This window comes from Paraburkholderia ginsengisoli NBRC 100965 (genome assembly GCF_000739735.1).
Lineage (GTDB): Bacteria > Pseudomonadota > Gammaproteobacteria > Burkholderiales > Burkholderiaceae > Paraburkholderia > Paraburkholderia ginsengisoli.
The window spans coordinates 173,015-1,095,760 of record NZ_BBJF01000004.1 but is presented as its reverse complement, the minus strand read 5'-3'; the positions used below and the strand labels follow the sequence as shown (position 1 = coordinate 1,095,760).

The window sequence follows — 922,746 nt, the reverse complement described above, 5'->3', positions numbered from 1 at the left end:
GTTCTGGGGGACGCTCGCGCAAAGCCGTGACGCTGCGGCTGCGGGTCGCGCGCAGGACGCGGAGCGCTTCGCGCGCGCCGCGCTCGCAATGGAACCCGGCAACGCGGACGCGAAGCTGATGCTCGCCGACGCGCTGCTCGCGCAACACGACTGGAGCGCGGCCGAACCGCTGCTGCGCGATTTGCTGGCGACGCGCGAGCCGAGCGTCGGCGCGTTGCGCAGTACCGGGACGCTGTACGAGAACACCGGCCGCGCCGCGCAAGTGGAGCCTTTGCTCGACGCATTGCAAAGCCGCTTCAGCGCCACCGACGATCGTCAGAGTCTCGCGCAACTGCGCGCCGATCTTCTCACCCGTCAGGCCGACAAGCTGCTGGCCGACGGTCAGCGCGGTCCCGCCGCGCAACGCTACGAAGCGGCATTGCGCGCCACGCCCGACGCGCCGTGGACGCGCTTTGCGCTCGCGCGTCTGTATCGCGATCTGGGCTTGCCGCAACTCGGCCGTGTCGTGCTGGACGACGGCCTCGCGCTCGCCGCGTCGCCGGAAATGCGCTATGCGAGCGCGCTGTACCGCAACTCGCTCGACGACATCGACGGCGCGCAAGCGGTGCTCGCGCCGATCGCCGACGCGGATCGCACCGACGGCATGCGCGCGCTCGACCGCAATCTGCAGGCGCAGCAGTGGCTCGTCAAAGCGCGCGCGGCATTCGCGCTCGACGATCGCACGGGCGCCACCCACGCGCTCGACGAAGCCCGCGCGCTGGCCGCTGACGATCCGAATCTGCTCGCGGCGGTCGGTGCGCTGTGGATCGAGCAGGGCGACGCGCAGCGCGGCCTCGCGCTGCTGAAGGACTGGATGGATACGCACCCGCAACTCACCGATGCCGACGTGCGCTTGCGTTACGGCGATCTGCTCGGCAGCGCCAGCGCGACCATCGGCAACGCCGAACTCGACGCGTGGCTGACTCGCTTGCGCAACGATCCGCAGGTCACGCTCAGCGCCGCGCAAAGCGCGCGTCTCGAAGATCAGGCGCTGCGTCTGGTGCTGCGCCAAACCGACGAAGCGCTCGATCGTCAGGATGACGAACGAGCGCGGAAGCTGCTCGCTACCGTGAGCCCGGCCGGCCGGCGCGACAAACGCTACGCGCTCGAAGTCGCGGATCTCGAACGCCTGCAGGGACACTACGGGGCTGCGCGCGCCGCGCTTGAGCCGTTGCTGGCCGCGACCCCCGGCGACCCGGACTCGCAACTCGCGCTGGCCCGCGTGCTGGAGCAAAGCGGCGAGCGCCGCAGCGCGCTCGACCTGGTGCGTAGCGTGCTCGACGGTGCCGCGCCCGACGACGTCGACACGCGGCTCTCGGCGGCGCGCCGGTTGGCCGCGCTGCGCCATCCGCAGGAAGCGCAGCAGGTCACCCAGGCGTTGCGCGTCGCGTATCCGGCGCGGCCCGACGTGACGGTGCAAAGCGGCCGCGTCGCGCAGGACCTCGGACAGTACGAGGAGGCGGCGTCGCTATACCGTCTGTCGCTCGCGCAGGAGCGCGCGGCGGGCGTGAGCGCCGGTGCTCGCGACACCCCCGCGAAAGCGGCGCTGACCGATCTCGAACAGCGCCGCAATCCGGAGATCGAGACCGGCTGGCTGCCCGCGTATAAATCGGGCGATGCCGGTATCTCGCAACTGCGCGCATGGCAGGTGCCCGTGTACATGCAGATCCCGTATCGCTACGACGGCCATTTCTTCGCGCATATCGACACCGTGCATCTCGACGCCGGCACGCTCGACCCGAGCGAAGGCAATGCGTTCACGCGCGACACGTTCGGCACCATCGGCGCCGCCGACAATCTCGCGGCGGCGCTCGGCATTCCGGCGCAGACCCGCGCCGCGCTGCTCGCGACCTCGCCGTATCTGCATCAAGCGGCGACCGGTGTAGCGCTCGGCGCGGGCTATGTGTCCGACGCGTGGCGCTTCGATCTCGGCACGACGCCGCTCGGCTTCGCCGTGCACTACCTGGTCGGCGGCGCGCGCTATCAGTTCGACGCGGGACCCGCGAGCTTCTCGGTCAGCGGCTCGCGCCGTCCGGAGACCGGCAGCCAGCTTTCGTATGCGGGCATGCACGACCCGGTGACCGGTGTCGTGTGGGGCGGCGTGCGCCGCGACGGGATCGATCTGCATACATCGCTCGATGTCGGCAAGACGAGCCTGTTCGCCGATCTCGGCGCGGGCGTGCTGACCGGCCGCAATGTCGCGAGCAATCAGGAGGTCACGTTGCGCACCGGCTTCACGGTGCCGGTTTATCAGCGCGTCGATACGCTCGTGAGCACCGGGCTCGTCGGCAACGTGTGGCACTACACGAACAACCAGCGCTTCTATTCGTTCGGGCAGGGTGGCTACTACAGTCCGCAACGCTATCTGTCGCTCGGCGTGCCGATCGAATGGGCCGGCCGCCACGACGCGCTGAACTGGGATCTGACCGCGACGCTCGGCGTGTCCAACTCGTACGAGAAGAATTCGCCGTACTATCCGAACGGTTTGCCCGCCGGGCTAGCCGCCGCGCCGGGGCTCGACACGCTGGTGAACACGGCCAGCTCGACTCGCGGCGTCGCGTTTTCGTACGGGCTCGCGGGCACGGTGCAATACCGTTTCAATCCGTATCTGCTGGCGGGCGCGCAATTGAGCATCGATCGTTCGCACGACTACGCACCGAGTTCCGCGCTGGTCTATCTGCGCTACACGTTCGACGCGCGCAAGCAGGACAACAGTCTGTCGCCGAAACCCGTGCGTCTTTACTCCAGCTATTGAACGGCGATGCAACCAGATCAGGGAATCCACGCGTGAGCACCGACTCGACTCCACTCAAGCCCGCGAAGGCCGGCGTCTTCGCGCGGCGCTGGCTGCAAGCGTTCGGCCGGCCGGGCTCGCGGGCGCGCGCGCGGCGGCTCGGCCGGCTCGCGGTCGACGCGTTGCCCGATGAATGGACCGCGCTCGAAACCGGCAAGCTCTACGCGATTTACGCGACGCCGCGCACGCCGGGCGCCGATGCGCTGATCTGGGAAAGCGCGCGTGGCGCGCAAACGCGCGATGTCACGGTGGTGCTGGCGCGTGAGCGCGTCGACGTGGCGCAGCGTCTGCGCGAACTCGGCTTCGACGCGAACGCGCCGGCCGCGGGCTGGCCGCGCAATCTGAGCGTGCTGGCGATGCCGCCGGCCGTGAGCGATGTAGTCGATGCCACGCACGCCACTCATGCCGCCGATGCTCCCCGCGTCGCCGTACCGCGCGCCGCCGTGCTCGGCAAAGTGTTCGGCGGTCTGCGTGCGCTCAAGCGCTTCGGTTTCCGCTCGCGTTCACTGTATTTCGTCGAAGGCGCCGAGCGCTGGTTCAGCTGGGACGACGCCGCCGCGCTCGCCCGCGAGGGTCGCATGCTGGCGGACTGGTGCGAGGCGCGCAACATCACGCTGGTGCTGCTGCTCGGTTCGCCGACGGGCGCGGCCGAAGTCGAGGACGCCGAGTGGCTCGATGTGAGGACATCGGCGGAAAACGCGGCTGTGCAGTCCAGCCGCAACGAATTTCGTGCCGCGTGCGCGGGCGTCGCGCGAATGGAACGCACGCACGGCGAGTTGTTGTGGCATGCCGACTTCTGGCGCTCGGACCGCACGCTCGTGACCGGCGAAGTCCGCGCGCTGCGCTTTACCGAAAGCGGCCGGCTGAGCGTTGCGCTCGATGCGCCAGGCGGCGCGGCGGCGCGCGGTGACGGCTTGCTCGCGCGCGACGAACAGCGGGTCGTGGTCAGCCGCGCGGTGGTGCGTGGCCATGAAGCGTGGGTGCCGTCGCATTGGGAAGTGCTGGCCGATCAGCCGGCGGTGCTGGCCGCCTGCGCCGATGCGCAGGCGGCGACCGTGGTGCTCGACTACGCGGGCGGCGCGCAGCTCGACGCGCTGTGCGCGGCGGTCCACGCGCTGCGCCGCCAGGCGGGACGCGCGCTGAAGATCGTGGTCGTCGAGCGGGGGGAAGTGCTGCGCCATCAATACGAGCTGCTGGTGCTGACGCTCGGCGCGAATCTCGTGCTGGGCCGCGACCTGCCGTTCTCGCGGATGCAATCGCTGCTGCAATCGTTGCAGGGGCAGCTTCACACGCGGCCGGTCGCCGCTGATTATCGAAGCGCACTCAGCGCGGCGTTGAGCGACGCTGTGCTCGGCTATCTGCCGGCCGCCGCGTTCTGCGAGCGCGTGCGCATCGTGCTCGAACGCAGCGCGGTGCTGCAACTGCCGCATGTGCTCGTCAAGTTGACGCTGCTGCCGCAATGCGCGCATGTCGATGCGCTGCGCCACTGCGTGCCGCGTCGCGCGGGCGATGTCTTCACGGCCGATGCTTCGCATCTCTATGTATTTCTGTTCGCGTGCCGGCTGGCCGATGCGGATGCCGCATTGGCGCGCATCTTCGACGTGCCGGTCGAACAGATGGCGGACGCGCTCGTGCATCTGGCGGAGCAGAGCATCGGCGATGAACTGGACGCGTTGGCGGCGGCGAACCGGCGCGCGCGGATCGCGGATTACAGCGATCTGTTCGTGGCTCCGGCCCCGGACGTGGGTGTGGCGGGCAGAGCGTTAGAGACGGCGGCGGCGTTGCAGGCGGCGCAGCAGCTTGCCACGGTGGAAGCGGCGTTGAAGTGGGCGCGCGGTGAGGTTGCGGCGGGTGATGAGACGCGGGCTGATGGCGACGGGGCCAAGGCAGCGAACCCCGCGAACCCCGCGAACCCCGAAACCGCGAAACCCGTCGACGCGCCGAAACGCAATAACGCGCCCACGCCAATCGCAACGCCCCCACGCCGCCACGCCGAACCCTACGCTATGCCGCTGCGAAACAAGGAGCACGACTGATGGAATTCCTACTGACCTGTTTCGCCGCCGGTGTGATCGTCGCGGTTCCGGTGTGGATCGTGTGGCAGCGCGGCGGCTCGCGCCGCAGGTTCGCCGCGATGCGCGGTTTCGATCCGAACGACGCCGTGCGCTGCGAGATCGAACCGGTCGCGCTGCGCGCCTGGCTGTTGCCCGACGCGCACCGTATCGACGAGGCCGCGCAATGAAAACGGTCGCTGTCGTTTCCACCGCCGGCGGTACGGGCCGCACGACGCTGAGCGCCGCGCTCGCGGTATTGCTCGCGCGGCGCGGCCGCCAGGTGGTCGCGCTCGACTTCGATCCGCAGAACCTGCTCGGCGCGCACCTCGGTATCGACGGACTCGCGCCGGCCGGTCTCGCGCAAGCGCTGCTCGACGAGACCTGCGCATGGCACGCGCACACGTGGCGCAATGCCGAGGGCGTGCTGTTCGTGCCGTACGGCGCGGTGTCGCTCGCGCAAGGCGCGCGCTGCGATGCGCGGCTCGCCGCCGAGCCTCGGTGGCTCGCGACTGCGCTCGCGCAACTCGATCTGCCGCGCGATGGCGTCGTGTTGATCGACACCGCCCGTTATCCGTCGCAGCAGGCCGATCAGGCCGTGCGTTGCGCGGACCTCGTGCTCTGCGTGACGCCGCCCGAACCGGCCGCGTGCGCGACGCTGGTCGCGCGGCTCGACGAATGGCGGCGCACCGGCGCGAATCTGAGGATCATCGTGAACCGGCTGAATCCGGCGCGCGACATGCAGCGCGACGTGCTTGCGATGCTCGCGGCGGCGCTCGGCGATGGTTTGCCGCTCGCGCAGCGCGTGCACCTCGACGTGGCGTTGCCCGAATCGTTCGCGCGCGGCACGTGGCTGTTCGACGACGCGCCGCATTCGCAGGCGTCGCACGATCTGCATGGTTTAGCGAACTGGCTCGATGCGTGGGTTGCCGGTAACTCGGCGACGGCCGCGCGCATCGACGGTGACCTGGCATGAGCGCGCCGACGAACGGATTGGGTGGCGACCGGCAGCCGGGGCCGGGCAATGCGCGGCGGGAGGCGCGCGGCGATGAGCACGCGCAAGAGCGCAGCGAAGCGTTTAGCGCGGTGCCCGGCCAAGCGTCCAACAACGCGCCCGCCACCACGCAGACCCGGCGCCAACGCATCATCGATTGGCTCGCCCGCAGCCTCGGCGTCCCCGCGCGCCGCACGCCGCTCGACTGGTTCGTGCGCCTGTTCTTCCAGCCGCCGCTGCCGGGCAAGGCCGACTACGCACGTCGCTGGATCAGAACCGCCGTGCTGCATCTCGCGCTGCAATGGGGCGTGCTGGAACCGCATCGTTTGCGCGCGTGGTTGTGGCGTGCATTCGTGCGCGCGCCGCGCGTGCCCGAGCACAGCGGCGCCGCGCAAGTGCGCGCCGTGCTCGACTGGATCGACCGCTGGCTGGTGCCGCTGTTATTGCGCTGGCGAGCGCTGTGCCGCCGCGTCGACGCGATGCTGCCGCGTCTGCCGTGGCAACGCTGGGGCGCGCGACTCGAAAGCGGCACGCAGCGCATCGGCCACATTCGCTGGCTGTTGCCGCTCATCGTGCTGGCGGGCGCGGGCCTGTGGACGATGATTGGCACGTCGCCGTTGTCGTCGGACGGTCAGTTCGAATTCTTCGCGGTGCTGGTGGCCGTCGCGCTCGTGTTGCGCCGCTTTCCCGGCCGCATGCCGGTGCTGATCCTCACGACGCTCGCGCTGCTCGCGATGGTGCGTTATGTCTGGTGGCGCATTACGCAGACGCTGTCCTTTCAGACGCCCGGCGAGGCGATACTCGGTTATCTGCTGTTCGGCGCGGAAGCCTATACGTGGGTGATTCTGCTGCTCGGCTTCGTGCAGACCGCGTGGCCGCTGAACCGCGCGGTCGCCGAGTTGCCCGCCGATACCGCGAGCTGGCCGAGCGTCGATATTTATATTCCAACCTATAACGAGCCGCTGTCGGTAGTGCGGCCGACCGTGTTCGCCGCGCAAGGCATCGACTGGCCCGCCGACAAGCTGCGCGTCTATCTGCTCGACGACGGCCATCGCGAAGAATTCAGGCGCTTCGCGCAGGACAGCGGCATCGGCTATCTGACCCGCGACGACAACCTGCATGCGAAGGCCGGCAACATCAACCGCGCGCTCGCGAAGACACACGGCGAGTACATCGCGATCTTCGATTGCGATCACGTGCCGACACGCTCTTTTCTGCAGACGACGATGGGCACCTTCCTGCGCGACGTCCGTTGCGCGATGGTGCAGACCCCGCATCACTTTTTCTCGCCCGATCCGTTCGAACGCAACCTCGGCACGTTCCGTCGCGTGCCGAACGAAGGCAACCTGTTCTACGGGCTCGTGCAGTCCGGCAACGACCTGTGGAACGCGTCGTTCTTCTGCGGCTCGTGCGCGGTCATCAAGCGCACGGCGCTGGAAGAAGTGGGTGGTGTCGCGGTAGAGACGGTCACCGAAGACGCGCACACCGCGCTCAAGTTGCACCGGCGCGGCTATACCACCGCGTATCTGCCGACCGTGCAAGCCGCCGGTCTCGCCACCGAAAGTCTCGCGAGCCACATCAAGCAACGCACGCGCTGGGCGCGCGGCATGGCGCAGATTTTCCGCATCGACAATCCGTTTCTCGGCCGGGGTCTCAGCTTCTTTCAACGGCTGTGCTATGGCAATGCGATGCTGCATTTCTTCTACGGCGTGCCTCGGCTCATCTTCCTGACCATGCCGATGGCGTATCTGTTCTTCCAGATGTATTTCATCAACGCGTCGGCGACCACCATCGCCGGCTTCGTGCTGCCGTACATCGTGCTCGCCAACATCGCGAACTCGCGGATGCAAGGCAAGTTCCGCCACTCGTTCTGGGCCGAAGTGTACGAGTCGGTGCTCGCGTGGTACATCGCGTTGCCGACCACCATCGCGTTCTTCAGCCCGAAGCACGGCAAATTCAACGTGACCGACAAGGGCGGTCGCATCGACGAAGGTTACTTCGACTGGGCCGTGTCGAAACCGTATCTGGTGCTGCTCGGGCTCAACGTGTGTGCGCTCGCGGCCGGCGCGTACCGGCTTATGTTCGGCCAGGGCGACGAGACCGCGACGATCCTGATGAACGTGTTCTGGACGCTCTACAACCTCGTGATGCTCGGCGCGGCGGCGAGCGTCGCGCGCGAGGCGAAGCAGGTGCGCGTGACCCATCGCATCGCTATGCGCGCGGCGGCCACGCTGCTGCTCGCGGACGGCACCACGGTGGCGTGCACCACCAGCGATTATTCGACCGGCGGTCTCGGCCTCGAGGTCGATCCCGCGCTGCGACTCGCGCCCGGCGACAGCCTCGGCGTGTGCCTGAGCCGCGGCGACCGGCAGTTCCATTTCCCGGTACACGTGAGCCGTTTTGTCGGCAAGAACCTGGGCGTGCGCTTCGATGGCCTGACGCTCGACCAGGAACGGCAGATGGTGCAATGCACGTTTGGCCGCGCCGACGCATGGCTCGACTGGGATGCGCAAACCATCGAGGACACGCCGCTGCGCGGCCTGAAAGACGTGCTGACGATGGGCATCGAAGGCTATTCGAGGTTGCTGACCGGCGTGCTGCGTGCATGCCAGTCGCTGCTCGCGCTGGACCGCACACGCTATTAATGCCGACGGCGCGCGCGCCCGGCCAATGAGAGAACTCTGTTCATGACTTTGTGGAACCTGTACTTCATCGCCAAGCTGTACCTGTTCGCGGGCGGGCATCTGCAGCCGCTGTGGCTCGTCAATGTCGGCTTCGCATTGGCGCTGGCCGCGAGCGCGACGCTGCGACATCGTGGGCTGCGGGTGTTGCGCAACCTGCTCGGACTCGTGGTCGGCGTGCCGCTGATGTACCACGAAGCGAACGTGCCGCCGTTCTCGCGTCTGACCGAAGAGTTCGGCAACCTCACGACCTTCAGCTTCGGCTACTGGCTCGAACTCGCGCAGCGTTTCCTGCCGCCGATGCTGCTGCTCGGCGCGCTCGGCTTTCTGGTCGCGTATCTGATCGTGAACCGCTGGTTGCGCGTCGCGACGTTCGTGCTGATCGCGCTGGTCGCGATTCCGTTGTGGCACGAGGGCAGCACGGTGCTCGCACAGTTGCGCAGCGCGCCGACGACGGCCGCAGCGGCGACGGCCGGTGCGGGCAACGCGCTTGCCGCGCAACCGCTCGACCATAACGCCGCGCTCGCCGCCTTCCGCACTCAGGAGTCGCAACGGCAGGTGAGTTTCGGTCATCTCGGCGCCGATCCGAACACGCAGTTCGACGTGATCGTGCTGCATATCTGTTCGCTGTCGTGGGATGACCTCGATGCGGTGAAGGCGCGCAATCATCCGATGCTCAGCCACTTCGACTATCTGTTCACGAACTTCAGCACGGCCGCGAGCTATAGCGGACCGGCGGCGATTCGCGTGCTGCGCGCAAGCTGCGGGCAGGAAGCGCACGCGGACCTCTACAAGGACGCGCCGCAGCAGTGCCATCTGCTGGCCGATCTCGCGCAGGCGGGCTACACGCCGCAGACGATGCTGAATCACGACGGCCACTTCGACAACTTCCTGCAACTGGTGCATGACAACGCGGGCGTGCCGAACGTGCCGATGATTCCGAACACCAGCGTGCCGGTCGCGATGCACGCGTTCGACGGCTCGCCGATTCACGACGACTACGCGACGCTCGCCAACTGGTACGCGCAACGCGCGAACACGCCGGGGCCGATCGCGCTGTACTACAACACGATCAGTCTGCACGACGGCAACCGCTTGCCGAACAGCAGTCTGTCGAGCCTCGATTCGTACCCGCAGCGTGTGAACAAACTGATGAGCGACTTCGACCGCTTCGCGGATCTGATCGCGGCGTCGGGTCGTCGCGCGGTGATCGTGTTCGTGCCGGAACACGGCGCGGCCTTGCGAGGCGACGCGAACCAGGTGGCCGGTTTGCGCGAGATTCCGACGCCGCGCGTCGTGCATGGACCGGCGGGCGTTCGCCTCGTCGGCTTCCAGGGCAATCATGGACCGACCACGGTGGTCGACAACCCGTCGAGCTTTCTCGCGATTGCGCAGCTGTTGTCGAACCTGGTGTCGAACAGTCCGTTCAAGCCGGGCGTGACCTTGTCGCAATACGCGGCGAATCTGCCGCAAACGCAGATGGTCGGCGAAAACGAAGGGACGGTGACGATGAAGACCGCGTCCGGTTATGTGGTGAAGACGCCGGACGGCGTGTGGGTGGACGGCAAATGACGGACGCGACTGTGAAGGACAACACCAGGACGGCCGGGCAGGCGGCCGCAAAGGGCGCAGTAAGCGCCGCCTCTGGCGCGGGCGGCTGGCCGGTCGACGACATCAGCGGTCTTGCGCGCCGTTTGCCCGAGATCGATCCGGCCAGCTATTTCGACGGTCAGGCGATGGGGGCGTTTCAGCAGTCGTTGATCAAGTGGCCGGTGCTCGCGCGGCTCATGAAGCTCGTGCCGGGCGATGACGTCGCTTCGCCTTCGGCGCACGATCCGGCGCGAGCGTTCGAAGCGGAGTGACGCGTCTTAAGCGACGCAAGCGCGGAACCCACACGCGTTCATCGCGCAAGCGTTCTTCGCAACGCGCAGCACTCATCGCAACTGCGTGACCGCAAGCAGCAACACCATGCTGCCGATCGCGCCGTCCAGCACGCGCCACGCGGTCGCCCGCCGAAACAGCGGCGCCAGCGCGCGTGCACCGTAACCCAAGCCGACAAACCAGATTCCGCTGACCGCCATCGCCCCGAGTGCGAACGCGAGCCGCGCGCCTTGCGGCTCACGCGCGCCGGCCGTGCCGATCAGCAGGAACGTGTCGAGATACACGTGCGGGTTGAGCCACGTGAACGCGAGCGTCATCAGAATGATTGGCATCGCGCATTGCGTGGGCGCCGCGCCGTTCGCATTCGCGTCGAGCACCGCATGCCCCGGCCGCACCGCGCGGCGCAGCGCGTTGATGCCGAACCACGCGAGATAGGCGAGCCCGACATACAGCATCGTATGGACGAACACCGGGTAGCGTTCCACCAGCACCGACGCGCCGCCGACGCCCGCGCCGATCAGTATGAAGTCCGACAGCGCGCACAGCGCGACGATCTTGCCGACATGCGAGCGCATGATGCCCTGGCGCAGCACGAAGGCGTTTTGTGCGCCGATGGTCACGATCAGCGACGCGCACAACGCGGCGCCGTGGGAGAAAGACAGCCAGTTCATAATCGATCCAGTAGACGGGAGAAGCGAACGGGGCTAGTCTGCGGTTTTGCGACTCATAAGAGAAGCTAATTTACTTAATGCAGATTAAGGAACGCTAATGCTCGACTATGCGTTGCTCGACGCACTGGCCGCCGTGGTGCGCCAGGGTTCGTTCGACCGCGCGGCCAGCGAACTGAATGTCACGCCGTCGGCGGTGTCGCAGCGGGTCAAGCTGCTGGAGGAGCGGGTCGGTAGCGTGCTGGTGAAACGCGGCCAGCCGTGTGTTGCGACGCCGTCGGGCGCGCTGCTGTGCCGCCATACCGAACGCGTGCAGTTGCTCGAAGCGGAGCTGAACGGCCGCCTGCCGGCGCTGTCCGGCGCGCTGGTCGAAGCCTGGCCCGCATTGAGAGTGGCGGTCAACGACGACAGCGTCGGTACCTGGTTCATCGACGCGGTCGCACCATTCTGCGTCGAGCGCGAGATGCTGCTCGATCTGGTGATCGACGATCAGGACCACACCGCCGAGCGGATTCGCGACGGCAGCGTGCAGGGGGCGGTCACGACCCAGGCGGAACCGGTGCAGGGTTGCCGCTCCACGCGGCTCGGCCGGATGCGTTATATGGCGGTCTGTTCGCCGGCGTTTCTCGAGCGCTATTTCGCCGACGGCGTCACGCGCGAAAGTTTGCGCCGCACGCCGTGCGTCGATTTCAATCCGAAGGATCAGCTGCAAAAGCGCTTCATGCGCCGCATTACGCGCGCGGAACTCGATCCGCCGTTGCATTGGATTCCGCACGTCGCCGGTTTTTTACGGGCCTGCGTGACGGGGCTGGGCTGGGGCATGTGTCCGGAGCGGATGATCGCCGCGCATCTGGCGAGCGGCGAGCTGGTGGAGATGGCGCCGGGTAAGCACATCGACGTCGATCTGTACTGGCAGAGCTGGCGTCTGTCGATCGGCTGGCTCGACGACTTCGGCGCGGAACTGCGCAAGCGCGCGGCGGAGTTTCTCGATTGATCGTTTGATTGATTGACGGGTCGCAGCCCGAGCCCATCAAAGCAGCAACTCGATCGAATGAAACAGCCGCCGCTGCTCCGGGTCCTGCGAGCGCGTGCCTTCGTCGATCGCTTCCCGCAGGCAATCGAGAAAACACGCGGCCGCCGGACTGGTCGGCGCGCCGCGCCGCGACGTGATACTGACGATGGTTTCATCGACCGTCTCGCGCAGCGGCAGCGCCCATAGATTCTCCTTCGCGAGCGTCACTTCGACGAGCGGCCACGGAAAAATGCTGAGCATGTCCGTGTGCGCGAGCAGGCCCAGTACGATCGCCAGCGAGTGCGCGAGATGAATCGTATGCGGCACGCGCATGCCGCGCTGCCGGAACAGGTTGTCCGAGATCGACTCGCGGCTCGCCGGGTCCCAGTTCAGCACCCATTCCGCGTCTTCCAGTTCGAGCAGCGTGCGGCAACCGGCCAACGGATGATCGCGTCGCGCGACCACCGCCGAGTGCGTCGAAAACAGCGGCACGTTGTGAAACTCCGATTGCGGCGACGCGGGCGGCGGCCGGCCGATCGAAAAATCGAGGCTGCCGTCGCGCAGACGCGGCTGCACCACCGCGAGCAGCCCTTCGAAAAATTCCAGCTGCACTTCTGGCATGCGTTGCCGGAACCGCTGTACGGCGGGCGGCAGAAAGGTCAGCGCGACCCACGGCGTGACGCCGATCGACAGCTTGCCGGCGGCCGCGCCGCGCAACGCTTCGATCTCCGCTTGCGCGCGCTGCAATTGCCCGAGCACCAGCCGTGCATGCACGACCAGCGCGCGGCCGAACTCGGTGAACGCGACGCCGCTCGCGCTGCGCACCACCAGCGGCGCTTGCAGATCGGCTTCCAGTTCGCGCATCGCTTTGGTCACCGCGGCCGGCGACAATCCCAGCGAGCGCGCGGCGGCCCGGATACTTCCGGTATCCGCGATCGCGGCCAAGGTGCTGAGTTGATGCAGTTTCATCGGATGAGGACGGAGTGGGGGTGGCAACCACGGGTTGCTGCCGCGACGATTCTACGCCTGCCGCCGGAAAATCGGCGTCGTTATGCTCGGTTCACGCTTTGATCGATGGAGACGACACGTGAACACCATGGCCATTCCGGCGGGCATCGCCGAACTCGAAGACGAAATGATCGCACTGCGCCGCCGTATTCATGCGCAGCCGGAGCTGGCGTACGAGGAATTCGCCACCGGCGACCTGGTCGCCGAACGCTTGCAGGAGTGGGGCTACACGGTCCATCGCGGGCTGGGTCAGACCGGCGTGGTCGGTCAGCTGAAGGTCGGCAACGGTACGCGCAAGCTGGGGCTGCGCGCCGACATGGACGCGCTGCCGATTCACGAAACCACCGGCTTGCCGTACGCGAGCACGGTGCCCGGCAAGATGCACGCATGCGGTCACGACGGCCACACGGCGATGCTGCTCGCCGCCGCCAAACATCTCGCGCAGGACAAGGGCTTCGACGGCACGCTGAATCTGATTTTCCAGCCCGCCGAAGAGGGTCTCGCCGGCGCGAAAAAAATGCTCGAAGACGGCCTGTTCGAGCAGTTCCCGTGCGACGCGGTGTTCGCGATGCACAACATGCCGGGCTTTCCCACCGGCAAGTTCGGCTTCCTGCCGGGCTCGTTCATGGCGTCGTCGGATACGGTGATCATCAAGGTGACCGGACGCGGCGGTCACGGCGCGGTGCCGCACAAGGCCGTCGATCCGGTCGTGGTGTGCGCGCAGCTCGTGCTCGCGTTGCAGTCGATCGTGTCGCGCAACATTGCGCCGCTCGACATGGCGATCATCACTGTCGGCGCGATTCACGCGGGCGAAGCACCGAACGTGATTCCCGAAACCGCCGAGATGCGCCTGTCGGTGCGCGCACTGAAACCCGAGGTGCGCGACTACCTGCAGGAGCGCATCACGGCGGTAGCCATCGCGCAGGCCGCCGTGTTCGGCGCGCGCGCCGAGGTGGACTATCAGCGCCGCTATCCGGTGCTCGTCAACGATGCGGCGATGACCGGCCTCGCGCGCCAGGTCGCGCTCGACTGGCTCGGCGAGGACGGTCTGATCGCCGACATGCAGCCGCTCACCGGCAGCGAGGACTTCGCGTTCCTGCTGGAGCGTTGCGCGGGCAGCTATCTGATCATCGGCAACGGCGACGGCGAGGGCGGCTGCATGGTCCACAACCCCGGCTACGACTTCAACGACGACTGCCTCGCCACCGGCGCGGCGTACTGGGTGAGACTCGCGCAGACGTTCCTCGTCTGAAGCCGCGCAGCGGGCCATCGCCGGCCCGCGCGAGTATGCAGGACATCACGGAGACACAGATGGACTATGCCGCCACCTCGCCATCCGCCGACGCCGACGCGTTCGGCACGCAGAACGTCGCGGCCACGCAGCCGGCCGCAGCATCGGCCGAGCGCATGCACCACGCGAAAGCGATCGCCGCGATCACGCTCGGCAACGGCCTCGAATTTTTCGACTTCACGATTTACAGCTTCTTCGCGACGATCATCGGCAAGCTGTATTTCCCGGTGGAAGGCCAGCTCGCGCAATTGATGCTGGCGGTCGGCACGTTCGGGGTCGGCTTCATCATGCGGCCGGTAGGCGGCGTGGTGCTCGGCGGGTATGCCGATCGCGCGGGCCGCAAGGCGGCGATGAGTCTGACGCTGTGGCTGATGACGCTCGGCTCGGCGCTGATCGCGTTCGCACCGACTTATGCCGCGATCGGTCTGGCCGCGCCGCTGCTGGTGATCCTCGCGCGGCTGATTCAGGGCTTCGCGCTGGGCGGCGAGATCGGCGCATCGACGTCGCTGCTGCTCGAATACGGCAGCGATAAAACGCGCGGATTCTATGGCAGCTGGCAGTTCGTGAGCCAGGGCCTGAACACGGTGTGCGGATCGCTGCTGGGCGTCGCGTTGGCGGCGTGGCTGTCGACCGAGGCGCTCGAAAGCTGGGGCTGGCGCGTGCCGTTCGTGATCGGCATGGCGATGGGGCCGATCGGCATATATATCCGGCGTCATCTGGATGAGACGCTGCCGGGCATCGAGGATGGCGGTGCGGCGCAAACGCCGGCGGCCGTTGCCAGGGTGCCTGCTTCACGGCCTGCTTCACAGGCTGTTTTGCAGCCCGCCTCGCAGCCCGTCCGCAAACTGTTTCGCGATCACTCGCGCGTCATCACGATGGGCGTGCTGACGACGATCGGCGGCACCGCCGCGAACTATATCGTGCTGTTCTATCTGTCCACTTACGCGATCCGCATCCTGCATCTGCCGATGTCGTCCGCGTTGTGGGCGGCGTGGACCGCTGCGGTGGTGACGGTGATCTGCTCGCCGTTCGCCGGCTCGTTGTCCGATCGCGTCGGCCGCAAGCGCGTGTTGTGGGTGTCGCGCGTGTTGCTGATCGTCGCGGTGTATCCGGCTTTCATGATCATCAACGCCGCGCCGACCGTGCCGGTGTTGTTGTCGGTGGTGGCGGGGCTCGCGGTGCTGGTGGCGTTCACCGCCGTGCCCAACATCGTGATGCTGCCGGAGATGTTCCCGCGCGCGATTCGTGCGACCGGCATGTCGATCGTCTATTGCCTCGGGGTGTCGATTTTCGGCGGGTTCGCGCAATTCTTCGCGACGTGGCTGATCCAGCTGACCGGCAACAATCTTGCGCCGGCCTGGTACCTGATCGGCTGCGGGGTGGTGTCGTTGCTGCCGCTGCCGTTCATGCGCGAAACGGCGGGCAGGGCGATCGACTGATTGCCCCGATTGCTTGCCCGATTGCTTGCCCGATTGCTTGCCCGATTGCTTGTCCGATTGCTTGTCCGATTGAGTGCCGATGAACGGCCATAAAAAAGAGGCGCGATAATTTTTATCGCGCCTCTTTTTTCATTTTGACGACGAGCGGCGACAGACCGCCGATACGCTTCGATGCACTGCGGTCAACGCGCGCTCATGCATTCACGCTTGTCCGGCAACGCCCACACTCAACTCGCCGCCGACTTCCCGCCATCGTCCACCGGCGCGCCATCTCCGGCCGCGGCCGCATCGCGCGTCTCGGGCATCGCAGCCCACACCAGCAGGACGGCCAGCGCACCCGCCGCCGCCAGGCCGAAGAAGCTGACCGCATTGCCGAAGTGATCCGCGACGAAACCGGCGGCCGTCGTGCTCAACGTCGCGCCGATCCCGGCGGCCAATCCGAACAGGCCGATACACAAGTTGTAGCGGCCCTTGTCGCCGGCGACGTCGGCGGCGATCAGCGGCAGCATCACGCCGAACACCGCGGCGCTGAGACCGTCGAGCATCTGCACCGGCACCAGCAGATACGGGCTGCTGATTCCGGCGAACAGCAACGCGCGGATCGGCAGCGCGGAGAAGCCGAGCAACAGGATCGGCCTGCGCCCCCAGCGTTCGGCGGAGCGTCCGACCCACGGCGACATCATCGCCACGATCGCTTGCGGCACGATGATGCACGCGGCGATCACGAGCTGCACGTTGTCGCCCATGCCGGCCGTCACTTCGCCGGCGGCGAGATTCAGCATCGCCGCGTTCGACAGATGGAACAGCACGATGCACGCCGCGAACAGCAGCATGCGCCGGTCGCGCAGCAACTCGCGCAGACTCTCGCGCCGTTCGATCTGCTGCGGCGTCGGCGCGGCCTTCGGCAGTTCGACGGTATCGGTGCGCTGGATCATCGACAGCGCGATCAGCGCCGGCACCGCGAGCCCGGCGGTCAGCCAGAACACCGCGCGCGGCGAATAGTACTCGCCGAACACGCCCATCAAACCGGCCGCCACGGCGCTGCCGATCGACGCCCAACGCGCATTGCGTCCGAGCCGGTCGCCGAGATTCGCGCGGCCTACCAGCGCGAACGAGATCGCGGCGAGCGCCGGCGTCAGCATGCAACTCGCGAAGCCGTGGAAGACCTCGGCGGCGATCACCGGCAACACGGTCGGACTGGCCGCGAGCAACACCGCGCTCAGGATGATCGCGATGATCGCCCACGCCGCCGCGCCTTTCTTGTTGCGCAGCGCGTCGACCGCGGCGCCGCCCGGCACCTGGCTCACCATCGCGCTGATGGTGCCGACCGACAGCGCCATGCCGATCTCGCCCTGGGTCCACTTGTGCGACGCGAGGTACGACGCGATGAACGGCCCGAAGCCTGTCTGCACATTCGCGACGAAAAAATTCAGCCAATCGAGCGCGCGCAGACTGCGCGCCGTGACCATGGTGCGGCCGGTCATCGGACCGCCCGTGCATTGGACACCGCGACTGCAGTCGACGCGGCCGCCGTCGGCGCGGCGGCCGATACCGCCGCCGACGCGGCCGCCGATGCGGCGGCGGCAGGTGCGGCTGGCGGCGCCGGCGACACCGCGCGAATCGGTTTGTCGTTCGCGTAGGGCGGCGTCGCGTTGATCTGCGCGTCGCTCAGATCGATCTGCGGATGCAGTTCCTTGTCGCGCGTGACGAAGCGCAACGCGGACCAGTTCGCGGCGATCGTGCGCCGCTCGGTGCTGACCATACCGTTGACGTCGAGCACGACGGCCTGCGGCTGCGCGTTGGCATCGATCAATACGTCGATCACGCGGCCGACCTTCGCGCCGTTCGAACGCTCGATGGTCGCGTCGATCAGCGGCAATTGCACGACATTCGATTTGGCCGCGCCGCTCGGCGCGGCTGCGGCGTTCAGCGTAATCGGCGCGGTCTTCGCGGTCGGCGTGAAGCGGAACGCGCCCCACGGGAAGTTCACCTTGCGATCGCCGACGCCGAGGAAGCCCTGCAGATTGACGACCATCTCGCGCGGTTTGCCGAGCGCGTCGGCAGTCATGTCGACCGCGCGGCCGACCACTTTGCCGTCGGGTTTCTGCACTTCGCTGTCGAGCAGCGCGTGCGCTTCGTTGCGCTCGATCGTGCGCAACACGATCAGCGGCGCGGGCGGCGGCGGGGGCGGCGGCGCGGGCGTGGCGACGGGCGGCGCGGGTTCGACCTTGTGCGGCTTGACCACGGGCTTCTTCGGTTTCTTCTGCTGCTCGGGTTCGTTCGCCTCGCTCTCGACCGGCTCGGGCGCGGAGGCCGCCACCGGCGCACTCGCGGGTTCAACGGGCATGATCGTCGCCTCGACGATCGGCGCCTGCTGCGGACCCCATAACAGGCTGCCGCAGCCGGACAGCGCGAAGAGCGCGAACACAGCGAGAATCAGCACGCGCCAGGCAGGACGCGAAAAGCCGCCAGTCATCAGAACAAACTCCATGGGCCGGTGCGGACGGGCGCAATGGGCCGCCGCGGTTATCACAGGTACGGGCCAGAGTGTAACCCGTGAGGTCGCGCGGGCCTGCTTTTGCAGGCATCGGGCAGCGTTGCCGGAAGCACGCTTCATGCCGCGCGCCTGTGGGTTCGTTTCGCGTTCCGGTTTTTTTCCCGCCCGTTTCGACGGTTCATCGAGAGCGCTTTGAGAGCACTGCCAGGCCGCGAAACTGTCGGCGCGCTTTCACCCCGCCGCGACAAACCGTAGGTGTAAACGCGCGGCGCGTGGGCGAGCGCGCCGTCTCCTGAAGGATATAAGCGTCGCGACATGTCCGGCATGCCATCCATGCGATTGGAGACATATTTGTGGTGTCCTACATTTCGAGGCAACAAAGCGGGACAAACGACCGAGCCAGGCGAGCGAGGCGACCCGCGCGAAGTATCTCGCACTAAAAATCAACTCAACGAGACGAACCCTGACGACGGCCGTATCGACGGCCGTTTCAGCATGCTGATAAAGGAGGCACTCATCATGATGGAACCCCACGCCCAGGCGATCACCGAAGTCGCGACCGAATCGTTCGACGGAAAGGGCCTGCTCGACCGCTACTTCGACATCTCGGCGCGCGGCAGCTCGCAGCGTCAGGAGATCGTCGCGGGCATCACGACTTTTCTCGCGATGGTCTATTCCGTGTTCGTCGTGCCGGGCATGTTCGGCAAAGCGGGCTTCGACACCAGCGCGGTGTTCGTCGCGGTGTGTCTGACGACCGCGTTCGGCTCGCTGCTGATGGGCGTGTGGGCGCGCCTGCCGATCGCGATCGGCTGCGCGATTTCGCTGACCGCGTTCACCGCGTTCGGCCTCGTGCTCGGCAAGGGCTTGCAGCCGAACGTCGCGCTCGGCGCGGTGTTCCTGATGGGCGTGGTGTTCACCGCGATCTCGGTGACGGGGGTGCGCTCGTGGATCCTGCGCAATCTGCCGACCGGGATCGCGCACGGCACGGGCATCGGCATCGGCCTGTTTCTGCTGCTGATCGCCGCCAACGACGTCGGTCTCGTCGTGAAGAATCCGGGCGCGGGTTTGCCGGTGTCGCTCGGGCATATCACCGCGTTGCCGGCGCTGATGTCGGTGGCGGGGCTGGCGGCGATTTTCGGTCTCGTGCGACGTCGCGTGCCGGGCTCGATCCTGATCGTGATCGTCGCGATCTCGGCGATCGCGCTCGCGATCGATCCGGCCGTGTCGTTCCACGGCCTATTCGCGGTGCCGTCGCTGAGCGCGCCGGGCCATGCGTCGCTGATCGGCGCGATGGACATCAAGGGCGCGCTGTCGATGGCCGTGCTGCCCAGCGTGCTCGCGCTCGTGATGACCGCCGTGTTCGACGCGACCGGCACGATCCGCGCGGTCGCGGGACAGGCGGGCCAGCTCGATGAGAACGGTCGCATCATCAACGGTGGCCGTGCGTTGACCGCCGATTCGCTCAGTTCGATTTTCTCGGGACTGCTCGGCGGCGCGCCGGCGGCAGCGTATATCGAATCGACGGTCGGCGTCGCGGCCGGTGCGAAGACCGGCATGGCGGCGGCGGTGGTCGGGCTGCTGTTCCTCGGCGTGATGTTCTTCTCGCCGCTCGCGAGTCTCGTGCCTTCGTATGCGACGGCGCCGGCCTTGATGTATGTCGGGCTGCTGATGCTGTCGAACGTTAGCAAGCTGCATATGGACGATATGGTCGACGCGATGTCGGGGCTGATGTGCGCGGTGTTCATCGTGCTGACCGCGAATATCGTGACCGGCATCATGCTCGGTTTCGCGACGCTCGTGATCGGCCGCGTGGTGAGCGGCGAGTATCGCAAGCTGAATGTGGGCACGGTGGTGATCGCGGTCGTGCTGGTGGGATTTTATCTGGGCGGCTGGGCGATCTGATGGTTTGGATGTCCGTGCGTGGCGCGGGCATGGAGTGAATGTAGTCGGTTGTTCTCCACCTTCGACGCGGTGTGCCGCAATGCCTGATCTGCGGCGCGCCGCGTTTCCTTTTTCAGGCGCGCGATTCACACGCGAGAAAACCTGTCCTTGACATTCCACTGCCCGTTTCTATACTTAACCTCATGGTTAAGTATAACGAAGCGCTGCTCGATCGCACCTTCGCCGCGTTGTCGGACCCGACGCGGCGCGCATTGCTCGCGCGGCTGTCGGAGCGCGAGCTGTCGGTCAGCGAACTCGCCGAGCCGTTTGCGATGTCGTTGCCCGCCGTGATGAAGCATCTCGACGTGCTGTCCGGCGCCGGTCTGATCACGCGCAGCAAAACGGGCCGCACCGTTGCGTGCCGTCTATGTGCCGGACCCATGGAGGAAGCGCTGGAATGGCTCGGCCGTTATCAGCACTTCTGGTCGGAGTCGCTCGATCGTCTTGCCGCGTTGGTCGAAGAGGCGCCCGCGCCACGTGCGCCCAGGGCTGCCGCGCGCGGAAGGGGTCGGCGAAAAAAATAGTTCGACATGCCAGGGATTGGTTCGGATGTGTATGACTCAACTGCATATGGCAGACAAGGAGACGCAGATGGAACCGCAACACCGCATCGGCACGAGAGAAGAATGGCTGGCCGCGAGTCGCGCACTGCTCGCGCAAGAGAAAGCACACATGCGCGCCGGTGACGAACTCGCCCGCAAACGCCGCGCGCTGCCATGGGTCAAGGTCGACAAGACTTACTGGTTCGACACGCCGCAGGGCCGCGAGACGCTCGCCGATCTGTTCGACGGCCGCAGCCAACTGATCGTTTATCACTTCATGCTGGGCCCGGATTGGGAAGAGGGCTGTGTCGGCTGCTCGTTCCTGTCGGATCACATGACGGGCATCCTCACGCATCTGGAGCATCACGACGTGTCGTACGTGACGGTATCGCACGCGCCGCTCGCGAAGATCGAGGCCTTCAGGCAGCGCATGGGGTGGACCTTTCCGTGGGTGTCGTCGAGCGGAAGCGATTTCAATTTCGACTACCACGTGTCGTTCACGCCCGAGCAACTGGCCAGCAAAAAGGCGTTCTACAACTTCACCGAGCAGGACGTCGGCATCGACGAGCAGCACGGCCATAGCGTGTTCTACAAGGACGGCAACGGCGACGTATTCCACACCTATTCGTGCTACGGACGCGGCGACGAACGCTTCATCAACACGTACGCGCATCTGGACGTCACACCGAAGGGGCGCAACGAAACGAACAGTCTGACCGACTGGGTCAGGCATCACGATCGTTACGAAGAAGAGAAGCGCGGCGGATGCGCCGCATGCGGTTCGTGAGCGGAGGAGTGCGGCTCGCTTCGGCGCATCAGAGCGCCATATCGAACGCCGGCTTGAGAAAAAATTCTATCGCCATCACGGCGAGACCCATCGCGGCCGCGCTCAGCGTCAACACGCCGTATTCGTCGTAACGTGCGTCATACAGGCACGCTACGACGAACAGAATCGCCAGCAGGTTGGTCAGCCAGTCGAAGTTCAGCGCAAGGGTCATCGATAAAATCCGGGCTCATGTGCGACCCTGAGAGTCGAGTCGCACGGTCAGGTGAGCGCGATTCTAGCGAGCCGAGCTTACGGATTCGCAACGGTTGCCCTTACACGGTTTACACGACTTACGACGTCTTGCCGGCGGCCAGCATGTCGTGCTCGATCCAGTCGATCACGGACGTGCGCTTCGGTTGCCAGCCGAGTAAGCTGCGCGCGCGTTCGCCACGCACGCGGCTGTTCGATCCGAGTCCGTACGACGCCATTTCATAGCCCCATTCCTTTTGCGCTTCCGCGAGCGGCCAGTCTTGCGGCTCGCCGAGTTTCATCGCGCGCGCGATCGCGGCGCTCATGTCGCGGAACGACGCTTCGCCGCTTTCGACGAAGTAGAACGTGCCGGCCGGCGTCTTCTCCAACGCGAGGCGATAGAGTTCGGCGACGTCGTCGATATGCACGTTCGACCAGACGTTGCCGCCGCTGCCGACATGGCGCACCACGCCGCTCTTTTGCGCCTGACGCACGAGTCGCGGCAACTGCACGCTCGCGCTGCCGGCCACCGCGCCGTGACCGTAGATCAGCGTGTTGCACAGCACGGCGGCGCGGATGTTCTGCTGCGCCGCGTTGAGCACGAGCTGGTCGATCGCGACGCGCGGCGCCTTATCGGCGGTCGGCTCGGGCAGCGCGTCTTCGTGATAGATGCGTGCTCCATTTGCCCCAATCCCGGCTTCGCCGCCCGACGCATCGCCGACGATGCTCGAACCGCTCGTGTGCAGGAACGGCTTGCCGGAACCGGCGAGCCCTTCGATCAGCGCCTTCACCGCGCCTTCATGGTCGCTGCTTGCCGCGTTGATGACCGCGTCGGCGGCTTGCGCTTCGGCGATCAGCAACGCGCGGTCGTCGAGCGTGCCGATCACCGGCTCGATGCCGAGCCGTTGCAGTTCGGCGCTATGTTCGGGTTTGCGGATCAGGCCGCGTACGTGGTGGCCGGCGCGCACCAGATGCGCGGCGATCGAACCGCCGATAAAACCGCTTGCGCCCGTGATGAAAATCTTCAAGACGTTCTCCTTGGTGGAAACACGATGACAGGCAAGCAGTATCCGCCGTCTTGATTCTCGCAAAAAGCGTGTTAGTCTCAAATCAATCTTGATTTGAAATCAACAATGAAAACATCCACCGACGAGTTGCTGGTGTTCGTCACCGTGATCGACAGCGGCTCGATCACGGCGGCGGCCGAGAAGCTGGCGCAAACCGTCTCCGGCGTGAGCCGCGCGCTCACCCGCCTCGAAAAGAAACTCGACACCGCGCTCGTGCGTCGTACGACTCGCCGCTTGCAGCTGACCGAAGAGGGCGAGGCCTTCCTGCTGCGGGCGCGAGCCATTCTCGCCGCGATGGAAGAGGCCGAGGAATCTGTCGCACGCGGACGCGAGCGGCCATCGGGGCGCTTGCGCGTCGATGCGGCGTCGCCGTTCATGCTCCACTGCGTCGCGCCGCATATGACGGCGTTTTCGGCGCTGTATCCGGAGATTCGCCTGGAGCTGACCAGCAACGAGCGGATCGTCGATCTGCTCGAACAGAAGGTCGATATCGCGATCCGTATCGGCGCGTTGCAAGATTCCACGTTGCACGCGCGCGCGTTAGGCAGCAGCAAGCTGCGCGTGCTCGCGAGCCCGGCGTATCTGGCCGAATACGGCGAGCCGAAAACGGTGGACGCGTTGCGCGCGCATCGGCTGATCGGCTTCACCGCGCCCGAGCATCTGAACCGCTGGCCGCTGCGCGAAGGGCGCAAGAGTAAGGACGCCTCGTTGAAGATCGAGCCGGCGATCACCGCGTCGAGCGGCGAGACACTGCGGCAACTGGCGCTGTCGGGCTGGGGCATCGCCTGTCTCGCCGACTTCATGACGGCGGCCGACGTGCGCGACGAACGCCTCGTGCCGATTCTCGGCAACGTGCTCGCCGACGAGCGGCAGCCGGTGAGCGCGGTGTATTACCAGAGCGCGTCGCTCGCGGGGCGCGTGCAGTGCTTTCTGGATTTCATCGCGGCGCGCGTGAAGCTGTAGCGGCACGGTGGCCGTGCATTGACGTAGTTGGACGCTGTTGCACTCGCATGCGATGAGCCCGCTGCTCGCCAGAGCATGCGGGCTTTTTTTGCGCTCCGGGCAGGCTCTTCTATAACTCTCTTATCGGCCAACCGGCGACGGTCATGGAGAGCGCTGCACAGAATATTTTTGTCCGCATGGTGTCGCGTATTCTGAACGTGTATATACAAGTTAACCGTCCATGGACGGCGAGCCGCACAGCTCGAATGTCCCGGGCGAGCTAGACACCCGGGCCCAGCCGTCCAGTGGAAGCCAAGTAGGCGGCCTCCCGCTAATGGAAATCCCCAGGCCAAATTCTCGAAAAAGAAGTTGTATATACAAGACGCGGCCGCTAGACTTCTTCGAAATTGTATAGACAGGACAACGACACCATGATTCTGACACCCGGCTACCTGACCCTCCCGCAACTGCGCCAGATCGCGCGCGAACACGTCGCACTGCAACTCGATCCCGCCAGCCACGCCGCCATCGACGCGTGCGCGCAAGCCGTCGCCGACATCGCCGCGAAGGGCGAGCCGGCCTATGGCATCAACACGGGCTTCGGCCGGCTCGCCAGCACGCACATTCCGCGCGACCAGCTCGAACTGCTGCAACGCAATCTGGTGCTGTCGCACGCGGTCGGCGTGGGTGAGCCGATGTCGCGTCCGGTCGTGCGTCTGTTGATCGCGCTGAAGCTATCGAGCCTCGGCCGCGGCCACTCGGGTATCCGCCGCGAAGTGATGGAAGCGCTGATTACGCTGTACAACGCCGACGTGCTGCCGGTGATTCCGGTCAAGGGTTCGGTCGGCGCATCGGGCGACCTTGCGCCGCTCGCGCATATGTCGGCCACGCTGCTCGGCGTCGGCGAAGTGTTCGCGAAGGGCGAGCGTATGCCGGCCAACGAAGGCCTCGCGCTCGTCGGCCTGAAGCCGCTCACGCTGCAGGCGAAGGAAGGTCTCGCGCTGCTCAACGGCACGCAGGCATCGACCGCGCTCGCGCTCTACAACATGTTCGCGATCGAAGACCTGTATCGCACCGCGCTGGTGTCGGGCGCGTTGTCGGTGGACGCGGCGATGGGCTCGGTGAAGCCGTTCGACGCACGCATTCACGAACTGCGCGGCCATCAAGGTCAGATCGACGCGGCGGCGGCTTACCGCTCGCTGCTGGAAGGCTCGGGCATCAACGTGTCGCACGCCGATTGCGACAAGGTGCAGGACCCGTACAGCCTGCGCTGTCAGCCGCAAGTGATGGGCGCGTGTCTGGACCAGATGCGCCATGCCGCGAACGTGCTGCTGCTCGAAGCCAATGCGGTCTCCGACAATCCGCTGATTTTCCCGGACACCGGTGAAGTGCTGTCGGGCGGCAACTTCCACGCCGAGCCGGTCGCGTTCGCCGCCGACAATCTCGCGCTGGCCGCCGCCGAAATCGGCGCACTGGCCGAGCGCCGCATCGCGCTGTTGATCGACGCGACCCTGTCGGGCCTGCCGCCGTTCCTCGTGCGCGACGGCGGCGTGAACTCCGGCTTCATGATCGCTCACGTGACGGCCGCCGCGCTCGCGTCGGAAAACAAGACGCTCGCGCATCCGGCCTCGGTCGATTCGCTGCCCACGTCCGCGAACCAGGAAGACCATGTGTCGATGGCGACGTTCGCCGCGCGCAAGCTCGGCGACATCGCGGAGAACACGGCGAACATCCTGTCGATCGAACTGCTCGCCGCCGCGCAAGGCGTCGATCTGCGCGCGCCGCACAAGACCAGCCCGAGCTTGCAGAAAGTGATGGACGTGGTGCGTAAGGACGTCGCGCATTACGAGCTCGATCATTACTTCGCGCCGGACATCGCGGCGGTCACGAAGCTGGTGCAGGACGGCACGATCGGCAAACTGAGCCCGTTCTCGTTCGTCTCCGAACAGTAAGTTGAACAATAAGTGTCGAGCACGCGGATCAAGCCAATGAACGCTCCGGCTTATCAGGGCATCAAGGACTTCATCCTCGCGCGCATTCATGCGGGCGAGTGGGGTGAAGGCGACCAGGTGCCCTCCGAAAACGAGCTCGCGCGCGAATTCAACGTGGCGCGCATGACGGTCAATCGCGCGTTGCGCGAACTGACCTCGGAGCAGGTGCTCACGCGCGTGCAGGGCTCGGGCACCTTCGTCGCGCGTCCGAAGTACGAATCGACGTTGGTGGCGATCCGCAGTATCTCGGACGAAATCGTCGCGCGCGGTCATCGCTATCAGGCGAAGGTGCTGCACATCGGTGCGAGCATCGCTGACGAAGCGCTTGCCGAAGAGATGCAGGTGAGCGCGGGGAGTCCGGTGTTTCATTCGCGTGTGCTGCATTTCGAAAACGACGAGCCGGTGCAACTCGAAGAGCGCTGGGTCAATCCGGCGGTCGCGCCCGAGTACGCGTTGCAGGACTTCACGAACACCACGCCGAACCAGTACCTCGTGCGCGTCGCGCCGTTGCAGCGGGTCGAGTACCGGATCGAAGCGCTCGCAGCCGACGCCGACACGCGCGAGCTGCTGACGATGGACGAACTGGAGCCTTGCCTCGTGCTGCATCGGCGCACGTGGTCGCAAAGCCAGGTCGCGTCGATTGCGAATCTGTGGCATCCGGGCAGCCGCTACCGCTTCACCGGCCACTTCTGATCGCGCCGTTGCCGGATCTTTTTATTGAATCTCTTCCGAACATCTTCAAGCATTCCGAGGGCCATCATGAACAACCCGAAACACATCGACCCGCGACTCGACCCGACCCGCACGATCCGCGCCCCGCGCGGCGCGGAAAAGACCTGCAAGACGTGGATCGCGGAAGCCGCGTACCGGATGATCCAGAATAATCTGGACCCCGAAGTAGCCGAGCATCCGCACGCGCTCGTCGTGTACGGCGGCATTGGCCGCGCGGCGCGCAACTGGGATTGCTTCGATCAGATTCTGCAGTCGCTGAAGGACCTGGGTGAAGACGAGACGCTGCTGATTCAATCGGGCAAGCCGGTCGGCGTGTTCCGCACGCATGCGGACGCACCGCGCGTGCTGCTCGCCAACTCGAACCTGGTGCCGCATTGGGCGACATGGGAGCATTTCCACGAACTCGATCGCAAGGGCCTGATGATGTACGGGCAGATGACCGCGGGCAGCTGGATCTACATCGGCAGCCAGGGCATCGTGCAGGGCACCTACGAGACATTCTTCTCGGTGGCGAACCAGCATTTCAACGGCGACCCGAAGGGTCGCTGGATTCTGACGGGCGGCCTCGGCGGAATGGGCGGCGCCCAACCGCTCGCTGCGACGATGGCGGGCTTCTCGATGATCGCGGTCGAATGCGACGAGACGCGCATCGACTTCCGTCTGAAGACGCGCTACGTCGATAAGAAGGCGAAGACGCTGGACGAAGCGCTTGCGATGCTCGAGGAAGCGAAGCAAGCGGGCAAGCCGGTGTCGATCGGTCTGCTCGGCAATGCCGCCGACGTGTTCGCCGAGTGCGTGGCGCGCGGCATCACGCCGGACTGCGTAACCGACCAGACGAGCGCGCACGATCCGATTCACGGCTACCTGCCACAAGGCTGGAGCGTCGAAGACTGGCGCGAGCGTATGAAAACCGCGCCGGACAGCATCGTGACGCCGGCCAAGCAGTCGATGGCTAAACAGGTGCAGGCGATGTTGACGCTGCAGGAGCGCGGCGCGGCTACGCTCGACTACGGCAACAACATCCGTCAGATGGCGCTGGAAATGGGCGTCGAAAACGCATTCGATTTCCCGGGCTTCGTGCCCGCGTATATCCGGCCGCTGTTTTGCGAAGGCAAGGGGCCATTCCGCTGGGTCGCGCTGTCGGGCGACCCCGAGGATATCTACAAGACCGATGCGAAGGTCAAGGAGTTGATCCCCGACGATCCGCATCTGCACAACTGGCTCGATATGGCGCGCGAACGCATCGCGTTCCAGGGTCTGCCGGCACGGATCTGCTGGGTCGGCGTGAAGGATCGCTATCGTCTGGGCCAGGCGTTCAACGAGATGGTGAAAAACGGCGAGCTGAAGGCGCCGATCGTGATCGGTCGCGATCACCTCGACACCGGTTCGGTGGCGAGCCCGAATCGCGAAACCGAATCGATGAAGGACGGCTCGGACGCCGTCAGCGACTGGCCGCTGCTCAACGCGCTGTTGAACACGGCGGGCGGTGCGTCGTGGGTATCGCTGCATCACGGCGGCGGGGTCGGCATGGGCTTCAGCCAGCACTCGGGTGTCGTGATTGTCGCGGACGGCACGGATGCGGCGCGCGAACGCCTCGGCCGCGTGCTGTTCAACGACCCGGCCACCGGCGTGATGCGTCACGCGGATGCGGGCTATGAACTCGCGCAGCAGACCGCGCGCGAGGCGGGCCTCAATCTGCCGATGCTGGGCCGCTAATCGTGATGGATGTGAGCAGCATGGCGACGCTCACGCTGATTCGCGGCGCCGACCTCGTGGCGGCGCCATGGAAAAACGGCGGCGGCGTCACGCGTGAGGTGGCGGCGTTTCCTGCGAACTCGGGGCTTAACGACTTTGCGTGGCGCGTGAGCATCGCCGACGTTGCGCAGGCCGGGCCGTTCTCGCGTTTCGAGGGCATCGACCGCACGCTGGTGTTGTTGTCCGGCGCGGGGATGGTGCTCGACGAAGCGGACGCCGATGAAGCGGACGGCCCGCGCATCGTGAAGTCGCACGCGCTGATGCAGGCGCTCGACATCGCACGTTTCGATGGTGCCGCGCGGATCGATGCGCGTCTCGTCGACGGCGCGACGCGCGACTTCAACCTGATGGTGCGGCGTGACGCGGCGCACGCTGAACTCGACGTGTGGCGCGAAGCATCGAAGCACGGCGAGCAGCACGACACGCGGCGCACCTTTTCCGCCGACGTCGTGCTGCTGTTCTGCGCGAGCGCTTCGGTCACGCTCACGCTAGCGGGCGCGAAAGCACTGCAACTCGAAACCGGCGACACGCTGCGCATCGACTCGCCGAACGCGCTGCATTGCGCACTTGAGGGGGCGGGTGCGGTGCTCGCAATCAGCATCCGCTACACGCGACGATGACGACGCTTCGCATGCGCGCCTCCACGCAGCACCGGAGCGCGCGCACGCGAATCATCACCGACACGCAACAAGCAGAACAGGCAGAAACGGGCACGCGATGAAGCAAACCGTCTGGCATCACCTGAAACTTTGCCCGCAGGGCGACCCTCGACACACGTTCGCCGATGCCGCGATCGCCGTCGAGGACGGCCGCATCGCGTGGCTCGGTGCGGCCTCCGACTTACCCGCTCACTATGCCGCGTGGCCGCGCGAAGAACTGCACGGCGCATGGGTGACGCCGGGCCTCGTCGATTGTCATACGCATCTCGTGTACGGCGGCCAGCGCGCGGACGAATTCGCGCAGCGCCTCGCGGGCGTCAGCTATGAGGAAATCGCGCGGCAGGGCGGCGGCATCGTCTCGACGGTGCGTGCCACGCGCGCCGCGGACGAAGCCACGCTGTTCCGGCAAGCGGCGGCGCGACTCGAACCGCTGCTCGCCGAAGGCGTGACGGCCGTCGAAATCAAATCCGGCTACGGCCTCGATCTCGCCAGCGAGCGCAAGATGCTGCGCGTCGCGCGGCAGTTGGGCGAACGCTATCCGGTGACGGTCTACACGACGTTCCTCGGTGCGCACGCGTTGCCGCCAGAATTCGCGGGTCGCGCGGACGCGTATATCGACGAAGTCTGCAACACGATGCTGCCCGCGCTCGCCGACGAAGGCCTCGTCGATGCGGTCGACGTGTTCTGCGAGCGCATCGGCTTTTCACTGGAACAAAGCGAGCGCGTGTTCAATGCGGCCGAGCGCTACAGGCTGCCGGTAAAGATGCATGCCGAGCAGTTGTCGAACGGCGGCGGCACGGCGCTCGCGGCACGCCATCGCGCGCTGTCCGCCGACCACCTCGAGTTCCTCGACGAAGCCGGCGTCGCCGCGATGAAGGAGGCGGGCACAGTGGCCGTGCTGTTGCCGGGCGCGTATTACTTCATCCGCGAGACGCAGTTGCCGCCGCTCGACTTGCTGCGGCGTTACGAGGTGCCGATTGCGATTTCGACCGACAGCAACCCCGGCACGTCGCCCGCGACGTCGTTGTTGTTGATGATGAACATGGCGACCACGCTGTTCCGCATGACCGTGCCCGAGGTGCTGCAAGGCGTGACCGCGCATGCGGCGCGCGCGCTCGGCAAAGCGGACACGCACGGCGCGCTGCAAGCCGGACGCGCGGCCGATTTCGCGGTGTGGTCGGTCGATTCGCTGGCCGAGCTGGCTTACTGGATCGGGCGACCGTTGTGCGCGCGCGTCGTGCGCGCGGGCGAGACCGTTTATACGCGGCGGGACCGAAGCTAACCCCCACGCCTGGGACCCGAGCCAAGACCTGAGAGACGACTTAAGCGATGACGCAATCGAATCAAGCGCTGTTTGCCGACCACGCGTACCTGCCCGACGGTTGGCGCCGCAACGTGCTGCTGGAGTGGGACGCGCACGGCACGTTGACGGCGGTCACGCCGGATGCTCCGGCCTTGCCCGCGGGCGTGCGCAAAGCGGCCGGTCCGATATTGCCTGGCATGCCGAACCTTCATTCGCACGCGTTCCAGCGCGCGATGGCCGGCCTCACCGAATATCGCGCGGCATCCGGCACGGGCGCCACCGACAACTTCTGGAGCTGGCGCGACCTGATGTACCGCTTCGCCGCGCGCATCACGCCGGAAGGGCTCGCGAGTGTCGCGCAGTGGCTGTACATCGAAATGCTGAAGGCGGGCTATACGTCGGTGTGCGAGTTCCACTACGTGCATCACGCACCCGACGGCGGCCGTTACGCGAATCAGGCGGAGCTTGCGCAACGCGTGGTGGATGCGGCGTCGGCGAGCGGCATCGGCATGACGATGCTGCCGGTGCTGTATCAGTACAGCGGCTTCGGCTCGCGCGCGCCGCGCGACGATCAGCGGCGCTTCATCAATACGCCGGAGAGCCTGCTCGATCTGCTCGGCACACTACGGACGGCGCGTCCCGAGAGCGCTGCGCTGCGTTACGGCGTGGCGCCGCATTCGTTGCGCGCGGTGTCGGCGGATTCGTTGCGCGCGCTGCTCCGCGGGATCGACGCCGATGCGCCGGTGCATATCCATATCGCCGAACAGACCGCCGAGGTCGACGCGTGCATCGAAACCGAAGGCGCGCGTCCGGTGCAATGGCTGCTGGATCGTTTCGATGTCGACAGCCGCTGGTGTCTCGTGCACGCGACCCACGTCGACGCGAACGAAACGCTGGCGCTCGCGAGGAGCGGCGCGGTGGCCGGTTTGTGCCTGATTACCGAAGCCAATCTCGGCGACGGCATTTTTCCCGCGCAAGAATATCTCGACGCGCAAGGGCGCATCGGCGTCGGCTCGGACAGCCATATCGGCGTCGACTGGCGCGCCGAATTGCGGCTGCTCGAATATGGCCAGCGTTTGACGCGCCGGCAACGCAACGTGCTGGCGTCGGCGCAGGCCACGCATGTCGCGGACCGTCTGTTCGACGCCGCGCTCGACGGCGGCGCGCACGCGACCGGTCGCGCGGTCGGCGCGTTGCAGGCCGGCCGCCGCGCGGACTGGCTCGTGCTCGACGCCGATCATCCGAGCATCGCCGAGCATGCGAGTGACGCGTGGCTCTCGGGTGTCGTATTCTGCGAGCACGGCGAGACGCCGATTCGCGACGTCTACGCGGGCGGCGACAAGGTCGTCGAGAACCGCAGGCATCGCGATGAAGAGGGCGCTTACGCGCGCTATCGTGTGGCGCTCGCGGAACTGCTCAAGTGAAATGGTGCAGATGAGCGACGCATGGGTAGCGTGCTTCAATGGCTCGCCGCCCATGCGCTGCTGATGCGCCGAACTGAACCTTCGATTCCGGACTGACATGACCGCACCCAACACTCCGCCGGTTTTCTCGCTGCATCAGGGAAGCCTGCCGCTGCTGATCTCGATCCCGCATCTGGGCACGCAGATTCCCGCCGACATCGCTGCGACGATGACCCCGGCCGTGCAACGCACCGACGATTGCGACTGGCACCTCGACCGTCTCTATGCGTTCGCCAAACGCATGGGCGCATCGATTCTCGCGCCCACCTACGCGCGCTACGTGATCGATCTGAACCGTCCACCCGATGGCGCGAACCTCTATCCGGGGCAGGACACCACCGGTCTCCTGCCGGTCGACACGTTCGACAAGGAGCCGTTGTATCTCGACGGCCATTTGCCTGACGACGCCGAAGTCGCGCGCCGTCGCGACGCCTACTGGAAGCCGTATCACGATGCATTGAGCGGCGAGCTTGCGGCGCTCAAAGCGAAACACGGCAAGGTGCTGCTGTGGGAAGCGCATTCGATCCGCTCGCAGGTGCCGCGTTTTTTCCAGGGACGTCTGCCGGATTTCAACTTCGGCACGTCGAATGGCGCGAGCGCGGCGGCGGGCATGGGCGAGGCGTTGGCCGCTGTCGTCGAACGGCACGGTGGCTATACGGCGGTCGCCAACGGCCGCTTCAAGGGCGGCTACATCACGCGGCAATATGGACAGCCCGAGCAACGCGTGCATGCCGTACAGCTCGAACTATCGCAGATCACGTATATGGAAGAACAACTGCCGTATGCGTATGACGAAACGCGCGCGGCGAAGGTCGAGCCGTTGCTCGAAGCGTTGATGACGACGGCGTTGGCGCGCGTCGAAGCGGTTTGAAAGGCGGCGTCAAGTTCATCAGGTTCCATCAGGCTCGCGTGAAGACGGCACCGCCACTGCCGCTCACGCAATCTGTTCACCACGCGAGTGACGCCACTGCGCTCCAGCGCCTTGCCGCGTCCGCGTCGGCCGATACCGCCAAGGTGTAACAGCATGTGTCTGTGATTGCGCGCCGGTGCTTTCACGCGGAAGGTAGAGCGCGTCGAACGTCGTTCCGCGCTGTGCCGCGTCGAAGTCATCGGCAAAAAAAAAGCCCCGCTCGTGCGGGGCTTTGCGATGCGTGCCGTGCCCAGGCGGGCACAGCATCGCCACCTTAGTGGCAGCGCTTTTCCCAGTGATGGTGAACGCGCACCTTGTGGCATTCGCGATGATGCTCATACGCTTGCGCGGGAGCGATTGCGCTCAAGGTGACGACAGCGGCGGCCATGGCGAGAACGATTTTTTTCATTACAAAACCCTTAAGTCAATGTTGTGGAGCTACCGATCCAGCACGAGACGTGCCGCATCGGCACGCAAGCATGCCACATTGCGGGCGTCGAGCGTAGGAACACTGTGCGAATGTGTGTGTCAATGCAACACGCGGCACGTCGCGAGCGCCTGCAGTCGGGCGGCGGCGCGCGTGAGCGTGTATTTTCGTTACAACGGCGGCCATGTGTGCCAGGCAGCACACAATCAGCACAGCCAGGCTCACGCCGGGATTGCGTGTCACGCAGTGAAGCGGCTACCCTTTCAAAACGATGACGTGCGCGAGCGTGTCGTCACTACATCGGGCAACAAGATGGAAGACCCAGCGATGGAAGATTCCGACGAATTGCTGCTCCCGGTCTGGCGAGCAAACCTGGTGCTGCTGACCCGCGAGGTCGGCGCGGCGACCCGTCTCGCGCGCATGATGACCTTCTCCGCGAGCTACCTGAAACTGATGCTGTCCGGTCAGCGCGAATTCAGCGAGGAATTCGTGCGCGGGATCGAGGCGGTCACCGGTTTGCCGAACGGCTGGATGAACGTGCCGCACACGGGGCAAGAGATACCACCGAACGCGCGCGAGGCGATCGACAACGAACAGCCGCTCGCGCGTTTTCGCGGCACCGCGCATCCGGTGCGCAAGAAGACCGTGCTGCGGCCGCCCGAGCCGATCTTCGGACAGCCGGGGCCGGCGAAGCGCGTCGAGGAAGAAACGCTCGACGTGGAAGCGCACCGGCGTCAGGCGCATTTCCGCAAGGTCCGCGAGCTGGCGATTCAGGACGTGCGACGGTTCGAGCGGCATCTGAGTCATGCACCGGTCGAGTTGTCGTCGATGCGCGCGAAGGTGGAGGAGGTGATCGCCGCCGCCGATCTCGACGACCCGATCCAGGCCGACCTCGCGGGCCGGCTCGAACAGATCGAGAAGCATCGCCACCTGCTGCTCAGGCATGTGGAGCGGCTGCAGGCTTTGTTGGGGCATCTCGGCGAAACGGATTGAGGGGCGCGGCATGCATCGGGGGGCGCAAGCGATCGCTGTTCGATCACGCGGGTCCGACCGCCGACGAGACGCCGCGTGGCGCGCGCGGGGCAGGGCGCGCCGCCTATGACGGCGCGCATTGCGTCGCTCGCACTGACCGCTGCTTCGACGCTGGCCGCGTGCGCCGTCTTCACCTGTGCGGCCTGCGCTTTCGCGACGCTCGCCCACGCGGACGACGCCACGCCCGCCGATCCCGACCGCGCGCCATCCACGATGGAAAGCGACGTGCACCTGTTCACGATCCAGAAAGACGGCTCGATCGAGGAACACGACGACACCATCCTGCGTGCCAACACGACGAGCGGCGTCGACGACATCGCGCAACGCTATGTGTGGTTCAACAAGGACATCGAACAGGTGGAGCTGCTGGCCGCCGAAACCTTCGACCGCAACGGCATCGCGCATCCGGTCGGCCCCGAGGCGATCCGCGACGTGCAGGAGCCGCGCTCGGCCGGCGCGCCGAGTTTCGAGGACGGGGTGTTGCGCACGGTGATCTTCCCCGCCGTCGAGCCCGGGGCGCGCGTGCATCTGGCGTTTCGCAAGACCCGCACGAAGCCGCTGCAGGCGGGCACCTTCGCGTACCTGGTCGAGCCGACGCGCGATCCGGTTGAGTTGCAGCGGCTGATCTTCGATCTACCCGAAGACGTGCCGCTTTACGCCGACGCGCGCGGCTACACGGCGGTGCCGCCGGTCACGGTCAATGGCCGCACGCGCTACGAGTTCGACTACCGGCATGGGCCGTATGCGCCGCTCGAAGCGGGCGCGGTCGGCTACGCGAACTGGGGCGACCGGCTGATGGTGTCGACTGTGCCGGACTTCGCGAGCTTCGCCGCGCGCTATCGCGGACCCGCCGCCGACGCGACGATCGACGACCCCGCCATCGCGCGGCTCGCACAAAGCCTGACGGCCAACCTCGCCGATCCGCGCGCGAAAGCTCAGGCGCTGTACGACTGGATGCGCCTGAACATCCGCTACGTCGCGTTGTTTCTCGGCGAGACAGCGGCGATTCCGCACAAGGCGACCGACATCCTGCGCAACCGCTACGGCGACTGCAAGGACCACGTCGCGTTGTACGGCGCATTGCTGGCCGCGGTGGGCATCCGCAGCGAGGCGGTGCTGCTCAATCTCGGGCCGTACTACAGCTTGCCCGACGTGCCAGGCTACGGCGCGAGCGCGATCAATCACGCGATTATCTGGATTCCTGAATTGTCGTTGTTCGCCGACACGACCGCGGGCGGCACGGCCTTCGGCTATCTGCCGCCTGGCGTGATGGACCGGCCCGTGCTGCTGGTCGGCGAAGGCGTGCTGTCGCGCACGCCGGCCACGCAGCCGCGCGAGCGCTCGGCGCGCCTGCAGATCGACGTCGATGAAAGCGGCAGCGCGAATTACGCTTACCGAGTCGAAGATGCGGGCTTCACCGCCGAGGTCGAGCGCAACACGTTCCGGCGCGCGACCCGGCAGCGCACGCAGCAGATCGCGGCGAACCGTCTGTTGCTCACCGGGCTGCATGGCACCGCGCAGCTGCGTACCGACGACGTCGCCGCGACCGTCGGACCCTTTGCCACGTCGATGCAGGGCAGCGTCGCGCATTTCGTGTGGCAGGACGGCACGACGGCGGTGCCCGCGCTGACGAGCCTGTCCGGCGGAATGGGCTCGCAGGTGCAGACGTGGCTCGCCGAGCCGGCGCGCACGCAGCCGTGGGCCTGCATCGGCGCGGAGTTCGACGAGACGCTGGAGATGACGCTGCCGCGCTTTGTCCGCGTGACGGATTTACCCGCCGATACGGCGGTGCAGGACCGCTTTCTGACATTCTCTTCGCGCTACAGCTTCGATCCCGCGACGCGGATGCTGCAGGTCAGCCGCCATCTGCGCGCCGCGTTCGGCCATCAGATGTGTTCGGCCGACGAGTTCGCCGGGATGAAGGACGACCTCGTGCGGATCGAGCGCGATCTCGACGCCGAGCTGGTGGTGAAAGCGGCGAAGGTGAAATAGCGGCCCTGGCGCGACACAATGCCAGGGCCACACGCGCGTCATCGAACACGGCCGGCGCAATTCAAGCGCTTCAGGTCCCGCTCTTCGTGACGATCGGCACCCACGCGCCGTTCTTCACCTGATACAGCGTCGAGGCACCGCTCTTCAACGCGCCTGTGTTGTCGAACGAAATCTTGCCAGTCACGCCTTCGAAATCGATCGCCTTCAGTACCGGCCGATACGCCGACGGCGAACTCGACTTCGCCTGCTGCATCGCCTTGATCGCGGCCCACGCGCCGTCATAGCCGAACGGCGCATACGACAGGATGTCTTCACCGAAGCGCTTCTTGAACTTCGCGGAGAAGTCCTTGCCGCCGGGCAATTGCGCGAGCGGGCGGCCGTATTCCCACGCCATCACGCCGTCGGCCGAATCGCCGGCGAGCTTGATGAAGTCCGGGTCCATCACGCCGCCGCCGCCCACGAGTTGCGCGTTCAGGCCCAGTTGCTTCATGCGCCGCGCGAAGCCGGCCGCCTGATTATCCAGGCCGCCAAAAAACACGAGGTCCGCGTTGGTCCCCTTGATCTTGGTGATTTGCGTGCTGAAGTCCACCGCGTGATTGTCGGTGTACTCGCGCGCGACGATCGTGCCGCCGTGCGCCTTCACCGCCTTCTCGAACTCATCGGCTTCGCCCTGGCCGAACGCGGTCCGGTCGTCGATGATCGCGATGCGTTTGGCCTTGGTCACATCCACCGCGTACGCGCCCGCGTTGCCGGCGTTCTGCCCGTCGGTGGAAATCACCATGAAGGTGTTGGCAAAGCCGCGGCCGGTGATGATCGGATTGGTGGCGGCCGGGTCGATCACCGGAATGCCAGCCTGTTCATAGACCTGCGACGCGGGAATCGTGGTGCCCGAATTGAAGTGGCCCACGACCGCCGACACGCCCGAGTCGACCAGCTTCTGCGCGGCCTGCACGCCGATGCGCGGGTCGGCCTGATCGTCCTGCGAGATCAGCTGGAATTGCGCGACCTTGTCGCCGATCTTGATCTTCTGCGCGTTGGCTTCTTCGATCGCGAGCCGGACACCGTTTTCCAGGTCCTTGCCGTAGCCGGCATTGGCGCCTGTCAGCGGCGCGGCAAAGCCGATCTTCACCGGCAGGTCGTCGGCGAAACCGCTCAGCGGCGCGACCGCGAAGAGGGCGCCCGCGACCAGGGCAAGCGGTTTCAGCGTGTTGCGAAGACTCATGGTCTCTCCTTCCATCGACAGTTTCAGGGTGTGAAAGCGGCAAGACGGTAACGCTGGATCGACACGCGGGCCGAGGCTTCGCCTCGCGCGTATCGAGAGACTACGAATGATCGGACGCCATAAACAAGGCTGGAATACGCGCAGTGCGTTCAGCGGCGTTTATGCGCGCAGTCAATCTGGCGCGAATATAGAAAGCCAATTTGCCGTCGTCTTGGCAGTTCGAGGCGCTTTGGATGAGCATTTCGGCACAGGCCGCGCAGTGTGCGGGCGGGCAGCCGTGAGGGACGGCGTGTGAGGTGCCGATTGCGGCATATGCTTAAGAAGCCGGCGCGAGCGCGCCGGCGGCGTTGCTTAGGTGTTGCCCGGGTGTTGTTTTGCGGATGCTTCGCGCGGCAAAGCGCTCAACGCTCGCCTTGCTGGCGCAACAGCTCTTCACGCAGACGCAGCAGTGGCGCCTTGGTGTCGTCGTCGGCCCAGGTGTCGAGATCGTCGATCGCGCGCTGGCAGCCGTCGAGTACCAGGTCGATGTCGACCGGCACGCCGTTGTTCAGGGCGAATTCGATGGTCTCGGCGAACTGCTGGCATTCGTCCTCGCCGTACGAGATGTCGAGATTGTCCGCGATCACTTCGGCGATGTTGCTGCGCGCCTTGTCGTCGGGCGTCACCATGTCGACGATGCCGCGCGCGACGGCCGGCGAGTAGTACAGCGCGATGTCGAGCCACTGCGCCGGATCGAAATCGGCCTGGTCGAACTGGTTCTCGAAGTACTCGATTGCTTCCTGTTCGTGCGCTTCGTCGGCGTCGACGCTGATGCACAACTGCTCAAAAAATTCTTCCCGCTCGCTGCGGATATAACCGTCCATCGATGCCTCGTCTGCTGAATGCCGGATGCGTGAGAAATGCCATGCGGACGGGCGCTGCCTCGTCCACGCGGCACGCATTATAGGACGGCCGGCTGACAGACGCGGTTTGCGGCGCGGCGGGCGGGCGACTCAGGCGGTCTCCGCGACCCATGCGTCGAACCACTCGCGCGGCTGCGCGATGTCGTTCTGCGCGGCCACCAGTTCGAGCTCGTAGCGCCCGGCCTGCCAGGTCGCCTTGACCACCGCGTTTACGGCGGCGAGCGTGTGCTCGAAGGCCGCGCGAATCGAATCGCCGAGCAGCGTGCGCGCGACGAACACCGCGCTCGTCAGATCGCCGACCCCGACCGGCTGCCGCGCGAACGGATAGAGCGGGCGTTGACCCATCCACGCCTCGCGCTCGGTGACGACCAGCATGTTGAAGCGGTCGGCGGGACTGTTGCGGTCGAGCAGATGCTTGACCAGCACCAGCTTCGGCCCGCGCGCGATGACTTCGCGGCACGCCGTCACCGCTTCTTCGAGCGTCTCGATCTCGCGGCCCACCAGCCGTTGCAACTCGGTATGGTTCGGCGCCATTGCATCGGCCGCTTCCGGCATCGTGCGCACCAGAAATTCCTGGATGCCCGGCTCGACCTTGCAGCCGCTCGCGGCGCCCATCACTGGATCGCAGAAATACCACGCGCGCGGATTGGCGGCCTTCACGGCCTTGACGATCTCCAGCACCGACTGCGCCTGTTCGGGCGTGCCCAGATAGCCGGAGAGCACCGCGTCGCAGCGCGGCAGCATGCCGATCGCGCCGATGCCTTCGACGAGATCCTCCATCTGCGATGCATCGATCGCGCTGCCGGTCCAATGGCCGTATTGCGTGTGGTTCGAGAACTGCACGGTGTTGAGCGGCCACACGTTGACGCCGAGCCGGCGCATCGGAAACACGGCCGCGCTGTTGCCGGCGTGCCCGAAAACGACATGTGACTGGATGCTCAGAACGTTTTTCGTCATGGTATGGCCCGCGCAAGCGATGTGGCGCGTTTTAGAGGTCACAGGAAAGAGTGCGCCGCGCTGGGGATCCGGGATGGACCGATCGCCTTGCTCGGCAGGACTGCTTCAGATGGTGCAAGAAAAATGCGCAGTTTGCATTGTCAGGAAACAATACATGAGTTTGGCGCGCGCGAGTCGATCCGTCCCCGTGTTGTTGCGTCGAACCATCAAAACAGAGAGAGGAGGGGGATCGACGGCCGGGGTTGGGGCGATGGAGCGATGCGGCAATGCGGCGACGAGGTACGTCGGGCCGGGGCAAAACTTGCCCTTAAACCAGCTCCCGGTACAACGTCAGATATCGCTCCGCCGACGCCCCCCAGCCAAAGTCCTGGCGCATCGCGCGCCGCTGGGTCGCCTTCCACTCGGTGCGCCGGCCATACAGCGCGAACGCGCGGCGAATCGCGGCGGCGAGCCCCTTCGGTTCGAACCGTTCGAACACGAAGCCGGTGGCGAGGTCGTCGGCGAGGTTTTCGAGCGACGCGTCCGTGACCGTGTCGGCGAGGCCGCCCACGCAGTGCACGAGCGGCAGCGAGCCATACGCGAGCGCATACAGCTGCGTCAGCCCGCACGGCTCGAAACGCGACGGCACCGCGATCACGTCGCTACCCGCGACGATCGTATGCGCGAGCGTTTCGTCGAAGCCGAGCTCCACCGCGACCGACTCCGGATGCGTCTGCGCGACGCGTTTCAGGCCGTTCTCCAGCGCCGGGTCGCCGGTGCCGAACACGACCAGCTGCCCGCCGCGTTTGACGATCTCGGGCACCGCGCCCAGCAGCAGATCGAGGCCCTTCTGTTCGGTCAGACGGCTCACCACGCCGAACAGCAGCGCGTCGTTTTTCTGCGCCAGGCCGAAGCGCTTTTGCAGCGCCTCCTTGCAGGCGATTTTGCCGGCGAGGCGCGTGGCGCTGTAATGCGTGTCGAGCAGCGTGTCGCTGGCGGGATTCCACACCGCGTAATCGACGCCGTTGAGGATGCCGCTCAGATCGTGCGAGCGATGGCGCAGCAACGCGTCGAGCCCGCCGCCCTGGGCGAGCGTCTGGATTTCGCGGGCATAGGTCGGGCTGACGGTCGTGATGCGGTCGCTGTAGTAGAGCCCGGCCTTCAGGAACGACAACTGCCCGTAGAACTCGATGCCGTACATGCTGAAGAAATCGTCCGGCAGCGCGAGCTGGCCGAACTGATGCGCGGGGAACACGCCCTGATACGCGAGGTTGTGCACCGTGAACACGCTGCGCGCGAACGAGCGGCCGTGCTGGCGCTCGGCCGCCTTCAGGTAGGCGGGCGCGAGACCCGCGTGCCAGTCGTGCGCGTGGACGATCTGCGGCGACCACGCCGGGTCGAGTTGCTGCGCCAGTTGCGCGGCGACCCAGCCGAGCAGCGCGAAACGTTGCGCGTTGTCGCCGTAGGGTACGTGCTCGTCGTTCAGATATGGGTTGCCGGGGCGGTCGTAGAGCGTATCGGCGCGGATCACGTAGACGATCAGACCGTTGGACGGCAACGTGCCCCGTTCGAGCGTCACCTTCGGTGTGTCGAAACGGCGCCCCAGTTGCGCGACCGGATGCAGGTCGGCGAGACCCGCGAGCACGGCCGGAAAGCCGGGCAGCAGCACGCGCACGTCGGCGCCGCGCTCGATCAGCGCAGGCGGCAGCGCGCCCGCGACGTCGGCGAGACCGCCCGTTTTGAGGAGGGGATACAGCTCGCTTGCGACGTGCAGCGCGCGAATCGTCATAGGCCGGGTCTCGTTCCTGAGTGAGGGTTGGGGTTCCGCCAGGTCATGCCGACGCCGGGTCGCGCCGCGTTCGCCGCACGCAGCGCGCCGTGTGCCGCATCATTTGAGCGTCAGCTTCTGCCGCAGTGCTTCGGGCGTGACCAGCACGACGCCGTCGTCGGTGCGATAGAAGCGCTCGGCGTCCGCCACCGGATCTTCGCCGATCACCGTGCCCTCAGGTATCGCACAGCCGCGGTCGATCACCACCTTCTGCAAACGGCAACTCGCGCCGACCGTGACCTGCGGCAACAAGACTGCCTCATTAATATTACAGAAAGAACTCACCTTCACGTTCGACGACAGCACGGAGCGCGATATCTGCGAGCCCGAGATCACGCAGCCGCCGCACACGATCAGGTTATTGCCCGAGCCTTGCAACCCCTTCATGTCGCGCACGAACTTCGCGGGCGGCAGCTGTTCCTGATACGTCCAGATCGGCCAGTTGCGATCGTACAGATCGAGCGTCGGGATGGTCGACGCGAGGTCGAGATTGGCGGCCCAGTACGCGTCGATGGTGCCGACGTCGCGCCAGTACGGCTCCACGTTCGGGTCCGACGACACGCACGACATGCTGAACGGATGCGCGATCGCCGTGCCTTGCGTGACCACGCGCGGCAGGATGTCCTTGCCGAAGTCGTGATCGGTATCGATGCTGGAGATGTTCTCTTCGAGCAGCGCATACAGGTAGTCGGCACTGAACACGTAGATGCCCATGCTGGCGAGCGCCGTATCCGGGCGGCCCGGAATCGAAGGCGGATCGGCGGGCTTTTCCACGAAGCCGGTCACGCGGCGGTTTTCATCCACCGCCATCACGCCAAACGCGACGGCCTCCATGCGCGGCACTTCGATGCAGCCAACCGTGCAATCCGCGCCGCTTTCCGCGTGGTCGGCGATCATGCGCGTGTAGTCCATCTTGTAGATATGATCGCCCGCCAGCACCACCACGTATTTCGGCCGGATCGAGCGGATGATGTCGAGGTTCTGGAACACCGCGTCCGCGGTGCCGCGATACCAGTGCGCGCCTTCCACGCGCTGTTGCGCCGGCCAAAGGTCGATGAACTCGCCGAACTCGCCGCGCAGGAAACTCCAGCCGCGTTGCAGGTGGCGCAACAGCGAATGCGCCTTGTACTGCGTAACCACGGCGATGCGGCGGATGCCGGAGTTCAGACAGTTGGAGAGCGCGAAGTCGATGATGCGGTATTTGCCGCCGAAGTGCACCGCCGGTTTCACGCGCTTGTTGGTGAGCGGCCCAAGCCGCGTGCCGCGCCCGCCCGCGAGGACGATCGCGAGAGTGCTGCGCTGGATGTCGTTCAGCCGTGCCGGGGTGTCCATGTCTGTCTCCTTGGTCGACGGGAGCGGGGCGCTCTAACGCCGTGCTCCGGTCTCATGCAAGTTGGTTGCTCAGTTATATGCCCGGATGTTTGGGTCACTTGTTCCGCGTTGATGTTTCGGGCTGCCAGGCGCTCCGTCGACGCGAGGCCCGTCAGCTAGTTCTAGCACCGATTGGCCGTGAGCGAGAGGGTGAATCGCGCGCCGGTCGCACGGAGGCCCATCATGCGCACAATCGACTCTTGTATGACGCGCATCCGTGCGGCACGACACATAGAGCGTGAGGTGAGCCGTCGCAATATGCGTGCCAAACCGTCCGGCGCGGCCGCGCGTGCTGGAGAGCGTGCGCGAATGGCGGCAGACTCCGGCGGCGCGTCGTAGAATCGTGCGCTTCTGGCCGCAGGACATGGCGCCGGCTATCCGGCGCAGCGTCCCCGCCTGTTCCTCGCTGCGTCTTTTTTGCAAAAAAATCCCGATGAGTTTTCGCCGTCATTCTCTGCTTGCCCTGCTGAGCGTCTGTGCATGGGCTGCCGCATCCGCCGTTTCGTCTGCTTCAGCCGCCACGCCCGCTAGCACCGCCGCTGCCGCATTGAGCGAGGCCAGCCCGGTCGCCGCCAGCGCGGCCGCCGTAGCGATTGCCGACATCGGCGCTCCGGCTTACGGGCCCGAACTGCAGGGCTTCAACTATCCCGCGCCGGTCGGGCGTTTCGACTTCACGTCGCAAGGCGTGCCGCTGCAGATGGCCTACATGGACATCAAGCCCGCGCAGCCTAACGGCCGCACGGCGGTGCTGCTGCACGGCAAGAACTTCTGCGCGGCGACGTGGGACGCCACCATTCATCGGCTGAGCGATGCGGGTTATCGCGTGATCGCGCCGGACCAGATCGGCTTCTGCAAATCGAGCAAGCCCGAGCACTATCAGTACAGTTTTCAGCAGCTCGCGCGCAACACGCATGCGCTGCTGCAATCGCTCGGCGTGAGCGACGCGACGATCATCGGCCATTCGACCGGCGGCATGCTGGCGATTCGCTACGCGCTGATGTATCCGCGCGAAACGCAGCAACTGGTGCTGGTGAACCCGATCGGTCTGGAGGACTGGAAGGCGAAGGGCGTGCCGTCGCTATCGGTGGATCAGTGGTATGAGCGCGAACTGAAGACGAGCGCCGACGGCATCCGCCGCTACGAGCAGGCGACCTATTACGCGGGTCAGTGGCGCGCGGATTACGAGCCGTGGGTGCAGATGCTCGCGGGCATGTATCGCGGGCCGGGCAAGCAGATCGTCGCGTGGAATTCCGCGCTGCTTTACGACATGATCTACACGCAACCGGTGGTCTACGAGCTGGCGCAACTGAGCATGCCGACGCTGTTGCTGATCGGGCAGAAGGACACCACCGCGATCGGCAAGGACGCGGCGCCTCCTGAGGTACGCGCGCAGATCGGCCATTATCCGGAACTGGGCAGGGCGGCCGCGAAGGCGATCCCGCATGCGACGCTGGTCGAGTTCGCGGAGCTGGGGCATGCGCCGCAGATGCAGGATCCGCAGGCGTTTCACAAAGCGCTGCTGGACGGGTTGGCGGCGGTGCCGGCCAATCGCTGACCCCGATGTTGAATGAGCAACGGGTGATCCGCAGAGTGCGAGGCTAACCCGGGCAAACAGAAAGGGCAGCCATCGGCTGTCCTTTTTTTCATGCGGCGGCGTGCTTACTTGCCGGCCGCCATCTCGTCGCGCACCTGCGCGGCGATCTCGAACGACCGCAGCCGCGCCGCGTGATCGTAGATCTGCGCGGTGAGCATCAATTCGTCCGCGCCGGTCTGATCGATGATCGACTGGAGGCCCGCGCGCACCGCGTCGCGATCGCCGAGCGCCGTGCACGCGAGCGAGTGCGCGACCCCGTTCAGCTCCATCTCCGACGCTTCGAGCAGCTCGACCGGCGGCTGCAACTGCCCCGGCGTGCCGCGCCGCAAGTTGATGAACTGCTGCTGCAACGACGTGAAGAGCCGCTGCGCTTCTTCGGTGGTATCGGCGGCGAACAGATTCACGCCGACCATCGCATGCGGTTTGTCGAGCGTCGCCGACGGCCGGAATTGCGAGCGATAAACCTGCAACGCGCTCAGCATGTAATCCGGCGCGAAGTGCGACGCGAACGCGAACGGCAAACCAAGCGCGGCGGCGAGTTGCGCGCTGAACAGCGACGAGCCCAGCAGCCACAGCGGCACATGCAGCCCCGCGCCCGGCACCGCGCGAATGCGCTGGCCCGGCACCGGATCGGCGAAATAACGCTGCAACTCGACGACGTCGTCGGGGAACGAATCGGCGCTGTTCTGCAGATCGCGGCGCAACGCGCGCGCGGTGCTCTGATCGGTGCCCGGCGCGCGGCCCAGGCCGAGATCGATCCGGTCCGGGTAGAGCGACGCGAGCGTGCCGAACTGTTCGGCGATGACGAGCGGCGCATGGTTCGGCAGCATCACGCCGCCGGAGCCGACGCGGATCGTCTTCGTGCCGCCCGCCACGTAGCCGATCACCACCGACGTCGCCGCGCTGGCAATGCCTGTCATGTTGTGATGTTCCGCGAGCCAGAAGCGGCGGTAGTTCCATTTTTCCGCGTGCTGCGCGAGATCGAGCGTGTTTCTGAACGCGTCCGCGGGCGTGGCGCCCGCGTTGACTGGCGAGAGGTCGAGGACCGAGAAGGGGATCATTGTCTGTTCGTTTGCGGTTTCCGGCGCTTTCGCGCGATGGGGCATTGTGGCAAAGCTTCAGGTTTTCTGCTGACGGCGCGTGGATGCCCACGTTCGTCGAAGGGGGTTATCGGCGGTTTGACTGTTCAGGGACAAGAGCGAAGGGCGGGCGTCGAAGCGCAATGGCGCAAATGTTCCGTAGGCGTTACATGCAAAGTCGATATAGATATGGCCGATCAATATTTAACAAGCGCATGGTGCGCTGCTACCTTAAACCCCTCGAAGCGTCATGCAGCCAGCGAACCCGCCACGCCCGCGCGGAGCGGCCATCATTCAGGGAGACACCGACGTGTCCATCGAATTCATCGGTATGATCCAGACCCGCAAGGTGTCTGAAACCCACGCGCCGCAAGGTCCGTCCATCGACGTCGGCTACGTGGAGCAGTTCGCGCGCGCTCACGAGGACGCGGGCTTCGACCGCATCCTCGTGCCGCATCATTCGACCAGCCCCGACGCGTTGCTGACCGTCGCTCACGCGGCGAGCGTGACGAGCCGTGTGCACTTCATGCTCGCGCATCGGCCGGGCTTCGTCGCGCCGACGCTTGCCGCGCGTCAACTGGCCACGCTCGATCATTACTCGGGCGGACGTCTCGCGGCGCACATCATCTCCGGTGGCGACGACGCCGAACAGCGCCGCGATGGCGATTACCTGTCGCATGACGAACGCTACGCGCGCACCGACGAATATCTGCACATCCTGCGTCGCATCTGGACCGAGACGAAGCCGTTCGATCACGTGGGCAAGTACTATCGCTTCGAACAGGGCTTCTCCGAAGTGAAGCCGGTACAGCAGCCGTATATTCCGGTGTACTTCGGCGGCGCGTCGGCGCCCGCGCTCGAAATCGCCGGCCGTCACGCGGATGTCTACGCGCTGTGGGGTGAATCGAAAGCGCAGGTGCGCGAGCAGGTCACGCGCGTGCGCGAGCAGGCCGCCAAGCATGGCCGCAGCGTGCGCTTCTCGGTGTCGTTCCGGCCGATTCTCGCGGCCACCGAAGCGGCCGCGTGGGAGCGCGCGGAGCACATCCTCGCCGAGACGCGGCGGTTGCGCGCGGCGCAGGGGCTCGGCGTCGGCGGTCCCGCGCAAAGCGAAGGCGCGCGGCGTCTGCTCGCGGCTTCGGGCGATTCGGATCGCGCCGACGAACGTCTGTGGACCGGCATCGCGCGCGAAATCGGCGGCCGCTCGAATTCGACCGCGCTGGTCGGCACCGCGGAACAGGTCGCCGATACGCTCGCCGAATATCATGCGCTCGGCGTGTCGACGTTCCTCATACGCGGCTTCGATCCACTGGAAGACGCGATCGAGTATGGCCGCGAGCTGATTCCCGCGTCTCGCGAACGCATTGCGCGCGTCGAGCGCGTGGCGGCCTGAGCGGAGGCGCGCGTGACGGATCTTTCCAACGTTAGCTTCGACGCCGCATCCGACGCGACGCGCGCCATCGGGACGCCGCCGCTCGAACGCCACGCGCCGCTGCGCAAATTCTGGTTCGACGACGTGCCGCCGCGCGAGAGCATCGCGGCCGAACGGCGTCATCGACAGGAGAGGCTGGCCGTCGCGTTTCGGCTCTTTGCGCGCTAGGGTTTCGATCAAGGCCTCGCCGGTCATATCACCGCGCGCGATCCGGAATGGCCCGATCACTTCTGGGTCAATCCGTTCGGCAAGCATTTCAGCCGTATTCGCGTGTCCGATCTGCTGCTGGTGAATGCCAGTGGCGAGATCGTGGTGGGGGATGGGCCGTTGAACCAGGCGGCCTTCGCGATTCACGCGGCGATTCACGAAGCACGCCCCGACGTGGTCGCGGCGGCGCATACGCATTCGCTATACGGCAAGGCCTGGTCGACGCTCGGCCGCACGCTCGATCCGCTCACCCAGGATTCGTGCGCGTTCTATCAGGACCACGCATTGTTCGACGATTTTCGCGGCGTCGTGCTCGACACCGATGAAGGCGCGCGCATCGCGGCGGCGCTCGACGAGCGCAAGGCGGTGATCCTGAAGAATCACGGCATCCTCACGGCGGGTCCGAGCGTCGAAGCGGCGGCCTGGTGGTATATCGCGCTCGACAACGCCTGTCACGCGCAACTGCTGGCCGAAGCCGCGGGCACGCCGCAGGCGATCCCGCACGACGTCGCCACGCTCACGCACGAGCAGGTGGGCCGTCCGGGCGGGGCGCTGCTCGCCTTCGAGAGCCTGCTGCAAGGGCTCGTGGAAGCGGAGCCCGACGTTCTCACCTGAGCGGTTCCTCATGAATGTTTGCGGCGGCCATGCGGCGCGCGGTTGCGATTCGCGATTCGCGGTAGTGAGCGCGAGCGCGATATGTCTGCTGCGGGCTGCCGGACGTCGGACACTTCACGCGGCACGCTGTGCCGCTCCGAACAGCGCAGCCCTTTGAACCGGCATCTTCAAACTGACGCTCGCGCGATTCGCGTGAGCGCCTGATTCGAACTATCCTTTTCCGAACCCCCCATGACTCAAGTATTGAGGCCGGACCGGCTGCGCGCGTTCGTCGGCCGGATCGCGTCGCTGGTCGACGCAGCGGCCCATGACGAAGCGAATCACGAAGCGCATCTGCTCGAAGCCGGCGCCGCCGCATTGCGCGAACTGATCGCTCACGACGACTGGCTGCCCGACGCGTTCGCGCAGCCCGATCCCGGGCGGTATCAGCAATTCCTGTTGCACGCGGATTCGCGGCAGCGTTTTTCGGTCGTCAGTTTCGTTTGGGGACCGGGGCAGGCAACGCCTGTCCACGATCACACCGTATGGGGTTTGATCGGCGTGCTACGGGGCGCGGAAATTGCTCAGGCTTATCGTATCGATCCGGACGGCGCGCTGGCCGAACACGGTGCGCCTCAGCGCCTCGGACAGGGCGCGGTGGACGCGGTGTCGCCGCGCGTCGGCGATATTCATCGCGTGAGCAATGCTTTTAGTGACCGTACGTCGATCAGCATTCACGTGTACGGTGGAAACATTGGCGCGGTGACGCGCTCGGTTTATACCGTCGGCTCGGGCCGCAAGACTTTCATCTCGGGATACTCGAACGACGTGTTGCCGAATATCTGGAATGTTTCGAAGGAGTCTCTTACCCCATGAGTGTCATCAACGAATTCCGTACCCGATCTTTCGACGACGTGCGCAGCGCGCTCATCGACGGTGACGAAATCGCGCTCGTCGACGTGCGCGAGGAAGATCCGCACGCGCGCAGCCATCCGCTGTTCGCCGCCAACCTGCCGCTGTCGCGGCTCGAACTGGACGCACCGGTGCGCTTGCCGCGCGTCGCGGTGCCGATCGTCGTGTTCGATGCCGGCGAAGGCCTCGCCGAACGCGCCGCGCAACGGTTCACCGAACTCGGCTATACGAACGTCACCTTGCTCGAAGGCGGTCTGCAAGGCTGGCGGGAGGCGGGCGGCGAGTTGTTCCAGGACGTCAACGTGCCGAGCAAGGCATTCGGCGAACTGGTGGAAAGCGTGCGCCATACGCCGTCGCTGCCCGCACCGCAGGTGCAGGCACTGCTCGATCGCGAAGCCGACGTGGTGGTGCTCGACGCGCGCCGCTTCGACGAATACCAGACCATGAACATTCCCGGCAGCATCAGCGTGCCGGGCGCCGAGCTGGTGCTGCGCGCGCGGCAACTGGCGCCGAACCCGGCCACGCGGATCATCGTCAATTGCGCGGGGCGCACGCGCAGCATCATCGGCGCGCAGTCGCTGATTAACGCGGGCGTGCCGAATCCGGTCGCCGCGCTGCGCAACGGCACGATCGGCTGGACGCTGGCAGGGCAGGCGCTCGCGCACGGCAGTTCGCGCCGCTTCGAACCGATCGCCGACGACACGCTGCGCCTCGCCGCCGCCGATGGCGCGCGCGCGGTCGCGGATCGCGCGAAGGTGGGCCGCACGTCACGCGACGAAGCGCGCCGCTGGGCCGGCGAAGCGGTGCGCACCGTGTATCGCTTCGACGTGCGCACGCCGGAGGAATACGAAGCGGGCCACGTGCCCGGTTTTCGCAGCGCGCCGGGCGGACAGCTGGTGCAGGAAACCGACATGTTCGCGCCGGTGCGCGGCGCGCGCGTGATCCTCGCGGACAATGACGGCGTGCGCGCGAATATGAGCGCGTCGTGGCTCGCGCAGATGAACGTCGAGGTGTACGTGGTCGACGGTCTGACGGCGGCGGACTTCGCGGAGAAGGGCGCGGCGCCGGCGGCGCGTCATGCGGCCAAGCCGCCGCCGGTCGACGAGATCGCGCCCGCCGAACTGCTCACGCTGCTGCAGGCGCCGGGCACGCTCGTGCTCGACTTCACGACCAGCGCGAACTATGTGAAGCGGCACATCCCGGGCGCGTGGTTTGCGATTCGCGGCCAGCTCGACGCGGCGGTACGCAGGCTGCCGGATGCGCAGCGCTATGTCGTGACGTGCGGCACCAGCCAGCTTGCGCGCTTTGCCGCGCCCGAACTGGCGGCGCTGACCGGCCGCCCTGTGCAGGTGCTCAGCGGCGGCACGGCGGCGTGGATCGAAGCGGGCTTGCCGCTCGAAAGCGGCGAGACGCGTATGGCGTCGCCGCGCATCGACCGTTACCGGCGTCCGTATGAGGGCACCGACAACGCGCACGAAGCGATGAACGCGTATCTGGAGTGGGAGTACGGGCTCGTCGCGCAGTTGGGGCGCGACGGTACGCATAAGTTTCGGGTGATCTGACGTTTAGTGCGCCCCGCGCGTGTTGGCAACAGAACGTGCAACAGGACGGCGCGCGGCTCACGCCGCGCGCCGTCTGCGCGTTTCCTTGAATTGCCGTTCGATCGCCGCGCCGAAGCGCTCGACCGGTTGTTGCAGCTTGCCGAGTACGCGCGGTTGCACGAGCCAGATATCGATCAGTGGCTTGAAGTCGCTGAACGAAACGATGTCGAGTGCGTCGGCGTGCGCGCTGATCTGCAGCAGCGGCAATGGCACCAGCCCGAGCCCGTTGCCGCTCGCCACCAGTTGCAGTTGCAACTCGGTGCCGAGCGTTTCCAGGTTGAGCTTCAGTGCGAGGCCGAGGCTCGCCAGCGTGCGTTGCAATCCGTCGCGAAAGCCGCAGCCGTCGGGATTCAATACCCAGCCGATCGACTGACATCCAACAAGCGTATGCACGCGCTTTTTCAGCAGGCCCTTCTGCGCGACCACCGCGAGTTTGATGCGGCCGAGCGAGCGCGCGGACAATGAATCGTCGAAGCTCTTGTTGCCGGGCAGCAGGATCGCGGCGGCGTCGAGTTCACCCTGTTCGAGCCGCTGCAGCAACTGGCTGCCCCAGCCGGTCGAGACGCGCGCCTGCAGATCGGGATAGGCCGCTTTCAGATCGCCGAGCGCGTCGCTGAGCGCGAGGTCGGCGATGGTCTGCGCGACGCCCACGCGCACGTTGCCGACCGGTGGCGTGTCGGTGGCGACGAGCCCGCGCAGCACGTCGAGTTCGCGCTGGATCACGCGACACTGTTCGTAGACAATGCGGCCGGTAGCCGTCGCCTTCAGCGGCCGTGTATTGCGGTCGAGCAGTTCGGCGCCGAGCGCCTCCTCGAAATTCTGCAGACGGCGCGTGATCGCCGGTTGGGTGAGGCCGAGCGCGAGTGCCGCCTGTTGTAGCGACTGACAGCGAATGACGGTGACGTACGCGTCGATTTCGTCGATCTTCATGATGGCGGTGACGGGTAAGAGCGCAAAATAATGCGTTCGATGATACCCGCAGCGCCGCGCGCCCACTCGTCGGCGCCGAACAAAATTCGCATATTTGCTTAGAAGAATAATGCGTTTGTCTTATACAGGGTCGTCCCTTATCGTCGATGGCAAATCACTTCGTGCCATCCGGCCAGCACCGCCATGACGACCTTGCATTGTTCGTTCGATATCCTCTCTGTTTCCCGGCGTGCGTGGGCGAGACCGCTCGGCGCGGTTGCGCTCGCGATGGCGGCGCTGCTGAGCGCCGCGCCTTCGCATGCGGCCGATCTGCCGGTGCTGAAAGTCGGCGACCAGTCTCTGCAAACGCGCGGCATTCTCGAAGCGTCCGGCCAGTTGAAGGACCTGCCGTACAAGATCGAATGGTTCAACTTCCCGGCCGCGCAACCGCTTGGCGAAGCGTTGAACGCGGGCGCGGTCGATGTCGGCGGGCTCGGCGACGCGCCGCTCGTGTTCGCGCTCGCGGCCGGCGCGCGGGTGAGGGCGGTGGCCGCGACACGCTCGAATCCGCTGGATCTCGCGATCGTCGTCGGCGCGCAATCGACGCTGAACGACGCGGCGAGCCTGAAAGGAAAGCGCATTGCGACGACGCGCGGCTCGATCGGCCACTACCTCGCGCTCGCCGCGTTGAAGAAGGCCAACGTGCCCGTGAGCGACGTCACGTTCGTGTTCCTCGCGCCCGCCGATGCAAAGGCGGCGCTCGCATCGGGCAGCGTCGACGCGTGGTCGGTGTGGGACCCGTACACGGCGCTAGGCGAAGCGCGCGATCACGACCGCATCATCGCGAACGGAGTCGGCCTGTCGGAAGGGCTCAGCTACCAGGTCGCGACCGAAACGGCGATCACCGGCAAACGCGCGCAACTCGCCGACTTCTTGCGGCGCGTGGCGATCGGTCAGCGCTGGGCGTTGTCGCATCCGGACGAAGTGGCGGCGATGCAGTCGCGCGTGACGGGCCTCCCGGTCGACGTGCTGAAGACGGTTTATCAACGCGGCCAGGTGCATCCGGTAACGATCGACGATAGCGTCGTGAGCGCACAGCAGCGCACCGCCGATACCTACGAAGCCGCCAACGTGATCCGCGCGCATCTGGACGTGCGCACGAGTTTCGATCGCAGCTTCCCGCTGCCTTGATGCGTCCGACCGGAGTATTCGCATGAATGCCTCTATCGCTATGCTCGCGTCGCATGCCGCCAGCGTCGACAGCGCCCTGACACGACGTCATCCGCCGCTCGACAGCGATGCGTTCGACGCGCTGCTCGCGCAGCTCACTCGCGAGTTCGCCGCGAGCGCCGCGCACTACGATCGCAGTGCCGAATTTCCGCATGCGAACCTCGCGCGCCTGCACGAGTTCGATCTGTTGTCGCTGACGGTGCCCACGTCGCTCGACGGCGCGGGCGTGAGTCTGCCGCAGGCGTTGCAGGTCGTGCGCGCGGTGGCGCGCGGCGAGCCGTCCACCGCGCTGGTGCTGGTGATGCAGTATCTGTTTCATCATCGTTTGCAGGGCAATCCGCATTGGCCGGTCGAACTGCGTGAGCGCGTCGCGCGTGAAGCGGTGTGCGACGGTGCGTTGATCAACTCGCTGCGCGTCGAGCCCGAACTCGGCACGCCCGCGCGCGGCGGCTTGCCGTCGACGATCGCGAAGCGCAGTGGCGACGGCTGGATCATCCACGGTAGCAAGCTGTATTCGACCGGCAGTCCGGGGCTCAGCTGGCTCGCGGTGTGGGCGCGCAGCGACGAGACGCCGCCGCGCGTCGGCGTGTGGCTCGTGCATCGCGACACGCCCGGCGTGCGCGTGGGCAGCGAGTGGAATCATCTCGGCATGCGCGCGACTGGCAGTCACGAACTCGTGTTCGACAACGTGTTCGTGCCGGCCTCGCACGCGGTGGACGTGCATCCGCCGGGCGAGCCGGGCGCGGGCCTCGACGCGCTGGGCTTCGCGTGGATGAGCGTGCTGCTGTCGGCGGTCTACGACGGCGTTGCGCGGGCCGCGCGCGACTGGTTCGCACAATGGGCCGTCGATCGCACGCCCGGCAATCTCGGCGCGCCGCTCGCGAGCCTGCCGGCCTTCCAGCAGACGCTCGGCCGCATCGACGCGCTGCTGTTCAGCAATCGCGTGCTGCTCGACGCGAGTGCGCGCGCCGAACACGTGACGCTCGACGAAGCGCCGCTCGTCAAATACACGGTGACGAACCAGGCGATCGAAGCGGTGCAGCTCGCGATCGAAGCGAGCGGCAATCCCGGCCTCACGCGCGACAATCCGCTCGAACGCCACTACCGCGACGTGCTGTGCGCGCGCATTCATACGCCGCAAAACGACTCGGTGCTGCAAGGGGTCGGGCGCGCCGGTTTTGCGTCTCCGCATGGCCGCTGATGCATTGCGGCATGCCGCAAATCCTCTGCCGATTCGGTGTAAACGCGCTCTCGTCTAAAGCGCCGAATGCGATTAAATTATCTGCACTTGGAAGGCTTATCGAGGGACCAGGGCGGCCAAACAAGCAGCGGTTTGCCATTCCGACGATGGCGCAAGGCGAGCAGAAGGTTGCTCGCCGCGTAGACCGGAACCGGACCGCTGCGCGTCGTCCGCGGTGCTTCGTGTCTGGCGGCCAGTTGGGCCGCTTTCACTTTCCGGTTGACCGTATCGACCGACCCGGCGACGCTTTGCACAGCGTCGCCTTTTTGCTTCTGGCGACGCTTTTTCGTCGCTTTCTTCTCTTGCCGCCGCGTGATGGAGTGCGCATCGGCTTGCAGCCCCCGGCGCGCCGAGCGCCGCATGAAGCGCAGGATCTGCGCTGCACCCGTGTCACGCTTTTAGTGTGCTATTGCGATGTGCCGCGCAGACTTGCGCGCATTCCGGGTTTTCAATCGGCTTGCGACCATGGCGGCAAGGTGCCGTCGTGCCGCCGTCGCTCGCGGTTCGCACCGGGCGCGGTTATCCTGTAGCACGCCTTGCCGGCTGCCGGGACGAAGGTTTCTTTCGGATCTTCCGAAGGAACCTCGCCCGGCGAAATGCCTCGAACGAAGTGCTTCAGGGATCCGCCCCGAAGAAAGCCCGCTTGCGGACACACTACACACGCGGAGCGCGTCGCATCGGCAACGCGTCCGGACAGGAAATTCGCCGTGAGCCTGAAACTGCTTAGCGTCGCGATGTTGGCCATGTGCGTCGCACTCACCGGCTGCGACGATCGACAGAGCGACTACGCCGTGCAAAAACTCAAAGACTTCTTCAACGCCGTCAAGCCGGATGCGTTGCTGCTCAAGGACATGACGCCGGGCGTCACCACCGAAGCGCAGATCCGCGATCAGATGGGCAAGCCGGAAACCGAGCGCACCTTCACCGACGGTTCGAAGCGCTTCGAATATCCGCGCGGCCCGCAAGGACTGAACACCTACATGGTCGACATCGACCGCGACGGCAAATTGCAAGCCATCACGCAGGTGCTGACGGCCGCGAACTTCGCGAAGATCCGCATGGGCATGAGCGAGGACGAAGTGCGCCGGCTGCTCGGCAAGCCCGGCGAAATCGCGGTGTATCCGCTGAAGCCGGAGACCGTGTGGAGCTGGAAGTGGCGCGAACGGGGCGTCACCGAGGAAGGCATTTTCAACGTGCACTTCGACCAGAATCTGAAGGTGTACACGACATCGCGCTCGGACGTAATAAGAGGGCGCTAGAAAACAAGAAGCGGGGTTAAAAATGATACGTCGACGTCGATACAGCCGGATCGGGCTGGTGTTGGGGGGCGGCGCCGCGCGCGGCTGGGCGCATATCGGCGCGATCCGTGCGCTGCACGACGCGGGCATCAAGCCCGACGTGGTGTGCGGCACGTCGATCGGCGCGCTGGTGGGCGCGGTGTACGCGAATGGCGACCTCGACTGGCTGGAAGAATGGGTCTCGCGCCTCACATGGCAGACGGTGGTGCGCCTGCTCGATCTGCGCATTTCGGGCGGGCTGCTCGGCGGGCGCAAGGTGATCCAGCTGTTCGCCGACAAGTTCAACGGCCGTTCCATCGCGCAGTTGAACATGCCGTTCGCGGCGGTCGCGACCGAGCTCGATACGGGCCGCGAAATCTGGTTGCAGGACGGCAGCACGGTCGACTCGGTGCGTGCGTCGATTGCGATTCCCGGCATCTTCACGCCGGTGTGGCACAACGGCGTGTGGCTGGTGGACGGCGGTCTGTGCAATCCGGTGCCGGTATCGGTCGCGCGCGGCATGCGTGCGGACTGCGTCATTGCGATCGATCTGAATAACGACATTCTGAATGGCCGCGACTTCGGCGGCGCAGTGGTGGAAACGCCCGCGCTCGATCCAACCGCGCCTCCGCCAGTCTCGCTGCGCCGCAATGGCAAGCCGTGGCCGCGCTGGCTCGCGCCGGCCGACTCCGCAGTCACCGACGACGTGCGCGTGGCGCCCGCACGGAGCGCGCGCGTGCCGTCGATGCTGAGTTCGATCGCGCAAAGCATCGACATCATGCAGGTGCGGATTACGCGCAGCCGTCTTGCGGGTGAACCGGCCGATATCCTGATTCAGCCGCGCCTGGGCGGGATGGGCATTTTCGATTTCCACCGCGCGGCGCCGGCGATCGAGGAAGGGCGCGCGGCGGTCGAGTACATGCTGCCGGCGATTCGGGCGCGGTTGGGGATTGAATAGGGGGAGGTCCAGGTACAACAGGTGTTGAGGTGTTGAGGCCCGGCCTGCGACTGCAAAAAAACTGTGGCCCGTACCTGCGCCCCGAGCGGTCTTCATGACTCGTCCATGAGTTATTTTCGCTTTATCGCGGCGCGCTCTCTGTAGCCGGACCCAGGCGCGGTCTATCGAAAAAGCGACCCGAAACTTGCTAAATCGCGGCGGTGCCGGTTGCCCCTGCCGCACATTACAAAAACATATCTCCCGCAAAACCAAGCGCTACCGGCGCCTCGCCGCGCCAAAGCCTGCTTTGTTGCGTCGCAACAAACCCAAAGCCCTCTGTTTGAGAAATTGATTTTCGCTTGCGAGACTCCGCGCCATGCCGGACGAGTCGGGCTGGCTTCGAGCCGACGCCGTCCGCGCCAACTTCAATAAACCTGGATGGAGACACGCGTGTTCCTTTACGGCTTTGGTCCGGTGTTGCTGGCCGGCACGATCCAGACGATCGAGCTGTCCGTCCTGTCGCTGGCGGCCGCCGTGCTGCTCGGCCTCGCGGGCGCGGCGGCGAAACTCTCGTTCAACCGCCCACTGCGCGCCATCGCGACCGGCTATACGACGCTGATCCGCTCGGTGCCCGATCTCGTGCTGATGCTGCTTCTGTTCTACAGCATCCAGATCGCGGTGAACGACCTCACCGACGCGCTGAACATCGCGCAGTTCGACATCGATCCGTTCGTGGCCGGCGTGCTGACGCTCGGCTTCATCTACGGCGCGTACTTCACCGAAACTTTCCGCGGCGCATTTCTGGCGGTGCCGCGCGGCCAGCTCGAAGCGGGCAGCGCCTACGGGATGAGCGGCGTGCGCGTGTTCACGCGCATCCTGTTCCCGCAGATGATGCGTTTCGCGCTGCCGGGCATCGGCAACAACTGGCAGGTGCTGGTCAAAGCGACGGCGCTGGTGTCGATCATCGGTCTCGCCGACGTCGTCAAGGCCGCGCAGGACGCGGGCAAAAGCACCTTCAACATGTTCTTTTTCATCCTGATCGCCGCGCTGATCTATCTGGCGATCACCACGGTATCGAATCTCGTGCTGATCTGGCTGGGCCGGCGCTATTCGATCGGCGTGCGGCACGCGGAGCTCTGAGCGACCATGATCGACATCCTCAATCAATTCTGGCGCGCGTTCCTGTTCTGGGACGGCCAGCGCATCTCGGGTCTCGCGGTCACGTTGTGGCTGCTGGTGGCGTCGATCGGCATCGGCTTCGTCGTGTCGATTCCGCTCGCGGTCGCTCGTGTGTCGAAAAAGCGTTGGCTGTCGACGCCGGTGCGCATCTACACCTACGTGTTTCGCGGCACGCCGCTGTACGTGCAACTGCTGCTGATCTATACCGGCATCTACAGCCTCGCGTTCGTGCGCTCGCACAGCCTGCTCGACGCTTTCTTTCGCAGCGGTTTTCACTGCGCGATTCTCGCGTTCGCGCTGAACACCTGCGCGTACACCACGGAGATTTTCGCCGGCGCGATCCGTTCGACCTCGCATGGCGAAGTGGAAGCCGCGCGTGCATACGGGATGAGCTGGTTCACGATGTACCGCCGCATTGTGATACCGTCCGCGCTGCGCCGGGCGCTGCCGTTGTACAGTAACGAAGTGATCCTGATGTTGCACGCTACCACGGTCGCGTTCACGGCCACCGTGCCGGACATCCTGAAGGTGGCGCGCGACGCGAACTCGGCCACGTACCAGTCGTTCAACGCATTCGGCCTCGCAGCGCTGCTGTATCTCGCGGTGTCGTTCGCGTTGGTGGCTTTGTTCCGCCGCGCCGAGCGTCACTGGCTGGCTTACCTGGCGGTGCGCACGCACTGAGCGCGCGCTGTTGGCCCCGGACGGCGCCCGTGTGTCGGCGCCGTCACAGATCGATCCGTATTTTCACAGGGAGAGCATCTTGCTCCACACCACCCAGACCGAAGCTTGCAAGCTCGCTGTGCAGGACATCCATAAGCGCTACGGCGACAACGAAGTGCTCAAGGGCGTGTCGCTCAACGCGAACAAGGGCGACGTGATCAGCATCATCGGCGCGAGCGGATCGGGCAAGAGCACCTTCCTGCGCTGCATCAATTTTCTCGAACGGCCCAACGCCGGGCAGATCGTCGTCGACGGCGAAGCGGTGAAGACGAAGACCGACCGCGCCGGCAATCTCGAAGTCGCCGATCACAAGCAGTTGCAGCGCATCCGCACGAAGCTCGCGATGGTGTTCCAGCACTTCAACCTGTGGGCGCACATGAACGTGATCGAGAACATTGTCGAAGCGCCGATTCACGTGCTCGGCATGTCGCGTCGCGAAGCCGAGGAGCGTGCGCGCGAATATCTGGAGAAGGTCGGTCTCGCGCCGCGTCTGGAAAAACAGTACCCGTCGCATCTGTCGGGCGGTCAGCAGCAGCGCGTGGCGATTGCGCGCGCGTTGGCGATGAACCCCGACGTGATGCTGTTCGACGAGCCGACTTCGGCGCTCGATCCCGAACTGGTCGGCGAAGTGCTGAAGGTCATGCAGAAGCTCGCCGAGGAAGGCCGCACGATGATCGTCGTCACGCACGAAATGGGTTTCGCGCGCAACGTGTCGAACCACGTGATGTTCCTGCATCAAGGCCGTACCGAGGAAGAGGGCCTGCCCGCCGAGGTGCTCAGCGCGCCGCGCAGCGAACGGCTCAAGCAGTTCCTGTCCGGCAGTCTGAAGTAACGCGCGGCTCGCGCTTTACTGTTTACCGATGGCCCGTCCGTCCAGCCCGGCTCGCACCACGCAGGTCGCGATCGTCGCGTTGCCGCCCGTGTCGATGTCGGGCGTCGGGCCGATCGTCGACGCGCTCAATCTCGCCAATGAAATCGACGGCCGCGCGCTGTACCGCGTGCAGGTGTGTTCGTGGGACGGCCGCGCGGTGCCGCTCGCGGGCGGCGCGCAGTGGCCCGCCGACGCCGCATTTGGCGATGCCATTGCGTGCGACTGGCTGATCATCGTTAGCGAGCGGTTTCAGCAATTCGCCGACTATCGGCTGTTTCTCGCGAGCCTGTCACGCGTCGGGCAGCGCACGCCGCTCGTCACCGGTATCCATCATGGCGTGTGGTGGCTTGCGATGGCCGGGCAGTTGTCGGGGTATCGCGTAAGCGTCAACTGGGAAACCTATCAGCAGTTCTCCGAGCAGTTCGAACGCTCGATCGTCACCCAGCAGATCTTCGAAATCGACCGCGATCGCGCGACCTGCGCGGGCGGTCAGGCTACTGTCGACTTCATGCTCGCGATGATCGGCCGCGAGCACGGCCCCGAACTCGCGGACCGGATCGCCGACGCGCTCGGCGTCGGCGTGCTGCGTGCGGGTGAGGAGCGCCAGCGCATTCCTTTCGTGACCGCGCCGGGCGAGCGCCATCCGCGTCTGAACGATGCGCTGCTGCTGATGGAAGCGAATATCGAAGACCCGCTCACCACCGACGAGATCGCCTCGCTTGTCGGCGTATCGCGGCGGCAGTTGGAGCGGTTGTTCCGCCAGTATCTCGGCTCGATGCCGTCCAAATACTATCTGGGCTTGCGGCTGTCGAAAGCGCGCACGCAATTGCAGCGCACCAGCAAGTCGGTGGTGCAGATCAGCCTCGCGTGCGGGTTTTCGTCGGCGGCGCACTTTTCGAATGCGTATCGCGAACGCTTTGGTGTCACACCACGCGAGGATCGTCGCAACTGGATCGACAAGCAGACCGGCGCGAGCGGGGCCACGGCGAGCGAACCGCGCCCGGCCGCGCTGATCGAGCGGCCGGATCTGGCGGATTGACACGCGCCGAAGCGGTGCGGCCAGCGCGTGCCTGAAAGCGCGCCCCGGCGGCCCCGCTTCGCGCGGAACCTCATAGAAAACGTCGCGTATGCGCAAGACGTATCGCGTGCGGTTTCCTACACTACCCGTATTACCTCTCACCTGTAACGAGGATTTGCCATGAACGACCTGACTGTGACACGCAAGACCTTCGACGAAGTCATGGTGCCGGTGTTTTCGCCCGCCGCCTTCGTGCCGGATCGCGGTCTCGGCTCGCGCGTCTGGGATACGCAAGGCCGCGACTATATCGACTTCGCCGGCGGCATTGCCGTCACCGCGCTCGGCCATGGGCATCCCGAGTTGCTGAAGGTGCTGCACGAGCAGGGCGGCAAGCTGTGGCACATCGGCAATGGCTACACCAACGAGCCGGTGCTGCGTCTCGCGAAGCGTCTCGAAGATCTGACCTTCGCCGACCGTGCGTTCTTCGCGAACTCCGGCGCGGAAGCGAACGAAGCGGCGCTGAAGCTGGCGCGCCGCGTCGCGTTCGACCGTCATGGCGCGGAGAAGGCCGAGATCATCTCGTTCACGCAGTCGTTCCACGGCCGCACGTTCTTCACGGTGAGCGTCGGCGGACAGCCGAAGTATTCGGAAGGCTTTGGCCCGGTGCCTGCCGGCATCACCCACTTGCCGTACAACGACATCGAAGCCGCGAAGAAAGCGATCGGCGCGCAGACCTGCGCGGTGATCGTCGAGCCGATCCAGGGCGAGGGCGGCGTGATCCCGGCCGATCCGGCGTTCCTGAAAGCGCTGCGCGAAGCGTGCGATCAGCACGGCGCGCTACTGATTTTCGACGAAGTGCAAACGGGCGTGGGCCGCAGCGGCTACTTCTACGCGTATCAGGACACGGGCGTCACGCCCGACATCCTCACCACCGCGAAGGCACTCGGCAACGGCTTCCCGATCGGCGCGATGCTGACCACCAACGAGCTGGCTGCCTACTTCAAGGTCGGTGTGCACGGCACCACTTACGGCGGCAATCCGCTCGGCTCGGCGATTGCCGGGAAAGTGGTCGAGCTGGTCAGCGACCCGAAACTGCTCGAAGGCGTGCGCGCGCGCGGCGAAGCGCTGAAGGGCCACCTCGCGAAACTGCACGAGCGCTTTGGCCTGTTCACCGAAGTGCGCGGCAAGGGCCTGCTGATCGGCGCCGAACTGACCGATGCGTTCAAGGGCCGCGCGAAGGACTTCGTCACCGCGGCGGGCCAGCACGGCGTGATCATGCTGATGGCGGGACCGGATGTGCTGCGTTTCGTGCCGTCGCTGATCATCCCGCTCGATGACATGAGCGAAGGCTTCGAGCGTCTGACGAAGGCCTTCGGCGAAATCGTCGACGCGAACGCGCAAGCGGTGTCGCGCTGATTCGCGGCACTGATTCAACGCACCGAACCATGCGTCACATTCAACAGGATCGATGATGCTCTTCGTACGTCCAGGCCGCCTCGCCGATCTCGATGCGCTCGAACATATGGCGCGCACCGCGCAACCGGTGCTGCATTCGTTGCCGCACGACCGGCGCGCGCTCGAAGCGCGTGTCGCGTTGTCGGAAGACTCGTTTCGCGCGGATGTCGATTTTCCGGGCGAGGAGTTCTATCTGTTCGTGCTCGAAGACAGCGAGAGCGGCAAGCTGATGGGCACCGCGAGCATCGTCGCCGCGGCCGGTTATTCGGACCCGTTCTACGCGTTTCGCAACGACGCGCTGATCCATGCATCGCGCGAACTGCACGTGAATCGCAAGATTCACGCGCTGACCATGTCGCACGAACTGACCGGCAAGAGCCGGCTCGCGGGCTACTACATCGACCCGTCGCTGCGCGGCGAGCCCGCTGCGCATCTGATGTCGCGCGCGCGGATGATGTACATCGCGGCCAATCGCCGGCGCTTCACGCCCGAGGTGTTCTCGCTGCTGCTTGGTGTGACCGACGAGAACGGCGTGTCGCCGTTCTGGGAAGCGGTGGGGCGCAAATTCTTCGGCCGCAATTTCGCCGACATCGAAATCGAATCGGGCGGCCGCAGCCGCACCTTCATCGCCGAAGTGATGCCGACTTACCCGATCTACGTGCCGCTGTTGCCGGAAGCGGCGCAGCGCGTGCTCGGCGAGCCGGATTCCAAGGCTTTGCTCGCGTATGAGATTCATCTGGAAGAGGGGTTCGAGACGGACCGCTTCATCGACATTTTCGACGCGGGGCCGGTGGTGACCGCGCAGGTGGATCGCAGCGTGTGCGTCACGCGCAACGAGACGCGCGTGGTGCGCGAGTCCGGTGAGAACGTGGCGAACGGCTCGACGTATCTGATCGCGCATAACGGCGCCGACGGCGAGTTCCGCTGTGTGCTCGGCAATCTGGCCGAGGGCAAGGACGCCGGCGCATCGTTGCCGCACGCGGCGCGCGCCGCGCTCGGCGTGGAAGAGGGCGATGCGGTGCGTTGCGTGCCATTGCATCCGCCGCATCGGGATGAACATTCGGGAGACGCGCAATGATCGTCGTTCGCGTGGTGCAACGAGGCGATGTGGACGCGTTGATGCGGCTCGCGCAGGAAACCGGCCCCGGCCTTACCACGTTCAAGCCGGACCGTGACGCGCTGGCCGCGCGTGTCGAACGGGCGCGCCGTACGATGGAGGACAAGGCTGCGCCGCACGAGGCTGGTTACTTCTTCGTGATGGAAGACACCGACACCGGCGACGTGGCCGGCGTGTGCGGTATCGAAACGGCGGTCGGTCTGCAGCAGCCGTTCTACAACTATCGCGTGAGCACGGTCGTGCATGCGAGCCAGGACCTTGGCATCTGGACGCGCATGCGCGCGCTGAACATCTCGCACGACCTGACCGGTTACGCCGAAGTGTGTTCGCTGTTCCTGAGCCCGCGTTGTCGCACGAGCGGAGTGGGCAGCCTGCTGTCGCGCTCGCGCTTCATGTTTCTCGCGCAGTTTCGTGAGCGTTTTCCGCAGCGGCTGTGCGCGGAATTGCGCGGCCATTTCGACGCGGAAGGCACTTCGCCGTTCTGGCGCGCGGTCGGCTCGCATTTCTATCAGATCGACTTCAACGCGGCGGACTATCTGAGTTCGCATGGCCGCAAGGCGTTTCTCGCCGAGTTGATGCCGCGCTATCCGGTGTATGTCGAACTGTTGGCGGAGGAGGCGCAGCAATGCGTCGGCCTCACGCATAACGACACGATTCCGGCGCGCCGCATGCTCGAGGCGGAAGGGCTGCGTTACGAGAATCACGTCGATATTTTCGACGCGGGTCCGGTGCTCGAATGCCACATCGCCGACTTGCGCACGGTGCGCGAGAGCGTGCTGGTGCCGGTCGAGATCGCCGATGCGCCCGAGGGCGCGTCGCAGGACGGGCCGAAGTCGATGGTGTCGAATACGTCGCTGGGCGATTTTCGCGTCGGCGTGGTGGCGAGCGTGCCGCAAAACGGTGCGTTCCGTTTGAGCGCGGCCGAGGCCGCCGCGCTCGATGTCAAAGCCGGCGATCTGGTGCGGGTGCTGCCGCAGAAACACAAACAAGGATGATCATGAGCGAGCTTTTCATCGACGGCGAATGGGCCGCCGGCACAGGACCCGCATTCGCATCGCGCAACCCGGGTACGGGCGCGACGGTGTGGGATGGCAATAGCGCGTCGGCGGACGACGTCGATCGCGCGGTGCGCAGCGCGCGCCGTGCCTTTGCGACGTGGTCCGCTTTGAGCCTCGACGAGCGTTGCGGCGTGGTGCGCCGCTTCGCTACGCTCGTAACCGAACGCAAGGAAGCGCTGGCCGAAGCGATCGGCCGCGAGACCGGCAAGCCGCTGTGGGAAGCGCGCACCGAAGCGGCGTCGATGGCCGCGAAGGTCGAGATCTCGATTCAGTCGTACAACGAACGCACCGGCGAAAAGCGCTCGGCAATGGCCGACGGCACCGCGGTGTTGCGGCATCGTCCGCATGGCGTGGTGGCCGTGTTCGGCCCGTATAACTTCCCGGGTCACCTGCCGAACGGGCACATCGTGCCGGCGCTGATCGCGGGCAACGCGGTAGTGTTCAAGCCGTCCGAACTCGCGCCTGGCGTCGCCGCGTTGACCGTGCAGATCTGGCGCGACGCGGGCTTGCCCGCCGGCGTGCTGAATCTCGTGCAGGGCGAGAAGGACACCGGCATTGCGCTCGCGAATCACCGGCAGATCGACGGCTTGTTTTTCACCGGTAGTTCGGACACCGGAACATTGCTGCACAAGCAGTTCGGCGGCCGCCCGGAGATCGTGCTCGCGCTGGAGATGGGCGGCAACAACCCACTTGTGATCGGCCCGGTGGCCGATATCGACGCCGCCGTGCATCACACGATTCAATCGGCGTTTCTGTCAGCCGGGCAGCGCTGCACGTGCGCTCGCCGCATTTTCGTGCCGAACGATGCGTTCGGCGATCGCTTCGTCGAACGTCTGACCGACGTCACGTCGCGTATCAGCGTCGGCGAATATAACGCCGACCCGCAGCCGTTCATGGGCGCGGTGGTCTCGGCGCGCGCGGCGTCGCGGCTGGTCGCCGCGCAGGAGCGTTTGCTCGCCGACGGCGCGCAGCCTCTGCTGAAGATGGAGCAGCGCGATGCGCAACTCGGCTTCGTCACGCCGGCGATTCTCGATGTGACGAACGTGAAGAATCTGCCCGACGAGGAGCACTTCGGTCCGCTCGCGCAGATCATCCGTTACGGCAGCTTCGACGAAGCGCTCGACAAAGCCAACGACACCGAGTTCGGCCTCTCCGCGGGCCTGCTCGCAGATAACGAAGCGCTGTGGACGCATTTCCAGCGCACCATTCGCGCGGGCATCGTCAACTGGAACCGGCCGACCAATGGCGCGTCGTCGGGCGCGCCGTTCGGCGGTCCGGGCCGCTCGGGCAATCACCGGCCGAGCGCGTTCTATGCGGCCGACTACTGCGCGTACCCGATGGCTTCCGTCGAAAGCGCGCAACTGCAAATGCCCGCGAGCGTCTCGCCGGGTCTTCAATTCTAAGGATCGACGATGCAAGCCACTGAAGCCAATTTCGACGGCCTGGTTGGCCCGACCCACAACTACGCGGGGCTGTCGTTCGGCAATGTCGCGTCGCAGAACAACGAGAAGTCGGTCGCGAATCCGAAGGCGGCCGCGCGCCAGGGTCTGCGCAAGATGAAGCAGCTCGCCGACCTCGGTTTTCATCAGGGCGTGCTACCGCCGCAGGAGCGTCCGTCGATGCGCCTGCTGCGCGAACTCGGCTTCTCCGGCGATGAAGCGACCGTGATCGCGCGCGTCGCGAAGGACGCGCCGGAGTTGCTCGCCGCCGCGAGTTCGGCCTCGGCGATGTGGACCGCGAATGCGGCGACCGTGAGCCCGTCCGCCGACACGCACGACGGCCGCGTGCATTTCACGCCGGCCAATCTGTGCAGCAAGCTGCATCGCGCGATCGAGCATCAATCGACGGGCCGCACGTTGCGCGCGATCTTCGAAGACACCGACCGCTTCGTCGTGCACGAAGCGCTGCCGGGCACGCCGGCGCTCGGCGACGAAGGCGCGGCGAATCACACGCGTTTTTGCGCGGACTACGCGGCGCGCGGCGTCGAGTTCTTCGTGTACGGCCGCAGCGAGTACCGTCGCGGGCCGGAGCCGAAGCGCTTTCCCGCGCGTCAGACTTTCGAGGCGAGCCGCGCGGTCGCGCATCGTCATGGTCTCGCGGACTCGGCCACGGTGTTCGCGCAGCAGAACCCCGATGTGATCGACGCGGGCGTGTTCCATAACGATGTGATCGCAGTCGGCAATCGCAACACGCTGTTCTGCCATCAACTCGCGTTCGTCGAACAGAAAGCGGTGTACGACGAACTGCGCACGAAACTCGCGGCCCTGAAGGCGGGCTTCGACGTGATCGAAGTGCCGGATGCGCAGGTGAGCGTGGCCGACGCCGTCACGTCGTATCTGTTCAACAGCCAGTTGCTGACGCGTCCGGATGGCAAGCAGGTGCTGGTGGTGCCGCAGGAATGCCGCGAAAATCCGCGCGTCGCTGCCTACCTCGACGAGCTGGCGTCGCACGCGGGGCCGATCGACGACGTGCTCGTGTTCGATCTGCGCGAGAGCATGAAAAACGGCGGCGGTCCCGCTTGCCTGCGGCTGCGCGTGGTGCTGGGCGAAGCGGAACGCGCGGCGGTGGCGCCCGGTGTGTGGATCGACGACAAGCTGTTCGGCCGTCTGGATACGTGGATCGAAAAGCACTATCGCGACCGCCTCGCGCCTGCCGATCTGACCGATCCGCTCCTGCTGCGCGAGTCGCGCACCGCGCTCGATGAACTGACGCAGATTCTCGGCCTGGGTTCGCTGTATGACTTCCAACGCTGAGCACGCGATGCCGACGATGCTCGACGATTTCCTCGCCTATACATTGGCGGGCACGCGCCCCGCGGCGAACGAAACGCAGGGCGTGTGCGCGAATGGCGTGCGCTGGTCGTGGCTCGACGACGGCGTGCTCGTGATGGAACCCGCCGAGTTACACGCGGGCACACGCAGCGTGCTGGTGTCGGCCGGCGTGCACGGCGACGAAACCGCGCCGATCGAACTGCTGTCGTTTCTCGTGCGCGATATCGCGCACGGCAACGCCGCGCTGACGTGCCGTCTCATGATGATCCTCGGCAACGTCGACGCGATGCGCGACGCGGTCCGTTATCGCGATGACGATCTGAACCGCCTGTTCAGCGGCCGGCATCTGCAGGTGCCGCAGAGCCACGAAGCGCCGCGCGCCGCGGCGTTGGAGCAGGCCGCGCGGCAGTTCTTCGCGGCGGCATCGGACGAACCCGGCATGCGCTGGCATATCGACATGCACACGGCGATCCGTGCGTCCGCGTTCGAGCAGTTCGCATTGCTGCCGCATACCGGCAAGCCGTTTTCGCGCGCGATGTTCGAATGGCTCGGCGAGGCGCGCATCAGTGCCGTGCTGTTGCACACGACCAAGGGCAACACGTATTCGCACTTCACCGCGCAGGCATGCGGAGCCGATGCGTGCACGCTGGAACTCGGCAAGGTGCGCCCGTTCGGCGCAAACGATCTGACGCGTTTCGCGGGCGCCGATCTCGCATTGCGTCATCTGTTGGCCGGCACGCACGGCGAACTGGGTGCCGCGCTGCCGCGCGTATTCACCGTGATCGATCAGCTCACCAAGCAAAGCGAAGCGTTCGAATTGCTGTTCGCCGCGGACGTCGCCAACTTCACGCCGTTCGCGAAGGGCACCTTGCTCGCGCGCGACGGCGACTATCGCTACACCGTGCGTCACGACGAAGAGCGCATCGTGTTTCCGAACGCGACGGTCAAGCCCGGCTTACGCGCCGGCCTGCTGGTGATCGAGACCACCGGGCAAACCCTGGCTCAACTTGTCTAGACATGCGGGGTGGTCTGCCCCGAAACCTGTACAATCCCGCCGTCGCGGCTTGCGCGTTGCATCGCGCCGGCCGCACGAGTCTGATCGCATTCCGGCGCAGCAAGCCTCGCCGCCTGATCCGGCTCCGTTTTATTCAATACCGTAGAGGAACACCCGTAATGAAGATGAATTGGCGAAACATGGCCGCGCTCGCGCTGTTCGCGACGGCGACGGTCACGGCGGGCACCGCGTCGGCCGCGGAGATCAAGGAAGTGCGCTTCGGCGTCGAGGCGTCGTATGCGCCTTTCGAATCGAAGTCGCCGTCGGGCGAGCTGCAAGGTTTCGATATCGATGTCGGCAACGCCGTGTGCGCGAAGCTGAAGGCCAAATGCGTGTGGGTCGAGAATTCGTTCGACGGCCTGATCCCGGCGTTGCAGGCGCGTAAGTTCAACGCGATCAACTCGGACATGACGATCACGGATCAGCGCCGTCAGGCGGTGGACTTCACTGATCCGATCTACACGATCCCGAACCAGATGATCGCGAAGAAGGGCAGCGGGCTGCTGCCGACTGCGGCGTCGCTGAAGGGCAAGCACGTCGGCGTGTTGCAGGGCACGATTCAGGAAACCTACGCGAAGTCGCGCTGGGCGTCGAACGGTGTCGACGTCGTGCCGTATCAGACTCAGGACCAGATCTACGCCGACCTCGCGTCGGGTCGTCTGGACGCGTCGTTCCAGGACGCTGAAGCGGCGTCGAAGGGCTTTCTGAAGAAGCCGCAAGGCGCGGGCTTCGAGTTCGCGGGCCCGGCGGTCAGCGACGAGAAGCTGCTCGGCGCGGGCGTCGGTTACGGCATCCGTAAGAGCGATACGGCGTTGAAAGATGCGCTGAACCAGGCGCTGAAGGAACTGAAGGCGGACGGCACGATTGATCGCCTCGCCGCGAAATACTTCGACGTGAAGGTCGTGTTGAAGTAAGACGTTGTACGTCGTGCGTGGTACGACGATGTGATGATGCAAACGGCCGCTGTTGCGGCCGTTTGCATTTGAGTTCGCGGTAAGCAGAAAGCAGGCACTCCTCACCGCATATTCGCTTCCGGCTGATCGAGATAATCGAACACCACCTCGCCGAGCCCCAGCGTCAGGTCCGCCACCAGATGGCGCGCCTCGACGATCTCCAGCACTGGCAACTCCGCGACCGGCGCGAGCGCGTGCGGCGCCAGTTCGAGCGCGGCCGGCCCGGTCCACGCGCCTTTCAGCTCGATGTCCTGCAGGTAGTAACGCACCAGTTCGCAGATGCGCGGCGTGCCGTCCACGTGCGGAATCACCTTCAGCAGAAAGTTCGGCGCTTCGAGGCGCTTCTTCTGCTGCGCGAGATCGAGCTGCCTATGCTTGTAGCCCATCGTGCCGGTCGCGATGCGCACCGGGCCGTAGTCGAGCGTGCCGACCAGCGTATCGGTGTGGACCGCCAGCACCGGGTTCGCGAGCTTCTTCGGAAAGCCCCACAATTCACGGCCGCCGGCGATCGGCGGATGATCGTCCAGATACATCGCCAGCGTGTAGCCGCCCGCGACGCCGTCGAGCGATACCGGAATCACCTGGCCGCTTTCCGTGTAGTCGCCGAAGCCGGTCGAGTCCGGCATGCGGATGAACTCGTAGTGCACCAGCGGCTCGCCGATCTGCAACGGCTCGGGCACTACCGCGCGCAGTTTGTCCGGGTCGGTGCGATAGGTGATGATCAGGAACTCGCGGTCGATGAATCGATACGGGCCCATCGGAAATGCCGGGCTCGTGATCGGCATCGCGAACGCATTTGACAGCACGCTTTTGACGTCCATGGTTGTCCTTGGTGGTTGAACGGAGTTGGAACGCTTTTGCATCGCACCCGAGTATCGTCGATTCGCTGAGCGGCATCCGCTCGGACCGTTCGGCAATTATTTCGAGATATTGCGTCGCCGACATGTCCGGGGCTGACCGGCTGCGCTAAAATCGGCCGACACACCGTCGCCGGCACGGGCTTTGCCCAGCAACGACGAACGCGCGACACAGCGCGGCTACAACCAGAATACAAGCGGGGGACGCCGACGGCGCCGCGCGGGGGACCGGAATGACCACCATCGCAATCGAGACTGTGAGCCAGACCGGCGCGATCGACGACGCGCCATTGCTTGCCAGCTTTGCCCGGCAGCCGATTCTGAACCGCGACGGGATGCTGTGCGGCTACGAGATCAAGGTGCGCGCGCCCGCGTTGCCGCCGACCGACGCTGAAGCGAACGAACCTGCCACGCCCTCGGACACCGCAGTCGACCCCGATACGCTACCCGGCAAACCGCCGACTCCCGCGCAACGCGTGGCGCGCGCGATCGTTCGCGGTCTGATCCAGAGCGACGTGCGCGGCGCGCTCACCGGGCATCCGGCCTACGTCGACGTGAGCCGCGACCTGCTGCTCGACGACGCGATCCTGCGCCTGCCCGCCGAGCGCTTCCTGCTCGAACTGTCGCCCGCGCTGGACGTCGACGACGCGCTGATCGCGCGGCTCGTGCAACTGCATGGGCGGCGCTATCGCTTCGTGCTCGACGAGGTCACGCAGCCTAACGAGAGCTTCGCCAAACTCTTGCCTTACGTCGACGTCGTCAAGATCGATATCGCGCGCGCGCCGCGTGCGCTGCTGCCCAAACTCGCGAGCGTGCTGAAGTCCGCGGGCAAGCTGCTGCTCGCCGCCGGCATCGATGCGCAGGCCGACTTCGAAGCGACGCATGGGCTCGGCTTCGACCGCTTTCAGGGCTACTTCTTCGCGCGAGCGCAAAGTTCGGCGACCCGGCGCGTCAGCGCGCCGCGCCATGCGCTGCTGAATCTGCTGCAATTGCTGGCGGGCGACCCGACCGTCGCGCAACTCGAAGCCGAGCTGAAGCTGAACCCGGTGCTCGTGATGCATCTGATGAAGCTGGCGAATTCGAGCGGGCTCGCGGTCGGTCACAAGGTGACGACGTTGCGTGACGCGATCAACGCGACCGGCACCGACCGCATCGCGCGCTGGACACAGTTGCTGCTGTATGCCGACGGCCGCAAGGTCGCGCTCGAAGACGATCCGCTGCTGCAACTCGCGGCGACCCGCGCGCGCTTCATGGAACTGGCGATCGAGCGTTTGCCTGAAGCCGGCCGCGACGAAGCCGACGCGGCGTTTCTGACCGGCGTGTTCTCGTTCGTCGATGCGGTGTTCGGCGGCGCGCTCGAAAACACGCTGAACGTGCTGACGCTGTCGCGGCCGATTCAGGCGGCGATCCTCCGGCGCGAAGGCGTGCTGGGCGCCTTGCTGAGCACCATCGAAGCGCTGGAGCGCGGCGAATGGGAGCGCATCGTCGCGTTGTGCGAACGCTTGCAGCCGTTGACGGTGGAAGACGTCGCGCAGATGGGCCTGGCGGCGGCCGCGTGGGCCGGCGTCGCGGACCGCAGCGCGGAAGGTTTGGAAAGGATCGAGGACTGAGGGCGGCGCGGCTTGCGAAGCAGGCGCGCGTCCCCGGTCGAAGCCGGGGACGCTGCATATCGCTCAAGGACGCAACGCGCCGCGTGCAACGCGCCGTATGCAACCTGCCGCGCGCGCGTCACGTCTCGCGCGAGCCACAGCGCCGGCAAATTGAATCGGTGTCGAAGCGACAGGATTGAAGCAGGGCAAATCCAGAACCGGTGAGAGTGAAGCGCCGCGATCAACGATCGCGCCAGGTCTTCACATCGTCTCCATTTCCCGCATCTGCCCCAAGCCAAAAAAACGGCCTAACTCCTTGGCCAGTTCGTTCAATACGCTCATCTCCTTCTGCGAGATGCGGCGTGGCTCCTGCGTATGAGACCAGTCGCCATAGAGCAGCGCCACCGTCTGATCGCTTTCGTCGACGACCGGCAGCAGCACGAAGGCGCGGGCGTCGTCGAACGAGCGGCGGAACCACTCCGGTAACCGCGCAACCATCTTCGGGTCGCGCGCGTTCTCGATGAAGATGCCGACCGAGTTCGCGATCGCGAGATGAAACACGTCGGGCTCGAACGCGCTGTTGAAGGTCAGCTTCGGCAGCGCCGCGTCGATCTTCGGACCGAGGCCGAGGCGCGCCTTGAAGGTCCCGTTGCTGTGTTTGACGAACACCACCGTGCGCGCGAAACCGAGCCCGGCCAGCACGGTCTCCGAGGCCATCGCGAGGGCCGGCGCGAGCGGACTGCCTTCGGGTAACTCGCGCAAATCCTTGACGCCCGCCGCGATGCGCGCCTCGGGGTTGAGCGCCTCGCGCGCAATCGCGTCCGCGTTCGCACGCAACTCGACGATCTCGGCCATCACGCCGTCGCCGCCTTCTTCGCGGGCAAGCGCGACGCTCATCTGGAGCAGCACGTCGGAGTCGGTGTTCAGCGCGCCGCTGTATTCCTGCGCGAGTTCGGCGATGCGCGCCTCGCGCTCCCAGTCCGGCACGTTCTGCTGGGTCAGTACGTCGGCGACCGCGGTCGAGTAGTTGGTGATCGCGCGCAGCCATTGCACCTGGCGCGGCTGCTCGACATCCTGTGGATCGAACTCGCCCATACCCGAGCGGATCATGTCGGGCAGACGCCAGCGCACCGCGGCTTCGGCGCCGATCTCGTCGAAGGTCACGCCGAGCACCAGCACGCACGCATCGGCTTCGAGCGTGCCGTCGTCGATATGACGGCGGATCTGGTCCCACTCGGCGTCCAGATAGAACACCACCAGCAGCTTGCCGATCTGCCGCATCAGCGTGCAGACCACCGCTTCTTCGCCGGCGCGCAGATCGCCGCGCTCGGTGAGCTTGCGCGCGACGCAGCCCGACAGCAGCGTGCGGTTCAGTTCGAGCTTCGCGTCGATGCGGCGCGGCGCGCTGTGATGAAAGTGATCGACGATCTTCAGGCCCACGACCAGATGGCCAACCGCGTCCATGCCGAGCACCATCAGCGCGCGCGACACGGTCGTGATGTTGCCGCCGAACGCCATGTACATCGCCGAGTTGGCGAGCCGCAGCACCTTCTGCGTCAACGCGAAGTCGGACAGCACCACTTGCACGAGGCCGGTGAAGTCGAGGTCGTCATTGTTCATCGCCGCCATGGTGGTGCGCAGCGACTGCGACAGCATCGGGAAATCGCCGCGCTCGCTCATTCGCGTCCAGAGCCGGTCGAGCACTGCCGCCTTTACCATGTGAGTCCCGCAAAAACCATACATGTTCCAATGAGTGCCACGCCGGCTTCGGGCCGGCTTGTTCCACCGCGTAAGCGCCGCACCTGCATGCTAGGCGGAGTGCAGGTGAAGCGTGCGCGTTTCGAAACGCTGCGCGAGTTCGTCGGAAGGCAAAGCCTTGCAGACGAGCCAGCCCTGAATGTGATCGCAGCCCATCTCGGTGAGCAGCGTACGTTGCGCTTCCGTTTCGACGCCTTCGGCAACCAGTTCGAGATCGAGCGTCTGGGCGAGCCCGACGACCGCGCTAACGATTGCCTGATCGTTTCGCGAGGTTAGCAGATTCTCGACAAAACTCCGGTCGATCTTGAGCTTGGCAAGCGGAAACCGTTGCAGATACGCGAGGCTCGAATAGCCGGTGCCGAAATCGTCGACGGCGAAGCGGATGCCCATTGCGGTCAGTTCCTCGAGCAGACCCTTCGCGTGAGCCGGGTCGTGCATCAGCAGGCTTTCGGTGATCTCGAACACGACGCGGCGCGGATCGATGCCGGTCAGCTCGATCGCCTCGCGCACGGAGTCCTTGAAGCGCGGGTCGCGAAACTGCGTCGGCGACACGTTCACCGCCACGTATTGCAGCGAGATGCCTCGCGCGTCCCACTGGATCAACTGCATGCACGCAACCTTGAGCACCCAGTTGCCGAGAAAGTTGATGAGCCCGATCGACTCCGCGAGCGGAATGAACATCGACGGCGGCACGAGTCCATGTACCGGATGCGACCAGCGGATCAGCGCCTCGACGCCGACCACGCCGTGCGTGCGGCTGCTCGTGATCGGCTGGAAGTGCAGCGAGAACTCGCCGTTGCGCACGCCGTCGTACAGATCCGCTTCGAGCTTCAGCCGTTCGGCGTCGGCGGGGTTGTCGTCGGGCACGTAGAACGCGAGCGTGTTGCCGCCGGCCGCCTTCGCTTGCAGCAGCGCATGGTCGGCCCAGCGCAGCAGGTGGGTGTCGTGCGCGGCGGTGTCGTTGGCGTGACGCACGTCCGGATACAGCGCAATGCCAATGCTCGCCGACAGATGCACCTGCTGGCCCTTGAACACGTACGGTTGCTGGATCGCGGTCAACAGGCGGCGGGCCAGCGCTTCGGCGGCGGCCGCCGCGTCGGTGCGGCTCGCGGCGGGCTTGACCAGGATCGCGAACTCGTCGCTCGCGACGCGCGCCACGGTCTCGCTCGGGCTCGTCATGTTCAACAGACGCCGCGACGTGTCGCGCAGCATCTCGTCGCCGGCGTCGTAGCCGAGCGCGCGGTTCACACGCTGATAGCCGTCGATGTCGAGCAGCAGCAACGCGACCGGCGTGCCGTGCGCGTCGGCCTGCTGTTGCGCGTCGAGCAGCGCGGGCAGCAGCGCCGACTGGTTGGGCAGGCTGGTCAGGCGGTCCAGATGCAGCGCCTGGGTCAGACGCTCCTCGGTCGCGCGCCAGGCGGACACGTCGAAGCCGGCGATCGCATAGCCGTCGACGCCGTCGTGACTGCCGCGCACCACGCGCAGCTCGACGGTGATCGGATAGGTCAGCGACTTGATCAGGCTCAGCGTCGCTTTCTCGACGTTGCCGGAGGTTGCGGCGCGCGCGAGCAGCGCGTCGAGGCGCGACACGTCGGCTGGCGCGACGAGGTCGTGCAGCGTGATGGTTTCCAGATATTCGCGGTGGTAGCCGATGAAGCGCAGGCTCGCGTCGGACACATACTGAAAGCGCAGCGCATCGTCGACGTGCGCGAGCAGGTCGACGGCGCCGACCACCTGTTCCAGTTGCGCCGCGCGGCTCGCGCCGCTCTTCGGTGCGCCGTCCGTGCGACGGCCGAACGCACGAAGCCGGTCGATGACCGTGCGCAAGGAGCCCCGGCGGGGCGCGGTGATCCTGTTCGCTTCCATGTTTGTCGCTGGCAACCTGTGTTCGTCTGGCAGGCGGGGGGCGGCTCGCTTTGCGCCGGTTCGGGCGGTCGAGAGGTATCAGGCCGCCCCATCAGAACGAGATAACGACCCGCGCCGGAAAATCTTTAGCGGCTGCTGCAAAAAACACCGGGTAAGGATGGGCGTGCGCGCGCCGGGCGGCGCCGTTGTGACGATTCGGTTAAAGTGGCGCCGCCTGCCGTCCGTTAATACGGCAAACCGTGTTGTGCAGTACCGGCCGTGACGTCGCTGCTGCGTAGCTTTCCGAACACTTGCACCGATGATCCATGTCCGAACGTCATACTGCCGGGACGCCTGTCCGGCGCATCGAGGTGCGTGACTTTTCCGCCGGCGCCGCAGCGCCCGGCTTGACCGCCCGGTTTGAGCAGGTCGCGCAGTTCGCCCAGTTCGTCTACCTGGGCCGTCAGCCGATCCTCGATCGCGCCGGCGCGCTCCACGCTTACGAGTTGCTGTATCGAACCGGCGCGCACAACTACGCCGAAGTCAGCGACGATGCGCAGGCGACCGCGCAGGTGGTCGCGCACACGCTCGGCGGGATCGGCGTGCCGGCCGTGCTGGGGCAGCATCGCGGCTTCGTCAACATCGACCGCGCGCTGCTGTTCAACGACATCGTTCACCTGATGCAGCCCGAGCGCTTCGTGCTGGAGATTCTCGAAACCGTGTCGTTCGACGCGCAACTGACGCGCCGGCTCGGCGAGTTGCGCCGCGCCGGCTTCCAGGTCGCGCTCGACGATGTCAGCGAATTAACGGACGAACTGATCGGCGTGCTGCCGTACACCGACATCGTCAAGATCGATTTTCTGCAGACCGGGCGCGCCGCGCTCGCCGAGCTGGCTGCCACCGTGCGCGGCCACGGCAAGACGCTGCTCGCCGAGAAGGTCGAGACACGCGAGGACTTCGCGCTCGCGCGCGAACTCGGCTTCGATCTGTTCCAGGGCTACTTCTTCGCGCGGCCGCAGGTGCTGTCCGCGTCGCGCAGCCGCTCGCTGCGCCCGGGGCTGTTGCGGCTGCTCGCGCTGCTGTCGTGCGATGCCTGCATCTTCGAACTCGAAGCCGAACTCAAACTGAATCCAAGCGTGGTAGTGCAACTGCTGCGGCTCGTCAATTCGAGCGCGTTCGGGCTGGGCCGCAACATCGCGTCGCTGCGCGAGGCGATCATCGCGACCGGCACGCGGCAGATCGCGCGCTGGGCCCAACTGCTGCTGTACGCGGACAGCGGTGATCTGCCGTGGCGCGCGGATCCGCTGGTGCAACTGGCCGGCACGCGCTCGCGCTTCATGGAACTGGCCGCGAGCTGGCTGCGCCCGGCCGATGACGAATTTGCCGACGCCGCGTTCATGACCGGCATTTTTTCTCTGGTCCACGTGGTGCTGGGCAGCACGCCGGGCGCCGTGCTGGAGAAGCTCGGCCTCGCGCCGCATATTCGCGAAGCGATCGTCTCGGGTCGCGGCGAGCTTGGCACCTTGCTGCGGATTGCCGAGGTCGCCGGCGAGGGCGGCGATGCCGCGTCGATCGCGATGGCGCCCGCTGCGCCGGCCGGCTTCGCGGCGCTCACGCCCGACGTGCTGTCGGAGTTGAATCTGTCGGCGGCGGCGTGGTTCGGCGCGCATGTCGGGGACGCGACCGTCTGAGGTTGTCGTTCGACTTGACCTGATGACGCGGGCGGGTGCGTGCGCCGCGGTCTAGCATGGCTGCGGCGGCGTGATGTGCTGCGCGCTGTGCGGTGTGTGGGCCGCTGCTGACGCACTCCATGCGTACGTGTTCCAATAGAGTGCGAAGCGGGCCGGGTTGCGCTCAGCGCCGCCGGCTGCGGCTCATAGTCATTGGCACGACGCGTGCCATCACGCCTGGAGGAGCAGATGAAGAAAACATTCCTATCGATGTCGCTCGCCGCCGCCATATCGGCCGGCTTCGCGATGTATTCGCTGACGGCCGCCGCGACCCTCAAGCCGGGCGATCCGGCGCCGCCGTTCACCACCGAAGCGTCGCTCGGCGGCAAGACTTATACGTATTCGCTCGCCGACGAGTTGAAGAAAGGGCCCGTGGTGCTGTACTTCTACCCGGCGGCCTTCACCAAGGGCTGCACGATCGAAGCGCACGAGTTCGCCGATGCCGTCGACGAGTACAAGAAATATGGCGCGACCGTGATCGGCGTATCGCACGACAACATCGACACGTTGACGAAGTTCTCGGTGAGCGAGTGTCGCAGCAAATTCCCGGTTGCGGCGGATGCCGACTCGAAGGTGATCGGTGCTTATGACGCCGGCATGCCGATGCATAGCTCGATGGCCAATCGCGTGTCGTACGTGATCGCGCCGGACGGCAAGATCATTTACGAGTACACGAGCCTGTCGCCGGAGAAGCACGTCGAGAACACGTTGAAGGCGGTCAAGGAGTGGGCGCAGACGCATAAGCAGTGAGTGCTGCTTCGTCGCGCGCGACGCATCGTTCGTGCTGGTGCTTTGCGCTGAGAGAGCGGCATCGCTCGTGCTAGGCTAGGTTTTTTTTTGCCGGGTGAGTGTGCGATGCCGATTCTGGTTGCGTTGATTGCGCTGATCGCGCTGGTGTATGGAGCTGTGCGGGCGTTTTATGCGTTGCAGGCGGCGTTCGGGCTGGCGGTTGCGGTTGGCGTGGCCGTGCTGGTCGTCGCGCTGCTGATCGCCGCTGTTGCGTATTGGTGGCGACGGCGCAAGGAAGTCTCGTCGAATGTTCGCGATGGCGACTGGACGCACGAACTCAAAGGGAACTGGGGATCGGTGCGGCTCGCGGCGGGTAAGCGGCTGTGCGAGATTCACGTGGGCGACGAGCGCGGCGCGTATATCTTCGCCGATCTGCTGGGGGCTGAAGTTCGGGGACGCGACGTTCGAGCCCAGGTGGCGTTGAAGGTGAAAGACCCGAAGCATGGCGAGTGGCTCGTGCCGATGTCCGGTGAGCGGCAGGCGAAGCAGTGGCAGCGGATTTTTTCGCGAGCGGTGGAGCAGAAGCTTTGAGCCTGCTGTCCAGCGCGCCGTGGGTCCTATGCATCAAGGCATGACCCACAGCGCAGCAGCCCGACTACGACGACGACGGCGCCACCCCCGTCCTCCGCGCCTTCCTCTTCTCCCACCGCACCCTCAGCCGATCCATGTACAGATAGACCACCGGCGTGGTGTAGAGCGTGAGCATCTGACTGACGATCAATCCGCCGACGATCGCGATCCCCAGCGGCGCGCGCAACTCCGCGCCTTCACCGTGCCCGAATGCGAGCGGCAGTGCGCCGAGCAGTGCCGCGCAGGTCGTCATCATGATCGGCCGGAAGCGCAGCAGACACGCCTGGAAAATTGCGTCGCGCGACGACATGCCTTGCCGCGACGCCTCGATCGCGAAGTCCACCATCATGATCGCGTTCTTCTTCACGATGCCGATCAGCAGGATCACGCCGATCAGCGCGATGATGCTGAACTCCGTCTTGAACAGCAACAGCGCGAGCAACGCGCCCACGCCAGCCGAAGGCAGCGTCGACAGAATGGTCAGCGGATGGATGTAGCTCTCGTACAGCATTCCGAGCACGATATACACCGCCGCGAGCGCGGCCAGAATCAGGATCGGCTGGTCGGACATCGACTGCTGGAACGCCTGCGCGGTACCCTGGAAGCTCCCGTGGATCGTGCCCGGCATGCCGATCTCGGCCATCGTGTCGTAGATCACCTGGGTGGCCGTGGATAGCGACACGCCCGGCGGCAGATTGAACGAAATCGTCGAAGCCACGAACTGGCTCTGGTGATTCACCGACAGCGGCGTGGTCCCCGGCCCGAAGCTCGCGATCGCCGATAACGGCACCATGTTTTCCTTCGACGTCGACACCGCCGCGCCCGACGACGCGCTCGACTTGCCGCTCGCCGCAATCGAGTTGATCGCCTGGTTGCGCGCGGAATCGGCGGCGATGCTCGCGGTGCTCGACGCGGTCGTGGCCGCCGTGCCGCCGCTCGCCGCGCTGGTGGTCGCGGTGGTCGTGGCGGCTGCCGCCGCCGTCACCGTGCCCGCCGGCGCATTGGTGGTCTGCGCGCCGCTCGCGCTGCCGCCCGACGTGCTCACGTAGATCTGCCTGAGCATCTCCGGGCTTTGCCAGTAGCGCGGCGCGACTTCCATCACGACGTGATACTGGTTCAGCGGGTTGTAGATTGTCGACACCTGGCGCTGGCCGAACGCGTCGTACAACGTGTTGTCGATCTGTGCGGGTTTGATGCCGAGGCGCGAAGCGGTGGCGCGGTCGATCGTCACCATCGCTTCGAGGCCGCCTTGCTGCTGGTCGGAGTTGACGTCCGCGAGTTCCTTGCGCGCCTGCAACGCCTCGGTGAGCTTCGGCCCCCACAGGTACAGGTCGGGCGTGGAGTCGGCCAGCAGCGTGAACTGGTACTGCGCGTTCGACTGCCGCCCGCCCACGCGGATGTCCTGCACCGGTTGCAGGAAGGTGCGCGCGCCGGCGACGTCGCCGAGCGGGGCGCGCAATTGCTGGATCACCTGATCGGCGGACAGGCTGCGCTCGGACTTCGATTTCAGCGACACGAACATGAAGCCCGCGTTGGTCTGCCGGCCGCCCGTGAAGCCGACCACGCTTTCCACGGCCGGGTTCTTGCCGACGATGTCCATCATCTGCGAGAACTTGCCCTTCATGGCCTGGAACGACGTGCTCTGATCGGCCTGAATGCCGCCGATCATGCGCCCGGTGTCCTGCTGCGGGAAGAAGCCCTTCGGCACGATGATGTAGAGCCACACGTTCAGGCCGATGGTCAGCAGCAGAATCGTCACGATCAGACGCGGATGCAGCAGCGCCCAGCCGAGCGTGCGCTCGTAGCCGCGCTGCATCGACGTGAAGCCGCGTTCGAGCCAGCGCCCGAAGCGGCCTTCTTCCTTCTGCTCGTGCTTCTCGCGCAGCAGGCGCGAGCACATCATCGGTGTCAGCGTGAGCGAGACGATCAGCGACATCGCGATCGCGAGCGACAGCGTCAACGCGAACTCGCGGAACAGCCGGCCGACGATGCCGCCCATCAGCAGGATCGGCAGGAACACGGCGACCAGCGAGATGCTGATCGACAGCACCGTGAAGCCGACTTCGCGCGCGCCGAGAAACGCGGCCTTCATGCGCGGCACGCCGTTCTCGATATGCCGTGAGATGTTCTCCAGCACGACGATCGCGTCGTCGACGACGAAGCCGGTCGCGATGGTCAGCGCCATCAGCGACAGGTTGTCGATCGAAAAGTCCAGCATGTACATCGCGCCGAACGTGCCGATGATCGAGATCGGCACGGCCACGCTCGGGATCAGCGTGGCGCGCCAGTTGCGCAGGAACAGGAACACCACCATCACGACCAGCGCGACCGCGATCACCAGCGTGCGTTCGGTGTCGCGCAGCGAGGCACGGATCGTGGTGGAGCGGTCGGCGGTCGGCGAGATGTCGACGTCGGCGGGCAGCGACGCGTGCAGTTGCGGCAGCATCGCCTTCACGCGGTCGATCGTTTCGATGATGTTCGCGCCCGGCTGCCGGTACAGGATCACCAGCACCGCGCGCTTGCCGTTGAAGAGGCCGAGGTTGCGCAGATCTTCGACCGAGTCGACCACCTCGCCCATGTCCGAGAGCTTCACCGCCGCGCCGTTGCGATACGCGATGACGAGGTCCTTGTACTGCGCCGCTTTGGTCGCCTGGTCGTTGGTGTAGATCTGCACGTGGTTCGCGCCGAACTCGATCGAGCCTTTCGGGCTGTTCGCGTTGGCGGCGGCGAGCGCCGCGCGCACGTCCTCGAGACCGATGCCGTAATGCGAGAGCGCATTCGGCTCCAGCTCCACGCGCACCGCTGGATTGGCCGAGCCGCTCACGTCCACTTCGCCGACGCCGTCCACCTGCGACAGCGACTGCTGCAGCACAGTGGCCGCCGAGTCGTACAACTGGCCGGCGGTCAGCGTGTTCGACGTGAGCGCCAGAATCATGATCGGCGCGTCGGCGGGGTTGACCTTGTGGTACGTCGGATTGCTGCGCAGGCTGGTCGGCAGATCCGCGCGCGCGGCGTTGATGGCGGCCTGCACGTCGCGCGCGGCGCCGTCGATGTCGCGGTTCAGACCGAACTGCATCGTGATCCGCGTCGAACCCACGGAACTCTGCGACGTCATTTCGGTGACGTCGGCGATCGACCCAAGATGCCGCTCCAGCGGACTCGCGACGCTGGTGGCCACGGTTTCCGGGCTCGCGCCCGGCAACGTGGCCTGAATCGAAATGGTCGGGAAGTCGACCTGCGGCAGCGGCGCGACCGGCAGCCGGGTGAACGCGAACACGCCGGCCAGCGCGATGCCGATCGCCAGCAGCGTGGTGGCGACCGGGCGGGAGATAAACGGACGCGACAGGTTCATCGCTCAGTTCCCTGCATCGGTGGCGGCGGGCGGCGTCGGCTTGCCCCGGTTGAAGCGCTCACGCGCGCGGCGGCCGAGCGAATCGAACGCGAGGTAGATCACCGGCGTGGTGAACAGCGTCAGCAACTGGCTGACGATCAACCCGCCCGCGATCGCGATGCCGAGCGGCCGGCGCAGTTCCGAACCGGCGCCGGTGCCGAGCATCAGCGGCAGCGCGCCGAGCAGCGCGGCGAGCGTGGTCATCAGGATCGGCCGGAAACGCAGCAGACACGCCTGGTAGATCGCTTCGCGCGGCGGCTTGCCTTCCTCGCGCTCCGCGTACAGCGCGAAGTCGATCATCATGATCGCGTTCTTCTTCACGATACCGATCAGCAGCACGATGCCGATGATGCCGATGATGTCCAGATCGTGCCCGGTGATCAGGAGCGCGAGCAGCGCGCCGACACCGGCCGACGGCAATGTGGAGAGAATCGTGATTGGATGGATGAAGCTCTCGTACAGCACGCCGAGCACGATGTACATCGTGACGATTGCCGCGAGAATCAGGAACAGTTCGTTCGACAGCGACGCCTGGAACGCGAGCGCCGCGCCCTGGTAGCGCGTCTGGAACGACGCCGGCAGGCCGACGTCCTGCTCGGCCTGGGTGATCGCCTTCACCGCCGCACCGAGCGACGCGCCCGGTGCGAGGTTGAACGACACCGTGGTGGCCGGGAACTGGCTCAGATGCGTGACGAGCAGCGGCGCGGGCTTCTCGATGAACTTCGCGATGGACGAGAGCGGCACCTGACCGCCCGACGGCGTGGAGGAGGGCAGGTAGATCGAGTTCAGCGACTCGACGTAGTGCTGCATCTCCGGCTGCGCTTCGAGAATCACGCGGTACTGGTTCGACTGCGTGAAGATGGTCGAGATGATGCGCTGGCCGAACGCGTCGTACAGCGCGCTGTCGATCGTGGCCGGCGTAATGCCGAAGCGCGACGCGGTGGCGCGATCGATTTCGATGAACACCGAGCGGCCGTTGTCCTGCAGGTCGGTCGCCACGTCCGCGAGTTCGGGCGCCTGCTTCAGCCGGTCGATGAGCTTCGGCACCCAGGTCGTGAATTCGCTGATGTTCGGGTCCGTCAGCATGAACTGGTACTGCGTCGGACTCACGGTCGAGTCGATCGTCAGGTCCTGCACCGGCTGCATGAACAGCGTGGCGCCGGCGATGTGCGCGACATCCTTCTGCAACTGGCGGATCACTTCGCTCGCGGTGCTGCTGCGGTCGTCGCGCGGTTTCAGGTTGATCAGCATGCGGCCGCTGTTCAGCGTGATGTTGCTGCCGTCCACGCCGATGAACGACGTGAGGCTTTCCACATCCGGATTCTTCAGGATCTGCGCGGCGAGTTCCTGCTGACGCTCGGCCATCGACGCGAACGACACCGACTGCGGCGCCTGCGTGATCGCCTGGATCACGCCGGTGTCCTGCACCGGGAAGAAGCCCTTCGGAATGTACACGTACAGCAGGGCCGTCAGCACCAGCGTGAGCAGTGCGACGACCAGCGTGGAGCGTTGCCGGTTCAGCACCCAGGTGAGCGCTACCGCGTAACGCGCGATCACCCAGTCGATGAAGCGGTGCGCCTTCGCTTCGAAGCGGTGGCTTTCATGCGGCGGCGTGTGGCGCAGCAGCTTTGCGCACATCATCGGCACCAGCGTGAGCGACACGACCGCCGAGATCACGATGGTCACGGCGAGCGTGATCGCGAATTCGTGGAACAGCCGGCCGACCACGTCGCCCATGAAGAGCAGCGGAATCAGCACCGCGATCAGCGACACGGTCAGCGAAATGATCGTGAAGCCGATCTGCTTCGAGCCCTTCAGCGCGGCTTCGAGCGGCGCTTCGCCTTCCTCGACGTAGCGCGCGATGTTCTCGATCATCACGATCGCGTCGTCGACCACGAAGCCGGTCGCGATGGTCAGCGCCATCAGCGAGAGGTTATCGAGCGAGAAGCCGCACAGGTACATTACGGCGAGCGTGCCGATCAGCGACAGCGGCACCGACAGACTCGGGATAATGGTCGCGTAAATGTTGGCGAGGAACAGGTACATCACCAGCACCACCAGCACGACCGACATTGCCAGTTCGAACTGCACGTCGCGTACCGAAGCGCGGATCGTGGTGGTGCGGTCGGTGACGACCTGCACGTCGAGCGCGGCGGGCAGCGCCTGCTGCAATTGCGGCAACAGCTTCTTGATGCTGTCCACCACCTGAATCACGTTCGCGCCCGGCTGGCGCTGCACGTTCAGAATGATCGCGGGCGTGTTGTCGACCCATGCGCCAAGGCGCGTGTTCTCCGCGCCCTGCACGATGTTGGCGACGTCGGTGAGCATCACCGGGCGGCCGTTCTTGTACGCGATCACCGCGCTCTTGTACTGGTCGGCGTCGGTCAGCTGGTCGTTCGAGTTGATCGTGTAGTTGCGCGTCGGGCCGTCGAAGTTGCCCTTCGGCGTGTTGACGTTCAGGTTCGAGATCGTGGTGCGCAGATCGTCGAGATTCAGCCCGTACGCGGCGAGCGCGCGCGGGTTCGCCTGAATCCGCACTGCCGGGCGCTGGCCGCCCGACAGGCTCACCAGACCCACGCCCGCGACCTGCGAGATTTTCTGCGCGAGACGCGTGTCGGCCATGTCCTGCACCTGGGTCATCGGCAGCGTCTTCGAGGTGATCGCGAGCGTGAGGATCGGCGCGTCGGCCGGGTTGACCTTCGCGTAGATCGGCGGCGCGGGCAGGTCGGACGGCAGCAGGTTGCCCGCCGCGTTGATCGCGGCCTGGACTTCCTGCTCGGCGATGTCGAGCGGCAGATCGAGGCTGAACTGCAGTGTGATGATCGACGAGCCGGCCGAGCTTTGCGACGACATCTGGTTCAACGACGGCATCTGCCCGAACTGCCGTTCGAGCGGCGCGGTCACGGACGACGTCATCACTTCCGGGCTCGCGCCCGGATAGAAGGTCTGCACCTGGATCGTCGGATAGTCGACCTCGGGCAGCGCCGAGAGCGGCAAAAAGCGCAGCGCGACGAGGCCGACCAGCATGATCGCCGCCATCAGCAGCGCGGTGCCGACGGGACGCAGAATAAAAGCGCGGGATGGATTCATGCGGTAAGTGCCGTGCCTTTATTGCGAAGCTTGCGATGCGTGTCGGCCGTGACGCGCGTGGGCGCCCGACGCGCCCGAGGCGCCGGATGCGGCGGCCGCGCCGCTCGCGGCATGCGCGCCCGAGGCGCCGCGCGGGCGGTCGGCCGGAATCGTGATCTTCGCGCCTTCGCGCAGCCGGTCCGAACCGTCGGTCACGACGCGCTCGCCGACCTGCAGACCCGATTTGATGCTGGTGCGTTCGCCGTCGACCGGACCGATCTTGACCGGACGCACCGTCACCGTGTTGTCCGCCTTCACGACGTACACGAACTGGCCCATCGAGCCGTTCAGCACGGCGGTGGTCGGCACGATCACCGCGTCCTTGATCGTGTCGACCAGCAGGCGCGTATTGACGAACTGATTCGGGAAGAGGCGCGTGTTGTTGTTCTGGAAGATCGCGCGCAGCCGGACCGTGCCGGTGGTCGTGTCGATCTGGTTGTCCATCGTCTTCAGCGAGCCGGCTTCGAGCGGCACCGTGTTGCTGCGGTCATACGCGGTGGCCGACAACTGTTCGCCGTTCTGCGTGTGCTGGATGATCTGCTGCAGATTGTCTTCGGAGGTGGTGAAGATCACGCTGATCGGCTGCAGCTGCGTAATCACGACGATCCCGGTCGAAAGGCTCGACGTCACGTAATTGCCCGGGTCGACCTGGCGCAGACCGACACGCCCCGACACCGGCGCGGTGATGCGCGTATAGACGAGGTCGAGCTTGAAGCTGTCGATGTTCGCCTTGTCGGACTTCACCGTGCCTTCGTACTGCCGCACGAGCGACGCCTGCGTGTCGACCTGCTGGCTTGCGATCGAGTCCTGCGCGAGCAGCGTCTGGTAGCGCTTCAGGTCGAGGCGGGCGGTTTGCAGCAGCGCTTCGTCGCGTACGAGGACGCCTTGCGCGTTCTCAAGCGAAATCTGATACGGGCGCGGGTCGATCTGGGCCAGTACGTCGCCCTTCTTGACCATCTGGCCTTCCTTGAAATACACGTCTTGCAGCACGCCGCTCAACTGCGGCAACACTGTGACGGTGGCGAGCGGCGTGACCGTGCCGAGCGCGGTCAGGACCACCGGCATTTCCCCCTGGACTGCGGTCGCCACGTGGACCGGCTGCGCCAGGTTAGCCATCGCGGCGCGTCCACCGCGACCGCCCGGACTGCGGGCGCCCGATGCGCCACTCGCTGCGCTGGCGCCGCTCGCGCCACCGCCGGGCCCGCCCCACGGATGCCAGCGCCACAGCACGACCCCTAGAATCACCAGCGCCGCGACAATCAGTGCGATGTTGCGGCCGCGATGCCGTTTCACCTGGCCGGGAACGCCAGTCGGGGCGCCGCCGGAGGACGGTGGTGAGGCCGAAGCGGCAGGGCGTTGGGATTCCGGATGCTTTTGTTGTTCGTCCATCGGTTCGGTCAGGTGGCTGGCTTTGGATGTGAGCCGCTCGCGTGCTTGACGCCACTACAGGAGTTCGGCGGATCGGCGCGCGGGGCGGCAGGACAGGCGGCTTCGACAGCGGGTGCGTCGCGCTGGTTCTGCGCGATGCTACCCGAGGCGCGGGACAGAGATGTTAACGCAATGCGGCATCATCACAGGTTTGCCGAGTCGTTCTCGATGCCGGAACGGCTCGCCGGGCAAGCGCCCCGCGACGGGAATGCATGATCCTACGTTGCGCGGTCTGTAACAGTCCACCCGACTATTTTTCTTTTGATTACGAAGGTTACAGGACGGCGGCCCGCTCGCCGGGCGCGCGGGCCGCCTGGTTCTCGCGTTGGTCGCCTCAGGTGTCGAGGCGGCGCCCCGGGGTGCCGCCGATCTCGAGAACGATCTTGCCGATACATTCGAGCAGCGCGGGCGCGGCGCGCGAGATGAGCCAGTCGCGCGGGCATTGATCCGCCGAGCCGCCGCAATTGACCGCATAGCGCTCGCCCGACGGACCGACGAAGCCCAGCGCGATCGCGTTCAGGCCGTTGTACCACTCGCCGGTGGCGATCGCGAAACCGCGCTCGATGGCGTCTTGCAGCCCGCTTGCGAGCCGGCTGCCGATGTGGCCCCACTCGTCGCCCTCGGCCACCTGCAGGCTGGCCAGCAGCGTGTCGCGTTCCGGCTGCGCGAGCGCCGCGAGGTACGCGCGACCCACCGCCGTGTGGCTCAGATTCATGCGCGAGCCGATTTCGAGACGCGACACCAGCACGGCCGAGCGCGGCCGGATCGCGTCGATCACGACCATGTCGAGACGGTCGCGTACGGCCAGATGCACGGACAGCGCGGTGCGTTCGGCGAGTTCGATGAGGAACGGCCGGGCGCGCGCCCGGATGTCGAAGTTGCGCAGAAAGCCGTTGCTCAATTCCAGCACCGACGAGGTCAGCACGAAGCGCTCGCTGTCGGGCAGACGGAACAGGAAGCCGGTTCCGACCAGCGTGGCGGTGATACGCGAAACGGTCGGTTTGGGAATGCCGGTCATCTCGGTCAGCTCGCGATTGCTGAGCGGCGCGTCGGCGGCGGCGATCGAGCGGAGCACGGTCAGCCCGCGGGCGAGCGCGGTGACCTCATCGCCCGGGCTGTCCTTGTCTTTGGCCGGGTCGGCTGCGGTTCGCGAGGGCATGGGTCGGATCATGGTTTTATGGAACTATATTTCAATTTCTGTGTTCGCAACCTGCTAACAACCGAGCCGCAGGAGACCGGAAAATGCCCTGCAATGGGGCGTCTCTTTGAATTTTAATAAGAACATTCATTGTATCGGAATATTTTTCCTACTGAATAACGGCTCTTTATATTTTGCTTGACTTAGTCAGCATAACCATAAAAAATGGAACCTCATTTCGAAAGACGATTTCAGACTCTGCCTCTCACTATTCTGAATTCGCCACGGTTCGCGCAGTTGGTCGACGCAATAGCTGGTCTATTCTCACCGCCCACCGTCATAGCCCTTGTGGCTTCCGCTTTTCGCGGCCCAACTTTCGAATACCGTCTCTCAGGTTCTAGCACGGCCCTCGGAATGGCTAGAACTTTTTAAGGCGTCACGGCAACGTGACGCCTTTTTTTTCGTCGGTATTTTTCGGGTATCCGCGTTCAACGCGACAGCAGCGAAACCGTCGCGATCCCGAGAATCGTCATTGCCAGCGACGCGCCGACGTGAATGACGATCTCGCCCGCGGCCCAGCCGAGGCGCCCGTCCTGCAGACGCTGCACGACTTCGGCCGAGAAAGTGGAAAAGGTGGAGAGTCCGCCCATCAGGCCGGTGATGACGAAAAGCCGCCATTCCGGCGCGATCTGCGGCGCGCGGGCGAACCCCGCGATCGCGATGCCGATGATGTAGCCGGCAATCACGTTGGCGGCGAGCGTGCCGAGCGGCAGGCCGCTAAACATGCCGTTCATACGGAAGCCGAGAAACCACCGAAACAGCGAGCCGAGCGCGCCGCCAATGGCGACCGCGAGGAAGGACCAATACATGGAAGAGGCCTGGCAAAAACCGGGTGTCTACGAAACCGGGCTGAGTGTGGGCGAGGCGATGCCGCGTCCGCAGTCATCCGGGCGAAGCAGGCATCATCAGCCCGAGGGGCGGTTAATGGAGAATGCCATCTCCAGCGCCGAAGTCTAACATTCGCGTCGCTTCTGGGGACAGGTTCGGCCCGCGATGACAGCGCGTGCGACCGTCACTCCGACGTCGCCGAAATCCGGTGGATCGACAGATCCGCGCCGTTATATTCCTCTTCCTGGTCGAGCCGCAGACCCACCGTCAAACGGATCGCGCCATACACGATGGTGCCGCCGAGCGACGCCACCACGATGCCGCCCAGCGTGCCGATCAGTTGCGCGCCGAGCGACACGCCGCCCATTCCGCCAAGCGCGTGCAGGCCGAAGATGCCCGCCGCGATGCCGCCCCACGCGCCGCACAGCCCGTGCAGCGGCCAGACGCCGAGCACGTCGTCGATGCGCCAGCGGTTCTGCACGCAGGTGAACATGTAGACGAACAGCGCGCCCGCGAGGCCCCCGGTGACCAGCGCGCCGAGCGGATGCATCACGTCGGAGCCGGCGCAGACCGCCACGAGGCCGGCGAGCGGTCCGTTATAGGTGAAGCCGGGGTCGTTGCGGCCCGTGAACCACGCGGTCAGCGTGCCGCCGACCATCGCCATCAGCGAATTGACCGCGACCAGTCCACTGATCTTGTCGACCGTCTGCGCGCTCATCACGTTGAAGCCGAACCAGCCGACCGTCAGCACCCACGCGCCGAGCGCGAGGAACGGAATATTCGACGGCGGATGCGCGGCGATACCGCCGTCCCGATGGTAGCGCCCGTGCCGCGCGCCCAGCAGCAGCACCGCCGGCAGCGCGACCCAGCCGCCGAACGCGTGCACCACCACCGAGCCGGCGAAGTCGTGAAACGGCGCGCCGAACGCCTGCGTGAGCCAGCCCTGGATGCCGAACCGGCCGTTCCACGCGATCCCTTCGAAGAACGGATAGATGAAGCCGACCAGCACGAAGGTGGCGAACAGTTGCGGATTGAATTTCGAGCGCTCCGCGATGCCGCCCGACACGATCGCCGGAATCGCGGCGGCGAAGGTCAGCAGGAAGAAGAAGCGCACTAGCGCATAGCCGTTGTGCGCGGCCAGCGACTCGGCGCCGTCGAAAAATTGCACGCCGTACGCGATCGTGTAGCCGATGAAGAAATACGCGATCGTCGAGACCGAGAAATCCACCAGAATCTTGACCAGCGCATTGACCTGATTCTTTTTGCGCACCGTACCGAGTTCGAGAAACGCAAACCCCGCGTGCATGGCCAGCACCATCGCCGCGCCGAGCAGAAGAAACAGGGTATCGGTGCCGGATTTAAAGCTTTCCATCGATGTGTCCCGCGTATGCCAAAAAAGCGGGCAATGAACGCAAGAAGTGGGCCAAACTTGTGCCGGCAAGCGTCGATGCGGTGCAATACAGCACCGGCGTGGGTTTGTTAGCAGGGGCGTCGGAGTCGGCGCAGTGCGTCGGCTGCACCGCGACCGGCAGCGCAAGCACAAATAAAGTGCATACCAATTCGCGCGCGATCGGAATGATCCAGATGAGGGCGAAATATTCGATTTTAATTACAGTTTCATTCGATATCCTGACGTGTTGACCTCTGTTGCGGTTCGAGCACGTTGGGCAATGTGCGCGGGCCAGTGGGGACGGACCATCTTTGTCTTTCGCGCAAACGCCGACATAATGTGCCGATCCCGTGGATGATCTGCGGCCCACGACCTCCAATGCGCGCATGAGACTGACCACTAAAGGCCTGTTGCTGATCGCGATTCCGGCCGTCTTCGAACTGGCGCTGCTGTCCGGCTTGGTCAAGGCGCAGTCCGACGCGGCGCTGGCGGAGCGCTGGGCCATCCATAGCGAAGACGTGTTGCGTCAGAGCGCCGCGATTCTCGACCCGGTTTTGGGCGAGTCCGTCGCGCTGCGCGGCGCGATGCTCGCCAACGACACGCGTTTCGCCACGCCGGTTGCGGTATGGATGGATGTCGACCGCGGCATCGATCGGCTGGCCGAGCTGGTCGCCGACAATCCGGCGCAGGTCGAGCGCGTGGTTCAGGTGCGCCAGGCGGCGCAGGCGTATCGCCAATGGTCGGACCGGATTCAGGACCTGCTGCGCTCCGGCCGGCGCGAGGAGGTTCTCGACCGGCTGCGCGATCCGGCCAGGGCCGACGTGCTCGATCGCTTCCGTCAGCAGCTCGTCGCGTTTCAGGCGGAAGAGCGCCGCCTCGACGCGTTGCGCTCGAACGCCGCCAGTGTCGCGCGCGAGCGGCAGCAGAGCTTGATTGTCGCGGCGGCGTTCGGCTCGCTGCTGTTCGTGGCGCTGGCGATCTGGTGGTTCACGCGCGGTGTGCGAGCGCGGCTCGCGCTGCTGTCCGACAACGCCGGGCGTCTCGCGGGCAACGAACCGCTGGCGCCGTCCGGCGGCGGCCGCGATGAAATCGCCCGACTCGACCTGACCTTGCATGAGACGAGCCGGCGCCTGCTCGAGGCCGAGCGCATTCAGGCGCGCTTCCAGGAGGATCTCACGCGCCGCACCGGCGAACTTGCGCGGATCAACGAGAGCTTGCGGCAGCAGACCCAGGAAAACGAAATGTTCATCTACAGCGTGTCGCACGATCTGCGCGCGCCGCTGGTGAATCTGCAAGGCTTCTCGAAAGAGCTGATCCGCGCCGGCGACGAACTGCGCGCGGCGGTGCGCGAGTCGTCGCTTGCCGTCGCGCCCCGGCAGCGGATCGAACGGGTCGTCGACGAGGATATCGGCGAGGCGCTGCATTATCTGCAGACGGCCGTGTTGCGCGCGTCGCACATCATCGACGCGCTGTTGCGGTTGTCGCGTGTCGGTCGTGTCGAGTACCGCCGGCAGAAGGTGGACGTGCAGGACATCGTGCAGCGCGTGGTCGATGCGATGCAAGGCTCGATCCGGGCGCGGCGCGCTCGCGTGAGCGTCGGCGAGTTGCCGGCGGTGTGGGGCGACCCGACCGCGCTCGAACAGGTGTTCGCGAATCTCGTGGGCAACGCGGTGAATTATCTGGACCCGGCGCGCGAAGGCAGGATCGAAATCGGGACGACGCCCGCGCCGCCCGGCGTGCACTCACTGCGCATCTTCTATGTGCGCGACAACGGCCTGGGCATTCCGGCGGTCGCTTTGCCGCGACTCTTCAACGCATTCCAGCGACTGCATGGCAACTCGACGGCCGGCGAGGGCATCGGCCTCGCGCTGGTGCGCCGGATGGTGGAACGGCACGGCGGCCGCGTGTGGGCGGAATCGCAGGAGGGGCAGGGCACGACGTTTTATCTGTCGCTGCCCGAAGCCGGTGTGCGGTCCGACGAAGCGGCCGTCCGCACGCTCGTTGCGTCGGGAGCGGTGGGTTTGCAGACCCTGCGCGATGAGCGCGATCGGCGCACGGAACGGGGCGAACGGAAAGAGCGCGAGGACCGCGACGCCGCACGAGCGGGTGGCAACCCGGCTACGCGTCCCGCCGATGCCGCGCCCAGCATCGGCACACCGTAACCGGCCCGCGCTAATCCAGGCTAATCGGCACGCCGCTCAATGCGCGGCGAACAGGCGGCGCGGTTTGAGCAACTGGCTGCCGCGAATCGACCAGTAACAGCCGCAAACAACCAGAACGACGACGCCCGTGAATATTTCCAGCGGCGAAGGACGCACGCCGGCAAAACCGTCGATGGTGAAGAGGCCGCGCGCGCCGATCAACAAGGCTGCCCAGATCGAACACGCGGCTTGCGCCAGCAGACGCGTGCCGGCTATGCGTCGCGCGCGGTTGTCGCGCGACCAGTGAGCCGGCGAGCGCGCGCAGAAAAAAGCAATGGCCATCAACGTGATGGCGAGGATGACGATCCAGTCGATCAGTTCCATCGAAAAAGCACTCCCAAGTCAGCCGCGACTATAGGAATGTTTGACGCTGCGAGCTATCGGACGAATCTCAATTGCGAAATGTTTTGCCTCGACCCGGCGAACGCCCGGTGCCGCGTTGGCAGGGCGCTCGCCGTCTGGCCTGGCGGCGACTTAAAGTTCGATGCGCGTGCCGAGCAGCACGAGGAACTGACGCAGCCATTCAGGATGCGCGGGCCATGCCGGAGCGGTGACGAAATTGGCGTCGGTGATCGCGGCGTCAACCGGAATGTCGGCGTATTCGCCGCCGGCCAGTTTCACTTCGGGCGCGCAGGCCGGGTATGCGGAAATGCGCTTGCCGCGGATCACGTCGGCGGCTGCCAGCAGTTGCGCGCCGTGACAGACGGCGGCGATCGGCTTGCCCGCCTCGGCGAATTGCCGCACGACGTCGATCACCTTCGGATTGAGTCGCAGATACTCCGGCGCGCGGCCGCCGGCGATCGCCAGCGCGTCGTACTGGCGCGGATCGGCGTCGTCGAACGACGCGTTCAGCGTGAACTGGTGCCCGGGCTTTTCGGTGTAGGTCTGGTCGCCTTCGAAATCGTGGATCGCGGTCTTGATGCGATCGCCGGCTTTCTTGTTCGGACAGACCGCGTCGACGACATGGCCGACCGCCTGCAGTGCCTGAAACGGCACCATCGTTTCATAGTCCTCGGCGAAGTCGCCGGTCAGGAACAGAATCTTCTTTGCCGCCATCGTATGCCTCCAGTTGATCAACGGAACACGGCGAACCTATTTCGCCTGTCATAGATGCTCAGGCAGTCTACCCCAACGCGTTTGACAGAACCGCGACGGCGCGCGCAATCGCCCGCTTTGCATGGCGTGCCGCCTGGCGCGAGCGCGTTTCCTCGCGACCGCCGCGAGTGAGAGCGACGCAACGGCGTATCATGAGCGCGTTTTCGCAAGCGGAAGCCGCTCGACGCGGCTCACACTCAAATATGACTTCATCTCTCTATTCATCGTTGCTGCGCCGCGTGGCGGTCGTGACCGTTGTCTTCGGCGCGCTGGCCGCGTGTCAGAAGAACGATGCGTCGGCGGGGCAGGTTGCGGGCAAGCTCAACGACGCCGCCCAGCTCGCCGGCCAGAAGCTCGATCAGGCCGCGAGCTACGTCGGCCAACAGGTCGATGCGACCAAGTCTGCCGCCCAGCAGAACCTCGAATCCGCATCCGCGCCGTCGATCAGGATCGACCCGAGCAACCTCGCTTCCAGCGCGCAGGCCAATCTGCAAAGCGCGGCGAGCGCGACCCACGCCCAGCTCGGCAAGGCCGCGTCGCTCACCGGCCAGGGCCTCGAATCGGCGGGGCGAAAATTGCAGGAATGGTCGGCGCAGAATTCGGCGTCGTCGACGAGCGCGGCGGCTTCATCGTCGTCGTATTCCGTCGACGCGCAAAAGCAGATGGACAAGTGACATGCGCTCCGGTCCGTTCAGCCATTTGACGGCTGCGTTAAATGTAATTACTATGGTTACACATTGTGGTCGCCGGACGGGTTCGCTGTGAATACGAGTAGCCGGTTTGCTTTTGCGGTTCACGTACTTGCGCTGTTGTCGTTGCAGCAGGGCGTGCCGCTTTCGTCGGAGATGATCGCGGGCAGCGTGAATACGAATCCCGCGTTGATCCGGCGGTTGCTGACCATGCTGGCCGAGGCCGGCCTCACCAGGTCGCAACTCGGCGCGGGCGGCGGCGCGCTGCTGGCTCGCACGCCGGACCAGATCACGCTGCTCGACGTGTATCGCGCGGTGGACGATGCGCAGTTGTTCGCGCTGCATCGTGAGGAGCCGAATCCGGCGTGCATGGTCGGGCGCAATATTCAAAGCGTGCTGCGCGGCGTCATCGACGAGGCGCAGCAGGCAATGGAGGCGTCGCTCGGCGCGCGTACGCTGGCCGACGCCACAGCGGACGTGGTGCGCGCGGAGAAGCAACGTGAGCGTAAGCGGCGTGCGCACGGATGACGGCAATGGAGCAGTATCGAAGGGGGCGTGGGCGGCGACGGCAGCACACGCGCCCGAGAAAAACAGACGGGGGCTCACGCCCCTCTTTTTTACGCGATATATGTAATCGGTATAGTTACATATAAGCAAATCACAGGAGCAGGAAAATGAGCAAGCAACTGAAGATCGCGTTGTTCGGTGCGACCGGCATGATCGGCTCGCGGATCGCGGCGGAAGCGGCCGGCCGTGGGCATCACGTGACGGCGCTCGCACGCAATCCGGCGCGCGTGCCGACGGATGTCGCGAATCTGAGCGCGGCGCAGGCCGATCTGCTCGACGCCGCGAGCGTCGGCGTCGCGGTGCGCGGCCACGACGTCGTGGCGAGCGCGTACGCGCCGCCGCAAGACGATCTCGCGACGCTGACGAAGGCGACCCACGCGCTCGTCGAAGGCGTGCGCGCGGCAGGTCTGAAACGCCTCGTCGTGGTGGGCGGTGCCGGTTCGCTGGAGGTTGCGCCGGGCAAGCAGCTGGTCGACACGGACGGTTTTCCCGACGCGTACAAGCCGATCGCGCTCGCGCATCGCGACGTACTCGAGTACTACCGTAGCGTGACGGACCTCGACTGGACGTTCTTCGCACCGGCCGCGCTGATCGCGCCGGGCGAGCGCACCGGCAAGTTCCGCACGGGCGCGAACGCGTTGCTCGCCGACGCCGAGGGCAACAGCCGCATTTCCGCCGAAGACTATGCGATCGCGTTCGTCGATGAACTGGAGCAGGGGCGGTTCGTGCGCCAGATCGCGACGGTCGCTTATTGAGGTCGACTGAGGCCGGCGAAGGCACGCCGCGTGGGCGTGCATAGTTTGTTGCAGTGACCGCAGGGAAGGCGAGTGTTTGACGCGCTCGTCTACGGCAGCTACTCATCGACGCGGCAACGCCCGGCCGACACGCGGCAAAGCTAGCGCCGCCCAGCGTCGACATTCAGACACGCCGGCGCGGGGAGCATCGACCTTCGCCCCTGCTGCGCTTTCGAACCCCACGCAAGCGCCCTAACATTCGGTTACGCATGTTAGGGCGCGCCGGGCAAAACTGCGGCTACACTGGCGTCTCCCGTTTTCCTACGGATTGCCATGCAGTCATGCCCGTTGCGGCGTGAGGCCGAGGCTACGCCGTCCCCCGGCGGGCAGCCGGCGACTCGCGCCGTCCTTCATTTTTTCTCCGACCCGACCGCCTCCGGCGCGCACGCCGGTGTGGGCCTGACTGCGCGCTCCGCTTTGTCGCGGAGGCCGCGCACGCGCATCGCCGCATGGTTCGGCACATGGGCCGCCGCGATGTGCGTCGCGCTGATCCTCTGCGCCGTCGGGCTGCCGACCTCTGCCCAAGCCGCCGGCGCGCCCACCAGCACGCCCGTCATCCCGGCCTTGCAGAGCCTGATCAATAGCGCAACGGCGACGCCCGCACCCGCCGCATCGGGCGCTTCGGCCCCGGACGCGGCGTCCGCGCCGTCACCGGCGAGCCAGGCGGAACTGGCGCGCTCGCTCGACAGCGTGATCGCCACGCTCGACAACGATCGCCAGCGCACCGCGCTCGTCACCCAGTTGAAAAAGCTGCGCGACGTCTCGCAGAACGTCGCGCCGCCCGCGCCCGCGCAACCGAGCCCCGGCCTGCTGGGCGCGATCGCGTCGGGCATCGCGTCGTTCGAAGCCGACGTGCATCAGGGCCGCACGCCGGTGCGCTATTGGGGCGGCCGCTTCAATGCGGCCGGCAACGAGCTGTACACGATCATCTCGGGGCAGGGGCGCGAGAGCTTCGGCCGCGTGCTGTTCTCGATGCTCGCGATGCTCGCCGGCTGGGGTGCCTGCGCCGGTGCGCTGATCTATCTGCAACACCGGTTGTACCGTCGGTTCGGCGTCGTGATGGAGCTGCATCCGAATCCGACCACGCGCGAGCTGCTGATTTTCGCGCTGCGCCGTGTCGGTCCGTGGATCATCGCGTTCGTCGCGGCGCTGCTGTTCGTGCGCGCGATGCCCGATGCGCTCGGCCGCACGCTCGGCATGGTGGTGGCCTATGCGATCGTCGCGGGCGCGGTGTTTTCGGCGATCTGTCTGATCATGTTCTCGCTGTTCGGCTCGGGGCATCGGCGCATCGCGGTGCGTCTGCTGATCGATCACGCGCGGCGTTTGCTGTTCGCGGTCGGCGTGTGCGGCGCGCTCGGCGACGCGGCCGTCAATTACGACGTCGCGCATCAGCTCGGCTCGAACCTCGCGGCGTTGATCTCGACGGCTGCCAACATGACGGCCGCGGTGCTGACCGGCTATTTCGCGCTCGCGTTTCGCCGGCCGGTCGCGCATCTGATTCGCAACCGGCCGTACGAGCAGCGCAATCATCACAAGGCCGCGACCGATGCATTCGACGTGCTTGCCGCGCTCTGGCACGTGCCCGTGCTGGTGCTGGCGACGGCGTCGGTGGTGGCGACACTCGGCGGCTCGGGTTCCAGCGAAAACGTGCTGCAGATTTCGGTGGTGACCGCGCTGTTGCTGGTGCTGGCGTTTTTCCTGTCGGCGATCGTGCTGCGCATGACGCGGCCGCGCAGCGCGCGGGCCCGGCGCCGCTCGCCGTATCTGACCCGGCTGCTGCGCTTTTTCGGCACGCTGTCGACGCTCTTCATCTGGCTGTTCTTCTTCGAACTCGCGGCGCGTTTGTGGGGCGTGTCGCTTGCGGCGGTGGTCGAGAAGAACGTCGCCGCGCGCGGCATCGCGCATGCGGTGACGGCGATCGTCGCGACCGTGTTCATCGCGTGGCTGCTGTGGATTCTCGTCGACACCGCCATCACCGAGGCGCTCAATCCGGGCGGACCGCGCAACAAGTCACGCAGTCCGAGCATGCGCGCGCGCACGATGCTGCCGCTCGTGCGCAACGTGCTGCTCGTCTCCATCATGACGATCGCGGGCATCGTCACGGCGGCCAATCTCGGCATCAACGTCACGCCGCTGCTGGCGGGCGCGGGCGTGATCGGTCTCGCGATCGGCTTCGGCGCGCAGTCGCTCGTGACCGACCTGATCACGGGCCTGTTCATCATCATCGAAGATACGATTTCGGTGGGCGACTGGATCGACGTGGACGGCGGCCATGCGGGCACCGTCGAGCATCTGTCGATCCGCACCGTGCGTCTGCGCGACGGCCAGGGCGCGATTCACGCGATTCCGTTCTCGCAGATCAAGATCGTGAAGAACCTGTCGCGCGACTTCGCCTATGCGGTGTTCGAAGTGCGAATGGCGTTCTCCACCGACGTCGATCACATCACGCAACTGATTCGCGAAGTCGGCGCCGATCTGATGGCCGACTTCCGTTACCGGCGCGAAATGCTCGGACCGATCGAGGTGTGGGGCCTCGACCGTTTCGATCCGAACTGGATGGTCGTGAAAGGGCAGATCAAGACGCGGCCGCTGCAGCAATGGAGCGTGGCGCGCGCGTTCAATCTGCAGCTCAAACGCAAGATGGACGAAGCGGGGATCGAGATTCCGGTCCCGCAGATGCGGGTCTATACGTCGTCGAAGGATAGCGAGGGGCAGCCTTTGCGGGACGACGAGATGACCGGAGTCATCGTGCCCGCCGACGCGCATGTGCATGCACATCAGCCGGTCGAGACGGGAGCGGCGGGAGCGGCGTCGCGGGGGGCGCATGCGTCGGCCGCCGCGCATGCGCCGCTCGCGGTGGCGCGCGATGTGTCGCACGAGCCGCGTCCGGCACCGCCGTTGACCGGCACCGCGCCGACCCCGCCGCAGATTCCGACTGCCGGCGAAGCGGGCGTGAAGGGGTAATGAAGGAGCCGGCGGCGCGGCGGATCACGCCATACCAAGCCACACCGCGATGAGGTCTCTCAGGCCATGATCGTCGAGTCGGCCACGCGCACGAGGTCGTTCACATGCGTGGCGAGCTGCGCGCCTTGGACGCCGTAGATATGCAACGAGACGGCGGGCGCGTCACTGCAATTGCCTAGCCGATGAATCCCGCCGCGGCCGCCGCGCACGAACGACACCGCGCGCGGCTTGCGCGCCTGCACGCGCGCGGCGCTGGCGCAATGCCGCGCGCCGTCCCATTCGAAGATCGTTTCGCTCAACGTGCCTTCCAGCACCGCGTAACCGCACCACGTATGATGCGCGTGGACCGGGCTCGCCTGGCGCGGCTGCCACACCAGCGCGGCGATGGCATAGCGGCCGTGCGGATCGGCGGCCAGCAGATGACGCCGGTACGTGTCCGTCGAACCCTCGCGCTGCGCCGGCGTCAGCAACGCCGGGTCCGAGGCCGCCTCGGCGAGCGCGAGGCGCATGCCGCGCGCGAAGAAGGTCGAGTCCGATGGCTCGGGAAATCTCACGCAGGCTTCGAAGATCGCGTCCAGGGTCTCGCACAGACGCGCGAGCGGCGCGCGGAGTATATCGAGCGAAGACGTTTCCGTTGGCGCTTGGGACGGTGTGCGTGCCGTTTGCGGCAGAGATGGCAGAGGCGGCAGCATGTCGCAAGAACGGTCGGACGAGGTGGCGCGGAGGTTGTGGCTCATGGTGATGGCGCAGCGGCGGCGCTGCTTGTTGAGGCTTGGGGACAGCGATATTTATACCGGTTTGACCGGAGAAAGAGTTTCCATATAATTCCCCTCGGAGGGCTCAAAAGTAGAATAATTTCCTATGAGGGTGCGAACGTGGGAATGGATATCATCGACCGAAAGCTGCTGGAGTTGTTGCAGGAAGACGCGACCATGCCCATCGCCGAACTGGCGCAGCGCGTGAATCTGTCGCAAACGCCTTGCTGGAAGCGGCTGCAGCGGCTCAAGGAAGCGGGCGTGATCCGCGCGCAGGTGGCGCTGTGCGATGCGCGCAAGCTGGGGGTGGGGACGACGGTGTTCGTCGCGGTGCGTACCAACCAGCACACCGAGGCTTGGGCGCAAACCTTCACGCGCGCGGTGGAGGAGATTCCTGAGGTGGTCGAGGTGTACCGGATGAGCGGTGAGACCGACTACCTGCTGCGCGTGGTGGTGTCCGATATCGACGACTACGACCGTATCTACAAACTGCTGATCGCCGCCGTGCCGCTCTACGACGTGAGTTCGAGCTTCGCGATGGAGCAGATCAAGTATTCGACGGCGCTGCCGGTGCGGTCGTCGGCGGTGACGTAGAGACGATGCATGCGGTCCGCGTGTCAGCAGGTGCGGTGCTTGCTGCGTCGAAGGGGCGGTCCGCATTGCTGTGATGCGCGAACCGACTGGCCGAACGTGCGGCTTGACCGCGTTGGCACCACATGGCCAGCCGCAGCCGATCGAGGCCAACGCCGCTCTCTGGCGCTCCCACTGCAAGCCATGTGCAAGCTGACCAAGCGTAGAATGCCGCCTTCCCGAACATCATTCGCAACTGCTTCGCGAACCGAGCCCGCCTCATGAACAAACCGCCGCGCAAAAAGAACCCGACCTTTGGCGTTGCCGTCTTTATCGTGATTGCGATACTGCTGGTGATCGGCACGATCACCTACAACGCGATTCGGGAAAAGCGCGAATTCGACAGCCAGAACGCGACGCCGCCGTCGATTTCATCGGAAGCGGCCGCAGCGGCGACCGCCATCAAGCCCGCAAGCGGCACCGCGCAGTAAGCGGCGCGCGTCATCGGCAAGCGCGCCGCGCCGCACATCGTATCCGGCGCTTTCCGCTTCATTCCTTCGGCAGCCGGATCACACTCGCATCCTTGCGGATCAGCGCGGCCGCCGTCAGCATCTGCTTGCACTGATGAGCGAGCATCTTCATGTCATGCACCGCATCGGCCGAATAGTCCGGCGACTTCTCCGCCTCGACCACCATTGCATCGAGATCGCGATTGAGCAGCTTGATCTGCTCGGCCTGTTCCGCAGGTACCGGTGTGCCGGCTTCCGCTTCGGTGAGATTGTCGCGCACGATGCTCAGCGCGCGCTGCAACGGTTGTAGCGAAACATCCTCGACCTGCTGCCGTTGCTGTGCGGACGTGCGCAGCAGCGGCGCGGCCGCCGTGATCTGCGACGCGAGCACGTGGCTGCGCACCAGCAGGCCGTTCAGCTCCGGCACGAACATCTGCGCGGACTTCGGTTCGAGCATCATGCGCTGAAACGCCTGCCCGAGATTGGCGAACGCCACGTGGACGTTCTTGCGCGCGAGCCGGTAGTTGTAGTCGCGCTCGAGTGCCGTCGCCGCCGCCGTGGCGGCAGCGGACGCGCCGGCCGCCGGTCGTGCGGTCGCGTTGCTGACCGTGGTGGTGCCGGCGTTGTTGGGTGTGCTATTGGCTGAGTGAGTGCCTGCGTTGGTGCCCGGGTTGGCGCCCGCGTCCGCACCCATCTGGGCGGCGCTGCCCGCCGCCGCGCCGACGTCGCCACCCGCCGTCGCCAGCGCGGGCCCGGCGAACTCCATTGCCGGATCGGCCATCGCCGCGGCCGCAGCGCGCGCGCCGGCTTCGGTCACGGTGGCCACGACCGCGGCGGCCGGTTTGCCGCTCCACCACCAGCTCGCTTCGAGGTAGTGGCGCGTCGCCTTGATCATGTTGTTGACGAGCTTGCCCATCAACCGGTATTCCCAGTACGGGAACAGATGGCTCGCGGCAATCGCGATCGCGCAGCCCACCACGGTGTCGATCGCGCGTTCGCCGATGATGCGCATGCTGCCCGGCGCGAGCAGATGGAACAGCAGCAGCACGTACGACGACGTGAACACCACGCTCGCCGTGTAGTTGAACAGCAGCAGGCTGTAGCTCATCACCATCGACGCGAACATCGCCACCATCACGATGTGCGGCTCCTTGACGAAGATGATCAACGCGATGCTCGCCGCGCAGCCGATCAGCGTGCCGACGATCCGCTGCCCGTTGCGCTGTTTGGTGAGCGAGTAGCCGGGCTTCAGAATGATGACGGTGGTCATCACGATCCAGTACGCGTTGGTCAGCGGCAGCAGACGGCCGAGCCAGAAACCCACGGCCACTGCGATCGTCACGCGCAGCGCGTGGCGGAAGCTCGGCGAGGCCATCGTCAGGTTCGAGAAAATCTGCCCGAACGGCACGCGGCGGCTCGACACGAAGCGGCTCAATGCCTGGTCGATGCGCAACTCGGTTTCGGTCGCGCTCGGCTCGCTCGACAGGCTCTTGCGCATCTTGTCGATCAGACGCGTGGCGCTCCAGATGCGCCGGAAGCTCGACGACACCGCCGAATACGCTTCGGGGTTCTGGGCCGGCAGTTCCTGCTTGCGCATCAGTTCGATTTCGAACTCGATCGCGCGCAGTTCGGCCTTGACGTTCACACGCGAACGCGGCGCCTGATTCTGCAAAACCGCGAGGCCGATTTCCTCGAGATCCTCGGCGGCCTTGCGAATCAGATCGCGGTAGAACACCAGCAGATCGGAGCCGCCGAACGTGCTGCGCACCAGCGAATAGTCGGTGTGCGTGCCGACGAACAGCTCGTGCAGGTCGACGGTATTGATGAACAGATTGAACAGCATCGCGCGGCGCGGTTCGAGCTTGCCGCGTTTGAGCTTGGGCAGATTGCGCAGCACGATATCGCGCGCGGCGTCCTGACGTTCCACCGCGGCGATCTGCTTGTCGACGAGGTTCCGGTAGCACTCGTCCAGATCGTTGTCGAGATCGTAGAACGCGGCGCGCGCGAGCAGATAGTCGGCGCACGCGAACACGCTTTCCGCGAGCGCCTGCTGCTCGATCCGATGCAGCATCCAGCGGCTCACGAAGGTCGACCAGTACGTATACCAGAGACCGCCCAGCAGAATCCACGACGCGTTGATGAGCGCCTGGATCGGCGTGAAGTGCTCCTCCAGCGTCATGATCATCATGAACAGCGTGGCGAAGCTGATCTGCGGCCAGCGATTGCCGTACACGACGATCAGCGATAGCAGGAACGTGAGCGGCACGACCGTGCACCACAGCGCGACCGGGTTGACGGTGGCGAGACCGGTGGCGAGCGCGGATAGAAAGCCGATCACCGTGCAGGCCAGCATCTCGTTGTGCTTGTACTTGAGCGGGCCCGGCATGTCGACGACGCATGCGCCGAGCGCCCCGGTGGCAATCGTGAAGCCCAGCTCGCGATTGTGAAACACGATCAGGCACAGTAGCGCCGGTAACGACACGCCGACCGCGATACGCAGGCCGCCATAAAAATACTGGCTGTAGAGGAATTTTTTTATTTCAACCGAATAGCGCATCGACTACCTGGATTCCATTCACAGAGCAAACCACGGTTGAAGGGGCGGACCGCAACTGCCGTCGAGTCTAACTTATTTTGCAGGGGATTCGACCTCGTCCGTTTGGCCAGGTTCTGCCCTGGGAGCGCGTTTGTTATGCTGTCGCTTCAATGCCCGACGCGGCCCGCGCGTCGCGCAATTGCCCCACGTCTCGTCCGGAATCCATGCTCCAGCTTTTCTACTCCAACCGCTATGAAACGCTTGTCGGCGCACTGCTCGACGACCTCGCGCACGCGCCGTCCGATCCGTGGACCGCGCAGCCGGTGATCGTTCCGAGTGCGGCGGTGAGGCGGCGGCTCGAGCTCGATATCGCGAATCGTCAGGGCATCTGCGCGAACGTTAACTTTGGTTATCTCGCGCAATGGCTGTGGGCGCAGATCGGCGGCGTGATCGAAGTGCCGAGGCATTCGCCGTTCGCACCTGACCGGCTCGTGTGGCGCTGCTACCGGCTGCTCGGTGAAACCGGTGACGCGCTGCCGTGGAATGCGTCGCCGCGTCTGCGCACCTATCTCGACGCGGCGGACGCGTCGATGCGCTACGAACTCGCGCGGCGCGTCGCGACCGTGCTCGACCACTATCTGACCTATCGCCCCGAGTGGCTATTGCAATGGCAAAAGGGCGGCTCGATCTTCGCGAGCAGCGCGGCGGATGACAACGGTCCGCGTCTGACCGGCGCGAGCGACGCGGCGCGTGAGGACGAACGCTGGCAGGCCGCGTTGTGGCGCGCGGTGCTCGGCGAGCTGGCGCAAGTCGCGGGCAATGCGCAGACGTCTGCTGCCGCGTTGCCGCCCGCGTATCGCTTCCTGGAGGAAATCGGCACGCTCGATCTCGAAGCGATCTCGAACGCGCAATGGCCCGAAGCGGTCAGTGTGTTCGCGCTGCCGACCATGCCGCCGCTGCACGTCGCGTTGTTGCGCGCGCTGTCGCGCTGGGTCGATGTGCGTCTGTACGTGATGAACCCATGCCGCGAGTTCTGGTTCGACGTGGTGAGCGAAGGGCGCGTGCAGGCCCTCGACGCCGCGGGCCAGCTCGACTACCAGGAAGTGGGCCATCCGCTGCTTGCCGAATGGGGCCGTCAAACGCAGGCGCAGTTGCACATGCTGCATGAGTTGACCGAGAGCGCCGCGTCTGGCGAGACCGGCGACTTCACCGAGAACGCGGAGCCGAGCTGGCTCGCCGCCGTGCAGAACGGCATTCTCGATCTGCGCCTCGAAGCCGACGCCGACGAGTGGCCGATCGAACGCGGTATCGAAGTTCATGTCTGCCACAGCCTGTCGCGGCAGCTCGAAGTGCTGCACGACCGGCTGCTCGGCTGGTTTGACGAGTTCGACGACTTGCAGCCGTCCGACGTGCTGGTCGCCGTGTCCGATCTCGCTGCGGCCGGCCCGTTGATCGACGCGGTATTCGGCACCACGCCCCTGGGCGACACGCGCCGCATTCCGTATCGGATCACCGGCTTGCCGCCGTCGCAGGCCAATCCGGTCGCGCGTCTGTTGCTGGAGTGGCTGGCGTTGCCCGAGCGTAGCGTGGGCGCGCCGGAGCTGATCGAATGGCTGCGGGTCGATGCGATCGCCGTGCGTTACGGGATCGATGCGAACTCGCTCGAAGCCGCGCAGGAATGGCTCGCCGCAGCCGGTGCGCGGCGCGGCCTCGCGCCGCTTGAACCGACCGGCGAACACGTGCCGATTGCCCGCCATACGTTCTCGGATGCATTGACGCGGCTGTACCTCGGCTATGCGATGCCCGACGGTGGTGAACCGGTCGATGCGTGGCTGCCGGTTGAAGGCGCGGACGGCTCGGACGCCGAATTGCTCGGCCGCCTGTCGCGTTTTGTCGACGACATCGATAGTTTCGCGGCCCGCTGCGCAGTTGAACGCACGCCCGCCGACTGGTCGCAGCTGCTTCTCGAAACGCTCGGTCAGTGCTTCGACGGCGGCGTCGAATTTGCGGACTCGCTCGCCGCCGTGCGCGACGCGATCGACAAGATGAGCGACGCGATGCAAGCCGGCGCGCAAGATGTGATGCTGCCCGCCGCGGTGGTACGCGGCGCGCTTACCGAAGCGCTCGACGACCCCGCTCGCGGCGGCGTGCCTTGGGGCAGCGTGACATTCTCGTCGCTCACCAGCTTGCGCGGCTTGCCGTTCCGCATCGTCTGTCTGCTCGGCATGGACGACGGCGTGCTGCCGAGCCTCGCACGCGCCGACGAGTTCGACCTGATGGCCGCATTCGGCAAAGCCGGCGACCGCCAGCGCCGCGATGACGAGCGCAATCTGTTTCTCGATCTGCTGCTCGCCGCGCGCGAGCGGCTCTTCATCGCGTACACGGGCCGCAGCATTCGCGATAACGCGCCGCTGCCGCCAGCGGCTCTCGTCGACGAACTGCTCGATTATCTCGGGCAGGCATCGGCGGGCGCGGACGCGAGTCCGGCCGAGGTGGAGCGCGCACGGCATGCGTTCGTCGTCGATCATCCGTTGCAGGCGTTCGCATCCGACTACTTCTCATCGCAGCCCGAGCTGTTCACCTACAACAGCGATCGCGCCGAACTGGCGACGCTGCTGGCCGCGCCCAACCATCCCGCCGCCGCGCCGTTCTTTGACAAGCCGCTGCCGCCGGAGGACGCGGCGCCAGTCGCGTTCGACGAATTCGTGCGCTTCTGGCGTCATCCGGCGCGCTCGCTGTTGCGCGACCGCTTGGGCATCGTGCTGTCGGATGCGCAGGGCGAACTGGTCGACACCGAACCGTTCGATCTCGACTACGCGGGACGCGATGCGCTCGCCGATCGTTTGCTGCCCGTGCTGCTCGACACCGATACCGAAGAAGACGACGAGGCCATGTTCGAGCGCGTCCGCCGCGTCGCCGCGGCGAGTCCCGAGCTGCCCGGCGGCGCGACCGGTGCGGTGTGGCGCGCGCTCGAACTCGGCGCGTTGCACAAGCTCGCCACGAGCGTGCGCAGCGAGCTGGCGGCGGGCGTCGAGCGTCTGCCGTTCGTACTCGACATCGCGCCGCGCTGGCCCGCTAGCGCCGACCTCGCCGGCGCGCTGTTCGGCCCGCACGACGCGGCGCTGCGCGAGGCCGCCCAAACGCCGTTGCAACTGCACGGCACATTGAACCTGCTGACCGGAACGGGACAAGTGATTTTTCGCTACGCCAAGGCTACCGCGCGCGACTATCTGTCCGCGTGGCTCGCGCATCTGGTCTATTGCGCGGCGCGTCCGGACGGCCCGCGCCGCACCGTGTGGCATGGCAGCGGCGAGAGTTTCGAGCTCACGCCGGTGGCCGCGCCGCTCGACGAACTCGCGCAGCTTGCCGCGTTGTTCAGGGCAGGGCGCATGCTGCCGCTGCGCTTTTTCCCGAAGAGCGCATGGACGCGCGTCAGTGAAAGCGAGTCGGCGTCGCAGGGCGTCTGGATCAACGACCGCGTGCGCGGCGAGTCCGACGACCCCGCGTTGCGCATCGCGCTGCGCGGCACACCGCTCACGCTCGACGAACCGTTCGGCAGCCTCGCGTCGATCGTCTTCAAGCCGCTGATCCAGCATCTGCGGAGCGCATCATGAGCGGCGCCGTGCAGAGTTACGCGCTGGTCGCCGAAGAACTGGACGTCTTCGCCTGTTCGCTTGATGGCGTCAATCAGATCGAAGCGTCGGCGGGCACCGGCAAGACCTGGAACATTTGCGCGTTGTACGTGCGCTTGCTGCTCGAGAAGAACCTGAACGCGGATCAGATCCTCGTCGTCACGTTCACGAAGGCGGCGACCGCCGAATTGCACGAGCGCATTCGCGGCCGTCTCGCGGAGCTGCATCGCGCGATCGAGATGGATGACGACGGTGGCGATCCGTTCATCCAGCGGCTCTTTGAAACGACGCTCGCGCCGGAGCGCGGCATCGAGCGCGAGGCCGCGTTGAAGGTGGTGCGCCGCGCGCTGCGCACGTTCGACCAGGCAGCGATTCACACGATTCACGCGTTCTGTCAGCGCGCGTTGCAGGAAGCGCCGTTCGCCGCCGCGATGCCGTTCGCGTTCGAGATGGAAGCCGACGACGCCGCATTGCGCTTCGAAATGGCCGCTGATTTCTGGCGCGAGCAGGTCGAGCCGGTGGCCCACGCGCATCCTGCCTTCGCCGCGTGGCTGGTGGCCAAGCGCGCCGGACCGGCATCGCTGGACGAGCAACTCGCGCGGCGTCTGAAGAAGCCGCTCGCGCAGTTGCGCTGGGGCGCCATCGACGCAAGCGGCGGCCACGCCGATCCGCAAGCGGGTTTCGATGCCGCGTGCGCGCTCTGGCATGCGGAGCGCGACGCGATCGTCGCGCTGCTTACGCAGGCGCAGGAGCGTTTGAGCAAGACCACGCACAAGCCCGATCACGTGAGCGCCGCGATCGCCGCATGGAGCGACTACTTCGCGCAGGGCGACTGCCATGCGCCACCGCCGCGCGCCGCGTTGAAGCTGACCGTGTCCGCGTTGAAGAAGGCCACCAAGGTCAAGTTCGAAGCACCCGAGCATCCGTTCTTCGAACACGCGGAAGCGTTGGCGGCCACCGTGGTCGCGGCCGAAACCGCGCAGCGCGCGCGCTGGCTCGAACTCGTGCAGACGTGGCTCGACTACGCGCCCGCCGAACTCGCGGCGCGCAAGCGCACGCGCCGGGTGGTGTCCTTCGACGATCTGCTGTCGAACCTGTATCGCGCGCTGGCCGCTCACCCCTGGCTTGCCGATGCGTTGCGCGCGCGTTATCCGGCTGCGCTGATCGACGAGTTTCAGGACACCGATCCGCTGCAGTTTGCGATCTTCAGCCGCATCTTCGCGCCGGCCGGTCCGTTGTTCCTGGTCGGCGATCCGAAGCAGGCCATCTACAGTTTTCGCGCGGCAGATCTGCACACGTATCTCGCCGCGCGCGCGGCGGCCTCGGCGTGCTACACGCTCGCCGTCAACCAGCGCTCGACCGCGCCGATCGTCGAGGCGTGCAACCGGTTGTTCGAAGCGAACCCGCAGGCGTTCGTGCTCGAAGGCCTCGACTATCAGCCGGTGCGCGCGGGCGAGCGACGCCGGCCGCCGTTCGCCGACCCCGGCGCGGACGCGGGCGACTTCCGTATCTGGACCTTGCCGCAAGGTGACGCAGCGTTGACCAAGCGCGACGCGCAACGCGAAGCGAGCGAAGCGTGCGCCGCCGAAATCGTGCGCTTGCTGCGTGGCGCGCGTGAAGGCACGGTGACGATCGGCGACGCGCCGCTCGCGCCCGGCAACATTGCGGTACTGGTGCAAACGCACAAGCAGGGCAGTCTGATCAAACGCGTGCTGGCGGCGTGGGGCGTCGGCAGCGTGGAGCTCGCGCAGGCGTCGGTGTTCGCGACGCTCGACGCCGAGCAGATCGAGCGCGTGCTAGCCGCCGTCGACACACCCGGCGATCTGCGCCGCTTGCGCGCCGCGCTCGCCACCGACTGGCTGGGCCTCGACGCCGCCGCGCTGTGGCGTCTCGAGCAGGTTGCCGACGCGCCGTCGGTTGCCGACGATCCCGCGCACGCGGCCGACGCGATGGGCTGGGTCGAACGCTTCTCGCGTTTTCGCACGCTGTGGCACGAGCGTGGCTTCGCGGTGATGTGGCGCACGCTGATGCGCGAACTGCGCGTCGCGCAACGGCTGGTCGCCGGGCAGGATGGCGAGCGTCGTTTGACGAACGTGAACCATCTGGCCGAACTCGTGCAGGCGCGCGCCGCTACGCAGCCGGGCATCGCGCCGACCTTGCGCTGGCTCGCCGCGCAACGCGCGCAGGGCGGCGGCGAAGACGCGCAGTTGCGGCTCGAATCGGACCGCAACCTCGTGCAGATCGTCACCGTCCACAAATCGAAGGGACTCGAATATGCGGTGGTGTTCTGTCCGTTTCTGAACGACGGCGGATTGCGCGAGCCGCCGTCGTCCGGCTTGCCCGATGCGCGCGAGTATCACGACGAAGCGGGCGAAGCGGTGCTTCACTACGGTTGCGACGACGAGGAAGCCGAGCGCGCGTCGCGTTACGCGATGCGCGAGCAGGCGGCGGAGCGGGCCCGGCTCGTGTACGTGGCGCTGACGCGCGCGGTGTATCGCTGCTATCTGGTCGCGGGGACGTACCTCTCATCGCGCTCGACCAAAGAGTCGCGCCGCAGCGTGCTGAACTGGCTGGTGGGTGGCAGCGGGCACAGCTTCGACGACTGGCTCGCCGAGCCGCCCGACGAAGCCACGTTGAGCGCATGTTGGCAGGCGCTGGCCGGTGGCCCGATCACGTTGCAGGCGTTGCCGTCGGTGACGCGCCGCACGCCATTGGAGAGTCTTCACGACGAGGGCGCGCATCGGCAGGCGCGGACCAATCGCAGGCCGCTGCGCGATCAGTGGCGCATGGCGAGTTTCAGCGGGCTGATCGCGGCCGGCGGTAAAGCGGAGGAGATGCACGCGCCGGCGGAAGACGTGCGGCCCGATCACGACGAGATCGCCGATGCGCTGATCCCCGCCCCGCTGAGCGCGCCTATGTCGCAAGCGCCGTCGTATGCCGAGGACGACATTCTCGCGTTCCCGCGCGGCGCCGCGGCGGGCGACTGTTTGCATCGCATGTTCGAACTCGCGGACTTCACCGATCCGCACACGTGGACGGATGCGATTCGCGGCGCGTTGCGCGAGCGGCCCGCGCCCGCTGTGGCCGAACTCGCGGTGCGTCTGCCGGCGATGATGCACAACCTGCTCGCCGATGTCGTTGCCACCGAACTCGCGCCCGGCATGAGGCTGGCGGAGCTCGATCCGCGCCGGCGTCTGAACGAACTGGAGTTTCTGTTTGCCGCGCCGTCGCTCGATTTTCCCGCGCTGCGCGAGTTGCTGATCGAACACGGCTATCCCGATGTCGCGCTGGAGCCGGGCGTGTTGCGCGGCTTCGTCAAAGGATTTATCGACATGATCGTCGAGCACGACGGCCGCTTCTGGATCGTCGACTGGAAGTCGAACCATCTGGGCGATACGGCTGCCGATTACGCCGCCGCGCCGCTCGAAGCGGCGATGGCGAGCCACGCGTATCACTTGCAGGCGCTGCTTTATACAGTCGCACTGCATCGCTATCTGAAAACGCGGGTGCGCGACTACTCGTACGACACGCACATCGGCGGGTATCTGTATCTGTTCGTGCGCGGCGTGCGTCCGCAATGGCGCGACGGCGATGCGCCCGCCGGCGTGCATAGGCGGCGGCCCGCGTTCGAACTCGTGGCACTGCTCGACGCGGCGATGATCGGAGGCGTCGCATGAGCACGTTCGAACAGCGTCCGTCGACGCCGCTGGAGCTCGAAGAACTCGGCGTGAACTTGCCCGCGCCGGCCGATTTCAGTATTGCGCTTGCCGAAGGTTTTGCGCGCCGCATCGGTATGCTTGCGCGACGCGGCGGCGCGTCGGCCGACGCGGTGAAGTGGGCGGCGCGGGGCGCGTTCGCCGCGAGCCGCGCGACGGCTGAAGGCCACGTATGCGTGCCGCTTGCGGTGCTGGCGCGACGCTTCGAGGCATCGCGCGCCGAAGTGCGCGCGGCGCTGTTCGCGAGCGGCATGGCGAGCGAGGGTTCGCAGAGCGCGGCGGCGTTGCGGCCGCTGGTGATCGACGGGCAAGGGCGGTTGTATCTCGCGCGGTATTACGACTACGAGCGGCGGCTTGCGCGCTCGCTGGTGGCGCATGCGAGCGGGGGTGATGCGCGGTTGGCGGATGCGCGGGTCGATAAGCGCGATGCGTCGGCGGCGGCTTTGGAAGGCGGTGCCCACGCCAACGCCGCAACACTGCACGCGCGTCTGCTGCGTTACTTCGGTCCGCCGAAGGACGACGAAGTCGACTGGCAGCGCGTCGCGGCGGTCATGGCGTTGTCGGGGCGGCTGACGATCGTCAGCGGCGGACCGGGCACCGGCAAGACCACCACGGTGGTCGGCGTGCTCGCGTGCCTGCTCGACGCGCGCGCCGATCTGCGCATTGCGCTAGCCGCGCCCACCGGCAAGGCGGCGCAGCGGATGCAGGAAGCGTTGCTTGCGCGCGCCGGCGATCTGCCGCCCGAACTCGCTGCGCGTTTGCCGCAGACTTCCTACACGTTGCATCGTCTGCTCGGCTCCGGGCCGGGGGGACGCTTCCGCCATCATCGCGACAATCCGCTGCCGTACGATGTCGTCGTGATCGACGAGGCGTCGATGATCGACGTCGCGATGGCCGCGCATCTGCTCGACGCAATTGCCCCGCAGACGCGTCTCGTGATGCTCGGCGACAAGGACCAGCTCGCGGCCGTCGAAGCCGGCGCGGTATTCGCCGAACTCAGTGCGCGGCCGGCCTTCACGTCGGGCGGCGTGCAGCGGATCGCGGCGGCGCTCGGCATCGAAGAGGCGCGGCTCGCGCAGGCATTGCCGGCTGTGTCGCGCGAGGTCGACGAAAGGCCCGGCGACTTCTTCGCATCGTTCGATGCGTCGGACGATTTCGATGCGCCGCCCGACGATCTGTTTGCGCACGCCGCGCAACCGGATGCGTTCGACCGGCCACCCGAAGACGATCTGTTCGAGTTCGATAGCGCGGGACCGGTCGAGAATATGCGCTCGTCGCGGCGGTTTTCTGCGGCCGCGTTTCCATCCGGCGCACAAAGTCCACTGGCCGATTGCGTCGTCTGGCTCGAGCGCAACTATCGGTTCGGCCTCGAATCGCCGATCGGTCGCCTATCGCTCGCGATCCGCAGCGGCTCCGCGAACGCGGCGCTCGACGTGCTGCAGATCGACCCCGCTGAGGCATGCCCGGCGGCGCTGCACGAAGACACGCACGCGACGTTGGCCGAGCGCACGGTCGCGCGGCTCGCCGCAGGCTTCGCGCCTTACGCCGAAGCGCTTGCCTCAGCGCTCGCCGCCGACACCCCGGACCCGTTGCCGTTGTTCGATGCGTTGAACCGCTTCCGCATTTTGTGCGCGACCCGTTCGGGTCCGCGTGGCGTCGATCAGGTGAACGCGGCGATGGCCGCGCAGGTGCGCCGCGCGGCGGGCGTGACGCTCGCGGTGGGTGCGCAGTGGTTCGCGGGGCGTCCGGTGATGGTCACGCGCAACGATTACGCGCTGGGTCTGTTCAACGGCGACATCGGCATTGCGTTGCCGGGCGCGGGCGGCGCGCTGCGTGTGTATTTCCGAACCGGCGACGGCGGTCTGCGGGCGGTATCGCCGGCGGCGCTTCCGCCGCACGACACGGCTTTCGCGTTGACGGTCCACAAGTCGCAAGGCTCGGAGTTCGAGCACGCGGTGCTGACGCTGCCGTCGGTGTTCAGCCGGGTGTTGTCGCGCGAACTCGTGTACACGGCGATCACTCGCGCGCGCGAGCGGGTAGAGGTGGTCGGCTCGCGCGCGGTGCTGGCGCAGGCCATTGCGACGCCGACGCAGCGGGATTCGGGATTGGCGGCGCGGATTGCGGAGGTATGGGGCGGCGCTTGAGTCGTGACGTGCGGCAATCTGAAGCCCGCTTAGGTTCCGCTCACGACGCTCCGCAAACGCCCAGGCTCGCTTGAACTACCACCGGCTCAGCTAACGATCCCGTCCGTTCGTGTCCGGGCATCGACGCGATGCCGCATCGTTTTCCGATACCACAATGTCCACAGCGCGAGACCGCCGTAGATGCCGTAGCCGATGAACGGCGAGACGATCAGGAAGCGCTCGATCGGCCACGTCAGCGCCATCCACGCACGCAGCGCGGTCTCGAAGGTGAGGCCCGCGCCCCACACGAGCGTCATCAGCCGCATCGACGACGCGAGGCCCGGCCGCTCACGCCACAGCGCTTCGAAATGCGCGGCGCCGCCTTCCATCTCGCGGGCGACGGTGGCGCGCGCCAGGTAAAAGATCAGCGGGCGGCGCATCGGCAGCGACAGCAGGAACACCACGCCGATCGCGCCGGACACCAGCGATTCGCGCAACAGCAGCACACGCGGACTGCCGCCGAACGCCATCGCCGCGACCGACAGTACGATGCCGGCCACCACCATCACGCTGAGCGCATCGACGCGGCGAAAGCGCGCCAGCTCGATCAGGCTCCAGACGATCGGCGGCACCGCGGACGCGATCAGCGCGCCGGTCTCGCCGACATGCGGCAGCGCGAACCGGTAGGCGAGCCACGGCAGCAGAAAATTGACGGCCAGCTCGACCACGAAACCAGGACGAATCTTCATGCGGATTTACGCAGTGAGCAAAACGCGCAGTATCGAGGAACAGATCGTCGCAGTGCAAACAGTTTTTCCCGGCGGCTCCCGCCCGGCGGGTCGATAGCGGCTGGCCTGTCGATCACCGCGCACGCAGTGCCACACCCCATCGCAAGCCGCTGTGTACACTTACGTCTCCGAGCCGAAGCCACTCTCATGACACACCGTTATCCGATCCCGCCGAACGAAATCGAATTGACCGCAGTGCGTGCGCAAGGAGCGGGCGGCCAGAACGTCAACAAGGTGTCGAGCGCCATCCATCTGCGATTCGACGTGCAGGCTTCGTCGCTGCCGGAAGTGTTGAAGATGCGCCTGCTCGCGCTGTCGGATCATCGGCTCACCCGCGCCGGCGTCGTGATCATCAAGGCGCAGGAGCATCGCACCCAGGAGATGAACCGTGCGGCGGCGCTTGCGCGGCTCGATGAACTGATCGAAAGTGTCAGCGTGACGCGCAAGCCGCGCGTCGCGACCCGGCCGACGCGTGCGTCGAACCGGCGCCGCCTCGACAGCAAGGCCAAACGTGGCGAGATCAAAGCCGGCCGCGGCCGCGTCGGCGACTAGCGCGATCAGCCTTTAACGACCAACGCTTAGCGCTTGCCGCCGCGCCCGGTCGGATGCGCATCCGCGTTCGATGAGTTCGGCACGAAGTCGACGCACAGCACATGCGTGCCGTCACGTTCGAAAGCGATCGCCGCGGTGTAGCAATCCTGACCGTCCGCGAGCGAATAGTGCGGCCCCATCATCGCGACGCGTCCCGGCGCGGCGAGCGCATGCCTGAAATAGGCGCGCCGCGACCAGTTGCTGCGCGTCTCCGAGTAGAGCGGCGCGAGCCGCAGCGGAGGCGGCGGCACCGACGCGGCCGTCACCGATGGCTGGGTCTGCTCGCCCTGTCCGTCGGTGATGAAAACCCGGCGCGCTTCGCGCAGATGCCACACTTTTTGCGCCGCCTGACGCAGATCGCCGGTCGCCTTGTAGGTGTCGGCGGCCGCGAGCACCGCCTCCGCGAACCCCTCGAAGCCGAGCCGTTGATGACCGGCGTGCGCGCGTTCGTAATCGGCGAACTTGCTCCAGATCGACTCGACCAGCGCCGGCACTTTCGCGCAGGCCGCCTGCACAGACCTGTTCGGCTGGCCGAGCCAGAAACCCTGCACGAAATCGATGTCGGCCTGCATCAGGATCATCAGTTCCTCGTCGGTCTCGACTCCCTCGGCCAGCACCAGCGTGCCGGACTGATGAAGCATCGCGATCAGGTGGCTGATCATCGAATCGTCGCCCTCGCGCTTGCCGGCTCGCGCCACCAGCGAGCGGTCGAGTTTGACGATGTCGGGACGGAACCGCCACACGCGGTCGAAGTTCGAAAAGCCGGTGCCGAAGTCGTCGATGGCAATCAGGAAGTCGCGCGGTTGCGACGCCGCGAGCATGCTGGCGACGGCGGATTCGTCGTCGGCGGGCTGCTCGAGCACCTCGATCACGATGCGCTCCTGCGGCAGACCGAAATGCGCGGACAACTCGTCGATAAAGGTGCGCTGCGGCCAGCCGGTTTCGAACACCTGCGGGCGCGTGTTCAGAAACAGCCAGCCGTTGGTGATGCCTTGCTCCATGAAATTCGCCACGTGCAGACAACGCGCGATACGGTCGAGCTCGCGCGCATCGGCGGCCGAGCGGGTGCCCGAGAAGAGCACCTCGGGCGATACCGGCAGGCCGACCGGGTCGAAGGCGCGCAGCAGTCCCTCGTAACCGACCACGCATTGATGCGTGATGGAGACGACCGGCTGGAACACGCTATGCAAAGTCAGCGCGCGCCACGTCGCGGTCCAGCCGGACTCGCCGCGCACCAGGTGCGGGAGCAGGCCGCTGAGGGTCACTTCGGTGACAGATGGCATAGAGGCGGGCAGGAGGGTGGACATGAAGTCATCGCGGCAAGCGGGTAACGGAGCGCGCGAACCCATGCGGCGCGCGACGGGTGCATGGCTCCGGCGTGAGCAGGGCTAAACCGGTCAAGCCCAGGAACGCGTAGAGCGATGCCAGCCATGCTGGACTCCGGCGGAATTAGTCAAAACGAGTCTAGCAGTTTGCAATTCGCATGAATGTGCGGGTAATCACAGACGCCGGGAACTCGGGAGGTATTGCGCGACCGGCCGTCCAGAGCGATCCGGCACGGCGTCGCAGGCCTGACTCTCCGGTCTTCGCGCGCGCTTGCCTCGTGCGAAACCGATTCTCAATCGCAATAATGGCCTGTATTGAGCGAGCGTAGCAGGGCGCCCAGCGGCCGCCCGCCAAACTCCAGGCCAGGACGGTGCTCATACGTTTCTGTGCGCTTTTGCGCTTGTTTTCGCACGTGGCTGATGCTGGTTATCGAGCCGAGCCGAGCCGTCGACGGTTCACTTCGGGGGAAGGCCTGCCGCAGTCGCCAGCAGGTTTGGCGCACGGCGGGTATGCTCCTGCTTTTCGTGAAAAGGGAGTGCAGGCATGTCGGAAATCGCGGTGGTCGCAATCTCGGTGGCGAAGCCGGGCTATGAAGATCAATTGCGTGAGGCGCTCGAAGGCATCGTCGGGCCGACACGCAAGGAGCACGGCGCGCTTCAGTACGATCTGCATCGCGATGTGCAGGAGCCGCGCCGGTTCGTGTTCGTCGAGCGTTGGGAAAGTCAGGCGGCGCTCGCGGCGCATGCGAAATCCGCGCACATCGAGGCCTATAAGAAGGTCGTCGCGGACTGGGTCGAACACGCGGAAATTCGCGTCGTGTCGAAGATCGCGTAAGTCACTGCGCGAGTGTTTGGCTGAGGAGTGTTCCTCAGCGTTGTCTGAGCGCTTAGGCGAACTGTCACACATAACGGCGAGCCAGCCGTGCGGCCGGAGCCGGCCCACGCGGCGCTCGCCGTTTGTCTTTAATGCGTGGCTTGCGGGACGTCGAGGATCAGGATGATGGTCCAGTCGGCATCGCCGTCATGGTGATACTGCCGTTCCGCGACGATGAACGGTTGCTGCTTGCCGTCCGGGCCGAGGAACAGCACGTCGCCTTCCATCGGCAGGCACTCGACGGGCGGCAGCGCGAGGAACGCTTCCTGACCGCCGCGCGGCATCAGTTTTTCAATTTTGCGAGATGCTGCTTCGGTCCATTCGATATCTAGCTGGATGTTGCTCATGCTGTCCTCCGCACCAGGGTGCGCACGGGTTAGGGGTTCCGGCGGGCGCCGGTCGGTGCGCGACTTTAGCATACCGAAAGCCGGGCGCCGGCGGCATGGCGCGGCTCACGGGGAGAGTGCGGCGAGGGGCGGATTTGGCCGCCAACGCGTCGCCCCGACCGCGGCGCAAAGTCGCCAGCTTTTTACGCGTCCCATTGCGCGTCCATCAGACAACGAAAAAAGCCGAAACCGGCGGTGCCGGCTTCGGCTTTTCACCTTCGCGGCGAGGCCGTAGGTGTGCCGTGTGACTTTGCTTACGAACTGGAAGCGTCCGCTGGCTTCTTGCGGTGATGCGGCGACATTTTGTGGTGCTTTTCAGACGTGGCCGGCGCGCTTTGCATCGCCTGCTGGCGGTTTTGCAAATCTTGCGCACGCTGTTCGACGTCGGCGACCTTGGCCGGATCAGTGCTCATCGTGATGCCGTTGTCCTGCGCGTACGCCGCGCCCGTGACGGCACCGAGGGAAACCAGGACTGCCAGGGACATTCTTTTCATCGTTACCTCCGCAGATGGTTGTGGATCCGAGTATTGCCCGTCCAGACGGAAAGACAATGCATTCTAGTCAGCAATCTTCGCTCCAGCAGGCGGCTTGTTGCCGCGATAACCATTTGTTACATCTCGACGTGAGTGGGGGATCGTCACGAGCCGAGCGGTGACTTAACAAGCATAGGTCAAGGCGAGATGCACATGCACCACTGAAAGAATTCGCATCTCTAACTAAAGTGCCGTCCTGGCATCTACTTTGTCAAAACCAGCCAATTGCGCGATAGACATGAAACTGCGCGATCCCGACGATCTCGTGCAGCGCGATTTCCGCATTCACGAGATTGCCATAGCGCGGCAATACACCAAGACGTGTGTGCCGCGCGCTCGAGATCAGCGGCTGCGGCGCAACCCCGAAGCGATGGAAGTCGAGCAGCGCGCGCCGCATCTGATACGCGGAAGTCACGAGTATCAGCGCGTCGTAACGGGAGTGGCCGAGTATCGCCGCGACGTTGCGCGCGTTTTCATATGTCGTGAGGCTGGTGTTTTCCAGCACGATGTCCGCGCGCGGGACCCGCTCGCGCAGCAGGTAGGGCAGATAGGTGTCGGCTTCGGTTGCGTCATGGCGCTGCGGATTGCCGCCGCTGACGATCACCTGGCAAGTGATCGCCGTCTGTTTGCACGCGGCGTAGCTCGCCGCGCTGACCTTGATGCGGGTCATCACGTCGCGCGGCGGCACGAGCACGTTGTCGTCGTCGTAAACGGTGCCGCCGCCCAGCAGGATGATCGCGGTGCGCGGCGCGAAAGTGGTGGTCGCGGCGCTCTGTGGGCGCGCCTGCACGAGCGCGAGCAGGGGTGCCGTCAGCCAGCCGGCGGCGAGCAGCCAGAACAGCGCGATCATGCACACGACGAGCGGGCGCCTGGCGCGCTTCCATAGCACGATTGCTGCAAAAAAAAGCGCTAATAAAGTGAATAGAATCAATTTAAATGGGGTAACGTATGTCTTTCGGGACAAATCTACGGGCTTGCTATCGCGCCGCAGCGGTTGCATCGCCGGTTCGTAGACAGAACGCTAACATGCCGTTCAGACGGGGGTTCCGAAACGAGACTAGGCAGCACCTGGCGGATCGCCGTTGCTCGAGATACAGCCGGCTTCCAGCCAAGGGCGGGTGCTACGCGCGTCACTGGTGGCGCGGTGACGTGTTGGGCATAGATGTGTCATAGCTGCACTTTAAGAAAGAAGTGAGATGACCACGTATTCCAACGAAGCGGTACTTGAAGCGCTGCGGCGAGCGCAATATCGCCAGGTTCCATGGGCCAGACGGCCGGGCGTTTTCCAATATCTTCGTGCGCTGGGTCTGATGGACACCGTTCGGCAGCGCACCGTCGCGCCGGCACCGGGCTTTCATGCACCTGTCGACATCGCCGTGCTCACCGAGCGGGGCCGAGCCGAGTTTGCGCGGCTCGCGCACGATGAGCGTCTGTTGAGCTGGACTGCACAGCGCACCAACGACTACGTCGTCGCCTCAGCCGACGTGCGGACTACCGCCGCTCTGGAAGCGCGGCCCTAGTCTGCCACGCCTGGCGTCGAGCCTGTTTTCCGGTCGCATCGAGCGGCTGGCGGTGGCCTTTTGCTTCCTCGTCGGCCACTGCGGCAGGCGCGTCGTCATCGGCGGCCATCGTCCACGCGAAAAAAAGCCCGTATCACAAGGATACGGGCGTACCGGATTTACTACTGCCACGCTGTGCTAATGGCGTTAAATCAGACTGGCACAGCGTCCGGTGGTTCCCCTCTCGTTCAATTGACCAACAGACGGCGCATGTCGAACCGCGCGACGTGCGCTCCATCGCACAAGTCCGCTTCGCTCCAGCGATCCCTAACGATGCCGCGTCGGTTCTTCACGCGGCGTATCAAGACGCGCACGCACGTTACTGGCGATGTCGCCACGCAGATCGCCGCGCGGCGCGGGCGGTGTGAAGTCGCGGCTGCGCGTCTGACTTTGCTGCCAGGCTTCGAGGGTAGCCGTGCGATCCGGCCGCCAGTTCCAAGCCTGTGGACGCTCCTGGGAGAGCGCCGGTGCGGCCATTGATGAAATCACAATGCCGCACAGAAGCAGTGACATTGGTTTCATGCTGAGCTCCCGTCAAGCCGATCGACTCAAGGCCTGTTTGCATACGTATAAGGTATGCCGGAGCGCGAAAGCACGCTGTAAGTAATAGTAAATGGATGTTTCACCCGCAGTCGTCGGACCGCTTCGGACATCGAAGCAGCGCGGCGATTCGCAGCGTGAAGGGACGACTGGATGGGCGCGCCAGACGGCGGTGCCCATGACGGCGCACGGGCCGTTCGATACACGCGCGGTGGCCGGATATATGCCGGGCGCCCACAGGCGCCCGGAGGTGAAACACTTGTCGCGTCAGGCCATCTTGACCGGCGCGCGCCACGATTCCGGATTGGTCCAGAACGCGCCGCGCAGGCGGTCGCGGCTCGGCGGCGCAGGCGGCTTCGCAGCGGTCGCTCCGATACGGCCACGCAGCGAAATTTCACGGCCGCTCGTGCCGAGTCGCTTAACTATTTCGGCGAGCGTACCATCGGCTTGCCATTCGTCGAAGCGACGGCGGCAAGTCGGCGGCGACGGGTAGCGGCCAGGCAGTTTGGACCAGCCTTCGCCCGTCGACAGTACCCAAAGCACGGCGTTGACTACCGCGCGCGCTTCCACGCGCGGCCGACCACGTCGCTCGCTCCGTGCCGGTTCAGCACAGAACAAAGCCTCGACCAGCGCCCACTCGTTGTCTCTCAAATCGTCGAACAGCATCATGTTTCACCTCAGCGAAGCTAACTCCGGTGCGCTGCCCCGCGCCGCGCACTCTCCATGCACTCGATAGGCGAGTGCCAAGGGGGTCGGGCTTGCCACGGTCTGCTATGCAGTCAGAAGTCATGGCGCCGACCCTGTGTGCATGGAAATGCAGGAAGTGTGCCAAGTTGATTCAGACGGCCTCAAAGCCCCGTGACGGCGGGCCAGCGCGGGCGCTAGCTAGGGGCGTATGAGAATCCAAAAAACCTATCTCGCAAATCGGGACAATCACCAATCTTGTGCAATCAGGCCCGGCCAGCGTGCGTCCGCGCCGTATTGCTGCATTGCAGCGAGAGGACCCATCTGACGGTGCGACATGCGTTTGGCCTTACAATGCGCATCAAATGAAGTTATTGATGAGGTTGGTAAATGAATGTGACGCTGCGTCAGCTAAGGGTTTTCATCGAGGTCGCCCGCCTGCAGAGTTTCAGCCGGGCCGGCGATGAAATCGGCCTGACGCAATCGGCGGTGAGCCGGTGCGTGCGCGAACTCGAGGGCGAGATCGGCCTCAAGCTGATCGATCGCACGACGCGCGAGGTGCAGCTCACCGATGTCGGCGGCAACCTGGTGTCGAGCGTGTCGCGTTTGCTGTCCGATCTCGACGACGCGCTGCGCGAGATCCGCGAAATCGGCGAACAGCGGCGGGGACGCGTGGTCGTAGCCGCCAGCCCGACCGTGGCCTGCCGGCTGATGCCGCGCGTGGTGGCGTCGTGCGGGCGGCAATTTCCGTACATCACGCTGGGCTTGCGCGACGACGTGCAGAGCGACGTGGTGCGCAAGGTGAAGTCGGGGGAGGTCGATTTTGGCGTGATCATCGGCCCGTTTGCCGCGGACGATCTGCTCAGCGAGGCGCTGATGACGGATTCGTTCTGCGTGGTATCGCGCGACGACCACCCGCTGGCCGCTCAGGAGCACGTCGCCTGGACCGACCTCGAAGGTCAGCAACTCGTGATGCTTGATTACGCGTCCGGCAGCCGACCGATCATCGACGCCGCGATGCAGGAGCACGGCGTGAGCGCCACGGTGGTGCAGGAGTTGGGGCATTCCGCGACCGTTTTCGGGCTGGTGGAGGCGGGCGTCGGAGTGAGCGTGCTGCCATGGCTGGCGTTGCCGCTGCCGGCGGGTGCGTCGCTGGTGGCGCGCCCGCTCGTGCCGCGCGCGGAGCGCCGCGTCGAACTGGTGCGGCGGCGCGACCGTTCGTTGTCGCCGGCGGCGGAGGCGGTGTGGGGGTTGATCCGGCAGTTGCCGGCCCGGGCGGAGGATTTGAGTTAAGGGGGAGAGGGAAGCGGTCGCTGCGGTCGCTGGCTGCCGTCTTGCGGGTCGACAAAGAGCGGCGGCGGGGCTTTGGGTGGCGGCTTGAGCAGTAAGTGTTGCGCGAGCGTTTGCGGCTACCGGTTGCGGGCTTCGGAGTATCGCTCATCGCTTGCCAACCGCAAACCGCAAACCGCAAACCGCAACCGCCGTGCACCACCATGCACTGTCCGCCAACCGCCAACCGGCAACCGCCAACCTCCGGCAACTCCAACCACCACTTCGCCGCTCGCTCCCGTCTCCACTCCCACGCCGCGTTAAACTACAGCCTTCCCAAAGCATCAGCTTTTACCTCTCCCCCGTCTGGAACCCTCGATGAGCGATTTGGACCTGTCTGTGCCCTCCATCCCGAATGCGCGCGATGCCGTGCGTGCGCTGCGTCCTTCGCAAATCCGTGAAGTTGCCAACGCCGGTTTCGGCGTCGCCGACGTGCTGCCGTTCTGGTTCGGCGAGTCGGACCGCGTGACACCCGCTTTCATCCGCGACGCCGCCAGCACCGCGCTGGCCGCCGGCGCGACGTTCTACACGCACAACCTGGGCATCGCGCCGCTGCGCGCTGCGCTGGCCACTTACGTCAGCGACCTGCACGGCGCGACTTCGCCGGACCACGTCGCGGTCACGAGCGCAGGCGTCAACGCGTTGATGCTGGCCGCTCAGCTGGTGGTGGGGGCGGGTGACCGGGTCGTTGCCGTGACGCCGCTTTGGCCGAATCTGGTCGAGATTCCGAAGATTCTGGGCGCGCATGTCGAAACGGTGGCGCTGGGCTATGGCGAGCGCGGCTGGCAACTGGACGTCGCGCAATTGCTGACGGCGCTGACGCCCGACACGAAAATGCTGATGATCAACTCGCCGAACAATCCGACCGGCTGGGTGATGAGCCGCGACGACCAGCGCACCGTGCTCGCGCATTGCCGGCGCCACGGCATCTGGATCGTTGCCGACGAGGTCTACGAGCGCCTCTATTACCCGGACGCCGACGCGGCTTCCGTCACGCGCGGCGCGCCGGCGCGGACCGCGCCGTCGTTCCTCGATCTGGCCGGGCGCGATGAACGCGTGATCTGCGTGAACTCGTTCTCGAAGGCGTGGCTGATGACCGGCTGGCGGCTCGGCTGGATCGTCGCGCCCATCTCGTTGATGGACGATCTGGGCAAGCTGGTCGAGTACAACACGTCATGCGCGCCGTCGTTGGTCCAGCAGGCGGGCATCGCGGCCGTGCAGCAGGGCGAGCGCTTCACGCGCGAACTGGTGCTCGATCTAAAGGCATCGCGCGACCATCTGGTGCGCGCGCTGTCCGCGCTGCCGGGTGTCGACGTCAAGGCGCCGTTGGGTGCGATGTACCTGTTTTTCTCGATGCCCGGCGCCGGGCACAGCCTCGATCTGTGCAAGGCGATGGTGCGCGAAGTGGGCTTGGGCATCGCGCCCGGCAGCGCGTTCGGTCCACAGGGCGAGGGTTTCGTGCGGTGGTGCTACGCGTGCGACACGGCGCGGCTGGATGCCGGCGTCGAACGTCTGAAGCGGTTCCTGGCAAGGCACCCAAGCGTTTAGTGCGCACCAGCGGAATGCGGCTCGCCATCCGGCCGAAAAGACCTAATGAAAGAAGCGGAGTTTCTGACTGGTTATCTCCGCTTTCCCCTTCGAGCGCGCCGGCTGAAGGCCGCCCGGAAAATGCGCGGGGGATTTCGTCTTTACGCACTGATTGTTTTTGCGTAATATGGCGCTCAGTCACGCGATTCCTTCCAGGAATATCGCTGCTCCGTCCGGCTGGGTTTGGCTCGATAGTCTGTTTCGCCTCCCCCCGGTGCGTGCTCCCATCAATATGACCGATCAGAATCGGGCGAGCGCGTCTTCAGTTCCACATCGTCTGTTTGATCCGGTTCTTTGACCACAGGGTCTGACCTAGCTGCATGAATACCCAAGAGGCGAAGATCGTCCTCGAGACTGCCTTGATCTGCGCGCAGGAGCCGTTAAAGCTCGGCGAATTGCGCAAGCTCTTTGCCGACGGCGTGTCGGCAGACACCGTTCGGACTTTGCTCGAAGACCTCAGGCAGGACTGGTCTGGGCGCGGTGTGGAGTTGGTCGGGCTGGCGTCGGGCTGGCGGTTTCAAAGCAAGCCCGCGATGCGGTCGTACCTGGATCGTTTGCATCCTGAGAAGCCGCCGAAATACTCGCGCGCGGTGCTCGAAACGCTCGCGATCATTGCGTACCGGCAGCCGGTTACGCGTGGCGATATCGAAGAGATTCGCGGTGTCACAGTGAATACGCAGGTCGTCAAGCAGCTCGAAGATCGCGGCTGGATCGAAGTGATCGGCCACCGTGACGTCCCCGGGCGTCCGGCGCTGTACGCAACCACGCGGCAGTTCCTCGACGACCTCGGGCTGACCGCGCTCGACGAATTGCCGCCGCTCGCGGATCCGTCCGCGCAACTGAATGCGGATCTGCTCGGTCAGCATGCGATCGAGTTCGCCGACATCGCCGAAGCCGCGCAGGGCATATCGGCAGACGTGGAAGGCATAGAAGGCGACACCGCCGGGCAGCCGAAGTTGGCACAGTCGGCCGAAGCGTCAGGAGCAGAATTCGCCGAAACTCACGAAGCTGAATCGCGCGAAACCATGGCGCACGACGCTGAAACGCCAGCCAGCGCTGCTACGGACGTCGCGCCGGCACCGGCGCCGCATCCGGGCACGCTGGACACGCCCGACGCGCCGGCCGCACAAGAACTTGCCGAAACGGCAAACGCAGCATCGCAGACCGGCGTCCCCGGCTCCGCACAGCATCACGATCCGGTCTCCCAGGCCGATCCGGCAATACCCGCGCACGACTCGGGCGCACTCCGAAACACGGAGCGCGCCGCCGAGCCGAACCCGACCACGGCGGCGCACGGCGATCCTGAAGATCGTCGCGATGCCGCGCAGGACGCAGGCATTCTGACCGACGACGAACCCGAGTCGCGCAGCGCCTGACGTAACCGAACTTTTTTGCCGCGCCCGCAACGGGCGTGCGCGACCTGACATTTTGAGGTTGTTTTGACACATACCCACGACACCGATTCGTCCGAATCCGAGCGCGCCGTGCCGTCGGCACGGGCCGACGAAGTGCGCACCACGCAAGCGTCGGCAGGCGAGGGCGAGCGCCCGGCTCAGACCACGGAAGCAGACGGTGAAGACCGTCCGCGCCGCGGCCTGCGTCGCGGACCGCGCAGCCTGATCGCGCGACGCCGCGCCGGGGCCAAGACGAAGGGCGCCGAAGGCGCGCCCGCGCAAGGGGCACCGGTCGTCACCGAGACGCCGCCGGACGGCGAGGTGGTCGCGCAGGTGCGCATGCCGCGCAAGGATGCGGGCGCCAAGGGCCAGGGCTCGCGACGCAACGCCAATGCGGCCGGCGCGAAGCGCGAAGGTGGTCAGCGTGATGGCGCGCCGCAGGAAGGCCGTCGCGAGCGTCAGCCGCGCGAAGGCGGTCAGCGCCAGAATCGCCGTGCTGGTGAAGCGCCGGCGGCGGCCGCCCCGGAAGCCGGTCAGGACGATCTGTTCTCGTATGTGACGTCGCCCGCGTTCGACGCGGACAACAGCGCCACCGGCGGCGTGCGTGCCCCGATGCTGCGCCGTGGCAAGCCGGCTGCGCCCAAGCGCGTACTGGCGGCGGACGACGACGCGCCGAAGCTGCACAAGGTGCTGGCGGAAGCGGGCATGGGTTCGCGCCGCGACATGGAAGAGCTGATCGTCGCCGGCCGGGTGTCGGTGAACGGCGAGCCGGCACACATCGGCCAACGCATCATGCCGACCGACCAGGTCCGTATCAACGGCAAGCCGGTCAAGCGCAAGCTGGCCAACAAGCCGCCGCGCGTGCTGCTGTATCACAAACCGACCGGCGAGATCGTCAGCCACGCGGATCCGGAAGGCCGTCCGTCGGTGTTCGACAAGCTGCCGCCGATGAAAACCGCCAAGTGGCTCGCGGTCGGCCGGCTCGACTTCAACACCGAAGGTCTGCTGATGCTGACCACGTCGGGCGATCTGGCGAACCGTTTCATGCACCCGCGCTATAGCGTCGAGCGTGAATATGCGGTGCGCGTGGTCGGCGAACTGGCTGAAGGCATGCGGCAGAAGCTGCTGCACGGCGTCGAACTGGATGACGGCCCGGCCAATTTCCTGCGCATCCGCGACGGCGGCGGCGAAGGTACCAATCACTGGTATCACGTTGCGCTCGCCGAAGGGCGTAACCGCGAAGTGCGTCGTATGTTCGAAGCGGCCGGCCTGATGGTCAGCCGCCTGATCCGTACGCGTCACGGCCCGATCTCGCTGCCGAAGGGCCTCAAGCGCGGCCGTTGGGAAGAACTCGAGGACAACCAGGTGCGCGCGCTGATGGCGTCGGTTGGCCTGAAGGCGCCGACAGAAGAACGCGGCGGCCGCAGCTCGGCGCCGGAGCGCAAGCAGCCGGATCCGATGCAAACGTCGATGGGCTTCATCAACCGTGAGCCGGTGTTGATGTCGCATAGCCGTTTCGAACAGCAACCGCGCGGTCAAGGCCGTCGTGGTGCGACGGGCGGCGGCTTCGGAAGCGGTGGTGCGGGCGCCGGTTTTGGCGGTGGCCACGGCAATCGGGGCGCAGGCCGTGGTGCTAGCGGCTTCGGCAGCGCATTGGGCGGCGGTGGAGCGGCCGGCCCGTGTGGCGGGCGTGAAGTTGACGGCAATCGCGCGCCGTCGGGCAATGGCAACCGTTCGGGTGGCGGCAAGCGCGCCGGCGGCGCCGGTGCCGGGGCTAATCCGGGTAGCGGCAACCGCGGCCCGGGCGCCAATCGCGGCGGTAACGCGAACCGCGCAGGTGGCGGCAACGTCAACGCGGGTGGCGCCAATCGCGGCGGCGGCGCACCGCGTGGCCGGTCGCGCGGCCGTTAAGCAGCGGTAGTCCCGCAAGTCGGCCGGCTGCGCGCCGTTCCTTGACGATGTTCGCGGCGGCCTTCTTCGGAGTCGATCGATGCGCGCCGCCGGTTTCAAGCAACGCATAAAACCGGCGTGCGGGCGAAAGTAGGGGCAGGGTTGACTTGCCCTGCTTGCGCGGCCCGTTCAGCGGCGGCGCAGAGCGCCTTGCACAAGGCCCGCGAGCCCCGAACGGCAGCGAAAGATTCCCATGAAATCAAGCGGAAATGCGCTTTGCGCGGCGTTCTGCGGTTTGCGTTTGTCCTGAAAAATGGCTACAATCGCGAAGTCGCTGGGCGTGCGGCTTTTCATGTGCGGCTCAGGTGCGACCACCGGTAATAAGATGATGGGCGTTTAGCCCATTTTTTTTTGCCGCTCAGTTCTCGTGGTTCGGCATCTCGGGTTCGCACGAACGTGCGCCGGCCAGGCGCGCGGCCCGCATTGATTGTTTGCAAAACAAGCGGCAGGCTCGCTGCGCGAACATCTAAGAGGGCACTGTGCAACTGACGGAACTGATTGAAACCACGGTCGTGGGACTCGGCTACGAGCTCGTCGACTTCGAGCGCACCGGGCGCGGCATGATGTGTATTTATATCGACCAGCCGGCCGGCATCGCGATCGAAGACTGCGAGAAAGTCACGCGTCAGCTCCAGCACGTTCTGACGGTCGAAAATATCGAATACGAGCGGCTTGAAGTGTCGTCGCCGGGTCTCGACCGCCCGCTGAAAAAACTGGCGGATTTCGAACGCTTCGCAGGCAGCGAAGTGGTAATCACATTGAAAAAGCCATTGGACGGACGGAAATCGTACCGGGGCATTCTGCATGCTCCGCAAGGCGAGACGATCGGTCTGGAATTTGAAGGGAAGGAAGGCGCCGCGATGCTCGATTTCACGCTCGCGGACATGGACAAAGCACGCCTCGTTCCGAAAGTTGACTTTAGGAGCCGCAAACAATGAGTCGCGAAGTGTTGATGCTGGTGGATGCGCTGGCACGCGAGAAGAATGTCGACAAAGACGTGGTATTTGCCGCGCTCGAAGCGGCTCTCGCTTCGGCCTCCAAGAAACTCTTCGAAGAAGATGCGGACATCCGCGTCCATATCGACCGTGAAAGCGGCGAGCACGAAACGTTTCGCCGCTGGAAAGTGGTGCCGGACGAAGCCGGTCTGCAGGAGCCGGATCAGGAAATCCTGCTGTTCGAGGCACGCGAACAGCAGCCCGAAATCCAGCTCGACGAGTACATCGAAGAACCGGTGCCGTCGATCGAGTTCGGCCGGATCGGCGCGCAGGCCGCCAAGCAGGTGATCCTGCAGAAGGTGCGCGACGCCGAGCGCGAGCAGATCCTGAACGACTTCCTCGAGCGCGGCGAGCACATCATGACCGGCTCGGTGAAGCGTCTCGACAAGGGCAACTTTATCGTCGAAACCGGCCGTGTCGAAGCGCTGCTGCGCCGCGACCAGCTGATTCCGAAGGAAAACCTGCGCGTGGGCGACCGCGTGCGCGCCTACATCGCGAAGGTCGATCGTACCGCGCGCGGTCCGCAGATCGAGCTGTCGCGTACGGCGCCCGAATTCCTGATGAAGCTGTTCGAAATGGAAGTGCCGGAAATCGAACAGGGCCTGCTGGAAATCAAGGCGGCCGCCCGCGATCCCGGCGTGCGCGCGAAGATCGGCGTGGTCGCGTACGACAAGCGCATCGATCCGATCGGCACCTGCGTCGGCATTCGCGGCTCGCGCGTGCAGGCCGTGCGCAACGAGCTCGGTGGCGAAAACGTCGACATCGTGCTATGGTCGGAAGATCCCGCACAGTTCGTGATCGGCGCGCTCGCGCCGGCAGCAGTCCAGTCGATCGTCGTCGATGAAGAAAAGCATTCGATGGACGTCGTCGTAGACGAAAACGAACTGGCGGTCGCGATCGGCCGTAGCGGCCAGAACGTGCGTCTTGCCAGCGAACTCACCGGCTGGCAGATCAACATCATGACGCCGGACGAATCTGCGCAAAAGCAGAATCAGGAACGCGGTGTATTGCGTGACCTGTTCATGGCGCGTCTCGATGTCGACGAAGAAGTTGCCGACATCCTGATCGACGAAGGCTTTACGAGCCTCGAAGAGATCGCGTATGTGCCGCTCAACGAAATGCTGGAAATCGAAGCATTCGACGAAGACACCGTTCACGAACTGCGTAATCGCTCGCGCGACGCGCTGTTGACGTTGGCGATCGCGAATGAAGAAAAGGTCGAAAATGTATCGCTCGACCTGAAGAGCCTGGACGGCATGGACGCCGACCTGCTCGCGAAGCTGGCCGAACATCAGGTTCAGACGCGCGACGAACTCGCCGAGCTGGCCGTGGATGAACTGGTCGAGATGACCGGAATGGAAGAGGATGCCGCTAAGGCGTTGATCATGAAAGCACGTGAACACTGGTTCCAGTGAGAAATGACCATGGCGCACTAAACTGAACGCGGCCGTTAGGCCGCATGACACGATGCTAACCGCAAGGAATCGGTCCTTGCATTAAGAGGAATGAATGGCGAGTAACAACGTAGCCCAATTTGCCGCGGAACTGAAAATGCCTGCAGGCGTGCTGCTCGAGCAGCTGCAGGCGGCGGGCGTCACAAAAGCGAGCGAAGACGACAACCTGTCCGAGGCGGACAAGGCGCGTCTGCTCGATCACTTGCGCAAGTCTCACGGCTCGACTGATGCGGACAAGCGCAAGATCACGCTGACGAAACGGCATACGTCGGAAATCAAGCAATCCGATGCGACGGGCAAAGCTCGCACCATTCAGGTCGAGGTGCGGAAGAAGCGCACTTTCGTCCGCCGCGACGAAACCTCCGCCGAAGGCGGAGATGCATCGAATCATGTGGCCGAAGGCGTCGAGGTCGACGATCTCGAACTTCAGCGTCGTGAAGAGGAAGCTCGTCACGAAGCCGAACTGCTCGAAAAGCAGGCTCAGGAGCTGAAGGCGCGTCAGGAACAGCTCGAACGCGAAGAAGCCGAGCGTCAGGCGCGCGAGCAGGCTGCTGAAGCCGAGCGCCGTCGCGCGGAAGAAGAAGCCGCGAAGAAGCGCGCAGCGGCTGCGGCCGAGGCGGCAGCCCGCGATAAAGCCCAGCAGGCGGCGCCCGTTGCGCAGCCGGTGGCCGCCAAGGCCGAGCCGGTGGCGGCGAAGGCAGCCGAGCCGGTAGTCGCCAAGGAAAGCGAGCAGGACGACGAACGCGCTGCGGCGGAACGTGCCGCGCAACGCGAAGCCGCGAAGAAGGCGGAAGACGCAGCGCGTCAGGCTGCCGAGAAAGCGCGCGCCGAGCAGGAACAAATCGCGAAGCGCCGTGCTGCGGCGGAAGCCGAAGCTCGCGCCATCCGCGAAATGATGAACACGCCGCGCAAGGCGCAGGTCAAGGCGCCGGAACCGGCACCGAAGCCCGCCGAGCCGGCCAAGGCCGCGGAAGCCAAGGGCACGCTGCACAAGCCGGCGCGTCCGGCAGGTGAAGCACCGGCGCGTCCGGCTGCCAAGAAGCCGGCTGCTGCGGCTCCGGCAGCTACGACCGCACCGTCCGCTGGCGACAAGAAGAAGCCGGGCGGCGGCAAGGGCGGCTGGCAGGACGACGCAGCGAAGCGCCGCGGTATCAAGACGCGTGGCGATTCGAGCGGCGGTGTCGATCGCGGCTGGCGCGGTGGCCCGAAGGGTCGCGGCAAGCATCAGGATCAGAACACCACGTTCCAGGCGCCGACTGAACCGATCGTGCGTGAAGTGCACGTGCCGGAAACCATCACGGTCGCCGATCTGGCGCACAAGATGGCGGTGAAGGCGTCGGAAGTCATCAAGTCGATGATGAAGCTCGGCCAGATGGTCACGATCAACCAGATGCTGGACCAGGAAACGGCGATGATCATCGTCGAGGAACTGGGCCACCACGCGGTTGCGGCCAAGCTGGACGATCCGGAAGCGATGCTGGTCGAAGGCGAAGTGTCGGATGCGGAAGCACTGCCGCGTCCGCCGGTCGTCACGGTCATGGGTCACGTCGACCACGGCAAGACGTCGCTGCTCGACTACATCCGCCGCGCGAAGGTTGCAGCGGGCGAAGCGGGCGGCATTACGCAGCACATCGGCGCTTACCACGTCGAAACGCCGCGTGGCGTGATCACGTTCCTCGACACGCCGGGTCACGAAGCCTTTACGGCTATGCGTGCCCGCGGTGCGAAGGCAACCGACATCGTGATTCTGGTGGTCGCAGCCGACGACGGCGTGATGCCGCAGACGAAGGAAGCGATCGCCCACGCGAAGGCAGGCGGCGTGCCGCTCGTCGTCGCGATCAACAAGATCGACAAGCCGGACGCAAATCCGGAGCGCGTGAAGCAGGAGCTCGTCGCGGAAGGCGTCGTGCCGGAAGAATACGGTGGCGATTCGCCGTTCGTGTCGGTCTCGGCGAAAACCGGCGCGGGCATCGACGATCTGCTCGAAAACGTGCTGCTGCAAGCCGAAGTGCTGGAACTGAAGGCGCCGGTCGAAGCGCCGGCCAAGGGTCTCGTCATCGAAGCGAAGCTCGACAAGGGGAAGGGTCCGGTTGCAACGATTCTGGTCCAGTCGGGTACGCTGAACCGCGGCGACGTGGTGCTTGCAGGTAGCGCTTACGGTCGCGTGCGAGCCATGCTCGACGAAACCGGCAAGCCGACCAAGTCGGCCGGTCCGTCGATCCCGGTCGAAATTCAGGGTCTGTCGGAAGTCCCGCAAGCAGGCGAAGAAGTCATCGTCATGCCGGACGACCGCAAGGCGCGTGAAGTCGCGCTGTTCCGTCAAGGCAAGTTCCGCGACGTCAAGCTGGCCAAGCAACAGGCCGCGAAGCTCGAGAACATGCTGGAACAGATGGGCGAAGGCGAAGTGCAATACATGCCGCTTATCGTCAAGGCCGACGTGCAGGGTTCGCAGGAAGCCTTGGTGCAGTCGCTGCTCAAGCTGTCGACCGACGAAGTGCGCGTGCAGATCGTGCACGGCGCCGTGGGCGGCATCAGCGAGTCCGACGTCAACCTGGCAACGGCTTCGAAGGCGGTCATCATCGGCTTCAACACCCGTGCGGATGCGCAGGCTCGCAAGCTGGCGGAGTCCAACGGCGTCGATATTCGCTACTACAACATCATCTATGACGCAGTGGATGACGTGAAGGCCGCGATGTCGGGCATGCTGGCACCGGAGAAGCGCGAAGTCGTGACGGGTACGGTCGAAGTGCGTCAGGTCTTCAAGGTACCGAAGATCGGCGCGGTGGCCGGCTGTATGGTCACGGACGGTTTCGTCAAGCGCTCGTCGTCGGTGCGCGTGCTGCGCAACAACGTCGTCATCTTCACGGGCGAGCTCGATTCGCTCAAGCGCTTCAAGGACGATGTGAAGGAAGTCCGTCAGGGCTTCGAGTGCGGTATGTCGATCAAGAACTTCAACGATATCGTCGAAGGCGATCAGTTCGAAGTCTTCGAGGTCACCGAAGTCGCGCGTTCGCTGTAATTCACGCGGCACGGCTCTACGGGCGGAGCGGGCTTCAACGCCCGCTCCGCCCGTTGTTTTTGGGCCCACGGTTTCGCGCCCGCGAGCAGGTCCGCAGTCATGTTTTGTCTGGGCAAGCGAGCCGTCGCATGCCGCCCCAAAAAATCCATGATCGCGCGAACAACTTTTTTGCATCCGTCACCACGGATCACACAACACCATGCCTAAAAAACGTTCTTCTCCCAATCGCAACGTGCAGATTGCCGATCAGATCCAGCGCGATCTGTCCGAGTTGCTGCGCGAGGTCAAGGATCCGCGCATCGGCATCGTCACGATTCAGAGCGTCGAACTGACGCCGGATTACGCGCACGCGAAAGTCTATTTCACGACGCTGACCGGCGACCCGCAACAGACGCTCGAAGCGCTCACGCACGCGGCCGGCCATCTGCACAATCAACTGTTCAAGCGGCTGCATATCCACACCGTGCCGACGCTGCATTTCCATTACGACAAGACGATCGAGCGCGCCGTCGAGATGTCGCGTCTGATCGACGAGGCAAATGCCAATCGCGCGAAAGAAGACTGAGCGCACGTTGAGCCACGGCGCTCGTTGCCATGCCTGAGCGTCGAAGCGCTCAGCGCCGTATCCGTATTCACTGAAGTCTGCCTTTTTGATATGACCACACCCCAACGCCCCCGCGTGCCGCGTCGCATGCTCGACGGCGTCCTCCTGCTCGACAAGCCGCTCGGCCTGTCGAGCAACGATGCGCTGATTCGCGCGAAGCGTCTCTATCTGGCGAAAAAGGCCGGCCACACCGGCACGCTCGACCCGCTCGCGACCGGTTTGCTGCCGCTGTGTTTCGGCGAGGCCACCAAGTTTTCGCAGGATCTGCTCGAAGCCGACAAGACCTACGAGGCCACCATGCGCCTCGGCATTCGCACGACCACCGGCGACGCCGAGGGCGAAGCAATCGACACGCGTGACGTGACGTGCGATGAAGCGGCGGTGCGGGCGGCTTTGCCGACTTTCCTCGGCGAGATCGTCCAGGTTCCGCCGATGTATTCCGCGCTCAAGCGCGACGGCAAGCCGTTGTATGAATACGCACGAGCCGGTCAGACGGTCGAGCGGGAAGGGCGTCAGGTGACGATTCACGCATTGGAGTTGCTCGCGTGCGCGCTGCCGGACGTGACGTTTCGCGTGACGTGCAGCAAGGGCACGTACGTGCGCACGCTGGCAGAGGATATCGGCGAGGCGCTGGGTTGCGGCGCGCATCTGGTTGCGCTGCGGCGCACGGGTGTCGGCGCATTGACGCTGGCGAATTCGGTGACGCTCGACGCGCTGTCCGACGCGAGCGGGAGCGAGCGCGACTCGTGGCTGCAACCGGTGGACGCGTTGCTGTCGACGTTCCCGCTCGTGCGTCTGAACGAAGACGAGACGCGCCGCTTTCTGCACGGCCAGCGCCTGAAGCTTTCCGAGCTGACCATTACCGGCGAGGCCTTGAACGCGCCACGCGTGCGCGTGTATGCCGGGCAAGGCCGCCTGTTGGGCGTCGCCAAGCAGGGCGAGGGGGTGCTGGCGCCTGAACGGCTGGTGGTGACCACCGAAAGCTAGCGTGCTCGACGGGCACTCCGTCGCTGTGAGCTAACTAACGGCACGCAGACGCCGCTGCTCCAAAGAAAAAGGCGGGACCGCTATCGAGCGGTCCCGCCTTTTTTCATCTCGCCTGCTTCGTCGAACGGAAGCTCAGCCTCAGTGCGCCGCGGCCGCCGCCGCGCCCGCATCGCCACCGGCGCGTTCCGGTCGCGTAATCCAGATCAGCGCGATCAGCGCGACGAAAATCCCGGCGGAAACGAAGAACAGATCGTTCACGCCCAATTGCGCGGCCTGCTGGGTGGCCATCGAGTTGAACAGTCCGTACGCCTGCGGTTGACTGAAGCCCGCCGCGCCCATCTGCCGGATCGACTGGTCGAACACCGGGTTGTACGCATTCGCCTGCTCCGTCAGTTGCGCGTGATGCATGATCGTGCGGTGATCCCACGCGGTCTGGAAGATCGACGTGCCGATACCGCCGCACATGATCCGCACGAAATTCGACAAGCCCGACGCCGCCGGAATCCGGTTACCCGGCAAGCCCGACAGCGTGATCGACACGAGCGGAATGAAGAAGCCGGCCATGCCGATCCCCTGAATCAACGTGGGCAGCAGCAGCGAGTAAGTATCGACGCCGGTCGTATAACGTGAGCGCATCCAGAAGCACAACGCGAACACGAGGAACGACAGCGTCGCGATATAGCGCGGATCGGTGCGCGGCAAAATCTTGCCCGTGATCGGCGACAGCAGCACCGCGAACAGGCCGACCGGCGCCATCACCAGCCCGGCTTCGGTTGCGGTGTAGCCGATATCGGTCTGCAGCCACAACGGCAGCAACACGAGATTGCCGAAGTAGAGCCCATAGCCGATCGACAGCGCGATCGTGCCTCCCGTGAAATTGCGCCGCCCGAACAGAGAGAGATCCACCACCGGATGCTCGGCCGTCAATTCCCACACGATGAAGAACGCGAGCGCGATCACCGCGACGAGCGCCAGCACGACGATGGTCGTGGACGAGAACCAGTCGAGGTCCTTACCCTTGTCGAGCATCACCTGCAGCGAGCCGACCCAGACGATCAGCAGGCCGAGGCCGACGCCGTCGATCGGCGCTTTTCTGATTGTCGAATCGCGGTTGCGGAAGATCATCCACGTCGCCACCGCGGCGACGATGCCGACCGGAATGTTGACGTAGAAGATCCACGGCCATGAGATGTTGTCGGAAATCCAGCCGCCGAGAATCGGACCGGCCACCGGCGCGATCAGCGTGGTCATCGCCCACATCGATAAGGCCATCGGCGCCTTCGCGCGCGGATAACTGGCGAGCAGCAGCGTTTGCGACAGCGGGATCATCGGGCCGGCCACCGCGCCTTGCAGCACGCGCGAAGCCAACAGGAACGGCAGCGTCGGCGCGAGGCCGCACAGCCACGACGAGATCACGAATAGCACGATCGACGCCATGAACAGGCGCACCTGGCCGATGCGGTCGGTGAGCCAGCCGGTCAGCGGCACGGAGATCGCGTTCGCGACCGCGAACGAGGTGATCACCCACGTGCCCTGGTCGGCCGACACGCCGAGGTCGCCGGAAATCGACGGGATCGAGACGTTCGCGATCGACGTGTCGAGCACGTTCATGAAGACGGCGAGCGACACCGCGATGGTGCCGATCACCAGTTGCGCGCCCTCGAGCGGCGGATGAGGGACTTGCGCCTGAGCCTGAGCCATTAAAGAAGCCTTCTTTGAATCGTCACGCGGCGAGAATCAGCTCTTCGCGGCGGGCGCGGCCTTGGCCGGGCCGGCTTGCGTCGACTTCTGCGCACCGCCGTTCGGGCCGGCGTTTTCCGCGATGATGCGGGCGATTTCCGCGTCGGCTTCGTCGCCGTATTTATCGAAGACGTTGGTTTGGTAGGCCGTGTTCGGCGCCTGGCCGAGCTGGGCGCCGGAGTCATCCTTGATGTTCACGTCGGCTTGCATCGACAGGCCGATGCGCAGCGGATGCTTGTCGAGCTCCTGCGGGTCGAGTGCGATCCGCACCGGCAGACGCTGCACCACCTTGATCCAGTTGCCGGTCGCGTTTTGCGCGGGCAGCAGCGAGAACGCCGAACCCGTGCCCGCCGAGAAGCCGACCACCTTGCCGTGATACGGCACCGACGAACCGTACACGTCGGCCGTCAATTCCACCGGCTGGCCGATATGCATATGCTTGAGTTGCACTTCCTTGAAATTCGCATCGACCCACACGTCGTGCAGCGGCACGATCGCCATCAACGGAGTGCCCGGCGAGACGCGCTGGCCGACCTGCACCGAGCGCTTGGCGACGTAGCCGGTCACGGGCGCGGGCAGCACGTTACGCGCGTGGTTCAGGTACGCGTCGCGCACCTTCGCGGCGGCGGCCTTCACGTTCGGGTGGTCGGCGATCGTCGTGTTGGCGGTCAGCGCGCGGTTCGACGCCAGTTGTTGCTGGGCGGCGTCGACGGCGGCCTGCGCGCTCTTCACCGCGTCGCGGGCGTGCGAGATTTCTTCCTGTGACACCGCGCCGGTTTGCGCGACCGTCAGGCGGCGCTTCAGGTCGTCCTGAGCGCGCGAAAGATCGGCCTGGCGCAACGCGACTTGCGCCTGGTATTGATTGTCGTCGGCGAATAGGCCGCGCACCTGGCGCACCGTCTGCGCGAGATTCGCTTCGGCCTGCTCCAGCGCGACGCGCGCGTCGGCCGGATCGAGCACGACGAGCGGATCGCCCGCCTTGACCACCTGGGTGTCGTCCGCGTTTACCGCGATCACAGTGCCCGTGACCTGCGGCGTGATCTGCACGACGTTGCCGCTCACGTAGGCGTCGTCAGTGTCTTCATGGAAGCGCGCGACGAGGAAGTAGTACAGGCCATAAGCGACCGCGGCGATCAGGATCACGATGACGAGCAGCGTCATCATGCGCTTGCGTTTGCCGTTGTTCGCCGATTGTGCCGGGGGGGCGGGCTGCTGGGGGGTGCTCATTTGATGTGCTCCGGGTTTTCTTTAGCGTCGTCGTTTATTCGGGTGCGCGCGCTCGCGCGGGTTTTCGGCTGGCTGCGGCTGCGTTGCGTTCGATCATTGCGCGGCGGCGGTCGCGGTGGCGGCCGGTGCCGGAGCATCGGTCGGTACGACGAGGCCGGTTTGCGTCGCGTCGAAACCGCCGCCGAGCGCCTTGATGAGGCCGATCTGCATATCGCGGCGGCGCATCTTCAGACCCGCCACGGTCTGTTCGGCGGCGAGCAGGTTCTGGTCGGCGGTCAGCACCTGCAACTGCGGCGAGAGGCCGGCCTTGTAGCGAATGACCGCCAGCTGATACGCCTTGGTCGACGCGTCGAGCGCGCGCTGTGCGTCGCCTTCCTGCTGATCGATCGAACGGATCGACGACACCTGCGTCGCAACCTGCTGGAGCGCATTGATGAGCGTCTGGTTGTAGCTCGCCACGTTGAGCTCGAAGTCGGCATAACGGCCCTTCAATTGCGAGCGCAGCGCGCCGGCGTCGAAGATCGGCAGATGGATCGCGGGGCCGAACTGGATCTGACGGCTCGACGCGGTCAGGAAGCGGCCCCAGCCGAACGCGTCGAAACCGAAGCCGGCCGCGAGGTTGACGTCCGGGAAGAACTCGGCTTTCGCTTCCTTCACGTCGTGCATCGCGGCTTCGACTTGCCAGCGCGCGGCGACGATATCCGCGCGGCGCGCGACGAGGTCGGCCGGGATGTTGTTCGGCAGCGCCACCGTGTTGCCGGCCGACAGCGTCGGCTGGGCGATTTGCAGCCCACGGTCCGGGCCCTTGCCGAGCAGCGCGCCCAACTGGTAGCGCACGACGGTGATCTGGCCGTCGAGGTCGGTCAGGTTCGACTGGCTGGTCGCGATGTTGCCCGTCGCGGTCTGCCGCTCGACGTTGGTGTCGAGGCCGGCCACCACGCGGCCGTCGGTAATGCGGCCGATGTCCTTGCGGTTGGCGATTTCGCGCGCGGCGATTTCGCGGAACGCGTACAGCTGCGCGAGCTGGTTGTACGTGCTCGCGACGGAGGCGGCGAGCGTCACGCGCGCCTGCTGCATGTCGGCCTGAGCGGCCCTTTCCTGCGACACGGCCTGGCCGAGGCGCTGACGGTTCTTGCCCCACAGGTCGAGATCCCACGACGCGCTCGCGAGCACGTTGTTCTCGCTATACCAGGTGCCGCCATACGGAGGCGGGTAGAGCGAGTTGGCGGAGAAGATCTCGCGCGTCCACGAATAGCTGGCGTTGACCTTGGGGAAAAGCGCCGAGCGCGAGGTCTCGATATACGACGATGCCTTGGCCAGACGCGCCTGCGCCTGCGCGATAGACGGACTGCCGTCGAGCGCTTCCGCGATCAGCTTGGGCAACTGCGGGTCGCCGAACTGGTTGGCCCAGTCGAGCGACGGCCATTGACCACCTTCGCCGGGCAGGCTCTGCGCGGACTCGTACTGCGTCGGCGACGAGATCTGCTTGTCGCTCTTCACACCGAAGTAGTTCGCGCACCCCGTGAGGGCGAGCGCCGTCACCGCGACGGTGACGGCGGCCCGGCTAGAAAGCGCGGGCGCGGACAGGGAAAGGGATTTCATCGCTCGACTCTTTGAGTGGAATGTAATGATGGACGCTGCAAGCAATTTCTTACGATTTACTGTCAAGATTGCTTGCTGCATCACGGGTCAGTCCCGTCTGTTCACCGGAATTGACGAGCACACGGCGTAGCATGCTCTTGAGAAAGCCCACTTCTTCGGCGGTGAAGCCGCCCAGCAGGCTGTCCAGCACGCCGGTGAAAATCGCCGGCATTCTGGCTGCGATCGCATGACCTTCCGGCGTCAGCGCGAGGCGCACGACCCGGCGGTCTTCGTTGCTGCGCACGCGGGTGAGCAGGCCGCGCTTCTCCAGCCGGTCGATGAGCCGCGTGACGGCGCTCGCGTCGATACCGTATTCACGGGCCAGTTCGGCGGCCAGCAGGCATTTCCCGCTGGCGACCATGAACAGGATGCTGCCCTGCTGGCTGGTGATGCCCAACTCGGCCATGCTCCGCTGCGTAACCAGGTTCGACATCGTCGATTTCACCCGCGACAGCAGATAGCCGACGCTTTCGCCTAGCTGATATTCGCTGAGGTCCGGCGTGGGGGTGGGGGACGGCTCCGTCATGATTCTCGTGCGAATGCAATGGTTGACTAGGCAGGATTATAGAATGTGGTTGATTGACGCGGCAAGCGTTATTGCAGCTTAGGCAAGGATCTTTCCGCGCCCAAGCCCTAATAGACCGCGCTTTTACGTAGGTTTGTACCGACGGAGTCGCGCAGCATTCCTACTTGCCGTTGCCTGGAAGACGGCCGCGCTATCAGGGAATACCAGAAAGCTTCACTGTGGCGTGCTACAATATTGGGTTCCCAAAAGTGCGCTTTGGGCTTGTCGTGGTTGGTACCAGTAACGTAACCGGCATAAGCAAGCGGTAAGCAAGCGGCGCACTCCAACTGTCTCCAGGTTTCCTATGACCCGCGCCCTACGCAACATCGCAATCATTGCTCACGTCGACCACGGCAAGACCACGCTCGTCGACCAGCTCCTCCGTCAGACCGCCACGTTCCGCGACAACCAGCAAATCGCCGAGCGCGTGATGGACTCGAACGACATCGAAAAGGAACGCGGCATCACGATCCTTTCGAAGAACTGCGCGGTCGAGTACGAAGGCACGCACATCAACATCGTCGACACCCCGGGCCACGCCGACTTCGGTGGTGAAGTGGAGCGCGTGCTGTCGATGGTCGACTCGGTGCTGCTGCTGGTCGACGCCGTCGAAGGCCCGATGCCGCAAACGCGCTTCGTGACCAAGAAGGCACTGGCGCTCGGCCTGAAGCCGATCGTCGTGATCAACAAGGTGGATCGTCCGGGCGCGCGGATCGACTGGGTGATCAACCAGACCTTCGACCTGTTCGACAAGCTCGGCGCAACCGACGAACAGCTCGACTTCCCGATCGTCTACGCGTCGGGCCTGAACGGTTACGCCGGGCTGACCCCGGACGTGCGCGAAGGCGATATGCGTCCGCTGTTCGAAGCCGTGCTGCAACACGTGCCGGTGCGCCCGGCCGATCCGGATGCGCCGCTGCAACTGCAGATCACGTCGCTGGATTACTCGTCGTACGTCGGTCGTATCGGCGTGGGCCGCATCACGCGTGGCCGCATCAAGCCGGGCATGGCCGTCGCCGTGCGTTCGGGTCCGGACGGCGCGATCCTGAATCGCAAGATCAACCAGGTGCTGTCGTTCAAGGGCCTCGAGCGCGTGCAGGTCGACTCGGCTGAAGCCGGCGACATCGTGCTGATCAACGGTATCGAGGAAATCGGTATCGGCGTGACCATCTGCGCACCGGAACAGCCGGACGCGCTGCCGATGATCACCGTCGACGAACCCACGCTGACGATGAACTTCCTCGTCAATTCGTCGCCGCTGGCCGGCCGCGAAGGCAAGTTCGTCACGAGCCGTCAGATTCGCGACCGCCTGATGAAGGAACTGAACCACAACGTCGCGCTGCGCGTGAAAGAAACCGGCGACGAAACCACTTTCGAAGTGGCGGGCCGCGGCGAGCTGCACCTGACCATTCTGGTGGAAAACATGCGCCGCGAAGGCTACGAGCTGGCCGTGTCGCGTCCGCGCGTGGTGATGCAGGAAATCGACGGCGTGAAGCACGAGCCGTACGAAAACCTGACCGTCGACATGGAAGACGGCCACCAGGGTGGCGTGATGGAAGAGCTGGGCCGCCGCAAGGGCGAAATGCTCGACATGGCGTCGGACGGCCGTGGCCGTACGCGTCTCGAGTACCGTATTTCGGCGCGTGGCCTGATCGGCTTCCAGTCGGAATTCCTGACGCTCACGCGCGGCACGGGCTTGATGAGCCACACGTTCGACTCGTATCAGCCCGTCAAGGAAGGCGCGGTGGGCGAGCGTCGCAACGGCGTGCTGATCTCGCAGGACGACGGCGCGGCAGTCGCGTACGCACTGTGGAAGCTGCAGGATCGCGGCCGTATGTTCGTGTCGCCGGGCGAGCCGCTGTACGAAGGCATGATCATCGGCATTCATAGCCGTGACAACGACCTGGTCGTGAACCCGATCAAGGGCAAGCAGCTGACCAACGTGCGTTCGTCGGGCACCGACGAAGCGGTGCGCCTCGTCCCGCCGATCCAGATGTCGCTGGAATACGCAGTCGAGTTCATCGACGACGACGAGCTGGTCGAAGTCACGCCGCAATCGATCCGTCTGCGCAAGCGCTACCTGAAAGAACACGAGCGCCGTAGCGCAAGCCGTAAGGGCGCGGTGGACTAAGCAGGCCTTGGCTGAACTGGTTCGCGACCATTCGCTCCCGGTATGTTGTAGACAGAAGCCACCTTCGGGTGGCTTTTGTCATTTCCGGCTCACGAGACAGCGTTGAACCGCGGTTGTCGAGTCACGCCGTTTATTCGTCCCCGTTTTCGCATGAGACTGTTGCGCGTTGCGGAATGAGCGCTGCGGCGAGTCGCGAAAGCCCGTCGTGACAGGCTCGAGCGGCAATCCGTCTGCTATCTGCGATATCCGTTCTGTGATATGCTCCCCGGGTGCAAAGTTTTAGGTCCTTCCAAGCAAGACTTGATTCGCGCAATCCGCTAAACGGTCAGGCCGTGTCGCGGAAGGTTCTGTAACCCGCTATTTCTCGAGAAACTCGAAGAAAGGTGAGCGTAAAAATGATGAAGCAATTCCAGTCGAACTCTTATCTGTTCGGCGGCAATGCTCCGTACGTAGAAGAAATGTACGAAGCGTATCTCGATAATCCGGCGTCAGTGCCCGAGAACTGGCGCAGCTATTTCGACGCGTTGCAGAACGTTCCTGCATCGGACGGCACCAATGCCAACGACGTGGCCCACGGCCCGATCGTCGAATCGTTTGCTCAACGGGCCAAGGCTAATGCCTTCATCCCGCGCACGGCTGCCGGCGGCGAAGACCTCGCAACCGCGCGCAAGCAGGTTTATGTGCAGTCCCTCATCGGCGCATATCGCTTCCTCGGCTCGCAATGGGCCAATCTCGATCCTCTGAAGCGCCGCGAACGTCCCGCTATTCCCGAACTTGAACCCGCGTTCTACGACTTCACCGAAGCCGACATGGACCAGGAGTTCAGCGCAACGAATCTGTATTTCGGGTTCGAGCGCGCGTCGCTGCGCGAGATCGTCAAGGCACTGCGTGACACGTACTGCGGCACGATCGGCGCCGAGTACATGTACATCAGCGATCCGGAACAGAAGCGCTGGTGGAAGGAGAAGCTCGAGTCGATCCGTTCGACGCCGAACTTCACCAAAGAGAAGAAGAAGCACATCCTGAATCGCCTGACGGCCGCTGAAGGCCTCGAGCGCTTCCTGCATACCAAGTACGTCGGCCAGAAACGCTTCTCGCTCGAAGGCGGCGAGAGCTTCATCGCGTCGATGGACGAAGTCGTGCGTCACGGCGGCGCCAATGGCGTTCAGGAAATCGTCATCGGCATGGCCCACCGTGGCCGTCTGAACGTGCTCGTCAATACGCTCGGCAAGATGCCGGCTGACCTGTTCGCCGAATTCGAAGGCAAGCACGTCGACGACCTGCCGGCCGGCGACGTGAAGTACCACAAGGGTTTCTCGTCGGACGTCTCGACCGAAGGCGGCCCGGTTCACCTGTCGCTCGCGTTCAACCCGTCGCACCTCGAAATCGTCAACCCGGTGGTCGAAGGTTCGGCGAAGGCCCGTATGGATCGTCGCGGCGACGACAGCGGCCTGCAAGTGCTGCCGGTGCAGATCCACGGCGACGCGGCCTTCGCGGGCCAGGGCGTCGTGATGGAAACGCTGAACCTCGCGCAAACGCGCGGTTACGGCACGCACGGCACGCTGCACATCGTCATCAACAACCAGATCGGTTTTACGACGTCGGACCCGCGCGATTCGCGCTCCACGTTGTACTGCTCGGACGTCGTCAAGATGATCGAAGCGCCGGTGCTGCACGTGAACGGTGACGATCCCGAAGCGGTCGTTCTGGCGACGCAACTGGCTATCGACTTCCGGATGCAGTTCCACAAGGACGTCGTCGTCGACATCGTCTGCTTCCGCAAGCTGGGTCACAACGAGCAGGACACGCCGGCTGTCACGCAGCCGCTGATGTACAAGACGATTGCGAAGCACCCGGGCACGCGCGCGCTGTACGCTGAAAAGCTGGTGCAACAAGGCGTGATCACCGCGGAAGAAGGCGACGAATTCGTCAAGGCCTACCGCAAGGCAATGGACGAAGGCCATCACACGGTCGACCCGGTGCTCTCGAACTACAAGAGCAAGTACGCGGTGGACTGGGTGCCGTTCCTGAACCGCAAGTGGACCGACGCAGCCGACACGGCCGTGCCGCTCGCCGAACTGAAGCGCCTCGCTGAGCGCGTCACCGCGGTCCCGGAAAACTTCAAAGTTCACCCGCTGGTTGAGCGCGTCCTCAACGACCGTCGCGCGATGGGCCGCGGCGAAGCGAAGCTCGACTGGGGCATGGGCGAACACCTGGCATTCGCGTCGCTGGTCGCATCGGGCTATGCAGTGCGCCTGACCGGTCAGGACTCGGGCCGCGGCACGTTCACGCACCGTCACGCGGTGCTGCACGATCAGAACCGCGAACGCTGGAACGACGGCACGTACGTGCCGCTGCAGAACATCGCCGAAGGTCAGGCGAAGTTCACGGTGATCGACTCGGTGCTGTCGGAAGAAGCGGTGCTGGGCTTCGAATACGGTTACTCGACCGCTGAACCGAATACGTTCGTTGCATGGGAAGCGCAATTCGGCGACTTCGTGAACGGCGCGCAAGTCGTGATCGACCAGTTCATCTCGTCGGGCGAAGTGAAGTGGGGCCGCGTGTCGGGTCTCACGATGCTGCTGCCGCACGGCTACGAAGGTCAAGGTCCGGAGCACTCGTCGGCGCGTATCGAGCGTTTCCTGCAACTGTGCGCAGACCACAACATGCAGGTCGTTCAGCCGACTACGCCGGCGCAGATTTTCCACCTGTTGCGCCGTCAGATGATCCGCCTGTTCCGCAAGCCGCTGATCGTCGCGACGCCGAAGTCGCTGCTGCGTCACAAGGAAGCCGTGTCGGATCTGTCGGAACTGGCGAAGGGTTCGTTCCAGCCGGTGCTCGGCGAAACCGACGAAGCCATCGACGCGAAGAAGGTCAAGCGCGTAATCGTGTGCTCGGGCCGCGTGTACTATGACCTGCTCGCACATCGCCGCGAATCGAAGTCGAACGACGTCGCGATCGTCCGTATCGAACAGCTCTATCCGTTCGCGCATAAGCAGTTCGAAGCGGAAATCAAGAAGTACGACAACGCGACCGAAGTGGTGTGGGTGCAGGACGAGCCGCAGAATCAGGGCCCGTGGTTCTACATCGAGCACCACCTGAAGGAAGGCATGAAGGAAGGACAGAAGCTGGCATACAGCGGCCGTCCGGCTTCGGCCTCGCCGGCAGTCGGCTACTACGCGAAGCACTACGAGCAGCAGAAGGCGCTGGTCGAAGGCGCTTTCGGCCGCCTCAAGAGCGCGTCGATCGCTAAATAAGAGAACAGACGAACCGGGAAGGCGCGAGGCGCTTTCCCGCGCCGCGTTCAGCAACCTGATGATGGTGCGAGCGCGGCAGTCATGGTTCGCAGGCGGTCGTCGTTCACCGCGCCGTCACCCGATACGTATTCAGGATATTCATAATGGCTATTGTTGAAGTCAAGGTTCCCCAGCTTTCCGAGTCGGTCTCGGAAGCCACGATGCTGCAGTGGAAGAAGAAGCCGGGCGAGGCTGTCGCTCAGGACGAAATTCTCATCGAAATCGAGACCGACAAGGTCGTGCTCGAAGTGCCGGCACCCTCGGCCGGCGTGCTCGCGCAAGTCATCTCGAACGACGGCGACATCGTCGTCGCCGACCAGGTGATCGCGAAGATCGACACGGAAGGCAAGGCTGGCGCCGCTGCTGTCGAAGCTGAAGTGAAGCCGGCTCCGGTCGCCGCTGCGGCCGCTGCACCGGCACCGGCTGCTCAAGCCGCAGCCGCCACCGGTTCGAACACCGCTGCTTCGCCGGCTGCCGGCAAGCTGATGGCCGAAGCCGGTCTGTCGTCGGGCGACGTCGCCGGTACGGGCCGCGACGGCCGCATCACCAAGGGCGACGTGCTGAGCGCGGGTCAAGCTGCTCCTGCCGCCAAGGCCGCACCTGCACCGGCTGCCGCACCGAAGGCTGCGAACCCGTCGCTGCCGGACGTCAAGGCGCCGGCATCGGCCGACCAGTGGCTGAAGGACCGCCCGGAACAACGCGTGCCGATGTCGCGTCTGCGTGCACGTATCGCCGAGCGTCTGCTCGAGTCGCAGCAAACCAACGCCATCCTCACGACGTTCAACGAAGTGAACATGGCGCCGGTGATGGACCTGCGCAACAAGTACAAAGACAAGTTCGAGAAGGAACATGGCGTGAAGCTGGGCTTCATGTCGTTCTTCGTGAAGGCGGCGGTTCACGCGCTGAAGAAGTTCCCGCTGGTGAACGCGTCTATCGACGGTAACGACATCGTCTATCACGGCTACTTCGACATCGGTATCGCTGTCGGTTCGCCGCGTGGTCTGGTGGTGCCGATCCTGCGTAACGCGGATCAGCTGAGCCTCGCAGAAATCGAGAAGAAGATTGCCGAATTCGGCCAGAAGGCCAAGGACGGCAAGCTGTCGATCGAAGAAATGACCGGCGGTACGTTCTCGATCTCGAACGGTGGTGTGTTCGGTTCGATGCTGTCGACGCCGATCATCAACCCGCCGCAATCCGCGATTCTGGGCGTGCACGCGACGAAGGAACGCGCTGTGGTCGAAAACGGCCAGATCGTGATCCGTCCGATGAACTATCTGGCGCTGTCGTACGACCACCGTATCATCGACGGCCGCGAAGCGGTGCTGTCGCTGGTCGCGATGAAGGACGCGCTGGAAGATCCGGCTCGCCTGCTGCTCGACCTGTAATTGCCGTCAGGCTGGTGCCGGCTCGTCAGCGCTTGTCATTGCACAAACCGGCACCATCTGAGCAGTACGTCTTTCGCATTCCGCAGTACAGGAATCGCGCGCGCCACGAAACGTGGCCGCGCGCCGTTCCGTCATCAAAAGGATTGTCATGTCCAAAGAATTTGACGTCGTCGTGATCGGCGCAGGCCCTGGCGGTTATATCGCCGCCATCCGTGCAGCGCAGCTCGGCAAGACCGTCGCATGTATCGAGAAGTGGAAGAACCCGGCCGGCGCGTTGAAGCTCGGCGGCACGTGCCTGAACGTGGGTTGCATTCCGTCGAAGGCGCTGCTCGCGTCGTCGGAAGAATTTGAAAACGCGTCGCATCACCTCGCGGACCACGGCATCTCGGTGGAAAACGTCAAGGTCGATATCGCGAAGATGATGGCCCGCAAAGACGGCATCGTCGAAAAGATGACCAAGGGGATCGAATTCCTGTTCCGCAAGAACAAGATCACGTGGCTCAAGGGCCACGGCAAGTTCACTGGCAAGACGGACGCCGGCGTGCAGATCGAAGTGAGCGGTGAAGGCGAAACCGAAGTCGTCACGGCGAAGAACGTGATTATCGCCACGGGTTCGAAGGCGCGTCATTTGCCGAACATTCCGGTCGACAACAAGATCGTCGCCGACAACGAAGGCGCACTCGCTTTCGACACCGCACCGAAGAAGCTCGCCGTGATTGGCGCTGGCGTGATCGGTCTGGAACTGGGTTCGGTGTGGCGCCGTCTCGGCGCGGAAGTGACCGTGCTCGAAGCCCTGCCGGAATTCCTCGGCGCGGCTGACCAGGCGCTGTCGAAAGAAGCGGCCAAGCAGTTCAAGAAGCAGGGTCTCGACATCCAGGTCGGCGTGAAGGTCGGCGAAGTGACGACGACCGACAAGAGCGTGTCGATTGCCTACACGGACAAGGACGGCAACGCGAAGACGCTCGAAGCGGACCGCCTGATCGTGTCGATCGGCCGCGTGCCGAACACCGACAACCTCGGTCTCGAGGCGATCGGCCTGAAGGCCAACGAGCGCGGTTTCATCGACGTCGACGACCACTGCGCGACGGCCGTGCCGAACGTGTACGCGATCGGCGACGTGGTGCGTGGCCCGATGCTCGCGCACAAAGCTGAAGACGAAGGCGTGCTGGTCGCGGAAATTATCGACGGTCAGAAGCCGCACATCGACTACAACTGCATTCCGTGGGTGATCTACACCGAACCGGAAATCGCGTGGGTCGGCAAAACGGAACAGGAACTGAAGGCGGAAGGCCGCGAAGTCAAGACGGGCCAGTTCCCGTTCATGGCGAACGGCCGCGCACTCGGCATCAACAAGGCGGAAGGTTTCGTCAAGATGATCGCCGACGCGAAGACCGACGAACTGCTCGGCGTGCACATCATCTCGGCAAACGCTTCGGACCTGATCGCGGAAGCCGTGGTGGCGATGGAATTCAAGGCTGCGTCGGAAGACCTCGGCCGCATTTGCCATCCGCACCCGTCGCTGTCGGAAGTCATGCGCGAAGCGGCGCTGGCCGTCGACAAGCGCGCGCTGAACATGTAATCACGCGCACGCCTGACTGAACGTACTCTGGCATCACCACAAAGGCGGGCGGGTTCAATCCCTCCCGCCTTTCTTTTTGCAGCAACACCATGAACGTCACCGAATACTACGAAAAAGAACTGCAGACGCGCGGTTATCAATCGGACCCGGCGCAACGCGCGGCGGTCGACCGGCTGCAGCGGTGCTATGAAGAGTGGGTCGAATACAAATCGCGCCGCTCGAATGCGTTCAAGAAACTGATCAACCGTCCCGACCTGCCGCGCGGCGTGTACATGTGGGGCGGCGTAGGGCGCGGCAAGAGCTTCCTGATGGACAGCTTCTACATGATCGTGCCGGTGCAGCGTAAAACGCGGCTGCACTTTCACGAATTCATGCGCGAGGTGCATCGCGAGCTTGAAGAACTGAAGGGCACGGCCGATCCGCTCGACGAACTCGCGCGCCGGATCGCGAAGCGCTATCGCCTGATCTGTTTCGACGAGTTCCACGTGTCGGACATTGCCGACGCGATGATCCTGTACCGTCTGCTCGACAAGCTGTTCGAGAACGGCGTGCAGTTCGTGATGACGTCCAACTACGATCCGGACACGCTGTACCCGGATGGACTGCATCGCGATCGCATGCTGCCGGCCATCGAGCTCATCAAGGACAAGCTCGACGTGATCAATGTCGACGCGGGCATCGACTACCGGCAACGCACGCTGGCGCAGGTGGAGGTATATCACTCGCCGCTCGGTGCGACGGCCGACAAGGCATTACGCGACGCATTCGCGCGTCTCGCCGCCGTCCCCGATGAAAGTCCGATCCTGCACATCGAGAAGCGCGAGTTGAAGGCGCTGCGCCGCGCGGACGGCGTCGTGTGGTTCGACTTCGCGACGCTGTGCGGCGGTCCGCGCTCGCAGAACGATTACCTGGAACTCGCGAGCCGCTTTCACGCGGTGGTCCTGTCCGGCGTGCCGCAGATGTCGGCGCGCATGGCGTCGGAAGCGCGCCGCTTCACGTGGCTGATCGACGTGTTCTACGACCACAAGGTCAAGCTGCTGATGTCCGCGGCGGTGCCGCCCGAGCAGTTGTATGTCGATGGCCCGATGGCCAACGAATTCACGCGCACGGTATCGCGGATCGTCGAGATGCAATCGAAGGAGTATCTCGATACGCCGCGACGGATCGTTGATACGTCGCTGACCTGAACGGATGCCGGCCGATCGCCGCCGCTCGAAACGGCGCGGTCAAGTCAAATCGCTGGCTATCTATTTGCGATACATCAAATGCGCTTGCTGAATCGGCTCGGTTAAACGCCGTATTTTCAAGATTCAGATTGATCCGATGTTGCGCGCGCGGGCGATTAGCTATCTTTTGCCGTGGTTCTGACAAAGGAGAAGCCATGAATCCGCATCGCGATATCACTGACGAAGAATGGCAACGCGTCGCGCCGTTGCTGCCCGAGCTGCGTCCGCGCTCCGAACTGCGTGGGCGTCCGCTTGCCAATACGCGCTCGGTGCTCAACGGTGTGCTGTGGGTCATGTACAGCGGCGCGACCTGGTCGGCCATGCCGCGCAAATACCCGTCGTATCAGACGTGTCATCGCCGCTTCAAGGCATGGTACGAATCCGGTGTGCTCAAGCGCGTGACCGAGCAACTGCTCGGCACGGCGAGCGAAGAACTCTGTAGCCTGATGGAAGCGCGCATGCGTACGCACATGGGCGCGGAACAGAAGAGTGTGGTCGCGGAAGGTGTTCCAGCTGCCGTCCCGGTCACGCCACCGGCCGTGTACAACCCGGCGCTCGGCAAACCGCTGCCGTCGTCGCCGTTCGCGTACACGACGCCTTTCAAGCATGCTGCGTGACGGCTGCGATCTACCGGCTGCACACAATATAAACGGCCGCGCGATGGCGATCGCCGGCCGTTTCTTTTGCGCTTCTTTGGTGTTCCTTTCGGACTATTGCTGACGAACCCACGTCTGCGAGCGACCCAGCAGCGCCACGCCAATATAGCCGCGCACCACCAGTTTGCTGCCACCATCTTCCAGGTGCATCTTGCACTTGTAGAGCTTGCCGTTTTCCGGATCGAGGATCTGTCCGTGATCCCAGCCGTCGCCGTCCTTCTTCATGTCGCTGATGATGGTCATACCGAGAATCGGCTGATCCTTACGCGCGTCGGTGCAGGCCGTGCAGCGGCGGTCCGGTTGATCGTTCGCATTGAGTCCCTTGATCACCTTGCCGCTCAACTGACCGCTGCCATCGTCGGCGATCTGCACGAGCGCTTTGGGCTGACCGGTGTGATCGTCGATGGTTTTCCACGTGCCGACCGGCGAATCGGTCTGCGCCATCGCAGTCGCGGCACTGGCGAGCAGTACGCCGGCGAGAGCGGCATGTCGGGCTGTGCGAAGCGCGACGGCGCGAGCGCGTTGAGTGAATTGCGTCATTGTTTCCTCCTTGATGAAAGACGGCGCGATCATGGTCGCGCGGCGTTATGAGCATCTCGGGCGGTCGTCGGGCGACGCTCACCGTGATGCCTGGTGATGCGGGTCTTGTCTCTCAGGTCTGACTTCGACTCGGACGGTCGGCCATCAGCGGCCCGCACGCTTGTCGGCTTGCAGGCCGTCTGCCGCATCGTCAGCGCAGAATACGTGAAAGCGCGCGCGCCGTTTGATAGGGGAGCCTCTAATCAGCGCGCGCTACCTGCAAGCAGGATCAATCAATTCAACTGGTAAGAGAAGGTGGCGTTGATGCGCGGGCTGCGCGACGCGCTTTCGACCGGCGCGTCTCCGACCGCTTTCGCCACCGACAGATCGAGGCTGTAGTACTTCGCATCCGAGATCCGGAAGCCGAACGCAATCGACGAGAGTCTGGACGGCGACGGCGTACCCGCGTGCAGATAGACGCGCGCCATGTCGAATGAGATATACGGCGTGAACGTGCGCAGATAGGTGAAGCCGAGCGCGATCGGGCGGTTGACTTCGAACATCGCGCCCCAGCCCGAGTCGCCCGACGCTTCGCCCGGCTGATAGCCCTGAGCGAAGCGTTGCGCGCCGAACGAGATCTGCTCCGAAGTCGGCAGCGACACGGCGCTGTACTGACCGATGAGCGAGACCGCCGTGCCGATTTTCATCGGCCATTCGTTGGTCTGCGAGAAACTCGCGCCGCTCTTCACGAAATTGATCGATGCCGGATTGACGGGCGTCGAGCCGGGCACGTTCGAGTCGCCCGATTTCGACGCGCCGAGAATGTCGAAGGCCTTCGACACGCTGACATTGGCGCGGCGCACCTGGCCGGTTTGCACGCCGGTGTAGTCGGCCTGCAGTTGCATCACGCGCACTTGCGAACGAAAGCCGAGCTGCGCGCCGTTCTGCTGATTGTGATAACGATCCTCGTCGTGCGATGCGTAGACCGACGCGGTGCCGATCACGCTCTGCGTGTTGCTCAACAGGATGGGGTACGCCAGCGAGCCGCCGACCTTGTCGTTGATGACCGTGCGTTCGATGTAATTGGGCAGGCCCGGATTGTCGACAGGATTGCCGCGATAGTGCGACGCGTCGATCTTGCCGATCAGTCCATTGCTGTCGATCGGCACGGCCGCATGCGCGGCCAGATACGTGACGTTGTCGCGGCCCTTCGGCAGCAACGCCGACACGCTCAGCTGTTCGCCGAGCGAGGTCAGGCCGTTCTCGGTGGCACTCAGAAGACCTTGCACGCCGGGCTGATTGAAGTTGACCCCGACGCTGACGTCGAACGGTTTGCGCTCCACGTTCAGTTCGAGCGAGGTGGCGCCGTCGGTGTTCTGCGGCGGCGGCACGTTGGCCGCCACCTTGATGCCGGGCAGCAGGCCGAGCACGTTGATGTAACGCTCGAAGGTCGCGCGCCGCAACGGCCGGTCGGCGACGATGTGATCGGCGATCGAGCGGATCCGGTCTTCGACCGGACCTACCTTGCCCGTCACCTTGACCGTCGACACATAGCCTTCGACTACCGTCACGCGCACGATGCCGTCGTCGAACGTCTGCGCCGGAATGAACGCGAACGACAGCGCGAAGCCGCGGTCCTGATAGAGCCGGGTGACGCCGTTGGCGATTTCGATCAGCTCGCCGATCGTCGTGTCCTTGCCGACGAGCGGCGTGAAGCGTTGCGCGACTTCATCGAACGGAATCGACTTCACGCCTTCGACCTGCACGCGCGTCGGCGTCAGATGGCGGGCGAGCAATGCCTGAAGTTGGGGCGCTTGCGGCGCGACCTGCACGGTCACGTTCGGACCACGGTCGGGCGCCTTGACCTGGGGCAGTGAATCCAGCGGATTGCCGCCGACTGCCGTACCGCCGGGGCGGGACTGTGCCTGTGCTTCCACCTGCAACGCGCTTGCCGCGAGAGTCGCGAGCACGATGGTCCATTTACTGCCGTACCCGAGTTTCATCGGATTCTTCCTCGTATGCCGTTCTTGTGTCGCGGGCATGCCGCCTGGCCGGGCTGGTCGCGATCGCTTATGTGAGGCTGGACGTTACTGCCATGCTTGCATCTATAACGTCACGTGCCCGCGCGAGCTTGAGCATGCGGGGCTTGAGGCGCTAGCACGTGATGAATCGGACTGCTTATCTACGACGCATGTTGAACCGGTTCGTGCATCGAGCGGGTTGGTGGAGAATCGAGCAAGCATGCGGACTGCTTCCGGTTCACCTGCAACGACGTCCGATCGCGCACGCGGTAGGGCGAGTAAAGAACCATTGAGTCGGCATGTGCGCTTCTCGATGTTTTTTCGTCGATGGCGTGAGGCGGTTTCGGCGCGCCGTTGCGATCGATATCCCGGTGGCGCGGACCGCCTCACGCGGAGAACCAGGTGGACCCGGGAAGCGGCTGGCGGGCCGCGTTCCGGGTCGTCGGGCAATACGTATCTCGCGACGCATCGCGCAGGCCGCGAGTGGACCGCTTACTTCTTCAGTCCGCCGAGCAGGCCGGTGACGAGCGACGTGACTGGTGCGAGCGGATTGTTCGCGGTGCCCTTGCCGCTGGTCGCCGATAGCGACACGCCGGCGCCGGAGCGGGTCGATGCCGAGGCGGTCGCTGCGGACGTCGTCGTGGTCGCCGCGACGCTGACGCCGCCGAGCGCGCCGGTCGCCGTCGTCAGCAGGCCGGTGACCGGTGCGAGCGGGCTGCCGGTGCCGCCGGTTGCGCCGGTGAGCGTGCCGCTCGCGGTCGAGAGCAGGCCGGTGACCGGTGCAAGCGGACTGCTGCCGCTGCCGGTTGCGCTGCCGAGCGTGCCCGTCACCGTCGAAAGCAAACCGGTGACCGGCGCGAGCGGGCTGCTGGTGCCGCCGGTCGCGCTGGTGAGCGTGCCGGTCACAGTGGAGAGCAGGCCGGTGACCGGTGCGAGCGGGCTGCTGCCGCTGCCGCTTGCGCCGCTGAGACCGCCCGTCACGCCGGAGAGCAGACCGGTGACAGGCGCAAGCGGGCCGCTGCTGGCGCCGCCGGTCAGGCTGCCGAGCGCGCCGGTCAGCGGAGCCAGCGGGTTGCCGCCGGTTCCGCCGGTGAGCAGGCCACCCACGGATGCGACCGTGGTACCGGTGTCGCTAACCGTCTTGCCGAGCGCAGCGGTGACCGCATTGCCGCCGCCGGTCGATGCGAGCAGCGTGCCGGCCTTGCCGAGCCCGCCGCCGACGGTCGACAGCAGCGTGTTCACCGGTGCGCCGAGACCCGTGGCGTTGCCGACGGTTTGCGTGGTGGAGGCGAGCACCGACGTGATCGGCGTGATCGCGGTGCTGAGGGTTTGCGTGACTTGCTGGACCGGGCCGGTCGAGAGAGCGGTGGTGAGGGTGCCGCCGCCGTTGGTGACCGCATTGCCGAGCGTCGAGACGACGCCGCCCAGCGGCGACGTGATCGCCGACAACGGTGCGAGCGGGCCGCTGCCAAGACTCGTCACGAGGCTGCCCGTCTCCGACACCGCACCGCCGACATGACCGACCACGCCACCCACGCTCGCCACGGTCGTGCCGACCGCATTGCCGCCGGTGCCGAGCTGGCCGAGTCCTTGCGACACGCCGGTACCGAGGGTCGACACCGCCGAGCCGACTTCCTTCACGATGCCGCCCGTGGCGGTGGTGGTTTGCGAGCTGACGACAGGCAGATTCTGCGAGCTGATTGCCGAGCCGATGGTCGACACCGTCGAGCCGAGATCGCTGACAACACCGCCGGCGTGGTCCGTTACCGTGCCGAGCGCATTCGAGACCGTCGTGGTGGTACCCGTGCCTGTTCCGGTGCCCGTGCCCGACGTGCCGCCGCTCGTGCTGCCGGTGGTGGTGCCCGCGCCCGAGCCGCCCGACGCCGTCGAACCGCTACCGCTACCGCTGCCTGACGTGGAAAGCGTGCCGCCGGCAGAGCCGCTGCCGCCGCTACCAGTGCCGGCGCTGAGACTTCCGGAGCCTCCGCAAGCGCCGAGCGCGAGCATCGCGGCGATGCTCGCCGCAATCAGGGTTGCCCGTACCGTCGTGCTGGTTGTTTGAATGTTCATGTCGCCTCGCATCGCATGTGTTGTTGGGTGTTGCTGCGTGCCTATCTCTGCACAAGCCATGCCATTTCGACTGAACATTCCGCGCGTTTTTCTGTCGATGAGGCGTCAGGCCTTGCGGGATGCGGCTTTGCGAGGAGCCGATGAACTCGCCGACGCGCCGGAGGGCGGCGAAAAAAGCGGTTCGCGAGACTTTTGCGCGGGCCGCGTAACGTAACGAGCCGGGCGCGCCGTTACGGGCGACGGCGTAACGCGAGCACAACGAATGAACTCGCGCGCTTCAAACGTTCTGTTAAAACAGGTTTAGTGCGGCCAATCTAACTCATGGTTATACCTATTTGCTGCAATTCCCGATCTGTCGTTAACAAAAACCTAAGTCTTGAAAAGCGCATGCGGCGGTGGCGTTAAGAGCAGAGGGCAATTGCTTAAATATGTTTGATCGGCTATAAAACCCGAAAGCATCACGGTTGACGAGGGAGGTGCGTTATCGAACAGACAGCTCTAACACATCCGTTTCATCGAAGGCGGCTGCGAAGTGGGGCGACTGCAACGCAACAGGCAGGACCGGGAATGAGAGACCAACGGTCCGCGCGTTGACAGAGTTCGACGGCACATGCAGCAGGTGCACAACGAATAAATGAAGTTCCGAGGGTAAAAATGAAAAAATTCACACAACGCTTCCTGAGAGATAACAAGGGCGTGACGGCCATCGAATATGGGCTGATCGCGGGCCTCGTCGTACTCGTCATCGCTGCGGCGGTGGGAACATTGGGTACGAACATATCGGGCGTGTTCAACGCTGTGGCTAACAAGATCGGCAACGGCACGACATCCACCGGTGCGGGTCCAAGTTCGGGTTCAGGCTCGGGCGGCTAGCCCTCTTCGACTTCCTCGTCGTGAAAGACAAGCCTTAATCGTCGCGCGAAGCAGTCGGCGTAATTATGCCGTTCGCTTCGCCGGCGTTTTAATGCCGAGTCTTATTGATTGATGAATGCGAATTGCATTGCGATTCGTATGGCATTGCTTCGCCTGTTGAGTGCGAAATGAATATCGCCATTGGTATTGCTCTATTTGTCGTCTGGGCTGTGGCAGTTGCAATTAGCGACTGCCGTGCCCGGCGTATTTCCAATTCAATTGTCGTTGCGGGTTTAGCGGCGGCATTCGGCTGTGCGATATTTCAAGGCGGTCCTTTCGGGGTTTCTCTTGCTCAGGCCGGACTCGGCGCAATGGTCGGTCTGCTTGCGTTGCTGCCGTTTTTCGCGCTCGGGCTAATGGGCGCCGCGGACGTCAAGGTATTCGCGGTACTCGGGGCGTGGTGCGGCATGCACGCGCTGCCGGGTTTGTGGATGGCCGCGAGCCTGGCCGCCGGCGTGCACGCGCTCTGGCTGCTGATCACGACGCGCACGCGCCTCGCGGGCTTCGGCCGTCACGCGGGCGCGACTTTCGAAATTGGCGGCAAGGCGTCCACGCCGTACGCCGCCTGTCTCACGGTCGCCGCCATGCTCTGGCTCGTGCTGCAAACAGCGGGCGAAGGACTGCGATGAAGCCGCTCGACACAGCGCGCCCACGCCGGCAACGCCACAGCGTTCACCTACGCCGCACGCAAGCGCAGCGCGGCGCCACGGCGATCGAATTCGCGCTCGTGTTCCCGCTGTTCTTCATGATCCTCTACGCGATCATCACGTTCAGTCTGATCCTGGTCGCGCAGCAGAACCTGACGCTCGCCGCGTCGGAGGGCGCGCGCGCCGCGTTGAACTGGCAGACCAGCACGTCGGTGGACGATGCGCTGACCAATCGCGGCAATGCGGCCTGTGTCGCCGCGAAGCAGATGACCGCGACGCTCGTGAAATCGGCGGATTGCACGGCGACGCCGTCGCAATGCGGGACCGGCATGCGCTGCGTGACCGTTCAACTGAGTTACGACTACCAGACCAACCCGCTCGTGCCGACTTTGCCGCTGCTCGGCTTCGCCGTGCCGGCCAGATTGTCGAGCAGCGCGACAGTACAACTCAACCCGGAGAACATTCAGTGATGTACGCGCCGGCCTCCCGCCTCCTTGCCGTCGAACGCGTCCTTGCGCGCGCTCGCCACACGGCATCGTTCAACCGACGCAGCCAATAGCCGCGCATAGCCATGCCGAATCTGACCAGAATTCTTGCCGGCGTACTGATCGCGGTGGCGCTCGTGCTGGGCATCTTCGCGTGGACGCTCGCGCGCCGCCCGGCGCCCGTGCCCGTCGCGCCCGCGGTGCATGCGAGCTTCCCGGTAGTGGTCGCGACCCGCGCGTTGCCGGCGGGCAAGGCGATCACCGTCGAAGACCTGCGCGTGCAGTCGCTGCCGATCAATCCGATCGGCGCGTTCACCGAGCCGTCGCAACTCGCCGGCCGCGTGCCGAGCGCGGAAATCGGCGTGGACTCGCCGGTGCTCGAAGCGCAGCTGGCCTCCGGTCTCGCCGAGCGCATCGCGCCGGGCGAGCGTGCGTTGGCCGTGCGCGTCGACGAAGGCAACGCGGTCGGCAATCGCCTGCGGCCGGGCAATTTCGTCGACGTGTTTTTTACGCTCAAGCGCGATGGCAGCGGCGGCAGCGACGCCGAAATCAGCCGTACCCAGGCGCGCCTGCTGATGTCGAAAGTGCGCGTGCTCGCGTTCGGCAATGCGAGCACGACCAGCGACAACGGCGGCGATCCGAACGGCATGGTGCGCACCGCGGTGCTGGCGGTGCCGGTGGCCGACGTGGACCGTCTGACGCTCGCCGAGAGTTCGGGCCGACTGATCTTCGCGTTGCGCAATCCGAAGGATGACGAAGTCATCGATCAAACCGTGCTGCCGGTCTATCCGGGCGTGTTGAAGACCGCGGCGCATGCGGGCGGAGCCGAGCCGCGGGACTCGACGCGCGCGGCGGCCGGCGTGGCGCTCGACGCGTTGTCGGGCAGCGGCAACGGCGCGGCCGCGAAGCCGCCGCTGCCGCGCTTACCGGCAACGCCGACGAGCGTGCTCGCCAACGCGGGCAGCAGCCATAGCGGTATCGAAGTGATACGGGGTGGGCGCGCCGAAACGGTCGCCCGATAAGCGGTTTCAGGGAGCGGGCGGCCAGTCGCGTCCATAACTACATGACAGAACGGATTTTTGTTTTCAGAAAAGCGATGTGGCTCGGGGTGGCTTTGCTGGGCGTATCGGCGGTGACGGACGCAGCCGGTCCGGCGCAGCGCGCCACGGCCGCGCAGACACGGGCCGCGCGAACCGCCCAGACTGCTCAGGCCGCGCAGCCGATCTCCGTGTCGACCATCGATCTGACGGTCGGCGCGCAGCAGCAGGTCGCCACCGGCCCCATATTGCAGCGGGTCGCGATCGGCGATCCGGCGGTGGCCGACGTGCTGATCATCAAAGGCGACAGGCGCGGCGGCGTACTGCTGGTCGGCAAGGCGGCGGGCACCACGAGCCTGATGGTGTGGGCGCGCGATCGCGATACGCCGCTCAGCTACACGGTCAACGTCAGCACGCCGGCCGCCGCGTCGCTGCTCGGCGCCGATACGCCAAGCGTCAAGGTGCTCGGCAGCACGGCGCTGGTGTCGGGCTCGTCGGCGACGATGGAAGCGCATCAGCGCGCGGTGGTCGCGGCCGAAGGCGCGCTCGGCAAGGACGGCGCGGTATTCGACACTTCGACGGTGGCGAGCCGCGCGGTCGTGCAGGTCGACGTGCGAGTGGTCGAATTCAGCCGCTCGGTGCTCAAGGAGGTGGGCTTCAACTTCTTCAAGCAGAACAACGGCTTCACGTTCGGCTCGTTCGCGCCGTCGGCGTTGACCTCGGTGTCGGCGACGGCGGGCCAGGCGCCGCAATTGACCAGCACGACGCCGATCTCGGCGGCGTTCAACCTGATCTTCAATTCGGCGACGCGCGGGCTGTTCGCGAATCTGAGCCTGCTGGAGAGCAACAACCTCGCGCGCGTGCTGGCCGAGCCGACGCTCGTGGCGTTGTCGGGGCAGAGCGCCAGTTTCCTTGCCGGCGGTGAGGTGCCGATTCCGGTGCCGCAGGCGCTCGGCACGACGTCGATCGAATACAAGTCGTACGGCGTCGGGCTTACCCTCACGCCGACCGTGCTGAGCCCGCAGCGCATCGCGTTGAAGGTGGCGCCGGAGGCGAGCCAGCTCGACTTCACCAACGCGGTGACGATCAGCGGCGTGTCGGTGCCGGCGTTCATCACGCGCCGCGCCGACACCACGGTCGAGCTCGGCGACGGCGAGAGTTTCGTGATCGGCGGGCTGATCGATCGCGAGACGGCGTCGAACGTCGCGAAGGTGCCGCTGCTCGGCGACCTGCCGGTGATCGGCACGTTCTTCAAGCAGTTGAACTACCAGCAGAACGAGAAGGAGCTGGTGATCATCGTGACGCCGCATCTGGTCTCGCCGCTCGCGAAGGGTGCGACCTTGCCGTCGACGCCGGGCGAGCAGTCCGAGCAGCGCAATGGGCCGGTCTGGCGTTCGCTGCTGGGCGGCGTGGCGTCGCGCGACGCCGTGCCGGGATTTTCGAAGTGACGCCGCGAGGCGCCCGCGTGGCGCGCCGGCTGGATACGGGTTCAGGTCGGCAAGCGTGCGAACCGCGCACGCGAGCCGGCAGGCAGTACGACGCGGGGGCTTCGCAGCCGATGCCGCAAGAGGATGTCCAACATGAACGCGAGAACGCATTCATTGACTGAACGAGCGGTCACCGACCATTTCGTGCTCGCGTCGCTCGCCGACGAGCATGTGCACTGGCTCGCCCAGACGCTGGTGGGCGCGGGCGCGGTCGAGGCGGCCACGCTCGACCCGGCGATGGTGATGCAGCGCATCGCGACGCTCAACCCGTCGCTGGTATTCGTCGACTTCTCCGGCGGCCGCGCGGCGGCGGCGAGCGCGGCCGCGAGCGCGGTGCGCGCCGCGTATCCGTCGCTGCAGATCGTCGCGCTCGGTTCGCTCGCCGAGCCCGAAAGCGCGCTGGCCGCGTTGCGCGCCGGCGTGCGCGACTTCATCGATCTGTCGGCGCCCGCCGAGGACGCGCTGCGCATCACGCGCCAGGTGCTCGACAATCTGGTGGAGCCGGTCAGCCGTCATGGCCAGGTCACCGCGTTGCTTGGCGCGCGGGTCGGCATGGGCGTCAGCACGCTCGCCGCGAATCTCGCCGTGATGCTGTAACGGCGCGACGTCGCGCAAGGGCGCCAGGCCGCGCTGCTCGATCTCGGGCTGCCCGCGTCGGACGGCTCGCTGCTGCTGAACACGCGCAGCGAATTCAATTTCGTCGAGGCCGTGCGCAATCTGCGCCGCTTCGATCAGACCTTCGTGCATACCGCGCTGTCGCATCACGCGAGCGGGCTCGCGCTCACCACGCTGCCGCCGAATCTCGCCGATATGCGCGAGGTGTCGTACTCGTCGTCGATCGGTTTGCTGAACCGGCTGCGCGCGTTCTTCGACCAGCAGATCGTCGACCTCGGCGGCTTCACCAACAGCGAGTTCATCGCGCACGTCGTACAGGCCGCCGACGAAACCTGGCTGCTGTGCGATCAGGGCGTGGCGTCGATCGTCTCGGCTGTCGGCGTGCTCGACGCGTTGCGCGAAGAGGGCGTGGACACCGCGAACGTGCGGCTGATCGTCAACAAGTTCGACGCCGACCTCGGTCTCGCCGCGGCGCAGATCGCGCAGCGCCTCGAGATTCCGTTACTCGCCACCTTGCCGGATCGCCGCGTCGCGCTCGGCCAGGCGGTCAACCAGGGCCACCTGCTGGCCGACGCCGCCGCGCGCGACCCGTACGTGCGCGCGCTGGAGCCGCTGATCGAACGGCTCGGCGGCGCGCACCGCGAGAGCACGCACACACGCGGCGGCAAGTCGCCGTTCGGCGCGCTCAAACGCCTCATTCCCACTACTCAGAAGCGGTCATAGACGATGGCAAAAGAAATCGAATTTGCCGACGACGCGCCTTCGTTCGCGCATAGCCAGCAGTTCCAGGACATCAAGAACGCGGCGCACGAACATCTGCTCACGCGCATCGAGGAACTCGGCTCCGAGTTCGGCCGCTGGTCGCGTAATGCGATCAACCAGTTCGTCGATCTGGAGATGGACAGCTTCGTCAGGCTGCGCCGCATTCCGATCAACGAGAGCGAAGTGCGGCTGATTGCCGAGGCGCTCACCAAGGAACTCGCGGGTTTCGGTCCGATCGAGGACCTGCTCGCCGATCCGGCCGTCGAAGATATTCTGATCAACGGCTACAACGACGTGTACGTGTCGCGTCACGGCATTCTCACGCGCATCCAGGTGCGCTTCGCCGACAACGCGCACCTGCTGCGCATCGTGCGCCGCATTCTCGCGCCGATCGGCCGGCGTCTGGACGAATCGAATCCGATGGTCGACGCGCGTCTGCCGAACGGCGGCCGCGTGAACGTCGTGATCGAGCCGCTGTCGATCGACGGGCCGATCGTGTCGATCCGCAAGTTCCGCAAGGACCCGATGCGGCCCGACGATCTGCTCGCGAACGGCACCTACAGCCCCGAAATCGGCGCGCTGCTCGAAGCCGCGGTGGCGGCGCGCTGCAACGTGCTGGTGTCGGGCGGCACGAGCTCGGGCAAGACGTCGCTCCTCAACGCGCTGGCGTTTCACATCCCCGAAGCCGAGCGCGTGGTGACGATCGAGGACACCGCCGAACTGTCGCTGAACCACCCGCACGTGGTGCGGCTCGAAAGCCGTCCGGGCGGTTTCGACGGCGCAGGCGTGGTGACGATTCGCGACCTGCTGCGCAACACGCTGCGGATGCGCCCGGACCGCATCATCGTCGGCGAAGTGCGCGGCGGCGAAGTGCTCGAAATGCTGCAGGCGATGAACACCGGCCACGACGGGTCGATGGGCACCGTGCACGCAAGTTCGCCGCGCGAGTGTCTGTACCGGCTCGAAATGCTGGCGGGCTTCGCGGGCTTCCAGGGCACCGAGTCGAGCCTGCGCCGGCAGATCGCCAACGCGGTCGACTTCATCGTGCAGATCGGGCGGCTCTCCAACGGACGCCGCCGCATCCTGTCGATCACCGAGGTGACGGGGCTCTCGGACAACATCATCGCGACGCAGGAGCTGTATCGCTACGAGCCGATCCTGAACGCGGACGGCGACGAACTCGACAACTGGGTGTCGCTCGGTATTCATCCGCACTCGCCGAAACTGTCGCGCTTCCGTCAGGCGCTCGGCGGCGTCGAGCCGGGCAATGCGTTCGGCAACGCGGGCTTCGGCGGTGGCTTCGGCGGCACGGGCGGCGGCGCCGGTGGCGGCTTCGGCGGGGGCTTCAATGTCTAGCGCGGTACTGGTCTTCGCGGGGCTCGCGCTGCTGTGCGCGGCGCTCGCATTGTTGCTGTGGCAGCGCGGCACGCAACGCAAAGGCCAGGCGAGTGTCGAGCGTTATATCGACAGCCGCATGGCGTCGGCGATGCCTGCGGGCGCGGCGGGCGGCATCGGCGGTGGCGCGGCGGGCGGGACAGGGGGCGTGGGTGCCGTGAGCGAAATGAGCGGAACGGGCGCAACGAGTGGCGCCGCCGCAAACGCGGCACGCGCGGCCGCCTCGGCACGCGCATCGGCCGCCGTGATCGCGCCGCAAGCGCCCGCCGCCGACGCGGGCTGGCTCGCGCGCTGGCAATACCTGCGAGCGCGCGTGCGCTTCATGCTGCAACACGCGATGGCTCGCGCGGGCATCAGCCACGCGAAGGCGCCCATCGCGATCGCCGGTTTGCTGGTGCTGACGCTGTGCGGCTGGGCCGCGCTCGCGGGCGGCCTGCTTGCCGCATGCGCCGCGTTGATCGCGTGCGCGATGTTCTTCTATTTTCTGCTCGCGATGCGCGTGAACAAGCGCCGCCAGCTGATCGTGCGGCAACTGCCGCTCTTTCTCGATGGCATCGTGCGGCTTATCACGCTCGGCAACAGCGTGCCCGCCGCATTCCAGGCCGCGTTGCAATCGACCGAGGTGCCGTTGCGCGAGTGCCTCGACTACGTGTCGCGCATGTTGCGCACCGGCGTCGAAATCGACCGCGCGCTGTCGCAGGTCGCGCTGATCTACGGCGTGCGCGAACTCGAACTGGTCGGCGCGGTGCTGCGGCTGTCGGTCAAGTACGGCGGTCGCGCGGACGTGATGCTCGACCGCATGGCGTCGTTCATGCGCGACCTCGAACAGGCCGAGCGCGAACTCGTGGCGATGTCGGCGGAAACGCGGCTGTCGTCGTGGGTGCTGGCGATGCTGCCGATCGGCATCGGCGGCTTCCTGATCCTGTCGAATCCGAAGTATTTCGCCTCGATGTGGTTCGACCCGACCGGGCGCCAGCTCGTCTATCTGGCGTTCGCGCTGCAACTGCTCGGCGCGTATTTGCTGTACCGGCTCGCGAGCCTGAGGGAATGACGATGCAAGCTCGACAACTGGTCGCACTCGCGCTCGCGCTGGCCGCTCTCGGGCTGCTGCTGATCGCCGCCCTCGTGCTGATGCGCGTGGCCGCCGTGCGGCGCAGCGAACGCACGCTCAGGCACGCGCTCGACGAACGCGCGGCGCAAAGCGCGGCGCTCGCCGCGGCCGCCGCGCGCAACGGCGAGAGCGCCCTGGGCGCGAAGCCGGCCGCGCGGGCCGTGCAACCGAAGGGCTTCAAGGGGCTCCTCGAACGTTTCGCGCACGCCGGGGTTCGCTGGCTCGACACGCCATTCGGCCGGCAGGTCGTCGCCGACGAAGATCGCCGCCTGCTCGAACAATGCGGCTTCGTCGATACGCGCACGCGCGGGCTGTTCCTGATCGCGCGGCTCGGCGGCGTCGTCGGGCTGCCGTTGCTGGCCGCGATGCTGGGCGGCGGCTACGTCGACGGAACGCGCTATGTGGCGCTGGTGGCCGCCGCGGCGATGGCCGGCTTCATGTTGCCGAAGTGGATGCTGGGTCGCCGCGCGCGCAAGCGCCGCAACGGGGTGGTCAACGAATTGCCGCTGCTGGTCGATCTGCTGCGGCTGCTGCAAGGCGTGGGTTTGTCGCTCGATCAGGCGATGCAGGTCGTGGTCAACGATTTTCGCGGCATGTTGCCGGTGCTGTCGGGCGAGCTGGAAATCGCCCAGCGTCAGTTCGCCACCGGCCGCACGCGCGAGCAGTCGCTGAACCGCCTCGCGACGAGTTACGACAACGAGGATCTGCGCGCGGTCGTGCGTCTTCTGGTGCAGGTCGACCGGCACGGCGGCGCAGTGCAGGAACCGCTCAAGCAGTTCGGCGACCGCTTGCGCGAAATGCGCCGCGCGATGCTGCGCGAACGCATCGGCCGTCTTGCCGTGAAGATGACAGGCGTGATGATCGTCACGCTGCTGCCCGCGCTGATGATCGTCACCGCCGGGCCCGGCGTGATGGCGGTTCAGCATTCGTTGAGCGCGGCAAGGAAATAGGAATTGGCCATGACGCATCGTTCATCTTTCGACACCTGGCGACATCGCGCGCGCTGCCCGGCGGCCGTGGCGGCGCTCGCGCTGCTCGGCGCGTGCGCATCCAAAGACCTCGCGGGCTACGGCGTCGGCCCGCAGGCCGAACGCGCGCTGATGGTGAGCCAGCAGGCCGGCAAGGAAGCCGCGCCGGACACGCCCGGCATGTACCTCGGACTGATCGACCGGATGCAGTCGCAGGGGCTGTACTTCGCGTCGCTCGCGCATATCGACGCGTACGACAGGCAGTACGGCGCGAGTCCCGACACGATCCTGCTGCGCGCCGACGCGCTGCGCATGACCGATCAGCCGACGGCCGCCGCGACCGCTTACGGACAGTTGCTGAAGACGCCGCTCGCGGCGCGCGGACATCGCGGACTCGGCCTGCTCGCGGGGGCAGCCGGCGATTTCGCGCACGCCGCCGACGAATTGCAGCAGGCCGTGCTGCTCGCGCCAACGGATGCCGTGACGCTGTCGGATCTCGGCTACGCGTACCTGCGTGCCGGCGACGTCAACGGCGCGCGCGTGCCGTTGATGAAGGCGGCCGAGCTCGATCAGAACAACCCGAAGATCGTCGCCAACGTGGTGCTCTATCTGCTCGCGAACGGCGATCAGACCCAGGCGCTCGTGGTGATGAACCAGCAGAAGCTCGCGCCGGATGTGCGCGCGGCGATTCGCAACGATGCGGCCAAAGTAGCGGCGGCGGGGCGCGCACAGGGACAGGGACAAGGACAGGTGCAAGGGCACTTGCAGGGACAAGGCCCGGGACAAGGACAAGGACAAGGGCAGACGCAACAGCAGGCTGGCGCGACGGCGGATGCGCGCACGGTGGCGAGCGCGGGCATCGAACCCGCGCCGCGCCTGCTGCAGCGTTTCGCGCAATGAACGCGCGGTGACTCGACAGGCATTCAGGGAGCAGCAAATGAACATCAGAACAACGACGCGCGCGTGGCGCGGATCGATGCTGTGCGCCGGCGTGATGGCGGGCGTGGCGTTGGGCGCGCCGGTTTCGGCAATCGCGCAGACCGGCGACCCCGCGCAACCGGTCGAGGCGACCGCGCCCGCGGTGCGGGCGAGCGAAGTCGGGCACTCGACCCGCGTGTGGCTCGATCTGCAAAGCAGCAACACGCAGGCCGCACCCGCGCTGCCGACGCTCGGCGCCGAAGCCGGGCTGGCCTATCGGCGCTACCTGGAATCGTTCAAGAGCAAGATTCCCGATCTGTACGGTTCGACGTTGAAGGGCAACGGCGGTGGCGGCCCGATGGGCAGCTCCGATGCGGGCGGTTCGAACTGACATGCGCAAACCGCCACCGGTCCCCGTTGTGATCGCGCGTGCCTCGCGGCGGCTATCGGCGCGGCGCGCCGGCGGCGCGCGTCGTCAGCAGGGTGCGCTTGTCGTGCTGGCGGCGATCTGGCTGGGGCTTGCGATCGCCGCGCTCGGCGCACTCGACGTGGGCAACGTGTATTTCGTGCGCCGCCAGTTGCAACGCACCGCCGACCTCGCGGCGATGGCGGCCGTGCAGATGGTCAGCACGCCGGGCGCCTGCGCGAGCGCGACCAGCGCCGCGCAACAGAATGCGACGGCCAACGGCTTCAGCGCGAGCGCCGACAACACCAGCTTTCTCAACGCGACCTGCGGACGCTGGGACACGAGCACCAGCACTTACTTCAGCACGAGCGGCAATCCGCTGAACGCGGTTCAGGTGCAGGTGGGGCAGCGGGTGCCGTTCCTGTTTATCGGGCCGGCGCGCGACATCACGGCGACGGCCACCGCGCTTGCGTCGAATATCGACGCGTTTTCGCTTGGCACCGGCATTGCAGGCATCGACACGCAGCAATCGGCGCTGCTGAATGCGATCCTGGGCGGGCTGCTGAAAACCAACGTGTCGCTGAGCGTGGGGGATGTGCAGAGTCTCGCGAGCGCGCGGATCAAGCTCGACGATCTGCGGGTCGCACTGGGCGCGGCGACGATGAAGGAGTTGCTCGGCACCACGGTGACTTTCGATAAGTTGATGACTGCATCGGTCGATGCGTTGAAGGCCGGCGGCGACTCGGTCAACGCCAATATCCTGAACGCACTGGCGGTCGTCGTGCCCGGCAGCCAAAGCATCACCGTGGGCGACGGCGGTACGGCTGCGCCGGGGCTGCTGGCGCTTGGGCTGGCCAATCCGGAATCCGCGGCGAGTGCGACCGTCGACGCGTTCGATGTGCTGATGGCTGCCGCGCAGATCGCGCAGAGCGTGCCGCCCAACGCGGACGGTACGCCGAGCAAGACTCCACCGGCGATCAATGTCACGGCCGGGCTGAAAGGCGTGGCCGGCATCACCCTGCAGGTCGTCAATCCACCGGTGCTGGCGGTGGGCGAGGGCGGCACGCTCAGCGACGGAACCACCCCGCGGACGATCGCGCGCACGGCGGTGCTCAATCTGAACATCAGTCTTCAGGCGATTTCTTTACCCAGGATCACGGTAGGCGCTCCACCGTTGCTTTCGGTTTCGCTTTCTGCGCTCAGTACGCCGCTCGTCGTGCAGGTCGCCGCCGCACCGGGCACCGCGTCGTTGACCTCGGTCGATTGCGAGAGCAGCAAGGCGGCCACGCAAGCCACCATCAGCGTGACACCGGGGATTGCATCGGTCTGCGTGGCCGGCGATACGGGATGCAGTGCATCGGTTGGCGTGGCGAAGGTCTGGGCTCAGGTGCTCGGCGTCAAGAAGGTCGTCGCCGGTGTCACACTGGGCCCGCTTGGACCCCTGAAACTGTCGCCGGGCACGACGACGCCCGTCGTCTTCAACGGTGCGTCGGGCAGCTTCGACTCGAGCCAGAGCGCCAATTCCAACCCGGTTGGCAGCGACGCATCGGTCTTGACCGCGACGCTGTTTAACTCGTTGTCGGGCGCGGTGCACGTGCCGGTTCTCGGCATCATCGATCTGGGCGATCTCATCAGGCCGATCATCGACGCAGTGACAACGGAGCTGACAAAGCTGCTCAGCCCGGTCTTCGATCTGCTGGACGCCATTGTCGTCCCCGTGCTTTCCCTCCTCGGTGTCCAGATCGGCACCACCACGCTCCACAACATGTCGCTGAAGTGCGGCGTCCCGCAACTGGTCAAATAGCCAAGCCAAGATGAGAACCACCGCCAAAATCGAGGAACTCGATATCTACGTCTGGGAGGGCAAGGCCGACATCGTCGACCGGGTCGCGCGCTGCATGGCGAGCTTCGACGTCGAAGTGATCCGCGCCGACGATATCGCGATCTCGCCCGAACGCACCGCGCTCCGGCCGTCGCTCGCGATCATCAGCGTGTCGGTGATCGACAGCGGCGCGCTGATCCTGCGCGACTGGCAGGCCGCGCACGGCATCCCGGTGGTGTGGGTCGGCGCCGCGCCGCGCGAGCATGATCCGGCGACGTACCCGTCGGAGTATTCGCACATCCTGCCGCTCGACTTCACCTGCGCCGAGCTGCGCGGCATGGTGATGACGCTGGTGCTGCAGATGCGCGCGCACAGCGCGAAGACGCACGAGTCCGACGCGATGATCGCCAACTCGGAATGCATGCAGACGCTGCTGCATGAAGTCGACACCTTCGCCGACTGCGAAACGAGCGTGCTCGTGCATGGCGAAACCGGCGTCGGCAAGGAGCGCATCGCGCAACTGCTGCACGAGAAACACAGCCGCTACGGGCAAGGCCCGTTCGTCGCGGTGAACTGCGGCGCGATTCCGGATGGCCTGTTCGAGTCGCTGTTCTTCGGCCACTCGAAGGGCTCGTTCACGGGCGCGGTGGTCGCGCACAAGGGCTACTTCGAACAGGCCGACGGCGGCACGCTGTTCCTCGATGAAATCGGCGACCTGCCGCTCTATCAGCAGGTCAAGCTGTTGCGTGTGCTGGAAGACAGCGCGGTCACGCGGATCGGCTCGGCCACGCCCGTGAAGCTCGACTTCCGGCTGGTCGCGGCGACCAACAGGCATTTGCCGCAACTGGTGAAGGACGGCACGTTCCGCGCCGATCTCTACTACCGGCTCGCGGTGATCGAGTTGAAGATTCCGTCGCTCGAAGAGCGCGGCGCGGTCGACAAGATCGCAATCTTCAAGGCTTTCATCGCGCAGATCGTCGGCGCCGAGCGGCTGTCCGCGTTGCCGGATCTGCCGTACTGGCTCGCCGACGCGGTCGCCGACACGTATTTCCCCGGCAACGTGCGCGAGTTGCGCAACCTGGCCGAGCGGATCGGCGTAACGGTGCGCCAGATCGGCGCGTGGGATGCGGCGCGCCTGCAGCGTCTGCTGGCGCTGGCGCGCACCACGCAGCCGGTGCCGGCGGAGAGCGCCGCCGAAGTGCTGGTGGACCGCAGCAAATGGGACATGGCCGAGCGCAACCGCGTGCTCGCCGCGCTCGATGCCAACGGCTGGCGTCGCCAGGATACGGCGCTTTATCTCGGTATCAGCCGCAAAGTTTTATGGGAGAAAATGCGCAAATACCAAATTTTTGATGAAGAGCCCGAAACGCGCGAAAGTGAGTAATAATTCGCCGTTTGTATTAAAACAAGAACTGTTCAAGCAGGAATTACATGGACCGAAAGTCGAAGGTACGGCAGATTGCGCTGGCCGCATTCATCGCATGGGGAGCCGCGCAGGGCGCGCACGCTCAGGCTCTGCAAGACAATAACGCGAGTGCCGGTGTCATGTCGCAGCCGGGCACGACCACCGCGTTGCCGGTTACCGCGCAAAGCGGACAGGCGGAGACGACGGCGCTGACCCCGGACGAAAACCGGCAATCCGCCGCAGGCAATGTGGCGGAATTGCAGCAGATGATCCGCGGGTCGGATCTGAGCGAATTGCGCACCACGTACAACGGCAGCTACGGCGCGAGCATGCTGTTTTACGGCAAGGAGATGACGTACTACATCGCGCTGTTCCAGCAGAAAAACTTCTGGCGCGTAATCAAGACGCAGGACGCTTCGCGCGCCGACATGATCTACAAGGATTTCGTGCGCCAGACGGTGCAGCTGTCGGATGTCGAGATTCGCCGCACGCAACTCGAGGCGCAGAAGGCCTTCACGCAGCGGATGATCGCGTTGTCGCAGGATCGCGCGAGCCGCTTGCAGGCCGACCTCGATGTCGCGCGTCAGCAGCAGAGTATCGTCGCGACGCAGCAGCAGCAGAAGCAGGCTGAAGCGACGGCGTTGACCCAGCAGAAGCTGGCCGCGCAGGAACAGTTGCGCGTCGCGCAGCGCCAGGTGCGCGAGCTGCAGCGTCAACTCGAAAGCGGCTTGCCTTCGCATTGAGTGCGAAGGCGTGACGATCGTCGGATCGGGAGGGCGGCGTGGGAGCGCCGCCCGATTCATCGGCGGGTCGTTGTTTCGATGTGGCTTTAAGCGTGGCTTTGGGCGGCAGGCGGCGGTGAAGGGCCTCGCTTGCCAGTGGCTCGCACGTTGCTCCGTAATGCACGTCGACTTCGTTGTTGCCGCGCTTCCTGGGTGAAAGTTTCGCTCAGCGCAATCAGCGGTTCGTGATCGTTTATCCCCTGCCGAAGCACCCGATTTCTTCACGCTGATCGCAAGCTCGGTTCGCTCGCCACTGCCTGGCGCGCATCGCCTCCAACACGACCGTTCCACCCGCTTCTAATGCCGCCTCTTCTCCTTCGAAGAGATTTCCGCCGCATGATGCGGATCCGTCACATCGATGGCAATCGGATCGCTTGCGGGGAAGCTTTCCTCGAGCGCTTCATCGAGACGGCTTTCGGCGGACTCCACCGAGCGCGGCGCTTCCACCGGCTGGGATACATGATGCTTCTTGCTGGTCATGACGTGCTCCATGAGAAGAGTCGACTATTCAGCATAGCCCATAGCGTCCTGTCGGGCATTGGCCGATTGGCCTAAGTCTATGCGCTGAAGCGTTGCGTCGGGACAGGACGTGCGTGGCGAATAGCGGCTGGCGCTCCACGCGAAAAAACATCATTTGAAACCGTTCTGCGTCGATTCGTTTTCCGTGTGTCGCCCGACAGCGACGCGGCATAACAACAGCATCAGCCGGCCGCGTGGCCGGCATGGCGAACCGCTTCGCATCGCACGAACAACCGGCCATACCCGCTTGGGAGGAGAGCGGGCCCCGCCACCCATAAGGCAGCAAATCACATGAACGGGAAACAACCTGCGCGTGCGCAACGCCTGAGCGCCTCACATGTCGTCGAGGCGGAACTGGAACATCTGGATTAGGCAACGAAGCAACCGGCTCAGCGCATGCTGGACGCGGTGTACTGGCGTCGTCGCGTGCTGGCGGTCAAGTGTGGATTCGTGCTGACGGAGCAGCAGGGGAAACAACTGGAGAGGATTTTGCAGCGGCTCGGCCAGCCGACCACATAGCCGAGCGCTGCTGCGATGCTTTATTCGTTGCCGCTGTTGCCGCCGCCATTGCCGGGGTTGCCACTGCCGCCGTGATTGCCACCGCCGTGGTTGCCGCCATCGCCGCCCGTGCCGAACAGACGCCGGCGGCGCGTCACGACCACCGGGCCGTCGGAGGTGCCGCTGCTGCGATCGGACGAACCACGCTCCGACGACGGCGCACCATACGACTCGCGCGGTTCACGCGGTTCGCGCGGCTCCCGATGATCGCGCGGTTCACGCGAGCCATGCGGGCCGCGCGTGGTGTGCTCGCCATGCGAAGGACGTCCCGCGCGCGGCGCCGGCCGCGTGCCGGTGTCGAGCTGGATCGTCGAGATCGCGCGCTTGTAGATGCCTTGCAGGCCGACCGGCGTGCGCAGCATCACCAGGTACTGATCGAACGACTCGATGCACCCCGTCAGGCGAATGCCGTTGACAAGGTAAATCTCAACGCGCTTTCGTTCTTTGCGCGCAGCGTTCATGAAGTCGTTTTGCGGGTGCGAGTCTGCGGAAGCCATGGACAATTCGAGTTAGAAAGACGGTGGTTCGCCGCAATTCTACCCTGTGTGGGGGCAGAACGCGTCGATGGGCGAACTGCGTTCACTATAACGGCTTGCGCGCACATAAGCATCCGATAACTATTGGCTGTAACGTTGAGTTACGAATCTGCTGATCAATGGCGGGTTCTTCCGAACGCCTGCGCACATAGGCCAGGCATTGCCGGCGCGAATGGCGGAAAAAGCGGGGTGCGGCGCGCCCGCGCGGAATAAATCGCGGCCCGCCTGCGTTCATTCATACATGGCGACGTCGCATTCCGCGCGTGGCCGACCGGTTCCGGCCCACCTCTGACGCCGGACGCTCCTCAGGAGACTCACTATGAAAGCATCCCGTATTCTGTCCGCGGTTTTCGTGTTGCTCGCCCTCGCATTCGGCTCGCTCGCGACGAGCGCCTGCACGTCCGCGACCGACAGCAGCGCATCGGGCAGTAGCGGCAACAGCAGCGGTGGCGGCTACTGAGCATCGCTCGCCGGGTGAATTTCGAAGCGGAAGTGATCGCGTGGCTCCCGCAGTTGCGCCGCTATGCGCGCGCGCTGACGGGTGACCGCGCCTGGGCCGACGATCTCGTGCAGGATACGGCGGAGCGTGCGCTCGCGCGCTGGTCGGCGTTCCGGCCCAACAGCAACCTGCGCGCGTGGCTGCTGACGATCCTGCGGCATCTTTATATCGATCAGTTGCGCGGCCGCCGCGAGATCGCCGTCGACGAGGAAAGCGCGCCGTGGCGCAATCTCGAAGCGCCGCAAGGCGAGGTCGACGGTCTCGTGCTGCGCGATTTGCAGCGCGCGCTGTATTGCCTGCCGGTCGAGCAGCGCGAAGTGCTGCTGCTGGTGTGCGTCGAGGAACTGTCGTATCAGGAAGCGTCGCGCGCGCTGGGCGTGCCGATCGGCACGGTGATGTCGCGGCTGTCGCGCGCGCGAGCATATGCGCGTGCTGGTGACCGAAGGTCCGGTGGAAGGTTCGGCCAGGGGGCCGGCGCGCAAGGCCGTGCCGTTGAAAGTAGTGAGAACCCGCAATGAATAACGACGACTACGATTCCGGCTTGCCCGAAGGGCTCGATCTGCGAGCGCTGTCGGCGTTTGTCGACGGCGAATTGCCGGACGCGCGGCGCGCCGAGATCGAGGCGCAATTGCAACGGCATCCGCAGGCCGCCGCGCGGGTGGCCGCGTGGCGCGCGCAGAAAGCCGCGTTGCGAGCGCTGTGCGGGGCGCCGCCGCGCACAGCGCGGAGTTGGTCCGATGCGGGCGATGAACGGGATGAACGCGACGGGCGGGATCAACGTGAGGAGCGCGACGAACGCGATGAACGCGCCTTCGCCGACGAGCCCGCGTTCATCGTCGTGCGCCGCGCGCCGCCGTGGTGGCAGCGCGTGGGTCTTGCCGCCTGCTGGCTTGTCGCCGGTGCGGGACTGGCGCTGGCATTGGGACCGCTCGCGCCGCGTCTGACAGGCGGCGCGTGGGGTGGCCTGGGCGGCCAGCCGCCGAGCTTCGCGCAGCGCGCCGACATCGCGTATGCGGTGTACACGCCGGAGCGGCGTCATCCGGTGGAAGTCGCCGCGAGCGAGGAGGAGCATCTGATCAGCTGGCTGTCCAAACGGCTGAATCGGCCGCTTTCGGTGCCGTCGTTGCAGGAGTACGGTTACTCGCTGGTGGGCGGGCGTCTGTTGCCCGGCGAAGCGGGGCCGGCCGCGCAGTTCATGTACGAGAACGGCAGCGGCGCGCGCCTCACGCTGTACGTGACCGGCACCGCGCGCGACGAGACCGCGTTCCGCCTGTTCCGCGACGGCAATCGGCGCACCTTTTACTGGATCAACGACGGCATGGGCTACGCGTTGTCCGGACAGATCGCGGAAGGCAAGCTGCGCTCGATTGCGATCGATGTGTGCAGTGCGCTTGGTGGCAAGCCGGAGGCGTGGCAGTAGTCGCGGGCCGACGAACGTAGAAGCGACGCATGCAGGGCCGACGCACGCAGAACCAACTCACGCAGAGCCGCCACGCCCACAACCAGCGCGCACACAACCGACCCGCCCGCGCAAAATAAACAAGCGCATCAATCATCGCGCTCCCATCCGCCGAAGGACACGCCGTGCCGCCGACCTCGCCGCCGACCCTGCCGCCCAAAGTTTCCGCCGCCCAGTTCGACCGCGCGCTCGCCGGCTGGCGCGCGATCGTCGGCGACGCGCGGGTGGTGACGTCCGCGGCTGGGCTCGCCGCCTATCTCGACCCGTTCGCGCCCGGCGAGCGCGCCGCGTTTTCGGCCAGTGCAGTCGTGCTGCCCGCGTCGGTCGACGAGATTCGCGCGGTGCTGCGCATCGCCAATCAATATCGCATTCCGTTGTGGACCGTGTCGACCGGCCGCAACTTCGCGTACGGCGGCGCGGCGCCGCGTCTCGCGGGATCGGTCGTGCTCGATCTGCAACGGATGAACCGCATCATCGAGGTCAACGAGACGCTCGCGTACGCGCTCGTCGAACCGGGCGTCAGCTACTTCGATCTCTATGCGCACCTGCGCGACAAGGGCTACAGGCTGTGGGTCGATCCGCCCGCGGCCGGTTGGGGCAGCGTGGTCGGCAATACGCTCGAACGCGGCTTCGGCTACACCGACTACGGCGATCACGCGGCGACGCAGTGCGGCATGGAAGTGATACTCGCCAGCGGCGACGTGCTGCGCACCGGGATGGGCGGCATCGACGTCGGCACCGCGTGGCAGCTCTATCAGCCAGGTTACGGACCTTCGTTCGACGCGATGTTCATGCAGTCGAACTACGGCATCGTCACGAAACTCGGAGTCTGGCTGATGCCCGCGCCGCCCGCGTATCTGCTCGGCGAAATCCAGTTTCGTCATGAGGCCGATCTCGAAACGATCGTGGATATCCTGCGGCCGTTGCGGCTCGACGGAACGATCGGCAACCACGCGGTGATCGAAGGCGGCTTGCGTCGCGCGGCGAGTTTGTCGGCGCGCAAAGAATGGTACGAAGGCAAGGGCGCGATGCCCGAGAGCGCGGTTGCCGCGATGCTCGACAAGCTGAACGTCGGCCGCTGGAATCTGCATTTCGCGCTGTACGGCACGCCCGAGCTGATCGACGCGCGCTACGCCATCGTGCAGCGCGCGTTCACGCGCGTGCCGCAGGCGAAGCTATTCGCCGCACGCTATGCGGGCGACGCGCAGCCGGCCGGCGGCGGCGATCGCAATCTCGCCGGCATCCCCGCGATGACCGCGTTCCGGATGCTCGACTGGCGCGGCGGCGCGGGCGCGCACGTGGACTTCGCGCCGGTGTGTCCGGCGACCGGGCGCGACGCGTTGCGTCAGTACACGATGGTGAAGGCGCGTGCGGCGGAATACGGCTTTGATTACTACGGCGGCTTCACGGCGGGCGAGCGGCATCTGCATCACATCTTCGCGGCGATCTTCGACCGTGACGACGCGAGCCAGGTCGAGCAGGCCGGCGCGTTGCTGCGGTCGCTGATGAGCGATGCGCGCGCGGCGGGCTATGGCCAGTACCGTACGCATCTCGCGTACATGGATTTTGCCGCGGCCCAGTACAGCTTCAACGATGGCGCGTTGCTGCGGCTGTCGGAAACGATCAAGGACGCGCTCGACCCGCACGGCATTCTCGCACCGGGCAAGCAGGGAATCTGGCCGGCCGCGTGGCGCGACCGGCGCGGCTACACCTGACGAGCGGTGCATGCTTTCGGGCGATGCCACTGCATCGCTGCACGCTGAATAGCAAGTGGACCCACGTATGGACCGACGCACTTTCATGATGACCGGCGCATGGCTGTCGAGCGTGGCAGGCGGCGCGTGGCCGTGGCTCGCGAGCGCGGCCGCGCGTGGCGGCACGCTGGCGATCGTCGATGCGTCGCTGGCGAGCGGCGCGTCGTTCGCGCAATACGCGGCGCGGATGAAGCTGCCCGTTTTCGAAACCGGCGACGACATCGGCGCGCTCTGGTATACGACGCTCGCGCCGCTTCTCACGCGAACGCCCGGTCGAAGGGTGGCGTCGCTGATCGGTCTCACGCGCGCTTCCGACTATTTCGTGCTCAGCGAACTCGCGATCCGCCCGGGGCATCTGATCGAACATTGCCACGAGCAGCGCAGCGGGCCGGCGATGCAGCAGGCGCATGTTGCGTTTGCCTTCACGCCGTGCGTCGCGCGCCGGCTTTGAAGCCGCGGCTAGAACTTATAAGCCTTGTTCTTCGGATCGAACGTTGCATCGTCGAAAGTCTTCGGCGCGATGGTTTCGAAGACGATCCGCTCGAACAGCTTGCCGTCGTTGTCATAAGACTCGACGCTGCGAAAGTACGGATGCCGCAGATCGAGGCCGAGCGTTTCCTTCTTCGCGTAGAACTGCGGCTGACCGGTCGGCGTTTCGAACGTGAAGGCCACCACGCGCACGCCGTCGATCGTTTTGACTTCCACCTGGGTCGAGCGCGGCAGGCCGGCCTCGATGTACTTCCTGCCTTCGGCAAGGTACTGATTCGCGATGTACTCGGTGCCGAGATCGCGCAGGTGATGGTTCGATTGCGAGCGCGCGAGCGTGCCGTTCAGCGAGGTCCACAACGGCATCACGTTCATGATCCCGCCGAGGTGACCATACATTTCGTCGGCCCGTTTCGACTCGTCGTAGATGATTTCCTGGCCCGCGCGCGCACCGTCCGGCAGCCACTTCGCGTAGATCCGCAGCGGGTCGCGCGCGAGCCGCACCAGCATGTGATCGGGCTTGTCGGGCCACTGGCCGCGAATACGTTCCGAGCGCGACATCGTGAACTCGTACGACGGGTAGCCGTTCGGCCCTTCCTTGATGTAGCGCGGCAACGCGAGCGGATCGAGCGACTGGAATAGCGCGACCAGTTGAGCGTCGTCGAGCTTCTCCAGCGTGCCGCTTTGTTGCGCGGCGCGCAGCCATTTGACCTGCTGATCGAGCGTCAGCTTGCCGACCTGCGACGACGGCGTGGTGGGCGCCTTGACGGCGCTCGCGGTATCGAGCGGGGGCGGGGTGTCGTCGTTCTGCGCGAATGCGGCCGGCGCCGGGACGAGTAGCGCGGCGAGCAACGCGACGGTAAGCAACGCGCCGGCCAGCGGTCGCCGCGACGGCCTCGCGCGCGATGACGCTGCAGCCGGCGACGCGGCAGGCGCCGCCGCCCGGACGACGCGCATGAACGCCGACAGGCGGGAGAGGCGTGCGGACTGGCGGTGCTTCATAAGCTCTCCGTAATGAAGCGCGAGGGCGTCGCAAGCGTGACGCAAGGACGACGCAAGGGCAACCCGCGGCGACCCGGCGGCAATCCAGGCGCAGCCCGAAGCGCATTGCCTGTCAGGCAGACTTTTGCTTCGCGAGTTCCTCAGCGCGCAGCGCGCGGCGCAGAATCTTTCCGACGTTGGTTTGCGGCAGTTCCTCGCGGAACTCGACCAGCTTCGGCACCTTGTAGCCGGTCAGATTCTTGCGGCAATGCGCGATGACCTGTTCGGCGGTCAGCGTGGGACTGCGTCTCACGATAAATACCTTCACCCGCTCGCCCTGCGCCGCATCGGGCACGCCGATTGCCGCCACTTCGCGCACGTCCGGCAGTGCGGCGATCACGTCTTCGACTTCGTTCGGATAGACGTTGAAGCCCGACACCAGGATCATGTCCTTCTTGCGATCGATCAGGCGGATGAAACCGCGCGAGTCCATCACGCCGATGTCGCCGGTCGCGAGCCAGCCGTCGTCGTCGAGCACCTTGGCGGTTTCCTCCGGGCGGTTCCAGTAGCCTTTCATCACCTGCGGTCCCTTCACGCATAGCTCGCCCGCTTCGCCGATGTTCGCCCAGCTGCCGTCGTCCTTGCGGAAGCGCACGTGCGTGGACGGCGCGGGCAAACCGATCGAGCCTTCGAAGTCGCGCATGTTGAAGAGGTCGACCGGGTTCATCGACACGATCGGCGAGCATTCGGTGAGCCCGTAGCCCTCGATGATCGGTTTACCGGTGACGGCCTTGAAGCGGTCGGCCACCGCTTTTTGCGTGGCCATGCCGCCCGCCATCGCGAGCTTGAGATTCGAGAAGTCGCGCTTGCAAAACTCCTCGTTGTCGAGGAACGCGTTGTAGAGGGTGTTGACGGCGGTCATGCCGGTGAATTTTTCGTGACGGATGATCATCATCACGCGCTTCATGTCGCGCGGATTGGCGATCAGGATGTTGCGCCCGCCGAGTCCCATGAAGATCAGCGCGTTCACGGTCAGCGAATAGATGTGATAGAGCGGCAGCGGCGTGAGCACCGTTTCGATGTCGCCGTTCAACTGTCCCTCGGACCAGGCCTTCGCCTGCAGCAGATTCGCGATGATGTTCCGGTGCGTGAGCATCGCGCCTTTCGCGACGCCGGTGGTGCCGCCGGTGTACTGCAGGAATGCGATGTCGTCGTGCGTGGCGCGCACGGGCGTGAGCGGGCGCGAGTAGCCGACCGACAGCGCGTCGAGCAGCGGCACCGCCTGCGGCAGTTTGTACGCGGGCACCATCTTCTTCACGTGGCGCAACATGAAGTTGAGCACACGTCCCTTCAGGTTCAGGCCGTCGGCGAGCAGATCGCCGAGACCCGTCACGATCACGTTCTTCACTTTGGTGCCCGGCAACGCGTCCTCGACGGTCTTCGCGAAGTTCTCGAACACGATGATGGTTTGCGCGCCGCTGTCCTTCAACTGATGCGCGAGTTCGCGCACCGTGTAGAGCGGGTTCACGTTGACCACCACCGCGCCGGCCTTCAGCACGCCGAACAGCGCGACCGGGTACTGGAACGTATTCGGCAGCATGATCGCGACGCGTTCGCCGGGCTTCACGCCGACGCTTTGCAGATACGCGGCGAACGCGGTGGCCTTGCGGCCCAGTTCGCCGTACGTCAGATTCGCGCCGACGCTCACATACGCGACCCGCTCGCGAAACTGCGCGATGCATTCGTCGAAGAACTGCACGAGCGACGCGTATTGCGTGACGTCGATGTCGTGCGGCACGCCGGCCGGGTACGACGCGTACCAGATGCCGTCGGTGTTCGGCGCGTGCGCTGCTGCGGGTCCGGCGGCGGGCGGGAGCGGGGCTTGAGTAGGCTGGGTCATCGGTCGTCTCCTGAAGCCGGGGCTTCATCTGTTTATGTGCTGGTTTGGCGGCCAGTCGTCGAAGCAGGTACAGCGCGTCTGGCGCGCACGGCGGCGCGGCTCAGCGCTCCAGAATCGCGACCACCCCCTGGCCGCCCGCCGCGCAGATCGAGATCAGTCCGCGCGCGGTGCCCGCGGGTTTGTCGAGTTGCGCGAGCATTTTCGCGAGGCTCGCAATGATGCGCCCGCCCGTCGCCGCGAACGGATGACCGGTGGCGAGCGAACTGCCGTTCACGTTCAGTTTCGTCCGATCGATCGTGCCGAGCGGGCCAGGCAAGCCGAGTTGCGCGCGGCAATACTCGTCATCCTGCCACGCCGCGAGCGTGCATAACACCTGCGCGGCAAAAGCTTCGTGGATTTCGTAAAAATCGAAGTCCTGCAACGTGAGGCCGGCGCGCGTCAACATGCGCGGCACCGCATAGGCGGGCGCCATCAGCAGGCCTTCCTTTTTGTCGAAGAAGTCGACGGCCGCCGTCTCCGACCAGCTCAAATAGGCGAGCACCGGCAGACCGCGCCTCGCCGCCCAGTCCTCGCTTGCGAGCAGCACGGCGGAGGCGCCGTCGGTGAGCGGCGTCGAATTGCCGGCGGTCAGCGTGCCGGCGTCGCGGTCGAACACCGGCTTCAGGCTCGCGAGTTTTTCGAGCGTCAGATCGGCGCGCAGATTATTGTCACGCGCGAGGCCGCGGTACGGCGTCATCAGATCGTTGACGAAACCGCGCGCGTACGCTTCGCTGAGCTTGCGATGACTCTCGCAGGCGAGCACGTCCTGCGCCTCGCGCGAGATGTTCCAGCGCTTGGCCATCAACTCGCAATGCTCGCCCATCGACAGGCCCGTGCGCGGCTCGCCGTTGCGCGGCAGAAGCGGCTTGAAGAACATGCCGGGCCGCAGCCGCGTTAGCGCGCCGACGCGCTGTCCGGTGCTCTTGCCGCGGTTCGCTTCGAGCAGGATCTTGCGCATCTTCTCGTTGACGCCGATCGGCGCGTCCGACGTGGTATCGACGCCGCCCGCAATGCCCACCTCGATCTGCCCGAGCGCGATCTTGTTGGCGACCAGAATCGCCGCTTCGAGTCCGGTGCCGCAAGCCTGCTGCACGTCGTAAGCGGGCGTTTCCTTCGCGAGCGAGGTGGACAGCACGGCTTCGCGCGTCAGATTGAAGTCGCGCGAATGCTTGATGACGGCGCCCGCCGCGACTTCGCCGAGACGTTCGCCGTGCAGGCTGTAGCGGTCGATCAGCCCTTGCAGCGTGAACGTCAGCATGTCCTGATTCGACGCGGTCGCGTAGGCGGTGTTCGAGCGGGCAAACGGTATCCGGTTGCCCCCGACGATGGCGACGCGGCGCACGGCGGGTAGCGGGTTGGACATGCTCGGCTCCTTGGGATCGGTTTCTGGTTATCGGGTGATGCAAAGGGGGTGTCTCATGCGGCGTGGCGCGCGCTCGGCGCTCGCGGCATCCTGATACAACAACGAACGCCGATGGCGTTAATTCCACCGCACGTGCACGCAAGAACACGCGTGCGCGTCACTGCAGCCGCCACTGCATGCGGCCGCGGAGATGCGGCTTCTCTCCGGCGATATCGCGCACCTCGATATCGCGTTCGATCAGCGACGGCGACGCGCTCCACAACGTCGCTTCACCGGGCAGCAGCAGCGGCAGTTTGAACTCGGCGCTCAGCGTTGCTTCGGCGAGCGGCTTCGGCGGTTGCAGCGCGGAGGCGGCGCGCGCCAGCGTCCACATGCCGTGCGCGATCGCGCGCGGAAAACCGAACGCCTTCGCCGATAGCGCGGTGAGGTGGATCGGGTTGTAGTCGCCCGACACACTCGCGTAGTCACGGCCCAGCTGCGGCGCAAGTTGCCAGCGCGCGATGCGTTGCAGCGCGTGCGGCCCGAGTTCGAGTGGATCGAGCGGGTTGCCGCTCGCCGGCACCGCGCGCTTCAGATAGACGCTGTCGCCATCCCACACCGCCTCGCCGCGCCGGTACATGCGCGTGTGCAGCACGAACGCCTGGCCTTTGTCGTGACGCAGCAGCGCGCCGAATTCCACCTCGACGCGCAGCACGTCCTTGTAGGTGAGCGGCCGGCGCAGTCGAACGTGGTTCGCCAGATGCACGAGTCCGAGTGCCGGCCACGGAAACGCAGGGTCGGTCAGCATCAGCAGATGCAAGGGAAACGCGAGCAGATGCGGGTAGGTGAGCGGCACGCCGTGCTCGGGGATGAAGCCGCACACGCGCGCGTAGCGCCAGACCGGCCCCGGGTCGAGCGCGACGGCGGGGCGCACGAGGCGCAGCGGCGGCAGTTGCGGCGCTTGCGTTGAACGTCCACGCTTGACGATGCCCGTCAACGCGCGCGCATAAAGTTTGGCCGGCGCGGGCAAGGTTTCGACGACGACGGTTTTGGGCCGCGCCGCACCAGAATGCGCGGCGCCCGATGCATAGCCTTCTCCGAACGGATCACCCGGCTCACGCATGGTCACGCTCCAATCAGGCTTTGTCCACACACGCGCACGACCTGGCCAGTGACGCCGGCCGCGCCCGGATGGGCGAGCCACGCGATGGTCTGCGCGACGTCGACCGGCTGGCCGCCCTGGCTCATCGAGTTCATGCGGCGGCCGGCTTCGCGGAGGGTCAACGGAATCTTCGCGGTCATCTGGGTTTCGATGAAGCCGGGCGCGACCGCGTTGATCGTGATGCCGCGCGCGCGCAACTGCGGCGCCATGCTCTGCACGCGGCCGATCACGCCGGCCTTCGAGGCCGCGTAATTGGTCTGGCCGAGGTTGCCCGCAATGCCGCTGATCGACGACACGCCGACGATCCGTCCGCCGTCGCGCAGAATGCCGGCGGCGAGCAGCGCATCGTCGATGCGTTCCTGCGCACTCAGGTTGATGTCGATGACGCTTTGCCACGCGGCCTCGGCCACCTTCGCGATGGTTTTGTCCTTCGTGATGCCGGCGTTGTGCACGACGATGTCGACGCCCTGTTCGTCGAGCGCGGCGGCAATCTGCGCGGGGGCTTCCGGCGCGGCGATGTCGAACGCGAGCGCGGTGCCGTTCAGCTGGCGCATGGTGGCGTCGAGCGCGTCACGCGCGGACGGGATGTCGATGCCGATGACGTGCGCGCCTTCGGCCGCCAGCACGCTCGCAATCGACGCGCCGATGCCGCGCGCGGCGCCGGTCACGACCGCGCGCCGGCCCGCGAGCGGCTGCGACCAGTCGAAGGCGGAGGAGGTGGGGGCGGTGGCGCCGCCGGTATCGATACGCACCACCTGGCCCGATACATACGCCGAACGCGGCGACAGAAAAAAGCGCAGCGTCGCTTCGACGCTGCCTTCCGCGCCCTGCGCGACATAGACGAGATTCGCGGTGATGCCGCGCCGCGCTTCCTTGCCGAGCGAGCGCGTGAAGCCTTCGAGCGCGCGCTGCGCGGTCCATTGGCGCGGGCTCGCGCAAGCCTCGGGCGGCCGTCCCAGCACGACGATGCGGCCGCATCTGCCGAGCGAGCGCAGCGTGTCGTGGAAGAACCCATGCAGCGGCGCCAACTGACTGCTGTCTTCGATACCGCTCGCGTCGAACAGCAGCGCGGCCAGCTTGCCTTGCGAGCCGGACTCCGCGGGTTCGAACCGTCCGGTCATCAGGCCATGCCGGTTCGCGAGCGGCACCCACAGGCCGGCGCTTTCGTGCGCGACGCTCGTTACGCCGATGCTCGCGATCAGGTTCGCGAGCGCATCGAGCAGGCGCGGCTCGCGGCCCGCGCCGATCGCCACCAGACCCTCGAACTCGGGGCGGTCCGCGCGATAGCGGCGCAGCACCTCGGGCTTCGGCAGGCCGAGCGAGCGCGCGAGCCGCGCGCCGAACGGCGAGTTGACGAACTTCAGATAAGAGTCGTTCATATTATTGTGGCTCCGCTGGACGCGCCCGCAGGAAGTCGCTGAGGCATCGGACGTGTGTCAGTGTGCACTGAGTTGGGCGCATCGGGTGCGCGTTCCCAGGATGTTTTTTTCACGTACTCGGGCTCGCATTCGGGCCCGTGTTCAGGCCGCGAGTTCCAGCGCCTTGTCGAGCGACTCCTTGCGTTTTTGCAGACTGGCGAGCATGTCGAAATCGGCCGGGAAGTCGTCGACCTTCACGACCAGCGCGCCATAGCGGGCGTAATCGTCGAGCACGCGGCGCTCGTCGGCATCGATCAGGCCTTGCCGCTGCGCGGCGTCGGTCCACGCGGCGAGGTGCGCGAGGCTTTGCGGCATCGGCGCGAGCAGGCTTTGCTTCACCGCTTCGCGCAGCTTCTGGTCGATCTGCGTGAAGCGCGGGTTCAGTTCGAACACCAGTTCGCCGTAGCCAAGCGCGTCGACGTCCGGATGCGGCACGTACGAGTCGGACACCAGACGCTCGCGCGCAGCGCCTGGCGTTTGCATCAGCTCGGCGATCTCGCTGCCGAGACGATCCGACGGTTCGCGATGCGGCAGACCAAACGGGAACGCGAGCACGCGCACGAGGACGGCGGCGAAACGGTTCGGGTAATTCGCGAGCACGCCGTCGAGCGCCTGCTGCGCCTTGTACAGCGAATCCTCGACGCCCCAGCGCACGAGCGGCAGATCTTCCTCCTGACGGCCTTCGTCTTCGAAACGCTTGAGCGTGGCCGAGATCAGGTACAACTGCGAGAGCACGTCGCCGAGTCGTCCGGAGATGCGTTCACGGCGTTTCAGGTCGCCGCCGAGCACGAACATCGACACGTCGGCGAGTAGCGCGAAAGCGGTCGAGATGCGCGTGGCCGCGCGGTAATACGCATGCAGCGGCGCATACGCGCTGCGCGGCTTCGCGATGAAGGCACCGCCTGTCACGCCGTACACGAAACTGCGCACGACGTTGGAAAGCGTGAAGCTCACATGCCCGAAGAACGCCGAGTCGAAATCGCGCAGCGCCTTCGCGTGATCCGTTTCGCGCGTCGCGGCCATTTCCTTCAGCACATACGGATGACAGCGGATCGCGCCCTGGCCGAAGATGATCAGGCAGCGCGTGAGGATGTTCGCGCCTTCCACGGTGATCGCGATCGGCACCTGCTGATAGGCGCGCGCGAGAAAGTTCGACGGACCCATGCAGATGCCCTTGCCGGCGGCGACGTCCATGCCGTCGTTGATGACCATGCGGGCGCGCTCGGTGATGTGATACTTCGCGATCGCGGAAATCACCGACGGTTTTTCGCCGAGATCCACCGCATGCGCGGACAGGCGGCGCGCGGCGTCCATCACGTAGAGGTTGCCGCCCATGCGGCCGAGTGCTTCCTGCACGCCCTCGAACTTGCCGACGGCAGTGCGGAACTGACGGCGCACCGCGGCATACGCGCCGGTGCCGCGCACGGCGATCTTCGCCATCCCGACATTCGACGACGGCAGCGAAATCGCGCGGCCCGCCGCGAGACACTCCATCAGCATGCGCCAGCCGTTGCCGACCTGCGCGCGGCCGCCGATCACCCAGTCGAGCGGAATGAACACGTCCTTGCCCGAGTTCGGGCCGTTCTGGAATACCGCGTTCAACGGCCAGTGACGGCGGCCGATGTTCACGCCCGGGTGATCGGTCGGAATCAGCGCGCAGGTGATACCGGGCTCTTCGTTCGAGCCGAGCAGGCGGTCGGGATCGAGCGCACGGAACGCGAGGCCGAGCACCGTCGCGATCGGCCCGAGCGTGATGTAGCGCTTGTCCCACGTGACGCGAAAGCCCAGCGTCTCGCGGCCTTCGAACATGCCTTTGCAGACGATGCCGACGTCGGGAATCGCGGCGGCGTCGGAACCCGCGTAAGGGCTCGTCAACGCGAAGCAGGGGATTTCATCGCCACGCGCTAGACGCGGCAGGTAGTGGTTCTTTTGCTCCTCGGTGCCGTAGTGCATCAGCAGTTCGGCGGGACCGAGCGAGTTCGGCACCATCACCGACACGGCGGCGGCCGAGCAGCGCGTCGCGAGCTTCATGATGACCTGCGAATGCGCGTACGCGGAGAACTGCTTGCCGCCGTACTGCTTCGGAATGATCATGCCGAGAAAGCCGCGCTCCTTGATGAACTGCCAGGTGGTCGGCGACAGGTCCTGCCAGACCATGGTGGTTTCCCAGTCGTTTGCGAGATCGCACAACTGCTCGCAGTCGACGTCGAGGAAGGTCTGCTCTTCGGCTGTCAGCGTGGCCGGGCCGTAGCCTAGCAGCGTGTCCCAATGCGGGCGTCCCGAGAACAGCTCGGCGTCCCACCAGACCGTGCCGGCTTCGATCGCGTCGCGCTCGGTCGGCGACATCTCCGGCAGGATCTTGCGGAAGATGCCGAGCACCGGCTTCGTCAGCCACGCGCGACGCAGCGGCTTCACCGTGAGCACGAGCGCAGGGAGGACGAGCACGATCGCGAACAGCGTCGTGAGAACGGGGCCCGCCGCGCCGCTCACATGCGCCGCCGCCACCCACACGATCATGACGGCCAGCCACCATGGCGCGCGCGCCTGAATGTAGAGCAGCGCGAGCGCGGCGATGACGAGCAATAGGATGAACCACGGCATGACGTTTCCTCCTGTATCGATGATGCGTGCGGACTCGTTCACGGGGCGCGGACGGTTCGCGTTCTGTTGATCTTCGTGCTTCTTTTACGTGTGGCGGTGTGCTTGCTTCGCCGCGTGCTTGGGGTGCTGCGGGCGTTTCGTGCGCTTTGAACCGTTCTTCGTGCCTCGCTTGCGAACCGCGCTCGTGACGCTGTTTGTGCCGTACTGTCGGTTCGACAGCGAGATGTTGCTTAGGTGCGGGGGCCTCGACGTGCTGTGCGGATCTGCGGAATTCATCGTGTCCGTTTACTGATTTGCTGGTTTGCTGATGTGCGTTGCGGGTGCCGACGGTCGTTGCGTAGCTACTGCGTGTTACGGCGAGGCTATCTGGGCTGGCGGATATCGGTTGCCGCATTGAAGCTTCGGTCTGCCTGGCAAATCGCGCGCCGCTTGCGGCCAGGTCCCGCGCAGACGGCCCTTGACGGCGCCGTCCGCGGCGGGTCGCGCATCGCCTCTATGCCGTGCCGTGCAGCGCGGCTTGAAAAGAAGCCGCTTCGATGTTGCCGCTACGGCGTTCTCCGTCGGACGATCCTTCCGCCGACGCTCCCGTGCCGCTTTGCGCTGGCGACGCAGCCGGGGTGGCGGCCGCGCTTGCGCCTTGCAACCCGCATGCGCCCGCGCTACCGGTAGCACCTTGTGTACCGCCTTCCGCGCCACCGTCGGTCGCATCGCCGAGCACCGCCGCAAACGTCGCCAGTTGCGAGCCGTCCGGCAGCGGCGCTTTGAGCGCAGCCACCATCAGCGATGCAAGGCGTGCGATCAGTTGCAGGTCGTTCATCGACTTGCCCTGCGAAAACTCGGAGATCAGGCTGTCGGTATCGGTGCCGGCCAGCACGCCCGACAGCGCGCCAATCGCGAAGTGCAGACGCCAGCCGAGTTCCTCGCGCGGCAGATGCGGCAACGCGAGCTGGAACGCATCGAAAAAGCGCACGGCCACTGAAGCGTAATGCCCATTCAGAAAGTCGCGAATGAACGACGACGGGTCGGTATAAGCGCGCCCGAGCAAACGCAGAAACGCCTTGCCCCCGACGCGCGGATCGCGTGAAAGACGCAGCGCCGGAATGAACATCGCGCCGAGCACGTGCTCGCAGGTCAGACGCGCGCCGAGCATCGCGTCGAAGCGGTCGAGCAGCTTGAGCCGTTCCTCGTTGAGCTGATCGAGGCGGCGCGAGAGCATCGAATGAATCAGCGATTCCTTGCTGCCGAAGTGATAGTTGACCGCCGCGAGATTGACTTCGGCGCGCGAAGTGATCTGGCGCAGCGACATTGCCTCGTAGCCGCATTCGATGAACAGTGCTTCCGCGGCGTCGAGGATGCGGGACTTCGTATCGCCGGCATGCCGGCCTGTCGTGCGAACTGCCATGTTGCGTCTCCCAGTTGCCGGGCGTCCGGCCCGCAAACAAGCGATTCAATTAAGAACTTGAAACATCCGTTTTTTTCAGCATAAGGACGGATGGTCGGTACGATCAAGGGTCGGTGTCGATTAATTCCTCTAGAAGACCTGACGCGGGTCGATCTTTCCTTCATGCGCGACGCGTCGTTTCGCGCGGAAAATAAAAAAGGCCGTTCCGATGTGAATCGGAACGGCCTCGTATTGCTTGCTACCTGAGTTTGGCCTTACGTGTGCTGCGTGACGCGTGTTTCGCGCCGTAGCGGTTCGAACCGCCTTTGCGGCTATTGTGCCTGACAACGCGCCGGCAAAATAGCCGTTTGGTTCGAACGCTTAAAGCTGTCCTGCGACGGCACTCCCCGGCGAGTGCGCCGCGATCTCCTTGGCCGACTGCGTCATGTCGATACCGCGCCGCTCGCGGCTGAACGGAATCAACGCGGCAATCACCACGGCGACGATGCCGATTACGACCGCCATCACGAGCGCGTAGTTGTTGCCCATCTGTTCAGCGAACTTGGCCTGCAACGGACCGTTCACCGACGCGATCAGATTGCCGAGCTGGTACACGAGACCCGGAAAGGTCGCGCGGATTTCATCGGGCGAGATCTCGTTCAGGTGTACCGGGATCACACCCCATGCGCCTTGCACGGAGATCTGCATCAGGAATGCGCCAAGCGCGAGCAGCACCGGCGTGCTCGAAAAGGCCCACAGCGGCAGCACCGGCAATGCGATCAACGCGGCGATGAAGATCGCACGCTTGCGGCCGATCTTTTCCGACGCCCAGCCAAAGAAGAGGCCGCCGCAGATCGCGCCCACGTTCAGCACGATCGTGATCCACGACACCGTGTGCGCTTCGAACTGATGCTGCACGCGCAGGAAGGTCGGATACAGATCTTGCGAGCCGTGCGAGAAGAAGTTGAACGCGGTCATCAGCACGATCGCATAGATGGACAGCCCGACGTTCTGCTTCAGCGTGGCGAGCAGGCCGGGGCGCGCTTTCTTTTCGAGCGTCTTGAAGGCCGGCGATTCCGGCACGTGCGCCCGCACGTACAACACGAGCAGTGCGGGCAGTACGCCGACGAAGAACATGCCGCGCCAGCCGATGTATTGATAGAACACACCGAACACGATCGACGCGAGCAGGTAGCCACTCGGATAACCCGCCTGCAGCAGACCCGAGACGATGCCGCGCGATTTCGGCGGCACGGTCTCCATCGTCAATGCGCCGCCGACGCCCCACTCGCCGCCCATCGCGATGCCGAACAGCGCGCGCAGCACCAGCAGCGTCATCAGGTTCGGCGACAGGCCGGACAGCAGTTCCAGCAGCGAGAAGCACGCGATGTTGAGCATCAGCGTTGGACGGCGGCCGTACTTGTCGGCCAGCCACCCGAAGATCAACGCGCCAACCGGGCGCATCATCAAGGTCAGCATAATTGCGACAGCCACCGACGGAATGGTAGTGTTGAATTCCGCCGCGATATCTTTCAATACGAACACCATTAGAAAGAAATCGAATGCGTCGAGCGTCCAGCCGAGATAGGCGGCGATCGTGACGTTTCTCTGTTCCCGAGTCCAGCTCATTGATTGTTCCCCTCTGTCTCCAATAACCCGTGTTTGACGACGGGCGGCTCCCGTAGCCCCGTACGCCCTATAAAACAAGGGCTTGCGGCGAGTGTACGCCGACCGTTAAACGCTTGCATGGTTGAAGCGGCTTTTATCCGTATTAATACCTGGGGCGCATTCCATACTGAATCAATAACGCATGCTGAATGTCGGATAAATGTAATTATTGTATTGATTATGTGAGCTGTGAATTTTGTTATCTGTAATATTGTTTGAATTGCAAACGCGTGAATTGCGGCCATTCGGTCGATTCGTTTTCGCGCGTGGGTAGAGGTCGCGCTCGCGGGATTCAGGTTGGCGCGCGGCGAAGCGGGCGGGTATAACTGCGGCTCGCGCTGCATTCGCGGCGCGCATACAAGGGGGACCGACAAATGACAATTCCGCATCTTTGCCTGCTCATCGTGGCACTGTTGCCGTTTCCGTGGACGCTACTCGCTAAAGTCAGTAAGCGCTACGACAACCGCACGCCGCGAACGTACCTCGCCGGGCTGGACGGCTGGCGCGCGCGTGCGCATGCGGCGCATCAGAACGCGTGGGAGGCGTTGGCGATGTTTACCGCGGGAATCGTCGTGGCCGGGCAGGTGGGCGGTTCGAGTGTGTGGATCAACTGGCTGGCGATTACGTTCGTCGTCACGCGGGTGCTGCATGGCCTGCTGTATGTGGCGAATCTGGCGTCGCTGCGCTCGTTGGTGTGGTTCGTCGGCGCCGCGTGTGTAGTGTCGATGTTCTTTGTGTCGGTGGGCTGACTGAGTGTGTGAACTTGCCGCGTGTCTCTGGTACGCCGCAGGCGGCACATATATGTGCATACCGCATCAATGAATCAGAAAAATCAATTTGATTCATGCTGCGTGGCGGAATACCATGGGCGCCATCCCGCCCATTTGTGCCTTTGCCGACGCGTTATGCCAGTCAAATCAATCACTTCGAAGCTCGTGCGCCGTGTGCACAGTCCGTTCGCGGCGGTCGCCGCGGTCACGCTGCTCACGGGTATCGGCGCGGGTGTTGGAGGCATGCTGCTCGCGTTGCTGCTGCACGGCATCCAGCATCTTGCTTACGGCTACAGCGTCGCGCACGTGATCAGCGCAGAGAGTTTTTTGCAAGGCGTGACGGCCGCGTCGCCCGAGCGTCGTGTGTTGGTTCTGACGGTTTGCGGCCTCGTGGCAGGGCTTGGCTGGTGGGCGTTATATCGGTTCGGCCGGCCGCTCGTGAGTATCCGTCAGGCCGTCAAATCCAACGATCCGCAGATGCCACTGGCGAGCACGACGATCCACGCGCTGCTGCAGATCGTCACGGTCGCGCTCGGTTCGCCGCTCGGCCGCGAAGTCGCGCCGCGCGAGATCGGTTCGGCATTGGCCGGGTGGCTGTCGCGCCGCGCGGGTTTGTCGGTCGCGCATCGCAGGATCATGGTGGCTTGTGGCGCCGGCGCGGGACTGGCCGCGGTCTACAACGTGCCGCTCGGCGGCGCGGTGTTCGTGCTCGAGGTCCTGCTCGGCACCTTCGGCTTGCCCGCGCTGGTGCCGGCCATCGTGACCTCGTCGATCGCGGCGCTGGTCGCGCAACTGGGACTGGGCAACGAGCACCAATACGTCGTGCCGTCGATGACGTTCGGCGCCTCTCTGCTCGTGTGGTCCATCGTGTGCGGTCCGGTTTTCGGTGCGGCGGCCTGGTGCTTCACGGAGTTGATGAAGCGCTCGCGTGCGGCCGCGCCGAAAGACTGGCGTTTGCCGGTGTTGTCGCTGCTGAACTTCATGATCATCGGCATGTTGGCGATGCATTTCCCGCAGTTGCTCGGCAATGGCAAAGGCCCTGCGGGACTCGCATTCGATGGCGGCCTGACGATCAGTCTCGCCGCGATGCTGCTGGTGCTGAAGGTTGTGATCACCGCGAGCAGTTTGCGCGCGGGCGCCGAGGGCGGCTTGCTCACGCCCGGCCTCGCGAATGGCGCGTTGCTGGCGATCGTGCTCGGCGGTCTGTGGAGTCTGGTCTGGCCGGGGGCGTCGCTAGGCGCGTTCGCCGTGGTGGGCGCGACTGCGTTTCTTGCGGCATCGATGCAGATGCCGGTTACCGCCGTGGTGCTCGTCTTTGAATTCACGCGCGTGAGCCAGGGCTTTCTGATTCCCGTTCTGTTCGCGGTCGGCGGCGCGTTGCTCGCTTATCAGATGTGCGCGAAGTGGGCGCCTGCGTGGCAGGTGAGTATGGGCTTTAGCTGGAGTGGGGCGGATAAAGCGCGATAAGGTGGTGGAGTGCTTTCGACAGCGATAGGGTGTCGCGCGAAGTCGTCGCAGAAGAGGCGGCGGGAACGCTTCAATTGATGAAATGAGAGGCAACGAAGCAAGAGCGTCGCTCGCCGTCGAGCCACTGGCGAAGCGCAAACGGAAACGGCGCGCTAGAAACAAAAAACCCCGCGAAGCACGAAGGCTCAACGGGGTGTTTCGTTTCACTTGAAGGTGGGTGGTGCCCAGGAGAGGACTCGAACCTCCACGGTGTTGCCACCGCTAGGACCTGAACCTAGTGCGTCTACCAATTCCGCCACCTGGGCACGTCTTCAAGCTAGACCGCTATTTTAGCGAGCCGATCAAGTTTGTCAATCCCTGCTTCAAACAAACTTTATCGACCGCCCGGTTAAGTTGTGCAAAGAAGCAATGCTTCATGGCTCAACTACCGTCCTGCCAACTACGCAAACCGATCGCCTCAACGAGTGAATCGAACCGCGTAGCTTCACACAAAAATTAGAGCCGCCCGTAGGCGGCTCTAATTTTGAATCTGGTGCCCAAGAGAGGACTCGAACCTCCACAGTGTTGCCACCGCTAGGACCTGAACCTAGTGCGTCTACCAATTTCGCCACCTGGGCAGGTGATGAACTGCAAAGACCGCCATTATAGCGACAGATTAGGGCCTGTCAAGCGTTTCTCAAAACTTGCCCGAACATCGCGGCGACGAGCCTGCATGCGCTTCACAGCGACTATTGACGGGCCGCTAGGCGCGCAAGACGGGTGTTAGAATGCCTCGCAGTAGTTCGTTGGCACGGTGCACACACGCCAGTCGACTCAGCCTTGAACGAGCCGGACCCGAGCAGTCTTTTCTGTGCATATGCAGGTGCAATTCAAGCGCAACGCAAACGCTTCTTCAGCCGAGCCACATCGCCGACCGACGTCCATGCAACGAGAAAAAATCATCGACAAGCCCTTGAGCAAATTTCCGTATCCGATTCCAAGCCGCGAAGAAATTCTGGGCGTCCTGCGCACGAGTGAAACGCCGCTTGCCGCGAACGACATCGCCGAAGCCCTGTCGATCAAGCGCCAGGAGCGCGAAGGATTTTTCAAGCGCCTCGGCGCGATGGAGCGCGACGGCCAGATCCGGCTCGACCAGCGCAACCTCTATCAGTTGACCCATCCGTCGAACTTCGTCGCGGGCCGCGTGCAGGGCCACCGCGACGGCTTCGGTTTTCTGATTCGCGACGACGGCCAGGACGATCTGTTCCTGCCCACCGGCGAGATGCAGAAGGTCATGCACAACGATCGCGTGCTCGCGCGCATCGTCGGTTATGACCGGCGCGGCCGTCCGGAAGGGCACATCGTCGAAGTCACGGATCGCGCCAACAAGCGCGTGATCGGCCGCCTGCTCAACGAGAACGGCGCGCTGATCGTCGCGCCCGAAGACAAACGCATCGGCCACGACATCCTGATCACGCAGAACACCAAGAAGGCCAAGGTCGGCCAGGTGGTGGTGGTCGAGTTGACCGATTTCCCGAGCCGTCATTCGCAGCCGCTCGGCCGCGTGGTGGAAGTGCTCGGCGATATCGACGACCCCGGCATGGAAATCGAAATCGCGGTGCGCAAATACGGCGTGCCGCACGAGTTCAGTCAGGACGCGCTCGACGAAGCCGCGAAGCTGCCCGACGAAGTCCGTCCGGTCGACGCGCGTCACCGGATCGATCTGCGCGACGTGCCGCTCGTCACGATCGACGGCGAAGATGCCCGCGACTTCGACGACGCAGTGTATTGCGAACCGGTTCAGGTCGGCCGCGGCGAGGGCTTCCGCCTGATCGTCGCAATCGCGGATGTGTCGCACTACGTGCTGCCGAAGAGCGGGCTCGACGCCGACGCGATCGAACGCAGCACGTCGGTGTACTTCCCGCGCCGCGTGATTCCGATGCTGCCGGAGAAGCTGTCGAACGGCTTGTGCTCGCTGAATCCGCACGTCGACCGTTGCGTGCTCGTGTGCGACATGATCGTCACCACGCGCGGCGAAGTGAAGGCGTATCAGTTCTATCCTGGTGTGATGCATTCGGCCGCGCGTCTGACCTACACGGAAGTCGCCGCGGTACTGAAGAACACGAAGGGTCCGGAAGCCGCCCGCCGTGCCGCGTTGCTGCCACAACTGCAGAATCTGTACGGCGTGTACAAGTCGCTGTTCGCGGCGCGTCAGAAACGCGGCGCGATCGACTTCGATACGACCGAGACGTACATCGTCTGCAATGCGCAGGGCAAGATCGAACAGATCGTGCCGCGCGCCCGCAATGACGCGCACAAGTTGATCGAGGAATGCATGCTGGCCGCGAACGTCTGCGCCGCCGACTTCCTCAAGCGCAACAAGCATCCGGGTCTGTTCCGCGTGCACGCCGGACCGACTGCGGAAAAGCTCGAAAATCTGCGCACGTTCCTGCGCGGCATGGGCTTGACGCTTGCCGGCGGCGACACCCCGCACGCGAGCGATTACGCCGCGCTGATGGCGCAGATCCGCGAGCGGCCCGACGCGCAGATGCTGCAAACCATGCTGCTGCGTTCGATGCAGCAGGCGGTCTACAGTCCGGACAACATCGGCCACTTCGGTCTCGCGTACGAGGCGTATGCGCACTTCACGAGCCCGATCCGCCGTTACCCCGATCTGCTCACGCACCGCGCGATCTACGCGATCCTGCAGGGCCGCAAGTATCAGCCGGAGCCGCCGCAAGGTATCGAGCTGAATACGGCGCTGTCGCCGCGGGCCCGCGCGATGCAGCAGTCCGACGAAGAAAAACGCGGCCGGGCGCGCGCGAACAACGTGGCGATCTGGGAAGAGCTCGGGCTGCATTGCTCGGCCAACGAGCGCCGCGCCGACGAAGCGTCGCGCGACGTCGAAGCCTGGCTGAAGTGCTATTTCATGCGCGACAAGCTCGGCGAGGAGTACGGCGGCATGGTGAACGGCGTGACGTCGTTCGGCATTTTCGTGCAGCTCGATTCGCTGTTCATCGAAGGTCTCGTGCACGTCACCGAACTCGGTTCCGACTACTTCCAGTACGACGAAATCAAGAACGAGTTGCGCGGCGAGCGCACCGGGATTCGTTATCGCCTGTCGGATCGGGTGCGCGTGCAGGTGAGCCGCGTCGATCTCGACGCGCGCAAGATCGATTTCCGGCTCGTGCGCGACACGCCGATCAAGCCGCCCGCAGCGCGTGGGGCATCGGCCGACAAGGGTTCCGGTGAAAACGGCAGCGCGCGCGTGCGTGCGTTGCCGCCGGTCGAAGGCGGCGCGGCCGCGCAGGGCGCGCGGCGCAAGAAGGCCGCGCCTGCGCAGACCGCGGCGGTCAAGGAAGCGCGCGCCGCGCGTGGCGCGGCGAAGAAGCACGGCGCCGCGGCCAAGGCAACGCCGAAACCGCAGGCACGCAAGAAACGCTGAAGCGGTTTGACCGCCAGAACCGCGCGCATCGGGTACGTATCCACGTGCCGGTTGCGCGCGGTCTGCGTTTTATCGCGGCCATGCAAGCAACGAAGTCAGGTGCGGCAGATACGTGCACGCGACCGGTAAGTAAAGCATTCATACGCAGTACACAGACTCGTATTCATCACAGCAGCGCACGTTGTAATCGCGCTCAATCAAAGGTTGTTCAGTCATGGCACGTCTCAAGGTTTTATACGGTTTCCACGCAGTGACCGCGCGTATCCGGCACGATGCGTCGACGGTCGAAGATGTTTATTACGACGCGACGCGCAAAGACCGTCGTATGACCGAGTTTCTGCACACGGCGAAGGAAGCCGGCGTGCGCCTGATCGCCGCCGACGAAACGCGGCTGTGGGGTCTCGCTCACACCGAGCGTCACCAGGGCGTGGTGGCGCGTGCGGGCGACATGCCGCTCGCGCAGAACCTCGCCGAGCTGCTCGATGGCATCAACGGCTCGCCGCTGATCCTCGTGCTGGACGGCGTGACCGATCCGCACAATCTCGGCGCCTGCCTGCGCGTGGCCGATGCGGCCGGCGCGCACGCGGTGATCGCGCCGCGCGATCGCGCGGTCGGCTTGAACGCGACCGCCGCGAAGGTGGCGAGCGGCGCGGCCGATACCGTGCCGTACATCACGGTGACGAATCTGGCGCGTGCGCTGCGCGAGTTGAAAGACGCGGGCGTGTGGGTCGTCGGCACGGCCGGCGAAGCCACCAAGAGCCTTTACGACACCGAACTCGACGGTCCGGTGGCGCTCGTGATGGGCGCTGAAGGCGAGGGCATGCGCCGCCTCACGCGCGATACCTGCGACGTGGTCATGCAGATTCCGATGGCCGGCACGGTCGAAAGCCTGAACGTGTCGGTGGCGAGCGGCGTGTGTCTGTTCGAAGCGGTGCGTCAGCGGGCGGTGAAGAAGTAATCGCCCGACGTAAGCGCCCGGCGCTCGCGCGCCACTCCGCTAAACTAGCCGCTTTTAATGCTTTAAAAACTGCCTGTCAGCCTCTCCCATGACTCAAGACGAACTGAAACAACTGGTCGGCCAGGCCGCCGCCGACTACGTCAACGCCAACGTGCCCGAAGGCTCGGTGATCGGCGTCGGCACCGGCTCCACCGCGAACTGCTTCATCGACGCGCTGGCCGCCAACAAGGCGCGCTATCGCGGCGCGGTGTCGAGCTCGCTCGCCACCACCGCGCGTCTGCAATCGCACGGCTTCAAGGTGCTCGACCTGAACGAAATCGATTCGCTGCCGGTGTACGTCGACGGCGCCGACGAGATCGACCGCAGCGGCGCGATGATCAAAGGCGGCGGCGGCGCGCTGACGCGCGAGAAAATCGTCGCGTCGGTGTCGGAAGTGTTCGTCTGTATCGCGGATGCCAGCAAGCTGGTCGACACGCTCGGCAACTTCCCGCTGCCGATCGAAGTGGTGCCGATGGCGCGCACCGCGATCGGCCGCCGCGTCACGGCGCTGGGCGGCGTGCCGGTGGTGCGTGTGACGAAAGAGGGCGTGCCTTTCATCACCGACAACGGCAACGAAATCATCGACGTCAAAGGGCTGCGCATCAGCGACCCGCGCACGCTGGAAACGCACATCAACGCGTGGCCGGGCGTGGTGACCGTGGGCCTGTTCGCGGGCCGCGGCGCGAATCTGTGCCTGCTCGGCATGGATACCGGCGTCGAGACGATTGAGTGCAGCCACGGCTGATCGACGCGTCGTGACGAGGCGCGCGAACTTGCGCTGAGCGGGTCGCGCGCGCCTCGTCCGGATCGTTTGCACTTAGTGCGGCTTGCCTGACGGTTGCGTGCGATGCTGCGAATACCGATCCACCGAAACGCCAACGACGGTTCTTCCAGCGTTTCGCCTCAACCCATCGACCTCGCTTCGCGAGATGCTATGTTTGCGCCTGATCGGCGCGCAACGCGCTGATCCACAGCCAACGCGAACGAGGCTGCGCCGTGATCATGTTTTTACCGGCCAGCCGTCGCGTTGACGCGGCCGTCTCCCCGACGGCTGCTCGCCGCGGGAAAGCCCTCGCTTCTCCCTCGCACACACACCTACAGCCAATTATTCGCGGACTGTCACGCGTCGAATGTGGGCACCCGCACGCACAGCACGGAATGTGACACATACACTCTTCGTTAGGCCAAAGCGGTGATTTTCGACAGCTAGGAGAGGTCATGAAAGTGGCGATCGTGCACGACTGGCTCGTCGCATCCGGCGGTGCGGAGAAAGTGCTCGCGCAGATCATCGAGTGCTTTCCCGACGCCGACCTGTTCAGCCTCGTCGATTTTCTCGAAGACCGCCAGCCGCTTCGCGGCAAGTCCGTCACGACGTCGTTCATCCAGCACCTGCCGTTCGCGCGGCGCCGCTATCGCGCGTATCTGCCGTTGATGCTGCGCGCGATCGAACAGTTCGATCTGTCGGGTTACGACCTGATTCTCACGAGTTCACGCGTGCTGGCGAGAGGCGTGCGGGTCGGTCCGGAGCAGACGCATGTGAGTTATGTGCATGCTCCGGTGAGCCACGCGTGGGATCTGCAACACCGCTATCTGCGCGAGGCGAATTTGACGCAAGGGCCGAAGTCGTGGGCCGCGCGCGTGTGGCTCCATTATTTGCGCAGCTGGGACGCGCGTTCCGCCGACAGCGTCGACAGCCTGATTGCGAACTCGCATAGCACCGCGCGACGCATGATGAAGACGTACCGGCGCGAGGCCGCCGTGATTCCGCCGCCGGTCGACGTGCATGAATTCGAGCTGCGCACGCAGAAAGACGACTTCTATCTGAGCGTGGCGCGCAGCGTGTCGGGCAAGCGGCTCGATCTGATCGTCGCGACTTTCAATGCGATGCCGCAGCGCAAGCTGGTCGTGATCGGCGACGCGTCGCAGATGGCGCCGCTGCGCGCCAGCGCGGGACCGAACGTGACGATTCTCGACTCGCAGCCGCGCGAGGTGTTGAAGGATTATCTGCAGCGCGCGCGAGCCTTCGTGTCGGCCGCCGACGAAGCGTTCGGCATCGTCCCGCTCGAGGCGCAAGCCTGCGGCACGCCGGTGATTGCGTTCGCCAGGGGCGAGGCGCTCGACAGGGTAGTGCCGCTCGGCGAGGCGCATCCGAGCGGCGTTTATTTCGGATCCCAAACGGTCGCGTCGATGCGCGACGCGGTCGAGCGCTTCGAACGGCTGCGCGAACGCATCACGCCGGCGGCTTGCCGTGCGAATGCCGAACGGTTTTCGGCAGCGGTCTTCCGGCGCGCGTTCATGGCCGAGGTCACCCGCACGCTTGCCGCCGCCGGTGTGCGGCAGCGCGTGGGGACGGTGGAAAGCACAGAGCAGGATCTTGCCGCCGAAGACGTCGGATGGCAGGACAAATCCGCAACCAGGAGCAGCTAGGGCTGTGATGTGCAGGCAGCACGCGCACGTGAAATGACTTTCGTCGTACCGCAGTAGGCTGTAAGCAGCCGTTCGGAGAATGGCGTTCGGCTGGCTATCGCTGTCGATCCGCTTCGTTTGGCCTCGTGGGTAGCACGCGTGTTCGATGCGCGGATACCTGCGGGGAGGGACAACGCGGGTCATGTCAAAGAAGGCGTTGCTGGACTAATAAACAGACATACGGGGGCGCGCAGCGCGGTATTGACGCGGCACTCACTGATGCAGGCTTGCCTCACGTATGGCTATAACGACCTGAAGCAGACATCCCCGGCGTGGACCACGTGCCGCCGCAATACACCGTTTTCGATGTAGGCGGCAACCGGTCCAGGATCGTCGCGGCGATCACTATGACAGGTTGTCGTTATTCGTTCGTCAAGCAGGTTTTGACGCATGCGGAGTACGACCTTTGGACGAGGAAGAATTTAAACTCATGAATGCCGATCGCCTTCCGGGACCTTTTCCCGACCTTGCCCAAACCTGGGCGGCACTGCAAAACCAGCTGCCCATCACACCCATTCGCACCGACGAGGATTACCAGCAGATGGTGCGGCTGGCCAACTCGCTGGCTGATCATCTGAAGGGCAACAAGGAAGATCCACTTGTCGACCTGTTCACTATCGTTAAGGATCTGGTCGAAAGATGGGAAGCGCACCACATGACGCTTCCAAAGGCGGAGCCGCGCGAGGTATTGCGGCGTCTGCTGGAGACGCACGGACTCAGGCAGAAGGACCTGATAGGCATCGCGTCGCCCACCGTGGTGAGCGATATTCTCGCGGGGCGCCGCGCGATCAGCAAGAAGGTGGCCAAGGCACTGGCCGCGCGTTTCAATACCGACGTCAGCGCGTTTCTGTGAAGCTCGCGCAGCGCGGGCCGCGTGCCGCGCGCTGTGCGGGACAGTAAGCTGCGCTCGCTTACCGCGACCCGTCTCATGTGCGCCGACGCCGGCGCCGCCGGCTGGCAGTTCAGCCGTTGGCGTCGGCGCCGCTGCATGGGCGGCCGCTTCTGATTGAGCTAGTGGAGTGCGCCGCTTGTCCGTGGCCCGCTACGGAAACACCACGGCTACGCGCTCGTCGATTCGAGCCGCTATACGCCGACCTTGGGAGCTTCGCGCGTGAAGCCGCTGCTTTGTCCGCTCAGCGCACCGCGGCCCGCCACGCTCCACGCAGCGCGCGCAAACCCACGCGCCACTTGCGAAGCGCGAGCGCCATGCCGCCGCGCTCGAATGCCAGCGACAACGCACGCAGGAAGCCGGGGTCCGCACGATCGCCGATCAGCGTCGAGTAAGCGACGAAGGCCCATCGGCCGTGCGGCGTCAGATATTCGCACATGATGAGCCGGAGATTGAATGACGCGTTATAGAAGGCGGCGTCGTTGAATGCGCAGTGCGCGTCTTCATCGCCGCGTTGGACAGGGAAGTGTTCGACCAGCAGCGACGGATCGTAGACCAGGGTCCAGCCGCGCCGTTGCACGTCCAGACTGAAGGCCATTTCGCAGTGAGCTTGCGCGCCGTTGCCGCGCAGGCGCGAGTCGAAACGCAGCGCGCCGATGGCCTCGCGGCGAAACGCCATGTTGACGCCTTTGAGTACGTGGACCCGGCGCGCTTCGCCATGACCGAGGTGATGATTGCCGATGGCGCGCCCATACCAGCGCACGAGGCCCACGCGCGGCGTGTGGCCTTGCGGGATGCCGTTGCGTTCATGGACGATGTCGCGTCCGCCGAGACCGCCGAGCGTCGGATCGCCGTTGAACGCGCGAGCGATCCGCGCGATCCAGTCGCTATGCGGCGCGGCATCGTCTTCGGTGAAGCAGAGCACGTCGCCGCTCGCGCTTTCGATGCCGAGGTTATACGCCGCCACCATTCCCGGCTTGCGCAGCAGGACGACGAAGCGGCGCGGATCGGGCCGGTTGGCTTCGCGCGTGCGCAGCCAGTCGAGCGTGGCGTAGTCGTCGTGGCGCGCGATCACGATCACTTCGTCGGCGCGTCGTTCCTGCGCGTCGAGTGCCGCGAGACAACGAGCCAGGTCGGCCGTGCGCCGATGCGTCGGCACGATCACCGACACTCTCACGAACGGTTCCCTGACTGGCATGCTCAGAATGCGTTGCGGCCAACGAAGCCCTTGAAGATCGTGATGAACACGATTTTCATGTCGAACCAGAACGACCAGTTGTGGATGTAGAAGAGATCGAACTTGACGCGTGCCTCCATCTTTTCCACCTTGGTGGTGGCGCCGCGATAGCCGTTCACCTGGGCCCAGCCGGTAATGCCGGGCTTGATCCGGTAGCGATGCATGTAGCCGTACACCTGATCCTTGTAGAGATCGTCGTGTTCGATCGCATGCGGACGCGGACCCACTACCGACATCTGTCCGAGCAACACGTTGAGAAACTGCGGCAGCTCGTCGAGACTGGTGCGGCGCATGAAGGCGCCGAGTTTCGTGACGCGCGCGTCGTTGCGCGAGGCCTGGGTGAGCTGGCCGTGCGCTTCGTGGTGAACGGTCATCGAACGGAACTTGTAGATGCCGAACGGCTGGCCGTCGATCCCCTTACGTGTCTGACGAAAGAACACCGGCCCCGGCGACGTGAGCTTGATGCCGATCCCGAGCACGATGAACACCGGTGCGAGCACGAGCAGCGCGAGCGCCGCGAACAGCCGGTCGAACATCAGCTTCGGCCACATCTGCGGCGGCGAGAAGGGCGTCGCGCTCAGATTGAGCGTCGGCAAACCGACGACATCGACTAGCGCGTGATTGAATAGCGAGAGGCTGCGTACATCGGGAATGAAGCGCAGATTCACGAAGTCGTGCCGGAAGAGGTGCGTGAAGCGATAGATCGTATGTTCTTCGGAAAGCGGCAACGCGAGCCACACTTCGCTCACGCGCTCGTTGCGCACCTTGCTGACGAACGCATCCAGGTCGGTCAGCACTGGCAGCCGGTTCAGACGCACGCCGTAGTTGCCGGCGCCTTCGATGCTGGTGTCGAACACGCACACCGGTTTGAAACCGGCTTGCGGCGCATGTTCGAGATGCGCGAGCAGCGTACGCGAGAAGCCCGGTGCCCCGACGATCGCGACCGTGCGGAAATTCATCCCGCGGCGCCGCACGCTACGCAGCACTCCGTGCATCGCGCAGCGGGTGGCGATGATCATCGCGCCGGAGATCAGCGTCGAATAGCCGAACCACAAGCGCGACACCGCGTCCATACGGTGCAGCGTGAATACCAGCACGAGGCCGGTGGCGACCACCACCAGCCACGCCGCGGAGATTCTCCCCAGCACCGGCGCCAGTGCCTTGCCGCGCCACGTTTCATACACCCCGAAAACCGGAAACAACAGCAGCACGAGCACGCAGTTGAAAGCGATCAGAAGACGCTCGGTGTCCGACAACTCGATCGGCGTCGAGAAGCGCAGCCAATGCCCGAGCAGACTTCCGGCAATCACGAATAGCGCGTCGAGTATCCGCGTAGTATTCCTGAACATATTTGAGTTTATCCAGTAGTCGAGCGGCACCGTGTCTTATTCGACGGTTTCGGCTTGACGCAGGCGCGGCAGCAGACGGTCGAATTCGCGCTTGACGAGGCCGTAGCATTCGCATGCGCGGGCTTCGAGGCCTTTGCGGTCGAGCACCTTGATGTGGCCGCGGCTGTGATGAATCAGGCCTTCGTCGTGCAGCTTGCCGGCCGCTTCCGTGATGCCTTCGCGGCGCACGCCGAGCATGTCCGCGATCAGTTGCTGGGTCACGGTGAGATCGTTCGACGCGACGCGATCCACTTCGATCAGTAGCCAGCGGCACAGTTGCTTGTTCAGCGCATGATGACGGTTGCAGGCGGCGGTTTGCGCGACTTGCGTGAGCAGCGCGTGCATGTACAACAGCATCAGGCGGCGCAGGAAATCCGAGCGCGCGAATTGCTGCTTGAGCGCCTGTGCGCTCATCCGGTACGCGAAGCCGGCGCACTGCACCTGCACGCGGTTCGGCATGGTTTCACCGCCGGTGAGCACCGGCACGCCGGTCATGCCTTCGCGGCCGACCGCGGCGATTTCGACCGAGCTGCCGTCTTCCATCGTCGAGAGCATCGAGATGATCGCAGTGGTCGGGAAGTAGACGTGATGAATGCGTTGACCGGAGTCGCACAGCAACTGCTCGGTACGCAGATGAACCAGTTCGAGGTGAGGAGCTAGCGCTTGCCATTCGTGCGACGGCAGTGCTCCAAGCAAATGGTTACCGTGCAGATCGGATTGAAGTGTCAACATGATCGGTCCTCGCGTGAAAGGCGCGTTGTGCGCGGCTTTCTGTTTTTTGATCCGATGTCCGCATCCGTAATGAACGACGCGCTGCCTGGCGAGCAGCAAAGGGATGAACAGACTCGGCCCCGTATTGGCCTGGTGCGCCTCCGCCGTTTTTGTGGACCCTGCTTGCGGTGACGCTGCGTTGCGCTTAGCTATTAGCGAGGACCGTGCCAACGCAAGGGAAAACGAGTGCTGGTGCGGCGCAGCGAACCAAACCTTAGCGACGCGCGAAGCCAAATGTGAATTTTTGTTTCAAATCTGTACAACGACCCGTCTGGAGGTCCGCCTTTCGCGGGCTTGCTTCAAACGACCGAAGCCTTTGATGGCATTGCCTTCGAGGCGATTGATGGGAGTCATGGGGCAGGCGTATCAGAGTTGAGGGAGCCCTTGCACGCGCGTTGTGATGCGCTGTCCGCGATGTGCCGGAATTGATTCAGATGTGTTCAACGCTCTGCGTACGGTGCCGCACGGAGTACCTCGATGACCGTCCGGAAGTCGCGTGAAAACCAACAGTGAGTCAACAAACCAGACACATGGTCTCGTGCAGCATGAGGTTTTACGCGCCTCGCGAAGCCGCACCTAGATCAGGACGACACCCAGCGATAGAACGTGGCGGATATCGCATTGATCGCGCGGACTTCGCCTGCAGGTGTCGCGCATGTTGCATCAGCGTTAACCGCGGGGCTGGATGTGTGCGCAACGATTCGTTCCTGCGACGCGAATGACGTCAGAGGAATCAGCGGCACGATGAAGGGACGTTGCGGCGCGAGGTGGAACCAGTCGCGCGCTGCACGGTAGTGCGGGTCAATGATATGAACGAAGCGCGCAAAGCGCTGCGCTTCGATGACGAGTTGCCAGCCGTCTTCGCAGCGTTGCACGGCGACTGTCAGACCGAGGTCGTGCGACTCGCTCACGCGTCGCTCAGGCAAATGAAAGGCCTCGCAAACGATTTCGCCGCTCGCTGCGTCGCGCAGTGTCGCCAACGTCACGTCGTGCGCGCGCGGGCCGAAGCGATACGCGTGCGTGAAGTCGAAGAACTGGCCGAGGCAGGCAGCCGCGCCGATACGTTGCGTGCTACGCGGCGGCAACTCGACAGCGCAGCTCGCGGACGCGACCTTGACGCTGCCATCGCGCAGACACACCAGTTCGAGTCGTCCGCTAAACGTTTGCGCGCGTTCGTTGATCAGATGAATATCGAGGCCGTTGAGCCCTTCGTCGGTGAGCGTGACCTGTAGGGGTTGCAGCGTGTGCGCGAGGCCGTGCAGCGCGCTCTTGGGCCGTCCTGTGGCGTCGATCACACCCCAGCCCGCGCCCGCGCGCAAATCTTGGAGTTGCCAGACCAATGCGCCGCCGCACGTCGAGTCCGCGCGTCGCCATTCGGCGAACACGTCGCTCATCACTTCGGCCACTACCGCGCGCGACAGATCCAGATAGCGCCCGGCGTCCTCATAGCGCAGCCGCGCCGGCTCGACGCCGTACAGCGTGCGCAGATAGTGGTCGCGCACGTCGTCGAAGTCCCAGCCCGCACCGGGGTCGCGCGGCACGGCGGCCTTCCAGCGCGGATCGTGCGAATGAATGGTGCCGAGCGCGTCGTGCAAGGTTGCGTCGTCGGGCACGTTGGCGAAGGCGAGGCATTCCGCGGCGAAGCGCACCCGCGCGCGGCGCGCGTCGTCGAGTGGACGCTGATACGCGCCTACGCCGTAGTAGTGCGTGATGCCTTCGTCAGTCGAAAACGGCCACGCACCGCCCGTCGGTGAGTTGGCGATATAGGGGACGTCCGGACGTTCGCGTAAAACGATTGCGGGCAACAGTTCTGTGAACACAGGCTGCGCGCGCAGCGACGGCGGCAGGCCGAACATCGCTGCCTGCTGGTCCACTTCGCTGCCGCCGCACAGCACGGCGAGCGCCGCGAAGCGTCGCGTGCGCGTCAGAAACTGCGTGGCTTCTTTTTCGATCGACGCGCGGAATGCCGCATCGTTGGGATAGTCGAAGTTCGCCAGCGCGAAGTCTTGCCATATGAGCACGCCGTATTCATCGGCGAGCGCATAAAACGCGTCGGACTCGTACAGCATCGTGCCGCCCACGCGCAGCATGTTCATGCCCGTCGCGCGGGCCAGCTCGAACGTGTGACGCAATTGCGCGTCGGTGCCGGCGAGCGTGACGAGGTCCGCGCTGGTCCAGCATGCGCCGCGGCAAAACACCGGCACGCCATTGACGTGCAGTGCGAAGCCCGCGCCGTCGGCGCCGCGTTGCACGTCGAGGCTGCGAAAGCCGATCGAACCCAAAGCGTGAGAGCTCGCGCAGCCGTCATCGAGTTGCAACGTCAGAGGATATAAAGTCGGCTCGCCGTGCGTGTGCGGCCACCAGCGTTGCGCATGCGGCACGCGTACGCAGCCTGTCAGCGTATGGGCATCGCGCCATTGCAAAGACGCAACCGCGGTCCCGCATTTGAGCGTCGCGGCGCAGGTAGCGGCATCGTGCGCAAGCGCAAAACGTAGCGTGAGTGAAACAACGCCGTCATCGCGTTCGATGCGGCTCGTCAGATCAATCGTATCGAAGGCGTGCGGCGTGTCGCCGAGCAGTTCGATCGGACGCCATGGACCGACCGCGTGTATCGACGGACACCACCCCGGCATATGACCGAGCAGCGTGGTGCGTACGTTGCGCAGCGTCGGCGGCGACACGAGCCGCGGCCGCCAGCGCGCACGCGGGCGTTTCGCTGCCAGCGCCGGTGCCAAGGAGCGAAAGCACAGCGCAAGTGTGGCGCTGCCATTTAGTTCGATGTCCAGATCATGTGCGATGAACATCGAGTCGCAGTCGAGACGTTTGATGCCGTCGAGCCAGACTTCGGCGATCGTCGCGAGGCCGTGCAGCCGCAAGCGGCGTTTGCCGATACCGGTGAGCGTGACGCGATACCAGTGGTCGTCGTAAGCGAGCGAGGGCGGGTGACCGATGTCGAGCAGACCCGCAGCCTGGCGCGCGCTGGCCACGGTGCCGGGCACGGGCGCGTCGAGCCAGCCGTGCGTGGGCCAATCGGCGGGCGATGCGCATGCGCCCGCCGCCGTGCTCACGCACTGCCAGCCGGTATCGAGTTGTTGCGGCCAGAGTGATGGAGCCGCTGTCGGCTCCGGCGGCGCAACACTCTTGCCGTCGGCGGCGCTTCGAGCGATCCGCGCGGTTTCATCGACAGCGGCAACGTGCGCGGCAACGGCCGCGTCAGCCTTCGTCGTCGCACCGCCGCCCCCTTCATCACTCAACGGATCGAGCGTTGGTGCATCCACAGCGAATCCTCAAAAAGTCTTTGCAGTACGCGACGTACGCGACGCGCGTCACCGCACCAGCGCGGCGAGCGGCGGCAGCGTCGCTTCATAAGCGCTTTCCAGCACGTCGAAGCAGTCGTCGCACGCATCGCGGCGTCCGCGCGCGATGGCGCGCACGAGCCTGAACTGCATCACCATCGACTCCCCCGCGATACGCTGCGCCGCCGCCGGAATCGACGCCGGCATCTCGAAGCCTTGCGCGGACAGCCATAGCAGATACTTCGACAGAAACTCGAAGTTCGCGCCGAGCTGCCGCATCAGGTTGAACGAGTACGGATGGAAGAATGCCTCGCCGCGTTCGAGCAGCATGTCGAGATGCGCGGGAAACGCGGCCCGCCATTGCGAAACAGGATTGACGAGCGGCCTGCGTTGCAGATGCGCGCACAGCAATTCCGCCGACGCTTCCGCGAGCGCGCTGCCTTCGAGCGCGGGTCGCGCCTGCTTGGCGAATTCCACATACGGAAACAGCAGATCCGGTTGCTGCGCGAATTGCGGCAGCTTGCGGAACACGCCGTCGTAGTCTTCGCCGTCGAGCAGGTGATAGCCGGTGTTGTGGAAATACCCAAGGCGGCGCGCGGCGGGATCGATGAAGTCGATGCCGATCGTGGTCTTCGGATGCTCGCGGCGATACGACGTGGCGCGCGTATTCGGCAGGTAATAGCCGTCCACTTCGACCAGCACCGTATGACCGCGCGTGGTCTGCGCAAGCACGCGGGCTTCGAGCGAATCGTAGATCGCCAGTTCCTGCACCTGAGTGCCGTACAGCCGTTCGATGTCTTCGAGTGGAAATTTGAAGAACGTGAACTGGTCGCCTTCGAAATCCTGCGTGACGGTAAAGGCGAATGCCGCGCGCGGGTCGAGCCCGAAGCCGTGCAACAGTTCGATCCACAGATCGACGTAGCAGTTGGTCTCCTGCCACACGCGTTCGCCCTGGTGGAGCGCATGCGAGACGTGTTCGCGCGGGCGCGTGACGGATGCCGGCGCGGCGGCGCTGTCGCGAGCGGACAGCTCGACGCGCCGGGACATCGGCAAAGCGCTGGACGTGTCCATCGGCACCTGTGTCAGCGAGGGGTTCATGCGCCGGCTCCAGTGGGTTGCGCATTCGCCAGCATGACCTGCATGCCTTGCGCAACGCGCGCTTCGGTGTCGCCCCACAGCAGCGCGCGTACGTCGCCGGGCCATTTGTTCACGTCGAGACCGTGATGACGGAACAGCGCGAGCGTGATGCGTTCCATGCCGAAGCCGACGCAAGCGGTATGCGCGACCGCGCCGTCTTCACAGGCAATCTTCCAGATCGCGCCGAAGTGGTCCATGTGATAGTTGAACGACAGGCAGGCAGTCTTGCCGCGCGGGTCGGCAATCGGAATCAGCAGTTCGAACTTCAACGCCTGGGCGCGCTGACTGTCGGCGACGATCTTGCCGCCGCGGCCGAAGAACGGATCGTTGGCGAGATCCACTTCGAGCGGCAACTGCAGCAGCGTCACCAGCAGCGAGCCGCGTTCGATCCACATCTGCCGGAACGCCATCACCTGGTCGGCGCTGCCGAGGCGCACATATTCGCGCTGCCGGAACATCTGCATGCGGCCGGGATCGAGCGACGGTTCATGGCGGAAGCAGTACGACAGCACGTCGATCGTGCGGCCTTCGACGGGCAGCGGGCCGCGCCGTGCCATCACCGGATAGATCGGATAGCAGGCGGCGGGTGTCAGCACCACGCGCGTGGGCTTCTGCTGCGCCATCCATGCGTCGCTGCGTTCGTCGTCGCTGTCGCTGGCGGCCGTCGCTTCGTCGAGCGCGCGCAAAAGCTGGCGATGACCGAGGTCGTCGCCGCAGAACGAATGAATCGTTCCAGCGAGATTCGGGAAGCTCTTCAGGTACTCGCTGTCTTCGAAATCGGTGCGGCGCATCGCCGGCGGAAAGCGCAGCACTTCCGGTTGCTGGTCCGCGCCCAGATGCGTGATCGCGACGTTCAGGCGCTCCAGCACGTCCTCGAAGATCTGGCTGCGGCCGTACAGGCCGTTTTCGCCGGTATCGATCAGCAGGCCGGCGGCCAGCAGTTCGTCGCGAAAGTCCGGCGCGGCGCTCGCATCGGCCACGCCATGAGCGGCAGCGGCTGCGGCCGCGGCGGTATCGGTCATCGTGTTCATTCAGGCTTTCCCCGGGGCGGCAGGACGCTGCGCGAGCAACAGGCTTGCGGTGTTCTGCGCGATGCGGTCGTTGTTGATCATCAGCGGCGCGGAGTGCAGGTCGCGCAGATGGCGCCCGACGCTGTACGGCGTGCCGTTCTTGTAGCCCGCCATGCCGCAGATCATCAGCACTTGCTGGACGACTTGCAGCGCGGTGGTCGAGATGCTGGTCTTCAGCGTGTTCATGTCGGACGCGAAGCCGAGCAACGCGGCAAGCGGCGCATCGGCCTGCGGGCCGTCATGCCGTGCCTGGTGCGCGGCGCGCGCCGCTTCGAGCGCGACCGACAGGCGCGCCTGCATCATCTGCAACAGGCCGACCGCGTCGGCCAGGCGCACGCCCGAGGGCGGAATCGAGCCGGGCGTCGCGCGCGCCTGAGCGCGGAAGAACGCTTTCGCGCGATTCACCGCGTCGCTTGCGATGCCGGTCCAGACCGACGCCCACAACGTGTGCGAGACCGGCAGCATGGTCTGGTCGGCGATCTCGGCGAACGGTGTCGCGAGAATCTGTTCGGCGAGTCCTGTTGCGACGAGCCGGAAGCCTTCGCTGCAGGTGCCGCGCATGCCGAGCGCGTCCCAGCCGCCGCGTTTTTCCAGTTGCGTGTTCTCGCGCAACGCGACGATCAGCACCTGGTCGGCGGCAGGCGACTCCGCGGTGCGGCGCGCGGTGACGAGGATGCCGTCCGCGTGCGCGCCGTACGAAATCGTCGGCGCGAGCTTTTCGATGCGAAAACTCGGGCCATCGAGCTCGACCGAGCAGGCACTCGTGCGCATGTTGCCGCCGATGGTCTCCTCGGAAGTCGCCGAGGCGAGCAGCCATTGATGCTCGACCAGTTGCGCGAGCAGCCGCGCATGCCACGCCGATTCGCCGCGATGCGCTTCGATGCACGCGACCTGGATCTGATGCATCGCATAGATCATCGCGGTCGACGCGCAGCCCTGCGCGAGCGTCTCGCAGATCGCGCCGATGTCCGCGAGCGACAGCCCCGCGCCGCCGCAAGCGGCCGGCACCATCGCCGAGAGCAAACGTTCACGCTTTAGCGCGTCGAATGCTTCGCTGGGAAAGCGGGCCTCGCGGTCAACCGCGTCGGCGAACTGCGCGGCTACCGCAGTGCAGCGATGCGCGGCCGCGCGCCAGCCGGGCTCGGCCTCGACCGTCGTCAGCACGACGGCCGCCTCAGCGCCGTCGGGCGCTGGCGTTGCGGCAGGGGCCGCATCCGGCAAGGGCGCGTTCATGCTGCGGCCTTGCCCTGCTGCAATTCGGTAATTGCAGCAGCCATCGAATCGATGCTGGAGAAAAGTCGACGCGTCAGCAGGCGGTCCGGAATTTCAATGTCGAATTCATCTTCGATGGCGAGCATCAGATGCACGGTCGCCAGCGACGACAGACCGGCCGCGTAGAGATCGGCGTCGTCGGCGAGGCTGTCGACCGGCACGTCCAGACGGGCGGATTCGGAAATGATGCGTCGCAATGCTGTCTTCATGGTGCGGTGCCTCCTGGTGGTCCAACGGTCCTGGAAGGAGTGAGCGAAAAACGCTTTTACGTGTGCGGCTTTCCGCGTGTTTCGGCCGGGCGGTCATCGCCGCCGCGCCTGGCGCGTGGGTCGCGGCATCGTATTGCCGCACGCGACATCGCGCTCCGGAACGTATTAAAGGATTGCGAACCCCGAGCGTCAGTGCGATGGCGCACGGAAGCACGCGTTTCGCGGACGTACCGTGTAGCCATGACAACGAGCCGGGATGTTGAACCAGGCCGTCGAGGGCAGCGAGCGCCGCCGCCCCCGTTGAACTTACTGAACCGCTGGGGAACGTAATGAACTGGAAGACGCTGGAATTCGATCAGCTTTGTGCTCGCGAGTTGTATCTGATTTTGCGGGCGCGCAGCGCGGTGTTCGTGGTCGAACAATCGCATGTCTGTCTCGACGCGGACGGCCGCGATGAAAACGCGCTACACGTGTTCGCGGTGGAGGACATGGGCCGGCCGATGCCGATTCTCGCTTACGCACGTGTGCAACCCGGCGATGCGGAAGATCCGGAAATCACTATCGACAAGGTGCTGACGAGCCCGTTGCGGCGCGGCGACGGCACTGCGGAGCTGCTGATCGAACGCGTGCTGGAGGCGATCGCCGAGCGTTGGCCGGGACACGCTGCGCGAGTGAGCGCGCCGCTCGGTTTGCGCGGCTTCTACGAGCAGTTCGGTTTTCGCAAGACGGAAGGGCCTTACCTCGAACATGGCGTGCCGTTCATCGGCCTCACGCGCCAGGTGCGCAGCACCCAGCCGCGCTTCGGCGCGCGGCGCCGCACGCGTGACGGCGAGTCGATCGTCAACACGTTCGAGCTGCTATGACGGCACCGATCATGTCGCCAATCGCGTGAGCACTGCTAACCAGGCAGATTGGACGTCGTCGGGAACCGTTCAAGAACCGCATCGTAGAACCAGGCAATTCGCTCGAGGTGGAAGCGGGCGTCGCCGGAACACGCACGCGGTTTTCCGTGCAACCGGCGATTCTCGCGGGCGGGTCGGGCACGTGGCTTCGGCCGCTATCGCGCCAGCGCCTCGAACATTGCAGCCGGCCGGTGCGCATCGTCGTCAAGCCGGGCGGACGGCTGTGTTTGCAGATGCGTCAGCATCGTGCGGAACACTGGTTCGTCGTGCGCGGCACAGCGCTCGTTACGCGCGGCGAGAAGCGCTTCCTGCTCACGCAGAATCGGTCGACCTTCGTTCCGCTCGGCGTCACGCATCGGCTCGAGAACTCCGGTAAGACGCCGCTCGAAATGATCGAGGTGCAATCGGGCGGCCATCTCGGCGAGGACGACATCGTGCGCTTCGACGACCGGTATGGCCGCGCTCAGGTGAGCGCGGACCCGCGACCCGGCAAGGGCACTTCGCACTGAAGCGCGATGCAATGCACGCGCATGCATCGGCGGCCGTCATGCGCACGCCGCGCCCGTGCGTGCCGCCGTGTGTCTCTGCGTGTCTCTGTGCGCCCCGAGCCCATATACGTTTCTCATGACTCGCACCGCTCCCCGCGACCACGCCCGGCGACATCCGCCAACTCCGGTCACGCTCGCTCATCCCGCCAGTCCCTATCCGCCAGCCGCTCGCCGTGCGGTCCTGCAAATCAGACAATTGCGTCCACTACGTGCGTATTCGCACTATGCAAATTCCGCAACGCAGGCACGCTTGACACGCAAGTTTATGGCCCGTCGAAACGTGTGGCGTTACATGGAAGAAACAATTCTTCAGAGGGATAACCCTGTCAGGAAGTGTCCCAACTGGCGTATCTGTTTTGAAGCTAGCAACGTATCGTCAAGAAGTTGCGGATCGCATAAAAAACGACACGATAGGGCCGATCAATTCAACGGGCTACGCGGGGAAAACACCGCTTCGGGGAGAGTGTCATGGAGCAGGCAAATAAAGATCGATCGTTGGTGAGCAAAGTGATGGACGGGCTCGTCACCGGCATCGTCGAAGAGAAGTACGGCGCTATCCTGCCACCGCAGGACGTGCTGTCGAAGGAGTTCGACGTCAGCCGGACCGTCATGCGCGAGGCGCTGTCGATGCTGCTCGCGCGCGACATGCTGGACGTGCGGCCGAAAATCGGCACGCGCATCCGGCCGATGAGCGATTGGCGCATGATCGACGAGGACGTCGTGAACTGGCGGTTTCGCGCGAAGCCCGATCCGCTGTTTCTGCGCGACGTGATCGAGTTTCGCATCCTGATCGAACCGCGGGCGTCGGCGCAGGCCGCTGCGCGTGGCGGCGCCGCGGACATCGCGGCGATTCGCGAAGCGTTCGACGCGTTTCGCGCGATTCGCCCAGGCGAGCCCGGCTATCAGGAAGCCGACGAACTGTTCCATACCCGCATCGTGGTGGCGAGCGGCAATCAGTTCTTCAAGCAGATGGCGGCGATCGTGCGCGGCGCGCTATCGACCGTGAACCCGATCCTGACTGACAAGGACGGCCTGTGGGAGGGCGCGGTGAGTTCGCATCAGCGCGTGCTCGAAGCAATCGAGCGGCGCGATCCGAAGGAGGCCGAAATAGCGTCGCTGGCATTGATCGACTATACGGCTGGAGAAGTCGGCGACAGATTTTCAGACGAGCCGCCCACGCGCGCCTGAGCCACGCGTGACTGAGCATCTGCGCGGCCGTGGCCCGCGCATCGATCTTTCCTGCGGGACAGCGGATCACGAAGGGCGCAAGCCCATGTCCGCGCGTCCGTGTTCGGCATGCGCGACAATAGCGCCTGTTCTGAACCGCATGGACTCGAAGAAACGATGACGATCGCAACACAGGAAGCCCCCTCGGACCGCGTGATTCGCTGGGGGATTGTCGGAACGGGCCGGATTGCCCGCCGCTTTGCGCAGGCGCTGGCTCATGTGCCGCAGGCACGACTCGGCGCGTTGTGGTCGCGTCGCGCGGAACCGGCGCAGGCCTTCGCCGACGAATTCGGCGGCGAGGTGTGCGAGAGTTTCGACTCGCTGCTCGCGAGCGGGATCGACGCGCTGTATATCGCCACCGTGCAGGACAGCCACGCCGACTACGCGATCGCCGCGCTGCAAGGGGGCCTGCACGTGCTGTGCGAAAAACCCGCCACCATCAACCGGCCGCAACTCGAACGCGTGCTCGATGCCGCGCGCGCCGCGCAACGGCTCTTCATGGAAGCGATGAAGCCGCCGTTCTATCCCCTCTACACAAAATTGCGCGAGCATCTCGCGGCCGACCCGATCGGCGACGTGGGCCTCGTGCGCGCGGGCTGTTCGGTGCCGGGCGTGCCGGACGATCATCCGTCGCTGTCGTTCGAGCATGCGGGTGGTGCGCTGCTCGATATCGGGATCTACGAAATGTTCCTCGCGGTCGACTGGCTCGGCGCGCCGCACGAAGTGCAGACGCTCGGGCGGCTCGGCTCGACGGGCGTCGATACGTTCGCGAGTCTGAACAGCCGGCACGAGCGCGGCATCGCGCAGCTTTTCTGCGGGCTGGATCTGCACGGCAAGGGCGATGCGCTGCTGATGGCCAAAGGCGGTCACGTGACGATCCACGAGCCGTGGTGGAATCCGTCGCGCGCGACGATCCGTTACGCCGACGGCCGCGTGGTCGAACTCGACGAGCCGTTCACGGGCGGCGGCCTGAACTACGAGACCGCGCACTTCTGCGAGCTGATCCGCGCGGGGCAACTGGAGAGTCCGGTGATGCCTCACGCGAAATCATTGCAGATGATCGCGATGGCGGATGCGGCGCGCGCGGCGCTCGGGCTTAGGTTCGCGGGGGAGTGAGCGGAGCAGGGCGTGCGAAGACGCGCGTGGCCGGGCCCCAGTGGTACGATTCGCGCGGGCCGTCTATACGCAACGCCCGGCGCGCCCGCGCTTTCGAATCCCTTGCAAAGGAGCTGCTTGCCATGCGCATGCTCAACAAGCTGTGGCGCGACAACAAGAGCCTCGTCGCGTTTCTCTTCCTGATGGTGCTGTTTCGCAGCGCGGTGGCCGACTGGAACGTCGTGCCGACCGGCTCGATGCTGCCGACGATCCGCGAAGGCGACAGGATCGTGGTCGACAAGATGGCCTACGATCTGCGCGTGCCGCTCACGCACATCGCGATCGCGCATCTGCACGATCCGCAGCGCGGCGATATCGTCACGATCGATTCGTCGGCCGCGCACGAGCTGATCGTGAAGCGCCTGATCGGCTTGCCTGGCGACAGCGTCGCGATGCGCGACAACGTGCTGTACGTGAACGGCGTGCGTGCGGATTATCGGCCGCTGAAACTCGCCCCGTTGCCGGGCGACGCGGTGTCTCATGGCGACTATCTGACCGAGCGTTTCGACGGCGTCGCGCATACGGTGCGGCTCGCGCCCGACGCGCCGAGTCCGCGCGATTCGTTCGGGCCGGTCGTGGTGCCGCCTGGCAAGTATCTGATGCTCGGCGACAATCGCGACAACAGCGCCGACTCGCGTTACTTCGGCTTCTTTGCGCGTGAGGAACTGATGGGCCGCGCGCGGCGCGTCGCGTTCTCGCTCGATCCGGACCACTACTGCGAGCCGCGCTTCGAGCGCTTCGGCGCGCCGCTGGACGCGGCCACGCCGCTCGCCGGCCGTTAGGCCGCGCGAGCTACCGCCAGACGCTGAGTGGGGCTCGGCAGCGCTCAGTGGCGCTCAATGACGCGACGGTAGCGCGAGGCGTCGTTCGTACCAGCGCTGCGCCCATTCGAGCACCTGACACAGCACCCAGTACACCGCGGCCGCGGCCAGATAGAGCGGCAGCGGCTGATAGGTCGACGCGATCATTTCCTGCGCGCTGCGCAGCAGTTCGGTCACGGTGATCACCGACACCAGCGAGGTGTCCTTGATCAGGCTGATCAGACTGTTCGACAGGCTCGGCACCGCAATGCGCAACGCTTGCGGCGCGATCACGTAGCGCAGCGTCTGGCGGCGCGAGAGCCCAAGGCTATAGGAGGCGAGCCATTGCCCGCTGGCAATGCCGAGAATCGCGCCGCGCATGCTTTCGGACAGATACGCGGCCACGTTTGCCGACAACGCGATGACGCCGGCCGGCGTCGGATCGAGCGAGATGCCGAAGCTCGGCAAGCCGTAATAGATCACGAAGATCTGCACGAGCAGCGGCGTGCCGCGCATCACGCTCACGTAGATGCGCGCGATCCAGTTCAGCAGCCGGTTGTGGCTGATGCCCATCAACGCGAGCATGGCGCCGGCGATCAGGCCGAAGATCATCGACAGAACCGCGAACTTGACCGTCAGGACTGCGCCCTGTGCGAGCACAGGTAGCGATTGGACGAGCAGGGAGGTGGTGGACATGAGCGGTGGTCTGGTTGGCGCACAAAGCGCACATCATAAACTTTGGCGGGCGTTAAAGCGCGGGTGCCGTGGCGTAAGTTGCTGGCGGGGTAGCGCGCATCCTTGCGCGAAGACAGGTGGGCAGTCAATCGGGCGCGATCCGGAGGTGCGTTGACGACGCCGTACGCGTGAGGGCGGAAGCCTTCGCGCGCCACCGCAACGCGAAGATGCCGCGGCGTTTCGGTCATGATGCGGCCATGACCGGGCCATGATGCGGCGAGCCAGCAATGCAGCGAGCCACGCCGGCACAAACGCAAAGGGCGGCATCGTCGCCGATGCCGCCCTTCGTTTCACCCGTGGCGCCTTACTTGATCGGCTTGCTGACGTCGATGCCGAACCACTTGTCCGAGATCTTCGCGAACGTGCCGTCCGCTTCGAGCTGGGTCATCGCGTCTTCGATCGCCTTCGCGAACTTCGGGTTGCCCTTACGGAACGGGATGCCCGACGGGTTACCCGCGCCGACGTTCGCGCCGGTACGCAGCGGCAGTTGCGAGTTCTTCAGCAGATACGCGAGCATCAGACGGTCGTTGAGCGCCGCGTCGAGACGCCCGGCGGCCAGATCGCGCAGATATTCGGGCGCGCCCGGATACGTCTTCACGTCGATGCCCGGCACCGACTTCGCCATGTCCATGTAGTTCGTGCCCAGACCGACGCCGAGCTTCTTGCCCTTCAGGTCTTCGAGCGTTTTGAACTCGCGCGTGTCGTCCTTGCGCTGGATCAGTTGCGCGGCCGAGTACGTGTAAGCCGGGGAGAAGTCGAGCGCCTGCTTGCGCGCGTCGGTAATGCCAACCTGGTTGACGATCACGTCGAACTTGCCCGCCTGCAGGCCGGCGATGATGCCGCTCCATTCGGTCGTGACGAATTCCGGCTTCACGCCGAGCTTCGCGGCGACCGCCTTGGCGATGTCGACGTCGTAGCCGACCAGTTCGCCCGACGGCGCTTTCGAGTTGAACGGCGGGAAGGTGCCTTCCAGACCGATGCGCAGCGTGCCGCGCTGCTTGACCTGGTCGAGCAGGTCTTCCGCGTGCGCGGCGACGGCGGTGAACGACGCGCCGATCAGACCGGCGACCAGAAGCTTTTTCAGCAGGCCAAATTTCATCGTGTTCCTTGTTGTTCGTCTGGCGTTTTAACGGACGAGAGCATAACAAAACGGGCTATTGAAACCAAAATACCGTTTGTGTATGTCTATATTACCGGGGCATGGACCGCCGCAAGCGCGCGACGCTCCGTGACGGGTCGTGAGATCGTGGCTTAGCGCAGCGCCTGCGCGCATTCCGCCACCAGCGCCGGTCCACGATAGATGAAGCCGGTATAGAGCTGCACCAGCGACGCGCCGGCCGCCAGTTTCGCGCGCGCATCCTCGCCCGAGAAAATCCCGCCGACGCCGATGATCGGCACCGTCTCGCCGACTTCGGCGCGCAGCTTGCGGATCACTTCGTTCGACGCGTCGAACACCGGCTTGCCCGACAGGCCGCCGGCTTCATCGCCGTACTGCATGCCGGTCACCGCCGTGCGCGACAGCGTGGTGTTGGTCGCGATCACGCCTTCGAACTTGTGGCGCAGCAGCGTGTCGGCGATCGACTTGACCTGCTCGTCGTCGAGGTCCGGCGCGATCTTCAGTGCGAGCGGCACCAGCTTGCCGTGCATGTCGGCGAGGCGCTGCTGTTTGTCCTTGAGCGCCGCGAGCAGCGCGTCGAGTTCGCCCGCGCCTTGCAACTGGCGCAGGTTCTTCGTGTTCGGCGACGAGATATTGACCGTCACGTAGCTCGCGAACGGGTACACGCGTTCGAGGCAGTAAAGGTAGTCGTCGGCGGCGCGCTCGATCGGCGTGTCGGCGTTCTTGCCGATGTTCAGCCCGAGAATGCCGCGATAGCGCGCAGCCTGCACGTTCTGCACGAACTGGTCGACGCCCGCGTTGTTGAAGCCCATCCGGTTGATCACCGCGTGCGCCTGCGGCAGACGGAACATGCGCGGGCGCGGGTTGCCCGGCTGCGCGCGCGGCGTCACGGTGCCGACCTCGATGAAGCCGAAGCCGAGCGCGGCCAGTCCGTCGATGCACGCGCCGTCCTTGTCGAGGCCCGCGGCCAGCCCGACCGGATTGCGGAACGTCAGCCCCATCACCGTGCGCGACGCGTCCGGCACATGCGGCGCGAGTGCGCCGGCAAGGCCGGTGCGTCCGGCGGCGCCGAGCATGCGCAAGGTCAGGTGGTGAGCGTCTTCCGCGTCCATGCGAAAGAGTTGGGCGCGTACAAGCGGGTAGAGGGAACTGAACACGGGACGAAGCCGGGCGGCCGAAAAATGGGAACCCGCCATTTTACCGGTTTTGCGTTTTGATGAGACCGATTGGCGGATTCGGAGCCGTTGTTGCGGGACTACGTGCGCAGCATTGGCATACGCGCCCGCATCCGCATCCGCATCGCGGCGAACCGCACGACGCGCCGCCGTCCGCGCGACCGGCTACGGCCTGAGCGGGCCGCGTCTGCCGTGAATCGCCAGATCGACCGGTGGCAGATCGATGCTCGCGGGATCGAGCACGCGCCACGCGCCGTCGATCAAGCCTTCGAGCGGCCGGAAATTCGCCTTGTACGCCATCTTCGGACTTTCGCGAATCCAGTAGCCGAGGTACACGTACGGCAGCTTCAGGCTGCGCGCCTGTTCGATCTGCCAGTAGATGTTGTAGGTGCCGAAGCTGGTCTGCGCGAGCCCCGGCTCGAAGAACGTGTACACCGACGAGAGCCCGTCGCCGAGAATGTCGATCATGCTGATCATGCGCAGGATGCCGGGTGAGTCCGGCCGATCCGGCAGCGGCTCGCGGAATTCGACGAGGCGTGAATTGATCCGGCTTTGCAGCAGGAATTGCTCGTACTGGTCGCGGCTGTCGCGGTCCATGCCGCCGCCCGCATGCCGCGCCGACTGGTAGCGCATGTAGAGCGCGTAGTGTTCCTCGTCGTAATGGAGCGGCGCGACGGTGGCGATCATCTCGCCGTGCTTCTTCCACACGCGCCGCTGCGTGCGGTTCGGCTCGAACTGATCGACCGGCACGCGCACCGGCACGCAGGCGCGGCAACCGTCGCAATACGGCCGGTACGTGAACACGCCCGAACGCCGGAAGCCGGCCTTGACGAGGTCGGTATAGACGTCGGAGTTGATCAGGTGACTGGGCGTTGCGACCTGCGAGCGCGCGATGCGGCCATCCAGGTAACTGCAGGGATACGGCGCCGTTGCATAAAATTGCAGCGCTGAAAGCGGAGAAAGAGGCAGCTCGTTGGGATGAGTCACGTTGGCAGCTCGCGAAGCGTCTCTGGTAATGCGAACCCGCCGCCTTGCGGTGTGCGACCCGCGGCTCGGTAGGCGACGGATCCGGATTCGGCCTGATTCTTCCTACGCCGCTCGCGCGACGAGCTCGAGCAACGCGGTCTTGTCGAAGCGCCAGGGAATCGGCGCTGCGTCGACAGACGCGCGAACATGCGCGACGAACGCCTTGCGCGCTATCTCGCGACCGCCCAGCGACGCCAGATGCGACGTGTTCTGCTGGCAGTCTATCATTTCTATTTCGTGACGGCGCAAGTGGGCGACGAGCGCCGCCAGCGCCATTTTCGACGCGTCGGTGACGTCGGCGAACATCGATTCGCCGAAGAACATCCTGCCGAACGACACGCCATACAGACCGCCGACGCGCTTGCCCTCGAACCATGTTTCGATGCTGTGCGCGTCGCCCACCCGATGCAGCGACGAATACGCTTCGACGACGTCCGCGGTGATCCACGTGCCGCGCTGTCCGCGTCGCGGCGCTTGTGCGCAGGCGCGCATCACGGCGGCGAAATCGTGATCGACGCGGATCTCCCAGGCGTCCTCGCGCAGCACGCGCTTGAGGGTCTTGCGCAACGAGGGCGACAGTTTGAATTCGGCGGGCCGCAGGACCATGCGCGGGTCGGGGCTCCACCACAGCACCGGCTGGCCGTCCGAGTACCACGGAAAGATGCCGCGCCGATAGGCGTCGATCAGCCGTGACGGCAGCAGGTCGCCGCTCGCCGCGAGCAGACCGGGAGCGCCGCTGGCCGCGCCGAGCGCACGCTCGACGGGCGGGAACGGATCGTCAGGTCCGAGCCAGGGAACCATGCGCGCCGCTCAGCCTTCGCGCAGCGAGCGGAAGATGTCGCCCGTGTGCAGGCCGAAGCTGCCGGTGGCGCGGTCGGCGAAAAAGAAGCGCAGCGTCTGGCCGACGGTGGGGAAGGCGATCTCGTCCCACGGAATCTCGTGTTCCTCGAACAGCTTCACTTCGAGACTTTCCTCGCCGGCGGCGATGTCGAGATCGAGCAGCCGCGCCATGTAGAACAGATGCACCTGATGCACGTGCGGCACGTTCAGCAGCGAGAACAGGCTCTGCACCTCGACGCGCGCGCCGGCTTCTTCCAGCGTTTCGCGCGACGCCGCTTCAGCGGTCGTCTCGCCCATTTCCATAAAGCCCGCGGGCAGCGTCCAGTAGCCGTAGCGCGGTTCGATCGCGCGGCGGCACAGCAGCACCTTGTCGTCCCAGACCGGGACGGTGCCGACCACGTTGCGCGGATTCTGATAATGCACCGTGCCGCAACTGCCGCAGACGAAGCGCTCGCGGTTGTCGCCCGGCGGAATGCTCAGGCTGACGCCGTGGCCGCAGACAGAACAGAATTTCATAGGAAGGGGACGAGAAGGAGTGATGGGAGTTTATCACCGGGGCGGGGGTTTGCTGAGGTGGGCGAGCGGAGCCGGTGAGCGGCGCGGAAATGGCCGGGGTGCAATGAACAAATCTGTTCGGAATCCGAATTGAATTGCGCGTGACGAAGTGGTCGTGCAGGGGTGAAGCTATTGGATGGGGATTGATTGATGCGGCGGCGCGCGGCGATGTGGTTGCCGAAGTCCAAAAGAGGCCGGCAAGAATGCGGCACGTCGAAGACCCGGGTGGGGATGCGCAACACGACGTGCAGCACAAAACAAAAAAGGCCTGCCGATCTGGCAAGCCTTCAATGTTTTTTTCGACGTCTCCAACCAGTTGATGCTCTTGGTTGCGGGGGTAGGATTTGAACCTACGACCTTCGGGTTATGAGGGCGAACTTTCAGTCTCACCCCGTCTCAGTCAGTGCCAAACCGTTGTTTTTCAAGGCTTTCCGGTGCTTGTGTGTCTCTCTCAATGCCACCCAGTTGCACCCGGTGCCAAACGGCAAATGTCCTAGATTTGTCCTACCGGCCCGGCGCGACGCAGAGAGAGACGACACGATGGGAACGAAACACCAGCGCTTCAGGATTGATCGGGATTTCATGCGCGCACTGCGCGGCACGGGCGACTATCAGGCGTACCAGTGCGACGAACTACGGGGCTTCGGGGTGAAGGTGACGCCCGCAGGTTCAGCAAGCTACACGTACCGCTGGACGAAGCCGGACGGCACCCAGGGCCGCAAAACGATCGGCTATTACCCCGCCATGAATCCCGGCGATGCGCGCAACGCGGCCAAGCGCGAAAGCGAGATTATCGACCATAAGGGCGACACCCTCACGGTTGCGGCGGTGCGCAAGGTAAAGCGCACCGAACTCACCAGAACGGTGCGCGGCGTGCCGACCCTGCGCCGCTACCTCGAAGACACCTATCGCGCCGAATCGCGCACGGTGTGCAAGACGGCCGACCACGGCGACGCCAACGCGCAAATCATCCTGCAATCGTTCCCCGATTTCCTCGACCTGCCGCTCGATCAACTCACCGCCGCCCCCCTCAAGGAATGGTGCTCGGCGCAGATTTCGGCGGGCCTCGCGCGCTCGACAACTAACAAAAAGCTGACCGCGCTTCGTGGCTTGCTGACGTTCGCGGTAGACGCGGAAATCCTCGCGGCGCACCCCATGCGGACAGTCAAGATGCTGCAAGAACCGTCCGGCAAGGTGCGCTACCTGACGCGCGATGAAGCCGACCGGCTTTACAAGGCGATGGTTGCCCGCGAGAACGACATACGCGCCGCGCGCGAGCGCACGAACGAACACCGCCGCCGCCGCCGCTTGCCGGTGCTCCCCGATCTGGCGCAAGCCGAATTTGTGGACCCGCTGCGCCCGGCCGTGCTTGCCTCCATCATGACCGGGCTACGCAAGGGCGAACTTTTTAACCTGCGCTGGACGGATATCGACCTGGTACACCGTATCGTTACCGTGCGTGACGAACACGCGAAATCGGGCAAGCACGGCATATTCCGATCAATGCCGCGCTCTATGACGTGTTCGTTACGTGGAAGCCCCTAGCGCACCCGGATAGCGTCTATGTGTTCGCGGGCGAATCCGGCGAGCCTATCCAGTGCATGAAGAAATCATTTGCGACCGTGCTCAAGGCGGCGCGCATCGAGTCGTACCGCTGGCACGACATGCGCCATACGTTCGCATCGTGGCTTGTACAAAGCGGTGTTGACCTGAACATAGTGCGCGAACTGCTCGGCCATGCTTCGCTGGCTATGACCATGCGTTACGCGCACTTGGCGCCCAACAACAAATTGCGTGCAGTGTCGGCGTTGCAACTCTCAGGCCCGAACATCGCGCAGGTTGCTAGCATCCCGCGCCTTGCGGCATAACCTCGTTACAGGAACAAAAAAACGAACATTCGAAGCGTTTCCCTGACCAGCGCGCAGATTGACGCGAACGGCACGGCCGACGTGTTCGCAACAGTAACGGATAGAGGCGACAGGACTTCCAATTACGCCATCCGGTTCACATCCGCAGCGAGGGGATAGCAGCTTACTACGACAATGCGGCGTCACATCGGCAAATGCCGGAAGGTAGCGGCAATTCATGATCCGACCTCGTGATCGACGCATACGGCCTGATTTTGTGTCATATGGGGCGGCAGTCGGTTAATGCTGCCATAGCGGAACGGCAGCTAACCCGCAGCATCAGGACATCTAGGAAACAGGCACGCGCGGGCTTGGAGAACGCCAACGCCTGACAAAGTGCCGTGTCAAAGCCCGCGCAAGCGGGCTTCTCATCATGACGTGATCGAAACCTGTCCGATGCGTCGCGCATTTCCCTGAACGTTATAGGTTTCGCTCACAGAGTTTCCATCTGCGGTCGAGCAAAACCTACATCGCGCAAAGGATCACGCCGCAATCGCGAAGCCATTTTATGCGCATTGAGTTCGGAATTTTCTTTTTCAAGAAAAGAATTTTGTTCGTCATTTCCAAGTATTTTCCCGTTGAATCCATCGAAATTAATCATAGACTTTTAATGATAAACAAGCAAAAAGCGCAACCTGGATAATCATAGATTCGATGAATATTATTAAGTCATTGGCTGATCTTCTATATGAGGCTGATACGAAACTTTCCCCGCGACAAAAGGATGATCGGTTCGTTCTGGAGATGGCAATTATTGTTACGTTATTTTCGCCTCTCTTTTCATATTTTTCGTCCTCTCCCTATCAGGGAGATTTGCCACCCGTTGCGCCGATCATAAGGGAAGTTGGGACATTCATTACAAAAGAATGCTCAAAACAAACGGATAGTGCAGATTTCTGCGGATTTCGATCGAGCGACGGAAAGATATTTCCAGTCGAATACATAAAAGAATACTCCAGCATCAAGGAATTCATAGCGTTGCACGGAAACGCCGTGCCTTTGCGAGTAGATGGATTTTATCTGCTAAACGGAAAAGGGGGGTGCTGGCTAATAAAAGTATCAACATTAACAGGCGAGGAGTTGTTATCGGAGATTGATTCATACTCAAAATTGAAAAGTATGCGCGGCATTACTTTTTTGCTACCTGGCTTATACCTGGTTGCTGTTGTGCTGTGGAGCATTTCTATACGCAGCGCATTACGTTTTAGCATGAGGAACTTCTAAAAACATGGCATCAGTTACAACGTCACAAGCTGTATCTTCATTCGTTAACTTCCTGATCGGGGGAACAGTCAACTCAGCCGACGCCGCAAACAACGTTTCCAGCGCACTGGATCAAAACCAGAAAGACCCTCTGGTCAAATACAGTGCGGCGGTAAGCGCCGGTGCTAGCGTGGCTGGGATTGCGAGTTCGAGCACTCAAATGCTGCTGCAGTTCAAGGAGGATTCTCCGGCGGCTGGCGCGTTAATGGGCAAGTTGGCGTCGAACGCTGCGAAGGTTGGTCTGGCAGCATCAATTGCCTCTGTCGCGAATACCGCGTATAAGAAAGGCATCGGCGAAGTGCAGATAAGCCAGCTAGCATCAGTAGTCGGGGCTGCGTTAAGCGTTCGCGCATTTGCTGCTTCTCCGCGGGCGGCTATCGGCTTGGGCGTGCTTAGCGCGGTCCTTACAGTTGCGAGCTGGGAAACCCCGAGTTCAACGAAGCTGAGCGACGTTTTCGAATTCCTTAAAAGCCCCATCCATTCTTATTACGATCAGCTTTCCCCGTCTGAACAGTCATCGTTCACTGATGCCTTTTCAACGACGCTCGAACAGTGCTTTTCTGGCTGCCTTCCGGTGCCCCAGGTCGACAACGCTGGCTGGGTCTATGACTGGGAAATGATGATGCCGACGGCCGCGAGCCCGTCCCCCAAAGGCGGGGTGCGCGTTACGTTTGCTAACGGCGTCGAATATATTTACGGCGCTCCGGTTGACGACACACCGCTACAATTGACAAGCGCGGTTGAAACGCAAGACGTGTGGAATTTGGCGCAATCGTCCACTCGCAAATCAGGCCTCAATGTGTACGCGAACGGCAGCTTCAGTAACGTCTTTAAAGACGACCAGATTGGCGACGCTACTGAAGTATGGATTTCGGGCACGGGACACAATTACACAGTTGCGGCCGACTCTAAAGCGACCGGAGCTGCACCAACCCATTTCATATACATCGACGGGTCCGGCAAGACTGTTACTGTCGAGTGTGACAATAACTTTATCTTTGTCGCGAGCGGGAACAGTTTGATCGTCCGCGGTCAAACCAGTCGCGTTTACGCGCAAAAATCCACTACTGTGATTTTTGAAACCAGCGATCCTGAGGTTTTGGCCGGAAGCACCCTGGTCAACGAAGAGTCGGGAGAGATATGGACCGTCGGCGATGATGGCATTGCATACTCAAGCGCGGCAGACTCCTCAATATTCGTAATCAATCCGGGACGGAATTTTTTTTCGATTGACAATACCGGAAAAAGCTCTATCGCCACTCAGAGCGAGGATGGGCGCATGTACCATAATCGCTATGACGCAAGCGGGCTAATGGAAGAGCAACTAGTTATCCTACCTACTGGCGGCTATACCCAACTTCTTTTCAATTATCCCAATGGTTACATAAGGCAGACTCAGATGCTTACATCGAACGACACGGGCACGGGTGGAAGTCTCTGGAAATTCAACAAGCAAGGCCAGACCATTGAATACATAAGCTATCTCTCTTCCGGAACAGCCTTTGATTTTGTCATTGATCCGGGCACGGGAAATAGTACCCTAGTAGGGACTTCATCATTCCCGCCTTTTCCAAGGGTCAGCTTCGACGCGACCAATGGGAGTGTAACGTGGTACCCGCGGTGATCTATTCGTAGCCTGTGAGCGTTGCGACGTATAGACGGCCCGCGTAACTTTGCGGGCCGTCAACTACGGGCTTAGGCTATCTATGCGCTTTTCTCTCCCCCGACTGCATGCGGCGCTCCCACTCGCGCGCGCGCGAGCGTGATAAGCCCCTTGCGGCCCACCCGCATTTCCTGCGGCGTCTGCCCCCTGCGTCGCATCCGGTAAAACGTGGAACGGCTCATGGCGTAGCGACGGCAAAATTCATCAACGGTTAGCGGCGGCTCGTTATTCGGCGCGCGCTTGCTCGGCGACGTTGCGGGCATCGGAAACACATCTCGGCGATTCGCTGCGGCGTTCATCGCGTGCCTCCGATCAGTAGTCTGAACCTATAGCCACACGCGCCGCGCTATCGTTATCGAGGCAGTCCGCGCAGCGCGTGGCCTCGATAACGACAACACCGCTGCCGCTGCTCAGGCCGACCATGCACGGGGTTTGCCCGCACTCGCTGCAACATTGGCCCCAATCGGGCCGCCACTCGATCACGTCTTCCGTACCATCCTCGCCGCGCTCGGGCGGCACGCGCCCGCGCAGCGTTTCGCGCTGTTTCGCATTCTTCGATGACATGGCGTTATCTCCAGCGACGCGGCCGGGCTCAGCCGTCGCAACCAGCGGCGACTATGCGGACCTGAAAGACACGCCCGCAATCCCACCCGCGCCGGTTAACGCGGACTGGAATGCGACATCCGGCCTCGCACAGATTCTCAATAAGCCGTCGTCGTTTGCTGCTTCGCTACCGACCCTGACGATTGAGCTGGGCAACAGCAACCAGGCCAATAGCGGGTGTGGGATCGATCATGGAAACTGGTACGGGCTGGATTTCAACATCGGGGTGTCCGCGTCGAATGGTTTCAAATACAGCGTAGCGTCTGACGGATCGTTACTGCTCGGCGCAACGGGGCTCTATCTTGTGTGCGGCAGCGCCAAAATGATTCCGCTTGCATCGGACACATACCAGATGCCAGCGCAGATCACCGCCGCCACAGGCCAGCAGTACACCTTCCCAGGCGTCTACCAGTACGCCGTGCAGAACTATCCCGCGCCACCGCTTTCGACTCTCGCAACAGGCGGCAGCCTCGGAACACTTGCGTTATTTGGTGCGATTGGGGACTGGCAGGCCGGGATGTCAACGTGGCTAGGCTTTTCAAAAGTACCTGGCACACAGAACCAGAATCCGCTGCACCTTCAGGGCTATCTGTCCTACATCAAGATTGGTTGATCTTCACTGCGTTTGTAAAGGGCGCGCCATTGCGCGGTCTTTTTGCTATCCGGCCGCCTTGTGCGGCCCTTTTTATTGTCTGGAGGCTACATGGACCAGATCACATTCCAGCGAGCCGGGAGCCTTTCCGATGCACTTGCCGCGATGGTTCGCGCCCGTGTCGGCCGCAATGTCCGAATTCGCGATCAATACGGCCGCACGTCAAACGGCATTCATCGCGCAGATACGCCACGAGAGCGCGGGCTTTACCCAACTCACCGAATCATTTCAATTACCGGCCCGAAGCGCTCGCGATCTTCTCACGCGTACCCGTTTCGATGCGTGCACGCTTGGCCGCCATCCTGACGAAAAGACCGTACCGCCTGCACGGCAACAACAGATAGCGCACCTTGCCTATGCGAACCGCTACGGCAACGGCGACGCCGCGAGCGGCGACGGATGGCGATACAGGGGGCGCGGGCTTAAGCAGATAACGTTCTTCGACAACTACCGCGATTGCGGGCGCGCTCGGCGTCGATCTTGTTGCGCAACCTGATCTGCTCGCAGTCGATGACGTACTCGCGGCGCGTTCGGCCGGATGGTTCTGGGCTTCGCACGGGTGCAACGTAGCAGCCGACAGAAACGACTTTGCGCAGACTACGCGCATTATCAATGGCCCCGCGATGGATCAACATGCGAAACGTGAAACGTATTACGCGGCGGCAAAGAGTGCGTTTGGCCTCGCGTAAGTCGCACAGGGCATAGGCCGCGTGAAATGTGGGAAGCGCTTGCCGGCCTCTGGAATGGTGACGACATACATGCGGCTATCGCGGTCGGTAACGTGTGCGGCGCATTCGTCTATCTGCTTGAAACGACCGAATCGCGACGCGGCCGCAAATATGTCTATGCAGTGATTGCCGCAATACTCGGCTATGGTATCGCTCCCTGGGCAATGGAGCGCCTGCCGTGGATGCCTCGCATGATGGGCGGCGCGCTCTCCAGCGCCCTGGTGGTCGGCGCGTTGATTGCCGCATTCAAACAGGCCGAAAAATTCTTCCCGTCGATCGCGAGCCGCATTAGCGAGGAAGCGCGCAAACGCATTACGGGCTCGTACACCGGGCAATGACGATGAACAATGACGCATTCTGGAGTATTGCGAATGCGCTTGCGTGCGCGGCAATCGCGTATCTCGTTGGCTGTCCGCGCGCGCAACCGGGGCGGCGTCTTTCGTTACGCGTGACGGTTGCGCGCACGCTTGTTGCCTCGATGGCGGCGGCCGTTTGTGTATCCATCATCATGCACCGCTATGCAACGCCGTTCGAAGTCGTATTGAACATCGCGATTGCGTTCGCGGCGTATGCGCAACACGGCGATATCATCGCCGACACGCGCAGGACGCCCGATACGTGACGTGCGGTTTTTGTCACGCAATGCGGGTAACGCAGAGCATGCGCCTGGTCGGCCATCTCGCGCGATCGAACGTAACGTGGCACGGCGCTATGTCGTAGTCGCGCAACGGTTCGCGCGCGCGGATGTCGGCGATTGCCCGCACGCACGCGCGCCGGTTCTTGCGTGCATCCGTGCGCCAGCATTCTGCGCCTGTTTTGAGCGCGTAGAGTTGCGCCGCCAGCGAATCCGCACGGAATGGACTGGCGCGCATCATCGGAACCACTCTGGGCCTGCGTGGCGTTGGTCCTGGGGATGCCTCGCGCGATGCGATCACAGCCAACGCTCAGGACTCGATATATTCCTCTGCCTCGTCGCCGTCCGGCCGTTTCCGGCCTGTGGTGGGGTGATGCTGCCAGCCTTGCGGCTCGCTCTTTGCGGACCGCCCCACGTGACGAGCGCTTCGCGTGCGTGCGCCGCAGTGGCATAGCACCATAGTTCGCCGCCGCCGTCCGGTGTGATATCCGCGAGAATTGCCGCGGCGTGCCCCAACTGTCTTATGCAGGCCCTGCGCCCGCTCGGGAACACGCGGTAATCCGTATAGCCCATCGCCTCGCACAGCGCACGCATGCGCACGTAGTCGTGCGTTTCTGGCGTGAGCCCTTCGATATGCTGCGCGAGCGCATCAATTGTCTGAGACAAAACTTCTTCGGGCGTCAGACCCTCCCGGCGCGCGTATTCGGTTACGCGCTAGTACATCCTCGCATCGATAAGCAAGTCGGCCCGTACCTGGATCATTCCCTTCGCCTCTCAAGAAGATTGTCTATAAACATGCTCGTCGCAATAGACATCAGCGAACTACGCGAGATACCCAGACGGTGCGCGTAGGCATCGATGCGCGCGAGCAATTCCACCTCCACCGATATCGTTGTCTTTGTCGTAGGCGCGTTTATGCGATTCCTTCGCGCGCCTTCCCCCTGATCTGGTTTTCCTGTCTGGCTCCTCTTGCGTCCCTGGGCTGCTGACATTGCATGTGCTCCGCTTGCGGTGATTGATACTGCGGGCACTATAGCAACGGTTTAAGCCTGGATTCTATAAGCAGTGCAATGTACTCCATAAGACCTCTTTTAGGTTTTCTTATGCCATACCATAAGATTCAAAAAAAAGCACTTTCGCGCGTCGCTTCTGCTTCCGTAAGGCTACGCCATGCGCGCCTCGCGACCTGCCTTTTTTCTGCGATGAAAGTTGATATCGTCCGTGACTTCGCGCACACGAACCGGCGCGGCCGGTACTTCAAGACTCGCAGGGCGCAATAGCTGCTCGGGTTTGCAGTGCAGAATGGGGCATAGCTTTGCAAGCGTGGCCGACTCTTCGAGATGCCGGATATTTTTCGCACTTGACCCGTACTGCTCGGCGAGTTGCGCGAGCGACAGGCGGCGATGCAAGCGCCATGCGGTCAGCGGTGACTTGCCGGCGATCATGTGGGCAAGTACCACGTCGGGGTAATCCGTATCATCGGGCGCGCGTGGCTCTGTCTTCGCGTGTGGCGGGGTGTTCGGGTCGCCGCCTTCGATCACGGTAAGCCAGGGCTGGGTGTTGCTTCCGGCCTTCGGCGTAAGCTGGGCAACGGGGCAATCAAGGTACGTCGCGAAGCGATCGAGTGTCGTCCTTGACGGCCGCGCCTTCCCGTATTCGTGCTGCTCGATGTTCGATCGCGTCGTGCCGAAAAGCTCGGCCATTTCGTCTATCGACCAGCCCCGATACCGTCGCCAGGCGCGCAGGAAATAGACACCCTCGTTGATCTGTTCCAGCACTTCGGCGGGTGGTTCTTCCTCGAACTCACGGGCGAAAAATTTCTGTGACGATGAAATATCGCCTTTGAGCTTCGCAACGTGCGGTGCATCGTCCGTACTGGGGGAAATGTCGGCGCGGAATTGTGTTGCGTTGGCCGGTTCGCCGTTCGCTTCGCTGGCCGGGGTGGAATCGGCGGGCATGCGGGCTATCAGATCGGCCCATTTGCGGCCGTGTTTGCCTTCCTGTACGTAGGGCGATGGTGGCGCATGGCTGGCCGTTGCAGAGCGTTCCTGTGCCGCTTCCGGTTCACCTTGGACTTATCCGTCAAGCGAGGCGCGATACATGCCGGGGCGTGCGCGTGATTCTATGCGCGCCGTCTCTGCGCGGCGCACTTCTATCCAGAACGTGGTTAGCGCGGAAAACATCGACAGGGGCACGATGGCCCGCAACCGGTTTCCGTTGCTGTCCGTCTCATACCGGACCTGTTCCATATCAAGACCGTAGGACATCGGCGAAGCCTCCATCAGTAGAATAGAGGGGGCGCGGAAAATTGTTAAATTTCCCGGCCTGTTCGCCAGCCTAGTTCAATCATCCGATTGAAACAACTACCGTATAAGGTTTCCGAACGCATCGAGACCCGCGCGCTGCGCCGGTCGCAAATCTTGCGCGCGTTTTTATGGGGTATTGCGATTCGGTGGAGTAGTGGCGGAATGCCTGGGACGGGTGCCGTCGATTGACGGACAACAAAAAACCCGCTCGAAGCGGGTTTTAGTTTTTCGGCAATTTCGCTTAAAATGCGCGGCGATTGTCCTGCCGATATTTCAGGGCAATTGTGAGCGACACAGAAAACTGCCGTAAAGCCTTGATGCTCTTGGTTGCGGGGGTAGGATTTGAACCTACGACCTTCGGGTTATGAGCCCGACGAGCTGCCAGACTGCTCCACCCCGCGTCCGTCGAAGAAAAGATTATAGGACAAAGCTTACGCCAATGCAACAGCTATTTAAGAGTGGCCTTCACTCGCGACGCGGCCCGGCCTGGCACGCCATGCGGTACATCATGCGCCGCCCTCGATGATCCAAAGTCGTAGCACGCATCGACCACGTCGCTTGCCGGCAAACCCGCGTCGAACGCTGCGCTAGAATCAGGTTCTCTTCTTCGCGGCTCGCCAGGCATTCACAACGGACAACGGCGAGCGCCTCAACTCTTACCTTGCTCTGAACCCCATGGATATCGCTCACGACCTGCAAGTGATTGCCGCTCAGGAACACGCTCTCGTGTTCCCTCAATTCGATGCCGACCGCGCGTGGCAAATCGGCGCCTATCTGCACGAGGTCGCGAAGGCGCGCGGCATCCCCGCCGCGATCGACGTGCGCACCTTCGGTCAGCCGCTGTTCTTCAGCCTGCTCGGCGGCGCGACGCCGGACAACGTCGACTGGGCGCGCCGCAAAGGCAACACGGTCGCGCATTTCCGTCGCAGTTCGTACGCGATCGGCCTGAAGATGCAACAGGCGGGCAGCACGCTCGCCGAGAAGCACGGCTTGGCGAACACGGAATACGCATCGCATGGCGGCGCGTTTCCGCTGACGGTCGCAGGCGCGGGCGTGATCGGCTCGATCACGGTTTCCGGGCTGCCGCAGCGCGCCGATCATGAGCTGGTGGTCGAAGCGCTGTGCGCGCATCTCGGCCACGATTACAGCAAGCTCGCGCTCGCGAAGGCCTGACGCGATGCGGATGCCTCCGTATGCGTTGCTCGGCATCGCGATCGTCGCCGAAGTGATTGCGACCTCGGCGATGCGTTCGTCGGAAGGTTTCTCGCGGATGTTGCCGTCGGCGGTCGTCGTGTTGGGCTATGGCGTGGCATTCTATTGCCTGTCGCTGACGCTCAGGAGCATTCCGGTCGGCATCGTCTACGCGGTGTGGTCCGGCGCGGGCATCGTGCTGATCACGCTGGTCGCGCTCGTGCTGTATCGGCAGGTGCCCGACGTGCCGGCGATCATCGGGCTCGGGCTGATCATTGCCGGCGTCGCGGTGTTGAACATCTTTTCGAAGATGCAGGCGCATTGACCCGGCGATTCGACGCCGCGCCGAGGGTCGTCGGCACTTCTTTCGCCCACGCCATCGTCATGCGGACGTGCCACGCGACGCCAACGCCCGGCGTTCAGATGCGCCGGACGTTGCGCCTGGCGTTCACTTGCAGCGCACGATCATCGAGCGGTTTTTCACGTTGGCCGACACGACGTTCGTGACGCTGCCGCCGGCCGTGCCGCCTTCGTCGTTATCTTTCGACACGATGTCGTAGCCGGTCGCGCCGCATGCATTGCCGGCCTGCACGTAGCAGGAGGCCCAGCTGGATGCGGCGTCGGCGCCGCTGCAATTCACGGCGAAGCCGGTCTGGCCGTTCGGCAGATTGATCAGCGACGTCGTGTTCGACGATGCGCAGCCGGCGAGTCCCGCACCCAACAGCACGGCGGCGGGCAGGGCGGCCGACAGCGCTGCCCGGCGAACCGGCGCGAACGCGCTGCTGGATCGGAAGCGGCCGAAGCGGCCGACGCGGCGCGATTGCGTCATGAAATGCATCGTGAGATTTTCCTTTCAGAGATTCGAATAGAGGATTGGGCCCGGTGTCGACACCGAGGTGCGCGCCGAAGGCTAGGGCGTCTCGATCGTGATGCCCGCCGCGCCGACCTGCCGCCGGCTTTCCGTGCCGGTTTCGGTGGCCGCGTCTTCCCAGATGCTGATGGCTTTCGGAATGTCGATGCCGTGACTTTCGGCATACGCAAACCATCGGTTCGCCGCATCCGGCTCGGGCAGTTCGTGGTTCTGCAGAAAATATTTTCCCATATTGCGCTCGTCGGATTAGAAATGGCGTGTTGCGGCAGCACGGATCGTGCCGATGTCGAGGTTCGACTCGCGCGGGCCGCACAAGTGCGATCCGACGCCAGCCGTCGCGCGCCGGGCGAACTTATCGGCGCGTACGGCGCCTTACTTACTCGCTGTTTGCCACGAGCGCATATGTTGCGACGCGTTCCGCGCGGACCTGCGGCGACATGCAGGCCGGCGCCGCGGCGCGCAGCGTTCGACTATCAATCGCAACGAGGAGAAATACTATGGCTGAACGGGTCAGCGGACCTTATCGCGGCTACTACATCAGCGCCGCCGCGCGCTTCGTGCCGGCGGCCGATGCGCCGCACGCGGGCGGCACCTATGTCGGTTCGGTGAGTCTCGCCGAACACGGTCCGGACGATCCGCACCGGATGGAAACGCTGCTCGAACTCGGCGGCGAGCAGCGCTTCGGCAGCGAGGAAGAGGCGCTGGTGTTCGTCGAGCAGGCGGCGCGCGATTATGTCGATCGTCTGCTGGGAGGGCGCTGATGCCCGGGCGCCATGCCGACGAACACGACGCCACCGGCGCGCCTGAAGGCCCGGAAGAATGCGCCGCCGCCCGCTGGACCGCGCTCCGGCCGCGCGAGTACCATAGCGGGGTTGGCGGCGGCCGGCCGGTTGTGGCCGGCGCCACTTGCCTGCCGGACCCTTCTGATGAGGCGACCATGGAAATTCGGTTTCCCGCGGACGCGCCTGCTTACCGCGGCTCCAATCTGACCGTTGTCTTTCCCGCGCTGGTCGATGGCGAGCCGGTGCCGTGCGCGATTTCGGTCGAAGCGCTCGAAGACCACTTCGGTGCCTACACCGAGGACCGCGAAGGCTGGCTGCGCGCGTTCGACGCCGGGCGTCCGCGCATCGAGGCCGTCGCGCGTGAGCACTTGCAGATCAGCAACGGCACGCCCGTGCTGCTCAAGAGTGGGCACTTTCCGCCCGGCAACGCGGTGGAGTAAGCGTGGTGGTTGGAGCCTGCCCCAAGGATAGAGGCTCGCCGCCGCTCGCTAGCTCGATAGGCTTCGTGGTGCGCGCCGGTTGCGCCAAGGGTCTGAGTGCCCTGCGTCGCATCGGCGGCGAAACTCGCCGTGGGCTTCGCGAATCGACCAGCCCAATTGCGCCGCGCAAGCGCGCGGCTCCCGTCTCCGTCATTCAGACCGTTTTCGCGGCGCTTCGCTGCATGACTCCGCTGGCCGAAGCCGCGTCGCGCGCGGCTTCGAAGCACCGCCGGATCCCTTCCTCATACGACGTTCTGGCGATCGGGCCGAGCAGCTTCGTCAGCGCGGAATCATCGAGCACTAACGGCTCGGTCATCAGATAGTTCATCTCCACCAGCTCACGCATCAGCGGATTGAACAGGCCCAGCACGCGCAGCATCGTCTTGCCCGCCACCAGCAGCTTCGGCGCGCGCCCCGCCAGCGCATAAGCCTGCCGCGCCACTTCGCGCTGCGTGAGCGTGCCCGTGCCGGCCAGATGCCACCAGCGTCCATAGGCCGCCGGCGTGCGCGTGAGCGTCTCCACCACGGGCCCGACGTCCGGCAGATAGATGAATTCATGCGGCACATCCACCGGCCCGACGATCTGCGCGCGCTTGCCGGTCGCCGCGCCTTCGAACACGCCGTTCAGCAGGCTGCGTTCGATACACGGGCCGTAGAAGTCGGGCAGGCGCAGCACCAGCGTCGAGAGGCCGCCGCGGCCGTGCGCCGCCAGCACGAGATTTTCCTGCGCGAGCCGCATCCGCCCCTTGAACGTGTGCGGCTCGCGCGGATGATCCTCGCGGACCGGATTGCCGCGCGCGCGACCATACGGATACACGGTGCCGATCAGAATGAAGCGTTCGACGTGCGCCGCCACCACGCCGGCAAGCGTTTTCTCCACCAGCGGCGGATGGGCGGCGAACTGGTCGTAGGGCACGCCGACCAGATAGATCACCGTTTGCAAACCGGCGGCTGCTGAGCGGATCGACGCTGGATCGTCGGGATTCCACGTGACGATTTCCGCGAGGGGGTCGTGGCCGAACGCGGCGTCGAGCGGCTCGCGCGAGCGGCCGACCACCCGGTACGGCCGGCCCGCCGCGCTGAGCGCCGCCGCAATGCTGCGGCCGGCCGCGCCCGCGGCGCCGAATAGACCCACTTTTCCTGGCTGTTCCATCACGACTCCTCGAAGCAGCGCCGCAGCGCGCCCGGTGATCTGGTTGATAGGCAAAAATTTACTGAACACTGTTCACTTAACGGTGTTCAGTTTAATTTGACTTTTCAGTTTGTCAACCTGAAAATGCTCGTCATGGGAATCGCCGAACGAAAGAACCGCCAGAAACAGGCGCTGCGCGAACGCATCCTCGATGCCGCGCGGCGCATCGTGATGCGCGAGGGCTTCGCCGCGCTGTCGATGCGCAAGATCGCCGACGCCATCGAATATTCACCCGCCACGTTGTACCTCCATTTCGCGAGCCGCGACGAGATCGCCCATGCGCTGTGCGCGGAGGGCTATGCGCAATTGCTGGAGACCTTCGTGCCGCTCACGGGCGTCGCCGATCCGGCCGAGCGGCTCAAGGGGCTGGGCCGCGCTTATGTGGCATTTGGCGTCGCGCATCCTCAGACGTACCGGCTGATCTTCATGGAGGACCCGAGTTATACGGGCGCGGCGCTCGGTGGCGCGGGTGCTGCAGCGGCGGCGGGGAAGGGCAAGGCGCTCGCGAACGATGAAGCCGTGCTCACAGCGTCGGACCCGGTAGCGGCAGGCGCCACGGCATCGGTAACGGTGGCGACGTCGACGGCCGAAGCGGGCGAGGCCGCGGACAACCCCGAACTGACCGTCACCGACGATCCGGGCGCAACCGCCTTGCACCTCATGAACACCGCGATCGAAGAACTCAAGGCGGCGGGGCGCCTGCCTGCTTCGACGGACCCGGCCGTGTGGGCCGAGGCGTTCTGGGCGACCTTGCATGGGGTCGTCGCGCTGCATCTCACGTGTCCGGTGTTTCCGACCGCGCCGCTCGATACGGTGGTGGGCGTCGCACTCGACGCATGGCTCGGCACGCCGCAACCCGCTGAACAAGTCGACCAGGAAACCGCACAGCCGCGCCGCGTCGCGGGCACGGCCGGAGACCGCAAGAAGACGCACGCAGAGGCGCCCGCCGACTCGCAGTCCGCCGCGCCTGCCGAGCCGACCCAAGCCGCTGAGCTCGCCAGCGGCTCGTCGCCATCGCCAGCGCCGTCGAGCGACAAGTCAGCGAAAGCGTCATCGAAAGCATCGGCGAAAAAGCCCCGCACGCCGGCTTCGAAACGCAAAGCCGCGACCCCGTGATAACGTTCAGTTCCACTTTACTCAACGCCGCTGCGCCTCGCTCTCCATGTCCATTTCCGCCTCGCCCGCCGTCAGCGACGAAGTCGCGACCCACGTAGCCAATCGCATCGGCTTCATCGAACTGGAAAGGCCGAAGGCGCTCAACGCGCTGTCGACCGGCATGATTCGCGCGATGCACGCGGCGCTCGATCAGTGGCGCGAAAATCCCGACGTGCTCGCGGTCGTCGTGCGCAGCCAGCATCCGCGCGCGTTCTGCGCGGGCGGCGATATCCGCTTTCTGTACGAGTCGGCGCAACGCGGCGAGCATGACGTGCGCGACGTGTTCTTCACCGAGGAATATCGCCTCAATCACGCGATCTTCACGTATCCGAAGCCGTATATCGCGTTGATGAACGGCGTCGTGATGGGCGGTGGCATGGGCATCTCGCAGGGCGCGCATCGCACCGGCGGCCTGCGCGTCGTCACCGGCTCGACGAAGATGGCGATGCCCGAAACCCGCATCGGCCTCTTTCCCGATGTCGGCGCGAGCTGGTTTCTGGCGCGCACGCCCGGCGCGATCGGCCGCTATCTGGCGGTGACCGGCGAGACGATCGGCGCGGCCGATGCGCTCTACGCGGGTCTCGCCGACACGTATCTCGACGACTCGGCCTTGCCCGCGCTCGTCGATACGTTGCGCAGCGAATTGTTCGAGCGGGGCGCGGACGTGGTCGCCTGTATCCAGCGCGAGGCGCTTGCTCATCAGGTCGTGCCGCAGCCCGACGCTTCTTCACTGGCGCGCGCGCGGGCGTTGATCGACCGGCATTTCGCGTGGTCCGACGTCGCGGGGATTCTCGCGTCGCTCGAACAGGAGCGCAGCCGCGCGGGCGACGCGGCGGAGTGGGCCGAGCAGACGATCGGGGTGTTGCGCGAGCGCTCGCCGTTGTCGATGGCGGTGTCGCTGGAAGTAGTGACTCGCGCGGAGGGTTCGATGGCCGACGTATTGCGTTGCGATCTCGATCTGACGCGTTCGAGCTTTTTCGCGGGTGATACGCTCGAAGGGATTCGCGCGCGCATCATCGACAAGGACAATGCGCCGCGCTGGCGCTTCGCCCGCATCGAAGATGTGAGTGCCGCCGACGTGGAGAAGATGTTCGAGAGCCCGTGGCCGGCGAACGAACATCCGTTGCGCGATTTGCGCGGTTGAATAGAAGTAGAGAGGGCGAAGCGCGGGAGTCCATGTTGGCAAGGCCGTCGGCGTAAGCCGGCGACTGTCCTGCCTCAAAGCCTCAAAGCGAGCCGTGGTGCAGCGCATCGGTCGCGCCACCGCCACCGCCCTGCGGACTCGCTCCCCAGGCGCTCACTCCTCGTCTTCACTCGCCATAAAAGCGCGCATGAACACCAGCGCGCCCCAGCCCCACAGCGCGTTCGCCGCGAAACCGACCGCCAGGCGCGGCAGCATGTTGCCGCTCGGCCAGATGCCGCGCAGCGGATCGACGACGAACACGCTCGCCGCCGTCAGCACGACGCCGCCGAACACGAAGGCCGGCACCCACGGCGCGTGTCGATGCGGCGCGACGCGCAGCAGCCACGCCATCAGCACAGCCCAGAACGCACTCCAGATTGCATTCGCGATGAACTCTGGCAAGCCGAGCGGTAAAAACGGCGCGGTCGAAAAACCACTTGCTTCGATCATGCCGGCTGCGTGCATCAGCGCGAGCGTCGATTCGTGAAAGAACAGGGATGCCAGAAAACCGGCGACGAACGGCAGGATGAGTTTTTGCATGCATTGCACCGCCAGGGTACGGGCGGCGTGCTGCGCGTGGCCCGTACCGGATTATTGGAAAATGTGCGCCATTATATATAGGGGTCCCGCGTTTTCCGCGTGCATAAAGCGCAACACCCGTATGCTTTAGCGTCGGGCTAATCACGAAAGTGGAAAACCTAAGCTAAAAAAAATCGTTCAAAAGGCGCGCCCCGATCCATAGACTGCTTCTTCATGCAGACGGCGTTTGGCGCCGTCGCCCGTTTAATCGAGCGCGTCATGCGCACGTTTGGTCGAGGGAAGCCGTCGCGATGTCCTGCCTGATGCCGATCTTTACCCACCGCATGGCGCAAGCGCGCCGGTGCCGACGCTGTCGCCCATAGCGCGCGGCCGCACCGCCCATTTCTCAAGCCCCTTTTTCGTTGCATCGCCCGGCCGTGTGCCGGTTGGATGCGCGCGGCCGGCGTGTGCGCGGACACCTCCCGCAACGTCCCCGTTCAACCAGTTTCGAACTAGCAGGAGCAGCAAAATGAATGTGTTCTGGTTCATTCCGACTCACGGCGACAGCCGCTATCTCGGTACGTCCCAAGGCGCACGCGCGGCCGACTACGACTACTTCCAGCAGATCGCCGTCGCCGCCGACACGCTCGGCTACGAAGGCGTGCTGCTGCCGACGGGCCGTTCGTGCGAAGACGCCTGGGTGGTCGCGTCGAGCCTGATCGCCGCGACCAAACGTTTGAAGTTCCTGGTGGCGATCCGTCCGGGCATCTCGTCGCCGGGTCTGGCCGCGCGGATGGCGGCGACGTTCGACCGTCTGTCGAACGGGCGTCTGTTGATCAATGTCGTGACCGGCGGCGACGCGGCCGAACTGGAAGGCGACGGCGTGTTCGTCGATCACGACACGCGCTATGAAATCACCGACGAATTCCTGCACATCTGGCGAAAGCTGCTGACCGCTTCGCACACCAACGACGCGATCGAGTTCAACGGCAAGCATCTCACGTCGAAGGGCGGCAAGGCGTTGTATCCGCCGGTGCAGAACCCGCATCCGCCGCTGTGGTTCGGCGGTTCGTCGCCGGCCGCGCACGACATGGCGGGCGAGCATATCGACACCTATCTGACGTGGGGCGAGCCGCCCGAGGCGGTCGCGAAGAAGATCGCTGACATTCGCGCACGCGCTGCCGCGCATGGTCGTGAGATCAAGTTCGGCATTCGCCTGCACGTGATCGTGCGCGAGACCGAAGAAGAAGCATGGGCCGCCGCCGACAAGCTGATCAGCCATCTCGACGACGACACCATCGCACGCGCTCAGGCGTCGTTCTCGAAGATGGATTCCGAAGGACAGCGCCGCATGGCCGCGTTGCACGGCGGCAAGCGCGGCGGGCGAGCCGAGCTCGAGGTCTATCCGAATCTGTGGGCGGGCGTGGGCCTCGTGCGCGGCGGCGCGGGCACGGCGCTGGTCGGCAATCCCGAGCAGGTGGCCGCGCGCATGAAGGAGTACGCCGACCTCGGCATCGACACCTTCATTCTGTCCGGCTATCCGCATCTTGAAGAGTCGTATCGCTTCGCCGAGCTGGTGTTCCCGCTGCTGCCGAACCGCCGCAACAAGGTTTCGAATGGACCGCTGTCGGGGCCGTTCGGCGAGATCGTCGGCAACAACTATCTGCCGAAGGCGGCGAGCGCGAGCTGAGCGCGTGATGCGCGCGGTACGCACGGCACGCACGACCTTCGACTAGCAATGAGGAAACCATCATGACTCAAGCCAACGTGAGCGCGGAGCGCGGCAACGCCAACGCTGGCGCGGACACCAATGCCGACGCGGCCTCAAGCGCACTACGCCGCATCGGCGCGCATCTGGCGCCCTGGCTCGCGCCGCTGGCGATCCTGCTGGCGTGGGAATTCGCCGCGCGCAGCGGCGTGCTGTCGACGCGCGTGCTGCCCGAACCGCTCGCGGTCGTTAAGGCGGCGTGGTCGCTGATCCAGTCCGGCGAAATGTGGGCGGACGTGAAGGTCAGCACGTGGCGCGCGGTGTCGGGATTCGCGATCGGCGGCGGCATCGGCCTCGTGCTCGGACTCGCGACGGGTCTGTTCAAGCCCGCCGAAGTCGCGCTCGATTCGACGGTGCAGATGATCCGCAACATCCCGGCGCTGGCGATGATCCCGCTCGTGATCCTGTGGTTCGGCATCGAGGAACAGGCGAAGGTGTTTCTGGTCGCGCTCGGCGTGTTCTTCCCGATCTACGTGAACACGTTTCACGGCATCCGTTCGGTCGACGCGAACCTGATCGAAATGGCGCGCAGTTATGGCGTGAAGGGGTTCGCGCTGTACCGCCATGTGGTTCTGCCGGGCGCGTTGCCGTCGATTCTCGTCGGCGTGCGTTTCGCGTTCGGGCTGATGTGGGTCACGCTGATCGTCGCCGAGACCATTTCCGCGCAATCGGGCATCGGCTACATGACGATGAACGCGCGTGAATTCCTGCAAACGGATGTGGTGGTGGTCGGCATTCTGCTGTACGCGGCGCTCGGCAAACTCGCCGACGTGCTCGCGAAGAGCCTGGAGCGCGTGTCGCTGCGCTGGCATCCGGCCTATCAACGAGGAGCGAAAGGATGAACGCAACGACATTGTCGGCGTCGTTCGGCGGTATTGCGGGCAGCGATCTCGAAGCGGAACTCGCGCAGCCGAGGATCGCCGGTCATGACGCGGATGAAGCCGCGGACGTCGACCGGGCCGATCCCACACGCGGCGACGCGCTACCGCCGGCCGGCGCACTCACGCGAAATGGCGCGGCGGCTGCATCCCGTTCATCGTCCGACTACTCGGTGCAATTGCGCGGGGTCGGCAAACGCTACGGCGAGCGCAAGGTGTTGTCCGAATTCGATCTGTCGATCGAGCGCGGCAGTTTCGTCGCGATCGTCGGTCGTAGCGGTTGCGGTAAGTCGACCTTGCTGCGGCTCGTCGCGGGGCTGGAGAAGACCAGTGCGGGCGTGCTGGACAAGCGCGCCGAGGATGGCGGCCCGCTCGACACCCGCATCATGTTTCAGGACGCGCGACTGTTGCCGTGGAAAAGCGTGCTGCAGAACGTGATGCTCGGCTTGGGCCGCAGCGCGCGCGACGATGCGCGCGCGGTGCTCGCCGAAGTGGGCCTGCTCGAACGGGCCAACGACTGGCCGGCGCAGCTTTCCGGCGGTCAGCGTCAGCGGGTGGCGTTGGCGCGGGCCCTCGTGCATCGTCCGCAATTGCTGCTGCTCGATGAGCCGCTCGGCGCGCTCGACGCGCTGACGCGCATCGAGATGCATGCGTTGATCGAACGACTGTGGCTCGAGCACCAGTTCACCGCGCTGCTCGTCACGCACGACGTGCATGAAGCCGTGGCGCTCGGCGACCGGATTCTGCTGATCGAAGAAGGGCGCATTGCGCTCGATCAGCCGGTCGCGCTGGAGCGGCCACGCGCGCGGGCGTCGGCGGGATTCGCCGCGCTCGAAGAACACGTGTTGCAACGCGTGCTGAAGAACGCGCCGAACGACGACGCGTTGTCCGATCGTCCGTACGACGAGCATGACGCAAACCGTCTCAGGCGGCCGACAGAAGTCCGCTGGGCGGTCTGAGTTTCCTTGACTGACTGTTGTCATTAACCGCATCTTTGGAGTCACTCGATATGAGCATTTCCGCAATCAACGTACGCAATCAGTTCAAAGGCAAGGTCAAGGAAATCATCCGCGGCTCGGTGGTATCCGAGGTCGACGTGGAGACGCCGTTCGGTATCGTCACGTCGGTGATCACCACGCGCTCGGTCGACGAACTCGAACTGAAGGTCGGTTCGGAAGTGGTCGCGCTGGTGAAGTCGACGGAGGTGTCGATCGCGCGCCTGTAAAGCCGCGTTATCAAGCCGCGCTATTTCGCGTTCGCGCCGCTCGCGGGCGGCTCGTGCGTCATCCGGTCGTTGGTCGGTTGGCGCGGACGCTTGATCGGCATGTTGTCCGGATTGCTCGCACCGCCGGAGCCGGAAGCGGCTTCCGGCGGTTTTATCATTGGCGCGTTGTTATCCGGTGACGCGGGTTTTGGGGTTTGCGCGAGCGCCACGGTGGCGGTCGTCGCGGCCGCGGTGAACGCGATGACTGTCGTCAGCGTTGTCCATCTGCTTCGCTTCATGTCGTCCTCCTTTTGCGATGTGGGCTGGCTGCTGGGTTTGTCGCTGGTGCGGTTCGGGTGGTGGGACCACGGGCGAATGAAATAGGTCATGCGCTGGGGGAAGCCCCCTTTCTTTGGCGGGCAGACGCCACAGCTGTGAAACGCCCGCGTCGCAATGCCGGTCGGGCGTCAAGGAACCGGGCCGCTTCGATTACCGCGACGCGCGCGCCGTGCTTCGTGACAAACCTCAACGCAGCAAGCCCTATACCCTCTGGTCAACGGCCGCCACTTGATGCGCAGCCGTCGATGCTTACCTGCATACGTCCCCGAAACTTGCTACGATGAATTGAACATCCCGACGGAGACGGCCATGTCGAAGTCATTGAGTCCCGAAGCGATCGAAGCGTTACGGCGTCTGAACGACGTCGGCGTCGATCAACCGGCGCCGCCACTGGCGCAGTCCGTGACGGCGGAATTGCTGGCGAGCGGGCTGGCCGCCGACGCCGGTCGCGGCGAGATCCAGATTACCTGTAGCGGCCGACAGTATCTTTCCGGCGATTGCGACTGAGCGACGTTGGATTAGGCTGGTCTGGAAGGTGCCGTGCCGTTGCGTGCCCCGAGTCGAACCGAGCCACTCGCTGCGCTCGCTGGACCAGTCTGGCCGTCTTTTCACCCGCGATATCACTCACGGAGGCGAACATGGAGCCGAAGGGCGTCGACATGGGGGACTACGAGGAGCGTTATCAGGACTACGACATCGAGGTCGCCGTCGAGCAGGTGCTGACGGGCGTCAAGGCGCATTTTCGGGTGCTGCGCGACGGGGCCGTGGTGGTCGATTGGCGGCTGGTGCGTATCGACACGCTGTGGTCGACCGAACATGCGGCGGCAGAGGCCGCCTTTCGCGCGGCGCGCGCGCTGATCGATGCGGGGTTGGAGGGCTAGATGTGAGGAGGGCGAAAGCACGCGCTTTGCGCGTCGCGCCGGTAAACGCAATCAGGCGCCGGCATTAACACTACATGCGCGGCGCCTGATTATTCCGCGACCGTTGCGGGCCGCGGCTTCGACTGCTTAGTGGCCGAAGAAAACCGATTGCGGGCCCGAAACCGGCTCACGCGTACCCGATTGCGACGACACGTTCTTCACGCCGCCGTACGCATTCGATTCAGCGTTCGCGCGTTCAGCAGCGACGGTTTGCGCGTTCTGGCCTTGTTGCGATGCCGGTGCGCCGACCGACGGACGATACGACGGTGCCGGGCCGTAGCCGCTAGCAAACGCGGGGGCGGCGAGCGAGGCAGAAGCGGCAACCAGCAGGGCGGCGATGAGTTTGGTCTTCATGGTGTGACTCCGGTAACTTTCGACTTCGTTTCAGGAAGGCGTCGCAGGGGCCGGTGAGGGTGTGGCTGCAACGTCGATGGAAGGCAGTGTATACCCCTACTATCGAAAATTTGTGCCGATAATCTGAAATTACTATTCCTGATTTCGGAATAATTCCGCAGAGGTAAGCGGCACAAGCGATAGCGACGGTCCGTCCCCAATGGCAAAGCGTTTTTGTAGGTAAAGGGCCTGCTGGGAACCGAGTTATCCAGGTGGGCGAGGGTATGCGGAGTCGGCGCATGGCTTGTCTGCGACGGCACCTGCATTGGCTCCGATATCAAGCGCAATCAGGCTCAAGCGGGCGCTTTCCCACCTTGCGGTAAAATCCACGTTTCGATTCACGCCGTTTGGCCGCCCCATGTCTGCACCTCAAACTCCCAGCCCGCGCCGCGTTTCCGTCGCGCCGATGATGGACTGGACCGATCGCCACTGTCGCTCGCTGCATCGCGTGATCTCGCGCCATACGTGGCTTTACACGGAAATGGTGACGACCGGCGCGCTGCTGCACGGCGATGTGCCGCGCCATCTCGCCTTCACCCCGCACGAGGCGCCGGTCGCGTTGCAACTCGGCGGCAGCGAACCCGACGACCTCGCCCGTTCGGCGAAACTCGGCGAGCAATGGGGCTACGACGAAATCAATCTGAACTGCGGTTGTCCGTCGGAGCGCGTGCAGCGCGGTGCGTTCGGCGCGTGCCTGATGAACGAGCCGCAACTGGTCGCCGACTGCGTGAAAGCGATGCGTGATGTCGTCTCAGTGCCGGTGACGGTCAAGCACCGCATTGGCGTCGATGCGGTCGAGGAATACGGCTTCGTGCGCGATTTCGTCGGGACGATTGCGGACGCCGGCTGCAACGTGTTCATCGTGCATGCGCGCAACGCGATCCTCAAAGGTTTAAGCCCGAAAGAGAATCGTGAGATTCCACCGCTCAAGTACGAGTACGCGTACCAGTTGAAGCGGGACTTCCCGGATCTGGAGATCATCATCAACGGCGGCATCAAGACGCTTGATGAAGTCGACGCGCATCTTCAGCACGTCGATGGTGTGATGCTCGGGCGCGAGGCTTATCACAACCCCTATGTGCTCGCCGATGTCGACGCACGCTTCTATGGCTCGTCGCAAGCGCCGCTGACGCGCGAGCAGGTCGAAGCAAAGCTGATCGAATATTGCGCGGCCGAGATGGCGCGCGGTACCTATCTCGGTGCGATCACGCGCCATGCGCTTGGCCTTTATCGCGGCGAGGCCGGCGCGCGTGGATGGCGTCGCGTTCTGTCCGATAGCAAGCGCCTCGCGGCGCGCGATCTGGGCATCTTCGACGAGGCCAGGCAGCATCTGCGCGAGCCGAACGAAATTTTTGAATAAAGGGCTAGGCAAACGGGATTCTTGTTCGTATAATCTCGTTTCTTCATCGACGAGCCAGATTTTTTAGGCAAGTCAAGCAGATGTCAGTGGTGGCTGTAGCTCAGTTGGTAGAGTCCAGGATTGTGATTCCTGTTGTCGTGGGTTCGAGCCCCATCAGCCACCCCAAAGAATTCAGGCAGTAAATAGTTTTGCAAACGGCGTTGTGAGAAATCACAACGCCGTTTTTGTTTTGGCGTTCGGAATGTGGCGTTCGGGGTTAACGGTTTTAATCGCAGGAAATCCGATCGGCCACAGCCCAGCTTCAATGGCCATGGCCTCCATGCCCACCACCACCACCGCCGCCGCGACTCCACGTACCGCCGCCGTGCGATCCATTTCCCCCGCCGTGCCAGCCTCCGCCGTGCCCATGCCAGTGGCCGTCGCCGTGATAGCAGCACGAGCCGCCGCCCCAGCCGCCCCAAATCCCCACCGTGCCGTAAGCCGGCACATACGGCGGTCCATACGCGTATCCATAACCGGGGTAGTAGGGCTGCGCGTACGCATAGTCGTATCCCGGCGCAACCACGCATCCGGCGAGACCTGCCGCCAGTGCCAACAGCGCTATCGATGCAACGAGCCTGCTCACGATTTTCTCCTTCGTACAAGCATGAGAAAAATCGCACGCGATGGAGTTCAGCGGTATTTGTGTCCGCGCATTACGACGCGTCGCGCGCGAGCGCAGGTTCCAGTGCACGCATCGCGATCGAATCCCATGACGGTCCGGCATAGGGATAATTTTCCTGCGCCTTACCGATCTGCCGTGCGGTAACAGTTGGTTAATTATTCGCAAAGGAACTGTAGGGGCGCCTGCTATTTTCCGCTCAGACAATTGCCTTTGGTTCCGCGCCCCTGTCCGCGCCAAAGCTGGACGAAGAAGAACGACCCGCCCATCCGAGGAATTTCTCGCAGCGACGTCCGTGCACGTTCCGTCGTCGATGAAGCGCGCTACGACGCCGACCACTGCTTCGGCACGGCGCGCCCAGGCGACGCGTCGATCGCGCGCGGCGAACTCGAGGCCGCGCTGCGATGTTTCGAAGCCGCGTGCGGCTCGATCCGTCCGATGCCGTCAACTACGAACGCCTCGCCGCACGCTTGCCGCGTTGCAGCGCTTTCCCGAAGCCGTCGAACGCGGGTTCCCATCACGGGCTCGGCTGGTCGCTCGAATAACGACATGGGCAACCGCCTGCAGGCGTTCGGCCGCTTCGACGAAGCGCATGACGCGTATCGCCGCGCGATCGACGGCGCACTGCCCGCCGACGTGCCGTCCGGCTACGATCTCGGCGAACTCGGCCGCTACTATCGTGCGTACGATGCGTTGATGGCGCACTGGCGAAGCGCGCCGCGTGCAAGGGTGATGCTGAAGGTCGGCGACGAGGAACTACTCGACGATTTCGAGGGCAACGTGCGACGCATGCTTGCGCATTGCGAGCTCGACTGGGACGAACGCTGTCTCGCGTTTCACCAGACGACGCGTCAGCTAAGCACGGCAAGTGCGGCGGCCGCTTTACCGGATCTCGGTGCGTCGCCGGCAGCCGCGCAGGGCGTTGCTCAAACCGCTGTCCGACGGTCTCGGTCCGGCGTTGAGCGCGGCCGATGCCGGCTCGTGACGCTGCGTCTTATCGACCACGAAGCGGCGCCCCATTTCATTGAAGCGCTGCGTGCTAATGCAGCGCGACCGTCGAATGATGCAACGCGGGGTACACGCCGATGATGAACGCCGCGTAGATCGCGGCCATCGTTACACCGGCGGCCGTGCCCCAGACGTCGCGCGACGCGGCGCCCTGGCGAAAGTGCATAGGCAGTCCGACGACCAGGTAGCCGATCAGAAAAAAGCCGATGACCGCGCGCATGGGCGAAAGGTCGTGACCGATAAACTCAAGCAGGGCGGACAGACTGAACTCGGGCATGGACAGGCGGATAAACAGGATGACGTGCGGAGATTCGCGCGGGCGATCGGATCATTCCCGATCATGCCCCGACCTATGCCGATTAAAATCCACGCGAGTGCAACGTGCAAGAAAAAGACTGTATAAATTTGTACAGGCCTACATTGCTTGCACATTGCCTGCGCAATGACTTTCATCCGGCTTCGCGGCACTTAACGAGGCTTTCATCGCGAGGACATGAGGAGCACTAACGCTTGCGCAACGGCTCGAGCAGCGGCTTCAAACCGTTGTGATCGATCTCCTGCATCAACGCGAGCAGCCGGCCGATTTCGCCCGGCGGAAAGCCCTGGCTAGCGAACCAGTTTAGATAGTGACCCGGCAGGTCCGCAATCACGCGGCCTTTATATTTCCCGTAGGGCATCACGCGGGTGACCAGCAGTTCGAGGTGTTCGGGATTCATCACGGAAGGGGTAGCGCCCAGGCTCGTGGAGTGCGGAATAGCGGGCGACGCCCGCCGCGTTGACATTCTAGCCTTGCTGCAGGCATCGCGCCGGCGTGGTAACGTCAGCGCTTTCGTTCACCTATTCAACAGGACAAGATAGATGGAATACCGCAGACTCGGCGACTCCGACGTGCAGGTTAGCCTGATCGGTCTCGGCACCATGACGTGGGGCGAGCAGAACACCGAGCAGGAAGCGCACGCGCAGATCGACTACGCGCTCGACCACGGCGTGAACCTGATCGATACCGCCGAAATGTACCCGGTGCCGCCGCGCGCCGAAACGCAAGGTTCGACGGAACGCTACATCGGCACGTGGCTCGCTCAGCATCGCAGCGCCCGCGAGAAAATCGTGCTCGCCACCAAGATCGCCGGACCCGCTCGTCAGCCGCACAATCCGCGTCACATTCGCGGCGAAGGCAACCAGTTCGACCGCAAGAATCTGACCGAAGCACTCAACGACAGCCTCAAGCGTCTGCAAACGGACTACGTCGATCTGTATCAACTGCACTGGCCGGATCGCAGCACGATGACGTTTGGCCGTCCCGCGTATCCGTGGGTTGACGACGCGTACACGGTGCCGATCGAAGAGACGCTGTCGGTGCTCGCCGAGTTCGTCAAGGCAGGCAAGGTGCGCCACATCGGCGTGTCGAATGAAACGCCGTGGGGTGTCGCGCAGTTCGTGCGCGCGGCCGAGAAGCTCGGCTTGCCGCGCATCGTCAGCATCCAGAATCCGTATAGCCTGCTGAACCGCACGTATGAAGTGGGTCTGTCCGAATACGCGCATCGCGACAACATCGGCTTGCTCGCGTATTCGCCGCTCGCGTTCGGCTGGCTGTCGGGCAAGTACGAAGGCGGCGCGCGTCCGGCCGGCGCGCGTATCTCGCTGTTCGAACGCTTCGCGCGCTATAGCAAGCCGCAAGCGGTTCAGGCCACCACGCGTTATGTGGAACTGGCGAAGCGTCATGGCCTGTCGCCCGCACAGTTCGCGCTGGCGTTCGTCAATAGCCGGCCGTTCGTGACCAGCAATCTGATCGGCGCGACGTCACTCGAGCAGTTGAAGGAGAACATCGCGAGCGCCGAGGTGAAGCTGTCGCCGGAAGTGCTGGCCGAGGTCGATGCGCTGCACGAGTTGCAGCCGAATCCGGCGCCTTGATGCGCCAGGTTCATGCGCGGGTTCAAGAGTCGTGGGTCGAGTTCGTGTCGAACCAGGCTTGAACTCACGTTGCAGCTTGCCCCGGCGTGAGCGCCGGGGCGGTTGAAATTTGCTTTGATTTGCCTTGCCAGCTTCACTGGCTCTATCAGTCTTGCGGAGCGCGCAGACGTCATTCGCGGATAGTCCTGCTTTGCCAGGACTGCTACCTGAAGCGCGTGCCGATTCTTCGCCGCATGGAACTCCCGCGATAGCAGACAGCCCGGAAACCCTTGCGTCGATCAGTCAGATCCTCACGAGCGGCTCAGATCCGTCGCGCCAGATATCGTCACGCTCAGGGCATCGCGCCACAGTCTGCGTCACGCCGCGACCGGCCGAAAGGCAAATGTCCCAGCCGGAAACCGTTTCGCGACCTAAACTGAGGTGGACGGAGACGACCGGGATGAAGCTCACTGCGAGCGCGCTGCGCGGCCGGCGATGCTGCCATGCAAGCCGGAACGACGTCCCCTCGCGGGGCAGCAGTGGTAGGATTCAGCCCGAAAAATGGAGCGCGCCACGCAGGCAACGCGGCGTGTCGCGCACAACCGAGCGATAGGACTCAGGACATCGAATGGCGCAACAAAAAACAAACCCAAAACTCGAGCAGGCGCTGACGCGCGGGGATCTGGCAATCCGTCAGGCGAATTCGGCACGGGCCACAGCGTTGCTGCGTGCGCTGGGCAAGATGATCGTCGATGCGTCGGCGACCATCGGCGTCGAAGCGTTCACGCTGATTCCCGACGGCGACAAGATTTACGATCCGGCCGATGGCTTGTGGCCGCAGGAATTGCAGGTCTCGCTCGACGGCCCCGTGGAGGACGCCGACCCGGATGAAGTCCGCACGGTGCGATTGATCGCCGATGATCCGGGCACGGTGTTTCGCGTCGAATGGCAGCGCGCCGACGGCAAGATCGGGCGTCAGGATGGCGGCCCGTTCGCGACGGTGGCGTTCATCTCCGACGTCGACATTCCGTGGACGGACGACGAGGACTGAAGCGAGTCGTTCCTGGCCGCGCATGCGCGGGCTTATGCCGACGCGGCAGGACCCGTTGCAGCGCGCTCATCGGGTGCCGCGGTCGTGCGGCGCTTAGCCTGCATCCGCATCCGCTACTTCATCTTCCGCAGCGACCCAGGCTTATTTCATCATCCTGCGTCGAAACAGAATCGCCGACACGACAAACCCGCCCACCGCATAAGCGGCCAGCACGAGCAGATGCAGCAGCGCATGGTCGAGCGGCCGCCCGAGCATCGCTGGGCGAATCAGATCGACCGCATGCGCGAGCGGCAACACCTCGGTGACGGCGCGCGCGGCCGCGGGCAGTTGCGATGCGGGAAAGAACACGCCGGACAGCAACAGCATCGGCGTCAACACCAGCGTCTGGTAAAACATGAAGAAGTCGTACGACGGCGCGAGCGCCGTCACCACCATCGCGATGCTCGCGAACGCGAGCCCGGTCAGGATGATGACTGGCAACGCCAGCAGCATCGACGGAAAATTCGCGTAGCCCAACGCGCCAGCCACCAGCATGATCGCCGCGCCCGACAGCATCGACTTGCTGCCTGCCCAGATCACCTCGCCGAGCACGATGTCGCCAAGCGTGAGCGGCGTGTGCATGATCGCCTCCCACGTGCGCTGCACGTGCATGCGCGAGAAGCCCGAATACATCGACTCGAAACTCGCCGACATCATCACGCTCGACGCCACCGTGCCCGCCGCCAGAAACGCGATGTACGACACGGCGTCGACGTGCCCGACCATCAGCCCGAGCCCGAAGCCGAGACCGAACAGATAGATCATCGGATCGGCGAGATTGCCGAACATCGATGCCAGCGCGAGCTTCTTCCACACGAGATAGTTGCGCCGCCATACCGCGATCCAGTTCACGGCGTTGGCCGGGAACGCGGCGAAGGGCTCCTGCTTCGATGGCGTGTTATCGCCCGGGGTGTCGTAAGTGCGTGCGTCCATTGCGTGTCTCGTGCTGTGTCGTTATAGCGCTGACTGGCTGACTGTTGACTGGCGCTGGCGAGTCGAAGGGCTCTCGTGAATGCGCGTCTTCAATCCTGCATCTCGCGGCCAGTGAGCCTCAGAAACACGTCCTCCAGATTCGCCGGACGATGCAGATAGCGCAGATCGGCGCGCTGCTTGAGCCGCGCGTGCACGGGCTGCGCGTCGTTCACGTAGCAGAACAGCGTCTCGCCGCTGATCTCGGTCCGTTCAACGAGCGGCGCGAGTTCGTCGCGCAACGCAATGGGATCGGGGCCGAAGATCTCGATGACATCGCAGCCGATCTCGGAGGCGATCAGTTCGCTCGGTGCGCCCTCGGCGATCTTGCGTCCTTCTTCGATCACGCACAGCCGGTGACAGAGCCGCTCGGCTTCTTCCATGAAGTGGGTCGTCAGCAGGATGGTCTTGCCGCGCGCGAGCAACGAACGCAGCCGCTCCCAGATCAGATGCCGTGCCTGCGGATCGAGGCCGGTGGTCGGTTCGTCCATGATCAGAACGTCCGGATCGTTGACGAGCGCGCGCGCCAGCGTGAGGCGCCGCTTCATGCCGCCGGACAGCTCGCTCACGCGCGCATCCGCCTTGCTCTCCAGTCGCGCGAATTCGAGCAGCGACGGCACCACCGCGCGGCATTGCGCGGCGCTCAGGCCGAAGTAGCGGCCGAACACCAGCAGGTTCTCGCGCACGGTGAAATCGGGATCGAGGTTGTCGAACTGCGGCACCACGCCGACGCGCGCCCGCGCGACGCGCGCACGGCCGGGGATCGGTTCGCCGCACAGACGGATCGTGCCCGCGTCCGGCGCTGCGATGCCGAGCAGCATGCGCAACGTGGTCGTCTTGCCCGCGCCGTTCGGGCCGAGCAGGCCGAAACATTCGCCGGCGTCGACATGAAACGACAGACCATCGACGACAGTCTTTTCGCCATAGCTTTTCTTGACCTGGTGAAATTCAATCGCGGCTTCAGGCATGGCTCGAACAAGGCTCCGGGAGAGACGACGCTATAGGCGGGAAGGCCGCCTATTCTAGGACATCGGCAGGCTGACGTTCCGGCTGATGGTCAAGCCGGGCGGGCAGGCAACGCGCTATGCGGAGGCCGCGTTTTGCGCTGCCGCATGCCTGCCGCTGCCGCTCGCCGCGACGACGCAACGTCGCGCCAGCCCCGCGCGCACCGGTTTAGGGCGCCCGCGTCGCGCACTTAGCGTTTTCCATCCCTTGCAAGCTGAATTGCGGCGCACCATGATTCATTCAGACCGCGCGTCCCGCGCGAGGGGAGATGACCATGGCGAGCTACCAAAAAATTCTGCTGTGCTACGACGGCTCGCGCGAAGGCCGCAAAGCGCTGCGTTGCGGCGCCGATCTCGCGTTGGACCTGAAGGCCGAAACGCATCTGCTGTCCGTGGTCGACATGCGCTCCAGCATCGCGCAAAGCGCGGGCCTGCTGACCGACGTGGCCTGCGGCAGCTTCGAAAAGACGGCCCGCGACATCCTGCAGGAAGGGGTGGAGTGGCTCACCGAGCGGGGCGTCAACGCACAGGGGCATTTCGCGTTCGGTCATCCGATCGACGAGATCGCCAACCTCGCCAACGATCTGCATGTCGACCTCGTGGTGGTCGGGCATCGTTGCCGCACCGGTTTGTCGCGCTGGTGGATGGGCGCCGGCAATACGCCGTTGCTCGATCGCGTCTCGTGCAGCATTCTGGTGGCGTGTTCTTCCGCGCAAGAGCAGCAGCAAGCCGCGGCTTGATGCGGCTTGCCGGGCACGAACGAGCACGGATGCAACGAGTGGCTGGCCGTCACGGCCAGCCGGTATTACTCGTTCAGATTGAGCGCGGCGAGCTTCCACGTGAACAGGCCTTCGCGCCGGAAGATCGCCGAGTAATGTGCATCGCCTTCGCCGCGCCGGTAGGTGACTGCGAACTCGTTGAGGCCGCGATAGCCCGACGTGATTTGCCGCTCCGGCGGCGGCGCGTTATGAGGGGCGTCGCCAGCAGGCGGAGACGCAGGTGCGTCCGCCGTTGCGGCAGGCGGCGCTGTCGGTTGCTCGCCTGGATCGCCGCGCGGCGGCATGCCGTTCAGCAAGGCCGCGACGCCGTCCGGCGTTGCATAGGCATCCACTAGCGGACCAATTATCGTCGCGCCGATCATGGCGCCAATGGTCGCCATTTTACTGTTGCTGTCCGCGTCGAGCCGGTGGTTCAGCATGCCAATAATCTGTTCCTTCAGGCTATCGCGCAACGCAGGAAAATCCACGTACTGATTGACGGTTTGCGTGTCGCGCGCATCCGCCGCGCGTTTGAGGTTGTTCAACGCGATATAGGGTGACGCATAAGCAAAGCCGAGTACTGCGATCACGATCACCACAATCAACGTGATGATCAGCGGCCGGGTGGCGGCGCCCTTGGTGCGTGTCGGACCTGTCATCGAATGGAACTCCCGATCAGATTGAATTTAACGTGGACCACGGCCCCGCAAAAACAATCCCATTCTATGCAAATATCTGAACAGCAGGTCTGAAAAGCGAGCCGGACAAACGGCGATGCATGAAGGCCATGCGCGCGGCATCGCGCAGCCGCTTTGCATTCAGCACACGCTCATCACGACTCGAACACCGCGCCATGCACGTTGGCTTCGTCGGCAATGCAACGATCGATCATGCGGCAGACCGCGTCGACCGTGCCGACCATGATGAGGCGCGACGGTCCGTGATAGACCCGCACCGGCGCGCGCCGGGCCGGCTCGGCCGTATTCAACCCCGAGTTCAACGACACGCGGGCAAATGCAGGTAGCGACGACGGCAGGCTCGCCGCTTCAGCAGGTGCGTCGAACAGCGAAGCGCTGCTTTGAGCGGGCGCCTCGATCAACGAGCAAGGCACCAGATTGCGTAAATGGCGCAGACGACCGAACTGGCGAAAAGGCAGCAGGCGGGCAAGGCGTTCCATGAGTCTCTCCAGGCGATGCAACGTTGATGCAGCGTGGGGTGGGGCGAACAGGCGCGGTGGCTCAGAACTCGCCGGGACGGATCAGTCCCACGGCAATGCCTTCCAATGCGAATTCCGCACTGCCGGTTTCCACGAAGATGTTCTCGTAATCGGGGTTCTCCGCGATCAGCTCGAGACCGTTCGGCCGGCGCTTCAGGCGCTTAACCGTGACGTCGTCGCCGAGGCGGGCGATGATGATCTGGCCGTCTTTCGCTTCACTCTTCTTTTGCACGGCGAGCAGGTCGCCGTCGAAGATGCCCGCGTCGCGCATGGACAGCCCGCGCACCTTCAGCAGGTAGTCGGGCTTGCTCGAGAACAGCGCCGGGTCGCACGCGTAGTGCTGCGAGATATGTTCCTGCGCGAGGATCGGGCTACCGGCGGCAACCCGGCCGATCAGCGGCAGCGACAGTTGCATGATGCTGGGATGCGGCAGCGTGAACTGATGCGGCGAATCTTCCGGTCCCGCCAGCAGGCGAATGCCGCGTGACGCGCCGGCCGCGAGTTCGATCACACCCTTGCGAGCGAGCGCGCGCAGGTGTTCTTCTGCCGAGTTGGCCGAGCTGAAGCCCAGCTCTGCGGCAATTTCCGCGCGGGTGGGCGGAAAACCGGTGCGTTCGATCGCCCGGCGGATCAGATCGAAAACCTGCTGCTGTCGTGCGGTGAGTTTTGTCATGGTCACTGTATGTATGAACAGGTGACTGTATTTTTATACAGTATTCGGCGCAATTCAAGCTTTACTTTAAGTTCGCGACCCTGGGTGCCGTTCCAACGCCGCTCACGAACGCCGAAACATCCGTTTTCATGCCGCAACGCCTTATCCAGCTGTCATTACCACTTTTGCGTATTAAAGAATGAATAAACATTATTTTTAATGATGAAAGCCCTTCGATAGACTGCCTTCCAGTTGGCGCTCATGTGCACGTGACCGCGACGCAGAACAACACCACACGCTGTTTTCAGCGGACTACACGCGGAGAAAGTTGAGATGAATCATCGACACACGGGGCTGGCACACAAAACGAAGCAACTCATCGCGGCGCTCGCGTTCGGCGCGGCCGGCGCGCTCGGCGCGATGAGCACGGCGCACGCTGCCGACACGACGCTGCTGAACGTCTCCTACGACCCGACGCGCGAGCTCTATCAGGACGTCAACCAGGCGTTCGGCAAGGAATGGAAGGCGAAGACCGGCGAGACGATCACCTTCAAGCAGTCGCATGGCGGTTCAGGCGCACAGGCGCGCTCGGTGCTCGACGGTTTGCAGGCCGACGTGGTCACGCTGGCGCTCGCCTACGACATCGACGCGCTCGCCAACAAGGGCCTGCTCGACAAGGGCTGGCAGAAGCGTCTGCCGGACAACGCGTCGCCGTACACGTCGACGATCGTGTTTCTGGTACGCAAGGGCAACCCGAAGCACATCAAGGACTGGGACGATCTGATCAAGCCGGGTGTGTCGATCGTCACGCCGAATCCGAAGACCTCGGGCGGCGCACGCTGGAACTACCTTGCCGCGTGGGCGTATGCGGCGCATCAGCCGGGCGGCAACGATCAGAAGGCGAAGGAATTCGTCGGCAAGCTGTACAAGAACGCCGGCGTGCTGGATTCGGGCGCACGCGGCGCGACCACCAGCTTCGTGCAGCGCGGGATCGGCGACGTGCTGATTGCGTGGGAAAACGAAGCGTTCCTGTCGCTGAAGGAATTCGGTCCGGACAAGTTTGAAATCGTCGTGCCGTCGGTGAGCATTCTGGCCGAGCCGCCGGTGGCAGTGGTGGACAAGGTCGTCGAGAAGCGCGGCACGCGCAAGCTGGCCGACGCGTATCTGAACTTCCTGTATAGCGAGGAAGGCCAGGAGATCGCGGCGCGCAATTTCTACCGTCCGCGTTCGAACAAGGTGCCGGCCGAGCTGACCGCGAAGTTTCCGAAGCTGAAGCTGTACACGGTGGACGATTCGTTCGGCGGCTGGACCAACGCGCAGAAGACGCACTTTGCCGACGGCGGCGTGTTCGATTCGATCTACCAGCCGCAGTAACACGTTGCCGATGCCCAAATGGGCGTCGACACACCGGCGCGGCAACGCGCCACTTCCGAGCGCGCCCAATGGGCGCGCTTTTGGCTAACCGGAATCCGGGTCCGGCAGCCGAAGACCGGTGATCAATCCGCCAGCATCAACCTGAAGAGTATCCAGCATGACGACGTTGACCTTCCGAAAGCCGAGCGCCTTGCCCGGCTTTGGCCTGACACTCGGCATCACGGTGGCTTATCTGAGCCTCGTGGTGCTGATTCCGCTTGCGGCGACCTTTCTCAAGACTGCGACGCTCGACTGGGATCAGTTCGTGCGCGCGGTCACGTCGCCACGGGTGCTCGCGTCGTATCGGCTGACGTTCTTCTCGGCGCTCGGCGGCGCGCTGATCAATGCGGTGTTCGGCTTTCTGGTCGCGTGGGTGCTGGTGCGCTACACGTTCCCGTTCAAGCGGATCGTCGATGCGGTGGTCGATCTGCCGTTCGCACTGCCCACGTCGGTCGCCGGCATTTCACTCGCGGCGGTGTACTCGGGCAACGGCTGGATCGGACAGTTTCTCGAACCGCTCGGCATCAAGATCGCGTTCACGCCGGCGGGCGTGCTGGTCGCGCTGACCTTCATCGGTTTGCCGTTCGTCGTGCGCACGGTGCAGCCGGTGCTCGAAGAGTTCGAGCGCGAGCAGGAAGAGGCCGCCGCGTGCCTCGGCGCGACGCGCTGGCTGACGTTTCGCCGCGTCGTGCTGCCGGCCGTGTTCCCGGCGCTGCTGACGGGCTTCGCGCTGGCGTTCGCGCGCGCGCTCGGCGAATACGGCTCGGTGATCTTCATCGCCGGCAACGTGCCGATGAAGTCGGAGATCACGTCGCTGCTGATCATCACCAAGCTCGAACAATACGACTACGCCGGCGCGACCGCGCTCGCCGTGGTGATGCTGGTGGTGTCGTTCCTGATGCTGTTGTTCATCAACACCTTGCAGTGGTACTTGCAGCGTCGCACGAGTCGCGGCAGCGCGGGCCCGGCGCCCGGTGCGTCAACGAGTGTCGCGGTGATCGGCGGAGGTGTGCAATGAGCGGCCGTTCCACGCATGACGTGAATCGAACGGAGCAGGGCGGCGCGGCTGTGGCTGTCGCTCCGCGCGCGCCGCTGAACGTCGCGCGCCGGCCCGACCCGGTGACCGAACGGCCGCTGGTGCGCTGGCTGCTGACCGGTATCGCGCTGCTGTTTCTTTCGCTGTTTCTGGTCGTGCCGCTGGTGGCCGTGTTCTATCAGGCGTTGAACAAGGGCCTCGCGTTCTATTTCGAAGCGCTCGCCGATCCGGATGCGCTCGCGGCGATCAAGCTGACCGTGATCACCGCCGCGATCGCGGTGCCGCTGAATCTCGTGTTCGGCCTGGTGGCGTCGTGGTGTATCGCCAAGTTCGAATTCCGTGGCAAGGCGCTGCTGACCACGCTGATCGATTTGCCGTTCTCGGTGTCGCCGGTGATCTCGGGTTTGATCTACGTGCTGATGTTCGGCGCGCAGGGCTGGTTCGGCCCGTGGCTGCAGGCGCATGACGTGCAGATCATCTTCGCGGTGCCGGGCATCGTGATGGCGACGATCTTCGTGACGTTCCCGTTCGTCGCGCGCGAACTGATTCCACTGATGCAGGCGCAGGGCAACGACGAAGAAGAAGCCGCGCACGTGCTGGGCGCGTCGGGCTGGCAGATCTTCCGTCGCGTCACGTTGCCGAACATCAAATGGGGTCTGCTGTACGGCGTGATCCTGTGCAATGCGCGGGCGATGGGCGAGTTCGGCGCGGTGTCGGTCGTGTCGGGCCATATTCGCGGCCAGACCGACACGATGCCGCTGCACGTCGAGATCCTCTACAACGAATACAACTTCTCGGCGGCGTTCGCCGTGGCGTCGGTGCTGGCCTTGCTTGCACTCGTGACGCTCGGCCTGAAGCTGCTCGCCGAGCGTCATATGTCGGCGGAACTGTCGGCCGCGCGCGATGTGCCCGCGTACGCCGGACCACCGACGCAGCCGGTTGCCTCGGCATCGGGATCACAAGCGGCTTCACGTTCTTTCTCGCAGTCCGTCAATGCGACGCATGCATCGCAGCAACACCCGCTCAAGCAAGGAGAGCTGTAATGGGTATCACCGTTCGTAACCTGCAAAAGCGCTTCGGCGATTTCGTCGCGCTCGACAACGTCTCGCTCGATTTTCCGCCGGGCGAACTGGTTGCGCTGCTCGGGCCGTCGGGTTGTGGCAAGACCACCTTGTTGCGCGTGATCGCCGGGCTCGAATACGCGGACGGCGGCCAGGTCGTGCTGCAAGGTCAGGACGTCGCGACGGTCGGCGCGCGTGAGCGTGAAGTGGGCTTCGTGTTCCAGCATTACGCGCTGTTCCGGCACATGACGGTGTTCGAGAACGTCGCGTTCGGTTTGCGCGTGAAGCCGCGCAAGGAGCGGCCGTCGGAAGCGGTGATCCGCGAGAAGGTGCATGAACTGCTGAAGCTCGTGCAGCTCGACTGGCTCGCGCAACGTTATCCGTCGGAGCTGTCCGGCGGTCAGCGGCAACGGATCGCGTTGGCGCGCGCATTGGCGGTCGAACCGAAAGTGCTGCTGCTCGACGAACCGTTCGGCGCGCTCGATGCGAAGGTGCGCAAGGAATTGCGTAGCTGGCTGCGGCGTCTGCATGACGATCTGCATATCTCGACGATCTTCGTCACGCACGATCAGGAAGAAGCGCTCGAAGTGGCCGACCGCATCGTCGTGCTCAATCGCGGTCACGTGGAGCAGGTGGGCAGTCCGCAGGACGTGTACGACCATCCGCAGACCTCGTTCGTCTACGAGTTTCTCGGCGCGGCCAACCGGCTGCACGGCAAGGTCGACGCGAGCGGCTTCGTGGTCGACGGTGCGGCGCTGCCCGTTGCGATCACGGCGGATTTCCGCGGTCCGGCGTTCGCGTATGTGCGGCCGCACGATCTGCAGTTGTATCCGCGGGCGGCGGGGCATCGCGAAGGGATCGTCGTCGACGTGCGGCGCGTGGTGACGCTGGGGGGCTCCGTGCGCGTCGAACTCGCGGGACGTGAAGGCAATCTGCTGGAAGCCGAACTCGACCGCGAATCGTGGCGCGATCTGCAACTGGCGGTCGGCGATGGCGTGACCGCGGTGCCGCGTGCGTTGCGCGTTTTCCCCGCGCAATAAACGGCTCGCTGCCGCGCGGGACCGCCCGCGTGCCAGTTGCCCCCGAATACTCGGATAGTCGAACTCAAATAACTCAACTCTGGCTGAACCGGAGACATACAGATGAATTTCCAGCAATTGCGCTTCGTGCGCGAGGCCGTGCGTCAGAACATGAATCTGACCGAAGTGGCGAACGTGCTGTACACGTCGCAGTCGGGCGTATCGAAACAGATCAAGGATCTGGAGGACGAACTCGGCGTCGATATTTTCATCCGGCGCGGCAAGCGGCTGACGGGCCTGACCGAGCCGGGCAAGGCAGTGCATCAGCTGATCGAGCGGATGCTGCTCGATGCGGAGAACCTGCGCCGCGTGGCACGCCAGTTCGCCGATCAGGACAGCGGCCACCTCGTGGTCGCGACTACCCACACGCAGGCGCGTTACGCGCTGCCGAAGGTGATTCGCCAGTTCACCGAAGTATTTCCGAAGGTGCATCTGGCGCTGCGTCAGGGCAGCCCGCAGCAGATCGCGCAGATGATCATCAACGGTGAAGCGGATATCGGCATTTCGACCGAAGCGCTCGACCGCTTCCCCGATATCGTCACGTTCCCGTGCTATTCGTGGCATCACGTGGTGGTCGTGCCGAAGGACCACCCGCTGGTCGGCAGGCCGAATCTGACGCTCGACGAGATCGCCGAATTCCCGATCGTCACGTACGACCAGGACTTCACGGGCCGCTCGCACATCGACCAGGCGTTCGCGAAAGCGGGCGCATTGCCTGACGTCGTGCTGACCGCGATCGACGCCGACGTGATCAAGACCTACGTCGAGCTCGGCATGGGCATCGGCGTGGTCGCGGCGATGGCCTACGATCCGAAGCGCGACACCGAACTGGTCGCGCTCGACACGCAGCATCTGTTCGAGGCGAGCACGACACGCGTCGGCCTGCGCAAGGGCGCGTTCCTGCGCGCGTACGCGTACCGGCTGATCGAGATGTTCGCGCCGCAGTTGAACGAGGCGGACATCGCCGCGCAGCTGCGCGAAGCGGTCTGATGGAAGCGCCGGGCTGGCGAGGCCCGGCGTGCGTTTGACGCGTGTTTTACATGTGACCTGACGCGCGCCTTGCGCCCGTTGCAAGGCGCGGACTTCGACCGAGCCCGAAACGAACGGGCATTCCTTTTACGGACCCGTGGCGGCGCGCGGCGCATCGCTTACAATCGCCGCCATGAATACTCTGACTTCCTCCTCCACGCTGGCTTCCGGCGCGAGCGGCACGCTGCCGCTGCCGCGCATCGCCGTGCTGGCGACCGGCGGCACGATCGCCGGGGCGGCCGCCGACGCCACCAATACCTCCGGCTACCAGGCGGGTGTCGTCGGTGTCGAGCAATTGCTGGCGGTGGTGCCGGCCTTGTCCTCGGTGGCGCGCATCGCGCCCGAGCAGATTGCGAGCGTCGATAGCAAGGACATGGCGATGCCGCTGTGGACCACGCTCGCGCAACGCATCAACGCGCTGCTCGCCACTGACGACATCGATGGCGTAGTGGTCACGCATGGCACCGACACGCTCGAAGAAACCGCCTACCTGCTGCACCTGACGATCAAGTCCGACAAGCCGGTCGTGCTGACCGCGGCGATGCGCCCGGCGTCGGCGTTGTCCGCCGACGGTCCGCTGAATCTGCTGAACGCGGTGACGGTCGCCGCGCATACGGGCTCGCGCGGGCAGGGCGTGCTGGTGGCGTTCAACAACCGCATTCACTGCGCGCGCGACGTGGTCAAGACGAGCACGTATGCGGTCGATGCGTTCCAGTCGCCGGAGATCGGCGCACTCGGCTGGGTGCAGGACGGCCGCGTCGAATTCCAGCGCGGCGTGGTGCGCGCGCATACGCTCGCCACCGAGTTCGTGATCGGGACAAACTGGCCGCATGTCGACATCGTGACCAGCTACGCGGGCGTCTCGCGAATCGCCGTCGATGCACTGGTGGCGGCCGGCGTGCGCGGTATCGTGGTCGCGGGCACGGGCAATGGCTCGATCCACCAGTCGATGCTGCAGGCGCTTGCCGATGCCGCGTCGCAGGGCGTGGCGGTGGTGCGCTCGTCGCGCGTGGGCTCGGGACACGTGATGCACAACGGCGCGGCCGCCGACGATGCGCTCGGCTTCATCAGCGCGGGCTCGCTGAATCCGTACAAGGCGCGGGTGTTGCTGATGCTGGAGCTGGCCGCGGGCGGCACGGGGCCGGTGGCGTTGCAGAAGGTGTTCGATACGTATTGACGATGTTGCGTTAGCTCTGCCGGCCGGCAGGGACGTGCAAGTCTTGCGCGTATGAACGTCCAATGAAAAACGCGGCGCTCGGGTCGATGACCCGGGCGCCGCGTTGTCGTTTCCGTGTGTGCTTTTACAGTGGCACGGAACGCCTCATCACACCGGCGGAATCACCAGCACCTGACCCGGATAGATCTTGTCCGGGCTCTTCAGCATCGGCGTGTTCGCCTGGAAGATCACATCGTTCTTCGCGCCGCTGCCATAGTACTTTTCCGCGATCTTCCACAGATTGTCGCCGGACACGACCGTGTGAAACTGCGTCGGCGCGGCGGCGGGCGTGGTGACGGTCAGTTGATCGTCGACCTTGTCGACGTTCTGCACATTGCCGGCGGCGACGAGGATCTTGTCCTTGGTCGGCTGATCCGCCGCTTCACCGGCGACGGTGACCGTGTGGCTCGTGCCGTCGTACGTCACCTGCAGATTGGTGGCGTCGAGGCCCTGGCTGCGGATGTACGTGGCAATCGCGTCGCCCGCGGTCTTGTTCAACGCGGCGAGATCGGGCGCGGCCGATGCGGCTTGCGCGGGGGTCGAGGCGGCGCCGAACAGCTTTTCGCCGGCCTCCTTGATAAAACTGAGAATACCCATCGATCACTCTCCTGACGTGGTGGCGCAAAGAACGATTTGCGCACGGGGTTGTGCAGTGGTTGAGAAATCAGGCGGACGCTACAGACGACGCGCGCTACGACAGGCATGAAGCGATGCCCGGAAGCAGATACCCAGGAGCAGGACGCGGCGCGCGGCGTCCGCAACGCAAACAGCCAGACTCAACGAGTTTAGGAGAAAAGCGCGGGACGATGTGTCAAAAAAGGTGCGGGTGAGGGCGGGGAGTTGCAAGCAAATGCAAACGGACGTGCAAGCGGGCGGCATGCGTGATTGCATGCCGCTGCTAAAGCGTGGCGGAAAAAGCATGACGATGAATCCGACAGCCGGACACCCGACGACGACGTCTGACCGACCAAGGCTTCCCCGGCATCGCCGGGCGCCGCTGCGGACCCCACTTGCCGCTCTCAGCCCAGAGCGGCACGATTTGCCCGTTGCGCCGCGCATGCTGCACGACCAACGGGCGCCCCACCTGCGCGTGCCGCGATGTCGACGACGCGGCGATCACTGCACGCTGTATGACGATCTGATGTTGTTTTGATGTGCCGCGTATGACGCTTGCGGCACGCCTCCCCAATTTGCGTGGCGCTGCTTCGATACGCCTGTTTGATGCGATTTTTCGCTCGACTGTTTCGTTGCGCTGCCGCGCGTGTTCACATCACTCGCGCGGCAGCGGGGCATGTAGTGCGTCGTTGCAAAGAACCCGCGCAACATCCCGCTTTGCAATCACCCCCTCAAGCCGCCTTCGCTTCGCTATCCGGCGCCTGCGCGACTTCGTAGTTGGCCATGATTTCCAGTGCGCGCACCATCGCGGAGTGATCCCACGCCTTGCCGCCGTTCGCCGCGCATACGCTGAACAGTTGCTGCGCGCTCGCGGTGTGCGGCAGCGCGATGCCGAGCTTGCGCGCGCCGTCGAGCGCGAGGTTCAGGTCCTTCTGATGCAGCTCGATCCGGAAGCCCGGATTGAACGCGCGTTTGGTCATGCGCTCGCCGTGTACTTCGAGAATTCGCGACGACGCGAAGCCGCCCATCAACGCCTTGCGCACGCGCTCCGGATCGGCGCCCGAACGCGACGCGAAAAGCAGCGCTTCCGCGACCGCCTCGATGTTCAGCGCGACGATGATCTGGTTCGCGACCTTGCAGGTCTGCCCCGCGCCGTTGTCGCCGATCAGCGAGATGTTCCTGCCCATCAGGTCGAACAGCGGCTTCGCCTGCGAGAAGGCTTTTTCCGGGCCGCCGACCATGATCGTCAGCGATGCTTCACGCGCGCCGACTTCGCCGCCCGAGACCGGCGCGTCGAGATAGTCGACGCCCAGCGCATTGATTTTCTTCGCGAAGGCCTGCGTGTCGAGCGGCGAGATCGAGCTCATGTCGATCACGAGCTTGCCCTTCGTGAGGCCGGCGGCGACGCCGTCGTCGGCGAACAGCACGTTGGCGACGTCAGGCGTGTCCGGCACCATGATGATGACGATGTCGGCGGCCTGCGCGACGGCGGTCGAATTCGCAACGACGCTGGTCGTTTTGGCGAGATCTTCCGGCACCGGGTAGGCGCCGTTCACGAACAGCGAGTGTCCGCCCTTGATGAGGTTGCGCGCCATGTGCGCGCCCATGATGCCGAGGCCGATGAAACCGATCTTTGCCATGTGTGTGAATCTCCAGAGTTGGTGTGGCCCAGGCGGATTGCTTTCGACGCGTGAGGCGCGCGCTATGCGCCTGCCTTGCGCGCCGCGTTTTAAGCCCGCCTGAAGCCCGATTGAAGTTCTTGACGTGCCCGAAGCGTCCAACGCGCTTCCGACATGCCGTTCATACCGCCGCGTGCGCTGCGCCGCGCACTTGCCCGGCCACGCTCTGCACCCAGCCGAGACCGGCGGTGGTAGTCGCGCGCGGCTTGTACTCGCAGCCGACATAGCCGTCGTAGCCGAGCGCGTCGATCAGCGCGAACAGATACGGATAGTTGATTTCGCCGGTGCCCGGTTCGTTGCGGCCAGGGTTGTCGGCGAGCTGGATGTGTGCGATTTGCGGCAGATTCTTTTTGATGGTCGCCGCGAGTTCGCCTTCCATCCGTTGCATGTGATAGATGTCGTATTGCAGGAACAGATTGTCCGACCCGACCGCGCGAATCACGTCGAGGCCTTCGCTCGAACGGTTCAGCGCGAAGCCGGGAATGTCGTACGCGTTGCATGGCTCGACCAGCAGTTTGATGCCGGCCTTTTTCAATTCGCCCGCGGCGAAGCGCAGGTTGTCGATGATCGTCGCGCGCGCGTTGTCCGCATCGACGCTCGCCGTCGGAATGCCGACGAGGCAGTTCAGTTGCGGCACCTTCAGCGCGCTCGCGTATTCGATCGCGCGGCCGACGCCTTCCTGAAACTCGCCCACCCGATCCGGCAGACACGCGATGCCGCGTTCGCCCGCTTCCCAGTTGCCTGCGGGGAGGTTGTGCAGCACGAGCTTCAGGCGGTTCTGCTGCAGACGTTCTTGCAGTTCGGCGATCTGATACGGATACGGAAACAGGAATTCGACGGCATTGAAGCCCGCATCCGATGCCGCCGCGAAGCGGTCGAGGAACGGGACTTCGTTGAACAGCATCGTGAGATTCGCTGCGAATTTCGGCATGGTGCGTGGGTCTCTCTGGTCGGTCAGTGGAATGGCTTGACGATCTGTGCGGCGAAGGTTGGCGGGGCGCGCTCGATGGCGCCGCAGCCCGCCGCGCATAAGGTGCATCACGTGCATCACGCGCTCAACATGCATCACGCGAGCGATGCGCAACTCGCGACGCTCAGTCGAGCATGCTGATCGCGGTCGGCGCATCGTCGCGCGTCGCGGCCAGTTCCTCGAACTCGTTGATCGCGTCGATCTCGGTGCCCATCGAGATGTTGGTCACACGCTCGAGAATCACTTCGACGATCACCGGCACGTTGAACTCGGCGAGCATCGACTGCGCGCGTTGCAGCGCGGGCTTCAACTCTTCCGGCTTGAACACGCGGATCGCCTTGCAACCCAGTCCTTCGGCGACCGCGACGTGATCGACGCCATAACCGTTGGTCGCCGGCGAGTTGATGTTCTCGAAGCCGAGCTGCACGCAGAAGTCCATGTCGAATGCGCGCTGCGCCTGGCGAATCAGGCCAAGGTACGAGTTGTTCACCACCACATGCACGTACGGCAGCTTGAATTGCGCACCGGCCGCGAGTTCTTCGATCATGAACTGGAAGTCGTAGTCGCCCGAGAGCGCAACGATCGGCCGTTGCGGATCGGCTGCGCGCACGCCGAGCGCCGCCGGAATCGTCCAGCCGAGCGGGCCGGCCTGGCCGCAGTTGATCCAGTTGCGCGCCTTGTACACATGCAGGAATTGCGCGCCGGCAATCTGCGACAAACCGATCGTGCTCACGTAGCAAGTGTCGCGGCCGAACACCTGGTTCATCTCTTCGTACACGCGTTGCGGCTTCATCGGCACGTTGTCGAAGTGCGTCTTGCGCTGCATGGTGCGCTTGCGTTGCTGGCAATCGGCGACCCATGCGCCGCGGTCTTTCAGCTTGCCCGCGGCCTTCCATTCGCGCGCCACTTCGACGAACAGTTCGAGTGCGGCTTTCGCATCCGACACGATGCCGAGATCCGGGCCGAACACGCGGCCGATCTGCGTCGGTTCGATATCCACGTGCACGAATTTGCGACCCTTCGTGTAGACGTCGATGCTGCCCGTGTGACGGTTCGCCCAGCGGTTGCCGATGCCGAGCACGAAGTCCGCTGCGAGCATCGTCGCGTTGCCGTAGCGGTGCGAGGTTTGCAGACCGACCATGCCGGCCATCAGCGGATGGTCGTCAGGAATCGCGCCCCATGACATCAGCGTCGGGATCACCGGCACGCCGATCGTTTCGGCGAACGTCACGAGCAGATCTTCAGCAGCCGCGTTCAGCACGCCGCCGCCGGAGACGATCAGCGGTTTTTCCGCGTCGTTGAGCATCGTCAGCGCGGCTTCGATCTGCTTGCGCGTGGCCTTCGGCTTGTAGACCGGCAGCGGCTCGTACGTGTCGATGTCGAATTCGATCTCCGCGAGTTGCACGTCGATCGGCAGATCGACCAGCACCGGGCCGGGACGACCCGAGCGCATCAGATGAAACGCCTGCTGGAACACGCGCGGCACCAGCGCCGGTTCGCGCACGGTGACGGCCCACTTGGTGACGGGCTTCGCGATCGATTCGATATCGACGGCCTGGAAGTCTTCCTTGTACAGACGCGCGCGCGGCGCCTGACCCGTGATCGCGAGAATCGGGATCGAGTCGGCCTGGGCGGAGTACAAACCGGTGATCATGTCGGTGCCGGCGGGGCCCGACGTGCCGATGCACACGCCGATATTGCCCGGCTGCGCCCGCGTGTAGCCTTCGGCCATGTGCGACGCGCCTTCGACGTGACGCGCCAGCACGTGGCTGATGTTGCCGGCCTTGCGCATCGCCGAGTAGAACGGGTTGATCGCGGCGCCCGGCACGCCGAACGCGGTGTCGATGCCTTCTTTTTCGAGCACCAGCACGGCTGCGTCGACGGCTCTCATCTTGGCCATGAATGTCTCCTGAATGTCTGGGAATGGGGCGAACTCATGCGTGTTGAGGCCACTTTAGGCCTGACCTAAAGGTTTGATAAGATCAGTGCGGGTCGCTTATTCCGAAACAAAAAGTATCGAGTGAGGCGAGGCCTAGCGTGCTGCCCGGAGGAGACAGAGATGGATCGTTTCAAACAGATCGAAACCTTCGTGCGCGTCGCCGACGCGGGCAGTCTCGCGGCGGCGGCGCTGGAAGAGGGCGTGTCGCCGGTGATCCTCGGGCGCCGCATCGACGCGCTGGAAAAGCGCCTCGGTGTGAAGCTGATGTACCGCTCGACGCGGCGGCTCGTGGTCAGCGAGGAGGGCGCCGCGTTTCTGGAGCGCTGCCGCGGCCTGCTCACCGAATGGGATCAGGCGGAAAACGAACTGAGCGCGGGGCGGCGCGCGGTGAACGGTCATCTGATCGTGTCGGCGCCGGCCGCGTTCGGCCGCAAGCATGTCGCGCCGCTCGCGCCGGCGTTTCTCGCCGACAAACCCGAATTGCAGGTGTCGTTCAATCTGACCGACCGGGTCGTCGACCTGGTGCGCGAGGGCTATGACCTGTCGATCCGCATCGGCGGCGCGGTCGATCCGAACTTCGTCGCGGTAAAGCTGGCGTCGAACCGACGCGTGGTCTGCGGCACGCCGGACTACTTCCGCCGCCACGGCAAGCCGAAAACGCTCGAAGACCTGCCGCGCCACAACTGTCTGGCGTTCAATCTGCAAGGCGGCCAGAATCGCGGCTGGTATTTCCGCCGCAACGGCAAGCTGGCGACGGTGCGTGTGGGCGGCACGCTCGACTGCAACGACGGGGAACTGCTGCATCGTTGGGTGTCCGAAGGACTCGGAATCGGCTGGCGCTCCACGTGGGAAATCCAGCAGCAACTGGCGCGCGGCGAACTCGAAACCGTGCTCGACGACTACGCGCTACCCGACTACGACATTCTCGCGGTCTATCCGCAGCAGCGCTATGTGCCGGCACGCGTGCGGTATTTCATCGATTATTTGAAAGAGGTGTACGCGAGCGAGGATTACTGGAATCGGCCGGCTTATTAGTGGGCCTCGCGGCGGGGACGACGGTTTCTGGCAGATGCCGGCGACTTCTGCGGTGACGGGCCGCCACGGGCGGAGGTACTGGCAGGCGTTGGTCAGGGGTTCGCAGGCCTTGGGTCGCCGTGGCTTGGAGGGCTCGCGCCGATCTTTTGGCGGATTCGCGACGGCGTCGGGAATAAACTCGGCGTGTGGCCGGTTATGCGATGAGAGGAACGTGAAGACGCGCCGTAGCGCATAGCCGTAATGCCGTGGAGGGCCGAGGTGGTCCAGACCGAAACAGACGCCGCCGCCCGCGAGCGCGGCGAAACCGATGCAGCGAAGAGCCGCCGTTTCCAGCAGCTCGCGCTGCCGCATCTCGATGCCGCGTACAACCTCGCGCGCTGGCTGTGCGGCAACCCGAGCGACGCGGAAGATGTGGTGCAGGAAGCCTTCATGCGCGCGTTCCGCTTTTTCGACACGTTCCGGGGCGATTCCGCGCGGCCGTGGCTGCTGGCGATCGTGCGGCGCACCTGGTACACCGAGTGGCGGCGCCGCGCGTCGCCACACGAAATGCTCGAATTCGACGACACCATGGACGACGCCGCCTTCGACGGCTGGAGCACGGGCGGCACCGATCCGCAGGCGCTGCTGATCCGCGACGAGGATACGAAGCGGGTCCACGAGGCGCTCGCGTTGCTGCCGGTCGAATATCGCGAGGTGCTGATTCTGCGCGAACTCGAGGAAATGGGTTACCGGGAGATCGCCGCGGTGGCCGACGTGCCGATCGGCACGGTCATGTCGAGGCTCGCGCGAGGGCGGCGCAAGCTGGCCGCGCTGCTGGTGGAATCGCAAGGCGTGTCGACCGGCGGTGGGACGGCCGGCGGCGCATCGAAGGGGACACCGGGGACGCGGGGTGGGGCGTCGTCGTCGGGGCATTTGCGATCCGCAGCGCACGCCCCGCAGCCGCCGCCCGCGCCGCACTCGCGCGGTGGCTGCGCCGATCCGCGTGAGATCGCTCGCGGGGCAGCCGCCGGCGCTTCCGAGCCCGGCGGCAACGACGCGCGCGCCGCGCTGCCCACCGCCGGCAGGCCGCCTCGCGCCACTGTCACGCCGTTGCGGGTTTCCGCAAACGGCCAGCCTCTTAATATCCCCGGCGCAAGTGCCGCCGGACCCGCCAGGGAGACGCCGGATGGACTGTAACGAAGCACGGCCGCTCCTCGATGCGAACGCCGATCACGAATTGCCCGCGCCGGACGCACGGCGTGTCCAGCAGCATATCGAGAGCTGCGAGGCTTGCCGCCGCGAAAGCGAACAGCTGCGCGCGCTGAGCGGCGCGCTGCGCGCGGCGCCTTATCATCGCGCGCCGCAGTCGCTGCGGGCGCGCATCGTAGCGGGCTTGCCAGAAGCCGACGAGGCGGTTGCGACGGCTTCGGACGCTTCTGCGTCACCGTCCGCCCTTGCCGGGGCGTCGGATGCGGCGGCGCGGGGACCGGCGCGTCAGCCGCGCCGGTCCGGCTGGCACGGCCGGCTCGGCGGCTGGCTAAAGGGCTGGCTGCGGGGGACGCAACCGGGGGCGTCGCAGGGCTCGTTACCGGGCCAGCAGGGTGGCTGGGCCGGCTCGGCAGGCGGCGTCGGACAGCCGCTTGGCGCGCAGCGCCTGCTCGCACCGGGCCGGCTGGCCGCGTTCGCTCTCGCACTGGGCGCGCTGGCGGTGGTCTTCACGCTGAATCTGCGCCGCCCGGCCGATTTCACGCCGTTCGCCGATGAACTGGTCGAAAGTCACGTGCGGGCGCAGGTGTCGGGACGCGACATCGACGTGATTTCAACTGACCGGCACACGGTCAAGCCATGGTTCAACGGCCGGCTCGACTATTCGCCGCCGGTCGAGGATCTGGCGGCCAGCGGCTTCGCGCTGGAGGGTGGCCGGCTCGACTATATCGCGCATCAGCGGGTGGCCGTGCTGGTGTACCGCTATCGCAAGCACGTGATCGACGTGTACGTGTTCCCGCAGGCAGCTGGGGGCGGTGCGGGTCGTGGCGCAGACGGCGCGGCGCCGGTTGCGTTGGGGCACGAAGGCTATTCGATCGCGCACTGGGACGCGGAAGGCATGACGTGGTGGGCGATCACCGACGCCGCGCCGGATGCGTTGACGGGCCTGAAAGCGGCGCTGCTGGCGCGTTTGCAGAGCGGGAGTGAGCGCACGGAAGGCGGTTGAGGGGACGCCTGAAGGCGTTGCATCAGGGCGGTGCGGTAGAGGCAGAAAGAGGAAGCCCGCGCACGGGTGATGGACGCTAGCTGGTTTGGCGGATGCCCGGAAGACGGGTGGAAAGGCAGGCCTCGCGTAGTGTGAAGTAGCAGCACGCGAACACCCGACGCCACTCCGATCGCCCCGGTTCGCTCTCTTGCCAACCCCTAAACCCTTGAAAACACACCCGAATCGCGCGCTGCACCAACGGTATATCTTGCACCCCGGCCCCATTCGGGTTACACTCTTTGGCTTCTCACTTGCCGCACCGGTTCCGACGCCCGGGTGGCTTTAATCCACAAGGAGTGAATATGCGTCATTACGAAATCGTATTTATCGTGCACCCGGATCAGAGCGAGCAAGTGCCCGCCATGATCGAGCGTTACAAGTCCACGATCACGTCGCACGGTGGCCAGATCCACCGTATCGAAGACTGGGGCCGTCGCCAACTGGCCTACATGATCGAGAAACTCGCTAAGGCTCACTACGTCTGCATGAACATCGAATGCGACCAAACCACGCTCGACGAGCTGGAACACGCATTCAAGTTCAACGACGCTGTTCTGCGTCACCTGATCGTCAAGCTGAAGAAGGCCGAAACCGGCCCGTCGCCGATGATGAAGGAAGTGCAGCGCGAAGAAGCCAAGAAGTCGGCTGCTACGCAACCGTCCGAAGCGCAGGCTTAAGACACACTATTTAAGCTACCAGACCAAGCGTCGCTCTCGTCAAAGGCTTCATGAACCGGCTGCAACTTACGGCCAGCGTCGTCGAACGCGAACCGGTGCGGTACACCCCCGCCGGCGTTCCGATTGCAGGCTGCACGTTGCACCACCGCACGGAAGTCGTCGAAGCGGGCATTGCCCGGCAAGTCGAACTGACCATGCAGGCGGTCGCCGCGGGCGAAGCGAGCGGTAAGCTGGAAAGCTGTCCGATGGGCGTGGAAACGCTCTTCACCGGCTTCCTGGCGAAAAAGCACCGCAACGCGAGAACTCTGGTATTTCACATCACAGCATTGCAGGACATTGGAAAGGACTGAACATGCCCCGCCCGACTGGTAAGAAATTCGACAAGCGTCGTCAGCAACAAAATCCGCTCTTCAAGCGCAAGAAGTTCTGCCGTTTCACGGCCGCTGGCGTCGATCACATCGACTACAAGGACCTCGAAACGCTGAAGGACTTCATCGGCGAAAACGGCAAGATCACGCCGGCGCGTCTCACGGGTACGAAGTCGCACTATCAACGCCAGCTGGATACGGCAATCAAGCGCGCACGTTTCCTCGCGCTGGTGCCGTACACCGACCAGCACAAGGCCTAACCCGACGACGCGATAAGGAGCATCCGAATGCAAATCATTCTTCTGGAAAAAGTCGTCAATCTGGGTAACCTGGGCGATATCGTGAAGGTCAAGGACGGTTACGCACGTAACTTCCTGATCCCGAACAAGCAAGCTCGCCGTGCAACGAAGGAAGCCCTGGCTGAATTCGAAGTGCGCCGTGCAGAACTCGAAAAGATCGCCGCTGAAAAGCTGGCTGCCGCTCAAGCTCAAGGCGAGAAGCTGGCAGGCTCGACGGTTCAGATCGGTCAGAAGGCTGGCGTCGACGGCCGTCTGTTCGGCTCGGTGACGAACGCCGACATCGCCGACGCACTGGTCAAGCAAGGCTTCGCAGTGGAAAAGGCGCAAGTGCGTCTGCCGGAAGGCCCGCTGAAGCTGGTCGGCGAACACGCTGTCCAGATCTCGCTGCACACCGACGTTGTGGTCGATGTGACGGTCGCTGTGATCGGCGAACACGTCTAAGCATCAGCTAGTATCTGCCAGGAAGTTGCTGGCGAAGGGCAGGGGCCGGGTAACCGGCCCCTGCTTTTTTTGTGCCCGTTTTTTTCGTTTTTGCGCTCGCCGCCGTCGCCCGATTACCCGATAATCCCTCTCCATGAACGCACCGTCCAAAGATCCCCAACTCGAGTCGCTGAAAGTCCCGCCGCATTCGATCGAGGCCGAGCAATCGGTGCTGGGCGGCTTGCTGCTCGACAACGCGGCATGGGACCGCATCGCCGACTTCCTGTCGCAGAGCGACTTCTACCGCTACGACCACCGCATCATTTTTGAGCACATCGGCAAGCTGATCGCGGCCACGCGCCCGGCCGACGTGATTACCGTGTACGAAGCGCTCGGCACCTCTGGCAAGGCGGAAGAGGTCGGCGGTCTCGCGTACCTGAACGCGCTCGCGCAGAACACGCCGAGCGCGGCCAATATCCGCCGCTACGCGGAAATCGTGCGCGATCGCGCGGTGCTGCGCCGGCTCGTGTCGGTGGCCGACGAAATTTCGGCCGACGCGTTCAACCCGCAGGGCAAGGAAGTCCGGCAGTTGCTGGACGAAGCCGAATCGAAGGTGTTTTCGATCGCCGAAGACGGCGCGCGCGGCACGCAAGGCTTCCTGGAAATCGGACCGTTGCTGACCGAAGTGGTCGAGCGGATCGACACGCTGTATCACACCGCGAATCCGAGCGACGTGACTGGCACGCCGACCGGTTTCGTCGACCTGGACCGCATGACGTCCGGCATGCACGGCGGCGAGCTGATCATCGTCGCAGGCCGCCCGTCGATGGGTAAGACGGCGTTTTCCATGAACATCGGCGAGTATGTCGCAGTGGAGTATGGTCTGCCGGTCGCCGTGTTCTCGATGGAAATGCCGGGGTCGCAGCTGACGATGCGTATGCTCGGCTCGGTCGGCCGGCTCGATCAGCACCGTATGCGTACCGGGCGGCTGACCGACGAGGATTGGCCGAAGCTCACGCACGCGGTGCAAAAAATGAGCGAGGCGCAGATCTTCATCGACGAAACGGGCGGTCTGAACCCAATGGAATTGCGCTCGCGTGCGCGTCGGCTGTCGCGCCAGTGCGGGAAGCTCGGCCTGATCATCATCGACTACCTGCAGTTGATGAGCGGCTCGTCGTCCGGCGAAAACCGCGCGACCGAAATCTCGGAAATTTCGCGTTCGCTCAAGAGTCTCGCGAAAGAACTCGACGTGCCGGTGATCGCGTTGTCGCAGTTGAACCGCGGTCTCGAACAGCGCCCGAACAAGCGGCCGATCATGTCGGATCTGCGTGAATCCGGCGCTATCGAGCAGGATGCCGACGTGATTCTGTTCATTTACCGCGACGAAGTGTACAACCCGGACAGCCCGGACAAGGGCACGGCCGAAATCATCATCGGCAAACAGCGGAATGGTCCGATCGGTCCTGTTCGGCTCACGTTCCACGGCCAATTTACGAAGTTCGACAATTTTGCCGGCGCGCAGAATTTCTACGGCGAGTAAAGAGGCAAAACGGCCACCCGCCGGCGCCTGTTGTAACGGCGCTTCCAGAAGTGCTACAGCGGCCCTGCAACGGTACAATGTGGCCGTTTTATGTCAGCCATTACGTGACCAATTTTCGGGATCCCAATGTTCGGTCGATTCATGCCCACCGAGGGCAAGTTCTTTGAAATTTTCAATGCACACGCAACGTGCATCGTCTCGGCGAGCCGCGAACTCGAGCTGCTGATCGACAATCTGCATGACGCGGAAACCCACAAACAGAACGTGCAAAAAGCCGAGAAGGCCGCTGACAAGCTCACGCACGAAACGATCGACCTGCTGCACAAGACTTTCATCACGCCGCTCGACCGCGATGAGATCCACAAGCTGATCACCACGATGGACGACATCCTCGACCTGATGGAGGACGTCGCCACTGCTATCTCGCTGTACGACGTGCAGGCGGTGACCTCGGAAGCCAGCCAGCTCGCGCACATCTGCACGGCGACGTCCGAGCGCGTGCAGTTCGCCGTCAGCCTGCTGTCGGACATGAAGCAGGCCAGCCAGATCTTGAAGGCGTGCGAGGAAATCGACCGGCTGGAATCGGAAGCCGACCGCGTGCTGCGTTCGGCCATGTCGAAGCTGTTCCGCGAAGAGGACAACGTCAAGACCCTGATCAAGCTCAAAGCGATTTACGAATTGCTCGAAACGATCACGGACAAGTGTGAGGATGTAGCGAACATCATCGAAGGCATCGTGCTGGAAAACGCATAATGCAATCGATACAACTCGCCATCTGGGTCGTTGCCGGCCTGGTCGCCGTCGCGCTGATTTTCGACTTCATGAACGGTTTTCACGACGCGGCGAATTCCATCGCCACGGTCGTTTCCACCGGCGTGCTGAAGCCGCAGCAGGCGGTGGCCTTTGCGGCGGCGTTCAACGTCATCGCGTATTTCGTGTTTCACCTGAAAGTGGCCGCGACCGTCGGCCGGGGCACGATCGACCCCAACATCGTCGACCATTACGTGATTTTCGGCGCGCTGGTCGGCGCGATCGGCTGGAACATCATCACGTGGCATTACGGCATTCCTTCCAGTTCGTCGCATGCGCTGATCGGCGGGCTCGTGGGCGCGGCGCTCGCCAAGGCGGGCTGGGGCTCGCTCAATATGGACGGCCTGCTGAAGACGGTGGCCTTCATTTTCATCTCGCCGTTGCTGGGCTTCGTGCTCGGCTCGTTCTTCATGCTGGCGGTGTCGTGGATGTATTTCCGCACGCCGCCGAGCAAGGTCGACCGGCGCTTCCGGCGGCTGCAACTGGTGTCGGCGGGCCTGTATAGCCTTGGTCACGGCGGCAACGATGCGCAGAAAACCATCGGCATTATCTGGATGCTGCTGATCGCAACCGATTTTGCGTCGGCGTCCGCGGCCGCGCCGCCGCTGTGGGTGATCGGCGGCTGCTATCTGTCGATGGGCCTCGGCACGCTGTTCGGCGGCTGGCGAATCGTCCGCACGATGGGCCAGAAGATCACCAAGCTCAAGCCGGTCGGCGGTTTCTGTGCGGAGACGGGCGGGGCGATCACGCTGTTCACTGCTTCCTGGCTCGGCATTCCGGTGTCGACCACCCATACGATTACCGGCGCGATCGTTGGCGTCGGCGCGACTCAGAAGTTGAGCGCGGTGCGTTGGGGTGTGGCCGGCAACATCGTGTGGGCGTGGATTCTGACGATTCCGGCTTCGGCGGTGCTGTCCGCGGCGGGTTGGTGGTTCGGCCACCACTTCCTGTAACTGTGCGCGCGCGAGCGCGGTGCGAAAAGCGCCGCGCTAACGTTCAGCGCGGCGCCCATCTGCCAGCCTGCCAACCTCGCAGACTCTCCGGTCTCCAGCGAAATTAACGCGCAGTGTTAAAATCGCGCGCCGCTCAGATCAGCGGCGCGCTCCCTCCATCCATCGGGACGATTGCGCCTGTCACATAACTCGCGCGGCGGCTCGCCAGAAACAGCGCGACGTCGGCAATTTCCTCCGGTCTTGCAAAGCGTCCGAGCGGCACACGGGCTTGCCCGCGCGCCAGCGCTTCCGCGTTTTCGATGCCTTGTTGCGCCGCTTCCAGTTTGACCGCTTCCTCAACTCGCTCGGTCAGCGTCGCTCCCGGATTGATCGCGTTGATGCGGATGCCGTAGCGCGCGTAGTAGTGGGCGAGGCCGACGGTGGCGAGCATCAGCGCCGCATTTGCGGCGCCGCCGGCGATATGGATATCGCTCGCGATCTTGCCGCCCATGCCGATAATGTTGACGATCGTGCCCGGCGCCGCACCGCCGCCGGCCTTCGCGCGCTCGGCCATGCGGCGCAGGACTTCCTGCTGCGGATAGATGTAGGGGAAATACTTGGCTTCCATCGTCGCCCTGAACGCGTCGGCGTCGAGCGTCTCCGGGTCATAGCGGCGCGCGGCGCCCGCACTGTTGACCAGCACGTCGATCGGACCCACGGCGGTGCTGACTTCCTCGACGATGTCGGCGGCGCTGTGCGGTTCGTGCAGATCGGCGCGGGTCCGGTGCACGTGCAAGCCTTCCTGCTTCAACTGCTCGTAGGCACGCGCGAGGTTGGCGGGGTCGCGCGACACGATCGCGACCTTCGCGCCTTCCTGTGCGAACGCGCGGGCGCAAGCGAACCCGATGCCCTTGCTGCCGCCTGTGACCAACACCACCTTGTCTTTCAGCCCGAGATCCATCGTCACCACTCGCTGTCGGAAGAATATCGAAGACGATAGCAGATCGGCGGCGTTGCTGGGATGAGCAGGCCTTGCGAGCGGCGTGGTGGCGCGCTTTGACCGTCCTGCCAGACAGACGTGCTGATACCACGCGATTCCCTGCGTTCGCATCTGCCCCATTCGCTGCGGACGTAAAGTTAGAAGTTGCCGTTGGCGAAGCGGGCGATCGGATCGTCATTGGTCTGCGTGGGGGCGGGCGCGCCACGCGTGGATGTCGAAGCACGCATGATCTGCACGCTGCCACTCGCATCCGCTTGCTGCGCCTGGCGGGCCTGACGGCTCGCCACGGAAGCGGGCGGCGGCGGCTCGAACGCATCGGCGGCGGCGTCGATGGCGTCGGGTGCGCGAGCAGCGGAGTTTTGCGGGACCGCCTGCGAGGCGATCGCCGCTTGCGCTGGCGATCCGGCGGGCGAGTCGTAGGCGTTTGCCTGGGCGGCTGGAATCGCGGTCGGCGTCACGGCGCCCGCCGCGCGGGCCTGGAGCTGCGCCGCGCTCATGCCCGGTGGCGGGGGCTCGAACGGATCGGCTTGCGCTGCAGGCGGGCTTGCAGTTGTGACGGTCGCGATGACCGGCTGGGTCGTCGCGGTCAACGGGGCGCGCGGCGCCGCTGCTGCGCGCGTCGTTTGCTGCGGCTGCCCCGGCGATTGCAGTTGCGATGCCGCCGCCGCATAGCCCGACGAGGGCTGCGCAGCCGTCTTCGCAACCGACACTCCGACGCCCGCATTCGGCATCGTTGCCGTCGCCATGTCCGCATATGCCGGCGCAACCTGCGCGGCAGACGCGCCGCGTTCGGGCTGCGGCGCCGCCGCCTGGTAACTCGGCGTATCGAACGGCGCAGGCGTCGCGGCCGGCCCAGCCACCCGGCGAATGCCGTCGAAGCGCTTGGCCCAGTAAGGGTTGGTCAGATAATCGAGCCGTACCGTGCCGCCCGTCGACGGCGCATTGACGAAGCGCAGCTTGCCCACGTAGATGCCGACATGCGAATGCGCGCGCCCCGTCGTGTTGAAAAAGATCAGGTCACCCGGCGCGATTTCGTCGGGCTCGATCGATTCGCCACGCCCGCTCATATCCGCGGTCGTGCGCGGCAGATTCACGGACGCCGCGCGCAGCACCACATAGCGCACCAGCCCGCTGCAATCGAAGCCGCTATCCGGCGTATTGCCGCCCCAGCGGTACGGAACGCCGACCAGACTCATCGCCTGAATCGAGATTTCTTCGCGGCCGATGCTGTGATCGACGAAATGAGGAAAGCCCGGCGGCGGCGCATGATAGGCGCCGTTAGCCACGACGACCGAGCCGGACCCGCGCGACGTCTTCTGCGGCGCGCCGGCACAGGCGGCGAGCAGCAGGACTGTCAGCAGAGAGAATGCGAGTCGGCGCATCGGAGACGAGGCGAGCGTTAAACGCTCGTTTACTGGCGAACGATCCTTGGATGGTAGCCCGTGGAACATGGCGCGGGCAAGAATTGTTGATAAATTACTTGAAGTTCATGCGCTAAGTGTTGCCAGCCTGTCGCGCGCCGGGCATGCCAAGCCCGGGGAGCCAATAAAAAAGCCACGTCCGGATTGCTCCGGACGCGGCTTCGGACGAATCTAACTAGCTGAAACTTAAAGAATTTCTGATGCGTAATCGGCAAGGCGAGAGCGCTCGCCGCGTGCCAGCGTCACGTGCCCGCTGTGCGCCCAACCCTTGAAGCGGTCGACCACGTACGTCAAACCGGAACTGCCTTCCGTGAGGTAAGGCGTATCGATCTGCGCGATATTGCCCAGACAGATGATCTTCGTGCCCGGACCCGCGCGCGTGACCAGTGTCTTCATCTGCTTCGGCGTCAGGTTCTGCGCCTCGTCGATGATCAGATACTTGTCCACGAACGTACGGCCGCGCATGAAGTTCATGCTCTTGACCTTCAGCCGCGAGCGGATCAGTTCCTGAGTCGCGGCGCGGCCCCATTCGCCGGCGGCGTCGTCGGTTTTCTGCAGTACTTCGAGGTTGTCGTCGAATGCGCCCATCCACGGCTGCATCTTTTCCTCTTCCGTACCCGGCAGAAAGCCGATGTCTTCACCGACCGGCACCGTCGCGCGCGTCACGATGATCTCGTTGTAGCGCTTGTCGTCGAGCACCTGCGCGAGGCCGGCCGCGAGCGCGACCAGCGTCTTGCCGGTGCCGGCCTGGCCGAGCAGCGTGACGAAGTCGATTTCCGGATTCATCAGCAGGTTCAGCGCGAAGTTCTGCTCGCGGTTGCGCGCCGTGATGCCCCACACGTTGTTCTTGTGGTGGCCGTAGTCACGCAGCGTTTGCAGCAGCGCCGTCTTGCCGTTCAGCTCGCGCACCAGCGCATGGAACGCGGGCTCGCCGTTTTGCGGCTCCAGGTAGACGAACTCATTGACCAGCATCGACGCGCACAGCGGACCGGTCACGCGGTAGTACGTGGTGCCGGTCTTGGTGTCCTGCCAGCTCTCCATGCCTTTCGCGTGCTTGGTCCAGAAATCCTGCGGCAGCGCGCGAATGCCCGAGTACAGCAGATCGCTGTCTTCGAGCACCTGGTCGTTGAAGTAATCTTCGGCGGGCAGGCCGAGCGCATGTGCCTTGATGCGCATGTTGATGTCTTTCGACACCAGCACGACCTGGCGATCCGCGCGGTCGCGCTGCAACGCGCGCACGACGCCGAGGATCTGGTTGTCCGCCTTGCCTTCCGGCAGACCTTCGACCGGTTCGATCGCGGTGAGCTTGGTCTGGAAGTACAGCCGTCCAGACGCCTCGCGGCTGCCCAGACGAGCGAGCGAAATGCCGTCGGACATGTTGCCGGCGTTCGCCACCAGCGCGTCCAGCGTGCGGCTCACCTGACGCGCGTTGCGCGCGACTTCCGACATGCCCTTCTTGTGATTGTCGAGTTCTTCCAACGTCATCATCGGCAGATAGACGTCGTGTTCCTCGAAACGGAACAGGCAGCTCGGGTCGTGCATCAGTACGTTCGTGTCGAGCACGAAGAGCTTCTGGACTTCGAGCGGCTCGGCGGCCGCGCCGCGTTTCTTGCTGGTGCCGCGCGTGCTGGGCGCCGCGGCGGGCGTGTCGGGCGTAGGTTGCTTCGCGCTCGGCGCACGTGCGACTACCGGCTGCGGCTGAGCCACGGGCGTGGCCGGTTCGGTTTGCGGACGAGCGGGCACCGGCTGCAATAACGCAGCGGTCTGTTTCGATTTGCGGCTGCGCGTGGGCGCGGCTTGCGCGGCGGCTTCGGACGCCGCAGCCGGGGCCGACGATGCCGGCACGGGTCGCAACGTGGTCGCAGCGTTGGCGGCGGGCGCCATCGGCGCGGCGACATTCGCGCGGCCGTAATCGGCCGACTCTGCGGATTCCCCGGCGCCGGCCTGTTTCTTCGCGGCGGAGCGCGCCGGAGTGGCGGCTTTGGCCTTGTATTCGTCAGGCGGCAGGAGATTGCCGAGCTTGCTGGGGGGAGTAGGCAAAGGCATGGTTTCCCTCGAATTTATCGGGTCACATATCGTGCGCCGCCTGTCGCATTCTGCCGGTGCCAGTGGATGCGCACGCAGTTTGCGCCCGGAGGCGCGCATTCGGTCTAGAGATGCCGGTTCGCCTGGTCTTCGATCGGCTCCTTGGGACTAGCGCGCAACCGAGTGAACGAACGGCCGCGCGCAATTAAAAAAGCCGCCGCCCCGGCGTACGGGGCAAGCGGCTCGCCTACGGTGCTCGCGTTGCGCCTCACGACTCCGACGGTCCGGGTAAGGGGGCCGTCAAGCCGGGTGCAGCGGAGGAAAATTTGGGGTGGACAGGCACTCATTGCAACCCAATATAACGCGCCTCAAAGCGCTTGTACAGCCGCCAGAATATCGTCGACGTGGCCGGGCACTTTCACGCCGCGCCATTCCTGGCGCAGCACGCCCTCGGCGTCGATGAGGAACGTCGAGCGCTCGATTCCCCGTACTTCTTTGCCATACATTTTCTTCATTTTGATGACATTGAAGAGGGCGCACAGCTTTTCTTCCGGGTCCGAGATCAGCGGGAACGGCAGTTCGAGCTTGGCCTTGAAGTTGTCGTGCGAGCGCAGGCTGTCGCGCGACACGCCGAGGATTTCCGCGCCGGCCTGCGTGAACTTCGGATACAGATCGCGGAACTGCAGACCTTCGGTCGTGCAGCCCGGCGTGTTGTCCTTCGGATAGAAATACAGCACCACCTTCTTGCCCCGCAGCTTGGACAGCGTGATCTCGCCACCGGTAGCGGGGGCGGTGAAGTCGGGGATGGGTTGGTCGACTGCGATGGACACGAGGTTCTCCGGTTTGTTATGGCCGGCGCCGCATGGCTGCTGCAGCGCCGGCCTGGCATCGAGGCTTATGGGGAGGTCGGGCCTGCGCGCGCGGTCGTGATTTCTTCGCGCGCGGCGGCCGGCATGGTCAGGCTGGCCGCCGATCGGCCGTCAGGGTTGGACGATCAGATCGCCCGAGCGCCCTGGAATTTCGCCCCACGTAACAGGGTACGATGGCAGCGTGCCGCGGTCTAGCGTGGCGTAGTAATCGCCCATCGTCGCGAAGGTGTGGCCTTGTGCGCGCCAGCCCTCCAGCAGCTGTTCGAAAATCGGCGCGAGCTTTTGCCCTTCGAGTTCCGCGTGCAGCGTGAAGACCTGGTCGTGCGGATTGCCGGCGGTGTGCTTCAGCATCCATTGCGCGACGTTGTGTTCGTCGACGCCGTCCACACCGAGCACTTCGTCGAGCGTGGGCAGCGTGGTGGGCATCTGCACATGGTTGAGCGTTCTGCCGCCGACCACCGGCAGATACGGCGAGTGGCCGCGCCCGTCGGACGCGTACTGCATGCCCCACGCGTCGATCTGCTCGAACGCGTGGCCGTTCATCTGCCAACCCGCCGCGCCGTGCGTGACAGGCGGGCCGCCGAACACTTCGACGAAACGGTCGTGGCTTTTCTGCATCTGCGCGGTCGTCCACGTGCGGTCTTTCGAGCGCACGTTGTCCTGCCAGTACACGTGATCCCACGTATGAATGCCGCATTCGAAGCCGGCTTCATGGATCGCGCGCATCTCCGCGGCCGCCTTCGTGCCGATGTCCGGACCCGGCAGCAGCACGCCGTACATCAACTGCTTGACGCCGTAGTGCTCGACCACCGAGGTGCGCGACACCTTCTTCAGAAAACCCGGCCGCAGTACGCGGCGCATCGCCCAACCGGTGTGGTCGGGGCCGAGGCTGAAGAGGAAAGTGGCGCGCGCCTTGAAGCGGTCGAAAATGCGCGCGAGATTCGGCACGCCTTCGCGGGTGCCGCGCAGCGTGTCGACGTCGATCTTCAGGACGATACGGGCCAAGGCGATCGGCCTTTACTGTTGTTCGACCAGGGCGCGGGCTTCACCGACGTGACCGCGATACGCTTCGAAAATCTTGCGCAGCGCTTCGTCGAAAGTCGACTTCGGCGCCCAGCCGAGTTCCTGCATCGTGTTGTCGATCTTCGGCACGCGGTTCTGCACGTCCTGGTAGCCAGCGCCGTAGTAAGCGCCCGACGACGTTTCGACCAGTTGTACCTGCCTCGCGGTGTCCGCGTATTCGGGGAATTCGGCGGCGAGCGTCAGCATCTTGTGCGCAAGCTCACGCACCGAGAAGTTGTTGGTCGGGTTGCCGATGTTGTAGATCTTGCCCGTCGCGACGCCGTCCTTGTTCTCGATGATCTTCATCAACGCGCCGATGCCGTCGTCGATATCCGTGAATGCGCGTTTCTGCGCGCCGCCGTCGACCAGGCTGATGTTCTCGCCGCGCACGATGTGGCCGAGGAACTGCGTGACCACGCGCGAGCTGCCTTCCTTCGGCGTGTAGATCGAGTCGAGGCCCGGGCCGATCCAGTTGAACGGACGGAACAGCGTGAAGTTCAGGCCTTCCATGCCGTAGCCCCAGATCACGCGGTCCATCAACTGCTTCGAGCACGCGTAGATCCAGCGCGGCTTGTTGATCGGGCCGTACGACAGTTGCGATTCTTCCGGATCGAACTGCTCGTCCGTGCACATGCCGTAGACCTCGGAGGTCGACGGAAACACGAGGTGCTTGCCGTACTTGACGGCCGAACGCACGATCGGCAGGTTCGCTTCGAAGTCCAGTTCGAACACGCGCAGCGGCTGCTTCACGTAGGTGGCGGGCGTGGCGATCGCGACCAGCGGCAGGATCACGTCGCACTTCTTGACGTGATACTCGACCCACTCCTTGTTGATCGTGATGTCGCCTTCGAAGAAGTGCATCCGCTCATGATTGATGAGGTCGCCCAGACGTTCCGTCTGCATGTCCATCCCGAAAACTTCCCAATCGGTCGTTTCGAGAATGCGTTTGGACAGGTGATGGCCGATGAAGCCGTTCACACCCAGAATCAGGACTTTTTTCATGAATGTCGGGGAGTTTGAATGAGCTGGGCGAATTCGGCCGGGGTGACGACAGTCTCGCTGCCGTCGTGCTGGTGCCGCAATTCGTGGATGGCGATCGTGCGGCCGTCGCCGCAGATTGCGAAAACGGCATTATCGCTTACGTGCAGGCCCGGCGGCAAATCGGGGCGCAGCGCGCCAGGCGCGGCCAGACGTGCGCGCGCGACGATGAAACGCCGGCCGTCGAGGTCGGTGAACGCGCCGGGATAGGGCGGCGCGACCGCGCGGATCAGGTTGTAGACCTGCTGCGCCGGCTGCGTCCAGTCGATGCGGCCGTCTTCCGGCTTGCGGCCGCCGTAGTAGCTGCCGTGCGCGAGGTCGTTCGGCAGATGCGGCGCTTCGCCCGCCAGCAAAGCCGGCAGCACGCGCCACAGGGTTTGCTCGGCGGCGACCGTGACCTTGTCGAACACTTGCGCGGCGGTGTCGTCGGGCAGGATCGGCACCGGCGTTTGCGCGAGGATCGCGCCCGCGTCGGGCTTCGCCGCCATTTCATGCAGCGTCGCGCCGGTTTCGGTTTCGCCGTGGATCACCGCCCAGTTGGTCGGCACACGGCCGCGGTATTTGGGCAGCAGCGAGCCGTGCATGTTGTAAGCGCCCCGTGAGGCGAGCGCGAGCAGGTCGACCGGCAGCATGTGGCGGTAGTAGAACGAGAAGATGAAATCCGGGCGCGCGGCGCTGACCGCGGCGCGCAGCTCCGGGCTCTTCGGATCGGTCGGCGTGACGACAGGAATGCCGTGTTCGGCTGCGACTGAGGCCACGCTGCCGAACCAGATGTTTTCGCTCGGGTTGTCTTCATGGGTGACGACGAGCGCCACGTCGACGCCGCGTGCGAGCAGCACCTGCAGGCAGCGCACGCCGACGTTGTGATACGCGAATACGACGGCGCGCGGCTTCATGGCGTCGGCCCCTGATCGGCGAGCGGCGCGGCTTGCACCGCCTGCACCACGGCCTGGCGCGGCGCTTCGGTGACGGCCGTGCCGTCGCGTTGTTCGAGAATGGTCTGCACCAGATAGCGCGGCCGCGCGCGCACCTGCTGATAGATCCGGCCGATGTATTCGCCGAGCAGCCCGAGCGCGAAGATGATCACGCCGAGCAGGAAGAACGTGATGGCGAACAGTGTGAACACACCTTGCACTTCCGCGCCGATGATGAAGCGGCGAATCAGCAGCAGCACGAACAGCGCCGCGGACCCGAGCGACAGGATCACGCCGATGAACGACAGCCATTGCAGCGGCACCACCGAGAAGCCGGTCACGAGGTCGAAGTTCAGGCGGATCAACGAATACAGCGAGTACTTCGATTCGCCGGCAAAACGCTCTTCGTGCGCGACTTCGATTTCGACCGGATTCTGCGCGAACGTGTACGCGAGCGCCGGAATGAACGTGTTGATCTCGCCGCAGCGATTGATCGTGTCGATGATGTGCCGGCTGTACGCGCGCAGCATGCAGCCCTGGTCGGTCATCTTGATGCGGGTGATGCGCTCGCGCAGTCGGTTCATCGCTCGCGACGCCTTGCGGCGCCACAGGCTGTCCTGACGTTGCAGACGGATCGTGCCGACGTAGTCGTAACCGTCGCGCATCTTCGAGACCAGCTTGCCGATTTCTTCCGGCGGATTCTGCAGGTCCGCGTCGAGCGTGATGACGATGTCGCCGCGCGACTGCTCGAAACCCGCGAGGATCGCCATGTGCTGGCCGTAGTTGCCGTTCAGCAGGATCACGCGGGTCGTGTCGGGCCGCGCGCGAAACTGCTCGGCGAGCAGGGCGGCGGATTTGTCGCGGCTGCCGTCGTTGATGAAGATCACTTCATAACCGGTGCCGAGCGCGTCGAGCGCCGGGTAAAGGCGCGCGAACAGCGCGGCCAGCCCGGCTTCCTCGTTGTACACCGGGATGATGATCGACACTTCCGGTGCGGCGGCGCGATATTCCGAATAACTCATTTCCGCTTATTTTCCGTGTTGTTCGCAAATTTCATTGACCGCGCGGCAGACGCGTTCCACGTCGCCTTCGTTCATCAGCGTGAACAGCGGCAGCGTGACGTTGGTCGTGCCGAAGCGCTCCGCGTGCGGGAACATGCCTTCCTTGAAGCCGCGCGCGCGGTACAGCGAGAACAGGTGGATCGCCGGGTAGTGCACGCCCGAGCCGATGCCGCGCTCCTTCAACTGGCCCATGAAACCGGCGCGGTCGATCGAGAGTTTTTCGAGCGGCAGCGTGATCTGGAACATGTGCCAGTTGCTGTTCTCGAAGTCAGCAAACGGCAAGCCGACACCGAGCCTGGCCGCGGCGCCGCCTTCGAAGCCCGCGAAGTACGCGCGCACGAGCTTCCTGCGCTGCGCGAGAAAGCGCGGCAGATGCGGCAACTGGCCGAGGCCGACACGCGCGGCGACGTCCGTCAGGTTGTACTTGCCGCCGAGCACGTCGCAGTCCATGCCGTCGAAGCCCGTGCGGGTGATGCCTTGCAGCCGGTACTTCTGGGCCAGCACGGCTTCTTCCTCGTTGTTCAGCACCAGCGCGCCGCCCTCGATCGAGGTCAGGTTCTTGTTCGCGTGGAAGCTGAACGAGACCATGTCGCCGAGCTTGCCGATCCGCTCGCCGTTCCACGTCGAGCCGAACGCCTGCGCCGCATCTTCGATCACGCGCAGCTTGTGCTCGCGGGCGATCGCGTAGAGGCGATCCATATCGACCGGTAGACCGGACAGATAGACCGGGATCAGCGCCTTGGTGCGCGGCGTGATGGCCTTTTCGAGCAGGTCCAGGTCGACGTTGCGCGTGAGCGGATCGATGTCGACGAACACGGGCGTCGCGCCCGTCTCGAGGATCACGTTGCTGGTCGAGACCCACGACGCAGGCGTCGTGATGACCTCGTCGCCCGCGCCCACGCCGGCGATGCGCAGCCCGATTTCGAGCGTCGCGGTGCCGGAGTTGAACGTGCGCACCGGACGGCCGCCGCAGAACTCGGACAGCGCCGCTTCGAACTTCTGGTTCTGCGGACCGGTGGTGATCCAGCCGGAGCGCAGCACGTCGGCGACACCCTGAATCGTTTCTTCATCGATTTCAGGTTTGACAAACGGCAAGAACGGGACTGTTGACTGGCTCATGAATGCTTCGCTCGATTGATAGGGGGCGCAACCCGAAGGGCGCGAAGTAAACCACAAAGTACGCGCAAACCCAAGGCCGCGGCGAAAAAGGCGCAACCGCACAGGATACTGCGATCAACCTTAGATCATGCTTAGCCGGTCCGAGGGCTTCGCTTACGGTATCTCGTTCCGGCCGGGGCGCCACTCTTCGGCGGGCGCCAAACGGTAATAAAAGGTGTCCGCGAGCGACCACCAGACGCCGCCCAAGGCTTGCGTCTAGCTGCGAGCGAGGATCAACACGCCGATCAGGATGACGCCGATCCCGATCATCTTCTGCATCGACAGCACCTCGCCGAACAGATACCACGCGGCGAACGCGTTGACGACGTAGCCCAGCGACAGCATCGGATAGGCGATCGACACGTCCACCCGCGACAGTCCCACCACCCACACGACCACGCTGATCACGTAGCATGCGAGCCCGCCGATGATCGGCAACTGGGTCGCGAGCCTGAAACCGATGGGCAGGATGTTCGCACGGGTGAATTCGAAGTGTCCAACGGCATTCGTGCCGGCTTTGAGCAGCAACTGCGCGCCGGCGTTCAACGTCACGCCGGCGAGGATGCAAATGAGGGAAATCGGGTTCATCGAACGGTTCAGTGCTGAGATGGGGTCATTGTTGTGCTTTTTCCACGGGCGGCTGGGCGTCGGTGGCCGCGAGCGGCTTCATCACCACCACCCGGCGTGAGTCGCGCGCGACTACCTGCATCGGCACGCCTTCCTTCAGCAGGCGGTCGTAGGTCGGCGGCGGAATCAGCGCGAGCGCGTAGCGGTCGGACTTCCAGCGTTCGATCCACGCGTCGACGGACGGCAGCCACTTCTGCGGCTCGACCGACACGCCGAACGCCAGTTCGTCGGGATGCTCGACCATGATCATCGTGTGGTCGATGTAGAACGGCAGCGTGTGATCGAGCACGCCGACCGAATAGAACGGCGTATCGGCCGGCAGCTTCGCGAGCTGCGCCTTGATCGCGGGCGCGAGCGGCGCGCCGGAACTGAGGCGGCCGAACACGTCGTGACCCGTGCCGGCGATCGTGCCGAGCAGCAGCCACGCCGCGCCGAAGCAGGCGATCGCGCCGAGGCTGCCGCTGCGGCTGCGGCGGTTCAGCCACAGCGCGCCGAGCGTCATCGCGAACGCGACGCCGAGCGCGCCCAGCACCCAACTGCGGTACTCGACATACAGCTCGGTCGGATTGCGCGCGCTGCCCAGCCGCGCCATGAACAGCGCGGCGAACGCGGCGACCACCAGAAACAGCGCATAGCCGGCCAGATGGCGGCGCAACTGGTCGCGCGTGACGAGCGGCAGGTACATGCCGATCAGCAGCGCGATGGGCGGGGCGATCGGCAGCGTGTAGGACAGCAGCTTCGAATGCGACGCGCTGAAGAACAGGAAGATGAACCCGGTCCACACGAGCATCAGCGTGACCGGCGCGAAGCCGTTCGGCTGGCGCGGCTGGCGCCATGCATGGCGCACGCTTTGCAGCGTCACCGAAAGCCAGGGCAGAAAGCCGACCAGCAGCACCGGCACGAAATAGTAGAACGGGCCGGGCCGGTTCTGCTCGGGCGTCAGATAGCGCTTGAACTGCTGGACGATGAAGAAAAAGTTCAGGAATTCGGGATTGCGTTGCTGCACCAGCACGAACCACGGCGTGACGATCGCGAAGAACACGATCAGGCCGCCGATCAGATGCAGGCGCTTCCACAGCGCCCAGTCGCGCGCGACCAGCGTGTACAGCACCAGCACCGCGCCCGGCAGGATCACGCCGACCAGTCCCTTGGACAGCACCGCCAGCGCCATCGCACCCCAGCACACCCACATCCAGCCGCGCACGCACGCGGTCGGCAGGTTGGGGCGCTGCGCGAGCAGCAGCGCGCACAGCGTCAGCGCCATCCAGAACGACAGGCCCATGTCGAGCGTGTTGAAGTGGCCCATCAGATTCCAGTACGGCGAGCACGCGAGCACGATCGCAGCGAACACGCCGGTCGCCGTGTTGAACACGCGCGCGCCGGTGAAGCCGACCAGCAGCACGCCGGCGAAGCCCGTCAGCGCGGTGTAGAGCCGCGCCTGCCATTCGCCGATGCCGAACCACGCGAACGTGAGCGCGTTCGCCCAGGTCTGCAGCGGCGGCTTCTCGAAATACTTGTAGGCGTTGTAGCGGGGGGTGATCCAGTCGCCAGTCACGAACATCTCGCGGGCCATTTCAGCGTAGCGGCCTTCGTCGCTGGGCAAAAGGTGGCGCCAGCCGAGCGGCACGAACCAGATCACGGCAAGAGCCAGCACCAGCAGCAGGATCGTGGTGCGATTGAGCGGTAGCCTCGACGGCGTATCGTTCATGAATTTCAACCTGTTGGGCGACACCGCGGGGGCGGCGAAGCGGTGTTGTCTGGAAATGGCGACCGGTTGCCGGCGGACGCGCCATTCGCGGGGTGCTGCGTGGCGATGCGCGGCGCCGCGCCGGGCGCGGCGTCCGGTGGCCAGTCGCGGCGACACTCGCCGGGGTGTCTGCCGATGCGCTCACGGCGGCACTGCGCGACGCGCGCGACCCGGTCCGGCTTGCTGGCGCCACGCCGATGGCGCGCAGTGTACGTGATCGGCCGTGACGCGGCGAGGGTGCGGGAATGGGCGCTCCAACCGGACGCCGGTTCGGGACCGGCGCGGCGGCGTGCCGCCATCGCACCGTCGCGCGCCCGGGCGCGCCAGGCCCGGCCGTGGCGAACGGCTCGGCCGCCGCGCTTGCGCATCACCGCGCGCCGGGCCTACGCCTCGATCAGCAACGCAGCCGCGACCTTGCGGCCCTCGGCCATCAGAATGTTGTAGGTGCGGCAGGCGGCCTTGAAGTCCATCGTCTCGACGCCGATGCGCTTCGCAGTGAGCGCGGCGGTCAGTCGCGGATGCGGGAAGCGCAGCCGCTCGCCGCTGCCGAACACGACCACTTCGGGCGCGGCGTCGATCAGCATCGCAAAGTGCTCGGCGCTCAGCTGGTCGAAAGACGAGACCGGCCAGGGGATGACCGGCGCCTCCGGCAGCACGAGAAGGCTGCCCGAATGGCGGACCGCGTTGATTTCGACATAGTCGGCGCCGTAGCCGGTGACGGTGTTGAGGGCGCCGCTGGAATCCTGATGTAATTTCAAATTGGTTTTCCGAAGTCGTCGTGAGACATCATGCGTGTGGGCGGCCTGGTTGGATGCAGCGCAAGCAGGCCGGTTCGACGCGAGTGGACACAAGGGGCCAAAAAGAAGAAGGGGCCGAAAAGGCTTGCCGTTGCAGTTGGTGCATTGCGGAAGTCGGCCAAAATCCGCTAAATTATAACTTTTTAGCCGCCTAGCGGCGCCCTTCGCTCATGTGTCGCCACAAGCCGCCCTGAGTTCGCTGGCGCCATTCACCGGCTACCTGCCTTGGTTTTGCCCGCTTTCGCCGGGTTTTCGCCCGTTTTGCCATGTTTTTGCCCGTTTTGCTGCTGTGCCGGCGCAATCCGCCGCCCGGCGCGCTAACGGTGGCGGGTAAAGTGCCGGAAGACGCCGCGAGCGACGCAGTGGCGCAAGCGCGCCGAACAGCGCGTCGGCGGCACACGCAGCGGCAGCTCGATCTGCGCCTGCGGCCGTCGCCGGCGCTGCGCGTTCCGAAATTCCCCGTATCGGCGATACTCGCCCGACCTGACGTCGTCAGCCCGTGGCAGTCCCGCCCCAGCCATCAACCAGGATGAAGTGCCCGTCGTGAAACCGATCCTCAAATCCAACAAGTTGTTGAATGTCTGCTACGACATTCGCGGGCCCGTCCTCGAACATGCGAAGCGGCTCGAAGAAGAGGGCCATCGCATCATCAAGCTGAACATCGGCAACCTCGCGCCGTTCGGCTTCGAAGCGCCGGACGAAATCATTCAGGACATGATCCTGAACCTGCCGGGTTCGTCCGGCTACTCGGACTCCAAGGGCGTGTTCGCCGCGCGCAAGGCGATCATGCATTACACGCAGCAAAAGGGCGTGCACGGCGTCGAGCTGGACGACATCTACATCGGCAACGGCGCGTCGGAGCTGATCGTGATGGCGCTGCAGGGGCTGCTAAACGACGGCGACGAAGTGCTGCTGCCCGCGCCCGACTATCCGCTGTGGACCGCCGGCGTGAGCCTCTCGGGCGGCACGCCGGTGCATTACATCTGCGACGAATCGAACCGCTGGATGCCCGATCTCGACGACATCCGCGCGAAGATCACGCCGAACACGCGCGCGCTCGTCGTCATCAACCCGAACAACCCGACCGGCGCGCTGTACTCGGACGAACTGCTGCTCGGGCTGATCGACATTGCCCGCCAGCACGGCCTCGTGATCTTCGCCGACGAGGTCTACGACAAGATCGTGTACGACGGCAAGACCCATACGTCGATGGCGGCGCTCTCGGAGGACGTGCTCACCGTCACGTTCAACAGCCTGTCGAAGAGCTACCGCTCGTGCGGCTACCGCGCCGGCTGGATGTTCATCTCGGGCCTGACCGGCGAGAACCGCCGCAACGGTAAGGACTATTTCGAAGGGCTCGGCATCCTCGCGTCGATGCGCCTGTGCCCGAACGTGCCCGGTCAGTACGCGATCCAGACCGCGCTCGGCGGCTATCAGAGCATCAACGACCTGATCGTGCCGAGCGGGCGCCTGTACAAACAGCGCGAACTCGCGTATGACATGCTGACGGCGATTCCCGGCGTGAGCTGCGTGAAACCCGAAGCGGCGCTGTACATGTTCCCGCGCCTCGATCCGAAGGTGTATCCGATCAAGGACGACCAGCAGTTCATCCTCGACCTGCTGCTCGAAGAGCGCGTGCTGCTGGTGCAGGGCACGGGCTTCAACTGGAAGACGCCGGATCATTTCCGCGTCGTGTTCCTGCCGAACGTGGACGACCTCGCGGATTCGATCAACCGGATCGCGCGCTTCCTCGACGGCTACCGCAAGCGTCATACAAGCTGAGCGGGCTGGCGCACAATGTGGCGCACGGCACGCCGCCGCACAGCGTGTCGTGCAGAGCGCCACGCCGACATCCGTTTCCCTTCGTGAGAAAACGCCGGGCCGCCCCCAGTTTTCCGCCCTGAAGGAAGTCCCTTGGGGGATCACCCCTCGGGGGCTGGCGCGAAGCGTCAAGGTTGGGGCCACTTTTTTTAATCACCTACTCGAAAACACACGCTGCATGGAACCGATCAAAGTTGGACTGCTGGGCTTCGGCACGGTAGGCAGCGGCACCTTCACGGTACTGCGCCGCAATCAGGAAGAAATCAAACGTCGCGCGGGCCGCGGCATCGAGATTGCGCGCATCGCCGTGCGCAATCCCGCCAAGGCGACAGCCGCGCTCGGCAGCGAAGCCGGCACGGTCGCGCTGACCGATGACTTCAACGCGGTGGTCGACGACCCGTCGATCGATATCGTGGCCGAAATGATCGGCGGCACCGGCGTGGCGCGCGAACTCGTACTGCGCGCGATTCGCAACCGCAAGCACGTGGTCACCGCCAACAAGGCGCTGCTCGCGGTGCACGGCACGGAGATCTTCGAAGCGGCGCGCGCCAACGGCGTGATGGTGTCGTTCGAGGCGGCGGTAGCGGGCGGCATTCCGATCATCAAGGCGCTGCGCGAAGGACTGACGGCCAATCGCATCCAGTACATCGCGGGCATCATCAACGGCACCACGAACTACATTCTCTCGGAGATGCGCGACCGCGGGCTCGACTTCGCGACCGCGCTGAAGGCCGCGCAGGAACTGGGCTACGCCGAAGCCGATCCGACCTTCGACATCGAAGGCGTCGACGCCGCGCACAAGGCGACCATCATGAGCGCGATCGCGTTCGGCGTGCCGGTGCAGTTCGACAAGGCGTTCGTCGAAGGCATCAGCAAGCTCGACGCAATCGACATCAAGTACGCCGAGGAACTCGGCTATCGCATCAAGCTGCTCGGCATCGCGCGGCGCGCGGAGAAGGGCATCGAACTGCGTGTACATCCCACGCTGATTCCGGAAAAGCGCCTGCTCGCAAACGTGGAAGGCGCGATGAACGCGGTCGTCGTGCACGGCGACGCGGTCGGCACCACGCTGTACTACGGCAAGGGTGCGGGCGCGGAGCCGACGGCCTCCGCCGTCGTGGCCGATCTGGTCGACGTGACGCGCCTGCATACGGCCGATCCGGAACATCGCGTGCCGCATCTCGCGTTCCAGCCGGACAGCCTGTCGAACACGCCGATCCTGCCGATCGACGAAGTGACGAGCGGCTACTACCTGCGTCTGCGGGTCGCGGACGTAACCGGCGTGCTGGCCGACATCACGCGCATTCTGGCCGACACCGGCATCTCGATCGACGCGCTGCTGCAGAAGGAATCGGAGCAGGTCGACGCGAACGGCAAGGGCGAAACCGACATCATCCTGATCACGCACGAAACGGTCGAAAAGCACGTCAACGCCGCGATCAAAACGATCGAAGCGCTGAAGACCGTTGTCTCGCAAGTCACGAAGCTGCGCATGGAAGCGCTGAACTAGGCCCACTATGAACTACCTCTCCACGCGCGGCGCCGGAGCCGGCGAGCGCCACACCTTTTCGGACATCCTGCTGGGCGGTCTCGCGAAAGACGGCGGCCTGTATTTGCCCGCGGTCTATCCGCGCGTCACCGCCGACGAACTGACGCGCTGGCGCACGCTGCCGTACGCGGATCTCGCCTTTGAGATCCTGTCGAAATTCAGCGACGACATTCCCGCCGAAGATCTGCGCGCGCTCACGCGCAAGACCTACACGGCCGCGACCTACTGCAACGTGCGCGACGACGAAAGCGCCGCGCAGATCACGCCGCTGAAAACGCTTGGCGTCGAGAGCGGTGCGCCACTGTCGCTGCTGGAACTGTCGAACGGTCCGACGCTCGCGTTCAAGGACATGGCGATGCAGTTGATCGGCAACCTGTTCGAGTACGCACTGGCCAAAAACGGCGAGACGCTGAACATTCTCGGCGCGACTTCGGGCGACACCGGCAGCGCCGCCGAATACGCGATGCGCGGCAAGAAAGGCATCCGCGTGTTCATGCTGTCGCCGCACAAGAAGATGAGCGCGTTCCAGACCGCGCAGATGTACAGCCTGCAGGACCCGAACATTTTCAACATCGCCGTCGAAGGCGTGTTCGACGACGCGCAGGACATCGTGAAGGCCGTGTCGAACGATCACACGTTCAAGGCGAAGCACAAGATCGGCACGGTCAACTCGATCAACTGGGCGCGCGTCGTCGCGCAGGTCGTGTACTACTTCAAGGGCTATTTCGCGGCCACGAAGTCGAACGACCAGCGCGTGTCGTTCACGGTGCCGTCGGGCAACTTCGGCAACGTCTGCGCGGGTCACATCGCGCGCATGATGGGTCTGCCGATCGAGAAGCTGGTGGTCGCCACCAATGAAAACGACGTGCTCGACGAGTTCTTCCGCACCGGCATCTACCGCGTGCGCAAGGCGGCCGAGACGTATCACACGAGCAGCCCGAGCATGGACATTTCGAAGGCGTCGAACTTCGAGCGTTTCGTGTTCGATCTGCTCGGCCGCGATCCGGCGCGCGTGTTGCAACTGTTCCGCGATGTCGAGGAGAAGGGCGGTTTCGACCTCGCGGCGAGCGGCGATTTCGCACGCGTGAAGGAGTTCGGTTTCGTGTCGGGCCGCAGCAGCCATGACAGCCGCGTAGAGACGATTCGCGACGTCTTCGAGCGTTACGACACGATGATCGACACGCACACGGCCGACGGCCTGAAGGTCGCGCGCGAGCATCTGCAAGCGGGCATTCCGATGATCGTGCTGGAGACCGCGCAACCGATCAAGTTCGGCGAGACGATCCGCGAAGCGCTGTTGCGCGAACCGGAGCGGCCGGCGGCGTTCTCGGGGCTGGAGTCGCTGCCGCAGCGCTTCGAAGTGCTGCCGGCGGATGCGCAGCGCGTGAAGGATTTCATCGTCGCGAATACGGGCGAGTAAGTGTTGGTTTGCTGTGTGAGCCGGTGGCTCACGCAGCATCGCCCGAACGAACCGCTACACCTCGAGCGTATGTCGATGTTCCGCGCTCTTACGCCGGCTTGCGTCGACAGCCCGCTGCAAAAGTGAAGCAAAAGCGCGCTTGCCACGAAGTCCGGCGTGCGCGCAAAAAAAGCAAAATCTCACCTCGCGCGCGGCCACCCAGGCCGACGCCATCGACCGCTACAATGCTCTTTTAATCCGCGGCTTCGAAACCAGTGATGTCCACACCAACGCCCCGCGCTCCGATGCTCGCCACTGCCGATGCGTTGGCGACCCTGCTTGGCGCCGCGCGCCCGATCGCCGGCACCGAATCGATCCCCACACTGGACGCGCTGAACCGGGTCCTGTCCGCCGATGTCACGTCGCCGCTCGACGTCCCGCCGATGAACACCAGCGCGATGGACGGCTACGCGATCCGCACCGCCGACCTCGCACGCGACGGCGCGAGCCGCTTGCCGGTCTCGCAACGCATTCCGGCCGGCCATGCGCCCGCGCCGTTGCAGCCCGGCACCGCGGCGCGCATCTTCACCGGCGCGACGGTGCCGCCCGGCGCTGACGCAATCGTGATGCAGGAGCAAACCGAAGCCGCCGGCGACGCCGTCACGATCCTCCACAATGCGCAACCCGGCGAATGGATCACCGCGCAGGGTGCGGACATCCGTAGTGGCTCGATCATCCTGCCGGCCGGCACGCGGCTCTCGCCGCAGGCACTGGGGCTGGCGGCATCGGTCGGCTGCGCGGTGCTCCAGGTGCGCCGCCGCGTGAAGGTCGCCGTGTTCTTCACCGGCGACGAACTGACGATGCCGGGCGAGCCGCTCAAACCCGGCGCGATCTACAACTCGAATCGATTCACGCTGCGCGGTCTGCTGGAGAAGCTCGGCTGCGAAGTGACCGACTACGGCATCGTCGCCGATCAGCTTGCGGCGACCCGCGCGACGCTGCGCGAAGCCGCCGTGGCGCATGATCTGATCCTGACGTGCGGTGGCGTATCGGTGGGCGAGGAAGATCACGTGAAGCCGGCCGTCGAAGCCGAAGGGCGTCTGTCGATGTGGCAGATCGCGATGAAGCCGGGCAAGCCGCTCGCGTTCGGCGCGGTGCGGCGCGCGGCGGCGCGGGAGCAGGGCGACGCCGAGGCTAAAGCTGAAAGTGAAACCTCGGCAACGGCCGAAACATTCTTCATCGGCTTGCCGGGCAACCCGGTCTCCAGCTTCGCGACCTTCCTGCTGTTCGTGCGTCCGTTCGTGCTGCGTTTGGCCGGCATGCAGACGGTCGCGCCGCGCACGCTGTCGCTGCGCGCGGACTTCACGCAGCCCAAGGCCGACCGCCGCAACGAGTTCCTGCGCGCGCGCATCAACGAGGCAGGCGGCCTCGATCTGTTTCCGAATCAGAGCTCGGCCGTGCTGACGTCGACCGTGTGGGGCGACGGCCTGATCGACAATCCGCCGAACCACGCGATCAGCGCCGGCGAGACCGTGCGCTTCATCCCCTTTTCCGAATTGCTGAGCTGAGGCCGGCGCTGCATGCCAGACCGGCGACATCCCGATGAAAATTGAACTCCGCTATTTTGCGAGCGTGCGTGAAGCGCTCAACCGGTCCGACGAAACCGTCGACCTGCCCGACGGCATTGCGACCGTCGGCGATGTGCGCGCGTGGCTGCGCGTGCGCGGCGGCATCTGGGCCGACACGCTCGCCGAAGGCCGTGCGCTGCGCATGGCCTGCAACCACGTGATGACCGACGCCGGCACCCGTATCACCGACGGCTGTGAAGTCGCGTTCTTCCCGCCCGTCACCGGCGGCTAGGCCCCGCCGTCGCTCACCTGCCCAACTGCCCAGGAGCCGCCGATGCCCGTTCGTGTCCAGACCGAAGACTTCGACCTCACCACCGAGCTGGCCGCGTTGCGCGCGCGCAATCCGAAGATCGGCGCGGTCGCGTGTTTCGTCGGCACCGTGCGCGATCTGAACGAGGGCAGCACCGTCGAAACGATGGAGCTCGAGCATTACCCCGGCATGACGGAGAAGTCGCTGGACGCGATCGTCGTGAGCGCGCGCGAGCGGTGGCCGGGCATCGAGGTGCTGATCGTGCACCGCGTCGGCAAGCTCTATCCGCTCGACCAGATCGTGCTAGTGGCGACGACGGCCGCGCACCGCGGCGACGCGTTCGCGTCGTGCGAGTTCGTGATGGATTATCTGAAGACCCAGGCGCCGTTCTGGAAGAAGGAGAAGACGGAGGCCGGCGAGCGCTGGGTCGACGCCCGCGTCACCGACGACGCCGCGCTGGCACGTTGGCACGTCGAGCCCGGGAAACAGGCGCAAGACTAGCGGCCGGCGCGCGTCAGGTGGCCGCCTGAACTGCGTACAGCGTGGCGCGCTTTAGGCGCAGCAGGTCGCCCGGAGCCTTTGTCGCCGTGCCCGGAACCTCGGGCGCGTGCCTCCTCAAGCCGCACTCAATCGTCCCCCGTCCGCCCAATGATCCGCGCCGGAAACGGCTCGCCAGCCGGACGTGCGGGAGGGGCCGGATGAGCGGCGTCGTCGTCATCACGCGGACGCCGTTTCGGCGCGACGCGTTCCAGCAGCGCCTGCTGCTCGGCCGGAATCTTGTAATCCCAGCCGAAGCGGGTCAACTGCAGGCTCTGTGCGATGCGCAGCGCCGGTTCCATGAAGCGGACCGCGGCGGCCGGTTGATAGCGCGACTCCACCGTATCCAGAAACAGATACAGCCAGCGGCTGAAGTGCTGCGGCTCGATGCCGTCGAGCGGCTGATGCGCTTGCTGCACGTTGCCGCGATACTGCTTCGCGCCCAGCACGAGGCTGCCCCAGAACGTGCACATTTTCGGTAGATGATCGTCCCAGCGGCCCGCCAGTGTGGCGTCGAAGACGGGCCCGAGTAGCGGATCGGCGCGCACGCGGTCATAAAAGCCGTAGACGAGATCGCGGATATTCGCCTCGGTGGGCTCGGCGGCGCGCTCGACCACGGGCGCGGCGGGGAAAGATGGATTCATACGGATTCCAGAAAAAGGCGGCTGCGAAGGGCGGCTCGTGACGCGGCGCCACTGGCGGCAGGCAACGGCGTCGAGGAGAGTCGAGCGGGTGTGCAAAAGGAAGTGGGTGGCGATTACCCCGCTTTTCGCACGAATGGTCGGTGCCGGAAAAGCTACCATTACAACCGTAGACGAACGCCGCCTGTCGACGCAGATCATCGAACCTGCGTGTTGCCCGCATCTTAGGGTGAAGCGGCGGCCACCGGCAACCCTTGCATCGACGCGGTTATCTCCCAGGATCGCGGCCTGCGCCTATCGTGATACCCGCACCTATGAGACTGACCGATTATACGGATTACTCACTACGCGTCCTGCTGTACCTGGCGGTGCGCGGCGACGCGCTGTCGACGATCCAGGACATCTCGCAGGCGTACGGCATCTCGAAGAATCATTTGATGAAAGTAGTGCAGCAACTTGCCGAGCGGGGCTGGGTCGAGACCGTGCGCGGTCGCAACGGCGGCCTGCGATGTGCGGCGCACACCCACGCGCTGACCGTGGGCGAGGTGGTCCGCGCAACCGAAAGCGACTTCGCGCTGGTGGCCTGTCTGCCCGACCAGCAGGGCCAGCGCCGGCCGTGCGTGATCTCGCCGCAGTGCCGTCTGCGCGCGGCGCTGCAGGCGGCGGGCAATGCCTTTCTCGCCGAACTCGACCGCCACACGATCGGCGAAGTCACGCAGCCGAAGGGCGCGCTGGCCGCGTTGCTAGGTATGGACGGCGCGATTCCGATCGTGCCGGTCGCAGCGGCGGCCGCGCCGTCGGCCTGAATCGGGCCCGGATAGTTGTTTCGCTCAAATGTTAAATAGTTACGGTTGAGCGCAAAAAGTGCCTTGAAACCTGAATAAAACGCCTCATTTTGGTGGTAATCGAAATTGGAGGTCTCTTGATGAGAATCGACAAACTCACCACTAAATTCCAGGAAGCGCTCGCGGATGCGCAGAGTCTGGCCGTCGGCCATGACAATCAATACATCGAGCCGGTTCACGTGCTGTCGGCGCTCGTCGCCCAGCAGGACGGATCGGCGCGCTCGCTGCTGTCGCGTGCCGGCGTGCACGTGCAGCCGCTGCAAACGGCGCTCAACGACGCGATGACGCGGCTGCCGCAGGTGCAAGGCACCGACGGCAACGTGCAGATCGGCCGCGAGCTGACCGGCTTGTTGAATCAGGCGGACAAGGAAGCGCAGAAGCTCAACGACACGTTCATCGCGAGCGAGATGTTCCTGCTCGCGATCGCGGACGACAAGGGCGAAGCCGGCCGCCTCGCGCGTCAGCACGGCTTGTCGCGCAAGTCGCTCGAAAGCGCGATCGCGGCCGTGCGTGGCGGTTCGCAAGTGCATAGCCAGGACGCCGAAAGCCAGCGCGAAGCGTTGAAGAAGTACACCGTCGACCTGACCGAGCGCGCGCGGGCCGGCAAGCTCGACCCGGTGATTGGCCGCGACGACGAAATCCGCCGTTCGATCCAGATCCTGCAACGCCGTACCAAGAACAATCCGGTGCTGATCGGCGAGCCGGGCGTGGGCAAGACCGCGATCGTCGAAGGGCTCGCGCAGCGCATCGTCAACGGCGAAGTGCCGGAGACGCTCAAGGGCAAGCGCGTCCTCTCGCTCGACATGGCCGCGCTGCTGGCGGGCGCGAAATATCGCGGCGAGTTCGAAGAGCGGCTGAAGGCCGTGCTGAGCGACATCGCGAAGGACGAAGGCCAGACCATCGTCTTCATCGACGAAATCCACACGATGGTTGGTGCGGGCAAGGCCGAAGGCGCGATGGACGCGGGCAACATGCTCAAGCCGGCGCTCTCGCGCGGCGAACTGCATTGCGTCGGCGCGACCACGCTGGACGAATACCGCAAGTACATCGAGAAGGACGCCGCGCTGGAGCGCCGCTTCCAGAAGGTGCTGGTCGATGAGCCGTCGGTGGAGGCGACCATCGCGATCCTGCGCGGTCTGCAGGAGAAGTACGAGCTGCATCACGGCGTCGACATCACCGACCCGGCGATCGTCGCGGCCGCCGAGTTGTCGCATCGCTACATCACGGATCGTTTCCTGCCGGACAAGGCGATCGATCTGATCGACGAAGCCGCGTCGAAGATCAAGATGGAAATCGACTCGAAGCCGGAAGAGATGGACCGGCTCGACCGGCGTCTGATCCAGTTGAAGATCGAACGCGAAGCCGTGAAGAAGGAAAAGGACGAAGCGTCGCAAAAGCGTCTGCAACTGATCGAAGAAGAAATCGAGCGTTTGAATCGCGAATATTCGGACCTCGACGAAATCTGGACTGCGGAAAAAGCCGCGGTGCAGGGCAGTGCGCAGCTGAAGGAAGAGATCGAGAAAACGCGTGCGGAAATCACACGCCTGCAACGTGAAGGCAAGCTGGAGAAGGTCGCTGAGTTGCAGTACGGCAAGCTGCCGGGTCTCGAAGCGCAGTTGAAGGAAGTGACCCGGGCTGAGGCGGAAGAGCAGAACAGTCCGCAGCGTCGGCGCCTGTTACGCACGCAGGTCGGCGCGGAGGAAATCGCGGAGGTCGTGTCGCGTTCCACCGGCATACCGGTCTCGCGGATGATGCAGGGCGAGCGCGAGAAGCTGTTGCAGATCGAAGAAAAGCTACATGACCGCGTGGTCGGCCAGGACGAGGCGATCAGTGCGGTGGCCGATGCGATCCGCCGCTCGCGCGCGGGTCTGTCGGATCCGAACCGTCCGTATGGTTCGTTCCTGTTCCTCGGACCGACCGGCGTGGGCAAGACCGAACTGTGCAAGGCGCTGGCGTCGTTCCTGTTCGATTCGGAAGATCATCTGATCCGTATCGACATGAGCGAATTCATGGAGAAGCACAGCGTCGCGCGTTTGATCGGTGCGCCGCCGGGCTATGTCGGTTACGAGGAAGGCGGCTATCTGACCGAAGCCGTGCGCCGCAAGCCGTATAGCGTGATCCTGCTCGACGAAATCGAGAAGGCGCATCCGGACGTGTTCAACGTGCTGCTGCAAGTGCTCGACGACGGCCGCATGACCGATGGCCAGGGCCGTACCGTGGACTTCAAGAACACGGTGATCGTGATGACGTCGAACCTCGGTTCGCAGGTGATCCAGGCGATGGTCGGCGAGCCGCAGGAAGCGGTCAAGGACGCGGTGTGGGAAGAGGTGAAGCTGCACTTCCGGCCCGAGTTCCTGAACCGGATCGACGACGTCGTGGTGTTCCATGCGCTCGACCGCTCGAACATCCAGTCGATCGCGCGGATCCAGCTCCAGCGTCTGCATGAGCGGCTGGCCAAGCTCGACATGCAGCTGGTGGTGTCGGACGAAGCGCTCGAACATGTCGGCAAGGTCGGCTACGATCCGCTGTTCGGCGCGCGGCCGCTCAAGCGCGCAATCCAGCAGGAGATCGAAAACCCGGTCGCCAAGCTGATTCTGGCCGGCAAGTTCGGTCCGAAGGATGTGATTCCGGTGGAAGTGGAAGACGGCAAGCTGGTGTTCGACCGCGTCGTGCATTAAGCGGCGAAACGCGGTAGGGCGGTGAGCGAACCGCCTGCCCGCGGACGTTAAAAAAGCGGCAACGAAGGTGACTTCGTTGCCGCTTTTCTTTTGCCCTGTCGACGAGCGACGGGCGCCCGCTCAGGCGAGGCAGCGCGCGTCGCTACGCGTTCTTGTTGCCGAACAACGCCGACAGGCCGCCCAGCGCGCCGAGCACGGTGGTCGCATTGAGCTTGCCTTCGGCCGGCACTTCGCCTTCGGGCGTCGCCGCGTTGACGACGTGCGGCAGAATTTGCGAGAGCAGGCCCGTGACCTGGTCCGGTTGCACGCCGGCTTTCGCCGCGAGGTTCGCGACGGTGTCCGAGCCGAGCACGCTATGCAGCGCGTCCGGTGCGATCGGCTGGTTCTCGCCGTTGCTGACCCACGACGTCACGACGTCGCCGAGGCCCTTTTCCTTGAAGCGTTCGATCAGCCCATTCAGGCCGCCCGGCTGGTTATTGACGAATTCGAGTGCGGCTGCGATCAGTGCTTGCTGGCCACCACCGCCTTCGGGGGATTTGCCGAGCAGGGAACCGATAGTGTCGAGTAGGCTCATGACGGTCTCTCTTGAATGCTGACTCGTGCGTGACGAGTCAGCGGGTGAAAACGCCGCGCGGTTGCGCGGCGCGGTGGATAGGCGGGCGGACGGCAGCGGGGCGGCTTCGGCGCGCGCATGTCACGTGCATGTCACGTGCATCATGCGCCTACCCAAAAGCCTCGCGATGCCGTTGTCCGCTTCGTTGCGCGTTGATCTGCGCGTTTGCTTTGCGCGTTGTTTGTGCGTTCTTACGCGCCGGAGGCCGCCGCGGCCGAAGCGGCCTTGCTCTTCTTCGCCTTCTTCTTCGAGGCCTTGGTGCCGGATGCATCGGCCGGCGCGGTGGCCGCGGGTGCTGCCGCCGGCGCGGAAGCGGCCGCTGCTTCGGAGGCCGCAGCCTTGCTCTTCTTCTTCGACTTCGATGCCTTCGTGCCCGATGCTTCTGCGGGCGCCGCCGGCGCCGGAGCGGCGGTCGTAGCCGGGGCCGGTGTGGTTGCTGCGGGCGCGGCTGCCGGTGCAGCCTTGCTGCTCGCGCTACTGCTCGACTTCGCGGCCGGCTTGGCGCCGGTCGGCGGCGCGCCGGAGCCGTTGATCGTCAGGCCGGCTGCTTCAAGGTTCGCGACCGACTTGGTGCCGATGCCTTTGACGCGGGTGGCGAGATCGTCGGCGTCCTTGAACGGGCCGTTTTTGGTGCGCTCGTCGATGATCGCTTTCGCATGGACCGGACCGATACCCTTAACCGATTCGAGCGCGGCCTGATCGGCGGAATTGACTTCGACAGCCGCCGCCAATCCGGCCGACAGCGACAAAGCCAGAGCAACGCAAAGCATTAAAAGCTTCTTCAGCATGGCAAGCACTCCATTGAGGGCAAAAAAGTAAGCCGGGAACGGACGACGCAGCCAGTTGGCAGGCGCTGCGCTTAAGCATAGAACAAATCGCGCGCCCTATTTGCGAACGCCGACGAGTTATACCGATCGATTCGTGACAAGTAAATCAGCTCGGACAATATTTAAACCTTTTGCTGAGCTATTTAGGCTGGTGTGGGTTTATCCATCAAATATCGCTCGCCATAAGACATCGCAACGCAGACAAATGACAGCGGCGAGCGCTTGACTTAGAGTGCACTCGAAGTCTTAACCTGAGTCCGTCATGTCGAAAATCTCAACCGCACTCACCATCGGCCAGGTCGCCGAAACGATCGGCGTCTCGACGCACACGCTGCGCTATTACGAGCAGGCCGGGCTGATCCGCGCGGTCGGCCGCACGCAGGCGGGGCATCGGCTGTATGCGCCGGCCGACCTCGACTGGCTGCGCTTCGTGATGCGTCTGAAGGCGACCGGGATGCCGATCGCCGGGATGCAGGCGTTCGCCGCATTGCGCGCACAGGGTCAGCCGACGACAGGCGCGCGCCGTGACTTGCTGGTGGCGCACCGGGACGCAGTTTTGGCGCGGATCGCCGAGTTGCAGAGCAACCTCGGCGCAATCGTCGACAAGATCGCGTACTACGAGGCGGCCGGCCAGAACGGTGACGCGGATGAACCGACACGACAGGGCGGCGCAAGCTCGTCGCTTTCACATTCACCTTCGGACAAGGACTCACCATGGACTACGCACACAACGACCGCTACACCCGAGGCTGGGACAAGCTGAAAGAGATCGACGGTTCGGCCGGCGAACAGGTGATCGCCGCGCTCGCGTCGATCGCGCCGGATTTCGGGCGGCTGCTGATCGAGTTCGGCTTCGGCGATATATACAGCCGGCCGCAACTCGATCTGCGGGCGCGTGAAATTGCGACGATTGCTTCGCTCGCGACGCTCGGCTGCGCGCAGCCGCAACTGAAGGTGCATATCGAGGCGGCGTTGAACGTCGGCTGCACGCGCGAGGAGATCGTCGAGGTGTTCATGCAGATGGCGGTCTATGCGGGGTTCCCGGCGGCACTGAATGCGCTGTTCGCGGCGCGCGAGGTTTTCGAGCGGCATGACCGGGAAGGTGAAGCGACGCGGCGGGCGACGGGAGCCGAGGTCGCAGAGGAGGCGGGCGTGGAGTGACCGGCGGCAGTAGCGGTCGGGTGGCGCAAGCGGCGCCTTGGAGCGCCGCTTTTTAGCTGACTCGAATGCAACTAACTGTCCGTTTCGGATAGCGACTTTGACGCTGCGCGGGTCGGTGAGCCACAAAATCCTGGTTCGCCAGGAAGTTATCGACCCACCGAATCCACGACCCCGGTCGCCTGCACCCGCAAATACCGCTTGCTCACCACCCGCCAGTACGCGAGCAAACCAAACCCGGCAATCGCCAGGCTTGTGGTATTCGCAACCCAGAAGCCGCGCGCGCCGGTCAGCCATTCCGGGATGGCCCCGCTCACATTGAAGCCGAGCAGATACCCGCCGCCGAGCCCCACGCCCCACAACGCGATCGCATAGATGACGGTCGGCACGACCGCCACCTTGTACGCGCGCAGCACGAACGCGGTAGTGATCTGCAACGCATCGAACAGGTGGTAGCAGACGACGATCAACACCAGCGGCATCGCCGCCGCGACGACCTGCGCATCCGGCGTATAGCCTTCGATGATGATCGGCCGCAGCGCCAGCACGATCGCGCCGTAACAGCAGGCGATCGCGACGGCCATCATGATGCCGTGACGCGACAGCGTGCGCGCCGCTTCCGGACGATGCGCGCCGAGCGCCTGCGCGACCAGCGTCGACGAAGCGATGCCGATCGACAGCGGCGTCATGTACAGCACGGCGCCGATATTGCCGGCGATCTGATGACCCGCGAGCGTCGTCGTGCCGAAGCGCGAGATGAAGAGCGCCATGAACGTGTACGACGTGACTTCGATCAGATACGACAATCCCATCGGAATGCCGAGCCGCAACTGTGCCGCCTGACGCCGCCAGACTGGCCAGCAGAAGTGCGCGAAGATCGCGAACGGCCTGAACACGTCGACGCGCGTCAGCAGCAACATGCCGACCACCGCCAGCCCCCAGTTGATCAGCGTGCTGGCGAGCGCGCAGCCCGGTCCGCCGAGCGGCGGCACGCCAAGCCCGCCGAAGATGAACCACGTGTTGAGCGGAAACTTGAGCAGCAGCGCGCCAATCTGCAGGATCATCACGAGCCTCGGCTGGCCGACCGCGTTGCTGATCGAACTGTAAATGCGAAACGCGAGGCCGGCCGGCAAGCCGAAGGCCAGAATTCGCAGATACGCGACCGTGCGTTCGTGCAGCGCGTCGGGCACGCGTGCCACATGCAGTATCGGCCCAGGAAAAAACAGAATCAGGAAACCGATCACGGTCAGCACGAGCGCAAGCCATAACGACTGGCGAACTTCCTCGCCGATCTCGCCATAGCGGCGCGCGCCGTAGAGTTGCGCCGCGATCGGCTGCAGCGCGGTCAGAATGCCCGTGAGCCCGATATAGACGGAGATATAGATCGACGAGCCAAGGCCGAGCGCGGCCAGATCGATCGCCGAGTAACGGCCGACCATCGCCGTATCGATCACGCCGAACGCGATGATCGCCAGTTGGCCGATCAATACGGGCCAGGCCAGCGCGGCGATCTTCCGTGCGTCGGCGAACATGGTCAATCGAGCTTCTTGTGCCAGCTGCGGCGTTTGACGACCGGCGGCTTCGGACGGTCGATCCGCACATACAGGCGGAAGCGTTCGTCGCGGTCGGCGACGCGGCGGCCTTCCCACACCAGCTTCCAGATGTAGTCGGGCAGCGCGCTCGGGTCGCCGTATTCCTGCGTGTCCTGGCGCAGGATCACGTCGCAGTCCTGGTTGAACGAGAAGTGCATGTCGCCGAAATACGCGAAAGTCGCGATCTGCGCATTACCCAGACGCACCGGCGAGATGCAGGTGTAGTCGTCCGGCAGATGGCTTGCGATCTGTTGCGCGACGTCCTTGTAGGTCCGGCTGTAGTTGACGACCGGCAGCCACAGCGTCATCAGCAGTACCCACATCAGCGTCGTGCCGGCGCTCGAGAGCACCACGCTGCGCCACAGCACCTTCGGATGACGCGCGAGACGCCAGCGCACCAGCATGAACCAGCACACGGTCACCGCGACCGCGCACACGAACGACAGAATCTTGAACTGCGGCGCGAAACCCGGCGCGAGACGCGCGAGATTGCGCGCGAGCGGATGCGGGAAGCCGGTGAGGCCAGCGAGGTACACCAACCACACGAAGCTGCCGAGGATCGTAAAGCTCAGCAGCGCGAACCAGTCGATCGCATTGATCGCGCCGCGCTTGAGCGTGGGCAGCGCGAACGTGGCCAACACCGCGAGCGGCGGCAGCAACAGCATGTAAAGCCGGTTCGACTGGTGGCTTTGCAGGATCACGAGCACCAGCAGCGGTCCGATCACCGACAGCGGAATCGCCACGTGCGGCGCGCGTCGCAGGCCCTTCCAGCTGAACCACGACCATATCGCCAGCGGCCATGCCGGCCATGTGAAGAGTGGCAGATTCTTCAGCGCGTAAGCCGCGACCGAGCCGGGCGGCCCGGCGAACGAACTCAGGCTGACGTGCACCCACTGATTCAGATACCAGACGGCGTCGTCGGGGAAGGCGGCGAGCGCGGCGATCGGCCACGATACCGCCACCACCAGCGCCACCGGCAAGCCGGCGAGCAGCAGCCAGCGGCAGCGCGTTTCGCGTACGATCAGCGCCATCGCGAGCGTGCCGAGCAGCAGCGCGCCGACCAGCACCGGGCTGCTCGCGAGCGTGACGAGGCCGAGCGCCAAACCCCAGATCGCCGCGCCTTGAATCGGCTTGTCGATCATGCGCACGAGGCCGTACACGAGCATCGCGATGCAGACGAACTGCGCGAGTTGCGGCGTGGTTTCGTGACCGCGTTCGGCGAGACCGAAGCAGGCAAGCAGGATCAGCAGCGCGCCGTCGGCGAGCGTGCGGCCGTAGTCGCGCGGTTCCGGCTCGCCGCCGAACGCGTACTTGAACGGTTGGACTTCGGCGCGGCGGCCGAGCAGGTAAGCGGCATACCAGACGAACGCGCAGCCCGCGCAAAAGAGCAGGCCGGTGAACACGCGCGACGCATTGCTCGCATCGACCCACGGCGCGAGCACGCGGATCGCGCTGGCGCCGAGCCAGTAGCCGAGCGGGCCGTCTTCGGTCAGGTATTTGCCGACCAGATTCGGCAGAAGCCAGTCGTGGGCGCCGCCGTTCGCCATGGTCCACATGACACCGAAGCCGGCTGCGTCCTCGTTCTTCCACGGATCGCGGCCGAACAGTCCGAACGATGCGTAGACGATACAGATGGCCAACAGCAGCCAGCGCGGCAGGGCACTGGTCGCAGAGGCAGTGAGGCGAACGACAGGTCTCATGCGGTGTGTGGATATTGGATAAGCGGTGCGGCCGGGAGCGGACGGCGGGTCCGGCTGGAACGGCCGTTCTGGAGCATCCGGCATTGTAGTCGTGCGGTGCGCTGCGCGTCACTGCCGGTAACGGCCCGCAACGTCGTTGTGAATGCTGTAACAGGGCGCCGCGGAGGACAGCTGCGTGCGCTGCTCCCCGAAAGTGCGCGAAGCAATGAACCGGGCGTCATGCAACACGCGAACCCCAGCGACAAAAAAGGGCAGCTCACGCTGCCCTTTTTCGTTGCTTCGCTGTCGGCCAAGGCCGGCGACGATGCGGGTCTTACTTCGCTGCTGCCTTGCCGGTAGCGCGCGAACCGAACTTCTTGTTGAACTTCTCAACGCGGCCTGCCGTGTCCATGATCTTTTGCTGGCCGGTGTAGAACGGATGCGATTCCGACGACACTTCGATCTTGGCGAGCGGGTAGGTCTTGCCGTTGAATTCAGCGGTTTCACGCGTCTGGATGGTCGAGCGCGTCACAAACTTGAAGTCGTTCGACATGTCGATGAACAGGACTTCGCGGTAATCCGGGTGAATGCCTTCTTTCATGGTCTTTCCTTTAATCTGGCGGTAGCCAACCCGCGTGCGAGCCGCAATGAGTGCGGACCGCATCTAGGCGCGAGCCACTTGCCTATGGTCGAAAAACGGCGATTATGCCAGAAAATCAGTCGCTTGACGACTTTTCTGCCAGCTTGTTGCCAGCAGGGCGGGGCACGCGGACTGCGCGGGGCACGGCGTTGCCGGCGAGCGGGCCAGCAAGTCCACGCGCCATGCAGCGTGCCACGGCCCGCGCGCGGCAGATCTCGTCCACACGGCGTCAGGCCGGCGTGAAGCTCAGCCCGACGCGCGCCCGATCCTGACGGTAGTAGCGGGCGAGCAGCCGGTACAACTCCGGATACTCCGCCTCGAACGCCTGCGGCTGCACGAACAGCGCCTCGCTGCACACGGCAAAAAATTCCGACGGATGGTCCGCCGCATACGGATCGATCAGCGAGTCGCGCTCGAAGCGCGCCCAGCGACGCTCCGGCACCGCGTCGACCCGCGCGCAAAAGTGATCGTACGCATGGTCGAACACGTCGGCCCACGCCTGCGCGTCGAGCGGCGCGTGCCAGCGGCGCATGAGCGGCGGATGGCCGTCCGCCTCGCCGTTCAGCATGTCGATCTTGTGCGCGAATTCGTGAATCACGACGTTGTACGCGTCGGAGCCGTCGGTCATCTGCGCGTCTTCCCACGACAGCACCACCGGGCCGCCTTCCCACGCCTCGCCGCTCGCGTCGTGTTCGACTTCGTGCACCACGCCGTCTTCGTCCTCCACGGTCTTGCGGATCACGAACTCGCCCGGATAGACGATCACGCCGACCCAGCCGCGGTACAGATCGAGACTCAGGTTCAGCACCGGCAAACACGCCTGCGCGGCGATCGCCACGGTCATCGCGTCGGTCAGCTCCAGCTCGTGCGCGGTCGAAAACTCCTTTTGCGCGAGGAACAGGCTGGTCAGTTCGCGCAGACGCGCAAGGTCCGGCGCGTTCAGATGCGCGAGAAACGGCAGGCCGTCGAGCGTGGCTTGCCACAGCGCGTCGTCGATCGCGTAGTCGCGCAGCGCGCGGTCGCGGCGGCGCGTGCCCAGCCATTGAGTGAGTTTCGAAAGCATGGCCCGATGAAACCCCTAGTCGATCTGTTTTTGCCACGCGGCAAACATGCCGCCGCATATTGCGATGCCGATCAGAAAATAGAAGCCGTCCAGCGACGCCAGAAAGCTCGCCTGCTGCGCGACCGATCGGCTGATTTCGACGATCGCCAGCGAATGCGCGTCGGAGGCCGAACGGCCTGCGGCGGCCAGGCTGTTGGTCAGCGCGGCGAGCGAGTTCTCGAACACCGGATTGTACGGATTCACGAACTCCGCGAGGCGAGTTTGATGCAGTGCCTGGCGATGCTGCTCGACGATGATCACCGACGCCGTCGCGAACGAGATCGTCAACTGTCGCACGATGTTTTTGAGCCGGTAACCGTGCGTGAATTCCTCGATCGCGAAGATGCGGAACGTCAGATTGGCAACCGGCAATACAATGAACAGCAGCAATAGCCCGCGCAGCAGCAACGGCACGAGCAGCGCCGTTTCACCCACGCCCGGCGACATGCGCGTCATCCACGCCGCGGCGAACGCGGCCACCGCGAAGCCCGGCACGATGACCCACTTCTTGCGCGGCAGCAGCTTCGCATAACGCAGATAGACGAACAGCGCGCTCGCGGAAATCAGCGACGTCACGCCGACCAGCCGCCCGGTGTTCTCGACCGGAAAGCCGAGGCCGCTTTCGAGAAAGCGCGAGATCAGATAGCTGAACACCGTCGAGATGTAGTAGTAGAACATGTACAGCACGAGCCCGACCTGGAAGACCTTTTCGCGCAGCGCGTGCAGGCGCATCAGCGGCGCGGGATGGTGCCATTGCTGCCAGGCGAACCAGCCGAGCGCGATGAGACCGGCGACCGTCAGCAGAATCAGCCCCGGCGACGCGCTGAACAACTGGAAGCGCACCTGTTGCATCACGATCTGCAGCGCGGCCTGCGCAAACGCGAAGATCAGATACGGCCAGAAGTGCGCGGCGCCGCGCTCTTCGGGCAGGCGGTTGCCGGAGTCGGGCAGCGCAAGCAAGGCCAGCACGGCGAACAGCACGCCCACCGGCGCAGTGCACGCGAACAGCGCGCGCCAGTCGAAATGCGCAACCAGTTGGCCGCCGAGCAACGGGGCGAGCGCGCTGCTCAACACGATCAGCAGGAGAAACGCGCGGGTAGCCACCGGCCGCTGTTGCGGCGTGAAACTCATCTGGATCAGGATGCGGCAGGTGCCCATCATCGGACCGATGAAGTAGCCTTGGAAACCGCGCGCCAACGTGAGTTCGAGCGACGATTCGCAGAGCGCGGCCGCCACCGCGCCAGCGGAATAGAGCAACATGCAGCCGGCTACGTAGCGCCGGTAGCCGAAGCGCTCGACCCACCATTCCTGCTGCAGGATGCCGAGGACGGCCGCGACCGCATAAGCGCTCGACGCCCACACCAGTTCGTCGGGCGACGCGTTGATGCCGCCCGCGATATAGCTCGTGAAGAACGAGAAGATCGAGTTGTCGAAATAGTCGAGGCCGGTGACGACCGCCAGCACCCAAGGGAAAAAATCGCCGCGCAGCTTTTCGACGCTGAACAGCGCGACGCGTGACGACGCCACGTTCATGACGATTTGTCCGACCCGCCCGTGCGGGGCTTTCTGGTGCGCTTTGCGGGCGAGGTGCCGGGCCGTTTGGTCGCCTCGGTCTCTTTGCGCGCGTGAGTCGTTCTGTTTGCTTTGTTCGCTTTAGCTAGCGCGTTGCGGCGTTGCTCAAGCAGGGTGTCGGCGTTTTCGCCGGCGAGGCGCCGTTCGAGATAGTCGAGGTCTGGACTCAGCTCGGCGCGATGCTTCTGCGCTTCCTTGAGTTCGCGGCGCATCGTTTCGATGTGCGCGTCGAGCGCTTCGATCTGTTGCGCGATGGCGTCGCGAATCTGCTGCAGCGATTCGGTCGAGAAACGCTGGGCGCCGTCGACCGCTTCAAGTGGTCGCTTGAGCATCTCGGTGATGCCCTGCAACGAAAAGCCGAGCGAGCGCAGACGCAGGATGCGGCCGAAGCGCTTCAGGTCTTCGTCGTCATAGAGCCGGTAGCGGCCCTCGCTACGGGTAGGCGAGACGAGCCCGCGTTCCTCGTAGTACTTCAGCGTGCGCGGCGTGACGCGGAGGCGTTCCGCGGCGTCGCGCACGGTCAGCAGGGCGGGTGCGTCCTTCGACATAAGCGTGTGGCAGACATGAGGGGGCTGTGAAGTGGTCGCATTGTACTCCAACGTGTACGTTCACGTACATGTTGTGCGGCGGGAGCGAATTCTGGCGGACGGACTGCGGACGAAAAAAACCGCTCGTTGCTAACGAGCGGTTTCCTGAAACGGTGCAGCCGATGCGGCTGTGACGCCGCGACGCTTTAGCTGCCGCCGCCGCGACGCATCATGTCGAAGAACTCGGAGTTGCTCTTCGTCTGGCGAATCTTGTCGAGCAGGAATTCCATCGACTCGACTTCGTCCATGTCGTGAATGAACTTGCGCAGCACCCAGATCTTTTGCAGCACTTCGGGCTTGATCAGCAGTTCTTCACGGCGCGTGCCGGACTTGTTCAGGTTGATCGACGGATAGACGCGCTTCTCGGCGAGACGGCGCTCCAGGTGCACTTCCATGTTGCCGGTGCCCTTGAATTCTTCGTAGATCACGTCGTCCATGCGGCTGCCGGTTTCGATCAGCGCCGTGCCGATGATGGTCAGCGATCCGCCTTCCTCGATATTGCGCGCCGCGCCGAAGAAGCGCTTCGGACGTTGCAGCGCGTTCGCGTCGACACCGCCCGTCAGCACCTTGCCGGAGGCCGGCACGACGGTGTTGTAGGCGCGCGCGAGACGCGTGATCGAGTCGAGCAGAATCACCACGTCGTTCTTCATTTCGACGAGGCGCTTGGCTTTTTCGATCACCATTTCGGCGACTTGCACGTGACGCGCGGCTGGTTCGTCGAACGTGGAGGCGATCACTTCGCCTGCCACCGAACGCTGCATTTCCGTCACTTCTTCCGGGCGTTCGTCGATCAGCAGCACGAACAGCACGACGTCGGGATGGTTCTGCTTGATCGCGTGAGCGATGTGCTGAAGCATCACGGTCTTGCCGGACTTCGGCGATGCGACCAGCAGGCCGCGCTGGCCTTTGCCGATCGGCGCGATCATGTCGATGATACGGCCCGTGACGTTTTCCTCGCCGCGCATTTCGCGCTCGAGCAGCAGCACCTTGTTCGGGTGCAGCGGCGTCAGGTTTTCGAACATGATCTTGTGCTTCGAGGCCTCCGGCGGCTGGCCGTTGACCTTGTCCACCTTCACCAGCGCGAAATAGCGCTCGCCGTCTTTCGGCGTACGCACTTCGCCCTCGATCGTGTCACCCGTATGCAGGTTGAAGCGGCGGATTTGCGACGGGCTGATGTAAATGTCATCCGTGCTGGCGAGGTACGAGGTTTCCGGCGAACGCAGGAAGCCGAAGCCGTCCGGCAGCACTTCGAGCGTGCCGTCGCCGAAGATCGTGTCGCCCGTTTTGGCTCGTTTTTTTAGAATGGCGAACATCAGTTCCTGCTTGCGCAGGCGGTTCGCACTTTCGATCTCGAGGCCATTGGCCATCTCGATCAATTCGGACACGTGCAGAGTCTTAAGCTCGGATAAATGCATACGGAGAACCCGCAGGAGAAGGTGCGACGAAATGAAATCTGGGAGGAGAGTGAGCGGAACCGCTCAAGGACTTACACGTCTTTTCGACGTTTTGCGGATTCTAGCATAGCACAGGCCAATTTCCGCCAGTGCGGCGGCATGGCATCTTTCCTGTCGAGCGTGTTGCCGACTGACAACACGCTCAACCCGGCACGTTCGCGGGTCTGGAGCGACCCGCAGCGCGCCGATGCGCGCCGCTTCACAGGTTGCCGTCGAGGAACGCGGTGAGTTGCGACTTCGACAATGCGCCGACCTTCTGCGCGGCGACAGCGCCGTTCTTGAACAGGATCAGCGTGGGGATGCCGCGCACGCCAAACTTGACCGGCGTCGATTGATGCTCGTCGACATTGATCTTGGCGATCTGCAGACGATCAGCGTAATCCTTCGCGACTTCGTCGAGGATCGGCGCGATCATCTTGCACGGACCGCACCATTCGGCCCAGAAGTCGAGCAGCACGGGTTTATCGGATTTCACGACGTCCTGTTCGAACGATGCGTCGCTAATATGCTTGATTTGTTCGCTCATTGTATGAATACCTCTATCGGTTCGAGGCCCGCCTGAATTGCTCGCCACGATACGTCAAAACCTAAGGAAACTTCTGTTCGCTTTGCCGCATCCGTAGTCTTGCCGACACGCGCCGGAAAATCGATGCCTATCCCGGAGTGTGCGGAAGGCACGCGCATGCGGGTCATCCGTATGGCAGTTTAGCTTAATTCGCTATGCGTTGCCGGGGGCGATAGTACTCGTCAGGGGCAGTGGGGCCAACGGCTGCCGGTGAAGTGCCACTACGTTTCAATTGCGTTGCAACTGTCGCGACGCACTTTATGTGGTGCCTCGCGCGGCGAACTCAAGTGCCTCGCAGGCGCGCTCGCGAGCCGCGTGCTATATGGTGTGAACAGCCTGATTCGCGCGTCGATGTCACTTTGCTCGTATTAACAGTCGCGCGATGGGCCAAGCGGTGATAGAATGTTTCGTGACGGGCCTCCTCGCATGGAGGGATGGTCAATCTGGTCAGGTCGGGAACGAAGCAGCCACAGCCGTTTTCCACCAGTGCCGAGGGTCGGGCTCGTCACCTTCCTTTTCTGTTGTCTGCGCGGCGGGTTTCTCCGCACACTCTCCTCAGTCGTGATTTACCCTTAGCGTCGCCATTTCCGGTGCATGCGCCTACCTCACGTCCGTACTTCGCGCGGCTCATCCATTTTTTTCTATCAGTCCGTTAGCCGGCTTCAATGAAGCGGCGACACGCGCTCATGTGCCGGTTTTGAGCGGCATCGTTACTGATACAATTTCCGCATGACCTATCAAGTTCTCGCACGCAAATGGCGGCCGAAGGATTTCGCGTCGCTCGTCGGACAGGAGCACGTGGTGCGCGCGCTCACGCACGCCCTCGACGGCGGCCGTCTGCACCATGCCTATCTGTTCACCGGCACCCGCGGCGTCGGTAAAACGACGCTGTCGCGCATCTTCGCCAAGGCGCTGAATTGCGAAACCGGCGTGACGTCCACGCCGTGCGGCGTGTGTCGCGCGTGTCGCGAGATCGACGAAGGGCGCTTCGTCGATTATGTGGAGATGGACGCGGCGAGCAATCGCGGTGTCGACGAAATGGCGGCGCTGCTGGAGCGCGCGGTGTATGCCCCGGTCGACGCGCGCTTCAAGGTCTACATGATCGACGAAGTGCACATGCTGACCAACCACGCCTTCAATGCGATGCTGAAGACGCTGGAAGAGCCGCCGTCGCACGTCAAGTTCATTCTCGCCACCACCGATCCGCAGAAGATTCCGGTCACGGTGCTGTCGCGCTGTCTGCAGTTCAATCTGAAGCAGATGCCCGCGGGCCATATCGTCTCGCACCTGGAACACATTCTCGGCGAAGAGCAGGTGCCGTACGACGCCCAGGCATTGCGCCTGCTCGCGCGCGCGGCCGACGGTTCGATGCGCGATGCGTTGTCGTTGACCGATCAGGCGATTGCCTATTCGGCCAATCAGGTGAATGAAGAGGCGGTGCGCGGCATGCTCGGCGCACTCGATCAAAGTTATCTGATCCGCTTGCTCGATGCGCTCGCGGACGGTGACGGCGCGGCGGTGCTGGCGGTCGCCGACGAGATGGCGTTGCGCAGTCTGTCGTTTTCGACGGCCTTGCAGGATCTGGCGAGCCTGCTGCATCGGATCGCGTGGGCGCAGTTCGCGCCGTCGTCGGTGCTGGACGAGTGGCCGGAGGCGGGCGATCTGCGCCGCTTCGCCGATGCGTTGAGCGCCGAGCAGGTGCAGTTGTTCTATCAGATCGCGACGATTGGTCGGAACGAGCTGGGGCTTGCGCCCGATGAATACGCCGGCTTCACGATGACGCTGCTGCGCATGCTGGCGTTCGAGCCCGCGCCGACCGGCGGTGGTGGTGCGGCGGGTGGTGCGCGCGCGGCTGGCCAGGCGAATGCGGCTGGTGCGAAGCGTGCGGGTGCATCGACGGTGGCGGCGTTGCGGGCGTTGTCGGACTCGCCGGCGGTTGCCGCTCCGACGACCCTGCCGGTTGCTGCACGTGAAGCGGCGAACACGGCCGCGCCAGTTCGTGAATCGCAAGCTGGCCGTGCACTGGCTGATAACGGCGCCATGTCCCATGCGGCGAGCGAATCTGCGATGTCCGCCGCGCAGCAAAGCACGCATGCAGCACAGCTCACGAATGCAGCGCAGTCTGCGTCAGCGGATGCCGCACAAGGCGCCGTGCCCCTGCAATCATCCGAAGCCGAAGCGGTAATCGAAGCCGAGCCGGTGAAGGTTGCCGAGGAAGCGACTCCGGTGCCCGCACGGGCGCCGACCGGGGCGACGCCCGCAACCGCAGTGGCACGCGCACCTGCATTGGCCCCGTGGGACGACGCACCTGCCGACGCGGCTTCGAACGCAGCGTCCGCGAGCGCTCGCCCCAACGACGCGATTGCAAACGAAACCCCCGAAGCCGCCGCCAACGCAGCCGCCGCCAACGCAGCGCCCGCCGCGCTCCGTGTCGACGACGCGGCGCCGGCCTCTGCGCTCACTGCGCCGGCCACCGCCGCGCTCGCGCGCACGGAGCAGGCCGCCGCCGCGCGGCAGGAACCATCCGAATCAGCGTCCGCAGCCGAAGCCGCGCCGCGCCGCGCCGGTGGCGCGAGTGCCGCACTCGACGTGTTGCGCAGCGCCGGTCTGAAGGTATCGTCGGATCGAGGCCGCGCCACTGCGGCGGCAGCCGCGAAGCCCGCTGCACCGGCCACGCCGAAACCCGCCGCGCCCCGCGTGGTGGTCCCAGTGCCGACGCCGGGTGCGCCGCGCCGCGCGCCGCAAGACACAGCCCCGCAAGACGCCGCACCAGCCGCCCGCGCATCGTCGTCGCCGGCCCCGCGCAACGGCGCTGAGCAGAACGGCTCGTCGATGCCGCCGTGGGACGACATGCCGCCCGACGACTACGTGCCGATCTCGGCTTCGGACGACGGCTACTTCGGTCCGCCCGACGACGACTACATGCCCGTGTTCGACCGCGGCCCCGACGATGTCCGCGTGAACGCCCCGGCCGCCGCACCCGCGCCGGCGGTCGACGCGCGGCCGCTGCCGCCCGCCGTGCCGCTCGATCCGCTCGGCTTCAACGGCGACTGGCCGGCGCTCGCCGTCGGTTTGCCGCTCAAGGGCATCTCGTATCAGCTCGCGTTCAACAGCGAACTGATGGCGCTCGACGGCAACACGCTCAAACTGAATGTGCCGGTGCCGCAGTACGCGGAAGCGTCGCAGGTCGCTAAACTGAAGACCGCGCTGGCCGAACGGCTTGGCCGGCAGGTTGAGGTGCTGGTCGAAGTCGGCGCGGCGCGCCGCACCGCCGCCGCGCACGACGCCGCGATGCGCGCGCAGCGGCAGCGGGAAGCGGAGCGCGAGATCGGCGCCGATCCGTTCGTGCAGTCGCTGATTCGCGAGTTCGGCGCGAGCATCGTTCCCGGCTCGATCCGCCCGATTACCCCGGACGCCGCCCCGAACGGCGCGTCGTCGGTTCACTGATTCGCGGCGCCTCGCCTTGGCGGTAGCGCCCGGTTTCCAGATTTCAAGTTATCAAGAAGGAGCATGTCCATGATGAAAGGCCAACTCGCCGGGCTGATGAAGCAAGCCCAGCAGATGCAGGAAAACATGAAGAAGATGCAGGAGCAGCTCGCGCTGATCGAAGTCGAGGGGCAGTCGGGCGCCGGTCTCGTGAAGGTGACGATGACCTGCAAGAACGACGTGCGCCGCGTGTCGATCGACCCGAGCCTGCTCGCGGACGACAAGGACATGCTGGAAGACCTCGTCGCCGCCGCGTTCAACGACGCCGTGCGCAAGGCCGAAGCCACCGCTCAGGAAAAGATGGGCGGCATGACGTCGGGCCTGCCGCTGCCGCCGGGTTTCAAGCTGCCGTTCTGAACGACGCCGCCAGGCGCGTGAGCGCCGCGGCTGCTGCCGCCGCGGCGTGAACGAAGCTGCGGGCGGCAGCGGCTGGCGGGCGCGAGAAAGCCACGCGCGCCACGGCCGTGAGCCGAACGACTGAACGCCGCAAGCCGGTCGGCCGTGCGTTCTGTTCGCACCGGTCCGCGGCGGTTCACTGAGTCGGCGTCGAACACGAAGACATGAGCATCGCCGGTCACCACCGCGCCGACAGAACAGCGGACGCTTCAGCAGAAGTTTGACCGAACGCACCGCATCGCCAACCGCATCCACCCCAGGCACCAGCCACTTCGACGCCGATCCGCATGAAACAACCTTCCGCCTTGTCGGCGCTCGTCGAAGCGCTGCGCGCCTTGCCCGGAGTCGGGCCGAAGTCCGCGCAACGCATGGCGTATCACCTGATGCAGCACGACCGCGATGGCGCCGAAAAGCTCGGCCGCTCGCTGCTGTTCGCGACCGAGCATCTGCAGCACTGCGAAAAGTGCAACACCTTTACCGAAGCGCAGATCTGCGAAGTCTGCCTCGATGACGAGCGCGACCCGACGCTGCTATGCGTCGTCGAAACACCCGCCGACCAGATCATGCTCGAGCAGACCATGACTTATCGCGGTCTGTATTTCGTGCTGATGGGGCGGCTGAGTCCGCTCGACGGCATTGGCCCGAAGGAGATTCATTTCGACCGGCTGGTCCGGCGCGCGTCGGATGGCGTCGTCAAGGAAGTCGTGCTCGCGACTAATTTCACCAACGAAGGCGAGGCCACCGCGCACTACCTCGGGCAGACGCTCAAGGCGCGCGGTCTGGCCGTCACGCGTCTCGCGCGCGGCGTACCGGTGGGCGGCGAACTCGAGTATGTCGACGCCGGCACGATCGCGCGTGCGATGCTCGACCGCCGTTCGATGTAAAGCGACGCGGCAGCGCGCGTCGCTGAGGCAACCGGCGCGTGCCGCGGCCGCATAGCGCGAAGGCGGCACGCGCCGAACCGCGCGCAGGCCACGCAGTTCAGCAACATCAAAACCAGAAGCAAAGAAGGAGACACATGAGCGCCACCCCCGAATCAGGCGCGAGCGCCGCGCAGGAAGGCCCGAATCAAGCCCCGCGCGGCCCGCTCGCCGGCGTCAAGGTGCTGGAACTCGGCACGCTGATCGCGGGCCCGTTCGCCGCGCGTTTTCTCGGCGAGTTTGGCGCCGACGTCATCAAGATCGAAGATCCCAAAGGCGGCGATCCACTGCGCAAATGGCGCAAGCTCTATCCGGAAGTCGGTGGCACGTCGCTGTGGTGGGCCGTGCAGGCGCGCAACAAGAAGTCCGTCACGATCAATCTGAAGGCCGAAGAGGGTAAGGAGATCGTGCGGCGTCTCGCGAAGGAAGCGGACATCGTCGTCGAAAATTTCCGGCCGGGTTTGCTGGAGAAGCTCGGACTCGGTTACGACGTGCTGTCCGCGGAAAACCCCGGCCTCGTGATGGTGCGCTTGTCCGGCTACGGCCAGACCGGCCCGTATCGCGACCGGCCCGGCTTCGGCGCGATCGCCGAATCGATGGGCGGCTTGCGCCATATCACCGGCTATCCGGATTTGCCGCCACCGCGCATCGGCATTTCGATCGGCGATTCGATCGCCGCGTTGCACGGCGTGATCGGCGCGTTGATGGCGCTGCATCACAAGCAGGTGAACGGCGGCAACGGGCAGGTCGTCGACGTCGCGCTGTACGAGGCCGTCTTCAACATGATGGAAAGCGTGGTGCCCGAGTACGGCGTGTATGGGATGGTGCGCGAGCGCACCGGTGCATCGCTGCCGGGCATCGTGCCGTCGAATACCTATCCGTGCCGCGACGGCAGCATCGTGATCGGCGGCAATAGCGATCCGATCTTCAAGCGCCTGATGGTGGCGATCGAACGCGAAGACCTCGCGAACGATCCCAGTCTTGCGCATAACGACGGGCGCGTGCCGCGCACCCAGGAGATCGACGGCGCGATTGCCGCATGGCTCGCCACGCGCACCATCGACGAAGCGCTCACGGTGCTGAATGCGGCCGACGTGCCGGTCGGCCGCATCTACAGCGTGGCCGATATGTTCACCGATCCGCAATTCATGGCGCGCCAGATGATCCAGCGCTTCAAGTGGCAGGACGGTCAGGAAATCACGTTGCCGGCGGTCACGCCGAAGCTCTCGGCGACGCCCGGCGAGACGCGCTGGCTCGGTCCCGAACTGGGTGAACATACCGATGAAGTCCTGCAATCGCTAGGTTATGATGCTGACGACATCGCAAGGCTGCACGCGCAACAGATCGTGTGAAGTGTGATGCACGCCATCACACGAAGATGGACTCGAACGCGGCGCCTACTAGCGCCGCGTAAAAAATGCAGCAGCGTTAGAAGCGACTGCGAAGGTGGCTGCAAAAAAGCGGGCGCACGCAATCACGCGCAACGACGCGCACCACCGCTCAAGCACGAGCAGCCACAAAAAGAGCTTCAATAAAGCCGCAAAAAAAGCCGCACAACAAAAGTTCGGAGACGACAGACCATGCAACGCAGAACCTTCCTCGCCGGCGGCGCCGCACTCGCGGGCGCCACGCTGACGGCCACGCCGCTCGCTTTCGCGCAGGGCAAACCCGAGACCACCAAGGTGGCGATCGCGGTCGGCGGCAAGAACCTGTTCTACTACCTGCCGCTGACGATTGCCGAGCGTCGCAATTACTTCAAGGACGAAGGGCTCGACGTCGAGATTTCCGATTTCGCGGGCGGCTCGCAGGCGTTGAAGGCGGCGGTCGGCGGCAGCGCGGACGTGGTCTCCGGTGCGTTCGAACACACGCTGCTGTTGCAGGCGCAAAAGCAGATGTTCCGCGAATTCGTGCTGCAGGGACGCGCGCCGCAGATCGTGCTCGCGGTGTCGAAGAAGACCATGCCGGACTACAAGTCGATCGCCGATCTCAAGGGCAAGAAGATCGGCGTGACGGCCCCGGGTTCGTCGACGTCGATCATGGCGAGCTTCGTGCTCGCGAAGGCCGGGCTGACCGCGAAAGACGTTGCGTTCATCGGCGTGGGCGCGGGTGCCGGTGCGATCGCCGCGTTGCAGTCGGGGCAGATCGACGCGATCGCCAATCTCGATCCGGTCATGACCAAGCTCGAACGCACGGGTGAGATCCGCGTCGTGTCAGACACGCGCACGCTCGCCGATACGCGCAGCGTGTTCGGCGGCAACATGCCGGCGGGCTGCCTGTACGCGTCGCAGAGCTTCATCACGAAGAATCCGAACACCACGCAGGCGCTGACCAATGCGATGGTGCGCGCGCTCAAGTGGCTGCAGGCGGCGAGCGGCAGCGAACTGATCAACACGGTGCCGGAAGGCTATCTGCTCGGCGATCGCGCGGTGTACCTGGACGCCTGGCAGCACGTGAAGGAAGCGATGTCGCCCGACGGCCTGATGCCCGCCGATGGTCCCGCGACGTCGCTGAAAACGTTGCAGGCGTTCGATCCGAACGTGCAGGGCAAGCCGATCGATCTGTCGAAGACGTGGACCAACGACTTCGTGAAGAAGGCGTTGACGACGGTCAAGGCGTAACGCGCGGGCGGGTAGGCGCGCGAAAGGGGCAGGGCAGACGAGGTGAGCGGATGCTCGCCTCGCCGAAAGCCTCTGCCGCTTCCAGTTCAGTACAGCAACAGTGCCGGCCGCACGCCACCGCCACCACGCATCCCTTCACTTCAAAACCGATCTTCGAACAAGCGAGCCGAACGATGACCGTAGCCGCCCTGGCGCTCGACAACATCACCTGCACATTCTCCGCGCGCGACAACCGCACGCAGCGCTACACGGCAGTCAAGGACACCACGCTGCGTATCGCGCCGGGCGAGTTCGTCTCGGTGGTCGGTCCGACCGGCTGCGGTAAGTCCACCTTGCTGAACGTCGGCGCGGGCTTGCTGACGCCCTCGTCGGGCACGGTCAGCGTGTTCGGCGAACCGCTCGACGGCATCAATCGGCGCGCGGGCTACATGTTCCAGGCGGACGCGCTGATGCCGTGGCGTTCGGCGCTCGACAACGTGATGGCGGGCCTGTCGTTTCAAGGCGTGCCGATTGCCGAAGCGCGCGCGAAAGCCGACGAGTGGTTAAAGCGCGTCGGCCTCGGCGGATTCGGCGATCGCTATCCGCATCAACTGTCGGGCGGCATGCGCAAGCGCGTCGCGATGGCGCAGACGCTGATACTCGACCCGGACATCATCCTGATGGACGAGCCGTTTTCCGCGCTCGATATCCAGACGCGTCAGCTAATGGAAAACGAATTGCTCGACCTGTGGGCCGCGAAACGCAAAGCGGTGCTGTTCATCACGCACGATCTCGACGAAGCGATTGCGATGTCCGATCGCGTGGTGGTGTTGTCGGCGGGACCGGGCACGCATCCGATCGGCGAATTCACGATCGATTTGCCGCGTCCGCGCGACGTCGCCGAGATTCGTGCGCATCCGCGCTTCGTCGAGCTGCATGCGCAGATCTGGAGCGTGCTGCGCGACGAGGTGCTCAAAGGCTACCAGCAGCAACTGAGCGCGGTTTAACCGCGTTGCGTCGTCGTTTGGCGCCGGGCTGCGCGGCATCGTGCCGGCGCGCGCGGCAGGCGCATTGATCCAATCGTTCAAGGCAAACCGAGTCATGTGGAAGACGTTGCGCCCAAGGCGGGCGAATCTGGTGATCTGGCAGTGGCTGCTGCTCGTACTGTGCTTCGTGCTCTGGTACGTGCTGACGAGCCCGACGCTGCTGCCCGCGTTCTATTTCGACGATCCGAACAAGGCCGCGTTCTTCTTCGGCGAGCCGCAGAAAGTGCTGCAGCGGATCTGGGAGTGGTTCACGGGCGGCGAGATCTATCTGCATCTCTGGATCACGCTGGTCGAGACGGTGCTCGCGTTCGTGCTCGGCACCGCGCTCGGGCTTGGCGTCGGCCTGTGGCTCGCGCTCGCGCCGCTCGCGAGCGCGTTGTTCGATCCGTACGTGAAAGCGGCCAACTCGATGCCACGCGTGATTCTCGCGCCGATCTTCGGCGTGTGGTTCGGTCTCGGCATCTGGTCGAAGGTGGCGTTGGGCGTCACGCTGGTGTTCTTCATCGTGTTCTTCAACGTCTATCAGGGTGTGAAGGAAGTCAGCCCGGTCGTGCTCGCGAATGCCCGGATGCTCGGCGCGAACCGCAAGCAGTTGCTGCGCTTCGTCTATTTGCCGAGCGCGATGAGCTGGGTGTTTTCCAGCCTGCATACGTCGGTCGGGCTGGCGTTCGTCGGATCGGTGGTGGGCGAGTATCTCGGGTCGGCGCGCGGCGTCGGCTATCTGATTCTGCAAGCCGAGGGCACCTTCGATATCAACACCGTGTTCGCCGGGATTCTGGTGCTGACCGCGTTCGCGCTGGTGCTCGATGCGATCGTCGGCATCGGCGAGCGGCGTTTGATGAAGTGGCAGCCGAAGACCGGGGACACCGAGAAACTGTAGTCGTTGTCGGCGCGGGGTTCGAAAAAAAACGGCGTGCGGTTGAAAAAACCGCACGCCGTTTTTGCTTCGTCGATTCCGCGTCGCTGATGCCGGTCGCTCGATCAGCCCTCGCGCCGGCAGCGATCGGGTGCATCACGCTCAGGGCGTAATCACCACCTTGCCGATCACGCGACGCTCGGCCATATCGCGCAACGCGCGGCCGGTGTCGTCGAGCGGATAGCGGGCGGACACGTACGGCTTGAGCTTGCCTTCGCCGATCCAGCCGATCATCTGCTCGAACGCGGCCTGATTGCGCTGCGGCTCACGCTTCGCGAAGTCGCCCCAGAAAACGCCGACCACACTCGCGCCTTTGAGCAACGTCAAATTGAGCGGCAATTTCGGAATCTCGCCGTTCGCGAACCCGACCACCAGATAGCGCCCACGCCAGCCGATGCTGCGAAACGCCGGCTCCGTATAGACGCCGCCGACCGGATCGTAGATCACGTCGGGACCTTTGCCGTCGGTGAGCGCCTTGATGCGCTCGCGCAGATCTTCGGTGCTGTAGTTGATGGTGGCGTCCGCGCCATGCTTGACGCAGGTGGCGAGCTTCTCGTCGCTCGACGCTGCCGCGATCACGCGCGCGCCGAGCGCTTTGCCGATCTCGACGGCGGCCAGTCCGACGCCGCCCGCCGCGCCGAGCACCAGCATCGTTTCGCCGGCCTGCAACGCGCCGCGATCGACCACCGCGTGATGCGAGGTGCCGTACGCGAGCGTGAACGCCGCGGCCACGTCGAACTCGACGCCCTCCGCAAGCGGCACGCAAGCGGCGGCTTGCGCGAGCGCCTGTTCCGCGAAGCCGCCCGAGCCGGTGTACGCGACCACGCGCGAGCCAGGCTTGAATTGCGTGACGCCCGCGCCGACCGCTCGCACGACACCCGCTACCTCCGAGCCGGGCGTGAAAGGCAGCGGCGGTTTGAACTGGTATTTGTTTTCGATGATCAGCACGTCGGGGAAGTTGACGGCTGCGGCTTTAACGTCGATCGCGACGTGGCCGGGCGGCGGCTCCAGGTCCGGCAGGTTTTCGACGACCAGGCTCTCCGGCGGCCCGTATTGATTACAGCGAATCGCGCGCATCGTGTCTCCATATCGATCAGGGTTCGCAAATATTCGCAAGCAGTTCGAGTGTAAAACAATCAGTACGACCGTGCGTTTTTAATCTGCGACTCACGTCGCGGCGCGTATTCGGCACGCGTTCGATGCTCGTTCTGCGCGTCGGCGACGAGCGGGTCGAATCCATTCGTCACAAACGTTGCACGTGCGCGTTGCCTACGACGCGCGCACGGCCGCCGTCTCGTTCGCGTGCCATCTTTCCTCGGTTACAATCGCCGCATGCGAATCCTACTCAGCAATGACGACGGTTATCTGGCGCCGGGCCTTGCCGCGCTTTACGAAGCGCTCAAGCCGTTCGCGGACGTCACCGTGATGGCCCCCGAACAGAATTGCAGCGGCGCGTCGAATTCGTTGACGCTGTCGCGGCCGCTCTCGGTTCTGCGCTCGGCCAACGGCTTCTACTACGTGAACGGCACGCCCACCGACTCGGTGCACATCGCGCTGACGGGCATGCTCGACCATACGCCGGATCTGGTGGTGTCGGGCATCAACAACGGCCAGAACATGGGCGAAGACACGCTGTATTCGGGCACCGTCGCGGCCGCTACCGAGGGCATCATGTTCGGCGTGCCGGCCATCGCGTTCTCGCTGGTCGACAAGGACTGGGTGCATCTAGAAGATGCGGCCCGCGTCGCCGCCGACATCGTCAGGCATTACCTGGAGCAGCCGCTGCCTGGGCATCCATTGCTGAACGTCAATATTCCGAACCTGCCGTACGACCAGCTCGACGGTTGGCAAATCACGCGTCTGGGCAAGCGGCATCCGTCGCAGCCAGTGATCCGCCAGACCAACCCGCGCGGCGAGCCGATCTACTGGATCGGTCCGTCGGGCAGCGCGCGTGACGCGAGCGAGGGCACCGATTTCCACGCGGTCGTCAACGGCCGCGTGTCGATCACGCCGCTGCAACTCGACCTGACCCACACGCAAATGCTGCCCGCGGCGCGCGACTGGGTGCGCGCCGGCAGCAGCGCTTCATGACGAACGAGCGCGCCAAGCGCTTTCCGCTCGGCCTCGAGGACCTGGTGCGCGAACCGCGCCGGCCCGAAGGACGTCCGGGCGAAGTGCGCGCTGCGGCGCTCGCCGCGAGCGCGGCGCTGAATGCGCGTCAGCCGGCGAAGCATGCGCTGGCTGGTTCGGTGGCCAAACCGCAATCGAGGACGCCGGTGCCGGCGAAGCCTCAAGCCCCGCTTCAAGTTAAACCGTCGAGCATTACGCCGCCGAAGCCGCAGGCCGCGCCGTCGTTGTCGCCGTCGTCGTTGGCTGTGGGCAAGGCGCCGGTTAAACCGGCGATCGCCGCGAAGCACACGGCCCACACGCCGGGACTGGCGCCGCGCACCGCGTCGCAAGCGACGCCGTCCGCCAAACCCGTGGTCCGCGCCAGCGAACGCACGGCCGCGCCGAACGTCGCATTAAACGGCGCGCTCGCGCTGACTTCGGAACGGGTTCGTGAACGGATGGTCGAACGCCTGCGTGCAAACGGCGTGACCGATCAGCGCGTGTTGAACGCGATGTCGGTGGTGCCGCGCCACATGTTCGTCGACCCGGGCCTCGCGGCTCAGGCGTACGAAGATGCCGCGTTGCCGATCGGTCATCACCAGACGATTTCCAAGCCCTCGGTGGTCGCGCGGATGATCGAGCTGGCGGCCGCCGGCCGCGCGCTCAGTAACGTGCTCGAAATCGGCACCGGCTGCGGTTATCAGGCGGCGGTGCTGAGCCAGGTCGCACGCGAGGTCTATTCGATCGAACGCATCAAGCCGCTGTCCGAACGCGCGAAGACCAATCTGCGTCCGCTGCGCATTCCGAACATCCGGCTGCATTACGGCGACGGGCGGCTCGGTTTGCCGTCCGCGGCGCCGTTCGATGCCATCGTGATTGCCGCCGCGGGGCTCGACGTACCGCAGGCACTGCTTGAACAACTCGCGATCGGCGGCCGACTGGTTGCGCCGGTCGGCTCGCAGGACGGCCAGAACCAGGTGCTGACGCTGGTCGAGCGCCTCGGGCCCGCGCAATGGCGCGAGTCGCGGCTTGATCGCGTTTTCTTTGTACCCTTAAAATCCGGAGTGATTTGACACCGATGAGTATGTTGCGCGCGATGCAAAGAACCAGCCTGAATGTCCCTATGACCGTAACCCAGCGTAGCGTGTGCGTGCTCGCCTTGTCCCTGTTGATGACGGCTTGTGCTTCCCGGCTCGACCAGGCGCCTGTCGTCGATCGCTCCGGCGGCGTGCTCAGTACGCAAGCCGCGCAGCCGGCGGTGCCGCTCGGGCCGCCGCCGCCGGGCTACTATCGCGTGAAGCCGGGCGACACGCTGTACCGGATCGCGCTGGAGAACGGCCAGAACTACCGCGATATTTCGACGTGGAATAACCTGACCAACCCGAACCAGATCGAAGTCGACCAGTTGCTGCGCGTCGTGCCGCCGGGCGCGAACACAGCCGGCCTTACGCCGGGCGTGACGACCGCGCCGGTCGGCGGTAATGGCGCGATGCAAAGCGTGCCGCCTGGTAGCGCATCCACGGGTGCCGCGGCTGGCGTCGCGGTGCCGCCGCTGTACGGTGCGGCCGCCAGCAACGCGGCCGTGACGCCGCCGGCCAATCCGGGCGCGGCCAGCGACTCGGGCACGGGCGCGGGAGGCAACGTCGCGTTCGCATGGCCGGTGCGCGGTCCGATGCTCGGCACCTTCAACGATTCGACCAACAAGGGCGTCAATATCGGAGGCACCGCGGGCGAGCCCGTGAAGGCTTCCGCGGATGGCCGCGTGGTCTATGCCGGAAATGGGCTGCGTGGTTACGGCAATCTCATTATCATCAAGCATGATGCAACTTATCTCACCGCGTATGCACACAACCGCGCTTTGATGGTAAAAGAGGGGGACGCGGTGACGAAAGGCCAGAAGATCGCTGAGATGGGCAATAGTGATTCCGACCGTGTGATGTTGCATTTCGAAGTTCGCCGGCAGGGTAAACCTGTCGACCCACTGAAGTATTTGCCGCCGCAATAAGCGATACGACCATGCCGAAATCGAAGCGCCGCCCGCCGCAAGCCGAGTCTGAAACGATCAGCCCAGCCACGTCCGCCGCGGTGGACGAAAGCGGCGCTTCGGAAGTGGAAGAAGAGATCGCGGAAGAACGCGATCTCGACGAACGCCAGGGCGGCGCCGACGAAGCCGGCGACGGCCGCGAAGCCGCAAGCGAAGCCGCCCCGGACGCCGACGATTTCCGCGCACTGCTGCAAGCCGAGCTGACGGCCGACACCATCCAGCATTACCTGAATCGCATCAGCGTGAAGCCGCTTCTCACCGTCGAAGAGGAGCAGAAATATTCGCGTCTTGCCAAGGCCGGCGAGTTCGATGCGCGCCAGGTGATGATCGAGCGCAATCTGCGGCTCGTCGTCAGCATCGCGAAGGGTTATCTGAATCGCGGTGTGCCGCTGCTCGATCTGATCGAAGAGGGCAACCTCGGCCTCATGCACGCGATCGAAAAATTCGATCCGACGCGCGGCTTCCGCTTTTCGACTTATGCGACCTGGTGGATTCGCCAGAGCATCGAGCGCGCGATCATGAACCAGGCGCGCACGGTGCGCCTGCCAGTGCACGTGATTCGTGAGCTCAACCAGGTGTTGCGCGCGAAGCGCCATCTGGAAAAAAACTCGATGAATTCCGGCGAAGCGGCCGACCGCCGTGACGCCAGCATCGACGACATCGCCTACCTGACCGGCAAGACCACCGACGAAGTCACCGACATTCTCGCGCTGAACGAGCACACCGCGTCGCTGGACGCGCCGCTCGATCTCGATCCAGCGAGCAGCCTGCTCGATCTGTTGTCCGACGACCAGAGCCAGTCGCCGGATGCCGAAGTGCAGCATCGCGAACTGGAAACGCTCACGCGGGCATGGCTCGCGCGCCTGTCGGACAAGCATCGTCATGTGATCGAGCGCCGCTTCGGGCTCAATCACATCGAACCCGCCACGCTCGAAGAGCTGGCCGACGAAATGGGCCTCACGCGCGAGCGTGTGCGCCAGATCCAACAGGAAGCGCTCGTGCGACTCAAGCGCTTCTTTGCCTCCAACGGTGTTCGGAAGGACGCCGTTCTATAATCTGATGACTCCGATTTTAGTTTTCGACATCGAGACCATTCCCGATGTCGCCGGCATTCGCCGCCTCGAAGATCTGCCTGCCACAATGAGCGACGCCGAAGTCGCCGAGCACGCGTTTGCCGCGCGTCGTGAGAAGACCGGCAGCGATTTCCTGCCGCACCATCTGCAACGGATCGCGGCGATTTCCTGCGTGTTCCGCGACAACAACGGCTTCCGCGTGCGCTCGCTCGGCACGCTGGAAGACGGCGAAGCGGCGCTGGTGCAGTCGTTCTATCGCGTGATCGAGAAGTACACGCCGCAACTCGTGTCGTGGAACGGCGGCGGTTTCGACCTGCCGGTGCTGAACTACCGGGCGTTGGTTAACGGTATTCCGGCTTACCGATTCTGGGATCTCGGCGAGGACGACCGCGAGTTCAAGTGGAACAACTACATCAGCCGCTATCACGCGCGTCACACCGATCTGATGGACGTGCTTGCGATGTACCAGGCGCGCGCCAACGCGCCACTCGACGCGCTTGCCAAGATGTGCGGCTTCCCCGGCAAGATGGGCATGGACGGCAGCCAGGTGTGGCATGCGTACCAGGAAGGGCGGATCGAGGAAATTCGCAATTACTGCGAGACCGACGTCGTCAATACGTATCTGCTGTATTGCCGCTTCCAGTTGATCCGCGGCGCGTTTTCGGCGGCGGAGTATGCTGACGAAATCAACCTGGTCAAGAACGCGCTGGCGCTGGAAGTCGCGCCGCAATGGGCCGAATATCTGGCGGCGTTCGATCAGTAACGTGCCGTTGGCCGGCTTCAGGCCGGCGTTGACGAGGCGTCGCGCCGAATCGTCGGCCATCGCTGCGGGCAGCCGCAATCGGCAATCCCGAACAGCAGCCACAGCCGGCAACCCCGGCGCTTCGTCTACAATCTCGCCTTTCCCCAAGTTTGTCAGGAAGTCTGCAGGTGTCCCGAACTGCCCCCCATCGTCGCTCGCCGAAGCGCCCTTCGAAGTACCACAAGGGACCGCCGCCGGCATCAACGCCCGTCATCACCGGCAATGAACCGGTCATCGAAATCGTTTCGCTCGATATGGAAGCGCGCGGCGTCGGCCGCGTTGAGAGTGAAGACGGCACGCCCGGCAAGGTGATTTTCGTCGAAGGCGCATTGCCCGGCGAACGCGTCAGCTACTCGACTCATCGCAGCAAGCCGAAATTCGAGCAGGCCGAAGTCGTTCAGGTGTTCCGCGAAAGCGTGATTCGCACAAAGCCGAAATGCACTCACTTCGATATCTGCGGCGGCTGTTCGATGCAGCATCTGGATATCCGCGCGCAGGTCGCCGTCAAGCAGCGCGTGCTTGAAGACAACCTTCAGCATCTCGCGAAGCTGCGCCCCGAAACGGTGTTCCGGCCGATTCACGGACCGGCGTGGGGGTATCGCTATCGTGCGCGTCTGGCCGTGCGTTTCCTGCCGGAGAAGGGCGGCATGCGCATCGGCTTTCACGAGAAGAAGAGCAGCTACATCGCCGACATGAAGACTTGCGAAGTGCTGCCGCCGCATGTGTCGGCGATGCTGATGCCGCTGCGGTTCATGGTGCGCAAGCTGTCGATCTACGACCGCATGCCGCAGCTCGAACTGGCGGTCGGCTCATCGGTGACGGCGCTGGTGGTGCGCAATCTTGAACCGATCACCGCCGCCGACGAACAGGTGCTGCGCGATTTCGCCGACGAGCACAAGGTGCAGTTCTGGCTGCAGCCGGGCGGCCCGGACACGGTGACGCCGTTCTATCCGCTCGACGTGCAACTCGACTACACGCTGCCGGAATACAACATCCGCATGCCGTTCAAGCCGACCGATTTCACGCAGGTGAACCACGCGATCAACCGCGTGCTGATCAGCCGCGCATTGCGCCTGCTGGCGCCGGCACGCACCGATCGTGTGCTTGATCTGTTCTGCGGGATCGGCAACTTCACGCTGCCGCTCGCGCGCGTCGCGAAGGAAGTGGTGGGCATTGAAGGCAGCGAAGTGTTGACCACGCGGGCGCTCGCCAATGCCGAACTGAACGGCGTAGCAGGGCACACGTCGTTCGCATGCCGCAATCTGTTCGAGGTCACCGCCGACGATGTCCGCGCGCTCGGTCATTTCGACAAGTCCCTCATCGACCCGCCGCGCGAAGGCGCGCTCGCCGTCGCGAAGGCGCTGGCGGAAATCGCGCAGAGCGGCGACGGGCCGCTGCCCAAGCGCATCGTCTACGTGTCGTGCGCTCCGGCGACGCTCGCGCGCGATTCGGGGCTGCTCGTGCACGAGGCCGGCTACCGGCTGGTCGGTGCGGGCGTGGTGAACATGTTCCCGCATACGTCGCACGTGGAGTCGATCGCGTTGTTCGAGCGGGACTGAGCGCCGTCCGTCGCTGCGCTCGGCCGCCCGTGTGCGCTAGTGCTAGTGCCCGCCGGGCGTTAGCTGAGCAGGCGGCCCGCACAAATAAAAAACGCCACGACCGAAGTCGTGGCGTTTTTTATTTCCGGCTGATTGTCAGTGCGCGGTTTGCGTTAGAACTGCCACCACGACTTCTGCGCGCCCGGCCGTGCGTGGCCCGTGATGTACGGGCTGTCCGGGAACGTGCCCGCCAGCACGCGCTTGGTGTCGTCGGCCAGTTGCGGCTGGTTCAGCTTCTGGTACGACAGCATCATGATGTGCAGCGCGTCTTCGATAGCCGGTGCGTTCTTGTACTCACGCAGCGCCAGTTGCGCGCGGTTGATCGCGGCGACATAGGCGCCACGGCGGTAGTAGTAATCCGCCGCGTGGACTTCGTGCGACGCCAGCGCGTTCACGATATAGCGCATGCGTTGCGCGGCATCCGGCGCATACTTGCTGTTCGGGAAGCGGTCCACCACGACCTTGAACGCGTCATAGGACTCGCGCAGCGACTTCGGATCGCGCTCGCTCATGTCCTGGCCGGAGAAGCGGCCGAACAGACCAAGGTCGTCGTTGAAGTGGATCATGCCCTTCAGGTAGTACGCGTAAGCGATGTCCGGATGATCCGGATGCAGCTGGATGAAGCGGTCGATAGCCGTGTCGGCGGCGGCGTTTTCGTTGTCTTTCCAGTTGCAGTACGCGACGTTGATCTGGGCCTGCTGTGCGAAATGGCCGAACGGGTCGCGGCCCTCGAGCATTTCGAAGTACTTCGCGCACTTGCCGAAATCACCACCGGACAAGGCGTCGTTCGCCTCCGTATATAATTTGTTGTTGTTCCACGTTGCCGTCTCGTCGGTCTTTTCCGGCAGGCCGTGGCAAGCCGCAACAACGGCGACGGCTACGGCACACGCGATGTATCCGGCCACTTTCCGGGCCGCCTTCTTGATGGCCGCCAAATTGATCGCCGCTTCAGTGATGGTGTTCAAGGCTCGCATTTTCCAGTCTAGCTTTACGTCCAGGTGACCCAGACTCAATGACCCGCTCAAATACTCCAGGCGCCGCAGCCGGCGCCGGGAATAGCAACAAAGATTATAGCGTAAGCGCTGACCCCTCCGACGCGTTGGGCGTCGATTCACTCGACGACGATCTCGGCAGCGACGCGCTCGCGGCCCCCGGCGCGCCGGGCGTGGTGCCGACCGTGGCGAGCCGCGTCGCCGACGAGAGCCCGCGCAGTGTCGTCGTGCCCGACGAACTGGCCGGCGAGCGTCTCGACAAGGTGCTCGCGCGGGTGTTTCCCGAGTTCTCGCGCAACCGCCTGCAAAGCTGGATCGAAGCGGAGCGGGTGCGCATCGACGGCAAGGCGGCGAAGATTCGCCAGCCGGTGCCGCTCGGCGCGACCATCGAGCTCGTACCCGATCTGCTGCCCGAGCAGCTCGCGTTCACGCCCGAGCCAGTGCCGCTCGAGATCGTCTACGAGGACGACACGCTGGTGGTGATCAACAAGCCGGCCGGCATGGTCGTGCATCCGGCGGCGGGCAACTGGAGCGGCACCGTGCTGAACGGCCTGCTGTACCGTTACGGCGACGCCGCCGCGGGCCTGCCGCGCGCGGGCATCGTGCACCGGCTCGACAAGGAAACCTCCGGACTGATGGTGGTGGCGCGCACGCTCGAAGCGCAGACCGACCTCGTGCGCCAGTTGCAGGCGCGCACGGTGAAGCGCCGCTATCTCGCGCTGGTGTGGGGCAACATGCCCGAGGAAGGCACGATCGACGCGCCGATCGGCCGCGATCCGCGCGAACGCACGCGCATGGCGGTCGTGACGAGCGCGTCGGGTAAACCGGCGCGCACGCATTTCCGCCGGGTCGATTCGGCGATCTGGCAGCGTCAGCCGGTCACGGCGATTCACTGCGACCTGGAAACCGGCCGCACCCATCAGATTCGCGTGCATTGCGCGCACATCGGCCATCCGCTGCTCGGCGACCCGGTGTACGGGCGTGCGCGTGGCAAGCGCTCGGTCACGCCGCTGCCCGACGGCTTCGCGCGTCAGGCGCTGCATGCGTGGCGGCTCGGGCTGATTCACCCGGTCACCGGCCGCACGATGCAATGGCGCGCCGACGTGCCGGAGGACATGGAGGTGCTGTCGGCGGCGCTCGGTCTGGGGCGCGACGATGCGGGCGAGTTCGACGAGACGTACTACGAGGAGGACGATTACGACGCGTCGCTGGACGACGAGGACGAAGACGCTGCCCTCGACCACGACGACTCCGATGATGCCGACGGCACCGACGACGACCACGATGCCGACGACTCCGATGATGACCACCACCACGACAAGGACGATCGCCCATGACCAGCAATCTGCCGGAGCTGAGCTTCGCCGACGTCGTGCAACCCGCATGGAACGTGTCGCCGCGCGTGCGCGCGCTCGTCACCACGCGCGACGGCGGTGTGAGTCAGCCGCCGTTCGGCCGCTGGCAGGATGGGGCGGACCAGCCCGGCGGTCTGAATCTGGGCATGAAAGCCGGTGACGATCCGGCCGCGGTCGCGGTCAATCGCAAGCGGCTGCTGGACCTCGCAGACGCGACGGGGGCCGCGTGGCTCGAACAGATTCACGGCGCGGGCATCGTGCGAGCCGAGGACGTGCTCGCGCAGGCGCACGCGGACGGCACACCCACGCGCGCCGACGCGAGCGTCACCGATCGTCCCGGCACCGTGTGCGCGGTGATGGTGGCCGACTGCATGCCGGTGCTGCTGTGCGACGAAGCGGGGCGCGCGGTCGGCGCCGCGCATGCGGGTTGGCGCGGGCTCGCGGCGGGCATCGTCGAGCAGACCGCGCAGCGCGTCGCGCAACTCGCGGGCGTGGAAGCCCGCGAGTTGCATGCGTACCTCGGACCGTCGATTGGTCCCGATGCCTTCGAAGTCGGCCCCGACGTGCGTGACGCCTTCATGAACGGTGTCGACGTCGCGCAACGTAAAGCCACGGCGAACGCGTTCGTCGAGCACTCGCGCAATCCCGGCAAATATCTCGCCGATCTCCCGGCGCTCGCTCGCTTGCGTTTGCAGGCGCTAGGCGTGACGAGGATCGTCGGCGGCGATATGTGCACCGTCACGCAACGCGAGCGTTTCTATTCCTATCGACGCGATCGCGAGACCGGCCGCATGGCCGCATTGATCTGGCTGGACGATCAGGCGCAGACCCTCGCGGACTGACCCGGCGTACACACGACTCACTGCGCACACGCGGCGTCGCGTCAGTTCGCAATCAAAAAAGCACCACGCCCGCATGACGATGCTTCGTACAGCAAGCCATCGTCATGCGGGCGTGCTGCTTTTCAACATGCGGCAGCGATGGCGGCGATGCATTCTCGTGAACCCGCGTATGCGGGTTTATGCCGAGCTGGACTGCGCATTTTGCTGCGCTGCCGAAATTCGTGTCGCTAGCGTAAATCTGCCGCATAAAGTGTCTGTGGGCGAACGGATAAACGCACATAAGCCTATGCAATATGGGAGCTTTTTTCGTTCACGGCTTTCTTCAATCAACTGACTTCAAAAGCGCGTTCTGCTGCACAGGGAAAACGATAATTAAAAAACTATCGCGCTGCGGCAAAATCGGGAACAAGCATTGACATGCCTTGCGATGGGGAGCAAGAATGTTCCTCACGAGCTCCTCGTACATGGGACAGGGCGTGACGAGGTCGCGAGCAATGGCTCACGTGCGCACGAACCTGCCTCTCCAACCCGTCCGCAAGGACTTACCGGTCAAAAGCAGGTATGGCAGCTTCTCATTCCTCAGCTTCCCCCAGCACGGACTCCTCGAAGGAGCAGACGCAGCAGGCCGGTAGCGGCGCAACTTCCGCCGCCGGCATGCAGCAGTTATTCGACACGTGGATGAACGCATGGCGTTCGCTCGGCACGCCACCTGGTCCGGGCGGCGTGCCATTCGAGATGCCGCCGATGCCTCAAGTGCCGGGCATCGCGTCGATGGGTTTCCCGCAAATGCCGTCGTTTCCCGGCATGCCCGACTTCAGCAAACTGGCCGCGGGCGCGATGCCGTCCATGCCTTCGTTCGCCGGACTGAATATCCCCACCGCCGCGATTCCGTCGGAGCGTTTGCAGAAGCTGCAAGCCGACTACTCGCGCGAGGCGATGGAGTTGATCCAGCAGGCCACTACGTCGGCGACCAAATCCCCCCAACTCAAGGACCGCCGCTTCAGCGCGGAAGCCTGGAGCGCGACGCCGGCCTATGCATTCACCGCGGCCTGGTATCTGCTGAACGCGCGCTATCTGCAGGAAATGGTCGACGCGCTCGACATCGAACCGAAGGTGCGCGAGCGCATCCGTTTCGCGGTCCAGCAGTGGACCGCGGCGGCCTCGCCGAGCAACTTCTTCGCATTGAATCCGGAAGCGCAGAAGACCTTGCTCGACAGCAAGGGCGAGAGTCTGCGCCAGGGCGTGATGAATCTGCTCGGCGACATGCAGCGCGGCAAGATCTCACAAACCGACGAATCGGGCTTCGTGGTCGGCGAGAATCTTGCGAACACCGAAGGTTCGGTGGTGTTCGAAAACGAGCTGCTGCAACTGATCCAGTACAAGCCGCGCACGGCCACCGTGCGCGAGCGGCCGCTCCTGATCGTGCCGCCGTGCATCAATAAGTTCTACATTCTCGATCTGCAGCCGGAGAACTCGCTGGTCGCGCACGGTCTCGATTCGGGCCACCAGGTGTTCCTGATTTCGTGGCGCAACGCGGATCAATCCATCGCGCATAAGAGCTGGGACGACTACATCGGCGACGGCGTGCTGAAGGCGATCGAAACCGTCAGCAAGATCAGCGGGCGCGAGCAGATCAACACGCTCGGCTTCTGCGTCGGCGGCACGATGCTCGCCACCGCGCTGGCGGTAGCCGCGGCGCGCGGCGAACACCCGGCCGCGTCGATGACGCTGCTCACCGCAATGCTCGACTTCTCCGACACCGGCGTGCTCGACGTGTTCGTCGACGAGGCGCACGTGCAGATGCGCGAGCAGACCATCGGCGGCAAGAACGGTGCGCCGGCGGGACTGATGCGCGGCATCGAATTCGCCAATACGTTCTCGTTCCTGCGCCCGAACGATCTGGTGTGGAACTACGTCGTCGACAATTACCTGAAGGGCCGCACGCCGGTGCCGTTCGATCTGCTGTACTGGAACAGCGACTCGACCAGCCTGCCGGGTCCGATGTACGTCTGGTATCTGCGCAACACGTACCTCGAAAACCGGCTGCGCGAGCCGGGTGCGCTGACCACCTGCGGTGAGCCGGTCGACCTGTCGAAGATCGACGTGCCCACTTTCATTTACGGGTCACGCGAAGACCATATCGTGCCGTGGCAATCCGCATACGCGTCGGTGCCTTTGCTGAACGGGCCGCTGAAATTCGTGCTCGGCGCGTCAGGGCATATCGCCGGCGTGATCAATCCGCCCGCGAAGAAAAAGCGCAATTACTGGACCCTGCAAGGCGACGCGAAGACCTTGCCGGAGAGCCCGGACGAATGGCTCGACGCGGCGACCGACGTGCCCGGCAGCTGGTGGCCCGAATGGACCACATGGCTCGACCAGTATGGCGGCAAGAAGGTGAAACCGCGCGCCACGGCCGGCTCGGCCGAGTTTCCGGTGATCGAACCGGCGCCCGGACGTTACGTTCGGCAACGGGAGTAAAGTTGAACGCGCTTCACGGTGCGATGTGTGGCGGTGTGTGAAGGAGCGTCTGGTTACGCGTCCGAATGAGCAAGGGCGTAAAAGGAACGAGATTTTTAACTTGACGGGCTGCGGCGCAGTTGGCCGACTTGCCCGGAGGATATGGAAATGACTGATGTTGTGATCGTATCGGCCGCCCGTACGGCAGTAGGAAAATTCGGTGGATCGCTGGCGAAGGTTGCCGCGCCCGACCTCGGTGCCGTGGTCATCCGCGCCGTACTCGAACGGGCCGGTCTGAAGCCCGAGCAGGTGAGCGAAGTGATCCTCGGCCAGGTATTGACGGCCGGCTCCGGCCAGAATCCGGCGCGCCAGGCGGTGATCAAGGCGGGCTTGCCGACGGCGGTGCCGGGCATGACGATCAACGTGGTGTGCGGCTCGGGCCTGAAGGCCGTGATGCTCGCAGCGAACGCGATCATCGCGGGTGACGCGGACATCGTCGTCGCCGGCGGTCAGGAAAACATGAGCGCGGCGCCGCACGTGCTGCCGGGGTCGCGCGACGGGTTCCGCATGGGCGACGCGAAGCTGATCGACTCGATGATCGTCGACGGCCTGTGGGACGTGTACAACCAGTATCACATGGGCGTGACGGCGGAAAACGTCGCCAAGGAATACGGCATCACGCGCGAACAGCAGGACGCGTTCGCGGCACTCTCGCAGAACAAGGCGGAAGCGGCGCAGAAGGCGGGCCGTTTCAACGACGAAATCGTGCCGGTCGAAATCCCGCAACGCAAAGGCGAGCCGCTGCGTTTCGCGACCGATGAATTCGTGCGTCACGGCGTGACGGCGGAATCGCTGGCGGGCCTGAAGCCGGCGTTCTCGAAAGAAGGCTCGGTCACGGCGGCCAATGCGTCCGGTCTGAACGACGGCGCGGCGGCGGTGCTGGTGATGTCGGCGAAGAAGGCCGAGGCGCTCGGCCTCACGCCGCTCGCGCGCATCAAGGCTTTCGCTACGTCGGGTCTGGATCCGAAGGTGATGGGCATGGGTCCGGTGCCGGCTTCGCGCCGTTGTCTCGAGCGCGCGGGCTGGACGCCTGCCGATCTCGACCTGATGGAGATCAACGAAGCGTTCGCCGCGCAGGCGTGCGCCGTGAATCAGCAGATGGGCTGGGACACGTCGAAGATCAACGTGAACGGCGGCGCGATCGCGATCGGCCATCCGATCGGCGCGTCCGGCGCCCGGATTCTCGTCACGCTGCTGCATGAAATGCAGAAGCGCGATGCGAAGAAGGGTCTGGCGTCGCTGTGTATCGGCGGCGGCATGGGTGTGGCGCTCGCGCTCGAGCGCGCTTGAGTATGACGTGCCGATCCGGTGTAGCCGCCGGATCGCAGCACCAGGCAGAGGGTTGCCGTGCGCCACGGCGAAGCAGGTGGCGCGCGGTGTCAGCAGTGGCCTCGTCGGCCGGTCGCCCGGCGGCAGTGGAGATGAAGCACCAGGCGAGGAAAGGGGTGGCCGGTCGGCGCCTCGAAAACGATAACGGAGTGTAGTTTATGACACAGCGAATTGCGTACGTAACGGGCGGGATGGGCGGTATCGGCACGAGCATTTGCCAGCGGCTGCACAAGGAAGGCTTCAAGGTGATCGCGGGCTGCGGCCCGAATTCGCCGCGCCGCGTGAAGTGGCTCGAAGAGCAGAAGGCGCTCGGCTTCGACTTCGTCGCGTCCGAAGGCAATGTCGGCGATTGGGAATCGACCAAGGCCGCGTTCGAAAAGGTCAAGGCCGAAGTCGGCGAGATCGACGTGCTGGTGAACAACGCCGGTATCACGCGTGACGTCGTGTTCCGCAAGATGACGCACGAAGACTGGACGTCGGTGATTGACACCAACCTGACCAGCCTCTTTAACGTCACCAAGCAGGTGATCGACGGCATGGTCGAGCGAGGCTTTGGTCGCATCATCAACATTTCGTCGGTGAACGGGCAGAAAGGCCAGTTCGGCCAGAGCAACTATTCGACCGCGAAGGCCGGCATTCACGGCTTCACGATGGCGCTCGCGCAGGAAGTGGCCACCAAGGGCGTGACGGTCAATACCGTGTCGCCGGGCTACATCGGCACCGACATGGTCAAGTCGATCCGTCCGGATGTGCTGGAAAAGATCGTCGCGACGATTCCGGTGCGCCGTCTGGGTCGACCGGACGAAATCGGCTCGATCGTGGCGTGGCTCGCGTCCGACGAGTCGGGCTTCTCCACGGGCGCAGATTTTTCGCTGAACGGCGGTTTGCATATGGGCTGAGTCACCGGCGCGCCGCTCACAAGGCGGCGTGCTTCGGCTCAGATGGTTCCGACGGCGTCCCGGTTGCGCAATGGCCCGATTGCGCTGCCGGCTGACGCCGTTTCCGCGCTCAACTCGCGCTCAAGGGCGTTACATGACCACTACTACAAAGAAAACAGCCGAACGACTGATCAAGAAATATCCGAACCGTCGGCTCTACGATACCGAGACAAGCACGTACATCACGCTGACGGACGTCAAGCAGCTCGTGCTCGATCAGGAGGATTTCAAGGTCATCGATGCGAAGAGCAACGAGGATCTGACGCGCGCCATCCTGTTGCAGATCATTCTCGAAGAGGAGAGCGGCGGCTTGCCGATGTTCTCGTCGTCGATGCTGTCGCAGATCATCCGTTTCTACGGTCATGCGATGCAGGGCATGATGGGCACGTATCTGGAAAAGAACATCCAGGCCTTCATCGACATTCAGGCGAAGCTCGCCGACCAGTCGAAAAATCTGTACGAAGGCAAGGCGATGAATCCGGAAGTCTGGTCGCAGTTCATGAACATGCAGGCGCCGATGATGCAGGGCATGATGACCAGCTATATCGAGCAGTCGAAGAACATGTTCGTGCAGATGCAGGAGCAGATGCAGAACCAGGCTAAATCGATGTTCGCCACGTTCCCGTTCACGCCGGGCGGCCCTGTCAATGCCGGCACTGCGCCGGGCACGCCGCAGACCAATCCGGAGCCGGAGAAGAAGTAACGACGCATGGAGCGGTGACGCGAGTTGTCCGCGAAAGCAGGGGGCGGCTGCGGCATGGCTCGATGGCGGCGGCGCTTGTGTGTGCGTTTGCGCGTGCGCTGGGGCGGCAGCGGCGCGGCCGGTGCTTCGAGGTGGCTTATCACCGCGGGACCTCCCCGATCCCGCGTCACGATGGGCGACTCACGGGCGTCCCACAAGAGCATAGCCCCCGGCGCGGTACAATCGCAGGCTGCGCGCGCTGGGCGCTCTTCATCGGGCATGAGGTTTCATTCACCCCAGCCGACCGATGCCCTCAGTTCTTGCCGCGCAGTTTCCCCTTGTCGCTTATCGCTATACGTTGGACCCGCCTTGCCTTCTGCCGCCGATCACCTCCTTTACCGCACCGCGCTCTTCGACGCCGAAGGCCGGACAGGTCAGCCTCGCTTGACCCGCGGATCGCATCAGCTGACTTCCGCATGAGCCGGCTGTTTCTTGCCCCGATGGAGGGACTGGCGGACTACGTGTTGCGCGACGTGCTGACCGCCCCGGGCGGATTCGACGGCTGCGTGTCCGAGTTCGTGCGCGTGACGGGGTCCGTGCTGCCCGCGCGCGTCTACGAACGGGAAGCGCCCGAAGTCCTGCACGGCAGCCGCACGCGTGGCGGCACGCCGATGGTGATTCAACTGCTCGGCAGCGACCCCCAGTGGATGGCGCGCAATGCGGCGCAAGCGGCGACCCTGTCGCCGTATGGGATCGATCTGAACTTTGGCTGCCCCGCCAAAGTCGTCAATCAGCACGGTGGTGGCGCGATGCTGCTGGCCGAACCCGAGCAACTGCACCGGATCGTGTCCGCGGTTCGCGCGGCCGTGCCCGCCGACGTCGCCGTGACGGCGAAAATGCGCCTCGGCGTGTCCGATACCGCGCGCGCGATCGATTGCGCGGTCGCGCTCGCCGAAGGCGGCGCGGCGTCGCTCGTCGTGCACGCACGCACGCGTGACGAGGCCTACCGGCCGCCTGCCCACTGGGAATGGATCGCGCGTATCGACGACGCCGTGGACGTGCCGGTCATCGCCAACGGCGAGGTCTGGAGCGTCGCGGACTGGCAGCGATGCCGCGCGGTCAGCGGTTGCGCGGACGTCATGCTCGGGCGCGGCGCGGTGTCGGATCCTTTCCTCGCGCGGAGAATCCGCGGTCTTGCGGACCCGTCCCCATCCGCCGCGGAGTGGCAGCACGTGCTGCGCGACCTCGCCGGCTATCTGACGACGTTGCAGGCTCGCGGCACGTCGAGCCACGAGCACGGCCGCGTCAAGAAATGGCTCAGCTATCTGCAGCGCACCTGGCCGCAGGCGGCCGAGCTGCATTCGGCGATCCGCCGAGTGCAGGATTCGCGCGAAATTATGGAGGTGATCGGGCGTGCGCGGGCATCCGGCTCCTCGTCGCGCGCACCTCGCTCCGAGTGCGTCGAACAGCTCGATCCGGCCTGAGCCGGAACGAGTTGAACGCTAAAATTCAAAGACTTACGAGCGGTGGCCTTGCCGACCCGCTACAATTCAAGGTTTAACGTCTTCATGCGGTCCCCCATGTCTGCCACCCCCACGATTGCCCCGAACGCCGCGCCGACGGCCGCGCCCAAAGTCGGCTTTGTCTCGCTCGGTTGCCCGAAAGCCCTAGTCGACTCCGAGCAGATCATCACCCAGCTGCGCGCCGAAGGTTACGAAATTTCCGGCACGTACGACGGCGCGGACCTCGTGGTCGTCAACACCTGCGGCTTTATCGACGAAGCGGTGCAGGAAAGCCTCGACGCGATCGGCGAAGCGCTTAACGAGAACGGCAAGGTGATCGTCACCGGCTGCCTCGGCGCGAAGAAGAGCGGCAGCGGTTCGGGATTGATCGAAGAGGTGCATCCGAAGGTGCTGGCCGTAACCGGCCCGCACGCGGTCGGCGAAGTGATGCAGCACGTGCATACGCATCTGCCGAAGCCGCACGATCCGTTCGTCGATCTCGTACCCGCCGCGGGCATCAAGCTCACGCCGCGCCATTACGCGTATCTGAAGATTTCCGAAGGCTGCAATCACCGCTGCACGTTCTGCATCATCCCGTCGATGCGCGGCGACCTCGTGTCGCGTCCGGTCGCCGAAGTGATGCTCGAAGCGGAGAACCTGTTCAAGGGCGGCGTGAAGGAACTGCTGGTGATTTCGCAGGACACGAGCGCATACGGCGTCGACGTCAAGTACCGCACGGGCTTCTGGAACGGCAAGCCGATCAAGACACGCATGACCGACCTGGTCGGCGCACTCGGCGAACTGGCCGCGCAATACGGCGCGTGGGTGCGTCTGCACTACGTGTATCCGTACCCGAGCGTCGACGAAGTGATTCCGATGATGGCCGAAGGCCCATACAAGGGCCATGTGCTGCCGTATCTCGACGTGCCGTTCCAGCACGCGCATCCCGAGGTGCTGAAGCGCATGAAGCGTCCGGCCAACGCCGAGAAAGTGATGGAGCGCGTCAAGGCATGGCGCGAGATGTGTCCGGACCTGACGATCCGCAGCACGTTCATCGCCGGCTTCCCGGGCGAGACGGAAGAGCAATTCCAGACGCTGCTCGATTTCATCCGCGAGGCGGAGCTGGATCGCGTCGGCTGCTTTGCGTATTCGCCGGTCGAAGGCGCGACGGCTAACGAACTCGACGGCGCGTTGCCCGACGAAGTGCGCGAAGAGCGTCGTGCGCGCTTCATGGAGGTGGCCGAGGAAGTGTCGGCGAAACGCATTGCGAAGAAAGTCGGCAAGACGCTGAAGGTGCTGGTCGACGAGATCAACGCCGACGGTGGCATCGGCCGTACCGCGGCCGATGCGCCGGAGATCGACGGCGTCGTGTACATTGCTCCGGCGACCAAGGCGTCCAAACGCTACAAGGTCGGCGACTTCGTGTCGGTGAAGATCACCGGCGCCGACGGTCACGACCTGTGGGGCGAGGTCTAAGCGATGACGGTGAGCACGGCCGCAGCGCCTCAAGTCAACACGCCCGAAATCCTCGCGCTCGGCGAGGCGATGATCGAATTCAACCAGTCGGCGAAAGATGAGCCGAACTATCTGCAGGGCTTCGGCGGCGACACGTCGAACTTCTGTATCGCGGCGGCGCGCCAGGGCGCGCGCACCGGCTTCGTGTCGGCGGTCGGCGCGGATCATTTCGGACGTCTGCTGATCGATCTGTGGGAACGCGAGCAGGTGGATACGTCGCTCGTGCGCGTCGATCCGCACGCGCCCACCGGCGTCTATTTCGTGTCGCACGGTCCCAACGGCCACGCGTTTGACTACTTGCGCGCCGGTTCGGCGGCGAGCCGCTACGCGCCGCACGATTTGCCGCGCGACGCGATCGCCGCGGCCAAGGTCGTGCATCTGTCGGGCATCAGCCTCGCGATCAGCCTGAGTGCCTGCGACGCCGCGCTGGAAGCGATCGCGCATGCGCGCGCCAACGGCGTGCGCGTGAGTTTCGACACCAATCTGCGGCTGAAGCTGTGGCCGCTCGCGCGAGCGCGCGCAGTGATGCTCGAAGCGATCCGCCAGACCGACATCTGTCTGCCCAGTTGGGACGACGTGACCGAACTCACCGGCTTGACCGGGCGCGACGAGATCGTCGACTTCCTGCTGGCGCAGGGTCCGCGCGTGGTCGCGCTGAAGCTCGGCAAGGAAGGCTCGTATATCGCGACGCCGGACGAGCGGCGCGTCGTGCCCGGCCACGTCGTCAACGCGCTCGACGCCACCGGCGCGGGCGACTGCTTCGGCGGCGCGTTCATCGCGCGCCTTGTCGAGGGCGACGATCCTTTTGCGGCGGCGCGTTACGCGAACGTCGCCGCGGCGTTGTCGACGCAAGGGTACGGCGCGGTGGCGCCGATTCCTTCGCGCGCGAGCGTCGAACAAATACTGGCGGGCTGAACACGCGCTGCAACGCGCGGCCCGCTGAGACAAGATTATCTTGAGACATTAACGGAGGAGCGAGCGATGCAACGGGACGTAGTGGTGGTGAGCGGCGTGCGTACCGCAATCGGCGGTTTCGGCGGCAGTCTGAAAGATTTCGCGCCGACCGAGCTAGGCGCACGCGTGGTGCGTGAAGCGCTGTCGCGGGCAGGCGTATCGGGCGACGAAGTCGGGCACGTGGTGTTCGGCAACGTCGTGCATACCGAACCGAAAGACATGTATCTGGCGCGCGTGGCCGCGATCAACGGCGGCGTCGCGCAGCACACGCCCGCGTTGACCGTGAACCGCCTGTGCGGCTCCGGCCTGCAGGCGATCGTGTCGGCCGCGCAAAGCATTCTGCTCGGCGACGCCGACATCGCAATCGGCGGCGGCGCGGAGAACATGAGCCGCGCACCTTACTCGATGCCCGCCGCGCGCTTCGGTCAGCGCATGGGCGACGCGCGCCTCGTCGACATGATGATCGGCGCGCTGAACGACCCGTTCCAGCCGATCCACATGGGCGTGACCGCCGAGAACGTCGCGCGCAAGTACGACATCTCGCGCGAAGCGCAGGACGCGCTCGCGCTCGAATCGCACCGCCGCGCGGCCCACGCGACCACGAGCGGCTATTTCAAGGAACAGATCCTGCCGATCACGCTCGCGTCGAAGAAGGGCGACACCGTGTTCGACACGGACGAGCACACGCGCATGAACGCATCGGCGGACGACTTCTCGAAGCTCAAGCCCGTGTTCGCGAAGGAAAACGGCACGGTGACCGCCGGCAACGCGTCGGGTATCAACGACGCCGCCGCGGCGCTCGTGCTGATGGAGCGCGGCGTCGCCGCACAGCGCGGTTTGAAGCCGTTGGCGCGGCTGGTGTCGTATGCCCATGCGGGCGTCGATCCCGCGTACATGGGCATCGGCCCGGTGCCGGCAAGCCGCAAGGCGCTCGAACGGGCCGGCCTGACGGTCGCCGATCTCGACGTGATCGAGGCGAACGAAGCGTTCGCCGCGCAGGCCTGCGCGGTCAGCAAGGAGCTCGGCTTCGATCCGGCGAAGGTGAATCCGAACGGCTCGGGCATTTCGCTCGGCCACCCGATCGGCGCGACCGGCGCGGTGATCACCGTCAAGGCGCTGTACGAGTTGCAGCGGATCGGCGGGCGCTACGCGCTGGTCACGATGTGCATCGGCGGCGGGCAGGGCATTGCGGCAATCTTCGAGCGTATCTGACGCGCGCGGTGAGCCGATGGTCGGCAGGTATCGGTAATGAGGAAAGAACGGATGCGGGAATCGAAAGCGATGATGGGCGCGGCGCGGCAAGCGCCGCAAGGTGCGACGGGCCGGCGCGGTTGGGCAATCACGAGCGCCGCCGCGTTGCTGTGCGCCGGCGCGGCGGCGTTGACGCCCGTGCAGGCCTGGGCGGAAAGCGACGCGGTCAAGCAACTGGCAGCGCCTCCGGCGATCCAGCTACCGCTCAAACCGAGCCCTGAGTTCGCTAAATTCCCGCGTTACGCCGGCTCGTTGGGTTCGCGTCAGATCGTGATGCGGCTCGGCAAGAAAACCGACGACCCGTCCGGCGTGCACGGCGAGTATCAGTACGCGGACACCGGCGAAGTGGTCCTGGTCGCGGGCGACCGCGACGGCGACACGCTCGAAATCGAGGAGTCGAACGACGGCACGCATATCACCGGCAACTGGGTGGGCACGTTCGCCGCGGACGGCTCGGTGTCGGGCGACCGGATGAACGTCGACGATTCCAATCCGCAGCCGTTCGATCTGAAGCCGCTCGCGGCGGGGCAAGCGGCGCCGGCTGCGACAGTTGCGCCCTCGGCGGCTTCGACGGGCGGCCGCGCCGCTGGCTCGACGTCCGCTCCCGCAGCCAGGACCGGCGGCCAGCCGGTGGGCGGCGTCAGCAATCTGCAAACCGGCGAATGAAGCCGCCGCCGGGTGAGCGGTGAGTCGACCCGGCGCGATTGCGCTGAGTCGTCTACTCTTGCGTAGGCGGCGCGCGGGCCGCAACCGCGCTTGCCGCTTTTGCCCCGCTTCCGATCCGCTTCTGTCCAGTTTCTCTCTCTGCTTTCACCGAACATCGCCATGACCCAATCCAAACTCAAACGCGGTCTGCAAACCCGCATCGTGCGCGCCGAGGACCAACTGACGCCGGGCTTCGAATCGTTCTCGATGCCGGTCACGCGCGCGTCGACGGTCGTGTTCCCCGATCTCGCGACCATGCGCGCGCTCGACTGGAAAAACGACGCCCAATGGCGCTACGGCCTGCATGCGACGCCGACCTCGCTCGCGCTCGCGCAGCGCCTCGCTGCGATCGAAGGCGGTAAGCATGCGTTGTTGCAGCCGTCGGGACTGTCGTCGATTTCGAACGTGTACTTCGGCCTCGTCAAGTCAGGCGACGACGTGCTGATTCCCGATAACGTCTATTCGCCGAATCGCGATCATGGCGACTGGCTGGCGCGCGATTTCGGCGTCACGGTGCGCTACTACGATCCGCTGATCGGCGCGGGCATCGCCGATCTGATCCAGCCGAACACGCGCCTGATCTGGATCGAAGCGCCCGGCTCGGTGACGATGGAAGTGGCCGACGTGCCCGCGATCACCGCGGCCGCCCGCGCGCGCAACGTCGTCACGGCGATCGACAACACGTGGTCCGCGGGCCTCGCGTTCCGGCCGTTCGATCATGGCGTCGACATCTCGGTGCAGGCGCTGACCAAGTATCAATCGGGCGGCGGCGACGTGCTGATGGGCGCGACGATCACCGTCGACCGGGAACTGCATCTGAAGCTGAAGGCGGCGCGCATGCGCATGGGGATCGGCGTCTCGTCGGACGACTGCTCGCTGATTCTGCGCAGCCTGCCGTCGATGCAACTGCGCTTCGCGCAGCACGATCGCGCGGCGCTCGGGTTGGCAACGTGGCTGAAGAGCCGTCCGGAAATCGCCGTGGTGCTGCACCCGGCGATCGCCGATTGCCCTGGCCACGAGTTCTACAAGCGCGACTTCACGGGCGCGGGCGGCCTCTTTTCCGTCGTGTTCGACGAGCGCTACAGCGCCGCGCAAATCGACACGTTCTGCGAGTCGCTCGAACTCTTTTCGCTCGGCTGGAGCTGGGGCGGCGCGCACAGTCTCGCGATGCCGTACGACGTGGCGTCGATGCGCACCGAAGGGCAGTGGCCGCATCGCGGGACGCTGGTGCGGTTCTATATCGGTCTCGAAGAGGAGGCGGATCTGCGCGCGGATATCGAGCAGTGTTTGACGGCGCTCGGTTGAACGACTGAGTTCCGGCCGTCACGACGGCAAAATGAGAAGCCCGCCGGGACATGTTCCCGGCGGGCTTTTTTTGTCAAGATAGCCAGTAAGCCTAACCATTCGGCTGAATGTCGGAAACGCCGTCCCGACGCTACGATGGTGCGCGACTCGATTAACGGTTGACGCGCGATGGCGAGCTTCGATGAATCTTTTCTTCCGGATGTCGCTGAATCCTGGCGTGCCGATTGCCGGCCCGATCTTCACGCTGGCGCTTGTCGCACCCACGCATCAGAACAATCGCAGCAACCCGTCCAGTCCAACATGATTGAACGCCACGCTTGCGGCTTCGCGCACCACCGGCTTCGCGCGGAAAGCGACGGATAGCCCCGCAGCGGCCATCATCTTCAGATCGTTCGAGCCGTCGCCCATGGCAATCGCGCGAGCCGGTTCGATACCGAGCGTCGCACATGTTTCGCGCAGCGTGCGCGCTTTCACATCGGCGTTGACGATCTCGCCGACCACGTTGCCGGTCAGCTTGCCGTCCACGATCTCCAGCGTGTTCGCGCGGGTGAAATCGAGACCCAGGCGTGCCTTCAGCTTTTCGGTAAAGAACGTGAAGCCGCCCGAAACCAGCAGCGTTTTCAAGCCGGCGTCTTTTGCGCCGGCCAGCACCCGCTCCGCGCCTGGCGAGAGTTGCAGGCGCTCCTCATAAACGCGTTCGAGCGCGCTCGCGTCGAGACCCTTGAGCAGCGCGACGCGGCGCGTCAGGCTCTCGTTGAAGTCCTTGATCTCGCCGCGCATCGATGCTTCGGTAATGGCAGCCACTTCCGCTTTCAGTCCGCAGAAGTCGGCGATCTCGTCGATACATTCGATCGTAATCAGCGTCGAGTCCATGTCCATCGCGACCAGCCCGAAGTCGCGCAACTGGCGGCCGGCCTCGACGAACGCGTAGTCGAGTTGATGGGCCGCGCAATAGACCTCGATATCGGCGCGCTGCGCGACGTTGGCGTCGGCGATGCGAAGCGCGTTCGCGTCGATGACAGCGGCGTGCGAACCGCGTGCGAGTGCGATGAGCGTGGTGTGGTGATCGGCGGAAAGAGGCGCGGGGCTTTGAATGACGAGGTTCATGGACGACGCAGTGACGCAGGAAAGGGGGCGCGCGGCGCGCGCGGAAAATCCCGCTATTGTATCGGTTCCGGTGGACGCGCCATCGCGGGAGCCTGGGAGGCGCTGCGCATTCACCTGTGCATTCCCCAGGCGCATCCATCGTGCATTCACGCAACGCCCGGTTCATACTGTCGCTTCAAACGACGCCCATCAGCCCGTGCCGTCCTGACTTCGCGCTCTCGACCCACCCCGCGCGAATCGAAACCCACGCACGGTACAAGCAACGAGGCGCACCCTACGGAGACAACGCATGACCCCCGCGACCGCCAGCGACGCATCCATCCTTGCACGCGACTTCGATCTGCGCCACCTGAGCCCCGCGTTCTACGCCGATCCCTATCCGGTCTATCACGCGCTGCGTGCCCACGAACCGATCAGGCGCATGCCGGACGGCTCGCTATTTCTCACCCGCTTTCGCGACGTGCAGGCGGTCTACCGCGACCCGAAAACCTTCAGCTCCGACAAGACCGTCGAGTTCAAGCCGAAGTACGGCGATTCGCCGCTCTATGCGCATCACACCACGAGCCTCGTCTTCAACGATCCGCCGCGTCACACGCGCGTGCGCAAGCTGATCGCCGGCGCGCTCACGGCGCGCGCAATCGCGGCGATGGAGCCGGGCCTCGTGCGCCTCGTCGACGGCCTGCTCGATGCGGCGGCCGAACGTGGCCGCATCGATCTGATCGGCGAGTTCGCGTCGGCGATCCCGGTCGAGATCATCGGCAATCTGCTGGACGTGCCGCACGACGAGCGCGAGCCGCTGCGCGACTGGTCGCTCGCGATCCTCGGCGCACTCGAACCGTCGCTCAGCGACGCGCAGCTCGCACGCGGCAATCGCGCGGTGAGCGAATTCGTCGACTATCTGCGCGATCTGGTCGCACGGCGCCGGCGCGAACCGGGCGACCCGCAGCACGACGTGCTGACGCGGCTGATCCAGGGCGAAGCCGGCGGCGAGCAATTGTCGGAACCGGAGTTGCTGCAGAACTGCATTTTCATTCTGAATGCCGGACACGAGACCACCACGAATCTGATCGGCAACGGTCTCGTCACGCTCACCGAGTGGCCCGAGCAGCGCGCCGCGTTGCTGCGTGAGCCGTCGCTGATCGAACCGGCGATCGAGGAATGCCTGCGCTACGAGAGTTCGAACCAGCTCGGCAACCGCATGGCGACCGTCGATACCGAGATCGGCGGTGTCGCGGTCGCGCGTGGCACGCCGGTCACGCTGTGCATCGGCGCGGCCAATCGCGACCCGGAGCAGTTCGCGGAGCCGGACCGTTTCGATATCCGCCGCGAGCCGAACCGGCATCTCGCGTTCGGCTTCGGTATCCATCAGTGCGCGGGGTTGTCGCTGGCGCGGCTCGAAGCGCGCATCGCGATCGGACGTTTCGTGCAACGCTTTCCGACTTATCGCCTCGCCGGCGAACCGACGCGCGGCGGCCGCGTGCGCTTTCGCGGTTTCGCGTCGGTGCCGGTCGAGGTCGCGGTCTGAATCGTGGCGTGATTCGTGGCCTGGCCGCGGGCCAGGTTGTGCCTAAGTTGCGCAATAAGTCGCGCCCGCCGCCGGCCTACAGGCAGATCACGCACCGTAGCTTTTGCCGGCCACACGCAAGACTTACAGCCCGTCCTGAAGGCCGCGCGGCGCCCGCAAGAGGCTGCGCGGCGCCCACGCCGCGCGCCGGCTCCGGCCGGAACCCGTGGCACGCTTGCTGCTTGACGTAAGGCCTTAAGCCCACGGGAGCGCACGATGGCACACATGATCTGGAAAGGCGCAATCAGTTTCGGGCTCGTCCACGTGCCGGTGCAGTTGTATCCGGCGACGCAGTCGGAGAAAGTCGGCTTCAATCTGCTCGACAAGCGCAGCATCGATCCGGTCGGCTACAAGCAGATCAACAAGCGCACCGGCAAGGACGTGACCCGCGAGAACATCGTGCGCGGCTTCGAGTATGAAAAGGACAAGTACGTCGTGCTGTCGGACGACGAGATTCGCGCGGCGAATCCGGAGTCGACGCAGACGGTCGATATCCTCGCCTTCGTCGACGCCCCCGACATCTCGTTCCTCTATCTCGACACGCCGTACTTCCTCACGCCCGACCGCAAAGGCGACAAGGTGTACGCGCTGCTGCGCGAGGCGATGAAGGCGTCGGGCAAGGTCGGCGTCGCGAGCGTCGTGCTGCACAACAAGCAGCATCTGGCCGCGCTGATTCCGGTTGGCCCGGTGCTGGCGCTGAACACGCTGCGCTGGGCTGCCGAGGTGCGCAGTTTCGATGAATTCAAGCTGCCGCCCGAAGGCATGAAGGCCGCGGGCGTCTCGGCGCGGGAACTCGACATGGCGAAGAAGCTGATCGACGACATGAGCGATGCGTGGGACCCGTCGCAGTATCACGACACGTTCCGCGACGACATCATGGCGCTGGTCGAACGCAAGATTCGCGCGGGCAAGACCGAGGAGATCACCGAGGTCGAAGCACCGCACGAGTCACGGCAGTCGGCCGACATTCTCGATCTGTCCGATCTGCTCAAGCGGAGTTTGGGCCGCGGCAAAGGCAAGCCCGCGGCGGGCGGCCGCAAGCGCGCGGCCGCCGATGATGACGAGCAGGACGACGCGCAGACCGATGGCGAAGACGACGCCAAATCCGCCGCGCCGGCTCGCAAGAAGCCTCGGGCGACGCGCGCCGCGAGTCCGTCGCGCAGTCGCAGCAGCGGTAGCGGCAGCGCGGGCGGCCGCTCGAGCACGGCGAAAACTGCGGCAGCGCCAGCGGCCCGCAAACGGCGCGCGGCGGCCTGAAGGCCCGGCGGGCGGGTTGACGCACACACCGTTGCCGGTTAGCGCCGCACTCCATCCACTCTCGACGACGTCATCGCCATGAACGACAGACTCGATCTTTATCATCGCAAGCGGCGCTTCGACGAAACACCGGAGCCCGCCGGCGCGCGCGCGAGCGGCAAGCGGGCCGGTCGCAAGGCCGCGCCGCGCGCAGCGGACGAGGCGCTCTCGTACGTGATTCAGGAACACGACGCTCGGCGATTGCATTACGACTTCCGGCTCGAACTGAACGGCACGCTGCTGTCGTGGGCGGTGCCGAAGGGGCCGAGCCTCGATCCGTCGGTGAAGCGGCTCGCGGTGCACGTCGAAGATCATCCGGTCGAATACGGTTCGTTCGAAGGGGAGATTCCTGCCGGCAATTACGGCGCGGGCAGCGTGATCGTGTGGGATCGCGGCACGTGGGAACCGGTCGGCGGCGCGGCGGAAGCGGCGCGCACCTATGCGGCCGGCAAGCTCAAATTCAGGCTGCACGGCGAGAAGCTGCGCGGCGGCTGGACGCTGGTGCGCAGTCACATGCGCGGCAGCGGCGACAAGGAGCAGTGGCTGCTGATCAAGGAGCGCGATGACGAGGCGCGCGACGAGAGCGAGTACGACGTGCTGAAGAAACTGCCGGGCAGTGTGATGGGCGGCGGGGCATCGGCGGGTAAAAGCGGAAAGGCGGCGAAAGCACGGGCGGCAGGCAAAGGTGAACAGAAAGCGGTCAGTCCGCGTGCGCGTAAAGCCGCGGCGAGCGGCGAGGATGAGCCCGGAGCGGAAACCGCGTCCACCACATCGAGCAAACGCGGACGCAAGGCCGCGAGCGAATCGGTCGCGTCTCCTAAAGCGAAAGCGGCTTCAAATGCAGCCACAGCCGCCGCGAAAGCGACCGCCAGCGGCAAATCGAAGTCAGCGTCGGGCGGCGCCGATCCCAAGCGGCCCGACATCGTCTCTACACGTACCGCGGAGTCGCTGCGCGAGCTGGCGGCGTCGCCGTCGATCGAGGGAGCCGTCAAGGCGCGTCTGCCGGCTGCGTTCAAACCGCAACTGGCGACGCTCGTCGACGCCGCGCCCCCCGGCGACGACTGGTCGTACGAGATCAAGTTCGACGGATATCGCGTACTCGCGCGCATCGACCGATCTGCGAAAGACGGCGGCGTTCAGGTGTTCACGCGCGCAGGCAACGACTGGACCGCGAAGTTCGGCAAGCAGGTCGAGGCGCTCGGCGCACTCGAACTCGACAGCGCATGGCTCGACGGCGAAGCGGTTGTGCTCGACGACAACGGCGTGCCGAGTTTTCAGGCGCTGCAAAACGCATTCGATTCGAACCGTCCGCAGGACATCGTCATTTATCTGTTCGACGTGCCGTTTCTGAACGGCTACGACTTGCGCGGCGTGCCGCTCGAACAGCGCCGCGCGATCCTCCGCGCGCTGCTGGACGAGGTCGACGACAGCGTGCTGCGCTTCTCGAACGACTTCGAGTTCAGCGCCGACGAACTGCTCCGAAGCGCATGCGACATGGCGCTCGAAGGGATCATTGGCAAGCGGCGCGACAGCGGCTATCTGTCGGGGCGTTCGCAGACGTGGATCAAGCTGAAGTGCCGGCGGCGCCAGGAGTTCGTGATCGGCGGATATTCGGAGCCGAGCGGTAGCCGCGCGGCATTCGGTGCGCTGCTGCTCGGCGTCTACGACGGCGAAGGGCGCCTGCGTTACGCCGGGCGGGTCGGCACCGGCTTCGACGCGGCGTTGCTGCGCTCGGTCAAGCAGGCGCTCGATGCGCATGAGACGAAGCGCATGCCGTTTGCCGACGCGCCGCGCGAGCGCAGCCGCACGCCGGTGCATTGGGTGGACCCGGTGCTGGTCGCCGAATGCAACTTCGCCGAATGGACGACGGAGGGCATCGTGCGCCAGGCGTCGTTCGTGAGCTTGCGCGACGACAAACCGGCGCGTCAGATCGTCAAGGAAACATCTCGTCAGGGAGGCGACGTGCAAGAGCAAACAGATAGCGGAGTCGATGCCGCGCCGAAGAAGCGGGGTGGGGCGAAGGGTGGTGCGAGTGGTGCGGGTGAGAAAGCATCGTCTGCGAAGGGTGCTGCTTCGTCAAAGACTGCTGTCTCTGAGGTGGCTGCTTCGAAGACCGCGCGCTCAAAGACCACGGCTTCGAAGACTGCCTCAAAGACCACGGCTTCGAAGACTGCCTCAAAGACCACAGCTTCGAAGACTGCTGCATCAAAGACCGCAACCGCGCAGACCCCGGCTGCGAAAACCGCAACCGCAAAGCCCGCTACCAAAACCACCACCACCACAAAATCAGCCCCCCCCGCCGAAGTCGCCGGCGTCCGCATCTCTCACCCCGACCGCGTCATCGACAAAAGCACCGGCACTCGCAAGATCGATCTCGTGCAGTACTACGAGTCCGTCGCCGACTGGATGCTGCCGCATCTGCAAGACCGGCCCGTGTCGCTGGTGCGCGCGCCCGAGGACATTGGCGGCGAGCTGTTCTTCCAGAAGCACAGCCAGAAGCTGTCGATTCCGAACGTTACGCAGCATCCCGGCCTCGACCCCGGCCATCCGCCGCTGATCACCGTCGAGACGATCGAGGCGCTGGTCGGCGCCGCGCAAATGGGCACGGTCGAATTTCACACGTGGAATGCGGTCGCCGCGAACATCGAAAAGCCCGATCGCGTCGTGTTCGATCTCGACCCCGACGCGGCGCTCGGCTGGGAGCGCATGATCGAAGCCGCGCAACTCACGCGCGAGCTGCTCGAAGAACTCGGCCTCAAGTCGTTCTGCAAAACGAGTGGCGGCAAGGGGCTGCATGTCGTCGTGCCGCTCGCGAAGCAGGCCGGCTGGGACGAGGTGAAGAATTTCTCGCAAGCCGTCGCGCAGCATATGGCGACGATGCTGCCGAAGTACTTCAGCGCCAAAATGGGCGCGCAGAACCGCAAGCAGAAGATCTTCATCGACTACCTGCGCAACAATCGCGGGTCCAGCACGGTGGCCGCATTCTCCGCACGCGCACGGCCTGGCCTGGGCGTATCGGTGCCGCTCGCGTGGGACGAGGTGGCGGCCACCACGAGCGGCGATCAATGGAACATCGAGAACCTGCACGAGCGGCTCGCGAGTCTGCGCAGCGATCCGTGGGCGGACTATGCGAAGACGCGTCAGCGCATCACCGCCGCAATGAAAAAACGCCTGGACGAAGCGCAGTGAGCGCTTGCCGGCCCACCCCACTCACCACCATTCAATACGAGAGGAGCACATCATGAAGACCGCACCGCAATCGTCGGACGGCGACAAGCAAGCCGATCCGGATGTGGGCAAACAGCCGCGTTCGCTGCAGGACGCCGCCGCGCCGCTGCCGCACGAAAGCGATCAGGATCCGGAGTCGCAGCACGAGGACGCGCCGCGCCATGTCGGCAAACAGGCGCATCGGGATCTGGAGCGCGGGTTGAAGGACACCGACCGGCGCGGTGGCGACGAGTATCAGCAGAAGACGCAAAACGATGCGCATACCGATGTCAATTCGGACGACGAACCGACGGGAGCGGGGCGGCGCGGTTAGCGGTGAAGATGCGGGGCAAGCGCTGGCACGATGGCCGAAGCGAAACGGGCCAGCGCTTGCTACCAGCCATCCCGAAGCCAGGCTCGGCAAAAGACGCAAGCGCATGCGGCACGCTGACATCGGTTCGAACGGCGAGGCGGGTGCGGGATCGATTCGTTAGCGCTCAGAGAAGCTGCCGCGCGAACGCCGTCGAGATAACCGGATCAACGCACGGGCAGTTTTGCCGTCAGGCCGTCACACGCGATCATGCGAGACCTTGGCAACTCGTCCCGCCACCTCACCCCAACGCCCCGTCCCAATAAGGCGGATCGCCGAAATGCGCCGCCAGAAACTCGATGAACGCGAGCGTCTTCGGCGGCACGAATGCGCGGCTCGGATACACCGCCCAGATCGCGACGTTCTCGGCCAATGGATAAGCATCGAGCACGCCCACCAGGTCGCCGCTGCGCAGATACGGCGCCACGTCCCACGTCGATTTGAGCGCAATGCCGAAGCCCGCCAGCAACGCGTCGCGGATCACCTCGCCGTTGTCGGTGACGAGGCGTCCGCTCACGCGTACATTAAGCGGCCCGGCGGGCGTGACGAAAGCCCAGTCGCGCTGGTCCGACAGGATCATGCATTCGTGTTCCGCGAGATCCGACGGATGATGCGGCGTGCCGCGCGCGGCGAGGTAGGCGGGCGCCGCGCACAGTACCCGCCGGTTCACCGCGAGGCGCCGCGCGACCAATGACGAATCCTTCAGCACGCCGACGCGGATCGCCACGTCGATCCCCGCATCCACCAGATCGACCAGTTGATCGGTCAGCCGCAGATCGACGCTCACGCCGGGATAGCGGCGCAGAAATTCGCTGATCACCGGCGACACGTGCTGACGCCCAAACGAGGACGGCATCGACACCCGCAAGCGGCCTTGCGGCTCGGCCTGCGCGCGGCCCACCGACGCGCGCGCGGCGGCGGCCGCATCGAGTAGCGCTTCGGCGCGTTTCATGAACACTTCGCCGTCCTGCGTGAGACTGATGCGGCGGGTGGTCCGGTGCAGCAGGCGCGCGCCGAGCAGTCTTTCGAGTTGCGCAATCCGCGCGCTCGCGACGGCCGCCGACAGCCCGAATTCGCGGCCGGCTGCGGACACGTTCGCGAGTAGCGCGGCGCGCACGAACAGCGCGACGTCGAGCAGATCGAGCCGCTCCCGCTCGCTGGGCGAGCCGCGCAAGGCCGGGGCAGGAAGATTCATTATTCTGAAATTCAAAAGTATGTTTCAGCCATTATGACGGTTTTAGCAGAATAAGAACCGTCGTAGGATGGCGCCAATGGATCGACAAGGTCGCCTGCCTGGGCCGCCGGTCCGCCACTCATCTGAACGAACAGGACAGGAGCACGCTATGAAAGCCGTTGGTCTCTACCGCTATTTGCCGATCGATCAAACCGAAGCGCTGATCGACGTCGACATTCCGAAGCCCGAAGCGACGGGGCGCGACCTGCTTGTGAAGGTCGAGGCCATTTCCGTCAATCCGGTCGACACCAAAGTGCGCGCGCCGAAAGACACGGTCGAAACGACGCCGCGCGTGCTGGGTTGGGACGCCGCCGGCACCGTCGCGGCGGTCGGGCCGGAGGTTATGCTGTTCAAGGTCGGCGATCCGGTGTTCTATGCCGGCAGCATCACGCGGCCGGGCGCGAACAGCGAGTTCCATCTGGTAGACGAGCGGATCGTCGGGCGCAAGCCGGCGTCACTCGACTTCACGCACGCGGCCGCTTTTCCGTTGACGGCGATCACTGCGTGGGAAGCGTTGTTCGATCGCCTCGGCGTGTCGCCGCAAGGCGCTGACGAAGGCCGCACCGTGCTGATTTTCGGCGGCGCGGGCGGGGTCGGCTCGATCGGCATTCAACTCGCCAGGCAGTTGGCGAAGCTGAAAGTGATCGCGACCGCGTCGCGTCCCGAATCGGCACGATGGGTCACCGAGTTGGGCGCGGATCACGTCATCGATCACTTCGGCGACATTCCCGCGCAGTTGAGCAAGCTCGGCATCGACCAGGTGGATTACGTGCTGATGTTCAACGACACCGATAAGAATTTTCCCGTGGCCGCGCAAATCATCAAGCCGCAGGGCAGCATCTGCACGATCGTCGAAAACAGCGCCCCGGTGCCGGTCGAACTGTTAAAGGCGAAGAGCGCCGCGTTCCATTGGGAGTTCATGTTCACGCGTTCGATGTTCGGCACGCCGGACATGATCGAGCAGCATAAGTTGCTGACCGAGGTGGCGCGCCTGATCGATGCGGGCACGTTGCGCACGACCGTCGGCGAGGCGATCGGCACGATCAACGCGGAGAATCTGCGCCGTGCGCATCAATTGCTCGAATCGGGGCGCGCGATCGGCAAGCTGGTACTGACGGGCTTCTAGTCCGCGCATCGCATTGCTCTGATGGGATCGATATGGCCGGCGCCGCAGCGATGCGCGCCGGCCATTTTCATTGGCCGCGCATGCTGCATGCGGCGTGGGTTAGCGTCAGCGCGTCGTGATAACGAACGTGTGTGTTCACGCGCGCGGTTTGCGCCGCCTCGGGCCCGGTCAGCGCTGCGAGTTGTGCGTTGCTCGTAGCCGGCGTCGAGCGTTGCGGCTTCATCGCTCGCGATGCCGCAAGCCGCCTCGGCCGCAGTACGTTAGAGATGTCTCGATGCCACCATCACATGCACATCGTCGATCGCACGCGCAGAAAACACATCCCCGCAAGCGGGTTAACACCCGACCTCGCGCGGCACGCGCAGCGTCGCGCTTGGCGTTAGACTGATGGAGCATCATGCGAAAACAGTTGCGTGTCTCGCGCTCCGGCTCGCCGGAGCCGGGCGGCCCGCTCGGACGGTGCGGCACAGTCGGTTGCGCTGAAGCGGGCGCGCAGCGGCACAACAGCGAGGTGACAGTATGAGCCCCAGCTTCAAACTCTCCGCCGTTTCGGTTGTCGCTTCTCTCGCCTGCGCGTTCGCGCCCGCCATGTTCGCGCCGGCGGCTCACGCGGCCACGCCGATCACGGTGACGTCCCAGTCCGCGCTCGACGGTCCGATCCGCTACACGGTGCGCGTCACGTCGAAGCAGTTCGGCAATTCGCAGGAAACCCGCACGATCCGCTCCGGTGAATCCGACGACTTCACGTGGAAGACGGTGCCCCCGGGCGGCGCGGTGGCCGCCACGGATGCGTGTCCGAACTATGCGTCGCTGGCCGTCGACACTAACGGCGCGATGATTCGCCAGACGCAGATCCGCTTTGCGCCGGTGGTCGCCGGCGACGGCACCGCGAGCGTGCAGATGAGCTTCCAGGCGCAGACGCCGCACGGTGTGAAGACCGTGACGAGCGGCGGCAAAACGCTCAAGTGTCCGAACGATGTACGCGTGAGCCAGATTCTGCGTTTTACGATGCCGGTCAACGGCAGCACGAAGACGCTCACGCTCAGCGACGGCACCGAGGTGGCGGTCAGCGCAAAGCGTTGACGTTGTGGGAGGGGGAGGTGGCGGCGCGCCATGCTTTGCGGCGATGTCTTCAGCGAGCCCCCCAGCTCCACCTCACCGCCGCGCCGTTTCCCGCTCCACCAATCGCGCGGACAGAAACCGGTGCTCCGCCGAAAACAGCCGCCGGTACGTCAGCAGCACCGCGCCCACGGTTCCCAGTGCCGACGACGCCGCGATCAAGAACATGATGACGATCTGATAGCGCACTGCCTGCAACGGCGACTGCCCCGCGAGCACCTGGCCGGTCATCATGCCGGGCAGGCTCACCACGCCGACCACCGCCATCTGGTTCAAGGTCGGCATCATGCCCGCGCGTACCGCCTGGCGTGCCGGTGCCTGCGCCGCTTCCCAGCGCGTCGCACCGAGCGCGAGCGCCATGTCGACCCGATCGCGCCGCGCCGTCAATTCCTCGGTCATCCGCTCGATGCCGAGCGATACACCCGTCAGCGTATTGCCGAGGATCATCCCGAGAATCGGAATCGCATATTGCGGTTCGTACCACGGATGAATGCGGATCACGACGAACAACCCGACCGCGGCCACCAGCCACGAACTGACCCAGATCGACAGCACGCTGTCCGCGCGTTGCCCGGCATAGGTGCGACTGCCGCGTTGCGCGCCCGCGAAGCCGGCGATCAGGGTCATCACGATCATCAACGGAAGCACGACGAACCAGTGGCTGTAGCGGAACACCCAGCCGAGCAAATAGCCGATCGCGAGCAACTGCACCACCGTGCGCAGCGCGGCCCACGCGAGCTTGCGTTCGAGATCGAGCTTCAGCAACACCGACACCGCGCCGTTCACGACGATCAGCAGCGCGGCAATCGCGACGTCCCACAGACTCAGGTTCTGCAATGTCATCGGGCGGGCTCCTGATGCGCGGGCGTGGCAGCGGTGCTTTCGTCGAGCGTGCCGGCGCGCATCGTCAGATGACGCTCGCTCATGCGCGCGGCTTGCGCTGGATCGTGCGACACCCAGATCGACGCGTGGCGCTGCGGATCGGCGTCGAACCACGCGCGCACGAGGCCCTCGATCGCATGCGACGAGTCCGGGTCGAGCGACGCGGTGGGTTCGTCGAGCAGCAGCACTTCGGGCGCCAGTTGCAGCACGCGGATCAGTGCCGTGATCTGTGCTTCGCCGCCGGACAGCTCGCTCGCGCGCTGGTCGAGAAAGTCTCCCGCGCGGCCGGCCTGAGCGGCGAGGCTGGCCGCCCGCGCACGATCGAAGCGTACGTCGCGATAGGTACGCAGTTCGAACGGGTAGCGCAGGTTGTCTTCGACGGTGCCGTCGAGCAGCGCGGGTCGCTGCCGCAGATACGCGACATTGCGCCGGTAACGCGGAATCGCGCCGCGCTCGACCGTTGCGCCGTGCCACATGATGCGCCCTGCATCGAGCGGGTCGAGGAGCGCGAGCGCGCGCAGGAACACGCTCTTGCCGGAGCCGGACGCGCCGGTGATCGCGACGCGGTCGCCGGCATGCAGTGCGAAGGTAGTCGGCTGCAACAGCGTCTGGCCGCGCAGTGCATCGCGCCGCATGATGCCGTCGGCGAGGACGAGGGGAGCATCGGTCATGAGTCGGATCGTAGTGGGGTTGTGTCGTTATGGCGAAGCAGTGAAGCCTGAAGCGTTGCAGCACTGAAGCAATGAAAAAGCGACGCCGTAATGACGTGCGGACCGCACGGCTGCGGCCAATCTGCTGTGCCGTCGCGCAGCATGATAAAACGACGGCACGAGCCTTCGCTCATCCGGGCACGAGATCTGCTGCTCGGTCCGCAATGTAGAAAAAATGACGGAGCTTCTCAATGGCAGTGTCGACCACCGTCGGACGGCGGATCGCAAAAATCATCGCATGGCTGCTGGCGACTGTCGTCATCCTGATCGTCGCGCTAGTCATTTTTATTTTGACCTTCGACTGGAACCGCGCGCGGCCTTACGTCAACGACAAGGTCACGCAGGCGATCGGCCGGCCTTTCGCGATCAACGGCGATCTGAAGGTGGGCTGGCGTCATCCGGTCGGCGAAACAGGCTGGCGCGGCTGGGTGCCCTGGCCGCGCTTTTCGGCCGCTAACATCACGGTCGGCAATCCCGACTGGACCAAACAGCCGCACTTCGCCACGCTCGACGAAATCGATTTCCAGGTCAAGGTGCTGCCGCTGCTCGCGCATGACATCGTGATCCCCGCGATCAACCTCGTGAATCCGTCGGTCGATCTCGAACGTCTGCTCGACGGCCGCAACAACTGGACTTTCAAATTGCCTGCTTCCACCGGTCCGTCCGAATGGAAGCTCGATCTGCACGACATCGCGTTCGCGAAGGGCAATATTGCGCTGTCCGATCAGCAGAAGAAGGTCGACGTTCAGATGGTCATCGACACGCTCGGTCAGCCGATTCCGATTGGCGAAGCGATGAAGCAGCAGGAAGCGGCGTCGCGCAGCGCGTCGGCGCAGGCGATCGGCAAGGCGGGCGCCAGCAAGCTGACCGCGCAGGCGAATGCGCAGGCGGCGTCGGAAGCAGCGGCCGCTTCGGCGGCGGCGGCCTCGGGCGCGTCGGCGACGGATATCAACGCGTCGGGGGTGACGGCGGCGACAGGCGCGTCGGGCGCGCTGATGGCCGGCGGCTCGAAGGCGGCCAGCAAAGGCGCGAGCGGCGCGGTCGTCGCCTCGGGCGCGAGCGATGCGAAAGCAGACACGACAGCCGACGCCGCAGCGAAGCGCGACATCCCGCCGTATGCGATCGGCTGGACCATCAAGGGCACTTACAACAAGACGCCGGTGGCGGGCAGCGGCAAGGTCGGCGGCGTGCTCGCGCTGCAGGACGCGAACCGTCCGTTCCCGGTGCAGGCCGATGTGAAGGCGGGCGATCTGCACGTCGGGCTCGTCGGCACGATCACCGATCCCGCGCATCTCGCGGCGGTCGATCTGCGTCTCTGGCTGCAAGGCAACAGCATGGCGCGCCTCTACTCGCTGACCGGCGTGACCTTGCCCGACACGCCGCCGTATGCGACCGAAGGCCGGTTGATCGGCCAGTTCAAGTCGAGCGGCAACGTCTTCAAGTATGAAAATTTTACAGGCCGGGTCGGCGGCAGCGATCTGAACGGTTCGCTGACCTATACGGCGCGTGAGCCGCGGCCGCTGCTGCAGGGCGAACTGGTGTCGCATCTGTTGCAGTTCTCCGACCTCGCGCCGGTGATCGGCGCGGACTCGAACGCGAGCAAGGCCAAACGCGGCGACGCGACGGCGCAGCCGAGCGGCCGGGTACTGCCGGTCGAGGAGTTCCGCACCGACCGCTGGAAGGCGATCGACGCTGACGTCAAGTTCACCGGCCGGCGCATCGTCAAGAGTCCGGATCTGCCGATCACGGACCTGTACACGCATGTCGTGATGACCGATGGCGTGCTGTCGCTGGAGCCGCTGAAGTTCGGCGTCGCGGGCGGCTCGCTCGCGTCGGACATTCATCTGGATGGAAGCGCGGTGCCGCTGAAGGGCCGCTTCGCGACCTCGGCGCGGCATCTGAAGCTCAAGCAGTTGTTCCCGAACTTCAAGACGATGCAGAACGCGCTCGGCGAAATCAACGGCGATGCCGCATTGACCGCAACCGGCAATTCACCGGCGGCGCTCGCGGCGACTTCGAACGGCGAGGTGAAAGCGCTCGTGACGGACGGCACGGTGAGCCGTCTGCTGATGGAAGCGGCGGGGCTGAACGTGGCGAACGTCGTGTATGAAAAACTGTTCGGCAATCGCGACGTGAGGATCAATTGTGCGGCCGCCGATTTCGTCGCGACCAACGGCGTGCTCGAGTCGCGCATCTTCGCGCTCGATACCGACGACGCGGTGATCAACATCGACGGCACCGTCAATCTGCGCGACGAGACGCTGGATCTGGGCGTGCATCCACATACGAAGGGCTTCCGCGTGTTTTCGCTGCGCTCGCCGCTGTACGTGAAGGGTACCTTCAAGGACCCGCACGTCGGCGTGAATGCGGCGGCGCTCGCGTTGCGCGGCGGCGCGGCGGTCGGGCTCGGCCTGATCAATCCGTTCGCGGCGCTGATCCCGTTGCTTGCGCCCAGCAACAACAAGCCGCTGCCGTGCGCGCAGTTGTTGTCGCAGGTTCGCCAGGCGCCGACTGCGCCGCCGCCCGGCGTCAAGCAGAAGCCGAAGGCGCCGCTGTCGCTCGACGGCGCGCCGGTCAACAAGTCCAGCGGCGGCGCGTCGTCGCCTGCCGCGGTGAATCGGAAGCCCGCTGCCGTGTCGCCGGCGAGCGCCGCCGAATATAAGGGGAGCTGATGATTTCCGCACTGCCCCCGGACTGGCTGAGCTGGAGTGTCGGCGGCGGCTTGTCTTTCATTTTCCTGTGGTTGATCAGCGTGCCGCCCATGCGCGGCCACGCGGACGAGTCGCTCGCCGAGTAAGGAAGCCAACGCATGAGATTAATGCGGCGCGCGCGTGCGAATGCACATGCGCGTGCTCGCCGCGCATGACAGGTTCAACTAAAGTTCAACTGAAGGGAATGGAACGCGGCGCCGCCTGCTTAAAGCCGGCGACACCGCCACAGGCCGGTGCAGGAATGACCGGACAGCGGACCGCGCTTACCTCAAGGAACGCGGTGCGGCATCGCCCGCCGCATCCTGCCGACGCACCCCGCGGCGCGAGCCGACGCGCGTGGCGCCGAATTCCGTGAGGATCTTGCCGCGTGCGCGGCTGGCAAACACAAGGAAGCCGAAGCCGTCCGCTTCGTACCAGTAACCGCCGTTCTCGAGACCGTCGAGCGGCTGTTCCAGCGCATTCGTGATCGATTCGATGCAGCGCCTGCGCAATTCCGCGGGCGCCGGGTAAGGGGGCTGCGCGCCACGCACGCTGCACAGGAGCACGTCGAGCCCTGGCAGCACGTGCGCATAAAGGACCGGCTCGTCTTGCGCACGAGCGCGCGCAATCTTGGTGTCGAGCTGACCGAACGGCTTGAAATGCCGCAGTACCGCGAGGAACGACTCGTCGCCGTCCACCTTCGCGCGTCTACGCTTTTTCGGGAAGGACATAAAAATTCGCCTGAAAAAGAATTGCAAGAAACGCTGCGTCCTCATGCGACAACTCCCGGCTTCGCGCGCCGCACGTCGATCTTTTATAGCATACGACAAGGCCGGATTCACGATGATTCGACGACAGCGCCGCCTCACCGCTTCCCGCACGAATCATGCCGAACCGCCTCGCTGCGCGCTTTCGCTTCCCAGCACATCTGTTCTCCATCATAGACGCACGAGCCGCCGAAAAAACATCCGATACCAATAAAAAAGTCATTTTTATGTGGGCGAGCGCAACTTGCGGTTGCGTTGAAATATCTCGCATTCACGTCGATAATGGCCCGTCCGGCTGCACTGCGCAGCGCGCCACGCAGTTGAATGTGGCGCGTCGGCGGGGCGCGCGCAACCGGTGCTCGCGAGCCGCTTCGGCTCGAACGACCCTTCGGGCGAACATGAAATTATTCACCAAGGGTCTGCTGCTGATTGCAGTGCCGAGCGTGGTCGAGCTGGCGCTTCTTGGCGTCGTCTTCGATACCCAGGAGCAGACAGCGCAGGCCGCGCAGTGGGTCGACAACAGCAAGCAGATCCTCTATCAGTCGTCGGCCATCGTCGATCCGCTGCTGCGTCAGGCCGCGCGAATCCGCACGGCCATGGCGACCGGCGACGCGTCGCTGATCGACCGTCATACGGTGTGGGTCGACCTCGGCGATCGTCTGTCGAAGCTGGATGCGCTGGTCGCGGGCACGCCGCAGCAGGTGGCGCGCGTGCACAACATACAGAAGATGATCGACGCGTATCGCGCGCACACGCTCGCGATTTCGCAGGCGCTGCACGAGGGACGCAGCCTCGCTCCGTTCATCGCGCTGGAGACCGGCGCATTGCCGCGCCCGATCGTACTGTTTCGCGACGAACTCGCCGCATTCGGCAACGAGGCCGCGCGGCTCGACGCCGACCGCTCGGCCGCGCTTGCGCGGCGCCGCGCGCGTCAGCAGTACGCGTTGATCGGCGCGGTGCTCGGCTCGATGCTGATCTGGGCGGCCACCGCGGTGGTATTCGCGCGCAGCATCGGCCGGCGGCTGGAAGTGTTGACCGGCAACGCCGAGCGCCTCGGCAGCGGCCGGCCGCTCGCGGCGCCGCTGTCGGGCAGCGATGAAATCGCCACGCTCGACGCGGTGCTGCATCAGACCGGCGTGCGTCTGCGCGAGGCGGAACGCGAGCAGGCCGCGCTGAAAACGCGGCTCGAAGCGCGCGCGCGGGAACTGGCGGGCGTCAACGAAGAACTGCGTCAGGAAACGCAAGACAACGAAATGTTCATCTACAGCGTGTCGCACGATCTGCGCTCGCCGCTGGTGAATCTGCAAGGCTTTTCGAAGGAATTGCAGGTGTCGTGCGACGAACTGGACAGCATCGTCGCGCGGGCCGGATTGCCGGAAGCGGAGCATCGCCGCATGGCGCATATTCTCGACGGCGACGTGCGCGAGTCGCTGCATTATCTGCGCACGGCGGTGACGCGGGCGGCGTCGATCATCGACGCGCTGCTGCGGATTTCGCGCGCGGGCCGGCTCGAATATCAATGGCAGCGAGTGAGCGTCGGACGTGTGGTGAGCCGGGTGGTCGACACGTTGCAGGGCGCGATAAGCCAGCGCGCGGCGGTCGTCACGGTGCGCGAGTTGCCGCCGGCCTGGGGCGACCCGGCCGCGGTCGAGCAGATCTTCAGCAACCTGATCGGCAACGCGCTGAACTTCCTCGACCCGGCGCGCAATGGACGCGTCGAAGTCGGCGCGCTCGCGCCGGAATCGGTCGATGAAAGCGAGCCGCACGCGGTGCGCCTGCGCACCTACTACGTCCGCGATAATGGCCTCGGGATTCCGGCCGCGTACATGTCGAAGGTGTTTCGCGCGTTCCAGCGTCTGCACGGCGAGGTCGCGCGCGGCGACGGCATCGGGCTCGCGGTGGTGCGGCGCACGGTCGAGCGGCACGGCGGGCGAGTCTGGGTCGAGTCGGCCGAAGGCGCGGGCTCGACTTTCTTCGTCGCGCTGCCGGAACAGCCGATGCGGCTCTGACACCGCACGGCGGATGGCGGCAACGGGGCGGGGCAATGCGGCATGCGGCACGTGTCGGAGAATCGTTAGTACGGAGAGCATATGGGTCACGGGGAAACGGTCAGCATCGTGCTGATCGAAGATGACGACGGCCACGCCACGCTGGTCGAACGCAATCTGCGCCGCGCCGGCATCACGAACGGCTTCTTGCGCTTTCGCGACGGCCAGCAGGCGCTCGATTACTTCTTCGGCGCCGAGACGCCTGACGCTCCAGGCGCTCCGGCGAGTGCCGCTGCGAACGCGTATCCGCCATGCGAGGATCTGACCCAATTCGTCGTGCTGCTCGATCTGAAAATGCCGCGCGTGGACGGCTTCGAAGTGCTGCGGCGGCTGAAGGCGTCGCCGCGAACCGCCTCGGTGCCCGTGATCGTGCTGACCACCACCGACGATCCGCGCGAAATCGCACGCTGCTACGAACTCGGTTGCAACGTCTACATCTGCAAGCCGGTCGAATACGATGCGTTCATCGAAGCGGTGCGCCGGCTTGGGTTCTTCCTGCAAGTGGTCAAGCTCCCGCCGGGCCACCGGCTCGCCGCGCCATGATCGCGTCGCCGTGCATGACGGGATGGACCCCATCCACACAACGAACCGTTAGACCCACCGATTCAGCCAGAGACCAGTCCGCATGACCGAAGACGTATCCACGCCGCCCGCCGCGTATGTGCTTGTCGTCGATGACGACGAAGGCATCCTGCGGCTCGCGCGCAAGTCGCTCGAACGCGCCGGCTGCCGGGTCGCGATCTGCGCGGGCGTCGACGCCGCCCGCGAGCGGCTCGCCACCGGCGGTCCCGATCTGCTGGTGCTCGACTATCAATTGAGCGGTCCGGAATCCGGGCTCGACTTTTTTCGCCGCCTGCGCGCGGAGGGCGTGCGGATTCCCGCGATCCTCGTGACCGGCTTCACCGACGAATCGCGCGTGATCGAAGCGTTGCGCGCGGGCGTGTCCGACGTGGTGCCGAAGTCCGGCGACTATCTCGATTACCTGCCGGAAGCGGTCGAGCGCGTGCTGTCGCAAGTGCGGCTGCAACGAGCCTCGGACGAAGCGTTGCTGCTGCGCGATCGCGAACAGCATTACCGGACTTTGTCGGAAGCGTTGCCGCACCTCGTGCTGACCTGCAACGCGGAGGGTGACTGCGATTTTCTGTCGAAGCAGTGGTGCGATTACACGGGCCTCTCCTGCCACGCTTCGTATGGTCTCGCGTGGCTCGACGCCGTGCATCCGGACGATCGCGACGAGATTCGCCGCAGCTGGCTGAAGGCGGTGGCGAGCCAGGCCGGCGACTATCGGCACGAGATGCGGATTCGCCGTCATGACGGCGAGTACCGCTGGTTCGACGCGCGCGTGGTGGCGATGCGCGACGCGGAGCACAACGTCGTCAAATGGTTCGGCAGTTGCACGGACATTCATTCGCAGCGCGAGGCGATCGAGGAGCGCGAGCGGCTGCTCGCATCCGAGCAGGCGGCGCGTCAGACATCCGAAGAAGCGAACCGCGCGAAAGACCGCTTTCTTGCGATGCTGTCGCACGAATTGCGCACACCGCTCACGCCGGTGCTGGCCGGCGCGCGCGTGCTGGAGATGATCCCCGATCTGCCCGAGGAGGCGCGCAACAGCGTGCGCATGATTCGCCGCAACGTCGAACTCGAAGCGCGGCTGATCGACGATCTGCTCGATCTGACGCGCGTGGCGAATGGCAAGCTGCGGCTCTCGCTCGAAACCGTCGACGTGCACGACGTGATGGACAGCGTGCTCGAACTCTTTCGCAGCGAGATTCAGGTCAAGCAGCAGGACGTGCATGTCGACAAGCGCGCGACGCATCACTACGTGCTGGCCGATCGCGCGCGCCTGCAACAGATGCTGTGGAATCTGATTCGCAATGCCGCGAAGTTCACGCCGGACGGTGGCCATATCTACGTGCGTACCCGCGACGAACGCATGCACGTGCAGATCTCCGTCGAAGATACCGGCATCGGCATCGCGCCGGAGCAGATCGGCAAGCTGTTCAACGCGTTCGAGCAGGGCAACCAGAACATGACGCGGCAATTCGGCGGATTGGGGCTCGGACTCGCCATCACCAAAGCGCTCACCGACGTGCACGGCGGCACGGTGACCGCGCACAGCCCTGGCGCGCATTGCGGCGCGACCTTCACGATCACGTTGCCGACCGCGGCGGCGCCTTCCGTCACGCAACCGGTCGCGGTGCCGGCTGCGGCGCATCCGGCCGGACTGCTGACCATCCTGCTAATCGAGGATCACGTGGATACCGCCGAGGTGATGGCGCAGTTGATCCGCAGCCTGGGTCACGACGTGACCGTGGTGGGCCGCGTCGACGATGCGCTGGCCGCCACCCAGCAACAGGACTTCGATCTGGTCGTCAGCGACGTCGGTTTGCCGGATGGCACAGGCCTCGATTTCATCAAGGCGTTCCGCGAGCATTCGGATGCGCCAGCCGTGGCACTGACCGGCTTCGGCACCGATGATGACGTGCGCCGCTGTCTGAGCGCGGGCTTCACTTCGCATCTGACGAAGCCTGTCAATTTCGGCCAGCTCGAAACGGTGATTGAAAGCGCGGTGAATCTGAAAGCGCAGAAGCGGGCGTGACGCGCGGGGCGTATTAAAAGAGAAAGGCCTGTTGCGATAAGAATCGCAACAGGCCTTTCTCTTTATTCGATCCAGCGCATGGAGTACGCCGGACCGCCATGTTCAACGCGGCGAGTTCTTCAACGAATCGCGGATTTCACGCAGCAGCAGCACGTCTTCCGGCGTCGGCGCCGGTGCCGCCGGTGCGGCTTCAGCCGGCTTGCGCAGATTGTTGATGAACTTGACCATCAGGAAAATGATGAACGCGAGAATGATGAAGTTGATGAGCACCGTGATGAACGAGCCATAACCGATCACCGCCACGCCCGCGGTCTGCAAGTCTTTATACGACGTCGGGTTGCCGTGATAGGTCGGCGGAATCTCGCCGAGGCGAATGAACATATTGGAGAAATCGAGTCCGCCGGTGGCAATCCCGACGATCGGCATGATCAGGTCTTTAACAACTGAATTGACAATGGTGGAAAAAGCGCCGCCGATAATCACACCGACCGCAAGATCCATCACGTTGCCTTTAAGGGCAAATTCTTTGAATTCCTTGATCATGCTCATAGAGGTTCCTCCCAAGTATCAATAGGCGAATGATACCAACCTGAGAAGGATAGGCTAGTCTTTTGGGCGCAAGCGCACCGACGAATGTTCCTACCGAGGAAACTGTGACTCGCTGTGACGCGCACGTTCGAGATGCGCGGCAAAACTGACCGGGTCGGTATTGGTGCCGCACAACAGCACGCCCACGCGCTTGCCTTGCAACTGTTCGCGCAACGGTCCGAGCAGCGCTGCGGTGGCCGCCGCGCAAGCCGGTTCCACCGCGAGCTTCAGTTGTGCGAACAGGATCAGCATGGCCGCGCGCAACTGGTCGTCGGAGACGGTCACGAGCTGGTCGATATGACGGCGGCACAACTCGTAGCTGTATTCCTCGGTATGCGGCGACATCAGCGAATCGGCGATGCTGTGCATGTGGCCCATCTTGACCGTGTGATTAGCGGCGAAACTTTTGTTCATCACGTCCGCGCCTTCGGGCTCCACGCCGAACACATGCACGTTCGGATTGGCGAGCCGCATCGCGGTCGAGACACCGGCCGCGAGACCGCCGCCGCCGATCGGCACGATCACCGCTTCGAGATCGGGCGTTTGCGTGGCCCATTCGTAGCCGAGCGTGGCCGAGCCCAGCACCGTGCGATAACCATTGAACGGGTGCACGAAATAGCGGCCTTCTTCTGCCTCGATACGGCGCACGAGTTCGAACGCCTCGGCAATGTCTTCCGCGTACACGATGTCGGCGCCATACTCCCGGCACAACGCGACGCGCGCCGGATTCGCCGCGCGAAACAGCACGACCTTCGCGCTAATACCCAGACGCTGCGCCGCATACGCGAGCGCGACCGCATGATTGCCACCCGACACGCAGGTGACGCCCGCGCTGCGCTGGCTTTCATCGAGCGCGAGCAGGTTCGTGAACGCGCCGCGCGCTTTGAAGCTGCCGCCCGCCTGCAGCAGTTCGAACTTGAAATTCACCACCGTGCTTTCCAGCGACGAAAAGTCGGTTCGGTCGAACACCGGCGTTCGCATGACCCACGGCGTCAACGCAAAATGCTGCGTGGCGATGTCGTCGAGCGTGGGGATCGGCTCGCCGTCGATCGTGTGGTCGGTGTGCTGCGGCGTGGCGGATGACATGGCAGGAACGGGTTGTCCTCGGTGAGGGTGAGACTCGTGTTGTGTAAGACACGTTCCGCCGCGCGCAGTTTCAGAGAGCGTGAGCCTCGACCGACATGCTGCGGATGAATTTCTGCAGGAAACGCTCGCACGCCACCAACTGATCCAGCGCGACGAACTCATTCGCCTTGTGCGCCTGCTGGATGTCGCCGGGGCCGCACACGATGCTCGGAATGCCCGCCAGCGAAAACAGTCCCGCTTCGGTGCCGTACGCGACCTTGCGCTTGTCCTGGTCGGCGGTCAGCGCACGCACGAGCTGCGTGATCGCGGCCTGCTCGGAGGAATCGAGCCCGGGCGCCGCGGCGATCTTCGTGATCTCGATAGCCGCCGACGGATGCTCGCGCAGCATCTTCGGCAGCAGCGTTTCACGTGCGTACTGATCGATGCGCGCAAAGATCGGTTCGGGGTCGAGCGTGGGCAGGTTGCGGAATTCGAACTGGAACTTGCATTCGGCCGGCACCGTGTTGATCGCATTGCCGCCGCTGATCGTGCTGGTCTGCGCGGTGGTGAAGGGCACGTCGTACAGCTCGTCGAACGGACCTTGCTCGCGGAACTGATCGGCCATGTCGCGGATGTAGCAGATCAAACGCGCGGCGTACTCGATCGCGTTCAAGCCCTTCGGCGTCAGCGACGAATGCGCCGCCTGGCCGCGCACGCAGCACTGGTACGCGTTGATGCCCTTGTGCGCCACGATCGGACGCATGCTGGTCGGCTCGCCGACGATGCAGCCGTCCGGTTTCACGCCGCGCTTCATCAGATCGGCGATCAGCAACGGGGCACCCGCGCAACCCACTTCCTCGTCGAACGACAGCGCGAAGTGAATCGGCCTGGCGAGCTTCGCGCGTTGCATGTCCGGCACGAGCGCGAGCGCCGCGCCGATGAAGCCTTTCATATCGCAGGTGCCGCGGCCATAGAGTTTGTCGCCGCGAATCTCCGGCTTGAACGGATCGCTGTCCCATTGCTGGCCGTCCACCGGCACGACGTCCGTGTGTCCCGAGAGCACGACGCCGCCATTCGTTTCGCCGTCGTGCGCGGGGATCGTCGCGAATAGATTCGCCCATTTGCCGCCGCGTTCGTCGTGCGTGAGCGTGGCTTCGATGCCGGCCGCGCGCAGCTCGTCGCGCACCGTTTCGATCAGACCGAGATTCGGATTGCGGCTGACCGTGTCCATCGACACGAGACGGGTGACCCAGGGCAGCGAGACGGGGGAGGACGAATCGGAAGAGGACGACGGCGCTGTTTCAGCGACATGAGACATGAGAAGACTCCGGCATTTGAGTCTTTCGATCATACCCAAAAAAAATGCGCCCGTATGCTGCAGTGGGCATTGGCGCACCGCAGCATCAGCGAAAAAACGCTTTACGTCCCCCCGTTTTATGACGTGACGCCAACCACGGGCGAGGGCGGGTGAGACGCGCGATTCAATGCGCGATTCACCGCCCAGCTCGGGACTCAACTCAGCGCGCGGCCGCAGCAGGCGCCGTGCCACGACTCGGCGCACCGAGCGCGCGCAAGGTTTCCTTGACCGTTGCGACGCGTACCGCGAGGTCGGGGCTGCGCGTTTCGATGCGCAACTTGTCCTGGCCCGCGAGCTTGATGTGCTTGTGCTTCTGCACCATCTCGATGATCCGCATCGCGTCGATCGGCGGATTGGGGATGAACTGCAAGCCGATCACCGCTTCGCCCGCATCGATCTTCGAAATGCCGAGCGGCTTCGCGGCGAGCCGCAGACGATGCGTCTCCACGAGCGCATGTGCTTGCGGCGGCAACTTGCCGAAGCGGTCGATCAGCTCCTCCTGAATGCCGTCGATCGAGTCGCTGTGCTCGCAGTTGGCAAGGCGTTTGTAAAGCGACAGACGTTCCTGCACATCGCCGCAATAGTCCGCGGGCAGAATGGCCGGCGCGTGCAGGTTGATTTCGGTGGTCGCGGCGAGCGGCGCGGTGAGGTCGGGTTCCTTGCCTTCCTTGAGCGCCTTCACCGCATCGTTCAGCATGTCGGTATAGAGCTGGAAGCCGATCTCGTGAATCTCGCCCGACTGCTTGTCGCCGAGCACTTCGCCGGTGCCGCGAATTTCGAGGTCGTGCATCGCCAGATAGAAGCCCGAGCCGAGTTCCTCCATCTGCTGGATCGCTTCGAGGCGGCGTTGCGCCTGCTTGGTCAGCCCCTGCGGGTCATGCACCAGCAGATACGAATACGCCTGGTGATGCGAGCGGCCCACACGTCCGCGCAACTGGTGCAATTGCGCGAGGCCGAACTTGTCGGCGCGATGAATCAGGATGGTGTTCGCGCTCGGCACGTCGATGCCGGTTTCGATAATCGTCGTGCACAGCAGCACGTTTGCGCGTTGTGCCACGAAGTCGCGCATCACGCGTTCGAGTTCGCGTTCGTGCATCTGTCCATGCGCGACCGCGATGCGTGCTTCGGGCACCAGCGCTTCGAGCATCTGCCGGCGATTCTCGATCGTCTCGACTTCGTTGTGCAGGAAGTAGACCTGGCCGCCGCGCTTCAGCTCGCGCAGCATCGCTTCGCGAATCACGCTGTCTTCTTCGCGGCGCACGAAGGTTTTGATCGCGAGGCGCTTTTGCGGCGCGGTGGCAATCACCGAAAAATCGCGCAGCCCTTCGAGCGCCATGCCGAGCGTACGCGGGATCGGCGTCGCGGTTAGCGTGAGCACGTCGACTTCCGCGCGCAGCGCCTTGAGCGCCTCCTTCTGACGCACGCCGAAGCGATGTTCCTCGTCGATGATCACGAGCCCCAGCCGCTTGAATTGCACATCCGACGACAACAGCTTGTGCGTACCGATCACGATGTCGACCGTGCCTTCGTTGATCTGCTGGATCGCCGCGTTGACTTCCTTGGTCGACTTGAAGCGCGACAGTTCGGCGATGCGCACCGGCCAGTCGGAGAAGCGATCGGTGAAGGTCTGCGTGTGCTGTTCGGCGAGCAGCGTGGTGGGCGAGAGCAGCGCGACCTGCTTGCCGCCCATCACCGCGATGAACGCCGCGCGCAATGCCACCTCGGTCTTGCCGAAGCCGACGTCGCCGCACACGAGGCGGTCCATCGGCTTGCCGCTCGTCATGTCGCCGATCACGGCCGCGATCGCGGCGGCCTGATCGGGCGTTTCCTCGAAGCCGAAGCTCTCGGCGAACTTCACGTAATCCTTCGGTTCGAGCGCGAAGGCGTGGCCCGAACGCGCGGCGCGGCGCGCATACAGGTTCAGTAGTTCGGCGGCGGTGTCGCGAATCTGTTGCGCGGCCTTGCGTTTGGCCTTTTCCCACTGGCCCGAACCGAGCGAGTGCAACGGCGCGCTTTCCGGGTCGGCGCCGCTATAGCGCGAGATCACGTGCAGTTGCGCGACCGGCACGTAGAGCTTGCTGTCGCCCGCGTATTCGAGGTGCAGGAACTCGGTCTCGCCTTCGCCGAGGTCCATCGTCACTAGACCCATATAGCGGCCGATACCGTGCTGCGAATGCACGACCGGGTCGCCCACTTTAAGCTCGGACAGATCGCGCACCATCGAATCGACGTTGCTCGCCTGTTCCTGGCGGCGGCGTCCCGCACGGCGCGCGAGCGGTCCGTACAGCTCGGTTTCGGTGATGATCGCGATGCCGTCGGCCGGCACCGCGAAGCCGTTGGCGAGCGGCGCGACGCCCAGCGAGAAGTGCGCGTCGCCGAGCAGCCAGTCCTGGAAGCTGTCGCTCGAAGCGGGTTTCAGATGATTGTCGGCCAGCAGCTGAAGCAGCGTTTCGCGCCGGCCCGCCGATTCGGCGGCGAACAGCACGCGATTCGGCGTGCTGTTCAGATACGCGCGCAACGCCAGCACGGGATCGTCCGCGTGACGGTCGATCGCGAGATTGGGCAGCGGCGTCGACCAGCCGCCGCCCGCGTTCGCGGGTAACGCGAGCCGCGCGAACGGCTTGGCGAACGTGAAGAAGTCCTGGTCCGTCAGGAACAGCCGCTCCGGGTCGAGGATCGGCCGGTCGCGATCGTGCGACAGGAAGTTGTAGCGCTGCTTCGTGTCGTTGGTAAAGCGCCGGATCGCCGCTTCCAGATCGCCGACCAGCACCAGTTGCGCGCCTTCCGGCAGGTAGTGGAACAGCGTCGCCGTCTCCTCGAAGAAGAGCGGCAGATAGTATTCGATGCCCGCCGACGGCACGCCGTTGCCGATGTCCTTGTAAACCGACGCGCGGCTCGGGTCGCCCTCGAAGCTCTCGCGCCAGCGGCTGCGGAACGCGGTGCGCGCGGCTTCATCGAACGGGAACTCGCGGCCCGGCAAAAGGCGCACGTCCTTCACCGGGTAGAGGCTGCGCTGCGTGTCCGGATCGAACGCGCGGATCGAGTCGACCTGGTCGTCGAACAGGTCGATCCGGTAGGGCAGCGGCGAGCCCATCGGATAAAGATCGAGCAGCGAGCCGCGCACGCAGTACTCGCCGGGACGCACCACCTGGCTCACGTGCTCGTAGCCGGCGAGCGTCAGCTGCGCCTTGAGCTTCGCTTCGTCGAGGCGCTCGCCTTGCGAGAACGAAAACGTGTAGGCGGCGAGGAACGACGCGGGCGGCATCCGGTAGAGCGCCGTGGTGGCGGGCACCAGCAGGATGTCGCAACGGCCCTCGCCGAGATCGTGCAGCGTGGCGAGGCGCTCGGAGACCAGATCCTGGTGCGGCGAAAAGGTATCGTAAGGCAACGTTTCCCAATCGGGCAGCAGGCGCACCCGCGCGTCGGGCGCGAAGAAGCCGATTTCCTGCGACAGGCGCTGCGCATCGACGGCGCTTTCGCACACGACCGCCAGCAGCGGCACCTTCTCGCGCCAGGCGAGATGGTAGCGGGCGATCAGCAGCGCGTCGGACGAGCCGTGCGTGCCGTCGAAGGTGAAACGCTGGCCGGCCTTGACGAGCGCGACGGGCGGAGAGGACTGCGATGATGCGGCGATGTCTGGCATAGAAGAGAGAAAGCGGCCTCGGGCTCACACGTGATCGGCAAGTTTACGCGTGTCGGGGCGTGGATGCGAAGGACCTATTATAAAATCCGTCCTTTACTTTGACCTCGCGGCATCCGCACTCGTGACTTCCCGTCTATTTGCCCTGATTCCGTGCGCAGGCACCGGCAGCCGATCCGGCGCCGCGATGCCCAAACAATATCGCACTGTCGCCGGTCGCGACATGTTGCATTACTCGCTGGCCGCGTTCGACGCGTGCAGCGAGTTTGCGCAGACCCTGGTCGTGATCGCCCCCGACGACCAGCACTTCGACGCGCGCCGCTTCGGCGGGCTGCGTTTCGCGGTGCGCCGCGTGGGCGGCGCGTCGCGCCAGGCGTCGGTGCTGAACGGCCTGCATGCGCTCGCCGGGTTCGGCGCGCGCGACGACGACTGGGTGCTGGTGCACGACGCGGCGCGCCCCGGCATCACGCCGGCGCTGATCCGCACGCTGATCGGCGCGCTGAAGACCGACCCGGTGGGCGGCATCATGGCGTTGCCGGTCGCGGATACGTTGAAGCGCATCGACGGCGCGTCAGGCGACGGCCGCATTGCCCGCACCGAGGCGCGCGACGGCTTGTGGCAGGCGCAGACGCCGCAGATGTTTCGCATCGGCATGTTGCGCGAGGCGATTCTGCGCGCGCAGGCTGACGGCCACGATCTCACCGACGAAGCGAGCGCGATCGAATGGCTCGGACATGCGCCGAAGCTGGTGCAGGGCAGCCTGCGCAACTTCAAGGTGACCTATCCGGAAGATTTCGATCTGGCCGAGGCGATTCTGTCCCGGCCTTCGGCGTCGTGATGAATTTCAGTTTCAGTTGGCCGACTTAAAGGACTTGAGGACTTGACGCATATGGATTTGAGAATTGGGCAGGGCTACGACGTGCATGCGCTGGTGCCGGGGCGTCCGCTGATCATCGGCGGCGTGACGATTCCTTATGAGCGCGGGCTGCTTGGGCACTCGGACGCGGACGTGCTGCTGCATGCGATTACCGACGCGCTGTTCGGCGCGGCCGCGCTGGGCGATATCGGCCGCCATTTCTCCGATACCGATGCGAAGTTCGCCGGTGCGGACAGCCGTGTGCTGTTGCGCGAGTGTGTTGCGCGGGTGAAGGCGGCGGGCTTTTCGATTGCCAATGTGGATAGCAGCGTGGTCGCGCAGGCGCCCAAGCTCGCGCCGCATATCGAAGGGATGCGCGCGCATATCGCCGAAGATTTGGGTTTGCCGGTCGAGCGGGTGAACGTCAAGGCCAAGACCAACGAGAAGCTCGGTTATCTCGGCCGGGGCGAGGGGATCGAAGCGCAGGCGGTGGTCTTGCTGATCAAGGCCTGATCCACGGCTGATGAGGCGCTTGTGTTGCCTTCGGTCATCCGAAGGCAACACAGTCTTGTAGCCGCGCGCGCTGCAAACCCGCTATTTCTCCTCTGCCGCAATGCATTGCGCAGCCGCATTGACCACTGCCGCGATGCGGCCCACGTCGCGCAATTGCGTGGAACTCATGCCCTCGGCAACCAGCGTGTCGAAGTGCGACTTCACACAAAAATGGCATTTGCCGATGATCGATGCCGCCAGCGCATACATCTCGAAACGCCGCTTGTCGACGCCGCCATGCGACGCGTAGGCGTTCATCCGTAACTGCGCCGGTTGCGATTTGAGGTCCGCGCTGCCAGTCATCTCGACGTACGGATACCAGACGTTGTTCATGCCCATCAACGCGGCCGCCGTCAACGCGCCGTGGGTTTCTTCCGGCGACAACACGCCGGCATCGCGAATCGCGTCGACGATCACCGTGCTTTTGGCGGCGAATGCCGCCGCCAGCGCGACACCGACCGCGTCGTTCCCTTCGAGCGACGAGCGGGCAATCGTCCCGTCGAGATTGAGCCGGATGTCCTTCGCGTAGTCCGGTATCCGGGCCTTGATCGAAGCCAGGAATTCCATGGCGTCTCCTATCGAATGGTCGATAAAAAGCCCGCGGCGCTTCGCGCACGGCGGGCTTATGACGACACGGCTTACAGCGTCGCGCCGCCGACGGCGCGATTGCACGGACAGAGTTCGTCCGTTTGCAGGCCGTCGAGAATGCGCAGCACTTCTTCCGGATTGCGGCCGACGTTCAGGTTGTTCACCGACACGTGCTGGATCGTATTGTCCGGATCGACGATGAAGGTGGCGCGCAGCGCGACGCCGGCTTCCTTGTCGCGCACGCCGAGCTGATCGATCAACTCGCCCTTCACGTCGCCGAACGAGTAGTGATTGAGCTTGCTCAGATCCTTATGCTCGCGGCGCCATGCAAGTTTGACGAATTCGTTATCGACACTGCCGCCCAGCAATACGGCGTCGCGCTCTTCGAAGTCGCCCGCGAGCTTGCCGAACTCGACGATTTCCGTCGGGCACACGAACGTGAAATCCTTCGGATAGAAATAGATGATCTTCCACTTGCCGGGGAACGACTGCTCCGTGATTTCTTCGAACGCCGACACGCCGTTTTCTTCATGGTTGTTGAAGCCCGGCTTGGCAGCAGTGACGGTGAACGCTTCGACTTTATCGCCAACGGTTTTCATGCGAGTGCTCCTTCGTGTGTTGGAAAAAACAGCATGTTCAGGCTACCAGCTCGTGATAACGAGCGCGTTACATCGTCTCACTATAGTTCTATGAAACTATGTGTTCAGTAGTTTTTTTCTAACGACCCGGATAGTTATTATTCAACGCGGTGGCGCGCGAAAGAGAAGAAAGCGCCCGGCTCCGCTCACACGCCTTTGGCGAGAGGAAACTCGATGGTGACTTCGAGCCCCGGTCCTGGCGTGCGATTGCGCAAGCGCAGCGCGCCGCGGTAACGGCCCACGAGACGCTGAACAATCGCCATGCCAAGACCCGTGCCATTGGCCTGGGTGCGCGCCGAATTAACCCGGTAGAACGGCCGTGTGACGAGCGCCAACTGGTCTTCCGGAATGCCGGGGCCTTCGTCGACCACCGACAGCTCGACGCGCGAATGCGACACACGTGTCTCCAGAATCACACGCGGGATGCCGTCGCCGTCGCTCAGGCCGTACTTGCGCGCGTTCTCCAGCAGGTTGCCGACCACGCGCCGCATGTCGGTTTCATCGGCCTCGATCACCGCCGACGGCGCGAGCCGCGTGATCAGCCGCATGCTGTCCTCGCTCTGCATGCGCGCGGCCAGTTCGCCGGCGATCACGGACAGGTCGACCGGCTCCGGCACGCGCTGCACCGGACGCGCGTAATCGAGGAAGCGGCCGATGATCATGTCCATCTGTTCGATGTCGTCGACCATTGCATCTTTCGTACTCTGGTCCGACGGACTCATTTCGGTTTCGAGCCGCAGCCGGGCGAGCGGCGTGCGCAGATCGTGCGAGATGCCCGCGAGCATCAGCGCGCGGTCGGCTTCGAGCTGCTCGAGGTCCTGCACCATCTGGTTGAAACTGCGATTGGTTTCGGCGGCGACGCCCATGCCGCGCTCGGGCAGCGGATCGGGCGCCTGGCCCGAGCCGACCTTGCGCGCGGCCATCGCGAGCCGGGCGAACGGCCGGTTCACGAGACTCGTGATGAACGCCGCGCCGAACAGCGACAGCGCCAGTGCGAACACGCCCCAGCCGGCCCATTGCAAGCCGGTCGCGTTGTCCAGCTGATCGCGGTCGAGCGCGACCCAGTAATCGTCGTCGTCGATCTTGAAGCTGATCCACACGCCGTTGATGTCGTTCACGCTCTGCGCGATGATCGTGTCATCGCCGAGGCGCCCGCGAATGTCGTGTTCGATCAGGCGGTTCAGCGACTCGTCGGGCTGTAGCTTGTATTTATCGGTGGCCTCGCGCGGGTACACGCGCACCCCTTCATTGCTTTCCAGATCCTGCAACAGCGCGCGCCGCAGGTCGGGATCGGAATAGAGGAGGGCGGTGCGTGTGAGCTTGACGATCGCGACGAGTTGCAAAGCCACGCGCTGCGCGCGCGGCTCGCGTTCGATCACGCGGAAGCTCTGAAACCACGCGGCGAGACTGACTGCGATCAGCAGTGCGATCAACAGAAAAGTTCGCCAGAAAAGGCCGCCGAACGCGAGCGTCAGGAGGCGCCGGTCGATCCGCATGGGCCCTTCTTATCTGAAATCAAAGACAGCAACTGTTTTGCGTGGGATCGGAGTCGATGCTGAAGCGCCGACTCTGGTCGATGCGGTGCATGGGACCAGAGTAAGCGCTAGAGCGCCAACTCTGGTCGACATACAAGATGAAAACAAGCTCAGGCTGCACCGTCGGGGATGAAGACGTAGCCCAGACCCCACACGGTTTGAATGAAGCGCGGGCTGCCCGGATCGGGTTCGATCAGCTTGCGCAGACGCGAGATCTGCACGTCGAGGCTGCGGTCGAAGACTTCATATTCACGGCCGCGTGCGAGCTCCATCAGCTTTTCACGCGACAGCGGCTGGCGCGGATGACGCGCGAACACCTTGAGTACCGAGAACTCGCCCGTGGTCAACGGAATTTCCTGGCCGGCCTTGGTGAGCGTGCGCGTGGCGAGGTTCAGCGCGAACTCGCCGAATTCGAACACCTCGGTGGTTTCGGACGGCGCCCCCGGCAACTCCGACGGCGACTGGCGGCGCAGCACCGCGTGAATGCGCGCGACCAGTTCGCGCGGATTGAACGGCTTGGGCAGATAGTCGTCGGCGCCCATCTCGAGCCCGACAATACGATCGACGTCTTCACCCTTGGCCGTCAGCATGATGATCGGCGTACGGTCGTTGCTGCCACGCAGACGGCGGCAGATCGACAGGCCGTCCTCGCCGGGCAGCATCAGATCGAGCACCAGCAGATCGAAGCGTTCCCGTACCCAGAGCTTGTTCATGGACGGCGCATTCTCGGCGACGTACACGTTGAAGCCCTGTTCGCCGAGATAGCGGCGCAGCAGATCGCGCAGGCGGGGATCGTCGTCGACGACGAGGATTTTCGAAGGGTTTTTGGTTTCCATGGTCGGCATCTTAGCGCGATTAGAAAGTGGTGCGCGGTTGCATCGTTTACGGGGTTACAGTCAGTTACAAAATTTACCCGCACTGTGGCACGACGTAAAGCACGGGCAGGTAGACTGCTTTACTGAATGCGGCTGTTCGGTGGATACTTCACTCGACAACAACTCTCGCACCCGGCTCGTTACCGGGGTCTGTATACGCATTTGAGGTAGCCGGTTGCCGCGCCACGAAGGGAACAACATGAAAGGAGGGGTTTGGCCGAATGTGCGCTTGAGCGTCATTGCACTGGCAGTAGCCGGTACGCTCGCAGGCTCACTGGGACCAACGCTCGCCCATGCCCAGCCTTCAGCCGACAGAGCTGCGAGTGAGCACGCGCCGAAGTCCGGCAACTCGCGGCCTAATCGCCGTAACAGTCCGAGTGCCGATCGCCCCGCATCAGACGCGATGTTGCGCACAGCAGTTCCCCCCGATCTTGATCAACGTCGTCGCGACGGTCATATGACGCCCGACGAACGGCGTCTATTGCGGCAGCACATCGAAGATGCTGTCCGCGAACTCTATAAGCGGTAGCTTTTTTCGTGCCCGTTCGCGGCACGTATCCCACGAAGCGTCCGCGCGCGAAAGTCTCTTTGTACTTCCCTTGGGTCTTTACCCGTCCATTCTGCCGTTGAGCGGACCACGCGACGCGCGTATGCCTGCCCGAACGTTTTTTCCGACGCCCGTCAACCAGGGTGATCGATGATGAACTCGTCGCGCCGGGTAATTGCGGGTGATGCGTTGTAGCTTTGGCCAATGTTGAGACGGTAGCGAAGGCGATGGACTACGTGTCTGAAGTCATCCCCGCGACCGAAGAAACGCGCGAGACCGAGCCGACTATCGCTACTGTGAACCGCAATGCACGCGTGCTCAGCGTTACGAAGCATTACTTGAAGGTCGCGTGCGCGAGAGGTTGAACGTGCCGTTGCCGCGGACCTGGCATAGTGCGCTGTAGCGTAGTGCCGGTTCGACGTAGCACGCGCACGGTCCATTCTTCGGAGCCAGGAGAAGACGTTGTGCGGACGCTGTGCGCTCATGCGCGAGGCCACTTCAACACGTTGCTGCACGACACAGCAAAAGAGCTGGCGACGCTGCGACGCGTAATGCCGCGCAAACGACACTTCGCGAGCCGAAGACAAAGACAAAGCCGTCGCTGCAATGCACATGGCGCGACTCGGGCAAGGTAGCGTACGCTTCGATGTCGCGAGTCCGGTTCGCGCATCACAACGCGACAGCACGACAGCACGACGCCGCCGGCGAAGCCAGGACCATCTGTCGAACAGCAGTTGCAGCACGCGATCCTGCCGCTCACGCCCATCGGCCCCGGCCACACCGATTCGAACGTGAGCGTCTGCCTGGAGATGTCGACGGAGACCCGACTCGCGCCATCACAACAGACGAGGTTAAGAATGGAACGACGCAGCTTCCTGTCGATGGGCGCAGCCGCCGGCGCGGCGCTCTGGCTGCCGCGCTCGTTCGGCGCCCAGGTGGGAGCGCCCGGCGTATCGCGAGGCAGCGGCTACCGCAACCTGCTGATTCTCGTCGAACTGAAAGGCGGCAACGATGGTTTGAATACCGTGATTCCGTTTGCCGATCCCACTTATTACGCGCTGCGCAAGAACATCGGCATCAAGCGCGAGCTGGCAATTCAACTCGACGAACGCACCGCGCTGCATCCGTCGTTGCAGCCGCTGATGCCGCTGTGGCGCAGCCAGCAATTGGCGATCGTGCAGGGCTTGGGCTACGCGCAGCCGAACCTGTCGCATTTTCGCTCGACCGAAATCTGGGACACCGCATCGCGCGCCGATCAGTACCTGCGCGACGGATGGCTGACGCGTGCGTTTGCGCACATGCCGGTGCCCACCGGCTTCGCCGCCGATGGCGTGGTGATCGGCAGCCCGGAGATGGGGCCGCTCGCGCACGGCGTACGCGCATTCATGCTGACCAATCCTGCGCAGTGGAGCGAGGCGACGTGGCCCGCGATGCCCACGACGCCGATCTTGCAGACGCGCAACCCGGCGCTGACGAATCATCGCGATAACGCCGGCAGCGTCGGCAAGGGCATCGCGAAAGCCCCGAACCGCGTGCGTCCCGCGCAGCGTCAAGCGCAGTTGAAGACGGTATTTCCCAACGGCGCATTCGGCAACGCGATCAAAACCGCGATGCAGCTGCTGGCCTTGCAGGACGTTCCGAGGGAAGGCGCGTCGAACAACACTGCGCAAAGCCAGCCGACAGGCGGGCAGGGCGTCGCCGTCATCCGGCTGACGCTGCACGGTTTCGATACGCATCAAAATCAGCAGGTTCGCCAAACCGCATTGCTCAGGCAACTCGCGGAAGGACTGACATCGATGAAGTCAGCGCTAGTGGAACTTGGCCGTTGGGACAGCACGCTCGTGATGACTTACGCCGAGTTCGGGCGTCGCGCGCGCGAGAACGACAACAAGGGCACTGATCACGGCACCGTGGCGCCGCATTTCGTGATGGGCGGACGCGTGCGGGGCGGTTTGTACGGAACGCCGCCGACGCTCGCGCGACTCGACGGCCATGGCAACTTGCCGCTCGGCGTCGATTTTCGGCAGCTTTACGCGACCGTGCTGGGACCCTGGTGGGGGCTCGACGCGTCCGCGATTCTTAAGCAGAGGTTCGAGCCGCTGCCGCTCCTGCGCGTTTGATGGTGAAGCAGCCAGGTGCCGCCGCGAGCTGTTCGCGCCGACGCGCCGAATGACTGCCATATTCGATCGCTTGCGCGGGCGCATGCAAACCGGCGCATCGTGCCGCCTCGACTATTTGGCGCGCCACGCGATCCAGAGCTTGCGAATCGGCGTCAACGCGATGCTTTGATGCAGAACGCGATAGCCGTCGCGTTCGATTTCATCGAGCAGCGCCAGGGCCAGCGCCGCCAGCGCGAGCAACGTGCGTTGCGCGCGGCGCTCTTGCGCGGGCACCGCGGCGAGCGCGCTCTGCAGCGCAGCGCGGGCGCGCCCGGTCTCGAAGCGCATCAGCTCGGTGAACGCATCGGTATATTTGCGATTGATCAGATCGGCGGCGGTGACGTTGAAGCGCTGCATCTCGTCGATCGGAATATAGATGCGCCCGTGCCGCGCATCGTTGCCCGTTTCGACGACGAACTGCGCGAGCAGCAGCGCCTCGCCGAGCGGCGCCGACCAGTCCGCCACGTGCGCGGCGTCCTTCGCCGTAGCGCGCGCGACCAGCGACGCGAAGGTGCCTCCCACGCTTTGCAGATAGCGCCGCAGATTCGGATAGTCGAGGTAACGCGCCTGGTCGAGGTCGATTTCGAAACCGGCGAGCAACGCCTGCAATGCCGGATATTCCGGCTTCACGTCGGGCAGATAGGCGGCCAGCGCCTTGGAAACCGGATGCGAGGGCGAACCCGAGGCGAGCGCGGCGATTTCGTTTTGCCACCACGCGAGCTTCGTGCGACCGATGGTCGGATCGCTGGTCTCCTTGACCGTTTCCTCGAACTCGCGGCGCAATGCGAACAGCGCCGTCAGCAATGGCTGACTTGCTGTGGGCGCTTGCCGCAGCGCATAGTAAGTGCTCGATCCGGGCGGCGCCGCTTTCTGCTGGCAATATTCGTCGAAATTCACTGGATTGGAAATGTGGGGGAAGGGCGGCCGAAGAAGAGTACGGCGTACGTGCGCCGAGCCGGAAATTCTAGCATCGGCGCCGCTTCGACAGATGCCAGCCAGGTGCAGACAAGCGCGAATCTATCGGTTAGAATCTCGCGCTTACGCTTTCGGGCGCGTGTTTCTGGCGCGGCCGCGAGCAGGCAGGACATCGGGCAGGACGCTTGGCGGCGTGCCCGGCTGCGAGGGTGGCGAAATTGGTAGACGCACCAGGTTTAGGTCCTGACGCCCGCAAGGGTGTAGGGGTTCGAGTCCCCTCCCTCGCACCACTTATCTGTAGCAAAAAACCCCGTTAAGTCGTTGGACTGACGGGGTTTTTTGTTTCCGGCTCGTGGCGGGTCGTAGCGGGTCGTAGCGGGTCGAGCGCGGGCCGTGCCGGCCGGAACGTCGGGTGAGAGGCTGCCCGACTTCGCTCAGACGCCCGGCGTGCCGGCTTGCGCCTGCGTGCCGGGCAGTTCGGCCTGAGCCGCGCCTTCGAGGAAACGGCGCGTCGATTCGAATGCCTGCAGCATCTGATCCGGCCACGGCGTTTGCAGCATGACCGCCTGATGGTTTTCGAATGCCGACGACAGCAGCTTGACCAGCTCCGGCGAGCGAAGATGACGCAGCAGTACGCTGACCGCGATCGCCGTCGCCTGGCTTGCGCCGGCGGTCTGGAGTTCTGATGCGGTGAGAGCCGCGACCTGTTTGTTGATGTCCACTGAAACTTCCTTGGATGAAAAGTGGGAGTGTGAAGGCTCGGTGGCCGGTGTCGAATTTTGACATGGTTGACGGCTTGCCGCGAATTCGGCGGCTGCGCGTCTACCGGACGCAAGTGTCGAATGACGAATGCGCGGTTTGCCATGGATGGCGCCGCCGGTCGCGTCGGGGATTCGTGGCGGCCGGGCGCGATCGCTATGCCCGCGCGCGCGCCGCATCATCGCGCCGGCGGGCCTTGGCGCTGGCGGGCGATGTCAGATTCGATACTCGCTCAGCCGTCAGTTTCGGTATTCTGGATGGTCTGAATCTCGCGTCGATTGCCTGCGCAACGGGCGGGTATCGAGCGGATCGTGTCGCTCGTCGGTATTGGTTTTGATGTCGCCAGTGATTGACTATTTGTCCCTGTTGCATCCCCAGGCTATGAACCCGGAATCTGCACAAATGAAGCATGTCTTGAGACTGACCGGCTGGTGCCTCGCATTCGCCGCCGTGTGGACGTCGGCCCCTGCCGCCGCCGACACTTTCGCGCAGCGTTTCTCAATCCAGCTCGAAGACGGCGCCCCGTACTACAGCGTGACGTTACCCGCGGCCGTCTACGCGGCGAGCCAGCGCAGCGATCTCGGCGACGTGCGCATATTCAACGGCGCCGGCGAGCCCGTGCCGTATGCGCTCGACGCGCCGCGCGAGCCCGCGCGCATGCCGCCGACGCTGCGTTCGGTGCGATGGTTTCCGTTGCCGTCCACCACAACCGGCGGCAACGGCGTGCCGTTCGGGGTAGCGATCGCGGCCGACGGCTCGTTGCGCGCGACCGCGGCGCCGCCGCCCCGCGCGCAGCACGACGTGGATCTGATCGATGTGGGACGCGCGCCGCGTGCGGGCCAGGTCGGCGCGTTGCTCGTGCATTTGCGCGACGACAACTACCAGGGCCGCGTGACGGTCGAGGCGAGCGACGATTTGCGTCACTGGCACCCCGCCGGCGATGCGCAACTGCTCAAGGTCCACTACAACGGCAGCATCCTGAGTCAGGACCGTATCGAGCTGGACGGCGCCCCGGCGCGCTACCTGCGTCTGCACTGGCTCGACGGCGCGCCCTATGTCGAATCGTTCGACGCGGAGGTGCACGCGATCGTCGCCAGCGAGGCGCGCCCGACCGATGCGTCGCGCGCCTGGCGCGAAGATATCGTCGCGCATGGGGGGCTGAAACCGGGCGAGTATTTCTTCACGACCGGCGGCTCCTATCCGGTCGACCGTTTGCGCTTGACGCTGCCTCAGCCCAACACGGTCGCCCCTGCCGTCGTCTACTCGCGACCGGGTCTGGACGCGCCGTGGCGCGAGGTCGCGAGCGCGATGCTGTTCCGCCTGCATAACGGCACGGTGGAGCAGAACAATCCGTCGCTCGAACTGAAGCCCGACACCGATCGTCAATGGCGCGTGGTGGTCGATACGCGCACTGGCGGACCCGGCAGCGGGAACCTGACCGTCGCGGCCGGCTGGCATCCGGCGACGCTGATTTTTGCCGCGCGCGGGGCTGCGCCGTTTACACTGGCGGTGGGTAGCGCGGCGACGGCGTCGGCGGCGTTGAGCCGGGATGCGCTGCTGGCGGACGCGTCGTCGGTGGCGGCGCCGGCCCGCGTGGGCGATACGCTGTTAGGCGTTGCGCAAGGGGCGAGCGACGGGGCGTCGGCGGCCGGCGATCCGGATGTACCGCGTCGTTATCTGCCGTGGGTGGCTTTGCTGCTGGCGGTGAGTTCGCTGGGGATGATCGCCTGGCGGCTCGCGCGCTTTGCGCAGTCGCGCATGCGGCAGGTGGCGGGCGGTGTGCCCGGCGCGTCTGCCATGCCGGGAGTGATGGGCGGTGTGGTCGACGACAAGGGCGCTGCCAGTGCAAATGCCGAAGGGGCGGGCAGCGAGAAGGGTTGAGAGGCGCGGGCGGATGATGGTTTCGTGCCGCTTCGCATTCGCACAGGTGGACGTGCATCGAGCGCTGGGGCGCGGATAGCTCTGCTGTGCGACTTGGAGATCGAGCGAGGGGGCTGCGTCGATCCGAGTGACACAGGGACGGGTGAGCGCGAGTTGATTGCTGCCGCTACGAAAAGCGCGCCGCGTGTAGTCGGATCGGAGCGCTGAATGGCTCCTGCGTCATCGCTCGGCACCCCGCATCAAGCACCGCAGAGAAAGCGAGCCGCCTGCCGCGCGAACGACCACTACGCGCGCGACACCCTCACACGCCGCGCGCCGTCATCGTCTCGATGATCTTGTCCAGCGCGAGGCCGAACGCGACCTTTTCCCGCTCGTCCAGACAGTCGAACAGGTCGCCGTTCCACTTGCGAGCGATCGGCATCACCTTCCGGTACAGCGCACGGCCTTCGGGCGTCAGCGACACCAGCACCACGCGACCGTCGGCGGTGCTCGGCTGGCGCTGCACGAGCCCTTGCCGGATCATCGCCTCGGCCGCGCGGCTCGCCTGGCTCTTGTCGAGATTGGCATGCCTCGCCAGCTCCATGATCGAGAACGGTCCGAACGAACCCACCGACGCAATCACCCGCGCCTCCGGCAAGGTCACGCCGAGTTTGGCCTGATAGCGCTCGCCGATGCCACGCTCGGCGAGTTTGTTCAGCACATGCAGACGGTACGTGAGGAATTGTTCGAGCCCGGCTTTAACGGAGTCCTTCATGGTCATCCCGTGGTGAGTGAGCGGTCGTGGCGCTGTGATTGTTGCCGCAACCGTTTCGCCGGTCAACGCGGGCCGTATTTGAGGCGCGTCAGTTGTTCGGCCGTGTCCGCGAGCAGGCGCGCCGCATCGCGAATCGCGACGTCGAGCGTGATCGGTCCGGGCGCCGGCGAGAAGCAGCCGCTGAAGTATTCGGCAAGACGCGGCAACGCGGCGGAGTCGACCGCGCCGGAGAGCAGCGTGGCGGGCACGCCGGCCGCGCGCGCATGGCCGCAGGCGATGAAGGGCGCCTTGCCGTGCAGGGTCTGCACGTCCGAGCGGCCTTCGCCGGTGATCAGCCAGTTCGCGCCTTCGAGCGCCGCATCGAGGCCGATCTGCCGCGCGACGGTTTCCGCGCCCGGCTCGAACTGCGCGCCGAGCATATGCAGCGCGAAGCCGAGGCCGCCGGCCGCACCCGCGCCGGGCTGATCGCGCGCCGTACGCCCGAGCGCGGCCTCGAGCAGGTCGGCGAAGCGGGCGAGGGCGGCGTCGATCGACGCCACCTGATCGGGCGTGACGCCTTTTTGCGGACCGAACACCGCGGTTGCGCCGTGATCGCCGGTCAGTGGATTGTCGACGTCCGACATGCCAATGAACTGCGTATCCGCGAGCCGCGCATCAAGTTGCGAGACGTCGACGCGCGCAACGCGCGCGAGTTGCGCGGGCGTGCCTTCGAGCGGATTGCCTTGCGCGTCGAACAGCTGGACGCCGAGGCCGGTCAGCAAGCCGGCGCCGCCGTCGTTCGTGCTGCTGCCGCCCAGCGCGACGAAAAAGCGCCGCACCCCGGCGTCCAGCAGCGCGCGGATCGCCTCGCCCATGCCGCGGGTGCTGCGCGCGTCGACCGGCACGCCCATCCCGACCGGATCGGTGATGCCGACAATCTCCGCCGTCTCGATGATCGCGCTGCCGTCCGCGAGCAGGCCCGTGAGCGCTTCGCGCAGCGGACCGGCCGCACCGCGCACGCTGAGCTTGCGGCGCTCGCCGCCGCTCGTCAGCATGGCGTCGAGCGTGCCTTCGCCGCCGTCAGCCATCGGGCAGATGCGCACGCTGGCGTCGGGGCGGGCGCGCTGGATGCCGGATGCGATCGCCTGCGCGACCTGCTCGGCGCTAAGCGAGCCTTTGAAGGAATCGGGGGCGATGACGACGACAGGCGAGGACGGCGAATTCGGCATGGTGTCTCTGAATGGTTGGAATCGTTGCGAGGGCGGGGGAATGGGTAGAAGCGGAAACGATGCGGACGCAACCCCGAGCGCGTTCGTTAGCTTATCAGCCTCGGCGCGCCGACTGAATATGTCGAAAGGCATAGCGGGGATCGTCCGCGGTGACGCGCAGCGCATGCGCTGCCGGCCTGTGCAGCCTCGCTCGCGGCCTGACGCGCAACGACGCGGTGCTGGCGCCGCAAGCAGCGCATGCGGGCGACTTGCAATCCGAGCGTGCTGAAGCGCGTCGGCAACCCGGCGGCGGCTGGGCGAAAGCGCGCGCGGCCCGCACGGAAACCACGCCGAAACGGCCCGGAAAGCGGCCGGAATATCGATAAAAATGCGCGCAATCATCGAATCCCGGCTAGGCGCGCGAATAGTTTGCTAAAATATTCGGCTCTTTGGACCCAACCGTGCTGCCGGCGGCCTGCAAGCCCGCGGCGCAGGCGCGCAATCGATGCTAAACGACGCAAACGCGACATCGGCGACATCGACAAGCGGCACGGAGAAGATAACTGATTCGCTCGAATAATTTTAGGACGATTGAAGCCATGGCTAACGTTGTTGAAAACCTCGGCAAGCTCGAACGCCGCGTAACGATTTCCCTGCCGAAGGATGCCGTGCAGAAGGAAGTGGACTCGCGTATCCGTCAACTCGCGAAGAACGTGCGCATGCCGGGTTTCCGCCCGGGCAAGGTGCCGCTCAAGATGGTGACGCAACAGTATTCGGGCCAGGTGGAAGCCGAAGTGCTGAGCGACAAGGTCGGCAAGGAATTTTTCGACATCAGCCGCGCCGAAAACCTGCGCGTTGCCGGCCAGCCGAGCTTCGCGCCGAAGACCGACGCGGTCGAAGGCGACTACGCGTTCGACGCAACCTTCGAGGTGTATCCGGAAGTGAAGCTGGGCGACGTCGCCACGGCTGAGATCGAGCGCACCACGACGACCATCAGCGAAGCGGAAATCGACCGCACGCTGGAAATCCTGCGCAAGCAGCGCGTGCACTTCCACGCTCGCGGCGAATCCGGCGAGCACGGTGACGGCGGTGCGGACACGGCTGCGAAAGACGGCGATCGCGTGACGGTCGACTTCGTCGGCAAGATCGACGGTGAAGTGTTCCAGGGCGGCAGCGCCGACGACTTCGCGTTCGTGCTGGGCGAAGGCCGCATGCTGCCGGAATTCGAAAAGGCGGCGCAGGGCCTGAAGGTCGGCGAAGCGAAGGAATTCGACCTGGCATTCCCCGAGGACTACCACGGCAAGGACGTCGCGGGCAAGACGGCGCAATTCACGATCACGATGAAGAAGATCGAGTGGCCGCATCTGCCGGAAATCGACGCTGACTTCGCCAAGTCGCTCGGCATCGAAGACGGCGATCTGACCAAGATGCGCGGCGAGATCAAGGACAACCTCGAACGCGAAGCGAAGCGTCGCACGCAAGCCATCGTCAAGAACCAGGTGATGGACGCGCTGCTGAAGATCTCGGAACTCGACGTACCGAACGCGCTGATCGAACAGGATCAGGAACGCCTCGTCGCGATGGCGCGTCAGGATCTGGAGCAACGCGGCGTGCCGAACGCCAAAGATGCGCCGATCCCGCCGGCAATGTTCAAGGAGCAGGCAGAGCGCCGCGTCAAGCTGGGCCTCGTGCTGGCTGAGCTGGTCAAGGCCAACGAACTGCAGGCGAAGCCGGAGCAGATTCGCGCCGAAGTCGACGAATTCGCGAAAAGCTACGAAGACCCGAAGGAAGTCGTCCGCTGGTATTATTCGAACCAGCAACGTCTTGCTGAAATGGAAGCGTATGTCGTCGAAGCCAACGTCGTCGATTTCGTCCTCAGCAAGGCCAAGGTGACGGACAAGGAAGTGAGCTTCGAAGAACTGGCAAGCGCAACGGCGCAAGCGTAAGCGTCGCTGCAACGGCGTGCCGGCTGTCGGAGTGACGGCCCGCACGCCGTTTTTTTGTGCTGTGAATGTGCATTGCGTTTTTATATGTTGTCGCGCAAGGCGTTCGCACTGATCGCGCACTTGAATACGGGCTCGTCGCACACACCTGTCTAGCATCTGATATTTAGAATATTTCCAGACAAGGATCCATTGCATGACCTTTCGCGCTCAAATGCTGGACACGTTGACCTCCCAGTCGTCGCGGGATCTCGAAGCGCAGGCGCTCGGACTGGTGCCGATCGTCGTGGAAACGAGCGGCCGGGGCGAGCGCTCGTATGACATCTACTCGCGTCTGCTGAAGGAACGCATCGTGTTCTTGGTCGGTGAAGTGAACGACCAGACGGCGAATCTCGTCGTTGCGCAGATGCTGTTTCTCGAGAGCGAGAATCCGGACAAGGACATCAGTTTCTACATCAACAGTCCGGGCGGCTCGGTGTCCGCCGGCATGGCGATCTACGATACGATGCAGTTCATCAAGCCGGACGTTTCCACGCTGTGCATGGGTCTCGCGGCCAGCATGGGCGCCTTCCTGCTCGCGGCAGGCGCGAAGGGCAAGCGTTTTGCGCTGCCGAATTCGCGGGTGATGATTCACCAGCCGCTGGGCGGCGCGCGCGGTCAGGCGTCGGACATCGAAATCCAGGCGCGCGAAATTCTGTATTTGAAGGAACGGCTGAATCATCTGCTCGCGCACCACACGGGCCAGCCGGTCGAGCGTATCGCGCGCGACACCGATCGCGACAACTTTATGTCGGGCGACGACGCGCAAGCTTACGGCCTGGTCGACCAGGTCGCGCACAAGCGGCCTTGATCTGGTGCGGTTTCGCCTCTAATTGGGGCGAAACCGTCGTCGGATCGATTGTGAAATAATCAAGACCCCGTCCGAGCGCCTGCGGCAAGCGCCGTCACCTTGGCTCAAGCCCCCTGCCGCGCGTCCAACGGTGAGGCGGGGGCAAACGGCGTATCATGTAATTGAGTGTCCGGAGGCTCACACATCTATGGCGGACAAGAAAGGTTCTAACAGCGAAAAGCTGTTGTATTGCTCGTTTTGCGGCAAGAGCCAGCATGAAGTCAAGAAGCTGATTGCCGGCCCATCCGTATTCATCTGCGATGAATGTATCGACCTGTGCAACGAAATCATCCGCGACGAAGCTGCCGGCGCGGGCATCGAGGCGGGCTTGTCCAAGTCCGATCTGCCGAGTCCGCAGGAAATCCGTGAAATCCTCGACCAGTACGTGATTGGTCAGGAACGCGCGAAGAAGATTCTCGCGGTCGCGGTGTACAACCACTACAAGCGCCTCAAGCATCTCGACAAGAAAGATGAGATCGAGCTGTCCAAGAGCAACATCCTGCTGATCGGCCCGACCGGTTCCGGCAAGACGCTGCTCGCGCAGACACTCGCACGTCTTCTGAACGTCCCGTTCGTGATTGCCGATGCAACCACGCTGACGGAAGCCGGCTATGTCGGCGAGGACGTCGAGAACATCATCCAGAAGCTGCTGCAGAACTGCAATTACGAAGTCGACAAGGCCCAGCGCGGCATTGTTTATATCGACGAAATCGACAAGATCAGCCGCAAGTCCGACAACCCGTCGATCACCCGTGATGTGTCGGGCGAAGGCGTGCAGCAGGCTCTGCTGAAGCTGGTCGAAGGCACGATGGCGTCGGTGCCGCCGCAGGGTGGCCGTAAGCATCCGAATCAGGACTTCATCCAGGTCGACACCACCAACATTCTGTTCATTTGCGGTGGCGCGTTCGACGGGCTCGAGAAGGTCATCGTCGATCGTACGGAGAAGACCGGCATTGGTTTCGGCGCAAGCGTGAAAAGCAAGCAGGACCGCGACGCTGGCGAAGTGCTGCGTGAAGTCGAGCCGGAAGATCTCATCAAGTTCGGCCTCATTCCGGAACTGATCGGACGTTTGCCGGTGGTTGCCACGCTCGGCAAGCTCGACGAGGCGGCGCTGATGAAGATCCTCGTCGAACCGAAGAACGCATTGGTGAAGCAGTACCACAAGCTGTTCAACATGGAGCGCGTCGAGTTGGAGATTCGCCCAGCCGCGTTGCAGGCTGTGGCGCGCAAAGCCATTCGTCGCAAAACGGGCGCGCGTGGTCTACGCTCGATCCTGGAACAGGCGTTGCTTGATGTGATGTACGACCTGCCGCAAATGAAAGGCGTCAGCAAGGTCATCATCGACGACAACGTTATCGACGGCGACGGCAAACCGCTACTGATCTATGAAGACGCGCCCAAGGTCGCGGGTTCGAACTGATCGGCTTTCGAGTTATGCAAAAAGAAGCCGTTCATGGCAACGTGAACGGCTTTTTTCGTTTATCGTGTGGTCAATGAAGCTTGTTTTCACAATGGAGTCACTGAAACTTCGGAGTCACTGAACTTTTCCCACACGCGGAGGCCTTGCAATAGTTTCTGCTGGCCTCACCTATCGAACGAACTGATTCCACTCATGGGGAAATGAAATGTCAGGAACCCAACTCCTCCCGCCGGAACGCATTACGCTCCCGCTGCTCCCGCTGCGTGACGTAGTCGTCTTCCCGCACATGGTGATTCCGCTCTTCGTAGGCCGCCCGAAGTCGATCAAGGCTCTCGAAGCAGCGATGGAAGGCGGCAAGCACATCATGCTCGTCGCCCAGAAAACGGCTGCGAAAGATGAGCCGACCGAAAAGGACATGTACGAAGTAGGGTGTGTTGCCAACATCCTGCAAATGCTGAAGCTGCCCGACGGTACTGTGAAGGTGCTCGTCGAAGGTTTGCAACGCGCGAAAACGCTTTCCATCGAAGAACAGGAAACGCAGTTCTCGTGCGAAGTCATGCCGCTCGAACCCGACCACGCCGACAGCGCTGAAACTGAAGCGCTGCGCCGCGCGATCGTGTCGCAGTTCGACCAGTATGTGAAGCTGAACAAGAAGATCCCGCCGGAGATCCTGACGTCGTTGTCGGGTATCGACGAAGCCGGGCGTCTGGCCGACACGATCGCGGCGCATCTGCCGCTCAAGCTCGACCAGAAGCAGCACATCCTCGAAATGTTCCCGGTGATCGAGCGACTCGAGCATCTGCTCGCGCAACTCGAAGCCGAGATTGACATCCTGCAGGTTGAAAAGCGCATCCGTGGGCGTGTGAAGCGCCAGATGGAAAAGAGCCAGCGCGAGTACTACCTGAACGAACAGGTCAAGGCGATCCAGAAGGAACTCGGCGAGGGCGAAGAAGGTGCGGACCTCGAAGAACTCGAGAAGCGCATCACGGCTGCCCGCATGCCGAAGGAAGCGAAGAAGAAGGCCGACGCCGAGCTGAAGAAGCTCAAGCTGATGTCGCCGATGTCGGCGGAAGCGACGGTCGTGCGCAACTATATCGACACGCTGATCGGCTTGCCGTGGCGCAAGAAGAGCAAGGTCAACAACGACCTCTCGAATGCGGAACGCGTGCTCGACGAAGACCACTTCGGTCTCGAGAAAGTGAAGGAACGCATTCTCGAGTATCTTGCGGTCCAGCAACGGGTCGACAAGGTCAAGGCGCCGATCCTGTGCCTCGTTGGGCCTCCGGGTGTTGGTAAGACGTCGCTGGGTCAGTCGATCGCTCGCGCAACGAACCGCAAGTTCGTGCGCATGGCGCTCGGCGGCGTGCGCGACGAAGCCGAGATTCGCGGCCACCGTCGTACGTACATCGGTTCGATGCCGGGCAAGATTCTGCAAAGCCTGACCAAGGTCGGCGTGCGCAATCCGCTCTTCCTGCTCGACGAAGTCGACAAGATGGGGCAGGATTTCCGCGGCGACCCGTCGTCGGCATTGCTTGAAGTGCTCGATCCGGAACAGAACCACACGTTCGCCGATCACTACGTCGAAGTGGACTTCGATCTGTCGGATGTAATGTTCGTGGCGACGTCGAACTCGCTGAACATTCCGCCGCCGTTGCTCGACCGGATGGAAGTGATCCGTCTGTCGGGTTACACGGAAGACGAGAAGGTCAGCATCGCGCAACGTTATCTTTTGCCCAAGCAGAAGAAGAACAACGGCCTCAAGGATGGCGAGGTCGATGTGACGGAAACCGCGATCCGCGACATCATTCGTTACTACACGCGTGAAGCGGGCGTGCGTTCGCTCGAGCGTGAAATTTCGAAGATCTGCCGCAAGGTCGTGAAGATGCTTCTGCTGAAGAAGGCGGAAGGGGCGGTGAAGGTCGACGGCAGCAACCTCGACACGTTCCTCGGCGTGCGCAAGTACGACTTCGGTCTGGCTGCGAAGGAAAATCAGGTGGGCCAGGTCACCGGTCTCGCGTGGACGGAAGTGGGCGGCGATCTGCTGACCATCGAAGCCGCGGTGATGCCGGGCAAGGGCAATGTGATCCGCACGGGTTCGCTCGGCGACGTGATGAAGGAATCCGTCGAGGCAGCGCGCTCGGTCGTGCGTTCGCGTTCGCGGCGTCTGGGCATCAAGGACGAAGCGTTCGAGAAGCAGGACATTCACATTCACGTGCCGGAAGGCGCGACGCCGAAGGACGGTCCTTCGGCCGGTATCGCGATGACCACCGCGTTGGTGTCGGTATTGACCGGTATTCCAGTGCGTGCCGATGTCGCGATGACGGGCGAAATCACGTTGCGTGGTGAAGTGTTGCCGATCGGCGGCCTGAAGGAAAAGCTGTTGGCGGCGCATCGTGGCGGCATCAAGCTGGTGCTGATCCCGGAAGAAAACGTCAAGGACTTGACGGAGATTCCGGACAACGTGAAGAACGCGATCGAAATCGTGCCGGTCCGCTGGATCGACAAGGTGCTCGAACTGGCGCTCGAACGTGTGCCGCAAGCGTTGCCGGAAGAAGAGCCGAAGCCCGCTGCGCCCGTCGCAGCCGAGCCGGGCAAAGACGCCGCAACGGAAGTCGTGAAGCACTAAAACATTCAGCGACGAAGCTGGTTGCTGAACAAAAACCCGCGGTTACGGCCGCGGGTTTTTTATTGTCCGTGCGCATTTCATGCACTGTCCGAGAAACGTTTTCCCACCTTTTGAGCGCGGCGCGAGATGCTTCTATAGCGCGCCGCAAACGCGTTGAGCGCAGACAATATTTGCTAATAAAAAGCCCCTCTAAAACGCGTCGAATCAGGCTCAACCCCGCTTGACACTGGGGTTTCGGCCAATTCTAATGAGGCGGCTCGGCGTTGCCCGCCGGCCGCGTGATGCCAGGTGCTATAGAGCGCCGTCACGATTGTCATAAACATTCTCGGGGGTTGGAATGAACAAGACGGAATTGATCGATCACATTGCACAGCAAGCCGATATTTCGAAAGCAGCGGCAGGCCGTGCACTCGATGCTGTGATCGGTGGCGTCAAAGGTACGTTGAAGAAGGGCGGTTCGGTGACGCTGGTAGGTTTCGGCACGTTCGCGGTCGGCAAGCGGACCGCGCGCACGGGGCGCAATCCGCGCACGGGCGCCGCGATCAAAATCAAGGCGGCAAAGGTTCCTAAATTTAGGCCTGGCAAAGCTCTGAAGGATGCGCTAAACTAACGGGCTTGCTGTTTGAGGAATGGTTGATTCGCTAAGAGATGCACGGCGAACTCCAGCGAATCAGGCGGCAACAACAGAAGCACGCTGAATCGCGAAACGGGTGCTTAGCTCAGTTGGTAGAGCGGCGCCCTTACAAGGCGTAGGTCGGGAGTTCGAGCCTCTCAGCACCCACCAGTTTCAGATTCGGCTCAAGTGTTTCAGTGCAGTAAGCGCAGTATAAGGAGTGGTAGTTCAGTCGGTTAGAATACCGGCCTGTCACGCCGGGGGTCGCGGGTTCGAGTCCCGTCCACTCCGCCAGTATCCACGAAAGGCGAACTCCGGTTCGCCTTTTTTATTGCCCGCTGTTGTAAGATCGGGCGTTCTGTTTTTGGCACTCCTCACGCATGCTCGATTTTTTCCGCAATCACAAACGCCTGATGATGTTCATGCTCATCCTCGTCATTGTGCCGGGGTTGGGTTTTGTGGGTATTCAAGGCTTCCGCGGCTTCTTTGACGAAAGTGCAAACGTCGCGAGCGTCAACGGTCACAAGATCACCCGCGCAGAATACGACGACGCGACGCGTCAGCAACTCGACCGCGCCCGTCAGATGCTTGGCGCGCAGTTCGACATGAAGTCGTTCGATACGCCGGAGCGCCGTCGTCAGATGCTCGACGGTCTGATCGAGCAGCGTGTGCTGGCCGATGAAACGCAACGCCTCCATCTGACCGCATCCGACGACGCCGTGCGTCGCGTGCTGCTCAACGATCCGGTGATCTCGTCGCTGAAGAATGCCGACGGTTCGATCGACGTCGATCGTTACAAGCAGCTGCTCGCAATGCAGGGCATGACGCCCGATCAATACGACGAGCGCGTGCGCTACGGCCTCGCGATGCAGCAGTTGCCGGCGAGCATTCAAGCCAGCGCATTCACGTCGAAGACGCTCGCGCAGCATCTGACCGAGCTTGCCGAACAGCAGCGTGAAGTGCAGGGCATCGCATTCCATCCGCGCGATTACGCGGCGAAGGTGCAGCCGACCGACGCGCAACTGCAGGCCTATTACGACGCGCATCGCAACGACTTCGCGACGCCGGCCACCGCTACGATTCAATACCTGGTGATGTCGCCAGCAACGTTGAGCGCGTCCGTTCAGCCGAGCGACGCCGATCTGAAGAAGTACTACGACGACAACATCGCGCACTTCCGCACCGACGGTGAAGTGCGTGCGAGCCACATCCTGATTTCGGCGTCGAAAGACGCGAGCGCGGCCGACAAGGCCAAAGCGAAACAGAAGGCCGAAGAGTTGCTCGCGCAGATCAAGGCGCATCCGGACCAGTTCGCGCAGATCGCGCAGGCGAACTCGCAGGATCCGGGTTCGGCATCGAAGGGCGGCGATCTGGGTTACTTCGGCCGCGGCATGATCGCTGGCGGCCAGGCATTCGACGACGCGGTGTTCGCGCTGAAGAAGGACGAAGTCAGCGGCATCGTGCAGACCGACTTCGGCTTCCACATCGTCAAGGTGACGGACGTGAAGCCGGCAGTGACGAAGCCGTTCGACGAAGTGAAAGATCAGATCGCGAAGGAGCTGAAGACGCAGCAGGCAAGCAAGGCATTCAGCGACGCTTCGGAAGGCTTCACGTCGATCGTCTACGAAAAGGCGAAGAGCCTGCAACCGGCTGCCGACAAATACAAGCTGCCGCTGCAGACCGCGACAGTGACGCCGCAAGCGGACCCGAAGCTGCCGCCTGACAGCCCGTTGAACAATGCGAAGTTCCTCGCAGCGGTGTTCGCGAACGATGCAGCGGTTCAGCGCAACAACACGCAGGCGATCGATGTCGGCGGCAACACGCTGATCGCGGCGCGCGTCACCGACTACAAGCCTGCGGCCGTGCCGGCGTTCGACGCCGTCAAGGACGCCGTGCGTCAGAAGGTGATCGCGGCTCAGTCGAACGAAGCCGCGCACAAGGACGGCGTGGCCAAACTGGCGGAGCTCGAAAAGTCGAAGTCCACGAGCGGCTTCTCGTCGCCGCTGAAGGTGTCGCGCAACGACGCGCAAGGCGTGCCGCCGGCCGCATTGAGTGCAATCTACAAGGCGGATGCGCAAAAGTTGCCGGCATACGTCGGTGTGGACCTGGGCGACGACGGCTATGCGATCTATCGCGTGAATGCGGTGGTGGCGGGCGCACCGGTCGATCCGCAGCGTCTCGCAGCAGCGCAGCAGCAGGTTGCGCAGGTCGACGCGCAGTCCGAAGCGGAGGCATACGTCGAAGCGTTGCGTGCCCGTTCGAAGGTGAAGTTCTACGGATCGCTCGACAGGAGTAACGCGCAGTCCGACGGCGGCGAATAAGCCGCCCGCAGAAAGCCTCACGTAGAACTGAAAGATCCGCGCGCGAAACACCGCGCAAAAACAGAAAAGCCCCGCAAATGCGGGGCTTTTCATTGGACGACCGCAAGGGTCGTCACACGATGCGGTGTAGCGCGTTAGAGGCAGCCGCTGATTGCACCCGTGGCCTGGCCGCCCGCAGCATTACCGCGGAAGCCGACCCACGTACCCGGGCCGTTGTACGCCGGACGCACGACGGCGGCGGCGCCATTCGGCGGCTGCTGACCCGGAACATAGACATCCATTGCCTGATCGTTCGCCAACGTGTTCTGCGAGACGACCTGTTGTTGCGAGGCGTCGGCCCATTTCTGCGCGATACAGGTAGCCACGGCCTTCGGCGGCTGCTGGCTTTGACCGACGGATTGAACGCCAGCAGGCGGTTGAGCGGCGCAGGCAGAGATTGCCACGGTCAAAGCGATTAACGGTAAGTATTTCACGTTATCTCCTCAGAGGCGCTCAGATTCGAGCTGGTTACACGGGATACGAAAGTGTCTGAGCGACCTTTACCGATCCGCGTTCCCAAAGTTCTAGAAACAAGTTGTTAGCACGCTTTTCAGCGCGGCGAACTTGTGCGAAGAAGTGGCTTAACGGCAGGCCACACGTTGTTGAGTAGCACTGACTGTGCCTGCTGCGTCGGATGAATCTGATCCGCCTGGAACATCTCGGGTTTGTCCGCGATACCGGCGAGAAGGAACGGCACTAGCGGCACGCGCAATTGCTTCGACAGATCGCCGTACAGGCCATGGAACTTTTGGGTGTAGTCCGGGCCGTAATTGGGCGGGACATACATACCCACCAGCACGACCTTCGCATGCCCCTGTTGGGCCTGCTCGATGATCGTGCGCAGGTTGTCTTCAGTGGTGGCGAGCGGCACGCCGCGCAGTGCGTCGTTCGCGCCGAGTTCGACGATCACGATGCTAGGTTTCAGTCGCTGCATCAGCGCCGGCAAACGAGCCCGTCCGCCGCTCGTGGTGTCGCCGCTGATGCTTGCATTGGCGACGCTATAATCGATTCGCTCGTCGGTGAGACGCTGGCGCATCAATGCAACCCAGCCGGTGTCGCGGGGCAGGCCGTACTCGGCGGAGATGCTGTCGCCGAGCACGACGATCACCGGCTTGGCCGGGTCGGGCGCGTTGGCGGCGTGAACCGGCAAGGGCATCGAAAACAGGGCGGCGGCCATCACGGCCGAGCCGAATGCCGTAGTCAGCGCCGTGGCGCGCGGGCCTGTGGCGAGCACTTTTAACCTACGCTTCACCATGCTAAACAAAACTGATCCAGTCATTGAAGTGCGGGGTTTGTGCAAGAAGGTTAAGGATGCAACGGGCGAACTGACGATTCTCGACGACATCGATCTTGCTATCGCTGCCGGCAGCAGTGTGGCGATCGTCGGCGCATCCGGATCGGGCAAGTCTACGCTGCTCGGCCTGCTCGCAGGATTGGACAGCGCGAGTTCGGGCTCGGTTCGGCTGCTTGGCCGCGAGCTGACCGAACTGAACGAAGACGAACGGGCCGCGTTGCGCAGCGGCGCGGTCGGCTTCGTGTTCCAGTCGTTTCAACTGATGCCGCATTTGACGGCGCTCGAAAACGTCACGTTGCCGCTCGAACTGCAAGGCGGCATCGGCACCCGCGAGGCCGCGACGCGTGCGCGTGATCTGCTGGAGCAGGTCGGTCTCGGGCAGCGCACCGGTCATTATCCGAAGCTGCTGTCCGGCGGCGAGCAGCAGCGCGTCGCATTGGCGCGCGCGTTCGTTACGCATCCGGCCATTCTGTTCGCCGACGAGCCGACCGGCAGTCTCGATGCCGCCACCGGTCATGCGGTAATCGATCTGATGTTCGAGATGAATCGCGCGAACGGCGCAACGCTGATTCTCGTCACGCATGACATCGAACTCGCGCGCCGGTGCGATACGACGGTGACGATCGAAGCGGGGCGGCTCGCGTGAATCGCGGCGCTCACAGCTAGCGAGTCGTGAGCGTGGGAGGCAGCAAAAGCAAAGCGGGCCGCAAAGGCCCGCTTTTTCATTGCGGCTCGTGGCAAGCAGTCGCGCGTTCCAGTAACGCGAGCAACACAGAGCACTACCCAGCACTACCCAGCATCACCCACCACTACGCAGCAACACGCTTCGCCTCCAACGAGCAACTCATGGCGCGCGCATCGAGCGAGTCGAAAACTCACCCAGCCACGCACCACGTCACCTCACCGCTTTAACGCCGCCCGCGCCCGCGCGATCAACGCCGACGTCGACGAGTCATGCTTCTTCTCATCGACGCTCGCCGAGGTCAGATCGGCCTCGACCACCTTGCCGAGAATCTTGCCCAGCTCGACGCCCCATTGATCGAACGGATTGATGTTCCACACCGAAGCCTGCACCAGCACCTTGTGCTCGTACAGTGCGATCAATGCGCCGAGCGAACGCGCGGTGAGCGCGTCGACGATCAGCGTGGCGGTCGGACGGTTGCCCGGAAAAACCAGGTGCGGCGCAAGTTCCGGCTTGTCCGGGCCGGCCACTTTCTGCGCTTCTTCGAGCGTGCGCCCAAGCATCAGCGCCTCGCTTTGCGCGAAGCAATTGGCAAGCAGCTTCGGATGATGACTGACGAGCGGATGCTCCGGCGTCAGCACCGCGATGAAGTCGATCGGCACGATCGTCGGGCCTTGGTGCAGCATCTGGAAGAACGCATGCTGGCCGTTCGTGCCCGGCTCGCCCCACGTCACGGCGGAGGTCGGATAGTCGACCATCGCGCCATCGAGGCGCGCGGACTTGCCGTTGCTTTCCATCTCCAGTTGTTGCAGGTACGACGGCAGGAAATGCAGGGCTTCGGAATACGGCGCGACCAGATAACTTTGCGAGCCGAAGAAGTTGCGATACCAGATGCCGATCATGCCGAGCAGCACCGGCAGATTTTTTTCGAGCGGTGCGTCGCGGAAATGTTGATCCATTTCATTGGCGCCAGCGAGCAGTTCGCCGAACTGCTGCGGGCCGACCGCGATCATGATCGACAGACCCACCGCCGACCACAGCGAATAGCGTCCGCCGACCCAGTCCCACATCTCGAACACGTTTTCTTTCGCGATGCCGAACTTGACCACCTCGGCCGGGTTCGCCGACACGCCGACGAAGTGCTTCGCAAGCGCGCTTTCCGGGCAGCCTTTGCCGACGAACCAATCGCGCAGCGAGCGCGCGTTGGTCATGGTCTCGAGCGTCGTGAAGGTCTTGGACACGATGATCGCGAGCGTCTCTTCGGGATCGATCTGCTGCATCACGTTGTACAGATCGGCGCCGTCGACGTTCGACACGAAGTGCGTCGTGATCTCCGGCGTAGCCAGGTGATGCAACGCGTGCACGACCATCTTCGGCCCGAGGTCCGAGCCGCCGATGCCGATGTTCACGACGTAGCGAATCCGCTTGCCGGTGTAGCCGGTCCATGCACCGCTGCGCACCTGGTCGGCGAACGCGGCCATCTTCGCGCGCTCGGCCTGGACCTCGGCGAAGAACGGCGCTTTCGGGTCGGTGGCGCGCAACGCGGTGTGCAACGCGGCGCGGCCTTCGGTCGGGTTGACCACGTCGCCCGCGAACATCGCGTCGCGGCGCTTCTCGACGCCGGCTTCACGCGCGAGTTGCACGAGCAGTTGCAGAGTTTCGTCGGTGATACGGTGCTTCGAGAAATCGGCCGCGAGACCGCCGCCTGCGAACGCGAAGCGCTCGGCGCGGGTCGGGGCGGGATCGTTCTCGGGGGCGAACCAGTCGCGCATGTGCGCATCGCGAATCTTCTCGTAATGCGTTTGCAGCGAGGACCAGGAGGGGAGCGAGTTCTGGGTCATAGCGTCCGTCTAACCAAGGGGGCACGAAGAAAGGCGCGCGCATGAAGCGCTGCCGAGGATGATGCAACGATGCTGTTAGAGCGATGCCGCGCGGCCCGGTTCGCGCACGGGTGCCGGTGAAGCTTCGACGCGCCGCTGCGCGAGGCAAGCGTCCATTGAAGTTTCACCGCCACCCGCGATCGACCCGGCACGCAGCGCCGTGAGTCAGTATAGCGGCGTTGCGTGACAGGCTGCATGCGTTTGGCAATCCCGCGCAAAAGTTGGGACAAAGCGCTTCACGCGTCCGCCGCCGGATAGAACAGACGGTTGAGCAGCGTGCGCACCATCGGCGCGAGTTCCCCCGCTGTCAGTCCAGCCGGGCCGTGGCCTTGCGCGCTGAGCGTATCGGCGGCGAGGCCGTGCAGGTAGACGCCCGCTAGCGCCGCTTCGTAGCGCGGCAGATGTTGCGCAAGCAGCGCGCCGATGATGCCGCCGAGCACGTCGCCGGTGCCGCCCGTCGCGAGCGCCGCGTTGCCGGTCGAATTGATCGCGACGCGACCATCCGGCGCGGCAACGATCGTGCCGGTGCCTTTCAGCACCACCACGCTCGCGAAGCGCGCGGCGAGCGCGCGGGCCGCGCCGAGCCGGTCGCGCTGCACGCCAGGCGCGTCGCTGCCGAGCAGGCGGGCGGCTTCGAGCGGATGAGGCGTGAGGATGCACGGGTCGCCTTGTGCGCCGCGAGCGGCGAGTTCGGTGGCGAGCGCGGGATTTTTCGCGATCAGGTTGAGCGCGTCCGCGTCGAACAGCTTCGGCACGTCGAGTTGCAGCACGTCGCGCAGCACCTGCGTGGCGCGTTCCCGATGACCCATCCCACAGCCGACCGCGAGCGCGTCCATCGTGTCGAGCGGCAGGTCGTCGAGCGCATGCAGCATCAGTTCGGGATGCGGCGGATCGTACGGCGGGGCGCCGTCGCCGAGCAGCGCGACGTGCACCTTGCCCGCGCCGCTATAGAGCGCGGCGCGCGCCGCGAGGATCGGTGCGCCGCACATGCCGGTGTCGCCGCCGACCACCGCGAGGCTGCCGAAGGTGCCCTTGTTGGTCGCGAAGTCGCGCGGCGGCAGGAACGCGCCGAACAGCTCGGGCGCGTTCAGTTGCACGGCCGTGCGCTGGCCGCTGTCGACACCGATCGGCGCGACCGTCACGGCGCCCGCGTGGTCGCGCCCTTGCGCGGTGAAGAGGCCAGGCTTCGCGGCGATGAAGGTGATCGTGTGGGTCGCGTGAACGGCGCTGCCGCCGCCATGGTCATTGCCGACGACCGTGCCGGTGTCGCTGTCCAGACCGCTCGGGACGTCGAGCGCGAGCACGCCGCCTTGTCGCGGGCGGGCCTGCGCGCGTTGCGACAATTGCCGGGCGACGCGCGCGAATACGCCGTCGAGCGGCCGCGTCAGGCCAATGCCGAACATGCCGTCGACGAGCCAGCGAAAATCGTCGAGCGAGTCGGGCGGCGCCGTGGTGATCGTCACGCCCGCGGCGCGAGCCCTGTCGAGCGCCCAGCGGGCGTCGTCCGGCTTCACTTCGACCGGCATGCACAGCTCCACGCTGATGCCCGCGTCGTGCAGCTCCGTCGCGAGGGCCAGCGCGTCGCCGCCGTTGTTGCCGGGCCCGGCGATCAGCCACACCCGCTGCTTTGTTTTCGCGACCGCCGTGTCGCGCGTGATCTGCTCGTGCAGGAAGCTCGCGGCCGCCTGGCCGGCGCGCGCCATCAGCGTGTTCGGCGGCAGCGCGGCGGCGGCTTGCGCTTCCGCCGCCCGCAGATCGGTCAGCGTCAGCAAGGGCAGCGCGCGCTGATGCGGGTTGATGAGAGTCGGCGGCGTGTGTTCGGCGTCGGTCATGGGAAGGCCCGGCGGTCGGGGAGCCGCCAGGCGAAAAAAGGGGGAACCGCTATGGTAGTGCCGATACGAGCGGCGCGCGCGGCTGTTCCTGCAATAAGCGGACGCTCGCGGACGGGTCCGTAGCGGGACCGCCTCGGCCTGTCATCGACGAAGATTTACTGAAAGCGGTCTGCGCGCAGCGCGGCCAGGGTGTCGTCGGGGAGATTCGGCGACTGGCCCGACAGCAGGTCGGCGACCAGCTTGCCCGCTCCGTATGCGAGGCCCCAGCCCGCCGGGCCGTGCCCGACGTTGACGAACAGCCGCGGATGCAGCGCGTTGCCGATCACCGGCAAGCCGTCGGGCGACAGCAGCTTGACGCCTTCCCACGGCATCGCCGCGGAGATTCGCGCAGCGCCCGGAATCCAGTCGTGGGTTGCCTGGCCGAGCAGCGCGAACGCTTCCTTGGTCACGGCTTCGCCCAGTGGCTTGTCGATCTGGCCGGCGCCCTGCAGCACAGCGCCCCCGGCGATCCGCAGCCGATGGTTCATCCGGCTGATGCCGATGCGCTTGACCGCGTCGACGATCGCCACGTGCGGCGCGCATTCCTCATGCGCGATCGGCGCGACCAGCGTGTGCATGCGCAGCGGATGCAGCGGCAATCGCAGCCCGAGCCGTTCGAGCAGCGCGAGGCTGCCGTGGCCGGCGGCGACCACCACCGCGTCGGCATGGATCACGTCGACTTCGCGCGAGCGTGCCGCGCTGCCCGGGCGCGGCGCCAGTTCGACGGCCGCGCGCTGGCCTTCCAGCCGGATCGCCGAGACTTCGCTGCCGAGCATGAACTGCACGCCGCCTTGCGTATCGAGCGTCTGCTTGATGAGTTTGGTGAAAAGCGGGCTGTTGCCGGTGCGTTCCTGATCGAACAGAACGCCGCCGGCGAATTCCGGCTCGGTGCGCACGGAATGCTCGAACGCCGCGCATTCGTCCGGCGTCAGCACTTGATGCGGGACTTCGTATTGGCGCAGCAGATCGAGCGCGGGCTGGGTTTGCTCCCATTCCTGCTCGCTGCGCACCAGATGAAGCAGTCCGCTCACTTGCTCGAATTCGAGCCCGAAGCGCGCCTCGACGTCGGCCAGCGCGTCGCGCGACGCTTCGATCAGCGGTCGCAAGCGGCCGAACTGGCGGGCAAACGCGTCAGGCTCCTGCAATGCGCCGAGCTGCTTGACGAACTGGCGCGCCGCGCCGTTGAAGCCGATCCTGTTGACGACGCCGTTTTTTGCATTCTGACGGCTCGCCATGAAGGTCGGGCCGAACCAGACGTCGAGCGGGGTCGGCAGCACGGTGCCGCCGTGCCCGTAGGTCGCGCCTTGCGCGACGGTCGCGTGGCGCTCGACGACACACACCCGGTGGCCGGCCGCGCGCAGGTGATAAGCGGTGGCGACGCCCGCTATCCCGCCGCCAATGACGATGACATCCATGTTTTGATTCGAGTTGCCGACGGGACGCCGAAGCGGCGCATTCCCGTTGAGCGTGGCATGCGGCGCGGCCCGGCATGGCTCGGGCGGCTCGCGCCGATCTGGTGAAAGGGCGAATGATAGCAGCCAAACCGCCGCCGCGGCCACGCGGGGCGCATCGCGCGGCGGTGTCCGCGCGCCCGCCGAAAGCGCACCGCCAGGGCGGCTGGAAGCCTGTTCCCGGGGTATAATCCCGGACTTCCTTTCCGCCTCACGTCGCCTGCATGCGCGACCACTCGGCATCATTGAGCGACGCAACGTCAAGTCCATGGCCCACTTCTCGTGTTTCCCCGGCGCTTCGGCCCTTTCCGATTTCCGTCAAACCCGTCTGCTCGAAACGCTCACGCGCATCGACCCGAATATCACCGGCGTGCGCGGGCAATACCTGCATTTCGTCAATGCCCAGACCCCGCTGTCCGCTGAAGACAGCGCGAAGGTCGAGGCGCTGATGCACTACGGCGATCCGCTCGAAGACAGCAAGGAGCGCGGCGCCGTCGAAACCTTCCTCGTGGTGCCGCGTTTCGGCACGGTGTCGCCGTGGGCCAGCAAGGCAACCGACATCGCCCACCTGTGCGGTCTCACGCAGGTGCGCCGCATCGAGCGCGGCGTCGAGTACACGGTCGCGCTGAAAAGCGGGCTGCTGGGCGGCAAGAAAGCGCTCTCCGACGAAGCCCGCGCGGCCGTCGCCGCGGCGCTGCACGACCGCATGACCGAAAGCGTGTCGCCGTCGCGCGACTACGCGCTGCATCTGTTCGACGAACTGCCGGCCAAGCCGCTGCAAACCGTCGACGTGCTCGGCCACGGCCGTGGCGCGCTCGAAGCCGCGAACACGGAACTGGGCCTCGCGCTCGCCGACGACGAAATCGACTACCTGGTGGACGCGTTCACGAAGCTCGGCCGCAACCCGACCGACGTCGAGCTGATGATGTTCGCGCAGGCCAACAGCGAACATTGCCGCCACAAGATTTTCAACGCGGACTGGACGATCGACGGCGAGAAGCAGGACATCTCGCTGTTCAACATGATCCGCAACACCGAGAAGCTGAACCCGCAAGGTACGATCGTCGCGTATTCGGACAACTCGGCGATCATGGCGGGCGGCATGGCCGAGCGCTGGTTCCCGCGCACGCCGGAGCAACTCGGCGCCGATGAGTTGCCGGAGCACTACCGCCGCAACGTCGAGCTCACGCACACGCTGATGAAGGTGGAGACGCACAACCACCCGACCGCGATCTCGCCGTTCCCGGGCGCCGCGACCGGCGCGGGCGGCGAAATCCGCGACGAAGGCGCGACCGGCCGTGGCGCGCGTCCGAAAGCGGGTCTGGCGGGCTTCACGGTGTCGAACCTCGAACTGCCGGACGGCGTCGAGGCATGGGAAAACGCCCGCGACGCCGCGCAGCCGCTCGCACACCGCAATCCGGCCGACCCGTTCGAAGCGTATGGCCGCCCGGACCGTATCGCATCGCCGTTGCAGATCATGATCGACGGCCCGCTCGGCGGTGCCGCGTTCAACAACGAATTCGGCCGTCCGAACCTGGGCGGTTATTTCCGCGCTTACGAGCAGAACGTCGCGGGTCTGGTGCGCGGTTATCACAAGCCGATCATGATCGCCGGCGGCATCGGCAACATCTCGGACCAGCACACGCACAAGCACGATCTGCCGGAAGGATCGCTGCTGATCCAGATCGGCGGCCCGGGTATGCGCATCGGCATGGGCGGTGGCGCCGCCAGCTCGATGGCAACGGGCACCAACACCGCCGAACTCGACTTTGACTCGGTGCAGCGCGGCAATCCGGAAATCGAACGTCGCGCGCAGGAAGTGATCAACGCGTGCTGGCAGCTCGGCGACAAGAACCCGATCCTGAGCATTCACGACGTCGGCGCGGGCGGTTTGTCGAACGCGTTCCCGGAAGTGGTGGACGGTGCGGGCAAGGGTGCGCTGTTCGATCTGCGCAAGATCCAGCTGGAAGAGAGCGGTCTGTCGCCGCGCGAAATCTGGTCGAACGAAGCACAAGAACGCTATGTGCTGGCCATTGCGCCGGCCGATCTCCCAGCCTTCGAAGCAATGTGCAAGCGCGAGCGCTGTCCGTTCGCGGTGATCGGCACGGCCACCGCCGAGCGTCAGCTGAAGCTGATCGACTCCGAACTGAACGACGCCGCCGCGCATCAGCCGGTCGACATGCCGATGGAAGTGCTGCTCGGCAAGGCGCCGCGCATGCATCGCGATGTCAAGCGCGTCGAGCGGAAGCTCGAACCGGTGGACGTCACCGGTCTCGCGTTGCCGGAGCTTGCCCAGAGCGTGCTGCGTCACCCGACGGTCGCGAGCAAGTCGTTCCTGATTACGATCGGCGACCGCTCGGTGGGCGGCACAACCGCGCGCGACCAGATGGTCGGCCCGTGGCAGGTGCCGGTGGCCGACGTCGCGATCACGACGATGGACTACGCGGGCTTCACCGGCGAAGCGATGACGATGGCCGAGCGCACGCCGCTCGCCGTCATCGACGCGCCGGCGTCGGGCCGCATGGCGGTCGGCGAGGCGGTCACGAACATCGCGGCGGCGCCGATCGCGTCGCTCGACAAGCTGAAGCTGTCGGCGAACTGGATGGCCGCATGTGGCGCGCCGGGCGAAGACGCGGCGCTTTACGACACGGTCAAGGCGATCGGCATGGAACTGTGCCCGGCGCTCGGCATCAGCATTCCGGTCGGCAAGGATTCGCTGTCGATGCGCACCAAGTGGGAAGACCGTGGCGTCGCGAAGGAAGTGGTCGCGCCGGTCTCGCTGATCATCTCGGCGTTCGCGCCGGTCGAAGACGTGCGCAAGCATCTCACGCCGCAACTGCGCCGCATGAGCGGCACGGACGGCGTGGGCGACACCGTGCTGATCGCGATCGACCTCGGCCGCGGCAAGCAACGTTTGGGCGGCAGTATCCTCGCGCAGGTGACGCAGCAGGTCGGCGACACGGTGCCGGACGTCGACGATCCGGAAGACCTGAAGCGCTTCTTCAACGCAATCCAGGCGCTGAACAACGATGGCAAGCTGCTCGCTTACCACGACCGTTCGGACGGCGGCCTGTGGGCGACGGTCTGCGAAATGGCGTTTGCGGGTCACGTGGGCGTGTCGCTGAATGTCGACATGCTGGTGCTCGACCCGCACCACGAATCCGATTATGGCGACGCGAAAGACTGGGCGAAGCAGACCAGCGGCCGTCGTGACGACCGCACGATTCGCGCGCTTTTCAACGAAGAACTCGGCGGCGTGATCCAGGTGCGCACGGCGGACCGCGACGCGGTGCTGGTCGCGTTGCGCGAGCACGGTCTGTCGGCATGCTCGCATGTGATCGGCAAGATCAACGAGCGCGACACGATCGAAATCTATCGCGACGCGAAGAAGATTTACGACGCACCGCGCACCGAATTGCATCGCACGTGGAGCGAAGTGAGCTGGCGTATCGCGCGTCTGCGCGACAACCCGGCTTGTGCCGACGCCGAATACGACGCGCTGCTCGACGCCGCCGATCCGGGCCTCACGCCAGTGCTGAGCTTCGACCCGGCCGAGGATAAGGCCGCTCCCTTTATCGGCAGGGGCGCGCGTCCGCGTGTCGCGATCCTGCGCGAGCAGGGCGTCAACTCGCACCTCGAAACGGCTTACGCATTCGACCGCTCTGGTTTCGACGCGCACGACGTGCACATGAGCGATCTGCTCGCGGGCCGCGCGAATCTCGCGGACTTCGCGGGCGCGGTGGCGTGCGGCGGCTTCTCGTACGGCGATACGCTGGGCGCGGGCGAAGGCTGGGCGAAGGCGATCCGCTTCAACGCGCAACTGGCCGACATGTTCGCCGCGTTCTTCGGCCGCGAAGACACGTTCGCGCTCGGCATCTGCAATGGCTGCCAGATGATGAGCAGCCTCGCGTCGATGATCCCCGGCGCGCAAGCGTGGCCGAAGTTTACGCGCAACAAGTCGGAGAAATTCGAAGCGCGCTTCTCGCTGGTCGAAGTGCAAGCCTCGCCGTCGATCTTCTTCGCCGGCATGGAAGGCTCGCGCATTCCGGTCGCGGTTGCGCACGGCGAAGGCTACGCGGACTTCTCGCAGCAGGGCGATGCGTCGAAGGTCGCGGTGGCGATGCGTTACGTCGATCACCGTGGTCAGGCAACCGAGCAGTATCCGTTCAACCCGAACGGCTCGCCGGACGGCATCACATCGGTCACGACGGCCGACGGCCGCTTCACCGTGCTGATGCCGCACACCGAGCGTGTGCATCGCGCGGTGCAGATGAGCTGGCATCCGGAAGGCTGGGGCGAGAACGGCACGGACGCGAGCCCGTGGCTGCGTGTGTTCCAGAACGCGCGTCGCTGGCTGGGTTGATCGTGACAGACAAGGCCGCCGCTTCGTGCGGCGGCCTTGTCGTATTGCGCGGCTCGCGCGCTTCGCTTTTCACTCGGCACGCAACGAATCCGCAGCAACAAAAAAAGCCGCCCCAGGGCGGCTTTTTTGCACTTGAGCGTTCAGTTCAAACTTACTGAATCTTCGCGTTCTTGCGCAGACCTTCTTCGAATGCCTGCAGCTTTTCCTGCTGGATCTGCTGGACGATCTGCGCGCGCACCTGCTCCAGCGGCGGCGGCGTCGTGCTGCGAATGTCGTCGACACGGATGATGTGCCAGCCGAATTGCGTGCGCACCGGCGTGTCGGTCATCTGGCCTTTCTGCAGATGCGTGGCCGCTTCCGCGAATTCAGGCACGTAGGCTTTCGGGTCCGACCAGTCCAGGTCGCCGCCATTCTTGCCCGATCCCGGGTCCTTCGAGTATTGCTTCGCGAGATCTTCGAAGCTTGCGCCGGCCTTGATCTTCGCGATCAGGTCCTTCGCCTGCTGTTCGTTGTCGACGAGGATGTGGTGCAGGTGGAATTCCTTGCCGCCCGCGTCCTTGATCAGCGCGTTGTAGCGCGCGGTGACTTCGGCGTCGCTCGGCTGGTTGTTCTTCACGAAGTCTTCGATCAGCGCGCGCAGCACCACGGTCTGTTGCGCGACGGCAATTTGCGCCTTGATGTCCGGACGATTCGGCAGCCCGCGGCGCAGCGCTTCCTGCATGAGGATTTCGCGGTTCACCAGCTCTTCGCGCACGGCCATCTGCAATTGCGGCGTGTTTTGCTGGCCTTGATGAACCAGTTGATCGATCAGCGCATCGGCGCGCGCTTTCGGAATCGGCGTGCCGTTGACGACAGCGATGTTCTGTGCAAATGCAGGTGCGGCCGCAAACGCAGCCAGCAATACCCAAAGGCGGGTTTTCTTCAAGGTCATCGGAAGTTCCTAGCGGGGCAACAAAGCAAATTCTTCGGGCGTATACGCCGTGATGGCAAGGGCATGAATGCCGCGCTGCATGGCATCGGCCAGCGCATCATACACCATGCGATGCCGCGCCACGCGGGCCTTGCCACCAAATGCGACGGCCACGATCGTGACGCTGAAATGACCGCCGGCGGACGCGCCGGCGTGGCCCGCGTGCTGCGCGCTGTCGTCGGTGATGCTGATCGAGGCGACCGGCGCGAGCGCGGCCGTGAGGCGCGCTTCGATCAACGCGGCGCGCTCGGCGGTGGTGGCATGCATGAAAACATCGCTCGTCATGTCATTCTTCCTTCATGTACTTCGACAGCCACAAACTCTGTCCGACGATGAACACCAGCAGGCAGCCGGTTGCGCCGAACAGCTTGAAATTGACCCACTGGTCGGTCGTGTAGTGATACGCGACGAACAGGTTCACGAGCCCGAGCAGCACGAAAAACACCGCCCAGATGAGGTTCAGCTTGCCCCAGATCGCGTGCGGCAGCGTGATCTGCTTGCCCATCATCGCTTCGATCAGGTTCTTGTTGAAGGCCAGTTGCGAAACGATCAGCGCGACGGAAAACGCCCAGTACAGCACGGTCGGCTTCCATTTGATGAAGGTGTCGTTGTGCAGCACGAGCGTCGCGCCGCCGAATACGGTGACGACGCCGAGGCTCACCCACAGCATCGGATCGACCTTGCGGTGGCGGAAAGCCACCCACGCGATCTGCACCAGCGTGGCGACGATCGCCACTGCCGTCGCCGTGAAAATGCCCCAGATCTTGAAGGCGACGAAGAACAGGATGATCGGGAACAGATCGAACAGGAATTTCATTATCTGGTCGGGAATACGGAGAGTGAGTCGAGGGTGAGGGCGCGGTGCGAAGCGCCCGGTGGTGTGCAAGCGGCGCAAACGCGCCGCGCCGATCCGTCACGCGCGCCCGTCGCATGAACGGACGACGGCGTGCCGGGCCGCGCGTAGCGGACCGGTCGCGCCGCGGCGGCAAGCCCGTGAGCCGGGTCGGTTGCATCGCGTGGCCGGGCCGGCTCTACCGCTCACGCCGGCCGGCAACGCGCCTGACTCGGCGCCGCTGGGATTACTTGGGCTCGAATTGTAACGCAGCCGAATTGATGCAGTAACGCAAGCCCGTCGGCGCGGGGCCGTCTTCGAACACGTGACCCAGATGTGCGCCGCAGTTCTTGCATTGCACTTCGATGCGAAGCATGCCGTGCGAGCGGTCGGTCTTCTCGGCGATCACTTCGCCGTTGATCGGCTTGAAGTAGCTCGGCCAGCCGCAGCCGGCGTCGAACTTGGTGTCCGATTCGAATAGCGGCGTGCCGCAGCACACGCAATCGTAGATGCCGCGATCCCAGTGATCGTGATAGCGGCCCGTGAACGGCCGCTCGGTGGCTGCGTGCCGCGTCACCTGATATTCGATGTCGGAGAGCTGCTTGCGCCACTCGGCGTCGTCTTTCTGCACGGCGGGGGCGTCGGTGTTGAGGTCGTCGGGATGGTTCATGGTCGGGTTCCTGTCTCGGGCTTGTTCTGGGGACGGCTTGATGGATTGGCGTTGATTCGTTCGGCCTTGCGTTCAGGCTTCATTGCAGCTTCGTTGCGCTTTCATCGCGGACCCGGTTCATTTCGCGGAACAGGGCAGGGTGCCGCTTCTGACCCGCGTGTCATGACGAGCAGCTGACTTCCAGCGAACTCGCCCAGTCCGGCGGCAGCGCCGCGTACGCTTCGTGCTCGGGCTGTTCGTCGAAAGGACGACATAGCACCGCGGCGAGGCGCTCCACTTCGGAAAAATCCTTCTCTTTCGCGCGGCGGATCGCCGTTTCCGCAAGGTGATTGCGAAGTACGAATTTGGGGTTCACACGGTTCATTGCAATGGCGCGCGCGGCGTCGTCGCGTGTTTCATGGGACAGCCGCGCGCGGTAGTCGTTCGCCCACGCATCGAACGCGGCGCGATCGAGAAACAGGTCGCGCACCGGCGCGTCGCCGCTCGCGTCGTGCTTCGACAGGCGCGCGAGGTGGCGGAAGGTCAGCGTGAAATCGGCGCGGTTCGCGTGCATCACGTCGAACAGGCGATTGACCAGCGCATCGTCGCCGTCGCGCCCGACTTCGAGGCCGAGCTTCGCGCGCATGCGCCGCTCCAGCGCGGGCGCGAAACGCTCCTTGAAGCCGCCGAGCACACGCTGCGCGTCTTCGATCGCCTTGTCGCCGCGCACGCTTTCGTCGTGCTGTTCGCCGAGCAGCGGCAACAAACCTTGCGCGAGGCAGAACAGATTCCAGTACGCAATTTGCGGCTGCATCCTGTACGCGTAACGGCCCTGTGTATCGGAGTGGTTGCAGATGTAGCCGGCGTCGAAGCCGTCCATGAAACCGAACGGACCGTAGTCGATCGTGAGGCCAAGGATCGACATGTTGTCGGTATTCATCACGCCGTGACAGAAGCCGACCGCCTGCCACTCGACCATCAGGTCGGCGGTGGACAGCACGGCTTCGTTCAGCAGCGCGAGATACGGATCGTCGGCGTCGCGGCAACGCGGATAGAAACGCTCGATCACGTGATCGGCGAGCGCGCGCAGCGCGTCGGTGCGATCGTTCGAATAAAAGTGCTCGAAGTGGCCGAAGCGCACGAAGCTCGGCGCGACGCGCGTGACCACCGCGGCGGTCTCGACCGTCTCGCGCCGCACCGGCTGATCGGAGCCGATCACGCACAGCGCGCGGGTGGTCGGAATGCCGAGGTGGTGCATCGCCTCCGAGCACAGATATTCGCGGATCGACGAACGCAACACCGCGCGGCCGTCGCCCATGCGTGAATACGGCGTGCGTCCCGCGCCCTTCAACTGCAACTCGAAGCGCTGGCCGTCGTGTTCGATTTCGCCGAGACCGAGCGCACGACCGTCGCCGAGCTGGCCCGCCCACACGCCGAACTGATGCCCGGAATACACCGACGCATAAGGCAGCGCGTCGGCCGGCCAGGCGCGCGTGGCGTTGCCGGAGAACAGTTCGACGAAGCCCGGATCGTTCTGAAGCTCGGGCGCGAGACCGAGCAGCGCGGCGGTCTCCGTGGAGAAGCCAACCATGTAGGGCGCGTCGAGCGGCGCGGCCGGCAGGCGCGTGAGAAACGCGCTGCCGAGCCGCGCGAACGCGCTTTCGGGGGAGGTGACAAGAGCGTTGGAAAAATCCGCTAAAGCTTCGGATAACCCTGCAATGCTTGGGGAAAACGACATATTGAGCGCCTCTGGATTAACCGATATTGTAAGTCCGCGCCCGCGGAGCTGCTGGCCGGCCTTTGGACTATGCTCCACTGGCTTCGCGGGTCGCGCGGATCTCGCCGGCGGCGCAGGCACACGCACCCGTCGCATCCCATCGCGCCCATCGGCTCCCGGACCGCACACCCAATCGAAACGACAAGCCGAGGAGACCCCGTTTTATGACGACGCCGCTGCTGGGCCAGATGATGGATGTGCCGCTCACCGTGTCCTCGCTGCTCACGCATGCCGCACGGCATTTCGGCAGCACCGAGATCGTCTCGCGGCGCATCGAGGGCGATCTGCATCGCTACACCTATCGCGATTGCGAGCAGCGCGCGAAGCAGCTCGCGCAGGCGCTGATCGCGTTGGGCGTCCAACCCGGCGAGCGGGTCGCGACCCTCGCATGGAACGGCTACCGGCATCTGGAAGCGTATTACGGCACGACCGGCTTCGGCGCCGTCTGCCACACGATCAACCCGCGCCTCTTTCCCGATCAGATCGCCTACATCGTCAATCACGCCGACGACGCCTACGTGCTGTTCGACATCACGTTCGCGCCGCTCGTCGACGTGCTCGCGCCGCAATGCCCGAAGGTGCGCGGCTGGATCGCGCTGAGCGACGAAGCGCATCTGCCGGCCATGCAAACGCCGGTGCTTTGCTACGAGACGTTGATGGCCGCGCAGGACGGCCACTTCGAGTGGCCGCCCATCGACGAGCGCCAGGCCTCGTACCTTTGCTACACATCCGGCACCACCGGCAATCCGAAGGGCGCGCTGTATTCGCATCGCTCGACGGTGCTGCATGCGTTCGGCGCGTCGTTGCCCGACGCGATGGGCCTGTCCGCGCGCGACGCGGTGCTGCCGGTCGTGCCGATGTTCCATGTGAACGCGTGGGGTATTCCGCACGCGGCGCCGCTGACCGGCGCGAAGCTCGTGTTCCCCGGCAAGGACCTCGACGGCAAGTCGCTCTACGAGCTGATGGAGAGCGAGCGCGTCACCTATTCTGCGGGCGTGCCGACGGTGTGGCTCGGCTTGCTGAACTACATGCGCGAGGCGGGCGTGAAGTTCTCGTCGCTCGATCGCACGGTGATCGGCGGCTCCGCGTGTCCGCCGGCCATGCTGCGCACGTTCGAGGACGACTACGGCGTGCAGGTGATCCACGCCTGGGGCATGACCGAGATGTCGCCGCTCGGCACCCTCGCGAAGCTCACCTGGGAGCAGAGCCAGCGGCCGCTCGCCGAGCAGCGCGCACTGCTCGAAAAGCAGGGGCATGTGATGTATGGCGTCGACATGAAGATCGTCGGCGAGGACGGACAGGAATTGCCGTGGGACGGCGTCGCGTTCGGCGACCTGCATGTGCGCGGGCCGTGGGTGATCGACCGGTACTTCCGCAAGGACGACTCGCCGTTGGTGGACGGCTGGTTTCCGACCGGCGACGTCGCCACCATCGACCGCGACAGCTTCCTGCACATCACCGACCGTTCGAAGGACGTAATCAAGTCCGGTGGCGAATGGATCAGCTCGATCGACATCGAGAACGTCGCGATCGCGCATCCGGCGGTGGCGGAAGCGGCGTGTATCGCGTGCGCGCATCCGAAGTGGACCGAGCGTCCGCTGCTGGTGGTCGTCAAGCGCGCGGGCTTCGACGTGACGCGCGAGGAACTGCTCGCGTTCTACGACGGCAAGGTGGCCAAATGGTGGATTCCCGACGATGTCGCGTTCGTCGACGAACTGCCGCACACGGCCACGGGCAAGCTGCAAAAACTGAAACTGCGCGACATTTTCCGCGATCACGTACTGCCGTCCGCGCTCGAAGACGAAGCGAATTGCCCGCTCTCCAGGGGAAACCCCGCCCCCTGATAAATTGAACGATCGTGCTTTTCTGTGTATTCTGCCTGCTGACCCGGAAACAATCGGTTGAAAGACGGACAATGAGCCGGACCCGAATGGGCATTCATTGGCCATTCACCCGGCTCGACAAAACCGGACAGGCGGCGCGCAACGCACCGCCTCATTGCATGGATCGCATGGAGGCAGGCAGATGGCAGTGGACTACACAACTCATGACGGCGTGGCCGTCATCACGCTGAACAATCCTCCGGTGAACGGCCTCGGCCTGTCGACGCGAGCGGGCATCGTCGAAGGCGTGGAGCGCGCGCAGAACGATCCGGCCATCAAGGCCATCGTGCTGGCCGGCGCGGGCAAGGCCTTCTCGGGCGGCGCCGACATTACCGAATTCAATACGCCGAAAGCGACCCAGGAGCCGACGCTCGCGACGGTCATCAAGGTCGTCGAAGGCAGCGCGAAGCCGGTGGTCGCGGCCATTCACAGCGTCGCGATGGGCGGCGGGCTGGAACTGGCGCTCGGCGCGCATTACCGCATCGCCTCGTCGGGCGCGCAGATCGCGCTGCCGGAAGTGAAGCTCGGCATTCTGCCGGGCGCGGGCGGCACGCAGCGTCTGCCGCGCGCGATTGGTCTCGAAGCGTCGTTGAACATGATCGTCTCCGGCACGCCCGTGCTGTCGGAGAAACTGGCCGACTCGGGTCTGTTCGACGAAGTCGTCGCGACGCCGGGCGAGCTCGCCGAAGCGGCGCTCGCGTTCGCCCGCAAGGTCGGCGCGAAGACAGGCCCGCATCCGAAAGTGCGCGACCGTAAGATCGAGCATCCGAATGCGGCCGGCTTCATCCAGTTCGCGCGCAACAGCGTCGCGGGGATCGCAAAGAACTTCCCGGCGCCGCACAAATGTATCGACGCCGTGGAAGCGGGCGTGCAGAACGGCTTCGACAAGGGCCTCGCATTCGAGCGCGAATGCTTCGTCGCGCTGGTGCAGACGCCGGAGAGCCACGCGCTGCGTCATGCGTTCTTCGGCGAACGCGCGGCAAGCAAGATCCCCGACGTGCCTTCCGACACGCCGACGCGCGACATCGCGACGGTCGCCGTGATCGGCGCGGGCACGATGGGCGGCGGCATCGCGATGAACTTCATCAACGCGGGCATTCCGGTCACGCTGCTGGAAACGAAACAGGAAGCGCTCGACCGCGGCGTGGCGACGATCCGCAAGAACTACGAAGCCACCGTGAAGAAGGGCAAGCTCAAGCCCGAAGCGCTCGAACAGCGCATGGCGCTGATCACGCCGACGCTGTCCTACGACGACCTGAAGAGCGCGGACCTGATCGTCGAAGCCGTGTTCGAAGAACTCGGCGTGAAAGAGCAGGTGTTCAGGCGTCTCGACGAAGTGGCCAAGCCCGGCGCGATCCTGGCCTCCAACACGTCGACGCTCGACGTCGACAAGATCGCCGCGTTCACGAAGCGCCCGCAGGATGTGGTCGGCATGCACTTCTTCAGCCCGGCCAACGTGATGAAACTGCTCGAAGTGGTGCGTGGCAAGGCGACCGCCAAAGACGTGCTCGCCACCGTGATGAAGCTCGCGAAGAAGATAAAAAAGACGGCGGTGGTGTCGGGCGTGTGCGACGGCTTCATCGGCAACCGGATGATCGAGCAGTACATCCGTCAGGCGCTCTTCATGCTCGAAGAGGGCGCGCTGCCCGCGCAGGTGGACAAGGCCATCGAGAAGTTCGGCTTCGCGATGGGCCCGTTCCGCATGAGCGATCTGGCCGGCAACGACATCGGCTGGGCGATTCGCAAGCGCCGCTATCAGGAACATCCTGACATGCACTACTCGAAGATCGCCGACCGTTTGTGCGAGACCGGGCGCTTCGGTCAGAAGACCGGCGGCGGCTGGTACGACTACAAGGCGGGCGACCGCACCGCGTATCCGTCGAAAGTGGTCGACGAGATGATCGGCGCGTTCTCGAAGGAAACCAACGCCGAGCGCCGCAAGATCAGCGACGAGGAGATCGTCGAGCGTCTCGTGTTCGCGCTCGTCAATGAAGGCGCGAAGATTCTCGAGGAAGGTATCGCGTCGAAGGCGTCGGATATCGATATGGTCTATCTGACCGGCTATGGTTTTCCGCTCTATCGCGGCGGCCCGATGCTGTATGCGGACACCGTTGGGCTCTACAACGTCGAGCGCGCGATTCGCCGTTACGCGGCACGGCCGAACGGCGACGCGTGGCAACTCGCGCCGGGCATCGCGAAGCTGGCCGCAGAGGGCCGTGGGTTTAACGGCTGAGCGGACCGCTCGAATCAAACCGACCGAGGTGGCGCGCTGCGGCGCCCAAGCCGCACGGCGATTCGCCGACGCGCCACGATCGACATCTGAAAGTTGGAGACACGCATGACTGACGCTGTAATCGTATCGACCGCCCGCACGGGTCTCGCCAAATCATGGCGCGGCGGTTTCAACATGACGCACGGCGCGACGCTCGGCGGCCACGTGACGCAAGCCGCCGTCGAACGCGCGAAGCTGGACCCGGCGCGCGTCGAAGACGTGATCATGGGTTGCGCGAATCCGGAAGGCGCGACCGGCGGCAACATCGCGCGCCAGATCGCATTGCGCGCCGGCTTGCCGGTCACGGTGCCCGGCATGACGGTGAACCGTTTCTGCTCGTCGGGTCTGCAAACCATCGCGCTCGCCGCGCAGCGTGTGATCGCCGGTGAAGGCGACGTGTTCGTCGCCGGCGGCGTGGAATCGATCTCGTGCGTGCAGAACGAGATGAACCGCCACATGATGGCCGAAGGCTGGCTCAGCAAGAACAAGCCGGAAATCTACTGGTCGATGTTGCAGACCGCCGAGAACGTCGCGAAGCGCTATTCGATCTCGAAGGAACGTCAGGACGAATACGGCGTGCGCTCGCAACAGCGCGCGGCGGCCGCGCTCGAAGCGGGCAGGTTCAAGGACGAGATCGTGCCGTTGACGGTGCTCGCCGGCGTCGCCGACAAAGCGAGCGGCCGTCTATTCACGAAGGAAGTGACCGTCAGCGGCGACGAAGGCATTCGCGCCGATACGACGCTCGAAGGCGTGTCGAAGATTCGCACCGCGATGCCGGGCGGCGTCATCACCGCGGGCAACGCGAGTCAGTTCTCGGACGGCGCGTCGGCGTGCGTCGTGATGAACGCGAAGGTCGCGGAGCGTGAAGGTCTGCAACCGCTCGGCATTTTCCGCGGCTTCGCGGTGGCCGGTTGCGAGCCAGACGAAATGGGCATCGGCCCGGTGTTCGCAGTGCCGAAGTTGCTCAAGCAGGCGGGTCTGAAGGTCGAGGACATTGACCTGTGGGAACTGAACGAAGCGTTCGCGGTGCAGGTGCTGTATTGCGCGGACAAACTCGGCATTCCGCAGGACCGGTTGAACGTGAACGGCGGCGCGATCGCGGTCGGCCATCCGTATGGCGTGTCGGGCGCGCGGTTGACCGGCCATGCGTTGATCGAAGGCAAGCGGCGCGGCGCGAAGCTGGTTGTCGTGACGATGTGCATCGGCGGCGGGCAGGGCGCGGCGGGATTGTTCGAAGTGGTTTGATCGCAACCGGGGTCGGGCCGCCGCGCATGTGAGCGCGCGGGAGTAGCAAGCAGTCCGCGCCGAACGTGTAGCGGGTGTTTTTCGATGCCACGGGTCGCGAGACTCAGCGGCTCGAAGGCCGCCACGCCGATCTCATGGCGACGCTGCCCCAAGGGACGCGAGGCTCAACGTCCCCTGACTGATGAAGCGCGTCGTACCGGTCAAGCCGCCCGCGAGCTTGCCGCGCAGGATGTACGGAACCTCCCCCGACTGCGCGGCGCCCGCGAACGCAAAGGCCTGGCGAACGGCGGCGAACGCCGGCACGGTCAGCGGCACGCTGACGACGGTTTCGCCGAAGCGCGGCACCGTGCCGCTCTGGTCGCTGACGCCGCTCGCGAACGACTTGCCGTTCAGTTCGAGATCGAGCGACACGCCGCTGAAGCTGACCGTCGAGTCGTTGGGATTCTGCACGCGCAGTTTGACGTTAAAGCGCATCTCCAACCCCTGGCCTGCTATCGGTTCGATGCCGGCCACGCTGACGCGCAACGGGTCGGCTCCGAACAGGCCGGCGCAGCCGTTGAGCGTCAACGTGACGAAGACGGCGACGGCGAACAGGCGGCAGAGACGGGACAGACGGCCGGACAGCGGCGCGCGTGGGAAGAACATGACCGGCACCTCGAAGGAAGCGGTTGGTCACGCATTGTACCGGGCGGCGTCGCGTGAGCCGCGGGCTGTCAGGCGGTGCGCCGCAAGCGGGTGCGCACGAGGCCGGCGAGATGCTGCGCGGCCTCGCGCATCCTGCCATAAACGCTCGCCCCGGCATGCGACGGCAGCACGATGAACGCGGCGGCATTCGCATGCGCCGAGCTGATCGACACGATGCCGTGTTGCGGCGTCACGCAGCATTCGCCTTCGCGCAGGATGATCGACGTGAGCGGCACCGCGTCGCTGAGCCATGCAAGAGAACGGTCGCGAAAACCGAGTTGCAGATCGCCTTCGACGGCCACGATCGAACTGCCGGCGCGCAGGTCGCGCATCACGATTTGACCGGCCGCGACCGGTGACGCTGGAGTGCGACGCAAGCTGCCGGCGCGGGATTCACGATCGTGCATGACAGATTCCTTCAAACCGTTTTCATGCCATCCAGCTTAGTGAGTCCGTCCACGTGAAAACAGCCGCAACTGCCGATAATCTGAACCGCTACAGCCACGCATTCCGGTGCGCTGTATCGGTCCGAATCGCGCCGATGTGTATCTGTCGCGGCGCGCGAACTGTCCGCACCATCGGCTCATGACCGAAACCATTCTGAACCGGGCGGACCCGTCGGCCGAGCGGCCAACCGACAGCCAGCCGCTTTATCGCCAACTGGCCGACCAATACCGCCGCGCAATAGGCAACGGCGTGCTGCGTCCGGGCGATCGCATGCCGTCGATGCGCGCGTTCATGCAGCGCCACGGCGTGAGTCTCGCGACCGCGACCGAGAGCTATCGCGTGCTGGAGCGCGCCGCGCTGATCGACGCCCGGCCGCGCGCCGGCTACTTCGTGCGCGTGCCGCCGCAGGCTGCGTTGCCGGCGGCCGCCGAACCCGACCTCGCGCTGCCGGGCGCCGCGCAGTTCGTCGGCATTCACTCGGCGATTTCGACGCTCGTGTCGACGTACCAGCGCTATCCGCACGCGCTGAATCTGGGCGGCGCGACCGCGTCGCCCGATCTCTATCCGACCGGCGCGTTGCAGAAGGCCGCGCTGCGCGCGTTACGCGCACGGCCCACCTTGCTGACCGCCGCCGGTCCCGATCAGGGCGATCCGGCGTTGCGCGCGGTGATCGCGCGGCGGGCGCTCGCGGCCGGCATCCAGATCGGCGCGGACGACATCATCATGACGCACGGTGGCATCGAAGCCGTGAACCTCGCGTTGCGCGCGGTGACGCAGCCCGGCGACACCGTCGCGGTCGAATCGCCGTGCTTCTTCGGTTTGCTGCAGGCGCTCGAAAGCCTCGGCCTGCGCGCGCTCGAAATTCCGACCAGTCCGAGCACCGGCCTCGCGATCGAAGCGCTCGCGTTCGCGCTGCACACGCATCCGGACATCAAGGCGGTAGTGGTCGTGCCGAACCTGCAAAATCCGCTCGGCAGCGTGATGCCCGACGCGCACAAGGCGAGCCTCGTCGAACTGTGCGCGCGCGCCGGCATTCCGCTGATCGAGGACGACCCGTACCGCGAGCTCGTCGATGGCGTACAGCCGCCGCGCTCGCTGAAAGCGTGGGACACCGACGGCACCGTGATCCATTGCACGTCGTTCAACAAGACGCTGGCGCCCGGCATGCGGGTCGGCTGGATCAACGGCGGACGCTGGCATCCGCGCATCGGCATGCTGAAGTTCGCGCAATCGCGGCATAACGAGCAGTTGTCGCAAGTCGTGCTGGCAGGGTTTCTGGAGACGAGCGCGTATGAGCGTCATCTGCGGCGTTTGCGCGACGGCTTGCGATTACAGCGCGAACGGATGGCGGCGGCGGTGGCGGCATCGTTTCCCGACGGCACGCGCTTCACGCCGCCGTGCGGCGGCATGTTCTTCTGGATCGAGTTGCCGCGCGAAGTGTCGTCGGCGGCTTTCTTCGATGCCGCGCTGGAGGATGGTATTCGCGTGATGCCGGGAACCGTGTTTTCGAACGCGGGCCGTTTCGATCACTTCATCCGACTGAGCTGTCCGAGCACGGATCTCGATCTCGCCGACGAAGCAGTGCGCCGGTTGGGGCGCCTGGCGGCACGGATGGCGGCGCATGCGTTCAAGCGATAGCGGGTATCATTTCCTGCTGCCGCGCGCGAGGCTTCGCTTCGCTTCGCGTACGTCAGGATGCGACTCATGCAATGCAACGTAGTGATCCATCATGTTGTGATGTTTCATGCCCGTCGAATGACGTCCATCGATTCACGTCCACCGAAAGCCGTCTCGCGCCGCGCCGACCACGAACCCTGAATACGCAATGACCGATTCAAACTCATCACCCAAATCGTCCACAGCGGGCAACCCGACGTTGCCCGAAAGCCCGTTCGTCGATCGTCTCGGCGCACAGCTTTTGTCCGCTGCCGACGGCGTCAGCGAAGTCGTGCTGCCGTTGCAGCCCGATCACATGAATACGTGGGACGTCGCGCATGGCGGCGTCACGATGACACTCGCCGACGTCGCGCTCGCGATGGCCGCACGCAGTCTCGCCGGCGATGGCGTCGGTGTCGTCACCGTCGAGATGAAGGTCAACTTCATGCAGCCGGGCCGCGGGGAGTTGCGCGCGACCGGCCGCGTGCTGCATCGCTCGACCACGATGGCCTACTGCGAAGGCGAGATTCGCGACAGCGAAGGCCACTTCGTCGCGAAGGCGCTCGGCACCTTCAAATACATGCGACGCCTCGCGGTCGGCCGCGATGTCACGCAACAGCGGTTGCGCAGCGACCCGTCGGCGAAACCCGGTCCCAGCGACGGCTGATTCACCGTATGTGACCGCCATGGAGCGCAAGACGAGCGGACCGCACGCGCTGCATCGCGGCCTTTGCGCACGCAGCGCCATTCACGCACGCCGTTCAAACCATTCACCGATTCAATCGGTAACTCAAGGAGACGACCGTCATGTCCCAGATCAACCGTCAACTCGTGCTCGCTTCGCGCCCGCAAGGCGCGGTAACGCCCGACAATTTCAAGCTCGTCGAAACGCCGCTCGCGCCGCTCGCCGATGGCGAATTGCGCGTGCGCAATCACTTCCTGTCGCTCGACCCGTACATGCGCGGCCGCATGAACGACAGCAAGTCGTACGCGGCGCCGCAGCCGCTGAACGAAGTGATGATCGGTGGCACGGTCGGTGAAGTGGTCGAGTCGAAGAATCCGAAGTTCGCGGTCGGCGACAAGGTCGTGGCGATGTTCGGCTGGCAGGAATACGGCACGTCGAACGGCGCCGGCGTGCAGAAAGTCGACGACACGCACGTGCCGTTATCCGCCTATCTCGGCCCGGTCGGCATGCCGGGCGTGACCGGCTGGTACGGTCTGAACCGGATCATCGCGCCGAAGGCGGGCGACACGGTCGTGGTCAGCGCCGCGAGCGGCGCGGTGGGCAGCGTGGTCGGGCAACTGGCGAAGCTGGCCGGCGCGCGCGCGGTCGGCATCGCGGGCGGCGCGGACAAATGCCGTTATGTGGTGGAGACGCTTGGCTTCGATGCGTGCATCGACTACAAGGGCGGCAACCTGTATCAGGACCTCAAGGCCGCGACACCGGACGGCGTGGACGGCTACTTCGAAAACGTCGGCGGCGACGTGCTCGACGCGACGCTCGCGCGCATGAATCCATTCGGGCGCATCGCGGTGTGCGGGTTCATCGCCGGTTATGACGGCCAGCCGGTGCCGCTCAAGCACCCGTCGCTGATCCTCACGCAGCGGTTGCTCGTGCAGGGCTTCATCGTCAGCGAGCATATGGACGTGTGGCCCGAAGCGCTCAAGCAGCTCGGCACGCTGGTCGCGCAGAAGAAGCTGCAATATCGCGAGACCATCGCGCAAGGACTCGATGCGGCGCCCGACGCGTTTATCGGCCTGCTGAAGGGGAAGAACTTCGGTAAGCAACTCGTCAAGCTGATCTGAGCGCGGTCATGCGGTAACGCGGTAGCACGTCAACGCATGCACGGGCGCACGGAAACGCCGCCCAACCCAGGAGTCAGACGATGTTCGAATTCGCAGGCAAGGTGGCGGTGATCACCGGGGCGGGCAGCGGCTTCGGCCGCGCGTTCGCGCAGAAGGGCGCGGCGCTCGGCATGAAGCTCGTGCTGGCCGACGTGAATCCCGACGCGCTCGCGCAAACTCTCGATGCATTGCGCGAGCACGGCGCCGACGCGATCGCCGTGCCGACCGACGTGTCCGACCCGGCCCAGGTCGAAGCGCTCGCGCAGGCGGCGCTCGGCGCGTTCGACAAGGTGCATCTGCTGTTCAACAACGCGGGCGTCGGCTCGGGCGGCTTCCTGTGGGAAAGCTCGGCGAACGACTGGTCGTGGGTGTTCAACGTCAACGTGATGGGCGTCGCGCACGGCGTACGCGTCTTCACGCCGATCATGCTGGCGCAGAACGAGCCCGCGCATATCGTCAATACGGCGTCGGTCGCGGGCTTGCTGTCGCCGCCCGCGATGGGTATTTACAACGCGTCGAAACACGCAGTGGTGTCGCTGACCGAGACGCTTTATCACGACCTGCAATTGGCGCAGGCGGCGGGCGCGCAGGATGCGCCTGACACGTCTGACGCGCAAGCGCACACGGCGATCGGTCTGGTCGGCTGTTCGCTGCTGTGCCCAGCGTTCGTGCCAACCGGCATCGCCGATGCGGAGCGCGCGCGTCCCGCGTCGCTCAGCAACGCCGCGCGGCCGACGCGTTCGCAGATCGCCGCCGGCAAGCAGCTGCAGCGCGCGGTGCAGTCGGGCAAGCTGAGCGCCGCCGATGTCGCCGACCTCACGTTCGAAGCGATCGCCGCGCGGCGTTTTTATATCGTCACGCATCCGGGCATCATGGCGACGGTGAAGCTGCGTCACGCGGACATCGAGCAATTGCGCAATCCGACTGATCCGATGTCGCTGAAGCCCGAGGTGAAGAACGCGAGCTGAGCGTTCTGCGTTACCGTGTTCGTCACTTTGCTATCGCGCCGGCGCTGCAGGCCGGCTCTTTTCAACCTTCGGCGCGCACGCGCCGTTCGCCGCACACCACGCGCACCATGCCGCTGAATCCGAAGATCGAGCAGGTGCTCGACATGATCGCGCGGGCCAAACGCCCGTCGTACCACCAGATGAGCGCGCAACAGGCGCGCGCGTCGTACGAGAAAAGTGCGCCGATCCTGGAGATCGCGAGCGCGCCGATGTTCACGCTCGAAGACCTGTCCATTCCCACGCGCGACGGCGCGACGATTCGCGCGCGGCTCTATCAGGCGACCGAGCCGAGCTGGGCCGAGCCCGCGCCGGCGCTTGTCTATTTTCACGGCGGCGGCTTCACGGTCGGCAGCGTCGATACGCACGACGCACTGTGCCGGATGTTCGCGCGCGACGGCCGATGCACAGTGCTGTCCGTCGATTACCGGCTCGCGCCCGAGCACAAATTCCCGACCGCCGTCGATGACGCGTTCGACGCGCTGCACTGGCTGTACGAACACGCCGCCGAATATGGCGTCGACGCGGCGCGGCTCGCGGTCGGCGGCGATAGCGCGGGCGGCACGCTGGCGACGGTCTGCGCGGTGCTCGCACGCGACGCCGGCATCCGCCTCGCGCTGCAATTGCTGATCTATCCGGGCACGACCGGCCATCAGCAGACCGATTCGCACGCGCGTCTCGCCGACGGCTTCCTGCTGTCGGGCGATACGATTCAATGGTTCTTCGAGCAGTACGTGCGTGATGCCAGCGATCGCGACGACTGGCGTTTCGCGCCGCTCGACGGCGAGCGCGGTGCGCCCGATTTTCGCGGTGTCGCGCCGGCGTGGATCGCGACCGCCGAATACGATCCGCTGAGCGACGAGGGCGATGCGTACGCGGAGAAGCTGCGCGCGGCGGGCAACGAGGTCGTGCTCACGCGCTATGCGGGCATGATTCACGAGTTCTTCAAGATGGGCGGCTATGTGCCGGATGTCGCCCGCGCGCATGCGGATGCGGCGGCGGCATTGCGGGCGGCGTTTGGGGTGGAGTGAGCGCAGTTTTTTCGAAGCGTAAGGCCAACTTTCGAGCGGGCCCCTCGCGCAAATGTCCCGCTTCATGTCGAGGCACGGCGGTTGGTCAGCCCCGAAGCTCCAGCTCGAACGTCACGAGTGCGTTGGCTTACCGACCTACGAAGACGCAGCGCTTCACTCGCTCTGCCGAACGATATTGAACGCGAAGCTGCGCTCGAAATCGCCGGGCCGCACGATCCGGTGCGAGCCGTTGTCGTCGCTGCGTTCGGCGATAGCCACGCTGATCACTTCGCCCTGCGCGCTCACGCGCAATGCGGTGGTGCCGCGCGTGCCGTACTCCGGCGACTCGATGAACGCCGCCGACAGCACCCGTTCGCGTTCGAGCGGAATGCCGGTGGACGGCAGTTCGTCGTCGCGGGCAAGACGCGGGTCGCGCATCAGATCGATCAGACGTTCGAGCGGCGGCAGCGCGTCGCGCGCGAGCAGGGTGCCCAGTTCGGCGCGCTTTTTCACGAGCTTCGGCCACGCGGTATCGAGCACCGCGTTAGAGATGCCATGGGTACCTGGCGCGAGCAGAGCAGGTGCGCGCTCCGCGCGGTTGTCGCGGTTGCCGCGGTTGCAATACCAGGCGAGTTCGCGGCGGGTCCAGTCGCCGACCAGCAGATTGAAGCCGTTGTAGATGTCGCCGGTTTGCGCGACGTGCTGCAGATACGCGAGCGGTGTCTCGTGCGGGCTGCCGTCCGCGGCACGCGCCGCGCCGTTCAACCAGTCGCTGACGAGCGTGCCGCGCGTCGGCGCATCGGCGCGCATTTCGTGTGGCGCGCGGTAATTGGTCAGCGCGGCAAAGCGGCCCTCGCGCGACAGGCCGAGCCACGTGCCGCCGCCCACGAGGTCGCGGCCGGCCAGCACGGTGGGCGCGTCGTGCCACCAGTTGATCGGTTCGGCCGTGCGGCGAAAGAATTCGTCGCGATTCGCGGCGAGCGTGAACAGCGGGCCGTCGACCGCGTCGGGCCGCCAGTCGAAAACGATCAGGCACATCGAGGGGCGTCTCCCGGGAGGGGCGTGGCGTTGGAAGTGCGGCAACGGGAACGCATAGTGAAAAGCGGCGCCCGAGCGCGCCGCTTCGTACCATGCAGGGACTCAGACTTCGGTCGGCAAACCGTAGGGCAGCGCGAGAAAGCGCAGCGCCGGGCCATCGACCGCGCCCAGGTGCACCGAGCCGCTTTCGAGCGACGCGAGCTTGATCTCGACCAGCAGATCGACCCCGCCGCCTTGCGCGGACGCCGCATTCACGATCATCCCGCACGGCTGGCCCGGATCGTCCGAATGGAACAGTTCTGCTCCGGGCTTTACCGTGTCCAGTTCGCCTTCAACGTTCGCAAGCGACGTGCGCCGTTTGATCGTGCCGCGATACTGGCTGCGCGCCACCACTTCCTGGCCGGGGTAGCAGCCCTTGCGGAAATTCACCGCGCCGAGCACGTCGAAGTTGACCATCTGCGGCACGAACTGCTCGACCACCGGCTGCGTGATACGCGGCTCGCCCGCGCGGATGTCGAGCCAATCCCACACCGCGGGCGACACGCGTTTGAGTTGATTGTCGAGCGAGGGCAGCAGCGCGTCGACCTGCGCCTTCGGGCCGATCCACAGATAGCGCAGACGCGCGAGCGCATCCGGCACGCGGATCAGCGAGCCCGCCGCGCCGTCCACCTGACCGTGCACGCCGTCGGGTAGCGCGTCGAACACGCCGGACAGCGCGCGGCGCACGTCGCCGGCGAGACCGACCACGGCCAGCTCGCCGCTGGCGTCGACGAGCTTCGCCTTCGCGCGCAGGATGAACATCGACAACCGCTTCTGCACCACCGCCTGCACGTCCTTCGACAGCAGCAGGCGAATCGTGTCGCCACTGCGCCAGGTCAGGAACGATGCGAGCAGGCGGCCCTTCGCCGAGCAGTAACCCGCAAGACGCGCGTTGGCCGCGTCGAGGTGCTGCGTGTCGTTGGTCAGCTGGCCGTGCAGGAAGCTCGCGGCGTCGTCGCCGGTGGCGTCGATCACGCCGAACTGTGTGAGCGGCATGTAGGCGCCGTGATGGAGCACGGCGTCGAATTCATCGGCCGATGGGCGGGGCAGCACAGGGAGTCCGGCGGGCGTGGCGGTGGCCGAAGGTGCGGCGGAAGGCGTGCCTGAAGCGGTAGCGAGCGGTGTGTTCATGGATCCCGGGAACAGTCAATTCTGACTTTAGCTAAGGCAAACAAGTATTATATGCAGTCCAACCCTGCCACGTTTCGCATGTCCCTCCTGAAGAAATGTTTCGTCGCCGGCTCCCTTGTCGTTGTGCTGGCCGCCGCCGCACTTGCCGGCGGATATTACTGGGCCACGCGCCCGCTCGACCTGACCCCCGCGCAACTCGACGTCACCGTCAAACCGCACAGCAGCCTGCGCAGCGTCGCGCTGCAGCTCAATCGCGGTGGGGTACCGGTCGAGCCTGAGCTGTTCATCCTCATGACGCGGCTGCTCGGCTTGCAGACCGATCTGAAATCGGGCAACTACGAGTTCAAGTCGGGCGTGACGCCGTACGAAGTGCTGCAGAAGATCGCGCGGGGCGACGTCAACGAGTACGTGGCGACGATCATCGAAGGCTGGACCTTCAAGCACATGCGTGCCGAGCTCGATGCCAATCCGGCGCTGAAGCACGACACCCTCGGCATGAGCGACGCCGATCTGATGACCGCGATCGGCGCGCCGGAAGCGTCGCTCGGCAATGGCGAGGGCCTGTTTTTCCCGGACACGTATCTGTTCGACAAGAACACGAGCGACCTCGACATCTATCGCCGCGCGTACCGGCTGATGCGCGTGCGCCTCGATGAAGCGTGGCTCGCGCGCGCGCCGAACCTGCCGTACAAGACGCCGTACGACGCGCTGACAATGGCGTCGATCATCGAAAAGGAAACCGGCAAGACCTCGGACCGGCCGATGGTGGCCGCGGTGTTCGCGAACCGTCTGCGCACGGGCATGCCGCTGCAGACCGACCCGACCGTGATCTACGGGATGGGCGAGAGCTATGCCGGCCACATCAGAAAGAAGGACCTTCAGACCGACACTCCCTACAATACCTACACGCGGATGGGCCTACCGCCCACTCCCATCTCGCTGCCCGGGGTCGCGTCGCTGCAGGCGGCGCTGAACCCGGCGCAAAGCTCCGCGCTGTACTTCGTGTCGCGCGGCGACGGCAGCAGCATCTTTTCTGACACCCTCGGCGATCACAACAAGGCCGTGGACAAATACATTCGAGGGCAATGATGGCGCGGGGCAAATTCATTACGTTTGAGGGCATCGACGGGGCCGGCAAGACGACCCACCTCGGCTGGTTTCGCGAGCGGCTCGAAGAGAAGGTCGCGAGCACCGGCCGTTCGGTCGTCATGACGCGCGAGCCGGGCGGCACGCCGCTCGGCGAACAGATCCGCGAGATCGTGCTGCACCAGAAGATGGACCTCGAAACCGAGGCGCTGCTGATGTTCGCGCTGCGCCGCCAGCATCTGGCCGAAGTGATCGAACCCGCGCTCGCGCGCGGCGACTGGGTGGTGTCGGACCGTTTCACCGACGCGACTTTCGCGTATCAGGGCGGCGGTCGCGGACTGCCGCGCGACAAGCTCGAAACGCTGGAGCGCTGGGTACAGGGCGGGTTTCAGCCGGACCGGACGGTGTTGTTCGATCTGCCGCCGGCGATCGCCAATGAACGGCGCAGCGCGGCGCGCGATCCGGACCGCTTCGAGAGCGAGTCGGCGGCTTTTTTCGAGCGTACCCGCAGCGAATATTTGCGTCGCGCCGAAGAAGCGCCGTACCGTTTCGCTATCATCGACTCTTCGCAGAGCGTCGCGCGAATTCAGAAGCAGCTTGAAGAGTTGATCGCAGTGCTTTGATTTTAAAAGAATATATTTACCGTTATAACGGTGTGCAAAGTTCGTGTCCAATCTCACGTAACGCTGTCAACCGATTGATTTCAAAGAGAAACGATGATTTATCCGTGGCAAGCCGATGACTGGAACCGCCTGCAGCAGCTGCGCGGCCACTGGCCGCATGCATTGCTGCTGCATGGGCAGGCGGGCATCGGCAAGCTGCGCTTTGCGCAGCATCTCGCGCAAGGCTTGTTGTGCGAGGCGCAGCAGGCCAACGGCGAGCCGTGCGGTGCGTGCGTCGCGTGCAACTGGTTCGCGCAGGGCAATCACCCCGACTACCGGATCGTCGTGCCCGAGGCGCTCGCCGCCGAAGCCGGCACAGGCGCCGCCGCCGACGACAAGGCCGACAAGACCGACGCCGATGAAGGCAAGAAGACCCGCACGCCCAGCAAGGAAATCAAGATCGAACAGATTCGCGGACTGCTCGACTTTGTCGGCGTGGGTTCGCACCGGGGCGGCGCGCGCGTGGTCGTGTTGTATCCGGCCGAGGCGCTGAACATCGCGGCGGCCAACGCATTGCTCAAGACGCTCGAAGAGCCGCCCGCGGGCGTCGTGTTCCTGATGGTGTCGGCGCGCATCGACCGTCTGTTGCCGACCATCATCAGCCGCTGCCGCCAATGGCCGGTGAGCGTGCCCGCGCCCGAGGCCGCGACGAAGTGGCTCGCCGCGCAAGGCGTCGCCGAGGCGCCCGCGCTGCTCGCCGAGGCCGGCGGCGCGCCACTCGCGGCGCTCGCGCTCGCCAGCGACGAAAACCGCACGCTGCGTGACTGGACGTTGAAGCAACTGGCGGCCGGGCCCGGGTGCGACGCGTTCGCTTGCGGCGAGGCGTTGCAGAAGCTGCCGGTGCCGCTGGTGCTGGGCTGGCTGCAACGCTGGATGTACGATCTGCTGGCGCAGCGCACGGCCGGCGCGCCGCGTTATTTTCCGCAGGCGTCGGCGGCGTTGACGCGCTGCGCATCACAAGCGGACGCCAGCGCGTTCGCCCGCTTCATGCGCACCGTCACGCGCCAGCGCGCCGTCGAGAACCATCCGCTGAACGCGCGGTTGGTATTCGAGGAACTGTTTATCGGCTACCGCGAACTTTTCGCGTGAGCTCTGCGCGGGGACGCCCGGACGGCAGCGCGCGCCGCATCGCCCGGCGCGGCCGCCCGCGGTTTTGTCCTGCTTTTGCCCGCTTTCGCCCTTGTGATCCGCCTTCCATTTCAATCAAAGCACTATGAGCCTTTCTTACCGCGATGCCACGCTCGACGATCTACCCGCGATCGTCGCCATCTACAACTCCACCGTGCCGTCGCGCCAGGTGACGGCCGATCTGGAACCGGTTAGCGTCGAAAGCCGGCTCGCGTGGTTTCACGCGCACGGCCCGCATAAGCGCCCGCTTTGGGTGGTGGAAGACTCCGCCAACCCCGGCCGCGTGATCGCGTGGCTCAGCTTCTCGGATTTCTATGGCCGCCCGGCCTATCTGCGCACCGCCGAAGTCAGCATCTATCTCGACGAATGCGCGCGCGGCAAGGGTCTCGGCAAACAGCTGCTGGCGGCTTCGATCGAGGCGGCTCCGGCGCTCGGCATCGACACCGTGCTGGGCTTCGTGTTCGGGCATAACGACGCGAGCCTGCGCCTGTTCCGCGGTTTCGGCTTCGACGCGTGGGGCACGCTGCCGCGCGTGGCGGTGCTGGACGGCGTGGAGCGCGATCTGGTGATTCTGGGCAAGCGCCTCGACACGGACAAGGCCGCCGCCTGATTCGCCTTCAGCTTCTTTTGCAGCACAGGACACCCTCATCATGTTTGTCGATTCGCACTGCCACATCAACTTCGAAGGACTCGCCGACCGCCTGCCGCAAGTGTTGGAGAATATGCGCAGCCATGCGGTCACGCATGCGCTGTGCGTGTCGGTCGATCTGGAGACGCTGCCGTCCGTGCTGGAGATTGCCAGTCGGCACGAGAATGTATACGCGTCGGTCGGCGTGCATCCGGATCACGAGGACATGCGCGAGCCGAGTCTGGCCGAGCTGATCGAGCTGGCCGCGCATCCGAAAGTGGTGGCGATCGGCGAGACTGGGCTTGACTACTACCGTCTCGAAGGCCGCACGATCGCCGATATGGAATGGCAGCGCGAACGCTTTCGCACGCACATCCGCGCCGCGCATGCGACCGGCAAGCCGCTGATCATCCATACGCGCTCGTCGGCGGAAGACACGCTGCGCATCATGGTTGAGGAGCGCGCGAGCGAGCCGGGCGGCGTGATGCACTGCTTCACCGAGCCTTGGGCGGTGGCCGAACAGGCGCTGGCGCAAAACTTTTACATCTCGCTGTCGGGCATCGTCACGTTCAAGAGCGCGACCGACGTGCAGGACGTTGCGCGGCGCGTGCCGCTCGATCGTTTGCTGATCGAAACCGACTCGCCGTACCTCGCGCCGGTGCCGTATCGCGGCAAACCCAATGAACCTGCGTACGTAAGTTATGTCGGACGCTTCATCGCGCAACAGCGCGAGATGCCCGACGAGGCGCTCGCCGCCGCGACCACGCAAAACTTCTTCCGGCTCTTCAAGATCCCCGCGCCTGCCAGCGCCTGAGTCGCAAATTCAAGCAATATCAAAAGGATAGGGAAATTTCCTAAAGTAAGATATGAAAAATATTCCGATGTCGTCCGCTGCTTTCGAACAGACTTCCGCGTGGCGCGCCGCGCTGGCTTCGGCGCGGCGCGGTGCAGCGCGCGCGGCACTCGCAGCCACGTTCGCCTGCGCAGCGCTGAGCGCGCTGGTCGCGGCCCCGGCGCAAGCCGCGCCGATCGACTCTTTGATCAAGTCGGTCAAATTCGACGACGTCGACGGCGTCAACAAGCTGCTGGCAAAGGGCATGGACCCCAACAGCGTGGACAACCAGGGCATCCCGCTGCTGGTGATCGCCGCGCGCGAGAAATCGGACAAGGCCGGCGCGGCGCTGCTCGCCAATCCGAAGACCAACATCGAGATCGAGGACAAGGCCGGCGAGAACGCGATGATGATGGCCGCGTTGGCCGGCGACCTGAACTTCGTCAACCTGCTGATCGCGAAAGACGCCGAGGTCAACAAGAAGGGCTGGGCGCCGCTGCACTACGCGGCCGCCAATGGCCACGACGACATCGTCAAGGTGTTGCTCGACCATTCGGCTTACGTCGACGCCGGTTCGCCCAACGGCACCACGCCGCTGATGATGGCCGCGCGCGGTGGCCATGTGTCGACCGTGAAGCTGCTGCTCGACAACGGCGCGGACCTGACGGTGAAGAATCAGATCGGCATGACGGCGCTCGATTTCGCGAAGACCTACAAGGAACCGGACGTGGTCGAAGGGCTGACCGCGCGCCTGCAGCAGATGCAGCAGAAGTGATTTGCATGGCGTCGCGCACCGGCCGTCCGGCCGCCGGCGTGGGGTGGCGCTTACGGCAGCGGCCCCCCGGGCTGCTGCCGTCGCAGAAAACAGTGCAGAATGACGACTTTGGCGCGCCGCGTGGCGCGCCGTCCGGATGCGGCGAAAGACCGCCTGATTAAACGACCCTGGAAAGGAACACCATGCTGCGGGCTTTGATTTTCGCCAGCGCGTTTGCCGTCCCGCTATCGGCGGCCGCGTTTACGGGAGGCGACCTCAACAAGCTGTGCACGAAGACCGATGTGGCATCGCGTAGCGCCTGCGCCGCCTACATCGAAGGCGCCGCCGACGGCATCTTCAACACCATCGACGCGATCGGCGGCACCACCGGCCCACGGGTCGGCCAGTACTTCTGCCTGCCGGCCGACGCGCGCTCCGCGCAGTTGACCGACGCGGTGCGCAAGTACATCGCGGAAAATCCGATCGTCGCGGGCTACAACGCGAGCACGGCGATCTCGCTGGGACTCGGCAAGGCGTTTCCCTGCAAAAGCGGCAACTGATCTGAACCGCGGGCGGTCGGCGCGTGCGCCTCAGGCGAGCGCGCGATGCGGCCACCCGTGCGCGTCTTCCGGCGCGGCCCGCTCGCTCGCGGGATCAAAACCCGCTGCGGTCCGCCCGCTTCGAATCTGGCTGTGCTGCGGACGCAAGCCGGAACACCTGTCTTCGGAACGGGCGCCTTCGGCACCGTTCCCACCGCGCGGCATTGAGACCTAAGATGTCGATAGTCCGCGGGCTGCGTGGCCACGCGCGACCCGCAGCGGTCCTGTCTACCACTGAAGCCAGGAGGAACATGCCCCCCATCTCTACTCTCGACGATTTCGGCCGCATCGCCGAAGCGCCGCTGCATAGTTGGTTCGGCGCGTTGATCGTGTCGGTGATCGTGGCGGTGGTGGCGATCGGCATTCACCGGTTCGGCGCGCGCATCGTGATGCGCATCGCGCGGCCACATCCGCTCACGAGCGTCGTGCTGCGCTATATCGACAAGCCCTCGCTGTTCGTCCTCGTGATTCTGGTGCTGGAAGGCGTGTGGTCCGAGGCGCCCGATACGCTCAACTACATCGAGCCGTTGCGCGACGTCACCGCGATCGCGCTGATCGCCGCGCTCACGTGGTTGTCGGTGCGCTCGGCGGCGGCGATCGGCGAGGCGATCATCCGCGCCCATCCGCTCGATACCGCCGACAACCTGCATGCGCGTCGCATCCATACGCAGGCGCGGGTGCTGGCGCGCTCGGTGATGATCCTGATCGTGATCGTCGGCACCGGCGGGGCGCTGATGACCTTCCCGAACGTCCGCCAGGTCGGCGCGAGTCTGCTGGCGTCGGCGGGGGTGGCCGGTCTGGTCGCCGGTATCGCGGCGCGGCCCGTGCTCGGCAATCTGATCGCCGGTTTGCAGATCGCGCTGTCGCAGCCGATCCGGCTCGACGATGTCGTTGTGATTCAGGGCGAGTGGGGGCGTATCGAGGAAATCACGGGCACGTACGTGTCGGTGCGTTTGTGGGATCAGCGCCGGCTGATCGTGCCGCTGCAATGGTTCATCGAAAATCCGTTCACTAACTGGACACGCAGCAGCGCGCAGATCATCGGCACGGTGTTCCTGTTCGTCGATTACCGGATGCCGCTCGCGCCGCTGCGCGAAGAGCTGGCGCGCATCGTCGAGAGCGCGCCCGAGTGGGATCGCCGCGTGCAGGTGCTGCAGGTCACGGACGGCACCGAGCGCGCGATGCAATTGCGCGCGCTGGTGAGTTCGCAGGACTCCGGCTTGAACTGGGACTTGCGCTGTCGCGTGCGCGAAGGGCTGCTCGACTTCATCCAGCGACACTATCCGCAATACTTGCCGCGCACGCGCGCCGAAGTGTCGGCCGAACTGGAGACCGCCATGGGCGAGCAGGTCGACTGGGTGCCGCGCAGCGCCCAGGCGCCGGCCGGCAGCACGGCCGCGCATACCGAGGCCGATCCGGTGGCCAGTCGGTTCGGCAGGCCAGGCGCGGCGGAAGCGGCGCAGAAGTCGAGGGAAAAGGCGTAGCGGGCAGGCGTCGATGACCCATACTTTGCGGGTGCTTGAAGTGCTTGAAGTGCTTGAAGTGCTTGAAGTGCTTGAAGTGCTTGAAGTGCTTGAAGTGCTTGAAGTGCTTGAAGTGCTTGAAGTGCTTGAAGTGCTTGAAGTGCTTGAAGTGCTTGAAGTGTCCGAGCGCGTGAAAGCGTGCACACACAAGCGCCTGACTACGCAAGTAAAACCGGCAGAGGGCCGGCCGTCGCCGGCTGATCACACGGCGTGCCTGAACCGATCAGGCCCTGATGCGGTCGAACCGTCCAATCACTCACGAACCTGGCGCGGCAGGGCGAGCTTCATCGCGCTTCGGGCAGCGGCAGCGCAGGCAGCACAACGCGCTACACCGCAACGCAATGCGCCACACGCACTTGTCCGCGCCGTGCGAACCAAGGAGGACATCCAACATGGGCCGACTGATCGTCGTGTCGAATCGCGTCGCTACACCGACGGAAACCAAAGGATCGGCGGGCGGCCTCGCGGTCGGCGTATTCGGCGCGCTGAAAGACGCGGGAGGCGTGTGGTTCGGCTGGAGTGGCGACGTGGTCAGCGAGACCGTCGCCAACGCGGGGCCGACGCTGGAACAGGACGGCGCCGTGACCTTCGCGACCGTCGGCCTCACGCGCAAGGACTACGACCAGTACTATCGCGGCTTTTCGAACGCGACGCTGTGGCCGGTGTTCCACTACCGCAACGACCTCGCGCGCTACGAGCGCGAGGAGTACGCGGGCTACCGGCGCGTCAACGCGTGGCTCGCGCACAAGCTGATCAAGCTGCTCGAACCCGACGACGTGATCTGGATTCACGACTACCATCTGATCCCTTTCGCCGAGGCGCTGCGCAACGAAGGCGTCACGAACCGCATCGGCTTCTTTCTGCATATTCCGTTTCCCGCGCCGCAGATCCTGCTCAACATTCCGCCGCACGAAGAACTGGTGAAGTCGCTGTCGTGTTACGACCTGCTGGGCTTCCAGACCGCCACCGACGAACAGGCGTTCCACGACTACGTGACGCGCCACGCGCGCGGGACGGTGAGCGCGGGCGGCCTCGTCGAAGCGTTCGGCCGCAAGCTGCGCACCGGCGTTTACCGGATCGGCGTGTTCCCCGACGAAATCGCCGAGCAAGCCAAGCGCTACGAAAGCCGGCAGCACGTGCTCGACCTGAAGCAGAGCCTGGAAGGGCGCAAGCTGATCATGAGCGTCGACCGGCTCGATTACTCGAAGGGTCTCGTCGAACGTTTCCGTGCATTCGAGCATCTGCTGGAGCGCTCGCCCGAATGGCGCGGCAACGTCACGCTCGTGCAGATCGCACCGCCGACGCGCTCGGACGTCGCCACCTATCAGAAGATCCGCCAGGATCTGGAATACGAAGCAGGACGAATCAATGGCCGCTATTCGGGCCTTGACTACACGCCGATCCGCTATCTGAACCAGCAGTACGACCGCTGGAAACTGATGTCGCTGTTTCGCGAGTCGCAGATTGGCTTCGTGACGCCGCTGCACGACGGCATGAACCTGGTCGCGAAGGAATACGTCGCCGCGCAGAATCCCGACGACCCCGGCGTGCTGGTGCTGTCGATCTTCGCGGGCGCGGCCGCCGAGCTGAGCGGTGCGCTGCTCGTCAATCCGCACGACGCGATCGGCATGTGCGAGGCGTTGCAGCGCGCGTTGCAGATGCCGCTCGATGCGCGCCAGCGGCGTCATGAGATCAACATGGCGGCGCTGCGCAAGAACGATCTCGGCGTGTGGCGCGACACCTTCCTGAGCGATTTGCGCAGCGTGCCGGTGCAGAAGCCGGGCAAGGGCGGCGGACACAACTGATGGCGCATGTCGATGCGGCTGAGGTGACGGGCGTGCCGCCGCTCATGTTCGAAGCATGGGCGGCCGCGTGCTGACCACGTTGGCGGTCGCCGGATACCGGTCGTTGCGCGAGTTGATCGTGCCGCTCGGACGGCTGAACGTGATCACCGGCGCGAACGGCAGCGGCAAGTCGAGCGTGTACCGCGCGTTGCGTTTGCTGGCGGAGACCGCGCGCGGCGGCGTGATCACGTCGCTCGCACGCGAAGGCGGTTTACCTTCGACGCTGTGGGCCGGTCCCGAGCGCTTTTCACGCGCGATGCTGGCGGGCGACTCGCCAGTCGAGGGCACGCGCCGCAAGGAGCCGGTCAGTCTCAGGCTCGGCTTCGCCAGCGACGAATTCAGCTACGCGATCGATCTGGGTATGCCGACGCCGCAGGAGTCGAGCAAGTTCCAGCTCGACCCGGTCATCAAGCGCGAGTGCATCTGGAGCGGGCCGGTGCTGCGGCCTTCGGCGTTGCTGGTCGACCGCCACGGCGTCGCGCTGCGCACGCGCGACGTCAGCGGCGACTGGCAGACCGTCCCGCAGCCGGTCGCGAGTTTCGACAGCATGATGACCGAGTTCTCTGACCCGCGCGGAGCGCCGGAAATGATCACGGTACGCGAGCAGATCCGCTCGTGGCGCTTCTACGATCATTTCCGCACCGACGCCGACGCGCCCGCGCGTCTGCCGCAAATCGGCACGCATACGCCGGTGTTGTCCAACGACGGCGCGGACCTCGCGGCGGCGTTGCAAACCATCCGCGAGATCGGCGACCCGGCCGCGCTCGACACGGCGATCGATGACGCGTTTCCCGGCTCGCAACTGGAGGTGACGACGCACGACGGCCGCTTCGAGGTGGCGATGCGGCAGCACGGGCTGCTGCGGCCGCTGAAGGGCGCGGAACTGTCGGACGGCACGTTGCGCTATCTGCTGCTGGTCGCCGCGTTGCTGACGCCGCGTCCGCCCGCGCTGCTCGTGCTGAACGAACCGGAGACGAGCCTGCATCCGGACCTGTTGCCGGCGCTCGCGCGCCTGATCGTGCGGGCGTCCGCGCATTCGCAGCTGCTGGTCGTGTCGCATGCGGCCCGTCTGATCGCGGCGCTCGAACGCGAGCACGCGAGCGAGTCGATCGTGCTGGAGAAGCACTTCGGAGCGACCCGCATCGCGGACGCCGACGAGCGCGACTTGCCTGCGTGGAAGTGGCCGTCGCGCTAGCGTTGTCAGCGCGAACCGTCGCGCCGGATGTAAGCCGACTGTAACAGCGCAGAGCAAATGCAAGACTGGGGGCTTTTCGCGGGACGCCAGGCAATAATGCTCCGATGCCGACGGTGCAGGCGCCTGTGCGTCAGCCGTGCGCCGCTGCAATTGATCGGAGGTAACGGCGCTGTCATACTCGGCGTCGCTGACGCGCACCGCCACGAGGCGCAAGCCGTCAGTCCATGGAGACACACAATATGAAGATTGCGCAGATCGCCCCCCTGACCGAATCGGTGCCGCCGAAGCTATATGGCGGCACGGAGCGCGTCGTCTCGTACATCACCGAGGCACTCGTCGAGCTAGGCCATGACGTGACGCTGTTCGCGAGCGGTGACTCCGTCACCAGCGCGAAGCTCGAAGCCGTGTGGCCGCGCGCGCTCCGCCTGGACCCCGGTATTCGCGACCGCATCGCGCCGCACATGCTGCTTATGGAACTGGTCCGCCGTCAGGCCGAAGAGTTCGACGTGCTGCACTTTCACCTCGACTATTACTCGTTCTCGGTGTTCAAACGGCAGGAGACGCCGTTCGTCACGACGATGCACGGCCGCCTCGATTTGCCCGAGCAGCAGCCGGTGTTCGACACCTTCAACACCGCGCCGGTGATCTCGATTTCGAACGCGCAGCGTCATCCGTTGCCGCAGGCGCGCTGGCTCACCACCGTCTATCACGGCCTGCCGGAGCAGTTGTACACGCCGCAGCCGGTCGAGCAGAAGTACCTCGCGTTCCTCGGTCGCATTTCGCCGGAAAAGCGCGTCGATACCGCGATCCGGATTGCAGGGCGCTGCGGGATGACGATCCGCATCGCCGCAAAAGTGGACGCCGCCGACCGCGAGTACTTCGAACGTGAGATCAGGCCTTTGCTGGACTTGCCGTATGTCGAGTTCATCGGCGAGATCGCCGATAACCAGAAGGCCGAGTTCCTGTCCGGCGCGCATGCGCTGCTGTTCCCGATCGATTGGCCGGAGCCGTTCGGTCTCGTGATGATCGAGGCGATGGCGTGCGGCACGCCGGTGATCGCGTTCAATCGCGGCTCGGTGCCGGAAGTGATCGAGGACGGCGTGACGGGCTTTATCGTCGAGGACGAGATCGGGGCGGTGGCGGCAGTCAACCGTCTGCACAAGATGCCGCGAGCGGGCGTGCGGCAGCGCTTCGAGGAGCGCTTCACGTCGCACCGGATGGCGCAGCAGTACGTGGATGCGTATCAATCGGTGATCCGCGCGCAGAAGCGCTCGCGCTTCAAGGTGATCGATACGTCGTCGGGAGTTTGACGCGGCGGTGTGCGTTCAGGCGGCGCGTCGGTATATGTGCGGCGCGGGAAAAAAGAACGGCGGTGTGCGAAGCGCACCGCCGTTTTTCATTGCCGCTTCATGCTGAACGGTTGCATTGGGCAACCACCGGACGCCGAACTGAACCGGGCGGCCGGCCCGTGGAAGGGCGGCTTGAACGGAGCGGGCTCCGCCGACAGGCCGACCCCGCCCGCCGCCATGCAACCGCAACCCGCGCGGGCTTGCGTCTGATCCGGCCACCGCTGCTCACGGAACCGGGCGGATCAGACGCACACCCCGCAGGCCTGCCAACCGGCAGCGCGCCTAGATCTTCAGGCGCGATACCTTGGTGCCTTGCAGCGACAGGTCGCCCATCAGGCCGGCATTGGTCAGCACGAACACCTGGACCGGCGCGGTGGCGGTGGTCGTGTCGATTGCGCCGTTCGCGCCCATCTTCACCAGCGCGACGGAGGCGTCGCCACCGACCGACCAGCCATCCGCATTGCGGAATTTGTCCAACGAGTCCTGTGTCATGAACAGGAAGATGATGGCCTTCGATTGCGCGCCCGCCTGCAGCCCGAACGAGCCCGAAATCGTGCTGTAGTAGCCGACCGACGTGCCGCCCACGCGCAGCGCTCCTTCGCCGTACTGACCGCCGACGATGAAGCCTGCTTGCAGAACCGACGGGAACACGAGCACGCCGCGCGCCTTCGAGACCAGTTCGCGGGAGCCCTTCACGGTCGTGAACAGCCGCGATAGCGTGCCGTCGACGGCGGCGTCGATCGACTGCCGCTTGGAGGTATCGGTGGAAGGTGTGGCGTTGTTGCTGCTGGGGGACGTCGTCGTGCATCCAGCGAGTGCAATGCCTCCGAAAGCGAGCGCAGCGGTAGTCTTCAACATGAAGTTTCGTCTTTGCATCGTTTTTCTCCATTTGTTCCGGGGCGCAAACCCGAGGCGAAGTCGCCGGGTCGCCTTTGAGTTATATCACACGCCACGGTAAACGGCGCACTTCACGGACAGGCGTAAAGCCTTGTGCGACGGGGCTTTCCGGCAAATCGTAAAAGCCGGTGCTGTAAATTTGACCTGATCGCCGCGGCCGCCCTGAAGAGGCTTGCGCGGCGTTTTGAACGGCTTTCGGCGAGGCGCGCGTATCGAGCGGTCGCGTCTCGCCGAAAAGCGCGGGGGCGACGGAAACGCTCCTTTTTACCGATTTCTGGAGCCGCGTTTTGCGGTGGAAATCGCGTTGAATATGTTGCCCGGATGCCGCAGTCGCGCTTGGTGTGTCACCACCTCAGGCCTCTTGCACCAGCCGCGTTCTTCCCCATGCCTGCCTGGGTGCTCGCTGCGTGGCCGGTCGCGAAGCGTCGTCACCCGTGGTTCGCCGGACTCTTGACCGGCGGCGGACGCCGCAGCGCGCGGCGCACCATGCCGATCAGCATGCCGAACAACAGCAGTATGACCGCCGGCACGACCCAATAGCCGACGAACGCATGCCACAGATAAGCCATCAAGGTTGTGCGACGCACGCTGTATTCGTTGCGCGCGTCCTGCTGGCGCGGCGCATTGGCGGCGAGCACGTCGGCGGGACAGCCGGCGGCTTGTGCTTCGTCGGGTTTGCCGTGGCAGCGCGCGGGGGCGCCAGCGGCGCGTTGCGCGTCGGTGAAATTCCAGGTGGTCAGCGCGCGGTCGAGGTCGACGGCGTTGTAGGCCATTTCCTCGCGAATCTCGCTGACAGCAACGATCGCCACGGGCACCGCCCAGAATACGATGACGAGCAGCCACCGCCTCAACCAGCGGTTTTTATGCTTCGATACCATCCTTGCCTCCGATCGATGCTCAGCAGCACCAACGACAAGATGGCGGCCCGTCTAATGTTGTATTGAAGGGGTGGGCCGTCTCCGCAGCCATCATAGAAGAAAATGGCGCGTTCAGGCGGGCGGACTGCGAGGGGCGGAGAGCGAGGAAGGGAAAGGCGAGGGCCGTGCGGGACGATAGCGCGGCCGTAATCGAGCGAACGGCGCCCGGTCGTCATGCTCGCCGCATGACGCCGACGCGCCGCATTCAATCGTGCCTAGTTGGCCGGCGTGGACGACAGGCAGGTCTTCATGAACGCCTTGCGGTCGTCGCCTTTCTTGCCGGTGGCTTGCGTGTTGCACACCTTCATCTTTTCCTGCTGCGTCATCGGCGCGGCGGCCGGCTTCGCGGACAGACAGGTTTGCATGAACGCCTTGCGCTCGTCGCCTTTCTTGTCGGCGGCCTGCTTGTTACAGTCGGCCATTTTGGTTTGCTGGCTGTTCGCCGCGAACGCCGGCGAAACGAGAACGGCGCCCAGCACCAGCGTAGCGATAGCGGATTGGATTTTCATGTGACACTCCATCGGTGGTGAAAACGTTTTGGTCGTTCATGCGCGCGGGCGTCAACGGCATCCAGGGCCCCTCGGCACGTCCATTATGGCAAATGCTGTCTGCCTGAACGGACAAAAGCGCATTCCGGTTGACAGCCGACGACGCTCGTTTTCCCTACGCGCAGGGGTCGTACGCGCTTTCGGCGTTTGAAGCGGGCGAATGAGAGCACAATGAAATTATGCTATGCAATCCAGATCAATTAATTAAAGTTATTTCAAATGAATCGTTAAGTTCACTATGTGAGTTTTCAAGCGAATATTGAAATGCCATTCGCATTGCTGCGAATGCAAATGAATGGTAAATCGGCATAAAATCCCGCGATCGCGCAGGCGAGTAATCTTGACTCGAACGCGTGACCATCGCTCATATTCTGTCAGCCCATAGGAGCCTCGCCATGCACTATCTGTTGATGTACGACCTCGTGCCGGACTACCTCGAACGACGCGCCACCTATCGCGACGAGCATCTGAAACTCGCGTGGGCGGCGGCGGAGCGCGGCGAGCTGGTGTTGGCCGGCGCGTTGGCCGAACCCACGGACAGCGCGATGCTGCTCTTCAAGAGCGATTCTGCCGCTACCGCGGAAGCCTTTGCCAGAAAGGATCCGTACGTGCTCGCCGGCCTCGTCGCACGTTGGCGCGTGCGCGAGTGGACCACGGTGGTAGGCGAAAACGCGTCAAAGCCGACTCGTTAATAGCGGCTCGAACACGTGCGGCGGCAAATGTGTAGAAAGAAAAGAGGGCGCACGCGCAAGCATACTTATGCGCCCTCGCGATGATAGGATTCCCACTGGCCCGATGCGCCGCTAGTGTGCTGCCCCGGATGCCGCGCTCGCCAATCTGGCCTGCTAAAAGCACATCAAAATTCACTATGAATCACGTGCGCGATTCGTAAATGCTATTCAGCATGAAAGCCTGTCGTTGTGCTGTGCAATAACACCCCTGGCGACGCGCATAGCCTGTTCTTCTGTGACGGCAATGCGTGTAAAGACGCAGTGAAAAGGACAAGTTTGTTTCTATCCGTAACACTTGTCTCATCCGTATTCACGCAAACCCTGGTGATGGTATGCTTCGTGCACAAATTCTCCCATGCACGAGTGAGACCACGTTTTGTGCTTCGCAATAGGGACAAACCGCACTAAGTCAGGGCGGTCTTGACCAGCCAGCAGAACGTACCAAACATATTTGTGCAACCGAGGGCCGCACACGGGTCGTGAAAGTTGAATCCGTGGCAGGTCCAACGCCGCGGCCAGGCCAGGCCGCGTGGAGAAAATCCAATGTTTTTCGATGAGCTAAGCAATGACGAATGGGCGCTGCTGACAGCGCTTGTCTCCGATGAGCCGGCCGTCCGTCTGAACCGACGCGGCCGGCCCCGCGCCGAACCACGTATCGTCGCGAATGCCGTGTTGTGGATTCTGACGACTGGCGAACCCTGGTCGAAGCTGCCGGGTCGCTATCCGTCGGGTCCCACGTGCCGTCGCCGGTTTGAAGAGTGGCAATTGAACGGCACGCTGCTGGAGATGGTCCGGCTGTTGTCGCAAACCGGGCGCACCTTCGCGTACGTCCCGCAGCCGGCGCCGCCCGTTGCGGCCAAACCCGCGGCGCCGGCCGCCGAAACAGTCAGCATGCGCGACGAGAGTCCGCGTGGCGTGTCGTGGAAGAGTCCCGAGTCGTGGCAGGCGCCCGGCACGGCGAGCGCGCTCGGCAACTGGCGCTCGGCCGATCCGATCGCCGACATCACGCGGCAATTGTCCGGCCTCGCGAGCACGACGCCGGTGACGCGCGCGCCGACGGATTCCGTCGCCAGCGCGGCCACTGTCGCGTCCAGTCTGCGGCCCGCGCCGCGCGCCGCTGGGCCGGTCAGCTTCGACGGCGAAGCCGGCGCGGTGGGCGAGGCAATGGGGCATCTGGACGCGGCAATCGCGGCGGCACGTCGTGCGCAACTCGCACCGGACGACCGCCGCAGTGTGTCGCGCAGTCTGTCGATGAGTCTCGCGCCGCGCGGCATGCAAGTCGCCGGTCCGCACGACTACGTGATCTATGTGGTGGCCGAGCAGGTGCCCAACGCGATGTATCGCGCGTGGGCGGAAATCATGAAGGACGGCAAACGCGTCGAGCGTTCCGGCCTCGTCGGGCCTCGCTTCGCGCAAGCGAGCGAAGCGGAGCGGTATGCGCTCGAATGGGCGCAGCAGTGGATCGACCGTGAGCGCACCGCGCAGGGTGCGGCCGAATCCGCGAACATGACGCGTGCGCCATCGGCCTATGTGTCCAGGCAAACGGCTCGTCCGTTGCCGGCGTTGCGTCACGTGCCGGAGCCCGTCGCGGTGAATCATGGCGCGCCGTTGCACGGCCCGCTCAATGCGTTTCGTGGACCTTTGCGCCGTTATCCCGGCGACGCGGCCGTCGTCACTTCGGCGTCCGACAGCAATGGCGGCACATCAGATCGCGCATCAGACCGCTTTCCGTCGGCGTACACAGAACTCATCTCCCACGCGGGGTGAGCACGTCGGTTAGCGCAGTTCGGCAGTACTCCGCGGCAGTCAGGAGCAACCGCCGCAGGTTCCCGCTTCATTCGTTGTGATTCAACCGTTTTGCCTGATCACTGGCGTCCATACGTGTCGTCGAAACGCACGATGTCGTCTTCGCCGAGATACGAACCCGACTGCACCTCGATCATTTCGAGCGGCATCTTGCCCGGGTTTTCGAGGCGGTGCGTGACGCCCAGCGGAATATAGGCCGATTCGTTTTCGGAGACGATAAAGCGCTCTTCACCCCGCGTGACGAGCGCCGTGCCGCGCACGACGATCCAGTGTTCGGCGCGGTGATGATGCATTTGCAGCGAAAGCCGCGCACCCGGTTTCACGACGATGCGTTTGACCTGGAACCGCTCGCCGCTGTCGACGGAATCGTAGTTGCCCCACGGACGATGCACCTTGCGATGGTTGGACGCTTCCAGCCCGCCGTCCTCGCGAATCCGGCCGACGATCTTCTTCACGTCCTGCACGCGCGACTTGTCGGCGACGAGAATCGCGTCGGCCGTTTCGACCACCACGAGGTCCTGCGTGCCCACGCAGGCAATCAGGCGTCCTTCCGAATGCGCGAAGGTCGATGACGCGCCTTCGAACATCACGCGGCCGCGGCTCACGTTGTGATTTTCGTCTTTCTCCGAGATGTCCCAGATCGCGTCCCACGAACCCACGTCCGACCAGCCGGCCTGCAACGGCACGACCACGCCCGAGGCGGCGCTTTGATCGGCGCCGAGTTGCTCCATCACCGCGTAGTCGATCGAATTCGACGGCGACGCGCTGAACGCGTCGCGTTGCAAACGGAAGAAGTCGCCGTCCGCCTTCCCGCCCGCGAACGCGGCGGCGCACGCTTCGTGAATGGCCGGCTGGAAATGGCGGATCGCCTTCAGCCACGTCGACGCGCGCATGATGAAAATGCCGCTATTCCACCAGTATTCTTTCGACTCGACGTAGCGCTGCGCGAGTTCCAGATGCGGCTTCTCGACGAAGCGGTCGAGCTGATGCGCGCCGGGCTTGCCGGATGCTTCGCTATCCGAAGTATTTGCCGATGTGTGCAGCGGCGCGCCGATCCGGATGTAGCCATAGCCGGTTTCCGCTCGGGTCGGCACGATGCCCATCGTGACGATGTGCCCGGCCGCCGCGTGCTGCACGCCGGCGGCCACCGCCGCGTGGAAGCCTTCGCTGTCGGTGACCGCGTGATCGGCGGGCATGACGACCATGATGCCGTCGCCGTCCTGCGCGAGAACCGACAGCGCGGCCACCGTCAACGCCGGCGCGGTGTCGCGGCCGACGGGTTCGAGAATCAGCCGGGTCGGCTTGCCGCTCGTGCGCAGCTGTTCGGCAGTGGTGAAGCGCTGCTCTTCATTGGCCACCACGACCAGTTGCTCGGTGAGCGGATAACCGGATTCGAGTCCGTCGAGACGGCGGGTGGTGGATTGCAGCAGCGAGTCTTCGCCGAGCAGGCCGATTAGCTGTTTCGGATGCTGCTCGCGCGACATCGGCCACAACCGCGTACCGGAGCCGCCTGCGAGAATCACGGGATGAACCTTGAGCTTGACGTTCAGGGGCGTGGTTTGCGTGGACCGGGTGTCGGCGGGCGTCGCCGTGACCGGAGCTGTCATGATGGACTCCTCGAGGCTGGGTGAATGCGTCGAGTTTTATCATGAAGTCCGGAATCAATAAAAGCGCGTTAAATAGAAAGCATATAAAAGACGCACAATCAAAAAACCCGATTTCATGAAGAAAAAATGTCCGGTCGATTTATAAAAAAGAAAAATTACCCGAAAAAAATCGGCGGCCATTTTTTTACTGCGGATTGTGCGTCAAAATGACGTCGAAGAGTCTGGCGTAAGCGTCGTAGGGAATCGCGCGGCGGGGACTGCATTGCCTTACGGAATGGCCACGGGAGCGCCTTCAACAAGGCAGGTACGCTCCTTTGCGGTAACAATTGCCGAACAAAATTCAGAAAAAATATCGAAATATTGACCGATACAATTTGAGATATTTTGCGGTCTTGCAGTACGAATTTTAATATCGCTTTATCTATACCTGTACAAGGGTATTCACTCATTCCGACATGAATTTCCCGTTTCCGGCCATTCAGGCAATTGCGGCTCGGGAAATGGAACGGCAATCGCACCGGTTCAATCAGTTCGCGTCGCGCAGGTTTATTGCGGGACGCGCTCGACGGCGTGGCGCGCCCATTTGACGGAGTGGGCGGCGACGGCTTTAACCAACCAACGGACGGCACTTGACTGACGAACTGAGGGGCAGCGCATGCTGAGCGTTCTATCGAGAATCATCGACATCGCCATGGTCGCGCTCGGCGCCGCCATCGCGGCGGCCGTGCACAGCGGCAAGTTCGTGTGGCTGGACGATATGCAAAGCGTGTCGCTCGCGTTCGGCTGCCTGCTGGTGGTGGTGTTCTTTCCGGCGCTCGGCATCTATCAATCGTGGCGCGGCAAGCCGCTCTACGACCTGCTGTCGCGCGTCGCGGGCGGCTGGGTGATGGTCGAAGTCACCGGCGTGCTGATCAGCTTCAGCCTGCACCGCTCGGATAGCCTGTCGCGGTTGTGGCTCGTGTATTGGGCAGTCGCCACGATCGTGCTGCTGGTCGTCACCAAGGTGATCGTCTATTCGATTCTGCGCGGACTGCGCCGCGAGGGCTTCAATCAGCGCGCGGTGGCGATCGTCGGCGGGGCGCCGTATGGGCGCTTCCTGATCGAGCAGATGCGCAGCCGTCCGGAAGCGGGCTTTAGCCCCGTCGTCGTGTTCGACGAGGACGGTACGATCAATCCGTACGAAGACCCGGACGCGACCGACGCGATCGACGGCGTGCCGGTCGAGCGCGACTACCAGCGCATGATCCAGCTCGTGCGCCAGCGCGCGATCCGCGAATTGTGGCTCGCGCTGCCGATTTCGAAGGAGAAGGCGATCCATCGCTTCGTGATGGACCTGCGCAACGACTTCGTGAACATCCGCTTCATTCCGGACGTGCGCAGCCTCACGCTGTTCAACCAGCCGATGGTCGAGTTGCTCGGCGTGCCGGCGATCAACCTGGCCGCGTCGCCGATCACCGATCTGCGCGTGCTGCCCAAGCGCGTGTTCGACCGCCTGTTCGCACTGGCCGCGTTGACCGCGCTGTCGCCGCTGATGCTTGCTATCGCGCTGCTGGTCAAGCTGAGTTCGCCGGGGCCGGTGTTCTTCCGCCAGAAGCGCAAGGGCATCGACGGCAACCAGTTCGAGATCTACAAGTTCCGCTCGATGAAGCTGCACAAGGAAGAGGCCGGCAAGATCACTCAGGCCACGCGCCGCGATCCGCGCATCACGGCGGTCGGCGCGTTCCTGCGGCGCACCAGCCTCGACGAGCTGCCGCAATTCATCAACGTGCTGCGCGGCGAGATGTCGGTGGTCGGTCCGCGCCCGCACGCGCTCGAACACGACGACATCTACAAGGATCTGGTGAAGGGCTACATGCACCGCTACCGGATCAAGCCCGGCATCACCGGCTGGGCGCAGATCAACGGCTATCGCGGCGAAACAGACCGGATCGAAAAGATGATGGGGCGCGTGAAGCTCGATCTGTACTACATGCAGCACTGGACCTTCTGGCTCGACATCAAGATCGTCGTGCTGACGCTGTGGAAGGGCTTCGTGGGCAACAACGCCTATTGAGTCCGGCTAACGGGCCCGGTCATGCAACGCACCGCAGTGCATGACCGCGCTCCTGAATCAACTCCACCGAATCAACTCCTTTTCCCGAGGTGCAATACATGAACCTGACGATCATCGGTAGTGGCTACGTAGGCCTCGTGACGGGCGCATGTCTGGCCGACATCGGCCATGACGTGTTCTGTCTCGACGTCGATCAGCGCAAGATCGACGTGCTCAACAACGGCGGCGTGCCGATCCATGAACCGGGTCTGCAGGAGATCATCGCGCGCAATCGCAAGGCGGGCCGCCTGACGTTCTCGACCGACATCGAAGCCGCGGTCGCGCACGGCGACATCCAGTTCATCGCGGTCGGCACGCCGTCGGATGAAGACGGGTCCGCCGATCTGCAATACGTACTCGCCGCCGCGCGCAATATCGGCCGGCATATGACGGGCTTCAAGGTGATCGTCGACAAATCGACCGTGCCGGTCGGCACGGCCTCGCGCGTGCGCGAAGTGGTCGCCGCCGAGCTGGCCGCGCGCAACGCCGGCCACATGTTCTCGGTAGTGTCGAATCCCGAGTTTCTGAAAGAGGGCGCGGCCGTTGACGACTTCACGCGGCCCGATCGCATCGTGCTCGGTTGCGACGAGGACGTGCCCGGCGAAAAGGCGCGCGAACTGATGAAGCGCCTCTACGCGCCGTTCAACCGCAATCGCGAACGCACGCTGTATATGGACGTTCGCTCGGCCGAATTCACCAAGTACGCGGCCAATGCGATGCTCGCCACGCGCATCTCGTACATGAACGAGCTGGCCAATCTCGCCGACCGCGTCGGCGCGGACATCGAAGCGGTGCGTCGCGGCATCGGTTCCGATCCGCGCATCGGTTACGACTTCCTGTATGCCGGTTGCGGCTATGGCGGTTCGTGTTTTCCGAAGGACGTGCAGGCGCTGATCCGCACGGCCGCCGATCACAAGGCGAACCTGCGCATTCTCGAAGCGGTGGAAGCGGTCAACGACACGCAGAAGAAAATCCTCGCGCACAAGATCGTCGCGCGTCTGGGCGAAGACCTGTCGGACCGCACGTTCGGCGTGTGGGGCCTCGCGTTCAAGCCGAATACCGACGACATGCGCGAAGCGCCGAGCCGTCCGCTGATCGCCGAACTGCTGCGCCGTGGCGCGCGCGTGAAGGCCTACGACCCGGTCGCGATCGACGAATCGAAGCGCGTGTTCGCGCTCGATCTGAAGGACGTGCCGCAGCAGCATGCGCGCCTCACGTTCGTGAAGGAAGAGATGGAAGCGGCCGACGGCGCCGACGCGCTGGTGATCCTCACCGAATGGAAAGTCTTCAAGAGCCCGGACTTCGATGCGCTCAAACAGATGCTGAAAACACCGCTGATTTTCGACGGCCGCAATCTGTATGAGCCGGACGCGCTGCTCGAACTCGGCATCGAGTATCACGCGATCGGCCGGCAGCACGCGCTGCGCAATGCGCCGGCGCGCGTCGGTGCGAACGGCCTGCCGCTCGCGTCCGCGGATGCCGGCGGCGACGCGCAAGCGGCCACTGCCGCCGCCGTTAGCCACTAGGCCGCCGGACCACCCGCTCACCACGCGCCTCGTCAAGGAGCCCGCCATGTTCGCCAACGTATTGATCGTTTGCCATGCCAACGTCTGCCGTTCGCCCGCCGCCGAAATGCTGTTCAAGGCGAAGCAACGCGCGGCGTCGGAAGCAGGGCGCTCCGCCGCGCCGATCGCGTTTCATTCGGCGGGCCTGCGGGCGATGAACGGCCACGCGATGGACCCGGTCATGCAACGCCTGCTCGCCGAGCAGGGCGTTGCCTCCGGCATCCATTATTCGCGGCGCCTCGACCGCCAGCTCGTGCGTGCCGCCGATCTGGTGCTGGTCACCGAGCGCGCGCAGGTGAACGACGTCGAAGCGCTCGATCCCGCCTCGCGCGGCAAGGTCTATCCGCTCGGCAAATGGGAAGACGGTTCAGACGTCGCCGATCCGCACGGCGGCGAGGAAACCGCTTACAGGGAGAGTCTCGTGCTCATCGAACATCTGGTCATGGGATGGCTGAAAAAAATATGCTGATGCAAAAACTCACTGCAAACTCATTCGCGAACGTCAGGGCCAACTTCAGTTCGAAGTTCGCCACGACGCTTTTGCTGACGTCTTTTCTGTCGGCCTGCGCTACCGCACCGGGCAATTATCTCGACACGTCCCGTCTGAAAGAGGACGGCCAGAATCATCCGACCGAAACCTATCCGGTCCATCTGATCGACGGCACGCTGATCGCCGAGCAGGCGCAAGCCGCCGCTTCGAAAACGCAGGTGCTGCCGGCCTCGACGCTCAGCGATCCGTCGCAGTACGTGTACAAGCTGTCGCCGCAGGACATTCTCGGCATCACCGTGTGGGATCACCCTGAACTGACCACGCCGCAGGGCAGCACGCTGTCCTCGGGCGGCAACACCACGCAGTCGATCGGCGGAGCGTTGCAGCAGCCGTACACGGCCGCGCTGCCGGGCCAGGCCGATCCGTACGGCCAGACCATCGCCGCCGACGGCACGATCTTTTTCCCGTTCGTCGGCCGCATCATGGCCGCCGGCAAAACCACCGGCCAGTTGCGCGAACAGCTCGCGAGCGGCCTCGTGCGTTACATCCGCAATCCGCAGGTCGACGTGCGCGTGCTGTCGTATCGCGGCCAGAAGGTCCAGGTGACCGGCGAAGTGAAGACGCCGGGGCCGCTCGCGATCAGCGACGTGCCGCTCACGCTGGTCGACGCGATCACGCGCTCGGGCGGCACGAACTCGGACGCCGATATCCAGCGCGTGCGCCTCACGCGCAACAACAAGCTGTACACGCTCGACGCCGACCGCATGCTCGATCGCGGCGACACCACGCAGAACGTGATGCTGCAAAACGGCGACGTGATCAACGTGCCGGATCGCACCGACAGCCGCATCTTCGTGATGGGTGAAGTGAAGACGCCGATCCAGGTGCCGATCGTGCGCGGCCGCATGACGATCGCCGACGCGCTGACGCAAGGCGGCGGCATTCTGAACACCGACGCCAATCCGCGCCAGATCTTCGTGATGCGCGGGATGAAGGACCATCCGACCACGCCGGAAGTGTTCCGCCTCGATATGACGCAACCGGACTCGATCATGCTGTCCTCGCAGTTCCAGTTGCAGCCACTCGATGTCGTGTACGTGGGCACCGCCGCTTCGACCACCTTCAACCGTGTGTTGCAGCAGGTCCTGCCGAGCGTGCAGACGCTGTTCTATCTGAAGCAGCTGACGCGCTGAACGTCTGAGCCGTAGTCAGGCCCGCGCCGCTCTCTTCACGAGCGCGGCGCGGGACCGAAGCAAAACGCCGACGCGCCTGCGAAGCCAGCGCCGAAGCAAACGATACGGGATCGAATTGTGAGCAATCAAATCTCTCCACACATGGGCGGTCCGATCAAGACCGAAGAAGAGGACGTCGTCCTCGGGCAACTGGTCCAGGTGATCATCGACGACATCTGGTGGCTGCTCGCGATCGCCGGCGTGATCATCGCGATGGCGGTCGCGTACTGCTACCTCGCCAAGCCGATCTATTCGGCCGACGCGCACGTGCGCGTCGAGCAGTCCGACAATACGTCGCAGGCGCTCACGCAGACGCAAACGGGCGCCGCGATCACCAGCGGCTCGACGTCGCTGCCGACCGACGCTGAAATTGAAATCATCAAGAGCCGCGGCGTGGTCGGCCCGGTGGTGCAGCAGTTGAAGCTGAACTTCAGCGTCACGCCGAAGACGGTGCCGCTGCTCGGCAGCATCGCCGCGCGTCTCGCCACGCCGGGCCAGCCGGCGCGTCCGTGGCTGGGGCTGACATCGTACGCATGGGGCGGCGAAAGCGTCGACCTCGACTCGATCGACGTGACGCCCGCGCTCGAAGGCCAGAAGCTCATGCTGCGCGTGATCGACGAACAGCATTACGAGTTGCACGCGGAGAACGGCGCGCTGCTGCTGCGCGGCCAGGTCGGCCAGCAGGCGCAGGGTGGCGGCGTGACGATGCTGGTGAACAAGTTGGTCGCGCGCCCGGGCCAGGAGTTCACGGTGGTGCGCGCGAACGACCTCGACGCGATCACCGCGTTCCAGTCGGCCATCAGCGTGCAGGAACAGGGCAAGCAGACCGGCGTGATCCAGATTTCGCTGGAGGACAAGAGCCCCGAACACGCGGCGCTGGTCGCCAATGCGCTCGCGCAGTCGTACGTGCGCCAGCACGTGTCGAACAAGCAGGAAGACGCGATCCGCATGCTCGACTTCCTGAAGAGCGAGGAGCCGCGCCTGAAGTCCGATCTCGAGCGCGCCGAAGCCGCGTTGACCGCGTATCAGCGTCAGTCCGGCTCGATCAACGCGAGCGACGAGGCCAAGGTGTACCTCGAAGGCAGCGTGCAGTACGAACAGCAGATCGCCGGCTTGCGTTTGCAGATGGCGCAGTTGAACGAGCGTTACGGCGACGACCATCCGCTGCTCAAAGCCGCGCGTGAACAGATGGCCGAGTTGCAGGCGCAGCGCGCCAAATACGCGGACCGCTTCCGCGATCTGCCGGCCACCGAAGTGAAGGCGGTGCAGTTGCAGCGCGACGCGAAGGTCGCCGAAGACATCTACGTGCTGCTGCTCAACCGCGTGCAGGAACTGTCGGTGCAGAAGGCGGGCACGGGCGGCAACGTGCATATCGTCGACGCCGCGTTGCGTCCGGGCGCGCCGGTCAAGCCGAAGAAGATGCTGATTCTGTCGGCGGCGGTGATTCTCGGGCTGATCGCGGGCACGGGTTTCGTGTTCCTGCGCCGCAATATGTTCAAGGGCATCGACGACCCGGACCACATCGAGCGCGCGTTCCATCTGCCGGTGTTCGGCCTCGTGCCGCAAAGCGCCGAACAGGCGCAGCTCGAAAGCGCGTTCCAGCGCGGCGGCGAACGTCTGCGCTCGGTGCTCGCGAACGCGCGGCCGAAGGACGTGACGGTCGAAAGCCTGCGCAGTCTGCGCACCTCGATGCAGTTCACGCTGATGGACGCGAAGAACCGCATCGTCATGCTGACCGGCCCGATGGCCGGTGTCGGCAAGAGCTTCCTGACGGTCAACCTCGCGGTGCTGCTCGCGCATTCGGGCAAGCGCGTGCTGCTGATCGACGGCGACATGCGGCGCGGCGTGCTCGAACGGTATCTCGGCGGGGCGCAGGACAACGGTCTGTCCGAACTGCTGAGCGGCCAGATCTCGCTCGAAGAAGCGATCCGTACTTCGAACGTGGAGAACCTGAGCTTCATCTCGTGCGGCCGCCGTCCGCCGAATCCGTCGGAGCTGCTGATGTCGCCGCGTCTGCCGCAATACCTCGACGGGCTCGCCAAGCGCTACGACGTGATCCTGATCGACACGCCGCCGGTGCTGGCCGTGACCGATGCGTCGATCATCGGCGCGTATGCCGGCTCGACCTTCTTCGTGATGCGCTCGGGCATGCACAGCGAAGGCGAGATCGCCGATGCGCTGAAGCGTCTGCGCGCGGCCGGCGTGCACGTGCAGGGCGGCATTTTCAACGGCATGCCGGCGCGTTCGCGCGGCGGCTACGACCGCGGCTATGCGGCGGTTCAGGAATATCTGAGCACCTGACGAAAAGGACATCACGATGAAAGTGACCGTACTGGTTCCGACTTTCCGCCGCCCCACCGATCTGGCGCGCTGCCTCGCGGCGCTGCAGCGCCAATCGCGCGCGCCCGACGAAGTGGTGGTGGTCGCGCGCGCCGACGACGACGCGACGCATACGTGTCTGCGCGACCCGGCGGTGCCGGGCAAGCTGCCGCTGTCGGTGGCGCTGGTCGAGGCGCCCGGCCAGGTCGCAGCGCTCAATCGCGGGCTCGATGCCGCCACCGGCGACGTGATCGCGATCACCGACGACGACGCCGCGCCGCACGTCGACTGGGTCGAACGGATCGCGGCCGCGTTCGAGGGCGACGCGCGTCTGGGCGCGCTCGGCGGACGCGACTGGGTGCATGAAAAAGGCCGCGTGCTCGACGGCGAGCGGCCGCTGGTGGGAAAGGTGACCGCGCACGGCAAGATCATCGGCAATCATCATCTCGGCGTGGGCGGTGCGCGCGAAGTCGACATCCTGAAGGGCGCGAATATGAGCTACCGGCGCGACGCGGTGCACACGATCCGCTTCGACGCGCGCCTGCGAGGCGCGGGCGCGCAGGTCCACAACGACATGGCGTTCAGCCTCGCGGTGAAGAACGCCGGCTGGAAGCTGATGTACGACCCGCGCGTGGCGGTCGATCACTTTCCCGCCGAGCGTTTCGACGAGGACCGCCGCGACGCGCAAACCATGACGGCATTGCGCAACGCCGCGTTCAACTTCCATCTGATTCTGCGCGATCAGTTGCCGCCGCTGCGCCGTGAAACCGCTTGGTGGTGGTGGACGCTGGTCGGCACGCGGGTCTATCCGGGGCTCACGCATGCGGCGCTCGCGCTGGTGTCGAAGCAGGCCGGATTGAAGCTGTCGCGCTGGCGCGCGGTGCGTACCGGCGCGCATGAAGCGCGTCGGGCGTTGTCGTGAGCGACCGCGTCGACGCCGCCACGCTCCTCACGTTCGCGCATCGGCCGTTGGCCCCCGCCAGGGCCGCCGATGCCTCTTTCCACCGGCAGAGCGGAGCGTCTGCATGAGTACGAAAGTTCACGTTCATCTGTTTTACGGCGCCGACCCGCGCTTTTACCGGCCGGGCGACGACATTGGCTGCCTGTACGGCTATCACCACGCGGAGTCCGACGAGTTCAGGCTGTCCTATTCGCAGGACGCGCGCGAAGGCAAACCGGTGCGTCTCGTGCGCCGCGCGCTGAAGGCGCTGCTGGGGTTCGACATCATCCATACGTGGCGCAATCGCGCCGAGATGCTGCGCTCCGACGTGATCTGGACGCACACCGAGCAGGAATGGCTGTCGGCCGCGCTGATGCTGCTGCTGAGCGGCCGCAAGGCGGGCCCCGGCGCGTCGCCGCTGTTGCTCGCGCAAAGCGTGTGGCTGCTCGACAAGTGGCCGTCGTATGGGATTTTCAGGAGCTGGCTGTACCGCAAGCTGATGAGCCGCGCCGATCAGCTGACCACGCTCGCCAGCGAAAACGCCGGGCTGTGCCAGCGCTATTTCAATCGCGACGCGCGGCCGCTGCTGTACGGTCTGAACACGCGCGACTTTCCGGTCAACCCGCCGGCACACTGGACGCCGCATACGCCGCTGCGCATCGCCGCGATCGGCAACGACCGCGACCGCGATTGGGAGACGCTCATCAAGGCGTTCGGCAACGATCCGCGCTACACGGTGAAACTCGCGACGCGGCGGCGCATTCCGGCTTCGCTGCGCGCGCCGAATGTCGAGATCGCGCTGTTCTCGGGCATCAGGAAGCAGCACGAACTGTACGACTGGGCCGACGTAATCGTCGTGCCGTTGCGGCCGAATTCGCACGCGTCGGGCATTACGGTGATGCTCGAAGCGGCGGCGGTCGGCAAGCCGATGGTGGTGACGAACGTCGGCGCGTTGCAGGATTACTTTCCGGCGGACGAGGCGGCTTATATCCCGCCGTTCGATCCGCAGGCATTGCGCGACGCGGTCGATCAACTCGCCGCGGCACCGGATGAAGCGTTGCGCCAGGCACGGGCGGCGGCGGCCGGTTTGCTGTCGCGCGATCTGACCACGCAGCACTACGCGATGCAGCACGTGCGGATCACGCGCGACATGCTGCGCGCGCGTGCGCAGGGCCAGGGGCAGACACGAGCGCACGCATCGCAGCAAACGCAAGCCGCGCGCGCGACCGCGAGCGAATCGCGCGGAGGCCTCTAACCGATGTCGACGATTCCGCGAGCCCACGCCACCGACGCCGTCACTTCAAAAGGAACGGCGCGGCTGCTGTCCGGCGGCCCGCAGGAATGGCTGCCGCCGCTGTTGCTGTGGCTCGTCACGGCGGTGCTGATCGTCGCGCATCAGGGCACCGTGCTCACGCTCGCGTTCCCGGTGCTGGCGATCCTCACGGGCCTGTGGCTGTACTTCAAGAGCCCGGCGCGCTATATCGGCTTCATGTGGTGGCTGTGGTTCCTGAGCCCGGAAGTGCGGCGGCTGGCCGACTGGTCCAAAGGCTCGTTCACGCCGACCAGTCTGATCCAGGTCGCGCCGCTCGCGGTCACGATGATCAGCGCGCTGTCGCTCCTGCGCTACTACAGATTGCTCGCACAGCGGCGCGGTTTGCCGGTGCTGCTGATCCTGCTCGGCCTCGCGTATGCGTTCATGATCGGCGTGATGTCGAGCGGGCCGCTCGCGGCGACCTACGACCTTGCCAACTGGCTCTATCCGATCCTGATCGGCTTTCACATCATGGCGCACACGCGCCAGTATCCGCAGTATCGCGACACCATCGTCAACACGTTCATCTGGGGCATGCTTGTGATGGGCGGCTATGGGCTGATCCAGTTCTTCATCATGCCGCAGTGGGACGCGCTGTGGATGCTCGGCTCGCAGATGAACTCGCAAGGCGACCCGGTGCCGATGGGCGTGCGCGTGTTCAGCACGATGAATTCGTCGGGGCCGTTCGCGTTCGCGATGATGGGCGCGATGGTCTTCGTGATGGCCGCCACGCACCGGGTCCGCTGGATCGCGGCGGCGCTCGGCTTCTTCGCTTTCGCGCTGAGCCTCGTGCGCTCGACCTGGGGCGGGTGGGTGATCGCGCTGCTGATCCAGCTCGTCAAGTCGAACAACAAGGTGCGCTTGCGCATCGTCGCGAGCGCGGTGCTGTTGGCCGGGCTGTGCGTGCCGCTGCTGGCGGTCGGCCCGGTGGCCGAGCGGATGCAGGCGCGCTTGAGCACCATCGTGAATCTGAACGACGACCAGAGCTACGCCGCGCGCAACGAGTTCTACGCGACCTTCGCGAAGACCGCATTCACCGATGTAGCGGGCGAGGGCATGGGCGCCACCGGCACCTCGACCAAGCTGTCGAACGACGGCGGCCAGCTCGGCCAGTACGGCAACTTCGACAGCGGCGTGATGAACATCCCGTTCGTGCTCGGCTGGCCCGGCACGCTGCTGTATATGTCGGGCATCGTGTGGCTGCTCACGCGCGCGGTGCTCGCGTCGTTCCGCCTGCGCGACGACAAATTCGTGTCCGCGTGCCTGAGCCTGAGCCTCGCGACCTTCGCGATGCTGGTGTTCACCAACTCGCTGGTCGGCACCGGCGGACTGCTGCTTTTCATGAGTGTTTTTTCGATTCTTTCCGCGGTCCATTACGAAAAGATGAACCGCAGACGCACGCCATATCTCCACGGAGGCACTGATTGAGAGTCGCCATTGTCACGCACGTAGTGCGCCATAACGACGGCCAGGGGCGCGTCAACCACGAGATCGCGCGCGCCGCGCTCGACGAGAACATCGGCGTCACGCTGGTCGCGTCGCACGTCGCGCCGGAGCTGCTCACGCATCCGAACGTCCGCTGGGCGCCAGTGAAAATCGGCCGCTGGTGGCCCACCAATCTGCTGCGCCAGCAGGTGTTCGCATTCAAGAGCGCGATGTGGCTGCGCGCGCATCGCCGCGAATACGACGTGCTGCACGTGAACGGCTTCATCACGTGGATGCCCGCCGACGTCAACACGTCGCACTTCGTGCATAGCGGCTGGTTCGGCAGCAAGTACTACCCGTTCGGGCTCACGAAGGGCGTGTGGTCCGCGTATCAGTCGGTGTACACGCGCTGCAATGCGCTGCTGGAGCGCTGGGCTTACCGGCGCTCGAAGGTGATCACGGCGGTCTCGCAGAAGGTCGCCGACGAAATCCGCGCGATCGGCTTGACGCCCGATAACCGCGTCGACGTGATCTACAACGGCGTCGACACGCAAGGCTTCGCGGCGGCCACCGGCAATCGCGAGAAATTCGGTTTGCCGAAGGACGCGTTTCTGCTGCTGTTCGTCGGCGATCTGCGCACGCCGCGCAAGAACCTCGGCACGGTGCTCGCCGCTCTGAAGCATTTGCCGGAGCACGTGCAGATCGCGGTGGCCGGTTTTCTGCCGGGCAGTCCGTATCCGGAAGAGGCGAAAGCGCTCGGCATCGCGCATCGGGTCCATTTTCTGGGGCTCGTGAAAGAGATGCCGGTGCTGATGCATTCGGTCGACGCGTTCGTGTTTCCTTCGCGCTACGAAGCGATGAGCCTGTCGTTGCTCGAAGCGATGGCGGCCGGCTTGCCGGTGGTCACCGCGCGCACCGCGGGCGGCGCCGAAATCATCACGCCCGATTGCGGGATCGTGCTCGACGATCCGGACGATCCTAAGGCGCTCGCCGGCGCGGTCGCGCGTCTCGCGGAGAACGACGATGCACGCCGCGCGATGGGCGTCGCCGCGAACCAGCTTGCGACCGGTTTCGGCTGGGCGCGGATGGCCGAGCAGTACATCGCGCTGTACCGGCAGTTGGCCGGACAGCAGAAAAACCGCCGGCGCAGCGACGCGGAAGCGTCGGTGGTCGCCAAGACCGATGCGCTGTCGCTCAATACGCTAGCCGGACAGAAGCGGGTGGAATGACGCGATGCGATGCGCAGCGGCGCGGCACGCACCGCGCGCTGTCACGCATTCACCGTATTCCGCGCACGGGGCGCGGTCATTGCGCGCTTCATCAACACAACTCACAGAACGCACAGGGGCAACAATCATGACGACGAGCTCAATCAAATCGCTGCAGATCGGGATGCACTGGTTTCCCGAGCGCGCGGGCGGCCTCGACCGCATGTACTACTCGCTGGTCGGCGCGCTGCCGGGCGCGGGCGTCGCGGTGCGCGGCGTGGTCGCCGGCTCGCCGAAAGTGGCCGCGGATACGGGTGGCGCCATCAACGGCTTCGGGTCGGCCGCGCAATCGCTGCCGCTGCGGCTGATGGCGGCACGCCGCGCGCTCCGGCAGGAAATCGCGACGTCGCGGCCCGACGTGATTTCGTCGCACTTCGCGCTGTACACGTTTCCGGGACTCGACGTGACGCGCGGCATTCCGCAGGTCTCGCATTTTCAGGGGCCGTGGGCCGACGAGAGTCACGTCGAAGGCGCGGATTCGTTGGGCCAACGCGCGAAGCGTTATCTGGAGCAATCGGTGTATGCCCGCTCGTCGCGGCTGATCGTGCTGTCGGAGGCGTTCGGCAAGATTCTGACCTCGCGCTACCGGATCGCGCCGGATCGCGTGCGCGTGGTGCCGGGCTGCGTCGACGTCGAGCAGTTCAATCTGCCGATCACACCGGCCGAGGCTCGCCTGAGATTGCAACTGCCGCAAGACCGGCCGATCGTGCTGGCAGTGCGGCGTCTCGTGCGCCGCATGGGTCTCGAAGATCTGATCGACGCGGTGAAGTTGCTCAAGCGAAGCGCGCCGAACGTGCTGTTGCTGATCGCGGGGAAGGGGCGGCTCGAAGGCGAGTTGCAGGCGCGTATAAGCGAAGCGGGGCTGGAGGATAACGTGAAGCTGCTCGGTTTTGTGCCCGACCAGCATCTGGCGGCGCTGTATCGCGCGGCGAATATCAGCGTGGTGCCGACGGTCGCGCTCGAAGGCTTCGGTCTGATTACCGTCGAATCGCTCGCGTCGGGCACGCCGGTGCTGGTGACGCCGGTGGGCGGGCTGCCGGAGGCGGTGGCGGGCTTGTCGCCGAATCTGGTGCTGCCGGAGACGGGCGCGCAGGCGATTGCCGATGGCCTGGCCGGCGCGTTGAACGGCTCGTTGAAGTTGCCGGATGCGGACGCGTGCCGCCGGTATGCGCGTGAGAACTTCGATAACTCGGTGATCGCGAAGCGCGTGGCGTCGGTGTATAGCGAGGCGATTGCGGCGGGTGGCGTGCACTGAGTTTGTCGTGACGCCTCCACCGTCGCGCTACATCGCCCGCCCGACGATCAACGGATCGACGACCCCGACCACCGCCGCATCGCGATTCGCATACGGCAGCTTATGCAGCACGTAGCGCATCGCGTTGAGCCGCGCGCGCTTCTTGCAATCGGAGCGAATCACGGTCCACGGGGCGTCGGCCGTATCGGTTTGCGCGAACATCGCTTCCTTCGCCTGCGTGTACTCGTCCCATTTGTCGAGCGACGCGAGATCGACCGGGCTCAGCTTCCACTGCTTCAGCGGATGAACCTGACGCTCCTTGAAGCGGCGGCGCTGTTCTTCCTGGCTCACCGAGAACCAGAACTTGACGATGTGCGTGCCGCTGCGCGCGAGGTGCCGCTCGAACTCCGGGGCCTGCTGCATGAATTCGCTGTATTCGAGCGGCGAACAGAAACCCATCACCCGTTCGACGCCCGCGCGGTTGTACCACGAGCGGTCGAACAGCACGATCTCGCCGGCGGTGGGCAGATGCTGCACGTAGCGTTGAAAGTACCATTGACCGCGTTCCGACTCGCTCGGCTTTTCCAGCGCGACGACGCGCGGGTTCAGATGCTCCATGAAGCGCTTGATCGTGCCGCCTTTGCCGGCCGCGTCGCGGCCTTCGAACAGGATCACGACGCGCTGGCCGGTTTCACGCACCCACGCCTGCAACTTCAGTAGTTCGACCTGCAGCCGGTATTTCTGCTTTTCATACGCGCGGCGCGACATCAGGTTGCGATACGGATAGCCGCCTTCGCGCAACGCCGGCGACAATTCGTCGTCCGGATGACGCTCGGCGCCCGCGTGCCACGCGGCGGGATTGCCTTCGAGCAGCTGCATGCGCAATGCGCGGGCTTCGTCGGGCGAGAGGCCGTCCATCAGCGCCTTGATGGTGCCGAGCATGTCGCCGGAATCGGCTGGCGCGCGAGCCGGCGCGGCCAGCGCGCTTTCGACGCCGTTGAAGATGAACGCGCTGGCGGCGTCCACTGCGCGGCTCGTTTCGGTGCGCTCGGCGATGCCGGCCGCGTGCGCGGCGAGGCCGGCGAAAATGGCGGGCGCCGTCGCGCCGTTGGTGCTACTCATGTCGTCCGGCACTGCAACGGCGACATCGCCCTGACTCACGAGCCGCGCAGCGGGTAGCCGGTGGCCGTTTTTTTTTCCTCGAATGCCACGATGAAACTCCCTGATGAAGATTGATCCCGATGCGCGGGCGGCGGCGCAGGCCAGGACAACACATGCGCGAACCACGCACAACGCACCGCTAAAGCAAACGCACGAACGGATGCGTTGAACGACGACCTGATCCAGCCACGCGACCGACGTGACCCGAAGCATCAGGCCGCTCGAATCACGCCGCCGCCGCTTTGCGCAACACGTCGTAAAGCTGATCCTTCAGTAGCAGTTTTTCTTTTTTCAGGGTATCGATCGTCGCGCTGTCGGCGGGCGTGACGTTCGTCGCCATGTTGTGGATGCGATGATCCAGCTCGTTATGGCGTTCGAACAGGCGGGAGAAGTGGGCGTCTTCGGTCTTCAGACGGGAGATCAGGTCGCGATATTCGGGGAACATCTGTCGCTCCATCGAGTGATGAGGGCGGTGGTTTTCACACGGGAAAGCCACCGCCATCTGGAGCAATCATTCTCGCGCGACCGGGTCGCGCAGGCATTGACCTGAATCATTGCGATCAGGCATACCGGTAGTTATGCAGAGCAAACAGGCACGGAGCGGTTCATCATGCGGCCGTGGACCGGCGGCCGCGCATCCTCGCCATTGGAGTAGAGCGCTGGGAACGTTCAGAACGTCTCGTGATGCTCGTTACGACCGAGGTCCGCGTGAACCATCATGTGGCACAACTGTTCGAGCGAGGTTTGCGGCTGCCAGCCGAGCGTGTCGCGCGCCTTGTCCGCGCAACCGATCAGCAGGTCCACTTCGGCCGGGCGATAGAACTTCGGATTCACGCGCACCAGGGTCTTGCCGGTGGCGACGTCGATGCCGGTCTCGCGCTCGTCCTTGCCCGACCATTCGATCTGATAGCCCGCCGCGGCGAACGCCATGCGCACGAAATCGCGGACCGTCTCGGTGCGGCCGGTCGCGAGCACGAAAGTGTCGGGCGTATCGGCCTGCAACATGCGCCACATCCCCTCGACGTATTCGAGCGCGAAGCCCCAGTCGCGCTGCGCGCTCAGATTGCCGAGTTCCAGCACGTCCGCCTTGCCGAGCTTGATCTTCGCGACCGTGTCGGTGATCTTGCGCGTGACGAATTCGCGGCCGCGCAGCGGCGATTCGTGATTGAACAGAATCCCGCTGCTCGCGAACAGGTTGTACGACTCGCGATAGTTGATGGTCGACCAGTGCGCGAACAGCTTGGCGACACCGTACGGACTGCGCGGATAGAACGGCGTGCTCTCGCGTTGCGGGACCGCCTGCACGAGGCCAAACATCTCGGAAGTCGACGCCTGATAGAAGCGCGTCTTCGGGCTCAGAATACGCAGACCTTCGAGTAGATTCAGCGCGCCGACGCCGGTCACTTCGGCGGTGGTCACCGGCTGGTCGAACGACACGCCGACGAAGCTTTGTGCAGCGAGGTTGTACAACTCGTCGGCCTGCGCGCCTTCGAGCAGACGCAGCGTCGAGCCGAGATCGGTCAGGTCGTGTTCGACCAGACGCAGATTCGGATGATCGAGCACGCCGAGCTCACGCATGCGCCAGAAATTGACCGAACTGGTGCGCCGGTACGTGCCGGTGACGAGATAGCCCTTTTCGAGCAGCAGTTTGGTCAGATAGGCGCCGTCCTGTCCGGAGACGCCGGTGATGATCGCTTTGCGGGGTTGGCTGCGAGTTTGCGTGTGTGGTTGGCTCATGGCTTGCCTTCGATATTGGTAAAAGAAAAATGGAAGAAGCGTTCGCGCCGGGTGGAGCGCATTTCATCGGCACAGTCGAAAAGCACATTCCAGAAGCGCGCTTGAACCGGCGCTTCAGAGCGTGCCGTCCAGCAGCCGCCGCACCAAAGGTTCGACGACCTGATAATCCTGTTCGGCCTTGAGCCGGTACAAGCCCGGCTTCGGATGCGCGCCGTCGGACATCAGCGTCTTCCAGTCGGGCAGGCCGCTCACGTAGGCGAACTGATCGACGAGCGGCACCTGCTGTTCGGCGGCCACGCGACGCGTCATCGCGACCATCGCGGCGAGCCGCGCGTTGAGCCGGTTGTCGGGCATCGGATTCGAGGTCTGCAGAACCGCTTGCTTACCGAGCGCGCGGGCAGTTTTCACGAGTTCGGTTTCGGCCGCGTAGAACTGATCCGGCGTCTGGTTCTGCATCACTTCGTTGATGCCGTAATTGATCAATACGATCTGCGCGGGCGACGCCGCGAGGCGTTCGCGCCACGGCAGTCCGGCGGTCGGTCCGGCGCGGCGGTTGCCGGTGCCGTCGCGCAGTTGCGTGGCCATCGTGCCGCCCACGCCGAAGTTCGTGACGTGTACGCGCTCGCCGTGATGCATCTGTAAATCGTCCTGCAGATAGGCCACCGCGTTTTGCGGCTGCGGGCCGCAATGGCCATCGCTGCAAGTGATGCCGAGCGTGGTCGAATCGCCGTACGCATCGATCTGGATTGGCGTTTGCGCTGTTTGCGCCGCGTTCGTACGCGCGGCGCACGCTACGGGCGCCAGTGCGGGTGTGAGTGCAATCATCGCCAGCGAGCTCGCCAACGCACCCGCCCATGCGCGCACCGATGAGTCCGCGACAGGCGCACCCGGCATCGACACCGCGCGCTTCAGCGTCGCGGCAGGTTCTCCACGGCGCGTCATGCGCGGCTTTGCGGCGCTTGCGGCGCCGTCCCGGCTCGCGCGACACCGCCGCCGGACGGCGCGTGTGTCGTCGCATGCGCATGAGCCGGTCCATGTGCCGGCACCGGCACCGGCCTCTTGCCGCGCGCACCGAAGATCAACCGCTTCTCGAACGCGAACCACGTGATGCTCGCGTAAGCGAGGGTGATCGCGAGCGCACACGCAGCCGTCACGTAGCGATTCAGATGCAGCGGCCACAGCACGTACAGCACGCTCAGATGAATCAGGTAAATCGTGTAGCTGATCGTGCCGATATAGACCAGCACCGGATTGCACAACAGCCGTTTGACGATGCCCTTGCTCTGCAAGGCGATGACCACGACGGAAGTACAAAGCACCAACGAAACACTGTAGAGCCCCGCATTCGACAGCGGCGTATTCGCCGCCCGAAAGCGCGGAAAGTGCAGATGCAGCCCGGCCAGCACCGCCAGCGCGGCGATCACGCCGAATACCGCGAGCCCCTTGAACGGCTCCAGCGCGTGACGATCGCGCCGCACCGCGACTGCGAGCAGCGCGCCGGCCGCGAGCAGGTCCATGCGGAACGGCGTCAGGTAATAGATCGGCCAGAACGAATCGAACCACGGCGTGGCCACCGCGCGGAGCACCGGCACCAGCACGATCAGCGCGGCCGCCACGTAGCCGAGCAGACGTTCGGGCACGAGCAGGATCACGAACGGCCAGAAAATATAGAACTGCTCTTCGACCGCGAGCGACCACAGCACGTTGAGACTGTCGTGCCCGCTCTGATTGAGCGCGTCGCCGATATTGGTCGCGAAGAACGCGTACCAGTACCAGTGCTGCGCCCACGCGAGGCCGAACAGCAGCGACGACACCACCATCAGCAGCAGGTACGGCGGCAGGATGCGCCGCGCGCGTCGCGTGTAGAAGTAGCGGAAATACGATTGCTTGCGCTCCTTGCGATCGAGCAGGATGCCGCTGATCAGAAAGCCGCTCAAAACAAAAAACAGATCGACGCCCATCCACAGCGGCGCTTTCAATGCGTGCTGCGCGAAGACGGCGAGCACGGCAATCGCGCGCAGACCGTCGAGCTGCACGATGCGGGAGTGGGAGGGCGCGAGGGGCAATGCGCTGGCAGTCATGAACCGTCCATGGTGTGAAGCGGATGGGCCGGGCGAAGGGTCGCGTGGGAGTCCCTGGAGAAGGACAGACGCGCCCGCTTCGCGTCGCAACGGAAGTGCAATCGATTCTAGGGAAAAGAAAATCGCGAAAAAACGGGAATGAATTGGATAAATGAATCAGATTGCAACAGGGTGTTTCGTTATCCATTCCGGAGGGATTTATATGCTTGTGTCGTGTGGGCCGGTAATGCGTAATAAGTGCTGCGGGAACATCGCGGCATCGGTAAAGATGCGCTAAAGCAGGCCACGCGTCAGGCGCCGGTGCGCTTTGGCTTTTAATCGATTTTTAAATTGATTTCTTTCGCGATGCTTAAAGCGAAGAATATTTTTGAATTATTTTCGATTTTCGTCGCGGTGTTTTTTCCGCGTAATGTGGCCAATGCGGCGACCAAGGCCGTGGCCGGTACGGTAAGCCGTGCGGACTCGCCTTTCCCGCGCGGCGCACGGCCCGTTGCGATAGCGGCGGCGCCGGCCATCGCCTGCAAGCCGTCTCGCCGCACTGCCTTACAGCCGTCCTTCCTGCACGAATCGGCCGCACGTTCTGGTGCGGCTGGCGGCGGCCCGGCCCGTCACATCACTGGATTTATTTACCCGCGCGGGCTCGTGCCCGAGCGCGCCGTTGACTGGAGGACCTACCTTGCGCCGTTTCACGTTCAAAAGCTGGCTCGCCGTCTTGGCGTGCGCCGCCGGACTGGCCGCGGGAGCGGTCAGCGTCGCGGCGCATGCGGAGACCGCGTTGAACGCGAAGACCTCATGGCTCGGCAACAGCTTCGGTTTCGGCGACGGTACGTGGACGCAGATCAACATCACCGCGATCGCGGTCGCGCCCGACGGCAAGGTGTACACCAACGCGCCGTGGGACGAGAGCGGTGCCGAAGCGAGTGTCTATCAGAACGGCAAGATGCTCGGCTTCGCGGGCGGCACGCACGGCTGGGGCAATGGCGGCGGCAACGCGGTCGCGGTGAATCGCAAGTACGCGTTCGTGGCGATCGCGCTCGGCAATGAAAAGGGACGGCTCGTCGAACCGGGCGTGTGGCCGGAGAAGGGCAAGCAATGGTTCGGCATTTCGCGCCGGCAACTCGCCGATCCGAAGCGCGCCGCGCCGTTCCAGCCCGCCGCGAAAGCCGCCGATCCGCACGCGCAACTCGCCGCGGGCTTCCTGATGATGAACGAAGTGCCGACCGGCACGAGCGCCGAAATCGGCGGCCTCGCGGCGAACGACACGACGCTGTACGCGGCGAATACTGCACGCAATCGCATCGAGGTGTACGACGCCGAATCGATGCAGAAAAAAGCCGCGTGGGACGTGCACGAACCCGGCCGTATCGCGCTCGCACCCGACGGCACGCTGTGGGTGCTGAGCGGCACGCGCAGCGACGCTGCGGCGGGTGTCGAGCATTACACGGCCACCGGCCAACGCATCGACGAAAACTTCACGCTGCCCGCCGGTACGCTGGCCGTGGATCTCGCCGTCGACGCGCAAGGCCGCATCCTGATCGCCGACAACGGTCCGCGCCAGCAAGTGTTGTTCTTCACGAAGAGCAACGGTCGCTATGCGGAGTCGGGCGCGCTCGGCGAGAAAGGCGGCATTTTCAGCGGTGTGGCCGGCAAGCCGGGACCGCAGCGTTTCAACGGATTGACCGGTGTCGGCGTGGATGTGCGCGGCAACGTCTATGTGTCGACCAACGGCATCGGGCCGCGTTACGAGCCGATCGGCGCGGGCCTCGGCGCGACGCTCGAAAGCTATGCGCCCGACGGCAAACAGAACTGGCAGGTGCAGGGACTGCTATTCGTCGATGGTGCGTGGATCGATCCGTCGCGACCAGACAGCGTTTATACCGGCAACAAGCGCTTCGAACTCGATCTGTCGAAGCCTGCGGGGCAGGACTGGAAATATGTAGGGTTCCTGTCGAATCGCTTCAAGTATCCGGACGATCCGGTGTTTCACACCGATCAATACCCGGGCCTGCCGATCGCCCGCAAGCTGAAGGGCCGCACGTTCCTGTTTCTGACCGACATGTATGCGGACCATCTGAAGATCTATCGCTTCGATCCGCAGCATGACGGCGAGACGGCGATTCCGTCCGGGTTCATCGCGGGCCGCGAGCGCGCGGTCGCGAAGGTGCCGAATGCGCCGCCGGGCGGCGACTGGATCTGGCGCGACACGAACGGCGACGGGCGCTTGAACAGCGACGAATTCACGCTCAACACGAGCGGCACGAAGCTCGCGGGTGGCTGGGGCTGGTGGGTCGACACCAACGGCGACATCTGGCGCACGCGCGACACCAAGGGCATCTACCGCTTCCGTTTCGGCGGACTGGATGCAAAGGGCAATCCGATCTACTCGTATTCGAACCTCACGCAGTACCCGGTGCCGCAACCGTTCACCGAGCTGCATCGCGCGATCTACGACCCCGCCACCGACACGATGTACGTGACCGGCTATACGGCCGACACGCCGGTCGATCGCGGCTTCTGGAAAGAAGTGGGACGCGTGCTGGTGCGTTACGACAAGTGGTCGAGCGGCAATCCGGTGCAGCGCTACGCGATCACGTTGCCGTGGCAGACGCAGAGCAAACCCATCGCGACGATCATCGGCCTGACCGTCGAGGGGCAATACATCTTCGGCGTCGAACCGGTCGGCGCGGTGCATGTGTGGGACAAGGATAGCGGCCGCGAACTCGGCGTGATCCGGCCGGGCGCGGAAGTGGGTCGTGCGTCAGGCTGGGTCGACGTACCCAACGGCATCAGCGTGGCAAAGCGCGCGAATGGCGAGTACCTGGTGTTCGTCGAGGAAGACGCGCGCGGCAAGGTGCTGATGTATCGCTGGAAACCATGACGGCTTCCTTCACCGCTCACGCAAAACAAGCGCAATCGCAGTCAACCCAAGGCATTCGATGGATAAAGGCATTCTCAGGAACATAGCGATCAATTTCGTCGGGCTGGTGCTGCCGACTTTCGTCTCGCTCGTGACCGTGCCGTCGTATATCAAGCTGCTCGGCGTCGAGCGCTACGGCGTGATCAGTCTCGTGTGGACGTTGATCGGCTACTTCGGGATTCTCGATCTCGGCATGAGCATGGCCGCGCAGAATCACATCTCGAAGGCGCGCGCATCCGGCGACAAGGAGGAAAACGCGCGCGTGTTCTGGAGCGCGACGTGGCTCAATCTCGCGACCGGCGTGATCGGCGGTTTGATCATCTACTTCGGCGCGTTTCTCTACACCGCGTATTTCACGAAGGTGTCGCCCGAGTTGCAGCACGAGGTGTACATGGCGTTGCCGTGGCTCGCGGTGGCGATTCCGATTGCCAACGTGTCGTGGGTGTTCGCCGGCGCGATCAACGGCGCCGAACGCTTTGGTGTCTACAACACCAATCAGACGATCGGCACGTTTCTGTTCCAGCTGCTGCCGCTCGGCGCGGCCTTGTGGCTCGGCGCGACGCTGCAGAACGTGCTCGCCGCGGCGGTGTTCGCGCGGATTCTCGCCGCGCTGCTGCTCGGCCGCTCCGCGCTGAAGGTGCTGGAAATCCGCCGCATTCTGCCGCCGCAATTCGGCGTCGCGAAGGGGCTGTTCAATTTCGGCGGCTGGATGCTGATCGCCAGCGTCACGACGATGATCGCCGACTCGCTCGACCGCGTGATGCTCGGGTCGAGTCTCGGCGCGCGTTTCGTCACGTACTACACGGTGCCGCAAAACCTCGTCACGCGCCTGAACATCGTGCCGACGGCGCTGGTGCGTACGCTGTTTCCGCGTCTGTCCGCAGTCGGCCGCGCGGATGCCGACACCATCACGCAGCAGTCGCTCGAATTCCTGAACGGCGTGTTCACGCCGGTCGCGCTGGTCGCGATGCTGGTGCTCGAACCGTTCCTGCATCTGTGGGTCGGCAATGAAATCGCCACCGTCGCCGCGCCGGTGGGCCGCATCATGATCGTCGCCGTGTGGCTCGTCGGACAGGCGAACGTCACGCGCATCCTGATCCAGTCGCAGGTCAATCCGGCCACCGCCGCGCGCGTCGGCCTGTTCGAATTGCCCCTGTTTGCAGGGGCTTTGTGGGTCGGCATCACGCACTTCGGCTTGACGGGCGCAGCAGTGGCCGTCGCCGGACGCGCACTGTTCGACTACGCGGTGCTGCTGCATTTCTCGGCGATCCGCGCGCGCCAGATCGCGCTCGACATGCTCGCCCACCTCGCTTTCCTGCTCGCCAGCCTGTGGCTGGCGAGCTTCCTGCCGGGTCTTGCGTTGGCGATTTCCGCCGGCGTACTGATGGTCGGCGCGAACATCGCCTGGTCGATCACGATGACCCCCGCCTTGCGCAATCTTGCGCGTTCACTGCTGTTGCGACTGAATCCGAGGAAAAGCGCATGAACCAGGAAATCCTTGAAGAAGCCGTGCTGCGACCCGCGACGCGCAGCGCGCTTACCGAACTCACCAACGTGCCCGGCGTGCCCGGACTCGCAACGCCGCGCCGCGCTGCGCTGCGCGCCGATAAAACGGTGCGTATCGCGATCGTGCATGACTGGCTTGTCACCTATGCGGGCGCGGAGAAAGTGCTTGAGCAGATCGTCGCGTGCTTTCCGGACGCGGACCTGTTCAGTCTCGTCGACTTTCTCGACGACCGCAGCTTCCTGCGCGGCAAGCCGGTGACGACGTCGTTCATCCAGAAGCTGCCGCTCGCGCGCAGCAAGTACCGTTCGTATCTGCCGCTGATGCCGCTCGCGATCGAACAGCTCGACGTGTCCGCGTACGACGTGGTGATCTCCAGCAGCCACGCGGTCGCGAAGGGCATTCTGACCGGCCCCGACCAGGTGCATATCAGCTACGTGCATTCGCCGATACGCTATGCGTGGGATCTGCAGCACCAGTATCTGCAACAGTCGAAGCTGACCAACGGACCGAAGTCGGCGCTGGCGCGGCTGATTCTGCATTACATCCGCAACTGGGATATCCGTACGTCGAACTCGGTGGACGGCTTCGTCGCGAACTCCGAGTTCATCGCGCGGCGCATCAGGAAGGTCTATCAGCGCGACGCGCAGGTGATCTTTCCGCCGGTCGACGTCGAGGCGTTTTCGTTGTGCACCGAGAAGGAAGATTTCTATCTGACCGCGTCGCGGATGGTGCCGTACAAGAAGATCGACCTGATCGTCGAAGCGTTTGCGCGCATGCGGGAGCGCAAGCTGGTCGTGATCGGCGACGGCCCCGACATGGAGAAGATCCGCGCAAAGGCGGGGCCGAACGTCGAGATCATGGGCTACCAGCCGTTCAAGGTGCTGCAGGACCGGATGAGCCGCGCGAAGGCTTTCGTGTTCGCCGCCGAAGAGGACTTCGGCATCTCGGTGGTCGAGGCGCAGGCATGCGGCACGCCAGTGATCGCGTACGGCAAGGGCGGGGCGCTCGAAACCGTGCGCGATCTGTCCGAGTCGCGGCCCACCGGGATGTTCTTCGATGAACAGGATACCGAATCGATCATCGCGGCAGTCGAACGTTTTGACGCTCACATCAAGCGTTTTTCGCCGATGGATTGCCGCGCCAACGCCGAGCAGTTCTCCGCCGCGCATTTCCGCGAACGCTTCTTCGCCCACGTGCGGGCGGCGGTGCCGGCCTTGCGCGGCGCGCAATTGCCGCGCTACGTGCCGTATAAAGCGGACGCGGCGGCCAGTGCGCCGCGCATCCTCGCGGTCGATCAAAGCGGCGTGCTCGGTGGCGCCGAACTGTCGCTGCTGGAAATCGTCAAGGCGCTGCGCTCGCGCATCGAGGTCGTGCTGTTCGACGACGGTCCGTTCCGCACCGCGCTCGATCAGGCCGGCGTCACCGTCGACGTGCTGGACGCCGGCGCGCTGCGTCATGTGAAGAAGCAGGGTGGCTCGCTGCCGAAGGGCGCGGCGCTGAAGGGCTTGCTGTCGCTCGTGCGCGCCACCGCGAAACGAGCCCGCAAGGCCGACGTGATCTACGCGAACACGCAGCGCGCCATGGTGATCGGCGCGCTTGCCGGCAAGCTCGCGAGACGTCCGGTGGTCTGGCATCTGCGCGACATCGTGAGCCCCGAACATTTCGGCGGCAAACAACTGGCGATCATCAAATGGTGCGCGCGTTTCGGACTCACGCACGTGATCGCCAATTCGGCGGCGTCGGCGCGTGCGTTCGCGGAACTCACACAGTTCGACGGCAAGCGCATCGACGTGGTGTTCAACGGCATTTCCGCCGAGCCGTTCGACGCATTGCGCGCGGTGCCGCAGGCGACGCTGCGCGAGCGCCTGAATCTGCCGCGCGACGCGTTTCTCGTCGGCTCGTTCAGCCGCCTCGCGCGCTGGAAAGGCCAGCACGTGCTGCTCGAAGCGATGGTGCTCAATCCGCAGATGCATACGGTGCTGGTCGGCGCGCCGCTGTTCGGCGAAGAGCAGTACGAGAGCGAACTGCATGCGTTCGTCGTCGCGCACGATCTCGGCGACCGTGTGCATTTCCTGGGCTTCCAGCACGACATTCCGGCCTGCATGTGCGCGGTCGACGCGGTGGTCCACACGTCGATCACGCCGGAGCCTTTCGGCCGCGTGATCGTCGAAGGGATGCTGGCGCAGCGGCCGGTGGTGGCGGCTCGCGCGGGCGGAGTGCTGGAGATCATCGACGACCATGAGAACGGCGTGCTGTGCACACCCGGCGATGCGCACGGTCTCGCCGACACGCTCGCGGAACTGCGCTCGAACGACGACCTGCGCAACCGGCTGGTCAGAAACGGCTATCAGACCGCGCTGAGCCGCTTCGGCACCACGACCTATGTGGATGGCGTGGCGCGGATTCTGAAGCGCGTGGTAGGGCGTTAAACGAGCCGGGACAGCCTGGGCGGGCAGGTTTGCCCGGCTTGTTCGAGGAGGGATGGCGTATGGCAGTTCGACGCGCTGCGGCGCGCACGGGTTTGACGCGGGGGTAGGCGGGGACTCGGCCGGTCCCGGTCGTTGGCGTGGCGGAGCGAAAGTCAGTGGCTTTCGCTCCGTTTTTTTCGCTGGTTTATTGCTGCGCCTTCGCCGCTTTCGGTTTGAAGCTCGCCGACCACTTCATCGCGGGCAGTTCGACCAGGCGGTAGAACACGTAAGCGGCCGGCACGGCCACCAGCATGTAACCGAACGACGGCCAGATCGACATCTGCAACGCCGAGCGGAACAGCAGCGACGACATCAGCACGAAGATCGGCAGATGGATCAGATACAGCGAAAAGCTGAAGTCGCCGAAACGGGACAGCAGGCGCGTGCCGAACGTCGCGCGTTGCGGCCCGTTGCGGCGGTCCAGCGCCTTGTACAGATAGAACGCGAAGCCGAGCGCCCACAACTGGAACGCAGCGTACTGACCGAAATGGAACGCCACGCAGCCGAGCGCGATGAAGCCCGCAGCCAGCACATATAGCCATATCGACGAGCGGGTCTGCGACGTGCTGCGAACCTTCGCGTCCGCGATCCACGCGCCGAGCGTCCACGAGAACCAGTACGACGTGAAGAACTGGATGTCATGGCGTTCGAGCGCATACGCGGACGCCACGTTGACCACCGCGACCAGCGCCAGCACCGACGTCATGCCGATGCGTCGGCGCAGCGCGAACAGCAGCGGATAGATCGCATAGAACTGCACTTCGAGCGACAGCGTCCACAGCGCGCCGTTCGATCCATAGGTCTTGCCGGCCACGCCTTGCAGCGAGAACAGATTGACGAGGAACGCCTGCAGGCCGATCTCGCGGATCTTGTGGCTCACAGGCGGCAATTGCAGGCTGAACCAGTCGAGCGCGAAGGTGAGGACCAAAGCTGCAAGCAACACCGGATAGATGCGCGCAAAACGGCGCACCCAGAAATTGGCGGCGTCGAGCCGGTAAGCCGGATTGCTGGCGAGGCGCAGTGCGCCGCCGCGATGAATGCAGTAGCCGCTGATCACGAAGAAAATCGGCACGCCGGCCGAGCCCCACGCGATCGGGAACGTCAGATAGGCGGCAATCGCGCTCAGGCTAAACGCATGGGTAACGCTCTGGTGAAACGCCTGCATGCCCACCCACGCGATTTGGCGGCAATGGAAGTACGCAACCAGCAACGCAGCGAAGCCGCGCATCGCATCGATCACGTGCTCCTTGCCGGCGCTGTCGGCGCGCGCGTCGCTCGGCGCAGGCGATGCGGCGGCGCCGGCCGGTCGCGAGGGACGCGAAGGGCGTGAAGGGGATAGAGGCAGGGATGAGCCGGCGGCATCCAGTGCTGAGTCGCTCATGCGCGGTCCTTAATCTGAATCTGAACGGGAAAAAGCGGAGTGCCGGGCGCCGTACGCGCCCGCGATGGATCACATGCTAGAGCACCGCGGCCGCAAAAAATCGATAAAAAATTGCCCGTGTTATTGAATTGAATGGCGATTTTGTGACGAATTGTAATTGAGCATGAGCAGATGCGGCGGCGAATTATTTACCGCTTTTTTCGTGCTAATTTGAAGCACGGATTTTCCTGACCAGAGGTGAAGTCATGAACCTGCATTTACTCGCCGGCGTTGCCGTGCTGCTGATCCTCGTTGCCGCCTCCGCTTACCGCGAGGCCTTGCGTAACGAGCCGATCCGTCGTTACCGGATGAATCCGGGCAAACTGCCGCCCGTCGACGACAACGAATGACTCCGGCACGCATGGAGGAGAGCCGCCCGCGCCGCGCCGGCTGACGGGTCTCCTGCATGAGCGGACCGGCGCCCGTGAATATGTAAATTTTTCGGAATTCAGGGAAATAATTCGTCCGATATCCGTAATAGTTTCCTGCCAATGCCATTGGTTTGGAATATTGAAAGAAGATCGATTTATTTATCCCGCTGGAGAAAAATTCGTTGGTGAAAATGGCCGGTTTTTTTGCTAGCCTTTACGACGACATCGATTGGCCATCAGGTCCGCGAACACACTAACTTCTAACCGATGTGGGAATGCCTACCATGCTGAAAGTCACCAAAGCCGTGTTTCCCGTAGCGGGCCTCGGGACACGATTCCTGCCGGCTACCAAAGCAAGTCCTAAGGAAATGCTGCCGATCGTCGACAAGCCGCTGATCCAGTACGCGGTCGAGGAAGCGATTGCCGCCGGCATCACCGAAATGATCTTCGTGACGGGCCGCAGCAAGCGCGCGATCGAAGATCACTTCGACAAGTCCTACGAGATCGAAGCCGAGCTCGAGGCGCGCAACAAGCAGAAGCTGCTCGATCTCGTGCGCAGCATCAAGCCGGCCAACGTCGACTGTTTCTATGTGCGTCAGGCCGAAGCGCTAGGCCTGGGCCATGCGGTGCTGTGCGCGGAGAAACTGGTGGGCGACAGCCCGTTCGCCGTGATCCTCGCCGACGACCTGCTGCACAGCTCGAAGCCGGTGATGAGCCAGCTCGTCGACACGTTCAACCACTATCACAGCTCGGTCATCGGCGTCGAAACGATTGCGCGCGAGGACAGCCGTTCGTATGGCGTCGTCGACGGCCGCGAGTGGGAAGACAATGTGATCAAACTGTCGGGCATTGTCGAGAAGCCGGCGCCGGACAACGCGCCGTCGAATCTCGGCGTGGTGGGCCGCTACGTGCTGATGCCGACCATCTTCAAGCATATCCGCTCGGTTAAGCCGGGCGCGGGCGGCGAACTGCAACTGACCGACGCGGTGCAATCGCTGCTGACCGAGGAACAGGTGCTCGCGTATCGCTACTTCGGCACGCGTTTCGATTGCGGCAGCAAGCTCGGCTATCTGAAAGCGACAGTCGAATTCGCGCTGCGTCATCCGGAAGTGAAGGCGGATTTCGAAGCGTACCTGCAGGCGTATATGCAGAACAATCAGTCGGTGGGCGAGCCGGCGCAGTTTGCGGTGGAAGCGGCTTGAGCGGACTGAAGCGTTGGATCGGGTAGGTGAGCATGCAGGTTGATCCGCTGCTGAAGCGCGTGGCCGATGCGCCACCGCGCTGAACGGAATCAGGCGCGCATCACCGCACGAAACACTCCACGCAAAGAAAACGGGCGCCGCATCATGCGGCGCCCGTTGTCATTTCAGCCGGTCCGCGCGTCAGTCATCACACGCGAACAGGCCTGCCCAACCAGTCTCAACCTTGCTGCTTCACTTCCAGCCGGAACTTGTGCAGCAACGGTTCCGTATAGCCGCTCGGCTGCTGGCGCCCTTCGAACACCAACGCCTGCGCGGCCTTGAACGCGATCGTGTCGAAGCCCGGCGCCATCGGTTTGTAATGCGGGTCGCCGGCGTTCTGCTCGTCGACCACCTTCGCCATCCGCTTGAACGTCTCCTCGACCAGCTCGCGTTTCACCACGCCGTGATGCAGCCAGTTGGCGATGTGCTGGCTGGAAATGCGCAGCGTCGCGCGGTCTTCCATCAGCCCGACGTTATGAATGTCCGGCACCTTCGAGCAACCCACGCCCTGATCGATCCAGCGCACCACGTAGCCGAGAATGCCTTGCGCGTTGTTGTCGATCTCGCTGCGGATCTCGTCATCGCTCCACTTCGCCGATTCGACCACCGGGATCGTCAGCAGGCCGTCGAGCAGTTCGTCGCGGACCTTCGCGTAGTCGGTGCGCTCCAGCTCCTGCTGAACCGCCTGCACGTCGATCTGGTGATAGTGCAGCGCGTGCAGTGCCGCGGCGGTCGGCGACGGCACCCACGCGGTGTTCGCGCCGGCCTTCGGATGCGCGATCTTCTGTTCGAGCATCGCGTGCATCAGGTCGGGCATCGCCCACATGCCCTTGCCGATCTGCGAGCGGCCGCGCAGGCCCGCGCTCAAACCGACCAGCACATTGCTGCGCTCATACGCGGCAATCCATGCGCTCGACTTCATGTCGCCCTTGCGCATCATCGGGCCCGCTTCCATCGCCGTGTGCATCTCGTCGCCGGTACGATCGAGGAAACCCGTGTTGATGAACGCGACCCGCTCCGACGCTTCGGCGATACAGGCGAGCAGGTTCACGCTGGTGCGGCGCTCCTCGTCCATGATGCCCATCTTGATCGTGTTGCGCGGCAGTTGCAGGAGGTCTTCGACGCGTGCGAACAGTTCGCTCGCGAACGCGACTTCGGTCGGGCCGTGCATCTTCGGCTTGACGATATAGATCGAGCCGGTGCGCGAGTTCAGCTTGTGCTTGCGGTCGTGCAGCGCGCACAACGTGGTGATGACCGCGTCGAGAATGCCTTCCGGAATTTCGTGGCCGTCTTTCGTCAGCACCGCCGGATTGGTCATCAGGTGACCGACGTTGCGGATGAACAGCAGCGAACGGCCATGCAGCACGACCGGCGCGGTGCCGTTCGCGGCGGTGTACACGCGATCGGCGTTCAGCCGGCGCGTGAAGGTCTTGCCGTTCTTCGTGACCTCTTCGGTCAGGTCGCCGGTCATCAGGCCGAGCCAGTTGCGATACAACTGCACCTTGTCGTCCGCATCGACGGCCGCGACCGAGTCTTCGCAATCGATGATCGTGCTCACCGCCGCTTCGACCACCACGTCCTTCACATGCGCGGCATCCGTCTTGCCGATCGAATCGTTCGCGTCGATCTGTATTTCGAAGTGCAGGCCGTTGTGCTTGAGCAGCACTGCCGACGGCGCGCTCTCATCGCCTTGATAGCCGATGAACTGCGCGGGCTTCGCCAGTTCGCTCCTGCCGTTCTTCAAGATGACGACCAGCTTGCCGCCTTCGACGCTATAGCGCGTTGCGTCGGCGTGCGAGCCGTTCGCGAGCGGGGCGGCCTGATCGAGAAACTTGCGCGCATACGCGATCACCGCGGCGCCGCGCACCGGATTGAAGGCCTGCTGCTTTTCCGCGCCGTTCGTCTCGGGAATCGCGTCGGTGCCGTACAGCGCGTCGTACAGACTGCCCCAGCGCGCGTTCGCCGCGTTCAATGCATAGCGCTGATTCGACAGCGGCACGACGAGTTGCGGGCCGGCTTGCTCGGCGATTTCGGTGTCCACCTGGTCGGTCGTGGCTTTGACGCTGGCGGGCGTCGGCACGATGTAGCCGATGCCTTCGAGAAACGCACGGTACGCGCGCAGATCGCGCACCGGACCCGGATTCGCGCGATGCCAGTTGTCGAGTTCGATTTGCAGGCGGTCGCGCTCGGCGAGCAGCGCCCGGTTTTTGGGCGCCAGCTCGTGCACGAGGGCGTCGAAGCCCGACCAGAATGCGGCGCTGTCGATTCCGGTGCCGGGCAGGGCTTCGGTTTCAACGAACTGGTCGAGGTTGGCGGCGACCTGCAGTCCGCCGCGCGGGTTCATCTGAGTCATCGACTGCTCCATCTGTCTGATGGGACCGACGAGGGGGCATCGGTCCGCGTTATTGCCAGGGTATTACCAGGTTATTGCCAGAGTGATGCCACGGGTTACTTCAATTCAATCGATACGCGCGCGCCATTGTGAACGGCGTCGCGGTCATGCTGCGAGCCGGGTCGCGTTTCAAGCCGCGTTTTCAAGCTGCGATTCAGGCCCGCAACTTAAGCCGCGATCGCCGCGATACCGGCCTTGGCGATCTGCGCGTCCTGATCCGACTTGACGCCCGACACGCCGACCGCGCCGACCACCTGACCGTCGACGATCACCGGCACGCCGCCTTCCAGCGTGCCCTGCAGCGGCGCGCTCAGGAACGCGGTGCGGCCGTTGTTGATCATGTCTTCGTAGACCTTGGTCTCGCGACGGCCGATCGCCGCCGTGCGCGCTTTTTCCGTCGCGATGTACGAGCTGGCCGGCGCACCGCCGTCCAGGCGCAGCATGGCGAGCGGATGGCCGCCGTCGTCGACCACCACGATCGCGACGGCCCACTTGTTCTTCTCGGCTTCCGCGCGCGCGGCTTCGAGGATGCGGGTCGTTTCGGCAACGGTCAACACGGGTTTGCTCAGCATAATGAATTTCCTGTCTCGGTGATGGTAAGGATGCTTCTACAAGTTCTATCCAGTGATGCCGGCATGCTTGCATGCCGATCCGCAATGCGTATGACGGCGACGCACGACGGTGACCCAAGCCGTGCCGTGCAGCGCTTTGCTGCGCATGCAGCGGTGTGGGCGCGGCAGTGACACGCGCCGCGCCGTTGCGTTTGCAATGGCGAATACCCATGCGGCCTCACTCTCGCTCTTGAATCCGCGTGCAAGCGGTCGAGCGGCGCCCGACTCGCCACGCGTCTCTCTGCGGATTCGGATGCCGATGCGGGTCGATCAAACGCGCGTCGGCCCCGTTGGTGTTCGGTGACAGCGCGGGTTGCACGCAGCCGTCGGCACCCGCATTGTGCGCGAATGCCATCGCGTCGGCCGGGCTTCCGGTCCGTCGCCACGCCTGAGGATTCTACGTCCAAGCGCGGCCGGACGAAACGGCGGAGCTGAATCGCCCCGGCAACAGCCACAACTGGAGGCTTCCGGTAGTGGGCCTTACAATCGAGCCTTGCACACAAGAAACTCGCGCGCGCCACGCGCCCTACACACCATGCCTACAATCAGCGAACTGTTCGTTTATCCGGTCAAATCCTGTGCGGGCATCGCGCTGCGTGAAGCGCGCCTGCTCGCGACCGGCCTCGAATACGACCGATGCTGGATGGTCACCGATCCGCACGGCGCGATGCTCACGCAGCGCGCGTATCCCCGCATGGCACTGATCAAGGTCGAACTCGGCACAGAGGACCTGGTGTTGCGCGCGCCCGGCATGAGCGAGTTGCGCACGCCGCTGGATGCCGCGCGACTCGACGCGGCGCGCCGGGTGCAGACCAGTGTCTGGCGCGACGCGGCCTACGGAATCGACACGGGCGACGCGAGCGCCGCCTGGTTCTCCGACTTTCTCGGCATACCGGCACGGCTTCTGCGCTTTAACCCCGACGAGGAGCGCATCGTCGATCCGGACTACACGGGCAGCGTCGGCGGCGCCACCACGCTGTTCGCCGACGGCTTTCCGCTGCTGGTGGTTGGCCAGGCATCGCTCGATGACCTGAACGCGCGCCTCACCGCGAAGGGCGCGCCGGCGATTCCGATCGACCGGTTCCGTCCGAATGTGGTGCTGACCGGCCTCGACGCATACGAGGAGGACTATGTGGAAACGCTGAGCATTGCGGGCGAGTCCACCGCGCAGCAGTCCATGGAGCTGCAACTGATCAAACTGTGCGCGCGCTGCCCGATGCCGACCATCGACCAGGCGAAGGGCGCGCCCGATCCGGACTGGCCGAACGAACCGAGCGACACGATGAGCGTCTACCGGGCTCAGCCGCAGCGCGACGGTGCGATCACCTTCGGCAACAATGCGCTGGTCGTGAATGGGGCGGGCGGATGGTTGCGGGTGGGGCAGGAGGTTGAAGCGGAGCTGGCGTTCGGCGATTGACCCGTTTTTCACACGCGGGCGTGCGGACCAGTGGCCGCGGACGATCGCGAAGCAACCCCACGAAGCAGCGCGGCGAAGTCATCCGGACGTAGCCGCGAAACAGGCGAGCCACGCGCTCGACACTGAACGCGCTCCCCGTCTAATGCCTGATGCGCCCGGTCAATGCCGCGAGTATTGCCGGCATCGGCGCCGGCTTGACGAAGTGATGATTGAAGCCGGAGCATAGCGACTCGTGCCGCGCCTCGGCCTGTTCGAGACCGCTGACGGCGACCAGCGTCGGCGCCGGCGTGTCGGCCACGTAGCGGATGCGCCGCGCCACCGCGCGGCCGTCGAGGCGCGGCATCTCGACGTCGAGCAGCGCGGCTTCGGGATGCCACGCGCAGTATTCGGCGAGCGCGTCGAGCCCGTTGCGCGCGGTGCGAATGTCGAAGCCGTGCGCGCTGAAATAGAGCGCGTAGGCAGCGAGCAGGTCCGCGTCGTCGTCGGCGATCAGTAAGCGGGCGCTGTGGCGCAGGGACATCCGGCCTCTCCGTGGTTGATTTGCAGTTGGTGAATCAACAAGCAATTTGAAGTCCCGATAGAATCGGGCCTCCACGTTTCCGTTTTCAGGCCATCTCGGCAGGGGGCTCCGGCAGCGCCGGCCTATGACTAATCTACCGTTCGAAACCGGCCTCGATGCCGACCTCGCGCGCGATATCGAAGCGGTCCAGCGCATCGACGCCGTGCCGTCCATCCTGCGCCTGATTTGCCGCAACACCGGCATGGGCTTCGCCGCCGTGGCGCGGGTCACGGACCAGACGTGGACCGCCTGCGCGGTTCAGGACAACGTGAATTTCGGCCTCGCGGCCGGCGGTCAACTCGACCTGCACACCACGCTGTGCTTCGAGTCGCGCACTGCGCGCGCGTCGATCGTGATCGACAATTTCGGCAGCGACCCTGTCTATCACGGCCATCACACAGCGCGAATCTACAAACTCGGCAGCTATATTTCCGTGCCGATCATTCTTCCCGACGGCAGCTATTTCGGTAATCTCTGCGCGATCGATCCGGCCCCGGCCGAGCTGTCGAGCGCGCGCACGCTGGGTATGTTCGAGATGTTCGCCGAGTTGATCGCGATCCAGCTTGCGTCGCAGGGACGGCAGCAGGAGGCCGAGGTGGCGCTCACGCGCGAACGTGAAACAGCGGCGCTACGCGAGCAGTTCATCGCCGTGCTCGGACACGATCTGCGCAATCCGCTGTCTGCGATCAGCGCTACCGCCGAACTGCTCGCGCTGCGCAAGCAGGAGCCCGACCTCGTGAAGATCGGTCAGCGCCTGAAAACCAGCGCGTTGCGCATGGCACGCCTGATCGACGACGTGATGGATTTCGCGCGCGGCCGGCTCGGCTCGGGCATCGGCGTATCGATCGACGTGGTCGACGACCTGGCCGCCGCGTTGCGCGCGGTGGTCACCGAAGTGCGCATCGCCAATCCCGAACATGTCCTCGCCGACGACATCGCGCTCGACACGCCGGTGCGATGCGATCGCGCGCGCGTGCAGCAATTGCTGTCGAACCTGCTCGGCAATGCGGTCACGCATGGCGAAACGGGGTTCCCGGTGCGAGTGCGGGTGCGCCTGGAGCAAGGCGAACTCGTGCTGAGCGTGATGAACGGCGGCAACGCGATCGCGCCGGACGCATTGGGCGAGGTCTTCGAGCCCTACTGGCGGCCGACCACCAGCAAGCCCGGCGGCGGACTGGGACTCGGCCTCTATATCTGCCGGCAGATCGTGCTTGCGCATGGCGGCACGCTGGACGTCAGTTCATCGTCGCAAGAGGGCACGTGTTTTGTCGCGAGATTGCCTGCGGGTGTGTGACGGCGTGAAGGTCTGAAGGCGTGAGGTTGGGAGGGTCGCAACCGGTTCGTGAGCCGCTTCAGGCGGCATGGGCGATTGCTTCGTGTGCGAGCGGTTCCTCGGCCCGCATGAAGCCGCCCTCAGCGCGCCGCCCGTCGCCTTCAATCCGCATCCGCTCGATACTCTCGCCGATCGCACTGCCCACCAGAATCACCGCCGGACTGGCGAAGCCCGCGTTCGTCGCGTCGGCGGCGAGCCGGTCGAGGCGCGTCAGCAAACGCCGCTCGTCGGCGCCACCCGCCCGTTGGACGACAGCGGCCGGCGTATCGCCCGGCAGGCTCTTCAGCAACGCGCCGGCAATGCTGCCGATGCGCCGCATTCCCATATAAATCGCCAACGTGGTGCGGGTCGCCGCGAGCGCGGCCCAGTCCGGCTCACCGTGATCCTCGGTGTGCGCGGTGACGAAGCTAACACCGTGGCAATGACGGCGATGCGTGAGCGAAATGCCCAAGCCCGCCGCCGCTGCGAAGCCCGACGAGATGCCATTGACAATCTCCACCGCGATGCCGGCCGCGCGCAACATCGCCAGTTCCTCGCCGGCGCGTCCGAATAGCAGCGCTTCACCGCCCTTGACGCGCACCACGTGCAAGCCCTTGAGCGCATAGCGCCGCATCAGGCGTTCGATGAACGCTTGCGGCGTCGAGCGGCAGCCGCCGCGCTTGCCGACGCGAATCACGCGCGCCTGCGGGGCGAGCGTCACGATGTCGGGATTCGCCAGATCGTCGAGCAGCACGACGTCGGCGGCCGCGAGCGCTTTGGCCGCTTTGAGCGTGAGCAGGTCGAGGTCGCCCGGGCCGGCGCTCAGCAGCGTGACCTTGCCTGTATTCGTATTCATCACGGAATCCTTAGTATCTGTAGACGGTGGGAAGACCTCGATGGACGTAGCGTCGGCGTCAAATAAAAAAAAGCGTCCGCCCGTGATGGTGCTCACGAGGGGACGCCGTTGTCCGTTTGCTGCGATCTGTTTCGGAACCGGTTCAAGCGGAACTCCGCACTGTGTTGTGCTGTGCGAAGTCCTGTCGTTGCGGCCGCGTTGCCGCAACGACTTCGCGCTCACTCATGCAAGTACTGAGCCACACGGTCGCTTGTGCGGCGAGTGCGTTACGTCTCATGTCACCTCCCGCACCACGCCTTGTCGCGCACGCTGAAAACAGCAACGCGCGACGCATTGCGTGCCTGCCCAACGCTCGCACGGGCAAGGTGCTGCGTCGCACCATCCCTGTGCTTCCCCGCATCAAAACGCGACGCGCGCGGCCGTCGCGGGCGAGCCGCCCGATTCATCGCAAAGCACCGTGCGACACCGTTCTGCGGCGCATTTCGCACGATTGGCACGGGCATTGCATTAGGGCTCGCAGCGGATCAACGAAGATTCGTCGCGAGTGCAACACAAAGTACTCGGCGCACTACCCAGGTCAGGACAACGGCGTCCCCCGGATTCAGTCATCGGCTGAGTTCGCGGGACGCCGTTTTTTTTCGCAATCGCTTCGCCAGATGCCAGACGGCGACGCTCGACGCCCAGCACATTGAGGACACCCGCTCATGAAAATCATCGTTATCGGTCACGGGATGGTCGGCCACAAGCTGGTCGAATGCCTGGCGCAGAATGCCGCGCACGGTCTCGACATCACGGTGCTGTGCGAGGAATCCCGGCCGGCCTACGATCGCGTGCATCTGTCCGAATTCTTCGCGGGCAAGACGGCCGACGATCTGTCGCTCGTCGAGCCCGGTTTCTTCGAGCGTCAGAACGTGCGGCTCAAGCTCAATGCGAAGGCCGTGGCGGTCGATCGCGATGAGCGCACCGTGACGGTGTCGACCGGCGAGACGCTGGCGTACGACAGGCTCGTGTTCGCGACCGGATCGTATCCGTTCGTGCCGCCGGTGCCGGGCCGCGAGCGCGCCGATTGCTTCGTGTACCGAACTATCGACGACCTCGAAGCAATGCGCGAATGCGGTGCTCGCGCGACGACCGGCACGGTGGTCGGCGGCGGCCTGCTCGGGCTCGAATGCGCGAAGGCGTTGCGCGACCTGGGCCTGCAAACCCACGTGGTCGAATTCGCGCCACGCCTGATGGCCGTGCAGGTGGACGACGGCGGCGGCCGGGTGTTGCGCACCAAAATCGAAGAACTGGGCGTGACGGTCCACACGCAGAAGAACACCACGGCGATCGTCGACGGCGAAGGGAGCACCCACCGCATGCAGTTCGCGGACGGCAGCCATCTCGACACCGACATGATCGTGTTCTCCGCGGGCATCCGTCCGCGCGACGACCTCGCGCGCGCATGCGGTCTGACGCTGGGCGCGCGCGGCGGCATCGTGATCGACAACGCGTGCCGCACTAGCGATCCGCACATCTATGCGATTGGCGAATGCGCGCTGTGGAACGGTCAATTGTTCGGGCTCGTCGCGCCGGGCTACGACATGGCGCGCACGGTCGCGAAGCAACTGCTCGCGGGCGTAGTCGAAGCCGCAGCCGAGCCGGTCGCGGAATTCGCCGGCGCCGACATGAGCACGAAGCTCAAGCTGATGGGCGTCGACGTCGCGAGCATTGGCGACGCGCACGGCAACACGCCGGGCAGCCGCGCGTATCAGTTCAGCGACGAACGCAAGCAGGTCTACAAGAAGCTGGTGGTGTCCGAGTGCGGCAAGTATCTGCTCGGCGGTGTGGTGGTCGGCGATGCGAGCGAATACGGCACGCTGCTGCAGATGATGCTGAACCGCATCGAGTTGCCGGAAGCGCCCGAGTTCCTGATCCTGCCGCAAGTGGACGGTAGCGCGAAGCCCGCGCTCGGTGTCGAGGCATTGCCTGCCGCCGCGCAAATCTGTTCGTGCAACAACGTGTCGAAGGGCGATCTGTGCGAGGCCGTTTGCGCGGGCGCCACCGACATCGGTGCACTCAAATGCGCGACCGGCGCCGGCACCTCGTGCGGCGGCTGCGTGCCGCTCGTCACGCAGGTGATGAAGGCCGAGATGAAGAAGCAGGGGCTGGCCGTCAATAACCACGTCTGCGAGCACTTCGCCTTTTCGCGCCAGGAGCTGTATCACATCGTGCGTGTCGAGGGCGTGCGCGACTTCGGCGAACTGCTCGCGAAGCATGGTCGCGGGCTCGGCTGCGATATCTGCAAGCCGGCGGTGGCGAGCATCCTCGCGTCGTGCTGGAACGATTTCGTGCTGAAGAAAGAGCACGCGTCGCTGCAGGACACCAACGATTACTACCTCGCGAACATCCAGCGTGACGGCACGTATTCGGTCGTGCCGCGCATGGCGGGCGGCGAAGTGACGCCCGACGGCCTGATCGCGGTCGGCCAGGTCGCGAAGAAATACGGTCTTTACACGGAGATTACCGGCGGTCAGCGGATCGACCTGTTCGGCGCGCGCGTCGAGCAACTGCCGCTCATCTGGGAAGAACTGATCGCGGCCGGCTTCGAATCCGGCCATGCCTATGGCAAGTCGCTGCGCACCGTGAAGTCGTGCGTCGGCTCGACGTGGTGCCGCTATGGCGTCGGCGATTCGGTGGGCCTCGCGGTCGAACTCGAGAATCGCTACAAGGGTCTGCGCACGCCGCACAAGATCAAGTTCGGCGTATCGGGCTGCACGCGCGAATGTGCGGAAGCGCAGGGCAAGGACGTCGGCGTGATCGCGACTGAGAAGGGCTGGAATCTCTACGTGTGCGGCAACGGCGGCATGAAACCGCGCCATGCCGAACTGCTCGCGTCGGACCTCGACAAGGACACGCTGATCCGCTACATCGACCGCTTCCTGATGTTCTATGTGCGTACCGCCGACCGTCTGCAACGCACCAGCGTGTGGCGCGACAACCTCGAAGGCGGGCTCGCGTACCTGATCGACGTGGTGGTCAACGATCGCCTCGACGTGGCTGCCGAACTCGAAGCGGAGATGCGCCACGTGATCGACACCTACGAGTGCGAGTGGAAGAAGGCCGTCACCGATCCGGATACGCGCAAGCGCTTCCGTCATTTCGTCAACAGCGGCGAGCCGGATAGCAACGTTCGCTTCGTCGAAGAGCGCGGGCAGATCCGGCCCGCGACGCCCGTCGAGCGGCAGGCGCGGCTCGCGGCGATTCCGGTGGTGGTCGAAACCGTCTGACCGATTGTCGTCGCCTGTCGCTGCACTCATTCATTGCTCACCTAGCGAGAACCAACGCCATGAACAACGATCGCGTACCACGGCCCTGGACGGCCATCTGCCCGCTCGACGACATCGTACCCAACACCGGTGTCTGCGCGCTGGTCAACGGCGAACAGGTGGCGGTTTTCCACGTAAAAAACGGCGACGCCAACACCGTCTACGCGATCGAGAACTTCGATCCGGGCTCGCAGGCGGCGGTGCTGTCGCGTGGACTGATCGGCAGCCTCGGCGAACGTGTCGTGGTCGCCTCGCCGATCTACAAGCATCACTTCGATCTGCGCACTGGCGAATGTCTCGAGACGCCGTCGTATTCGGTCGGAGCGTTCGAGACGCGCGTCGAAGACGGCCACGTGTGGGTCGCGGTCTGAGTCGCCGAATTCCTGAACCTCTTGCCAATCACGCCTCCGCTTATGTCCTCCACTAACGTAAAGACTGTTTGTCCCTACTGCGGCGTCGGCTGCGGAATGGTGCTGCACGTCGAGGACGGCCAGGTCGTGAAAATCTCCGGCGACAAGGAGCATCCGTCCAACTTCGGACGACTGTGTACGAAGGGGCAATCGGCGCATGTCGCGTTGCGCAAGTCCGGTCGTCTCGAAAGCGCATTCGTGCGTCACGCGCGTGATGAAGACCCGGTGCCGTTGCCGATGGCGCAGGCGATCAGCACGACGGCCGCGCGTCTGCGTAGCCTGCTCGACGAGCACGGACCCGACGCGTTGTCGTTCTACGTGTCAGGTCAGATGTCGATCGAGGCGCAGTACCTCGTCAACAAGCTCGCGAAGGGTTTCGTCGGCACCAATAACATCGAATCGAATTCGCGCCTGTGCATGGCGAGCGCGGGCAGCGGCTACAAGCTCTCGCTCGGCGCGGACGGCCCGCCTGGATCATACGAGGACATCGACCACGCGGACCTGTTCTTCGTGATCGGCGCGAACATGGCCGACTGCCATCCGATTCTGTTTCTGCGGTTGATGGACCGTGTGAAGGCCGGCGCGAAGCTGATCGTCGTCGACCCGCGCCGCAACGCGACGGCGGAGAAGGCCGATCTGTACATGCAGATCAAGCCGGGCACCGATCTCGCACTGCTCAACGGCCTGTTGCATCTGCTGCACGAAAACGGCCAGACGGATGCCGCTTTCATTGCGGAGGCCACCGAAGGCTGGGACGCGATGCCCGCGTTTCTCGCGGACTATACGCCGGAATACGTCGCGCAAATCACCGGTCTCGCCGTTGACGATATTCGCCGCGCCGCGCAGATGATTGGCACGGCGAACGAGTGGATCAGCTGCTGGACCATGGGTCTGAACCAGAGCACGCATGGCACGTGGCACACCAACGCAATCTGCAATCTGCATCTGGCGACCGGCAGGATCTGCCGGCGCGGCAGCGGGCCGTTTTCGCTGACGGGTCAGCCGAACGCGATGGGCGGCCGCGAAATGGGCTACATGGGGCCCGGTTTGCCGGGCCAGCGTTCGGTGCTGGTCGACGCGGACCGCGCGTTTGTCGAAGACCTGTGGGGCATTGCGCCGGGCACGCTCGGAACCGAAGTCGGCAACGGCACGATCGACATGTTCGCGCGCATGGCCGCGGGCGATATCAAGGCGTGCTGGATCATCTGCACGAACCCGGTGGCGAGCGTCGCGAACCGGCAGAACGCGATCGCCGGATTGCGCGCGGCCGAACTCGCGATCGCGCAGGACGCATTCCTCGACACGGAGACCAACCGTTACGCCGACGTGTTGTTGCCCGGCGCGCTGTGGGCCGAAGCCGAGGGCGTGATGATCAACTCCGAGCGTAATCTCACGCTGATGCAGAAGGGCATCGAGCCGCCGGGCGCCGCGTTGCCGGACTGGCAGATCATTGCGCGCGTCGCGTGTGAAATGGGCTTCGCCGATGCGTTCAGCTATGTCAGCGCCGAAGAAGTCTTCGCTGAGATCACGCGCGCGTCGAATCCGAACACGGGCTACGACCTGCGTGGCGCGAGTCATCGCAGGTTGAAGGACACGCCGCTGCAATGGCCGTTGTCGTCCGGCGCTTCAGCGGAGCGCAACCCGATCCGCTATCTCAACGACGGCGTGAGCCAGACGTTGAAGCAACTGCCGGACGGCAGCCGTCCGCGCCTCGTGTTTCCGACCACGAGCGGCAAGGCGATGTTCTTTGCGCGCGCTTACGCGGCGCCGGCCGAATTGCCGGACCGCGAATTTCCGATCGTGCTCAATACGGGTCGCCTGCAGCATCAATGGCACACGATGACCAAGACCGGCAAGGTCGCGATGCTCAACAAGCTGAACCCCGGTCCGTTCGTCGAGATTCATCCAGAAGACGCGGCGACGCTCGGCATCAAGGCGAAAGACCCGGTCGAGATCCGTTCGCGCCGTGGCCGCGCGGTGCTGCCCGCGGTCGTCACCGAACGCGTGAGCGCGGGCAACTGCTTCGCGCCGATGCACTGGAACGACGTATTCGGCGACGACCTGTGCATCAACACGGTGACGAGCGACGCGATCGATCCGGTTTCCCAGCAGCCCGAACTGAAGTTCTGCGCGGTCGCGCTGAGTCCGGTCACGCTAGATGCCGTCGAGCCGGTTCTGCAAGGACACGACCATGTACCCGGCGACGAGGTTGCAGTCGCCGCAAGCAGCAAGGATCAGCACATGCCCCGTATCGACGCACTCACCAGCCTGTTGCAATTGCCGCCGATGCCCGCGCCGTCGCTCAGCGACGCCGAACGCATTTATCTGGCGGGCTTCGTTAGCGGTTTGCGTTCGGCCGAAGTGCAAGGGATCGACAGCGTGCCGGTTTTGCCACGCAGTGCGCCGTTCGATCCGGCGAATCGCCTTCACGTGGATGGTCTGCTGGCCGGTTTGTATAGCCGCAGCGCGACGCTTGCATCGACCACGCTTGCGACCACGTCTTCAACCGGTACGCCTGAAGCATCTGGCGTGCGCATCGTTCGCGTACGCCCCAAAGTGACCTTGCTGTGGGCCTCGCAAACCGGCAACACCGAATCGCTCACCGAGCGCTATGCCACGCGTCTGATGGAGTCGCGCTTCGAGATTCGCACTTCGTGCATGGCGGACTACGAGGTGTCGTCGCTCGCGAAAGCGCAATACGTGTTGCTGATGACGAGCACGTTCGGTGACGGCGATCCGCCCGATAATGCGCGAACCTTCTGGACGCAATTGAGCGCTGACGATGCGCCGCGTCTGGACGGCGTACGTTTCGCGGTGCTGGCGCTCGGCGACCGCAACTACGATCAGTTCTGCGGCCACGGCCGCCGTCTCGACGAACGTCTCGCCGCGCAAGGCGCGCAGCGTCTGATGGAGCGCGTCGATTGCGACGGCGAGTATCAGCAGTACGCCGACGCGTGGCTCGAACGCATCATCGTGCGTATCAGCGAGGAAGACGAGGCGCTGCACGCGGTGCCCCCGGGCGGCATGATCAACGCGGTGGTGCCCGGCGCGGTGCCGACCAAAGGGCGGCCGGCCGCATCGCGTCTCGTCAGCAATCTGCGCCTGAACCGTCAGGGCGCCGCGAAGGACACGCGTTATTTCTCGCTGAATACAGCCGACTCCGGCCTTGAATACGAAGCAGGGGACGCGCTCGGCGTCTGGCCGAGCAACTGCCCCGAACTCGTCGACGAATTGATCACGCTGAGCGGTGTGAGCGCGGATGCGCCGGTGCACGTGACAGGCGCGGGCGACATGCGTCTTGCCGATGCACTCGGCAAGCACTACGAGATCGCGCGACCGGGTGCGGACGCGCTCGCGTTCATCGCCGCGCGCAGCAGCAACGGCGCGTTGCGCGATCTGCTCAGGCCTGAACGCAAGGCCGATCTCAAGCAATGGCTGTGGGGCCAGCAACTCGCCGACGTGCTGCACGAATTTCCAGTAAGCCTTTCCGCAGCCGAATTGACCGGCATGCTCAAGCGTTTGCAGCCGCGTTTGTACTCGATCGCATCGAGCCCGAACGCGCATCCAGGCGAAGTGCATCTGACCGTGTCGGCGGTGCGTTACAGCAATGGGCGGCGTCATCGCAAAGGCGTGTCGTCCACGTTTCTCGCCGACCGCGCAGGTGATATCGACGTGCCCGTGTTCGTGCAGAAGTCCGCGCATTTCCGTCCGCCGCACAGCGCCGACACGCCGATGATCATGGTGGGCCCCGGCACCGGCATCGCTCCGTTTCGCGGCTTTTTGCACGAGCGTCGCGCGCGCGGCGACCGCGGACGCAACTGGCTGTTCTTCGGCGAACAGCACGCGGCCACCGATTTCTACTATCGCGACGAACTCGAAGCGATGCGCGACAGCGGTGTGCTGACCCGGCTCGACCTCGCGTTCTCGCGTGACCAGGCCGACAAGATCTACGTGCAGGACCGCATGCGCGAGCAAGGTGCGCAGTTGTGGGCATGGCTCGAAGACGGTGCGCATTTCTACGTGTGCGGTGACGCAAATCGGATGGCGCGCGACGTCGACGCGGCACTCAAGGATGTGATCGCCACGCACGGCGGCATGAGCGATGACAAGGCGGCCGAATACGTGAGCCGTCTCGCACGCGACAAACGTTATGCACGCGACGTGTACTGATTGGCTTCGCGCTTCGGCGCTGCTCGATACAGCCACACTCGACAGTTTTCAAAAGTACGCAGGTCAGTTTCAAAAGACGGACCCGGATCGGCATGGCAGTTGCATGGGCAGACCGGATTTTCAATCTCGTGACAGGCCGGTGCATGGCGTTCGATGCCATGGATGGGCAGTCGAAAAATCAGTTTTGTGAGGATGTCTGATGAAAAACGTGATGAGCTCCCTTAAGAGCGGAGACTGGCGCGCGCTGGTGGCGTGCTTCCTCTATTTTGACACCGGCTTTACCGTGTGGGTGCTATATGGACCGCTCGCGCCGTTCATCAGCAAGAGTATTGCGATGACACCCGCGCAGCAGGGTTTGCTGGTTGCGGTACCGGTGCTGTCGGCGGCGATTCTACGCGTGACGCTCGGCAATCTGTATCAATCGGCACACGGCAAGCGCATCGCGTTGATGGGCGTGCTGCTGTCGGCGGTGCCGACCATCGTGCTGCCGCTGTTGCAGTCGGTGCCGTCGTATGACTTGCTGCTGGTGCTCGGCGTGTTCCTTGGCGTGGGTGGGGCGAGCTTCGCGGTCGCGCTGCCGATGGCGGGCAGCAACTATCCGCCGAAAGTGCAGGGCCTGGTGTTGGGTCTCGCGGCAGCCGGCAATATCGGCGCGGTGCTCGACGGCTTCCTGTTCCCGCAGCTCGCGACGCGTTACGGCTGGCAGATGGCCGCGGGCGGCGCACTGCCGCTGCTCGCGATCGCCGCGATCACACTGTATTTCTGGGCCAACGACGCGGGTGTGAAATCCGGCAGCGTGCTGCGTGCATTCGGCAGCTTCGCGTTGACGCTCGGCGGTTTGATCGTGCTGGTGCTGCTGGTCGAGGCCGGGCTGTTCGGTGCGGGCAAAACGGGCGTGCTGCTGTTGCCGGTGATCGGCGCGCTGCTCGCGATCGCGGTGTTGCCGAAGCGCTATCGCTCGGTACTCGGCGAACGCGATACGTGGGTCATCATGCTGGTGTATAGCATTACGTTCGGCGGCTTTGTCGGCATGTCCTCGTATGTGTCGTTGCTGCTGACCAACCTATACCAGTTGTCGAAGATCGACGCGGGCCTTTTCATGGCGCTGCTTGCTGCCACCGGCGCAATGGTGCGCCCGCTCGGCGGTCTGATCGCCGACAAGGTGTCCGGCGTGCGCGCACTGACCATCCTGCTCGCGGTGATTTCGTTGTGCGACCTGGTGTTCGCCGCGGCAATGCCGTCGTTGACCGGTGGCATTGCGCTGCTGTTGTGCCTCTACGTGGCCTTCGGTCTCGGCAACGGCGCGACCTTCCAGCTGGTGCCGCATCGCTGGGCGGGCCGCACGGGTCTGATGTCGGGCATCGTCGGCGCGGCGGGCGGCATCGGCGGCTTCTATCTGCCGGTCGTGATGGGCATCGCGAAGGAAAGCACCGGCAGCTATCAGATGGGCTTCGCAACCTTCGGTGCGCTGGCTGCGTGTGCATTCGTCGCGATCGTCGCGCTGCGCCGTCCGTGGATGGCGTGGTCGATGCAAGGCGGCGTGATGCGCGCTCACGCCACCGAGTGATGTCGCGCGAACGGCGTGATACCGCCGTATATGAGTGTGCGCGGCCGGTTGATGGCACCACGCCTGCTGCCGAGTGGCATGGACGTGCGCGTGGGCGTCATGGCGGTAGCTGGGCGCGAACGCGCGACACGTCCGGTCGCGGCGTTCGCGCTCATGAATTTCCCGGCTGCGCGCTTGCTCAGCCGCACGAGGATCGCAACGAGCACGACGAATCGTGAGCGATCCTACGAAAATCCGCTAGAAAAAATATGCAGTCAAGTCCTTGCATGTTGGAACTGGAGTTTCTAATATGCAGTCAGGAGGCTGCATATGAACACATCGACCGATCGCATCGAGAAGCAGATTCTGCTGAAGGCGCCGCGCTCGCGAGTCTGGCGCGCGTTGTCCAATGCCGAGGAACTCGGCAGCTGGTTCGGCATGAATCTGACCGGCAAACAGCTCGCGGCCGGCCAGTCCGTGCAAGGCAATCTGACCTTTGCGGGCTATGAGCACGTAGTCGTGGAGCTGCTGATCGAACGCGTGGAGCCGGAGCATCACCTGTCGTGGCGCTGGCATCCGGGCGCGATCGACGCAGCGGTCGACTACTCGGCGGAGCCGACCACGCTGGTCGTGTTCGAACTGAGCGACGTCGATGGGGGCACGATGCTGCGCGTCGTCGAAACGGGTTTCGACCGGCTTCCCGTTGGGCGCCGCGCCGACGCGTTCCGGATGAACAACGGCGGCTGGGATCATCAGCTGGTCAATATCGAACAGTATGTCGCGAAAGGTTAAGGCGGCGTCGGCGAACGCCGGTCTGAAGGTATCCGCGTTGAAAAACTCCGCGCCGATTTTCGCGGCGCTCGGCGACGAGACGCGCTTGCGTCTCGTCGCTGTGTTGTGCGCGGGCAGTGCGATGTCGATCGCGCAGTTGACCTCGGGCACGGAGATCACGCGGCAATCGGTGACGCAGCATCTGCAGGTGCTCGCCAACGCGGGCCTCGTGCACGACGTGAAGGTCGGGCGTGAACGCTTGTGGGCGTTCACGCCCGCTCATCTCGACGAAGCACGCCGCGCGCTGGACGCGATTTCGCAGCAGTGGGATCAGGCGCTGTCGAGGTTGAAGGCGATGGTGGAGCAGTGAGGGAAAGCGCACGCGGTCTGCGTCGCAAGCCGCGCGCGCTCAATACGCGATACAGACCGACTTGCTTTCGGTATAGGCGTCGATGATCGCCTTACCGTGTTCGCGGCCGATCCCCGACGCCTTGAAACCGCCGAACGGCATCGCCGGGTCGACCATGTTGTGCGTGTTGACCCACACGGTGCCCGCTTCGATTCCATCGACGAGCCGCAGCGCCTTGTCGAGCTGATTCGTCCAGACGCTCGCGCCGAGCCCGTATTCGGACGCGTTCGCCTCGGCCAGCACTTCATCGAGGTCGTCGTAAGGCATCGCGACGAGCACCGGTCCGAACACCTCTTCCTTGACGACCGACAGCGGCCTGCATGCGCGGTTCGCGATTACGGTCGGGCGCACGAAGTAGCCGTCGCTGTCCACGCGTGCGTCGCGCGACACGATCTCGCCGCCTTCCTGCCGCCCTTGCGCGATCATGCCGACCACCTTGTCGCGATGCCGCGCGGAAACCATCGGCCCCATCTGCGTCGCGGCATCGAAGCCGGAGCCGAGCGCGATACTGTCGGCCACGGCGGCGACGCCTTGCACGACTTCATCGTAGATCGAGCGCGCCACGTACAGACGCGAACCCGCCGTGCACACCTGGCCGTGATTGAAGAAGATCGCGCCGGCCGCGCCTTCGATCGCCTTGCGCGGATCGCAATCGTCGAGCACGATCACCGGGCTCTTACCGCCGAGTTCCAGCGAAGCCCGCTTCAGATCGCCCGCGCATTGCCGGCCGATGATGCGGCCGACCTCGGTCGATCCGGTGAACGTGACCTTGTTGACGAGCGGATGCCGGACCAGCGCAGCACCGGCCGTTTCACCGCGACCGGTCACCACGTTGAACACGCCGGGCGGAAAACCCGCTTCGTGCGCGAGCTCGGCAAGGCGGATCGCGGTGAGCGGCGTTTCTTCGGCGGGCTTGAGCACGACGGTGCAGCCGCACGCGAGCGCCGGCGCGATTTTCCACACCGCCATCAGCAGCGGGAAATTCCACGGCACGATCGCGGCGACGACACCGGCCGGCACGCGCCGGGCCGACGCGTTGTAGCGCGTGCCCGGCGGAAACGGAATCGACAGATCGAACGTGGTGCCTTCGATTTTGGTGGCCCAGCCGGCCATATAGCGCAGCCATTGCACGCTGCCTGCCACTTCGAGCATCTTCGAGAAGCCGAGCAGCTTGCCCTGGTTGAGCGTCTCCAACGCTGCGAGTTCGTCGGTGTGCTGTTCGACGAGATCCGCGAGTTTGAGCAGCAGGCGTTCACGAGCGGCTGGCGGCATTCTGCGCCATGCGTCGGATTCGAATGCGGCTTTCGAGGTTTTCACCGCGTGGTCGATATCCGACTCCGACGCGTCGGGAATCTGCGCGAGTTCTTCGGCGGTGGCGGGATTGAAGACTGCAAAAGTTTTGCCCGCTGCGCTGCGAGTCTTTTCGCCGTTGATGAACATGGTCTGCGGCAATGCCGCTGCTGCGAGGTGGTGTTCGCTCATGATGCTTCGTCTCCGTTGGGTCGGTCTTGAGTTCGTTGGTGATGTGGCGCGGTGCTAGCCGGAAAAATGAGCCTCGCGGCGATAGCGGTGCGCGTGTGGGTCGAGCGTTTTAGCGTCGCGCCAATGAGTGACCAGCGACGCGGCGCATAGCAGGTTCGCCGCCGCGCTCAGGGCCAACAGCACGACGAAGCCGTCGCCGAAAAAGTACGGGGTCGTCGACAACGCTGCGCCAGCCAGCATACCGATGTGGTGCGCGAGGCCGGGGCAACTCGCGCTCAACATGCGCTTCGCGTTGGGGCCGTTGGTCCGCAAGCTCGCGAGTGCCGGGATCGTCACGCAATCGAGCAGTAAAAAGATTTTTACCGCGAGTGGAGCGAGCGCGGGACGGTCCGCACTTGCGAGTGCGCCGAGCAACGCCGCGCGTGCGAGGTACGACAGCGTCAGCACGCGCTTGTGTTGCGACCGGTCGGCGAGGCAGGCGAGCGCGCAGACGATCGTCAACATCAGCGCTAGCTGCCAGAAAGGTGACGCGCCGTTGGCCGTAACGCCGCCACCACATAACGCAAACAACTGGAAGCGCGCGAGAGAGCCGCTCGACATTCCCGCGAACAGTGCAAGCAGCGCCGTTGCACCTGCGGAGCGGCTCGTTCGGATCGACTCGATCGCGTGATGCGACGCGCGGGCGACCGCGCTGTTCAGGTGCCGCCAGCCAGACAGCAATGTCCCGCCGAGCGCGATCATCAACGCAGCCACCACGTTGCCGTGCTGCAAGCCGTTCAGATACGCGGGCAGCGAATTCATCGCGCTCAGCGTGACGACCAGCGTCGCGGCACTGGCCAACGTCGTATGGCGGCGTGTCGAGCGCGCCATCAACAGCGGCGCCGCCATCATCGACGCCAGCGCCAGCGCGCTCATCCACAGCGCGCTGGCGTGTGGACCGAAGCCGGCCCACATCGACCACGCGGCGGCGCCGCTGGCGATTAGCACGCACGCCGAACCGGCCGCGCACGCGGCGAGCACGCCACGCCAGCTCGCAGGCGCGCCGCAGGGCTGCGCGTCGCGCATCGTCGGATCAGTGCTTGCAGCAGCCATGATCCGGGGACTTGCCGTCTTCGACGCTATTCAGATCCCGCTCGGCCGGCAAGTCCATCGTCGGATTGGCGCAGAAGAAGTTGTTCGGCTTGAGCATGAAACCGGCGTACTCGACCGGCATCACCGGAAAGTCCTCGGGCTTGCACACGTGCGTGTGGCCGAAGCTGTGCCACAACACGAGGTCTTCATTCTCGATGTTGCGGTTCGCCTCGATATATCGCGGCAAGCCGTCGCCGCCCGAATGCTGGTTCGGATAGTCGCCGCTCGCATAGCGCTCGGCTGGGTCGAACGGCGTGACCCACACGTGACGAGTCGCGAAGCCGCCACGTTGACGGACCTTCGAACGTTCGTCGGCGAGCATCAACGGCGAATCGTTGACGATCAGCTTGTAACCTGGATTCGCGCCGACCGCGTTTTTCACGTTCGGGTTGACGACCTTCCAGTAGCGGCCCGTTCGCCCATTCGCGAGACACGCGGCTTCGCTCTCCGTTTTGAGTACGCGCTTCGTCGTATCGAACACGTTGCCGTACGGATTCGTCTCGCCCATCGGGCGCGGTGCGAATTCGTGCTCGGTGACGCTGTTGCGTTCGCCGTCCACCATCATGTGCATCCGTGCGTTGAAGAAGTGCTGGTGTGTCGGGCCGCCAAGGTTCTCCGTGATCATGCCGCCCCACGGATAGGTGTCGCCGTCGGCCACCGCCGACGTTTGCACGATGCCGGTCAGCTTGCATTCGAGCTGGATGGTGCCGTCCTGGTACAGATACCAGTAGAAGCCGTAGTCGTAATTGCCGACCGTCGCGAAGAACGAGATCACCAGCCGGCGCGAGCGGCGCATTTCGAACACGCCGGTGCGGAATTCATAGTGCTTCCACAGCGTGCCGTAGTCTTCCTCGTGCATGCACACAGCGTTCTTCATCACGAACGCATTGCCGAAATCGTCGGCGGACGGAATGTCGAAATAGCGGATCGTGCCGAGGCAATCGCAACCGAGCTCGAGCTGATTCGCGAGTTTGCCGAGCCCGTATTCGCCCGCGTCGAACGCGCTTTTCCAGTAGTGGTTGGTGCTCGGATCGGAGTAGGGCACGCACATTTCCGTGACGCTCGCGCGGTAGATGATCGGCCGCGTGCTCTTGCCGTCGTCCCACGACAGTTGGTGCAGCACGAGTCCCTCGCGCGGCGTGAAGCCGACGCGGAAGGTCCAGTTCTGCCAGCTCACGTGCCAGCCGTCGATTGTGAAGCTCGGGCCTTCGGGCTGATTGATCGACAGCGGTCTTAGCGTGTCGCGCGGCTTGCCGAGACTCGGCGTGTCGTAATTGTGTTTGGCGCGCGGAATCGGAATGATGCGGCCGTCGTCGATCAGTTCGATCACTTTCTTTTCGAGCAGATCGACCACCGCGAGCACGCCTTCGATCGGATGCGCGTAGCCGTTGTCGGTCAACGTCTCGCGGTAATAGCTCACGCAACGCACGAGACGCCGGCCGTTTTCGTTTTCGCGGTCGAAGCAGCCGGCCGAGAACGGATCGACCTGCACGCGCTCCAGATCTTTTTCGCTGAGGCCGCGCTTCATGATCGCGACGCGCCACGCTTCGTCGTTCTTGACGATCTGTTCGGCGTTCATGAAGTCGTCGATCATGATCGGCGGCTGGCCATACGGCGCCTGATCGAACGGCAACACGCGGCGCGACGCGATGCGCTTTTCTCTCAGGTCCACGTCGAATTCGATTGTCGTGCCGTTCGAACGGTCGATCGCCAGCACGAAGGCCGTGCGCGAAAAGTACTCGCCCGTCTTGAACGCGACGACTTCGGCTTTCGGCGGCTCGCGCAATTCGACCATCGGAAAACGCGCGTGCGAATCGAGGTTTTCGGCAGCCTTCACGAGATCGCAGGCAAGCTGCATTTCTTCGCCGCTCAGCGGATCGAGCGGATGAACAGGGGAGCGGGCAGCTTTCGTGGCATTCGTGTTCATAAGATTCCCGTAAGGAAGTTTGCTGGACCGGACGGCGTGCCGATGAGCGTCGGTGACACGCGGCGCACGCTGAGTCGATGGCAAATCGTAGGAACCCAATAATATTTTCGCGCTTGCTTATCGCGCCAATTGGGCGATAAAGTGCGCCAGAAGAAATGACTCGGGCAACACGACAGCGCAGACTGGAGAGGAGACGCTCACGATGAAAAAAGTCACGCTCAATGGCAGTTTCCCGATGATTCGTGCGGCAGTGATGGGACCGGTCGTGCGTGCACTCGATCAGTCGGGCGCCGATTGCGACTCGCTGCTGGAAGCGTTCGGCATGAGCCGGCGGCTGCTGTCCAATCCGTATGAAATTCTGCCGCTCACGCGTTACGTGGCGGCCTTCGAGCGTGCCGCCGAAGTGCTTGGCGAAGCGTCGCTCGGCTTGCGACTCGGCAGCGAATTGCAATTGACGGAACTCGGGCCGGCGGGCCTGGTGTTTCTTTCCTCGCCGACGCTGAACGCGGCGATGCGCAAGTTCACGCTCGCGCTCGCGTCATGGCAGAACACCACGAGTTGCGAAGTGCTGCGCGATGACGAATGGCCGATCTGGACCTACCAGATCGCGAGTCCGCAAATCTGGCCGCGTCGCCAGGACGCGGAGTACAGCTTGTCGACCATGTGCAACATGATCCGGCTCGTGCGCGGCGCGGCGTGGAATCCGGTCGAGGTGCATTTCGAGCACGCGGCGCCCGCGGATCTCAAACCGTATGCACGGATATTTCGCGTGCCGGTGCGCTTTCAGCAGCCTTTCAACGGCGTGATTCTGCGTCCGCGGGATCTCGACGCATCGCTGAAAAGCGCGGACTCGCAAATGGCGCGGATGATGGAGCGCCACGCGACCGATCTGATTGCGAGCGATGCGATGCCGCACAGCATCGTCGAACAGGTCCGCGATCTGATTACGCGCCGCCTCGCGCATGAAAAGCTGATCGTCGCCGACATCGCGAAAGATCTCGGGCTTTCGCATCGCTCGCTGCAACGGCACCTCGCGCAGGAAGGCACATCCGTGCGGCAGATTCTGCGTGAGGAGCGGCAGCGCAGCGTTGAAGGATTGCTTGAGCGCGACGGGCTCACCAATGCGGCGATCGCACGAGCAGTCGGTTATGCCGACGCGACCGTGTTGTGGCGCGCTACGCGCAACTGGAAAAAATAGGCGCGCTGCGCAAGGGGCCCCGGCTTTCATTCTGAAAGCCCCGCACGGCAACGCTATCGCTGAAAAAATAAACTTCCGGGTTCCTAAGTATTTGATGCAAACGATCGACTTCAGGGTTCGCCCGCATTGGCGCGCTTTATCGAAAATTTGGCGCGGTTCGCGAAGTCGCTTTATTTTTTAGCTACCTAACATGCGCTCACCCCGAAGCAATTGACGTCGGTCATACGAGCGCCTTAACCAGTAGTGCAAGGGTTCTGGCGAGTTGCAGACTAGCCAATAACATAGAGGCAACGATGAACGAACCCTATTCGCCGACCAGTCTGGCCGACGCGGAGACCCCCGTGGAGTTGAAGGGCAATACGCTGGGCTTGTGGCAGATCGTGTTTCTCGTGATTTCCGCGGCGGCGCCGCTAACCGGCATGCTCGGCGCGGTGCCACCCGCCATCAGTCTCGGCAATGGCGCGGGTATTCCCGGGGCGTTCGTCATCGCCGGCCTCGTGCTGCTGATTTTCAGCGTCGGCTTTGCGTCGATGAGCCGGCACGTGGTGCGCGCCGGTGCTTTCTACGCGTACATCACGGCGGGCCTCGGACGGCCAATGGGCATGGCCGGCGCGCTCGTCGCGCTGATGTCGTACACGTTCATCCAGATCGCGCTGTACGGCCTGTTTGGATTCTTCTGCACCGTGATCCTCGCGCCGCTGCTGCATACCGCGCTGCCCTGGTACGGGTATTCGCTGATCTGCGTGGCAGTCGTGCAATTCACCGGCATTCGCGGCATCGATCTGAATAGCCGCCTGCTCGGCGTGCTGATGTGTCTCGAACTCGGCATCCTGTTGCTGCTCGCGCTGGCGATCGTCATCCACGGCGGCGGACCCAACGGTCTCACGCTTGCGCCGTTCACGCCGCAACACGTGTTCAGCGGGCACCTCGGCATTGCGGTGATGTTCGCGTTCGCGTCGTTCATCGGTTTCGAAGCGACCGCGATCTACGGCAAGGAATGCCGCGATCCGAAAGTAACCGTGCCGCGCGCGACATATGTGTCGGTGCTGCTGATTCTCGGCTTCTTCGCTTTCGTCACGTGGACGATCGTCTGCGCATACGGCCTCGCCGACGTCGTCACCGTCGCGACCAAACAGCCCGGCGATTTCTGGTTCATCCAGTCCGGCAAGTATCTGGGTGGCGCGGTCACCACTGTGATGAGCTTCCTGCTGCTCAGCAGTATCTTCGCGAGTCTGCTGTCGTTTCATAACACGCTGGTGCGCTACATCCATGCGTTGAGCCTCGAAGGCATCCTGCCGCAAGCACTCAATCGCGTGCATGAGAAATACCGTTCGCCGTATGTCGCGAGCTATCTGCAAACGCTGTCGGTATGCGTGCTGCTGGGGCTTTTCATCGCGTCGGGCAGTGACGTGTTCAACGTCGTGTTCAGCTGGAGTTCCGCGCTCGGCACGATCGGCATCGTGATGCTGCAGGCGGTGACGAGTTTTTCGGTGATCGCGTTCTTCCGCAAGACGCGCAAGGATACGCGTGTGTGGCACTCGTTCGTCGCGCCTCTGCTGGGCGGACTCGGCCTGTTGTATATCGGTGTGATCCTCGTGCGCAATCTCGACGCGTTGAGCGGCTCCGATAGTCCGATCGTCAAGTCGTTCCCGTGGATCGTGTTCGCCGTCGCGCTCATCGGCGTGCTGATCGGTCTCGTGCTGCGCAAGAAGCGGCCGGACATCTACGCAGGCTTCGGCCAGTAAGCGACGCAAATAAGCGACGCAAATAGGCGCGCCGCGCTCAACTTAGCCTACCTCACTCTCCGGCAGAAAAACATGGCAGACAATTTCGTCAAGCGCTCGGCGCTTGCGCTGGCCGCGCTCGGCCTTTCGATGGGCGCACACGCGCAATCTTCGGTGACGCTGTACGGCACGGTCGACGCCGGCCTCGTCTACACCAACAACCAGCAGACCACGCTCGCCGACGGCAGCACCAACGGACACGCGAACTATCAGCTGGCGGGCGGCAATCTGGTGCCGTCGCGCTGGGGCTTGATGGGCACGGAGGACATCGGCGGCGGAACGACGGTCAACTTCGCGTTGGAAAACAGCTTCCTGATCGGCAGCGGCACGATGCTGCAATCGAACACGCTGTTCAACCGCAACGCGTGGGTCGGTTTGAGCAATGCCACGTACGGCACGCTGAGCGTCGGCCGCCAGTACGATCCGTTCTCCGACAACCTGGGCGCGTACGTGTCGAGCAACAACTGGGCGACGCTGTACGGCTCGCATTTCGGCGACGTCGACAATCTGAACGAAGCGTTCAACTTCAACAACTCGATCAAGTACATCAGCCCGAGTTTCGGCGGCTTCACAATGGGCGGCCTGTTCAGTCTCGGCGGCGTCGCCGGTGATTTTTCACGCAACAAGGGATGGGCGCTCGCTGCGAATTACGTGCACGGACCGTTGTCGCTGAGTGCCGGGTATCTCGAGTTGAACCAGCCGTTGGAGGCTGCGTTGGGCGGCGCCGACGGTTATATCGGCGACTTCAGTTGCGCGAACCCGGGCGCGGCGTACTGCCAGTTGCAGGACGCGAGCAAGGTGCGGATTTTCGGGGCAGGGGGATCGTACGCGTTCGGCAAGGCGAGCGTGGCGCTGACCTACACGCATACGCGTCTGTCGCAAAGCCAGTACTTCGCGAGTGCCGCGCGGCCAGACGGCGCGGATATGTCGTTCGACATCGCCGAACTGAACACCACGTATGCGCTTGCGCCGGATCTGCAGCTAGGCTTCGCGTATATCTTCAACGATGCCAAACCGTCGGGCAGCGCGTCGACGCGGGTGCATCAGGTGAATCTGGGCGCGGTGTACAGCTTGTCGAAGCGCACCGCGCTGTACGCGGTGGCGATCGGGCAGAAGTCTTCCGGGGCGGGGTTGGCGATCAGTCCGTCGACGGGCGCGACGGAGAATCTTGCGCAGATTCCGAATATCGTCAATTCGGATTCGGACAAGCAGCTCTCGGTGATCGTCGGGTTGCGGCACAACTTCTGAGCGCGCCGCAATCGCGGGAACTCAATCCGCGAGCCGACGATCGGCCAGCGCATTCTGGCAATCCGCCAGCACCTGCCTGACCAGTCTCGCTTGCGGATCGAGTTCGTCCGTATCGAGAATTTCCTCGACGGCGTCGCGCGCCCAGTCGGTATCGACGAAACGCGCGTGCCGTTGCGCGATTTCCAGCGCCGTAGCAGACAGCTTCGCAATGCTCAACCAGTCGGCCTCGCGGGCGCGGCGGTCGAGCCACTTATGCGCGGACTGCACGTGAAACGCGGCGTCGGGCCAGTCTTCGTTCAGGTAGTAGGCGCCAAGGCTCCCGCATGTGAGCCAGCACAACAACTCCAAACGGTCACGTGGACTCAGATGATGGCGTACATCACTCATGGCGACGCTCGCTGCTGTAGATTGCTTCCGGTGAGGTCGACGGGCCGCCGTCCTCCGCTTTCAGCAAACAATATCACGCAGAATTCAAGCTGGGCAATGCCTGACGTACTTTGGCGCGTGCGCGGCCCCACACGCGTCGCGGCGGCCGTGCATTGGGCCGCGCAACGGTGCGCGCATTGTTCCGATAAAGCGCGCGCGGCTAGCGCGTGGCAACGATGAAAAGCCGCGGAAACGGCAGTAGGACCGAGCCGTCGGCGAGCGTCGGATATGCGTTCGCGATGTCTTGCTGGTAGCGCTGCAGGAAGGCTCGCTGCCCGGCATCGTCGAGTCTGGCGAGGAACGGCCGCAGCGAACTGCCCTTGAACCACTCCACCACCGCGGCGGCTCCGCCCGCGAGCGGGTGATGGTAGACCGTGCGCCAGACGTCGACCCGCGCGCACAGCGGCTTGAGCAAACGGTAATACCAGTCGGCGCTAAAGCGCTCGGTCCGCTCGGCGCCCTTTAACTTCTGCGCCCAGGGGCCATGCGCCGCGACCTCGCGCAGCAGACGGTGCGCGGGTTCGTCCAGATTGTCGGGCATCTGCACGGCGAGGCTGCCGCCTGCCGCGAGCTTTTGGACAAGCGCGGGAAGCAGCCGGTCGTGGTCCGGCACCCATTGCAGCACCGCGTTCGCGAGGATCAGATCGTATGGTCCGGAGGCGTCCCACGTCGAAATGTCGCTCACGTCGAACTGGAATTGCGGCAGCCGCTGACGGGCCGCCGCGATCATGTCGGCGGAACTGTCGAGACCGTGGATCGCCGCGCCCGGCGCGTGCGCCGCAAGCGTTTCGGTGGAGTTGCCGGGTCCGCAGCCGAGATCCACCGCGCTGCGCACGTCGGTCGCGGGCACCGCCGCCAGCAGATCCCTGACCGGGCGCGTGCGCTCGTTTTCGAACAGCATGTACTGCTTCGCCTGCCAATCCGTCGTTGCTGTCATCTGATGCTCCTTATGTGGGGTCGTGCCGGGTCGCCGGATACGCACAGACGTGTCCGCCTGTCCGCGTGTTCGCGTTTGCGACGTCTGCGAAACCGAGGCAATACGCTCATTTTCTGCGGCGCCGACGGCAGAGTAAAATGAATTTATCATTCCGATTCCTGCATTTTTCTAATGAAAATCGACACGCTCGGCGTCCAGGCCTTCGTCGCGATTGCGGATCGCGGCAGCTTCCAGAGTGCGGCCGATTCGCTGCACGTCACGCAAACGGCGATCACGCAACGGCTGCGCAAGCTCGAAACGTTTCTCGGCGTCACGCTGATCGAGCGGACCACCCGTTCGATGGCGCTCACCGAAATCGGCCGCAGCTTCCTGCCGCAAGCGCGGCGTCTGCTGGGTGAACTCGCCGACGCGCTGGTCGAAATCTGCGAAACGGGGGTGGCCCGGCGCGGCGACGTGTCGATAGCCTGTGTGCCGACGGTCGGCGTGCAGTACTTGCCGCGCATTCTGCAGGCGTATACGGCGCGTTACCCGCACAACCGCATCAAGATTCTCGATCACGCGTCGTCGGCTGTGGAGGAGGCGGTGTTGCGCCGCGAGGTCGAGTTCGGCATCAATATCGCGCGCGACGCTCATCCGGATCTCGCCAGCGTGCCGTTGACCGAAGACCGTTACGTGCTGATCTGTCACGAGGATCATCCGCTCGCGAAGCGGCGGCGCATCGCGTGGCGGCAACTTCAGGCCTATCCGCTGATCTTTGCCGGGGAGGTTAGCGGCAATCGCGCGCTGCTCGATGGCGCGCTGGAAACCAGTGGGCTGGCGCTGCGCTCGTTCTACGAAGTGCAGCGCAGCTCGACAGCGGTGGGACTGGTCGCGCAAGGGGTCGGCGCGGCTGTCGTGCCGGCGCTCGCGATTCAGAAGGGCGCGTATCCGACGGTTTGTACCGTCGAGCTGACGCAGCCGGTGGTGTCGCGCACGCTCGTGCTCGTCGCGCGAAAAACCGCGCAACTGTCGCCGGCGGCGCAGGCGCTGTACGACATGATCCGCGAGCAGGCGACGCTGAAAGGGTGAGGGCGAGACTGGCCCGATCTCACGAGCGCATGGATTTTTACGCGCGCCGATGGCACATTGCACGCTGACGCCGCGCAACCCGCACGTTGCCGCCTTTTCATCCGGTCACACCTCCGCGGCGACATGACGACACGACGACCTATGCTGCAGATCCTCGGCAAGACCTCATCGATCAACGTCCGCAAAGTGCTGTGGACCTGTGCGGAACTCGGGCTGTCCTTCGAGCAGGAGGACTGGGGTTCGGGATTTCGCTCGACGGATGCCGCGGAATTTCGTGCGCTCAATCCGAACGCGATGGTCCCTGTGATTCGCGACGGCGACTTCGTGCTGTGGGAGTCCAACTCGATCATCCGTTATCTGGCCGGCCGGTATCGCGGCGAGTGGCTCTACCCGGCCGATCCGCACGAACGCGCGCGCTGCGATCAATGGATCGACTGGCAGGCGAGCGAGTTGAATCGGTCGTGGAGCTATGCGTTTCTCGCGCTGGCGCGGCACTCGGCGGCGCATCAGGACCGGCGGCAGATCGAGTCGTCGAGCGCGAACTGGACGAAGCACATGGCGATGGTCGAAGGGCAACTGGAGTGCACTGGGGCGTTCATCGCGGGGCAGGCGTTCTCGCTCGCGGACATCCCGATCGCGTTGTCGGTCAACCGCTGGCTCGACACGCCGCTGCAACACGCGGATTTTCCGGCGGTCGCCGGGTACATGGCGGGGCTGGCCGGACGCGAAGGCTATCGCGACTACTGCCGCAACGGCACGCCGTAGGCAGGCTCGCGATGAGGCACGCGGGGGGCGCGGATCACGCGGACGCAACAGGCGAACGCAACCCGCGCCGCTTACAGAAACCCGTGGCGACAGCTTACGAATTCCCACCTGCGCGACGCTTCTGCGCACCAGGTCCCGAGTCCCCTACAATGGCCGCCTTTGCGACACAGATTGAAGGTTCGACGATGCGGTTTTCGACATTCGCGCTGGCTTTGCTGACAGCCTTTTTCGCCTTGAACGCCCATGCCGAGATGACGGCGGCGCAATACAAGAAGTGGGCGCATGCGGATAACAACTCGGTCTTCGCCGCGTACATCACCGGTACGATCAACGCGTATGGCTGGGCGAACGGCGATCTGGTCGCCAGGAAGCGGCCACAGCTGTTCTGTCCGCCGCAAACGCTGGCCATTGGCAATCAGACCGTTTATCCGCTGCTCGACGCGTTCTTCGCGAACCATCCGGGCATCTCCGACGATTTCCCGATAGGGCTGGCGATTCTCCGTTCGCTGCAAGGGGCGTTTCCCTGCTGACAGGGAGGCAGGCCGCTGTGGCGCTGCACGAGCTGCACGAGCTGCCACAGCGCGGCTTCGGCTGCTTCGAACGTCATCGCACGTCAGCCCTTGCGAGGCCGGCGGTTCATCGCATCGACCGGCCAATTAAAACCACGAACCCGCATCGCGCGAGTCCGCCGCCATCTCACATCAAACCTGCACGAGCTTCGGAATCTGCACGTCCGGATTGACGTCCGCGTCGTAATCCACGCCCGCGATCTCGAAGCCGAACAGTCTCAGGAAATCGGTCTTGTAGCCGCTGAAGTCGGTCAGTTCGTAGATGTTCTCGTTGGTCACCTGGCCCCACAGCGCCTGCACGCGCTCCTGGACTTCGGGGGCGAGCTCCTTGTAGTCGGCACGCAGACGGCCTTCGTCGTCGATATACGGCGCGGCGCCGTACAAGCTGTCCTTGTACAGGCCGTACACCTGCTCAATGCAGCCTTCGTGCGTGCCTTGCTCCTTCATGACCTTGAAGAGCAGCGACAGATAGAGCGGCATCATCGGAATCGCGGAGCTGGCCTGCGTAACGACCGCCTTCAGCACCGACACGCGCGCGTCGCCGCCCTTGGCCGCGAGCTTCTCGCGAATGCCCAGCACCTTCTGGTCGAGGTCCTTCTTGGCCGCGCCGATCGAACCGTTCCAGTAGATGTCGTGCGTGATCTTCTCGCCGAGATAGGTGAACGCGGTGGTCTTCGCGCCGTCCGCGAGCACACCCGCGTCGAGCAGCGCGTCGATCCACATCTGCCAGTCTTCGCCGCCCATCACCGCGACCGTGTGATCGATCTCGGTCTGCGTCGCCGGCTCGAGCACCGTTTCCTTGATCACTTCCTTGTCCGTGTCGATGCCGCGCAGATTCACGGACTTGCCGACCGGCTTGAGCGTCGAGCTGAACACTTCGCCGCTCTTCGGATGCGTGCGCTTGGGCGCCGCGAGGCTGTAGACCACGAGATCGACCTGGCCGAGATCGCGCTTGATGACTTCGATGGTGCGCGCTTTGACTTCATCGGAGAACGCGTCGCCGTTGATGCTGGTCGCGTACAGGCCTTTTTCCGTGGCGAATTTCTCGAACGCGGCGCTGTTGTACCAGCCTGCCGTGCCGGCCTTGGTTTCACTGCCGGCGCGCTCGAAGAACACGCCGAGCGTGTCGGCGCCGCTGCCGAACGCGGCGCTGATGCGCGCGGCGAGGCCGTAGCCGGTGGATGCGCCGATCACGAGCACCTTCTTCGGGCCATTGGCGATGGGACCACGTGCGTTCACGTACTCGATCTGTTCCTTGACGTTGGCCCCGCAGCCGGTCGGATGGGTGGAAACGCAGATAAAGCCACGCACGCGCGGTTTGATGATCATGAAGCACCTCTTGTCGGAATTTGGCGACATTATAGTGGCCCGCGATTATTGCCGGCGCGGCATCCCGGTTTGCGCACTGGTTTGGCCGGCCGCCTTGCAAAAATCCGCCGCCGCCGCGCATCTTGGTAGGATTGCGCCTTTCCCGGCAGACGGTAGCAAGCGTGAAGCGCCTCATCCCCTCGATTCTGGCAGCCCTGGACAAATGGCTGACCTTCATCAACCCGCATATCGCACAGGCGCTGTGGCATCTGCGTCACCCGACCCGCCGCGGGTTGGCGCGGACATGCGCATGGGCGTGCGCCGCGCTGCCGGTGCTGGTGATCCTGTACGCGCTGCTGCTGATTCCGTTCACGCCCGGTATCGGCGACATCCGCAAGGCGAAGATCGAACAGCCGGCGCGGATCCTCTCGGCCGACGGCAAGCTGCTCGCCGAGTTCAAGCCGTCCAACCGCGAGTGGGTCAAGCTCAAGGACATCTCGCCGAACGTGGTGAACGCGCTGATCGCCACCGAGGATCACCGCTTCTATCAACACTTCGGCCTCGACTGGCGGCGCACCGCGTCGGCCGCGCTGCACACGTTTTCGGGCGACCGGCAGGGCGGCTCGACCATCACCCAGCAGCTCGCGCGCAATCTCTATCCAGACGAGATCGGCCGGGCGCCGAACCTGACGCGCAAGCTCAAGGAGGCGATCACGGCCTTCAAGATCGAGGCGCTGTATAGCAAGGACGAGATTCTCGAAACCTATCTGAACACCGTGCCGTTCCTGTACAACGCGTACGGGATCGAGATGGCCGCACGCACCTATTTCGACAAATCCGCGTCCGACCTGAACGTGCTCGAAAGCGCGACGCTCACCGGCATGCTCAAAGGCAACAGCTACTACAACCCGGTGCTGAATCCGGAGCGCGCGCTGGATCGCCGCAACACGGTGCTCGCGCAGATGGTCAAGTACGGCAAGCTGACGCCCGCGGCCTACGAGACGCTCAAACGCCGTCCGCTGCGCATCGACTTCGAACGTCAGACCGAGCCGCCTGGACCCGCGCCGCACTTCGCGCAGCAACTGCGCAAGTGGCTCGTCGCATGGGCCGATCGCAACGACTACAACATTTACTCCGACGGTCTCGTGGTGCGGACCACGATCGATTCGCGCTTGCAGACCATGGCGACCCAGGCCGTCACGCTGCAGGGCAATCAGTTGCAGGGCATCGCGAACTCGGCGTGGGGCGCGCGTGCCGGATGTGCGAAGGGCGGCGATCTGCTGCCGACCTTCCTGCGCGAGACGCCCGAGTTCCGTGCCGCGAAAGACGCGGGCCTCACCGACGACGACGCGCTCAAGCGCGTTGCGTCCGACCGCAGCCTCGTGCAGTCGGTGTGCGACACGAAGACCCGCGTGCAGGCCGACTTCCTCGCGATGGACCCGCGCAACGGCCAGATCAGGGCGTGGGTCGGCAGCCGCGACTTCAGCCAGGACCCGTTCGACCACGTGCAGCAGGCGCGCCGTCAACCGGGCTCGACCTTCAAGCCGTTCGTCTACGCGGCGGCTTTCGAGGGCGGCGCCAAACCGTCCGATACCTTCGTCGACAAGGCCGTCGAAATTCCGCTGGCGGGCGGCGAGATCTGGAAGCCGAGCGACGAGGACGAGCCGAGCGAGCGCGCGATCAGCCTGCGCGACGCGCTGGCGTTTTCGCGCAACCGCATTACCGCGCAGGTGATGGAGACGGTCGGTCCGAACAAGGTCGCGCGGCTCGCGCGCGCAATGGGCGTGCGCGACAGCGAACTCGACCCGGTGCCGTCGCTCGCGCTCGGTACGAGCCCGGTGACATTGAAAGAGATGGTCTCGGCCTACGGCACGATCGCCAACCTCGGCGGTTACGTCGAGCCGGTGATGGTCACGCGGATCGAGGATCGCAACGGCGAGGTGCTGGCCGACTTCGCGCCGGCGCCCGCGAAGCAGGAGCTACCCGCCGATGCCGCCCGCACGCTGGTCGACGTGATGCGCGACGTCGTGAGCCGCGGCACCGGCGCGAGCATTCGCGGGCGCTTCGGCGTGCGCGGCGACGTCGCGGGTAAGACGGGCACGACCCAGGGCAACGCGGACGGCTGGTTCATCCTGATTCATCCGCAACTGGTGGCGGGCGCGTGGGTGGGCTTCAACGACAGCCGTGTCACGTTGCGCAGCGACTACTGGGGGCAGGGGGCGCATAGCGCGCTGCCGATCGTCGGCGACTTCTTCCAGCGCGCGCAGCGCTCAAGACTGGTCGATAGCCGCGTGAAGTTCGATACGGCGCAGGAGCCGGGCTGGTTCGCCGAGCGTACCGGCCGGTTGCGCGAGTGGCTTCAGCAGTTGTTTGCGGCGGCGCCGGTCAAGCCGGAGAAGCCGGTTGCGACGCGTGGGCCGGGGCGGCGGGCGCCAGTGGCGCCGGTTGAGCCCCAGGCAGCAGCGTCGGCGGCGTCCGCCGTGACCGGCGGCGAGGGCGGGGCGCGCGCGTTGCCGCCGCTGCTGCCAGCGCCGGGTTCCGTGCCGGCGCCGGCGAGTGCCGCGGTCGATGGTGAAGCGCGAGGTGGCGGCGCACCGGCTATCGCACCGACGCCCACGCCGGACGACGTGATGCCGCCGGATGCGGGAAGTCAGGGCGGAGAAGGGGCGTCGGCGAACGGCAGCGGCGCGTCGCAATGAGGCTGGGGCGGACGGGTCGCGTGCTCGCGTTTCCCTGCTTCCCGTCACGCGACCGACCATTCGCAATTGCCTCTGCGGCGCATTCGGGCGTCGCATGAAGCTCGGTGATGACGTGCTTGAATTTGAAATAACGCGTCGACGCGCACGTCGATCTTCGACGGATTGTTAAGCGGCACGCAACAGTGTTTTCAGATGACGAGGCTGATCTCCTGCTAGCGATTACGGATAATTGCGCTTTGGTAATCCGCTAGAAAAAAAGTACAGGTCTCACATGGTCACTCATCATTCCGGCGCGATGCGCGAACAGGACGACGCATCCGTCACGCAAACAGACTCGCACGCATCGTTCACGCGCATTCGTGGTTTCATCGCGGCAGCAGTCGCATGCGCGAGCCTGGTCGGCTGCGCATCGGCGACCGACGTCGTCGCCACCGACAAACCCGGCACCTACACAGTCGCAGCGAGCGCAACAGGCGGGCGCATGGCATGGGCGCGCGCGCACGAGCACGCAGTGAGCGAAGCGCGCGACTACTGCGAGCGTCGCGGCATGCAAACCAGCGTCACGATGGAAACCGTCAGCGGGGTGCAGGTGATGTCGGAGCACGCATCGTCAGTCAATTTCGAGTGTCACCCAAAGTTCTAATGCGACGCGGGCTGCGCCGACTGCAACGCTCACTACACGTACAAATAGCGCACCAGGTGGAAAAACACCGGCGCCGCGAAACAGATCGAATCGACGCGATCGAGTGCGCCGCCGTGTCCCGCGATCATCGACCCCCAGTCCTTCGCCCCGAGCGAGCGTTTGACGGCCGACAGCACCAACCCGCCGACAAAACCGGCTAGCACGATCGCAAGCGACATCAGAAACGCCGCGCCGAAACTGAACGGCGTGATCCGGTAGAGCGCGGCGCCCGCCAGCGTGGCGAGCAGTCCGCCGCCGATGAACCCCTCGACCGTTTTGGATGGACTCAGTTGCGGCGCGATCTTGCGCTTGCCGAACAGCTTGCCGACCACGTACTGGAAGACGTCGCTGATCTGCACCACCAGCAGGAAGAAAAACAGCAGCAGCGCGTTTTCGTCCCGATAGCCGGGGATCTCCAGAATCAGCAGCGCCGGCGCGTAACTCAGGCCGTACACGCAGACCATCAGCGCCCAATGGATCTTCGCGCTGCGGCTCAGGAAGTCGCGCGTATCCTGCGTCAACGCGGACACGAGCGACAACGTGATGAACAGATGCACCGGCACGAAGATCGAAAACATCCCGTACCAGTCGACCCATAGCAGCAGGTACTGCACGGGGATCGCAATGAAGAACGCGACGAACAGCGTGGTGTGGTCGCTCGCTGAAGTCGGCGTGAGCGTGATGAATTCGCGCAACGCCAGATACGACACGAACGCGAACACGAGATAGGTCGCCGCCGGTCCGAGACCGATCGCAATCGCCATCACGGCGATCATCCCCCACCATGCGCGAATGCGCTGATTCAGATTGACGATGGTCGCGCTGCGGCCGTCGTCGCGCCACGCGAGAATCGCGCCGATCACCGATGCAATCGCCAGAAAGCCGGTCACGCCGGCAATCAGTTCCCAGAACGCGCTTCTCATAGTGTGTGGTGTCCGTTGGTTCGATATGCGCGTCGGGCGCGCTGTGTTCGTTGGTCCTGGCCGGATGCGGGCGCCGTTCTCCTGACCTGCGCGCGGGCCGGTTCGATCAGGGCTCTTGTCGCGCGGGCGACAACTCGACGACCCGCTCGCGCGCCCGTTCCAGAAAGTCCGCTTTGGTTTCGTCTTCCGCGAGCGTCATCGTGCCGCCGAAATGCACCTTGCAGATCAGCGGCACTGGCCAGATCGCGCCCTTGGGCATGATGCGCTGAAGGTTCTCCAGATAAACCGGGCACAGCTCGATCCCGGGGAACTCGCCGGCGAGTCGATACAGGCCGCTTTTGAACGGCTGCGGCAACGCGTTCGCGCTGCGTGTGCCTTCCGGAAAAATGATGATCGAGTGACCGAGCCGCAACGCTTCGCGCACCGGTTCCAGCGGATCGCCGTCGGCTTCCTTGTTACGGTCGATCAGCACCACGTTGAGCAGTTCGTTGGCGATATGGACTTTGGCTTTGCCGCGCTGCCAGTAGTCGCGTGCCGCAACCGGCCGCACCTGGCCGCGCAATTCGCGCGGCAATGCGGCGAGGATCGCCAGCGTGTCGATGTGGCTGGTGTGATTCGAAAAGTAGATTTTTTGCGTGGCGCTCGGCGCGCCGCGATGCCAGACGGGATAGGCACCCGCCACGAGACGCACCACGCCCAGTAGAAAATCGCGCTGCCATGCGTGCCAGACACTCATTGAATGCGCCTCTCCAAACGATGCGCCGCGACGCGGCTGTGACGTTTAATTGTCAATTTACCTTATTCACCAGCACGAATAACCGATGCCTTTCAGACGCGGATTATGACGATTTTTCGCGAACCGCACCAGATTTGAAATAGCCGTTTCGCTTTTCTTGACGTTTTCGAGTATTTAAATGACGATGACGTTTTTAGAAAGTCCGCGCGAGGGGGTTTTTGACATTTTCGCGCGTGGTTATTCCCTTTATCTCAATTTAAATAGCGATGAGCGTCTACGCACTCAAACCGAAGTTCCAGAACCTGCTGCGCCCGCTGGTGCAGCGGCTGGCGAGCGCGGGCGTGAATGCCAATCAGGTCACGATAACGGCTGCGCTCGGCTCGATTCTGGTCGGCGCGGCAGCGGCGCTCGGCGCGCCGGATTATCGGCTATTCCTGTTGATTCCCGTCTGGCTGTTCCTACGCATGGCATTAAACGCGATCGACGGTATGCTGGCGCGCGAATTCGGGCAAAAGAGCGCATTGGGCGCTTATCTGAACGAATTGGGCGACGTCATATCCGACATTGCGCTCGTTTTACCATTTTTGGCAATTGCCGCATTCAATCCCGCGGATATCTGGGTATTCGCGCTGGTCGCAGTGATTGTCGAATGTGCGGGACTGATCGGGTCGCTCGCGGGCGCGACTCGCCGCTATGACGGACCGCTCGGCAAGAGCGATCGCGCGGTGGCGGTCGGGGCGTTCGGCTTGTGGACCGGGTTGGGCTTGCCGCTAGCGTCGTGGGCAGATTGGCTGTGGCGCGCGCTGGTGTTGCTGTCGGTTGTCACGATCTGCAAGCGTGTCGGCAACGGCGTCGCGCAGACGCGGTGAAGCAGGGCGCTACAAGTAACCGCCGCGCCATGCGAATGCATGGCGCGGCAGCCGGGACATAAAACGTCGGCGGCGCTTCACGCACGCCTTCGGCTTTGCCGGGGATCGCCCGGTCACTTCTTATCGAACGTGACGAGGTTTTTGTCCTTCGTGTCCGCCACGAAAATAGCGAGCAGCTTCGCGGGCTCGGTGGCGCTCGCGTTTTCGCTGACCGTGTGATGCGCGCCGGGCTTCTCGGTCCAGTATTCGCCCGCATGGTAGACACGCTCCTCGCCATCGTTGACGCGGCTGCGGATCGCACCCGACAGCACGTAGCCCACCACGAACGCCTGGCCATGCCGATGAGACGGCGACTTGCCGCCCGGCGCATAGTCGACCACCAGTGCGGTCATCGTCTTGCCGGGTACGTTGGCGATCGCTTCGGCAAACGCCGGCGTGATCGTTTCGTGCCCGCCGGTGGCATTCGCACCGGCGGCGAACGTCGACTGGGACACGCCGAAGAAAGCCAAACCGGCGAGCGTCGTTGCTGCAATCAATGTGCGCATGTTCATGTCGTTACTCCTCGCCAACCGTCATGGCTTCTCTGCTGTTCGTATCCGAAGCCGCGAACGACTCCGCCCAATTTGCCGCCACCTCGGCCAATTCCGACCGTGCCCGTTCGAGCGCGTCGGCGCGCACTTCGGGGTTCGCGAACTGCAACGGCTGTGCATCGACGAAAGTCGGATCGGCCACGCCGAGAAATCCGAATGACGCTTTCAGCGCCGGCGTGAGCGTATCCATCGACTCATACGGCGAGCCCGCACGCAAATCCGCGCCACGGCTCGTGATGAACAGCACCTTTTGGCGCCCGAGTTGCCCGACGGCGCGGCCGTCGTCGCCGTGCGTGTAGGTCACGCCGGTACGCGTGACGCTGTCGATGAACGCCTTGAACGCGGACGGCATCGACCAGTTGTACATCGGCATCGCGAACACGAACGCGTCGGCGGCGAGCAGCCGCTCGCACAACGCATCCGACGACGCCAGCGTCGCCTTCATCGCCGCCGTGCGCTCGTGCGCGGGCGTGTAGGTGGCAATCGCGAAAGCCTCGGTGACGTGCGGCGGGGTGTCCACGGTGACGTCGAGGTAATCGACGTCGACATCCACACGCTCTTCGCGCAGGCGTTCCAGAAAATAGCGGCTCAACGCGCGGGAGTTGGAGCGCTCGCGCTTCGCGCTGGCATCGACGTGCATGATCTTCATGATTTTCGTCCTTCCGGTAGTGATTCGACCTGAACGCAGATTAACGGTTGGACTGGCTTGATGAAATGACCGGTTTTGCCTAATTCGAGGTAACCAGTTTAGTTCGCCCAAGGGCCGCGAAATAGCGCGCGCGCTGAAACACTGAAGTGCCGCAATCAACTTTGACACTATCTGACTTTGCAGATAAAGTGCCGCTCATCAACCGGAGGAACCCAATGAACCACTACACGCCGGACAGTTTCAGCATGACGCAAAGCGTGGGCTTCTCGATCACCAAAGCGCGCAACGTGCTCGTGACCGAGATGGACGCGGCGCTCAAGGAGCTCGACATCACCAGCCAGCAAATGGGCGTTCTGCTGTCCATGCGGCAGGGCATCGCCACCACGCCATTCGAATTGTCGAAGCTCCTCGGCATCGATACGGGCCTGATGACACGCATGCTCGACAAGCTGGAAACGAAGGGTTTGCTCGCGCGTTCACGCAGCGTCGAAGATCGTCGCGTCGTCAACCTGAAGCTGACGAAAGAGGGCGAAGCGGTCGCCGCGCAGCTTCCGGCTATCGCGCCGGTGGTGCTGAACCGGCGTCTGAAAAAATTCACGAAAGCGGAATTCGAAGAATTGCGCCGGTTGCTGAACAAGTTTCTCGCGGACTAGGCGCCAGCGCGACGAACGCGCAACAAGCCGGATAGCGTCGTGGCGTGCCGCGGCGATTTTTTTACCCCAATTATCTGACAGGTCAGACAATGCAATCACAGTTAATTAGCAAGGCCGCCGGATCGCGAGTCGCGAGGGCCGGTGTAACGGTGATCTTCGCAGCCGTGCTGTCGGCTTGCGCGAATTACGCTGGCATTTCGAGCGACAGGCAGATGGCGCAGCCGCAGACCTACGCGACCGAACAGAGCATTGCGCCCGACCACGGCCATTGGCCCGCAGCCGATTGGGCCGACCAGTTCGGCGACGCGCAACTGAAGGCCTTGATCGCCGAAGCGCTGAGCGGCAATCCGTCGATCGAGCGGGCCCGCGCCCGGGTGGCCGCGGCGGCGGCGTACAGCGACACCGCGAAGGCCGCGACGATGCCGCAAGTCGGCGCGACGTATTCGTTCACGCGACAACAGTATTCGAGCACCGCGCTCGTGCCGCCGCCGTACGCCGGTTCATGGCAATCGGAAAACAAGGGGCTGCTGTCCGCTTCCTACGATCTCGACCTGTGGGGCAAGAACCGCGAAGCGCTGAAGGCCTCGCTGTCGCAACTGCAGGCGAGCCGGGCCGACGCGGAGGTCGTCAGGCTGTCTCTCACGTCTGCGATGGTGCGCGCGTATAACCAGCTCGCGCGGCTCTACGCGTTGCGCGATATCGCGCAGCAGGAGATCGCGCAACGCGAGCAGATCGACCGCATCACCGCGGGACGCATCGCCAGCGGTCTCGACACTCAGGTGGAACGCAGAACCGCGCAGGCCAACCTCGCCACCAGCCGCGCGACGCTCGCCGGCATCGACGGCAGCATTGTCACGACCCGCTATCAGTTGGCGGCGCTGCTCGGCGCCGGGCCGGACCGCGGGCTCGCAATTGCGCGGCCGATGCTCGGCGTCGGCGACGAAGTGCGCCTGCCGGACAATCTGCCCGCCGATCTGGTGAGCCGCCGCCCCGATCTGGTCGCCGCGAAGTGGCGGGTGGACGCGCTCACGCACGACGTGAAAGAAGCCAAGGCCGAGTTCTATCCGGACATCAACCTGAGCGCGTCGATCGGCCTCGACGCCTTCGGCTTCGGGCGCTTTCTGACCGCGGCGAGCCGCACCGCGTCGGCCGGTTCGGCGATCCATCTGCCGATCTTCGACGGCGGCCAGTTGCGCGCGCAATTGAAGGGGCGTTACGCCGATTTCGATTACGCGGTCGCCACTTATAACCAGACGCTCGTCACCGCGCTGTCCGAAGTCGCGACGCAACTCGCGCAAATCCGAGCGACCGATCAGCAGCTTGCCGACGCACAGGCCGCGCAGGACGCCGCCCACAGCGCCGACCAGTTGGCGCTCACGCAGTACAAGGCCGGCCTCGCGAATCAGTTGACGGTGCTGAACACCGACACCACCGCGCTCGCCGCCGATCAGCAGGTCGCGAATCTCAGGATGAACCGGCGCGATCAGCAGATCGCGCTGGCGGTAGCGCTCGGCGGCGGATATGTCGACGGTCCCGACGCCCGTGCTGCGGACGACGGCGGCAAAGCGGCCGCGCCGGCCGCTTTGGCGGCAAGCACTCAACCCGTCGTCGCCGCGCGCTGAAACGCGCTCGCGACACCTTCACGTCTTTGACGTCTGTCAGGAGCCTCATCATGAGCGAAACGATCAACACCGTGCGCGCGGCTGCGAAAGCGGACCCGGTCCCCGAAACCCAGCCGCTCGCCACGAAGCGCAAGCAGCTGCTCACGCTGCTTGCCGCGACCGTCGTGGCGGCCGGCGCGGCTTACGGCGCGTACTACTACACGTTCGGCCAATATCACCAGTCGACCGACGACGCCTATGTCAGCGGCAACCTCGTGCAATTGACGCCGCAAGTGAGCGGCACGGTGATCGCCGTCAACGCCGACGACACGCAAATCGTCAAGCAGGGCGCGCCGCTCGTCACGCTCGACAACGCCGACGCGAAAATCGCGCTGGCCGATGCGGAAGCCACACTCGGCCAGACCGTGCGCCAGGTCAGCGGCCTGTACGTGAACAACGATTTCTACGCGGCGACCATCGCACAGCGCCAGTCCGACCTGGCGCGCGCGAACGACGACCTGAAGCGCCGTCAGACGGTGGCGGAAACGGGCGCGGTGTCCGGCGAGGACATCGCGCACGCCCGCGACGCGGTCAGCTCCGCGCAGGCCGCGCTCGACGCCGCGCGCCAGCAGGCCGAGGCCAATCATGCGCTGACCGACCGTACGTCGATCGAAGCGCATCCGAACGTGCAGGCCGCCGCGACGAAAGTGCGCGACGCCTATCTGAACTACGCGCGCAACACGTTGCCCGCGCCGGTGACCGGCTATGTCGCGCGGCGCTCGGTGCAGGTCGGTCAGCGCGTCGCGCCGGGCTCGCCGCTGATGGCGATCGTGCCGCTCGACGGCGTGTGGGTCGATGCGAACTTCAAGGAAAGCCAGCTCCGGCAGATGCGTATCGGTCAGCCGGTCACGCTCACCGCCGACGTGTACGGCTCGGGCGTCAAGTATCACGGCAGGGTAGTGGGCTTTTCGGCGGGAACGGGCGCCGCGTTCGCGGTGTTGCCCGCGCAGAACGCCACCGGCAACTGGATCAAGGTCGTGCAGCGGCTGCCCGCGCGAATCCAGCTCGATCAACGCGAACTGGACGCACATCCGCTACGCATCGGCCTGTCGATGCAGGTCGACGTCGACACGCGCGAGCAGTCGGGCGCGCAACTGGGCGCGGCGGTCGGCACCTCGTATCGCACGGATGTGTTCGCGCAGTACGGCACGCAAGCGGATGCCGAAATCGCGCGGATCATCGCGCAGAACATGCCGGCGAAGCGCGCGATCGCGGCGAGCACGGCGCCAAGGAAACCGGCGCGCAACGCGGGCTGAAGCGGCAGACGCGTGCGTCGTTTTTTTCACCCAATTAACTGATAAGTCAGATAGTTTGACCTTCCCCGACAGGTGACGAGATGAATGAATCGAGCAACATGGCGACGCTTGCGCCATTGACGGGCGGCAAGCTCGTGCTGGCGACGCTGGCCGTGGCGCTGGCCACGTTTATGAACGTGCTGGATTCGTCGATCGCGAACGTCGCGATTCCGACGATCGCCGGCAACCTGGGCGTGTCGGTGGACGAGGGCACCTGGGTCATCACGCTGTTCGCGGCGGCCAATGCGATCGCGATTCCGTTGACCGGCTGGCTCACGCAGCGGGTCGGGCAGATCAAGCTGTTCGTGTGGGCGATCCTGCTGTTCGTGCTGTCGTCGTGGCTGTGCGGCATCGCGCCGAATCTGCCGGTGCTGCTCGCCGCGCGGATTTTGCAGGGCGCGGTGGCGGGCCCGCTGATACCGCTGTCGCAAGCGATTCTGCTCGGTTCGTATCCGAAGGAAAAAAGCTCGCACGCGCTCGCGCTGTGGGCGATGACCGCGACCGTCGGGCCGATCGCCGGCCCCGCGCTCGGCGGCTGGATCACCGACAGCTACTCGTGGTCGTGGATCTTCTACATCAACATCCCGGTGGGCCTGTTCGCCGCCGCCGTGACGTGGGCGATCTATCGCACGCGCGAAACGCCGACGCGGCGTTTGCCGATCGACAAAGTCGGGCTGATCTCGCTGATCGCGTGGGTCGGTTCGCTGCAGATCATGCTCGACAAGGGCAAGGACCTCGACTGGTTCAACTCGCCGGTGATCGTCGCGCTGACCGTGTTCGCGGCGGTCAGTTTCGTGTTCTTCGTGATCTGGGAGTTGACCGAAAAGAATCCGATCGTCGATCTGAAATTGTTCGGAAAACGAAATTTTCTCGGTGGCACGATCGCGATTTCAGTAGCGTATGCGGTGTTTTTCTCGAACCTCGTGCTGCTGCCGCAATGGATGCAGGGCTACCTGAACTACCGCTCGGTCGATGCCGGTCTCGCGACCGCGCCGCTCGGCATCTTCGCGGTGATCCTCGCACCGGTGATCGCGAAGCTTCTGCCGAAGTCGGACCCGAGAGTGTTGGCGACGCTGGCGTTCGTCGGCTTCGCGGGGGTGTTCTTCATGCGCTCGCACTACACGACCGGCGTGGATACGTGGACGCTCGTTTTGCCGACCTTGTTGCAGGGGATTCCGACCGCGTTCTTCTTTGTGCCGCTTACCGCGATCATTCTGTCCGGCCTTCCGGCGGACAGGATTCCGGCGGCGGCGGGACTGTCGAATTTCGTGCGGGTGTTTGCCGGCGCGGTGGGGACGTCGCTGGCGTCGACCGGCTGGAACGACCGGACGATCCTGCATCACGCGCGGCTCGCCGAGCAGACGGGCGTCGACAATCCTGTTTTCCGATCCGCGCTCGATGCGCTGCACGATTCGCTCGGCGGCAGCCCAGCTCAGGCGCTGGCGTACTTCGAGCACTCGCTGAACACGCAGGCGGCGATGCTCGGCCTGAACGATATTTTCTGGCTGTCGGCGGTGATCTTCGTGCTGATCATTCCGTTGATCTGGGTGACGAAGCCCGATCACGCCAGCGCGGCGGCGGCAGCGGGAGCGGGCGGGCATTGAGCGCGGAGGCGGGCGCGGGCGCTTTGAAATGGGCGCCCGGTGAGAGGCGCATGGTGTGCGCCTTTGAAGCGCAGTTGCGGCAGCAGGCACAACTGGGCCGCTTCGCTTTTCATTTCTCCAGGTTGCGACTGGTGAATTTACCGCTTGGGCGTCGCCGCGCGCTTGACGAAGGAGCCGCCCGAAAAATCGACCGGCGCCCGATTCGGCGCTTCAGCCTTCGCGCGGGAGCGGCGAACTGGGCGAGCGCTTGCCGGCTCGCTGCGCGCCGTTTCCAGGCGCCGCGACATGGTTTCGAGGCGCTGGCGAAGCTGGTCCGTCGACGCAATCCGCTCGGCAAGCAATGCGTCTTTCTCCGACAACTGCGCGCCCAGCACCGCGCACCGTGCGGTCGACGCAGACAGCTCGGCCTTCGCGGTGGCGAGTCCATCGCGCAACGCGTCGCGCTCCGAGCGGTGCTCCGTCTCCAGCGCCGCGATCCGGTCATTGGCGGTCTGCAATTCCTTGCGCACGCGGCTCGCGACCGCTCGCTCGCTCTCGATTTCTAGCAGCGCCCGTTTTTCGGCCGCCGCGAGCCGTTGTTCGTTCTGCTCGTGCGCGCGACGCAGCTTGGCCAGTTCCTCGGCGAAATCGCGTCGCGCGTCGGCCAGTGCCGTGGCGCCTGCGGCAAGCTCGTTCTTCGACGCCGCCAGCTGTCCGCTCAGCATGTCGTTGGCGGTTTGAAGCTCGACGAGGCGCGCTTCGAGCCCGCCGATCTGCTGGCCAAGCGCGGCGGCGCCGGCGGCAGCCTGTTCGGCTTTCAGCGACGCGTCGTTGCGTTGCGTTTCCATTTCCTGAGCCTGCTGGCGGGCGGCGGCGATTTCCGCCTGCGCGTCCTGCCTGAACACATCCAGCGCGGCGGTCGCCGCGTCGTTCGACAGCCGCCACAGGTTGGCGGCCAGCTCGCCAGCCGCCTTGGCGACGTCAGGCGGCAAATCCGGGCGGCCGACATCGACGCGGGTTTTCTCGCGCACTTCGACCCAGAAGTCGCGCAACGCCTTGGCCGGCGCGCTCATGCTGCCTTTGCGCACCAACTGGTAGAGCCGATTCGCGGTCGGCGTTTCGCCGTAACGGAAGAACATCAGCGCGCAAACCTCACGATACAGCGCTTGCGTGTCGGCGGCGTGTTCGCGGACGGCTTCAATGTCGGTTTCGAGTGTCATGGGCGCGGAAAAGATTGGAAAGGCTTGATGTGTTGATAATACAACGTAAATCTTAAATAAATCTACATTATCAAGCTTCGAACACGACATTAGTACTATAATGTCGTGTTTGGTGTATATTCGCCTGATCCGTCGTTTTTTCCCCGCAATCCGGAGGCCGAACCGTGTCCAATGCCCAAATCGCCACCGTGCAGCCCGTCGAATCGCTCGCCGTGCCGGCAAGTCTCGATGGCCGCGACGGCACCAACCGTGGCGCGATCGAGAATTCGCAGTTGTCGGCCCGCAACGATCTGGACGCCATCCGCGCATGGCTGTCGAACTACGCGGACACCAGGACCACGTTCGACAACTACCGCAAGGAAGCCGAGCGGTTGCTGCTATGGGCCGTCGTGCAACTCGGCAAGCCGTTGTCGTCGCTGACGCATGAAGATCTGCTGGGATTCAAGACGTTTATCGCCGATCCGCAACCGGCCAGCCGCTGGGTGTCGGCCAACGGCGGCAAATATCCGCGCGGCGACGAACGCTGGCGACCGTTCAACGGGCCGCTGTCGCCGGCCAGCCAGCGCCAGGCGCTGATCATTCTGAATGCGATGTTCACGTGGCTGGTCAACGCCGGCTATCTGCGCGGCAATCCGATGGCCTTGTTGCGCCAGCGGGCAAAACGCTCCGCGCCACGCGTGACCCGCTATCTGTCGACCTCGCTGTGGGACGACGTGAAGCTATTCGTCGAGCAACTGCCGCAGGACAGCGACGCGCAACGCGCGTACTACGCGCGCTGCCGCTGGCTGACCACGCTGTTCTATCTGCAGGGCATGCGGATCTCCGAAGTCGCGGGCGGTCAGATGGGAAGCTTTTTTCGCAGACTCGGCGCGGACGGCAAGGATCAATGGTGGCTGGAGACGCTCGGCAAGGGCGACAAGGAGCGGATCGTTCCCGTTTCAGCCGAACTGATTCAGGAACTGCGGAGCTATCGGACGCGGAATGGTCTCGCGGCCCTGCCCACCCGGTCCGAGGAAACGCCGCTCGTGATTCCGTTCAAGGGCAGAAACCGCTGCCTGTCCCGTTCCGCGATCCACGATGCGATCAAGGGCATTTTCAGCGGCGCTGCGTCGTGGCTGCGCGCGCGAGGCGCGGAGTTCGCCGACCGCGCCGACGAACTCGAACGGGCGTCGGCTCACTGGCTGCGTCACACCGCGGGCTCGCATCAGGCGGATGGCGGCGTCGATTTGCGCACGATCCGCGACAATCTCGGGCACGTGTCGCTGAACACGACGAGTCTTTATCTGCACACGGAAGACGACGCGCGGCACAAGGAGACGGTCAACCGTCACCGGATGAATTGGGACGCGCCCAAAGCGAAAGACGATGTGCCGGGCGATGCCTGAGACCGCGCGAGGATGAATCCTCTCGCCTCCCCCGACAACCCGCCAATCTCGCCCGATTGCCCGCTAGAATGGCCGCCTTTGCGCGCTTCGGGCGCGCTGCAAGGCAAAATACGGGTTTTGCGCGCGTCGTCCGCGCCGCAATGTCCGATGAATCCCGCGTCGGCGGCAGGCTCCGCCGCGGCCTTCGCAAACACGCACGACGGCGGCCCGACCTTGCCCAGCAAGGCCGCGCGGCCCGTCAGGTGCGGCGCAGCCAGGACAGCTCGTCCTTTAACAGAGCCCCTCAGGAGCATTTATGACCGATTCGAACCCATCCTTCCTCGGCAGGATTTCACTTGCCGTCGGCACGTTTTTCAGCATTCTCGGCGATGGCGAATTCGCCGCCAACGTGATGCGTCTGCGTAAAGGCGCCAGCGCGGGCGCAACCGCGCCGGCCCCCACACCGGCCCCGGCGCCCGCACCGCAACCCGCGCCCACGCTGAAAGAAGCCACAGCCGACGCCGCACTGCAGCTGCTCGGCCTGTTGCAACGCGACGCGCGCTTCATCGACTTCGTCGAAGAGGACATCAAGAACTACAGCGACGCCGACATCGGCGCCGCCGCGCGTCTCGTGCACGATGGCTGCCGCACGACGCTGCGCGAGCACTTCACGATCCGCCCGGTACGCGACGAAGCCGAAGGCGCGCGCGTGACGCTTGCGGAAGGTTTCGACGCAAGCGCGATTCGCCTGACCGGCAACGTCGTCGGCAAAGCGCCGTTTAGCGGCAGCATCAGCCATCGCGGCTGGCGCGTCGACGAAGTCCGTCTGCCGAAGCTCGCGGACAGCCACAACGCGAAGGTCATCGCCCCGGCGGAGGTGGAACTGTGAGCGACGCACGCTATTCGATCGGGATCGACCTCGGCACGACGCATTGCGCGCTGTCCTATGTGGACACAAGCGCGAGCGACGGCGAAAAAACCGCCCAGGGCGTGCTGCCGATCGCACAACTGACCGGCCCCGGCGCGATCGACAATCTCGATCTGCTGCCCTCCTTCCTTTACCTGCCGCATCCCGACGAACTGGCCTCCGGCGATCTCTATCTGCCGTGGACCGGTCAGCGCGAGTTCGCGGTCGGCGAGTTCGCCCGCAGCCGGGGAGCCGCCACGCCGATCCGGCTGGTGTCGAGCGCGAAAAGCTGGCTGTGCCATCCGGGCGTCGATCGCCGCGCGGCGATTCTGCCCAACGATGCGCCGCCCGAAGTCGCGCGCGTGTCGCCGCTCGAAAGCTCGGTGCGCTACCTGACGCACCTGCGCGAAGCGTGGGACCACGCGCATCCGGACGCGCCGTTCAGCGAGCAGGACATCACGGTGACGATCCCCGCGTCGTTCGATCCGGCCGCGCGTGAACTCACCGCGGAAGCCGCCGAGGGCGCCGGCTACGGCCGCATGACGCTGCTCGAAGAACCGCAGGCGGCGCTGTACAGCTGGATCCAGAAGAGCGCGGGCGGCTGGCGCAAGCAGGTCAAGGTCGGCGACATCATCCTCGTGGTCGACGTGGGCGGCGGCACGACCGACCTGTCGTTGATCGCGGTGATCGAACGCGAAGGCAATCTCGAACTGCATCGCGTCGCGGTCGGCGAACACATCCTGCTCGGCGGCGACAACATGGACCTGGCGCTCGCGCACGTGGTCGCGCGCAAGCTGGCCGCGCAAGGCACCCAGGCCGACGCGTGGCAACTGCGCGCCCTCACCTACGCGTGCCGCTCGGCCAAGGAAACGCTGCTCAGCGACCCCGCCACCGACACCGTGCCGCTCGTCGTGCCGAGTCGCGGCTCGAAGCTGATCGGCGGTTCGATCCGCACCGAACTCACGCGTGCGGAACTGACGCAGACGATTCTCGACGGCTTCTTCCCGCAAGTGGACAGTGCCGCGCGCCCGGTGAGCCGTGCGCGCGTCGGTCTGACGCAACTCGGTCTGCCGTACGCGCAGGACGCGGGCATCACGCGGCATCTGGCGGCGTTCCTCGGCCGTCAGGTCGGCGCGCTCGCCGAACTCGAAGGTCTGAACACTACCGCCGCGCAGGGCGCGAGTTTCCTGCACCCGACTGCCGTGCTGTTCAACGGTGGCGTGTTCAAGTCGCCGCTGCTGGTCGAGCGCATCATGGGCACGCTCAACAACTGGCTCACCGCGGAAGGCGCGGCGCCGGCGCGCCTGCTCGAAGGCGCGGACCTCGATCTCGCGGTCGCGCGCGGCGCGGCCTATTACGGCTACGTGCGACGCGGCCAGGGCGTGCGGATTCGCGGCGGCACCGCGCGTGCGTACTACATCGCGATCGAATCGGCGATGCCGGCCGTGCCTGGCCTCGAACCGCCGGTGCAGGCGCTGTGCGTCGCGCCGTTCGGCATGGAGGAAGGCACTGACGCCGAGTTGCCCGCGCAGGAGTTCGGCCTCGTGGTCGGCGAGCCGGTGCATTTCCGCTTCTTCGGATCGTCGGTGCGTCGTCAGGATCAGGTCGGCACGCTGCTCGACTTCTGGGGCCCGGAGGAACTGCAGGAGCTCGACGAAATTCAGGCGACGCTGCCCGCCTCCGGCCGCACCGCCGGCGAGGTCGTGCCGGTGAAGCTGCATGCGCGCGTCACGGAAGCGGGCACGCTCGAACTCGAAGCGATGCCGCGCGGCTCCGACGAGCGCTGGAAAGTCGAGTTCGACGTGCGCGGCAACGTGTCCGCGTAACGCATCCGCATGACCGGGATGAAGCGCTACAGCGTCGGCATCGACCTCGGCACCAGCAACACGGTGCTCGCCTACGCGGAGGCCGGGGCGCAGGACGGGTCCCAGCCGATCCGCGTGTTCGAGATCGAGCAGCTGGTGAGTCCCGGCCAGGTCGCCGCGCAGCCGCTGCTACCCTCGGTGCGTTATCACGCGGCCGAGGGCGAACTGAGCGCGGGCGATCTGCGTTTGCCGTGGTCCGGAGAGGTTCGCGCGGGCTCTGGCGCTCATGCTGCCGCTGCTGGCTGCGCCGATGACTCGCAGCCGGTCGTGCTCGGCCGCCTTGCGCGCTCGCTTGGCGCTCAGGTGCCCGGACGGTTAGTTGCAAGCGCGAAGAGTTGGCTTTCGCACGCCTCGGTCGACCGCGTGGCGCCGATCCTGCCGTGGGGCGCCGCCGACGATGTCCGCAAAGTCTCGCCCGTCGACGCGAGCGCGGGCTATCTCGCGCACGTGCGCGCCGCGTGGAATCAGCGCTTTCCCGACGCGCCGCTCGAACAGCAGGACGTGGTGCTCACGGTGCCGGCATCGTTCGACGAAGGCGCGCGCGCGCTGACCGTCGAAGCGGCGCGTCGCGCCGGCCTGCCCGCACTGCGGCTGCTGGAAGAACCGCAAGCGGCGTTCTACGACTGGCTGTTCCACCACCGCGAGCGGCTCGTGAGCGAACTCGCGCACACGCGTCTCGTGCTGATCTGCGACGTGGGCGGCGGCACCACCGACCTCACGTTGATTGAAGTGAGCATGCAGGACGGCGAGCCGCAACTGACGCGCATCGGCGTGGGCAATCATCTGATGCTCGGCGGCGACAACATGGATCTTGCGCTGGCGCATCTGGTCGAAGCCCGGCTGCCGGGTGGCGATGCGGGCACGCCGCGTCAGCGCTTATCGGCGGCGAGCCTGTCGCAACTGGTCGAGCGCTGCCGCGGCGCGAAAGAACAACTGCTCGGCCCGCAGGCGCCCGACTCGGCGTCGATCACGCTGCTCGGCGCGGGCTCGAAGCTGATCGGCGGCGCCCGCACCGCGCAGGTCACGCGCGACGAGGTCGAGCGGGTCATCGTCGATGGCTTCTTTCCGGCGGTGGCGTCGCACGAACGGCCCGGCCGGCCGCGCGGCGCAATCGTCGAATTCGGCCTGCCGTACGCGACCGATGCGGCGGTCACGCGACATATCGCGGCGTTTCTGAGCCGCTTCGCGGCGCAGTCGCGCAAAGCGTTGGGCGGAACGGCCGACGGTGAGAGCGGTGTGTCAGACGTCAGCGGCGGCCCTTCCGTTTCAATCGACGCGTCCGGCACACGCAGCACCACCGGCGCCAGCGAAGACAACGCCGACGCCCTCCCCGTCCCCGACACGTTGTTGCTCAACGGCGGCGTGTTCCGCGCCGAAGCGCTCACGCGACGTCTCGCGAATACCCTCGGCACGTGGCGCGGCGCACCGCTGAACGTGCTGCACAACGACAACCCCGACGTGGCCGTCGCGCGCGGCGCGGTCGCCTATTCGCTGGCGCGCGCGGGGCATGCGCCGAAAATCGGCGGCGGCTCGCCGCGCAGCTACTTCCTCGTACTCGACGAAACCGCCGACCCGAAGTCCGACGATGAAGCGGCGCCACGCGGCATCTGTCTGTTGCCGCGCGGCACCGAGGAAGGCCACGAGATTCTGATCGCCGATCGCACGTTCGCGCTGCGCCTCGGACATCCGGTGCGCTTTCACCTGGTGTCGTCGAGCGCGGACTCGGTTTATCAGGCCGGCGAGTTGATCGATCTCGCGAGCGGCGACTTCGTGCGCCTGCCGCCGATCGCCACCGTCGTCGACCCGCGCGGCGCGCGCAAGACGCACGAAACGCTGGTGCGGATCGCGACGTCGCTCACCGAAGTGGGCACGCTCGACGTGCATTGCATCGAACTCGACGACCCGGCGCAACGCTGGCTGCTCGAATTCCAGTTGCGCGGCGAGAACGCGCAGACGGATCTCTCCGCCGACTCCACACCGGCTCGCCACCCGTCACTCGACAGCGCGCTCGAACAGATCGACCGCTGCTTCGGCTCGCGCGCGCAAAAGGTCGACCCGAAAGAAGTCAAACGGCTGCGCGCGCACCTCGAACAACTGCTGGGCCCGCGCGACAACTGGAACAGCGCGTTGCTGCGCGAACTGTTCGGCGCGCTGTGGGAACGTGCGCGGCGTCGGCGGCGCTCCGCCGATCACGAACGGCTCTGGCTGAATCTGGCCGGCTATTGCGTGCGGCCGGGTTTCGGCTATCCGCTCGACGAGTGGCGCGTCGAACAGCTGTGGTCGCTGTTCGACGACGGCATTCAATACGTCAACGACAGCCAGGTCTGGTCGGAATGGTGGACGCTCTGGCGGCGCGCCGCAGGCGGTCTCGACGAGAGCGCGCAACTGCGCGTGCTCGACGCGATGGCGTATCTGCAAACGGCCGCGCAGTCGCGTCACAAGCTGCCCTTCGACGTCGCGAAAACGGGCATTGCCGATATGGTTCGACTGAGCGCGTCGCTCGAACGGATTCCGCTCGAACGCAAGATCGAACTCGGCGAGTCAATTCTGACGCGGCTGAAAAAGCCCGCGGAAAATCATCAGGGCTGGTGGGCGGTCGGCCGCATCGGCGCGCGGCGGCCGTTCTACGGCAGCGCGCACAGTGTCGTGCCGCCGGAGGTCGCGGGACAATGGCTGACCACGATCCTCGGGCTCGACTGGAAGAAGGTCGACCCTGCCGCGTTCGCCGCCGTGCAGATCGCGCGCATGACCGGCGACCGTTCGCGCGACCTGCCCGAGGATTTGCGCCACACCGTCGTGCGCCGGCTCGAGGCGCTCAATGCGCCGCGCACGTGGATCACGATGGTGAGCGAGAGCGTGGAACTCGATAACGCCGACGAAGGCCGCGTGTTCGGCGAGTCGTTGCCGGTAGGGCTGAAGTTGATTGCGAGTTGAGTTGATCGCGAGCTGAAGAGTTGAGGTGAGTACTCCGACGTGAGTCGCAGCCCGTTCTTTCGCTTTGCCGTTCACGTCGCTTCAGCGCCGCGTCGAAGCGAACTCTAACTTGTCGCTTCGACTAGCCCGGCTCGAAACTCAAAACGGCCTGCGCCGCCGACAGACAGTCACGTTTCTGCAAACTCTCCGCCAACAGTTCGCGAAAAATGAGCAGCTTGTCGGGACCGTACAGCGAGCGAAATTCGTCGAACACCTCGGCAATCGCGGCGCGTTGCGTCGCCGGACTTCGTGTGCTGGCAATGTACGAACTGCCGCGCGCCAACTCCATCAGGTAAATCGATCTGTAAAGCGCCTTTTCGGCCTGCAGGCCGCGTCGACGGCCGCGCTTTTCTTCTTTGGGCATCGTTGTTTTTCTCCGCCGTTTTCGATACGCGCGATGCCGGCCGGTGTCCCCGGCCTTCCCGTCGGCCGGGTTGCATGTTCTGCGAACTTGCTGCGTGCCGGCTTATCCCCGCGCTCCCGCAGACTATCTAAACAACACTGCCTTAAGGAAACCTTATGCGTGCGTGAAAAAGTGCATCGCGTGTACGCGATTTTCACGTGCCTTGCGCACACGTTGCGCGATTAGGTAGTTCTTGCCCATGGGCTCAAACGCCACCCGCTTTCGCATGCAAAAAAGGCCGGTTTTTCAACCGGCCTTCTCGCACCTCATCGCGACTGAAGCGTAACTGCCGCGATTACACCTGCACCATCCCGCCGTCGACGAACAGCTCGATACCCGTGATGTAGCTCGCGTCGTCGGAAGCGAGGAACGAAACGGCCTTCGCGATCTCGTCGGGTTCGCCGACCCGGCCGAGCGGCGTGGTGTCGCTGACATGCTGCCGGTACGCGTCGATCTGTTCGTCCGTCATGTGCAACTCGGTCTTGTACGCGGGCGTAACCACCACGCCAGGCGCGACCACGTTCACACGAATATCGCGGCCCTTCAGATCCGAAGCCCAGGTGCGGGCGAACGAACGCAACGCCGCCTTGGTCGCCGCGTACACGCCAAACGCGGGCACGCCCTGAATCGAGGTGACCGAACCGGTGAGCACGATCGCGCTGCCACTCGGCATCAACGGCAACGCTTTTTGCACGGTGAACAGCGTCCCTTTGACGTTGATGTCGAAGTACTTGTCGAACTGCGCTTCGGTGATTTCGCCCAGCGGCGTGAACTCGCCGCCGCCCGCATTCGCGAACAGGATACCGAGCCGCTGATGGGCGTCGCGAACCGCGGTGAACATCCGGTCCAGATCCGCGGCCGACGAGATGTCCGCGCGAATCGCGACCGCGCCGTGCCCGATGCGCTCGACCGCTTCGTCGAGTTCCGCCTGACGTCGGCCGGTGATGTAGACCTTCGCGCCTTCCCGCGCGAAACGCGTGGCCGCTGCAAGGCCGATCCCGCTGCTGCCGCCGGTGACCAGCACGATCTTGCCGGCGTGTTTGGTGGCGTGGAGGTTCGAGAAAATGGACTGATCCATGGTTGACTCCGATGTGTGTGAGGTCGTTCGACCCAGTAACTACAGCTTATTTCACACGCGCACAGAGATAAATAGGTATTCTATGGTTTCTTTATCCACTGTTGTGAATAATTACTCGCACCTCGGGACCTCATGGATCATTTGCAAGCCATCCGCATCTTCGCGCGCGTTGTGGAAACCGGCGGCTTCAGCCGCGCGGCGCAATCGCTACAAATGCCCAACGCGACAGTGAGCAAGTGGGTCAAATCGCTCGAGGACCACCTCGGCGTGAAGCTGCTCGAGCGCAGCACGCGCAGCGTCAATGTGACCACCGACGGTGTCGCCTACTATGAGCGCATCGGGCCGCTGCTCACCGAGCTGGACGATATCGAAGCGACGCTGGGACGTGACCGCGCGAATCCGCGCGGCGCGTTGCGCGTCGACAGCGGCGGCTCGACCGCGAGCGGCATTCTGATTCCCGCGCTGCCGGAGTTTTGCGCGCGTTATCCGGACATTCAGGTGCAGTTGAGCGTGACGGACCGCACCGCCGACCTGATTGCCGAGAACATCGATTGTGCGATACGCAGCACCGCCGACGACCCCGCGCTAGTGACCCACGCGATCGGCACGCTGCGCTGGACCACCTGTGCGAGTCCCGCGTATCTGGCCGCGCATGGCACGCCGCTTCATCCGCAGCAGATCGTCGACGACGCGCACGCGGTGGTCGGCTATTTTTCCGCGAACAGCGGCGTCACGCAGCCGTTGCGTTTTGCACGGGACGGCGAATCGCTCGTGCTCGACGGCGTGCGCAACACGGTGCTGGTGAGCGAAAGCAATGCCCATCTGGCCACCGCGCTGGCAAGCCTCGGCATCGTGCATACGCTCGATTTCATGGTGCGTCCAGCTATCGCACGCGGCGAACTCGTGCCGATCCTCACCGACTGGCGGCCGGCGCCGTTGCAGGTTTATCTCGCCTATCCGCCGAGCCGGCGCTACAGCACGAAGGTGCGCGTGTTCGCCGACTGGGTGAGTCAGGTGTACGCCAATCTTCAGGATCACTGATGGTCAGGGCCGCGGCGGCACAACGCAAATCACGCCGCGCCCGGCTACGCCATGGTCACCCGATTTCGACCGCCATGCTTCGAGCGATATAACGCACGGTCCGCGCTCGCGAAGCCATCGCGATGTGCGGGTCGCGAATGCTCGCTGATACGCGTGAGCGACGCGCCCACGCTCACTGTCACCACGCCGAGCGGCGAAGCGCGATGCTCGATCGCCAGATCGACGACGCCTTGACGCAGCGTTTCGAGCGTGTCTTCGAGCGCGGCAGCTTCCGCTTGTAGCACCAGCAGCCCGAACTCCTCACCACCCATGCGTCCGACGACGATGCGCTCGCCATCGGCTGCCGCCTGCATCACCGAGGCGACCGTGCGCAGGCAATGATCGCCCGCCTGGTGACCGTAGGTGTCGTTGTATTGCTTGAACCAGTCCACGTCGACCACCACCGAGCCCATCACGTCGCCGTCCCGCGCTTCCTTCCAGCGGCGCGCGATGCTTTCGAGCAGAAAGCGCCGGTTGTACAACTGCGTGAGCGGATCGATCGCGGTGGCCGTGCGCATCTTCAGATCGTTCTCGATCATCGCGCGCAAATGGTAGAACACGCCCCGCTGCCCGTCGTCGAGCCGTCCGGGCGATGGGTCCATCGCGCACAACGCGCCGACGATCTCGCCGTTCGGCGCACGCAACGCGATCGCCGCATAGAAGCGCACGAACGGATAGCGCTGCACCAGCATGCATTCGCCGAAGCGGTCGTCGTTGTGCGCGTCCTCGATGACGAACAGCTCCGCGTCGCGCACCGCGTAGTCGGCGAGCGAGCGCGCGCGCGTGACGAGCGGCATCGCGATGCCGACCTCGGCACGGTAATGCTGGTATTCCTCGTCGAGCAACGTGATCGCGGTGATCGCCGCGCCGGTCACGCTCTTCAGGATTTCCGCCGCGTGCGTGAAGCACTCGCGCATCACCTGATCGTCGTGCAACAGCCACTCGATCACCGAGGACTCCACCTCGGGCTCGCCCGCGGCGAACGGATCGGCCATCCGGCTGGAGAGACGGTCGTTACTGTGAGCGAGTTGCACGGCGGAGTTCCAGAATGTGATCAGCCTATGTCAACGGCATAAAAACCCGAAACTTGAGTGCCGTGGATGGCTCGCCGGCGAGGCTTTTTTAACGGCGGATGACACGGCGGCCGCGACCGGCGCCCGGCCACGCGAAGTACAATCACACGCCAGCCGCGCGCCGTCTTCGTTTGCCTGACCAGCGGGCAGCGTGCTCCTTTCAACTGACAATTGCGTGCGCCCCGCCGCGCACTGCCGATTGCCCGTGCCGCCGCCGACCTGCTCATGACCACGACCGCCTTGCCCCGTACGACGAACGCCTGGCTCATCACGAACGTACGCCGCACGGACGGCGCGCGCGTCGACGTGTCGATCGCCGATGGACGCATTGCGGCGATCGGCCCGAATCTCGCGCGCGAGCCCGGCGTCGCGATCGAGGACGGCGCGGGCGCGCTGCTGCTGCCCGGTTTCGTCGAAGGCCATACGCATCTGGACAAGAGTCACTGGGGCATGCCGTGGTATCGCAACGAAGTCGGGCCGAAGCTGACCGACCGCATCGAGAATGAACGCCGCTGGCGCGCGCAGAGCGGTCATGACGCGGGCGCGCAATCGCTCGCGCTGGCCCGCGCGTTCGTGCTCGCGGGCACGACGCGTCTGCGCACGCACGTCGATATCGACACCGAGGCGGGTCTGCGCCACCTCGACGGCGTGCTCGCCACGCGCGCGACGCTACGCGACGTACTCGACCTGCAGATCGTCGCGTTTCCGCAGTCCGGCCTGCTCGGCCGACCGGGCACCGACGCGTTGCTCGACCGCGCGTTGAGCGCGGGCGCGGACGTGCTCGGCGCGCTCGACCCGGCGTTGATCGACGGCGATCCGGTGGCGTCGCTGGATCTGACGTTCGGCCTCGCGCAGCGTCATCAGAAGCCGATCGACATCCATCTGCACGAGCCAGGCGAAATCGGCGCGTTCACGCTCGGGCTGCTGCTCGATCGCGTCGCGGCGCTCGGCATGCAAGGCCAGGTGGTGGTGAGTCACGCGTTCTGCCTCGGCGCGCTGCCCGAACGCGAACGCGATGCGTTGCTCACGCGTCTCGCCGATCTGCGCGTGGCGCTGCTGACGACCGCCCCGCCATCGACACCGGTGCCGCCGCTGAAAACCTGCATCGAGAAAGGCGTCACGCTGTTCGGCGGCAACGACGGCATTCGCGACACGTGGACGCCCTACGGCTCGCCGGACATGCTCGAACGCGCGATGCTGATCGCGATGCGCTACAACCTGCGCCGCGACGACGACCTCGCGCTCGCGCTCGACTGCGTGAGCGGCACCGCCGCGCGCGGCTGCGGATTCACGCATTACGGCCTGCACGCGGGCGCGCGCGCCGACCTGGTGCTGGTCGACGCGGACACGCTCGCGCAGGCAATCGTCGCGCGGCCGCCGCGCAAGCTGGTGGTCGCGAACGGCCGGATCGTCGCGCGCAACGGCGCGCATGCGCAGCATCGCCCGGCCGACTGACCACGCGTGCTTGACTGCAAGCACTGGTGAGCGGTGGCGAGGCGCTGAGCCGGCACGAAGCCGAACCGGGCTCGCGCCGGGCGCTACACTTCACGCCACTGGCCATAACGAACACGTTTTACGCACTCACATGATCAATCTCTTCCAGGCCATGCAGGCTTTCGTCAAGGTCGCCGACGCGGGCAGCTTCGCGCAGGCCGCGGCGCACCTCGGCGTGTCGACCTCGGTGGTGACACGCCACGTATCGAGCCTCGAACAGCATCTCGGCATCCGCCTGTTCCAGCGCACCACGCGCAAGGTCGTGCTGACCGAGGCCGGCGCGGAATACGCCGACGGTTGCCGCATGCTGTTCGCCGAACTGGAAGAAGTCGAATCGCGCGCGACCACGACGTCGAAGGAAGTGGCCGGCGATCTGCGGATCGTCGCGTTGGGCAGCTTCTCGCTGTTTCGTCTCACGCCGCTGTTCGCGGAGTATCAGGCCAAGTTTCCACATGTGAATCTGCGCGTCACGCTGACCGAGAAACGCGTCGATCTGCTCGAAGGCGGTTTCGACGTGGGCATCGTGACCGAACATATGATCCGCTCGGAGTCGCTGGTGGTGCGGCGTCTGCTCAATTCGCACGCGGTGCCGGTGGCGTCGGCCGCTTATCTCGCGCAGGCCGGACGTCCGAACAAGCCGGCGGACCTCGCGAAGCATCGCGTGATCGCCGCGCCGCTCGACACCACGCCGCAGAGCTGGATATTCAGCCATGACGACGGCGACGACGAAGGGGTCGCGCTCGATGCGTCGTTCACGGTGAACAGCATGATCATGCAGAAACAGGCGGCGCTGGGCGCGATGGGCATTGCGTTGCTGCCGCTGGAGATGGTCGCCGACGAACTGCACGCCGGCACGCTGGTGCGGGTCCTCGACGACTATGCGGTGCTCAACGGCGATGTCGCCGTGTCGCTTGTTTATCCGAGCCGCGAGTTCGTGCCGCGCAAGGTGCGCGAGTTCATCGACCTGGCGGTGGGGTACTTCAAGTGAATGACTGCTTCAGTGAGCCGGCGGGAATAGCGGCCGTTGCGCTGTTCTGATTTTTTGGCGCCGCTATATTGCCGCGAGCATAGCGGCCACCGCCTCGACCGCCGCCACCCGCGCTCCTCCGCCACGCGGACCCACTCACCTCGTCACGGCCGCTCGCCCCGATCGAGACGCGCGTCGATGTCGTACACCACCGGCATCAGATCGGCGACGCTGTCGATCACATAATGCGCGCCGGCCGCCTGCAACTTCCGGATCGCCGCGTCGCGGCGCGCCGCGAACTCTTCCGGGGACAACGCCTTGACCTGCGCCTCGGTCATCCCGAACGCGTTGCCGCTCACCGAAACGCCGACCGTCCACGTCCCGCCGTTGAGCCCCTCCTCGATGCCGACCGCCGTATCGTCGACCTTGATCGCTTCCTTCGCGCGCCACACGCCCAACGCGGGCAACGTCTTGTAGATCATGTACGGCGACGGCCGCCCTTCAGGCGTGTCGCCGGTACAGACGATGCTGTCGGGCACGAAGCCCTGCGCGGCCGCGCCCGGCACGATCTCGTCGATGATCTCGCGCGTATAGCCGGTGGTCGTGCCAATGCGGACGTCGTCGCTGCGCAGCGCGCTCGTCACTTCGGCCACACCCGGAATCACCGAGCTGTAGCTCGCCGCGACCGCGATGTTCTTCGGCACGAACACGTCGTAGACGGCATCGATATCGGCTTCGCCCGGCGCGTGCCCGTGCTTGTCGGCCCAGGCTCGCGCGACACGCGGCAGCGCCATCAGCGCGGCGATGTGCGGACGCTTGGCCATGCCCATCGGGCCGCGTGCTTCGTCGATCGTGATCGACACGCCGAACTGTTCGAAGGTCTCGACGAACGCGCCCATCGGCGCGAGCGAACCGTAATCGACCACCGTGCCGGCCCAATCGAAAATCACCGCCTTGACGTGCTTTATGTGCTTCATTGACTTCAATCCTCTCGAGGTTCCGGGCGCGCGCGGCAGGCCGCGCGTTGTCTTCACGACTCGTTCAGGCCGCTTGCGCCAATACCTTGCGTTCTTCGAGCGCGGCAGCCGGCGGCGCGGCATGGTCGACGCCCATCGTCTGCAACGACGCGGCGCAGGCCTGCACCACGCGGCGCATCACGTGCTCATCCACCTGGCCGATGCAGCCGATGCGGAAACTGTCCACCACCGTCAGCTTGCCCGGATAGATGATGAAGCCCTGTTGTTTCATCAATTCGTAGAAGCGCGCGAATTCGAACGACGGATGCGCCGGCGCGAAAAACGTCACGATGATCGGCGAGCGCCAGCGCGCGTTCAGCAACGGCTCGAAGCCGAGGGCCTGCATGCCCGCGACCAGCACGTCGCGATTGTTCGCGTAACGCGCGAGGCGCCCGGACTGGCCGCCTTCAAGTTTGTACAGACGCAGCGCCTCGAGAAACGCGGCCACCGTGTGGGTGGGCGGCGTGAAGCGCCACTGCCCGGTGCGATTCATCACGTCCCATTGATCGTGGACGTCGAGCGCGAGCGAGTGACTACTGCCTTTCGCTTCCTGCAATGCGCGCTTGCGGGCAATCACGAAGCCGAAACCTGGCACGCCCTCGATACATTTATTCGCCGACGACACGAACGCCTCGCACGCGATCTCGCGCACGTCGAGCGGCACCGCGCCGAACGCGCTCATCGAATCGATCAGCAGCTTGCGGCCGTGCTTCGCAGTGGTGGCGGCGATTTCTTCGAGCGGATTGAGAATTCCCGAGCTGGTTTCGCAATGCACCGCGACCACGTGCGTGATACGCGGATCGGCGGCCAGCATGCGCTCGACTTCCGCGCCGCGCGGCGGCAGATAGTCTCCCTTGTCGAGCAGCGTGTACGCGCGGCCGAGATAGCCGAGCGTGGTCGCGATGCGCTTGCCGTACGCGCCGTTCGCGAGCACCAGTGCATGGCCGTCGCGCGGCAGCAGGCTGCCGAGCATCGCTTCGACGCAATAGCTGCCGCTGCCTTGCAGCGGGACGCAGTCGTATTCGCTCGCGGGGTTGTCCACAGCGTCACCCGCGATTTCCAGCAGGCTCGCGCGCAGTTGCGCGGTCATCGCGCGGAAATCGCCGTCCCACGAGCCCCAGTCGCGCAGCATCGCTTCCTTGGTCGAACGGGCGGTGGTCAGCGGGCCGGGCGTCAGCAGGTAAGGCTCGCCGCCGGCGGGCGCGGCGCAGGGCGTCGCGCGCTGCGTGGCTGAAGACGCAGCGGACGCCGCCGGTGAAGGGTCGATCGCGCTTTCCATGTGCGGTACTCCGATATTGCCTGGTCGATGCAAGACACGGTACCGAAACGGCGAACATCGGTAAAATCGATATAATCGATGACCATATCGATGAAACTTATACGGCAAAACTCAGCGAGGCTCACGTGCAATACGCGCAATTGCGGGCGTTTCATGCGGTCGCCGAACATGGCGGGTTTTCGAAAGCCGCGCAGGCGTTGTCGCTGACGCAGCCGGCCGTGTCGGATCACGTGCGGCGGCTGGAGCAGGACTATGGCGTCAAGCTGTTCGAGCGCGGACCGCGCGGCGTCGAGACTACTGAACTGGGCTTGCGTCTGTTCAGCGTGACGCGGCACATGCTCAGTTGCGAGCGCGACGCGCGGCAGTTGCTGGAGTCGGCGGGCGGGCTCGAATCGGGATCGCTGTCGCTGGCCGCCGACGCGCCCGATCTCGCGGTCGCATTGATTGGCGCGTTTCGCAAGCTGCATCCGGGGATCGTCGTGACGCTGTCGATCGCGAATGCCGCGGACTGCATGCAGCGCGTGCTGTCGAGCGCGGTCGATGCGGCCATTACCGCCGCGCCGCAAGTGCACAGCCGGCTCACGTCGCGCGTGTTGCGGCGCGACCCGCTGGTGGCGATGGTGCCGGTCGGCCTTCCGGTCGCGAAGAAACGCAAGCTGAGCTACGCCGAGCTGGTCAAACAGCCGATGATTTTCCGCGAGTCGCAATCGGTCACGCAGCAGCTGCTCGAAATCGAACTGGTGCGCGCGTCGTTGCAGGTGGAACCGGTGATGTACGTGGACGGACGCGAAGCGCTGGAAGAAGCAGTCGCGCAAGGGATGGGCGTGGGGGTGATCGCGCGCGCCGAATTCAACGAGTCGCGGCGGATCAGGATGATCCCGCTACAGGATTGCCAGGTGCAGATGATCGAGTCGCTGACGCGGCTCGCCGAGCGGCCCGGATCGATTCTGCTGGATGCGTTGTTCGCGGTGCAGTTGCCTGACAGCGCGTCTGTTGCGGGAAGTGAATGAAAGCGTGAGCCGCCCGGCAGGCGGCGGTTGCGCCAGCGGCGGCTCGACTGTGGTCGCCCGTCCTACTTCGCTGCGGTGCTGCATTGCATCTTTCGCGGCGTAGCCATGTTGCGACGCATGCGGATGCGGCCCCGTACGCCCATCCGCACCCGCACGCCTTGTTGCTGTGCTGCCGTTACGACGCTTCTCCCGTCGCACGGCCGCGCTATCAGTCGTACATTGCGCGTGCGCTACTCTCAGGCCGCACCGCACGCCATCGCGCAACCTACTTGCTCAGCGCGAACCGCCGCTGGCAATCAGGCTTTCGCCCGTCATCCAGCGCGAGTCGTCGGATGCGAGGAACACGACGACATCCGCGATATCGTCAGGCTGGCCGACGCGTCCGAGCGGCGTCGTGCTGACCGCCCACGTTTCGAAGTCCGAACCGATGATTCCCGCGCTATGCGTGCCCTCGGTCGCGACCATGCCCGGATTCACCGAGTTCACACGAATCTTGCGCGGGCCGAGTTCCTTCGCGAGTACGCCGGTGATGCCGTCCACCGCGCTTTTGGTCGCCGTATAGACCGCGCTGCCCGGCGGCGTGATGCGGCTCACCACCGAACTGACGTTGACGATGCTGGCGCCTTCGCCGAAATGCCTGACTGCCGCCTGCGTGGTCAGCAGCAGACCCAGCACGTTCACATTGAAGTGCTTATGGAAGTGCTCTTCGGTGATCTCTTCGATCGGCGCGAATTCGTACACGCCCGAATTGTTCACGAGGATGTCGAGGCGGCCATAGGTTTCGACCGCCGTATCGATGATGCCTTGCGCGTCGGCCGCTTTGGCGACGTCGCCGCCGACCGCGATGGCCTTGCCGCCCGCCGCGGTGATCGCTGCCACCACGCTGTCGGCGCCCGCCTTGCTGGACGCGTAGTTCACGACCACCGAGGCGCCCTGCGCGGCCAATGCCTTCGCGATAGCCGCGCCGATCCCTTTCGAACCGCCGGTTACAACCGCAACCTTACCTGTGAGCTTGCTCATGATGATGTCCTTTAAATGGGTTTCGCGCCGACGCGCTGTCGCGAAGATTCGCGGGCCTGACGTCGATGAAGCTGGAAATGCAGTGGCGCTGTCACTGGACACAATGTAGGCATGTCAGCAGCGTGGATAAAGCGGCTGAAGGCGAATAGATACGTTGGTTGAGCCGAACAATCGGCAATCGGCTGCGGCGGCATGCGCGTACACGCATGCTGCGCGAGATGGCGGGCCCGCATCGACGGACGCCTGGATGAGAAAGCGGCCTGTAAGTTCAGCGCTTACGTATCAGCGCGATCTGTGCACTGACGCTCGCCAACACGGCCAGCGCACCGAGCGTATCCAGAATAACGTGCCACACGATGCCCCTCCGTTGTTCGTTGCCATCACGTTGTCATTAAACGAATGCGCGCGCCATCAATTGAATGCCCAGCCCGAGCAGACAGATGAAGAACCAGCGGCGAAAGCTCGCCGCGCTGATGAGTCCGCGCACGCGCTGTCCGATCCACATGCCGATCAAGGCCGGCGCGACGGCGACGAGCGACGCGCTCAACTCATCGAGCGCGAACGCATGCGCGCTCGCCAGTCCGATCGCCAGCGCGATGGTCGACACGGTGAACGACAGCCCGAGCGCCTGCACCAGATCCTCTTTCTTCAACGCAAGGCCCTGAAGATAAGGGACCGCCGGGACGACGAACACGCCGGTGCCCCCCGTGACCACGCCGGTGATCGCACCGATGGCTGGCGACAGCCAGCGCTCGTGGCGCGCCGGCACCGAGAAGCGCCACGCCAGCAAGCCGGCCACCGCGTACAGCGTCAACGCGGCGCCGAGTCCGACGACCGCCCATGCGCCGCCCGCGCCCGCAATGAACGACGCCGCCGCGAGCGTGCCGGCGACGATGCCCACCATCATCGGCCACAATCGCCCGACCAGCGCCCGCACGCTCGGGCCCGCGAACAGCTGCCACAGGTTGGTGACGAACGACGGCAACAGCAGCAACGCGGCCGCCTGCGCCGGCAGCATCAATGTGCCGAGCACGCCCATCGCGACGGTCGGCAGACCCATGCCGGTCACGCCCTTGACGAAGCCGGCCAGCACAAAAGTCGCGGCGATCACGGTGGCGTGCGCCGCGAACGGACTCGCGAATGGACTCACAAGCGAAGAGATCATCGGGCGATTTTGATTGAAGTGACGGAAGCGATTTTCAGGTGCCGCCACGCGCTTCACAATGCGTAAGATACGTACCGTGACTTAGGCTGTGGCTAAGGCTGCCACCACGGCTGACCCTCCTCCTTCGGCAACTCCCACACGAACGACGACACCCCATGCGCTTCGACCTCATCGATCTCCGGCTCTTTCTGTCTGTGCTCGACACCGGCAGCATCACCCACGGCGCCGCGCGCGCGAACATGTCGCTGCCGTCGGCGAGCGCGCGGCTGCGCGGCATGGAGGACGCGCTCGGCATGCCGCTGCTCGAACGCGGCCGCCGGGGCGTCGAGTCCACGCCGACCGGCGACACGCTCGCGCATCACGCGCGGCTCGTGCTTGGCCAGATCGACAGGATGCAGGGCGAACTCGGCGAGCATCAGGAAGGCCGCAAGGCCTGCATTCGCCTGTGGACCAATACGGCCGCGCTCACCGAGTTCCTGCCTTCGGCGGTCGGCCACTTTCTGCGCGACCACCCGAACGTGCAGATCGATCTGAAGGAGCGGCAAAGCAGCGAGACCGTGAAGGCGGTACTGACCGGCGCCGCGGAGATCGGCATCATTTCCGACGCAGTCGAGCACGGCGCGCTGCAGACGTTTCCATTCGCCGTCGACAAACTCGTGTTGATCGCAAGCCGTGACGACCCGCTCGCCTCGCGCCGGCGCGCGACGCTCGCGGAAGTGGCCAAACGGGAGTTCATCGGTCTCAGCGCAGACAGCGCGTTGCACGCGTACCTCGGCGAGCGCGCGTTGCTGGCCGGCCAGACGCTCAGCTTCCGCGCCCACATGCGCACGTTCGACGGCATCTGCTGCATGGTCGAACAGCGCGCCGGCATCGGCATCGTGCCGGCCACCGCGGCGAAGCGTTATCGCGGCACGCCGGGCATTCGCACGATCGAGCTGGCCGAGAGTTGGGCCGCGCGCCAGTTGCTGGTGTGCATGCGCGATCTGAATGCGATGGCCCGGCCTGAAAAAGCGTTGGTGCGCCATCTGGCCGGGATCTGAACGTTTCGTCTGGATCGGCCAACGCCGTCGATATCAGCCGCATTTATCTATCGGGCTATTTTTAATCGATTTGCCTGATCGGAAGCGGGTTCTTATCCTTGACGCAAAACCGCATGCAATCCATGCATGCGACGCCCGCACTGCCTGCGGCAGTGCTTCTTGCAGCGCTTTTATTGTCGGCAGGATCATGGAAAGAACCACCTTCAACGTGCGCGTCGATAGCGTGTGCGACGAAGCGCACGGCGTGCGCTCGTTCAGCGTCTCGCGTGTGGACGGCCAGCCGTTCGACCACTACGAACCCGGCGCGCACATCGACGTCATCGGGCCGTCAGGACTCACGCGGCAATATTCATTGTGCGGCGACCCGGATCGACGCGACGCGCATCTGTTTGCGGTGAAGCGCGAAGACGCTTCGCGCGGCGGCTCGCGTTCGCTGCATGACGAGGTCACGGTCGGCAGCGAACTGACGATCGGCGCGCCGCGCAATCTGTTCCAACTCGCGCCCGGCGCCGATGAACACATTCTGGTCGCGGCGGGTATCGGCGTGACGCCGTTGTTGAGCATGGCGTACCGGTTGCTCAAGCAGGGGCAGCGCTTCACGCTGCATTACTTCTCACGCAGCGCGGAGCACGCGGCGTTCTTGCCGTTGCTGTCGCGCGCGCCGTTCAGCGATCACGTGAGGCTCCACTTCGGCGTCGCGCGCGAGCAGCTCGATGCAGTGCTCGGCGCCTGTCTGCAGGACGCGCGTGATGGCACGCACATCTATACCTGCGGCCCCGCGCCTTTCATGGCACGCGTGGTGGCGATCGGCGAAACGCGGGTCGCGCCGGACGCGCTTCATCTCGAACGTTTTGCGGCCGAACCGGTTGCCGCTACCGCTAACGGCGAAGCCGCCACGCTCTATGCTTTCGACGTGCGGATCGCGAGCAGCGGCGCTACCGTGCGCGTGGACAAGGGCACGACCATCGTGGCGGCGCTGGCGTCGATCGGCATCGAAGTGGACACATCGTGTGGCGAAGGGGTCTGCGGCACCTGCATGGTCGACGTGGTGAGCGGCGCGCCCGAGCACCGCGATCATTGCCTGAGCAAAGCGGAACGTGCGAGCGGCAAGGTGATCTGCTGCTGCGTGTCGCGCGCGAGCTCGCCGGAGCTGGTGCTGGATCTTTGACGCGTGGTTGCCTTTCGCGATAACGGCTGCCTGCAATAGAAAAAGGTGCTGCATCGGCAGCACCTTTTTCTCATCTCGCGCAGTCCTTGCGCGGCCGTTGAGCGCTTACCGGTCGTCGTCGCGCATCGACGATGCGTGCCGGCACAACGCGCGCACTTCAACATCCATATACGGAAACAGCGGCAACTGGCTCAGCACGTCGTGCAGATGCGCGGGGCTTTCCACATCGAACACGCTGATATTCGCGTAGCGCCCGGCAATTCGCCACAGGTGCCGCCAAACGCCTTCCTGCTGAAGTCGTTGCGACATCGCTTTCTCGTCGGCCTTCAGACGCGCGGCGCGTTCCGCATCCATATCCGGCGGCAGGTTGACGGTCATCTCGACGTGAAACAGCATGCTTGTTCTCCTGGTTTGAATCGATGGTGTGATCGGTAATGAAAGACCCTGGTTCACGCGGCAAATCACACGCCGCGTGAACCAGGGTCGACGGATTCCTGCGGTACGTTCACGCGTTTTCCGTTATGGCGTCGCCGGCATCAAGCCTCGGCGCGCACCCGTTCCACTTCGGCGCCCGGCAGGTTGTCGCGTTCGTTGAACAGCGTGAAGTCGAAGTCGATCAGCGCAAAGTTGCCTTCCACGCCATACGGCTTGCCTTCGGCGCCCTCGGCCTGCTTGACCGCCGGCACGAGGCCGTCGCGCGTCGCGAAAGCGAAGTCGTCCCACAGATACGGATCGCCGTCGATGTTGATCTGCGTGGTCAGCTTGCGGTGGCCCGGCGCGGACACGAAGAAGTGGATATGCGCCGGACGATGCCCATGACGGCCGAGCTGATCGAGCAGCAATTGCGTCTGACCTTGCGGCGGCACGCTATAGCCGACCGGCACGACGCTGCGGAAGCTGTATTGGCCTTCGGCATCCGTGCGGATCGAGCGGCGCAGATTGAACGCCGGCTGCGATTTGTCGAAGTACGAGTAGTTGCCGAGATGATTCGCGTGCCATACCTCGACGAGCGCATTCGCGAGCGGCTTGCCGTCCTCGCCGAGCACGCGGCCGCGCATCACCAGCGTCTGGCCGGGATCGGTGCCGTCGTCGAGCCGTGCGTGGCCGACCGACTCCGGCGCGCCCGCCACATACAACGGACCTTCGATCGTGCGCGGCGTGCCGCCTTCGATGCCGGCCTTCGCTTCCGCTTCGTCCAGACGCAAGTCGAGAAAATGCTCGAACCCGAGACCCGCGGCCAGCAGACCCAGTTCGCCGCTCTTGCCGGCTTCGCCGAGATAGTTCAGCGCGGTCCAGAATTCGTCGGGCTGCACGTCGAGGTCTTCGATCGTATAGAACAGATCGCGCACGATCCGGTTGACGATCTGCTTCGTACGCGGATTGCCTTCGCTGGTAGCGCTGTCGTTGATCTTTTGCAGCAACGTATCGATGGCCTGCTTGTTCATGGGGTATCTCCTTGGTTTGATATTCTGGATGGCTAACGGATGAGCCAATCCCTCAACTTCAATTCGTGGTGACGCTTGCGCCTTTGCGCGTATCGCGCCGCAGACGCGCGATCTTGTCCCAGTCGAGCGCGATGCCGAGGCCCGGGCCTTGCGGCAGATGCAGCGCGAAGTTTTCGTAGCGCAACGGCTCGGTGAGAATCTCTTCAGTTAACAGCAACGGGCCGAACAGTTCGGTGCCCCACTTCAATTCGCCGAACGTGCTGAAGAGTTGCGCCGAGGCGATCGTGCCCACCGCGCCTTCGAGCATCGTGCCGCCGTACAGGTCAATATTCGCCGCCGACGCAATTGCGGCCACTTGCGCGGCGCCGCTCAAGCCGCCCGATTGCGCGATCTTCACCGCGAACACATCGGCGGCACGCGCGCTCGCAATCGCGAACGCGTCCGCCGGGCCGTGCAGCGCTTCGTCGGCCATGATCGGCACCAGAGCGAGGTCAGTGAGGCGCTTGAGGCCTGCGCGGTTGTCGGCGGCGATCGGCTGTTCGATCAGCGTGACGCCCGCGTCGGCGAAACGGCGAGCCGCCCAGATCGCTTCCGATTCGGTCCACGCCTGGTTCACGTCGACCCGCACTTCGCCGCGTCCCTCCAGCGCCTTGCCGATCGCGACGACATGCGCGACGTCGTCGGCCACCTCACGCGAGCCGATTTTCAGCTTGAACACGCGATGACGCTTCGCTTCGAACACACGCGCAGCTTCGTCGATATCGCGGTTCGTGTCGCCGCTCGCGAGCGTCCACGCGACATCCACCGACTCGCGCACGCGGCCGCCGAACAACTCGGACAGCGGCACGCCGACGCGTTGCGCCTGGGCATCGAACAACGCGGTTTCGAGTGCGGACTTCGCAAAGCGGTTGCCTTGAAACAGCTCGCGCAGCTTTGCCATCGCAGCGCCTGGACGGGTGGCGTCCATACCTTTGAGCAGCGGCGCGAAGTACGTGTCGATGTTGACCTTGATACTCTCCGGGCTTTCTTCGCCATACGCGAGGCCGCCGATGGTGGTGCCCTCGCCCACGCCGACCACGCCGTCCGCGCACCGGATGCGCACGAGCACGAGAGTCTGGCAGTTCATCGTTGCGACCGAGAGGCGGTGCGGACGGATCGTCGGTACGTCGACGAGAATCGTCTCCACGCTCTCGATCTTCACGGGTGTTGCTGTCATTCGTTGCTCTCCTGAACTGCTGTAACCGGGAGCCCCATCTTAGGAACAAACCCGTGCAGCAGTCCAACACTCATTCAGACTACTTCCATACCGTGGCGGTATGGAATGCCGGAACGCACTCACGACCTGCACGTCGCACGGTCCCGCGCTACTGTCTTCGGCGGCTCTGCACTATTCTTTCTGTTAGGGCAGTGGCGGGCAGTACCCACTCCCTCTCGTGCGTGGCCGCGCTTCGACGTTAAATACCCGACTCATGCAAACCCAACGATCCACTCCCGCCGGCGAGCCGACCGCAAATCGTGCGCGCAGATGGCTGCGCTGGCTGCCAGGCGTCGTGCTGCTGAGGGAGTACCAGCTCCGCTGGCTACCGAGGGACGTGGCCGCGGGTCTCGTGCTCACCACGATGCTGGTGCCGGTCGGCATCGCGTATGCCGAGGCCTCCGGCGTGCCCGGCGTCTACGGTCTGTACGCGACGATTGTCCCGCTGCTTGCCTATGCCGTCTTTGGTCCGAGCCGGATACTCGTCGTCGGTCCGGATTCGGCGCTCGCGGCGCCGATCCTCGCCGTCGTCGTGACGCTGGCCGCCGGCGATCCGTCGCGCGCCATCGCGGTGGCCAGCATGCTCGCGATTGTCTCCGGCCTGTTCTGCATCATCATGGGGCTGCTGCGTCTGGGCTTCATCACCGAACTGCTGTCCAAGCCGATTCGCTACGGTTACATGAACGGCATAGCGATCACCGTCCTGATCAGCCAGTTGCCGCGACTCTTCGGTGTCTCCAGCGACGGCGACGGCTCTCTGGGCATTCTGATCAGCCTGGCAAAAGCCATCGCCGCCGCCCAAATCAACTGGTACAGCCTGGCGGTGGGCGCGGGCAGTCTCGCGCTGATCCTGCTGCTCAAGCGATTCGAAAGGCTGCCCGGCATTCTGATCGCCGTGGTGCTGGCCACGCTGTGCGTCTATGTGTTCGACCTCGATCGCGCCGGCGTGCGGGTGCTCGGCAAGATCCCGCAAGGCTTGCCCGCATTCGTGCTGCCGTGGGCGAGCGGCGCCGATCTGACCAGGATCTTGCTCGGCGGCTGCGCGGTAGCGCTGATCTCGTTCGCCGACACCAGCGTGCTGTCGCGCACGTTCGCGGCGCGGCTTCGCACGCGCGTCGACCCGAATCAGGAGATGGTCGGCCTGGGGGCGGCCAATCTCGCGGCGGGCTTCTTCCAGGGTTTTCCGATCAGCAGCAGCGCTTCGCGCACGCCGGTGGCCGAGGCAGCGGGCGCGCGCACGCAATTGACCGGTGTGGTCGGCGCATTGGCCGTCGCGGCGCTGCTGCTAGTCGCGCCGAATCTGCTGCGCTATTTGCCCAATAGCGCGCTGGCCGCAGTCGTCATTGCGGCGGCGCTCGGTCTGTTCGAATTCGCGGACCTCAAGCGCATCTATCGGATCCAGCAGTGGGAGTTCTGGCTCTCGCTCGCGTGCTTCGCGGGCGTCGCGGTGTTCGGCGCGATTCCCGGCATCTGCCTCGCGGTCGTGATTGCGATCATCGAATTTCTGTGGGACGGCTGGCGGCCTCATTACGCCATTCTCGGTCACGTCGAAGGTTTGCGCGGATATCACGACATCAAGCGCTATCCGCATGCCACGCGGCCCGCGGGCCTGCTGCTGTTTCGCTGGGACGCGCCGCTCTTCTTCGCGAACGCCGAACTGTTTCAGGACCGTCTTCTGGAAGCCGTCGCCGAGTACCCGACGCCGGTTCGACGGGTCGTCGTGACCGCGGAGCCTGTCACCAGCGTCGACGTCACGTCCGCCGACATGTTGCGGGAATTGAGCCGGATTCTCGGCGAGCACGGCATCGCGCTGCACTTCGCCGAAATGAAGGACCCGGTGCGCGACAAGCTCATCCGCTTCGAGCTGATCGACGTGATCGGCGAGCGACGCTTTCATCCGACAGTGGGCAGCGCGGTCGACGACTACCTGAAGGATTCGCACACCGCGCCGGATGAACGTTGACCGGACCCGCCCGCCTGGACTAACCTGCGCGTTCGCCGCGCGGCCTGCCGCATACTCAGCAACGTCGAGATCAATAAGAAACCTTTGTGCCTTAGGGGTATGCATGGAACTTCGCCAACTGCGCTACTTCATTGCGGTCGCGGAAGAGATGAACATCACGCGGGCCGCGAATCGCCTGCACATGACGCAGCCGCCGCTGAGCCGGCAGATTCAGCAGATCGAGGAAAGCGTCGGCCTGCCGCTGTTCGAACGCGGCTCGCGGCCGTTGCGTCTGACCGAAGCCGGGCGCATTTTCTATGCGCAGGCGAAGCGCCTCGTCGATGACGCCGACGAACTCGCGCCGCTCACGCGCCGGCTTGCGCAACTGGCCGAGCGCATCGTGATCGGCTTCGTGCCGTCGACGCTGTACGGCGCGCTGCCCGCCGTGATCCGCGCGTTTCGCGAGGCGGCTCCCCATATCGAACTGTCGCTGATCGAAATGTTCACGATCGAACAACTGGCCGCGCTCAAGGGCGGGCGCATCGACGTCGGCTTCGGCCGCCTGCGTTTCGACGACGCGCAACTCGCCCGCGAAGTGCTCGTCGAGGAACGGATGATTGCCGCGCTACCGCAAGACCATCCGCTCGCGCGACAGAAGAAGCCGCTGACGCTCGCCGCGCTCGCGCAGGAAACGCTGATCGTCTATCCGAGCACGCCGCGTCCGAGCTATGCCGACCAGCAACTCTCCGCGCTGCACGATCACGCGCTGGAACCGAAGGCGATTCATGAAGTGCGCGAATTGCAGACCGCACTGGGTCTCGTTGCCGCGCAGGTGGGTGTGTGCCTCGTGCCGGAAAGCGTCGAGGGCCTGCGCGCGCACGGCGTGGTGTACCGGCCGATTCCGGGGGCCAGCATCGCGTCGCCGATCATCATGAGCCGCCGCTTGCAGGACGAGTCGCCCGCCACCACGCTGCTGTGTTCGCTCGCGCGCGGGCTATTCAAACGCGCGTGACGCACGTGCGTCGCCTCTGAAGCAGCATCGATCAGCGTTCGTCGAAGCGCCGCACGATGTCGGCCATCAGATTGCGCAGCCAGACGTTGCCTTCGTCCTGGTCGAAATGCTCGTGCCAGTGCATCGTGACCGCCGCGACCGGCAGGCTCACCGGCAACTCGTAAATCTGGAAGCCGCCGTTGCGGTTGAAAATCTGCGCGAGGCGGCGCGGCAGCGTCGCGAACAGATCGGTGACGGCGAGTACGCTCGGCAACGCGACGAAATGCGGTAGTTCCAGCGCGATATGGCGCCCCACGCCTTGTGCGCGGAACTCGTCGTCGAGCGCATGGTGGCTGTGCTCGACCGACGTGATCTGCACGTGCGACGCATCCAGAAACGCCTTCAAATCCAGTACTTTTGTGTGAGGCAATCCGCGCCGTTTGCGGGTCATGCACACATAGGTCTCCTCGAACAACGCCTGATGACGCGTGCGCGCGGTCAGCGTCGGCAGATTGCCGATGGCGAAATCGAGCCGGCTTGCGCGCAACGCGTCTTCGATGGCTTCGACCGGCAGCGGCTCGACCCGCAATTTCACGCGCGGCGCCTGCCGATGCAAGGCCTCGCAGATCGGCGGCAAATAAGCCAGCTCACCCGCGTCCGATAGCGACAGCCGGAACGTGCGCGTGCTCACCGCCGGATCGAAATGCTCCGCGTAACGCAGCGCCTCGCGCACCGTGTCCAGTGCGCGCGACACGATCCCCGACAACTCCAGCGCAATCGGCGTCGGCTGCATGCCGACGCGCGTGCGAATGAACAGCGGATCGTCGAACAGCGTACGCAAACGCCCCAGCGAATAACTGATGGCCGGCTGTGACAGCGCGAGTCGCTGACCGGCTCGCGTGAGGCTGCGCTCTTCGACGATGGCCTGAAAAACGCGCAGCAAATTGAGGTCGACGTGATCCAGCGAATTCATCGAGATATCCATCCGATTGATCTTGGTTTTTATTTTAGATCAATTTGACGCATATCAGTCACTCGGCGAGACTCTGCTCCATCGACCACCCCACTACACCGTCATGAGCGAATCCTCATATCAGACCGTCGATGCCAGCGCGTTGTACCAGCGCGCGCAGTCCGACCGCGTCGCCCCGTCGCTGTACTACGACCCGGCCATCTTCGAAGCCGAACTCGAGCGCATTTTCTACAAGACGTGGATCTGGGTCGCGCACGAAAGCGAACTGCCAAATCCAGGCGACTTCCGCACCACGACGATCGGCCGCCAGCCGATGATCGTCGTGCGCGACAGGAGCGGCGCGGTCAACGTGCTGCAAAACCGCTGCCGTCATCGCGGCGCGACTGTGTGCGAACAGCACAAGGGCAACGCTAAAGGCTTCACGTGCCCGTATCACAGCTGGACCTACGGCCTCGACGGCGCATTGCGCGCGCTGCCATACGGCGACGGCTATGAAGGCGTGATCGACAAGACCGAACTGCCGCTCGCGAGCCTGCGCGTTGGAATCTATCAAGGTTTGATATTTGCGAGTTTCAATGAGGAAATCGAGCCGCTCGAAGATTTTCTCGGCGGCGCGAAGCCGTGGATCGATCTGTTCATGAAGCAAGGCGCCGGCTATCCGATCAAGGCCAACGGCGAACACCGCTTCCGCTTCAACGGCAACTGGAAGATTCAACTGGAGAACACCACCGACCTGTATCACTTCCCGGTGGTCCACAAGTCGTGGATGAAATCGATCGACGACGAAACCGCCACCGCGATCACCAGTTTCATGACCAGCGAAGACGCGTTCTGCCGCTCGCTCGGCAACGGTCACAGTCTCGCGGTGCTGGTGCCCGAACTCGTCGATCTCGACAAGGATGACGGCGCGCCGATTCCCGAGCGCTTCGAAGCGCTCGCCGCGTCGCTCGCGAAAGATCATGCGCCCGATGAAGTGCGCCGCATCGTGCGCTCGCTGATGGGCGTCGGCTTCAACCTGAACCTGTTTCCGAACCTCGCGCTGTCGATGGCGTTCTTCCGGGTGCTGCGGCCCATTTCCGCGAACGAAACCGAGATCCGTCACGTCGCGCTCGCCATGGACGGCGGTCCCGACGAAGCGAACCGCGTGCGTCTTCGGATTCACGAACACTTCCAGGGCCCGTTCGGTTTCGGCAGCCCCGACGACGCCGAAGCGTGGGAGCGCGTGCAGCGCGGCTCGCAGGCCGGCCCCGATCTGCCGATCCTCGTGAATCGCGGCCTGAATCGCGAGAGCACCGCGCCGAACGGCGAGAAGACCGCGCACGCCACCGACGAAACCGGCATGCGCGAAGCGTACGCGCAATGGCGCACGATGATGGAGCAAGCATGATGGACGACCGCAACACGCTGTTCTCGCAGAAGATCTTTGCCGACGCGATCGAACTCATCTGGCGCGAAGCCGAATTGCTGGACCGCAAGGACTATCGCGCGTGGTTGTCGCTGTGGGACCCGGCGGGCTTTTACGTGGTGCCGATCGAACCCGACGCGACGGACTTCGCGGCCACGCTGAACTACGCATACGACGATCAGGACATGCGCGAAAAACGCGTGCGACGGATGACATCCGGCTATTCCGCATCAGCCAGCGATGCCGCCCGCACCGTACGCACCGTTTCGCGCTTCACGCTGACGAGCGACGCGAGCGACGAAGTCACGGTGAACTCCGCGCAGGTGATCGTCGCGTACAAACGTGGCAAGGCGACGTTGTTCGCGGCGGACCTCACGCATCGGATCGGCTTTGCGAGCGGCGAGCCGCGCATCGTGCAGAAGGTGATCCGCCTGATCGATTCGACCGATGCATTGAGCGCGATCGGCTTTCTGTTGTGACCGCCTGAAGCGCGATCTTCGGACCCACGAGCGAAGCGAAACGATCAAGGACATCCCGAACAGCGACTTCGGCATCGGCCGCCAGACCGCGAAGTCGCTCGGGCGCTAGCGCCCCGGAGTACTTTTTTTTAACCCACGACACCCCCGATACCCGCGAAACGCGCGCAACCAGCGAGCCCGACGATGCAAAACGATACGCTTTCCCCTACGGCCGGATCGCTTCCCGCGTCCGCGACGCCGGCCACTTCGCGAACCTTGCGGCGCATCATCGTCGCGTCCGTGCTCGGTAACGCGCTCGAATGGTACGACTTCTTTCTGTACGGCACGGCCGCGGCGCTGATCTTCGGGCCACTGTTCTTTCCGTTGCACGGCGATCCGTTGCTCGGCACGCTCGCCGCGTTCGCGGGCTTCGCAATCGGCTTTCTCGCGCGGCCGCTCGGCGGTGTCGTGTTCGGCCACATCGGCGACCGGCACGGCCGCAAACGGGCGCTCGTCGTCACGCTGATGATGATGGGCGTTGCGACTTTCGGCATCGGCCTGTTGCCGACGTTCTCGCAGATCGGCTTTCTCGCGCCCGTCGCGCTAGTCTGCCTGCGGGTCGTGCAAGGCGTCGCGTCCGGCGGTGAATGGGGCGGCGGCGTCCTGCTAATCAGCGAGAGCGCGCCGGCGAATCGCCGCGGCTACTACGCGTCGTTCAGCCAGTTGGGCGTGGCGGGCGGCTTCGTGTTGTCGGCGGCGGCGTTCTATCTGGTGCAGCGCCTGCCGACGGAGAGCTTCATGTCGTGGGGCTGGCGTGTGCCGTTTCTCGCGAGCGTGCTGATCTTCGGTGTCGGCGTTTATATCCGGCGACGCCTGCCCGAGAGCCGCGACTTCGCGGCCGCGAAACCGCAGCACATGCCGGTGCTGACCGTGCTGCGCAATCATCCGAAGCAGGTGTTGCAGGCGATGGGACTGCGCGTCGCCGAAAACGGCGGCACGTATATCTTTCTGTCGTTCGTGCTGGTGTACGGCAAGACGGTCGGCGTGCCGGTGTCGGTGATGCTCGGCGGCGTGATGATCGCGATGCTGCTCGAACTCGTGACGATCGTGCTGTGGGGCCGGCTCTCGGATGTGATCGGGCGCCGCCCCGTGTATATGATCGGCGCGCTCGGGCTCGTGGTGATCGCGTTTCCGGCGTTCTGGCTGATCGACACGCATCAGCCGCTGTATGTGTTTCTCGCGCTCGCACTGGGTTTGCCGTTCTGCCACGCCGCGATGATCGGCACGCAACCCGCGTTGATGGGCGAACTGTTCCCCACTGAAGTCCGCTACTCGGGCATGGCGCTCGGCCACGAAATCGCGTCGGTGTTTTCCGGCGGACTCGCGCCGCTCGTCGCGACCGCGCTGTACGCGCAGGTTCGCGCGCCGTGGCCAGTTGCGCTGATGCTGATCGCCTTCGGCCTGATTACCGCGTTGACGCTCGTGACGATTCCGAGGAACACGCACGCCGCGTATGACTGAGCCGCGTTCAATCGTCCGCCGCGGGCGCGAGCGGCAGCGAGAAGCTGCATTCGAGCCCGCCGTGCGGCGCAGGCTTCGCCCAGATCTCGCCACCATGCCGCGTGACGATGTTCTTGCACAGCGACAGCCCGATGCCGTTGCCGCCCGCCTTGGACGACGAGAAGCCGTCGAACAGGCGCCCATGCATATCGGCCAGCACGCCGCGGCCATTGTCGATCACCTGGACGAGCGCGTGTTTGCCGCGCAGTTGGGTGACGAGGCGCAGCGCACGACGCTGCGGTTGCGCGGCGTCCGTTCGAGCCTGTTCGCTCAACGCGTCGATCGCATTGAACGCGAGATTGAGCACCACTTGGCCGATCAGCACGCGCTCGACATACACCGGCAACGGCGCGCGCGCCTGCTCGATCGTGACCGTCACGTCCGCTTCGCGCGCGCGCAACTCGATGAAATAAGCGGCATCCGCGAGCACATCGCGCAAGTCGGCATGTGTCTCGCTCGGCTCGCGCCGCGCGATGTAATCGCGCACGCTTTTGATGATCAGCGTCGCGTGCTCCGCCTGCCGATCGGCGTTGCGCAGCCCCCAGATGGCATCGTCGAGCGAGGCGGGTTGCGCGAGCCGGCGAATCGCCCCTTCGATGAAGTTGCGCACCGCCGCGAGCGGCTGGCTCAACTCATGGGCGATCGCGGTCGCCATTTCGCCCATCGCGTTATAGCGCCCCGCGTATTCGAGCAGACGCGCTTCGTGGCGGCGCGCTTCCTCGACGGCGACCTCGTCGGTCACGTCGCGAAAGAGCAGCAGCAGGCCGTTGAGATCGTCTTCGATTTCGATCCGCCGGCACGTGATGCGCAGCCAGCCCGGCGTGCCGTCGCGACGCGTGATCCGATAGCGCTGTGGCGCCGACGGCTCGATGCGCGGTGCAGCCGCGAGTTGCGCGAGCAGACGGTCGCGATCCGGCTCGCTGCAATAGTCGAGCACGTCGCCCATCGGCGCGCCCTCTTCCAGTCCGAGCACGCGGCGCCCGGATTCGCTAACGAATTCCACTTCGCCCGCGGGCGTCAGCACCGCGACGCCCTCGCCGAGATCCTGCATGAATTCGCGCAGCCGCGATTCATAGCGCCGCAAGGTTTGCTTGAGCGTGTCCTCGGCGCTGATGTCGCGGAACTGCACCATCACGACCGGGCGCCCGGCGAGCGGTACATAGGTGGCAATTGCTTCGGACAACATATCGGCGCCGCTGCGCGAACGGTAGCACCACTCGTAGACCTGGGGGCCTTCGGTGATCGAGCGATCCATCGCGCCGACGCCGATCTCGCGCCGGTACTTCGGCACCGGACGCGTCATGTCTTTTGCCTTCAGCGGCAGCAGTTCGTCGAGCGTGAAGCCGAGCGCGTCACAGGCCGCGCGATTGGCCCACACGATCGCCTTGGTCTGCGCGTCGTGCAGCAGCACGCACAGCGTCAGCGCGTCGAGCAGGCGGTGGAAATCGGCTTCGGCGGGGAAAGTCATCAGCGGGAGCGGCATGGGTGTTCGTTCGGGTCTGTGCAGAAACATAACACCAGTCCCCGCAATCCGTATCTGAAGATTTCTTTAGACGACCCCGGTGCGCTACCTAAACGTGCGCCCCGCGTCCCAATTGAAGCCTTCTTTTGGCGTTTCTAGACTGGCTTCATCGTGCACGGCGCGTGACACCTCGCCCGACGTGCGTCGTATTCCACCGCCCCCAGCCGATAACGAATCAAGGAGAAGCCCCATGTCCGCCACCGCCGTTGCCTTCGATCACTCAAGCGCGTCGACGAATGCCCGCCTGCCGCTCGCCGACGTGATCGCCGAGATCGCCGCGCGCCGCGACGAGTTCGATCGTCTCTCGCATGTGCCGCGCGACGTGATCGCCAAACTCAAACGCGCGGGCATCTATCGCGCGGCGACGCCGAAGCGCTTCGGCGGCGATGCGCTCGCGCCCACCGCGTTCCTCGACATGATCGAACGGATCGCGGCAGCCGATGGTTCGGCCGCATGGGTCGCGAGCTTCGGCTCGGCCAACGTCTACCTCGCCGCGCTGCCGCTGCAGACCCAGGCCGAGATCTACGCGGACGGCCCCGACCAGGTGTTCGCCGGCGGCCTGTTCCCGGTGCAACCGGCGCAACCCGCGGACGGTGGCTGGCGCGTGAGCGGCACGTGGAAATTCGCGAGCGGCTGCAAAGGCGCAGACTGGCTCGGAGTTGGCATCGGCACCCAAAGCACGGGCGGTGGCGTGCCCGGCAAGCCACGCACCGCCGTGTTCCGTGCGCATCAGGTGGAGATCGTCGAGAACTGGGACGTGGTCGGTATGCAAGGCACCGGCAGTCACGATCTGCGCGTGAACGACCAGTTCGTCGCGGATGCGTGGACCTTCGTGCGCGGCGGAGAACCGTGCGTCGACGAACCGCTGTATCGCTACCCAACCATCGCGTACGCGGCGCAAGTGCTCGCCGTGGTCAACCTCGGACTCGCGCGCGCCGCGCTCGACGTCGCCAACCAGATGGCGGGCGGCCGCAAGACCACGACCGGTGCGCCGCAACTCGCCGATCGCGCGTACTACCGCATCGAACTCGCGAAGGCCGAGGCGCAATTGCGCTCGGCCCGCGCGTTCTTCTACGAGAGCACCGACGAGGTCTGGCAAGCGATCCTCGCCGGCAAGCCAGTTACCGCCGATCAGATCAGCCTGCTGCGCCTCGCGGCCACGCAGATCGCCCGTGAAGGGGCTGGCGTCGTGCAGCGGGCGTACCGGCTCGGCGGCACGATGGCGATCTACCGCTCGCATCCGTTGCAGCGCCTGTTGCGCGACTCGATGGTCGTCACGCAGCACGCGTTTCTCGGCGAGGGCAACTACGACGGCGCGGGCGCGGTGTTCGTTGGCGTGCCGCCAATTCCGGGCTATCTGTGAGCAGCGTTTGCGCGATTCACCGACGACTCACCAACGACTAGGCAGCCGCCTGAAAAGCAACCTCATCACTTTCAAGGAGCATCCACTCATGTCTACCCCGTCCGCCGCCACGCCCTCCACCGACAACCCCGCGCTGCCGCTACGCGTGCTGTTCTGCTGCGGCGTGACGCAGAATTTCTTCGACTTGCCGCGCGAGCAGATCGGCACCGTCTGGCAGGCTTACGGCAAGATGCTGGCCGCCGTTGAAGCGATGGAAGGTGTCGACGTGCTCGGCATCATGGACGATGACCGCCTCACCGTCGGCAACGCGGATAACTCACCGTGGACCTTCTACATCATGGCCGACGTGCGCGACTTCGATACGGCGGTCGCCGTGTGCAATCTGTACCGCACGACGCCGGTCGGCGACTACAACCTGTGGCGCTACGGCAAGATCGAAGCGCGTGTCGGCCGTGCATTGCAAGTGCCGCCGCAGCACGCGAACGCTACGTGACCGTGACGGAGCACGATGCAATGGACGCGAACCCCGACACGTTGCGCGTGCTGAGCGAACGGCTCGCCGCGCTCGAAGCCGAAACGGCGGTGCGCCGCACGATGGCGCGCTATATGGCGCTGTGTGATGTGCCGAGCGGCGCGCTCGAAGGCGAAACGCTCACTGCGCTGTTTGCCGCCGATGCCGTGTGGGAAGGCATCGGCCCGCAGTATGCCAACAAGTTCGGATACCTGAAGGGTCACGCGGCGATTCTCGCGATGCTCACGCGCTACCTGCCGCCGTCGCCACACTTCTCAGTGAACGTGCACTTCCTCACGTCGGAAACGATCGACGTGCGCGATGCGAGCGCGAAGGGTCGCTGGATCATGCTGCAAACGTCGGGCTACGTCGACGCGCCGGCCGAACTGATTTCGGCGCGCCTCGAAGTGGATTTCGCAACGGCCGGCAATGGCCGTGACTGGCTCATCACTCACTTTCGCACCGAGCGTCTGTTCGACGCGCCGTGGCAAGTCAATGCAAGGAACACGAAGCCATGAACGAGTTTATCCAGACCTTGTCGTTGGGCGGACCGGGACCGTCCATCGCGATCAAGGACACGATCGATATCGCCGGCTACGCGACCACCGCCGCGAGCCGCGCGCTGGCCGACACGCCACCCGCGCAGCAGCATGCGGAAGTCGTCGCGCGTCTGGTCATGGCCGGTTGGCGCATCGTCGGCAAAGCGAACATGCACGAGCTTGCGTTCGGCATGACCGGCATCAACGACTACACCGGTACGCCGCAAAATCCGCAGGACGCTACGCGTATTCCGGGCGGTTCATCGAGCGGCTCGGCGGCGGCGGTCGGCCTGAAACTCGCCGACGCCGCGCTCGGCACCGACACCGGCGGCTCGATCCGCGGCCCCGCCGCGTGCTGCGGCGTGCTCGGTTTGAAACCGACATTCGGCCGCGTGTCGCGGCACGGCGTGGCTCCGCGAGAATCGTCGCTCGATTGCGTCGGGCCGTTTGCGCGTGAGATGTCGATGCTGGTCGCCGCGATGCACGCGATCACCGCCGACTTCGACACGCACGCCGCGCGCGCGTGGCTGGGTGCATGCAAGGTCGGCATCGTGCAGGCCGACGCGACGCGCGAGATCAGCGCGGCGGTCGCGCGCGCGGCCGACGTGGCCGGCTGCACGGCGCACGCGACGCAACTCGCCGGACTCGCGGCCGCTTTCGATGCAGGCCTCGCCGTCATCAATGCGGAGACATCGCGCGCATTCGGTCATCTGGTGGAGAGCGGCAAACTCGGCGCCGATCTCGATGTGAGGCTGCGCGCCGCGGTTAAAACCACCGGCGCGCAACTCGACGCGGCCGAGCAGATTCGCCGGCAATTCACGGCCGCCGTGAATCAAGCGCTCGACAGCGTCGACGTGCTGATTCTCCCCACGCTGCCCGCGTTGCCGATCACGCTCGACGAAGCGCGCGGCGGCGCGTCGGTGATCGCGATGTCGTCGCTGATCCGCCCGTTCAATCTGAGCGGCCATCCCGCGCTGAGCGTGCCGTTGCCGATCGCCGGTTCGTCGTTGAAGGCGGGCTTGCAGATCGTCGGACGCAAGGGCCAGGACGAACAGGTGTGCGCAATCGCGGCGCGTTTCGAAGCCGCGCTCGCCGCCTAGGCGATCTCATGCAATACAGGCAACGCGCGCGACGCGGCAACGCACACGCTCGCGTCATCGCCGCGCGTTGCGCTTACTCACGGAGTGGAAGTCATGCAGAAAAGAGTCGTACTCGTCACCGGCGCGGCGCGCGGACTGGGCGCCGCGCTTGCCGCGCGTTTTCATGCGGCCGGTTATGCGGTCGCGCTCGGCGACATTGCGTTCGATGCCGCGCAAGCGCTGGCACGCGATCTGAGCGCCGACGGGTCCAGCGCGTTCGCACTGAATCTCGACGTCACCGCGAAGGCCGCGTTCGAAGCGGCGCGTGACGCGATTCTCGCCCGTTGGGGGCGCGTGGACGCGCTGGTCAACAACGCGGGCGCATCCAGGGTCGTCCCTGTGATGGAAATCACCGCCGAGCAGTTCGATCAGGTCATCAAGGTCAATCTGCGCAGCGTGCTGTTCGGCTGCCAGGTATTCGGCCAGCATTTCGCCGATGCCGGCGCGGGACGCATCGTCAACATCGCGTCGCTCGCCGGACAAAATGGCGGCTCGGCCACCGGCGCGCACTACGCGGCCGCGAAAGGAGGCGTGATTACGCTCACCAAAGTGTTCGCGCGCGATCTCGGCGCGGCGGGCGTCACCGTCAACGCGATTTCACCGGGGCCGATGGATTTGCCGATCGTGCATGAGAGCGTCGCGCCCGACAAGCTCAAGGCGGTGCTCGCCAATATTCCCGCAGGCCGTTTGGGCTCGGCGGATTATGTCGCCGACGTGGCGGTGATGCTTGCCGCGGAGAATGCGTACTTCGCGAATGGCGCGTGCTGGGATGTGAACGGCGGGTTGTTCATGCGGTGAGTGGAGTGACGAGCATCGATGTGCGCGGCGTGACGAGTCGCGCGTTGAAGTGCTTCAATGCGCGTGCGTGCGCAGCGCCCCATCCTCTTCCCACACCGCCATCACTTCGCGCACCAGCATCGCGATCGAGGCCGCGCCGAGTTTGTCCTTGATGCTCGCGCGATGGACGTCGACCGTCTTCACGCTGATCGACAGATCGCTCGCGATGCGCTTGCTGCCCTTGCCGTCGACCACCCCGCGCAGCACCTCCGTTTCTCGCGCGGTCAGCGACTCGATGCGCTTGCGCAACTCGCGCTGCTTCTGACCGGCGACGTGCCGCTGCGCCGCGAGCTTCACCGCGCGCTGCACACGGTCGAGCATCTGCTGCGAGTTATAGGGCTTCTCGACGAAATCGATCGCGCCGTTCTGCAACGCGCGCACGGACATCGGAATGTCGCCATGACCGCTGACGAAAATAATCGGCAAGGTCGCGCCGCGCTGGTTCAATTCCGCTTGCACGTCGAAGCCGCTCTGCTCCGGCATGCGCACGTCGAGCACGAGACACGCGGGAATGGCGGGATCGAACGCGGCGAGAAACTCGCTCGCATTCGCGAAGCCCGTGGACTTCATGCCGACCGATTCGAGCAGCCAGGCGAGCGACGTGCGCATACCGCTGTCGTCATCGACGATATAGACGATCGGTGCGGGGACGGTAGCGGCTTGCGGCGACTGAGGCATGGGGACAGGTTCGTGTTGGTGCGGAGGCGGCGATCCGAGACGTGGAGCGATCGGGCGCAAACCATCATACCCAGCGAAAAAAGCGGTGCGAAGTGATAGTTACCCTGAAATTGCGCTGACAACTCGCTGCACTCGCTCGCCAAATGTGCACCAGGGCACAGAGGACGCGTCAGGCATTGGGGAAAACTTTAGATATGTTGGGAAAGACGCGCACTGGCGCGCCGCTCGCGCGGATTTTTTTCCGCATCCGGATTGATTACGCTTGAATCCAGATCAGCACCGACGATGCCGCGCTCTCAAGGAATCCAGTTCATGACCACCATGCCGACCCCGTTGGCCACCGCCGACAACGACGCCCCCCTGAACGCCAGACAGCAATTCCGTCAGGCGATGGCGCATCTGTGCGCGGCCGTCAACGTCGTCACGACCGCCGGTCCGCACGGACGCTGCGGTGTCACCGCGAGCGCCGTATGTTCGGTCACCGATACACCGCCCACGCTGCTCGTGTGCCTGAACCGTTCGAGCGCGATGCACGCGATTTTCGAAGGCAACCGGCGGGTGTGCGTCAACGTGCTGCCCGGCGAGCACGAATTACTCGCGCGTCACTTCGCGGGCATGACCCACGTGCCGATGGAAGAACGCTTCGGCTGGCCGATCTGGGACGACGGCGCGCACGGCGTGCCGGTGCTGCGCGATGCGCTCGCGAGCCTGCAAGGCGAGATTGTCGATCTGAAGGAAGTCGGCTCGCACTCGGTGATGTTCGTGAAGACCACGTACATCAGCGTGCGCGCCGATGGCGACGGGCTGATCTACTTCGACCGCAATTTTCACCGCATCAAGCGGGTTGCGTCGTGTTGAGGCCGTCGTCATCGAACTGGAATAGCGGCGCGGAGGCGACCGCTTCGACGAAGCAGTCGATCACACGGGTGGCAACGCTTCGCGCACCGGAACGGCCATGATGCGCTCGCGAATCCGGACGCAAGAATCAAACGGCGGCTCAAACGACCGCCGCCGTCAATCAATCCGTCCCATACTTCGGCGAGCGCGGCCCATACAACAGCCCGTTCGGATGCCCCGCCGAAAGCAACCGTGAACTCGTCAGCGCCGCCACGTCGTGGCCCTCGTCCATCAGCGAATGAGCGATCTGCTTGACCGCCGCCTGCGCCAGCATACCGACGATGCCAAAGCCAACATTGAAGTTCGCGCCGACTTCATTGCCGTTGGCCTGGCCCCTGCCCTCCCACAGCACATCGCCGGACTTCAGATCCACAAGCTTCGCCGATGCTGCCACCACCGTCGTACTGTCCACCACTTTATAAACGGAGCCGTACTGCGTGATCTTCGAATACAGCACGGCATCCGCGCCGAAAATCTCACGCAGCTTAGCGGGCGACACCTGTTCGATCTCCGCGGGCGTGGTCAGCCCGTTCTGCCTGAAGGTCTCGTCCATCAGCGCGACCGGCATCACGTAGTACCCCGCCTCCGCGAGCGGCTGCGTCATCTGCGATAACAGACTCGACGAAGCCGCCACATCCGACGTTTCATTCACCGGCGGCAGCACCAGAATGGAATGCGGCTGATCTCTTTTGAACGCCGTGTAATCCATATGCTTGGGCTGCGCCACGCACGCGGCGAGCAAGCTCAATACCGACGCCGCCGACACGAGCTTCAGGGAAATAGATTTCAACATCGCGCTGCTCTCATTGTGGTTTGGACTTTTTCAGCAAAAAGTCCATATAGGTCGACGATTCCGGAAACAACTGCTGCTCCGCCTGCAATTCCTGATGCGCCTGCTGGTCCTTGCCGACGCTTGCATAGAGCATCCCCAGATGCGCATGGAAACCGGGCGGCGGCGTCTTGCCTTTCGCGCTGATCGTCTGCAGCGCTTTCTCCAGCGCGTCGATCTGCTCCTGCGGACTCGTCTTTCCCTTGAAGTACTCGTAGACCTGCGGTTGATAGCCATCCCACTGATAGAGCGGCGGGGTCGGTTGACGTACTGCGCATCCGCTCAATAGCGTCCCCGCGGCGATGAGCGGCAAGCACGCGCGTTTCGTTATCACTGTTATTCTCATCGGTTAAAGCTGATAGGTAGTAGATTTGAATGGCGGAGTTCCTCTCCGCTTTTTTTTCGGCGCTGTTTGGACGTTGTTTCGCTTCTATTTCGATGCGTTCAACGCGCCCGCGTCGACCTGCTCGACGAGACGATTGACCGCCTCCTGAATGGCCAGATCGAGTACCTTGCCGTTCAACGTCGAGTCATAGCTCGCCGTGCCGCCGAAGCCGATGACCTCGCGATTCGACAGGCTGTATTCGCCCGCGCCCTGGCTCGACAACACCACTTCGGAGGTCGTCGTATTGACGATATTCAGGTTCACCTTCGCGTATGCGACCTGGCTCTTGCCGCGCCCGAGAATGCCGAACAGTTGCTGATCGCCGACTTCCTTGCGGCCAAATTCGGTCACGTCGCCGGTCACGACGAAGTGAGCGCCCTTCACCGCTTGCACCGACTTCATGAACGCGGATTCCTGTTTGATCTCGTCGAGGTTGTCGCGATCCAGCACGTTGAAACGGCGGCTCTGTTGCAGATGCGTGATCAGGATCGTCTTAGCCTGGCCGCCGAGACGGTCGATGCCGTCGGAGAAGATGCCGCGCATATAGCTCGAACGATTGTCGAACTTGCCGAGCGCGATCTCGACCGGCTTGCCGGTGAACGGCGTTTGCGCGCTGCTGACTACAGGCACCGGCAGCGTGCGCGACGATTCGGTGGCGCAACCGGCAAGCGCGCCAGCAATCGACGCCGCAATCAGCAACTTGAGTTTCGTAGACGTTTTCAAACGATTCATCTCCATTGAACTAACTCGGACATCAACACGTCGGCGATTGATTGCGCAATAGCCGGACGCGCGGAATGCTATTCGCGCATCCGGACACACGGCATTAACGTTGTATTGGCACGACGAAAAAAACGCGGTGCAATCATGACGGACGTGGTGCGCGACAGGCGTGCGAAAAAGTGGGTCCTGCCGGGCGAAGTTCTATTCGTGCCCGTCGCGCCCTCTATTCGGACTGGCCGGAAAATAGCCTATTCCCGCGAATCAATGGGTGAACAATTGCAAAATCCGACGCACAGCCACCACGGTTCCTGTAAATAGAACCCGGCTGATTGATGTGGGATAAAAAACGGCTGCAAACGTGTCCAACGTGAATTGCCGGACACGTTCATGCGTGTTTCATCAATAGCCATTAGCGCACTGCGCGCGTCGAATTACTTCACGTCGAATCCATAGTCGCCATGCGTGCGATGTCCGTCCGACGCCACCGCCACCCAATGCACCGCGTAGTGACCGGCCGCGAGAGACGGCAATGGCACCGACATCGTGGTGGGCTGATGCGGATCGACCGAGGCCTTTTGCGCGTTGACCTGCTTGCCGCTTGCGTCGGTCGCGGTCAGCGAACTGAAGGCGGGTTCGAGCGGTCCGTCGAAGATCACGCGCACTTGCGTAACCGACGTCACCGTTGCGCCAGCGCCCGGCTCCTGCTTCTGTGGAAACACATGCGCAACGGCGACGCTGGCGAGCATGAGGCCGGCCGCAAGCGTCGTCAGCTTCGCGGCCAGGCGCCGCGCGTTGAGAGAGGTTCTTTTCAGCGCGTCGTTCATCGTGCTTCTCCCATGTTGCCGAACAGAGGTTTGCCGATCGTGGCCGGTGCTACGTCGTCGAAGAACACATGCGCCTGCACCAGAATGCCGACGTGCGAACCGCTCGCACGGTTGAGCGGAATTTGCGCCTCCACGCCGAACTGTCCATAACGATTGATCCAGATAAAGCCCGGATTGATCGTGCCGGTCGTCTGGCCCTGGCTTCTCGACAGCGGAATTTCCACCAGCGGAATCAGGTTCGCGAACGGTTGCGGCAAGCCGGCGTCGTGCACGTGCTGCTGCAAATACGGCAGGCTGTATTGCACCGTGAAGCCATAGTTGAACGCGTTCGGCTGCCCCGCGCCGGTGGTTAGCGCCGGGCCCGCCTCGGCCGTGATCGCGACAGGCCGCAGATAAGCCAGCGGCGCCGGCAGGTCGCCCATGCCCTTGCCAAGGTAGAGGGTCGGCGAGATCGTCGAAAAGTTATCCGCGATCGCGCGGCTGCCGGTGCCGCCGAACTCGGCGTCCACGCCGATCGACGTCATGAATTCATGCTCATCGTTCACATAGAGCAGGTACTTCAGACCGATGCCGAAGTTGTCGAAACCGCGCGCCGACGGATTGTTCTGCATCACGTAACCGCCATCGACGGATAGCGCGAGGCGCGGCGTGATCAGCTTGTCGTACTCGAAGCTGAAGGTGTTGATGCTCTGGTCGCCGTCATCGCCGGGCACGCGCTGATGGCCGTACTCGAAGTTGGCTTCGTCGCCGACGCCGGGGTCGTCGACCGCCATCGTCGACGGGAAAACGCGGTTGCCCGCAATCGCGTGCGCATCGACGAGCGCGGGCGTGCCGAGCGCGACACCGGTGACGGCCGCGATGTGCGACGCCGCGCGCAGCGTCCGGCGCAGGCGCGTGGTTGAAGTTGACATGGTTCATCCTGTTCGATGGGTCGTGACGATGCCGGCACGCAGGTTCGAATGAACGTGCGGCGGCCGCCGCGCGGCGGTTCAAGGAAGCGGGAAAAAGCCTCGCGGCGCGGTGACTCGAATCAGGATACGAACGGAGGCGCGCGGGGTTGCGCGAAGGTGAGCGGTTCGACGCGGCGAACGCGCTCGAAGCGGACAGCGACGGTGTGCTGGCGAGCCCGCACGGCGACGACGAACAACGCGTCGACGCTGGGCATCGCGGGGAAATGGGCCAGCAGGCTGCAGTAGCCGCAGGCGTCGTCGCCGGCGGACATTTGCGCGTGCTTGCGGGTTGGGTCGGCGGGGGGTGCGGGTGCAGCCGACCCAGCCGGCCCAGCCGGCGTAAGGGAGGGCTCGTCCTGCATCGACGACATGCCATCCATCGACGACATCGTGCAATGCCCGTCGGCCATCGCGCCGTCGTCCGCGCGGGCGGCGAGCGTATGCGAGAGCGTCGGTGCGAGCGTGGCCATCAGGATCGCGAACAATCCCAGCCAACTGCCGATCTTCCGCAGGAATCGACTCAAGATGCGCCCGGCAAGACGATGAGAAGTTGCGGCCGATTATGCCACGCTCATTCAACACCCAACACCCAACACCCGACACGCACCGCGCCGGGCATCGCCCAGACACATCCCGCCGTCCGGTCAATAGAGCAAACTGCCGACGGCAAAGCCGCCGCGCACAGTGGACAATGCGTGATCGGCTTCCGCCACGGAGTGTCCATGAAAGCGCAGCGTCGGCGTCCCCCGTCCTTTCCCGGCGACCATACGCATGCCGAATGGCGCGACCACACGCTGCCTTACATAATCGTGGCCGCACTCGTCGTGCTGGCGATCACGCTGGTCATCTGGCTGGTCGACCCGGCGCCGCCGAAGACCATCACGATGAGCGCGGGCCCGCGCGACAGCTCGTTTCTCGTCACCGCGAATCAGTACAAAAAGATCCTCGCACGCAACGGCATCCGGCTGAGCGTGCTGGAGTCCGACGGCTCGGTGCAGAACCTCCAACGTCTTCTCGACCCGACCCAGCGTGTCGACATCGCGCTCGTGCAAGGCGGCGTGGCCGGCGGGTTCGACACGTCGTCGCTGATGTCGCTCGGCAGCGTGTTCTATATCCCGGTGGTCGTGTTCTATCGCGGCGCCGGCCTCACCCAGCTTTCACAACTGGAAGGTAAACGGATCGCGATTGGCCGCGAAGGCAGCGGCACGCGTCTGCTGTCGCTCAAGCTGCTGGACGCGAACGGCATCGGGCCCGGCGGCACCACCACGCTGGTGCCGACCGACGGCTTGCAGGCTGCCACCCAGCTGGTCTCGGGCGAAGTGGACGCGGCGATCCTCAACGGCGACTCGGCCACGCGCGGCCTGATGCTGCGGCTGCTCAAAGTGCCCGGCATCTCGGTGATGAATTTCGACGAAGCGAGCGCGTATACGCGGCTTTTTCCGTACCTGGACCAGATCGACCTGCCGCCAGGCGTGCTCGATCTGAAGTACCGGATTCCGCCCGAGACGGTGCACCTGATCAGCCCGACCGCCGAACTGGTCGCGCGGAGCCATCTGCATCCGGCCATCTCGGACTTGCTGATCGAAGCGGCGCAGGAAGTGCATGGCACGGCGGGGCTGTTGCAACACGCGGGACAGTTCCCCAATCCGGTCGCCCGCGAATATCCGATCAGCGACGATGCGCAGCGCTACTACCGGACCGGCAAGAGTTTTCTGTACCGCACGCTGCCGTTCTGGCTGGCGAGCATCGGCGACCGCACGCTCGTGCTGTTACTGCCGGTGGCGGTGCTGCTCTTTCCGACCATGCGCCTGATCCCCGCGCTGTACCGGTGGCGGATCCGCTCGCGGATTTATCGCTACTACGGGGCGTTGATTGCGATCGAACGCGACGCGCTCGCCGATTCGACCGACGAAGAGCGTAAGCAACTCTTCGCGCAGCTGGATCAGATCGAGGCGTCGTTGAATCAGTTGCGCATGCCGTTGGCGTATGCCGACGCGTTCTATGTGCTGCGCGAACACGTCGGCTTCGTGCGCAGCCGGCTGGCGGCTGCGGAACGGCAAGGCAGCACCCCGTAGATGGGGTGGCGAGGTTTTATGCTTCGGGAGTCGGAGCAGCCGGCGTATTGGCCGGCGAGTGGGTGGGTTCCGCCGCCGCTTCGGTTTGCGCGGCAGGTTCCGTCGAGGCGGCTTGCGGCTTGTCGCTGCTGTCGGACTCGCCCGGCGCGCTCGCGGCCACATTGGCCACGTCAGCCGGCGCCGTGGCCGCTTCAGCCGACGATGCGTCCGTCGCCGCTGCCGCCTTCGGCGCGCCCTTGCCGGCGCGGTGCGCCTGCAAACGCTGCGCGCCCGCCGCTTCCTGAGCAGTGACGAGGCCCGCCGCTGCACCCGTCAGATCGACGCGAGCCGCGCCTTCGACGAGACACTTCCAGTAGCGGCTGCCCCGGCACCACGTCTTGATCGCGTCGCGCAGTTCGGCTTCGCTCAGCGACAACTCCTTCGCATGCGCGACGAGGTCTTCGAAGATGCCGATCTTCAACGGCAGCTTGGGCGCCGGATTCTTCGGGAATGCAACCGGGAAACGCTTCTGCAGACGGCCGATCGATTTCACCACCGGGTCCACGGGCTTGGCGTCCACGGCCGGCTTCGCCTGCGCGGCGGGCGCGTCGCGGCGCGGCTGCGCGGGTTTGCGGGCAGGCCTCGCGCCCGGTCTGGAACCAGGCTTGGAGTCGGCTTTCACACCGGCCTTCGAAGCAGGCTTGGATGCCGGTTTGGCATCGGACTTCGCGGCAGGCGCAGCTTCGGCGCGTGCGGCGGCCAGTTGCTTCTTCAGTTCAGCGAGTTGTTCGAAACCCATAGCGCACAATCGATCGAGAAAGACGAGATTGTAGCAGCGTGTGGACACGCGCTCGTGACAACGCGACTAGCGCGGCTATCGATACGACGGCAAGCCTGCGCGGGACTGCGGTCCATGCCCGGGATTCCGGCCCCGCGAGCCCGCCTCGACGCTGCGTCGATCGCGGTCAATCCGCCCTTCATACCGTGATTTCAGCGCGTCGTTTGAAAAAACGGCTGGCACAAGGTGAGAGCACGCGCACAGCAGGCGCGACGTCGAACACCGCACAGCCGCGCGTCACAGTCTGACCGCCACAGGCGCCCCGGCCATGTGCGCCGTGAATCCGAACACCGCGACACGCAAGCCGGGCCGCCCCTCGTTGTTGCGCAGCGACAGCCCGAGCTGATGCCGCCCGGCGATGCGCGAGACGATCGCCAGGCCGAGCCCGCTGCCCTCGCCGCGCGCTTGCTCGCCGCGATAGAAGCGGTCGAACACGCGTTCGAGCTCCGCCTCCGGGATGCCCGAGCCGCTATCGACGACGTCGAAGCCGACCCGCTCGTCCGCGCGCCTGAGAATCACGTCGACCCGGCCGCCTCGCGGCGTATGGCGGATCGCGTTATTGATCAGATTGCCCAGCATCACGCTCATCCCGTGCGGCTCGGCCAGCACCGTGTACGCGTCGTTGGGCGAGCGCGCGCCTTCGCATTCGAGACCGAGATCGATCTCCTGCGCCTCGGCCAGCAACGACAGATCGCCCACCACCTGCTCGCCGATGCGGCGCAGGCTGACCGGCACCATCGATGTCACCGCATGCGCGTCTTCGCGCGCCAGCGTCAGCAACTGCTGCACGAGGTGGATGATGCGGTTCACGCGCCCCTCGACGCGTTCGAGCGTCTGCCCCTCGCCTTTCAGCGAGCCATCGCGCGAGGCCGCCTGTATCTGCAGCTTCAACGCGGCGAGCGGCGAGCGCAATTCATGCGCGGCATCGGCGATGAAGGTGCGCTGCGCCTGCGACGCGGTGTGCAAGCGTTGCAGCAGATCGTTGAGCGCTTCCACCAGCGGCTTGATTTCGACCGGCACGCTGCCGTCCAGCCGCAGCGGTTCGAGCGAGTCGATCGAGCGGGTCGAGAGCGCGCGCGACAGACCGCCGATCGGCGCGAGCCCGCGCGCGACCACCAGCAGCACCAGCACGATCGTCACCGGGACCAGCACGGCGAGCGGCCAGAGCGTGTGCAGCGCCAGATGCAGCGCGAGGTCCTCGCGCACCGAGATCGGCTGCGCCACCTGCACATAGCGGTCCTTCTGCTGGACGCCGAACGTGCGCCATTGATTGCCGCCGCGCTGGACCAGGCTGAAGCCCTCCTGCTGCCGCTCGAACGCCGGCGCCTGCGACGAGTGATAGACCAGCTCGCCGTCACGGTCCCAGATTTCGATGACAACCCGGTCGTCGGACAGACCGCCGAGGTCGGGCTCGCGCTGTTCACCGTCGCCCGCGCCGTTCAGGTTCGACGGCAACGACACGGCGATCGTGCGCAGCTCGTAGTCGAACAGCTCGCTGGCTTCCTCGCGCGCGGTGTGAAAGATGCCGAACGCGGCCACCGCCGCGGCCGCCGCCATGCCGAAGATGAGCCAGCCCAGCAGCCAGCGGCGAATCGACCTCATCAGCACCTCTTCAGACGGTAGCCCACGCCGCGCACGGTCACGACCTGGTCCGCGCCGATCTTGCGCCGCAAGCTGTGCACGTGGACCTCGATCGTGTTGCTGCCTACCTCCTCGCCCCAGCCGTACAGCTTTTCTTCGAGCTCGGCCTTGGTGAACACGCGCCTCGGCTCTTCGATCAGCGCCTGCAGCAGTGCGAACTCGCGCGGCACGAGCGGCAACGGCGCGCCGTCCTTGGTGACTTCGTGCGCGGCGGGGTCGAGCGTGAGTTCCGCGTGCGTATAGATGGGCTGCTTCTGGCCGGTGCGCCGGCGCAGCAGCGCGCGCACGCGGGCGGCCAGTTCGTCGAGATCGAACGGCTTGATCAGGTAGTCGTCCGCGCCCGCATCGAGACCGCGAATCCGTTCGTCGACGGCGTCGCGCGCGGTCAGGATGATGACCGGCGCGGCGCCGCCGTTCCTCCGATACACGTTGAGCACGTCGATGCCGTCTTTTTTCGGCAAGCCGAGATCGAGCAGCACGAGGTCGTACACGCCATTGCCGAGCGACAACTCCGCCGCGCGGCCGTCCTCGGCCCAGTCGGTCGCATAACCGGCGCGACGCATCGCACCCAGCACGGTTTCCGCAATCATTTCGTCGTCTTCGACCAGTAGCAGGCGCATGGCCTTTTCTCCGTCCAGTTTTTGCCCGCCCATTGTCCAGGCCGTCAGCTTAACGCCTCCTTATGGCCGGCTGACGGATTACTGAGGGGATGCTGACGGATGGATCGGGCGACGCGCAAGGCGTGCATGGAGCGGGATCAAGCGTGACGGCCGGACAGCGCGACGCCTGCCGTCAGAGCCCGGCCAGCACGAACGGCTTACCGGTCAAACGCAGATGCAGAATGACGAGCCAGCGCCGCGGACAATCCGGCGTCACGGCAAATTCAACCGGCCACGCCGACCGGTCGACCGGCGTCGCATGGTGGCTCTCGACGGCCACCGCGAAGGCGGCCTGCGCAAACTCGCGCGCGACGATCACGCCGCCTGCGATCACCGCGATCGCAACGAGCCGGAACGACATGGAGCCGAAGAAGTGCTGGGACACCGGTAGCACAAGCAACGCCACGCACAGCAGCGCCTCGGCACCCGCAGCCGTGAGCGAGGCCACCAGCAGATGGGCGCGCAGCATGTCGACGGTGACTGGCTTCATAACGTGGCCTCGTGACCTGGCGGAGTGCACGGCGCGTTTCATCAGTGAGATCGATCGATGCGGCGACCTGACATACCCGCCTGTCCCGCAAGTTCATCATGGCCACACGACGGGCGTATGTCGAGCGGCGATAGTATCGATTCAAGCTGAAGGAAACCTTAAGCAACCCTACGCTAAAAAACCGCGCGATAAACCGCATAATCGAACTTCGAAGCGCGCAGCGTCGTTGCACAAAAAGCGCGTGACGTTATGCAATAAACACTCAACGGAAACTCTCTCTCATGCGCGTACTCCTCGTCGAAGACGACGATCTGATCGGCTGCGGTGTCGAAGCCGGATTGCGTCAAGCCGGCTTCACCGTCGACTGGGCCCGCGATGGCCACAAGGCCGGCCTCGCGCTCGACACCACCACCTATGCGCTGGTCGTGCTCGATCTAGGCTTGCCGCGCGTCTCCGGTATGGACCTGCTCAAGCGCCTGCGCGATGCCGGCAAGGATGTGCCGGTGCTGGTGCTGACCGCGAAAGGCACGGTGGCCGACCGGGTCGGCGGTCTCGAAGCCGGCGCGGACGATTACCTCGGCAAGCCCTTCGATCTCACCGAACTGATCGCGCGTTGCCGCGCCCTGCTGCGCCGCGCGCAAGGCCGCAGCGTCGAGCTGATCCGCTATCAGGACCTGACGGTCAATCCGGCCGCGCAAACGGTCGAACTGGGCGCGACGCGCGTGCCGCTCACGTCGCGTGAATGGGCGGTGCTGTTGCAGCTGTTGACCCATCAGGGCATTCCGCAATCGCGCTCGCGGCTCGAAGAAAGCCTGTACGGCTGGCAGGAAGAAATCGAAAGCAATGCGATCGAGGTACACGTGTCCAACCTGCGCAAGAAACTCGGCGCGGGGCTCATCAAGACCGTGCGCAATATCGGCTACGTGGTGGAGAAGGAATGATGGGCGCGTCGATTCGCCGGCGCCTCGTGCTGCTGGTGCTCGCGAGCATCGTGCTGATCTGGGGCATTGCGCTGGTGTCGAGTTATCGTCAGGCGACGCGCGAAGTCGGCGAATGGGAAGACGCGCGTCTCGCGGAACTCGCGCAGATTCTCGCGCTGCTCGATCAGCGCAACCTGACCACGCTCGCCAACGCGCGCATCGACGTGCGCGAAGAAGAAAAAGGCGGCGACCCTGGCGCCAGCGATCTCGACGACGACGACACGCTGCCGCGCGACGCCCTCTTCCAGGTGCGCGGCGCGAACGGCGACGTGCTCGCGGGCAGTCCGCCATTGCGCGCGCTCGGCGCGTGGGATCTGCCGGTACCGTCCATCAGCGGCGCGCACGACATCACGCTGGGCGGCCAGCGCTATCACTCGTTCACGTTACGCGACACGGCGCTCGGCCACACCGTGCGCGTGTTCGAACCGGCCAATACGCGCAGCGACCTGGTGAGCGGCGTCGCGAGCCGGATCGCGCGCCCCACGCTGATCGCGCTGCCGGTGCTGGCGCTGCTGGTGTGGTTCAGCATCGGCTGGAGCCTCGCGCCGTTGAAGGTACTGTCGGACGCGATCCGCTCGCGCGACATTCACCGGATGGAGCCGGTCGACATCGGCCGTGCGCCGCTCGAAGTGCGGCCGCTCGTCGATGCGATCAATCTGATGCTGTCGCGTTTGCTGAACTCGGTGGAGCGCGAACGCGCCTTTACCGCCGACGCCGCTCACGAACTGAAGACGCCGCTCGCCGCGATCAAGGTGCAGGCGCAAGTCGCGCTCGCCGAAACGGACCCCGCGTTGCAGCGGCTCGCGATGGAGCGGGTCGTGCAAGGCGTGGATCGCAGCGCGCGGCTCGCCGAACAGTTGCTGCTGCTCGCGCGACTCGATGCGCACGAGAAGTTGTCGACCGCGCCGCTCAGACTCGCGTCGGTCGCGAAGAGGACGCTGCTCGCCAACGAGCAGAACGCGCGGCAGAAGGACATCAGCGTGATGCTGAGCGGCGACATGCGCGCGGAGATCGATGCGGAGCCGGTGCTGATCGGCATCCTGCTCGACAATCTGCTCGATAACGCGATCAAGTACGGGCGCAGCGGCGGCCACGTCGAAGTCGCGGTCGCGCGGATCGGCGATCGGGTGCAACTCAGCGTGCGCGACGACGGGCCCGGCGTGGCGGCGGACGATCTCGCCCGTCTGACCCATCGCTTCTTTCGCGCGACCGGCAATCAGGCCACCGGCAGTGGGCTGGGGCTGTCTATCGTCGCGCGCATCGCCGGGCATTTCGGCGCGCGGCTGCAACTGGGCTCGGGCATCGGCGCGCGAGGTCTCGCGGTGGAAGTGTCGTTTCCCGCCCATGCGCAATCGCAAGCGCAAATACAACCGCAGCCGCAATCACATGTGCATTGATGCCGTTGCGCCGTTCTAGCGCCGGCTCGTCTCGCTCACCGCGGAGCGCGGCTCGCCGCGTTTTGCGCGCGCGTCGTCGAGCGCGGACCGCGCCGCGCGCTTCGGCGATTCGGCGAACTGCCACGCGATCAGCCCCGGCACGAACAGCAGCAGGTCGCGGATGCGCCGCGCGGCGGCCAGCGCGAGGCAGGTGGACGGATCGAGTCCGAGCGCGCCGCCGATCAGAATGAAGCCGCCCTCCTGCACGCCGAGTCCGCCCGGCACGAAGAACGCGGCGCTGCTGATCGCCTGGATCAACGATTCGATCACGAGTGCTTCGACGAGCGTGACCCGCACGCCGAGGAAGTACAGCGCGAGCCAGATTTCGAGCGCGGTCAGCAGACACTGCAGCGTCTGCCAGAAGAACAGATAGCGCAACACGGCCGCGCGGCGCCGCCAGATCAGCTTGATCGACTGATCGATCTGCGCGGACTGGCCGACCAGTTCCGCGAGCTTGCCGCTTGTCATCCGGTTCAGCGCGCGTGTGATGCGCTCGAACGGATTCGCATGCTGCACGAGCGCGAACAACAGCAGCATCGGCGCGAGCACCACCACGCCCCACGCGAGTTGGCCAGCGAGCCGCAGCGTGCCGGAGTGCGCATGCATGAACAGGAAGCCGATGCCGACCATCGTGAACATCAACTGGCTGATCACGGTGAGCTGCATGTCGACGACGATGCTGCCCACCGCCGTCGACGGCCGCACGCCCCAGCGTTTGAGCATGCGAAACGCCACTACTTCGCCACCGATCCGCGCGACCGGCAACATGCTGTTGACCGATTCGCGGACCCACACCAGATGCGTCATGCCGACCACGCCGGGCCGGTTCGCGCCGCGAATCAGCGAGCGCCAGCTGCAGGCATTGGCGATCATCGGCAGCACGTGCGCAAGCGCCGCCACGACGAGACCCGCGCCCGCGGCTTGCAACGCGCCGAACACGGCGGACGGGTTGTCGCGCCAGACGAGCCAGAGCGACAGCAGCAATCCGAGGAGCGCGGCGGCGCGGCCGAGATGCTTCATCACGCGGCCGCCCGGTGTGGATGCGTGGCAGGCGCGGTCTCGATGTCCGCATGGCCCGCGCCGCGCGCTTCGAAAAATCCTTCCCTCATGACCGCCCCGCCTTGCCGTTCATCGTCACTCGTCCTGCGCCGCCGACAACAGGCCGTCGCCATCCACCTTGAAGCTGAAGCCCCGCCAAATCACGCGTGACGACCAGAAGCTCGCGACGAAAATCGCAAACGACACGACGTCCCACAGCGGCAGCAGCCAGAGGTCGCGTGGCGGTTGCTTGAGCGCGCGATCGGACAGCACCTTCTGCGCAAGCCGCGCGCCCATCGCGATCAGCACGAGCGGCCACGCCCACGCCGCACCGCCCGAGAACGCGACGGCGAGCAGCGCGAACGCGAGCGGATAGGCCAGCGCCGAGCCGAAGTGCCCAAGCGGATCGATACGGCGAATCGTGCGGCTCCAGCGCAGCTCGTGCGCAAACAGTTGCGGCGCGCTTGTTTCGACGCACGCATGCGAGATCGTGAACGGCGGAATCACCACCTTCTCGCCGAGCAGGCGCACCGCTTCACCGATCGCGTGATCGTCGGCGAGATGGCGCACGAACGGCTTCAGACCGCCGATCCGGTCGAGCGTGTCGCGCCGCATCGCGATGGTCTGGCCAAAGCAAGGCCGCGCGAGTCCGAGCGCGAGGCCGGTCACGACGCCGGGCAGGAACTGGTAGTTGGTCGCCTTCGCCGACAGCCGCGGCCAGAAGCCCGGATCGGGCTGCCCGCGATAAACGCAGGTGACGAGCCCGACCTCCGGCTTCTGCAACTCGCCGATCACGTTGCGCAGATAATCCGGCGCGACGCCGACGTCGCTGTCCGCGAATACCAGCACGTCGTGGCGCGCATGCGGCAGCATGTTGAGGATGTTGCTGATCTTGCGGTTCGGGCCGTATAGCCGCGCGTCGGCCACCACGGTGATGTCCGCGTTGGGATGCAGCTGTCGCAGGGCTTCGACGCTTTGCAGCGCGGGGTCGGTCGAGTCGTGTACGCCGAACAGAAATTGCATCGGCCCTGGGTAATCCTGCTCACAGAAGCTCGACAGATTGTCGAGCAGCGCCCACTCGTTGCCGTGCAGCGGTTTGACGATCGTCACCGGCGGAAAGCTGGTCGGCGCGGAGATCGGGCGGGCGAAGAAGCGCCCGATCAGCACGCCGGCCAGCATCGTATAGCCGATGCCGAACACCGCTGCCGCCGCGCACGCGTAGGCCAGCGTGACGGCGAGCAGATGCGCGGCGTTCACGCCTGATGGGCACGCAGGAAACGGAAGAATTCGACGCCTTCACGCAAGCGCCGCTTCATCATGTCCCAGCTCGTGAACATCTCGCGCAGGATTTCCCAGATCTTCGACGGCCGGAAATAGAAGCGCTTGTAGAAGTTTTCGAGCTGGTGATACATCTCGTCGCGCGACAGATGCGGATAGCCGATCGCCGCCAGTTGCACGCCCTCCTTGCTGACGAGATTGATGACCTTGTTTTCCGCGAGCCAGCCGTTCTCGACCGCCTGGTTGTACAGCACGGTGCCCGGATACGGCGCGGCGAGCGATACCTGGATCGTCAGCGGATTGACTTCTTTCGCGTACTCGATGGTCTTGCGGATCGTCTCAGGCGTCTCGCCCGGCAAGCCCAGAATGAAGGTGCCGTGAACCTTGATGCCGAGCGTGCGGCAGTCCTTCGCAAAGCGCCGCGCGATGTCCGTGCGCAAGCCCTTCTTCACGTTCAGCAGGATCTGGTCGTCGCCGGATTCGTAGCCGACCAGCAGCAGGCGCAGACCGTTATCCTTCATGATCTTCAGCGTCGAATACGGCACGTTCGCCTTCGCGTTGCACGACCACGTCACGCCGAGCTTGCCCATGCCGCGCGCGATTTCTTCGGCGCGCGGCCGGAAGTCGGTGAAGGTGTCGTCGTCGAACATGATCTCCTTGACTTCAGGCATGTTGTCGCGAATCCATTTGACCTCTTCGAGCACGTGCTCCGCCGAACGCGTCCGGTAGCGATGGCCGCCGACGGTATGCGGCCACAGGCAGAACGTGCACCGCGAGCGGCAACCGCGCCCCGTGTAGAGCGACACGTACGGATGCTTCAGATAGCCGTTGAAGTAGTTTTCGATCTTCAGATCGCGCTTGTAGACCGGCGCGACGAACGGCAGCTCGTCCATGTTCTCGAGGATCGGACGCGCTTCGTTATGTTCGATCGAACCGTCCGCCGCGCGATAGCTCAAGCCCTTGATCTGCGCGAACGGCACACCTTCGGCGACTTCCTTGCAGGTGAAATCGAATTCTTCACGGCCGACGAAGTCGATCGCCTCGGTCGCGGTGAGCGAATTGTGCGGATCGACCGCCACCTTCGCGCCGACCATGCCGATCAGGATCGACGGCTTGCGTTCCTTCAGATGCTGCGCGAACAGCGCGTCGGTCGGAAAAGAAGGCGTGCTGGTATGGATGATGACGAGATCGTATTGCTGCGCGACGTCGAGCGTTTCGTCGACCGATGCACCGTTCGCGGTGGCATCGAATACGCGGCTATCGGGAATCAGAGCGGCCGGCTGTGCGAGCCAGGTGGGATACCAGAACGACTTGATCTCGCGTTTGGCCTGGTAGCGCGAGCCTGCGCCGCCGTCGAAGCCGTCGAATGACGGGGCCTGCAAGAAGAGAGTTTTCATTGGGACTCCAGCAAGCCTGAGCGGCGCGTTCAGTTTTAGATCGAGACACTATCGGAACCGTGGTTCGCGCAGCCGCGAACAGGTGGCGCAGATAGTACGGAGCAAAGCTGAAGAAAACCTGAAGAATAATACTGCGTTCACGCGGCGCGCGGCACGGTTGTGCGGGTTAGTTTCGAGTCGCCTACGCTTGCCTTTTTCTTATGCTAGCCGGAAAAAAATGCGCGGTGATTCGCGTGTTGCGCGTCTCACCGCACGATGTGTCTCGCCCAGTCGAGCCAGCCCAGATTCAGGGCAGCGTTTACCACTACGCCGAGTGCTGACGCGATCGCGGCGACCATGGTCCAGAATGCCGAGCGCCGCGCGCTCGACGCCGAGGTCTGCGCAGCGGAAGCCGCGTCGCGCGACGCGCTCGCCGCCGCCTGCGCGATATGCGCGGACGATTCCATCTGCGCGAGCGACTTCAACGCGAAGCCGCGCTGTTCGTCGTGCGCGGCGATTCGCGCGTCGAGATCCTTTTCGAACAGGTAGCGATGGCAGAACGGCGTGAGCGGATGGTCGGGGTTCTGGCTGGCGAAGAACCTCGCGTAGGGTTCGCCGCCGTTATCGGTGATTTCCTTGTACGCGGTGGCTTTGTCCATGAGCTCCTCGCTCCTCTCTTAGCGGGCCGCGTTTGCGCGCGACGGTTGGGCCGATCGTGCCACATTCCGGTCGTGGGGTCGCTGGGGCGCTGTGATGCTGGACTCTGCGCGCGGCGCGGCTTTTCAATCAGGGCTTCTTTGCCATTCCGGAGATTTCCGTCTGGGAAGCTGGGGTTTACCGTAGTTGAGCAACTTGATCCGCGTGGCTCATTATTCGACATACGTTGTACGATGAACTACATCAACCAAGCCAGCAACTCGTCCGGCCGATCCCGGACGATGGTCGTCGAGCCGTCCAGTGAATTGTCAGCAATGGCATGAACATTTGAATTGTCAAAGCACATTGCCGGCCGTCTCTGAGCAGTGAGCATTTTAATTAAATGTTGTACGACGTCTTATCTCAAAAAGGCGCTCTGAATGCCTGTCACTCTCCGCACCGCCGAAACCGAAAGATGCGTCCTGCCGCGAGCAGAAGCCAGATTTCACCCTAGGAGACTATCCATGAAGAAGCGCTCAGCCCGAGAGCTGGTTGTGCTCGGCCTTTCTGTCCTGTCCCTCGCCGGATGCGGAGATGGGAATGGCATCAGTGCCACAAGCTCAAACTCGAACTCAGGCCCGAACTCAAACCCGGGCCCGACCACATCGCCAGCCCCAGCCTGGACGCCGGGTCGTTACGCCGGAGACACCAACCTGCCCGACTCGCCCGCCTTACCGCGCGACGACCAGGTCTGCTCGGTCCTGCAAGCCAGCAACACGCTGGTCAAGAATGCCGACGGCTCCCTGCCGGCCAGCGCCGACCCCACGCCCGCGAGCTATGGTGGCGCGACGACGCAGCGAAACAACCCCGACCAGGCGAGAATTCAGGCCGCGCTTGACGCCTGCGGCGCGGCCGTCGACGCGGAAGTCGGCGGCAAGATTGCCCAGGCCGATCAGAGCGCAGCCGCAACGCAGCAGGCTGCCAACAAGCCGCTGGTCAATATCGCCGGTGCAACCAGCGAAACCCTGTCGAACCCGGCCTACAAGGCCAGCAAGTTCTCGGTACGGCTGGTGAGGAACAGCGGCGGCGCAGGAAATGCGTTCCTGTCCGGGCCGCTGGTATTGCCCTCGGGCGTGACACTCTGGATCGACGATGGCGTCACGCTGTTCGCCAGCCGCGATGTCGCGGTGTACGACAAGGCGCCGCAAGACCGGCCCAATCCCATCACCTGTGGCGCCGCAGTCAACAACCCGGCCGGGCTTCCCGCCCCCACCGGATCCGCCAACGCCGGTCAAGCCACGCTGGCGGGCGTCAGCGGCATGCAGAACTGCTACCCGCTGGTACGCGGCAACCACACCGTCAACGCGTCGATCGTGGGCACAGGCTCCATCGACGGACGGGGCTACATGCCGCTCATCAGCTCGTCGCCGCTTTATCCGACCATTCGTTGGGCGACGGGCACCACCGAGCAGTTCAGCTATTCCGGCAACAACATCAGCGGCGTCGTGACGCCGAAGTTCAGCTGCACGAACACGATCGCCGCCTATCGTGCGGGCACCCTCGCCCCCGAAGGAACGGCCTGCGACGTAGTCACCGCCATGGGCAAATCGACGCTCACGACGCCCGCCGTCACCTATGTGGTCAACCGGCAGGCGACCAGTGTGCCGGGCGGCATGACGGTCAATAGCCCAGGATGCGCCAGCGGCACGGCCGGTTGCGCGCGTTGGGTGCCGGCCAGCTGGTGGGACGTCGCGTACCACGGCAACAAGGATATCGGCGGTGGCCCGTACAGCTTCCAGGGCAATCCCGGCATGGTGTGGATGCAGCAGTCCAAGAACCTCACGCTGTACCAGATCACGCTGCGCAACAGCACCTTCTTCACCGTCGAAGCCGACGGCGTGGACGGCCTGACCGCGTGGGGCGTCAAGATCCTCACGCCGTTGCTGCCCGATGCCGCTAACCAGGCCAACGTCGGCATGAACAACGACGCCTTCGACGGCACCAGCGGCGTGTATTCGCATCTCTATACGGGCGCGCAGATCGATGCCAGTTCGACCGGCGTGAAAAACACCGATGGCATCGACCCGAGCGTTGCAAGCGGACCGGAGCACGCGAGCCTCGGCACGGGCAGCAAGACGACCTCGGGCAGCCCGATTTACTTCGACGGCTATGTGAAGAACGTGGCGATTGTGTACAACTACCTGAGCCCTTCGGACGACAACGTCGCCTTCAAGGGTGGCTTGTCCGATCCGCGCGTCGCCGGAGCCAAAGGCGCGCAGAACGGCTCGCCTGCCGCCGACATGCTGTGGGGTATCGACGGCAATCGCGACGTGTCGTCGAACCGCACCTACGGCATCACGGTTGCGCACAATCACAGCTACAACGGTCATGGCTTGTCGATCGGCAGCCCGACCAATGCAGGAGTCCGTAACATTCACTTCTACGACAACTATTTCGACAGCGTCTACGACGGCACCAACGCTGCGACGGACATGGGCGTTGTCGGCCTGCGTATCAAGAGCGGCCAGGCGCGCGGCGGCGACGTTAGCAACATTTACTATGACGGCGCGTGTATGCGCGGAATCAGTAGTTTCCTGGTATTCGACATGTACTACACAGCGCCTGCCGCGGATCCGATTTCGTACACTGGGCTGGGCTGGCTGCCTCCGAGCTTCCATGACATCAACGTCAGCAATGTCCGCATGATGAACATCCCGAGCAATAAGGCCGCCGGGAAGGCTGGCGGTGGCAGCCTGACGTTCCGCGGCCTGCATGCCGACACCAGCTTCGCCAATGCGCAAAGCGTCATCCAGCTGAACCTGGCTAACGTGGTCGCGGATAAGGACGTCGTGCTGGGCATTTCGAACCTGAGCAAGGGCGTGCTGAACATTGGTTCGACCGACGGCTCTACTCAATCGAAGGCGGCCAACGCCACGTTGAACCTCGGCGCAAATGTCAGCCTGCTGGGTCAGTCACTTGCCCACGGCACTGGCGGTATCTTGACGAACACGAGCAGCGGCGCCGGCAAATATACGGCACCGACGAATACGCTCAATCTGACCGTCATAGGCAGCGACGACGCGGGCTCCGCGACCGACACGAATCCCGCGGCGACCATCGTCTCGCAGAATCCGAAGCTGTCGGTTTGCGACGACCCTGCCTCCTGGCCCAGCTTTCCCAATGTGAAGTAACAGACTTTTTCGTAGGCGCACCGGACTCGAAGTTTCAAAGCCGAGTCCGACAAAACCCCGCAGGCAACTGCGGGGTTTTGTCATTCTGCGGATGCTCATTGAACCAGGTCCAGACGCCACAATCCCGTCTCCCTCTCCTTCCCGTCAACATCCGGTTCATCCCCCGCCGCCATAGCGCCCAATCTGCTTTGATTGTGACTTTTTATTCGTTCAGTTTCGCGTGGGCATTCACTACATTGATCGGTCAAACAGACTACCCATCAGGACCATTCGATGACTTTCTCGCGGGGTACGGCCAAGCAGTCGTCTTCATCTTCCCGAGCGCCGCGTTCGCGACAGGCGAACCGCGTGCGGACCGCTTTCGCACCGTTGCTGATCGCCGCCGCGACCGCACTGGCGTCTTTCTTTGCGCCGGCGGTCGCAAGCGCTGCGCCGCCCGCCGAGCTGAAACTCGACTACGCGTACTACTCGCCCGAAAGCCTCGTGATCAAGCGCAACGGCTGGCTCGAACAGGCGCTGGCGTCGCAGCACACCGACGTCAAATGGGTGCTGAGCCTCGGCAGCAATCGTGCGCTCGAATACCTGAATAGCGGCGCGATCGATATCGGTTCGACCGCCGGTCTCGCGGCCGTGCTCGCCAGGGCGAACGGCAATCCGATCCGCTCGGTGTACGTTTTCTCGCGCCCGGAGTGGACGGCGCTCGTCGTGCGCAAGGACTCGCCGATCAAGACGCTCGCGGACCTGAAGGGCAAGAAGATCGCCGCGACCAAGGGCACCGATCCGTTCCTCTCCACGCTGCGCGCGTTGCACACGGCGGGGCTGTCGCGCGACGACGTCGAGATCGTCAATCTGCAGCATCCGGACGGCCGCACCGCGCTCGCCAACAGCCAGGTGGACGCGTGGGCGGGTCTCGATCCGCATATGGCCGCCGCGCAGATCGACGATGGCGCGAGGCTGCTGTACCGCAACGTCGACTTCAACACGTGGGGTCTGCTCAACGCGCGCGAGGATTTCATCCGCGAGCATCCGGAGACGCTCGCGCAGGTGCTGAAGGTCTATGAAAAGGCGCGCGTGTGGATCGCCGCGCATCCGGACGAAACCGCGAAGATCGTCGCGGAGGAATCGAAGCTGTCGCTGCCGGTCGCGAAACTGCAATTGAGCCGCAATGATTTCAGCCACCCGCAACTGGGCGCGCAGCAGCTCGCCGCGCTCAAGGCGGCCGCGCCGATTCTCGTGCAGGAGCAACTGGTGAAGCCGGGCACGGATCTGAATCAGGTCATCGACGCGCTGATCGATGTGAAGTCGGCGCAACCCGTGTTCGCGGCGAACGGGCAGTAAGCGGTTGCGCGTGGCGGTCGCGTGCTGATTCGCGCGCCAGCGGCGACGAAGCACTGACGCGGCTCGCTTCACGCCTTGCTTGCGCCGTATTGCGGCGGCTGCGCGGATCGTCCCTCGGCCGCGCCTCGCCGCCAACACCCGCCAGGCCGCCGCGCCTGCACCTCACCCCTCGCTGACCCACGTTCATGGCCACCGACGAATCGTTCACGCTTCATCCTCCCCACGCAGCCGCCATCCCTGCTGAGCGCTCGACGCGCCGGCGCGACCCGCTCCGGCGCTGGCGCATCGCCGGGCTGATCCTGCCGCTTGCATTCCTCGCGCTGATCGAAGCGCTGGTGCGCGCGTCGGTGCTGCCGGCGCATCTGGTGCCGGCGCCCAGCTCGATCTTCGAGACGCTCTGGCAGCTCGGCGGCGAGCGCCTCGGCCGCCATGTCGGCGCGAGCACGCTGCGCGTATTGGCGGGCTTCGGCATCGGCGCCGCGTTGGCGCTGCTGTTCGGCGCCGCGATGGGCCTGAGCCGCCGGCTCGACGCGCTCTTCGACCCCGCGTTCCAGGCTTTGCGCGCGATTCCGTCGCTCGCGTGGGTGCCGATCCTGCTGCTGTGGATGGGCATCGACGAAGCGCCGAAAATCGCGCTCGTCGCGATCGGCGCGTTTTTCCCGGTGCAACTGAGCGTGGTGGCGGGCATTCGCGGCGTCGACCGCAAGCTGATCGAACTCGGCGAGGTCAACCGCTTGAGCCGGCGCGCGCTATTCACTCGCATTCTGTTGCCGGCGTCGTTGCCGCAGATCTTCACGGGCCTGCGCACGGGCTTGAGCCTCGCGTGGATGTTCATGGTGGCCGCCGAACTGATCGCGGCCACGCGCGGGCTCGGCTATCTGCTGAGCGACGGCCGCGAGACCGGCCGCCCCGATCTCGTGTTCGGCGCGATCCTGTTGCTGGCGCTGCTCGGCAAACTCAGCGACAGCGTGCTCAAGGCGCTCGAAGCCCGCGTGCTCAGCTGGCGCGATACGGCAAGCGATGTGGCCGCAGCGGGAGGTGTGCGATGAGCGCAAACGGCGTGTCGCCAATGCATTCGCCTAGGCCGTCGGCGCATGCGTCGCCGCTGCTGGAAGTGCGCGCGGTCAGCAAGCGCTACGACGCGCGCACGGTGCTCGAACGTGTGACGTTCGCGCTCGGACGCGGTGAAATCGTCAGCCTCGTGGGCCCAAGCGGCTGTGGCAAGAGCACGCTGCTGCGCGTGCTGGCGGGCCTCGACCGCGACTTCGACGGCGAACTGCTGCTCGATGGAGCGGCACAGCGCGGACCTTCGCTACGGGTCGGCGTCATCTTTCAGGAACCCCGCCTGCTGCCGTGGCTGAGCGTGGCGAACAACGTCGCGTTTTCAGCCGGTCCGCGCCAGGGCGACGATCCGCGCGTCGCGCGTCTGCTCGACGAAGTCGGCCTCGCTGGCACCGGCGCGGCGTTGCCCAAACAGCTGTCGGGCGGCATGGCGCAGCGCGTCGCGCTCGCGCGCGGGCTGTTCCCGCAGCCGGACCTGCTGCTGCTCGACGAGCCGTTCAGCGCGGTCGATGCGATGACCCGCATGCGTCTGCAAGACCTGCTGCTGTCGCTCACGCGCGCGCACGGCATCGCCGCGTTGATCGTCACGCACGATCTCGACGAGGCGCTGTATCTGTCGGACCGCGTGCTGCTGCTCAGCACGACGGGTCCCCAGCGCGCCGGACGGCTGGTGCGCGACGTCGCGGTGAGCGCAACGCATCCGCGCGACCGACGCGCGGCGCCGCTCGCGGATCTGCGCAACGAATTGCTGGAGGGGATTGGGGCCGCGGTGTAAAGCATGCGCAGAGGAATGCGGAAAGTCACTCTCTCCTCGAAGCAACCGGTTCGCACGCCACCGCGCACGCGAACCGGCCGCCTGCTGCATCACACCGGCTTGATATCCGCCGCCTGTTTGCCCTTGGGTCCCTGCTTGATTTCAAAGCTGACCTTCTGGTTCTCCTGCAACGACTTGAAACCTTCGGAGCGAATTTCCGAAAAATGGGCGAACAGATCTTCGCCGCCGTCGTCAGGCGTGATGAAGCCGAAACCTTTCGCGTCGTTGAACCACTTCACTGTACCGGTTGGCATGTCGATTCCTCGTGTGCATCTGGGTTGATTGAACGTTTGTTCGCCTTCTTTGGCCTGCCGCGTTCGAAGCCTGCCTCGCGCTGGTATGCCGGTATTGCCTGCTTCAGCGCCGTCCACCGCTGCGGGCCGGAGCCTGCTCCTACCGCTGCAACTGCCACAGCCATCTGACTTTACGCCAGTTTGCACGACGCCGCTTCGACCGCATTTCCAACGCCGTGGCAGCCGTCGCGCAAGCAGCGTGCCGCGCCCCCGGATCGGGCCGGCCGCCGATGCAATTGCGCGCAATCAGATAAGATGTTTGCTATCGGCAGTCCATCCAAGGCCGCGCGGGTGGGATTGATTGCTTCACGACCGCGCGGCCTGTCTTTTTCCCATTTACAGGAACCTAGCATGGCCACTTCGAGCTATACCGATACCCGACTTCTGATCAATGGCGAATGGTGCGACGCCGTCAGCGGCAAAACGCTCGACGTCATCAACCCGGCCACCGGCCAGGCCATCGGCAAAGTGGCTCACGCCGGCATCGCCGATCTGGACCGCGCGCTCGAAGCCGCGCAACGCGGCTTCGAAGCATGGCGCAAGATCCCGGCCAACGAGCGCGCCGCGACGATGCGCAAGGCCGCCGCACTGGTGCGCGAGCGCGCTTCCGACATCGGCCGCCTGATGACGCAGGAACAGGGCAAGCCGTTCGCCGAAGCACGCGTGGAAGTGCTGGCCGCCGCGGACATCATCGAATGGTTCGCCGACGAAGGCCGCCGCGTCTACGGCCGGATCGTGCCGTCGCGCAACCTCGCCGCGCAGCAACTGGTGCTCAAGGAGCCGATCGGCCCGGTCGCGGCATTCACGCCGTGGAACTTCCCGGTCAACCAGGTGGTGCGCAAGCTCTCCGCGGCGCTCGCCTGCGGCTGCTCGTTCCTCGTGAAGGCACCGGAAGAAACTCCGGCGTCGCCGGCAGCGCTCTTGCAGGCGTTCGTCGAAGCGGGCGTGCCGGCCGGCACGGTCGGCCTCGTGTTCGGCGACCCGGCTGAAATTTCCAGCTACCTGATCCCGCATCCGGTGATCCGCAAGGTCACGTTCACGGGCTCGACGCCGGTCGGCAAGCAACTGGCCGCACTGGCCGGCGCGCACATGAAGCGCGCGACGATGGAGCTGGGCGGCCACGCACCGGTGATCGTCGCGGAAGACGCCGACGTGGCGCTCGCCGTCAAGGCAGCGGGCGGCGCGAAGTTCCGCAACGCGGGCCAGGTCTGCATCTCGCCGACGCGCTTTCTCGTGCACAACAGCATCCGCGAAGAATTCGCCGCGGCGCTGGTCAAGCACGCCGAAAGCCTGAAGCTCGGCGACGGCCTCGCGGAAGGCACGACCCTCGGGCCGCTCGCCAACGCACGCCGTCTCTCCGCAATGACCAAGGTGCTCGACGACGCGCGCAAGACCGGCGCCAAAGTCGAAACAGGCGGCGAACGCGTGGGCTCGGCGGGCAATTTCTTCGCGCCGACCGTGCTGACCAACGTATCGCTCGAAGCCGACGTGTTCAACAACGAGCCGTTCGGCCCGATCGCGGCAATCCGCGGCTTCGACAAGCTGGAAGAAGCGATTGCCGAAGCGAACCGTCTGCCGTTCGGCCTCGCGGGCTACGCGTACACGAAGTCGTTCAGCAACGTGCACCTGCTGTCGCAGCAGATGGAAGTCGGTATGCTGTGGATCAACCAGCCGGCCACGCCTTCGCCGGAAATGCCGTTCGGCGGCGTGAAGGATTCGGGCTACGGCTCGGAAGGCGGACCGGAAGCGATGGAAGGCTATCTGGTCACCAAGGCGGTGTCGGTGCTGGCGGCTTAAGGTCTTGCTGCCGGGTTTAGCCGCCACGGGCTGAAGGCAGATCGGCGCCACATTGCGTCCAGCTTTTCAGCCCGTACCGATTTAAGAACCACTGCACCGGGTCCGCGAGCTACAAACTCGCGGACTTTTTTGTTGCCATGAATCACGCCCTATCCCCACTTGCACAACCCACGCTGACCGGCGCGACGGTCGAACTCCGGCCGCTGCAACAGGAGCACGCGCAAGCGCTGCTCGACGCCGCCGCGGACGGGCAACTGTGGAACATGAAACTGACCGTGGTGCCGGGACCGGACACCGTCGGCGGCTATATCGCGACCGCGCTCGACGGCCGCGCGGCCGGCACCGTAATGCCGTTCGCGATCGTGCTGCGCGAGAGCGGCAAGATTGTCGGCAGCACGCGCTTCTGGAAGATCGACCGCGCGAACCGCAAGCTCGAAATCGGCCATACGTGGTTGAGCGAGTCGGTGCAGCGCTCGGCGGTGAATACCGAGGCGAAATATCTGCTGCTCGGCTACGCGTTCGACACGCTGCAGTGCGTGCGCGTGCAATTCACGACCGATGAACTCAACGAGAAATCACGCGCGGCGATTCTGCGCATCGGTGCAAAACAGGAAGGCGTGGTGCGGCACGAGCGGATCATGCCGGATGGACGCAAGCGCAACTCGGTGCGCTTTAGCATCATCGATGATGAATGGCCGGCGGTGAAGGCGATGCTGGAACGCAAGCTCGGGCGGTAGGCGACGCACGGTCCGACGCGCCGTTATGCACGAGGCTCGCTCATGATCCGTTCGTGCCCGCATCGTATCGGTGCGTATCGAGCAAGCACGAACGGACCAGAAGCGGGCCGCAAACGTAGTCACGAACGTACTCAAAAGCGAAGCAAAGCCAATCACAAGCGGGACCACAAACGAATTCCTTGCCCCGCTCGACCGCGCACTCTCAAACGTGCGCGTCCCGCTCACTCAAAGGCGCTGGCGGCGGCCCCGCGAACTCCTCGCGCAACGTATCGCGCGCATGATGCCGGCGCACCCACAGCGCGGTGAGGATCGGCACCAGAATCGCGGTCACGAGGCAGGCCGTCGCGACCATCGCGGTAGCGGCCGGCACCAGCGGCTTGAAGCTCGGAATCATGTCGCCGATGATCGCCGGATTCGCTACCGCGGCCCCCGCCGTCGAAGACGCCGCCAGCCCCGCCGCGCCATTGCCGCCCGCAATCCAGCGGTCGGCGAGAATCAGCGGAATGCCGGTCACGACGATCACCGCGAGACCGAGCACGATGCCCGGCAAACCGCTCTTGACGATCACGCCCAGGTCGATGCCGTTGCCGAGTGCGAAGCCGAAGAACGGAATCAGCGGATGCACGCAGCGACCAAACAGCTCGCGCAGATCGCTGTCGAAATTGCCCAGCGCGAAGCCGATCAGAAACGGCAGCACCGCGCCGACGAAGAGCCGCGGCTCGAAGAACGCGACACCGGTCGCGCCGAGAATGATCATGCTGACGAGCGGCCCGGATTCGACCGACATCAGCACGAACGCGCCCGCCTCTTCCTTGGTCCCGTATTGCTGCATCACCGCCGCATACAGACCGCCGTTGGTCATGTCCATCGACGTGGTGATCGCGAGGATCGAGAGCCCGGCGAAGAGCCCCGTCTTGATGCCGTCGATCGGAATGAAGCGCGACGCGATCATCGTCACGATCCACGCCACCAGCATCTTGGTCGCGAGCAGCGTGCCCGATTTGCGCAGCACCGTGCCGGTCGCCCGCAGGTCGATCGTCGCGCCCATGCAGAAGAACCACACCGCCAGAATCGGCACGGTGCCGGTGATCAGGCCGTTGGTGAACGACCCGAAATATTTGCCCGCACCGGGCGCGAATGTGTGGACGCAAGCACCGAGCAGCAGCGGCACCAGCATCAGCCCGCCAGGAATGACGTCGAGGGCCTTCTTGATCTTCATGTCTCCTCCATGGACTTCGCGTCCCGTTGGTCGGGTGGATCACCCGGATAAGGACCCGTTCTGACGCCGGGTTGCTCCCTTTCGGCGCAATATAACATCGCGAAAGGAACGCCGTTCCGTTTCTCTTTACGAAATAGGCTCATCGTTTACCCGCGCGCTCTCCGAGAATCCTACCAGGCTCGAAACGATGTGATAATTTTTTCGGACCACTGTTCCGAAACTGCGATTCTGCGCTACAGTCCTGACCAGAACGGCACCGCAGCCGACGCGCGCCAACGCTTGAGGAAGCGCCAGGATCGAATCGAACGGAGAAAAAAATCATGGAAGTGAGACAGGCCATCAACAGCGAGTACGCGAAGTCGCTCAACACCGCCGGACTGCGCAAGGAGTTTCTCGTCGAGCAGGTGTTCGAGCGCGACGCGTTGAAGCTGACCTATAGCCACATCGACCGGATCATCGTCGGCGGCGTGTTGCCGGCGACGCGCGCGGTCGAGGTGCCCGGCTCGCTCGGCAAATCGATCGGCGTCAACTATCTGCTGGAGCGGCGCGAACTGGGTGCGATCAATATCGGCGGCGACGGTTGGGTCGATGTCGACGGTACACGCTACACGGTGCGCCACGAGGAAGCGATCTACATCGGCAAGGGCGCGCAAGCCGTCGCGTTCGGCAGCGACGATGCCGCACATCCGGCGAAGTTCTATCTGAACTGCGCACCTGCGCACGAGTCGTATCCGACCCGCACGATCTCGCTCGCGCAGGCGTCGCCCGAAACGCTCGGCGACCCGGCCACGAGCAACCGCCGCACCATCTACAAGTTCATCGTTCCCGAAGTGCTGCCCACCTGCCAGTTGTCGATGGGCATGACCAAGCTCGAACCCGGCTGTCTGTGGAACACGATGCCGTGCCACACGCACGAGCGCCGCATGGAGGTGTATTTCTACTTCAACGTCGCCGACGACGCCGCCGTCTTTCACATGATGGGCGAGCCGCACGAAACGCGGCACATCCTCGTGCATAACGAGCAGGCCGTGATCTCGCCGAGCTGGTCGATTCACTCGGGCGTGGGCACGCGCGCATACACGTTCATCTGGGGGATGGTCGGCGAGAACCAGGTGTTCGGCGACATGGATCACGTTGCGATCCGCAACCTGCGTTGACGGCCCGCCGTTTTATTTCTCCGCATACGACATGGGTTTGAACAACGTGAACACTTTCGATCTCACCGGTAAGGTCGCCATCGTCACTGGCAGCAACACGGGGCTCGGCGCCGCGATGGCCGTCGCGCTCGCTGCCGCCGGTTGCGACATCGTCGGCGTGAGCCGCGCCGACGCCGGCGACACGCCCGCGCGCGTCGCGGCCGTCGGCCGCCGTTTCGCCGACGTGCGTGCCGACCTCGCATCGATCGCGCCGGTCGACGACATCGTGCGCGCGGCGGTCGAGGCCTTCGGCCGCGTCGACGTGCTGGTGAATAACGCCGGCATCATCCGCCGCGAAGACGCGCTCGACTTCACCGAAGAGAATTGGGACGCCGTCATGGACGTCAATCTGAAGAGCCTGTTCTTTCTGTCGCAAGCGACCGCGCGGCAGTTCGTCCGGCAGGACAGCGGCGGCAAGATCATCAACGTCGCGTCGATGCTGTCGTTCCAGGGCGGCATCCGGGTCGCCTCGTACACGGCGGCGAAAAGCGGCGTACTCGGTCTCACGCGGCTGCTCGCGAACGAATGGGCCGCGCAGCGCATCAACGTGAACGCGATCGCGCCGGGCTATATGGCGACCGCGAACACGACGGCGTTGCGCGAGGACGCGCAGCGCAACGACGAGATCGTCGCGCGCATTCCGGCGGGCCGCTGGGGGTCGCCGGACGATCTCGCCGGGCCGGTCGTGTTTCTCGCATCGTCCGCGTCGGACTACGTGCATGGGCATACACTGGCGGTGGATGGCGGATGGCTTGCGCGCTAGCCCGGCAGACACGCGCGCGACGCGGTATGCTTTCGCGCCTTGCCGCGCAACGCAGTTCGGCAGCACGGGTTCGCATAGACAGGGAATGACGGAAATGGCAGCAACAGGCAAACAGCGCAAGGACGAAGCGGCGAGCCAGGCGCAGGACGCGGACAGCGTCGAGGCCGGCAGCGAGCGGGGTGAATCGGCGTCGTCGATCGGCCGCGTGTTCGCGATTCTCGGCGCGATCGGCGACAGCGGACAGATCGGCATCAGCGAACTGTCGCAACGGCTCGCGATGTCGAAGACCACCGTGCATCGCGTGATCCAGACGTTGAAGGCGCTCGGCTACGTGACCCAGGAAGTCGAAACCGAACGCTACCGGCTGACGATCCGTCTGTTCGAACTCGGCGCGAAGGCGCTGGAGAGCGTCGACCTCGTGCGCGAGGCCGACGTCGAAATGCGCCGCATCGGCCAGGTCACGCGCGAGGCCGTGCATCTCGGCGCGTTCGACGAAGACGCGATCATCTACATCCACAAGATCGACGCCGACTACGGGCTGCGCATGCAGTCGCGCATCGGCCGGCGCAATCCGCTGCACAGCACGGCGATCGGCAAGGTGCTGCTGGCGTGGATGGACCCCGCCGATGCACGCGAGGTGCTCTCGCATGTGGAATTCCGCAAATCGACGCAGAAGACGCTCACCTGCGCGGAAGCGGTGCTCAGCATCCTGCCGAATGTACGCGAGCAAGGTTACGGCGAAGACAACGAGGAGCAGGAAGAAGGGCTGCGTTGCATCGCGGTGCCAGTGTTCGACCGCTTCGGCCGCGTGATCGCCGGCCTGTCGGTTTCGTTTCCGACGATGCGCTGTGGCGCCGACACGAAGTCGCACTACGTCGCGCTGCTCAAGCAGTCGGGCCTCGCGATTTCGACGCGGCTCGGGTATCGCGAAGCGACGACGGCGGAGCCTGCCGCCGCTGGTTGATCGCGGGTGACGCTACGCGACGATGCATGAGGCACGCGAAAGGTACGTGAACGGCGCGCGGCTTCGAGCGAGGCGTCGCGGCGGCGTCAGGCAACATGCATCGGACCAACTGCATCTGACCACGCATCGACCACCTGCCACCGCGCAAATGATCCGCGAATGCCGGGCGCACTTCTCACTCAGACTACGCATCGAACCTTAACGAACGCTGATGGCGCTCACCGCGCTATACGTCTCTAAATGCAGGCCGCTCCGTTGAACCTGTGAGCGAGCCCTTCGCGAGACCGCTCCACGTCCCCAGTCTGCAACTGAATGTATCCGCCCGGCATAGCCGCGGCGAAACACGATGCCGTTCACTTACCGGCTGTTGATGCGTCGACCGTTCGATGCGGCCTCCCACGCGCCGTCCCTGAACTCAGCGTCTTTTTCATAGTGCGTTCAAGGGCTTGCCGCGACCTCGGCGATCTCATAAGTGCGCGATGCAAGCAGCTGCTCGGGTCCGTCCCGCACCCGCCGCCCGCGACCCGCGCGCGCTTGCATCCACACGTCCTGTTACACACAAACACAACGGAAATGCCGCCGCTCGGTAGAGTTCGGGTCACAAGCAAAACGGAGCAACGTCATGAAAAGAATTTTTGCACTGGTGGTTCTGGCAGTCACGCTCGGCAGCACGCTGAGCGCTTGTATCGTGGTACCGGACGGCGGCTATCACGGTCATGAGCACTACCGCGATCACGACCGTTACTAAGCCGATCGCACCAAGCGCCACGCGCGCGAGCACGTCCCCCTCAATCATAGAAACCGAGAATAAAAGATGAGCAATTCACGAAACCGCTGGATCGCGTTGACGATCGTTGCAGGCCTGGGAATCGGTGCGTCGTCGGCCGCGCTGGCCCACGTCGACGTCGGTGTGAACATTGGCGTGCCGGGTGTCGCGTATGCGCCCGAGCCGGTATATGCGGCGCCCCCGCCTCCGCCGGTGTACGCGCCTGCGCCGCCGCCCGTCGTCATGGTGAGCCCGGGCTGGTACGGCGAGCGCTATTACGACGGTCACCGCTACTGGGAACGGCGCGAGTGGGAAGAGCGTCATCACGACCGGCGCGAGTGGCATGACGCGCGGGGTCACGACAATGGCTGGCATGGTCATGGCGACGACCACGGGCACAATCACTGATGCCCGGACGACGGCGGCGTCGATGACGCCGCCGTGCCGCGTGGGCATTCTCGCCACCCTTTCTGCAGGAGCGACGACATGCTACGCAGCGATCCGAGACGAGTAACGGCGCACTTCGATGGCACGCTCATCTGCGCCGAATATAGCGAGCAGACCGGTCAATTGTGTCTGCGCCAGGATGGCACGCTTTTGCGCGAATGGTTTCCACCGCATTCATGGATGGCGATTGCATCGGTGGCAGGCGCGCGCCATTGGGGCACGCGCCCTAGCGACGACGATCTGCTCGCGCTGCTGCGCAACGAGATGATGTTGTTGCGTACGCCCTGACAGACAACCCGATGATCCAACGCGCGCGGCGAATCGTTTTCGTCGCGCGGTGGATGAGGCTTCGTTAAGTACTTAAGCGCGAGACGCTCTCATTGGTCCCGCATGCCTATGCGCATTGCTCTTGCGCATGCTCACGCGCTCAACGCGCGTTGTAGATTGGCGGCGAGTAGGAACTCACCGTCGTGTCGGTGCCGCGACCGGCTTGCCACGTACCATACGCGCTCGCGCCATAGCCGCTGTTATCCGTTTGAGCCGCATGATGTGGGCGGGCCGCTTGCGTCTGCGCGGCCTGCGAGTCTTGTGAAACGGGCTCAGCGGCCGGCTGCGCGAACGACACGACCGGCGCGGCGAGAACGACGGCGAGAGCAACAGTTTGAATGAGCGACTTCATGACTCCACCTCCAGAGATTGTCTCCACATGCGCTGCCGAGATGACTCGCATGGCAGCATGGAACGCAGTGTAGGTGGCTTGCCTGACAGGATAAATCCGCTAATCACGAATTCACTGTTGTGTTTGAGATCACAATGAAAACGCGTGCCGGCCATGCGCGTGTGGAAGTCGTCGCGCCGTCGCGCGGCGCGTTCCTTCACAATCGCATCGACCACTCGACCGTCATTTAGCCGCGACGGCGCCAACCGCTCCCTCCTCCGATAATCCGTCGACCTGCACGCGCCGCGTCATCAGATATACACCACACGCCGCGATCACCGATGGCACGGCCAGCAGGCTGAACACTGCGCCGAACTGCCAGCCCAGTCCCATCAGCGCGGCGCCGACCAGCGCGCCCGCCACTCCGCCGATACGGCCGATCCCGAGCATCCACGCAACGCCCGTCGCGCGCGCCCGGGTCGGATAGAAACTCGCGGCGAGCGCCGACATCGACGTGACCGCGCTGGTGGCCACCGTGCCGGTGAGGAAGATCAGCGTGCCGAGCCACACCTGATGACCGACCCCGCGTCCGACCAGCAACACCAGCACACCCACCAGCACGAACGTCAGCGCAACGACGCGATGGCCGGCGAAACGGTCCATGATCCAGCCGACGCATAGATTGCCGAGCACGCCACCGAGCGGAAACAGCGAGGTCATCAGCGCGGCCTTCTCGCCGGAGAAGCCGGTGTCCTTGAACAGCGTCGGCAGCCAGTTGGTGAGCAGATAGTAGATCAGCAGGCCCATGAAATACGCGAGCCACAGCATCAGCGTGCCGAAGCGGTAACGTGACGACAGCACGATCGCGAGCGCCCATTGAGGACGCGCGCCGGCGTCGCCGCGTTTGCTCATGCTGCCTGCTGTTGCCGCATCGGCCATCGTCGCTTCACGGCCTGCGCGCGCATCCAGTGCGACGAAGCGGCAGTCGTCGAAACGGCTATGCGGCGCGATGCGCTGCAAGATCCGCGCGATACGCTGATCGGCCTGACGACGCACCGCGAGAAACTGCACCGACTCCGGCAGCAGCAGAATCAGCAGAACGGTCAGCACGATCGGACCGACGCCGCCCGCCACCAGCACGCTGGGCCAGCCAAAGTGCGGAATCAGCCACGCGGACGCGACCCCGCCTATCGCCAGCCCGCACGAAAAGCCGCAGAACATCGCATTGACCGCGACCGCGCGGATGCGTGCCGGCGCGTATTCGGACATCAGCGTGACAGCGTTCGGCATCGCCGCGCCGAGACCGAGGCCAGTGAGAAAGCGCAGCAGCGTCAGCGATTCGATCGACGTCGCGCGAGCCGCCGCGAGACTCCACATGCCGAAGAAAAACACCGACAACACCAGTACCGTTTTGCGTCCGACACGATCCGCGCAAGGACCGGCCGCGAGCGCGCCGATCCCGAGGCCGACGAGTGCTGCGCTCATCACCGGGCCGAGCGAGCTGCGCGCGATGCCCCACTGCTGCACCAGCGACGGCGCGATGAAGCCGACCGCGGCCGTATCGAAGCCGTCCGCCGCGACGACCAGAAAACACAGCACGAGAATCGTCCATTGAAACGGTGAGAAGCGCTGGTCGTCGATAAAGGCCTGAACATCCACGCTGCGCTGCGTGCGCGTCGATGCTGCAGGATCGTACGGGCGCAGGGTTTCCGCCCTGCCTGATTGGGGCTTTTTCATTGCGGTGTCTCCGTGATATGACGAGGTATATTTTTATTGTTCGGAATGCTACGGATACTGCGGTCGCCGGTGCCCGATTCACACGCGGCGTGGATGAAGCGTGTCAGTCGCCGGCGGCGCCGTACGCGTGCCAGCCGCCGTCGACGCTCAGCACCGTGCCGGTGATGTAGCTCGCCGCGTCCGACGCGAGGAAGCTGATGGCTCGCGCGATTTCATCCGGTTGCGCGAGGCGGCCCATCGGCGTGCGCCGTTCGATCGCCTGCAGATTCATCTGGCCGTTGCGCTTGAGCGTCTCCACCAGTTCGGTGGCGACGTAACCCGGCGCCACCGCGTTCACGCGGATGCCGTCGCGCGCCCATTCGCACGCGAGCGAGCGAGTCATCGCGACGATGCCCGCCTTGGCCGCGCCGTATGCGTTGCGCGCCGGAATGCCGGCGAGCCCCGCAATCGAGCCGAGATTGACGATCGCGCCGCTGCGCTGCGCGAGCATCACCCTCGCCGCCTCGCGGCACGCTAGGAAGGTGCCGCGCACATGAATGCCGAGCAGGCGGTCGAACGCATCGACGTTCTGCTCGATGGTCGGATGCGGCTGATCGCTATTGCCCGCGTTGTTGACCAGCACGTCGAGCCGTCCGAAGCGCTCGACGCACGTGTCGATCAGCGCGCGCACGTCGGCCTCGACGGCGACATCGGCGCGGATGCCGACATGCATACCGGTGTCGGCACCGTCCAGCGCCTGCGTGCGTTCGCGGGCGCGGTCCGCATCCATGTCGGCGATCACCACGCGATAGCCGTCCAGCGCGAAACGTTGCGCGGTGGCCCAGCCGATGCCGTTTGCGCCACCTGTCACGAGCGCGACGCGGCGTGTTTGATCGATCATGTTCTGTCTCCTCCTGAGTGATACGGGTGCGGGACGCCGCTAGCGAAGCATTGCCAGGCTTCTGAACTCGACGCGTTTGATGATCCGGCTTTCCTGCGCGACGATCAGATGCGCGGACGCCTGCAGATACGCGGGCCACTCCGGATCGGCGTCGCGCGCGGTGCGCCGCTGGTCGTAATCGGCAATGCTCTCGTAGCCCCACAGATGCACCACCTGATTCAACGCGCCGATGTCGCTCATATAGAAACCGACCGGCGCACCGAGGTACTTCACCTGGATCGGCATCGCGAGACGGTCGAACACGTCGATGAATTCCGCCATGCCGCGCGGACGAATCGTGTAGATGCGGTGATCGACAAAAGGTTTGCCGCTGCTCATGTGCCTGTCCTCAATGCGGGTTCGGTTTGGCCGGTGTCTGCGTTGGTGCGCACGCTTGCATTTGCGCCGGTTACGTCGACGCCGGCCAGATGGTGTCCGGTGATATAGCCGAAGGTCATGATCGGCCCAAGCGTGATGCCCGCGCCCGGATAGTTGCCGCCCATCACGCTCGCGCGATCGTTGCCGACCGCATACAGGCCGGCGATAGGCGCGCCGGCTTCGTCGAGCACTTCGCCGGTCACTTTGGTCGAGATGCCGTCGAAGGTGCCGAGGTCGCCCATCACCACCTTCAGCGCGTAGTACGGTCCAGCGCCGATCGGCGCGACGCACGGGTTCGGCCGATGTTCCGGGTCCGCCAGATAACGGTTGAACGACGTCGCGCCGCGTCCGAATTCGGGGTCTTCGCCGCGCACCGCGTCCGCGTTGTAGCGCTTCACCGTCGCTTCCAGCGCCTCGCCATCCAGCCCCGCGTTGCGCGCGAGCTCGGCGAGTGTGCGGCCGGTGTTCAGATAGCCGTTGCGCAGCAGCGGGCCGAGCGGCACCGGCGCGGGCTTCGCGAAGCCGAGCCCGTATTTGCGGATCGTCGCGTGGTCGCAGATCAGCCACATCGCGGTTTCGCGCTCGTTCGCGCAGGCTTCGATCATCGCTGCGCCGACGTCGTGATACGAATTCGCTTCGTTCGTGAAGCGCTTGCCCGCGCGTGTCACGCCGATGATCCCCGGCTTGTAGCGATCGAGCAGATGCGGGAACACGCCGACACTGCCGTCGCGCATCGGCACGCGCGAGACCGGCATCCACGCCGCGGGTTGCGGATAACGGATCGTCACCTTCGCGCCGAGCTTCTCTGCCATGCCGACGCCGTCGCCGGTATTGCCCGCCGGCACCGGCGATACATGTTCGCCGCCGCGACGCACATGAGGATAGGCCCTCGCGATGCGCGCCACGTCGTGCGAAAAGCCGCCGCACGCGAGCACGACACCGCGCCGCGCGGTAATGCGCAACTCGCCGTCCGGTCCGCTGACGAGCGCGCCCGTCACGCGCTGGTCCGCGACGGTCAACTCACGCGCTGCTGTGTTGGTGTGAATCGGAATGCCGAGATCGAGCGCGGACTTCGCCAGGCGCGCGGCGAGCGCGTTGCCGCTCGTGACCTGCACGCCGCGCCGATACAACGCGAGATCCTTCAGATGGCTCGCGAGGCGCTTCGCGACGTACCACGCGGAAGTCAGCGAGCGCGTCGCATTGAAGAAGTGCTTGAGGTCCGCGTTCGACGAGTTAAACATCATGCCGATGAACGTGATCGTCTTCAGCGGCGGACGCAAACGCACGATGTCCTTGCCGAGTCCGCGCGCGTCGAACGGCGCGGCCACCACCGAGCGTCCGATATCGACACCGCCTCCGACGTTCGGGTGATAGTCGGGATACAGCGTCGGCACGAATTTGACGGCGGTCTCGCGCTCGAAGAAGTCGAGCATGTGCGGGCCGGTGTCGAGAAATGCATCGACGGCGGCGGCATCGAAAAATGCGGCGGTTTCGTTACGCATGTAGGTCAGCGCGGCCTCGCGCGTGTCGCTGACGCGATTGCTTTTCGCGTGACGATTGCCCGGAATCCACAGTACGCCGCCTGAAAACGCGGTCGTGCCGCCGAAGAACGGCTCCTTCTCGATCACGAACACGTCGAGTCCCTGCTTGCGCGCGGTGATGGCGGTCGACAGACCGCCGGCGCCCGAACCGATGACGAGCACGTCGCAAGTCAGCGCCGCATTGCGTGTTGCGTTGGTCATGATGTGCGTCCTTGTACGAGCGCTTAACGGGTGACCGGGGTGGTCTGAGCAGCCTGCGTGGCTTCGAAGCCGGGGCGCGGCACGAGGTCCATCAGCATGCTTTCGAGCCCGCCGTCGACGACGATCTCCGCGCCGTTCACATACGCGGCGCGAGCGCTGGCGAGAAACGCCACCACGTCGGCGATGTCGTTGGGCTCGCCGATGCGGCGACTTGCGGTCATCGCGCTACGGCGGCGTTCGATGTCGCCGTGCTCGTAGAAGGCGGCGGACAGCGGTGTGCGGATCATGCCGGGACACACCGTGTTGCTGCGGATGCCGCGCGGCCCCCACTCCGCCGCGAGTTGCTTCGACAGCATCGCGACACCGGCCTTGCCGGGGCTATACGCGCCGCTGTAGGTCTGCGGATGATGCGCGGCCACTGAAGCAACATGGACGAGCGCGCCCGTGCCGCGCTTCAGCATGCCGTGACCGAATTGCTGCGAGCACAGCATGTAGCCGGTCAGGTTCACTCGCAGCATCGCGTTCCACGCATCCAGACCAATCTCTTCGATGCCGCCTGGACGCAGCAGGCCCGCGTTGTTCACCAGCACGTCGGCCGCGCCGTACGCCGACTCGACGCCCTGCACCGCGCCGCGCACGCTGTCGATGTCGCCGATATCGCAAGCCAGCGCGAGCGCCTCAATGCCGCTCGTGTTCAGCTTGCGCGCGAGCGCGCGGCACTTGTCCTCGTCGCGATCGAGCAGCGCAAGGCGCGCGCCGGCCTCACCCAGCACCTGGGCAATCGCGCTGCCGATCCCGCCGGCGGCGCCGCTCACTACGCAGACCTTGCCTTCGAGCGCGAGCCAGTGACGCGGGCCCGCATCTCGCTCCGTACGATGAATTTGATTAGTCATCCGAATCTCCATGATTTTAATCGTCGGTACGGTGCGCTGGCCGGTCTCGCCGCCGCGCTGTTCAACCGTGCCTCTCATGGAAAAAAGTATAGCGATGCGAGTGCGGCGAAGATTGGACAAAGGCAGCGCATCGCAGGACAATTCGCACACTACGACAATGTTGCATGGGACCGGAGACGACACCGCATGAGGAGAATCCCTAACTACGATCTGTACGGCGAGTCAGCGCGGCCGCCGTGGTACGACGCGTTCAATTTTGAATGGATCGTCGAGCGCAGCCGTCCTAACGACTGGCATATCGCTGCCCACCGGCACGATGCGCTGCTGCAGATTCTCTATATCCGCGACGGCTCGGGTCACGTGCTGATCGAAAGCGAAAAGCTCACGATCGAGCCGCCCTGCCTCGTGCTGCTGCCCGCGCAGACGGTGCATGGATTCGTGTTTTCGCCGGAGATGGACGGGCTCGTGATCACCGCTGCGCAGCGGGCGCTGGAATCGATTTCGAAGGCGGTGTCGCCGGGTCTGTTGCCGGTGTTGCAACGGCCCGCGTTGATTCCCGTGCGACCGGAGATCGGCGACGGCACGCTGATGCCGCTATTCGGTTTGCTGGAGCAGGAATTTCGTGGCAGCGCGCGCGGCCACATCGCTGCGGGCATGTCGCTGATGATTGCACTTTTTGTGCAAGTGGCGCGTTTGACCGATGCCGCATCGGCAGCAGGCGCAGCGGCCGGCACGACGATCAACGACCGCCGCGCGGCGCAGATCAAACGGCTGCGCGAACTAATCGCCGCGCACGTTCGCGAGCATCAGCCGATCGAGTTCTACGCGGGCAAGCTCGGCATCACGGCCGCACAGTTGGGCCGCATTTGCCGCGACGAACTGGGTCATTCGCCGCTGTCGCTTGTCAACGATCATCTGATACGCGAGGCGCAGCGCGATCTGGTCTATTCAGGCTTGACCATCAAACAGATCGCGCATGCGCTTGGTTTCGAGGATGCGGCTTATTTCAGCCGCTATTTCCGCAAGCAGACAGGCGTCACGCCTACGGAGTTTCAGGCCGCGGCGCATCGGGATCTGTCGCTGAACTAGCTGCCCAATTCGCCGCGCACCGTATGCTTACACCGCGGCGACGCCGACGTAGTTTTCCGCCATCGCGGTGCCCGCCGCGCGCGAGGTCGTCACGTATTCGAGCTCGGCCACCTGCAACTGCTGCTCGAACGGCGACGCGCCTTCGATGCGGTGCATCATGCTGGTCATCCAGTACGAGAAGTGCTCGGCGCGCCAGATGCGTTTGAGCGCGGTTTCGCTATAGCGGTCGAGCAGGTCGGTACGATTTTCGACGTAGAACGCGTTGAGCGCCTGGGTCAGCACGCGCACGTCGGCGACCGCGAGATTCAAGCCCTTCGCGCCCGTCGGCGGCACGATATGCGCCGCGTCGCCAGCGAGGAACAATCGGCCGTGCTGCATCGTGGCCGACACGAAACTGCGCATGCCGACAATGTTCTTCTGGAAGATCTTGCCGTCGACGATCTTCTGTCCGTCGTGCGAATCAACCCGTGCATGCAGCTCGGCCCAGATGCGATCGTCGGACCAGTTCTCGACCGAGTCCTTCGGATCGCATTGGAAATACATGCGCTGCACGTTCGGCGAACGGGTGCTGATCAGCGCGAAGCCGCGTTCGTGGCGCGCATAGATCAGTTCGTCAGACGACGGCGGCCCTTCGCACAGGATACCGAACCAACCGAACGGGTAGATGCGTTCGTAGTCCTTGCGCAGTGCCTGCGGAATCGCTGCGCGCGACACGCCTTGCGAGCCATCGCAGCCGATCACGAAGTCGCATTGCAGTTCGCAGGCTTCGCCTTCGTGACGATAGCGGATCGACGGTTTGTCGGTATCGATGCCGTGGATCGACGTCTCCGATACGCTGAAACGCAGCGCGCCGTTTGCGGCCACGCGCGCCGCGACCAGATCCTTGATCACTTCGTGCTGTGCGTAGACCGTAATCGAATGGCCGGTGAGTTCGGTCAGATCGATGCGGCGGCGCTTGCCTTCGAATGCCAGTTCGAAACCGTGGTGCAATGCGCCTTCCGCTTTCATGCGCGCGCCGACGCCGGCTTCGGTCAACAGGTCCATCGTGCCCTGTTCGAGCACGCCGGCGCGAATGGTGGATTCGATCTGTTCACGCGTACGCGTTTCGAGCACGACCGACTCGATGCCGCGCAGATGAAGAAGGTGGGAAAGAAGCAGGCCCGCGGGCCCGGCACCGATGATGCCGACTTGGGTGCGCATGAGTTGTCTCCTGAATGCGGCGATTGATTTGCGCCCAGTGTGACGATCATGGTCCGTATCGTGCAACGCGATATGACGGATAGGCCGTATCGCTCGCGGCGATACGCAGCGTATCTGAAATGCTCGCGTGGAGCGGTGACGAAGCGCGCTAATGCTGTGCTGGCGGGGCTTATGGCGCGCTCGCGAAGCGGGTCGGCCTATCGCATGCCGTTGCGCAGCCTCAACGTAAACCCCTAGCTCATCGACTATGCAAGAAACAACCGGTACACCGGGTTCCGCGTCTCTTCCCAGTTCGGATAGCCGAGCGTCGCGAGAAAACGTTCGAACGCGTCGTTCTCGCTCGCGGGCACCTGGATGCCGACCAGGATCGAACTGTAGTCCGCGCCCTGGTTGCGATAGTGGAACAGGCTGATGTTCCAGTTCGGCGCCATCGACGACAAAAACTTCATCAACGCACCCGGCCGCTCCGGAAACTCGAAGCGGAACAAACGTTCGTCATGCGCGAGCGGCGAGCGCCCGCCGACCATGTAGCGGATGTGCTGCTTCGAGAGTTCGTCGAAAGTGAGGTCGACAGTCGCGAAGCCGTGCGCTTCGAACGCGCCCGCGATCTGCGCGGACTCGCTGCGATTCCTGATCTGCACGCCGACGAAGATGTGCGCCGAGTTCGCGTCCGCGATCCGGTAGTTGAACTCGGTGACGCTGCGCGTGCCGACCAGTTCGCAGAAGCGCCGGAAGCTGCCACGCTCTTCGGGGATCGTCACCGCGAACACCGCTTCGCGTGCTTCACCGACTTCGGCCCGCTCGGCAACGAAGCGCATGCGGTCGAAGTTCATGTTCGCGCCCGATGTGATCGCGATCAGCGTCTGGTTCTCGATGCCTTCGCGTTCGGCATACTGCTTCGCGCCGGCTACCGCCAACGAGCCCGCCGGTTCGAGCACACTGCGTGTGTCCTGGAACACGTCCTTGATCGCGGCGCACAGCGCATCGGTATTCACGAGTAGCACGTCGTCGAGATATTCACTGCACAAGCGGAAGGTTTCTTCACCGACCAGCTTCACTGCGGTGCCGTCCGAGAACAGACCCACTTCATTCAGCGTGACGCGCTCGCCCGCTTTGAGCGACGCGGCCATTGCGCACGAGTCGTCGGTCTGCACGCCGATCACCTTGATCTCCGGCCGCACGGACTTCACGTACGCGGCCACACCGGCTGCGAGTCCACCGCCGCCGATCGGCACGAAGATCGCGTGAATCGGGCCCTGATGCTGACTGAGAATCTCCATCGCGACAGTGCCCTGGCCGGCGATCACGTACGGGTCGTCGAACGGGTGCACGAAGGTCAGCCCGCGCTCGTCCTGCAACTTGACGGCGTGGCCGTAAGCGTCGCTATACGACTCGCCGAACTGCACGACTTCCACAGTCGGGCCGCCATGCGCGCGCACCGCATCGACCTTGACCTGCGGAGTCGTGACCGGCACGACGATGATCGCCTTCACGCCCATCCGTGCCGCCGACAACGCGACACCCTGCGCATGATTACCCGCCGACGCGGTAATCACCCCGCGTTCAAGCGCCTCCGCCGGAATATGCGCCATCTTGTTGTACGCGCCGCGCAGCTTGAACGAGAACACCGGCTGGTTGTCCTCGCGCTTCAGATACACCGGATTGCGCAGCCGTGCCGACAGATTCGGCGCGCGCTCCAGTTCGGTCTCGCGGGCCACGTCGTAGACGCGCGCGGTCAGGGTCTTCTTCAGGTAGTCGTGGCGCAGCGCGACGCTGCTGGCGGCTTCAGTTGCGTGTTCGAGTTCGAGTAACGGCAAGGCAAGCTCCTGTGTGGCAAAGACGAATCGGCAAAGCGTTCACCAGGAGGCAGGTTGCAAGCGGACATAAAAAAACCCGCCTCGTGGGGCGGGTTAATGTGTCACTGCTATCGGACGCGCGCTAACCCACCATTCGATGAATGATGCTAATAATCAGCGCAATACGGATGTCGAGGCAGTTCATGTCGGCGATCTTCGTTGAGTTCGCGGCCTTTGTCAATCCCTGGCCGGGAGGCCGGGCGCGGCGGGCTGCTGTCTACGTCGCGCTGAACTATGCACGCAAGACTCGTCGCCCGCCTTTCGCTTCACGCAATGCGGCCATTAATCCTGCACGCCGCTCTGCTTTTTGAAGGCGTTGAGAATGCGCCGTTCCAGCACGTTATAGTTGCCGCCGAAGTGATGATCCCCCGACGTGCGAATCACCTCGATGCCGGTCTTGTCGAGCGCCGGACACAGTGTGTCCTTCTCATCTGCACCGTAGAAACACTGCACCATCGCGGGCGGCACCTTCGTCAATTCCGGGCGCACTTTCAAGGCCTTGTCGCTCGCGGGCATGCCGAGCCACCCGCCCACGCGGATCTGAAAATCGGCATCGGGCGCGAAGCCGAGCAACGCGATCAGCGACACCTTCGCGCGCTGCGCTTCAGGCAAACGGTTGTACGCGAACGGCATCACGTCCGCGCCGAACGAATAGCCGACCAGCGCGATGTGCTGAGCATTCCAGCGCGCACCGTAAGTCTGCATGACGCGCGCGAGATCGCGGCTCGTCTGCGCGGGCGGCTTCTCGCTCCAGAAGTAGCGCAGGCTGTCCCAGCCGATCACCGACACGCCGTCTTTCTGCAATGCCTGCGCGATGGTCTTGTCGAGATCGCGCCAGCCGCCGTCGCCGGAAATGACAATCGCCATCAGGCCGTTCGGATGCGCGGCCGGCAACTCGATCAACGGCAGATCGGAGACATCGTCATCAGCAGTGGACACCGCTTGCAGATGCGGCGTGAGCAAGGCGACGAGACGCGCGCGATCGGCGTTGCCCGTGCTCGCCTTCTCGACAAAGCCCGGCACCTTGTCGCGGATGATCGTCGGATCGGGCGCACATGGTTTGAAGCGCGCGTCGAGCGCGTGCTCGGCATCGACCGAGACTGCGCCGGCAATCGTATTCGACGGCGCCTGTTCGAGCACGTGCATCGCGAGCGTCGCGCCTTGCCCCGTGCCCGCGACGATCGGTGCGAAATAGTGGCTCGATTGCGATTGCCGTTCGAGTTGGTGGCTCAACGCCTCGGCGTCGCCCACCAGTTGATGGCAGGTTTCCTTCTTCGCGCTGAGGTTCGCCGCGTAGCGCGCGGTGTCCACGCCGACGGTCAACGCCCCCGCTTTCGCGAGCGCATCGGCGCTTTGCTGGTCGGCCTCGCTCCAGCCGCCGGCTTGCGAGTAAAGCACCACGAAGCCGCGCAACGGGCCCGCTGGTTGCGTCACGGTGACGTCGCCATAACGGCCGCCGGGCACGGTGGTGGTTCCCGCTTGCGCGAGTGCGCCGGCGGTCACGAGGCTCGCCGCGACGGCGAGCTTGAAGATCGAATGCAAAGTCATGAACGCCGGCCTCCCGCCAGCAACGACAGATCCGCGAGCGTGAAGAACACGCCCACCGAACCCGATGCCGCGAGATAGCGCGGCTCCCAATGCGGCTGGAACTTGCTCTTGAAAGCACGCAGACCGCGGAAGTTATAGAAGCGGCCGCCGAAGCGCCACACGATGCCGGCCAACCGATGCCAGCGCGAAGCGAGTGGCGTCGGCTGCATGCCGGAGAGCGGCGCGATGCCGAGGCTGAGCGAGCGGAAGCCCGCCTGCTTCAGATGCAGCGCCAGTTGAGTGAACAGATATTCCATCGCGTACGGCGACGCGCTTTCCACGTGACGCATCACGCCGACCGTCGCTTCGGTGTTCATATCGGTTGTCATGAAGGTGACGAACGCGACCGGCTCGCCGTTCTGGCGAACCAGCATCACCGATTGCGCGGCCAGATACGCGTCGTTGAACGCGGCCACCGAGAAGCTCTTCTCGCGCGCGTCGCGGCTGTCGAGCCAGCCGTCGGAAATCTGGCGCAGCGTTTCGAGCGAAGCCGGCACGTTCGGCTGCTCGATCACTTCGACGGCGAAGCCGTCGCGCTCGCCGCGCTTCAACGCATAACGCAGATGCGCGCGATGCGAGCCCTTCAGATCGAAATCGTCGAGCACGACGTGTGCTTCCTCGCCAAGCTTCATCAGCGTGAGGCCGGCGTCGAGATAGAGCGGCAACGCGTTGGCGCGGACCTGATAGAACGCCGCGCGCCCGCCGTGCGCATGCGCGAGCGCGACGAACTTGCTGATGAGGCCAGCCCACTCTTCACGCGGTCCCACCGGATCATGCAGCGCGGCCCACGTGCGACCATACTTCGCGTACATCAGGAACGCCTGGCGCGACTCGGAGAAGAGAAAGCTCTTGTCGCCCATCAGCGCGAGACCGGCGTCGCTGCGCTCCTGCGCACGCACGATACGCGCCGCGTCGTGCAGATCCTCCGGCGCGGGTTTGACGAAACGGCCCGGCGCCGGACGCAGCAATTGCCAGAACGAAAAGGTCGCCGCGAACACGCTCGCGGCCAGCGTCGCGCGCAAGGCACGCGGTGCACGTTCGTCGAAAGCGAATTGCCACCACAGGTCACGGGTGTACGGCACGTCCCGGAAAGCGAACAGCATCACCCACGTGGCCAGCATCAGCACCATCGCCACCGACACCAGCCAGCCCGCCGTGAAGCGTTCGGCGAACAGCGACGAATGACGGTTGAACCGCCGGCGCGTCGACAGCAGCAGCACGATCAGCATGCCGAGCACGCTCGCCTCGACGAACGCGAGACCCTTGGTCAACGACAGCGCGAGGCTCAGCACTGCGAGCAGCAGCGTCATCCACCACGCGGCGTCGAGACGGCGCAGCAAACCGCGCGCGACGAACAACAGCAGCACGCCGAGCACGCTGCACAGCATCTGCGAGCTTTCGAGGACCCACAACGGCACCACGTCACGCAAGATGTGAATACGCTGCCAGAACGCGGGCGTCGCGCTGGAGATCACCAGCATGCCGCCGACCACGAACGTGACGAGGCTCAGAAACAGCGGCGCGAGTTTCGATGCGCCGGACGCGTCGAGAAACGGCAGACGCCCTTTCAGCGCGCGGCCTTCGAAGCCCGCGAGCAAAGCCGCCGAGACAATCAGCGGGACACCGAAATAAATCGCGCGATAAGCAAGCAGCGCGGCAACCATCTGATGCGTTTGCACGCTGCCGCTCAGCGTGAACACCATCGCCGCTTCGAACACGCCGACGCCGCCGGGCGTGTGGCCGATCATACCGAGCAGCATGGCCGCGGCATAGACTGTGATGAAGGTGATGAAGCTCACGTTCGCGTGCGGCAGCAGCGCCCACAACGCGAGGCCCGCGGCCACCACGTCGAGCACCGCGAGGGCGACTTGCGCGAGCAGATCGCGGCGCGCTGGAATATCGAACGAGAGCCACCGCCAGCGCGTGCGAACCGGCCGGGTTTCACGGCGGCACGCGGCGGCGGCGAGCGTCAGCGCGACCAGCAGCGCCGCGCCGATCCAGCGCAGCGCGGCGGGCGTGAGGTGCAGCATCGGCGCGAGCTGGGCAGCCTTGCCGACCATGCCGAGCGCCGTCATCAGCACGAGTGCGAGCGCCAGCGACACGCTGGTGAACACCGTCATGCGGCCGATCTGCACGGGCGTGATGTTCGCGACGCCGTAGACGCGCGCTCGCACGGCGCCGCCCGTCAACGCGCCGAAGCCGGTCGCGTTGCCGAGCGCGGAACCCGCGGTCGCGCCGATCCACAACGCCACGCGCGGCACGCTGGCGCCGAGGTAGCGCAGGCCGACGGCGTCGCGCCCGACGAGTGCCACGTAGCTGAGCGCGGTGGCGCCAAGCGCGGCGATCCATTCGCTGGCGGTGAGTTCACGCAACTGACGCATCACCGAGCGATAGTCGACCGCTTGCGACAGATGCTGCAAGACCACCAGCAGCAGTCCGCAAATCACCAGAGCGAGGACGGGCGAGAGAATTCCCCGGTTGCCGAGCGTCTTCGAAATACGGTCGATCATCGAGCCTGGGCGGTCGATTCTGTTGTTATGTCGATGGAACATGGTCAATGCGGGGGGCCTTGCATGGAGCGGTCGCGGCGACGGATCGTCCATCGCTGCGTCGCCTGATCTGGCGATTACAAAGGGATAACGGCAAAGCGTGCAAAAGGTTGACAGCGCGGGCTAATTCGCCGGTATTTAATTCGAAATGTCGAAATAAGGGCCGCCATAGCGCCGATCGGTTCGCGATCGCGGGCGCAGGCCGCGCGAATACGGCGCTGGAGCTTAAACGTCAGATCCGCATCTGTTAATCGGGACTCGACCCTGCACGCTTTCGCGCATTTTTTGCCGAAACCATTTCGAAAATCGGTTTGCCCGATCAAGGTTTTTCTTTTCGAACGCCGTAATTGCAAGCAAATGGCACGGTGAAATGCGGTGTCTTTATCGTACGAAGCACTGCATTTAAAGGGGGAAACGATGATGGCGGATCAGGATCGCGCGATGGCAGGGGTTTATCCGAGGGACTGGCATCGATGGTGTCGCTGATGAGCAGAGCGCGCGGCCAACAAGAGCGACCGCAGCCGAGCGGCGGTTTTGTGCGGGAACGGCCTCTAGCACCGCTGGCAGCCATCGATTATCGGCCCAGATAACACAACGCCCGCTATACAAGCGGGCGGCTGCGATAGGCGGCATGGAAGACGCCGCTTTAAAGACCGGAAGGCGCGAATTCCGCGTATCTCGACCAGTCAGCCCTCTCGCGCATCCGCCTGCTTCCCAGCTGGTGCGGCGCGCAGCGCCAGTCTTATTGCGGACGGCGGTGAGCTTCTGCCATCACGGCGCAATTTTGCAGGTGCAGGTTCAGCGCGAGCAGCGCCAAAGCGCGCAGTTTGCCGAAAAAGGTGGTGCTGGCAGCGGGAGTACGGGCGACGGCGTTCGAAGCGGTATTCATGACAGACTCCTGTATAGGGTTTATACCTAGGTAACAACCCGATTATAACGCTGTTATGCCGCGCTGCAACAAGTTTAAAAAATGTGTCGCGCGTGTTGTGCCGTAGTCACACCCGTCCGCAGGCGGAACCGTCATTAGGGTTCGATCTGTGCACGCTCTGTTAACAATCCGCACCGTACAGATGCAATAATGACCCTTTGCGTGCGACAGCCTGTCGCAGCCCGTTTTCATGACTGTCGCCCAGAAAGCTCTGATTGCGCCCCTTATCGTCGCATGCGCGATGTTCATGGAAAGCGTCGACGCGAATGTGATCGTCACCGCGCTGCCGGCCATGGCACGCGATTTCGGGCGTGATCCGGTCACGCTGAAAATCGCCGTAACGAGCTACGTGCTCGGGCTCGGCGTGTTCATCCCCGTGTGCGGCTGGCTGGCCGACCGTTTCGGCGCGCGCACGATCTTCCGCACCGCAATCGGCATCTTCGTGACCGGCTCGCTGCTGTGCGCCGCGTCGAACTCGCTCGCTACTTTCACGCTAGCGCGCTTCGTGCAAGGCGTCGGCGGCGCGATGATGGTGCCGGTCGGGCGGATCATCATTTTTCGCGTGGTCCACAAGGCCGACTTCATCCGCGCGATGAACTATCTGAGCGTGCCGGCGATGCTCGGCCCGGCGGCCGGTCCGCTGCTCGGCGGCTTCATCACGACCTATCTGCACTGGCGTCTGATCTTCTTCATCAACGTGCCGATCGGCATCCTCGGCATCTATCTGACCAACAGGTACATCGCCAACACGCGCGAACCCGATCCCGGCCCGCTCGACTGGATCGGTTTCCTGCTGTCGGCGGCCGGCGCGGTGCTGCTTCTGCTCGGGTTGTCGCTGGTGGGCGGCGAACTGATTTCCAATGCCGACGCGTTCGGCATGTGCGCGATCGGCGCCGTGCTGCTCGTGATCTACGTCGCGTACGCGCAGCGCGTCAAACTTCCGCTGCTGGATCTGCGCTTTTTCAAGGTCCCGACGTTTCAGGCCAGTGTGCTCGGCGGCTCGCTGTTCCGCATTGGTCTCGGCGCATTGCCGTTCCTGCTGCCGCTGATGCTGCAGGAAGGCCACGGCATGAGCGCGTTCCAGTCCGGCCTGATCACCTGCGCGTCCGCGTTCGGCGGCATGTTCATGCGCACGGTCGCGTCACGCGTGCTGCGCCGCTTCGGCTTCCGTTCGGTGCTGGTGGTCAATGCGGCGCTGTCGGGACTTTCGATCGCGGCATGCGGGCTGTTTTTTCCGAGCACGCCGACGTGGATCATCTGGGTTGTCGTGCTCCTCGGCGGCTTCTTCCCGGCGCTGCAATTCACGAGTCTGAACTCGCTGACCTACGCGGAGATCGCGAGCCGCGACGTCGGCCGCGCGACGAGTCTCGGCAGCGTCGTGCAACAGATGTCGCTCGGTCTCGGCGTGACGGTCGGCGGGATCGTGTTGCAGATTTCGCGGGCGCTCCATGGGCATCCAAGCATCATGTGGTCGGATTTCTGGCCCGCGTTTCTGGTGGTCGGCCTCTGCTCGTTCGCGTCGATTCCGGTCACGCTGCGCATGCCGCGCGGCGCCGGCGAAGAGATCGCGCGCGGCGGCCGGGGCTGAGCGCGACGCGCCACGCGTCGCCTGCGCGTTAGTCATGCTTGCTTGCGGATCACGCTCACCTCGCCATTGCGTTCGAGAATCGCCGCGGCGACGTTATCCATCGAGCGTGAGCCGGTTTTCTGCCGCACGCTTTCATGCACGTCGGTCGTCGAAATCAGCGCGGCGTCCATTTCACGCGCGTTGAACTGACCGTTGCTGAACACCTCGCGCTCGACACCGCCCACCAGCCGCTCGAACCCGCGCGAGCGCATGCAGGCCCACGCGAGCACGCGATGGCACACGACGATCACGAACGACGCCACCACGGTCGCGATGAACGGCGACGCGCCGACGATCGCGCGGCTCAGCGTAGCGCCAAGCAGGATTACCACCACGGAATCGAACGGCGAGCGCTGCCCGAACGAGCGCCGTCCCGACACTCTGATCAGCACGAGCGCGATCAGGAACACCGCGATCGAGCGCATGCTCATCTGCAAGGGATCGAGGTTCCTGCCCTCGCCGAACAGAACGAAGATCGCGTCCATCATGTCGCCCTCCTCGCGGTGCGCCGTCATTCAGATCATCAGTCATCCGAAGCAAACTTGAATCGGGTAAGCGCGCGAACACGGACTTGCGCGCTAGGCGGCAGCCCACGACACGAGCGTGTCGCCAAAGCCCCCGCGGGCGCGGGCCGCCGCGCGAGCGCTGGTGATCACGCGCGGCGCCGCGCTCCACGCGATATGCGCGCCGATCGCAATCAAGCGGTCGACGAGCGCGACATCCTCGCTGCACGTTAGCGGCGGAAAGCCGCCGGCGCGCCGGTAAGCGTCGGCCGACACGCCGAGATTCGCGCCGTGAATGTGGCGATGACCATCGGCGTCCACGTAGGTCTTGCGAAAATATTCCCGCACGCTGTGCGGATGGGCGCTCCAGTCGTCGACCGCGATCGAGCCGCACACCGCATCCGCGTCGAGCGCGAGTTGCGCGACCAGCCAGCCTGGCGACACGCGGCTGTCGGCGTCGGTGAACGCGAGCCAGCGCGCGCCGTCCGCGAGCAGCAGATCGGCGCCGGCCGCGCGCGCGATGCCGACATTGCGCGCCTTCAGCGACAGCGTCTCGACGCCGTATGCCCGCGCAATCGCGCCGGAAAAATCGCTGCACGCATCGAGCACGACCACGATGCGCACCGTTTCGCGGGCGAGATCCTCGTGACGCGATGCTTCGAGCAAGGCCGCGAGGCACGGCGCCAGCAACGCCTCTTCGTTATGTGCCGGAACGATCACGCCGATCATAGGAGCCCCTCGCGTTGCGCTACCGAACGTGCGTCGCGCGACCAGACGTCGATCAGCAGATCGGCTTCGTCATGATGCGCGAGACGCGACAGGCCGCAGCGCGCATCGAACAACGCATGCGCGGCGTCGGCGGATTCGAGCGCTTCGGCGAAGGGCCGGCGCCAGTGACAGGCGAGCAGCGTGCCGTCGGTCGTCAGCGACGCGGCGATCCGCGCGGCCAACGTTTCCAGCTCGGCTGCATCGAGGTAATACGCGAATTCGCTGATGACGATCAGATCGAACGGTCCGGCCTCGGTCGGCCATTCGCGCGGCACCGTGCACTGTTCGACGCGCACGTTCGGCGTATCGGCGACCCGCTCGCGAGCGAGCGTCACCGCGCGCTCGTGCAGATCGGCGGCGAGCAGCGCGTCGCAACGCTTCGCGAGTTCGACGCTCAATTCGCCGTTCGCGCAGCCGGGTTCGAATGCATTGCGATAGCGCGGCCGGGGCAGCAACGCGAGCGTGAGCGAACGCTTGCGCCGCTCATACCAGCCTTCGCGCAACTTCCACGGATCGTCGCTCTGCTGATAAAGCGTGTCGAAGTACAGTGCGGTCGAGGTCGAACTCATCTCAGCGGCCCTCCGGGAATCGGATCAGAGCGTCCACGGCGCACCTCCGTTGAGGGACACGCCGTCGCCGCCGGCCGAAACGAGCATCTCGCCGAGCGACGCGAGATCGCGCTCCGCATGGCTTTGACGCAGGAACACCGGCAGGTCGGCCAGCGCGCGGGCGAAACGCGCGTCGCGGCATAGCGGGCCCGCGCCAAGCGCACGCGTCGCGTGATGCATCACGGTGGTCGCCGCCTCTTCGACGACGAGGCGCGCGCGCGTCGCTTCGCGTTGTGCGTCGACGAGCGGATTCGCGTCGATAAAGGCGGCGGTTTCGCGCAATACGGCAGCCGCCGCTTGCAACGCGACTTCGACCGCGCCCAGGTGTGCGAGGCGATGCGGATCGGCGCGCTGCGCACACGCGTCGCGCAAGCTGCGGCCGATCTGCGCCGCCGCGCCGTACCAGCACGCGGCGATGCCCGCACCGCCGTGCCAGAAGCCGGGACGCCCTACATACGCATGCGCGGCGCCGACCAGCACGGCTGGCGTGCGATCGAAGCTGACGTCCGCGCTGGCGGTGGCCTGCATGCCGACTGCCTGCCACTTCGACGTATCGATCGAGATCGACGGGTCATCCATCGCGACGGCCACGAGCACCGGCTCGCCGTCGAGCCACGCGGTGACGAGCGCATGACTGACGCTCCTCGCGCCCGAACACCAGGCCTTGGTGCCGGCCAGTTGAACCTGGCCGTCATCGTTTCGGATTCCTATCCTGATGGCTTGCACGCGGGCATCGGGCGGCTCGGCCGCCCATACGGCCCAGCGGCTCGCAGCCGGCGGCGTGGGGCCATGCAGTTCGGCGAGGATCGCGAGCGCGTCGGTGTGGCCTTCGAACAGTTTGACGAGCCCGAGATCGCACGCGGCCACCGCCGCCAGCGCGCGCCAGCGGATCAGCGTCTGGCCGTGGCCCGGCAACGGCAGCAAGGGCGCGCGGTCGTAGCCGCGCCCGATCAGCGCGTGCAAGACATCGCCGAGCGCGGCGGGGTCGTTCGAATCGAAACGCGTGGCGTGCAGAAATTCTTCCAGCGACGCAGCAGTTTTGCTGTCGTTCTTCGTACGGCGCGGCGATTGCGATTCGCGGCTGCCGGAGCCGCCTGGAGCGGGCGAGCGCCGTACGTTGACGCCGGCCCTGTGGTCACGCGTATCGAGCATTCTGCCTCCCTGAAGCGGTTCGATCTGCTGCGCGCGGACCTGAGTGGTCAGCGCCTATGCAGACTCACAGCAAGCGTCGTGCCGCATAGGTGGAATATCCGGGCGCGCTGGATGCGCCAAGGTTCAGGAAGGTTTTGGAAATCGGGCGCCGGACGCACGGTTGCCGCTGCGCGTCAGAATGTGATGAAAAAATTGAGTTGCCCGTGCCAATGGGCCGTGCCGACACGCTCCGAACTTGATCACCGGGGCGCCCCGCCGCGCGCCAGGGATTTCCCTCAAGCCTTGAGGGGCGCGAGGCGTGCCACCGCAGCACCAACGCGCGTCAAACGCCGAACGCTTCGCCACGGCTGCGCTGTTTCAGGGAAAGTTAAAAAGCCGCGATACACGTCCGAGCACAGCGCCGGCGGCGCGGCCGCGAAGTCTCAGGAACGTCGGAAGAGTGAGACAACGCGCACGAGCCAAGCCCGCGCCTCTTTCACATAGGCACAGGCCAAACCGCGACTTCAGCCGCCGTCAACGCCCGCCACCGCGTCGCGCTTCCACCTGCGCGAGCAACTGATCGAACAGCGCCAGCTCCACCGGCTTCACCAGATGCGCGTGAAAACCGGCCTCGCGTGTCCGTTCGCGATCGCTCGCATGGCCGAAGCCGGTCATTGCCGCATACATCGTTTCGGCAAGCTCCGGCATCCGCCGCAATGCGGCGAGCGTCGCGTAGCCGTCCATCTTCGGCATCGCAAGGTCGATCACCGCGAGATGCGGGACGAAGCGCGGCGCGATATGCAGCGCCTGCTCACCCTCGTACGCGATGCGCACTTCGTGGCCCTTGAGTTCGAGCAACATCGCGAGACTGTCGGCGGAATCGCGGTTGTCGTCGACCAGCAGAATCCGCAGCGGCGCGACCTCGGCCTCGGCCGGGTTCGTGTCGTCAGCGGGGGGGTCGGACGGCGCGGCGGCAAGCGGCAGACTCAGCGTGAACGTGCTGCCGCAGCCCGGTCCTTCGCTGCTCGCGAGAATGCTGCCGCCATGCATTTCGACCAGCGATTTGCACAGCGTGAGACCGATGCCGAGACCGCCCTCTCCCAGGTTCAGGCATTCCTTTTCCTGCGCGAACAAATCGAAGATCTTGTCGAGCGAGCGCAGCGGAATGCCGCATCCCGAGTCGCGCACCTCCAGCACCGCCATCTGTGAGCCGACGCGCCCGCCAATGTCGATCCGGCTGCCGCGCGGCGAGAACTTCGACGCGTTGTGCAGCAGGTTTTGCAGCACCTGCACGAGCCGGGTCATGTCGCCGCGAAGCACCACCGGATCGTGTGGTAGATGTGGCACCACGAGCTGTTCATGCGCATCGGTGAAAGGCCGCGCCGCTTCGATCGCGCGTGTCACCAGTTCGCCCAGATCGACGCGCGCGAGGCGCAGTTCCACCTTGTTCGACATGATCCGGCCGACGTCGAGCAGATCGTCGACCAGCCGCGTGAGATGGGTAACCTGCCGGTCGATCAGATCGCGCGCCCGTGCCACCACCGGGCTCAGTCCGGTCTCCAGTTGCATCACGCCGACGGCGTTGCGCACCGGCGCAAGCGGATTGCGCAATTCATGCGCGAGCGTCGCGAGAAACTCGCGCATGCGCTCTCCGGAGCGCTCCAGCTCTTCGCGCTGACGCCGCTCGGTCAGATCGCGCGTCACCTTGGCGAAACCGCGCAAGCGGTTCGATTCATCGCGCACCGCCGTGATGTTGACGTTGGCCCAGAAGGTCGTGCCGTCCTTGCGCACGCGCCAGCCTTCGTCTTCGACGTGACCGAGCTGCCGCGCGATGGTCAGCTCGCGCGCCGGTTTGCCCGCCGCCGCGTCTTCCGGCAAATAGAACAGCGAGAAATGCTTGCCGACGATTTCGTCGCGCGTATAGCCTTTGATGCGCGCCGCGCCCGCATTCCAGCTCACCACGTAGCCCTGCGGATCGAGCATGAAGATCGCGTAATCCTTGACGTTGTCGACCAGCAGACGGAAACGCTCCTCGCTGAGCCGCAACGCTTCCAAGTACTCGCGTTGGGCGCTCAGGTCGCGCGTGATTTTCGCGAAGCCGGTGAGAATGCCCGCCTCGTTGCGAATCGCCGTGATCACGACGTTCGACCAGAAGGTGCTGCCGTCTTTGCGCACCCGCCAGCCTTCATCTTCGAAGCGGCCGGTCAGCGACGCCTGTTGCAGTTCGTAGTCCGGCCAGCCGCGCGCGACGGCTTCCTCGGTATAGAAACGCGAGAAGTGCTGGCCGATGATCTCCTGCGCGGTGTAGCCCTTCAGCTTTTGCGCGCCGACGTTCCAGCTCACGATGTGGCCGCTCGCGTCGAGCAGGAAGATCGCGTAGTCCTCGATGGCCTGCACGAGCATCCAGTAGTCGACGCCCACGGTCGGACTCATGCGACCCTCGCCGGCGCGCCGCTCGGGCTCGCCGCTGTCATGGGAAGAAGGCATTTCAAGCTGATTCATGGCGCGCAAGTATAGGGGATAGCGCTCAAAGGATACACCGCACATGGCCGGCAGCCCGGCTTATGGTTTCACCCGATCAACACCCGGGCGGCGCCGCAGAGCCGCTACGCGGCGGCGTCAGCGGGAGATCGAATCGCGCGGCACGGCGGCCAGGCCCCGCGCTTGCTACCCATGCGATGTCGCCATGCCGACTATCCGACCGGTTGCCGCATCGGCATCGCGCCGTTACGCATCGTCACCATCGTCACAACAGGAGCCCCAATGAAACGAGCCCTCACCACCCTCGTCTGCGCCGCCGCACTCGCGCTCACCCATGCCGCCGCCTACGCCGAAGGCTGTACCAAAGGCGCGGTCGTCGGCGGCGTGGCCGGTCACGTCGCGGGAGACCATGGCGTGGCGGGCGCGGCCGCGGGCTGCGCGATCGGCCACCACGAAGCGAAGAAGAAGGACAAGGCCGCGAGCGCGGCGGCCGCCGCCAGCGAGCCCGCCGGCAAGTAAAGCCCACCCGCGTGAGTAAAAAATAAAGCCGGTCGTGATGTGTCGATCACGACCGGCTCTATCGCTGCTCTCCATCCCCGCCTGCAAAAATCCACTCAGCGCATCGGCGGGTTCGCGCGCCGGTTCAGCCGTGCGCGGTGAGCTTTTCCGCGAGCTTCGCGTCGTAACTGGAATGCACGTGCACGCGTTTCTTCTCGGGATACGCATATGCATAGGCTTTGCGCAGCGCCAGCGACGCTTCGTGAAAGCCCGACAGAATCAGCTTCTGCTTGTTCGGATAGTTGGCGATATCGCCGGCCGCGAAGATGCCCGGCCGCGAGCTTTCGTAATTGGACGTATCGACATCGACGCGTCCGCCGTGAATCGTCAGCCCCCATTGCGCGATCGGGCCGAGATCCGCGACCAGACCATACAGCGCGACGAGGTGTTCGGCTTCGAGTTGCGTTTCGCCTTCGATGTGCCGCAACGTCAGCGACTTCAACGCATCGCCTTCGACCGTGAGCCCCGCAATAGCGCCGACGATGAAGTCCATCTCGCCCGCCTCGACCGCGCGCCGCATGGTCGCGACGCTCGAATCGGCCGCGCTGAAACCGGCGCGCCGATGCACCAGCGTCACACGCCGCGCGACCTTGCGCAACGCCAGCGCCCAGTCGAGCGCCGAATCGCCGCCGCCGGCGACCACCACCGTCTTGCCGGCGAAATCGGCGAGCCGCGGCACGCTGTAATGCACGTGCCGCGATTCCAGCGGGACAGCCTCGGGCAGCGCGAGCTTTTGCGGCACGAACGCACCGTTGCCCGCCGCGAGCAGGATCGCCGCGACATCGAAGACGAGGCCGCGATTCGTTCGTACGGTCCAGCGTCCGTCGTCGCGCTGCTCGACCGACTCGACCCGTTGCTCCAGATGGATCGGCACGTCGAACGGTTTGCATTGCGTCATCAACCGCTCGACCAGTTCGCGCGCGGTGCACGACGGAATCGCCGGGATGTCGTAAATCGGCTTGTCGGGATAGAGCTCGGTGCACTGGCCGCCGATCTGGTCGAGCGCATCGACGATCTGGCAGGACAAGCCGAGCACGCCTGCCTCGAACGCCGCGAACAGGCCGACCGGACCTGCGCCGACAATCAGGACGTCGGTGCGGATCGGCGATGGAAGTGGGTCGGCGGCGGTCGTCATGAGCGGTCTCTGTGATAAGCGATGACCCACCATACCGAATCGACCGCGGCGCGGCAACGATGCCATTACACCCGGTAAGGGCGCTTCACGGCGCACTGAAGCACGTTGCCGCTACCCGAAACACCGCCTAAAGTGGTTACCTGAAAATAACCTGAATCGGTCATTTTTCGAATCCAGTGCCGGGACTATGCTTCGTCCATCGCATCACGGAATGCGTCCAACCCGACTCAGGAGTGAATCATGGAACAACGTCTCGACTTCTACAAAGCCAATCCTGCCGCGATCAAGGCGCTCGTCGGCGTCGAAGAGCGCATCGGTAAATCGGCGCTCGAAAAATCGCTGACCGAACTGGTGCGGCTGCGCGCGTCTCAGATCAACGGCTGCGCGTATTGCGTCGACATGCACACGAGCGACGCCCGCAAAGGCGGCGAAACCGACCGCCGACTCGCGACCGTCGTGGTGTGGCGCGAAACGCCGTTCTTCACGGATCGCGAACGCGCCGCGCTCGAATGGACCGAGGCGCTGACGCTGGTGTCGCACGAGCATGTGCCCGACTCGGTGTGGAACGCGGTGCGCCCACACTTCAGCGACGAGGAACTGGTCGACCTGACGCTGCTGGTGTCGGCGATCAACGCGTGGAACCGCTTTGCGATTTCGTTTCGCAAACTGCCGGCCTGAAGCGGCGGCCGTCTGAACCTCGCCGCTTCTCCCGGCAAGGTTCAGAACGACAGTTCGTGCGGCGCCGCATCGCGCGCGACCTTGAAGGCCGCGGTCAGTTCGCTCAACTGCCGCGCCTGATCCGCGAGCGAGTTCGCGGTGGCGGCGCTTTCTTCGACCAACGCCGCGTTGTGCTGCGTGACCTCGTCCATCTGTGTGACGGCGAGGCTCACCTGGCGGATGCCTTCGCTCTGCTCTTTCGACGCCGCCGCGATCTCGCCGACAATCCGCGCGACGCGCCCGATCGCCGCCTCGATGTCCTGCATCGTGCCGCCGGCTTCGTCGACGAGACCCGCACCGCTTTCCACGCGCGCGGTCGACTCGGCGATCAGCGCGCCGATTTCCTTCGCGGCCGCCGCCGAGCGTTGCGCGAGGCTGCGCACCTCGCCGGCCACCACCGCGAAACCGCGCCCTTCCTCGCCGGCGCGCGCCGCTTCGACGGCGGCGTTCAGCGCAAGGATGTTGGTCTGAAACGCGATGCCTTCGATCGCGGTAATGATGCCGGTCATCTTCGACGAGCCCGCGTGGATCACCCGCATCGTCTCGACCATGCTGCCGACCGAATTGCGTCCGCGCGCGGCCATCTCCGACGCGCGCAATGACAGTTCGCTCGCGTGCTGCGCGTTCTCCGCGTTCAGCTGCACGGTGGACGTGAGCTGCTCCATCGCGGCCGCGGTCTGTTCGAGCGACGCGGCCTGTTCCTCGGTGCGTTGCGACAGATCGTGATTGCCCGCAGCGATTTGCTGCGTCGACGACGCGATCGAATGCGAACCGGCGCGCACCGTGGTGACGGTCGCGCCGAGCTTGTCCTGCATCGACGCGACGCCGCGCAACAGCATCGCCATTTCGTCGTTCGAACGAATCGGCACGCGGGTCGTCAACTCGCCGGCGGCGATCGCGTCGAACTGGCGCAGCGCGTCGTTCAGCGGCGTCATGATCGCGCGACACAGCATGCGCCAGCTGATGAACGCCACCGTCAATCCCACCAGCACGCTGCCGATGCACGCGACCAGCAGCGTCTGAAACAGCGCGGCCGAGCGCTGGGTCGCGTCGCCGGCCTGGTGGTTCAGATAGTCCTCCAGCGCGCCCTGGCTCGTGTTCATCGCGGTGTAGAGACCGATCAGATGGTTCGCGCGGGTTTCGTCCATCCAGCTCGCGTCACCGGTGCGGATCGCGTCGATCAACCTGTCGATGCCGTCGCGCCGCACGGCGGTGCGTTTTGCGTCGAGGTCGTCGGTGAGGCGCTGCAACTCCCGCGTTTTAGGCAGATCGCGGAACGTGCCCCACCACTTGTCGGAGTCGGCGAGCAGCAGGCGCGAGCGTTCGAGTTGCGGGCCCAGTTGCGGCGAGTTCGGATTGCTCATCGCCCAGTCGAGCCCGAAGCGCGCCCGCGACATCGCCGTGCCCGACTTGCCGAGCGCCACTACCGAGGCGAAATGCACCGCGTACGCGTCGCGCTGCGCCTGATTGCTCTCGCTCATGCCGAGAATGCCGAGCGCGCCGGTGGCGATCAGCAGCACGCCGAGAAACGCGATCGTGATCGCGATGCGCAGATTGATGGTCAGGTTTTTGGTCATCGTTTTTTGTTGTGGCTTTGGCTGGTCCCGCGCTCGTCGCTCATCGCATGCGGACCCACCAACCGGGTGAAAGGCGTTGGTCTCCGGGCCTTTCACGTTGGGCAAACTGGTTTTGACTTTACGGCTGCACGTTCCTTGTATGGAACGGTTGTCCGTATCTGGAAAGTATAGCGACGCTTACGCGGATGAAAAAATAAATCCGGGTTGGTGCGGCAAACGCGCAACAGGCATGCAGGGAGCATGCAGAGAGCAATGTCAGAGGGAGAACGACGACGATCAGTCGAACCTCGGGATGGCGTAGAGACCGTCCGCGTGTCGGGTATTCGAAGGATTGCGGCGCCGTCCGTTGTCTCTATGCCGCCAGATCCTTATCGCACGTGCAAGGGGGCCAAGCCTGCAGCCGGCGATCAGTGGTGAACAGGCCGCGCCGACGATCCCGTTGGCCGAATCACTGCGGCCGCTCGTGCCTGAATTCTTGCCGCGGACGAAGTCGTTTCATGTGCATTGGTTGCGCAGTCGTACCCGTTTATCTGTTCATCGAGGACATAGTCCGCGACCCTCATCGCGTCCATCGCATTGCCATCCACGTCGGACCACTCGCGAATCGCGCGATTGACTTTGGTGAGTGCCTCGACAGCAAGCAGTACGGCGTCGGTCTCGGTGATCTTGCCTTCAAGATCGTCTGCCAGGTAATCCGCAACACGTAGAGCCGCATCGATCAGATTGCTGTCGTCGATCAGGTCCGTCAATACCGCCTGAACCACTGCGAGGCAGGCATCTTTGCGTGCAAGTGCGATATCTGTCATGAGTTTCTCCAGAATCGAGGTGACTGGTGAGTGAACTTTGGCGGCCACGTTTTAGAACAAACAAACATTACTCCGGCCATCGCTACCCGAAGGGGTGATAACGCTGCGCAGTGCGCCACGCGCGTTCCCACGCCCGTTCCAGCGCGCGCTTGCACACGCTGTTGGCACACGCTCTATCCGACCGTCACCTCGTTCAGCAACGGCTGATTCTTTTCGAACGCAGAGACGCTTTCGAGCGTGGTCTCGCAGATGGTCGTCAATGCCTCGTGCGTCAGATAGGCCTGATGTCCGGTGACGATGACATTCGGAAACGACACGAGGCGTTGAAAGACGTCATCGGTGACGATCTCGCTGGAGAGATCGCGAAAAAATAGATTGGCCTCCTGTTCGTACACATCGATTCCAAGCCCGCCGAGCTGCCCGGTCTTCAATGCGTCGATCGCGGCCTCCGTATCGAGCAGTCCGCCGCGGCTCGTGTTGATCAGTATCGCGCCGGGCCTCGCGCGTTTGAGCGTGTCCGAATTGATGACGTGGTATGTCGCGGGGATGAGCGGACAATGCAGCGAGATGATGTCGGCTTTCTCCCCAATCTCGCCCGACCTGGCATAGCTCAGACCGAGCGCCTCGAATTCCGCCGACGGTTGCGGATCGAAGCCGATCACGTTGCAGCCGAAGCCGAGCATGATCTTCGCGAACACGCAGCCAATCTTGCCCGTTCCGACCACCGCGACCGTCTTGCCGCAAAGGTCGAAACCGGTCAGACCGTCGAGCGAAAAGTTCGAATCGCGGGTGCGATTGTAGGCACGGTGCACCTTGCGATTGATTGCGAGCAGCAGTGCTACCGCGTGCTCGGCCACGGAGTTCGGCGAATACGTCACGACGCGCACCACCTTCATGCCGAGCCTGGTGGCCGCTTCGAAATCGACGTTGTTGAAGCCCGTGCAGCGCAACGCGAGCAGACGCGTGCCACCCTTATGCAGCGCGTCCAGTACTTGCGCGTCCGCCTTGTCGTTGACGAAGATGCAGACGGCGCCGTAGCCGGCGGCAAGACCGACGGTGTCCATCTCCAGCAAAACGTCGAAGTAATGCAACTTGTGCTCGCCGCTCCTGTTGGCCTCGTCGAGATACCGGCGTTCATAGCGCGTCGAACTGAATATCGCCACTTCCATGATGAACTCCTTCGGAATCCGTAATTCGAATTTCGTTCGCCTGCGGCGCGCACACGTCTAGCCGGCTGCGATCGCGATGGCGATCTGCACGAAAAGCACCTTGACGATCGTCATCGACGGAAAAATCATCGCGTACATGATGTCGGGCTGATCCGTCGGCGCGACGCGGTTGGCAAACGCAAGAATCGCCGGGTTGCCGGTTGCGCCGCAGATCACGCCGATCGACGTGTCGAACGACAGCTTGAAGATCCACAGACAGCAGATTGCCGTCACGCCGACCAGCACCAGCAGCGTGATCGCGCCATACAGCAGCAGCAGCGGCCCGGCGGTGCCCACGGTCGCGACGAACTTGGGTCCGCAAGCGATGCCCACCTGCGCGAGGAAAATCGTCAGTCCGAGATTGCGCAGCACGAGATTGGCCGACAGCGGCATCACCCACACGAACGGACCGCTGCGACGCACCTTGCCGAGACACAGCGCAACCAGCAGCAACGCCGCGAGACCCAGGCTGAACGCGCCGAGACCTGGAAAGCGCAACGGGATCGCGCCGACCAGCAGGCCCGCGGCCGCGCCTATGCCCAGGCAGATGAAACTGAGGTCGGCCGTGCTCTTGATCGAATCGCCGAAGAACGCGCGCACGCTCGCCTGATGCGCGCGATTGACGAGCAGGCCGACCCGGTCGCCCGCTTCGAGAATGAGCTCTGGACTGGACAGAAGATCGGTATCGCCGCGCCGCACATGCGCGACCGCGCAGCTCACGCCGTTCGGGTAGCGCAGACTGCCGAGCGCCATGCCCACGACCGCCGGATTCGATGCGAATACGCGCATATAGTCCAGATCTTCCCGATGACTCGTCATGCGCCCAGGCTGCAGCTCGCCGCATAGCGCGGTTGCTTCGACGAGCACGCGGGGGTCGGTGGCGGTGACGAGGAGAACGTCGTCAGCACGCAGAATAAAATCGTCGGTGACGAACTGGTTGTGATGCGCGCGCCGCGCGGCCGCGATTGCCACACCGGCAGGCAGGCGGGCCAAAAGCTCCGACACCCTGAGACCGAAGAGACTGGCATTGCGCAGCGCGATTTCCGCGGTCTCCAGCAACTTCGCAGGCGGCTTGCGTATGTCGATTTTCAGGGCCAGCTTGAGCGCGTAGATGAAGAGAATCGGCCCGGCCACGCCGAATGGATAGGCAACACTGTAGGCCACGGCGGCATCGCTGCTCTTCATCGATGCGATGGCAACCTGCAGGCTCGCCGTGCTGGTGCCGCTGCCCGCGAACATGCCGAGAGCATCAGCGAGCGTAGCGCCGAAATGGATGAAGCCGCACGCTACGAGACCCGACACGATCACGCCGAGACACGCGGCTGCGTTGGCCTTCATGCCCTCGCGGCTCGTGAGCCCGCGGAAGAACTGCGCGCCATACTGAATGCCGATGCCATAAAGAAACATCAACAAACCGAGCGTGCCCAGCAACGCGGGCGGCGTAGATTTCGGCGCGAACGCGCCGACCGCCAGTCCAACGAAAAGCACGGCCCCGGAGCCCAGCGCCACGCCCTTCACATTGATTTCGCCGATCAGGTAGCCGACCGCAATGGTCAAAAAGAGCGCGAGCAGCGGCTGACTTTCGACGAAGGTCCTGACTGCATCCATGCCGCCCCCTGATGATCGACAAAGCAACCCGGCAGTACCTAAACATTAAAGTCGCTTTACCGGGCACCGTCCAGCCTGATTACCTGCATTCATCGCGATTCGAGCACCACGACACTGCGCGCTTCTACACGGCAGGCGCCGTGTTCGACGCGGGCTGCTTCCACCGTCGAAACGATGTCCCCCGGCGGCTGCGCTGCCGTATCGACCAGCCGCCGCCAGTTCGCGTCGTCGAGGGCCGGAAGCTCTGCATCGCGCGCCTCCCCGTTCATGTTGAGGACGACGTGCAACATGGGCGCACCCGCCGCATGTCCCGCGAGCGTGAACGCCACCAGCCGGGCGCCTGGGTCGCCCCAGGTGGGAGCGCCGAGCCGTTCGCCGTGCCAGGCGATATCGGGATGCGTTTGCCCGTGTCCGGCGCGCCCCGTAAGGAACCGGCGACGGCGCAGGCTCGGGTGACGCCTGCGAAGCGCAATCATCTCGCGCACGAAACGCAGCATGTCGAGCGCGCCATCGGAGAAACGCCAATCCATCCATGAAAGCGCGTTGTCCTGGCAGTACGCGTTGTTGTTGCCGCGCTGGGTGCGCAGGATTTCGTCGCCGGCGAGGAGCATCGGCACGCCCTGGCTTAGCAGCAGGATCGCGATGAAGTTGCGCGCCTGCCGCAAACGCAGCCCGGTGGTAGACGGATCGTCCGTGTCGCCTTCGGCACCGCAGTTCCACGACAGGTTGTCGTTGCTGCCGTCGCGGTTGTCGTCGCCGTTCGCGTCGTTGCGCTTCGCGTCGTAGCTGACGAGATCGCGCAGCGTGAAGCCGTCGTGAGAGGTCACGAAATTGATGCTGTTCACGGGCAGTCTGCCGTCCGCTTCATAGAGGTCCGCACTTCCCGCGAGGCACGTGCACATCGGGCCGATCAGTCCCGGATCGCCGCGCACGAAGCGCCGGATCACATCGCGGTAGCGGCCGTTCCATTCGGCCCACGCCATGCCCGGAAACGCGCCGACGTGATACAGGCCCGCCGCGTCCCACGCCTCCGCGATCAGCGGCACGCGCGCGAGCACGGGCGACGCTTCCATCGCCCACGGCAACGGCGGCGTAGGCAGCAACGCACCGCCCTCGCCACGCGTGAAGACGCTCGCCAGATCAAAGCGAAAGCCGTCCACCCCGAGTTCCTCCACCCAGTACTCGAGGCAATGCAGGATGAACGCCGACACCAGCGGATGATTGCAGTTGACCGTATTGCCGCAGCCGGTGTAGTCGAGATAACGCCCGCCGTCCGCCGGATCGAAGTGATAGAAGACGTCGTTGGCGAGGACCTTGAAATTGATCACGGGACCGCTCAGGCCCGCTTCCGCGGTGTGATTGAACACCACGTCGAGCAGCACGCGGATGCCGGCCGCGTGCATCGCGTCGATCAGCGCACGGAACTCCTGCGGTGCCTGCTCCGGCTCGACGCAATAGCGCGGATGCGGACTATAGAAGCTGTGCGTGCTATAGCCCCAGTAATTGACGAGCCCTTTGGCGGCGGCCGCTGCAGGCACGTCCTGCTCGTCGAAGGCCATCACCGGGAGCAGCTCGACGTGCGTGATGCCCAGCGCCTTAAGATAAGGGATCTTCTCGATCAGCCCCGCGAACGTGCCGGGATGTCGAACGCCGCTCGATGGATCGCGCGTGAAGCCGCCGACATGCAGTTCGTAGATAACCGCGTCGTCGAGCGTGCGCACGGCCACGTCTTCGCGTTCGCCCAGCGGTTCGGTGACGATGGCTCTAAAGGACGCATGCCCGGGCTCGTGCCCACCGGCGGCGGGCCTGCGTTGCCAGAGGCGATCGCTGACCGCACGCGCGGCGGGATCGAGCAACTCGTGACGGCTGCTCGCTTCGTCGTCGAGCAGCGGCACGCCATGATCGCCGTAGGCGCGCCATGTGTAGCAGCACGCTACCGGCAGATCTTCGATCAACACGTGCCAGAAATAGAACGTGCGGTTCGTTTCGGGCGTGAGTCCGATGATCTGAAACGGCTCGATGCTATCCGCAGACGCGTAAAGCAGCAGTTCGAGGTGAGTCGCGTGCCGGCAAAAAATGCAGAAGTTGACGCCGTCCGGCGCGACCGACGCTCCAAGCGGAAATCGCGAACCGGGCCGCGCCTGATAACTGCGCGTGGTTTCGACGTTAGGACTGAGCAAGGTCGATCCTCACCGCACGCGCGTTCCAGATGTGCTCGCAATACTCGCCGATCGCGCGATCCGACGAGAACTTGCCCGAGCGCGCCGTGTTCATGATCGACATTCGCGTCCAGCTGCGCGCGTCGCGCCACGCGTCGCTCACGCGCTGCTGACACGCGGCGTAATCCGCGAAATCGGCCAGCACGAGGAACGGGTCCGCATGCAGCAGATTGTCGACGAGCGGCCTGAATACGTCCCGGTCGCCGCGCGAGAAGCGCCCTTGCGCAATCTGCGTGAACGCTTCGCGCAAGTCGTCGTTGGACTGCACATAATCGGACGGACGATAGCCGTTGCGCTTGACCTCCTCGACCTGCTGCGCGCTCAGGCCGAACAGGAAGAAATTGTCGCCGCCCGCCTCTTCGCGGATCTCCACGTTCGCGCCGTCGAGCGTGCCGATCGTCACCGCGCCGTTCATCATGAACTTCATGTTGCCCGTGCCCGATGCTTCCTTGCCCGCTGTCGAAATCTGTTCGGACAGGTCCGCGGCGGGATAGATCCAATGTCCGTTCTTCACGTTGAAGTCCGGATAGAAGACCACTCTCAGCCGGCCGTCGGTCACCGGATCATGATTGACGACCTCCGCGATGCCGGTGATCAGGCGGATCATCAGCTTGGCCATCGCGTAGCCCGGCGCGGCTTTGCCGCCGAAGATGAAGCAGCGCGGCGCGATATCGAGCGCGGGATTGCGGCATAGCTGGTGATACAGGCTAATGATGTACAGCGCGTTCAGATGCTGGCGTTTGTACTCGTGAATGCGCTTGACCTGAATGTCGAACAGCGTGTTCGGATCGACGTCGATGCCCGTTGCGCTCGCGATCCGCACCGCGAGTGCGGCCTTGTTGTCGTGCCGGATCGCGCGCCACGCGTCATGAAAGCCGGCATCGTCGGCGTGCGCGGCAAGTGCGTCGAGCCGCGTGAGATCGGTGCTCCATTCGTGGCCGATCGTTTGATCGAGAAGACGCGTGAGACCAGGGTTGCTCAACATCAGGAAGCGGCGCGGCGTCACGCCGTTCGTGACGTTGAGAAAGCGCTGCGGAAATATCTCGGCGAAATCGTGCAGTACGGTCTGGCGTAGCAGTTCCGAATGCAACGCAGCCACGCCGTTGACCGCATGACTGCCAACCGTGGCCAGATGTGCCATGCGCACTTTCTTGTCGCCGCGTTCATCGATCAGCGACATGCGAGTCACGCGCGCGTCGTCGCCAGGAAAATCGCGCCGCACGTCGTCGAGAAAGCGGCGGTTGATTTCGTAGATGATTTCGAGCGGTCGCGGCAGCAGACTTTGAAACAGCGGCAGACCCCACGTTTCGAGCGCCTCGGGCAACAGCGTGTGATTGGTATAGGCGAAGGTGCGCTGCGTGATGTCCCACGCGGTGTCCCACGCAAGCCCATGCACGTCGAGCAGCAGACGCATCAACTCGGCCACCGCGATCGACGGATGCGTATCGTTAAGTTGCGCGGCGAACAGGTCCGCGAAATGGTCGATCGACGTGCCCTTCAGTTCCATCAGCCGCAGCATGTCCTGCAGCGAGCATGAAACGAAAAAGTACTGCTGCGCGAGCCGCAGGCGCTTGCCCGCTTCAGGTTCGTCGTTCGGATAGAGCACCTTGGACAAGGTTTCCGACACGACCTTCTCCTGCACCGCTTCGTAGTACTGGCCGGCGTTGAAGTCCTGAAAGTCGAACGACTCCACCGCTTCGCTCTTCCACAGCCGCAGCACATTGCAGGTATCGACACGATAACCCTGCACCGGCAGATCGCAGGCGACGCCCTTCACTTGCCGCGCCGGTATCCAGTTCACGCGCAAACGGCCTTCACCGTCGGTCTGCTGTCGCGTGTATCCGCCGAAGCCGACGTAGTGACTCACATCCGGCCGCACGATTTCCCATGGGTTGCCGTTCTGCAGCCACTTGTCGGTCACCTCCACCTGCCAGCCGTCGCGAATCTCCTGATCGAAGATGCCGAACTCGTAGTGGATGCCGTAACCGATCGCCGGTATTTCGAGCGTCGAAAGCGAATCCATGTAGCACGCGGCAAGGCGTCCGAGTCCGCCGTTGCCGAGACCGGGCTCTTCCTCGATCGCGAGCAGCACGTCGAGATCCTGGCCGAGCGCGTGCATCGCCGCGCGCGCTTCGTCCTGCATGCCGAGATTGAGCAGATTGTTGCCGAGTTGCGGACCGATCAGGAACTCCGCCGACAGATAGCAGGCAACCTTGACGTCCTTCGCCGCATAGACTTTCGTCGACGCGACCCAGCGCGCGAGCATGCGATCGCGCACGCTGAAGGCGAGCGCCATGTACCAGTCGTGCGGGCCCGCAATGTCCGGATAGCGCCCTTCCCGGCAAATCAGATTCCTCACCACGTCGTGCTGGAACGCGTAGCCGCTCACGTCGAGTGACGCGGCTTTCGCGTTGGAAGCCGCCTCTGCTACGGAAACATCACTCATGGTCTGTGCCCTCGTATTTCACGTCGGGGCTGGATGGGCCGCCTGCTCCCCCAGCAGCTGATGACTGATGCGCGAGAGGATCGTCGGACTGGCGATCTTGTAGCCGTTCAGGTCGAGAATCGGCAGTACGGTGTCGCGCGCGCGGGGTTGATCACATCGAGATCGTCGCGGCTGGGAGAAGTCCTCCGCATGCAGCAACGGAAAAGGGAAGCTGGAACGCTTCCGAAAGGAGCTTATGTTACTGGGCGCAGATTGCAAGCAACGTGCGGATTCTCCTGCGCCGATGAAACAGGCTCTTTAGTATTCGCCACACGACGCGCTGCTCCAGGTGTGTTTTATCTGCTTAGCGAAGCCACAGTTTTTTTACACAAGATGAATTCGATCCCTTAAGAAGCCTGCCCGGGAGTACGCCAATCGATGAAAGCCGCGTCAAGCGCCGCCGATAGACGCGGCAATGAAAAATGGATACGGACATCCGTATTACCGGGCCCGCCGCCCGTTCTCGCGTCACGTGCGCCACGAACGACGGATGCGCTCGCGCAGATCCTGCAAGCGTGAGACGGGCTCATTCGCGAACACGAAGCGAAGGTAGCGGTCCGCCTCAGGCCCCCAACCTGTCATCGGAGTAGCTGCAACCTTGCCGTGCTCCAGAAGTAGCCGCGAGGCGTCGGGCGGTTCGACTCCCAGGCGACGGGTGTCGACCAGCATCGACCACCCGCCGTGAGGACGGATTACCGGCAGGTCGGAAAGCGCATCCATCAAAAAGTCGCGCCGACCTTCCCACTCCGCGACGGCTGAAGCCACGCCGTCATCGGCTGCGGTAAGTGCGGCGCTCGCACCTCCCATCGCAATCCCGACCTGGCAGACCACATTGGAAAGGCTGACAAGGCGAACGTCGTTCATGATCGATTCAGGGCCGACGATCCATCCGACGCGCCAGCCGATCATCCGATACTCCTTTGAAACGGCACCGACCGTGATAGTCCGATCTCGCATGCCCGGAAAACTGGCGGGATGAACGACACTTCTGCCGTCGAATAATATGCGTTCCATTGCAGCGTCATAAACGAGCCACATACCGCGGCTCTCGCAATGTGCCGCTATTGCCAGCCACTCGTCCCGGGAAAGGACGAAGCCGCTCGGCATCGACGGCGACATAATCAATAAGGCTTTGGTTCGAGGTCCGATTGCGGCAGCAAGGCTGTCGAGATCCAGGCGCCAGCCCTGAGGTCCCGCATTCAGTCGGGCAAACCTCGGGATGCCGCCCGCGAGATGTACGCGGTTGATCAAGCCGGCGTAGGTGGGATCGGTGAGCACGACCTCATCGCCGGGTTCGACGATCGCCAGCAGAACGTTCAATATTCCGGCGAGGCCGCCGGCCGACACAATGCATTCACTTGCTGCGTCATATTCAACGCCGGCGGAGCGTCCGACGCGGGCGGCCGCCGCTTCGCGCAGGGAGCGCAGACCTGTAAATGGAAGATAGCTATTGGCCGCATCATCATCGATTGCCTCGTGCGTGCGAGCGAGCGCGGCAGCGGGCGGACGCAGGTCGGTATCGAGATTTTCGAGCCTTAGAACGTCCGGGTCGCACAATTGGTCCGCCGCGTCGCCCACGCGATCGACCCCGATTCCGGGAATTCCTCTCAAGCGCGATACCGTCATAGCTACCTCTGAGATTGGTTTAATATATTAAAATGAAAAAATCAGCAGATAGCAAGCTTTCTTCGACGCCGCTGGTCGAGCGCCTGCGCGAACGCATTGCGAACGGCACGTGGGTTCCTGGAACCCAGTTGCGCCAGGATCTGATAGCGAAGGAATTCGGAACGAGTCACATCCCGGTCCGGGAGGCGTTTGTGCAATTGCAGGCGAGCGGTTTCGTGACGATCGTGCCGAACCGTGGCGCGTTCGTTTCGGCGATGACCACGGCCGAGGCATCGCAACTGACCGAAATGCGGGTTGTGCTCGAATTGCTCGCACTAGACTCTGCAATAGATTTTTTCGGCGCGGACGACGAGGCCGCGGCACGCGCGATACTCGATCGCGACAGCAAGGCCAAGGACATAGAGCACTGGTCGGTCGACAACTGGGCGTTTCACCGGGTTATCTACCAGGCAAGCGACAAGAGCCACCTGATGGAGACGTTGGAAACGATCTGGCGCAAGACCGATCGTTATCTGCGACTCGTTTGGCAGTTAGAGCGCTACCAGGATATTTCTTTCGCAGAGCATCTGGAAATACTCGATGCGGTGCTCGCGCGCAACCGGCGCGCTGCGAAGCGCCTGACGAGGGCGCATATCGAATCCGCTGGTACGGTGATGCAAGACGCGCTTCGCGAAACCCGCGCCGCCTCTCGCCTCTCGCCGACCCATTGCCCCGAGCCGCCCGAGCCGGATTGAAGAATGGTCGGCCGGAACGGGATTATCCGGCGAGGGCATAGAGCGCGGAACGTGAGAGTCTTTATCGATGCAACTCCCTCGCACCACGCGCTTTCACGTCTGCGCATAAGCCCCGCCGCCCTCACTCACCAATCCACGACCCGCGCAGATCGCTTTCGTGGAGCAGTTGCAGCAGCGTCCCCGCCGGCCGGCTGAGCCGCTTCGCGGCCAACGCGATGAACTCCACCGACGGCAGCGTCGGCAGACCGGCCGCGTTCAGCGGCGGCGCCAGCCCTCGCGCGGCCAGGTACTGCGGACGCACGGTGATGCCGAGCCCGCCGCGCGCGGCCGCGATGCAGCCTGAATGGCTGCTGCTCGTGCACACCACCTGCCAGCTGAAGCCCGCTTCGGCGAGCGCGTCGAGCACGACGGCCCGCGTCACGCTCGGCTCGGCGACCAGAATCAGCGGCAGCGGCTGGCTCAGATCGACCAGCGTGCCGGCACGCGCGAGCCACTCCAACCGCCCGGTGAAAAGCGGCACGCCGCGCCGATCACCCAGCCGCCGTTTGCCGACCAGCAGATCGATCGAGCCCGCATCTAGCAACTCGTACAACTTGCCGGTCATGCCGATAGTGATCTCCAGTTCGACGTCGGGATGCGCGTCGCGGAACGCCGCGAGCACCGTCGGCAGCGGCCCGAGCGCAACGTCGTCGGACGAGCCGAGACGCACGCGCCCTTTCAGGCGCGGCGCGCGGAATTGCGATTCGGCCCGCGCGAGCGCCTGCAGGATCACGCTGGCGTGCGCGAGCATCGCCTCGCCGTCCGGCGTCATCGCAAGCGAATGGGTGTCGCGCACGAACAGGCGCCGGCCCACGCTCTCTTCGAGCCGCCGGATGTGTTCGCTGACGCTGGACTGCGTCAGGTCGAGCCGCCGCCCCGCCTCGGTGAAGCTATGGCAGGCGGCAACGGTCGCGAAAGTTTTGAGCCAGATGGGATTGAGCATGCGGCATTGTCTCGCTGCTTATCGGCAAAGTCGATCACAGTCAGCGTCCCTAGTGGGGTTCCCGATTGACGACGATGCCAATATCATGACGAAGTTCCCCCACGAATGCCCCGCGCGAGCGCCTTCAGGCCGCCCCGCCCCGTAGAAAATGACCAAGGATTCCGCCCACACCGCGCTGCTCTGGATCGTCGCCGCCGGTTTTTTCATGCAGTCGCTCGATACGACGATCGTCAACACCGCGTTGCCGTCGATCGCCAACAGCCTGCACGTCGCGCCCCTCGCGATGCAACCGATCGTCGTCGCCTACACGCTGACCATGGCGATGCTCACGCCCGCCTCCGGCTGGCTCGCCGACCGCTTCGGCACACGGCGCGTCTACTTCGTGGCGATCCTCATCTTCGTGCTCGGCTCGATCTGCTGCGCGAGCGCGCATACGCTCGGTCAGTTGGTGCTGGCCCGCGTGCTGCAAGGGCTCGGCGGCTCGATGCTGCTGCCGATCGGCCGGCTCGCCGTGTTGCGCAGCGTGTCGGGCGAGCAGTACGTGTCGGCGCTCGCGTTCATTTCGATTGCCGGCCAGCTCGGGCCGATCGCGGGGCCGACGCTCGGCGGCTGGTTCGTGCAGGCGATCACGTGGCACTGGATTTTCCTGATCAACGTGCCGATCGGCGCGGTGGGTCTGTACGCAGTGCAGCGCTTCCTGCCATCGCACGACGCCACCCAGGCGCCGCCGTTCGACTTCATCGGCTGCGCGCTGCTGTCGTTGTGCATGATCGCGTTTTCACTCGCGATCGACGCGCCTGTTCCCTCGCATCGCGCGGTCTGGTCGGCGGGGCTGTTCGCGCTCGCCGTCGCCAGCGCGCTCGCCTACATTCCCTACGCGCGCTATCGGCGCGATCCGCTCTTCAAGCTGTCGCTCTTCGGCGAGCCGAACTTCAGCGTCGGGCTGATCGGCAACCTGGTGTGCCGCGTCGGGTCGAGCGCCGTGCCCTTCCTCGTGCCATTGCTGCTGCAATTACAACTGGGTTATTCGCCGCTGCACTCCGGCCTGATGATGCTGCCCGCCGCGCTTGCCGGCACGCTCGCCAAACGCTGGATCGCCCCGCTCGTGCGCCGCTACGGGTACGACACGTTCCTGCTCGTGAACACCATCATCGTGGGTTCGGCGATCGTCGGCTTCTCGCTGATCTCGCGCGGCACACCGCTCGTGATCGAAATCGTGATTCTCGCGGTGTTCGGCGCGGCCAACTCGATGCAGTTCGCGGCGATGAACAGCGTCACGCTGAAGGACCTCTCGCACGAAGACGCGGGCAGCGGCAACAGCCTCTTCTCGATGGTGCAGATGCTGGCGATTGGGCTCGGTGTGTCGATCGGCGGTGGGCTGGTTAATCTGTTCTCCGAACAATGGGGCTCGGCAGAGTTCGGGTTTCGTTTGAGCTTCGTGTGCGTCGGCGTGATTACGCTGCTGTCGGCGTGGGTGTTTCGTCATCTCGACGATCCGTCCGGCACGCGCGCGGTGCGCGGCCAGGCGGCGCAGAGCGCGGGGCGGTGAAGGTCACGTACCGCGCGTGCGCTGGCGACCACCCGGACCTGAACGCCCAGGTCGCGCACGCTTCTCAGGCTGCCCTGACGGCCCTCTTCAATCCGGCAACCGGATGCCCGAAAAACCCTCGCACGCCTGGATCAACTGCTCCTGCACGGCAACGTCGCGCACCGCCGGGAGTGTGTCGTGCGGCTTCATGTGATAGAAGTACGCGCCGCTGACGGTGGCCTCCGGTTCATCGCTCACAGCGAGCCACACCTGAGTTTTCGGCGCCGCCTGCAAATCGTCGGGTGCGCCTGCGCCGCCCATTTTCGTCGCGACCCAGCCCGGCTCCAACGCGTTCGATAACACTTGCGGCCAGCGCCGCGCCATCGCGAACGCGAGCAGCGCGTCGTGCAGCTTCGAGTCCGAGTACGCGGCAGTCCCCTGCCACGGGCGCCGCTCCCACGCCAGATCGTCGAGGCTCGCGTCGCCGCTGCGGTGCAGGCCCGAACTCAAGTAGACGAGCCGCTGCGGCTTGTCGATCAGCGCGGTCAGCACGTACGGCGCCAGCGTGTTGACCGCGAACACATGCGGCAAACCGTCGACGGTGGCGATGCGACGTGGCTCCTGATAGCCGACCGCCGCGTTGTGGATCACCGCGTCGAAGCGGCCGAGCCGGTTGACCTGCCCGGCAAGCGCGCGGGTGGCCGCGATGCTCGACAGATCGCCGACGAGCGCGGCCTGCGCTTGCGGCACCGCGCGCCACGCGTCGTCGGCACGCGCTGCGCTGCGTGCATGCAGCACGACCTGATGCCCGGCCTCGACGAGCAGGCGTGCGGCCATCTGACCAAGACCATCGGCGGAGCCGGTTATAAAAACACGCGACATGATGCGTTCTCCGTTGACACCATTCGAATATGCACCGCGCATGATGAGAAGCGCCTTCCATCGTGCATCGGGCGAGTTCGCTTAGATTAACGGCCGTGGCACGGTTGACGCGATAGCGTGAGCGTCATTGCACTCATGACACGTAATCATTTATTCGCTTTGACAGGGGTCGACTTCCGACGCAGTCGCGTGAATTCAAACAGATTTTCGCGATAGCATGTCACGCATTGGTGCATAACAAAAGGAATCTCACATGCCATTTGACGAGCGCATGCTGAACGGCATGGGGGTGCTCACGGCGATCGTCGATTGCGGCAGTTTTGCGGCGGCCGGCGAAGCGCTCGACATGTCGCAGTCCGGGGTCAGCCGTTCGGTCGCGCGGCTCGAAGCGCGGCTGGGCATTCGCCTGTTCGACCGCACCACGCGCTCGGTCACGCTGACCGACGAAGGCCGGCGCTTCTACGAACAGATCGTGCCGCTGCTGGGCGGCCTCGAAGAAGCGGCGGCTTCGGCCGCGCAAGGCGCGACCGCCGTACGCGGACGCCTGCGCGTCAACATGGACCCGTTCTTCTCGCGCCTCGTGCTCGGACCGCGCCTGGGTGGTTTCGTCGATAAGCACCCCGATCTACAACTCGAACTGATCACGCGCGACCAGTTGGGCGATATGGTCGCCGACGGCTTCGACCTCGCGATTCGCTTCGGCGACCCGCCGGTGTCGACGCTGATCGCTCGCAAGCTGCTGGACACGCGCATTCTGACGGTCGCCGCACCGTCGTATCTGAAGAAGCATGGGCATCCGGCGAACCCGTCGGAACTCGAAAGCGGCGAGCATGTGTGCATCAAGTTTCGCGATCCGCTTACGGGCTATCCGTTCGCGTGGGAGTTCCATCGCGGCCGCAAGAAGCTCGTGATCACGCCGCAAGGCCGTCTGACCGTCAACGACGTCGGCACCTTGCATAGTGTCTGCACGGCGGGCCAGGGCGTCGCGCAGATTCTGTCACTCGGCGCGGAGCCGTTGCTGGCGAGCGGCAAACTGGTCGAGTTGTTTCCCGAATGGGGCGACGAGGTTTATCCGCTGTATGCGCTCTATCCGTCGCGGCATCATCCGCCGGCCAAAGTGCGGGCGTTCTTCGAGTTCATCGTTTCGCTGACGGGCGGCGCCCCGCGGGAAGCGGCTGCGTGATGGGATTGCGTGATCCGGTGCGTGATCCGGCTGCGTGATCCGGTTGCATCAGGCTGTGGCGCGAATGACCGCATCACCGCGGCACGACCACGGCCCGGCAGCGGGCCCGCGCCTTGCTGCGCTCAAGTTGTCATCCAACCAGGAGAGCGGCAATGAGCGACACCAAGGAACAGGCCCCGGACAAACCCGCTGACCTCGAACATCCGCAGCCGGTCAAACACAGCGACAACGAAAAGAGCAAGCTGCCCGAGCGCGAGGACGAAGACCGCAAGCAGTCGCCCGCGGACCGTCCCGGCACCAAGCCCGGCGAGGGCGAGCCGCCGGTCGGTTAAAAAATAAGCCCAATTTTTTAAGGCGGCTTTGCTGCGTCGGAGCAGTGAAGCCGCGTAAATTTTTCCGTACCACAGCCTTTCGGAAGCCAAACATTTCTTCCTGATTTTTACCGATTATTTTTTCCGCGCATTGGACTATTTTGCTGCTTGCAGCGACGTGCGCGCGAAGCGAACCGGCTGCCGCCCCTTAATCGATAAAAAAGGCGACGCCCATGTCCATCTCTCCGACCTCTCCGAGTCCCGCTAAAGTCTCCATCTGCCTGCCGACCTGCAATCGCCCTGAGCTGATCGCGGCATGCATCGACTCGTGCCTCGGGCAGAGCTACGGCAATCTGGAAATCGTGATCGGCGACGATTCGAAAGACACCCGCACGCAGAAATTGATCGCGGCCCGCTATGGACAGGAGCCGCGCGTGCGCTACACGTTGAATCAGCCGCCGCTCGGCCAGGCGCGCAACGTCGCGAGCCTGTTCGAACGCGCAAGTGGCGACAAGATCCTGCTGATCCACGACGACGATCTGCTCACCACCGACGGCGTCGAGAAACTCGTGTCGCTGTGGACCCGCTATCCGCAACTCGATGCGGCTTTCGGCGATCAGTACGAAGCCGATCACAGCGGCGCCATCGACTTCGCTGCGAGCACGCGGCTGAACGCGGCGTTCCGGCGTACGAAGGAAGTCGAGGGTCTGCAGCCGCTCGCGGGCCGAACCGGGCTGGTCCAGATGTTCCCGAACAACGGCTGGATGGCCAACGCCCGTCTCGTGAAGCAGATCGGCTATAGCGATCAATACGGCATGTGCTGCGATTTCGTATTCGGCACCGAGCTGTGTCTTGCGGCGCGCGAGGTGTTTTATCTGCACGACTATGTGTCGGTGTATCGCAAGACCGCGACTTCGATTTCGCACAGTACGCGCGGCACCGCGATCGCGGCGACGGTCAGCGCGTTTGCGTTCGTGAAGGCGTTGCAACTGCCACCGCAACTGGAGCCGTCGCGCACGCTGGCATTGCGGCGGCTCGCGCCGATCGTCGTCTCGGTGCATGCGCGGAACCGGCAGGCGTTGACGGGGTTCAAGATCGCGCTCGCACATCTGCACGCGTACAACTACGGACTCAGTGCGCGCTTCTATTACCACCTTCTGATGCTTGCGCGTGCGGCGCTGAGTGCCAGGCACCAGGCGGTCGCGGCGGCTGCCGTTGCCGCGGTCGCTGCCGCGCCTGCGGTTGCGGTCGACCCGGCCGCCGTGGTCAAAGAATTGGTCAACGAGCTTGTGACGGATCGATCGGAGCCGGTGTGAGGGTGTCGCTGACGCTGGCCGCGGCCTAACCGCGTTTGCTGCTAAGCATCCTCTGCTTTGCAAACACGTATTTGTTGCTTGGTCCCACGCACGACGCTGATTACGATGGACACCGACCATCATCAGCCCGGAGGTGATTCGCCATGTCCGACAGTGCCTGTTTCAAGCCGCGTGTGATCGAACCTGTCGTCGTCAATCAACCGGAAGGATTGGGACTTGCGGTGGAGTTGTGGCTGGCGCAGCCGGTCGACGGCATCGCCGGCCGCGCGCTGCAGATTCATTTGCGCAGCGGCGCGAAGATGGCACAGGCCGAAGCGCTGCGCGATCTGCTGCATGCGTGGGGCACGGAGATCGTGGTGGGTTGAGCGAGCGGGTCTACCCATGAACGTTTGAACACATCGTGATGCGTCACGTCACATCGACGATGCAATAAAAAACGGCGGCCAGGTCGCCCCCAGGCCGCCGCTTTTCACCCACGCGCCATCACGCGTGCGGTCCATGCATCGTGTACGCGCTCAAGGCTCGTGACGCAGATACCCTTCGGTCGACGGATCGCGCATACGCAGCGCCACGAGGCCGGCGATCGCGCACATCCCCGTGACGTACCAAAAGAACATCGTCTCGACGCCGACGGACTTCAGCCACAGCGCCACGTATTCCGCCGAGCCGCCGAAGATCGCATTGGCCACCGCGTACGACAGGCCCACGCCAAGCGCGCGCACTTCCGGCGGGAACATTTCCGCCTTGATCAGTCCGCTGATCGACGTGTAGAAACTGACGATCGCGAGCGCGAGCACGACAAAGCCGAAGGCCGCATACGGGTTCGTCACGTCTTTCAGCGCGTGCAGCAGCGGCACCGTGCCGATTGTCGCAAACAGGCCGAACAGCAGCATCGAGCGACGACGGCCGATCCGGTCCGACAGCGCGCCGAACGCCGGCTGCATCAGCATGTAAACGAACAGCGCCGCGGTCATGACCGAGCTTGCCGTCTTCGTCTGCATGCCCGCCGTGTTGACGAGGTACTTCTGCATGTAGGTCGTGAACGTGTAGAAAATCAGCGAGCCACCGGCCGTGAAGCCGAGCACCGTCATGAACGCGCCCTTGTGCACCCACAAGCCGCGCAGCGTGCCCGCTTCCTTGCGCTGACGCGTCGCCGCGGTGGTGGTTTCGTCGAGCGATTTACGCAGATACAGCGCGATCAACGCGGCAATCGCGCCGATCACGAACGGCACGCGCCAGCCCCACGCCTTGATTTCCTCCGGCGACAGCGTCTGCTGCAGAATCACGATCACCAGCAGCGCACACAACTGGCCGCCGATCAGCGTCACGTACTGGAACGACGCGAAGAAACCGCGTCGGCCCTTGAGCGCGACCTCACTCATGTAGGTCGCGCTGGTGCCGTATTCGCCGCCCACCGACAAGCCCTGGAACAGCCGCGCGACCAGCAGCAGCGTCGGCGCGAGTGCGCCGATCTGCGCATACGTGGGCAGCATCGCGATCACGAGCGAGCCGCCGCACATCATGAACACCGAGACCATCATCGCGGTTCGACGGCCACGCTTGTCGGCGAGGCGGCCGAAGAACCAGCCGCCGATGGGACGCATCAGGAAGCCCGCCGCGAACACGCCCGCCGTGTTGAGCAGCTGCGTGGTGGTGTTGCCGCTCGGGAAGAACGCCGGCGCGAAATACAACGCGGTGAACGAGTAGACGTAAAAGTCGAACCACTCGACGAGATTGCCCGATGAAGCGCCAACGATCGCGAAGATGCGGCGCCGTGTGTCGTGAGCCGAAGCCACGGATTGGTCGGTTAGGTCGGTCATTGCTGGTGTCTGTCCTTGTCTTGAAACGAAGATGGCGGTCGTGTCGCCGCCTTCACAACGCGCGTCGCGAGATGCTCGCCACGTGCGTGCGCGAATTTTACAGAATTGCAAGGGGTAGATGGGTGTTTGTTAGCCCCCTCTTGACGACGGAGGCGCGGGCGGGTTCGTTTTCGCGCGCGCGTCGTTCGCGGGGCCGACTCAGGCGAAAAAGAAAAACCCCCGCCAGTCTCGCGACTGACGGGGGCTTCGAACGGACTCAGGACGATTTTCAACCGGCCGCTGCTGCTTCGGCGTGCGTCACAACCCTCACACCTCAGACTCTCACCGCAGGCGGCACGTACCGGCACTCATAGCGCTTGCGCACCGTGCCATTCTCGTCGACGCTTTCCAGATACACGTCGAACTGCCACAAGCGCGCCATGTGCTTGAGCACCTCGTCGCTATCCGACGACAGATGCCGGTTGTCGCTCATGAAGTGGCGCAGCGTCAGACTGCGGTCGCCGCGCGTGTTCACCGCCCACACCTGAATGTTCGGCTCACGATGATGCATGTCGTACTGCCGCGACAACGCCTGGCGCACGTACTGATAGCCGCTGTCGTCGTGAATCGCCGACACCTCGAGCGCATCGCGCATGTCGTCGTCGAGCACGGAGAACAGGCGCATTTCGCGGATCAGATGCGGCGACAGATACTGCGCGACGAAGCTCTCGTCCTTGAAGTTGCGCATCGCGTAGTGCATCGCCGGCAGCCACGGACTGCCCGCCAGTTCCGGGAACCAGCGGCGGTCTTCGTCCGTCGGCGCTTCGCAGATCCGGCGAATGTCGCTCATCATCGAAAAGCCGAGCGCGTACGGATTGATACCGCTGTAATACGGCTTCGTCACCGGCGGCTGATAAACGACGTTGCTGTGCGAATGGAGAAACTCCATCATGAAGCCGTCTTCCAGCTTGCCCTGGTTGTACATCGTGTTGAGCAGCGTGTAATGCCAGAAGGTCGCCCAACCTTCATTCATCACCTGGGTCTGCCGTTGCGGATAGAAGTACTGGCCGACCTTGCGCACGATGCGGATCACCTCGCGCTCCCACGGTTCCAGCAGCGGCGCGTTTTTCTCCGCGAAATACAGCAGGTTTTCCTGCGGCTCCGGCGGATAACGCTCCTCGATTTCCTCCGGCAGCGGCGTATGGCGCGTGGGTAGCGTGCGCCACAGTTCGTTCACCTGAGATTGCAGATAGGCCTCGCGCTCGCGGCGCGCGGCGAATTCCTTCTCGAGCGACAGCTTCTGCGGACGCTTGTAACGGTCCACGCCGTAATTCATCAACGCATGACACGAATCGAGCAGTTCTTCGACACGGTCGAGCCCGAAGCGCTCCTCGCACTCCGCGATGTAGTTCTTCGCGTAGACGAGGTAGTCGATGATCGCGTGCGCATCCGTCCACAGCTTGAACAGATAGTTGCCCTTGAAGAACGAGTTGTGCCCGTAGGCCGCATGCGCGATGACGAGTGCCTGCATCGTCATCGTGTTCTCTTCCATCAGATACGCGATGCAGGGATTCGAATTGATGACGATCTCATACGCCAGCCCCATCTGCCCGCGACGGTAGCTTTTTTCGGTGGAGAGAAAGTGTTTGCCGAACGACCAGTGACGGTAGTTCACCGGCATACCGACGGACGCGTACGCATCCATCATCTGTTCGGCGCTGATCAGTTCGAGCTGGATCGGATACACGTCGAGTTCATATTGCTCCGCAACACGGGCAATATGCGAGTCGTACTCTTCGATCAATTCGAAGGTCCAGTCGGACGGGCACGGCAGAGGCCGTCTATCGGCTACGTTCATACGGACTTCCCTTTGCCCCTCAGAGGGCGTTCCGGTGTGTCCCCGTGCTGCTGCGCTGTCGACTGCTCCGGCCGCGGCGGCGCCTGGATGGTCCGCTCCGGCCTCGGCATGCCCCGACTGTCGCTGCGGCACGCCTTTTCCGCGCTGCATCGAGGCATTGTCTGCCGCAACGCGCGCTTCGTCGTGCAGGTGCTTGTCCGTCATGAAGACGCCACCTGCTTTTCAAACAGCTCGCGAAATACCGGATAAATATCGGCCGCGGTTTCGACCTTTTTCATCGCCATATGCGGCTGGCTCAGCGCGAGCTGCGCATATTCGAGCCACAGGTTCTGCTCTTCGGGCGTGACCTGAATATACGCAAAATAGCGCACCTTCTCCAGGATGTCATCCGAGAGTATCTTGCGGCACTTCGGCGAGTCGTCGGTCCAGTTGTCGCCGTCCGAAGCCTGCGCCCCGTAAATATTCCATTCAGTCGGCGAGTAGCGCTCGTCCATCACCTTCTGCATCAGTTCGAGCGCGCTCGACACCACCGTACCGCCGCTTTCGGTCGAATGGAAGAACGTGTCTTCATCGACCTCTTCGGCGCGTGTGTGGTGGCGAATGAAGACCACTTCGATTTTCTCGTAGTTACGCTTCAGGAACAGATACAACAGAATGAAGAAGCGCTTGGCGAGGTCCTTGCGTTGCTCGTCCATCGAACCGGACACATCCATCAGACAGAACATCACGGCCTGGCTCGACGGTGTGGGCTGCTTCACGCGGTTCACGTAGCGCAGATCGAACGGATCGATGAACGGAATCCGCCAGATGCGGCCGCGCAAATGATGGATTTCCTCTTCGAGCAGCTTGATCTCGTCGCGGCGATCGGCGGGATCGGCCTTCATCGCTTCGAGCTGCCGTTCCATTTCGTGCAGCTGGTTGACGAGCGGCGCACCGAGCGCGATGCGCCGGCCGAGCGCGCTGCGCAACGAACGGACCACGTCGATGTTGTTCGGCGTGCCTTCGGCGGCCCAGCCCGCGCGGATGCTTTTCCACGTGGGCACCGCCATCAGATGGGTTTTGACGAGACGCGGCAGTTCGAGGTCGTCGAAGAAGTACTGCATGAATTCTTCGCGGCTCAGTTCGAACACGAAGTCGTCCTGACCTTCTCCTTCGTTGCTGGCCTGATTGCCCCCGCCTCCACCGCCGCCCCCTTGTGGGCGCTGAATCTTGTCGCCGCGGATATAGTCCGAGTTGCCCGGATGCACCATTTCCCGCTTGCCGCCCGGGCCATGTCGGAACGACGGTTCCGCAATGTCCTTGCGCGGAATCGTAATGCTCTGGGTGTTCTGGATGTCTTTAATGCTGCGATCGCGTACCGCTTCCGAAACGGCGCGACGAATGTAGTTTTTGACGCGACGCAAAAAACGCTCGCGATTTGCAATGCTCTTGTTCTTGCCTGCCAACCTGCGGTCGATGATTTGATGAAGCACGCCCGGTCTCCCGTGTCGGTCGGCGTTAGCGCTTTAGCGCTCACCCCGACCCCATGCAGAGCAAGTCGACGAGAGGTAGCGCTTTAGCGCTACCCGATCACATGCAAAGCATGCCGATTAGAGTTCGCGCTTGAGAGCCTACTTCGATCCCATGCACTGCACTACTATTTCCGGTGCGCGAGACGCACGCCGCCTGGCGCAATGCCAGCAACGCTCTATGTCCAGACAGCCCGCGCCTCGCAAGGTGCCCGCGCGTTTCCAGCGCGCGGGCGGCACGCCATGCGCATCACGACGATTTGCGCACGCGCAGATACCAGTCACACAGCAGGCGCACCTGCTTCGGCGTATAGCCCTTCGTCACCATGCGATTGACGAAATCTTCGTGCTTGCGCTGCTCTTCCGCCGAGCCCTTGGCGTTGAACGAGATCACCGGCAGCAGTTCCTCCGTGTTCGAGAACATCTTCTTTTCGATCACGACGCGCAGCTTTTCGTAACTGACCCACGCAGGATTTTTCCCGCCATTGGCAGCACGCGCACGCAGCACGAAGTTCACGATCTCGTTGCGGAAGTCCTTCGGATTACTGATGCCCGCAGGCTTCTCGATCTTCTCCAGTTCGGCGTTCAGCGCCGCGCGGTCGAAGCTCTCGCCGGTGTCGTGGTCGCGGAACTCCTGATCCTGAATCCAGAAGTCCGCGTACGTCACATAGCGATCGAAGATGTTCTGACCGTACTCCGAATACGACTCCAGATACGCGGTCTGAATCTCCTTGCCGATGAACTCCGCATAGCGCGACGCAAGCACGTCCTTGATGAAGGACAGATACTTCTGCTCGGTTTCCGGCGGGAACTGCTCGCGTTCGATCTGCTGTTCGAGCACGTACATCAGGTGCACCGGATTGGCCGCGACCTCGGTCGAATCGAAGTTGAACACGCGCGACATGATCTTGAACGCGAAGCGGGTCGACACGCCGGTCATCCCTTCATCCACGCCCGCGAAGTCGCGATACTCCTGATACGACTTGGCCTTCGGATCGGTGTCCTTCAGATTCTCGCCGTCGTAGACCTGCATCTTCGAGAACAGGCTGGAATTCTCCGGTTCCTGCAAGCGCGTGAGCACCGACATCTGCGCCATCATCTTCAACGTGCCCGGTGCGCACACCGCGTTCGCCAGCGACGAGTTACGCAGCAGCTTCTCGTAGATCTTGACCTCTTCGCCGTAGCGCAGGCAGTACGGCACCTTCACAACGAAGATCCGGTCGAGCAGTGCTTCGTTGTTGCGGTTATTGCGGAACGCCTTCCACTCCGACTCGTTCGAGTGAGCGAGGATCACGCCGTCGAACGGAATCGCACCGAAGCCTTCCGTGCCCTTGAAGTTGCCTTCCTGGGTTGCAGTCAGCAACGGATGCAGGACCTTGATCGGCGCCTTGAACATTTCGACGAATTCGAGCAGGCCCTGATTCGCGAGACACAGGCCACCGGAGTAGCTGTACGCGTCGGCGTCGTCCTGCGCATACTGTTCGAGCTTGCGGATGTCGACCTTGCCGACCAGTGACGAGATATCCTGATTGTTCTCGTCGCCCGGCTCGGTCTTGGCGATACCGATCTGGCGAAGGATCGACGGGTAGCGACGCACCACGCGGAATTTGCGGATGTCGCCGTTGTATTCGTGCAGGCGTTTGACGGCCCACGGACTGAGGATGCTTTTCAGGTAGCGGCGTGGAATGCCGTATTGTTCTTCGAGAATCGGGCCGTCCTCCTCATAGTCGAACAGACCGAGAGGCGACTCGTTCACAGGCGAACCCTTGATCGCGTAAAACGGCACGCGTTCCATGAGTTGCTTCAGACGTTCCGCGATCGACGATTTGCCGCCGCCGACCGGGCCCAACAGATACAGAATCTGCTTCTTTTCTTCGAGCCCCTGGGCCGAGTGCCGGAAGTAGGCGACCACCTGCTCGATCACCTCTTCCATTCCGTAGAACTCACGGAATGCGGGGTATACCTTGATGACCTTGTTCGCGAAGATGCGCGACAGGCGCGGATCGTTGCGAGTGTCGATCTGTTCCGGTTCACCGATTGCCGTCAACATGCGTTCGCCAGCCGTGGCGTACGCGGCGGGATTGTCTTTGCAGAGCGCGAGGTACTCCTCGAGCGAGAGTTCATCTTCTCGCGTTTTCTCGAAGCGGGTCGCGAAACTGCTGTAGATATCCATGCTACCTCCTCGCCGAAGTCTAGACCGATGTCGTGCGCGGCGCGCTATTCGGAAACGACATCGCTCGAATTCATCCTAAACCCTTTTAAATTTTTTTTCACGGACTACGTTGCGAAAATCGCGCCGTAACCGCATCCCGACATTCATCACTTGGAAAGCAAGTTTCGACCACCTACAATCTTGCACTCACATCACAGCGATTGCGGTCTCACAAGGTGGCTGCAATCGACCACCGCACTGCTGCTCAGTGCTCCTGCACGACTTCATCACATCGCTTCATCGTCGCGATCCAACGATCCCGCTGCTCGATCGGAGATGCTGTCTGCGCACGCACACTTTCTCACTGAACGCGCAGACGTCATGCGTTTTTCATGCCCGGTCACATTTTTCTTCAACGCACCACACACGCATCCGGTCGACATGCGTACGCGTCTGTTACATGTCCACGCGGACATCGTCAGGCGGTTCGTCAACGCGCGGCGCGTTTTGTTCCGCTGCATCGTCCCACTGCGTGAGTCGTCGCGCGAGTCATGCGTGCTGCACCGTTTGGATTAACCGCGTCGACAAGAGGGTTGCCCTTCTTCCATCTCAATCACGACAACGCAACGGATCGTTTTCATAGGTGTATACGGCAAAGCCGCGAGCGCGGATGCGTCAAAAATAAAACGGCCGCCCAGGGCAGCCGTTTGAATGAAGCGTCGTAATGTGTTGTAACAGGCAGTGCTGTAATGGGCGCGCGATACGAGCGACGCGTTCTTCGGTTCAGGTCAGTTCAATCTCCACTTCGCCAAGACCGTCAATGTGGCCACGCACGATGCCCGGCTTCTCCACCCTATGTGCGCCGACGTACGAACCGGTGGTGAGCGTCCAGTCCGGCTCGATCGTGATGCCCATGGCCGCGCAATGGTTGACGAACCACACCAGCAGTTCGCGCGGATCGCCCGCGGGATTGCCGGTCGCGTCCGGCACCAGCGACTCGCCGTCGAAGCTCAGCTCCAGTTCCGGCGACACGAAGTCGAAGCCGCGTGCGAGACCCGCATAAGCGAGCGGATGGCCGGTGATCAACGCGCCGTTGTTCTGCGCATCGGCCAATTGCGCGAGCGGCGCGACATTCGGCCATTCGCTGAAACGGCTATCGACGATCTCGATCGCGGGCAACACGACGCTGACCTTCGAGAGCACCTCGTCGCGCGCATACGCACGGCCGCGCGGCTCGATTGCCTCGGCGAAACGGAAGGCGATCTCGAGTTCCACCAGCACCCGGAAAAAATCGCCATGCGCGACCCGCGCCGGCGACGGCAGCACGAGCGACGCCGGGATCGGCGCACCCGCGGCGGCCCCGCCCGGCGCTCGCGCGCCGATCTTCCACGCGCCGGTCGATTCGCCGAGGCCCGCGATCACCGCCTGCTGGATCGCATACGCGGTCGCCGCATCGGGCGGCAGGCTGTCGGGTGCGGGCGCATCGATGGGGCGATGCTGCCGGCGCGCTTCGACTAGGCGGTGCGCGAGGTCGTGTGGCGTCATGTCGGTCCTTTCTGGCTGGCGCATTGGGCGGGTCATGGTGATGTGAGGGATTGGAAGAAGCCACGCGTTGCAGCGTTCGAAGACCGGCGCTCACGCGTCCGGATCGACGCTGCGCGAGCGATGATGCCGTGGCAAGCGATGGCCGCGCCCGTCAATGTACCGGATCGCGGCGCCCGCCAGGGTGCGGACTATCGACGCAAACGTTGGTTGGTGCGCACACCATGAAAAAAGACCGCGAATGCCTGGGCACTCGCGGCCTCGCGGGCTGCAGAGTTCATTCGGAGGCGACGTCCCTTGCCTGGATGCATCGCCGGGAATGAATGTTGCGCGGCGTTGAACGCGTTCGCGCGAGACTATTCATCAGCTCGCGCGAGCGCATCGACTCGCGTGCAGCCGCCGCTTAGAACGTCTCCCAATCCTGATCACCGCCACTGGCCGTTGCGGTCGCCGTAGCTTTGGCCGGTGTGCGGGTCGGCGCGGCCGCGGCCTGCGCAGTCACGGCAGATGCCCTCGCAACCGACGAAGCAGACGAACCGGCGAACCCCGCCTTGCGCGCAGTTGCCGCAATCGTGCGCACCGGCGCGGCTGAACGCTTCGGCGCCGCGCTGGTCGGCGCCTTATAACCGCCGTCTTCGACCTGGAACACCGCGACCGCGGTGCGCAGCTTGCCCGCCTGGTCTTCCAGCGACGATGCGGCCGCCGCGGCTTCCTCGACCAGCGCCGCGTTCTGCTGCGTGACCTCGTCCATCTGCGTGACGGCGCGCGCGACCTGATCGATGCCACTGCTCTGCTCTTCCGACGCTGCGGCGATCTCGCCCATGATGTCGGTCACGCGTTGCACCGCGCCGATGATCTCGGTCATCGTGCGGCCCGCTTCGTCGACCAACGCCGAGCCCGACTGCACCCGCTCGACCGATGTGTCGATCAGTTCCTTGATCTCCTTGGCCGCCGCCGACGAGCGCTGCGCAAGGCTGCGCACTTCGCCCGCGACCACCGCGAAGCCGCGGCCTTCCTCACCGGCGCGCGCCGCTTCGACGGCCGCGTTCAGCGCGAGAATGTTGGTCTGGAATGCGATGCCTTCGATGATCGAAATGATGTCCGCGATCTTCGCCGAGCTCTGGTTGATGTCGCCCATCGTGCCGACCACCTGGCCGACCACCGCGCTGCCCCTATTGGCGATCTCCGACGCGTTGGCCGCGAGCGCGCTCGCCTGGCGTGCGTTGTCGGCGTTCTGCTTGACCGTGCCGGTCAGCTCTTCCATGCTCGACGCTGTTTCCTGGAGCGCCGACGCCTGCTCCTCGGTCCGCGACGACAGATCGATATTGCCCGCCGCGATCTGACGCGTCGCCGTCGCGATCGACTCGCTGCCGCTCCTCACGGTGCGCACCGTTTCGGTGAGGCTGCGCTGCATTCTGGCGATTCCTTCGAGCAACTGCCCCATTTCGTCGCGCGAACTCACGACCACCGGACGACGCAGATCGCCGGCGGCGATCGCGTCGAAATGACCGAGCGCTTCGCCGAGCGGCCGGGAAATCGAGCGACTGAGCGTCAGATACGACAGCGCCGCCGCGACGACGCCGACCACCAACGCGCCCAGGCTGACCAGGCGGAACACGTCGAAACTGCCCTGCGCCTCGTCATAGCCGCTCCTGGCCGAGTCGAACTGGAGCTTGCGCACCGCGTCGTCGGCGATCGCCAGGTCGTTGTAGGTTGCTTGCAGGCGTTTGGCGCCATCGATCATCTTGCTCTGATCGTTCGCCGCGACGATCGCCGCGAACGCGTCCATCTCACGATGCAACGCGTCACGTTTGGCGGCGACGTCCTGCGCGAGGCGGTCTTCGCCAGCGTCGCGCGGCAGGTCGAGATACTTTTTCCACCACATGTCGGATGTGGCGCGCATCGAGCGCGCGCGTTCGAGCGTCGGCGCGGCGTCCGGGGTGCCGGCCATGAACGCGGCCCGGTCGAGCGCGAGACGCTCGCGCGCCGCGTACAACTCCGCGTTGCCGATGTTGACCGCGCTCGGCATCGCGTTGGTGAAGGTGTCCTTATAGGCGTCGTTCGAACGGCTCATGCCGACCAAACCGAAACCGCCGATGGCAACCAGTAGCGCGGCGAGGAAAGCCATCGTGAGGCCAATCCGCGCCTTGATCGTAATGCCTTTGTTCAACATGCTCGTTCGTTCCCTGTGCTTGACAATGAGAGGCTGCATACGCAGCGCTGTGTAACGTGTGGCGTCTGCGTTCCGGCACTTTGAGTAAGCGCTCTAATTACCTCGTTTACGGCACCCCCACTCGCATACTTGAAGTCTTTATAAAGTATGAAGAAAGGCATTGTAAGAAGTTGGAAGGGATTTCGACGCGCGAGCGAATGCTGTTGCCCGGTGGCCGACCGCCGGCACGAGCTTGCGAAATGAAGCGTGGTGGAGTAGGAGCCGAGGACCCGAACCCGTTTCGTCTGTGGGTGCCGGAGATTGGGTAAGTGATTGGGGCGGGATGGCCGCGCGGCGCGGGCATCTGCGGCGAGCATTCACAAAACCGGGAGAAACGGAACGGAAACCAGCGCAACGCGGCGCGCCCTCAAAACGACACCGCAAGCCCCTCCGTCCCGCACCGTTCGCGCGCGGCACAAACGCCGCGCTTCGCCATCACCCCGACGCGTCGAGTTCGGCGCGTGTCGGTATCGACGGTTGCGCGCCCGCGCGTGTCACCGACAGCGCAGCCGCGCGCTGCGCGAACCGGATCGCCGCCTCGACGCTCGCGCCCTGCGCAAGCTGCGCCGCGAATCCGCCGATGAACGTATCGCCCGCCGCGGTCGTATCGACGGCCTCGACCTTCGGCGCTTCGTACAACGTGGCGTCCGTCGCGCCGTCGAGCAGCGCCTCGACGCCGCGCGCACCGAGCGTCACCAGCACATTGCGCGCGCCGGCCGAGCGCAGCGCGGCGGCGGCCCGGGCCGCGTCCTCGGGGGTGTCGACCGGCAAGCCGGTCAACGCGGCGGCTTCGAGTTCGTTCGGAATCAGGTAGTCGATCAGTGGCAGCCAGTCGGCCGGCAATGGCCCGGTGGCCGGCGCCGGATTCAGGATCACCGTTTTGCCCAGCCGCCGCGCCGCGGCGAGCGCCGCGTGGACTGCATCGGGCGGGGTTTCGAGCTGGCAGATCACGACCTCCGCGGCGGCCAGCACCGCCTCGTGACGGGCAACGGTTTCAGGCGTCACCTCGCCGTTACTGCCCGCGACGATCACGATCGCGTTCTGGCTCGCATCGTCGACGATGATCAGCGCGACTCCGCTCGCCGCCTGGCCGGTTTCGAGCGCCGCGCAGTCGATTCCTTCCGCTTCGAGCCCCGCGCGCAACTGCGTGCCGTTGCTGTCCGCGCCGACGCAGCCGAGCATCGACACCTGCGCGCCGAGCCGCGCGGCCGCGACCGCCTGGTTGCCGCCCTTGCCGCCCGCGACCTGCGCAAAAGTGCGGCCGGCGAGGGTCTCGCCGGGATGGGGCAGACGCGGCGCGCGCGCGACCAGGTCCATGTTCAGGCTGCCGACCACGGTCACGCGTGAGCGCGTTGCGTTCGTTGTCTCCGTTGCGTCCGTTGCGTTCGTTGCGTTCGTTGCGTCACTTGCCACTTCAACCTCCCTGACTGCTCACCGCGGTGCGCACGGACCGGGGCCGTACGCGACCAGCCCGCGTCGCGCCATGCCGGCCACGCATGAGCGCGTTCCATTAGTCGATTACTCGCTCAGCCAACCCGTCGCTCGCTCGTCGCAGTTCGGCGCGGCCCGCCGCGTCACGCCGCCAGATCGCGCTGCGCCGCGCCGGCCCACGTCGCGGTCGATTCGCGCAAGATCAGCCGCGGCGACACCACGCGCCGTCGTCCGGGCGCGCGCGCGTTGCCCGCCGAACCCCCGGCGATCCGCTCGATCAGCGTCTGCGCGGCCATGTCGCCGAGCGCACGCACCGACTGCCCGACCGTCGACAGCGCCGGATACGTGAAGCGTCCCAGTTCGATGTCGTCGAAACCGATGATCGAGCAGTCGCGCGGCACACTGATGCCGCGTTCCGCCGCAGCGCGCAGCGCACCAATGCCCATCATGTCGTTGCCCGCGAAAATCGCCGACGGCTTGATCGTGTCGAACAGTTGCGTCGCGCCGCGGTGCCCGCCCGTGCCCGAAAAATCACTCTCGACGATCGCCCCCGGCGGAATCTCGATGCCGCGCTCCGTCATCGCGCGGATGAAGCCGTGCACCCGCATCGCGCTGACCGCCGTCTGCACCGGCCCGGTGATGCAGCCGATCCGCACATGCCCCAGTTCGAGCAGGTGACGCGTCGCCAGATAAGCGCCCTTCTCGTGGTCGATCTGCACGAGGTCCGCGTTCAGCCCTTCGATGTTGCGGTCCACGATCACCAGCGGCTCGCGCGCATCGGCGAGCGCCTGCGCGAGCACCGCGTCGTCGCCGGCCGACGCGACGATCAACCCGTCGATACGCTTTTCCTGCAGCACGCGCAGATAGTTGCGCTGCTTGGCCGGGTCGTCGTCGGAGTTGCAGAAGAACACGCAGTAGCCGTTGCGCGCACAGCCGTCCTCGATGCCGCGCGCCAGCTCCGCGAAATACGGATTCGTGCTGTTGGGCACCACCAGCCCGATCGTCGCCGTCGCGCGCGCCTTCAACGAGCGCGCCACCGCCGACGGCACATAGTGCAGTTGACGGATCGCGTGTTCGACCTTCGCGCGCACATCGGCCGACACTGGCCGCGAGTTGTTCACCACGTGCGATACCGTCGTGAACGACACGCCCGCCACGGCCGCCACATCCTTGATCGTCGCCATAACCTGTTGCTCTCCTGCCTGTTTTTTTCGCCGGCCGCGCCACCTGGCGACCCGCCGGACGTCTTCCTCGAAGACAGACCCAACTCATCAAATCCTATGCCGCACCGCCCATGAGGCAGTCGCGGCCAGTCGTTGCACCCGCCGGCTCAGGCGCGCTTGCGCCGGCTCCGGTAGGTGTCCAGCACCACCGCCACCACGATCACCGCGCCAGTGATCATGCGTTTGGTCGGCTCGTTCGCGCCGATCTGCGCGAGCCCGGCCGCCAGCACCGAAATGATCAGCACGCCGAAAAACGTGCTGATTACGGAGCCGCGCCCGCCCATCAGACTCGTGCCGCCGATCACCACCGCCGCGATCACCTGCAGTTCCAGCCCGACGCCCGCGTTCGGGTCGGCCGCTTCGAGACGCGAAATCTGGAACAGCGCGGCGAGCCCGGCGAGCGCGCCCATCAGCGCGAACACGATCACCTTGTACGGCCGCGGATTGACGCCCGCGAGCCGCACCGCTTCCTCGTTGGTGCCGATGCCGACCAGATAGCGGCCGAACACCGTGCGCGTGAGCACCAGTTGCGCAATGACCATCACCGCGACCGCGATCAGGAAGGCCGGCGAAATGCCGACCGCGATCGGGTTCGACAGGAAGTCGAACGCGTCGCCGATATAGGCGGTGCGCGAGTTGGTCATCTGATACGCCAGGCCGCGTGCGGCTTCGAGCACCCCGAGCGACACGATGAATGACGGAATCCGCCAGCCCACCGTCACCGCACCGGTGATCGTGCCGGTCAGCGCCGCCGCCGCGACCCCGAGCAGCGCCGACGGCAACGGCCCCCAGCCCCACTTCAGCGCGGCCACGCTGACCACCGACGCCCCCAGCGCCAGCACCGAGCCGACCGACAGATCGATTCCGGCGATGATCAGCACGAAGGTCATCCCGACCGACATCACCACCAGGTCCGGAATCTGGTTGGCGATCGTGCTGAACGTGTCGTAGGTGAGGAAGTGCGAACTCAGCAGCGAGAACAGCACGATCATCGCCAGCAGCGCACCCGCCAGACCCAGGTAGTTCGAAAAGCCCAGCCGCGTGCCTACCGGTTTGCCGCTCGCGAGCGGCGCCGACGGATCGGCCGGCGGCGTGACACTGGCGTTCGCATTCGCGTTTGCGCCGCTCGCGCTTTCTTTGCCGCCCGCCGCTTCGCGCAACGATCGATCGGTCATGACAGACTCCCTGCTTCGTTGGTGTCGGGGGCATGCAGCAACGCTTCGCGGCTGCGGTAGCCGGCGAACGCGGCGGCCAGCAACGCATCCTGCGACCAGCTCTCGCGGTCGAACACGCCCGTCATGCTGCCCGCGGACATCACGCCGATCCGGTCGCAGATCAGCATCAGCTCGCGCAGGTCGCTCGACACCACGACGAGCGCGCGTCCCTCGCGAGCGAGCGCGCCCATCAAGCCATAAATATCGAACTTCGCGCCGACGTCGATGCCGCGCGTAGGTTCGTCGAATAACAGCACGCGGCAGTCGCGCGCGAGCCAACGGCCGATCACGACCTTCTGCTGGTTGCCGCCCGACAGCTCGCCGACGATCTGGGCCGGCCCCGAGCTGCGAATCCGCATCGCGTCGATCTGCTTTTTAGCCAGCGCGTTTTCGCGCTTCGCATCGACAATGCCGTGCCGCGCGACGCTGCCGATATTGCCGAGCGACACGTTGGCCGCGATCGGTTGCGGCAGCAGCAGGCCTTCGCCTTTGCGGTCCTCGGTGATCAGCGCGATACCGGCGCGCACCGCGTCGGTCGGCGAGTCGATCTGCACCGGCGTGGGCGGTGCGCCCGGCGTCGCGGCCAGCGCGACCGTGCCGCTGTCCTTGCGGTCGGCGCCGTAAATCAGCCGCATCAGCTCGGTGCGGCCCGCGCCGATCAGCCCGCTGACGCCGAAGATCTCGCCCGCGCGCACTTCGAACGACACGTCGCGCACCACCTTGCCACGCGCGAGCCGCTCGACCCTCAGCAGCGGCGCGCCGATGTTGCGCACGCCCAGATCGATACGCTCGCCGAGTTCGCGCCCGACCATCCACGTGACGATCTGCTCGCTCGTCAGGTTGGCCATCGCGTCGACATGCACGAGGCGCCCGTCGCGCAGCACCGCGACTTGCCCCGCTACCCGCGCCAGCTCCTCGAGCCGGTGCGAGATGTAGACCAGCGCGACGCCGCGCGACTTCAGCCGCGCGATCTGTTCGAACAGCAGGTCGACTTCGCGCGCGGTCAGCATCGCGGTCGGCTCGTCGAGGATCAGCACGCGGCAGTCGTCGATCAGATTGCGCGCGATCTCCACCATCTGCTGATGGCCGATGCCGAGCTCGCCGACCAGCGTGTCGGGATCGATCGCGTCGAGCCCGACCTGCGCCATCGCGTGACGCGCGTCGTCGCGCAGCTTGCGGCGGTCGATCCAGCCGAAGCTGAACGCGCCCGCGCGCGGCAGCCGGTTCAGGAACAGATTCTCGGCCACCGACAGAGTCGGCAGCAGGTTCAGCTCCTGCATCACCATGCGCACGCCGAGCGCCTCGGCTTCGGTGCGACTGGCCGGCGCGTAAGGCTCGCCGCCGAGGCGCATCGTGCCCGCGGTCGGCTCGACCAGCCCACCGATAATTTTGGACAGCGTACTCTTGCCAGCGCCGTTCTCGCCGGTCAGCGCCAATACCTCGCCGGCGCGCAGCGACAGCGAGACGTCGGCGAGCACCGGCTCGGCATAGGTCTTGCCGATGCCGCTGACGGACAGTACGACAGGCAAGGCGTCGTGGTCGGTTGAATCCATCGCGATCCTGGTTTTCATGGCGGCCGCTCGGCCTCCTGCGTGTCACGCGAATGAAGCCGCGCCCAGCCGCCGCGCGTCATGCCGGCCCAGTACGCGCAATGCGCGGGCGTTCACGCCCACGCATCCTCGGTGCCGCACAGCCGCCGTCATGACGCTTATCTCTGGATTTAACGGCGGCGCGGCGGTTTTCTTGAGTGCTTATTGAGCGTTTATTGAATAGACGCCGGCTCGCGAGCAGCGCGCTGCGTCGCGGCATGCCGCAACCCAGGCGCGAACCCGCGAGCCGCTGCTGACTCCGATGTCAGGCCGGCACGCTTACTTGGTCACGAGGCTGACCGGCGTTTCCACCACGCCCGACAGCTGCGACTGCTTCTTGTGCTCGCTGAGCGCCTTCAATGCGGTGTCGATGCCGAACACGGCCTGCTTGGCCGCGTATTGATCCGCGGTGGCGAGCACGCGGCCGTCCTTCAGCATCGGCTTGATCGCGTTGATGTTGTCGTAGCCGACCACCAGCACCTTGCCCTGCTTGCCGGCCGCGCGCACCGCCGAGACCGCGCCGATCGCCATGTTGTCGTTGCCGGCGAGCAGCGCCTTCAGGTTCGGGTACTCGTTGAGCATCGCCGACGCGACCGCGTTGCCCTTGTCGATTTCCCATTCGCCCGATTGCACCGACACGACCTTCGCGCCGACGGTCTGCATCGCGGCCTTGAAGCCCGCCGTGCGCTGCTGCGCGTTGGTGGTGGTCGACACGCCTTCGATGATGCCGACTTCGTCGCCCGACTTCAGCCGTTTGGCGAGATAGTCGCCGACCAGCTGCGCGCCCTTCGCGTTATCCGGGCCGACGAACGGCACGTTCAGGTCCTTCGACTTGAGCACGTCCGGATCGAGCCGGTTGTCGATGTTCACGACGATGATGCCCGCGTCTACCGCCTTCTTGACGACCGGCGCGAGCGCTTTAGAATCGGCCGGCGCCAGCACGATCGCGTCGACCTTCGAGACGATCATCTGCTCGACGATGCGGATCTGGTTCGCGGTGTCGGTTTCGTCCTTGATGCCGTTGGTAATCAGATCGAACTGGCCGGGATTGTGTTTCTGATATTCCTTCGCGCCGGTTTCCATGGTCAGGAAGAACTCGTTGGCGAGCGACTTCATCACCAGCGCGACCTTCGGCTTGTGGGCCGGGGCGTTCTGCGCGTACGCGGCGGAAAACGGCAAGGCGGCGCTGACGGTGGCAAGCACTGCGGCGGCAAGGATGCGACGGCGGATGCGATGGTTCATGCGTATCTCCGAAGTTTTTCTGGCTCGGGTCGAGCCGTATTTTTAGTGGCGCGCAAACGTTTGCGAGGGCTATTCTCAACGCAGTCGTTTCGGAATGTCAACGATCCGCGGTGGTGCAGTGCATCGGCGCGCTGAAGCTGCGGCGATGTCGGGCGCTCCGATTGCGTCAGGCCGGCGCGCGGAGTGGGCGCGTCGGCAGGCAGCGTGTGGCAAGGGTCCCTCGCTCGGTCCGTGCATGGCGATTTCGCCGCCGGCCGCAAGCCAGGGCAGCCGGTGGGCCGCCTATGCTGGCCTTTTATCGCGCGGGGTGCAAGCGGGGACAACGCGAAGCGATGCGGCCTGAGACCGGACGCGCCCGCCTACAGCCAGCCCGCCTTGCGGAAGCGCACGTACAGCACGAGGTCGACCGTCAGCATGACCGCGAGGCAGAGCGGATAACCGAACCTGAAATGCAGCTCGGGGATGTTCTGAAAGTTCATCCCGTAGATGCCGGCGATCATGGTCGGCACCGCGAACAGCGCCGCGAACGAACCGAGCCGCTTGGTCACCTCGCTCTCGGCGAGCGAGATCATGCCGAGATTGACCTGCACCGCGGTGACGACGATTTCGCGGCGTCCTTCGATGGTTCTGACGATCCGCTCCAGATGGTCGTAGACGTCGCGGAAGTACGCCTGCATCCCCTCGCAGACGCTCGGAATACGGCCGCCGGTTAATTTGCTGACCGCTTCCTGCAGCGGCACGATATGGTGCTGCAGGATCACGAGGCGGCGCTTCAACGAGTAAAGATCCTGGATGATCGCGCGTGACTGCGCCGAATCGTTGCGGTCGAAGATGCGGTCTTCGAGTTCCTCGATCTCGGTGCTCATCGACTCGATGATCGGGAAATAGCGATCGACGACGTCGTCGAGCAACGCATACAGCACGAAGGCCGAGCCTTCTTTCAGCAGACGCGGCTCGCGCTCGCAGCGCGCGCGCACGTTCTGAAAGCCGGTGCGGGTGCCGCGTCGCACCGACAGCACGTAGTTGCGCCCGACGAACACGTCGACTTCGCCGATCAGCAATTCGCCGTCGTCGTCCATCTCGACCGTGTGCATCACGGCGAACAGCGAGTCGCCGTATTCCTCGATCTTCGGACGCTGGTGGCCGTGTTGCGCATCCTCGATCGCGAGTTCGTGCAGGCCGAACTCGTGTTTCATCACGGCCAGCTCGCCCGGCCCCGGGTCTTTCAGCGCGACCCAGACGAAGCATTCGGGCCGCGCCACGTAGTCGCTGATGCTATCGATGTCGATGTCAGCCAGCTTCCGACCGTCCTGGTAGGCGGCGCAATTGATCAGCATGTTCGGATTACCTTAAAACGGAAACAGACCGGCCGGCCTCGCGCTGTGCGTATGCCGTACGTCAGGTCTGCGTTGACGGATGAACGTAGCCGCCATGTTAAGGGGCCGCGCGAATACGTCACGTATCCAATTGTTAAACCTTGTCGGCACGGGCGGTCACGTCGCGCGCGTCGCCTTGCTGCCGCTACTGGGCCACTCTGTGTAACAGGATGCGATGGTCTTCGTTGAAGGTGACCGACGCGCGGTTCGTGTAGCGCGGGTCGGCCGTCACCATGAAGCCCAGTTCGACCACCGGGTCGAACTGCGTCGACACGCCGATCCGATGCACGCCGGGGCTCAGATAGAAGACCACGTGCTCACCGTTCATCAGGTCGGTGACCTGCTCACCGTCGATATACACCAGCGCGTCGCGAAACCGCACGATCACGTCGCGCGAACGTTCGCGGCGCACGTCCACCGCAACGAGCCCGGCCGCCGGTTCGGTGAAGCCGGGCCGCACGATGCGCGCTGCCGGCACCGGCTTGAACGGGACCGGCTCGGCCGGGGTCGACGCACAACCAGCAAGCGCCGCGCCCACCAGCATGACGAGCGCGGCGAACGCGGCCTGGCGGTGGCAATGCAGGCGCATCGGCATGCTGGTTCTCCCGTGTCGTTGTTGATGGTCCCGCCTGTTTACGGCCCCGTGCACGGCGTCTCATAACGGTATAGCGAACGGCGTGGCGCGATGCCTGGCGATCCTGATTGCCGGCACCCAGCCAGTGCTACGCATGATAGCAATGCGCGCGCGTTCCGCCAGCCTGGCCGAACGGCCTATCCGGTGCCTCTTGCGTGGCGCCGCGTTCTTCTTCATGATCGCTGCACAGGGCGCGGTCCGCGTGCGCAGCGCGTTACGGATTTACCCTCGGTTCGAGCGCGTGCCGCACTGCCTCGTCGGACTCACGAACAAGGAGACTGCTATGTGGTACTTCACCTGGATTCTCGGCGTCGGCGTCGCGTTGGCCTTCGGCGTCATCAACGTGATGTGGCTGGAGACCAACGGCAAGTTCGCGCGCGATCCCCACTCGCCCGACACCCCGCCCGTTCGTGCCGGGGGCAGGCCTTTGTGACGCGTCTGGTCTTCTTTTGCGGTCACGCGGGCACCGGCAAGACGACGGTGGCGAAGAAGCTGATCGGCCCGCTGATGAAGTCGAGCGGCATGCCCTTCTGCCTGCTCGATAAAGACACGCTGTACGGCGGCTACAGCGCGGCCGCGATCGCGATGCTGACCGGCGATCCGAACGATCGCGATAGCCCGCTGTTCCTGCAGCATCTGCGCGATCCCGAGTATCGCGGCCTGCTCGACACCGCTCGCGACAATCTCGAACTCGGCATCGGCGCGCTGGTGGTCGGTCCGCTCTCACGCGAGGTGCGCGAGCGTCGCCTGTTCGACCGCGCGTGGCTGGGCGTCGGGGCGGACGTGGAGGTGCGGGTCGTGTGGGTTTATGTATCGGACGAGCTCGCGCGGCAGCGGATCGTCGAACGCGCGAATCCCAACGACGCGTACAAGCTCGCGCATTGGAACGAATACCGGCAGCGCCGCTTCGTGCCCAGCGGCGAGATCTGCGACGATCTGCTGATGTTCGACAACACATCGCCCACGCCAGCCGATTACGACGCCTTGCTGACGCGCATCGTCGGCGAACCGCAGGCGGCGTCGACGCCGATGCCGCCGGTGCCCGTCTAGCCGCTGGCAAGCAGCGCGGCGCTACGGCGGCCAGAAACGGAAAATGCCCCGCTTCACGGGGCATTTCCATTTTCGCGGCCCTCTCGCGGAGCCTCCGTCACTCTCTCGATTGCGCCTGCCGGCACGCTCTACCACGGCCCTCCCGCGTTAAACCACGGCCATCGCATCCAGCGATTGTCCTTCGTACAACTGCCCGAAGCGGTTCGCGAGGAAGTCGCGCAACGACACCTGCTCCTGGCGCACGAAGCCCTTTTGCGGCAGCTTCTGTTCGCGGAACAGATCGAGCACCGCGCACATCGCGCCGGCCGTGGTGATCTGGATTGCGCTCATCGGCACGCCGCACACCGTCTTCGCGAAGATCTTGCGGGTAAACACTTCCTGCACCAGCTGACCGTCGCGCATCCCGCTCACCGTGATGAACACCAGCACGACGTCCTGCGCGGTCGACGGCACCGAACGGCGCATGATGGTCTTCAGCGTGTCGCGGTCGCTGGACAGGCGCAGGTCCTCAAGCAGGAACTGCATCAGATTGCGGTGGCCCGGATAGCGCACCGACTTGTAGTCGAGCGATTCGACGCGGCCCGCGAGCGTCTCGCACAGCGTGCCCAGACCGCCCGACGTATTGAAGGCTTCGTACTCGGTGCCGTCGAGCGAAAAATGTTCGAGGCCTTCGAGCGGCTGCACCCACTGCGTGCGGCTGTCGCGGATCGCTTCGCAAGGCTGGCAGTATTCGTTGATCAGCCCGTCGACGCTCCACGTCAGGTTGTACTTCAGCGCGTTGGTCGGAAACTCCGGCAGCGCGCCGACGCGCATCTTCACGTCGCGGATTTCGCTGAATCGGTTCGCCAGCTCGTGCGCGGCGATGCCGATGAAGCCCGGCGCGAGACCGCACTGCGGCATGAACGCATGCTCGGCGTCGTCGGCGATCGCGCGGATCGCGTGGGTCGCGCGCACGTCCTCGGTCAGGTCGAAGTAATGCACGCCCGCGCCCTTGGCGGCCGACGCCACGTTCACCGCGAGGTAATACGGCAGCGCGTTGATGAGCGCGTCGAAGCCTTGCATCGCGGCGCGCAGCGCGGCGGCATCGGCGGAATCGACGCGGCGCGTCGGGATACCCTGGGCGGCGAGCTTATCGAGCGCGTGTTGATCGCGGTCGAATGCGACGACGTCGTAGTCGCCGGTTTCGCGCAGCATATGCGCGATGGTGTGACCGATCAGACCTGCTCCAACAATGGCTACTTTCATGCGCTTCTCCTTGTTATCTGTGTGCTGTCGCCAGCTTGGGAAGTGCGCTGCGCCTCGCGCGCCGCGCCTCTCGGGCTGAACCCTTGAGCAACAGTGTAGGGAGAAGCAAAATCAGTTCATACGCGCAAAATGCTGCGTTATGACCATCGGTTTCGACGTAACGACGAACACGTCAGTCGAAGTGTCGAAACGGTGTTAAAAGTGCGTAAAAATGCGGCAGCGAAACCAGCGCCATCCGGCGGCGTCTCGACGCGCGGCGCACGGTCACGGCAAACGCTGTCACACCATCCCGCGGTCGATCTTGCGCGCGAGGATGATCGAGGTCGTGGTCCGCTCCACGCCTTCCATGCCGCCGATCTGATCGAGCAGATCGTTCAGCCGGTCGGGCGAATCGGCGCGCAGCCACGCGACGTAATCGAACTCGCCGCTCACCGCGCACAGCAACTGCACCTCGGGCATCTTGCCGAGGCGCTTCTGCACGGCGGGCCCATGCCTCGGCGCGATGATCATGCCGACATAGGCCATGAGGCTCGAATCGAGCACGTCCTGGCCGAGCCGCACGCTATAGCCTGCTATCACGTTGCTGCGCTCCAGCCGCGCGATTCGCGCGATCACCGTGGTGCGCGCCACGTCGAGCTGGCGGGCGAGACTCGCGACGCTTTCGCGCGCGTTGGCTTGCAGCAGTGCAACGAGGTTGCGGTCGAGGTCGTCGAGCTGGTCGAGGCGCGGAGGTCTCATCGAGGGCGAAGGAAGTGGATGGTTGGAACAACGGTCGTGCGGATTATCGCGCGTCTCCGGCATGCGGTGGCGGTGGCGCTCACACTCCGAAACGCTCGATCACGAAATCGACGAAGCTGGTCAGCTTGGGCGTGGCGCGGCGATCGCGCGGATAGATCAGATGCACGGGCGCGCCCTCGGGCAGATAGTCCTCCAGCACCGACACGAGTTCGCCGCTGGCGATCTCGCGCGCGAGCAGCGCTTCGGGTTGCAATACCAGACCGAAGCCGCGCAACGCCGCCACCTTCAGCGCCTGGCCGTTGTTGGCACGAAAGCGGCCGGCGCGCAACGGGTTTTCGTTCGCGCTCTCGCCGTCGAGACGCCACAAACCTTCACGGCCCCAGTGCAGAAAACCGAGGCACTCGTGATGGACCAGATCGGCGGGCGTGCGCGGCGTTCCCGCACGCGCGAGGTACGCTAGCGATGCGCACGCGCGCATCCGGTACGGCTTCAACGGCCGCGCGACGAAACCCGAATCCGCCAGTTGGCCGATGCGCACCGCCGCGTCGAAGCCCTCCTCCACCAGATTGATGATGCGGTTGGACAGATCGAGTTCGAGACTGACGTCGGGCCATGCGCTCAGATAGTCGGTCATCGCCGGGGAAAAGACTTCGACGCCATAGGTCAGCGGCACCGTCACCTTGAGCACGCCGCGCGGCGCGACGGCCATTGCTTCGGCGAGCGACTCGGCCTGCTTGACATCGGCGAGGATGCGCCTGCATTGCTCGTAATACTGCCGGCCGATCTCCGTCAGACTTTGCCGACGTGTGGTGCGCGTGAGCAGTCGCGTCGCGAGCCGGCTTTCGAGCGCACGCACATGCTTGCCCACCATCGCCGACGAAATGTCGAAGCGCTCGGCCGCCGCCGTCAGACTGCCGGCCTCGACCACGGCAACGAAGATTTCCATGCTGACGAATTTGTCCACCGGCTATTTCCCGTTCGTTTCGGTTGTAAGCGTTTGTCGCATTGGAGACGCATTGTAGGGATAACGTGATACTAATAGCGGCGACGGCGAAATGGGGCAGCCGGCTGCCGTGCGTCACGATCGTTGACGCGACCCGGCCGCTCGCCACACGCCTTGTCCCAATTCGAATAGACATCAGGAGTTTCGATGAAGAAAGCACTTGTTATGCTGGCTACCGCAGTTTCCATGAGCGGCGCGTTCGCCCAGACTTCCGCGCCGGCTCCGGCGCCGGCGAGCGCCGCCTCGGCGCCCGCGGGCAAGGCTGGCCACGAGCGCAACGTCGAAGACCGCATCGCTTATCTGCACGCACAGCTGAAGATCACGCCGGCGCAGGAAACGCAGTGGAACGCCTTCGCCGACGTGATGCGCAACAACGGCGAGACGATGGGCCAGTTGTTCCAGCAGCGCAAGGCCGCGACCAACGTGACCGCGCTCGACGACATGAAGCAGTACGCGACGATCGCGCAAGCGCATGCGGACGGCATGAAGAAGCTGGTCGACGCGTTCGATCCGCTGTACAGCAGCCTGTCGCCGGAACAGAAGAAGCTGGCTGACGCGACGTTCCATCACGGGCCGGGCGCCGAGGGCGGTCATGGTCACCGCCACGGCAAGGGCAAGGTCGGCAAGTCGACGCCGGCGAGCGATGCGATTGTGAAGCCGTAAGAAGTTTGCCGACGCGCAGCGCGATGGGTCGCGCTGCGCGGACGGTTTCTGCGTGTGGACGGGCTTCGTTCGCCGCCAGTCAGTCGGTAGTCACCTAATCCGTTAATCACGCAGTCGCGGCAACCGTGTCTTCGCGCCCGCTCGCTGAACGACAACGCGGGCGCTGCTGTCCATCGTCCCTCGCAAAAGCAGCCGGTCGCCAGATCCATCTGGCATGATGCGGGTTCGCGGCTTCAGGACATCACGTCCCAATGCACTGCATCGGCGCAACGTCGACATGCCGCCGTCAACCCCGTCAATCTTTTCACCGCTGCCCGCTTCATGACCGAACTCAAGAATCTCGATCTGCGCCAGGATGCGCTCGCTCAACGCGTCGTCAAGGACGAAACGGTGAACGTCGAATTTGCCGCTGTCGAAGGCGAACTGATGAGCCTCGAAGGCCCGAACCGCTATGCGCGCGGCGACGCGCTGATTACCGGATCGACGGGCGACCGCTGGGTCGTGTCGCGCGAGCGCTTCGACGCCAGATACGTCCCCACCGACGCCGCCCTCGCGCACGGCGAAGCCGGCGCATATCGCAACCGCCCCGCCGTCGTGCTCGCGAAACAGATGAACGAAGCGTTCTCGCTATGCCGCTCCGTGGACGGCGGTGACGTGCTGCGCGGCGTCGCCGGCGACTGGGTCATGCAGTACGCGCCCGGCGACTACGGCGTGGTCCAGGCCGCGCGCTTCGCAAAGGTCTACCGGCTCGCGGACTGAGCGGTCTCATAAGCGGTCTCATAAGCGGCCCCGCGAGCTCTCTCACGCGAACTCTTCGCCGAGGTCCACGGTGACGTCGCGCGGCACCGCTTCACCGTTTGCATACTGCTCTTCGAGCGAGCCGAGACTGGCCTCGACATACGCGCGCAGCACCGCGAAACTGCGGCCGCGCACCCGCGCCGGCAACGCGCGGTAACGCGCCAGCGCCGCCGGCGCGATCGCCACCGTCATCACGATGCGCCGCGCGGTCGCGCCGAAGCGCATCGCCACCCAGTGTATCGCGAGCGTCGGCGCGCCGTCTTCCGCCGCGCGCTGGATGAACTGCGTCTGCTCGGGAAACAGATCGCTGATGACACGCGCCAGTTCCTCGAACTCGGGATTGGCGCAGTCGTATTGGTAAGCTTCCATGGGGTCCGCCGGACGTGGTCCTGAAGGGGTTCCGAAAAGGGCACCGATTTTAGGCAAAGGCCGGCGCTTTGGCGAGGTTAGCGAGGCGCCGGCGCACCGGATCGCGCAGCTGTCCCGGGACGCCTAAAGGTTCTGACCAGCAGACCCGCGACGATCACCGCGCCCAGCGCATACACCCCGTCGACCGCCGCAAGCGGCACCAGTTGCGCCTGGAACAGCGCGGCGGGCACGTCGACCAGCGCGTGCAGGACGATCGCGAGCGGGAGGATGCCGCGCCAACCGGCCCGCACGCCGCGCCACATCAACACCGACAGACCAATCTGGAACACCAGCGCAGCCACCCGTTCGAGCGCGAAGATGCCGGCCGTCTGCGGCGTCAGGCTGGCGAGAATCAGGTGAATGCGCATCAGCGAATCGGTCGGCAAGTTGCTCAGGTAGCCGTCCAGCTGGCCGCGGTTTTCGAATACCGCGAACAGGATCCACTGAATCTGCACCAGCACGCCGACCAGCCACGCTTCCGCACCGCCGTGGCCGAGGCCGTAGGTGAGCGCGGTGCCGTCGTCGGCACGCGCGGCGTGCGTGGCCGCCGGTGATTTCGCCGCGGCGCGTTTGAGCAGCAGCCGCATGCCGATGAACCGCCCCACTTCCTCGCAGATGCCCGCGGCCAGCGCGCCGTACACGACGAAGGCGAGCGGATTCGACAGGAACGTGGCCGTCGCTTCGTTCCGATGCAGCACGTAGTCGTTCAGCGCGCGCTCGATCACCATCGCGAACAGCGCGAACACGGCGACGCCGGCGATCGCGTCGCGCGGCTGCAAAGCGAGCGGCCGACGCAGACGCCGGTAGATCAGGAACGGTAATGCGGCGACGAACAGCGTCGCGACGGCGAGGCTGGAGAGGGTAAGCGGTGCAACAACCATGAGTTTCCTTGCGATGACCGGCGCGCAACCGCTGCGCGCCGCAGCCCGCATGATCGCAGATCAGCGCGAAGTTGACGCGCGAACGATCAGCTCGCCCGCGAGCAGACAGTCGCGCGCGCTGGTCTGAACGCCTTCGATGCGTTCGTGCAGGAACTCGACCGCGCGATAGCCGATGTCGTAGGTCGGCTGACGGATCGTCGTGATGCCGGCGAGTTCGGCCCACTCGGGGTCGTCGATCGATAGGAGCGCGACACGCGCTTGCCAGCCGGCGCCACAGCGCGCTTTCAGGTGCAGCGCGAGACGCAGCGCGACGGGAGCGTTCGCGGCGAACAGCGCGATGCGGGGGGCTGGGTCGTCCGCACCGCCATCGCCTCCGGCCGCGTCGATCGCGCGGTCCAGTTCGGCCAGACCGCGTTCGACCTCGTCCGCATCCGCGAGATTCAACACCAGCGTATGTCCACGCGCGGCGTTTTGCGCGCGCATCGCGTCGCGAAACGCGAGCTCGCGCAGTTGCCGCGAGCTGACCTGCTCGAACGGCTGCACGACGAACCAGATGTCGTCGAAACCCTGCGCCAGCAGATGCCGTGTGCCGAGTTCGGCGGCGGCCCGGTTATCGAGCCCGACCATATCGGCGACGAGCCCTTCCACCGAACGGTCGACCAGCACCGCCGGAATCCCGCCGCCGCCCACCGGCCGCAGCGTTTCCTCGCGTACGCCGAGTGCGTTGACGATCACACCTTCCACCCGGTACGTGGTCAGCAGTTGCAGATAGCGCCGCTCCATCTCGACTTCGTTCGCCGCGTGGCAGATCAGCGGCATCAGCCCGAGCGCGTGGCACGCGGCTTCCACGCCTTGCAGCACTTCGACCGTGTACGGGTTCGTCAGATCGGCGAGCAGCATGCCGATCAGCCGGTTGCGGCCGCGCTTGAGACCGCGCGCCATCTGGTTCGGCTGGTAGTCGAGCCGGGCGATCGCGGCTTCGATGCGCGCGCGCAATTCCGGCGACATCACGCTCATCTCGCCGTTCAGATAGCGCGAGATGCTGGTCTTGCCGGTGCCCGCTTCGCGCGCGACATCGGTGATCGTTGCGCGGCGCGGCGTGGTCGATAGCGGCGTGGTCATCGGCGCGTCAGCTCATTTGGCCAGCACTTCCCGATTGACGACATTCACCGTCAACGTGCCATCGAGCGCAGCCACCAGATTCTCCGCCGCATTGCGCGCCATCGCGTGCCGCGTCTCGTGCGTCGCCGAGCCGATATGCGGCAGCGCGACCACGTTCGCCAGCTTCAGCAACGGCGAGTCGGCCGGCAACGGTTCGGTGTCGAACACGTCGAGCCCCGCGCCGTGAATCGTGCCGTTCTGCAGCGCTTCGATCAGTGCCTGTTCGTCGACGGTCGCGCCGCGCGACGCGTTGATCAGGATCGCGCTCTTCTTCATCGACTTGAGTTCGGCCGCGCCGATCATATGCTTCGTCTCGGCCGTGAGCGGCACTTGCAGGCAGACGAAATCGGCCGTCGCGAGCAACTCGGCCAGCTCGACGCGCCGCGCGCCATACGCCTCTTCCGCGTGCGGGTTCGCGCTGCGATTGGTGTACAGCACCTGCATGTTGAAGCCGAGCGCCGCGCGTCGCGCGACCGCGCCGCCGATCCGTCCCAGCCCGACGATGCCGAGCGTCTTGCCCTGCACGTCGACGCCGAACTGCGCCGGCCCGATGCTGTCGCGCCACTGCCCTGCCTTCACCCAGTCGGCGAGTTCGACGACGCGGCGTGCCGACGCGAGGATCAGCGAAAACACGGTGTCCGCGGTGGACTCGGTCAGCACGTCCGGCGTGTGCGCGAGCACGATGCCGCGGCGCGTGAGATCGGCGACGTCGAACTGGTCGAAGCCGACCGAGATGGTCGACAACGCCTTCAGGCGGCTCGCGCCTTCGAGCATCGCCGGCGTGATCTTCACGCTTGCGCCGATGCCGCCGTCGGCATCGCGCAATGCGGCGACGAACGTGTCGTGCTGCGCGGGATCGACCTGTACCACCTCCGCATGCTGTTGCAGATACGCGAGCACGTCTTCGGGCAACGACTTCCAGGCGACGATCTTCTTCATGAGCTTATTTTCCTTGTAACGGGGTGGCGAGCGTAGGCGTTTGGGTCAGCGGCTGCGGCTTGACGATCAGCGTCAGGATCACCGCGGCGACCAACGCCACACTCATGAATGCATACGATGCCGCGGGCGAACCGGTCGCGCCGTTCAGATAACCGACCACGTACGAGCCGACGAACGAACCGAGCGCGCCCATGCTATTGATCAATGCCATCGCACCGCCCGCGACGTTCTTCGGCAGCAGTTCCGGCACGATCGCGAAGAACGGACCGTATGGCGCGTACATCGCGCCGCCCGCGATCACCAGCAACGCGTACGACAACCAGAAGTGCGTGGACCCCAGCGCATACGACGCCGCGAACGCCACCGCGCCGATCAGCAGGAACGGCCACACGAACACTTTGCGGCGGTTGAGTTTATCCGATGCCCACGAAGCTGCAAGCATCGCGATGGTCGCCGCGAGATACGGCAGCGCCGACAGCCAGCCGGTTTCGACCATGCCGAGCGTCGAGCCGTTCTTCAGGATCGACGGCAGCCACAGCACGAAGCCATACACGCCGATGCTCCAGCAGAAATATTGCGCGCACAGCTTGATCACCGCGGGCGTGCGGAACGCCTCGCTGTAATTGCGCACCGGTTTGATCGCGGCCTGCTCGGCGCGCAGCGTTTCGGCAAGATCGTCCTTCTGCTGCTGCGTGAGCCACGACACCTGCTGCGGCTTGTCCTGCACGAGGAACCACCAGCAGATCGCCCAGAGGATCGCGGGCGCGCCCTCGGCGATGAACATGTGCCGCCAGCCGAACGAGTGCACGAGATAGCCCGACACCACCGACATCCACAGCACCGTGACCGGATTGCCGAGAATCAGGAACGTGTTGGCGCGCGAACGCTCGCTTTTGGTGAACCAGTTGCTGATGAAAATCAGCATCGCGGGCATCACGGCGGCTTCGACGACGCCGAGCACGAAGCGGATCACCATCAGCGACGGAATGTTGCTGACCATCCCCGTGAGCGCCGCGCAGCCGCCCCACAGGATCAGGCTCCAGAACACCAGTTTCTTCACGCTGCGGCGTTCCGCGTAGATCGCGCCGGGGATCTGGAAGAAGAAATAGCCGAGGAAAAACAGCGCGCCGATCAGCGAAGAGAGTCCTTTGCTGATGCCGAGATCCTGGTTGATGCCGGCGGCCGACGCGAAGCCGTAGTTCGCGCGATCGAGATAGGCGAGGCTGTAGGTGATGAATACGATCGGCATGATCGTCCACCAGCGGCGAATCGCAAGCGATGAGGTCATGGGTGTCTCCTTTGTCGGCTTCCCGAAACGATGATGGACAGGTGAGGCGCTTGTCGTCGAGCGCTCTTGCTGTTATCGAGGCGGCCTGATGCGTGCGGATGACGCGTGCGTTCAGGCCGCGGTGGCAACGGATGGGGCGGGTGTGGCGACAGGCGAAGCGGCTTCCGCCCGTTCCAGCGCGTCGAGTTCCGCGCGCCGCGGCAAGCCTTCCGAATCGCCGATCACCTGGATCGCCAGCGCGCCGATGCGGTTGCCGCGCGCGACCGCTTGCGGCAGCGACTTGCCTTCGAGCAACGCGCTCACCACGCCGACCGCGAAACCGTCGCCCGCGCCGACCGTGTCCACGACATTCGCGACCGGCTGGCCGGCGATCATGCCGGCGTCGTCGGCGGTGCGGAAGTACGCGCCTTGCGCGCCGAGCTTGATGATCACGCCGCGCGCGCCGCGTTCCAGATAGAAGGCGGCGATGTCCCGCGGCTCGGTATAACCGGTGAGAATCTCGCCCTCGCCGATGCCGGGCAGCACCCAGTCGGCCAGCGCGGCGAGCGCGTTCAGACCTTCGACCATCGCCGCGCGCGACGGCCACAACGTCGGGCGCAGATTCGGATCGAACGAAATCGTCTTGCCGGCCGCGCGCATTTCACGCGCGAGATGGAACGCGAGTTCGCGCGAGCTTGCCGAGATCGCGGGCGCGACGCCGGTCAGATGCAGGTGACGCGCGGACAGCACGTAATCGGCCGCATAGTCGGCGAGCGACAGATGGCTCGCCGCCGATCCCTTGCGAAAATATTCGACCGCCGGATCGCTGCCGTCGTCGTTCTTCGACTTGAGCTGGAAGCCGGTCGGATAACGCTCGTCGGTGCTGACGCAGCGCTGGTCGATGCCCTCGCCGGTCAATGTGTCGCGCACGTACTGGCCGAACGAATCGTTACCGACGCGGCTCATCCAGCCCACTTTGAAGCCGAGGCGCGCGAGGCCGATCGCCACGTTCAGATCGGCGCCGGCGATGCGCTTCGTGAATTGCCCGACGCCCGCGAGCGGTCCGGCTTCGGCGGCGACGAACATGGCCATCGCTTCGCCGTAGGTGATGACATCGAGTGCATCGAGTGCTGCGCCTGGGGTGCTCATGCTTTGCTCCTGGGTGGTGCTTGGGGCTTGGTGCCTGGTGCTTTGGTGCGGTTTATGGTGCTGTGATTTGTGGGTCTGCGATTCGTAGTGCCGATTGCCGTCTATTTGCCATACGTCGCGGCGGCTCTCGCTTCGCGCTGCGCGCAACGGCTTGCACCCTGCGCGCAAGTTGTCGTGCTTGCGCTGTCGTGCCCATGTTGTACAGCAATCTTCCCGCGGCACGGTTGCCGGGACTTCGGGCTCGTGCTGCTACCGAACTCTCTCTCGTCCCGCACGCCGCTCACACCACTCACGCAGCAGCCAGCCATCCGACATGGCGAGCCGCGTCCGCCTCGATGCGGCTCGCGTCGAACGGGAACTCGATGCCGCGCGGCACGTTGCGCGGCAAGCTGTCCAGCACCGCGATGAAACCGGCGTCATCGGCGGCCGGGGCGACGGGAAAGCGCCGCGCGCCCTCGCCCACCGTCGTCTTGCAATGGATGTATTCGACGCGCGGCGCCAGCAGCCGCGCGGCATCGAGCGGCGCGACGTCGCGCCAGGCCCAGTTGCCGATATCGAACGTCATGCCGAGCACGTCGGCGTGGCCTTCGCGCGCCAACGCGTCGAACAGGCCGGTGAATTGCGCTAGCGAGCCGCCCTCCGCCAGTTGCCCGTTCTCGACGACGAGCCGCACGTCCGCGCCCTCCATCTGCTCAGCAATCGCCGCGCCGGCCGCGTCCCCGGCGAACCCGCCGAGTTGCAGCTTGACGAAGCGCGCGCCGAGCGCCGTCGCTTCGCCGAGCGCGAGCCGCAGTGCGGCGGCATCGAGCTGGCCATCCGATGTGTAGAGCGACGCGGGCGTGGAAAACACCGCCCACAGCCCCAACCCGGCAAGCGACTCGCCGAGTTCGCGCAGGCGTTGCGGCGCCGCGTCGGCTTCCTCTGCGAACAGCTCGCGACGCACTTCGAAGCCAGCCGCGCCGGCCCGCCGGCTCGCCTGTGCCCAGTGCAAATGACCGCCCGCGCGCACCGCATCCATTCCGAATGCGCTTGCGACGATCACTATGTCCATTGCTTCAGCCATATCGACTCTGTTCAATTCTGCGTTTTGAACGGCGCTTGGAACCGGTTCCAAAACCATTTCGAAAAAAAGCGCCGAGGCGCTTGCGAATGCCCGAATAGTGCGCCGGGACGCGCGGCGTGCGCCATAGAGGAAATCCCCAGGCGCAGCAGGTACGCGGTCCCCGTCGGCGGTCCTGGTAACGACCGCGCACCCGAAACTTTCAATTTCTTCAGCGCTGACCGAAGCCATGCGCCGCCGCGGTGACTGCGGGTCGCTTACCGTTCAACGTGCCGCGCAGGCCTCGTCCGCGAGACACAGCGCGAGAAACTGCTCGACCACCCGTGACGGCGCGCTCGCGTAGGGCACGAGGATCGACAGCCGGCGCGTGAGCGGTTCCGGGCTCAGCGACAACATGCACAACGCGCCGTTCTCGTGACGCATCGACATTGCCGAGACGAAGCCGATGCCCATGCCGGCCCGCACCGCCTCCTTCACGCCTTCGACGCCGGCAATTTCCAGCACCACGCGCATCGGCACGCCTGCCCGCGCGAACGCGCGCTCGACGATCTGCCGCACGCCCGACCCCGTTTCGCGCAGCACCAGGGGATGCGCACCGAAGTCCGCCAGTTCCGCGCGGCCGCCGTGGCCCGCCGGCGCCAACGGATGCGAGCGCGGCACGATCGCGACGATCTCGTCCTCGCGCCATGCGTGCACGGCGGTGTCCGGCGGCAGATCGGCGCCGACCGGCCCTTCGATCATCGCGATGTCTACCGAGCCGAGCGCGCCGACGATTTCGGTGGTGTTGCCGTCGGCGGTATGCACTGACACGTCCGGATATTGGCGATGGAAATCGGCGATCAGGTACGGCAGCAGGTAGCTTGCCGGCGTCGTACTTGCGCCGATCCGCAGCGTGCCCTGCTCCAGGCCGCGCAGCGCGTCACGATACGCATGCGCCTGGCGCCAGGTTTCGCGCAGCCGCGTCGCGTAGTTCGCGAGTTGCTCACCGGCGGGCGTCAACCGCACACCGCGGCCGTCCCGCTGATAAAGCGGCTCGCCGAATTCGTCCTGCAACTGCCGCAGCTGACCGGACACCGCCGGCTGCGACAGATGCAGCGCCACAGCCGCACGGCTGATGTTGCGATGTTCGGCGACGGCAGCGAAAGTTATAAGTTGATCGGGGGTCATGGGATAAAAATATCGGATCAGCCGATACTTTACATCCTAAATCATGATTTTTCATATCCATATATCTAATTTAGGATTGGCCCATTGAATCCGTCAGTCATCGAGGACTGCAACATGGCCACCGCTCCCGTTCCGCTGACCGCAGCCGCAGTCACCGCACCCGCCGCCGGGCATTCCACCCGCGGCCAACTCAACGGCGTGCTGTTCGTCGCGCTGTTCGCCGCCGCCGTCACCCGCATCGCGTCGATTCCCGCGATCGCCGGGCTCGGTCTGAGCCCGTTGATCGTCGGCATCGTGGCCGGCGCCATTTACGGCAACGCGCTGCGCGACGGCATGCCCGCGAGCTGGGCGGCCGGCGTCAACTTTTCGGCGCGCAAGCTGCTGCGCATCGCGGTCGCGTTCTTCGGACTGCGCGTGAGCCTGCAGGAAATCGCTCAGGTCGGCTTGCCGGGCCTCGCGGAATCGGTACTGATCGTGGTGAGCACGCTCGTCATCGGCACTTGGGCCGGCATGAAAATCATGAAGCTCGATCGCGATACGGCGCTCCTGACCGCCGCCGGCAGCGCGATCTGCGGCGCGGCCGCGGTGCTCGCGTTTGAATCGACGCTGCAATCGAAGCCGCACAAAAGCGCGATGGCGGTCGGCAGCGTGGTGCTGTTCGGCACACTTTCGATGTTCCTGTACCCGATCCTGTTCAACGCGGGCTGGCTGCATCTCGACACGGTCGGCGCGGGTCTGTTCTTCGGCGGCACGATCCATGAGGTCGCGCAGGTGGTGGGCGCGGCCAGCAACGTGAGCCCGGAAACGACGCACATCGCCACCATCGTCAAGATGACCCGCGTGATGCTGCTGGTGCCGGTACTGCTCGTGGTCGGCGTGTGGGTGAACCGCTCGGCGCGCAAAGCCGCGGCATCGGCCTCGCATGACGGCGCTCAAGACGCTCAGGGCGCACCGCGCAAGCTGGCGATTCCGTGGTTCGCGCTCGGCTTCCTCGCGTGCGTCGTGATCAACTCGCTGCACGTCCTGCCGGACAGCGCGACCAGCACGCTAAACATGCTCGACACCTTCGCGCTGACCATGGCGATGACCGCGCTCGGCATCGAAACGCGCATCGCGCAGATCCGCCAGGCCGGCCCTCGCGCGCTGACCACCGGTTTGATCCTGTATGTGTGGCTGATTGCCGGCGGACTGGGAATCACATGGACCGTCCAGCACCTGCTCGGCTAAACTCGCTCGCCTTCGTACCCACCCCGCCGCGTGCGGGGTTTTGCGCATTCTGGCGAACCATCGGGCGCGCCCGCGCGGCATACTGGTTGCTCGCGTCACCTGCTCCTGCAACCCGTTCATGCGACCCGCATGAGCGACCGGAATGAGGATCAACCGATGAGCCTGGAACTTTACTATTGGGACGGCCTGCAAGGACGCGGCGAATTCGTGCGCCTGGCGCTGGAGGAAGCCGGCGCCGACTACATCGAGGTGGCGCGCGGCGATGAATCGGACGGCTGGGGCACGGGCGCGATGATGGCGGTGATGAAAAGCCGCGACGAGCCGTATCCGCCGTTCGCGCCGCCGTTCCTGAAAGACGGCGATCTGGTGATCGCGCAGACCGCCAACATCCTGTTCTATCTCGGCCCGCGGCTGAATCTCGCGCCGTCGGTCGAAAGCCTGCGCTATGTTGCAAATGGCCTGCAACTGACGATCGCCGACGTGGTCACCGAAGCGCACGACACACATCATCCGCTCGCGAGCGGCCTGTACTACGAAGATCAGAAGGACGCCGCTAAAGTGCGCGCGCACGATTTCATCGACAACCGGATTCCGAAGTTCATGTCGTACTTCGAGCGCGTGCTGAAGCAGAACCCGGCCGGCGACAGCTTCATGGTCGGCGATGCGCTCACCTACGTCGACCTGTCGATGTTCCAGCTGATCGACGGCCTGCTGTACGCGTTCCCGCGCGCGCTGAAACGTTTCGGCGAACACTACCCGCGACTCGCCGCGTTGCACGACTTGGTGATCGCGCGGCCAAACATCGCCGCGTATCTGCGGTCTGAGCGGCGCATCGAGCACAACGAGGCCTGCATCTTCCGGCACTACCCGGAACTCGACAAGGCGGCGACTTGAGCCGCGCCGCCCCCGTTCGTTCACCCGCAGCAGCGCGCCCGCCGTCCGAAGCGGGCGGGCTGCCGTTACCGTGCGCGCCGTTCCCCAACCCTTTCCCACGCCCTGTACCGTCGACGTGCTTTCATTCCTGCTGAAGCTGCGCACCCGCGCCCAAAACCTGTTCCGGCTGTCGGACGCCCACACGATGCTGGTCTGGTCGGTGGTGGTCGGCATCGCCGGCGCGTTCGCGACGATCCTGTTTCGCGAAGCGATCGCGCTGCTGCAACTGGCGGTGGCGGGCCGCGCGGGCAGCTTCGTCGAAATGGCGCGCAGCCTGCCGTGGACCGTGCGGGTCTGGCTGCCCGCCGCCGGCGGTCTGATCGCGGGCTTTTTTCTGCTGATCGCGCAGCGCCACGCGGACAAATGCAATCACGTCGATTACATGGAAGCGGTCGCGATCGGCGACGGCGTGGTGCCGGTCAAGCTGAGCCTGTGGCGCAGCGTGTCGTCGCTGTTCACGATCGCGAGCGGCGGTTCGATCGGTCGCGAAGGGCCGATGGTGCAACTGGCGGCGCTGGCGTCGTCGCTGATCGGCCGCTGGGTGCACTTCGATCCGTCGCGGCTGCGCTTGCTGGTTGCGTGCGGCGCGGCGGCCGGGATCACGTCCGCGTACAGCGCGCCGATCGCGGGCGCGTTTTTCGTCACGGAGATCGTGCTCGGCTCGATTGCGATGGAGAGCTTCGGGCCGGTGGTGGTGTCGGCGGTGGTCGCCAACATCACGATGCGTGAATTCGCGGGCTACAAGCCGCCGTACGAGATGCCGGTGTTTCCGGCGGTGGCCGGTCTCGAAGTGCTGCTGTTCGTCGCGCTCGGCGCGCTGTGCGGCCTGGCCGCCCCACAGTTCCTGCGCCTGCTCGACGCGTCGAAGGCCGCCTTTCGCAAGCTGCCGGTGCCATTGCCCGTGCGGCTCGCGCTCGGCGGTTTCGTGGTCGGCGTCATCTCTATCTGGACGCCCGAGGTGTGGGGCAACGGTTACAGCGTCGTCAACTCGATCCTCCATTCGCCGTGGACGTGGACCGCGCTCGTCCTCGTGCTGGTGTTCAAGCTCGCCGCGACCGCGGCTACCGCCGGCTCCGGCGCGGTCGGCGGGGTCTTCACGCCGACGCTGTTCGTCGGTGCGGCGGTCGGCTCGCTGTTCGGCCAGGGCATGCATGCGCTGTGGCCGCACGCGACCTCGGAGCCGTACGCGTACGCGATGGTCGGCATGGGCGCGTTCCTCGCCGGCGCGACCCAGGCGCCGCTGATGGCGATCCTGATGATCTTCGAGATGACGCTCAGCTACCAGGTGGTGCTGCCGCTGATGCTGTCGTGCGTGGTTGCGTATTTCATCGCGCGCGCGATCGGCAAGAATTCGATGTACGAAATCACGCTGCGCCGCAATCGCGAGGAACAGGAGCGCTCGCGCCTGCGCGCCACGCAGATGCGCGAGCTGATCCGCCCCGCCGAAACCGTCGTGTTGCCGAACGCGAGCGTGCAGGACATGACGCGCGTGTTCCTCGAATATCCGGTGAAGTATCTGTACGTGGCCAACGAGTCCGGCGCGTTTCTCGGCGTCGTCGCACTGAAGGACATCACGTCCGATCTGCTCGACAAACGCGATACGTCGGCGAAAACCGCAGCCGATTATTTGCAGCCGCATTTCGACGTGCTCACGCCGGACATGCCGCTCGGCGTCGCGTTGCAGCACTTCATGGCGTTTCAGGGCGAGCGGCTGCCGGTGGTGGAAAGCGCCGCGCATCCGAAGCTAGCCGGCGTGGTCTACAAGACCTCACTGCTCGACGCGTATTTCCGCATGAATCCGACCCACTAGGCGGCGTCGCTCGCGGCCCGGCGGCGCCGTGCAAAGCGCCGCAGATTCTCTACAATGGGGAGACCGCCGCGGCACCAGACCGACACCAGGCCGGCCTTCATTCGCCACACACGCCGCAGCGCGCGTTACGCCAGGACGGGCGCACCGAGACGCCCGCCGTGCGATCGGAGCGAAGATGAGCGAACCGTCCCTCGATGCCGTGCGCCGCGACCAGGCAGGCTGGATCTTCCTGCATATCGAAGGCGAACCCTACGACCGCGGCGAGCAGCACGGCCAGCTGCTCGCCGCCGAAATCCGCAACGCGATCCGCACCGCGCGCTACCTCGCGAAATGGGACACGGGCGAGGAGTTCGACACTTTCGTCGACGCCGCGACCGCGCAATTCGCGAGCAAGCTCGACACCGAATTCGCCGACGAAATCCAGGGCATTGCCGACGGCGCGAAGCTGCCGTTCACCGAGGTGCTCGCATGGAACGGCTACATGGATCTGCTGCAAAGCTGGTGGCCGAGCCACGCGGCGCGGCAGCAGCCGCAACTCGGCACCAAGCCCTGGCGCGGCCGGCGCGGGCACCATTGCAGCGCGTTCATCGCCACGGGCAACGCGACGCGCGACGGCCGCATCGTGATGGCGCACAACTCGTGGGACCGCTACGCGGCCGGCGACGCGTTCAACGTCGTGTTCGACATCGTGCCGGACCGCGGCAACCGCATCCTGATGCAGGGCTTGCCGGGCTGCATCTCTAGTCTCACCGACTTCTGGGTCACGGGCGCAGGGCTGATGGTGACCGAGACCACCATCTCCAATTTCATCGGCTACAACGCGGCGGGCGCGCCCGAGTTCTACCGCTCGCGACGCGCGTCGCAGTATGCGAACAGTATCGGCGAATGGTGCGAGCTGTTCGCGCTCGCCAACAACGGCGGCTACGCGAACAGCTGGCTCCTCGGCGACGCGAAGACCGGCGAGATCGCGCGTTATGAACTGGGGTTGCACTATTCCGGCTTCGAGACCACGCGGGATGGTTTCTATAGCGGCTATAACACGGCGACCGATCTGAAAATCCGCAATCAGGAGTGCATCGGCGAAGGCGAGGATTACACGGACGTGCGCAAGAACGGCGCGCGGCGTTTGCGCTTCATGCAGCTCGAAGAAATGCATCGCGGCAAGATCGACGTGGAGCTCGCGAAAGAGATGATCGCCGATCATCACGACGTGTATCTCGACCGCAACGACAACCCGTGCTCGCGCACGATCTGCGGTCATCTGGAACTGGATGACGCGCGTTTCGGCGGCACCGATCACGGGCCGTTCAATCCGTGGGGCGCCAACGACGGCAAGGTGGTCGACAGCGAAATGGCGCGCGAGATGGCGTTCAGCGCGCGCTGGGGTCATCCATGCGGACGACCGTTCGATGCGCAGGCGTTCATGAAGCGGCATCCGCAATGGAACTGGCTAAACGGGTACATGCGCGACCGGCCGTCGTGGCCTTGGACGCGGTTCGAGGTGCTGCGTTAAGCGGAGCTTTGAAGCGCCGTCTTCGTGTCATCATCTGCATGCGGTCAGCAATTCGGTTTTGTCGCAAATGTGGCGCGCGTTGCATTATTTGCCATCTAAGATGGTAGATGGGCGCGGGTCGCGCATCGCAACGCCGCGTGTAGCTTGCGCCCTCCTTTCGACGCGGGGACGGCACAGCCTTTGCTTAACTGTCAGCGCCGCATGAGCTTAGGAGGTCGGGCGATGAAAACCTCGACACTGTTGACCATGGTGACGCTGTCCGCTTCGTGTTTTGCCGCTCCGGTTCACACCGCCGTCGACAGCACGAATGCGAATAGTCTTGCCGAACGCGCCAACGCCGCGCCGGTCGCCCCCGCGGCGCCGGACGTCGCCGCTACGGACGATAACCGGCCGCAACAATGGCAGCACATCGCGCTGCCGAAGTCGCGACATCTCGATCGCAGTGTCATGGGGAAGAACGAGCAATTGCAGACCTGACCCGGGTTGTGTTCTGATGGTCGGCTGCGTTGCTTGTTGCGTTGCCTATTGCCGCCTCGTTGCGTGTTTGCGTGGCGCTGCCGCCTTCCGAGCCTGTGCGGTGACTCTGGCGACTCCGTGAGCGAGCTGTGGTGTGTGTGGCAACTCAAGCTCATGACAAGGTCACGCCTCCCGACGTTCGCCTGGCCCGCCTGCTTCCGCGCCACTAGCGGCCAATCACTGATTTCAATCGCGTACCCACAGGAGCATATGCATGACTGCCTCGGCTATTCCCGGCGAATCGATCGACCTGCAGATCGCCGATCTTCTGAGCGAAGTCCATTTCCCGACCAACAAGGACGCGCTGGTCGACGCCGCACGCGAAGCCGGCGCGAGCAACGAAGTCCTGTCGATGCTCGACGGAATGCCGGAACAGGATTACACGGACATTGCGTCCGTGACGCGTTTGATTAGCGGCAATTACGGGCCCGGGCTGGGCTCTTAGCGTAGCGCAAGCAAGCAAGCGGCCGGGCAAAAAGGGCGGCGGGATTTCATCGCCCTTCGCTCGTTGGAGTCAACTGGCGCATCTCGCCAGCTTCCCCGCACACTCCAAACCCCGGGTGACCCAGCAAACGCCGGCTCGCCCGGTGCCTCTCCTGCGATCCTCATCCAACCTGCGGCGACGCGACCGTCCGCGCCCGAGACGTCCTGGGCGCCCGACGCGTCACACCGCGCTGCGCGGCCGCCACCGCCAGATCACCCGCCTCGGCGAGCGCATCCGCGACGGAGTTCGCCACCGCCACGATCCGCGTATCGCGAGCAGGCTCCTCAGCCTGCTGGAAATGCGCGACGAGGTGATCGATGAAAGTACGCACCTTCGCCGGCAGATGCTGGCGGCTCGGATACGCAATCGTGATCTCGATCTGCGGCAAACGGTAATCGCCGAGCAAGGGCACGAGCCGCCCGGACGCCAGATCACGGCCGATCAGATAGCTCGGCAGGATCGCCACCCCCATCCCCAGCAACGCGAACTGCCGCAGCATCTCGGTGTTGTTCGCGGCGATCGCGTTGACCGGCCGCACTCGAACCTCGCCTTCCGGTCCGGTGAACACACGTTCCTCGCCGCCGTGCTCGGCCGGCCGGCTCAGGCACGGGTGCTTCAGCAGATGCACGGGACGCGTCGGCGTGCCGTGCTGCGCCAGATACGCGGGCGTCGCGCAGACCGTCATGTAGCCGGTCGTCAGGCGTCGCGTGACGATGCTCGCAGTGCGCATGTGCCGCGCGACCATGATGCCGACGTCGAAGCCCTCCTCGACCAGATCGACCTGGCGATCCGCGAGCGTGACATCCGGCACGACGTCCGGATAGCGCGCCGCGTACGACTGCACCGCCGGCGCGAGGCTGTGCAGCCCGAACACCACCGGCGCGACGATACGCAAGGTGCCGACCGGCTCGTGATTGCGCGCGACCACCATTTGCTCGACGCCTTCGAGGTCGTCGAGAATGTGGCGCACGCGTTCCAGGTAGGTGGTGCCCGACTCGGTCAGCGACAGCCGGCGCGTGGTGCGGTTGAGCAGCCGCGTGCCGAGACGCGCTTCCAGGTCGGCCACGTGCCGCGTGACCACCGCGGTGGACAGGTCCAGCGCGCCCGCCGCGCCGACGAAACTGCCGAGGTCCGCCACTTTGACGAACACGCGCATCGATTGCAGTTGATTCATGGGACGACTCCTGCCTCGGTAAAGCCGGGCCGGCGCAACCTCGCCGCCTTTGAAGACCCGCGCGGCAAGGCTCGCGCAGGTTTGCCCAACGATCCGATTGTATCGATCCGATCATGTCCCAACCCTGACCTGAAGATGACATTCCAGACAGATTGACGAGGCTTTCGCGTCACTGTTGCGACGAGTGTTGCGGATTTCGACTAGGTATAAACCCTAGGATGCTGGTACCATAGCGGCCGAAAGGAAATTACCGCTATGCCACAACGTTTTCAGCTCTTCGAAAAAATCGCGTTTTCACTGGTCTGCTGGTCCGCCGCGGCCTGCTCGGCGTTCATCGCCTACGAGCGCTGCCCAGACATCAAAGTCGTTTTGCACGCCGGTGCGGAAGTCCTGCGCTACAGCGGCGAATACTCGTTCGCCTGCGCCGCGCCGGACGCCGACGTCTGCGCACCGTTGCCGAACAACTGATCTGATCGGCTGCATCCGGCGCGCTGCGCAGGCATGCAGCCGCATTTTGAAGCGCCCTGGCTACGCGCGCAGCTTGCGGCTTGTTAGCAGCTCGGGTCGCGTAGCACTTTCTCTCGGCGGCCCTCCTTCCTTGCTGCTTCAACTCCCATCCCACGCGAGCCGCTCGGCTCATGCGTCGCGCCCGAACACCACGCGAGAGAAAAATCCCGCCAGCACTGCTTCGGCCATCTCCGTCGGCACGTTCTGCGGATCGACCGTGTAAAAGAACTGCACGCCGTCGCACAAACCCATCAAACCGATTGCCAGCGCCTCTGGCTCCATCAGCATCGGCGTGCCGACGCGCGCCGAAAACTCGCGGATGTACGCGCTCAACTGTTCGAGCTTCTCGTGCATGAATGCATTGAAACGCAGCCGGAAGCGCCCGTCGCGCACCGCGAGCAGCTTCGCCTCGACCCATAGCAGGAAGCACTTGTTCTCGCGATGCAAAGTGCTGTAGTAACTCAGCACGCGCGCTTCCATCTCCTCGCGCGAGGCCGCGCTTGCGAAGATGGCCTGCAAGCCCGCCTGCATCGTTTCGTGATCGCGCCGCAACAGTTCGAGAAACAGCTCGCTCTTGCTGCGGAAATTCGAATAGAACGCGCCGCGCGTATAGCCCGCCGCCACCGCGATGTCTTCGACGCTCGCCGCGACAAAACCCTTCTTCATAAAAATCGCCTGCGCAGCGTCGAGCAGGCGCTCGCGCGTCTGGTCCTTGCTTTGCTCGCGTGTCAGTCGTTGCCGTTTCATGGGCGCCAGTCTAGCACCTAAAAGAATTCAAATTCACTCTCACATTCAAATACAGGTGTGTATTAGAATGCACGACACCATTCGAAGTCAGATGCGCATGCCAGTTGCATAAACGGACTGCGTGTCTCCGCTGGCGGGCCGCTGCGGCTTGCCGTGTTCGTTCGCTGTCTCCTGTTGGGGTAATTGTGAAGCGTCCCGGTCCTCCCGCATCGTCGACGATGCGTCCGCAGTCCCCCCGGCCCATGCGTCGCGCAGCCCGCACGGCCCGCGCCGTGGCATTGGCCGGCGCGCTGGCCGCCGTGCTCGCGCTGGCCGCTTGCTCGAAGAAAGAAGCGGCGGCCCCCGCGCCGCGTCCCGTGGTGGCCGTCGCCGTGCATGCGGACGGCAGCGCGATGCCGGCCGCGTCGCTGCCCGGCGAAGTGCAATCGCGCTATTCGACACCGCTGTCGTTTCGCGTCGGCGGCAAGATCATCGAGCGGCGGGTGCGGCTTGGCGACGTCGTGAAGAACGGGCAGATCGTCGCCCTGCTCGATCCGGCGGACGCCCAGAAGAGCGCGGCCAGTGCGCAGGCGCAACTCGACGCCGCGCAGCACAGCCTCGTGTTCGCGAAGCAGCAACTCGATCGCGACCAGGCGCAGGCGAAGGAAAACCTGATTGCCCCCGCGCAGCTCGAACAGACCACCAATGCGTATGCGTCCGCGCTTGCGCAGCGCGATCAGGCCGCGCAGCAGGCGGCGCTGTCGAAGAACCAGTTGCAGTACACCACGCTGATCGCCGGACATGCCGGCGTGATCACGGCGGAACAGGCCGACACCGGACAGAACGTGACTGCCGGCCAGCCCGTCTATAACCTCGCGTGGAGCGGCGACATCGATGTGCTGTGCGACGTGCCGGAAAGCTCGCTCGCGGGATTCGCGGTCGGCCAACGCGCGAACGTCACGCTCGCCGCGCTGCCGGGGCGCAAGTTCACAGCGCGCGTGCGCGAACTGTCGCCCGCCGCCGACGCGCAAAGCCGCACCTGGCGCGCACGGCTCACGCTCGACAATCCCGGCCCCGACGTGCGCCTCGGCATGACCGCCGACATCGCACCGCTTGCACCGCTTACGTCACCGCTGGCGAACGGCACGGCGCAACAGAACGGCCTGTTCACGCTGCCCGTTACCGCGCTGTTCCACGAAGGCCGCGAGCCGGCCGTGTGGGTCGTGCGCGGCGGGGACGACGCGCTCGAATTGCGCCGTGTCACCGTGACACGCTACAACGAGCGCACGATCGTGATCGGCCAGGGGCTCAAGGACGGTGAACGCGTCGTGCTGCAAGGCGTGCACACCGTGACCGCCGGCGAGAAGGTCCGCGTGATCCCGCCGCTGCATCCCGAGGACTTCGCTTCATGAGCACCGCCCATGAACACGAAGAAGGACGCTTCAACCTGTCCGCGTGGGCGCTGCGTCATCAGGCGCTGGTCGTTTTCCTGATTGCGCTCGCCACCGCGTTCGGCATCCTCGCCTATACGCGGCTCGCGCAATCCGAAGACCCGCCGTTCACGTTCCGCGTGATGGTGATCCGCACCTTCTGGCCCGGCGCAACCGCGCGCCAGGTGCAGGAACAGGTGACGGACCGCATCGGCCGCAAATTGCAGGAGACGCCGTACGTCGATTTCATCCGCAGCTACTCGCGCCCCGGCGAGTCGCTGATGTTCTTCTCGATGAAGGACTCGGCGCCCGTCAGTCAGGTGCCCGAGACCTGGTATCAGGTGCGCAAGAAAGTCGGCGACATCGCGGCGACCTTGCCTCAAGGCATCCAGGGCCCGTTCTTCAACGACGAATTCGGCGACGTCTACACCAATATCTACACGCTCGAAGGCGACGGCTTTTCCGCCGCGCAACTGCACGATTACGCGGACCAGTTGCGCACGGTGCTGCTGCGCGTGCCGGGCGTCGCCAAGGTCGACTACTTCGGCGACCCCGATCAGCACATCTACATCGAAATCGCCAACACGCAGCTCACGCGTCTGGGCATCTCGCCGCAGCAACTCGCCCAGGCGATCAACGCGCAGAACAGCGTGTCGCCGGCAGGCACGCTGACCACTGCCGACGACCGCGTGTTCGTGCGTCCGAGCGGCCAGTTCAAGGACGTCGCGGCGCTCGCCGACACGCTGATCCGCGTCAACAACCGCACGTTCCGTCTCGGCGATATCGCGACGATCAAGCGCGGCTACGACGATCCGGTCGTCACGCAGATGCGCTTCGGCGGCAAGGCGGTGCTCGGCATCGGCGTGACGATGCAGCCTGGCGGCGACGTGATCCGCCTCGGCAAGGCGCTCGATCAACAGATGGCACAACTGCGCAAGGCACTCCCGGCCGGTCTGCAACTGGCCGAAGTGTCGAGCATGCCGCACGCGGTCGCGCGGTCGGTCGACGACTTCCTCGAAGCGGTCGCCGAAGCCGTCGCGATCGTGCTGGTGGTGAGTCTCGTGTCGCTCGGCGTGCGCACCGGCATGGTGGTCGTGATCTCGATCCCGGTGGTGCTCGCCGTCACCGCGCTGTGCATGTATCTGTTCGATATCGGCTTGCACAAGGTGTCGCTCGGCACACTGGTGCTCGCGTTGGGACTGCTGGTCGACGACGCGATCATCGCTGTCGAGATGATGTCGGTGAAGCTGGAGCAAGGCTGGAACCGCACGCGCGCGGCGGCCTTCGCATACACCAGCACCGCGTTTCCGATGCTTACCGGTACGCTCGTGACCGTGTCCGGTTTCCTGCCGATCGCGCTGGCAAAATCGAGCACCGGCGAGTACACACGCTCGATCTTCGAAGTGTCGGCGATCGCGCTGATCGCGTCGTGGCTCGCGGCGGTCGTGCTGATTCCGCTGCTCGGCTATCACCTGCTGCCCGAGCGCAAACGTCAGGCGCACGAAGCGGAGGACCACGAGCACGATATCTACGACACGCGCTTCTACAAGCGCCTGCGTGGCTGGATCGGCTGGTGTATCGAGCGGCGTTTCATCGTGCTGGCGATCACCGTCGTGCTGTTCGTGGTGGCAATGGCGAGCTTCACGCTGGTGCCGCAACAGTTCTTCCCGAGTTCGGACCGGCCCGAGTTGCTCGTGGATGTGCGCCTGCCCGAAGGCGCGTCGTTCGAAGCGACGTTGCGCCAGGCCCAGCGGCTCGAAAAGACGCTGGTGGGACGCCCTGAAATCGATCACACGGTGAGCTTCGTCGGCACCGGCGCGCCGCGTTTCTATCTGCCGCTCGATCAGCAATTGCCGCAGCCCAATTTCGCGCAGTTCGTGATCACTGCGAAGTCGGTGAAGGATCGCGAGAAGCTCGCGCAATGGCTCGAACCGCAATTGCGCGACCACTTCCCCGCGATTCGCACGCGCCTGTCACGCCTCGAAAACGGGCCGCCGGTCGGCTATCCGGTGCAGTTCCGCGTGAGCGGCGACGACATCGCGACCGTGCGCTCGATCGCCGAGCGCGTCGCCGCCACGATGCGCGCCGACCGTGGCACGAGCAACGTCCAGTTCGATTGGGACGAACCCGCCGAACGCTCGGTACGTTTCGAAGTCGACCAGAAGCGCGCACGCGAACTGGGCGTAAGCTCCGAAGACATTTCGAGCTTCCTCGCGATGACACTCTCCGGCTACACCGTCACGCAGTATCGCGAACGCGACAAGCTGATCAGCGTGGATCTGCGTGCGCCGCGCGCGGAACGCGTCGACCCGTCGCAACTCGTGGCGCTCGCGATGCCCACGCCGAACGGCCCGGTGCCGCTCGGCACGCTCGGCCATCTGAGCAACGATCTGGAGTACGGCGTGATCTGGGAGCGCGACCGTCAGCCGACCATCACCGTGCAGTCCGACGTGTCGCCTGGTGCGCAAGGCATCGACGTCACGCACTCGGTGGATCGCGCGCTCGCGCAGATTCGCGCGACCCTGCCGGTCGGCTACCGGATCGAAGTGGGCGGCTCGGTCGAGGAAAGCGGCAAGGGTCAGGCGTCGATCAACGCGCAGATTCCGATCATGGTGATCGCGGTGCTGACCTTGCTGATGATCCAGTTGCAGAGCTTCGCGCGCGTGCTGATGGTCGTGCTGACCGCGCCGCTCGGTTTGATCGGCGTGGTGCTGACGCTGCTGCTGTTCGGCCAGCCGTTCGGCTTCGTCGCGATGCTCGGCGTGATCGCGATGTTCGGCATCATCATGCGCAACTCGGTGATTCTGGTGGACCAGATCGAGCAGGACATCGCGTCGGGGCACAAGCGTTTCGATGCGATTGTCGGTGCGACCGTGCGGCGCTTCCGGCCGATCACGCTGACCGCCGCGGCTGCCGTTCTCGCGCTGATTCCGCTCCTGCGTTCGAACTTCTTCGGCCCGATGGCGACCGCGCTGATGGGCGGCATCACCAGCGCGACGATCCTCACGTTGTTCTATCTGCCCGCGCTGTACGCCGCGTCGTTCAGAGTGCGTGGCGACGAGCGCGAACCGCAGACGCCGTCCGGCGCGACGCATACGGGGAATTGAGCATGGTTACTTTCGCGTTCTCACGCTGTGTTCGATACGTGCGTTACGTGCGTGACGTGCGCTTCGTTCGCTCCGTTTCTTACCCGCGGCTCGGCGCGCTCGCCGTCGCCGCGAGCACGCTCGCGGCCTGCTCGTTCGGACCGAACGGCGAGCCGCCCGCGATGCCGCAGCCGGCGCACTACGGTGCCGAAGCACAGCCGACTCAGACAGTGCCCGCGCAAGGCGTCACGCAGCATTTCGTGGTCGGCGCACAGGCGGTGCCCGAATGGTGGAAGCTGTATCAGTCGGACGCGTTGGACGCGCTGGTCGACGAAGGCTTGCGCAACAGCCCGACGCTCGCCGCCACCGATAAAAGTCTCGCCGCCGCGCGCGAGCAGTTGCGCGCGCAGATCGGCAGTTCGATGTTGCCGACCATCGACGCGGGCGGCCAGGCGACCCGCAATCGCGCGCTTGCGATCCCCGAGATCGGGCCCAACACGTTTCTGTACAACGTGTTCGTCGGTCAATTGCAGGCGCATTACACGTTCGACCTGTTCGGCGCCGCGCGTCTGGCCGACGCGGCGCTCGCCGCGCGCGTGAACGTGCAGGCCTATCAGTTCGATGCCGCGCGCCGCGCGCTGGCCGCCAACATCGTCACGGCGGCGATCACCAGCGCCGCGCTGCATGCGCAGATCGACACGACCGAGCGGCTCGTGACGCTCGCCAACGACCAGGCGCGCGACACGCAGCGGCGTTATGCGCTCGGCGCGGTCTCGCACGCCGAACAGTTGAGCGCGCAGCAGAGCGCCGCGAGTCTGTCGGCGAGCCTGCCGGGCCTCAAGCAGCAATGGCTGACGACGCGTCACGCGTTGGCGGTGCTGCTCGGCCGCACGCCGGATGCGGCGCCGGACGACCTCGATCTCGCGCGGCTGCACGTGCCCGATCAGGTGCCGGTCGTGGTGCCGTCGGAGTTGCTGCGCTCGCGGCCGGACATCCAGGCCGCCGACGCCGCATTGAAAGCAGCGGCGGCGGACGTCGGCGTCGCGACGGCGCAGATGTTCCCGAGTTTGTCGCTGAGCGCGTCGATGGGACAAGGCGGCTTCAGTTGGCCGGTCGCGCTGTCGGGCGCGGGGGCGATCTGGAGCATCGGCGCGTCGTTGTCGCAACCGCTGTTTCATGGCGGCGCCCTGCTCGCGCAACGGCGTGCCGCGCAACACACTTACGACGCCACGGTCTCGCAGTACAAGCAGACGGTGCTGGCCGCATTCCAGAACGTCGCCGATACGCTCGCTGCGCTGGAGCACGATGCGCAGGCGCTGGATGCGGCAAACGTGGCCGCGCGCTCGGCGCAGGGGGTGTTCGAAGAGACGTCGGGACGCTACCGGCTGGGCGCCCTGCCGATCTCGTCGACGCGTTCGAGCGAGCAGCAGTTTCGCAACGCACAGCTCGATGAGATCCGCTATACGAGCGCGCGTCTGACGGACACGGCGGCGCTCTTTCAGGCGATGGGGAATCCGCCGGTGGATGCGGCGGCGGCTACTACGGCTACTACGGCTAGTGCGGCTGCTGCTGCGTCCTCGACGTCGGCGGCGAATGCGGGCAGGTCAAACTAAACCTGGGATTCCGTACGGACGGCGGCGAAGTTATCCCCAGTTTGTGTTGAGTAGCCTGTTGAAAACTATCTGACAAGCGGGCTAACACGTTGAACGCACTAGGAATTGTGGCAGCGGTACCGAATGAACCAACGAGCGTTGCACGCGAGCTCGGGCTTGCGATGAAGCAGTCGGGATGCCTCAACGTTATCCCCAATTTTTGTTGACAGAGTTGTTGATAACTCTTGGGCGCGCCGTCTAAGTACTTGAAGCAAATCGGTTTGTCAGGCGCGGTGTCGGCGGATGCAATGGCAGTGCAGATGGACGCGTCGTGCGCAGGCAAATGAAGGCGCAGCCGTTATCCACAGATTTTGTTCACAGCCCTGTTGATAACACCTGGAGATCCCGACTAAGTGCTTGAGCGCGCTCGGGTTCGGGTTCAAATGCGCTCGCTGAGGCAGCATTACCGCCAGTCAAGCCGCATCGCGACAGAGGCACCCTCGCCGCACCAGCCCGCAATACCCAGGCCCACCTCAATAAACCCCCGCCTCCCCCGCCGGCCGGTTTTTAAAGCGCTTGTGCACCCAATAATATTGATCAGGAATCCGTCTTACCTGTGTCTCCAGAAACTCGGTAATCCGTCGCGCGTCGACCGACACATCGTCGGACGGAAAATCGCTTAGCGCGTCGAAAATGGTCAGCTTGTAGCCGCGATAATCGGGCAGCACCTCGGTGACGAACGGCACCACGCGCGCATTGCCCGCACGCGCCATCCGCGAGACCGACGTCAGCGTGCACGCCGGCACGCCGAAAAACGGCACGAACACCGAGTCGCGCAAACCGAAATCCATGTCAGCGGCGAGCATCACCGGCTTGCCCTCGCGCAACACCCGCAGCGCGCGCCGCACGCTGTCGCTGCGCGGAATCATCTCGGTGCCGAAGCGGCCGCGCTGGCGCTTGGCCATCGCGTCGAGCAGCAGGTTCGACATCGGCGTATAGAGCGACGCAACCGGATGGCGCGTCGAATACATCATGCAGCCCGCCTCGATGCCGACGAAATGGAAGCCCACGAAGATGGTCGGCTGCGACTGGACGTCGCCGAGGTCGATCGCACTCTCCACTTCGACGAGTCGCGCCAGCGCCTGCGCATTGCCGAACCATTGCGGCCCGCGCTCCACGTAGCTGCGAATCACATGACAGAAGTGCGCGCGCGCCAGACGCTCGCGCGCTTCATCGCTCATGTCGGGAAAGCACAGCTTCAGATTGGTGTGCACGACACGCCGGCGCGTGCTCGGAATGCGGTACAGCAACGCGCCGATGCCGGTACCGATTCGCGCGACAACCCCGTAAGGCAGGAAAGCAAACGCGCGCAGCAGAGCCGTCGTCAGACAGATGAGAATTCGACTTTTCACAAGGCGGGACCCGGTGGATGCTGGATGGCGAACACGCCGGCCGCGACAACCTCGGGGTTGGCAACGATCGAAGTGACATGCTGTCATACGCGGCGCGCGTCAAACCGGGTCTCGCGCTGCGCTCTGAAGAGGGACGCCCCGCTCGCGGCGAGACGCTGTGGTATTGGAGGCCGACGCCGTCTGGAGGTCAGGCGTCCGGGTAGGACCCAACGTGAAAAAATACCGCGGGCCCAATTAAAACACACTGCGGAGGGCGGGCACACAATCTGCTGGAGCCGGCGCTCCGAAAATGCCGCCAGCGCGTTGACGGGCCGCCCTTCGCCCTTTCGAAACGGCGTGCGCGGCCCAGTGGCGCGCGCACGCACCGATTCATCAAGGCTTGTTCGATTCGAACAGATCCATGATTTGCTTCTTCTCGTTCGACGACACGCTCGGCGGCGGGACCACCGGCGGCGTCATCCCAGCCGGCCCGACTCCGCCGACCGCATCGCCGCCACCGGCCACCGGATTCGCCGAATCGAGCCCGATGCTCGCGACGAAGCCGTTGCCCGGCATCATGTCGGTGAAGAACAGCTCGCCGTCGACCGCGGTCACGCCCGGCGGCTGCTGCGGTTCAGCCTGCGGCACACCGCGCAGCGCGCGCTGCATGAACTCGACCCAGATCGGCAACGCGAGCTGCGCGCCGAATTCGCGGCTGCCGAGCGTCTTCGGCTGGTCGTAACCCATCCACGCGACCGCCACGAGCGATTGCTGATAGCCGGCGAACCAGCCGTCCTTCGCGTCGTTGGTCGTACCCGTCTTGCCTTGCAGGTCCGAACGGCGCAGCACGTTGGTGCCCGAGCCCGTTCCGGCGGTCGCTACCGAATGCAGCAGGCTGTTCATGATGTATGCGTTGCGCGGCTCCAGCGTGCGGGGCGCGTCGCGGCCGGCCGTCAACGGCTGCGCTTTCGAAAGCGGCTCGCCGCGCGCGTCCGTGACTTCGTTGATCAGATACGGGTTGATCCGGTAGCCGCCGTTCGCGAACACCGAATACGCGCCGGCCGACTGCAACGGCGTGACGAGGCCCGCGCCAAGCGCCATCGGCAGATACGGCGGGGTCTTGTCGGCGTCGAAACCGAAGCGCTGCGTGACGAAGTCCTGCGCGTACTTCGTGCCGATGAACGACAGGATGCGAATCGACACCAGGTTCTTCGACTTCTGCAACGCGAGGCGCATCGGCATCGGACCGTCCGGCTGATCGTCGTCCTTCGGCTCCCACGCGTCGCCGCCCGGCGTGCTGGCCGGGAAGTACAACGGCGCGTCGTTGATGATCGTCGCCGGTCCCACGCCCTTGTCGAGCGCCGCCGAATAGATGAACGGCTTGAAGCTCGAACCCGGCTGACGCCATGCCTGCGTCACGTGATTGAACTTGTTCTTGTTGAAGTCGAAGCCACCGACCAGCGCGCGGATCGCGCCGTCCTGCGGCGTGAGCGACACCAGTGCGCCTTCCACCTGCGGCAGTTGCGTGATCTGCCAGTTGCCCTTGTCGTCGGCGACGAGACGCACGATCGAACCCGGCTTGATCTTCGTGGTTGTGCTTGCGCGCGCGCTCAACGCACCGGCGACGAAGCGCAGACCGTCGCCGGCGATCGTCACCTGCGTGCCGTCGACCAGTTGCGCCTTCACCTGCTTCGGACCCGCATCCGTCACCACGGCGGCGATGATCTCGCCGTTGTCCGGGTGATCGGTGAGCGCGTCGTCGATGGTCTGATCGCGGTCGTCGCCGGGCGCGGGCAGTTGCACGAAGCCTTCCGGTCCTCGATAGCCGTGGCGCCGCTCGTAATCCATCACACCCTTGCGCACCGCGCGATAGGCGGCGTCCTGGTCGGCCGAGTCGATCGTCGTGGTGACGTTCAAACCGCGCGTATAGGTTTCGTCCTTGTACTGCGCGTACATCATCTGCCGGACCATTTCGGCGATGTACTCGGCGTGCACGCTGTATTCGTTGCCCGGATTCTTGGTACGAATCTCTTCCTTTACCGCCTGGTCGTACTGCTCGCGGCTGATGTACTTCAGTTCGAGCATGCGCTTCAGGATGTACTCCTGACGGATCTTCGCGCGCTTCGGATTGACCACCGGGTTATACGCTGACGGCGCCTTCGGCAAGCCCGCCAGCATCGCGGCCTCGGCGAGCGTGATGTCTTTCAGGTCCTTGCCGAAGTACACGCGCGCGGCCGACGCGAAGCCGTACGCGCGCTCGCCCAGGTAGATCTGATTCATGTACAGCTCGAGAATCTGATCCTTGGTCAGCGCGCGCTCGATCTTGTACGCGAGCAGCATTTCGTAAATCTTGCGCGTGTAGGTCTTTTCGCTCGACAGGAAGAAGTTGCGCGCCACCTGCATCGTGATCGTGCTCGCGCCCTGCGAGGCGCCGCCGTGCGCGAGGTCGGCAAAGCCGGCGCGCAGAATGCCGAGGAAGTCGACGCCGCCGTGCTCGTAGAAGCGGTAGTCCTCGATCGCGAGCACGGCTTTCTTCATCTGGTCGGGGATGTCCTGGAAGCGCACCAGGCTGCGCCGCTCCTCGCCGAATTCGCCGATCAGCACGTGATCCGCGGTGTAGACCCGCAGCGGCACTTTCGGACGATAGTCGGTCAACGCGTCGAGCGACGGCAGTTGCGGCCCCATCACCACCAGCGCATAGCCGACGATCAGCGCGCCCACCACCGCGACGGTCGCGATCAGTCCCGCGAACCACAGCGCGAGCGTCGCGCCAAACGAACGGCGGCCGGCCTCGGCATCGCGCGAAGCGGCATTGCGTCCTGGAGTGCGTTGGTAGGAATCCCGGTCTTCACCGGACGGAGAATGGGAGGAATGCGGTCGTTTGATGATTGGCATGACTGGAATAGTGGGCGCATGACAGAACGCCTTTCTGCCCGCGCTCGCGGCGCGCGCATGGGTGGTGATCGAGCCTCGGAGCCTGAGGCGGAAGCCACCGCGCAGCCGCTTGCCCCCGGCCGGCCGCACGGCACGCCTGGGACCATGTCCGGCGCAACGTAACAGAGCATTTTAAAGAAATCAAGCCAGCCCCAAGCCAGTTTTTTTGTAAGAATTCCCTTCGTGCCACGACCGCCGGGCATTTTCGGGCGCCTCGCGGGGGACCGGCGGAAAGCGTCGAAAGCGCCGTGGGCAATGCCGCCGGGAACGCCTCAAGCTGTTGATGTCACGGGATTTTCATGTCGCGCCCGTTCCGCATCGGTGCAACTCGTCATATGATGGACTCGGCGCGCGCGACGACATCGCCGCACGCGAGCCGCGTATGCCCGATAACGCCTTGACCGCCCATGCCAACAAGTATGCGAGCCGACCATGAACAAGCCCAGCGAGCGCATCGTCGTATTCGTGACCACCGCGCAGAAGCGCGCGATCACTGCCACCGCCGAGAATCTGGGCATTAGCGTCAGCGAACTGATGCGCCGTGCGGTGTTGAGCTTCGGCGCGACCAGCGAGCAGGTGAAAGCGGCGAGCATCGTCGACCGCTTGCGCGCACCCCGCGCACCCGACGCGCTCAACGCGGCGCTGCAGCGTGTGGCGCGCGGTACGCGGCACGCGCGAGCGGCCTTGCCGCCGGCGTTGCAAACACTCCCGGACGATGTGCCTCCCGAGACTGCTGCCGCTCCGGCAACGAACTCGACGGATTCACCAGGGCTCGAGCGTGCGGCACCTGCGGCGGACCCATTGCCCCGCGCCACGGCCGCTCAATCTGCGCCGCTCTTGCCGGCTGGCCTCGCCGCCGCGCTCGCCGCCGAAGTCGATCTGGAAGCCGCTGCCACCGCCGATGCGGTCGCACGCGTCGCGGCTGCGAAAGCGGCGGCCGATGAAGATTCGCCTCCGCAAGCCGAGACCGAAGCGCCATTGCGCAACGTGCTCAAGCGCCCGCGCCTCGACAGCTCGCGCAATGACGACGAACCGAGCAGCGACCCGAGCACCGAAGGCGGCCGCTTCGCATAACGATAATGGGCGCGCATTCGGCAGGTCGCGAATGGGTCGTTGCATATCGTTACATTAAAGCGAGTCAAATGAGTGAGCTTTCGATACTGCAAGCTTGAGCCTTAATCGCGATCTGTTCAAAACAGAAAAGCGCCTCACGTATGCGCTATTCGCGTCATTGAACCTCGTGTGCGATCCGCTGCTGAACCCCTTGCGCCGCGCGCCACCATCACACTCGCCGGCCCGCTTCGCGGGTCATTGCCGCATCCCGATCGGGCAATGGCGCATTGCGTCCTTCAAGCCGTTTTTAAGAAGGCTCGTGGTGTAACATTCGCGGTCAAGCCGATCACGCCTTGCGCGATTTAACCTTTGCGACTGTCCGCCATTCAAACTTTAAACCGGTCAATTTACGGTCTCGCTATTGCAATTCGCGAGCGCGCCCCGAACTCCGGTCCGAACGCTGCGCAGCATCGCGCGCAGCGGCGTAAAGTAGCAGTGAAAAGCAGTTAAGCGCGCGGGATTATTCAGCGCCAACACCATTCTCTGGAGGTTTTCATGTCGCTTTTTGACAGCATTTCGCGCACGCTCAAAGGTCTCCTGAACGATGCGGCCGACTCCGTGCAGGATCCGTCGCGCGACTCGCGCCAGATCGTGCGCGAACTCGACGAGAGCATCGGCAAAGCCGAGAACTCGCTGATCGAGATTCAGGCGCAAGTGGCCACGCAGCAAAGCAAGCGCGATGTTGCCGCGGACAAGGCGAAGAAGTACGAAGACGGCGCGAAGCGCGCGCTGCAATCCGGCGACGAAGCGCTCGCGCGTGAAGCGCTCGGCGCGCAAGCCACGGCCGAAGCCGAACGCGATGCGTTGTCGAAGGAACTGACCACGCTCGAGCCGTCGGTGGCGCAACTGAAGAGCCAGATCGAAGACATGCGCACCCGCCGCAACGACCTGAACGCGCGCTCGAACATCCTGCAGGCGAAGCAGCAGATCGCCGAGGCCAAAGACGTTGCGGCGACCGCGTTGGGCGGTATCGGCGGCAAGAACCTGTCCGAAGATTTCCAGAAGATGGAAGACAAGGTGGCGTTGGCGAATGCCCGCTCGGACGCCCGCCTGAATTCCGCCGACGTGAAGAGCGGCAAGGCGCTCGACGACAAACTCGCGGACCTGAACCGCGGCCCGTCCGTCGAAGACCGTCTGGAAGCATTGAAGAAGCAGCTCAACACGCCGGCCCAGTAATTGCGCCGGCAGTACATACCGGCGACCACAGACGGACACCGGTATGCCGGCCGCTCATCCGCGCGGCCACTGGAAACGACTGAAGGAGACGGGCGCCCCGCGCCCGGCCCGCAAATGAAAAAATTTCTCGCAACTGCGTTCGCTTCGTTGCTGCTGGTATCGGCCGCGGCGTTTGCGGTGCCGACAGTGCAGCAGATCGAATCCGCGATGTCGCAAGGCAACTGGCAGCAGGCCGACGACGGTCTGAGCGAAGTGCTGCAGGCGCATCCGAACAACGCGCGCGCGCACTATCTGTACAGCCAGGTGCTCGATCGCGAAGGCCGCTATGCGGACGCGCTCGCCCAGTTGCAACAGGCCAAGACGCTCGACCCGCAAATCCGCTTCACCGACCCGACCCGCTTCGCGCAAACCGAATTGCGCATCCGCCGGGACGCTGAACGTGCAGGCGGCAACACCACCAGCCGCGCCGCGAATCCGTTCGTGCAGCAGAATGCGCCTGCTGTGCAGCAACAGTCGGCGCCGCAGCCGCAAGCGCAACAACATGGCCCGGGGGTCGGTATGTGGATCGGCATCATCGTATTGATTGGCGTGATTGCATTCGTGCTGCGCTGGACGTTGCGCCGCGCCCGCACACAAGACGACACGCGCGCCGACGGCGATCGTCGCGAGCAACTCAAGCGCGCGACCGACATGCTCAACGCGGTGCGTTCGCTGAAGCTCGACGTGAAGCTCTCCACCGCGCCAGGTCATGAGGCGCTGGAGAAAGAAGTCGAGGCGGCCGAAGACCAGTTGCGCGGTGTCGTCGAGGGCTTGTCGAACGGCAAGAATCCGCTGCCGCCGTATCAGCTCGACGAACTCGAACAGCGTCTCGCCAGCCTGCGCGCGCGGGCCGACGGGCGGCCCGATCCGGCGGCGGCCGCCGCGGCGAACAATAGCCAGCAGTCGCCGTATGCGCGCGAGGCCGAGCGTTTCGGCACTCCGCCGCAAGCGCCCTATCCGCCGCAGCAAGGACCGTATCAGCAACAGCCGCCTGTCGTCGTGCAGCAAGGCGGCGGTTTCGGTGGCGGTATGGGCGGTCTGCTGACCGGCGTGCTGCTCGGCGAAGCGCTGAACTCCGGACGCGAGCGTGTCGTGGAGCGCGACGTGATCGTCGACGACGAAGGGCGGCGCCGCGGCAACGACGGCGGCAATGGCGGCAATGGCGGCGGTCTCGACTTTGGCCAGGGCTCGAACGACTGGAGCGATAACAGCGGCGGCGGTGTCGACATGGGCAGCAACGACGACTCCGGCGGCTGGACCGATACCTGAACCGCGTATGCCAATGCCACCGCGCGACCCGACACAGCGCCGATGAGCGCGAGTCGCGGCGGCAAACCCACAAACGTCAACAAAAACAGGCTCCTCTGCACGGAGCCTGTTTTTTTGTCGACTCAATTCGTCGACGCGTTTTGACCCACTCACATCACGCAACGAGACATCGACTCGCGCGACGTCGATCACGCCCGCCTCGCCGCCTGCCCTCCCCCCGCCTCGTGCTGCGCGAGCAGCACCGCCCCCGCAAACAGCCTGAGCACGAAGCGTTCCGCGTAATCGATCAACGCAGCGCGGCGCACGTCGTCCGCGTCGATGTATTCGGCCGACAGATGAAACAGTTGCAGCACAGTCTGCGTGCAGACTTCATCGACGATCGCGCGCGTCAGCGCCGGCACCAACGCGAGTTGCACGACGTCGTCCGCCATTTCCGCCGACACCTCGTGCAGATTCGCGCGCACCGCCTCGCGCAGCGCCGGCGACGTGCCGTGATACTCGGCCAGCGCGCTCAGGAACGCATCGCGGTTGTCCAGCGTGAAAGCAAAGAACGCGATGCACGCGCGACGCGGCACGCTATGCGGCTCGTCATGCGCGGCGACTTGCATCGCGTGCCGCAGCATCGGCCGCAAGCGCCGGCTCACCGATTCGATGACCTCGCGCGCGAGTTCGTCGAGCGTGTCGAAATGACGATAGAACGTGTTGGGATTGAGCCCGGCCTCGCGCGCGAGTTCGCGCAACCCCAAGGTCGCGAAACTGCGGCCGCCCGCGGTCAGGCTCAGCGCGGCTTCGATCAGTTTGCGCTTGCCAGCCGGCAAGTCCTGCGCGGCCGTCGGAGTGGGGACGGCGACGGCCGCCGTTTCGGGTAAGGATTTCATGAGGTTTCAATCACGGCGCGTTGCGAGCGTTTTATAGCAGCACTCTAACGATCTTGACGCGATGTGTACAGTTGTCTACTCTGCGCCTGAAGCAGCAGTACACAAGCAGTAGACAACTGTCGCCCCCTCGGCCTCGCGCCGGGCGTTTGTTCGATGCCGGAGACCCATCGTGACGCCTGCCACTTCTGCACCCGCCGCCGCGCCACGCATCGCGATTATCGGCAGCGGTTTTTCGGGCATCGGCATGGCGGTCCGTCTGCAGCAGTCGGGCATCACGTCGTTCACGATCTACGAGGCCGCCGCCGACATCGGCGGTACGTGGCGCGACAACACCTATCCCGGCGCGGCCTGCGATGTGCCATCGCATCTCTATTCGTTTTCGTTCGAGCCGAATCCGGCGTGGTTGCGTTCGTTCGGCGGTCAGGCGGAAATCCTCGCGTACCTCAAACATTGCGCGCGCAAGTACGGCGTCGAACGTTACGTGCGTTGCAACGCGCGCGTGGCCGCGGCGCGTTTCGATGAAGCGCGCCAGGTATGGCGCGTCGAGATCGACGCGAACGGCACGCGAGAATATATCGAGGCCGACGTGGTGATCGCCGCGAGCGGCCCGCTGTCGCGCCCGGCACTGCCGCGGATCGCCGGACTCGAACGTTTCGAAGGCAAGCTGTTTCATTCGGCGCGCTGGGACCACACGTATCCGTTCGAAGGCAAACGCGTCGCGGTCATCGGCACCGGTGCGAGCGCGATCCAGTTCGTGCCGCAAATCCAGCCGCGCGTCGCGCAACTCGATCTGTTCCAGCGCACCGCGCCGTGGATCATGCCGAAGCCCGACAAGCCGGTCGCTCCGGGCGCCCGCTGGCTGTTCCTCCATCTGCCGCTCACGCAGCGTCTCATGCGCACCGCGATCTACTGGCAGCTCGAATCGCGCGCGCTCGGTTTCGTCGTGAACCCGAAGCTGATGACGCTGCCGATGAAGCTGAGCCGCCGCTACCTCGAACGCAGCGTGACGGACCCGGCATTGCGCGCGAAGCTCACGCCCAGCTACCAACTCGGCTGCAAGCGCGTGCTGCTGTCGAGCGACTACTATCGCGCGGTCAGCCAGCCCAATGTCGACGTCGTGACGGTCGGCATCCGCGAAATCGTCGCCGACGGCATCGTCACCGACGACGGCGTGCAGCGGCACGCGGATGCAATCATCTGCGGCACGGGCTTTCAGGTCAACGACGTCGGCGCGCCGTTCGAAGTGCTTGGCATCGGTGGCGCGGACCTCGGCGCGATGTGGTTGCACGATGGCCCCGAGGCCTACCTCGGCGTCAGCGTCGCGAACTTCCCGAACTTCTTCATGCTCGCCGGCCCGAACACCTTGCTCGCCCACAACTCGATGATCTACATGATCGAGTCGCAAGTGCAATACATCGACGATTGCCTGCGCGTACTGCGCGAACAGAACGCGCGCACGATGAATCTGCGCGCCGACGTGCAGCACGATTTCAACGCCCGCCTGCAGAAGGCGATGCAGCACTCCGTGTGGGTTACCGGTTGCCGTAGCTTTTATCAAACGAGGCGCGGCAAAGTGACCGCGTTGTGGCCCGGCTTCACCTTCAGTTTTCGCCGACGCACACGGCGGGCACGGCCGGGCGATTATCGCTTCGTGCGTTGAGGACGCTCGCTACGGGTGCCGCTTCGGCCCGGCCTTGAGCCGAACATAAATAGACCTAAGCAAACGAAACGGGAGACAAAAATATGGCGGGTATCGACTCGAACAACACGCGCTCATCCACCGCCGCGCTGCCGCCACGCTCGATCGTCGCACGCCTCGGCATCAGCAGCGTGGCGCGCGACGATCTGCGGCGCCGCTATTCGCTCGGCGGCTCGAAGTTCGTGAAGATCATGGGCGCCGACGTGCATTACGTCGACCAAGGCCAGGGCGGCACGATCGTGATGCTCCACGGGTTCGCGTCGTCACTGCATACGTGGAATCGCGTCGCCGACGAGCTCAGCCGGAGCCACCGCGTGATCCGCCTCGACCTGCCGCCGTTCGGAGTGACCGGGCCGCTGCGTTCGACGAGCGGTGCGATCGAAACGATGAACCTGCCGACCTACCGGCGCTTCATCGACACCTTCCTGCAGGCGCTCGGCATCGGGCGGGCGAGCTTCATCGGCAACTCGCTCGGCGGGCTGATCGCGTGGGACTACGCGGTGCGCCATCGCGGGGCCGTCGAACGGCTGGTGTTGATCGACTCGGCCGGCTTTCCGATGAAGCTGCCCATTTACATCGGCCTGTTCAACAGCGCGCTGGTGCGGGCCAGTTCCCGATGGTGGCTGCCCGAGGCGATCGTCAAAAGTGCGGTGCGCAACGTGTACGGCGATTCGCGCAGGATCGACGCGGCGACGCTGCGGCGCTATGTCGAATTCTTCCAGGGCGAAGGCACGCGCACGGCGATCGGCAAGATGGTGCCCACGCTCGATTTCCGCGAAGTCGATCCCGACGCGCTGAAGACACTCGACGTGCCCGCGCTGGTGCTATGGGGTGCGAAGGATCGCTGGATACCGCCCGAACACGCGGCCGAGTTTGCGAGCCGCATTCCGGCCGCGAAGTCGGTGACGTATGCAGAACTGGGCCACATTCCGATGGAAGAAGCACCCGAGCGCGTGCTGGTCGATCTGCGCGCGTTTCTCGGCACATCCGCGACGGATGCGCAGGTTGAAGAAGACCAGCGCCGCGCGCAGGTCTGAGCCTGGCATCGTCGCCGTCTCGCTTCGCTGATGCTGGCGCGGCAGAGCGTGGCCGCGTGTGGCCGCGTTTTCCCGCCGGTTCACTGACCCGGCGCTGCACCGCCTCACCCTTACCCGCCGCCGAGCAAACGCAACAGCCCCCACAGAAACTTTGCGAGCATCACGAGCAGTTCCCACAAATGATAGAGCTGCTCCCAGCCCGAAACGCGCGCGAAAGACTCGATCATGGTTGCCGCTAAGGAAGGGAAAGGCTGCCAGACGCAGTTCGACCGCACATCATACCGACTGCGGGATACCCCGTATCAAGTCGGCTGAAAGTGCGCCGTAAACGCATGGAGAAGACGCTGCGTCCGCGCCGGACGATAGTGCCGCCCATCGCCAGCCTCCGCACCACCCGCACCCACCGCGCCATCAAGGAGACGACCCATGACGCGTTTCAGCTTTCGCCGAGCGGCCCGTTCCAATACGGTCGTCGGCGACATTGCCGCGCAAGCCGGCAAACTGGGCATCGAGATCTGCGACGTCTCGGGCCACGTCGAGGAAGTCGCCGCGCGCGTGCAGCGTCAGGCGCAAGTCTGCCGCGCGCTACGCGAGTCCGCCGCGCACACGCTCGCGGGCAATCATCGCATCGCCGCGGCCGCGCGCGAAATGCGCAGCGTGTCGGCCAACGCCGCGACCGGCGTCGAGCAGTCGCAGCAGACGCTCGAAGCGTCGCTCGCCGATATCCACGGGCTGGTCGAAGGCGTGACGGTGATCGAAAGCCAGATCGGCGCGCTGCGCAGCGCACTCGCGCACGTGAGCCGCGTGTCCGAGGAAATCTCGCTGATCGCCCGCCAGACGCATCTTCTCGCGCTGAACGCGGCGATCGAAGCGGCGCGCGCCGGCGACTCGGGCCGCAGCTTCGCGGTGGTGGCCGCCGAGGTGAAGAACCTGTCGGCGAAAACCGCACAGGCTACCGGGCAGATCGAGACGACGCTCGCGCAACTCACGCAGCAGACCGAACAGTTGATCAACGAAGGCTCGGTGAACACCGCGCGTGCGCATCGGGTGCGCGAAGGCACACGCAAGATCGGCGACGTCGTGCATGCGACCGGCGACGCGATCGCGCACCTGAACAACGAGGCCGGCCAGATCGCCGCGTTGACCGGCGAAATCGAAACGCAGTGCGACGGGCTCGAAGCGCAGGTGCTGGAAATGGCGAGCGGTGTCGAAGATTCGAGCGAAAACTTTGCGCAGGCGAAGGACCGACTGGGCAATCTGCTCGGCGTCTCCGAGACGCTGATCGAGCTGACCGCAGCGACCGGCGTCGAGACCACCGACACGCGTTTCATCGAAGCGGTGCAGCAGGCCGCCGCGACGGTGAGCAAGCTGTTCGAAACGGCGGTGGCGCGCGGCGACATATCGCTCGACGATCTGTTCGACCAGCGCTACGTGCCGGTGGCGGGCAGCAACCCGCCGCAGTTCGTGACGCGCTTCACCGCGTTCACCGACCGCGTGCTGCCCGCGATTCAGGAGCCGCTGCTCGAACTCGATCCACGCGTCGCGTTCTGCGCGGCAGTCGATACGCGAGGCTATCTGCCGACCCACAACCTGAAGTTCTCGCAACCGCCGCGCGACGACGTCGTGTGGAATATGGCGAACTGCCGCAACCGGCGCATGTTCGACGATCGCACCGGCATCGCGGCGGCGTCGCACACCAAGAAGTTTCTGTTGCAGACCTACCGCCGCGATATGGGCGGCGGCCAGTTCGTGCTGATGAAGGATGCGTCCGCGCCGGTGTTCGTTGGCGGACGCCATTGGGGCGGCGTGCGGATCGGCTACAAAGTTTGAACGCGCACGGCCCGCGTTCCTGCGCGGCTGCACTGAAGCCGAAGGTGCGCCGCGCGAACGGCGCACCCGCCTACACCGCCATCACCGCGCGCTTGCGCTCGGCGCGCTGCATGAAGTAGTTGGCCGCCACCACGCCGACCGTCACGATCGCGATGAACAGCGTCGCGAGCGCATTCATTTCGGGGTTCAAGCCGAGCCGCACGCGCGAGAACACCACCAGCGGCAGCGTCGTCGAACCGGGCCCGGACAGGAATGCCGACAGCACCAGATCGTCGATCGACAACGTGAACGACAGCAGCCAGCCGGACACGAGCGCCTGCGAAATCAGCGGCAACGTGATGAAGAAAAACACGCGCAGCGGCGTCGCGCCGAGATCGAGCGCGGCCTCTTCGAGCGACGGGTGCAACTCCTTCACACGCGACTGCACGATGATCGCCACATACGAAATGCACAGCATCACGTGGCCGATCCAGATCGTCAACACCCCGCGCTCGGCCGGCCAGCCGATCCAGCGCGCCATTTCGATGAACAGCAGCAGCAACGAGATGCCCTGAATCACCTCGGGGATCACCAGCGGCGCGTTGATCATGCCGGTATATAGCGTGAAGCCGCGAAAGCGGCCCATCCGCGCGAGCACGAACCCCGCCCAGGTGCCGATGATCACCGACGCGAACGCCGTCAGCAACGCGATCCGCAACGACAGCCACGCCGCCGTGATCAGTTCGTCGTCACGCAGCAGCGCCGCGTACCAGCGTGTCGAAAAGCGCGTCCACACCGTGACCAGTTGCGATTCGTTGAACGAATACACGACCAGACTCACGATCGGGATGTACAGGAACAGAAAGCCGATCCCCAACGCAATGCACTGCAAAATCCGGTTCGGCTTCATGAACGCCTCTCCTCCATCGCCTTGGCTTGAGCTCGCTGAAAGAGCGCCATCGGCACCAGCAGCAGCAACACCATCGCGCACGTCACCGCGGAGGCCATCGGCCAGTCGGCGTTATCGAAGAACTCATTCCACATCACGCGGCCGATCATCAGCGTGTTGGCGCCACCGAGCAATTCGGGGATCACGTACTCGCCCACGGCCGGAATGAACACCAGCAGGCAGCCGGCGATGATGCCGTTTTTCGACAGCGGCAACGTGATCTGCCAGAACGCCTTCCACGGTTTCGCGCCGAGGTCGTACGCGGCTTCGAGCAGGGTCAGGTCCATCTTCACCAGATGCGCGTAGAGCGGCATCACGAGAAACGGCAGGTACGAATACACCATGCCGATATAGACGGCGGTGTTCGTGTGATACAGCTCGATCGGCGAATGGATGATGCCGATCGACATCAGGAAGTTGTTCAGCAGCCCGTTGTTCTTCAGGATACCGATCCATGCGTACACGCGAATCAGGAACGACGTCCAGAACGGCAGCATCACGGCCATCATCAGCAGATTGCGGGTGGCCGGATTCGAGCGCGCGATGTAGTACGCCATCGGATAGCCGATCAGCAGACACAGCACGGTCGAGATCGCGGCGATCACCACCGAACTCACATAGGTCGCGAAATAGAGGCTGTCGGTGAACAGAAACGCGTAATGCGACAGGTCGAGCGTGATGTGAATCGCGCCTTCAGCGAAATTCACCAGCTGCGTGTACGGCGGAATGCCGAGCTGCGAATCGGCGAAGCTGATCTTCACGACCAGCAGGAACGGCACGAGGAAAAACAGCAGCAGCCAGACGAACGGCCCGGCCACCACCGCGCTGCGGCCGCTCAGATTGAAGCGCCGCACCGGCCAGTTGACGAAGGCATCGAGCGCGCGCTTCATGACGTCAGCACCACGCCGGCCGACGCGCTCCAGCGCACGTACACTTCGTCACCCCAGGTGGGCGGATCGATCTCGGTGAGCGCAAGGCTCGTCACGTTCGCGATCACCGTCTTGCCGCCGTCGAGCTTCACGTGATACAGCGAATAGCCGCCCATGTACGCGATATTCGTGACGACGCCCTTGCCCCAGTTGTACGCGCCTTCGGGCGGCTTGCGCGTCAGCGCGATGCGCTCGGGCCGCACCGAAATCGTCACCGGCATGCCGAGCGGCCCGGTGATGCCGTGGCTCACGTACAGACGGCACGGCAGGTCGGGCGTTTCGATGAACACGTAGTCGGGTTCGTCTTCGACCGTGCGGCCTTCGAACAGATTGGTCGAACCGATGAACTCCGCCGAAAAGCGGCTGTTCGGATACTCGTACACTTCATGCGGCGTGCCGAGCTGGACGATCTGGCCTTCGCTCATGACCGCGAGCCGGTCGGCCATCGTCATCGCTTCTTCCTGATCGTGCGTGACCATCATGCAGGTCACGCCGACCTGGTCGAGAATGTTGACCAGTTCGATCTGCGTGCGCTGGCGGATCTGCTTGTCGAGCGCGGACATCGGCTCGTCGAGCAGCAGCAGCTTGGGCCGCTTGACGAGCGAACGCGCGAGCGCCACGCGCTGCTGCTGCCCGCCCGACAGCTGATGCGGCTTGCGCTTCGCGAAGCGGCCCATCTGCACGAGATCGAGCGCGGTCTGCACGCGCTCTTTCAGTTCGGCCTTCGGCACGCCTTCCTGCTTCAGACCGAAGGCGACGTTCGCCTCCACGGTCATGTGCGGAAAGAGCGCATACGACTGGAACATCATGTTGACCGGCCGGCGATACGGCGGCAATTGCGCGAGGTCCTCGCCGTCGATCAGGATCTTGCCCGAGGTCACGGTTTCGAGCCCGGCCATCATGCGCAGCAAGGTCGACTTGCCGCAGCCGGAACTGCCGAGCAGCGCGAACAGCTCGCCCTTCTTCACCGACAGGTTCACGCCTTTGACCGCGACGGTCTCGCCGAACTTCTTCACGACGTCGACGATCTGGATGAATTGGTCGGCGGCCTCGCCCGCGCCGCCGCCCGTAACGGCGTTCAGGCCCGCGGACGGCGCGCCCGCCCCGGCCAGCGCGCCCGACTGGTCACTACTTATCATGATGCTGCTTCACTCCGGCGTTTGACGAACAAAGCCCCCGGTGGACACCGAGGGCTTCATGATGATGCTACCCGTTCACTGTTGCCGCGGGTCAGCGGCCGGACTTGAATTCAGTCCACAGCCGCGTTTGCAGCCGCTGGATTTCCTGCGGCAGCGGCTTGAGCAGGAACAGGGACTTGATGACTTCAGGCGGCGGATACACGGCCGGGTCGTTCGCCACGTCCTTGTCCACGTACTTGCGCGCTTCGAGGTTCGCGCTCGGATAGTAGACGGCGTTGGTGATCGCGGCGTGCACCTGCGGTGTCTCGATGTAGTTGATCCATTCGAGCGCGGCTTCCTTGTGCTTGGCGTCCTTCGGAATCGCCATCACGTCGAACCACACCGGCGCGCCGCCCTTCGGAATGAAGTACTCGATCTTGTACGGCTTCTTCGCTTCGGCCGCGCGATGCTTGGCGATCACGACGTCGCCCGACCAGCCGTACGCGAAGCACACGTCGCCGCCGACCAGGTCGTTGATATAGCCCGACGAGTTGAACTGCGTGATGTACGGGCGGATCTTCTTCATCATCTCGAGCGCGGCGCGGTAGTCGGCCGGGTTCGTGCTCATCGGATCCTTGCCCATGTAGTGCAGCGCGGCGGCGAACATCTGGTCCGGCGCGTCGAGCACGGACACGCCGCAAGCCTTCAGCTTCGAAATGTTTTCCGGCTTGAACAGGATGTCCCAGCTATCGAGCGGCGTGGTCTTGCCGAGAATCTGCTGGACCTTGGTGACGTTGTAGCCAAGGCCGGTCGTGCCGTAGGCCCACGGCACCGTGTACTTGTTGCCCGGATCGGCGCCGGCCACGAGCGCCATCAGCGAGGGGTCGAGGTACTTGAGGTTCGGCAGCTTCGATTTGTCGAGCGGCTCGAAGATGTTCGCGGCGATCTGCTTGCCGGCGTAGTTGCTGGTCGGCACGACGATGTCGTAGCCGGAATTGCCGGTGAGGAGCTTGGCCTGCAGCGTGTCGTCGCTGTCGTAGTTGTCGTACTTGACCTGGACGCCGCTCTGCCTGGTGAAGTTCGGAATGGTGTCCTTGGCGATGTAATCAGACCAGTTATACACGTTCAACTGCGTGTCTTTCGCAGCGGCCGTCAACCACGGCGTCGCGCACAAGATCAGCGCCGCCACTTGCCCCACTACCCGTCTTTTCATCCCGTTCTCCGCTCCTGGCCCGCTCACGCCGACCGTCGTCACCCACGCCGCGGCATCGCGCGCACGGCTCCCCTGAAAACCCCGAAAACTACCATCAATTATTGCGCGCTCCAAAAAAAACGCCGGGCTGTCGCGCAAACGGTACAGCGTGGGCCGCACCGCTGGAAAATGGCCGCAATTTTAGCGGGTTATCGGCGCGTGTCTACCCGAAAAAAAGGAGCCGTGGCGGGCCGGGTGTTATCGGGTTGTCAGGTTGGCGCGATGGGGGCTTCGTGGGGGCGGTTGGGCGTGCTGCAGGCGTGTGGCGGACGTGTGCTCGGGGTGCGTGCGCCCTGCGCTTATCGGCCCGTGCGCCAACGTGTTTCGGGCCGTATGCCGGACTTGCGGGAAGGCGGCCAGTGGCCGCTCTCGCCGCCTGGCGTCCCGCTCTCGCGACCGGCAGCGCAGGCGCCGATCGGACCGCGCCGCGCAGCGCCCGACGGTGCACAATAGCGGCAGGACGACCGGCAAACCGCGCGCAATCTGCGCGCCTCACCCGCCCTGTCTCCCCGCCCCATGCGCTGCGCTATGCGCGTTGGGCACGTGGCTTGCGAAAGGATGCAGTCTCGAACCCAGGCATCGATGAACACCAATCCATTCGCTTTACGTCCCAATCGCCGCCGGCGTCTGCCAGGCGACGGGTCGCCACGTCCAGCTCACTGGTTCTCCTTTGTCGGCGCCGGTGCGCTGATCGCGGTCGGCTATATCGACCCCGGCAACTGGGCGACCGCGCTCGGTGCCGGCGCGGGCTACGGCTACCGCCTGCTCGGCGTGGTGCTGCTCGCGAGCGTGATGGCGATGCTGCTGCAATGGCTGTCGTCGCGTCTGGGCGTCGTCACCGGGCGCGATCTCGCGCAGGTATGCCGCGAGCGCACCGGCCGGCGCGGCACCCTGTTCCTTTGGCTAACCAGTGAAGTCGCGATCATCGCGTGCGACGTCGCCGAGGTGGTCGGCAGCGCCGTCGCGTTGCAATTACTGCTCGGCGTGTCGTTGACGGTCGGCGTGCTGATGTCGGCGGTGTGCACGTTTGCGCTGCTCGCGCTCCAGCAGAAAGGCGGCCGCAAGCTCGAAGCCGTGATCGCCGCGCTGATCGGCTTCGTCGGCCTGTGCTTCGTGGTGCAACTGGCGCTGGCGCGGCCCGACTGGCACGCCGCGCTGGCAGGCGCCGCGCCGAGCGTCGAACTGCTGAGAAATGCCGGCATGGTGTGGTTGGCGGCGGGCATCGTCGGCGCGACGGTGATGCCGCACAACCTCTATCTGCACTCGGCGCTCGTCAAGCACCATGCGCCGGAAGGCAGCGACGCGCAGATCAAGGCCGCGCTGCAGGTCGTCAACATCGATACGTTCGCGTCGCTGGCGTTTGCCTTCGTGATCAACGCGGCCCTGCTGATCGTAGCCGCCGCGGTGTTCTACGTCAGCGGCCATCGCGACGTGACCGATCTCGCCGACGCCCACCGGCTGATCGCGCCGCTCGTCGGCACCCACTGGGCCAGCATCCTGTTCGCGGCTGCGCTGCTCGCGTGCGGCCTGAGCGCGACCGTCACGGGGACGCTGGCCGGCCAGGCGGTAATGGAAGGCTTTCTGCAGATCCGCCTGCCGCGCTGGAAACGCGCGCTGCTGACCCGCGCACTGGCGATCGGTCCGGCGCTGTTCGCGGTCGCGCTGTTCGGTCAGCACGGCTCCAACCAGTTGCTGGTGGCGAGCCAGGTGGTGCTGAGCCTGCAATTGCCACTCGCGGTCGTGCCGCTGATCCGCTATACGTCGGACGCGGGCCTGATGCGCGGCTGGCGCGTGCGCGGCGTGCCGCTCGCGCTGGCGTGGTTGTCCGCGGCGTTCATCGTCCTGCTCAACGGCGCGTTGCTGTGGCAGCTCGCGTTCGGCGGATGATGTGATTCTTGTGCGGCATTGGCGGCACGCGACGCTCATCAAGGGGTCGGTGTAAGTAGCTTCTGCGCGCGGATGCGTTCAGACCCAGGCATAGGTCGCCGGGATGGGCAACGCCCGGCCGCATTGCTGCCACGACGAGCCGCATAGCGCGCATCGGTTAACATAGCGGAACTTCGCTTCTCCGCCCCAAGGTTTCCGATGTCTTCGAATCTCCACGATCTTCCCGACAGCCCGTGCATCGGCGTGTGCTCCACGCTCTTCGACGATGTTTGCAAAGGCTGCGGCCGCACCGCGACCGAAGTGTCCAACTGGGTGTTCCTGAGCGACGAGGAAAAGCGCGCGGTGTGGGTGCGCATCGAGCAGGAAGGGACGGCCATGCGCTTTCGGAACGACAAGCTGTAGTCCTTTAGCGTGCACCTCGCGCGCATGGTGTCGGGCATGCGTGCAGCGCTGGCAAAACGCTGCGACCATAAAAAAACGCCGGGATCACGCCCGGCGTTTTCTTTTACAAAAGCGCAAACCACATGCGGTGAGCGCCCCGCCGCAATCAGAACTTCATACCGACGCCCAGACCGACGATCACCGGATCGATGCTCAACCGGCCGAGCGACTGACCGCCAAGCGACGCGTCCGTATGCATCCAGATCTTCTTGACGTCCGCGTTCACGAACAGCGACTTGGTGACCTGCACGTCGATGCCTGCCTGCAACGCCGGGCCGAAACTATGATTGCGGATCGAGATAGGCTGACCGCCCGCGCTCAGGCCGTTGTTGTAGAACAGCGTGTAGTTGAAACCGGCGCCCAGATACGGACGAATGCGCCCCGCGTGGTTGAAGTGATATTGCAGCAGCAGCGTAGGCGGCAAGACATTCACGCCGCCCAGACCGCCGGCTCGACGTCACCTGATGGCGCGACGTGCCGAGAATCAGCTCGATGCCGAGCTCGTCGCGGATCATGTAGGTCAGATCCAGCTCAGGGACGATGGCGTTGTTGACGCCCACGTTGAGCGCCGTCAGCGTCTGGCTGGTGCTCACGTTCGGGATGATGCTGATGGCGCGCAAACGCACCAGCACATCGCCAGCGTGGATGCCGCTCATCGTGTCTTCGGTGGCGGCCTGCGCCTGCGGCGCGAAAACTGCCGCGCACAGCAGGCTCGCGGCAACAGCGGCGGCCTTGATCTTCTTCGTGAGCGAGTACTTCATGTGCTTCCCCGTGTGATGGATGTTGATGTCATGCGAGGATTGTCGAAGTTACGATCAGGCCGCGCGTTGACCCGCATCAACCCAGCGAGAAGGACCAACGCCCTGCGACGGCCGGTCGCGCCGCGCCGGTCAACAGCAGTTCGATCAGATCGTGCACGCTGCGAATCGCCGTGCCGAACGGCAACGCTTCGCGACCGCGGAAGAACAGCCCGTTCGCGACGTCGCCGCGCAGTGCCGCGGCAAGCCGCGTGTCGATACAGAAGTGGCCGAACTTCTCGATGCCGTCGCGCCAGCCGCACGCGTTCAGACATTCGAGCGCAGTGGGACACGCGTGCTTGAGCGCGCCGACTTTCTCGCGGATTTTCGTTTCGTGACGCAGATAGCGCATCAGCCACGGCGTCTTCACCGCACGCGCGGGCAACCCCGTCACGCTGATGAATTCGACGATGTCGTCGGGCGTCGCTTCGGCCAGCACGCGCTTGAAGTTCGGATGCGCGTCGCCTTCTTCGGTGACGGCGAACGGCGTGCCGAGCTGCACGCCGCTCGCGCCCGCGTCCAGGAGGTTGCGCACGGCCGCGTGACTGTTGATGCCGCCCGCGACGATCAACGGCACGTCCTGGTGTTTCAGGCCGAGCGACGCGAACACGGTGTCGAGTTCCTCGAGCACGCGCAGGAAGTCGAAGCGCCGGTCCTGCATGTCGGCGAGATTGCCGACCCCCAGATGACCGCCCGCATGGGCCGGATGCTCGATCACGACCGCGTCGGGCAAGCGGCCCTTTTTCATCCACTTTTTGAGCACGAGCGCGACGCCGCGGCTATCCGACAAGATCGGTATCAGCGCGATGTCGTGCGCCTGGGTCATCTCAGGCAAATCGAGCGGCAGACCCGCGCCCATCACGATCGCGTCGGCGCCGCTCTCGCAGGCCACACGCACGTAGTCCGCCTGCGCGCTGACCGCTTTCATCACGTTCACGGCGATCATGCCGCGACCCTCGCTGAGCGCTTTGGCCGCGCGGATTTCACGCCCGAGCGCGGTGAGGTTCGCCTGTTCGAGCGTGGCCGTATCGGGCGATTGGCGGCACAGTTCCACCAGGTCGCGATGATGATGACGCAGGTCGATACTGGCGATGGTGCCAAGCGCCCCTTCACGGGCGACGCTGCCGGCCAGCCGGTGGGCCGAGATGCCGACACCCATGCCGCCTTGCACGATCGGCAGCAGCGAGCGGCCGCGGATCACCAGCGGTGGGAACGAATGAGAGTGGAGCATGACTGGGCCGATGACGAATTATCAAACCATTGATCATCGACTGTCGGGCGCGGACTGCCTTGCGTCAGGTCAATGCAGCGGCGAATGCACGCGACGTGCGCAGTGATTGATTGATGCCGGTCATCTGAAGCGGATACTCGATGCGATACGAGACGATACGCCGCACGCGCAATGAAAAAAGCCCGCTTCGGAGAAGCGGGCTTTGGCGATGCTGCGGGATGCGCATGGCGCGTGCTGCGCGTGGATAGCGCTTATTGCACGCCCTGGCTCAACAGGAAGTCTTCATAGTTGCCACCGAAGTCGTTCAGCGTGCCATTGGTCTTCACTTCGATGATCCGATTGGCGAGGCCGCTCACGAACTCGCGGTCGTGCGACAGGCACCCAATTCCTGATATCCCTCAACTACTTGGGTATCAGATATGGCAAGCATCGTCCAACGTGGGTACAAGTGGCAGGTAAAAATACGTGTCAAGGGTCAACCGATCCGGTCTAAGACCTTCGATACCAGAGAAGCAGCAGAGCAATGGGCGGCGAAGCAAACCAGCGCAACAGGACCGAACTCAGCTCCATCAAGGATGGTACGCGAGGCCAAACCAAAGCCGCCCGCGCCAACGCTCGGAGACTTGTTTGAGCGCTATATAAAGACCCCTCTACCCGGTCGACGGAATGCCGAGTGGGAGCGCAGTATCTGTCGCCGCTTTCTCCGCAAAGAAAGGAAGCTGTGTTCAATCCCCGCAGCGAAGCTCGATAAGCCCCATCTGGTCGAATGGCGAGACCGCCGTATCGGGGAGGCCGCAAGCTCTACCGTGGTAAGAGAATTGGACGCTATATCAGCCGTGTACAGACTTGCCATGGATGAGTGGGGCCTTGGCCTAACCGTCAACCCGACAAAGGGATTGCGTCGTCCCAAACTGCCTCTCCCCCGCGACGTTCGGCTCCTGGCCGGTGATGACGAACGGCTCATTGAAAAAGCTATTGAATTCAACCGGGAGATAGCTCCAGCCATCATCCTTGCAATCGAGACGGCAATGCGCCAAGGCGAGATAGCCAAGCTCAGGTGGGAACACATTGACATAGAGGCCCGAACCGCCCTACTACCGATGACCAAAAACGGGACGGCGCGCAAGGTGCCCTTATCAACGCGTGCGCTTGAAGCTCTAACTTGGTGCCCACCTCCTCACAGAGGCCGGGTGTTCAAGCTCACGCAATCAGCCATGCAATACGCGTTCCGCCAAGTTCGCCAACAATGCGACCTGGGTAACCTTCGCTTTCACGATCTAAGGCACGAAGCCGCAAGCCGCTTGTTTGAGAAGGGCTTAAACGTAATCGAAGTTGCCACAATCACGGGACACAAAAACCTTAAGCACCTTCAGCGCTACACCCATTTACGGGCCGAGGACTTGGCTAAGAAGTTGGGCTAACTCCTAGACGGGCGGCAAGCTCCGGCCAGTTCTTAGCGGACATGATTCTCTCTTGGAGAACATTTTTGGATCGGGCCGGGGCGATAACTTCGCCCTTATCGTTCCTGCGCTCCTCGTAGAAGCCGGGAATATGGATGCTGTCCCACATGTCCTTATTAGCCAGTTCCCAAACGAACGCCCTAGAATCGGTGAGTGCGGGGCCAACATCAATCGGAGACTGCTTACCTGTAACCGGATCGTGTACGGACGCTCCTCGCACGTTGTAGCCGTTTGGCCCCTTGAGGTTTGCGTACACCTTCTTACCGTCCTTGCTCCTACGGTGGAACACTTCAACGATAAACGGCTTACTCAAAAGCAACACCATGTGCGAAGCCGAGCCTCCATACGCCGCGTTCATCATCGTAAAGAGCTTAAAGAAGTTAGCGCGGTCGCTAAAACTCAACGTCTCCTGCACGGTAACGCGGTGCGGCATCAGCGTACCGTCATCCAACTTATGCGGCTGGTGGTTCGGGCCGGACAGTTCAAACACAAGGTCTACCTTGTCAACGAGGACCAACTCGCCTTCCCTGTTCTCCTCGTCATGCTTGCCAATCTCAAAGTAACCAACGAGGCGCGCATAGGCGAGGCCAGCGGCGGGCGGAATGTATCCATCTTGAACTGACGGCGCGCGCATATCCGGCATACCTTGGATGCCTTTAAGAATATACGACCACAGGTATTCGTCCATTGTGCTACCTCCGCATTGCAAAGTGAGGAGCTAGGGGACGCGCTACAGGGCCACAGCGAGGGCGATGCGTCCAGTAATTACGGCGGGGATTCTACCCACTGCGCCCCCTTGTGGAGGCTATGTCACAGTTTGAGATTCACGGGCTAACCCTGCCCGCTGCGCCTCAATAGCTCGGCGTGTCTCCCCTTGTGGTTCGGGGTCGGGCAACCTACTGCCGCGCACAATCAGAATGCCCATGATACCCGGCGTTATGAAGATCGTAAGTGCGAGCCAATGAGATACGATGAAATTTGCCATGATGCTCCCGCTACGCGCCAAGTGACCAAATCAGAAGCGCACCCATCAGCAGTACCTGCATAGCCAATAACACTATATAAATGTCGATCTCTAATATCTTGCGAAAATAAGCTCCAGGACGTTGCATATCTACTCCCGTAGACCCGAAAGAACGTGTCTCCCTAACTAACGCGTCCTTAGTGTCTACCGGAATTCAACGGAAGCAAATCGGACATATGTCCTACCGATGGTCCTAGGACCAACTTGCTGAGCGCGGCGTAATTGTCCAACCACCAATGGTGGATGAACAGGAAGGAGACGCGCCACGACACGATCGAGCGCCTTGTTGCGCGTGGCGTGATCGAATCTCCTGCATTGCAGGAAATCCCCACCGCGACGAAACCGCCACGATGAGTAGCCGCGAGATTGCGGAACTACTGCGACGCGGGCCGGATGACGCGCCACGACATGACAGCGTTATGCGGACCATTGAGCGCCTTGGTACGCGCGGTGTAATCACACTTCCACCAATGGTGGAAGTCTCAAATCCCGGCCCCGGCCCGAAGACTATCTCGGTCTATCGCGTAAACAAGCGCGACAGCTACGTGATCGTCGCGCAGCTATCACCCGAATTCACGGCCCGCCTCGTGGACCGCTGGCAGGAGCTTGAGGCCAAACAGCTAGCGACTCCTCAGCTAACCCGTAACGCTACTCTAATCGAAATTACGTTCTCCGCCTCGGTCAATCCCCGTATCGGCTGTCTCGAACATGTCCGCTAGTGCGTCCTCACCCGCTCTTTGTTGAGTTGCGCATTGTTCCTCAGCATACCGTCTAGCCCCCGCCGCATAATCCGCTTGTGCAATCAATTCACGGATAGCGGATTGGTCTTGCTTAGATACGGATTGCTCCAGCCAAGTCCAGAGTGAAACTAGCTTTCCTCCCGTCTTAACACGGTAGCGACTACCAAGCACCTGGACCGTACGGGACTCTCCCCGATACGTTACAACCCGGTTAGCGGCTACGACTACCTTATGCACGCCCTCGCCAAAGGAAAGTATCCGCTCGTCCTTCTCCGTATCCGGCAGACCGGCAAGAATCAGCTTTCGCATTTTCGTTAGCGTGGTATCGGTTGTAGCCGGGGCATACCCGTGTTGCTTGAGTAACGTATGCATCGGACCAAGTTGGTACGACTCCAAATCCTTGTACCAAACCTGTTTATCGACAACTTCCCCGGCGACTCCAATAGCCTGTAGAGCGACCGGCAAAAGGTAGTCATGCCTAGCCTGAACAGAGAGCGAATCCACCGCATCCCGGTTAGCCAAGTAGGCCCGCAAAAGCTGTTCGGGTACCTTGTATGCCCCCTCAAACGAGGCCAGCATGTAGGTGCGTTTAAGTGCCCGTGGATCATACTTAGGTTTCCTACCGTATTGCGCCTCGTAGCGGCGGACCTGCTCATTGGCAAACCTGACCAACTCGTCATGCATCTGCCGTAGACCGGCGTCATACCATTCTTGGCGGCTCGTCATCCCGTACCCTGTTCACTACGTTCATTCTCTCTATTATAGAAAATAGTAGGAAAGTAGTCAGTACCGTCCATCAAAATCCTATAAAACCCAATACCATAGGGCGTTACAGCCGATTTTATGCGCGACCGTACCTGACTACCGCTCACAGGTTTCAAAACCTGTACCCCACAGGGCGAGACCTCCCGAAATCCTCCGTACCGAACCATACCCGAACCTCACGTTTCTACGCCGTAATTTCTATCTTATCAATCCAGAATGATTTGCCCTCCGTTCCGCTAACCATTAATTCAGTAAATTTGAGCATGTCGCCTAACAATGCCTTATTAGCTGGCTGACTTGAATTACCCTTCATAGCATCTTCCTTAATTTAACAAACCGCTTAGATCGATCTTGTTCTTAATGAGCCTATATGGCCTATCTTTCATCCTCATATACTGATTACACTCATAAAACCAATCGGCAGTATTCTTAGCATCTTTCCTGCTAGTGAATACCTGAGAGTTCAGTAATGAGCTATCACATTTAATTTTCCATCTAATTAATCTCACTGTACTAATCCTTGGTCTGTTAATCTTGGCCTGCTAGATACAGCTAACTATCTAATATTAAGGATATTAAATTAACCTCACTAATATTGGCCTGCTAGGTATATCTAACTATCCAGATTAAGGATACTAGATTAAGGAGTTAATCCTTGATCTATAAGATATACACGATAGCTCGTATATAACGTGGTCTATACGACTCAATACAATACTCGTATATCTCGGTCCACTCGGGACTACCGTCCCTCATGGCCCTCGCTCGTATTAACCGGCCCGTTATTACCAGCCACCATCTAACGGCATACCATCTGGTCCGAATGCACGTTTAACCTTAAAGCCTCTATCTCTATTGGTCTTATCCACATGACACGGATTACACAGGTATTGCAAATTGGTATCATCATTAGAGCCGCCTTGTTCCAGTGGCTTAACGTGGTCTACAACACCTCGTAACTCTACGTGCTTACACATACAACAAGTCCATTGATCCCGCTCACGAATACGGTCTCGTATCTTTCCCCAAGCGTGGCCGCTAAGGTCATCAATACGTGGAGCGTTAGTACTAGCAAGCCTAGCTCGTTGTTTGATAGTTAATCGCTTGGTGGTAGAGCTACCGGCATTAGTCCCTACACAGTAAGGACAACGCCACTCCATACCCTCAGGTTTCCATTGTGGATGCTTAGAGCATTCGCTCATGCTAACTCCTTATAAATTTATACTCCGACCTTAACGTTATAAAAACACTTGATCAAAGCATGAGAAGGACTGTAGATTGCCCGTTATTTAAGCAAGTTCGTTAATCGTTGTGATATACCAACAGATTCGTTAGGCTTAGCTAGCGGTGGTCGGAAAAGATAGGGTTACCGGGGGGATATGCGAATTGCAGACGCTAATTCCCTCAGCGCCGACAGGTTCACTCCACGTCAACGAAGCACTCAATAATTAAACTTTTTCTAGAGCAAAACGGGCCGCAAAGCCTTAATGGGTAAGGATTCGTCCTTAAAATCTATAGTGCAAAACATGCACTTATTTGCCCCCGGTACGGGGACCATTGGGGACCAACAGCTACGGCTTGATACGCTCCGCTATTCCGTCTAATAGGTCAGCTTGGTCGGCTAGGTCCGTCTCGAAGGCTTCCCGGTGATGCTCCGGCATATCCTCCGGCCTGATCCCGTGAGCGGTTAGGAATGCGGCAAGGCCTGGAATCAAAATGCGGCCTGTGGCGTAATCTGCCCCGTGTAGCGCTAACAGTTTGTCCGCTTCAGTGGTCCGCTTAACCTTGACGCCTGCGGCCTCGCTACGCTTAACCGATAGACGATCAATACCTAGATCGTTACGTAGCCTGCGGACCATCGTATTAACGCTATCCACGGCTACCCATTCGGGGCTACGCTTAGCCGTCCCCGCTGCGGACATTACCGTTACCGGGGCGGTCTTAGCCTCTCGCTGTGCTCTGCGTAGAAGCGACTCCGCGTCGATAAGCTCGCCAATCCGTGGGTCGTCCCGGCGTAGAGCCGGGTTCAACAACAGAATTTCATGTACTCGGTCCAACTTGCTCTTACGTGCCATATGATTAACCTCCTGATAGGCTCAGCCCGAGCAAGCGCTCAAGCGTAGTGCGCCTATGCTCCCGGTGCGCGGGGCTAAGGTCGCGTGGGTCTAACTGCATCAGTAACCGGGACTCACTTCGAGCAGCCAAGAAGCGCTTACGGCTCTCAAGCCAGTCCTCAACGGGCAGTGACAGCCGGTACTTGATGCTAGGGTTAGTTGCTACGGGAACAACGACAATCTCGTTTAGGAGCGTGCCCGGTTCATACATTAGTATTTGGTCCCTAGGTATCTCCGCCTCTAGTACCACAGGCTCACGCCAGTCCTCGTCCATATCAGGCACGGAGTGGTAGCACGCAATGTCTCTATTCAGGCTCCAACTCATGCCGGTTGCTGCGCTCTCCCATGCTGAGATACCGCGCGTTCCCCGGTATGCCTTAACGGTATCCCCGAGGCTGGCGGGCAATGGAAAGGCCGCGTACCGGAACATGCTGATAACGGCAGACAGTCCGCCCGCGACTTCGATCAACGTACCGTGTTGCCTAATCCAGAAGTCGCGCAGCAAGTACCTAAACGCAACGCGCGGGGCCTTTACGCGGTACATTTGGTATCGCCGGGCCTCTGTGAAGTACTCACGGGCGGCTTGTAGACGGCTCATTACGTATCCGTGTGGCTTGCCTCGGGCATGCGCTGCCCGCGCACCCGCCATAGCCCATTTTCCGGCCTTGATTAGCGCTTGGGCGGCGGACAAGTTAAAGCCGTTGCGCATTTCCAGTGTGTCCACCATGCGGCCAAGCATTTGGTCGAATGTGACCGCGTTCCTGCCATCGGCACAGGCTCCCCAATCGGGACCTAGACAAGCATCGTGAATCTCAACCCGCAATTCATTATTCGAGAGCGGCACCTTGCGCGTATGGCCTTGCCTGGAGAACGGGAGACCAAGCGCACGGGTAAGGCGGCTAAGGTGTCGGCGCTGCGCATGATAATCCTTGAGGTACGAACTCATTCCGCGTCCTCGGCGATATGGGTACAGACCAACTCACCAATACACGCAACGGGCACGCCAAGCCGTTTCGTAAGGTCCACAAGGCCCGCATAGACGTTAGGGTGAACGCCTACGGTAAAGCGTCGCGTGAGGTTCCCACCTGAGAGGCGGAATTCCGGTTTTCTAGCCCACGCAACGTGGCACGCTTTACGGCGAAATGCTGTACCAACGGGTAGGCCCATGCGCTTTGCCTCATTGTGCAGGTTCACCAATGCGTCCCGCGAGAGCATGAAGTGGGAGTCTGCATTCATTCCGGACAGTCCTCCATCTGGCGGCTAATTAGGCGGTACTTGGCCTGTGCAATCAGTTGATCGTTACGAGCAATCTCCGCGCGGAGATTGGTGTTACATGCCTCTGCGGCGGACAGGATGCGGTTAAGTGCCTCGTCCGAGCAGCTAGCATCAATAATGAATTCCATCTTAGTTATCCTTAATAATATTTAGGCGTATGGTCCGCCCGTTAATTGTCGATTACAGCTTGTACTTAGGTTCGCGGCGGCTTAAAGCCCAACCAGCGCTAGAATCTCAGACCGCAACGCCGATTTGCGCTCCTCGCTTGGGCGGTTAAACAATACTTCTTGCCAAATGGCCCCGGCCCGATACCCTACGCTGGCTGCGGCCTGTTCCTTGGTTTGGCGCGGCGGTGCAACACGCGTGTGCATTTTCGTAATATCCGGTACCGATGGGATAAATAGTTTGCTCATACTTTGTATTCCTTAATGTTATTGGAGAGGCGGTAGCACCCCTCCGTGTCTCACTTGATTTCTAGCGATGCGTTACAGAACGGGCCACGCTGTGAGGTACGTAATGAACTCGTCTCCCCGCATATTGCGCACTACCGGATTTCCTTGTACATCCTTGACCGTGATAGTTACGCTCATCGTCCCCTGACCGTCTGCCGTTCGGAACGCGTAGAACATCTCCTCATGCGTCATGTTTGCGGCGTCGGTCTTACCAAGTTCAAAATAGTCCATATACCCTCCCTTACGCGACGTTCAAAGCAACCGGATTAACCAACGGCTTGACATCTGCATATTTTGTAATCCTAAACGCGACCGTATTCGTCGTGAACATGGATACAGCCGCCGAGCCAGCCGTATCAGGCGTGCTATCCATAACGATATCGGCATGCTCGCTCGAATCAATAACCAGCGGCCCGTTATACACAGCAGTCCGCTTAGCGTCAGCGAGGAGCAGCACTCCGTCAGGCGCGGCCAGTACCGGCAAGCAAGGCAGACCATTCCAGGACCCGCCGTTAGGGGATACCTGCGTTTCAGCAGCGGAGCGCAAACCGCCGAGGGTTTCCGGTGAGCCGACCCATACAGCCGTCCTTAAATCACCTTGGAACGCGGCGTAAGCGGCCTTAACGGTCGTCTGTGCGGTACCGGCTGCGGCAACCATCGCATCGATTACAGCCTTATCCACAGCGTTATTAGCCGCGTTGGTAAGGTTGCTCTCGACCCATGCCAACACTTCCGGGCTATTGAGTACCAACAGTTCATTGTTCATTGCGACAATCAGCCCAAACTTACGCGGTCCCCTCAGCACGAAATCGCCAGCAGGAGCGGCGGCTGGATACATACCGCCCTCGGGAATCTCTACAGCAGACAACATAGCGTTTTGAGTCAGCGCGCGGACGTTGGGCGGGAGATTCGGCGCACCCATCGCAACAAACATTTCCACCAACGAGCGATTAATAACCGGAACCAGCACTTGGACGCCTACGGCTTGCGACGCGTACGCGAATTCAGACCCTGCAAGCGCGAACGGCGCGACGGCGGACTTAGTAATGTCAGCCTGCATGGCCCGCAGCTCCGCAAGCGAGGCGTAAACCGATTTGCTCGATGCGCCAGCGTAGCTCTTTGCTACCGCGTCGCGCATGTATAGCGGCAATTTGCTAGCACCAAACGCCTTTGCAATAACGAGGCTGATTTGTTCGCTATGCGTCAGCACAGCCGGGTTAAGAGCGCTAAGGTCAATTTCGTGTGACTTCAGGGTAGCAGACAAGTCAATCGCAGTCTTATTCATACAAAGGAATCCTTATTAAATGTTGTTAAGGCAGCCTAAATTCTTACCACATGACGGATTAGGCAAATCGGCCCGCCCGCTACGTTTGGTACTTTTATTTGTTCTTTATGCTCGGGAGTATCACGAAACCCGTACGCCGTTGTAATGCTCGCTCAGCTTGGGCCTCCTCGCCAGGGAATAGCGCCCGCATATCCTCATACCGCTTCATGTTGCTACGCTGGCTAATATCAAATAGCTTCGGCTCGTCCCCTAGCCAAACTAGCTTTACCTTGCACGGGTTCTCTGCTGCGTACTCGATTACTCGCTTGGCGTAGTCCGCTTTCTCTTTCTCGGCTCGCCTCTCCCGTTTGCGTTTAGCATGGGTTCGTACACATTTAGCCAATGCTTTAATCAACTTTCGCACTAGTACACCCCGACGAATAGCCAGCCCGTAATTGGATTTGGGTAGCTCAATCCTGACGTGCTGCTATAGCTCCAATAGATTCCTGTAGAGTTAATTGTGATGATTGGCGGGGGCGTTACGTTGGAAATGTGCTTAAACAGAAAATCGGGCTGAAAGGACCAAAAAGGCTCACCGTCTGAAAGGTCAACCGCTAACGAGCCGTCGTAGCCCTTTACCTGCGCGTACCCCTTAATACGACCGATGCGGTGGGAAGAGTCCAGCATTATCTGGCCGGACGCATTCCATATTTGTAGACCCGCTGGCATTAGCGGGCAGCAACCAGTTTCTCCGCTTGCTCTCGCAGCAGATCACATACAGACCGGTCCTCCTCCACGGCGAGCAAGCGCAAGCTCTTTAGAGTCGCGGGCGTTACGCGCAGCGAGATAACCCGCGTGCCGTCCTCCGCATAGGGACGCGTTACAGTGTTGCGATGAACCTTTCATAAGTACTCCTATTGGTTGTTTACAAAAATAAATGCTTGCTTCTCTCGGTCTGTGGGAGGGATTTTTAAGAGGTCGCTTACGTAGCTCCGCCGCATTGCACAGCCGAGGCGTTTAAAGAGTTTGCTTCTCTCCTAGTCTGCGCCGCAACTTTGTAAGCGGGCGCTACATAACCCGGAGGGCCCAGCAACTATTACCTGTTGAATTTCTCGAATATCGCTTCTAGGAAAAATCTTCCGCCGACGAGGCGGAATTATTAAACTTTGTCAATTTTCAAACGAACTGCCCGCCTACGCCGGGAACATCATGGCAAATTTCATTGCGGGACATTGGGTTGCGCTTACGCTTTTCTTCACGCCCAGCATTTTGGGTATTCTGATCGTGCGCGGTAGAGGATCGCCCGGTCTTGAAGCACCGGACCGTGCGGAGGAAATCAATGCCCACGCGGCCCCCGCTCCACAGTCGTAAAACGCAATGGCTTTAAGGCTGTCACGCTGCGACGACAGCGCACCTTAATTTCCAAGCTTACTGTGTTCACCTTGCGTAATACCGGTAGTCAAACAAGGCGGACCGGGTGCCATACCATAGCGGCGTTACCAATCCACACGCACAAACATACGAACATCAATACGGTTCCGTTTTTCATACTGTCTCCACTTGTCGGTTTGCGGCTTCGCAGCGCACGGGCGTGCAAAGCGCCGTTAGCCTTCCGGCGTACTCACCATGACAGTTACGCAAGGCCCCGCGCTATTCCAAATTCTCGGGCGCGCATTACCTACGCATACCGGGCCAAGCTCGGCCATGAGGCCCGTTAGAGCGGAGTCCGCCGCCGCCATGAATTCGTCAGTGGCAAAGTCCGCCTTCCAATCGTCCTCCTCATCCTCGTAAGGCTCGGGCTCCCAGCCGAAGGAAACCTCTTGGCCCGTATATTTCAGGGTGCCCGAGAGTGCTACTCCATATTGCTTACCAACATAAGCTCGGCCCGTAAATACAAACCCGTGTTTCCCCGCGATTTGGTAGATATTGACAAAATCCCTGATTACGCTTCCGTCCGTCCGCTTTACCCGTAGGCTCATTGATGACATTTCAGTAGTCCTTAAAATTCGCATCCGCTAGCTAGAATTTTGGTGTCTCTTTGTTGCTATGGGAACAGCGGCTGAGTTTTCCGCCACAGTCCCCTTTTACTTGGTACGTTCGGGATACGGCGCGCGTTTGCTTCCTTTGCCTCACCTACCAATCTGCCTACTATTCGACCTTTCATAACCCTCCCTAGATGACTGTGTGCTTCTCCGCCTCTCGTTGCACGAGCGCGTTATATATTGCGACCTGTTTTGCATGCTCCGCTGCACGGGCCTCAAAACTCGGCATGTGTGATACCCGCCGCGCGCCGGGAGCGCCGTACGCTTCGCCCGCTCGAATTACTACCTTGGTGCTATGTCTGTTAGTCACGGTTACGCCGCCTGTATAGCTAGACGCGTCCGGTTTGAACTGCTGGCCCCCTGAAATGTCGCGCACAGCGTTGCCATAGGTCCGCTTTCCGTTCGCAGCGAATGCCATGCCTTGGCGCAACTCTTGGTGTTTCTGGACTCGGGCTTGGAACGCTGCGTATCGTGCTGCACGTTTTTCTTTGTTAGCCACTTCGGGCCTCCACGGGTTAGTAGCCGAAGGCCCCACTTTGGTAGGGCCTTTGGATACTTCGGCTTTTGGCTCCGCCCCGCTCGCCAGTCAGGGGTTCTTCGCGGGTCAACCTGTGACGCACGGTCGTCTCGTTCTTGCTGCTGGAGGTCTGCCACTCTGTTGCTTCATAGCTTCACTACCAACGAAATGAAGTATGCCAGCAAGCTTCACTACCAACAAGGGAAATTTAAGGCCAGGTCCAAGTACATTAGCTATGGACTGCGCGCTTCTCATAGTCAAGCTAGCGTGCTACACTACCAACAGGACAAATCGGAGGCCGTATGACAACCCGTAAGAAAATTTCCCGCCCTACGGATAGCCGCGTCTATACGCGAGCGGGAGACGGTCCCGGCGAAAGTCCGTTTAAGGATCTATCGGAGACTAAGCGGCGCGCTATGCTGGACGAACTGGAAACGCAAAAGAGGACTTTCGCGGCGGAGGCGGCTCAACGGGCTGAGCGCGCGGCGGTCGTTTCTGCGATCCGTAACGGGATCAAAACGGTACGCGACACACAGCCCGTACAGGTCCGCATGCTCACGTCTCAGATAAAGGTTTTGAAGCAGATAGCAGAACAGGAGAGCCGCACGTCGAGTGAGGTAATTCGTGAGCTTGTGGACCGGCACATTAAGCACTGTCTTGATACGTGGCCTGACGGGGACGCAAAGTTGATCCTGCGGGCTACCGCCCGCCAATCCGGCTACCTGAAAGATATGGACCGGATTAACGTCTCCCCCGAGACGATGCCGAAGGAGTGAGCCGACTTTACAACCTAGCCCCGATACCCTCCTGAGCCCCAAAACAAAACGCCCACCTGGGTACAACCTAAGTGGGCGCGGGGTACAATCAAAACGTCAGGATTGGGTACAAATGGGTACAAAAAGCTTGGGTACAACTAGCGCTTATTGCACGCCCTGGCTCAACAGGAAGTCTTCATAGTTGCCACCGAAGTCGTTCAGCGTGCCATTGGTCTTCACTTCGATGATCCGATTGGCGAGGCCGCTCACGAACTCGCGGTCGTGCGACACGAAAATCAGCGTGCCTTCGAACTTGTCGAGCGCGATCTGCAGCGACTCGATCGACTCCATGTCCATGTGGTTGGTCGGCTCGTCCATCAGCAGCACGTTGTGGCGGCCCAGCATCAGCTTGCCCCAGATCATGCGGCCCTTCTCGCCGCCCGACAGCACCTTGACCGACTTGCGGATGTCGTCCGCGTTGAACAGCAGCCGGCCGAGCGTGCCGCGCACCATCTGCTCGTCGTCGCCTTCCTGACGGTAGCCGTCGATCCAGTCCATCAGCGTGACATCGTCAGGAAACTCTTCGTACGTGTCCTGCGGCATGTAGCCGACGTTCGCGTTCTCCGCCCACTTCACCGTCCCGTGGTCGAGTTCCAGCTTGCCGAGCAGCGAGCGCAGCAGCGTGGTCTTGCCCGCGCCGTTCTCGCCGATGATCGCGATCCGCTCGCCCGGCTGCACGCTGATGCTGAAGTCGTTAAAGATGGTGCGCTCGTACTTCTTCGAGATCTTCTCGGCGACCACCGCGATGTTATGCAGCTTCTTCTCGTACTCGAAGCGGATGAACGGATTCTGCCGCGACGACGGCTTGAATTCCTCGATCTTGATCTTGTCGATCATCTTCAGACGGCTGGTGGCCTGGCGCGCCTTCGACTTGTTCGCCGAGAAGCGGCGCACGAAGTCCTGCAGGTCGGCGACGCGTTCCTTCGCCTTCGCGTTGGCGTTCTGCTGACGCTCGCGCGCCTGCGTGCTGGCGAGCATGTAGTCGTCGTAGTTGCCCGGATAGACCTTCAGCGTGCCGAAGTCCATGTCGGCCATGTGCGTGCAGACCTGGTTCAGGAAGTGTCGATCGTGCGAGATGATGATCATCGTCGAGTTGTACTGGTTGAGCACGTCTTCCAGCCAGCGGATCGAGTTGATGTCCAGGTTGTTGGTCGGTTCGTCGAGCAGCAGCACGTCCGGCTTCGAGAACAGCGCCTGCGCGAGCAACACGCGCAGCTTCCAGCCCGGCGCCACGTTGCTCATCGGGCCGTTGTGGTCTTCGATCGCGATGCCGATGCCGAGCAGCAATTCGCCCGCGCGCGCTTCGGCTGTGTAGCCGTCGTACTCGGCGAACTTCGCTTCGAGTTCGGCGGCGTGCATGTAGTCGTCGTCGGTCGCGTCGGGATTCGCGTAGATCGCGTCGCGCTCGGTCATCGCGGCCCACATTTCAGCATGGCCCATCATCACGACGTCGAGCACGCGCACGTCTTCGTACGCGAACTGATCCTGGCGCAGTTTACCGAGACGAATGTTCGGTTCGAGCATCACATTGCCCGAGCTCGGCTCCAGGTCGGAACCCAGAATCTTCATGAAGGTGGATTTACCGCAACCGTTCGCACCGATCAGGCCATAGCGGTTGCCTCCCCCAAATTTGACCGAGATGTTCTCGAAGAGGGGCTTTGGCCCGAATTGCATGGTGATGTTGGCGGTAGACAGCACGGCGCGTCCCTTTGAATGTGATATCGGCGAAAAACCCAATATTTTAGCAGGTTATCGCGATTTCAACCCACGCGCACCTCGCCGCGCATTTCGCGCTATCCGCCAGAGCCGCCGCGCGGCGTCTGCAAAACGTCGATGAAGGCCGACAGGTCGGCCTCGGCGAGCCCCATCGCCGCGCCGAGACGCAGCAGTTGCTGGACCGTCGACGACACCGGCATCGGCGTGCCGGTCTCGTACGCGGTCGCCGCGACTGTGTCGATGTCCTTCTGGAACGTGCGGAACGCGCCGATCGGCGCGAGGCCGGTCTGCGTCATGCGCGGCACGAAGGTTTGCAGCAGCACGGAATCGGCCCAGCCGCCGGCGAGCCCTTCGGTGAGGTTCGCGGCGTCGAGGCCGCTGCGCTGCGCGAGGCTGACCGCCTCGGCGATCGCTGCCAGCGTCGCGGTGACGATAGTCTGATTGCACAGCTTGGCGGTTTGTCCCGCGCCGACCTCGCCCATATGCGTGACGCGCGACGCGTAGGCGTCGAGCAGCGGCTTCACGGCCGCGACGTCGGCGGCCGCGCCGCCGGCCATCACGGCGAGCGTGCCGGCGTTCGCGCCTGCGACGCCGCCCGACACCGGCGCATCGATCCAGCCGATGCGAGCCTCGCCCGCGCCCTCGTGCGCCGCTGCGGACGCCGGCGCGACCGAAGCTCCCAACGCCGCCGCGCGCTGCGCGAACGCGCGCGTCGCGGCCGGCGGAATGCTCGAATGATCGACGATCCAGCGCAGCCGGTTCGGGTTGGCCGCTTTGCCGCCTGCGTCGCCGCTCAACAGCCCGGCCGCACCGAACACGGTCTCCTCGACCGCCGCCGCATCCGCGACGCACAACAGCACCGCGTCACAACGCCCGGCCAGTTCGCGCGGCGTATCGGCGACGCACGCGCCGTCCGCCACCAGCGCCTCTGCCTTCGCCCGCGTGCGATTCCACACATGCACGGTATGCCCCGCGCGCAACAGATGCCGGATCATCGGCGCGCCCATCAGGCCGGGACCGCAAAAACCAATTTCCACTTTCGAACCTCTCGGCTGTCGGATTGAGTTGCGCGCACATGATAACGGCCGCGCGCGCCTGTCGCCTACCCGGGCACACGACGTGCGACATCACCGCTGATGGGCCGGCCCCGTATCCCGGTGGCCGCGTTTCCCGTTGCCTATACTTTCTGGACACCAACGAAGACCCAAGGAGGACGCTCATGTCGGACCACGTCTACAAACAAATCGAACTGACCGGCTCGTCGCCCGTGTCGAGCGATGACGCCGTCAAGACCGCGATTGCAAAAGCATCGAAGACGTTGCGCAATTTGCACTGGTTCGAAGTCACCGAAACGCGGGGCCAGATCGAAAACGACAAGGTTACTTATTGGCAGGTGACGATCAAGGTCGGCTTGCGCATCGACTGACGAGCCTCGGCGCGGCGCCGAGGCCCGCACGTCGACGCCTGTCTCACGGCGAAAAAAAAGCTGCGTCCATACAGGACGCAGCTCCTCAAAGCAGCGCTTGCGAGACCGCCGCCTGGTCGATCGCGAATCCATCGCGAATCCGCCCAGCCTCGGCCGGGCGCGACGATTACTTCGGCAGCGAACCGTCCACGCCTTCCACGTACCAGTTCAAGCGCTGCAACTCCGGATCGGTCAGCGTCTTGCCGGCCGGCACCTTCACCGCGCCGGACTGATCCTTGAGCGGCCCGGTGAACACATCCCACTTGCCGCTCGCCAGCTCGTCGCGCTTCGCCGCGACCTGTTTCTGCGCGTCGGCCGGAATCGCCGACGTATTCAGGTTCTCCAGGTTGACGGCCTTCTGCGGAATGCCCCACCACACCGGATCGTTCTTCCACTTGCCGTCCAGTACCTGCTGGATTGCCGCGTTGTAATACACGCCCCAATGCGCGACCACCGAGCCGAGATGCGCTTCGGGACCGAACTTCTTCATGTCCGAATCCCAGCCGAACGCGTGCACGTGTTTCTCCGACGCGGTCGCGAGCGTCGCGCTCGAATCGGTGTTCTGCAGCAGCACGTCGGCGCCCTGCCCGATCAGCGTTTCGGCCGCCTGCTTTTCCTTGCCCGGATCGAACCAGCTGTTGATCCAGATGACCTTCGTGTGCACCTTCGGATTCACCGAGCGCGCGCCGAGCGTGTACGCATTGATGTTGCGCACCACTTCCGGAATCGGCACCGACGCGACGAAGCCGAGCGTGTTGGTCTTCGTCACGTAGCCCGCGGCGACGCCGGCCAGATACGCACCCTGATACATGCGCACGTCGTAGGTGCCGAAGTTCGGCGCCTTCTTGTAGCCGGTCGCGTGCAGGAACACCGCGTCCGGGAAATCCTTCGCGACTTTCAGCTGGAAGTCCTGAAAGCCGAAGCTCGTGCCGATGATGATCTTGTTGCCTTTGTTCGCCAGATCGCGGAACACGCGCTCCGAGTCGGCGGATTCCGGCACGTTCTCGACGCGCGTGATCTTGATCTTGTTGCCGAACTTCGCTTCCGCTTCGCGCGAGCCCTGGTCGTGCGCGAAGGTCCAGCCGGCGTCGCCCGGATTGCCGATGTAGACGAACGCGACGCCCGGCGCATCGGCGGCCTGCGCGGTTTGCGCGAGCGGCGCGGCGAGCGCGAGCGAGGCCGCGCCCCACGCGAAAGCGGTCAGCAGATTTCTTCTTTTCATGTTGTTTGGGTCCTCTCGTGTTGGTCGAATGATGAAAAACGGATGGCGCAAGTTGATCAGTTGGCGGGATCAGCCCGCCGAGAAAAACGGTTTGCCGAGCGAGGCCGGCGCGTTCAGACGGATCGTGTTCGGGTTACGCGAGATCAGCACCAGCACGACGACCGTCGCGACGTACGGCAGCATCGCGAGGAATTGCGTCGGCACCGGCACGCCGATCGCCTGCGCGTAAAACTGCAGGCCGGTGACCGCGCCGAATAGCAGCGCGCCGATCAGCAGGCGCCCGGGGCGCCACGTCGCGAACACGACCAGCGCGAGCGCGATCCAGCCACGCCCCGAGGTCAGGTTTTCCTGCCAGAGATGCAGATTGACGATCGAATAATAGCCGCCCGCGAGACCGGCCATGCCGCCGCCGAAGGCCACCGCGCCGTAGCGCACGCCGACCACCGGAAAGCCGACCGAGTGCGCGACCTGCGGCGATTCGCCGACCGAACGCAGCACCAGCCCGGCGCGCGTGCGGTACAGGAACCAGCCGATCACGGCGAACATCAGGAAGGCCAGGTAATCGAGCGGCGTGAGGCTGAAGAGCGCGGGGCCGAGCACGGGAATCTTCGAGAGGCCGGGAATGGTCCACGTGTCGATGGTCGCGCGCACCGCGGCCGACGTGTATGGCTTGCCGACATACGCCGACAGGCCGATGCCGAAGATCGTCAGCGAGAGGCCGGTGGCGACCTGGTTGGCGAGCATGGTCAGCGTGAGGAACGCGAACAGCAGCGACATCGCGAGGCCGGCCGCGATCGCGGCGAGCACGCCGAGCCACGGGTTGCCGGTGATCGTCGTGACCGCATAGCCGGTCACGGCGCCCATCAGCATCATGCCTTCGACGCCGAGGTTCAGGACGCCCGACTTTTCGGTGACGAGTTCGCCCGCGCCCGCGAACATCAGCGGGATCGCGGCGGTAACGGCGCTCGACGTGAGCGCGCTGGCTTGTTGGATATCCATGGAAGTCCGGCGGAAAAAATCAGTGGGCCTGGTCAATGCGCGGCGGCAAGCGTTCGCCGGCGCACACGGTAGTTCACGAACAGGTCGGCACCCAGCAGGCAGAACAGCAACAGCCCCTGGAACACGCCGGAAAGCGCCTGCGGCAATTGCATCGAGGTCTGCACCGCTTCGCCGCCGAGATACAGCAGCGCCATCAGCAGACTCGCGAGCACGATGCCGACCGGATGCAGCCGCCCCACGAACACGACGATGATCGCGGTGAAGCCGTAGCCCGGCGACCACGTTGCCTGCAATTGGCCGATCGGGCCGGCGATCTCGCCCATCCCGGCGAGACCCGCGAGACCGCCGCTGATCAGCAGCGACGTCCAGATGGTTTTCTTGTCGGAGAAGCCCGCATAGCGCGCGGCGAGCGGCGCGAGACCGCCGACGTTCATCCGGTAGCCCGCGAAACTCTTGCGCATGAACAGCCACACGAGCGGAATCGCGATCAGCGTGACGAACACCGACGCGTTCAGCCGCGTGCCGCGCAGCCATTTCCAGTGCCAGTCGCCGTATAGCGTCGGGTAGAGCGCGTCGCCGCTGAACATTTCCGACAGAGGGAAGTTCATTCCCTGCGGATCGCGCCACGGGCCGCTCACCAGATAGATCAGCAACTGCGTGGCGACATACGTGAGCATCAGGCTCACGAGAATCTCGTTGGTGTTGAAGCGACTCTTGAGCAGTGCGGGAATCGCCGCCCACGCCATGCCGCCAAGCACGCCCGCGATCATCATGGTCGGCAGAATCCACCAGCCGGTGGCCTGATCGAAATAGATCGCGACACCGCTCGCGGCAATGCCGCCGAGCAGCATCTGCCCTTCCGCGCCGATGTTCCAGACGTTGGCCCGATAACCGATCGCGAGACCGAGGCCGATCAGGCACAACGGCGACGCCTTCAGCAGCAGCTCGGACCAGCCGTTCACACTGGAGAGCGGCTCGATAAAAAACGCGTGCATCGCCTGCAGCGGATCGCGGCCCACCAGGCTGAAAATCAGAAAGCCGATCGCGAGCGTGAGCAGCGCGGCGATCAGCGGGACGGCGAACTGCATCGTGCGCGACGGCGTTGTGCGTGCTTCAAGTCGATAAGGAAGAATCATGGGTAGCGTGTGATTTATTGGGTTCTGTTTCGAGGCTCGACCGAGGCGGCTCGCCTCCTCTCGCCTCGCGCGCTTTACGCGTGGGCCGCCTGTTCCGCCGACGGCGCCGCGCCCTCGCGGCCGCCGAACAGGCCCGCCATCCAGCGGCCGATTTCCTCGGCGTTGGTCGCGCCGGTCGCACGCACCGGCGAGAGCCGGCCACCGGCGAGCACAGCGAGGCGGTCGCAGATATCGAACAGCTCTTCCAGCTCCTCCGAGATCACCAGAATCGCGACGCCGCGCGCCGCCAGATCCAGCAACTGCTGACGGATGAACGCTGCCGCGCCGACGTCGACGCCCCACGTCGGCTGCGCGACCACCAGCACTTTAGGCGCCTGCAGGATTTCGCGGCCCATGATGTATTTCTGCAGATTGCCGCCGGACAGACTTTGCGCGAGCGCTTCGGAGCCGCCGCAACGCACGTCGAACGCGTCGATGCAGCGCTTTGCAAACGCGCGCATCGCACCCGCCCTGATCCAGCCGGAGCTGACCATCTGCTGGCGATGCGCGGTGAGCAGCGCGTTCTCCGATAGCGACATCGCCGGCACCGCGCCACGACCGAGCCGCTCTTCCGGCACGAAGCCGAAGCCAAGCGCGCGCCGCCCGCCCGCGCCAAGCCGCCCTGCGGCCTTGCCGCAAATCGTGACTGCGTCGGCACGCACGCCGCGTTTTTCACCCGACAACGCCGACAGCAACTCCGCCTGACCGTTGCCCGACACGCCCGCGATACCGAAGATCTCGCCCGCATGCACGCCGAACGACACGTCGTGCAGCGACGTGCCGAATGGATCGTCGCTTTCCACCGACAACTGCTTCACGTCGAGCAGGACCGCGCCGGGATTGTGCTCGCGCCGCGTGTAGTCGGGCAGCGAATGGCCGACCATCAACTGCGCGAGCGACGCATGCGTCTCGCCCTTGGGCTTCACGTGACCGGTCACGCGGCCGCCGCGCATCACGGTCGCGCTGTCGCACAGTTCCTGGATTTCGTCGAGCTTGTGGCTGATATAGAGAATGCTGCAGCCTTCGGCCGCGAGCCGGCGCAGCGTCGCGAAGAGCTTGCGCACTGCTTGCGGCGTCAGCACCGAAGTCGGCTCGTCCATGATCAGCAGACGCGGGTTCTGCAGCAGACAGCGCACGATCTCGACGCGCTGCCGCTCGCCCACCGTCAGACTATGCACGTGACGCTGCGGATCAATGTCGAGACCGTAATCGGCCGATACTTCGCGGATGCGTTTCGCAAGCGTCTTCAGATCGAACGGTTCGTCGAGTGCGAGCGCGATGTTTTCGCCGACCGTGAGCGTCTCGAACAGCGAAAAATGCTGGAACACCATGCCGATACCGAGCTTGCGCGCCGCCGCCGGGCTCGCGATCTCGACCACCTCGCCTTCCCAGCGAATTTCGCCGGCGTCGGGCCGCACCGCGCCGTAGATGATCTTCATCAGCGTGCTTTTGCCGGCGCCATTTTCACCGAGCACCGCATGGATTTCACCTGGCGCGACGATCAGCGTGACGTCGTCGTTGGCGCGCACCGCCGGGTACTGTTTGGTGATGCCCTGGAGCACCAGCCGGGGGGCCGTTCGGGGTGCCGTCTGTTCCGGCCTCGGTGCCGGCTGCGCGGCGGCGCCGTCGCTATAAGAAGAGTCGCTCATGTGATTCCGTAGTGCGTCAGTGACTGCCGGTTCCAGCGCGTCCGTCCTCCTTGCCGGCGGACGATCCGTCACCACAACCGGATGACAATACCTAATTCGACCCGCTCAGTCGAGCCGACAAAATTCCCGCAAACCCGCGTGCAGCGCGGCTCTGCGGGTATGCCACCCTTGACGTCGTTTTTCGTCCATATTAAAACGCATATACCCCCATGCCCGTTCGATCAGCCAGAACATATATTTCGGAGAAGTCATGAGTCAGCAACGCGAGGCGATCGATACGTACCTACTGCGCGTCTTGCACACCTTGTTGATGGAACGCAGCGTCACGCGCGCGGCCGTCAAACTGAATCAATCGCAGCCGGCGATCAGCGCGGCGCTGCGCCGCCTGCGCGACATCACCGGCGACCCGCTGCTGGTGCGCGGCAAATCCGGCATGGTGCCGACCGAGTACGGGCTGCGCCTGCTCGAACCGGTGCAGAACGCGCTGCGCGAAATCGAACGCATCAAGTTCCAGCAGCACAACTTCGATCCGGCGACATCGATCCGTTGCTACCGGATCGGCTGCCCGGACTACCTGAACGTGCTGTTCGTGCCAACGGTGGTCGAACGCTTTCGCCAGGCCGCGCCGAACGCGACGCTCGAATTTCATTCGCTCGGCCCCGCCTTCGACTACGAACTCGCGCTCGAAGACGGCAAGCTCGACATCGTGGTCGGCAACTGGCCCGAGCCGCCGGAGCAACTGCACCTGTCGAACCTGTTCGTCGATCAGATCGTCTGCCTGATGAGCAACACGCATCCGTTCGCCAAACGCGGCGGCCTCACGCTCGACCAGTATCTGAACGCGCCGCATCTCGCGCCGACGCCGTACTCGGTCGGCCAGCGCGGCGCGATCGACGTGCATCTCGCGCGCGAGCGCCTGAAGCGTCATGTGGTCGTCACGTTGCCTTACTTCAATCTGGCGCCGTACGTGCTGATCAAATCCGATCTGATCTTCACGACGACGCGCCTCTTTGCCGATTACTACGCCAAGTTCCTGCCGCTCACCGTGGTGCCCGCGCCGCTCGATTTCCCGCCAATGCAGTACTACCAGTTGTGGCACGAGCGCGTGCATTACTCCGACGAAGTGCGCTGGCTGCGCAGCCTGGTCGCCGAAGCGACCAGGACGTTGATCGACAAGCCTTGAGGGCTTGCTGTTCAGTTTGTTGCGCGGGTGCGGGCGGTGCCGTGCATGACGATGGCATCCCTGCTTTCTACGCCTGCTGTTCCCACTTCTTTGTCCTCTTCTACGCCGCCGCTTCGTAAAGCGTCTTCGCCAGACCGTTGTGCTGCTCGATCACAGGCCCAAGGTCGAGCGTCGTCAGTTGCCCGTCTTTGACGACCACCTTGCCGCCGATCACGCTATAGCTCACCTGCGACGGCGCGCAAAACACCAGCGCCGCGACCGGGTCGTGCAACGCGCCCGCAAACAGCGGCTGACGCAGATCGAACGACACGAAGTCCGCCGCCATGCCGGGCGCTAGCGCGCCAATGTCGTCGCGATTGAGCACCTTCGCGCCGCCCAGCGTCGCGATCTCCAATGCTTCGCGCGCGGTCATCGCGTCCGGTCCGAAACCGACCCGCTGCAACAGCAGCGCCTGGCGCACTTCGGCGACCATCTGCGCGCCGTCGTTCGACGCCGACCCGTCGACGCCCAACCCCACCGGCACGCCTGCTAGACGCATGCGCTTGACCGGTGCGATGCCCGACGCGAGCCGCATGTTCGAACACGGACAATGCGCGACGCCGGTGCCGGTGCGCGCGAACAGCTCGATGCCCGCGTCGTCGAGTTGCACGCAGTGCGCGTGCCACACGTCATGGCCGACCCAACCCAGGTCTTCCGCATACTCGGCCGGCGTCATGCCAAATTTCTCGCGGCTGTATGCGACGTCGTTGACGTTCTCCGCGAGGTGCGTATGCAGCGACACGCCATATTGACGCGCCAGCACCGCCGACTCGCGCATCAACTCGCGGCTCACGGAAAACGGCGAGCAAGGCGCGACCACCACACGCAGCATCGCGTAACGCCCCGCATCGTGATAAGTCTCGATCAGACGCTGGGTGTCCTTCAGGATGTCCACCTCGCGCTCGACCACCGAATCCGGCGGCAAACCGCCGTCCTTCTGCCCCACGCTCATACTGCCGCGCGCCGCGTGAAAACGCATGCCGATCCGCCGCGCCGCCGCGATGCTGTCGTCGAGCCGGCTGCCGTTCGGATAGATATACAGATGGTCGCTCGACGTCGTGCAACCGGACAGCAGCAGCTCGGCCATCGCCGTCAGCGTCGAGACCTCGATCATCTCCGGTGTGAGATTCGCCCACACCTTGTAGAGATTCGTGAGCCAGCCGAACAGCTCGGCGTTTTGCGCAGCGGGCAACGCGCGCGTCAGGCTCTGATACATGTGGTGATGCGTGTTCACGAGGCCGGGAATCACCAGGTGGCCGCGCATATCCAGCACTTCGTCGGCGGTTTGCGGCAGTTGCTCCGTGGGCCCGACCGCGACGATGCGGTTGTCCTCGATATACAGGCCGCCGTCGCGCAGTTCGCGCCTCGCGCCGTCCATCGTGACCAGCACGTCCGCGTGCCTGACCAGCATCGTTTTCTTCGGCTTACCTGACTGTTGTGCCGCCTGTTCCATCGTCATTCGTTTTCTCCGCTTCAATACTTCCGTGCAAAGCCGTTCGAACGCGATGTGACGGCACGCCAACCGCGCCGTCGCGTCCCGTCGAACGCCGTTGGCCCGGTTACCCGGCGTGCTCCGCCGTCTTCGGGGTGCGCCGCGGCCGGCTCTTCTCCGCCGCGGCGCACAGGTGTAACCTTCGACGGCCAAAATAAGCGTGGCAACTCGCGTCCATGCGATACCCAACTTCACGCCGCCGATATAGTGGGTCTTTTTTGGCACCGCTACGATCGAAGCGCAGTGCAAGAATCGAACGCATCGACTCGCCGCCGCTTTCAGCGAGCTGTCCAACATGCGCCAGCTATTATCTTTCCTATCGCGTGCGCGTGGAACGGAACAACCTTTTTACAATGGCTGCCACGGCGCTCGCTTCAATTCGCCGACGGGTATGTAGCCACTGACGTGGAGCCTCGATCCGCCGCAAACGTATCTGGATCGGGCTGCCGCCGAAACCTCGCAAACACACAAGGAAAATTGCGAATGGGAAAGCTCACTACCCATGTGCTCGACACCGCGAACGGTCGTCCCGGCGCGGGCATCAAGGTCGAACTCTTCGCGCTCGCGGGCGACTCGCGCCGCGCGCTCAAAACCACCACCACCAATGACGACGGCCGCTGCGACGAGCCACTGCTGGAAGGCGACGCGCTCGTCGTGGGCGAATACGAACTGGTGTTCGGCGCGGGCGACTACTTCGCGTCGATCGGCACAAAGGTGCCGGAGCCGCGCTTCGTCGATCGCGTGGTGCTGCGCTTCGGCGTGGCCGATGCCGGCGCGCATTATCACGTGCCGCTGCTGGTGTCGCCGTGGTCGTACAGCACGTATCGGGGCAGTTAGGAGGCGCCTGGGAGCCGTGAGTGCCGACCACGCCCGATTGCATTGCGCAGATGCTCGCCTCTCCATCGTCAAGGTTGGAGAGCACCCGCGAAACGCATTCGAGCGCGCAGCGCGAACCCAGCGCCCATAAAAAACGACGCCGAGCGAACTGAGCGCAACGCGTCTTTTACCCCGCAGTCAGCACGCTGACGCCGAGCCGGCCCGAGACCCGCATCAGGCAGGTCGATCAGAATGCCGGGCGTCATCGCGCCTACAACGAATCAGAAGTGGAGGAGTGTCATGGAAGGCTTTATCACCGACTGGTTGAATCTGGCGATTCGCTGGTTCCACGTCATCGCCGCAATTGCATGGATCGGCGAGTCGTTCTATTTCGTCGCGCTCGACAACAGCCTCAAACCGCCGCAGGACCCGAATCAGCGCCGACGCGGCGTGTTCGGCGAACTGTGGCACGTGCACGGCGGCGGCTTCTACAACATGCAGAAGTACACCGTCGCGCCGCCGGAAATGCCCGACGATCTGCACTGGTCGAAGTGGCCGTCGTACACCACGTGGCTGTCGGGCTTCGGACTCTTCACCGTGCTGTACCTGTTCTCGCCGACCACCTACCTGATCGACAAAAACGTGCTCGACATGGGTCCGGTGGTCGCCATCGCATCGGCCATCGGCTTCCTCGCGGCCGGCTGGATCGTGTACGACTCGCTGTGCCGCATCCTCGGCAACAAGGACAAGGTGCTCGGCATCTGCGTCGGCGTGTATGTGGTGATCGCCGCGTGGCTCGCATGCCATATCTTCGCGGGCCGCGCGGCGTATCTGATCATGGGCGCGATGCTGGCGACGATCATGTCGGCCAACGTGTTCTTCGTGATCATTCCAGGCCAGCGCAAGATGGTCGACGCGATGCTCAAGGGCGACACGCCGAATCCGATCTACGGCAAGCGCGGCAAGCAACGCTCGGTGCACAACACCTATTTCACGTTGCCGGTGGTGTTCGCGATGCTGTCGAACCACTACGCGATGACCTACACGCATCCGTACAACTGGGCCGTGCTGCTGGTCATCATGCTGGCCGGTGCACTGATCCGCCAGTTCTTCGTGATGCGCCATCGCGGCCAGGTGCTGTGGTATCTGCCGCTGGTCGGCATCGCGCTGATGTTCTGCGCACTCTTCTGGACCATGCCGAAGCCGCTCGTCGCGCAAGCGCAGGCCGCCAACGCGCCGACGGTCAAGGTGGGCGACATCGCGCCGGTGCTGCAACAGCGCTGCGTGGCCTGCCACTCCGCGCATCCGACGATGATGGGCAGCGCTCCCGCCGGCGTACTGCTCGATACGCCGGATGAAATCTCGCAGAACGCGCAGCGGATCTATCAGCAGGCCGTGACGTTGAAGGCGATGCCGCTCGGCAACGTTACCCACATGACCGACGACGAGCGGATGAAGATCGCCGCGTGGTTCGAAGGGGGCGCGGCGAAGTAAGCGACGGCCGGACGCAAGTGTCCGGCTTGCCGATCGGATCGACTCAGCAGCACGAAGCGGGCTTTTCGCGTGAGCGGCAAGCCCGTTTTTTTTGACCGACCGGCGTCGTGTGGTGCGTGTCGGCGCCGATATGTCGCCCAAGGGCTACAAAAACTCGTAAATCCTCTTAAAATGTAGCCCAAGAGCTACAAATTTAAGAGATATGTTTGTGCCTCATGGGCTACAATATGAGCGTATATTGCTGAAATTGATGCCTTGGGGCTACAAATGACCCACCTCGCCGACGTATCGGACATGCTGAAAGCGCTGCGGCGCGAACAGAACCTGTCGCAAGGGGAACTGGCGCGCCGCGCCGGCGTTGCACGCACCACCGTCGCGCGGATGGAAACGCTCGCCCGCAACGACATGAGCGTGTCCGTGCTGCTGCGCCTGCTCGAAGCGGCCGGCTACGATCTCAAGTTCGTCGAGCATGGACACGGGCGCACGCTCGAAGACATCCTCGCCGAACAACGCAGCCCGGAACCGAACCAATGAGGCTCGACGTCCAGGTGCTGGGCAAGACCGTCGCCTCGCTGTTTCGCGAGCGCGACGACTACGTCCTCAAATACAACGCCGACGCGCGCGCCGCCGATTTCGTGAGCCTGGCGATGCCGGTGCGCGAAGAAGCCTGGCGCTGGCCGCGCGACCTGCACCCGTTTTTCCGGCAGAACCTGCCCGAAGGCTATCTGCTAAATCTGATCCGCGAGCAGTTCGGGCCCTTGCTCGACGGCACCGACCTGTCGCTGCTCGCGGTGGTCGGCGCCATGGGGATCGGCCGCGTCACCGTGACGCCCGAAGGCGTCGCGCCGGGCACCGAACTGCAAGCGCTCGACGTCCAGAACATCCTGCACGGCGACAACACCGCCGAGCATTTCGCGCAGCTCGTGCGCGAATACGCGCGCGCGGCCATCTCGGGCGCGGTGCCGAAATTCATCGCACCGCAGGAAGTAGCGGCCAGTGCGGCCGAGCCGCCGGCGCTCGGCAAGCCGACCATCCGCACGAGCCGCCACATCGTCAAGGGCTCGGACGACAACACGCCGTTTCTCGGCTTCAACGAGTTTTACTCGATGCGCGTGCTGGAGCGGCTCGGCGTCGCGCCGGTGGCACGCACGCAGATGTCGGACGATGGCCGGGCGCTGGTCGTCGAGCGCTTCGACGTCGATGCGCAAGGACTGCCCGCGTATGGCGTCGAGGACATGTGCGGCCTGCTGGGTTTGCCGCCGCACGAAAAATACAATTCGACCAGCGAGAAGATGCTCAATGCCGCGCGCGCCTATCTGCTCGATCGGGACAACATGCGGCTGCAGCTCTTCCAGCTCGGGTGGCATCTGCTGACCAACTACGTCGTGCGCAACGCGGATTGCCACACGAAGAACATTGCGCTCTTCTACACGTCGGTCGACGACGTTGCGTTCACGCCCGCCTACGACATCGTCACGACGCAGGCTTATCCGCGCTTCGCGGCCAATCCGCCGGGCCTGGCCATCGACGGACGTAAAACCTGGGCGGCCGGCAAATCGCTGGAGCGTTTCTTCAACACACGCATGGGCATCGCGCCGCGGCAATACGCGCAGATGGTCGAGGCGTTGTGCGATTCGGCGGTGGACGTCGGTCACGAGCTGATCGAAGCGGCGCGCAACGAATCGCAATGGCACACGGTCGCCAAACAGATGCTGCACGCGTGGGACGACGGCATGGCATCGCTGCGTTCGCCGAAGAAGAGCCTGCAATTCAAGGGGCTCAAACCGGCGATCGAAGCCGCGGGGTTTTCCGATCCCGCACCGCCTGAACGGGCACGTGAAGTGATCGGGCGTTCGCCGCTACTGGGCAAGCGGGGGTAACGCTGCACCGGCGTCGCGCCGCCCTTCGAGGTCCGTTTCGAGCTTCGCTATTCGCTAATGCAAAAGCCCACGGCACACGCCGTGGGCTTTCATGACTCAGCGGGTCAAACCTGTGGCCGCCACAGCGGCCCGGCTTCACAGTCCTGCTTCACCGTCCCGCTTCACAGCGCTGCTCACACCGCGACCGCGCTTAACGCGTCCTCGGTGAGCCACAACGACTCGGCCAGATCCTGCTCGTTCAGATTGAGCCCGTCGCCGCCGCGATCGACGACGATGAAATCGCTCACCTCTCCCAGTGCGATCAGCGGATGGTGCCACACGCCCTTCGCGTAGTTGACACCCTGCCAGCCGCTCGTGACGAACGCGCGAATCTTCGCCGCATCCAGTTCTCCCGCCGGTGCCACCACGACCAGATACGGCTTGTCGTTCAGCGGCACGAACGCCTGGCTGCCGAGCGGATGACGCTCCAGCATCTTCACTTCGAACGGCAGCGTGCGCGGCTGTCCGCGAAACAGGTTCACGAGCGTGCGGCCGTTCTCGTCGGTCACGTCTACTTTCGCGAGATCGTGATAGCGGATCGTGGTGCCGAGGTTGATCGGAATCTGCTTCGCGCCTTCGAGTTCGATCACGTCGCCGAACGCGGCGAACGCTTCCTTCGTCAACGGTTCGATCGCGAGCGTTTTCATGATGCGAGCGTGCCCCACAAACGCAGACGCGATACACCGCCGTCCGGATAGATGTTGAAGCGAACGTGCGTGACCGGACCAAGCGCCGCGATCTCGCTTTCGAAGTAATGCTGCTTATCCATTTGCAGCTTCTGTTCGCCCAACAGCACCGGCCAGAACATCGCTTGCGTGACGAGCGAGCTGTCGGTGCCGCCTGTCACGTACGCGGCCTGGATCGAACAGCGGTCCGGATAGTTGCCCTTGAAGTGCGCGGTATCGACTTCGATCTTCTGGATCACGCCCGGCTGCGCGAGCGCGACGATCGCCCAGTCGTTGCCCGGCTCGCGCCGGCGGCGGGTTTCCCAGCCATCGCCCATGTTCACACCGCGGCCAGGCATCAGCAGCGTCGACGCTGCGCCGAAGTGCTGGTTGTTCGCCGCGACCAGATACGCGCCGTTTTCCATCGCGGCGAGATCGAACTGCTCGGTTCGGCTCGCGCCGGCCCAGTCGATCTGAGGCTGACCGTATACGCGCAGTCGCGCGATGCCGCCGTCCGGATAGATGTTCACGCGCAGGTGCGTGTATGCGTGCGTGTCGCCGACGTCGAGATAGTGATGGCTATCGCCCTGCAACGTGGTCGACGGCACGACCTCGGTCCATTGCGTCGACTGGTTTGGCGCGCCGTCGATCACGCGCGCGGCCTCCACCGACGCCGCCGGCGGGAAGTTGCCCGTAAAGTGGCTGGTGTCGAGGTCGAGCCCCTTGATCACACCCGGGCGTGCAAGCTTGACGACGCACCAGTCGTAACCCGTGGCGCGCTTGCGGCGGGTTTCCCAGCCGTCCATCCACTTGCCATTGTCGTCGTACTTGCCGGGGATGAAGACGGCCGGCTCCGGATTCAGCATGCGCTCCTTCGGGGCGAAGAAATCGTCGCTGGTCTCGAGCGCCTGCGCGCCCAGACGCGGGTCCGCCAGATTCACATAGCGGCGCGTGAATTCCGGTGCGTTGGGGTCGAGAATCGGGAGTGCCATCGTTGTCGTCCTTGATGTGTGGGGTGCTGGAAAAAACGTTGCCATTCGACGGCCGCGACGCGCGCATCGAGCGTGGACAAAGCACGCATGAAGCGCGATCTAGGCCTGCGCGTCGATCAGGTCGTCGAGCCGGAAACGTGCGATGCGGTAAATTTGATCGAGGCTCGCGCGCAATTCGTCGGCGCGGCTGTTGTTCACCCGCGCCTCGAAGTTCGCGATGATGCCGTGACGGTCGTAGCCGCGCACCGCGAGGATGAACGGGAAGCCGAATTTCACGCGATAGGCGCTGTTCAGCGCGAGCAGCCTGTCGAACTCTTCCTGCGTGCATTGCGCGAGGCCCGCGCCGCTCTGCTCGCGCGTCGATTCGGCGGTCAGTTCGCCGCGCACGGCGGCCTTGCCGGCCAACTCTGGGTGAGCGTTGATCAGCGCGAGTTGCTTCTCCTCGCCCGCCGTTTCGACGATGCCCGACATCTTCCGATGCAACTCGTCGACGCTGGCGAACGGCCGTTGCACAGCCGCGATTTCCGCGACCCACGGCGAATGCTCGAAAATGCCGGACAGCGCCGCGACGAACGCGTCGGTCGAAATGCGGTTGAGTTGGTCCAGTGTGTATTGCATCGCCTTCATGCCGCCGCCCCGCGGTTGTTTTGCTGGTAAGGGTGATGTTCGCGCCAGTGCCGCGCGATATCGACGCGCCGCGTCACCCACACGCGGTCATGCTGTTCGATATGGTCGAGAAAACGTTGCAACGCGCGAAACCGTCCCGGGCGTCCGAGCAGACGGCAGTGCATGCCGATCGACAGCATCTTCGGTGCTTCGTCGCCCTCTTCGTAGAGCACGTCGAACGCGTCACGCAGATAGGTGAAGAAGTGGTCAGCGGTGTTGAAGCCTTGCGGGCTCGCGAAGCGCATGTCATTGGTGTCGAGCGTGTAAGGCACGATCAGTTGCGGCACCTGCGCGCCGCCCGTCACTTCGACGTCCATCCAGAACGGCAGGTCGTCGCCGTAGTAATCCGAGTCGTACAGGAAGCCGCCGTATTCGGCCACCAGCCGATGCGTGTTCGGGCTGTCGCGGCCGGTGTACCAGCCGAGCGGCCGTTCGCCGGTCACGCGTTCGATCGCCTGCATGCCGAGGCGCATGTGCTCCGCCTCTTTCTCCGGCGAGACGTCCTGATAGTGAATCCAGCGATAACCGTGGCACGCGATCTCATGACAGAGTTCGACAAACGCGCGCGCCACGTCAGGATGCCGTTCGATAGCCATACCGACACCGAACACCGTAAGCGGCAGCTTGCGCTTTTCGAATTCACGCAGGATGCGCCACACGCCCGCCCGCGAACCGTATTCGTAGATCGACTCCATGCTCATGTGACGCGCTGGGTAGGCGGCCGCGCCGACGATCTCCGAGAGGAATTGCTCCGAGCCGGCGTCGCCGTGCAGCACGCAGTTTTCACCGCCCTCTTCATAGTTCAGGACGAATTGCACCGCGACGCGCGCTCGCCCCGGCCAGTTGGCCTGCACCGGGTGGCGGCCGTAGCCGATCAGATCGCGTGGGTAGTTCGGGTCGAGTGGCATGGTTTGACGGATGCGTGGTGACGGTACGTAAAAATTTGCGGCGCTGGCGCGGCGTGTATGGCGTGTGCGTGGGCGCTTTCGCCGCCGCCGACGCAACCCATCTGAATCAGCGGCATGAAAGCGTTCAGACACCCCGCGCAGAGTTGGACCAGTGTAGCGAAAACGCCCCGGTGCGCCCATACACGCGGCTGGATAGTGCGTGTCAGACGGAACGTATGTGCTGGTCCGATGCGCTAGCGTTTACCCGCAGCGGTTCAGGGCGTCGGTGCTGTCGACTCTTTCGCCTTCCCCCTACACAGTCGCGCGCGAAACGCCAGCGGCGTCATGCGGCGGTCGCGACTGCGGCGATTGCGACGGCTGCGGTTGCTGTGGTTGCTGATCGGCCCCCGACGGACTGAACGACGCCAGCGCACCGTCGTAGCGCTTGGCCAGCGGCCGCGCGTAGTCGCCGCGCTTGGCCGTCGACAGACGCAGCGCGACCAGCGCCTCGGTCCACTTCACGGCCGCCGTCACGCCTTCGATCACCGGCGCACCGAGTGCGTCCTCGATCTCCCTGCACAGTTCGGCCATGCCCGCGCAACCGAGCACGATCGCGTCCGACCCGTCCTCGGCCAGCGCGCGCCGGCATTCGTCGAGAATGATACGGCGCGCGGCCGAGCCAGGCTTGTCGAGATCGAGCACCGCGACGTCGGTTGCGCGGACGTTGCGGCAAAAGCGCTTCATCCCGTAACGCTCGGCCAGATGCCACGCCATCCCGCAAGTGCGCGCGAGCGTGGTTACCACCGAGAAGCCCGGCGCCAGCACGCTCGCCGCGTGCATCGCCGCCTCCGCGATGCCGATCACCGGACCGCGCGCCAGCTCGCGCGCCGCGTACAAACCGGGGTCGCCGAAACACGCGATCACGTAGCCGTCGCAGCCGTCGCGCTCGCCCGCGGCGACCTCGGCCAGCAAACCCGGCGTCGCAAGCGCTTCGTCGTAATAGCCCTCGATCGACGGCGGTCCCATGGTCGGGTTCACCGCGATCACTTCGGTACCGGGCGCGGCAACTTCACGGGCACAGCGGCCCATTGCGTCGGTCATGCGCTGGGTCGTATTCGGGTTGATCAGTTTGATGCGCATAGGAACTCCTTTTTGCGGCCGGGACTCAGCGTGCGAGCACGCGATAGAACACTGCGGCGAGTCCCGCGCCGATGAACCACGAGAAATTCGCCATACCGTCGAGCGCCGGCACCATCACGCAGATCACCGCGATCAGCGCGGCCGGCAGCAACGCGGCCACGGCCCGGTAGTTGACGCCGTTGCGATACCAGTACGAGCCGGTGGGCGCCACCGTGTACAGGTCGTCCAGCACGATCTTCTGACGCTTCACCAGGTAATAGTCGACGATCAGGACACCGTACAAAGGCCCGATGAAGCTGCCGAGCACGTCGAGCGTGTAATGGATCACGGCCGGGTTGTTGAACAGGTTCCACGGCGTGATGAAGATCGACGCCACCGCCGCGAGCATCCCGCCTGCGCGCCAGCTGATCAGGCGCGGCGCGACGTTCGAAAAGTCGAAAGCCGGCGAAACGAAGTTTGCCACGATGTTGATGCCGATCGTCGCGATCGTGAAGGTCAACGCGCCGAGGATCACGGCGGTCGGATAGTCGATATGGCCGACCGTCTCGACCGGGTCCGTGATCAGCTCGCCGAACACCGGCAGCGTGGCCGCGGTGGTGATCACCGTCACCAGCGAGAACGCGAGGAAGTTGACCGGCAGGCCCCAGAAATTGCCGCGCTTCACGCTGCGAAAACTTTTGCCGTAGCGCGAGAAGTCGCCGAAATTCAACATCGGGCCGGAGAAATACGACACCACCAGCGAGGTCGCCGTGATCATCACGGGCACCACCTGCATGCCGTGATATTTGACGCCGCCCAGGTTGATGCCGATGTTGCGCCATCCCGCGCGATACACCATGTAGCCCGCCAGAATGAACATCACCACGTAGACGGCGGGACCGGCGAAGTCGATGAACTTTTTGATGGTCTCCATGCCATGCCAGAACACCAGCGCCTGCAGGACCCACAGCAGCATGAAGCCGGCCCAGCCAAGCGTCGACAGGCCCATGAAGCCGTGATGATGAACGTCGGCATAAGGCAACAGCGACGGCACGAACTTGAGCACGACGATTACCAGCGCGCTCGACGCCAGGTACGTTTGAATGCCGTACCACGCGACCGCGATCAGTCCGCGAATCACTGCGGGAATATTCGCGCCGAGCACGCCGAAGGTGGCGCGGCACGCGACCGGGTAAGGCACGCCGTTCGTCTGGCTCGGCTTGGCGATCAGGTTGCACAGCAGGTTGACGATCGTGATGCCGACCAGCAGCGCCACCAGCACCTGCCAGCTCGTCAGGCCGAGCGCGAACAGACTGCCGGCGAACACATAACCGCCGACGCTATGCACGTCCGACATCCAGAACGCGAAGATGTTGTACGCGCCCCAGGTCTGAGCGCGCAGCGGCGCGAGATCTTCGTTATAGAGCCGTTCGCTGTAGCCTGCCGGCATGGACGAATCGGCTTGCGCGCCGCCGTCTGTGTAAGTGGACATCGAGGGACTGCCGGGCGCCGCACTGAACTGAGCCATGATTCCTCCTTGAGATAGGGACCGTCGACTGCGCATCGAAGGACGTTGCACCGGCCTGCCAGTCGCGCCCTCCTCGCCCACAATCGAGCGAGGAAGCCGGCGCCAGCTGGGTGGGCCGTGCCGCGGGTGTCTCCGTACTGAAGTACTTGTGGTTATCGCATCGCCAGCCGCCGCGGATTCCCGGCGATGCGTCGCTGCTCGAAGTCGGTCGCATGGCGACGGACGTGCGTGCGCAAGCCGGCAGCGCTCGCGCCGAGCCGCCTTGCAACGCGTGATTTGGTTCAGTTCAATTCGGTGCAACGCATGCCGCCGATGGGCGCGCGCTGCTTCGCACGCTTCTGCGCGTGCTGACTGCCTGCTTCAGCCTGGCGATGAGCCGGCTCTGGACACATCCTTCGACGCCGCGCTCAGCGTGCCGAATACTTCATGCAGATCGGCCGCGCCACGTGCGGGGCGCTCCAGCATCTTCAACTCGACGCTTTGCAGATGGCGCGACATCAGTGCCGCCGCCTCTTTTGCATCGCCGGCGTCGAGCGCGGCGAGAATCGCTTCATGGTCTTCGAACGAGCAAGGGCTGCGTCCGAGCGACTCGTACAACGCGGAGATCAGCGTCGAGCGCGCGACCAGTCCGTTCAAACAATCGCACAGCACGGCGTTGCCGGTGAGTCCTGCCAGCTCGGTGTGAAACTCGCCCGACAGGCGAATCCACGCCGGAAAATCACGTGTTTCGAATGCCTTGCGTTCGCGGCCGATCATGCTGCCGATGCTCTTCAAACGCCGCAAGCCGTGACCGCTGCAAATCTTTTCAACCACCGCGAGTTCGATGATGCGGCGCATCTCGAACACCTCGTGTACTTCCTGCAGCGACGGACTCGCGACGAACGCACCGCGATTCGGTTCGAGATCGACGAGGCGGTCCGTCGCCAGTTGCGCCAGCGCCTGCCGGATCGGGCCGCGCTTCACGCCGAATACTTCGCACAACTGTGCTTCGGTCAATTTGGCGCCCGGCGCGAGCCGGTGCTCGAGGATCGCGGCGCGGATGCGCTCGGCAATCGCTTCGGGCTTCGAACTGTTCGCGGCGGCGTCTATGTCGGACATGATTTGCGTCTCGGTATAGTGGTCATCTTAGGATGGACATAAAGATTGTCAACAATTTTTATCTCGAAGATTGACAATCTGTACGCGGAGGCTGCGCTGCAAGGCAGGCCCGTGCGCCGTGGGCGCGACGGGACTTAAATATGAGTTTAATCAGGCGGCGTGGAGGCTGTCTATTGAGGGCAGTTTTTGTCAACAAAACATCGGGACCTTCACCGATCGGTCTGTTCGCGTATACAGCGAGTTGCAGACGGTTAGTTGCGTATGGATGTCAAAAATAAAGCGGGCAACCGCCCGCTCCGCTTCTTTGTCCGGTCGTTGGCTTATCCGTTCGTCCGCCTGTCCGTCAACTCAGCCCAGACACGGATAGCCCGACACGCTCAGCTTGAACCCGTGAGCGTCGGCGACGAGATGCGCGTCCGCACCCACCGGCAACGTCAGCATGTTGCGCACATGCCCGAATTGCAGACCCGTGACCACCGGAATGCCAATCGACGCCCTCACCTGCTCGATCATCGCCTGCAGGTCGTAGCCGTTGTCGTAGTCGTACGCTTTGCTGCCCGAGAAGTCGCCCAGTACGAGCGCCTGCTGCTGCGCGAGGATGCCGGACAGATGCAATTGATAAATCATCCGCTCGACCCGAAACGGCTGCTCGTTGACGTCCTCGATGAACAGGATGCCGCCTTGCACCGGCGGCATATACGGCGTGCCGATCAGCGACGTCAGCACCGCCAGATTGCCGCCCCACAACATGCCGGACACGTCGACCGGTTGCGCTTGCGGCGTGTTGCCCGCCACCGTCATGGTCGGCTGGGTCAACGCCGACCAGAAGTGGTGCATCGTGAAGTCGCTGAGATCCTCCGCACCGAAGTCGCTCATCAGCATCGGGCCGCCGAACGTTTTCAGTCCGGCGCGCGCGAGCAGCGCGAGCTGGATCGCGGTGAAGTCGCTATGGCCGACCAGCGCGACAGGCTGATCGGTCAGCCGCCGCTGCAGCCCTTCGTAGTCGAGTCCGTGCAGGATGCGCACCGCGCCGTAACCGCCGCGCACGGCCAGCACCACGTCGGGCAACTCGCGCGACGGATCGGCGAGCCGGTTCAAATCGGCCGCGCGCTCGCCGTCGGTGCCGGCAAAGCGCTGATAGCGGCGCTTCGTGGCCTCCTCGCCGTCGACGCGATGCCCCTGCGCACGCAGACGATGCAGCGCGCGATGCAGCACCTCGGGGTCATGCGGATATCCAGACGGCGCGATCAGTTCGATGGTGCGATGGACGGTCATGGGCAAGACCTGCTGGACGTGGTTGTTTTAGAGCGGCTCGGTGGGAGCCGGCGCGCCGCCCGCCTGGGCATCCGCGGCGGCATCCTCTTCGCCACGCGCCGCCGCGCGCGCTGCGCGGCTCGCGCGGCGGCGTTCGGCAAAAAACGATTTGAGCGCGGCGCCGCATTCGGCTTCGAGCAGGCCGCCGCTCACCGCAGTGTGATGGTTCAACTGCGGATTCGCGAATGCATCGACGACGCTGCCGCACGCGCCGGTCTTCGGATCGCGTGCGCCGAACACGACTCGCGCAATGCGCGCGTGCATGATCGCGCCCGCGCACATCAGGCACGGCTCGAGCGTCACGTAGAGTTCGCAGCCCGGCAGACGGTAGTTCTCGACGGCCTGTGCGGCGGTGCGCAGCGCGACCATTTCCGCATGTGCCGACGGATCATGCGCGCCGATCGGGTGATTGAAACCCCGGGCGATGACTTCGTCGCCCCGCACGAGCACCGCGCCGACCGGTACTTCGCCGGCCGCGCGCGCTTCTTCGGCAGCAGCCTGGGCCAGCGCCATGAAACGGCGGTCGCGCTCGGAAAAGATGGGAAACTCGGGGGAATCGACCTGCGTGGAAGCGGCTATCGCGGTGGCAGAGGATGTGCCACCGGCGCCCACCGGTTGATCGGCTTCGCCGCCAGGGGATTCGAGTGCGGCAGGCGCAACCGCCGCGTCGTGCGCCGCATCGGAGTCACGGGACGCCGCCTCTGACGCGGCTGCGCTCACGGGCAAGACAACCGGCGCGTCCGGCATGACAGGGACGAACGGCTCGCTCACTGCGAACCCGCTTCTGCCGTATTGAGATTGCCGACGCGCTCCGACAGCCGCTCGGCGATTCGCCGGCAATATTCGCGCGGCAGGACTAGCGGGCCGCCGCGCAGCGATTCGAGTGCCATATCGAGCGCCAGCATGCGCGCCTGAAGACGGCAACGGGTAGCTTGGTCGCTCACGGCATTCAGCTCCGTTTGCAGGTCGCGCAACGCGCGCAACTGCTCGACAGCGGGCGGCACGAAGCCCGCGTTCTTCAGGATCCGGTTGGCGACGCGCACTTCTTCTGGGACCAGTGCATCGTAGTCCAAGGGCAGCGGCGCGCCCGCGCCCGGCAAGTCGTCGAATTCGCCACGCGCGGCGGCGGCGGCAATACGCTGTTCGACAAGAGCATCAAGCAATTTCATCAGCAGTCCACTACGTTGCGGCCCAAGCATTCTATCAGGGAGCGCCCGGCCGTTATGCCCGTACATCGGACAAAACGCGCCGCTTTGCAGATATTGCGTATTTCACGAGTGCATAGAGGTGGATTAGAGTGAAAGTCCCGCCTGGACGACCTTTTGCGTGAGCGGCTCGACCGGTGAGGGGCCTTCCCGTAGAGACGCCGATTGCGCCCCTGCTTCCTGCCTCCCGAGTCGCCATCGTTATGCCATCCACCACGCTCGATCAACATACTCGTCACCCGCTCGCGACGTCCGTTGGAAGCCTTTGTTCGCAACGGACCACGCACGCTGCCACGCAATCGGCTCGATCTGCGCGATCCGGCAAGCGCGCATTTCGCCTTTCCCGTCCATGTCTGCGCGCAACGCTCGCGGCGTTGGCAATATCGATGGCGCTGCCTGGCTGCGGCGTGTTCTGTGGCGGAGCAGGCGGCAGCGGTGGCGGATTCGTCGGCGGTTGCGCGACTGGCATCCGATTTTGATGCGTATGCGCCCGGAGTCGTGCCTGGACTGGCTCCTGATCGGCCGAAGGCGCGAATGCACACAGCGGCACCGTCATAGCCACGGATGTGGATGCTGCGCAGACGTTGGAGCCACATCGCACGCAATACTTCGCGCGCCGAACACCGAACGCCAGAGACTATGATTCGCTACTCGCCAGCGGCCAACGCGCCAGCGCAACATGCCGGGTACGCCCAAGCAAGCTATGTATCAACGCAAATTCGCGCACGTTCCAGCACGCCGGTTCTGTGGGGATCGGACGCGTGACGGCCCACGGCATGCCATACGCGAGCGTGACATGCGGCTCATACGACGCGGTCGAAACCGCACGATCCCCAAAACTCGCGTGCTCCAACGCATCCAGCAGCGCATCGCGAAGCGCGTGAAGGCCCACGACACCCTCGCCGCCGGTCAACACCAGCGGCCCCGGCCGTGGTTTCGTGGCGAAACTGGAGACCGCGCCAAATTCGGCCGTAAAGGGCGCCATTTTGATCGACGCGGCGGCTCGCATTGCGGCGTCGACCTTATCGGCAGGCAGCCCGCCCGCGAAATTCCCGAGATGCAGCAACGTGACGTGCAGCCGCCCGGCCGCGAGCGGCTTGCTGCGCACGCGCGCCTCGGCGCAAAGTTGTTGCCCGAGCTTCGCCATGGAGGCCGCCGTATTGGCGTCGGGAAATATGGCGAAAAACAGACCGTCTGTCGGCGTCGGCGGCGCTTCGAGCCCCGGCAGCCAGAGTTGTTCAGGCATGTCGATCCTGACCGGATAAAGCCGGCATAAGAATGAATCTCCGTTCATGTTGCGGGCTCGCCCGCGCGGCCGATCGTTCAGACGATCCGATGGGCCTCGACGCGCACCCCTGCTTTTCCCGCCATTCGCACGCAGTCACTCACGTACGCATAATCACGCGCCTTGCCCAAAATCAAACACCCCGTCGCCTCGGAAAATTCGCTTGCACTAGCGTCCCGCCCACGTACAATACTGTACATTCATACAGTAGTGACGGCAACGTGGAACTGCTCAAAAAGCTCGAAGTATTGGCCGACGCAGCAAAATACGATGCGTCCTGCGCGAGCAGCGGCGCGCCCAAACGCGGCTCGCGGGGTATCGTCGGGCTGGGCGCAAGCACCGGTGCGGGTATTTGCCATAGCTTCACGCCGGACGGGCGCTGCGTATCGTTGCTGAAAATACTGCTCACCAATTTCTGCTTGTACGACTGCCAGTATTGCGTCAATCGTCGTTCGAGCAACGTGCCGCGTGCCCGCTTTACACCTGAAGAGGTCGTCGAACTCACGCTGGACTTCTACCGGCGCAATTACATCGACGGGCTGTTTTTGAGTTCCGGCATCATCCAGTCGACGAACTACACGATGGAGCAACTGGTGCAGGTCGCGCAGTCGTTGCGCGAAGATCACCAGTTTCGTGGCTATCTTCATCTGAAGACCATTCCGGACGCCGATCCGCAACTCATTGCGCAAGCCGGGCGCTACGCGGATCGACTGAGCGTGAATATCGAACTGCCAACCGACGGCAGCCTTGCACGGCTCGCGCCAGAGAAGAACGTCCACACCATCAAGCTCGCGATGGGCTCGATCCGGCTCGCGCAGGAAGAGGCGCAAAGCGACGCGAAGGCGCCGGGCTTCGCGCCCGCCGGGCAGAGCACGCAGATGATCGTCGGCGCCGACCAGACCAACGACAGCACGATCCTCCGGACCGCCGAAACGCTGTATGGGTCTTACAAGCTCAAACGTGTGTATTACTCGGCCTTCAGCCCGATTCCCGACAGCCCTTCCGCGCTGCCGGCCGAGGCGCCTCCGTTGCTGCGCGAACATCGGCTGTATCAGGCCGATTTTCTGTTGCGAAGCTACGGCTTCAACGCGGACGAACTGTTCGAACAACCAGGCAATCTGTCGCTGGAAATCGATCCGAAGCTCGCATGGGCATTGGCGCATCGCGAGCAGTTTCCGGTGGATCTGAACCGCGCGCCGTTGCGCATGATTGCGCGGGTGCCGGGCATCGGCCTGCGCAATGCGAAACGGCTGGTCGAGTTGCGGCGCTCGCGGCGCGTGCGTTACGAAGATCTCGTGCGGCTGCGCTGTCCGCTGGACAAGATCAAGCCGTTTGTCGTCACACAAGACTATCGCGCGGCCATGCAGGATGCGTCGTCGGCGCGGTTGCGGCGCGAGTTGACGCCCGCGCCGGTGCAACTGACCCTGCTGTAAAGCGTCCCGATGCGTGCGATCGTTATCGAAGACCATTTCGCCGCATGGCGCGCGGCCGCCCTCGGTGCGCTGGCCGAAGACCTCGCGCCGGAAACGATCGACTGGCGCGTGACCGGGCCGCCAGGGTTGCAGCAGGAGCAGGCACTGTTCGACTATGACGCAACAGCGAGCGCCGCGGCCACGGTGCTACCGGAGCCCACGGCTGCGACTGTCCATGTATCGAAGGAACTGGCCGCGCTGTTGCAGGACGCCGCGTTGTATCGCGAGCCGCAGCGCTGGGCTTTTCTGTACAAGGTGCTGTGGCGTTGGCAACAAGGCGATCGCGCGGCTGCATCGCCGGCCGATGCGGATGGCGCGCAGCTTTATCGGATGGCCAGAAGCGTGCGTCGCGCGAAGCACGACATGATCGCGTATGTCCGGTTTCGCAAAGCGGCGTCGGCGGCTCGAACGCCGCCCGAATACATCGCGTGGTACGAACCCGAGCATGATGTGCTCGCGTGGGCGGCCGAGCACTTTGCGCAGCGCATGGGCCGCTCGTCGTGGCTGATCGCGACGCCCCGCGGAGCCGCGTTCTGGGACGGCCGCGCGCTGCATCTGGATCAACGGCGCGCGCTGCCCGGCGAGCACCGTTGCGATACCGCGGACGAAGCCGAGACGCTCTGGCTTGCTTATTACCGCAGCACGTTCAACCCTGCGCGACTCAACGAAGCGGCGCTCGAACAGCACATGCCGGTGCGTTTCTGGAAGGGATTGCCGGAAGGCTCGCTGATCCCCGGGATGATCAGCGAGGCTAAAAGCGGTGCGCGCCGTATTGCGCAGGCGAGCGGGGTCGGCGCGCTCGGCGGCAAGTCGATTCCGATCGAAGCGGAAAACGCGCAACCCGTTCGCGAGGAAGCTTCATCGCTCGATAGCTGCCGGCGGTGCGAATTGTGGCGCAACGCGACGCAGGCCGTGCCCGGAGCGGGACCGCCCAATGCGCGCATCATGCTGATCGGCGAACAGCCCGGCGATCACGAAGACCTGAGCGGCCAACCCTTCGTCGGACCGGCCGGGCAACTGCTGGAGCTCGCGATGACTCGCGCGGGCCTCGCGCGTGAGCAGGTTTATCTCACCAACGCGGTCAAGCACTTCAAGTGGGAGCCGCGCGGCAAGCGCAGGCTGCACAAGACGCCGGCACAACGCGAGGTTCAAGCGTGTTCCTACTGGCTCGAACGGGAACTGGAACGCGTACGGCCGACGGTGATCGTCACGCTGGGCGCAACGGCGCTCGCCGCACTGCTGCGCGAGAAAGCCAACCTGCGAGACTATTTCGATGCGCCGTTCGAGCTGGATAGCGGCTGGGGTATCGCGACCTATCATCCTTCGTTCGCGCTGCGGCAACAGGATGACGCGGCCCGCGACAAGGTGCTGGCGGCCATCAGCGACGCGCTCGGCCGCGCGCGTGAGTTGGCCGAATCGGTTGATCGCGCGCGCAGCCGTCGAACCGGAGCTTAAGCGCAGAAAGAAATCGAAACCCCGATAGTCAATAAAAAAGGGCGCCGCAGCGCCCCTCCTTCATGCCGTTAAACCGGCCCGGTTATTCCCACTCGATCGTCGCCGGCGGCTTACCCGAGATGTCGTACACCACCCGGTTGATCCCGCGCACTTCGTTGATGATCCGGTTCGACACATGCCCCAGCAGTTCATGCGGCAGATGCGCCCAATGCGCGGTCATGAAGTCCAGCGTCTGCACCGCGCGCAGCGCGACGACGTACTCGTAAGTCCGGCCGTCGCCCATCACGCCGACGCTCTTCACCGGCAGAAACACCGCGAACGCCTGGCTCGTCAGGTCGTACCACGACTTGCCGGTTTCCTTGTCGATGAACGTACGCAGCGTCTCGATGAAAATCGCGTCCGCGCGGCGCAGCAGGTCCGCGAAATCGCGTCGCACTTCGCCGAGAATCCGCACGCCCAGACCCGGGCCCGGGAACGGGTGGCGATACACCATCGCCGGCGGCAAACCGAGCTTCACGCCGAGTTCGCGCACTTCGTCCTTGAACAATTCGCGCAGCGGTTCGAGCAGCTTCAGATTCAGCGTCTCCGGCAACCCGCCCACGTTGTGGTGGCTCTTGATGGTCTGCGCGCCCTTCTTGCCCTTGCCGGCCGATTCGATCACGTCCGGATAGATCGTGCCCTGCGCCAGCCACTTCGCGTCGGTCAGCTTGCCGGCTTCGGTCTGGAACACCTCGACGAACTCCGCGCCGATGATCTTGCGCTTCGCTTCCGGATCGGTCACGCCGGCCAGCTTGCGCAGGAACACATCGCTTGCGTCGACGTGAATCACCTTCACGCCGAGGTGATCGGCGAAAGTCGCCATCACCTGCTCGGCTTCGTTCAGGCGCAGCAAGCCATGGTCGACGAACACGCAAGTGAGTTGATCGCCGATCGCACGATGCAGCAACGCCGCCGCCACCGACGAATCCACGCCGCCCGACAGCCCCAGAATCACATGCTCGTTGCCCACCTGCTCGCGGATCTTCGCGACGGCTTCGTCGATGTAGTTGCCCATTTCCCAGTCGGCCCGCGCGCCGCAGATCTGCAGCACGAAGCGTTCGAGCATCGCGCGGCCCTGCACGGTGTGCGTGACTTCCGGGTGCCATTGCAGGCCGTAGAAGCGGCGCTGTTCATCGGCCATCGCCGCGATCGGGCAGGATTCCGTCGACGCCATCAGCGCGAAGCCCGGCGGCATTTCCAGCACCTTGTCGCCGTGGCTCATCCACACCTTCAGCATGCCGTGACCTTCCGGCGTGGTGAAGTCGCTGATGCCTTCGAGCAGGCTCGTATGATTGCGCGCGCGCACTTCGGCATAACCGAATTCGCGCAGATGGCCGATGTCGACCTTGCCGCCCAGCTGCTCGGCCATCGCCTGCATGCCGTAGCAGATGCCGAGCACCGGCACGCCGAGTTCGAACACCGCTTGCGGCACCCGCGGCGTATCCGTTTCGGTGACCGAGCTCGGACCGCCGGAGAGGATCACGCCCTTCGGCGCGAAGTCGCGAATGAACGACGCATCGACGTCGTACGGATGAATTTCCGAGTACACGTTGGCTTCGCGAACGCGACGTGCAATCAGTTGGGTGACTTGCGAACCGAAGTCGAGGATCAGGATCTTGTCATGCATGGCAGCGGACGGAGTCAAAAGTGAGCAAATACGGAATGCCGCGCACGAAGCGCGGCGTTGAATTCAAAGCGATCCACGGGGGAACGATCGAGCATGAAACGTGACGATGAAGCGTACTGGCGCAGCCATCTGCCTGCGGTGCGCGCGAACGGAGGCGCGAACGGAATCCGGTAGCTTCGGCGGACGGCGTGGCGCGCAGCGCGTCAGCCATGAAGCGGCGGCCGGGGCGCACCGGACGCGTCGGCGGTGGCGTTGCGGGTTTCGTCGCGCGCGGCCCGGGCTGCGCGCTCTGCATCCGTCAGACCGGCTTCGTCGACGACCGGATGCACCGGCGTTGCCGAAACGGAACTCACAGGATGCACCGGGCTGGCGGGATTGACAGGCCGGGTCGCCGGCACTACAGGTTCGACAACCGGCTCCGCCCGATAGACCGGAAAGCCCGCTGTGACGCGCGGCTCGCGGGCGGCTTCACGCTCGAGCTCGCGACGCTTTTCCGCTTCTTTCGCGGCCTCGGCCTCGGCTGCTTTGGCCGCGCGCTTTTCAGCACGGCTGGAAGCGCTTTTGACCACGACGCCCTTTTCGCGCCGCCGCACCGCACCCGACAAACGCACTCCGCCGAGACCGACCACCACCAGCGCCACTCCAGCCAGCACGGCGACGATCTGCCCGAACGTGGTGAGCGCCGGTGTATGCAGACCGAGCAGCCAGATCAGCATCAGCACGCCGGTCAGCCAGTTCACGTGACCGACGACCTTGGCGACCGCCGAGGTCAGCGCCCCGTCGAACGACGCGTGCAAGGCCAGCCACGCGAGTCCGATCAGCGCCACGCCAAACCCCTGGCCGACCAGAGCCGGCTGGGTCTGCACCAACTGCAGCGCGTCGTACAACGAAGTCCAGGGCGTCAGCAGAAACAACAGGCCGAACGCAAGCAACAACAAGGCATCGAGGATGAGTACAACGCGCAGCAGTGGCTTCATTGCGTTTAGTCCACGTGGTAGTTGGGCGCTTCCTTGGTGATCTGCACGTCATGCACGTGCGACTCGCGCAGGCCCGCGCCGGTGATCTGCACGAACTCGGCCTTGTCGTTCATCTCCGCGATCGTGCGGCAGCCGCAGTAACCCATGCTCGCGCGCACGCCGCCGATCAACTGGAACAGGATCGCGTTGACCGAGCCCTTGTACGCGACGCGGCCTTCGATACCTTCCGGCACCAGCTTGTCGATGTTCGCGGAGTTGTCCTGGAAGTAGCGGTCCGCCGCGCCGTCCTTCATCGCGCCGACCGAACCCATGCCGCGGTACGACTTGTACTGACGGCCCTGATACAGGAACACGTCGCCCGGCGCTTCTTCGGTGCCGGCGAACATGCTGCCCATCATCACGGCGTTTGCGCCCGCTGCCAACGCCTTGCTGACGTCGCCCGAGAAGCGCACGCCGCCGTCGGCGATGACCGGCACGCCTGTGCCCTTCAGTGCTTCCGAGACGTTGGAGATCGCGGTGACTTGCGGCACGCCGACGCCGGCGACGATCCGCGTCGTGCAGATCGAGCCCGGGCCGATACCGACCTTCACGCCGTCCGCGCCGTACTCGACGAGCGCTTTGGCGGCCGCCGCGGTGGCGATGTTGCCGCCGATCACTTCGACGTGCGGGAAGTTCTGCTTGACCCACTTGACGCGCTCGAGCACGCCCTTGCTGTGACCGTGCGCGGTATCGACGACGATCACGTCGACGCCCGCCTGCACCAGCAGTTCGACGCGCTCTTCGTTGTCCGCGCCGACGCCGACTGCCGCGCCTGCGCGCAGCTTGCCGTGCTCGTCTTTACAGGCGTCCGGGTGTTCGGTCTGCTTGGTGATGTCCTTGACGGTCATCAGGCCGCGCAGTTCGAATGCGTCGTTGATCACCAGCACGCGCTCCAGGCGGTGGCTGTGCATCAGCGCCTTCGCTTCGGCGAGCGGCGTGCCTTCCTTGACGGTGACGAGGCGCTCGCGCGGCGTCATGATGGCGCGCACCGGCTCGTCCAGACGCTCTTCGAAGCGCAGGTCGCGGTTCGTGACGATGCCGATCAGTTGCGCACCTTCGACGACCGGGAAGCCCGAAATGCCATGTTGCTGCGACAGCGCGATCACGTCGCGCACTTTCATCTGCGGCGGCACCGTGATCGGATCGCGCACGACGCCAGACTCGAAACGCTTGACCTTGGCGACTTCACGCGCCTGCTCGGCCGGCGTGAGGTTCTTGTGGATGATGCCCACGCCACCCATTTGCGCCATCGCAATGGCGAGGCGTGCTTCGGTGACGGTGTCCATGGCGGCGGACACGAGCGGCATATTCAGGGAAATGTTGCGGGTCAGCCGGGTCTTGAGGCTGGTGTCGCGCGGCAGAACATCGGAGAAAGCCGGGACGAGGAGCACGTCATCAAACGTGAGTGCTGTTTGGATCAGACGCATGGCAAATCCTATAGGCGCAAAAGCGAATTATACGCGATACCTCCCCGGTTTTCACTGCGCGAACAGCAGCTTAGCGAATTTCAGGCGATTTTTTTCGTGACTTTGGGCGCTTCGATTTCGCTTATCGGTTCGGCTCGGGTTCGATCGGGTTTCGTTTGCGCGTTCGGGGGCAACCGCACGCCGCCGCGTCTTGCCGGCCGTGATTCAGCCACGCGCGACGCGACGGCGGCCGGTGTCGCGCGGCCCGCGCAAACCCCGCGGCGCCGTGGAAGACGGCGAACCGAAAGGAAGAAAGCGCGGAAAGTTGCCCGAATGCAGAATCGAACAAGACGCGCGCCCCACCGAACGGCTATCCTGCGCACCATTCCAGTTTTCTTGCAGGGGCAGTCGATGCAGCGCGGTGTGGCATATGGAGTAATGGCCGGGGCTTTATGGGGTATGGTTTTTCTGGTGCCGCGCGTGCTGCCCGACTTCTCGCCGCTGCTGCTCAGCGCGGGCCGCTACACGATGTACGGCATCGTCTCGCTGGCCGCCGCGTTGCCGATGGCCCGCTCGCTCGTCAAGCGGCTGACCCGCGAAGATCTCGGCGCGCTGGTGAAACTGGCGCTGGCCGGCAATCTCATCTACTACCTGCTGCTGACGGCGGCCGTGCATCTGATCGGCATTGCACCGGCGTCGCTGATCGTCGGCGTGCTGCCGGTCACGGTCACGCTGCTCGGCCGGCGCGATCACGGCGCGGTGCCGCTCGCCCGCCTCGCATGGCCGCTCGCGGTGGTGATGGCGGGCATCGTCTGCATCAATATCGATGTGTTCACGGTGGCCGGCAGTACGCCAGTGAGCGTCGCCACCAAGCTGCTCGGGGTCGGCTGCGCGGTCGGCGCGCTCGTTTGCTGGACGTGGTTCGCGGTCGAAAACGCGCGCTACCTGCAGCGCCAGACGCATTTCAGCGGCAATGAATGGTCCGTGCTGTGGGGCGTGGTGACGGGCGCGCTCGGCGCGGCGTTGTGGCTCGTGATCGCGGTGCTGCCGTCGGGCGGCCCGCAAGGCGAGCTGGCCGATGCGCGTTGGCACACGTTCTGGATGCTGAACCTCGGCCTCGCGATCGGCGCGTCCTGGCTCGGCAACGGGCTGTGGAATGCCGCTTCGAAGCGGCTGCCGCTGACGCTGTCCGGCCAGATGATCGTGTTCGAGACGCTCTTCGCGCTGCTCTATGCGTTCATCTACGACCAGCGCCTGCCGCGTCCGCTGGAACTGGCGGCGATCCTGCTGCTGGTGGCAGGGGTCTGCTGGTCGGTGCGCCAGCATGCGGACGATGACTCGTCGGCGGTTGCGCCGATCAAGGAGAAGGCGCAGGTTTCAACGCCTTGAGGCCGGCGCGGGCTGACGGCGTGGCACGACTTGCTGCCTGACTTTGCTTTGCTGTGACGCGCCGCGCTGCACACCAGCGTGCCCTATCGCGAATCCCGATTCTGCCAACGCCGCCCTTCGATCGACCCGGCCTTGCGGGTCTTCTCGACACGGCGTTGCCGCGACAGCTTCGGATCCACCAGCAGCGGCCGGTAGATCTCCACCCGATCGTGATCGGCCAGCACCGCATCGAGCGGCTTGAGCTTGCCGAACACACCCACCTTCTGCGTGTTCAGATCGATTGCCGGATAGCGCTGCAGGATGCCGCTCGCGTCGAGCGCCTGTTGCAGCGTGGCGCCCTCGGGCAAGTCCACGGCGATCAGCGTCTGCCCTTCCGACGCCGCGTAGCAGACTTCGATCGACAGACGCGCGCTCATGCCTTACCGTAGCGCTGATCGGCGCGCTTCACGAATGACTCGACGAACGTATTGGCGATGTGATTGAACACCGGCCCAATGATCTTCTCGAGGATGATGTTGGTGAATTCGTAGTGCAGCGCGAATTCGATCTTGCAGGCATCCGCGCGCAACGGCGTGAACCGCCAGAAGCCGGTGAACCTGCGAAACGGACCGTCCGCGAATTCCATATCGATGCGCGTGGGTCGCTCCATGCTGTTGCGCGTGGCGAAGTGCTGCTTGATGCCCTTGAAGTTGATGTCGATCTTCGCCTCCATGCTGGTTTCGTCGCGGTGGCGGATCTCGACTCCTCCGCACCAGGGCAGGAAGTTGGGGTAATCGGCGACGTCGGTGACGAGGTCGAACATCTGTTCCGCCGAATGGCGGATCAACACGGTTTTCTGGACATCTGCCATAAATTGAACAGCGCGTGGCAAGGGTGGACAAGCGGGTTGAAAAGCGCCGCGGGCTTTCCTTGCCCCGCTTTGCTAAAATCGTGATTTTAAACGAGTTGGGCACTTTCCATTCATGAGCATCATCGACAACAGAAAAGCCTTCTACGACTACTCGGTCGAAGAACGCTATGAAGCAGGGCTCGTGCTCGAAGGATGGGAGGTCAAGGCGCTGCGCGCCGGGCGCGGCCAGATCAAGGAAGGTTACGTCGTTATCAAGAATAACGAACTGTTCCTGATCGGCACGCACATCAGCCCGCTGCCCGAAGCCTCGACCCACATCAATCCCGACCCGGTCCGCACGCGCAAGCTGCTGCTGCATAGCGAAGAGATCAGCAAACTGATCGGCAAGGTCGAGCAGCGCGGCTACACGCTCGTACCGCTGAACTTCCACTACAAGGGCGGCCGCGTCAAATGCGAGATCGGCCTCGCCAAGGGCAAGAAGCAGCACGACAAGCGCGAAACCGAGAAGAAGCGCGACTGGGAACGTGAGAAGGCGCGGTTGATGCGCTCGCCGAGCTGATCGGAGACGCACGCTTCCATTCGCGGCGAGCGCCGGTGCGAATGCAACGCCTCGCCAACCAGCGCCGCGCGATGAGCCGCGCATTGGCACCGTCCCCGCAAGCGCTCAAAGAAAAAAAATGGCCCGCACAATCTGCGGGCCATTCTGTTTTTGCAGCGGACAGCGATACCTGATGCAGCGCTACGCCCCTGCGCAACGCTTAACGCACCTCAGCAGCGCCCTTGTCCTTGCCTTTGCTGACGATCGTCAACGCGGACGCAATCATCGAACTCATATCCGCGAGATTGCCTGGCACGATCAGCGTCGTGCCCTGCTTCGCCAGATTGCCGAACGCGTTCACGTATTGTTCGGCCACCTTCAGGTTCACCGCTTCCATCCCGCCGTTCGACTGAATCGCGGCGGCGATCTTCTGGATTGCCTGCGAGTTCGCCTCGGCCACCGCCAGAATCGCCGACGCCTGGCCCTGCGCCTGGTTGATCGCCGCCTGGCGCTCGCCTTCGGACTTCTGGATCGCCGCCTCACGGCCGCCCGACGCGATATTGATCTGCTCCTGCTTGCGCCCTTCCGACGCCGCGATCAGCGCGCGTTTCTCGCGCTCCGCGGTGATCTGCGCCTGCATCGCGTGCAGGATCTCCTTGGGCGGCGTCAGATCCTTGATCTCGTAGCGCAGCACCTTCACGCCCCAGTTCGCCGCCGCTTCATCGAGCGACGAGACGATGCTGTGGTTGATGAAGTCGCGCTCCTCGAAGGTCTTGTCGAGTTCCAGCTTGCCGATCACCGAGCGCAGCGTGGTCTGCGACAACTGCGTGATCGCGAACACAAAGTTGCTCGACCCGTACGACGCCTTCATCGGATCGGTGACCTGGAAGTACAGCACGCCGTCCACCTGCAACTGCGTGTTGTCGCGCGTGATACAGACCTGGCTCGGCACTTCGAGCGGGATCTCCTTGAGGATGTGCTTGTACGCGATCCGGTCGACGAATGGAAACGCGAAGCTCAAGCCCGGCGTCAGCGTACTGTGATAGCGGCCGAGGCGCTCCAGCACCCACGCGTGCTGCTGCGGCACGATCTTGATGGTCTGCGACGCCAGCACGATCACGACGATCAGCAGCACGGCCCCGACGATGGTTGAATCCATATTTGTCCTCCGGTCCCTGGTTCGAATAGTTGTGCGTATTAACGCAAATGCAGAACACGAATGCGGGTGTGCACGACGCAAACGCCGGAGCAGCCGCATCCGCGAGCGCACACGCGCTCAGGCCGCGGTCGCGTTGGCCTTTGGCTGGCGGCTCGCGACAACCACGAGACAACTGCCGCGCAACTCCACGATTTCATAGACCTGCGCATCCTCGGGCTCGCCCGCGGCCAGTTCGACGTCCCACGCCGCGCCACGATAATTGACGCGCGCCCGGCGCTCATGCCACGCCGGCACGCTCAGCGTCTGCCCGATGTCGAGATTGACATCCGGATTGCGCGATGCCTGCTTGCGCGGGCGGCGGCCGAAGCGCGAGCGCCTGAGCAGCAGCACCGCCGCCAGCGCGACGCCCGCGGCCACCGCGAACTGCAGGTCCGTGCCGGCGCCCGCGATGTGCGCCAGCGCGGCTGCGACGAAGCCCAACGCAATCATCAACAGATAGAAGGTGCCGCTCGTCATCTCCAGCACGACCAGCACGCCCGCCCCGATCCACCAGAACAATCCACCTGGCGCCACGTCGACCTCCACAAAGCAAAACACCCCGGATCTACCGGGGTGTTTATAGCACGAAGCGGGTGCATTTCAACGGGCGATGCGGTGCGCTTCAACACGCGTTTGACGTACCGCACCTCGCGTTATGCATGCCGCCTGAAAAGCGGCATGCCGCACGCTTTACTTGTTCGCCGACTTCGCCAGTTGCTGCCACGTCTCGATAATCGTGTCCGGGTTCAGCGAGATCGACGCAATGCCTTCGTCCGTCAGCCATTGCGCGAAATCCGGATGATCCGACGGGCCCTGACCGCAGATGCCGACGTACTTGTTCAGGCGCAAGCAGGTTTCGATCGCGCGCTTGAGCATGAACTTGACCGCCGGATCGCGTTCGTCGAAATCGACGGCCAGCAGTTCCATGCCGGAGTCACGGTCGAGACCGAGCGTGAGCTGTGTCAGGTCGTTCGAACCGATCGAGAAGCCGTCGAAGAATTGCAGGAATTCTTCGGCGAGAATCGCGTTCGACGGCACTTCGCACATCATGATCAGGCGCAGACCCTTCTCGCCGCGCTTCAGGCCGAACTTCTCCAGCAGCCCGACCACGCGCTCCGCCTGCTTCAGCGTACGCACGAACGGCACCATGATCTCGACGTTGTCGAGGCCCATTTCTTCACGCACCTTCTTCAGCGCGATGCATTCCATCTGGAACGCTTCGGCGAAGTCTTCGGCGATATAGCGCGATGCGCCACGGAAACCCAGCATCGGGTTTTCTTCGTCCGGCTCGTAGCGCGAACCACCGATCAGCTTTTTGTACTCGTTCGACTTGAAGTCCGACAGACGCACGATCACGGGCTTCGGATAGAACGCCGCGGCGATCGTCGCGATACCTTCGGTCAGCTTGTCGACGTAGAACGCGCGCGGCGATGCGTGACCGCGAGCCACGCTTTCGACAGCCTTCTTCAGGTCCTGATCGATGTTCGGGTACTCGAGAATCGCCTTCGGGTGAACGCCGATGTTGTTGTTGATGATGAACTCGAGTCGCGCGAGACCCACGCCTGCGTTCGGCAGTTGCGAGAAGTCGAACGCGAGTTGCGGATTGCCGACGTTCATCATGATCTTCACCGGAATCGGCGGCAGTTCGCCACGCTGCACTTCGGTGATTTCGGTTTCGAGCAGGCCGTCGTAAATCTTGCCTTCGTCGCCTTCCGCGCACGACACGGTCACGAGCGCGCCTTCCTTCAGCACGTCGGTCGCGTCGCCGCAGCCGACCACCGCCGGCACGCCGAGTTCACGCGCGATGATCGCCGCGTGGCAGGTCCGCCCGCCACGATTCGTGACGATCGCCGACGCGCGCTTCATCACCGGTTCCCAGTTCGGGTCGGTCATGTCGGCGACCAGCACGTCGCCCGGTTGCACACGGTCCATTTCCGACGGATCGTGAATCACGCGCACCGGACCCGCGCCGATCTTCTGGCCGATCGCACGGCCCGTGGCCAGCACGTTCGACTGGCCCTTCAGCTTGAAGCGCTGCTCGGCCTTGCCCGCCGCCTGGCTCTTCACCGTTTCCGGACGCGCCTGCAGAATGAAAATCTTGCCGTCGCGGCCGTCCTTGCCCCACTCGATGTCCATCGGACGCTCGTAGTGCTTTTCGATGATGACCGCGTACTTCGCCAGTTCGATCACGTCTTCGTCGGTGATCGAGAAGCGGTTGCGCTGCTCGTGCGGCACGTCGACGGTCTTCACGCGGCCCTGCTCGCCGGCCTTCGTGAATTCCATCTTGATCAGCTTCGAGCCGATCGAGCGGCGGATGATCGGATACTTGCCTTGCGCGAGCGTGGTCTTGAAGACGTAGAACTCGTCCGGATTCACCGCGCCTTGCACGACAGTTTCGCCGAGACCGTAGCTCGACGTGATGAAGACAGCGTCCTTGAAGCCCGACTCGGTGTCCAGCGTGAACATCACGCCTGCCGCGCCGACGTCCGAGCGCACCATGCGCTGCACGCCCGCCGACAACGCGACTTCAGCATGCGTGAAGCCCTTGTGGACGCGATAGGAGATAGCGCGGTCGTTATACAGCGACGCGAACACGTGCTTCATGCGATCGAGCACGTCGTCGATGCCGACCACGTTGAGGTAGCTTTCCTGCTGACCCGCGAACGAAGCATCCGGCAAGTCTTCGGCGGTGGCCGACGAACGCACGGCAAACGACAGCTCTTCAGGCGAGCTGTTCTGCAGCGTGTCGAAGCCCGCGCGAATGTCGGCTTCGAGCTGCGGCTGCATCGGCGCGTCGACGATCCATTGACGGATTTCCTTGCCCGCTTCGGCGAGCGCCTTCACGTCGTCGACGTCGAGCGTTTCGAGACGTTTGGCGATGCGTTCGGTCAGATTGTTGTGATGCAGGAAGTCGCGGAAAGCCAGCGCCGTGGTGGCGAAACCGGTCGGCACTCGCACACCGGCTTCAGCGAGCTGACTGATCATCTCGCCCAACGACGCGTTCTTGCCACCGACGATTTCCACGTCGGTCATCCGCAACTGCTCGAACGGAACTACATACGCCTTATCCTTTGCGACGGTAACTGCGTTAGTCATACAAGCCCCTAAGTGTGAAAGAAATTCACGGCTGTGCAAGTGGGCTTGAACACGAGACGCCCATTGGAAGCGTGACCCCGTGTCTTGCACAACCTGTTGGAGAAGCAATCGCTGCAGCTAGCCGCTGAACTGACTCGAACGACCTGGCTCGATACGCGATGAAGGGACTGAATGGCCGGATTTACCGATTGATCCATCACGTTCACCGCACGTTACCGACTGAAAGCGTGGCGTTGACCAACCGTTCGCGGTGAGTTAGACGCCAATCGCCTGCAATTGCTTATCCAACAGGTTGCCGCTATTCTACCGTGCCGACTCCCGAAATGTGGCAGTCGGACGAGAAATGCGCCTCGAAACGCGCGCCGGACCGGCCGACGGGCTTTTGCGAGGCCCCACCGCCATCCGGACGCGGTTGTGTGGTGCCCACGGTGCGCTGCATCGACGCCGCTGTCTGTGCGATTGACCGCCGGGCAGCGAAATCTACGCAGCGATGTTTGTTTCGAGCGCCTTTTGCCGCTCACGTTCCCCAGCCCCACTGATGCCGCCCACCGTATTCATCGTCTCCGACGGTACCGGGATCACTGCCGAAACCTTCGCGCATTCGATCCTCTCCCAGTTCGACCAGAAATTCCGCCTGGTTCGCGTGCCCTTCGTCGACTCGACGGAGAAGGCCTACGCGACGCTCGAAAAGATCAACGAAGCGATCATCCAGGACGGCCGCCGTCCTATCGTTTTCACGACGCTGGTGGACAGCGCGTCGAATCAGATCGTCAAAGGCTCGAACGCGCTGGTGCTGGATATGTTCCAGACCTTCGTCGAACCGCTCGAACAGGAACTGGAGCTGAAGTCGAGTCACGCGATGGGTCGCGGCCACCAGAACGCGGACACCGAGGAGTACAAGAACCGGATCGAGGCGATCAACTTTTCGCTCGCCCACGACGACGGCCAGTCGAACCGCAACCTCGCCGATGCCGACGTGATTCTGGTGGGCGTGTCGCGCAGCGGCAAGACGCCGACGAGCTTGTATCTCGCAATGCAATACGGCGTGAAAGCGGCGAACTATCCGCTGATTCCGGAAGACTTCGAGCGCGGCAAGCTGCCGACGCCGCTGCTTGCGCATCGGCAGAAGATGTTTGGGTTGTCGATCGATCCGCAGCGTTTGTCGGAGATCCGTAACGAGCGCCGGCCGGGCAGCAAGTACGCGGCGCCGGAGAATTGCCGCTACGAGATCAACGAAGCCGAAACGATGATGCGGCGTGAGGGAATCAAGTGGTTGTCCTCGACGCACAAGTCGATCGAGGAGATTGCGACGACGATCCTGCAGGAGATCAAGCTGGATCGGCCGGCTTATTGAGCGCGGGCGAAAGAGAGATGGGCGCGGTGCCGCGCATGCAAAATCTGCGCGCGCCGCGACATAAATGCATGAGCGAGCAGGGCCACGTGGTCAGCCCCGGCGCGCTACGCGTACCGCGCAGCGCCACCGTCAATCGCGCCCGCGTCGTTGACGGCATTGCTCGAACACGCAGACGGCCGCCGCGGCCGCCACATTCAGCGACTCCATGCCGCCTGGCTGCGGAATCGTCACCCGCAGCGACACCGCGTCGCGCCAGATTTGCGACACGCCCGCCCCTTCGTTGCCGAACACCCACGCGAGCGGTCCACTCAGATCGCAATCATAGATCGCCTCGGCGCCATGTGAATCCGTGATGACGATCGGCGCCGCAAGCCGCTCGATCAGCGTAGCCGCTTCGACATCCTCGTGAATCTGCAACAGGAAATGCGCGCCCATTCCCGAGCGCAACACCTTCGACGACCACGCGTACGCCGTCCCTGGCGCGCAGAACACCTGCTGAATCCCGGCGGCCGCCGCGCTGCGCAAAATCGAACCGACATTGCCCGCGTCCTGCACGCCGTCGAGCACGAGGCAGGTTTGCGCGATCGTGTCCGGCAGTGGCGTATCGAGCTTGTCGACCAGCAGCAGAATGCCGACCCCATGCACGACGTTCGACAACTGCCCGAACAGCGCGTCCGGCAGCGTCACAATGCGATGATCCTCGATGCGCGACACGATCGCCTGCGCCTCGTCGTGACGCAGCGCGCCATCGGTGACGATGCACATTTCCGGCTGCCCGGCGACGTCGAGATACGCGCTCGCGAGATGGAAACCTTCGAGGAGTGCGTGGCCGCTGCGGCGCTGTTGATGCGTCGAGCCGGCCAAAGCCTTCAGGCGCTTGTAGAGCGGATTGTCCCGCGAGGTGATGGCTTTCACAGGCAGCGAAGACGGTGAGAATGAGAAGGAAGCAAGCGCCGCGCGAGCAGGCGTGCGGCGCCCGGATGATGTTCAGCGTGGCTCAGATGCCGCTGCGTTCGCCGAAAGCGTCGTCGCTCAAGGCGTCCTCGAAGGCGCCGCCGGGCATGACGATGACGTCGACCGCCGGCAACGGCACACCCGTGCCGAGTCGCAGATGCGCCTCGCGCACCGGCGCGAACGAGCGCCGATGGTGCTCGCACGGCCCATGTTCGCGCAGCGCCGCGAGATGCTGCGGGGTGCCGTAGCCAGCGTGCGCGTTAAAACCGTACACGGGATAGCGCTGATGCAGTTCGAGCAGCATCCGGTCGCGTGTGACTTTGGCGAGGATCGACGCCGCCGAAATGCTTTTGACGAGTGCGTCGCCGCCGATCACCGCCTCGCTGCGAACGCTCAGCGTCGGGCAGCGATTACCGTCGACTTTCACCAGCGTGGGCACGACCGACAGGCCTTCCACCGCGCGCTTCATCGCCAGCATCGTCGCGTGCAGGATGTTCAGCGAGTCGATTTCCTCGACCGTCGCCGACGCGACGCAGTACGCCAGCGCACGGTCGACGATCTTGTCGTACAGCTCGTCACGCTTCTTCGCGCTGAGCGCTTTCGAATCGTCGAGCCCGCGAATCATCGGTTTGGCCGGATCGAAAATCACCGCGGCCGCGACGACCGGGCCCGCGAGCGGCCCTCGCCCCGCTTCGTCGACGCCGCAGACGATGTCGTCCGCCGTCTCGAAGTTCAGGCCGACTTGCTGCGCCGCCGTTCCAGCGACGATCGCAGCCTTGCGGCGAGGTGTGAGAGTCAGGGTCACGGCCGCGCCGTCCGTTTTTCGATGACGCTCGCCACGACTTCCGCCGCACGCTGCGCGGTGTTCTGCTTCAGCACGTGATGCATCTCCGTGAAGATTTCCGTCAGCGTGCGCCGGTTGGCTTCGTCGCGCAACTGTTTCAGCGTGGCTTCGGCGAGCGCCTGCGGTGTCGCGAAGTGCTGCAGGATCTCCGGCACCACGAAGCGCCCGGCCAGAATGTTCGGCAGGCCGACATACGGCAGATAGCCCTGGCGGCGCATGATCTGGCCGGTGAGCCAGGGCACCTTGTACGAGATGACCATCGGCTTTTTCAGCAGCGCGGCTTCGAGCGTCACGGTGCCGCTCTTCACGAGGATCGCGTCGGCGGCGGTCATCGCGAGTTGCGACTGGCCGTCGGTGATCGTCAGCGCGAGACCGGGATGGGCCTCGACCAGCGGACGCAGCATTTCGCGCAAGGTCGGCGTGGCCGCCGGCATCACGAAGCGCAGACCGGGTTCCTGGTGCTGCATCATCTCCATCGCGGCGAAAAACGTCGGGCCGATCAGATCGATTTCTGAGCGCCGGCTGCCCGGCAGCACCGCGATGATCGGACCGTCTTCCGCGAGGCCGAGCGAACGGCGCGCGCCGAGCGTGTCGGGTACGAGCGGTATTTCGTCAGCGAGCGGATGGCCCACGTACGACGCCGCGACGCCCGCCTTCTCCAGCAGTGCCGTTTCGAACGGGAACACGCACAGCATGTGATCGACCGCTTTGGCGATCTTCTTGATGCGCCCGCCGCGCCACGCCCAGATGGACGGGCAAACGAAGTGAACGGTCGGAATCCCCGCATCGCGCAACGCGTGCTCCAGCCCGAAGTTGAAGTCGGGCGCATCGACGCCGACGAACACCGCCGGCGGTTCAGCCAGCAACTGGCGCTTCAGCTCGTTGCGAATACCGAGAATTTCGGGGATGTGCCGCAGCGCTTCGACATAGCCGCGCACCGTGAGCTTTTCCATCGGCCAGTGGGCGTCGAAACCCGTGGCGATCATGCGCGGGCCGCCGATCCCGTAGTACTGGGTGCCGGCCGGCAGACGGCTCGCGAGGCCGTCGAGCAGCGACGCCGCCAGCAGGTCGCCGGACGGCTCGCCGGCCACCATCGCGACGCGCAGCGGACTGGGTTGCAATGCCATCGGTTAGCGGATGATGCCGCGTTGCGACGCTTCGACGAACGCGAGCAGCGTCTGCACCGGTGCATCGCCGTCGCCGCCAGCGGACGCGAGTTCGCGCAGCTGCACCTTCGCTTCTTCAAGCGACAGGCCGTTCTTGTACAGCACACGATACGCGGTGCGCAGCGCCGAAATCGCATCCGGCGAGAAGCCGCGGCGACGCAGGCCTTCGACGTTGATGCCGTGCGGCTCTGCCTTGTTGCCGGCGGCGATCACGAACGGCGGAATGTCCTGCACCAGCGCCGACGCGCCGCCGAGCATCGAATGCGCGCCGATGCGCACGAACTGATGCACGCCCGACATGCCGCCGATGATCGCGTGGTCGCCGATCGTCACGTGGCCTGCCATCTGCGCGTTGCTCGACAGAATGACGTTATTACCGACGTGGCAGTCGTGGCCGATGTGCACGTACGCCATGATCCAGTTGTCGTCGCCGAGCGTGGTGACGCCAGCGTCCTGCGTGGTGCCGGTGTGGATCGTGGTGAATTCACGGATCGTGTTGCGGTTGCCGATCACGAGCCGGGTCGGCTCGTCCTTGTACTTCATGTCCTGCGGACGGCCGCCGACCGATGCGTAGTGGCCGATCCGGTTGTCTTCGCCGATCGTCGTGTAGCCTTCGATCACGCTGTGTGAACCGACCGTGCTCCGTGCGCCGATCGTCACGTGTGCACCGATCACGGCGTACGGACCGACTTCGACGGATTCGTCGAGTTGTGCGCCCGGTTCGACGATCGCAGTGGGATGAATCCTGCTCATGCGTCCTCGCTTCTGATTCTGTTGCGTTGTCTGGATGGGCTTCTGGCCAGGCGGCGGCGCCTGTAGCAAGCCGCCGGCGGCGCGGACGCCGACTTACGCGTCTTTGTCCGTGTGCCGCACCGCGCACATCAGGTCGGCTTCAGCCGCCACGACGCCATCCACCTCGGCGCGCGCCTTGAACTTCCAGATGCCGCGCATATGACGTTCGAACGTGCAGTTCAGGATCAGCTGATCGCCCGGCTCCACCACGCGCTTGAAGCGCGCGTTGTCGATACCGACGAACAGATACAGCGTGTTCGACGGGTCGCTCGGCTCTTCCGAAAACGTCAGCAAGGCCGCGGTTTGCGCGAGCGCTTCCAGAATCAACACGCCGGGCATCACCGGGCGTGTCGGGAAGTGCCCCTGGAAATACGGCTCATTGATCGACACGTTCTTCAACGCTTTGATGCTCTTGTGCGGCTCGAGTTCGAGCACCCGGTCGACCAGCAGGATCGGGTAACGATGGGGCAGCAGCGTGAGAATCTTATGAATGTCGAGATTGATTTTTTCGGTGCTCATGGTGTTTCTGCTCACGCATTGACTGCGCGATGATGACTGCGGATGCTGGTGCAGGTGGGTTGAAAACGCGTGCTGCCGGCGCCCGCCATGATCCGGCGGCCGTGCCACCCGGTCACGGCAACCGCCTTTGACTCATGATACTTGCCCGCCATTTTACGCGGTGTCGGCAAGCCGCCCTGATATCTCAGGGCTGGTCGCCTGTGGAATTGTCTGCTGCGCGGGGGTCCGCATTGCCCGGACCGTTGGCTGCGGCACTTTCGAGCGCGCGGATACGATCGCGGAGCTTGTCGATATTGCGCAGCAAAGCCGCGCTCTTGTTCCAGTCCGCGTGATTCACGGCCGGGAACGCACTGGTGTACATGCCGGGCTTCAGCAGCGACTTCGACACGCCCGACTTCGCGGTGACGATCACATAATCGGCCAGCGTGACGTGGCCGGCAATCCCCACTGCGCCGCCGATCATGCAATGGCGGCCGATCGTCGTGCTGCCCGCGATGCCCGCGCAACCGGCGATCACCGTGTACGCGCCGACCTTGCAGTTGTGGCCGATCTGCACGAGGTTGTCGATCTTCACGCACTCTTCGATGATCGTATCGGCCATCGCGCCGCGGTCGATCGTGGTGTTCGCGCCGATTTCAACGTCCGCCGCAATCGATACGCCGCCCACCTGCGGAATCTTCACCCAGCTGCCGGTACGCGCGTCGCCTTCGCCGACGAAGTCCGGCGCGAAGCCGAAACCGTCCGAGCCGATTACCGCGCCCGCGTGCACGATCACGCGCTCGCCGAGCTTGCAGCCGTGGTACACCGCCACATTCGGATACAGATGCGAGTCCGCGCCGACGCGTGTGCCGCGACCGATCACGACGTTGGCATCGAGCCGCACGTTCTCGCCGATCACCGCGCCCGCTTCGACCGTGACGTGCGGGCCGATCACCGCGCTTGCAGCGATCTGCGCCGACGGGTCGATGGTGGCGCTCGGATGCACGCCTGGCACCGCTTTCGGCGCGGCGAGGTCGATGAACGTTTGCGCGATACGCGCGAAGTAAGCGTACGGGTTCGGCGTGACGATGAAGTTACGGCCTTCGCGGGAAGCCAGCTTTGCGAGGTCCTCGGCGTTGATCAACACCGCGCCCGCGCGGGTCGTCTCGACCTGCGACAGATACTTCGGATTGGCGAGGAACGCCAGTTGGTCCGGGCCCGCCTGGTCGAGCGGCGCCAGACTGCCGACACGCTGCAAACCGTTTCCGACTACCGAACCGCCGAACCGCTGGACGATGTCCTCGAGCGTAAATGCCATGCCTATCCTGTCTCCTGCTGTTCGATCCAACGTGTTATTGCGGCCGCGTGTGGCGGCTCGCGGCGCGGGCGTACGTCTCGTACCTCTGCCCTTGCCCGACCGCTCTCAGTTGCCCGACGCCGCCAGCGCCTTGAGCACCTGGTCGGTGATGTCGATGCGCGGGCTCACGTACACCGCTTCCTGCACGATCAGATCGTAGTGCTGCGCCTCGGCGATCTGCTTGATCACCTTGTTGGCGCGGTCGAGCACCGCCGCCAGTTCCTCGTTGCGGCGCTGATTCAGATCTTCGCGGAACTCGCGCTGCTTGCGCTGGAAATCCGTGTCCAGTTGTGACAGATCGCGCTGCTTCTGCGCGCGGTCTGCCGCCGACATCGATGCGCCGCTCTTGTCCAGCGAATCGGACATCGATTTCAGCTTCTGCGCCATGTCGGCAAGATCTTTGTCACGCTTCGCGAATTCGGCTTCGAGCTTGACCTGGGCGGCTTTCGCCGCCGCCGATTCACGCAGGATGCGGTCAGAATTCACCGCGGCGATCTTCGCCTCCTGCGCGTGCGCTACCCCGACGCCCAAGGTCATTGCCAGCGCCATCGCGCACGCTACACGTTTCGAAAACATACCGGTTAGCAAAGTCATCCTCTCGATACTGTAGTTTGGCCAGTTGCCTGCCGTCGTGATCAGAACGCCGTCCCGATCTGGAACTGGAACTTCTGATACTGGTCGCCGGTGTGCTTCGTGAGCGGGAAGCCCAGGCTCAGCTTGAGCGGGCCGATCGGCGAGATCCACGCCAGACCCACACCATAGCCGTAACGCAGGCCGTTCGCGCCAGTGCTATTGCCTTCCGTGCCCCACACGTTACCGGCGTCGAGGAACGTGAACACGCGCAGCGTGCGGTCGTAACCCGTACCCGGCAGCGGGAACGTCAACTCGACGTTACCCACGAGCAGCTTCGAGCCGCCGATCGGGTCGCCCGTCTTCGCGTCGCGCGGGCCCAGCGAGCTCGGCTCGTAGCCTCGCACCGAGCCGATACCGCCGGCGTAGTAGTTCTTGAAAATCGGATAAGGCTTGCCGCCCAAGCCGTTACCGTAGCCGCCCTGGAAGTTGAAGCCCAGCACGAACCCACGCGCGAACGAGTAATAGTACTGCGCGTTGATGTCGGCCTTGTAGTACTGCGTGCCGCCGATCGGCGTGCCGTACTCGGCGTTCGCCTGCGTGAAGTAACCACGGCTCGGCACCAGCGCGCTGTCACGCGCGTCGCGCGACCAGCCCACCGTGATCGGCACGTTGTTCGACACGCGGCCGAACTCGTGCACGTAGTCGATGTAGCTTTGCGGCGTGTTCGCGTCGATGTCCAGCTGGTTCTGCTCGAGACCCGCGCCGAAGTACACCGTGTCGACTTCCGAGAACGGGATGCCGAATTTCAGGTCGCCGCCGATCGTGACGATCTTGAAGCTCGAATCCGTCGAGTAGTACAGCGGCTGGTACGTGCGATAGTAGACGTCGGTAATACGCTTGATGCCGTCGACCGTGAAGTACGGATCGACCTGCGTGACCGTCAGCGTACGGTACGTCTTCGCCGTATTGATGTTCACCGCGAGACTCGTGCCCGAGCCAAACACGTTGTCCTGCGACACACCCGCGGACAGCACCACCTTGTCGGTCGACGAGAAGCCCGCACCCAGCGTGATCGCGCCGGTCGGCTTTTCGGCCACCTTGACATCCACATCGACCTGGTCCGGCGTGCCTTCGACCGGGATCGTGGTCACGTCGACATCGGTGAAGTAGCCGAGACGGTTGATCCGGTCTTTCGACAGCGCGAGGCGGTTCGAATCGAACCACGAGCTTTCGAGCTGGCGCATTTCACGGCGCACTACTTCGTCGCGGGTGCGCGTGTTGCCGACCACGTTGATGCGGCGCACGTACACGCGGCGGCTCGGGTCCACCTGCAGCACCAGGTCCACCTTGTGGTTGGTCTGATCGATCTGCGGCTGTGCGTTGACGGTCGCGAACGCGTAGCCGTATTCGCCAAGCTTGTCGACGATCGCCTTCGTCGTGGCCTGCAGCTTTTCAGCCGAGAAACGATCGCCCGGTTTGATCTTGATCAGCTTGTTCAGCTCCGCTTCGCGATCGAGCAGATTGCCGGCCAGCTTGATGGAGGAAATCGTGTACGGCTCGCCTTCGTGCAGCGTGACCGTCAGATACATGTCCTTCTTGTCCGGCGTGATCGACACCTGGGTCGACTCGATGTTGAACTCGAGATAGCCGCGATTCAGATAATACGAGCGGACGTTTTCGAGGTCGCCGGTGAGCTTGTCTTTCGCGTACAGGTCGTTCTTCGTGTACCACGAGAACCAGTTCGGCGTGGACAGTTGCATTTCGTCGCGCAGCGTACCCGTACTGAACGCCTTGTTGCCGATGAAGTTGATCTGGCGGATCTTCGCGCTCGGACCTTCGGCCACCGAGAACAGCACCGACACGCGATTGCGGTCGATCGGCGTAACCGTGGTGGTCACTTCGGCGGCGTAGTAGCCGCGTGTCAGATACTGCCGCTTCAGTTCCTGCTCGGCGCGATCGACCAGCGCCTTGTCGTAGTAACGGCCTTGCGACAAACCGACCGCGCGCAGCGCCTTGGTCAGGTTTTCCTTGTCGAACTCGTGAATGCCGGAGAAGTCGATCGTGCCGATGGCCGGGCGCTCCAGCACCTGCACGATGACGACATTGCCTTCGGTCGCGATCTTGACGTCGTTGAAGAAGCCCGTGGCGTACAGCGCGCGAATCGCTTCGGACGCCTTGTCGTCGCTAAACGTGTCGCCTTGTTTGATGGGCAGATACGCGAACACGGTACCCGGTTCGACGCGTTGCAATCCCTCAATGCGGATGTCTTGCACCACGAAGGGCGACGTTGCGTGAGCAACCAGCCCATGCGCGGCGAAGGCCGCGGCTATAACCGTTTTTGGAACAAAGCGATGAGGTTTAAACAACGTGCTTCCCCAGTGTATATAGCTGCATCAGGTCAGGCGGTCGCCATCGTGAACGCCGCCGGACACTTTAAAAATGGATTAAACGAGCCAGATCGTTGAACAGCGCGATCGCCGACAATGCGACGATGCAGGCGAGACCCGCCCTCTGAAAAACGAGTTGCCAGCGATCGGAGACAACTTTACCGGTCACAGCTTCAACCAAATAATATAACAGATGCCCCCCGTCCAATACCGGAATTGGTAGCAGGTTCAGCACGCCGAGGCTAATACTGACAAGGGCCAGGAACGACAGAAAGGCAGAAGGACCTAGACGTGCGCTCTTTCCTGCGTAGTCGGCAATCGTCACCGGACCGGAAAGATTTTTCAGCGACGCCTCGCCGACGATCATCCTGCCGAACATGCGCACCGAGTACACCGCCAGATCCCATGTGCGGCGCGCGCCGAGTTGCAGACTCTCGACAGGTCCGTAGCGCACATCGATCGACGGCACCTGGGTCGCCAGCTCCGCGCCGATGCGGCCGATCTGCTGACCGGTCGCCGTATCGCGCTGCGCCTGCGGCACGATGCTGATGTCTTCGAGCTTGCCCGCCGCCTGGCCGCCCCGGCCGCCGCGCTCCACCTGCAGCGTCACCGGCACGCCGGCGTGCGATTTTACATACGCGATGAAGGTCGTGGCATTGTCAGTCGGCGTGCCATTGATCGCGCGCAGACGATCGCCCGTGACGAGGCCCGCTCTTTGCGCAGCGCTCCCCGGCTGCACGCCCGCCACCATCAGCTTGCCGCCGCCCGGCTCGAAGCCGAGACGCGACATGAAGTCGTCATCGACGTCTTTCTCGCTGATGCCGCGCAGGTCGATCGGGAAATCGGAAACGCCGTGCGCGTCTTTCGCGCTCAGCACGAGGTGCTTGTGATCGAAGGCGGCGCCGAGCAGTTTCCAGCGCAGGTCCGACCATGAGCGCACCGGTTCGGACTCACCAGTGCCGCCGCTGCGCACCGCGACGATGGTCTCGCCGCCTTCGAAGCCGGCCACTGCCGCCGGCGTATTCGGCGCGGGCGGAGCGATCACCGCTGCCGGCTCCGTCACGCCGCTCGCGAACACAAGAGCGAACAGCACGATGGCCAGCAGGAAGTTCGCGACCGGGCCGGCCGCGACGATCGCAAAGCGCCGCCACACCGACTGGCGATTGAATGCGTGCGGCAACTCGTCGGCGGGAATCGGCGCGGTGCCGGTTTCGCGCTCGTCGAGCATCTTCACGTAGCCGCCGAGCGGCAGCGCGGCAATAGTCCACTCGGTGCCCGTCTTCGGACTCACCCACTGGAACAGCGGCTTGCCGAAACCGATCGAAAAGCGCAGCACCTTGACGCCGCACAGACGCGCGACGCTGTAATGCCCATACTCGTGGACGACGACGAGCACGCCAATCGCGACCGCGAAGGCAAGCACTTCGATCAGCAGGTTCATAAGCGCCTCACTGGACGGCGCGTTCCGTACGCCGGGCGCCGTCGGGCAGACGCGCGATGAATTCGGCAGCGGCGCGACGCGCGGCGGCATCGGCTTCGATCACGTCGTCGAGCGCGTGCGCGCTACGGTTCGGCAAAGCGTTGAGCACCAAGTCGACCACTTGGGCGATCGTCATGAAACCGATCCGGCGCGTCAGGAACGCATCCACCGCGATTTCGTTCGCGGCGTTCAGCGCCGCGCTCGCGACGCCGCCCTCGGCCAGCGCCTTCATGGCGAGCGCGAGACACGGGAAGCGCGCGTAATCCGGCTTCTCGAACGACAGCGACGCGATCTCCGCGAGATCGAGTTGCGCGACGCCCGAATCCACGCGATCCGGAAACGCCAGCGCGTGCGCGATCGGCGTGCGCATGTCGGGGTTGCCGAGCTGCGCGAGCACCGAGCCGTCGGCGTACGAGACGAGCGAGTGAATCACGCTTTGCGGGTGAATCAGCACGTCGATGCGCTCGCCCGGCAAATCGAACAGCCAGTGCGCCTCGATCACTTCGAGGCCCTTGTTCATCATCGTCGCGGAGTCGACCGAAATCTTGCGGCCCATGACCCAGTTCGGATGCTTGCAGGCTTCGTCCGGCGTGACGTCGACGAGCGTGGCCGGCTCACGGGTGCGGAACGGGCCGCCCGACGCGGTCAGGATGATCTTGGAAACGCCGCCGTGCTGCGCGGCTTCGCGCGGTAGGCATTGAAAAATCGCGTTGTGTTCGCTGTCGACCGGCAGCAGCACGGCGTCGTTGTCGCGGACCGCGTCCATGAAGATCGCGCCGGACATCACCAGCGCTTCCTTGTTGGCGAGCAGGATGCGTTTGCCGGCGCGCGCGGCGGCGAGACTCGGCGCGAGACCGGCCGCGCCGACGATCGCCGCGACCACCGTATCGCAGCCGTCACTCTTCGACACGTCGACGAGCGCTTGCGGCCCGTACGTGACCTCGGTCTTGCACCCCGCTTCGCGCAGCTTCGCCGCAACCCGCGCGGCCGTGTCGGCGTCGCCGACTACCGCGACTTCGGGTTTGAAGCGCAGGCATTGCTCGACGAGCTTGTCGCCGTTGCGATGCGCGGTGAGCGCATAAACCGAGAAACGCTCGGGATGACGCGCGACGACGTCGAGCGTGCTGTCTCCAATCGAGCCCGTGGAACCGAGCAATGTCAGACGTTTTTGCATATCTCTTTCTCTAGCCGAGCAGCAGCATGGCAAGCGGCAGCACCGGCAATAATGCGTCGATGCGGTCAAGCACGCCGCCGTGCCCCGGCAACAGGCCGCTTGAATCTTTCACCCCGGCCTGGCGTTTCATCATCGATTCGAACAGGTCGCCCACCACGCTGAAGGCCACCAGCAGGGTCAGCGCGAGCAGCGTGCGCACGGCGCCCCATTGCGCCAGCAGCGAAGAATACAGGGTCGGCTCGAACGCATGCAAAAAGACCGCCACCGCCGCGACGATCATCACCACCAGCCAGCCGCCGATCGCGCCCTCCCAGGTCTTGCCCGGGCTGATGGCAGGTGCCAGCTTGTGTTTTCCGAACGCTTTTCCGGAGAAGTATGCGCCGATATCGGCCAGCCACACCAATAGCAGCAGCGACAGGACGAACGGCACACCCTGCATGCGCGCGGCGACGAGAGCATGCCAGCACGCGGCGAATACCACAATGCCGGCAAGCAACAGAAAGATTCGCCACGCGCCCTGCGCGAGCACAGGCTTGCGCAGCAGCACGAACGGCCCGGCGATCACCCAGAAGATGGCGGCCGCCTTGAAGAGCGAGCGGCCCTCTTCAACGCCCGTGCCGAGCCGCGTGCTGGCGACCAGCGCGACCGCGGCGACCAGCGCGTAGACCACCGGACCGGCGCCGCCCAGCTTGAGCAGGCGCGCCCACTCCCATGCGGCGAACACGACGACGAAGGCGATCAGCGCGCCGAACGCGCCAACCGGCGCGAACAGCGTGACCGGCAGGAACACTGCCAGCAGGATGATCGCCGTGATGACACGGGTTTTTAGCATGGAAGCGAATCGACGTTTTGCGATTGCGGCTCGAGTTGAGCACTGGTGCGGCCGAAGCGGCGTTCACGCTCCGCGTACGAAGCGATTGCGTGGCCGAGGGCGTCGGCATCGAAATCCGGCCAGAAGGTATCGGTGAAGTAGAACTCGGTGTAGGCGAGCTGCCACAGCAGAAAGTTGCTGACGCGGCGCTCGCCGCCAGTGCGGATGAACAGGTCCGGTTCCGGCGCATAGGCCATGGACAGGTGCTCGGCGAACGAATCTTCGTTGATCTCGACCGCCTTGCCCGCCGCCGCCGACTGTTCGGCGAGCTTGCGGGTGGCCTGCATGATGTCCCAGCGGCCGCCGTAATTTGCGGCGATGGTCAGCGTGAGACGGGTATTGCGCGCGGTCTTGGTTTCCGCGCGCTTGATCAGGTCGCGGATGCGCGTATCGAAGCGGTCGAGGTCGCCGACCACGCGCAAACGGATGCCGTTCGCGTGCAGCTTGCCGATCTCGCGCTCCAGCGCGGTCACAAACAGGCGCATCAGGAACGAGACTTCCTCGTTCGGACGACGCCAGTTTTCGGAACTGAAGGCGAACAGCGTCAGGTATTCGACGCCTTGCCGGGCGCACGCCTCGACGGCCGCACGCACCGCGTCGACGCCGCGCGTATGGCCCGCCACGCGCGGCAAGCGGCGCTGGGTGGCCCAACGGCCGTTGCCATCCATGATGATCGCGATATGTCGCGGCACCGCGGCGACATCAGGCACGCGCACGGTTGAGCTGGTATAGGTCATGGCCGTTGGACAGTGACTGCAAATAAAGAAGTGGAAATCGTGAAGGTGCTGAGTGGCTCCCAACCCGGCGTTTCGCGCCAGCCTCTTCCCAGGGAGAGGAAAACGTGGGACAACCCGCCGCTTTCCCGGGAGCCGGTCGGCCTCAGACCGTCATGATCTCGGCTTCTTTCGTCACGACGAGTTTGTCGATTTCAGCGACAAACTTGTCTGTCAGCTTCTGAACGTCGTCGCCTGCACGACGCTCGTCGTCTTCCGAAATTTCCTTGTCTTTCACGAGCTTTTTCAGTTGCTCGTTGGCGTCGCGACGCAAGTTGCGGACCGCAACCTTGGCCGTTTCCGCTTCGCTCTTGACCACCTTGGTCAGTTCGCGGCGGCGCTCTTCGGTCAGTGCGGGCATCGGTACGCGGATCACGTCGCCTTGCGTGGCCGGGTTCAGACCGAGGTCCGACTCGCGGATCGCCTTTTCGACGACCTGGACCATCTTCTTTTCCCACGGCTGCACGCCGATCGTGCGTGCGTCGATCAGCGTCAGGTTCGCGACCTGCGAGATCGGCACCGGCGAACCGTAGTAGTCGCACTGGATGTGATCGAGCAGGCCCGTGTGCGCACGGCCCGTGCGGATCTTCGACAGGTCGTTCTTGAACGCGTCGATGGAGCGCTGCATCTTTTGTTCAGCGCCCTTCCTGATATCAGCCACAGACATTTTTAAACCTCCGAACCTTCAAAACGGTGCGAGCCGGCCAGCGCGCGATAGGCGGCGGCCTGGACCCGCGTTAAAGCCCACGTTATGTGAACGAGAGTTTACACGTGGACGAGCGTACCTTCGTCCTCGCCTTGTACGATGCGCTTGAGCGCGCCCGGCTTGACGATCGAAAAAACGCGGATCGGCAGCTTCTGGTCGCGGCACAGCGCGAACGCAGTCGCGTCCATCACCTGCAGATTGCGGCCGATCGCCTCGTCGAAGCTGATCGTGGTGTAGCGGGTCGCGCTCGGATCTTTCTTGGGATCGGCCGAATAAACGCCGTCCACCTTGGTTGCCTTCAGCACGACTTCCGCACCGATTTCCGAGCCGCGCAGCGCGGCGGCCGTGTCGGTCGTGAAGAACGGGTTGCCGGTGCCGGCCGCGAAAATCACGACTTTGCCTTCTTCGAGCTGGCGAATCGCGCGGGGCCGGATGTACGGCTCGACCACCTGGTCCATGCGTAGCGCCGATTGCACGCGCGCTTCGATACCCGCGTGGCGCATCGCGTCCTGCAGCGCCAGCGCGTTCATCATCGTGGCCAGCATGCCCATGTAGTCGGCCGTGGCGCGATCCATACCGGCCGCGCCGCCCGCGACGCCACGGAAGATATTGCCACCGCCGATCACCACGGCCAGCTGCGTTCCGAGACGGACCACTTCGGCCACGTCCGCCACCATTCGTTCGATGGTCGCGCGATTGATGCCGAAGGCATCGTCGCCCATCAGAGCTTCACCGGAGAGTTTGAGCAGGACGCGTTTGTAGGCAGTGGGCATAGGGGTATCCAGATCGCGCAGAACAGGGCAACAACAAGGGACTAATGTAGGGGTGAAACGCTGATTCGGGCAAGCACCGCCAAATTGACGGACCCCAAGGTCCGCCGACGGCTGCGCCGCGAGGGTCAACCCGCGCGCAGCCTTGCGGCGCTGCCGACCGCGGCAAAGTCTTGCTCCGCCGCGGGTCCAACAGTACTACGTGAAGCTTGGGTGAGACTTATTGTTGCTTTGCAGCAGCGACTTGCGCGGCCACTTCTGCTGCGAAGTCGTCCTGCTTCTTCTCGATGCCTTCGCCGACCACGAACAGCGCGAACTTCTGCACGCTCGCGTTGCCAGCCTTCAGCATCTGTTCGATCGTCTGCTTGTCGTTCTTAACGAACGTCTGGTTCAGCAGCGACACTTCCTTCAGATACTTCTGCACGCTGCCGTCGACCATCTTGGCGACGATTTCAGCCGGCTTGCCCGATTCGGCGGCCTTCTGTTCAGCGATGCTGCGTTCCTTGGCAATCAGGTCCTCCGGCACGTCGTCCGACGACAGCGAAACCGGCTTCATTGCAGCGATGTGCATCGCCACGTCCTTGCCGACCTGCTCGTCCGCGCCGGCGTACTCGACCAGCACGCCGATACGCGTGCCGTGCAGGTACGCTGCCAGCTTGTTAGCCGTGTCGAAGCGCACGAAGCGGCGGATCGACAGGTTTTCACCGATCTTGCCGACCAGCGCGAGGCGCACTGCGTCGACCGTCGAGCCGTCCAGCGGCAGCGCCGACAGAGCAGCGACGTCAGCCGGATTTTGTGCAGCGACCAGTTCGGCGATCTTCTTCGAGAAAGCCAGGAAGTCGTCGTTCTTCGAAACGAAGTCGGTTTCGCAGTTCAGCTCGACCAGCGAACCCGCGTTGCCGCCGATAAACGATGCGACCACGCCTTCAGCCGTCACGCGCGACGCTGCCTTGCTGGCCTTGTTGCCCAGCTTCACGCGCAGCAGCTCTTCAGCGCGCGCCATGTCGCCGTCGGCTTCCGTCAGCGCCTTCTTGCATTCCATCATCGGCGCGTCGGTCTTTGCGCGCAGTTCTGCAACCATGCTTGCGGTAATTGCCGCCATCATTTGCTCCTTGAGTTCCGTCTGTCACACGCCGCCCGCACTTCGATACCGGCGGCAAGAATTCGTTTCAGCGTTGCCGCGTATTTTTTACGGACAACGTGTTGGGCACCGCCTGCAGCGCCCTACTACAATGTCGCGACTTAAAAAAAGGGGGCCTGTAGAAAGCCCCCTTTTTTGCCGGACACGGGGCAGCTTTACGCTTCCGAGTTGACCTCGACGAACTCGTCGCCGTTGTCGCCACGTGCAGCCTGCACCACTTCGTTGACCGCGTTCGCACGGCCTTCGAGGATCGCGTCCGCCACGCCAGCCGTGTACAGAGCGACAGCCTTCGATGCGTCGTCGTTACCCGGGATCACGTAGTCGATGCCTTCCGGCGAGTGGTTCGTGTCGACCACTGCGATGACCGGAATGCCGAGCTTGTTCGCTTCGGTGACGGCAATCTTGTGGTAGCCGACGTCGACCACGAAGATCGCGTCCGGAATGCCGCCCATGTCCTTCACGCCGCCGATCGACTTCTGCAGCTTGGCCATTTCGCGTTCGAACAGCAGCGCTTCCTTCTTGCTCATGCGTTCGGTTTCGCCTGCTTCCAGCGCCGCTTCCATGTCCTTCAGGCGCTTGATCGAAACCTTCAGCGTCTTGAAGTTGGTCAGCATGCCGCCGAGCCAGCGTGCGTTGACGAACGGCATGCCAGCGCGTTGCGCTTCTTCAGCGATCGTGTCGCGCGATTGACGCTTCGTGCCGACGAACAGGATCGTGCCGCGATTCGCTGCCAGTTGACGCGCGTACTTCAGCGCGTCGTTGTACATCGGCAGCGTCTTTTCGAGGTTGATGATGTGAATCTTGTTGCGATGACCGAAAATGAAGGGGGCCATCTTCGGGTTCCAGAAGCGCGTTTGGTGACCGAAGTGGACACCGGCTTCCAGCATTTGACGCATGGTAACTGCCATGAAAATCTCCGCGAGGGTTGGGTCTTAAGCCGGCTGCCGTATCGGCCGCGCCCGCCTTCTTTGGCTGGAACGCGACGGACACCCTGGGTGCGCCGGCTTGCGAGTTTGCTGCCTGGGTACCGCCTTACCTCATAGCGCAGGCAACCGGCGTTATGAGAAGCCTTTCCTGCCACCCGCCTCCCTATGAGACATCCATACGGGCAATGAAAGAGGACATAGATCGACCTAGCCAAAGATTATAGCACGCGACTATCGGCTGACTCAACCTGCCCCGGTAGCTCCGGTTTGCCGCGGCGGGTTGCACCCGCGAGCGCCGGCAAAACGCGCAAGCCCCGCCGCAAAAGCCTGCGACGGCCGGAATATGGTGCGATAATCCCGCCATATTTTGCATTTTCAGGCCCGACTCATGGCTATTACGCTCAAAAACGAACACGATATCGCGCAGATGCGCGTCGCCTGCAGGCTCGCGAGCGAAGTGCTCGACTACATCACGCCTTTCGTCAAGGCCGGCGTCACGACCGGCGAACTCGACCGTCTGTGCCACGAATACATGCTGAAGGAACAGGGCACGGTCCCGGCGCCGCTGAATTATCAGCCGCCCGGCTACCCGCCCTACCCGAAAGCCACCTGCATTTCCGTCAACGACGTGATCTGCCACGGCATCCCCGGCGACAAGACGCTGAAAAACGGCGACGCGCTGAACATCGACGTCACCGTCATCAAGGAAGGCTATTTCGGCGACACGAGCCGCATGTTCATCGTCGGCGAAGGGTCGATTCTCGCGAAGCGCCTCGTTCAGACCACCTTCGAATGCATGTGGCTCGGCATCGACCAGGTCCGCCCCGGCGCGCATCTGGGCGACATCGGCTACGCGATCCAGAAGCATGCTGAAAGCCAGGGCTACAGCGTGGTGCGCGAGTATTGCGGCCACGGCATCGGCACGGTGTTCCACGAAGACCCGCAGATTCTGCACTACGGCCGTCCCGGCACCGGCCTCGAACTGCAGGCCGGCATGATCTTCACGATCGAGCCGATGATCAACGCCGGCCGTCGCGACATCCGCACCATGCCTGATCAGTGGACCGTCAAGACCAAGGACCGCAGCCTGTCGGCGCAGTGGGAGCACACCGTGCTCGTCACGGAAACCGGCTACGACGTGCTGACCGTGTCCGCGCTCACGCCGGCGCGGCCGCCGGTCGTCGCGGCCACTACGGCCTGACCGACTTTCGACCTTACCGCCCACCCTGCCAATGAGTAGTGTTCCAGTCGTCGCCCAATCCCATGCCACGTCGCTAAAGGCGGACTACAAAGTGGCCAAAGCCCAGTTGCTGGAACGCTTCAAAACGGCCACCAACGTCGATGCGTTGATGGCCGCCCTCGCGCGCGCCACGGACGACTCGCTGCGCGCCGCCTGGGACACCTGCGAATTGCCCGACGAACTGGCGCTGCTGGCTGTCGGCGGCTATGGGCGGGGCGAACTGGCGCCGCACTCCGACATCGACATTCTGGTGTTGCTGCCCGACGCGCCGCTCGACCATCTGGAAGCGCGCATCGAGCGCTTCATCAGCCTCGCGTGGGATCTCGGGCTGGAACTCGGCAGCAGCGTGCGCAGCGTGTCGCAATGCATCGAGGAAGCCGCCAACGACGTCACCGTGCGCACCTCGCTGCTGGAAGCGCGGCGCATCACGGGCAGCGCGGCGCTGTTTGACGACTTCGCGGTCCGCTACCGCGCGGCGCTCGACCCGAAGGCGTTCTTTCAGGCGAAAGTGCTGGAAATGCGCCAGCGTCACGCCAAGTTTCAGGACACGCCGTACGCGCTCGAACCCAACATCAAGGAAAGTCCGGGCGGCCTGCGCGATCTCCAGCTGATTCTGTGGATCACCCAGGCGGCCGGTTTTGGCAGCAGCTGGCGCGAACTCGAAGCGCGCGGGCTGATTACCGAGCGCGAGGCGCGCGAACTGCGCCGCAACGAAAGCTTTCTGAAATCGCTGCGCGCGCGGCTGCATGTGATCGCCGGGCGTCGTCAGGACATCATGGTGTTCGACCTGCAGACGCCGGTGGCCGAGAGCTTCGGCTACAAGCCGACCGTCACCAAGCGCGCGAGCGAACAGCTGATGCGCCGCTATTACTGGTCCGCCAAGGCCGTCACGCAGCTCGCCACGATCCTGATCCAGAACATCGAGGCACAGCTCTTCCCTAGCACGAGCGGCATTACACGCGTGCTGTCGGAGCGCTTCGTCGAAAAGCAGGGAATGCTTGAAATCGCCAGCGACGACGTATTCCAGCGCGAGCCGAACGCGATCCTCGAAGCCTTCCTGCTGTACGAGCAGACGCCGGGCGTGAAGGGCCTGTCGGCGCGCACGCTGCGCGCGATCTACAACGCGCGCGACGTGATGGACCAGCACTGGCGGCGCGACCCGGAAAACCGGCGCCTCTTCATGGCGATCCTGAAGCAGCCGGCCGGCATTACGCACGCGTTGCGCCTGATGAACCAGACGAGCGTGCTCGGGCGCTATCTGCTGAATTTCCGCCGTATCGTCGGACAGATGCAGCATGACCTGTATCACGTCTACACCGTCGACCAGCACATCCTGATGGTGCTGCGCAATCTGCGCCGCTTCGCGGTGGCCGAGCACGCGCACGAATATCCGTTCTGCAGCCAGTTGATCGTCAACTTCGACCGGCCGTGGGTGCTGTATGTGGCCGCGCTTTTCCACGACATCGCCAAGGGCCGCGGCGGCGATCACTCCACGCTCGGCATGGTCGACGCGCGGCGCTTCTGCCGCCACCACGGCATCGAGGGCGACGACGGCGAACTGGTCGTGTGGCTGGTGCAGCAGCATCTGACGATGAGCCAGGTCGCACAGAAGCAGGACACGAGCGACCCGGAAGTCATCAAGCGCTTTGCCGAACTGGTCGGCACCGAGCGCCGCCTGACCGCGCTCTATCTGCTGACCGTGGCCGACATTCGCGGCACCAGCCCGAAAGTCTGGAACACGTGGAAAGGCAAGCTGCTCGAGGACCTGTATCGCGCAACGCTGGCCGTGCTGGGCGGCGCGCGGCCGGACGCGCATTCGGAGCTGAAGTCCCGCCAGGAGGAAGCGCTCGCGCTGCTGCGCCTCGAAACCGTGCCGGAAGGCGCGCAAAAGGCGCTGTGGGACAAGCTCGACATCGGCTACTTCCTGCGCCACGACGCGGCGGACATCGCATGGCAAACACGCGTGCTGTACCGCCATGTCGAAACGCCCACACCGATCGTGCGGGCTCGCCCGTCGCCGATCGGCGAGGCGCTGCAGGTGCTGGTGTACGTGAAGGATCAGCCCGATCTGTTCGCCGGCATTTGCGCGTATTTCGACCGCAACAGCCTGTCGGTGCTGGATGCACGGGTCAGCACGACCCGTCACGGCTATGCGCTCGATAATTTCCTCGTCGCGCATACCGAAGAAGACGTGCATTATCGCGATATCGCGAATCTGGTCGAGCAGGAACTGACCGCACGCCTCACGGGCCACGGAACCCTGTTGCCGGGACCGTCGAAAGGCCGCTTGTCGCGGCTGTCGCGGACCTTCCCTGTTACGCCGCGCGTCGATCTTCGGGCCGACGAGCGCGGCCAATACTACATCCTGTCCGTGTCGGCGAACGACCGGCCAGGCCTTCTTTATTCGATCGCGCGCGTGCTGGCCGAGCACCGGGTCGGCGTCGCGTCGGCGCGGATCAATACGCTCGGCGAACGCGTCGAAGACGTGTTCCTGCTGGACGGGCACGGTCTGTCGGACAACCGCCTGCAAATTCAGGTCGAGACCGAACTGCTGCGCGCGATTGCAGTGTGAGATTTCATGCGAGTCAAATTAACAGCCAAGCACCCGCGGCCGGCTTCGTCCGAACGCGCCCCTGTCCGTACCGGTAGCACGTCGGCGCGTAAGCCGACGCGCCCGGCGGGACCGAAACCGTCGACGGCGGGTTTCAGCGGCGCGCGGGGTGAAGGCGCTGGCGCAGCGGGCGGCGGCAAGCGGCCGGCGGGCGGTAAGCCCGCGGGTGGCGGCGCACGCGCGCCGCGCGCTGAAGGATCGTTTTCGCGCGAGCGGGATGCGGGCGCGCCGCGCGGACCGCGCGGCGCGCCGTCGGATCGGCCGCCACGCCGCGAAGGGGCCGGCGGTGCGCCGCGCAGGTTCGAAGGTGCGGGCGGCGGCGAGCGTGGTGAACGTGCTCCGCGTCGCGCTGAAGGTGCGGGCGATCGCGGTGAACGCGCTCCGCGTCGGTTCGAAGGTGCAGGTGATCGCAGTGAGCGTGCGCCGCGCCGCTTCGAAGGCGCGGGTGATCGTGGTGAACGTGCTCCGCGTCGCGCTGAAGGTGCCGGCGATCGCGGTGAACGTGCGCCGCGTCGGTTCGAAGGTGCAGGTGATCGTGGCGAACGCGCACCCCGTCGCTTTGAAGGTGCCGGTGATCGCGGTGAGCGCACACCCCGTCGCTTCGAAGGTGCAGGCGATCGTGGCGACCGTGCCCCCCGCCGCCCGGAAGGTGCGGGCGATCGCAGCGAACGCACCCCGCGCAGTGTCGGCGACCGCCCGCCGCGCCGCGACGACGGCGAACGCCGTCCGTTCAGCGGTGCGCGTCCGGGCGCCGGCCGTCCGTCGGACGCCGGAGCGCGTGGCGAACGCCCGGAGCGTCGTGAACGCGACGCCTCCAATCGTCCCCGTTTCGGCAGCGACCGCGGCGCGCCGCAAGAGCGCCGTGGCGGCGAGCGCGGCCCGCGCAGCGACAGCGCGCCGCGCCGTTTCGAAGGCGAACGCGGCGCGTCCGAACGCGGCGAACGCAGCTTCGCAAAACCGGTGAAAAGCGGCTACGCCGATCGCTCGGACCGTCCGGCACACGCCCCGCGTGACGACCGTGGCGACCGGGGCGAGCGCGCGCCGGCCAGGCGTGAATTTGCCGCCCGCCCGTCACGCGACGGTGAGCGCAGCGAACGCCCGGCCCGCGGCTTCGACAAAAACCTGCCGTCCGCGCCGCGCCGCTTTGGCGACGACCGTCCCGCCCGCGCCGACAAGCCGCGCGGCCCTGCATCGACGGCCCGCGCCGAACGCCGCGATGCCGAGCGCGATGCCGATGCCACGCCGCGCACCCCGCGTCGCGATTACGAAGACGCGCCGGGTATGCTGCGTCTGTCCAAGCTGATGTCCGAACTCGGCCTGTGCTCGCGTCGCGAAGCCGACGAGTGGATCGAAAAAGGCTGGGTGCTGGTGGACGGCGAACGCGTCGACACGCTCGGCACCAAGGTTCGTCCGGATCAGCGCATCGAGATTGACCCGGCAGCCGAAGCCGCGCAGGCGAGCCAGGTGACGGTGTTGATTCACAAGCCGGTCGGTCTGGTCTCCGGCCAGGCGGAGGACGGCTATCAGCCGGCCATCACGCTGGTCACGCCGGAAAATCGCTGGGAAGGCGACCATTCGGAAATCCGTTTCTCGGTCGCGCATCTGCGCCAGCTTGCGCCGGCCGGCCGGTTGGACATCGACTCGACGGGCCTGCTGGTATTGACGCAGGACGGCCGCGTCGCCAAGCAGTTGATCGGCGGCCATTCGGAGATCGACAAGGAATACCTGGTGCGCGTGGCCTTTGGCGAGCACACCGTCGACGTCGAAAGCCACTTCCCGCCCGAAAGCCTCGAACTGCTGCGCCACGGCCTGTCGCTCGACGACGTGCCGCTGAAACCGGCGCAAGTGGAATGGCAGAACGGCGAGCAGTTACGCTTCGTGCTGCGCGAAGGCAAGAAGCGCCAGATTCGCCGGATGTGCGAACTGGTCGGCCTCGAAGTGATCGGCCTGAAGCGGGTGCGGATGGGTCGCGTGATGCTGGGCGCGCTGCCGCCGGGCCAATGGCGCTATCTGTCGGCGGACGAGCAGTTCTGACGATGCCGCAAGCGCCCATCCAGCTACGGATAAGGCGTACGCCCCAACAAAAAACCCACGCAGATGCGTGGGTTTTTTGTTGCCTCAAAGATCGGCGCGGTTAAAGCGTTGCGCGCTCGACCCGCGCCACGCACATCGCCACAGCGTCAATCGTCGCTATTCGGGTCCATGTCCGGGAACAGCACCTCGGTGAAGCCGAACTTCGCGAAATCGTTGATCCGCATCGGATATAGCTTGCCGATCAGGTGGTCGCACTCGTGCTGCACGACGCGCGCGTGAAAACCCTCTGCCACCCGATCGATCGGTTTGCCGTACTGATCGAAGCCGTGATACTTGATCATCGAAAAACGGCTCACCGCCCCGCGCAGCCCCGGCACCGACAGACACCCTTCCCAGCCCTCTTCCATATCGAGCGAAACCGGCGTGATGGTCGGATTGATCAGCACCGTTTCCGGCACGGGTGGCGCATCCGGATAGCGCTCGTTCTTGCCGAAGCCGAAGATCACCACCTGCAGGTTGACGCCGATCTGCGGTGCGGCAAGGCCCGCACCGTTCGCGTCGTGCATGGTCTCGAACATGTCTTTGACGAGTTCATGCAGTTCAGGCGTGTCGAAGTGATCGACCGGATCGGCAATGCGCAGCAGGCGCGGATCGCCCATCTTGAGAATTTCGCGAATCATGACTGCCCCTCCAGGAGCTTATGCATACCATCTTCGTCGAGTACGGGGATGCCGAGTTCCTCGGCCTTCGCCAATTTGCTGCCCGCGTCGGCCCCCTCCACCACATAGTCCGTTTTCTTCGACACGGACCCCGCCACTTTCGCGCCCGCCGCTTCGAGCATTTCCTTCGCCGCTTCGCGCGACAGGTTCGGCAACGTGCCGGTCAGCACCACGGTCTTGCCGGCCAGCACACCCTGCGGCGCTTTCGGCGCGGGCGGCCCTTCCGGCCACGTGACCTTGCCCGGCGCGCGCAGTTGCTCGATCACCGTACGGTTGTGTTCTTCGGCGAAGAACTGATGGATCGCCTCGGCGACCACCGGCCCCACGTCGTTGACTTCCAGCAGCGCGTCGACCGACGCGTCCATGATCGGATCGAGCGAACCGAAATGCTTCGCCAGGTCTTTCGCGGTCGACTCACCCACGTGGCGAATCCCGAGCGCGTAGATGAAACGCGCGAGCGTGGTGTGCTTGGCCTTTTCGAGCGAGTCGAGCAGGTTCTGCGCGGACTTTTCCGCGAAGCGGTCCAGTTCGGCGAGCGTCGCGAAGCCGAGGTTGAACAGATCGGCCGGCGTGCGCACCAGATTCTGCTCGACCAGCTGGTCGATGATCTTCTCGCCGAGTCCGTCGATGTCGAGCGCGCGCCGCTGCGCGAAGTGCCATAGCGCCTGCTTGCGCTGCGCCGGGCAAAACAGCCCGCCGGTACAGCGCGCAATCGCCTCGTCGGGCAGCCGTTCGATGTTCGAGCCGCACACCGGGCACTGCGTCGGCATCACGAACTCGCGGGCGTCGTCCGGACGGCGGTCGAGCAGCGCGCTCACCACTTCGGGAATCACGTCGCCGGCACGCCGCACGATCACCGTGTCGCCGATGCGGATGTCCTTGCGACGCACTTCGTCTTCGTTGTGCAGCGTGGCATTGGTGACCGTCGCGCCGCCGACGAACACCGGCTCCAGCCGCGCGACCGGCGTGATCGCGCCGGTGCGGCCGACCTGCACGTCGATCGCGACGAGCTTCGTCAGCGCTTCCTGCGCGGGGAACTTGTGCGCGAGCGCAAAGCGCGGCGCGCGCGACACGAAGCCGAGCGCGTCCTGCTCGTCGCGCCGGTTGACCTTGTAGACCACGCCGTCGATGTCGTACGGCAGCGACTCGCGCTTCTCGCCGACCGCGTGGAAAAAGCCCAGCAAGCCTTCGGCGCCCTGCACCACCGCCCGTTCGCCGTTCACCGGCAAGCCGAGTTCCTTGTACCAGTCGAGCAGTTCGCTATGCGTGGCCGGCATCTCGATGCCATCGAGCACACCGATGCCATACGCGAAAAACGACAGCGGCCGCTGTGCGGTGATCTTGGAATCGAGCTGCCGCAAACTGCCCGCCGCCGCGTTGCGCGGATTGGCGAATTCGCGCTGTTCGGCCGCGCGCTGACGTTCGTTCAGACGTTCGAAGTCGCGCTTGAACATCAGCACTTCGCCGCGCACGTCGAGCACACGCGGCACGCGTTTGCCTTTGAGCTTGAGCGGAATGGAGCGGATCGTGCGGACATTTTCCGTGACGTTCTCGCCGGTGGTGCCGTCGCCGCGAGTGGACGCCTGCACGAACACGCCGTCGGCGTAACGCAGCGAGATTGCGAGGCCATCGAACTTCAACTCGGCCGCGTAATCGACCGGCACCGGCGGCTCGCTCGCGTTCTTGCCGAGCGCATCGCCGACGCGTTTGTCGAACGCGACGATGTCCTCGTCCGCGAAACCGTTGTTCAGCGACAGCATGGGCAGGTCGTGCACGACCTGCTCGAAGCCGCTCGCCGCTTCGCCGCCCACGCGCTGGGTCGGCGAGTCCGGCACGATCAGGTCCGGATGCTCGGCCTCGATACGCTCCAGTTCCTTGAACAGCTTGTCGTACTCCGCGTCGGGCAGGTCCGGCTGATCGAGCACGTAGTACGCGTAGTTCGCGCGTTCGAGTTCCGCGCGCAGCCAAACGGCGCGCTCGGCCGGAGCGCTGGGTGCGGGGGAGGAGACGGGGGTTCTGGCCATGCTGTCGGATGGTTCTTGTTGAAATTCGGACATTGGATTATCGCAGGAAGCGTGCCCCTTTACATCGGCCAGTTGGGCGGGATGTCGGGGTTGTTTTCGGCTCCCTGCGAGCTGACTGCCGCCTGCTTTTGCGCAGGCACCGGCGGGCCCCGGCGAACTCGCGCGCGACGCGTTGCGGCCCGCGAACTCGCCATGCCCAACGTCGCCGATGCACCGTCCAAACGACGACGGCCGCACATCGTGCGGCCGTCGGAAACGCTGAGAAACGCACGGATTTACTGGCTGAACAAGCGCCGTGTGGCGGGCGAGCCCGCCGGAATCCCCGCCTGTTCAAGCTTCGCGTAGAGCGTCATCAACTGTTTCTCGATTGCGAGCAATGCGGTTTCCGGCAACGGACGGCGGCCGTCGTCGACCACCCGTCCGCCGATACGCTCGGCGAGCGACTTCGCGTAGTCGCACATCAGGCGGAACGGCAGGATGTCTTCGTCGGCGACCGGCACGTCGAGCACCAGCGTGATCATCTGGCCGCCCTTGTACGTGAGGTCGTCACGCAGGAAGTTGGTGTCGCCGAATTGCAGCATGAACACCGGGCTCTGCCGCGAGTCGAGCTTGACGAAACGCGTGCCGTCGCGCGAGAGCAGCAAACCGTCCTGCGACGCCACCGCCTGCACGTAGTTGGCGGACCACGGCGCGCCGTCTGACAGCACGTTGATCGACAACTGTGCGTCGCACTGCGCGGCGAAGCCGTCGAGCTCGCGCGCCATCGCCACCGTTTCGACCATGTCGGGGAATTCCGGCGATGCGTCGAGCGCGTCGGCGAACTGCTGCACGCCGGTCACGAACTCCGAGAACTCCAGTTCGTTGAGCGCGCCGCTGCGATTGGCGAGCTGCGCGGCCGCGCGCAGTTCTTCGTAGCGCGCGCCGTTCTGCAACAGTTCCCACGCGCCGCCTTCGAGCTTGCCTTCGATATGCACCGGCTTGCTGCCGGCGCGACGCAGACGCTGCGCGAGCGGAATCACCTTGTCGCCGGCAACCGGGCCGTTCAGGCGAATCGGCACGATGCAATCGATCCGCCGATCGACGATGGCTGGCGGCGCCGACGAGATCGTCGTGGCGGCGGGCAGAATCGGTTCGACCGGCTCGCCGGGCTCGCGCGCGGCCGGTGCCGGCTGCGCGAACTTGTCCGCCTTATCGGACTTGTCGGCCGTGTCTGTCTGAACGCCTTCGCCTTCAGCCTCGGCCACACCCTCGGCTTCCGGGAAACCGTTCGGCGTGACGGTGTCGGCCTGGATATCGGCGGGTGTGTCGAGCGGCGCGGCGCCCGTGCCGAAGGTCGGCTCGACGCGCGCTTCCGTCGTCTCCGCCGCCGTGTCGGCGCCCACCACCGGTTCGCGGCGAATAGTCGGCCGGGCCGGTTCGATGAACGGGCTTTGTTCCTCCTGATCGTCCCGCGCGAAGCTCTCGGCGGCTTCGGCCGGCATCGGCCGCGGCATCTTGCGGCGCACCTTCGCGCTCTGCCACGCGTTGTACACGACCACGCCCCCGACCACCACGGCACCCGCGCCGATCAAACCGAGTGTCAACTCGTCCATGCATGCTCCATCAGCAATTCTTCTATCTACGCGGCGATGCGTCCGCTCCCTCTGTCGCGCGGCCAGTCAATCAAGCCGCTGCGCCGGACCGCGGTCGCCCGCGAAGGCTTTTAACTTAAACGATATTCTGGGCGAAACCCGCCGCCGTTTCCATGTCGACCGCGACGATGCGCGACACGCCCTGCTCCTGCATGGTCACGCCGATCAGCTGTTGTGCCATTTCCATCGCGATCTTGTTGTGCGAGATGAACAGGAACTGGGTTTTGTCCGACATCGCCCGTACCAGGTTCGCGAAACGTTCGGTGTTGGCGTCGTCGAGCGGCGCATCCACTTCGTCGAGCAGACAGAACGGCGCCGGATTCAGCTGGAACATCGCGAACACGAGCGCGGTCGCGGTCAACGCTTTTTCGCCGCCCGACAGCAGGTGAATCGTCGAATTCTTCTTGCCCGGCGGTTGCGCCATCACCTGTACGCCGGCGTCGAGAATCTCGTCGCCGGTCATGATCAGCTTCGCCTGGCCGCCGCCGAACAGACGCGGGAACAGCTCGCCGAAATGACGGTTCACTTCGTCGAAAGTGCCTTGCAACAGCGTGCGCGTTTCCGCGTCGATCTTGCGGATTGCGTCTTCGAGCGTTTCGATCGCGCTGTTCAGATCGGTCGATTGCGAGTCGAGGAACGACTTGCGTTCGGTCGCCGCCTTCAACTCGTCGAGCGCGGCCATGTTGACCGGGCCGAGCGCGGTGATCGCGTTGTTGATGCGCGTGACTTCGCCCTGCAGGTACGACGGCTTCATATCCGGCGTGAGCTTGGCCTGTAGCTCAGCCTCGTCGACCCCAGCCGCCGCGAGCTGCTCGATGAACTGCTCGCCGTTCAGGCGCGCGGCCTGTTCCTTTAACTGCAATTCGTTGATACGGTCGCGCAGCGGCTGCTGCGCGCGCTCGGCGGTGAGACGGGTTTCGTCGGCGGCGCGCAGTTTGGCGGTCAGGTCGTCCAGTTCGAGACGCGCGGCGTGCAGCGCCTCTTCCTTGGCCGAACGGATGTCGAGCGCGTCCTGCAAACCGGTGTGCGCGGTCTGCTCGTTGATCGTTTCGAGTTCGGCGCGCGCATCTTCCAGCGACGCCGCGACCCGCTCGCTTTGCTCGTGCGCGACCTGGATGCTGCGCTTCAGTTCGTCGATGCGGTTCGCCATGTTGCGCGCGGCAAAGCGCGCGTCGGTGGCGGCGCGGTCGAGGTCGCGCGCCTGGCCGCGCGCGGTGGTCAGTTCTTCGTCGAGCGCTTCGAACGCCAGTTGGTGATCCTCGAAACGCGCCTGCAATTCTGCAAGCTCGCCGTCGTGCCGCTCGAAGTTCGCCTCCGATTCCGCACGCATCGCGCGCTGCTCTTCGATCTGCGCGGTGATCTCTGCGAGTTCCTCGCGAATCTGCGTGCTGCGCTGTGTGTAACGCTCATGCGCCTGCGTGAGCTTGAGCACATCCATCTGCAACGCGTGCACGCGCTGCGTCGCGCGCTCGGCCTGCTGACGCACGTCGGTCAGCGCCTGGGCGGCTTGCGTGTGCGCGGCTTCCGCGCGGATCGCGGCGGCCTTCGCTTCATCGGCGAGCAGGGCCTGCGCGCGCACCTGGCGCGCGAGGTTCTCGATTTCCTGCTGACGGGCCAGCATGCCGGCCTGCTCGGAATCGGCGGCATACAACTGCACGCCGACGCGCGTCACCACGTGACCCGACTTCACGACAAACGAGCCGCCTTCCGGCAATTGCGAGCGCATGCCGAGCGCCTGCTGCAAATCGTCGGCGACGAACGCGAGGCCCAGCCAGTCGTTCAGCACCGCGCGGATGCCCGCGTCGTCGATACGCACCAGCGACAGCAGCGGCCGCAACGACGGCGGCGCGGCAGCCGGCTGACCGGCGGCCGGCGGCGCGTAGAACGCGAGCTTGGCCGGCGGCGCATCGGTAGCGAACGCCTTGACCCAGTCGAGATTCGACACTTCGAGCGCGGCGAGCCGTTCGCGCAACACCGCTTCGAGCGCGTTTTCCCAACCGGCCTCGACATGCAGCTTCTTCCACAGACGTGGCAGTCCGCCCAGTTCGTGCTTGTCGAGCCACGGCTGGATCTTGCCTTCGGTCTGGACGTTTTCCTGCAACTGCTTGAGCGCGGCGAGGCGTGCGTCGAGCTGATGAATCTGCGCGCTTTCGGCCTGCACGCGTTCCTGCGCGGCGCGGCGTTCGCCGTCCAGACGCGGCAGCGTTTCCTGCGCATCGGCGAGACGCGCCTGCGCGTCGTGCAGAATCTCTTCGTGCTCAGCGAGCTGCATGCGCAGGTCTTCGAGCTGCGCTTCGTCGGGGGCATCGAGTCCGCCCGCTTCCTGCTTCAGGCGCTCGTGGCGCTGCTGCAACTGCTGCAACTGCTGATCGGCATTGCGCTGATGCGCGGCTTCGAGCTTCAACGCCTGCTCGGTCTGCGCGATGCCGCCACGTTCCGCGTTCAGCTCCGTCTGCGCATCGCGCCAGCGCGCTTCGAGCGCAGGCAAAGCGTCGTGCTTCGCGGCGGCTTCGTCTTCGGCGAGCGCGGCCTTTTCTTCAGCGACGGCCAGTTGTTCTTCGGCGTCCTCGATATCGCCCTGCGCCTTTTCGGCTTGCGACTGCCACTGCCCGCGCTGCGCGGTGAGCGCGGCGATCTGCGCCTGTACGCGATTGCGCGATTCGACGATGAACTTGATCTCGGCTTCGAGGCGGCTGACTTCCGCATTCGCCTCGTAGAGCGCGCCTTGCGCACCCTGCATCGCGTCGCTCGCCGAGTAATGCGCGACCCGCAGCGTTTCGAGTTGCGCTTCGACTTCGCGCAGCTTCGCGGTCTGCGCTTCGAGGTCGATCTGCGCCTGTTCGATCGCGCGTTGCTGGCGTTCCTGCTCGCTGCCGGCTTCGTTCTTGCGCAACAGCCACAACAGCCGCTGCTTCTCTTCACCGTCGGTCTGCAGCTCCTTGTAGCGCGTGGCGACCACGGCCTGCGCTTCGAGCTTCTCGAGATTCGTGCCCAGTTCGCGGACGATGTCCTCGACCCGTGTCAGATTTTCACGCGTGTCGTGCAGACGGTTCTCGGTCTCGCGACGGCGTTCCTTGTACTTCGACACGCCCGCGGCTTCTTCGAGAAACACGCGCAGCTCTTCCGGCTTCGCCTCGATCAGGCGCGCGATCATGCCCTGCCCGATGATCGCGTACGCACGCGGCCCGAGGCCGGTGCCGAGGAAGATGTCCTGGATGTCGCGGCGGCGCGCCGGCAAATTGTTGATGTAGTAGCTCGAGGTGCCGTCGCGTGTGAGCACGCGCTTTACGGCGATTTCGGCATACTGGCCCCACTGGCCGGCGGCGCGTCCGTCGGCGTTGTCGAACACGAGTTCGACGCTGGCGCGGCTACCCGGCTTGCGCGCGGTCGAGCCATTGAAGATCACGTCCTGCATCGACTCGCCGCGCAACTCGGAGGCGCGCGATTCGCCGAGCACCCAGCGCACGGCATCGATGATGTTGGACTTGCCGCACCCGTTCGGTCCCACCACGCCAACCAGCTGGCCCGGAACCTGGAAATGCGTGGGATCGACGAATGACTTGAAGCCAGCGAGTTTGATCGAGGTCAGACGCACGGCGATTTCGCTGTTTGAAAAGGGAAAAAATAAGTGGCTCGTGAAGGCCGCCTGAACCGTTCGCCGATTCGGCGAAGCGGCCCGCGAACCTTCGCGACACGGGCGCCGACGGCACGCGGTCAGACATGCGCCGGCCAATGAGGGGCAATCATACCATCGCACGTGGGCGATTCTTACCGCCCTTATGGTCGTTGCGAGCTGTATCGCATCCGTCGTCGAGGCTCGCGTCTTCGCTGGCCGGATCGGGCGGGATCGCCTTGCTCCGATGCACCCAGCTGGACAACGCCGAAGCCAGCACGATGCACACGCCGCCGGCCCATTCGCGCGAGCCGGGGCTCTCGCCGGCGAACAGCCACGCGGACAACGCCGTGACGACGATCTCGAACAGCATGATGATCGACGCGCGGTTGGCCGGCACGCGCGCGAGGCCGTACTGCACCAGCATATTGTTTGACGCCAGCAGCAGACCGAGGCCCAGCACGAGCAGCGCGGCGGTGCCGAGATGCGCGCCGGTGGGCGGCGCGGGCATTGCTTCGAACAGCGACGCGCACGCGCTGAACAGCGCCGCGCCGCCGAAGATCGTCGCGGTGCGCATCTCCGGCCTCATGTCAGGCAATACGCGGCTCGTCTTGAGGATCAGCACGTTACTCATCGCGAAACCCATACCGCCGGCGAGCCCCGCCCATTCGGCGAGATTGCCCGGCACCGGCAAGCCGAGCTGGGGCGACCACAGCATGGTCATCGCGCCGGCCAGCGACAGCGCCGCGAGACCCGCGCCCGCCCACGTGAGCCGCTCGTGCAGGATGAAGTGCGCGAACAGCGCGGTCCATGCGGGGGTGAGATAGAACAGCAGCAGCACACGCATCACCTGGCCGTGGATCGAGCCCCACACAAAACCGAGATTGGTGATGCCCGCGGCCAGCGCGAGCGCGGGCAGCAGCCAGTGCCAGCGCACCGTTTTGAGGGCGCGGCGGCGCACCAGCAGCACGAACAGGCAGCCGCCGCCGCTCGTCAGCGCGCTGGCCGCGGTGCCGGTGACGCCGAGGGCGGCAAGCATGCGCAGCGGATACCAGATCATTCCCCACACCGACGCGCCCAGCATGATCGCGAGCGTCGGCCAGCTCGTGCGAAGCCAGTGGTTCATGGCGCGGGGCTCCGGGCGGGCGTGTGGCGGGCGTCGGTCGATACGGCTTGCGGGGAAGCTCGCGTGGTGTGGTCCGATACAGTTCGCGTGGTGTGGTCCGATACGGCACGCGCGGCAATGCTCGCGGTGTTGTCCGACGCGACGCGCGTGGGCTTGCCTGCCGGGTTGCCCGCTGTCGCTGTGTTGCCCATCGTCTTACCGTCCAGACCCGCAGCGCGCTCGTATCCGCGTGGTCCGACTGTGACTGTCTCCTGCCCTGCTGCGTACATTGCCGCTCCTGCCTGTTTTTGCGCGAACCGTCCGCGGTTCGCGCCGTTCCCGCTGCCACGCATTCGCTGCGCCGCCTGGCGGGTAGCGCCGTCACTTGTCCGCGCGCCGTCTTTCGATTGCTACGCGGTCCCCCGGCGTTGGCACAGCGGTGACTGCCAACGCGTACCGATGCGCCGCGCTGACCGACTCACCTGTTGACCGCTCATCGGCTCTTCGGCGGGCGGCGGCCAGCGACCTGCCAGCGCTACGCCACCCGCCTCACGATCCCGGCCGCATTGTCCGCCGCATCAGGCGCGCACGCCATGCGCGCCACGCTATAATCATCCGCTCGCCGCCGCTGCCGGCCGGTTCGCCCCACGCGTTTCATGCGCGAGTTGCGCAACCCCGCCGGCGCGCATGCCCAGCATCTTCCAGCATCCGTCTGCGCCCATCTTCGATCAGGCTCGATCCGCCCAGTGAACCCGCTACTCGATTCCCTACAGTCCTACCCGTTCGAAAAGCTGCGCGTGCTTTTCAAGGACGTCACGCCGCCCGCCGGCCTCGCCCACATCAGCTTCGGCATCGGCGAGCCGAAACATCCGACGCCCGCGCTGATCCGCGACGCCGTGGTGGCTTCGCTCGGCGGCCTTGCCGCGTATCCGGCCACGCTCGGAATGCCTGCGCTGCGCGAGTCGATCGCGAACTGGGTCACTCAGCGCTACAACCTGCCACCGGTCGATCCGGCCACCCAGGTGCTGCCGGTGTCGGGCTCGCGCGAGGCGCTGTTCGCGCTCGCGCAGACCGTGCTGGACCCGAGCCGTATCATGGGCAACGCGGCCGGAAGCGAGCCTGCGATCGTACTCTGTCCGAACCCGTTCTACCAAATCTACGAAGGCGCCGCGCTGCTCGGCGGCGCCCAGCCGTACTTCGTCAATAGCGACCCGGCGCGCAACTTCGCGTGCGACTACTCGGCGGTGCCGGCCGACATCTGGGCCCGCACGCAACTGCTGTACGTGTGCTCGCCCGGCAATCCGACCGGCGCGGTACTTACGCTCGACGAGTGGCGCGAACTGTTCGCGCTGTCCGACCGCTACGGCTTCGTGATCGCGTCCGACGAGTGCTACTCGGAAATCTATTTCGACGAAGCCAATCCGCCGCTCGGCGGCCTGGAAGCCGCGCACAAGCTCGGCCGCGGCTTCGAGCGGCTGGTGATGCTGTCGAGCCTGTCCAAGCGTTCGAACGTGCCGGGCATGCGCTCGGGGTTCGTCGCGGGTGACGCGGCGATCCTCAAGGCGTTCCTGCTGTACCGCACGTACCACGGCGCGGCGCTCTCGACGGTGTTCCAGAGCGCCAGCATCGCCGCGTGGAACGACGAAGCGCACGTGCGCGAGAACCGCGCGAAGTATGTGCAAAAGTTTTCCACCGTCACGCCGATGCTCGCCGAGGTGCTCGACGTGCGTCTGCCGGACGCCGCGTTCTACCTGTGGGCGGACGTCTCGCGCACCGGCCTTTCGGACACCGAGTTCGCCCAGCGCCTGTACGCCGACTATAATGTGACGGTTCTGCCGGGTTCGTTCCTCGCGCGTACCGCGCACGGCGTGAACCCCGGCCGCAATTTCGTGCGCCTCGCGCTGGTCGCCGGCGTCGACGAGTGCACCGAGGGCGCGCAGCGGATCGTCGATTTTTGCCGCGCGCTCGCCGGTTGAGTTTCGCGAGGCTATCGGGGTGACCGAACCTCGAAGCCTCGCAAGCGAACTCCCGACGCACCGCATCCCCTCTTCAGACTTCAACTCTTCAGAAAATCACGCATATGTCGCAACAACTTCAGCAGATCATCGACACCGCCTGGGAAAACCGCGCCGAGCTGTCGCCCAAGGCCGCTCCGGCCGACGTGCGCGAAGCCGTCGCCCACGCCATCGAGCAACTGGACAAGGGCCTGCTCCGCGTGGCCGAAAAGAAGGACGGCGACTGGGTCGTCAATCAATGGCTGAAGAAGGCCGTGCTGCTGTCGTTCCGCCTGGAAGACAACGCGCCGATGCCGGCCGGCGGCTACTCGCAGTTCTACGACAAGGTGCCGTCGAAGTTCGCCAACTACACGGCTGAGGACTTCGCCGCCGGCGGCTTCCGCGTGGTGCCGCCCGCGATCGCGCGCCGCGGCTCGTTCATCGCGAAGAACGTCGTGCTGATGCCGTCGTACACCAACATTGGCGCCTACGTCGACGAAGGCACGATGGTCGACACGTGGGCCACCGTCGGCTCGTGCGCGCAGATCGGCAAGAACGTTCACCTGTCGGGCGGCGTGGGCATCGGCGGCGTGCTGGAGCCGCTGCAGGCGAATCCGGTCATCATCGAAGACAACTGCTTCATCGGCGCGCGCTCGGAAGTCGTCGAAGGCGTGATCGTCGAAGAGAACTCGGTGATCTCGATGGGCGTGTACCTCGGCCAGAGCACCAAGATTTACGACCGCGAAACCGGCGAAGTCACGTACGGCCGCATTCCGGCGGGCTCGGTGGTGGTGGCGGGCAACCTGCCGTCGAAGGACGGCTCGCACAGCCTGTACTGCGCGGTGATCGTCAAGAAGGTCGATGCGAAGACCCGCGCGAAGGTCGGCCTGAACGAGCTGCTGCGAGGCGATTGATGGCGCGCGGCACGAAAACTGTCGTGTACGGCATCCCGAACTGCGACACCGTGAAGAAGGCCCGCGTGTGGCTGGAAGAGCACGGCGTCGAGTTCGAGTTTCACGACTTCAAGAAGCATGGCGTGACCGAGCCGCTCGTGCAGGACTGGCTGAAGGACGTCAAGCTCGACGCGTTGCTGAACCGTCGCGGCACCACGTGGCGCGCGCTGTCCGACGACATGAAGGCGGCCGCGGACACGCAGCCGGGCGCGATCGCGTTGATGATTCACAAGCCGTCGGTGATCAAGCGGCCGGTGCTGGTGGTCAACGGCCGGGTGAAGTCGCTCGGTTTTTCCGCGGATGAATACGCGGCGCTGTTCGCGTAAGCGGGAGCAAGCAGTAAGCAGTCAGCGCGGCCCACGCCGCGCGCATCAAAAGCTGTTGCCGGCTGCGGTGTCCAACCGCCAGCCGGCATTTTTTCATTTCAAAGTGGCTTGTACTGAATCCATGTCCGGCACCCTCGCCCTTACCGAACAACTGATCGCGCGCGCGTCCGTGACGCCCGACGACCAGCATTGCCAGCGTCTTCTGATCGAGCGTCTGTCCGCGCTCGGCTTCGAGCACGAGACGATCGAATCGAATGGCGTGACCAACCTGTGGGCCGTCAAACGCGGCGTCGACGGCACCGGCGGCAAGCTGCTCGCGTTCGCGGGCCACACCGACGTGGTGCCGACCGGCCCGCTCGAACAATGGCATTCGGCGCCGTTCGAGCCGACCCAGCGCGACGGCAAGCTGTACGGCCGGGGCGCGGCGGACATGAAGGCGTCGATTGCCGGCTTCGTGGTGGCAAGCGAGGAATTCGTCGCCGCGCACCCCGCGCATCGCGGCTCGATCGCCTTCCTGATCACGAGCGACGAAGAAGGCCCGGCCACCGACGGCACCGTGAAGGTGGTCGAAGCGTTGCAGACACGCGGCGAGCGCATGGACTACTGCATCGTCGGCGAACCGACGTCGAGCGCGCAATTCGGCGACATGGTGAAGAACGGCCGGCGCGGTTCGATGTCGGGCAAGCTGATCGTCAAGGGCGTGCAAGGCCATATCGCGTATCCGCATCTGGCGAAAAATCCGGTGCATCTGCTCGCGCCCGCCCTGGCCGAGCTGGTGGCCGAACGCTGGGACGACGGCAACGAATATTTCCCGCCCACCACGTGGCAGGTGTCGAACATTCACAGCGGCACCGGCGCGACCAACGTGATCCCCGGCCACGCGGACGTGATGTTCAACTTCCGCTTCTCGACGGCGAGCACGGTCGAAGGTTTGCAGGCGCGCGTGCATGCGATCCTCGACAGGCACGGCCTCGAATACGATCTGCAATGGAACGTGAGCGGGCTGCCGTTCCTGACGCCGCGCGGCGATCTGTCGAACGCGCTCGCGAAGGCGATCAAGGACGAAACCGGCGTCACGACCGAACTGTCGACCACCGGCGGCACGTCGGACGGCCGCTTCATCGCGCGCATCTGCGAGCAGGTGATCGAATTCGGCCCGCTGAACGCCAGCATCCACAAGATCGACGAACATATCGAAGTCGCACACATCGAGCCGCTGAAGAACGTGTATCGCCGCGTGCTCGAACAACTGATCGCCTGACCCAAGGACTATTTGCGATGACGCTCCCGTTTTCCACTGTTCGCGACCTGCTGCGTTTCGCGGTGTCGCGCTTCAATCAGGCCGAGCTGTCGTTCGGTCACGGCTCCGCCAACGCCTACGACGAAGCCGCCTATCTGGTCCTGCACACGCTGCATCTGCCTTTGGACCTGCTGGAGCCGTTTCTCGACGCGCGGTTGAGCGCGGCCGAAATCGACGCGGTCCTGAACGTGATCGAGCGCCGCGCCGCCGAACGCGTGCCGGCCGCGTACATCACGCAGGAAGCGTGGATGCACGGCTTCCGCTTCCACGTCGACGAACGTGTGATCGTGCCGCGTTCGTTCATCGGCGAATTGCTGCAGGACGGTCTGCAGCCGTACGTGGAAGATCCCGAACAGGTGAGCGCCGTGCTGGAGTTGTGCACCGGCTCCGGGTGCCTCGCGATTCTCGCGGCGCACGCGTTCCCGAATGCGGACATCGACGCGGTGGATCTGTCGGCGCCCGCCCTCGAAGTCGCGACGCGCAACGTCACCGACTACAAGCTCGACGACCGCATCGCGCTGTTCGAAGGCGATCTGTACGCGCCGCTCGCCGAGCGCCGCTACGACGTGATCATCAGCAATCCGCCGTACGTGAACGCGGCATCGATGCAGGAGCTGCCCGCCGAGTACAAGCATGAGCCGAACATGGCGCTCGCGGGCGGCGCGGACGGCATGGACATCGTGCGCCGGATCATCGCCGACGCGCGCAACTGGCTGACCGAAGATGGCGTGCTGGTGGTCGAGATCGGCAACGAGCGCGCGCACGTCGAAGCGGCGTTCGGCGGTCTCGATCTGGTGTGGATGTCCACCAGTGCCGGCGACGACAACGTGTTCCTGATTCAGGCGGCGGATCTGCCGGTCTGAGGTTCTCCCGGCTGGTGGCGCAGGTGCGCTGCGGGTAACGCCGCAGCGCTTCGCCAACCCTTAGCGAGCTTATGCAATTCGACCTGCTTCACGTCGGCCCGCTGGTCGCCCTCGCCCACATCCTCGGCGTGATCGCCGCGTGCCACGCGATTCTCAACACCCGTACGTCGCAAGGCGCGATCGCGTGGGCCGTGTCGCTGGTCGCGATGCCATATCTCACGCTGGTGCCCTACCTGTTCCTCGGCCGCAGCAAGTTCGCCGGTTATGCGGACGCGCGCCGCGTCGAAAATGAACTACTGCGCACGCGCGCGCATCCGCCGGAATGGGACACGCAGGCTTCGTCGGCGGGACTGCCGACACAGCAGCTCGGCTTCAGGTTCGTGCATTCGCTCACGCGCCTCGGCGGCATGCCGTTCCTGCCGGGCAATTCCGTGCGCACGCTGGTGAACGGCGCGGCCACCTTCAAGGCCATCTTCGAAGCGATCGAAGGCGCGCGTCACTACGTGATCGTGCAGTTCTTCATCGTGCGCGACGATGCGCTCGGCGAGATGCTCAAGGACGCGCTGATCGCCAAGGCTAGCCAGGGCGTGCGCGTCTACTTCCTGTACGACAGCATCGGCAGCTTCGATCTGCCGCACCGCTACGTGGCGGCGCTGCGCGCGGGCGGCGTGGAGACGCATCCGTTCGCCACCAATCGCCGCTTCGTCAACCGCCTGCAACTGAACTTCCGCAATCACCGCAAGATCGTCGCGGTGGATGGCGAATGCGCGTTTGTCGGCGGCCATAACGTGGGCGTCGAATATCTCGGCGGCAAGCCGCCGTTGTCGCCGTGGCGCGATACGCATATCGAGGTGCGCGGCCCGGCGGTCGCGAGCATTCAGTTCGTCTTCACCGAGGACTGGCACTGGGCCACGCAGCAATTGCCCGAGTTCGACATGCCGGCCCCGACGCCGGGCGACTCGCCCGATAGCCAGGGCATGCACTGCCTCGTCGTGCCGAGCGGCCCGGCCGACAAACAGGAGACCTGTTCGCTCTTTTTCGTAGAGGCGATCAACGCGGCGCGCGAGCGGATCTGGATCACCACGCCCTACCTCGTGCCCGACGAAGCGGTGTTCGCGGCGTTACGGCTCGCCGTGCTGCGCGGCGTCGACGTGCGCATCCTGATTCCGTGCCGGCGCGATCACCGCGTGGTGTTCGCCGCGTCGAAGCTGTATGCGTACGACTCGCTGCGCGCGGGTATCCGCATCTTCCGCTATCAACCGGGTTTTCTGCATCAGAAGGTCATCCTGATCGACAGCGTGGCGGCCGCGATCGGCAGCGCCAATCTCGACAACCGCTCGTTCCGGCTGAACTTCGAGATCATGGTGCTGACCGTGGATCGCGGCTTCGCGCAGGAAGTCGAAACGATGCTGCTGAACGATTTCGCCGAGTCGCTCGAAATCGATCGCAACGAGTATCGCCAGGCAAGCGCGCTGCGGCGTGTGCTGCTGCATGTCGCGCGCCTTTTCTCACCGATTCTGTAGGCGTTCTGCCGAAGGCGCCGCGCCATGCGAAGCGGCGTCATCAACGCAGCCTCACAACTGCTTTTCGATATCCTCGACGATCGCCTCGGGCTTGGTCAGCGGCGCATAGCGCTTCACCACATTGCCGTCGCGGCCGATCAGGAACTTGGTGAAATTCCACTTGATCCCTTCGAGGCCCAGCAGCCCCGGCGCCTCGCCCGTCAGATAGCGGAACAGCGGATGCGCGTTCGCGCCGTTCACGTCGATCTTGTCGAACATCGGGAAGGTCACGCCGTAGTTCTTCTCGCAGAAACTGCCGATCTGCGCGGCGTCGCCCGGCTCCTGCTTGCCGAACTGGTTGCACGGAAAACCGAGCACCGCGAGCCCGCGCGCCGCGTAGGTGTCGTACACCTTTTGCAGGCCCGCGTACTGCGGCGTGAATCCGCATTCGCTCGCCGTGTTGACGATCAGCAAGACCTTGCCTTGATACTTCGTGAGGCTCACTTCCTCGCCGCCAAGCGTGCGTGCCGAAAACGAATAAATCGATGTCATATGCTCTCCCCCGTGAAAGCCGTCAGTCTATGCCAAAAGCCGCGCCATAACAGTCGGCCGAATGGCCGATCCCCACTGAGCGCCCGGTGTCACGCCGGGCAGTCTAAAATAGCGGTTTTCTTCAGCCGGCCTCTTCGTGATCCGCTTTAATCAGTTCAGCCTCGCGCGCGGCACCAAGCCGCTCTTCGACAACACCACGTTCACCCTCAACCCCGGCGAAAAGGCCGGCCTCGTGGGGGCGAACGGCGCGGGCAAGTCGACGCTATTTGCCGTGCTCCTCGGCGAACTGCATGCGGACGGCGGCGACTTCTCCATGCCGCCCACCTGGCGCATCGCGCACGTCGCGCAGGAAACGCCCGCCGCCAACAAGACCGCGCTCGACTACACGCTCGACGGCGATGCCGCGTTGCGCGCAATCGAAGCGCGCATTGCCGCCGCCTCCGCTGCGCACGACGGCGCGGCCGAAGGTGAAGCGCACGCGGCATTCGCGGACGCCGACGGCTACACCGCGCCCGCGCGCGCCGAAGCGTTGCTGCTCGGCCTCGGCTTCACGCTCGACCAGACGCGCGAGCCGGTCAGCAGTTTTTCGGGCGGCTGGCGCATGCGGCTGAATCTCGCGCAGGCGCTGATGTGCCGCTCCGATCTGCTGCTGCTCGACGAGCCGACCAACCACCTGGACCTCGACGCGATCGTCTGGCTCGAAGACTGGCTGCACCGCTATCCAGGCACGCTGATCGTGATCTCGCACGACCGCGAATTCCTCGACTCCGTGTGCAACGTCACGCTGCATCTGGAGCAACAGCAGATCAAGCGTTACGGCGGCAACTATTCGCAGTTCGAAGTGCTGCGCGCACAGCAGCTCGCGTTGCAGCAGAGCGCGTATGAAAAGCAGCAGCGCACGGTCGAGCATCTGCAGAGCTACATCAACCGCTTCAAGGCGCAAGCCACCAAGGCGCGTCAGGCGCAAAGCCGCGTGAAGGCGCTCGAAAAGATGGAGCTGATCGCGCCCGCACATGCGGCGTCGCCGTTCACGTTCGAGTTCCGCACGCCCGACTCCGCGCCGAATCCGATGATGGTGATGGAAGACGTGCGCTGCGGCTATCACGGCGAAGACGGCGCCGAAATTCCGATCGTCGAGCGCGTGATGCTGTCGATCCAGAACGGTCAGCGCATCGGCCTGCTCGGCGCGAACGGCCAGGGCAAGTCGACGTTGATCAAGACGCTCGCCGGCACGCTCGAAGCGCTCGGCGGCCACGTGCGTGAGGGCAAGGGTCTACGCATCGGCTATTTCGCGCAGCATCAGCTCGAAACGCTGCGCGCCGACGACACGCCCTTGCAGCACCTCGCGCGTCTCGCGCCGGACACGCGCGAACAGGAACTGCGCGACTTCCTCGGCAGCTTCAACTTCTCCGGCGAGATGGCGACCTCGAAGATCGCGCCTTTTTCCGGCGGCGAAAAAGCGCGTCTCGCGCTCGCGTTGATCATCTGGCAGAAGCCCAATCTGCTGCTGCTCGACGAACCGACCAATCACCTGGATCTCGAAACGCGTCACGCGCTGACTATGGCGCTCGCGCAATTCGAAGGCACGTTGATTCTGGTGTCGCACGACCGGCATCTGCTGCGCGCCACCACCGATCAGTTCATGCTGGTCGCGAAGCATCGTCTGACGGAATTCGACGGCGATCTCGACGATTACCGCGACTGGCTGCTGCAACACGCGGCCGAACAGCGCGCGGTGCTCAAGGCCAGCGGTGCGGCGAATGGCGCGAACGGCGGCTCGGACGGCGGCGCGGATAACGGCGTGAATCGCAAGGAGCAGCGCCGCCTCGAAGCGGAGACGCGGCAGAAACTCGCGCATCTGAAAAAGCCGCTGCAAAGCCGCATCACGAAAATCGAAAAGGAAATGGACGCGCTCAACACGGAGAAGGCGACGCTGGATGCGTTCGTCGTCGATCCGGCCAGCTACGAGCCTGAGCAGAAGAACAAACTGACGGAGGCGATCCGCCGTCAGGCAGATGTGAACGCGCGCCTCGAAGTGCTCGAAGCCGAATGGCTCGAGACTCACGAGGAACTCGAACAAATCGGCTAGCGGCACGCTGTTCCGGTCCGCGCCGGCACCGACGAGAGGTTGGCCTTGTCTTCCGCGACAGCATCATCCATGGCATCGGCCGCTGCGGCCGCATCGACTGCTGCGGCGCCGCCCGCGCTGCAAGGGCTGCGGGTCCTCGACCTGACGCGTCTGCTGCCGGGCCCGGTGGCCGCGCTGCGGCTCGCCGAGCTTGGCGCCGACGTGTTGAAGATCGAAGCGCCGGGCGCGGGCGACCCCACCCGCACGATGATGCAGTCGTCGAGCGACCGCGTGGCCGGGCGGCCCGGCGCGTTTTACCGGATGGTCAATCGCGGCAAGCGCGAGACGCGCCTCGACCTCAAATCCGACGCGGGACGCAACGTGTTGCGCGCGCTCGCGGCGCAGGCGGACGTGCTGATCGAGAGCTTCCGGCCCGGTGTGATGGAGCGCCTCGGGCTCGGCTACGCGACGCTGCGCGAGGCCAATCCGCGGCTCGTCTATTGCGCGATCAGCGGCTACGGCGCGAGTGGCCCGTTCGCCGATCACGCGGGCCACGATCTGAACTACATCGGCTATGCGGGCGTGCTCGACCAACTGACGAGCCGCGATGGCACGCCGATCCTGCCGAACTTCCAGATCGCCGATCTGCTCGGCGGCGCGCTGAGCGCGGTCACGCAGATTCTCGCCGCGTTGTGGCATGTGTCGCGGGGCGGTGAAGGCCGCTTTGTCGACGTCTCGATGACGCACGTCACGCATGCGCACAACGTCGTCGCGCAAGTCGCGCTCGCCAACGAAGGCGCCGCGCCGGCCGCGGGCGCCGGTCTGCTGAACGGCGGCGTGCCCTGCTACAACCTGTACCGCACGCTCGATCACCGCTGGCTCGCGGTCGGCGCGCTCGAACTGAAGTTCTGGGAAACGCTGTGCATGGCGCTCGATCGGCCCGAATGGGCGACGCGCCACTGGAGCCTCGGCCAGGCGATCGGCGGCCCGGACGCGGCCGCGCTCACGCAGGAACTCGCTGACCTGATCGGCACGCGCGCGCTGGAAGACTGGGTGTTGCTGCTGGAGCCGCTCGATTGCTGTGCGTCGCCGGTGCTGACCGCGGCGGAAGCGGCGCAGCATCCGCTGTTCGATCCGCAGGCGTACGCGGCGCCGCAATCCGACAGCGAAGCCGATGAGGCCGGTGACGCCGATGGCGTGAGCGCATAGATTCCGCCGACACGCGACTGCGGTTCGCCCTTTGAGGCGATGCGGCTCGGACTGCGGAGCACCTGCCGCAAGGTCCTCAGGCCGCCAGCGGCATAAGTGCCACAAGTGCTGCGAGCAAGCCGCCGCTACCCCATCGTCAACGCCGCACCACCGTCTGTCTCGGCAGAGTCTGGCGCGGGGTCTTTTCATCGTCGTACAGCAGGTGCTTGCGGCCTTCCACGTGACGGTTGATCGTGGCGCGCACCTCGGCGGCGGTGGCGTCCTCGGCCACCACGCGCCGCGATATCTGGCCCGCCGTGTCGATCCACTCGACGATGCGGCACGCGTCGCCCCAAGGCTGGCGAATCGGTGCGGACACACGGCAGCCGCGCACGTGGATCGGCCGCTCGGCTACGGTTTCAATTGACTGTTTCAAGGCGCGATCCTTTTTCGAGCATCAGGAGGAATGGTTGTCCTCCCAGCTTAGAAAAAAGAAATGCCATTCAGGTTACAGACAATACGGGGATATTTACGGCGCATTACGGCGCGCTTGCCAGCCGCACGCGCCGCAGCCCCGTCTATTCGAGCGTGCGGACCCGGTCGATCGCCTGTTCGATCCGTTCGACCGCAACGACCTGTAAGCCTTCGATCGGCTGTTTCGGCGCGTTGGCCTTCGGAATGACCGCGACCGAGAAACCCAGCTTGGCCGCTTCCTTCAACCGCTCCTGTCCGCGCGGCGACGGCCGGATCTCGCCGGCGAGCCCTACTTCGCCGAACACGACCAGCCCCTTGGGCAGCGGCTTGTTGCGCATCGACGAGTGGATCGCGAGCAGCACGGCCAGGTCGGCGGCGGGCTCGGTAATCTTTACGCCGCCCACCGCGTTCAGGAACACGTCCTGATCGAAACACGCGATGCCCGCGTGCCGATGCAGGACGGCCAGCAGCATCGCCAGCCGGTTCTGTTCGAGGCCGACTGCAAGCCGCCGCGGATTCGGCGCGTTGGCCGCGTCCACCAATGCCTGCACTTCGACCAGCAACGGCCGCGTGCCCTCCTGCGTGACCAGCACGCACGAGCCCGGCACCGACTGCTCGTGCTGCGACAAAAACAGCGCCGACGGATTCGCGACGCCGCGCAGGCCGCGCTCGGTCATCGCGAACACGCCGAGCTCGTTGACCGCGCCGAAGCGGTTCTTGATCGCGCGCACGAGCCGGTACGACGAATGCGTATCCCCCTCGAAGTACAGCACCGTATCGACGATGTGTTCGAGCACGCGCGGCCCCGCCAGCGCGCCTTCCTTGGTCACGTGGCCGACCATGATGATGGTGGTGCCCGACTGCTTGGCGATGCGCGTCAATTGCGCCGCGCACTCGCGCACCTGTGCGACCGAGCCCGGCGCGGAGGTCAGCGCGTCGGAATAGACCGTCTGGATCGAGTCGATCACCGCGACGTCGGGGCGCTGGTCGGCGATCGTCGCCTGGATTTTTTCGAGCTGGATTTCCGCGAGCAATTGCAACTCGCTCGCCTTCGAGCCGGGTTCGAGCAGCGAGAGCCGTTGCGCGCGCAACGCGATCTGGGCGGCCGACTCTTCGCCGCTGATGTAGAGCGCGCGTTTGTCGGCGGCGATTTCGGCGAGCGATTGCAACAGCAGCGTCGATTTGCCGATGCCTGGATCGCCGCCGATCAGCACCACGCCACCTGGCACCAGACCGCCGCCGAGCACGCGGTCGAATTCGCTCACGCCGGTGGAGAAACGCGGCACGTCGGATGCTTCGATGTCGGCGAGACGTCGCACCGGCGCGCTCTTCGCGAGCGACTGGAAGCGATGCGTGGACGGCGCTTCCGCGACCGATTCGACCAGCGTGTTCCACGCATTGCACGACGGGCACTGGCCGGCCCATTTCGGCGATTGCCCGCCGCATTCACTGCAGATGTACAACGTTTTGGGTTTAGCCACGCGTGATTGCCTGTGTTGCTGTTCTTGGGATTAGATGATCGAGGAGTCGGTGCGCGCCGGGGGCTGCGCCAGTGGCAGTGACGGACACGACGCGGAGGGATCAACGTGAAGCGACGAAGCAACGAAGCAACGAACGCGACACAACGCGGTTCAGCGGGCGACGCGAAAAGCGAAGCGTCGAATACCCGAAAAAGCGAAGCGGCTCACGACTGGCAACCCGCGCCGCCAACCGCGCTCCGCGCGTTACTCCGCCCGCACCGGCACGCGCGGCGCCACCGCGCACATCAGCTCATAGCCGATCGTGCCGCACGCCTGCGCGACGTCGTCGATCGGCAGCGTGTTGCCCCACAACTCGACGCGCGAGCCGACGTTGGCAGTCGGCACCGGCGTCAGGTCAACCGTGAGCATGTCCATCGACACGCGCCCGACGATTCGCGTGCGCACGCCGTCGACGATCACCGGCGTGCCCTCCGGCGCGACCCGCGGATAACCGTCCGCATAGCCGCACGCGACCACGCCGATGCGCATCGCGCCGCGCGCCTTGAACGCAGACCCGTAGCCGACGGTGCTGCCCTCGGTGAGCATCTGCACGGCGATCAGTTCCGACGCGAGCGTCATCGCCGGTTGCAGACCCGTACCTTCGATCGCAGCCGTCACGCCCGACGGCGACGCGCCGTACAGGATGATGCCCGGCCGCACCCAGTCGAAGTGCGCGCCCGGATGCCACAGTGTGGCCGCCGAATTGGCGAGGCTGCGCGCGCCGGCGATGCCCTGCGCGCCGCGCTCGAACGCTTCCATCTGATACGCGATGCCGCGTTCGCCGTCCGCATCGGAAAAATGGGTCATCAGCGTGATCTGGCCGACCCCCTGGCAGGCCCGCGCGCGCTCCCACGCGCTACGGAATTTTTCGACCGTGTAGCCGAGCCGGTTCATACCGGTGTTCATCTTCAACTGGATGTTCACGGGCTTGGACAGGCGCGCCATTTCGAGCATACGCAACTGTTCGTCCGAATGCAGCGCGGTCGTCAGACTATAGCGGTCGATCACGTCGATGTCGGTCGGCCGGAAGAAGCCTTCGAGCAGAAGAATCGGTCCGGCCCAACCCAATTCACGCAACTTCACGGCTTCTTCGAGGTCCAGCAATCCGAAGCCATCGGTTGCGCGCAAGCCCGGAAAGACGCGCGCGAGGCCATGCCCGTATGCGTTGGCCTTGACCACGGCCCAGACTTTGGACTTGGGCGCATAGCGCCGGGCGACGGCAAGATTGTTGGCAAGTGCGGCGGTGTGAATCGTGGCTGAGAGGGGGCGCGGCATGAGATATTTTCGTAAAGACGCTTGCGAATCAGCGGCTTACTGGGCGTTTTCAGCGCTCGGCAGTCCGCTGGGCGGTGCGATCAAGGATTTTGCTAGTCCGAATGCAGCTATTTTCATGATATAAAGCCGTGCGCACAACCCATTTCGAACGGCATAAGCCCGGACGCATTGCAAACGGCCGGGGCGGACAGACCGCAGCGAGGACAGCATCGCATCAGATGAAAAAAGGTTTTTACACCATCATGGCCGCGCAGTTTTTTTCGTCGCTGGCCGACAATGCGCTTCTGATCGCTGCTATCGCACTGCTGAAAGATCTTCACGCCCCGAACTGGATGACGCCGCTGCTCAAGCTGTTTTTTGTGCTGTCGTACGTCGTTCTGGCCGCCTTCGTCGGGGCCTTCGCCGACTCCCGTCCGAAGGGACGCGTGATGTTCGTCACCAACACCATCAAGGTACTCGGCTGCATCACGATGCTGGTCGGCGCGCATCCGCTGTTTGCGTACGGCATCGTGGGCTTCGGCGCGGCGGCTTACTCACCCGCCAAGTACGGCATCCTTACCGAACTGCTGCCGCCTGACCGGCTGGTCGCCGCGAACGGCTGGATCGAAGGCACCACGGTCGGCTCGATCATTCTCGGCACGGTGCTCGGCGGCGCGCTGATCAGTCCGCACATTGCCGCGCCGATCCTGCGGCAGCACATCCCCACCGTCAACACGCCCGCCGAAGCGGCGATGCTGGTGATCATGGGGATCTACGTGATCGCGGCGCTGTTCAATCTGCGCATTCCCGACACCGGCGCGCGCTATCCGAAACAGGAGCGCGGCCCGATCAAACTCATCACCGATTTCGCCGACTGCTTTCTCGTGCTGTGGCGCGACAAGCTCGGCCAGATTTCGCTCGCGGTCACGACGCTCTTCTGGGGCGCGGGCGCGACGCTGCAATTCATCGTGCTGAAGTGGGCCGAGGTGTCGCTGAACATGACGCTTTCGGAGGCGGCGATCCTGCAGGCGGTGGTGGCCGTCGGCGTCGCGGCGGGCGCGATCTTCGCGGCTTCGCGCGTGCCGTTGAAGAAGTCGCTATCGGTGCTGCCGGTCGGGATCATGATGGGGATCGCCGTGATGCTGATGGCGTTCTACACGCGCGATCTGTTTCCCGCGCATTGGGGCTTCCATATCGGCCGCATGCATATGCCGGGCTATCTGATCTTCGCGTATATCTTCCTGATGGTGGTGGGCGGCCTGTCGGGCTTCTTCGTCGTGCCGATGAACGCGCTGCTGCAGCATCGCGGCCACGTGCTGCTCTCGGCGGGTCACTCGATCGCCGTGCAAAACTTCAACGAGAATCTCTCCGTGCTCGTGATGCTGTGCCTGTACGCGGTGCTGGTGTGGCTCGACGTGCCGGTCACCGCGGTGATCGTGCTGTTCGGCACCTTCGTGTGTCTGATGATGTGGCTCGTGATGCGGCGCCACCAGGCCAACCAGCGCGCGTTCGACTCGGTCGCGCTGATCGGCGAAGCCAAGCACTGAGCCGCTGCGGGCCGCTTCGTGTGAGCGTGCCCGCGCCTTCTTTCTTCCTCGCTTGACCATGACTCACTCGATTCCCAATGTGCTGACGATCGCCGGTTCCGACTCCGGCGGCGGCGCCGGCATTCAGGCCGACCTGAAGGCTTTCTCGGCGCTCGGCGCGTATGGCGCGAGCGTGATCACCGCGCTCACCGCGCAGAACACGCGCGGCGTCACCGCGATTCACGCGCCGGACCCGGGCTTCATCACCGCGCAACTGGACGCGGTGTTCGACGACATCCGCATCGACGCGGTGAAGATCGGCATGCTGGCGAGCGCGCCGATCGCGCGCGCGGTCGCCGACGCGCTGCGTCGTCACAAGCCGAAGCACGTGGTGCTGGATACGGTGATGATCTCGAAGAGCAATCACGCGTTGCTGCTGCCGGATGCGGTCGCGGCGGTGCGCGACGAATTGCTGCCGCTTGCCGATCTGCTGACGCCCAATCTACCGGAAGCCGCCGCACTGCTCGGCATGCAATCGGCGACCGACGAAGCCGGCATGGTCGAGCAAGGCGAAGCGTTGCGCGCGCTCGGCGCACGCGCGGTGCTGATGAAGGGCGGCCATCTGAGCGCGGCGGATAGCCCCGACTGGCTAGTGCAGGACAGCGGCACGCTGCGTCTGGGCGGCCCGCGCGTGCCGGTGAAGAATACGCATGGGACGGGCTGCACGTTGTCGTCGGCGATCGCGGCGCTGATTCCGCAACGCGATGATCTGGCGAGCGCGGTGGCCGATGCGAAGGTTTATCTGACCGGCGCGTTGCAGGCGAGCGACCGGCTCGATGTCGGCGGTGGCGTAGGACCGGTGCATCACTTTTATCGGTGGTGGTGAGGACGCCGGGCAAAGCGCGCTAGCGTGTGCGGCTGTGTGGCTGATCGCGCGCTTCCTGCGTCTCGACGAAGCGGCGCGAGTCGTTGCGTGATTGGTCGTGGCGAGCGCGGATATCTTAAGGTGCTTCGCGTTGCGTCAAGCAACGACATCACATCGCCCGCCGCCCCCCACTACTTGCGCTGCCCCACATAACTCCGCGCCTGCTCAGGCCACTCATCCGGCACGATGAAACCGCGCGAGCGTTCAATCGAATCACCCGCCTCGTCCTCGATAAAAGCGACAACCATCGCCGGTCCATGCACGGTCGAAATCTGCGCGGCAAGCGTTTGCGCGTCGACCCAAAGCGATCGCGCCGCCTGGCGCCCGGCCTGCTCATCTGCCTGCTCATCTGCGCATTCAACGCGCCTCGGCGCGAGCCATTCGAGCCGCGGCAGTCGCCGCCACTTTTGCGCATGGGCCGCCGCGAACGCCGGCCAGTCGCTGCGCGTGACCCACCAGCCTCGGCCATGCGCCGGATCGAGTTCGACGGGATCCGCCGGCCGCTCGCCATGTCGATAAAACAACCAGCCTTTGACGAACATCTGCGGCGTCCACGGCCCCGCATGACCAACCGACGCGAACTCGTCGCGCGCACTCAACGGCAGTTGGTGATTCAACAGATGCGCGAGCTTGAGATCGAAGCGGTCTTTCAGATTCGGACCGACATAGTCCGCGAGGCGCGAGCCCGTTTGCGCGGCCTCTTGTCCCCGCTCCGCGCCGGCGTGCAGATAGCACTTCACCGCCAGTTCCCAGTGCAGCCGCGCGCCCTGCCGCGACTGCACGAGAAAATCGCATTCGCCGAGCGTGACGCCCGCGCGCCGCAACGGCACGCCGGCCGCGACCAGCCGCGCCGCCGGTCCGTGTTGCAGGAACCAGCCGAGCAGCCGTTCGGCGTAGCGGCCGAGACGCGTGATGCGCGCCGCCGCGAGTTCGCGCTGCAGCGGCTCGGGCGCGGCGTCGAGCGCGCGCAGCCACTCGATGCTTGCCTGAAGTTCCTGCGGCGTGTCGAATGGATTCGCGAGCGCGCCCATCGGCGGCTGGGGGCGCAACAGATCGGGACTTAACAGCAGCCACGCGAGATCGCGCACGGCCGGATCGCGCAAGGCGCCGAGCAGCGTATCGAGCAGCGCGGCGTACTGACCGGGCGCAGCGGCGACGCGCGCCGCCGCTGGCCCATCGGCGGCCATCACTCGCCCGCGTTCGACGGCGTGCCGCCCGCCGCGCGCCACGTGTCGCGCGCGAGGCACAGGTCGGCCCACGCCTTCGCCTTGTCGGGCAGACGGCGCAGCAGATACGCGGGGTGATAGGTGACGATGACCGGCACGCCTTCGTACTCATGCACACGGCCACGCAGCGCCGAAATGCTCGCTTCAGTCTTCAGCAGACTTTGCGCGGCGAAGCGGCCCATCGCGACGATCAGCTTCGGCTTGACCAGCGCCACCTGGCGTTGCAAATACGGCTCGCAACGCAAGACTTCGTCCGGCTCGGGATTGCGGTTGCCCGGCGGGCGGCACTTGATCACGTTCGCGATGTAGACGTTGGTATCGCGCGCAAGCGTCAGCGACTGCAGCATGTTGTCGAGCAGCTTGCCGGCCTGGCCGACGAACGGCTCGCCCAGGCGGTCTTCGTTCTCGCCCGGCGCTTCGCCGATCAGCATCCAGTCGGCCCCGCGATCGCCGACGCCGAACACGGTGTTGGTGCGCTTCTCGCACAGACGGCACAGCCGGCAATCGGCGACGCGCTCGCTCAGCGCGTCCCAGTCGAGCGTAGCGATGGCCGGCAATGCGGGCGTGTCGGCGCGAGCTTCCGACGGCGCTTGCGCAGGCAAATCGTCGAACCAGGCGAAATCGTCGTCGGGCGGGGCGTCGTAGGCGGGCGGCTCGGCCGGACCGGTGGGTTGCTGCGTGGCCGGCTCACGCTGCGCTGCCGATTGGAACGGCTCGGCGGGGTCGAGCTGCTGCGGTTGGGCTTTTTCGGGTTGCGGCTGGGGCCGCGGGGACGGCTGCTGACGCGTTTCGGCGGACATGGGTTGCCGTTCCTGCGCGACCGCCTGAGCTGGCTGCGCCACACGACGCTCGCCGCGCTCGCTCTCCTGCGCGGATCGCAACGGGTCGCTCGCGCGCGCCGACGGCGCGCGATCATCGAATGGCTCGCGCGCGCCAGCAGACGCTGTCGCCGGCTCGTCGCGACCCGGCGCGCGGCGTTCGTCAGTCATCGACGCGGAAGCGGCTGGCCGCGTTTCGCCCGCCCGCATCGCGGAGCGCGACGCATCCTGCGCAAGTGCGGCCGAGGCCCCCGCCACCACATCGCGCGCATCGTCGACACGGCCGCTCTGCGCGGCGGCGTCCTCGACCGGCTGCTGCACCGCCATCCCGCGACGCACCCACAGCGTCGTCAGCCCGAACTCCTCCAGTACCGATTCATGCAGCGCCATCTGCGCCCTCCGTGGCAAACGAGAAACGCATCACGATGGCGTCCTCCCGGCTGCGATGCCGCGCCGGATAATAGTTTTTGCGCCGGCCGATCGACGCGAAGCCGAAGCGCTCGTAAAGCCGGATCGCGCGATGATTCGACGGCCGCACTTCGAGCAGCAGGCCGTCGAGTTTTTCGGCGCGCGTGATGCGCACCGCCTCGCGCAGCAGCGCGAGCCCGGCGCCCGCGCCCTGCGCGCTCGGCGTCACACACAGATTGAGCAGATGCATTTCGTCGACGACCGGCATCAGCACGCAATAGCCGATCAGCGTGCCGGTCACGTGCCGCAGACAGACGCCGAAATAGCCGTTGCGCAGCGAATCACCGAAATTGCCGCGGCTCCACGGAAACTCGTACGCGATTTTTTCGATTGCGGCGACCTCGTCCAGATCGCCTTCTGTCATCGGCGACATGTAGCGGTCCGCGAGCAACACGCCGCTCATTGCCGGCCCTCGCCGCGAGCGGCACCCTTGGCTTTCGCGGCGGCTTCGGGCACGTCGTCGCCGACACTCTGCGCGAGCCTCGCATCCCGTTCCGCCTGTTCGGCTTTTGCCGCCTTTTCCGCCTTCTCGGCGACACGTTCGACCGTGGTCTGCGCGACCTTGTCGCGCACGTATTCCGGCGCGGCCTGTTCGGCGCGCACGGTGCGGCCGGCGCGCAGCGCGCGCAATGCCGCATGGGCGAGCGGCGCGGCATGCGGGAGCGCCTCGCCGTCGACCGTGCGTGCGGCGGCCACCGCCGGCAGGCGTGCACCGAAGGCCGCGGCGGCATTGCCGGCCAGTGTGAAGGGCGCCTCGGGCAGCACCAGCCGCTCGGGCGCGTCGAGCGACGCCGTCTGAACGGTGCGCCATTCGCGCTGCGCGTCGTCCCACGCGTAGTCGGCCCAGTAGATTTCGTCCATGCGGGCGTCGAGCGCGGCGAGCACACGCGTCGCCGACGGATCGCGCAGCCGCGCGCTCTCCGCGCAGACGAGCAGCGTGCTGACCGGCACAACCGGCAGGTTCAGGCCGAACGCGAGGCCTTGAGCGACGCCGGTCGCGGTGCGCAGGCCGGTAAACGAGCCGGGACCGGAGCCGAACGCAATGGCGTCGCAGTCCGCGAGCGTCAGGCCGGCTTCGGCGAAAAGTTCGCCGATCGCGGGCAACAGCCGCGTGCTGGACACCGCGCCGGTCTGCTCGTGGCGAACCCAGAGCCGGGGTTCAGCGGCGGCCTGGCCGGCGGCGTCGACGGGGGCGCACAACAGCGCTACCGAACAGAATTCGGTTGAGGTATCGAGAGCAAGGAGCACAGTTTGAGTCATGGACCGTATTGTAATCGGCGCGGCGCGCGCAAATGTTGTTTGGCTTCGCGCGCGGCGGCCGCGCTCGTTTGGAATAAGCCCTCTGCCCGGCGGCGGCGGGCAATTGTTATGATCGTCGGCCAATCCTCCTCTGATCCCGCCCCGGCGGGCCAACCACCATGACCGACATCGACGCCCAATTCGCCAGAGCCCATGAAGAAGTCCAGCAGTTGCCGGAGCGTCCGGGCAACCTCACGCTGCTGCGCCTCTATGCGCTCTACAAACAGGCCACCCGCGGCGACGTCCAGGGCGACAAGCCGGGCTTCACCGACATCGTCGGCAAATACAAGTACGACGCGTGGGCCGCGCTCAAGGGCACCGCGCCGGACGCTGCGAAGCAGCAATACGTCGAACTCGTCGAATCGTTGAAGAGCGGCACCGCGGCCTGAGTCCGCACCCGAGCCGCAGCCGGCACGCCGGTCGCGGCTCGCCTTGCCTTGACATCGCCCTGGTGAGCCGGCCGCGGCTGGTCCACCTGCTCGTCAGAATGAATGGCTCCGCTATCGGATCAGGCAAACTTTTCAACCCGGAAAGTTCCTAATGGTGGCGCAGTGCAACAAAACCCTATACAATGCGGCCTGCGCTTCACTGCTCTGCCCGGCTTTCACGTAGCGGCCTTTGCGGCGCAGCGCCTCGTAGCGTTTAGCTCCAATCCAGTTTAGAACCTGTCCCCTCCTGCCTAGCCCCCTACGGGCGATCATGTCCCAGGCTGGCGACACGCCGTGTTGGCATGTCGCATCCGATACAGCTTCTAACGAAAAGCTCGCCTTCATTGTCGCGAGCTGCCCCCGTTTTTCGATTTGCTCGCTGCTTCTTTGCTCGCTGAATCCGACGACTTGGGTATGCCGATTGGCGCCGACGTTTTAATTCCCTGTGTACCAAGGATTCTCATGACTTCGAGCAATACCTCCAGCCCGTTGAACGCCATCGCCGACCAGGCACTCGGTCTCGCCGACGCACCCGCCCAAGCCGCAGCCGTTGCTGCCGCGCCGGAAGCCGTCGCCGCTGAAGCCGCAGCACCGGCCGGCCCGACGTTCGCGTCGCTGGGTCTGTCCGCGGATGTCGTCTCCGCGCTGACCGCCGCTGGTTATCAAAACCCGACTCCCGTTCAGCAGCGCGCGATCCCCGCCGGCATCGCCGGCCGCGATCTGCTCGTCTCGAGCCCGACCGGTTCGGGCAAGACCGCCGCGTTCATGCTGCCCGCCATCGAGCGTTTCTCGCAATTGCAAAAGGCGCAAGCCAGCCAGCCGCGTGAGCCGCGTCCGGCCGACGGTGCCCGCAACACGCGCCGTCCGCAACCGGTTGCCCGTCCGACCATGCTGGTTCTGACGCCGACCCGCGAACTCGCGATGCAGGTCACGACCGCCGCCGCCACGTACGGCAAGCACCTGAAGCGCCTGCGCACCGTCAGCATTCTGGGCGGCGTCGCTTACGGCCAACAGTTGATGCTGCTGGCGAAGAACCCGGAAATCCTGGTCGCCACGCCGGGCCGTCTGATCGACCACCTGGAACGCGGCCGTATTGATCTGTCGCAACTGCAGATCCTCGTGCTCGACGAAGCCGACCGCATGCTCGACATGGGCTTCATCGAAGACATCGAAACGATCGTCGCGGCCACGCCGGCCACGCGTCAGACGATGCTGTTCTCGGCCACGCTCGACGGCAAGATCGGCTCGCTGACCGGCCGTCTGCTGAAGGATCCGGAGCGTATCGAGATCGTTCAGCGTCTGGAACAACGTACCAACATCGCGCAAACCGTCCATTACGTCGACGACCGCGATCACAAGGATCGTCTGCTCGATCATCTGCTGCGTGACGAAGGCCTCGACCAGGCTATCGTGTTCACGGCAACCAAGATGGACGCCGACCAGCTCGCAGGCCGTCTGGCCGACGCCGGTTTCGAGTCGGCCGCGCTGCACGGCGACCTGCCACAAGGCGCGCGTAACCGCACGATCAAGGCACTGCGCGAGCGCCGTGTGCGCGTGCTGGTGGCAACGGACGTCGCCGCTCGCGGTATCGACATCCCGGGCATCACGCACGTGTTCAACTACGACCTGCCGAAGTTCGCTGAAGACTACGTGCACCGTATCGGCCGTACCGGCCGTGCTGGCCGCTCGGGTATCGCGGTGAGCCTCGTGCATCACGCCGAACAGGGCGCGTTGAAGCGCATCGAGCGTTTCGTGCGCACCCCGCTGCCGGTCAACGTCGTCGTAGGCTTCGAGCCGCGCAAGTCGGCTCCGTCGGGCAACGGCCGTCCTGGCTTTGGCGGCCGCGGCCGTCCGGGCGGAGGCAACGGCGGTGGCCGTCGCTTCGGTAGCGGTGCGGGCAAGCCGGCCGGTAACGGCGGCGGTGCGCGCAGCAGTAGCGGTAGCGGCTGGGCCGGCAAGTCGGCTGGCGGCGGTTCGCGCGATGGCGGCTTCGGCGGCGGCTCGCGTGAAGGCGGCTTCGGCGGCGGCTCGCGTGAAGGCTACGGCGGTTCGCGCGATGGCGGCTACGGCGCACGCCGCAGCGACGGCCCGCGTACGGCTCGTCGCGGCAGCTAAGCTGTCCGGAGGCGCGATTCGCGCCAGCGTGCAGAAAAAGATCCGTCGGACGGCCTCGCGCCGTTCGTCAGTCGGAAGAAACCGGTGCTCAGGCACCGGTTTTTTTTCGTCCACGCAACCGGCAGCCGGCGGCGAATTGCATACATCGCCAATCGACGCCCAAATTTCACGATGTGGTAAATTTTTTTGCGTCGTAAAAAATCATGCTGCAGGGCACAAGTCGCCGCGTTGCAACATGGAAAAAGTCTTTTCTCAATGTGAAACGTCGCGCGTAAGTCACTGAATAAACACAATAATAAATATTCGAAAAACACGACTACGCGGCTATTGCGGGATGAGCCCTTTGCCTAGACTCTTATATAAGACTTCACGAACGAAACGCCAACCGGCCAGCCGCTTCGACGAAGACAGAGTCACCCATCCATACAGGCAACCAAGGAGAACACCATGACCGCAACCCGCGAACAACAGGCGCAGCAGCTCCAGCAACAATGGGCAACCGATCCGCGCTGGAAAGGCGTCAAGCGCACGTACTCGGCCGAAGACGTGATCCGTCTGCGCGGCTCGGTTCAGGTGGAACACACGCTCGCCAAGCGCGGCGCGGAAAAGCTGTGGGCCAGCGTGAACAGCGAGCCGTTCGTCAACTCGCTCGGCGCGCTCACCGGCAATCAGGCGATGCAGCAGGTCAAGGCCGGTCTGAAGGCGATCTATCTGTCGGGCTGGCAGGTGGCGGGCGATGCGAACGTCGCCGGCGAAATGTACCCGGACCAGTCGCTGTATCCGGCGAACTCGGTGCCGCTCGTCGTGAAGCGCATCAACAACACGCTGACCCGCGCTGACCAGATCCAGTGGTCGGAAGGCAAGAATCCGGGCGACGAAGGCTATGTCGACTACTTCGCACCGATCGTCGCGGACGCGGAAGCCGGCTTCGGCGGCGTGCTGAACGCGTTCGAACTGATGAAGGCGATGATCGAAGCGGGCGCCGCGGGCGTGCACTTCGAAGACCAGCTCGCGTCGGTCAAGAAGTGCGGTCACATGGGCGGCAAGGTGCTCGTGCCGACTCGCGAGGCCGTCGCCAAGCTGACCGCCGCGCGTCTGGCCGCCGACGTCTCCGGCGTGCCGACCGTGCTGCTCGCCCGCACCGACGCGGAAGCCGCCGACCTCGTCACCTCCGACATCGACGACAACGACAAGCCGTTCCTGACCGGCGAGCGCACGGTGGAAGGTTTCTACCGCACGAAGCCGGGCCTCGAACAGGCGATCTCGCGCGGTCTCGCGTATGCGCCGTTCGCCGACATGATCTGGTGCGAAACGGGCAAGCCGGACCTCGAATTCGCGAAGAAATTCGCCGACGCGATCCACAAGGAGTACCCGGATCAACTGCTGTCGTACAACTGCTCGCCGTCGTTCAACTGGAAGAAGAACCTGGACGACGCGACCATCGCCAAGTTCCAGCGTGAGCTGGGCGCGATGGGCTACAAGTTCCAGTTCATCACGCTGGCCGGCTTCCACGCGCTGAACTACTCGATGTTCAACCTCGCGCACGGTTATGCCCGCAACCAGATGACGGCCTTCGTCGAAATGCAGCAGGCGGAATTCGCGGCAGCCGACAAGGGCTTCACCGCCGTCAAGCACCAGCGCGAAGTCGGCACCGGCTACTTCGACGCCGTGACGCAAACGGTCGAGCGCGAAGCGTCGACGACCGCGCTGCACGGTTCGACGGAAGACGAGCAGTTCTTCGACAAGAAGGTCGCGTAAGCGGTCATCTAAGCGATCCCGCGGGCTGATCGCGGGAACGGTAGCGCAGAAGACGTCAAGCGGCTCTGGCAGAGAGCCGCCGTCACAGGGAGAAATCGCGCCGCTGGGGTATCGGCAGTCAACCCCGGCGGCCGGCATCCGGCACAAACTCGCAGCAGCGGAGAAAAAGCCGGCACGGCGCAGCGTGCCGGCAAGCGGCAGCGCGCCGGCCTCACCGCCGGCGCGTTTTCATTCGCGGCCGGCAGTTGCGCCAGACGCCGCCCCCTCAGCGATACACGATCACCGGAATTTTCGTATGCGTGAGCACCCGCTGCGTCTCACTGCCAATCAGCAGACTACCCAGACCGCGCCGCCCGTGCGACGCCATGAAGATCACGTCGCAGACGCCCTTCTCGGCCGCTTCGATGATCCCGAGGTAAGGCGCCGGATGAACGCTCGTGCGGCTCTCGACGACCACGCCTACCCGCCGCGCCGCCATTTCCACTTCCCGCAGATGCACGCGCGCTTCGCGCTCGCTGCGCTGGAGAAACTCGGAGGGCGGCTCGACCACCACGTCGGAAAACGGCGAGTAGGGATATTGCGGCAGGCATGCGTACGCGGTGATGCGCGCGCCGACGGCCTGCGCGAGATCGATCGCGCCGTCTATCGCTTTGTGTGACAGCTCTGAACCATCGGTCGGAACCAGGATGTGCCTGAACATGATGCCCTCCGTCACCGGCTGCGCGCAGCGCGGCGTGAGCGTCCAACGAGGCTCGGCTTACAAGCCGGTTCAATCGATTGTAGGTCGCGGAATCGGGCGCATGGAACCGCCAGGGGTCTGTCCGCATATCGGCAACGCGCGGCGCGCGTCAGCCCCAATAGCCCGGATGGCCGTACGTATGCTTGAGAAAGTCCAGAAACAACCGCACCCGCAGCGGCAGATGACGGCGCTGCGGAAAGACCGCGTGGATGCCGATCGGCGGCGCGGCGAATTCGTCGAGCACGCTCACGAGGCGCCCCGCCGCGATCTCCGTGCCGACTTCCCACCACGAGCGCCACGCGAGTCCGTGGCCCGCCAGACACCACTCGTGCAGCACCGCGCCGTCCGAGCATTCCATCGTGCCGGATACCTTGATCGACACGGTCTTGCCGCCCTGCTGGAACATCCAGCCGCGCTGCTGGTTGGCGCTCGCGCCGAGCGCGAGGCAGTTGTGATGCGCGAGATCGGCCAGCGTGTGCGGCGCGCCGCGCCGGCTCAGATACGCGGGCGAGGCCACGCACACACGCCGGTTTTCTCCGAGCTTGAGCGACACCAGCGACGAATCCGGCAATTCCCCGAGACGCACCGCGCAATCGAACCCCTCGTTGACGAGATCGACGAGGCGGTCGGACAGATCGAGCGTGATCGACACGTCCGGATGCGCGACGGTGAACGCCGGCACCAGCGGGGCGACGTGCCGGCGGCCGAAACCGGCCGGCGCCGACAGCCGCAGATGGCCGCTTGCTTTCACACCGCCCTCCGACACGCTCGCTTCGGCGTTCTGCATGTCGTGGATGATGCGCTGGCAGTCCTCGAGAAACGCCGCGCCTTCGAAGGTCAGCGTGATCTTGCGAGTCGTGCGCACCAGCAGCTTGACGCCGAGCCGCTCTTCGAGCGCATCGATGCGCCGGCCGATGATCGCGGGCGCAACGCCTTCGGCGAGCGCTGCGGCGGACAGGCTGCCCTTCGCCGCGACGGTGACGAAAGTCTCGATCTGCTTGAAGCGGTCCATGGCGGTGCTCGGCGCGGGCCGTCCCGAAGCAAGGAAATCCTGCTGAGCGGCTACGCGCGAAAGTGATTGATGGCCGCCAGATTAGGTGGATGAAAGTAAAAGATCAAGTGATGTTTAGCCTCTTTTTTTGCGTCGAGCGTCACTAATACAATCCGTCCTGACCTCTGACAGGAGTGCACGGCAATGTCGGCCACAACGACACCTTCACCCAAAGCAGTGATTTTCGACGCCTACGGCACGCTTTTCGACGTGCATTCGGTGATCGCTGCCGCCGAGCAGATGTTCCCCGGCCACGGCGATCCGCTGTCGCAGCTGTGGCGTCAGAAGCAGATCGAATACACGCAATTACGCACACTGGCCGCGCCAGTCGACGCCCCCGGCGCGCACTACCGGCCGTTCTGGGACATCACGATCGACGCGCTGCGCTTCGCCGCGAAAAAGCTCCAACTGACGCTGGGCCGCGCGGCCGAGAAGCGTCTGATGGACGAATACGCGTGCCTGTCCGCGTTTCCCGACGCCGTGCCCGCGCTGCGCGCATTGCGCGACGCGGCGGCGGCCAGCCCTGCGACGCCAGCCGCGTCCGCCGGCGACCCACCCGCTGCGCGCCTCGGTCTCGCGATCCTCTCGAACGGCAACCCGCAGATGCTCGACATCGCGCTCAAAAGCGCGGGCATGAGCGGACTGTTTGACCACGTGCTATCCGTCGACGCCGTGCGCGCGTACAAGCCCTCGCCCGCCGCCTACGCGCTCGGCCCGCAAGCGTTCGATGCACCGGCGCGCGAGATCGTCTTCGTGTCGTCGAACGGCTGGGACGTGGCGGGGGCGACGTGGTTCGGCTTCACCACGTTCTGGCTGAACCGGCAACGCGCGCCCGTCGAAGAACTGGGCGTCACGCCGCATGGCACCGGCGGCGGCATGCCCGAGCTGCTCGCTTTTCTGCGAACCCTCGCGCCGCCAGGCCGCTCCGGCAATCCCCCGAACAAACCCGGCGGCAACCGCAAGCGCCACAGCCCTGGCGCATGACGGCGGCCCCAAGACCTCTCTCAACACTTTTCAACATCTGCACTTTTGCAATCTGACCGACCAAGGAGAAAAACATGGCGAATTCGCTGACATCGTCGTCGCTGCCTCAGGGCATGGAAATCTCGGCTGAGATCAAGCCCGGCTACGAAGCGATCCTCACGCGCGAAGCGCTCGAACTCGTCGCCGCGCTGCATCGCACGTTCGAACCGCGCCGCCAGCAGTTGCTGCAGGCGCGCGCGGAACGCACGAAGCGGCTCGACGCGGGCGAGCGTCCCGACTTCCTCGCCGAAACGAAGAGCGTGCGCGAAGGCGACTGGAAAATCGCGCCGCTGCCGCAGGACCTGCAATGCCGCCGCGTGGAGATCACTGGCCCGGTCGAGCGCAAGATGATCATCAACGCGCTGAACTCGGGCGCGGATTCGTACATGACCGACTTCGAGGATTCGAACGCGCCGAGCTGGGATAACCAGATCACCGGCCACATCAATCTGAAGGATGCGGTGCGCCGCACGATTTCGCTCGAACAGAACGGCAAGTCGTACAAGTTGAACGACAAGGTCGCCACGCTGATCGTGCGTCCGCGCGGCTGGCATCTCGACGAGAAGCACGTGACGGTCGACGGCAAGCGCGTGTCGGGCGGCATCTTCGACTTCGCGCTCTTCATGGTGCACAACGCGAAGGAACTGGTCGCGCGCGGCTCGGGCCCGTACTTCTATCTGCCGAAGATGGAGAGCCACCTGGAAGCGCGTCTGTGGAACGACATCTTCGTCGCCGCGCAGGAAGCGGTTGGCGTGCCGCGCGGCACGATCCGCGCGACGGTGCTGATCGAAACGATCGTCGCCGCGTTCGAGATGGACGAGATCCTGTACGAGCTGCGCGAACATAGCTCGGGGCTGAACGCCGGCCGCTGGGACTACATCTTCTCGGCGATCAAGAAGTTCAAGGCGGACCGCGACTTCTGTCTCGCCGACCGCTCGCAGATCACGATGACTTCGCCGTTCATGCGCGCCTATGCGCTGTTGCTGCTGAAGACCTGCCATCGCCGCAATGCGCCGGCGATCGGCGGGATGAGCGCGCTGATCCCGATCAAGAACGACCCCGCGGCCAACGACAAGGCGATGGCCGGCGTGCGCTCCGACAAGGCGCGCGATGCCGGCGACGGCTACGACGGCGGCTGGGTCGCGCATCCGGGCCTTGTGCCGATCGCGATGGAAGAGTTCGTCAAGGTGCTCGGCGACAAGCCGAACCAGATCGGCAAGCAGCGCGACGACGTGCTCGTCACGGCCACCGACCTGACGGACTTCCGTCCGGAAGCGCCGATCACCGAAGGCGGTCTGCGCAACAACATCAACGTCGGCATTCACTACCTGGGCTCGTGGCTCGCGGGCAATGGCTGCGTGCCGATTCACAACCTGATGGAAGATGCGGCCACCGCGGAAATTTCACGCTCGCAGGTGTGGCAATGGATTCGCTCGCCGAAGGGCAAGCTCGACGATGGCCGCAAAGTGACGGTGGAACTCGTGCGCGAATTGTCGGCGCAGGAACTCGACAAGGTGAAGCAGGCGGTGGGCGGCGATACGAAGCCGTATGAGCGTGCCGCGCAGATCTTCGAACAGATGTCGACGGCGGAGCAGTTCACGGACTTTTTGACGTTGCCGTTGTATGAGGAGCTTTGAGCGGCTCACGCGACGTCATGCGCCGGGGCTTCGGTAACGACGAGGCATCAGGCGGCATGGCGGTGTGAGCACCGCGTGATGCTGCAGCCGCTTCGCGTTGACTTGCGGGATTGACCGACCGGATGGCCCGCCAGGCTTGCGCCTGGCGGGCCTTTTTTTGCGCGCATCGCGTTCCGCTCTACCCTCAGCGCGAGTTGCGGTATTCGATCCAGTTGCCGGATTTGATTTCGGGCAGGCCCTTCGCCGCATTGGGCGCGACCGGATAAAAACGGCAATTCACCACGTTGCCATCCACTTTCACCATCACCTCGCGCGCGAGAAAGCGATCCTCGACGCCCGGATACACGGCTTCGATTTCGTCGAGCACGGCGACCAGCGCGTCGTCGATTTCATAGACGTCGCCGATCACGTCGACGCCCGCCTCATCGACGACAAGCCCCGGATACAGGCCGAAGTCGAACAGATGGCCGCGCACCGTGGCCGTGCCGAGCAGATTCGGCGCGGCGATCTCGTTGCGCGCCGCGGCCTCGCTGATGTCGTTCACTTCACCGGCACGCAGCGTGCCGTATACGAAGACGGTTTGCATCGTCGTTTGCTCTCCTTGGTGAGGGTATGGCCTCGATTCGAGCCGGCGCTTCGACCGGCGTTCAATTCAATTCAGCGCCGCGCTCGCGACGAGCACGCCGTCGCTATCCGCGTAGATCCATTCGCCGGGACGCACCAGCGCACCGGGCAGTTGCACGGCCACGTCGCGTTCGCCGGTACCGCGCTTCTGGCCGCGTCGCGGGCAGGTCGCGAGCGCCGCCACGCCGACGTTCACCTCGTTGAGCTCGAGCGTGTCGCGCACGCAGCCGTTCAGCACGATGCCGGCCCAGCCGTTCTGCTCCGCGATCTGCGCAAGATTGCCGCCGACCAGCGCGCACCGGAAGCTGCCGCCGCCGTCGACCACCAGCACGCGGCCGGCGCCCTTCTCCTCGAGCGTGGCGCGCACCAGTGCGTTGTCTTCGAACACTCTCAGCGTCACCGCTTCACCGCTGAAGCACTCGGCGCGGCTGAACAGGTGAAAAACCGGCTCGAGCACGCGCAACGTGCCGAGCGCCAACTGGTCTTCGTGCGCGTCACACAAGTCCGCGGTTGCAAAGCTCATGAGGTTCTCCTCGGGTCAGGACGGTCGGGACATTATGCAACGGCGGGTCGCAGTCAACCTCTACAATGACGAGGCCCGCCGGGACGTCGTCGCAAAAGCGGCGATCGCGGCGCTTGCGCATCCGGTGGCCGCTGGCTCCGTGCCGGCCGCCGGCATTCCGTTATCTGGACCGATCTTCGCCATGACTTCGTCCGCCGACTCCGAACTGTCGAGCTTCGTCCGCTTCGCCGATATTCCGCCCGAGTTCCAGCCGACCGACACGCATCCGATCCGCGTGCGCTCGCGGCAGATGCCGTCGGGCTGGCGCATCGCGCGTCATACGCATGCGTGGGCGCAGGTGGCCTATGCGTCGCGCGGCGTGCTGCGCGTCGCGACGACCGGCACGACGTGGATGGTGCCGCCGTCGCGCGCGATCTGGGTGCCGCCGCATGTGACGCACGAGGTGGTCGCGGTCGAGGACGCGTTCCTGCGCACGCTCTACATCACCGAAAGCACCGTGCCGGCCGGGCTGGATACGCCGCGCGTCGTCGAAGTCTCGGATCTGCTGCGCGAAGTGATTGCCGCGCTCGATACGCCCGGTATTTCGGCCACGCGCGAACAGTTGCTCGGCGCGCTCGCACTCGACGAACTGACGCGCTCGGAGCCGCTGCCGCTGTCGGTGCCGATGCCCAGCGAAAAGCGTCTGCGTGCGCTGTGCGAAGCCGTGATCGCGGACCCGACGCACGGCGAGTCGCTCGAACAATGGGCGTCCAGCGTCGGCGCGAGTACACGCACGATCGCGCGATTGTTTCGGCAGGAGCTTGGGGTGAGTTTTTCGCAATGGCGTCAGCAGGCGATCCTCGCGCGCGCGATTCCGCTGCTAAGCCAGGGACGGCCGCTCTCGCATGTCGCGCAGGAACTCGGCTATCAAAGCCAGAGCGCGTTTTCCGCGATGTTCCGGCGCGCGTTCGGCAAGAGTCCGCGCGCGTTCATCGAGCGAGGCGCGGAGCATCGGGCGGAAGACGGTGAGGAAGGCCACGGCGATAGCGCGTCGGAAACGGACGACGAATCGGCACAGCATCGCGGGGATTTGCCGGGCGGCGCCGCGCGCTGAGTTGGTTTTCAGACGCGCCGCGCAAGATGACGGATCGCGCCGAGTTGAGCGAGACGCGGCCCCGCGAGCTTGTAACCCTTGCGTTGGTATAGCCGCGCCGCGGGATTGTCGACGAACACGCGTAGCTGCAACTCGCGCAGGCCGCGCTCGCGCGCCCATTGATGCGAGATGTCGAGCAGATAGGTGCCGGCGCCGTGCCGTCGATGCCCTTCGGCAATCTGCACGTCGCGGATATGTAGCGAATCGCGTTCCTGCGTGATCCGCAAGACGCCGATCGGCCGGCCGTCGACTTCGAGAATAAAATTCTCCGATTCGCGCCAGCTGCCGAGAAACAGATCGGCGCGCCAGACCAGATGGTGCCGGCGATAGTAGCCGCCCATGTTGTTGCGGGTCAGCGCCTCGGCGAACTCGAAATCGTCCATGCTGGCATTGCGCAGATGAAACGGTGACGGAGCTTCGGTGGGATCGAACATGGTGGATCGGCCAAGAAGTGTCGGTCAACGGTAAAACAGGCCGTGCACGCTGGCAATGGCTGTTTGTCCCGAGCATACCCAGGCGACACGGTCGGCGGGAATAAAAAAAAGCCCACTTCTTTCGAAGTGGGCTTTCTCAAATCTGGCGGAGCGGACGGGACTCGAACCCGCGACCCCCGGCGTGACAGGCCGGTATTCTAACCAACTGAACTACCGCTCCAGATTTTGCACCGTGGCTGGTGAGCGAAGCTCACTCGCCTGCTGCACCGTTCAACTTCCAACCGAACGACGCCGATGTCTTGGCGTCCCCTAGGGGATTCGAACCCCTGTACTCACCGTGAAAGGGTGATGTCCTAGGCCTCTAGACGAAGGGGACAGCGTACTGCTTACACCTTTAATGAAAAAGCCCGTTCAGGTTTGAATGAACGGGCTTTGTCTGGCGGAGTGGACGGGACTCGAACCCGCGACCCCCGGCGTGACAGGCCGGCATTCTAACCGACTGAACTACCACTCCAGTCTTTACACCCTAGCTTGCGAGCGTCGGTTATTTCTCTGCAAGCCGCACTGCTTTAATACTACTTGAATACTAAAGCGACGCTGATGTTTGGCGTCCCCTAGGGGATTCGAACCCCTGTACTCACCGTGAAAGGGTGATGTCCTAGGCCTCTAGACGAAGGGGACATAATCTTTTCAGATCTGTCTTTATCTTGCTGCCAACTCACGCTAACTTGCTAGTTATTTCGTTTCGTCAACAGCGAAGACCGACATTCTAACTACGTTTAAAGCATTTGTGAAGTCTTTTTTTCTACAACTCAAGACTTCCGGACAACTTTACTCTTTTGTTGGTGGAGGTAAGCGGGATCGAACCGCTGACCTCTTGCATGCCATGCAAGCGCTCTCCCAGCTGAGCTATACCCCCTGCACATCAGAGAAACGAGATTCTAGAGGCCAATCTGCGCTTTGTAAATACCCTTTGAGCAATTACATGCGACTATTTTTCAAGTCGCATGCAAACCCTCTCAACACGCGCGCAAACCCCTCTTAAGCGAGCGCTTTTTCAATCCGGCTCACGACGACGTCGCGGCCAAACAGCATCAGCACGCTGTCGATCGACGGCGTATGGGTCGTGCCCGCCACCAGCAGACGAACCGGCATCGCCAGTTGCGGCATCTTCAGCTTATGCGCGCCGAGCGTCGCCTTGAGTGCGGCGGCGATCGCCTCCTTGTTCCACTCGACGGTCTTCAGCGCGGCGGCCAGATCGGCAAGCGCCGGACGCACCACGTCGGTTACGTGCTGCGCCAGCGCTTCAGGCTCAGGCGCCGGCGTGCGATAGAACATCGCAGCGTTCTCCGCGATTTCCTTCACCGTCGACGCGCGATCCTTTAGCAGACCCACGACCGCCGTCAGATCCGCACCTTGCGCGAGCGCCGCGTCGTCGATACCCAGCTCGGCGAAGAACGGCCTGGCCAGCTCCGCGAGGCGCGCGTTGTCCGCTTCCTTGATGTAGTGCGCGTTCAGCCAGTTCAGCTTGTCGTGGTCGTACTGCGCCGGCGACTTGCCGAGATGGTCCAGATCGAACCACTCGACAAACTGCTCGCGCGAGAACACTTCCGCGTCGCCATGCGACCAGCCGAGGCGCGCCAGATAGTTCACTACCGCTTCCGGCAGATAGCCTGCATCGCGATAGCCCACCACGCTCATTGCACCGTGGCGCTTGCTCATCTTCTCGCCCTGCTCGTTCAGCACGGTCGGCAAGTGCGCGTAAACCGGCGGCTCGCCGCCCAGCGCGCGCAAGATGTTGATCTGCCGCGGCGTGTTGTTCACGTGATCATCGCCGCGGATCACGTGCGTGATGCGCATATCCAGATCGTCGACCACCACGCAGAAGTTGTACGTGGGCGTGCCATCCGGGCGCGCGATCACGAGGTCGTCGAGTTCCTCGTTCGAGATTTCGATGCGCCCTTTCACCGCGTCGTCCCAGGCGACCACGCCGGTCAGCGGATTACGGAAGCGCAGCACCGGCTGCACGCCTTCCGGCGGCTGCGGCAGCACCTTGCCCGGTTCCGGACGCCACGTGCCGTCGTAGCGCGGCTTTTCGCCGGCTTCGCGTTGCCGCTCGCGCAGCGCGTCGAGTTCTTCCGTCGACATATAGCACGGGTAGACGAGCCCAGCGTCCTGCATCTCCTTGAGCACTTCGCGATAACGATCCATGCGCTGCATTTGATAGAACGGGCCTTCGTCGAAATCGAGGCCCAGCCACGCCATGCCTTCGAGAATGGCATCGACGGATTCGCTGGTAGAGCGCTCGACGTCGGTGTCCTCGATCCGCAGCACGAAGGTCCCTTTCATCTTGCGCGCGAACGCCCACGGGTAAAGCGCGGAGCGAATGTTGCCGAGGTGGATGAAGCCGGTGGGACTCGGTGCGAAACGGGTACGAACGGAGGTGGTCATTAGCGGTTACTCGGAAGACTGGCGCCGGCGCCCGGGCGGACATCGCCCTTATGGCGCGGCAGCGGACCGCGCCCATGCGGCAGACGGCGCCGTGCATGGACACGAGGGAAATAAATGCGAGAGGCGAATTATACCTTCCGCGCGCGCGTTGCCTGGCCTCGCCCGAATGGACGATGGCGGTATGTGCGGGGGTGGTTGGAGTGTGCGACTGGTGTCGGGACTTGCGCGACAGTATCAATTCGCGTGCGCTTCGCAAACTTCGGGGAGGCGTCGTGCAGCAGAGACTCGCGGCGCGTCAGCTTCCGTCGCGGCACGCTGTTTTCAACCCGCGGCCGAGGCACATAAGCCGCCTCCGCGCGACGCGAGCCGCGTGTTTCGCAGAGCCGAAGCGCTTCCGCGACGCTCTTGCGGCGGCATGCGCTCCCATGCCCGAGCCGCCTTGACGCTTCACCGGAACCGCGCCGCACACAACCCGAACGCTTCCTCTGCAACGTTTCATTACCAGGCCGCCGCGCGCGTGGGGCTTTGATTTATGATGTGCGCGCGCTGCGGTTGCCGATCGATCCACGGCGCGTGGAATCGCCGCCGGCGATCCTGTCCGTTTGATTATCAGCCTGACCGCGGCCCGCCGCGACGCCGATTGCGTCGCCAAGCGCCGTTGCTGGAGAACTCGTTTGAAACCCTCGTCGCCCCGTCTCGCCCGCCGCAACTTTTCGTTGGCAGCCGCTTCCGCGGTCCTCGCCGCTTGCACCACGACCGGCGGCAAAACCGACAGCTCGCCGGTCGCCGCCACGCCCACCGTCAATCCGCCGCCGCTCGACAAGACGCAGCGTCCGGTGCGCGTCGCGCTGGCGCTGGGCGGCGGCGCAGCGCGCGGCTTCGCGCATATCGGCGTGATCAAGGCGCTGGAGGCGCGCAGTATTCACATCGATCTGGTGGCCGGCACCAGCGCCGGGTCGGTGGTGGGCGCGTTGTACGCGTCGGGCATGAACGGCTTTGCGCTGAACAAACTTGCGCTGACGATGGACGAAGCGTCCATCAGCGACTGGGCGATGCCGTTTCGCACGCGCGGCTTTCTGCAAGGCATCGCACTGCAGAACTACCTGAACACGACTTTGAACAACCGTCCGATCGAGAAGATGGCCAAGCCGCTCGGCGTGGTCGCCACCGATCTGAAAAGCGGCCAGCCGATCCTGTTCCAGCGCGGCAACACCGGCGTCGCGGTGCGCGCGTCGTGCAGCGTGCCGTCAATTTTCGAGCCGGTGAAGATCGGCGGCCGCGAATACGTCGACGGCGGCCTGGTGAGCCCAGTGCCTGCCTCGTTCGCGCGCAAGATGGGCGCGGATTTCGTGATCGCCGTGGATATTTCGCAGCGCCCGGAAAGCGGCCTAACCGCCAGCTCGTTCGACGTGCTGATGCAGACCTTCACGATCATGGGCCAGACGATCAAGGCCTATGAACTCGACAAGTATGCCGACGTCGTGATCCGGCCGAATCTGGCCGCGATGAGCGGCAGCGATTTCTCGCAGCGCAACGCGGCGATTCTGGCGGGCGAGGAAGCGGTGGCGAAGATGATGCCGGAGTTGCAGCGCAAGCTGGCCGCGAGCCGCGCGACGGCGTAAGCCGATTGGCGAGCGCCGGGATAGCGCCCGCTGGCAACTGGCCGGCGGGGTAGACAGCGGCAAGGAACGAACGAAGCGATAGGCGGTAAAGCGCAAGCGAACCGGCACAAAGCAGCCCGGCGCAAAGTCACTAGCTCCCCTTGCTCAAAACCATCCCCGGCCGCGCACCGTCTCCGAAACCCGCGCCCCAAATGCAAAAAGCCTGCTTCTCACAAAGCAGGCTTTTTTATCGCCTCAGCGAACCGCCAACCGCACTGGAATCAGTTATTCCCGCCGATTGTCGCGTTCACGCGCTTGCGCAAATCCTCGCCTTCCTGATACGACGCCTCAATCCGGCGTGCACCCGTGAAACGCTTTTCCCAGTAGCCGCTATCCATGTCGTCAACGCGGATCGTGCTGCCCGTGGACGGCGAATGCACGAACTTATTGTCGCCGATATAGATGCCAACGTGCGAGAACGTGCGGCGCATCGTATTGAAGAACACTAGATCGCCCGGCTTCAGGTCGCTCACGCGCACCTTCTCGCCAACACGGCTCATTTCCTCGGCGCGGCGTGGGAGCGCCATACCCAGCGTGTCCTGGAACACGTAGCGCACGAAGCCGCTGCAATCGAGTCCCGAATCAGGCGTATTGCCGCCCCAACGGTAGCGCACGCCGATCATGTTCAGCGCGCCGACCACCACGTCGCCCGCTTTGCCGGCCATGCCGGAAAGGAACGATTTAGCGCCGCTCTCGCTTTCCGGAGCAGTCGCCTGGGAGGTGGAGAAGGACAAAGGATTCGACCCGGTGGAGGTCGAATATGAGGCATTCTGATTGAAACTGCTTACTTCGTCGGCGAACGCGCCGGGAGCTGCTGCCATCAAGACGCCAATGAACATCCCGGCGACGACGCGCGTGCAAGCCTGGGTTAAGTTTCTGTGCCGCATTGGTCGGTAGTTTTTGCCAAAAAATCAGTGGTCTACGGAAAAAAGTTTGGTCGATACTAGCCAGTAAGTATTCACGTGTCAAAACAAATAGAAAAATTCAATCGGGATACGCACTCAATTGGTGAAAGGGTGAAAAATCAACGGTCAAGCGCCGCTTTCAACAGCTTTCGCGTGTAAGGGTGCGCGGGCGTCGCAAAAATCTTCTCAACCTCTCCGCTTTCGACGATCGAACCGTTTTGCATCACCGCGACGCGGTGCGCCATCGCCCCGATGACGGCCAGATCGTGGCTGATGAAAACGAAGCCGAGGTTGTACTTCTGTTGCAATCCGCCGAGGAGTTTCAGCACTTGCTGCTGAATGGACACGTCGAGCGCGCTGGTCGGTTCGTCTAGGATCAGAACGCGCGGTTCGAGCACCAGCGCGCGCGCAATTGCAATCCGCTGACGCTGGCCGCCGGAAAATTCGTGCGGATAGCGATACAGCACCGTGCGGTCGAGGCCGACTTCGCGAAGCACCGCGATCACCTTGTCGCGCCGCGCTTGCGGGGTCATCTGCGGCCGGTGCAGCGCCAGCCCTTCGCCGACGATCCTCTCGATCGTTTGGCGCGGTGACAGCGAACTGAATGGGTCCTGAAAGACAACCTGCATGTTCGACCGCAAGGCGGTCTGCTCCGCGCCGCGATAGCTGTCGAGCGCCCTGCCCTGAAACTCGATCGCGCCGTGCGCGGTGCGCTGCAGACCGAGCAGCGCCATCGCGAGGGTCGACTTGCCGGACCCCGATTCGCCGACGATCCCCAACGTCTCGCCCTGTCGCACCGATACGTTCGCATCGGCAACCGCGCGAAAACGTCCCGAGCGGAACCAGCCGGCGAAACCTGGCAACTTCGTTCTGAAATCGACCGAGACCTCGCGCGCCTCGAGCAGCACCGGCGAGATCGGCAGCACCGGCACTACCGTGCGCTGTGGCCGGCTCGCCAGCAGGCGCTGCGTGTACGGATGCTGCGGCGCTTCGAACACCTGCTCGACCGGGCCGCTCTCGACCAGCACGCCCCGCTCCATCACCGCGATGCGCTGCGCGAAGTGGCGCACCAGATTCAGATCGTGCGTAATCAGCAGCACGGCCATGCCGCGCTTTTCCGCTTCATCGCGTTGCAGTTCCAGCAGCAGTTCGACGATCTGCGCGCGAATCGTCACGTCGAGCGCGGTGGTCGGTTCGTCGGCGAGCAGCAAACGCGGCCGGCATGCGAGCGCCATCGCGATCATCGCGCGCTGCCGTTGACCGCCCGATAGTTGATGCGGATAGCTGTTCACGCGCTTGCCGGGCTCGGCGATACCGGTGCGCGCCAGCAGGGCGACCGCGCGCTTGCGGGCCTCGCTCGCCGATACGCCGTCATGCACGACGATGGTCTCCGCGATCTGGTCGCCGATCGTGTAGAGCGGGTTGAGCGCGGTCATCGGCTCCTGAAAGATCATCGCGATGTCCGAGCCGCGCATGCCGCGCATCTCGCGTTCGCTTTTGGCAAGCAGATCCGCGCCGTCGAAGCGGATCGAGCCGCTCACCTGCGCGTCGTTCAGCAGCCGCAGGATCGACAGCGCGGTCACGCTCTTGCCCGAGCCCGATTCGCCGACCAGCGCGACCCGCTCGCCACGTGCGATCGCGAGCGTCACGTCGTTCACCGCGACGGTATCGCCGAAGCTCACGTGCAGATGTTCGAGTTCCAGCAGCGGCGGCGTCGCGCCCGGTTGTGCATCGTTCCTCGCGGCGGCGCTCATTGATTGCCTCCGGCGCGCATCGCATCGGAGATACGCGTGTCGAGCGCGTTGCGCAACGCATCGCCCATGAAGGTCAGCAGCAACAGCATCGCGACGAGCACGCCGAACGTGGACAGCGAAATCCACCACGCGTCGAGATTCGCCTTGCCTTGCGCGAGCAGTTCGCCGAGGCTCGGGGTCGGCGACGGCACGCCGAGGCCGAGAAAATCGAGGCTCGTCAGCGCGAGAATCGCGCCGCTCATCCGGAACGGCAGGAACGTGATCACCGGCGTGAGACTGTTGGGCAGCACGTGGCGCCACATGATCTGCCAGTTCGACAGGCCCATCGCGCGCGCCGCGCGCACATAGTCCTGCTGGCGATTGCGCAGGAATTCCGCGCGCACGTAATCGGACAGTCCGATCCAGCCGAACAGCGAGAGCAGCACGATCAGCAGAATGAAGCCCGGCTCGAAGATCGACGAGAAAATGATTAGCAGATAAAGCTCCGGCATCGCGCTCCAGATTTCGATCAGCCGCTGCCCGACGATATCGATACGTCCTCCGAAATAACCTTGCACGGCGCCCGCGGCGATGCCGAATATCGTGCCGATCAACGTGAGCACGAGCCCGAACTCCACCGAGACCCGGAAGCCGTAGAGCAGCCGTGCGAACAGATCGCGGCCGCGGTCGTCGGTGCCGAGCCAGTTGTCGCGCGACGGCGGCGCCGGGTTCGGCGCCTTCGAGAAGTAGTTCAGCGTGTCGTAGTAATAGCGGTTTGGTGGATATAGCGCGAAGTTACCCGGCGCATCGAAACGATGCTTGATATACGGATCGAGATAATCGGCCGGCGTCGGAAAATCGCCGCCGAACGTGGTCTCCGCGTAGGCCTTGAACATTGGGAAATACAGATGGCCGTCGTAGCGCACCACCAGCGGCTTGTCGTTCGACCACAGCGGGCCTGCGAGGCTCGCCGCGAACGCGACCACGAACACGATCAGGCTCCAGTAGCCCAAACGCTGCTGCCGAAAACGCTGCCATACGCGACGCGCGGGCGTCGGCGACACGAATGCGCGCACGGGTTCGGTGCGCGCCGCCGCGTCGACGGAAAGACGGGCTCGATTCATCAGCGCTCCAGTTGTTCGAATTGGATGCGGGGATCGACCCACACATAGCAGAGGTCGGAGATCAGCTTGGTCGCGAGGCCGATCAGCGTGAACAGATACAGCGTGCCGAGCACCACCGGATAGTCGCGCCGCACCACCGACTCGTACGACAGCAGCCCGAGCCCGTCGAGCGAGAACAACGTTTCGATCAGCAGACTGCCGGTGAAGAACGCGCCGATGAACGCCGCCGGAAACCCGACGATCAGCGGCAGCAGCGCATTGCGAAACACGTGCTTCCACAGCACGCGCTTCTCCGACAGACCTTTCGCGCGCGCGGTCAGCACGTACTGCTTGCGGATCTCGTCGAGAAAGGCGTTTTTCGTCAGCATCGTGACGACCGCGAAACTGCCCACCACCGACGCCGTGATAGGCAACGTGATGTGCCACAGATAGTCGACGATCTTGCCGGCAAGACTCAGCTGCGCCCAGTTGTCCGACGTGAGATTGCGCAGCGGGAACAGTTGCAGGAACGTGCCGCCGCCGAACAGCACGAGCAACAGCACGCCCAGCACGAAACCCGGAATCGCGTAGCCGATCAATACTACGAGGCTCGTCGCGATGTCGAAGCGCGAGCCGTTGCGCACCGCCTTCGCGATACCGAGCGGCACCGATATCAGATACGTCAGGAAGAAGGTCCACAAGCCGATGCTGATCGACACCGGCAGCTTCGACACGATCAGCGACCACACGCTCTGATGGCGGAAATAGCTCTGCCCGAGGTCGAAGGTCGAGAAGCGCTTGAGCATCAGCACGTAGCGTTCGAGCGGCGGCTTGTCGAAGCCGTAAAGCTGCTTGAGTTGCGCGAGCTGTTGCGCGTCGACGCCGCTATGCGAGCGCAGGCCGAACGGCGCGCCGCTCTCCGCGCCCTTGCGCAGTTCGTGCTGCATCTGCTCGACCGGTCCGCCCGGCACGAACTGGATCACGACGAAGGTCAGCGTCAATACGCCAAGCAGCGTCGGGATCATCAGCAACAGACGTTTGAGGATGTAGCTCCACATAGGCGGCGTTCCGGTGCGAAGGCGGTGAGTGAGTGGCGCGTGGGCGCGGCTGCGGTTGTAGCTATAAATGCGGACGTGGCTACGAGTGTGGCTGCTGCGGCTGCGGCTGCTGCCCGTGCTGCTGCGCGTTCCACCACGTCGACGTGATCCAGCCTTCCGCGCCATAGTACAGCGGCAACGTTTCCGGCCACGCGAGGCCGCGCTTGAACGCCACCCGATGCGTGCCGCTGTACCAATGCGGCACGACATAGTAGCCATGCATCAGCAGCCGGTCGAGTGCATGCGTCGCGTCGACCAGTTGCTCGCGCGTCTGCGCATGCACGAGCGCGTTCAGAACCGCGTCGACCACCGGCGACTTCAGCCCGATCGCGTTGTCCGAGCCCTTGGTATCGGCCGCTTTGCTGCCGAAGCGTTCGATCTGCTCCGAGCCCGGCACCTGCACGTCCGGCATGCGGATCGTCGTCACGTCGAAATCGAAGGCGTCCAGACGCTTCTGGTAGACCGCGAAATCCGACACGCGAAACGTCGCGGTAATGCCCAGTTTTTGCAGATTGCGGATAAAGGTCGCGACGATCGGCTCCATCGCCGCGGACGAGCCGGAGTCGTCGAGAATCTCGAACTGGAACGGCTCGCCCCTGGCGTTACGCAACGCGCCGTCGCGATAGGTCCAGCCGGCTTGCTGCAACAACTCGCGCGCCTGCAGCAGATTGGCGCGCAGCGACCCCGGCGGATCGGTGTCCGGCTGCTTCGGCGGCGGACCGAACACGGCGGGGTCGAGCTGCGCCCGCCATGGTTCGAGCAGTGCCAGTTCACCCGGCGAGGGCAAGCCTTTCGCCTGCAAATCCGTATTGGCGAAGAAGCTGTCGATACGCCGGTACTGATTGAAGAACAACTGCCGGTCCAGCCACTGAAAGTCGAGCGCGAGATCGAGCGCCTTGCGCACGCGTACGTCCTGAAACAGCGGACGCCGCGTGTTCAGAATGAAGCCCTGCATACCCGTGCCGTTGTGCTGCGGGAATTCACGCTTGATCAGCTCGCCGCTATCGAACTTCTTGCCGACGTCGCGTCGCACCCAGTTGCGCGCGATGTATTCGACCAGCACGTCGTACTCGCCGGCCTTGAAGGCTTCGAGCCGCGCCGTGGCATCCGAGTACAGCTTGTAGACGATGCGATCGAAGTTGAACATGCCGGCGCGCACCGGCAGATCCGCGCCCCAGTAGTTCGGGTCGCGCCGATAGGTGATCGTGCGGCCGTTGTCGTACTGTTCGATCAGATACGGGCCGCTGGAAACCGGCTTTTCGAAGGCGAGCTGGTCGAACGGAATGCGGCTGCCGTCCGGCTTCATCCCCCACTTGCGCGAGAACACCGGCATGCCGCCGGCGAGCAGCGGCAACTCGCGATTGCGCTGGCGAAACTCAAAGCGGACCGTGCGCGGATCGACCACCACCGCGCGCTCTATTTCGCCGAAGATCGATGCGAATTGCGGCGCGGCCTGCGGGCTTTTCAGCGTGTCGAGGGAAAACTTGACGTCGTCGGCGGTGACCGGATCGCCGTTCGAAAAGCGCGCGCGCGGATTGATGCGAAACGTTACCGACAAGCCGTCCGGCGCGACGCTGATGTCGTCGGCGAGCAGCCCGTAGGCGGACGCGACCTCGTCGCTGCTGCCAACGGTCAGGCTTTCGAACAGCAGGTCGACGCCGGGCGCCGTATTGCCGCGCAGCGTGAACGGATTGAATTTGTCGAAGCTCGTCAGACGGCTCGGGTTGGCCAGCACCAGCGTGCCGCCCTTCGGCGCATCCGGATTGACGTAGTCGAAGTGCTTGAAACCGGCCGGATATTTCGGCTCGCCGTATTGCGCGATGGCATGGGTCGCGTGGGCCGGCGCCGCCGCGAGCCAGCCGGCCATGGCCAGCACGCAAGCGGTCGCGACAGCGCGCGCCGAACGCCATGTCCGCGGCACCGCGACCAGACCCGCACGGCAGGGGCCGTGCGCGGGTCCGCGCGAGGGTTCGTGAAGCACGCGGCAGCGAAGTGCATGAGGCGTTTGAACCCGTCGCGAGCCAATTGTCATAGGGGCCTTGTTGGTCAGTGGGCAAGTGCAGTGTGAGAGAATTCTACCCAATTAATCCGCGCAGTCCGCGCATCCGAAGCGCGCGACCTTCGCGTGCGCGGCGCGCCGACCGTTCAGGAGAATCCATGGGCTTCCTCGCTGGCAAACGCATCCTGCTGACCGGTTTGCTGTCGAACCGTTCAATCGCCTACGGCATCGCGCAGGCCTGCCGGCGCGAAGGCGCCGAGTTGGCATTCACCTACGTCGGCGAGCGCTTCAAGGAACGCATCACCGAATTCGCCACCGAGTTCGGCAGCGACCTGGTGTTCCCGTGCGACGTCGCCGACGACGCGCAGATCGACGCCCTCTTCGCCTCGCTCAAAGAACACTGGGACGGCCTCGACGGCTTGGTCCATTCGATCGGCTTTGCGCCGCGCGAAGCGATTGCCGGCGATTTCCTCGACGGCATGACGCGTGAGAACTTCCGCATTGCGCACGACATCTCCGCGTACAGCTTCCCGGCGCTCGCGAAAGCCGCGCAGTCGATGTTCACGCCGGATGCGGCGCTGCTCACGCTGAGTTACCTCGGCGCCGAACGCGCGCTTCCGAACTACAACACGATGGGGCTCGCGAAGGCCTCGCTCGAAGCGAGCGTGCGTTATCTGGCGGTGTCGCTCGGTGCGAAGGGCGTGCGCGTGAACGGCATTTCGGCGGGACCGATCAAGACGCTGGCCGCGAGCGGCATCAAGGGCTTCGGCAAGATTCTCGAATTCGTCGAGCAGAACGCGCCGCTCAAACGCAACGTGACGATCGAACAGGTCGGCAATACCGCGGCGTTCCTGCTGTCGGATCTGGCGGCAGGTGTGACGGCGGAGATCGTGCACGTCGATAGTGGGTTTAGTGCGGTGGTGGGCGGAATGGGCGCGGTCGCCGAGTGACCGGTGCGAGCGGGCCTGGCTTTGCGGTAAATATCACGGCATGATGGAAACGCCGCAGGCAAAAAAAAAACCGCCTTTTCAGGCGGTTTTTTTGCATCGACGACGCTAGTCGATCGCGCTCGATGGCTGCTCGATGGCTTAGTGCCAGCCGCGATGATTGTCGTAGTGATTGTGACCATAGTCGCTGTGGCCCGGGGGATGATGGCGATACCAGTCATCGCGTGCCCAGTAGCGGCGGCCGTCCCAGTAGCGGTCGCCATGCCAGCCGATCACGATCGACGGGCCGCCGTAGTACACCGGAGCCGGCTGATACACGACCGGCGGCGGGGGCGGCGGAGGCGGTGCGTAGACCGGCGCCGGCGCGACGTAGACCGGCGCGGGAATGCCGATATTGACTCCGACGTTAAGCCCTCCGGCCATTGCCGCACCCGATGCACCCAACGTCAAAACCCCGAGCAGAAGTGGAACTAGACGAGCGGACTTCATTGATCACCCTTTGGAAGAATGTGTTCTGTGGGCGGAAATATAACGCAAGGTAGCGATCTGCGTATTTCACGTTTGTAATAACTGATGCATAAGATCGCAGTGGGGGCGCCTGCGTAACGTCTGGTTACATGCGAGCGGATTTCGGTGAAAACTGTCCCGCCGTGTAATCAGCAGGAGCGTTGCGTCGACGCGTTGCTCGATCCATGCGATACGCTCATCGCAAATGCGGCGCTGCCGACACGCAGCAAACCATCAGGCAAGGTCGATACAAACAGCGCAAGTTTTTTTGCGCTTGCCTATCAGCAAGCGCCGCCGCGAATCCAGCGGAAATCGAACGCACAAAAACAAAACCCCGCAGAGCCTGGACTCTGCGGGGTTTGCCGCCATTGCTGGCGGAGACGGAGTCCAACTGGCGGAGAGAGCGCCCCACATTGTGAAATTCACTAACCTCTACTGAGTTCCAAAAGCCCTTTGGTATCAAGGATATAGGAAAGAATCCGGGTAACCCCGATTCCGCAAACATCCTGTCAGAGCCACGGGAAGCTTGGAACCATTTGCTAGTCATTTTGCTAGCTAAGGAGGTTGTATGCGAACTCTCAATCGGCTCACCGCTATCCAGGTAACACGGGCAAAACGCCCGGGGGTCTACAGCGACGGCGGCGGTCTGTACTTGCAGATTACCCGAACGCTCTGCAAGTCGTGGCTTTTCCGCTACATGCGGCATGGCAAGAAGCGCGGCATGGGTCTCGGTCCCATCCATACGGTTTCACTCGCCGAGGCGCGCATCTTGGCGCTTGACTGCCGCCGACAACTTCTCACCGGGGTTGACCCGCTAGACGACAAGCTCGCCAAACAACGCGCCGCGAAACGTGAACGCACCAAATCGCTGCCCTTCCGTGATTGCGCGAGCAAGTACATCGAGGCACATCGGGAATCGTGGAAAAACGAAAAGCATGCTGCTCAATGGGAAAGCACCCTCACGACCTACGCTCACCCAATTGTCGGCGACATGATGGTGGCCGAGATCGACACCGATGAAATCATCAAGGTGCTGGAACCAATCTGGAAAAGCAAAACGGAAACCGCTTCGCGCCTGCGTGGTCGCATCGAGTCCGTCCTTGCCTGGGCTACCGTTAATCGCTTCAGGTCCGGAGAAAACCCCGCCCGGTGGAAAGGCCACCTCGATCAACTGCTGGCAAGGCCCTCGCGTCTGCAAAAAGTGCAGCACCACGCGGCACTTCCGTATGCCGACATTTCCAGCTTCATGTGTCAAGTTCGAACCCAGGAGGGTGCGGCAGCAATCGCACTGCAACTGGCCATTCTGACCGCCTGCCGCACCAACGAAGTCATCGGTGCTTGCCGTTCGGAAATTGATCTTCAGTCTGCGATCTGGACCATTCCTGAAGAACGCATGAAAGCGGGACGCGAGCATCGTGTCGCCCTTTCGACGGCCTCCATCGCATTGCTCAAACCTCTCCTCGAAACAGGTTCCAGTAACTTTGTCTTTCCTGCGAGCACGAAAGACAAACACCTGTCGAACATGGCCATGCTCCAGCTCCTCAAACGGATGAAGCGCGAGGATCTAACGGTGCACGGCTTCCGTTCCACGTTCAAGGACTGGGCTCGCGAAACTACAGAGTATCCACGCGAAGTTTCGGAGGCTGCCCTGGCACACGCTATCGGGGACCAGACCGAAGCTGCATACGCGCGCGGCGATCTATTCGCAAAGCGTGCCTGTCTAATGCAGGACTGGGCCAACTACGTGGCCGGGCAAAAAAAATCGTAGCCGTTTGCCGGCAATTGCCATGGCTGTCTTCCAGCCCGAAGACAGCCATGCCGCATGCCCGTGGAATCGAGCTGAGGGATGTCTACGAAGAATTGCACGACAAGCTACAAGCGCAGTCGGCCAGAGCTCCGGGTCTTTCCGGTCTGCTCTTCAGTACGGCCGCGTTCTGGAATCTAGAGAAGAATCACGCGCCACTTGCTGCAATCTCGCAAAAGTCAATCAGAGGATCGCGAAGAAGGCGGCCGAACTGGCGACGCTGCTGGAGTCGCGCTCCGACCTATGCGACACGTCCGGTTTCAGTGGTGACATCGATTACCCCGTTTGCAACGTGACCAGGGCGGCATTCGACGACGGTCAAGTGGCCGTACCCGACTCAGAATTGCGGTAGGGATGCCCATTACTGAGCCCCCCCCCGCACAGATCCCGGCGTGCCCAATTCGAGCACCGGGCTCCTACCTCGGGTGTTTGACGGCGAAGCGCCGATCAGGCCACAGATGAAGGATTCGAGGGGGCGGAAGCCAGGCATTGGCGATTCGTCTCATTCGCTCCCACGTCATGGCGTCCTTCTGACTGCGCCGCCGAAGCGTGCGCCGCCATAGATCGGTGACGTGATGCCGGAATGCGACGAGTGCCCGCGAGTTGGTAGGCACCGCGTGATACGCGAAGTAGCCGCGAACCACCTGCCTGAGCCATTGCCCTTGCACTGGAATCGGTTCGCGCATGCGCTTCCGCAGCGCCTCCTTGATCTGCCTGAGTCTCGCCCGCATGCAATCCCCTCGGGTCCTCCGTTGTAAGACGTTGTACATCAGCCCGAGGACACGTGCTGTCCGCAATGCGGGGGCGCGCTGGGCGACCTCGGCGAGGACGTTTCCGAGCAACTCGACTATGTACCAGGGCATTGGCGAGTGATTCGTCACCGCCGACCCAAGAAGGCCTGTCCGTGTTGCGACTGCATCGTGCAGGCGGCTGCACCCAATCGGCCAATCGATCGCGGCATGCCCGGTCCCGGATTGCTCGCGCATGTTCTGGTCGCCAAATTCTGTGACCACCTTCCCCTGTACCGACAGTCAGTGATCTATGCGCGCGACGGCGTGGAACTCAGCCGTTCGACACTCGCGGACTGGGTCGGCCAGTGTAGTGCGTTGCTCCGGCCACTCGTAGAGGTCGTTCGCCGATATGTGATGGCCGCCTCGAAGATTCACGCGGATGACACGCCGGTACCTGTGCTCGAGCCCGGCAATGGCAAGACCCGTACCGCGCGGCTCTGGACGTACGTTCGGGATGACCGGCCGGCTGGCTCGAAGGACGCGCCAGCGGTCTGGTTCGCATACAGTCCCACGCGGGCTGGTGAATATCCACAGGCCCATCTGAAGACTTCAGGGGAACGTTGCAGTCGTCCTCAACGATCCACGCATCCTCCCGCTCGGCCCAGTCCAATAGCGCGAGCCGGCGCCGCAGGCTCATCGTCACACCGAGCGGGAACTGATGCGACGGCGTGACAACCGCGAGGCGCGCTCGGGCAGCCAGTCGTATACCAATGTCAACGTTGAGCCCCTCCGCGTCGACCGGGACCGGCACAACGCGCGCGCCGGTGCTGTCGATTGCGCTGTGTCCAGCGACGAAGCCGGGGTTTTCAATCCACACGGCGTCCCCTACGTCGGTCAGCAGGCGCGCGGCGAGCTCGATCGCATGCTGCGCGCCGGACGTGATCACGACGCTATCGACATCGCATGCTAGGCCGCGCGTCATACCCAAATGCTCGGCGATCGCTTCCCGCAGAGGCCGGTAGCCAGCCGGATCCGAATAGCCGAGTTGGTCGGCGGCTGGCAGTCCACGACAGAAGCGAGCTGACAGGCGCGCCCACGTGTCATAGGGAAAAGCGTCGAGCGCTGGAGTGCCCGGTGCGAGTAGGCCCGGCCCGCGTCGGTAACCGTCCGACCGCGATCGTTCTTGACAGCGCGTTGAGTCAGGCGGCGGCGTGGTGAAGCTGATCGGTGACGACGCATGGCAACAGTTCGTCGACGCGATTGACAGGATGCTCGGCGATGCGAGCGATGACGTGGCGCAGGTAGGCCTCGGGATCAAGGCCGTTTAGTTTGGCGGTACCGACCAGGGTATAGATTGCGGCGCCACGTTCGCCGCCGCTGTCGGAACCGAAGTGCAGGAAGTTTTTTCGACCGAGAGCGACGGCACGTAAAGCGCGTTCGGCTGCGTTGTTGTCGATTTCCACGGCACCGTCATCGACGTACAGCGTGAGCGCTACCCACTGATTCAGAGCGTAGTTGATGGCTTTGGCGGTATCGCCTTTCTGCGGCACCGTACCCAATGTCGAGTGCAGCCAGATCTCGAAGGCATCGAGTAGCGGACGCGCCTGCTCCTGCCTGACACGTCTTCGTTCGTCTGGTGGTTTGCCGCGAATTGCGGCCTCAATTGCGTACAGTTCGCCGATCCGGCGCAACGCTTCAGTGTTAGCCTCGCTCCTCCGTGCGACGAACAGATCGTGGAATTTGCGACGTGCGTGCGCCATGCATGCAGCCTCACGCACATCACCATCTTCGAGATCGCGTTGTACCCGCGAACGCATCGGCCTGCGACGGCGATTACCGCTATGCCGGTCGGCCGCTGCACCCGCTCCGCGCGCTCGGCCGGCAATCGGCCGCGAATCGCGTGATCTACGTCGGCACGTTCGCAAAGGTCCTCGCGCCGGGTCTCCGGATCGGCTTCCTGATTGCGCCGCCGGGCCTCGCCGACGCATTCGCGCGCGCCCCTGCGTTGGTAGACCGGCAATCGCCGATGCCTTTGCAGATCACGCTGGCAGAATTCATCGGCGAGGGACATTTAGCGACGCACCTACGCCGCATGCGGATGCTCTATGCGGAACGCCGCGACGCGCTGCTGGTTGCTCTCGAACGCCACTGCGCGGACGTGCTTGACCGGGAATCCGCGCCCGACGCAGGTCTGCATCTGGTCGCAAGGCTGCGCGGCGCGAGCGCGCCTGATGCCGATCTCGCCGTCTGGGAGGCCGCCACGGCGCTTGGGTTACAGACGCCGCCGCTGTCGCCGCATTACCGCGCTGGCGGTGAAGCCGGGCTCGTAATCGGATTCGGCGCGACTCGGCCAGGTAACATGGGGGACGCGGCGCGGAGATTGCGGCGCGCGATTGTCGGACGACGACGCTAGTCAAGGGAATAAACAAGGTACCCGTCATATAAGAACCCTTTGCCTGGTCGACCTTATCGCGACATGTATGGGCCCGACGTCTTTTGCAAGCTTCCTGTCCACGATGTCAAAATGGTCTGCACACATATATCCGGCTTGCCCGGTGGGTGATTGCTGAAGCACGCCCGCAGCCTTGATGAGATCCGCGTATTCCGTCCTTAACACAACCGCGACTTCACAACCATGACATGCCACGAAGCACTTCTTCGATCGTGGAATACAGAAACTACATTTGTCGCTTTCGCCATTCAAAAAACTCCCCTCACCCGACCATAACTCTTCTCCGTACTACAATCGTTTTTTCTGAAGTTATTTTTTAATAACTTATTAAAATATACACCCCTAATTTATTTTAACGAAAAATTCACAAAATTTCGGGTAGCAGAAAGTTACAACCCCGCGTCGGCGAGGCTGTAACACACGTGGTTGAACACCGTATGAAAAGACGTTCCGTATTGAATATATGGGGCGTTTCCCCTGTCAATCACATTCGCTCAAACATAGACCATTTGTCCGTCAAATTCCTGATCATGGGGTAGATTATTCGGCTCGTGCTGTTGATAGGCAGACTGGCGTCTGCGCCCGAAGCACCGCTGCCACATACCGGCTAGATGTCAATTCATTGGAATAATTGGCGTCAGAGTCGTAAATAGCTTGCGCGCCTCGGAATTCAGGCTTTCCAGATTCCCGTTATTGTCTAAAAGGATGATTCCTGCCACGGCATTGGCTGCGGTCATGAATGCGCCCTCCAGCCATCCACCCAGATGACTGAAGCTACATCCAGCAAGAAAAAATCGACTATTCAGTGCTGGGTACAGGGCGTGTGTGTGATAGCGAAAACAGAGACTCGATTGATGATGATCACCAGTAGAATCAAGTTTAAAGCCACCTGCGGTCAGGTAGGTGGACCAGTCGAATGACACTCGGTCTGTCTGGATCACCTTCGTTAATAACTGCCCTAGCCACCACTTACTTCCCGGTGCGTGAGGGTCGGTGCGATACGCACGGTTGATCATCGCGCCAAACATCTCACCATTCCTCGGAGGCTCTGCACTTTCAGGCCAATTGGCGAACGAATGTTGCAGTCTTGTAGAATCGTCGTCCCACGTGTAACTTACGAGAAAGCTTCTGTAGCTACCAGGGTTTGTCGTGCTCGGAACCATGTAGGTAGCAGCGAGTCCCGAGTCAGAAATAACTGCGCTTATTGGGCTTCCCTGCATGGGAAAATGAGGAACAGGAGCACCTGTCGCATTTGCTTCGGTGATGGTTGCAAATATCTTCGACGATCGCGTCATATGAAGCATCCCGATGGCTGTTACCGGACGGGCATTGACTGCGTCTTGTCCTGTCGTTGTCGACAACAGTAATGATGGGCGAACCGCAAAACCTGGATTTCTGGCTGTCCCGGAATCTCCAATCAGAACACCGCTCCCTGCAGTTGTTCCGTAGCCAAGTCGACTTGTGATCTGGGCTGCTGCATCGTGCGGCATTGCAATGATCGCATAATCGAATGTTGAGAACTCTACCGAACTCGTATTCGGACGATAGTACGCCACGCCGGCCCTACGTGGATTGTCTTGATGAAAGACATCGGACACTCGCGCCTGTACAACCTGAACATTAAAAATGCTGCCCCCCGAATTCGCCTGGCGGTAGAGGGCTTCAATGAAGTCAACGTTGGTGGGTGCCAAGGATGATGGGAACGTATATTCGTTTGAATAGTCCCAAAGAATTAACCTCATCATCTCGACTAGAGATATATTGAAAAGTGGCTTGAACCCTCCTGTTCCAAAACCGAAGCGGCCAAACAATTCGACACACCAATTTATCAGTTGCTGACCTGTTAAGCCTGACACGGAGGGAAGCCTCCCGCCTAGTTTGGTCAGAATATGCCGAACCGCTGCTTCTAATGTTGTCCCGTCATGATCTTTGACGAATGCAGCCCAATCCCGCCCTATCTGTTGTAACTCCGATGCGGGCGTATTAGCACTTTTTAGCAGAGGAATGACGGCAGCAGCGCTGCGATTACCGATAAGATATAATGATGGCCCGCCAATACCTGCTAAGCCCTCCAAAACCAAGTTCCGGACCATTCTGGTGGGCGAATTCATGTTTTGCCAATTATCACCCAAATAGCGATCGGTCTGGCTGCCAAACACGAATTCGGTCGGAATCGTCCCCGGATTGGGAAATGGGTTGACTACGTGAGCCCCGCCAAATGCCGCTCTGGCATAATGCCAAGTCAACCCAGCAATTGATGGGAAACGCATTGCACCGATTTCATAGACGGCATTAGGTACTCGCTGCGATGAAACTCGTCCTGCACGTCGTCGATTGCTATTCGACGCAAACAAAAAATTTTGTGAATCTGTTTCAAACAACGTAACGTTCAATTTATAACCCGGTTGCGGCATGGTTCCGAGGTCTGGCAGCGCTCGCCGCAATTCATATAGTGAGGCAATTCCAGCCGGTCCTGCGCCGATAATTGCGATGTTAACCTCCCCTACAATTCTTTGTAATTGACCAATTCGTGTTCCAACGACCAGAGGGTAGGAAATCTCAACGGAATCCGGATGTCGATAGTAGCGCCCCTCCCCATTTGCGAGACTGTCTATCGTCACGACGTCTCTGCGTTCGGTTGCCGCCTTGGCAAGATCTTTAATGACAGTGACACTCATTTCATACCTCCTTGGTAACCGCACATCGTGCGTGGATCTGTCGCGAATTGCTGCGGGAGAAGTTGCCGCACATTGGATTCATATCGGAGATCAAAGGCAGTGCTTCCAAAGGGAACATGAGACAGCCTCGTTGGGCCAATCGTTATCACGTCGACCAGGCTGTTCGCAGCAGGAAAGTGTTAGGCATGGACGCGTTACCGGCGTGACCCCATCACGCTTGAAGACGGTCGCAGTCGAAAGACTAATTTTCAAAGAAAGCATGATGAGCATCCCCATATTGAGCTTGACCAAGCACAACGACAACAAGCGCACCCCGGCACGCGTTTTTTGACATCGCACCAAGGTTATCTAGGCAGCCAATTTTCGATCAAATTCCCTAACGCTTTGATTTCTACAAACACCTTAGGTTTGCTCAGTATCACTATCAAGGCTCTGCCAGCATACTTGACGTTGCTTAACCATTTACCCTTCACGCTTTCTACTTCTCCATGCCGACTCGGCCCGTAGATTTAACGATCCAAAAAAATGTTCGAGACCTCCGCTTGCGCCTCAACCCCCACGGAAGTCGCACATAGTTGTGTTAGTCAATTCGCTCGACCGGCGAGAGCTCAGTTCAGTCGGACATCACGTCTGGAACATCGATCAAATTATTTGACCGTCTGGACGGATTAATATAAAGTCAGCTACGAAGCATGCACATCGATACACGCGGAACCTGGCTTTAGCGGCAACGTATGGCCATAGAGCTTGAACCTTCATTGTTTCCTGCTGCCGAGAGAACGATATTCATGAACGCTCAGTGTCAACAGTCCTCTATATCCGAAGAACGACCAATCAGCGCACAACAAGCTATCGATCTGCTCGTCGACCCTGCTACGTTTGTGGAATTGCACGAGCTGGCAGAACACGACTCACGACACTTCGGCGCTGAACACCGCACCGTCCCCGGAGACGGCTTGGTTACAGGCTATGGGAAAATGGATGGGCGAACCGTCCTTGTCTACGCACACGACCGCACGTTTCTGAGCGGTAGCTCCGGTCGTATGCATGCGGTAAAGATCTCAAGTTTGCTGGATCTCGCCGTGCGCGTAGGTGCTCCGATCATCGGATTGAACGAATCCTCAGGTATCAGAATTCACGAAGGTGTTGACGCAGGCACTCAATTTTCTGACGTTTTTTACAAGACGGTGAAGGCATCAGGTGTTGTGCCGCAAATCTCGATAATATTCGGAGACTGCGCCGGGGGTGCCTCTTACACGCCTGCCTTGACCGATATCATCATCATGGCCGGCAATGACGCTTCAATGTTCCTTACCGGTCCGTCAGTCATTCAGGCCGCGACCGGAGAGAGTGTCACCAAGGCCGAGATTGGTGGCAGTCGCGTGCATGCTGAGGTGACAGGTCTTGCTCATTTTCATGCCGATGGTCGACGACACGCAATTTCCCTCGCACGCGAGTTGCTTGGCTATCTTCCCCAGAACAATTCAACCCGTCCGCCGTTCAAGAACGAAGGTGACATAGAGCGCCGGACAACCGAAAAACTTAAACGCATCATTCCTTCAAATTTTTCGGAATCCTACAATATTCTCGATGTAATTCAAGAAATTGTTGACAACCATCAATTGCTAGAAATACAGCGAGAATTCGCCCCAAATATTGTTTGCGCCTTCGCTCATCTTGCGGGCCGGTGCGTCGGTATCGTTGCAAACCAGCCGGATTGCAAGGGTGGATGCCTGGACGTGAACTCATCCGTTAAGGCGGCGCGATTCGTACGGATGTGCGACTCATTCGACATACCAATCCTTACGCTTATTGATGTGCCTGGATATTTACCAGGCCTTGAACAGGAAACCGGTGGAATTATCGGTGCCGGCGCGAAGCTGTTGCACGCGTATTGTGAGGCAAGCGTTCCCAAGATTGCAATTGTGCTGCGCAAAGCCTATGGAGGGGCCTACCCCACCCTAGCAAACGCGTCGGCGACAGATTTCATTTTTGCGTTGCCCAAAGCCGAAATTGCCGTCATGGGACCAGAAGGCGCCGTATCCGTAATCTTCAAGCGGGAACTTGAAAACGCCAAAGACGCCGTGCAACGGCGCTCTGAGCTAATTCGAGAATACCGCGAAGCGCACGCGAGCAGTGAATATTCAGCACGAAGAGGATACATCAACAACATTATCCCCCCCGAAAATGTTAGAGACACGCTCATTTCAAGTTTTGATCTATTAGCCGAAAAAATCCCCAATGACCCGAAGCGTCGCCACTCGAACATCCAATTGTGATGGACATGATATGAAGATCCCCAGGTTTACAGATGCCGACTACAGCAGGGACGCAATCACAACCCGACTTCACTGGCTAGAAGATTGCACTGGTCGATCCTTTCCACACCTGTCAGGGAAAAGCTATCCGACAGAATTGGTGAACGGAACGTGCGAGAATCTTGTAGGCTTTGTAGACATCCCCGTTGGCTTGGCCGGGCCAGTCAGAATTAATGGCGTTCGTGCGCAGGGAAATTTTGTTGTACCGCTTGCGACTACAGAGGGTACTCTGGTTGCCTCGTTCTCGCGTGGTATGCGCGTTATTACAGCCAGTGGAGGATGCAATGTTACTGCACCCAATAACTCCAATGCGTCAACCGATGGAACTGTTTATCGCTTTCTCGGGGATGCACTAACAAAAGTCTCTGCCGTCGTTCTTCGAGACGCTTCCCTGGCGATGAGGTTTGATGCGTGGCTTCGATCTAATACCACTGCAATCGCTAATGCCGCGAACGCCACAAGCCGCTATGCCCGCGTAAGAGAAATCAGCCCATTGTTCCACGGCGAACTGGTCGGCCTATCATTTCTGTACGAAACTGGGCAGGCGATGGGCTTGAATATGGCGACGAAAGCCAATGAAGCGGCCTGTCAGTACATCCTAGCCAATGCCGGGGATATAGTCTGTGATTATTACAACACCCTTGGCGGTGACAAGCGATTTGTACCAAATGAAGCCAAGGGGCGCTATGTCGAGGCCAGTGTTCTCATTCCGAAAGAGGTAATCGAGAATACGATGCGTACAACGGCGACCCGAATGAGTCGATTCCTCCGCGCGTGTAACGCCCTTCTCGCGCAACGCGGGGCAACAGCTCCCAACATACACGTTTCCAACGCGCTGACGGCATTGTTTATAGCATGTGGGCAAGATCCTGCATTCGTTACCGTATCGTTCAAGAATGCCTGCACTACGTTTGAACCACGAGAGAACGGAGATCTACTGGCATCGGTCACGCTACCTAACATGATCGTCGGCACAGTGGGGGGCGGCACTCGCCTTCCCGTTCAGCAGGAATGTCTTGCGATGATCAATTGCGAAGATGATGCGCGCAAGCTATCGGAGATCGCGGCATCCGTGGCTCTAGCCGGCGAGATATCGGTTGCCGGCGCTATCACGGCAAGGGAGTTCACGCGTGCACACACTACATTGGGGCGGAGCGTGAGCGACAGGTCAACGTCCGCTGGAGGAAAAGCATGATCCGAAAGGTGCTCCTGTGCTGTCGTGGAGAGATTGCGATGAGATTTATTCGGACCTGTCGCCACCTAGGAATCGAAACGATCGCAGCCTATCCGATTGATGATGTGGGGGCACCGTATGTAACGGCTGCGAATCTGTCCGTTCCCATACAGGCACGCACGCCATCTGAAGCAATACCAGAGGTCATCGCAATTGCAAGGCTTACCGGGGCTGACGCAATCGCGCCGGGATACGGCCCCCTTGCGGAAAACGCGGAGTTTGCAGAGCTCTGCGTCACAGAGGGTTTTGTCTTTGTCGGCCCCAACGCGAATGCAATCCGCCTTTCGGGTGACAAAATACAGGCGAGAATGGCCGCAGAACAAGCCGGTGCATCCGTAATTCCAGGTGCAATGATGCCGACGGATACCAATTCCTGCGTGTCAATTGCACGACAGATTGGCTTTCCAGTCATTGTGAAAGCTGTATTGGGCGGCGGTGGACGAGGAATTCGGGTCGCTCATACCGAAAACGAGTTCATCAGCGCACTACAGGAAGTCAGGCGCGAGGCACACAACGCATTCGGAAGCGATCAAGCATACGTCGAGCGGTTTCTTGGCGAACAGGTTCGACACATCGAGGTTCAGGTTGTTGCGGACCAACACGGACGAGTAGTACACCTAGGCGACAGGGAGTGCAGCGTACAAAGGCGTCGCCAAAAACTCGTCGAAGAGGCACCGGCACCAAATTTGGTCGACCATATTCGCCAGAACCTGTACCTCCAAGCGACCAATTTGGCAAAGGCAATCGGATACGACAGCGCTGGTACCGTTGAGTTTCTCGTAGATCCCTGTGGTAGTTTCTACTTTATCGAGATGAACGCTCGCATCCAGGTCGAGCATCCGGTGACCGAATCTGTCTGCGGCGTGGACATCGTGGAACAAATGATTCGCTCCGCTTGCGGCCAGCCCCTGGCGCTTGACCAGGATAGCATCCACTTCGTGGGTCACGCGATTGAATTCCGGGTATGTGCAGAAGACCCACTCGAGAATTTCCTCCCGGCTGCAGGAGTCGCGTCTTCTTACGTCGTTCCAGAGGGCCCAGGGATTCGTATCGACTCTGGAATAACGTGTGGTACGGTTCAGTCACCGCGCTTTGATAGTCTGTGTACGAAGATCGTCGTCCACGGCAGGGATCGCTCGCAGGCATTGTTCCGCGCTACAGATGCCCTCCGGGAATTCCGGGTAACAGGATTTCCCACAAACGTCCCCTTTCACCGCTGGCTACTTCGACATCCAGACTTCGTCTGTGGTACCTATAACCTGGGACTGATGGCAGAGTTCATCGTTACCCCCGCAGAGAAATCGGCAATCCGGACCGAGTTGGCGATTGTTGCCGCAATCTCGGCCTTCCTAAGAGAAGGCATTCAACCGCATGCCGAATCAACGCACAAGAATATGGGTGCTTCGCTTTGGCGACTGCGTAACGAGCCCCGCTCGTACGTTGAATCATTCTAGAGGTCTGCTCATGCCAAAATTCAGCACAGACAAAAATTTTAAGTCTGCCATTTTTAATATCGTACGTGAAGCGGGCCAAGACGAGTCTGTTGAAATAAAGCTTGATCATCCGAGCGCGAATATCATCGATGCGACCGTCGAAGAAATGAGCTTTCGAGTTGAGATACTGCACATCAGTAAAGGAATGGATGAACCAACTGTGTCAAACCGTTTGTATTGCAAAATAAATGGGATTCCGCGCGAGTTTAATATCAACAAGTCTCTCGACGGCCGAACATGCGTGCTGGCCGACGGCTATTCCTCTAACTTTGAGGTTCAACCCGGCCCAAAGCGGGCCTCAACAATACTGCGGCACGGGAAGCCAAACCCAAAGTCGCCACTAATCACCTCTCCAATGCCGGCCACCGTGCTTGAAGTTCTGGGCGATGTCGGTAGTCAGGTTCGGCTCGATGCACCTCTTATACGTATTGAGGCCATGAAGATGATTACAACGTTGACTGCCCCCTTCGACGGCATCATACGAGAAATCGCCGTTTCGGAGCACCAGACTGTCGCCGCCGGTCAGATATTGCTTCGGGTAGAAGAGCAGAACATAGCAGCTACCGAAGGTCTGAAGCTTGCCTGAGCACATCGCCATTTTCTATTCATGATGGAGCATATAGGTGACTCTCGAAAAACGCATTGCAAAGTATCTAATTGACGCAACCCCTGAAAGCGTAGGTCCGCGAGCCATTCATACCGCTCATTCCTCATTGATCGATATACTCGGCGTAACGTCGGCAGGAGCATCCGACCCGGAAGTGAACCTTCTTGCCGACATCGTTGAACAATGGGGCGGAGCAGAACAGTGTAGGGTCCTGGGACGTAGCCGCGCCCTACCCGCACCTGCGGCCGCGTTATTAAATGGGGCAGCTTCCCGGGTATTTGACTTTGATGACGTCGTCGATTCTCTGGGAACTCACCCGAGTGTAGCGATCTTCCCTCCCTTGCTTGCCGTAGCCGAACTGTCAACGAAACCCGTCAACGGGCTCGATTTTCTAACCGCGTTCGCCATAGGGCAGGACCTGTCAGTTCGGTTTGCAAAGGCCCGCCATGAAACGCTTCTCGAAAGTGGCCGCTACGACCTGAGCAAAGTGATCGCGGCAACGGCCGCTGCCGGCAAACTGTTTGGATTGGGAGAGGACGCCCTCATTAATGCAATGGGGATCGCATATACATCTGCCCTCGGCGAAACCCAGTGCATGATTGATGGCACCTCGTCTGTTTTTTATCAACAAGGTCTAACTGCATCAAACGCAATAAAGGCGATTTTGCTTGCCGCTGCCGGATTCACCGGCGCGAATCGGTTCCTGACTGGTCGCTGGGGATATTATTCAGCTTTTGAGCCCGGATCGAACCTCACAATTATCGAGGATCGTCTGGGCACGGACTTCACGAACATTGACCATATTGCATTCAAACCATACCCGACATGTCGTCCGAATACCTCAGCCGTAGCACTTGCTCACTCGGTCGCCGATCAGAAAATCTACCGCGCCAATGACATTGATCGAATTGAAGTCCGCACCAACAAGCAGATCCGAGACTTGGTGTGCTTACCTATCGAGCAAAAGCAATCACCCACCAGCGTTGTGGAAGCGCGATTTAGCGTGGCATACAACGTCGCAACAGCTCTACATACTGGAGATCTATTCATTAGCGATTTCACTAAAGATGCCATTCGGCGTGAAGAGATACTGGCTATCAGTCGGAAGGTGCATTCGCTATACGATCCTGAATGTGAAGACGTTCAGCTAGGGGCACATGGAAAAATCAAGATTGCCATCTATCTGAAAAATGGAAAGTGCATGAAAGGGACAACAGACTATCCCAAAGGGAATCCCAAAAACCCGATGACCTCAGATGAAATTGATCAAAAATTCATTAAATGCCTCAAGCACACTGGAAATACCCGATTGATCGAGAAATCATGTGAGATTCTATCGTTACTCCATAGATTCCCCCGCGGAGAAGGCACAGTTAGCGACCTCACATCGCTTCTCTGATCGAAGTTCAACACATAGAGTCCTTATGAATCTGAAGACTCAAGGTCAATTACACGCAAATGAACCCAGCTTATAAAGTAGGCGAAACTACATCACGAACTGTTACGTTTGATACCGATTCTGTACGGCAATTTGCAACCATGGCCGGAGACATGAGTCCTCTGCACCATGACGAAGAGTTTGCAAAAACAACCAGGTTTGGTGGGCTAATTGTGAGTGGCACCCACTACTCCGCCATGATGATGGGAATGGTTGCAACTTTTTTGACACAGAAAAGTGCAGGTCTCGGTTTGGAGTTCGAGTTCCAATTCCGGAAGGCTGTTGCGGTTGGCGAGACCGTCCGGATGGAATGGCGCATCGTAGCAGTAGACGAAAATCCAAAGCTTAGGGGCGACATCATTACTCTTGAAGGTTTTCTGCTGAGCGAAAATGAGGAAATTTGCGTTCTCGCAAAATCAAAAAGTCTTAGTATGCCGAAGGAATCGCTAACAGCAAAATAGAATATACTTGGAAACTAGCGGCTAAAAGAAGGTCCTTCGGAAAGGAAGCACGAAGTCGGTCACATTTGAGAACATGATCACTAGAATTCGTGAAAGCTAGCGCTCACGTTGGATCTAGCAAACGGATTGATTGACCCTAGTGCTACTACTTCAGGCAGCGACCAGCACGCATAGTGTGCTACTGAACAGAAAATTATCGAACCGAGCTTTTAGAGGAGCCCGTGTAAGCACAAATCGGCTGCTTTTCGCGCTAACGTTGCCAAGTTTAATTTACCCTTCGGTTCGTACCAAGTGTATGTCCAGTTAAGCATGCCGTAGATCAACATGGCGTGAGCCGAGGTGTCCAGTCGGGAAGCAAACTTTGTCTTGTTCAGCTCCTTGAGGAGCGCCCCTAGCTGTTGGACTAAGCGACGTTCTGCACGGCGTACTTCGTCCAGCGCCGCTTCCGGCAAATACTCAGCGTCTGCGAGCAGCACTTTATGAGGATCTCGCGCTTCAAAATAGTATTTCAGATGAGCAAGCACAAACTGTCGCAGCTTCTCCTCAGGTTGCAACTTCGACTCCGTGATGTGACGAGCAATGGTAAGCAAGCCGTTCACATGCCGGATGAGCATCGCCTCGAGCATCGCCTCCTTCGAAGGAAAGTAGTGATACATTCGCGACTTTGAAGCATTGCATGCGACTCCGATGTCTATGATGTTTGTATTTTTGAAACCCTTTTGCGCAAAAAGATGTGCGGCAGTCGCCAACATTTCTAACTTGATGTCGTCGAAATTCTCCGACCGCGTCCGTGCCATGGCTTCGATATTGTCCACAGTAAGCAATGCCGTCATTCTAGCCGATTGTTTATCTCCTCGGCGAGGTCGACTATCTTCGACAACCCCTCCGAATCGGGCGAGGACTACGCAAGCATTCGAATCTTGACCACTTCTAGGTTGACTAAGCGTCGCTAACAAACCTGTTCGGAGCCGCAAGCAGATACAGCACAAGCAAGTAGGAGCAAGGCCACATGGTGACCGAAGCCTCGTTCGAAGCAGAGACGCAGTTTGCCGAAACCGGCAAGCTGTATATGGGTGCGCTCGACAATTCGGCGTTGACGACCGAGCTTTTCGCTGGTCTCGATACCTCGTCAAGCGATGCGTGCTGTCACACCTCGTCGATTCAACGACTTCCGGTACTACGCGTACTCGTACTCCTTGTGGGCACGAACGTTGTCCGTGCGCTAACGGGACCGACCCGGAAGAGCCTGCATCAGCCGTACACTTCCGAGCGCAGCCTCAAACACTTTCGAGTCATGTCGGCTGGCACCTGTGACCACGCGTGCCAGTGGAATACCCTGACGGTTTGCTGCGATATGGCACTTGCGTGCCGAACTTACCTCGGTCAGGTTCGGCCCGATCGGATCATTCCTCCGGGGGGTGGCTACGCTCGTACCATCGATGCTTACGCGACTTCAGCCAGTCACATCGTATCCACGCAATCGCGCGAGCAACGCCGATTACAGGCGGCCCCAATCGCCTTCGTCGTACCAATCTCGTCGCCGACACCAGCATGTCATACCGCGGCCGAAGCCCATCCGTCGCGGCAAGTCCTCAAGTGGAATGCAGGTGTACAGCACGAACAGAATCCCTTCGATGCCCCCCAGTCATCTACGCAAGGACGGGCGCCTTTCGGCGAGCGCAACCGCGCCGCCCGCAACGGTTCAAGCGTCTTCCGCACCTTGTCACTGATTCTCCGCTGTCTTGTCACCTAGTGTCCAATTCTAACTCTTCTCTTTCGAATAACATATTTTTTGGCGAATTTTAATCCCAATACAGATGACCATCGATTGAACGATCGATCGATGATTGCTGAGCGAGTGTTCTGTCAATCACCGCTATCCCATCCTTAAAATTGGAGCATCTCCAAATGGCCCGGCGATCCGTCGTGCGTGTCAACTATCAAATCCATAGCATCGCCATTCTTTAAAAAATAATCTCACTCCTCAACAGGTACATAACAAGCCATCGGTAGAGTGTCTGAATCAATTGTTGTTCCTCGTTCGCACAAGGATGATCCCGTATGGAGTTACGCCACTTTCGATACTTCATGGCCGTTGCGGAGGAGTTGCATTTTGGCCGTGCCGCCGAACGACTGCATATCGAACAATCACCACTCTCGCGTGCCATCAAGGAGCTGGAGTCTGACCTTGGCGTCCAGCTCTTTGAGCGGGATCGACATGGCACACGACTGACCTGGGCGGGCCAGGTGTTCCTAAAAGACATACAGCGCGTCAACCTCGCTCTCGAACAGGCGAGAACGAATGTTCGATCCGCCGCTTCGGGCTATCGCGGCATCCTACGCATCGCATTATCCGATGGCGTCGCTCCGCAACGCATGGGCGCGCTACTAGCACTGTGTCGCAAGGAAGAACCCGAGGTCGATATACGTCTTTTTGAAGTATCACTTGCGCAACAGCTCAAGGGGCTGCGGCAGGACCTTTACGACGCAGGCTTTGCGCGATCCAGCAAGGCCGGCGAAGGAATTATCGCAAACGCCCTGTGGGACGATCCGCTCATGATCGTGATCCCCGCGCGCCATCCCTTGCTCTCTCGCAAATTGATTCCGCTGGCCGAAGCCCTGACGTTCCCACTGATCCTCTATCGACCTGAAGCATATGAAGGCTTCCACGGCCAGCTGGACCGCCTGCTGCAGAGCACTGCGATCCAGCCCAATGTCGCGACGCGCGTCACCACGTTCAATTCGATGCTGGCATTCGTGTCCGGCGGTTACGGACTGGGCTTTTCCAGTGAACCGCTGATCACCGCGTTTAACTACCCTGAAGTGGTACCACGCGCACTAGCGGACGAGTCCGCACGCATGACCACGTATTTCCTGCGCCCGGCCGAGCAGGCCTCTCCCGAACTGGAACGCTTCATGGCGCGAGCATACGACATCACATCGAACGCATGACGCGCATCGCCCTCTTCGAGCGCGATCACCTGCCGCCTGGCCCCGGTTTTGCCTGACTTTTTAGGTCTGAGCTAAGACTTAAGGGCATCGGCGAATCAATACCATTCTGTTACTCGCATCACATAATTATTAAATATCTGGCGAATATTCCGGCAACATGTAAGACCTCGCATGTCTTACGTGTTGCAGAAATATTTTTGATGCAATCATGCGGACCCAATACACCTTTACACAACTTCGATCATGAACAAGAAATAATAACTGTTTGACTCAACTGACCATGATTATTTATTTACAAAACGTAAAGCACTGAGATAACTGTTAAATCCAGAACCAGACAGCAATCATTGCATTCAATCCAGTCGAATTGCCGAATATTGAAATCCACACACGTGTCCTCCATTCAGGAACAGGAGTTTCTCGAAATAAGGTAATTAAAATGCCTAAAACCACTGATATAAGCGACATGCAGCGGGTTTTCTATCGTCCCATTGAAGCGGCCATCCGATGGTCTGGACTGGTCCGATACGAGTCCCGCATCCTTGCCACGCTCGGTCCACGCAAACTCCCAGAACCAGACGATTTCCCGCGTTGGCCCGCGTTGCGCCTGAATACAGAACGCCTGTTCGACGCGATGGCTAACGGCGATCTGCCCTACGGACGATGCGGAATCACCAGCGATGACCCGTTGCTGCTCGACGACCCGGCTCTCACCATCCGCCACGTCGACCTGAAGGCCTGGATGGCACGCTTCTACCCCGATCAGAAGCCCGAATTCCTGTTCGACGCGCTTGAGCGCCATTTGCATCCGTCGCTTAATCTGGACGTTGTGCACATCCTGCTGGCGGAACACGAATCGCTCAATCTTCAACTTGCCGAACGCACCAGAGCGTGGGAATCACTGCATGCGCAGCATCAGGTGCTCAATGCCGAGCATAAGGCCGCCTTAGCCCTGAAGCAACAGCATCGCGAACCCGGGCCGCGCAGCCACACTACCTATCTGAACATCATCGCCGGCCTGCTGACCCTGATGCTTAGCCAGTCGCCTTCGGGTCGGCCCTACTCCAGCTTCAGCTCCCAGGAGTCAATCATCAACGCCCTGATTGCCCACTTCGGCAACGCACTGGGCATCTCGCAGAGCACCCTGGAAAACAAGTTCGCCGAAGCAAAGCGACGATTTCATTCCGGTTGAAAACACAACACCCTATCTGGGGCGTCGGAGATCCTATTTAGGGTTCCGTGCGGCGACAGCAGCCCATTCAATAGAGACCATTCCCAACCAAGCTACCGAGCGTCAAGGAGTGCCTCCAATGTCTGCGCAGATCAATCTTCCCGCAATGCCGACCGAACGCCGCATCCTGCGGCTACCCCAGGTCGAAGCCAGGACCGGCTTCAAGCACGCCCACATCTACAACCTGATGAAGGCGGGCAAATTCCCTCAGGCCATTCCGCTAGGCGTGCGCGCCGTCGGCTGGGATTCGGTCGAGATTGACCAATGGATTGAGGACCGGCGCAATGAGCGTGAGCAACGGGCTCCGGTCTGATGGCTTCGGGAAGCGGCGCCATGCAGGTCATTTCCATCATTTCGACCAAGGGCGGTGTGGGCAAGACCACGACCGCGGCCAATCTCGGCGGCTTTCTGGCCGATGCCGGCCTGCGCGCCCTTCTGCTCGATCTCGATGTCCAGCCCACCCTGTCGAGTTACTTCACGTTACTGGCACGAGCGGCAGGTGGCATCTACGAACTGCTGGTCTTCAATGAGCAGGACCCTGAGCGCCTGATATCGCATACGGCCATACGTGGCCTCGACCTGATCCTGTCTAATGATGACCAGGGGCAGCTCAATACCTTGCTATTGCATGCGCCCGATGGCCGTGTACGGCTGCGCAATCTCCTGCCGCATTTCGCCCCCCACTACGATGTCCTCCTGATCGACACGCAGGGCGCGCGCAGCGTTCTGCTGGAGATGGCGGTGCTAGCCTCCGATCTGGCGATATCCCCTGTCACACCGGAAATCCTCGCGGCACGCGAGTTACGGCGCGGCACCCTGCAGCTGATCGAGGACATCGCACCCTTTCGCCACCTGGGCATCACACCACCGCCTCTGCGCCTGCTCATCAACCGGGTCCCGCCGGTTTCGAGCAGCGCCCGGTTGATCCAGCAGACATTGCAGCAGATTTTTCGGGATCAGCCGGCCATCCAGATCCTGACGACCGACATACCGGCGATCGAAGCCTACCCACGCGCCGCCACCCAGGCGCTGCCCGTACACCGGGTGGAATATCGACGTCCCTCGGGCCGCGTCACCCCCGCGGCCATCGAGACGATGTGTGCGCTGGCCGGCGAACTGTTTCCGCAATGGATCGACCGGTTTGCACAGGTCGACGGCCGGGCAACCAGGACACCGTCTCATGCCCAACGTTCATGAACTGGCCCGCGGGCATCGGAAGCTGCGCCCGCTCATCGAATATGCGCTGCGCGAAGGCTGGGATGTCGAGCGTACCGCCGGTGGCCACCTCAAATTCCTCAAGCCGGGGCTACCGCCGATCTACACCAGCGCGACCGCCAGCGATCACCGCGCCATACGCAATGCGCGCGCACATTTGCGTCGTGTGGCACGGATTGCGCAGATCGCGGCAACGACTCCGATGCCGGGAAGCGATCGTGATGGTTGATCCTGCCTCCAGCGACATGGCGACCCGACTACTGGCCGAAGGCTTCCAGCGCACGGGCCCTGACGCAGCGTCGCTGAGCGACCCGATCGCCGACACACCGATGATCGTCACGCTCGATCAGTTACGCCCCTACGAGCACAATCCGCGGGTCACGCGCAACCCACTCTACGATGACATCAAGGCCTCGATTCGCGAGCGCGGGCTCGACGCGCCACCGGCGATCACCCGCCGTCCCGGCGACGCCCACTATGTTGTCCGTAATGGCGGCAATACCCGGCTTGCAGTCCTGCGCGAGCTGTGGTCCGAGACCAGGGACGAACGCTTCTTCCGCATTGCCTGCCTCTTCCGGCCGTGGTCAAGCCGGGGAGAGATTATTGCGCTCACCGGCCATCTTGCTGAAAACGAATTGCATGGCGGCCTGTCCTTCATCGAACGGGCGCTGGCCGTCGAGAAAGCACGGGAGCTCTACGAGCAGGAAAGCAATACCTCATTGACGCAGACTGGCCTATCACGCCGGTTGACCACAGACGGCTATCCCGTCAATCAGCCTCATATCAGCCGCATGCAGGATACCGTGCGCTATCTGCTGCCGGCGATCCCGCACCTGCTTTACGCCGGACTCGGACGGCCACAAATCGAGCGTCTGACGGCGCTGCGCCGCGCGGCGGCCCGGTTATGGGACGCCCGGGCGGCGGTCCGACACACATCGGTCGACTTTCCTTCGTTGTTCCAGGATGTACTCGCGTCGTTTGACGGCGAACCGGATGCCCTCTCGATCCAGCGTGTGCAGGATGAACTGGTCGGCCAGATGGCCGAGTTACTGGGTGCCGACTACGATGCGTTGCAGCTGGAGATTCACGATACCGAGAGCCGTCAACGTGCACTGATCAGCGAACCGTCCCCGTCACCAACACTGACGCTAGCCTCGAATCCGGGCGGGGACGATCCCGCGCGCGTCGCGCCGGTGCCGCCCGTCCCCGTAGATCCCGACTCACCAGTTTCTCCGGTATCGTCTGCATTACCCGTCTCGCAAGCCGCCGACCTACCGCGCGCGACTGCTCCGGCTGCGCCGTCATCACCTCATCCGAAAGCGGCCGACGACAGTGACGGGCAAGCCGACGACGCACGGCTCAGGACGCATATAGTGTCGCCGGCACCGACCACGGAGCGTTTGGAGTCCATCCAGCAGATGATTGCCGATCAGCTCGGCAATCCTCGATCCGACTTCGTGGCAAACGTTCTGCACGCGATGCCAGTCCAGGTCGGTGGGCTCTACCCCATCTCCGACGTCTGGTATATCGATCCAGGGTTGGATGCGCCCGCGCGCCTGCGCGTGCACATCGCCCAGTTTGCCGAGGAAATCGCGGCGGAGGCTGACCGGGCGCACGCCATCGACGCGACAGCCGACGGCATCGGCTTCATCTGCAAAGTGGATGAAGCCGATGCATCCGCACCTGCCAGTGCGCTCTTCGCCCGTGCCGTCCTGATGCTGTTGCACGTCCTGAGCGCAGGGTATCAACGCGGCGGCCCTCCACCCACGCCGATTGATCACCTCCGATTGGCTGACGCGCTTGGTCCGTTACTGCTAGGTCGCCTTGATGACAGCCCCGCGATGCGCCTGAGTGACGTCGCCCTGGTCAAGCTCTTTCGTCTGCTGCGACTCGCACGGCGGTTGCTGGAACTGGAAACCGGCACGCCTTCGAATGACGCCGCCGCGGCCGGCAACTGAAACCGAGGGAGTCCATCATGTCGTCACCGCACCCGCTGAATCAGGCGGTCATTGCGCAGGCCCTGCACGATCTGCGCAACGGACAACTGCGTCGCTGCCAGGCGATGGGCTTTGGCGAGCGGGAACTCGATGCGCTCAAGCAACCCGCGATGGTGAGCATTCTGCTCAATGCGACGGTGTCCTGGTGTTCGGTGAAAGTCAATCGCGAAGTCCTTCACTATTTGCTGCGACAGGTGCAGGACGTCGAAACCGAGATCGCCACGGTCGACCGCATGCTACGTCTCGGCGCCAGTACCGAGATGGTAAGCCGCTTTTATGGACTAACCCATCAGGAAGTGGCGTTGCGCCGGGAAATCATTGGCTTGCCCAAACGCAAGGGGCGCCATCCGGTACTGAGCGAAGCGCAGGAAGCCGCCTTATGGGAGCGCTGGAAGCCCGCCGTCAAGGCGCGTGACATGGCTCTGAACGACGATATGGCGATGCTGCCCCTGGCCCTGGATCTCGCCGAAGCATTAGAACTGCCGGCTTCCGTCGTCTGGACCGCTATCCGGAACTGGATCGAGCAGGGTCTCATCTAGCCATGCCCTCATCGATCCTCACACGCACGATAAATTCGGGCGACGCTTTCCTGTTCAGTGGCAATCGCCACGAAAGTGTGCCGCGCGCGCTGTTCCTCGACCCCCGTCTTACCCCGCTCGAACGCAACGCCTGGCAGGTCATCCGTATGCAACTCAACACCGATGGCCTGACCGCGTTTCCAACCTACGAGCAGTTGCGTCCGTTTCTCGCGTCCATGCCCTGCGCGGCGAAAGCCTCCTTCGAGACGGTGGCGCGCGCCCTCACACTCCTTCGCCTCACGCGCTGGTTGAGTCTCGTGCAGCGCCGGCGCGATCCCAGGACGGGTCGAATGCAGGGCAATGTCTATGTGCTGCACGACGAGCCCCTGACACCGTTCGAGGCGATGCAACTCGACCCCGAGTACCTTGGTCTGGTCAGCCACGCGCTCACGCACGCTAGCAAGGCCATCCAGCGCATCGGCCAGCACGTACTGCGCGAGATCAGTGAAGACCCGATGCTCGGCGGCCGGATTTTGCCCACCCGCCTGCAGATCGTGATGGATCGCCTGGCCCGGCAAGGTTGGGAATCCGCAGGTGAGGACGCGACCGCCTCGACTGCGGTGAGTTATCCACAGGATGCTGCCGTTCACGAATCCGAAGCGGGGCGCGAACCCTTACCTGTCGCGCCACTTCCGAATCCGAAGCAGGACCGTACAGTACGTACCAAGAGTATTTATTCAGAAGTACGTACTGTACCGCGCGTGCGCGAGGCGTCGGCACCACCCCATCTTCGTCTACCGCAACGATTCAACGCGCTGAAGGACGAGCAACAGGCCGGCGCCCTCATCGCGTTGCAACAGGTCGAAGCGAACCTGCAGCAAGCCGTCCTGGACGAATGGGATACGCGATGTCAGGCCAGCATCGTGCGCCATCCGGCCGGTTACTTATTTGGCACGATCCAGAAAGCCATCCGCGGTGAGTTCAAGGCATGGGCGATTCAACAGGCCACGCCTGCCAGGGCACCGGCTCGTCCAGAAACACCGCCCCGCCGGCCGGGCAATCCGGCGCAGGCGCAGGAACACATCGCACGACTGCGCGCGATGCTGCGCATCACCTGATATACCTCGGACGGCCTTCCGTTCCGGCGCCCCCGTTCGCCGGCTTTATACCAGTGGTATAGCGGTACAGGCAGCCTTCCCGTCAGCCGATCAACTCGCAATCGGCACACCGCTCCCACCGGCCATCTGAATTTATGCCAGTGGTACAGCGGTACAGGCAGCCTTCCCGCCAGCCGATCGGCTCGCGATCGGCACCTCGCTCTGGCCGGTCGTCTGGATTTATACCAGTGGTATAGCGGGACACGCCGCCTTCCACAGCACGAACACGTCGGATGCGGCGTCGTATTGTTCACTGACGTCCTTCCGTCTCGTGGTGATGCTGACGGCTCCCTCCCCAAGCGAGTCGTCAGCATGGCCAACGAACTGGAATTGAATCTCGGCTCACTGCGCAGCGCCATGGCGCTGACGTTGCACACCCATCACGCCTCGCGCATCTGGCATGGCCGCGCCGCGGCCGAAGGACGGCCGGGCATCATCGGTCTGAACGGCTTCGTCTCGATCATGAACAGGATGAAGCGCGGCGCCGAACAGGACGACCCCTACTCGGACTGGTGGATGCTACGGGTCGAGGACAAGCTCACCGACACCAGGACACGATTACAGGTCTTGCGTGAGCAGGTCGATCAGGCGCTGACTGCCGTCCCTGCGGCCCTCAGTGTGGGCGAAAACCTGAACGTGCAGCCGGTCAAACTGCCGCTGTTCATCAATGCCCAGCTCGGCTTCATGGCCGTCTATCTGCTCGCGGACTTCGACGAACTGGCCCGTCGTCTGATCCTCGCCCACCACACCGCGATGATCGATCGCAACACACTGGAGCGCTGGCTCAACGAAGGGGCGCACGCGCTGCGCAGTCTGTTCGCGCTGGCCCAGCAGTACAAATACTCGGGCACGCAGCGCGATGATTTCGCCGCCAACAATGCCGCCGCACGCGCCGCGCTGGAAAAGTTCGGGCCGTTGCCGCAGGACGTACTGGAAGGCACACGCCGCTCACGCTTCGCGCCCCCCATCGCGCGCCGCTCCGCACTGGGCGGCGGCGCCGGGCGGACGCGTCCGGGGACTGCGCCTTCCACCGCCGATCTCGATGCCGACACCAATGCAGCGACAGATCCTGCGCCAGTCGTTGGGACATCCGGGCCTGACGACACCGGGGACGCCTCGGCATGACGACATCGTCCCGCTTCAAAACACTGGAACAGACTGACTTCCAGCGGCTGGAACACGCAGCCTACCTAAAAGGCCTTTTAAAACCCTTTAAGAGTAAGGGGAGTCTGGAGGACTGGGCCAGCCAGTGTGTGGCGGTACGCGACGATCTGATCGCCCTGGCGCAGCGGCATGTTCTGGCGCAGGTGCGCAGCTATCCCTTCAGCCTGCTGTCCGCACACCTGGCCCAGCAAACCACTGGCGCAGGGACGACCTTTCTGCGCTGGCGCAACGTCGATCGCTCGGCGATGGGTGTGGCGCTGTGGGAGGCGTTGATGGCCGACCCGAAGACGCCCGCCTCACTGATCGATGATCTGTTCGCCATCGAGCTGCAGCGCATCGTCTTCAACATGCAGGTGAGCCTCGCCCACACCCTCGCCCGTCAGGCCCAGGACTGCGCCGGCAAGGTGGCGCGGGCCGAAGCGGTGTACCACCGACGGATCGACCGATCCGTCTCCCCTCCCTCCAGCACAACGAAGGAATCTTCATGAGCACACACTTCTTTGGTGACGGCAATATCGGCTCGCCCCCCGAGTTCCGCGAAATTCCCAATGGCAACGAAGAACCGCGCAGGGTGCTACGCCTGAACGTTTATTTCGATAACCCGGTACCGGGCAAGGACGGCTTTGAGGATCGCGGCGGCTTCTGGGCACCAGTTGAATGGTGGCACCGCGATGCCGAACAATGGGCCACCCTGTTCCAGAAGGGCATGCGGGTGCAGGTCAGCGGTCGCGAAGAGCGGGATGACTGGACCGACGATGACGACAAGCCGCGCACCACATACAGGATCAATGCCCGCGGCGTGAGCATCCTGCCGTACCGCATTGCAAGCGTCACGATGCGTCCGAAATCAGCAACAGGAGAGTCCCCGGCTGCAACGGATGAATAACCATCGGGCCGACCCGGGCGGCTGGAACAGGTTTCCGCCGCCCGGCATGCGCCAGTCACCACGCCTTCGCGTCCTGCGCCAATTTATACCAGTGGTATAGCGGAACACGCAGCCTTCCCGATCCGTTCGCCATCGTCGCCAGGACCATTGGCTCAATCGTTGATCACATAACGCAGAAACATCGCGTGCACGATCAGGGAACCGGCGCTAACGGCTTCCACTGTCGTCCAGTCGCCGCGACACAAAACGAAGTGGCCGCTGCCGGTTACTTTGCAGCGCTGCGCCGATCCGCCGGACATGCTGACGCTCATTCAGTGAACGTCATTCCAGTGGAGGCGGTATGCGTGTATTTCTCTGCGAGAAACCGTCCCAGGGCAAGGACATCGCGCGGGTATTGGGCGCCAGTCAACGCGCCTTCGGCTGCTACAGCGGTCCCGGCATCATAGTGACCTGGTGCATCGGCCATCTGGTCGAAGCGGTTCCGCCCGAAGGTTATGGCGAGCAGTACAAGTACTGGTCCATCGAACAGTTGCCCATCATCCCGGAGCACTGGCGCGTGGATGTCAAGGACAAGACCGCTGACCAGTTCAGGGTGGTACGCAACATCATCGGGTCGGCATCAGCCGTCGTCATCGCGACCGATGCCGACCGTGAAGGCGAAATGATCGCCCGCGAGATTCTCGACCTGTGTGCTTACCGCGGACCGATCGAGCGTCTGTGGTTATCAGCTCTGAACGATGCATCAATCCGTAAGGCGCTCGCGGCCCTGAAACCGGCAGCGGAAACGCTGCCGCTGTACTACTCGGCCCTGGCGCGCTCGCGTGCGGACTGGCTCATCGGCATGAATCTGAGCCGGCTGTTCACGCTGCTTGGTCGCCAGGCAGGCTACGACGGCGTGTTGTCGGTGGGCCGCGTACAGACGCCCACCTTGCGGTTGGTGGTTGATCGCGATCGGGAGATCGCCCGATTTGTATCCGTGCCGTACTGGAGTGTGACGGCCACGCTGACAGGCAACGGCCAGTCATTCACCGCCGACTGGCTCGCACCGGAAGGTACGATCGACGCAGCAGGCCGCTGCCTGCAGCAGTCGGTCGCGCAACAGGCGGCCGATCGGATTCGCGCGGGACGCGAAGCGCAGGTGCTGTCCGTGGAAACCGAGCGCGTGCGCGAAGCCGCGCCACTGCCTTTCGATCTCGGCACCTTGCAGGAAGTCTGCTCACGCCAGTTCGGGCTCGACGTCCAGGAAACGCTGGACATCGCGCAGTCGCTGTATGAGACGCATAAAGCGACGACCTATCCCCGCTCGGACTCGGGCTACCTGCCCGAGAGCATGCTGGCCGAAGTGCCGGCCGTGGTCGATGCCCTGCTCGCCACCGATCCCGGTTTGCGCCCCTTGATCGATCAGCTCGACCGGACCCAGCGCTCGCGCGCGTGGAACGACAGCAAAGTGACGGCGCACCACGCCATGATCCCGACGCTGGAGCCGGCCAACCTGTCCGCCATGTCCGACAAGGAACGGGCGGTGTACGGCCTGATTCGCGCACACTATCTGGCGCAGTTCCTGCCGCACCATGAGTTCGACCGGACGACCGCGATGCTCACCGCGGGCGGCCAGTCATTGCAGGCGACCGGCAAGCAGGTCGTGGTACCGGGCTGGCGCCTGGTACTGGTCAACAGCGGACCCGACGCAGCAGACGATGAGCCGGCGCAGCGCAGCCAGATCCTGCCGCCGCTATCGAGCAACACGCGCTGCGGCGTCGAACAGGTCGAACTGAAGGCCTCCAAAACGCTGCCGCCCAAGCCGTACACGCAGGGCGAACTGGTCAAGGCGATGAAAGGGGTCGCCCGACTCGTGACCGACCCGCGCCTGAAGCAGAAGCTGAAGAAGACGACGGGCATTGGTACCGAAGCCACGCGCGCCAGCATCATCAGCGGCCTGCTAGCTCGGAGCTACCTGGTCAAAAAGGGCCGTGCCATCCGCGCATCGGAGGCTGCCTTCACGCTCATCGACGCGGTGCCAGCAGCGATCGCCGATCCGGGCACAACCGCGATCTGGGAACAGGCGCTGGACATGATCGAGGCCGGCCAGATGACGCTGGACAGTTTCATCGCCAGACAGTCCGCCTGGATCGACCAGCTCGTCCAGCAATATCGTGGGGCTCGTCTGGCCATCACGCTGCCTGAGAGTCCACCGTGCCCGCTCTGTGCATCGGTTATGCGCAAACGCAACGGCAAGAACGGCCCGTTCTGGTCCTGTAGTCACTATCCGGATTGCAAAGGCACGATGCCGATCGAAACGTCCGGCAACAAACGCTCGTCGCGCAAATCATCCCGATCTTCGCCGACCAGGCACTGAATACCATGTTCCTGTACCTCGCTCTCGCGAGGCCCCGAACACACTCCGATCTTCTTGCAATGGTGTGTCCGTCCGCGCCGCTCGCGCAGACGAGAAGAAATCCGTCATCCAGCCCCATCGCTCCTGATCTGCTGCTCTTCCTGCCATGGCGGTGGGTCTCCTGACCGCTTGCTGCTGCGAGCGACAAGGAGACCCACTGCGGTCGCAGGTACTCCATGCCGCACCCGCCGGCGAATGCGGGTTCCGTTTGTGCACGGATGTGTGCCAACGAATATCGGTTCCAGCCACGACACGGACCGGGTGCGATTGCTGAGACAGCGCAAGGCTTTGACGACAGCCTGAGCCGTGCATCAGCCCACAGGTGGCATCGTCCTCCCCACCGAAGGTTGCTCCAACCTTCGGTGCCTTCTTCCCGTCACGCCATGGGAAGCGTCCGACTGTCCTCGCGGCCCGCGCTGCCCTTCGACCACGCTCTCCCGACAGGAACCCCTACGATGACTTCCCCCTCGCATCTTCGCTACGGTAGTGTCTGCAGCGGCATCGAAGCCGTCAGCCTCGCCTGGCGCCCCCTGGGACTCGAACCGGCCTGGTTCTCGGAAATCGATCCGTTTCCGTGCGCCGTTCTGGCCCACCATTACCCCACGACTCCCAACCTCGGCGATCTGAACGGCATCGCCCGCCAGGTCAGCGACGGCACCGTCTGCGCGCCCGACATTCTGGTCGGCGGCACACCATGCCAATCGTTTAGCGTTGCCGGCGCACGCCGCGGCATGTCCGACCCACGCGGCGCCCTCACGCTCACCTATGTGGAGCTTGCCAATGCCATCGATCACGTCCGCCAGCGGCGCCGCGAAGCGCCCGCCGTCTTCGTCTGGGAAAACGTCCCGGGTGTCCTCTCGGACAGCACCAGCGCTTTTGGCTGTCTTCTTGGCGCGCTGGCTGGGGCGGGCCGTGCATTGCAGCCAGCAGGGTCCCGGTGGACGCACGCTGGTTGTGTCTATGGACCCCGGCGCGCCATCGCCTGGCGGGTGCTCGATGCTCAATTTTTCGGCGTCGCCCAACGCCGCCGCCGCGTGTTTCTTGTGGCAAGTGGTCGAGACGGATTCGATCCCGCCGCAGTACTTTTTGAGCCCGGTGGCATGCCGGGGCATCTTGCGCCGGGCTGGCAAGCGCGGCAAGACCCTCCCCCCGTTGCTACAGCAAGCGCTATCGGCGCAAGCCCGCGCGGCTACGGACTGACATCCGGCTACGGGAAAGTCACCCTCTCGGCCTGCTTTGGCGGCGGCAACACCAGCGGCCCCATCGAGCGGGCGGCCTGCCTCACCGCACCGGGACACAGGAGCGACTTCGATGTCGAGACCTTCGCCGTGCAATCCGTCACCGGTGTTATCAGCCACACCCTGGACACGGCCAACGGTGGCAAAGGATGCGGTGAAGACGGCACAGGGCGCGGTGTGCCCATCGTATTCGCGCCGGGCGTCGGCTCACGCCCCGATCGCAGGCGAAGCGCATGCACGATTGCATTCGCCCAGAACAATCGCGGCGAGGTACGCCTGGAATCGGGTCATGGTGAACTGGCCGGCACACTGATGTCGAAAGGCAAGCCAGGCTATGGCCTTCCCCTCGTCGCAAGCGTCGCCCTTCGTGGCCGCGGCCACGGTGCGACGGCCGAATTGGGGGACCACCTGTCCCCGGCGCTGCGGGCATCGCAAGGCGGTAGCGACAAGGCGCATGTCGCCCTCCCTTGCGGCGTCGAGGCGCACTTCCAGTACGACCCTCACCATCCAGTCGCCGGGTCGCCGGACTGGTCGACATGGCGTGTACGCCGGTTGATGCCGATGGAGTGCGAGCGTCTACAGGGTATGCCCGATAACTACACGCTGGTGCCCTACCGCGGCAAGCCGGCTGCCGACTCACCGCGGTACAAGGCAATCGGTAACTCGATGGCGGTGCCATGCGTGGCATGGCTGGGCCGTCGTCTGCTGCATGTGCTCGATTAACGGGTGTGGGACCGACACCGATTGTGGGCTGACGCAGCAGCGTCTACCCGCCCCCCTGCTCTTATGTGTCGCTGGTCTCGACCCGCACCATGCCAGCAGCCCGCGGTCCGCCAGGCTGCGCCGCAGATCAGTTCTGCGTTGACCGCTCCAGTCCGCATTGCATCGTCTAGGCGGATAACGCCAGCCGTTGGCGTTGATGCATGTTTTTCCAACCGTCCTATCCACCTCACGGGAAGTTTCTGCATCCCGTCGGGATGTGGTGCTTCCTGATCTTCAGGAGTCCGTCATGTCCCCAAACGCTTCCTCACCCGTACAGACCGAATCAACCGCGCGCACATGCATCGGCTATCTGGCCCTGACGTATGAAGATCTACGCCTGCCCTTGCAGATCCTGAAAAGTGCCGCGGGCTACTACCTCGGCACGGCCCACGAAGGCGAACCCGTTTCACGTGAATCCCACGAGTATTTCGTGAGCCACGAGGCCGCCACCCGCGCACTCGCACACTTGCATCGGGCGACTGGCATAGGCCGGTTCACTTCGCATCAGTACCACGGCCATGTGCCCCAACGGCACCGGTGCCCGTGCGTCCACGCTGCATCCCAACCGGATGGGGCATGTCCCATACCATCAATAAAGGAATCTTTATGAATGTGCTTATCCAGCAGCAACGCATCACCTTGAAAAACCTCAAGGTCTGTTTTCTACCAGACATCACGGTCGAGCGCGACGCGCGCATCGCCCCACTGGCCGACACCACGGCCATCCGTCTGGTCGTCTTGCTGCCGAATGTTCGGCCATCATGGCCGGACGTCGATCTATGGTCAGACGCCTAGCGCGGACCACAGTAAAGATTCTCCCAGAGGTCGAAATAGCATTTGCCTTTGAAGAGCAGAGCGAGCGCGTGGAATATCGCAGCTTCGACGTTGCCAACGTACTCCTGCGCCGTTACTGCATCAATATCAGTGGCGATAGGTCTGTGTATGAGCGCGTTGCGTTTCTCAGCGCCGGAACTGAGTGCCTTGAGGTACGGCGAGCGCTCACCGAGATACGCATCAAGTATCTCGCCGTAGAGTTTGCTCAGTGGCGGAGAAGGAAAGTGTTTAAACAAGACCTCAGTTTCCGGGCGTGCCATCTGAAGAATTTCCTTGATGGATAGCTCTGCTGCGATAGTCGCGTCGACCCACCGATACCGCGGGTCCGCTTCGGCTTTCGCACGGTGAAGATAACGCATGCCGACCAGCGGTTTGACGTCATCGGCGATCATCTGTTGCAAGGATTCTGCTGTGGCTCCTGTCAGTACGGGAACCTGTCGAACGGTGGTCGATCCGTGCACCCAGGACGGAAAACTTTTCCATTCGTTGCTGGCCGATTCTTTCCACTTCAGCCTGTCGCCGGCCAGTGCTCCCTCGGGAATCATCGCGTCCCGCGCCAAAAGGTATTTCCAGGCATGCAGCACCACCTCGGCCGTTGACCTTATTTCAGCCTCCAACCGGTTTAGTACAGGCGGATAGTCGTTTCGGATAACGGGCGTCCCAGTTTGTGCAAGAGCGAACATGACTTCGGGTTCGACGCAAAGGTCGGATAGCTGGACACTGCAGCGACGACCTGACAGATCAAGGTCGACTTGCGCATGAGGACCGCCCCGAAACGGGACACTAATCTTCGCACGCCCGGAAAGATGAACATTTGGTGCCACTGAAATGATGAATTCGGCGTTGATATCAATCGGCATATTCAGTTTTCGTGCTGTCGGCTGCTTATTTCAGATTTCTTAGTTGAAAAATAGCAACCGTTGCCGCGCAACCACCTTTCTTGGCAGCGATGAGATTGCCTAAATTTGTGTGGTTAAATTCAAGGCTTGGCAAGCCATTGTACGTTTCGATTGCTCTTGAAAATGTGACCAGAACTGTAGCAAACAATCGAGGATTCGGACGTGACGTGAAGTGCACTGGTGGAAGTCCCTATGGAGGGCTCAGCTGATAACCGAGAGCCAAAAAATAGTCGTGCTCGTGCAGCACAATCAAACTGCAGCGTTCGCTGCGAAGCGAAATCTGCTCTCTTAGGGTGTGTCGAGGACTTTCCGCAATCTGCGCTCATTTTCCACGCCGCGCTGATAGGAGAAGGTTGAGTTGGCTTTAGGCTTCCGCAGATGACCACTATTTTTCCTCAAGATCCGGGCAGCCTTCTCCGGGAATCGGCGATGTGCCTTTTTGTTCATCAGAAATTCGCCCTCGTCACGCGCATCGAAAGCGGAGCACCTGCGTTTCCTATTCTCACTCGCGGACATACGCCCCATGGATACCCTAAACGCATGTTCTGTTGACTCCGGTCAGCAACATGCCCAGGTAGCCATTCCCAGGATCTTCAAGGCTACGGCGCGGTTTCGACCGTGTTGATCACACCAGTTCGCTTCAGGCATCAAACGCGAACGCCCATCGGATTATCGATGGTGATGCCATTTCCGTCTATCAACCCGCGCGGGGGTTCCACACCTCCCTACCGGGTCGGTGTGTCTCCGCATTTTTCCTTCAGGAGATTCACCATGACCACCTCATCCAACGCAAAGAGCTATTTTGATCTGCACATCACCGGTCTCGGGTATCTGAATCGCATTCGCGAAGTAAAGCCCAAGAAAGGCGATGCGTTCCTGGCCTGCGATATCGCAGCACTGAACGGCCCAAGCGATGACGTCTCGTATGTGCGTTTTGACACGCGCGTATCGGGCTCGGACGCACAGCACCTGGTTCGCCGCTGTGCCGACGCAGTCGACGCGGAGAAGAAAGTGCTGGTCGCGTTTCGCCTGGGCGATCTGTGGGCCGATACGTTCACCTATTCCAAGGGCAAGCGAGCGGGTGAACAGGGTGTGAGCTTCAAGGCACGCCTGCTGTTCATCAGCTGGATCAAGGTCGATGGCACGCTGCTCTACAAGGCTGAACCGAAGTCGGCCGACACCAACGAGCATGAAGCGCAAGCCCCAGTGGCTGCTGACAGACCCATCGAGCAGGAAACACCGACGCCGGAATCATCCGAATCCGCCGCCGATTCTGCCGACGAGACACTGGCCAATGCTCCTGCATTCGCCGCTGGCGAGTCGTTCTGATCCATAAGGCCCCGTTCTCCGGGGCCTTATTTCCTTCCCACAAAGTCGCGCAGCCAGCACATCCGTGCGGGCCGTACGCGACCGCCCGTTCTCAGCAGGAGGCTTCCATGATTACCCTCCCCGGCCAACTGGCCATCAAGACTATCCATGGCCGCAATGGCGACTTTAACGTCGGTCGTTTGGCGACCTCCATTGGCGAGTTCGTCGTGAAGAACGCCGAACTCGATCAATATGAGGAAGGCAAGTACGACGGCGATTTCATCATCGCCGAGATTCGCCCTTCTACGTACAACGCCAATGGTCGCATGGTCATCGAGATCCGCGCTCACCTGGGCGGCATGACCCTCTCCAACATCGACGCCCTGAGCGGCGACGAAGCCCGCCAGATGAGTCCGCAAGAGGTCGATCCGATCGACGAGGAAGCGCAGGCACCCGCTGCGGCAACGCCCAGGGCAACACCCCCGGCGAAGCCCTGCAACCCGCGTCATCCGCTGGTCGATACCACGCCGTTCGGCACCGAGCCGACCGCCACGTCCATCGAGGCTTCGGCTGAGGCAAACGACGCGGCACTGTTCGGCATGCTGTGGCCACTGGGCAAGATCGTCAAGCTCGATTCCACCGTCGATCGCCGCGTGCTGCGTGAGCAGCGCGACCGTCTCGGTGTGCTGGGCTACGAGTTCGCACCGTTGTCCCAGGACTGGCACCTCGCGATTGCTGCCTGATTCCGACATCCCACCACCCGCCGGGGTTCTTCCCAGATGGGAAGCGCTCCGGTCCTTTTCATCAAGGAGACCTTCATGGGCTGGACTTTTTCCAACTGCACCCGCAGCGAGCTGATCCGCGAGCTAACCCGAACGGACAACAGCGATGCGGCATGCTACGAAACGACTGCCTACACCCTGCGCGGCAACGTGCTGTGGTCCGTCATCCGGATCACAGCCACGCGATCGGACTTCATCAAGCTGGATGCCGTGCAATCCAGCACGTTCATCGCCTGCTACCTGCTGGAGGGTTCCGGCGCCAGGTGGGCTACAAACCAATGGACGAGTCGATGCACCCGTTCTATTACTCGTGCCCGCTCAGCTATCTGGCAATGGCACCTGAGCAGTCGGTCAGGTGGCGCGAAGGTGTGCGTGCCTATCACGCACGCCGCCGTACACCAACCGCACCAGCTACGCCAGGCGTGACCTGATCCCGCGAGATGCATATTCCCAAGCCGCACACCCGGCCATTCGAGCCGGAGTAACAGAGTCTTTCTCACCCCACGGGGCAGGCCTTGCCCCATCGGGCAAGTGCTGTCCCTTTTCTTTCGAGGACATCACCATGCCCACACCTTCATCTTCCACCCCGCTGTATCGCATCGACGAATGCCCCGATCTGATGGCCGACGGCTGCGTCAGTGACGAACACGGCAATCTGGTATTCCTGTCCGTCTGGGCGCGTGACACCGCCGTCCAGGAATTTCTGGCCCGCCTGACCCTCGGGCGCGACGCGCAGGGATTGGACCAGTTTCACATCGTCACCGAACAGGGCAGTTCGATCCCGGTCTTCGTCGGCAACGTCGAGCACCTGGAGAAGCGCAGCACGCGTGCATTCCGGCGCACGCTGTTCGGCTCCATGGTTCACCTGTGGCTGTTCGATCGCCGCTGTGTGAAGCCCGATAAAACCAACGCCAGCGCACTGGCCCTACTCCCCCGGGGTTCTGCCCATCAGCTCGATCGTTTATGGACGCTAGTGCAGGACACCTGCCCATTGCCGTTGCTCGACCACTGGCGCGAGATCGTGCTGGATCTGTTGCAGTCGCGGGACATGCTGTCCCGTCTTCCGTTCGCCCTCGGGCCGCTGGAAGGCCATCGGCTGGCACTCAACATACCGGTACTGACGTCGGCGCTGGGCGACTTGATCCGTCACGGCACGCTTGGTGCATCGCAGTACGAACTGGCCGCGAACGCACCGCTTCGACGTGTCGCGTGATCTTTTCAACCGGGGCACGCACGCCGCGTGTGCCCGCCCTCTTTCATCCGTCTATCAGGAGAACTCCATGGCTCTCATGTTCCCGCGCCTTGCGCGTAATTTCATCAAGAACGGTTACTTCCCCACCGACGAGCCTACGTTGGAGCGGACACTGTCTGCTCTCGCACCGGCCAACGGCCCCATGTGCATCCTTGATCCCTGCGCCGGCGAAGGCGTGGCGATCGCCGAAGCCGCTCACATCCTCGGGCGCGAGCAGGTTCAGGCGTTCGCCGTGGAGTACGACGCCGAGCGTGCGAACCACGCCCGGCAACTGGTCAATCATTGCCTGCACGGCGACCTGATGGATACGCTGATCTCACGGCAAGCCTTCGGACTGATGTGGCTGAATCCACCGTATGGCGACCTGTCCAGGGACGTCAACGGCAATATCGGCTATCAAGGTCAGGGGCGCGCCCGGCTGGAGAAGCTGTTCTATCAGCGCGCGCTGCCGTTATTGCAGTATGGCGGCGTCCTGATCTTCATCGTACCGTCCTACGTGCTCGACGCCGAGCTGGTCGGATGGCTGACGCGCCATTTTGCTGACCTGCGCATCTACCGTGCGGTGGAGACGCAGTTCAGGCAGGTCGTCATCTTCGGACGCCGGATTCGCCAGCGCGAGCAACTCTCGGATTCAGTCAAAGCCACACGCGGTTTGCTGCTGCAGATCGGGCAAGGCGATGGTGAAGCAGAGGAGTTGCCGCTCGAATGGCCGTTCCTGCCGTACACCGTTCCCGTCAGCCCCACCGAACCGGAGCACTTCTATCGCGTCACGATGGAGCCCGAGCAGTTCGCCGACGAAGTCGGTCGGCTACGCGGACTCTGGCCGATGCTCGACACGTATCTCGGTGCCGCACAGCAGTCATTGCGGCCACCCGCGCGCGCATTGTCCCACTGGCATCTAGCCCTGGCTCTGGCCGCGGGTGCGATTTCAGGTGTCGTGCAGTCAAAAAGTGGCCGAACGCTCGTCGTGAAAGGCGACACCCACAAGGAGAAAACCCACCAGACGGAGTACACCGAACGTGACGACGGCTCCGTGGCCGAAACACGCATTCTTACCGACAGGTTCGTGCCGGTCATCCGCGCCTGGGACATGACACCGGGCTCGCCAACGACAGGCGAAGTGCTGACCATCCGCTAATCGCTATCCCTGACGGTTCGCCGTCACTCCATCCACCCACTGGGGTCACGTCACCCCGCGGGGATGCCGTGCCCCCTCCATCCTCAACGAGTTCGACATGGCAGAAGAAACACTCTTCAGCCTGATTCCCAATGCGCGCTTCTCGCCTGGCCGCATCCTCATGACCATCGGGATCAATGAGCTGGTCCAGCAAGGCCGGTTCAATCCCGGCTCGTACCTGCACCGCCATCTCAGCGGTGATTGGGGCGACGTGGGCCTCGGCGGCCAACGGCGAAACGATGCCGCATTGATATCCGGCGAAGATCGCCTGTTCTCGTGCTATCAGGGCGATTCTGACCTGACGTTCTGGATCATCACCGAATGGGATCGCAGCGTCACGACATTGCTGCTGCCCAACGAATACTGATCCTGCTCATACCACCACCCACCGGGGCCATGCCACCCCGATGGGGTGTCGCGGCCCCTCACCTGGAGCTGTGCATCATGATGTTGATCTTTCAATTCGGTTCACTCTGCGTCGCCATCGGCGATCCCCGCTTCAATCCCGGTCGGCTTAAAGTTAGTCCCGGAGTCAAGACACTTGAAATGCAAGGCCGTCTATTCGCGGCGCTCTATCTGCGGCGTCACCTCAACACTGATTGGGGCGACATCAGCGAAGCAGATCGCCTCTTCAACGATGTGTCGTTATGCAACGATGGTCGCCTCGCTTCATCGTATCGGATCGCATCCGACATCACGCTCTGGATCATCACCGAAGCCGATCGCAGCGTGACCACGATTCGACTCCCAGACGAATCTTGACTCTCCACCAGGCCGGTTCTTCCGCTGGTCCCTTCTTTTCACCCTCGGGGCATGCCATCGCCCCATGGGGACGGTGCGTGCTCCGCTTTTCCCAGGAGCACATCATGTCCACCAACCTCGTACCCGATCAGAACACCACCGTGCAGGGCGACCTGCTCGAGACGGCCACCGATCCTCTCACCGTGAGTCTGCCGGACTTCGTCACGGAATTCGGCGACGATCTGCTCGATTCACTCAACCGCGCCAATCCGCCCGTCTATGCGGGTCTGCCGCGAAGCCATCGGCAGCGCGTCATCGCTGGTCTCAAACGCCAGCTGTTCCCGGCACAAGCCGATGTCGTCCACGCCGTCACCGAGCTGCTGATTGATCGTGGCGAACGCGCCGCGATCGTGAACGGTGAGATGGGCTGCGGCAAGACAACCGTCGGTATCGCCACGGCGGCCGTACTCAATGCCGAAGGCTACCGCCGTACCCTGGTCCTCTCTCCGCCGCATCTCGTCTACAAATGGCGGCGTGAGATCCAGGAGACGGTGGCGGGCGCCAAGGTCTGGGTGCTTAACGGCCCGGATACGCTTGTCAAACTGCTGAAGCTGCGCGAGCAGTTGGGTGTACCCGCCCAGGGCCAGGAATTCTTCGTCCTTGGACGTGTGCGCATGCGCATGGGCTTTCACTGGAAGCCGTCGTTCGTACAGCGGAGAACCCGTCATGGACTGATCGGTGTCTGCCCACACTGTGGCCACATCATCACTGACCCGGACGGCGAACCGCTCAATACGGTCGAACTCGAAGCGGAGGAATCCCGCCGCAAATGCAGTGACTGCGAGGCTGCACTCTGGACACTGATTCGACCCAGGGGGTTATCCGCCAGTGATCAATCCTCCGCCGTACTCAAAGCGTTAAAGCGTATTCCGACGATCGGCGAAATCACCGCACAGAAACTGATGCAGAAGTTCGGCGATGCCTTTCTCGCGTCGATGCTCGGGGACAACATCCACGAGTTCATCAACCTGATGGACGGTAACGGCGAGCTGGTGTTTTCTGATCGGCAGGCGCATCGCATGGAACGCGCAATGGCAAGTATGGAGTTCGGCTTCGGCGAAGGTGGCTACCAGCCTTCGGAATTTATCAAACGCCAACTACCCCAGGGCACGTTCGACCTGCTCATCGCCGACGAGGCGCACGAGTACAAGAACGGCGGTTCTGCCCAGGGCCAGGCGATGGGTGTGCTGGCGGCGAAAGCACGCAAGACGCTTCTGCTCACCGGCACCTTGATGGGCGGCTACGGCGATGACCTTTTCTATCTGCTATTCCGTGCCCTGCCTGGGCGAATGATCGAAGACGGCTACCGGCCAACGAAGCAAGGCAGCATGACGTCGGCTGCGATGGCGTTCATGCGCGACCATGGCGTGCTCAAGGATATCTATTCGGAAAACAAGGGCACAGCACACAAGACCGCCAAAGGCACCAGGGTATCGGTGCGCACGGTCAAGGCGCCGGGTTTTGGTCCAAAGGGTGTATTGCGTTGCGTCCTGCCCTTCACGGTCTTCCTGAAGTTGAAGGACATCGGTGGCAATGTGCTGCCGCCCTACGACGAGGAGTTTCGTGAGGTCGCCATGACCACCGGCCAGGCGCAAGCCTACCGCACGATGGCGGGCACGCTTACGCTGGCGCTGAAGCAGGCGCTGGCCAAACGCGACACGACGCTACTCGGTGTTGTTCTGAACGTGCTGCTGGCGTGGCCGGATACGTGTTTTCGCACGGAGACGGTCAAACACCCCCGGTCCCGCGAGCTGCTGGCCTTTGCGCCCTCGCAGTTCAATGAGCTGGAGGTGATGCCCAAGGAGCGTGAGCTTGTCGATATCTGCCGGCAGGAAAAGGCCGCCGGTCGAAAGACCCTGGTCTATAGCGTCTATACCGGCACACGCGACACGACCTCACGCCTGAAGGTGCTGCTCGAACAGGAAGGCTTCAAGGTGGCGGTGCTGCGCGCAAGCGTGGATGCCTCCCGCCGGGAAGACTGGATCGCCGAGCAACTGGACCGCGGCATCGACGTGCTCATCACCAATCCGGAGCTCGTCAAAACCGGTCTCGATCTGCTGGAGTTTCCAACGATCGTGTTCATGCAGTCGGGCTACAACGTGTATTCGTTGCAGCAGGCCGCACGGCGTTCATGGCGTATCGGGCAGAAGCAACCCGTGAAGGTGATTTTTCTCGGCTATGCGGACACGTCGCAGATGACTTGCCTCGGTCTGATGGCCAGGAAGATCCTGGTATCGCAAAGCACGTCGGGAGACGTGCCGGAGTCGGGGCTCGATGTATTGAACCCGGATGGCGATTCGGTCGAGGTCGCACTCGCACGACAGCTCGTCCATTAAATCTGGCTCAGCCTTCGACAGCCCCTTCGGGGGCTGTCTCGTTATAACGGGGCCTGGAGAGTTCCAGTTACGTGATAAGTACTGTTACGGGAAGGTGACGAGGTCTGCATCAGCTCATCTACGACATCCACACACACCACGGCGCCCGTGACTCGATGATAGTCGGCTGCTCCTATAGCTATCGGGGCGATTCGTGCTGGCGCGTCTGTTGAATACAGTTCCCGGGTTGGCGATGAAATCAGGACTATCGCGACCACGACGTCACATGGATAAGTGCATTCTGCATCGGGATCGGCGATATTCTCAGGAGGCCGTGAAATGGATTGTCCATCGCCAGGACCAGGAACACGGCGCCTCCAATGGCACATGCACCGACCAGAAACGCGGTAACTACCGTTGCATTCTGTGGCGCATTGAATCCAAAGCTCGCGAAAATTACCGTAATCCACGATACGAGCACGACCAGGACGATCGGGCGAATGTTCGGCCCCTGGTGTTCGATCAACTGCCATCGTTGCCGAATCAACGACGTGACAATCTGCAGTGCCTGATCCTGAAGCCAGTGTTGACCCGTATCCACCGGCTGCAGCGCGCGAATCTGCTCTCGAACGTGTTCCAGTATTTGCCCTGTCCGCTCGTCGGCCAACTCTGCAGGAGCCTCGTCTGTTGGCCAAATGTCCTGAATCGTTTGCACCGTAAAGTCTCGCAGCAGCCCTGCTGGAATCGCCGCTGTCTGCCCGTAGTCGCGCAGCGTTTCACTGAGCAGGATCACATCAGCTGAAAAGCTGCGGACATCATGGTCCGTGCCGTCCGACGATGCCTTCGCCGTCGAAATCAACAGTCCAAGCACGAGTGACGCCAGGACCGATAGCATACCGATGGCCAATCGAACGACATCACGGGTTTCTGTCGTCTGGTGGGTCTCTGGCAGCAAACGGTGCAACACAATTCCGCCGACGCCCCCAGCGAAAACGAGGCCCGCGCAAAGCGCGCTTGTGACAATGGGATTCATGGGGTTTGTCCGTTATTACCCGACCAATTCCAATTTGCGCGACGTGCGCGCTTCCAGTTGTGGTGGTGTGCGCGCGATGCCCCATGCCTGGAGTAGCCCGTCAAATGACGGAGCCGCCGCGGTCTTGAGGACCGGCAGTGCCTGTCCCGTCAACCGGTACTGGACTCTCGCGTTCGCACTTGCATCAGGGCGCTTGACCCGTTCGAGCACGCCGTGCCGCACACCGTACTGGACCGCATCAGAAGCGTCGCGCGAATTCATTACGCCGTTCGCCGCGATCTGAGCAACCGTAGCGGGCTGATGTTGATGCAACCACTGAATGAGCTTTTGCGCATTGTGGCGTGCCTTCATGACTGTCTCCATATGTTCGGTTCCGCCCAGTTTTTCCAAGTCGAAATTACAGGGCTGTAACGCAGGACGTATATTCCCTGGCGAAGGCAATCACATCAAGTGTGGCCTTCCACTGGGTCCGTCCTTGCAGGCCGTAGAGGTAGAGTGCAGGTGTGAAATATGGCCGTCCTTCCGCGGTGTGCTCAACGTCAAATCGGCGGCGTTCGGCGTGAATCAGTTTGTTGCACGCCTCGCGCAGCTCTAACGGACGCCATACATCCGGGGTCTGACTGTCAGGCACAAGGGTCCCGCACGCCCCGGCGACCAGGTCCAGCGGGCGATTATTCGCATCGTCCACTACCCGAGCCGTGATCGCCAGTGTCAGCAATATTCTCGATATTTCATCCTCTTCGACCTGCTGCAACTGAAACACTGGATCATGTCGTTCCGCAGCATGTCCGGTCGCAGCCCTGATAAGGTCAGCGAAGCCCCTACTGGCAAGGAATATCGAAACCAGCCTGTGCAGTTCTACGAGCGTGGCGGGAACGTTTGGCAGATGCCCACGCCTTCCGACCTCTTCTTGCGGCGGGATAAATTCAGCCATGTCCCCTTCTCTGTACCTTAGCTTCGGGCGAACCACGAAGGCACTGTGTCGCTGTCTTCTCTCAGATTCGCCAGCATATAGTCGCAAAAATCGATTGCTGCTTCGATCGCCGACAGGCCATCTGGAATCCGTTCACTCGCGTACAGCGCATCCCCCAATGTTCCGAGCGTCCCCGATGCTGAAATGATGTGGCGGTTTGAGATCGCGTTGGAAGGCTCTAATGACAGGTTGATCGCGTTTGCCAGGAGTGCTGTCTGGACCGCCCAGAGAAACTGCTGTTGTTTGCTCATTTTGGCTTGTGTGTTATTGCATACAGGCTGACGTGCGGGACCCATCGCGCGTCGTCGTCTTTTCCGTCGGCTCAGGGGTTAATCAAAAACTGTTCGCGCGGCTGCCCTTTGATCCACAACGGCTCACGGCCCATCCCGCCCCACGTCGCGCCGGACGCCGGGTCGCGATATTTGGCGGGCCTCGTTCCCGGTTTCGGGCCATATTTTGCACTGGATCGCGAAAACACTTGCTCAGGTGTGAGCCCGTACTCAGCAACTACTTCGCGGACCCTACTGATTGCCGCTGCGACTTCCTGCTCCCTCGCCGCCTCGATTTGTCTTTGAAGTTCCTCGCGTTGCTTCAGGAGTTCGCGATAGCTTGCCATTCAATTCTCCTATTTTTACTTACGTGTTCGATGGGCATATGCGTGGTTTTCCGCGCACCTTCGGCGACAACTTCATACCATACCTGTTACCTATTCTCATAATGATAAAGGCAGCCGTGGGATCGGGCAAAGTTGGCCCCTTCGTGTCTGGCTCTACTCCCCCATGTTCGACGTTGGACGGCACCGAAGCGGGCAAGTGTCGCTTGCCGTTTCAACCGACGCGCCTGCCAGGAATGCGGTATCGACCAGTGCTCATTCCTGGCTGACGCACGTGTACTGTGGAGCGAAGGTGGCAACTGGACGTTCCAGGAACCCGCCCATGCGCGCCATGACCCGATCCGGCCGATGCCGGAACCTCACCCGTATCGCGGCCCTATGGGCCGCCATCGGCCTGAGCGCCGGATGCACGAGCCCGTCGCCCCATTCTCCGGGCGCTACCGGACAACGCGAACCCGCTTGGGCACCGGAGGCCACCACGGAGCGCACCACGTCGATCCCTGTCATCCGCTCGGGCCGCTACACCCTCGTTGAACTCGGTGCCGATGCCGGACAGCATGACCTGCTGCAGCAGGTGGTGGATATCACCATGCCGGGTGCCGTCAGCGCCACGATTGGCGATGCACTACGGTATCTGCTCCTTCGCTCGGGATATCGGTTGTGCGAAGACGCTAGCGCCGGTCCGCCTTACGCCCTGCCCTTGCCTGCCGTCGACCTGCGTCTCGGCCCCATGACGCTGCGCGAGGCCCTACAAACGCTGGCGGGTCCCGCATGGCAACTCCAAAGCGATGATTCGACGCGCACGATCTGTTTCGCGCGCGCTGATGCAGCCGGTGTAACGCCGTCATCAACCGCGCCAGCGTCGGTGCCGTCGGCGGCATCCGCCCCTGCGATCCCGGCTCCGGTCGTACAGGCCGCCCCTCTTTCAACGAAGGAGGCTCAGCCGTGACCCTTCCACCTCCTGTCGCCTCCGCACTTCGTCCTCGAACGCTCCGCGTGGTCATGGCGAGCTGGCTCATCCTGATCAGTATCGCAAGCGTGGTCGATCATGTGGCGTTGTCGCGCTTGACCCAACGCACGCAGCAAAGCGTACAGGTGGCCGACATGGCCGCCTTGCAGCGTCGGCAGTCCGCCCTTGAGCAGCAGCTCGCCCTTCTCAAACAACGCCCGCCCGCCGTCAGCCCGGTCGAGCTCGCTAGCGCACGGCAAGCGACGGATGACCGTATGGCCAGGGTCGAACACGCGCTGGACACGCGCGCGAGTGCAGACGCATTCACGCAACTGGAAGCCAGGACCAGCCAGATCGAAACCCAGCTGGCTGCGCTTCATCAGAAGCCCGAGCCGGTCGCGCCGCGCCGTCGCGCCTCACCCAGGATCGTCACGCCCCCCTTCGCCCTGCGCGGCATCGAGCTGCGCGGCGGCGAACCGTTCCTGTCGATCGCACCGAGCGCCGCCTCGCCACTGAGCGAAGAGCGGCTATTACGCGCGGGCGACAGTGACGGCAACTGGTTGCTCGAATCGATCGACGGCAAGGCCGTGACCTTCCGGATGAACGGCCGGGCGTATCCATTCCCTGTGCCTGGAAATACCCCATGATCCGCTCCCCGGTTCACTCGCGCCTGTCCGCCACGGTGCTGATCGGCGCGTTGAGTGCGGCGTGCCCGACCCTCGCCCAGCAGCCCCGCACCACCGACACCCGAGTCACGTCAAGCCAGATGCAGGCGTCGCTCAGCACGCGCCCCGATGAAAGCGCCGCGCGTGCGTGGGGCTTACGCCCCGAGGAATGGGCCCGCTACGGGGAACTGATGCAGGGTCCGCTGGGCGTCACCGCCCCCAACCTCGACCCCCTCACCGCTTTAGGCATCGAGGCACGCTCGGGCGCCGAGCGTCAGCACTATGCGGAATTGCAAGTGCAGTTCGAGTCGCAACGCGTACAGAAGGAATTGATCTACCAGCAAGCCTACGATGCCGCCTGGAAGCGGCTCTATCCGGCTCTGCAACCGGTCAATCTGGCGAGCGCCGGGCCTTTCACGGCAATCGCGGCAACCGCGGCGCACGGTGAGGCCGGGCGGCTCGCTGTCTTCGTCAAGGCCGACTGTCCGGCATGCGATGCGCGCGTGCAGCAGCTTCAGTCGGCAGGCGCGGCGTTCGATGTTTATCTGGTGGGCAGCCGCCAGGATGACGCCCTCGTACGCGTATGGGCGAAGCACGCCGGTATCGATCCTGCCAAAGTCCGAACACACACGGTAACGCTCAATCATGATGCCGGTCGCTGGTTGTCGATTGGCGGCCAGGGCGAACTGCCCGCCGTCGTACAGGAAGTCGGCGGACAATGGCGCCGGCAGTAGCGCGGCGCCTCGCCGGCGTGATCGGCCTGTTCGCGCTGGCCTGCCATGTCCCGCCAGCGGCAGCGTACGACGTGCCGCCTCCGGCCTATCAGCTCGCGGCTTACGAGGCCGGCGTCCCGTCGTCCGTCCTGTTCGCCATCGCGCTGGAAGAAAGCGGCATACGCCTGCGTGGCCGGTTCATTCCGTGGCCGTGGACGCTCAATATCGCGGGCGCGCCGTATCGCTACGCCACGCTCAGCGCCGCGTGCACCGCTTTGCAACACGCGCTCGCATCGGTCCCCGCGACCCGTATCGACGCCGGCCTCGGTCAGGTCAATCTGGGTTATCAGATGCGCCGCTATGCGCAACCCTGCGAGTTGCTCGACCCGTACCGCAATCTTGCCATCGCCGCCGCCATCCTGCGCGAGCTGCACACGCCGGGAGACGACTGGCTCGTCGCCATCGGCAAATACCATCGACCGGCGGGAGGCGACAAAGCCGCGCGCTACCGCCGCAGCGTGCGACAGCACCTGGTGGGTGTACTCGACGGCAATGCCGCGCTGGGCCGCCCCTGAACCGATTTTTGTCCACATCGCCATCAGCGCGTCAATCCGGTAGGACGACGTTCCCGATTGACCCAGGTAGGCGGTCACTCATCAGCGCACCATCCGTGCACTGTCTGATCAACCCACGAACGACATCACCTGGAGGCTGCCACCCCATGTTAGACCGTCATCCCTGGTTACGGCGCCTGCCGTGTCTGATTGCCGTGAGCTGCGTATGCGCTCAGGTAAATGCCCAGGCGATACAAAACCCGCCGGTCGTCGTTGAAGATCACGGTGGCGTATCCGCACTGCCGTACTACCGCGCGCTGAATCTGCTACCTGACGCAGTAGCGACACCCTCCACCACCGCGCAACCTTCGGCGCCACCCACGCGCGCATTCACGGACGCCGACATGCTGCCCGTCCACTCGGCGCAGTTGACGCCGGGCAGTGTCGCGCATCGGCCAATCCAGGCGCCCGGGCTCAGTCCGGTTTTTGTCATCGGTGACGATGCCCGTTCGCGAGCCTGGATACACCACAGGCTCGACACGCTCCGCAAGCTCGGGGCCGTGGGTCTGGTCGTCAACGTCGAATCGCCCGCGGCTCTGGATGACCTGCGACGTCTGGCACCGGGCCTCACCCTGGCGCCCACACCCGGCGACGATCTGGCACAACGCCTCGGACTTCAGCACTATCCGGTGCTGATCACCGCCACCGGCATCGAACAGTGACATGGCACAACGGCATGCGGTCGAAGTTCTGCTGCGCCCGGCCGTCGAGCTTTACACCGTCGCGATCTGCGGTGCCGCCGCCGCTCTCTGTCTCATCGCCCCCTGGTCACTGGCACTCAGTCCGGCCCTTGCCATCGGCACCGCGCTCGCCTTCCTGATCTTCGGCGCCGTGCGATGGCGCGAGGCCCGAGTGATCCTTCGCTACCGCCGCCATATCCGCCGTCTGCCTCACTACGTAATGACCAGCCGCGATGTGCCGGTCAGCCAGCAGCGACTGTTCATCGGGCGCGGCTTTCATTGGGAGCCCCAGCACACGCACCGGCTCATGCAAACCTACCGGCCCGAATTCCGGCGGCTTGTCGAGCCGACGCGAGCCTATCGCACGGCCCGACGGCTGGAGGCCCAACTGGAATTCGCCCCGGCGCCCCTGGCGCGCCTGGCCCGCGCGACCCGCTGGGACAGCGTGCTGAATCCCGTACGCCCACTGCCGCCCCTGGGCGGTCTGCCGCGCCTGCACGGCATCGAGCCCAACGAGATCGACGTCACCCTGCCGCTCGGCGAGCGGGTTGGCCAGACACTGGTGCTGGGCACAACGCGCGTGGGCAAGACACGGCTGGCCGAACTCTTCATCACCCAGGACATTCGCCGCAAGGTCAACGGCGAACATGAAGTGGTGATCGTCTTCGATCCGAAGGGGGACGCCGATCTGCTCAAGCGCATGTACGTCGAAGCGAAGCGCGCCGGGCGCGACGGCGAGTTCTATGTGTTCCACCTCGGCTGGCCGGATATCTCAGCCCGCTACAACGCCGTTGGACGGTTCGGACGTATCTCCGAAGTCGCCACGCGCATTGCAGGACAGTTATCGGGTGAAGGCAACAGCGCGGCGTTTCGCGAGTTCGCCTGGCGGTTCGTGAACATCATCGCTCGCGCTCTGGTGGAGCTGGGACAGCGCCCGGACTACCTGCTGATCCAGCGCCACGTGATCAACATCGACGCGCTGTTCATGGAGTATGCCGCGCAGTTTTTCGCCAGAACCGAGCCCAAGGCCTGGGAAATCATCGTCCAGCTCGAAGCGAAGCTCAACGACAAGACCATCCCGCGCAACATGATCGGCCGGGAGAAGCGCGTTGTGGCCATCGAGCAATACCTGTCGCAGGTGCGGGTCTACGACCCGGTGCTCGACGGGCTGCGTTCGGCGGTTCGTTATGACCGTACGTACTTCGACAAGATCGTCGCGTCGTTGCTTCCTCTCCTGGAAAAGCTCACCACAGGCAAGATCGCCCAACTGCTCGCACCGAACTATTCAGACCTGAACGACCCGCGCCCCATCTTCGACTGGATGCAGATCATCCGCAAACGCGCGGTCGTCTATGTCGGCCTCGATGCCCTCTCCGATGCGGAAGTCTCCGCGGCGGTGGGCAATTCGATGTTTTCAGACCTGGTATCGGTGGCGGGGCACATCTATAAGTTTGGTATCGATGACGGTCTGCCCGGCGCCTCCACCAGCCAGCGGATTCCGATCAACGTCCACGCCGACGAGTTCAACGAACTGATGGGCGACGAATTCATTCCGATGGTCAACAAGGGCGGCGGCGCCGGTATTCAGGTCACGGCCTACACGCAGACGCTTTCGGACATTGAGGCGCGTATTGGCAATCGTGCGAAAGCCGGCCAGGTGATCGGCAATTTCAATAACCTGCTGATGCTGCGCGTGCGCGAGACCGCGACGGCCGAACTGCTGACCCGACAACTCCCCAAGGTCGACGTGTATATGACCTCGCTGGTTAGCGGCGCCACGGACAGTTCCGATCCACACGGCAATACGGCATTCACCTCGAACACGCAGGATCGCGTGACGACCTCGAGCGTGCCGTTGATCGAGCCGGCACACGTCGTGTCGCTGCCCAAAGGACAATGCTTCGCGCTGATCGAGGGCGGTCAGCTCTGGAAGGTCCGTATGCCACTCCCGACACCCGACCCCGATGAGGCCATGCCTAAGGATTTGCAGGAATTAGCCGCCCGTATGCGCCAGCACTACGTGGAGGCCGGCGAGTGGTGGGACAGCCGTGCCCTGCCCGGCTTGCAGGACCAGACGCTGCCCGCCGACCTGATCGATGATTTCCGGCAGATGGCGACCGGTGACGCGCCGACGACATGAGCGATCCGGCCGCCACTGCACAGCGGGAGCAGGTTCGCCAGCAATCGCTGATCGCCAGCCTCATCACGCTGCCCTTCCGTCTGTTCGGCGTGATGTGCGGATCGCTGATGGTGTGCATTCTCGTCGAATGCGTCGGCATGCACTTTTTCTGGCCTGCACAGGGCTGGCATCACGCCCAGGGCATGCTGGACTTCGAGATGACGCAGATTTCCCGTGCCTTTACCCGCAGTGTGCTGATTCATGAACCCGGGCGCACGGCGCACTGGCTGATCGAGCGCGGCTACGACTGGCTCTTCGTGAGAAGCGGGCTACTCGACTGGATTCGCCACGCGTCGACACGTTCGGGCGCCGCCAGCCAGCACCGCTCACCGGACCTTCGCTACTACCTGAGTCAGGTTGCCGTGCATCTGGAGGACTACATCCTCGCCGCGGCCTATACGGTGCTGGTGTTTCTCGTACGACTTCTCATCCTCGTCATGGCGCTTCCGCTCTTTCTCGCGGCAATTTTCACCGGCTTTATCGACGGGCTGGTCCGCCGGGATATCCGGCGCTTCGGCGCCGGGCGCGAATCGGGATTTTTGCATCATCGCGCGAAGACCACGCTGATGCCGCTGGTGGTGCTGCCTTGGTTCGTCTATCTCGCGCTGCCCGTGAGCGTCCAACCGCTGTGGATTCTGCTCCCGAGTGCTGCACTGCTGGCACTATCCGTTGATGTCACCGTCGGCAGCTTCAAAAAGTACCTGTGATAGCAAGGCTCATCCAGTCTCTCATGTCTTTGCAGGTCGGAAAGGTATTTTCTTGCCGCTGCATTTTCCCGGCTTCTCGGGATGGGAGGTTCATGGAGCCCGCAAGACGTGTATGACTTCATGGCGCCGCCCGCCTCGTTCGCGTGCTGGGCATCGGGTCTCGGCAACGAAGGAACCGTCTGGCGATTCGAAGGCGAGAATGGTCCCATGAAGATTCGCTTCACCGAACCTAACGCATACGGCGTACTCGATCGCTATGTCGGACTGCTCGACGGCAGCGAGATTTACGTACCAACGCGCGCTGTTGCAAATGGTACGGGTACCGAAGTGATGTGTACGCTGTTTCGCGTGCAAGGGATGAACGGTGAAAAATTCGCCGCCGACACGGAATAGGTCATGCGCGGCCTGAACAGGCTGAAAGAACTGCTCGAAGCGGAGTGATCCTGGCGATGCGGAATCGTGCGAGTTTATGCTCAGATCGTCTTAGGCCCAGCGCTTCAAGCAGCCGAGTCAACGTATCCGGTGTTTCCCTCTCCACTACGATTGCGTCCGCTGCCGGAATCGCCACGGTCATGAACGCCGATGCCGCGTTGCGTTTCTCCGCCTACGCCAGCACGATCGTCGCGGCCGCTTTCTACATATCTAATGGCTCGCTCCAAGTCGACAGGTGCCGAATGCGTTTCCTTCAATACCTGATCGCCTTAGCTCAACGTCAGACCGGGTCCGGCCAACTGCTAGCCTTCCCCAATCCGACAGAATGGTCAATTGAGCGTCCAGTTCGCCTTAAAAACTGCCTGACAGCCTACGCGTGCTGTTCGGCCATTGCCGTCATTCGAGTATCGGCGTTGGTCAGGCGGCTATGGATCGCCTACCTGCCATTCGCATGTCGGCGGATGCGAATGACCGGTCTCACCACGAGCGGATGCGTACTTGCGACCCGGAGCAGTCCGTCGACCCGGTGTGGCTCGTGAAGCAGCTTTGATGCTGGAACGGCCGTACGAGCAGTTGTGTCGGCCGGCAAGAGTTCGGCCATGACTGACGTTCGCGAAGATAGTCAGCGATCAACTTCGGAGGCTCGGCGGAGCGTCGAGCACCAGATCCACCGAAACGAAATGGTGAGCTATTATCACGGGGTAAGTGTGAATAATAAGCGAACACTCCCGGGGCGCCATGAAAGACCACAAGACATCGAAAACAGACGACAAGCTGGAACAACTGAGAAGCGTGGAGCAGTATGCATCGCAAAGGGACATAAATGAAGCGGAAACGCGTCACAAGGTCATCGACTTCATTATTCACGATTTCCTTTCATGGCCAAAAAATCGAGTCGTCGTCGAAGAGTTTATCGCCCCGGGTTTCGCAGACTATGTACTTAAGAAGACGAACGGCGATGATTTGCTTTTCATCGAAGCAAAGAGGGCAGGCGTGTTCTTCGAATTGCCGATTCCGCACGCGGCTGACGAGACTTCCTGCTACATCTCAATCGCTAAGCTACTGAGCGACTCAGATATTAAAGCAGCGATGCAGCAGGTGAGAACGTATTGCTTTGATAGTGGATGTGAATACGCCTGCATTACCAATGGATTTGAATGGATTTTTTTTAAAACTTTCGAAAAAGGGAAGCGTTGGGAGTCGCTGCAGGCGTTTGTGGTGCGAAATCTCGGTTTTTTCGTGCAGGAGTATACCAAGGCGACAAATAATCTGTCTTTCGTTGCCGTCACCGAGCGCTCCTCTCTACCAACACTGCTTAGTAGCGCTCCGCCGAAGGACCGGAATGTCTATTATCCAAAGGAAAAAATCTCCTCTTATTCGCACACAATTACAGCAAACCGCCTTGCGATCAAGCTTCGTCCAATTGTGAATCGATATTTCGGCGTAATCAAGGACGATGACACTGAGTTCATGGAGCGATGCTATGTGTCTCAGCGAGAATACCTAGGCACGTCGGACGGGATGCGGTCGCTAATCCATGATTCACTCTCCCCGTTTTTCGAGTCTTTTGGTGTGCAGCAACTCGAGGATACGGGGAAAGGTGGCCGGCTAGGCGGACGATTGACCAAAAATCTGAAGCAAAATCGTAAAGGCGAGGTGCTGGTCCTGTTCGGGGGAAAGGGCGCTGGAAAGTCGACGTTTATAAAACGACTTCTACATCACAACGCTCCACGTTGGCTGAGGGAACATGCGGCTATAGCGATTGTCGATTTGCTCAAAGTGCCAGAAGACATTGCCGTCATTAGATCCGCTATCTGGCAGGGTCTGGTTAAGCAACTTGACACGGAAGGCTTGTTGGATGCCGATCGAGATACACTGACGCGCGATCTGTTTTCAGACCGGTTTTCGACTGCACGAAAGCAGGATCTAGCTGGACTTCCAGTGGCATCTGAGGCGTATAATTTGAAACTGAACTCCCTGATCACAACATGGAAGCAGGACATGGCCTACTGCGCGGAGCGGTTGGTCAATCATCTGGCTACAAAAGAGCGAGGTGCAATCGTTGTTATCGACAACACCGACCAATATTCGTCAGAGATTCAGGATTTTTGCTTTTCATCCGCGCAAGAAATATCTGATCGCCTAAAATGTGTAACTTTGATATCGATGCGCGAGGAGCGCTTTTTCGACTCCAAAATTCATGGGGTGTTGGATGCCTTTCAGAATTCCGGCTTTCACATTAGTTCACCTCGCCCAGCGGAAGTGTTCAAAAAGCGCCTCGACTATACGGTAACGATCCTAGAAAAACGCGAACCCAATGAGGACGATGAACTTGGTCAAGCCGATCTTGATTTTATCAAGGACAGCGGAACCTACCTTAAAATTCTAAGTCGTGAATTTTCGAGCGACAGATCACCTCTGAATAATTTTTTGACTGCTTGTGCACACGGCGATATACGTCTCTCTCTAGATCTTTTCCGAAGTTTTCTGTTGTCTGGTTACACGAACGTGGACGAGATGATCTCCAATCGTACTTGGAACTTTCAGGTTCATCAGGTCATCAAACCAGTGATGATCCCGAACCGTTATTTTTACGAAGAGTCACTGAGCGATATTCCCAATATCTACCAGCTCAGATCGACGCGCCATGGCTCTCATTTTACTGCGCTACGAATTTTGCGAAAACTTGCAAAGGGAGTTGACCCAACTGCGCCGTCATATTTCGCAACTGCCGAATTGCGAGCCTACTTCGCAGAAATTTTTAGCATGCAGGAGGATTTCGAAAAAAACCTAGACGTCCTGCTACGTCATGGCTTCGTGGAGTCCGATAATAGACTGGATGCATATTCTGAATCTGTCGATCGCATTAAGATCACCGCCTATGGTTTATATATGCTTGGCGATCTTGCCTACTATTTCACATACCTCGATTTAATATGCACTGATTGCGGTATTTTTAGCGAAGAGACCAGCAACTACCTAACAGAAGCGGCACGAAAGGAATATCAATTTTTCACGCGAGGCGAGCGCGTGGAGCGGGTAAAAGTTCGGCTAGAGCGGGTGGAGAAATTCATAGAATATCTGAAACAGGAAGAACTCCGCGAGCGCGAAATGTACTCACTAGGTATGCCGGAGGAGGATATGTTTTCGACGAAGGCTGAAACTAACTTCAAGACAGAGAAGACTCGCGTGCTCAAAAGTGCAAAACGGCAGAGTTTCAAGCAGCAACCTCGTCGGCCAAATGGCGCAACATAAGCTGTTTTTGTAGCGCTTACAGTCGGCCGCAAGGCGACGCCCGACGCCACCGTTACCGAGACATTCGGGTGTCCGGTCGCACTGGCGGATTCAACCGGTCGTTCAATGCGACCTTTTCTAGCCCCTGCGCGCGTGAGCGGCGTGCTTCGCGACAGCGCGAGAGCCGCTCTTAGATCACGCGCGTGACAACCATCGATCACGTTAGGGAGGCCTTCAAGGCATCGTAGTGCAACGGATCCTTTTCGAGCAACTCGAAAAGATCAGCGACGACATGCTCGATGTCGCAAATCAAGTCTGTGTTCTTCGACAAGCGCTCGATGTCGTTGAGATGGCTGAAATAATGCAAAACTTTGAGAATTCGTTTCGACTTCTCCTTTCCAAACAAGGTGTCGACGCGCTGATCGACGGTTCCGTCGACGAAATGCGGGATGCGGGCGTAGCTATAAAGCTCCACAAATCGCCGCACTGCGTTCGGCACAGCGAGCAGTGTTTCCAACTCACCTTTGTCCGCGCTATTGTGGAAGTTGTGAACCACGCTAAAAAGATAGTGATATTCCGAAGAATATTTGAGGATCGAGGCTGGAAGATTCGTGAACGAAGAAACAGTCGGTGACAGTTTCCTCGTTTGGAAGTAGCGTCTTTTGCTCTTCGCTGGCAATTCGCGAAGAAGCGAGAAAAATTCAAAATTGTGCGTGGAAATGAAAAGCTGCGCGCAGGCGACTTTCCATTCTCCTTTTGGCTCGTCTTGCTTGAAGAAGGTTTCTCGAATGATCGAATTGACTTGGAAAATGTGATTGCTGTCCAAGCTGGAAATAGGATCGTCTATGTAGACCAACGATTTTGAGATATCTTCTAGCTCGTCCAGCTTCGTCAAGAAAAACGCGAAGGCGATGGCTGTCTTTTCGCCTTCGCTAAGGTTTTTCGCGATCGCCTCTCGGCGAGCGAGCCGGAACCGGTCCGACTCCCCTTCCTTGACCACCTTGATGTGGAGCTCGTCGCTCCCAAGTAGATTCGAGATTCGGGCATTTATCATCTCTCGGCCTTTTTGCGCGAAGCTGATTTGAGCTTCCAGCTCCAGACTTTCGGCTTTTAACGCTTTTCCGATCTTCTCCATCCTTTCGCGATGCGCGACATGCAGAGCGAGACGCTTCGCGACGCCCAAGTCGCGTTCTGCGGCGAAAAACTCGGCGGCAAAATGCAGTTTCGCTTTTTTTACTGCGCCGGCTTTCAGCTTACCGAAGCTCTCGCCGATCGCGTTGTTCGCCGCCACGATTTCATTGAACGCTGCCACTCGTCGAGCCACGTTTCTCTCAGGTTCGTCCGATAATTCTGGAAGCTCCATTCCCTCGAAACTCGACGCCAGCTTGCGAGCCATTGATGCGGAGAGTTTGAGTACCTGATCGTTGAAGGCGCCGACCGCACCCAGCAGTTCTCGATGCGCTTCGCTTGCTTGCTCGCGAAAGTCTGGATAGAAACTCGATTTCTGTATAGGCGTTAGCTCCAACTGCAGCAAGTCGACGGACTTCTTGGCGACGCTCAGTTCGTTCTTGAAATTGAGAAGATCTTTGGAGAAGTGAGCGCGAAGCGCGCCCATGCGCTCGCTGGTCAGTTCCCCGCTGCAAAATTCGCAAGCTGTCGCCTCGCTGTGCAGTGTCAGCCCGTGCTCGACCCAATTGGCGACGGCGGGGTTCTCCCTAAGGTATTCGATTGTGCTCGACAATTGCGGTACTCTTTGAAGCAGCGGCGTGCATTTCGCGATCGACCCAGAAAGCGTCGGCTGAAGGCGCACGAAAGGCATCGGTTCAAGCTTGTCTTTGTCCGAAGCGAGGGCTTGTTTCAGACACGCTGCCAAGTCCTCTTCGCTGAGTCGCGCTGCGGCCGCTTTGCCTGCATCAAAGCTAGCTAGCAAGCCGTTGAGGTGCGAAGCGGTAAACGCTTCGACCAGCGAAAGGCGAATCTTGATCTGTTTGGCTCCAGCGGTCCGATCTTGGCTCATCCGCTGTTCGGTTTCATCGATCAACCTTCGGTGTTTCGCATATGCCATCCGGCACCGTTCAATGAGTTTCGCATTCGCCGCGATTTTGTTTTGCGCCTCAATAGTGTCTTCGCCCAACAACAAAATGGGGTGAAACGTCGCTCCGTTCCAACTCAAATTTTTCTCAACAAAATCCGAGTTGAACACTCGGGCAACGCCGCCGTAAGCGCCGACGTTGGATTGATTGACCGATGAGCCGTCCTCGTCAACCAACGCGAATTGCGCTCCGGGATAGTCCTGGTGAGCCGCCTTTGTTTCTAGGCACTGGAAGAGCCTCGACAACGTCGTCTTGCCAGAATAATTCCATCCGTAGATGATGTTGACCGCGCCAAATTCGTTTAGGCCCGCTGGTTTCGCGTAGTCGTCGAAAACACCAAATTTTTTGATTCGCGACAAACTGTTGATCATGATATTCCACTCTCAGTTTATTTTCTTATTGAACGAGGGAGTGAAAAATCTCCTCGCTTTCTTTTCTTCGATCCTAGCAAAATCGTCGACAGTCTTGGAGAATTTATCGAAGGCATGGCAGGCTAGGCGGCGACAAGGACGCCAAATTGACCTAATTCTACGCTTTGGATAAGGAGCTACCGCTCAGGCGGTGAGTCACTGCCGACGGTCAAAACATCAAAATGGTCTTAGCTTGCGCTGTGATCTTTACTTTGAACCCATTGAGACCGTCATCGGCATCATGTGGCGGAGAGTGGTGGAACGTGTAAATTCCCCGAAACTGAAAGCTGCCGTCTGCCGCACGGCGCCGACGCCCTCAGGAATCCGCCGCATTTGCGGACGCAGAACCCAGCCCGGCCCAAAGTCCGCAAAGGCCGACTTGTTGTCCGTGAGTGACAGTACGCGCGACTGCACGACGCCGACACCTGCCGTTGCGCCTCTGACGGCTCGACCATCTGCGCGGGAGCATTGCAGGCCGTACGGCTATCCTGGACTTCGCTGTGAATAGCTCCCTTAGTTGAAGAGGGGTCGCGCAGCCGACCCGGATAGCCGCCGAGTTATCGAGAACACGGTAGCACGCCGTTTCCTATTGTTCGCAGCGCCGCCGAATATCTCGTCTCACGATCACATCACTCCAACCACCCTGGAACGATGTGATGAGCCTGATGCGCAGATCATCGATCGCTCACCTTGCACTGCAAGGCCTGCTGCTCCTGACACCATTTGCGTGCCCTCACCTGGTGGCCGCCGCCGATGGCGCGTCCGAACACGCGCAACTGGCCCTGCTCGTTCGCCAGCTCGATCTCGCGGATCGCCTGGCCGACCAGGCCGCCGCGGTGGCCTCGGAAAGCAACGCCCGCTATCACTTCGACTACGCCCGCTTGCGTAACGACATGAGACGCGTTCGCACGGGAATCCATGACTACCTCACCCCGGCGCGAGCCCAGCCTCGCGACCCAGTCGACCTCGTCTGCACCTACCGCGACGAGCGATCGGGCGACGGGAATACGCAATGAACGCGAACCAGATGACCGCCTTTCAGGCCAACGGCGGCTTCGCGCCAACCGACTGCGCCACCCTGCTCCTGGGCAGCGTGTTCGTCGTGCTCCTTCTCTGGGGCGTATGGGCCATGCGTACCGCGTACGTCGGCTGGGCCGAACACCGAATCAGCCAGCGCCAGTTCGTGACCGTCGCAGCGCGCTTCGCTGCGATGTACGTCGTGCTGACGTTCCTTCTGTTGTCGTAACCAGGACACCATCACCATGAATCACCCTCCGCGCTTTGGTCGGCTGACCTTGCAGCTATTTTTCCCGGGAGTCATCGTCGGGCTGCCACTGACAGCCCACGCCGCATTGCCCACCATCGAGGCTCCCACGCGGGGGACGGGCACCGGCATCCTGCAAACGATCCAGAACTATGGCTACGACATGGTCATGCTGGTCGCGTTGCTGGTAGTCGCTGCGATGTTCATCGGGGTCTGTTACCACGCCTACACGGCGTATTCCGAAATTCATACGGGCCGCAAGACCTGGGGCCAATTTGGTCTGACGGTCGCCGTCGGCGCGGTGCTACTGGTCATCGGGGTCTGGCTGCTCACGACGGCCACCGGCATCCTGTGAGGTGGCACACATGTCAGGCGCGACCGATCCGCTCGACAACGGCACGGTGACCTTCCTGCCCCATCGCCTGAACCGTCAGCCGGTTATCGTACGCGGACTGACGGCCGACGAGCTCTGGGTCACCGTGGGGTTATCGGCCTGCGCCAGCCTGCTGCTCGGCATCCCGTTGGCCTGGTTGACCCGCAGCCTCGCGGTGGCGCCCACGCTCATCGTGGTCGGTGTCGCTGCCGGTGTGTTCATTGGCGGCGGCGTACTGCGGCGGCGCAAGCGGGGGCGTCCCGATACGTGGCTCTATCGGCACGTGCAATGGTGGCTGCGGTGCAGCGCGCCCCGGCTGTCTGCTGTCCTGGGTGGCCGCGATCTGATCACCCGCGCCGGCTACTGGACCACCCGCAGGACAATTCTCATGACCACCCGTCGGGGTCGGTCATGAGCCGCTTCAGGAACGAAGTCGCGCACCTGCAGGCCCATGTCCGCACGCTGCGCCTGGGCGCCACCGCACTCTTCGTGCTGGCGCTGGCGTTGGGCGTCGGCTGGTGGAGCGCCCCCAAGAATCTCACCATTCATGTCCCGCCCGATCTGCGCTCGGGCAGCGTGCGCAAGTGGTGGGAAGTCCCGCCCGAATCGGTCTACACGTTCGCGTTCTACATCTTCCAGCAATTGAACCGCTGGCCGACCAACGGTGAAGAAGACTACGCCCGCAACATCCGCTCGCTGTCGCCGTATCTGACACCGGCCTGCCAGAACACGCTGCAACAGGATTTCGCGTTCCGACGTGATAGCGGCGAGCTGCGTCAGCGCGTGCGCGGTATTTATGAGATCCCCGGGCGCGGCTACGGCGATGATCCCACATTACGCGTCAAGGAGCTGTCCGACCATGACTGGGTCGTCACGCTCGATGTGACCGCCGACGAGTACTACAGCGCCGAGCACGTCAAACGCGCACTGGTGCGCTACACCCTCAAGGTCGTACGCGATGACGTCGACCCGGAAAAAAATCCGTTTGGTCTCGCGCTCGACTGCTACGCCGGACCGCCGCAGCGCATTGCCACGCCGCCACCGGCAGCGGCCTCCGCGCCCGCTGCCAGTACAGCGGCCAGCACCCCGGGAGGTTTGCCATGAAACACCCTGCCCTGTCTGTTCTGACAGGCGCCGTCCTTGGGCTCGGCCTCGCGTCCAGCAGTCACGCCGTCGAAATCCTGCATTGGCAACGCATGCCGCTTGCCGTACCGCTGGTGGTCGGCCAGGAGCGCGTGATCTTCGTGGATCACAACGTGCGTGTGGGCGTTCCTCCCTCGCTTGCCGATCATTTGCGGGTACAAAGCGCGGGCGGTGCCGTCTATCTGCGCCCCAGTGCTCCGATCGAACCCACGCGGCTGCAACTGCAGGACGCCGATACCGGCGCACTGATCCTGCTCGACATCGCGGCAGAATCCGCCAAACCCGATCAGGAACCGCTGGAGCCCGTGCGCATTGTCGAGGATGCGGCGGTGGCGAAACAGTACGGCGAGGATGGTCGCACCGACGCAGATCGGCCGACGTCTGCCTCCACGCAGGTCGCACCAGAAACACCGATTCCAGTCGTATTGACCCGCTACGCGGCGCAAAGTCTTTACGCTCCCCTGCGCACGGTCGAACCGGTCCACGGCATCACGCGCGTCAACCTGCGGCGTGGTCTGCCACTGGACACCCTGCTGCCCACGCTACCTGTCCGGTCAACCGCGTTAGCCGCATGGCGGCTGGACGACGACTGGGTCACGGCAATTCGCCTCACCAACACAACATCGAACTGGTTGACGCTCGATCCACGCGCACTGCAAGGCGATTTCGTGGCCGCCACCTTCCAGCATCCCACGCTGGGACCGGCCGGCCAGTCCACCGATACCAGCGTGCTGTATCTCGTCACCCGCGATCATGGCGCAGCCGATGCGCTGTTGCCATCGATCAGTGCCATCGACGCCACGATCAACATGCCGGCTGCTGCAGGTGCTGCCGGGCCCGTGCACGGAGGCGGTCATGAAAAGTAATGGCCTGCTGAAGTGGCTGATGCTGCCCGTGGCGCTGCTGGTGATTTTTGTGGGCATCAAGCTGTTTTCGGGGCACGCAGCGAGTACGGCAGCCAAAACCACCAACAGTAATCAGCTCACGCCGGACGAGATGAAAGCGCTGGGTATCGAAGGCGATACACCGCGCGATACTGTCGCGACACTGGTCGGCCAGGTCAAGCAGTTGCGCGGCGAGCTGCAAACCGCACTGACCGACAACAAGGATCAGAAAGCCGAGAACGAGCGGCTGCATCAGCGCGAAAGCGACATCGACCAGCGCGTGCAGAGCGCGCTGAACGGCGAACACGATCGCCTGAAACAGGACAGTGAACAGGCCGCCAGCGACAAACAGCAGACCCAGAGTCTGCTGCAGGATATGCAACACCGGCTCGATGGCCTAGGCAACAGGACAACGTCATCCGATCTGCCGGTAGGCCTCGGACTGCAGGATGGCGATGGTAAAAACTTCGCGGGTGACAGCCTGACGTGGATCGATCCACAGGACACCAAACCATCGGACAGGCAGCACACCGCATCCGGCACATCGTCATCAGGAAGCAGCGCTGTCTTCCCCACGAGTTTTGGTCCCGCTCAGACCTCTCTTGATCAGCCGGGCGAAACCGTCCGCCATCACGATCACGACACCGGCGAGGACACCGGGACCGATCTCACCCCGGTCTACACCATTCCTGCGAACGCGACCCTGATCGGCTCGGTCGCGATGACCGCCCTCATTGGGCGTGTACCCATCGATGGCACGGTCAACGATCCGTATCCCTTCAAGGTACTGATCGGGCCGGACAACCTCACGGCGAACGGCATCGATCTTCCGGACGTCGCCGGCGCCGTGGTCAGCGGCACCGCCTCGGGCGACTGGACGCTCTCATGCGTGCGCGGCCAGATCCGCTCGGTCACGTTCGTTTTCAGGGACGGCACCGTGCGCACCGTACCGGAGAACGCCGGCGAGCAGAACAGCAGCACCGACAACACGACAAAAACGGGCAACGGCCCGATCCAGGGTGGCTTGGGCTGGATCAGCGATCCCTACGGGGTGCCCTGCGTGAGCGGCGAGCAGCGCAGCAACGCGACGCAGTACCTGGGCTCCCAGGCACTCATCACCGCTGCGGGCGCAGGCGCCGCGTCGCTGATCAAATCGGACAACGGCAGCGTCTCCTATATGAGCAACAGCAATGGCTCGCTGGGCACCGTGGGCATTTCGGGTAACGAGGCAATGGGTCGCATCCTCGCGGGCGGCGTGGAACAGATGTCGCAATGGGTCAACAAGCTCTACGGCCAGGCCTTCGCCGCCATCTACGTACCGCCTGGTGCCAGGATCGCGGTGCATATCGACCGGGCGCTGAACATCGACTACGCGCCCAAAGGCCGCCGCATCAATTATCGCCTCGGAGACAGTCATGCATCGGAACTGGATTAACGCCTTGCCCGCGACGCTGCTCGCGCTGACCGTCCTGCTCATGCTGGGCGGCTGCGCGAGCAGCAAGGAGAAGCTGCTGCCGCATGGCGATGCCACCATGCTCGATGTCTGGAACCAGCAGACCGGCGGCAGTGCCGCAGGCGACCAGGCTGCCCGGCAGTTGCTCGATGCGCGGCAAGCGCTGCGACGCCCCCTGACGGCGTCCGACTCCGGTTCAGTCAGCGCCACCAACGCGGCCTACACCCGCACCGCGCAGAACGAGATCTACCAGCAGTTTCATCGCCTGCCGAACCCCGACATGGTGATGTACGTGTTTCCCCATCTGGCCGGCACCGATCCCGTGCCAGTTCCGGGCTATACCACGGTGTTTCCGTTGTACCAGCGCGTGCAATACGCGATGCCCGGCGAGCGGACCGAGGCATATTGATGCGCCGCGCCCTGCTCGACCTGGTTCGTCGACACAAACAGCGTACGCTCACCGCGCCGGACAAACCCGGGCCGGTTGACGCCTGGGAACGCTACGTGGCAAAGCTCCGGGCGCATGGGTTGCCTGAGCCGGGCGTGCGCCCAACCACCCGGCACGTACCGGCAACGCTCGCTGACGAACAGGCTCTCTACGATGTCGCGCCGTCGTTCGTCGATCAGTTGCCGTGGGTGGAATACCTGCCGTCCTCAAGGAGCCTCCTGCTGGACAATGCCGAATCGGTGGCAGCCTTCTTCGAGCTGATGCCGGTCGGCACCGAGGGACGCGAACCCCAGTGGCTGTCGCAGGTGCGCGACGCCCTGGAGAACGCGCTGCAGGACAGTTTCGACGAGCTGGAAGAGCGGCCGTGGGTCGTTCAACTGTACGCGCAGGACGAGACGGACTGGGAGACCTATCTCCATACGCTGCGTGGCTATGTTCAGCCGCGTGCCCGGGATAGCGCTTTCACAGAGTTCTACCTGCGCTTTTTCCAGCACCATCTGCGCGCGATTGCAAAGCCTGGAGGACTCTTCGAGGACAGCACCGTCACACAACTGCCGTGGCGTGGCCAGATGCGGCGCGTTCGCATGGTGGTCTACCGGCGCACGGCGGGTCAGCCATCGCGCCGTGGTCAAAACCCCGAGCAGGCACTGAACACCGTCTGCGACCGGCTGCTGGGTGGCCTTGCCAATGCCGGAGTTAAAGCACGACGGCTGGGTGCCGCCGACATTCACGACTGGCTCCTGCGCTGGTTCAATCCTGATCCCTCGCTATTGGGCACGTCGGCCGAGGATCGCGAACGGTTCTATCGCGCGGCAGCCTACCCCGAGGAGGCAGAGGAAGGCGAACTGGAACTCGCGAGCGGCACGGATTTCACCCAGCGCCTGTTCTTCGGCCAACCGCGTTCCGATCCGGACAATGGCGTGTGGTGCTTCGATGGCATGCCGCATCGCGTGATCGTCCTCGACCGGTTACGCATGCCGCCCACCACCGGGCACCTGACGGGCGAGACCCGCAAAGGGGGCGACGCCGTCAATGCGCTCTTTGACCAGATGCCCGAAGACACCGTGATGTGCATGACGATCACGGTGACCCCGCAGGACACGCTGGAAGCCCATCTGAATCATCTGAGCCGCAAATCGGTCGGCGAAACCCTCGCGTCTGAACAGACCCGTCAGGACGTGCAGGAGGCTCGCGCGATCATCGGGCGATCGCACAAGCTCTACCGCGGTGCGATGGCCTTCTATCTGCGCGGACGCGATCTGGATGAACTGGATGGGCGCTGCCTGCAACTGGCCAACGTGATGCTCAACGCCGGGCTGCAACCGGTGCGCGAAGACGATGAAGTCGGACCGCTCAACAGCTACCTGCGCTGGCTTCCGTGTGTCTACGACCCGGCGAAGGATAAACGCCAGTGGTACACCCAGTTGATGTTCGCGCAGCATGTCGCGAATCTCTCGCCGGTGTGGGGACGCAGCCAGGGCACGGGACACCCCGGCATCACGGTCTTTAACCGCGGCGGCGGCACGATCACGTTCGATCCGCTCAACCGTCTCGACCGGCAGATGAACGCCCATCTGTTTCTGTTCGGGCCAACCGGGTCGGGCAAATCGGCGACCTTGAACAACATCCTCAACCAGGTCACCGCAATCTACCGGCCGCGCCTGTTCATCGTCGAGGCAGGCAATTCGTTCGGCCTGTTCGGTGACTTCGCGCAACGGCTGGGTTTGACGGTCCACCGGGTCAAACTCGCACCGGGCGCGAATGTAAGTCTTGCACCATTTGCCGACGCCTGGCGCCTGGTCGACACCCCGACGCAGGTCCAGACGCTCGACGTCGATGATCTGGACGAGACGGCGCGGGAGGCGAGCGACGGCGACGAACAGCGGGATGTGCTGGGCGAGCTGGAAATCACGGCGCGGCTCATGATCACGGGCGGCGAAGACAAGGAAGAGGCACGCATGACGCGTGCTGATCGCAGTCTTGTTCGCCAGTGCATTCTGGACGCGGCGCACCGCGGCGTCGCCGAAAAGCGGACAGTGCTCACCCAGGACGTACGCGACGCACTGCGCGAACGCGGCCACGATCCACACCTGCCTGAGCTTCGCCGCGCCCGCCTGCTGGAGATGGCGGACGCCATGGATATGTTTTGCCAGGGTGTCGACGGCCAGATGTTCAATCGGGCTGGCACCCCCTGGCCCGAAGCCGATATCACGATCGTGGATCTGGCGACCTTCGCGCGCGAGGGCTACAGCGCGCAGCTCTCGATCGCCTACATCTCGCTGATCAACACGGTCAACAATATCGCCGAGCGCGATCAGTTCCTTGGCCGGCCGATCATCAACGTGACCGATGAAGGTCACATCATCACAAAGAACGCGCTGCTCGCCCCGTACGTGGTCAAGATCACGAAAATGTGGCGCAAGCTCGGCGCGTGGTTCTGGCTCGCCACGCAGAACATCGATGACCTGCCGAAGTCGGCCGAGCCGATGCTCAACATGATCGAATGGTGGATCTGTCTGTCGATGCCGCCCGACGAGGTTGAAAAAATCGCGCGCTTTCGTGAACTGAACCCGTCGCAAAAAGCGTTGATGCTCTCGGCGCGCAAGGAAGCGGGCAAGTTCACCGAGGGCGTGATTCTCTCGCGCTCGATGGAACTGCTGTTTCGCGTGGTCCCACCCAGCCTGTACCTCGCGCTCGCGATGACCGAGCCCGAAGAAAAGAACGAGCGCTATCAGTTGATGCAGCAGCTCGATTGCAGCGAACTGGATGCCGCCATCCGGGTGGCGCAAAACATCGACCGGGCACGCGGCATCGAGCCCCTGCCGCTGGACCGGTTCGACTAACGACTGGAGACGAAGATGGCATCGATCGAATCAATCCGGCACGTAATCCAGCGTGCATCGCGGCGCCTCGCATGGCCACTCGCCACCCTCGCGATCGTGCTCACGGCGCTGGCCGTGTACTCGCTCGGGTTGCCGCCTCGCGGTCACGTGCCCGGACACGCCGTCGCCCCAACACCCGCCGGGCCACCCTGGATTTACGGTCGGCCCGACGCACGGTTCACCGTTACGGAATATGCCGATCTGGAATGCCCGTACTGCCGGGCGTATTTCCCGGTGCTCAAACAGTGGATCGATGCGAACCCCGAAGTCAACTGGCGCTGGCACGACCTTCCCCTGCCGATGCACGATCCTGCGGCTACGCGCGAGGCTCGATTGACTGAATGCGCGGGCGAGACCGGTGGACAGGCGGCGTTCTGGTCTGCGGTGGCGTGGATCTATCAGCACACCCGGGGTGATGGTCAGGGCGTGCCGACAGGCATGACTTATCGCAGCTCTACCCCAGCGCTCCAACAGTGCATGAACAGCACACGTCCCGATACCGTTATCCATGCTGAGGTGGAGGAAGCCGAACATGACGGGATCGCGGTGACGCCGAGCTTGCACGTGCTCGATCATCGCTCCGGCAAGACGCTATTGCTGCACGGCCCAGCGCAGGGTGACCTCCTGCTCTCGGCCATCGACCAGCTCGTAGCCTCCGGTAAACCGGCAGACGCGAATGCGCCGTCGGATCCCGTCTCCGGTGCGCAGTCCGTCTCATCCACTGCCGGGCAGCGCCGCTAATGGCACCCGCTTCCATGGCACACCCACTGCGTCGATTTCCGCGTCGCTTTCCCACGCCGGCAGTATCGGCATCCCCAGGTAGCTCGCGGTCTTCGAGGCTACGGTGCAGTTCCGCTGCGCTGACCGTGGTTCGCCTCGCATCCTTATCGCGAACAGCCATTCGCTTACCGCGATGGCGGATGCCCACCCGTCCTGTGCGCCGACAGGCCTTTCTCACCACGTCCCACGGGGGCCTTGCCCCGTCGGGACAGGTGCCTCCAATTGTTTATTGGAGGTTTCTATGAACCGTGATCTTCTCTCAGTGGCTGACAGTCCATCGCCGATGTTTAATTTATCTAACCATCGGCAGGAGGACCGGGCCATTCAATACGCCATCCATGTACTCGAAGAACGCCTGTTCAGGCGCGAGACGTGCTTAACCAGCCTTGATGACGCGCGCAATTATCTGCGCATCAAACTGCGCTGGCGAGCCGCTGGAAGTGTTCGCGGTCGTGTTCCTTGATGCGCATCATCGGGTCATCGCATGGGAACCCCTGATTCATGGCACGATCGATGGCACATCGCTCCACCCAAGGGCCGTTCTTATGCGAGCCATCGAGCACAACTGCTACGCCGTGATTTTTGCGCATAATCACCCCTCGGGGGTTACCGACCCGAGCCAGGCTGACCGGAACATCACCGCTGTGCTCAAGGAAGTACTCGCGCTCGTCGATGTTCGGGTGCTGGATCACTTCATTGCCGGCAAAGGCGAACCTTTCTCGTTCGCCCTGGCTGGATTACTTTGATCCACGGCGCCCGTTTGCGGGCGCCTCATTTCGTGCTGAAAGTGCGGCGACCGTGTTTCAGTCCGTTCGACGCACCCTCGGGCAGTCCGCATTTACTTCACGGCTTTTCGTGCCACCCGCTTCGTCGCGACCTTCTTTGTGACCGTTTTTGCAACCTTCTTTGCCGGCGCCACCTTGCCAGTTGCCGGCCTGGCGACCGAGGCCCCATTAATCAGCAACGAGTCCGCAGTGATGCCCGGCTTGCTGGTGGCCGCAATAAACCACGCCGGCCTCTTGCCGAATCCGGTCCAGGTTTTCGCCGGGTCCGCTGGATTACGGTATTTCGGAATCCCCGCGCCAGGACGCTTGCCCCGCTTCCCCGATTTACCTGCTTTGCCCGCTTGACCCAGATACACATCGGCGAGTTGCAGACCTTCGGCATGAAGCAACACATCGATTTTCTGTCGGACGTCCTCGATAAGTTTCGCACGTGCCGATTCAATCTTCGACTCCGCCTGAGCAATCAGCGACTGCAATTCCTTGTGGGACAGCCCATCCAGTTTTACTGCCATATACACACCTCACTCTTATTAACGGGTGAATTGAAAACGGTCCAGCCCGCTTTATAGCAGAAGTCTGCCAGGTTAATTCGTGGCCATCCGCACCCAGCATGGTCGCCACACCATTTTTTTGTAAAAAACTTTCAGTTATCCATGCTTTTTCTCACGATGCCCGGGCCGTTTGCCGTCGCCCGGAACAACACGGTTGATAGCACATCCCGTTTTCTCATGGCCGAACTGGCCCACTTCAGGCCGACTATGCGTATCCCGATACGCCACGGCCAACTATGTCTACGGTCTCCATCACTCGCGTCCCTTCATTGTCGGCACTCCTCGGTATTGCAGTTGCAGTCGCACTCTGTACGCCGCCAGTCCATGCCGCATCGCCGGTCGACATCCGCGTCTATACCGACCATGAGCATCCCGTCACCGCAGACGCGGCAACCCGTGTGGTCGAACTCGATGCGCCGGCCCGCCTCGAAGCCGCCCTCAACGCCTCATTGCCATCTGACGCATCACAAGCCGCCGCGATCGTGCAGGAGCGCCTGATGCAGCGAAGTCCGGACTGGCAGCGGGAGATGGCCGCAGCCTACCAGGGTGTAACCGATGCGTGGAGCCTCGGCATCACCCACCTGCCCGCCGTGGTCGTCGATGCACGTTATGTCGTGTACGGCGACCCGGACGTTACCCACGCCGTCGCACGCATCGAAGCCTATCGGAGTACGCACCCGTGAACCCTGCCTCCCGCCGCCCGCGCCTGGCCCTCGCCTGCCTGATGCTTGGCGTCGCTACCTCGGCGATGGCGATTAATACCGCCGCCATCGTCGCATCCTCGCTCTCGCCTGACTGTCTTGCCTGGAAAGTGGTCGGGATCTGCTACTGGCTCGAATGCAGTTCATTCGGATGCAGCGTCGAGACCTCGGTCAAGGTCCGGCACTACATCCCCGATGCGGTCGTCTCCAGTTATGCGAACACGGGTGCCAATCCCTGGACAGAAGTGCGCGTCATGAGTGCGCCCAATCCCACGGCACAAGCCGGCGGCGACGGCACGACGAACCAGGGTCACGAAGACAATCTCGCGCGATTCAAGAACGCGGACGTGATCGGCCATCCCGCGGGCACGGTCTTCAGCCGCTTTGCCAGTCAGTCTGGCTATACCTGCGAAGGCGCCGCGGCGCCCTTCATGCCCTACCTGCTGAGCACACTGGACACGATCGCGTGGCGCTATACGATCCCCGAGTCGGTCTATCCGGAGTCGCTGATACCCGGCAGGCGGGAAATCGGCAGCCGTCTCACCGACAACCTCTGGGGCAACGTCTATCCTCGCGGCGGCTTCCTGCACCAGGTCCACGACTACGAGACGGGTGCCGTGGTCGCCCAGCGCGCCGGTGACATCGTCACGCGCCGTGGCCAGGTTCACGTCTATCAGCCGCTTCTCGCTGATCCGCATGACGGTTACTGGCCAGCCGGCGCACTGATGGAAAGCGACGCCACCACGGGCAAGTGGCAGGAACTGACACCCACGCTGTCGAAGACCTGTGCCGTTTTTCCGAACACCGATACGCAGGTACAGGCGACCCAGGGCGATTACGCCTGGGCGTTGTGGCGGCCGTATAGCTGCTGTGAGCGGCGCGGCCAGACATTTCTTGGCAGCGTGGATCACGAATAGGCGCGAATAAGCGGAGTCGACACGATGTATCCCGAATACTCTCATCTGTCCCGCCTGACGCGTCCTGGAATCAGCAAGCTGATCATCGCCGTCGGCATGATGGCTGTTTGCTGCACGCTCGGCGCGCAGACGCAGACGCAACTGAACAGCAACGGTATCCACGCGACCGGCAGCGTGATCGGCAACGATGTGCTCTACACCATTGGCGGGGGCAGCGCCGTTTCGATGAGCAGCGCGGGCAACATGCAAAGCCTCGGTGTTGGCATTGGCTGGAACGACAATCTGATCTGCGGCAACATGAGCCTGACCCAGACGCTGCAGAACCAGCTCAACGGGGTCACCAACGGCTTCCAGTCGATCATGTCGAGCGTGATCCAGAATGCCACCCAGGCAGTCGCCTCCCTGCCTGCCCTCATCATTCAGCGCGCCGACCCCGGACTGTACAACCTGCTGACCAACGGCATCCTTCAGGCGCGGCTCGATTTCGACCGCTCCAAGATGACCTGTCGTGCGATCGCGAACCACATGGCTGACCTCGCGGGTGGCCAACTCAGCTGGGATCAACTGGCGGAGGGCATGTCCCTCAAGCAGGCGGTTTCCAGCTCCAGTTCAACGGATGCCGTGGCGGCGATAAGCCAGAGCGAATCGAGCCACGGTAATAACGGCGTGCCCTGGGTCGGCGGCAGCAATGCGGGCGGGTCCGGGCAGAACCCGATCAAGGTCGTGAGCGACGTCACCAAAGCCGGCTACAACCTCCTGAACGGGCGCGGCGTCACCGATACCTCGTCGATCAACAGCAGCACCTGTGGCAACAGCCTGACGTGTCAGACCTGGACCTCGCCGCAAGCCGCCTCGGATTGGGCAACCCGTGTGCTGGGTGAGCGCGTCGCGCAGACCTGCGAGGACTGCACCAAGACCCAGACGACGCCGGGCGTTGGCCTGACGCCACTCATCCAGGAGGAGTACCAGACGAAGCTGCAGGCGCTCCAGGATCTCATCAGCGGCAGCAAGCCCACAACGCCCGCCAATCTTGAAGCCGCCGGCAGCGACGCGCTGCCGGTTACCCGTGGTGTGATCGAGGGACTGCGCGACGAACCGGATCAGGCTGTGCTGGGTCAGCGACTCGCATCCGAAGTCGCGCTTTCGAGCGTGCTGGAGAAGGCGCTGTTGCTCCAGCGCACACTGCTCGCGGGCAAGAACGAACCGAACGTGGCGGCCAATCAACTGGCTCAGCAGGCTGTCGATCAGGAAAACGGCACACTGGAACAGGAGATCAACAATCTCAAAACCGAACTCGAATTGCGGCGCGAACTGGCCGGCAATTCGCCGATGACGATCGTCGAACGCAGTACCGCGCGTAGCGCCGGCTCACGCGGTATCTATCAGGGTGATACGACACGTGACCGGCTCGATGCAATCCAGAAGCCCACGGGCACCACGCCCTCGGGCAACACGCCATGACGCGCCGCGCATGGTTTCACCTGGCGTGGCTGTCTAACCGGCGGCTCGCGCGCGCACTGCTCGGCGTCGGCGTGGTGGTAAGCGCCGCGATCGCTATCAACGCCGTCGGTATCCGCATCGTCGGCGACACCCAGAGCTGGGGCCAGTGGCTACAGTCACACGCGGGCTATTTCCTCGTGTGGCGCATCGGCCTGTACGCCGGCACGGCTTATGGCTGGTGCTGGATGCGTCGCCGCCTGCGGCAACGGGAGCCGTCCGCCGAAGCCCACCGCCGCCTGCTGCGCGTTGAACTGGCCGCAGTACTGGCGCTCGTACTGCTCGAAGCGAGTGTGCTGCTGAGGCAGAACTGATCGGGAGACACGCAATGACGCTCTACACCACGGACTATCTTGAGTATTACCTGACCCTCCTCGGATGGATCGTCAGTAACGGCATCTGGAACGTGCTCGTGGCGAGCGGCGTATTCGCGCTGCCGTTCTTCGCAATCGTGCTGCAGGAATGGCTGCGGGCCCGCGCGGAAGGCGCCGACGAAGGCAACAAGGGCGTGCTGTCATCGATGCGCATCGAGAACCGTGTCTTCGTGGCGATCGTCGTGATCATGTTTGCCGGGATGCCATTTATCCCGGTGAGTCTCTCGACGATCCAGTTTGACGAGAGCCGCTCCACTCAGTGCCAGATCAACGAACCGGCGCCCGCGAACACGGGCTGGGCCACCTCCTTCACGACCCTGAATAACCAGAGCGCCCTTGTTCCGGTCTGGTGGTTCTTCATGCATGCGCTGTCGAAGGCCATTACCGGCGCCGCGGTCGCGGCCATTCCGTGCGGTACCGACTTGCGGCAGATCCGCATGGACATCGACAGCACGCGCATCGCCGACCCGGTGCTGGCCCAGGAAGTGGCCGACTTCACGCACGACTGCTATGGGCCATCGCGCGCAAAACTCTTCATGAACCGGCCGACGCTCACCGAGGATCAGACCAACGACGTGAACTGGATCGGCTCCAGCTATTTCCTCAATACTACCGGCTACTACAACACGTATCACTCGAGCACACCGCGCACAGCCTGGCCCTACGACGCGACACGCGACGCGGGGCTCGCCCAGGTCCCGAGCGGTGGCGGCTATCCGACCTGTAACCAGTGGTGGTCGGACGGTAGTAACGGACTGCGTACGCGGCTGATCGCGCAGGTCGATCCAGATCTGTTGAGCCGCATTGGCAAATGGGCCGGATTTCTCACGCAGACGCAGGTCGATGACTCCGTCATCCGCGCGGTCGTATCGCCCGAACAGCAGGTCATGAATCAGGGGCAGGTTTATACCGACTACGGCGGCCAGGTCGACCGGACCTTCTTCAATGACACGAACCGTATGGCCTCCGATCTCGGCCTCACGGCCGGATCATTGGGTTTCTTTCCGGCGATGGATGTCGTACGCCAGGCCTTGCCGATGGTGCTTTCGTTCCTGAAATCGGCTCTCGTAATCTGTATCCCGCTCGTCCTGCTCTTCGGCAGCTACGACCTCAAGGCGGTCGTGATCGTGAGCTGCGTGGAATTCGCACTGTTCCTTGTCGATTTCTGGTTCCAGCTTGCGCGCTGGATCGACAGCACGGTCCTCGACGCGTTGTACGGCAGCGGCGCGCCGCACCAGACCTTCAATCCGATGATGGGCCTGAACAATACGTTCGGGGACATGCTGCTCAATTTCGTGATGGCGGCAATGTTTATTGTGCTGCCAGCGTTTTGGGTTACAGCCTTGGGATGGGTCGGTATTCGTGCAGGCACGATAGTCCAAGGCCTCTCGACTGGCACGAAGGATGCGCAAGCAGCTGGAGGTAAAGGAGCAGGAGTGGCAATGAAGGCGATCAAATGATCACGCTCTAGTCCTGCTCGTCCTCTGGATCGTGGGGATCAATACGATATCCGTTCGACGCATATAGGCCGTAGCCGGTGGGTCCGTGCCGCCATTCGGGTTCGGGATCTTTGCTCCAGTCGTTATTGCGTGCAATCCACGCCGCCGCGATAGCGAAGGCAAGAAGTATTGCCAGCCAAAACGCCCCATAGAGAAGGACACCGAGCAGTGCCAGCTTCACGATCCAGAGAATCACCCAAGCAGCAGTCTTTGGCACTCCGATACGAATCAGGCTATCAACGGCATGCTGCTCTCGCACCACGAACCAACGCCAGGCATGGCCAAGCCAATGGCCTACTCGATACGCGATACCCGAATGATGTCTGTCCGCTGCCATGATCCGACTCCTACGGTCACCGTATGCCTAGATCCTCGCCAGAAACGTCGCCGGGTTCACGATATCGACACCGTGAAACGGATGCAGTACCAGTAAATCCGCGTCGCCCGTCACAATCACCTCCGCCTCGCCGTTCAGTGCCACATGCAGGAATTTATCGTCTTTTGGGTCACGGCATGCGGCAATACGGTGCGTCACCGGAACAATCCGCACCACGCCCCCCAGCAATCGGAGGAAATGTTGCCGATCCTGGATCGACACATACCTGTCGAACTTGGGACGCGCCAATACCCCACTCAGTTCCGCCAGCGTTTCTTCTGACATCAGCGGAATGCCCCACATCAGCGCATGATCCACGGCCCTGGCGGCATTCCCTCCGGGAACCAGCAATCGGCTGATCAACGTATTGGTGTCCAGCACCAGCTTCCGGTCACTCGTCACTGGCGAGCAGCTCCGCCAGTTTGTCCTCGGTCAGGCCCGCTTTGGCTGCTGACGCGCCGACCTGATCGCAGAACCGCTGGAACTCGGCACGATTCAGATGTACCAGACGCTCGTACTCCTGCACCGACATCACGACGGCCACATCACGCTTCTGGCGCTGGATCATCACCGGCTCCCGCGCCGCGCTCTCGATAACGCTGGCCAGGGTTTGCTTGGCTTCGCTGGCTGTTACGGTACGCATATCGACCTCACTTCAGTACATTTTGTACAAATTGTATCATTTTTACCAACGATTGCCAGTGCCTGTACCAGGCTGATGTATCGAACGAGAAACGCTGCGTTAGCCGCCATTTACCAGAAATCCGCGGGGCTAACGATCACATAGCTATCGGCCAACACCAGCAGATCTTTGTCGCCGGTGATCAGGTATGCCACCTGCGTAGCCAACAACGTCGCCAGCACAGGCTGATCGGCTGGATCGTGCAGGCTCATATCCTGCATAAATCTAGTCCTGAATTTAATCGGCGTGATCGATTGCATATTGGAGCAGTTCGGTCACCTGGCTGCGTCGTTCGCCGGTGCCCGCAACCTGGAAGGCCATCAGATAGAAACTGCCCGTCAGGACGACCGGCATCCACAGTAACGGATTGCTATTGCTTTCCAGCAGCTTCTGAACGGCCACCGACACACCCACCAACGCGGGGAACAAGCCGAGCTTGCGAATATCACCGACGAGTAATGCCGCCCGACTTTCGGAAATACCAACGCGATAGCGATACTGCAGCAAGCCATATTCGAGCAAGGGCTTTGAATAACGGCACAGCTTCATCACATAGTGAGCATCGCCATGTAAATCCTTCTGCAACAGGGGAAAGATCGACTCGATTTTTTGCTTTCTCCGCCGCCAAAGGGCGTGAACCGGACTCGCCGAAATAACTACCAGGTAGAACACACTTACGACACTGAAGGAACCGGAAACATAGGAGAGCGCATGAAGGATCACATCACTGGATGGCAACCACCACCGTCGGATGACCACCAGCACCACGAGCAGGATTACGAAAAAAACGTACACCCTTAATGTCCAGCGTTCAACACCGCGTGCTTGAGGCCCGAGGCGCAGGCCCACCTCCGTCGAAGGGCGGGCCTGGGTCATTTCCTCCAGCAACTTGAAGAGTGCGTCAATCGAATTGGGTTTCAGCATAGATAGCAACTTCCAGTGTGCGAGTTTCGAGGTTGTACGGTATGACGAAGCAATCGTATGCCAGTAGTAGAAGGCGGTGGTGCCGACCGCAAATATCGCCATGTATATGCCGTCCCAATGGGAGATCTTGTATGGAGCGGCTCCCGATTGAGATCGCGCAGGGGCAGTGCCGATGAGCATCGAAGGTTGCCTCTGGGTTATGAGGACTCTCAGATACAGTGAACGACGTTTCACCCCAATCGACACGCGCTGAGCCCAGTCGGTCAGCAACAGCTTCATCGAACCGGCAAGGACTCTAGCCACATCGTCGCTCCCGCTAGAAACATCGCGCCGCCGTCCTATCAAACGGGTGAGCCCCGGCCTTCCATTAATGCGCGTCGCCAGCACGCCGCAGCGCTATACCTCAAAGGGCCAAAGGGTCTGGAAGGGTCAAGGGAACGGAGTCAAGGGGAAAGGCCCTACCTGAAAAGGCCAAAAGGCCATGCCCCCGCCCCCATGTCAGGAGTCACGATGTTCACGCTGTTCCAGCGCAAAAAGGCGCCACCCAAACCCGCCGTTGCCGACACACCGCCCGCCGATGTGCCCAAAGGGCTGATGCGCCCCGAGTCCGCAGCCTCACTGCTCGCCACACCGCGCCGGCAGCGACTGCTGGAACACATCTGGCAGCGAACCGCCCTCTCCCGCGCGCAGTTTGCCACGCTCTATCGCGCACCGCTGGAACGCTACGCCGAACTGGTCCAGCAATTCCCCGCCTCGGAAAGCCACCATCACGCCTATCCCGGCGGCATGCTGGACCACGGGCTGGAAATCGTCGCCTATGCGCTCAAGCTGCGGCAGTCTCACCTGATGCCCGTCAGCGCGTCGCCCGAAACGCAGGCTGCCCAGGCCGAGGCCTGGACGGCGGGCACCGCGTATGCCGCACTGCTGCACGACATGGGCAAGATTGCCGTCGATCTGTACGTCGAGCATGCCGACGGCACCCCCTGGCACCCCTGGCACGGCCCGCTGCGGCAGCCTTACCGGTTCCGTTATCGCCCGGATCGCGAGTACCGCCTTCACAGCGCTGCGACCGGCCTCCTGTACACACGGCTGCTGGATCGCGACATCATGGATTGGCTCAGCGGCTATCCCGACCTCTGGTCCGCCCTGCTCTATGTCCTCGCCGGGCAGTACGAACACGCCGGGCGGCTCGGCGAACTGGTGATCCAGGCCGACCAGGCCTCTGCCGCCCAGGCGCTCGGTGGTGATCCAGCCAAAGCACTCGCAGTGCCCAGACATGCGCTCCAGCGCAAGCTGCTCGATGGCTTGCGCTACCTGCTCAAGGAAGCGTTCAAGCTGAACCAGCCCCAGGCATCGGATGGATGGCTGACGCAGGATGCGCTTTGGCTCGTGAGCAAAACCGTCTCCGACAAGCTGCGTGCGCATCTGCTGTCGCAGGGCATCGACGGTATTCCGTCGAGCAACACCGCGGTGTTCAACGTGCTGCAGGATCACGGCATTGCGCTTCCGACGTCAGACGGCAAGGCGATCTGGAAAGCCACGGTGATCAGCGCCGGCGGCTGGTCGCATAGCTTCACATTCCTGAAGCTCTCGCCGGCGCTGATCTGGGAAGCCGACGAGCGTCCTGCGCCCTTTGCGGGCGAGGTTCGCGTCGAGACGGATGACGCCTCTTCCAGCGATCCTCTGCCTCAAGGCACGGCGGCTGTACCCCTGTCGCCCATGACCACCAGCACCGCCACGACACCGATGGCGTCTGCCATCGCCGCGCCTGCCGAGGCGCTCGCCGGCTTGCTCGACTTGCTGGACAGCGCGGCCGGCGCTTCAGCTTCAACGTCATCCTCAACCGCTCGCTCCCCTACAGCGCAGGATGCGATCTCCGAGGATGACGGAAAAGAGACACCGGCCCCGTCGCCCAGCGAATCGCCGCCATCGACGATAACGTCGACTGAACCATCGGGCGAACATTTCATGGCGTGGCTGCGCCAGGGTATCGACAGCCACAAGCTCGTCATCAATGACGCCAGGGCGCTGATCCACACCGTCGCCAATACGGCCTACCTGGTGAGTCCGGGCGTGTTTCAGCGTTACGCCCAGGAGCATCCCCCCGTTGCCCGATTGGCGAAGGAGGCTCAGGTTCCCGACTGGCAATGGGTACAAAAGCGCTTCGAGCAACTTCACCTGCATCGAAAGCACACGAGCGGCCTGAATATCTGGACCTGCGAAGTCACCGGTCCGCGCAAATCCCGGCGACTGCACGGGTATCTGCTGGCCAGCCCAACGTCCCTCTATGCCGAGACGCCCCCGAACAATCCCTATCTGAACCTCCTCGATTGACGATCCGCATCAATCTGTAGTCCTGCTTATTGATTGTCCCATCCGGAAACCGATTCCACTCGCCCAAGCGTGATGGATGGACGTCAATTGGCGAAGAGCACGCGAACGCGCGGCTGACGATGTTCACGAAAATACGCATGTCGCAAGCAATCGGAGTCCCTTACCGCAAATTTGCCCGCCCGGATGTTCCCGGCACGGGCGAGCCACACGTGGCCGCGATGGCATTCCCACATGAGCTTCTGGCGCTTGTGCGGATATGCCTCCGGCAGGCACCGGCCGCCGTTGCGTGCCGCACTCCGCGGAAGATCGTCCATTGTCAGCCTGGGCTTGCGTTCCAGGCATGTCGGACACCAGTGGCCCAGCCAGATCCGGCTCGCCACGGCTTCCCATTCGTCTCCCTGCGCACAGCGGAACGTGTACTTCTTCGGCGCACCCGTATTCCGTCGCCAGACATTCTCCGCCATGTTGCCGTGCGGCTTCCTGCAGTCGCTGCAGGCCGTCCATCCTGAAATTACGTTGCACGCTGGCTTCGGCGGCACACCGCAGGCGCCAGTTCCCTTCGCTGATCTTGAGGCCCTGGGCTTCCCATTCGTGCCCGGCCGCGCAGCGCAGTCGATAGCGCCAGCAGGCCGCTGAACGAACCAGTGACGCGTTCGCCGCCGCGCGCGCCAACTGTCCCCAACCATCGCCCGCGGATCGCCTCCGCTTCGCAGCCGGCACACACCGGCGTGTCCGGCACGATACAGGATCGGTGTTACAAGTCGCTCGGACCGGTGCCCGCGCGCGCGAACAGATAGCGTGCATGATAGCCAGCCCACGCGTCGGACAGACACTGCCAGCCAGAATGTCTAGGCGTGCTGCTTCAGTTTCCTGAGCGACGGATGGCAAACGGATGCTGTCATGATCGAGCCGCCAGTTGACTCCCCGGCAACGGCGATGTTGCAGCCGAATGTACAAACCGGCACAGCCGGTCCCACGATTCGATGTAGCAATATTTCGGCACGCGGCCAAGCACTTCGTCATAACGCAATGCCACCTGCCCGACAGGAAGCAACTGCTCCGCCGACACCTGCCAGCCGTGCCCCTGTCCGGCAGCGGAAATGCTGCTGTCCAGCACAGTCTCCGCTTCGCAAAAAAGCGCGAGGTCTGCTTCCGGGCATTCAGTTCCGAGCATGAAGTACGTCATATAGAGCATCCGCAGCAAACTCACAATCGTCTCTGCCGTGCCCTGGCCGGAGCGAATGGCGGCCAGAGCGAGATGGTTTTCCAGAGAGAGATCGCGCACGACGCTGCCCGGCAGCGGCAACAACATCTCCTTCGTGCGTGGTGTTCGTGTAGCGCTTTTTCGTGTCATGGTATTGAGAAGAACGCAATAGTGGCAAAGCCACTTATCAGGTTCTTCCGAACTGTGCGGTGAACTGGAAGCCTAGCGTCACGCTCGGCGCAGGAAAGCCGGACGGTGCATAGATGGACTTACCCGCGAATACGTCGTAGCTGTACGCATCGAGGCGCGTCGGACCGAACCCTTCGGGTCAATGGCCGCGCCTGCGAGCGGTGTACCTGCGGCCCACTTGGCAGACGGGCCCGCAGATTGCGCTGTGTCGCGCCGTCTTTCAATTCGTTGCGTCTCAGTCGGTTGTCGTACGCATCGTTATTTACACGACAACACTACGACGCCGCCGATGGTCTGCGGCAACGTTGCCGAGTAGCCGAGCGCCACCAGTGGCTGCGTCGCGTCATGCCCCACGACAACCGACTGGATCGACAGATGTCCGGTGGTCGAGGTGCCGTTCAACGGCGCCTGTGTATTTGTCAGCGTGTAGTTGGTATTGGCCAGGTTGATCGACATGCTCAGGTTATTGAGCGTACGCGTCCCGAGATCGAGCGTCGCCGACGTCGTGCCTAGCGTACCCGCAGCAGTGCCGTCATTGCTGGCTACGGTATCCGCAATGACCTGCGTACAGGCCAGCGTTCCGCTTGTTGCGGTCAGTGACAGGGGCGTACCGACGGCGTAGTGAACGCCTTGTACGTTGTTATAGGTATTGCCGTCCGTATCCATGGCCGCATTCCAGCGACCGATCGCCACGTCGCTACCGACACCCTGAATATCCGAAACCGCGCCATGCTCAAGTCCAAGACAGTCAGTCGCAGCGCCCGATGACGCCAGCGTCGTGAATGCGCCACTCGCCTGCTGTACCTGACTCGAAGCCGGTGCGGCAGAGGCAGTGAAATTCCGGTTCTTCTGATAGGCGGCTGGCAAAGTGGGCACAACCACGACCGCCAGCGTGCCATTGCTGGGCGCCACCTGGGAAGCTGATCCGGAGTAGGTAAAGCTGCCGTTTGGGCTGCACGCTACCTGCGCCGATGACTGTGGCGGATTGGCCGAAGGCGATTCGGTCGTGGGGGTTGGCGGCGTAGACGATGTCGCGGCGGACGGACTGTCATCGCTGCTGCCACACGCGGAAAGCGAAGCTGCGACCAGCACAACGGCGAGAAAGTTGAGACTGCGGAAAGGCTTTTGCATAGCATGGCTCCAGATATTCCGATTCATCGGATTGACTAATCAAAACTGCCCAGACACTTGAAACCCAATCGTCACGCTCGGTGCGGGAAAACCGGAGGGCGCATAGATCGGCGTACCAGCGAATACGTCATAGCTGAACGTACCGAGACGCGAGGGCACCGAACCCTTCAGGCCGATGGCCGCGCCAGCGAGCTGGGTGCCTGCGAGATTCGCAGCAGACGGACCCCACAGGTGGCCGTAGTCGAGGCCCGCATAGAGAACCTGTCCTGTCTGCCCGAGCGGATACTGGAGCTCGTTGCGCCAGTAGAAGCCCTTTTCAGCCGCGAGCATCGTCTCGCCGCTGAAACCGCGCACCGTGTAGCGGCTGCCGATGGTCAGATCGTCGATATAGTTCAGTTCGTCGTTGGTGAACTGCCCGTGTACCGTACCGACATACCGAAGCGGCTGACCGGCCACCTTGAAAGGCACCGAGAGGTTCGCGTCGAGCGTCGCCATCTTGAAGCGGTAGGTCGGGCCGCCCGGCGTATCGGGCTGCGCGCCCAGGCCGCCGACACCCTGCCGGTAAGCGAGCGTGCCGTCGAACTGCGCCGCGCCGAAGTAATGCCGGTTGGTCAGTCCCGCCTCGATGAACGTGTTGTCGCGGTACTGCTGAGGTATTTCGGTATCCTCGATAAAGCTCGCGCCGAAGCGCTTGATAAGCTGGAACTCGACGCCCGTTACATCGTTCTGGCTGCGGTGGACAACCCGCTCAAGTTTGAAGCCCGCCGTTTGCGCGTTGCCGCTCGCCACGAAAATCTGGCTAGCCTGTGCAACCTGCTGGTAATACGTATTCGTATAGCCGTAGAGCGTACCGGTCCAATAACCCCACGGCACCGTATACGAAGCGTTCCAGCCGTGCGTACCGAGGTCGTGATTGCCGAACTGGAGATCCTGATTGAAGCCACCCGAGAGGACGTCATTCAGGCCCAGGAGGTTGTACAGGCCAAGCGAAACGTTACCGATGTAGCGCCCCGTCTCGTTGGTCCCCGAGTTGTCTGCTGAGACGACGAGCGACCATGGTTTTGTACGCTTGACGGTCACGACGACGTCGCTCTCGCCGGGCGACGTACCGGGCGCAATCTGCATGGTCGCGTCCTGGTTCGGTACGCGCTTCATCTGTTCGAGACCCTGCTCAAGGTCGCGCAACTGGAGAACGTCGCCGTCGCGCGCAGGGAACGCGGTTCTGAGGGCGCCGCGCGTATTCGCGTCTGCGAACTTGAGATTGCGGATAACGCCCGGTATGAGGGCGAACTTGAGCGTCCCTTTCGACAAGTCCTGTGCAGGCAACAGGACGCGCGTCGTAATGTAGCCACGACTCAGGATGACACCTTGCAGGCCCTTGGTCAGCATATCGAGGCCCTGTTTGCCGACGCATTGCCCCTGGTAATGACGCAGCCAGTCATGCAGGAATGCGAACGGGTCCATCGGGAGCGCGGACGCGCCTGTGACGCGAACGGCCTCGGGCAGCGTATCGGGTACCTCGACAGCGAACGAGTCGATACGGAAACACGGCGTCTCGACGGGCAGGATCGGCCATTCTCCCGCCACAGGCGCAGCCGAGCGCACAACCGGCGCGGCAACCGTCGCCGCGCGTTGCTGCGCGTCGCGTTGCTGCTGGATTTGCTGGTTCTGTTCGGCGTTCGTGCGCGCGGCGGCTGCAACATCGGGCGGGGTCTGCGCGTAGGCGAATGTGGTGAGGGCGACGAACGGGAGCGCCGCGCGTTTCTTTTTATTTTCCATTACTAACTTATGTAACGCGGTATCAACTGGCTACGTCTAACAAGTCCGGTCGAACCGGGCTTTACCATCAGACTAGGCGACTTGATAGGTTAGGTCGAACCCGGCGTCTTGAATTATCTCGCGGGCTTTTTCGATGAAACGCAGGGCTTCGGACGAGGGCTGATATTTCATCGCGATTTCGATTGCACACTTACATCCCTTTGAGTTCGGGTAATGTTGCCCCAACTCACCTCCCTCCAGAAAACGTAAATAACTATTGATTTTTTCCTGCAGGAGAAGCAAGTGCTCCCCTACCGGGTCGATCCATTCGAGGTGATCGCAAATGACTAACCGCGCAATACCCTTGTCGGGATCAACGCCGATGATATCGACCACGTTTACGTCGAGAATTGACATGAACCTTCACGACCTCCGCATTTCTGCGCGCCTCCACGGCATATCCTTTTTCTCGAGCCACGCGTGCCACCCTACTGGCAGATCAGCCAGTTGCAAGACAGATGAGTCAATTTGAGCAATATTTCTCAGGCTGACCAATACCGCATCGCCCTCCGCAACCTCGGCATCTGCGGTATGAAATTGCCATGCGCCATCATCAAGGTCGTGCGATACGTAGGCGATCCAGTCTGCCCCCTCTACGATCTTTCGATTAGCGATAGCTACAACGTTGGGTGGATCGCTGAACGGCCAAGTTTGATGATTGCGCATAGCTACTGAGTCGGTGTTGCGATTAGCGAGAGGCGCACAATGAGCCCGGCCTGAACCGGGCTTTATATCCTCAACACTGCTATTGAAGCCAGAACGGCTTGCCCTCCAGGGCATCGTATTCAGCGAGTGGCTTATTCTTGTCGCGCATAAAACCTGGCGTATCAGAGATAACCACCCGCACCGGCTGATAAATACTGAACGACTCAAAGAACGACTCTGCTGAGTTGCATGCCTTTTCGAAGCGTTCGAAGTACCTTTCAAATACATCGGCCAGCGTCGCTTGATCCGAACTAAGCCAACTTTTCTGTAGATCACCTAACATATTAGGATTCCACTCAATAGCAGATTTGGCTGGCTTGAGCGCAAAAATCTCCTGTACTTGCATCATCAGACCCAATGCGGGTCGAAGTTCCTCACGTCGAAGATAGCGACGGTATAGGCGGTCCGTCAGTAGACTCCAGTCTGTTTCCGGGTGATCGTGCTCAGCGTATGCCTTCACGCATTCGAAGAACAACACGACATCCTGTGCGGGGCCAAGTTCATAAATCGAATGACCACCGTCGAATCCGATCGTTCTCATTGCTTAAACCTTATAGATGTTGGGCTGATGATCCCATTGGACTTCTGCACAATCCCTTGGATAATCGCCGTCTTTTGCACATCACTTACCGTTTGGCCACGTATGTCGATCACAACCTGTTGCTGCATCCCGTCAGGCAAGTTATCCGCCCGCTGGATCGCTTGGTTCGCGACGTTGTTAATTAGGCCACTCGAATTCGTAGCGATATTGTAATTCTTAACTTCCGTGCTGAACGTCCCGTCATTAGACACTAGATCAGGACGCACGCTACCGGCTGTTCCATAGGGTACTTGATCTTGACCCTTATAGCTGACCTGGGGTGTCGAAACTCCGCTTTGATCCGCCGTTTCGTCCAGTTCCGACTGACGGGGCGTGGGACGATTGCCACTGTCAGACAAGAGAGCGTTGGCGGGCAGGGAATTAGCCGCGCCCTGCGTCGCCTGTCCCGCCCCATTTACCAATACACCTTGCGCACTCGTTGTCGGCGGCTCACCACCGCCCATGCCCAAAATCGCACCCAGGCCGTTGCGAATGCCCTGCAGAACCAGGTCCACAGGCGACTGTGAAAACGGGTTGCTGCTCTTGCTTGCTCCCGTCAACTGCGCCTCGTCGTCCATCGACTGGTTATACAGTTGCACAGCCGAGCCGGTAGCCGCGCCAGCCGTCCCGCCAACGAGGGCACCGCCAAGCCCCGCCGCTATGTTGCCTGCGATATTGCCGATCACCTGCGAGCCAGTACCTAGCGTTACACCGTTCTCAATGTCCGCTATACCCTTGGCAGCCTTCGAGGCAATGGCCGCGCCTGCGGCACCACCAACCGCCGTGAAGATACTACCGCCCCCAAGTCCACCAATCAGCGCGCCGCCCGCTGCCTGCAATATTGCGCGGTTGTTTCCGCCTTCGTCCCACGCATCCGCCGTAGCCTTATCCGTGGCTGTAGCGCGCTCATGGTCCGCGTACATGCCGATGCCCTGTGCCACTACCTGGCCTGCCGCCTGGGCAGCCTGTATCGTGTCGGCCTGCTGCGACAGCAGGTTGTTCACGTCGGGCGTTGCCGACACCGTACCGTTGGTGTTCGTGGTATCGCGGCTCAGGCCCGCGACATCCTGAGTCTGCGCGCCTTGGTTCGTAATGTTGATCGAACCCGCGCTGACCGCGCTGCGCGTGGTCGAACTCTGGTCGCCGCTGGCGTTCTGCGACATCATCGGCGCCACGCTGCCCGAATTACTCACCGAGCCTGGGCCGACTGCCTTGCCGGTGCTACCCACGCCGACACCCGCGCTGATGCCGTTGCTCGTCGCGTCGTAGTGCGACTGGTTCTGGATGTCGCTGTAGGTCAGCGTGCCGGTGGTGAGGCTGTTCTTCGACGCATCCGCGGTGCTGGAAATCACCGCACCCGTCAGGTTCGTATTGCCCTTGACGTTGACATCGAAGCCGCCGTTACCAGCATTGATGCCCGCCTGCTCGTTGACCTGCGCATAGTTGCTGTCGGCGTGGCCGTTCTGTGCACTAAAGCTCGCGCTGCCGCCGCCCTGGCTGATGCTGAAGCCACCGCCCACGCTGCTCTGATGTGCAGTACTAACCGTCGTATCCTGCACGCTCTGGATATTCAGGTTGCCGCCGACGCTCGCCGCCACCTGGCCGCCGTTGACCTGCGAGCCGATGATATTGGTGTCGCCGCCCGAAACCACGGTAACACTGTTCGTGCCGTTGACGTGCGAGGCATTCTGAATCGCCGCATTGCTGTTCGCGTCGCCATGCGCATTCGACATCGACGCCGAGACGCCAAAGCCCTGCGTGCCATACGACACCCCTACACTCGCGCTGCTCGAACTGTTCGAGCTTTGCGTGACATCGGTATTGGTCGTGTTGACAATATTGACCTGGTTTTTCGCTGCAAGCACGACATCGTTCGCGCTCACATTCGAACCCGCGATGGTCAGGTTGCCACTGCCAGCCGTACCGTCGCCGGTCGCCACGAAGGTGGCGGTGCCGCCCGCCTGAACGTTCGAGCCGTGCTGGGTGGTCTGGTCTTCGGATGACTGGCTCTGACTCTTGCTCGAACCGATGCTGACCTGCACGCCGATACTCGGCGCGTTCGGCCCTGTGGCGCCGCCCATCACACCCGCCGCTCCCATACCGGCCATTGCGGCATCGCCAGCCGCCGCAATCCCATGCAACGCTTCGGCGCGCCCGTTGCTGTTGCCGCTCGCGAGCGCCTGCCCCTGCGCATAGGCGTTGTTGATCGCATCCCCGACGCTGCCCGAAAGGCCGATGGTCAGACCGCTGCTGCTAGTCTGCTGGGTGTGGCTCGTGTGGCTGGTATCGGTCGCGGAATCAATGATGACGTTCGCCGCCGTACCGGTGATGTTCTGCGCGGCCACGAGGTCACTATCCGTGACGTGCAGGGTGTTGCCCGCCTGGATCGACAGGTTGCCGTTCAGCGAACCGACCACGCTCCCGTTGTTCGTGACGCTCGATTCCTGATCGGTCGTGGCGAGCTTGTTGGTGCCGACCGTCACCGTCAAGCCACTTGTTCCGAGGCCCGTGCGCGTCTCCTGGTAAGTGCTCGACGACTGCTGGGTATTTTGCGTCGTCGTGATGTTCACGTCGTGCGTCGCGCTCAGGGCAACATCGTTCGTGCCGACAATCGTGCTACCTGCGACGTTGATATCCTTGCCGCTTGAGATCGACACGCCGTCCGCCGAAATCATGCTGCCCTGCGAAAGCGTCGTCGTCGTAGCGCTCGAACTCGATACTTCCTTGCCGCTTACCACGTTGCTATGGCTATGCTGTTCCTGCGAATTGTCGACATAGGTCGCGGTGGCTGCACCGATATTGACGTTGTTCGCTGCCGCGAGCGTCGCCGTCCCCTGGTCGAGGTTGATCGTACTGCCGGTGACGTTGATATCGTTGCCCGATGCGACGGTCAGTGAATTGCCTGAATTGAGCGTCGTGCCCGTCAACGTATCGGCGGAGGTGTGCAACGATTCCGAATAGCTGCCATGACTGTCGCTACCCGAACTGTTGCTGTCGACGGTCGAGGTCGCCTTCGCCGCCTGAAGCGTGACGTCGCCCTTCGCTACGACCGTCCCGCCGCCGCCGAGATCGATATTCGCGCCCGTCGCGCTCAGGTTGCCGCCGACGCCGATCTGCGAGACGCCGCCCACCTTCACAGAACTGCCAGTTGTCTGGTTGACGTCGGTATTCGACACGCCGTTCGCGCCCGCGACCACCTTGTGCTCGCCGGTCTGCACCGAGCCGAGATCGTAGTTGCCACCCACGGCCATGCCGAGGTTGCCGCCCACGTTCAGGTTGCCTGCGTTCTGCTCGAAGTTGCCGCCCGTCACGATGGCCGCGTTACCCGTCACGTTCAGGTTCGCAATGGGGCCGAGCGTCGTCGTGGTCCGTGTCGCGCCCGTCGCGCTCACCTGGTTGACGGTATTCGCCGCCGTATTGAGGATCAGGTCGCCGCCCGCATTCAGCGCGAGACTGCCGGCGTTCACGGTGGCCGAGGTCAGGTCGACATTGCCCGTCGTCGCGAGCGACATGAGGCCGCCGCTTTGCAGCGTACCGAACGCGTTGTTGATCTGCTGACCCTGAATCGAGAGCGTATTGCTTGCCTGCACCGTCCCGCTGTTATTGAAGGTCTGCGCGTTCTGCAGATCGATGTCGGTCGCCGCGATCAGCGGGCCGTTCATGTTCTGCTGGCTCGCCTTCGCGAGATAGACCACCGGCACCAGCACGGATTGCCCGTCAACGACCTCCGTCTGCATGATGACGACGTTGGTCGTGAGCGCCGCGACCTGGTCGGGCGAGAGCGCCATGCCAAGCGGCAGGTTAAGCGACTCGGCGAGCGACGCACCCGCGGCCATGAGCGCTTCGTACATCGACTGGACGTCGGTGTAGGGGCCGAGTACGGCCTTGCCGGTCAGCGAGGTAATCTCGTTCTGTACGAGCTGCTGCTCGTACAGGCCGTCGCCGAGGCGCTTCTCGACGCTCTGCGGATTCAGCCCGAGCTGCTGGAGATAGTAGTTGCTTGAGATGAACGACTTCTGGCTCGTAAAGGCCGGGTTCGTCTCGATCAGGTACGGCGCGTTCGGCGCGGTATCCCGGTGGAACAGGCCACCCTGGGGAATCGTCAGGTTGCTCAGAACATTGACCGCCGTCGCGCTCGCGATGACGGGATTAACGAGCCCCGGGCCACTGTTGACCGAAGTGGCTCCGCCCTTCGACCCGCCCGCGCTGCCGCTGACCCCGCCGACGGTCACGCCGCCCAGCGACTGGCCGGGAACAAGACCGAGCGAAGGAACGCCCGCATTACCCGCCGTATTGTCGATATTGACGCCGGTACCGGACAGCGTGCCGCCCGCGACGAAGGTCGACTCGTAGCTGGGCAACGCATAGGTGCGGATGTCAGCCGGCGCGACCTGGTAGCCGCCCGGATTGGAGGTCACGAAGGTGGCATTGCCGAACGGCAGTTGCCAGTTGTATTCGGTGTTGTCGTAGTTGTCGTAGTGATACTGGCCGGAATAGGTCACCTGCACGCCGGGCGCAAGCTGCCCGCGCCAGCTATTCTGGTCGAGCAACACGGGTGCGGCGATGTTGCCAGCCGCAGCAACGGCGCTCCAGTAGTTCTGGAACGTGCCGACGTTCGACGCATCGAGGTTGCCTCCGGCGATGATCTGCGCCTGTGGACTGATGCCCGTAATCAGGTTCGCGAGTGCCACGCCCGTATAGGTCGTGTACTGGTATGTGCTGTTCCACTGGCCGCCGTGCGGCGGCTCGATCGGCATGCCGCCTGGCTGGGCCTGCACCGCAGCGATGGCGGCGGGATCGTAGTCAGAGGCATTCGGATTGAACTGGAGGCCCATGACCTTCGGATTGCCCGGGCCGCATGCCGCCATGTTAGCGGCCGCGCAGCCAGACAAGCTGATGCCGAACTGCTGGATGTACGGTGAACTCGCATCGAGCGGTTCCACGTAGGCCCCGTCAGTTGTCATCACGCGCCGCGTGTTCGTGACCTGGTTCGCGTACAACCCCATGTCGCCCGAGGACTGGATCAGCGCCGACTGGTTGCGGATCAGATTCGCGTTCGTATAGTTGCCGCTCGCATCCTTGCCGCCTGCCAGCACGACCTTGCCGAGACCATAAATCGCGGTCGTCGCCTGCGTATCGGTCATGGTCGTATCGTCGCGGTTCTCGATATCGGGTGCGAGGATTTCGAGCAGGCCGTTACTGTCGGTCGCGCCGATCAGCGCAGTCGGGCCGACGTTCGTGACGGATTGCGTCGCATTGAGCGAGACGCTACCACCAACGATCGCCCCCGTATTCTCCAGCGTGTTCGAGTGCGTCGTCAGCGTACCGCCCGCCATGATCGCGCCACTGTTGGCAATATCGCTCGCGTTAATGTCGAGATTGTCGGTCGCCTCAAGCGCGCCGCCATTCGCGAACGTGCCGGGGAGCGTAAAGGAAAGGTCGTGACCGGCGTTGAACGCGAAACCGGCGGTCGGCGCAAAGTCGCCCTGAATGTTGATCGCGACGTCGTTCGCTGCGCTATAGGCGCCGCCGCCCGTCAGTGTCGCCGCGTCGACGGTCAGGTTATGGGTTGCGCCGATCTGGCCGTTCGTGTTCGTGATCGCGCCGGTCGTCGTGATCGCAACGTCACCGGTCGGACCGGTGAAACTGCCAATCACGCCGCTGCTGTTGTCGATGGTATTCGCCTGGACGTCGACGCTTGCGCCGCTGACCTGGCCGCCCTGCGTGTTCGAGAGCGCGGCGGTATCGACCGCGACGTTGCCGTTGCCCGTCACGACGCCGCCGCTGTTGATGATCTGGCTACCACCCTGGACGGTTGTATTGCCTGTCCCGAGGTTGCTGACGAGGCCGTTCGTGTTGTCGATGGAGGCGGCCTGAACGCCGAGCGTACTCGTATCGCCCGCTGCGCCCGTACCGGACTGGACCTGGCCGTTCGTGTTCGTGAGCGAGCCGCCGCCCGCAAGCGAAAGCGACCCGAGCGAGCGTACCGCCCCCTGCGTATTGTTGATATTGCCCGCGACGTTCGCCGCGATATTGCCCTGCGCGGCCAATACGCCGGTCGCATTGTTCAGACTCCCGGCCTGCGCCGCAATCTGGCCGGCCGTGATGATCTTTCCGCCAACGTTCGAGATAGAGCCAGCACCGTTACCCGGTGCAATCGTCAGCGTGCCTGTTCCGGCATGCGTAATCGTGCCGCCGTCGTTATCGAGCGTGGCAGGGGCAAGCGTCAGGTCCGTGCTGTTCGTCTGGAGGGTGCCGCCGTTCGAGTTGTCGAGCGTATTGCTGACGTTGACGCTCATCGGCGACGCGCCATACTGCGTGATCGTCCCGCCGTGATTGAGGAGGTCCGTCGCGCCGAGCGCGAGCTGGTTCGCCTCGATATCGCCGCCGCTGTTGTCGAGCGTGGAGCCGATCGAGAGCGCGAGATCCGGTGCGACGATCGAGCCGCCGCTATTGGTCATCGATCCGCTCTGGATTGTCTCATTCGAAGCCGCGCCGACCTCGCCGCCGTTATTGTTCAACGATCCGATCGCGAGGCTCAGATCGGCATTCGAGAGCAGTTTGCCGTTCGTATTGTTCAGCGCGCCGCCGACGGTTGCGGTCACGCCCGTCTGGCCGAGAACGAGGCCCGCCGCATTGTTGAACGAGCTGCCCTCGGCGACGACCTTGCCGTTGCTCTGGATGGTCCCGTTCGCGTTCGAGATCGATCCTGCGCCGTTGCCCGCATCGAGCGTCAGCGTCCCGGTGCCTGCGTGAACAATGGTCCCGCCGTCGTTGTCGAGCGTAGCGGGTGTGAGGCTAAGGTCTGCACTGTTTGTCTGGATCGTGCCGCCCGCCGAATTGTCGAGGGTGGACGACACCGCGACGGTCATCGGGCCGCTGCCCGTTTGCGTAATCGTGCCCGCGTGATTAACAAGGTTTGTCGCGTTGAGCGAGACCTGCGCGGCCTGCGTCGTGCCCGAACTGTTGTCGAGCGTCGTCGCGCTCTCGCTGACCGTCTGGCCTGCCGTAATCGAGCCGCCGCTATTGATCAGTTTCGAACCGGCATTCACCGTCGTATTGCCCGACGCGCCGAGCGAGCCGCCGCTGTTGTCGACCGATTGTCCGGTCACCTGAAGGTTCGTCTGCGCAGACACGACGCCGTGGTTGGCGACGGTCCCGCCTTGCAGCGTCACCGTGCCATTGCCGCCGATGACGCCGCCCTGTGCGCCGGTTGCGGTCGTACCCGCCGCGTTCGTCAACGCGCCTGTCGTCGTGACCGAGAGGCCGTCGCCGTTCAGTGACGTAATGCGGCCTGCGGTATTGTCGAGCGATGTTCCCGACACCGACAAACCGGCACCGCTTTGCATGGTCCCCTGATTGTTCGCGATGGCGCCGCCGCTGACCTGCATCGCGCCCTGCGAGACCATCGAACCGCCCTGGTTCGCGATCTGACCGGATGCCTGCGCGACGAGCGTGCCTTGCGACGAAATATCACCGTTCTGGTTCGACAGGTTGCCTGCGTTGAGCGCGACGCTACCGCCCGCCAGTGAGCCGTTGTCATTGTCGAGCGTACCCGCTGCATTCGCCACGACCGAGCCGCCAGCGCTCGTCGTCGCGCCCGCGAGGTTCAGGTCGCCCGCGTTCGCCGTGAGCGAGACGTTACCGTTCGCCGCGGTCTCGCTCCCCGCGAGATTGACGCCGCTACCCGAGAGCGACGCATTGCCGCCTGCCACGTTCTCGCCGGTCGCAGTGAGCTGCCCGCTCGTCGAAACATTGAGGTCGCCCGAGTTGCCGAGCGAGCCGTCGTTATTGACGCCCGCGCCGAGGATACCGGTCGACGCAAGGGACCCGGCATTAATGGCGGTGTTCTGTTGTGCCGCAAGGGTCCCGCTATTGGTCACCGCGCCCGTCGAGCCGATGGTAGTATTCTGCTGCGCGTAGACGGTCCCGGAATTCTGAACGCTTGCCGCGTTGACGCCGACGTTGCCCGTCGCGGTCATCGTGCCCGACTGGACAAGTTGCCCCGCAGTCGTCAGCGTCAGATCGCCAGCCTGCGCGGCAATCGTGCCGGCATTTGCCACACCGACGCCGTATTCGTTGCTCGTCAAAACTATGCGGTTCGCATACATTCCGCCAAGCTGCGAGACGTCGATAGAGACGGCGGGGGGCGCTCCGCTACCTGCGACCGGTGTCGGCGTCAGGCTCGCATAGTCGATATTGTTCGAACCGGTTGTGACGTTCAGGGCATTCGCATAGATCGCCGCGTTGACCTGTACGGCACGCGCCAGAAGGTCAACCTCATCGATATTTGAGGCATTGAGGCCCCCGCCCTGGACAGTAATCGAGCCACTCGTTACGTTAAAGCCGGTCAGGTTTCCGCTACCGTCGATCAGCGGATTGCCAGTCGTTAAAATCCCTTTCGACGTATTGATAAAGCCGCCGCCGTCGACGACCAGGCCGGAAGAATTTGCTATGACGACAGCGGCGGTCTTCGCGCCCGCAACTTCCACATACCCTCTCAATAACGAGGGGTTGTTGCTGTTGACCTGATTAACGATAATCTTCGCGGCGTCGTTCGCTCCGTAGTTCGGGTTGCCGGATATCATGCCCCCGAGTTGCGTATTCACATTGACGGGCGAATTGTTCAGAATCGCGCCGCTTTTGCTTACGTCAAATTGTGAATATGTGTTAAGCGATACACCAGCACCCGAGGGCTTGTTCACGTTAACCTGGGGCAAGCCATTTGCCGTACTGATAGCGCTCGGCGCGTGCGCGCCCGATGGTACGATCTGCGCATCGGAAATCACCGGCGCAAGGCCAAACAGCGCGAGCGCGGCAAAGGCCGCATGGCGCATCGCAAACAATGAAATGCGTCGTGCCGGGCGGTGACCGCCGGCCTCACCCGAATCTGCCTTGCCCGTTCCGGTCGCGGTTTCTGCAACAGCTACCAGCATGCCCCAGCGTCGGCTGTATACCAGCCTGAAAATCTTGTTCATTTCTTGAATGCACAACTTATTGAATTCGTAACTAAATGTAACTCCGTCGCAACAGATCGTTGGTCAACAATTGTCAGATTCGAGGCGAATTCACCACAGTCCTTAAAACAGGCCGCGTCTGATTACGTTTGTGCGAGTGCCTCACGGCATATTGACTATGCGTGATGCATCATCGCGTCGCACAGGTCGCATTTCAGATAGGCTTCCGCCATCCTTAAATTAGTTATGCTTAATAATTAGACCAGAATCAGAAGAATCTGAAATGCGCTCCCGCCTGGTTAGCGTTTGGGCGCAGCCGGCTGTGCAGTGCACTGTTTGTCGGTCACCGCGACAAGCTCTTTCGACGTAGATCAAGCTCGCCTGTCGAAACCAATGGCTTCGTCGGGTCGCCCGCGCGTTCAACTGCGAAATGGGAGACCTTCCAGTGAGTGGCATAATCGATCGGGTGCCCCGCGAGCAGATTGCGCACCAGGCACTTCTCGATCCGTGCGAAATCGAACGGGTCCATCACCGTCCGGACCTCTGGAGTCAGGCCACCTACCAGGCTTTTCATGCCAGTCTTGCCAGCCACCCAGTCAGCTAAAAAATGCTGCTTCAGCGTCACCGGGTTGGCAATCAAGTCGTGCAGATCTGGTCCAGCATTCTGTGGCGAGCACACGAAGTACCGGCGCGGCGCGCGGATAAGGGGCAGCGGCGAAATGGAGAAAGAATTTTGCAAGTTCGGGAAAGAACTCTCCCGGTGTCAGCGGCACTTTGTAGTCGGTCCTGAACAGAGCGTTTTGTTCGTCGTCGGCGTTAGACGACGGGCGGTATCTGATCAACAGTAAGGAACATCGCGACAAGAAACAAGGCGCAAAAAAGCCGCAGTTTCCTTAGGATCATCCGCAGGTTGTGACCGGCGCCGCACAGCACCGCGTACATCGCGTCGCCGAGCGTACCTCTTAGCCAGTTCCGGTCGAGCGTTCCGTCCGTCTTCATATGGCCGATTCTGTTTGCAAGGACTTCCCCCGAGAGTCGAGCTCGGTTGTTTGTGGATGTCATCCATTGCGCGGCTCAGACGCCGGTGGCCCGGTCGATTGTTCGGCCATAACAGTTCTCCGCTTTCTTCCACCGCTGTTTTACACTGGTCGCGCCGAATGCGCGGCTTGCCGGCTGCGACAGGCAGATTGCCACTCAGGCTCGCAGCAGTGACGTCGCACGGCGTGCCAGCGAACTCCTTGGCGTCGGCCCTGTGACGGCAAGTGCGCTGGCCGCTGCGGTCCCTGACGCAAAGGTTTTCCGCAATGGGCGGCAATTTGGTGCCTGGCTCGGCCTGACGCCACGACAGCACAGTTCGGGCGGCAGGACACGACTGGGGCACATCAGCTTGCGCGGCAACGTATATCTACGAACGCTGCTTGTTCAGGGTGCACGAAGTACGTTGCAGTCAGCGTTGCGTGCTGACCCCACGCACGTAGGCCGCCTGCAATGGGCGGCCCACGATATAAGCCGCACAGGAGAGCCCTATTTGAAAACCGGCGATCAGGCATGGAGGTGAACCGGCATGCGCTTTTGAGTCGCCAACAGAATCGTCGGGTTCTTCTCCCGTTCGGTCCAACCTGGTTTTGCTATCGCGTCAAGCAGTAGTTGAGTTTCAAAGTGATCGGGTAATGTCGGTGCAGGTCGTAAAGGTGCATTCATGGGGTGACGCTGCCACGCCTCAGCATGCGTAGCGCTCGCCTTTTGCGAGCATCGCCCACAGCATTTGGGCGTGTTTATTGGCGATCGCGATCAGCGTCTTGTCGTAGCCCTCGCGTTCGTGAAGCTGTCTGATCCACGGTTCGTTGCAATCAAGTCTGTCGAGCAGCAGGCGATTCTTGCTTGGCACAGTGTGCGAGCAGGCTGGCAGGAAGAGCGCACGGCATTGCTGAACCGGACACGCGGGCTGCTCGCTGAATTTGGCGTGGTGATCGCGCGCTCTGCGGACCGGCTTCTTGCCGCATGGCCTGGTCTGGTCGACGACGCGAGACTGCATGGTTGGCTGGCGGGCCGCGATGGCGATCGCCTCGGCATCGGCCGCATCGTTCTTGCCGCCGAGCCTGAACGGTTTGACGAACTCGGCCGCGATGAGGCAAGCGTAAGCACCCGAGCAGTACCGTAGCGCAAGTCGTTGACGGCAGAGATTCGCGACGCTACCGGATAGGCTCGACGCGAGCAGTAGCCGGCAGCGAGGGCGCCACGTTCCACGGGAGCAGTTCGTCGACGCGGTTGGCCGGATGGTCGGCGATGCGCTCGAGCACGTAGGCGAGGTACGCCTCGGGATCGAGGCCGTTCAGGCGTGCCGTGCCGATCAGGCTGTACATCGCGGCGGCACGTTCTCCGCCGGAGTCGGCGCCGGCGAACAGATAGTTCCGCCGTCCGAGAGCGACGCCGCGCAGCGCCCGCTCGGCGATCAGGTTGTCGATCTCCGCACGCCCATCGCTGCAGTAGTAGACGAGTGCCGGCCAGCGATTCAGCGCGTACCGAATCGCCTTGGTCGTGTCAGATTTTGCAGAGAGCGTGGCAAGCGTCGCTTCGAACCACCGCTTCATGTCGTCGAGCAGCGGCACCGCTCGCGCCTGGCGCACGCTACGTCGTTCGTCAGGTGGCTTGCCGCGGATCTGCTCTTCGATCTTGTAGAGTGCGCCGATCCGGCGCAGCGCTTCCTCTGTCACGGCGTTGGGACGCACCGCGTGCAGATCATGGATCTTGCGGCGCGCGTGCGCCATGCAGGCAGCTTCCTGGACGAGGCCGTCGAGATACAGTTCGGCATAGCCAGCGAACGCGTCGGCCTGCAATACGCCAGCGAAGTGTGCGAGATGCTGTTGAGGATGCTCACCACGTCGATCGGGTGTATAGGCGAACCAGACTGCTGCCGGCTCTTCGGAAGCGCTCGGCCGATCGTCACGCACGTAGACCCACAGACGTCCCGTCTTCGTGCGACCGTTGCCTGGCGCCAGCACCGGCAGCGGCGTATCGTCCCCGTGAACCTTGCCGCCGGCCAGCGCGTAGTGGCGCACGGCGTCGACCAGCGGTGCAAGCAGACCCGCGATGCTGCCCATCCAGTAGCCCATGGTGCCGGGGTCGATCTCGACGCCGTCGCGCGCATACATGACTGCCTGGCGGTGCAATGGGATGTGGTAAGCGAACTTCGACACGGCGATGTGGGCGAGCAGCGCCGGGCCCGGGATGCCGTGGTCGATCGGTCGGCTCGGTGCCGCCGCCTGCACGATGCGATCGCAGCACGCGCAGGCCAGCTTCGGACGGCGGTGACGGATCACGCGGAAGTGCGCCCGTACGTACTCGAGTTGCTCCGCGACGTCTTCGCCCAACGGCTTGAGACGCCCACCGCAATCGGGGCAGTCGTCACCGGTAGGCAGATGGACGCGCTCTTCGCGTTCAAGGTGATCGGGCAACGGCTTGCGGCTCGCAACCTCGCGGCGTGACCGCTTCGCCTCGGGAGCGATCGCCACATCGGCGGCGCCTTCGTCGGCCTGCAGGTCTTCCAGCCGCAATTCGAGCTGTTCGATCTGGCGATCCAGCTTCTCCGATTTCCGGCCGAACTGCATGCGACGCAGTTTCGCGATCGTGAGTTTCAGATGCTCGATCTCAAGCGCCCGTGACGAGAGCTGCTGCCGCAGGTCGGCGACTTGGGCGTCGCGCTCAAGCAGCAACGCTTTCAAAGCGTCGATGTCGTCGGGCAGCGCGGTCGAGGTCGATTCCATGAGGACAGTTTACGACTGCCCACGATCACGCGAACGCCAGTTAACAATGGTTTACAGCGCGCTGCGTGGGCGCGCGGCTTCGACCGGCTGTCGCCAATCGAAACCCTCGAGCAAGAGCGACAGTTGGGCGGTTGTTAGCGCGATCACGCCGGCGTCAGCACGCGGCCACGCGAAACGCCCCTTCTCGAGCCGCTTCGCCAATAAACATAGGCCGCCATCGCTCCAATACAAACACTTCAGCAAGTCACCTCGCTTGCCCCGGAACACAAACACGTGTCCGGAGAACGGTTATGTGACATGTCACATAAAGCAGAGATTTTTTTGGTTGGCGATCGCGGCTACTGACGCGGGACCAGGCCGGTCGGGGCCAGTCCGCGATCGGTAATCAAAAAAATGTTTGTGCTAAACCGCTCCGCAGGCGCCGGCGTTTATGGGCGTTGAATGATCGTCGCGGTGATTTGTGATGCCCGGCGCACGGTCGGCGCATGCCGGAACCCGGTGGTCGTCCGGGCCCGTTGTGCGAGCGCAGCGGGAATACGGACGTCGATAGGCAGGGAATACAGAGTTTCGCGGCATTCTGATGGTGCGACGACGCCAGGGCGCGAGTGGGTTCGCGTTGGCCGCATGGGTGAAGACCAACGTGTGCGTGAGTGGTGGTGTTGGCGGTCAGTGCACATGGCTCGGGTCAGGTGGAGCGCGCGGCAGGACGCCAGGCGTGTCTTCAGGCAGCGCGCCTTCGATACGGACCATGTGGCCGTTGCCGCACACGGGGCAATCGCGCAGTGATCTGCCAGTGAGCCGCTGGTAATGGTCACGGTAGTCTTCCCCGATGGTGGGTGACGCAGCGGCGGGCGGCTCGACGCCGAGCAGCCGCCGGCAGATGGCAAGTCGTTCTGCCCGATGACAGTTAGCGAGCCACCCGTAGTTGCGGATGCGCTTGAAGCCGGCGGGCAGCACGTGCAGCAGGAAGCGGCGAATGAACTCGTCGGCCGTGAGCGTCATGGTCCTGTGGCGGGCTTCGTGACGGTAATCCTTCCACTCGAACAGGACCGAGTCACCATCAAAGCGCAGCAACCGGTTATTCGAGATGGCGACGCGATGCGTGTAGCGGCCCAGGTAATCGAGCACCTGGGCGGCGCCGCCAAACGGTGGTTTGGCGTAGACGACCCACTCCGCGTGAGCAGCGGGCGCGAGCCAGGCGGCGAACGCTCGCGGCTCACGCAACGGCTCGAGCTGGCCATGGAAGCGCAGCGCGCCGGCGTCGAACGCGCGGCGCAGCTGGTCGAGAAAGAGCCGCCGGAAGAGCCGGGAGAGCACCCGCACGGGCAGAAAGAAGCCCGGCCGGCAGGCGATCCAGCGTTCGCCGTCCGGAGCGATGCCGCCGCCCGGTACGATGCAATGCACGTGCGGATGGTGCAGCAGGTTCTGCCCCCACGTATGCAGGACCGAGAGGAAGCCGATCTCCGCACCCAGGTGTTTCGGATCGGCGGCGATGGTGCGCAGCGTCGCGGCGCTGGTGCGGAACAGCAGATCGTAGAGGGTCTTCCTGTTCTGGTACGCGAGTGCCGCGATGGGTTCGGGCAGCGTGAAGACGACATGGAAGTACTCAACCTCAGGAAGCAGTTCGGCCTGCCGGCGCTCGAGCCATTGCGCGCGGGCGAGCGACTGGCACTTCGGACAGCAGCGATGGCGGCACGAGTCGTAGGCAATGCGCTGATGGCCGCAGGCATCGCACTGCTCGACATGACCGCCGAGCGCGGCGGTGCGGCACAGCTCGATGGCGCTCATCGCGCGCCGCTGGGCCAGACCGAGGGCGTCGGCATGGGTCTGCCGGTAGTGAGGGCCGCAGCGGCGGAAGATGTCCGCCACCTCGAGCGCCGGTCGCATCGCTGGCTTCAGAAGTACTCGGGCGCAGGCGGCTGGGGTGGAACGGGTGCGGGATGCGGCAGCAGGTCGAAGGGACTGGTGGTGGCGCACACGGTGCTTGTCGCCAGCTTGAGGTATCGTGCCGTGGTCGCCATGCTGCGATGTCCCATGAGCAGCTGGATCCTGCGTACATCGGCACCGGTTTCCAGCAGATGCGTGGCGAACGCGTGCCTCAAGGAATGGGGTGTCACGGGTTTCGTGATGCCGCTGCGCTCACGTGCAAGCTGGCATGCGTCGCCCACGGCATGGCGGCTGATGGGCCGCCCCGGAATGCTGCCTGGAAAGAGCCATTCCCTCGGGGTGGGCGTCCTGCCAGTACAGTCGCAGGATCTCGAGCAGACGCGGCGAGAGCATTACATAGCGATCCTTACGGTTTTTACCCTGGCGGACACGGATCATCATCCGCTGGCTGTCGATATCGGTGACCTTCAGATGGACGACTTCCGAGACACGCAGGCCGGCCGCATACGCTGTCATCAGGATCGCGCGCTGCTTCAGGCTGGGAATCGACTCGAAGAAACGCGTGACTTCCTCGAAGCTCAGGATGACGGGCAGCTTCACGGGCCGTTTGGGCAGCGGAAAGTCCTCGTCGCACCAGTCCCGCCTGAGCGTGATGCGGTAGAGGAAGCGCAGCGCGCCTACGGCCAGCTGCACACTGGCTGGCGTGAGCTTGCGTTCGTTGGTCAGGTAGATGATCCAGGTACGGATCTCTTCGGGGCCGAGCACCTCGGGTGAGCGCCGGAAGTACCGGGCGAAACTGGAAACCTGCAGGAGATAGGTCTTCTGCGTGTTGACAGCAAGGTTGCGGATCTGCATGTCGTGCAACATGCGTTGGCGCAGTGGCGTCATGGCGAGCCTCATGGAAGCAGTGGGTGGAATGCCCAACCGGGCGTTCACATACTGCTCGTGGCGACACCGCTCACCACCTCGCCGGGATCCAGCGCCAGGCAACCCTCTTCATGAAACGTCAGCCATAGACCTCTGCCCATCTCCCACTACCGCGCCAGCGGTTTAGTACAACCGTTCTTATGTGACGCGTAAGAATATGTGGCGGGAAATGCGATGAGGGTCGTGTTCCACGACCGGCGGATGCATTCAACGCCACATAACAATCACACCCGCTCAAGCAATCGTAGTACCGCGTCCTTCGGCTTGAAACGAGCACCGGTTGTAGGAAAGATGCCTGCCCTATCCAGGCCGGCTCGCATCATCTCTACGTCTGCTTCGGCATATCGATGAGTTGTCGCGACTTGCGCATGCCCAAGCCACGCCTGAATGGTGAGCAGATCGACACCAGACTGCAAAAGGGCCATTGCCAGTGAGTGTCTCAGCACATGCGGGGAAATCTGCTTGCAGGAGAGTTTCGGGTGAGTCGAGGCAGCGATTGCAGCTGCGCGCTTCACAACGTGAATCGCTCCGAATCGCGTAAGCCGACGGCCATGGATATCCGTAAACAGAGGGACTGGATCACGGCGTCCAATGTCATGTTCGCGTAAAAGCTCAGTCAGGTTGGTCGCCAGATCGTCACTCAGAGGAACAAGACGCTGTTTCCGCCCCTTTCCATGAAGCAGAACCTGCCGGCCGGGGCGCTCAAGTCGCAGATCGATGGCATCGACGTCGAGCGCTTCCGAAACGCGAGCGCCAGTGCGTGCAAGAAACAGAATCAACGCTCGATCACGTCGACCTAGTGATGTATGAAGATCTGGAGCTTCAACCAGCGCCTTCACTTCGTTTCGCGTCAGATAGTTGGTGACCGATACGTCAGACCGCTTCACGGGAATCGCAAGAACACGCTGAGCCACGCCGATTGACTCGGGATCGTTTGCGGCGACATGATGGAAGAATGATCGAATTGCTATCAGTCTCGCGTTTCGCGTCTGGACACAGTTACCGCGATCACGTTCGAGGTGATCAAGAAACAGGAGGACAACGTCCCTGTCCATGTCGCTCACGTGCAACTGACATGGCTTGCGTCCTGACCGACCGGAAGCGAACAGTATTAGCAGCCGCAAAGCGTCACGATAGCTGGCTATTGTTGCGGGGCTTGCATTCCTCTGTGCATTGAGACGCTGCCGGAAGAATGATTCCAGCAATTGCGCAAGCAAAATACGATCGCTCATCACACACCTCCCGCGCCGTTGAACGCGCGTTTCGATGCAAGTTCAAGCAATTCTGCAGTGCCGGTTACATAGTAGGCGGTGTCTGAATAGCGTACATGCCCAAGGTATGTTGCAAGCAGTGGCAGGACGCCTTGTACATCTGCGTTCTGGCGGTGCCACTCCGCAAGGCGCTTGACAGCGAAGCGATGTCGTAAATCATGCGGTCGAGGTGCGCTGGCTGAACCGTCGTCCAGTCCGGCGATCCGACAGATACGTCGAAAGTCAGCATGGAACGTTGCCGTTGACAGCCGGCAACCCTGAGGGCCAACGAAGAATGATTCATCGCATTGATCAAAGAAGACTCTGTCGCGCTCGCACCCGTAGGTTCGCAAGGCTGCGAGCGTCGTGGTATGAACTGGTACGATCCGGTCTTTACGGAACTTCGTTCTCCGCACAAGCAGCACCCCGTCGTTCAGGTCAACGTCGGTGCGATCGAGACGGAGCGCTTCGCCAGACCGTAGTCCCGTGCTGGCCAATAGACCAACCAGCGTTTCCATCGTCTGTGCGCGCAACGCGCCGAGCCTCGAAAGCGATGCCGTCGCTTTGATGAGCGCTACCAATTCTGCATCGGAGAGGATCCTCGCGGGCGCAACAGCCCTGCTCCTTGGAAACGCGCGACGGTCCAGTGATTCGGTCCGGCAGTCATAAATGGCCAGATACTCTGCAAAGTGCCGAAGGACCCCGTAACGACGGACATGGAAGTTGCTACCTCCATGCTCGGACAGGACGAACCCCAACGCAAGATCCCGGTTGAGAGGTCCCGGCTCATCGTGGTGCTGTACATACGTCGAAAACGCACGCAGAGTTCCCGCCTGTTTGCGAAAAACGTACCCAAGCGATTGACGAAGCTCGATATAGTCTTGCACCCTTAAGTTGAGGGTTCGTGCAAAGTCGTTCATGATTCACTCCCCGGAAAAGGCAGTGCAACGGTCGCAAGCTGTGGCAACGCCACCTTCACATAGATCGCTGTCGTGTCGATGTTGCGATGCCCGAGGAGGTCGGCTACTTCCTTGATCGGACGTCGTTGCTTTACCAGTTGCGTGGCCAGGCTGTGGCGTAAAAGATGTGCGCCGGCCTTCGGGAAATGTAGATCGCAACGTTCGAGTCGACGGCGAACAATCGCCGCGAGCGTTGAGCTATGTGTGATGGGTCTTACTGGCGGATAGTGGCACAGGAAGACCTGCGTAAAATGCGTCGAGGGCCTGCCAGAGAGAATGTAGGTCGCCAGCGCATCGCCCGCTGCCGAGGACAATGGGACGAGCCGATCGCGGCGTCCCTTGTTCGAGCGGATCATGACTTCGCCAGTTCTCCAATGGATATCGCGTAATTCAAGGGCTCGTAGTTCGCGACTTCGCAATCCTGTTGTTGCAAGTAGCAATAGCAGTGCGCGATCACGCAGAGCCGCCGGATCATTGATGCCGACTCCGTCAACGATGCGGTTAACGTCATCCCAAGACAGGCGCGGCGGCAAATGTGTCATCCTCCAGCAAGGCACGCGTGGGACGAATCTGGACAGATCCTCGCTGACGAGACCTTGCCAGTTCATAAACCGAAGGAACGAGCGCAGGTCGCTGACGGAACCAGAGCGAGTGCAGTAACTGCCACTGGCGGAGAGCAAATGGCCAACGAGAGAAATGACGGTCTCGGCTGTCATCGCCGATAAGGGTTCGCCCGCATTCTGATCGTCGTACCACTTAAGGATGCGACGCGCAGCGAGCATCAGTCCCTCACACGTCTTGATGCGCAAACCACGGACGTCCTGTAGGTACCGACCGTATTCGCGTACGAGCCCTGAGTCCCCACACTGCGGTTCCGCGCGATGATTGATCGACGATCCATTAACAACTTGCAGCAGGTGGCGTATCGCCGTTTGCGAGCTGAGGCGTTGGCGCCGATTTATGCAACGATCGAGAAAGCGTTCGACCAGATCCGAACTGATCGAGTATGGGTCCTTGCATCCGGCCAGACTCAAGAATCGGTCAAATTGCGCGATGTGGGCGAGGTAGACCTTGGCCGAGGCGGGCTTGTAACCTGTCTCCGAAAACCTGGCGGCGATGCGGTCCATCTCGCCCCCGAGCGTGCCTGCGCGTAAGCGATTTAGCACTCGAGGGTACTGGTAATAGAGCTCCAACATGATCATTCCCTCCTATGACAGACGCCGGAAAATCAGCGCGTCAAGAGGGATTTGACGCCCAAACATTATGTGACGGAAATGCCGGAGGATTCAGATGCCCTGCTGCCTCGATAGGCTCACCCGAAACATAACTGGCGCCGTCACATAAGAACGGATCTTTCTCCAGCACCGTCTGTACCTTCGCGGCCAACGAATTGAAGCCGCATCGCATATCTGTGACGCCCGCCGCGATCCAGATCCTGGTGTTTTGAGGCAGACCGATCATCGTAAAATGCGATCGAGAACTGAACGCAGCACGGCAGGGTCCGGCGCACCTTCGATGCGAATCGACGTCTTGCCATGCTGAATCTGGATCGAGCCGGA

The 922,746-nt window shown here is 64.0% G+C and carries 786 protein-coding genes, 12 tRNA genes, 1 other RNA gene, 18 pseudogenes and 1 riboswitch (2 of these 818 only partly in view); of the genes and pseudogenes, 435 read left to right on the top strand and 382 right to left on the bottom strand.

Annotated features, from left to right (window positions below; all coding sequences use genetic code 11):
- The 7 genes in view from BGI01S_RS08880 to BGI01S_RS31010 are tightly spaced (at most 42 nt apart) and all read left to right on the top strand, a layout consistent with a single transcriptional unit that may run on beyond the window.
- Window positions 1–2,794: the 3' portion of a cellulose synthase subunit BcsC-related outer membrane protein gene (locus BGI01S_RS08880; RefSeq protein WP_042324535.1), read on the top strand. The gene continues 1,118 nt to the left of window position 1, outside the view; only the last 2,794 of its 3,912 coding nucleotides appear in the window; its start codon lies beyond the left edge, outside the window; the stop codon is at window positions 2,792–2,794.
- A gap of 32 nt (window positions 2,795–2,826) precedes the next feature.
- Window positions 2,827–4,869, top strand: a complete 2,043-nt coding sequence (gene bcsE / locus BGI01S_RS08875; RefSeq protein ID WP_042324244.1) for a cellulose biosynthesis protein BcsE — start codon at window positions 2,827–2,829, stop codon at window positions 4,867–4,869.
- Complete coding sequence (locus BGI01S_RS08870) at window positions 4,869–5,075, top strand: hypothetical protein (protein ID WP_174447392.1); 207 nt, start codon at window positions 4,869–4,871, stop codon at window positions 5,073–5,075. The genes bcsE and BGI01S_RS08870 overlap by 1 nt, the downstream gene beginning before the upstream one ends.
- The gene (bcsQ, locus tag BGI01S_RS08865; protein ID WP_042324240.1) at window positions 5,072–5,860 is read left to right on the top strand and encodes a cellulose biosynthesis protein BcsQ; all 789 of its coding nucleotides are present in this window, start codon (window positions 5,072–5,074) and stop codon (window positions 5,858–5,860) included. The genes BGI01S_RS08870 and bcsQ overlap by 4 nt, the downstream gene beginning before the upstream one ends.
- Complete coding sequence (bcsA, locus tag BGI01S_RS08860; RefSeq protein WP_084585298.1) at window positions 5,857–8,523, top strand: UDP-forming cellulose synthase catalytic subunit; 2,667 nt, start codon at window positions 5,857–5,859, stop codon at window positions 8,521–8,523. Before bcsQ ends, bcsA begins: the two co-directional genes overlap by 4 nt.
- 42 nt (window positions 8,524–8,565) lie before the next feature.
- On the top strand, window positions 8,566–10,131 hold the full coding sequence (gene bcsG, locus BGI01S_RS08855; RefSeq protein WP_042324238.1) for a cellulose biosynthesis protein BcsG: 1,566 nt from the start codon (window positions 8,566–8,568) through the stop codon (window positions 10,129–10,131).
- Window positions 10,128–10,421 carry a hypothetical protein gene (locus tag BGI01S_RS31010; protein WP_232624362.1) on the top strand — a complete coding sequence of 98 codons (294 nt, stop codon included), beginning with the start codon at window positions 10,128–10,130 and terminating at the stop codon, window positions 10,419–10,421. The genes bcsG and BGI01S_RS31010 overlap by 4 nt, the downstream gene beginning before the upstream one ends.
- A 72-nt stretch (window positions 10,422–10,493) precedes the next feature.
- Here the strand turns inward: BGI01S_RS31010 and BGI01S_RS08845 are convergent, their stop codons facing one another.
- Complete coding sequence (locus BGI01S_RS08845) at window positions 10,494–11,111, bottom strand: LysE/ArgO family amino acid transporter (protein WP_042324236.1); 618 nt, start codon at window positions 11,109–11,111, stop codon at window positions 10,494–10,496.
- Window positions 11,112–11,208: 97 nt separating this feature from the next.
- Here BGI01S_RS08845 and BGI01S_RS08840 point away from each other — a divergent pair, with 97 nt between their 5' ends.
- On the top strand, window positions 11,209–12,102 hold the full coding sequence (locus BGI01S_RS08840) for a LysR family transcriptional regulator ArgP (protein WP_042324234.1): 894 nt from the start codon (window positions 11,209–11,211) through the stop codon (window positions 12,100–12,102).
- 36 nt (window positions 12,103–12,138) lie between these two features.
- On the opposite strand, the gene BGI01S_RS08835 is transcribed toward BGI01S_RS08840, so the two are convergent.
- Window positions 12,139–13,089, bottom strand: coding sequence for a LysR family transcriptional regulator (locus BGI01S_RS08835; RefSeq protein ID WP_042324232.1), 951 nt, complete (start codon window positions 13,087–13,089; stop codon window positions 12,139–12,141).
- Between the two features lie 118 nt (window positions 13,090–13,207).
- On the opposite strand from BGI01S_RS08835, the gene BGI01S_RS08830 reads away from it, so the two are divergent.
- A complete protein-coding gene (locus BGI01S_RS08830) occupies window positions 13,208–14,380 on the top strand; it encodes a M20 aminoacylase family protein (RefSeq protein WP_042324230.1) in 1,173 nt (390 codons plus the stop codon).
- Window positions 14,381–14,439: 59 nt separating this feature from the next.
- Window positions 14,440–15,858: an MFS transporter gene (locus tag BGI01S_RS08825; RefSeq protein WP_042324228.1), complete on the top strand. Its 1,419-nt coding sequence runs from the start codon at window positions 14,440–14,442 to the stop codon at window positions 15,856–15,858.
- A 227-nt stretch (window positions 15,859–16,085) separates the two neighbouring features.
- Here BGI01S_RS08825 and BGI01S_RS08820 read toward each other — a convergent pair whose 3' ends face one another.
- Both BGI01S_RS08820 and BGI01S_RS08815 read right to left on the bottom strand, forming a co-directional pair.
- Window positions 16,086–17,342, bottom strand: a complete 1,257-nt coding sequence (locus BGI01S_RS08820) for an MFS transporter (protein WP_042324226.1) — start codon at window positions 17,340–17,342, stop codon at window positions 16,086–16,088.
- Window positions 17,339–18,334 carry a hypothetical protein gene (locus tag BGI01S_RS08815; protein ID WP_042324224.1) on the bottom strand — a complete coding sequence of 332 codons (996 nt, stop codon included), beginning with the start codon at window positions 18,332–18,334 and terminating at the stop codon, window positions 17,339–17,341. Before BGI01S_RS08815 ends, BGI01S_RS08820 begins: the two co-directional genes overlap by 4 nt.
- A gap of 540 nt (window positions 18,335–18,874) precedes the next feature.
- On the opposite strand from BGI01S_RS08815, the gene BGI01S_RS08810 reads away from it, so the two are divergent.
- From BGI01S_RS08810 to BGI01S_RS08800, 3 genes are all read left to right on the top strand, one after another.
- On the top strand, window positions 18,875–20,257 hold the full coding sequence (locus BGI01S_RS08810) for an NCS2 family permease (RefSeq protein ID WP_042324222.1): 1,383 nt from the start codon (window positions 18,875–18,877) through the stop codon (window positions 20,255–20,257).
- Window positions 20,258–20,439: 182 nt separating this feature from the next.
- A complete protein-coding gene (locus BGI01S_RS08805; protein ID WP_042324220.1) occupies window positions 20,440–20,820 on the top strand; it encodes an ArsR/SmtB family transcription factor in 381 nt (126 codons plus the stop codon).
- A 67-nt stretch (window positions 20,821–20,887) separates the two neighbouring features.
- A complete protein-coding gene (locus BGI01S_RS08800) occupies window positions 20,888–21,625 on the top strand; it encodes a DUF899 domain-containing protein (protein ID WP_042324219.1) in 738 nt (245 codons plus the stop codon).
- 28 nt (window positions 21,626–21,653) lie between these two features.
- Here the strand turns inward: BGI01S_RS08800 and BGI01S_RS08795 are convergent, their stop codons facing one another.
- Window positions 21,654–21,836 (bottom strand): hypothetical protein, encoded by a 183-nt coding sequence (locus tag BGI01S_RS08795; RefSeq protein ID WP_042324216.1) that lies wholly within the window; start codon window positions 21,834–21,836, stop codon window positions 21,654–21,656.
- Window positions 21,837–21,954: 118 nt separating this feature from the next.
- On the bottom strand, window positions 21,955–22,881 hold the full coding sequence (locus tag BGI01S_RS08790; RefSeq protein WP_042324214.1) for an NAD-dependent epimerase/dehydratase family protein: 927 nt from the start codon (window positions 22,879–22,881) through the stop codon (window positions 21,955–21,957).
- 105 nt (window positions 22,882–22,986) lie between these two features.
- Here BGI01S_RS08790 and BGI01S_RS08785 point away from each other — a divergent pair, with 105 nt between their 5' ends.
- The 8 genes from BGI01S_RS08785 (at window position 22,987) to hutG (ending at window position 32,636) form a co-directional block, all read left to right on the top strand.
- On the top strand, window positions 22,987–23,883 hold the full coding sequence (locus BGI01S_RS08785; protein WP_042324212.1) for a LysR family transcriptional regulator: 897 nt from the start codon (window positions 22,987–22,989) through the stop codon (window positions 23,881–23,883).
- A 410-nt stretch (window positions 23,884–24,293) separates the two neighbouring features.
- Window positions 24,294–25,814: a histidine ammonia-lyase gene (gene hutH, locus BGI01S_RS08780; protein WP_042324210.1), complete on the top strand. Its 1,521-nt coding sequence runs from the start codon at window positions 24,294–24,296 to the stop codon at window positions 25,812–25,814.
- Window positions 25,815–25,850: 36 nt separating this feature from the next.
- Entirely contained in the window at window positions 25,851–26,546 is a 696-nt protein-coding gene (gene hutC, locus BGI01S_RS08775) for a histidine utilization repressor (protein ID WP_042324208.1), read from the top strand.
- A 66-nt stretch (window positions 26,547–26,612) separates the two neighbouring features.
- Window positions 26,613–28,301, top strand: coding sequence for a urocanate hydratase (gene hutU, locus BGI01S_RS08770; protein WP_042324206.1), 1,689 nt, complete (start codon window positions 26,613–26,615; stop codon window positions 28,299–28,301).
- A 20-nt stretch (window positions 28,302–28,321) separates the two neighbouring features.
- A complete protein-coding gene (locus tag BGI01S_RS08765) occupies window positions 28,322–28,960 on the top strand; it encodes a HutD/Ves family protein (RefSeq protein ID WP_042324204.1) in 639 nt (212 codons plus the stop codon).
- Window positions 28,961–29,057: 97 nt separating this feature from the next.
- A complete protein-coding gene (gene hutI / locus BGI01S_RS08760; RefSeq protein ID WP_042324202.1) occupies window positions 29,058–30,281 on the top strand; it encodes an imidazolonepropionase in 1,224 nt (407 codons plus the stop codon).
- A 47-nt stretch (window positions 30,282–30,328) separates the two neighbouring features.
- Window positions 30,329–31,726, top strand: a complete 1,398-nt coding sequence (locus BGI01S_RS08755; RefSeq protein ID WP_042324200.1) for a formimidoylglutamate deiminase — start codon at window positions 30,329–30,331, stop codon at window positions 31,724–31,726.
- A gap of 97 nt (window positions 31,727–31,823) precedes the next feature.
- On the top strand, window positions 31,824–32,636 hold the full coding sequence (hutG, locus tag BGI01S_RS08750) for an N-formylglutamate deformylase (RefSeq protein WP_042324198.1): 813 nt from the start codon (window positions 31,824–31,826) through the stop codon (window positions 32,634–32,636).
- A gap of 313 nt (window positions 32,637–32,949) precedes the next feature.
- Here hutG and BGI01S_RS31005 read toward each other — a convergent pair whose 3' ends face one another.
- Window positions 32,950–33,084 carry a hypothetical protein gene (locus tag BGI01S_RS31005; RefSeq protein ID WP_255219733.1) on the bottom strand — a complete coding sequence of 45 codons (135 nt, stop codon included), beginning with the start codon at window positions 33,082–33,084 and terminating at the stop codon, window positions 32,950–32,952.
- 345 nt (window positions 33,085–33,429) lie between these two features.
- Here BGI01S_RS31005 and BGI01S_RS08745 point away from each other — a divergent pair, with 345 nt between their 5' ends.
- Both BGI01S_RS08745 and BGI01S_RS08740 read left to right on the top strand, forming a co-directional pair.
- Entirely contained in the window at window positions 33,430–34,095 is a 666-nt protein-coding gene (locus BGI01S_RS08745; protein WP_042324196.1) for a hypothetical protein, read from the top strand.
- Between the two features lie 105 nt (window positions 34,096–34,200).
- The gene (locus BGI01S_RS08740) at window positions 34,201–36,126 is read left to right on the top strand and encodes a DUF3857 domain-containing transglutaminase family protein (RefSeq protein ID WP_042324530.1); all 1,926 of its coding nucleotides are present in this window, start codon (window positions 34,201–34,203) and stop codon (window positions 36,124–36,126) included.
- A gap of 70 nt (window positions 36,127–36,196) precedes the next feature.
- Here BGI01S_RS08740 and BGI01S_RS08735 read toward each other — a convergent pair whose 3' ends face one another.
- From BGI01S_RS08735 to glgC, 5 genes are all read right to left on the bottom strand, one after another.
- Window positions 36,197–37,348: a branched-chain amino acid ABC transporter substrate-binding protein gene (locus BGI01S_RS08735; RefSeq protein ID WP_042324195.1), complete on the bottom strand. Its 1,152-nt coding sequence runs from the start codon at window positions 37,346–37,348 to the stop codon at window positions 36,197–36,199.
- Window positions 37,349–37,749: 401 nt separating this feature from the next.
- The gene (locus BGI01S_RS08730) at window positions 37,750–38,211 is read right to left on the bottom strand and encodes a hypothetical protein (protein WP_042324193.1); all 462 of its coding nucleotides are present in this window, start codon (window positions 38,209–38,211) and stop codon (window positions 37,750–37,752) included.
- A gap of 129 nt (window positions 38,212–38,340) precedes the next feature.
- Window positions 38,341–39,207: a pyridoxal kinase PdxY gene (pdxY, locus tag BGI01S_RS08725; RefSeq protein ID WP_042324191.1), complete on the bottom strand. Its 867-nt coding sequence runs from the start codon at window positions 39,205–39,207 to the stop codon at window positions 38,341–38,343.
- A 307-nt stretch (window positions 39,208–39,514) separates the two neighbouring features.
- Window positions 39,515–40,975: a glycogen synthase GlgA gene (gene glgA, locus BGI01S_RS08720; RefSeq protein WP_042324190.1), complete on the bottom strand. Its 1,461-nt coding sequence runs from the start codon at window positions 40,973–40,975 to the stop codon at window positions 39,515–39,517.
- Window positions 40,976–41,074: 99 nt separating this feature from the next.
- Window positions 41,075–42,346 (bottom strand): glucose-1-phosphate adenylyltransferase, encoded by a 1,272-nt coding sequence (gene glgC / locus BGI01S_RS08715; protein ID WP_042324188.1) that lies wholly within the window; start codon window positions 42,344–42,346, stop codon window positions 41,075–41,077.
- Between the two features lie 472 nt (window positions 42,347–42,818).
- Between glgC and BGI01S_RS08710 the strand changes: the two genes are divergently transcribed.
- Window positions 42,819–43,940, top strand: coding sequence for an alpha/beta fold hydrolase (locus tag BGI01S_RS08710; RefSeq protein WP_042324527.1), 1,122 nt, complete (start codon window positions 42,819–42,821; stop codon window positions 43,938–43,940).
- A 104-nt stretch (window positions 43,941–44,044) separates the two neighbouring features.
- Here BGI01S_RS08710 and BGI01S_RS08705 read toward each other — a convergent pair whose 3' ends face one another.
- Window positions 44,045–45,040, bottom strand: coding sequence for an LLM class flavin-dependent oxidoreductase (locus tag BGI01S_RS08705; protein ID WP_042324186.1), 996 nt, complete (start codon window positions 45,038–45,040; stop codon window positions 44,045–44,047).
- Window positions 45,041–45,368: 328 nt separating this feature from the next.
- On the opposite strand from BGI01S_RS08705, the gene BGI01S_RS08700 reads away from it, so the two are divergent.
- The 4 genes and pseudogenes from BGI01S_RS08700 to BGI01S_RS08685 all read left to right on the top strand — a co-directional run bounded on the left by BGI01S_RS08700 (window position 45,369) and on the right by BGI01S_RS08685 (window position 49,762).
- The gene (locus tag BGI01S_RS08700; protein ID WP_042324525.1) at window positions 45,369–46,448 is read left to right on the top strand and encodes an LLM class flavin-dependent oxidoreductase; all 1,080 of its coding nucleotides are present in this window, start codon (window positions 45,369–45,371) and stop codon (window positions 46,446–46,448) included.
- Between the two features lie 66 nt (window positions 46,449–46,514).
- Window positions 46,515–47,309 (top strand): annotated as a pseudogene (locus BGI01S_RS08695) (class II aldolase/adducin family protein).
- Between the two features lie 231 nt (window positions 47,310–47,540).
- Complete coding sequence (locus BGI01S_RS08690) at window positions 47,541–48,164, top strand: cysteine dioxygenase family protein (RefSeq protein WP_042324184.1); 624 nt, start codon at window positions 47,541–47,543, stop codon at window positions 48,162–48,164.
- Window positions 48,161–49,762, top strand: a complete 1,602-nt coding sequence (locus BGI01S_RS08685; RefSeq protein ID WP_042324180.1) for a rhodanese-related sulfurtransferase — start codon at window positions 48,161–48,163, stop codon at window positions 49,760–49,762. The genes BGI01S_RS08690 and BGI01S_RS08685 overlap by 4 nt, the downstream gene beginning before the upstream one ends.
- Before the next feature lie 57 nt (window positions 49,763–49,819).
- Here BGI01S_RS08685 and BGI01S_RS08680 read toward each other — a convergent pair whose 3' ends face one another.
- Window positions 49,820–50,731 carry a LysR family transcriptional regulator gene (locus tag BGI01S_RS08680; protein WP_042324178.1) on the bottom strand — a complete coding sequence of 304 codons (912 nt, stop codon included), beginning with the start codon at window positions 50,729–50,731 and terminating at the stop codon, window positions 49,820–49,822.
- A gap of 267 nt (window positions 50,732–50,998) precedes the next feature.
- Here BGI01S_RS08680 and BGI01S_RS08675 point away from each other — a divergent pair, with 267 nt between their 5' ends.
- The 16 genes from BGI01S_RS08675 (at window position 50,999) to BGI01S_RS08600 (ending at window position 67,551) form a co-directional block, all read left to right on the top strand.
- The gene (locus BGI01S_RS08675; protein ID WP_042324523.1) at window positions 50,999–51,901 is read left to right on the top strand and encodes an ABC transporter substrate-binding protein; all 903 of its coding nucleotides are present in this window, start codon (window positions 50,999–51,001) and stop codon (window positions 51,899–51,901) included.
- 40 nt (window positions 51,902–51,941) lie between these two features.
- Complete coding sequence (locus BGI01S_RS08670; protein ID WP_042324175.1) at window positions 51,942–53,141, top strand: acyl-CoA dehydrogenase family protein; 1,200 nt, start codon at window positions 51,942–51,944, stop codon at window positions 53,139–53,141.
- Between the two features lie 11 nt (window positions 53,142–53,152).
- Window positions 53,153–53,710 carry a hypothetical protein gene (locus BGI01S_RS30130; protein ID WP_157004135.1) on the top strand — a complete coding sequence of 186 codons (558 nt, stop codon included), beginning with the start codon at window positions 53,153–53,155 and terminating at the stop codon, window positions 53,708–53,710.
- 177 nt (window positions 53,711–53,887) lie between these two features.
- On the top strand, window positions 53,888–54,439 hold the full coding sequence (locus tag BGI01S_RS08660; protein WP_042324172.1) for a lipoprotein: 552 nt from the start codon (window positions 53,888–53,890) through the stop codon (window positions 54,437–54,439).
- A 22-nt stretch (window positions 54,440–54,461) separates the two neighbouring features.
- The gene (locus BGI01S_RS08655; RefSeq protein WP_042324169.1) at window positions 54,462–55,415 is read left to right on the top strand and encodes a patatin-like phospholipase family protein; all 954 of its coding nucleotides are present in this window, start codon (window positions 54,462–54,464) and stop codon (window positions 55,413–55,415) included.
- Between the two features lie 429 nt (window positions 55,416–55,844).
- Window positions 55,845–56,534: an ABC transporter permease gene (locus BGI01S_RS08650; RefSeq protein ID WP_042324167.1), complete on the top strand. Its 690-nt coding sequence runs from the start codon at window positions 55,845–55,847 to the stop codon at window positions 56,532–56,534.
- A 6-nt stretch (window positions 56,535–56,540) separates the two neighbouring features.
- Window positions 56,541–57,254, top strand: a complete 714-nt coding sequence (locus BGI01S_RS08645) for an ABC transporter permease (protein WP_042324165.1) — start codon at window positions 56,541–56,543, stop codon at window positions 57,252–57,254.
- Between the two features lie 79 nt (window positions 57,255–57,333).
- Window positions 57,334–58,125: an ABC transporter ATP-binding protein gene (locus BGI01S_RS08640; RefSeq protein WP_042324521.1), complete on the top strand. Its 792-nt coding sequence runs from the start codon at window positions 57,334–57,336 to the stop codon at window positions 58,123–58,125.
- Window positions 58,126–58,153: 28 nt separating this feature from the next.
- Window positions 58,154–59,203 (top strand): GlxA family transcriptional regulator, encoded by a 1,050-nt coding sequence (locus BGI01S_RS08635; protein ID WP_042324163.1) that lies wholly within the window; start codon window positions 58,154–58,156, stop codon window positions 59,201–59,203.
- 159 nt (window positions 59,204–59,362) lie between these two features.
- On the top strand, window positions 59,363–60,598 hold the full coding sequence (locus BGI01S_RS08630) for an aspartate aminotransferase family protein (RefSeq protein WP_042324161.1): 1,236 nt from the start codon (window positions 59,363–59,365) through the stop codon (window positions 60,596–60,598).
- A gap of 55 nt (window positions 60,599–60,653) precedes the next feature.
- The gene (aruF, locus tag BGI01S_RS08625) at window positions 60,654–61,715 is read left to right on the top strand and encodes an arginine/ornithine succinyltransferase subunit alpha (protein WP_042324520.1); all 1,062 of its coding nucleotides are present in this window, start codon (window positions 60,654–60,656) and stop codon (window positions 61,713–61,715) included.
- Window positions 61,712–62,749, top strand: coding sequence for an arginine N-succinyltransferase (astA, locus tag BGI01S_RS08620; protein WP_042324160.1), 1,038 nt, complete (start codon window positions 61,712–61,714; stop codon window positions 62,747–62,749). Before aruF ends, astA begins: the two co-directional genes overlap by 4 nt.
- 2 nt (window positions 62,750–62,751) lie before the next feature.
- Window positions 62,752–64,215, top strand: a complete 1,464-nt coding sequence (astD, locus tag BGI01S_RS08615) for a succinylglutamate-semialdehyde dehydrogenase (protein ID WP_042324159.1) — start codon at window positions 62,752–62,754, stop codon at window positions 64,213–64,215.
- A gap of 9 nt (window positions 64,216–64,224) precedes the next feature.
- Complete coding sequence (astB, locus tag BGI01S_RS08610) at window positions 64,225–65,565, top strand: N-succinylarginine dihydrolase (RefSeq protein ID WP_042324157.1); 1,341 nt, start codon at window positions 64,225–64,227, stop codon at window positions 65,563–65,565.
- Window positions 65,549–66,598, top strand: coding sequence for a succinylglutamate desuccinylase (gene astE / locus BGI01S_RS08605; protein ID WP_232624361.1), 1,050 nt, complete (start codon window positions 65,549–65,551; stop codon window positions 66,596–66,598). The genes astB and astE overlap by 17 nt, the downstream gene beginning before the upstream one ends.
- A 158-nt stretch (window positions 66,599–66,756) precedes the next feature.
- Window positions 66,757–67,551, top strand: a complete 795-nt coding sequence (locus tag BGI01S_RS08600) for an ABC transporter substrate-binding protein (RefSeq protein ID WP_042324155.1) — start codon at window positions 66,757–66,759, stop codon at window positions 67,549–67,551.
- 101 nt (window positions 67,552–67,652) lie between these two features.
- Here the strand turns inward: BGI01S_RS08600 and BGI01S_RS08595 are convergent, their stop codons facing one another.
- A complete protein-coding gene (locus BGI01S_RS08595) occupies window positions 67,653–68,411 on the bottom strand; it encodes an acetoacetate decarboxylase (protein WP_042324154.1) in 759 nt (252 codons plus the stop codon).
- A 269-nt stretch (window positions 68,412–68,680) separates the two neighbouring features.
- On the opposite strand from BGI01S_RS08595, the gene BGI01S_RS08590 reads away from it, so the two are divergent.
- The gene (locus tag BGI01S_RS08590) at window positions 68,681–70,057 is read left to right on the top strand and encodes an EAL and HDOD domain-containing protein (RefSeq protein WP_042324153.1); all 1,377 of its coding nucleotides are present in this window, start codon (window positions 68,681–68,683) and stop codon (window positions 70,055–70,057) included.
- A 240-nt stretch (window positions 70,058–70,297) separates the two neighbouring features.
- On the opposite strand, the gene BGI01S_RS08585 is transcribed toward BGI01S_RS08590, so the two are convergent.
- Complete coding sequence (locus BGI01S_RS08585; RefSeq protein WP_042324152.1) at window positions 70,298–71,755, bottom strand: HDOD domain-containing protein; 1,458 nt, start codon at window positions 71,753–71,755, stop codon at window positions 70,298–70,300.
- 90 nt (window positions 71,756–71,845) lie between these two features.
- Window positions 71,846–73,660: a putative bifunctional diguanylate cyclase/phosphodiesterase gene (locus BGI01S_RS08580; RefSeq protein WP_042324151.1), complete on the bottom strand. Its 1,815-nt coding sequence runs from the start codon at window positions 73,658–73,660 to the stop codon at window positions 71,846–71,848.
- A gap of 305 nt (window positions 73,661–73,965) precedes the next feature.
- Here BGI01S_RS08580 and BGI01S_RS08575 point away from each other — a divergent pair, with 305 nt between their 5' ends.
- The 3 genes from BGI01S_RS08575 (at window position 73,966) to BGI01S_RS08565 (ending at window position 76,689) form a co-directional block, all read left to right on the top strand.
- Window positions 73,966–75,330 (top strand): EAL and HDOD domain-containing protein, encoded by a 1,365-nt coding sequence (locus BGI01S_RS08575; protein WP_042324150.1) that lies wholly within the window; start codon window positions 73,966–73,968, stop codon window positions 75,328–75,330.
- A gap of 228 nt (window positions 75,331–75,558) precedes the next feature.
- Entirely contained in the window at window positions 75,559–76,119 is a 561-nt protein-coding gene (locus tag BGI01S_RS08570; RefSeq protein WP_042324149.1) for a peroxiredoxin, read from the top strand.
- Between the two features lie 105 nt (window positions 76,120–76,224).
- Window positions 76,225–76,689: a hypothetical protein gene (locus BGI01S_RS08565; RefSeq protein WP_042324147.1), complete on the top strand. Its 465-nt coding sequence runs from the start codon at window positions 76,225–76,227 to the stop codon at window positions 76,687–76,689.
- A 64-nt stretch (window positions 76,690–76,753) separates the two neighbouring features.
- Here BGI01S_RS08565 and BGI01S_RS08560 read toward each other — a convergent pair whose 3' ends face one another.
- The 6 genes from BGI01S_RS08560 to BGI01S_RS08535 all read right to left on the bottom strand — a co-directional run bounded on the left by BGI01S_RS08560 (window position 76,754) and on the right by BGI01S_RS08535 (window position 88,074).
- Window positions 76,754–80,080 (bottom strand): efflux RND transporter permease subunit, encoded by a 3,327-nt coding sequence (locus BGI01S_RS08560; protein ID WP_042324144.1) that lies wholly within the window; start codon window positions 80,078–80,080, stop codon window positions 76,754–76,756.
- A gap of 3 nt (window positions 80,081–80,083) precedes the next feature.
- Window positions 80,084–83,209, bottom strand: a complete 3,126-nt coding sequence (locus BGI01S_RS08555) for an MdtB/MuxB family multidrug efflux RND transporter permease subunit (protein ID WP_042324142.1) — start codon at window positions 83,207–83,209, stop codon at window positions 80,084–80,086.
- Window positions 83,210–83,227: 18 nt separating this feature from the next.
- On the bottom strand, window positions 83,228–84,637 hold the full coding sequence (locus tag BGI01S_RS08550) for an MdtA/MuxA family multidrug efflux RND transporter periplasmic adaptor subunit (protein ID WP_084585296.1): 1,410 nt from the start codon (window positions 84,635–84,637) through the stop codon (window positions 83,228–83,230).
- Window positions 84,638–85,010: 373 nt separating this feature from the next.
- Window positions 85,011–85,835: an IclR family transcriptional regulator gene (locus BGI01S_RS08545; RefSeq protein ID WP_408638602.1), complete on the bottom strand. Its 825-nt coding sequence runs from the start codon at window positions 85,833–85,835 to the stop codon at window positions 85,011–85,013.
- A gap of 467 nt (window positions 85,836–86,302) precedes the next feature.
- Window positions 86,303–86,683 carry a fluoride efflux transporter CrcB gene (crcB, locus tag BGI01S_RS08540; protein ID WP_042324137.1) on the bottom strand — a complete coding sequence of 127 codons (381 nt, stop codon included), beginning with the start codon at window positions 86,681–86,683 and terminating at the stop codon, window positions 86,303–86,305.
- Between the two features lie 80 nt (window positions 86,684–86,763).
- A riboswitch (Fluoride riboswitch) is annotated at window positions 86,764–86,825 on the bottom strand.
- Between the two features lie 61 nt (window positions 86,826–86,886).
- A complete protein-coding gene (locus BGI01S_RS08535; RefSeq protein WP_042324135.1) occupies window positions 86,887–88,074 on the bottom strand; it encodes an ammonium transporter in 1,188 nt (395 codons plus the stop codon).
- A gap of 2 nt (window positions 88,075–88,076) precedes the next feature.
- Here BGI01S_RS08535 and BGI01S_RS08530 point away from each other — a divergent pair, with 2 nt between their 5' ends.
- Window positions 88,077–88,343: a hypothetical protein gene (locus BGI01S_RS08530; RefSeq protein WP_042324133.1), complete on the top strand. Its 267-nt coding sequence runs from the start codon at window positions 88,077–88,079 to the stop codon at window positions 88,341–88,343.
- Window positions 88,344–88,478: 135 nt separating this feature from the next.
- Window positions 88,479–90,254, top strand: a complete 1,776-nt coding sequence (locus BGI01S_RS08525; protein WP_042324131.1) for a sensor histidine kinase — start codon at window positions 88,479–88,481, stop codon at window positions 90,252–90,254.
- Between the two features lie 36 nt (window positions 90,255–90,290).
- Here BGI01S_RS08525 and BGI01S_RS08520 read toward each other — a convergent pair whose 3' ends face one another.
- On the bottom strand, window positions 90,291–90,617 hold the full coding sequence (locus BGI01S_RS08520) for a hypothetical protein (protein WP_042324129.1): 327 nt from the start codon (window positions 90,615–90,617) through the stop codon (window positions 90,291–90,293).
- A 150-nt stretch (window positions 90,618–90,767) separates the two neighbouring features.
- Entirely contained in the window at window positions 90,768–91,349 is a 582-nt protein-coding gene (locus tag BGI01S_RS08515) for a DJ-1/PfpI family protein (protein ID WP_042324127.1), read from the bottom strand.
- Window positions 91,350–91,591: 242 nt separating this feature from the next.
- On the opposite strand from BGI01S_RS08515, the gene BGI01S_RS08510 reads away from it, so the two are divergent.
- The 4 genes from BGI01S_RS08510 to BGI01S_RS08495 all read left to right on the top strand — a co-directional run bounded on the left by BGI01S_RS08510 (window position 91,592) and on the right by BGI01S_RS08495 (window position 96,402).
- Window positions 91,592–92,062 carry a hypothetical protein gene (locus tag BGI01S_RS08510; RefSeq protein WP_042324125.1) on the top strand — a complete coding sequence of 157 codons (471 nt, stop codon included), beginning with the start codon at window positions 91,592–91,594 and terminating at the stop codon, window positions 92,060–92,062.
- 87 nt (window positions 92,063–92,149) lie between these two features.
- Window positions 92,150–92,605 (top strand): Rrf2 family transcriptional regulator, encoded by a 456-nt coding sequence (locus BGI01S_RS08505; RefSeq protein ID WP_042324517.1) that lies wholly within the window; start codon window positions 92,150–92,152, stop codon window positions 92,603–92,605.
- A 146-nt stretch (window positions 92,606–92,751) separates the two neighbouring features.
- The gene (locus tag BGI01S_RS08500) at window positions 92,752–93,399 is read left to right on the top strand and encodes an NAD(P)-dependent oxidoreductase (protein ID WP_042324123.1); all 648 of its coding nucleotides are present in this window, start codon (window positions 92,752–92,754) and stop codon (window positions 93,397–93,399) included.
- Window positions 93,400–93,711: 312 nt separating this feature from the next.
- A complete protein-coding gene (locus tag BGI01S_RS08495) occupies window positions 93,712–96,402 on the top strand; it encodes a mechanosensitive ion channel family protein (RefSeq protein ID WP_042324121.1) in 2,691 nt (896 codons plus the stop codon).
- Window positions 96,403–96,461: 59 nt separating this feature from the next.
- Here BGI01S_RS08495 and BGI01S_RS08490 read toward each other — a convergent pair whose 3' ends face one another.
- On the bottom strand, window positions 96,462–97,139 hold the full coding sequence (locus tag BGI01S_RS08490; RefSeq protein WP_042324119.1) for a cysteine dioxygenase family protein: 678 nt from the start codon (window positions 97,137–97,139) through the stop codon (window positions 96,462–96,464).
- Between the two features lie 138 nt (window positions 97,140–97,277).
- Between BGI01S_RS08490 and BGI01S_RS08485 the strand changes: the two genes are divergently transcribed.
- Together BGI01S_RS08485 and BGI01S_RS08480 are read left to right on the top strand one after the other, a co-directional pair.
- On the top strand, window positions 97,278–97,751 hold the full coding sequence (locus BGI01S_RS08485) for an Lrp/AsnC family transcriptional regulator (RefSeq protein WP_042324117.1): 474 nt from the start codon (window positions 97,278–97,280) through the stop codon (window positions 97,749–97,751).
- Window positions 97,752–98,008: 257 nt separating this feature from the next.
- On the top strand, window positions 98,009–98,218 hold the full coding sequence (locus tag BGI01S_RS08480; RefSeq protein ID WP_042324115.1) for a hypothetical protein: 210 nt from the start codon (window positions 98,009–98,011) through the stop codon (window positions 98,216–98,218).
- A 58-nt stretch (window positions 98,219–98,276) separates the two neighbouring features.
- Here the strand turns inward: BGI01S_RS08480 and BGI01S_RS08475 are convergent, their stop codons facing one another.
- Entirely contained in the window at window positions 98,277–100,793 is a 2,517-nt protein-coding gene (locus BGI01S_RS08475) for an FUSC family protein (RefSeq protein WP_042324113.1), read from the bottom strand.
- Window positions 100,794–100,996: 203 nt separating this feature from the next.
- Between BGI01S_RS08475 and recC the strand changes: the two genes are divergently transcribed.
- The 3 genes from recC to BGI01S_RS08460 are packed head-to-tail and all read left to right on the top strand — an operon-like array spanning window position 100,997 to window position 110,264.
- Window positions 100,997–104,386 (top strand): exodeoxyribonuclease V subunit gamma, encoded by a 3,390-nt coding sequence (gene recC / locus BGI01S_RS08470; protein ID WP_042324110.1) that lies wholly within the window; start codon window positions 100,997–100,999, stop codon window positions 104,384–104,386.
- Window positions 104,383–108,081: an exodeoxyribonuclease V subunit beta gene (gene recB, locus BGI01S_RS08465; RefSeq protein WP_042324108.1), complete on the top strand. Its 3,699-nt coding sequence runs from the start codon at window positions 104,383–104,385 to the stop codon at window positions 108,079–108,081. Before recC ends, recB begins: the two co-directional genes overlap by 4 nt.
- A complete protein-coding gene (locus tag BGI01S_RS08460; protein ID WP_042324107.1) occupies window positions 108,078–110,264 on the top strand; it encodes an AAA family ATPase in 2,187 nt (728 codons plus the stop codon). Before recB ends, BGI01S_RS08460 begins: the two co-directional genes overlap by 4 nt.
- 86 nt (window positions 110,265–110,350) lie before the next feature.
- Here the strand turns inward: BGI01S_RS08460 and BGI01S_RS08455 are convergent, their stop codons facing one another.
- A complete protein-coding gene (locus BGI01S_RS08455; protein WP_042324105.1) occupies window positions 110,351–110,992 on the bottom strand; it encodes a VC0807 family protein in 642 nt (213 codons plus the stop codon).
- A 186-nt stretch (window positions 110,993–111,178) separates the two neighbouring features.
- On the opposite strand from BGI01S_RS08455, the gene arfB reads away from it, so the two are divergent.
- The gene (gene arfB, locus BGI01S_RS08450; RefSeq protein ID WP_042324103.1) at window positions 111,179–111,583 is read left to right on the top strand and encodes an alternative ribosome rescue aminoacyl-tRNA hydrolase ArfB; all 405 of its coding nucleotides are present in this window, start codon (window positions 111,179–111,181) and stop codon (window positions 111,581–111,583) included.
- Window positions 111,584–111,609: 26 nt separating this feature from the next.
- Here the strand turns inward: arfB and BGI01S_RS08445 are convergent, their stop codons facing one another.
- A complete protein-coding gene (locus BGI01S_RS08445) occupies window positions 111,610–112,929 on the bottom strand; it encodes an EAL domain-containing protein (protein ID WP_232624360.1) in 1,320 nt (439 codons plus the stop codon).
- A 562-nt stretch (window positions 112,930–113,491) separates the two neighbouring features.
- On the opposite strand from BGI01S_RS08445, the gene BGI01S_RS08440 reads away from it, so the two are divergent.
- Window positions 113,492–113,782, top strand: a complete 291-nt coding sequence (locus BGI01S_RS08440) for a putative quinol monooxygenase (protein WP_042324098.1) — start codon at window positions 113,492–113,494, stop codon at window positions 113,780–113,782.
- A gap of 128 nt (window positions 113,783–113,910) precedes the next feature.
- On the opposite strand, the gene BGI01S_RS08435 is transcribed toward BGI01S_RS08440, so the two are convergent.
- The 3 genes from BGI01S_RS08435 to BGI01S_RS08425 form a co-directional block, all read right to left on the bottom strand.
- A complete protein-coding gene (locus tag BGI01S_RS08435; protein WP_007182306.1) occupies window positions 113,911–114,168 on the bottom strand; it encodes a hypothetical protein in 258 nt (85 codons plus the stop codon).
- A 293-nt stretch (window positions 114,169–114,461) separates the two neighbouring features.
- Window positions 114,462–114,701 (bottom strand): hypothetical protein, encoded by a 240-nt coding sequence (locus tag BGI01S_RS08430; protein ID WP_042324096.1) that lies wholly within the window; start codon window positions 114,699–114,701, stop codon window positions 114,462–114,464.
- A 250-nt stretch (window positions 114,702–114,951) separates the two neighbouring features.
- Window positions 114,952–115,671, bottom strand: coding sequence for a YdcF family protein (locus BGI01S_RS08425; protein WP_408638614.1), 720 nt, complete (start codon window positions 115,669–115,671; stop codon window positions 114,952–114,954).
- Window positions 115,672–115,936: 265 nt separating this feature from the next.
- Between BGI01S_RS08425 and BGI01S_RS08420 the strand changes: the two genes are divergently transcribed.
- Window positions 115,937–116,260 (top strand): hypothetical protein, encoded by a 324-nt coding sequence (locus tag BGI01S_RS08420; RefSeq protein ID WP_042324091.1) that lies wholly within the window; start codon window positions 115,937–115,939, stop codon window positions 116,258–116,260.
- A 306-nt stretch (window positions 116,261–116,566) separates the two neighbouring features.
- On the opposite strand, the gene BGI01S_RS08415 is transcribed toward BGI01S_RS08420, so the two are convergent.
- Together BGI01S_RS08415 and BGI01S_RS08410 are read right to left on the bottom strand one after the other, a co-directional pair.
- On the bottom strand, window positions 116,567–116,821 hold the full coding sequence (locus tag BGI01S_RS08415; RefSeq protein ID WP_042324089.1) for a hypothetical protein: 255 nt from the start codon (window positions 116,819–116,821) through the stop codon (window positions 116,567–116,569).
- 288 nt (window positions 116,822–117,109) lie between these two features.
- Window positions 117,110–117,505: pseudogene (locus tag BGI01S_RS08410) on the bottom strand (transposase); the annotation flags it as partial.
- A gap of 408 nt (window positions 117,506–117,913) precedes the next feature.
- Here BGI01S_RS08410 and BGI01S_RS08405 point away from each other — a divergent pair.
- The 4 genes from BGI01S_RS08405 (at window position 117,914) to rluB (ending at window position 123,744) form a co-directional block, all read left to right on the top strand.
- Window positions 117,914–118,816: a LysR family transcriptional regulator gene (locus BGI01S_RS08405; protein ID WP_042324087.1), complete on the top strand. Its 903-nt coding sequence runs from the start codon at window positions 117,914–117,916 to the stop codon at window positions 118,814–118,816.
- 354 nt (window positions 118,817–119,170) lie between these two features.
- The gene (locus BGI01S_RS08400; protein ID WP_042324085.1) at window positions 119,171–120,400 is read left to right on the top strand and encodes a pyridoxal phosphate-dependent aminotransferase; all 1,230 of its coding nucleotides are present in this window, start codon (window positions 119,171–119,173) and stop codon (window positions 120,398–120,400) included.
- Window positions 120,401–120,759: 359 nt separating this feature from the next.
- Window positions 120,760–121,815: an SMC-Scp complex subunit ScpB gene (gene scpB, locus BGI01S_RS08395; RefSeq protein ID WP_042324082.1), complete on the top strand. Its 1,056-nt coding sequence runs from the start codon at window positions 120,760–120,762 to the stop codon at window positions 121,813–121,815.
- Between the two features lie 63 nt (window positions 121,816–121,878).
- On the top strand, window positions 121,879–123,744 hold the full coding sequence (gene rluB, locus BGI01S_RS08390) for a 23S rRNA pseudouridine(2605) synthase RluB (protein ID WP_042324080.1): 1,866 nt from the start codon (window positions 121,879–121,881) through the stop codon (window positions 123,742–123,744).
- A 168-nt stretch (window positions 123,745–123,912) separates the two neighbouring features.
- On the opposite strand, the gene BGI01S_RS30120 is transcribed toward rluB, so the two are convergent.
- Window positions 123,913–124,077: a hypothetical protein gene (locus BGI01S_RS30120; RefSeq protein WP_157004133.1), complete on the bottom strand. Its 165-nt coding sequence runs from the start codon at window positions 124,075–124,077 to the stop codon at window positions 123,913–123,915.
- A 185-nt stretch (window positions 124,078–124,262) separates the two neighbouring features.
- On the opposite strand from BGI01S_RS30120, the gene rimP reads away from it, so the two are divergent.
- The 5 genes from rimP to truB all read left to right on the top strand — a co-directional run bounded on the left by rimP (window position 124,263) and on the right by truB (window position 130,842).
- On the top strand, window positions 124,263–124,721 hold the full coding sequence (gene rimP / locus BGI01S_RS08385; protein ID WP_042324078.1) for a ribosome maturation factor RimP: 459 nt from the start codon (window positions 124,263–124,265) through the stop codon (window positions 124,719–124,721).
- The gene (nusA, locus tag BGI01S_RS08380; protein WP_042324076.1) at window positions 124,718–126,193 is read left to right on the top strand and encodes a transcription termination factor NusA; all 1,476 of its coding nucleotides are present in this window, start codon (window positions 124,718–124,720) and stop codon (window positions 126,191–126,193) included. The genes rimP and nusA overlap by 4 nt, the downstream gene beginning before the upstream one ends.
- A gap of 94 nt (window positions 126,194–126,287) precedes the next feature.
- Window positions 126,288–129,251, top strand: a complete 2,964-nt coding sequence (gene infB, locus BGI01S_RS08375) for a translation initiation factor IF-2 (protein ID WP_042324074.1) — start codon at window positions 126,288–126,290, stop codon at window positions 129,249–129,251.
- A gap of 199 nt (window positions 129,252–129,450) precedes the next feature.
- A complete protein-coding gene (gene rbfA / locus BGI01S_RS08370; RefSeq protein ID WP_042324072.1) occupies window positions 129,451–129,816 on the top strand; it encodes a 30S ribosome-binding factor RbfA in 366 nt (121 codons plus the stop codon).
- A 90-nt stretch (window positions 129,817–129,906) separates the two neighbouring features.
- On the top strand, window positions 129,907–130,842 hold the full coding sequence (gene truB / locus BGI01S_RS08365) for a tRNA pseudouridine(55) synthase TruB (RefSeq protein ID WP_042324071.1): 936 nt from the start codon (window positions 129,907–129,909) through the stop codon (window positions 130,840–130,842).
- A gap of 138 nt (window positions 130,843–130,980) precedes the next feature.
- Here truB and BGI01S_RS08360 read toward each other — a convergent pair.
- The 4 genes and pseudogenes from BGI01S_RS08360 to BGI01S_RS08345 all read right to left on the bottom strand — a co-directional run.
- Window positions 130,981–132,573, bottom strand: a pseudogene (locus BGI01S_RS08360) (DHA2 family efflux MFS transporter permease subunit); the annotation flags it as partial.
- Window positions 132,574–132,579: 6 nt separating this feature from the next.
- Window positions 132,580–133,809: an EmrA/EmrK family multidrug efflux transporter periplasmic adaptor subunit gene (locus BGI01S_RS08355; RefSeq protein WP_042324066.1), complete on the bottom strand. Its 1,230-nt coding sequence runs from the start codon at window positions 133,807–133,809 to the stop codon at window positions 132,580–132,582.
- 93 nt (window positions 133,810–133,902) lie between these two features.
- A complete protein-coding gene (locus BGI01S_RS08350) occupies window positions 133,903–135,411 on the bottom strand; it encodes an efflux transporter outer membrane subunit (protein ID WP_042324061.1) in 1,509 nt (502 codons plus the stop codon).
- A 49-nt stretch (window positions 135,412–135,460) separates the two neighbouring features.
- A complete protein-coding gene (locus BGI01S_RS08345) occupies window positions 135,461–135,976 on the bottom strand; it encodes a MarR family winged helix-turn-helix transcriptional regulator (protein ID WP_042324059.1) in 516 nt (171 codons plus the stop codon).
- A 343-nt stretch (window positions 135,977–136,319) separates the two neighbouring features.
- On the opposite strand from BGI01S_RS08345, the gene typA reads away from it, so the two are divergent.
- From typA to BGI01S_RS08315, 6 genes are all read left to right on the top strand, one after another.
- Entirely contained in the window at window positions 136,320–138,146 is a 1,827-nt protein-coding gene (gene typA, locus BGI01S_RS08340; RefSeq protein ID WP_042324058.1) for a translational GTPase TypA, read from the top strand.
- 395 nt (window positions 138,147–138,541) lie between these two features.
- On the top strand, window positions 138,542–141,403 hold the full coding sequence (locus BGI01S_RS08335; protein ID WP_042324056.1) for a 2-oxoglutarate dehydrogenase E1 component: 2,862 nt from the start codon (window positions 138,542–138,544) through the stop codon (window positions 141,401–141,403).
- Between the two features lie 143 nt (window positions 141,404–141,546).
- Window positions 141,547–142,827 (top strand): 2-oxoglutarate dehydrogenase complex dihydrolipoyllysine-residue succinyltransferase, encoded by a 1,281-nt coding sequence (gene odhB, locus BGI01S_RS08330; protein WP_042324054.1) that lies wholly within the window; start codon window positions 141,547–141,549, stop codon window positions 142,825–142,827.
- 148 nt (window positions 142,828–142,975) lie between these two features.
- On the top strand, window positions 142,976–144,406 hold the full coding sequence (gene lpdA / locus BGI01S_RS08325) for a dihydrolipoyl dehydrogenase (RefSeq protein ID WP_042324051.1): 1,431 nt from the start codon (window positions 142,976–142,978) through the stop codon (window positions 144,404–144,406).
- A gap of 89 nt (window positions 144,407–144,495) precedes the next feature.
- The gene (gene zapE / locus BGI01S_RS08320; protein WP_042324050.1) at window positions 144,496–145,593 is read left to right on the top strand and encodes a cell division protein ZapE; all 1,098 of its coding nucleotides are present in this window, start codon (window positions 144,496–144,498) and stop codon (window positions 145,591–145,593) included.
- 194 nt (window positions 145,594–145,787) lie between these two features.
- A complete protein-coding gene (locus BGI01S_RS08315) occupies window positions 145,788–146,249 on the top strand; it encodes a transposase (RefSeq protein WP_042324048.1) in 462 nt (153 codons plus the stop codon).
- A gap of 93 nt (window positions 146,250–146,342) precedes the next feature.
- Here the strand turns inward: BGI01S_RS08315 and BGI01S_RS08310 are convergent, their stop codons facing one another.
- From BGI01S_RS08310 to BGI01S_RS08300, 3 genes are all read right to left on the bottom strand, one after another.
- On the bottom strand, window positions 146,343–146,828 hold the full coding sequence (locus tag BGI01S_RS08310; RefSeq protein WP_042324515.1) for a DUF2147 domain-containing protein: 486 nt from the start codon (window positions 146,826–146,828) through the stop codon (window positions 146,343–146,345).
- Between the two features lie 272 nt (window positions 146,829–147,100).
- The gene (locus BGI01S_RS08305) at window positions 147,101–148,810 is read right to left on the bottom strand and encodes a ShlB/FhaC/HecB family hemolysin secretion/activation protein (RefSeq protein WP_042324046.1); all 1,710 of its coding nucleotides are present in this window, start codon (window positions 148,808–148,810) and stop codon (window positions 147,101–147,103) included.
- A 510-nt stretch (window positions 148,811–149,320) separates the two neighbouring features.
- On the bottom strand, window positions 149,321–150,898 hold the full coding sequence (locus BGI01S_RS08300; RefSeq protein WP_042324045.1) for a collagen-like triple helix repeat-containing protein: 1,578 nt from the start codon (window positions 150,896–150,898) through the stop codon (window positions 149,321–149,323).
- Window positions 150,899–151,552: 654 nt separating this feature from the next.
- Between BGI01S_RS08300 and BGI01S_RS08295 the strand changes: the two genes are divergently transcribed.
- From BGI01S_RS08295 to BGI01S_RS08230, 14 genes and pseudogenes are all read left to right on the top strand, one after another.
- A complete protein-coding gene (locus tag BGI01S_RS08295; protein WP_042324038.1) occupies window positions 151,553–151,771 on the top strand; it encodes a Flp family type IVb pilin in 219 nt (72 codons plus the stop codon).
- A 167-nt stretch (window positions 151,772–151,938) separates the two neighbouring features.
- On the top strand, window positions 151,939–152,439 hold the full coding sequence (locus BGI01S_RS08290; RefSeq protein ID WP_042324037.1) for an A24 family peptidase: 501 nt from the start codon (window positions 151,939–151,941) through the stop codon (window positions 152,437–152,439).
- Window positions 152,436–152,927, top strand: coding sequence for a TadE/TadG family type IV pilus assembly protein (locus BGI01S_RS08285; RefSeq protein ID WP_042324036.1), 492 nt, complete (start codon window positions 152,436–152,438; stop codon window positions 152,925–152,927). The genes BGI01S_RS08290 and BGI01S_RS08285 overlap by 4 nt, the downstream gene beginning before the upstream one ends.
- Window positions 152,928–153,028: 101 nt before the next feature.
- Window positions 153,029–153,964 (top strand): Flp pilus assembly protein CpaB, encoded by a 936-nt coding sequence (gene cpaB, locus BGI01S_RS08280; RefSeq protein ID WP_042324034.1) that lies wholly within the window; start codon window positions 153,029–153,031, stop codon window positions 153,962–153,964.
- Window positions 153,965–154,005: 41 nt separating this feature from the next.
- The gene (locus BGI01S_RS08275) at window positions 154,006–155,427 is read left to right on the top strand and encodes a type II and III secretion system protein family protein (RefSeq protein ID WP_084585294.1); all 1,422 of its coding nucleotides are present in this window, start codon (window positions 154,006–154,008) and stop codon (window positions 155,425–155,427) included.
- Between the two features lie 132 nt (window positions 155,428–155,559).
- A pseudogene (locus BGI01S_RS08270) lies at window positions 155,560–156,804 on the top strand (fimbrial protein).
- Window positions 156,805–156,807: 3 nt separating this feature from the next.
- The gene (locus BGI01S_RS08265; RefSeq protein ID WP_042324032.1) at window positions 156,808–158,199 is read left to right on the top strand and encodes a CpaF family protein; all 1,392 of its coding nucleotides are present in this window, start codon (window positions 156,808–156,810) and stop codon (window positions 158,197–158,199) included.
- The gene (locus tag BGI01S_RS08260) at window positions 158,192–159,289 is read left to right on the top strand and encodes a type II secretion system F family protein (protein WP_042324030.1); all 1,098 of its coding nucleotides are present in this window, start codon (window positions 158,192–158,194) and stop codon (window positions 159,287–159,289) included. The genes BGI01S_RS08265 and BGI01S_RS08260 overlap by 8 nt, the downstream gene beginning before the upstream one ends.
- Before the next feature lie 2 nt (window positions 159,290–159,291).
- Window positions 159,292–160,299 (top strand): type II secretion system F family protein, encoded by a 1,008-nt coding sequence (locus tag BGI01S_RS08255; RefSeq protein ID WP_042324028.1) that lies wholly within the window; start codon window positions 159,292–159,294, stop codon window positions 160,297–160,299.
- A 9-nt stretch (window positions 160,300–160,308) separates the two neighbouring features.
- Window positions 160,309–161,217: a tetratricopeptide repeat protein gene (locus BGI01S_RS08250; protein ID WP_042324026.1), complete on the top strand. Its 909-nt coding sequence runs from the start codon at window positions 160,309–160,311 to the stop codon at window positions 161,215–161,217.
- 37 nt (window positions 161,218–161,254) lie between these two features.
- Complete coding sequence (locus BGI01S_RS08245; RefSeq protein WP_042324024.1) at window positions 161,255–161,626, top strand: DUF3613 domain-containing protein; 372 nt, start codon at window positions 161,255–161,257, stop codon at window positions 161,624–161,626.
- A 1-nt stretch (window position 161,627) separates the two neighbouring features.
- A complete protein-coding gene (locus tag BGI01S_RS08240) occupies window positions 161,628–163,445 on the top strand; it encodes a TadG family pilus assembly protein (RefSeq protein WP_042324020.1) in 1,818 nt (605 codons plus the stop codon).
- 10 nt (window positions 163,446–163,455) lie between these two features.
- Window positions 163,456–164,847 (top strand): sigma 54-interacting transcriptional regulator, encoded by a 1,392-nt coding sequence (locus tag BGI01S_RS08235; protein ID WP_042324019.1) that lies wholly within the window; start codon window positions 163,456–163,458, stop codon window positions 164,845–164,847.
- 47 nt (window positions 164,848–164,894) lie between these two features.
- The gene (locus BGI01S_RS08230) at window positions 164,895–165,611 is read left to right on the top strand and encodes a DUF2968 domain-containing protein (protein WP_042324017.1); all 717 of its coding nucleotides are present in this window, start codon (window positions 164,895–164,897) and stop codon (window positions 165,609–165,611) included.
- Between the two features lie 336 nt (window positions 165,612–165,947).
- On the opposite strand, the gene BGI01S_RS08225 is transcribed toward BGI01S_RS08230, so the two are convergent.
- Window positions 165,948–166,130, bottom strand: coding sequence for a hypothetical protein (locus tag BGI01S_RS08225; protein WP_042324015.1), 183 nt, complete (start codon window positions 166,128–166,130; stop codon window positions 165,948–165,950).
- Between the two features lie 330 nt (window positions 166,131–166,460).
- On the opposite strand from BGI01S_RS08225, the pseudogene BGI01S_RS31000 reads away from it, so the two are divergent.
- Window positions 166,461–166,688, top strand: a pseudogene (locus BGI01S_RS31000) (hypothetical protein).
- Window positions 166,689–166,708: 20 nt separating this feature from the next.
- Here the strand turns inward: BGI01S_RS31000 and hfq are convergent.
- Complete coding sequence (hfq, locus tag BGI01S_RS08215; RefSeq protein WP_042324013.1) at window positions 166,709–167,224, bottom strand: RNA chaperone Hfq; 516 nt, start codon at window positions 167,222–167,224, stop codon at window positions 166,709–166,711.
- 358 nt (window positions 167,225–167,582) lie between these two features.
- On the opposite strand from hfq, the gene BGI01S_RS30510 reads away from it, so the two are divergent.
- The 5 genes and pseudogenes from BGI01S_RS30510 to BGI01S_RS08195 all read left to right on the top strand — a co-directional run bounded on the left by BGI01S_RS30510 (window position 167,583) and on the right by BGI01S_RS08195 (window position 171,426).
- Window positions 167,583–167,723 carry a hypothetical protein gene (locus BGI01S_RS30510; RefSeq protein WP_167335635.1) on the top strand — a complete coding sequence of 47 codons (141 nt, stop codon included), beginning with the start codon at window positions 167,583–167,585 and terminating at the stop codon, window positions 167,721–167,723.
- A 14-nt stretch (window positions 167,724–167,737) separates the two neighbouring features.
- Window positions 167,738–168,284: pseudogene (locus BGI01S_RS08210) on the top strand (sigma-70 family RNA polymerase sigma factor).
- Window positions 168,277–169,182: an anti-sigma factor family protein gene (locus tag BGI01S_RS08205; RefSeq protein ID WP_042324011.1), complete on the top strand. Its 906-nt coding sequence runs from the start codon at window positions 168,277–168,279 to the stop codon at window positions 169,180–169,182. Before BGI01S_RS08210 ends, BGI01S_RS08205 begins: the two are co-directional and overlap by 8 nt.
- A 164-nt stretch (window positions 169,183–169,346) precedes the next feature.
- A complete protein-coding gene (locus BGI01S_RS08200; protein ID WP_042324010.1) occupies window positions 169,347–170,936 on the top strand; it encodes an FAD-binding oxidoreductase in 1,590 nt (529 codons plus the stop codon).
- Window positions 170,937–171,003: 67 nt separating this feature from the next.
- Window positions 171,004–171,426 (top strand): hypothetical protein, encoded by a 423-nt coding sequence (locus BGI01S_RS08195; protein WP_042324008.1) that lies wholly within the window; start codon window positions 171,004–171,006, stop codon window positions 171,424–171,426.
- A gap of 8 nt (window positions 171,427–171,434) precedes the next feature.
- Here BGI01S_RS08195 and BGI01S_RS08190 read toward each other — a convergent pair whose 3' ends face one another.
- The 8 genes from BGI01S_RS08190 to BGI01S_RS08155 all read right to left on the bottom strand — a co-directional run bounded on the left by BGI01S_RS08190 (window position 171,435) and on the right by BGI01S_RS08155 (window position 183,914).
- Window positions 171,435–172,463, bottom strand: a complete 1,029-nt coding sequence (locus BGI01S_RS08190; RefSeq protein WP_084585293.1) for a DUF1571 domain-containing protein — start codon at window positions 172,461–172,463, stop codon at window positions 171,435–171,437.
- A 112-nt stretch (window positions 172,464–172,575) separates the two neighbouring features.
- The gene (locus BGI01S_RS08185; RefSeq protein ID WP_042324006.1) at window positions 172,576–174,342 is read right to left on the bottom strand and encodes an AMP-binding protein; all 1,767 of its coding nucleotides are present in this window, start codon (window positions 174,340–174,342) and stop codon (window positions 172,576–172,578) included.
- A gap of 100 nt (window positions 174,343–174,442) precedes the next feature.
- Window positions 174,443–175,744, bottom strand: a complete 1,302-nt coding sequence (locus BGI01S_RS08180) for an acetyl-CoA C-acetyltransferase (protein ID WP_042324003.1) — start codon at window positions 175,742–175,744, stop codon at window positions 174,443–174,445.
- Window positions 175,745–175,901: 157 nt separating this feature from the next.
- On the bottom strand, window positions 175,902–176,846 hold the full coding sequence (locus BGI01S_RS08175; RefSeq protein WP_042324001.1) for a MaoC/PaaZ C-terminal domain-containing protein: 945 nt from the start codon (window positions 176,844–176,846) through the stop codon (window positions 175,902–175,904).
- Between the two features lie 2 nt (window positions 176,847–176,848).
- Window positions 176,849–178,264, bottom strand: coding sequence for a 3-oxoacyl-ACP reductase (locus BGI01S_RS08170; protein ID WP_042324000.1), 1,416 nt, complete (start codon window positions 178,262–178,264; stop codon window positions 176,849–176,851).
- Window positions 178,265–178,405: 141 nt separating this feature from the next.
- The gene (locus BGI01S_RS08165; RefSeq protein ID WP_042323998.1) at window positions 178,406–180,904 is read right to left on the bottom strand and encodes an acyl-CoA dehydrogenase; all 2,499 of its coding nucleotides are present in this window, start codon (window positions 180,902–180,904) and stop codon (window positions 178,406–178,408) included.
- A 493-nt stretch (window positions 180,905–181,397) separates the two neighbouring features.
- Window positions 181,398–182,306 (bottom strand): TetR/AcrR family transcriptional regulator, encoded by a 909-nt coding sequence (locus BGI01S_RS08160; protein ID WP_042323996.1) that lies wholly within the window; start codon window positions 182,304–182,306, stop codon window positions 181,398–181,400.
- Window positions 182,307–182,666: 360 nt separating this feature from the next.
- A complete protein-coding gene (locus tag BGI01S_RS08155) occupies window positions 182,667–183,914 on the bottom strand; it encodes an MFS transporter (RefSeq protein ID WP_042323994.1) in 1,248 nt (415 codons plus the stop codon).
- Between the two features lie 413 nt (window positions 183,915–184,327).
- Here BGI01S_RS08155 and BGI01S_RS08150 point away from each other — a divergent pair, with 413 nt between their 5' ends.
- Window positions 184,328–184,702: an MAPEG family protein gene (locus tag BGI01S_RS08150; protein WP_042323992.1), complete on the top strand. Its 375-nt coding sequence runs from the start codon at window positions 184,328–184,330 to the stop codon at window positions 184,700–184,702.
- Window positions 184,703–184,858: 156 nt separating this feature from the next.
- Entirely contained in the window at window positions 184,859–186,190 is a 1,332-nt protein-coding gene (locus tag BGI01S_RS08145) for a chloride channel protein (RefSeq protein WP_042323990.1), read from the top strand.
- A 218-nt stretch (window positions 186,191–186,408) separates the two neighbouring features.
- On the opposite strand, the gene BGI01S_RS08140 is transcribed toward BGI01S_RS08145, so the two are convergent.
- Both BGI01S_RS08140 and BGI01S_RS08135 read right to left on the bottom strand, forming a co-directional pair.
- Window positions 186,409–186,495, bottom strand: a tRNA-Leu gene (locus tag BGI01S_RS08140).
- Window positions 186,496–186,720: 225 nt separating this feature from the next.
- Window positions 186,721–186,807 (bottom strand) — tRNA-Leu (locus tag BGI01S_RS08135).
- Between the two features lie 305 nt (window positions 186,808–187,112).
- Between BGI01S_RS08135 and rnr the strand changes: the two genes are divergently transcribed.
- The 6 genes from rnr (at window position 187,113) to BGI01S_RS08110 (ending at window position 193,930) form a co-directional block, all read left to right on the top strand.
- A complete protein-coding gene (gene rnr / locus BGI01S_RS08130) occupies window positions 187,113–189,614 on the top strand; it encodes a ribonuclease R (protein WP_042324507.1) in 2,502 nt (833 codons plus the stop codon).
- 214 nt (window positions 189,615–189,828) lie between these two features.
- On the top strand, window positions 189,829–190,572 hold the full coding sequence (rlmB, locus tag BGI01S_RS08125) for a 23S rRNA (guanosine(2251)-2'-O)-methyltransferase RlmB (RefSeq protein ID WP_042323987.1): 744 nt from the start codon (window positions 189,829–189,831) through the stop codon (window positions 190,570–190,572).
- 88 nt (window positions 190,573–190,660) lie between these two features.
- Complete coding sequence (rpiA, locus tag BGI01S_RS08120; RefSeq protein WP_042323986.1) at window positions 190,661–191,356, top strand: ribose-5-phosphate isomerase RpiA; 696 nt, start codon at window positions 190,661–190,663, stop codon at window positions 191,354–191,356.
- 473 nt (window positions 191,357–191,829) lie between these two features.
- A complete protein-coding gene (locus BGI01S_RS08115) occupies window positions 191,830–193,038 on the top strand; it encodes a glycosyltransferase (RefSeq protein WP_042323983.1) in 1,209 nt (402 codons plus the stop codon).
- Between the two features lie 311 nt (window positions 193,039–193,349).
- Window positions 193,350–193,511, top strand: coding sequence for a type II toxin-antitoxin system HigB family toxin (locus BGI01S_RS30995; RefSeq protein WP_322786960.1), 162 nt, complete (start codon window positions 193,350–193,352; stop codon window positions 193,509–193,511).
- Window positions 193,508–193,930, top strand: coding sequence for a helix-turn-helix domain-containing protein (locus tag BGI01S_RS08110; protein ID WP_042324506.1), 423 nt, complete (start codon window positions 193,508–193,510; stop codon window positions 193,928–193,930). Before BGI01S_RS30995 ends, BGI01S_RS08110 begins: the two co-directional genes overlap by 4 nt.
- A gap of 280 nt (window positions 193,931–194,210) precedes the next feature.
- On the opposite strand, the gene BGI01S_RS08105 is transcribed toward BGI01S_RS08110, so the two are convergent.
- From BGI01S_RS08105 to BGI01S_RS08070, 8 genes are all read right to left on the bottom strand, one after another.
- On the bottom strand, window positions 194,211–195,164 hold the full coding sequence (locus BGI01S_RS08105) for a glycosyltransferase family 2 protein (protein WP_042323981.1): 954 nt from the start codon (window positions 195,162–195,164) through the stop codon (window positions 194,211–194,213).
- Window positions 195,165–195,166: 2 nt separating this feature from the next.
- The gene (locus BGI01S_RS08100) at window positions 195,167–196,552 is read right to left on the bottom strand and encodes an undecaprenyl-phosphate glucose phosphotransferase (protein ID WP_042323979.1); all 1,386 of its coding nucleotides are present in this window, start codon (window positions 196,550–196,552) and stop codon (window positions 195,167–195,169) included.
- A 36-nt stretch (window positions 196,553–196,588) separates the two neighbouring features.
- Window positions 196,589–197,323, bottom strand: a complete 735-nt coding sequence (locus BGI01S_RS08095) for a Crp/Fnr family transcriptional regulator (protein WP_006048767.1) — start codon at window positions 197,321–197,323, stop codon at window positions 196,589–196,591.
- Window positions 197,324–197,943: 620 nt separating this feature from the next.
- Entirely contained in the window at window positions 197,944–200,640 is a 2,697-nt protein-coding gene (locus BGI01S_RS08090; protein WP_042323977.1) for a glycosyl hydrolase 2 galactose-binding domain-containing protein, read from the bottom strand.
- Between the two features lie 48 nt (window positions 200,641–200,688).
- Complete coding sequence (locus BGI01S_RS08085) at window positions 200,689–201,705, bottom strand: DUF1839 family protein (protein WP_232624374.1); 1,017 nt, start codon at window positions 201,703–201,705, stop codon at window positions 200,689–200,691.
- A 47-nt stretch (window positions 201,706–201,752) separates the two neighbouring features.
- On the bottom strand, window positions 201,753–202,826 hold the full coding sequence (locus tag BGI01S_RS08080) for an amino acid--[acyl-carrier-protein] ligase (RefSeq protein ID WP_042323973.1): 1,074 nt from the start codon (window positions 202,824–202,826) through the stop codon (window positions 201,753–201,755).
- Window positions 202,827–204,098: an acyl-CoA dehydrogenase family protein gene (locus tag BGI01S_RS08075; RefSeq protein WP_042323971.1), complete on the bottom strand. Its 1,272-nt coding sequence runs from the start codon at window positions 204,096–204,098 to the stop codon at window positions 202,827–202,829.
- A complete protein-coding gene (locus BGI01S_RS08070; protein WP_042323968.1) occupies window positions 204,095–204,346 on the bottom strand; it encodes an acyl carrier protein in 252 nt (83 codons plus the stop codon). Before BGI01S_RS08070 ends, BGI01S_RS08075 begins: the two co-directional genes overlap by 4 nt.
- Window positions 204,347–204,675: 329 nt before the next feature.
- On the opposite strand from BGI01S_RS08070, the gene BGI01S_RS08065 reads away from it, so the two are divergent.
- The 5 genes and pseudogenes from BGI01S_RS08065 (at window position 204,676) to lepB (ending at window position 208,960) form a co-directional block, all read left to right on the top strand.
- Window positions 204,676–205,209 (top strand): GNAT family N-acetyltransferase, encoded by a 534-nt coding sequence (locus BGI01S_RS08065; RefSeq protein WP_042323966.1) that lies wholly within the window; start codon window positions 204,676–204,678, stop codon window positions 205,207–205,209.
- A 233-nt stretch (window positions 205,210–205,442) separates the two neighbouring features.
- Window positions 205,443–205,757: pseudogene (locus BGI01S_RS29455) on the top strand (cupin domain-containing protein); the annotation flags it as partial.
- Between the two features lie 507 nt (window positions 205,758–206,264).
- Entirely contained in the window at window positions 206,265–206,984 is a 720-nt protein-coding gene (locus tag BGI01S_RS08055; RefSeq protein ID WP_042323963.1) for a FadR/GntR family transcriptional regulator, read from the top strand.
- Window positions 206,985–207,140: 156 nt separating this feature from the next.
- Entirely contained in the window at window positions 207,141–208,139 is a 999-nt protein-coding gene (locus BGI01S_RS08050) for a Gfo/Idh/MocA family protein (RefSeq protein ID WP_042324504.1), read from the top strand.
- Between the two features lie 122 nt (window positions 208,140–208,261).
- Complete coding sequence (gene lepB, locus BGI01S_RS08045; RefSeq protein WP_042323961.1) at window positions 208,262–208,960, top strand: signal peptidase I; 699 nt, start codon at window positions 208,262–208,264, stop codon at window positions 208,958–208,960.
- A gap of 54 nt (window positions 208,961–209,014) precedes the next feature.
- On the opposite strand, the gene BGI01S_RS08040 is transcribed toward lepB, so the two are convergent.
- From BGI01S_RS08040 to BGI01S_RS08015, 6 genes are all read right to left on the bottom strand, one after another.
- A complete protein-coding gene (locus BGI01S_RS08040; protein ID WP_042323959.1) occupies window positions 209,015–209,674 on the bottom strand; it encodes an amino acid ABC transporter permease in 660 nt (219 codons plus the stop codon).
- Between the two features lie 343 nt (window positions 209,675–210,017).
- Complete coding sequence (locus BGI01S_RS08035; RefSeq protein WP_042323957.1) at window positions 210,018–210,812, bottom strand: cystine ABC transporter substrate-binding protein; 795 nt, start codon at window positions 210,810–210,812, stop codon at window positions 210,018–210,020.
- Between the two features lie 152 nt (window positions 210,813–210,964).
- Window positions 210,965–212,026 carry a quinone-dependent dihydroorotate dehydrogenase gene (locus BGI01S_RS08030; protein ID WP_174447389.1) on the bottom strand — a complete coding sequence of 354 codons (1,062 nt, stop codon included), beginning with the start codon at window positions 212,024–212,026 and terminating at the stop codon, window positions 210,965–210,967.
- Between the two features lie 144 nt (window positions 212,027–212,170).
- Window positions 212,171–212,992 carry an arginyltransferase gene (locus BGI01S_RS08025; protein ID WP_042323954.1) on the bottom strand — a complete coding sequence of 274 codons (822 nt, stop codon included), beginning with the start codon at window positions 212,990–212,992 and terminating at the stop codon, window positions 212,171–212,173.
- Window positions 212,993–213,094: 102 nt separating this feature from the next.
- Window positions 213,095–213,832 carry a leucyl/phenylalanyl-tRNA--protein transferase gene (gene aat / locus BGI01S_RS08020; protein WP_042323952.1) on the bottom strand — a complete coding sequence of 246 codons (738 nt, stop codon included), beginning with the start codon at window positions 213,830–213,832 and terminating at the stop codon, window positions 213,095–213,097.
- Window positions 213,833–213,841: 9 nt separating this feature from the next.
- The gene (locus BGI01S_RS08015; RefSeq protein WP_042323950.1) at window positions 213,842–214,387 is read right to left on the bottom strand and encodes an NUDIX hydrolase; all 546 of its coding nucleotides are present in this window, start codon (window positions 214,385–214,387) and stop codon (window positions 213,842–213,844) included.
- Window positions 214,388–214,966: 579 nt separating this feature from the next.
- Between BGI01S_RS08015 and BGI01S_RS28950 the strand changes: the two genes are divergently transcribed.
- Together BGI01S_RS28950 and BGI01S_RS28945 are read left to right on the top strand one after the other, a co-directional pair.
- Window positions 214,967–215,971 carry an integrase arm-type DNA-binding domain-containing protein gene (locus BGI01S_RS28950; RefSeq protein ID WP_167335634.1) on the top strand — a complete coding sequence of 335 codons (1,005 nt, stop codon included), beginning with the start codon at window positions 214,967–214,969 and terminating at the stop codon, window positions 215,969–215,971.
- Window positions 215,947–216,294 (top strand): site-specific integrase, encoded by a 348-nt coding sequence (locus BGI01S_RS28945; RefSeq protein ID WP_167335633.1) that lies wholly within the window; start codon window positions 215,947–215,949, stop codon window positions 216,292–216,294. The genes BGI01S_RS28950 and BGI01S_RS28945 overlap by 25 nt, the downstream gene beginning before the upstream one ends.
- A 472-nt stretch (window positions 216,295–216,766) precedes the next feature.
- On the opposite strand, the gene BGI01S_RS30115 is transcribed toward BGI01S_RS28945, so the two are convergent.
- A complete protein-coding gene (locus BGI01S_RS30115; protein WP_157004132.1) occupies window positions 216,767–216,934 on the bottom strand; it encodes a hypothetical protein in 168 nt (55 codons plus the stop codon).
- A 53-nt stretch (window positions 216,935–216,987) separates the two neighbouring features.
- Between BGI01S_RS30115 and BGI01S_RS30110 the strand changes: the two genes are divergently transcribed.
- Both BGI01S_RS30110 and BGI01S_RS08005 read left to right on the top strand, forming a co-directional pair.
- Window positions 216,988–217,557 carry a hypothetical protein gene (locus BGI01S_RS30110; RefSeq protein ID WP_157004131.1) on the top strand — a complete coding sequence of 190 codons (570 nt, stop codon included), beginning with the start codon at window positions 216,988–216,990 and terminating at the stop codon, window positions 217,555–217,557.
- A gap of 4 nt (window positions 217,558–217,561) precedes the next feature.
- Window positions 217,562–219,220, top strand: a complete 1,659-nt coding sequence (locus tag BGI01S_RS08005; protein WP_157004130.1) for a hypothetical protein — start codon at window positions 217,562–217,564, stop codon at window positions 219,218–219,220.
- Between the two features lie 351 nt (window positions 219,221–219,571).
- Here BGI01S_RS08005 and BGI01S_RS08000 read toward each other — a convergent pair whose 3' ends face one another.
- On the bottom strand, window positions 219,572–219,823 hold the full coding sequence (locus BGI01S_RS08000; protein WP_042323947.1) for a hypothetical protein: 252 nt from the start codon (window positions 219,821–219,823) through the stop codon (window positions 219,572–219,574).
- Between BGI01S_RS08000 and BGI01S_RS07995 the strand changes: the two genes are divergently transcribed.
- The 4 genes from BGI01S_RS07995 to BGI01S_RS07980 all read left to right on the top strand — a co-directional run bounded on the left by BGI01S_RS07995 (window position 219,822) and on the right by BGI01S_RS07980 (window position 221,864).
- Complete coding sequence (locus BGI01S_RS07995) at window positions 219,822–220,475, top strand: hypothetical protein (protein ID WP_042323945.1); 654 nt, start codon at window positions 219,822–219,824, stop codon at window positions 220,473–220,475. The genes BGI01S_RS08000 and BGI01S_RS07995 overlap by 2 nt on opposite strands.
- Window positions 220,476–220,644: 169 nt before the next feature.
- Complete coding sequence (locus BGI01S_RS29450) at window positions 220,645–221,010, top strand: hypothetical protein (protein WP_232624359.1); 366 nt, start codon at window positions 220,645–220,647, stop codon at window positions 221,008–221,010.
- A gap of 219 nt (window positions 221,011–221,229) precedes the next feature.
- The gene (locus BGI01S_RS07985; protein ID WP_042323943.1) at window positions 221,230–221,580 is read left to right on the top strand and encodes a hypothetical protein; all 351 of its coding nucleotides are present in this window, start codon (window positions 221,230–221,232) and stop codon (window positions 221,578–221,580) included.
- 2 nt (window positions 221,581–221,582) lie between these two features.
- The gene (locus tag BGI01S_RS07980; protein ID WP_157004129.1) at window positions 221,583–221,864 is read left to right on the top strand and encodes a hypothetical protein; all 282 of its coding nucleotides are present in this window, start codon (window positions 221,583–221,585) and stop codon (window positions 221,862–221,864) included.
- Between the two features lie 309 nt (window positions 221,865–222,173).
- On the opposite strand, the gene BGI01S_RS07970 is transcribed toward BGI01S_RS07980, so the two are convergent.
- The 4 genes from BGI01S_RS07970 to BGI01S_RS07955 all read right to left on the bottom strand — a co-directional run bounded on the left by BGI01S_RS07970 (window position 222,174) and on the right by BGI01S_RS07955 (window position 224,583).
- Window positions 222,174–222,542 (bottom strand): hypothetical protein, encoded by a 369-nt coding sequence (locus tag BGI01S_RS07970; protein ID WP_042323937.1) that lies wholly within the window; start codon window positions 222,540–222,542, stop codon window positions 222,174–222,176.
- Between the two features lie 497 nt (window positions 222,543–223,039).
- Window positions 223,040–223,834 (bottom strand): helix-turn-helix domain-containing protein, encoded by a 795-nt coding sequence (locus BGI01S_RS28940; RefSeq protein ID WP_052400430.1) that lies wholly within the window; start codon window positions 223,832–223,834, stop codon window positions 223,040–223,042.
- Window positions 223,835–223,951: 117 nt separating this feature from the next.
- Window positions 223,952–224,143, bottom strand: coding sequence for a hypothetical protein (locus BGI01S_RS07960; RefSeq protein ID WP_042323935.1), 192 nt, complete (start codon window positions 224,141–224,143; stop codon window positions 223,952–223,954).
- Window positions 224,144–224,506: 363 nt separating this feature from the next.
- Window positions 224,507–224,583: transfer RNA gene (locus tag BGI01S_RS07955), tRNA-Met, on the bottom strand.
- Between the two features lie 274 nt (window positions 224,584–224,857).
- Here BGI01S_RS07955 and BGI01S_RS07950 point away from each other — a divergent pair.
- Both BGI01S_RS07950 and BGI01S_RS07945 read left to right on the top strand, forming a co-directional pair.
- A complete protein-coding gene (locus tag BGI01S_RS07950; protein WP_042323933.1) occupies window positions 224,858–225,355 on the top strand; it encodes a heme-degrading domain-containing protein in 498 nt (165 codons plus the stop codon).
- Between the two features lie 10 nt (window positions 225,356–225,365).
- Window positions 225,366–225,698: a DMT family transporter gene (locus BGI01S_RS07945; protein ID WP_408638613.1), complete on the top strand. Its 333-nt coding sequence runs from the start codon at window positions 225,366–225,368 to the stop codon at window positions 225,696–225,698.
- Window positions 225,699–225,821: 123 nt separating this feature from the next.
- On the opposite strand, the gene BGI01S_RS07940 is transcribed toward BGI01S_RS07945, so the two are convergent.
- Window positions 225,822–226,211: a hypothetical protein gene (locus BGI01S_RS07940; RefSeq protein WP_042323928.1), complete on the bottom strand. Its 390-nt coding sequence runs from the start codon at window positions 226,209–226,211 to the stop codon at window positions 225,822–225,824.
- Window positions 226,212–226,283: 72 nt separating this feature from the next.
- Window positions 226,284–226,475 carry a hypothetical protein gene (locus BGI01S_RS07935; RefSeq protein WP_042323926.1) on the bottom strand — a complete coding sequence of 64 codons (192 nt, stop codon included), beginning with the start codon at window positions 226,473–226,475 and terminating at the stop codon, window positions 226,284–226,286.
- A gap of 266 nt (window positions 226,476–226,741) precedes the next feature.
- Here BGI01S_RS07935 and BGI01S_RS07930 point away from each other — a divergent pair, with 266 nt between their 5' ends.
- A complete protein-coding gene (locus BGI01S_RS07930) occupies window positions 226,742–227,005 on the top strand; it encodes a hypothetical protein (RefSeq protein ID WP_042323923.1) in 264 nt (87 codons plus the stop codon).
- A gap of 176 nt (window positions 227,006–227,181) precedes the next feature.
- The gene (locus BGI01S_RS31315; protein ID WP_042323921.1) at window positions 227,182–227,466 is read left to right on the top strand and encodes a DUF1488 family protein; all 285 of its coding nucleotides are present in this window, start codon (window positions 227,182–227,184) and stop codon (window positions 227,464–227,466) included.
- A 193-nt stretch (window positions 227,467–227,659) separates the two neighbouring features.
- Here the strand turns inward: BGI01S_RS31315 and BGI01S_RS07920 are convergent, their stop codons facing one another.
- Complete coding sequence (locus tag BGI01S_RS07920; RefSeq protein ID WP_042323919.1) at window positions 227,660–228,658, bottom strand: NAD-dependent epimerase/dehydratase family protein; 999 nt, start codon at window positions 228,656–228,658, stop codon at window positions 227,660–227,662.
- Between the two features lie 132 nt (window positions 228,659–228,790).
- Between BGI01S_RS07920 and BGI01S_RS07915 the strand changes: the two genes are divergently transcribed.
- Entirely contained in the window at window positions 228,791–229,813 is a 1,023-nt protein-coding gene (locus tag BGI01S_RS07915; protein ID WP_042324499.1) for a TetR/AcrR family transcriptional regulator, read from the top strand.
- A 46-nt stretch (window positions 229,814–229,859) separates the two neighbouring features.
- Window positions 229,860–230,996: an enoyl-CoA hydratase/isomerase family protein gene (locus BGI01S_RS07910; RefSeq protein ID WP_042323918.1), complete on the top strand. Its 1,137-nt coding sequence runs from the start codon at window positions 229,860–229,862 to the stop codon at window positions 230,994–230,996.
- Window positions 230,997–231,149: 153 nt separating this feature from the next.
- Here the strand turns inward: BGI01S_RS07910 and BGI01S_RS07905 are convergent, their stop codons facing one another.
- A complete protein-coding gene (locus BGI01S_RS07905; protein WP_042323915.1) occupies window positions 231,150–231,575 on the bottom strand; it encodes a hypothetical protein in 426 nt (141 codons plus the stop codon).
- A gap of 508 nt (window positions 231,576–232,083) precedes the next feature.
- Between BGI01S_RS07905 and ssuD the strand changes: the two genes are divergently transcribed.
- The 4 genes from ssuD to BGI01S_RS07885 all read left to right on the top strand — a co-directional run bounded on the left by ssuD (window position 232,084) and on the right by BGI01S_RS07885 (window position 235,425).
- Window positions 232,084–233,244 carry an FMNH2-dependent alkanesulfonate monooxygenase gene (ssuD, locus tag BGI01S_RS07900; RefSeq protein ID WP_042323914.1) on the top strand — a complete coding sequence of 387 codons (1,161 nt, stop codon included), beginning with the start codon at window positions 232,084–232,086 and terminating at the stop codon, window positions 233,242–233,244.
- A gap of 62 nt (window positions 233,245–233,306) precedes the next feature.
- Entirely contained in the window at window positions 233,307–234,164 is an 858-nt protein-coding gene (ssuC, locus tag BGI01S_RS07895; RefSeq protein ID WP_042323912.1) for an aliphatic sulfonate ABC transporter permease SsuC, read from the top strand.
- Entirely contained in the window at window positions 234,161–235,159 is a 999-nt protein-coding gene (locus BGI01S_RS07890; protein WP_042323911.1) for an ATP-binding cassette domain-containing protein, read from the top strand. Before ssuC ends, BGI01S_RS07890 begins: the two co-directional genes overlap by 4 nt.
- Window positions 235,160–235,209: 50 nt before the next feature.
- Window positions 235,210–235,425: a TOBE domain-containing protein gene (locus BGI01S_RS07885; protein WP_008922916.1), complete on the top strand. Its 216-nt coding sequence runs from the start codon at window positions 235,210–235,212 to the stop codon at window positions 235,423–235,425.
- Between the two features lie 20 nt (window positions 235,426–235,445).
- Here BGI01S_RS07885 and BGI01S_RS07880 read toward each other — a convergent pair whose 3' ends face one another.
- A complete protein-coding gene (locus tag BGI01S_RS07880; protein ID WP_042323908.1) occupies window positions 235,446–235,703 on the bottom strand; it encodes a hypothetical protein in 258 nt (85 codons plus the stop codon).
- Window positions 235,704–236,052: 349 nt separating this feature from the next.
- On the opposite strand from BGI01S_RS07880, the gene BGI01S_RS07875 reads away from it, so the two are divergent.
- Entirely contained in the window at window positions 236,053–236,250 is a 198-nt protein-coding gene (locus BGI01S_RS07875; protein WP_042323906.1) for a hypothetical protein, read from the top strand.
- 131 nt (window positions 236,251–236,381) lie between these two features.
- On the top strand, window positions 236,382–236,624 hold the full coding sequence (locus BGI01S_RS07870) for a DUF6566 family protein (RefSeq protein WP_042323904.1): 243 nt from the start codon (window positions 236,382–236,384) through the stop codon (window positions 236,622–236,624).
- A 126-nt stretch (window positions 236,625–236,750) separates the two neighbouring features.
- Here BGI01S_RS07870 and BGI01S_RS07865 read toward each other — a convergent pair whose 3' ends face one another.
- On the bottom strand, window positions 236,751–237,017 hold the full coding sequence (locus BGI01S_RS07865; RefSeq protein WP_042323902.1) for a hypothetical protein: 267 nt from the start codon (window positions 237,015–237,017) through the stop codon (window positions 236,751–236,753).
- Window positions 237,018–237,414: 397 nt separating this feature from the next.
- On the opposite strand from BGI01S_RS07865, the gene dusA reads away from it, so the two are divergent.
- Together dusA and BGI01S_RS07855 are read left to right on the top strand one after the other, a co-directional pair.
- Complete coding sequence (gene dusA / locus BGI01S_RS07860; RefSeq protein ID WP_042323900.1) at window positions 237,415–238,416, top strand: tRNA dihydrouridine(20/20a) synthase DusA; 1,002 nt, start codon at window positions 237,415–237,417, stop codon at window positions 238,414–238,416.
- Window positions 238,417–238,505: 89 nt separating this feature from the next.
- A tRNA-His gene (locus BGI01S_RS07855) sits at window positions 238,506–238,581 on the top strand.
- A gap of 136 nt (window positions 238,582–238,717) precedes the next feature.
- On the opposite strand, the gene BGI01S_RS29445 is transcribed toward BGI01S_RS07855, so the two are convergent.
- Window positions 238,718–239,041, bottom strand: coding sequence for a hypothetical protein (locus BGI01S_RS29445; RefSeq protein WP_084585289.1), 324 nt, complete (start codon window positions 239,039–239,041; stop codon window positions 238,718–238,720).
- 440 nt (window positions 239,042–239,481) lie between these two features.
- Here BGI01S_RS29445 and BGI01S_RS30105 point away from each other — a divergent pair, with 440 nt between their 5' ends.
- Together BGI01S_RS30105 and BGI01S_RS07845 are read left to right on the top strand one after the other, a co-directional pair.
- A complete protein-coding gene (locus BGI01S_RS30105) occupies window positions 239,482–239,622 on the top strand; it encodes a hypothetical protein (protein ID WP_157004128.1) in 141 nt (46 codons plus the stop codon).
- A gap of 4 nt (window positions 239,623–239,626) precedes the next feature.
- Window positions 239,627–240,166, top strand: coding sequence for a sulfotransferase (locus BGI01S_RS07845; protein ID WP_042323897.1), 540 nt, complete (start codon window positions 239,627–239,629; stop codon window positions 240,164–240,166).
- Here the strand turns inward: BGI01S_RS07845 and BGI01S_RS07840 are convergent.
- Window positions 240,117–240,305: a hypothetical protein gene (locus BGI01S_RS07840; protein WP_232624357.1), complete on the bottom strand. Its 189-nt coding sequence runs from the start codon at window positions 240,303–240,305 to the stop codon at window positions 240,117–240,119. The two genes, BGI01S_RS07845 and BGI01S_RS07840, sit on opposite strands and share 50 nt — an antisense overlap.
- Before the next feature lie 283 nt (window positions 240,306–240,588).
- Window positions 240,589–240,801 (bottom strand): DUF3820 family protein, encoded by a 213-nt coding sequence (locus BGI01S_RS07835; protein ID WP_042323893.1) that lies wholly within the window; start codon window positions 240,799–240,801, stop codon window positions 240,589–240,591.
- Window positions 240,802–240,943: 142 nt separating this feature from the next.
- Here BGI01S_RS07835 and BGI01S_RS07830 point away from each other — a divergent pair, with 142 nt between their 5' ends.
- Both BGI01S_RS07830 and BGI01S_RS07825 read left to right on the top strand, forming a co-directional pair.
- A complete protein-coding gene (locus BGI01S_RS07830; protein WP_042323890.1) occupies window positions 240,944–241,996 on the top strand; it encodes an NADP(H)-dependent aldo-keto reductase in 1,053 nt (350 codons plus the stop codon).
- A 607-nt stretch (window positions 241,997–242,603) separates the two neighbouring features.
- The gene (locus tag BGI01S_RS07825; RefSeq protein ID WP_042323888.1) at window positions 242,604–243,026 is read left to right on the top strand and encodes a hypothetical protein; all 423 of its coding nucleotides are present in this window, start codon (window positions 242,604–242,606) and stop codon (window positions 243,024–243,026) included.
- Between the two features lie 141 nt (window positions 243,027–243,167).
- On the opposite strand, the gene BGI01S_RS07820 is transcribed toward BGI01S_RS07825, so the two are convergent.
- Window positions 243,168–243,998: an ABC transporter permease gene (locus BGI01S_RS07820; RefSeq protein WP_042323885.1), complete on the bottom strand. Its 831-nt coding sequence runs from the start codon at window positions 243,996–243,998 to the stop codon at window positions 243,168–243,170.
- An 89-nt stretch (window positions 243,999–244,087) separates the two neighbouring features.
- Window positions 244,088–245,002, bottom strand: a complete 915-nt coding sequence (gene nodI / locus BGI01S_RS07815) for a nodulation factor ABC transporter ATP-binding protein NodI (protein WP_042323883.1) — start codon at window positions 245,000–245,002, stop codon at window positions 244,088–244,090.
- A gap of 311 nt (window positions 245,003–245,313) precedes the next feature.
- On the opposite strand from nodI, the gene BGI01S_RS07810 reads away from it, so the two are divergent.
- Window positions 245,314–245,778, top strand: coding sequence for a universal stress protein (locus BGI01S_RS07810; RefSeq protein WP_042324497.1), 465 nt, complete (start codon window positions 245,314–245,316; stop codon window positions 245,776–245,778).
- A gap of 65 nt (window positions 245,779–245,843) precedes the next feature.
- Here the strand turns inward: BGI01S_RS07810 and BGI01S_RS07805 are convergent, their stop codons facing one another.
- From BGI01S_RS07805 to lexA, 3 genes are all read right to left on the bottom strand, one after another.
- Entirely contained in the window at window positions 245,844–246,455 is a 612-nt protein-coding gene (locus BGI01S_RS07805; RefSeq protein ID WP_042323881.1) for a DUF2939 domain-containing protein, read from the bottom strand.
- Window positions 246,456–246,628: 173 nt separating this feature from the next.
- A complete protein-coding gene (locus tag BGI01S_RS07800) occupies window positions 246,629–246,973 on the bottom strand; it encodes a hypothetical protein (RefSeq protein ID WP_042323879.1) in 345 nt (114 codons plus the stop codon).
- Between the two features lie 61 nt (window positions 246,974–247,034).
- Window positions 247,035–247,685, bottom strand: coding sequence for a transcriptional repressor LexA (gene lexA / locus BGI01S_RS07795; protein WP_042323877.1), 651 nt, complete (start codon window positions 247,683–247,685; stop codon window positions 247,035–247,037).
- Between the two features lie 312 nt (window positions 247,686–247,997).
- On the opposite strand from lexA, the gene BGI01S_RS07790 reads away from it, so the two are divergent.
- The 6 genes from BGI01S_RS07790 to BGI01S_RS07765 all read left to right on the top strand — a co-directional run bounded on the left by BGI01S_RS07790 (window position 247,998) and on the right by BGI01S_RS07765 (window position 254,459).
- Window positions 247,998–249,038, top strand: a complete 1,041-nt coding sequence (locus BGI01S_RS07790; protein WP_042323874.1) for a sulfate ABC transporter substrate-binding protein — start codon at window positions 247,998–248,000, stop codon at window positions 249,036–249,038.
- Window positions 249,039–249,195: 157 nt separating this feature from the next.
- Window positions 249,196–250,095, top strand: coding sequence for a sulfate ABC transporter permease subunit CysT (gene cysT, locus BGI01S_RS07785; RefSeq protein WP_042323872.1), 900 nt, complete (start codon window positions 249,196–249,198; stop codon window positions 250,093–250,095).
- Complete coding sequence (gene cysW / locus BGI01S_RS07780) at window positions 250,092–251,156, top strand: sulfate ABC transporter permease subunit CysW (protein ID WP_232624356.1); 1,065 nt, start codon at window positions 250,092–250,094, stop codon at window positions 251,154–251,156. The genes cysT and cysW overlap by 4 nt, the downstream gene beginning before the upstream one ends.
- Window positions 251,156–252,214: a sulfate/molybdate ABC transporter ATP-binding protein gene (locus tag BGI01S_RS07775; protein WP_042323871.1), complete on the top strand. Its 1,059-nt coding sequence runs from the start codon at window positions 251,156–251,158 to the stop codon at window positions 252,212–252,214. The genes cysW and BGI01S_RS07775 overlap by 1 nt, the downstream gene beginning before the upstream one ends.
- Window positions 252,215–252,316: 102 nt before the next feature.
- Window positions 252,317–253,243 carry a CysB family HTH-type transcriptional regulator gene (locus BGI01S_RS07770; RefSeq protein ID WP_042323869.1) on the top strand — a complete coding sequence of 309 codons (927 nt, stop codon included), beginning with the start codon at window positions 252,317–252,319 and terminating at the stop codon, window positions 253,241–253,243.
- A gap of 172 nt (window positions 253,244–253,415) precedes the next feature.
- Complete coding sequence (locus BGI01S_RS07765) at window positions 253,416–254,459, top strand: asparaginase (RefSeq protein WP_042324495.1); 1,044 nt, start codon at window positions 253,416–253,418, stop codon at window positions 254,457–254,459.
- A gap of 147 nt (window positions 254,460–254,606) precedes the next feature.
- On the opposite strand, the gene lysM is transcribed toward BGI01S_RS07765, so the two are convergent.
- The 4 genes from lysM to gcl form a co-directional block, all read right to left on the bottom strand.
- Window positions 254,607–255,095: a peptidoglycan-binding protein LysM gene (gene lysM / locus BGI01S_RS07760; RefSeq protein ID WP_042323867.1), complete on the bottom strand. Its 489-nt coding sequence runs from the start codon at window positions 255,093–255,095 to the stop codon at window positions 254,607–254,609.
- 749 nt (window positions 255,096–255,844) lie between these two features.
- Window positions 255,845–256,753: a 2-hydroxy-3-oxopropionate reductase gene (locus BGI01S_RS07750; RefSeq protein WP_042323863.1), complete on the bottom strand. Its 909-nt coding sequence runs from the start codon at window positions 256,751–256,753 to the stop codon at window positions 255,845–255,847.
- A gap of 160 nt (window positions 256,754–256,913) precedes the next feature.
- On the bottom strand, window positions 256,914–257,723 hold the full coding sequence (gene otnI / locus BGI01S_RS07745; protein ID WP_042323860.1) for a 2-oxo-tetronate isomerase: 810 nt from the start codon (window positions 257,721–257,723) through the stop codon (window positions 256,914–256,916).
- A gap of 163 nt (window positions 257,724–257,886) precedes the next feature.
- Entirely contained in the window at window positions 257,887–259,662 is a 1,776-nt protein-coding gene (gene gcl, locus BGI01S_RS07740; protein ID WP_042323858.1) for a glyoxylate carboligase, read from the bottom strand.
- Between the two features lie 159 nt (window positions 259,663–259,821).
- Between gcl and BGI01S_RS07735 the strand changes: the two genes are divergently transcribed.
- The 10 genes from BGI01S_RS07735 (at window position 259,822) to BGI01S_RS07690 (ending at window position 268,033) form a co-directional block, all read left to right on the top strand.
- Window positions 259,822–260,736, top strand: a complete 915-nt coding sequence (locus BGI01S_RS07735) for a LysR family transcriptional regulator (RefSeq protein ID WP_042323856.1) — start codon at window positions 259,822–259,824, stop codon at window positions 260,734–260,736.
- A gap of 258 nt (window positions 260,737–260,994) precedes the next feature.
- Window positions 260,995–261,912 (top strand): RNA polymerase sigma factor, encoded by a 918-nt coding sequence (locus BGI01S_RS07730; RefSeq protein WP_042323854.1) that lies wholly within the window; start codon window positions 260,995–260,997, stop codon window positions 261,910–261,912.
- Window positions 261,902–262,927 (top strand): anti-sigma factor family protein, encoded by a 1,026-nt coding sequence (locus tag BGI01S_RS07725; RefSeq protein WP_042323852.1) that lies wholly within the window; start codon window positions 261,902–261,904, stop codon window positions 262,925–262,927. Before BGI01S_RS07730 ends, BGI01S_RS07725 begins: the two co-directional genes overlap by 11 nt.
- A 341-nt stretch (window positions 262,928–263,268) precedes the next feature.
- Window positions 263,269–263,643 (top strand): 30S ribosomal protein S6, encoded by a 375-nt coding sequence (gene rpsF / locus BGI01S_RS07720; RefSeq protein WP_035550559.1) that lies wholly within the window; start codon window positions 263,269–263,271, stop codon window positions 263,641–263,643.
- 50 nt (window positions 263,644–263,693) lie between these two features.
- Window positions 263,694–263,993: a primosomal replication protein N gene (gene priB, locus BGI01S_RS07715; protein ID WP_027798875.1), complete on the top strand. Its 300-nt coding sequence runs from the start codon at window positions 263,694–263,696 to the stop codon at window positions 263,991–263,993.
- Window positions 263,994–263,995: 2 nt separating this feature from the next.
- Window positions 263,996–264,271, top strand: a complete 276-nt coding sequence (gene rpsR / locus BGI01S_RS07710) for a 30S ribosomal protein S18 (protein ID WP_007182109.1) — start codon at window positions 263,996–263,998, stop codon at window positions 264,269–264,271.
- 27 nt (window positions 264,272–264,298) lie between these two features.
- Window positions 264,299–264,751 (top strand): 50S ribosomal protein L9, encoded by a 453-nt coding sequence (gene rplI / locus BGI01S_RS07705; protein WP_042323846.1) that lies wholly within the window; start codon window positions 264,299–264,301, stop codon window positions 264,749–264,751.
- Window positions 264,752–264,884: 133 nt separating this feature from the next.
- On the top strand, window positions 264,885–266,270 hold the full coding sequence (locus BGI01S_RS07700; protein WP_006048827.1) for a replicative DNA helicase: 1,386 nt from the start codon (window positions 264,885–264,887) through the stop codon (window positions 266,268–266,270).
- 126 nt (window positions 266,271–266,396) lie between these two features.
- A complete protein-coding gene (locus BGI01S_RS07695) occupies window positions 266,397–267,023 on the top strand; it encodes a DUF47 domain-containing protein (RefSeq protein ID WP_042323844.1) in 627 nt (208 codons plus the stop codon).
- Window positions 267,023–268,033, top strand: coding sequence for an inorganic phosphate transporter (locus BGI01S_RS07690; protein ID WP_042323843.1), 1,011 nt, complete (start codon window positions 267,023–267,025; stop codon window positions 268,031–268,033). The genes BGI01S_RS07695 and BGI01S_RS07690 overlap by 1 nt, the downstream gene beginning before the upstream one ends.
- Before the next feature lie 133 nt (window positions 268,034–268,166).
- Here the strand turns inward: BGI01S_RS07690 and BGI01S_RS07685 are convergent, their stop codons facing one another.
- The 12 genes from BGI01S_RS07685 to BGI01S_RS07630 form a co-directional block, all read right to left on the bottom strand.
- Complete coding sequence (locus tag BGI01S_RS07685; RefSeq protein ID WP_042323841.1) at window positions 268,167–268,973, bottom strand: SDR family oxidoreductase; 807 nt, start codon at window positions 268,971–268,973, stop codon at window positions 268,167–268,169.
- A 176-nt stretch (window positions 268,974–269,149) separates the two neighbouring features.
- Window positions 269,150–270,394 (bottom strand): C40 family peptidase, encoded by a 1,245-nt coding sequence (locus BGI01S_RS07680; protein WP_042323839.1) that lies wholly within the window; start codon window positions 270,392–270,394, stop codon window positions 269,150–269,152.
- A 225-nt stretch (window positions 270,395–270,619) separates the two neighbouring features.
- On the bottom strand, window positions 270,620–272,479 hold the full coding sequence (locus BGI01S_RS07675) for a PhoH family protein (protein WP_042323838.1): 1,860 nt from the start codon (window positions 272,477–272,479) through the stop codon (window positions 270,620–270,622).
- A gap of 347 nt (window positions 272,480–272,826) precedes the next feature.
- Window positions 272,827–273,288, bottom strand: a complete 462-nt coding sequence (locus tag BGI01S_RS07670; protein ID WP_042323836.1) for a peroxiredoxin — start codon at window positions 273,286–273,288, stop codon at window positions 272,827–272,829.
- A 150-nt stretch (window positions 273,289–273,438) separates the two neighbouring features.
- Complete coding sequence (locus BGI01S_RS07665; protein WP_042323832.1) at window positions 273,439–274,332, bottom strand: polysaccharide deacetylase family protein; 894 nt, start codon at window positions 274,330–274,332, stop codon at window positions 273,439–273,441.
- 12 nt (window positions 274,333–274,344) lie between these two features.
- Window positions 274,345–275,391: a bifunctional UDP-4-keto-pentose/UDP-xylose synthase gene (locus BGI01S_RS07660; RefSeq protein ID WP_052400429.1), complete on the bottom strand. Its 1,047-nt coding sequence runs from the start codon at window positions 275,389–275,391 to the stop codon at window positions 274,345–274,347.
- The gene (locus BGI01S_RS07655; protein ID WP_042323829.1) at window positions 275,388–276,323 is read right to left on the bottom strand and encodes a formyltransferase; all 936 of its coding nucleotides are present in this window, start codon (window positions 276,321–276,323) and stop codon (window positions 275,388–275,390) included. Before BGI01S_RS07655 ends, BGI01S_RS07660 begins: the two co-directional genes overlap by 4 nt.
- On the bottom strand, window positions 276,320–277,363 hold the full coding sequence (locus tag BGI01S_RS07650; protein WP_042323826.1) for a glycosyltransferase: 1,044 nt from the start codon (window positions 277,361–277,363) through the stop codon (window positions 276,320–276,322). Before BGI01S_RS07650 ends, BGI01S_RS07655 begins: the two co-directional genes overlap by 4 nt.
- 6 nt (window positions 277,364–277,369) lie before the next feature.
- Window positions 277,370–278,521, bottom strand: a complete 1,152-nt coding sequence (locus tag BGI01S_RS07645) for a DegT/DnrJ/EryC1/StrS family aminotransferase (protein WP_042323825.1) — start codon at window positions 278,519–278,521, stop codon at window positions 277,370–277,372.
- 255 nt (window positions 278,522–278,776) lie between these two features.
- Window positions 278,777–279,148: an SMR family transporter gene (locus BGI01S_RS07640; RefSeq protein ID WP_042323823.1), complete on the bottom strand. Its 372-nt coding sequence runs from the start codon at window positions 279,146–279,148 to the stop codon at window positions 278,777–278,779.
- 25 nt (window positions 279,149–279,173) lie between these two features.
- The gene (locus tag BGI01S_RS07635) at window positions 279,174–280,895 is read right to left on the bottom strand and encodes a glycosyltransferase family 39 protein (RefSeq protein ID WP_042323821.1); all 1,722 of its coding nucleotides are present in this window, start codon (window positions 280,893–280,895) and stop codon (window positions 279,174–279,176) included.
- Window positions 280,896–281,317: 422 nt separating this feature from the next.
- Window positions 281,318–281,692 (bottom strand): Mth938-like domain-containing protein, encoded by a 375-nt coding sequence (locus BGI01S_RS07630; protein ID WP_042323818.1) that lies wholly within the window; start codon window positions 281,690–281,692, stop codon window positions 281,318–281,320.
- A 573-nt stretch (window positions 281,693–282,265) separates the two neighbouring features.
- Here BGI01S_RS07630 and BGI01S_RS07625 point away from each other — a divergent pair.
- The 6 genes from BGI01S_RS07625 (at window position 282,266) to moaE (ending at window position 288,879) form a co-directional block, all read left to right on the top strand.
- Window positions 282,266–283,513, top strand: a complete 1,248-nt coding sequence (locus tag BGI01S_RS07625; RefSeq protein ID WP_042323816.1) for a pyridoxal phosphate-dependent aminotransferase — start codon at window positions 282,266–282,268, stop codon at window positions 283,511–283,513.
- Window positions 283,514–283,730: 217 nt separating this feature from the next.
- Window positions 283,731–285,062 (top strand): homoserine dehydrogenase, encoded by a 1,332-nt coding sequence (locus BGI01S_RS07620; RefSeq protein WP_042323814.1) that lies wholly within the window; start codon window positions 283,731–283,733, stop codon window positions 285,060–285,062.
- A gap of 7 nt (window positions 285,063–285,069) precedes the next feature.
- Entirely contained in the window at window positions 285,070–286,521 is a 1,452-nt protein-coding gene (gene thrC / locus BGI01S_RS07615) for a threonine synthase (RefSeq protein WP_042323812.1), read from the top strand.
- 284 nt (window positions 286,522–286,805) lie between these two features.
- The gene (locus BGI01S_RS07610) at window positions 286,806–288,068 is read left to right on the top strand and encodes a molybdopterin molybdotransferase MoeA (RefSeq protein ID WP_042323811.1); all 1,263 of its coding nucleotides are present in this window, start codon (window positions 286,806–286,808) and stop codon (window positions 288,066–288,068) included.
- A gap of 34 nt (window positions 288,069–288,102) precedes the next feature.
- Entirely contained in the window at window positions 288,103–288,360 is a 258-nt protein-coding gene (gene moaD, locus BGI01S_RS07605) for a molybdopterin converting factor subunit 1 (protein WP_042323809.1), read from the top strand.
- Between the two features lie 42 nt (window positions 288,361–288,402).
- Window positions 288,403–288,879 (top strand): molybdopterin synthase catalytic subunit MoaE, encoded by a 477-nt coding sequence (moaE, locus tag BGI01S_RS07600; RefSeq protein WP_042323807.1) that lies wholly within the window; start codon window positions 288,403–288,405, stop codon window positions 288,877–288,879.
- Window positions 288,880–289,004: 125 nt separating this feature from the next.
- Here moaE and BGI01S_RS07595 read toward each other — a convergent pair whose 3' ends face one another.
- Complete coding sequence (locus BGI01S_RS07595; protein WP_042323805.1) at window positions 289,005–289,559, bottom strand: group III truncated hemoglobin; 555 nt, start codon at window positions 289,557–289,559, stop codon at window positions 289,005–289,007.
- Window positions 289,560–289,870: 311 nt separating this feature from the next.
- On the opposite strand from BGI01S_RS07595, the gene BGI01S_RS07590 reads away from it, so the two are divergent.
- Together BGI01S_RS07590 and clpB are read left to right on the top strand one after the other, a co-directional pair.
- Window positions 289,871–290,362, top strand: a complete 492-nt coding sequence (locus BGI01S_RS07590) for an Rrf2 family transcriptional regulator (protein WP_042323803.1) — start codon at window positions 289,871–289,873, stop codon at window positions 290,360–290,362.
- Between the two features lie 119 nt (window positions 290,363–290,481).
- A complete protein-coding gene (gene clpB / locus BGI01S_RS07585; protein WP_042323801.1) occupies window positions 290,482–293,079 on the top strand; it encodes an ATP-dependent chaperone ClpB in 2,598 nt (865 codons plus the stop codon).
- A gap of 142 nt (window positions 293,080–293,221) precedes the next feature.
- Here clpB and BGI01S_RS07580 read toward each other — a convergent pair whose 3' ends face one another.
- Together BGI01S_RS07580 and BGI01S_RS07575 are read right to left on the bottom strand one after the other, a co-directional pair.
- Window positions 293,222–293,749 carry a YidB family protein gene (locus BGI01S_RS07580; protein ID WP_409372074.1) on the bottom strand — a complete coding sequence of 176 codons (528 nt, stop codon included), beginning with the start codon at window positions 293,747–293,749 and terminating at the stop codon, window positions 293,222–293,224.
- A gap of 134 nt (window positions 293,750–293,883) precedes the next feature.
- A complete protein-coding gene (locus BGI01S_RS07575) occupies window positions 293,884–294,480 on the bottom strand; it encodes a ComEA family DNA-binding protein (protein ID WP_042323799.1) in 597 nt (198 codons plus the stop codon).
- A 301-nt stretch (window positions 294,481–294,781) separates the two neighbouring features.
- On the opposite strand from BGI01S_RS07575, the gene BGI01S_RS07570 reads away from it, so the two are divergent.
- Window positions 294,782–295,282: a MerR family transcriptional regulator gene (locus tag BGI01S_RS07570; protein WP_042323798.1), complete on the top strand. Its 501-nt coding sequence runs from the start codon at window positions 294,782–294,784 to the stop codon at window positions 295,280–295,282.
- On the top strand, window positions 295,234–295,680 hold the full coding sequence (locus tag BGI01S_RS07565; RefSeq protein WP_042323797.1) for a carboxymuconolactone decarboxylase family protein: 447 nt from the start codon (window positions 295,234–295,236) through the stop codon (window positions 295,678–295,680). Before BGI01S_RS07570 ends, BGI01S_RS07565 begins: the two co-directional genes overlap by 49 nt.
- Before the next feature lie 146 nt (window positions 295,681–295,826).
- Here the strand turns inward: BGI01S_RS07565 and BGI01S_RS07560 are convergent, their stop codons facing one another.
- From BGI01S_RS07560 to trxA, 8 genes are all read right to left on the bottom strand, one after another.
- Window positions 295,827–297,209 (bottom strand): MATE family efflux transporter, encoded by a 1,383-nt coding sequence (locus tag BGI01S_RS07560; RefSeq protein ID WP_042323795.1) that lies wholly within the window; start codon window positions 297,207–297,209, stop codon window positions 295,827–295,829.
- A 2-nt stretch (window positions 297,210–297,211) separates the two neighbouring features.
- The gene (locus BGI01S_RS07555) at window positions 297,212–298,969 is read right to left on the bottom strand and encodes an ArnT family glycosyltransferase (RefSeq protein ID WP_042323793.1); all 1,758 of its coding nucleotides are present in this window, start codon (window positions 298,967–298,969) and stop codon (window positions 297,212–297,214) included.
- Window positions 298,970–299,282: 313 nt separating this feature from the next.
- Window positions 299,283–299,549: a type B 50S ribosomal protein L31 gene (locus BGI01S_RS07550; protein ID WP_042323790.1), complete on the bottom strand. Its 267-nt coding sequence runs from the start codon at window positions 299,547–299,549 to the stop codon at window positions 299,283–299,285.
- Between the two features lie 268 nt (window positions 299,550–299,817).
- On the bottom strand, window positions 299,818–300,651 hold the full coding sequence (locus BGI01S_RS07545; RefSeq protein ID WP_042323789.1) for a M90 family metallopeptidase: 834 nt from the start codon (window positions 300,649–300,651) through the stop codon (window positions 299,818–299,820).
- 15 nt (window positions 300,652–300,666) lie between these two features.
- Window positions 300,667–302,223, bottom strand: coding sequence for an MFS transporter (locus BGI01S_RS07540; protein WP_042323787.1), 1,557 nt, complete (start codon window positions 302,221–302,223; stop codon window positions 300,667–300,669).
- Window positions 302,220–302,810, bottom strand: a complete 591-nt coding sequence (locus BGI01S_RS07535) for a MerR family transcriptional regulator (RefSeq protein ID WP_042323784.1) — start codon at window positions 302,808–302,810, stop codon at window positions 302,220–302,222. Before BGI01S_RS07535 ends, BGI01S_RS07540 begins: the two co-directional genes overlap by 4 nt.
- 185 nt (window positions 302,811–302,995) lie before the next feature.
- Window positions 302,996–304,264, bottom strand: coding sequence for a transcription termination factor Rho (rho, locus tag BGI01S_RS07530; RefSeq protein WP_006048863.1), 1,269 nt, complete (start codon window positions 304,262–304,264; stop codon window positions 302,996–302,998).
- Window positions 304,265–304,502: 238 nt separating this feature from the next.
- A complete protein-coding gene (gene trxA, locus BGI01S_RS07525; protein WP_006048864.1) occupies window positions 304,503–304,829 on the bottom strand; it encodes a thioredoxin TrxA in 327 nt (108 codons plus the stop codon).
- A 450-nt stretch (window positions 304,830–305,279) separates the two neighbouring features.
- On the opposite strand from trxA, the gene ffs reads away from it, so the two are divergent.
- The 8 genes from ffs to BGI01S_RS07490 all read left to right on the top strand — a co-directional run bounded on the left by ffs (window position 305,280) and on the right by BGI01S_RS07490 (window position 314,193).
- Window positions 305,280–305,378, top strand: an RNA gene (gene ffs, locus BGI01S_RS29115) — signal recognition particle sRNA small type.
- 219 nt (window positions 305,379–305,597) lie between these two features.
- The gene (gene dnaX, locus BGI01S_RS07520) at window positions 305,598–308,315 is read left to right on the top strand and encodes a DNA polymerase III subunit gamma/tau (RefSeq protein ID WP_042323782.1); all 2,718 of its coding nucleotides are present in this window, start codon (window positions 305,598–305,600) and stop codon (window positions 308,313–308,315) included.
- A gap of 69 nt (window positions 308,316–308,384) precedes the next feature.
- Window positions 308,385–308,711, top strand: a complete 327-nt coding sequence (locus BGI01S_RS07515) for a YbaB/EbfC family nucleoid-associated protein (RefSeq protein ID WP_007182071.1) — start codon at window positions 308,385–308,387, stop codon at window positions 308,709–308,711.
- A gap of 326 nt (window positions 308,712–309,037) precedes the next feature.
- Complete coding sequence (recR, locus tag BGI01S_RS07510; protein WP_042323780.1) at window positions 309,038–309,634, top strand: recombination mediator RecR; 597 nt, start codon at window positions 309,038–309,040, stop codon at window positions 309,632–309,634.
- A 134-nt stretch (window positions 309,635–309,768) separates the two neighbouring features.
- Window positions 309,769–311,022: a CaiB/BaiF CoA transferase family protein gene (locus BGI01S_RS07505; RefSeq protein ID WP_042323778.1), complete on the top strand. Its 1,254-nt coding sequence runs from the start codon at window positions 309,769–309,771 to the stop codon at window positions 311,020–311,022.
- 228 nt (window positions 311,023–311,250) lie between these two features.
- Window positions 311,251–312,288: an ABC transporter substrate-binding protein gene (locus tag BGI01S_RS07500; RefSeq protein ID WP_042323776.1), complete on the top strand. Its 1,038-nt coding sequence runs from the start codon at window positions 311,251–311,253 to the stop codon at window positions 312,286–312,288.
- 173 nt (window positions 312,289–312,461) lie between these two features.
- Complete coding sequence (locus BGI01S_RS07495; RefSeq protein ID WP_042323774.1) at window positions 312,462–313,274, top strand: ABC transporter ATP-binding protein; 813 nt, start codon at window positions 312,462–312,464, stop codon at window positions 313,272–313,274.
- A 94-nt stretch (window positions 313,275–313,368) separates the two neighbouring features.
- Complete coding sequence (locus tag BGI01S_RS07490) at window positions 313,369–314,193, top strand: ABC transporter permease (protein WP_042323772.1); 825 nt, start codon at window positions 313,369–313,371, stop codon at window positions 314,191–314,193.
- A gap of 138 nt (window positions 314,194–314,331) precedes the next feature.
- Here the strand turns inward: BGI01S_RS07490 and BGI01S_RS07485 are convergent, their stop codons facing one another.
- Window positions 314,332–315,306 (bottom strand): NADPH:quinone oxidoreductase family protein, encoded by a 975-nt coding sequence (locus BGI01S_RS07485; RefSeq protein WP_042323770.1) that lies wholly within the window; start codon window positions 315,304–315,306, stop codon window positions 314,332–314,334.
- A 255-nt stretch (window positions 315,307–315,561) separates the two neighbouring features.
- Here BGI01S_RS07485 and surE point away from each other — a divergent pair, with 255 nt between their 5' ends.
- The 6 genes from surE to rlmD all read left to right on the top strand — a co-directional run bounded on the left by surE (window position 315,562) and on the right by rlmD (window position 321,816).
- The gene (surE, locus tag BGI01S_RS07480; RefSeq protein ID WP_042323768.1) at window positions 315,562–316,320 is read left to right on the top strand and encodes a 5'/3'-nucleotidase SurE; all 759 of its coding nucleotides are present in this window, start codon (window positions 315,562–315,564) and stop codon (window positions 316,318–316,320) included.
- Entirely contained in the window at window positions 316,317–317,411 is a 1,095-nt protein-coding gene (locus BGI01S_RS07475) for a protein-L-isoaspartate(D-aspartate) O-methyltransferase (protein ID WP_042323766.1), read from the top strand. Before surE ends, BGI01S_RS07475 begins: the two co-directional genes overlap by 4 nt.
- Before the next feature lie 5 nt (window positions 317,412–317,416).
- Window positions 317,417–318,343 carry a peptidoglycan DD-metalloendopeptidase family protein gene (locus BGI01S_RS07470; RefSeq protein WP_042323763.1) on the top strand — a complete coding sequence of 309 codons (927 nt, stop codon included), beginning with the start codon at window positions 317,417–317,419 and terminating at the stop codon, window positions 318,341–318,343.
- An 11-nt stretch (window positions 318,344–318,354) separates the two neighbouring features.
- Window positions 318,355–319,437 (top strand): RNA polymerase sigma factor RpoS, encoded by a 1,083-nt coding sequence (gene rpoS, locus BGI01S_RS07465; RefSeq protein WP_042323761.1) that lies wholly within the window; start codon window positions 318,355–318,357, stop codon window positions 319,435–319,437.
- A 4-nt stretch (window positions 319,438–319,441) separates the two neighbouring features.
- Window positions 319,442–320,218: a 3'-5' exonuclease gene (locus tag BGI01S_RS07460; protein WP_042323760.1), complete on the top strand. Its 777-nt coding sequence runs from the start codon at window positions 319,442–319,444 to the stop codon at window positions 320,216–320,218.
- A gap of 167 nt (window positions 320,219–320,385) precedes the next feature.
- Window positions 320,386–321,816, top strand: coding sequence for a 23S rRNA (uracil(1939)-C(5))-methyltransferase RlmD (rlmD, locus tag BGI01S_RS07455; RefSeq protein ID WP_042323758.1), 1,431 nt, complete (start codon window positions 320,386–320,388; stop codon window positions 321,814–321,816).
- Between the two features lie 152 nt (window positions 321,817–321,968).
- Here the strand turns inward: rlmD and BGI01S_RS07450 are convergent, their stop codons facing one another.
- Window positions 321,969–322,829, bottom strand: coding sequence for an outer membrane protein assembly factor BamD (locus BGI01S_RS07450; protein ID WP_042323757.1), 861 nt, complete (start codon window positions 322,827–322,829; stop codon window positions 321,969–321,971).
- A 38-nt stretch (window positions 322,830–322,867) separates the two neighbouring features.
- On the opposite strand from BGI01S_RS07450, the gene BGI01S_RS07445 reads away from it, so the two are divergent.
- The 12 genes from BGI01S_RS07445 (at window position 322,868) to BGI01S_RS07390 (ending at window position 337,742) form a co-directional block, all read left to right on the top strand.
- On the top strand, window positions 322,868–324,184 hold the full coding sequence (locus tag BGI01S_RS07445) for an RluA family pseudouridine synthase (protein WP_042323755.1): 1,317 nt from the start codon (window positions 322,868–322,870) through the stop codon (window positions 324,182–324,184).
- Window positions 324,181–325,044 (top strand): peptidoglycan editing factor PgeF, encoded by an 864-nt coding sequence (gene pgeF, locus BGI01S_RS07440; protein WP_042323753.1) that lies wholly within the window; start codon window positions 324,181–324,183, stop codon window positions 325,042–325,044. Before BGI01S_RS07445 ends, pgeF begins: the two co-directional genes overlap by 4 nt.
- A 654-nt stretch (window positions 325,045–325,698) precedes the next feature.
- Window positions 325,699–327,522, top strand: coding sequence for a class I poly(R)-hydroxyalkanoic acid synthase (gene phaC / locus BGI01S_RS07435; RefSeq protein WP_042323751.1), 1,824 nt, complete (start codon window positions 325,699–325,701; stop codon window positions 327,520–327,522).
- Between the two features lie 147 nt (window positions 327,523–327,669).
- Window positions 327,670–328,851 (top strand): acetyl-CoA C-acetyltransferase, encoded by a 1,182-nt coding sequence (locus BGI01S_RS07430; protein WP_042324490.1) that lies wholly within the window; start codon window positions 327,670–327,672, stop codon window positions 328,849–328,851.
- 197 nt (window positions 328,852–329,048) lie between these two features.
- The gene (locus BGI01S_RS07425; protein ID WP_042323749.1) at window positions 329,049–329,789 is read left to right on the top strand and encodes a 3-ketoacyl-ACP reductase; all 741 of its coding nucleotides are present in this window, start codon (window positions 329,049–329,051) and stop codon (window positions 329,787–329,789) included.
- Between the two features lie 133 nt (window positions 329,790–329,922).
- Window positions 329,923–330,531, top strand: coding sequence for a polyhydroxyalkanoate synthesis repressor PhaR (gene phaR, locus BGI01S_RS07420; RefSeq protein ID WP_042323747.1), 609 nt, complete (start codon window positions 329,923–329,925; stop codon window positions 330,529–330,531).
- Between the two features lie 455 nt (window positions 330,532–330,986).
- Window positions 330,987–331,994 (top strand): tRNA dihydrouridine synthase, encoded by a 1,008-nt coding sequence (locus BGI01S_RS07415; RefSeq protein WP_042323744.1) that lies wholly within the window; start codon window positions 330,987–330,989, stop codon window positions 331,992–331,994.
- Between the two features lie 96 nt (window positions 331,995–332,090).
- Window positions 332,091–333,488, top strand: a complete 1,398-nt coding sequence (rimO, locus tag BGI01S_RS07410) for a 30S ribosomal protein S12 methylthiotransferase RimO (protein WP_042323742.1) — start codon at window positions 332,091–332,093, stop codon at window positions 333,486–333,488.
- Between the two features lie 3 nt (window positions 333,489–333,491).
- Complete coding sequence (locus BGI01S_RS07405) at window positions 333,492–334,442, top strand: sugar kinase (protein WP_042323741.1); 951 nt, start codon at window positions 333,492–333,494, stop codon at window positions 334,440–334,442.
- A 66-nt stretch (window positions 334,443–334,508) separates the two neighbouring features.
- Window positions 334,509–335,693 (top strand): beta-ketothiolase BktB, encoded by a 1,185-nt coding sequence (gene bktB, locus BGI01S_RS07400; RefSeq protein WP_042323738.1) that lies wholly within the window; start codon window positions 334,509–334,511, stop codon window positions 335,691–335,693.
- A gap of 51 nt (window positions 335,694–335,744) precedes the next feature.
- Window positions 335,745–336,398 (top strand): hypothetical protein, encoded by a 654-nt coding sequence (locus BGI01S_RS07395; protein WP_042323736.1) that lies wholly within the window; start codon window positions 335,745–335,747, stop codon window positions 336,396–336,398.
- A 159-nt stretch (window positions 336,399–336,557) separates the two neighbouring features.
- Window positions 336,558–337,742 carry a cystathionine beta-lyase gene (locus BGI01S_RS07390; protein WP_042323734.1) on the top strand — a complete coding sequence of 395 codons (1,185 nt, stop codon included), beginning with the start codon at window positions 336,558–336,560 and terminating at the stop codon, window positions 337,740–337,742.
- A gap of 267 nt (window positions 337,743–338,009) precedes the next feature.
- Here BGI01S_RS07390 and serB read toward each other — a convergent pair whose 3' ends face one another.
- Window positions 338,010–338,849, bottom strand: a complete 840-nt coding sequence (serB, locus tag BGI01S_RS07385; RefSeq protein ID WP_042323733.1) for a phosphoserine phosphatase SerB — start codon at window positions 338,847–338,849, stop codon at window positions 338,010–338,012.
- Between the two features lie 289 nt (window positions 338,850–339,138).
- Here serB and BGI01S_RS07380 point away from each other — a divergent pair, with 289 nt between their 5' ends.
- The 4 genes from BGI01S_RS07380 to BGI01S_RS07365 all read left to right on the top strand — a co-directional run bounded on the left by BGI01S_RS07380 (window position 339,139) and on the right by BGI01S_RS07365 (window position 345,250).
- The gene (locus tag BGI01S_RS07380; RefSeq protein WP_042323731.1) at window positions 339,139–340,374 is read left to right on the top strand and encodes a cytochrome P450; all 1,236 of its coding nucleotides are present in this window, start codon (window positions 339,139–339,141) and stop codon (window positions 340,372–340,374) included.
- A 255-nt stretch (window positions 340,375–340,629) separates the two neighbouring features.
- Window positions 340,630–341,670 carry a non-homologous end joining protein Ku gene (gene ku / locus BGI01S_RS07375; RefSeq protein WP_042323729.1) on the top strand — a complete coding sequence of 347 codons (1,041 nt, stop codon included), beginning with the start codon at window positions 340,630–340,632 and terminating at the stop codon, window positions 341,668–341,670.
- Between the two features lie 78 nt (window positions 341,671–341,748).
- Window positions 341,749–344,898 (top strand): DNA ligase D, encoded by a 3,150-nt coding sequence (gene ligD, locus BGI01S_RS07370; RefSeq protein ID WP_042323728.1) that lies wholly within the window; start codon window positions 341,749–341,751, stop codon window positions 344,896–344,898.
- A gap of 52 nt (window positions 344,899–344,950) precedes the next feature.
- Window positions 344,951–345,250, top strand: a complete 300-nt coding sequence (locus tag BGI01S_RS07365; protein ID WP_042323726.1) for a hypothetical protein — start codon at window positions 344,951–344,953, stop codon at window positions 345,248–345,250.
- Window positions 345,251–345,527: 277 nt separating this feature from the next.
- Here the strand turns inward: BGI01S_RS07365 and BGI01S_RS07360 are convergent, their stop codons facing one another.
- A complete protein-coding gene (locus tag BGI01S_RS07360) occupies window positions 345,528–346,481 on the bottom strand; it encodes a LysR family transcriptional regulator (RefSeq protein ID WP_042323724.1) in 954 nt (317 codons plus the stop codon).
- 148 nt (window positions 346,482–346,629) lie between these two features.
- Here BGI01S_RS07360 and BGI01S_RS07355 point away from each other — a divergent pair, with 148 nt between their 5' ends.
- Window positions 346,630–347,646, top strand: a complete 1,017-nt coding sequence (locus BGI01S_RS07355; protein WP_042323723.1) for a zinc-binding alcohol dehydrogenase family protein — start codon at window positions 346,630–346,632, stop codon at window positions 347,644–347,646.
- A gap of 519 nt (window positions 347,647–348,165) precedes the next feature.
- Window positions 348,166–348,729, top strand: coding sequence for a DUF6013 family protein (locus BGI01S_RS07350; protein WP_042323721.1), 564 nt, complete (start codon window positions 348,166–348,168; stop codon window positions 348,727–348,729).
- A 72-nt stretch (window positions 348,730–348,801) separates the two neighbouring features.
- On the opposite strand, the gene BGI01S_RS07345 is transcribed toward BGI01S_RS07350, so the two are convergent.
- Both BGI01S_RS07345 and BGI01S_RS07340 read right to left on the bottom strand, forming a co-directional pair.
- Window positions 348,802–349,608: an ABC transporter permease gene (locus BGI01S_RS07345; RefSeq protein ID WP_042323719.1), complete on the bottom strand. Its 807-nt coding sequence runs from the start codon at window positions 349,606–349,608 to the stop codon at window positions 348,802–348,804.
- Window positions 349,605–350,318 carry an ABC transporter ATP-binding protein gene (locus BGI01S_RS07340; protein WP_042323718.1) on the bottom strand — a complete coding sequence of 238 codons (714 nt, stop codon included), beginning with the start codon at window positions 350,316–350,318 and terminating at the stop codon, window positions 349,605–349,607. Before BGI01S_RS07340 ends, BGI01S_RS07345 begins: the two co-directional genes overlap by 4 nt.
- Window positions 350,319–350,548: 230 nt before the next feature.
- Here BGI01S_RS07340 and BGI01S_RS07335 point away from each other — a divergent pair, with 230 nt between their 5' ends.
- Window positions 350,549–353,029: an AsmA family protein gene (locus BGI01S_RS07335; RefSeq protein WP_042323716.1), complete on the top strand. Its 2,481-nt coding sequence runs from the start codon at window positions 350,549–350,551 to the stop codon at window positions 353,027–353,029.
- Complete coding sequence (locus BGI01S_RS30985) at window positions 353,029–353,154, top strand: hypothetical protein (RefSeq protein WP_255219732.1); 126 nt, start codon at window positions 353,029–353,031, stop codon at window positions 353,152–353,154. Before BGI01S_RS07335 ends, BGI01S_RS30985 begins: the two co-directional genes overlap by 1 nt.
- A 177-nt stretch (window positions 353,155–353,331) precedes the next feature.
- Here the strand turns inward: BGI01S_RS30985 and BGI01S_RS07330 are convergent, their stop codons facing one another.
- Entirely contained in the window at window positions 353,332–353,823 is a 492-nt protein-coding gene (locus tag BGI01S_RS07330) for a hypothetical protein (protein WP_042323714.1), read from the bottom strand.
- Between the two features lie 389 nt (window positions 353,824–354,212).
- On the opposite strand from BGI01S_RS07330, the gene BGI01S_RS07325 reads away from it, so the two are divergent.
- The 3 genes from BGI01S_RS07325 to BGI01S_RS07315 all read left to right on the top strand — a co-directional run bounded on the left by BGI01S_RS07325 (window position 354,213) and on the right by BGI01S_RS07315 (window position 358,461).
- The gene (locus tag BGI01S_RS07325) at window positions 354,213–355,823 is read left to right on the top strand and encodes a sensor histidine kinase (RefSeq protein ID WP_042323712.1); all 1,611 of its coding nucleotides are present in this window, start codon (window positions 354,213–354,215) and stop codon (window positions 355,821–355,823) included.
- A gap of 81 nt (window positions 355,824–355,904) precedes the next feature.
- Window positions 355,905–356,405: a response regulator gene (locus BGI01S_RS07320; RefSeq protein ID WP_042323709.1), complete on the top strand. Its 501-nt coding sequence runs from the start codon at window positions 355,905–355,907 to the stop codon at window positions 356,403–356,405.
- Between the two features lie 82 nt (window positions 356,406–356,487).
- Window positions 356,488–358,461 (top strand): hybrid sensor histidine kinase/response regulator, encoded by a 1,974-nt coding sequence (locus BGI01S_RS07315; RefSeq protein ID WP_042323707.1) that lies wholly within the window; start codon window positions 356,488–356,490, stop codon window positions 358,459–358,461.
- Between the two features lie 102 nt (window positions 358,462–358,563).
- Here the strand turns inward: BGI01S_RS07315 and mscL are convergent, their stop codons facing one another.
- The 4 genes from mscL to mfd all read right to left on the bottom strand — a co-directional run bounded on the left by mscL (window position 358,564) and on the right by mfd (window position 365,114).
- Complete coding sequence (gene mscL, locus BGI01S_RS07310; protein WP_042323706.1) at window positions 358,564–359,010, bottom strand: large conductance mechanosensitive channel protein MscL; 447 nt, start codon at window positions 359,008–359,010, stop codon at window positions 358,564–358,566.
- Window positions 359,011–359,100: 90 nt separating this feature from the next.
- A complete protein-coding gene (locus BGI01S_RS07305) occupies window positions 359,101–360,135 on the bottom strand; it encodes a threonine/serine dehydratase (protein ID WP_042323704.1) in 1,035 nt (344 codons plus the stop codon).
- Between the two features lie 70 nt (window positions 360,136–360,205).
- The gene (gene argE, locus BGI01S_RS07300) at window positions 360,206–361,432 is read right to left on the bottom strand and encodes an acetylornithine deacetylase (RefSeq protein ID WP_042323702.1); all 1,227 of its coding nucleotides are present in this window, start codon (window positions 361,430–361,432) and stop codon (window positions 360,206–360,208) included.
- 199 nt (window positions 361,433–361,631) lie between these two features.
- Window positions 361,632–365,114 (bottom strand): transcription-repair coupling factor, encoded by a 3,483-nt coding sequence (gene mfd / locus BGI01S_RS07295; RefSeq protein WP_042323701.1) that lies wholly within the window; start codon window positions 365,112–365,114, stop codon window positions 361,632–361,634.
- Window positions 365,115–365,235: 121 nt separating this feature from the next.
- Here mfd and ispD point away from each other — a divergent pair, with 121 nt between their 5' ends.
- Together ispD and ispF are read left to right on the top strand one after the other, a co-directional pair.
- The gene (gene ispD / locus BGI01S_RS07290; RefSeq protein WP_042323698.1) at window positions 365,236–365,949 is read left to right on the top strand and encodes a 2-C-methyl-D-erythritol 4-phosphate cytidylyltransferase; all 714 of its coding nucleotides are present in this window, start codon (window positions 365,236–365,238) and stop codon (window positions 365,947–365,949) included.
- A gap of 51 nt (window positions 365,950–366,000) precedes the next feature.
- Window positions 366,001–366,480 (top strand): 2-C-methyl-D-erythritol 2,4-cyclodiphosphate synthase, encoded by a 480-nt coding sequence (gene ispF, locus BGI01S_RS07285; protein ID WP_042323697.1) that lies wholly within the window; start codon window positions 366,001–366,003, stop codon window positions 366,478–366,480.
- Window positions 366,481–366,561: 81 nt separating this feature from the next.
- On the opposite strand, the gene BGI01S_RS07280 is transcribed toward ispF, so the two are convergent.
- The 4 genes from BGI01S_RS07280 to ompR all read right to left on the bottom strand — a co-directional run bounded on the left by BGI01S_RS07280 (window position 366,562) and on the right by ompR (window position 370,125).
- Complete coding sequence (locus tag BGI01S_RS07280; protein ID WP_042323695.1) at window positions 366,562–367,086, bottom strand: carboxymuconolactone decarboxylase family protein; 525 nt, start codon at window positions 367,084–367,086, stop codon at window positions 366,562–366,564.
- A 71-nt stretch (window positions 367,087–367,157) separates the two neighbouring features.
- Window positions 367,158–367,706, bottom strand: a complete 549-nt coding sequence (locus BGI01S_RS07275) for a peroxiredoxin (RefSeq protein ID WP_042323693.1) — start codon at window positions 367,704–367,706, stop codon at window positions 367,158–367,160.
- A gap of 185 nt (window positions 367,707–367,891) precedes the next feature.
- On the bottom strand, window positions 367,892–369,241 hold the full coding sequence (locus tag BGI01S_RS07270) for an ATP-binding protein (protein WP_042323691.1): 1,350 nt from the start codon (window positions 369,239–369,241) through the stop codon (window positions 367,892–367,894).
- Window positions 369,242–369,390: 149 nt separating this feature from the next.
- Window positions 369,391–370,125 (bottom strand): osmolarity response regulator transcription factor OmpR, encoded by a 735-nt coding sequence (ompR, locus tag BGI01S_RS07265; RefSeq protein WP_006048917.1) that lies wholly within the window; start codon window positions 370,123–370,125, stop codon window positions 369,391–369,393.
- Window positions 370,126–370,354: 229 nt separating this feature from the next.
- Here ompR and BGI01S_RS30980 point away from each other — a divergent pair, with 229 nt between their 5' ends.
- Both BGI01S_RS30980 and BGI01S_RS07260 read left to right on the top strand, forming a co-directional pair.
- Window positions 370,355–370,684, top strand: a complete 330-nt coding sequence (locus BGI01S_RS30980; protein WP_084585287.1) for a hypothetical protein — start codon at window positions 370,355–370,357, stop codon at window positions 370,682–370,684.
- Between the two features lie 875 nt (window positions 370,685–371,559).
- Window positions 371,560–372,822 (top strand): DUF1501 domain-containing protein, encoded by a 1,263-nt coding sequence (locus BGI01S_RS07260; RefSeq protein WP_042323688.1) that lies wholly within the window; start codon window positions 371,560–371,562, stop codon window positions 372,820–372,822.
- Between the two features lie 111 nt (window positions 372,823–372,933).
- On the opposite strand, the gene BGI01S_RS07255 is transcribed toward BGI01S_RS07260, so the two are convergent.
- Window positions 372,934–373,758 carry a squalene/phytoene synthase family protein gene (locus tag BGI01S_RS07255; RefSeq protein ID WP_042323686.1) on the bottom strand — a complete coding sequence of 275 codons (825 nt, stop codon included), beginning with the start codon at window positions 373,756–373,758 and terminating at the stop codon, window positions 372,934–372,936.
- Between the two features lie 221 nt (window positions 373,759–373,979).
- Here BGI01S_RS07255 and BGI01S_RS07250 point away from each other — a divergent pair.
- Window positions 373,980–374,066 (top strand) — tRNA-Leu (locus BGI01S_RS07250).
- Window positions 374,067–374,210: 144 nt separating this feature from the next.
- Here the strand turns inward: BGI01S_RS07250 and BGI01S_RS07245 are convergent.
- Window positions 374,211–374,498 carry a hypothetical protein gene (locus BGI01S_RS07245; RefSeq protein WP_042323684.1) on the bottom strand — a complete coding sequence of 96 codons (288 nt, stop codon included), beginning with the start codon at window positions 374,496–374,498 and terminating at the stop codon, window positions 374,211–374,213.
- Between the two features lie 439 nt (window positions 374,499–374,937).
- Between BGI01S_RS07245 and BGI01S_RS07240 the strand changes: the two genes are divergently transcribed.
- Window positions 374,938–376,416 (top strand): DUF3999 domain-containing protein, encoded by a 1,479-nt coding sequence (locus BGI01S_RS07240; RefSeq protein WP_042323682.1) that lies wholly within the window; start codon window positions 374,938–374,940, stop codon window positions 376,414–376,416.
- Between the two features lie 301 nt (window positions 376,417–376,717).
- On the opposite strand, the gene BGI01S_RS07235 is transcribed toward BGI01S_RS07240, so the two are convergent.
- Window positions 376,718–377,170 (bottom strand): MarR family winged helix-turn-helix transcriptional regulator, encoded by a 453-nt coding sequence (locus tag BGI01S_RS07235; protein WP_042324488.1) that lies wholly within the window; start codon window positions 377,168–377,170, stop codon window positions 376,718–376,720.
- A 62-nt stretch (window positions 377,171–377,232) separates the two neighbouring features.
- Window positions 377,233–378,378: a glycerate kinase gene (locus BGI01S_RS07230; protein WP_042323680.1), complete on the bottom strand. Its 1,146-nt coding sequence runs from the start codon at window positions 378,376–378,378 to the stop codon at window positions 377,233–377,235.
- A gap of 578 nt (window positions 378,379–378,956) precedes the next feature.
- Between BGI01S_RS07230 and tig the strand changes: the two genes are divergently transcribed.
- The 8 genes from tig to BGI01S_RS07185 all read left to right on the top strand — a co-directional run bounded on the left by tig (window position 378,957) and on the right by BGI01S_RS07185 (window position 388,169).
- Entirely contained in the window at window positions 378,957–380,303 is a 1,347-nt protein-coding gene (gene tig, locus BGI01S_RS07220) for a trigger factor (RefSeq protein ID WP_042323675.1), read from the top strand.
- A gap of 193 nt (window positions 380,304–380,496) precedes the next feature.
- On the top strand, window positions 380,497–381,150 hold the full coding sequence (clpP, locus tag BGI01S_RS07215) for an ATP-dependent Clp endopeptidase proteolytic subunit ClpP (protein WP_007182010.1): 654 nt from the start codon (window positions 380,497–380,499) through the stop codon (window positions 381,148–381,150).
- Between the two features lie 187 nt (window positions 381,151–381,337).
- Window positions 381,338–382,609 carry an ATP-dependent Clp protease ATP-binding subunit ClpX gene (gene clpX, locus BGI01S_RS07210; RefSeq protein ID WP_006048928.1) on the top strand — a complete coding sequence of 424 codons (1,272 nt, stop codon included), beginning with the start codon at window positions 381,338–381,340 and terminating at the stop codon, window positions 382,607–382,609.
- Between the two features lie 205 nt (window positions 382,610–382,814).
- Window positions 382,815–385,235 carry an endopeptidase La gene (gene lon, locus BGI01S_RS07205; protein WP_042323673.1) on the top strand — a complete coding sequence of 807 codons (2,421 nt, stop codon included), beginning with the start codon at window positions 382,815–382,817 and terminating at the stop codon, window positions 385,233–385,235.
- A 337-nt stretch (window positions 385,236–385,572) separates the two neighbouring features.
- Window positions 385,573–385,845: an HU family DNA-binding protein gene (locus BGI01S_RS07200; protein WP_007585907.1), complete on the top strand. Its 273-nt coding sequence runs from the start codon at window positions 385,573–385,575 to the stop codon at window positions 385,843–385,845.
- A gap of 98 nt (window positions 385,846–385,943) precedes the next feature.
- Window positions 385,944–386,019, top strand: a tRNA-Val gene (locus BGI01S_RS07195).
- 46 nt (window positions 386,020–386,065) lie between these two features.
- Window positions 386,066–386,142: transfer RNA gene (locus BGI01S_RS07190), tRNA-Asp, on the top strand.
- Window positions 386,143–386,228: 86 nt separating this feature from the next.
- Window positions 386,229–388,169, top strand: coding sequence for a SurA N-terminal domain-containing protein (locus BGI01S_RS07185; RefSeq protein ID WP_042323671.1), 1,941 nt, complete (start codon window positions 386,229–386,231; stop codon window positions 388,167–388,169).
- A gap of 134 nt (window positions 388,170–388,303) precedes the next feature.
- Here BGI01S_RS07185 and BGI01S_RS07180 read toward each other — a convergent pair whose 3' ends face one another.
- Together BGI01S_RS07180 and BGI01S_RS07175 are read right to left on the bottom strand one after the other, a co-directional pair.
- Window positions 388,304–388,642 carry a hypothetical protein gene (locus BGI01S_RS07180; protein ID WP_042323669.1) on the bottom strand — a complete coding sequence of 113 codons (339 nt, stop codon included), beginning with the start codon at window positions 388,640–388,642 and terminating at the stop codon, window positions 388,304–388,306.
- 116 nt (window positions 388,643–388,758) lie between these two features.
- Complete coding sequence (locus BGI01S_RS07175) at window positions 388,759–389,463, bottom strand: arylesterase (RefSeq protein ID WP_042323666.1); 705 nt, start codon at window positions 389,461–389,463, stop codon at window positions 388,759–388,761.
- Between BGI01S_RS07175 and BGI01S_RS07170 the strand changes: the two genes are divergently transcribed.
- Window positions 389,462–390,148, top strand: coding sequence for an ABC transporter ATP-binding protein (locus BGI01S_RS07170; protein ID WP_042323665.1), 687 nt, complete (start codon window positions 389,462–389,464; stop codon window positions 390,146–390,148). The genes BGI01S_RS07175 and BGI01S_RS07170 overlap by 2 nt on opposite strands.
- 254 nt (window positions 390,149–390,402) lie before the next feature.
- Here BGI01S_RS07170 and pgi read toward each other — a convergent pair whose 3' ends face one another.
- From pgi to BGI01S_RS07155, 3 genes are all read right to left on the bottom strand, one after another.
- The gene (pgi, locus tag BGI01S_RS07165) at window positions 390,403–392,025 is read right to left on the bottom strand and encodes a glucose-6-phosphate isomerase (protein ID WP_042323663.1); all 1,623 of its coding nucleotides are present in this window, start codon (window positions 392,023–392,025) and stop codon (window positions 390,403–390,405) included.
- Between the two features lie 275 nt (window positions 392,026–392,300).
- Complete coding sequence (locus BGI01S_RS07160) at window positions 392,301–393,896, bottom strand: bifunctional ADP-dependent NAD(P)H-hydrate dehydratase/NAD(P)H-hydrate epimerase (protein WP_042323662.1); 1,596 nt, start codon at window positions 393,894–393,896, stop codon at window positions 392,301–392,303.
- Window positions 393,897–394,051: 155 nt separating this feature from the next.
- Window positions 394,052–395,350, bottom strand: a complete 1,299-nt coding sequence (locus BGI01S_RS07155) for an FAD-dependent oxidoreductase (protein WP_042323660.1) — start codon at window positions 395,348–395,350, stop codon at window positions 394,052–394,054.
- 304 nt (window positions 395,351–395,654) lie between these two features.
- On the opposite strand from BGI01S_RS07155, the gene purL reads away from it, so the two are divergent.
- Window positions 395,655–399,749 (top strand): phosphoribosylformylglycinamidine synthase, encoded by a 4,095-nt coding sequence (gene purL / locus BGI01S_RS07150; protein ID WP_042323657.1) that lies wholly within the window; start codon window positions 395,655–395,657, stop codon window positions 399,747–399,749.
- A gap of 151 nt (window positions 399,750–399,900) precedes the next feature.
- Here the strand turns inward: purL and BGI01S_RS07145 are convergent, their stop codons facing one another.
- The 5 genes from BGI01S_RS07145 to BGI01S_RS07125 form a co-directional block, all read right to left on the bottom strand.
- Window positions 399,901–400,680, bottom strand: coding sequence for a peptidylprolyl isomerase (locus tag BGI01S_RS07145; protein WP_042323655.1), 780 nt, complete (start codon window positions 400,678–400,680; stop codon window positions 399,901–399,903).
- 9 nt (window positions 400,681–400,689) lie between these two features.
- Window positions 400,690–401,004: a BolA family protein gene (locus tag BGI01S_RS07140; protein ID WP_042323654.1), complete on the bottom strand. Its 315-nt coding sequence runs from the start codon at window positions 401,002–401,004 to the stop codon at window positions 400,690–400,692.
- Between the two features lies 1 nt (window position 401,005).
- Complete coding sequence (locus BGI01S_RS07135) at window positions 401,006–401,536, bottom strand: septation protein A (RefSeq protein ID WP_042323652.1); 531 nt, start codon at window positions 401,534–401,536, stop codon at window positions 401,006–401,008.
- A 262-nt stretch (window positions 401,537–401,798) separates the two neighbouring features.
- Window positions 401,799–402,221 (bottom strand): peptide-methionine (R)-S-oxide reductase MsrB, encoded by a 423-nt coding sequence (gene msrB, locus BGI01S_RS07130; protein WP_042323650.1) that lies wholly within the window; start codon window positions 402,219–402,221, stop codon window positions 401,799–401,801.
- Between the two features lie 160 nt (window positions 402,222–402,381).
- A complete protein-coding gene (locus tag BGI01S_RS07125) occupies window positions 402,382–403,938 on the bottom strand; it encodes a protein adenylyltransferase SelO (protein WP_042323649.1) in 1,557 nt (518 codons plus the stop codon).
- 203 nt (window positions 403,939–404,141) lie between these two features.
- Between BGI01S_RS07125 and BGI01S_RS07120 the strand changes: the two genes are divergently transcribed.
- The 3 genes from BGI01S_RS07120 (at window position 404,142) to BGI01S_RS07110 (ending at window position 409,377) form a co-directional block, all read left to right on the top strand.
- Window positions 404,142–405,821 (top strand): 3-(methylthio)propionyl-CoA ligase, encoded by a 1,680-nt coding sequence (locus tag BGI01S_RS07120; protein ID WP_042323647.1) that lies wholly within the window; start codon window positions 404,142–404,144, stop codon window positions 405,819–405,821.
- A gap of 181 nt (window positions 405,822–406,002) precedes the next feature.
- A complete protein-coding gene (locus tag BGI01S_RS07115) occupies window positions 406,003–408,093 on the top strand; it encodes a 3-hydroxyacyl-CoA dehydrogenase NAD-binding domain-containing protein (RefSeq protein WP_042323645.1) in 2,091 nt (696 codons plus the stop codon).
- Window positions 408,094–408,198: 105 nt separating this feature from the next.
- Window positions 408,199–409,377: an acetyl-CoA C-acyltransferase gene (locus tag BGI01S_RS07110; RefSeq protein ID WP_042323643.1), complete on the top strand. Its 1,179-nt coding sequence runs from the start codon at window positions 408,199–408,201 to the stop codon at window positions 409,375–409,377.
- A gap of 132 nt (window positions 409,378–409,509) precedes the next feature.
- On the opposite strand, the gene BGI01S_RS07105 is transcribed toward BGI01S_RS07110, so the two are convergent.
- Window positions 409,510–410,022: an LEA/WHy family protein gene (locus BGI01S_RS07105; protein WP_042323641.1), complete on the bottom strand. Its 513-nt coding sequence runs from the start codon at window positions 410,020–410,022 to the stop codon at window positions 409,510–409,512.
- Window positions 410,023–410,090: 68 nt separating this feature from the next.
- Window positions 410,091–410,468, bottom strand: coding sequence for a hypothetical protein (locus BGI01S_RS07100; protein ID WP_042323639.1), 378 nt, complete (start codon window positions 410,466–410,468; stop codon window positions 410,091–410,093).
- A 178-nt stretch (window positions 410,469–410,646) separates the two neighbouring features.
- Between BGI01S_RS07100 and BGI01S_RS07095 the strand changes: the two genes are divergently transcribed.
- From BGI01S_RS07095 to BGI01S_RS07075, 5 genes are all read left to right on the top strand, one after another.
- Entirely contained in the window at window positions 410,647–412,146 is a 1,500-nt protein-coding gene (locus BGI01S_RS07095; RefSeq protein WP_042324487.1) for an aminotransferase-like domain-containing protein, read from the top strand.
- Window positions 412,147–412,333: 187 nt separating this feature from the next.
- Window positions 412,334–412,831 carry a PaaI family thioesterase gene (locus BGI01S_RS07090; protein ID WP_042323637.1) on the top strand — a complete coding sequence of 166 codons (498 nt, stop codon included), beginning with the start codon at window positions 412,334–412,336 and terminating at the stop codon, window positions 412,829–412,831.
- A 140-nt stretch (window positions 412,832–412,971) separates the two neighbouring features.
- Window positions 412,972–413,970 carry an NADP-dependent oxidoreductase gene (locus BGI01S_RS07085; protein ID WP_042323636.1) on the top strand — a complete coding sequence of 333 codons (999 nt, stop codon included), beginning with the start codon at window positions 412,972–412,974 and terminating at the stop codon, window positions 413,968–413,970.
- Window positions 413,971–414,050: 80 nt separating this feature from the next.
- Window positions 414,051–414,977: an SDR family oxidoreductase gene (locus BGI01S_RS07080; protein ID WP_042323634.1), complete on the top strand. Its 927-nt coding sequence runs from the start codon at window positions 414,051–414,053 to the stop codon at window positions 414,975–414,977.
- A gap of 107 nt (window positions 414,978–415,084) precedes the next feature.
- The gene (locus BGI01S_RS07075) at window positions 415,085–416,044 is read left to right on the top strand and encodes an alpha/beta hydrolase (RefSeq protein ID WP_042323632.1); all 960 of its coding nucleotides are present in this window, start codon (window positions 415,085–415,087) and stop codon (window positions 416,042–416,044) included.
- A 153-nt stretch (window positions 416,045–416,197) separates the two neighbouring features.
- Here BGI01S_RS07075 and BGI01S_RS07070 read toward each other — a convergent pair whose 3' ends face one another.
- Both BGI01S_RS07070 and ygfZ read right to left on the bottom strand, forming a co-directional pair.
- On the bottom strand, window positions 416,198–417,061 hold the full coding sequence (locus BGI01S_RS07070) for an NRDE family protein (protein ID WP_042323631.1): 864 nt from the start codon (window positions 417,059–417,061) through the stop codon (window positions 416,198–416,200).
- Between the two features lie 102 nt (window positions 417,062–417,163).
- Window positions 417,164–418,231, bottom strand: coding sequence for a CAF17-like 4Fe-4S cluster assembly/insertion protein YgfZ (gene ygfZ, locus BGI01S_RS07065; protein ID WP_042323630.1), 1,068 nt, complete (start codon window positions 418,229–418,231; stop codon window positions 417,164–417,166).
- A gap of 78 nt (window positions 418,232–418,309) precedes the next feature.
- Here ygfZ and mltG point away from each other — a divergent pair, with 78 nt between their 5' ends.
- From mltG to BGI01S_RS07010, 11 genes are all read left to right on the top strand, one after another.
- The gene (gene mltG / locus BGI01S_RS07060) at window positions 418,310–419,320 is read left to right on the top strand and encodes an endolytic transglycosylase MltG (protein ID WP_042324485.1); all 1,011 of its coding nucleotides are present in this window, start codon (window positions 418,310–418,312) and stop codon (window positions 419,318–419,320) included.
- Window positions 419,320–419,940, top strand: coding sequence for a dTMP kinase (gene tmk / locus BGI01S_RS07055; RefSeq protein WP_042323629.1), 621 nt, complete (start codon window positions 419,320–419,322; stop codon window positions 419,938–419,940). The genes mltG and tmk overlap by 1 nt, the downstream gene beginning before the upstream one ends.
- Before the next feature lie 93 nt (window positions 419,941–420,033).
- Window positions 420,034–421,068 (top strand): DNA polymerase III subunit delta', encoded by a 1,035-nt coding sequence (locus BGI01S_RS07050; protein WP_042323628.1) that lies wholly within the window; start codon window positions 420,034–420,036, stop codon window positions 421,066–421,068.
- 124 nt (window positions 421,069–421,192) lie between these two features.
- Entirely contained in the window at window positions 421,193–421,717 is a 525-nt protein-coding gene (locus BGI01S_RS07045; RefSeq protein ID WP_042323627.1) for a GNAT family N-acetyltransferase, read from the top strand.
- Window positions 421,718–421,757: 40 nt separating this feature from the next.
- On the top strand, window positions 421,758–422,549 hold the full coding sequence (locus BGI01S_RS07040; protein WP_042323626.1) for a TatD family hydrolase: 792 nt from the start codon (window positions 421,758–421,760) through the stop codon (window positions 422,547–422,549).
- A 52-nt stretch (window positions 422,550–422,601) separates the two neighbouring features.
- Window positions 422,602–423,342 (top strand): ankyrin repeat domain-containing protein, encoded by a 741-nt coding sequence (locus tag BGI01S_RS07035; RefSeq protein WP_042323625.1) that lies wholly within the window; start codon window positions 422,602–422,604, stop codon window positions 423,340–423,342.
- 182 nt (window positions 423,343–423,524) lie between these two features.
- Window positions 423,525–423,881, top strand: coding sequence for a Rap1a/Tai family immunity protein (locus BGI01S_RS07030; RefSeq protein ID WP_042323624.1), 357 nt, complete (start codon window positions 423,525–423,527; stop codon window positions 423,879–423,881).
- A gap of 299 nt (window positions 423,882–424,180) precedes the next feature.
- Window positions 424,181–425,404, top strand: a complete 1,224-nt coding sequence (locus tag BGI01S_RS07025) for a mechanosensitive ion channel family protein (protein ID WP_042324483.1) — start codon at window positions 424,181–424,183, stop codon at window positions 425,402–425,404.
- Window positions 425,405–425,835: 431 nt separating this feature from the next.
- The gene (gene otsA, locus BGI01S_RS07020; RefSeq protein WP_042323623.1) at window positions 425,836–427,248 is read left to right on the top strand and encodes an alpha,alpha-trehalose-phosphate synthase (UDP-forming); all 1,413 of its coding nucleotides are present in this window, start codon (window positions 425,836–425,838) and stop codon (window positions 427,246–427,248) included.
- 67 nt (window positions 427,249–427,315) lie between these two features.
- Entirely contained in the window at window positions 427,316–428,482 is a 1,167-nt protein-coding gene (locus tag BGI01S_RS07015) for an AAA family ATPase (RefSeq protein WP_042324481.1), read from the top strand.
- 239 nt (window positions 428,483–428,721) lie between these two features.
- Complete coding sequence (locus tag BGI01S_RS07010; RefSeq protein WP_042323622.1) at window positions 428,722–429,792, top strand: glycosyltransferase family 4 protein; 1,071 nt, start codon at window positions 428,722–428,724, stop codon at window positions 429,790–429,792.
- Between the two features lie 321 nt (window positions 429,793–430,113).
- Here the strand turns inward: BGI01S_RS07010 and BGI01S_RS07005 are convergent, their stop codons facing one another.
- From BGI01S_RS07005 to BGI01S_RS06995, 3 genes are all read right to left on the bottom strand, one after another.
- The gene (locus BGI01S_RS07005) at window positions 430,114–430,707 is read right to left on the bottom strand and encodes a BPSL1445 family SYLF domain-containing lipoprotein (protein ID WP_042323621.1); all 594 of its coding nucleotides are present in this window, start codon (window positions 430,705–430,707) and stop codon (window positions 430,114–430,116) included.
- A 449-nt stretch (window positions 430,708–431,156) separates the two neighbouring features.
- The gene (locus BGI01S_RS07000; RefSeq protein ID WP_042323618.1) at window positions 431,157–431,606 is read right to left on the bottom strand and encodes a membrane protein; all 450 of its coding nucleotides are present in this window, start codon (window positions 431,604–431,606) and stop codon (window positions 431,157–431,159) included.
- A gap of 254 nt (window positions 431,607–431,860) precedes the next feature.
- Entirely contained in the window at window positions 431,861–432,154 is a 294-nt protein-coding gene (locus tag BGI01S_RS06995; RefSeq protein ID WP_042323617.1) for a PsiF family protein, read from the bottom strand.
- A gap of 434 nt (window positions 432,155–432,588) precedes the next feature.
- Here BGI01S_RS06995 and BGI01S_RS06990 point away from each other — a divergent pair, with 434 nt between their 5' ends.
- Together BGI01S_RS06990 and BGI01S_RS06985 are read left to right on the top strand one after the other, a co-directional pair.
- Complete coding sequence (locus BGI01S_RS06990; RefSeq protein ID WP_042323615.1) at window positions 432,589–432,885, top strand: YciI-like protein; 297 nt, start codon at window positions 432,589–432,591, stop codon at window positions 432,883–432,885.
- Window positions 432,886–433,467: 582 nt separating this feature from the next.
- On the top strand, window positions 433,468–434,691 hold the full coding sequence (locus tag BGI01S_RS06985) for a transposase (protein ID WP_042323613.1): 1,224 nt from the start codon (window positions 433,468–433,470) through the stop codon (window positions 434,689–434,691).
- A gap of 98 nt (window positions 434,692–434,789) precedes the next feature.
- On the opposite strand, the gene BGI01S_RS06980 is transcribed toward BGI01S_RS06985, so the two are convergent.
- Window positions 434,790–436,337 carry a mannose-1-phosphate guanylyltransferase/mannose-6-phosphate isomerase gene (locus BGI01S_RS06980; RefSeq protein ID WP_042323610.1) on the bottom strand — a complete coding sequence of 516 codons (1,548 nt, stop codon included), beginning with the start codon at window positions 436,335–436,337 and terminating at the stop codon, window positions 434,790–434,792.
- Between the two features lie 655 nt (window positions 436,338–436,992).
- On the opposite strand from BGI01S_RS06980, the gene BGI01S_RS06975 reads away from it, so the two are divergent.
- From BGI01S_RS06975 to BGI01S_RS06930, 10 genes are all read left to right on the top strand, one after another.
- The gene (locus BGI01S_RS06975) at window positions 436,993–438,390 is read left to right on the top strand and encodes an undecaprenyl-phosphate glucose phosphotransferase (RefSeq protein ID WP_042323608.1); all 1,398 of its coding nucleotides are present in this window, start codon (window positions 436,993–436,995) and stop codon (window positions 438,388–438,390) included.
- Between the two features lie 98 nt (window positions 438,391–438,488).
- Window positions 438,489–439,955 carry a UDP-glucose dehydrogenase family protein gene (locus tag BGI01S_RS06970; RefSeq protein ID WP_042323606.1) on the top strand — a complete coding sequence of 489 codons (1,467 nt, stop codon included), beginning with the start codon at window positions 438,489–438,491 and terminating at the stop codon, window positions 439,953–439,955.
- Window positions 439,956–440,001: 46 nt separating this feature from the next.
- Complete coding sequence (locus BGI01S_RS06965) at window positions 440,002–440,463, top strand: arsenate reductase/protein-tyrosine-phosphatase family protein (protein WP_042323604.1); 462 nt, start codon at window positions 440,002–440,004, stop codon at window positions 440,461–440,463.
- A complete protein-coding gene (locus tag BGI01S_RS06960) occupies window positions 440,463–441,677 on the top strand; it encodes a polysaccharide biosynthesis/export family protein (protein WP_408638600.1) in 1,215 nt (404 codons plus the stop codon). The genes BGI01S_RS06965 and BGI01S_RS06960 overlap by 1 nt, the downstream gene beginning before the upstream one ends.
- Before the next feature lie 141 nt (window positions 441,678–441,818).
- A complete protein-coding gene (locus BGI01S_RS06955; protein WP_042323600.1) occupies window positions 441,819–444,017 on the top strand; it encodes a polysaccharide biosynthesis tyrosine autokinase in 2,199 nt (732 codons plus the stop codon).
- A gap of 16 nt (window positions 444,018–444,033) precedes the next feature.
- Window positions 444,034–444,957: a glycosyltransferase family 2 protein gene (locus BGI01S_RS06950; protein WP_042323597.1), complete on the top strand. Its 924-nt coding sequence runs from the start codon at window positions 444,034–444,036 to the stop codon at window positions 444,955–444,957.
- Between the two features lie 103 nt (window positions 444,958–445,060).
- Window positions 445,061–446,230 (top strand): glycosyltransferase, encoded by a 1,170-nt coding sequence (locus tag BGI01S_RS06945; RefSeq protein ID WP_042323594.1) that lies wholly within the window; start codon window positions 445,061–445,063, stop codon window positions 446,228–446,230.
- Between the two features lie 3 nt (window positions 446,231–446,233).
- Entirely contained in the window at window positions 446,234–447,715 is a 1,482-nt protein-coding gene (locus tag BGI01S_RS06940; RefSeq protein WP_042323592.1) for a glucose-6-phosphate isomerase, read from the top strand.
- A complete protein-coding gene (locus tag BGI01S_RS06935; protein WP_042323590.1) occupies window positions 447,712–448,941 on the top strand; it encodes a glycosyltransferase family 4 protein in 1,230 nt (409 codons plus the stop codon). Before BGI01S_RS06940 ends, BGI01S_RS06935 begins: the two co-directional genes overlap by 4 nt.
- A 127-nt stretch (window positions 448,942–449,068) precedes the next feature.
- The gene (locus BGI01S_RS06930) at window positions 449,069–450,235 is read left to right on the top strand and encodes a glycosyltransferase family 4 protein (protein WP_042323587.1); all 1,167 of its coding nucleotides are present in this window, start codon (window positions 449,069–449,071) and stop codon (window positions 450,233–450,235) included.
- A 27-nt stretch (window positions 450,236–450,262) separates the two neighbouring features.
- Here BGI01S_RS06930 and ppk2 read toward each other — a convergent pair whose 3' ends face one another.
- The 6 genes from ppk2 to BGI01S_RS30100 form a co-directional block, all read right to left on the bottom strand.
- Complete coding sequence (gene ppk2 / locus BGI01S_RS06925) at window positions 450,263–451,336, bottom strand: polyphosphate kinase 2 (RefSeq protein WP_042323585.1); 1,074 nt, start codon at window positions 451,334–451,336, stop codon at window positions 450,263–450,265.
- 265 nt (window positions 451,337–451,601) lie between these two features.
- Entirely contained in the window at window positions 451,602–451,820 is a 219-nt protein-coding gene (locus tag BGI01S_RS06920) for a YdcH family protein (protein WP_042323584.1), read from the bottom strand.
- Window positions 451,821–452,044: 224 nt separating this feature from the next.
- Window positions 452,045–453,112, bottom strand: coding sequence for a GDP-mannose 4,6-dehydratase (gmd, locus tag BGI01S_RS06915; RefSeq protein WP_042323581.1), 1,068 nt, complete (start codon window positions 453,110–453,112; stop codon window positions 452,045–452,047).
- Between the two features lie 114 nt (window positions 453,113–453,226).
- Window positions 453,227–453,937, bottom strand: a complete 711-nt coding sequence (locus BGI01S_RS06910; RefSeq protein WP_042324480.1) for an SGNH/GDSL hydrolase family protein — start codon at window positions 453,935–453,937, stop codon at window positions 453,227–453,229.
- A 113-nt stretch (window positions 453,938–454,050) separates the two neighbouring features.
- A complete protein-coding gene (locus BGI01S_RS06905) occupies window positions 454,051–455,193 on the bottom strand; it encodes an acyltransferase family protein (protein WP_042323579.1) in 1,143 nt (380 codons plus the stop codon).
- A 314-nt stretch (window positions 455,194–455,507) separates the two neighbouring features.
- Window positions 455,508–455,708, bottom strand: coding sequence for a hypothetical protein (locus tag BGI01S_RS30100; RefSeq protein WP_157004127.1), 201 nt, complete (start codon window positions 455,706–455,708; stop codon window positions 455,508–455,510).
- A gap of 161 nt (window positions 455,709–455,869) precedes the next feature.
- On the opposite strand from BGI01S_RS30100, the gene BGI01S_RS06900 reads away from it, so the two are divergent.
- From BGI01S_RS06900 to BGI01S_RS06890, 3 genes are read left to right on the top strand one after another with little or no spacing between them, the layout of a single operon-like run.
- Window positions 455,870–458,071, top strand: coding sequence for an NHL repeat-containing protein (locus tag BGI01S_RS06900; protein WP_042323577.1), 2,202 nt, complete (start codon window positions 455,870–455,872; stop codon window positions 458,069–458,071).
- Window positions 458,072–458,129: 58 nt separating this feature from the next.
- On the top strand, window positions 458,130–459,596 hold the full coding sequence (locus BGI01S_RS06895; RefSeq protein ID WP_042323575.1) for a flippase: 1,467 nt from the start codon (window positions 458,130–458,132) through the stop codon (window positions 459,594–459,596).
- Window positions 459,593–462,046, top strand: a complete 2,454-nt coding sequence (locus tag BGI01S_RS06890) for a glycosyltransferase family 4 protein (protein ID WP_042323574.1) — start codon at window positions 459,593–459,595, stop codon at window positions 462,044–462,046. The genes BGI01S_RS06895 and BGI01S_RS06890 overlap by 4 nt, the downstream gene beginning before the upstream one ends.
- A 184-nt stretch (window positions 462,047–462,230) precedes the next feature.
- On the opposite strand, the gene BGI01S_RS06885 is transcribed toward BGI01S_RS06890, so the two are convergent.
- Entirely contained in the window at window positions 462,231–463,466 is a 1,236-nt protein-coding gene (locus tag BGI01S_RS06885; RefSeq protein ID WP_042323571.1) for an acyltransferase family protein, read from the bottom strand.
- Between the two features lie 245 nt (window positions 463,467–463,711).
- Between BGI01S_RS06885 and BGI01S_RS30505 the strand changes: the two genes are divergently transcribed.
- Together BGI01S_RS30505 and galU are read left to right on the top strand one after the other, a co-directional pair.
- A complete protein-coding gene (locus tag BGI01S_RS30505) occupies window positions 463,712–463,855 on the top strand; it encodes a hypothetical protein (protein ID WP_167335632.1) in 144 nt (47 codons plus the stop codon).
- A gap of 305 nt (window positions 463,856–464,160) precedes the next feature.
- On the top strand, window positions 464,161–465,078 hold the full coding sequence (gene galU, locus BGI01S_RS06880; RefSeq protein ID WP_042323569.1) for a UTP--glucose-1-phosphate uridylyltransferase GalU: 918 nt from the start codon (window positions 464,161–464,163) through the stop codon (window positions 465,076–465,078).
- Between the two features lie 217 nt (window positions 465,079–465,295).
- Here galU and BGI01S_RS06875 read toward each other — a convergent pair whose 3' ends face one another.
- On the bottom strand, window positions 465,296–467,470 hold the full coding sequence (locus BGI01S_RS06875; RefSeq protein ID WP_042324478.1) for a malate synthase G: 2,175 nt from the start codon (window positions 467,468–467,470) through the stop codon (window positions 465,296–465,298).
- A gap of 206 nt (window positions 467,471–467,676) precedes the next feature.
- Window positions 467,677–468,081 carry a heme-binding protein gene (locus tag BGI01S_RS06870; RefSeq protein ID WP_042323568.1) on the bottom strand — a complete coding sequence of 135 codons (405 nt, stop codon included), beginning with the start codon at window positions 468,079–468,081 and terminating at the stop codon, window positions 467,677–467,679.
- Between the two features lie 574 nt (window positions 468,082–468,655).
- Between BGI01S_RS06870 and BGI01S_RS06865 the strand changes: the two genes are divergently transcribed.
- Window positions 468,656–469,537, top strand: a complete 882-nt coding sequence (locus BGI01S_RS06865; protein ID WP_042323566.1) for an MOSC domain-containing protein — start codon at window positions 468,656–468,658, stop codon at window positions 469,535–469,537.
- 139 nt (window positions 469,538–469,676) lie between these two features.
- Here BGI01S_RS06865 and BGI01S_RS06860 read toward each other — a convergent pair whose 3' ends face one another.
- Window positions 469,677–470,057 (bottom strand): response regulator, encoded by a 381-nt coding sequence (locus BGI01S_RS06860; protein ID WP_042323564.1) that lies wholly within the window; start codon window positions 470,055–470,057, stop codon window positions 469,677–469,679.
- A gap of 124 nt (window positions 470,058–470,181) precedes the next feature.
- On the opposite strand from BGI01S_RS06860, the gene BGI01S_RS06855 reads away from it, so the two are divergent.
- Window positions 470,182–471,390, top strand: a complete 1,209-nt coding sequence (locus BGI01S_RS06855; RefSeq protein ID WP_042323562.1) for a GAF domain-containing sensor histidine kinase — start codon at window positions 470,182–470,184, stop codon at window positions 471,388–471,390.
- A gap of 58 nt (window positions 471,391–471,448) precedes the next feature.
- On the opposite strand, the gene cobA is transcribed toward BGI01S_RS06855, so the two are convergent.
- Window positions 471,449–472,264 (bottom strand): uroporphyrinogen-III C-methyltransferase, encoded by an 816-nt coding sequence (gene cobA, locus BGI01S_RS06850; protein WP_042323560.1) that lies wholly within the window; start codon window positions 472,262–472,264, stop codon window positions 471,449–471,451.
- Between the two features lie 704 nt (window positions 472,265–472,968).
- Here cobA and nirB point away from each other — a divergent pair.
- From nirB to BGI01S_RS06815, 6 genes are all read left to right on the top strand, one after another.
- Window positions 472,969–475,533: a nitrite reductase large subunit NirB gene (gene nirB / locus BGI01S_RS06845; RefSeq protein ID WP_042323558.1), complete on the top strand. Its 2,565-nt coding sequence runs from the start codon at window positions 472,969–472,971 to the stop codon at window positions 475,531–475,533.
- A gap of 59 nt (window positions 475,534–475,592) precedes the next feature.
- Window positions 475,593–475,943, top strand: coding sequence for a nitrite reductase small subunit NirD (gene nirD, locus BGI01S_RS06840; protein ID WP_042323557.1), 351 nt, complete (start codon window positions 475,593–475,595; stop codon window positions 475,941–475,943).
- A gap of 42 nt (window positions 475,944–475,985) precedes the next feature.
- Entirely contained in the window at window positions 475,986–480,152 is a 4,167-nt protein-coding gene (locus BGI01S_RS06835; protein WP_042323555.1) for a bifunctional nitrate reductase/sulfite reductase flavoprotein subunit alpha, read from the top strand.
- A gap of 199 nt (window positions 480,153–480,351) precedes the next feature.
- Window positions 480,352–481,719, top strand: a complete 1,368-nt coding sequence (locus tag BGI01S_RS06830) for an MFS transporter (RefSeq protein WP_042323553.1) — start codon at window positions 480,352–480,354, stop codon at window positions 481,717–481,719.
- 309 nt (window positions 481,720–482,028) lie between these two features.
- On the top strand, window positions 482,029–482,490 hold the full coding sequence (locus BGI01S_RS06820) for an SRPBCC family protein (protein ID WP_042323549.1): 462 nt from the start codon (window positions 482,029–482,031) through the stop codon (window positions 482,488–482,490).
- Window positions 482,474–482,839 carry an ArsR/SmtB family transcription factor gene (locus BGI01S_RS06815; protein ID WP_042323547.1) on the top strand — a complete coding sequence of 122 codons (366 nt, stop codon included), beginning with the start codon at window positions 482,474–482,476 and terminating at the stop codon, window positions 482,837–482,839. Before BGI01S_RS06820 ends, BGI01S_RS06815 begins: the two co-directional genes overlap by 17 nt.
- A 39-nt stretch (window positions 482,840–482,878) precedes the next feature.
- On the opposite strand, the gene styD is transcribed toward BGI01S_RS06815, so the two are convergent.
- Genes styD through BGI01S_RS06800 form a run of 3 tightly spaced genes read right to left on the bottom strand, consistent with a single transcriptional unit; the run spans window position 482,879 to window position 487,418 of the window.
- On the bottom strand, window positions 482,879–484,360 hold the full coding sequence (gene styD, locus BGI01S_RS06810; protein WP_042323544.1) for a phenylacetaldehyde dehydrogenase StyD: 1,482 nt from the start codon (window positions 484,358–484,360) through the stop codon (window positions 482,879–482,881).
- A gap of 54 nt (window positions 484,361–484,414) precedes the next feature.
- Window positions 484,415–485,452 (bottom strand): hypothetical protein, encoded by a 1,038-nt coding sequence (locus tag BGI01S_RS06805; RefSeq protein WP_157004126.1) that lies wholly within the window; start codon window positions 485,450–485,452, stop codon window positions 484,415–484,417.
- On the bottom strand, window positions 485,433–487,418 hold the full coding sequence (locus BGI01S_RS06800; protein ID WP_042323540.1) for a primary-amine oxidase: 1,986 nt from the start codon (window positions 487,416–487,418) through the stop codon (window positions 485,433–485,435). Before BGI01S_RS06800 ends, BGI01S_RS06805 begins: the two co-directional genes overlap by 20 nt.
- Before the next feature lie 202 nt (window positions 487,419–487,620).
- On the opposite strand from BGI01S_RS06800, the gene BGI01S_RS06795 reads away from it, so the two are divergent.
- From BGI01S_RS06795 to BGI01S_RS06785, 3 genes are all read left to right on the top strand, one after another.
- Window positions 487,621–488,616, top strand: coding sequence for an AraC family transcriptional regulator (locus BGI01S_RS06795; protein WP_042323537.1), 996 nt, complete (start codon window positions 487,621–487,623; stop codon window positions 488,614–488,616).
- A 293-nt stretch (window positions 488,617–488,909) separates the two neighbouring features.
- Complete coding sequence (locus BGI01S_RS06790) at window positions 488,910–490,361, top strand: APC family permease (RefSeq protein WP_052400428.1); 1,452 nt, start codon at window positions 488,910–488,912, stop codon at window positions 490,359–490,361.
- A 72-nt stretch (window positions 490,362–490,433) separates the two neighbouring features.
- Complete coding sequence (locus BGI01S_RS06785; protein ID WP_042323536.1) at window positions 490,434–491,648, top strand: porin; 1,215 nt, start codon at window positions 490,434–490,436, stop codon at window positions 491,646–491,648.
- Between the two features lie 21 nt (window positions 491,649–491,669).
- Here BGI01S_RS06785 and BGI01S_RS06780 read toward each other — a convergent pair whose 3' ends face one another.
- Window positions 491,670–492,035 carry a hypothetical protein gene (locus BGI01S_RS06780; RefSeq protein ID WP_042323534.1) on the bottom strand — a complete coding sequence of 122 codons (366 nt, stop codon included), beginning with the start codon at window positions 492,033–492,035 and terminating at the stop codon, window positions 491,670–491,672.
- A 199-nt stretch (window positions 492,036–492,234) separates the two neighbouring features.
- Window positions 492,235–493,011: a trans-aconitate 2-methyltransferase gene (gene tam, locus BGI01S_RS06775; protein ID WP_042323532.1), complete on the bottom strand. Its 777-nt coding sequence runs from the start codon at window positions 493,009–493,011 to the stop codon at window positions 492,235–492,237.
- 171 nt (window positions 493,012–493,182) lie between these two features.
- Here tam and BGI01S_RS06770 point away from each other — a divergent pair, with 171 nt between their 5' ends.
- The 3 genes from BGI01S_RS06770 (at window position 493,183) to BGI01S_RS06760 (ending at window position 495,374) form a co-directional block, all read left to right on the top strand.
- Entirely contained in the window at window positions 493,183–494,079 is an 897-nt protein-coding gene (locus tag BGI01S_RS06770; protein WP_042323530.1) for a LysR family transcriptional regulator, read from the top strand.
- Between the two features lie 141 nt (window positions 494,080–494,220).
- On the top strand, window positions 494,221–494,844 hold the full coding sequence (locus tag BGI01S_RS06765; protein ID WP_042323529.1) for a glutathione S-transferase family protein: 624 nt from the start codon (window positions 494,221–494,223) through the stop codon (window positions 494,842–494,844).
- Window positions 494,845–495,029: 185 nt separating this feature from the next.
- Window positions 495,030–495,374, top strand: a complete 345-nt coding sequence (locus BGI01S_RS06760; RefSeq protein WP_042324473.1) for a hypothetical protein — start codon at window positions 495,030–495,032, stop codon at window positions 495,372–495,374.
- Window positions 495,375–495,545: 171 nt separating this feature from the next.
- Here the strand turns inward: BGI01S_RS06760 and fabV are convergent, their stop codons facing one another.
- Window positions 495,546–496,742 (bottom strand): enoyl-ACP reductase FabV, encoded by a 1,197-nt coding sequence (gene fabV, locus BGI01S_RS06755; protein ID WP_042324471.1) that lies wholly within the window; start codon window positions 496,740–496,742, stop codon window positions 495,546–495,548.
- Window positions 496,743–496,903: 161 nt separating this feature from the next.
- Here fabV and BGI01S_RS06750 point away from each other — a divergent pair, with 161 nt between their 5' ends.
- Together BGI01S_RS06750 and BGI01S_RS06745 are read left to right on the top strand one after the other, a co-directional pair.
- Entirely contained in the window at window positions 496,904–499,420 is a 2,517-nt protein-coding gene (locus BGI01S_RS06750; RefSeq protein ID WP_042323527.1) for a penicillin-binding protein 1A, read from the top strand.
- Between the two features lie 295 nt (window positions 499,421–499,715).
- On the top strand, window positions 499,716–500,063 hold the full coding sequence (locus BGI01S_RS06745; RefSeq protein ID WP_042324469.1) for a hypothetical protein: 348 nt from the start codon (window positions 499,716–499,718) through the stop codon (window positions 500,061–500,063).
- A gap of 32 nt (window positions 500,064–500,095) precedes the next feature.
- On the opposite strand, the gene BGI01S_RS06740 is transcribed toward BGI01S_RS06745, so the two are convergent.
- Window positions 500,096–501,025, bottom strand: a complete 930-nt coding sequence (locus BGI01S_RS06740; protein ID WP_042323524.1) for a phosphatidate cytidylyltransferase — start codon at window positions 501,023–501,025, stop codon at window positions 500,096–500,098.
- Between the two features lie 106 nt (window positions 501,026–501,131).
- The gene (locus tag BGI01S_RS06735; RefSeq protein WP_042323522.1) at window positions 501,132–501,761 is read right to left on the bottom strand and encodes a lysophospholipid acyltransferase family protein; all 630 of its coding nucleotides are present in this window, start codon (window positions 501,759–501,761) and stop codon (window positions 501,132–501,134) included.
- 266 nt (window positions 501,762–502,027) lie between these two features.
- Here BGI01S_RS06735 and BGI01S_RS06730 point away from each other — a divergent pair, with 266 nt between their 5' ends.
- Window positions 502,028–502,630, top strand: a complete 603-nt coding sequence (locus BGI01S_RS06730) for a CDP-alcohol phosphatidyltransferase family protein (protein ID WP_042323520.1) — start codon at window positions 502,028–502,030, stop codon at window positions 502,628–502,630.
- 113 nt (window positions 502,631–502,743) lie between these two features.
- On the opposite strand, the gene BGI01S_RS06725 is transcribed toward BGI01S_RS06730, so the two are convergent.
- Window positions 502,744–503,181, bottom strand: a complete 438-nt coding sequence (locus BGI01S_RS06725; RefSeq protein ID WP_042323515.1) for a cupin domain-containing protein — start codon at window positions 503,179–503,181, stop codon at window positions 502,744–502,746.
- A 4-nt stretch (window positions 503,182–503,185) separates the two neighbouring features.
- A complete protein-coding gene (locus BGI01S_RS06720) occupies window positions 503,186–503,869 on the bottom strand; it encodes an FMN-dependent NADH-azoreductase (protein WP_042323512.1) in 684 nt (227 codons plus the stop codon).
- Window positions 503,870–504,084: 215 nt separating this feature from the next.
- Here BGI01S_RS06720 and BGI01S_RS06715 point away from each other — a divergent pair, with 215 nt between their 5' ends.
- The 4 genes from BGI01S_RS06715 (at window position 504,085) to BGI01S_RS06700 (ending at window position 509,082) form a co-directional block, all read left to right on the top strand.
- Window positions 504,085–504,522 carry a MarR family winged helix-turn-helix transcriptional regulator gene (locus BGI01S_RS06715; RefSeq protein ID WP_042323510.1) on the top strand — a complete coding sequence of 146 codons (438 nt, stop codon included), beginning with the start codon at window positions 504,085–504,087 and terminating at the stop codon, window positions 504,520–504,522.
- 89 nt (window positions 504,523–504,611) lie between these two features.
- Entirely contained in the window at window positions 504,612–506,144 is a 1,533-nt protein-coding gene (locus tag BGI01S_RS06710) for an efflux transporter outer membrane subunit (RefSeq protein WP_042323507.1), read from the top strand.
- A gap of 50 nt (window positions 506,145–506,194) precedes the next feature.
- Window positions 506,195–507,439, top strand: a complete 1,245-nt coding sequence (locus BGI01S_RS06705; RefSeq protein WP_042323506.1) for an HlyD family efflux transporter periplasmic adaptor subunit — start codon at window positions 506,195–506,197, stop codon at window positions 507,437–507,439.
- 80 nt (window positions 507,440–507,519) lie between these two features.
- A complete protein-coding gene (locus tag BGI01S_RS06700; RefSeq protein WP_042323503.1) occupies window positions 507,520–509,082 on the top strand; it encodes a DHA2 family efflux MFS transporter permease subunit in 1,563 nt (520 codons plus the stop codon).
- A 137-nt stretch (window positions 509,083–509,219) separates the two neighbouring features.
- On the opposite strand, the gene BGI01S_RS06695 is transcribed toward BGI01S_RS06700, so the two are convergent.
- Window positions 509,220–510,503: a DNA-binding protein gene (locus BGI01S_RS06695; protein ID WP_255219703.1), complete on the bottom strand. Its 1,284-nt coding sequence runs from the start codon at window positions 510,501–510,503 to the stop codon at window positions 509,220–509,222.
- Here BGI01S_RS06695 and BGI01S_RS06690 point away from each other — a divergent pair.
- From BGI01S_RS06690 to BGI01S_RS06675, 4 genes are all read left to right on the top strand, one after another.
- A complete protein-coding gene (locus BGI01S_RS06690; protein ID WP_042323500.1) occupies window positions 510,446–511,666 on the top strand; it encodes a tyrosine-type recombinase/integrase in 1,221 nt (406 codons plus the stop codon). The two genes, BGI01S_RS06695 and BGI01S_RS06690, sit on opposite strands and share 58 nt — an antisense overlap.
- 295 nt (window positions 511,667–511,961) lie before the next feature.
- Window positions 511,962–512,534, top strand: a complete 573-nt coding sequence (locus BGI01S_RS06685; RefSeq protein ID WP_042323498.1) for a DUF2760 domain-containing protein — start codon at window positions 511,962–511,964, stop codon at window positions 512,532–512,534.
- On the top strand, window positions 512,531–514,378 hold the full coding sequence (locus tag BGI01S_RS06680) for an Hsp70 family protein (RefSeq protein WP_042323496.1): 1,848 nt from the start codon (window positions 512,531–512,533) through the stop codon (window positions 514,376–514,378). Before BGI01S_RS06685 ends, BGI01S_RS06680 begins: the two co-directional genes overlap by 4 nt.
- A 9-nt stretch (window positions 514,379–514,387) precedes the next feature.
- Window positions 514,388–517,351 (top strand): Hsp70 family protein, encoded by a 2,964-nt coding sequence (locus BGI01S_RS06675; RefSeq protein WP_174447387.1) that lies wholly within the window; start codon window positions 514,388–514,390, stop codon window positions 517,349–517,351.
- Window positions 517,352–517,472: 121 nt separating this feature from the next.
- Here BGI01S_RS06675 and BGI01S_RS06670 read toward each other — a convergent pair whose 3' ends face one another.
- Together BGI01S_RS06670 and BGI01S_RS06665 are read right to left on the bottom strand one after the other, a co-directional pair.
- The gene (locus BGI01S_RS06670) at window positions 517,473–517,754 is read right to left on the bottom strand and encodes a hypothetical protein (RefSeq protein ID WP_042323493.1); all 282 of its coding nucleotides are present in this window, start codon (window positions 517,752–517,754) and stop codon (window positions 517,473–517,475) included.
- A 334-nt stretch (window positions 517,755–518,088) separates the two neighbouring features.
- Complete coding sequence (locus BGI01S_RS06665; protein WP_042323491.1) at window positions 518,089–518,871, bottom strand: glucose 1-dehydrogenase; 783 nt, start codon at window positions 518,869–518,871, stop codon at window positions 518,089–518,091.
- 132 nt (window positions 518,872–519,003) lie between these two features.
- Here BGI01S_RS06665 and BGI01S_RS06660 point away from each other — a divergent pair, with 132 nt between their 5' ends.
- Window positions 519,004–519,912 (top strand): LysR family transcriptional regulator, encoded by a 909-nt coding sequence (locus tag BGI01S_RS06660; RefSeq protein ID WP_042323489.1) that lies wholly within the window; start codon window positions 519,004–519,006, stop codon window positions 519,910–519,912.
- A 44-nt stretch (window positions 519,913–519,956) separates the two neighbouring features.
- Here BGI01S_RS06660 and BGI01S_RS06655 read toward each other — a convergent pair whose 3' ends face one another.
- Window positions 519,957–520,985 carry a GGDEF domain-containing protein gene (locus tag BGI01S_RS06655; protein WP_174447386.1) on the bottom strand — a complete coding sequence of 343 codons (1,029 nt, stop codon included), beginning with the start codon at window positions 520,983–520,985 and terminating at the stop codon, window positions 519,957–519,959.
- Window positions 520,986–521,249: 264 nt separating this feature from the next.
- Between BGI01S_RS06655 and BGI01S_RS06650 the strand changes: the two genes are divergently transcribed.
- Both BGI01S_RS06650 and BGI01S_RS06645 read left to right on the top strand, forming a co-directional pair.
- Window positions 521,250–522,479, top strand: a complete 1,230-nt coding sequence (locus tag BGI01S_RS06650) for an amidohydrolase family protein (RefSeq protein ID WP_042324465.1) — start codon at window positions 521,250–521,252, stop codon at window positions 522,477–522,479.
- Window positions 522,480–522,609: 130 nt separating this feature from the next.
- A complete protein-coding gene (locus BGI01S_RS06645; RefSeq protein WP_042323484.1) occupies window positions 522,610–523,506 on the top strand; it encodes a LysR family transcriptional regulator in 897 nt (298 codons plus the stop codon).
- A 143-nt stretch (window positions 523,507–523,649) separates the two neighbouring features.
- Here BGI01S_RS06645 and phnX read toward each other — a convergent pair whose 3' ends face one another.
- Window positions 523,650–524,453 carry a phosphonoacetaldehyde hydrolase gene (phnX, locus tag BGI01S_RS06640; protein ID WP_042324463.1) on the bottom strand — a complete coding sequence of 268 codons (804 nt, stop codon included), beginning with the start codon at window positions 524,451–524,453 and terminating at the stop codon, window positions 523,650–523,652.
- A gap of 73 nt (window positions 524,454–524,526) precedes the next feature.
- Window positions 524,527–525,780 (bottom strand): 2-aminoethylphosphonate--pyruvate transaminase, encoded by a 1,254-nt coding sequence (locus tag BGI01S_RS06635; RefSeq protein ID WP_042323480.1) that lies wholly within the window; start codon window positions 525,778–525,780, stop codon window positions 524,527–524,529.
- A 125-nt stretch (window positions 525,781–525,905) separates the two neighbouring features.
- Here BGI01S_RS06635 and BGI01S_RS06630 point away from each other — a divergent pair, with 125 nt between their 5' ends.
- Window positions 525,906–526,790, top strand: coding sequence for a LysR substrate-binding domain-containing protein (locus tag BGI01S_RS06630; protein WP_042323478.1), 885 nt, complete (start codon window positions 525,906–525,908; stop codon window positions 526,788–526,790).
- Window positions 526,791–527,063: 273 nt separating this feature from the next.
- On the opposite strand, the gene BGI01S_RS06625 is transcribed toward BGI01S_RS06630, so the two are convergent.
- Window positions 527,064–527,810, bottom strand: a complete 747-nt coding sequence (locus tag BGI01S_RS06625) for a glucose 1-dehydrogenase (protein WP_042323477.1) — start codon at window positions 527,808–527,810, stop codon at window positions 527,064–527,066.
- A 391-nt stretch (window positions 527,811–528,201) separates the two neighbouring features.
- Window positions 528,202–528,975: a sulfite exporter TauE/SafE family protein gene (locus BGI01S_RS06620; protein ID WP_042323475.1), complete on the bottom strand. Its 774-nt coding sequence runs from the start codon at window positions 528,973–528,975 to the stop codon at window positions 528,202–528,204.
- Window positions 528,976–529,130: 155 nt separating this feature from the next.
- Here BGI01S_RS06620 and BGI01S_RS06615 point away from each other — a divergent pair, with 155 nt between their 5' ends.
- A complete protein-coding gene (locus BGI01S_RS06615) occupies window positions 529,131–530,015 on the top strand; it encodes a LysR family transcriptional regulator (protein WP_042323473.1) in 885 nt (294 codons plus the stop codon).
- Window positions 530,016–530,202: 187 nt separating this feature from the next.
- On the top strand, window positions 530,203–531,183 hold the full coding sequence (locus tag BGI01S_RS06610; RefSeq protein ID WP_042323471.1) for a PDR/VanB family oxidoreductase: 981 nt from the start codon (window positions 530,203–530,205) through the stop codon (window positions 531,181–531,183).
- A 105-nt stretch (window positions 531,184–531,288) separates the two neighbouring features.
- Here the strand turns inward: BGI01S_RS06610 and catC are convergent, their stop codons facing one another.
- From catC to BGI01S_RS06595, 3 genes are all read right to left on the bottom strand, one after another.
- Window positions 531,289–531,579, bottom strand: a complete 291-nt coding sequence (catC, locus tag BGI01S_RS06605) for a muconolactone Delta-isomerase (RefSeq protein WP_042323469.1) — start codon at window positions 531,577–531,579, stop codon at window positions 531,289–531,291.
- 140 nt (window positions 531,580–531,719) lie between these two features.
- Window positions 531,720–532,628 carry a catechol 1,2-dioxygenase gene (catA, locus tag BGI01S_RS06600; RefSeq protein ID WP_042323467.1) on the bottom strand — a complete coding sequence of 303 codons (909 nt, stop codon included), beginning with the start codon at window positions 532,626–532,628 and terminating at the stop codon, window positions 531,720–531,722.
- 58 nt (window positions 532,629–532,686) lie between these two features.
- Window positions 532,687–533,844: a muconate/chloromuconate family cycloisomerase gene (locus BGI01S_RS06595; protein ID WP_042323464.1), complete on the bottom strand. Its 1,158-nt coding sequence runs from the start codon at window positions 533,842–533,844 to the stop codon at window positions 532,687–532,689.
- 253 nt (window positions 533,845–534,097) lie between these two features.
- On the opposite strand from BGI01S_RS06595, the gene BGI01S_RS06590 reads away from it, so the two are divergent.
- Entirely contained in the window at window positions 534,098–535,846 is a 1,749-nt protein-coding gene (locus BGI01S_RS06590) for a SulP family inorganic anion transporter (protein WP_042323462.1), read from the top strand.
- A 103-nt stretch (window positions 535,847–535,949) separates the two neighbouring features.
- Window positions 535,950–536,837, top strand: coding sequence for a LysR family transcriptional regulator (locus tag BGI01S_RS06585; protein ID WP_042323460.1), 888 nt, complete (start codon window positions 535,950–535,952; stop codon window positions 536,835–536,837).
- 31 nt (window positions 536,838–536,868) lie between these two features.
- On the opposite strand, the gene BGI01S_RS06580 is transcribed toward BGI01S_RS06585, so the two are convergent.
- Window positions 536,869–537,789: a LysR family transcriptional regulator gene (locus tag BGI01S_RS06580; RefSeq protein WP_042323458.1), complete on the bottom strand. Its 921-nt coding sequence runs from the start codon at window positions 537,787–537,789 to the stop codon at window positions 536,869–536,871.
- Window positions 537,790–537,892: 103 nt separating this feature from the next.
- Between BGI01S_RS06580 and BGI01S_RS06575 the strand changes: the two genes are divergently transcribed.
- The 3 genes from BGI01S_RS06575 (at window position 537,893) to BGI01S_RS06565 (ending at window position 541,173) form a co-directional block, all read left to right on the top strand.
- Window positions 537,893–539,176 carry an aromatic ring-hydroxylating oxygenase subunit alpha gene (locus BGI01S_RS06575; protein ID WP_042323456.1) on the top strand — a complete coding sequence of 428 codons (1,284 nt, stop codon included), beginning with the start codon at window positions 537,893–537,895 and terminating at the stop codon, window positions 539,174–539,176.
- Window positions 539,173–539,673 (top strand): aromatic-ring-hydroxylating dioxygenase subunit beta, encoded by a 501-nt coding sequence (locus tag BGI01S_RS06570; protein WP_042323454.1) that lies wholly within the window; start codon window positions 539,173–539,175, stop codon window positions 539,671–539,673. Before BGI01S_RS06575 ends, BGI01S_RS06570 begins: the two co-directional genes overlap by 4 nt.
- A gap of 183 nt (window positions 539,674–539,856) precedes the next feature.
- The gene (locus BGI01S_RS06565; protein WP_042323452.1) at window positions 539,857–541,173 is read left to right on the top strand and encodes an MFS transporter; all 1,317 of its coding nucleotides are present in this window, start codon (window positions 539,857–539,859) and stop codon (window positions 541,171–541,173) included.
- A 7-nt stretch (window positions 541,174–541,180) separates the two neighbouring features.
- On the opposite strand, the gene BGI01S_RS06560 is transcribed toward BGI01S_RS06565, so the two are convergent.
- Window positions 541,181–542,680 (bottom strand): PAS domain-containing sensor histidine kinase, encoded by a 1,500-nt coding sequence (locus tag BGI01S_RS06560; protein WP_084585312.1) that lies wholly within the window; start codon window positions 542,678–542,680, stop codon window positions 541,181–541,183.
- A 244-nt stretch (window positions 542,681–542,924) separates the two neighbouring features.
- On the opposite strand from BGI01S_RS06560, the gene BGI01S_RS06555 reads away from it, so the two are divergent.
- From BGI01S_RS06555 to BGI01S_RS06535, 5 genes are all read left to right on the top strand, one after another.
- Window positions 542,925–544,097, top strand: a complete 1,173-nt coding sequence (locus BGI01S_RS06555) for an acyl-CoA dehydrogenase family protein (RefSeq protein ID WP_042323448.1) — start codon at window positions 542,925–542,927, stop codon at window positions 544,095–544,097.
- A gap of 88 nt (window positions 544,098–544,185) precedes the next feature.
- Window positions 544,186–544,590, top strand: a complete 405-nt coding sequence (locus BGI01S_RS06550) for a hypothetical protein (protein ID WP_042323446.1) — start codon at window positions 544,186–544,188, stop codon at window positions 544,588–544,590.
- Window positions 544,591–544,610: 20 nt separating this feature from the next.
- The gene (locus BGI01S_RS06545; protein WP_042323444.1) at window positions 544,611–545,126 is read left to right on the top strand and encodes a nuclear transport factor 2 family protein; all 516 of its coding nucleotides are present in this window, start codon (window positions 544,611–544,613) and stop codon (window positions 545,124–545,126) included.
- The gene (locus BGI01S_RS06540; protein WP_042323443.1) at window positions 545,123–546,247 is read left to right on the top strand and encodes an amidase; all 1,125 of its coding nucleotides are present in this window, start codon (window positions 545,123–545,125) and stop codon (window positions 546,245–546,247) included. The genes BGI01S_RS06545 and BGI01S_RS06540 overlap by 4 nt, the downstream gene beginning before the upstream one ends.
- Window positions 546,248–546,340: 93 nt before the next feature.
- On the top strand, window positions 546,341–547,084 hold the full coding sequence (locus tag BGI01S_RS06535; RefSeq protein ID WP_042323441.1) for an SDR family NAD(P)-dependent oxidoreductase: 744 nt from the start codon (window positions 546,341–546,343) through the stop codon (window positions 547,082–547,084).
- A gap of 54 nt (window positions 547,085–547,138) precedes the next feature.
- On the opposite strand, the gene BGI01S_RS06530 is transcribed toward BGI01S_RS06535, so the two are convergent.
- Window positions 547,139–547,801: a response regulator transcription factor gene (locus BGI01S_RS06530; RefSeq protein ID WP_042323439.1), complete on the bottom strand. Its 663-nt coding sequence runs from the start codon at window positions 547,799–547,801 to the stop codon at window positions 547,139–547,141.
- Window positions 547,802–548,113: 312 nt separating this feature from the next.
- Here BGI01S_RS06530 and hpaC point away from each other — a divergent pair, with 312 nt between their 5' ends.
- Entirely contained in the window at window positions 548,114–548,659 is a 546-nt protein-coding gene (gene hpaC / locus BGI01S_RS06525) for a 4-hydroxyphenylacetate 3-monooxygenase, reductase component (protein WP_042323437.1), read from the top strand.
- 160 nt (window positions 548,660–548,819) lie between these two features.
- Here the strand turns inward: hpaC and BGI01S_RS06520 are convergent, their stop codons facing one another.
- From BGI01S_RS06520 to BGI01S_RS06495, 6 genes are all read right to left on the bottom strand, one after another.
- Complete coding sequence (locus BGI01S_RS06520; protein WP_042323436.1) at window positions 548,820–549,491, bottom strand: DUF799 domain-containing protein; 672 nt, start codon at window positions 549,489–549,491, stop codon at window positions 548,820–548,822.
- A 10-nt stretch (window positions 549,492–549,501) separates the two neighbouring features.
- Window positions 549,502–549,873 carry a DUF4810 domain-containing protein gene (locus BGI01S_RS06515; RefSeq protein WP_042323434.1) on the bottom strand — a complete coding sequence of 124 codons (372 nt, stop codon included), beginning with the start codon at window positions 549,871–549,873 and terminating at the stop codon, window positions 549,502–549,504.
- Between the two features lie 84 nt (window positions 549,874–549,957).
- Window positions 549,958–550,635: a CsgG/HfaB family protein gene (locus tag BGI01S_RS06510; RefSeq protein WP_042324462.1), complete on the bottom strand. Its 678-nt coding sequence runs from the start codon at window positions 550,633–550,635 to the stop codon at window positions 549,958–549,960.
- Window positions 550,636–551,066: 431 nt separating this feature from the next.
- Window positions 551,067–551,459, bottom strand: coding sequence for a copper resistance CopC family protein (locus tag BGI01S_RS06505; protein WP_042323432.1), 393 nt, complete (start codon window positions 551,457–551,459; stop codon window positions 551,067–551,069).
- Window positions 551,456–552,370, bottom strand: coding sequence for a hypothetical protein (locus BGI01S_RS06500; RefSeq protein ID WP_042323430.1), 915 nt, complete (start codon window positions 552,368–552,370; stop codon window positions 551,456–551,458). The genes BGI01S_RS06505 and BGI01S_RS06500 overlap by 4 nt, the downstream gene beginning before the upstream one ends.
- A 119-nt stretch (window positions 552,371–552,489) precedes the next feature.
- Window positions 552,490–552,936: a DUF2946 domain-containing protein gene (locus tag BGI01S_RS06495; protein WP_042323428.1), complete on the bottom strand. Its 447-nt coding sequence runs from the start codon at window positions 552,934–552,936 to the stop codon at window positions 552,490–552,492.
- A gap of 195 nt (window positions 552,937–553,131) precedes the next feature.
- On the opposite strand from BGI01S_RS06495, the gene BGI01S_RS06490 reads away from it, so the two are divergent.
- Entirely contained in the window at window positions 553,132–554,484 is a 1,353-nt protein-coding gene (locus BGI01S_RS06490) for a TAXI family TRAP transporter solute-binding subunit (protein ID WP_042323427.1), read from the top strand.
- Between the two features lie 16 nt (window positions 554,485–554,500).
- Here the strand turns inward: BGI01S_RS06490 and BGI01S_RS06485 are convergent, their stop codons facing one another.
- From BGI01S_RS06485 to BGI01S_RS06470, 4 genes are all read right to left on the bottom strand, one after another.
- Window positions 554,501–555,262, bottom strand: a complete 762-nt coding sequence (locus BGI01S_RS06485) for a ProQ/FinO family protein (protein ID WP_042323425.1) — start codon at window positions 555,260–555,262, stop codon at window positions 554,501–554,503.
- Window positions 555,263–555,538: 276 nt separating this feature from the next.
- On the bottom strand, window positions 555,539–556,903 hold the full coding sequence (locus BGI01S_RS06480; RefSeq protein ID WP_042323423.1) for an ATP-binding protein: 1,365 nt from the start codon (window positions 556,901–556,903) through the stop codon (window positions 555,539–555,541).
- The gene (locus tag BGI01S_RS06475) at window positions 556,903–557,562 is read right to left on the bottom strand and encodes a response regulator (RefSeq protein WP_042324460.1); all 660 of its coding nucleotides are present in this window, start codon (window positions 557,560–557,562) and stop codon (window positions 556,903–556,905) included. Before BGI01S_RS06475 ends, BGI01S_RS06480 begins: the two co-directional genes overlap by 1 nt.
- A 172-nt stretch (window positions 557,563–557,734) precedes the next feature.
- Window positions 557,735–558,091 carry a hypothetical protein gene (locus BGI01S_RS06470; protein WP_042323422.1) on the bottom strand — a complete coding sequence of 119 codons (357 nt, stop codon included), beginning with the start codon at window positions 558,089–558,091 and terminating at the stop codon, window positions 557,735–557,737.
- Between the two features lie 281 nt (window positions 558,092–558,372).
- Between BGI01S_RS06470 and BGI01S_RS06465 the strand changes: the two genes are divergently transcribed.
- Window positions 558,373–559,032, top strand: coding sequence for a response regulator (locus BGI01S_RS06465; RefSeq protein ID WP_042323420.1), 660 nt, complete (start codon window positions 558,373–558,375; stop codon window positions 559,030–559,032).
- Window positions 559,029–560,468 (top strand): ATP-binding protein, encoded by a 1,440-nt coding sequence (locus BGI01S_RS06460; protein ID WP_042323419.1) that lies wholly within the window; start codon window positions 559,029–559,031, stop codon window positions 560,466–560,468. The genes BGI01S_RS06465 and BGI01S_RS06460 overlap by 4 nt, the downstream gene beginning before the upstream one ends.
- 15 nt (window positions 560,469–560,483) lie before the next feature.
- Here BGI01S_RS06460 and BGI01S_RS06455 read toward each other — a convergent pair whose 3' ends face one another.
- The 4 genes from BGI01S_RS06455 to BGI01S_RS06440 all read right to left on the bottom strand — a co-directional run bounded on the left by BGI01S_RS06455 (window position 560,484) and on the right by BGI01S_RS06440 (window position 564,858).
- The gene (locus BGI01S_RS06455; protein WP_084585286.1) at window positions 560,484–561,527 is read right to left on the bottom strand and encodes a flippase-like domain-containing protein; all 1,044 of its coding nucleotides are present in this window, start codon (window positions 561,525–561,527) and stop codon (window positions 560,484–560,486) included.
- Window positions 561,528–561,641: 114 nt separating this feature from the next.
- Window positions 561,642–562,802: a bacteriohopanetetrol glucosamine biosynthesis glycosyltransferase HpnI gene (hpnI, locus tag BGI01S_RS06450; protein WP_042323415.1), complete on the bottom strand. Its 1,161-nt coding sequence runs from the start codon at window positions 562,800–562,802 to the stop codon at window positions 561,642–561,644.
- Entirely contained in the window at window positions 562,799–564,220 is a 1,422-nt protein-coding gene (gene hpnJ, locus BGI01S_RS06445) for a hopanoid biosynthesis associated radical SAM protein HpnJ (protein ID WP_042323414.1), read from the bottom strand. The genes hpnI and hpnJ overlap by 4 nt, the downstream gene beginning before the upstream one ends.
- 245 nt (window positions 564,221–564,465) lie before the next feature.
- Complete coding sequence (locus BGI01S_RS06440; protein ID WP_042323412.1) at window positions 564,466–564,858, bottom strand: hypothetical protein; 393 nt, start codon at window positions 564,856–564,858, stop codon at window positions 564,466–564,468.
- Between the two features lie 501 nt (window positions 564,859–565,359).
- Between BGI01S_RS06440 and BGI01S_RS06435 the strand changes: the two genes are divergently transcribed.
- The 4 genes from BGI01S_RS06435 (at window position 565,360) to BGI01S_RS06420 (ending at window position 571,201) form a co-directional block, all read left to right on the top strand.
- Window positions 565,360–568,026: a glycosyl hydrolase family 28 protein gene (locus BGI01S_RS06435; RefSeq protein WP_042323410.1), complete on the top strand. Its 2,667-nt coding sequence runs from the start codon at window positions 565,360–565,362 to the stop codon at window positions 568,024–568,026.
- A 273-nt stretch (window positions 568,027–568,299) separates the two neighbouring features.
- The gene (locus BGI01S_RS06430) at window positions 568,300–569,364 is read left to right on the top strand and encodes an aliphatic sulfonate ABC transporter substrate-binding protein (RefSeq protein WP_042323408.1); all 1,065 of its coding nucleotides are present in this window, start codon (window positions 568,300–568,302) and stop codon (window positions 569,362–569,364) included.
- 185 nt (window positions 569,365–569,549) lie between these two features.
- Window positions 569,550–570,413: an ABC transporter permease gene (locus tag BGI01S_RS06425; RefSeq protein WP_042323406.1), complete on the top strand. Its 864-nt coding sequence runs from the start codon at window positions 569,550–569,552 to the stop codon at window positions 570,411–570,413.
- A gap of 20 nt (window positions 570,414–570,433) precedes the next feature.
- Window positions 570,434–571,201: an ABC transporter ATP-binding protein gene (locus tag BGI01S_RS06420; protein WP_052400440.1), complete on the top strand. Its 768-nt coding sequence runs from the start codon at window positions 570,434–570,436 to the stop codon at window positions 571,199–571,201.
- A gap of 89 nt (window positions 571,202–571,290) precedes the next feature.
- Here BGI01S_RS06420 and BGI01S_RS06415 read toward each other — a convergent pair whose 3' ends face one another.
- Window positions 571,291–571,494, bottom strand: a complete 204-nt coding sequence (locus BGI01S_RS06415; protein WP_007181784.1) for a cold-shock protein — start codon at window positions 571,492–571,494, stop codon at window positions 571,291–571,293.
- Between the two features lie 390 nt (window positions 571,495–571,884).
- On the opposite strand from BGI01S_RS06415, the gene BGI01S_RS06410 reads away from it, so the two are divergent.
- Complete coding sequence (locus BGI01S_RS06410) at window positions 571,885–573,330, top strand: NAD-dependent succinate-semialdehyde dehydrogenase (RefSeq protein WP_042323403.1); 1,446 nt, start codon at window positions 571,885–571,887, stop codon at window positions 573,328–573,330.
- Window positions 573,331–573,467: 137 nt separating this feature from the next.
- Window positions 573,468–574,067, top strand: a complete 600-nt coding sequence (locus tag BGI01S_RS06405; RefSeq protein ID WP_042323401.1) for a GNAT family N-acetyltransferase — start codon at window positions 573,468–573,470, stop codon at window positions 574,065–574,067.
- A gap of 202 nt (window positions 574,068–574,269) precedes the next feature.
- Here BGI01S_RS06405 and kdgT read toward each other — a convergent pair whose 3' ends face one another.
- The gene (gene kdgT, locus BGI01S_RS06400) at window positions 574,270–575,286 is read right to left on the bottom strand and encodes a 2-keto-3-deoxygluconate transporter (RefSeq protein ID WP_042323399.1); all 1,017 of its coding nucleotides are present in this window, start codon (window positions 575,284–575,286) and stop codon (window positions 574,270–574,272) included.
- Between the two features lie 320 nt (window positions 575,287–575,606).
- Here kdgT and kduI point away from each other — a divergent pair, with 320 nt between their 5' ends.
- From kduI to BGI01S_RS06370, 6 genes are all read left to right on the top strand, one after another.
- The gene (kduI, locus tag BGI01S_RS06395) at window positions 575,607–576,443 is read left to right on the top strand and encodes a 5-dehydro-4-deoxy-D-glucuronate isomerase (RefSeq protein WP_042323397.1); all 837 of its coding nucleotides are present in this window, start codon (window positions 575,607–575,609) and stop codon (window positions 576,441–576,443) included.
- A 31-nt stretch (window positions 576,444–576,474) separates the two neighbouring features.
- Window positions 576,475–577,245, top strand: coding sequence for a 2-dehydro-3-deoxy-D-gluconate 5-dehydrogenase KduD (kduD, locus tag BGI01S_RS06390; protein ID WP_042323395.1), 771 nt, complete (start codon window positions 576,475–576,477; stop codon window positions 577,243–577,245).
- A gap of 94 nt (window positions 577,246–577,339) precedes the next feature.
- Window positions 577,340–578,209: a DNA-binding transcriptional regulator KdgR gene (gene kdgR, locus BGI01S_RS06385; RefSeq protein ID WP_174447385.1), complete on the top strand. Its 870-nt coding sequence runs from the start codon at window positions 577,340–577,342 to the stop codon at window positions 578,207–578,209.
- Window positions 578,210–578,831: 622 nt separating this feature from the next.
- Window positions 578,832–578,957, top strand: coding sequence for a hypothetical protein (locus tag BGI01S_RS30975; RefSeq protein WP_042323393.1), 126 nt, complete (start codon window positions 578,832–578,834; stop codon window positions 578,955–578,957).
- A gap of 66 nt (window positions 578,958–579,023) precedes the next feature.
- The gene (locus BGI01S_RS06375; protein ID WP_042323391.1) at window positions 579,024–579,383 is read left to right on the top strand and encodes a hypothetical protein; all 360 of its coding nucleotides are present in this window, start codon (window positions 579,024–579,026) and stop codon (window positions 579,381–579,383) included.
- A 78-nt stretch (window positions 579,384–579,461) separates the two neighbouring features.
- Entirely contained in the window at window positions 579,462–579,710 is a 249-nt protein-coding gene (locus BGI01S_RS06370; protein WP_042323389.1) for a hypothetical protein, read from the top strand.
- A gap of 139 nt (window positions 579,711–579,849) precedes the next feature.
- On the opposite strand, the gene BGI01S_RS06365 is transcribed toward BGI01S_RS06370, so the two are convergent.
- The 6 genes from BGI01S_RS06365 to BGI01S_RS06340 form a co-directional block, all read right to left on the bottom strand.
- Window positions 579,850–580,101, bottom strand: a complete 252-nt coding sequence (locus BGI01S_RS06365) for a hypothetical protein (protein ID WP_042323386.1) — start codon at window positions 580,099–580,101, stop codon at window positions 579,850–579,852.
- Window positions 580,102–580,323: 222 nt separating this feature from the next.
- On the bottom strand, window positions 580,324–581,817 hold the full coding sequence (locus BGI01S_RS06360) for an MFS transporter (protein ID WP_042323384.1): 1,494 nt from the start codon (window positions 581,815–581,817) through the stop codon (window positions 580,324–580,326).
- 103 nt (window positions 581,818–581,920) lie between these two features.
- Window positions 581,921–582,697 (bottom strand): SDR family NAD(P)-dependent oxidoreductase, encoded by a 777-nt coding sequence (locus tag BGI01S_RS06355; RefSeq protein WP_042323382.1) that lies wholly within the window; start codon window positions 582,695–582,697, stop codon window positions 581,921–581,923.
- 39 nt (window positions 582,698–582,736) lie between these two features.
- Window positions 582,737–583,075: an NIPSNAP family protein gene (locus tag BGI01S_RS06350; RefSeq protein ID WP_042323379.1), complete on the bottom strand. Its 339-nt coding sequence runs from the start codon at window positions 583,073–583,075 to the stop codon at window positions 582,737–582,739.
- A complete protein-coding gene (locus BGI01S_RS06345) occupies window positions 583,072–584,856 on the bottom strand; it encodes an FAD-dependent oxidoreductase (RefSeq protein WP_042323378.1) in 1,785 nt (594 codons plus the stop codon). The genes BGI01S_RS06350 and BGI01S_RS06345 overlap by 4 nt, the downstream gene beginning before the upstream one ends.
- 23 nt (window positions 584,857–584,879) lie before the next feature.
- Window positions 584,880–585,749: an SDR family NAD(P)-dependent oxidoreductase gene (locus BGI01S_RS06340; RefSeq protein ID WP_042323376.1), complete on the bottom strand. Its 870-nt coding sequence runs from the start codon at window positions 585,747–585,749 to the stop codon at window positions 584,880–584,882.
- Between the two features lie 186 nt (window positions 585,750–585,935).
- Here BGI01S_RS06340 and BGI01S_RS06335 point away from each other — a divergent pair, with 186 nt between their 5' ends.
- The gene (locus BGI01S_RS06335) at window positions 585,936–586,838 is read left to right on the top strand and encodes a helix-turn-helix domain-containing protein (RefSeq protein WP_042323374.1); all 903 of its coding nucleotides are present in this window, start codon (window positions 585,936–585,938) and stop codon (window positions 586,836–586,838) included.
- A 27-nt stretch (window positions 586,839–586,865) separates the two neighbouring features.
- Here the strand turns inward: BGI01S_RS06335 and BGI01S_RS06330 are convergent, their stop codons facing one another.
- From BGI01S_RS06330 to BGI01S_RS30500, 5 genes are all read right to left on the bottom strand, one after another.
- Window positions 586,866–588,038: a 4-hydroxybenzoate 3-monooxygenase gene (locus tag BGI01S_RS06330; RefSeq protein ID WP_042323372.1), complete on the bottom strand. Its 1,173-nt coding sequence runs from the start codon at window positions 588,036–588,038 to the stop codon at window positions 586,866–586,868.
- A 245-nt stretch (window positions 588,039–588,283) separates the two neighbouring features.
- On the bottom strand, window positions 588,284–589,855 hold the full coding sequence (ilvA, locus tag BGI01S_RS06325; protein ID WP_042323370.1) for a threonine ammonia-lyase, biosynthetic: 1,572 nt from the start codon (window positions 589,853–589,855) through the stop codon (window positions 588,284–588,286).
- Between the two features lie 321 nt (window positions 589,856–590,176).
- On the bottom strand, window positions 590,177–591,442 hold the full coding sequence (locus BGI01S_RS06320; RefSeq protein ID WP_042323368.1) for a virulence factor family protein: 1,266 nt from the start codon (window positions 591,440–591,442) through the stop codon (window positions 590,177–590,179).
- Complete coding sequence (gene mprF, locus BGI01S_RS06315) at window positions 591,439–593,991, bottom strand: bifunctional lysylphosphatidylglycerol flippase/synthetase MprF (RefSeq protein WP_408638612.1); 2,553 nt, start codon at window positions 593,989–593,991, stop codon at window positions 591,439–591,441. The genes BGI01S_RS06320 and mprF overlap by 4 nt, the downstream gene beginning before the upstream one ends.
- Before the next feature lie 781 nt (window positions 593,992–594,772).
- The gene (locus BGI01S_RS30500; protein ID WP_167335631.1) at window positions 594,773–594,919 is read right to left on the bottom strand and encodes a hypothetical protein; all 147 of its coding nucleotides are present in this window, start codon (window positions 594,917–594,919) and stop codon (window positions 594,773–594,775) included.
- 229 nt (window positions 594,920–595,148) lie between these two features.
- Between BGI01S_RS30500 and BGI01S_RS06310 the strand changes: the two genes are divergently transcribed.
- A complete protein-coding gene (locus BGI01S_RS06310; protein ID WP_042323364.1) occupies window positions 595,149–596,546 on the top strand; it encodes an MFS transporter in 1,398 nt (465 codons plus the stop codon).
- Between the two features lie 32 nt (window positions 596,547–596,578).
- On the opposite strand, the gene BGI01S_RS06305 is transcribed toward BGI01S_RS06310, so the two are convergent.
- The 5 genes from BGI01S_RS06305 to BGI01S_RS06285 all read right to left on the bottom strand — a co-directional run bounded on the left by BGI01S_RS06305 (window position 596,579) and on the right by BGI01S_RS06285 (window position 602,097).
- Window positions 596,579–597,073, bottom strand: coding sequence for a DUF421 domain-containing protein (locus BGI01S_RS06305; protein WP_084585311.1), 495 nt, complete (start codon window positions 597,071–597,073; stop codon window positions 596,579–596,581).
- A gap of 90 nt (window positions 597,074–597,163) precedes the next feature.
- Entirely contained in the window at window positions 597,164–597,817 is a 654-nt protein-coding gene (locus tag BGI01S_RS06300; protein WP_042323362.1) for a glycosyltransferase family 2 protein, read from the bottom strand.
- Window positions 597,814–598,425, bottom strand: coding sequence for a class I SAM-dependent methyltransferase (locus BGI01S_RS06295; RefSeq protein WP_042323360.1), 612 nt, complete (start codon window positions 598,423–598,425; stop codon window positions 597,814–597,816). Before BGI01S_RS06295 ends, BGI01S_RS06300 begins: the two co-directional genes overlap by 4 nt.
- 24 nt (window positions 598,426–598,449) lie before the next feature.
- On the bottom strand, window positions 598,450–599,616 hold the full coding sequence (locus tag BGI01S_RS06290) for an acyl-CoA/acyl-ACP dehydrogenase (protein ID WP_042323358.1): 1,167 nt from the start codon (window positions 599,614–599,616) through the stop codon (window positions 598,450–598,452).
- 513 nt (window positions 599,617–600,129) lie between these two features.
- Window positions 600,130–602,097, bottom strand: coding sequence for a PAS domain-containing hybrid sensor histidine kinase/response regulator (locus BGI01S_RS06285; RefSeq protein WP_042323355.1), 1,968 nt, complete (start codon window positions 602,095–602,097; stop codon window positions 600,130–600,132).
- Window positions 602,098–602,358: 261 nt separating this feature from the next.
- On the opposite strand from BGI01S_RS06285, the gene BGI01S_RS06280 reads away from it, so the two are divergent.
- The gene (locus tag BGI01S_RS06280) at window positions 602,359–602,595 is read left to right on the top strand and encodes a hypothetical protein (RefSeq protein WP_042323353.1); all 237 of its coding nucleotides are present in this window, start codon (window positions 602,359–602,361) and stop codon (window positions 602,593–602,595) included.
- A gap of 124 nt (window positions 602,596–602,719) precedes the next feature.
- Here the strand turns inward: BGI01S_RS06280 and BGI01S_RS06275 are convergent, their stop codons facing one another.
- Window positions 602,720–603,769, bottom strand: coding sequence for an NAD(P)/FAD-dependent oxidoreductase (locus tag BGI01S_RS06275; protein WP_042323351.1), 1,050 nt, complete (start codon window positions 603,767–603,769; stop codon window positions 602,720–602,722).
- Between the two features lie 240 nt (window positions 603,770–604,009).
- On the opposite strand from BGI01S_RS06275, the gene BGI01S_RS06270 reads away from it, so the two are divergent.
- Window positions 604,010–604,447 (top strand): carboxymuconolactone decarboxylase family protein, encoded by a 438-nt coding sequence (locus BGI01S_RS06270; protein WP_042323349.1) that lies wholly within the window; start codon window positions 604,010–604,012, stop codon window positions 604,445–604,447.
- A gap of 41 nt (window positions 604,448–604,488) precedes the next feature.
- On the opposite strand, the gene BGI01S_RS06265 is transcribed toward BGI01S_RS06270, so the two are convergent.
- From BGI01S_RS06265 to BGI01S_RS06235, 8 genes and pseudogenes are all read right to left on the bottom strand, one after another.
- Complete coding sequence (locus BGI01S_RS06265; protein WP_042323347.1) at window positions 604,489–606,063, bottom strand: methyl-accepting chemotaxis protein; 1,575 nt, start codon at window positions 606,061–606,063, stop codon at window positions 604,489–604,491.
- Between the two features lie 407 nt (window positions 606,064–606,470).
- Window positions 606,471–606,869: a hypothetical protein gene (locus tag BGI01S_RS06260; protein ID WP_042323345.1), complete on the bottom strand. Its 399-nt coding sequence runs from the start codon at window positions 606,867–606,869 to the stop codon at window positions 606,471–606,473.
- A 173-nt stretch (window positions 606,870–607,042) separates the two neighbouring features.
- A complete protein-coding gene (locus BGI01S_RS06255; protein ID WP_042323343.1) occupies window positions 607,043–608,038 on the bottom strand; it encodes a 2-hydroxyacid dehydrogenase in 996 nt (331 codons plus the stop codon).
- A gap of 57 nt (window positions 608,039–608,095) precedes the next feature.
- Complete coding sequence (locus BGI01S_RS06250; protein ID WP_042323341.1) at window positions 608,096–609,685, bottom strand: aspartate:alanine exchanger family transporter; 1,590 nt, start codon at window positions 609,683–609,685, stop codon at window positions 608,096–608,098.
- Between the two features lie 89 nt (window positions 609,686–609,774).
- Window positions 609,775–611,865 (bottom strand): glycogen debranching protein, encoded by a 2,091-nt coding sequence (locus BGI01S_RS06245; RefSeq protein ID WP_042323340.1) that lies wholly within the window; start codon window positions 611,863–611,865, stop codon window positions 609,775–609,777.
- The gene (locus BGI01S_RS06240; protein ID WP_042323337.1) at window positions 611,852–614,350 is read right to left on the bottom strand and encodes a glycogen/starch/alpha-glucan phosphorylase; all 2,499 of its coding nucleotides are present in this window, start codon (window positions 614,348–614,350) and stop codon (window positions 611,852–611,854) included. Before BGI01S_RS06240 ends, BGI01S_RS06245 begins: the two co-directional genes overlap by 14 nt.
- Window positions 614,351–614,401: 51 nt before the next feature.
- A pseudogene (locus BGI01S_RS31370) lies at window positions 614,402–614,491 on the bottom strand (phosphoketolase family protein); the annotation flags it as partial.
- Between the two features lie 366 nt (window positions 614,492–614,857).
- Window positions 614,858–616,015 (bottom strand): pyridoxal phosphate-dependent aminotransferase, encoded by a 1,158-nt coding sequence (locus tag BGI01S_RS06235; RefSeq protein WP_042323336.1) that lies wholly within the window; start codon window positions 616,013–616,015, stop codon window positions 614,858–614,860.
- A 32-nt stretch (window positions 616,016–616,047) separates the two neighbouring features.
- Between BGI01S_RS06235 and BGI01S_RS06230 the strand changes: the two genes are divergently transcribed.
- Window positions 616,048–616,749 (top strand): GntR family transcriptional regulator, encoded by a 702-nt coding sequence (locus BGI01S_RS06230; protein WP_052400427.1) that lies wholly within the window; start codon window positions 616,048–616,050, stop codon window positions 616,747–616,749.
- 121 nt (window positions 616,750–616,870) lie between these two features.
- Here the strand turns inward: BGI01S_RS06230 and BGI01S_RS06225 are convergent, their stop codons facing one another.
- Window positions 616,871–617,731: a LysR family transcriptional regulator gene (locus BGI01S_RS06225; protein ID WP_042323334.1), complete on the bottom strand. Its 861-nt coding sequence runs from the start codon at window positions 617,729–617,731 to the stop codon at window positions 616,871–616,873.
- Window positions 617,732–617,879: 148 nt separating this feature from the next.
- On the opposite strand from BGI01S_RS06225, the gene BGI01S_RS06220 reads away from it, so the two are divergent.
- On the top strand, window positions 617,880–619,280 hold the full coding sequence (locus BGI01S_RS06220; RefSeq protein WP_042323332.1) for a DHA2 family efflux MFS transporter permease subunit: 1,401 nt from the start codon (window positions 617,880–617,882) through the stop codon (window positions 619,278–619,280).
- An 87-nt stretch (window positions 619,281–619,367) separates the two neighbouring features.
- On the opposite strand, the gene BGI01S_RS06215 is transcribed toward BGI01S_RS06220, so the two are convergent.
- A complete protein-coding gene (locus BGI01S_RS06215) occupies window positions 619,368–620,141 on the bottom strand; it encodes an SDR family NAD(P)-dependent oxidoreductase (protein ID WP_042324452.1) in 774 nt (257 codons plus the stop codon).
- Window positions 620,142–620,394: 253 nt separating this feature from the next.
- Between BGI01S_RS06215 and BGI01S_RS06210 the strand changes: the two genes are divergently transcribed.
- From BGI01S_RS06210 to BGI01S_RS06195, 4 genes are all read left to right on the top strand, one after another.
- Window positions 620,395–621,324 carry a LysR family transcriptional regulator gene (locus BGI01S_RS06210; protein ID WP_042323330.1) on the top strand — a complete coding sequence of 310 codons (930 nt, stop codon included), beginning with the start codon at window positions 620,395–620,397 and terminating at the stop codon, window positions 621,322–621,324.
- 152 nt (window positions 621,325–621,476) lie between these two features.
- Window positions 621,477–621,656 carry a hypothetical protein gene (locus tag BGI01S_RS06205; RefSeq protein WP_042323328.1) on the top strand — a complete coding sequence of 60 codons (180 nt, stop codon included), beginning with the start codon at window positions 621,477–621,479 and terminating at the stop codon, window positions 621,654–621,656.
- Between the two features lie 212 nt (window positions 621,657–621,868).
- Entirely contained in the window at window positions 621,869–622,951 is a 1,083-nt protein-coding gene (locus BGI01S_RS06200) for a glycosyltransferase family 2 protein (RefSeq protein ID WP_042323327.1), read from the top strand.
- A gap of 143 nt (window positions 622,952–623,094) precedes the next feature.
- On the top strand, window positions 623,095–623,316 hold the full coding sequence (locus tag BGI01S_RS06195) for a hypothetical protein (RefSeq protein WP_042323325.1): 222 nt from the start codon (window positions 623,095–623,097) through the stop codon (window positions 623,314–623,316).
- A gap of 150 nt (window positions 623,317–623,466) precedes the next feature.
- On the opposite strand, the gene BGI01S_RS06190 is transcribed toward BGI01S_RS06195, so the two are convergent.
- From BGI01S_RS06190 to BGI01S_RS06125, 13 genes are all read right to left on the bottom strand, one after another.
- Window positions 623,467–624,771: an MFS family transporter gene (locus BGI01S_RS06190; protein ID WP_042323323.1), complete on the bottom strand. Its 1,305-nt coding sequence runs from the start codon at window positions 624,769–624,771 to the stop codon at window positions 623,467–623,469.
- A 313-nt stretch (window positions 624,772–625,084) separates the two neighbouring features.
- Window positions 625,085–626,812 (bottom strand): SpoVR family protein, encoded by a 1,728-nt coding sequence (locus BGI01S_RS06185; protein WP_042323321.1) that lies wholly within the window; start codon window positions 626,810–626,812, stop codon window positions 625,085–625,087.
- Window positions 626,809–628,080 carry a YeaH/YhbH family protein gene (locus BGI01S_RS06180; protein ID WP_042323319.1) on the bottom strand — a complete coding sequence of 424 codons (1,272 nt, stop codon included), beginning with the start codon at window positions 628,078–628,080 and terminating at the stop codon, window positions 626,809–626,811. Before BGI01S_RS06180 ends, BGI01S_RS06185 begins: the two co-directional genes overlap by 4 nt.
- 286 nt (window positions 628,081–628,366) lie before the next feature.
- Entirely contained in the window at window positions 628,367–630,289 is a 1,923-nt protein-coding gene (locus tag BGI01S_RS06175) for a PrkA family serine protein kinase (protein WP_042323317.1), read from the bottom strand.
- Between the two features lie 762 nt (window positions 630,290–631,051).
- The gene (locus BGI01S_RS06165; protein WP_042323313.1) at window positions 631,052–631,813 is read right to left on the bottom strand and encodes a hydratase; all 762 of its coding nucleotides are present in this window, start codon (window positions 631,811–631,813) and stop codon (window positions 631,052–631,054) included.
- A gap of 400 nt (window positions 631,814–632,213) precedes the next feature.
- A complete protein-coding gene (locus BGI01S_RS06160; RefSeq protein WP_042323311.1) occupies window positions 632,214–633,983 on the bottom strand; it encodes a methyl-accepting chemotaxis protein in 1,770 nt (589 codons plus the stop codon).
- A 474-nt stretch (window positions 633,984–634,457) separates the two neighbouring features.
- Window positions 634,458–635,363: a ribokinase gene (rbsK, locus tag BGI01S_RS06155; RefSeq protein ID WP_084585285.1), complete on the bottom strand. Its 906-nt coding sequence runs from the start codon at window positions 635,361–635,363 to the stop codon at window positions 634,458–634,460.
- 233 nt (window positions 635,364–635,596) lie between these two features.
- A complete protein-coding gene (locus tag BGI01S_RS06150) occupies window positions 635,597–636,637 on the bottom strand; it encodes a LacI family DNA-binding transcriptional regulator (RefSeq protein ID WP_042323309.1) in 1,041 nt (346 codons plus the stop codon).
- A 146-nt stretch (window positions 636,638–636,783) separates the two neighbouring features.
- A complete protein-coding gene (locus tag BGI01S_RS06145; RefSeq protein ID WP_042323307.1) occupies window positions 636,784–637,851 on the bottom strand; it encodes an ABC transporter permease in 1,068 nt (355 codons plus the stop codon).
- On the bottom strand, window positions 637,848–639,443 hold the full coding sequence (locus BGI01S_RS06140; protein WP_042324449.1) for a sugar ABC transporter ATP-binding protein: 1,596 nt from the start codon (window positions 639,441–639,443) through the stop codon (window positions 637,848–637,850). Before BGI01S_RS06140 ends, BGI01S_RS06145 begins: the two co-directional genes overlap by 4 nt.
- 315 nt (window positions 639,444–639,758) lie before the next feature.
- A complete protein-coding gene (locus BGI01S_RS06135) occupies window positions 639,759–640,721 on the bottom strand; it encodes a sugar ABC transporter substrate-binding protein (RefSeq protein ID WP_042323306.1) in 963 nt (320 codons plus the stop codon).
- A 359-nt stretch (window positions 640,722–641,080) separates the two neighbouring features.
- Window positions 641,081–642,058 (bottom strand): magnesium/cobalt transporter CorA, encoded by a 978-nt coding sequence (corA, locus tag BGI01S_RS06130; protein WP_042323304.1) that lies wholly within the window; start codon window positions 642,056–642,058, stop codon window positions 641,081–641,083.
- 184 nt (window positions 642,059–642,242) lie between these two features.
- Window positions 642,243–642,692 (bottom strand): flagellar basal body L-ring protein FlgH, encoded by a 450-nt coding sequence (locus BGI01S_RS06125; RefSeq protein WP_042323302.1) that lies wholly within the window; start codon window positions 642,690–642,692, stop codon window positions 642,243–642,245.
- A gap of 322 nt (window positions 642,693–643,014) precedes the next feature.
- On the opposite strand from BGI01S_RS06125, the gene cydX reads away from it, so the two are divergent.
- On the top strand, window positions 643,015–643,164 hold the full coding sequence (gene cydX / locus BGI01S_RS29425) for a cytochrome bd-I oxidase subunit CydX (RefSeq protein ID WP_042324447.1): 150 nt from the start codon (window positions 643,015–643,017) through the stop codon (window positions 643,162–643,164).
- Window positions 643,161–643,781, top strand: a complete 621-nt coding sequence (locus BGI01S_RS06115; protein ID WP_042323300.1) for an AAA family ATPase — start codon at window positions 643,161–643,163, stop codon at window positions 643,779–643,781. Before cydX ends, BGI01S_RS06115 begins: the two co-directional genes overlap by 4 nt.
- 147 nt (window positions 643,782–643,928) lie before the next feature.
- Here the strand turns inward: BGI01S_RS06115 and BGI01S_RS06110 are convergent, their stop codons facing one another.
- From BGI01S_RS06110 to BGI01S_RS06100, 3 genes are all read right to left on the bottom strand, one after another.
- The gene (locus BGI01S_RS06110; protein ID WP_042323298.1) at window positions 643,929–645,026 is read right to left on the bottom strand and encodes a saccharopine dehydrogenase family protein; all 1,098 of its coding nucleotides are present in this window, start codon (window positions 645,024–645,026) and stop codon (window positions 643,929–643,931) included.
- Window positions 645,027–645,305: 279 nt separating this feature from the next.
- Window positions 645,306–645,764 carry an Lrp/AsnC family transcriptional regulator gene (locus BGI01S_RS06105; protein WP_042324446.1) on the bottom strand — a complete coding sequence of 153 codons (459 nt, stop codon included), beginning with the start codon at window positions 645,762–645,764 and terminating at the stop codon, window positions 645,306–645,308.
- A 79-nt stretch (window positions 645,765–645,843) separates the two neighbouring features.
- On the bottom strand, window positions 645,844–646,728 hold the full coding sequence (locus tag BGI01S_RS06100; protein WP_042323296.1) for a LysR family transcriptional regulator: 885 nt from the start codon (window positions 646,726–646,728) through the stop codon (window positions 645,844–645,846).
- Between the two features lie 186 nt (window positions 646,729–646,914).
- On the opposite strand from BGI01S_RS06100, the gene BGI01S_RS06095 reads away from it, so the two are divergent.
- On the top strand, window positions 646,915–647,430 hold the full coding sequence (locus tag BGI01S_RS06095; protein ID WP_042323293.1) for a Spy/CpxP family protein refolding chaperone: 516 nt from the start codon (window positions 646,915–646,917) through the stop codon (window positions 647,428–647,430).
- Between the two features lie 321 nt (window positions 647,431–647,751).
- Window positions 647,752–648,189: a PGDYG domain-containing protein gene (locus BGI01S_RS06090; RefSeq protein ID WP_042323291.1), complete on the top strand. Its 438-nt coding sequence runs from the start codon at window positions 647,752–647,754 to the stop codon at window positions 648,187–648,189.
- 42 nt (window positions 648,190–648,231) lie between these two features.
- Here the strand turns inward: BGI01S_RS06090 and BGI01S_RS06085 are convergent, their stop codons facing one another.
- The 8 genes from BGI01S_RS06085 to BGI01S_RS06050 form a co-directional block, all read right to left on the bottom strand.
- On the bottom strand, window positions 648,232–648,597 hold the full coding sequence (locus tag BGI01S_RS06085; RefSeq protein ID WP_042323290.1) for a DUF3022 domain-containing protein: 366 nt from the start codon (window positions 648,595–648,597) through the stop codon (window positions 648,232–648,234).
- Window positions 648,598–648,674: 77 nt separating this feature from the next.
- Window positions 648,675–649,517 (bottom strand): YhfC family intramembrane metalloprotease, encoded by an 843-nt coding sequence (locus BGI01S_RS06080; RefSeq protein WP_042323289.1) that lies wholly within the window; start codon window positions 649,515–649,517, stop codon window positions 648,675–648,677.
- Between the two features lie 60 nt (window positions 649,518–649,577).
- Window positions 649,578–650,639 (bottom strand): LacI family DNA-binding transcriptional regulator, encoded by a 1,062-nt coding sequence (locus BGI01S_RS06075; RefSeq protein ID WP_042323286.1) that lies wholly within the window; start codon window positions 650,637–650,639, stop codon window positions 649,578–649,580.
- Between the two features lie 12 nt (window positions 650,640–650,651).
- Window positions 650,652–651,617, bottom strand: a complete 966-nt coding sequence (locus BGI01S_RS06070) for a 2-hydroxyacid dehydrogenase (RefSeq protein ID WP_042323284.1) — start codon at window positions 651,615–651,617, stop codon at window positions 650,652–650,654.
- A 4-nt stretch (window positions 651,618–651,621) separates the two neighbouring features.
- Window positions 651,622–652,905 (bottom strand): MFS transporter, encoded by a 1,284-nt coding sequence (locus BGI01S_RS06065; RefSeq protein WP_042323283.1) that lies wholly within the window; start codon window positions 652,903–652,905, stop codon window positions 651,622–651,624.
- A gap of 111 nt (window positions 652,906–653,016) precedes the next feature.
- Complete coding sequence (locus BGI01S_RS06060) at window positions 653,017–654,033, bottom strand: sugar kinase (RefSeq protein WP_042323281.1); 1,017 nt, start codon at window positions 654,031–654,033, stop codon at window positions 653,017–653,019.
- Between the two features lie 289 nt (window positions 654,034–654,322).
- Window positions 654,323–655,096, bottom strand: coding sequence for a TIM barrel protein (locus BGI01S_RS06055; protein WP_042323279.1), 774 nt, complete (start codon window positions 655,094–655,096; stop codon window positions 654,323–654,325).
- Window positions 655,097–655,357: 261 nt separating this feature from the next.
- On the bottom strand, window positions 655,358–656,260 hold the full coding sequence (locus BGI01S_RS06050) for a LysR family transcriptional regulator (RefSeq protein WP_042323277.1): 903 nt from the start codon (window positions 656,258–656,260) through the stop codon (window positions 655,358–655,360).
- A gap of 114 nt (window positions 656,261–656,374) precedes the next feature.
- Between BGI01S_RS06050 and BGI01S_RS06045 the strand changes: the two genes are divergently transcribed.
- The 6 genes from BGI01S_RS06045 to BGI01S_RS06020 all read left to right on the top strand — a co-directional run bounded on the left by BGI01S_RS06045 (window position 656,375) and on the right by BGI01S_RS06020 (window position 662,704).
- Window positions 656,375–657,487 carry a YeiH family protein gene (locus BGI01S_RS06045; protein ID WP_042323275.1) on the top strand — a complete coding sequence of 371 codons (1,113 nt, stop codon included), beginning with the start codon at window positions 656,375–656,377 and terminating at the stop codon, window positions 657,485–657,487.
- A 156-nt stretch (window positions 657,488–657,643) separates the two neighbouring features.
- Complete coding sequence (locus tag BGI01S_RS06040) at window positions 657,644–658,381, top strand: glutathione S-transferase (RefSeq protein WP_042323273.1); 738 nt, start codon at window positions 657,644–657,646, stop codon at window positions 658,379–658,381.
- Window positions 658,382–658,496: 115 nt separating this feature from the next.
- Window positions 658,497–660,230, top strand: coding sequence for a ClcB-like voltage-gated chloride channel protein (locus BGI01S_RS06035; RefSeq protein WP_042323271.1), 1,734 nt, complete (start codon window positions 658,497–658,499; stop codon window positions 660,228–660,230).
- A gap of 175 nt (window positions 660,231–660,405) precedes the next feature.
- Window positions 660,406–661,743 carry a C45 family autoproteolytic acyltransferase/hydolase gene (locus BGI01S_RS06030; protein WP_042323270.1) on the top strand — a complete coding sequence of 446 codons (1,338 nt, stop codon included), beginning with the start codon at window positions 660,406–660,408 and terminating at the stop codon, window positions 661,741–661,743.
- A 222-nt stretch (window positions 661,744–661,965) separates the two neighbouring features.
- The gene (locus tag BGI01S_RS06025) at window positions 661,966–662,220 is read left to right on the top strand and encodes a hypothetical protein (protein ID WP_042323268.1); all 255 of its coding nucleotides are present in this window, start codon (window positions 661,966–661,968) and stop codon (window positions 662,218–662,220) included.
- A gap of 253 nt (window positions 662,221–662,473) precedes the next feature.
- The gene (locus tag BGI01S_RS06020) at window positions 662,474–662,704 is read left to right on the top strand and encodes a DUF2795 domain-containing protein (RefSeq protein WP_042323266.1); all 231 of its coding nucleotides are present in this window, start codon (window positions 662,474–662,476) and stop codon (window positions 662,702–662,704) included.
- A 160-nt stretch (window positions 662,705–662,864) separates the two neighbouring features.
- On the opposite strand, the gene BGI01S_RS06015 is transcribed toward BGI01S_RS06020, so the two are convergent.
- Window positions 662,865–663,917, bottom strand: a complete 1,053-nt coding sequence (locus BGI01S_RS06015) for a LysR family transcriptional regulator (protein WP_042323264.1) — start codon at window positions 663,915–663,917, stop codon at window positions 662,865–662,867.
- A 255-nt stretch (window positions 663,918–664,172) separates the two neighbouring features.
- Between BGI01S_RS06015 and BGI01S_RS06010 the strand changes: the two genes are divergently transcribed.
- Window positions 664,173–664,385, top strand: a complete 213-nt coding sequence (locus BGI01S_RS06010) for a hypothetical protein (protein ID WP_042323262.1) — start codon at window positions 664,173–664,175, stop codon at window positions 664,383–664,385.
- A gap of 168 nt (window positions 664,386–664,553) precedes the next feature.
- On the opposite strand, the gene BGI01S_RS06005 is transcribed toward BGI01S_RS06010, so the two are convergent.
- A complete protein-coding gene (locus tag BGI01S_RS06005; RefSeq protein WP_042323260.1) occupies window positions 664,554–665,171 on the bottom strand; it encodes a TetR/AcrR family transcriptional regulator in 618 nt (205 codons plus the stop codon).
- A 218-nt stretch (window positions 665,172–665,389) separates the two neighbouring features.
- On the opposite strand from BGI01S_RS06005, the gene BGI01S_RS06000 reads away from it, so the two are divergent.
- Genes BGI01S_RS06000 through BGI01S_RS05990 form a run of 3 tightly spaced genes read left to right on the top strand, consistent with a single transcriptional unit; the run spans window position 665,390 to window position 671,279 of the window.
- The gene (locus BGI01S_RS06000; protein WP_042323259.1) at window positions 665,390–666,562 is read left to right on the top strand and encodes an efflux RND transporter periplasmic adaptor subunit; all 1,173 of its coding nucleotides are present in this window, start codon (window positions 665,390–665,392) and stop codon (window positions 666,560–666,562) included.
- Window positions 666,559–669,687 carry an efflux RND transporter permease subunit gene (locus BGI01S_RS05995; RefSeq protein ID WP_042323257.1) on the top strand — a complete coding sequence of 1,043 codons (3,129 nt, stop codon included), beginning with the start codon at window positions 666,559–666,561 and terminating at the stop codon, window positions 669,685–669,687. Before BGI01S_RS06000 ends, BGI01S_RS05995 begins: the two co-directional genes overlap by 4 nt.
- A 2-nt stretch (window positions 669,688–669,689) precedes the next feature.
- The gene (locus BGI01S_RS05990; protein WP_232624352.1) at window positions 669,690–671,279 is read left to right on the top strand and encodes an efflux transporter outer membrane subunit; all 1,590 of its coding nucleotides are present in this window, start codon (window positions 669,690–669,692) and stop codon (window positions 671,277–671,279) included.
- A 512-nt stretch (window positions 671,280–671,791) separates the two neighbouring features.
- Here BGI01S_RS05990 and BGI01S_RS05985 read toward each other — a convergent pair.
- Both BGI01S_RS05985 and BGI01S_RS05980 read right to left on the bottom strand, forming a co-directional pair.
- Window positions 671,792–672,670, bottom strand: a complete 879-nt coding sequence (locus tag BGI01S_RS05985) for a lipid A biosynthesis lauroyl acyltransferase (protein WP_042323254.1) — start codon at window positions 672,668–672,670, stop codon at window positions 671,792–671,794.
- Between the two features lie 372 nt (window positions 672,671–673,042).
- Complete coding sequence (locus tag BGI01S_RS05980; RefSeq protein WP_042323253.1) at window positions 673,043–675,544, bottom strand: penicillin-binding protein 1A; 2,502 nt, start codon at window positions 675,542–675,544, stop codon at window positions 673,043–673,045.
- A 471-nt stretch (window positions 675,545–676,015) separates the two neighbouring features.
- On the opposite strand from BGI01S_RS05980, the gene BGI01S_RS05975 reads away from it, so the two are divergent.
- From BGI01S_RS05975 to BGI01S_RS05965, 3 genes are all read left to right on the top strand, one after another.
- A complete protein-coding gene (locus BGI01S_RS05975; protein WP_042323251.1) occupies window positions 676,016–676,657 on the top strand; it encodes a hypothetical protein in 642 nt (213 codons plus the stop codon).
- Window positions 676,658–677,191: 534 nt separating this feature from the next.
- Complete coding sequence (locus BGI01S_RS05970) at window positions 677,192–677,872, top strand: PspA/IM30 family protein (RefSeq protein WP_042323248.1); 681 nt, start codon at window positions 677,192–677,194, stop codon at window positions 677,870–677,872.
- Between the two features lie 114 nt (window positions 677,873–677,986).
- A complete protein-coding gene (locus tag BGI01S_RS05965) occupies window positions 677,987–679,180 on the top strand; it encodes a tetratricopeptide repeat protein (RefSeq protein WP_042323246.1) in 1,194 nt (397 codons plus the stop codon).
- 188 nt (window positions 679,181–679,368) lie between these two features.
- Here BGI01S_RS05965 and BGI01S_RS05960 read toward each other — a convergent pair whose 3' ends face one another.
- Window positions 679,369–680,058 (bottom strand): TetR family transcriptional regulator, encoded by a 690-nt coding sequence (locus BGI01S_RS05960; protein ID WP_042323244.1) that lies wholly within the window; start codon window positions 680,056–680,058, stop codon window positions 679,369–679,371.
- A gap of 169 nt (window positions 680,059–680,227) precedes the next feature.
- On the opposite strand from BGI01S_RS05960, the gene BGI01S_RS05955 reads away from it, so the two are divergent.
- From BGI01S_RS05955 to BGI01S_RS05945, 3 genes are all read left to right on the top strand, one after another.
- The gene (locus BGI01S_RS05955; RefSeq protein ID WP_042323242.1) at window positions 680,228–681,718 is read left to right on the top strand and encodes a flavin-containing monooxygenase; all 1,491 of its coding nucleotides are present in this window, start codon (window positions 680,228–680,230) and stop codon (window positions 681,716–681,718) included.
- A gap of 83 nt (window positions 681,719–681,801) precedes the next feature.
- Window positions 681,802–682,794, top strand: a complete 993-nt coding sequence (locus BGI01S_RS05950) for an alpha/beta fold hydrolase (protein ID WP_042323240.1) — start codon at window positions 681,802–681,804, stop codon at window positions 682,792–682,794.
- Between the two features lie 426 nt (window positions 682,795–683,220).
- Window positions 683,221–684,624 carry a methyl-accepting chemotaxis protein gene (locus BGI01S_RS05945; protein ID WP_042323239.1) on the top strand — a complete coding sequence of 468 codons (1,404 nt, stop codon included), beginning with the start codon at window positions 683,221–683,223 and terminating at the stop codon, window positions 684,622–684,624.
- Window positions 684,625–684,694: 70 nt separating this feature from the next.
- Here the strand turns inward: BGI01S_RS05945 and BGI01S_RS05940 are convergent, their stop codons facing one another.
- The 4 genes from BGI01S_RS05940 to BGI01S_RS05925 form a co-directional block, all read right to left on the bottom strand.
- Window positions 684,695–685,513, bottom strand: coding sequence for an ABC transporter permease subunit (locus BGI01S_RS05940; protein ID WP_042323236.1), 819 nt, complete (start codon window positions 685,511–685,513; stop codon window positions 684,695–684,697).
- The gene (locus BGI01S_RS05935; RefSeq protein WP_042323234.1) at window positions 685,510–686,442 is read right to left on the bottom strand and encodes an ABC transporter permease subunit; all 933 of its coding nucleotides are present in this window, start codon (window positions 686,440–686,442) and stop codon (window positions 685,510–685,512) included. The genes BGI01S_RS05940 and BGI01S_RS05935 overlap by 4 nt, the downstream gene beginning before the upstream one ends.
- Window positions 686,439–687,620 carry an ABC transporter ATP-binding protein gene (locus tag BGI01S_RS05930; protein ID WP_042323232.1) on the bottom strand — a complete coding sequence of 394 codons (1,182 nt, stop codon included), beginning with the start codon at window positions 687,618–687,620 and terminating at the stop codon, window positions 686,439–686,441. Before BGI01S_RS05930 ends, BGI01S_RS05935 begins: the two co-directional genes overlap by 4 nt.
- 91 nt (window positions 687,621–687,711) lie before the next feature.
- On the bottom strand, window positions 687,712–688,812 hold the full coding sequence (locus BGI01S_RS05925; RefSeq protein WP_042323230.1) for a polyamine ABC transporter substrate-binding protein: 1,101 nt from the start codon (window positions 688,810–688,812) through the stop codon (window positions 687,712–687,714).
- 621 nt (window positions 688,813–689,433) lie between these two features.
- Here BGI01S_RS05925 and BGI01S_RS05920 point away from each other — a divergent pair.
- Window positions 689,434–690,738, top strand: coding sequence for an Nramp family divalent metal transporter (locus BGI01S_RS05920; RefSeq protein WP_042323228.1), 1,305 nt, complete (start codon window positions 689,434–689,436; stop codon window positions 690,736–690,738).
- 198 nt (window positions 690,739–690,936) lie between these two features.
- Window positions 690,937–691,140 (top strand): DUF1289 domain-containing protein, encoded by a 204-nt coding sequence (locus BGI01S_RS05915; protein ID WP_042323226.1) that lies wholly within the window; start codon window positions 690,937–690,939, stop codon window positions 691,138–691,140.
- A gap of 145 nt (window positions 691,141–691,285) precedes the next feature.
- Here BGI01S_RS05915 and BGI01S_RS05910 read toward each other — a convergent pair.
- The 3 genes and pseudogenes from BGI01S_RS05910 to BGI01S_RS30090 all read right to left on the bottom strand — a co-directional run bounded on the left by BGI01S_RS05910 (window position 691,286) and on the right by BGI01S_RS30090 (window position 693,433).
- Window positions 691,286–691,835: pseudogene (locus tag BGI01S_RS05910) on the bottom strand (OmpW/AlkL family protein).
- A 181-nt stretch (window positions 691,836–692,016) separates the two neighbouring features.
- On the bottom strand, window positions 692,017–693,207 hold the full coding sequence (locus BGI01S_RS05905; protein WP_042323224.1) for an NAD(P)H-dependent flavin oxidoreductase: 1,191 nt from the start codon (window positions 693,205–693,207) through the stop codon (window positions 692,017–692,019).
- Window positions 693,208–693,271: 64 nt separating this feature from the next.
- Window positions 693,272–693,433 (bottom strand): hypothetical protein, encoded by a 162-nt coding sequence (locus BGI01S_RS30090; protein WP_157004125.1) that lies wholly within the window; start codon window positions 693,431–693,433, stop codon window positions 693,272–693,274.
- A 193-nt stretch (window positions 693,434–693,626) separates the two neighbouring features.
- On the opposite strand from BGI01S_RS30090, the gene BGI01S_RS05895 reads away from it, so the two are divergent.
- Window positions 693,627–694,628: an integrase gene (locus BGI01S_RS05895; protein WP_042323220.1), complete on the top strand. Its 1,002-nt coding sequence runs from the start codon at window positions 693,627–693,629 to the stop codon at window positions 694,626–694,628.
- Here the strand turns inward: BGI01S_RS05895 and BGI01S_RS05890 are convergent.
- Window positions 694,612–695,355 (bottom strand): hypothetical protein, encoded by a 744-nt coding sequence (locus BGI01S_RS05890; RefSeq protein WP_052400425.1) that lies wholly within the window; start codon window positions 695,353–695,355, stop codon window positions 694,612–694,614. The genes BGI01S_RS05895 and BGI01S_RS05890 overlap by 17 nt on opposite strands.
- A gap of 572 nt (window positions 695,356–695,927) precedes the next feature.
- Here BGI01S_RS05890 and BGI01S_RS29420 point away from each other — a divergent pair.
- Window positions 695,928–696,410: a Rha family transcriptional regulator gene (locus tag BGI01S_RS29420; RefSeq protein WP_198488108.1), complete on the top strand. Its 483-nt coding sequence runs from the start codon at window positions 695,928–695,930 to the stop codon at window positions 696,408–696,410.
- Here the strand turns inward: BGI01S_RS29420 and BGI01S_RS30495 are convergent.
- The 6 genes from BGI01S_RS30495 to BGI01S_RS05855 form a co-directional block, all read right to left on the bottom strand.
- Window positions 696,345–697,157: a hypothetical protein gene (locus tag BGI01S_RS30495; RefSeq protein WP_042323219.1), complete on the bottom strand. Its 813-nt coding sequence runs from the start codon at window positions 697,155–697,157 to the stop codon at window positions 696,345–696,347. The two genes, BGI01S_RS29420 and BGI01S_RS30495, sit on opposite strands and share 66 nt — an antisense overlap.
- 824 nt (window positions 697,158–697,981) lie before the next feature.
- Window positions 697,982–698,173 carry an HNH endonuclease gene (locus BGI01S_RS30970; RefSeq protein WP_232624351.1) on the bottom strand — a complete coding sequence of 64 codons (192 nt, stop codon included), beginning with the start codon at window positions 698,171–698,173 and terminating at the stop codon, window positions 697,982–697,984.
- Window positions 698,174–700,542: 2,369 nt separating this feature from the next.
- A complete protein-coding gene (locus tag BGI01S_RS30085) occupies window positions 700,543–700,713 on the bottom strand; it encodes a hypothetical protein (RefSeq protein ID WP_157004124.1) in 171 nt (56 codons plus the stop codon).
- A gap of 81 nt (window positions 700,714–700,794) precedes the next feature.
- Window positions 700,795–700,998, bottom strand: coding sequence for a hypothetical protein (locus BGI01S_RS30080; protein ID WP_157004123.1), 204 nt, complete (start codon window positions 700,996–700,998; stop codon window positions 700,795–700,797).
- A 72-nt stretch (window positions 700,999–701,070) separates the two neighbouring features.
- Window positions 701,071–701,268, bottom strand: coding sequence for an Ig-like domain-containing protein (locus tag BGI01S_RS05860; RefSeq protein ID WP_042323211.1), 198 nt, complete (start codon window positions 701,266–701,268; stop codon window positions 701,071–701,073).
- A 10-nt stretch (window positions 701,269–701,278) separates the two neighbouring features.
- Complete coding sequence (locus tag BGI01S_RS05855) at window positions 701,279–702,322, bottom strand: hypothetical protein (RefSeq protein WP_042323209.1); 1,044 nt, start codon at window positions 702,320–702,322, stop codon at window positions 701,279–701,281.
- 2,954 nt (window positions 702,323–705,276) lie between these two features.
- Here BGI01S_RS05855 and BGI01S_RS05845 point away from each other — a divergent pair.
- Window positions 705,277–705,636, top strand: coding sequence for a hypothetical protein (locus tag BGI01S_RS05845; protein ID WP_042323206.1), 360 nt, complete (start codon window positions 705,277–705,279; stop codon window positions 705,634–705,636).
- Between the two features lie 144 nt (window positions 705,637–705,780).
- Here the strand turns inward: BGI01S_RS05845 and BGI01S_RS05840 are convergent, their stop codons facing one another.
- Together BGI01S_RS05840 and BGI01S_RS05835 are read right to left on the bottom strand one after the other, a co-directional pair.
- Window positions 705,781–707,373, bottom strand: a complete 1,593-nt coding sequence (locus BGI01S_RS05840) for an ABC-F family ATPase (protein ID WP_042323205.1) — start codon at window positions 707,371–707,373, stop codon at window positions 705,781–705,783.
- 95 nt (window positions 707,374–707,468) lie between these two features.
- A complete protein-coding gene (locus BGI01S_RS05835) occupies window positions 707,469–708,428 on the bottom strand; it encodes an NAD(P)-dependent oxidoreductase (protein ID WP_062857789.1) in 960 nt (319 codons plus the stop codon).
- 182 nt (window positions 708,429–708,610) lie between these two features.
- Here BGI01S_RS05835 and BGI01S_RS05830 point away from each other — a divergent pair, with 182 nt between their 5' ends.
- Window positions 708,611–708,817: a dodecin gene (locus BGI01S_RS05830; protein ID WP_042323201.1), complete on the top strand. Its 207-nt coding sequence runs from the start codon at window positions 708,611–708,613 to the stop codon at window positions 708,815–708,817.
- Between the two features lie 166 nt (window positions 708,818–708,983).
- On the opposite strand, the gene BGI01S_RS05825 is transcribed toward BGI01S_RS05830, so the two are convergent.
- From BGI01S_RS05825 to BGI01S_RS05810, 4 genes are all read right to left on the bottom strand, one after another.
- Window positions 708,984–710,078 (bottom strand): BMP family ABC transporter substrate-binding protein, encoded by a 1,095-nt coding sequence (locus tag BGI01S_RS05825; protein WP_042323199.1) that lies wholly within the window; start codon window positions 710,076–710,078, stop codon window positions 708,984–708,986.
- A 69-nt stretch (window positions 710,079–710,147) separates the two neighbouring features.
- Window positions 710,148–711,077: an ABC transporter permease gene (locus BGI01S_RS05820; protein WP_042323197.1), complete on the bottom strand. Its 930-nt coding sequence runs from the start codon at window positions 711,075–711,077 to the stop codon at window positions 710,148–710,150.
- A gap of 32 nt (window positions 711,078–711,109) precedes the next feature.
- The gene (locus tag BGI01S_RS05815; protein ID WP_042323195.1) at window positions 711,110–712,213 is read right to left on the bottom strand and encodes an ABC transporter permease; all 1,104 of its coding nucleotides are present in this window, start codon (window positions 712,211–712,213) and stop codon (window positions 711,110–711,112) included.
- 74 nt (window positions 712,214–712,287) lie between these two features.
- Window positions 712,288–713,901 (bottom strand): ABC transporter ATP-binding protein, encoded by a 1,614-nt coding sequence (locus BGI01S_RS05810; protein WP_042323193.1) that lies wholly within the window; start codon window positions 713,899–713,901, stop codon window positions 712,288–712,290.
- A 250-nt stretch (window positions 713,902–714,151) separates the two neighbouring features.
- Between BGI01S_RS05810 and BGI01S_RS05805 the strand changes: the two genes are divergently transcribed.
- Window positions 714,152–715,084: a LysR substrate-binding domain-containing protein gene (locus BGI01S_RS05805; protein ID WP_006051768.1), complete on the top strand. Its 933-nt coding sequence runs from the start codon at window positions 714,152–714,154 to the stop codon at window positions 715,082–715,084.
- A gap of 100 nt (window positions 715,085–715,184) precedes the next feature.
- On the opposite strand, the gene BGI01S_RS05800 is transcribed toward BGI01S_RS05805, so the two are convergent.
- Window positions 715,185–716,582: an 8-oxoguanine deaminase gene (locus BGI01S_RS05800; RefSeq protein WP_042323191.1), complete on the bottom strand. Its 1,398-nt coding sequence runs from the start codon at window positions 716,580–716,582 to the stop codon at window positions 715,185–715,187.
- A 516-nt stretch (window positions 716,583–717,098) separates the two neighbouring features.
- Here BGI01S_RS05800 and uraH point away from each other — a divergent pair.
- From uraH to BGI01S_RS05780, 4 genes are all read left to right on the top strand, one after another.
- Window positions 717,099–717,452 (top strand): hydroxyisourate hydrolase, encoded by a 354-nt coding sequence (gene uraH, locus BGI01S_RS05795; protein WP_042323189.1) that lies wholly within the window; start codon window positions 717,099–717,101, stop codon window positions 717,450–717,452.
- Between the two features lie 279 nt (window positions 717,453–717,731).
- On the top strand, window positions 717,732–718,925 hold the full coding sequence (locus BGI01S_RS05790) for a urate hydroxylase PuuD (protein ID WP_042323187.1): 1,194 nt from the start codon (window positions 717,732–717,734) through the stop codon (window positions 718,923–718,925).
- Window positions 718,926–719,192: 267 nt separating this feature from the next.
- Complete coding sequence (locus BGI01S_RS05785) at window positions 719,193–719,459, top strand: helix-turn-helix domain-containing protein (protein WP_042323184.1); 267 nt, start codon at window positions 719,193–719,195, stop codon at window positions 719,457–719,459.
- Window positions 719,456–720,805 (top strand): type II toxin-antitoxin system HipA family toxin, encoded by a 1,350-nt coding sequence (locus tag BGI01S_RS05780; protein ID WP_042323182.1) that lies wholly within the window; start codon window positions 719,456–719,458, stop codon window positions 720,803–720,805. The genes BGI01S_RS05785 and BGI01S_RS05780 overlap by 4 nt, the downstream gene beginning before the upstream one ends.
- 173 nt (window positions 720,806–720,978) lie before the next feature.
- Here BGI01S_RS05780 and BGI01S_RS05775 read toward each other — a convergent pair whose 3' ends face one another.
- From BGI01S_RS05775 to BGI01S_RS05725, 11 genes are all read right to left on the bottom strand, one after another.
- Window positions 720,979–721,491, bottom strand: a complete 513-nt coding sequence (locus BGI01S_RS05775) for an ureidoglycolate lyase (protein ID WP_042323180.1) — start codon at window positions 721,489–721,491, stop codon at window positions 720,979–720,981.
- Window positions 721,488–722,501, bottom strand: coding sequence for an allantoicase (alc, locus tag BGI01S_RS05770; RefSeq protein WP_042323179.1), 1,014 nt, complete (start codon window positions 722,499–722,501; stop codon window positions 721,488–721,490). Before alc ends, BGI01S_RS05775 begins: the two co-directional genes overlap by 4 nt.
- Before the next feature lie 99 nt (window positions 722,502–722,600).
- Complete coding sequence (gene uraD, locus BGI01S_RS05765; protein ID WP_042323177.1) at window positions 722,601–723,128, bottom strand: 2-oxo-4-hydroxy-4-carboxy-5-ureidoimidazoline decarboxylase; 528 nt, start codon at window positions 723,126–723,128, stop codon at window positions 722,601–722,603.
- Window positions 723,125–724,075, bottom strand: a complete 951-nt coding sequence (puuE, locus tag BGI01S_RS05760; RefSeq protein WP_042323175.1) for an allantoinase PuuE — start codon at window positions 724,073–724,075, stop codon at window positions 723,125–723,127. The genes uraD and puuE overlap by 4 nt, the downstream gene beginning before the upstream one ends.
- Before the next feature lie 291 nt (window positions 724,076–724,366).
- Window positions 724,367–725,194, bottom strand: a complete 828-nt coding sequence (locus BGI01S_RS05755; protein ID WP_042323174.1) for an aspartate/glutamate racemase family protein — start codon at window positions 725,192–725,194, stop codon at window positions 724,367–724,369.
- A gap of 25 nt (window positions 725,195–725,219) precedes the next feature.
- Window positions 725,220–726,701 (bottom strand): NCS1 family nucleobase:cation symporter-1, encoded by a 1,482-nt coding sequence (locus tag BGI01S_RS05750; RefSeq protein ID WP_042323172.1) that lies wholly within the window; start codon window positions 726,699–726,701, stop codon window positions 725,220–725,222.
- A gap of 360 nt (window positions 726,702–727,061) precedes the next feature.
- On the bottom strand, window positions 727,062–727,799 hold the full coding sequence (locus BGI01S_RS05745; protein WP_042323170.1) for a GntR family transcriptional regulator: 738 nt from the start codon (window positions 727,797–727,799) through the stop codon (window positions 727,062–727,064).
- 348 nt (window positions 727,800–728,147) lie between these two features.
- Window positions 728,148–729,074: a muramoyltetrapeptide carboxypeptidase gene (ldcA, locus tag BGI01S_RS05740; protein WP_042324438.1), complete on the bottom strand. Its 927-nt coding sequence runs from the start codon at window positions 729,072–729,074 to the stop codon at window positions 728,148–728,150.
- A gap of 27 nt (window positions 729,075–729,101) precedes the next feature.
- Window positions 729,102–729,860 (bottom strand): tRNA adenosine(34) deaminase TadA, encoded by a 759-nt coding sequence (tadA, locus tag BGI01S_RS05735; RefSeq protein ID WP_157004141.1) that lies wholly within the window; start codon window positions 729,858–729,860, stop codon window positions 729,102–729,104.
- A 20-nt stretch (window positions 729,861–729,880) separates the two neighbouring features.
- Window positions 729,881–730,282, bottom strand: a complete 402-nt coding sequence (locus BGI01S_RS05730; protein ID WP_042323168.1) for a DnaJ family domain-containing protein — start codon at window positions 730,280–730,282, stop codon at window positions 729,881–729,883.
- 673 nt (window positions 730,283–730,955) lie between these two features.
- Entirely contained in the window at window positions 730,956–731,564 is a 609-nt protein-coding gene (locus BGI01S_RS05725; RefSeq protein WP_042323166.1) for a 2'-5' RNA ligase family protein, read from the bottom strand.
- A gap of 260 nt (window positions 731,565–731,824) precedes the next feature.
- Between BGI01S_RS05725 and BGI01S_RS05720 the strand changes: the two genes are divergently transcribed.
- A complete protein-coding gene (locus tag BGI01S_RS05720) occupies window positions 731,825–733,036 on the top strand; it encodes a putative DNA modification/repair radical SAM protein (RefSeq protein WP_042323164.1) in 1,212 nt (403 codons plus the stop codon).
- Window positions 733,037–733,045: 9 nt separating this feature from the next.
- On the top strand, window positions 733,046–734,530 hold the full coding sequence (locus BGI01S_RS05715) for a UdgX family uracil-DNA binding protein (RefSeq protein ID WP_042323161.1): 1,485 nt from the start codon (window positions 733,046–733,048) through the stop codon (window positions 734,528–734,530).
- Window positions 734,531–734,612: 82 nt separating this feature from the next.
- Here the strand turns inward: BGI01S_RS05715 and guaA are convergent, their stop codons facing one another.
- From guaA to guaB, 3 genes are all read right to left on the bottom strand, one after another.
- Window positions 734,613–736,196 (bottom strand): glutamine-hydrolyzing GMP synthase, encoded by a 1,584-nt coding sequence (gene guaA, locus BGI01S_RS05710; protein ID WP_042323159.1) that lies wholly within the window; start codon window positions 736,194–736,196, stop codon window positions 734,613–734,615.
- Window positions 736,197–736,399: 203 nt separating this feature from the next.
- Window positions 736,400–737,173: a hypothetical protein gene (locus BGI01S_RS05705; protein ID WP_042323157.1), complete on the bottom strand. Its 774-nt coding sequence runs from the start codon at window positions 737,171–737,173 to the stop codon at window positions 736,400–736,402.
- Window positions 737,174–737,178: 5 nt separating this feature from the next.
- Window positions 737,179–738,639 carry an IMP dehydrogenase gene (gene guaB / locus BGI01S_RS05700; RefSeq protein ID WP_042323155.1) on the bottom strand — a complete coding sequence of 487 codons (1,461 nt, stop codon included), beginning with the start codon at window positions 738,637–738,639 and terminating at the stop codon, window positions 737,179–737,181.
- 390 nt (window positions 738,640–739,029) lie between these two features.
- Between guaB and BGI01S_RS05695 the strand changes: the two genes are divergently transcribed.
- Window positions 739,030–740,007: a DMT family transporter gene (locus BGI01S_RS05695; protein WP_042324434.1), complete on the top strand. Its 978-nt coding sequence runs from the start codon at window positions 739,030–739,032 to the stop codon at window positions 740,005–740,007.
- An 83-nt stretch (window positions 740,008–740,090) separates the two neighbouring features.
- Here the strand turns inward: BGI01S_RS05695 and BGI01S_RS05690 are convergent, their stop codons facing one another.
- Complete coding sequence (locus tag BGI01S_RS05690; RefSeq protein ID WP_042323153.1) at window positions 740,091–740,423, bottom strand: RnfH family protein; 333 nt, start codon at window positions 740,421–740,423, stop codon at window positions 740,091–740,093.
- Window positions 740,420–740,857, bottom strand: a complete 438-nt coding sequence (locus BGI01S_RS05685; RefSeq protein ID WP_042323151.1) for a type II toxin-antitoxin system RatA family toxin — start codon at window positions 740,855–740,857, stop codon at window positions 740,420–740,422. The genes BGI01S_RS05690 and BGI01S_RS05685 overlap by 4 nt, the downstream gene beginning before the upstream one ends.
- 112 nt (window positions 740,858–740,969) lie before the next feature.
- Here BGI01S_RS05685 and smpB point away from each other — a divergent pair, with 112 nt between their 5' ends.
- On the top strand, window positions 740,970–741,416 hold the full coding sequence (gene smpB, locus BGI01S_RS05680; RefSeq protein WP_042323149.1) for an SsrA-binding protein SmpB: 447 nt from the start codon (window positions 740,970–740,972) through the stop codon (window positions 741,414–741,416).
- A 199-nt stretch (window positions 741,417–741,615) separates the two neighbouring features.
- On the opposite strand, the gene BGI01S_RS05675 is transcribed toward smpB, so the two are convergent.
- From BGI01S_RS05675 to ppsA, 3 genes are all read right to left on the bottom strand, one after another.
- Window positions 741,616–742,554 (bottom strand): SPFH domain-containing protein, encoded by a 939-nt coding sequence (locus BGI01S_RS05675; protein WP_042323148.1) that lies wholly within the window; start codon window positions 742,552–742,554, stop codon window positions 741,616–741,618.
- Between the two features lie 117 nt (window positions 742,555–742,671).
- Window positions 742,672–743,127 carry an NfeD family protein gene (locus BGI01S_RS05670; protein WP_042323146.1) on the bottom strand — a complete coding sequence of 152 codons (456 nt, stop codon included), beginning with the start codon at window positions 743,125–743,127 and terminating at the stop codon, window positions 742,672–742,674.
- Window positions 743,128–743,283: 156 nt separating this feature from the next.
- The gene (ppsA, locus tag BGI01S_RS05665; RefSeq protein WP_042323144.1) at window positions 743,284–745,689 is read right to left on the bottom strand and encodes a phosphoenolpyruvate synthase; all 2,406 of its coding nucleotides are present in this window, start codon (window positions 745,687–745,689) and stop codon (window positions 743,284–743,286) included.
- A gap of 538 nt (window positions 745,690–746,227) precedes the next feature.
- Here ppsA and ppsR point away from each other — a divergent pair.
- Window positions 746,228–747,043, top strand: a complete 816-nt coding sequence (gene ppsR / locus BGI01S_RS05660; RefSeq protein ID WP_042323141.1) for a posphoenolpyruvate synthetase regulatory kinase/phosphorylase PpsR — start codon at window positions 746,228–746,230, stop codon at window positions 747,041–747,043.
- Window positions 747,044–747,172: 129 nt separating this feature from the next.
- Here the strand turns inward: ppsR and BGI01S_RS05655 are convergent, their stop codons facing one another.
- From BGI01S_RS05655 to rpsB, 16 genes are all read right to left on the bottom strand, one after another.
- Entirely contained in the window at window positions 747,173–747,958 is a 786-nt protein-coding gene (locus tag BGI01S_RS05655; RefSeq protein WP_042323139.1) for a TrmH family RNA methyltransferase, read from the bottom strand.
- Between the two features lie 82 nt (window positions 747,959–748,040).
- A complete protein-coding gene (gene rnhB / locus BGI01S_RS05650) occupies window positions 748,041–748,802 on the bottom strand; it encodes a ribonuclease HII (RefSeq protein ID WP_042323138.1) in 762 nt (253 codons plus the stop codon).
- Window positions 748,799–749,968 carry a lipid-A-disaccharide synthase gene (gene lpxB / locus BGI01S_RS05645; protein ID WP_042323136.1) on the bottom strand — a complete coding sequence of 390 codons (1,170 nt, stop codon included), beginning with the start codon at window positions 749,966–749,968 and terminating at the stop codon, window positions 748,799–748,801. The genes rnhB and lpxB overlap by 4 nt, the downstream gene beginning before the upstream one ends.
- A 3-nt stretch (window positions 749,969–749,971) precedes the next feature.
- Window positions 749,972–750,760, bottom strand: a complete 789-nt coding sequence (gene lpxA / locus BGI01S_RS05640; RefSeq protein WP_042323135.1) for an acyl-ACP--UDP-N-acetylglucosamine O-acyltransferase — start codon at window positions 750,758–750,760, stop codon at window positions 749,972–749,974.
- Window positions 750,761–750,853: 93 nt separating this feature from the next.
- Window positions 750,854–751,318 (bottom strand): 3-hydroxyacyl-ACP dehydratase FabZ, encoded by a 465-nt coding sequence (gene fabZ / locus BGI01S_RS05635; protein WP_006048683.1) that lies wholly within the window; start codon window positions 751,316–751,318, stop codon window positions 750,854–750,856.
- Window positions 751,319–751,502: 184 nt separating this feature from the next.
- Window positions 751,503–752,615: a UDP-3-O-(3-hydroxymyristoyl)glucosamine N-acyltransferase gene (gene lpxD / locus BGI01S_RS05630; protein WP_042323133.1), complete on the bottom strand. Its 1,113-nt coding sequence runs from the start codon at window positions 752,613–752,615 to the stop codon at window positions 751,503–751,505.
- 105 nt (window positions 752,616–752,720) lie between these two features.
- Entirely contained in the window at window positions 752,721–753,242 is a 522-nt protein-coding gene (locus BGI01S_RS05625; protein ID WP_174447394.1) for an OmpH/Skp family outer membrane protein, read from the bottom strand.
- A 47-nt stretch (window positions 753,243–753,289) separates the two neighbouring features.
- Window positions 753,290–755,593 carry an outer membrane protein assembly factor BamA gene (bamA, locus tag BGI01S_RS05620; protein WP_042323129.1) on the bottom strand — a complete coding sequence of 768 codons (2,304 nt, stop codon included), beginning with the start codon at window positions 755,591–755,593 and terminating at the stop codon, window positions 753,290–753,292.
- Window positions 755,594–755,660: 67 nt separating this feature from the next.
- The gene (gene rseP / locus BGI01S_RS05615) at window positions 755,661–757,055 is read right to left on the bottom strand and encodes an RIP metalloprotease RseP (RefSeq protein WP_042324432.1); all 1,395 of its coding nucleotides are present in this window, start codon (window positions 757,053–757,055) and stop codon (window positions 755,661–755,663) included.
- A gap of 7 nt (window positions 757,056–757,062) precedes the next feature.
- The gene (locus BGI01S_RS05610; RefSeq protein WP_042323127.1) at window positions 757,063–758,268 is read right to left on the bottom strand and encodes a 1-deoxy-D-xylulose-5-phosphate reductoisomerase; all 1,206 of its coding nucleotides are present in this window, start codon (window positions 758,266–758,268) and stop codon (window positions 757,063–757,065) included.
- Between the two features lie 10 nt (window positions 758,269–758,278).
- The gene (locus tag BGI01S_RS05605) at window positions 758,279–759,100 is read right to left on the bottom strand and encodes a phosphatidate cytidylyltransferase (RefSeq protein ID WP_042323125.1); all 822 of its coding nucleotides are present in this window, start codon (window positions 759,098–759,100) and stop codon (window positions 758,279–758,281) included.
- On the bottom strand, window positions 759,094–759,876 hold the full coding sequence (gene uppS, locus BGI01S_RS05600) for a polyprenyl diphosphate synthase (protein ID WP_042323123.1): 783 nt from the start codon (window positions 759,874–759,876) through the stop codon (window positions 759,094–759,096). Before uppS ends, BGI01S_RS05605 begins: the two co-directional genes overlap by 7 nt.
- 142 nt (window positions 759,877–760,018) lie before the next feature.
- Window positions 760,019–760,579 carry a ribosome recycling factor gene (gene frr / locus BGI01S_RS05595; RefSeq protein WP_012433445.1) on the bottom strand — a complete coding sequence of 187 codons (561 nt, stop codon included), beginning with the start codon at window positions 760,577–760,579 and terminating at the stop codon, window positions 760,019–760,021.
- 98 nt (window positions 760,580–760,677) lie between these two features.
- Window positions 760,678–761,391 carry a UMP kinase gene (pyrH, locus tag BGI01S_RS05590; protein ID WP_011488865.1) on the bottom strand — a complete coding sequence of 238 codons (714 nt, stop codon included), beginning with the start codon at window positions 761,389–761,391 and terminating at the stop codon, window positions 760,678–760,680.
- A 217-nt stretch (window positions 761,392–761,608) separates the two neighbouring features.
- Window positions 761,609–762,490, bottom strand: coding sequence for a translation elongation factor Ts (tsf, locus tag BGI01S_RS05585; RefSeq protein ID WP_042323117.1), 882 nt, complete (start codon window positions 762,488–762,490; stop codon window positions 761,609–761,611).
- 194 nt (window positions 762,491–762,684) lie between these two features.
- Window positions 762,685–763,437, bottom strand: a complete 753-nt coding sequence (rpsB, locus tag BGI01S_RS05580; RefSeq protein ID WP_042323115.1) for a 30S ribosomal protein S2 — start codon at window positions 763,435–763,437, stop codon at window positions 762,685–762,687.
- A 406-nt stretch (window positions 763,438–763,843) separates the two neighbouring features.
- On the opposite strand from rpsB, the gene map reads away from it, so the two are divergent.
- Genes map through BGI01S_RS29410 form a run of 3 tightly spaced genes read left to right on the top strand, consistent with a single transcriptional unit; the run spans window position 763,844 to window position 769,340 of the window.
- Window positions 763,844–764,656: a type I methionyl aminopeptidase gene (gene map / locus BGI01S_RS05575; protein ID WP_042323112.1), complete on the top strand. Its 813-nt coding sequence runs from the start codon at window positions 763,844–763,846 to the stop codon at window positions 764,654–764,656.
- A gap of 31 nt (window positions 764,657–764,687) precedes the next feature.
- Window positions 764,688–767,267 (top strand): [protein-PII] uridylyltransferase, encoded by a 2,580-nt coding sequence (locus BGI01S_RS05570; protein WP_042323110.1) that lies wholly within the window; start codon window positions 764,688–764,690, stop codon window positions 767,265–767,267.
- Window positions 767,268–767,273: 6 nt separating this feature from the next.
- A complete protein-coding gene (locus BGI01S_RS29410; protein ID WP_084585282.1) occupies window positions 767,274–769,340 on the top strand; it encodes a pseudouridine synthase in 2,067 nt (688 codons plus the stop codon).
- A 146-nt stretch (window positions 769,341–769,486) separates the two neighbouring features.
- Here BGI01S_RS29410 and def read toward each other — a convergent pair whose 3' ends face one another.
- From def to BGI01S_RS05535, 5 genes are all read right to left on the bottom strand, one after another.
- Window positions 769,487–770,020: a peptide deformylase gene (gene def / locus BGI01S_RS05555; RefSeq protein WP_042323105.1), complete on the bottom strand. Its 534-nt coding sequence runs from the start codon at window positions 770,018–770,020 to the stop codon at window positions 769,487–769,489.
- Complete coding sequence (gene ligA, locus BGI01S_RS05550; protein WP_042324429.1) at window positions 770,017–772,083, bottom strand: NAD-dependent DNA ligase LigA; 2,067 nt, start codon at window positions 772,081–772,083, stop codon at window positions 770,017–770,019. The genes def and ligA overlap by 4 nt, the downstream gene beginning before the upstream one ends.
- Before the next feature lie 275 nt (window positions 772,084–772,358).
- Window positions 772,359–773,675, bottom strand: coding sequence for a cell division protein ZipA C-terminal FtsZ-binding domain-containing protein (locus BGI01S_RS05545; protein ID WP_042323104.1), 1,317 nt, complete (start codon window positions 773,673–773,675; stop codon window positions 772,359–772,361).
- A 115-nt stretch (window positions 773,676–773,790) separates the two neighbouring features.
- On the bottom strand, window positions 773,791–777,309 hold the full coding sequence (smc, locus tag BGI01S_RS05540) for a chromosome segregation protein SMC (protein ID WP_042323102.1): 3,519 nt from the start codon (window positions 777,307–777,309) through the stop codon (window positions 773,791–773,793).
- Window positions 777,310–777,457: 148 nt separating this feature from the next.
- The gene (locus BGI01S_RS05535) at window positions 777,458–778,453 is read right to left on the bottom strand and encodes a DMT family transporter (RefSeq protein ID WP_042323100.1); all 996 of its coding nucleotides are present in this window, start codon (window positions 778,451–778,453) and stop codon (window positions 777,458–777,460) included.
- Between the two features lie 725 nt (window positions 778,454–779,178).
- Here BGI01S_RS05535 and dapC point away from each other — a divergent pair.
- The 6 genes from dapC (at window position 779,179) to cls (ending at window position 785,391) form a co-directional block, all read left to right on the top strand.
- On the top strand, window positions 779,179–780,408 hold the full coding sequence (dapC, locus tag BGI01S_RS05530; RefSeq protein WP_042323098.1) for a succinyldiaminopimelate transaminase: 1,230 nt from the start codon (window positions 779,179–779,181) through the stop codon (window positions 780,406–780,408).
- A gap of 104 nt (window positions 780,409–780,512) precedes the next feature.
- The gene (gene dapD / locus BGI01S_RS05525; RefSeq protein WP_042323096.1) at window positions 780,513–781,340 is read left to right on the top strand and encodes a 2,3,4,5-tetrahydropyridine-2,6-dicarboxylate N-succinyltransferase; all 828 of its coding nucleotides are present in this window, start codon (window positions 780,513–780,515) and stop codon (window positions 781,338–781,340) included.
- Window positions 781,340–781,705, top strand: a complete 366-nt coding sequence (locus BGI01S_RS05520; RefSeq protein ID WP_042323094.1) for an ArsC family reductase — start codon at window positions 781,340–781,342, stop codon at window positions 781,703–781,705. The genes dapD and BGI01S_RS05520 overlap by 1 nt, the downstream gene beginning before the upstream one ends.
- 121 nt (window positions 781,706–781,826) lie before the next feature.
- Entirely contained in the window at window positions 781,827–782,966 is a 1,140-nt protein-coding gene (dapE, locus tag BGI01S_RS05515) for a succinyl-diaminopimelate desuccinylase (protein WP_042323092.1), read from the top strand.
- A gap of 17 nt (window positions 782,967–782,983) precedes the next feature.
- Window positions 782,984–783,868 (top strand): 50S ribosomal protein L3 N(5)-glutamine methyltransferase, encoded by an 885-nt coding sequence (gene prmB / locus BGI01S_RS05510; protein WP_042323090.1) that lies wholly within the window; start codon window positions 782,984–782,986, stop codon window positions 783,866–783,868.
- Between the two features lie 71 nt (window positions 783,869–783,939).
- Window positions 783,940–785,391 (top strand): cardiolipin synthase, encoded by a 1,452-nt coding sequence (cls, locus tag BGI01S_RS05505; RefSeq protein WP_042323089.1) that lies wholly within the window; start codon window positions 783,940–783,942, stop codon window positions 785,389–785,391.
- A 51-nt stretch (window positions 785,392–785,442) separates the two neighbouring features.
- Here the strand turns inward: cls and BGI01S_RS05500 are convergent, their stop codons facing one another.
- Window positions 785,443–785,922: a glutathione peroxidase gene (locus BGI01S_RS05500; RefSeq protein WP_042323087.1), complete on the bottom strand. Its 480-nt coding sequence runs from the start codon at window positions 785,920–785,922 to the stop codon at window positions 785,443–785,445.
- A 136-nt stretch (window positions 785,923–786,058) separates the two neighbouring features.
- Here BGI01S_RS05500 and BGI01S_RS05495 point away from each other — a divergent pair, with 136 nt between their 5' ends.
- Both BGI01S_RS05495 and BGI01S_RS05490 read left to right on the top strand, forming a co-directional pair.
- Window positions 786,059–788,011: an ATP-binding cassette domain-containing protein gene (locus BGI01S_RS05495; RefSeq protein WP_042323085.1), complete on the top strand. Its 1,953-nt coding sequence runs from the start codon at window positions 786,059–786,061 to the stop codon at window positions 788,009–788,011.
- Between the two features lie 117 nt (window positions 788,012–788,128).
- Complete coding sequence (locus BGI01S_RS05490) at window positions 788,129–789,199, top strand: CaiB/BaiF CoA transferase family protein (protein ID WP_042324427.1); 1,071 nt, start codon at window positions 788,129–788,131, stop codon at window positions 789,197–789,199.
- 136 nt (window positions 789,200–789,335) lie between these two features.
- Here BGI01S_RS05490 and BGI01S_RS05485 read toward each other — a convergent pair whose 3' ends face one another.
- From BGI01S_RS05485 to alr, 3 genes are all read right to left on the bottom strand, one after another.
- Entirely contained in the window at window positions 789,336–789,614 is a 279-nt protein-coding gene (locus BGI01S_RS05485; RefSeq protein WP_042323083.1) for a DUF2866 domain-containing protein, read from the bottom strand.
- Window positions 789,615–789,756: 142 nt separating this feature from the next.
- Complete coding sequence (gene radA / locus BGI01S_RS05480) at window positions 789,757–791,133, bottom strand: DNA repair protein RadA (RefSeq protein WP_042323081.1); 1,377 nt, start codon at window positions 791,131–791,133, stop codon at window positions 789,757–789,759.
- A gap of 243 nt (window positions 791,134–791,376) precedes the next feature.
- Window positions 791,377–792,447: an alanine racemase gene (gene alr / locus BGI01S_RS05475; RefSeq protein ID WP_042323078.1), complete on the bottom strand. Its 1,071-nt coding sequence runs from the start codon at window positions 792,445–792,447 to the stop codon at window positions 791,377–791,379.
- Between the two features lie 218 nt (window positions 792,448–792,665).
- Between alr and lplT the strand changes: the two genes are divergently transcribed.
- Both lplT and thiD read left to right on the top strand, forming a co-directional pair.
- The gene (gene lplT, locus BGI01S_RS05470; protein ID WP_042323076.1) at window positions 792,666–793,973 is read left to right on the top strand and encodes a lysophospholipid transporter LplT; all 1,308 of its coding nucleotides are present in this window, start codon (window positions 792,666–792,668) and stop codon (window positions 793,971–793,973) included.
- Between the two features lie 58 nt (window positions 793,974–794,031).
- A complete protein-coding gene (thiD, locus tag BGI01S_RS05465) occupies window positions 794,032–794,838 on the top strand; it encodes a bifunctional hydroxymethylpyrimidine kinase/phosphomethylpyrimidine kinase (protein WP_042323074.1) in 807 nt (268 codons plus the stop codon).
- Window positions 794,839–795,008: 170 nt separating this feature from the next.
- On the opposite strand, the gene BGI01S_RS05460 is transcribed toward thiD, so the two are convergent.
- The 4 genes from BGI01S_RS05460 to tsaB are packed head-to-tail and all read right to left on the bottom strand — an operon-like array spanning window position 795,009 to window position 798,649.
- Complete coding sequence (locus tag BGI01S_RS05460; RefSeq protein ID WP_042324425.1) at window positions 795,009–796,064, bottom strand: DUF1853 family protein; 1,056 nt, start codon at window positions 796,062–796,064, stop codon at window positions 795,009–795,011.
- Window positions 796,064–797,311: a uracil-DNA glycosylase family protein gene (locus tag BGI01S_RS05455; protein WP_042323072.1), complete on the bottom strand. Its 1,248-nt coding sequence runs from the start codon at window positions 797,309–797,311 to the stop codon at window positions 796,064–796,066. The genes BGI01S_RS05460 and BGI01S_RS05455 overlap by 1 nt, the downstream gene beginning before the upstream one ends.
- Window positions 797,298–797,792: a ribosomal protein S18-alanine N-acetyltransferase gene (gene rimI / locus BGI01S_RS05450; protein ID WP_042323071.1), complete on the bottom strand. Its 495-nt coding sequence runs from the start codon at window positions 797,790–797,792 to the stop codon at window positions 797,298–797,300. The genes BGI01S_RS05455 and rimI overlap by 14 nt, the downstream gene beginning before the upstream one ends.
- Window positions 797,789–798,649, bottom strand: a complete 861-nt coding sequence (tsaB, locus tag BGI01S_RS05445) for a tRNA (adenosine(37)-N6)-threonylcarbamoyltransferase complex dimerization subunit type 1 TsaB (protein ID WP_084585281.1) — start codon at window positions 798,647–798,649, stop codon at window positions 797,789–797,791. Before tsaB ends, rimI begins: the two co-directional genes overlap by 4 nt.
- A gap of 158 nt (window positions 798,650–798,807) precedes the next feature.
- On the opposite strand from tsaB, the gene BGI01S_RS05440 reads away from it, so the two are divergent.
- The 3 genes from BGI01S_RS05440 to aceA all read left to right on the top strand — a co-directional run bounded on the left by BGI01S_RS05440 (window position 798,808) and on the right by aceA (window position 802,989).
- Complete coding sequence (locus BGI01S_RS05440) at window positions 798,808–799,077, top strand: acyl-CoA-binding protein (protein ID WP_042323069.1); 270 nt, start codon at window positions 798,808–798,810, stop codon at window positions 799,075–799,077.
- 501 nt (window positions 799,078–799,578) lie between these two features.
- A complete protein-coding gene (locus tag BGI01S_RS05435; RefSeq protein WP_042323067.1) occupies window positions 799,579–801,231 on the top strand; it encodes a DEAD/DEAH box helicase in 1,653 nt (550 codons plus the stop codon).
- A 447-nt stretch (window positions 801,232–801,678) separates the two neighbouring features.
- Complete coding sequence (aceA, locus tag BGI01S_RS05430; protein ID WP_042323065.1) at window positions 801,679–802,989, top strand: isocitrate lyase; 1,311 nt, start codon at window positions 801,679–801,681, stop codon at window positions 802,987–802,989.
- Window positions 802,990–803,254: 265 nt separating this feature from the next.
- Here aceA and BGI01S_RS05425 read toward each other — a convergent pair whose 3' ends face one another.
- Window positions 803,255–803,689: a universal stress protein gene (locus BGI01S_RS05425; protein WP_042323063.1), complete on the bottom strand. Its 435-nt coding sequence runs from the start codon at window positions 803,687–803,689 to the stop codon at window positions 803,255–803,257.
- Between the two features lie 148 nt (window positions 803,690–803,837).
- On the bottom strand, window positions 803,838–804,740 hold the full coding sequence (locus BGI01S_RS05420) for a LysR family transcriptional regulator (RefSeq protein WP_042323061.1): 903 nt from the start codon (window positions 804,738–804,740) through the stop codon (window positions 803,838–803,840).
- 183 nt (window positions 804,741–804,923) lie between these two features.
- Between BGI01S_RS05420 and BGI01S_RS05415 the strand changes: the two genes are divergently transcribed.
- Together BGI01S_RS05415 and aceB are read left to right on the top strand one after the other, a co-directional pair.
- Complete coding sequence (locus BGI01S_RS05415; RefSeq protein WP_042323059.1) at window positions 804,924–805,763, top strand: (S)-2-haloacid dehalogenase; 840 nt, start codon at window positions 804,924–804,926, stop codon at window positions 805,761–805,763.
- A gap of 74 nt (window positions 805,764–805,837) precedes the next feature.
- Window positions 805,838–807,439 carry a malate synthase A gene (gene aceB / locus BGI01S_RS05410; protein ID WP_042323057.1) on the top strand — a complete coding sequence of 534 codons (1,602 nt, stop codon included), beginning with the start codon at window positions 805,838–805,840 and terminating at the stop codon, window positions 807,437–807,439.
- A gap of 184 nt (window positions 807,440–807,623) precedes the next feature.
- Here the strand turns inward: aceB and BGI01S_RS05405 are convergent, their stop codons facing one another.
- Together BGI01S_RS05405 and rraA are read right to left on the bottom strand one after the other, a co-directional pair.
- A complete protein-coding gene (locus BGI01S_RS05405; RefSeq protein WP_042323055.1) occupies window positions 807,624–808,025 on the bottom strand; it encodes a gamma-glutamylcyclotransferase family protein in 402 nt (133 codons plus the stop codon).
- A 66-nt stretch (window positions 808,026–808,091) separates the two neighbouring features.
- A complete protein-coding gene (gene rraA, locus BGI01S_RS05400; RefSeq protein WP_042323053.1) occupies window positions 808,092–808,586 on the bottom strand; it encodes a ribonuclease E activity regulator RraA in 495 nt (164 codons plus the stop codon).
- A gap of 181 nt (window positions 808,587–808,767) precedes the next feature.
- On the opposite strand from rraA, the gene BGI01S_RS05395 reads away from it, so the two are divergent.
- On the top strand, window positions 808,768–809,679 hold the full coding sequence (locus BGI01S_RS05395; RefSeq protein WP_042324421.1) for an AraC family transcriptional regulator: 912 nt from the start codon (window positions 808,768–808,770) through the stop codon (window positions 809,677–809,679).
- Window positions 809,680–809,687: 8 nt separating this feature from the next.
- On the opposite strand, the gene BGI01S_RS05390 is transcribed toward BGI01S_RS05395, so the two are convergent.
- From BGI01S_RS05390 to gltX, 7 genes are all read right to left on the bottom strand, one after another.
- Window positions 809,688–810,152: a GNAT family N-acetyltransferase gene (locus BGI01S_RS05390; protein WP_042323051.1), complete on the bottom strand. Its 465-nt coding sequence runs from the start codon at window positions 810,150–810,152 to the stop codon at window positions 809,688–809,690.
- A gap of 143 nt (window positions 810,153–810,295) precedes the next feature.
- Window positions 810,296–810,372 (bottom strand) — tRNA-Asp (locus tag BGI01S_RS05385).
- Window positions 810,373–810,452: 80 nt separating this feature from the next.
- Window positions 810,453–810,528, bottom strand: a tRNA-Glu gene (locus BGI01S_RS05380).
- 61 nt (window positions 810,529–810,589) lie between these two features.
- Window positions 810,590–810,666 (bottom strand) — tRNA-Asp (locus BGI01S_RS05375).
- A gap of 91 nt (window positions 810,667–810,757) precedes the next feature.
- Window positions 810,758–810,833, bottom strand: a tRNA-Glu gene (locus BGI01S_RS05370).
- Between the two features lie 162 nt (window positions 810,834–810,995).
- Window positions 810,996–811,071: transfer RNA gene (locus BGI01S_RS05365), tRNA-Ala, on the bottom strand.
- Window positions 811,072–811,193: 122 nt separating this feature from the next.
- Window positions 811,194–812,603 carry a glutamate--tRNA ligase gene (gene gltX, locus BGI01S_RS05360; RefSeq protein WP_042323050.1) on the bottom strand — a complete coding sequence of 470 codons (1,410 nt, stop codon included), beginning with the start codon at window positions 812,601–812,603 and terminating at the stop codon, window positions 811,194–811,196.
- Between the two features lie 674 nt (window positions 812,604–813,277).
- On the opposite strand from gltX, the gene BGI01S_RS05355 reads away from it, so the two are divergent.
- Complete coding sequence (locus BGI01S_RS05355; protein WP_042323047.1) at window positions 813,278–814,225, top strand: patatin-like phospholipase family protein; 948 nt, start codon at window positions 813,278–813,280, stop codon at window positions 814,223–814,225.
- Between the two features lie 260 nt (window positions 814,226–814,485).
- On the opposite strand, the gene BGI01S_RS05350 is transcribed toward BGI01S_RS05355, so the two are convergent.
- From BGI01S_RS05350 to BGI01S_RS05330, 5 genes are all read right to left on the bottom strand, one after another.
- A complete protein-coding gene (locus BGI01S_RS05350) occupies window positions 814,486–815,151 on the bottom strand; it encodes a C40 family peptidase (protein WP_042323046.1) in 666 nt (221 codons plus the stop codon).
- 137 nt (window positions 815,152–815,288) lie between these two features.
- Window positions 815,289–816,923, bottom strand: a complete 1,635-nt coding sequence (locus BGI01S_RS05345) for an ABC transporter ATP-binding protein (protein WP_042323044.1) — start codon at window positions 816,921–816,923, stop codon at window positions 815,289–815,291.
- Window positions 816,920–818,026, bottom strand: coding sequence for an ABC transporter permease (locus tag BGI01S_RS05340; protein WP_042323042.1), 1,107 nt, complete (start codon window positions 818,024–818,026; stop codon window positions 816,920–816,922). Before BGI01S_RS05340 ends, BGI01S_RS05345 begins: the two co-directional genes overlap by 4 nt.
- Complete coding sequence (locus tag BGI01S_RS05335) at window positions 818,026–819,063, bottom strand: microcin C ABC transporter permease YejB (RefSeq protein ID WP_042323041.1); 1,038 nt, start codon at window positions 819,061–819,063, stop codon at window positions 818,026–818,028. Before BGI01S_RS05335 ends, BGI01S_RS05340 begins: the two co-directional genes overlap by 1 nt.
- A 79-nt stretch (window positions 819,064–819,142) precedes the next feature.
- The gene (locus tag BGI01S_RS05330) at window positions 819,143–821,134 is read right to left on the bottom strand and encodes an extracellular solute-binding protein (protein ID WP_084585280.1); all 1,992 of its coding nucleotides are present in this window, start codon (window positions 821,132–821,134) and stop codon (window positions 819,143–819,145) included.
- A 125-nt stretch (window positions 821,135–821,259) separates the two neighbouring features.
- Between BGI01S_RS05330 and fabI the strand changes: the two genes are divergently transcribed.
- Window positions 821,260–822,051, top strand: coding sequence for an enoyl-ACP reductase FabI (fabI, locus tag BGI01S_RS05325; protein WP_042323037.1), 792 nt, complete (start codon window positions 821,260–821,262; stop codon window positions 822,049–822,051).
- A 138-nt stretch (window positions 822,052–822,189) separates the two neighbouring features.
- Here the strand turns inward: fabI and BGI01S_RS05320 are convergent, their stop codons facing one another.
- A complete protein-coding gene (locus tag BGI01S_RS05320) occupies window positions 822,190–822,537 on the bottom strand; it encodes a hypothetical protein (protein WP_042323035.1) in 348 nt (115 codons plus the stop codon).
- Between the two features lie 586 nt (window positions 822,538–823,123).
- Here BGI01S_RS05320 and BGI01S_RS05315 point away from each other — a divergent pair.
- Together BGI01S_RS05315 and tnpC (BGI01S_RS29405) are read left to right on the top strand one after the other, a co-directional pair.
- Window positions 823,124–824,323: a tyrosine-type recombinase/integrase gene (locus BGI01S_RS05315; protein ID WP_042323033.1), complete on the top strand. Its 1,200-nt coding sequence runs from the start codon at window positions 823,124–823,126 to the stop codon at window positions 824,321–824,323.
- Window positions 824,324–825,123: 800 nt separating this feature from the next.
- A pseudogene (gene tnpC / locus BGI01S_RS29405) lies at window positions 825,124–825,719 on the top strand (IS66 family transposase); the annotation flags it as partial.
- A gap of 56 nt (window positions 825,720–825,775) precedes the next feature.
- On the opposite strand, the pseudogene BGI01S_RS31365 reads toward tnpC (BGI01S_RS29405), so the two are convergent.
- Together BGI01S_RS31365 and tnpC (BGI01S_RS05300) are read right to left on the bottom strand one after the other, a co-directional pair.
- Window positions 825,776–826,072 (bottom strand): annotated as a pseudogene (locus BGI01S_RS31365) (aminotransferase class I/II-fold pyridoxal phosphate-dependent enzyme); the annotation flags it as partial.
- Window positions 826,073–826,289: 217 nt separating this feature from the next.
- Window positions 826,290–826,914, bottom strand: a pseudogene (tnpC, locus tag BGI01S_RS05300) (IS66 family transposase); the annotation flags it as partial.
- A gap of 76 nt (window positions 826,915–826,990) precedes the next feature.
- Between tnpC (BGI01S_RS05300) and BGI01S_RS05295 the strand changes: the two are divergent.
- Window positions 826,991–827,503, top strand: coding sequence for a hypothetical protein (locus tag BGI01S_RS05295; RefSeq protein WP_084585279.1), 513 nt, complete (start codon window positions 826,991–826,993; stop codon window positions 827,501–827,503).
- 653 nt (window positions 827,504–828,156) lie between these two features.
- Here BGI01S_RS05295 and BGI01S_RS29395 read toward each other — a convergent pair.
- Complete coding sequence (locus BGI01S_RS29395; RefSeq protein ID WP_084585278.1) at window positions 828,157–830,220, bottom strand: flavin monoamine oxidase family protein; 2,064 nt, start codon at window positions 830,218–830,220, stop codon at window positions 828,157–828,159.
- Window positions 830,221–831,008: 788 nt separating this feature from the next.
- Between BGI01S_RS29395 and BGI01S_RS05290 the strand changes: the two genes are divergently transcribed.
- Genes BGI01S_RS05290 through BGI01S_RS05270 form a run of 6 tightly spaced genes read left to right on the top strand, consistent with a single transcriptional unit; the run spans window position 831,009 to window position 837,771 of the window.
- Window positions 831,009–832,499, top strand: coding sequence for an acyl-CoA carboxylase subunit beta (locus BGI01S_RS05290; protein ID WP_052400439.1), 1,491 nt, complete (start codon window positions 831,009–831,011; stop codon window positions 832,497–832,499).
- 10 nt (window positions 832,500–832,509) lie between these two features.
- Window positions 832,510–833,733 (top strand): hydroxymethylglutaryl-CoA reductase, encoded by a 1,224-nt coding sequence (locus tag BGI01S_RS29390; protein ID WP_084585277.1) that lies wholly within the window; start codon window positions 832,510–832,512, stop codon window positions 833,731–833,733.
- Window positions 833,730–835,226 carry an acetyl-CoA carboxylase biotin carboxylase subunit gene (locus tag BGI01S_RS29385; protein ID WP_084585276.1) on the top strand — a complete coding sequence of 499 codons (1,497 nt, stop codon included), beginning with the start codon at window positions 833,730–833,732 and terminating at the stop codon, window positions 835,224–835,226. The genes BGI01S_RS29390 and BGI01S_RS29385 overlap by 4 nt, the downstream gene beginning before the upstream one ends.
- A gap of 10 nt (window positions 835,227–835,236) precedes the next feature.
- Entirely contained in the window at window positions 835,237–835,851 is a 615-nt protein-coding gene (locus tag BGI01S_RS29380) for an acyl-CoA carboxylase biotin carboxyl carrier protein subunit (RefSeq protein ID WP_167335629.1), read from the top strand.
- A gap of 37 nt (window positions 835,852–835,888) precedes the next feature.
- The gene (locus BGI01S_RS05275; protein ID WP_084585274.1) at window positions 835,889–837,271 is read left to right on the top strand and encodes an MmgE/PrpD family protein; all 1,383 of its coding nucleotides are present in this window, start codon (window positions 835,889–835,891) and stop codon (window positions 837,269–837,271) included.
- A 59-nt stretch (window positions 837,272–837,330) separates the two neighbouring features.
- Complete coding sequence (locus tag BGI01S_RS05270; RefSeq protein ID WP_042323024.1) at window positions 837,331–837,771, top strand: MaoC family dehydratase; 441 nt, start codon at window positions 837,331–837,333, stop codon at window positions 837,769–837,771.
- Window positions 837,772–837,980: 209 nt separating this feature from the next.
- Here BGI01S_RS05270 and BGI01S_RS05265 read toward each other — a convergent pair whose 3' ends face one another.
- Window positions 837,981–838,604 carry a TetR/AcrR family transcriptional regulator gene (locus tag BGI01S_RS05265; RefSeq protein ID WP_232624349.1) on the bottom strand — a complete coding sequence of 208 codons (624 nt, stop codon included), beginning with the start codon at window positions 838,602–838,604 and terminating at the stop codon, window positions 837,981–837,983.
- Between the two features lie 116 nt (window positions 838,605–838,720).
- Window positions 838,721–839,520: pseudogene (locus BGI01S_RS29375) on the bottom strand (IS5 family transposase).
- Window positions 839,521–839,832: 312 nt separating this feature from the next.
- Here BGI01S_RS29375 and BGI01S_RS05260 point away from each other — a divergent pair.
- The 11 genes from BGI01S_RS05260 to BGI01S_RS05210 all read left to right on the top strand — a co-directional run bounded on the left by BGI01S_RS05260 (window position 839,833) and on the right by BGI01S_RS05210 (window position 848,891).
- Window positions 839,833–840,723, top strand: a complete 891-nt coding sequence (locus BGI01S_RS05260; protein ID WP_042323022.1) for a LysR family transcriptional regulator — start codon at window positions 839,833–839,835, stop codon at window positions 840,721–840,723.
- A gap of 439 nt (window positions 840,724–841,162) precedes the next feature.
- Complete coding sequence (locus tag BGI01S_RS05255) at window positions 841,163–841,915, top strand: hypothetical protein (protein ID WP_042323020.1); 753 nt, start codon at window positions 841,163–841,165, stop codon at window positions 841,913–841,915.
- A gap of 118 nt (window positions 841,916–842,033) precedes the next feature.
- Window positions 842,034–842,267, top strand: a complete 234-nt coding sequence (locus BGI01S_RS05250) for an AlpA family transcriptional regulator (RefSeq protein ID WP_042323018.1) — start codon at window positions 842,034–842,036, stop codon at window positions 842,265–842,267.
- A gap of 20 nt (window positions 842,268–842,287) precedes the next feature.
- On the top strand, window positions 842,288–843,151 hold the full coding sequence (locus BGI01S_RS05245; protein ID WP_042324409.1) for a ParA family protein: 864 nt from the start codon (window positions 842,288–842,290) through the stop codon (window positions 843,149–843,151).
- The gene (locus BGI01S_RS05240) at window positions 843,135–843,398 is read left to right on the top strand and encodes a hypothetical protein (RefSeq protein WP_042323017.1); all 264 of its coding nucleotides are present in this window, start codon (window positions 843,135–843,137) and stop codon (window positions 843,396–843,398) included. Before BGI01S_RS05245 ends, BGI01S_RS05240 begins: the two co-directional genes overlap by 17 nt.
- Window positions 843,391–845,127, top strand: coding sequence for a ParB family protein (locus tag BGI01S_RS05235; protein WP_042323014.1), 1,737 nt, complete (start codon window positions 843,391–843,393; stop codon window positions 845,125–845,127). The genes BGI01S_RS05240 and BGI01S_RS05235 overlap by 8 nt, the downstream gene beginning before the upstream one ends.
- Window positions 845,128–845,144: 17 nt before the next feature.
- On the top strand, window positions 845,145–845,705 hold the full coding sequence (locus tag BGI01S_RS05230; protein WP_042323012.1) for a DUF2857 domain-containing protein: 561 nt from the start codon (window positions 845,145–845,147) through the stop codon (window positions 845,703–845,705).
- 2 nt (window positions 845,706–845,707) lie between these two features.
- Window positions 845,708–846,802, top strand: a complete 1,095-nt coding sequence (locus tag BGI01S_RS05225; RefSeq protein ID WP_052400421.1) for an STY4528 family pathogenicity island replication protein — start codon at window positions 845,708–845,710, stop codon at window positions 846,800–846,802.
- A 351-nt stretch (window positions 846,803–847,153) separates the two neighbouring features.
- On the top strand, window positions 847,154–847,966 hold the full coding sequence (locus BGI01S_RS05220; protein ID WP_042323009.1) for a PFL_4669 family integrating conjugative element protein: 813 nt from the start codon (window positions 847,154–847,156) through the stop codon (window positions 847,964–847,966).
- A complete protein-coding gene (locus tag BGI01S_RS05215; RefSeq protein ID WP_042323007.1) occupies window positions 847,963–848,493 on the top strand; it encodes a DUF3158 family protein in 531 nt (176 codons plus the stop codon). The genes BGI01S_RS05220 and BGI01S_RS05215 overlap by 4 nt, the downstream gene beginning before the upstream one ends.
- Entirely contained in the window at window positions 848,490–848,891 is a 402-nt protein-coding gene (locus tag BGI01S_RS05210) for a single-stranded DNA-binding protein (RefSeq protein WP_042323005.1), read from the top strand. Before BGI01S_RS05215 ends, BGI01S_RS05210 begins: the two co-directional genes overlap by 4 nt.
- A gap of 152 nt (window positions 848,892–849,043) precedes the next feature.
- On the opposite strand, the gene BGI01S_RS30075 is transcribed toward BGI01S_RS05210, so the two are convergent.
- Window positions 849,044–849,190: a hypothetical protein gene (locus BGI01S_RS30075; RefSeq protein WP_157004122.1), complete on the bottom strand. Its 147-nt coding sequence runs from the start codon at window positions 849,188–849,190 to the stop codon at window positions 849,044–849,046.
- Between the two features lie 41 nt (window positions 849,191–849,231).
- Here BGI01S_RS30075 and BGI01S_RS05205 point away from each other — a divergent pair, with 41 nt between their 5' ends.
- The 3 genes from BGI01S_RS05205 to BGI01S_RS05195 all read left to right on the top strand — a co-directional run bounded on the left by BGI01S_RS05205 (window position 849,232) and on the right by BGI01S_RS05195 (window position 854,081).
- On the top strand, window positions 849,232–851,247 hold the full coding sequence (locus tag BGI01S_RS05205; protein ID WP_042323003.1) for a DNA topoisomerase III: 2,016 nt from the start codon (window positions 849,232–849,234) through the stop codon (window positions 851,245–851,247).
- Window positions 851,248–851,741: 494 nt separating this feature from the next.
- A complete protein-coding gene (locus tag BGI01S_RS05200) occupies window positions 851,742–853,247 on the top strand; it encodes a DNA cytosine methyltransferase (protein ID WP_042323000.1) in 1,506 nt (501 codons plus the stop codon).
- A gap of 615 nt (window positions 853,248–853,862) precedes the next feature.
- Window positions 853,863–854,081: a hypothetical protein gene (locus BGI01S_RS05195; protein ID WP_157004121.1), complete on the top strand. Its 219-nt coding sequence runs from the start codon at window positions 853,863–853,865 to the stop codon at window positions 854,079–854,081.
- Here BGI01S_RS05195 and BGI01S_RS28925 read toward each other — a convergent pair.
- Window positions 854,078–854,980 (bottom strand): hypothetical protein, encoded by a 903-nt coding sequence (locus BGI01S_RS28925; RefSeq protein WP_157004120.1) that lies wholly within the window; start codon window positions 854,978–854,980, stop codon window positions 854,078–854,080. The two genes, BGI01S_RS05195 and BGI01S_RS28925, sit on opposite strands and share 4 nt — an antisense overlap.
- An 810-nt stretch (window positions 854,981–855,790) precedes the next feature.
- Here BGI01S_RS28925 and BGI01S_RS05185 point away from each other — a divergent pair.
- From BGI01S_RS05185 to BGI01S_RS05150, 8 genes are all read left to right on the top strand, one after another.
- Window positions 855,791–856,348 carry an STY4534 family ICE replication protein gene (locus tag BGI01S_RS05185; protein ID WP_042322996.1) on the top strand — a complete coding sequence of 186 codons (558 nt, stop codon included), beginning with the start codon at window positions 855,791–855,793 and terminating at the stop codon, window positions 856,346–856,348.
- 107 nt (window positions 856,349–856,455) lie between these two features.
- Window positions 856,456–857,070, top strand: coding sequence for a DUF3275 family protein (locus BGI01S_RS05180; protein ID WP_042322994.1), 615 nt, complete (start codon window positions 856,456–856,458; stop codon window positions 857,068–857,070).
- A 75-nt stretch (window positions 857,071–857,145) separates the two neighbouring features.
- Entirely contained in the window at window positions 857,146–857,535 is a 390-nt protein-coding gene (locus BGI01S_RS05175) for a hypothetical protein (protein ID WP_456299628.1), read from the top strand.
- Between the two features lie 136 nt (window positions 857,536–857,671).
- Window positions 857,672–858,322: a hypothetical protein gene (locus BGI01S_RS05170; RefSeq protein WP_042322991.1), complete on the top strand. Its 651-nt coding sequence runs from the start codon at window positions 857,672–857,674 to the stop codon at window positions 858,320–858,322.
- Window positions 858,323–858,389: 67 nt separating this feature from the next.
- A complete protein-coding gene (locus BGI01S_RS05165; protein ID WP_042322989.1) occupies window positions 858,390–859,499 on the top strand; it encodes a DUF6094 domain-containing protein in 1,110 nt (369 codons plus the stop codon).
- Window positions 859,500–859,596: 97 nt separating this feature from the next.
- Window positions 859,597–859,905 (top strand): hypothetical protein, encoded by a 309-nt coding sequence (locus BGI01S_RS05160; protein ID WP_042322987.1) that lies wholly within the window; start codon window positions 859,597–859,599, stop codon window positions 859,903–859,905.
- Between the two features lie 77 nt (window positions 859,906–859,982).
- On the top strand, window positions 859,983–860,300 hold the full coding sequence (locus BGI01S_RS05155) for a hypothetical protein (RefSeq protein WP_232624348.1): 318 nt from the start codon (window positions 859,983–859,985) through the stop codon (window positions 860,298–860,300).
- A 104-nt stretch (window positions 860,301–860,404) separates the two neighbouring features.
- Window positions 860,405–862,675 carry a helicase-related protein gene (locus BGI01S_RS05150; RefSeq protein ID WP_042322985.1) on the top strand — a complete coding sequence of 757 codons (2,271 nt, stop codon included), beginning with the start codon at window positions 860,405–860,407 and terminating at the stop codon, window positions 862,673–862,675.
- 244 nt (window positions 862,676–862,919) lie between these two features.
- Here the strand turns inward: BGI01S_RS05150 and BGI01S_RS05145 are convergent, their stop codons facing one another.
- The 5 genes from BGI01S_RS05145 to BGI01S_RS05125 all read right to left on the bottom strand — a co-directional run bounded on the left by BGI01S_RS05145 (window position 862,920) and on the right by BGI01S_RS05125 (window position 865,276).
- Entirely contained in the window at window positions 862,920–863,687 is a 768-nt protein-coding gene (locus BGI01S_RS05145) for a bestrophin-like domain (protein ID WP_042322983.1), read from the bottom strand.
- A 15-nt stretch (window positions 863,688–863,702) separates the two neighbouring features.
- Entirely contained in the window at window positions 863,703–864,038 is a 336-nt protein-coding gene (locus BGI01S_RS05140; protein ID WP_042322981.1) for a hypothetical protein, read from the bottom strand.
- 46 nt (window positions 864,039–864,084) lie between these two features.
- Window positions 864,085–864,621 (bottom strand): hypothetical protein, encoded by a 537-nt coding sequence (locus BGI01S_RS05135; RefSeq protein ID WP_042322979.1) that lies wholly within the window; start codon window positions 864,619–864,621, stop codon window positions 864,085–864,087.
- A 17-nt stretch (window positions 864,622–864,638) separates the two neighbouring features.
- Complete coding sequence (locus tag BGI01S_RS05130) at window positions 864,639–864,911, bottom strand: hypothetical protein (RefSeq protein WP_042322977.1); 273 nt, start codon at window positions 864,909–864,911, stop codon at window positions 864,639–864,641.
- A gap of 71 nt (window positions 864,912–864,982) precedes the next feature.
- Window positions 864,983–865,276, bottom strand: a complete 294-nt coding sequence (locus tag BGI01S_RS05125) for an H-NS histone family protein (RefSeq protein WP_042322976.1) — start codon at window positions 865,274–865,276, stop codon at window positions 864,983–864,985.
- A 319-nt stretch (window positions 865,277–865,595) separates the two neighbouring features.
- Between BGI01S_RS05125 and pilL2 the strand changes: the two genes are divergently transcribed.
- The 9 genes from pilL2 to BGI01S_RS05080 all read left to right on the top strand — a co-directional run bounded on the left by pilL2 (window position 865,596) and on the right by BGI01S_RS05080 (window position 875,467).
- Entirely contained in the window at window positions 865,596–866,222 is a 627-nt protein-coding gene (pilL2, locus tag BGI01S_RS05120; RefSeq protein ID WP_084585273.1) for a PFGI-1 class ICE element type IV pilus protein PilL2, read from the top strand.
- A 53-nt stretch (window positions 866,223–866,275) separates the two neighbouring features.
- Window positions 866,276–866,869, top strand: a complete 594-nt coding sequence (locus BGI01S_RS05115; RefSeq protein WP_052400419.1) for a hypothetical protein — start codon at window positions 866,276–866,278, stop codon at window positions 866,867–866,869.
- Window positions 866,866–867,621, top strand: a complete 756-nt coding sequence (locus BGI01S_RS05110; protein ID WP_042322971.1) for a TIGR03759 family integrating conjugative element protein — start codon at window positions 866,866–866,868, stop codon at window positions 867,619–867,621. Before BGI01S_RS05115 ends, BGI01S_RS05110 begins: the two co-directional genes overlap by 4 nt.
- Window positions 867,606–868,175, top strand: a complete 570-nt coding sequence (locus BGI01S_RS05105; RefSeq protein ID WP_042322969.1) for a lysozyme family protein — start codon at window positions 867,606–867,608, stop codon at window positions 868,173–868,175. Before BGI01S_RS05110 ends, BGI01S_RS05105 begins: the two co-directional genes overlap by 16 nt.
- Before the next feature lie 146 nt (window positions 868,176–868,321).
- Window positions 868,322–868,876, top strand: coding sequence for an integrating conjugative element protein (locus BGI01S_RS05100; protein WP_052400418.1), 555 nt, complete (start codon window positions 868,322–868,324; stop codon window positions 868,874–868,876).
- 1 nt (window position 868,877) lies between these two features.
- The gene (traD, locus tag BGI01S_RS05095) at window positions 868,878–871,034 is read left to right on the top strand and encodes a type IV conjugative transfer system coupling protein TraD (RefSeq protein ID WP_042322967.1); all 2,157 of its coding nucleotides are present in this window, start codon (window positions 868,878–868,880) and stop codon (window positions 871,032–871,034) included.
- Window positions 871,031–871,780, top strand: coding sequence for a TIGR03747 family integrating conjugative element membrane protein (locus BGI01S_RS05090; RefSeq protein ID WP_042322965.1), 750 nt, complete (start codon window positions 871,031–871,033; stop codon window positions 871,778–871,780). The genes traD and BGI01S_RS05090 overlap by 4 nt, the downstream gene beginning before the upstream one ends.
- Before the next feature lie 81 nt (window positions 871,781–871,861).
- On the top strand, window positions 871,862–872,173 hold the full coding sequence (locus BGI01S_RS05085; RefSeq protein ID WP_042322964.1) for a hypothetical protein: 312 nt from the start codon (window positions 871,862–871,864) through the stop codon (window positions 872,171–872,173).
- A gap of 777 nt (window positions 872,174–872,950) precedes the next feature.
- Window positions 872,951–875,467: an ATP-binding protein gene (locus BGI01S_RS05080; RefSeq protein ID WP_052400417.1), complete on the top strand. Its 2,517-nt coding sequence runs from the start codon at window positions 872,951–872,953 to the stop codon at window positions 875,465–875,467.
- A gap of 196 nt (window positions 875,468–875,663) precedes the next feature.
- Here BGI01S_RS05080 and BGI01S_RS05075 read toward each other — a convergent pair whose 3' ends face one another.
- Window positions 875,664–877,910, bottom strand: a complete 2,247-nt coding sequence (locus tag BGI01S_RS05075; RefSeq protein ID WP_042322963.1) for an AAA family ATPase — start codon at window positions 877,908–877,910, stop codon at window positions 875,664–875,666.
- Window positions 877,911–878,605: 695 nt separating this feature from the next.
- On the opposite strand from BGI01S_RS05075, the gene BGI01S_RS05070 reads away from it, so the two are divergent.
- From BGI01S_RS05070 to BGI01S_RS05020, 11 genes and pseudogenes are all read left to right on the top strand, one after another.
- A complete protein-coding gene (locus BGI01S_RS05070) occupies window positions 878,606–878,965 on the top strand; it encodes an integrative conjugative element protein, RAQPRD family (protein WP_042322962.1) in 360 nt (119 codons plus the stop codon).
- Entirely contained in the window at window positions 878,962–879,195 is a 234-nt protein-coding gene (locus BGI01S_RS05065; protein ID WP_042322961.1) for a TIGR03758 family integrating conjugative element protein, read from the top strand. Before BGI01S_RS05070 ends, BGI01S_RS05065 begins: the two co-directional genes overlap by 4 nt.
- Before the next feature lie 16 nt (window positions 879,196–879,211).
- The gene (locus BGI01S_RS05060) at window positions 879,212–879,568 is read left to right on the top strand and encodes a TIGR03745 family integrating conjugative element membrane protein (RefSeq protein WP_042322960.1); all 357 of its coding nucleotides are present in this window, start codon (window positions 879,212–879,214) and stop codon (window positions 879,566–879,568) included.
- A gap of 10 nt (window positions 879,569–879,578) precedes the next feature.
- Window positions 879,579–880,001, top strand: a complete 423-nt coding sequence (locus tag BGI01S_RS05055; RefSeq protein WP_042322959.1) for a TIGR03750 family conjugal transfer protein — start codon at window positions 879,579–879,581, stop codon at window positions 879,999–880,001.
- The gene (locus BGI01S_RS05050) at window positions 879,998–880,690 is read left to right on the top strand and encodes a PFL_4703 family integrating conjugative element protein (protein ID WP_042322957.1); all 693 of its coding nucleotides are present in this window, start codon (window positions 879,998–880,000) and stop codon (window positions 880,688–880,690) included. Before BGI01S_RS05055 ends, BGI01S_RS05050 begins: the two co-directional genes overlap by 4 nt.
- Entirely contained in the window at window positions 880,687–881,595 is a 909-nt protein-coding gene (locus BGI01S_RS05045) for a TIGR03749 family integrating conjugative element protein (protein WP_042322956.1), read from the top strand. The genes BGI01S_RS05050 and BGI01S_RS05045 overlap by 4 nt, the downstream gene beginning before the upstream one ends.
- Window positions 881,585–883,048, top strand: coding sequence for a TIGR03752 family integrating conjugative element protein (locus tag BGI01S_RS05040; RefSeq protein WP_042322954.1), 1,464 nt, complete (start codon window positions 881,585–881,587; stop codon window positions 883,046–883,048). Before BGI01S_RS05045 ends, BGI01S_RS05040 begins: the two co-directional genes overlap by 11 nt.
- On the top strand, window positions 883,029–883,475 hold the full coding sequence (locus BGI01S_RS05035; RefSeq protein ID WP_042322952.1) for a TIGR03751 family conjugal transfer lipoprotein: 447 nt from the start codon (window positions 883,029–883,031) through the stop codon (window positions 883,473–883,475). Before BGI01S_RS05040 ends, BGI01S_RS05035 begins: the two co-directional genes overlap by 20 nt.
- Complete coding sequence (locus BGI01S_RS05030) at window positions 883,475–886,357, top strand: conjugative transfer ATPase (RefSeq protein ID WP_084585272.1); 2,883 nt, start codon at window positions 883,475–883,477, stop codon at window positions 886,355–886,357. Before BGI01S_RS05035 ends, BGI01S_RS05030 begins: the two co-directional genes overlap by 1 nt.
- A gap of 15 nt (window positions 886,358–886,372) precedes the next feature.
- On the top strand, window positions 886,373–887,137 hold the full coding sequence (locus tag BGI01S_RS05025; RefSeq protein ID WP_052400416.1) for a DsbA family protein: 765 nt from the start codon (window positions 886,373–886,375) through the stop codon (window positions 887,135–887,137).
- Between the two features lie 280 nt (window positions 887,138–887,417).
- Window positions 887,418–887,922 (top strand): annotated as a pseudogene (locus tag BGI01S_RS05020) (JAB domain-containing protein).
- A 92-nt stretch (window positions 887,923–888,014) separates the two neighbouring features.
- Here BGI01S_RS05020 and BGI01S_RS05015 read toward each other — a convergent pair.
- Window positions 888,015–888,473 (bottom strand): H-NS histone family protein, encoded by a 459-nt coding sequence (locus tag BGI01S_RS05015; RefSeq protein ID WP_042322951.1) that lies wholly within the window; start codon window positions 888,471–888,473, stop codon window positions 888,015–888,017.
- Window positions 888,474–888,748: 275 nt separating this feature from the next.
- Between BGI01S_RS05015 and BGI01S_RS05010 the strand changes: the two genes are divergently transcribed.
- From BGI01S_RS05010 to BGI01S_RS04990, 5 genes are all read left to right on the top strand, one after another.
- Window positions 888,749–889,195, top strand: a complete 447-nt coding sequence (locus BGI01S_RS05010; protein ID WP_042322949.1) for a TIGR03757 family integrating conjugative element protein — start codon at window positions 888,749–888,751, stop codon at window positions 889,193–889,195.
- A gap of 41 nt (window positions 889,196–889,236) precedes the next feature.
- Window positions 889,237–890,130: a TIGR03756 family integrating conjugative element protein gene (locus BGI01S_RS05005; RefSeq protein ID WP_042322946.1), complete on the top strand. Its 894-nt coding sequence runs from the start codon at window positions 889,237–889,239 to the stop codon at window positions 890,128–890,130.
- A 99-nt stretch (window positions 890,131–890,229) separates the two neighbouring features.
- Window positions 890,230–891,591 carry an integrating conjugative element protein gene (locus BGI01S_RS05000; protein ID WP_408638610.1) on the top strand — a complete coding sequence of 454 codons (1,362 nt, stop codon included), beginning with the start codon at window positions 890,230–890,232 and terminating at the stop codon, window positions 891,589–891,591.
- A complete protein-coding gene (locus BGI01S_RS04995; RefSeq protein ID WP_042322941.1) occupies window positions 891,588–891,941 on the top strand; it encodes a hypothetical protein in 354 nt (117 codons plus the stop codon). The genes BGI01S_RS05000 and BGI01S_RS04995 overlap by 4 nt, the downstream gene beginning before the upstream one ends.
- Before the next feature lie 14 nt (window positions 891,942–891,955).
- Window positions 891,956–893,461 (top strand): conjugal transfer protein TraG N-terminal domain-containing protein, encoded by a 1,506-nt coding sequence (locus BGI01S_RS04990; RefSeq protein ID WP_042322939.1) that lies wholly within the window; start codon window positions 891,956–891,958, stop codon window positions 893,459–893,461.
- Between the two features lie 7 nt (window positions 893,462–893,468).
- On the opposite strand, the gene BGI01S_RS04985 is transcribed toward BGI01S_RS04990, so the two are convergent.
- From BGI01S_RS04985 to BGI01S_RS04965, 5 genes are all read right to left on the bottom strand, one after another.
- Complete coding sequence (locus BGI01S_RS04985) at window positions 893,469–893,837, bottom strand: DUF3742 family protein (RefSeq protein ID WP_042322937.1); 369 nt, start codon at window positions 893,835–893,837, stop codon at window positions 893,469–893,471.
- Between the two features lie 27 nt (window positions 893,838–893,864).
- Complete coding sequence (locus tag BGI01S_RS04980; protein ID WP_232624346.1) at window positions 893,865–894,257, bottom strand: putative toxin-antitoxin system toxin component, PIN family; 393 nt, start codon at window positions 894,255–894,257, stop codon at window positions 893,865–893,867.
- A gap of 10 nt (window positions 894,258–894,267) precedes the next feature.
- The gene (locus tag BGI01S_RS04975) at window positions 894,268–894,519 is read right to left on the bottom strand and encodes a type II toxin-antitoxin system Phd/YefM family antitoxin (RefSeq protein WP_042322932.1); all 252 of its coding nucleotides are present in this window, start codon (window positions 894,517–894,519) and stop codon (window positions 894,268–894,270) included.
- Between the two features lie 110 nt (window positions 894,520–894,629).
- Complete coding sequence (locus BGI01S_RS29365; protein ID WP_232624345.1) at window positions 894,630–894,779, bottom strand: hypothetical protein; 150 nt, start codon at window positions 894,777–894,779, stop codon at window positions 894,630–894,632.
- Between the two features lie 16 nt (window positions 894,780–894,795).
- A complete protein-coding gene (locus BGI01S_RS04965) occupies window positions 894,796–895,761 on the bottom strand; it encodes a hypothetical protein (RefSeq protein ID WP_042322930.1) in 966 nt (321 codons plus the stop codon).
- A gap of 231 nt (window positions 895,762–895,992) precedes the next feature.
- On the opposite strand from BGI01S_RS04965, the gene mobH reads away from it, so the two are divergent.
- The gene (mobH, locus tag BGI01S_RS04960) at window positions 895,993–897,816 is read left to right on the top strand and encodes a MobH family relaxase (RefSeq protein WP_042322929.1); all 1,824 of its coding nucleotides are present in this window, start codon (window positions 895,993–895,995) and stop codon (window positions 897,814–897,816) included.
- 898 nt (window positions 897,817–898,714) lie between these two features.
- Here mobH and BGI01S_RS04950 read toward each other — a convergent pair.
- The 9 genes and pseudogenes from BGI01S_RS04950 to BGI01S_RS04915 form a co-directional block, all read right to left on the bottom strand.
- The gene (locus BGI01S_RS04950; RefSeq protein ID WP_232624344.1) at window positions 898,715–899,128 is read right to left on the bottom strand and encodes a hypothetical protein; all 414 of its coding nucleotides are present in this window, start codon (window positions 899,126–899,128) and stop codon (window positions 898,715–898,717) included.
- A 339-nt stretch (window positions 899,129–899,467) separates the two neighbouring features.
- Window positions 899,468–900,340 (bottom strand): hypothetical protein, encoded by an 873-nt coding sequence (locus tag BGI01S_RS04945; protein ID WP_042322924.1) that lies wholly within the window; start codon window positions 900,338–900,340, stop codon window positions 899,468–899,470.
- A gap of 39 nt (window positions 900,341–900,379) precedes the next feature.
- Entirely contained in the window at window positions 900,380–902,119 is a 1,740-nt protein-coding gene (locus BGI01S_RS04940; protein ID WP_042322922.1) for a ShlB/FhaC/HecB family hemolysin secretion/activation protein, read from the bottom strand.
- A gap of 72 nt (window positions 902,120–902,191) precedes the next feature.
- A complete protein-coding gene (locus tag BGI01S_RS04935) occupies window positions 902,192–902,515 on the bottom strand; it encodes a DUF6572 domain-containing protein (protein WP_042322920.1) in 324 nt (107 codons plus the stop codon).
- A gap of 6 nt (window positions 902,516–902,521) precedes the next feature.
- Window positions 902,522–902,824: a hypothetical protein gene (locus tag BGI01S_RS29350; RefSeq protein ID WP_084585271.1), complete on the bottom strand. Its 303-nt coding sequence runs from the start codon at window positions 902,822–902,824 to the stop codon at window positions 902,522–902,524.
- 79 nt (window positions 902,825–902,903) lie between these two features.
- Window positions 902,904–903,404 (bottom strand): hypothetical protein, encoded by a 501-nt coding sequence (locus BGI01S_RS04930; protein ID WP_042322917.1) that lies wholly within the window; start codon window positions 903,402–903,404, stop codon window positions 902,904–902,906.
- Window positions 903,401–912,421: a hemagglutinin repeat-containing protein gene (locus BGI01S_RS04925; RefSeq protein ID WP_042322915.1), complete on the bottom strand. Its 9,021-nt coding sequence runs from the start codon at window positions 912,419–912,421 to the stop codon at window positions 903,401–903,403. The genes BGI01S_RS04930 and BGI01S_RS04925 overlap by 4 nt, the downstream gene beginning before the upstream one ends.
- Window positions 912,422–912,743: 322 nt before the next feature.
- Window positions 912,744–913,139, bottom strand: a complete 396-nt coding sequence (locus BGI01S_RS04920; RefSeq protein ID WP_157004119.1) for a hypothetical protein — start codon at window positions 913,137–913,139, stop codon at window positions 912,744–912,746.
- Window positions 913,140–913,216: 77 nt separating this feature from the next.
- Window positions 913,217–913,408: pseudogene (locus tag BGI01S_RS04915) on the bottom strand (IS5/IS1182 family transposase); the annotation flags it as partial.
- A gap of 229 nt (window positions 913,409–913,637) precedes the next feature.
- On the opposite strand from BGI01S_RS04915, the pseudogene BGI01S_RS31360 reads away from it, so the two are divergent.
- Both BGI01S_RS31360 and BGI01S_RS31355 read left to right on the top strand, forming a co-directional pair.
- A pseudogene (locus tag BGI01S_RS31360) lies at window positions 913,638–913,958 on the top strand (transposase); the annotation flags it as partial.
- 213 nt (window positions 913,959–914,171) lie between these two features.
- On the top strand, window positions 914,172–914,561 hold the full coding sequence (locus tag BGI01S_RS31355) for a hypothetical protein (RefSeq protein ID WP_174447384.1): 390 nt from the start codon (window positions 914,172–914,174) through the stop codon (window positions 914,559–914,561).
- A gap of 31 nt (window positions 914,562–914,592) precedes the next feature.
- On the opposite strand, the gene tnpC (BGI01S_RS04905) is transcribed toward BGI01S_RS31355, so the two are convergent.
- From tnpC (BGI01S_RS04905) to tnpA, 9 genes and pseudogenes are all read right to left on the bottom strand, one after another.
- Entirely contained in the window at window positions 914,593–916,164 is a 1,572-nt protein-coding gene (tnpC, locus tag BGI01S_RS04905; RefSeq protein WP_042322907.1) for an IS66 family transposase, read from the bottom strand.
- A 51-nt stretch (window positions 916,165–916,215) separates the two neighbouring features.
- Window positions 916,216–916,440 (bottom strand): annotated as a pseudogene (gene tnpB / locus BGI01S_RS31350) (IS66 family insertion sequence element accessory protein TnpB); the annotation flags it as partial.
- Between the two features lie 390 nt (window positions 916,441–916,830).
- A complete protein-coding gene (locus BGI01S_RS04895; RefSeq protein WP_042322906.1) occupies window positions 916,831–918,051 on the bottom strand; it encodes an IS91 family transposase in 1,221 nt (406 codons plus the stop codon).
- Window positions 918,052–918,059: 8 nt separating this feature from the next.
- Window positions 918,060–918,906 (bottom strand): annotated as a pseudogene (locus BGI01S_RS04890) (tyrosine-type recombinase/integrase).
- Between the two features lie 296 nt (window positions 918,907–919,202).
- The gene (locus BGI01S_RS29340) at window positions 919,203–920,210 is read right to left on the bottom strand and encodes a tyrosine-type recombinase/integrase (RefSeq protein WP_084585269.1); all 1,008 of its coding nucleotides are present in this window, start codon (window positions 920,208–920,210) and stop codon (window positions 919,203–919,205) included.
- Entirely contained in the window at window positions 920,210–921,148 is a 939-nt protein-coding gene (locus BGI01S_RS29335; protein WP_084585268.1) for a tyrosine-type recombinase/integrase, read from the bottom strand. Before BGI01S_RS29335 ends, BGI01S_RS29340 begins: the two co-directional genes overlap by 1 nt.
- Entirely contained in the window at window positions 921,145–922,383 is a 1,239-nt protein-coding gene (locus BGI01S_RS29330) for a tyrosine-type recombinase/integrase (RefSeq protein WP_084585306.1), read from the bottom strand. Before BGI01S_RS29330 ends, BGI01S_RS29335 begins: the two co-directional genes overlap by 4 nt.
- Before the next feature lie 40 nt (window positions 922,384–922,423).
- Entirely contained in the window at window positions 922,424–922,648 is a 225-nt protein-coding gene (gene tnpB, locus BGI01S_RS31345) for an IS66 family insertion sequence element accessory protein TnpB (protein ID WP_084585267.1), read from the bottom strand.
- Window positions 922,645–922,746: the end of an IS66-like element accessory protein TnpA gene (gene tnpA, locus BGI01S_RS04875; protein ID WP_084585266.1), read on the bottom strand. 309 nt of this gene lie beyond the right edge of the window; the window shows 102 of its 411 coding nt (coding positions 310–411); the start codon falls outside the window, past its right edge — the gene reads right to left on this strand; its stop codon occupies window positions 922,645–922,647. The genes tnpB (BGI01S_RS31345) and tnpA overlap by 4 nt, the downstream gene beginning before the upstream one ends.

Excerpts from the sequence above, each read along its gene's own strand:
- astA (WP_042324160.1), top strand. The coding sequence starts at position 61,712 with ATGATCGTCGTTCGCGTGGTGCAACGAGGCGATGTGGACGCGTTGATG.
- BGI01S_RS06595 (WP_042323464.1), bottom strand. The coding sequence starts at position 533,844 with ATGACAGCAACACCCGTGAAGATCGAGAGCGTGGAGACGATTCTCGTC.
- BGI01S_RS07640 (WP_042323823.1), bottom strand. The coding sequence starts at position 279,148 with ATGAACCCGATTTCCCTCATTTGCATCCTCGCCGGCGTGACGTTGAAC.
- BGI01S_RS06745 (WP_042324469.1), top strand. The coding sequence starts at position 499,716 with ATGCGCGAACAGGACGACGCATCCGTCACGCAAACAGACTCGCACGCA.
- BGI01S_RS05105 (WP_042322969.1), top strand. The coding sequence starts at position 867,606 with ATGGCGCCGGCAGTAGCGCGGCGCCTCGCCGGCGTGATCGGCCTGTTC.
- BGI01S_RS05950 (WP_042323240.1), top strand. The coding sequence starts at position 681,802 with ATGGCGGGTATCGACTCGAACAACACGCGCTCATCCACCGCCGCGCTG.
- BGI01S_RS08655 (WP_042324169.1), top strand. The coding sequence starts at position 54,462 with ATGATACGTCGACGTCGATACAGCCGGATCGGGCTGGTGTTGGGGGGC.
- BGI01S_RS06250 (WP_042323341.1), bottom strand. The coding sequence starts at position 609,685 with ATGGATGCAGTCAGGACCTTCGTCGAAAGTCAGCCGCTGCTCGCGCTC.
- BGI01S_RS30115 (WP_157004132.1), bottom strand. The coding sequence starts at position 216,934 with ATGATTAATTTCGATGGATTCAACGGGAAAATACTTGGAAATGACGAA.
- zapE (WP_042324050.1), top strand. The coding sequence starts at position 144,496 with ATGAACGTCACCGAATACTACGAAAAAGAACTGCAGACGCGCGGTTAT.
- BGI01S_RS05690 (WP_042323153.1), bottom strand. The coding sequence starts at position 740,423 with ATGAGCGCGCGTCTGTCGATCGAAGTCTGCTACGCGGCGTCGGAAGGG.
- BGI01S_RS07575 (WP_042323799.1), bottom strand. The coding sequence starts at position 294,480 with ATGCTGAAGAAGCTTTTAATGCTTTGCGTTGCTCTGGCTTTGTCGCTG.
- BGI01S_RS08035 (WP_042323957.1), bottom strand. The coding sequence starts at position 210,812 with ATGAAATTTGGCCTGCTGAAAAAGCTTCTGGTCGCCGGTCTGATCGGC.
- BGI01S_RS08600 (WP_042324155.1), top strand. The coding sequence starts at position 66,757 with ATGAAGATGAATTGGCGAAACATGGCCGCGCTCGCGCTGTTCGCGACG.
- BGI01S_RS08000 (WP_042323947.1), bottom strand. The coding sequence starts at position 219,823 with ATGTCATCGAAGAATGCGAAACAGCGCGAAACGCTGCGCGGGCGCGTG.
- BGI01S_RS06470 (WP_042323422.1), bottom strand. The coding sequence starts at position 558,091 with ATGAAGCCAGTCACCGTCGACATGCTGCGCGCCCATCTGCTGGTGGCC.
- BGI01S_RS05425 (WP_042323063.1), bottom strand. The coding sequence starts at position 803,689 with ATGTTCAGGCACATCCTGGTTCCGACCGATGGTTCAGAGCTGTCACAC.
- BGI01S_RS06285 (WP_042323355.1), bottom strand. The coding sequence starts at position 602,097 with ATGAATCAGCTTGAAATGCCTTCTTCCCATGACAGCGGCGAGCCCGAG.
- BGI01S_RS05980 (WP_042323253.1), bottom strand. The coding sequence starts at position 675,544 with ATGCCAATCATCAAACGACCGCATTCCTCCCATTCTCCGTCCGGTGAA.
- BGI01S_RS06720 (WP_042323512.1), bottom strand. The coding sequence starts at position 503,869 with ATGAAGATCATGCACGTCGATGCCAGCGCGAAGCGCGAGCGCTCCAAC.
- BGI01S_RS28940 (WP_052400430.1), bottom strand. The coding sequence starts at position 223,834 with ATGCCCGCCGATTCCACCCCGGCCAGCGAAGCGAACGGCGAACCGGCC.
- BGI01S_RS30080 (WP_157004123.1), bottom strand. The coding sequence starts at position 700,998 with ATGAGCAAACTATTTATCCCATCGGTACCGGATATTACGAAAATGCAC.
- map (WP_042323112.1), top strand. The coding sequence starts at position 763,844 with ATGGCTATTACGCTCAAAAACGAACACGATATCGCGCAGATGCGCGTC.
- crcB (WP_042324137.1), bottom strand. The coding sequence starts at position 86,683 with ATGTATTGGTCCTTCCTCGCGGTCGCCATTGGCGGCGCGCTCGGCTCG.
- astD (WP_042324159.1), top strand. The coding sequence starts at position 62,752 with ATGAGCGAGCTTTTCATCGACGGCGAATGGGCCGCCGGCACAGGACCC.
- BGI01S_RS06305 (WP_084585311.1), bottom strand. The coding sequence starts at position 597,073 with ATGATGGACGCGATCTTCGTTCTGTTCGGCGAGGGCAGGAACCTCGAT.
- rpoS (WP_042323761.1), top strand. The coding sequence starts at position 318,355 with ATGCCGAAATCGAAGCGCCGCCCGCCGCAAGCCGAGTCTGAAACGATC.
- BGI01S_RS05140 (WP_042322981.1), bottom strand. The coding sequence starts at position 864,038 with ATGAAGGCACGCCACAATGCGCAAAAGCTCATTCAGTGGTTGCATCAA.
- BGI01S_RS05895 (WP_042323220.1), top strand. The coding sequence starts at position 693,627 with ATGGCAAGCATCGTCCAACGTGGGTACAAGTGGCAGGTAAAAATACGT.
- BGI01S_RS06080 (WP_042323289.1), bottom strand. The coding sequence starts at position 649,517 with ATGGTTGTTGCACCGCTTACCCTCTCCAGCCTCGCCGTCGCGACGCTG.
- BGI01S_RS05855 (WP_042323209.1), bottom strand. The coding sequence starts at position 702,322 with ATGAATAAGACTGCGATTGACTTGTCTGCTACCCTGAAGTCACACGAA.
- BGI01S_RS06410 (WP_042323403.1), top strand. The coding sequence starts at position 571,885 with ATGGCCACTTCGAGCTATACCGATACCCGACTTCTGATCAATGGCGAA.
- BGI01S_RS07765 (WP_042324495.1), top strand. The coding sequence starts at position 253,416 with ATGAATACTCTGACTTCCTCCTCCACGCTGGCTTCCGGCGCGAGCGGC.
- BGI01S_RS05175 (WP_456299628.1), top strand. The coding sequence starts at position 857,146 with ATGGGCTGGACTTTTTCCAACTGCACCCGCAGCGAGCTGATCCGCGAG.
- BGI01S_RS08070 (WP_042323968.1), bottom strand. The coding sequence starts at position 204,346 with ATGAAGACAGCATTGCGACGCATCATTTCCGAATCCGCCCGTCTGGAC.
- BGI01S_RS07095 (WP_042324487.1), top strand. The coding sequence starts at position 410,647 with ATGACCGAAACCATTCTGAACCGGGCGGACCCGTCGGCCGAGCGGCCA.
- argE (WP_042323702.1), bottom strand. The coding sequence starts at position 361,432 with ATGTCTCATGTCGCTGAAACAGCGCCGTCGTCCTCTTCCGATTCGTCC.
- BGI01S_RS06980 (WP_042323610.1), bottom strand. The coding sequence starts at position 436,337 with ATGACAGCTCCGGTCACGGCGACGCCCGCCGACACCCGGTCCACGCAA.
- rpsB (WP_042323115.1), bottom strand. The coding sequence starts at position 763,437 with ATGGCAGTTACCATGCGTCAAATGCTGGAAGCCGGTGTCCACTTCGGT.
- cls (WP_042323089.1), top strand. The coding sequence starts at position 783,940 with ATGCAATTCGACCTGCTTCACGTCGGCCCGCTGGTCGCCCTCGCCCAC.
- BGI01S_RS06950 (WP_042323597.1), top strand. The coding sequence starts at position 444,034 with ATGAAAGTGACCGTACTGGTTCCGACTTTCCGCCGCCCCACCGATCTG.
- BGI01S_RS08235 (WP_042324019.1), top strand. The coding sequence starts at position 163,456 with ATGAGAACCACCGCCAAAATCGAGGAACTCGATATCTACGTCTGGGAG.
- BGI01S_RS05935 (WP_042323234.1), bottom strand. The coding sequence starts at position 686,442 with ATGAAGCGCGCGCTCGATGCCTTCGTCAACTGGCCGGTGCGGCGCTTC.
- BGI01S_RS06090 (WP_042323291.1), top strand. The coding sequence starts at position 647,752 with ATGACCGAACTCAAGAATCTCGATCTGCGCCAGGATGCGCTCGCTCAA.
- BGI01S_RS08730 (WP_042324193.1), bottom strand. The coding sequence starts at position 38,211 with ATGGACGGTTATATCCGCAGCGAGCGGGAAGAATTTTTTGAGCAGTTG.
- BGI01S_RS06860 (WP_042323564.1), bottom strand. The coding sequence starts at position 470,057 with ATGTCCCTGCGCCACAGCGCCCGCTTACTGATCGCCGACGACGACGCG.
- BGI01S_RS08755 (WP_042324200.1), top strand. The coding sequence starts at position 30,329 with ATGACGCAATCGAATCAAGCGCTGTTTGCCGACCACGCGTACCTGCCC.
- hfq (WP_042324013.1), bottom strand. The coding sequence starts at position 167,224 with ATGGCTTCCGCAGACTCGCACCCGCAAAACGACTTCATGAACGCTGCG.
- BGI01S_RS05040 (WP_042322954.1), top strand. The coding sequence starts at position 881,585 with ATGAAAAGTAATGGCCTGCTGAAGTGGCTGATGCTGCCCGTGGCGCTG.
- BGI01S_RS04975 (WP_042322932.1), bottom strand. The coding sequence starts at position 894,519 with ATGCGTACCGTAACAGCCAGCGAAGCCAAGCAAACCCTGGCCAGCGTT.
- BGI01S_RS07675 (WP_042323838.1), bottom strand. The coding sequence starts at position 272,479 with ATGCCTTTGCCTACTCCCCCCAGCAAGCTCGGCAATCTCCTGCCGCCT.
- BGI01S_RS08445 (WP_232624360.1), bottom strand. The coding sequence starts at position 112,929 with ATGTCCACCCTCCTGCCCGCCTCTATGCCATCTGTCACCGAAGTGACC.
- BGI01S_RS05940 (WP_042323236.1), bottom strand. The coding sequence starts at position 685,513 with ATGAAGCCGAACCGGATTTTGCAGTGCATTGCGTTGGGGATCGGCTTT.
- BGI01S_RS08355 (WP_042324066.1), bottom strand. The coding sequence starts at position 133,809 with ATGAGCACCCCCCAGCAGCCCGCCCCCCCGGCACAATCGGCGAACAAC.
- BGI01S_RS06145 (WP_042323307.1), bottom strand. The coding sequence starts at position 637,851 with ATGACCGATCGATCGTTGCGCGAAGCGGCGGGCGGCAAAGAAAGCGCG.
- BGI01S_RS07355 (WP_042323723.1), top strand. The coding sequence starts at position 346,630 with ATGAAAGCCGTTGGTCTCTACCGCTATTTGCCGATCGATCAAACCGAA.
- ispF (WP_042323697.1), top strand. The coding sequence starts at position 366,001 with ATGGATTTGAGAATTGGGCAGGGCTACGACGTGCATGCGCTGGTGCCG.
- BGI01S_RS08310 (WP_042324515.1), bottom strand. The coding sequence starts at position 146,828 with ATGACGCAATTCACTCAACGCGCTCGCGCCGTCGCGCTTCGCACAGCC.
- BGI01S_RS06985 (WP_042323613.1), top strand. The coding sequence starts at position 433,468 with ATGTTTTTCGATGAGCTAAGCAATGACGAATGGGCGCTGCTGACAGCG.
- BGI01S_RS07000 (WP_042323618.1), bottom strand. The coding sequence starts at position 431,606 with ATGGTATCGAAGCATAAAAACCGCTGGTTGAGGCGGTGGCTGCTCGTC.
- BGI01S_RS08575 (WP_042324150.1), top strand. The coding sequence starts at position 73,966 with ATGTCCGAACGTCATACTGCCGGGACGCCTGTCCGGCGCATCGAGGTG.
- BGI01S_RS05115 (WP_052400419.1), top strand. The coding sequence starts at position 866,276 with ATGGCGAGCTGGCTCATCCTGATCAGTATCGCAAGCGTGGTCGATCAT.
- BGI01S_RS08175 (WP_042324001.1), bottom strand. The coding sequence starts at position 176,846 with ATGCGTGAGCCGGGTGATCCGTTCGGAGAAGGCTATGCATCGGGCGCC.
- BGI01S_RS08225 (WP_042324015.1), bottom strand. The coding sequence starts at position 166,130 with ATGACCAGCAAGAAGCATCATGTATCCCAGCCGGTGGAAGCGCCGCGC.
- BGI01S_RS07315 (WP_042323707.1), top strand. The coding sequence starts at position 356,488 with ATGACCGAAGACGTATCCACGCCGCCCGCCGCGTATGTGCTTGTCGTC.
- BGI01S_RS07945 (WP_408638613.1), top strand. The coding sequence starts at position 225,366 with ATGCCTCCGTATGCGTTGCTCGGCATCGCGATCGTCGCCGAAGTGATT.
- BGI01S_RS06515 (WP_042323434.1), bottom strand. The coding sequence starts at position 549,873 with ATGAGAATAACAGTGATAACGAAACGCGCGTGCTTGCCGCTCATCGCC.
- BGI01S_RS05110 (WP_042322971.1), top strand. The coding sequence starts at position 866,866 with ATGATCCGCTCCCCGGTTCACTCGCGCCTGTCCGCCACGGTGCTGATC.
- BGI01S_RS06490 (WP_042323427.1), top strand. The coding sequence starts at position 553,132 with ATGAAAGCGCAGCGTCGGCGTCCCCCGTCCTTTCCCGGCGACCATACG.
- BGI01S_RS08030 (WP_174447389.1), bottom strand. The coding sequence starts at position 212,026 with ATGGCGGGTTCCCATTTTTCGGCCGCCCGGCTTCGTCCCGTGTTCAGT.
- BGI01S_RS06485 (WP_042323425.1), bottom strand. The coding sequence starts at position 555,262 with ATGGGTTTCGAACAACTCGCTGAACTGAAGAAGCAACTGGCCGCCGCA.
- BGI01S_RS06670 (WP_042323493.1), bottom strand. The coding sequence starts at position 517,754 with ATGCCCAAAGAAGAAAAGCGCGGCCGTCGACGCGGCCTGCAGGCCGAA.
- BGI01S_RS07360 (WP_042323724.1), bottom strand. The coding sequence starts at position 346,481 with ATGAATCTTCCTGCCCCGGCCTTGCGCGGCTCGCCCAGCGAGCGGGAG.
- BGI01S_RS06970 (WP_042323606.1), top strand. The coding sequence starts at position 438,489 with ATGAACCTGACGATCATCGGTAGTGGCTACGTAGGCCTCGTGACGGGC.
- BGI01S_RS06805 (WP_157004126.1), bottom strand. The coding sequence starts at position 485,452 with ATGGCTGCTGCAAGCACTGATCCGACGATGCGCGACGCGCAGCCCTGC.
- BGI01S_RS06005 (WP_042323260.1), bottom strand. The coding sequence starts at position 665,171 with ATGAAACGGCAACGACTGACACGCGAGCAAAGCAAGGACCAGACGCGC.
- BGI01S_RS08785 (WP_042324212.1), top strand. The coding sequence starts at position 22,987 with ATGAAAACATCCACCGACGAGTTGCTGGTGTTCGTCACCGTGATCGAC.
- BGI01S_RS05915 (WP_042323226.1), top strand. The coding sequence starts at position 690,937 with ATGTCTTCGAATCTCCACGATCTTCCCGACAGCCCGTGCATCGGCGTG.
- BGI01S_RS05975 (WP_042323251.1), top strand. The coding sequence starts at position 676,016 with ATGAACAAGCCCAGCGAGCGCATCGTCGTATTCGTGACCACCGCGCAG.
- purL (WP_042323657.1), top strand. The coding sequence starts at position 395,655 with ATGGCCCACTTCTCGTGTTTCCCCGGCGCTTCGGCCCTTTCCGATTTC.
- BGI01S_RS07470 (WP_042323763.1), top strand. The coding sequence starts at position 317,417 with ATGAGTATGTTGCGCGCGATGCAAAGAACCAGCCTGAATGTCCCTATG.
- BGI01S_RS08680 (WP_042324178.1), bottom strand. The coding sequence starts at position 50,731 with ATGAAGATCGACGAAATCGACGCGTACGTCACCGTCATTCGCTGTCAG.
- BGI01S_RS05440 (WP_042323069.1), top strand. The coding sequence starts at position 798,808 with ATGACCGACATCGACGCCCAATTCGCCAGAGCCCATGAAGAAGTCCAG.
- BGI01S_RS06350 (WP_042323379.1), bottom strand. The coding sequence starts at position 583,075 with ATGAGCAGCGGCAAACCTTTTGTCGATCACCGCATCTACACGATTCGT.
- aceA (WP_042323065.1), top strand. The coding sequence starts at position 801,679 with ATGACCGCAACCCGCGAACAACAGGCGCAGCAGCTCCAGCAACAATGG.
- BGI01S_RS06185 (WP_042323321.1), bottom strand. The coding sequence starts at position 626,812 with ATGACGGACAAGCACCTGCACGACGAAGCGCGCGTTGCGGCAGACAAT.
- BGI01S_RS05685 (WP_042323151.1), bottom strand. The coding sequence starts at position 740,857 with ATGGCAGATGTCCAGAAAACCGTGTTGATCCGCCATTCGGCGGAACAG.
- BGI01S_RS08515 (WP_042324127.1), bottom strand. The coding sequence starts at position 91,349 with ATGGCGGCAAAGAAGATTCTGTTCCTGACCGGCGACTTCGCCGAGGAC.
- BGI01S_RS06740 (WP_042323524.1), bottom strand. The coding sequence starts at position 501,025 with ATGAGAAGCGCGTTCTGGGAACTGATTGCCGGCGTGACCGGCTTTCTG.
- BGI01S_RS07395 (WP_042323736.1), top strand. The coding sequence starts at position 335,745 with ATGCGGGAATCGAAAGCGATGATGGGCGCGGCGCGGCAAGCGCCGCAA.
- styD (WP_042323544.1), bottom strand. The coding sequence starts at position 484,360 with ATGAGCGAACACCACCTCGCAGCAGCGGCATTGCCGCAGACCATGTTC.
- BGI01S_RS29350 (WP_084585271.1), bottom strand. The coding sequence starts at position 902,824 with ATGCGCAATCATCAAACTTGGCCGTTCAGCGATCCACCCAACGTTGTA.
- BGI01S_RS05390 (WP_042323051.1), bottom strand. The coding sequence starts at position 810,152 with ATGTTCGATCCCACCGAAGCTCCGTCACCGTTTCATCTGCGCAATGCC.
- BGI01S_RS07570 (WP_042323798.1), top strand. The coding sequence starts at position 294,782 with ATGTCGAAAATCTCAACCGCACTCACCATCGGCCAGGTCGCCGAAACG.
- hutC (WP_042324208.1), top strand. The coding sequence starts at position 25,851 with ATGAACGCTCCGGCTTATCAGGGCATCAAGGACTTCATCCTCGCGCGC.
- BGI01S_RS08170 (WP_042324000.1), bottom strand. The coding sequence starts at position 178,264 with ATGAACGACTCTTATCTGAAGTTCGTCAACTCGCCGTTCGGCGCGCGG.
- BGI01S_RS07110 (WP_042323643.1), top strand. The coding sequence starts at position 408,199 with ATGACTGACGCTGTAATCGTATCGACCGCCCGCACGGGTCTCGCCAAA.
- BGI01S_RS07425 (WP_042323749.1), top strand. The coding sequence starts at position 329,049 with ATGACACAGCGAATTGCGTACGTAACGGGCGGGATGGGCGGTATCGGC.
- BGI01S_RS06865 (WP_042323566.1), top strand. The coding sequence starts at position 468,656 with ATGCCTACAATCAGCGAACTGTTCGTTTATCCGGTCAAATCCTGTGCG.
- mprF (WP_408638612.1), bottom strand. The coding sequence starts at position 593,991 with ATGATCGACCGTATTTCGAAGACGCTCGGCAACCGGGGAATTCTCTCG.
- trxA (WP_006048864.1), bottom strand. The coding sequence starts at position 304,829 with ATGAGCGAACAAATCAAGCATATTAGCGACGCATCGTTCGAACAGGAC.
- BGI01S_RS05725 (WP_042323166.1), bottom strand. The coding sequence starts at position 731,564 with ATGCCTGAACAACTCTGGCTGCCGGGGCTCGAAGCGCCGCCGACGCCG.
- BGI01S_RS05005 (WP_042322946.1), top strand. The coding sequence starts at position 889,237 with ATGCTTGGCGTCGCTACCTCGGCGATGGCGATTAATACCGCCGCCATC.
- galU (WP_042323569.1), top strand. The coding sequence starts at position 464,161 with ATGCTGAAAGTCACCAAAGCCGTGTTTCCCGTAGCGGGCCTCGGGACA.
- truB (WP_042324071.1), top strand. The coding sequence starts at position 129,907 with ATGACCACACCCCAACGCCCCCGCGTGCCGCGTCGCATGCTCGACGGC.
- BGI01S_RS08095 (WP_006048767.1), bottom strand. The coding sequence starts at position 197,323 with ATGTTGACACTTCAATCCGATCTGCACGGTAACCATTTGCTTGGAGCA.
- BGI01S_RS05240 (WP_042323017.1), top strand. The coding sequence starts at position 843,135 with ATGCCCAACGTTCATGAACTGGCCCGCGGGCATCGGAAGCTGCGCCCG.
- clpB (WP_042323801.1), top strand. The coding sequence starts at position 290,482 with ATGAGAATCGACAAACTCACCACTAAATTCCAGGAAGCGCTCGCGGAT.
- BGI01S_RS06905 (WP_042323579.1), bottom strand. The coding sequence starts at position 455,193 with ATGACTGCCAGCGCATTGCCCCTCGCGCCCTCCCACTCCCGCATCGTG.
- BGI01S_RS05825 (WP_042323199.1), bottom strand. The coding sequence starts at position 710,078 with ATGAAAAGAAGAAATCTGCTGACCGCTTTCGCGTGGGGCGCGGCCTCG.
- typA (WP_042324058.1), top strand. The coding sequence starts at position 136,320 with ATGACCCGCGCCCTACGCAACATCGCAATCATTGCTCACGTCGACCAC.
- rho (WP_006048863.1), bottom strand. The coding sequence starts at position 304,264 with ATGCATTTATCCGAGCTTAAGACTCTGCACGTGTCCGAATTGATCGAG.
- BGI01S_RS05545 (WP_042323104.1), bottom strand. The coding sequence starts at position 773,675 with ATGGACGAGTTGACACTCGGTTTGATCGGCGCGGGTGCCGTGGTGGTC.
- BGI01S_RS07905 (WP_042323915.1), bottom strand. The coding sequence starts at position 231,575 with ATGCAAAAACTCATCCTGCCGTTCGTCGCCGGTTTTCTGGCATCCCTG.
- BGI01S_RS06415 (WP_007181784.1), bottom strand. The coding sequence starts at position 571,494 with ATGCCAACCGGTACAGTGAAGTGGTTCAACGACGCGAAAGGTTTCGGC.
- BGI01S_RS05675 (WP_042323148.1), bottom strand. The coding sequence starts at position 742,554 with ATGGATTCAACCATCGTCGGGGCCGTGCTGCTGATCGTCGTGATCGTG.
- BGI01S_RS07010 (WP_042323622.1), top strand. The coding sequence starts at position 428,722 with ATGAAGATTGCGCAGATCGCCCCCCTGACCGAATCGGTGCCGCCGAAG.
- BGI01S_RS05235 (WP_042323014.1), top strand. The coding sequence starts at position 843,391 with ATGGTTGATCCTGCCTCCAGCGACATGGCGACCCGACTACTGGCCGAA.
- BGI01S_RS08550 (WP_084585296.1), bottom strand. The coding sequence starts at position 84,637 with ATGGACGAACAACAAAAGCATCCGGAATCCCAACGCCCTGCCGCTTCG.
- BGI01S_RS08525 (WP_042324131.1), top strand. The coding sequence starts at position 88,479 with ATGAGACTGACCACTAAAGGCCTGTTGCTGATCGCGATTCCGGCCGTC.
- infB (WP_042324074.1), top strand. The coding sequence starts at position 126,288 with ATGGCGAGTAACAACGTAGCCCAATTTGCCGCGGAACTGAAAATGCCT.
- uppS (WP_042323123.1), bottom strand. The coding sequence starts at position 759,876 with ATGACCTATACCAGCTCAACCGTGCGCGTGCCTGATGTCGCCGCGGTG.
- traD (WP_042322967.1), top strand. The coding sequence starts at position 868,878 with ATGGCACAACGGCATGCGGTCGAAGTTCTGCTGCGCCCGGCCGTCGAG.
- rlmB (WP_042323987.1), top strand. The coding sequence starts at position 189,829 with ATGGCACGTCTCAAGGTTTTATACGGTTTCCACGCAGTGACCGCGCGT.
- BGI01S_RS04995 (WP_042322941.1), top strand. The coding sequence starts at position 891,588 with ATGACGCGCCGCGCATGGTTTCACCTGGCGTGGCTGTCTAACCGGCGG.
- BGI01S_RS04985 (WP_042322937.1), bottom strand. The coding sequence starts at position 893,837 with ATGGCAGCGGACAGACATCATTCGGGTATCGCGTATCGAGTAGGCCAT.
- BGI01S_RS05075 (WP_042322963.1), bottom strand. The coding sequence starts at position 877,910 with ATGATCAACAGTTTGTCGCGAATCAAAAAATTTGGTGTTTTCGACGAC.
- BGI01S_RS08240 (WP_042324020.1), top strand. The coding sequence starts at position 161,628 with ATGCGCAAACCGCCACCGGTCCCCGTTGTGATCGCGCGTGCCTCGCGG.
- BGI01S_RS05420 (WP_042323061.1), bottom strand. The coding sequence starts at position 804,740 with ATGGACCGCTTCAAGCAGATCGAGACTTTCGTCACCGTCGCGGCGAAG.
- BGI01S_RS30105 (WP_157004128.1), top strand. The coding sequence starts at position 239,482 with ATGTTTCGAAGCCGCGTGCGGCTCGATCCGTCCGATGCCGTCAACTAC.
- BGI01S_RS06910 (WP_042324480.1), bottom strand. The coding sequence starts at position 453,937 with ATGATTGCACTCACACCCGCACTGGCGCCCGTAGCGTGCGCCGCGCGT.
- BGI01S_RS06435 (WP_042323410.1), top strand. The coding sequence starts at position 565,360 with ATGAAGAAGCGCTCAGCCCGAGAGCTGGTTGTGCTCGGCCTTTCTGTC.
- BGI01S_RS07980 (WP_157004129.1), top strand. The coding sequence starts at position 221,583 with ATGAACAATGACGCATTCTGGAGTATTGCGAATGCGCTTGCGTGCGCG.
- gmd (WP_042323581.1), bottom strand. The coding sequence starts at position 453,112 with ATGAGCCAACCACACACGCAAACTCGCAGCCAACCCCGCAAAGCGATC.
- BGI01S_RS08475 (WP_042324113.1), bottom strand. The coding sequence starts at position 100,793 with ATGCGCTATTCGGTTGAAATAAAAAAATTCCTCTACAGCCAGTATTTT.
- BGI01S_RS08820 (WP_042324226.1), bottom strand. The coding sequence starts at position 17,342 with ATGACCGGCCGCACCATGGTCACGGCGCGCAGTCTGCGCGCGCTCGAT.
- phaR (WP_042323747.1), top strand. The coding sequence starts at position 329,923 with ATGACCACTACTACAAAGAAAACAGCCGAACGACTGATCAAGAAATAT.
- BGI01S_RS07155 (WP_042323660.1), bottom strand. The coding sequence starts at position 395,350 with ATGGATGTCATCGTCATTGGCGGCGGGATAGCGGGCGTCGCCACCGCT.
- BGI01S_RS06085 (WP_042323290.1), bottom strand. The coding sequence starts at position 648,597 with ATGGAAGCTTACCAATACGACTGCGCCAATCCCGAGTTCGAGGAACTG.
- BGI01S_RS07005 (WP_042323621.1), bottom strand. The coding sequence starts at position 430,707 with ATGCAAAGACGAAACTTCATGTTGAAGACTACCGCTGCGCTCGCTTTC.
- BGI01S_RS06025 (WP_042323268.1), top strand. The coding sequence starts at position 661,966 with ATGAAAACCTCGACACTGTTGACCATGGTGACGCTGTCCGCTTCGTGT.
- BGI01S_RS07775 (WP_042323871.1), top strand. The coding sequence starts at position 251,156 with ATGGGTATCACCGTTCGTAACCTGCAAAAGCGCTTCGGCGATTTCGTC.
- BGI01S_RS06070 (WP_042323284.1), bottom strand. The coding sequence starts at position 651,617 with ATGAAGAAGATCGTCGCCTGGAAGTCGTTGCCCGAAGACGTGCTCGCG.
- mfd (WP_042323701.1), bottom strand. The coding sequence starts at position 365,114 with ATGCCAGACATCGCCGCATCATCGCAGTCCTCTCCGCCCGTCGCGCTC.
- BGI01S_RS06210 (WP_042323330.1), top strand. The coding sequence starts at position 620,395 with ATGCCATTTGACGAGCGCATGCTGAACGGCATGGGGGTGCTCACGGCG.
- BGI01S_RS07450 (WP_042323757.1), bottom strand. The coding sequence starts at position 322,829 with ATGCGAGCCTTGAACACCATCACTGAAGCGGCGATCAATTTGGCGGCC.
- BGI01S_RS08265 (WP_042324032.1), top strand. The coding sequence starts at position 156,808 with ATGGCAAAAGAAATCGAATTTGCCGACGACGCGCCTTCGTTCGCGCAT.
- BGI01S_RS05160 (WP_042322987.1), top strand. The coding sequence starts at position 859,597 with ATGGCAGAAGAAACACTCTTCAGCCTGATTCCCAATGCGCGCTTCTCG.
- BGI01S_RS07105 (WP_042323641.1), bottom strand. The coding sequence starts at position 410,022 with ATGTTCTTCCCACGCGCGCCGCTGTCCGGCCGTCTGTCCCGTCTCTGC.
- BGI01S_RS08420 (WP_042324091.1), top strand. The coding sequence starts at position 115,937 with ATGACCACGTATTCCAACGAAGCGGTACTTGAAGCGCTGCGGCGAGCG.
- BGI01S_RS07650 (WP_042323826.1), bottom strand. The coding sequence starts at position 277,363 with ATGAGTTATTCGGAATATCGCGCCGCCGCACCGGAAGTGTCGATCATC.
- BGI01S_RS08160 (WP_042323996.1), bottom strand. The coding sequence starts at position 182,306 with ATGGCAGTTCGCACGACAGGCCGGCATGCCGGCGATACGAAGTCCCGC.
- BGI01S_RS08500 (WP_042324123.1), top strand. The coding sequence starts at position 92,752 with ATGAGCAAGCAACTGAAGATCGCGTTGTTCGGTGCGACCGGCATGATC.
- BGI01S_RS05025 (WP_052400416.1), top strand. The coding sequence starts at position 886,373 with ATGGCATCGATCGAATCAATCCGGCACGTAATCCAGCGTGCATCGCGG.
- BGI01S_RS05500 (WP_042323087.1), bottom strand. The coding sequence starts at position 785,922 with ATGACATCGATTTATTCGTTTTCGGCACGCACGCTTGGCGGCGAGGAA.
- BGI01S_RS08710 (WP_042324527.1), top strand. The coding sequence starts at position 42,819 with ATGAGTTTTCGCCGTCATTCTCTGCTTGCCCTGCTGAGCGTCTGTGCA.
- BGI01S_RS07680 (WP_042323839.1), bottom strand. The coding sequence starts at position 270,394 with ATGCGCCGACTCGCATTCTCTCTGCTGACAGTCCTGCTGCTCGCCGCC.
- BGI01S_RS08055 (WP_042323963.1), top strand. The coding sequence starts at position 206,265 with ATGGAGCAGGCAAATAAAGATCGATCGTTGGTGAGCAAAGTGATGGAC.
- BGI01S_RS07135 (WP_042323652.1), bottom strand. The coding sequence starts at position 401,536 with ATGAAATTCCTGTTCGATCTGTTCCCGATCATCCTGTTCTTCGTCGCC.
- BGI01S_RS05030 (WP_084585272.1), top strand. The coding sequence starts at position 883,475 with ATGCGCCGCGCCCTGCTCGACCTGGTTCGTCGACACAAACAGCGTACG.
- BGI01S_RS08295 (WP_042324038.1), top strand. The coding sequence starts at position 151,553 with ATGAAAAAATTCACACAACGCTTCCTGAGAGATAACAAGGGCGTGACG.
- BGI01S_RS07735 (WP_042323856.1), top strand. The coding sequence starts at position 259,822 with ATGGATCGTTTCAAACAGATCGAAACCTTCGTGCGCGTCGCCGACGCG.
- BGI01S_RS08440 (WP_042324098.1), top strand. The coding sequence starts at position 113,492 with ATGTCGGAAATCGCGGTGGTCGCAATCTCGGTGGCGAAGCCGGGCTAT.
- BGI01S_RS07350 (WP_042323721.1), top strand. The coding sequence starts at position 348,166 with ATGAGCCCCAGCTTCAAACTCTCCGCCGTTTCGGTTGTCGCTTCTCTC.
- BGI01S_RS07540 (WP_042323787.1), bottom strand. The coding sequence starts at position 302,223 with ATGAACGTGGCGTCGTCACGCGTCGCGCTGTTCAGCGTCGAAAAGCTG.
- BGI01S_RS08745 (WP_042324196.1), top strand. The coding sequence starts at position 33,430 with ATGGAAGATTCCGACGAATTGCTGCTCCCGGTCTGGCGAGCAAACCTG.
- BGI01S_RS06290 (WP_042323358.1), bottom strand. The coding sequence starts at position 599,616 with ATGCTCGATACGCGTGACCACAGGGCCGGCGTCAACGTACGGCGCTCG.
- BGI01S_RS06665 (WP_042323491.1), bottom strand. The coding sequence starts at position 518,871 with ATGGATCAGTCCATTTTCTCGAACCTCCACGCCACCAAACACGCCGGC.
- BGI01S_RS08690 (WP_042324184.1), top strand. The coding sequence starts at position 47,541 with ATGACTCAAGTATTGAGGCCGGACCGGCTGCGCGCGTTCGTCGGCCGG.
- BGI01S_RS08565 (WP_042324147.1), top strand. The coding sequence starts at position 76,225 with ATGCCGATTCTGGTTGCGTTGATTGCGCTGATCGCGCTGGTGTATGGA.
- BGI01S_RS06855 (WP_042323562.1), top strand. The coding sequence starts at position 470,182 with ATGACTAATCTACCGTTCGAAACCGGCCTCGATGCCGACCTCGCGCGC.
- dapE (WP_042323092.1), top strand. The coding sequence starts at position 781,827 with ATGTCCGGCACCCTCGCCCTTACCGAACAACTGATCGCGCGCGCGTCC.
- BGI01S_RS07645 (WP_042323825.1), bottom strand. The coding sequence starts at position 278,521 with ATGAGCCAGTCAACAGTCCCGTTCTTGCCGTTTGTCAAACCTGAAATC.
- BGI01S_RS07985 (WP_042323943.1), top strand. The coding sequence starts at position 221,230 with ATGTGGGAAGCGCTTGCCGGCCTCTGGAATGGTGACGACATACATGCG.
- BGI01S_RS30085 (WP_157004124.1), bottom strand. The coding sequence starts at position 700,713 with ATGGAATTCATTATTGATGCTAGCTGCTCGGACGAGGCACTTAACCGC.
- BGI01S_RS05890 (WP_052400425.1), bottom strand. The coding sequence starts at position 695,355 with ATGGACGAATACCTGTGGTCGTATATTCTTAAAGGCATCCAAGGTATG.
- BGI01S_RS06270 (WP_042323349.1), top strand. The coding sequence starts at position 604,010 with ATGGAACAACGTCTCGACTTCTACAAAGCCAATCCTGCCGCGATCAAG.
- BGI01S_RS07535 (WP_042323784.1), bottom strand. The coding sequence starts at position 302,810 with ATGTCGAAGGACGCACCCGCCCTGCTGACCGTGCGCGACGCCGCGGAA.
- BGI01S_RS07035 (WP_042323625.1), top strand. The coding sequence starts at position 422,602 with ATGAAAAATATTCCGATGTCGTCCGCTGCTTTCGAACAGACTTCCGCG.
- BGI01S_RS05155 (WP_232624348.1), top strand. The coding sequence starts at position 859,983 with ATGATGTTGATCTTTCAATTCGGTTCACTCTGCGTCGCCATCGGCGAT.
- BGI01S_RS08275 (WP_084585294.1), top strand. The coding sequence starts at position 154,006 with ATGACAGAACGGATTTTTGTTTTCAGAAAAGCGATGTGGCTCGGGGTG.
- clpX (WP_006048928.1), top strand. The coding sequence starts at position 381,338 with ATGGCGGACAAGAAAGGTTCTAACAGCGAAAAGCTGTTGTATTGCTCG.
- BGI01S_RS08870 (WP_174447392.1), top strand. The coding sequence starts at position 4,869 with ATGGAATTCCTACTGACCTGTTTCGCCGCCGGTGTGATCGTCGCGGTT.
- BGI01S_RS06140 (WP_042324449.1), bottom strand. The coding sequence starts at position 639,443 with ATGGATTCAACCGACCACGACGCCTTGCCTGTCGTACTGTCCGTCAGC.
- ompR (WP_006048917.1), bottom strand. The coding sequence starts at position 370,125 with ATGCCGACCATGGAAACCAAAAACCCTTCGAAAATCCTCGTCGTCGAC.
- BGI01S_RS07595 (WP_042323805.1), bottom strand. The coding sequence starts at position 289,559 with ATGAATCCATCTTTCCCCGCCGCGCCCGTGGTCGAGCGCGCCGCCGAG.
- BGI01S_RS07845 (WP_042323897.1), top strand. The coding sequence starts at position 239,627 with ATGGGCAACCGCCTGCAGGCGTTCGGCCGCTTCGACGAAGCGCATGAC.
- rimO (WP_042323742.1), top strand. The coding sequence starts at position 332,091 with ATGTCTGCCACCCCCACGATTGCCCCGAACGCCGCGCCGACGGCCGCG.
- BGI01S_RS06505 (WP_042323432.1), bottom strand. The coding sequence starts at position 551,459 with ATGAACGACGCGCTGAAAAGAACCTCTCTCAACGCGCGGCGCCTGGCC.
- BGI01S_RS08195 (WP_042324008.1), top strand. The coding sequence starts at position 171,004 with ATGGACCGACGCACTTTCATGATGACCGGCGCATGGCTGTCGAGCGTG.
- BGI01S_RS05705 (WP_042323157.1), bottom strand. The coding sequence starts at position 737,173 with ATGAAGCCACTGCTGCGCGTTGTACTCATCCTCGATGCCTTGTTGTTG.
- BGI01S_RS05350 (WP_042323046.1), bottom strand. The coding sequence starts at position 815,151 with ATGCGGCACAGAAACTTAACCCAGGCTTGCACGCGCGTCGTCGCCGGG.
- BGI01S_RS05785 (WP_042323184.1), top strand. The coding sequence starts at position 719,193 with ATGACCCACCTCGCCGACGTATCGGACATGCTGAAAGCGCTGCGGCGC.
- bcsA (WP_084585298.1), top strand. The coding sequence starts at position 5,857 with ATGAGCGCGCCGACGAACGGATTGGGTGGCGACCGGCAGCCGGGGCCG.
- BGI01S_RS08490 (WP_042324119.1), bottom strand. The coding sequence starts at position 97,139 with ATGAGCCACAACCTCCGCGCCACCTCGTCCGACCGTTCTTGCGACATG.
- BGI01S_RS06960 (WP_408638600.1), top strand. The coding sequence starts at position 440,463 with ATGCAAAAACTCACTGCAAACTCATTCGCGAACGTCAGGGCCAACTTC.
- mobH (WP_042322929.1), top strand. The coding sequence starts at position 895,993 with ATGTTCACGCTGTTCCAGCGCAAAAAGGCGCCACCCAAACCCGCCGTT.
- BGI01S_RS08110 (WP_042324506.1), top strand. The coding sequence starts at position 193,508 with ATGAATGCCGATCGCCTTCCGGGACCTTTTCCCGACCTTGCCCAAACC.
- BGI01S_RS08740 (WP_042324530.1), top strand. The coding sequence starts at position 34,201 with ATGACGGCGCGCATTGCGTCGCTCGCACTGACCGCTGCTTCGACGCTG.
- BGI01S_RS07930 (WP_042323923.1), top strand. The coding sequence starts at position 226,742 with ATGGCTGAACGGGTCAGCGGACCTTATCGCGGCTACTACATCAGCGCC.
- BGI01S_RS05210 (WP_042323005.1), top strand. The coding sequence starts at position 848,490 with ATGAGCACACACTTCTTTGGTGACGGCAATATCGGCTCGCCCCCCGAG.
- catC (WP_042323469.1), bottom strand. The coding sequence starts at position 531,579 with ATGCTGTTTCACGTCGAGATGACCGTCAACCTGCCGCCGGATATGGAT.
- BGI01S_RS06955 (WP_042323600.1), top strand. The coding sequence starts at position 441,819 with ATGGGCGGTCCGATCAAGACCGAAGAAGAGGACGTCGTCCTCGGGCAA.
- BGI01S_RS05810 (WP_042323193.1), bottom strand. The coding sequence starts at position 713,901 with ATGAGCGACTCTTCTTATAGCGACGGCGCCGCCGCGCAGCCGGCACCG.
- BGI01S_RS06230 (WP_052400427.1), top strand. The coding sequence starts at position 616,048 with ATGAAAAAATCAGCAGATAGCAAGCTTTCTTCGACGCCGCTGGTCGAG.
- BGI01S_RS06815 (WP_042323547.1), top strand. The coding sequence starts at position 482,474 with ATGTCGCGAAAGGTTAAGGCGGCGTCGGCGAACGCCGGTCTGAAGGTA.
- BGI01S_RS05990 (WP_232624352.1), top strand. The coding sequence starts at position 669,690 with ATGGTTACTTTCGCGTTCTCACGCTGTGTTCGATACGTGCGTTACGTG.
- BGI01S_RS05755 (WP_042323174.1), bottom strand. The coding sequence starts at position 725,194 with ATGCGCATCAAACTGATCAACCCGAATACGACCCAGCGCATGACCGAC.
- BGI01S_RS06635 (WP_042323480.1), bottom strand. The coding sequence starts at position 525,780 with ATGGAAAGCGCGATCGACCCTTCACCGGCGGCGTCCGCTGCGTCTTCA.
- BGI01S_RS07700 (WP_006048827.1), top strand. The coding sequence starts at position 264,885 with ATGAACGCACCGTCCAAAGATCCCCAACTCGAGTCGCTGAAAGTCCCG.
- BGI01S_RS08260 (WP_042324030.1), top strand. The coding sequence starts at position 158,192 with ATGTCTAGCGCGGTACTGGTCTTCGCGGGGCTCGCGCTGCTGTGCGCG.
- BGI01S_RS06715 (WP_042323510.1), top strand. The coding sequence starts at position 504,085 with ATGAACCACTACACGCCGGACAGTTTCAGCATGACGCAAAGCGTGGGC.
- BGI01S_RS07275 (WP_042323693.1), bottom strand. The coding sequence starts at position 367,706 with ATGAAAACCGTTGGCGATAAAGTCGAAGCGTTCACCGTCACTGCTGCC.
- BGI01S_RS07390 (WP_042323734.1), top strand. The coding sequence starts at position 336,558 with ATGACCCAATCCAAACTCAAACGCGGTCTGCAAACCCGCATCGTGCGC.
- BGI01S_RS05255 (WP_042323020.1), top strand. The coding sequence starts at position 841,163 with ATGCCTAAAACCACTGATATAAGCGACATGCAGCGGGTTTTCTATCGT.
- BGI01S_RS07320 (WP_042323709.1), top strand. The coding sequence starts at position 355,905 with ATGGGTCACGGGGAAACGGTCAGCATCGTGCTGATCGAAGATGACGAC.
- BGI01S_RS05535 (WP_042323100.1), bottom strand. The coding sequence starts at position 778,453 with ATGAACCACTGGCTTCGCACGAGCTGGCCGACGCTCGCGATCATGCTG.
- BGI01S_RS08590 (WP_042324153.1), top strand. The coding sequence starts at position 68,681 with ATGACCACCATCGCAATCGAGACTGTGAGCCAGACCGGCGCGATCGAC.
- ygfZ (WP_042323630.1), bottom strand. The coding sequence starts at position 418,231 with ATGAACACACCGCTCGCTACCGCTTCAGGCACGCCTTCCGCCGCACCT.
- BGI01S_RS08180 (WP_042324003.1), bottom strand. The coding sequence starts at position 175,744 with ATGTCCAACCCGCTACCCGCCGTGCGCCGCGTCGCCATCGTCGGGGGC.
- BGI01S_RS08315 (WP_042324048.1), top strand. The coding sequence starts at position 145,788 with ATGAATCCGCATCGCGATATCACTGACGAAGAATGGCAACGCGTCGCG.
- BGI01S_RS07090 (WP_042323637.1), top strand. The coding sequence starts at position 412,334 with ATGACCGATTCAAACTCATCACCCAAATCGTCCACAGCGGGCAACCCG.
- pgi (WP_042323663.1), bottom strand. The coding sequence starts at position 392,025 with ATGACCCAGAACTCGCTCCCCTCCTGGTCCTCGCTGCAAACGCATTAC.
- BGI01S_RS05035 (WP_042322952.1), top strand. The coding sequence starts at position 883,029 with ATGCATCGGAACTGGATTAACGCCTTGCCCGCGACGCTGCTCGCGCTG.
- aat (WP_042323952.1), bottom strand. The coding sequence starts at position 213,832 with ATGGTTCCCTGGCTCGGACCTGACGATCCGTTCCCGCCCGTCGAGCGT.
- BGI01S_RS06255 (WP_042323343.1), bottom strand. The coding sequence starts at position 608,038 with ATGGAAGTGGCGATATTCAGTTCGACGCGCTATGAACGCCGGTATCTC.
- BGI01S_RS08555 (WP_042324142.1), bottom strand. The coding sequence starts at position 83,209 with ATGAATCCATCCCGCGCTTTTATTCTGCGTCCCGTCGGCACCGCGCTG.
- BGI01S_RS06480 (WP_042323423.1), bottom strand. The coding sequence starts at position 556,903 with ATGAGGTCGATTCGCCGCTGGCTGCTGGGCTGGCTCATCTTCGGCATG.
- cysW (WP_232624356.1), top strand. The coding sequence starts at position 250,092 with ATGAGCGGCCGTTCCACGCATGACGTGAATCGAACGGAGCAGGGCGGC.
- BGI01S_RS04965 (WP_042322930.1), bottom strand. The coding sequence starts at position 895,761 with ATGAAGCTGTTGCTGACCGACTGGGCTCAGCGCGTGTCGATTGGGGTG.
- ppk2 (WP_042323585.1), bottom strand. The coding sequence starts at position 451,336 with ATGAGTAGCACCAACGGCGCGACGGCGCCCGCCATTTTCGCCGGCCTC.
- hutI (WP_042324202.1), top strand. The coding sequence starts at position 29,058 with ATGAAGCAAACCGTCTGGCATCACCTGAAACTTTGCCCGCAGGGCGAC.
- BGI01S_RS08430 (WP_042324096.1), bottom strand. The coding sequence starts at position 114,701 with ATGAAAAGAATGTCCCTGGCAGTCCTGGTTTCCCTCGGTGCCGTCACG.
- BGI01S_RS05820 (WP_042323197.1), bottom strand. The coding sequence starts at position 711,077 with ATGGATATCCAACAAGCCAGCGCGCTCACGTCGAGCGCCGTTACCGCC.
- lepB (WP_042323961.1), top strand. The coding sequence starts at position 208,262 with ATGCGCATGCTCAACAAGCTGTGGCGCGACAACAAGAGCCTCGTCGCG.
- mscL (WP_042323706.1), bottom strand. The coding sequence starts at position 359,010 with ATGAGCATGATCAAGGAATTCAAAGAATTTGCCCTTAAAGGCAACGTG.
- BGI01S_RS29335 (WP_084585268.1), bottom strand. The coding sequence starts at position 921,148 with ATGAACGACTTTGCACGAACCCTCAACTTAAGGGTGCAAGACTATATC.
- BGI01S_RS05135 (WP_042322979.1), bottom strand. The coding sequence starts at position 864,621 with ATGGCTGAATTTATCCCGCCGCAAGAAGAGGTCGGAAGGCGTGGGCAT.
- msrB (WP_042323650.1), bottom strand. The coding sequence starts at position 402,221 with ATGAACCATCCCGACGACCTCAACACCGACGCCCCCGCCGTGCAGAAA.
- moaE (WP_042323807.1), top strand. The coding sequence starts at position 288,403 with ATGCCCGTTCGTGTCCAGACCGAAGACTTCGACCTCACCACCGAGCTG.
- BGI01S_RS08255 (WP_042324028.1), top strand. The coding sequence starts at position 159,292 with ATGCAAGCTCGACAACTGGTCGCACTCGCGCTCGCGCTGGCCGCTCTC.
- BGI01S_RS06735 (WP_042323522.1), bottom strand. The coding sequence starts at position 501,761 with ATGAGTGTCTGGCACGCATGGCAGCGCGATTTTCTACTGGGCGTGGTG.
- kdgT (WP_042323399.1), bottom strand. The coding sequence starts at position 575,286 with ATGAAGATCAAGAAGGCCCTCGACGTCATTCCTGGCGGGCTGATGCTG.
- BGI01S_RS29450 (WP_232624359.1), top strand. The coding sequence starts at position 220,645 with ATGTCCGAATTCGCGATCAATACGGCCGCACGTCAAACGGCATTCATC.
- BGI01S_RS06930 (WP_042323587.1), top strand. The coding sequence starts at position 449,069 with ATGACGACGAGCTCAATCAAATCGCTGCAGATCGGGATGCACTGGTTT.
- BGI01S_RS05010 (WP_042322949.1), top strand. The coding sequence starts at position 888,749 with ATGTCTACGGTCTCCATCACTCGCGTCCCTTCATTGTCGGCACTCCTC.
- BGI01S_RS08645 (WP_042324165.1), top strand. The coding sequence starts at position 56,541 with ATGATCGACATCCTCAATCAATTCTGGCGCGCGTTCCTGTTCTGGGAC.
- hutU (WP_042324206.1), top strand. The coding sequence starts at position 26,613 with ATGAACAACCCGAAACACATCGACCCGCGACTCGACCCGACCCGCACG.
- BGI01S_RS30075 (WP_157004122.1), bottom strand. The coding sequence starts at position 849,190 with ATGTCCGGCGGATCGGCGCAGCGCTGCAAAGTAACCGGCAGCGGCCAC.
- BGI01S_RS06945 (WP_042323594.1), top strand. The coding sequence starts at position 445,061 with ATGAGTACGAAAGTTCACGTTCATCTGTTTTACGGCGCCGACCCGCGC.
- BGI01S_RS07870 (WP_042323904.1), top strand. The coding sequence starts at position 236,382 with ATGGAGCCGAAGGGCGTCGACATGGGGGACTACGAGGAGCGTTATCAG.
- BGI01S_RS06190 (WP_042323323.1), bottom strand. The coding sequence starts at position 624,771 with ATGACCGACCTAACCGACCAATCCGTGGCTTCGGCTCACGACACACGG.
- BGI01S_RS06835 (WP_042323555.1), top strand. The coding sequence starts at position 475,986 with ATGTCCTCCACTAACGTAAAGACTGTTTGTCCCTACTGCGGCGTCGGC.
- BGI01S_RS08455 (WP_042324105.1), bottom strand. The coding sequence starts at position 110,992 with ATGAAGATTCGTCCTGGTTTCGTGGTCGAGCTGGCCGTCAATTTTCTG.
- serB (WP_042323733.1), bottom strand. The coding sequence starts at position 338,849 with ATGAACCTCGTCATTCAAAGCCCCGCGCCTCTTTCCGCCGATCACCAC.
- BGI01S_RS08845 (WP_042324236.1), bottom strand. The coding sequence starts at position 11,111 with ATGAACTGGCTGTCTTTCTCCCACGGCGCCGCGTTGTGCGCGTCGCTG.
- BGI01S_RS07655 (WP_042323829.1), bottom strand. The coding sequence starts at position 276,323 with ATGAAGCCGCGCGCCGTCGTATTCGCGTATCACAACGTCGGCGTGCGC.
- BGI01S_RS05805 (WP_006051768.1), top strand. The coding sequence starts at position 714,152 with ATGAGTCAGCAACGCGAGGCGATCGATACGTACCTACTGCGCGTCTTG.
- BGI01S_RS30980 (WP_084585287.1), top strand. The coding sequence starts at position 370,355 with ATGAAAGGAGGGGTTTGGCCGAATGTGCGCTTGAGCGTCATTGCACTG.
- BGI01S_RS07200 (WP_007585907.1), top strand. The coding sequence starts at position 385,573 with ATGAACAAGACGGAATTGATCGATCACATTGCACAGCAAGCCGATATT.
- BGI01S_RS05920 (WP_042323228.1), top strand. The coding sequence starts at position 689,434 with ATGAACACCAATCCATTCGCTTTACGTCCCAATCGCCGCCGGCGTCTG.
- BGI01S_RS07340 (WP_042323718.1), bottom strand. The coding sequence starts at position 350,318 with ATGACCGATGCTCCCCTCGTCCTCGCCGACGGCATCATGCGGCGCGAT.
- BGI01S_RS07070 (WP_042323631.1), bottom strand. The coding sequence starts at position 417,061 with ATGTGCCTGATCGTTTTCGACTGGCGGCCCGACGCGGTCGACGGCCCG.
- BGI01S_RS05200 (WP_042323000.1), top strand. The coding sequence starts at position 851,742 with ATGACTTCCCCCTCGCATCTTCGCTACGGTAGTGTCTGCAGCGGCATC.
- guaB (WP_042323155.1), bottom strand. The coding sequence starts at position 738,639 with ATGCGTCTGATCCAAACAGCACTCACGTTTGATGACGTGCTCCTCGTC.
- BGI01S_RS29340 (WP_084585269.1), bottom strand. The coding sequence starts at position 920,210 with ATGAGCGATCGTATTTTGCTTGCGCAATTGCTGGAATCATTCTTCCGG.
- fabV (WP_042324471.1), bottom strand. The coding sequence starts at position 496,742 with ATGATCATCAAACCGCGCGTGCGTGGCTTTATCTGCGTTTCCACCCAT.
- BGI01S_RS08205 (WP_042324011.1), top strand. The coding sequence starts at position 168,277 with ATGAATAACGACGACTACGATTCCGGCTTGCCCGAAGGGCTCGATCTG.
- BGI01S_RS06440 (WP_042323412.1), bottom strand. The coding sequence starts at position 564,858 with ATGGACAAAGCCACCGCGTACAAGGAAATCACCGATAACGGCGGCGAA.
- BGI01S_RS06420 (WP_052400440.1), top strand. The coding sequence starts at position 570,434 with ATGCATTCGCCTAGGCCGTCGGCGCATGCGTCGCCGCTGCTGGAAGTG.
- astE (WP_232624361.1), top strand. The coding sequence starts at position 65,549 with ATGACTTCCAACGCTGAGCACGCGATGCCGACGATGCTCGACGATTTC.
- BGI01S_RS30120 (WP_157004133.1), bottom strand. The coding sequence starts at position 124,077 with ATGAAAAGCCGCACGCCCAGCGACTTCGCGATTGTAGCCATTTTTCAG.
- BGI01S_RS05260 (WP_042323022.1), top strand. The coding sequence starts at position 839,833 with ATGGAGTTACGCCACTTTCGATACTTCATGGCCGTTGCGGAGGAGTTG.
- ligD (WP_042323728.1), top strand. The coding sequence starts at position 341,749 with ATGAACGACAGACTCGATCTTTATCATCGCAAGCGGCGCTTCGACGAA.
- cydX (WP_042324447.1), top strand. The coding sequence starts at position 643,015 with ATGTGGTACTTCACCTGGATTCTCGGCGTCGGCGTCGCGTTGGCCTTC.
- BGI01S_RS07500 (WP_042323776.1), top strand. The coding sequence starts at position 311,251 with ATGCAACGCAGAACCTTCCTCGCCGGCGGCGCCGCACTCGCGGGCGCC.
- BGI01S_RS06000 (WP_042323259.1), top strand. The coding sequence starts at position 665,390 with ATGCGTCCGCAGTCCCCCCGGCCCATGCGTCGCGCAGCCCGCACGGCC.
- BGI01S_RS08560 (WP_042324144.1), bottom strand. The coding sequence starts at position 80,080 with ATGAACCTGTCGCGTCCGTTTATCTCCCGCCCGGTCGCCACCACGCTG.
- BGI01S_RS06110 (WP_042323298.1), bottom strand. The coding sequence starts at position 645,026 with ATGAAAGTAGCCATTGTTGGAGCAGGTCTGATCGGTCACACCATCGCG.
- BGI01S_RS07695 (WP_042323844.1), top strand. The coding sequence starts at position 266,397 with ATGTTCGGTCGATTCATGCCCACCGAGGGCAAGTTCTTTGAAATTTTC.
- BGI01S_RS06590 (WP_042323462.1), top strand. The coding sequence starts at position 534,098 with ATGCAAACCCAACGATCCACTCCCGCCGGCGAGCCGACCGCAAATCGT.
- BGI01S_RS30495 (WP_042323219.1), bottom strand. The coding sequence starts at position 697,157 with ATGACGAGCCGCCAAGAATGGTATGACGCCGGTCTACGGCAGATGCAT.
- BGI01S_RS06460 (WP_042323419.1), top strand. The coding sequence starts at position 559,029 with ATGATGGGCGCGTCGATTCGCCGGCGCCTCGTGCTGCTGGTGCTCGCG.
- moaD (WP_042323809.1), top strand. The coding sequence starts at position 288,103 with ATGAAAATTGAACTCCGCTATTTTGCGAGCGTGCGTGAAGCGCTCAAC.
- BGI01S_RS05130 (WP_042322977.1), bottom strand. The coding sequence starts at position 864,911 with ATGAGCAAACAACAGCAGTTTCTCTGGGCGGTCCAGACAGCACTCCTG.
- BGI01S_RS07915 (WP_042324499.1), top strand. The coding sequence starts at position 228,791 with ATGGGAATCGCCGAACGAAAGAACCGCCAGAAACAGGCGCTGCGCGAA.
- BGI01S_RS06105 (WP_042324446.1), bottom strand. The coding sequence starts at position 645,764 with ATGAGACCTCCGCGCCTCGACCAGCTCGACGACCTCGACCGCAACCTC.
- BGI01S_RS05265 (WP_232624349.1), bottom strand. The coding sequence starts at position 838,604 with ATGACGGCATTGCTTACTGTGGACAATATCGAAGCCATGGCACGGACG.
- BGI01S_RS07260 (WP_042323688.1), top strand. The coding sequence starts at position 371,560 with ATGGAACGACGCAGCTTCCTGTCGATGGGCGCAGCCGCCGGCGCGGCG.
- rpsR (WP_007182109.1), top strand. The coding sequence starts at position 263,996 with ATGCCCCGCCCGACTGGTAAGAAATTCGACAAGCGTCGTCAGCAACAA.
- BGI01S_RS07160 (WP_042323662.1), bottom strand. The coding sequence starts at position 393,896 with ATGACCGACGCCGAACACACGCCGCCGACTCTCATCAACCCGCATCAG.
- rpiA (WP_042323986.1), top strand. The coding sequence starts at position 190,661 with ATGACTCAAGACGAACTGAAACAACTGGTCGGCCAGGCCGCCGCCGAC.
- BGI01S_RS07920 (WP_042323919.1), bottom strand. The coding sequence starts at position 228,658 with ATGGAACAGCCAGGAAAAGTGGGTCTATTCGGCGCCGCGGGCGCGGCC.
- BGI01S_RS08510 (WP_042324125.1), top strand. The coding sequence starts at position 91,592 with ATGACTTCATCTCTCTATTCATCGTTGCTGCGCCGCGTGGCGGTCGTG.
- gltX (WP_042323050.1), bottom strand. The coding sequence starts at position 812,603 with ATGACCACCTCCGTTCGTACCCGTTTCGCACCGAGTCCCACCGGCTTC.
- BGI01S_RS05455 (WP_042323072.1), bottom strand. The coding sequence starts at position 797,311 with ATGGCGCTGCATGAATCGGTACTGGAGGAGTTCGGGCTGACGACGCTG.
- BGI01S_RS06540 (WP_042323443.1), top strand. The coding sequence starts at position 545,123 with ATGAACGAGTTTATCCAGACCTTGTCGTTGGGCGGACCGGGACCGTCC.
- BGI01S_RS08495 (WP_042324121.1), top strand. The coding sequence starts at position 93,712 with ATGCAGTCATGCCCGTTGCGGCGTGAGGCCGAGGCTACGCCGTCCCCC.
- pdxY (WP_042324191.1), bottom strand. The coding sequence starts at position 39,207 with ATGACGAAAAACGTTCTGAGCATCCAGTCACATGTCGTTTTCGGGCAC.
- BGI01S_RS05925 (WP_042323230.1), bottom strand. The coding sequence starts at position 688,812 with ATGAAAAGACGGGTAGTGGGGCAAGTGGCGGCGCTGATCTTGTGCGCG.
- BGI01S_RS06280 (WP_042323353.1), top strand. The coding sequence starts at position 602,359 with ATGAAACGAGCCCTCACCACCCTCGTCTGCGCCGCCGCACTCGCGCTC.
- BGI01S_RS06235 (WP_042323336.1), bottom strand. The coding sequence starts at position 616,015 with ATGACGGTATCGCGCTTGAGAGGAATTCCCGGAATCGGGGTCGATCGC.
- BGI01S_RS05070 (WP_042322962.1), top strand. The coding sequence starts at position 878,606 with ATGAGCCTGATGCGCAGATCATCGATCGCTCACCTTGCACTGCAAGGC.
- BGI01S_RS29420 (WP_198488108.1), top strand. The coding sequence starts at position 695,928 with ATGGTGGATGAACAGGAAGGAGACGCGCCACGACACGATCGAGCGCCT.
- BGI01S_RS05220 (WP_042323009.1), top strand. The coding sequence starts at position 847,154 with ATGGCCAACGAACTGGAATTGAATCTCGGCTCACTGCGCAGCGCCATG.
- BGI01S_RS05205 (WP_042323003.1), top strand. The coding sequence starts at position 849,232 with ATGCGTGTATTTCTCTGCGAGAAACCGTCCCAGGGCAAGGACATCGCG.
- BGI01S_RS07030 (WP_042323624.1), top strand. The coding sequence starts at position 423,525 with ATGCTGCGGGCTTTGATTTTCGCCAGCGCGTTTGCCGTCCCGCTATCG.
- BGI01S_RS07120 (WP_042323647.1), top strand. The coding sequence starts at position 404,142 with ATGACGACGCCGCTGCTGGGCCAGATGATGGATGTGCCGCTCACCGTG.
- aruF (WP_042324520.1), top strand. The coding sequence starts at position 60,654 with ATGCTCTTCGTACGTCCAGGCCGCCTCGCCGATCTCGATGCGCTCGAA.
- BGI01S_RS06965 (WP_042323604.1), top strand. The coding sequence starts at position 440,002 with ATGTTCGCCAACGTATTGATCGTTTGCCATGCCAACGTCTGCCGTTCG.
- BGI01S_RS07405 (WP_042323741.1), top strand. The coding sequence starts at position 333,492 with ATGACGGTGAGCACGGCCGCAGCGCCTCAAGTCAACACGCCCGAAATC.
- BGI01S_RS06215 (WP_042324452.1), bottom strand. The coding sequence starts at position 620,141 with ATGTCGCGTGTTTTTATAACCGGCTCCGCCGATGGTCTTGGTCAGATG.
- puuE (WP_042323175.1), bottom strand. The coding sequence starts at position 724,075 with ATGCCACTCGACCCGAACTACCCACGCGATCTGATCGGCTACGGCCGC.
- BGI01S_RS05125 (WP_042322976.1), bottom strand. The coding sequence starts at position 865,276 with ATGGCAAGCTATCGCGAACTCCTGAAGCAACGCGAGGAACTTCAAAGA.
- gcl (WP_042323858.1), bottom strand. The coding sequence starts at position 259,662 with ATGGCCAAGATGAGAGCCGTCGACGCAGCCGTGCTGGTGCTCGAAAAA.
- BGI01S_RS08245 (WP_042324024.1), top strand. The coding sequence starts at position 161,255 with ATGAACATCAGAACAACGACGCGCGCGTGGCGCGGATCGATGCTGTGC.
- ssuC (WP_042323912.1), top strand. The coding sequence starts at position 233,307 with ATGACTCAAGCCAACGTGAGCGCGGAGCGCGGCAACGCCAACGCTGGC.
- BGI01S_RS07490 (WP_042323772.1), top strand. The coding sequence starts at position 313,369 with ATGTGGAAGACGTTGCGCCCAAGGCGGGCGAATCTGGTGATCTGGCAG.
- BGI01S_RS07515 (WP_007182071.1), top strand. The coding sequence starts at position 308,385 with ATGATGAAAGGCCAACTCGCCGGGCTGATGAAGCAAGCCCAGCAGATG.
- BGI01S_RS06820 (WP_042323549.1), top strand. The coding sequence starts at position 482,029 with ATGAACACATCGACCGATCGCATCGAGAAGCAGATTCTGCTGAAGGCG.
- BGI01S_RS06365 (WP_042323386.1), bottom strand. The coding sequence starts at position 580,101 with ATGAAGTCGCTCATTCAAACTGTTGCTCTCGCCGTCGTTCTCGCCGCG.
- BGI01S_RS04940 (WP_042322922.1), bottom strand. The coding sequence starts at position 902,119 with ATGGAAAATAAAAAGAAACGCGCGGCGCTCCCGTTCGTCGCCCTCACC.
- BGI01S_RS07230 (WP_042323680.1), bottom strand. The coding sequence starts at position 378,378 with ATGCCGAATTCGCCGTCCTCGCCTGTCGTCGTCATCGCCCCCGATTCC.
- BGI01S_RS05270 (WP_042323024.1), top strand. The coding sequence starts at position 837,331 with ATGAACCCAGCTTATAAAGTAGGCGAAACTACATCACGAACTGTTACG.
- BGI01S_RS08100 (WP_042323979.1), bottom strand. The coding sequence starts at position 196,552 with ATGTTCAGGAATACTACGCGGATACTCGACGCGCTATTCGTGATTGCC.
- guaA (WP_042323159.1), bottom strand. The coding sequence starts at position 736,196 with ATGCATGACAAGATCCTGATCCTCGACTTCGGTTCGCAAGTCACCCAA.
- BGI01S_RS07040 (WP_042323626.1), top strand. The coding sequence starts at position 421,758 with ATGTTTGTCGATTCGCACTGCCACATCAACTTCGAAGGACTCGCCGAC.
- scpB (WP_042324082.1), top strand. The coding sequence starts at position 120,760 with ATGAATACCCAAGAGGCGAAGATCGTCCTCGAGACTGCCTTGATCTGC.
- BGI01S_RS06575 (WP_042323456.1), top strand. The coding sequence starts at position 537,893 with ATGAGCGAATCCTCATATCAGACCGTCGATGCCAGCGCGTTGTACCAG.
- BGI01S_RS07685 (WP_042323841.1), bottom strand. The coding sequence starts at position 268,973 with ATGGATCTCGGGCTGAAAGACAAGGTGGTGTTGGTCACAGGCGGCAGC.
- BGI01S_RS06890 (WP_042323574.1), top strand. The coding sequence starts at position 459,593 with ATGAACCAGGAAATCCTTGAAGAAGCCGTGCTGCGACCCGCGACGCGC.
- BGI01S_RS06555 (WP_042323448.1), top strand. The coding sequence starts at position 542,925 with ATGTCCGCCACCGCCGTTGCCTTCGATCACTCAAGCGCGTCGACGAAT.
- BGI01S_RS06725 (WP_042323515.1), bottom strand. The coding sequence starts at position 503,181 with ATGAACATGCGCACATTGATTGCAGCAACGACGCTCGCCGGTTTGGCT.
- rpsF (WP_035550559.1), top strand. The coding sequence starts at position 263,269 with ATGCGTCATTACGAAATCGTATTTATCGTGCACCCGGATCAGAGCGAG.
- BGI01S_RS28925 (WP_157004120.1), bottom strand. The coding sequence starts at position 854,980 with ATGCCGATTGATATCAACGCCGAATTCATCATTTCAGTGGCACCAAAT.
- thrC (WP_042323812.1), top strand. The coding sequence starts at position 285,070 with ATGAACTACCTCTCCACGCGCGGCGCCGGAGCCGGCGAGCGCCACACC.
- BGI01S_RS07865 (WP_042323902.1), bottom strand. The coding sequence starts at position 237,017 with ATGAAGACCAAACTCATCGCCGCCCTGCTGGTTGCCGCTTCTGCCTCG.
- BGI01S_RS08250 (WP_042324026.1), top strand. The coding sequence starts at position 160,309 with ATGACGCATCGTTCATCTTTCGACACCTGGCGACATCGCGCGCGCTGC.
- BGI01S_RS08530 (WP_042324133.1), top strand. The coding sequence starts at position 88,077 with ATGTGTCCCGCGTATGCCAAAAAAGCGGGCAATGAACGCAAGAAGTGG.
- BGI01S_RS06150 (WP_042323309.1), bottom strand. The coding sequence starts at position 636,637 with ATGGCGACGATCAAGGATGTGGCGGCCGTGGCGGGCGTGTCGTTCACG.
- BGI01S_RS06160 (WP_042323311.1), bottom strand. The coding sequence starts at position 633,983 with ATGTTGAACAAAGGCATTACGATCAAGGCGCGGATTGGCCTCACGATG.
- BGI01S_RS06335 (WP_042323374.1), top strand. The coding sequence starts at position 585,936 with ATGAGGAGAATCCCTAACTACGATCTGTACGGCGAGTCAGCGCGGCCG.
- def (WP_042323105.1), bottom strand. The coding sequence starts at position 770,020 with ATGATTCGCGAAATTCTCAAGATGGGCGATCCGCGCCTGCTGCGCATT.
- BGI01S_RS08105 (WP_042323981.1), bottom strand. The coding sequence starts at position 195,164 with ATGCCAGTCAGGGAACCGTTCGTGAGAGTGTCGGTGATCGTGCCGACG.
- BGI01S_RS06660 (WP_042323489.1), top strand. The coding sequence starts at position 519,004 with ATGGATCATTTGCAAGCCATCCGCATCTTCGCGCGCGTTGTGGAAACC.
- BGI01S_RS08795 (WP_042324216.1), bottom strand. The coding sequence starts at position 21,836 with ATGACCCTTGCGCTGAACTTCGACTGGCTGACCAACCTGCTGGCGATT.
- BGI01S_RS06355 (WP_042323382.1), bottom strand. The coding sequence starts at position 582,697 with ATGATCGATCAAACACGCCGCGTCGCGCTCGTGACAGGTGGCGCAAAC.
- BGI01S_RS05995 (WP_042323257.1), top strand. The coding sequence starts at position 666,559 with ATGAGCACCGCCCATGAACACGAAGAAGGACGCTTCAACCTGTCCGCG.
- lpxB (WP_042323136.1), bottom strand. The coding sequence starts at position 749,968 with ATGGCATTGCAACCCAGTCCGCTGCGCGTCGCGATGGTGGCCGGCGAG.
- BGI01S_RS07835 (WP_042323893.1), bottom strand. The coding sequence starts at position 240,801 with ATGAATCCCGAACACCTCGAACTGCTGGTCACCCGCGTGATGCCCTAC.
- BGI01S_RS07170 (WP_042323665.1), top strand. The coding sequence starts at position 389,462 with ATGCTAAACAAAACTGATCCAGTCATTGAAGTGCGGGGTTTGTGCAAG.
- BGI01S_RS08520 (WP_042324129.1), bottom strand. The coding sequence starts at position 90,617 with ATGGAACTGATCGACTGGATCGTCATCCTCGCCATCACGTTGATGGCC.
- BGI01S_RS06620 (WP_042323475.1), bottom strand. The coding sequence starts at position 528,975 with ATGATCTCTTCGCTTGTGAGTCCATTCGCGAGTCCGTTCGCGGCGCAC.
- alc (WP_042323179.1), bottom strand. The coding sequence starts at position 722,501 with ATGGCACTCCCGATTCTCGACCCCAACGCACCGGAATTCACGCGCCGC.
- BGI01S_RS08570 (WP_042324149.1), top strand. The coding sequence starts at position 75,559 with ATGAAGAAAACATTCCTATCGATGTCGCTCGCCGCCGCCATATCGGCC.
- BGI01S_RS05395 (WP_042324421.1), top strand. The coding sequence starts at position 808,768 with ATGACTTCGTCCGCCGACTCCGAACTGTCGAGCTTCGTCCGCTTCGCC.
- BGI01S_RS06770 (WP_042323530.1), top strand. The coding sequence starts at position 493,183 with ATGAAAATCGACACGCTCGGCGTCCAGGCCTTCGTCGCGATTGCGGAT.
- ligA (WP_042324429.1), bottom strand. The coding sequence starts at position 772,083 with ATGGCCAGAACCCCCGTCTCCTCCCCCGCACCCAGCGCTCCGGCCGAG.
- BGI01S_RS05100 (WP_052400418.1), top strand. The coding sequence starts at position 868,322 with ATGTTAGACCGTCATCCCTGGTTACGGCGCCTGCCGTGTCTGATTGCC.
- BGI01S_RS05730 (WP_042323168.1), bottom strand. The coding sequence starts at position 730,282 with ATGAAATTGCTTGATGCTCTTGTCGAACAGCGTATTGCCGCCGCCGCC.
- BGI01S_RS07335 (WP_042323716.1), top strand. The coding sequence starts at position 350,549 with ATGGCAGTGTCGACCACCGTCGGACGGCGGATCGCAAAAATCATCGCA.
- BGI01S_RS07380 (WP_042323731.1), top strand. The coding sequence starts at position 339,139 with ATGACCCCCGCGACCGCCAGCGACGCATCCATCCTTGCACGCGACTTC.
- BGI01S_RS05815 (WP_042323195.1), bottom strand. The coding sequence starts at position 712,213 with ATGATTCTTCCTTATCGACTTGAAGCACGCACAACGCCGTCGCGCACG.
- hpnJ (WP_042323414.1), bottom strand. The coding sequence starts at position 564,220 with ATGAAAACTCTCTTCTTGCAGGCCCCGTCATTCGACGGCTTCGACGGC.
- BGI01S_RS07545 (WP_042323789.1), bottom strand. The coding sequence starts at position 300,651 with ATGCTTTCGAAACTCACTCAATGGCTGGGCACGCGCCGCCGCGACCGC.
- BGI01S_RS06870 (WP_042323568.1), bottom strand. The coding sequence starts at position 468,081 with ATGCTGAGCAAACCCGTGTTGACCGTTGCCGAAACGACCCGCATCCTC.
- BGI01S_RS06730 (WP_042323520.1), top strand. The coding sequence starts at position 502,028 with ATGAGCGTCTACGCACTCAAACCGAAGTTCCAGAACCTGCTGCGCCCG.
- lon (WP_042323673.1), top strand. The coding sequence starts at position 382,815 with ATGTCAGGAACCCAACTCCTCCCGCCGGAACGCATTACGCTCCCGCTG.
- BGI01S_RS07950 (WP_042323933.1), top strand. The coding sequence starts at position 224,858 with ATGGATATCGCTCACGACCTGCAAGTGATTGCCGCTCAGGAACACGCT.
- BGI01S_RS07890 (WP_042323911.1), top strand. The coding sequence starts at position 234,161 with ATGAACGCAACGACATTGTCGGCGTCGTTCGGCGGTATTGCGGGCAGC.
- BGI01S_RS06920 (WP_042323584.1), bottom strand. The coding sequence starts at position 451,820 with ATGTTCCCCGAATATCGCGACCTGATCTCCCGTCTGAAGACCGAAGAC.
- BGI01S_RS07820 (WP_042323885.1), bottom strand. The coding sequence starts at position 243,998 with ATGGACGCACGCACTTACGACACCCCGGGCGATAACACGCCATCGAAG.
- BGI01S_RS07345 (WP_042323719.1), bottom strand. The coding sequence starts at position 349,608 with ATGACATTGCAGAACCTGAGTCTGTGGGACGTCGCGATTGCCGCGCTG.
- tsf (WP_042323117.1), bottom strand. The coding sequence starts at position 762,490 with ATGGCGGCAATTACCGCAAGCATGGTTGCAGAACTGCGCGCAAAGACC.
- BGI01S_RS07240 (WP_042323682.1), top strand. The coding sequence starts at position 374,938 with ATGAAGCATGTCTTGAGACTGACCGGCTGGTGCCTCGCATTCGCCGCC.
- BGI01S_RS04925 (WP_042322915.1), bottom strand. The coding sequence starts at position 912,421 with ATGAACAAGATTTTCAGGCTGGTATACAGCCGACGCTGGGGCATGCTG.
- glgA (WP_042324190.1), bottom strand. The coding sequence starts at position 40,975 with ATGACGATTCGCGCGCTGCACGTCGCAAGCGAGCTGTATCCCCTCCTC.
- BGI01S_RS08415 (WP_042324089.1), bottom strand. The coding sequence starts at position 116,821 with ATGAAACCAATGTCACTGCTTCTGTGCGGCATTGTGATTTCATCAATG.
- BGI01S_RS31315 (WP_042323921.1), top strand. The coding sequence starts at position 227,182 with ATGGAAATTCGGTTTCCCGCGGACGCGCCTGCTTACCGCGGCTCCAAT.
- BGI01S_RS05165 (WP_042322989.1), top strand. The coding sequence starts at position 858,390 with ATGGCTCTCATGTTCCCGCGCCTTGCGCGTAATTTCATCAAGAACGGT.
- BGI01S_RS06020 (WP_042323266.1), top strand. The coding sequence starts at position 662,474 with ATGACTGCCTCGGCTATTCCCGGCGAATCGATCGACCTGCAGATCGCC.
- BGI01S_RS08290 (WP_042324037.1), top strand. The coding sequence starts at position 151,939 with ATGAATATCGCCATTGGTATTGCTCTATTTGTCGTCTGGGCTGTGGCA.
- BGI01S_RS06795 (WP_042323537.1), top strand. The coding sequence starts at position 487,621 with ATGAAAAAAGTCACGCTCAATGGCAGTTTCCCGATGATTCGTGCGGCA.
- BGI01S_RS06060 (WP_042323281.1), bottom strand. The coding sequence starts at position 654,033 with ATGAGCACCCCAGGCGCAGCACTCGATGCACTCGATGTCATCACCTAC.
- uraH (WP_042323189.1), top strand. The coding sequence starts at position 717,099 with ATGGGAAAGCTCACTACCCATGTGCTCGACACCGCGAACGGTCGTCCC.
- BGI01S_RS05435 (WP_042323067.1), top strand. The coding sequence starts at position 799,579 with ATGACTTCGAGCAATACCTCCAGCCCGTTGAACGCCATCGCCGACCAG.
- fabZ (WP_006048683.1), bottom strand. The coding sequence starts at position 751,318 with ATGAGCACCGAAAAAATCAATCTCGACATTCATAAGATTCTCACGCTG.
- BGI01S_RS05050 (WP_042322957.1), top strand. The coding sequence starts at position 879,998 with ATGAGCCGCTTCAGGAACGAAGTCGCGCACCTGCAGGCCCATGTCCGC.
- BGI01S_RS30130 (WP_157004135.1), top strand. The coding sequence starts at position 53,153 with ATGCCGCAAATCCTCTGCCGATTCGGTGTAAACGCGCTCTCGTCTAAA.
- BGI01S_RS08080 (WP_042323973.1), bottom strand. The coding sequence starts at position 202,826 with ATGAACACGATGACCGATACCGCCGCGGCCGCAGCCGCTGCCGCTCAT.
- BGI01S_RS06500 (WP_042323430.1), bottom strand. The coding sequence starts at position 552,370 with ATGTCAACTTCAACCACGCGCCTGCGCCGGACGCTGCGCGCGGCGTCG.
- BGI01S_RS07840 (WP_232624357.1), bottom strand. The coding sequence starts at position 240,305 with ATGCGCGCGGTCATCGGCTTTTTTCTGATCGGCTACCTGGTCGTCGGA.
- BGI01S_RS07565 (WP_042323797.1), top strand. The coding sequence starts at position 295,234 with ATGGACTACGCACACAACGACCGCTACACCCGAGGCTGGGACAAGCTG.
- BGI01S_RS06530 (WP_042323439.1), bottom strand. The coding sequence starts at position 547,801 with ATGCCTCAGTCGCCGCAAGCCGCTACCGTCCCCGCACCGATCGTCTAT.
- BGI01S_RS05945 (WP_042323239.1), top strand. The coding sequence starts at position 683,221 with ATGACGCGTTTCAGCTTTCGCCGAGCGGCCCGTTCCAATACGGTCGTC.
- BGI01S_RS08825 (WP_042324228.1), top strand. The coding sequence starts at position 14,440 with ATGGACTATGCCGCCACCTCGCCATCCGCCGACGCCGACGCGTTCGGC.
- BGI01S_RS06565 (WP_042323452.1), top strand. The coding sequence starts at position 539,857 with ATGCAAAACGATACGCTTTCCCCTACGGCCGGATCGCTTCCCGCGTCC.
- recR (WP_042323780.1), top strand. The coding sequence starts at position 309,038 with ATGAAACAACCTTCCGCCTTGTCGGCGCTCGTCGAAGCGCTGCGCGCC.
- hutG (WP_042324198.1), top strand. The coding sequence starts at position 31,824 with ATGACCGCACCCAACACTCCGCCGGTTTTCTCGCTGCATCAGGGAAGC.
- mltG (WP_042324485.1), top strand. The coding sequence starts at position 418,310 with ATGTCCCTCCTGAAGAAATGTTTCGTCGCCGGCTCCCTTGTCGTTGTG.
- BGI01S_RS06010 (WP_042323262.1), top strand. The coding sequence starts at position 664,173 with ATGCCACAACGTTTTCAGCTCTTCGAAAAAATCGCGTTTTCACTGGTC.
- BGI01S_RS05085 (WP_042322964.1), top strand. The coding sequence starts at position 871,862 with ATGGGAGGTTCATGGAGCCCGCAAGACGTGTATGACTTCATGGCGCCG.
- BGI01S_RS07690 (WP_042323843.1), top strand. The coding sequence starts at position 267,023 with ATGCAATCGATACAACTCGCCATCTGGGTCGTTGCCGGCCTGGTCGCC.
- BGI01S_RS08185 (WP_042324006.1), bottom strand. The coding sequence starts at position 174,342 with ATGACCCAGCCTACTCAAGCCCCGCTCCCGCCCGCCGCCGGACCCGCA.
- BGI01S_RS08580 (WP_042324151.1), bottom strand. The coding sequence starts at position 73,660 with ATGGAAGCGAACAGGATCACCGCGCCCCGCCGGGGCTCCTTGCGCACG.
- BGI01S_RS08460 (WP_042324107.1), top strand. The coding sequence starts at position 108,078 with ATGAGCACGTTCGAACAGCGTCCGTCGACGCCGCTGGAGCTCGAAGAA.
- BGI01S_RS08350 (WP_042324061.1), bottom strand. The coding sequence starts at position 135,411 with ATGAAATCCCTTTCCCTGTCCGCGCCCGCGCTTTCTAGCCGGGCCGCC.
- BGI01S_RS05185 (WP_042322996.1), top strand. The coding sequence starts at position 855,791 with ATGACCACCTCATCCAACGCAAAGAGCTATTTTGATCTGCACATCACC.
- BGI01S_RS07635 (WP_042323821.1), bottom strand. The coding sequence starts at position 280,895 with ATGAACGATACGCCGTCGAGGCTACCGCTCAATCGCACCACGATCCTG.
- BGI01S_RS07145 (WP_042323655.1), bottom strand. The coding sequence starts at position 400,680 with ATGACCTTGAAGAAAACCCGCCTTTGGGTATTGCTGGCTGCGTTTGCG.
- BGI01S_RS05695 (WP_042324434.1), top strand. The coding sequence starts at position 739,030 with ATGCAGCGCGGTGTGGCATATGGAGTAATGGCCGGGGCTTTATGGGGT.
- BGI01S_RS08810 (WP_042324222.1), top strand. The coding sequence starts at position 18,875 with ATGATGGAACCCCACGCCCAGGCGATCACCGAAGTCGCGACCGAATCG.
- BGI01S_RS07800 (WP_042323879.1), bottom strand. The coding sequence starts at position 246,973 with ATGGAACGCCTTGCCCGCCTGCTGCCTTTTCGCCAGTTCGGTCGTCTG.
- BGI01S_RS06135 (WP_042323306.1), bottom strand. The coding sequence starts at position 640,721 with ATGAACCATCGCATCCGCCGTCGCATCCTTGCCGCCGCAGTGCTTGCC.
- BGI01S_RS08015 (WP_042323950.1), bottom strand. The coding sequence starts at position 214,387 with ATGAAATTCTGTTCTGTCTGCGGCCACGGCGTCAGCCTGAGCATTCCG.
- glgC (WP_042324188.1), bottom strand. The coding sequence starts at position 42,346 with ATGGACACCCCGGCACGGCTGAACGACATCCAGCGCAGCACTCTCGCG.
- lpxA (WP_042323135.1), bottom strand. The coding sequence starts at position 750,760 with ATGAGCAGGATTCATCCCACTGCGATCGTCGAACCGGGCGCACAACTC.
- BGI01S_RS05965 (WP_042323246.1), top strand. The coding sequence starts at position 677,987 with ATGAAAAAATTTCTCGCAACTGCGTTCGCTTCGTTGCTGCTGGTATCG.
- BGI01S_RS06340 (WP_042323376.1), bottom strand. The coding sequence starts at position 585,749 with ATGACTAATCAAATTCATCGTACGGAGCGAGATGCGGGCCCGCGTCAC.
- BGI01S_RS07995 (WP_042323945.1), top strand. The coding sequence starts at position 219,822 with ATGGCGTTATCTCCAGCGACGCGGCCGGGCTCAGCCGTCGCAACCAGC.
- BGI01S_RS30975 (WP_042323393.1), top strand. The coding sequence starts at position 578,832 with ATGAAAAGAATTTTTGCACTGGTGGTTCTGGCAGTCACGCTCGGCAGC.
- rnr (WP_042324507.1), top strand. The coding sequence starts at position 187,113 with ATGCAACGAGAAAAAATCATCGACAAGCCCTTGAGCAAATTTCCGTAT.
- BGI01S_RS08670 (WP_042324175.1), top strand. The coding sequence starts at position 51,942 with ATGCTCGCGTCGCATGCCGCCAGCGTCGACAGCGCCCTGACACGACGT.
- BGI01S_RS05080 (WP_052400417.1), top strand. The coding sequence starts at position 872,951 with ATGAAAGACCACAAGACATCGAAAACAGACGACAAGCTGGAACAACTG.
- BGI01S_RS08335 (WP_042324056.1), top strand. The coding sequence starts at position 138,542 with ATGATGAAGCAATTCCAGTCGAACTCTTATCTGTTCGGCGGCAATGCT.
- BGI01S_RS06645 (WP_042323484.1), top strand. The coding sequence starts at position 522,610 with ATGATCAATCTCTTCCAGGCCATGCAGGCTTTCGTCAAGGTCGCCGAC.
- BGI01S_RS07805 (WP_042323881.1), bottom strand. The coding sequence starts at position 246,455 with ATGACAGGTCCGACACGCACCAAGGGCGCCGCCACCCGGCCGCTGATC.
- BGI01S_RS05065 (WP_042322961.1), top strand. The coding sequence starts at position 878,962 with ATGAACGCGAACCAGATGACCGCCTTTCAGGCCAACGGCGGCTTCGCG.
- BGI01S_RS06830 (WP_042323553.1), top strand. The coding sequence starts at position 480,352 with ATGAAAAACGTGATGAGCTCCCTTAAGAGCGGAGACTGGCGCGCGCTG.
- BGI01S_RS06050 (WP_042323277.1), bottom strand. The coding sequence starts at position 656,260 with ATGACCCCCGATCAACTTATAACTTTCGCTGCCGTCGCCGAACATCGC.
- lpxD (WP_042323133.1), bottom strand. The coding sequence starts at position 752,615 with ATGGCATTTACGCTCGAGGACATCGTCCAGCGGTTCGGCGGTTCGGTA.
- dapD (WP_042323096.1), top strand. The coding sequence starts at position 780,513 with ATGTCGCAACAACTTCAGCAGATCATCGACACCGCCTGGGAAAACCGC.
- kduI (WP_042323397.1), top strand. The coding sequence starts at position 575,607 with ATGGAAGTGAGACAGGCCATCAACAGCGAGTACGCGAAGTCGCTCAAC.
- pyrH (WP_011488865.1), bottom strand. The coding sequence starts at position 761,391 with ATGCCCACTGCCTACAAACGCGTCCTGCTCAAACTCTCCGGTGAAGCT.
- fabI (WP_042323037.1), top strand. The coding sequence starts at position 821,260 with ATGGGCTTCCTCGCTGGCAAACGCATCCTGCTGACCGGTTTGCTGTCG.
- BGI01S_RS29330 (WP_084585306.1), bottom strand. The coding sequence starts at position 922,383 with ATGTTGGAGCTCTATTACCAGTACCCTCGAGTGCTAAATCGCTTACGC.
- BGI01S_RS07175 (WP_042323666.1), bottom strand. The coding sequence starts at position 389,463 with ATGGTGAAGCGTAGGTTAAAAGTGCTCGCCACAGGCCCGCGCGCCACG.
- frr (WP_012433445.1), bottom strand. The coding sequence starts at position 760,579 with ATGTCTGTGGCTGATATCAGGAAGGGCGCTGAACAAAAGATGCAGCGC.
- BGI01S_RS08765 (WP_042324204.1), top strand. The coding sequence starts at position 28,322 with ATGGCGACGCTCACGCTGATTCGCGGCGCCGACCTCGTGGCGGCGCCA.
- BGI01S_RS06625 (WP_042323477.1), bottom strand. The coding sequence starts at position 527,810 with ATGAGCAAGCTCACAGGTAAGGTTGCGGTTGTAACCGGCGGTTCGAAA.
- BGI01S_RS08345 (WP_042324059.1), bottom strand. The coding sequence starts at position 135,976 with ATGACGGAGCCGTCCCCCACCCCCACGCCGGACCTCAGCGAATATCAG.
- BGI01S_RS05520 (WP_042323094.1), top strand. The coding sequence starts at position 781,340 with ATGGCGCGCGGCACGAAAACTGTCGTGTACGGCATCCCGAACTGCGAC.
- astB (WP_042324157.1), top strand. The coding sequence starts at position 64,225 with ATGCAAGCCACTGAAGCCAATTTCGACGGCCTGGTTGGCCCGACCCAC.
- BGI01S_RS05180 (WP_042322994.1), top strand. The coding sequence starts at position 856,456 with ATGATTACCCTCCCCGGCCAACTGGCCATCAAGACTATCCATGGCCGC.
- BGI01S_RS05320 (WP_042323035.1), bottom strand. The coding sequence starts at position 822,537 with ATGAAGTCCGCTCGTCTAGTTCCACTTCTGCTCGGGGTTTTGACGTTG.
- BGI01S_RS06200 (WP_042323327.1), top strand. The coding sequence starts at position 621,869 with ATGTCCATCTCTCCGACCTCTCCGAGTCCCGCTAAAGTCTCCATCTGC.
- BGI01S_RS06535 (WP_042323441.1), top strand. The coding sequence starts at position 546,341 with ATGCAGAAAAGAGTCGTACTCGTCACCGGCGCGGCGCGCGGACTGGGC.
- BGI01S_RS05145 (WP_042322983.1), bottom strand. The coding sequence starts at position 863,687 with ATGAATCCCATTGTCACAAGCGCGCTTTGCGCGGGCCTCGTTTTCGCT.
- BGI01S_RS06710 (WP_042323507.1), top strand. The coding sequence starts at position 504,612 with ATGCAATCACAGTTAATTAGCAAGGCCGCCGGATCGCGAGTCGCGAGG.
- BGI01S_RS05610 (WP_042323127.1), bottom strand. The coding sequence starts at position 758,268 with ATGCAAAAACGTCTGACATTGCTCGGTTCCACGGGCTCGATTGGAGAC.
- BGI01S_RS05905 (WP_042323224.1), bottom strand. The coding sequence starts at position 693,207 with ATGCTCCACTCTCATTCGTTCCCACCGCTGGTGATCCGCGGCCGCTCG.
- BGI01S_RS05405 (WP_042323055.1), bottom strand. The coding sequence starts at position 808,025 with ATGCAAACCGTCTTCGTATACGGCACGCTGCGTGCCGGTGAAGTGAAC.
- uraD (WP_042323177.1), bottom strand. The coding sequence starts at position 723,128 with ATGAAGGCGATGCAATACACACTGGACCAACTCAACCGCATTTCGACC.
- BGI01S_RS07085 (WP_042323636.1), top strand. The coding sequence starts at position 412,972 with ATGTCCCAGATCAACCGTCAACTCGTGCTCGCTTCGCGCCCGCAAGGC.
- BGI01S_RS05215 (WP_042323007.1), top strand. The coding sequence starts at position 847,963 with ATGACGACATCGTCCCGCTTCAAAACACTGGAACAGACTGACTTCCAG.
- BGI01S_RS06780 (WP_042323534.1), bottom strand. The coding sequence starts at position 492,035 with ATGAGTGATGTACGCCATCATCTGAGTCCACGTGACCGTTTGGAGTTG.
- BGI01S_RS06075 (WP_042323286.1), bottom strand. The coding sequence starts at position 650,639 with ATGACCACGCCGCTATCGACCACGCCGCGCCGCGCAACGATCACCGAT.
- BGI01S_RS06275 (WP_042323351.1), bottom strand. The coding sequence starts at position 603,769 with ATGACGACCGCCGCCGACCCACTTCCATCGCCGATCCGCACCGACGTC.
- BGI01S_RS08165 (WP_042323998.1), bottom strand. The coding sequence starts at position 180,904 with ATGCCGTGGTTCATCCTATTGCTCGTCATCGCCGCGCTCGCGCTGCTC.
- BGI01S_RS07185 (WP_042323671.1), top strand. The coding sequence starts at position 386,229 with ATGCTCGATTTTTTCCGCAATCACAAACGCCTGATGATGTTCATGCTC.
- BGI01S_RS06615 (WP_042323473.1), top strand. The coding sequence starts at position 529,131 with ATGCGCTTCGACCTCATCGATCTCCGGCTCTTTCTGTCTGTGCTCGAC.
- BGI01S_RS08535 (WP_042324135.1), bottom strand. The coding sequence starts at position 88,074 with ATGGAAAGCTTTAAATCCGGCACCGATACCCTGTTTCTTCTGCTCGGC.
- BGI01S_RS31010 (WP_232624362.1), top strand. The coding sequence starts at position 10,128 with ATGACGGACGCGACTGTGAAGGACAACACCAGGACGGCCGGGCAGGCG.
- rraA (WP_042323053.1), bottom strand. The coding sequence starts at position 808,586 with ATGAGCTTTGCAACCGCGGACTTGTGTGACGCGCACGAAGACCAGTTG.
- BGI01S_RS06455 (WP_084585286.1), bottom strand. The coding sequence starts at position 561,527 with ATGAAGCATCTCGGCCGCGCCGCCGCGCTCCTCGGATTGCTGCTGTCG.
- BGI01S_RS07885 (WP_008922916.1), top strand. The coding sequence starts at position 235,210 with ATGAGCATTTCCGCAATCAACGTACGCAATCAGTTCAAAGGCAAGGTC.
- BGI01S_RS06320 (WP_042323368.1), bottom strand. The coding sequence starts at position 591,442 with ATGACTTTGCATTCGATCTTCAAGCTCGCCGTCGCGGCGAGCCTCGTG.
- BGI01S_RS05345 (WP_042323044.1), bottom strand. The coding sequence starts at position 816,923 with ATGAGCGCCGCCGCGAGGAACGATGCACAACCGGGCGCGACGCCGCCG.
- BGI01S_RS08065 (WP_042323966.1), top strand. The coding sequence starts at position 204,676 with ATGAACTGGAAGACGCTGGAATTCGATCAGCTTTGTGCTCGCGAGTTG.
- clpP (WP_007182010.1), top strand. The coding sequence starts at position 380,497 with ATGACCTTTCGCGCTCAAATGCTGGACACGTTGACCTCCCAGTCGTCG.
- BGI01S_RS29395 (WP_084585278.1), bottom strand. The coding sequence starts at position 830,220 with ATGAGTGTCACTGTCATTAAAGATCTTGCCAAGGCGGCAACCGAACGC.
- BGI01S_RS07125 (WP_042323649.1), bottom strand. The coding sequence starts at position 403,938 with ATGTCGTTTTCCCCAAGCATTGCAGGGTTATCCGAAGCTTTAGCGGAT.
- BGI01S_RS29365 (WP_232624345.1), bottom strand. The coding sequence starts at position 894,779 with ATGCAGGATATGAGCCTGCACGATCCAGCCGATCAGCCTGTGCTGGCG.
- BGI01S_RS08735 (WP_042324195.1), bottom strand. The coding sequence starts at position 37,348 with ATGAGTCTTCGCAACACGCTGAAACCGCTTGCCCTGGTCGCGGGCGCC.
- bcsQ (WP_042324240.1), top strand. The coding sequence starts at position 5,072 with ATGAAAACGGTCGCTGTCGTTTCCACCGCCGGCGGTACGGGCCGCACG.
- BGI01S_RS04930 (WP_042322917.1), bottom strand. The coding sequence starts at position 903,404 with ATGAGAACGATCGGATTCGACGGTGGTCATTCGATTTATGAACTTGGC.
- tam (WP_042323532.1), bottom strand. The coding sequence starts at position 493,011 with ATGACAGCAACGACGGATTGGCAGGCGAAGCAGTACATGCTGTTCGAA.
- BGI01S_RS05055 (WP_042322959.1), top strand. The coding sequence starts at position 879,579 with ATGTCAGGCGCGACCGATCCGCTCGACAACGGCACGGTGACCTTCCTG.
- phaC (WP_042323751.1), top strand. The coding sequence starts at position 325,699 with ATGCAGCAGTTATTCGACACGTGGATGAACGCATGGCGTTCGCTCGGC.
- nusA (WP_042324076.1), top strand. The coding sequence starts at position 124,718 with ATGAGTCGCGAAGTGTTGATGCTGGTGGATGCGCTGGCACGCGAGAAG.
- BGI01S_RS05000 (WP_408638610.1), top strand. The coding sequence starts at position 890,230 with ATGGCTGTTTGCTGCACGCTCGGCGCGCAGACGCAGACGCAACTGAAC.
- BGI01S_RS06260 (WP_042323345.1), bottom strand. The coding sequence starts at position 606,869 with ATGACAGATATCGCACTTGCACGCAAAGATGCCTGCCTCGCAGTGGTT.
- dusA (WP_042323900.1), top strand. The coding sequence starts at position 237,415 with ATGTCTGCACCTCAAACTCCCAGCCCGCGCCGCGTTTCCGTCGCGCCG.
- BGI01S_RS06885 (WP_042323571.1), bottom strand. The coding sequence starts at position 463,466 with ATGAGCGACTCAGCACTGGATGCCGCCGGCTCATCCCTGCCTCTATCC.
- BGI01S_RS05970 (WP_042323248.1), top strand. The coding sequence starts at position 677,192 with ATGTCGCTTTTTGACAGCATTTCGCGCACGCTCAAAGGTCTCCTGAAC.
- BGI01S_RS06405 (WP_042323401.1), top strand. The coding sequence starts at position 573,468 with ATGAATCACGCCCTATCCCCACTTGCACAACCCACGCTGACCGGCGCG.
- BGI01S_RS07830 (WP_042323890.1), top strand. The coding sequence starts at position 240,944 with ATGGAATACCGCAGACTCGGCGACTCCGACGTGCAGGTTAGCCTGATC.
- BGI01S_RS30970 (WP_232624351.1), bottom strand. The coding sequence starts at position 698,173 with ATGTGTAAGCACGTAGAGTTACGAGGTGTTGTAGACCACGTTAAGCCA.
- tnpC (WP_042322907.1), bottom strand. The coding sequence starts at position 916,164 with ATGGAATCGACCTCGACCGCGCTGCCCGACGACATCGACGCTTTGAAA.
- BGI01S_RS07270 (WP_042323691.1), bottom strand. The coding sequence starts at position 369,241 with ATGCGGATCGACCGGCGCCTCCTGACGCTCGCGTTCGGCGGCCTTTTC.
- BGI01S_RS07415 (WP_042323744.1), top strand. The coding sequence starts at position 330,987 with ATGAGCCGGCTGTTTCTTGCCCCGATGGAGGGACTGGCGGACTACGTG.
- BGI01S_RS30090 (WP_157004125.1), bottom strand. The coding sequence starts at position 693,433 with ATGCGCATCCCGCAGCATCGCCAAAGCCCGCTTCTCCGAAGCGGGCTT.
- BGI01S_RS28950 (WP_167335634.1), top strand. The coding sequence starts at position 214,967 with ATGGGAACGAAACACCAGCGCTTCAGGATTGATCGGGATTTCATGCGC.
- BGI01S_RS06300 (WP_042323362.1), bottom strand. The coding sequence starts at position 597,817 with ATGATCGGCGTGATCGTTCCGGCACATAACGAAGAGGCGTTGCTGGCG.
- lysM (WP_042323867.1), bottom strand. The coding sequence starts at position 255,095 with ATGGGTATTCTCAGTTTTATCAAGGAGGCCGGCGAAAAGCTGTTCGGC.
- BGI01S_RS06800 (WP_042323540.1), bottom strand. The coding sequence starts at position 487,418 with ATGAACACGAATGCCACGAAAGCTGCCCGCTCCCCTGTTCATCCGCTC.
- BGI01S_RS05960 (WP_042323244.1), bottom strand. The coding sequence starts at position 680,058 with ATGAAATCCTTACCCGAAACGGCGGCCGTCGCCGTCCCCACTCCGACG.
- BGI01S_RS06360 (WP_042323384.1), bottom strand. The coding sequence starts at position 581,817 with ATGAAAAAGCCCCAATCAGGCAGGGCGGAAACCCTGCGCCCGTACGAT.
- BGI01S_RS06585 (WP_042323460.1), top strand. The coding sequence starts at position 535,950 with ATGGAACTTCGCCAACTGCGCTACTTCATTGCGGTCGCGGAAGAGATG.
- BGI01S_RS07140 (WP_042323654.1), bottom strand. The coding sequence starts at position 401,004 with ATGACGAGCGATGTTTTCATGCATGCCACCACCGCCGAGCGCGCCGCG.
- BGI01S_RS08545 (WP_408638602.1), bottom strand. The coding sequence starts at position 85,835 with ATGCCCTCGCGAACCGCAGCCGACCCGGCCAAAGACAAGGACAGCCCG.
- BGI01S_RS06990 (WP_042323615.1), top strand. The coding sequence starts at position 432,589 with ATGCACTATCTGTTGATGTACGACCTCGTGCCGGACTACCTCGAACGA.
- BGI01S_RS06675 (WP_174447387.1), top strand. The coding sequence starts at position 514,388 with ATGACCGGGATGAAGCGCTACAGCGTCGGCATCGACCTCGGCACCAGC.
- BGI01S_RS07080 (WP_042323634.1), top strand. The coding sequence starts at position 414,051 with ATGTTCGAATTCGCAGGCAAGGTGGCGGTGATCACCGGGGCGGGCAGC.
- BGI01S_RS06220 (WP_042323332.1), top strand. The coding sequence starts at position 617,880 with ATGACCAAGGATTCCGCCCACACCGCGCTGCTCTGGATCGTCGCCGCC.
- BGI01S_RS08685 (WP_042324180.1), top strand. The coding sequence starts at position 48,161 with ATGAGTGTCATCAACGAATTCCGTACCCGATCTTTCGACGACGTGCGC.
- BGI01S_RS06940 (WP_042323592.1), top strand. The coding sequence starts at position 446,234 with ATGTCGACGATTCCGCGAGCCCACGCCACCGACGCCGTCACTTCAAAA.
- BGI01S_RS06975 (WP_042323608.1), top strand. The coding sequence starts at position 436,993 with ATGCTGAGCGTTCTATCGAGAATCATCGACATCGCCATGGTCGCGCTC.
- surE (WP_042323768.1), top strand. The coding sequence starts at position 315,562 with ATGCGAATCCTACTCAGCAATGACGACGGTTATCTGGCGCCGGGCCTT.
- BGI01S_RS08675 (WP_042324523.1), top strand. The coding sequence starts at position 50,999 with ATGGCGGCGCTGCTGAGCGCCGCGCCTTCGCATGCGGCCGATCTGCCG.
- BGI01S_RS06580 (WP_042323458.1), bottom strand. The coding sequence starts at position 537,789 with ATGAATTCGCTGGATCACGTCGACCTCAATTTGCTGCGCGTTTTTCAG.
- BGI01S_RS07875 (WP_042323906.1), top strand. The coding sequence starts at position 236,053 with ATGTCGAAGTCATTGAGTCCCGAAGCGATCGAAGCGTTACGGCGTCTG.
- BGI01S_RS07280 (WP_042323695.1), bottom strand. The coding sequence starts at position 367,086 with ATGGAATTCCTGGCTTCGATCAAGGCCCGGATACCGGACTACGCGAAG.
- BGI01S_RS07620 (WP_042323814.1), top strand. The coding sequence starts at position 283,731 with ATGGAACCGATCAAAGTTGGACTGCTGGGCTTCGGCACGGTAGGCAGC.
- BGI01S_RS07365 (WP_042323726.1), top strand. The coding sequence starts at position 344,951 with ATGAAGACCGCACCGCAATCGTCGGACGGCGACAAGCAAGCCGATCCG.
- BGI01S_RS07590 (WP_042323803.1), top strand. The coding sequence starts at position 289,871 with ATGAGACTGACCGATTATACGGATTACTCACTACGCGTCCTGCTGTAC.
- BGI01S_RS08630 (WP_042324161.1), top strand. The coding sequence starts at position 59,363 with ATGAACGACCTGACTGTGACACGCAAGACCTTCGACGAAGTCATGGTG.
- BGI01S_RS06475 (WP_042324460.1), bottom strand. The coding sequence starts at position 557,562 with ATGCGCCTGCTACTGGTCGAAGACGACGAAATGATTGCGGAAACCGTG.
- alr (WP_042323078.1), bottom strand. The coding sequence starts at position 792,447 with ATGCCGCGCCCCCTCTCAGCCACGATTCACACCGCCGCACTTGCCAAC.
- BGI01S_RS07115 (WP_042323645.1), top strand. The coding sequence starts at position 406,003 with ATGGCAGTGGACTACACAACTCATGACGGCGTGGCCGTCATCACGCTG.
- hpaC (WP_042323437.1), top strand. The coding sequence starts at position 548,114 with ATGACCACCATGCCGACCCCGTTGGCCACCGCCGACAACGACGCCCCC.
- tsaB (WP_084585281.1), bottom strand. The coding sequence starts at position 798,649 with ATGACTCAAACTGTGCTCCTTGCTCTCGATACCTCAACCGAATTCTGT.
- dnaX (WP_042323782.1), top strand. The coding sequence starts at position 305,598 with ATGACCTATCAAGTTCTCGCACGCAAATGGCGGCCGAAGGATTTCGCG.
- BGI01S_RS29385 (WP_084585276.1), top strand. The coding sequence starts at position 833,730 with ATGATCCGAAAGGTGCTCCTGTGCTGTCGTGGAGAGATTGCGATGAGA.
- BGI01S_RS05170 (WP_042322991.1), top strand. The coding sequence starts at position 857,672 with ATGCCCACACCTTCATCTTCCACCCCGCTGTATCGCATCGACGAATGC.
- BGI01S_RS04945 (WP_042322924.1), bottom strand. The coding sequence starts at position 900,340 with ATGCAAAAGCCTTTCCGCAGTCTCAACTTTCTCGCCGTTGTGCTGGTC.
- BGI01S_RS06520 (WP_042323436.1), bottom strand. The coding sequence starts at position 549,491 with ATGTTGAAATCTATTTCCCTGAAGCTCGTGTCGGCGGCGTCGGTATTG.
- BGI01S_RS06610 (WP_042323471.1), top strand. The coding sequence starts at position 530,203 with ATGGAAAGAACCACCTTCAACGTGCGCGTCGATAGCGTGTGCGACGAA.
- BGI01S_RS05790 (WP_042323187.1), top strand. The coding sequence starts at position 717,732 with ATGGAAGGCTTTATCACCGACTGGTTGAATCTGGCGATTCGCTGGTTC.
- BGI01S_RS08705 (WP_042324186.1), bottom strand. The coding sequence starts at position 45,040 with ATGATCCCCTTCTCGGTCCTCGACCTCTCGCCAGTCAACGCGGGCGCC.
- BGI01S_RS07555 (WP_042323793.1), bottom strand. The coding sequence starts at position 298,969 with ATGAGACCTGTCGTTCGCCTCACTGCCTCTGCGACCAGTGCCCTGCCG.
- BGI01S_RS06265 (WP_042323347.1), bottom strand. The coding sequence starts at position 606,063 with ATGACCAAAAACCTGACCATCAATCTGCGCATCGCGATCACGATCGCG.
- tnpB (WP_084585267.1), bottom strand. The coding sequence starts at position 922,648 with ATGATCGGTCTGCCTCAAAACACCAGGATCTGGATCGCGGCGGGCGTC.
- tig (WP_042323675.1), top strand. The coding sequence starts at position 378,957 with ATGGCTAACGTTGTTGAAAACCTCGGCAAGCTCGAACGCCGCGTAACG.
- BGI01S_RS07445 (WP_042323755.1), top strand. The coding sequence starts at position 322,868 with ATGACCCGCTCAAATACTCCAGGCGCCGCAGCCGGCGCCGGGAATAGC.
- BGI01S_RS06895 (WP_042323575.1), top strand. The coding sequence starts at position 458,130 with ATGGATAAAGGCATTCTCAGGAACATAGCGATCAATTTCGTCGGGCTG.
- BGI01S_RS05015 (WP_042322951.1), bottom strand. The coding sequence starts at position 888,473 with ATGGCAGTAAAACTGGATGGGCTGTCCCACAAGGAATTGCAGTCGCTG.
- BGI01S_RS05250 (WP_042323018.1), top strand. The coding sequence starts at position 842,034 with ATGTCTGCGCAGATCAATCTTCCCGCAATGCCGACCGAACGCCGCATC.
- BGI01S_RS31005 (WP_255219733.1), bottom strand. The coding sequence starts at position 33,084 with ATGAAAAAAATCGTTCTCGCCATGGCCGCCGCTGTCGTCACCTTGAGC.
- BGI01S_RS08040 (WP_042323959.1), bottom strand. The coding sequence starts at position 209,674 with ATGTCCACCACCTCCCTGCTCGTCCAATCGCTACCTGTGCTCGCACAG.
- priB (WP_027798875.1), top strand. The coding sequence starts at position 263,694 with ATGAACCGGCTGCAACTTACGGCCAGCGTCGTCGAACGCGAACCGGTG.
- BGI01S_RS06790 (WP_052400428.1), top strand. The coding sequence starts at position 488,910 with ATGAACGAACCCTATTCGCCGACCAGTCTGGCCGACGCGGAGACCCCC.
- BGI01S_RS30510 (WP_167335635.1), top strand. The coding sequence starts at position 167,583 with ATGAAAGCATCCCGTATTCTGTCCGCGGTTTTCGTGTTGCTCGCCCTC.
- BGI01S_RS06055 (WP_042323279.1), bottom strand. The coding sequence starts at position 655,096 with ATGGCTGAAGCAATGGACATAGTGATCGTCGCAAGCGCATTCGGAATG.
- ppsA (WP_042323144.1), bottom strand. The coding sequence starts at position 745,689 with ATGACTAACGCAGTTACCGTCGCAAAGGATAAGGCGTATGTAGTTCCG.
- rbfA (WP_042324072.1), top strand. The coding sequence starts at position 129,451 with ATGCCTAAAAAACGTTCTTCTCCCAATCGCAACGTGCAGATTGCCGAT.
- BGI01S_RS05800 (WP_042323191.1), bottom strand. The coding sequence starts at position 716,582 with ATGACGATGGAACAGGCGGCACAACAGTCAGGTAAGCCGAAGAAAACG.
- BGI01S_RS07485 (WP_042323770.1), bottom strand. The coding sequence starts at position 315,306 with ATGCGCGCGATTCGCTGTAATCAATACGGGCCGCCGGAGAGCCTGGTC.
- BGI01S_RS07475 (WP_042323766.1), top strand. The coding sequence starts at position 316,317 with ATGACGAACGAGCGCGCCAAGCGCTTTCCGCTCGGCCTCGAGGACCTG.
- BGI01S_RS08585 (WP_042324152.1), bottom strand. The coding sequence starts at position 71,755 with ATGGTAAAGGCGGCAGTGCTCGACCGGCTCTGGACGCGAATGAGCGAG.
- BGI01S_RS04950 (WP_232624344.1), bottom strand. The coding sequence starts at position 899,128 with ATGTTGTTGCCGCTGCCGGGCAGCGTCGTGCGCGATCTCTCTCTGGAA.
- BGI01S_RS06785 (WP_042323536.1), top strand. The coding sequence starts at position 490,434 with ATGGCAGACAATTTCGTCAAGCGCTCGGCGCTTGCGCTGGCCGCGCTC.
- bktB (WP_042323738.1), top strand. The coding sequence starts at position 334,509 with ATGCAACGGGACGTAGTGGTGGTGAGCGGCGTGCGTACCGCAATCGGC.
- tmk (WP_042323629.1), top strand. The coding sequence starts at position 419,320 with ATGGCGCGGGGCAAATTCATTACGTTTGAGGGCATCGACGGGGCCGGC.
- BGI01S_RS06030 (WP_042323270.1), top strand. The coding sequence starts at position 660,406 with ATGAGCGAACCGTCCCTCGATGCCGTGCGCCGCGACCAGGCAGGCTGG.
- rseP (WP_042324432.1), bottom strand. The coding sequence starts at position 757,055 with ATGAACCTGCTGATCGAAGTGCTTGCCTTCGCGGTCGCGATTGGCGTG.
- BGI01S_RS06550 (WP_042323446.1), top strand. The coding sequence starts at position 544,186 with ATGTCTACCCCGTCCGCCGCCACGCCCTCCACCGACAACCCCGCGCTG.
- kdgR (WP_174447385.1), top strand. The coding sequence starts at position 577,340 with ATGGCAGCAACAGGCAAACAGCGCAAGGACGAAGCGGCGAGCCAGGCG.
- BGI01S_RS05150 (WP_042322985.1), top strand. The coding sequence starts at position 860,405 with ATGTCCACCAACCTCGTACCCGATCAGAACACCACCGTGCAGGGCGAC.
- BGI01S_RS30100 (WP_157004127.1), bottom strand. The coding sequence starts at position 455,708 with ATGGCCGGCGCCGCCGCTATCGCAACGGGCCGTGCGCCGCGCGGGAAA.
- BGI01S_RS07750 (WP_042323863.1), bottom strand. The coding sequence starts at position 256,753 with ATGGCAAAGATCGGTTTCATCGGCCTCGGCATCATGGGCGCGCACATG.
- BGI01S_RS29380 (WP_167335629.1), top strand. The coding sequence starts at position 835,237 with ATGCCAAAATTCAGCACAGACAAAAATTTTAAGTCTGCCATTTTTAAT.
- BGI01S_RS08480 (WP_042324115.1), top strand. The coding sequence starts at position 98,009 with ATGAACAAACCGCCGCGCAAAAAGAACCCGACCTTTGGCGTTGCCGTC.
- BGI01S_RS08005 (WP_157004130.1), top strand. The coding sequence starts at position 217,562 with ATGGCATCAGTTACAACGTCACAAGCTGTATCTTCATTCGTTAACTTC.
- BGI01S_RS06875 (WP_042324478.1), bottom strand. The coding sequence starts at position 467,470 with ATGACTCAGATGAACCCGCGCGGCGGACTGCAGGTCGCCGCCAACCTC.
- BGI01S_RS07560 (WP_042323795.1), bottom strand. The coding sequence starts at position 297,209 with ATGTTCGCCGACGCACGGAAGATCGCCGCGCTGGCCTGGCCCGTATTG.
- BGI01S_RS04990 (WP_042322939.1), top strand. The coding sequence starts at position 891,956 with ATGACGCTCTACACCACGGACTATCTTGAGTATTACCTGACCCTCCTC.
- BGI01S_RS08085 (WP_232624374.1), bottom strand. The coding sequence starts at position 201,705 with ATGTCCCGGCGCGTCGAGCTGTCCGCTCGCGACAGCGCCGCCGCGCCG.
- cobA (WP_042323560.1), bottom strand. The coding sequence starts at position 472,264 with ATGAATACGAATACAGGCAAGGTCACGCTGCTGAGCGCCGGCCCGGGC.
- BGI01S_RS08115 (WP_042323983.1), top strand. The coding sequence starts at position 191,830 with ATGAAAGTGGCGATCGTGCACGACTGGCTCGTCGCATCCGGCGGTGCG.
- BGI01S_RS05750 (WP_042323172.1), bottom strand. The coding sequence starts at position 726,701 with ATGGCTCAGTTCAGTGCGGCGCCCGGCAGTCCCTCGATGTCCACTTAC.
- lexA (WP_042323877.1), bottom strand. The coding sequence starts at position 247,685 with ATGACAAAACTCACCGCACGACAGCAGCAGGTTTTCGATCTGATCCGC.
- BGI01S_RS07610 (WP_042323811.1), top strand. The coding sequence starts at position 286,806 with ATGCTCGCCACTGCCGATGCGTTGGCGACCCTGCTTGGCGCCGCGCGC.
- BGI01S_RS05930 (WP_042323232.1), bottom strand. The coding sequence starts at position 687,620 with ATGATAAGTAGTGACCAGTCGGGCGCGCTGGCCGGGGCGGGCGCGCCG.
- BGI01S_RS08300 (WP_042324045.1), bottom strand. The coding sequence starts at position 150,898 with ATGAACATTCAAACAACCAGCACGACGGTACGGGCAACCCTGATTGCG.
- BGI01S_RS05415 (WP_042323059.1), top strand. The coding sequence starts at position 804,924 with ATGTCGGCCACAACGACACCTTCACCCAAAGCAGTGATTTTCGACGCC.
- BGI01S_RS06430 (WP_042323408.1), top strand. The coding sequence starts at position 568,300 with ATGACTTTCTCGCGGGGTACGGCCAAGCAGTCGTCTTCATCTTCCCGA.
- lplT (WP_042323076.1), top strand. The coding sequence starts at position 792,666 with ATGAAAAAAGGTTTTTACACCATCATGGCCGCGCAGTTTTTTTCGTCG.
- BGI01S_RS05570 (WP_042323110.1), top strand. The coding sequence starts at position 764,688 with ATGAGTAGTGTTCCAGTCGTCGCCCAATCCCATGCCACGTCGCTAAAG.
- BGI01S_RS05340 (WP_042323042.1), bottom strand. The coding sequence starts at position 818,026 with ATGAATCGAGCCCGTCTTTCCGTCGACGCGGCGGCGCGCACCGAACCC.
- BGI01S_RS07075 (WP_042323632.1), top strand. The coding sequence starts at position 415,085 with ATGCCGCTGAATCCGAAGATCGAGCAGGTGCTCGACATGATCGCGCGG.
- BGI01S_RS05245 (WP_042324409.1), top strand. The coding sequence starts at position 842,288 with ATGCAGGTCATTTCCATCATTTCGACCAAGGGCGGTGTGGGCAAGACC.
- pgeF (WP_042323753.1), top strand. The coding sequence starts at position 324,181 with ATGACCAGCAATCTGCCGGAGCTGAGCTTCGCCGACGTCGTGCAACCC.
- ku (WP_042323729.1), top strand. The coding sequence starts at position 340,630 with ATGGCACACATGATCTGGAAAGGCGCAATCAGTTTCGGGCTCGTCCAC.
- catA (WP_042323467.1), bottom strand. The coding sequence starts at position 532,628 with ATGAACAAGCAGGCCATCGATACGTTGCTGCAAAAGATCAACGACAGC.
- BGI01S_RS08285 (WP_042324036.1), top strand. The coding sequence starts at position 152,436 with ATGAAGCCGCTCGACACAGCGCGCCCACGCCGGCAACGCCACAGCGTT.
- BGI01S_RS06650 (WP_042324465.1), top strand. The coding sequence starts at position 521,250 with ATGACCACGACCGCCTTGCCCCGTACGACGAACGCCTGGCTCATCACG.
- BGI01S_RS07940 (WP_042323928.1), bottom strand. The coding sequence starts at position 226,211 with ATGCATTTCATGACGCAATCGCGCCGCGTCGGCCGCTTCGGCCGCTTC.
- BGI01S_RS08145 (WP_042323990.1), top strand. The coding sequence starts at position 184,859 with ATGCCAGTCAAATCAATCACTTCGAAGCTCGTGCGCCGTGTGCACAGT.
- BGI01S_RS06095 (WP_042323293.1), top strand. The coding sequence starts at position 646,915 with ATGAAGAAAGCACTTGTTATGCTGGCTACCGCAGTTTCCATGAGCGGC.
- ssuD (WP_042323914.1), top strand. The coding sequence starts at position 232,084 with ATGAATGTGTTCTGGTTCATTCCGACTCACGGCGACAGCCGCTATCTC.
- BGI01S_RS29410 (WP_084585282.1), top strand. The coding sequence starts at position 767,274 with ATGCGAGTCAAATTAACAGCCAAGCACCCGCGGCCGGCTTCGTCCGAA.
- BGI01S_RS05090 (WP_042322965.1), top strand. The coding sequence starts at position 871,031 with ATGAGCGATCCGGCCGCCACTGCACAGCGGGAGCAGGTTCGCCAGCAA.
- BGI01S_RS06015 (WP_042323264.1), bottom strand. The coding sequence starts at position 663,917 with ATGAATCAACTGCAATCGATGCGCGTGTTCGTCAAAGTGGCGGACCTC.
- BGI01S_RS08155 (WP_042323994.1), bottom strand. The coding sequence starts at position 183,914 with ATGAGCTGGACTCGGGAACAGAGAAACGTCACGATCGCCGCCTATCTC.
- BGI01S_RS08190 (WP_084585293.1), bottom strand. The coding sequence starts at position 172,463 with ATGAAGCACCGCCAGTCCGCACGCCTCTCCCGCCTGTCGGCGTTCATG.
- BGI01S_RS08050 (WP_042324504.1), top strand. The coding sequence starts at position 207,141 with ATGACGATCGCAACACAGGAAGCCCCCTCGGACCGCGTGATTCGCTGG.
- BGI01S_RS08815 (WP_042324224.1), bottom strand. The coding sequence starts at position 18,334 with ATGACTGGCGGCTTTTCGCGTCCTGCCTGGCGCGTGCTGATTCTCGCT.
- BGI01S_RS08230 (WP_042324017.1), top strand. The coding sequence starts at position 164,895 with ATGGACCGAAAGTCGAAGGTACGGCAGATTGCGCTGGCCGCATTCATC.
- kduD (WP_042323395.1), top strand. The coding sequence starts at position 576,475 with ATGGGTTTGAACAACGTGAACACTTTCGATCTCACCGGTAAGGTCGCC.
- cpaB (WP_042324034.1), top strand. The coding sequence starts at position 153,029 with ATGCCGAATCTGACCAGAATTCTTGCCGGCGTACTGATCGCGGTGGCG.
- BGI01S_RS07045 (WP_042323627.1), top strand. The coding sequence starts at position 421,193 with ATGAGCCTTTCTTACCGCGATGCCACGCTCGACGATCTACCCGCGATC.
- BGI01S_RS05045 (WP_042322956.1), top strand. The coding sequence starts at position 880,687 with ATGAAACACCCTGCCCTGTCTGTTCTGACAGGCGCCGTCCTTGGGCTC.
- BGI01S_RS05775 (WP_042323180.1), bottom strand. The coding sequence starts at position 721,491 with ATGAAAACGCTCGCGATCGAACCGTTGACGAAGGAAGCGTTCGCCGCG.
- BGI01S_RS30505 (WP_167335632.1), top strand. The coding sequence starts at position 463,712 with ATGAACCTGCATTTACTCGCCGGCGTTGCCGTGCTGCTGATCCTCGTT.
- BGI01S_RS08405 (WP_042324087.1), top strand. The coding sequence starts at position 117,914 with ATGAATGTGACGCTGCGTCAGCTAAGGGTTTTCATCGAGGTCGCCCGC.
- BGI01S_RS06125 (WP_042323302.1), bottom strand. The coding sequence starts at position 642,692 with ATGCCGATGCGCCTGCATTGCCACCGCCAGGCCGCGTTCGCCGCGCTC.
- BGI01S_RS06175 (WP_042323317.1), bottom strand. The coding sequence starts at position 630,289 with ATGGATATCTACAGCAGTTTCGCGACCCGCTTCGAGAAAACGCGAGAA.
- BGI01S_RS06165 (WP_042323313.1), bottom strand. The coding sequence starts at position 631,813 with ATGACGCCACACGACCTCGCGCACCGCCTAGTCGAAGCGCGCCGGCAG.
- BGI01S_RS07910 (WP_042323918.1), top strand. The coding sequence starts at position 229,860 with ATGTCCATTTCCGCCTCGCCCGCCGTCAGCGACGAAGTCGCGACCCAC.
- BGI01S_RS05060 (WP_042322960.1), top strand. The coding sequence starts at position 879,212 with ATGAATCACCCTCCGCGCTTTGGTCGGCTGACCTTGCAGCTATTTTTC.
- arfB (WP_042324103.1), top strand. The coding sequence starts at position 111,179 with ATGACACACCGTTATCCGATCCCGCCGAACGAAATCGAATTGACCGCA.
- BGI01S_RS07790 (WP_042323874.1), top strand. The coding sequence starts at position 247,998 with ATGAATCATCGACACACGGGGCTGGCACACAAAACGAAGCAACTCATC.
- BGI01S_RS06205 (WP_042323328.1), top strand. The coding sequence starts at position 621,477 with ATGAGCGACACCAAGGAACAGGCCCCGGACAAACCCGCTGACCTCGAA.
- BGI01S_RS06065 (WP_042323283.1), bottom strand. The coding sequence starts at position 652,905 with ATGACCTCATCGCTTGCGATTCGCCGCTGGTGGACGATCATGCCGATC.
- BGI01S_RS08305 (WP_042324046.1), bottom strand. The coding sequence starts at position 148,810 with ATGAAACTCGGGTACGGCAGTAAATGGACCATCGTGCTCGCGACTCTC.
- BGI01S_RS07325 (WP_042323712.1), top strand. The coding sequence starts at position 354,213 with ATGAAATTATTCACCAAGGGTCTGCTGCTGATTGCAGTGCCGAGCGTG.
- BGI01S_RS06045 (WP_042323275.1), top strand. The coding sequence starts at position 656,375 with ATGGCCACCGCTCCCGTTCCGCTGACCGCAGCCGCAGTCACCGCACCC.
- smpB (WP_042323149.1), top strand. The coding sequence starts at position 740,970 with ATGAGCATCATCGACAACAGAAAAGCCTTCTACGACTACTCGGTCGAA.
- BGI01S_RS07235 (WP_042324488.1), bottom strand. The coding sequence starts at position 377,170 with ATGAAGGACTCCGTTAAAGCCGGGCTCGAACAATTCCTCACGTACCGT.
- BGI01S_RS30985 (WP_255219732.1), top strand. The coding sequence starts at position 353,029 with ATGATTTCCGCACTGCCCCCGGACTGGCTGAGCTGGAGTGTCGGCGGC.
- BGI01S_RS05335 (WP_042323041.1), bottom strand. The coding sequence starts at position 819,063 with ATGTGGAGCTACATCCTCAAACGTCTGTTGCTGATGATCCCGACGCTG.
- BGI01S_RS08840 (WP_042324234.1), top strand. The coding sequence starts at position 11,209 with ATGCTCGACTATGCGTTGCTCGACGCACTGGCCGCCGTGGTGCGCCAG.
- nirB (WP_042323558.1), top strand. The coding sequence starts at position 472,969 with ATGAAAATCATCGTTATCGGTCACGGGATGGTCGGCCACAAGCTGGTC.
- BGI01S_RS04935 (WP_042322920.1), bottom strand. The coding sequence starts at position 902,515 with ATGTCAATTCTCGACGTAAACGTGGTCGATATCATCGGCGTTGATCCC.
- BGI01S_RS06705 (WP_042323506.1), top strand. The coding sequence starts at position 506,195 with ATGAGCGAAACGATCAACACCGTGCGCGCGGCTGCGAAAGCGGACCCG.
- nodI (WP_042323883.1), bottom strand. The coding sequence starts at position 245,002 with ATGCCTGAAGCCGCGATTGAATTTCACCAGGTCAAGAAAAGCTATGGC.
- recC (WP_042324110.1), top strand. The coding sequence starts at position 100,997 with ATGCTCCAGCTTTTCTACTCCAACCGCTATGAAACGCTTGTCGGCGCA.
- BGI01S_RS05780 (WP_042323182.1), top strand. The coding sequence starts at position 719,456 with ATGAGGCTCGACGTCCAGGTGCTGGGCAAGACCGTCGCCTCGCTGTTT.
- ppsR (WP_042323141.1), top strand. The coding sequence starts at position 746,228 with ATGCCGCCCACCGTATTCATCGTCTCCGACGGTACCGGGATCACTGCC.
- BGI01S_RS06370 (WP_042323389.1), top strand. The coding sequence starts at position 579,462 with ATGCTACGCAGCGATCCGAGACGAGTAACGGCGCACTTCGATGGCACG.
- otsA (WP_042323623.1), top strand. The coding sequence starts at position 425,836 with ATGGGCCGACTGATCGTCGTGTCGAATCGCGTCGCTACACCGACGGAA.
- BGI01S_RS07495 (WP_042323774.1), top strand. The coding sequence starts at position 312,462 with ATGACCGTAGCCGCCCTGGCGCTCGACAACATCACCTGCACATTCTCC.
- otnI (WP_042323860.1), bottom strand. The coding sequence starts at position 257,723 with ATGCCGAAATTCGCAGCGAATCTCACGATGCTGTTCAACGAAGTCCCG.
- BGI01S_RS07660 (WP_052400429.1), bottom strand. The coding sequence starts at position 275,391 with ATGAAAAAAGTCCTGATTCTGGGTGTGAACGGCTTCATCGGCCATCAC.
- BGI01S_RS05330 (WP_084585280.1), bottom strand. The coding sequence starts at position 821,134 with ATGACAATTGGCTCGCGACGGGTTCAAACGCCTCATGCACTTCGCTGC.
- BGI01S_RS05830 (WP_042323201.1), top strand. The coding sequence starts at position 708,611 with ATGTCGGACCACGTCTACAAACAAATCGAACTGACCGGCTCGTCGCCC.
- BGI01S_RS06685 (WP_042323498.1), top strand. The coding sequence starts at position 511,962 with ATGACCGATTCGAACCCATCCTTCCTCGGCAGGATTTCACTTGCCGTC.
- BGI01S_RS08400 (WP_042324085.1), top strand. The coding sequence starts at position 119,171 with ATGAGCGATTTGGACCTGTCTGTGCCCTCCATCCCGAATGCGCGCGAT.
- BGI01S_RS05230 (WP_042323012.1), top strand. The coding sequence starts at position 845,145 with ATGTCGTCACCGCACCCGCTGAATCAGGCGGTCATTGCGCAGGCCCTG.
- BGI01S_RS06040 (WP_042323273.1), top strand. The coding sequence starts at position 657,644 with ATGAGCCTGGAACTTTACTATTGGGACGGCCTGCAAGGACGCGGCGAA.
- BGI01S_RS07725 (WP_042323852.1), top strand. The coding sequence starts at position 261,902 with ATGGACTGTAACGAAGCACGGCCGCTCCTCGATGCGAACGCCGATCAC.
- BGI01S_RS06765 (WP_042323529.1), top strand. The coding sequence starts at position 494,221 with ATGCTGCAGATCCTCGGCAAGACCTCATCGATCAACGTCCGCAAAGTG.
- BGI01S_RS08800 (WP_042324219.1), top strand. The coding sequence starts at position 20,888 with ATGGAACCGCAACACCGCATCGGCACGAGAGAAGAATGGCTGGCCGCG.
- BGI01S_RS06425 (WP_042323406.1), top strand. The coding sequence starts at position 569,550 with ATGGCCACCGACGAATCGTTCACGCTTCATCCTCCCCACGCAGCCGCC.
- rplI (WP_042323846.1), top strand. The coding sequence starts at position 264,299 with ATGCAAATCATTCTTCTGGAAAAAGTCGTCAATCTGGGTAACCTGGGC.
- BGI01S_RS05860 (WP_042323211.1), bottom strand. The coding sequence starts at position 701,268 with ATGGACTATTTTGAACTTGGTAAGACCGACGCCGCAAACATGACGCAT.
- BGI01S_RS06225 (WP_042323334.1), bottom strand. The coding sequence starts at position 617,731 with ATGCTCAATCCCATCTGGCTCAAAACTTTCGCGACCGTTGCCGCCTGC.
- BGI01S_RS05460 (WP_042324425.1), bottom strand. The coding sequence starts at position 796,064 with ATGGCCGCCGATGGGCCAGCGGCGGCGCGCGTCGCCGCTGCGCCCGGT.
- BGI01S_RS06465 (WP_042323420.1), top strand. The coding sequence starts at position 558,373 with ATGCGCGTACTCCTCGTCGAAGACGACGATCTGATCGGCTGCGGTGTC.
- recB (WP_042324108.1), top strand. The coding sequence starts at position 104,383 with ATGAGCGGCGCCGTGCAGAGTTACGCGCTGGTCGCCGAAGAACTGGAC.
- pilL2 (WP_084585273.1), top strand. The coding sequence starts at position 865,596 with ATGCGCGCCATGACCCGATCCGGCCGATGCCGGAACCTCACCCGTATC.
- BGI01S_RS05605 (WP_042323125.1), bottom strand. The coding sequence starts at position 759,100 with ATGCTAAAAACCCGTGTCATCACGGCGATCATCCTGCTGGCAGTGTTC.
- BGI01S_RS07550 (WP_042323790.1), bottom strand. The coding sequence starts at position 299,549 with ATGAAAGAAGGCATTCACCCGGATTACCGCGAAGTCCTGTTCATCGAC.
- BGI01S_RS08595 (WP_042324154.1), bottom strand. The coding sequence starts at position 68,411 with ATGGACGTCAAAAGCGTGCTGTCAAATGCGTTCGCGATGCCGATCACG.
- BGI01S_RS06995 (WP_042323617.1), bottom strand. The coding sequence starts at position 432,154 with ATGAAAATCCAATCCGCTATCGCTACGCTGGTGCTGGGCGCCGTTCTC.
- BGI01S_RS04895 (WP_042322906.1), bottom strand. The coding sequence starts at position 918,051 with ATGCGACCGGCGCTCGAGGTGGCGGACATCTTCCGCCGCTGCGGCCCT.
- BGI01S_RS07935 (WP_042323926.1), bottom strand. The coding sequence starts at position 226,475 with ATGGGAAAATATTTTCTGCAGAACCACGAACTGCCCGAGCCGGATGCG.
- aceB (WP_042323057.1), top strand. The coding sequence starts at position 805,838 with ATGGCGAATTCGCTGACATCGTCGTCGCTGCCTCAGGGCATGGAAATC.
- BGI01S_RS07050 (WP_042323628.1), top strand. The coding sequence starts at position 420,034 with ATGATTTATCCGTGGCAAGCCGATGACTGGAACCGCCTGCAGCAGCTG.
- BGI01S_RS07460 (WP_042323760.1), top strand. The coding sequence starts at position 319,442 with ATGACTCCGATTTTAGTTTTCGACATCGAGACCATTCCCGATGTCGCC.
- cysT (WP_042323872.1), top strand. The coding sequence starts at position 249,196 with ATGACGACGTTGACCTTCCGAAAGCCGAGCGCCTTGCCCGGCTTTGGC.
- BGI01S_RS08805 (WP_042324220.1), top strand. The coding sequence starts at position 20,440 with ATGGTTAAGTATAACGAAGCGCTGCTCGATCGCACCTTCGCCGCGTTG.
- nirD (WP_042323557.1), top strand. The coding sequence starts at position 475,593 with ATGAACAACGATCGCGTACCACGGCCCTGGACGGCCATCTGCCCGCTC.
- BGI01S_RS29390 (WP_084585277.1), top strand. The coding sequence starts at position 832,510 with ATGAAGATCCCCAGGTTTACAGATGCCGACTACAGCAGGGACGCAATC.
- BGI01S_RS07305 (WP_042323704.1), bottom strand. The coding sequence starts at position 360,135 with ATGTCATCCGCCACGCCGCAGCACACCGACCACACGATCGACGGCGAG.
- BGI01S_RS06295 (WP_042323360.1), bottom strand. The coding sequence starts at position 598,425 with ATGAGTTCGACCTCGACCGCACTGTACTTCGACACGCTTTATCAGCAG.
- BGI01S_RS08835 (WP_042324232.1), bottom strand. The coding sequence starts at position 13,089 with ATGAAACTGCATCAACTCAGCACCTTGGCCGCGATCGCGGATACCGGA.
- BGI01S_RS06570 (WP_042323454.1), top strand. The coding sequence starts at position 539,173 with ATGATGGACGACCGCAACACGCTGTTCTCGCAGAAGATCTTTGCCGAC.
- odhB (WP_042324054.1), top strand. The coding sequence starts at position 141,547 with ATGGCTATTGTTGAAGTCAAGGTTCCCCAGCTTTCCGAGTCGGTCTCG.
- ldcA (WP_042324438.1), bottom strand. The coding sequence starts at position 729,074 with ATGACCGTCCATCGCACCATCGAACTGATCGCGCCGTCTGGATATCCG.
- bcsG (WP_042324238.1), top strand. The coding sequence starts at position 8,566 with ATGACTTTGTGGAACCTGTACTTCATCGCCAAGCTGTACCTGTTCGCG.
- BGI01S_RS06700 (WP_042323503.1), top strand. The coding sequence starts at position 507,520 with ATGAATGAATCGAGCAACATGGCGACGCTTGCGCCATTGACGGGCGGC.
- BGI01S_RS30110 (WP_157004131.1), top strand. The coding sequence starts at position 216,988 with ATGAATATTATTAAGTCATTGGCTGATCTTCTATATGAGGCTGATACG.
- BGI01S_RS07505 (WP_042323778.1), top strand. The coding sequence starts at position 309,769 with ATGAGCGCCACCCCCGAATCAGGCGCGAGCGCCGCGCAGGAAGGCCCG.
- BGI01S_RS07100 (WP_042323639.1), bottom strand. The coding sequence starts at position 410,468 with ATGCACGATCGTGAATCCCGCGCCGGCAGCTTGCGTCGCACTCCAGCG.
- BGI01S_RS08150 (WP_042323992.1), top strand. The coding sequence starts at position 184,328 with ATGACAATTCCGCATCTTTGCCTGCTCATCGTGGCACTGTTGCCGTTT.
- BGI01S_RS08435 (WP_007182306.1), bottom strand. The coding sequence starts at position 114,168 with ATGAGCAACATCCAGCTAGATATCGAATGGACCGAAGCAGCATCTCGC.
- BGI01S_RS07330 (WP_042323714.1), bottom strand. The coding sequence starts at position 353,823 with ATGAGGACGCAGCGTTTCTTGCAATTCTTTTTCAGGCGAATTTTTATG.
- BGI01S_RS06310 (WP_042323364.1), top strand. The coding sequence starts at position 595,149 with ATGACTGTCGCCCAGAAAGCTCTGATTGCGCCCCTTATCGTCGCATGC.
- BGI01S_RS07810 (WP_042324497.1), top strand. The coding sequence starts at position 245,314 with ATGGCGAGCTACCAAAAAATTCTGCTGTGCTACGACGGCTCGCGCGAA.
- BGI01S_RS06345 (WP_042323378.1), bottom strand. The coding sequence starts at position 584,856 with ATGACCAACGCAACACGCAATGCGGCGCTGACTTGCGACGTGCTCGTC.
- BGI01S_RS08635 (WP_042324163.1), top strand. The coding sequence starts at position 58,154 with ATGGCCCGTCCGTCCAGCCCGGCTCGCACCACGCAGGTCGCGATCGTC.
- BGI01S_RS06375 (WP_042323391.1), top strand. The coding sequence starts at position 579,024 with ATGAGCAATTCACGAAACCGCTGGATCGCGTTGACGATCGTTGCAGGC.
- BGI01S_RS06560 (WP_084585312.1), bottom strand. The coding sequence starts at position 542,680 with ATGACTTTCCCCGCCGAAGCCGATTTCCACCGCCTGCTCGACGCGCTG.
- BGI01S_RS05745 (WP_042323170.1), bottom strand. The coding sequence starts at position 727,799 with ATGTCCGACATAGACGCCGCCGCGAACAGTTCGAAGCCCGAAGCGATT.
- BGI01S_RS07960 (WP_042323935.1), bottom strand. The coding sequence starts at position 224,143 with ATGTCCTACGGTCTTGATATGGAACAGGTCCGGTATGAGACGGACAGC.
- BGI01S_RS06545 (WP_042323444.1), top strand. The coding sequence starts at position 544,611 with ATGGACGCGAACCCCGACACGTTGCGCGTGCTGAGCGAACGGCTCGCC.
- BGI01S_RS05225 (WP_052400421.1), top strand. The coding sequence starts at position 845,708 with ATGCCCTCATCGATCCTCACACGCACGATAAATTCGGGCGACGCTTTC.
- BGI01S_RS05290 (WP_052400439.1), top strand. The coding sequence starts at position 831,009 with ATGAACGCTCAGTGTCAACAGTCCTCTATATCCGAAGAACGACCAATC.
- BGI01S_RS30500 (WP_167335631.1), bottom strand. The coding sequence starts at position 594,919 with ATGAATACCGCTTCGAACGCCGTCGCCCGTACTCCCGCTGCCAGCACC.
- thiD (WP_042323074.1), top strand. The coding sequence starts at position 794,032 with ATGACTCACTCGATTCCCAATGTGCTGACGATCGCCGGTTCCGACTCC.
- hutH (WP_042324210.1), top strand. The coding sequence starts at position 24,294 with ATGATTCTGACACCCGGCTACCTGACCCTCCCGCAACTGCGCCAGATC.
- BGI01S_RS05195 (WP_157004121.1), top strand. The coding sequence starts at position 853,863 with ATGTCCCATACCATCAATAAAGGAATCTTTATGAATGTGCTTATCCAG.
- BGI01S_RS05715 (WP_042323161.1), top strand. The coding sequence starts at position 733,046 with ATGCGTGCGATCGTTATCGAAGACCATTTCGCCGCATGGCGCGCGGCC.
- BGI01S_RS06195 (WP_042323325.1), top strand. The coding sequence starts at position 623,095 with ATGTCCGACAGTGCCTGTTTCAAGCCGCGTGTGATCGAACCTGTCGTC.
- corA (WP_042323304.1), bottom strand. The coding sequence starts at position 642,058 with ATGCTGATCAATTGCGCCGCCTACCAGGACGGTCGGAAGCTGGCTGAC.
- lpdA (WP_042324051.1), top strand. The coding sequence starts at position 142,976 with ATGTCCAAAGAATTTGACGTCGTCGTGATCGGCGCAGGCCCTGGCGGT.
- BGI01S_RS07770 (WP_042323869.1), top strand. The coding sequence starts at position 252,317 with ATGAATTTCCAGCAATTGCGCTTCGTGCGCGAGGCCGTGCGTCAGAAC.
- BGI01S_RS07825 (WP_042323888.1), top strand. The coding sequence starts at position 242,604 with ATGGCGCAACAAAAAACAAACCCAAAACTCGAGCAGGCGCTGACGCGC.
- tadA (WP_157004141.1), bottom strand. The coding sequence starts at position 729,860 with ATGCCGGACGCGCCGGTTGTCTTGCCCGTGAGCGCAGCCGCGTCAGAG.
- BGI01S_RS08075 (WP_042323971.1), bottom strand. The coding sequence starts at position 204,098 with ATGAACGCGCCCTTGCCGGATGCGGCCCCTGCCGCAACGCCAGCGCCC.
- BGI01S_RS05845 (WP_042323206.1), top strand. The coding sequence starts at position 705,277 with ATGCTGGACGAACTGGAAACGCAAAAGAGGACTTTCGCGGCGGAGGCG.
- rimI (WP_042323071.1), bottom strand. The coding sequence starts at position 797,792 with ATGAGCGGCGTGTTGCTCGCGGACCGCTACATGTCGCCGATGACAGAA.
- BGI01S_RS06240 (WP_042323337.1), bottom strand. The coding sequence starts at position 614,350 with ATGAGTGATGTTTCCGTAGCAGAGGCGGCTTCCAACGCGAAAGCCGCG.
- prmB (WP_042323090.1), top strand. The coding sequence starts at position 782,984 with ATGACGCTCCCGTTTTCCACTGTTCGCGACCTGCTGCGTTTCGCGGTG.
- BGI01S_RS07880 (WP_042323908.1), bottom strand. The coding sequence starts at position 235,703 with ATGAAGCGAAGCAGATGGACAACGCTGACGACAGTCATCGCGTTCACC.
- BGI01S_RS07430 (WP_042324490.1), top strand. The coding sequence starts at position 327,670 with ATGACTGATGTTGTGATCGTATCGGCCGCCCGTACGGCAGTAGGAAAA.
- BGI01S_RS06330 (WP_042323372.1), bottom strand. The coding sequence starts at position 588,038 with ATGCGCACCCAAGTCGGCATCATCGGTGCCGGGCCCGCGGGCCTGCTT.
- BGI01S_RS06760 (WP_042324473.1), top strand. The coding sequence starts at position 495,030 with ATGCGGTTTTCGACATTCGCGCTGGCTTTGCTGACAGCCTTTTTCGCC.
- BGI01S_RS05315 (WP_042323033.1), top strand. The coding sequence starts at position 823,124 with ATGCGAACTCTCAATCGGCTCACCGCTATCCAGGTAACACGGGCAAAA.